790 protein-coding genes, 2 tRNA genes and 21 pseudogenes (2 of these 813 cut by a window edge) are annotated in these 918088 nt (G+C 63.9%); 481 read left to right on the forward strand and 332 right to left on the reverse strand.

Going from position 1 to position 918088, the window contains the following annotated elements; genetic code table 11:
• Positions 1-549, reverse strand: the 5' portion of a protein-coding gene (locus AC1Z3W_RS04915) for an AraC family transcriptional regulator (RefSeq protein WP_124832470.1). 225 nt of this gene lie to the left of the window's left edge; only the first 549 of its 774 coding nucleotides appear in the window; it begins with the start codon at positions 547-549; the stop codon falls past the left edge of the window.
• Positions 550-574: 25 nt separating this feature from the next.
• Positions 575-916: an FKBP-type peptidyl-prolyl cis-trans isomerase gene (locus AC1Z3W_RS04920; RefSeq protein ID WP_057924058.1), complete on the reverse strand. Its 342-nt coding sequence runs from the start codon at positions 914-916 to the stop codon at positions 575-577.
• Positions 917-1499: 583 nt separating this feature from the next.
• Here AC1Z3W_RS04920 and AC1Z3W_RS04925 point away from each other — a divergent pair.
• Positions 1500-2417, forward strand: coding sequence for a metal-dependent hydrolase (locus tag AC1Z3W_RS04925; RefSeq protein WP_483507147.1), 918 nt, complete (start codon positions 1500-1502; stop codon positions 2415-2417).
• A 380-nt stretch (positions 2418-2797) separates the two neighbouring features.
• Positions 2798-4270 (forward strand): sigma-54 dependent transcriptional regulator, encoded by a 1473-nt coding sequence (locus tag AC1Z3W_RS04930; protein ID WP_057924056.1) that lies wholly within the window; start codon positions 2798-2800, stop codon positions 4268-4270.
• A 981-nt stretch (positions 4271-5251) separates the two neighbouring features.
• Here AC1Z3W_RS04930 and AC1Z3W_RS04935 read toward each other — a convergent pair.
• Positions 5252-6034 (reverse strand): ABC transporter substrate-binding protein, encoded by a 783-nt coding sequence (locus AC1Z3W_RS04935; protein ID WP_057924055.1) that lies wholly within the window; start codon positions 6032-6034, stop codon positions 5252-5254.
• A 232-nt stretch (positions 6035-6266) separates the two neighbouring features.
• On the opposite strand from AC1Z3W_RS04935, the gene AC1Z3W_RS04940 reads away from it, so the two are divergent.
• Both AC1Z3W_RS04940 and AC1Z3W_RS04945 read left to right on the forward strand, forming a co-directional pair.
• The gene (locus tag AC1Z3W_RS04940; protein ID WP_057924054.1) at positions 6267-6686 is read left to right on the forward strand and encodes an MbcA/ParS/Xre antitoxin family protein; all 420 of its coding nucleotides are present in this window, start codon (positions 6267-6269) and stop codon (positions 6684-6686) included.
• 2 nt (positions 6687-6688) lie between these two features.
• Positions 6689-7384, forward strand: a complete 696-nt coding sequence (locus tag AC1Z3W_RS04945; RefSeq protein WP_124832469.1) for an RES family NAD+ phosphorylase — start codon at positions 6689-6691, stop codon at positions 7382-7384.
• A gap of 56 nt (positions 7385-7440) precedes the next feature.
• Here AC1Z3W_RS04945 and AC1Z3W_RS04950 read toward each other — a convergent pair whose 3' ends face one another.
• Complete coding sequence (locus AC1Z3W_RS04950; protein WP_124832468.1) at positions 7441-8166, reverse strand: metallophosphoesterase; 726 nt, start codon at positions 8164-8166, stop codon at positions 7441-7443.
• 136 nt (positions 8167-8302) lie between these two features.
• On the opposite strand from AC1Z3W_RS04950, the gene AC1Z3W_RS04955 reads away from it, so the two are divergent.
• A complete protein-coding gene (locus tag AC1Z3W_RS04955) occupies positions 8303-8956 on the forward strand; it encodes a DUF1345 domain-containing protein (protein ID WP_057924051.1) in 654 nt (217 codons plus the stop codon).
• 60 nt (positions 8957-9016) lie between these two features.
• On the opposite strand, the gene AC1Z3W_RS04960 is transcribed toward AC1Z3W_RS04955, so the two are convergent.
• Positions 9017-9727, reverse strand: a complete 711-nt coding sequence (locus AC1Z3W_RS04960; protein ID WP_057924050.1) for a class I SAM-dependent methyltransferase — start codon at positions 9725-9727, stop codon at positions 9017-9019.
• A gap of 299 nt (positions 9728-10026) precedes the next feature.
• Here AC1Z3W_RS04960 and AC1Z3W_RS04965 point away from each other — a divergent pair, with 299 nt between their 5' ends.
• A complete protein-coding gene (locus AC1Z3W_RS04965; RefSeq protein ID WP_057924160.1) occupies positions 10027-11676 on the forward strand; it encodes a DUF3459 domain-containing protein in 1650 nt (549 codons plus the stop codon).
• A 37-nt stretch (positions 11677-11713) separates the two neighbouring features.
• Here AC1Z3W_RS04965 and AC1Z3W_RS04970 read toward each other — a convergent pair whose 3' ends face one another.
• The 5 genes from AC1Z3W_RS04970 to AC1Z3W_RS04990 form a co-directional block, all read right to left on the reverse strand.
• Positions 11714-12298: a thiamine phosphate synthase gene (locus AC1Z3W_RS04970; RefSeq protein ID WP_124832467.1), complete on the reverse strand. Its 585-nt coding sequence runs from the start codon at positions 12296-12298 to the stop codon at positions 11714-11716.
• 22 nt (positions 12299-12320) lie between these two features.
• The gene (locus AC1Z3W_RS04975; RefSeq protein ID WP_057924048.1) at positions 12321-13664 is read right to left on the reverse strand and encodes a hemolysin family protein; all 1344 of its coding nucleotides are present in this window, start codon (positions 13662-13664) and stop codon (positions 12321-12323) included.
• A 78-nt stretch (positions 13665-13742) separates the two neighbouring features.
• Entirely contained in the window at positions 13743-14522 is a 780-nt protein-coding gene (locus AC1Z3W_RS04980; protein ID WP_124832466.1) for a sensor histidine kinase, read from the reverse strand.
• Positions 14523-14589: 67 nt separating this feature from the next.
• On the reverse strand, positions 14590-15513 hold the full coding sequence (locus AC1Z3W_RS04985; protein ID WP_057924046.1) for a DMT family transporter: 924 nt from the start codon (positions 15511-15513) through the stop codon (positions 14590-14592).
• A gap of 41 nt (positions 15514-15554) precedes the next feature.
• The gene (locus tag AC1Z3W_RS04990; protein ID WP_057924045.1) at positions 15555-16412 is read right to left on the reverse strand and encodes a LysR family transcriptional regulator; all 858 of its coding nucleotides are present in this window, start codon (positions 16410-16412) and stop codon (positions 15555-15557) included.
• A gap of 109 nt (positions 16413-16521) precedes the next feature.
• On the opposite strand from AC1Z3W_RS04990, the gene AC1Z3W_RS04995 reads away from it, so the two are divergent.
• The 3 genes from AC1Z3W_RS04995 (at position 16522) to AC1Z3W_RS05005 (ending at position 19563) form a co-directional block, all read left to right on the forward strand.
• Positions 16522-16905: a tautomerase family protein gene (locus tag AC1Z3W_RS04995; protein ID WP_057924044.1), complete on the forward strand. Its 384-nt coding sequence runs from the start codon at positions 16522-16524 to the stop codon at positions 16903-16905.
• A 138-nt stretch (positions 16906-17043) separates the two neighbouring features.
• Entirely contained in the window at positions 17044-18669 is a 1626-nt protein-coding gene (locus tag AC1Z3W_RS05000) for a CHAD domain-containing protein (RefSeq protein WP_483507148.1), read from the forward strand.
• A gap of 48 nt (positions 18670-18717) precedes the next feature.
• Positions 18718-19563, forward strand: a complete 846-nt coding sequence (locus AC1Z3W_RS05005; protein WP_175824399.1) for a TOBE domain-containing protein — start codon at positions 18718-18720, stop codon at positions 19561-19563.
• Positions 19564-19747: 184 nt separating this feature from the next.
• Here the strand turns inward: AC1Z3W_RS05005 and AC1Z3W_RS05010 are convergent, their stop codons facing one another.
• The 4 genes from AC1Z3W_RS05010 to AC1Z3W_RS05025 form a co-directional block, all read right to left on the reverse strand.
• Positions 19748-20449: an ATP-binding cassette domain-containing protein gene (locus AC1Z3W_RS05010; RefSeq protein WP_175824400.1), complete on the reverse strand. Its 702-nt coding sequence runs from the start codon at positions 20447-20449 to the stop codon at positions 19748-19750.
• Between the two features lie 106 nt (positions 20450-20555).
• Complete coding sequence (modB, locus tag AC1Z3W_RS05015; protein WP_057924158.1) at positions 20556-21233, reverse strand: molybdate ABC transporter permease subunit; 678 nt, start codon at positions 21231-21233, stop codon at positions 20556-20558.
• 10 nt (positions 21234-21243) lie between these two features.
• Positions 21244-22041, reverse strand: coding sequence for a molybdate ABC transporter substrate-binding protein (gene modA, locus AC1Z3W_RS05020; protein WP_057924041.1), 798 nt, complete (start codon positions 22039-22041; stop codon positions 21244-21246).
• A 136-nt stretch (positions 22042-22177) separates the two neighbouring features.
• Positions 22178-22876, reverse strand: a complete 699-nt coding sequence (locus tag AC1Z3W_RS05025) for a phosphatase PAP2 family protein (RefSeq protein ID WP_483507149.1) — start codon at positions 22874-22876, stop codon at positions 22178-22180.
• Positions 22877-23123: 247 nt separating this feature from the next.
• On the opposite strand from AC1Z3W_RS05025, the gene AC1Z3W_RS05030 reads away from it, so the two are divergent.
• Together AC1Z3W_RS05030 and AC1Z3W_RS05035 are read left to right on the forward strand one after the other, a co-directional pair.
• Positions 23124-24203 carry an extracellular catalytic domain type 1 short-chain-length polyhydroxyalkanoate depolymerase gene (locus AC1Z3W_RS05030; RefSeq protein WP_483507150.1) on the forward strand — a complete coding sequence of 360 codons (1080 nt, stop codon included), beginning with the start codon at positions 23124-23126 and terminating at the stop codon, positions 24201-24203.
• An 80-nt stretch (positions 24204-24283) separates the two neighbouring features.
• Positions 24284-24460 carry a DUF3563 family protein gene (locus AC1Z3W_RS05035; protein ID WP_071290495.1) on the forward strand — a complete coding sequence of 59 codons (177 nt, stop codon included), beginning with the start codon at positions 24284-24286 and terminating at the stop codon, positions 24458-24460.
• Positions 24461-24579: 119 nt separating this feature from the next.
• Here AC1Z3W_RS05035 and AC1Z3W_RS05040 read toward each other — a convergent pair whose 3' ends face one another.
• The 5 genes from AC1Z3W_RS05040 to AC1Z3W_RS05060 form a co-directional block, all read right to left on the reverse strand.
• Positions 24580-24999, reverse strand: coding sequence for an organic hydroperoxide resistance protein (locus AC1Z3W_RS05040; protein ID WP_048988685.1), 420 nt, complete (start codon positions 24997-24999; stop codon positions 24580-24582).
• 157 nt (positions 25000-25156) lie between these two features.
• Positions 25157-25609 carry a MarR family winged helix-turn-helix transcriptional regulator gene (locus tag AC1Z3W_RS05045; protein ID WP_057924038.1) on the reverse strand — a complete coding sequence of 151 codons (453 nt, stop codon included), beginning with the start codon at positions 25607-25609 and terminating at the stop codon, positions 25157-25159.
• Positions 25610-25787: 178 nt separating this feature from the next.
• A complete protein-coding gene (locus AC1Z3W_RS05050) occupies positions 25788-26597 on the reverse strand; it encodes a BPSS1780 family membrane protein (RefSeq protein ID WP_057924037.1) in 810 nt (269 codons plus the stop codon).
• A complete protein-coding gene (locus AC1Z3W_RS05055; RefSeq protein WP_483507151.1) occupies positions 26588-27586 on the reverse strand; it encodes a homoserine kinase in 999 nt (332 codons plus the stop codon). The genes AC1Z3W_RS05050 and AC1Z3W_RS05055 overlap by 10 nt, the downstream gene beginning before the upstream one ends.
• Positions 27587-27693: 107 nt before the next feature.
• Positions 27694-28101, reverse strand: coding sequence for a hypothetical protein (locus tag AC1Z3W_RS05060; protein ID WP_057924035.1), 408 nt, complete (start codon positions 28099-28101; stop codon positions 27694-27696).
• 140 nt (positions 28102-28241) lie between these two features.
• Here AC1Z3W_RS05060 and AC1Z3W_RS05065 point away from each other — a divergent pair, with 140 nt between their 5' ends.
• Positions 28242-29768 (forward strand): AMP nucleosidase, encoded by a 1527-nt coding sequence (locus AC1Z3W_RS05065; protein ID WP_057924157.1) that lies wholly within the window; start codon positions 28242-28244, stop codon positions 29766-29768.
• 114 nt (positions 29769-29882) lie between these two features.
• Here AC1Z3W_RS05065 and AC1Z3W_RS05070 read toward each other — a convergent pair whose 3' ends face one another.
• Complete coding sequence (locus AC1Z3W_RS05070; RefSeq protein WP_057924034.1) at positions 29883-30161, reverse strand: hypothetical protein; 279 nt, start codon at positions 30159-30161, stop codon at positions 29883-29885.
• A gap of 393 nt (positions 30162-30554) precedes the next feature.
• Positions 30555-31313 (reverse strand): LOG family protein, encoded by a 759-nt coding sequence (locus AC1Z3W_RS05075; RefSeq protein ID WP_057924033.1) that lies wholly within the window; start codon positions 31311-31313, stop codon positions 30555-30557.
• A 1-nt stretch (position 31314) separates the two neighbouring features.
• Between AC1Z3W_RS05075 and polA the strand changes: the two genes are divergently transcribed.
• The 3 genes from polA to AC1Z3W_RS05090 all read left to right on the forward strand — a co-directional run bounded on the left by polA (position 31315) and on the right by AC1Z3W_RS05090 (position 36977).
• Positions 31315-34068 carry a DNA polymerase I gene (gene polA / locus AC1Z3W_RS05080; protein WP_175824401.1) on the forward strand — a complete coding sequence of 918 codons (2754 nt, stop codon included), beginning with the start codon at positions 31315-31317 and terminating at the stop codon, positions 34066-34068.
• Positions 34069-34344: 276 nt separating this feature from the next.
• Entirely contained in the window at positions 34345-35679 is a 1335-nt protein-coding gene (locus AC1Z3W_RS05085; protein WP_057924031.1) for an NAD(P)/FAD-dependent oxidoreductase, read from the forward strand.
• A gap of 422 nt (positions 35680-36101) precedes the next feature.
• The gene (locus tag AC1Z3W_RS05090) at positions 36102-36977 is read left to right on the forward strand and encodes a dienelactone hydrolase family protein (RefSeq protein WP_124832458.1); all 876 of its coding nucleotides are present in this window, start codon (positions 36102-36104) and stop codon (positions 36975-36977) included.
• Positions 36978-37028: 51 nt separating this feature from the next.
• Here AC1Z3W_RS05090 and AC1Z3W_RS05095 read toward each other — a convergent pair whose 3' ends face one another.
• Together AC1Z3W_RS05095 and AC1Z3W_RS05100 are read right to left on the reverse strand one after the other, a co-directional pair.
• Positions 37029-37898 (reverse strand): sulfurtransferase, encoded by an 870-nt coding sequence (locus AC1Z3W_RS05095; protein WP_175824402.1) that lies wholly within the window; start codon positions 37896-37898, stop codon positions 37029-37031.
• A gap of 115 nt (positions 37899-38013) precedes the next feature.
• On the reverse strand, positions 38014-39120 hold the full coding sequence (locus AC1Z3W_RS05100) for an aromatic ring-hydroxylating oxygenase subunit alpha (RefSeq protein ID WP_124832456.1): 1107 nt from the start codon (positions 39118-39120) through the stop codon (positions 38014-38016).
• A 271-nt stretch (positions 39121-39391) separates the two neighbouring features.
• Here AC1Z3W_RS05100 and AC1Z3W_RS05105 point away from each other — a divergent pair, with 271 nt between their 5' ends.
• The 4 genes from AC1Z3W_RS05105 to folE2 all read left to right on the forward strand — a co-directional run bounded on the left by AC1Z3W_RS05105 (position 39392) and on the right by folE2 (position 43520).
• Positions 39392-39685 carry an exodeoxyribonuclease VII small subunit gene (locus AC1Z3W_RS05105; RefSeq protein WP_124832455.1) on the forward strand — a complete coding sequence of 98 codons (294 nt, stop codon included), beginning with the start codon at positions 39392-39394 and terminating at the stop codon, positions 39683-39685.
• Complete coding sequence (locus tag AC1Z3W_RS05110; protein ID WP_057924026.1) at positions 39682-40566, forward strand: polyprenyl synthetase family protein; 885 nt, start codon at positions 39682-39684, stop codon at positions 40564-40566. Before AC1Z3W_RS05105 ends, AC1Z3W_RS05110 begins: the two co-directional genes overlap by 4 nt.
• An 85-nt stretch (positions 40567-40651) precedes the next feature.
• A complete protein-coding gene (dxs, locus tag AC1Z3W_RS05115; protein WP_057924025.1) occupies positions 40652-42556 on the forward strand; it encodes a 1-deoxy-D-xylulose-5-phosphate synthase in 1905 nt (634 codons plus the stop codon).
• Positions 42557-42710: 154 nt separating this feature from the next.
• Positions 42711-43520, forward strand: a complete 810-nt coding sequence (gene folE2 / locus AC1Z3W_RS05120) for a GTP cyclohydrolase FolE2 (protein WP_057924024.1) — start codon at positions 42711-42713, stop codon at positions 43518-43520.
• Between the two features lie 100 nt (positions 43521-43620).
• Here folE2 and tsaD read toward each other — a convergent pair whose 3' ends face one another.
• The gene (gene tsaD / locus AC1Z3W_RS05125; protein WP_057924023.1) at positions 43621-44661 is read right to left on the reverse strand and encodes a tRNA (adenosine(37)-N6)-threonylcarbamoyltransferase complex transferase subunit TsaD; all 1041 of its coding nucleotides are present in this window, start codon (positions 44659-44661) and stop codon (positions 43621-43623) included.
• A gap of 130 nt (positions 44662-44791) precedes the next feature.
• Between tsaD and AC1Z3W_RS05130 the strand changes: the two genes are divergently transcribed.
• The 7 genes and pseudogenes from AC1Z3W_RS05130 to AC1Z3W_RS05160 all read left to right on the forward strand — a co-directional run.
• Positions 44792-46012, forward strand: a complete 1221-nt coding sequence (locus tag AC1Z3W_RS05130) for a BaiN/RdsA family NAD(P)/FAD-dependent oxidoreductase (protein WP_483507152.1) — start codon at positions 44792-44794, stop codon at positions 46010-46012.
• Positions 46013-46117: 105 nt separating this feature from the next.
• On the forward strand, positions 46118-46330 hold the full coding sequence (rpsU, locus tag AC1Z3W_RS05135; protein WP_006479415.1) for a 30S ribosomal protein S21: 213 nt from the start codon (positions 46118-46120) through the stop codon (positions 46328-46330).
• A 185-nt stretch (positions 46331-46515) separates the two neighbouring features.
• Positions 46516-46962, forward strand: a complete 447-nt coding sequence (locus AC1Z3W_RS05140; protein WP_040139376.1) for a GatB/YqeY domain-containing protein — start codon at positions 46516-46518, stop codon at positions 46960-46962.
• A gap of 72 nt (positions 46963-47034) precedes the next feature.
• Entirely contained in the window at positions 47035-48903 is a 1869-nt protein-coding gene (dnaG, locus tag AC1Z3W_RS05145) for a DNA primase (protein ID WP_483507153.1), read from the forward strand.
• Positions 48904-48992: 89 nt separating this feature from the next.
• Positions 48993-51410, forward strand: coding sequence for an RNA polymerase sigma factor RpoD (gene rpoD, locus AC1Z3W_RS05150; RefSeq protein ID WP_082664544.1), 2418 nt, complete (start codon positions 48993-48995; stop codon positions 51408-51410).
• Positions 51411-51548: 138 nt separating this feature from the next.
• Positions 51549-51627, forward strand: a tRNA-Ile gene (locus AC1Z3W_RS05155).
• A gap of 625 nt (positions 51628-52252) precedes the next feature.
• Positions 52253-52522 (forward strand): annotated as a pseudogene (locus tag AC1Z3W_RS05160) (altronate dehydratase); the annotation flags it as partial.
• Between the two features lie 115 nt (positions 52523-52637).
• On the opposite strand, the gene hchA reads toward AC1Z3W_RS05160, so the two are convergent.
• Positions 52638-53519: a glyoxalase III HchA gene (hchA, locus tag AC1Z3W_RS05165; RefSeq protein ID WP_057924018.1), complete on the reverse strand. Its 882-nt coding sequence runs from the start codon at positions 53517-53519 to the stop codon at positions 52638-52640.
• A 419-nt stretch (positions 53520-53938) separates the two neighbouring features.
• On the opposite strand from hchA, the gene AC1Z3W_RS05170 reads away from it, so the two are divergent.
• Entirely contained in the window at positions 53939-55606 is a 1668-nt protein-coding gene (locus tag AC1Z3W_RS05170) for a fatty acid--CoA ligase (RefSeq protein ID WP_057924017.1), read from the forward strand.
• A gap of 48 nt (positions 55607-55654) precedes the next feature.
• On the opposite strand, the gene AC1Z3W_RS05175 is transcribed toward AC1Z3W_RS05170, so the two are convergent.
• Positions 55655-56074, reverse strand: coding sequence for a nuclear transport factor 2 family protein (locus tag AC1Z3W_RS05175; RefSeq protein WP_057924016.1), 420 nt, complete (start codon positions 56072-56074; stop codon positions 55655-55657).
• A 378-nt stretch (positions 56075-56452) separates the two neighbouring features.
• On the opposite strand from AC1Z3W_RS05175, the gene AC1Z3W_RS05180 reads away from it, so the two are divergent.
• Positions 56453-59218, forward strand: coding sequence for a winged helix-turn-helix domain-containing protein (locus AC1Z3W_RS05180; protein ID WP_057924015.1), 2766 nt, complete (start codon positions 56453-56455; stop codon positions 59216-59218).
• Between the two features lie 25 nt (positions 59219-59243).
• On the opposite strand, the gene AC1Z3W_RS05185 is transcribed toward AC1Z3W_RS05180, so the two are convergent.
• Together AC1Z3W_RS05185 and AC1Z3W_RS05190 are read right to left on the reverse strand one after the other, a co-directional pair.
• Positions 59244-60116 (reverse strand): LysR family transcriptional regulator, encoded by an 873-nt coding sequence (locus tag AC1Z3W_RS05185; RefSeq protein WP_057924014.1) that lies wholly within the window; start codon positions 60114-60116, stop codon positions 59244-59246.
• Positions 60113-60418 carry a hypothetical protein gene (locus AC1Z3W_RS05190; protein WP_162492261.1) on the reverse strand — a complete coding sequence of 102 codons (306 nt, stop codon included), beginning with the start codon at positions 60416-60418 and terminating at the stop codon, positions 60113-60115. The genes AC1Z3W_RS05185 and AC1Z3W_RS05190 overlap by 4 nt, the downstream gene beginning before the upstream one ends.
• Between AC1Z3W_RS05190 and AC1Z3W_RS05195 the strand changes: the two genes are divergently transcribed.
• From AC1Z3W_RS05195 to AC1Z3W_RS05205, 3 genes are all read left to right on the forward strand, one after another.
• Positions 60314-61303 (forward strand): NAD(P)H-quinone oxidoreductase, encoded by a 990-nt coding sequence (locus tag AC1Z3W_RS05195; protein ID WP_057924013.1) that lies wholly within the window; start codon positions 60314-60316, stop codon positions 61301-61303. The genes AC1Z3W_RS05190 and AC1Z3W_RS05195 overlap by 105 nt on opposite strands.
• 292 nt (positions 61304-61595) lie before the next feature.
• A complete protein-coding gene (locus AC1Z3W_RS05200) occupies positions 61596-62534 on the forward strand; it encodes a LysR family transcriptional regulator (RefSeq protein WP_483507154.1) in 939 nt (312 codons plus the stop codon).
• 113 nt (positions 62535-62647) lie between these two features.
• Positions 62648-63022, forward strand: coding sequence for a BON domain-containing protein (locus AC1Z3W_RS05205; protein ID WP_242431732.1), 375 nt, complete (start codon positions 62648-62650; stop codon positions 63020-63022).
• A gap of 233 nt (positions 63023-63255) precedes the next feature.
• On the opposite strand, the gene AC1Z3W_RS05210 is transcribed toward AC1Z3W_RS05205, so the two are convergent.
• Complete coding sequence (locus AC1Z3W_RS05210; RefSeq protein ID WP_124832448.1) at positions 63256-64338, reverse strand: porin; 1083 nt, start codon at positions 64336-64338, stop codon at positions 63256-63258.
• A gap of 330 nt (positions 64339-64668) precedes the next feature.
• Between AC1Z3W_RS05210 and AC1Z3W_RS05215 the strand changes: the two genes are divergently transcribed.
• Both AC1Z3W_RS05215 and AC1Z3W_RS05220 read left to right on the forward strand, forming a co-directional pair.
• The gene (locus tag AC1Z3W_RS05215) at positions 64669-65631 is read left to right on the forward strand and encodes a cyclase family protein (RefSeq protein ID WP_057924010.1); all 963 of its coding nucleotides are present in this window, start codon (positions 64669-64671) and stop codon (positions 65629-65631) included.
• 111 nt (positions 65632-65742) lie between these two features.
• Positions 65743-67422, forward strand: coding sequence for a class I adenylate-forming enzyme family protein (locus AC1Z3W_RS05220; protein ID WP_483507155.1), 1680 nt, complete (start codon positions 65743-65745; stop codon positions 67420-67422).
• 39 nt (positions 67423-67461) lie between these two features.
• Here the strand turns inward: AC1Z3W_RS05220 and AC1Z3W_RS05225 are convergent, their stop codons facing one another.
• Entirely contained in the window at positions 67462-68388 is a 927-nt protein-coding gene (locus tag AC1Z3W_RS05225) for a LysR family transcriptional regulator (protein WP_483507828.1), read from the reverse strand.
• 387 nt (positions 68389-68775) lie between these two features.
• Here AC1Z3W_RS05225 and AC1Z3W_RS05230 point away from each other — a divergent pair, with 387 nt between their 5' ends.
• The gene (locus AC1Z3W_RS05230) at positions 68776-69093 is read left to right on the forward strand and encodes a DUF485 domain-containing protein (RefSeq protein WP_057924007.1); all 318 of its coding nucleotides are present in this window, start codon (positions 68776-68778) and stop codon (positions 69091-69093) included.
• On the forward strand, positions 69090-70766 hold the full coding sequence (gene actP / locus AC1Z3W_RS05235; protein ID WP_057924006.1) for a cation/acetate symporter ActP: 1677 nt from the start codon (positions 69090-69092) through the stop codon (positions 70764-70766). The genes AC1Z3W_RS05230 and actP overlap by 4 nt, the downstream gene beginning before the upstream one ends.
• A gap of 42 nt (positions 70767-70808) precedes the next feature.
• Here actP and AC1Z3W_RS05240 read toward each other — a convergent pair whose 3' ends face one another.
• On the reverse strand, positions 70809-72989 hold the full coding sequence (locus AC1Z3W_RS05240) for an FUSC family protein (protein WP_483507829.1): 2181 nt from the start codon (positions 72987-72989) through the stop codon (positions 70809-70811).
• Here AC1Z3W_RS05240 and AC1Z3W_RS05245 point away from each other — a divergent pair.
• Positions 72901-73215, forward strand: a complete 315-nt coding sequence (locus tag AC1Z3W_RS05245) for a hypothetical protein (RefSeq protein WP_483507864.1) — start codon at positions 72901-72903, stop codon at positions 73213-73215. The two genes, AC1Z3W_RS05240 and AC1Z3W_RS05245, sit on opposite strands and share 89 nt — an antisense overlap.
• Before the next feature lie 38 nt (positions 73216-73253).
• On the opposite strand, the gene AC1Z3W_RS05250 is transcribed toward AC1Z3W_RS05245, so the two are convergent.
• Positions 73254-73937: a type 1 glutamine amidotransferase domain-containing protein gene (locus tag AC1Z3W_RS05250; RefSeq protein ID WP_483507156.1), complete on the reverse strand. Its 684-nt coding sequence runs from the start codon at positions 73935-73937 to the stop codon at positions 73254-73256.
• Positions 73938-73980: 43 nt separating this feature from the next.
• Positions 73981-75021: an NADP-dependent oxidoreductase gene (locus tag AC1Z3W_RS05255; protein ID WP_057924003.1), complete on the reverse strand. Its 1041-nt coding sequence runs from the start codon at positions 75019-75021 to the stop codon at positions 73981-73983.
• A 572-nt stretch (positions 75022-75593) separates the two neighbouring features.
• On the opposite strand from AC1Z3W_RS05255, the gene AC1Z3W_RS05260 reads away from it, so the two are divergent.
• Positions 75594-76379, forward strand: coding sequence for an SDR family oxidoreductase (locus AC1Z3W_RS05260; RefSeq protein WP_057924002.1), 786 nt, complete (start codon positions 75594-75596; stop codon positions 76377-76379).
• 88 nt (positions 76380-76467) lie between these two features.
• On the opposite strand, the gene AC1Z3W_RS05265 is transcribed toward AC1Z3W_RS05260, so the two are convergent.
• A complete protein-coding gene (locus AC1Z3W_RS05265) occupies positions 76468-77412 on the reverse strand; it encodes an AEC family transporter (RefSeq protein ID WP_082664542.1) in 945 nt (314 codons plus the stop codon).
• Between the two features lie 418 nt (positions 77413-77830).
• Between AC1Z3W_RS05265 and AC1Z3W_RS05270 the strand changes: the two genes are divergently transcribed.
• Both AC1Z3W_RS05270 and AC1Z3W_RS05275 read left to right on the forward strand, forming a co-directional pair.
• A complete protein-coding gene (locus tag AC1Z3W_RS05270) occupies positions 77831-78115 on the forward strand; it encodes an antibiotic biosynthesis monooxygenase family protein (protein ID WP_057924000.1) in 285 nt (94 codons plus the stop codon).
• Between the two features lie 161 nt (positions 78116-78276).
• Positions 78277-78588 (forward strand): DUF3331 domain-containing protein, encoded by a 312-nt coding sequence (locus tag AC1Z3W_RS05275; protein WP_242431731.1) that lies wholly within the window; start codon positions 78277-78279, stop codon positions 78586-78588.
• Between the two features lie 36 nt (positions 78589-78624).
• Here AC1Z3W_RS05275 and AC1Z3W_RS05280 read toward each other — a convergent pair whose 3' ends face one another.
• The 4 genes from AC1Z3W_RS05280 to AC1Z3W_RS05295 form a co-directional block, all read right to left on the reverse strand.
• Positions 78625-79485: a fumarylacetoacetate hydrolase family protein gene (locus tag AC1Z3W_RS05280; RefSeq protein WP_124832443.1), complete on the reverse strand. Its 861-nt coding sequence runs from the start codon at positions 79483-79485 to the stop codon at positions 78625-78627.
• Positions 79486-79599: 114 nt separating this feature from the next.
• Positions 79600-80988, reverse strand: coding sequence for a c-type cytochrome (locus AC1Z3W_RS05285; RefSeq protein WP_057923998.1), 1389 nt, complete (start codon positions 80986-80988; stop codon positions 79600-79602).
• A gap of 8 nt (positions 80989-80996) precedes the next feature.
• Positions 80997-82775, reverse strand: a complete 1779-nt coding sequence (locus tag AC1Z3W_RS05290) for a GMC family oxidoreductase (RefSeq protein WP_483507157.1) — start codon at positions 82773-82775, stop codon at positions 80997-80999.
• A 7-nt stretch (positions 82776-82782) separates the two neighbouring features.
• On the reverse strand, positions 82783-83346 hold the full coding sequence (locus AC1Z3W_RS05295; RefSeq protein ID WP_242431730.1) for a gluconate 2-dehydrogenase subunit 3 family protein: 564 nt from the start codon (positions 83344-83346) through the stop codon (positions 82783-82785).
• 838 nt (positions 83347-84184) lie between these two features.
• Between AC1Z3W_RS05295 and AC1Z3W_RS05300 the strand changes: the two genes are divergently transcribed.
• Complete coding sequence (locus AC1Z3W_RS05300) at positions 84185-85150, forward strand: enoyl-CoA hydratase/isomerase family protein (RefSeq protein ID WP_057923995.1); 966 nt, start codon at positions 84185-84187, stop codon at positions 85148-85150.
• Positions 85151-85287: 137 nt separating this feature from the next.
• A complete protein-coding gene (locus tag AC1Z3W_RS05305; protein WP_483507158.1) occupies positions 85288-85491 on the forward strand; it encodes a hypothetical protein in 204 nt (67 codons plus the stop codon).
• 106 nt (positions 85492-85597) lie between these two features.
• On the opposite strand, the gene AC1Z3W_RS05310 is transcribed toward AC1Z3W_RS05305, so the two are convergent.
• On the reverse strand, positions 85598-86545 hold the full coding sequence (locus AC1Z3W_RS05310) for a LysR family transcriptional regulator (RefSeq protein WP_483507159.1): 948 nt from the start codon (positions 86543-86545) through the stop codon (positions 85598-85600).
• A 229-nt stretch (positions 86546-86774) separates the two neighbouring features.
• On the opposite strand from AC1Z3W_RS05310, the gene AC1Z3W_RS05315 reads away from it, so the two are divergent.
• Positions 86775-87563, forward strand: coding sequence for an SDR family oxidoreductase (locus AC1Z3W_RS05315; RefSeq protein ID WP_483507160.1), 789 nt, complete (start codon positions 86775-86777; stop codon positions 87561-87563).
• Between the two features lie 65 nt (positions 87564-87628).
• On the opposite strand, the gene AC1Z3W_RS05320 is transcribed toward AC1Z3W_RS05315, so the two are convergent.
• Positions 87629-88597, reverse strand: coding sequence for a cyclase family protein (locus AC1Z3W_RS05320; protein WP_057924154.1), 969 nt, complete (start codon positions 88595-88597; stop codon positions 87629-87631).
• Positions 88598-88904: 307 nt separating this feature from the next.
• Between AC1Z3W_RS05320 and AC1Z3W_RS05325 the strand changes: the two genes are divergently transcribed.
• Entirely contained in the window at positions 88905-90488 is a 1584-nt protein-coding gene (locus tag AC1Z3W_RS05325; protein WP_057923992.1) for an aldehyde dehydrogenase (NADP(+)), read from the forward strand.
• A gap of 252 nt (positions 90489-90740) precedes the next feature.
• On the opposite strand, the gene AC1Z3W_RS05330 is transcribed toward AC1Z3W_RS05325, so the two are convergent.
• Positions 90741-92057 (reverse strand): MFS transporter, encoded by a 1317-nt coding sequence (locus tag AC1Z3W_RS05330; protein ID WP_057923991.1) that lies wholly within the window; start codon positions 92055-92057, stop codon positions 90741-90743.
• 227 nt (positions 92058-92284) lie between these two features.
• On the opposite strand from AC1Z3W_RS05330, the gene AC1Z3W_RS05335 reads away from it, so the two are divergent.
• Together AC1Z3W_RS05335 and AC1Z3W_RS05340 are read left to right on the forward strand one after the other, a co-directional pair.
• Entirely contained in the window at positions 92285-93448 is a 1164-nt protein-coding gene (locus AC1Z3W_RS05335) for an iron-containing alcohol dehydrogenase (protein WP_057923990.1), read from the forward strand.
• A gap of 47 nt (positions 93449-93495) precedes the next feature.
• Positions 93496-93810 carry an NIPSNAP family protein gene (locus AC1Z3W_RS05340; protein ID WP_057923989.1) on the forward strand — a complete coding sequence of 105 codons (315 nt, stop codon included), beginning with the start codon at positions 93496-93498 and terminating at the stop codon, positions 93808-93810.
• Here the strand turns inward: AC1Z3W_RS05340 and AC1Z3W_RS05345 are convergent.
• The gene (locus AC1Z3W_RS05345; RefSeq protein WP_057923988.1) at positions 93803-94744 is read right to left on the reverse strand and encodes a LysR family transcriptional regulator; all 942 of its coding nucleotides are present in this window, start codon (positions 94742-94744) and stop codon (positions 93803-93805) included. The two genes, AC1Z3W_RS05340 and AC1Z3W_RS05345, sit on opposite strands and share 8 nt — an antisense overlap.
• Before the next feature lie 667 nt (positions 94745-95411).
• On the opposite strand from AC1Z3W_RS05345, the gene AC1Z3W_RS05350 reads away from it, so the two are divergent.
• The 4 genes from AC1Z3W_RS05350 to AC1Z3W_RS05365 all read left to right on the forward strand — a co-directional run bounded on the left by AC1Z3W_RS05350 (position 95412) and on the right by AC1Z3W_RS05365 (position 100134).
• Positions 95412-95792 (forward strand): BON domain-containing protein, encoded by a 381-nt coding sequence (locus AC1Z3W_RS05350; RefSeq protein ID WP_082664541.1) that lies wholly within the window; start codon positions 95412-95414, stop codon positions 95790-95792.
• A gap of 294 nt (positions 95793-96086) precedes the next feature.
• Positions 96087-96581, forward strand: a complete 495-nt coding sequence (locus AC1Z3W_RS05355) for a (2Fe-2S)-binding protein (protein ID WP_483507161.1) — start codon at positions 96087-96089, stop codon at positions 96579-96581.
• Positions 96533-98836 carry a xanthine dehydrogenase family protein molybdopterin-binding subunit gene (locus AC1Z3W_RS05360; protein ID WP_483507162.1) on the forward strand — a complete coding sequence of 768 codons (2304 nt, stop codon included), beginning with the start codon at positions 96533-96535 and terminating at the stop codon, positions 98834-98836. Before AC1Z3W_RS05355 ends, AC1Z3W_RS05360 begins: the two co-directional genes overlap by 49 nt.
• On the forward strand, positions 98833-100134 hold the full coding sequence (locus AC1Z3W_RS05365) for a c-type cytochrome (protein ID WP_483507163.1): 1302 nt from the start codon (positions 98833-98835) through the stop codon (positions 100132-100134). Before AC1Z3W_RS05360 ends, AC1Z3W_RS05365 begins: the two co-directional genes overlap by 4 nt.
• A 149-nt stretch (positions 100135-100283) precedes the next feature.
• Here the strand turns inward: AC1Z3W_RS05365 and AC1Z3W_RS05370 are convergent, their stop codons facing one another.
• Together AC1Z3W_RS05370 and AC1Z3W_RS05375 are read right to left on the reverse strand one after the other, a co-directional pair.
• A complete protein-coding gene (locus AC1Z3W_RS05370; protein ID WP_483507164.1) occupies positions 100284-101426 on the reverse strand; it encodes an FAD binding domain-containing protein in 1143 nt (380 codons plus the stop codon).
• Positions 101427-101505: 79 nt separating this feature from the next.
• Entirely contained in the window at positions 101506-102381 is an 876-nt protein-coding gene (locus AC1Z3W_RS05375; RefSeq protein WP_057924152.1) for an alpha/beta fold hydrolase, read from the reverse strand.
• A 336-nt stretch (positions 102382-102717) separates the two neighbouring features.
• On the opposite strand from AC1Z3W_RS05375, the gene AC1Z3W_RS05380 reads away from it, so the two are divergent.
• Positions 102718-103572 (forward strand): fumarylacetoacetate hydrolase family protein, encoded by an 855-nt coding sequence (locus AC1Z3W_RS05380; protein ID WP_057924151.1) that lies wholly within the window; start codon positions 102718-102720, stop codon positions 103570-103572.
• Between the two features lie 148 nt (positions 103573-103720).
• Here the strand turns inward: AC1Z3W_RS05380 and AC1Z3W_RS05385 are convergent, their stop codons facing one another.
• Positions 103721-104626: a LysR family transcriptional regulator gene (locus tag AC1Z3W_RS05385; RefSeq protein ID WP_057923985.1), complete on the reverse strand. Its 906-nt coding sequence runs from the start codon at positions 104624-104626 to the stop codon at positions 103721-103723.
• 105 nt (positions 104627-104731) lie between these two features.
• On the opposite strand from AC1Z3W_RS05385, the gene AC1Z3W_RS05390 reads away from it, so the two are divergent.
• Together AC1Z3W_RS05390 and AC1Z3W_RS05395 are read left to right on the forward strand one after the other, a co-directional pair.
• On the forward strand, positions 104732-105364 hold the full coding sequence (locus AC1Z3W_RS05390; RefSeq protein WP_124832435.1) for a DsbA family oxidoreductase: 633 nt from the start codon (positions 104732-104734) through the stop codon (positions 105362-105364).
• Between the two features lie 213 nt (positions 105365-105577).
• Positions 105578-106564, forward strand: a complete 987-nt coding sequence (locus AC1Z3W_RS05395) for an MBL fold metallo-hydrolase (RefSeq protein ID WP_124832434.1) — start codon at positions 105578-105580, stop codon at positions 106562-106564.
• Here the strand turns inward: AC1Z3W_RS05395 and AC1Z3W_RS05400 are convergent.
• Complete coding sequence (locus AC1Z3W_RS05400; RefSeq protein WP_483507165.1) at positions 106540-106797, reverse strand: helix-turn-helix transcriptional regulator; 258 nt, start codon at positions 106795-106797, stop codon at positions 106540-106542. The genes AC1Z3W_RS05395 and AC1Z3W_RS05400 overlap by 25 nt on opposite strands.
• 448 nt (positions 106798-107245) lie before the next feature.
• Here AC1Z3W_RS05400 and AC1Z3W_RS05405 point away from each other — a divergent pair.
• Positions 107246-107932, forward strand: a pseudogene (locus AC1Z3W_RS05405) (winged helix-turn-helix domain-containing protein); the annotation flags it as partial.
• 474 nt (positions 107933-108406) lie between these two features.
• On the opposite strand, the gene AC1Z3W_RS05410 reads toward AC1Z3W_RS05405, so the two are convergent.
• The gene (locus tag AC1Z3W_RS05410) at positions 108407-109507 is read right to left on the reverse strand and encodes an alkene reductase (RefSeq protein ID WP_057923980.1); all 1101 of its coding nucleotides are present in this window, start codon (positions 109505-109507) and stop codon (positions 108407-108409) included.
• 133 nt (positions 109508-109640) lie between these two features.
• Positions 109641-110858, reverse strand: a complete 1218-nt coding sequence (locus tag AC1Z3W_RS05415) for an MFS transporter (protein ID WP_483507166.1) — start codon at positions 110856-110858, stop codon at positions 109641-109643.
• Positions 110859-111359: 501 nt separating this feature from the next.
• Between AC1Z3W_RS05415 and AC1Z3W_RS05420 the strand changes: the two genes are divergently transcribed.
• Entirely contained in the window at positions 111360-111773 is a 414-nt protein-coding gene (locus AC1Z3W_RS05420; protein ID WP_141661751.1) for a PRC-barrel domain-containing protein, read from the forward strand.
• Positions 111774-111927: 154 nt separating this feature from the next.
• Here the strand turns inward: AC1Z3W_RS05420 and AC1Z3W_RS05425 are convergent, their stop codons facing one another.
• From AC1Z3W_RS05425 to AC1Z3W_RS05435, 3 genes are all read right to left on the reverse strand, one after another.
• On the reverse strand, positions 111928-112920 hold the full coding sequence (locus tag AC1Z3W_RS05425) for a LysR family transcriptional regulator (protein ID WP_483507167.1): 993 nt from the start codon (positions 112918-112920) through the stop codon (positions 111928-111930).
• Between the two features lie 189 nt (positions 112921-113109).
• Positions 113110-114525, reverse strand: coding sequence for an efflux transporter outer membrane subunit (locus AC1Z3W_RS05430; protein ID WP_175824418.1), 1416 nt, complete (start codon positions 114523-114525; stop codon positions 113110-113112).
• Positions 114522-115541 (reverse strand): HlyD family secretion protein, encoded by a 1020-nt coding sequence (locus AC1Z3W_RS05435; RefSeq protein WP_483507168.1) that lies wholly within the window; start codon positions 115539-115541, stop codon positions 114522-114524. The genes AC1Z3W_RS05430 and AC1Z3W_RS05435 overlap by 4 nt, the downstream gene beginning before the upstream one ends.
• Before the next feature lie 83 nt (positions 115542-115624).
• On the opposite strand from AC1Z3W_RS05435, the gene AC1Z3W_RS05440 reads away from it, so the two are divergent.
• Positions 115625-117187 carry an MFS transporter gene (locus AC1Z3W_RS05440; protein ID WP_483507169.1) on the forward strand — a complete coding sequence of 521 codons (1563 nt, stop codon included), beginning with the start codon at positions 115625-115627 and terminating at the stop codon, positions 117185-117187.
• Positions 117188-117391: 204 nt separating this feature from the next.
• On the opposite strand, the pseudogene AC1Z3W_RS05445 reads toward AC1Z3W_RS05440, so the two are convergent.
• Positions 117392-117565: pseudogene (locus AC1Z3W_RS05445) on the reverse strand (alpha/beta fold hydrolase); the annotation flags it as partial.
• Positions 117566-117933: 368 nt separating this feature from the next.
• On the opposite strand from AC1Z3W_RS05445, the gene AC1Z3W_RS05450 reads away from it, so the two are divergent.
• The gene (locus AC1Z3W_RS05450) at positions 117934-119484 is read left to right on the forward strand and encodes a phospholipase D-like domain-containing protein (RefSeq protein WP_483507170.1); all 1551 of its coding nucleotides are present in this window, start codon (positions 117934-117936) and stop codon (positions 119482-119484) included.
• 247 nt (positions 119485-119731) lie between these two features.
• Here the strand turns inward: AC1Z3W_RS05450 and AC1Z3W_RS05455 are convergent, their stop codons facing one another.
• Positions 119732-119917 carry a hypothetical protein gene (locus tag AC1Z3W_RS05455; RefSeq protein WP_175824386.1) on the reverse strand — a complete coding sequence of 62 codons (186 nt, stop codon included), beginning with the start codon at positions 119915-119917 and terminating at the stop codon, positions 119732-119734.
• Between the two features lie 13 nt (positions 119918-119930).
• On the reverse strand, positions 119931-120056 hold the full coding sequence (locus AC1Z3W_RS05460; RefSeq protein ID WP_282434817.1) for a hypothetical protein: 126 nt from the start codon (positions 120054-120056) through the stop codon (positions 119931-119933).
• On the opposite strand from AC1Z3W_RS05460, the pseudogene AC1Z3W_RS05465 reads away from it, so the two are divergent.
• Positions 120037-120375, forward strand: a pseudogene (locus AC1Z3W_RS05465) (CerR family C-terminal domain-containing protein); the annotation flags it as partial. The gene AC1Z3W_RS05460 and the pseudogene AC1Z3W_RS05465 sit on opposite strands and share 20 nt — an antisense overlap.
• 7 nt (positions 120376-120382) lie before the next feature.
• On the opposite strand, the gene AC1Z3W_RS05470 reads toward AC1Z3W_RS05465, so the two are convergent.
• Together AC1Z3W_RS05470 and AC1Z3W_RS05475 are read right to left on the reverse strand one after the other, a co-directional pair.
• Positions 120383-122881 (reverse strand): mechanosensitive ion channel domain-containing protein, encoded by a 2499-nt coding sequence (locus tag AC1Z3W_RS05470; RefSeq protein ID WP_483507171.1) that lies wholly within the window; start codon positions 122879-122881, stop codon positions 120383-120385.
• Between the two features lie 356 nt (positions 122882-123237).
• Positions 123238-124197: an LLM class oxidoreductase gene (locus AC1Z3W_RS05475; RefSeq protein WP_483507172.1), complete on the reverse strand. Its 960-nt coding sequence runs from the start codon at positions 124195-124197 to the stop codon at positions 123238-123240.
• 1200 nt (positions 124198-125397) lie between these two features.
• Here AC1Z3W_RS05475 and AC1Z3W_RS05480 point away from each other — a divergent pair.
• The 4 genes from AC1Z3W_RS05480 to AC1Z3W_RS05495 all read left to right on the forward strand — a co-directional run bounded on the left by AC1Z3W_RS05480 (position 125398) and on the right by AC1Z3W_RS05495 (position 128987).
• A complete protein-coding gene (locus tag AC1Z3W_RS05480) occupies positions 125398-126294 on the forward strand; it encodes an NAD-dependent protein deacetylase (RefSeq protein ID WP_124832417.1) in 897 nt (298 codons plus the stop codon).
• A complete protein-coding gene (locus AC1Z3W_RS05485; protein ID WP_175824421.1) occupies positions 126291-126932 on the forward strand; it encodes a DUF938 domain-containing protein in 642 nt (213 codons plus the stop codon). The genes AC1Z3W_RS05480 and AC1Z3W_RS05485 overlap by 4 nt, the downstream gene beginning before the upstream one ends.
• Positions 126933-127029: 97 nt before the next feature.
• A complete protein-coding gene (gndA, locus tag AC1Z3W_RS05490; protein WP_124832415.1) occupies positions 127030-128442 on the forward strand; it encodes an NADP-dependent phosphogluconate dehydrogenase in 1413 nt (470 codons plus the stop codon).
• Positions 128443-128642: 200 nt separating this feature from the next.
• Entirely contained in the window at positions 128643-128987 is a 345-nt protein-coding gene (locus AC1Z3W_RS05495; RefSeq protein WP_057923968.1) for a DUF4148 domain-containing protein, read from the forward strand.
• A 114-nt stretch (positions 128988-129101) separates the two neighbouring features.
• Here the strand turns inward: AC1Z3W_RS05495 and AC1Z3W_RS05500 are convergent, their stop codons facing one another.
• Positions 129102-129422, reverse strand: a complete 321-nt coding sequence (locus AC1Z3W_RS05500; protein ID WP_124832414.1) for a hypothetical protein — start codon at positions 129420-129422, stop codon at positions 129102-129104.
• A 424-nt stretch (positions 129423-129846) separates the two neighbouring features.
• Here AC1Z3W_RS05500 and AC1Z3W_RS05505 point away from each other — a divergent pair, with 424 nt between their 5' ends.
• Entirely contained in the window at positions 129847-130581 is a 735-nt protein-coding gene (locus AC1Z3W_RS05505; protein WP_483507173.1) for a peptidoglycan DD-metalloendopeptidase family protein, read from the forward strand.
• A 51-nt stretch (positions 130582-130632) separates the two neighbouring features.
• On the opposite strand, the gene AC1Z3W_RS05510 is transcribed toward AC1Z3W_RS05505, so the two are convergent.
• The gene (locus AC1Z3W_RS05510; protein WP_057924147.1) at positions 130633-131271 is read right to left on the reverse strand and encodes a Pr6Pr family membrane protein; all 639 of its coding nucleotides are present in this window, start codon (positions 131269-131271) and stop codon (positions 130633-130635) included.
• Between the two features lie 232 nt (positions 131272-131503).
• Between AC1Z3W_RS05510 and AC1Z3W_RS05515 the strand changes: the two genes are divergently transcribed.
• From AC1Z3W_RS05515 to AC1Z3W_RS05535, 5 genes are all read left to right on the forward strand, one after another.
• Complete coding sequence (locus AC1Z3W_RS05515) at positions 131504-132040, forward strand: cytochrome b (RefSeq protein ID WP_057923965.1); 537 nt, start codon at positions 131504-131506, stop codon at positions 132038-132040.
• A 156-nt stretch (positions 132041-132196) separates the two neighbouring features.
• Positions 132197-132565: a DUF2946 domain-containing protein gene (locus tag AC1Z3W_RS05520; RefSeq protein WP_483507174.1), complete on the forward strand. Its 369-nt coding sequence runs from the start codon at positions 132197-132199 to the stop codon at positions 132563-132565.
• A gap of 83 nt (positions 132566-132648) precedes the next feature.
• On the forward strand, positions 132649-134781 hold the full coding sequence (locus tag AC1Z3W_RS05525) for a TonB-dependent copper receptor (protein WP_483507175.1): 2133 nt from the start codon (positions 132649-132651) through the stop codon (positions 134779-134781).
• Positions 134782-135011: 230 nt separating this feature from the next.
• On the forward strand, positions 135012-136106 hold the full coding sequence (locus tag AC1Z3W_RS05530) for an esterase/lipase family protein (protein ID WP_175824424.1): 1095 nt from the start codon (positions 135012-135014) through the stop codon (positions 136104-136106).
• Positions 136107-136109: 3 nt separating this feature from the next.
• A complete protein-coding gene (locus AC1Z3W_RS05535) occupies positions 136110-137144 on the forward strand; it encodes a lipase secretion chaperone (protein WP_124832410.1) in 1035 nt (344 codons plus the stop codon).
• A 9-nt stretch (positions 137145-137153) separates the two neighbouring features.
• Here the strand turns inward: AC1Z3W_RS05535 and pdxR (AC1Z3W_RS05540) are convergent, their stop codons facing one another.
• The gene (gene pdxR / locus AC1Z3W_RS05540) at positions 137154-138677 is read right to left on the reverse strand and encodes a MocR-like pyridoxine biosynthesis transcription factor PdxR (RefSeq protein ID WP_124832409.1); all 1524 of its coding nucleotides are present in this window, start codon (positions 138675-138677) and stop codon (positions 137154-137156) included.
• Between the two features lie 108 nt (positions 138678-138785).
• On the opposite strand from pdxR (AC1Z3W_RS05540), the gene AC1Z3W_RS05545 reads away from it, so the two are divergent.
• From AC1Z3W_RS05545 to AC1Z3W_RS05560, 4 genes are all read left to right on the forward strand, one after another.
• Positions 138786-139877 (forward strand): ABC transporter ATP-binding protein, encoded by a 1092-nt coding sequence (locus tag AC1Z3W_RS05545; protein ID WP_483507176.1) that lies wholly within the window; start codon positions 138786-138788, stop codon positions 139875-139877.
• 76 nt (positions 139878-139953) lie between these two features.
• Positions 139954-141000, forward strand: coding sequence for an ABC transporter substrate-binding protein (locus AC1Z3W_RS05550; protein ID WP_483507177.1), 1047 nt, complete (start codon positions 139954-139956; stop codon positions 140998-141000).
• A 102-nt stretch (positions 141001-141102) separates the two neighbouring features.
• Positions 141103-142362, forward strand: coding sequence for an ABC transporter permease (locus AC1Z3W_RS05555; RefSeq protein WP_483507830.1), 1260 nt, complete (start codon positions 141103-141105; stop codon positions 142360-142362).
• A gap of 46 nt (positions 142363-142408) precedes the next feature.
• Positions 142409-143245, forward strand: coding sequence for an ABC transporter permease (locus AC1Z3W_RS05560; RefSeq protein ID WP_041490811.1), 837 nt, complete (start codon positions 142409-142411; stop codon positions 143243-143245).
• Positions 143246-143335: 90 nt separating this feature from the next.
• Here AC1Z3W_RS05560 and AC1Z3W_RS05565 read toward each other — a convergent pair whose 3' ends face one another.
• The gene (locus tag AC1Z3W_RS05565) at positions 143336-145075 is read right to left on the reverse strand and encodes a S53 family peptidase (protein ID WP_483507178.1); all 1740 of its coding nucleotides are present in this window, start codon (positions 145073-145075) and stop codon (positions 143336-143338) included.
• 878 nt (positions 145076-145953) lie between these two features.
• Here AC1Z3W_RS05565 and AC1Z3W_RS05570 point away from each other — a divergent pair.
• From AC1Z3W_RS05570 to AC1Z3W_RS05610, 9 genes are all read left to right on the forward strand, one after another.
• On the forward strand, positions 145954-148467 hold the full coding sequence (locus AC1Z3W_RS05570; protein ID WP_483507179.1) for a type VI secretion system Vgr family protein: 2514 nt from the start codon (positions 145954-145956) through the stop codon (positions 148465-148467).
• Positions 148468-148470: 3 nt separating this feature from the next.
• Positions 148471-150417, forward strand: coding sequence for a T6SS effector phospholipase Tle3 domain-containing protein (locus tag AC1Z3W_RS05575; RefSeq protein WP_483507180.1), 1947 nt, complete (start codon positions 148471-148473; stop codon positions 150415-150417).
• Complete coding sequence (locus tag AC1Z3W_RS05580; protein WP_483507181.1) at positions 150399-151139, forward strand: T6SS immunity protein Tli3 family protein; 741 nt, start codon at positions 150399-150401, stop codon at positions 151137-151139. Before AC1Z3W_RS05575 ends, AC1Z3W_RS05580 begins: the two co-directional genes overlap by 19 nt.
• Before the next feature lies 1 nt (position 151140).
• Positions 151141-151404 (forward strand): T6SS immunity protein Tli3 family protein, encoded by a 264-nt coding sequence (locus AC1Z3W_RS05585; protein WP_483507182.1) that lies wholly within the window; start codon positions 151141-151143, stop codon positions 151402-151404.
• 527 nt (positions 151405-151931) lie between these two features.
• Positions 151932-152189, forward strand: a complete 258-nt coding sequence (locus AC1Z3W_RS05590) for a PAAR domain-containing protein (RefSeq protein ID WP_124832404.1) — start codon at positions 151932-151934, stop codon at positions 152187-152189.
• Positions 152186-153592 carry a hypothetical protein gene (locus AC1Z3W_RS05595; protein WP_124832403.1) on the forward strand — a complete coding sequence of 469 codons (1407 nt, stop codon included), beginning with the start codon at positions 152186-152188 and terminating at the stop codon, positions 153590-153592. The genes AC1Z3W_RS05590 and AC1Z3W_RS05595 overlap by 4 nt, the downstream gene beginning before the upstream one ends.
• Before the next feature lie 216 nt (positions 153593-153808).
• The gene (locus tag AC1Z3W_RS05600) at positions 153809-154132 is read left to right on the forward strand and encodes an ArsR/SmtB family transcription factor (RefSeq protein WP_124832402.1); all 324 of its coding nucleotides are present in this window, start codon (positions 153809-153811) and stop codon (positions 154130-154132) included.
• Positions 154132-154563, forward strand: coding sequence for an SRPBCC family protein (locus AC1Z3W_RS05605; protein WP_483507183.1), 432 nt, complete (start codon positions 154132-154134; stop codon positions 154561-154563). The genes AC1Z3W_RS05600 and AC1Z3W_RS05605 overlap by 1 nt, the downstream gene beginning before the upstream one ends.
• Entirely contained in the window at positions 154560-155000 is a 441-nt protein-coding gene (locus tag AC1Z3W_RS05610) for a DUF1801 domain-containing protein (RefSeq protein WP_483507184.1), read from the forward strand. The genes AC1Z3W_RS05605 and AC1Z3W_RS05610 overlap by 4 nt, the downstream gene beginning before the upstream one ends.
• Positions 155001-155145: 145 nt before the next feature.
• Here the strand turns inward: AC1Z3W_RS05610 and acnA (AC1Z3W_RS05615) are convergent, their stop codons facing one another.
• The 5 genes from acnA (AC1Z3W_RS05615) to AC1Z3W_RS05635 all read right to left on the reverse strand — a co-directional run bounded on the left by acnA (AC1Z3W_RS05615) (position 155146) and on the right by AC1Z3W_RS05635 (position 162311).
• The gene (gene acnA, locus AC1Z3W_RS05615) at positions 155146-157863 is read right to left on the reverse strand and encodes an aconitate hydratase AcnA (protein WP_057923954.1); all 2718 of its coding nucleotides are present in this window, start codon (positions 157861-157863) and stop codon (positions 155146-155148) included.
• 52 nt (positions 157864-157915) lie between these two features.
• Positions 157916-159367, reverse strand: a complete 1452-nt coding sequence (locus AC1Z3W_RS05620; RefSeq protein WP_483507185.1) for a bifunctional 2-methylcitrate dehydratase/aconitate hydratase — start codon at positions 159365-159367, stop codon at positions 157916-157918.
• 24 nt (positions 159368-159391) lie between these two features.
• Positions 159392-159904, reverse strand: coding sequence for a hypothetical protein (locus AC1Z3W_RS05625; protein WP_057923952.1), 513 nt, complete (start codon positions 159902-159904; stop codon positions 159392-159394).
• Between the two features lie 230 nt (positions 159905-160134).
• Positions 160135-161142 (reverse strand): HpcH/HpaI aldolase/citrate lyase family protein, encoded by a 1008-nt coding sequence (locus AC1Z3W_RS05630; protein ID WP_057923951.1) that lies wholly within the window; start codon positions 161140-161142, stop codon positions 160135-160137.
• A gap of 182 nt (positions 161143-161324) precedes the next feature.
• Positions 161325-162311, reverse strand: a complete 987-nt coding sequence (locus AC1Z3W_RS05635) for a malate dehydrogenase (protein WP_014899969.1) — start codon at positions 162309-162311, stop codon at positions 161325-161327.
• Positions 162312-162599: 288 nt separating this feature from the next.
• On the opposite strand from AC1Z3W_RS05635, the gene AC1Z3W_RS05640 reads away from it, so the two are divergent.
• The 7 genes from AC1Z3W_RS05640 to gltA all read left to right on the forward strand — a co-directional run bounded on the left by AC1Z3W_RS05640 (position 162600) and on the right by gltA (position 168521).
• The gene (locus tag AC1Z3W_RS05640) at positions 162600-163424 is read left to right on the forward strand and encodes a GntR family transcriptional regulator (RefSeq protein ID WP_082664540.1); all 825 of its coding nucleotides are present in this window, start codon (positions 162600-162602) and stop codon (positions 163422-163424) included.
• Positions 163425-163594: 170 nt separating this feature from the next.
• The gene (gene sdhC, locus AC1Z3W_RS05645) at positions 163595-164011 is read left to right on the forward strand and encodes a succinate dehydrogenase, cytochrome b556 subunit (protein ID WP_012365678.1); all 417 of its coding nucleotides are present in this window, start codon (positions 163595-163597) and stop codon (positions 164009-164011) included.
• Positions 164012-164015: 4 nt separating this feature from the next.
• Positions 164016-164384, forward strand: coding sequence for a succinate dehydrogenase, hydrophobic membrane anchor protein (sdhD, locus tag AC1Z3W_RS05650; protein WP_006399546.1), 369 nt, complete (start codon positions 164016-164018; stop codon positions 164382-164384).
• A gap of 3 nt (positions 164385-164387) precedes the next feature.
• A complete protein-coding gene (gene sdhA / locus AC1Z3W_RS05655) occupies positions 164388-166163 on the forward strand; it encodes a succinate dehydrogenase flavoprotein subunit (RefSeq protein ID WP_057923950.1) in 1776 nt (591 codons plus the stop codon).
• Positions 166164-166184: 21 nt separating this feature from the next.
• A complete protein-coding gene (locus AC1Z3W_RS05660; RefSeq protein ID WP_038570896.1) occupies positions 166185-166886 on the forward strand; it encodes a succinate dehydrogenase iron-sulfur subunit in 702 nt (233 codons plus the stop codon).
• 7 nt (positions 166887-166893) lie between these two features.
• Entirely contained in the window at positions 166894-167166 is a 273-nt protein-coding gene (locus tag AC1Z3W_RS05665) for an FAD assembly factor SdhE (protein ID WP_057923949.1), read from the forward strand.
• Between the two features lie 53 nt (positions 167167-167219).
• Entirely contained in the window at positions 167220-168521 is a 1302-nt protein-coding gene (gene gltA, locus AC1Z3W_RS05670; protein ID WP_050011289.1) for a citrate synthase, read from the forward strand.
• 90 nt (positions 168522-168611) lie between these two features.
• On the opposite strand, the gene AC1Z3W_RS05675 is transcribed toward gltA, so the two are convergent.
• Positions 168612-169589: a helix-turn-helix domain-containing protein gene (locus AC1Z3W_RS05675; RefSeq protein WP_483507186.1), complete on the reverse strand. Its 978-nt coding sequence runs from the start codon at positions 169587-169589 to the stop codon at positions 168612-168614.
• A gap of 74 nt (positions 169590-169663) precedes the next feature.
• On the opposite strand from AC1Z3W_RS05675, the gene AC1Z3W_RS05680 reads away from it, so the two are divergent.
• The 5 genes from AC1Z3W_RS05680 (at position 169664) to AC1Z3W_RS05700 (ending at position 174641) form a co-directional block, all read left to right on the forward strand.
• Positions 169664-170053: a VOC family protein gene (locus AC1Z3W_RS05680; protein ID WP_057923948.1), complete on the forward strand. Its 390-nt coding sequence runs from the start codon at positions 169664-169666 to the stop codon at positions 170051-170053.
• Between the two features lie 110 nt (positions 170054-170163).
• Complete coding sequence (locus tag AC1Z3W_RS05685) at positions 170164-171417, forward strand: DUF1479 domain-containing protein (RefSeq protein ID WP_483507187.1); 1254 nt, start codon at positions 170164-170166, stop codon at positions 171415-171417.
• A 227-nt stretch (positions 171418-171644) separates the two neighbouring features.
• The gene (locus AC1Z3W_RS05690) at positions 171645-172403 is read left to right on the forward strand and encodes a dimethylarginine dimethylaminohydrolase family protein (protein ID WP_057924143.1); all 759 of its coding nucleotides are present in this window, start codon (positions 171645-171647) and stop codon (positions 172401-172403) included.
• A 101-nt stretch (positions 172404-172504) separates the two neighbouring features.
• Positions 172505-172969 (forward strand): Lrp/AsnC family transcriptional regulator, encoded by a 465-nt coding sequence (locus AC1Z3W_RS05695; protein WP_057923946.1) that lies wholly within the window; start codon positions 172505-172507, stop codon positions 172967-172969.
• A 139-nt stretch (positions 172970-173108) separates the two neighbouring features.
• Entirely contained in the window at positions 173109-174641 is a 1533-nt protein-coding gene (locus AC1Z3W_RS05700) for an amino acid permease (protein WP_124832396.1), read from the forward strand.
• Between the two features lie 197 nt (positions 174642-174838).
• Here the strand turns inward: AC1Z3W_RS05700 and AC1Z3W_RS05705 are convergent, their stop codons facing one another.
• From AC1Z3W_RS05705 to AC1Z3W_RS05735, 7 genes are all read right to left on the reverse strand, one after another.
• On the reverse strand, positions 174839-175564 hold the full coding sequence (locus AC1Z3W_RS05705) for a glutathione S-transferase (protein WP_124832395.1): 726 nt from the start codon (positions 175562-175564) through the stop codon (positions 174839-174841).
• A gap of 129 nt (positions 175565-175693) precedes the next feature.
• Entirely contained in the window at positions 175694-176026 is a 333-nt protein-coding gene (locus tag AC1Z3W_RS05710) for a cupin domain-containing protein (protein ID WP_483507831.1), read from the reverse strand.
• A gap of 419 nt (positions 176027-176445) precedes the next feature.
• Positions 176446-178470, reverse strand: a complete 2025-nt coding sequence (locus AC1Z3W_RS05715; protein WP_483507188.1) for a hypothetical protein — start codon at positions 178468-178470, stop codon at positions 176446-176448.
• Positions 178471-178784: 314 nt separating this feature from the next.
• Complete coding sequence (locus AC1Z3W_RS05720; RefSeq protein WP_483507189.1) at positions 178785-179579, reverse strand: PDDEXK family nuclease; 795 nt, start codon at positions 179577-179579, stop codon at positions 178785-178787.
• Positions 179566-181155 carry a hypothetical protein gene (locus AC1Z3W_RS05725; RefSeq protein ID WP_483507190.1) on the reverse strand — a complete coding sequence of 530 codons (1590 nt, stop codon included), beginning with the start codon at positions 181153-181155 and terminating at the stop codon, positions 179566-179568. The genes AC1Z3W_RS05720 and AC1Z3W_RS05725 overlap by 14 nt, the downstream gene beginning before the upstream one ends.
• A gap of 49 nt (positions 181156-181204) precedes the next feature.
• Entirely contained in the window at positions 181205-182143 is a 939-nt protein-coding gene (locus AC1Z3W_RS05730) for a hypothetical protein (RefSeq protein ID WP_483507191.1), read from the reverse strand.
• 12 nt (positions 182144-182155) lie between these two features.
• The gene (locus tag AC1Z3W_RS05735) at positions 182156-183463 is read right to left on the reverse strand and encodes a hypothetical protein (protein WP_483507192.1); all 1308 of its coding nucleotides are present in this window, start codon (positions 183461-183463) and stop codon (positions 182156-182158) included.
• Positions 183464-184435: 972 nt separating this feature from the next.
• Here AC1Z3W_RS05735 and AC1Z3W_RS05740 point away from each other — a divergent pair.
• The 3 genes from AC1Z3W_RS05740 (at position 184436) to AC1Z3W_RS05750 (ending at position 185718) form a co-directional block, all read left to right on the forward strand.
• A complete protein-coding gene (locus AC1Z3W_RS05740; protein ID WP_483507832.1) occupies positions 184436-184939 on the forward strand; it encodes a DUF6471 domain-containing protein in 504 nt (167 codons plus the stop codon).
• A 128-nt stretch (positions 184940-185067) separates the two neighbouring features.
• Positions 185068-185286 (forward strand): BPSL0761 family protein, encoded by a 219-nt coding sequence (locus tag AC1Z3W_RS05745; protein WP_483507193.1) that lies wholly within the window; start codon positions 185068-185070, stop codon positions 185284-185286.
• Between the two features lie 96 nt (positions 185287-185382).
• The gene (locus AC1Z3W_RS05750) at positions 185383-185718 is read left to right on the forward strand and encodes a hypothetical protein (RefSeq protein ID WP_483507194.1); all 336 of its coding nucleotides are present in this window, start codon (positions 185383-185385) and stop codon (positions 185716-185718) included.
• 300 nt (positions 185719-186018) lie between these two features.
• Here the strand turns inward: AC1Z3W_RS05750 and AC1Z3W_RS05755 are convergent, their stop codons facing one another.
• The 3 genes from AC1Z3W_RS05755 to AC1Z3W_RS05765 all read right to left on the reverse strand — a co-directional run bounded on the left by AC1Z3W_RS05755 (position 186019) and on the right by AC1Z3W_RS05765 (position 189197).
• Complete coding sequence (locus AC1Z3W_RS05755) at positions 186019-186318, reverse strand: H-NS histone family protein (protein WP_483507195.1); 300 nt, start codon at positions 186316-186318, stop codon at positions 186019-186021.
• Between the two features lie 811 nt (positions 186319-187129).
• The gene (locus AC1Z3W_RS05760; protein WP_483507196.1) at positions 187130-188032 is read right to left on the reverse strand and encodes a LysR family transcriptional regulator; all 903 of its coding nucleotides are present in this window, start codon (positions 188030-188032) and stop codon (positions 187130-187132) included.
• Positions 188033-188300: 268 nt separating this feature from the next.
• Positions 188301-189197, reverse strand: coding sequence for a LysR family transcriptional regulator (locus AC1Z3W_RS05765; RefSeq protein ID WP_483507197.1), 897 nt, complete (start codon positions 189195-189197; stop codon positions 188301-188303).
• Between the two features lie 369 nt (positions 189198-189566).
• Between AC1Z3W_RS05765 and AC1Z3W_RS05770 the strand changes: the two genes are divergently transcribed.
• The 5 genes from AC1Z3W_RS05770 to AC1Z3W_RS05790 all read left to right on the forward strand — a co-directional run bounded on the left by AC1Z3W_RS05770 (position 189567) and on the right by AC1Z3W_RS05790 (position 196354).
• Entirely contained in the window at positions 189567-191207 is a 1641-nt protein-coding gene (locus AC1Z3W_RS05770; RefSeq protein WP_483507198.1) for a GMC family oxidoreductase, read from the forward strand.
• Positions 191208-191237: 30 nt separating this feature from the next.
• On the forward strand, positions 191238-192677 hold the full coding sequence (locus AC1Z3W_RS05775; protein ID WP_483507199.1) for an aldehyde dehydrogenase family protein: 1440 nt from the start codon (positions 191238-191240) through the stop codon (positions 192675-192677).
• A gap of 46 nt (positions 192678-192723) precedes the next feature.
• Positions 192724-193974 (forward strand): methylaspartate ammonia-lyase, encoded by a 1251-nt coding sequence (locus AC1Z3W_RS05780; RefSeq protein WP_483507200.1) that lies wholly within the window; start codon positions 192724-192726, stop codon positions 193972-193974.
• A 344-nt stretch (positions 193975-194318) separates the two neighbouring features.
• A complete protein-coding gene (locus AC1Z3W_RS05785) occupies positions 194319-195497 on the forward strand; it encodes a CaiB/BaiF CoA transferase family protein (protein WP_483507201.1) in 1179 nt (392 codons plus the stop codon).
• Between the two features lie 11 nt (positions 195498-195508).
• The gene (locus AC1Z3W_RS05790) at positions 195509-196354 is read left to right on the forward strand and encodes an HpcH/HpaI aldolase/citrate lyase family protein (protein ID WP_483507202.1); all 846 of its coding nucleotides are present in this window, start codon (positions 195509-195511) and stop codon (positions 196352-196354) included.
• 85 nt (positions 196355-196439) lie between these two features.
• On the opposite strand, the gene AC1Z3W_RS05795 is transcribed toward AC1Z3W_RS05790, so the two are convergent.
• Positions 196440-197645 (reverse strand): IS110-like element ISBma3 family transposase, encoded by a 1206-nt coding sequence (locus AC1Z3W_RS05795; protein ID WP_124618186.1) that lies wholly within the window; start codon positions 197643-197645, stop codon positions 196440-196442.
• A gap of 553 nt (positions 197646-198198) precedes the next feature.
• On the opposite strand from AC1Z3W_RS05795, the gene AC1Z3W_RS05800 reads away from it, so the two are divergent.
• The 12 genes from AC1Z3W_RS05800 (at position 198199) to AC1Z3W_RS05855 (ending at position 214189) form a co-directional block, all read left to right on the forward strand.
• The gene (locus AC1Z3W_RS05800) at positions 198199-199122 is read left to right on the forward strand and encodes a LysR family transcriptional regulator (RefSeq protein WP_483507203.1); all 924 of its coding nucleotides are present in this window, start codon (positions 198199-198201) and stop codon (positions 199120-199122) included.
• Positions 199123-199620: 498 nt separating this feature from the next.
• Positions 199621-201006, forward strand: a complete 1386-nt coding sequence (locus AC1Z3W_RS05805) for an aspartate aminotransferase family protein (RefSeq protein WP_483507204.1) — start codon at positions 199621-199623, stop codon at positions 201004-201006.
• 763 nt (positions 201007-201769) lie between these two features.
• The gene (locus AC1Z3W_RS05810; RefSeq protein WP_483507205.1) at positions 201770-202396 is read left to right on the forward strand and encodes an ureidoglycolate lyase; all 627 of its coding nucleotides are present in this window, start codon (positions 201770-201772) and stop codon (positions 202394-202396) included.
• 247 nt (positions 202397-202643) lie between these two features.
• Positions 202644-203798, forward strand: coding sequence for a branched-chain amino acid ABC transporter substrate-binding protein (locus AC1Z3W_RS05815; RefSeq protein WP_483507206.1), 1155 nt, complete (start codon positions 202644-202646; stop codon positions 203796-203798).
• A gap of 251 nt (positions 203799-204049) precedes the next feature.
• A complete protein-coding gene (locus AC1Z3W_RS05820; protein WP_483507207.1) occupies positions 204050-205489 on the forward strand; it encodes an aldehyde dehydrogenase family protein in 1440 nt (479 codons plus the stop codon).
• Positions 205490-205535: 46 nt separating this feature from the next.
• The gene (locus AC1Z3W_RS05825; protein ID WP_483507208.1) at positions 205536-206786 is read left to right on the forward strand and encodes a methylaspartate ammonia-lyase; all 1251 of its coding nucleotides are present in this window, start codon (positions 205536-205538) and stop codon (positions 206784-206786) included.
• 267 nt (positions 206787-207053) lie between these two features.
• Positions 207054-208220, forward strand: a complete 1167-nt coding sequence (locus tag AC1Z3W_RS05830) for a porin (RefSeq protein WP_483507209.1) — start codon at positions 207054-207056, stop codon at positions 208218-208220.
• Between the two features lie 63 nt (positions 208221-208283).
• Positions 208284-209495 carry an acetylornithine deacetylase gene (gene argE, locus AC1Z3W_RS05835; protein ID WP_483507210.1) on the forward strand — a complete coding sequence of 404 codons (1212 nt, stop codon included), beginning with the start codon at positions 208284-208286 and terminating at the stop codon, positions 209493-209495.
• A 129-nt stretch (positions 209496-209624) separates the two neighbouring features.
• Positions 209625-211079: an amino acid permease gene (locus AC1Z3W_RS05840; RefSeq protein WP_483507211.1), complete on the forward strand. Its 1455-nt coding sequence runs from the start codon at positions 209625-209627 to the stop codon at positions 211077-211079.
• 96 nt (positions 211080-211175) lie between these two features.
• Positions 211176-212384, forward strand: coding sequence for an ectoine hydrolase DoeA (gene doeA / locus AC1Z3W_RS05845; protein ID WP_483507212.1), 1209 nt, complete (start codon positions 211176-211178; stop codon positions 212382-212384).
• Positions 212385-212501: 117 nt separating this feature from the next.
• Positions 212502-212879, forward strand: a complete 378-nt coding sequence (locus AC1Z3W_RS05850; RefSeq protein WP_483507213.1) for a RidA family protein — start codon at positions 212502-212504, stop codon at positions 212877-212879.
• A 122-nt stretch (positions 212880-213001) separates the two neighbouring features.
• A complete protein-coding gene (locus tag AC1Z3W_RS05855) occupies positions 213002-214189 on the forward strand; it encodes a M20 aminoacylase family protein (protein ID WP_483507214.1) in 1188 nt (395 codons plus the stop codon).
• Between the two features lie 235 nt (positions 214190-214424).
• Here AC1Z3W_RS05855 and AC1Z3W_RS05860 read toward each other — a convergent pair whose 3' ends face one another.
• Positions 214425-215603, reverse strand: coding sequence for a pyridoxal phosphate-dependent aminotransferase (locus tag AC1Z3W_RS05860; RefSeq protein WP_483507215.1), 1179 nt, complete (start codon positions 215601-215603; stop codon positions 214425-214427).
• 309 nt (positions 215604-215912) lie between these two features.
• Between AC1Z3W_RS05860 and AC1Z3W_RS05865 the strand changes: the two genes are divergently transcribed.
• From AC1Z3W_RS05865 to bcaP, 3 genes are all read left to right on the forward strand, one after another.
• Positions 215913-216722 (forward strand): helix-turn-helix domain-containing protein, encoded by an 810-nt coding sequence (locus AC1Z3W_RS05865; RefSeq protein WP_483507216.1) that lies wholly within the window; start codon positions 215913-215915, stop codon positions 216720-216722.
• A 485-nt stretch (positions 216723-217207) separates the two neighbouring features.
• Positions 217208-217846 carry an alanyl-tRNA editing protein gene (locus AC1Z3W_RS05870; RefSeq protein WP_483507217.1) on the forward strand — a complete coding sequence of 213 codons (639 nt, stop codon included), beginning with the start codon at positions 217208-217210 and terminating at the stop codon, positions 217844-217846.
• A gap of 361 nt (positions 217847-218207) precedes the next feature.
• Positions 218208-219638, forward strand: a complete 1431-nt coding sequence (gene bcaP / locus AC1Z3W_RS05875; RefSeq protein ID WP_483507218.1) for a branched-chain amino acid transporter BcaP — start codon at positions 218208-218210, stop codon at positions 219636-219638.
• A 109-nt stretch (positions 219639-219747) separates the two neighbouring features.
• Here the strand turns inward: bcaP and AC1Z3W_RS05880 are convergent, their stop codons facing one another.
• On the reverse strand, positions 219748-220737 hold the full coding sequence (locus AC1Z3W_RS05880; protein WP_483507219.1) for a LysR family transcriptional regulator: 990 nt from the start codon (positions 220735-220737) through the stop codon (positions 219748-219750).
• Between the two features lie 84 nt (positions 220738-220821).
• Between AC1Z3W_RS05880 and AC1Z3W_RS05885 the strand changes: the two genes are divergently transcribed.
• The 10 genes and pseudogenes from AC1Z3W_RS05885 to AC1Z3W_RS05930 all read left to right on the forward strand — a co-directional run bounded on the left by AC1Z3W_RS05885 (position 220822) and on the right by AC1Z3W_RS05930 (position 234006).
• Positions 220822-221808, forward strand: coding sequence for a DMT family transporter (locus tag AC1Z3W_RS05885; RefSeq protein ID WP_483507220.1), 987 nt, complete (start codon positions 220822-220824; stop codon positions 221806-221808).
• Positions 221809-221882: 74 nt separating this feature from the next.
• Positions 221883-222827 (forward strand): pyridoxal-phosphate dependent enzyme, encoded by a 945-nt coding sequence (locus AC1Z3W_RS05890; RefSeq protein WP_483507221.1) that lies wholly within the window; start codon positions 221883-221885, stop codon positions 222825-222827.
• A gap of 1203 nt (positions 222828-224030) precedes the next feature.
• Positions 224031-227510 (forward strand): indolepyruvate ferredoxin oxidoreductase family protein, encoded by a 3480-nt coding sequence (locus AC1Z3W_RS05895; RefSeq protein WP_483507222.1) that lies wholly within the window; start codon positions 224031-224033, stop codon positions 227508-227510.
• Between the two features lie 315 nt (positions 227511-227825).
• Positions 227826-228575, forward strand: coding sequence for an electron transfer flavoprotein subunit beta/FixA family protein (locus AC1Z3W_RS05900; RefSeq protein WP_483507223.1), 750 nt, complete (start codon positions 227826-227828; stop codon positions 228573-228575).
• A 17-nt stretch (positions 228576-228592) separates the two neighbouring features.
• The gene (locus tag AC1Z3W_RS05905; RefSeq protein WP_483507224.1) at positions 228593-229549 is read left to right on the forward strand and encodes an electron transfer flavoprotein subunit alpha/FixB family protein; all 957 of its coding nucleotides are present in this window, start codon (positions 228593-228595) and stop codon (positions 229547-229549) included.
• A gap of 19 nt (positions 229550-229568) precedes the next feature.
• Positions 229569-229817: a hypothetical protein gene (locus tag AC1Z3W_RS05910; RefSeq protein WP_483507225.1), complete on the forward strand. Its 249-nt coding sequence runs from the start codon at positions 229569-229571 to the stop codon at positions 229815-229817.
• Between the two features lie 236 nt (positions 229818-230053).
• A pseudogene (locus tag AC1Z3W_RS05915) lies at positions 230054-231449 on the forward strand (acyl-CoA dehydrogenase family protein); the annotation flags it as partial.
• An 8-nt stretch (positions 231450-231457) separates the two neighbouring features.
• Complete coding sequence (locus AC1Z3W_RS05920) at positions 231458-231865, forward strand: acyl-CoA dehydrogenase C-terminal domain-containing protein (protein ID WP_483507833.1); 408 nt, start codon at positions 231458-231460, stop codon at positions 231863-231865.
• A 134-nt stretch (positions 231866-231999) separates the two neighbouring features.
• Positions 232000-232851: a 3-hydroxybutyryl-CoA dehydrogenase gene (locus tag AC1Z3W_RS05925; RefSeq protein ID WP_483507226.1), complete on the forward strand. Its 852-nt coding sequence runs from the start codon at positions 232000-232002 to the stop codon at positions 232849-232851.
• 243 nt (positions 232852-233094) lie between these two features.
• The gene (locus tag AC1Z3W_RS05930) at positions 233095-234006 is read left to right on the forward strand and encodes a LysR family transcriptional regulator (protein ID WP_483507227.1); all 912 of its coding nucleotides are present in this window, start codon (positions 233095-233097) and stop codon (positions 234004-234006) included.
• Positions 234007-234331: 325 nt separating this feature from the next.
• On the opposite strand, the gene AC1Z3W_RS05935 is transcribed toward AC1Z3W_RS05930, so the two are convergent.
• The 4 genes from AC1Z3W_RS05935 to AC1Z3W_RS05950 all read right to left on the reverse strand — a co-directional run bounded on the left by AC1Z3W_RS05935 (position 234332) and on the right by AC1Z3W_RS05950 (position 239090).
• Complete coding sequence (locus tag AC1Z3W_RS05935) at positions 234332-235621, reverse strand: polyhydroxyalkanoate depolymerase (RefSeq protein WP_483507228.1); 1290 nt, start codon at positions 235619-235621, stop codon at positions 234332-234334.
• 375 nt (positions 235622-235996) lie between these two features.
• Positions 235997-236431, reverse strand: coding sequence for a MaoC family dehydratase (locus tag AC1Z3W_RS05940; protein WP_483507229.1), 435 nt, complete (start codon positions 236429-236431; stop codon positions 235997-235999).
• 173 nt (positions 236432-236604) lie between these two features.
• Entirely contained in the window at positions 236605-237627 is a 1023-nt protein-coding gene (locus tag AC1Z3W_RS05945) for a succinylglutamate desuccinylase/aspartoacylase family protein (RefSeq protein WP_483507230.1), read from the reverse strand.
• A gap of 101 nt (positions 237628-237728) precedes the next feature.
• Positions 237729-239090, reverse strand: coding sequence for an MFS transporter (locus tag AC1Z3W_RS05950; RefSeq protein WP_483507231.1), 1362 nt, complete (start codon positions 239088-239090; stop codon positions 237729-237731).
• A 288-nt stretch (positions 239091-239378) separates the two neighbouring features.
• Here AC1Z3W_RS05950 and AC1Z3W_RS05955 point away from each other — a divergent pair.
• Positions 239379-239630 (forward strand): annotated as a pseudogene (locus tag AC1Z3W_RS05955) (transposase); the annotation flags it as partial.
• A 270-nt stretch (positions 239631-239900) separates the two neighbouring features.
• Here the strand turns inward: AC1Z3W_RS05955 and AC1Z3W_RS05960 are convergent.
• From AC1Z3W_RS05960 to AC1Z3W_RS06020, 13 genes are all read right to left on the reverse strand, one after another.
• Positions 239901-240443 carry a cupin domain-containing protein gene (locus AC1Z3W_RS05960; protein WP_483507232.1) on the reverse strand — a complete coding sequence of 181 codons (543 nt, stop codon included), beginning with the start codon at positions 240441-240443 and terminating at the stop codon, positions 239901-239903.
• A gap of 17 nt (positions 240444-240460) precedes the next feature.
• Positions 240461-241243: an SDR family NAD(P)-dependent oxidoreductase gene (locus AC1Z3W_RS05965; protein ID WP_483507233.1), complete on the reverse strand. Its 783-nt coding sequence runs from the start codon at positions 241241-241243 to the stop codon at positions 240461-240463.
• Between the two features lie 14 nt (positions 241244-241257).
• The gene (locus AC1Z3W_RS05970; protein ID WP_483507234.1) at positions 241258-242391 is read right to left on the reverse strand and encodes an FAD-dependent oxidoreductase; all 1134 of its coding nucleotides are present in this window, start codon (positions 242389-242391) and stop codon (positions 241258-241260) included.
• 30 nt (positions 242392-242421) lie between these two features.
• Positions 242422-243585 carry an alpha/beta hydrolase family protein gene (locus tag AC1Z3W_RS05975; RefSeq protein WP_483507235.1) on the reverse strand — a complete coding sequence of 388 codons (1164 nt, stop codon included), beginning with the start codon at positions 243583-243585 and terminating at the stop codon, positions 242422-242424.
• Between the two features lie 18 nt (positions 243586-243603).
• Entirely contained in the window at positions 243604-243966 is a 363-nt protein-coding gene (locus AC1Z3W_RS05980; protein ID WP_483507236.1) for a Rieske (2Fe-2S) protein, read from the reverse strand.
• 5 nt (positions 243967-243971) lie between these two features.
• Positions 243972-244904 (reverse strand): VOC family protein, encoded by a 933-nt coding sequence (locus AC1Z3W_RS05985; RefSeq protein WP_483507237.1) that lies wholly within the window; start codon positions 244902-244904, stop codon positions 243972-243974.
• Positions 244905-244942: 38 nt separating this feature from the next.
• A complete protein-coding gene (locus AC1Z3W_RS05990; protein ID WP_483507238.1) occupies positions 244943-245887 on the reverse strand; it encodes an NAD-dependent epimerase/dehydratase family protein in 945 nt (314 codons plus the stop codon).
• A 55-nt stretch (positions 245888-245942) separates the two neighbouring features.
• The gene (locus AC1Z3W_RS05995; RefSeq protein WP_483507239.1) at positions 245943-246932 is read right to left on the reverse strand and encodes a fumarylacetoacetate hydrolase family protein; all 990 of its coding nucleotides are present in this window, start codon (positions 246930-246932) and stop codon (positions 245943-245945) included.
• A gap of 21 nt (positions 246933-246953) precedes the next feature.
• Positions 246954-247724 (reverse strand): SDR family NAD(P)-dependent oxidoreductase, encoded by a 771-nt coding sequence (locus AC1Z3W_RS06000; RefSeq protein ID WP_483507240.1) that lies wholly within the window; start codon positions 247722-247724, stop codon positions 246954-246956.
• A gap of 1 nt (position 247725) precedes the next feature.
• Entirely contained in the window at positions 247726-249009 is a 1284-nt protein-coding gene (hisD, locus tag AC1Z3W_RS06005; protein ID WP_483507241.1) for a histidinol dehydrogenase, read from the reverse strand.
• Positions 249010-249060: 51 nt separating this feature from the next.
• Complete coding sequence (locus tag AC1Z3W_RS06010) at positions 249061-249363, reverse strand: antibiotic biosynthesis monooxygenase family protein (RefSeq protein WP_483507242.1); 303 nt, start codon at positions 249361-249363, stop codon at positions 249061-249063.
• Positions 249360-250331, reverse strand: coding sequence for an SMP-30/gluconolactonase/LRE family protein (locus AC1Z3W_RS06015; RefSeq protein ID WP_483507243.1), 972 nt, complete (start codon positions 250329-250331; stop codon positions 249360-249362). Before AC1Z3W_RS06015 ends, AC1Z3W_RS06010 begins: the two co-directional genes overlap by 4 nt.
• 65 nt (positions 250332-250396) lie before the next feature.
• Positions 250397-250912, reverse strand: a complete 516-nt coding sequence (locus AC1Z3W_RS06020; RefSeq protein WP_483507244.1) for a VOC family protein — start codon at positions 250910-250912, stop codon at positions 250397-250399.
• Between the two features lie 149 nt (positions 250913-251061).
• Between AC1Z3W_RS06020 and AC1Z3W_RS06025 the strand changes: the two genes are divergently transcribed.
• From AC1Z3W_RS06025 to AC1Z3W_RS06045, 5 genes are all read left to right on the forward strand, one after another.
• Complete coding sequence (locus AC1Z3W_RS06025) at positions 251062-251988, forward strand: LysR family transcriptional regulator (protein WP_483507245.1); 927 nt, start codon at positions 251062-251064, stop codon at positions 251986-251988.
• Positions 251989-252143: 155 nt separating this feature from the next.
• Positions 252144-253373: an MFS transporter gene (locus tag AC1Z3W_RS06030; protein ID WP_483507246.1), complete on the forward strand. Its 1230-nt coding sequence runs from the start codon at positions 252144-252146 to the stop codon at positions 253371-253373.
• A 92-nt stretch (positions 253374-253465) separates the two neighbouring features.
• Positions 253466-254569, forward strand: a complete 1104-nt coding sequence (locus tag AC1Z3W_RS06035; protein ID WP_483507247.1) for a porin — start codon at positions 253466-253468, stop codon at positions 254567-254569.
• 62 nt (positions 254570-254631) lie between these two features.
• Positions 254632-256968 carry an arylsulfatase gene (locus AC1Z3W_RS06040; protein WP_483507248.1) on the forward strand — a complete coding sequence of 779 codons (2337 nt, stop codon included), beginning with the start codon at positions 254632-254634 and terminating at the stop codon, positions 256966-256968.
• Positions 256968-257909: a formylglycine-generating enzyme family protein gene (locus AC1Z3W_RS06045; RefSeq protein ID WP_483507249.1), complete on the forward strand. Its 942-nt coding sequence runs from the start codon at positions 256968-256970 to the stop codon at positions 257907-257909. Before AC1Z3W_RS06040 ends, AC1Z3W_RS06045 begins: the two co-directional genes overlap by 1 nt.
• A gap of 490 nt (positions 257910-258399) precedes the next feature.
• Here AC1Z3W_RS06045 and AC1Z3W_RS06050 read toward each other — a convergent pair whose 3' ends face one another.
• Positions 258400-258978, reverse strand: a complete 579-nt coding sequence (locus tag AC1Z3W_RS06050) for a hypothetical protein (protein WP_483507250.1) — start codon at positions 258976-258978, stop codon at positions 258400-258402.
• 611 nt (positions 258979-259589) lie between these two features.
• Here AC1Z3W_RS06050 and AC1Z3W_RS06055 point away from each other — a divergent pair.
• Positions 259590-260468: a hypothetical protein gene (locus tag AC1Z3W_RS06055; RefSeq protein ID WP_483507251.1), complete on the forward strand. Its 879-nt coding sequence runs from the start codon at positions 259590-259592 to the stop codon at positions 260466-260468.
• Between the two features lie 18 nt (positions 260469-260486).
• Complete coding sequence (locus AC1Z3W_RS06060; protein WP_483507252.1) at positions 260487-260966, forward strand: hypothetical protein; 480 nt, start codon at positions 260487-260489, stop codon at positions 260964-260966.
• Between the two features lie 140 nt (positions 260967-261106).
• On the opposite strand, the gene AC1Z3W_RS06065 is transcribed toward AC1Z3W_RS06060, so the two are convergent.
• Both AC1Z3W_RS06065 and AC1Z3W_RS06070 read right to left on the reverse strand, forming a co-directional pair.
• Entirely contained in the window at positions 261107-261679 is a 573-nt protein-coding gene (locus AC1Z3W_RS06065) for a hypothetical protein (RefSeq protein ID WP_483507253.1), read from the reverse strand.
• A 304-nt stretch (positions 261680-261983) separates the two neighbouring features.
• Entirely contained in the window at positions 261984-262451 is a 468-nt protein-coding gene (locus AC1Z3W_RS06070) for a hypothetical protein (protein ID WP_483507254.1), read from the reverse strand.
• Positions 262452-263074: 623 nt separating this feature from the next.
• On the opposite strand from AC1Z3W_RS06070, the gene AC1Z3W_RS06075 reads away from it, so the two are divergent.
• Positions 263075-263644: a hypothetical protein gene (locus AC1Z3W_RS06075; RefSeq protein WP_124498483.1), complete on the forward strand. Its 570-nt coding sequence runs from the start codon at positions 263075-263077 to the stop codon at positions 263642-263644.
• A gap of 47 nt (positions 263645-263691) precedes the next feature.
• Here the strand turns inward: AC1Z3W_RS06075 and AC1Z3W_RS06080 are convergent, their stop codons facing one another.
• From AC1Z3W_RS06080 to AC1Z3W_RS06105, 6 genes and pseudogenes are all read right to left on the reverse strand, one after another.
• Positions 263692-263952 carry a hypothetical protein gene (locus AC1Z3W_RS06080; protein WP_483507255.1) on the reverse strand — a complete coding sequence of 87 codons (261 nt, stop codon included), beginning with the start codon at positions 263950-263952 and terminating at the stop codon, positions 263692-263694.
• Between the two features lie 2 nt (positions 263953-263954).
• A complete protein-coding gene (locus tag AC1Z3W_RS06085) occupies positions 263955-264926 on the reverse strand; it encodes a caspase family protein (RefSeq protein ID WP_483507256.1) in 972 nt (323 codons plus the stop codon).
• A 9-nt stretch (positions 264927-264935) separates the two neighbouring features.
• Positions 264936-265307, reverse strand: coding sequence for a TIR domain-containing protein (locus tag AC1Z3W_RS06090; protein ID WP_124498480.1), 372 nt, complete (start codon positions 265305-265307; stop codon positions 264936-264938).
• An 841-nt stretch (positions 265308-266148) separates the two neighbouring features.
• A pseudogene (locus tag AC1Z3W_RS06095) lies at positions 266149-266429 on the reverse strand (hypothetical protein); the annotation flags it as partial.
• Positions 266430-266457: 28 nt separating this feature from the next.
• Positions 266458-266973: a hypothetical protein gene (locus tag AC1Z3W_RS06100; protein ID WP_483507834.1), complete on the reverse strand. Its 516-nt coding sequence runs from the start codon at positions 266971-266973 to the stop codon at positions 266458-266460.
• A 32-nt stretch (positions 266974-267005) separates the two neighbouring features.
• Positions 267006-267596, reverse strand: coding sequence for a hypothetical protein (locus tag AC1Z3W_RS06105; protein ID WP_483507257.1), 591 nt, complete (start codon positions 267594-267596; stop codon positions 267006-267008).
• 658 nt (positions 267597-268254) lie between these two features.
• Here AC1Z3W_RS06105 and AC1Z3W_RS06110 point away from each other — a divergent pair.
• The 20 genes from AC1Z3W_RS06110 (at position 268255) to AC1Z3W_RS06205 (ending at position 291785) form a co-directional block, all read left to right on the forward strand.
• On the forward strand, positions 268255-269952 hold the full coding sequence (locus AC1Z3W_RS06110; protein WP_124498476.1) for a phage integrase family protein: 1698 nt from the start codon (positions 268255-268257) through the stop codon (positions 269950-269952).
• A 309-nt stretch (positions 269953-270261) separates the two neighbouring features.
• Complete coding sequence (locus tag AC1Z3W_RS06115) at positions 270262-272604, forward strand: KAP family P-loop NTPase fold protein (protein ID WP_483507258.1); 2343 nt, start codon at positions 270262-270264, stop codon at positions 272602-272604.
• A gap of 434 nt (positions 272605-273038) precedes the next feature.
• The gene (leuC, locus tag AC1Z3W_RS06120) at positions 273039-274448 is read left to right on the forward strand and encodes a 3-isopropylmalate dehydratase large subunit (RefSeq protein ID WP_057923944.1); all 1410 of its coding nucleotides are present in this window, start codon (positions 273039-273041) and stop codon (positions 274446-274448) included.
• 3 nt (positions 274449-274451) lie between these two features.
• Positions 274452-274598 carry an entericidin A/B family lipoprotein gene (locus AC1Z3W_RS06125; RefSeq protein ID WP_057923943.1) on the forward strand — a complete coding sequence of 49 codons (147 nt, stop codon included), beginning with the start codon at positions 274452-274454 and terminating at the stop codon, positions 274596-274598.
• A gap of 65 nt (positions 274599-274663) precedes the next feature.
• Positions 274664-275314 (forward strand): 3-isopropylmalate dehydratase small subunit, encoded by a 651-nt coding sequence (gene leuD / locus AC1Z3W_RS06130; protein WP_057923942.1) that lies wholly within the window; start codon positions 274664-274666, stop codon positions 275312-275314.
• Between the two features lie 78 nt (positions 275315-275392).
• Positions 275393-276460, forward strand: a complete 1068-nt coding sequence (leuB, locus tag AC1Z3W_RS06135) for a 3-isopropylmalate dehydrogenase (protein ID WP_057923941.1) — start codon at positions 275393-275395, stop codon at positions 276458-276460.
• A gap of 120 nt (positions 276461-276580) precedes the next feature.
• A complete protein-coding gene (locus AC1Z3W_RS06140) occupies positions 276581-276700 on the forward strand; it encodes a 3-isopropylmalate dehydrogenase (protein ID WP_124628490.1) in 120 nt (39 codons plus the stop codon).
• Positions 276701-276782: 82 nt separating this feature from the next.
• Positions 276783-277904 carry an aspartate-semialdehyde dehydrogenase gene (asd, locus tag AC1Z3W_RS06145; RefSeq protein WP_057923940.1) on the forward strand — a complete coding sequence of 374 codons (1122 nt, stop codon included), beginning with the start codon at positions 276783-276785 and terminating at the stop codon, positions 277902-277904.
• A gap of 549 nt (positions 277905-278453) precedes the next feature.
• Complete coding sequence (locus AC1Z3W_RS06150; protein ID WP_483507259.1) at positions 278454-280502, forward strand: FimV/HubP family polar landmark protein; 2049 nt, start codon at positions 278454-278456, stop codon at positions 280500-280502.
• Positions 280502-281314: a tRNA pseudouridine(38-40) synthase TruA gene (truA, locus tag AC1Z3W_RS06155; RefSeq protein WP_483507260.1), complete on the forward strand. Its 813-nt coding sequence runs from the start codon at positions 280502-280504 to the stop codon at positions 281312-281314. Before AC1Z3W_RS06150 ends, truA begins: the two co-directional genes overlap by 1 nt.
• Entirely contained in the window at positions 281311-282012 is a 702-nt protein-coding gene (locus AC1Z3W_RS06160; RefSeq protein ID WP_483507261.1) for a phosphoribosylanthranilate isomerase, read from the forward strand. The genes truA and AC1Z3W_RS06160 overlap by 4 nt, the downstream gene beginning before the upstream one ends.
• 55 nt (positions 282013-282067) lie before the next feature.
• Entirely contained in the window at positions 282068-283261 is a 1194-nt protein-coding gene (gene trpB, locus AC1Z3W_RS06165) for a tryptophan synthase subunit beta (RefSeq protein ID WP_124832391.1), read from the forward strand.
• A 9-nt stretch (positions 283262-283270) separates the two neighbouring features.
• On the forward strand, positions 283271-284122 hold the full coding sequence (locus AC1Z3W_RS06170; RefSeq protein ID WP_483507262.1) for a DNA-methyltransferase: 852 nt from the start codon (positions 283271-283273) through the stop codon (positions 284120-284122).
• A gap of 85 nt (positions 284123-284207) precedes the next feature.
• The gene (trpA, locus tag AC1Z3W_RS06175; RefSeq protein ID WP_057923934.1) at positions 284208-285023 is read left to right on the forward strand and encodes a tryptophan synthase subunit alpha; all 816 of its coding nucleotides are present in this window, start codon (positions 284208-284210) and stop codon (positions 285021-285023) included.
• A gap of 64 nt (positions 285024-285087) precedes the next feature.
• Positions 285088-285960 carry an acetyl-CoA carboxylase, carboxyltransferase subunit beta gene (gene accD / locus AC1Z3W_RS06180; protein ID WP_057923933.1) on the forward strand — a complete coding sequence of 291 codons (873 nt, stop codon included), beginning with the start codon at positions 285088-285090 and terminating at the stop codon, positions 285958-285960.
• A 101-nt stretch (positions 285961-286061) separates the two neighbouring features.
• Positions 286062-287372 (forward strand): bifunctional tetrahydrofolate synthase/dihydrofolate synthase, encoded by a 1311-nt coding sequence (gene folC / locus AC1Z3W_RS06185; RefSeq protein WP_057923932.1) that lies wholly within the window; start codon positions 286062-286064, stop codon positions 287370-287372.
• Positions 287373-287401: 29 nt separating this feature from the next.
• Positions 287402-288250 carry an SPOR domain-containing protein gene (locus AC1Z3W_RS06190; protein ID WP_175824448.1) on the forward strand — a complete coding sequence of 283 codons (849 nt, stop codon included), beginning with the start codon at positions 287402-287404 and terminating at the stop codon, positions 288248-288250.
• A gap of 6 nt (positions 288251-288256) precedes the next feature.
• The gene (locus AC1Z3W_RS06195) at positions 288257-288751 is read left to right on the forward strand and encodes a CvpA family protein (RefSeq protein WP_483507263.1); all 495 of its coding nucleotides are present in this window, start codon (positions 288257-288259) and stop codon (positions 288749-288751) included.
• 52 nt (positions 288752-288803) lie between these two features.
• Positions 288804-290336, forward strand: a complete 1533-nt coding sequence (gene purF / locus AC1Z3W_RS06200) for an amidophosphoribosyltransferase (protein WP_057923929.1) — start codon at positions 288804-288806, stop codon at positions 290334-290336.
• A 255-nt stretch (positions 290337-290591) separates the two neighbouring features.
• Positions 290592-291785, forward strand: a complete 1194-nt coding sequence (locus AC1Z3W_RS06205; RefSeq protein WP_057924140.1) for an O-succinylhomoserine sulfhydrylase — start codon at positions 290592-290594, stop codon at positions 291783-291785.
• Between the two features lie 97 nt (positions 291786-291882).
• Here AC1Z3W_RS06205 and AC1Z3W_RS06210 read toward each other — a convergent pair whose 3' ends face one another.
• The 3 genes from AC1Z3W_RS06210 to AC1Z3W_RS06220 are packed head-to-tail and all read right to left on the reverse strand — an operon-like array spanning position 291883 to position 294984.
• A complete protein-coding gene (locus AC1Z3W_RS06210) occupies positions 291883-292851 on the reverse strand; it encodes an NAD-dependent epimerase/dehydratase family protein (protein WP_057923928.1) in 969 nt (322 codons plus the stop codon).
• Complete coding sequence (gmd, locus tag AC1Z3W_RS06215) at positions 292838-293884, reverse strand: GDP-mannose 4,6-dehydratase (protein ID WP_057923927.1); 1047 nt, start codon at positions 293882-293884, stop codon at positions 292838-292840. The genes AC1Z3W_RS06210 and gmd overlap by 14 nt, the downstream gene beginning before the upstream one ends.
• Positions 293885-293919: 35 nt before the next feature.
• A complete protein-coding gene (locus tag AC1Z3W_RS06220; protein ID WP_057923926.1) occupies positions 293920-294984 on the reverse strand; it encodes an acyltransferase family protein in 1065 nt (354 codons plus the stop codon).
• A 492-nt stretch (positions 294985-295476) separates the two neighbouring features.
• Here AC1Z3W_RS06220 and AC1Z3W_RS06225 point away from each other — a divergent pair, with 492 nt between their 5' ends.
• Genes AC1Z3W_RS06225 through AC1Z3W_RS06235 form a run of 3 tightly spaced genes read left to right on the forward strand, consistent with a single transcriptional unit; the run spans position 295477 to position 301617 of the window.
• The gene (locus AC1Z3W_RS06225) at positions 295477-297669 is read left to right on the forward strand and encodes an NHL repeat-containing protein (RefSeq protein ID WP_483507835.1); all 2193 of its coding nucleotides are present in this window, start codon (positions 295477-295479) and stop codon (positions 297667-297669) included.
• Positions 297670-297688: 19 nt separating this feature from the next.
• Positions 297689-299155, forward strand: coding sequence for a flippase (locus tag AC1Z3W_RS06230; protein WP_057924139.1), 1467 nt, complete (start codon positions 297689-297691; stop codon positions 299153-299155).
• Positions 299152-301617, forward strand: a complete 2466-nt coding sequence (locus tag AC1Z3W_RS06235; protein ID WP_483507264.1) for a glycosyltransferase family 4 protein — start codon at positions 299152-299154, stop codon at positions 301615-301617. The genes AC1Z3W_RS06230 and AC1Z3W_RS06235 overlap by 4 nt, the downstream gene beginning before the upstream one ends.
• 527 nt (positions 301618-302144) lie before the next feature.
• Here AC1Z3W_RS06235 and AC1Z3W_RS06240 read toward each other — a convergent pair.
• Positions 302145-303320 (reverse strand): acyltransferase family protein, encoded by a 1176-nt coding sequence (locus tag AC1Z3W_RS06240; protein WP_124832383.1) that lies wholly within the window; start codon positions 303318-303320, stop codon positions 302145-302147.
• Positions 303321-303534: 214 nt separating this feature from the next.
• On the opposite strand from AC1Z3W_RS06240, the gene AC1Z3W_RS06245 reads away from it, so the two are divergent.
• On the forward strand, positions 303535-303678 hold the full coding sequence (locus AC1Z3W_RS06245) for a hypothetical protein (protein ID WP_006479318.1): 144 nt from the start codon (positions 303535-303537) through the stop codon (positions 303676-303678).
• A 229-nt stretch (positions 303679-303907) separates the two neighbouring features.
• Positions 303908-304795 (forward strand): UTP--glucose-1-phosphate uridylyltransferase GalU, encoded by an 888-nt coding sequence (galU, locus tag AC1Z3W_RS06250; protein WP_011548079.1) that lies wholly within the window; start codon positions 303908-303910, stop codon positions 304793-304795.
• Between the two features lie 22 nt (positions 304796-304817).
• On the opposite strand, the gene AC1Z3W_RS06255 is transcribed toward galU, so the two are convergent.
• Positions 304818-305186, reverse strand: coding sequence for a hypothetical protein (locus tag AC1Z3W_RS06255; protein WP_483507265.1), 369 nt, complete (start codon positions 305184-305186; stop codon positions 304818-304820).
• A gap of 128 nt (positions 305187-305314) precedes the next feature.
• A complete protein-coding gene (locus AC1Z3W_RS06260; RefSeq protein ID WP_057923921.1) occupies positions 305315-306433 on the reverse strand; it encodes an acyltransferase family protein in 1119 nt (372 codons plus the stop codon).
• 258 nt (positions 306434-306691) lie between these two features.
• Between AC1Z3W_RS06260 and AC1Z3W_RS06265 the strand changes: the two genes are divergently transcribed.
• Together AC1Z3W_RS06265 and AC1Z3W_RS06270 are read left to right on the forward strand one after the other, a co-directional pair.
• Positions 306692-307141 (forward strand): HU family DNA-binding protein, encoded by a 450-nt coding sequence (locus tag AC1Z3W_RS06265; RefSeq protein ID WP_011548077.1) that lies wholly within the window; start codon positions 306692-306694, stop codon positions 307139-307141.
• A gap of 256 nt (positions 307142-307397) precedes the next feature.
• A pseudogene (locus AC1Z3W_RS06270) lies at positions 307398-308191 on the forward strand (aminoglycoside adenylyltransferase family protein).
• A gap of 137 nt (positions 308192-308328) precedes the next feature.
• Here the strand turns inward: AC1Z3W_RS06270 and AC1Z3W_RS06275 are convergent.
• From AC1Z3W_RS06275 to AC1Z3W_RS06290, 4 genes are all read right to left on the reverse strand, one after another.
• Entirely contained in the window at positions 308329-308802 is a 474-nt protein-coding gene (locus AC1Z3W_RS06275) for a VOC family protein (protein ID WP_057923919.1), read from the reverse strand.
• A 371-nt stretch (positions 308803-309173) separates the two neighbouring features.
• The gene (locus AC1Z3W_RS06280) at positions 309174-310331 is read right to left on the reverse strand and encodes a porin (RefSeq protein WP_057923918.1); all 1158 of its coding nucleotides are present in this window, start codon (positions 310329-310331) and stop codon (positions 309174-309176) included.
• Positions 310332-310416: 85 nt separating this feature from the next.
• On the reverse strand, positions 310417-310659 hold the full coding sequence (locus AC1Z3W_RS06285) for a hypothetical protein (protein ID WP_141661742.1): 243 nt from the start codon (positions 310657-310659) through the stop codon (positions 310417-310419).
• 91 nt (positions 310660-310750) lie between these two features.
• Positions 310751-311683, reverse strand: a complete 933-nt coding sequence (locus AC1Z3W_RS06290) for a YihY/virulence factor BrkB family protein (RefSeq protein WP_483507266.1) — start codon at positions 311681-311683, stop codon at positions 310751-310753.
• A gap of 138 nt (positions 311684-311821) precedes the next feature.
• On the opposite strand from AC1Z3W_RS06290, the gene fdnG reads away from it, so the two are divergent.
• The 8 genes from fdnG (at position 311822) to AC1Z3W_RS06330 (ending at position 322484) form a co-directional block, all read left to right on the forward strand.
• On the forward strand, positions 311822-314893 hold the full coding sequence (gene fdnG / locus AC1Z3W_RS06295; RefSeq protein ID WP_483507267.1) for a formate dehydrogenase-N subunit alpha: 3072 nt from the start codon (positions 311822-311824) through the stop codon (positions 314891-314893).
• Positions 314894-314903: 10 nt separating this feature from the next.
• Complete coding sequence (fdxH, locus tag AC1Z3W_RS06300) at positions 314904-315818, forward strand: formate dehydrogenase subunit beta (RefSeq protein ID WP_057923914.1); 915 nt, start codon at positions 314904-314906, stop codon at positions 315816-315818.
• Positions 315815-316441: a formate dehydrogenase subunit gamma gene (locus AC1Z3W_RS06305; RefSeq protein WP_483507268.1), complete on the forward strand. Its 627-nt coding sequence runs from the start codon at positions 315815-315817 to the stop codon at positions 316439-316441. The genes fdxH and AC1Z3W_RS06305 overlap by 4 nt, the downstream gene beginning before the upstream one ends.
• 110 nt (positions 316442-316551) lie before the next feature.
• Entirely contained in the window at positions 316552-317487 is a 936-nt protein-coding gene (fdhE, locus tag AC1Z3W_RS06310; protein ID WP_173938472.1) for a formate dehydrogenase accessory protein FdhE, read from the forward strand.
• Between the two features lie 75 nt (positions 317488-317562).
• A complete protein-coding gene (selA, locus tag AC1Z3W_RS06315) occupies positions 317563-319002 on the forward strand; it encodes an L-seryl-tRNA(Sec) selenium transferase (protein ID WP_124832378.1) in 1440 nt (479 codons plus the stop codon).
• Complete coding sequence (selB, locus tag AC1Z3W_RS06320; RefSeq protein ID WP_175824453.1) at positions 318999-320924, forward strand: selenocysteine-specific translation elongation factor; 1926 nt, start codon at positions 318999-319001, stop codon at positions 320922-320924. Before selA ends, selB begins: the two co-directional genes overlap by 4 nt.
• 40 nt (positions 320925-320964) lie before the next feature.
• Positions 320965-321060: transfer RNA gene (locus tag AC1Z3W_RS06325), tRNA-Sec, on the forward strand.
• Positions 321061-321230: 170 nt separating this feature from the next.
• Entirely contained in the window at positions 321231-322484 is a 1254-nt protein-coding gene (locus AC1Z3W_RS06330) for a tyrosine-type recombinase/integrase (protein WP_310635073.1), read from the forward strand.
• 347 nt (positions 322485-322831) lie between these two features.
• Here the strand turns inward: AC1Z3W_RS06330 and AC1Z3W_RS06335 are convergent, their stop codons facing one another.
• The gene (locus AC1Z3W_RS06335) at positions 322832-323125 is read right to left on the reverse strand and encodes an H-NS histone family protein (protein ID WP_310635074.1); all 294 of its coding nucleotides are present in this window, start codon (positions 323123-323125) and stop codon (positions 322832-322834) included.
• 692 nt (positions 323126-323817) lie between these two features.
• Between AC1Z3W_RS06335 and AC1Z3W_RS06340 the strand changes: the two genes are divergently transcribed.
• A complete protein-coding gene (locus AC1Z3W_RS06340) occupies positions 323818-324384 on the forward strand; it encodes a hypothetical protein (protein ID WP_483507269.1) in 567 nt (188 codons plus the stop codon).
• Between the two features lie 64 nt (positions 324385-324448).
• On the opposite strand, the gene AC1Z3W_RS06345 is transcribed toward AC1Z3W_RS06340, so the two are convergent.
• The 12 genes from AC1Z3W_RS06345 to AC1Z3W_RS06400 form a co-directional block, all read right to left on the reverse strand.
• Entirely contained in the window at positions 324449-325099 is a 651-nt protein-coding gene (locus AC1Z3W_RS06345) for an acyl-homoserine-lactone synthase (RefSeq protein ID WP_483507270.1), read from the reverse strand.
• A gap of 208 nt (positions 325100-325307) precedes the next feature.
• Positions 325308-326126, reverse strand: coding sequence for a LuxR family transcriptional regulator (locus tag AC1Z3W_RS06350; protein WP_483507271.1), 819 nt, complete (start codon positions 326124-326126; stop codon positions 325308-325310).
• 340 nt (positions 326127-326466) lie between these two features.
• Complete coding sequence (locus AC1Z3W_RS06355) at positions 326467-327393, reverse strand: 3-oxoacyl-ACP synthase (RefSeq protein WP_483507272.1); 927 nt, start codon at positions 327391-327393, stop codon at positions 326467-326469.
• The gene (locus AC1Z3W_RS06360; RefSeq protein WP_483507273.1) at positions 327390-328211 is read right to left on the reverse strand and encodes a 3-oxoacyl-ACP synthase; all 822 of its coding nucleotides are present in this window, start codon (positions 328209-328211) and stop codon (positions 327390-327392) included. Before AC1Z3W_RS06360 ends, AC1Z3W_RS06355 begins: the two co-directional genes overlap by 4 nt.
• Positions 328212-328426: 215 nt before the next feature.
• Entirely contained in the window at positions 328427-328978 is a 552-nt protein-coding gene (locus AC1Z3W_RS06365; protein WP_483507274.1) for a GNAT family N-acetyltransferase, read from the reverse strand.
• A gap of 38 nt (positions 328979-329016) precedes the next feature.
• Positions 329017-330126, reverse strand: coding sequence for an acyl-CoA dehydrogenase family protein (locus AC1Z3W_RS06370; RefSeq protein WP_483507275.1), 1110 nt, complete (start codon positions 330124-330126; stop codon positions 329017-329019).
• Positions 330127-330154: 28 nt separating this feature from the next.
• Positions 330155-331363, reverse strand: a complete 1209-nt coding sequence (locus tag AC1Z3W_RS06375; RefSeq protein ID WP_483507276.1) for a pyridoxal-dependent decarboxylase, exosortase A system-associated — start codon at positions 331361-331363, stop codon at positions 330155-330157.
• Complete coding sequence (locus AC1Z3W_RS06380; RefSeq protein WP_483507277.1) at positions 331360-332979, reverse strand: acyl-CoA ligase (AMP-forming), exosortase A system-associated; 1620 nt, start codon at positions 332977-332979, stop codon at positions 331360-331362. Before AC1Z3W_RS06380 ends, AC1Z3W_RS06375 begins: the two co-directional genes overlap by 4 nt.
• A 50-nt stretch (positions 332980-333029) precedes the next feature.
• The gene (locus AC1Z3W_RS06385; protein ID WP_483507278.1) at positions 333030-333977 is read right to left on the reverse strand and encodes a 3-oxoacyl-[acyl-carrier-protein] synthase III C-terminal domain-containing protein; all 948 of its coding nucleotides are present in this window, start codon (positions 333975-333977) and stop codon (positions 333030-333032) included.
• Complete coding sequence (locus tag AC1Z3W_RS06390) at positions 333974-334873, reverse strand: 3-oxoacyl-[acyl-carrier-protein] synthase III C-terminal domain-containing protein (RefSeq protein ID WP_483507836.1); 900 nt, start codon at positions 334871-334873, stop codon at positions 333974-333976. The genes AC1Z3W_RS06385 and AC1Z3W_RS06390 overlap by 4 nt, the downstream gene beginning before the upstream one ends.
• A 121-nt stretch (positions 334874-334994) precedes the next feature.
• Positions 334995-335273: an acyl carrier protein gene (locus AC1Z3W_RS06395; protein WP_124579851.1), complete on the reverse strand. Its 279-nt coding sequence runs from the start codon at positions 335271-335273 to the stop codon at positions 334995-334997.
• A gap of 32 nt (positions 335274-335305) precedes the next feature.
• Positions 335306-336565 carry an acyl-CoA dehydrogenase family protein gene (locus tag AC1Z3W_RS06400; protein WP_483507279.1) on the reverse strand — a complete coding sequence of 420 codons (1260 nt, stop codon included), beginning with the start codon at positions 336563-336565 and terminating at the stop codon, positions 335306-335308.
• 231 nt (positions 336566-336796) lie between these two features.
• On the opposite strand from AC1Z3W_RS06400, the gene AC1Z3W_RS06405 reads away from it, so the two are divergent.
• Positions 336797-337633 (forward strand): FadR/GntR family transcriptional regulator, encoded by an 837-nt coding sequence (locus AC1Z3W_RS06405; RefSeq protein WP_483507837.1) that lies wholly within the window; start codon positions 336797-336799, stop codon positions 337631-337633.
• Between the two features lie 41 nt (positions 337634-337674).
• On the opposite strand, the gene AC1Z3W_RS06410 is transcribed toward AC1Z3W_RS06405, so the two are convergent.
• Complete coding sequence (locus AC1Z3W_RS06410) at positions 337675-338958, reverse strand: amidase family protein (protein ID WP_483507838.1); 1284 nt, start codon at positions 338956-338958, stop codon at positions 337675-337677.
• Between AC1Z3W_RS06410 and AC1Z3W_RS06415 the strand changes: the two genes are divergently transcribed.
• The 30 genes and pseudogenes from AC1Z3W_RS06415 to AC1Z3W_RS06560 all read left to right on the forward strand — a co-directional run bounded on the left by AC1Z3W_RS06415 (position 338932) and on the right by AC1Z3W_RS06560 (position 367278).
• A protein-coding gene (locus tag AC1Z3W_RS06415) for an IS3 family transposase (RefSeq protein ID WP_124551171.1) occupies positions 338932-340106 on the forward strand; the annotation gives its coding sequence in 2 pieces (ribosomal slippage) (positions 338932-339193 and positions 339193-340106; 1176 coding nt in all). The two genes, AC1Z3W_RS06410 and AC1Z3W_RS06415, sit on opposite strands and share 27 nt — an antisense overlap.
• A gap of 33 nt (positions 340107-340139) precedes the next feature.
• A pseudogene (locus AC1Z3W_RS06420) lies at positions 340140-340415 on the forward strand (branched-chain amino acid ABC transporter permease); the annotation flags it as partial.
• A 3-nt stretch (positions 340416-340418) separates the two neighbouring features.
• Positions 340419-341492: a branched-chain amino acid ABC transporter permease gene (locus AC1Z3W_RS06425; protein WP_483507280.1), complete on the forward strand. Its 1074-nt coding sequence runs from the start codon at positions 340419-340421 to the stop codon at positions 341490-341492.
• Complete coding sequence (locus tag AC1Z3W_RS06430) at positions 341492-342226, forward strand: ABC transporter ATP-binding protein (protein WP_483507281.1); 735 nt, start codon at positions 341492-341494, stop codon at positions 342224-342226. The genes AC1Z3W_RS06425 and AC1Z3W_RS06430 overlap by 1 nt, the downstream gene beginning before the upstream one ends.
• Positions 342213-342983, forward strand: coding sequence for an ABC transporter ATP-binding protein (locus AC1Z3W_RS06435; RefSeq protein ID WP_483507839.1), 771 nt, complete (start codon positions 342213-342215; stop codon positions 342981-342983). Before AC1Z3W_RS06430 ends, AC1Z3W_RS06435 begins: the two co-directional genes overlap by 14 nt.
• Positions 342984-342991: 8 nt before the next feature.
• Positions 342992-344170 (forward strand): ABC transporter substrate-binding protein, encoded by a 1179-nt coding sequence (locus tag AC1Z3W_RS06440; protein ID WP_483507840.1) that lies wholly within the window; start codon positions 342992-342994, stop codon positions 344168-344170.
• 52 nt (positions 344171-344222) lie between these two features.
• Positions 344223-345635 (forward strand): amidase family protein, encoded by a 1413-nt coding sequence (locus tag AC1Z3W_RS06445; RefSeq protein ID WP_483507282.1) that lies wholly within the window; start codon positions 344223-344225, stop codon positions 345633-345635.
• Complete coding sequence (locus AC1Z3W_RS06450; RefSeq protein ID WP_483507283.1) at positions 345632-346186, forward strand: amino acid synthesis family protein; 555 nt, start codon at positions 345632-345634, stop codon at positions 346184-346186. The genes AC1Z3W_RS06445 and AC1Z3W_RS06450 overlap by 4 nt, the downstream gene beginning before the upstream one ends.
• Before the next feature lie 106 nt (positions 346187-346292).
• A complete protein-coding gene (locus AC1Z3W_RS06455; protein WP_483507841.1) occupies positions 346293-347285 on the forward strand; it encodes a porin in 993 nt (330 codons plus the stop codon).
• Positions 347286-347419: 134 nt separating this feature from the next.
• A complete protein-coding gene (locus AC1Z3W_RS06460; RefSeq protein WP_483507284.1) occupies positions 347420-347896 on the forward strand; it encodes a hypothetical protein in 477 nt (158 codons plus the stop codon).
• Between the two features lie 264 nt (positions 347897-348160).
• Positions 348161-348412, forward strand: a complete 252-nt coding sequence (locus AC1Z3W_RS06465; protein ID WP_483507285.1) for a helix-turn-helix transcriptional regulator — start codon at positions 348161-348163, stop codon at positions 348410-348412.
• Positions 348399-348692, forward strand: coding sequence for a hypothetical protein (locus AC1Z3W_RS06470; RefSeq protein WP_483507286.1), 294 nt, complete (start codon positions 348399-348401; stop codon positions 348690-348692). Before AC1Z3W_RS06465 ends, AC1Z3W_RS06470 begins: the two co-directional genes overlap by 14 nt.
• A gap of 471 nt (positions 348693-349163) precedes the next feature.
• A complete protein-coding gene (locus AC1Z3W_RS06475) occupies positions 349164-350009 on the forward strand; it encodes a ParA family protein (RefSeq protein WP_483507287.1) in 846 nt (281 codons plus the stop codon).
• Positions 350010-350366: 357 nt separating this feature from the next.
• Complete coding sequence (locus AC1Z3W_RS06480; RefSeq protein ID WP_483507288.1) at positions 350367-351044, forward strand: lytic transglycosylase domain-containing protein; 678 nt, start codon at positions 350367-350369, stop codon at positions 351042-351044.
• Between the two features lie 92 nt (positions 351045-351136).
• The gene (locus AC1Z3W_RS06485) at positions 351137-351433 is read left to right on the forward strand and encodes a TrbC/VirB2 family protein (protein ID WP_483507842.1); all 297 of its coding nucleotides are present in this window, start codon (positions 351137-351139) and stop codon (positions 351431-351433) included.
• A gap of 17 nt (positions 351434-351450) precedes the next feature.
• Positions 351451-351771, forward strand: coding sequence for a VirB3 family type IV secretion system protein (locus AC1Z3W_RS06490; RefSeq protein WP_483507289.1), 321 nt, complete (start codon positions 351451-351453; stop codon positions 351769-351771).
• A gap of 1 nt (position 351772) precedes the next feature.
• Positions 351773-354241 carry a VirB4 family type IV secretion/conjugal transfer ATPase gene (locus AC1Z3W_RS06495; RefSeq protein WP_483507290.1) on the forward strand — a complete coding sequence of 823 codons (2469 nt, stop codon included), beginning with the start codon at positions 351773-351775 and terminating at the stop codon, positions 354239-354241.
• The gene (locus tag AC1Z3W_RS06500; protein ID WP_483507291.1) at positions 354238-355401 is read left to right on the forward strand and encodes a TrbL/VirB6 family protein; all 1164 of its coding nucleotides are present in this window, start codon (positions 354238-354240) and stop codon (positions 355399-355401) included. Before AC1Z3W_RS06495 ends, AC1Z3W_RS06500 begins: the two co-directional genes overlap by 4 nt.
• 16 nt (positions 355402-355417) lie before the next feature.
• Complete coding sequence (gene virB5 / locus AC1Z3W_RS06505; RefSeq protein ID WP_483507292.1) at positions 355418-356113, forward strand: P-type DNA transfer protein VirB5; 696 nt, start codon at positions 355418-355420, stop codon at positions 356111-356113.
• 9 nt (positions 356114-356122) lie between these two features.
• Positions 356123-356326 carry a hypothetical protein gene (locus AC1Z3W_RS06510; RefSeq protein WP_483507293.1) on the forward strand — a complete coding sequence of 68 codons (204 nt, stop codon included), beginning with the start codon at positions 356123-356125 and terminating at the stop codon, positions 356324-356326.
• Positions 356323-357033: a VirB8 family type IV secretion system protein gene (locus AC1Z3W_RS06515; protein WP_483507294.1), complete on the forward strand. Its 711-nt coding sequence runs from the start codon at positions 356323-356325 to the stop codon at positions 357031-357033. The genes AC1Z3W_RS06510 and AC1Z3W_RS06515 overlap by 4 nt, the downstream gene beginning before the upstream one ends.
• The gene (locus AC1Z3W_RS06520; protein ID WP_483507295.1) at positions 357030-357854 is read left to right on the forward strand and encodes a TrbG/VirB9 family P-type conjugative transfer protein; all 825 of its coding nucleotides are present in this window, start codon (positions 357030-357032) and stop codon (positions 357852-357854) included. The genes AC1Z3W_RS06515 and AC1Z3W_RS06520 overlap by 4 nt, the downstream gene beginning before the upstream one ends.
• Complete coding sequence (gene virB10 / locus AC1Z3W_RS06525) at positions 357847-359070, forward strand: type IV secretion system protein VirB10 (protein ID WP_483507296.1); 1224 nt, start codon at positions 357847-357849, stop codon at positions 359068-359070. The genes AC1Z3W_RS06520 and virB10 overlap by 8 nt, the downstream gene beginning before the upstream one ends.
• A complete protein-coding gene (gene virB11, locus AC1Z3W_RS06530; protein ID WP_483507297.1) occupies positions 359067-360185 on the forward strand; it encodes a P-type DNA transfer ATPase VirB11 in 1119 nt (372 codons plus the stop codon). The genes virB10 and virB11 overlap by 4 nt, the downstream gene beginning before the upstream one ends.
• A 9-nt stretch (positions 360186-360194) precedes the next feature.
• The gene (locus tag AC1Z3W_RS06535) at positions 360195-360569 is read left to right on the forward strand and encodes a hypothetical protein (protein WP_483507298.1); all 375 of its coding nucleotides are present in this window, start codon (positions 360195-360197) and stop codon (positions 360567-360569) included.
• The gene (locus AC1Z3W_RS06540) at positions 360569-362284 is read left to right on the forward strand and encodes a type IV secretory system conjugative DNA transfer family protein (protein WP_483507299.1); all 1716 of its coding nucleotides are present in this window, start codon (positions 360569-360571) and stop codon (positions 362282-362284) included. Before AC1Z3W_RS06535 ends, AC1Z3W_RS06540 begins: the two co-directional genes overlap by 1 nt.
• Positions 362281-364137: a PriCT-2 domain-containing protein gene (locus AC1Z3W_RS06545; RefSeq protein WP_483507300.1), complete on the forward strand. Its 1857-nt coding sequence runs from the start codon at positions 362281-362283 to the stop codon at positions 364135-364137. Before AC1Z3W_RS06540 ends, AC1Z3W_RS06545 begins: the two co-directional genes overlap by 4 nt.
• Positions 364138-364194: 57 nt before the next feature.
• A complete protein-coding gene (locus AC1Z3W_RS06550; protein ID WP_483507301.1) occupies positions 364195-365718 on the forward strand; it encodes an LPD7 domain-containing protein in 1524 nt (507 codons plus the stop codon).
• 14 nt (positions 365719-365732) lie between these two features.
• Positions 365733-366263 carry a plasmid stabilization protein gene (locus AC1Z3W_RS06555; RefSeq protein WP_483507302.1) on the forward strand — a complete coding sequence of 177 codons (531 nt, stop codon included), beginning with the start codon at positions 365733-365735 and terminating at the stop codon, positions 366261-366263.
• Position 366264: 1 nt separating this feature from the next.
• Complete coding sequence (locus AC1Z3W_RS06560) at positions 366265-367278, forward strand: relaxase/mobilization nuclease domain-containing protein (protein WP_483507303.1); 1014 nt, start codon at positions 366265-366267, stop codon at positions 367276-367278.
• Positions 367279-367345: 67 nt separating this feature from the next.
• Here the strand turns inward: AC1Z3W_RS06560 and AC1Z3W_RS06565 are convergent, their stop codons facing one another.
• Positions 367346-367774: a hypothetical protein gene (locus tag AC1Z3W_RS06565; RefSeq protein WP_483507304.1), complete on the reverse strand. Its 429-nt coding sequence runs from the start codon at positions 367772-367774 to the stop codon at positions 367346-367348.
• A 1084-nt stretch (positions 367775-368858) separates the two neighbouring features.
• On the opposite strand from AC1Z3W_RS06565, the gene AC1Z3W_RS06570 reads away from it, so the two are divergent.
• The 3 genes from AC1Z3W_RS06570 to AC1Z3W_RS06580 are packed head-to-tail and all read left to right on the forward strand — an operon-like array spanning position 368859 to position 370761.
• On the forward strand, positions 368859-369323 hold the full coding sequence (locus AC1Z3W_RS06570; RefSeq protein WP_483507305.1) for a hypothetical protein: 465 nt from the start codon (positions 368859-368861) through the stop codon (positions 369321-369323).
• Positions 369324-369332: 9 nt separating this feature from the next.
• On the forward strand, positions 369333-370040 hold the full coding sequence (locus tag AC1Z3W_RS06575; RefSeq protein WP_483507306.1) for a nucleotide-binding protein: 708 nt from the start codon (positions 369333-369335) through the stop codon (positions 370038-370040).
• Positions 370030-370761 (forward strand): hypothetical protein, encoded by a 732-nt coding sequence (locus AC1Z3W_RS06580; protein ID WP_483507307.1) that lies wholly within the window; start codon positions 370030-370032, stop codon positions 370759-370761. The genes AC1Z3W_RS06575 and AC1Z3W_RS06580 overlap by 11 nt, the downstream gene beginning before the upstream one ends.
• A gap of 47 nt (positions 370762-370808) precedes the next feature.
• Here the strand turns inward: AC1Z3W_RS06580 and AC1Z3W_RS06585 are convergent, their stop codons facing one another.
• Together AC1Z3W_RS06585 and AC1Z3W_RS06590 are read right to left on the reverse strand one after the other, a co-directional pair.
• The gene (locus tag AC1Z3W_RS06585; protein WP_483507308.1) at positions 370809-372998 is read right to left on the reverse strand and encodes a ParB/RepB/Spo0J family partition protein; all 2190 of its coding nucleotides are present in this window, start codon (positions 372996-372998) and stop codon (positions 370809-370811) included.
• Positions 372999-373127: 129 nt separating this feature from the next.
• Positions 373128-373961 carry a DUF932 domain-containing protein gene (locus AC1Z3W_RS06590; protein WP_483507309.1) on the reverse strand — a complete coding sequence of 278 codons (834 nt, stop codon included), beginning with the start codon at positions 373959-373961 and terminating at the stop codon, positions 373128-373130.
• Between the two features lie 448 nt (positions 373962-374409).
• On the opposite strand from AC1Z3W_RS06590, the gene AC1Z3W_RS06595 reads away from it, so the two are divergent.
• From AC1Z3W_RS06595 to AC1Z3W_RS06625, 7 genes are all read left to right on the forward strand, one after another.
• Positions 374410-374688 (forward strand): HU family DNA-binding protein, encoded by a 279-nt coding sequence (locus tag AC1Z3W_RS06595; RefSeq protein WP_483507310.1) that lies wholly within the window; start codon positions 374410-374412, stop codon positions 374686-374688.
• Positions 374689-375378: 690 nt separating this feature from the next.
• The gene (locus AC1Z3W_RS06600; RefSeq protein ID WP_483507311.1) at positions 375379-376413 is read left to right on the forward strand and encodes a PDDEXK nuclease domain-containing protein; all 1035 of its coding nucleotides are present in this window, start codon (positions 375379-375381) and stop codon (positions 376411-376413) included.
• A gap of 50 nt (positions 376414-376463) precedes the next feature.
• Positions 376464-377285, forward strand: coding sequence for an FRG domain-containing protein (locus AC1Z3W_RS06605; protein WP_483507312.1), 822 nt, complete (start codon positions 376464-376466; stop codon positions 377283-377285).
• 6 nt (positions 377286-377291) lie between these two features.
• Positions 377292-378350, forward strand: a complete 1059-nt coding sequence (locus tag AC1Z3W_RS06610) for a hypothetical protein (RefSeq protein WP_483507313.1) — start codon at positions 377292-377294, stop codon at positions 378348-378350.
• Between the two features lie 177 nt (positions 378351-378527).
• Positions 378528-379916, forward strand: coding sequence for a hypothetical protein (locus tag AC1Z3W_RS06615; protein WP_483507314.1), 1389 nt, complete (start codon positions 378528-378530; stop codon positions 379914-379916).
• 243 nt (positions 379917-380159) lie between these two features.
• Positions 380160-383252, forward strand: coding sequence for a TrlF family AAA-like ATPase (locus AC1Z3W_RS06620; RefSeq protein ID WP_483507315.1), 3093 nt, complete (start codon positions 380160-380162; stop codon positions 383250-383252).
• A 302-nt stretch (positions 383253-383554) separates the two neighbouring features.
• On the forward strand, positions 383555-386347 hold the full coding sequence (locus AC1Z3W_RS06625; RefSeq protein ID WP_483507316.1) for a hypothetical protein: 2793 nt from the start codon (positions 383555-383557) through the stop codon (positions 386345-386347).
• A gap of 66 nt (positions 386348-386413) precedes the next feature.
• On the opposite strand, the pseudogene AC1Z3W_RS06630 reads toward AC1Z3W_RS06625, so the two are convergent.
• The 4 genes and pseudogenes from AC1Z3W_RS06630 to acnA (AC1Z3W_RS06645) all read right to left on the reverse strand — a co-directional run.
• A pseudogene (locus AC1Z3W_RS06630) lies at positions 386414-386740 on the reverse strand (integrase core domain-containing protein); the annotation flags it as partial.
• A gap of 213 nt (positions 386741-386953) precedes the next feature.
• Positions 386954-387688 (reverse strand): ABC transporter substrate-binding protein, encoded by a 735-nt coding sequence (locus tag AC1Z3W_RS06635; protein ID WP_483507317.1) that lies wholly within the window; start codon positions 387686-387688, stop codon positions 386954-386956.
• 43 nt (positions 387689-387731) lie between these two features.
• Positions 387732-388625: a GntR family transcriptional regulator gene (locus AC1Z3W_RS06640; protein ID WP_483507318.1), complete on the reverse strand. Its 894-nt coding sequence runs from the start codon at positions 388623-388625 to the stop codon at positions 387732-387734.
• 38 nt (positions 388626-388663) lie between these two features.
• Positions 388664-391288 carry an aconitate hydratase AcnA gene (gene acnA / locus AC1Z3W_RS06645; RefSeq protein ID WP_483507319.1) on the reverse strand — a complete coding sequence of 875 codons (2625 nt, stop codon included), beginning with the start codon at positions 391286-391288 and terminating at the stop codon, positions 388664-388666.
• Between the two features lie 238 nt (positions 391289-391526).
• Here acnA (AC1Z3W_RS06645) and AC1Z3W_RS06650 point away from each other — a divergent pair, with 238 nt between their 5' ends.
• From AC1Z3W_RS06650 to AC1Z3W_RS06660, 3 genes are read left to right on the forward strand one after another with little or no spacing between them, the layout of a single operon-like run.
• Positions 391527-392588 (forward strand): lactonase family protein, encoded by a 1062-nt coding sequence (locus AC1Z3W_RS06650; RefSeq protein ID WP_483507320.1) that lies wholly within the window; start codon positions 391527-391529, stop codon positions 392586-392588.
• A 53-nt stretch (positions 392589-392641) separates the two neighbouring features.
• A complete protein-coding gene (locus tag AC1Z3W_RS06655) occupies positions 392642-393967 on the forward strand; it encodes an MFS transporter (protein WP_483507321.1) in 1326 nt (441 codons plus the stop codon).
• 60 nt (positions 393968-394027) lie between these two features.
• The gene (locus tag AC1Z3W_RS06660; protein WP_483507322.1) at positions 394028-395254 is read left to right on the forward strand and encodes a porin; all 1227 of its coding nucleotides are present in this window, start codon (positions 394028-394030) and stop codon (positions 395252-395254) included.
• Positions 395255-395354: 100 nt separating this feature from the next.
• On the opposite strand, the gene AC1Z3W_RS06665 is transcribed toward AC1Z3W_RS06660, so the two are convergent.
• The 6 genes from AC1Z3W_RS06665 to AC1Z3W_RS06690 all read right to left on the reverse strand — a co-directional run bounded on the left by AC1Z3W_RS06665 (position 395355) and on the right by AC1Z3W_RS06690 (position 401125).
• A complete protein-coding gene (locus AC1Z3W_RS06665; protein ID WP_124501085.1) occupies positions 395355-395648 on the reverse strand; it encodes an antibiotic biosynthesis monooxygenase family protein in 294 nt (97 codons plus the stop codon).
• 133 nt (positions 395649-395781) lie between these two features.
• The gene (locus tag AC1Z3W_RS06670) at positions 395782-397080 is read right to left on the reverse strand and encodes an MFS transporter (RefSeq protein ID WP_483507843.1); all 1299 of its coding nucleotides are present in this window, start codon (positions 397078-397080) and stop codon (positions 395782-395784) included.
• Between the two features lie 174 nt (positions 397081-397254).
• Positions 397255-398328: an isocitrate/isopropylmalate dehydrogenase family protein gene (locus AC1Z3W_RS06675; protein WP_483507323.1), complete on the reverse strand. Its 1074-nt coding sequence runs from the start codon at positions 398326-398328 to the stop codon at positions 397255-397257.
• Between the two features lie 15 nt (positions 398329-398343).
• Complete coding sequence (locus AC1Z3W_RS06680) at positions 398344-398769, reverse strand: cupin domain-containing protein (protein WP_124501087.1); 426 nt, start codon at positions 398767-398769, stop codon at positions 398344-398346.
• Between the two features lie 27 nt (positions 398770-398796).
• A complete protein-coding gene (locus tag AC1Z3W_RS06685; RefSeq protein ID WP_483507324.1) occupies positions 398797-400167 on the reverse strand; it encodes an NAD-dependent succinate-semialdehyde dehydrogenase in 1371 nt (456 codons plus the stop codon).
• 34 nt (positions 400168-400201) lie between these two features.
• Positions 400202-401125, reverse strand: coding sequence for an amidohydrolase family protein (locus AC1Z3W_RS06690; protein ID WP_483507325.1), 924 nt, complete (start codon positions 401123-401125; stop codon positions 400202-400204).
• Positions 401126-401382: 257 nt separating this feature from the next.
• Here AC1Z3W_RS06690 and AC1Z3W_RS06695 point away from each other — a divergent pair, with 257 nt between their 5' ends.
• On the forward strand, positions 401383-402393 hold the full coding sequence (locus AC1Z3W_RS06695; RefSeq protein WP_483507326.1) for a GntR family transcriptional regulator: 1011 nt from the start codon (positions 401383-401385) through the stop codon (positions 402391-402393).
• Between the two features lie 59 nt (positions 402394-402452).
• Here the strand turns inward: AC1Z3W_RS06695 and AC1Z3W_RS06700 are convergent, their stop codons facing one another.
• A complete protein-coding gene (locus AC1Z3W_RS06700; RefSeq protein WP_124614787.1) occupies positions 402453-403160 on the reverse strand; it encodes a TetR/AcrR family transcriptional regulator in 708 nt (235 codons plus the stop codon).
• 126 nt (positions 403161-403286) lie between these two features.
• On the opposite strand from AC1Z3W_RS06700, the gene AC1Z3W_RS06705 reads away from it, so the two are divergent.
• The 8 genes from AC1Z3W_RS06705 (at position 403287) to AC1Z3W_RS06740 (ending at position 411729) form a co-directional block, all read left to right on the forward strand.
• Positions 403287-404177, forward strand: a complete 891-nt coding sequence (locus AC1Z3W_RS06705) for an alpha/beta fold hydrolase (RefSeq protein ID WP_124614786.1) — start codon at positions 403287-403289, stop codon at positions 404175-404177.
• Between the two features lie 15 nt (positions 404178-404192).
• The gene (locus AC1Z3W_RS06710) at positions 404193-405203 is read left to right on the forward strand and encodes a VOC family protein (protein WP_124614785.1); all 1011 of its coding nucleotides are present in this window, start codon (positions 404193-404195) and stop codon (positions 405201-405203) included.
• Positions 405200-406963, forward strand: a complete 1764-nt coding sequence (gene mhpA, locus AC1Z3W_RS06715) for a bifunctional 3-(3-hydroxy-phenyl)propionate/3-hydroxycinnamic acid hydroxylase MhpA (RefSeq protein WP_483507327.1) — start codon at positions 405200-405202, stop codon at positions 406961-406963. The genes AC1Z3W_RS06710 and mhpA overlap by 4 nt, the downstream gene beginning before the upstream one ends.
• Positions 406964-406988: 25 nt before the next feature.
• The gene (locus AC1Z3W_RS06720) at positions 406989-407798 is read left to right on the forward strand and encodes a 2-keto-4-pentenoate hydratase (RefSeq protein ID WP_124614783.1); all 810 of its coding nucleotides are present in this window, start codon (positions 406989-406991) and stop codon (positions 407796-407798) included.
• Entirely contained in the window at positions 407795-408742 is a 948-nt protein-coding gene (locus tag AC1Z3W_RS06725; protein ID WP_124614782.1) for an acetaldehyde dehydrogenase (acetylating), read from the forward strand. The genes AC1Z3W_RS06720 and AC1Z3W_RS06725 overlap by 4 nt, the downstream gene beginning before the upstream one ends.
• An 11-nt stretch (positions 408743-408753) precedes the next feature.
• Positions 408754-409767 (forward strand): 4-hydroxy-2-oxovalerate aldolase, encoded by a 1014-nt coding sequence (gene dmpG / locus AC1Z3W_RS06730; RefSeq protein ID WP_483507328.1) that lies wholly within the window; start codon positions 408754-408756, stop codon positions 409765-409767.
• A gap of 134 nt (positions 409768-409901) precedes the next feature.
• Complete coding sequence (locus AC1Z3W_RS06735) at positions 409902-410948, forward strand: amidohydrolase family protein (RefSeq protein ID WP_483507329.1); 1047 nt, start codon at positions 409902-409904, stop codon at positions 410946-410948.
• 55 nt (positions 410949-411003) lie between these two features.
• Complete coding sequence (locus AC1Z3W_RS06740; protein ID WP_124501098.1) at positions 411004-411729, forward strand: OmpW/AlkL family protein; 726 nt, start codon at positions 411004-411006, stop codon at positions 411727-411729.
• Positions 411730-411774: 45 nt separating this feature from the next.
• On the opposite strand, the gene AC1Z3W_RS06745 is transcribed toward AC1Z3W_RS06740, so the two are convergent.
• A complete protein-coding gene (locus AC1Z3W_RS06745; protein WP_124832333.1) occupies positions 411775-412521 on the reverse strand; it encodes a TetR/AcrR family transcriptional regulator in 747 nt (248 codons plus the stop codon).
• A 162-nt stretch (positions 412522-412683) separates the two neighbouring features.
• Between AC1Z3W_RS06745 and AC1Z3W_RS06750 the strand changes: the two genes are divergently transcribed.
• The 6 genes from AC1Z3W_RS06750 (at position 412684) to AC1Z3W_RS06775 (ending at position 421068) form a co-directional block, all read left to right on the forward strand.
• On the forward strand, positions 412684-414354 hold the full coding sequence (locus tag AC1Z3W_RS06750; RefSeq protein WP_483507844.1) for a bifunctional 3-(3-hydroxy-phenyl)propionate/3-hydroxycinnamic acid hydroxylase: 1671 nt from the start codon (positions 412684-412686) through the stop codon (positions 414352-414354).
• Between the two features lie 9 nt (positions 414355-414363).
• Entirely contained in the window at positions 414364-415434 is a 1071-nt protein-coding gene (locus AC1Z3W_RS06755; RefSeq protein ID WP_483507330.1) for a VOC family protein, read from the forward strand.
• 35 nt (positions 415435-415469) lie between these two features.
• A complete protein-coding gene (locus AC1Z3W_RS06760) occupies positions 415470-416426 on the forward strand; it encodes a fumarylacetoacetate hydrolase family protein (protein ID WP_124501101.1) in 957 nt (318 codons plus the stop codon).
• Positions 416423-418393 carry an acyl-CoA synthetase gene (locus AC1Z3W_RS06765; RefSeq protein WP_483507331.1) on the forward strand — a complete coding sequence of 657 codons (1971 nt, stop codon included), beginning with the start codon at positions 416423-416425 and terminating at the stop codon, positions 418391-418393. The genes AC1Z3W_RS06760 and AC1Z3W_RS06765 overlap by 4 nt, the downstream gene beginning before the upstream one ends.
• A 143-nt stretch (positions 418394-418536) precedes the next feature.
• On the forward strand, positions 418537-419373 hold the full coding sequence (locus AC1Z3W_RS06770) for a response regulator (protein ID WP_483507332.1): 837 nt from the start codon (positions 418537-418539) through the stop codon (positions 419371-419373).
• Positions 419374-419838: 465 nt separating this feature from the next.
• Positions 419839-421068: a porin gene (locus AC1Z3W_RS06775; RefSeq protein ID WP_483507333.1), complete on the forward strand. Its 1230-nt coding sequence runs from the start codon at positions 419839-419841 to the stop codon at positions 421066-421068.
• 127 nt (positions 421069-421195) lie between these two features.
• Here the strand turns inward: AC1Z3W_RS06775 and AC1Z3W_RS06780 are convergent, their stop codons facing one another.
• Positions 421196-422017, reverse strand: coding sequence for a TetR/AcrR family transcriptional regulator (locus AC1Z3W_RS06780; RefSeq protein ID WP_124501105.1), 822 nt, complete (start codon positions 422015-422017; stop codon positions 421196-421198).
• A gap of 202 nt (positions 422018-422219) precedes the next feature.
• Between AC1Z3W_RS06780 and AC1Z3W_RS06785 the strand changes: the two genes are divergently transcribed.
• From AC1Z3W_RS06785 to AC1Z3W_RS06830, 10 genes are all read left to right on the forward strand, one after another.
• Positions 422220-423410 carry an alpha/beta hydrolase gene (locus AC1Z3W_RS06785; protein ID WP_483507845.1) on the forward strand — a complete coding sequence of 397 codons (1191 nt, stop codon included), beginning with the start codon at positions 422220-422222 and terminating at the stop codon, positions 423408-423410.
• A gap of 36 nt (positions 423411-423446) precedes the next feature.
• Entirely contained in the window at positions 423447-425141 is a 1695-nt protein-coding gene (locus tag AC1Z3W_RS06790; RefSeq protein WP_260426745.1) for an AMP-binding protein, read from the forward strand.
• A 3-nt stretch (positions 425142-425144) separates the two neighbouring features.
• Positions 425145-426014 (forward strand): VOC family protein, encoded by an 870-nt coding sequence (locus AC1Z3W_RS06795; RefSeq protein ID WP_124501107.1) that lies wholly within the window; start codon positions 425145-425147, stop codon positions 426012-426014.
• Positions 426011-427168, forward strand: coding sequence for an FAD-dependent monooxygenase (locus AC1Z3W_RS06800; RefSeq protein WP_483507334.1), 1158 nt, complete (start codon positions 426011-426013; stop codon positions 427166-427168). The genes AC1Z3W_RS06795 and AC1Z3W_RS06800 overlap by 4 nt, the downstream gene beginning before the upstream one ends.
• A complete protein-coding gene (locus AC1Z3W_RS06805) occupies positions 427165-427644 on the forward strand; it encodes an acyl-CoA thioesterase (protein WP_124501109.1) in 480 nt (159 codons plus the stop codon). Before AC1Z3W_RS06800 ends, AC1Z3W_RS06805 begins: the two co-directional genes overlap by 4 nt.
• A complete protein-coding gene (locus AC1Z3W_RS06810) occupies positions 427641-428402 on the forward strand; it encodes a maleate cis-trans isomerase family protein (RefSeq protein ID WP_124501110.1) in 762 nt (253 codons plus the stop codon). Before AC1Z3W_RS06805 ends, AC1Z3W_RS06810 begins: the two co-directional genes overlap by 4 nt.
• Positions 428403-428439: 37 nt before the next feature.
• The gene (locus AC1Z3W_RS06815) at positions 428440-429708 is read left to right on the forward strand and encodes an MFS transporter (protein WP_483507335.1); all 1269 of its coding nucleotides are present in this window, start codon (positions 428440-428442) and stop codon (positions 429706-429708) included.
• 75 nt (positions 429709-429783) lie between these two features.
• Positions 429784-430965 (forward strand): acetyl-CoA C-acyltransferase, encoded by a 1182-nt coding sequence (locus AC1Z3W_RS06820; protein ID WP_483507336.1) that lies wholly within the window; start codon positions 429784-429786, stop codon positions 430963-430965.
• A 9-nt stretch (positions 430966-430974) separates the two neighbouring features.
• Positions 430975-431418, forward strand: a complete 444-nt coding sequence (locus AC1Z3W_RS06825) for a PaaI family thioesterase (protein ID WP_124501139.1) — start codon at positions 430975-430977, stop codon at positions 431416-431418.
• 47 nt (positions 431419-431465) lie between these two features.
• Complete coding sequence (locus tag AC1Z3W_RS06830) at positions 431466-432167, forward strand: SDR family oxidoreductase (protein ID WP_124501113.1); 702 nt, start codon at positions 431466-431468, stop codon at positions 432165-432167.
• A gap of 249 nt (positions 432168-432416) precedes the next feature.
• Here the strand turns inward: AC1Z3W_RS06830 and AC1Z3W_RS06835 are convergent, their stop codons facing one another.
• On the reverse strand, positions 432417-433763 hold the full coding sequence (locus AC1Z3W_RS06835; RefSeq protein WP_124501114.1) for a 2-hydroxycarboxylate transporter family protein: 1347 nt from the start codon (positions 433761-433763) through the stop codon (positions 432417-432419).
• 233 nt (positions 433764-433996) lie between these two features.
• A complete protein-coding gene (locus tag AC1Z3W_RS06840) occupies positions 433997-435070 on the reverse strand; it encodes a lactonase family protein (RefSeq protein ID WP_185640672.1) in 1074 nt (357 codons plus the stop codon).
• A gap of 246 nt (positions 435071-435316) precedes the next feature.
• Between AC1Z3W_RS06840 and AC1Z3W_RS06845 the strand changes: the two genes are divergently transcribed.
• Entirely contained in the window at positions 435317-436318 is a 1002-nt protein-coding gene (locus AC1Z3W_RS06845; RefSeq protein ID WP_260426746.1) for a GntR family transcriptional regulator, read from the forward strand.
• Positions 436319-436450: 132 nt separating this feature from the next.
• Entirely contained in the window at positions 436451-437752 is a 1302-nt protein-coding gene (locus AC1Z3W_RS06850; protein ID WP_483507337.1) for an MFS transporter, read from the forward strand.
• Positions 437753-438454: 702 nt separating this feature from the next.
• Here the strand turns inward: AC1Z3W_RS06850 and AC1Z3W_RS06855 are convergent.
• From AC1Z3W_RS06855 to AC1Z3W_RS06885, 7 genes and pseudogenes are all read right to left on the reverse strand, one after another.
• A pseudogene (locus AC1Z3W_RS06855) lies at positions 438455-438978 on the reverse strand (IS66 family transposase); the annotation flags it as partial.
• A 280-nt stretch (positions 438979-439258) separates the two neighbouring features.
• On the reverse strand, positions 439259-440650 hold the full coding sequence (locus tag AC1Z3W_RS06860; RefSeq protein ID WP_483507338.1) for an aldehyde dehydrogenase family protein: 1392 nt from the start codon (positions 440648-440650) through the stop codon (positions 439259-439261).
• A gap of 57 nt (positions 440651-440707) precedes the next feature.
• Complete coding sequence (locus AC1Z3W_RS06865) at positions 440708-441010, reverse strand: putative quinol monooxygenase (RefSeq protein WP_124832320.1); 303 nt, start codon at positions 441008-441010, stop codon at positions 440708-440710.
• A 16-nt stretch (positions 441011-441026) separates the two neighbouring features.
• Positions 441027-442082, reverse strand: coding sequence for an Ldh family oxidoreductase (locus AC1Z3W_RS06870; protein WP_124501120.1), 1056 nt, complete (start codon positions 442080-442082; stop codon positions 441027-441029).
• A 206-nt stretch (positions 442083-442288) separates the two neighbouring features.
• The gene (locus AC1Z3W_RS06875; protein WP_124501121.1) at positions 442289-442708 is read right to left on the reverse strand and encodes a cupin domain-containing protein; all 420 of its coding nucleotides are present in this window, start codon (positions 442706-442708) and stop codon (positions 442289-442291) included.
• A gap of 714 nt (positions 442709-443422) precedes the next feature.
• Positions 443423-444436: an ABC transporter substrate-binding protein gene (locus AC1Z3W_RS06880; RefSeq protein WP_483507339.1), complete on the reverse strand. Its 1014-nt coding sequence runs from the start codon at positions 444434-444436 to the stop codon at positions 443423-443425.
• A 545-nt stretch (positions 444437-444981) separates the two neighbouring features.
• Positions 444982-445776: a DNA-binding transcriptional regulator gene (locus AC1Z3W_RS06885; RefSeq protein ID WP_124501123.1), complete on the reverse strand. Its 795-nt coding sequence runs from the start codon at positions 445774-445776 to the stop codon at positions 444982-444984.
• Between the two features lie 246 nt (positions 445777-446022).
• Between AC1Z3W_RS06885 and AC1Z3W_RS06890 the strand changes: the two genes are divergently transcribed.
• The 8 genes from AC1Z3W_RS06890 to AC1Z3W_RS06925 all read left to right on the forward strand — a co-directional run bounded on the left by AC1Z3W_RS06890 (position 446023) and on the right by AC1Z3W_RS06925 (position 454862).
• Positions 446023-447864 (forward strand): bifunctional 3-(3-hydroxy-phenyl)propionate/3-hydroxycinnamic acid hydroxylase, encoded by a 1842-nt coding sequence (locus AC1Z3W_RS06890; RefSeq protein WP_483507340.1) that lies wholly within the window; start codon positions 446023-446025, stop codon positions 447862-447864.
• A gap of 1 nt (position 447865) precedes the next feature.
• A complete protein-coding gene (locus AC1Z3W_RS06895; protein ID WP_483507341.1) occupies positions 447866-448837 on the forward strand; it encodes a 3-carboxyethylcatechol 2,3-dioxygenase in 972 nt (323 codons plus the stop codon).
• 4 nt (positions 448838-448841) lie between these two features.
• Positions 448842-449621, forward strand: coding sequence for a fumarylacetoacetate hydrolase family protein (locus tag AC1Z3W_RS06900; protein ID WP_483507342.1), 780 nt, complete (start codon positions 448842-448844; stop codon positions 449619-449621).
• Between the two features lie 8 nt (positions 449622-449629).
• Entirely contained in the window at positions 449630-450577 is a 948-nt protein-coding gene (locus tag AC1Z3W_RS06905) for an acetaldehyde dehydrogenase (acetylating) (RefSeq protein WP_124832317.1), read from the forward strand.
• 12 nt (positions 450578-450589) lie between these two features.
• Positions 450590-451603: a 4-hydroxy-2-oxovalerate aldolase gene (gene dmpG, locus AC1Z3W_RS06910; protein WP_124832316.1), complete on the forward strand. Its 1014-nt coding sequence runs from the start codon at positions 450590-450592 to the stop codon at positions 451601-451603.
• Positions 451604-451711: 108 nt separating this feature from the next.
• A complete protein-coding gene (gene mhpT, locus AC1Z3W_RS06915) occupies positions 451712-452932 on the forward strand; it encodes a 3-(3-hydroxy-phenyl)propionate transporter MhpT (protein ID WP_124832315.1) in 1221 nt (406 codons plus the stop codon).
• 129 nt (positions 452933-453061) lie between these two features.
• Positions 453062-453931 (forward strand): alpha/beta fold hydrolase, encoded by an 870-nt coding sequence (locus AC1Z3W_RS06920; RefSeq protein WP_483507343.1) that lies wholly within the window; start codon positions 453062-453064, stop codon positions 453929-453931.
• 391 nt (positions 453932-454322) lie between these two features.
• Positions 454323-454862 carry an SRPBCC family protein gene (locus tag AC1Z3W_RS06925; protein WP_221624155.1) on the forward strand — a complete coding sequence of 180 codons (540 nt, stop codon included), beginning with the start codon at positions 454323-454325 and terminating at the stop codon, positions 454860-454862.
• 961 nt (positions 454863-455823) lie between these two features.
• Here AC1Z3W_RS06925 and AC1Z3W_RS06930 read toward each other — a convergent pair.
• The 3 genes from AC1Z3W_RS06930 to AC1Z3W_RS06940 form a co-directional block, all read right to left on the reverse strand.
• Positions 455824-456765 carry a LysR family transcriptional regulator gene (locus AC1Z3W_RS06930; RefSeq protein ID WP_124832312.1) on the reverse strand — a complete coding sequence of 314 codons (942 nt, stop codon included), beginning with the start codon at positions 456763-456765 and terminating at the stop codon, positions 455824-455826.
• A 699-nt stretch (positions 456766-457464) separates the two neighbouring features.
• Entirely contained in the window at positions 457465-457668 is a 204-nt protein-coding gene (locus tag AC1Z3W_RS06935) for a hypothetical protein (RefSeq protein ID WP_409364287.1), read from the reverse strand.
• Complete coding sequence (locus AC1Z3W_RS06940; RefSeq protein WP_409364286.1) at positions 457661-457939, reverse strand: hypothetical protein; 279 nt, start codon at positions 457937-457939, stop codon at positions 457661-457663. Before AC1Z3W_RS06940 ends, AC1Z3W_RS06935 begins: the two co-directional genes overlap by 8 nt.
• Positions 457940-458050: 111 nt before the next feature.
• Here AC1Z3W_RS06940 and AC1Z3W_RS06945 point away from each other — a divergent pair, with 111 nt between their 5' ends.
• Positions 458051-458989, forward strand: coding sequence for a LysR family transcriptional regulator (locus AC1Z3W_RS06945; protein WP_124832311.1), 939 nt, complete (start codon positions 458051-458053; stop codon positions 458987-458989).
• Between the two features lie 105 nt (positions 458990-459094).
• Here AC1Z3W_RS06945 and AC1Z3W_RS06950 read toward each other — a convergent pair whose 3' ends face one another.
• The 6 genes from AC1Z3W_RS06950 to AC1Z3W_RS06975 form a co-directional block, all read right to left on the reverse strand.
• Complete coding sequence (locus tag AC1Z3W_RS06950) at positions 459095-459367, reverse strand: DUF4148 domain-containing protein (RefSeq protein WP_057929645.1); 273 nt, start codon at positions 459365-459367, stop codon at positions 459095-459097.
• Between the two features lie 288 nt (positions 459368-459655).
• Entirely contained in the window at positions 459656-460780 is a 1125-nt protein-coding gene (locus AC1Z3W_RS06955; protein WP_260428168.1) for an alcohol dehydrogenase catalytic domain-containing protein, read from the reverse strand.
• A gap of 146 nt (positions 460781-460926) precedes the next feature.
• Positions 460927-461460 carry a carboxymuconolactone decarboxylase family protein gene (locus AC1Z3W_RS06960; protein ID WP_124832310.1) on the reverse strand — a complete coding sequence of 178 codons (534 nt, stop codon included), beginning with the start codon at positions 461458-461460 and terminating at the stop codon, positions 460927-460929.
• Positions 461461-461477: 17 nt separating this feature from the next.
• A complete protein-coding gene (locus tag AC1Z3W_RS06965) occupies positions 461478-462485 on the reverse strand; it encodes a VOC family protein (protein WP_124832367.1) in 1008 nt (335 codons plus the stop codon).
• Positions 462486-462554: 69 nt separating this feature from the next.
• On the reverse strand, positions 462555-463853 hold the full coding sequence (gene eno / locus AC1Z3W_RS06970; RefSeq protein WP_124832309.1) for a phosphopyruvate hydratase: 1299 nt from the start codon (positions 463851-463853) through the stop codon (positions 462555-462557).
• 52 nt (positions 463854-463905) lie between these two features.
• The gene (locus AC1Z3W_RS06975; protein WP_483507344.1) at positions 463906-464607 is read right to left on the reverse strand and encodes a cupin domain-containing protein; all 702 of its coding nucleotides are present in this window, start codon (positions 464605-464607) and stop codon (positions 463906-463908) included.
• 142 nt (positions 464608-464749) lie between these two features.
• On the opposite strand from AC1Z3W_RS06975, the gene AC1Z3W_RS06980 reads away from it, so the two are divergent.
• Entirely contained in the window at positions 464750-465553 is an 804-nt protein-coding gene (locus tag AC1Z3W_RS06980; protein ID WP_483507345.1) for a fumarylacetoacetate hydrolase family protein, read from the forward strand.
• Between the two features lie 460 nt (positions 465554-466013).
• On the opposite strand, the gene AC1Z3W_RS06985 is transcribed toward AC1Z3W_RS06980, so the two are convergent.
• Positions 466014-467075, reverse strand: a complete 1062-nt coding sequence (locus tag AC1Z3W_RS06985; RefSeq protein ID WP_260428165.1) for a phosphotransferase family protein — start codon at positions 467073-467075, stop codon at positions 466014-466016.
• Positions 467072-468034: a C-terminal binding protein gene (locus tag AC1Z3W_RS06990; RefSeq protein WP_124832307.1), complete on the reverse strand. Its 963-nt coding sequence runs from the start codon at positions 468032-468034 to the stop codon at positions 467072-467074. The genes AC1Z3W_RS06985 and AC1Z3W_RS06990 overlap by 4 nt, the downstream gene beginning before the upstream one ends.
• A gap of 432 nt (positions 468035-468466) precedes the next feature.
• On the opposite strand from AC1Z3W_RS06990, the gene AC1Z3W_RS06995 reads away from it, so the two are divergent.
• The gene (locus AC1Z3W_RS06995; RefSeq protein WP_124832364.1) at positions 468467-469624 is read left to right on the forward strand and encodes a porin; all 1158 of its coding nucleotides are present in this window, start codon (positions 468467-468469) and stop codon (positions 469622-469624) included.
• Between the two features lie 53 nt (positions 469625-469677).
• Here AC1Z3W_RS06995 and AC1Z3W_RS07000 read toward each other — a convergent pair whose 3' ends face one another.
• Positions 469678-470595, reverse strand: coding sequence for a LysR family transcriptional regulator (locus AC1Z3W_RS07000; RefSeq protein WP_057929636.1), 918 nt, complete (start codon positions 470593-470595; stop codon positions 469678-469680).
• 129 nt (positions 470596-470724) lie between these two features.
• Here AC1Z3W_RS07000 and AC1Z3W_RS07005 point away from each other — a divergent pair, with 129 nt between their 5' ends.
• The 6 genes from AC1Z3W_RS07005 to AC1Z3W_RS07030 all read left to right on the forward strand — a co-directional run bounded on the left by AC1Z3W_RS07005 (position 470725) and on the right by AC1Z3W_RS07030 (position 477455).
• Positions 470725-471912, forward strand: a complete 1188-nt coding sequence (locus AC1Z3W_RS07005; protein WP_483507346.1) for an acyl-CoA dehydrogenase — start codon at positions 470725-470727, stop codon at positions 471910-471912.
• Between the two features lie 6 nt (positions 471913-471918).
• A complete protein-coding gene (locus AC1Z3W_RS07010; RefSeq protein WP_124832305.1) occupies positions 471919-473145 on the forward strand; it encodes a CaiB/BaiF CoA transferase family protein in 1227 nt (408 codons plus the stop codon).
• A gap of 35 nt (positions 473146-473180) precedes the next feature.
• Positions 473181-473930, forward strand: a complete 750-nt coding sequence (locus tag AC1Z3W_RS07015) for an electron transfer flavoprotein subunit beta/FixA family protein (RefSeq protein ID WP_124832304.1) — start codon at positions 473181-473183, stop codon at positions 473928-473930.
• Positions 473931-473991: 61 nt separating this feature from the next.
• Positions 473992-474921, forward strand: a complete 930-nt coding sequence (locus AC1Z3W_RS07020) for an electron transfer flavoprotein subunit alpha/FixB family protein (protein ID WP_124832363.1) — start codon at positions 473992-473994, stop codon at positions 474919-474921.
• 4 nt (positions 474922-474925) lie between these two features.
• A complete protein-coding gene (locus AC1Z3W_RS07025; RefSeq protein ID WP_124832303.1) occupies positions 474926-476599 on the forward strand; it encodes an electron transfer flavoprotein-ubiquinone oxidoreductase in 1674 nt (557 codons plus the stop codon).
• 7 nt (positions 476600-476606) lie between these two features.
• Positions 476607-477455 carry a 3-hydroxybutyryl-CoA dehydrogenase gene (locus AC1Z3W_RS07030; protein ID WP_124832302.1) on the forward strand — a complete coding sequence of 283 codons (849 nt, stop codon included), beginning with the start codon at positions 476607-476609 and terminating at the stop codon, positions 477453-477455.
• Positions 477456-477492: 37 nt separating this feature from the next.
• Here AC1Z3W_RS07030 and AC1Z3W_RS07035 read toward each other — a convergent pair whose 3' ends face one another.
• On the reverse strand, positions 477493-478545 hold the full coding sequence (locus AC1Z3W_RS07035; protein ID WP_124832362.1) for a LacI family DNA-binding transcriptional regulator: 1053 nt from the start codon (positions 478543-478545) through the stop codon (positions 477493-477495).
• A gap of 691 nt (positions 478546-479236) precedes the next feature.
• Between AC1Z3W_RS07035 and AC1Z3W_RS07040 the strand changes: the two genes are divergently transcribed.
• From AC1Z3W_RS07040 to AC1Z3W_RS07065, 6 genes are all read left to right on the forward strand, one after another.
• Positions 479237-480547 (forward strand): MFS transporter, encoded by a 1311-nt coding sequence (locus AC1Z3W_RS07040; RefSeq protein ID WP_409364285.1) that lies wholly within the window; start codon positions 479237-479239, stop codon positions 480545-480547.
• Between the two features lie 59 nt (positions 480548-480606).
• Positions 480607-481581, forward strand: coding sequence for a fumarylacetoacetate hydrolase family protein (locus AC1Z3W_RS07045; protein WP_124832301.1), 975 nt, complete (start codon positions 480607-480609; stop codon positions 481579-481581).
• Positions 481582-481621: 40 nt separating this feature from the next.
• Complete coding sequence (locus tag AC1Z3W_RS07050; RefSeq protein WP_124832300.1) at positions 481622-481969, forward strand: hypothetical protein; 348 nt, start codon at positions 481622-481624, stop codon at positions 481967-481969.
• Between the two features lie 123 nt (positions 481970-482092).
• On the forward strand, positions 482093-482680 hold the full coding sequence (locus AC1Z3W_RS07055; RefSeq protein ID WP_124832299.1) for a cytochrome b: 588 nt from the start codon (positions 482093-482095) through the stop codon (positions 482678-482680).
• Positions 482681-483323: 643 nt separating this feature from the next.
• A complete protein-coding gene (locus AC1Z3W_RS07060; RefSeq protein ID WP_483507347.1) occupies positions 483324-483905 on the forward strand; it encodes a methyl-accepting chemotaxis protein in 582 nt (193 codons plus the stop codon).
• A gap of 584 nt (positions 483906-484489) precedes the next feature.
• Positions 484490-485254, forward strand: coding sequence for a GNAT family N-acetyltransferase (locus tag AC1Z3W_RS07065; RefSeq protein ID WP_242431916.1), 765 nt, complete (start codon positions 484490-484492; stop codon positions 485252-485254).
• A 21-nt stretch (positions 485255-485275) separates the two neighbouring features.
• On the opposite strand, the gene AC1Z3W_RS07070 is transcribed toward AC1Z3W_RS07065, so the two are convergent.
• The 4 genes from AC1Z3W_RS07070 to AC1Z3W_RS07085 all read right to left on the reverse strand — a co-directional run bounded on the left by AC1Z3W_RS07070 (position 485276) and on the right by AC1Z3W_RS07085 (position 488112).
• On the reverse strand, positions 485276-485662 hold the full coding sequence (locus AC1Z3W_RS07070) for a VOC family protein (protein ID WP_057929381.1): 387 nt from the start codon (positions 485660-485662) through the stop codon (positions 485276-485278).
• Positions 485663-486003: 341 nt separating this feature from the next.
• The gene (locus tag AC1Z3W_RS07075) at positions 486004-486798 is read right to left on the reverse strand and encodes a hypothetical protein (RefSeq protein WP_173938517.1); all 795 of its coding nucleotides are present in this window, start codon (positions 486796-486798) and stop codon (positions 486004-486006) included.
• Between the two features lie 52 nt (positions 486799-486850).
• Entirely contained in the window at positions 486851-487459 is a 609-nt protein-coding gene (locus AC1Z3W_RS07080; RefSeq protein ID WP_057929379.1) for an acyl-homoserine-lactone synthase, read from the reverse strand.
• Positions 487460-487668: 209 nt separating this feature from the next.
• Positions 487669-488112 (reverse strand): DUF4902 domain-containing protein, encoded by a 444-nt coding sequence (locus tag AC1Z3W_RS07085; RefSeq protein ID WP_124832296.1) that lies wholly within the window; start codon positions 488110-488112, stop codon positions 487669-487671.
• 73 nt (positions 488113-488185) lie between these two features.
• Between AC1Z3W_RS07085 and AC1Z3W_RS07090 the strand changes: the two genes are divergently transcribed.
• Positions 488186-488905: an autoinducer binding domain-containing protein gene (locus tag AC1Z3W_RS07090; RefSeq protein WP_057929377.1), complete on the forward strand. Its 720-nt coding sequence runs from the start codon at positions 488186-488188 to the stop codon at positions 488903-488905.
• A 38-nt stretch (positions 488906-488943) separates the two neighbouring features.
• Here AC1Z3W_RS07090 and AC1Z3W_RS07095 read toward each other — a convergent pair whose 3' ends face one another.
• From AC1Z3W_RS07095 to AC1Z3W_RS07120, 6 genes are all read right to left on the reverse strand, one after another.
• On the reverse strand, positions 488944-489651 hold the full coding sequence (locus AC1Z3W_RS07095; protein ID WP_057929376.1) for an MgtC/SapB family protein: 708 nt from the start codon (positions 489649-489651) through the stop codon (positions 488944-488946).
• 321 nt (positions 489652-489972) lie between these two features.
• Positions 489973-491517, reverse strand: a complete 1545-nt coding sequence (locus AC1Z3W_RS07100; RefSeq protein ID WP_483507348.1) for a TolC family protein — start codon at positions 491515-491517, stop codon at positions 489973-489975.
• On the reverse strand, positions 491504-493582 hold the full coding sequence (locus AC1Z3W_RS07105; RefSeq protein ID WP_057929373.1) for an FUSC family protein: 2079 nt from the start codon (positions 493580-493582) through the stop codon (positions 491504-491506). Before AC1Z3W_RS07105 ends, AC1Z3W_RS07100 begins: the two co-directional genes overlap by 14 nt.
• A complete protein-coding gene (gene mdtN / locus AC1Z3W_RS07110) occupies positions 493563-494612 on the reverse strand; it encodes a multidrug transporter subunit MdtN (protein WP_483507349.1) in 1050 nt (349 codons plus the stop codon). Before mdtN ends, AC1Z3W_RS07105 begins: the two co-directional genes overlap by 20 nt.
• Positions 494609-494902 carry a hypothetical protein gene (locus tag AC1Z3W_RS07115; protein ID WP_483507350.1) on the reverse strand — a complete coding sequence of 98 codons (294 nt, stop codon included), beginning with the start codon at positions 494900-494902 and terminating at the stop codon, positions 494609-494611. Before AC1Z3W_RS07115 ends, mdtN begins: the two co-directional genes overlap by 4 nt.
• On the reverse strand, positions 494899-495108 hold the full coding sequence (locus AC1Z3W_RS07120; protein WP_483507351.1) for a hypothetical protein: 210 nt from the start codon (positions 495106-495108) through the stop codon (positions 494899-494901). The genes AC1Z3W_RS07115 and AC1Z3W_RS07120 overlap by 4 nt, the downstream gene beginning before the upstream one ends.
• A 435-nt stretch (positions 495109-495543) precedes the next feature.
• Between AC1Z3W_RS07120 and AC1Z3W_RS07125 the strand changes: the two genes are divergently transcribed.
• On the forward strand, positions 495544-496692 hold the full coding sequence (locus tag AC1Z3W_RS07125; RefSeq protein ID WP_124832292.1) for a metallophosphoesterase: 1149 nt from the start codon (positions 495544-495546) through the stop codon (positions 496690-496692).
• A gap of 6 nt (positions 496693-496698) precedes the next feature.
• Here the strand turns inward: AC1Z3W_RS07125 and AC1Z3W_RS07130 are convergent, their stop codons facing one another.
• Positions 496699-497283: a malonic semialdehyde reductase gene (locus tag AC1Z3W_RS07130; RefSeq protein WP_057929370.1), complete on the reverse strand. Its 585-nt coding sequence runs from the start codon at positions 497281-497283 to the stop codon at positions 496699-496701.
• Positions 497284-497541: 258 nt separating this feature from the next.
• On the opposite strand from AC1Z3W_RS07130, the gene AC1Z3W_RS07135 reads away from it, so the two are divergent.
• From AC1Z3W_RS07135 to AC1Z3W_RS07145, 3 genes are all read left to right on the forward strand, one after another.
• Positions 497542-498147 carry an alpha-ketoglutarate-dependent dioxygenase AlkB family protein gene (locus tag AC1Z3W_RS07135; RefSeq protein ID WP_057929369.1) on the forward strand — a complete coding sequence of 202 codons (606 nt, stop codon included), beginning with the start codon at positions 497542-497544 and terminating at the stop codon, positions 498145-498147.
• Positions 498148-498475: 328 nt separating this feature from the next.
• Positions 498476-498682: a hypothetical protein gene (locus tag AC1Z3W_RS07140; RefSeq protein WP_014898921.1), complete on the forward strand. Its 207-nt coding sequence runs from the start codon at positions 498476-498478 to the stop codon at positions 498680-498682.
• Between the two features lie 363 nt (positions 498683-499045).
• The gene (locus AC1Z3W_RS07145; RefSeq protein ID WP_057929368.1) at positions 499046-499990 is read left to right on the forward strand and encodes an IclR family transcriptional regulator; all 945 of its coding nucleotides are present in this window, start codon (positions 499046-499048) and stop codon (positions 499988-499990) included.
• A 107-nt stretch (positions 499991-500097) separates the two neighbouring features.
• Here the strand turns inward: AC1Z3W_RS07145 and AC1Z3W_RS07150 are convergent, their stop codons facing one another.
• Complete coding sequence (locus AC1Z3W_RS07150) at positions 500098-501177, reverse strand: porin (protein ID WP_057929367.1); 1080 nt, start codon at positions 501175-501177, stop codon at positions 500098-500100.
• 449 nt (positions 501178-501626) lie between these two features.
• Here AC1Z3W_RS07150 and AC1Z3W_RS07155 point away from each other — a divergent pair, with 449 nt between their 5' ends.
• From AC1Z3W_RS07155 to AC1Z3W_RS07240, 18 genes are all read left to right on the forward strand, one after another.
• Positions 501627-501944: a non-heme iron oxygenase ferredoxin subunit gene (locus tag AC1Z3W_RS07155; protein WP_014898924.1), complete on the forward strand. Its 318-nt coding sequence runs from the start codon at positions 501627-501629 to the stop codon at positions 501942-501944.
• A 1-nt stretch (position 501945) separates the two neighbouring features.
• On the forward strand, positions 501946-502257 hold the full coding sequence (locus tag AC1Z3W_RS07160; protein ID WP_057929366.1) for a recombinase-like helix-turn-helix domain-containing protein: 312 nt from the start codon (positions 501946-501948) through the stop codon (positions 502255-502257).
• Positions 502258-502311: 54 nt separating this feature from the next.
• Positions 502312-503382, forward strand: coding sequence for an aromatic ring-hydroxylating dioxygenase subunit alpha (locus tag AC1Z3W_RS07165; protein ID WP_057929365.1), 1071 nt, complete (start codon positions 502312-502314; stop codon positions 503380-503382).
• The gene (locus AC1Z3W_RS07170; RefSeq protein ID WP_483507352.1) at positions 503375-504145 is read left to right on the forward strand and encodes an SDR family oxidoreductase; all 771 of its coding nucleotides are present in this window, start codon (positions 503375-503377) and stop codon (positions 504143-504145) included. Before AC1Z3W_RS07165 ends, AC1Z3W_RS07170 begins: the two co-directional genes overlap by 8 nt.
• Positions 504146-504179: 34 nt before the next feature.
• Positions 504180-504707, forward strand: coding sequence for a cupin domain-containing protein (locus tag AC1Z3W_RS07175; RefSeq protein ID WP_057929363.1), 528 nt, complete (start codon positions 504180-504182; stop codon positions 504705-504707).
• A gap of 18 nt (positions 504708-504725) precedes the next feature.
• Positions 504726-505622 carry an alpha/beta fold hydrolase gene (locus AC1Z3W_RS07180; RefSeq protein ID WP_483507353.1) on the forward strand — a complete coding sequence of 299 codons (897 nt, stop codon included), beginning with the start codon at positions 504726-504728 and terminating at the stop codon, positions 505620-505622.
• 97 nt (positions 505623-505719) lie between these two features.
• On the forward strand, positions 505720-506577 hold the full coding sequence (locus tag AC1Z3W_RS07185; protein WP_057929361.1) for an IclR family transcriptional regulator: 858 nt from the start codon (positions 505720-505722) through the stop codon (positions 506575-506577).
• A gap of 157 nt (positions 506578-506734) precedes the next feature.
• Positions 506735-507532 carry an SDR family oxidoreductase gene (locus AC1Z3W_RS07190; RefSeq protein WP_483507354.1) on the forward strand — a complete coding sequence of 266 codons (798 nt, stop codon included), beginning with the start codon at positions 506735-506737 and terminating at the stop codon, positions 507530-507532.
• Positions 507525-509195, forward strand: coding sequence for a thiamine pyrophosphate-binding protein (locus AC1Z3W_RS07195; RefSeq protein WP_483507355.1), 1671 nt, complete (start codon positions 507525-507527; stop codon positions 509193-509195). Before AC1Z3W_RS07190 ends, AC1Z3W_RS07195 begins: the two co-directional genes overlap by 8 nt.
• Positions 509188-510027 (forward strand): aspartate dehydrogenase, encoded by an 840-nt coding sequence (locus AC1Z3W_RS07200; protein ID WP_175824519.1) that lies wholly within the window; start codon positions 509188-509190, stop codon positions 510025-510027. The genes AC1Z3W_RS07195 and AC1Z3W_RS07200 overlap by 8 nt, the downstream gene beginning before the upstream one ends.
• A gap of 89 nt (positions 510028-510116) precedes the next feature.
• Positions 510117-511607 carry an aldehyde dehydrogenase gene (locus AC1Z3W_RS07205; protein ID WP_057929357.1) on the forward strand — a complete coding sequence of 497 codons (1491 nt, stop codon included), beginning with the start codon at positions 510117-510119 and terminating at the stop codon, positions 511605-511607.
• An 18-nt stretch (positions 511608-511625) separates the two neighbouring features.
• Positions 511626-512588, forward strand: a complete 963-nt coding sequence (locus tag AC1Z3W_RS07210; protein WP_057929356.1) for a VOC family protein — start codon at positions 511626-511628, stop codon at positions 512586-512588.
• Positions 512585-513829 (forward strand): NAD(P)/FAD-dependent oxidoreductase, encoded by a 1245-nt coding sequence (locus tag AC1Z3W_RS07215; protein WP_057929355.1) that lies wholly within the window; start codon positions 512585-512587, stop codon positions 513827-513829. Before AC1Z3W_RS07210 ends, AC1Z3W_RS07215 begins: the two co-directional genes overlap by 4 nt.
• A gap of 38 nt (positions 513830-513867) precedes the next feature.
• On the forward strand, positions 513868-515268 hold the full coding sequence (locus tag AC1Z3W_RS07220; protein ID WP_057929354.1) for an MFS transporter: 1401 nt from the start codon (positions 513868-513870) through the stop codon (positions 515266-515268).
• Between the two features lie 312 nt (positions 515269-515580).
• On the forward strand, positions 515581-515808 hold the full coding sequence (locus tag AC1Z3W_RS07225) for a DUF3079 domain-containing protein (protein WP_057929353.1): 228 nt from the start codon (positions 515581-515583) through the stop codon (positions 515806-515808).
• A gap of 192 nt (positions 515809-516000) precedes the next feature.
• Positions 516001-517668 carry a hydroxylamine reductase gene (hcp, locus tag AC1Z3W_RS07230; RefSeq protein WP_483507356.1) on the forward strand — a complete coding sequence of 556 codons (1668 nt, stop codon included), beginning with the start codon at positions 516001-516003 and terminating at the stop codon, positions 517666-517668.
• Positions 517669-517681: 13 nt separating this feature from the next.
• Complete coding sequence (locus AC1Z3W_RS07235; protein WP_057929395.1) at positions 517682-518704, forward strand: 2Fe-2S iron-sulfur cluster-binding protein; 1023 nt, start codon at positions 517682-517684, stop codon at positions 518702-518704.
• 127 nt (positions 518705-518831) lie between these two features.
• Positions 518832-519233: a PPC domain-containing DNA-binding protein gene (locus AC1Z3W_RS07240; protein ID WP_057929351.1), complete on the forward strand. Its 402-nt coding sequence runs from the start codon at positions 518832-518834 to the stop codon at positions 519231-519233.
• A gap of 36 nt (positions 519234-519269) precedes the next feature.
• On the opposite strand, the pseudogene AC1Z3W_RS07245 reads toward AC1Z3W_RS07240, so the two are convergent.
• The 3 genes and pseudogenes from AC1Z3W_RS07245 to AC1Z3W_RS07255 form a co-directional block, all read right to left on the reverse strand.
• A pseudogene (locus tag AC1Z3W_RS07245) lies at positions 519270-519467 on the reverse strand (divalent metal cation transporter); the annotation flags it as partial.
• A 369-nt stretch (positions 519468-519836) separates the two neighbouring features.
• Positions 519837-520085 carry a hypothetical protein gene (locus tag AC1Z3W_RS07250; protein WP_057929350.1) on the reverse strand — a complete coding sequence of 83 codons (249 nt, stop codon included), beginning with the start codon at positions 520083-520085 and terminating at the stop codon, positions 519837-519839.
• A 668-nt stretch (positions 520086-520753) separates the two neighbouring features.
• Positions 520754-521188, reverse strand: a complete 435-nt coding sequence (locus AC1Z3W_RS07255; RefSeq protein WP_057929349.1) for a universal stress protein — start codon at positions 521186-521188, stop codon at positions 520754-520756.
• 372 nt (positions 521189-521560) lie between these two features.
• Here AC1Z3W_RS07255 and AC1Z3W_RS07260 point away from each other — a divergent pair, with 372 nt between their 5' ends.
• The 5 genes from AC1Z3W_RS07260 to AC1Z3W_RS07280 all read left to right on the forward strand — a co-directional run bounded on the left by AC1Z3W_RS07260 (position 521561) and on the right by AC1Z3W_RS07280 (position 526201).
• Positions 521561-523045: an amidase gene (locus AC1Z3W_RS07260; protein ID WP_483507357.1), complete on the forward strand. Its 1485-nt coding sequence runs from the start codon at positions 521561-521563 to the stop codon at positions 523043-523045.
• 246 nt (positions 523046-523291) lie between these two features.
• Entirely contained in the window at positions 523292-523984 is a 693-nt protein-coding gene (locus tag AC1Z3W_RS07265) for a hypothetical protein (protein ID WP_057929347.1), read from the forward strand.
• Between the two features lie 121 nt (positions 523985-524105).
• Positions 524106-524939 (forward strand): arylamine N-acetyltransferase family protein, encoded by an 834-nt coding sequence (locus AC1Z3W_RS07270; protein ID WP_483507358.1) that lies wholly within the window; start codon positions 524106-524108, stop codon positions 524937-524939.
• Positions 524940-524979: 40 nt separating this feature from the next.
• Positions 524980-525330: a VOC family protein gene (locus tag AC1Z3W_RS07275; protein WP_483507359.1), complete on the forward strand. Its 351-nt coding sequence runs from the start codon at positions 524980-524982 to the stop codon at positions 525328-525330.
• A gap of 10 nt (positions 525331-525340) precedes the next feature.
• The gene (locus tag AC1Z3W_RS07280; RefSeq protein WP_483507360.1) at positions 525341-526201 is read left to right on the forward strand and encodes a class I SAM-dependent methyltransferase; all 861 of its coding nucleotides are present in this window, start codon (positions 525341-525343) and stop codon (positions 526199-526201) included.
• 15 nt (positions 526202-526216) lie between these two features.
• Here the strand turns inward: AC1Z3W_RS07280 and AC1Z3W_RS07285 are convergent, their stop codons facing one another.
• From AC1Z3W_RS07285 to AC1Z3W_RS07310, 6 genes are all read right to left on the reverse strand, one after another.
• Positions 526217-531058, reverse strand: a complete 4842-nt coding sequence (locus AC1Z3W_RS07285) for an NAD-glutamate dehydrogenase (RefSeq protein ID WP_483507361.1) — start codon at positions 531056-531058, stop codon at positions 526217-526219.
• Positions 531059-531219: 161 nt separating this feature from the next.
• Entirely contained in the window at positions 531220-531441 is a 222-nt protein-coding gene (locus AC1Z3W_RS07290; protein WP_057929342.1) for a hypothetical protein, read from the reverse strand.
• 144 nt (positions 531442-531585) lie between these two features.
• Entirely contained in the window at positions 531586-532332 is a 747-nt protein-coding gene (locus AC1Z3W_RS07295; protein WP_483507362.1) for a hypothetical protein, read from the reverse strand.
• 331 nt (positions 532333-532663) lie between these two features.
• Entirely contained in the window at positions 532664-532852 is a 189-nt protein-coding gene (locus tag AC1Z3W_RS07300) for a 4-oxalocrotonate tautomerase (protein WP_014898956.1), read from the reverse strand.
• A 62-nt stretch (positions 532853-532914) separates the two neighbouring features.
• On the reverse strand, positions 532915-533691 hold the full coding sequence (locus AC1Z3W_RS07305; protein ID WP_057929341.1) for a class II aldolase/adducin family protein: 777 nt from the start codon (positions 533689-533691) through the stop codon (positions 532915-532917).
• Positions 533666-534559: an urea transporter gene (locus tag AC1Z3W_RS07310; protein ID WP_057929340.1), complete on the reverse strand. Its 894-nt coding sequence runs from the start codon at positions 534557-534559 to the stop codon at positions 533666-533668. The genes AC1Z3W_RS07305 and AC1Z3W_RS07310 overlap by 26 nt, the downstream gene beginning before the upstream one ends.
• A 255-nt stretch (positions 534560-534814) precedes the next feature.
• Between AC1Z3W_RS07310 and AC1Z3W_RS07315 the strand changes: the two genes are divergently transcribed.
• Positions 534815-535369, forward strand: coding sequence for a putative glycolipid-binding domain-containing protein (locus AC1Z3W_RS07315; protein ID WP_483507363.1), 555 nt, complete (start codon positions 534815-534817; stop codon positions 535367-535369).
• Here AC1Z3W_RS07315 and AC1Z3W_RS07320 read toward each other — a convergent pair.
• The 8 genes from AC1Z3W_RS07320 to AC1Z3W_RS07355 form a co-directional block, all read right to left on the reverse strand.
• A complete protein-coding gene (locus tag AC1Z3W_RS07320) occupies positions 535330-536259 on the reverse strand; it encodes an alpha/beta fold hydrolase (RefSeq protein WP_483507364.1) in 930 nt (309 codons plus the stop codon). The two genes, AC1Z3W_RS07315 and AC1Z3W_RS07320, sit on opposite strands and share 40 nt — an antisense overlap.
• A 4-nt stretch (positions 536260-536263) precedes the next feature.
• Positions 536264-537169: a metal-dependent hydrolase gene (locus AC1Z3W_RS07325; RefSeq protein WP_057929337.1), complete on the reverse strand. Its 906-nt coding sequence runs from the start codon at positions 537167-537169 to the stop codon at positions 536264-536266.
• Positions 537166-538104: an SDR family NAD(P)-dependent oxidoreductase gene (locus AC1Z3W_RS07330; RefSeq protein ID WP_483507365.1), complete on the reverse strand. Its 939-nt coding sequence runs from the start codon at positions 538102-538104 to the stop codon at positions 537166-537168. The genes AC1Z3W_RS07325 and AC1Z3W_RS07330 overlap by 4 nt, the downstream gene beginning before the upstream one ends.
• Before the next feature lie 21 nt (positions 538105-538125).
• The gene (locus AC1Z3W_RS07335; RefSeq protein WP_483507366.1) at positions 538126-539715 is read right to left on the reverse strand and encodes a flavin-containing monooxygenase; all 1590 of its coding nucleotides are present in this window, start codon (positions 539713-539715) and stop codon (positions 538126-538128) included.
• A gap of 243 nt (positions 539716-539958) precedes the next feature.
• The gene (locus AC1Z3W_RS07340) at positions 539959-540633 is read right to left on the reverse strand and encodes a lysoplasmalogenase (RefSeq protein WP_057929334.1); all 675 of its coding nucleotides are present in this window, start codon (positions 540631-540633) and stop codon (positions 539959-539961) included.
• A 268-nt stretch (positions 540634-540901) separates the two neighbouring features.
• Complete coding sequence (locus AC1Z3W_RS07345; protein ID WP_057929333.1) at positions 540902-541735, reverse strand: MerR family transcriptional regulator; 834 nt, start codon at positions 541733-541735, stop codon at positions 540902-540904.
• A 9-nt stretch (positions 541736-541744) separates the two neighbouring features.
• Positions 541745-542305 (reverse strand): GNAT family N-acetyltransferase, encoded by a 561-nt coding sequence (locus tag AC1Z3W_RS07350; protein WP_124832279.1) that lies wholly within the window; start codon positions 542303-542305, stop codon positions 541745-541747.
• Positions 542306-542406: 101 nt separating this feature from the next.
• Positions 542407-543327 (reverse strand): LysR family transcriptional regulator, encoded by a 921-nt coding sequence (locus AC1Z3W_RS07355; RefSeq protein ID WP_057929331.1) that lies wholly within the window; start codon positions 543325-543327, stop codon positions 542407-542409.
• Between the two features lie 126 nt (positions 543328-543453).
• Between AC1Z3W_RS07355 and AC1Z3W_RS07360 the strand changes: the two genes are divergently transcribed.
• Entirely contained in the window at positions 543454-544452 is a 999-nt protein-coding gene (locus tag AC1Z3W_RS07360) for a quinone oxidoreductase family protein (protein ID WP_483507367.1), read from the forward strand.
• 97 nt (positions 544453-544549) lie between these two features.
• Here AC1Z3W_RS07360 and AC1Z3W_RS07365 read toward each other — a convergent pair whose 3' ends face one another.
• Positions 544550-546064 carry an MDR family MFS transporter gene (locus AC1Z3W_RS07365; RefSeq protein WP_124832277.1) on the reverse strand — a complete coding sequence of 505 codons (1515 nt, stop codon included), beginning with the start codon at positions 546062-546064 and terminating at the stop codon, positions 544550-544552.
• Between the two features lie 230 nt (positions 546065-546294).
• Here AC1Z3W_RS07365 and AC1Z3W_RS07370 point away from each other — a divergent pair, with 230 nt between their 5' ends.
• A complete protein-coding gene (locus AC1Z3W_RS07370; protein ID WP_483507368.1) occupies positions 546295-547854 on the forward strand; it encodes a methyl-accepting chemotaxis protein in 1560 nt (519 codons plus the stop codon).
• 192 nt (positions 547855-548046) lie between these two features.
• On the opposite strand, the gene AC1Z3W_RS07375 is transcribed toward AC1Z3W_RS07370, so the two are convergent.
• The 4 genes from AC1Z3W_RS07375 to AC1Z3W_RS07390 all read right to left on the reverse strand — a co-directional run bounded on the left by AC1Z3W_RS07375 (position 548047) and on the right by AC1Z3W_RS07390 (position 552494).
• Positions 548047-548478, reverse strand: coding sequence for a hypothetical protein (locus tag AC1Z3W_RS07375; protein ID WP_242431915.1), 432 nt, complete (start codon positions 548476-548478; stop codon positions 548047-548049).
• Positions 548445-549662, reverse strand: a complete 1218-nt coding sequence (locus AC1Z3W_RS07380) for a DUF6402 family protein (protein WP_483507369.1) — start codon at positions 549660-549662, stop codon at positions 548445-548447. Before AC1Z3W_RS07380 ends, AC1Z3W_RS07375 begins: the two co-directional genes overlap by 34 nt.
• 191 nt (positions 549663-549853) lie before the next feature.
• Positions 549854-551518 (reverse strand): ATP-binding domain-containing protein, encoded by a 1665-nt coding sequence (locus AC1Z3W_RS07385; protein WP_057924845.1) that lies wholly within the window; start codon positions 551516-551518, stop codon positions 549854-549856.
• Positions 551519-551639: 121 nt separating this feature from the next.
• Positions 551640-552494 carry a helix-turn-helix domain-containing protein gene (locus tag AC1Z3W_RS07390; RefSeq protein WP_057924846.1) on the reverse strand — a complete coding sequence of 285 codons (855 nt, stop codon included), beginning with the start codon at positions 552492-552494 and terminating at the stop codon, positions 551640-551642.
• Between the two features lie 538 nt (positions 552495-553032).
• Here AC1Z3W_RS07390 and AC1Z3W_RS07395 point away from each other — a divergent pair.
• Both AC1Z3W_RS07395 and AC1Z3W_RS07400 read left to right on the forward strand, forming a co-directional pair.
• On the forward strand, positions 553033-553242 hold the full coding sequence (locus AC1Z3W_RS07395) for a hypothetical protein (RefSeq protein ID WP_006759801.1): 210 nt from the start codon (positions 553033-553035) through the stop codon (positions 553240-553242).
• Positions 553243-553595: 353 nt separating this feature from the next.
• Positions 553596-553871, forward strand: coding sequence for a hypothetical protein (locus AC1Z3W_RS07400; RefSeq protein ID WP_057924847.1), 276 nt, complete (start codon positions 553596-553598; stop codon positions 553869-553871).
• 47 nt (positions 553872-553918) lie between these two features.
• Here AC1Z3W_RS07400 and AC1Z3W_RS07405 read toward each other — a convergent pair whose 3' ends face one another.
• Positions 553919-554059 carry a hypothetical protein gene (locus tag AC1Z3W_RS07405; protein WP_260428163.1) on the reverse strand — a complete coding sequence of 47 codons (141 nt, stop codon included), beginning with the start codon at positions 554057-554059 and terminating at the stop codon, positions 553919-553921.
• Between the two features lie 266 nt (positions 554060-554325).
• A complete protein-coding gene (locus AC1Z3W_RS07410; protein WP_057924848.1) occupies positions 554326-554973 on the reverse strand; it encodes a hypothetical protein in 648 nt (215 codons plus the stop codon).
• Positions 554974-555220: 247 nt separating this feature from the next.
• On the opposite strand from AC1Z3W_RS07410, the gene AC1Z3W_RS07415 reads away from it, so the two are divergent.
• Complete coding sequence (locus AC1Z3W_RS07415; protein WP_124832273.1) at positions 555221-556555, forward strand: NAD(P)/FAD-dependent oxidoreductase; 1335 nt, start codon at positions 555221-555223, stop codon at positions 556553-556555.
• 60 nt (positions 556556-556615) lie between these two features.
• Positions 556616-557710 (forward strand): potassium channel family protein, encoded by a 1095-nt coding sequence (locus AC1Z3W_RS07420; protein ID WP_483507370.1) that lies wholly within the window; start codon positions 556616-556618, stop codon positions 557708-557710.
• A 1018-nt stretch (positions 557711-558728) separates the two neighbouring features.
• Here AC1Z3W_RS07420 and AC1Z3W_RS07425 read toward each other — a convergent pair.
• The 7 genes from AC1Z3W_RS07425 to AC1Z3W_RS07455 form a co-directional block, all read right to left on the reverse strand.
• Positions 558729-559895 (reverse strand): alpha/beta fold hydrolase, encoded by a 1167-nt coding sequence (locus AC1Z3W_RS07425; RefSeq protein WP_141661783.1) that lies wholly within the window; start codon positions 559893-559895, stop codon positions 558729-558731.
• Positions 559896-560218: 323 nt separating this feature from the next.
• Positions 560219-561400, reverse strand: coding sequence for a porin (locus AC1Z3W_RS07430; protein WP_057924852.1), 1182 nt, complete (start codon positions 561398-561400; stop codon positions 560219-560221).
• A gap of 755 nt (positions 561401-562155) precedes the next feature.
• Positions 562156-563337 carry a CaiB/BaiF CoA transferase family protein gene (locus tag AC1Z3W_RS07435; RefSeq protein WP_057924853.1) on the reverse strand — a complete coding sequence of 394 codons (1182 nt, stop codon included), beginning with the start codon at positions 563335-563337 and terminating at the stop codon, positions 562156-562158.
• 18 nt (positions 563338-563355) lie between these two features.
• On the reverse strand, positions 563356-565308 hold the full coding sequence (locus AC1Z3W_RS07440; RefSeq protein ID WP_057924854.1) for an AMP-binding protein: 1953 nt from the start codon (positions 565306-565308) through the stop codon (positions 563356-563358).
• 15 nt (positions 565309-565323) lie between these two features.
• The gene (locus tag AC1Z3W_RS07445) at positions 565324-566529 is read right to left on the reverse strand and encodes an acetyl-CoA C-acetyltransferase (protein ID WP_057924855.1); all 1206 of its coding nucleotides are present in this window, start codon (positions 566527-566529) and stop codon (positions 565324-565326) included.
• 92 nt (positions 566530-566621) lie between these two features.
• The gene (locus tag AC1Z3W_RS07450; protein ID WP_057924856.1) at positions 566622-567371 is read right to left on the reverse strand and encodes an SDR family NAD(P)-dependent oxidoreductase; all 750 of its coding nucleotides are present in this window, start codon (positions 567369-567371) and stop codon (positions 566622-566624) included.
• A gap of 24 nt (positions 567372-567395) precedes the next feature.
• A complete protein-coding gene (locus AC1Z3W_RS07455; protein ID WP_057924857.1) occupies positions 567396-568271 on the reverse strand; it encodes a MaoC/PaaZ C-terminal domain-containing protein in 876 nt (291 codons plus the stop codon).
• Between the two features lie 242 nt (positions 568272-568513).
• On the opposite strand from AC1Z3W_RS07455, the gene AC1Z3W_RS07460 reads away from it, so the two are divergent.
• The 7 genes from AC1Z3W_RS07460 to AC1Z3W_RS07490 all read left to right on the forward strand — a co-directional run bounded on the left by AC1Z3W_RS07460 (position 568514) and on the right by AC1Z3W_RS07490 (position 578105).
• Positions 568514-569665 carry an acyl-CoA dehydrogenase family protein gene (locus AC1Z3W_RS07460; protein ID WP_057924858.1) on the forward strand — a complete coding sequence of 384 codons (1152 nt, stop codon included), beginning with the start codon at positions 568514-568516 and terminating at the stop codon, positions 569663-569665.
• A gap of 20 nt (positions 569666-569685) precedes the next feature.
• On the forward strand, positions 569686-569865 hold the full coding sequence (locus AC1Z3W_RS07465; protein ID WP_057924859.1) for a hypothetical protein: 180 nt from the start codon (positions 569686-569688) through the stop codon (positions 569863-569865).
• 230 nt (positions 569866-570095) lie between these two features.
• Positions 570096-573614 carry a pyruvate carboxylase gene (locus AC1Z3W_RS07470; protein ID WP_483507846.1) on the forward strand — a complete coding sequence of 1173 codons (3519 nt, stop codon included), beginning with the start codon at positions 570096-570098 and terminating at the stop codon, positions 573612-573614.
• 91 nt (positions 573615-573705) lie between these two features.
• Entirely contained in the window at positions 573706-574638 is a 933-nt protein-coding gene (locus AC1Z3W_RS07475; RefSeq protein WP_057924861.1) for a LysR family transcriptional regulator, read from the forward strand.
• Positions 574639-574754: 116 nt separating this feature from the next.
• The gene (locus tag AC1Z3W_RS07480) at positions 574755-575987 is read left to right on the forward strand and encodes an NADH-dependent flavin oxidoreductase (protein ID WP_242431763.1); all 1233 of its coding nucleotides are present in this window, start codon (positions 574755-574757) and stop codon (positions 575985-575987) included.
• A gap of 485 nt (positions 575988-576472) precedes the next feature.
• Complete coding sequence (locus tag AC1Z3W_RS07485) at positions 576473-577309, forward strand: IclR family transcriptional regulator (protein ID WP_242431764.1); 837 nt, start codon at positions 576473-576475, stop codon at positions 577307-577309.
• A 7-nt stretch (positions 577310-577316) separates the two neighbouring features.
• The gene (locus tag AC1Z3W_RS07490; protein ID WP_057925155.1) at positions 577317-578105 is read left to right on the forward strand and encodes an IclR family transcriptional regulator; all 789 of its coding nucleotides are present in this window, start codon (positions 577317-577319) and stop codon (positions 578103-578105) included.
• Between the two features lie 54 nt (positions 578106-578159).
• On the opposite strand, the gene AC1Z3W_RS07495 is transcribed toward AC1Z3W_RS07490, so the two are convergent.
• Both AC1Z3W_RS07495 and AC1Z3W_RS07500 read right to left on the reverse strand, forming a co-directional pair.
• A complete protein-coding gene (locus AC1Z3W_RS07495; protein WP_483507371.1) occupies positions 578160-579092 on the reverse strand; it encodes an electron transfer flavoprotein subunit alpha/FixB family protein in 933 nt (310 codons plus the stop codon).
• Between the two features lie 16 nt (positions 579093-579108).
• On the reverse strand, positions 579109-579858 hold the full coding sequence (locus tag AC1Z3W_RS07500; protein ID WP_483507372.1) for an electron transfer flavoprotein subunit beta/FixA family protein: 750 nt from the start codon (positions 579856-579858) through the stop codon (positions 579109-579111).
• A 327-nt stretch (positions 579859-580185) separates the two neighbouring features.
• Here AC1Z3W_RS07500 and AC1Z3W_RS07505 point away from each other — a divergent pair.
• From AC1Z3W_RS07505 to AC1Z3W_RS07520, 4 genes and pseudogenes are all read left to right on the forward strand, one after another.
• Positions 580186-580976 (forward strand): annotated as a pseudogene (locus tag AC1Z3W_RS07505) (SDR family oxidoreductase).
• 12 nt (positions 580977-580988) lie between these two features.
• Positions 580989-581834, forward strand: a complete 846-nt coding sequence (locus AC1Z3W_RS07510) for an enoyl-CoA hydratase/isomerase family protein (RefSeq protein WP_057924866.1) — start codon at positions 580989-580991, stop codon at positions 581832-581834.
• 262 nt (positions 581835-582096) lie between these two features.
• Positions 582097-582924: an HpcH/HpaI aldolase/citrate lyase family protein gene (locus AC1Z3W_RS07515; protein ID WP_483507373.1), complete on the forward strand. Its 828-nt coding sequence runs from the start codon at positions 582097-582099 to the stop codon at positions 582922-582924.
• A 143-nt stretch (positions 582925-583067) separates the two neighbouring features.
• Positions 583068-584741 carry an electron transfer flavoprotein-ubiquinone oxidoreductase gene (locus tag AC1Z3W_RS07520; protein WP_483507374.1) on the forward strand — a complete coding sequence of 558 codons (1674 nt, stop codon included), beginning with the start codon at positions 583068-583070 and terminating at the stop codon, positions 584739-584741.
• Positions 584742-584803: 62 nt separating this feature from the next.
• On the opposite strand, the gene AC1Z3W_RS07525 is transcribed toward AC1Z3W_RS07520, so the two are convergent.
• The 5 genes from AC1Z3W_RS07525 to AC1Z3W_RS07545 form a co-directional block, all read right to left on the reverse strand.
• Positions 584804-585169, reverse strand: a complete 366-nt coding sequence (locus AC1Z3W_RS07525) for a hypothetical protein (protein WP_483507375.1) — start codon at positions 585167-585169, stop codon at positions 584804-584806.
• Between the two features lie 97 nt (positions 585170-585266).
• Positions 585267-586457 carry a CaiB/BaiF CoA transferase family protein gene (locus AC1Z3W_RS07530; protein WP_483507376.1) on the reverse strand — a complete coding sequence of 397 codons (1191 nt, stop codon included), beginning with the start codon at positions 586455-586457 and terminating at the stop codon, positions 585267-585269.
• 10 nt (positions 586458-586467) lie between these two features.
• A complete protein-coding gene (locus AC1Z3W_RS07535) occupies positions 586468-587325 on the reverse strand; it encodes an HTD2 family dehydratase (protein ID WP_483507377.1) in 858 nt (285 codons plus the stop codon).
• Positions 587326-587351: 26 nt separating this feature from the next.
• Positions 587352-587540 carry a hypothetical protein gene (locus AC1Z3W_RS07540; RefSeq protein ID WP_141661785.1) on the reverse strand — a complete coding sequence of 63 codons (189 nt, stop codon included), beginning with the start codon at positions 587538-587540 and terminating at the stop codon, positions 587352-587354.
• A gap of 19 nt (positions 587541-587559) precedes the next feature.
• The gene (locus AC1Z3W_RS07545; RefSeq protein ID WP_057924872.1) at positions 587560-588732 is read right to left on the reverse strand and encodes an acyl-CoA dehydrogenase family protein; all 1173 of its coding nucleotides are present in this window, start codon (positions 588730-588732) and stop codon (positions 587560-587562) included.
• A 112-nt stretch (positions 588733-588844) separates the two neighbouring features.
• Here AC1Z3W_RS07545 and AC1Z3W_RS07550 point away from each other — a divergent pair, with 112 nt between their 5' ends.
• The 3 genes from AC1Z3W_RS07550 to AC1Z3W_RS07560 all read left to right on the forward strand — a co-directional run bounded on the left by AC1Z3W_RS07550 (position 588845) and on the right by AC1Z3W_RS07560 (position 592294).
• On the forward strand, positions 588845-589774 hold the full coding sequence (locus tag AC1Z3W_RS07550; RefSeq protein WP_057924873.1) for a LysR family transcriptional regulator: 930 nt from the start codon (positions 588845-588847) through the stop codon (positions 589772-589774).
• Positions 589775-590211: 437 nt separating this feature from the next.
• Positions 590212-591504 (forward strand): acetyl-CoA hydrolase/transferase family protein, encoded by a 1293-nt coding sequence (locus tag AC1Z3W_RS07555; RefSeq protein ID WP_483507378.1) that lies wholly within the window; start codon positions 590212-590214, stop codon positions 591502-591504.
• Positions 591505-591580: 76 nt separating this feature from the next.
• The gene (locus AC1Z3W_RS07560; RefSeq protein ID WP_242431765.1) at positions 591581-592294 is read left to right on the forward strand and encodes a nitroreductase; all 714 of its coding nucleotides are present in this window, start codon (positions 591581-591583) and stop codon (positions 592292-592294) included.
• 83 nt (positions 592295-592377) lie between these two features.
• On the opposite strand, the gene AC1Z3W_RS07565 is transcribed toward AC1Z3W_RS07560, so the two are convergent.
• The 6 genes from AC1Z3W_RS07565 to AC1Z3W_RS07590 all read right to left on the reverse strand — a co-directional run bounded on the left by AC1Z3W_RS07565 (position 592378) and on the right by AC1Z3W_RS07590 (position 599278).
• Positions 592378-593262 carry an alpha/beta fold hydrolase gene (locus AC1Z3W_RS07565; RefSeq protein ID WP_082664599.1) on the reverse strand — a complete coding sequence of 295 codons (885 nt, stop codon included), beginning with the start codon at positions 593260-593262 and terminating at the stop codon, positions 592378-592380.
• 208 nt (positions 593263-593470) lie between these two features.
• Positions 593471-595021 carry an MFS transporter gene (locus AC1Z3W_RS07570; RefSeq protein WP_057924874.1) on the reverse strand — a complete coding sequence of 517 codons (1551 nt, stop codon included), beginning with the start codon at positions 595019-595021 and terminating at the stop codon, positions 593471-593473.
• Between the two features lie 2 nt (positions 595022-595023).
• Positions 595024-595533: a MerR family transcriptional regulator gene (locus tag AC1Z3W_RS07575; protein WP_057924875.1), complete on the reverse strand. Its 510-nt coding sequence runs from the start codon at positions 595531-595533 to the stop codon at positions 595024-595026.
• A gap of 254 nt (positions 595534-595787) precedes the next feature.
• A complete protein-coding gene (locus AC1Z3W_RS07580) occupies positions 595788-597248 on the reverse strand; it encodes an aldehyde dehydrogenase (protein ID WP_057925160.1) in 1461 nt (486 codons plus the stop codon).
• 65 nt (positions 597249-597313) lie between these two features.
• A complete protein-coding gene (locus AC1Z3W_RS07585; RefSeq protein WP_057924876.1) occupies positions 597314-598369 on the reverse strand; it encodes a zinc-dependent alcohol dehydrogenase family protein in 1056 nt (351 codons plus the stop codon).
• 108 nt (positions 598370-598477) lie between these two features.
• Positions 598478-599278 carry an SDR family NAD(P)-dependent oxidoreductase gene (locus AC1Z3W_RS07590; protein ID WP_057924877.1) on the reverse strand — a complete coding sequence of 267 codons (801 nt, stop codon included), beginning with the start codon at positions 599276-599278 and terminating at the stop codon, positions 598478-598480.
• Between the two features lie 539 nt (positions 599279-599817).
• Here AC1Z3W_RS07590 and AC1Z3W_RS07595 point away from each other — a divergent pair.
• The 11 genes from AC1Z3W_RS07595 (at position 599818) to AC1Z3W_RS07645 (ending at position 612388) form a co-directional block, all read left to right on the forward strand.
• Positions 599818-600978 (forward strand): CaiB/BaiF CoA transferase family protein, encoded by a 1161-nt coding sequence (locus AC1Z3W_RS07595; RefSeq protein WP_057924878.1) that lies wholly within the window; start codon positions 599818-599820, stop codon positions 600976-600978.
• Positions 600979-600984: 6 nt separating this feature from the next.
• Positions 600985-602274, forward strand: a complete 1290-nt coding sequence (locus tag AC1Z3W_RS07600; protein WP_242431766.1) for a CaiB/BaiF CoA transferase family protein — start codon at positions 600985-600987, stop codon at positions 602272-602274.
• A gap of 225 nt (positions 602275-602499) precedes the next feature.
• Positions 602500-603417, forward strand: a complete 918-nt coding sequence (locus AC1Z3W_RS07605) for a LysR family transcriptional regulator (protein WP_057924880.1) — start codon at positions 602500-602502, stop codon at positions 603415-603417.
• Between the two features lie 455 nt (positions 603418-603872).
• Positions 603873-605186, forward strand: a complete 1314-nt coding sequence (locus tag AC1Z3W_RS07610) for an MFS transporter (protein ID WP_057924881.1) — start codon at positions 603873-603875, stop codon at positions 605184-605186.
• 369 nt (positions 605187-605555) lie between these two features.
• Positions 605556-606698, forward strand: coding sequence for an acyl-CoA dehydrogenase family protein (locus AC1Z3W_RS07615; RefSeq protein WP_057924882.1), 1143 nt, complete (start codon positions 605556-605558; stop codon positions 606696-606698).
• A 78-nt stretch (positions 606699-606776) separates the two neighbouring features.
• Positions 606777-607274 carry a MaoC family dehydratase gene (locus tag AC1Z3W_RS07620; protein WP_039341337.1) on the forward strand — a complete coding sequence of 166 codons (498 nt, stop codon included), beginning with the start codon at positions 606777-606779 and terminating at the stop codon, positions 607272-607274.
• Between the two features lie 11 nt (positions 607275-607285).
• Positions 607286-608497 (forward strand): thiolase family protein, encoded by a 1212-nt coding sequence (locus AC1Z3W_RS07625; protein WP_483507379.1) that lies wholly within the window; start codon positions 607286-607288, stop codon positions 608495-608497.
• Between the two features lie 20 nt (positions 608498-608517).
• Positions 608518-608937: a Zn-ribbon domain-containing OB-fold protein gene (locus AC1Z3W_RS07630; protein ID WP_057924884.1), complete on the forward strand. Its 420-nt coding sequence runs from the start codon at positions 608518-608520 to the stop codon at positions 608935-608937.
• 111 nt (positions 608938-609048) lie between these two features.
• Positions 609049-610197 (forward strand): CaiB/BaiF CoA transferase family protein, encoded by a 1149-nt coding sequence (locus AC1Z3W_RS07635; RefSeq protein WP_057924885.1) that lies wholly within the window; start codon positions 609049-609051, stop codon positions 610195-610197.
• Positions 610198-610506: 309 nt separating this feature from the next.
• Entirely contained in the window at positions 610507-611424 is a 918-nt protein-coding gene (locus tag AC1Z3W_RS07640) for a LysR family transcriptional regulator (protein ID WP_057925161.1), read from the forward strand.
• A 79-nt stretch (positions 611425-611503) separates the two neighbouring features.
• A complete protein-coding gene (locus tag AC1Z3W_RS07645) occupies positions 611504-612388 on the forward strand; it encodes an MBL fold metallo-hydrolase (protein WP_063791530.1) in 885 nt (294 codons plus the stop codon).
• 69 nt (positions 612389-612457) lie between these two features.
• On the opposite strand, the gene AC1Z3W_RS07650 is transcribed toward AC1Z3W_RS07645, so the two are convergent.
• Both AC1Z3W_RS07650 and AC1Z3W_RS07655 read right to left on the reverse strand, forming a co-directional pair.
• On the reverse strand, positions 612458-613093 hold the full coding sequence (locus AC1Z3W_RS07650; protein ID WP_483507380.1) for an SDR family oxidoreductase: 636 nt from the start codon (positions 613091-613093) through the stop codon (positions 612458-612460).
• Positions 613094-613284: 191 nt separating this feature from the next.
• Entirely contained in the window at positions 613285-614205 is a 921-nt protein-coding gene (locus AC1Z3W_RS07655) for an alpha/beta hydrolase (RefSeq protein WP_089476778.1), read from the reverse strand.
• A 150-nt stretch (positions 614206-614355) separates the two neighbouring features.
• Between AC1Z3W_RS07655 and AC1Z3W_RS07660 the strand changes: the two genes are divergently transcribed.
• A complete protein-coding gene (locus AC1Z3W_RS07660) occupies positions 614356-615282 on the forward strand; it encodes a LysR family transcriptional regulator (protein ID WP_057924889.1) in 927 nt (308 codons plus the stop codon).
• Positions 615283-615760: 478 nt separating this feature from the next.
• Complete coding sequence (locus AC1Z3W_RS07665; RefSeq protein ID WP_057925162.1) at positions 615761-616219, forward strand: MEKHLA domain-containing protein; 459 nt, start codon at positions 615761-615763, stop codon at positions 616217-616219.
• A 49-nt stretch (positions 616220-616268) separates the two neighbouring features.
• Here AC1Z3W_RS07665 and AC1Z3W_RS07670 read toward each other — a convergent pair whose 3' ends face one another.
• The 3 genes from AC1Z3W_RS07670 to AC1Z3W_RS07680 all read right to left on the reverse strand — a co-directional run bounded on the left by AC1Z3W_RS07670 (position 616269) and on the right by AC1Z3W_RS07680 (position 619405).
• On the reverse strand, positions 616269-617153 hold the full coding sequence (locus AC1Z3W_RS07670; RefSeq protein ID WP_057924890.1) for an RNA polymerase sigma-70 factor: 885 nt from the start codon (positions 617151-617153) through the stop codon (positions 616269-616271).
• 129 nt (positions 617154-617282) lie between these two features.
• Positions 617283-618320: a LysR family transcriptional regulator gene (locus AC1Z3W_RS07675; protein ID WP_057924891.1), complete on the reverse strand. Its 1038-nt coding sequence runs from the start codon at positions 618318-618320 to the stop codon at positions 617283-617285.
• A 335-nt stretch (positions 618321-618655) separates the two neighbouring features.
• Positions 618656-619405 carry an SDR family NAD(P)-dependent oxidoreductase gene (locus tag AC1Z3W_RS07680; RefSeq protein ID WP_057924892.1) on the reverse strand — a complete coding sequence of 250 codons (750 nt, stop codon included), beginning with the start codon at positions 619403-619405 and terminating at the stop codon, positions 618656-618658.
• 11 nt (positions 619406-619416) lie between these two features.
• Here AC1Z3W_RS07680 and AC1Z3W_RS07685 point away from each other — a divergent pair, with 11 nt between their 5' ends.
• The 5 genes from AC1Z3W_RS07685 (at position 619417) to AC1Z3W_RS07705 (ending at position 623880) form a co-directional block, all read left to right on the forward strand.
• On the forward strand, positions 619417-620394 hold the full coding sequence (locus tag AC1Z3W_RS07685; protein ID WP_483507381.1) for a LysR family transcriptional regulator: 978 nt from the start codon (positions 619417-619419) through the stop codon (positions 620392-620394).
• Between the two features lie 248 nt (positions 620395-620642).
• Positions 620643-621077 (forward strand): DUF3331 domain-containing protein, encoded by a 435-nt coding sequence (locus AC1Z3W_RS07690; protein WP_082664601.1) that lies wholly within the window; start codon positions 620643-620645, stop codon positions 621075-621077.
• Positions 621078-621153: 76 nt separating this feature from the next.
• Positions 621154-622104 (forward strand): VTT domain-containing protein, encoded by a 951-nt coding sequence (locus AC1Z3W_RS07695; protein ID WP_483507847.1) that lies wholly within the window; start codon positions 621154-621156, stop codon positions 622102-622104.
• Positions 622105-622321: 217 nt separating this feature from the next.
• Positions 622322-623170 carry an SDR family oxidoreductase gene (locus AC1Z3W_RS07700; protein ID WP_483507382.1) on the forward strand — a complete coding sequence of 283 codons (849 nt, stop codon included), beginning with the start codon at positions 622322-622324 and terminating at the stop codon, positions 623168-623170.
• A gap of 233 nt (positions 623171-623403) precedes the next feature.
• Positions 623404-623880 (forward strand): MBL fold metallo-hydrolase, encoded by a 477-nt coding sequence (locus tag AC1Z3W_RS07705; protein ID WP_483507383.1) that lies wholly within the window; start codon positions 623404-623406, stop codon positions 623878-623880.
• A gap of 260 nt (positions 623881-624140) precedes the next feature.
• On the opposite strand, the gene AC1Z3W_RS07710 is transcribed toward AC1Z3W_RS07705, so the two are convergent.
• Together AC1Z3W_RS07710 and AC1Z3W_RS07715 are read right to left on the reverse strand one after the other, a co-directional pair.
• Positions 624141-625262, reverse strand: a complete 1122-nt coding sequence (locus AC1Z3W_RS07710) for an alkene reductase (RefSeq protein ID WP_057924896.1) — start codon at positions 625260-625262, stop codon at positions 624141-624143.
• A 22-nt stretch (positions 625263-625284) separates the two neighbouring features.
• Positions 625285-626016 carry a glutathione peroxidase gene (locus AC1Z3W_RS07715; protein WP_057924897.1) on the reverse strand — a complete coding sequence of 244 codons (732 nt, stop codon included), beginning with the start codon at positions 626014-626016 and terminating at the stop codon, positions 625285-625287.
• 524 nt (positions 626017-626540) lie between these two features.
• Between AC1Z3W_RS07715 and AC1Z3W_RS07720 the strand changes: the two genes are divergently transcribed.
• Positions 626541-627116, forward strand: coding sequence for a YbhB/YbcL family Raf kinase inhibitor-like protein (locus tag AC1Z3W_RS07720; protein WP_483507384.1), 576 nt, complete (start codon positions 626541-626543; stop codon positions 627114-627116).
• Positions 627117-627368: 252 nt separating this feature from the next.
• Here AC1Z3W_RS07720 and AC1Z3W_RS07725 read toward each other — a convergent pair whose 3' ends face one another.
• Positions 627369-628121, reverse strand: a complete 753-nt coding sequence (locus tag AC1Z3W_RS07725; RefSeq protein WP_483507385.1) for an acyloxyacyl hydrolase — start codon at positions 628119-628121, stop codon at positions 627369-627371.
• A gap of 930 nt (positions 628122-629051) precedes the next feature.
• Here AC1Z3W_RS07725 and AC1Z3W_RS07730 point away from each other — a divergent pair.
• Entirely contained in the window at positions 629052-629720 is a 669-nt protein-coding gene (locus AC1Z3W_RS07730) for a response regulator transcription factor (RefSeq protein WP_175824545.1), read from the forward strand.
• Between the two features lie 50 nt (positions 629721-629770).
• Here AC1Z3W_RS07730 and AC1Z3W_RS07735 read toward each other — a convergent pair whose 3' ends face one another.
• Complete coding sequence (locus AC1Z3W_RS07735; RefSeq protein WP_057924900.1) at positions 629771-630160, reverse strand: response regulator transcription factor; 390 nt, start codon at positions 630158-630160, stop codon at positions 629771-629773.
• A 592-nt stretch (positions 630161-630752) separates the two neighbouring features.
• Between AC1Z3W_RS07735 and AC1Z3W_RS07740 the strand changes: the two genes are divergently transcribed.
• Positions 630753-636266, forward strand: a complete 5514-nt coding sequence (locus tag AC1Z3W_RS07740; protein ID WP_483507386.1) for a trifunctional serine/threonine-protein kinase/ATP-binding protein/sensor histidine kinase — start codon at positions 630753-630755, stop codon at positions 636264-636266.
• Between the two features lie 412 nt (positions 636267-636678).
• Here the strand turns inward: AC1Z3W_RS07740 and AC1Z3W_RS07745 are convergent, their stop codons facing one another.
• On the reverse strand, positions 636679-637014 hold the full coding sequence (locus AC1Z3W_RS07745; RefSeq protein WP_483507387.1) for a 3-isopropylmalate dehydratase small subunit: 336 nt from the start codon (positions 637012-637014) through the stop codon (positions 636679-636681).
• Positions 637015-637144: 130 nt separating this feature from the next.
• On the opposite strand from AC1Z3W_RS07745, the gene AC1Z3W_RS07750 reads away from it, so the two are divergent.
• Together AC1Z3W_RS07750 and AC1Z3W_RS07755 are read left to right on the forward strand one after the other, a co-directional pair.
• A complete protein-coding gene (locus AC1Z3W_RS07750; RefSeq protein WP_483507388.1) occupies positions 637145-638623 on the forward strand; it encodes a sensor domain-containing diguanylate cyclase in 1479 nt (492 codons plus the stop codon).
• 434 nt (positions 638624-639057) lie between these two features.
• The gene (locus tag AC1Z3W_RS07755) at positions 639058-639390 is read left to right on the forward strand and encodes a cupin domain-containing protein (RefSeq protein ID WP_057924904.1); all 333 of its coding nucleotides are present in this window, start codon (positions 639058-639060) and stop codon (positions 639388-639390) included.
• Positions 639391-639403: 13 nt separating this feature from the next.
• Here AC1Z3W_RS07755 and AC1Z3W_RS07760 read toward each other — a convergent pair whose 3' ends face one another.
• The 3 genes from AC1Z3W_RS07760 to AC1Z3W_RS07770 all read right to left on the reverse strand — a co-directional run bounded on the left by AC1Z3W_RS07760 (position 639404) and on the right by AC1Z3W_RS07770 (position 642340).
• Positions 639404-640381, reverse strand: coding sequence for a bifunctional helix-turn-helix transcriptional regulator/GNAT family N-acetyltransferase (locus AC1Z3W_RS07760; RefSeq protein WP_124832356.1), 978 nt, complete (start codon positions 640379-640381; stop codon positions 639404-639406).
• A 140-nt stretch (positions 640382-640521) separates the two neighbouring features.
• Positions 640522-641280: an SDR family oxidoreductase gene (locus AC1Z3W_RS07765; RefSeq protein ID WP_483507389.1), complete on the reverse strand. Its 759-nt coding sequence runs from the start codon at positions 641278-641280 to the stop codon at positions 640522-640524.
• Positions 641281-641395: 115 nt separating this feature from the next.
• Positions 641396-642340 (reverse strand): LysR family transcriptional regulator, encoded by a 945-nt coding sequence (locus tag AC1Z3W_RS07770; protein ID WP_057924907.1) that lies wholly within the window; start codon positions 642338-642340, stop codon positions 641396-641398.
• Positions 642341-642514: 174 nt separating this feature from the next.
• Between AC1Z3W_RS07770 and AC1Z3W_RS07775 the strand changes: the two genes are divergently transcribed.
• Positions 642515-643729: an FAD-dependent oxidoreductase gene (locus tag AC1Z3W_RS07775; protein ID WP_124832265.1), complete on the forward strand. Its 1215-nt coding sequence runs from the start codon at positions 642515-642517 to the stop codon at positions 643727-643729.
• A 284-nt stretch (positions 643730-644013) separates the two neighbouring features.
• Here AC1Z3W_RS07775 and AC1Z3W_RS07780 read toward each other — a convergent pair whose 3' ends face one another.
• A complete protein-coding gene (locus AC1Z3W_RS07780) occupies positions 644014-644973 on the reverse strand; it encodes an alpha/beta hydrolase (protein WP_057924909.1) in 960 nt (319 codons plus the stop codon).
• Positions 644974-645034: 61 nt separating this feature from the next.
• The gene (locus AC1Z3W_RS07785) at positions 645035-646138 is read right to left on the reverse strand and encodes an OpgC domain-containing protein (protein WP_057925166.1); all 1104 of its coding nucleotides are present in this window, start codon (positions 646136-646138) and stop codon (positions 645035-645037) included.
• A gap of 381 nt (positions 646139-646519) precedes the next feature.
• Here AC1Z3W_RS07785 and AC1Z3W_RS07790 point away from each other — a divergent pair, with 381 nt between their 5' ends.
• Positions 646520-647674 carry a porin gene (locus AC1Z3W_RS07790; RefSeq protein ID WP_483507390.1) on the forward strand — a complete coding sequence of 385 codons (1155 nt, stop codon included), beginning with the start codon at positions 646520-646522 and terminating at the stop codon, positions 647672-647674.
• 47 nt (positions 647675-647721) lie between these two features.
• Here the strand turns inward: AC1Z3W_RS07790 and AC1Z3W_RS07795 are convergent, their stop codons facing one another.
• A complete protein-coding gene (locus AC1Z3W_RS07795) occupies positions 647722-648636 on the reverse strand; it encodes a LysR family transcriptional regulator (protein WP_483507391.1) in 915 nt (304 codons plus the stop codon).
• A gap of 81 nt (positions 648637-648717) precedes the next feature.
• On the opposite strand from AC1Z3W_RS07795, the pseudogene AC1Z3W_RS07800 reads away from it, so the two are divergent.
• Positions 648718-648946: pseudogene (locus AC1Z3W_RS07800) on the forward strand (aldo/keto reductase); the annotation flags it as partial.
• A 160-nt stretch (positions 648947-649106) separates the two neighbouring features.
• Positions 649107-649847 carry a sulfite exporter TauE/SafE family protein gene (locus tag AC1Z3W_RS07805; protein ID WP_057924912.1) on the forward strand — a complete coding sequence of 247 codons (741 nt, stop codon included), beginning with the start codon at positions 649107-649109 and terminating at the stop codon, positions 649845-649847.
• 21 nt (positions 649848-649868) lie between these two features.
• Here AC1Z3W_RS07805 and AC1Z3W_RS07810 read toward each other — a convergent pair whose 3' ends face one another.
• Both AC1Z3W_RS07810 and AC1Z3W_RS07815 read right to left on the reverse strand, forming a co-directional pair.
• Positions 649869-650255 (reverse strand): ester cyclase, encoded by a 387-nt coding sequence (locus AC1Z3W_RS07810; RefSeq protein ID WP_057924913.1) that lies wholly within the window; start codon positions 650253-650255, stop codon positions 649869-649871.
• Positions 650256-650308: 53 nt separating this feature from the next.
• The gene (locus tag AC1Z3W_RS07815; RefSeq protein WP_057924914.1) at positions 650309-651205 is read right to left on the reverse strand and encodes a LysR substrate-binding domain-containing protein; all 897 of its coding nucleotides are present in this window, start codon (positions 651203-651205) and stop codon (positions 650309-650311) included.
• 127 nt (positions 651206-651332) lie between these two features.
• Between AC1Z3W_RS07815 and AC1Z3W_RS07820 the strand changes: the two genes are divergently transcribed.
• The 4 genes from AC1Z3W_RS07820 (at position 651333) to AC1Z3W_RS07835 (ending at position 654681) form a co-directional block, all read left to right on the forward strand.
• A complete protein-coding gene (locus tag AC1Z3W_RS07820) occupies positions 651333-651473 on the forward strand; it encodes a hypothetical protein (protein WP_160327437.1) in 141 nt (46 codons plus the stop codon).
• A gap of 267 nt (positions 651474-651740) precedes the next feature.
• A complete protein-coding gene (locus AC1Z3W_RS07825) occupies positions 651741-652580 on the forward strand; it encodes a peptidoglycan DD-metalloendopeptidase family protein (protein ID WP_057924915.1) in 840 nt (279 codons plus the stop codon).
• Positions 652581-652787: 207 nt separating this feature from the next.
• A complete protein-coding gene (gene bla / locus AC1Z3W_RS07830) occupies positions 652788-653684 on the forward strand; it encodes a class A beta-lactamase (RefSeq protein ID WP_483507392.1) in 897 nt (298 codons plus the stop codon).
• A gap of 124 nt (positions 653685-653808) precedes the next feature.
• Positions 653809-654681: a LysR substrate-binding domain-containing protein gene (locus AC1Z3W_RS07835; protein ID WP_057925167.1), complete on the forward strand. Its 873-nt coding sequence runs from the start codon at positions 653809-653811 to the stop codon at positions 654679-654681.
• A 22-nt stretch (positions 654682-654703) separates the two neighbouring features.
• Here the strand turns inward: AC1Z3W_RS07835 and AC1Z3W_RS07840 are convergent, their stop codons facing one another.
• From AC1Z3W_RS07840 to sapR, 13 genes are all read right to left on the reverse strand, one after another.
• Positions 654704-655039 (reverse strand): type 1 fimbrial protein, encoded by a 336-nt coding sequence (locus AC1Z3W_RS07840; RefSeq protein WP_483507393.1) that lies wholly within the window; start codon positions 655037-655039, stop codon positions 654704-654706.
• A 370-nt stretch (positions 655040-655409) separates the two neighbouring features.
• Positions 655410-655664: a GlsB/YeaQ/YmgE family stress response membrane protein gene (locus AC1Z3W_RS07845; RefSeq protein WP_057924918.1), complete on the reverse strand. Its 255-nt coding sequence runs from the start codon at positions 655662-655664 to the stop codon at positions 655410-655412.
• Positions 655665-655822: 158 nt separating this feature from the next.
• Positions 655823-656824, reverse strand: coding sequence for a fimbrial protein (locus tag AC1Z3W_RS07850; protein WP_057924919.1), 1002 nt, complete (start codon positions 656822-656824; stop codon positions 655823-655825).
• A 9-nt stretch (positions 656825-656833) separates the two neighbouring features.
• Positions 656834-659431, reverse strand: coding sequence for a fimbria/pilus outer membrane usher protein (locus tag AC1Z3W_RS07855; protein WP_483507394.1), 2598 nt, complete (start codon positions 659429-659431; stop codon positions 656834-656836).
• Positions 659432-659625: 194 nt separating this feature from the next.
• Positions 659626-660366, reverse strand: coding sequence for a fimbrial biogenesis chaperone (locus AC1Z3W_RS07860; protein WP_057924921.1), 741 nt, complete (start codon positions 660364-660366; stop codon positions 659626-659628).
• A gap of 110 nt (positions 660367-660476) precedes the next feature.
• A complete protein-coding gene (locus AC1Z3W_RS07865) occupies positions 660477-661028 on the reverse strand; it encodes a fimbrial protein (protein ID WP_057924922.1) in 552 nt (183 codons plus the stop codon).
• A gap of 404 nt (positions 661029-661432) precedes the next feature.
• Complete coding sequence (locus AC1Z3W_RS07870; protein WP_057924923.1) at positions 661433-662209, reverse strand: ABC transporter ATP-binding protein; 777 nt, start codon at positions 662207-662209, stop codon at positions 661433-661435.
• Complete coding sequence (locus AC1Z3W_RS07875) at positions 662206-663120, reverse strand: ABC transporter ATP-binding protein (protein WP_483507395.1); 915 nt, start codon at positions 663118-663120, stop codon at positions 662206-662208. Before AC1Z3W_RS07875 ends, AC1Z3W_RS07870 begins: the two co-directional genes overlap by 4 nt.
• A 1-nt stretch (position 663121) precedes the next feature.
• Positions 663122-664036, reverse strand: a complete 915-nt coding sequence (gene nikC, locus AC1Z3W_RS07880; RefSeq protein WP_175824560.1) for a nickel transporter permease — start codon at positions 664034-664036, stop codon at positions 663122-663124.
• 66 nt (positions 664037-664102) lie between these two features.
• Positions 664103-665173: an ABC transporter permease gene (locus AC1Z3W_RS07885; protein ID WP_483507396.1), complete on the reverse strand. Its 1071-nt coding sequence runs from the start codon at positions 665171-665173 to the stop codon at positions 664103-664105.
• A 10-nt stretch (positions 665174-665183) separates the two neighbouring features.
• A complete protein-coding gene (locus tag AC1Z3W_RS07890) occupies positions 665184-666785 on the reverse strand; it encodes an ABC transporter substrate-binding protein (protein ID WP_483507397.1) in 1602 nt (533 codons plus the stop codon).
• A 64-nt stretch (positions 666786-666849) separates the two neighbouring features.
• Entirely contained in the window at positions 666850-667413 is a 564-nt protein-coding gene (gene ddpX / locus AC1Z3W_RS07895) for a D-alanyl-D-alanine dipeptidase (protein ID WP_483507398.1), read from the reverse strand.
• Positions 667414-667430: 17 nt separating this feature from the next.
• Positions 667431-668312, reverse strand: coding sequence for a sap1 transcriptional regulator SapR (gene sapR / locus AC1Z3W_RS07900; RefSeq protein WP_124832254.1), 882 nt, complete (start codon positions 668310-668312; stop codon positions 667431-667433).
• Positions 668313-668572: 260 nt separating this feature from the next.
• Between sapR and AC1Z3W_RS07905 the strand changes: the two genes are divergently transcribed.
• The gene (locus AC1Z3W_RS07905) at positions 668573-668821 is read left to right on the forward strand and encodes a helix-turn-helix domain-containing protein (RefSeq protein ID WP_175824563.1); all 249 of its coding nucleotides are present in this window, start codon (positions 668573-668575) and stop codon (positions 668819-668821) included.
• A 3-nt stretch (positions 668822-668824) separates the two neighbouring features.
• On the forward strand, positions 668825-670159 hold the full coding sequence (locus AC1Z3W_RS07910; RefSeq protein WP_175824564.1) for a type II toxin-antitoxin system HipA family toxin: 1335 nt from the start codon (positions 668825-668827) through the stop codon (positions 670157-670159).
• A gap of 182 nt (positions 670160-670341) precedes the next feature.
• On the opposite strand, the gene AC1Z3W_RS07915 is transcribed toward AC1Z3W_RS07910, so the two are convergent.
• The 5 genes from AC1Z3W_RS07915 to AC1Z3W_RS07935 form a co-directional block, all read right to left on the reverse strand.
• Positions 670342-671931 carry an ABC transporter substrate-binding protein gene (locus AC1Z3W_RS07915; RefSeq protein ID WP_057924932.1) on the reverse strand — a complete coding sequence of 530 codons (1590 nt, stop codon included), beginning with the start codon at positions 671929-671931 and terminating at the stop codon, positions 670342-670344.
• Positions 671932-672067: 136 nt separating this feature from the next.
• Entirely contained in the window at positions 672068-672400 is a 333-nt protein-coding gene (locus AC1Z3W_RS07920; protein ID WP_057925168.1) for a hypothetical protein, read from the reverse strand.
• Positions 672401-672647: 247 nt separating this feature from the next.
• Positions 672648-672977: a hypothetical protein gene (locus AC1Z3W_RS07925; RefSeq protein WP_057924933.1), complete on the reverse strand. Its 330-nt coding sequence runs from the start codon at positions 672975-672977 to the stop codon at positions 672648-672650.
• 145 nt (positions 672978-673122) lie between these two features.
• Positions 673123-674043 (reverse strand): bestrophin family protein, encoded by a 921-nt coding sequence (locus tag AC1Z3W_RS07930; RefSeq protein ID WP_057924934.1) that lies wholly within the window; start codon positions 674041-674043, stop codon positions 673123-673125.
• A gap of 12 nt (positions 674044-674055) precedes the next feature.
• Complete coding sequence (locus AC1Z3W_RS07935) at positions 674056-676377, reverse strand: FdhF/YdeP family oxidoreductase (protein ID WP_483507399.1); 2322 nt, start codon at positions 676375-676377, stop codon at positions 674056-674058.
• Between the two features lie 160 nt (positions 676378-676537).
• Here AC1Z3W_RS07935 and AC1Z3W_RS07940 point away from each other — a divergent pair, with 160 nt between their 5' ends.
• Complete coding sequence (locus AC1Z3W_RS07940; RefSeq protein WP_483507400.1) at positions 676538-677959, forward strand: aminotransferase-like domain-containing protein; 1422 nt, start codon at positions 676538-676540, stop codon at positions 677957-677959.
• Between the two features lie 67 nt (positions 677960-678026).
• On the opposite strand, the gene AC1Z3W_RS07945 is transcribed toward AC1Z3W_RS07940, so the two are convergent.
• The gene (locus AC1Z3W_RS07945; protein ID WP_057924937.1) at positions 678027-679268 is read right to left on the reverse strand and encodes a mechanosensitive ion channel family protein; all 1242 of its coding nucleotides are present in this window, start codon (positions 679266-679268) and stop codon (positions 678027-678029) included.
• A 289-nt stretch (positions 679269-679557) separates the two neighbouring features.
• Here AC1Z3W_RS07945 and AC1Z3W_RS07950 point away from each other — a divergent pair, with 289 nt between their 5' ends.
• Positions 679558-681276, forward strand: coding sequence for a SulP family inorganic anion transporter (locus AC1Z3W_RS07950; protein ID WP_483507401.1), 1719 nt, complete (start codon positions 679558-679560; stop codon positions 681274-681276).
• A gap of 16 nt (positions 681277-681292) precedes the next feature.
• Here AC1Z3W_RS07950 and AC1Z3W_RS07955 read toward each other — a convergent pair whose 3' ends face one another.
• From AC1Z3W_RS07955 to AC1Z3W_RS07980, 6 genes are all read right to left on the reverse strand, one after another.
• Positions 681293-682747 (reverse strand): DHA2 family efflux MFS transporter permease subunit, encoded by a 1455-nt coding sequence (locus AC1Z3W_RS07955; RefSeq protein WP_057924939.1) that lies wholly within the window; start codon positions 682745-682747, stop codon positions 681293-681295.
• Positions 682744-683307 carry an isochorismatase family protein gene (locus AC1Z3W_RS07960; protein ID WP_483507402.1) on the reverse strand — a complete coding sequence of 188 codons (564 nt, stop codon included), beginning with the start codon at positions 683305-683307 and terminating at the stop codon, positions 682744-682746. Before AC1Z3W_RS07960 ends, AC1Z3W_RS07955 begins: the two co-directional genes overlap by 4 nt.
• A 70-nt stretch (positions 683308-683377) precedes the next feature.
• Entirely contained in the window at positions 683378-683833 is a 456-nt protein-coding gene (locus tag AC1Z3W_RS07965) for a MarR family winged helix-turn-helix transcriptional regulator (protein WP_057924941.1), read from the reverse strand.
• Between the two features lie 158 nt (positions 683834-683991).
• On the reverse strand, positions 683992-684228 hold the full coding sequence (locus tag AC1Z3W_RS07970) for a DUF7661 family protein (RefSeq protein ID WP_483507403.1): 237 nt from the start codon (positions 684226-684228) through the stop codon (positions 683992-683994).
• A gap of 53 nt (positions 684229-684281) precedes the next feature.
• A complete protein-coding gene (locus AC1Z3W_RS07975) occupies positions 684282-685304 on the reverse strand; it encodes a serine hydrolase (RefSeq protein ID WP_483507404.1) in 1023 nt (340 codons plus the stop codon).
• 196 nt (positions 685305-685500) lie between these two features.
• Positions 685501-685737 carry a hypothetical protein gene (locus AC1Z3W_RS07980; RefSeq protein WP_483507405.1) on the reverse strand — a complete coding sequence of 79 codons (237 nt, stop codon included), beginning with the start codon at positions 685735-685737 and terminating at the stop codon, positions 685501-685503.
• Between the two features lie 93 nt (positions 685738-685830).
• Here AC1Z3W_RS07980 and AC1Z3W_RS07985 point away from each other — a divergent pair, with 93 nt between their 5' ends.
• Together AC1Z3W_RS07985 and AC1Z3W_RS07990 are read left to right on the forward strand one after the other, a co-directional pair.
• On the forward strand, positions 685831-686706 hold the full coding sequence (locus tag AC1Z3W_RS07985; protein WP_057924944.1) for a LysR family transcriptional regulator: 876 nt from the start codon (positions 685831-685833) through the stop codon (positions 686704-686706).
• A 104-nt stretch (positions 686707-686810) separates the two neighbouring features.
• Positions 686811-687092, forward strand: a complete 282-nt coding sequence (locus AC1Z3W_RS07990) for a transcriptional regulator (RefSeq protein ID WP_124832246.1) — start codon at positions 686811-686813, stop codon at positions 687090-687092.
• A 65-nt stretch (positions 687093-687157) separates the two neighbouring features.
• Here the strand turns inward: AC1Z3W_RS07990 and AC1Z3W_RS07995 are convergent, their stop codons facing one another.
• From AC1Z3W_RS07995 to AC1Z3W_RS08005, 3 genes and pseudogenes are all read right to left on the reverse strand, one after another.
• Entirely contained in the window at positions 687158-687901 is a 744-nt protein-coding gene (locus tag AC1Z3W_RS07995) for a transporter (protein WP_124832245.1), read from the reverse strand.
• Between the two features lie 67 nt (positions 687902-687968).
• Positions 687969-690764: a magnesium-translocating P-type ATPase gene (gene mgtA / locus AC1Z3W_RS08000; protein WP_124832244.1), complete on the reverse strand. Its 2796-nt coding sequence runs from the start codon at positions 690762-690764 to the stop codon at positions 687969-687971.
• Between the two features lie 716 nt (positions 690765-691480).
• A pseudogene (locus tag AC1Z3W_RS08005) lies at positions 691481-693241 on the reverse strand (S8 family peptidase).
• A 307-nt stretch (positions 693242-693548) separates the two neighbouring features.
• Between AC1Z3W_RS08005 and AC1Z3W_RS08010 the strand changes: the two are divergent.
• Positions 693549-694445 (forward strand): glutamate/aspartate ABC transporter substrate-binding protein, encoded by an 897-nt coding sequence (locus tag AC1Z3W_RS08010; RefSeq protein WP_483507406.1) that lies wholly within the window; start codon positions 693549-693551, stop codon positions 694443-694445.
• Between the two features lie 100 nt (positions 694446-694545).
• Here the strand turns inward: AC1Z3W_RS08010 and AC1Z3W_RS08015 are convergent.
• Positions 694546-694752: pseudogene (locus AC1Z3W_RS08015) on the reverse strand (hypothetical protein); the annotation flags it as partial.
• A 246-nt stretch (positions 694753-694998) separates the two neighbouring features.
• On the opposite strand from AC1Z3W_RS08015, the gene AC1Z3W_RS08020 reads away from it, so the two are divergent.
• Entirely contained in the window at positions 694999-696246 is a 1248-nt protein-coding gene (locus tag AC1Z3W_RS08020; protein WP_057924949.1) for a multidrug effflux MFS transporter, read from the forward strand.
• 46 nt (positions 696247-696292) lie between these two features.
• Here AC1Z3W_RS08020 and AC1Z3W_RS08025 read toward each other — a convergent pair whose 3' ends face one another.
• The 3 genes from AC1Z3W_RS08025 to AC1Z3W_RS08035 form a co-directional block, all read right to left on the reverse strand.
• On the reverse strand, positions 696293-696985 hold the full coding sequence (locus AC1Z3W_RS08025) for a hypothetical protein (protein WP_175824576.1): 693 nt from the start codon (positions 696983-696985) through the stop codon (positions 696293-696295).
• Between the two features lie 132 nt (positions 696986-697117).
• Complete coding sequence (gene pbpC / locus AC1Z3W_RS08030; protein ID WP_483507407.1) at positions 697118-699355, reverse strand: penicillin-binding protein 1C; 2238 nt, start codon at positions 699353-699355, stop codon at positions 697118-697120.
• Between the two features lie 10 nt (positions 699356-699365).
• The gene (locus tag AC1Z3W_RS08035; protein ID WP_483507408.1) at positions 699366-705398 is read right to left on the reverse strand and encodes an alpha-2-macroglobulin family protein; all 6033 of its coding nucleotides are present in this window, start codon (positions 705396-705398) and stop codon (positions 699366-699368) included.
• A 304-nt stretch (positions 705399-705702) separates the two neighbouring features.
• Between AC1Z3W_RS08035 and AC1Z3W_RS08040 the strand changes: the two genes are divergently transcribed.
• The 10 genes from AC1Z3W_RS08040 to AC1Z3W_RS08085 all read left to right on the forward strand — a co-directional run bounded on the left by AC1Z3W_RS08040 (position 705703) and on the right by AC1Z3W_RS08085 (position 718284).
• Entirely contained in the window at positions 705703-706209 is a 507-nt protein-coding gene (locus AC1Z3W_RS08040; RefSeq protein WP_175824578.1) for a sugar dehydrogenase complex small subunit, read from the forward strand.
• Complete coding sequence (locus AC1Z3W_RS08045; protein ID WP_483507409.1) at positions 706209-707828, forward strand: GMC family oxidoreductase; 1620 nt, start codon at positions 706209-706211, stop codon at positions 707826-707828. The genes AC1Z3W_RS08040 and AC1Z3W_RS08045 overlap by 1 nt, the downstream gene beginning before the upstream one ends.
• A gap of 2 nt (positions 707829-707830) precedes the next feature.
• Entirely contained in the window at positions 707831-709108 is a 1278-nt protein-coding gene (locus AC1Z3W_RS08050) for a c-type cytochrome (protein ID WP_483507410.1), read from the forward strand.
• A gap of 178 nt (positions 709109-709286) precedes the next feature.
• Positions 709287-709706 (forward strand): DoxX family protein, encoded by a 420-nt coding sequence (locus tag AC1Z3W_RS08055; protein WP_057924956.1) that lies wholly within the window; start codon positions 709287-709289, stop codon positions 709704-709706.
• A 63-nt stretch (positions 709707-709769) separates the two neighbouring features.
• Positions 709770-710873: a porin gene (locus AC1Z3W_RS08060; RefSeq protein WP_057924957.1), complete on the forward strand. Its 1104-nt coding sequence runs from the start codon at positions 709770-709772 to the stop codon at positions 710871-710873.
• Between the two features lie 433 nt (positions 710874-711306).
• Entirely contained in the window at positions 711307-711462 is a 156-nt protein-coding gene (locus tag AC1Z3W_RS08065) for a hypothetical protein (protein ID WP_185734337.1), read from the forward strand.
• A 4-nt stretch (positions 711463-711466) separates the two neighbouring features.
• Positions 711467-713971 (forward strand): type VI secretion system Vgr family protein, encoded by a 2505-nt coding sequence (locus tag AC1Z3W_RS08070; protein WP_483507411.1) that lies wholly within the window; start codon positions 711467-711469, stop codon positions 713969-713971.
• A gap of 60 nt (positions 713972-714031) precedes the next feature.
• On the forward strand, positions 714032-717118 hold the full coding sequence (locus AC1Z3W_RS08075; RefSeq protein WP_483507412.1) for a glycoside hydrolase family 19 protein: 3087 nt from the start codon (positions 714032-714034) through the stop codon (positions 717116-717118).
• Positions 717119-717132: 14 nt separating this feature from the next.
• On the forward strand, positions 717133-718008 hold the full coding sequence (locus AC1Z3W_RS08080; RefSeq protein ID WP_124832232.1) for a tetratricopeptide repeat protein: 876 nt from the start codon (positions 717133-717135) through the stop codon (positions 718006-718008).
• 24 nt (positions 718009-718032) lie between these two features.
• Positions 718033-718284: a PAAR domain-containing protein gene (locus AC1Z3W_RS08085; protein ID WP_057924960.1), complete on the forward strand. Its 252-nt coding sequence runs from the start codon at positions 718033-718035 to the stop codon at positions 718282-718284.
• 2 nt (positions 718285-718286) lie between these two features.
• Here AC1Z3W_RS08085 and tssF (AC1Z3W_RS08090) read toward each other — a convergent pair whose 3' ends face one another.
• Together tssF (AC1Z3W_RS08090) and AC1Z3W_RS08095 are read right to left on the reverse strand one after the other, a co-directional pair.
• Entirely contained in the window at positions 718287-720083 is a 1797-nt protein-coding gene (tssF, locus tag AC1Z3W_RS08090) for a type VI secretion system baseplate subunit TssF (RefSeq protein ID WP_124832231.1), read from the reverse strand.
• 272 nt (positions 720084-720355) lie between these two features.
• Entirely contained in the window at positions 720356-720559 is a 204-nt protein-coding gene (locus tag AC1Z3W_RS08095) for a hypothetical protein (RefSeq protein WP_124832230.1), read from the reverse strand.
• Positions 720560-720794: 235 nt separating this feature from the next.
• Here AC1Z3W_RS08095 and AC1Z3W_RS08100 point away from each other — a divergent pair, with 235 nt between their 5' ends.
• Positions 720795-721295 (forward strand): AAA family ATPase, encoded by a 501-nt coding sequence (locus AC1Z3W_RS08100; RefSeq protein WP_057924962.1) that lies wholly within the window; start codon positions 720795-720797, stop codon positions 721293-721295.
• A 51-nt stretch (positions 721296-721346) separates the two neighbouring features.
• Here AC1Z3W_RS08100 and AC1Z3W_RS08105 read toward each other — a convergent pair whose 3' ends face one another.
• From AC1Z3W_RS08105 to AC1Z3W_RS08115, 3 genes are all read right to left on the reverse strand, one after another.
• Positions 721347-721889 (reverse strand): isochorismatase family protein, encoded by a 543-nt coding sequence (locus AC1Z3W_RS08105; RefSeq protein WP_057924963.1) that lies wholly within the window; start codon positions 721887-721889, stop codon positions 721347-721349.
• A 248-nt stretch (positions 721890-722137) separates the two neighbouring features.
• Entirely contained in the window at positions 722138-723463 is a 1326-nt protein-coding gene (locus tag AC1Z3W_RS08110) for an MFS transporter (RefSeq protein WP_124832229.1), read from the reverse strand.
• A 43-nt stretch (positions 723464-723506) separates the two neighbouring features.
• Complete coding sequence (locus tag AC1Z3W_RS08115) at positions 723507-724691, reverse strand: M20 aminoacylase family protein (RefSeq protein WP_057924965.1); 1185 nt, start codon at positions 724689-724691, stop codon at positions 723507-723509.
• Positions 724692-724871: 180 nt separating this feature from the next.
• Between AC1Z3W_RS08115 and AC1Z3W_RS08120 the strand changes: the two genes are divergently transcribed.
• Both AC1Z3W_RS08120 and ppnP read left to right on the forward strand, forming a co-directional pair.
• A complete protein-coding gene (locus tag AC1Z3W_RS08120) occupies positions 724872-725774 on the forward strand; it encodes a LysR substrate-binding domain-containing protein (protein ID WP_483507413.1) in 903 nt (300 codons plus the stop codon).
• Positions 725775-725952: 178 nt separating this feature from the next.
• Positions 725953-726273 carry a pyrimidine/purine nucleoside phosphorylase gene (gene ppnP / locus AC1Z3W_RS08125; protein WP_006478890.1) on the forward strand — a complete coding sequence of 107 codons (321 nt, stop codon included), beginning with the start codon at positions 725953-725955 and terminating at the stop codon, positions 726271-726273.
• A 111-nt stretch (positions 726274-726384) separates the two neighbouring features.
• On the opposite strand, the gene AC1Z3W_RS08130 is transcribed toward ppnP, so the two are convergent.
• The 4 genes from AC1Z3W_RS08130 to AC1Z3W_RS08145 form a co-directional block, all read right to left on the reverse strand.
• Positions 726385-726717 (reverse strand): hypothetical protein, encoded by a 333-nt coding sequence (locus AC1Z3W_RS08130; RefSeq protein WP_173938484.1) that lies wholly within the window; start codon positions 726715-726717, stop codon positions 726385-726387.
• 510 nt (positions 726718-727227) lie between these two features.
• Positions 727228-729015: a chloride channel protein gene (locus tag AC1Z3W_RS08135; RefSeq protein WP_175824582.1), complete on the reverse strand. Its 1788-nt coding sequence runs from the start codon at positions 729013-729015 to the stop codon at positions 727228-727230.
• Between the two features lie 30 nt (positions 729016-729045).
• Positions 729046-729459 (reverse strand): MarR family winged helix-turn-helix transcriptional regulator, encoded by a 414-nt coding sequence (locus AC1Z3W_RS08140; RefSeq protein WP_057924967.1) that lies wholly within the window; start codon positions 729457-729459, stop codon positions 729046-729048.
• A gap of 121 nt (positions 729460-729580) precedes the next feature.
• Positions 729581-730756 (reverse strand): HPP family protein, encoded by a 1176-nt coding sequence (locus AC1Z3W_RS08145; RefSeq protein ID WP_057924968.1) that lies wholly within the window; start codon positions 730754-730756, stop codon positions 729581-729583.
• Between the two features lie 364 nt (positions 730757-731120).
• On the opposite strand from AC1Z3W_RS08145, the gene AC1Z3W_RS08150 reads away from it, so the two are divergent.
• From AC1Z3W_RS08150 to AC1Z3W_RS08200, 11 genes and pseudogenes are all read left to right on the forward strand, one after another.
• On the forward strand, positions 731121-732089 hold the full coding sequence (locus AC1Z3W_RS08150) for a LysR family transcriptional regulator (RefSeq protein WP_057924969.1): 969 nt from the start codon (positions 731121-731123) through the stop codon (positions 732087-732089).
• Positions 732090-732552: 463 nt separating this feature from the next.
• A complete protein-coding gene (locus AC1Z3W_RS08155; RefSeq protein WP_483507414.1) occupies positions 732553-735024 on the forward strand; it encodes a type VI secretion system Vgr family protein in 2472 nt (823 codons plus the stop codon).
• A 10-nt stretch (positions 735025-735034) separates the two neighbouring features.
• Positions 735035-735805: a DUF4123 domain-containing protein gene (locus tag AC1Z3W_RS08160; RefSeq protein WP_057924971.1), complete on the forward strand. Its 771-nt coding sequence runs from the start codon at positions 735035-735037 to the stop codon at positions 735803-735805.
• A complete protein-coding gene (locus tag AC1Z3W_RS08165; protein ID WP_483507415.1) occupies positions 735802-738372 on the forward strand; it encodes a T6SS effector BTH_I2691 family protein in 2571 nt (856 codons plus the stop codon). Before AC1Z3W_RS08160 ends, AC1Z3W_RS08165 begins: the two co-directional genes overlap by 4 nt.
• Positions 738373-738375: 3 nt before the next feature.
• Positions 738376-739443: a DUF6708 domain-containing protein gene (locus AC1Z3W_RS08170; RefSeq protein WP_483507416.1), complete on the forward strand. Its 1068-nt coding sequence runs from the start codon at positions 738376-738378 to the stop codon at positions 739441-739443.
• A 45-nt stretch (positions 739444-739488) separates the two neighbouring features.
• Positions 739489-739728, forward strand: coding sequence for a PAAR domain-containing protein (locus AC1Z3W_RS08175; RefSeq protein WP_483507417.1), 240 nt, complete (start codon positions 739489-739491; stop codon positions 739726-739728).
• A 196-nt stretch (positions 739729-739924) separates the two neighbouring features.
• Positions 739925-740998 carry a DUF6708 domain-containing protein gene (locus tag AC1Z3W_RS08180; RefSeq protein ID WP_483507418.1) on the forward strand — a complete coding sequence of 358 codons (1074 nt, stop codon included), beginning with the start codon at positions 739925-739927 and terminating at the stop codon, positions 740996-740998.
• A gap of 45 nt (positions 740999-741043) precedes the next feature.
• Positions 741044-741304, forward strand: coding sequence for a PAAR domain-containing protein (locus AC1Z3W_RS08185; protein WP_124832223.1), 261 nt, complete (start codon positions 741044-741046; stop codon positions 741302-741304).
• Positions 741305-741337: 33 nt separating this feature from the next.
• Positions 741338-742456 (forward strand): AcrVA2 family anti-CRISPR protein, encoded by a 1119-nt coding sequence (locus AC1Z3W_RS08190; protein ID WP_483507419.1) that lies wholly within the window; start codon positions 741338-741340, stop codon positions 742454-742456.
• A 4-nt stretch (positions 742457-742460) separates the two neighbouring features.
• A complete protein-coding gene (gene tssF, locus AC1Z3W_RS08195) occupies positions 742461-744338 on the forward strand; it encodes a type VI secretion system baseplate subunit TssF (protein ID WP_483507420.1) in 1878 nt (625 codons plus the stop codon).
• A 98-nt stretch (positions 744339-744436) separates the two neighbouring features.
• Positions 744437-744565 (forward strand): annotated as a pseudogene (locus tag AC1Z3W_RS08200) (LysR family transcriptional regulator); the annotation flags it as partial.
• 36 nt (positions 744566-744601) lie between these two features.
• On the opposite strand, the gene AC1Z3W_RS08205 reads toward AC1Z3W_RS08200, so the two are convergent.
• On the reverse strand, positions 744602-745978 hold the full coding sequence (locus AC1Z3W_RS08205) for an MFS transporter (RefSeq protein ID WP_124832220.1): 1377 nt from the start codon (positions 745976-745978) through the stop codon (positions 744602-744604).
• Positions 745979-746045: 67 nt separating this feature from the next.
• A complete protein-coding gene (locus AC1Z3W_RS08210) occupies positions 746046-746984 on the reverse strand; it encodes a 2-hydroxyacid dehydrogenase (RefSeq protein ID WP_057924977.1) in 939 nt (312 codons plus the stop codon).
• Between AC1Z3W_RS08210 and AC1Z3W_RS08215 the strand changes: the two genes are divergently transcribed.
• The 7 genes from AC1Z3W_RS08215 to AC1Z3W_RS08245 all read left to right on the forward strand — a co-directional run bounded on the left by AC1Z3W_RS08215 (position 746983) and on the right by AC1Z3W_RS08245 (position 754118).
• Entirely contained in the window at positions 746983-747105 is a 123-nt protein-coding gene (locus AC1Z3W_RS08215; RefSeq protein ID WP_260428157.1) for a hypothetical protein, read from the forward strand. The two genes, AC1Z3W_RS08210 and AC1Z3W_RS08215, sit on opposite strands and share 2 nt — an antisense overlap.
• Complete coding sequence (locus AC1Z3W_RS08220) at positions 747098-748009, forward strand: LysR family transcriptional regulator (RefSeq protein ID WP_057924978.1); 912 nt, start codon at positions 747098-747100, stop codon at positions 748007-748009. The genes AC1Z3W_RS08215 and AC1Z3W_RS08220 overlap by 8 nt, the downstream gene beginning before the upstream one ends.
• Positions 748010-748244: 235 nt before the next feature.
• On the forward strand, positions 748245-749276 hold the full coding sequence (locus AC1Z3W_RS08225; protein ID WP_483507421.1) for a TRAP transporter substrate-binding protein: 1032 nt from the start codon (positions 748245-748247) through the stop codon (positions 749274-749276).
• Positions 749277-749279: 3 nt separating this feature from the next.
• Complete coding sequence (locus AC1Z3W_RS08230) at positions 749280-751166, forward strand: TRAP transporter large permease (RefSeq protein WP_483507422.1); 1887 nt, start codon at positions 749280-749282, stop codon at positions 751164-751166.
• Between the two features lie 8 nt (positions 751167-751174).
• A complete protein-coding gene (locus AC1Z3W_RS08235) occupies positions 751175-752248 on the forward strand; it encodes a LacI family DNA-binding transcriptional regulator (RefSeq protein ID WP_124832216.1) in 1074 nt (357 codons plus the stop codon).
• Positions 752245-753267 carry an NAD(P)-dependent oxidoreductase gene (locus tag AC1Z3W_RS08240; RefSeq protein ID WP_483507423.1) on the forward strand — a complete coding sequence of 341 codons (1023 nt, stop codon included), beginning with the start codon at positions 752245-752247 and terminating at the stop codon, positions 753265-753267. Before AC1Z3W_RS08235 ends, AC1Z3W_RS08240 begins: the two co-directional genes overlap by 4 nt.
• On the forward strand, positions 753264-754118 hold the full coding sequence (locus AC1Z3W_RS08245) for an amidohydrolase family protein (RefSeq protein WP_124832214.1): 855 nt from the start codon (positions 753264-753266) through the stop codon (positions 754116-754118). The genes AC1Z3W_RS08240 and AC1Z3W_RS08245 overlap by 4 nt, the downstream gene beginning before the upstream one ends.
• Positions 754119-754229: 111 nt before the next feature.
• Here AC1Z3W_RS08245 and AC1Z3W_RS08250 read toward each other — a convergent pair whose 3' ends face one another.
• On the reverse strand, positions 754230-755318 hold the full coding sequence (locus AC1Z3W_RS08250; protein ID WP_057924983.1) for a calcium:cation antiporter: 1089 nt from the start codon (positions 755316-755318) through the stop codon (positions 754230-754232).
• A 180-nt stretch (positions 755319-755498) separates the two neighbouring features.
• On the opposite strand from AC1Z3W_RS08250, the gene AC1Z3W_RS08255 reads away from it, so the two are divergent.
• From AC1Z3W_RS08255 to AC1Z3W_RS08280, 6 genes are all read left to right on the forward strand, one after another.
• The gene (locus AC1Z3W_RS08255) at positions 755499-755807 is read left to right on the forward strand and encodes a hypothetical protein (RefSeq protein ID WP_124832212.1); all 309 of its coding nucleotides are present in this window, start codon (positions 755499-755501) and stop codon (positions 755805-755807) included.
• 60 nt (positions 755808-755867) lie between these two features.
• Positions 755868-757421, forward strand: coding sequence for a 3-hydroxyacyl-CoA dehydrogenase (locus tag AC1Z3W_RS08260; protein ID WP_057924984.1), 1554 nt, complete (start codon positions 755868-755870; stop codon positions 757419-757421).
• 59 nt (positions 757422-757480) lie between these two features.
• Positions 757481-758803, forward strand: a complete 1323-nt coding sequence (gene paaK / locus AC1Z3W_RS08265) for a phenylacetate--CoA ligase PaaK (RefSeq protein WP_057924985.1) — start codon at positions 757481-757483, stop codon at positions 758801-758803.
• A 53-nt stretch (positions 758804-758856) separates the two neighbouring features.
• Entirely contained in the window at positions 758857-759657 is an 801-nt protein-coding gene (locus AC1Z3W_RS08270; protein WP_124832211.1) for an enoyl-CoA hydratase-related protein, read from the forward strand.
• 120 nt (positions 759658-759777) lie between these two features.
• On the forward strand, positions 759778-760452 hold the full coding sequence (locus tag AC1Z3W_RS08275) for a MarC family protein (protein WP_057924987.1): 675 nt from the start codon (positions 759778-759780) through the stop codon (positions 760450-760452).
• A 228-nt stretch (positions 760453-760680) separates the two neighbouring features.
• Positions 760681-761661, forward strand: coding sequence for an aldo/keto reductase (locus tag AC1Z3W_RS08280; protein ID WP_175824587.1), 981 nt, complete (start codon positions 760681-760683; stop codon positions 761659-761661).
• Between the two features lie 53 nt (positions 761662-761714).
• On the opposite strand, the gene AC1Z3W_RS08285 is transcribed toward AC1Z3W_RS08280, so the two are convergent.
• The 4 genes from AC1Z3W_RS08285 to AC1Z3W_RS08300 all read right to left on the reverse strand — a co-directional run bounded on the left by AC1Z3W_RS08285 (position 761715) and on the right by AC1Z3W_RS08300 (position 766767).
• Positions 761715-762581, reverse strand: coding sequence for a CPBP family intramembrane glutamic endopeptidase (locus tag AC1Z3W_RS08285; protein ID WP_124832209.1), 867 nt, complete (start codon positions 762579-762581; stop codon positions 761715-761717).
• A gap of 96 nt (positions 762582-762677) precedes the next feature.
• Positions 762678-763334: a VC0807 family protein gene (locus tag AC1Z3W_RS08290; RefSeq protein WP_057924990.1), complete on the reverse strand. Its 657-nt coding sequence runs from the start codon at positions 763332-763334 to the stop codon at positions 762678-762680.
• 121 nt (positions 763335-763455) lie between these two features.
• The gene (locus AC1Z3W_RS08295; RefSeq protein ID WP_185734335.1) at positions 763456-764508 is read right to left on the reverse strand and encodes a helix-turn-helix transcriptional regulator; all 1053 of its coding nucleotides are present in this window, start codon (positions 764506-764508) and stop codon (positions 763456-763458) included.
• 273 nt (positions 764509-764781) lie between these two features.
• The gene (locus AC1Z3W_RS08300; protein ID WP_483507424.1) at positions 764782-766767 is read right to left on the reverse strand and encodes a hypothetical protein; all 1986 of its coding nucleotides are present in this window, start codon (positions 766765-766767) and stop codon (positions 764782-764784) included.
• 176 nt (positions 766768-766943) lie between these two features.
• Here AC1Z3W_RS08300 and AC1Z3W_RS08305 point away from each other — a divergent pair, with 176 nt between their 5' ends.
• A complete protein-coding gene (locus AC1Z3W_RS08305) occupies positions 766944-767711 on the forward strand; it encodes an alpha/beta fold hydrolase (protein ID WP_124832206.1) in 768 nt (255 codons plus the stop codon).
• 105 nt (positions 767712-767816) lie between these two features.
• On the opposite strand, the gene AC1Z3W_RS08310 is transcribed toward AC1Z3W_RS08305, so the two are convergent.
• Positions 767817-768881, reverse strand: a complete 1065-nt coding sequence (locus AC1Z3W_RS08310; protein ID WP_057924994.1) for a 2,3-butanediol dehydrogenase — start codon at positions 768879-768881, stop codon at positions 767817-767819.
• A 579-nt stretch (positions 768882-769460) separates the two neighbouring features.
• Between AC1Z3W_RS08310 and AC1Z3W_RS08315 the strand changes: the two genes are divergently transcribed.
• Positions 769461-769943: a DUF3331 domain-containing protein gene (locus AC1Z3W_RS08315; RefSeq protein WP_483507425.1), complete on the forward strand. Its 483-nt coding sequence runs from the start codon at positions 769461-769463 to the stop codon at positions 769941-769943.
• Between the two features lie 23 nt (positions 769944-769966).
• Here the strand turns inward: AC1Z3W_RS08315 and AC1Z3W_RS08320 are convergent, their stop codons facing one another.
• Positions 769967-771166, reverse strand: a complete 1200-nt coding sequence (locus tag AC1Z3W_RS08320) for a GNAT family N-acetyltransferase (protein ID WP_124832204.1) — start codon at positions 771164-771166, stop codon at positions 769967-769969.
• Positions 771167-771364: 198 nt separating this feature from the next.
• Between AC1Z3W_RS08320 and pdxR (AC1Z3W_RS08325) the strand changes: the two genes are divergently transcribed.
• On the forward strand, positions 771365-772837 hold the full coding sequence (pdxR, locus tag AC1Z3W_RS08325) for a MocR-like pyridoxine biosynthesis transcription factor PdxR (protein WP_057924997.1): 1473 nt from the start codon (positions 771365-771367) through the stop codon (positions 772835-772837).
• Between the two features lie 69 nt (positions 772838-772906).
• On the opposite strand, the gene AC1Z3W_RS08330 is transcribed toward pdxR (AC1Z3W_RS08325), so the two are convergent.
• A complete protein-coding gene (locus tag AC1Z3W_RS08330) occupies positions 772907-774160 on the reverse strand; it encodes an MFS transporter (protein ID WP_124832203.1) in 1254 nt (417 codons plus the stop codon).
• Between the two features lie 141 nt (positions 774161-774301).
• On the opposite strand from AC1Z3W_RS08330, the gene AC1Z3W_RS08335 reads away from it, so the two are divergent.
• Together AC1Z3W_RS08335 and AC1Z3W_RS08340 are read left to right on the forward strand one after the other, a co-directional pair.
• Complete coding sequence (locus AC1Z3W_RS08335; protein ID WP_057924999.1) at positions 774302-775177, forward strand: LysR family transcriptional regulator; 876 nt, start codon at positions 774302-774304, stop codon at positions 775175-775177.
• A 260-nt stretch (positions 775178-775437) separates the two neighbouring features.
• Positions 775438-777030: a trypsin-like peptidase domain-containing protein gene (locus tag AC1Z3W_RS08340; protein WP_483507426.1), complete on the forward strand. Its 1593-nt coding sequence runs from the start codon at positions 775438-775440 to the stop codon at positions 777028-777030.
• Positions 777031-777150: 120 nt separating this feature from the next.
• Here AC1Z3W_RS08340 and AC1Z3W_RS08345 read toward each other — a convergent pair whose 3' ends face one another.
• The 6 genes from AC1Z3W_RS08345 to cobA all read right to left on the reverse strand — a co-directional run bounded on the left by AC1Z3W_RS08345 (position 777151) and on the right by cobA (position 782322).
• Positions 777151-777849 (reverse strand): fumarylacetoacetate hydrolase family protein, encoded by a 699-nt coding sequence (locus AC1Z3W_RS08345; RefSeq protein ID WP_124832202.1) that lies wholly within the window; start codon positions 777847-777849, stop codon positions 777151-777153.
• A 129-nt stretch (positions 777850-777978) separates the two neighbouring features.
• Positions 777979-778920 (reverse strand): helix-turn-helix transcriptional regulator, encoded by a 942-nt coding sequence (locus AC1Z3W_RS08350; RefSeq protein ID WP_057925002.1) that lies wholly within the window; start codon positions 778918-778920, stop codon positions 777979-777981.
• An 82-nt stretch (positions 778921-779002) separates the two neighbouring features.
• The gene (locus AC1Z3W_RS08355) at positions 779003-779602 is read right to left on the reverse strand and encodes a uracil-DNA glycosylase family protein (protein WP_057925003.1); all 600 of its coding nucleotides are present in this window, start codon (positions 779600-779602) and stop codon (positions 779003-779005) included.
• Positions 779603-779748: 146 nt separating this feature from the next.
• Positions 779749-780792: a CmpA/NrtA family ABC transporter substrate-binding protein gene (locus tag AC1Z3W_RS08360; RefSeq protein WP_124832198.1), complete on the reverse strand. Its 1044-nt coding sequence runs from the start codon at positions 780790-780792 to the stop codon at positions 779749-779751.
• A 5-nt stretch (positions 780793-780797) separates the two neighbouring features.
• A complete protein-coding gene (locus tag AC1Z3W_RS08365) occupies positions 780798-781391 on the reverse strand; it encodes an ANTAR domain-containing response regulator (RefSeq protein ID WP_057925004.1) in 594 nt (197 codons plus the stop codon).
• 169 nt (positions 781392-781560) lie between these two features.
• Complete coding sequence (gene cobA / locus AC1Z3W_RS08370; protein ID WP_057925005.1) at positions 781561-782322, reverse strand: uroporphyrinogen-III C-methyltransferase; 762 nt, start codon at positions 782320-782322, stop codon at positions 781561-781563.
• Between the two features lie 667 nt (positions 782323-782989).
• On the opposite strand from cobA, the gene AC1Z3W_RS08375 reads away from it, so the two are divergent.
• Genes AC1Z3W_RS08375 through AC1Z3W_RS08390 form a run of 4 tightly spaced genes read left to right on the forward strand, consistent with a single transcriptional unit; the run spans position 782990 to position 791512 of the window.
• Positions 782990-784315: an MFS transporter gene (locus AC1Z3W_RS08375; RefSeq protein WP_057925006.1), complete on the forward strand. Its 1326-nt coding sequence runs from the start codon at positions 782990-782992 to the stop codon at positions 784313-784315.
• Between the two features lie 21 nt (positions 784316-784336).
• Positions 784337-786922 carry a nitrite reductase large subunit NirB gene (gene nirB, locus AC1Z3W_RS08380; protein ID WP_124832196.1) on the forward strand — a complete coding sequence of 862 codons (2586 nt, stop codon included), beginning with the start codon at positions 784337-784339 and terminating at the stop codon, positions 786920-786922.
• A gap of 38 nt (positions 786923-786960) precedes the next feature.
• The gene (gene nirD / locus AC1Z3W_RS08385; RefSeq protein ID WP_057925008.1) at positions 786961-787308 is read left to right on the forward strand and encodes a nitrite reductase small subunit NirD; all 348 of its coding nucleotides are present in this window, start codon (positions 786961-786963) and stop codon (positions 787306-787308) included.
• 16 nt (positions 787309-787324) lie between these two features.
• Positions 787325-791512 carry a bifunctional nitrate reductase/sulfite reductase flavoprotein subunit alpha gene (locus AC1Z3W_RS08390; protein WP_124832194.1) on the forward strand — a complete coding sequence of 1396 codons (4188 nt, stop codon included), beginning with the start codon at positions 787325-787327 and terminating at the stop codon, positions 791510-791512.
• A 281-nt stretch (positions 791513-791793) separates the two neighbouring features.
• Here the strand turns inward: AC1Z3W_RS08390 and AC1Z3W_RS08395 are convergent, their stop codons facing one another.
• From AC1Z3W_RS08395 to AC1Z3W_RS08420, 6 genes are read right to left on the reverse strand one after another with little or no spacing between them, the layout of a single operon-like run.
• Positions 791794-792900: a type VI secretion system protein TssA gene (locus tag AC1Z3W_RS08395; RefSeq protein WP_124832192.1), complete on the reverse strand. Its 1107-nt coding sequence runs from the start codon at positions 792898-792900 to the stop codon at positions 791794-791796.
• Positions 792897-793970: a type VI secretion system baseplate subunit TssG gene (tssG, locus tag AC1Z3W_RS08400; protein ID WP_124832190.1), complete on the reverse strand. Its 1074-nt coding sequence runs from the start codon at positions 793968-793970 to the stop codon at positions 792897-792899. The genes AC1Z3W_RS08395 and tssG overlap by 4 nt, the downstream gene beginning before the upstream one ends.
• The gene (tssF, locus tag AC1Z3W_RS08405; protein ID WP_483507427.1) at positions 793970-795859 is read right to left on the reverse strand and encodes a type VI secretion system baseplate subunit TssF; all 1890 of its coding nucleotides are present in this window, start codon (positions 795857-795859) and stop codon (positions 793970-793972) included. Before tssF (AC1Z3W_RS08405) ends, tssG begins: the two co-directional genes overlap by 1 nt.
• Before the next feature lie 32 nt (positions 795860-795891).
• Positions 795892-796449, reverse strand: a complete 558-nt coding sequence (gene tssE / locus AC1Z3W_RS08410; RefSeq protein WP_124832188.1) for a type VI secretion system baseplate subunit TssE — start codon at positions 796447-796449, stop codon at positions 795892-795894.
• Entirely contained in the window at positions 796442-797293 is an 852-nt protein-coding gene (locus AC1Z3W_RS08415) for a type VI secretion system accessory protein TagJ (protein ID WP_483507428.1), read from the reverse strand. The genes tssE and AC1Z3W_RS08415 overlap by 8 nt, the downstream gene beginning before the upstream one ends.
• Complete coding sequence (locus AC1Z3W_RS08420; protein ID WP_175824602.1) at positions 797290-797961, reverse strand: TagK domain-containing protein; 672 nt, start codon at positions 797959-797961, stop codon at positions 797290-797292. The genes AC1Z3W_RS08415 and AC1Z3W_RS08420 overlap by 4 nt, the downstream gene beginning before the upstream one ends.
• 511 nt (positions 797962-798472) lie before the next feature.
• Here AC1Z3W_RS08420 and tssH point away from each other — a divergent pair.
• The 20 genes and pseudogenes from tssH to AC1Z3W_RS08520 all read left to right on the forward strand — a co-directional run bounded on the left by tssH (position 798473) and on the right by AC1Z3W_RS08520 (position 826119).
• Positions 798473-801166, forward strand: coding sequence for a type VI secretion system ATPase TssH (gene tssH / locus AC1Z3W_RS08425; RefSeq protein WP_175824603.1), 2694 nt, complete (start codon positions 798473-798475; stop codon positions 801164-801166).
• A 38-nt stretch (positions 801167-801204) separates the two neighbouring features.
• On the forward strand, positions 801205-801747 hold the full coding sequence (gene tssB, locus AC1Z3W_RS08430; RefSeq protein WP_124832180.1) for a type VI secretion system contractile sheath small subunit: 543 nt from the start codon (positions 801205-801207) through the stop codon (positions 801745-801747).
• A 27-nt stretch (positions 801748-801774) separates the two neighbouring features.
• Positions 801775-803268, forward strand: a complete 1494-nt coding sequence (tssC, locus tag AC1Z3W_RS08435; protein ID WP_124832178.1) for a type VI secretion system contractile sheath large subunit — start codon at positions 801775-801777, stop codon at positions 803266-803268.
• A 92-nt stretch (positions 803269-803360) separates the two neighbouring features.
• Positions 803361-803846, forward strand: a complete 486-nt coding sequence (locus AC1Z3W_RS08440; protein WP_057925018.1) for an Hcp family type VI secretion system effector — start codon at positions 803361-803363, stop codon at positions 803844-803846.
• A gap of 87 nt (positions 803847-803933) precedes the next feature.
• On the forward strand, positions 803934-804440 hold the full coding sequence (gene tssJ, locus AC1Z3W_RS08445; RefSeq protein ID WP_057925019.1) for a type VI secretion system lipoprotein TssJ: 507 nt from the start codon (positions 803934-803936) through the stop codon (positions 804438-804440).
• A 31-nt stretch (positions 804441-804471) separates the two neighbouring features.
• Positions 804472-805819: pseudogene (gene tssK, locus AC1Z3W_RS08450) on the forward strand (type VI secretion system baseplate subunit TssK).
• A gap of 44 nt (positions 805820-805863) precedes the next feature.
• Positions 805864-806322, forward strand: coding sequence for an inner membrane protein YiaA (yiaA, locus tag AC1Z3W_RS08455; RefSeq protein ID WP_124832172.1), 459 nt, complete (start codon positions 805864-805866; stop codon positions 806320-806322).
• Between the two features lie 204 nt (positions 806323-806526).
• Positions 806527-807621 carry a hypothetical protein gene (locus AC1Z3W_RS08460; RefSeq protein ID WP_483507429.1) on the forward strand — a complete coding sequence of 365 codons (1095 nt, stop codon included), beginning with the start codon at positions 806527-806529 and terminating at the stop codon, positions 807619-807621.
• 166 nt (positions 807622-807787) lie between these two features.
• Positions 807788-810319: a type VI secretion system Vgr family protein gene (locus tag AC1Z3W_RS08465; RefSeq protein ID WP_483507430.1), complete on the forward strand. Its 2532-nt coding sequence runs from the start codon at positions 807788-807790 to the stop codon at positions 810317-810319.
• Positions 810294-811211: a DUF4123 domain-containing protein gene (locus AC1Z3W_RS08470; RefSeq protein WP_483507431.1), complete on the forward strand. Its 918-nt coding sequence runs from the start codon at positions 810294-810296 to the stop codon at positions 811209-811211. Before AC1Z3W_RS08465 ends, AC1Z3W_RS08470 begins: the two co-directional genes overlap by 26 nt.
• Positions 811208-811735: a DUF3304 domain-containing protein gene (locus AC1Z3W_RS08475; RefSeq protein ID WP_483507432.1), complete on the forward strand. Its 528-nt coding sequence runs from the start codon at positions 811208-811210 to the stop codon at positions 811733-811735. Before AC1Z3W_RS08470 ends, AC1Z3W_RS08475 begins: the two co-directional genes overlap by 4 nt.
• A 98-nt stretch (positions 811736-811833) precedes the next feature.
• Positions 811834-812361 carry a DUF3304 domain-containing protein gene (locus AC1Z3W_RS08480; RefSeq protein WP_124832166.1) on the forward strand — a complete coding sequence of 176 codons (528 nt, stop codon included), beginning with the start codon at positions 811834-811836 and terminating at the stop codon, positions 812359-812361.
• A gap of 12 nt (positions 812362-812373) precedes the next feature.
• Positions 812374-813165, forward strand: coding sequence for a phospholipase effector Tle1 domain-containing protein (locus AC1Z3W_RS08485; protein ID WP_483507433.1), 792 nt, complete (start codon positions 812374-812376; stop codon positions 813163-813165).
• Positions 813134-813463, forward strand: a pseudogene (locus AC1Z3W_RS08490) (T6SS phospholipase effector Tle1-like catalytic domain-containing protein); the annotation flags it as partial. The gene AC1Z3W_RS08485 and the pseudogene AC1Z3W_RS08490, both read left to right, overlap by 32 nt.
• 1311 nt (positions 813464-814774) lie before the next feature.
• The gene (locus AC1Z3W_RS08495; protein WP_082664606.1) at positions 814775-815056 is read left to right on the forward strand and encodes a PAAR domain-containing protein; all 282 of its coding nucleotides are present in this window, start codon (positions 814775-814777) and stop codon (positions 815054-815056) included.
• A 2-nt stretch (positions 815057-815058) separates the two neighbouring features.
• Complete coding sequence (gene tssL, locus AC1Z3W_RS08500) at positions 815059-816363, forward strand: type VI secretion system protein TssL, long form (RefSeq protein ID WP_124832162.1); 1305 nt, start codon at positions 815059-815061, stop codon at positions 816361-816363.
• 25 nt (positions 816364-816388) lie between these two features.
• Positions 816389-820498 carry a type VI secretion system membrane subunit TssM gene (tssM, locus tag AC1Z3W_RS08505; protein ID WP_483507434.1) on the forward strand — a complete coding sequence of 1370 codons (4110 nt, stop codon included), beginning with the start codon at positions 816389-816391 and terminating at the stop codon, positions 820496-820498.
• An 18-nt stretch (positions 820499-820516) separates the two neighbouring features.
• A complete protein-coding gene (icmH, locus tag AC1Z3W_RS08510; protein ID WP_082664607.1) occupies positions 820517-821731 on the forward strand; it encodes a type IVB secretion system protein IcmH/DotU in 1215 nt (404 codons plus the stop codon).
• A gap of 516 nt (positions 821732-822247) precedes the next feature.
• Positions 822248-824842, forward strand: coding sequence for a bifunctional lysylphosphatidylglycerol flippase/synthetase MprF (gene mprF, locus AC1Z3W_RS08515; protein ID WP_124832158.1), 2595 nt, complete (start codon positions 822248-822250; stop codon positions 824840-824842).
• A complete protein-coding gene (locus AC1Z3W_RS08520) occupies positions 824839-826119 on the forward strand; it encodes a virulence factor family protein (RefSeq protein WP_124832156.1) in 1281 nt (426 codons plus the stop codon). The genes mprF and AC1Z3W_RS08520 overlap by 4 nt, the downstream gene beginning before the upstream one ends.
• 73 nt (positions 826120-826192) lie before the next feature.
• Here the strand turns inward: AC1Z3W_RS08520 and AC1Z3W_RS08525 are convergent, their stop codons facing one another.
• The 5 genes and pseudogenes from AC1Z3W_RS08525 to AC1Z3W_RS08545 all read right to left on the reverse strand — a co-directional run.
• A complete protein-coding gene (locus tag AC1Z3W_RS08525; RefSeq protein ID WP_124832154.1) occupies positions 826193-826654 on the reverse strand; it encodes a DUF934 domain-containing protein in 462 nt (153 codons plus the stop codon).
• Positions 826651-828435, reverse strand: coding sequence for a nitrite/sulfite reductase (locus AC1Z3W_RS08530; protein ID WP_175824614.1), 1785 nt, complete (start codon positions 828433-828435; stop codon positions 826651-826653). The genes AC1Z3W_RS08525 and AC1Z3W_RS08530 overlap by 4 nt, the downstream gene beginning before the upstream one ends.
• 199 nt (positions 828436-828634) lie before the next feature.
• Positions 828635-829036, reverse strand: coding sequence for a hypothetical protein (locus tag AC1Z3W_RS08535; RefSeq protein ID WP_057925030.1), 402 nt, complete (start codon positions 829034-829036; stop codon positions 828635-828637).
• Positions 829037-829121: 85 nt separating this feature from the next.
• Positions 829122-830555, reverse strand: a complete 1434-nt coding sequence (locus AC1Z3W_RS08540) for an aminotransferase-like domain-containing protein (RefSeq protein ID WP_124832150.1) — start codon at positions 830553-830555, stop codon at positions 829122-829124.
• Positions 830556-830721: 166 nt separating this feature from the next.
• Positions 830722-831240, reverse strand: a pseudogene (locus AC1Z3W_RS08545) (MFS transporter); the annotation flags it as partial.
• Positions 831241-831487: 247 nt separating this feature from the next.
• On the opposite strand from AC1Z3W_RS08545, the gene AC1Z3W_RS08550 reads away from it, so the two are divergent.
• Both AC1Z3W_RS08550 and AC1Z3W_RS08555 read left to right on the forward strand, forming a co-directional pair.
• Positions 831488-832612 carry an extracellular solute-binding protein gene (locus tag AC1Z3W_RS08550; RefSeq protein WP_124832148.1) on the forward strand — a complete coding sequence of 375 codons (1125 nt, stop codon included), beginning with the start codon at positions 831488-831490 and terminating at the stop codon, positions 832610-832612.
• Positions 832609-834384 (forward strand): diguanylate cyclase domain-containing protein, encoded by a 1776-nt coding sequence (locus AC1Z3W_RS08555; protein ID WP_057925032.1) that lies wholly within the window; start codon positions 832609-832611, stop codon positions 834382-834384. The genes AC1Z3W_RS08550 and AC1Z3W_RS08555 overlap by 4 nt, the downstream gene beginning before the upstream one ends.
• Before the next feature lie 102 nt (positions 834385-834486).
• Here the strand turns inward: AC1Z3W_RS08555 and AC1Z3W_RS08560 are convergent, their stop codons facing one another.
• The 4 genes from AC1Z3W_RS08560 to AC1Z3W_RS08575 all read right to left on the reverse strand — a co-directional run bounded on the left by AC1Z3W_RS08560 (position 834487) and on the right by AC1Z3W_RS08575 (position 836708).
• Positions 834487-834786, reverse strand: coding sequence for a DUF4148 domain-containing protein (locus AC1Z3W_RS08560; protein WP_057925033.1), 300 nt, complete (start codon positions 834784-834786; stop codon positions 834487-834489).
• A gap of 275 nt (positions 834787-835061) precedes the next feature.
• Positions 835062-835322, reverse strand: coding sequence for a hypothetical protein (locus tag AC1Z3W_RS08565; protein ID WP_006760082.1), 261 nt, complete (start codon positions 835320-835322; stop codon positions 835062-835064).
• A gap of 226 nt (positions 835323-835548) precedes the next feature.
• On the reverse strand, positions 835549-836397 hold the full coding sequence (locus tag AC1Z3W_RS08570) for a sulfite exporter TauE/SafE family protein (RefSeq protein ID WP_057925034.1): 849 nt from the start codon (positions 836395-836397) through the stop codon (positions 835549-835551).
• Positions 836394-836708, reverse strand: a complete 315-nt coding sequence (locus tag AC1Z3W_RS08575; protein ID WP_483507435.1) for a hypothetical protein — start codon at positions 836706-836708, stop codon at positions 836394-836396. The genes AC1Z3W_RS08570 and AC1Z3W_RS08575 overlap by 4 nt, the downstream gene beginning before the upstream one ends.
• Before the next feature lie 52 nt (positions 836709-836760).
• Here AC1Z3W_RS08575 and AC1Z3W_RS08580 point away from each other — a divergent pair, with 52 nt between their 5' ends.
• Together AC1Z3W_RS08580 and AC1Z3W_RS08585 are read left to right on the forward strand one after the other, a co-directional pair.
• The gene (locus AC1Z3W_RS08580) at positions 836761-837666 is read left to right on the forward strand and encodes a LysR family transcriptional regulator (protein WP_057925035.1); all 906 of its coding nucleotides are present in this window, start codon (positions 836761-836763) and stop codon (positions 837664-837666) included.
• Between the two features lie 131 nt (positions 837667-837797).
• Entirely contained in the window at positions 837798-838430 is a 633-nt protein-coding gene (locus AC1Z3W_RS08585; protein WP_483507436.1) for a LysE family translocator, read from the forward strand.
• A 194-nt stretch (positions 838431-838624) separates the two neighbouring features.
• Here the strand turns inward: AC1Z3W_RS08585 and AC1Z3W_RS08590 are convergent, their stop codons facing one another.
• Positions 838625-840310, reverse strand: coding sequence for a purple acid phosphatase family protein (locus AC1Z3W_RS08590; RefSeq protein ID WP_175824620.1), 1686 nt, complete (start codon positions 840308-840310; stop codon positions 838625-838627).
• 307 nt (positions 840311-840617) lie between these two features.
• Between AC1Z3W_RS08590 and AC1Z3W_RS08595 the strand changes: the two genes are divergently transcribed.
• From AC1Z3W_RS08595 to AC1Z3W_RS08615, 5 genes are all read left to right on the forward strand, one after another.
• On the forward strand, positions 840618-840917 hold the full coding sequence (locus AC1Z3W_RS08595; RefSeq protein WP_057925037.1) for a YXWGXW repeat-containing protein: 300 nt from the start codon (positions 840618-840620) through the stop codon (positions 840915-840917).
• Positions 840918-841134: 217 nt separating this feature from the next.
• The gene (locus tag AC1Z3W_RS08600) at positions 841135-841899 is read left to right on the forward strand and encodes an RNA polymerase sigma factor (RefSeq protein WP_175824621.1); all 765 of its coding nucleotides are present in this window, start codon (positions 841135-841137) and stop codon (positions 841897-841899) included.
• Positions 841896-842315 carry a hypothetical protein gene (locus AC1Z3W_RS08605; RefSeq protein ID WP_057925038.1) on the forward strand — a complete coding sequence of 140 codons (420 nt, stop codon included), beginning with the start codon at positions 841896-841898 and terminating at the stop codon, positions 842313-842315. Before AC1Z3W_RS08600 ends, AC1Z3W_RS08605 begins: the two co-directional genes overlap by 4 nt.
• Positions 842312-842815 (forward strand): periplasmic heavy metal sensor, encoded by a 504-nt coding sequence (locus AC1Z3W_RS08610; RefSeq protein ID WP_057925039.1) that lies wholly within the window; start codon positions 842312-842314, stop codon positions 842813-842815. Before AC1Z3W_RS08605 ends, AC1Z3W_RS08610 begins: the two co-directional genes overlap by 4 nt.
• Positions 842816-842890: 75 nt before the next feature.
• The gene (locus AC1Z3W_RS08615; protein WP_124832350.1) at positions 842891-843736 is read left to right on the forward strand and encodes a GNAT family N-acetyltransferase; all 846 of its coding nucleotides are present in this window, start codon (positions 842891-842893) and stop codon (positions 843734-843736) included.
• A 131-nt stretch (positions 843737-843867) separates the two neighbouring features.
• On the opposite strand, the gene AC1Z3W_RS08620 is transcribed toward AC1Z3W_RS08615, so the two are convergent.
• Together AC1Z3W_RS08620 and AC1Z3W_RS08625 are read right to left on the reverse strand one after the other, a co-directional pair.
• The gene (locus AC1Z3W_RS08620) at positions 843868-844623 is read right to left on the reverse strand and encodes an alpha/beta hydrolase (RefSeq protein WP_057925041.1); all 756 of its coding nucleotides are present in this window, start codon (positions 844621-844623) and stop codon (positions 843868-843870) included.
• A 539-nt stretch (positions 844624-845162) separates the two neighbouring features.
• On the reverse strand, positions 845163-846098 hold the full coding sequence (locus tag AC1Z3W_RS08625; RefSeq protein ID WP_483507437.1) for a DMT family transporter: 936 nt from the start codon (positions 846096-846098) through the stop codon (positions 845163-845165).
• A gap of 272 nt (positions 846099-846370) precedes the next feature.
• On the opposite strand from AC1Z3W_RS08625, the gene AC1Z3W_RS08630 reads away from it, so the two are divergent.
• The 3 genes from AC1Z3W_RS08630 to AC1Z3W_RS08640 are packed head-to-tail and all read left to right on the forward strand — an operon-like array spanning position 846371 to position 849208.
• Positions 846371-847765 (forward strand): DUF1800 domain-containing protein, encoded by a 1395-nt coding sequence (locus AC1Z3W_RS08630; protein ID WP_175824622.1) that lies wholly within the window; start codon positions 846371-846373, stop codon positions 847763-847765.
• A gap of 2 nt (positions 847766-847767) precedes the next feature.
• Positions 847768-848931 (forward strand): DUF1501 domain-containing protein, encoded by a 1164-nt coding sequence (locus AC1Z3W_RS08635; protein ID WP_483507438.1) that lies wholly within the window; start codon positions 847768-847770, stop codon positions 848929-848931.
• Between the two features lie 58 nt (positions 848932-848989).
• Positions 848990-849208 (forward strand): YXWGXW repeat-containing protein, encoded by a 219-nt coding sequence (locus AC1Z3W_RS08640; RefSeq protein WP_124832134.1) that lies wholly within the window; start codon positions 848990-848992, stop codon positions 849206-849208.
• Between the two features lie 22 nt (positions 849209-849230).
• Here the strand turns inward: AC1Z3W_RS08640 and AC1Z3W_RS08645 are convergent, their stop codons facing one another.
• Positions 849231-850424, reverse strand: a complete 1194-nt coding sequence (locus tag AC1Z3W_RS08645; RefSeq protein ID WP_483507439.1) for a tyrosine-type recombinase/integrase — start codon at positions 850422-850424, stop codon at positions 849231-849233.
• 151 nt (positions 850425-850575) lie between these two features.
• Between AC1Z3W_RS08645 and AC1Z3W_RS08650 the strand changes: the two are divergent.
• Positions 850576-850797 (forward strand): annotated as a pseudogene (locus tag AC1Z3W_RS08650) (DUF4377 domain-containing protein); the annotation flags it as partial.
• 25 nt (positions 850798-850822) lie between these two features.
• Here the strand turns inward: AC1Z3W_RS08650 and AC1Z3W_RS08655 are convergent.
• Positions 850823-852211, reverse strand: a complete 1389-nt coding sequence (locus AC1Z3W_RS08655) for a DHA2 family efflux MFS transporter permease subunit (protein WP_057925048.1) — start codon at positions 852209-852211, stop codon at positions 850823-850825.
• 188 nt (positions 852212-852399) lie between these two features.
• Here AC1Z3W_RS08655 and AC1Z3W_RS08660 point away from each other — a divergent pair, with 188 nt between their 5' ends.
• A complete protein-coding gene (locus AC1Z3W_RS08660) occupies positions 852400-853269 on the forward strand; it encodes a LysR family transcriptional regulator (protein WP_124832130.1) in 870 nt (289 codons plus the stop codon).
• Positions 853270-853385: 116 nt separating this feature from the next.
• On the opposite strand, the gene AC1Z3W_RS08665 is transcribed toward AC1Z3W_RS08660, so the two are convergent.
• Positions 853386-853736: a VOC family protein gene (locus AC1Z3W_RS08665; protein ID WP_057925050.1), complete on the reverse strand. Its 351-nt coding sequence runs from the start codon at positions 853734-853736 to the stop codon at positions 853386-853388.
• A 259-nt stretch (positions 853737-853995) separates the two neighbouring features.
• Between AC1Z3W_RS08665 and AC1Z3W_RS08670 the strand changes: the two genes are divergently transcribed.
• The 8 genes from AC1Z3W_RS08670 (at position 853996) to AC1Z3W_RS08705 (ending at position 863136) form a co-directional block, all read left to right on the forward strand.
• Complete coding sequence (locus tag AC1Z3W_RS08670) at positions 853996-855135, forward strand: LLM class flavin-dependent oxidoreductase (protein ID WP_057925051.1); 1140 nt, start codon at positions 853996-853998, stop codon at positions 855133-855135.
• Positions 855136-855304: 169 nt separating this feature from the next.
• The gene (locus AC1Z3W_RS08675) at positions 855305-856498 is read left to right on the forward strand and encodes an acyl-CoA dehydrogenase family protein (RefSeq protein WP_483507440.1); all 1194 of its coding nucleotides are present in this window, start codon (positions 855305-855307) and stop codon (positions 856496-856498) included.
• Between the two features lie 10 nt (positions 856499-856508).
• Positions 856509-858266, forward strand: a complete 1758-nt coding sequence (locus tag AC1Z3W_RS08680; RefSeq protein WP_483507441.1) for an FAD-dependent oxidoreductase — start codon at positions 856509-856511, stop codon at positions 858264-858266.
• Positions 858266-858784: a flavin reductase family protein gene (locus tag AC1Z3W_RS08685; RefSeq protein WP_124832124.1), complete on the forward strand. Its 519-nt coding sequence runs from the start codon at positions 858266-858268 to the stop codon at positions 858782-858784. Before AC1Z3W_RS08680 ends, AC1Z3W_RS08685 begins: the two co-directional genes overlap by 1 nt.
• A 15-nt stretch (positions 858785-858799) precedes the next feature.
• On the forward strand, positions 858800-859852 hold the full coding sequence (locus AC1Z3W_RS08690) for a ferredoxin--NADP reductase (RefSeq protein ID WP_124832122.1): 1053 nt from the start codon (positions 858800-858802) through the stop codon (positions 859850-859852).
• A 44-nt stretch (positions 859853-859896) separates the two neighbouring features.
• A complete protein-coding gene (locus tag AC1Z3W_RS08695) occupies positions 859897-861483 on the forward strand; it encodes a FadD3 family acyl-CoA ligase (protein WP_057925056.1) in 1587 nt (528 codons plus the stop codon).
• A gap of 36 nt (positions 861484-861519) precedes the next feature.
• A complete protein-coding gene (locus tag AC1Z3W_RS08700; protein ID WP_483507442.1) occupies positions 861520-862293 on the forward strand; it encodes an SDR family NAD(P)-dependent oxidoreductase in 774 nt (257 codons plus the stop codon).
• A 135-nt stretch (positions 862294-862428) separates the two neighbouring features.
• The gene (locus AC1Z3W_RS08705) at positions 862429-863136 is read left to right on the forward strand and encodes a patatin-like phospholipase family protein (protein ID WP_483507443.1); all 708 of its coding nucleotides are present in this window, start codon (positions 862429-862431) and stop codon (positions 863134-863136) included.
• Positions 863137-863158: 22 nt separating this feature from the next.
• Here the strand turns inward: AC1Z3W_RS08705 and AC1Z3W_RS08710 are convergent, their stop codons facing one another.
• Positions 863159-864268, reverse strand: a complete 1110-nt coding sequence (locus tag AC1Z3W_RS08710) for an acyltransferase family protein (protein WP_483507444.1) — start codon at positions 864266-864268, stop codon at positions 863159-863161.
• A gap of 109 nt (positions 864269-864377) precedes the next feature.
• Complete coding sequence (locus tag AC1Z3W_RS08715) at positions 864378-864833, reverse strand: hypothetical protein (RefSeq protein WP_483507445.1); 456 nt, start codon at positions 864831-864833, stop codon at positions 864378-864380.
• An 81-nt stretch (positions 864834-864914) separates the two neighbouring features.
• On the opposite strand from AC1Z3W_RS08715, the gene AC1Z3W_RS08720 reads away from it, so the two are divergent.
• Complete coding sequence (locus AC1Z3W_RS08720) at positions 864915-865595, forward strand: SOS response-associated peptidase family protein (protein WP_483507446.1); 681 nt, start codon at positions 864915-864917, stop codon at positions 865593-865595.
• A 296-nt stretch (positions 865596-865891) separates the two neighbouring features.
• Here AC1Z3W_RS08720 and AC1Z3W_RS08725 read toward each other — a convergent pair whose 3' ends face one another.
• Entirely contained in the window at positions 865892-866617 is a 726-nt protein-coding gene (locus AC1Z3W_RS08725; RefSeq protein ID WP_175824888.1) for a lysozyme inhibitor LprI family protein, read from the reverse strand.
• A gap of 1106 nt (positions 866618-867723) precedes the next feature.
• On the opposite strand from AC1Z3W_RS08725, the gene AC1Z3W_RS08730 reads away from it, so the two are divergent.
• Positions 867724-868401, forward strand: a complete 678-nt coding sequence (locus tag AC1Z3W_RS08730) for a hypothetical protein (RefSeq protein ID WP_483507447.1) — start codon at positions 867724-867726, stop codon at positions 868399-868401.
• 12 nt (positions 868402-868413) lie between these two features.
• Here AC1Z3W_RS08730 and AC1Z3W_RS08735 read toward each other — a convergent pair whose 3' ends face one another.
• Positions 868414-869640: an acyltransferase family protein gene (locus tag AC1Z3W_RS08735; protein WP_057925059.1), complete on the reverse strand. Its 1227-nt coding sequence runs from the start codon at positions 869638-869640 to the stop codon at positions 868414-868416.
• A 227-nt stretch (positions 869641-869867) separates the two neighbouring features.
• Here AC1Z3W_RS08735 and AC1Z3W_RS08740 point away from each other — a divergent pair, with 227 nt between their 5' ends.
• From AC1Z3W_RS08740 to infA, 23 genes are all read left to right on the forward strand, one after another.
• Positions 869868-870095: a hypothetical protein gene (locus tag AC1Z3W_RS08740; RefSeq protein WP_244104791.1), complete on the forward strand. Its 228-nt coding sequence runs from the start codon at positions 869868-869870 to the stop codon at positions 870093-870095.
• A gap of 251 nt (positions 870096-870346) precedes the next feature.
• Complete coding sequence (locus tag AC1Z3W_RS08745) at positions 870347-870583, forward strand: FitA-like ribbon-helix-helix domain-containing protein (protein ID WP_014899176.1); 237 nt, start codon at positions 870347-870349, stop codon at positions 870581-870583.
• Positions 870570-870986 (forward strand): PIN domain-containing protein, encoded by a 417-nt coding sequence (locus AC1Z3W_RS08750; protein WP_483507448.1) that lies wholly within the window; start codon positions 870570-870572, stop codon positions 870984-870986. The genes AC1Z3W_RS08745 and AC1Z3W_RS08750 overlap by 14 nt, the downstream gene beginning before the upstream one ends.
• A gap of 226 nt (positions 870987-871212) precedes the next feature.
• Positions 871213-872109 carry a VOC family protein gene (locus tag AC1Z3W_RS08755; protein ID WP_483507449.1) on the forward strand — a complete coding sequence of 299 codons (897 nt, stop codon included), beginning with the start codon at positions 871213-871215 and terminating at the stop codon, positions 872107-872109.
• 9 nt (positions 872110-872118) lie between these two features.
• Positions 872119-873012, forward strand: a complete 894-nt coding sequence (locus AC1Z3W_RS08760; protein ID WP_483507450.1) for a CoA transferase subunit A — start codon at positions 872119-872121, stop codon at positions 873010-873012.
• A 10-nt stretch (positions 873013-873022) separates the two neighbouring features.
• Complete coding sequence (locus AC1Z3W_RS08765; protein ID WP_057925064.1) at positions 873023-873820, forward strand: CoA-transferase subunit beta; 798 nt, start codon at positions 873023-873025, stop codon at positions 873818-873820.
• An 8-nt stretch (positions 873821-873828) separates the two neighbouring features.
• A complete protein-coding gene (locus AC1Z3W_RS08770) occupies positions 873829-874746 on the forward strand; it encodes an enoyl-CoA hydratase (protein ID WP_057925180.1) in 918 nt (305 codons plus the stop codon).
• Entirely contained in the window at positions 874743-875843 is a 1101-nt protein-coding gene (locus tag AC1Z3W_RS08775; RefSeq protein ID WP_483507451.1) for an NAD(P)H-dependent flavin oxidoreductase, read from the forward strand. The genes AC1Z3W_RS08770 and AC1Z3W_RS08775 overlap by 4 nt, the downstream gene beginning before the upstream one ends.
• A gap of 23 nt (positions 875844-875866) precedes the next feature.
• Positions 875867-876676: an enoyl-CoA hydratase family protein gene (locus AC1Z3W_RS08780; RefSeq protein ID WP_057925066.1), complete on the forward strand. Its 810-nt coding sequence runs from the start codon at positions 875867-875869 to the stop codon at positions 876674-876676.
• Complete coding sequence (locus tag AC1Z3W_RS08785; RefSeq protein WP_057925067.1) at positions 876673-877842, forward strand: acyl-CoA dehydrogenase family protein; 1170 nt, start codon at positions 876673-876675, stop codon at positions 877840-877842. The genes AC1Z3W_RS08780 and AC1Z3W_RS08785 overlap by 4 nt, the downstream gene beginning before the upstream one ends.
• A 34-nt stretch (positions 877843-877876) precedes the next feature.
• Positions 877877-878944, forward strand: a complete 1068-nt coding sequence (locus tag AC1Z3W_RS08790; protein WP_483507452.1) for an acyl-CoA dehydrogenase family protein — start codon at positions 877877-877879, stop codon at positions 878942-878944.
• Entirely contained in the window at positions 878944-880095 is a 1152-nt protein-coding gene (locus tag AC1Z3W_RS08795) for an acetyl-CoA C-acetyltransferase (protein WP_483507453.1), read from the forward strand. Before AC1Z3W_RS08790 ends, AC1Z3W_RS08795 begins: the two co-directional genes overlap by 1 nt.
• Before the next feature lie 41 nt (positions 880096-880136).
• Positions 880137-881015: an SDR family oxidoreductase gene (locus AC1Z3W_RS08800; protein WP_057925070.1), complete on the forward strand. Its 879-nt coding sequence runs from the start codon at positions 880137-880139 to the stop codon at positions 881013-881015.
• A 2-nt stretch (positions 881016-881017) separates the two neighbouring features.
• On the forward strand, positions 881018-882259 hold the full coding sequence (locus AC1Z3W_RS08805; protein WP_483507454.1) for an acyl-CoA dehydrogenase family protein: 1242 nt from the start codon (positions 881018-881020) through the stop codon (positions 882257-882259).
• The gene (locus AC1Z3W_RS08810; RefSeq protein ID WP_057925072.1) at positions 882256-883458 is read left to right on the forward strand and encodes an acyl-CoA dehydrogenase family protein; all 1203 of its coding nucleotides are present in this window, start codon (positions 882256-882258) and stop codon (positions 883456-883458) included. Before AC1Z3W_RS08805 ends, AC1Z3W_RS08810 begins: the two co-directional genes overlap by 4 nt.
• Positions 883455-884255 carry an SDR family oxidoreductase gene (locus AC1Z3W_RS08815; protein WP_483507455.1) on the forward strand — a complete coding sequence of 267 codons (801 nt, stop codon included), beginning with the start codon at positions 883455-883457 and terminating at the stop codon, positions 884253-884255. Before AC1Z3W_RS08810 ends, AC1Z3W_RS08815 begins: the two co-directional genes overlap by 4 nt.
• On the forward strand, positions 884255-884740 hold the full coding sequence (locus tag AC1Z3W_RS08820; protein WP_057925074.1) for a MaoC family dehydratase: 486 nt from the start codon (positions 884255-884257) through the stop codon (positions 884738-884740). The genes AC1Z3W_RS08815 and AC1Z3W_RS08820 overlap by 1 nt, the downstream gene beginning before the upstream one ends.
• 18 nt (positions 884741-884758) lie before the next feature.
• Positions 884759-885964 carry an acetyl-CoA C-acyltransferase gene (locus AC1Z3W_RS08825; protein ID WP_124832096.1) on the forward strand — a complete coding sequence of 402 codons (1206 nt, stop codon included), beginning with the start codon at positions 884759-884761 and terminating at the stop codon, positions 885962-885964.
• Between the two features lie 187 nt (positions 885965-886151).
• A complete protein-coding gene (locus tag AC1Z3W_RS08830) occupies positions 886152-887111 on the forward strand; it encodes a WD40/YVTN/BNR-like repeat-containing protein (protein WP_124832094.1) in 960 nt (319 codons plus the stop codon).
• Between the two features lie 102 nt (positions 887112-887213).
• Complete coding sequence (locus AC1Z3W_RS08835; protein ID WP_057925077.1) at positions 887214-889685, forward strand: efflux RND transporter permease subunit; 2472 nt, start codon at positions 887214-887216, stop codon at positions 889683-889685.
• A 70-nt stretch (positions 889686-889755) separates the two neighbouring features.
• Positions 889756-890835 carry a 3-ketosteroid-9-alpha-monooxygenase, oxygenase component gene (locus AC1Z3W_RS08840; protein ID WP_057925078.1) on the forward strand — a complete coding sequence of 360 codons (1080 nt, stop codon included), beginning with the start codon at positions 889756-889758 and terminating at the stop codon, positions 890833-890835.
• Positions 890836-891116: 281 nt separating this feature from the next.
• Positions 891117-891320: a cold-shock protein gene (locus tag AC1Z3W_RS08845; protein ID WP_006751843.1), complete on the forward strand. Its 204-nt coding sequence runs from the start codon at positions 891117-891119 to the stop codon at positions 891318-891320.
• 472 nt (positions 891321-891792) lie between these two features.
• Positions 891793-892056, forward strand: a complete 264-nt coding sequence (gene infA / locus AC1Z3W_RS08850; protein ID WP_011355053.1) for a translation initiation factor IF-1 — start codon at positions 891793-891795, stop codon at positions 892054-892056.
• Positions 892057-892432: 376 nt separating this feature from the next.
• Here infA and AC1Z3W_RS08855 read toward each other — a convergent pair whose 3' ends face one another.
• Positions 892433-893812, reverse strand: a complete 1380-nt coding sequence (locus AC1Z3W_RS08855) for an MFS transporter (RefSeq protein ID WP_483507848.1) — start codon at positions 893810-893812, stop codon at positions 892433-892435.
• Positions 893813-894523: 711 nt separating this feature from the next.
• Between AC1Z3W_RS08855 and AC1Z3W_RS08860 the strand changes: the two genes are divergently transcribed.
• The 7 genes from AC1Z3W_RS08860 to AC1Z3W_RS08890 are packed head-to-tail and all read left to right on the forward strand — an operon-like array spanning position 894524 to position 902729.
• Positions 894524-895777 carry a hypothetical protein gene (locus AC1Z3W_RS08860; RefSeq protein ID WP_483507456.1) on the forward strand — a complete coding sequence of 418 codons (1254 nt, stop codon included), beginning with the start codon at positions 894524-894526 and terminating at the stop codon, positions 895775-895777.
• Positions 895774-896982 (forward strand): 7-cyano-7-deazaguanine synthase, encoded by a 1209-nt coding sequence (locus AC1Z3W_RS08865; protein ID WP_483507457.1) that lies wholly within the window; start codon positions 895774-895776, stop codon positions 896980-896982. Before AC1Z3W_RS08860 ends, AC1Z3W_RS08865 begins: the two co-directional genes overlap by 4 nt.
• On the forward strand, positions 896975-898189 hold the full coding sequence (locus AC1Z3W_RS08870; protein WP_124832084.1) for an alpha/beta hydrolase family protein: 1215 nt from the start codon (positions 896975-896977) through the stop codon (positions 898187-898189). Before AC1Z3W_RS08865 ends, AC1Z3W_RS08870 begins: the two co-directional genes overlap by 8 nt.
• A gap of 42 nt (positions 898190-898231) precedes the next feature.
• Complete coding sequence (locus AC1Z3W_RS08875) at positions 898232-899197, forward strand: HlyD family secretion protein (protein ID WP_057925082.1); 966 nt, start codon at positions 898232-898234, stop codon at positions 899195-899197.
• Positions 899194-900120, forward strand: coding sequence for an ABC transporter ATP-binding protein (locus tag AC1Z3W_RS08880; protein WP_124832082.1), 927 nt, complete (start codon positions 899194-899196; stop codon positions 900118-900120). The genes AC1Z3W_RS08875 and AC1Z3W_RS08880 overlap by 4 nt, the downstream gene beginning before the upstream one ends.
• A 2-nt stretch (positions 900121-900122) precedes the next feature.
• Positions 900123-901253 (forward strand): ABC transporter permease, encoded by a 1131-nt coding sequence (locus AC1Z3W_RS08885; protein ID WP_057925084.1) that lies wholly within the window; start codon positions 900123-900125, stop codon positions 901251-901253.
• A 6-nt stretch (positions 901254-901259) separates the two neighbouring features.
• The gene (locus AC1Z3W_RS08890) at positions 901260-902729 is read left to right on the forward strand and encodes an efflux transporter outer membrane subunit (protein WP_483507458.1); all 1470 of its coding nucleotides are present in this window, start codon (positions 901260-901262) and stop codon (positions 902727-902729) included.
• Positions 902730-902832: 103 nt separating this feature from the next.
• Here the strand turns inward: AC1Z3W_RS08890 and dmpG (AC1Z3W_RS08895) are convergent, their stop codons facing one another.
• From dmpG (AC1Z3W_RS08895) to AC1Z3W_RS08920, 6 genes are all read right to left on the reverse strand, one after another.
• Positions 902833-903864: a 4-hydroxy-2-oxovalerate aldolase gene (gene dmpG / locus AC1Z3W_RS08895; RefSeq protein WP_483507459.1), complete on the reverse strand. Its 1032-nt coding sequence runs from the start codon at positions 903862-903864 to the stop codon at positions 902833-902835.
• Positions 903865-903880: 16 nt separating this feature from the next.
• A complete protein-coding gene (locus AC1Z3W_RS08900) occupies positions 903881-904780 on the reverse strand; it encodes an acetaldehyde dehydrogenase (acetylating) (RefSeq protein ID WP_483507460.1) in 900 nt (299 codons plus the stop codon).
• A 13-nt stretch (positions 904781-904793) separates the two neighbouring features.
• Positions 904794-905576: a 2-oxopent-4-enoate hydratase gene (gene dmpE, locus AC1Z3W_RS08905; protein WP_483507461.1), complete on the reverse strand. Its 783-nt coding sequence runs from the start codon at positions 905574-905576 to the stop codon at positions 904794-904796.
• Between the two features lie 105 nt (positions 905577-905681).
• Positions 905682-907064, reverse strand: coding sequence for a DUF1329 domain-containing protein (locus tag AC1Z3W_RS08910; RefSeq protein ID WP_124832074.1), 1383 nt, complete (start codon positions 907062-907064; stop codon positions 905682-905684).
• 37 nt (positions 907065-907101) lie between these two features.
• Positions 907102-908667 (reverse strand): DUF1302 domain-containing protein, encoded by a 1566-nt coding sequence (locus AC1Z3W_RS08915; RefSeq protein WP_124832072.1) that lies wholly within the window; start codon positions 908665-908667, stop codon positions 907102-907104.
• Between the two features lie 160 nt (positions 908668-908827).
• Positions 908828-909601: an SDR family oxidoreductase gene (locus AC1Z3W_RS08920; RefSeq protein WP_483507462.1), complete on the reverse strand. Its 774-nt coding sequence runs from the start codon at positions 909599-909601 to the stop codon at positions 908828-908830.
• 138 nt (positions 909602-909739) lie between these two features.
• Here AC1Z3W_RS08920 and AC1Z3W_RS08925 point away from each other — a divergent pair, with 138 nt between their 5' ends.
• The 6 genes from AC1Z3W_RS08925 (at position 909740) to AC1Z3W_RS08950 (ending at position 914329) form a co-directional block, all read left to right on the forward strand.
• Complete coding sequence (locus tag AC1Z3W_RS08925) at positions 909740-910576, forward strand: alpha/beta fold hydrolase (protein ID WP_057925092.1); 837 nt, start codon at positions 909740-909742, stop codon at positions 910574-910576.
• Positions 910577-910758: 182 nt separating this feature from the next.
• Positions 910759-911547, forward strand: a complete 789-nt coding sequence (locus AC1Z3W_RS08930) for an SDR family NAD(P)-dependent oxidoreductase (RefSeq protein WP_057925093.1) — start codon at positions 910759-910761, stop codon at positions 911545-911547.
• Positions 911548-911610: 63 nt separating this feature from the next.
• On the forward strand, positions 911611-912360 hold the full coding sequence (locus AC1Z3W_RS08935) for an electron transfer flavoprotein subunit beta/FixA family protein (protein ID WP_483507463.1): 750 nt from the start codon (positions 911611-911613) through the stop codon (positions 912358-912360).
• Between the two features lie 16 nt (positions 912361-912376).
• Positions 912377-913327: an FAD-binding protein gene (locus AC1Z3W_RS08940; RefSeq protein WP_175824688.1), complete on the forward strand. Its 951-nt coding sequence runs from the start codon at positions 912377-912379 to the stop codon at positions 913325-913327.
• A gap of 3 nt (positions 913328-913330) precedes the next feature.
• Positions 913331-913861: an acyltransferase gene (locus tag AC1Z3W_RS08945; protein ID WP_057925096.1), complete on the forward strand. Its 531-nt coding sequence runs from the start codon at positions 913331-913333 to the stop codon at positions 913859-913861.
• Between the two features lie 219 nt (positions 913862-914080).
• Positions 914081-914329 carry a hypothetical protein gene (locus tag AC1Z3W_RS08950; protein ID WP_057925097.1) on the forward strand — a complete coding sequence of 83 codons (249 nt, stop codon included), beginning with the start codon at positions 914081-914083 and terminating at the stop codon, positions 914327-914329.
• Between the two features lie 23 nt (positions 914330-914352).
• Here AC1Z3W_RS08950 and AC1Z3W_RS08955 read toward each other — a convergent pair whose 3' ends face one another.
• Entirely contained in the window at positions 914353-915516 is a 1164-nt protein-coding gene (locus AC1Z3W_RS08955; RefSeq protein WP_057925182.1) for an MFS transporter, read from the reverse strand.
• A 344-nt stretch (positions 915517-915860) separates the two neighbouring features.
• Here AC1Z3W_RS08955 and AC1Z3W_RS08960 point away from each other — a divergent pair, with 344 nt between their 5' ends.
• From AC1Z3W_RS08960 to AC1Z3W_RS08970, 3 genes are read left to right on the forward strand one after another with little or no spacing between them, the layout of a single operon-like run.
• Positions 915861-916502, forward strand: a complete 642-nt coding sequence (locus AC1Z3W_RS08960; protein ID WP_057925098.1) for a DUF1326 domain-containing protein — start codon at positions 915861-915863, stop codon at positions 916500-916502.
• Entirely contained in the window at positions 916499-917290 is a 792-nt protein-coding gene (locus tag AC1Z3W_RS08965) for a DUF2182 domain-containing protein (RefSeq protein WP_057925099.1), read from the forward strand. Before AC1Z3W_RS08960 ends, AC1Z3W_RS08965 begins: the two co-directional genes overlap by 4 nt.
• A 40-nt stretch (positions 917291-917330) precedes the next feature.
• Positions 917331-917690 carry a copper-binding protein gene (locus tag AC1Z3W_RS08970; RefSeq protein WP_057925100.1) on the forward strand — a complete coding sequence of 120 codons (360 nt, stop codon included), beginning with the start codon at positions 917331-917333 and terminating at the stop codon, positions 917688-917690.
• Positions 917691-917785: 95 nt separating this feature from the next.
• On the opposite strand, the gene AC1Z3W_RS08975 is transcribed toward AC1Z3W_RS08970, so the two are convergent.
• Positions 917786-918088, reverse strand: the 3' portion of a protein-coding gene (locus AC1Z3W_RS08975) for a VOC family protein (protein ID WP_483507464.1). The gene runs 108 nt beyond the window's last position; 303 of the gene's 411 nt are visible here — the last part of the coding sequence; its start codon lies beyond the right edge, outside the window — the gene reads right to left on this strand; its stop codon occupies positions 917786-917788.

The following is a 918088-nucleotide window of genomic DNA, read 5'->3' on the forward strand; positions in this document are numbered from 1 at the left end:
CCCGTAGCCGCAGTGCGCGGCGAGATCGGCGATGCGCAGCGGCTCCGCGAGCCGCGCGCGCAGCCAGCGGTCGATGCGTGCGAAATCGAGGCCCGCCGCGGGCGCGGTGAGGGCGAGACCGGTGTCGCCGAGCAGCGCGTCGCACAGACGCGCGGCGGCCTGCCACTGGAAGCGGTGCGCTTGCCGCGCGTCGCCGGCCGGCCCGTCGAGTTGCGCGGCCGCCGCCGCGACCTGCGCGACGAACGACGTCAGCGACGGATCGATCGATACGGCACGTGCGCTGTCGAACAGCCGCTGCGGCACCGCGAGCGACGCGGCAGGCAGGTCGAGCACGAGCTGGCGATTGTCGCCGAGGCCCGCGTAATCATGGCGCGCGCCGGCCGGAATCAGCCAGGCCGCGTGCCGGTCGATGCGCTGGCCGACGCCGTCCACCGCCATCACCATCGCGCCGTCGACGCCGAGCACGACCTGGTGAAAGTCGTGCACGTCGGACGCTTCGCACGTGTCGTAACGGCGCAGTGCGATGGCGGGAGACGGGATGCGTTCCATCGGAGGGCGTCGGCCGGCGGCGTCGTCAGACGGCGAGCAGTTCGACTTCGAACACGAGCGTCGCGTTCGGCGGGATCACGCCGCCTGCACCGCGCGGGCCGTAGCCGAGTTGCGGCGGGATCGTCAGGCGACGCACGCCGCCGACCTTCATGCCCTGCACGCCTTCGTCCCAGCCCTTGATGACCATGCCGCCGCCGAGCACGAACGCGAACGGGTCGTTGCGGTCCTTGCTCGAGTCGAACTTTTGACCGTCGGTCAGCCAGCCCGTGTAGTGGACGCTGACGGTCTGGCCGGCTTGCGCTTCCGCGCCGGTGCCTTCGGTCAGATCTTCGATTTTGAGGCCCGATGCGGTCGTGGTGACAGACATGACTTCTCCTGAAAAGGGGTTGGGTAAAACCGGTATTGTAGGCGAGCGCGCCAGGGGCCGCCGCACGCGGCGAAGGCCCGGCTGTACGTCGATCCGGCGTCGATCGCGACGGCGCTCACGCACCTCGCCCGAAACCCGAATGGAACGCGCGTTTGAATTTTTCGCGAGCGGGACCGACGAGGTGGCGCCACGCGAACGGGGTGTGCGTATGAATTGGTGCTACCCGGGGTGATCGGCGTCGCGTGGAAGGCTGCCGCGCAATCCCGTGAAACGCCCGCCGCACGGTGCTTTCACGCCGGTTGCGGTGCACGCGTTCGGCGCCCGCCCGCCGGGCGCGCGCCGGTGTGCGCGTTCGAATCGCGACACGCGTGGACCTCGTTCCGGCATCGTTTTTTCCGCACTGCCGACCGTGCCCTGTTTGGAAGCGCGCGTCTACCGGGCGACTTGCGCGCGGCGCTGCCCCGAGCCTATCTTTACAGCTATCGATGTCAAGGTTTCGGCGTGGCGCGATGCGCCGCCCGGGCCCGCGCCGGCAAGACCGCAACGGCTGCCGGGCTGCCCGAAAACAAGGAGAACGACAAGCATGAAGTCAGCCGCTTCCGCCACCGCAGCCGAGGTGATGCCGGTGCGCCGCGACCTGCGCTTCGACCTGCCGGTCGAACGCGCGAAGGACTGGCACGGGCTCGGCCCGCACGTGACCCACTTCTTCAACGCGCTGTCGCTGCTGTTTCCGGCCGGCGAGCGCTTTTTCATGGATTCGGTGCGCAACTATCGCGACCGGATCGACGATCCCGTGCTGAAGCGCCAGGTGCTCGGCTTCATCGGCCAGGAGGCGATGCATACGCGCGAGCACGTCGAATACAACGAGCTGATGCAGGCGAACCGGCTGCCCGCGCATAAGCTCGACAAGCGCGTGTGGGCGGTGCTCGGCTTCATGAAGCGCAAGCTGCCGCATTCGGTGCAGCTCGCGCACACGGTGGCGGCGGAGCACTACACGGCGATGCTCGCGGACTGGATCCTGCGCGATCCGACGCGTCTCGATGGCTCGGTCGAAGGCTACCGGCAGATGTGGGTATGGCATGCGCTCGAGGAAACCGAGCACAAGGCCGTGTCCTACGACGTGTGGAACGCCGTGATGAAGCCGGGCCTGCGCCGCTATCTGATCCGTGTCGGCGTGTACCTGCTGACGACGCTGACGTTCTGGCCGAGCGTGTTCCTGATGCACGTGACGCTGCTGTGGCGCGATCGCGGCGCCGGGCATCACGTGCGCGGGATGCTGCGCATGCTCGCGTTCCTGTACGGACCGCGGCGCGGACTGTTTCCGCGCATCGCCGGCGAATGGCTGAGCTTCCTGCGGCCGGGCTTCCATCCGTGGGACCACGACAACCGTCACCACCTCGCGCGCGTCGACGCACTCGTCGCCGCGTACGGTGGACACGACGACGCGGCGGCCGGACGCGGCCGCGCCAACGCGCTCGCACCGCTCGCATCCGGGCGCTGACGCAGCCGCCGTGCCATGCGGCGGGTGTTGCGTTCGTGCATCAACCGCGCTTCGTCTGACGATTGACCGGCGTCAAGCCGGAAACGGTTGCGCGCGCGGGCGCCGGGACGGCCGCCAGGCCGCGCCCGCGCCGGCGCGGTTTCGCGCGTTCGCTTCCCGTACGGCCTTGTTTCGCGCCCGCCGCGCCACCGGGATAACACCCATCTAGCCGCGCGTCGGCGGCATCGATATACCGTTCATGAAAGGACTCGCCCGGCGCACGATTATTGCCGGGGGGATTTTATTCGGACGGAAATGCGGCCAATATGTCGGTTCAATCGAGGTCCGTCAGACGCGGCGGCGAGCCGGCGCACGATACCAACGCCAAGCGGGGAACAACGATGGTTGCAAGGTCACCCGACGCAAACGCGACGGCGGCACCCGAGATGCCGCTCGTATCCGTTACCGCACCCGAGGCCGGACGCAAGCTGTTCGTGATCATGCGTTCGCCGGATGAGCCGTTGCTGGCGCAATTGCGCGAGCTCGGCTGGGAAATCTCGGTCGCGAAGACGGCCGGCGCAGCGCAGAACATGACGTCCGGCGTGAACGTCGCCGCCGGGCTCGTCGATTTCTCGGGCTTCACGTCGCGCGACTACCCCGCGCTGAAGGCGTGCCTGAGCCAGCCGGCGATCGGCTGGATTTCCGTCGCGCAGGCCGGCATCACGATCGGCCCGGCCGTGCGCGAACTGATCCGCAGCTACTGTTTCGATTACGTAACGCTGCCGTTGCCGTACGAGTGGATTTCGCACGTGCTCGGCCATGCACGCGGGATGGCCGCGCTCGATCGCGTCGACGGCGCGGCATACGCGGCGTCGATCGGCGAGCACGGGATGATCGGCAACTGCGAAGCGATGCAGCAGCTGTTCAGCACGATTCGCAAGGTCGCGAAAACCGACGCCAGCGTGTTCGTTTCCGGCGAGTCGGGCACCGGCAAGGAGCTGACGGCGCTCGCGATCCACGAGCGCTCGGTGCGCGGCAAGGGCCCGTTCGTCGCGATCAACTGTGGCGCGATTCCGCATCACCTGCTGCAGTCGGAACTGTTCGGCTACGAGCGCGGCGCATTCACCGGGGCGAACCAGCGGCGCGCGGGGCGGATCGAATCCGCGAACGGCGGCACGCTGTTTCTCGACGAAATCGGCGACATGCCGGTCGAAAGCCAGGCGAGCCTGCTGCGCTTCCTGCAGGAAGGGAAGATCGAGCGGCTCGGCGGCCAGGAATCGATTCCGGTCGACGTGCGGATCATCTCGGCGACGCACGTGGATCTCGACGGCGCGGTCGAGGCCGGACGCTTCCGCGCGGACCTCTATCACCGGCTCTGCGTGCTGCGCATTCACGAGCCGCCGCTGCGCGCACGCGGCAAGGACATCGACATCCTCGCGCATTACGTGCTGCAGAAATACAAGGCCGACAGCGGCCGCAAGATCAGCGGCTTCACGTCGGCCGCGCTCGACGCGATGCGCCGCTACGAGTGGCCCGGCAACGTGCGCGAGTTGATCAACCGGGTGCGCCGCGCGATCGTGATGGCCGAGAGCCGGCTCTTGACGCCGCACGATCTCGGGCTCGAGACGCCGGGCGAAACGGAGCCCGTGACGCTCGAGCAGGCACGTTCGCTTGCCGAGCGCACCGCGATCGAGAACGCGCTGCTGCGCAACGATCACCGGATCAACAAGGCCGCCGCCGAACTCGGCATCTCGCGCGTGACGCTCTACCGGATGATGATCGAGCACGGGCTCAACGACCACGACAACAACGGCGACAACGGCGGAAAGGACGGCTCGCCGGCCGGCGACGAGGACCACCAGCGAGTCGGCTGAACGGCGGCAGGGACGCGTCCGCACCGGTCCGCGCGCCGCGATCGGCGGCATGTAAAGGGCGTGAAACGTTTCCTGTCGGCGGCCGCGCAAGTAGACCCGGCAAACGCGGGCGGCGGCGTGCCGCCCGCACCGGGAAAATTTTCCGTATCGTCCGTGCGCCTTGTCCGGTAAGGCGTCGCCGCTGCGCAGCCGAGGCCGCCCGCGCGCGGCATGTTTCAGTTTCGCAACGTCCTGCATGTCCCGCCCGATCGTGCCGCGGGCTTGTCCGATGAAAGCCTTGTGCAGCCGGCCTCGTACGAAGCTGGCTCGCTCCTTGCGCAGGTTGAGGTGCGAGAGTCGACGACGTGGCGTCCGGCCGGTTCGGCAGCGAACCCTGCAAGGGCCGGCAAGGACGCAGTCCGCGGGGATGATCGGCGGGACGGGCGGCACAGCCCCGTTCCGGCCGGCACGGGCCGTCGTCGTCGGATCGTCGGGGCGCCGGCGATGTCCGGCTGCTGGTACAAGCAACGGCTCGAATACGGGGTAGAAAAATGATGAACGATCGCCACACGCCGCGGCCGGCAGGCCGCGATCGCAGTGATTCGACCCATCGCCGGTCGGCCGCGCATCTTGCTGCCGGCCGGCATGCGTCGACAGGCCATCTCTCCGCGCCCGGTGCGAGGCGGATCCGGCTGATACCCGGTCATCCGCGCCGGGCCGGCGCTTTCCTGCTTGCCAACCCGATCCGCATGGGGATGTGCACTCGGGCACCGGTGCCCCGGCGCCCGGTCTTCGCTTATTGACGTCGAGCGCCTGCGGTCGCCAGCGCAGGCGATCCGTCTGCAATGCGCATGATTTGCGGCATCCGGATGAGCGACACGGACGATGCAACCGGCACGACGGCGAACGTCAGGGAGGCGTCGCCGTCCGGCGAGCAGGGGAGGGGCGGTCGGACGCGCGCGACGGGCATCGCACCCGTACGCGCGCGACGCCGCTTCAGCTTCAGCCGCCGTAGATGTCGAAGTCGAAGTACTTCGACGCGAGCCGCTTGTAGGTGCCGTCCTTGACCATGTCGAGGATCGCGCGGTCGATCTTCGCCTTCAGGTCGGTGTCTTCCTTGCGCAGCCCGATGCCGGCGCCGACGCCGAGCACCTTCTCGTCGACGAGCTCCGGCCCGACGAACTGGTAGCCCGCGCCGCGCGGCGACTTCAGGAACCCGATCGCGGCCTGCACCTCGTCCTGCAGCGCGGCATCGAGACGGCCCGATGTGAGGTCCGCATACACGCCGTCCTGGTTCTGGTACGACACGACGTTCGCGCCTTGCTTCGCCCAGTACGCCTTCGCATACGCTTCCTGCGTCGTGCCCTGCTCGACGCCGATCGACTTGCCCTTCAGCGATTCGGCCGTCGGCAGCAGCGGCGACCCCTTCTTCACGACGAGGCGCGTCGGCTGGTTGTAGATCTTCGTCGTGAAGCCGATCTGTTCCGCGCGTTGCGACGTGATCGACATCGACGACAGCACCGCGTCGAACTTCTTCGCCTTCAGCGCGGGAATCATCCCGTCGAAATCGTTCTCGAGCCACACGCATTTGGCCTTCAACCGCGCGCAGATCTCGTTGCCGAGGTCGATGTCGAAGCCGACGAGCTTGCCGTCGGGCGCCTTCGATTCAAATGGTGCGTAGCTGGCGTCGGTGCCGAAGCGCAGCGTGGTCCAGTCCTTTGCGACGGCAGGGCCTGCCGATACCGCGAGCAGGGCGATCGAAACGGCGGCAATCAGTCTCTTCATGATGGTTCCTTGGCGTGGGTCTATCCGGTTCTGGGCGACACGGTTGCTGCAGGCGCACCGCGTTCCGATGCGCTGTCCGCACGGTCATTAACGCAGAAAATAAAATATGAGTCCAGAATGGACAAAAAATATCGATCCATCGGGCGGGATGCCGACGTCGCGGGGGGCGACCCTTGCAAAAATACGGAAATGGACTAATCTTGTTAGTAAATTCGTTTTGAGACTAACGATCATGTCACAGCCCGCCTTCGATCCGCATTCCGCCCCGCGGCAGGCCTCGGTCGCGCAGATGTCGGCGGCCGGCCTGCGTGCGTTCTTCAACATCGCGCGCGACTGGGAGCTGACGATCGACGAACAGATCGTGCTGCTCGGGTCGCCCGGCCGCTCGACGTTCTTCAAGTGGAAGGCAGCGCCCGAATCGGCGCGCCTGCCGCGCGATACGCTCGAGCGGCTATCGCTGCTGCTCGGCATCTACAAGGCGCTGCAGATCCTGCTGCCGCAACCGGCCGCGGCCGACACCTGGGTCAAGCGGCCCAACGACGCGGTGCCGTTCGGCGGCAAGCGCGCGCTCGACCGGATGCTCGCCGGCAATGTCGGCGACCTGGTCGCCGTCCGGCAATATCTCGACGCGATGCGGGGTGGCTGGGCGTGACGATGCCGACCGAAACGCAACACTGGCCCACGACCGTCGTCGACTGGGCACCTGCCTATCGCGTGATTCCCACCCGTTTTCCGGCCATCAACCTGTTCGATCGCGTCGCGTCCGCCGAGGATTTCGACGCGCTGTATGCGCTCGAATCGCTGACCAACGATCGCATCCGCCACGAAGTCGGCACGCTCGAACTCGTGCCGCCGGCCGAGCGTCGCTACGGCCAGGGCTGGGGGCCGATCATGGCCGCATTCACGCACCTGAATCCGCAAGGCAGCCGCTTTTCCGACGGCAGCTACGGCGTGTTCTACTGCGGGCGGTCGCGCGATACGGCGATCGCCGAAACCCGCTATCACAGCGGGCTGTTCCTGGCCGCGACGAAGGAGCCGCCGATGCGCCAGCAGATGCGGCTCTACACGGTGGTCGTGCAGGGCGACGTCGCCGACGTGCGCACGTGGCCGCAACGCAGCCCGGCGCTGCTCGATCCGCTCGATTACAGCGCAGGGCAGGCGCTCGGCCGCGCGGTGCGCAATGCGGGCGGCGCGGGGATCGTCTATCCGTCGGTGCGCGACCCGAGCGGCGAGTGTCTCGCGGCATTCCGCACGCCACTGCTGCGCGACTGTCATCACGCGGCGTATCTCGAATACAACTGGAACGGTTCCGCGATCGATGCGGTGTTCGAGCTGAACCAGGTCGGCTAGCGGGGGCATGAGCGCCCCCACGCGCGTGCGTGGGGGCGCTATCAGCGTTGCAGCGCTCAGGGCAGCGGCAAATCGCCCGCATGACGTGCGCGTGCGTCGGCTTGAGTGAGCGACCACGTATCGCCGGTGCGTGGTTCGACGATCGTCAGCCGCCCCGACGGTGCGAACGCGCCGGTATCGATGAACCATTGCGCGCCGATGCGTTGCGGCGCGCGCACGGGCGTATGACCGGTGCAGGTCAGCGACAGGCCGGCCTGCCGGGCCGGGTCGACAAGCCCCTGGACGAGGTCGCGCCCCCAGATCAGCCGCTCGCGCACGTCGGGCGAATAGTTGCCGGTATCGAGTTCGGTATCCGGACCGAAAAATTCCGCATGCAGCACGTTGAAGCGCGCGGCACCGTCACTGATCACGCGCACGAGCGGCAGCGCGTCGACGCGCGCCGCATGCGCGTGCAGCCGTTCCGGCGGGAGATCGGCGCCCCAGTCGCCGCCGATTCCGCGCCACGCATCGGGCGACAGCTTGCCGCGCGACACGAGGCTCAGCACTTCTTCGTGATTGCCGCGCACGACATGGCACCACGGGCGGTCTAGCAGCTCGAGCGCGGTTTCGGACGCGGGGCCGCGGTCGACGAGGTCGCCGACCGAGAACAGCCGGTCGCGAGCCGGGTCGAAGCCGATGTCGTGCAGCAGCGCGCGCAGCACATCCACGCAACCATGCAGATCGCCGACGACGAAGTCGCGGCCGGCCGCGTTCGCGGGATGGTGGCAGAGGGCAGGAGTCATGCCGATATCTTAGGCGCTCACGCCCATCGCAACGTCATGCAGGAATGGCGATAATCGGGGCGGTACCCGCCGGCACGGCGCAGCGGGGCGTTTGCGCGCCGGCCGAACCCTTTCCATCCGCTTTCGGAATCGCACGATGACGTTCTATCCGCAGGTATTACGCAACCGGCCGCGCATGGTCGCGGCCTTCGTCGCCGGCGTGTCGTGTGCGGTGCTGCTGCCGCTCCAGTTGAGGCTGACCGCGCGCGTGCTGATCGGCTGGGATTGCGCGGTCTGGCTGTATCTCGTGCTGATGTGGGTGCGCATGGTCACCGCGCATCATCACAAGGTGCGCGAAGTCGCGATCCGCGAGGACGAGAACGCGACGACCGTGCTGACCGTCGTGTGCCTCGCGACGGTCGCGAGCGTCGCCGCGATCGCGATCGAGCTCGCCACTGCGAAGAGCGTCGGCTTTCGCGCGGGGCTCGGCCATTACGCGGTCACCGGTGCGACGCTGTTCGGCGCCTGGTTCCTGATCCCGACGATCTTCACGCTGCACTACGCGCGGCTCTATTACGGCTCGCCGAGCGGCGATCGCGCGCTTCGCTTTCCTGACAGCAAGCTCGAGCCCGACTACTGGGATTTCCTGTATTTCGCGTTCACGCTCGCGGTCGCGTCGCAGACGGCCGACGTGTCGCTCGCGAATCGTTCCGCGCGCCGCTCGGTGCTCGCGCAGTCGATCCTGTCGTTCTACTTCAACATGGCCGTGCTCGGGCTGTCGATCAACGTCGCGGCGGGGCTGCTGGGCTGACACCGCTGACACAGAGCACGCGAGCGGTTCGTTCGTGCCGCCGCGCTCGAGCGCGCACCGTCACACGCCGCGCCGCACCGCGATCCACGCGCCCCAGAACAGGCTCGAGAAAAAGCGCAGCGGTGCATCGAAACCCGCGTCGTGCAGCAGCCGGAACACGACTTCCTCGGAAGCCGGCGGATCGGCGCCTTGCAGGATCTTCGCCAACTGCGCACGCACGGCGTCGGGCGTCGCGCCCTTCATGCGCCAGCGCTGCTGCCACGCGTCGAGCAGGCGAGGGTGGTCCGCATAGCGGCGATGGTTACCCGCGATCACGAGCGGTGCGCCGGGTTTCAGACGGCGCGCAATCGCATCCAGCAGCGCGGCCTTCGCGGTGTCGCCGGGGACGTGATGCAGCACGCCGATCAGCGTCGCACCGTCGAAGGCGGGCGCCTCGGGCAGCGCATCGACACCGGCCTCGATGAAGTGCGTGCGCGCGGCGAAACCCGCCGCTTCGACGTTGGCACGCGCGAGCGCGAGCATCGGCGCGGACGGATCGACCGCCGTGAACTGCCAGCCCGGTTCGAGCGCGGCGGGCACGCAGATTTCCTGCCCCGTGCCGCCGGCACCCACGACGAGGATCCGTGCATCGGCCACGCCGATCGACGACGCGAGCATGCACGCGGCGAGTTCGTGGCATGCGTCGTAGCCGGCGAGCGCGATGCGGGACTGTTCGGCGTATTCGTGCGCGCGTGCCGGATCGAACTTCGCGGCGCTGGCGGGGAGCGACATGGCGGATTCCTCGGGTTCGGGCGCGGACGGGTGTCCACGCATCGCACCGAGCGTAAGCGCGGGTCGGCGGCACAACAAGGCGAGCGACCATTCCGGTATGCGGACTACCTGACTCGGCGCGCAACGCGCGCCAACGTTGGCGGGGTCGATTCGCATTTAAAAATGTGAGGATTCGATGCGTTGCAATCGTGAAACCGGCGCATACTTTTGTTCCCCCCTGCCTGGCCGTCGCATGCCGGGCCCCGATGCGCCGCGCCGATCGCGCGGCCATGCCGCTCGGCACGCACGAGGAGCGCATGATGTCAGATTGTCCGCACGATCCGTATGCGCAGCACTACATTCACTGCCTGCCGTCCGGCGCGCAGCCCTGCGGCGCGCTCGGTACGACGCCGCGAACGCATTTCCGCGTATGGGCGCCGGGCAGCACGCACGTTCAGCTCGAACTCGATACCGGTTACGGCCCGACGCTCGTCCCGATGACGGCGGCCGGTCCGAACTGGTTCGAAGCGTTCGTCGAATGCGGTGCGGGTGCACGTTACCGTTACCGGCTCGACGATGTCGTGTCGATTCCCGATCCCGCATCGCGTTCGCAACCCGACGGGCTCAACGGCCCGAGCGAGGTCGTCGATCCGCGCGCGTTCACGTGGCGCAATACGTTCTGGCGCGGCCGTCCGTGGGAAGACATCGCGCTGTACGCGATTCGTCCTCACGCGGTGGGCGGCTTCGACGGCGTGCGCCGCCGGCTGCCGCAGCTTGCGCGTCTCGGCGTGACCGCGCTGGAGTTGCTTGCGTCGCCGCACGACAGCCTGCCGTTCGCGCCGCTCGCGGTGGAAGGTGGGCCCGACGCGCTGAAGGCGCTGATCGACGACGCGCACGGCTACGGTCTCGCGGTGCTGCTGGAGCTCGATTACGCACGCTTCGGCAGCGGCACCGACGCGCTGCGCCATTACGCGGTGCCGTTCTTTCATACGCGCGACGATCCGCTGCAGGCGCCGCCGCTCGCGCTCGACCATCCGGAAGTCTGCGATTTCTTCTGCGACAACGCGCTGTACTGGATCGACGAATACCGTTGCGACGGGCTGCGGCTGCGCGAGGCCGACCGGATCGGCACGTCGTGGCTGCGCGAGATCGCCGACCGCGTGCGCGCGGCCGTGCCGGCCGACCGGCTGATCCACCTCGTGCTCGGCAGCGAGCGTCATCCGGTGCATCTGGCCGATACGCATTTCGATGCGCAGTGGAACGGTTGCGGCGAACGCGCGCTGCACCGGTTGATGGACCGCGACGCGGCCGCTCACGAGGGGATATCGGCGCACCAGTCGATCCATACGCTGGCCCGCGCGTTGACCGCGGCCGGCGCGGCATTCCAGCCGGCCACGTCGGGTGATGGCCCGTGCGCCGAAGGGTTGTCGCTGACGTCGCTGGTGCTGTCCGATGGCGCATGCCGCGAGAGCGAGCATGGCGACCATGAGCATGCGCCCGGCCTCGCGGCGCTCGCGCTGTCGCTGCTGACGCCGCAGATCCCGCTGATCTTCGACGAAACCGCGCGCGATATCGATCGTGTGCATTTCGTGCAGTCGGCGCTCGCGGTGCGCGCGAAGCTGATTGCGCCTCGGCTGTCCGATTGCCGGCCGCAGGACGCGCATACGCTGAAGGCGGATGGTGACGGCGATGCCGATGCGCTGCTCGCATCATGGCGGCTCGCCGATGACGAGACGCTGACCATCGCACTGAACCTGTCGCCCGACGCGGTGCCGTTCGATGCGCCGAGAGGGCGGGTCGTGTTCGAGACGCCGGCACGCGCCCGCGACCGGGTTGACGAAGGGGAGTTGCCGCCGTATTCGCTCGTCGCGTGGCTGACGGGTGACGTCAACCAGTATGCGCTCACGCACGACGTACGCCGGATCGACGATGGCGCATGGCGCGCAAGGCGCCCCGATCTGAACGCGTGATGCCGGGAAGGCCGGGCGCCGACGCGCCTGGCCGCATTTACCAGAAGCTGCGAATGCCCGCGACGCCGTACGCGCCGTGGCGGCGCGCGTCGTCGAGATGCGCGCGCGTCATGCCGCCGAGCGCATAAACCGGCATCGCCGCCTGCGCGGCCAATGCCGCGAACTGCGTCCAGCCGAGCGTCGGCGCGCCGGGATGGCTGAGCGTCGGCAGCACGGGCGACAGCGTGACGAAATCCGCGCCTGCGCGCGCGGCCAGCACGAGATCGTCGGCTGCATGGCATGCAGCCGATACGCGACGCGCGGGCGGCAGCGGCCGTTGCGCGACGGCGCGCAGCGCGGCGCCGTCGAGGTGCCAGCCGGCACCGTCGAGCTGCATCACGCCGGCCGCGTCGATCGGGCCGTTGAGCATCAGTTGCGCGCCGGCGGCGTCGCAGCGCGCGAGCGCCTCGGCGGCCAGCTGCGCGAACGCGGCCGCGTCGAACGACTTGACGCGCAGCTGCACGAGCATCTCGCCGCGCGCGAGCACGGCCGACAGCCGGTCGAGGAAGGCTTGGCGATCGGCGGCCGACGCGGATGCCAGCTCCGGCGTGATCACGCAGCAGCGCGGCAGCGTCGCGCTCATCGCGGGCGGCGAGCGGCGACCGTCATTCGTCGGCCTCCTTCGCGATCTTCGGATACACGCGCACCAGCACGATGCGTGGCCCGTTCATCTTCTTCACGACGACGTCGAAGCGATCGAACGACACGCGCTGCCCTTCGGTCGGCAAATCGCTCAGCGCCTGGATCACGAGGCCGCCGACCGATTCCGCGCGCCCTTCGTCGATGTCGATGCCGAGCGCCTGCTCGAGCGACACGACGGGCAGGCTGCCCTTGCCCATCAGCGTGCCGTCGTCGAGGCGGGTCCAGTCCGCGTCGCCCTGGCGGAACTCGTCGTGGATCTGGCCGACCAGCGCGCCGAGCAGGTTGTCGAGCGTCAGGAAGCCGATCGGCTTCGCGCCCTTGTTGCCGACCAGCGCGAAGTGCGGCGCCCCCTTGCGGAAGCGGCGGAACAGCTCCAGCGCCGGCGTGTCGGGCTTTACGTACTGCACCGGACGGACGTAATCGGACAGGTCCTCGAGCGCTGCACCCGCGTGACGCGCGAGCAGCAGGTCCTTCAGGTGGATCAGCCCGCTCACCTGTTCGCGCGCCGCATCCTCGAACAGCGGATAGCGGCTGAAGCGGTGGCGCGCGACGATTTCCATGTTGTCGGGCAGCGGCAGGTCGCGACGCAGGCCGATCATTTCATGCGCCGGCCGCATCAGGTCCGACACCGTCATCGATGAGAAATCGAGCGAATGCGCGAGCGTGTTCCACTCGTCGTTGGTGTACGCGCCGCGCGCCGGCTGGGCCGTGTTGCCGGCCGTGCTGCGGCGGCTGCGCAGGATTAGTTTCAGCTCGTCGGTCGAGTAGTGCGCATCGCCGCCGTGGTCGGCCGACAGCCCCGCGAGCTTCAGCACCGCGTTCGCACTGGTGTTGAGCACCCAGATCGCCGGGTACATCGCCCAGTAGAACGCATACAGCGGCAGCGCGACCCACAGGCCGACCTTCTCCGACTGGCGGATCGCCATCGATTTCGGCGCGAGTTCGCCGACCACGATGTGCAGGAACGAGATCAGCGAGAACGCGAACACGAGCGAGATCAGGTGCACGATGCGTTCGGACTGCACGCCGATCAGGTCGAGCAGCGGGCCGATCAGTTCCGCGAACGCCGGTTCGCCGACCCAGCCGAGGCCGAGCGACGCGAGCGTGATGCCGAGCTGGCACGCGGACAGATACGCGTCGAGCCGGCCGTGCACGATGGCGAGGATGCGCCCGCGCAGGCCGTGCTTGCGGGCAAGTGTCTTGACGCGCGTCGCGCGCAGTTTGACGAGGCCGAATTCGGCTGCAACGAAAAACCCGTTCAGGGCCACCAGGAACAACGCGCCGATGAGCGCGAAGATCTGTAACAAAGAATCGCTCCAGTCATGACAGGCCCAACAGTATAGGGCCGGAAAGGGAAATGTAATGTGTCAGGCGCGGCCGATTGCTTACACCGGCGCCTCGCAGGGGACGGAGAGCGAGAGGGTGACGGCGGCGCCGTCGGCGAACGGGGCGTGCGTGAAGGTGCCGGCGTGCGCGAGCGCGACACGCTGGCACAGCGCGAGCGTCCAGGCGACGCGCTTCGCGTCGTGCGGGCGCAGCATCTCGCGGCGTGCGAACGATTCGAACGCGTGCGGCAGCGCCGGATCGGCGAGCGCATCGGCGCTGACGGCGCACGTGACATGCGCGACGCACCGCGCGCCGTCGTGCGTGCACGCGAACGTCACGAGGCTGCCGGCGGCGCTGGCTTCGACGGCCGTCGTCAGCATCGTCCAAAGCGCCTGCGCGACGCGTTCGCGATCGGCGGTCAGTGATGGCTCGCCGTCGGGCAGCGTCGCATCGATGCTCACCTGCCGCGCGTCGGCGAGCGCGAAGCGCACCAGGGCGAGCGTATCGTCGAGCAGCGGGCGCAGCGCGAACGGCTGCGCGCTGATCGCGAGCGTGCGCGTTTCCGCACGCGGCGCATCGAGTACGTCGTCGATCAGCGCGACCTGCTGGTCGATCCCGGTGCGGATGCCCGCGAGTGCGCGTTGCAGGTTCGGGTCGGCGCTGGCGAGCTGGCGCTCGAGCACGTACGCCCAGCTGTGCATTGCGTTCAGCGGGCTGCGCAGGTCGTGCGATGCGGTGGAAAGCGCCTGGTCGCGCAGGAACAGCGCGGCCTCGGCGGCATAGTGCGCTGCGCGTTCGCGCAGCAGGTCGGCGGCGGGATCGACGGAAAGGGACGTCACGGAGCTGGCCTGTCGGAAGCGGTTGGCATGAAAAACACGCGAACCCCCATTATAGGGATCGCGCGCGTCACGCCGGCAGCGCGTCCTCGTCCTTTTTCCGGGCGTCGCCGTTCGGCAGCAACTGGCAGGCGAGCAGGCCGGCCAGCATCAGTGCGCAGCCGACCAGCGCGCGCAGCGTCAGCGTCTCGCCGAGCGCGGCCCAGCCGGCGATTGCCGCGAACACACCTTCCATGCTGAAGATCACGGCCGCGTGTGCGGGCGCCGCATCGCGCTGCGCGACGACCTGCAGCGTGTAGCCGACACCGACCGACAGCAGCCCGCCGTACAGCAGCGTCGGCAGCGCGCTCTTCAGCGTCGCGACGCTGACCGGCTCGATCACGAGGCCTGCTGCGAGACACAGCGCGCCGCACGTGACGAACTGCAGGAATGCGAGCACGAGCGGATCGTGCCGCTTCGCGAAATGGCCGACGGCCATCACGTGCGCGGCGATGACGACCGCGCCCGCGAGCTGGAACCAGTCGCCGTAGAGCACCGAGAAATGTTCGTCGATGCTGAGGAAGTACAGGCCGATCGCCGCGAGCAGCGCACCGAACCACGTGCCGGCGCCGATCCGGTGGCGGACGAACACGCCCATCAGCGGCACGATCACGACGTACAGCGAGCTGATGAAGCCCGCGTTCGCGACCCGCGTGTATTGCAGGCCGAACTGCTGCAGCGAGATCGACACGGCGAGCAGCCCGCCGAGCGCAAGGCCCGGCGCCAGCAATGCCGGTTCGCGGCGAATCGCCGCCAACTGCGCGCGCGACGCCGCGTTGAACGTCAGCAGCGGAATCAGCACCAGTGCGCCGAGCAGGAAGCGCAGCCCCGTAAACAGGAACGGGCCGATCACGTCGAGGCTCAGCCGTTGCGCGACGAACGCCGAGCCCCAGATCGCTGCGGCGGCGAGCATCAGCAAGTTGGCGCGGAGGTGCTGGCGGGCTTCGGGCTTCATCGGAATTCTTCAGGAGATTGCGGACGGCGAAACCGTGTAGTTTACGCCGAGATTGCAATGCTGTCGGAAAACCTGCGCAGCGCGGCGGCCGCGCGGGCGTCGCGCACGCGTGAATACAGCACGACCTGCGAGTGCGGCAGCGGCGGCAAGCCGAATTTCACGCCGACGTCGACCAGCGTGCGCGGCGCGACGCGCCGGGCCAGCGGGCAGACCGCAAGCCCGGCCGCGGCGGCCGCCGTGACCGCCGCGACGCCGCCGCCCGTAAAGCGCTCGCGCCACGGCCGCCCCGCATGCTCGAGCGCGCGCAATGCGGCGGCCCGCACGCCGCACGGCCCGGCCAGCACCGCGAGCGGTAGCGGTTCGCCGGCTCGTGGCGCCCAATCGGGCGAGGCGAGCCATGCGAGCGGCTCGGTAAACAACACCGTGCCGTCGTCGCGCGGCGGATCCTCGCCAGGTTCGTGCCGCACGATTGCCGCGTCGAGCCGGCGTTCGTCGTATTGCACGAGCAGGTTCGCCGACATCCCCAGATGCATTTCCAGCGACAGCCCGGGATCCTGCCGGTGCAGGCTCGTCAGCACGGCCGGGAGGTCGGGTACCGCGACGTGTTCGCTGACGCCGAGCGACAGGCGGTGCGTGCCGGCCGAAATCGCGCCGAGCGCGTGGTCGTGCGCGTCGAGCAGCGCGCGGGCGGCCGGCAGGAAGTTTTCGCCGTCCGCCGCCAGCTTGACGACGCGCGGCGTGCGCGCGAGCAGCGGCTTGCCGAGGTGCGCTTCGAGCCGCTTCAGCTTCAGGCTGACGGCCGACTGCGTGGTGCCGAGCGCATCGGCCGCGCGCGTGAAGCTCGCGAGATCGGCCACCAGCACGAACGCGCGCACCGCATCGAGGTCGAGGACTTTCATTTTCAACGTAAATGAATGAAATATCGATAGATGACTGTTCATTATAGTAATGCGCGCCTAACCTGACGTGGCGTTCCCGTTTTTCAACGTCATCGAAAGGAGCAGGACCATGCCATTCACCCGGATCGCAGTGCGCGAAGGCAAACCGGCCGCCTACCGCGCGGCGCTCGTCGACGGCGTGCATCGCGCGCTGATGCACACGTTCAACGTGCCCGAGGACGACATCTTCATGGTCGTGACCGAGCACTCGGCGGAGAACTTCGTCTTCGGCCGACACTACCTCGACATCGAACGCAGCGACGATCTCGTGATGATCCAGATCACCGCGAACAACACGCGCACGCTCGAGCAGAAACAGGCGCTGTACCGGACCATCGCCGAGAACCTCGCGCGGCAGCCCGGCGTGCGCCAGCAGGACGTATTCATCAGCCTTGTCGAAGTGCTGAAGGAGGACTGGTCGTTCGGCAACGGCATCGCGCAATACGTCGTCTGATGCGTCGTTTGATGCGCGACAGCGCGGCAGGGCCGGATCGTCGCCCATGCGCTTTTACGCCGTGTACTATGGAAGCTGCTTCACGGGCGGCGCCGGCGCGAAGGATGCGCCGGCGATTCTTCATGTGCGGGAGCCTCCATGTCGCGTGTGCTGGAAATCGTGTTGTCCCTGTCGCTGGAAGGTTGGCCGGTCAAGACGGGAAGCCGGGTTCGTGGCGAGCAGCGCGACTTCGGCGCCGAACTCGTCCGCGCGTGGCGGATCTGTTCGCAGGTGAGGATGCGGCGCGGCCACGAGCGCGTGACGATCGAGCCTTGCCAGGTCGAGGAGGCCGAGCCTAACCCCGGCGAGTGCTGGTGGACGTGGATCGAGTCGAACGCGCAGGGGCGGCGTGTCGTCGCATCGCGTACGAGGGCATTCGCGCCCGGCGTCGTGGAGCGGGAACTGTTCGACGCCGAGCATGCCGGCATCGACGTGGCCGTGCCGGCGGCCGCGACGCAAGCGGATGCGGAATCGGCAGAGGCGCCGGGAGAGGGCGTCACGCCCGGTCCCGTCGACGAAGCGGCGCTCGCCGCATCGTCCGAGCCGGCGCCGCTGCGGCTCGTGAGCGAGCGGCGGCGCGGGCGCTGGGCGGACGACAGCGGCGTGGTGGTCGAGATGACGCTCGACGATGCCACGCTGTACGGCGGGACCGAACCGCCGCGCCGCCATGTCGAGCTGCGCCTCGCGGCACCCGACTGGGAAACCGTCGCCGCGCGCTCGGCCGCGCTGCGCGCGCTGTTCGCCGCCGCACGCGAACTCAGCGGCGCATGGCCCGCGTTCGTGCAGCTGGGCAGTGTGATCGATTGCGCGTGCGCGGGCGAGCCTGCCGTCGCCGGGCCGGTCAAGGCGCAACTCGTCGACCTGACCGGCATCCGCACGCAGCGGGCCGCGCTGTTCGCGCTGTCGGGCGACATCGCCGCGCAATGGCTCGGCAACGAGAGCGGTGTGCTGGATCGCGACGATCCCGAATTCGTGCACCAGATGCGCGTCGCGCTGCGCCGGCTGCGCACGCTGATGCGCTTCTTTCCGCGCTTTGCCGATGATCGATGGAAAGATGCCTTCGGCGCCGACCTGCGCTGGCTCGCCGCGCTGCTCGGCACGGTGCGCGACTGGGACGTGTTCTCGACCGAAAGCCTGCCCGCGCTGATCGCGGCCGACGGTGGCAGCGCCGACTGGAACGGCACGCTCGACGCGGCACGCGCGCAGGCCATGGCGGCACGCATCGAACTGCGCCAGGCGCTGCATTCGGCGCGTTATGCGCGACTGACGCTCGGCTGGCTCGAATGGCTGAGCACGCTCGCGCTGCCGCCGGATGCCGGCGACGACGACACGCCGTCGCTGCGGCGTCACGCGACCAAGCGCGTGCGCCGGCTGTTCGGTCATCTGTATGCATTGCCGTCGCTCACGTCGCTGGATACCGCCGCGCGGCATCAGGTGCGGATCGACGCGAAGCGGTTGCGCTACGCGCTCGAATTCTTCGCGTCGCTGGCCTCGCGCCGCACGCGCAACGAAACGGTCAAGACGCTCGCGCGCGTGCAGAGCGTGCTCGGCGAGGCGAACGACACGATGGTCGCGCTGCATCGTCTCGAGCAACTGGCGGCGCCTGCGTACCAGCTCGGTTTCGTGCGCGGCTACGGTGCGGCGCTCGAGCAACGCGCGGCGAGCGACGCCGAGGCGCTGCTCGCGAGCCTGCGCCCGCCGAAGCTCGACGGCAAGCCGCGTTGAGCGGCGCGCGCTCACTATAATGGCCGTCCGTTTTCTTCAGACACACCGATGAGCGACGCGTCGCCTCCTTCCTCCTCAGCCGGATCGCTCGAATTGGGCGGCGAACTGTGGCTGCGCGCAGGCGAGCAGACGCTCGGCGGCGCCACCCGCATCGCGCTGCTCGCGGCGATCGGCGAAACCGGCTCGATCACGCGCGCGGCGAAGGCCGTCGGCCTCAGCTACAAGGCCGCGTGGGATGCAATCGATACGATGAACAACCTGGCCGGCGAGCCGCTCGTGACACGTTCGACGGGCGGCAAGGGCGGCGGCGGCACGACGCTGACGCCGCGTGCGACGTCGCTGATCGCTGCGTTCCGCACGATCGAGCGCGAGCATCGCCGCTTCATCGACGCCGCGAGTGCGGCGGTGTCCGGCTTTGACGTCGACTGGGCACTGATCGGCCGGATCGGGATGAAGACGAGTGCGCGCAACCAGTTGTTCGGCAAGGTCGAGTCGATCGTGCGCGGCACGGTGAACGACGAGGTGACGCTCGTGCTGCCCGGCGGGCAGGTGATCGTCGCGGTGCTCACGCACGAAAGCGCCGACGCGCTCGGCCTGCAGCCGGGCGCGGATGCGTGTGCGCTCGTGAAGGCGTCGTGGGTCGTGCTGGCGGTCGACGATGAAGCCGAAGACGAATCGACGCTGAAGGTGTCCGCGCGCAACCAGTTGCACGGGACGGTCGAAACCGTCGCGGCAGGCGCGGTGAACAGCGAGGTGACGCTGGCGCTCGACGGCGGCGGGACGCTCACGGCCGTCGTTACAAACGACAGTATCGGCGCGCTGCAACTCGACGCTGGCCGGCGTGCGATCGCGCTGTTCAAGGCATCGAGCGTGATTCTCGCGGTGACGGGCTGATCGCGCGCGACGGCGGTGCGCGCCGCTTCTGCCGCCGACCGTGGATGGACGAGGCGAAGCCGGCGTCGCCCAACGTGCGCGAGGTGCCGGCTTCGATCCCGTTTCCAGCTTGTTCCAGCTTATGCCGCCGGTGCGGCTTCTCTCAGGCTCCAACGTGGCCGCCAGGGCCACAGCCGTTGCGCGTTCAGGCGACGCGCGTCGGCCACTCGGCGTGCGGCGCTGCGGCCTGCACGCGTCCTTCGTTCAATTGCACGACCTGATCGCCGAATGCGGCGACGTCGTCGGGATCGTGCGAGATGAGCACCATCGGGATATCGAGCCGCGCCTGCAGTTCGGCGAGCTCGTGGCGCATGCGCTGGCGCATTGCGCCGTCGAGCGCCGCGAACGGCTCGTCGAGCAGCAGGACGTGCGGCTGCGCGACCAGCGCGCGGGCAAGCGCGACGCGCTGCTTCTGTCCGCCCGACAACTGTGACGGGAATTGACCGGCGAGCGCGTCGAGCTCGAACGCCTGCAGCCAGTATGCGACTTCGGGCAGCACCGCTTTCGCACGCGGGTTGCGCAGGCCGGGCGTGAGCCCGAACGCGATATTCTGGCGCACGTTCAGGTGCGGGAACAGCGCGTAGTCCTGGAACAGGTATGCGACGCGGCGCGCACGGGTCGGCACGTCGATGCCGCGCGCGGAATCGAACAGCGGCTCGCCGTTCAGCGTGATCGTACCTTCGTCGGGCGACAGCAAGCCGGCGATCGCCTGCAGCGTCATGCTCTTGCCCGCACCGGATGGCCCGAACAGCACGACGCGCTGCGTGGTCGCCGTGAACGACACGTCGAGCGTAAAGCGGCGCTCGGCGTTCGCGTAGGTCTTGCGGATATCGACGGCGACGCTCATGCGGGCCTCCGTCGTGCTGCGCCGCACGTGCGGAAAACCGTACGTGCGGCGGGAAGGCGTTTCGCCGCGACCGGGGCGGCGCAACGATACGAATGCGAGCGGCGCGTCATGTCAGCTGGCTCCGCCCGGCGCGCGACGGCACGAGCCAGCCGGCCGCGAGCAGCACGAGCACGCAGGTGATCGACGTCACCAGCACGAGGAAGTTGGCCGTGTTGTCGTCGCCGGCCTGCACTGCCGCATAGATCGCGACCGACAGCGTCTGCGTGCGGCCGGGCAGGTTGCCGGCGATCATCAGCGTCGCGCCGAATTCGCCGAGCGCGCGCGCGAATGCCAGCAGCGCGCCGGCCAGGATGCCGCGCGCGGCGAGCGGTAGCGTCACACGGAAGAACACCGCGGCTTCGCCGAGCCCGAGCGTGCGTGCCGCGCGTTCGAGATGCGGATCGACGCTTTCGAACGCGGTGCGTGCCGATTTCAGGATCAGCGGGAACGCGACGACCATCGATGCAATGACCGCGCCCTGCCACGTGAAGACGAGCTCGATGCCGAGCTTGTCGAGCCACGTGCCGAACACGCCGCGCCGGCCGAGCAGCACGAGCAGGTAATAGCCGAGCACCGTCGGCGGCAGCACGAGCGGCAGCGTCAGCAGCGAATCGACCACATCGCGCATCGGCGAGCGCCAGCGCGCGAGCGCGAAGGCGGCGGCGACGCCGAGCACGATGTCGAGCGCGGTCGCCCAGCCGGCGACCTTCAGCGACAACAGCAGCGGTACCCAGGCGTCCTGCATCATGCTGTGCTCACTTGCCCGCGGGCTTGAAGCCGAACGTCGACAGCACGGCCTGGCCCTGCGGCGACGCGACGAAGTCGATGAACGACTGCGCCTGCGCGGCATGGCGGCTGTCCTTGACCACCGCGATCGGATAGGTGATGGCCGTCTGCGTCGGCACGGTCAGCGCGACCTTCACGCGGCCCGGCATGATCGCCGCGTCGGTGCCGAACACGAAGCCCGCGTCGACTTCGCCGCGCGCGACGTAGTCGAGGCTCTGGCGCACGTTGGCGGCCAGCACGCCCTTGGCGCTGACGGCGTCCCACACGCCTGCCGCGCGCAGCGCGCCTTCGGTATAGCGGCCGACCGGCACCGATGCCGGGTCGCCGTACGCGATGCGCTTCACGCCGGGCGCCGTCAGGTCGTTCAGCGACGCCGGCGCGGCAGCATGACTGTCCGCCGGCACGATCAGCACGAGCGAATTCGCCGCAAAGTCGCGACGCGTGCCGGGCACGATGACCTTTTCGCTGACAGCACGATCCATCGCCTTCTGGTCGGCCGATGCGAACACGTCGGCCGGCGCGCCCTTGGCGATCTGCTGCATCAGCACATCCGACGCGCCGAAGTTGAACAGCACCTTGGTGTCCGGATGCTGCTTCTGGTAAGCGTCGCCGACGGCCTTGAACGCGTTCGTCAGGCTCGCGGCCGCCGACACGACCAGTTCGCCCGCGGCGGAAGCCGGCGCACTGAACGCGATGCCCGCGGCAAGCGTGGCGAGCGGCAACAGACGGAGCAGGGTGCGGCGAAGCGGGCGGACGGTCGAGCGCATGGTCTGGTCGTTTGAATGGTTGAAAACTGTAATCGTAATATAGGGCGGGTTATAACGCTCGACATACCGTTCATGCGATGGTGCGCATGAAACCTTCAGACTTGAAAGGCGGCGGGAATGACGCTCGTGCGGCCGGTCACGCGTGCAGCAACGGCAGCGACGATCCGGTGCGATGCAGCGACGACGGCTGCGACGCGGGCCGGTAGTTCGGGTTGGTTTTCCAGCGCGCGCGGACGAACGGCCGCTCGTGCCCCGACAGTTCCAGCGCGACCTTGGTGACCCACCGGTGCGACGGCACCGTGATGCCGTGCAGCGCGACGGTGACGAGCGCGAGGCTCGCGACGACCGCCGGCACCGACCAGCGGTGCGGCACCGCATGCCACGAGCCGGCGATGAACGCCAGCGCGGCGATCGCGCCGACGATGCAGCCGGTGATCGATTCGGACGGCGAATGCGCGTCGAGCGCGACGCGTGACACGCCGACCGCAATGCCGGCCGCCAGCCCGAGCGCGATGCCGGCGATCCGCACCGGCGTGCGTGTGCGGATCAGCGCGAGGAAGATCGCCACGGGGTAGACCGACGTCGACAGCATCGCGTGGCCGCTGAACCCGGTGAAGTCCCACGAGCGGATGCCGATGCCCCAGCCGAGGAATGCGATCTTGGTGAGCGCGACGACCCCGATCGCGGCCGCGAGCACGCCGAGCCACGCGGCCGCGCGCTGCCACGAGTAGCCGAGCGCAAGCCATACGGCGATCGTGATCGCGAGCGGCAAGGTCAGGCCGGCGCCACCGAACGCGGTGATCGTGATCCATAGGTGAGACGACAGGTCGAACATCGGGAAGGGAACGAACGGAGGCGGGACGAATGCTTGAATCAACGCGCGAGCCGGAAAGAACGACTACAACGGATACGAGCGGCCAAGCCCCAGTATAGCGCCGCGTGTGATCGAGGCCCGTTTTTGCGCCGCGGGGAACTATCCGCGTGCAGGAAAAATCCCAGAAACAATGTTATGGTGCATTGCACAAAGTCGAACGATGCATCCGGCATCGTGTCCTTATTTTTCCTGATTGCGAGCCCGATCGATGACCAAAAGTCTGACGAAGGTATGGCTGGGCGGCATGAAACGCATGCTGTCCCCGGCGACCAAACACGCGGCGCTCGAGGCTGCGGCGTCGAGCGCCGCAACCGATCCGTCGCCGCCGCGCGAGTCGCGCGTGCGGCCGCGCGCAGCTGCATGGGCAGGCGGCGAGTGGACGCGCGGCGAGCATCCGATGGCGCCCGCGCTTGGCCGCCTCGTCCAGCAGCTTGCATACGGGCTTTATGTACCGTCTGGCCGCCGGCGCGGCGCGATGCCGCTCGTCGTGATGCTGCACGGCTGCCAGCAATCGGCCGACGCGTTCGCGCAGGGCACCCGGATGAACCTGCTGGCTGACAAGCACGGCTTCGCGGTGCTGTATCCGGAGCAGTCGCAGCGCGCGCACGCGCACGGCTGCTGGCACTGGTATGAGGATACCGACCGCGCGGGCCGCGGCGAAGCGGATGCGGTCGCGTCGCTCGTCGACGCGCTCGTCGACGAGCACGGCTTCGACGCATCGCGCGTCTACGTCGCCGGGCTGTCGGCCGGCGCGGGTCTGGCCACGCTGCTTGCGTTGCACCATCCGGACCGTTTCGCGGCGGTTGCGCTGCACTCGGGCCCCGCGCTCGGCGAGGCGAATTCCGGCATCAGCGCGATGGACGTGATGCGGCGCGGGCTGCGGCAGAACCCGGCGGCGGCCGTCGATGCGCTGGTCGATGCCAGCGCATATCCGGGCATGCCCGCGCTGATCGTGCAGGGCGACGGCGATCATGTCGTCGCGCCGAAGAATGCGGACCAGCTGACGGTGCAGTTCATGCGCCTGAACGGGCTCGCGGACAGCCGCGGCGCACTGCGCGGTGGCGAGCGCGTGGAGACGCGCGAGGCAGGTGCGCGGATCACCGACGTCCGCCGCGACGGCGAGTCGGTGGTGCGGCTCTGTCACGTCAAAGGGCTCGATCATGCATGGGCGGGCGGCGACGAGGCGGTGCCGTTTCATGCGGCGGTCGGCCCCGATGCGAGCGCGATGATCTGGTCCTTTTTCGAACAGAATCGTCGCACTGTGGCGACCGAACGACGCACCGTCTGATCGATGCTAGCCAAGATCTAGGGTTTTCCCTATAATTCGGGAAAACCCTAGTCAAAGAACCTTAGATAGCGAGATCGAACATGTACCTGCTGAGCCACCTCTTCCTGATGCTGACCAAGAACGCCGAGAAGGCCGCGAAAGAGCGCGCCGATGCGTACCTGTCCGAAGCAACCGACATCTACGATCTCGAATTCCGTATGCGCAAGATCGACCGCGAAGCGGCGATGAACCGTTCGTTCTCGTTCGGCGCGCGTTAAGCAGCGCAGCGCGGGCCGGCTTGTCAGCCGGTCCGGCGAATCACGCAAAAGGGCGTGTGCGGCAAGCAGCCGCACACGCCCTTTTTGCATTCGGCGCCGCGCGGGCGCCGCGCGGCGCGTCAAACGACCGTCAGGCGCACCGGCACGTTGTTGCGGGTCGCGTTCGAGTACGGGCACACGTGGTGCGCCTTGTCGACCAGTGCCTGCGCATCGGCCTTGTCGAGCCCCGGCAGCGATACGCGCAGTTCGATGTCGAGCCCGAAGCCGCCTGCGTCGTTCGGGCCGATGCCCACTTCCGCGGTGACTTGCGTGTCGGCCGGCAGCGTTTGCTTGTTCTGGCCGGCGACGAATTTCATCGCACTCAGGAAACAGGCCGAGTAACCTGCGGCAAACAGCTGCTCCGGGTTCGTGCCTTCCGCGCCCGTGCCACCGAGCTCACGCGGCGCGGCCAGCTTCACTTCCAGCTTGTGGTCGGCGGATACCGCGCGGCCGTCGCGGCCGCCGGTGCTCGTGGCGCTGGTCTTGTACAGAATGTTCATCGTGCAGCTCCTGTCGGAAGAAAGGGAGGAAAGCGGTCCGGTCGGATGGAGTATCGCCGGCCACGAACGAAATATAGAACACAAATAATTTGTGTGCAAATGAAATTTTGAAGAAAAAGCCCGACACTACCGCGCCCGTTTGCGATCGAGCGGCGCTTCAGTCTTCGTTGGCGGTCGACAGTGCGCCGCGCAACTGGTGGAGATCCGCGCGCAGCCTGACCAGGAATTCGGGCGTTTGCTGCATCGCGCAAAAGAGATCGGCGGGCACCGAGCGAGCCTTGTCCTTCAGTGTGCGGCCTTCCGCCGTCACGCGCACGTTCACGACGCGCTCGTCGGTCGCGCTGCGCACGCGCTCGACGTAGCCGAGCGCCTCAAGCCGCTTCAGTAGTGGCGTGACGGTGGCCGGGTCGAGGTCGAGGCGGGCGGCGATGTCCTTCACCGCGATATCGTCGCGCTCCCACAGCACGAGCATCGCGAGATATTGGGGATAGGTCAGCGACAGCTTGTCGAGCAACGGCTTGTACGCCTTCGTCATCGCATGCGAAGTGGCGTAGAGCGCAAAGCACAGTTGCTCGTCGAGCGTCTGGGGCAGCGGGGGCAGGCGGTCCATGATTCGGGCGGCGCGGCGGACGCGCTAACGATTTGCACACAAATTATTTTGCGCGCAAAAGGTTCGATTGAACAGGGCCGGGCGGCGGGGAGCCGGGCGTGAGCGGGGGCCGCGAGACTGGCGCCGAGTCGGCCGGGAGGAGGATGGACGGCCGGCGGCGTGCGCCGGCCGAGCGGCGTCAGCGGCCGGACGTGGGCGTCGCGGCGCCCGGTTCCTGCACGCCGAAGCAGCCGCGATAAGTCGCGTAGAACGAGCAGTACATCATCGTGACGATGATAATCGTCACCGGCATCATGATCGTCAGCACATAGGCACCGGCGCCGAGCGCCTGCAGCAGCAGCGACAGGCCGAACGACGCGCCGAGCGCGACACCGAACCACAGCAGGCCGTACACGACGAATGCGCCGCGATTGCGCCAGCAGCTGACGATGCTGAAGAACAGCGCCTTGGCGGGCGGGATGTCGTGCCACGCGGTGAGCACCGGCGCGAACCAGAACAGCATCGCGACCGGCGCGTAGAGCAGCGTCGCCAGCAGCAGCGCGCCGAGCGTGCCCTGCGCGGCAAGCGCTTCGGGCGCCGGGCTTGCGTCGCTCGTCGCGCCCAGCATCATCTGGAGCAGCCCGCCGCCGTCCACGAGCGACGATGCGGCAAACACCAGCACCATCAGCGCGACATAGACCACGCCGAGGACGAGCAGCCGCTGCGTCGTCGCGGTGCCGTACGAGCGGAACCCGTCGATCAGGATCGTCGGCATCACCGGCTTGCCGGCGACCGTGTCGCGGCACGCGGCCATGAAGCCGACGGCGATGCCGGGGATGAACAGCAGCGGCAGCGCCGCGCCGATCACCGGCACCATCGACACCAGCGTGATCGCCAGTAGATACGTGAAAAACAGCGTGATGAACGCGAGCGGGTTCCGGCGGAACAGCCAGATGCCTTGACGGAACCAGACATAGCCCGCTTTCGCGGGCACTTCGATCAGTTGCATGCGGTATGGGTCTCGGGAAGCGCGGGCGTGTGGGCGATACGCTCACGCAGGATGCGTTCGAAATGACCGGGGTCGTGCGGTTTGAGCATTTCGGCCGCGCGCGGCAGGTAGAAGTCGTACAGGCGCGACACCCAGAAGCGGTACGCGCCCGCGCGCAGCATGTCGCTCCAGTGGCGGCGCTCCTCGGCCGTGAACGGCCGCACCGTCTGGTACGCACGCAGCAGCGCGTCCGCACGCGCGACGTCGAGCACGCCCGTCGCGAGGTCGACGCACCAGTCGTTGACGGTCACCGCGACGTCGAACAGCCATTTGTCGCAGCCCGCGAAATAGAAATCGAAGAAGCCGCCGAGCCGTACGTCATGACCGGTGCCGGGCGCCGCGTGCGCGAACAGCACGTTGTCGCGGAACAGGTCGCAGTGGCACGGCCCGCTCGGAAGCGCCGCGTAGTCGTCGGACGCGAAGAACGCGGCCTGGTGCGCGAGTTCGCCCTCGAGCAGCGTGCGCTGCTCGTCGGTAATGAACGGAACGATCGCCGGCACGTTCTCCTGCCACCACGGCAGGCTGCGCAGGTTCGGCTGGTGGCGCGCGTAGTCACGGCCCGCGAGGTGCAGGCGCGCGAGCATCTGCCCGACCTCGATGCAGTGTGCGACCCCCGGCGCGAGTTCGGCCGCGCCGTCGAGCTTCGTGACGATCGCCGCCGGCTTGTCATGCAACTCGCCGAATAGCGCGCCGTCGTCGCGCGGGACCGGATCCGGCACCGGCACGCCGTGGCTCGCCAGATGGCGCATCAGGTCGAGGTAGAACGGCAGCTGTTCCGCCGTCAGCTTCTCGAAGATCGTCAGGACGTATTCGCCGCGCGTCGTCGTCAGGAAGAAGTTGCTGTTTTCGATACCGGACGGAATGCCGCGGAACGCCAGCACGTCGCCCAGTTCATAGTGGCGCATCCATTGCGCGAGATCGGAGTCGGAAACAGCAGTGAAAACGGCCATGCGAGATGCGTCTGGTCAGTTGTCGGCACGCGCGCGGCGTGCAGCGCGACAGGAGGTGAAGGGGAAGCCGGCGCGCCGCGTCGGGGCCGACGCGGCGCGGCAGGAAATCAGTAGCGCAGGTTGACCGACGGCAGGCGCGTGATCGGGACGCCCGCGTCGTGCGGCTTCGGCGACGTGTCGAGCGTCGAGCTCATCTGGTAGCGCGTGCCGAAGTTCGACTTCACGTCGATCTCGACCGGCTTGCCGCGATCGCGGTATTCGGTGACTTCGGTGCCGTTCTTGCTTTTTTCATGGAAGCTCGGCGTGCGGCGAATGTCGGCGAAGTCGACTTTCGACGTGACTTCGGCGCCGGGCCGGTTGATCTTGCGGAGATCGGGCAGGCCGGCGGCCTCGTTGGCCTCGGCCCGGGCCCGCGCGTCGGCGTCGGGCGTGCCGCCGGCGGCGTAAGCGGCGCCGGCAGCGGCAAACGTGCCAGCAAACACGGCGGCAGCGGCGACGAGAATGAGCGGCTTCATGATGAGTCTCCAGTGAACCTTCCGATTTTAGCAAATACTGCGCTCGGCCCGGCCCTCTCGTGCAAGCGGCATGCAAGCAGGCAGCCATGAGCGTGACCGGGTTCCGTGGTAATGTCGTTCGACCAGATGAGGTGATGAAAATGAAGAACGATTTGAGCCGCCGGCATCGGGTGCTGACGCCCGAGAGCCCGCCCGTCGAAGCATTCGACGATTCCGTTGCCGCCGTCGCGCGGCTGTCGGCCATCTACGACATCAATACGGGCTTCCTGCGCGACGCGTTCGCGCGTTATCGCCGCCACGAACCGATCACCGAGCACGTGCGCGCGTGCTATCCGTTCGTGCGGATTCGTACCGATGTCAACACGCACGTCGATTCGCGCCGCTCGTACGGCTTCGTCGCGGGCCCCGGCGTATTCGAGACGACGGTCACGCGTCCCGACCTGTTCGCGAACTACTACCGCGAGCAACTGCGCCTGCTGTCGAAGAACCACCATGTGAAGATCGAGATCGGCGTGTCGTCGCAGCCGATTCCGATTCACTTCGCGTTCCCCGAAGGTATCCACCTCGAAGGCGAACTCGACCGCGACCGCCTGCTCGCGATGCGCGACATCTTCGACACGCCCGATCTCTCGTACCTCGACGACCGGATCGTCAACGGCACGTTCGAGCCGGCACCGGGCGAGCCGCATCCGCTCGCGCTGTTCACGGCCGCGCGCGTCGACTTCTCGCTGCACCGGCTGCGCCACTACACGGCCACGTCGCCGACGCATTTCCAGAACTACGTGCTCTATACGAACTACCAGTTTTACATCGACGAGTTCGTGAAGCTGGGCCGCACGGTGATGACGGAGAGCGACGATCCCGAGGTGCGTGCGTACCGCAGCCAGTACAGCGCGTTTGTCGAGCCGGGAGATGTCGTGACCTACAACGCGAACCTCGGCAGCGAGCCGGCCGAGGGCGCCGCGCCGCCGCGCCTGCCGCAGATGCCCGCGTATCACCTGAAGCGCGCGGACGGTAGCGGGATCACGATGGTCAACATCGGCGTCGGTCCGTCGAACGCGAAGACGATCACCGACCACATCGCGGTGCTGCGTCCGCATGCGTGGGTGATGCTCGGTCACTGCGCGGGCCTGCGCAACACGCAGCGCCTCGGTGACTACGTGCTCGCGCACGGTTACGTGCGCGAGGATCACGTGCTGGATGCCGACCTGCCGCTGTGGGTGCCGATCCCGGCGCTTGCCGAAGTGCAGCTCGCGCTCGAGCGCGGGGTGGCCGAGGTCACCCGGCTCGAAGGCGCCGAACTGAAGCGCGTGATGCGCACGGGGACGGTCGCGAGCGTCGACAACCGCAACTGGGAGTTGCGCGATCACCGCGAGCCCGTGCAGCGGCTGTCGCAGAGTCGCGCGATCGCGCTCGACATGGAGAGCGCGACGATCGCCGCGAACGGGTTCCGCTTCCGCGTGCCGTACGGCACGCTGCTGTGCGTGTCGGACAAGCCGCTGCACGGCGAGCTGAAGCTGCCGGGCATGGCCGATACGTTCTATCGCGGGCAGGTCGACCAGCATCTGCAGATCGGCGTGAAGGCGATGGAGATCCTGCGCACGAACGGGCTTGACAAGCTGCATAGTCGCAAGCTGCGGAGCTTTGCGGAAGTGGCGTTCCAGTAACGCCACTGCGCAGCCGCACCGCCAACGAAAAAGGCCGCACGCGAACCTTCGTTCGCATGCGGCCTTGTTCCTTGCGCTTCAGTGCGCGGGCCGGAAGGCCCGCCGCTCGGATGCTCAGCATTCGCCTTTCTTTGCGTGTCCCGGCGGGCAGTGATAGCCGCGGCGCCCTTCGTGACCACGATAGCGCTGGTGGTCTTCCCACTCGCGGCGCTCCCAGTAGCGGCGGCCGTCCCAGTAGCGGTCGCCGTGCCAGCCGACCACCACCACGGGCGCAGGCGCGACGACGACCGGCGCGGGCGTGCCGATGTTGACGTCGACGTTGACGGCGTGGGCGAGGCCGGACAGCGAAAGACCGAGGCCGGTGAAGGCGAGGGCGATCAGCGAGCGTTTCATGTTGTTTTCCGTGATGTCGTTGTCAAAAAGCCGGCGCGACGCGATGGACGCGAGGGGGGATCGTTCCACCGGGGGGACGCCGCGCCGACGAGATGCAGTGTGCGGGCACTGCGCGGAAAAGGCGACGCGTATTTGTTACGGCGGATTCTCGTGCAGCGGGCCAGCCGGACCGATGGCAGGCCGCATGATTTGACAATGACGGGCGCAGGCGCGGAACAGGGCAGCCGCGTTGCGCGGCACCGGCTCCCCGGATTTGACATTCGGCGGCGCGCGGCCGCGCAGCGCGATTAATGCGGCGTTACAAAATGACGCGCGGCAGATGGCGGACCCGCCACGCCTGCCGCGCGTGATGCGGGATGCCGGCCGCGAGGCCGGTCATCGACATCGATCGAATTACAGATAGAACATGCGGTCTTCTTCGGGGCGCGGCGGCTGGCCGTCCCCGTCCGGGCCTTCTTCCTCGCCGCTGTCCTCGTAGAACGCGAGCACGGCGTCGAGCACCTGGTCGGGATCGTCGATCACCTGCATCAGGTTCATGTCTTCCGGATTGATGAGGCCGTTCGGGATCAGTTGGTCGCGGAACCATTGCAGCAGCCCCTGCCAGAACGTGCTGCCGACGAGAATGATCGGCACGAGGCGCGATTTCTTCGTCTGGATCAGCGTGAGCACTTCGGACAGTTCGTCGAGCGTGCCGAAGCCGCCCGGCATCACGATCACCGCATCCGAATTCTTCACGAACGTGACCTTGCGCGTGAAGAAGTGGCGGAAGCGCAGCGAGATGTCCTGGTAGTGGTTGCCGGCCTGCTCGTGCGGCAGCTCGATGTTCAGGCCGACCGACGGCGCCTTGCCGGCGTGCGCGCCCTTGTTCGCGGCTTCCATGATGCCGGGGCCGCCGCCGGAGATCACCGCGAAGCCGGCGTCGGACAGCTTGCGCGCGATCTGCACCGCAAGCTTGTAGTGCGGCGTGTCGGGTTTGAGACGGGCAGAACCGTAGATGCTGACAGCCGGGCGGATCTCCGACAGGTACTCGGTCGCCTCGATAAACTCTGCCATAATCGTGAACATCTGCCACGATGCGCGCGCCTTCTTGGCCGTCGCGCGTTCTTGATCTGCGAGCGAACGCAGACTCGGAATCACTTTTCTCTTGTTCATAATGCCTGAAGAACGAAATCTGGAAGGTAAGACCCTGCTATTGGTTGACGGTTCGAGCTATCTGTATCGGGCTTACCATGCGATGCCTGATTTGCGTGGCCCTGGCGGGGAGCCGACCGGAGCGCTCTACGGAATCATCAACATGCTGCGCCGTATGCGCAAGGAAGTCAGTGCAGAGTATAGCGCTTGCGTGTTCGATGCAAAGGGCAAGACGTTCCGCGACGACCTTTATGCCGACTATAAGGCAAACCGTCCATCGATGCCGCCCGATCTCGCATTGCAGGTCGAGCCGATCCACGGCGCGGTGCGCGCGCTCGGCTGGCCGCTGCTGATGGTCGAGGGCGTCGAAGCCGACGACGTGATCGGCACGCTCGCGCGCGAAGCCGAGCGGCACGGAATGGACGTGATCGTGTCGACCGGCGACAAGGACCTCGCGCAGCTCGTCACCGATCGCGTCACGCTCGTCAACACGATGACCAACGAGACGCTCGATCGCGACGGCGTGATCTCGAAGTTCGGCGTGCCGCCCGAGCGGATCATCGACTACCTCGCGCTGATCGGCGACACCGTCGACAACGTGCCGGGCGTCGAGAAGTGCGGCCCGAAGACGGCGGTGAAGTGGCTGTCGCAATACGACAGCCTCGACGGCGTGATCGAACACGCGGGCGAGATCAAGGGCGTGGTCGGCGACAACCTGCGCCGCGCGCTCGATTTCCTGCCGCTCGGCCGCACGCTCGTGACCGTCGAGACGGCCTGCGATCTCGCGCCGCATCTCGAATCGATCGAGGCGTCGCTGAAGACGGACGGCGAGGCCCGCGACCTGCTGCGCGACATCTTCGCGCGCTACGGTTTCAAGACATGGCTGCGCGAAGTCGAGAGCGCGCCCGCCGAAGGCGGCGGCGCCGATGCGCCGGAAGGCGAGCCGGCGCAAGTGATCGCCGCGGACATCGTCCGCGAATACGACACGATCCAGACCTGGGCGCAATTCGACGCGTGGTTCGCGAAGATCGATGCGGCCGCACTGACCGCGTTCGACACCGAAACCACCTCGCTCGACCCGATGACCGCACGGCTCGTCGGCCTGTCGTTCTCGATCGAGCCGGGCAAGGCCGCCTATCTTCCGGTCGCGCACCGTGGCCCGGACCTGCCCGAGCAACTGCCGATCGACGACGTGCTCGCGCGCCTGAAGCCGTGGCTCGAATCGGCCGATCGCAAGAAGGTCGGCCAGCATCTGAAGTACGACGCGCAGGTGCTCGCGAACTACGACATCGCGCTGAACGGCATCGAGCACGACACGCTGCTCGAGTCGTACGTGCTGGAGTCGCACCGCACGCACGACATGGACAGCCTCGCGCTGCGTCATCTGGGCGTCAAGACGATCAAGTACGAAGACGTGGCAGGCAAGGGCGCGAAGCAGATCGGTTTCGACGAGGTCGCGCTCGAGCAGGCGGCCGCGTACGCGGCCGAAGATGCGGACATCACGTTGCAACTGCATCACGCGCTGTACCCGCAGATCGTGCGCGAAGCGGGCCTCGAGCGCGTGTATCGCGAGATCGAGATGCCGGTATCGCTCGTGCTGCGCAAGATGGAGCGCACCGGCGTGCTGATCGACGACGCGCGTCTGCAGGCGCAAAGCAACGAGATCGCGGTGCGGCTCATCGAGCTCGAAGGACAGGCGTACGAACTGGCCGGTGGCGAGTTCAACCTCGGCTCGCCGAAGCAGATCGGGCAGATCTTCTTCGAGAAGCTGCAGTTGCCGGTTGTGAAGAAAACGCCGAGCGGCGCACCGTCGACCGACGAAGAAGTGCTGCAGAAACTGGCCGAGGATTACCCGCTGCCGAAGCTGCTGCTCGAGCATCGCGGGCTGTCGAAGCTGAAGTCGACGTACACCGACAAGCTGCCGCGCATGGTGAATCCGGAAACGGGCCGCGTGCACACGAACTATGCACAGGCTGTCGCGGTCACGGGCCGGCTCGCATCGAACGATCCCAATCTTCAGAACATTCCGGTGCGCACGGCCGAAGGCCGGCGGATCCGCGAAGCGTTCATCGCTTCGCCCGGTCACCGGATCGTGTCGGCCGACTATTCGCAGATCGAACTGCGGATCATGGCGCACATCTCCGGCGACGCGTCGCTGCTGCGCGCGTTCTCGCAAGGCGAGGACATCCACCGCGCAACCGCAGCCGAAGTGTTCGGCGTGACGCCGCTGGAGGTCAACTCGGACCAGCGCCGGATCGCGAAGGTGATCAACTTCGGGCTCATCTATGGGATGAGCGCGTTCGGTCTCGCGTCGAACCTCGGCATCACGCGCGATGCGGCGAAGCTCTATATCGACCGCTACTTCGCGCGCTACCCGGGCGTCGCGCGGTACATGGAAGACACGCGTGCCGTGGCGAAGGAGAAGGGCTACGTTGAAACCGTTTTCGGCCGCCGCCTGTGGCTGCCGGAGATCAACGGCGGCAACGGCCCGCGCCGTCAGGCCGCCGAGCGCGCGGCCATCAATGCACCGATGCAGGGCACGGCGGCCGACCTGATCAAGCTGTCGATGATCGCAGTGGATGACTGGCTCACGCGCGACCGGCTCGCGTCGCGCATGATCATGCAGGTGCACGATGAACTGGTGCTCGAGGTGCCCGACGACGAACTGTCGCTCGTGCGCGAGAAACTGCCGGAAATGATGTGCGGTGTGGCGAAGCTGAAGGTGCCGCTGGTCGCCGAAGTGGGCGCCGGCGCGAACTGGGAAGAGGCACACTGACGCACCCCGTGCGATTCCTGTTTCCCGCGGCATATTGTTGCAGGGATGCTGAATATCGAGATGGTTTGCTTGTGGTCAACGCGCAAGCTCCCGGACAATGCAGGTGACACGTCATTGTCGTTGGGGCGGCGTGCCCGCGTTCCGGGATCGGACGCGTCGAGGTGCTTCGAACTGCACATCGATGATGTCCGAACCGGTTAATCCAACGGGCGGCGCGAATGCATGCGTCTGCATCGTCCGGCGGCAGCAGTTTCGAATCGCAAAGGGGGGAATCAGATGCATCGGATCATCATCGTAGGCGGAGGCGCGGGCGGCCTGGAACTGGCGACGCGGCTCGGCGACCGTTACGGCGCGCGCGGCAATCGTCCCGCGCGTGCGCTCGTCACGCTCGTCGACCGCAATCCGACTCACATCTGGAAGCCATTGCTGCACGAGGTCGCAGCCGGCAGCATGGACCCATTCACGCAGGAACTCGAATACGCGGCACAGGCGCGCTGGCATGGCTTCGAGTTTCAGCAGGGCGAACTGACCGCCCTCGACCGCGCGGCCAAGCGCATCACGCTGTCGCCCGTCAACGACAGCGACGGCGAGGAACTGCTGCCCGCGCGTGACCTGGAATACGACACGCTGGTGATCGCGATCGGCAGCACGACGCACTTCTTCGGTGTGCAGGGCGCGGCCGAAAACGCGATCGCGCTCGATACGGTCGGCGAGGCCGAGCGTTTCCGCAAGCGCCTGATCGCGGCGTGCATGCGCGCCGAGCACCAGGCACCGGCCGAGCCCGCGCCGGGCGCGGCGGCCGAGCCGCGCATCCAGGTCGTGATCGTCGGCGGTGGCGCGACGGGCGTCGAGTTGTCCGCCGAGCTGCGCAATACCGCGCAGGTGCTGTCCGTGTACGGGCTGCACAAGCTCGACCCGCGGCACGACGTCGGCATCGTGCTGATCGAATCGGGGCCGCGGATTCTGCCGGCGCTCCAGGAGCGCGTGTCGGCCGCAACGGCCGAACTGCTCGAAAAGCTCGGCGTGCGATTGATGCTTTCCGAACGCGTGACCGAGGTCGCGCCGGGATTCGTGCACACCGCGAGCGGCAAGGCGGTGCGCGCGGACCTCACGGTCTGGGCAGCCGGCATCAAGGCACCGGCCGTGCTGTCGCATCTCGACGGCCTGCAGGTCAACAAGCTCGGCCAGCTCGACGTGCGCCGCACGCTGCAGACCTTCACCGACGACAACGTCTTCGCGCTCGGCGACTGCGCGGCATGCGTGTGGCCCGGCAACGAACGCAACGTGCCGCCGCGCGCGCAGGCCGCGCATCAGCAGGCGAGCTTTCTGCTGACGGCGATCGGATGCCGGCTCGACGGGCGTGCGCTGCCCGAGTTCACGTATCGCGATTTCGGTTCGCTGGTGTCGCTCGGTCACTTCAGCGCGGTCGGCAACCTGATGGGCGGGCTGATTGGCGGCAGCATGCTGATCGAGGGGCTCTTCGCACGCTTCATGTACATGTCGCTGTACCGGCTGCATATCGCGGCGCTGCACGGCTATCCGCGCATGATGCTCGATACGTTTGCGCACTGGCTGCGCCGCACGACGCTGCCGCGCGTGAAGCTGCACTGAGCGCACGTTCATGCACCGGGCGGGCAGGGAATGCGCATCGAGCGCGTTTCCTGCCCGTTGTCTTTTCGGGCGCAGGATGACTGCGCAGGCGCGTGCCAGACGACCCGTGCACCGCGCGTTTTCTCGTTTCGATCCGAAAGCATTCGATCGCGCAACGACACTCGCTGCGTGCGTGCGGCACATGGATCGGAGCGCCGGTCGGCAGCCATCGACACCACGATCGATGCCACCGGATTACACCGTCGTAATCGAGTCTTACACATCTGACAGTTGACGCGACAACGGATTATTGGGCATCTTGTCCGGGTTTCCGATTGCGGCGGGGTGCCAACCGCCGCGACATCCGCGCCGTCCGCCGGCGCGATGCCCCGTCAGGTCGAATCCGTGGCCATGACGGCGGCGCCCAATCGAGGAGTGCATTCATGTTGAAACCCGAAGTCGACAGCCTGGTTCCCCACGTTCCGTTCTCGCGCCGCAAGTTCATGCAGGCCGCGCTGGGCGGCACCTTTGCGGCCGCCGTGCTGCCCGTGTCGGCGCAGACGGTCACGACCGACAGCGTCGGGCTGGACGTCGACACCATCGAGATCCGCTCGGGCGACGCGAGCATCCCCGCGTATCGCGCGCAGCCGGTCAACAAGACGAACCTGCCGGTCGTCATCGTGATCCACGAGATCTTCGGCGTGCATGCGCATATCGCCGACGTCTGCCGCCGTTTCGCGAAGCTCGGCTATCTGGCGATCGCGCCCGATCTGTTCGCACGGCAGGGCAACGCGTCGAAGTATCCGACGATGAAGGAGCTGTACGACAACATCATCAGCAAGGTGCCCGACCGCCAGGTTACCGAGGATCTCGATGCGACCGTCGCGTGGGCCGGCAAGAACGGCGGCGATCCGTCTCGTCTCGGCGTGACGGGGTTCTGCTGGGGTGGCCGCCAGGCGTGGCTGTATGCGGAGCACAATCCGCACGTGCGTGCGGCTGTTGCGTGGTACGGATTCGTCGAGGGCAAGACCGACGAGATGACGCCGTTCAATCCGGTCGATCATGCGTCGTTGCTGAAGGTGCCGGTGCTCGGCCTTTATGGCGAGAAGGACACGAACATCACGCAGGCGTCGCTTGCGGACATGCGCAAGGCAATCCAGACGAGCGATTCGAAGCTCGCGCGCGAGTCGGAGATCGTCGTGTATCCGGATGCCGGTCACGCGTTCTTCGCCGATTACCGGCCCAGTTACGTGAAGGGCGACGCCGAAGACGGCTGGAAGCGCGCGATCGAGTGGTTCCACAAGTACGGCGTGATGTAAACGACAAGCGGCGGCAGATGCCGCCGCTTGATCGTCGCGCCGTGCCGGTGCTTACGGCGTCGGGCCGGTCGCGATCGGCCGCGACGGATCGGCGCTCCATTCGCTCCACGATCCCGGATACAGCGACGCGCCATGCAGTCCCGCGATTTCGAGTGCGAGCGCGTTGTGGCATGCGGTCACGCCGGACCCGCACTGCAGGATCACGCTGTTCGGCTCGGTGCCGGCCAGCAGCGTGGTGAACGTCTCGCGCAGTTCATGGCCGGTCTTGAAGCGGCCGTCGGCGGCCAGGTTGTCCTTGAAGAACCGGTTGCGTGCGCCGGGAATGTGGCCGCCGACACGATCGATCGTTTCGTTTTCGCCGCGATAGCGGTCGGGCGCGCGCGCATCGATCACGACGCGCTTGGCTGACGTCACGTTCGCGAGCACCGCTGCCGCGTCGACCGTCGATTCGAGCGGAGTGGCTGCGCGGAAGTCGCCGGCGGCCGGGTGCGGCACGTCGGCGGTCACCGGCTGGCCGGCCGCTTCCCATGCCTGCAGCCCGCCGTCGAGCAGCGCGACGGAATCGTGCCCGAGCCAGCGCAGCAGCCACCACAGGCGCGCCGCATAGGCGCCGCCTTGTGCGTCATAGGCGACAACCTGCTGGCCCTGCTTGACGCCGCGGCTGGCGATCAGCGTGGCGAGTGCGTCGCGGGTCGGCAGCGGATGGCGGCCGTTGGTGCCGGTCTTGCGGCCGGACAGGTCGCGATCGAGATGAAGATACTGGGCGCCCGGGATGTGTCCGGCCGCATAGGCGGCTTCGCCTGCGGCCGGATCGACGAGATCGAAGCGGCAGTCGAACACGACGACGCTGCCTGGCGCCGCGGCCAGGCGCTCGGCGAGATTGGCTGCGGAGATGAGCGTGGTGTAGTGGGTGTGTGGCATGACGGCTCCCTGGAGTGCAAACGGCCTGATATTCCAAGTCTAAACAAAAAAAGACGGGCCGAAACCCGTCTTTTCATATGCCGAATGCCGTGCGGCGCTGGAGCGCCGCGCGCGGTCAGAGATCGCCGAGGTGGCGGCGCAGGAATTCGTGGAAGTGTTGCATGCCGTCTTCCATCGGGCTCTGGTACGGGCCGACCTGCGATTCGCCGCGCGCCATCAGTGCACGGCGGCCTGCGTCCATCCGCATCGCGATTTCGTCGTCCTCGACGGCCGTCTCCATATAGGCGGCGCGCTCGGCTTCGACGAACTCGCGCTCGAACAGCGCGATTTCCTCGGGGTAGTAGAACTCGACGATGTTGGTCGTCTTCTGCGGGCCGCGCGGAATCAGCCACGACACGACGAGCACGTGCGGATACCACTCGATCATCAGGCCCGGGTAGTAGACCATCCAGATTGCGCCGAACTCCGGCGGCACGCCGTTGCGGAACTTGAGCACCTGCTCGTGCCACTTCTGGTAGGTTGCGCTGCCCGGCTTCGCGAGGGCGTTGTGCACGCCGACCGTCTGCACGCTGTACCAGTCGCCGAACTCCCACTTGAGATCGTCGCACGACACGAAGCTGCCGAGGCCAGGGTGGAACGGGACGACGTGGTAATCCTCGAGGTAGACCTCGATGAACGTTTTCCAGTTGTAATCGCACTCGTGCACTTCGACGTGATCGAACTGGTACTCGGAGAAGTCGAAGTGATGTTTCGTGCCGAGGTTCGCGAGATCGCGCGCGACGTTGCGGCCTTCGGCCTCGAACAGCAGCCCCTGCCAGTTCTGCAGCGGGCTCTTGCCGAGGTTCAGGCACGGCTTGTCGGGGAAGTGCGGTGCGCCGAGCAACTGGCCTTCCAGATCGTACGTCCAGCGGTGCAGCGGACATACGATGTTCTGCGTGTGGCCGCGCCCGTTGAGCATGATCGCCTGCCGGTGACGGCACACGTTCGACAGCAGTTCGATCTGGTTCGCCGGGTTGCGGACCAGCACGCGGCCTTCCTTCTCGGACGGCAGCGCAAAATAGTCCCCCGCCTCCGGCACCATCAACTCGTGCCCGACGTAACGAGGTCCTTTCTTGAAGAGGGTTTCGATCTCGCGCTCTAGCAGCGCCTCATCGAAGTATGCAGTGACTGGAAGCTGGCTGTGAGCCGACTTCAACTGAAGCGCATCGCTCAGATTGGACATTCCCACTCCCGGTGATAGCGTGAAAGCAGTGAACAACCCAACCATCGAAAAATCGATTTAGGGAAACGGGGAATTATACCCGGTTCGCCTCGCAAGGCTAGGATTAAGTGCCTGATTTGTGTCAATTTTTTGTCGGGCGACGATCGGGTGGCGCACAATGTGTGTCGAAGAAGGGGCCCGAATGCGTGCCCGGGTGCCCAAGTCGGCAGGTCGGAAAATTCTCTTTTGCCGTAGAATGTCCGACTTGTTTTGAAATTTGACACCCTCGTCCATGGCGAAAACCGCATCCCCAGGCGCCACCCCGCCCGACAACGGCACCGAACCGTTGCCGGACAATTACGAAACGGCGCTCGCGGAACTCGAGACGCTGGTTGCCCGGATGGAAGGCGGCACGTTGAGCCTCGAGGATTCGCTCGCTGCGTATCGCCGCGGTGCGACCCTCGTTGCGTTTTGCCAACAGCAGCTTGAGAAAGTGGAACAGCAGGTTCGCGTGCTCGACGGCGCGACGCTGAAGCCGCTTTCGTCCGGAACGGCCGCCACGGACGGCGAAGACGACGATCTATGACATTCGAACAATGGATGCGGTCCGTGCTCGACCGTGTCGAGGACGCACTCGGCCACTATTTGCCGGCTGACAACGTGGTGCCCACGCAACTCCACGAAGCGATGCGCTACGCGGTCCTCGGCGGCGGCAAACGCGTTCGCCCGCTGCTGTGCCATGCGGCAGGCGAACTGACCGGCGCGACCGAAGCGGCGCGCAACGCGGCGGCGGCGGCTCTGGAGATGATCCACGTCTACTCGCTCGTGCATGACGACATGCCGTGCATGGACGACGACGCGCTGCGACGCGGCAAGCCGACCGTGCACGTGCAGTACGACGAGCCGACGGCGCTGCTGGTCGGCGATGCACTGCAGTCGCAGGCCTTCGTCGCGCTGACCGACGCCGCGGCGCTGTCGCCGGTGCAGCAGGCCGCGCTCGTGCGCGAACTGGCGCTGGCGAGCGGCTCGATCGGCATGGCCGGCGGGCAGGCGATCGACCTGGCGAGCGTCGGCGTGAAGCTGACGCGCGCGCAGCTCGAGACGATGCACCGGATGAAGACGGGCGCGCTGCTGCGCGCGGCCGTGCGGATGGGCGCGCTGGCCGGCGACACGCCGTCGGCGGAAGCGCTGGCCGCGCTCGATGTTTACGCGGGGGCTGTGGGCTTGGCCTTCCAGGTCGTCGACGACATTCTCGACGTCACGACCGATTCGGCGACGCTCGGCAAGACGGCCGGCAAGGATGCGGCGAACGACAAGCCGACCTACGTATCGATCCTCGGCCTCGACGCGTCGCGCGAGCTCGCAGCCCAGCTGCGTGCCGAAGCGCACGATGCGCTGAAACCGTTCGGCGCACGCGCACAGCGTCTCGCCGAACTTGCCGACCTGGTGGTGAACCGGGTCAGCTGACGCGAAGCCCGCCGCTGCGCACACGCTACGCTACGGTGCGTGCAATAGAATGCGGGCGCGTTTGATTTCCTACAATGGAACGACGATGTACGACTTGCTGAAAACCATCGACGACCCGGCGGATTTGCGCCGCCTCGATCGTCGCCAACTCCAACCGCTCGCGGATGAACTGCGCGCGTTCGTGCTCGACAGCGTGTCGAAGACGGGCGGCCATCTGTCGTCCAACCTCGGGACGGTCGAGCTGACGATCGCGTTGCACTACGTGTTCAACACGCCGAACGACCGGATCGTCTGGGACGTGGGTCACCAGACCTACCCGCACAAGATCCTGACGGGTCGCCGCGACCAGATGCATACGCTGCGCCAGTACGATGGCATCTCGGGTTTCCCGCGCCGCAGCGAGTCGGAATACGACACGTTCGGCACCGCGCACTCGAGCACGTCGATTTCGGCTGCGCTCGGCATGGCGATCGGCAGCCAGCTGAACGGCGACGACCGCTTCTCGATCGCGGTGATCGGCGATGGCGCGATGACGGCCGGCATGGCGTTCGAGGCGATGAACAACGCGGGCGTGTCGGAGGATGCGAAGCTGCTCGTGATCCTCAACGACAACGACATGTCGATTTCGCCGCCGGTCGGCGCGCTGAACCGCCATCTCGCGCGCCTGATGTCGGGCCGCTTCTATGCGGCCGCGCGTGCGGGCGTCGAACGCGTGCTGAGCGTGGCGCCGCCGGTGCTCGAACTCGCGCGCAAGCTCGAGGAGCACGCGAAGGGCATGGTCGTGCCGGCCACGCTGTTCGAAGAGTTCGGCTTCAACTATATCGGCCCGATCGACGGTCACGATCTCGATTCGCTGATCCCGACGCTGCAGAACATCCGCGAACTGCGCGGCCCGCAATTCCTGCACGTGGTGACGAAGAAAGGCCAGGGCTACAAGCTCGCCGAAGCGGATCCCGTGCTCTATCACGGCCCCGGCAAGTTCAACCCGGCGGAAGGCATCAAGCCGTCGACCACGCCCGCGAAGAAGACGTACACGCAGGTGTTCGGCGAATGGCTCTGCGATGAAGCCGAGCGCGATTCGCGCGTCGTCGGCATCACGCCCGCGATGCGCGAAGGCTCGGGCATGGTCGAGTTCGAGAAGCGTTTCAAGGATCGCTACTACGACGTCGGCATCGCCGAGCAGCACGCGGTGACGTTCGCGGGCGGCCTTGCGACCGAAGGGCTGAAGCCCGTTGTCGCGATCTACTCGACGTTCCTGCAGCGTGCGTACGACCAGCTGATCCACGACGTCGCGCTGCAGAACCTGCCGGTCGTGTTCGCAATCGACCGCGCGGGCCTCGTCGGCGCCGACGGGGCGACGCATGCGGGCGCATACGATCTCGCGTTCATGCGCTGCATCCCGAACATGACGATCATGGCCGCGTCCGACGAGAACGAGTGCCGCCAGATGCTGCACACGGCGCTTCAGCAGCCGAACCCGACCGCGGTGCGCTATCCGCGCGGCGCGGGCACGGGTGTGGCGACGGTGAAGGAACTCACCGGGATCCCGCTCGGCAAGGGCGAAGTGCGTCGCCGTACGTCGCAGCCGGAAGGCAAGCGCGTCGCGATCCTCGCGTTCGGCACGATGGTCGCGCCGTCGCTCGCGGCGGGCGAGGAGCTCGACGCAACGGTCGCGAACATGCGCTTCGTGAAGCCGGTCGATGCGGCACTCGTGCGTGAACTTGCCGAGACGCACGACTACCTCGTCACGGTCGAGGAAGGCTGCGTGATGGGCGGTGCGGGTTCGGCCTGCGTCGAAGCCCTGATGGAGAGTGGGGTTATCCGACCCGTAATACAATTGGGCCTCCCTGACCAGTTCATCGATCACGGCGATCCCGCGAAGCTGCTGTCGCAATGCGGCCTCGACGGCGCGGGCATCGCGAAATCGATTCGCGAACGCTTCCTGAGCCCGGCGGCCGATGTCGCCAGCCAGGCGAAGCGCGTCGCGTAAGCTGGCGCCGCCCGCGGGCGGCGTCGGTGCGACTGGCGCAACCGGTCTACATTGATGCGGAAAACATGGGCCTGCGGGCCCATGTTGCTTTTCCGGCTGCCGCGTGACGCGGCGTGCGCGTCGTCGAACGCGCGGCTTACAAGGATTGAACAAGATGAACCAGATGAATCCCGCCTTCGTGATGCCCGACGTGCAGAGCACGGTGGATACCCGCCAGATTCCGATTCAGCGCGTGGGCGTGAAGGCGGTCCGGCATCCGTTGACGGTGTGTACCGAAAGCGGCGACGTGCAGCCGACCGTCGGTGTCTGGAACCTCGACGTGCGCCTGCCCGCCGATCAGAAGGGCACGCACATGTCGCGCTTCGTCGCGCTGCTCGAAGAGAACCGAGCGCCGCTGACGGTCGAGCGCTTCCGCACGATGCTCGCGTCGATGCTCGTGAAGCTGGAGGCGGAAGCCGGCCGCATCGAGGTCACGTTCCCGTACTTCGTGAACAAGACGGCGCCGGTGTCGGGTGTGCAGAGTCTGCTCGACTATGAAGTGACGCTCGCCGGCGAAAGCCGCAACGGCGAAGCGCGCCTGTTTCTGAAGGTGCTCGTGCCGGTGACGAGCCTGTGCCCGTGCTCGAAGAAGATCTCGCAGTACGGTGCGCACAACCAGCGCTCGCACGTGACGATCGACGCCGAGCTCGCGGCCGACCTGCCGGTCGAGGCGCTGATCCGCATCGCGGAAGAAGAGGCATCGTGCGAGCTGTGGGGTTTGCTGAAGCGTCCCGACGAGAAGTTCGTCACGGAGCGCGCGTACGAAAACCCGAAGTTCGTCGAGGATCTGGTGCGCGACGTCGCGCAGCGTCTCGATGCGGACGAGCGCGTGGTCGCCTACGTGCTCGAAGCCGAGAACTTCGAGTCGATCCACAATCACAGCGCGTATGCGCTGATCGAGCGCGACAAGCGACACGCCGCGTAACGCCGCGTTATTTTGCCGCTGCAACGAAAAATGGCCGCTCGATCGAGCGGCCATTTGTTTGTCGACGTGTGTCGGCGCGTGCGATGTCGCGTCGTACGAATCAGCGTGCGAGCGACGCGAGATCCCAGCGCGGCTTCACCGTGAACGCGTAGTCGGCATTCGCCTGCTCGGGCCAGCGGCCGAGCCGCAACGCGCCGGCGAGCGCGATCATCGCGCCGTTGTCGGTGCAAAGCGCGAGATCGGGATAGTGCACGTCGAAGCCGCGCTTGGCCGCGGCGGCCGACAATGCCGCGCGCAACTGCCGGTTCGCGCCAACGCCGCCCGCGACCACGAGGCGCTTGAGCTTCGTCTTCTTGAGCGCGGCCAGCGATTTCGCGACGAGCACATCGACGGCCGCGTCGACGAAGCCGCGCGCGAGGTCGGCTTTCGCGCGCTCGAGCGCCTCGCCCTCCAGCTTCGCCGCCTCGAACTTCTTCATCTGCGTGAGCACGGCCGTCTTCAGGCCGCTGAAGCTGAAGTCGAGATCGCCCGAATGCAGCATCGGGCGCGGCAGCACGACCGCGCCCGGCGTGCCCGTTTCCGCGAGCTTCGACACTTCCGGGCCGCCCGGATAGCCGAGGCCGATCAGCTTCGCCGTCTTGTCGAACGCTTCGCCGGCCGCGTCGTCGAGCGTTTCGCCGAGCGTCTCGTACACACCGACGTCGGTTACGCGCATCAGTTGCGTATGGCCGCCCGACACCAGCAGCGCGATGAACGGGAACGGCGGCGGCTCGTCGACGAGCAGCGGCGACAGCAGGTGGCCTTCGAGGTGATGGATGCCGACGGTCGGCTTGTTCCATGCCAGCGCGAGCGCATTCGCGATGCTCGCACCGACCAGCAGCGCGCCGGCGAGGCCGGGGCCTTGCGTGAACGCGATCGCGTCGATGTCGTCGCGGTGCGTGCCGCTTTGCGCCATCACTTCCTCGAGCAGCGGCAGCGCGCGACGGATGTGGTCGCGCGACGCGAGCTCGGGCACGACGCCGCCATATTCGCGATGCATCGCGATCTGCGAATGGAGCGCGTGCGCGAGCAGGCCGCGCTGCGTGTCGTAGAGCGCGAGGCCGGTTTCGTCGCAGGAGCTTTCGATGCCGAGAACGAGCATAGGTAAGGGCGGGGCGCGCCGTATCGAGCGCGCCGCAGGAAGGTCAACGTAACCGGAAATTATAGCAGGCGGGGGCTCGCTGCCGCTGCGGGCGGCCCGGGCCGAAGGCCGGGCAGGTACAATCCGCGCCATGGAAACTTATGACATCGCCGTGATCGGCGCGGGCGCCGCCGGGATGATGAGCGCCGCGGTCGCCGGGCAGCTCGGGCGGCGCGTGGTGCTGATCGACCACGCGCCGCGGCTGGCCGAGAAAATCCGCATCTCGGGCGGCGGCCGCTGCAACTTCACGAACCTCTACGCGGGCCCCGACAACTACCTGTCGTCGAATCCGCATTTCGCCCGCTCGGCGCTCGCGCGCTACACACCGCGCGACTTCCTCGGGCTGCTCAAGCGCCATCACGTTACCTGGCACGAAAAGCACAAGGGGCAGCTCTTTTGCGATCACGGCAGCGACGCGGTCATCGACGTGCTGAAGCGCGAATGCGACGCGGGCGGCATCGCGTGGCGCCGGCCGGTGGTCGTCGACGCGGTGCGCCACGCGCCTACCGACGGTTTCACGCTCGACACGCAGCAGGCGGGGCCGATCCGCGCGCGCGCGTTGATCGTCGCGACGGGCGGCCTGTCGATCCCGAAGATCGGCGCGACCGACTTCGGCTACCGACTCGCAAAGCAGTTCGGCCACAAACTCGTCGATACGCGCCCCGCGCTCGTGCCGCTCACGTTTGCACAGCAGGACTGGGCGCCGTTCGCGGCGCTGTCCGGCGTGTCGCTCGAAGTACGCGTGTCGACCGGCGACAAGAAGCGCGGCGGTGAATTCGTCGAAGACCTGCTGCTGACCCATCGCGGCCTGTCCGGCCCCGGCATCCTGCAGATCTCCAGCTACTGGCGGTCCGGCGACCCGATCCGTATCGACTTGCTGCCGCAGCGCGACGCGGTGGCCGACCTGCTCGACGCGAAGCGCACGTCGAAGCGCCAGATCGGCTCGCTGCTCGCGGACTGGGTGCCGTCGCGCCTCGCGCACGCGTGGCTCGACACGCACCGCGTCGCGGCCGATGCGCGGCTTGCGGACCTGCCCGACAAGACGCTGCGCCAGATCGGCGATGCGCTGTCCGGCTGGACGCTGACGCCGAACGGCACCGAGGGCTACAAGAAGGCCGAGGTGACGAAGGGCGGTGTCGATACGCGCGAACTGTCGTCGGCGACGATGATGAGCGCGCGGGTGCCCGGGTTGTTCTTCATCGGCGAGGCGGTGGACGTGACCGGCTGGCTCGGCGGCTACAACTTCCAGTGGGCGTGGGCGTCCGGCACGGCGGCCGGGCAGGCGGCGGCGGAGTTTTCGCACGGCGCCTGACGCGCCCGCGCAGGGCCGCCGTTCACGGGGCCCGGCCCTTAGTCTTTGCTCGACGCTCTGCTATACTCGTAAATCTTCCTTGCAAACCTTTATTCGTGTCGGATCATGACGATCATTCGCGTTAAAGAAAACGAGCCGTTCGAAGTCGCCATGCGTCGCTTCAAGCGCACGATTGAGAAGAACGGTCTGCTGACCGAACTTCGTGCGCGGGAGTTTTACGAGAAGCCGACCGCCGAGCGCAAGCGCAAGAAGGCTGCTGCGGTGAAGCGTCACTACAAGCGGATCCGCAGCCAGACACTGCCGAAGAAGCTGTACTGAACGATTGAGCGCCGCGCGATTCACTGAGCGGCGCACCGGCGAACTCCGCACGATCGGTCTCGATCAGGGGCCGCGAGTCGCCGATGCCGGATTCGAGCAACCCGCTTGAGACATAGTCCCAAGCGGGTTTTTGTGTTGACGTCCGTTCGCGGGCGTCGAAGTCACGTTTCCATCCCGGGTGCAAGATGAGTTTGAAAGAGCAGATCAGCGAAGACATGAAGGCCGCGATGCGCGCGAAGGAAAGCGAGCGTCTGGCGACGATTCGCCTGCTGCTGGCCGCGATCAAGCAGCGCGAGGTCGACGATCGGGTGACCCTTGACGACGCGGGCATCACCGCCGTGATCGACAAGATGATCAAGCAGCGCAAGGACTCGATCAGCCAGTTCCAGGCTGCCGGCCGCGACGATCTCGTCGCGAAGGAGCAGGCTGAACTGACCGTGCTGGGCGCCTATATGCCCGCGCAGCTGTCGGACGCCGAAGTGGCCGCCGAAGTCCAGGCCGCGGTCGCGGCAACCGGCGCAGCCGGCCCGCAGGACATGGGCAAGGTGATGGGCGTGCTGAAGGGCAAGCTCGCCGGCCGCGCCGACATGACGGCCGTTTCCGCGCAGGTCAAGGCCGCACTGTCGAAGTAAAACCCGCTTCCCGGCGCGTCGCATGCGCGTGCGCCGGGGCGTCGTATTGTCTTTTTTTCGTTCGATCCCACGGTGATTCCGCATTCGTTCCTGCAGGATTTGCTGAACCGCGTCGATATCGTCGACGTGGTGGGCCGGTATGTGCAGCTCAAGAAGGGCGGCGCCAACTTCATGGGGTTGTGCCCGTTCCATAACGAGAAGAGCCCGTCGTTTACGGTCAGCCCGACCAAGCAGTTCTATCACTGCTTCGGCTGCGGCGCGCATGGCACGGCGATTGGCTTCCTCATGGAGCATGCGGGGCTCACGTTCCCGGAAGCCGTGCAGGAACTCGCGCAGTCGGTCGGGCTGACGGTGCCGCACGAGCCGTCGATGCGCGGCGGCGGCGGGGGCGGCGGCGATTATCCTGCGCCCGTGTCGAAATCGGTTGCGACCGCGCTGTCCGACGTGATGTCGGCCGCATGCGACTACTACCGCAAGCAATTGCGCGGCGCGACCGTCGCGATCCAGTACCTGAAAAACCGGGGCCTGACCGGCGAGATCGCCGCGCGCTTCGGGCTCGGCTATGCGCCGGACGGCTGGCAGAACCTCGAAACCGCGTTCCCGGACTACCGCGAAGAGTCGCTTGTCGAATCGGGGCTCGTAATTGTCAGCGAGAAGACCGACGCGCAAGGCGTCGCGCGACGCTACGACCGGTTCCGCGAGCGGATCATGTTCCCGATCCGCAATGTGAAGGGGCAGGTGATCGGATTCGGCGGCCGCGTGCTCGGCAGCGGCGAGCCGAAGTACCTGAACTCGCCCGAAACGCCGCTGTTCAACAAGGGCAGCGAACTGTACGGGCTGTTCGAGGCGCGCCTCGCGATCCGCGAGCGCAAGTACGTGCTGGTCGTCGAAGGCTATATGGACGTCGTCGCGCTCGCGCAGCTCGGGTTTCCGAACGCGGTCGCGACGCTCGGCACGGCATGCACGCCGATCCACGTGCAGAAGCTGCTGCGCCAGACCGATACGGTCATTTTCAGCTTCGACGGCGACTCGGCCGGCCGGCGTGCGGCGCGCCGCGCGCTCGAAGCGTGCCTGCCGCATGCGGCGGACAACCGGACGATCCGATTCCTTTTCCTGCCGGCCGAACATGATCCGGACAGTTACGTACGCGAATTTGGCGCGGACGCGTTCTCCGAGCAGGTCGAGCGCGCGATGCCGCTGTCGCAATTTCTGTTGAACGAAGCAATTGCCGGCAAGGCGCTCGATCAGCCGGAAGGTCGCGCGAAGGCGTTGTTCGACGCGAAGCCGCTGCTGCAGGCGCTGCCCGCGAACGCGTTGCGTGCGCAAATCATGCACATGTTTGCCGACCGTCTCGATATCCCGTTCGAGGAAGTCGCGGGGCTGTCGGACGTCGACGCGCGCATCGCCGCGCCGGCGCGCCAGGCGCCCGCACGCAGCGAGCGGCGGCGCGTGACGGACAGCGAAAAGCGGGCGTTGCGCACGCTCGTGATGCATCCGCGGATCGCGTCGCAGCTCGACGACGAACAGCTTGCGACCCTGCGCGCGCTGCCGCGCATCGGCGAGCTGTTCGCCGAAGTCGTCGAGCATGCGCGCGCGCTGGGCGATGGCGCGGAGTTCCGGTTGCTGTCGGACGTTCTGCGGACGTCCTCGAACGGAGCGACTTACGAGGAAATCTTCCGCGAAATTCTGGACTATGATGAAAACGTCCGTGACTTGCTGTTACAGAATCCGGAAGACGAGACGGTGCCCGAGCGGCAGCGTGAACAGGAACGGATCGCGGGGGAGGAACTGCAGGCGGCGGTGCTCAAGATGCGCTATGACGCTTGCTGCGACCGGCTCGATCGGCTGGCGCGGCAATCCACCTTCACACCCGAGGAGTTGGCCGAATTGACGGAATTGAACCAGCAGCGAACCGACATGAAACGTCGGCTCGGGCTGTAGGCGGCCGGGGTGCCCGGAGAGGGGTTCCCCAGCGTGCTATAATATAAGGTTTCCAGCGGTTTGTTTTCTAAGCAGAGGCGAGATTCGCAATGGCAAAGACGACAGGCGGAAAGAAAGCAACGGGCAAGGGCTCGACGGAGCCGACCACCAAGGTCACAGCGGCCAAGTATGCTTCTTCCACCAGGACAACGTCTTCAGCCGCGTCAGCCCCTGCAGGAAAAAAAACCGCGGCCGGCACTGCTCAGGCTGCGCCGGCGCCGGTAGCCAGAACACGGGCTGCCGCCAGACCCGACTCCGGGCCGGCCAAGCCGGCGGCGAAGCGGGCAAGTGCGAAAAGCGCAAGGGACACGACTGCCGCCGCGGACGAAACGGCAGTACGTACTACTCATGCACCCACGGTTCAACCGGCTGTCGTCCAGCAGCCGCGAGTCGATATAGCCGGTACGGCGAACTCCATGACCAAAAAGCTGAACGAAGTATCCGTCGATGACGACGCAAATCAGAGCGACGGGCAGCCCGCAGCCGCGGCTGCCCCGGGCAAATCCAAGGTGCGCGATCGTCGCGCCAAGGAAAAGGCGCTGCTGAAGGAAGCGTTCGCGACGAGCACGCCCGGCACGGCCGAGGAGATCGAAGAGCGCCGCGTGAAACTGCGCGCGCTGATCAAGCTCGGCAAGGAGCGCGGCTTCCTCACGTATGCCGAAATCAACGACCACCTGCCGGACAACTTCACCGAGACGGAAGCCCTCGAAGGCATCATCGGCACGTTCAACGACATGGGCGTGGCTGTATACGAGCAGGCACCGGACGCGGAAACGCTGCTCCTGAACGACAACGCGCCGGCCGCGTCGTCGGACGATGAAGTTGAAGAAGAAGCGGAAGTCGCGCTGTCGACCGTCGATTCGGAATTCGGCCGCACGACCGATCCGGTCCGGATGTACATGCGCGAAATGGGTACGGTCGAGCTGCTCACGCGCGAAGGCGAAATCGAGATCGCGAAGCGGATCGAGGACGGCCTGCGCCACATGGTGATGGCGATTTCCGCGTGCCCGACGACGATCGCCGACATCCTCGCGATGGCCGAGCGCGTCGCGAACGAAGAGATCCGCGTCGACGAACTGGTCGACGGCCTGCTCGATCCGAATGCTTCGGACTCCGCCGACACGGACGGTTTCTCCGCGAAGGAAGCGGAAGCGATCGAGAACGAGGACGAGGAAGCCGAAGAGGAAGAGGAAGAAGAGGAAGAGGAGGAGGATGACGGTGCCGCGCAGGCGTCGGCCAACGCCGCCCAGCTCGAAGCCCTCAAGCGTGCATCGCTCGACAAGTTCTCGCAGATCAGCGAGTGGTTCGACAAGATGCGCCGCGCGTTCGAGAAGGAAGGCTACAAGTCGAAGTCCTACCTGAAGGCGCAGGAAACGATCCAGACCGAGCTGATGACGATCCGCTTCACCGCGCGTACCGTCGAGCGTTTGTGCGACACGCTGCGTGCGCAAGTGGATGAAGTGCGTCAGGTCGAGCGTCAGATCCTGCACATCGTCGTCGACAAGTGCGGCATGCCGCGTTCGGAATTCATCGCGCGCTTCCCGGGCAGCGAGACGGATCTCGACTGGGCAGAGAAGATCACGGCCGAGGGCCATGGGTACAGCGCGGTCCTGTCGCGTAACGTTCCGGCGATCCGCGAACAGCAGCAGCGTCTGATCGACCTGCAGGCGCGCGTCGTGCTGCCGCTGAAGGACCTGAAGGAAACCAACCGCCAGATGGCGGCCGGCGAACTGAAGGCGCGTCAGGCGAAGCGTGAAATGACCGAGGCGAACCTGCGTCTCGTGATCTCGATCGCGAAGAAGTACACGAACCGCGGCCTGCAGTTCCTCGACCTGATCCAGGAAGGCAACATCGGCCTGATGAAGGCGGTGGACAAGTTCGAATACCGTCGCGGCTACAAGTTCTCGACCTACGCGACGTGGTGGATCCGTCAGGCCATCACGCGCTCGATCGCGGACCAGGCGCGCACGATCCGTATTCCGGTTCACATGATCGAGACGATCAACAAGATGAACCGCATCTCGCGGCAGATCCTGCAGGAAACCGGTCTCGAGCCGGATCCGGCAACGCTCGCCGAGAAGATGGAGATGCCGGAAGACAAGATCCGCAAGATCATGAAGATCGCGAAGGAGCCGATCTCGATGGAAACGCCGATCGGTGACGACGACGATTCCCATCTTGGCGACTTCATCGAGGACAACAACACGGTCGCGCCGGCGGACGCCGCGCTGCATGCAAGCATGCGCGACGTCGTGAAGGACGTGCTCGATTCGCTGACGCCGCGCGAGGCGAAGGTGCTGCGGATGCGCTTCGGTATCGAGATGAGCACCGATCACACGCTCGAGGAAGTCGGCAAGCAGTTCGACGTCACCCGCGAGCGGATCCGTCAGATCGAGGCCAAGGCGCTGCGCAAGCTGCGTCACCCGAGCCGTTCCGACAAGCTGAAGTCGTTCCTCGAAGGGAACTGATTTCCAGCGTCTCACTTGCGAACGCCGCCGGTATCCACGTGATGCCGGTGGCGTTTGTCCTCTCTGCCGTCTTTGTTGTTACAATGCCGGCCCGGCTTCGTTGCCGGAGCGGCGTGTAGCACGCCTTGCTTCTCATCTGGGCCCCTAGCTCATGCTTGGTTAGAGCAGCGAACTCATAATTCGTTGGTGCCGGGTTCGACTCCCGGGGGGCCCACCAGATTCTCTTCCGGGATCATCCGCGGAATGTGTGCCGTTAAGCATAAGTTGTCCACATGGACACGTTATGCCTTATTTCCCGATCGGCCACGTTTTGCTTTATCGGGAATCGGCTGTACGTTTGAAGGTTTGGTTCGCGGTGGCAATTGACCGCGATTCGACGCGAAAAAGCCGACCCGGTGGGTCGGCTTTTTCGTTTCTGATGTGCCGCTGCCTAGCTCAGTCCGAGCGCCTCCTAACCGCTCTGACGTCTGTCTATGACGCCTCGGATGCCGGTCACGACCTCATGGGGGCATCCGGGCGAAACGACTGCGCAGACGACTGATCGACCGGCCCCCAGCTCTCGCTCGGCGATGGCTGTCTGCGCGTCGGCTCTCGGCGGGCGGTAACCCCGGCATCGTCTGTGCTCAAACAGGTGCGCGCCTGTCCATAACGGAGTCGCGATATACACGAGCGAGGAGGGGCCGGTTCTGTCGACGGTGCGTCCCTGAGCGGCTTCCTCAAGACAATGAAGAACCTCGAGCGCATGATTACCGCAGGCATCGCGGTCTCGCCTCGCGAACTCGAGTTCCGTCTTCAGCCCGGTTCTAGCAAATTGAGCGCAAAGCCAATCGAACGTAAAGGCAGCGTCGGATGACCGGCTCGTTGCGCACGGCGGGACTGCGATCCTGTCGAAAACGCCGGAAATCTACGGCGCGGAGCACCTGCTGACGCGCCGCGTGGTGTCCCCGGCCGTCGGCGCGAAGTTGCTCGAACGGGTCCGCTGGTGGGAGGCCTACTGCACGCAGATGAACGCGAGCATGGACAACAATCCGTCCGCGGGCAACAAGGCGGGCGGGCTGACGACGATCCTCGAGAAATCGCTGGGCGCGGTTGCGACGGGCGGCACCGCGAACAGGTCAGGGTGAACGTCAACATCCGGGGGGGCGCCGCTTGTTGCGGCCGCCTACGAGCGACCGCAACAGCATCAATGATGCGCGCAGCGGTGCAATTCTGCGATGCTCACCGGCGTCAGTCCGCCACTTCCTTCAGAAGTGCCGCGGCGGCCAGTTTGCCGATGTTATTGGACGCGAGCGGGCTATCGCCCGTGATGAGTTTGCGGTCCTGGTGGCACCGGCCCGTCATGTCCTTGTTCAGCACCTTGACCCCGAGTTTCTCGAGGCTCTCGGCGACGAGCCAGGGAAGCGGGCCCGGCATGTAACCGATATCGAGATTGGGTCCCTTGTCGAGCGCATCCGGAAACACGCAAACTTCGTAGTCCTTGAACGGATAGTTCTCCGGCTTTTCGTCTACGGCCGAAGCCAGCAAGCATGAAGGGCCATGACATAACGTGATGATGTGCCTGTCGTTGTCGAGGGCCCACTTGAGCGCCCGCTTGACCTCCGTGCTGTGTGGAATGCCGGCCAGCACGCCGTGGCCACCGGGAATGAATACCGCGATGTAAGGCGAATCCGTTCCCAAGTCCTTTTCCAGCACATCGGACAATTTGAGCGGGACTTTAAGTTTCGGCAGGTATTTCCGGTACGTACTCTGCACCGCTTCGTCATCACCCGGCATCGCCCATAGTTCCAGCTTGGCTGGATTGCCCGAAAGCGTGGCGATGTCGATTTCGAAGCCAGCCTTGTCCATGTGATGCATCGGCAGCAGCATCTCGACCGGATGATTGCCGGTCGAGAACATCTTGCCGTTCGTCATCAGCACGTAGCGCTCGTCAGTCGCGATCATCAGCACTTTCCACTTACCACCCTTATAAGGGTTCGGGTAATGTGCGCCGTCGAAGTCGGTCTTCGAAGACGTGTACTGCGATAACGAGTACGGAGACGGAAAGTAAGCGTTGTTCTCAGCGGGATCGGGGGAGGGCATCTTGTCCGTTTGCTGCGGTTCGGTGGTCATGACTACTCCTTTCACTGGACTGGATACAGGAATCGGCTGGGACTCGATAATCGATCGTGCTCGACCGACGGATGCCTTTGAATCTGCTCAAATGAATCGCTTTGCACTTCGAAGCGCAGACGAAGATTCCTCTGGGCCGCACGAGCGCGGCCAGCAAATCTTACAATAGGGTCCGCGATTCAACGCCCCCCCGATCAGGTGGGTTGCGTTCGACGCGTGAGCGTCACGTGCGTGATGGCTCGTCTTGTCGCCAATGCACTCCAGCGCGCTGGCTTGTCCCCCCGAATGTGGGGGTGTTCGGTGAATGCCGGTACTGTATCTTGAATGTCATCACGGCCGACGTGAACCAGCGTCAAAGACGGCTGCTCCGTCGCATGTAGCCTTTCATCGCGCCACGCCGGCCGCTCACGGAGACATTCATGAACCCTTCGTATCCCCGCTCTCGGGATGAGCCGTTGCCGTCCGCCTACACCTATCCGCTTCTGATCAAGCAATTGCTTCACACGCCGCTGGCGACACGGCCGGAGCAGGAGATCGTCTACAGCGACCAGGTGCGACACAACTATTGGACTTTTCGCCATCGCCTGGGCCAACTCGCAAGTGGATTGTCGTCGATCGGAGTCGAGGCCGGAGATACGGTTGCCGTGATGGACTGGGACAGTCATCGCTATCTCGAGTGTTACTTTGCGATTCCGATGATGGGTGCGGTGCTGATGACCGCCAACGTTCGATTGTCTCCCGATCAGCTTCTGTACAGTCTCAATCATTCCGGCGCGCAGGTTGCGCTGGTGCATCGCGACTTCCTGCCGATGCTCGCCGGCATCCGTGACCGGCTGGAGACGGTGAAGCGCTTCGTGCTGATCGCCGATGGCGCGGAGATCGACGTTCCGCAGGGGTTTGCCGACGAGTACGAGCATTTGGTTGACGCCAGCCCGCCGGATTTTGTGTTTCCCGATTTCGACGAGCACACGCGGGCGACGACGTTCTACACGACGGGTACGACCGGCCTGCCGAAGGGCGTTGCGTTCACTCATCGACAACTGGTTTTGCACACGCTCGCCGGAATGGCCGCATTGTCGAGTGCGCGCGAGCATGGGCGCATACATCGGGACGACGTCTACATGCCGATCACCCCGATGTTTCACGTGCACGCGTGGGGCATGCCTTACATTGCGACCGCGCTTGGGCTGAAGCAGGTTTACCCGGGCCGCTATACCGCGGAGGGGCTGCTTGCGCTGATAGGGCGCGAATCCGTAACGTTCTCGCATTGTGTGCCAACTTTGCTGGGGATGATTCTCGATAGCCCGTCGTCGGCGGCCGTCGACCTGTCCTCGTGGAAAGTCATTGTCGGAGGGGCGCCGCTACCCGAGGGGCTCGCTCGTGCGGCGATCAAGCGTGGCATCGACGTCTATACCGGTTACGGGATGTCCGAGACTTGCCCGTTAATGACGATCGCGCAAGTCGATTCAGTGCAGCCAGGCATTGATGGAACGCCTGACGACAACGTTGCGCGCAGGACGCGAACGGGTTTGCCGCTACCGCTCGTCGATTTGCGCATCGTCGACGAGAATCTGCGCGATGTACCGCACGATGGTCGCTCGGCGGGCGAAGTCGTTGTACGGATGCCGTGGGCGACACAAGGTTACCTCGGCGACGTGCCGGCATCGGAAGCGCTGTGGGCTGGCGGTTATCTTCATACCAATGATATCGGCGTAATCGACAAGGACGGTCGGTTGCAAATCACGGATCGAATCAAGGACGTGATCAAGACGGGCGGAGAATGGGTGTCGTCGCTGGAACTCGAGGACATTCTGTCTCGGCATCCCGCCGTACGCGAATCCGCCGTCATTGGCATCAAGGATGCCAAATGGGGCGAGCGGCCGCTCGCGCTCGTCGTGCTGACCGACGAATACGTCGGACGAGTCGACTCCGCAGAATTGCAGGCGCACATCAAGCAGGTGGCCGATCGCGGATTGATCTCGAGATACGCCGTGCCAGACACGCTGCTCATCGTCGATGCAATCGAAAAGACGAGCGTCGGGAAAATCAACAAGCGCGTACTACGCGAGCGCTATCAGGCAGCCTGACCAACGCCGATACCGGCTGCGCGATGAGCGACCGGTATCGGAATCGAGTCATCCGAGCGTCGTTTTACCGAGGTCTTCGAAGAGCTTGACGTTGTCCCAATAGGCGGCAAGCCGTGTGATGCGGGCTTCGGCATCAAATTCGAACAGAAATGCATGTCTGACCGAAAACGATTTCCCGCGATTCACGATGCCGAGGAAATTCTGTGCCTGAGTGCCGCGAATCGTGACCTCTACGGTTGCGTGACGCCCGGAACTGTCGGCATGAATTGCCTCGACCTCATTGGTCAAATCGGGAAAAGCGCTAACGAGCGCTGTCCATATCGCCGAGCCCTGGACGGCCGCAGCGCCTGTCGCGGCGATCGGCACGTAGTCGACGGTGGCGCCCGACACAAACAGGGCAAGCATTCCTTCGATGTCGTGCTGTCGATAGCGATCGAAAAATGCTTCCGCAATGTCTCGGCAATTCATGGCAACTCCCGGGCGATAACCGCGGTTGACGGTTTTGGGCGACCGGCCGCCTATCGGTCGCGCAGGGGGGCGGGCAAGTGGTTGGCGCCGACTGGCGGCACCGTCGAGCTAGCATGGAGCGAGTCGCCGGATTGAGGTAGCCCCCCAAATGGGGGGCTGAACATTGGATGTCGGATCGAGAACAATGCGAATCCCTCGCACTCGACCGGTACCGGCTGCGATTCCGGTACTGATCAGTCCGGAGATCACCTAGTGTTGATGGTGGATATCACGTGGTTATGCTGTATTTGCCGCGCATCGAACCTGACGCGCGTCGGGCAGGTCGGCCGAGAACCTTTTATCCACGCGGGCGGACAGTACCGGGAGAACAGGAAATAAATGACGTCCACAGACAGCAGAAAGTCGGCCATGCCTGCGGACGCCGATGCGATCGAGGTACTGGTACGTACCAAGCTGATGCCTGCATCGGCGCGGGAGATCGTGCCGCGCATGGCCAGGATCGGCCGCCTTGCACGCGCGCTTGATCGCCGAATAACCCTCGTGTGCGCACCGGCCGGTTACGGGAAGACGACGCTGCTTTCGGAATGGCGAAAGGAACTCGTCGCGACGAATGCCAAGGTCGGGTGGGTGAGTCTTGACCGGGACGACGACAATGCGTCGATCTTTTCGTCATATGTCGTCGCGGCCGTCGTCGAAGCTACCGGCGGTATCGGCAGTCGTGCCCAGCGATTGCTGCGCGACCGCGCGCTCATTCCGCTGAAGGTCGTGTTCGACGAGCTGCTCAACGAACTCGCGGATGCGGGCGTTGAAATATTCTTGATGCTCGACGATTTTGACCGTCTCGCCTCGCCGATCATTCACGACGCGATGTTTGAGTTGTTGCGTTACGCGCCGCCGAACTTCCACGTCGTCCTGGCATGTCGATCCACACCGGCGTTGCCGTTCAGCTATTTCGAATCGCGTGACGAACTGGTGCGAGTCGATGCGGATGATCTCTGCTTCGACGAGGCGGAAACGCGATCGTTCTTCGACCGAGTCGCAGGCAAGCACCTCAGCACGGAGAGCATCGAGCGTCTGCGTGCCGCAACTGAAGGCTGGGTGTCGGGTCTGCAACTGGCCGCGCTCGCACTGCGCGACGACAGCGATGCGGCGCATGTGGCCGAACAGGTGAGCCATGCGAGGGCTGGGATCGCCACCTATCTCAACGAGAATGTCATGTCCCGCGTGCCGGAAGCCGTTCATCACTTCCTGTTGTGCACGGCCGTACTGGAGCAGATGACCCCCTCGTTGTGCAACAGGCTGACGGGTCGCGATGACGCGGCAGACTGCCTTGAATGGCTGAGTACCCATAACCTCTTCATCAAGTCGGTCGATGGAGGGCGTCAGAACTATCGCTATCACGCGCTCTTTTCGCAGTATTTACGCGAGGAACTGGCGCTGCGCAGGCCCGGCGAGATCACGATTCTCCATCGTCGCGCGAGCGAATGGTATGCCGGCGAACGACAATGGCCGGATGCCGTTCGGCATGCGCTTGCCGCCGGCGATTTCGACACGGCCGCCGGCTGGGTCGAGACCTGCGCGATGAGGCTCATCGCTTCCAGTGACGTGCGAACCGTGCTCGACTGGGTTTCGCGTCTTCCGCAGCGTGCCGTGGCGGAACGCTTGCGGCTGAGGATCGCCCATACATGGGCGCTCGCGTTGTCGATGAGTATCGTCGATGCGCGCCGCTCGTTGGAGTCGATCGAGGCAGACGTGAATGCGCGCCGCCTTGATATGGATGGTGTCATTGCCACCGAATTGCTCGCGGTTCGCTCGTTGATCGCGGGCTTGTCGGACAGGAGTGCCGAATCGTTGATTCTGGGTGAGCGTGTACTGGCCGCGGGCCCGAAGCCGGGATCGTGGATAGAACAGATCGGGCAAACCACGATGATCTTCGGGCTCGGTTATGCGGGGCGGATCGGCGACGTGCTCGCACTCAGAACGCGAGCGGAAACTTCCTTGTCCGGGGACGAGCCGCTCTATGCGAACGTCTACCGACAGAACATGTCCGGTCTCGCGGAATTCGTCTCCGGTCGCCTGCACGATGCATCGACGACATTCGAGGCTGCCCTGCGGTTTGCCGAGCAATCCGCCGGACGCCTGTCGGCGGCGACTGCGCTGTCGGCTGGCTATCTGTCGGCCATCTATTACGAATGGAACGACTGGGCGAAGGTCAGCGAGGTTCAGCGCGATCGCTTCGAGGTCGCGATGCAGGCATGCTCGCTCGGGCCTTTGCTGCGCTTCATGCAGACAGCAGCACTGATCGAGTTCCAGTCCGGCCGCGAGGCGCGTGCACACGAAATCATAGACGCCGCCGATCACATCGCATGCAGCCGGCAATGGCTGAGACTGCGTGTGGCATGCATGGCGACCAGCATCCGGATCTGTGTAAGTGTCGGAAAATTGTCGCAGGCCAATCGTGTCGGAAAGGCGCTCGCGGCACTCGTGCCGGCAGCACTGCCCGAGGTGGCGTCGAGTTACATTGAAACGTGGCAGATGGCGCAATCCGCGCGAGTCAGGCTGATGCTGGCGGACGGGAGCGCGGGCGACGCCGAACGGGCGATCGCGATCGTGCACGAGGCGCTTCTCTCGCATGGATTCGACTGGTTCGCCGCGCAGGCTGCCACGTTACGTGCGGTGGTACTTGAACAGGCCGGCCGGGAAGACGAAGCGCTCGATGTACTCGGTCAAGCGCTCGAATACGGTCAGGTCAACGGGCTGGTGCGCACGTTCATCGACGAAGGCGCAATCGTGGAGCGCATGGTTGGGCGTGCGCTAAAGCACGCCGGGCGCTTGCCGGCCGTCAATGCGTGGTACTTGCGAGAACTTGTGCGCGCATTCGACGCACAGCGGGCATCGAACGCGACGCAGGCCGCGCGGCCGAGTGCGACCGGCAACCTGAGCGCGCGAGAAGCCGAGATCCTTGATTATGTGGCGCAAGGACTGTCGAACAAGGAAATCGCACGTGCGCTCCGCGTTGCGCCTGAAACAATCAAATGGCATCTGAAAAATATCTTCGAAAAGCTCAATGTCACGTCGCGCATCCAGGCCGTACGCAGCGGGCTGGCGCGTGAGCCGTCGGGCACAAAGCGCGACGATGAATGACCCGTCGCGGCGATGCCGCCTTGCGTTATCCATGCGCGGCGAATGATGACACGATCTCGTCGATCGCCGCGCGGATGCGCGCGGTGTGGTGCAGGTCACGGTGCGTGACCAGCCAGACCTCGTACGGCGACTGCCTGACCCGCTCCGGCCAGAGGCGTGCGAGCCCGTCGCGCTCGCCCATGTGAACGGGAATCTCGCCGATGCCGAGGCCCGAGCGCAGCGCGGCGCGCATCATCAGGTTCGTGCTTGTGCGCGTCACGATGCGACCCCCGGTAATCGGTTCGCCGGCGAGCGTCGGCTTGCGGCTGGAGTCGATGTACGGTTGGTAGACGACGAGGTCGTGGCCCGTGAACGCATGGCCGCGCTCCGGCTCGCCGTGCCGGCGCAGATAGTCGTGCGACGCGAACAGGCCCATGTCCCAGCATGCGAGGCGGCGCGCGACGAGATCGGGGTTCTCGGGCCGAACCGTGCGGATTGCAATGTCGGCTTCGCGCTTCGCGAGATTCAGAATCTGTGTCGACGTATTTAGCGCGACGGAGACGTCGGGATGCTTCGCATGTAGTCGTGCGATCGACGGCATCACGAATTCGATCGCAAGTGCATCGGTCGTCGTGATCTTCACCTCGCCGGCAAGCCGTCGGTCGACACCGTGCGTCAGTCGCACCAGTTCGTGTGCGCTCTGCTCCATCGCCTCCGCGGCGCGTAGCGCCAGCTCGCCGACCGGTGTCGGCAGATAGCCTTTTGATGAACGGAGAAACAATGTCGCGCCGAGCATGTGCTCGAGCGTTGCAAGCCTCCGTCCGACGGTCGCCTGATCGACCCCGAGCGTCTCCGCCGCTCGACGCAGCGTGCGCTCGCGATGGATTGCGAGGAATACGCGCGCGTCGTCCCAGTTCATCGCTTGTCCAGACTGATGCATTTTTGCATTCCTCGACAGGTAATTCGCTGCGTGCCCTCAACGGGCATTGGCCATAAACTTTTCTCACTTACATCGGTTGCGACGCCGCGATTGGGGATGGCCCGCGAATCGGCCGAGCATCGAAGAACGTTGAGGATCATATCGTGATGGGTGACAAACAAAACCTTCCAGTTGAAATGACCGCGATTGAAATCGTACATCCTGGCGGCCCAGAAGTGCTTGTGCCTGCCAAGCGCCCGGTGCCGTCGCCAGGTCACGACGAAGTACTGATTCAGGTTCATGCTGCGGGCGTGAACGGTCCTGACGTTTTCCAGCGCAAGGGGCTGTACGATCCGCCGCCCGGCGCGTCCGACATTCCCGGCCTCGAGGTCGCAGGGGAAGTCGTCGCGATCGGGCGTGACGTCACGCGGTTCGCGATCGGAGATCGTGTCTGCGCGCTGATTCCGGGCGGCGGATACGCGGAATACGCGGTCGCGAACGAGAGCAATACACTTGCGATCCCGGACGGCCTCGACATGACGGAGGCGGCGGCGATGCCGGAAACCTTTATGACTGTCTGGTTGAATCTGTTTCAGCGTGGCCGTTTTGCAGCCGGCGACAGTGTGCTGATTCACGGTGGGGCATCGGGTATCGGCACGACGGCGACGATGCTGGCGAAGGCGTTCGGCGCGTCGAAGATCATCACGACGATTGGCTCGGATCCACAGCGCGACGCGAGCTTGCGCCTCGGCGCGGATCTTGCGATCGACTACCGGAACGAGGATTTCGTCGACGAAGTTCGGCGCTTCACGGATGGCAAGGGTGTCGACGTGATCGTCGACATCATCGCCGGCGACTACGTCGCACGCAATTACGCGGCGGCAGCGATGAACGGTCGCATTGTCCAGATCGGCGTGATCAATGGGCCGGCCAGGGAACTCGACCTGTTCCCGATGTTGACGAAACGTTTGACGCATATCGGCTCGACCCTGCGCTCGCGTACCTACGCGGAGAAGGCACAGATCATTCACGAGCTGGAAGAGGCCGTGTGGCCGTTGATCCGGCAGGGTGTCGTCAAGCCGCAGGTCTATCGGCTGTTCGATCTGCGCGATGCGCGCGCGGCACATGAATTGATGGATTCCGGCCGCCATATCGGCAAGATCGTGCTTCGTACGCACGGGCAGTGAACAACCGGGCGTTACCGCTCGTTTGTTGAATTCATTTAGCTTCGCACACGAACGATCGATGGAGTAACCCCCCGTGCGGGGGGTGATCGTTTGGTGGCGAATGTTCGAGAATTCTCGCTATCGAGTTGAGCGTGGCGGCGGGTGAAATGGGATGTTCCGTCCACTGCGCTCGCGTCGTCCATCCAGGTCGAAAACTCCAGACGGTTATGTCGGGCGTCACTTCTACAGTGTGCAGAAGCAGGCTTTCGGATTGCCCGTTCCGTGCGTAGACAGTGAAGGGCGGTGGACAAAAATGGATATGCTCGAAAACATGCGGACATTCGTGCGTGTCGTTCAGGCCGGCAGCTTTACCGCAGTGGCGAAACAGACGGACGTGGCGATTGCGCAGGTATCGCGAGCAGTAGCTGGCCTCGAAGAATATGCTCAGACTCGCTTGTTGAATCGAACGACTCGGAGAATTTCGCTGACCGACAGCGGGCGGCGCTATTTCGAACGCCTGTTATCCATTCTTGGCGATGTCGATCAGGCGAATGCCGAGGCCAGAAACGCGCTGATTCGACCGTACGGTCGATTGCGTGTACATACCATGCCCGGGTTGGGGCAGAGCCATGTTACCGAGGCGGTGGTTGCTTATCAGGCGGCTTTCCCCGAGGTCGCCGTCGACATCACGTACTCGCAGCGGATGCCGAATCTGGTGGAAGACGGCTACGACATTTCGGTGGTCACGGCATCGAGTCTTCCGGATTCGGGGTACATCGCACACACCTACGGACGCTGCTACAGCGTCCTGGTCGCGTCGAAAGCGTATCTCGATCAACATGGCACGCCATCGAAGCCGGCAGATCTTGCCGACCATACGTGTCTGCGTCTCGATACGCCAGCCGAGTCGAGCGACGAATGGTTGCTTCATGGCGCGAGCGGTGAAGTGGCATCACATTCTGTTCTCTCCGCGTTGTTTCAGGCGAATGCACCGGAGGCGCTGGCAATTGCATTGCGTGCTGGAATGGGCATCGGGTCGCTGGCCACCTATTCGGTTATTGACGATTTGCGAACCGGGAGGCTGGTAAGGGTGTTGCCGGACTACCGCCTAACGATGCTGGACATTTATGCGATGTACATATCCAGGCAGTTCATGGACGCGAAGATACGGACATTTCTCGACCATCTGCGCGTGACGCTTTCGCCGGCGCTGGAAGCCGACGAAAGTGCATTGAATTCGATTACTGCATAAGGCCGTACCACACGGCAATCGGCCGTTGCGGGAGGCATGCAAGCGCAATACCGGGTGCCCGATTCGGGCATCTGCCAATCCGTAGTTGTCCGTTTGTTTTTGTTGAGGAGAGGATGATGAAGTCACGTTTTATGATCGTTGTTGCCGGTATCGTCGCGTTGACGTCCGTCACGTGTTACGCGCAATCCAGTGCCCCCGACGCGCAAACGGCCAAGAGCGCGACCACGTCGCCGCGTTCGGCAAAGAAGGCCGAACGCGTGGAAAATCGCGCGTTTGCGAAGAAGGTCCGCCAGGCGATCGTCAAGGCGCCTGGCATCGGCAATGCGCAGGTCACTGTGTTTGCGAAGGCAAAGACTGGTGAAGTGACGCTGGCCGGGATGATAACGGACGAGGCACAGGATAAGGCTGCAGTGGAGGCGGCTCGCAAGGTGCCAGGCGTCACGTCGGTGACAAGCAAGCTCGAGTTGCGAATGGAGGGCGGACAGTGATGCGCGGGATTGGGCGCGGCTGAGCGATACCAGGCCCTCCGGACGTCAGCGTCCGGAGGAATTCGCAGAATGAATGACCGGGCATTCGACAAATGAGCGCGGAACGTTCGGCGAGCCGCTGAATCGGCGCGGCTCGATCGGCGAACGGATCGCGCGCTCGCGCATCGAGATCGACCAGGCCGGCCTGCTGGTGCTGACGGCTCGCCCGGCTCGGTGCTCGTTGCGCACGAGACCTAGAAGAGATGACGAATCCCGACCACGGTGCCGAACGTTGATCCCGAGACGCCGTAAAGCGCGCCATTGGTGGACAGGCCAGTGTTCATCCTGCCATGGTTGTTGACGAACCCGAGTTGGCCATAAATCAGCGTCGCCTTCGACAGGCTGTAGGTCAAGCCCGTTGCGGCCAGAATGGAATGGTTGCCGGTATCGTTCCCGTCGCTCGTATACCAGACGCCCGCGTCCGCGTGGATCGTCGGCGTGAATCGGTAGCTCAGGCCTCCTCCGTAGACGCGGCTGTCGAACGAACCCGCGACCTTGTAATTGACGAATACCGCGTTTACGGTCAGGTCGTTGAATTCATAACGTGCACCGATCGTGCGGCCCGAGAACGCGACCGTGCTCGGCACGGGCGTCGTCGCGGCGGTGCCGCCGGCGTTGCCGCTATACATCGCCGCGCTGACGAGCATCGGGCCGTACGTGTAGTTCAGGCTGGCCGAATACTGACGGCCCGCCTGGAAATCGCCGGCGACACCGCCGAACGCGAGCATCGCGTTGCCCTGAAAGCCTGCGATCGTCGGGCTCGCATATGAAATGGCATTCGCGTTGAAGATGCCGGTGACGAGTACGTTGCCCACGTAGATCGGCACCTGACTGCCGAAAAACGAGACGGAGCGCGGGTCGGTCGAGATCAGCGAGAGCACGAACGGGGAAAACTGCAGGCCGGCCTTGATCGTACCCACACCGCTCTCGATGCCGATCCATGCATGGCGGCCGAAGAAGTTTCCGTTTGAATCGGTGAAACCGCCTTTCGAGATATCGATGCCGCTCTCCAGCGTGAAGATCGCCTTCATGCCGCCGCCGAGATCCTCGCTGCCTTTCAGGCCGAACAGCGACGGCGTCATCCCGCCGCTGATCAGCGAAAACTGATGGCCGGCGTTTTGCCCGCTCGCTGGATCGGCTGTCTTGCTCGTGTACAGGAAGCCGCTGTCGACGATGCCGTAGAGCGTCACATTGCTCTGCGCATGTACCTGCGATACCGCGCCTCCCATGATGACTGCCGCCAGTGCGATCGAACGAATTCGGGAACGAAATGACATCGTTGATTATCTCCATGGTAATTGTGATTTTTAATGATTGGTGTTATTTTGAGATTAAAAAAATGAATCAGGAAAATTCCACTGCGGGATTTCCGTTTCATTGCGATCGCATGTTAGATCACGTTTTGGCTATATTGAAATACGGTAGTAGTACTAGATATGTGCGAGATTGATTGGGGTGAATGAAAACAATTCATTTGCCTCGAAATTTCTGCCCGCCTACGCTCTCAACCATTAAAAATCGACAACCCCGGCGATATGGGCGGACGTTTTCCGCGCATGCACTCGACGGGGGAGATTGGATCGGTGGACTTGAAAAGGAGACAAGGCATGGAGTCGAAGAACGTTCCGGAGATGGCTGAACTGTTGCGTGATGCACCGAAGAACTGGGGCAAGTGGGGGCCGGACGATGAAGTCGGTTCGCTTAACTACCTGACCGAGACGGAGGTGCTGCGCGGCGTCGCGGCCGTGCGCTCCGGCAAGACCTTCACGCTGCAGATCCAGATGGGAAATCCGAAGGGCGATCCTGTCTGGCCGGGTCGCTCCCAGGCATGCCGCATGAATGTGATGGACAAGGGGCACTACATGTGCGGCAAGGGGCCGCTGTTCCCCGGGCTTCTCGAGTATGCGGACGACATGATGATCATGTATCTGCAGGGTTCCACGCAGTACGACGCCCTCGGACACGTTTGGTACGGCGACCAGATCTGGAATGGCTACGATGCGAAATCGACCATCGGCGGCCTCGCGAAGGCCAGCGTATTGCCGATCGCGGAGCGCGGCGTCGTCGGGCGCGGCGTGCTGATCGACATTGCCCGGCATCGCGGCAAGGCCGTGCTCGATCCGGGCGAGACCTTCACGCATCGCGATCTGCTCGAGGCTGCCGAAGCGCAGCGCGTGACGATCGAAAAGCGTGACGTCCTCGTGATCCGCACCGGCTGGATCGGCTCGTTCTACGAGCGTGACAAGAGCGAGTTCTACAAGAATTTCATCGAGCCGGGCCTGACCTACAGCCCGGAACTCGTCGAGTGGTTCCAGCGGATGGAGATCCCGAATCTCGTCACGGATACGATCGCGAACGAAGTGACCATCGATCCGGAATCGGGTGTGGCGCTGCCGCTGCACAACGCGTTGATGCGCAACCTCGGTGTCACGCTGACCGAGATCGCGCAGCTCGATCCGCTTGCTGCCGACTGCGCGGACGACGGGCAATGGTCGTTCCTCTATACCGCGGCACCGCTCAAGGTCGTCAGCGGTAGCGGCGCGCCGGTCAACCCGGTGGTCATCAAGTAAGGCCGTTTCCAACTCCGGTCCGACCATGCCCGGCGCTTGCACGCGCCGGGCGCACAGTGCAATTTCGGTGACGCGCGCACGTGATGCCGCGCGCCCAATCCTGGAGTTCCCATGACGCCCCATGACAAGAAGCCCTGGCTCGCGAACTATGCGGCCGGCCATCCGGCGATGATCTCGCCGGTATTTACCGATGTGCTCGGCATGTTCAGGGCAGCCGTCGCGCGCGCACCGGAGCGTGCCGCGATATTGTATTTCGACGGCGTGCTGACCTATGCCGAGCTCGATGCGCAATCGGACGCCCTTGCCAGCGCGTGGCGCGAGCGCGGCTGCGTAGCCGGCGATCGCGTTGCGCTTTATCTGCAGAACGTGCCGCAGTTCGTGATCGCGCTGGTCGCCGCGTGGAAGCTCGGGATGATCGCGGTGTCGATCAATCCGATGAACCGCTCACGCGAGCTGCGTGTATTGCTCGCCGATTCGGGCGCGCGAATGCTGATCTGCCACGAGTCGCTCTATGCGGACGTGGTACGCCCGTTCCTCGAGGAGGAGGCCCAGGCCGCCGCGCAGGGTGAGCCGGCGGTGCAGCCGGCCGTGATGACCACATGCGAACTCGAGTACCAGAGCCGAAACGATGCACGGCTCTTTGCCGGTACGCGACGGCAGCCGGCGGAAGGCGTGGAGGACCTGTCGACGACGATTGCCGCTTATCGCGGCCACCGGCCCCCACCTGTCACGCTCGCGCCGACGGATGTCGCGATGCTCGTATACACGTCAGGCACCACCGGCGTGCCGAAGGGGGCGATGAACACGCACGGCAACATTGCATTCAACGCGCAGGTGTACCGTGACTGGATCGAGCTGCGGGAAGGCGGTCCGATCCTGGGCGTCGCGCCGTTGTTTCACATTACGGGGCTGGTTGGACATATCGGCGCGGCATTGATCTGCGCGGCGCCGCTGATCCTTGCGTGCCGTTTCGAGCCGGGCGTCGTCCTCGATGCGATTCGCGAGCATCGCGCGGAATTCACGATCGGCTCGATCACGGCGTTCATCGCGCTGATGAACCATCCGCATGCGACCCGCGAGCATCTGGTGTCGATGCGACGCATCTACTCCGGCGGTGCCCCGATTCCGCCGAGCGTCATCGATGCGTTCCGCGAGCGCTTCGGCCACTACATTTACAACGGCTACGGCTTGACCGAGACGAGCTCGCCGACGCACTGCGTGCCGCTCGATCGTGACGCACCGGTCGATCCGTCAACCGGCACGCTCGCTGTCGGCGTGCCGGTATTCAACGTGGAGTCGTACATCGGCGATGAAGCCGGCTTGCCACTGTCGCCGGGTGAGATCGGCGAGATCATTTCACGTGGACCGATGGTCGTGCCGGGCTACTGGAACAAGCCGGACGAGAGTGCGAAGGCGATCGTCGACGGCTACTTCCGCACCGGCGACGTCGGCTTCATGGACGAGCAAGGCTGGTTCTATCTCGTCGATCGCAAGAAGGACATGATCAACGCGGGCGGCTACAAGGTTTGGCCGCGTGAGGTCGAGGACGTCCTGTATTCGCATCCGGCGGTACGCGAGGCAGCGGTCGTCGGCGTAGCGGACAGTTACCGGGGAGAAACGGTCAAGGCCGTCGTGAGCCTGAAACCGCATGCCGAAATCTCGCCCGACGCGCTGATCGCTTACTGCAAGCAACGGATGGCGGCGTACAAGTATCCGCGCATCGTCGAGATCATCGACGAATTGCCGAAGACCATGACGGGGAAGATCCTGAGGCGCGAGCTGCGCGGGTAAGCGAGCGGCGTCGGCCGACGCGGCAGGCGAGGCACCGCATTACGGGTGGTTCGCCGTGTCCGCGCGAACGGACTCGAATACTTCGCCAAGTTGCCGACGCAGCCAACTATTCGCGGGATCGGCATCGGAATTCGTGTGCCAGTAGAGATAGGTATCGATCGATGCATCGAATGGGCATTCGAGCATCCGGGTGCCGCACATCTCGTTGAGCAGCCGTGCGTACCGCTCCGGCATGGTCAGCAGCAGGTCGGTCTGGTCGACGACGCGGCATGCGGCGAAGTAGCGGACGCATCGCAGGCGGATGCGGCGTTCGGCGCCGAGCTTGACGAGTGCGGCATCTTCGACGCCGCCGCCGCGTTGCCGGCTCGTCACGAGCACGTGCTCTTCGGCGAGGTAGGCGTCGAGGTCGAGGCGTTGACCGACGCGCGGGTGATCGCGACGGCACAGAACGATGTACCGGTCGGTAGAGAGTTTTGTACTGCGAATGGATTGCGGGTGAGGAAGAAGAACGTCGATCACTGCATCGAGCGAGCCGGTGAGCAGGTCCGCTTCTATCGCGCGACGATCGTGTTGCACCGCGGCGATGTCGATCGACGGCGCGTGCTTGGCGACGTAATGCGCGATGGGCGGCAATACCACCGGTTCCTGTGCATTGAGAATGCCGATCGTGAAGCGTCTGACCGTCGATTCGACATCGAACCGGCTGGCTTCGTGCAGCGTGCATTCGAGCGTATGCAGGGCATTGCGCACGCGCGCAATGATTGCTCTCGTAAATGGGGTGGGCATCATTGCATTGCCGTGACGCTCGAACAGCGGGTCGCCGAGCAGTTCGCGCAACCGGTTCAGCGCATGACTGACTGCCGATTGACTGAGATTGAGCTGCTGCGCCGCGCGCGTGATGCTCTGCTGCGCGTAGATGCGCTCGAGCACCACGAGCAGATTCAGGTCGGTCCGGAAAATGTTCATGACATCGGGAATGAAGGGAGGGCGCGGTGGCAGCGTCGATTCGCCAGAAATACCGCGTGACGACGCGTTTTTGCCACCCCCCGGACGGGGGGCAGGGCGCATCGCGATGCCGGTTCCGAAAGCGCATGCGCGCGCCAGCCCCGAGCTCCGGGCGTCACCGGGAGCAGTCGGTGTTTCCCCGGAGAACACGTGAATGCGCTGCTGCCCCCCACCTGAGGGGGCTGCTATTCGCCAATGGCGGAAATAAGCTCGGTCGTCTCGGTGCTCACGCGGGGCATGTCGACCCGGTAAGGGAGCGGATGAAATTTTATGGATGCCGAATCTATTGGTGAGGTGACGGATTCGCAAGGTGATACCGATTTTCCAGATTGGTGACGGAGGAGACATATGACGTTGAATGAAAGCGCAGTTTCGCGCATCCGGGAGCACGTGAAGTTTCGTGAGCTGGTCGACGAACGCACACGCCTGGGCCGGGTGTCGATGATCATCGTGCTGGGTGCGTATTTCGGGCTGATCGCGCTGGTCGCGTTGCGGCCTGATCTGTTGCGCAGCGCCGCGTGGGCGGGAAGTGTCACGACGGTCGGCGTGATATTCGCGATTGCCGTGATCGTCGCGGGATGGGGGCTCACGTGGCTCTATGTCCGGGTCGCGAATGATCGGTTCGAAAGGCTGACCAACGAATTGCTTGGCGAGGTGGGGCAATGAAATCGATCGTACGCGTTTCGACCGCGGTACTCGCGCTTGCCGCCACGCCGGGCGGCCTTGCCTGGGCCGGCCCGGTCGTGGAGGCGGGGCAGCGGCAGCCGCTCAATCTTGCCGCCATCGCAATGTTCATGGTGTTCGTCTGCATGACGCTGGGCATCACGTACTGGGCGGCGCGCCGCACCAGGACGGTGAACGACTTCCTCACCGCCGGAGGCGGAATCAGCGGGCTTCAGAACGGCCTTGCGGTCGCCGGCGACTACATGTCCGCCGCGACGCTGCTCGGCGTCGTGAGCCTCGTCTACGCGAAAGGCTACGATGGCCTGCTCTATGTCGTCGGCTTCTTCGTGGGATGGCCGGTGATGCTGTTCCTCATGGCCGAGCGCCTGCGCAATCTCGGCAGGTTCACGTTCGTCGACATCATCGCCTACCGGCTCGATCCGGTCAGCACGCGCTGGATGGGCGTGGTCAGTTCGTTGACGGTCGTGTTCTTCTATCTCATCGTCCAGATGGTCGGCGCGGGAGAACTCGTTCAGCTGCTGTTCGGCATCGACTACAACTATGCGGTCGTCGGCGTCGGGTGCCTCATGATCGTCTACGTGACTTTCGGCGGGATGATCGCGACGACGTGGGTCCAGATCATCAAGGCCGTCCTGCTGATGTTCGGCGGCACGTTGCTGGCGCTATTGGCGCTCGGTCACTTCGGCTTCAGTTTTGAACGGCTTGCGCAGTCTGCGATCTCGGTGCACAAGGCAGGGAAATCGCTGATGGAACCGGGCCGTCTGTTCTCGGATCCCGTTTCGGCCATCTCGATGTCGCTGGCGACGGTGTTCGGGCTCTCCGGGCTGCCGCACGTCCTGATGCGCTTCTTTACCGTTCCGAATGCACGGGAAGCCAGAAAGAGCGTATTCGTTGCAAGCACGTGCATCGGCTTCATGTTCATTGCGATGTTCGTCATCGGCCTCGCGAGCGTCGTGATCGTCGGCACCGACCCGCAGTTCTTCGAGGGTGGACGCGTGGGCGGCGTGCTGCGCGGCGGGAACAATATGGTGGCGATGCATCTCGCCAACGCGACGGGCGGCAGCCTGTTCCTCGGCTTCCTCGCGGCGGTGACGTTCGCCACCATCCTGGCCGTGGTGTCGGGCCTGGTGCTAGCGGGAGCGTCGGCCGTATCGCACGACCTCTATGCGAGCGTGCTGTGCAAGGGGCGAGCCAGCGGGGCATCGGAGATTCGCGTCACGCGGTGGACGACGCTGGCGATCGGTGCCGTGGCCGTCGTGCTTGGCCTCCTGTTCAAGGGGCAGAATCTCGCCTTTCTCGTCGCACTGGCGTTCAACGTTGCCGCGTCGGCAAACTTCCCGCCGCTCGTGCTTTCGATGTACTGGAAGGGATTGACGAGTCGCGGCGCCGTCTGCGGTGGCATCGTCGGACTCGTCTCGTCGGTCTCGCTGGTCATTCTGTCGCCGGCGGTATGGAAGTCGGTGCTCGGGCATCCGGCTGCCGTGTTCCCGTACGATCATCCGGCGTTGTTTACGATGCCGCTGGCGTTCCTGGCGAGCTACGTGATGTCGACACTCGATCGCAGTTCGAAGGCCAGCGCGGAACGGCGTGCGTTCGACGCGCAGTTCGTACGCGCCCAGACCGGACTCGGTGCGGAACGGGCGGTCGAGCATTGACCTGAACGAGCAGCCCTCCCCGACGCGCGCTGGGTGAACCAGTCAGTGTGTGCGGCCTGGTGCCGACGCGTCGTCATTGGGCGCCGGCGCGGGTAGCGGCGAGTCGGGTGCCGCGAGCGCGCTGTGAACGAAATGCAGACTACCGAGCGCCGTTTGAAGGTAGGGTGTCGCCGGGCGAGACGCATCGGCGGTCTGCATCGTCCGTTGCAGTGTGGCGATGGCAATCTGTACCGCATGCGTGGCAGCGGCGCTGGCCTTCGGTGTCGGCGTCTCGAACAGACGCTGAATCGCGCGGCAGGCGAACGCGCAATCGTCGAGCCACGCCGGTGCGGCGTCCGGTGCGATCCGTGCCGCCTCGCTGGTCATTGCGCTGCGCAGGTCCACGACGGCCGAGCCGATCTCGAGGACGGACAGGAACCATTCGACGGACTCGCCGTTCGCCACCGGGTCGTCACGCGATATCGACCGAACCTGATACATGAGGTCGCGCGTGCGGCTTTCGAATCGCGCGCGCAGCGTCGCGGCGGAGTCGGTGCAGGCGAACACGACCTGCCTGCGCAGGTCGGTCAGCAGGTGCTTGCGCAACCCGAGCATCGTCGGCGGCAGGAACAGTTCGAACGCGACTGATGCCATCAGCATGGACAGGACCAGCGCGATTGCGTCGTTCATGAAGGATGTCGGATCGTAGGCGACGACATTGTCGGGGCCTGTCAGAAAACAGAAATAGATGCAGTATCCGATGCCGTACCCGGCCAGCGACGGGCGCGTCGTCATCCAGCATCCTAATGCGAGCGGTGGAGCCAGTACCACGCAGAGCAGCGGGAAGCCGTCGATGACCGGGTAGATGACGAACATGACGATCAAGCCGAGGGCGGATGCGAGCGCCGTGCCGATCGCCATCTGGAACGCCGTGCGAGACGGGCGCGCAGAGGACGCGACCAGTGCGCAGATTGCGCCGCCGTTCAGCACGAGCAAGGCGCCCGACGGCCATGCGGTTGCGATCCAGAACGCGCTCAGCACGAGTGTCAGCAGCATCGCGCGGATGCCGGCGACGGCCGCGATGACCGGATTGGTTCGCGGTTCGTATGGCGCCACCCACTGCTCGCGATCGTGCGCGGCGGCGCTCAGCGACAGATAAGTGCTCGCATAGGCGATATAGCTGTCCAGGAACCGGTCGAGCAGGTCGACCGCCGTGTCGAAGTCGAGCGCGGTCGCGCCGCTGCCGAGCCGGTTTCGCGCCAGCTGCGCGCGGCCGGGCAGCGACGTGCGGCAGCGCTCCAGGGTGGCGGCCAGCGACGTGGCGAGTGCGTCGATATCGTCGGCGTGCGCCGCATCGTGGCGTTCGAGTCGAAGCGGTGCCGCGATACTTGCCATCAGTGCCTCGATCTCTGTCAGCACGACATCGGCTCGCGCGACACGCAGCCGGGCGATCAGCTGACTCAATGCGTGCAGGCGCGTCGACGCCGCCATGCGCTCCGCATTGAGACGAGTCAGGCGGCCGTTTCGCAAGCGTGTGTCGGGGCTTTCGAAAACCGCGGCGCTGCGTGCGGCTTCCGAGCTGACGGTCTCGTCGACGACGCGCACGTTTAACGCCTCAAGAAATGCTCGGTCGGTTTGGCCGGACAGAATCGACAGCACGTCGTCCGCAAACTCGATGAACCGCGTTCGGTTGACGCGGCTGATCTGTTCGCTGACATGCTGCGGAAAGACGAGCGCGCTGACCGCGCCCGAACTCAGGATGCCGATCGTCACCTCCGTCACACGCGTCATCGCCGAAAGAAAGGCCGCGTCCGGATGCTGCCATGACGGGATGCCGATGAGCGCGGCAGTGTAGCCGGCGAGCACGAAGCCATAGGTCCGGAAGTTGCGGTTTCGCGCGGCACCTGCCGTGCAAATGCCGATCCAGAGTGCGGTTGCGCCGAGGAAGAGTTCCGGAGCCTGCCCGAACAGACTGATCAACACCAGCATGGCGAGCAGGCCCACGATCGTGCCGCAGATCCGGTACAGGCTTTTTGCGAGCACCATGCCGCTTTGCGGCTGCATCAGCACGAAGACCGTTGTCATAGCCGTTCGCGGCATCGGGAGTTCGAGCTTCATCGCCACGCCGAGCGCCAGAAGTGCGGCGAGAATGGTCTTGAAGACGTACAGCCAGGTGACGCCGCTCGTGCTGGCCCAGTTTCGGGCGGTATCGGCGGCGGCGGCACCTGATTTGGTATCCGAAATATATGATGTGAATCTGAAGAGCGGCGAAGACATGATGTGTGTAGCGCGTGATGCAGGCGTGCGGCGACAGGACGAACGTGATTGTATTTTCCGCAGGCGCGCCCGAGTATTGCGTGTGGTGTTAAACGCTTTTTCCGGATCAGGATCGATGTCATCGCGCGACGACCCTCGGTGGGCTGACGATCGCGCTCCCGCGCGTTTCGTTCTTGCGCGAGACCGGCGGTGAACAGGGCGTCCGCCGCCGGTGCGGAGCTCGCTCCGTGGTCAGGCGCGCGTCAGCATGTTCAACAGCGCCTGGGCGGCCGGTTCGGACGACGCCGGATTCTGGCCGGTGATCAACAAGCCGTCGACAACCACGTACGGTTGCCAGTCATCGGTCTTCGAATAGCGGCCGCCCTTCGACTTGAGCTCGTCCTCGACGAGAAACGGCACGACGTTCGTCAATCCGACGGCATCCTCTTCCGAATTCGAGAAGCCGGTGACGGCCTTGCCGGCGACGAGCGGCTCGCCGTCCGGCCCCTTGGTATGGCGCAGCACAGCCGGTGCATGGCAGACGGCCGCGACCGGCTTGCCCAGTGCGATGGCCTGCTCGATCAGCGAGATCGACCGTGCGTCTTCTGCGAGATCCCAGAGCGGGCCGTGGCCGCCCGGATAGAACACTGCGTCGAACGCGTCGACGGCAACCTCGGACAGCTTTTGCGTGGCCGCGAGCGCGGCCCGCGCGTCCGGATCCGCTTCGAAGCGGCGCGTGGCGTCGGTCTGGAATGCGGGATCCGCGCTTTTCGGATCGAGCGGCGGCTGGTCGCCGGCCGGCGACGCGAGCGTGATGTCGGCGCCCGCGTCTTTCAGCGTGAAGTAGGGCGCAGCGAATTCCTCGAGCCAGAAGCCGGTTTTCTCGCCGGTCGAACCGAGGGTGTCGTGGGATGTCAGGACGAACAGAAGTTTCATGATGACTATGGATGAAGATGGATGATGGATGTGCGAATCCGCTTTACGCAGCGGTTTCGGCGACGCGCACGACTACCTTGCCGAAGTTCCTTCCCGCGAGCAGACCGATGAGCGCGTCCGGCGCGTTTTCCAGGCCGTCGGTGACGTCCTCGCGTGGCGTGATCTCGCCGGCCTTGACCCATCCGCCCATTTCGGCCAGGAACGCCTGATAGCCGGTCGCATAGTGATCGAGGATGATGAAGCCCTCCATGCGGATCCGTTTCTTCAGGAGCGTGTCGGTCAGGAGCGGCAGCCGGTCAGGGCCGGGCGCCGGTTCGCTATCGTTGTATTGCGAGATCAGGCCGCAGAGCGGCACGCGCGCGCCGACGTTGAGGAGCGGCAGCACGGCGTCGAAAATCGCACCGCCGACATTCTCGAAGTAGACGTCGATGCCGTCGGGGCAGGCTTGCGCGAGCTGCCGTGCAAGATCGGGCGCACGCCGATCGAGGCACACGTCGAAGCCGAGCGTCTCGGTGACGTACCGGCATTTCTCCGCGTCTCCTGCAATGCCGACGACGCGGCAGCCTTTCAGTTTTGCGATCTGGCCGACGACGGCACCTACCGCACCGCTCGCCGCCGCGACGACGACCGTTTCGCCCGGCTTCGGTTGCCCGATCCGCAGCAGGCCCGTGTAGGCGGTGAAGCCGGGCATGCCAAGCACGCCAAGCGCATGGGACGGGTGGTCGAGATCCGTGCCGAGCGGCATGAGATCCACGCCGTCGGAGAGCGCGTAGTCCTGCCAGCCGCTGTCGCCAAGCACCAGGTCGCCGACTGCAAAGGCGGGATGCTTCGAGGCGACGACGCGGCTGACGGTGCCGCCCACCATCGCATCGCCGAGCGCAACCGGCGGTGCGTAGGACGGCGCGTCGCTCATGCGCCACCGCATGTAGGGATCGAGCGACAGGTACAGCGTCTGCAGCAGGACTTCGCCTTCGGCGGGCGTCGGCACTGCCGTGGTTTCAAGTCGGAAGTTGTGCGCTGCCGGCGCGCCGACGGGGCGGCTGGCCAGGACGATCCGTCGATTGACGGATTGGGATTGCGGCATGGGTGACCTCTGTGTGACGGTTGCGCCGCCCGGATCGGGCCGGTTGGCGACGGGTTTTTCGTGTGACGGTCGCGATGCGCTTGCAACATGCCGGAGCACGTTGCAAGCGAAAGTAGACCAGTCGTCTAGTGTTTGTGCGCTTGCGGGGCTACGTCGCAGGGCTTGACCTGCGGGGGTGCGCCGGGTTGTGCCATGCATCGCATGAATGCGAGGGCCGATCACCCGGTCGAACCGTGATGCGGATCATACGATCGAGTAGACCAGTCGTCTAGTGAGCATGTGGCGCGATTTCGCGCTCCACGATCTGTCCCGTTTGCGGTTGACGAGGGACGCACGGCAACGGCGAACAGAGCATCCGCTCGCCGCAATGGCCGTGTCGTAAGGCGCGCGCCGAAATCGGGCGTTCCGGCAAATGACGGCGTGCGATCGCTTCCGAACCGCGTCGGCGATGCGGCCCGCCTCCCCATTCGGGGGGGCGCGTTGGCTGCGCGAAACGCCGTAAGGTAGTTGGCAAGGTCGCCGTCCGAGTCGGTCCGGTCGGCGCAATCATCGTGTACCGAGCGGGAGGGGGCATGACCAGAACGGTGCTGATAACCGGTGCGGGGTCCGGATTCGGGCGAGGTGTTGCGTTCGCGCTTGCCGAACGCGGGCATCGCGTGATCGCGGGTGGCCAGATCTGGCCGCAGGTCTGGGCGCTGCGGCAGGAGGCCAAGGCACGCGGGGTGGACATGCAGGTCATCAAGTTCGATGTGACGAACGAAATCGATCGTGCGCATGCATTGACCCACGACGTCGATGTCCTGCTGAACAACGCGGCCATCATGGAATCCGGCCCGCTTGTGGAGATTCCGATATCCGTGTTTCGCTCGGTGTTCGAAACGAATGTCTTTGCGGCGCTCGAAGTCGCGCAGGGGTTCGCGCGCAGGATGGTCGTGCGCGGGCATGGCCGGATCGTCTGGATGTCGTCGGTCGCGGGACTCGTCAAGGTGCCGTTCGACGGCGCCTACGCCGCGTCGAAGCATGCCGTCGAAGGCATCTGCTCCGCGATGGAGGAAGAGTTGAAGCCATACGGCGTCGAAGTCGTGACGATCAATCCTGGCGCCTATCGTACGGGCTTCAACGATACCGGCATGGAAAGCATGGATCAATGGTGGAACCACGGCGAACGCGTCGTGGCCCACTGGCCGACGCGCGAACTGAACCGGCAGCACGATCCCGCGGAAATGATCGACGCCATCGTCACGGTGATCGAGGCGGAGGCGCCGCCGTATCGGACCGTCAAGCCCGAAGCCGCCGAACAACTCGTGCGCGATGAACAGGCCGCCGCATGGCAGCGGATCGTAGGCGGCAAGCAGTGAGCGGCGCGAACGAGCCCGACACGCGGTCAGCCTGTCCGGCACGCACGCGACACGAGCTGCCGGCAGCCGCAAGGTGGCGCCTCCGCCTCTAGACGAAATGGAGCAGCGCGATCGTCAACGTCAGCGTCACCGCTGACAGGATGCTCGACGCGACCAGCGTCGCACCCGCGGTCGGATCGTCGATGTCGTAGCCGAGCCCGAACAGGATGCCGAACGAACCGCACGGTATGGCCGCAAGCAGCACGAGCTGACCGGCCATCGGCGGCGGCACGGAGAAGAGCCGGACGCAGAACCATGCGAGCAGCGGCTGCACGATGTGGCCGAGCAACAGCGCAACACATACCTCCGCGTTCAGTCGGATCGGCAGGGCGGCAAGGATGAGGCCGGTGGAAAACAATGCGAGACCGGCCGTCGTTCCACCGATGATGCCCAGCGATTGGGCGATCAGCGTCGGCAGGTGCCATCCGAGAATGGAGAAGGCGATGCCGCCGAGCGGTGCCAGAACGACCGGCTTCAGGAAGGTATTGAGCAGCGCGCCGGCGAGTGGTGGCGCATTCGATCGACTTGGGTGTTCGGTGCTGCGGGCGCGCTCGAGCAGGATCAGGCACGCCGGGGACATCACGACTGACGCGATGGTGATGGCGAACGCGACCGTCAATGTACTCGACTCGCCGTACACGGCGACGAGAAGAGGCAGGCCGACGGCCGCAAAGTTCGGCATGCCAACCGTTACGGCGCGCACGGCGGCATGACTCGGGTCGACATGAAAGACATGTTTCGACAGGACGAGCGACGCGAAATACGGTACGAGCATGAAGATCACGATGACGGCGACGGGAACCAGATGGTTCATCAGTTCCGCGCGCGGCATCTTCGCGGTATAGACGAACAGCGCGAACGGCAGCGCATAGTCGACCAGCATCTTGTTGATCGACACGATCGGCATGTTTCCGGCATGGGTTTTCCCGGCGAAATAGCCCATCGCGATCGAAAAGAAAAACGGCACCAGCGCGGATGATATTTGTGCGGTCATGGATGCTCCAGAGCGGGTCGCCAGGCACGGTGCCGGTATCCGGCGCGATCGCCCGCATGCTGACTGGGCGATCTCGACGCGGCGAAACAAGCCGGCCCGCGAGTCGTAGCGTTGCTGCCAACATGAACGTCTTGCGGGTTTTTTTGACCCCCCCGTAGTGGGGGTAGAGCGCTCGGCTCGACAGCGCTATCGTTGGCGCATCGTGGCAACCGGTCGACGCGACGCAGGCTGGCCGGTTCGTATCGAGCAGGTGCCGTTGCGTGGTTCGCTTTTGAAGCGAGTCGTCTTTCCACGCGAACCGGCAGCAGGGCAGCGCGCATGCGCGTGCATGCCTACCCGGAATGTCCGGCACGGGATCGATGCCGGCAGCGTGTCAATTGCACTGCGCGACTGTTCGCGTCGCGCGGAGAAACCCGTCATGATTTTTGAGATTGCCCAGATCGACATACAGGAAAACGGCGAGCCGGGGTTTGAACGTGCGGTCGCCGACGCGAGGTCGTTCATCGAACGCGCGCCCGGTTGCCATGGCTTGCATCTGTATCGCGGTATCGAGCAACCGTCGCGCTATCGTCTGATGGTGCAATGGGAAAGCGTCGAGCGGCACGACGCCTTTCGTCAGACAGCCGATTTTCAGCGTTGGCGCGAACTGGCCGGACCCTTCTTCGTGGGTCCGCCTTCAGTCGAGCACGTGCGCGAAGTCTGATCAGCGTGCGGCACGGTGTGCCGCCGCGTCCTTGCGGCGTGCACGATCCGCATCGCTGGCGCTATGGTTTTTTGCAAGATGCTGGTCAGGATCGCGTGACCGATTGAACACGAGCGGTCGACCGGGCACCGGGTTCGATCGCGCCGGCTTGCGAGTGGGACATGCCTGATGCGACTTCACGACTGGACGACGGGCCGCGCGTGGGTTCCGCCCGCGAGTTCGCGGGTGCCCAGGTGACGGTGCTGGAATGCGACGGAAGCGTGCTGGTGGTGCGTTGGGTCGAGCCCGGTGTCCGGCATTTCGGTGAGCAGCGCTGGCGGCGCGCCATCGCTTCCCGCCGCGGCATCTGCGTGCTGTCGCATTTGCCTATCTTCCCCGGAGACGCGGTGTTTCGTCCGGCGGAGCGGCCGAGACCGACCAATGCCGCCGCGATGATCCTCGCGAGCGATGTGCTGGGCATGCAGCCTGCCTGAACGCGTGCCGGCGCGCGCAGCGCCGGCACGACCGGATCACGATTGCGCGACGGTATTCCTGAGTACGCCGATCCCTTCGATCTCGACCTCGCACACGTCGCCTGCGCGCATCCAGAGCGGCGGATTGCGCGCCATGCCGATGCCCGACGGCGTGCCGGTCGCGATGACGTCGCCGGGCTCGAGCGTCATGACTTCGCTGATGGTGACGATCAGCGTGGCGATGTCGAAGATCATGTCGTTCGTATTGGCTTCCTGCACGACGACACCGTTGAGCCGGGTCTGCAGCTTGAGGCCGGCCGCGCCCGCCGGTAGTTCGTCGACGGTCACCAGTTCGGGGCCCAGTGCGCCCGTTTCGTCGAAATTCTTTCCGACCGTCCATTGCGGCGTCTTGAACTGATAGTCCCGCAGGGTCGCGTCGTTGAAGACCGTATAGCCGGCCACATGGTTCAACGCATCGCTTCGCCCGATGCGTCGGCCGCCGCGGCCGATGATCACCGCCAGCTCGCCTTCGTAATCGAGCTGATCCGATTCTGTCGGCTTGCGTATCGCAGCACCGTGCGCGGTCAGGCTGCTGCGAAAGCGCGCGAACAGCGTCGGATACGACGGAACCTCGTATCCCGCTTCTTGCGAGTGTTCGGCATAGTTGAGCCCGACGCAGATGATCTTCGTCGGCCGCGTCACGGGCGGGAGCAGGGTGCAGTCGGCCAGGTCGAGCGGCCGGCCGGCCAACTGCAGGCGTTGGCTCGCTTGCGCCAGCGCGGAAGGACCGCCGGAGACGAGGGTGTCGAGATCGCCGGGATAGTCGGGATCGGTACGCGTCAGTCCGAGATAACGGCCGTCGCCGGACCGGATGGCGAGGCCGGTGGTACCGTCGCGTACGAAGCTGATGAATCGCATGATGGTTTTCCGATAATCAAGTCAAACAAGCCGGAAGGCGTGCGGTCGCGCCGCGCAGCCCTTCGATCGTGTGCGGGATGGTGGGTCCCGCGTGATGCGGGCGGCGGCCCGATGTCATTTGCCGGTCGAACCGGGCGCGCCGTCGTCAGTCACTTCGTTTGCGATGGCAGCCCGGATCCGCTTCAATTGCGCCGGATCGACCTGCCGCCGGACTTTCGCGACGTCGGATGCGCTCACCTTGCCGGCACGATTGCCCCAGCTGTCGCGTACGAACGTCGCGAGTTCGGCGATCTGCAGGTCCGATAGCCGCCAGCCGAATGCGGGCATGGCCAACGGCGCCGGATCGGATCGGGTCGACGGCATCCGCGAGCCGGTCAGAATCACGTGAATGACCGACGACGGATCGTCGGACGCGACCACCGCATTGCCGGCCAGCGCGGGAAACGCCTTCATCGCGCCGCTGCCGTCCGAGCGATGGCATGCATTGCAGTTGTTGAGGTACAGCAACGCGCCGCCTGTCGGTGTCACGCCCGAGCGCAACGCCGCGATCGCATCCGACTTGACGGGCAGGGCTGCCGACGTCTGCGGTGCGCGACCGGGGCCGAGGCTGCCGAGGTAATCGGCAACCGCGCCCAGGTCGGCGTCGCTGAAATACTGCGTGCTGTTCTCCACGACTTCGGACATGCCGCCGAACGTGGCGCTGCCGTGTGATCGTCCGGTTCGCAGAAGCTGAACGATGCTGTCACGTGTGAGCTTGCCCGCGCCGTTTCCGCTTCCGCTTCCGTATCCGGGGCGCAGCTCGGGGGCGTGCCAGCCCGCGAGCGTGTAACCGCTCAGGTACAGGTCCGTTCCGCGCGCGTCGAACGCTTTCTCCTGGCCCATCGGGCCGTGAGGCGTATGACATGCGCCGCAGTGCGCGAGCCCTTGAACGAGATAGGCGCCGCGATTCCACGCCGCGCTTTGTGCGGGATCGTCGCGATACGTGCCACTGGGGCGAAACAGAAGATTCCATCCCGTGAGCAGCACGCGCAGGTTGAACGGAAAGTGGAGCCGCGTCTGCGGATTCGGCTGGCCGATCGGGCGGACGCCATGCATGAAGTACGCATAGAGGGCACGGGTATCGGTGTCGCTGACCTTCGAGAAGGACGGGTACGGCATGGCGGGGTAGAGCAGGTGTCCGTCCTTCGCGACGCCTTTGCGCAGCGCGGCCGCGAAGTCGTCGTAGCTGTAGCTGCCGATCCCGTGCTTGATATCTGGCGTGATGTTCGTCGAATAGATCGTGCCGAACGGCGTTTCCATCGGCAGTCCGCCGGCGAACGGCTGGTCGCGGCGCGATGTATGGCATGCCACGCAATCACCGACGCGCGCCAGATAGGCGCCGCGCGCGATCTGGTCGGCATCCTGCGCGTTCGCGGCGGCCGGTTGCAACCATGCGGCCAGCGTGGCGCAGGCAAATAGCAGGCCGAATGAGATCGCGGCCGGTTTCGTGCGTTGCTCACCCATTGCAATTCCTATGCCGGTAGCAGTGGACCAGGATTCTTCAGGTATTGCTCGCGGATCGCGCGCGCCGCGAAATACGCTTGCGCGCCGACCATGCCGGTCGGGTTGTAGGCCCAGTTTTGCGGAAACGCGCATGCGCCCGTCACGAATACGTTGTGCACGTCCCACGATTGCAGGTACTTGTTGACGACGCTCGTGTCCGGGCGATCCCCGCAGACCGCGCCGCCGGTCGTATGCGTGGTCTGGTACGGCCGCATGTCGAAGTGATCGCCGATCTTTCCGGCATGGACCGACATTGATTTCGGCTTCATCACGCGCGCGACTTGCTCGGCCTTGTCGGTGACGAAACGCGTCATGCGCATCTCGTTGTCGTGCCAGTCGAATGTCATGCGCAGCAAAGGGAGGCCGTATGCGTCGCGATAGGTCGGATCAAGATCCAGGTAGTTCGTGCGGTATGACATGACCGAGCCTGCCGTACCGATGGAAAACGAATGCAGGTAGTTGTCCTTGAGCGCTTTCTTCCAGGCAGCCCCCCATTTGGGGGTGCCTTCCGGCAGCAGGGTCTGACCGATCGGGCGGCCGCCGGTGACCATCGCGCTGATATAGGCGCCGCCGACGAACCCCGCCGCGGAATGATCGAAGTGATCCGCATTGAAGTCGTCGAATGCCTGGCCCCCGGAGCCGGCGCCGATGAATGGATCGATGTGGACGTCTTTGTCGAAGAACAGCGAGACCGCGCTGTTTTTCTGGTAGGCGAAGTTTCTGCCGACGGTTCCCGTTCCCGTCACCGGATCGTACGGCGTTCCGATCCTGGACAGCAGCAGCAAGCGCACGTTGTGCATCTGGAATGCGCAAAGCACGACGATGCGCGCCGGTTGAAACACTTCCTGGCCCTGTGCATCGAGATAGGTCACGCCGGTGGCGCGCTTGCCGGACGAATCGAGTGCCACACGCGTCACATGCGATCGGTCGCGCAACTCGAAATTGGGTTTGGCTAGTAACGCGGGCAAGATGCAGGCTTGCGGCGATGCCTTCGCATACATGTAGCAGCCGAAGCCTTCGCAATAGCCGCAGAAGTTGCACGGGCCGAGCTGCAGCCCGTATGGATTCTGATAGGCGATCGACGCATTGGACGCGGGAATCGGAAATGGATGGAAACCGGCTTCGCTCGCCGCATGCCTGAACAGTGTCGCCGGATAATTGTCGGCGAGCGGCGGACACGGATAGTCACGCCGGCGCATGGCCTCGAAGGGATTGCCGCCGTCGACAATCTGGCCGTGCAGATTGCCTGCCTTGCCCGACGTGCCCATCACGGCCTCGATACGCTCGAAGTACGGTTCGAGTTCGTCCAGCGTATAAGGCCAGTCCTGGATCGTCATGTCGCCGGGAATGAACCCGGCGCCATATCGCTGCACGTAGTGCGAGCGGATCTTGAGGTCGGCAGCATTGGCGCGCCAGGTCGTGCCGTTCCAGTGCACGCCCGCGCCGCCCACTCCGGTACCCAGCAGGAACGCGCCGAGCTGCCGGTAGGGCAATGCGTCCTCGTTCGGCGCATGCCGGATCGTGACCGTCTCGCGCGCAAGATTCTGCATCAGCTTGCGCCGCTGAATGTAAGCGAGCTCGTCGGCGATGGCAGGGTACGCGAACTCGGGGCTCGTATCGCGGTTTTCGCCGCGCTCCAGGCCAACTACGGTCAGGCCGGCCTCGGCCAGCTCCATACCCATGATCGCACCTGTCCAACCCATCCCGACGAGGACGGCGTCCACTTCCGGCTTCGTAATATGCGGCATATGTATCTCAACCCTGCTGACCTTCGATGCTGACCGGGCCGTACGGGTAGCGCTTGCCGGTCCCGACCCAGTCGAGGAAGTCCGCCCTGGCTCCCGGAAAGCCGATCATCTTCCAGCTGCCCATCTCCTTGTTGCCTCCGTGGATCGGGTCCGACAGATAGCCTTCACGGGTGTTCTCCAGCAGAAACGCGAAGAAATCCGTCGCGGAGATATCGTCGAATGCCATCGCGCCTGACTCCAGGCGTGCGAGCACGTCGGTCTGTTCCGCGACGGCGAGTTCGGCAAAACGCTTGCCTGCGAAGTCGCGCATGCATCGTGCGTTCGTTGCCTGGATGCCGGCCCGGTACAACTCGCGCGGCGTCAGCCGCGACTGATAGCCGAACAGCGGTGAGGCGGCACGAAACGGACCTTGCATGTACCAGTGCGCCGCGTAGCCGTAACCGGTTTCCAGTTGCCTGTCGATGAAGACGGGTACGTTCAGGTCCAGCGCGCCGGGCCCTTCATCGTCGTGCGGGATCAGGCGGTCCACTGCCGCGAGCACGAAATGCCATTCTTCGAGCGTGAAGAACACCGGACGATAGTTGTCGAGCCGGACGCCGCTGTCGGCGTTTTGCATTGCCGTCGGTGATGGCGATGCGTCGTCTCCGGGATGGCACGCCCCCATCGCGACGGCGGCAGGAACGATGGCGACGCGTTTGAGGAATACGCGCCGGCCGGACGCCGGCTTCGGCGGCTTGTCTCCGCGTGACTGGGCTTTGCTCATAGACGGGTTTTCAGGCCATTTCGAGGTGTCGTCACATGCGCGCGGGCGCTGCCGCTACAGTCCGCTGACGATGCGGCGAGCGCGCGCCGGTACGCATTTCAATAGGCCTGAGTGGTGCGAATGCTCGTGAATGAGAGCGTGTGTCAGGCCATGCGTCGAAGGGTGTCGGTAGCAACAGTACCCACAGCCCCGTGCGATGACAGCCCCCTGTTTGGGGAGGGGGCGCAGGATGGACGACCCGGGCAGTTATGCGGCCAGCAATCGGCCGCGAGAAGCCGTATCGCCGCGTTGCTGCATGGTCGACCGGATGGTGAAATTGTCGGGTATGCGTGACCTGCGTCGCTGCAGCGCATGCGCAAGACGATGCGCGCCGGAAGCGCAAGGTAGATCCGGATGCCCCCCACTTGGGGAGGATCCTTGCAAATGTCCCGACGGTCCGAGGATCATTGCGTTAGCGAGGTTTGCTTCTCAATGCTGACGAATTCCTCTCGACGCAGCCGAAATTGCTTGCGTAGTCGCTGTCATCCGCAGTACAGGGGGAAGACGCGGCGCCAGCGGATTGCAATCGCGATACTCGACTTCGCCGCGAATGGCGAGCCGAGCGTGGCTTTGCCGAGGCGAGATGAAACCAACCAAGGAGCCTGCCATGTCGACCTTCTCGAGACGTTCGTTCGTCCAGTCAATCGGTGCCGCAACATTTGCGCCAGGCGTGTTGCTCGCGTCGGAGGATGGGGTGGCTGCGCCCGGAAAGTCCGCGCCACCGCAGGGCGGCGGCGCGAACTATGCCGATTACAAGCATATCCGGGTCGCCCAGGACAGCGGGGTTGCCACGGTGACGTTGAACTACCCGCCGCTCAACCTGCTCGACGAGGTGTTGTCGGAGGAGTTCGATTCGCTGACCCGACAACTTGAACAGGATGCGAACGTACGTGTCGTTGTGCTGCAGAGCGCCGTGCCGAAGTTCTTCATTGCGCACTCGGGCCTGCATCGTGTCGGCTCCGCGCCGAAAACGACTTCGAACACACGCACGTTCCGCCTGACACAGATGCTCGGCGAGCGCCTGCGCAACATGCCCAAGGCAGTGATCGCCAAGGTCGAAGGCATCGCTCGCGGCGGTGGCTGCGAGATCGCGCTGGCCGCGGACATGTGTTTCGCCGCGATCGGCGAAGCCGTGTTCGGCCAACCGGAGGTTGTTTGCGGGCTTGTTCCGGGTGGTGGCAACACGCAGCGCCTGCCGAGGCGGATGGGGCGCGCCCGCGCCCTCGAGGTGCTGCTGGCCGGAGAGGATTTCTCGGCGGAACTGGCCGACCATTACGGCTATATCAATCGCGCGCTGCCGGCCAAGGAACTGGGTCCGTTCGTGGACAAACTCGCACGCCGCATCGCGACCTTTCCGCCCACCACGATCGCCCACCTGAAAAGGTCCGTGGACATGGGGTCAGACGTCTCTTTCTCCGAAGGCTTGTTGGTGGAGGCGCACGAGGCCGATCTTTGCGTCGCCAATGAAGCGATACAGGCGCGCGTGAAAGCGATACTCGCGGCCGGTGCCGAGACCTACGAAGGTGAACTTCGCTTTCCCGACCTTTCCGCGAACCTGCCTCCTGCCGATTGAGTGGTTTTCTTGCCTCCGGAAGAGGGACTCGCAAGTACGGCCGCGTTATCGCGAGCGAGCTGGCCTGTGACTGAAGGGAAATCCCGAGGCGCGTATCGCCCTCGGGATTTCATGTTGACTATCGCTCCACGCTGCGCGTGCGCGCGAACGACCCGAACGACCCGAACGACCCGAACGGCCCGAACGGCCCGAACGGCCCGAACGGCCCGAACGGGTCGAAGGTCGAGTGGTCGGGCACGTTCACGCCGCACGGCGCGACCGACGACGATACCGTGCAGCTGTTCCGCGGGATCTACCAAGACGGCCTCGCGGAACTGGCGAAGCGGTTCGCGGCGGTCTGATGGCAGCGCTTCGCATCGTGTGTGACGGAGCCGGGTTGTCCGGCTCCCGCTGCGGATTCGCCGCGGGTTTCGGCCTGCCGCGAAGGCGTTGGCGTGTCCGCCCGGCTTATACCGTTGCGTCCGGCGCGCGGCCGCCGTCGGCATGCAGTTCGTCGATCAGTTGCCGCGCGCCGGGCGAGATCGGCGCGCCCTTGCGCGTGACGAGCTCGTAAGGCTCGCTGCGCGAACCGATCCGGAGCGGCAGGATGCGTGTCATGTCGTGCCGCGCGAAGAACTCGGCGACATCGATCGACACGAGCGCGACGAACGACGGATTGCCTTGCAGCAGCGCGAGCGTCGCGAACGCCGACGTCGTTTCGAGCAGATGCGGCGGAAAGCGGATGCCGGCTTCGAGGAATTCGCGTTCGAGCAGCAGACGCATCGGCATGTTCGCGCGATACACGACCCATCGGTACTCGGCGAGGTCGCGCAGCGCGAGCTTCTTCGCGGCCTTCAGCGGATGACGCACGTTCGCGACCACGGCAAGCGTCTCGTCCTGCAGCTTCACGCTGTCGTAGAGCTGTGGCGTGCGGCTGATGGTCGTGCGGCAGATCGCGAGGTCGAGCCGACCCGCGTCGATCTCGCTCAGCAGTGCCTCGCTGGTGTCCTCGACGATCTCGACGGACATTTCCGGATGGCGCGCAACGAGCGTCGAGATCGCGTCGGTCAGCCGCGGCACCGCGCCCATGATCACGCCAACGCTCACGCGACCGCCATGCCCGCGCAGGATGCCGACGATTTCCTCGCGCAGATGCGCGAGATCGGTGTGAATCAGCCGGGCGTAGCGGATCACGCAATCGCCGACCTCGGTTGGTTCGAGCCCACGATTGGTGCGATTGAACAGCGGCGTGCCGAAGGTCGTCTCGATCTCCTGCAGCGCCTTGCTCGCGCCCGGCTGCGTGAGTGCAACCTGTTGCGCGGCCTTCAGCAGCGAGCCCTGGTCGGCGAGCGCGATCAACAGGCGCAACTGTTTCAGGTGAAGACGCGAAATGATCGAATGAAGCGGTGGCGTCATGGGAATGACAAAAAGTTATACCGGTATCACATCCGGTCAATTGCCGCGACGGGCGCGTCTCTTTATGCTGGCGCGTCGAACCTTGTTTTACGCACATTTTCGGGAGTGTGACCCGATGTGTCGCCGGAGCGCGGCGGAGCGGGTCGCACGCACTATAACTTGAACTTATTGTCGTGTCGATTGCGGTCGCGCCGGAACGGCACGCACCGGATGCCTGGAGCGAAGCAGAATGGATCTGAACATCGAAGGCCGCTGGGCGCTGGTCTGCGCGGCCAGCAAGGGACTGGGCAAGGGTTGCGCGCAGGCGCTCGTCGCCGAGGGCGTGAACGTCGTGATCACCGCGCGCGGCAGCGAAGCACTGGAGGCGACCGCACGCGAATTGCGCGCACTCAATCCGGCCGTCACGGTGGCGGCGGCGGCCGGTGACATCACGACCGGCGCGGGCCGTGCGGCGGCGCTCGCGGCCGCGCCGCACATCGACATCCTCGTGAACAACGCGGGCGGCCCGCCGCCGGGCGATTTCCGCGAGTGGACGCGCGACGACTGGATCGCCGCGATCGACGCGAACATGCTGACGGCGATCGAGCTGATCAAGGCGACCGTCGACGGGATGACCGAGCGTGGTTTCGGGCGCATCGTCAACATCACGTCGAGCGCCGTGAAAGCGCCGATCGACGTGCTCGGCCTGTCGAACGGCGCGCGTACGGGCCTGACTGGCTTCGTCGCGGGTATCGCGCGGCAGAAGCGCATCGCGGCGCGCAACGTGACGATCAACAATTTGCTGCCGGGGCTGTTCGACACCGACCGTCTGAAGAAGGCGACCGAAGCATCGGCGCAAGCAGAAGGGACGGACTACGAAGCGACGCGTGAAGCGAAGCGCCGGAACGTGCCGGCCGGGCGTTTCGGCACGGCCGACGAGTTCGGCGCAGCGTGTGCATTCCTGTGCAGCGCGCATGCGGCCTATCTGACGGGGCAGAACGTGTTGCTCGACGGCGGCGCGTATCCGGGAACCTTCTGACGGCCTGAGCGGCTGCAGTCGAATGCCCGGGCCGCGCGACGCGCCCGGGCATGGCCTTGCTCGCGTTACTTGATCACGAGCGGATTGACCGGCGCACCGGTGCCGCCGACGATTTTCAGCGGCGCGGCCGTGTACAGGAATTGCCACTGGCCGTCGCGCGCGCAATCTTCCGCGAGCGCGTCGAGCAGCACGACCTCGGTGAACACGACACCGAGGTTGCGCATCAACGCGTTGTGCAGCGGGATCATCACGCCCGATGCGGGATCGACCGTGACTTCGTTGCCCATCGTGTCGGTGACGAGGTTCGGGATCTCCATCTCGCGGAACCATTCGACGAGCTCGCGGCTGAACGTGAGGCCCGGCTCGATGTAGTCGCGATAGAACTCGGCCTCGTCGCGCTCGTAGAACGACCCGATCCAGCCGGTGCGGATCATCAGGATGTCGCGCGGCTCGATCGTCACGTTCTGCGCGCGCGCCGCATCGAGCAGATCGTGGTGATCGAACGTCTCGCCCTTGTCGAGCACGCGCTTGTCGCGATGTCGCGCGATGTCGATCAGCACCGCGCGGCCGACGATGCCGCGCTTGGCGATCGGCAGGATGCTCGCACGATCGAGGCCGCCGACCGTGCTCAGCGCGTCATAGCCGTTCCACAGCGTGTCGTCGTACCACACGTGGCCGAGCGCATCGCACTGCGTCGAGCCCTGCACGTGCATGAAGATCACGTCGTCCGCGTATTCGACGTTGCCGTCGAAGTGCGCCTTGCCCGCGAGAAAGTGGCCCTTGTCGAGCACGTTCATCCGCATCGACGGGCGCCGCCCAGGAAACAGCGGTTCGCCTTTTGCATGGCCGATATCCACCTGCAGCGTGAAGGTCCGGCCCTGGCGCACGGCGCCGATGCCGCGCATCACCTGCTCGGCCTGCAGATAGTTCAACGCGCCGACTTCATCGTCGGGCCCCCACTTGCCCCAGTTGGTCGGCAGGCCGTCGAGCAGGCGCTTGACGTCCGGGCCGTCGGCCGGTTTCTGCACACACATGTTCGTCTCCATCGTTATGGTCGACGCGAGCCCGGGACGGTTTGTCCTTCGGGCATTCGACGTCGGACGGGCGCGCCGGGTATGGCGCGACGCAGGGCCAGTATGAAGAGCGCGCCGCGCATCCGGTATTGAGAGCGACTCATAGCGTTATAAAAATCTGTCATGCGCGAAGTGTTGACGCGGACCGGGCGGTTTTGAAACCATCGTGGTCACTCGCGTCGACGCCGCATGGGCATCGACGCCAACGCATTCATACGCATGCCGGAATATTGCGTGTGCAGTCGATTGACCCACACAGGAAACGGAAATGAATATCGCAGGCAACTTGCTGATCGGTCAGCACGCACGACGCGGCACTCACGGCGTCACGTACGCGATCGACGCGGCGAGCGGTGAACGCATGGAGCCGGCTTTCGGCGGTGCGACCGTCGTCGATCTCGATGAAGCGTGCGCGCTGGCCTGGGCGGCCTTCGACGCATATCGAGAAACCTCGCCCGAAGCGCGCGCGCGGTTTCTCGAAGCGATTGCGGCGAACATCCTCGCGCTCGGCGATGCGCTCGTCGAGCGCTGCGTTGCCGAATCGGGCCTGCCGCGTGCGCGCGTCGAAGGTGAACGCGGGCGCACGGTCGGCCAGTTGCGCATGTTCGCCGGCGTGGTGCGCGCGGGTGACTACGTCGAGGCTCGCATCGATCCGGCGCAACCGGAGCGCCAGCCTGCGCCGCGCCCCGATCTGCGCCTGCGCCATATCGGCATCGGGCCCGTCGCGGTATTCGGCGCGAGCAACTTCCCGCTCGCGTTCTCGGTCGCGGGCGGCGATACGGCATCGGCGCTCGCGGCCGGCTGCCCGGTGATCGTGAAGGCGCACTCGGCGCACCCCGGCACGTCGGAACTCGTCGGGATGGCCGTGCAGCAGGCCGTGAAGGACTGCGGGATGCCCGAAGGCACGTTCTCGCTGCTGTTCGGCAGCGGCCGCGAAATCGGCCAGGGCCTCGTGCGCGACCGCCGCGTCAAGGCAGTCGGTTTCACCGGCTCGCGCCATGCGGGAACCGAGCTGATCGCGATCGCCAATGCGCGGCCCGAACCGATCCCCGTCTATGCGGAGATGAGCAGCCTCAATCCGGTACTGCTGTTCCCGCATGCGCTGGAACGGCGCGGCGATGCGATCGCGCACGCGTTCGTGCAGTCGCTGACGCTCGGCGCCGGGCAGTTCTGCACGAACCCGGGGCTGATCTTCGCAGTGGAAGGGCCGGCGCTCGATCGCTTCATCGCGGCGGCGGCCGAGCGGCTCGCGCAGGCACCTGCTGCGACGATGCTCACGCCGGGCATTCATCAGGCATTCGAGCGCGCGGTGACTGCGTTCGCGCAGCATCCGCAGGTGCGGACCGTCGCACGTGCCAATGCGCCGACCGGTGCGAACCAGGGGCAGGGCGCGCTGTTTTCGACGAGCGCCGACGCGTTTCGCGAATCGAAGGCACTGCACGAGGAGATTTTCGGCGCAGCGTCGTTGATCGTCCGGTGTCCCGACCTGAAGACGATGCTCGCGCTGGTCGAGTCGCTGGAAGGGCAACTGACGACGGCGATCCATATCGACGAAGCCGATTACGCGGACGTGCGCCTGTTCCTGCCGGCGCTGGAGCGGCGCGCGGGCCGCGTGCTGGTCAACGGTTTCGGTACAGGCGTCGAGGTAGCGCATGCGATGGTGCACGGCGGCCCGTTTCCGTCCACCGCGGACGGGCGCTCGACGTCGGTCGGCAGTCTCGCGATCCGCCGATTCCTGCGGCCGGTCAGCTATCAAGACATGCCGGATGCGCTGCTGCCCGAAGCATTGCGAACGAGCAATCCGTGGGCGATCAATCGCCTGCTCGACGGGACGATGACGCTCGCGAACTAAGGCTCGCGCAGTAAGCAAGCGGGGCGCCGTGAAGCAACGGTGCCCCGCGTTTTCGCGGACATGTTCCTCTTCCCCGACATCGACGCGCGACTACGGCGAAATGAGCGGGATCTTCGCGCACGGCCGCTCGACGTGGCCGATGCGCCGCTGTCGATCGATCGTTGAGCCGCTGAAAACCGCTGACGATGCAACAAGGCCCGCTTGCGCGGGCCTCGTCGTGCCGGTGAAGGGGAGGGTCGGTCGCGTGGGCGGTCAGCCGTGCGTGCGCGGCCGGTAGTCGATCATGCTGGAGAACACCGCGATCAGTACGGCCATCGCGACGAAGAACAGCAGCGCGAGGAAGTACGATCCCGACCACTGGACGATCAGGCCGATCAAGATCGGTACCACGACGCCGACCATGCTGCCGCAGAAGTTCATCGTGCCGCCGAGCACGCCGGCGCGCTCCGGGCCGCCGACGATTGCCGGCAGGCTCCAGTACATTCCGCAGAAGCGGATGAAGAACATCGCGATACTCAGCAGCAGCACGACTGCGTTGGCGTTGGCGATATAGGCCGCCGCGAGGATACACGCGGCCGCGATCAGTGACGAGCCGCCGAACATTGTGCGCATCACGAGGTTCGGCGATGCCCCAGACGCTTTCCAGCGATCGCCGATGGTGCCGCCGATCAGTTCGCCGACGAAGCCCGACATGAAGATGACGAAGGTCGCGCCGCCCGTCGTCGCGATGTTGAAGCCGTAGGTCTTGTGCAGGTAGCTTGGCATCCACGTCAGCAGCCCGTAGAACACCGCGAGGATGCAGCTGTAGCCGGCGAACATCGCGAGCACCGAGCGGTCCTTCACGAGTTCGCGCAGCGGCACGCGTTCGCCCGAAGCTTTCGCCGGCGAGTGCTCGCGCGTGATGTGTTCGAGCTCGGCCGCATTCACGCCCGGGTGCTCGGACGGATGATTGCGGATGTAGCGCCACACCAGCACGCCCACTAGCATCGTGCCGACACCCGCGATCACGAACGCGATGCGCCACGACCCGAACCACGCGATCAGCCCGGAGATCAGGATTGCGCCGAGCGCGCTGCCGAGCGGCGCGCCGCCGTCGACAAGCACTGCGCCGCGGCCGCGTTCATGCGGCGTCAGCCACGAGCCGATCAGCTTCGCGCCGGCCGGGAACACCGGCGATTCGGCGAAGCCGAGGCCCATGCGCGTGAGCATCAGCAGAATCCAGCTGTGCGACGCGGCGCCGAGCGCCTGGAACGCGCCCCACGCGAGCGTCGCGGTCGCGATGATGCCGCGCGTGTGATAGCGGTCGAGCATCACGCCGACCGGAATCTGCATCAGCGCATACGACCAGAAGAACGCGCTCAGCATTAGGCCTTCGAGTGCCGGCGACATGTTGAATTCCGGCGCGATCAGCGGCATCGCGACCGACAGTGACGCGCGATCGATGTAGTTGATCGCGACCAGCAGCAGCATGAGCAGGAAGATGCGCCAGCGGACGCTGGTCGGCCGTGCCGCCGCGTCGAGCGAGGCCGGCGATGCCGTCGGGACGGCGGGGGAATTCGAGGGGGGCATGCGTGTCTCCGTCGTTATGGTTGCGGGGCGATGGCATCGTCCCGTGCAGCGACTGTAGGGGTACGGCCGCGTCTTGCCTAATGACGCTTCGTGATCGCGTGATAACCAAACGGCGCGGCGTGCGCGGGGAATAAGCGGGCGTTATCGGGCGATCCGGTTTTTTCATTACCGGCGGCGATCGGCCGCTTGTAGTGTTTGGTGCGGAGACTTCACACGGAGAAAGCATCATGAACCCATTCCAATATTTCTTTCCCACCACGCTGAAATTCGGCAACGGCCTCGCGCGCCAGGCCGGCGAACTGCTGAAGCCGCTGTTCAGCGGCAAGCTGCTGGTCGTGACCGACGAAGGCCTGATCAAGAGCGGCGTGCTCGAAGGGTTTTTCGCATCGCTGCGCGACGCGGACGTTGCATACGAGATCTTTTCGGGCGTCGAGGCGAACCCGAGCACGGCCGTGCTCGACAGCGCGCTGACGTTCCTGAAGGAACACCGCTGCACCGCCGTGATCGGCGTCGGCGGCGGCAGCAGCATCGATACCGCGAAGGGCGTGGCCGCGATGGCCACCAACGGCGGCACGATTCTCGATTACGAGGGCTACAACAAGATTCCGGACGAACCGCTGCCGATCTTCGCGATTCCGACCACGTCGGGCACCGGCAGCGAATGCACGGCATCGACGGTGTTCACGAACAAGGAAACGCTGTTCAAGACCGTGATCGTCAGCCACAAGCTGTTCCCGAAGCTCGCGATCCTCGATGCGGAACTCACGCTGAAGCTGCCGGCCGCGATCACCGCGGCCACCGGCATGGATGCGCTCACGCATGCGATCGAGTCGTACGTGTCGAAGCAGGCGAACCCGGTGAGCCAGTCGCTCGCGCTGGGCGCGATCCGCCTGATCGGGCGCAGCCTGTGCAACGCGTTCTACGTCGGCTCCGATCTTGCGGCACGCGAGGACATGCTGCTCGGCTCGTTCCTGGCCGGCGTCGCGTTTTCGCAGTCGAAGCTCGGCAACGTGCATGCGATCTCGCACACGATGGGCGGCGTGTTCAACATCGCGCACGGCATCGCGAACGCGGCGCTGCTGCCGTACGTGATCGACTTCAACCGGCCCGCATGCCCGGAGCTGTACCGCGATATCGCCCAGGCACTCGGCGGCGACGTGACCCACGGCGATGCGGAAACGGCCGCGCGTGCGCTGGTCGAGCAGATCGTCGAACTCAATCGCGCGCTCGAGATTCCGTCGAACATCCGCGAACTCGGCGTCGACCTCGCACACCTGCCGCAGATGGTGACCGACTCGATGCGCAGCGGCAACGTGCTCGTCAACCCGCGCCTGACCACTGCGCGCGACGTCGAAGGCATCATCCGCGCCGCGTACGCCGGCGAACTTTGATCGCGCGCAAGTACCGATTACCCGATTCGATTCAACCAGGAGCAGTCATGTATTACGAAATGCGGACCTACACGGTCCAGATCGGCAAGATGAACGAATACCTGCGGCACTTCGAGAAGGAAGGCCTGCCGGTGATCTCCCGCTATGCGACGCTTGTCGGCTGGTGGTACACGGAAATCGGCGAACTGAACCAGGTCGTCCATATCTGGGCGTACGAAAGCCTGGACGATCGCATCAAGCGCCGCACCGCGCTGTACGAGGATCCGGACTGGCTCGAGAAATTCGTGCCGAAGGCATTCCCGATGCTCGAGAAGATGGAATCGAAGTTGCTGCGTCCGGCCGCGTTCTCGCCGATCAAGTAAGCGGGGAACCCTGTAGCGTTTCGACGAGCAGGCGCGCACCTGGCGACAGGTGCGCGAAGGTACGTGCGACGACGCCGTACGGCTCGTCGAGCGCCGGAATCGCGACGGGCAGGCAGGCAACGAGGCCAAACCGCTCGCCGAACTCGGCGACCTCACGCGGGATCACGGCCACCAGTTCCGGGTTCGCCTGCAGCAGCGTGAGCGTCGCGAACGTCGACGCCGTTTCGATCGGATAGCGCGGCACGTCGATACCCGCATCGGCCAGCGCGCGTTCGAGCGCGAGTCGCATCGGCGTGTTGACAGGATACGCGACCCATTCAGCCTCGGTGAGGTCGCGCAGCGTCAGTGCCGAGCGCCCGGCCAACGCGTGCGTGCGTGCCGTCACGACCGCCAGCGGCTCGGCGTTCAGCGGCACGTAGTCGTACGCCTCCGGGCGCCGGCTGCCGCCGTTGCGGCAGATCGCAAGATCGATGCGGCCATCGTCGATCAGCGTGAGCAGGCTCGCGCTGGTGCCTTCGACGATCTCGACCGACAGGTGCGGCTGGCGGCGGCGCAGGTCGGTCAGCGCACGCGTGAGCAACGGCACTGCACCCATGATCACACCGACCGCAAGATGGCCGCCGTGGCCTTGCGTGAGCGCGAGGACTTCGGTATGCAGATGTTCGAGGTCGCTGTAGATGAGGCGCGCGTAGCGCGTGACGCAGCGGCCGAGGTCGTTTGCGACGAGGCCTTTCGGTTGCCGCTCGAACAGCGGCATGCCGAGGATGTCCTCGATCTCGCGCAGCACCTTGGTGGCGCCGGGCTGCGAGATTGCCATCTCTTCCGACGCCTTGTGCAGCGAGCCGTGGTTTTCCAGCGCGATCAGCAGCTTAAGTTGCTTCAGGCGAAGGCGTGACGCGATATTGGCAAGTGAGGGGACTGCCAGCGGCTTCATGATAAAGCGACCAAATTGGATTCTCGAATTGTAGCGCTGCCTTACATCCCGGCGAAAGCAGATTGGGCTTACGTCGGAACCTCTCGCCGAGCATCTGCAGCAGCTCGCGAATCTGCTCGAGCGCATCGGTCAACTCCGAAGCCGGAACCGCTTCCGAGCAGCGGTAGCAGGAAGCGATCGTATAGGCGCAATGCGAGCCATTGATTGCAATATCGGTACGGAGCAAGCGTGGAAACAGAACTGTCGCGTTGATCGTTGACGCCGGGGACTCGCGGTGCTAGCGGCTGACGGCAGAGACCGCATACATTGACTTGCGTGCATCGAGTGATTCGGCTACGCGTTACCGGCAGGTGGGTGGTGGCACGAGCGGCCTGCTCGGCAAGCGCACTGACCTGCACTCGATGGTGGGGCTACACGCATGCGAGCGGCTCGGACGGGCGGGGCAATGGCCAGCCGACCCTGGACCACAAAACTGTCCCACCTGGAAGTGGAAAATGCCGGCATGACGTTGTCGTCAAGACCAGGAGGTCATGCCGTGACGATTAGATCCTAAAAATTAATACTATTTCAGGCCCGCTCTTAAGGACGGGTGATATTGAGCACGATACGATCAATGCGCATCACTCAGCTTTCCTTGTGAAGTTCACCGTAGATTTGAGGGGGCCATATGAAGTCAAGACTTCTATCATTTTTTGCTGCCATCATTATCGGGGCTCCGTCCGTTGCGCTCGCATCGGAGGCATATTCTCCCGCAAAACCGAACTCATCGGCAGTTGCCAGAAAGCATGGTGATCCTGTCGTTTCCGCCGCGCGCAAGCAAGCGCGAGCGACCGATCGTGCTCTTGCAAAGCGTGTGCGGAAGAGTATTGCAAAGGACCACGCCCTGGATCAGGCGCGCATCGTGGTATTTGCCAAAGGCGGCGCCGTGACGTTGACCGGCGAGGTAGCCGATGAGCCGCAAATCGCACTCGCGGAAAAACGTACGAGCGCTGTCCCTGGGGTGACATCGGTCAATAACCGGCTGACGCTTTCCGAAGGCGGTAGTTGAGTATTGCCCAATGACTGATCCCGGTGAGATTGCAGAATCTCACCGATTTGATGAGACACCCGGATCGATAACCGATCCAGAACGCATGGTCGGATGGATTGGCCGCAAGCCGAGTGTGCGGTGCATTGAGCATTCCGGTTTTTGATTAAGGATTGTTTCAGGCGAATTCAGGGGATTCCACATTGAATTTCGTATCCCGTCCATATCTACCTCGATCCTGAAAACGCGCGGTTTGAAGTTGTGAATGGAACCGGCACATGATGGATTGGATCAGCTGAACAAGGAAAATTGTCGATGGGAAGGACAGTGTCGATACCGAGCACGACGACAAGTTCGCCATGGCCGGCTACGTCGCTCGTGATAAACGGACAGCGGACAGAACTTCGCGTCCCCCCCGATATGCCGCTTCTGTGGGTATTGCGCGAGGTCGTAGGGTTGTGCGGCACGAAATTTGGCTGCGGCATTGGGCAGTGCGGGGCCTGTACGGTGCATCTGGATGGCAATCCGGTGCGTTCGTGCCTTCTTCCAGTGTCGGCGGTCAACGGGCCCATCACGACGATTGAAGCGATCGGCAACACCGATGTTGGCAAGCAGGTGCAGGCCGCTTGGCTCAAGCTCGAGGTGGTGCAGTGCGGTTACTGCCAGTCCGGGCAAATCATGTCGGCGACGGCTCTCCTGGCACGCAATCCACATCCCGACGATGCAGCCATCGATGCAGCAATGGCTGGAAATTTGTGTCGGTGCTGTACGTACCCGCGCATTCGCGCGGCAATCAAGGCCGCTATATGAAAACGTACGGACCCGTCGATGAGACGACGCTAGCGGATACCGCGCGTCGTCGCTTCCTGACCACCGGCGCGTTGCTGGTCGGATTTGCACTCGCAAAGCCCGCGCGCGCGTTTATGAAAGAGCCTGATCTTGCCGCGATCGGCGCTTTGGATGCGGCAGGCACGGGCTTCGACGGCTTCGTCCCGAGCGGCTTTATTCGCATAGGTGCGGACGGGCGTATCGTACTCGTGGTGCCGAGTGTCGAAATGGGGCAGGGTATTGCTACCGGCGAAGCGATGATGCTGGCCGAGGAGATGGAGGTTGGGCTCGACCAGGTAGAGGTCGCGATGGCACCCCCCGATACTCAAGCCTATACGCAGTCGATCCTGAAGGCGCAGGCCACGGGCGGCTCGACGTCCGTCCGTGCCTATTTCACGCCGCTACGGAATGCCGGCGCCGCGGCGCGAATGATGCTCGTCAGTGCCGCCGCCGAGCGGTGGCATGTTCCTGTGACCGAATGTTCGGTGGCGCGGGCGATCATCACACACGATCGGACGGGGCGTACGCTGTCTTTCGGTGCCGTTGCGTCGGCTGCTCGTCGACAGCCGATGCCGACACACGTCACGCTAAAGCCATCTTCGCATTTCCGGCTGATCGGCAAGCCGATCCAGCGTGTGGATACGCCAGCCAAGATCAACGGAACCGCGACGTTCGGCATCGACGTGAACGTCAAGGACATGCGCGTGGCGGCTCTCGCGATGTGTCCGACCATTGGCGGCAAGGTCCGTCGTGTCGACGACCGGGCCGCGCGCGCCATGCCTGGCGTGATCGACGTGTTGCGCATTGACGATGCCGTTGCCGTGGTGGGTGAAAATTACTGGTTCGCGCGTCGCGCGTTGAGTCAATTGCAGGTCGAATGGGACGCGGGCCCCAACGCCACGTTGACGTCCGATGAACTGGCCGGCCGGCTTCGCGACGCGCGAGGTACACCCATTCTCGGCAAGCAGACAGGTGACCCGGAGCGCAGGCTGAGCGACGTCGGCGATCGTCGAATCGACGCCGTTTATACGTTGCCCTACCTGGCGCACGCGGCGCTCGAGCCGATCAACACGACGGTCCATGTGCGGCCTGATGGATGCGACATCTGGGTCGGCACACAGGTGCCTCAGATCGCGCGCATCGTTGCTGCCCGGCTTACCGGCCTTTCGCCTGACCAAGTGATAGTGCGTAACCACCTGATCGGTGGAGGCTTTGGACGCCGGCTGGCGGTCGACACGATCGAACAAGCCGTGCGGTTCGCGTGCCAGGTGAACTACCCGCTGAAAATGATCTGGACGCGGGAGCAGGACATCCAGCACGATCGCTTTCGTCCCGCGTATCACGATACTGTCGCGGCGGCGCTTGGGGCCGACGGTTCGCCAGTGGCATGGATGCACCGTACGAGATGCTCGACCGTACGCACATACTACGATCGCAAACCCTGGCCGGAGGGTCAGCTCGATCACGACGCAGTGGCCGGCGCAGCAGACCTGCCCTATGAAATTCCCGCAATGCGTTCGGATTGGGTGCGGCAGGATGGGCCGGTAGCGCTGAACTGGTGGCGGGGGGTAGGCGAGACCCATAACGTATTCGTCGTCGAATCTTTTATCGACGAGCTTGCGCACACAGCAAAACGCGATCCGGTCGAATACCGCCGGGCTCTCCTGCGTCAAAACCCTCGCTCGCTGGCCGTGCTCGATCGTGCCGCACAGGCTGCCGGTTGGGGGAAGTCGTTGCCGCCGCGTTGTGGCCGCGGTGTCTCGCTGCATGACAGCTTCGGCTCGCACGCCGCGCTCATTCTCGAAATTGAAGTGGATCAGCAGGGTGAAATCCGGTTGCGCCGCGCTACGGCGGCGATCGACTGCGGGATTGCCGTCAATCCTGACAGCGTCGTGGCGCAGATCCAGGGGGGCGTCTTGTTCGGGCTCTCAGCTGCACTTTATAACGCGATCACAATAGAGAAGGGCGTTGTGCAGCAGAGCAACTTCCACGATTATCGACAGATCCGCATCAACGAAGTGCCGCCGTTCGAGGTAGTTGTCATGTCCAGCGAAGCATCGCCGGGCGGGCTCGGCGAAGTCGGCACGGTCTCGGCGGCACCCGCACTTGCCAACGCCATTTTCGCAGCAACCGGAGTGCGCCTGCGTGATCTGCCGATCGACAGGCAGGCATTGGCTGTCAAGGGGCAAGGCCACCGTCCGCCTTTGATATCGACGTTTGGCGGGAGGGGCGCATGATGCTCCGTGCAAAAAAATGGATAGCCGCAATTGCGGTGGGTGGTGCGTTGCTGATTGGAGCGGTGTCGGTATTCTTCTGGCCGCACCGACTGGAAAAGGTGGTCGCGTCGAGCGGGGCTCTGCCGCAGGGCGATGCGTTGATTGCGCGCGGTCGTTACCTTGTCACCGCCGCAGACTGCGCTGCGTGTCATACAGTGCCGGGCGGTCGGCCGTTCGCGGGCGGTGTCGGTTTCAAGCTTCCATTCGGTACGATCTTTGCACCCAATATCACGCCTGATCGGGATAACGGTATTGGCGCGTGGAGCAACGACGAATTCGTGCGGGCATTGCGCGAAGGGGTGGGGCGGCATGGCGAAGACCTCTATCCAGCGTTCCCGTATACGTCATATGCGAAGCTGTCCAACGATGACGTGTTGGCGATCCGGGCGTTTCTCGCAACAGTCGAACCGATTCATGCATCGACACCCTCGAACGATCTTGCATTTCCGTTCGACCAACGTCGATTGATGCGTGGCTGGAAGCTGCTTTTTTTCGACGGCAAGACGTTCGCTCCCGATCCTGCGCGCAGCGCTTCGTGGAATCGCGGCAACTATCTCGTCAATGGTCTCGCCCATTGCGGTGAATGCCACACGCCACGGAATTTTCTGTTCGCGTCGAAGACCACGGAGATGTTGTCGGGTGGTGTCGTCGATGGTTGGAAAGCCTGGAACATCACGCCGGACGCGGAAACCGGAATCGGTAGATGGAGCAATTCGGATCTCGTCGATTACCTGGCGAACGGGCATGCCGCGGGTCACGGCGCCGCGTCCGGCAGTATGCGAGAGGCGGTCGAATTGAGTCTTGGCCATCTGCCGCGGCGTGATATTGAGGATATCGTGACATATCTGCGCACCGTTCCGTCTCGGCATGCCGATGCTGCCGCGGCCGTTTCGGTAACGTCATCATCGCTGTCGCAGTCAGCGCGTTGGACGCCAGGGCCGGGCGGTGATGGCATTGGCAAACGTGTATTCGAAGCAGCGTGCGCCAGCTGTCACGGATACGATGGAATCGGACAGCAATCCGAGCGTGCGAGCCTTGTTGGCGCCCACATGCTCAGCGACCCGGCAGGCGACAACCTCGTTCGTTTGCTGCTTGATGGATCACATAGCCGTGGTGATGTTCCTGCAACTGCAATGCCGGCATTCGGCGCTGCATACAGCGACGTCGAGATTGCCGCGGTTGCAAATTACGCAATTGCGCAATTTGGCGGAAAGTCAGGACAGGTTACGCCGGAGCGAGTGGCGGCTTCGCGACATTGAACCGCAACGTCTTCGGTTCCCGTCAATCGCGCGCGATTGCCAGCGGGCTTGCTCCTCGTCGATGTGATGTCGGGCGTCCGACTGACGCGGAGCTATCTGAAACGCATGATGGCGCGAGGCTGGGCGTGTGCAAGGCATTGCCAATGCGGTCACCTGGATCCCATGATGCGTGAGCCCAGTGAAATACCGAGCGTCGATAGCGACGCGTTGATCTTCTGCTGATCGAGTTCCCAACGCGACAGTGCGGCGTCGAACGCCGTGCCTTGCGCGAAAGCCTGCATCGCTTCGGCGAGTCCGACCGCGTTGTCGGCCGCCTTTGCTACGCCGGCGGCGGTATGCGGACGAACGAGGCAAGCCGCGTCGCCAAGCAGTACCGTGCGGCCGAACACCATTCGCTCGACGACAAGATCCTGAATCGCCTGTGCGAACGGCGCGTGCGTCGCGTCGACGAGTGCGGCGAGCGTCGGCGCGAGCAGGTTGCGGCTCGCGTCGACGAGTTCCGATCGATTGTCGTCGCGCATCGCACCGGGAGGCAGCGATCCGTCTCGCTGTGTGCCGTCCCGGGAAAGAAACAGTTCAGGCAGCTTGTCGTGCGAGTGACGCCGGTACCACACCCAGTTCACGCGTCGTTTGCCGGGCTCGACGGTGCCGTCGCGGCCAGGTACCAGGTAGGTCAGGAACAGATGTGCGTCACCCTGCTGAAACGTAAAGCGGTTATGCAGCACGCGAAGCACCTGATCGGGCAGGTCGTGCTCGTCGACGAGCCCGCGCCACGCGACATAACCCGCATAGGTGGGATGCGTATCGGGTAGCAGTTGCGCGCGCACGCCAGAGCGCCCGCCATCCGCGCCGACGAGCAGATCGCCGTGCTCTACCCGCCCGCTCGCGAAATGCGCGGTCACGCGAGCGCCATCGGAATCGAGCCGCTCGAACGCCTCGCCTGTGTGGACGACGTCCACTGGCAGTGCGCGCTTCAGCGCGGTGTAGATCACATTCCATGCAGTCTGGGTTTGCGGCATGTGCTGGTGCTGCACGATCCGGTCGCTCGCGTCGAGATAGATCCGGTCGATCGAATCCACGCCGGTATCGCGCGGCACCGGTACCCCGCCGAATGCGAACGCGCGGACGATCGGCGGTTGCAGGACGATGCCACCGCCGCGGCTGTCGAGCTCGCTTGGCGACTGTTCGAACACGCTGACGCGCCATCCCGCCGCGCGCAGTGCAGTCGCCGTGAAGAGGCCGCCCACCGATCCGCCGATTATGAGCGCTCGCGGCCTCGATACGTTATTCATGATGTGCTCCTGTTGGCCAGCGATCGCGCGCGTCGTGGCGTTCAATTTCCGGCATCCGCGATGCCGGAGCGCTGCGGATTCAACCTTCCCAGCTCTTCAGGAAATCGAGCAGCAGCGTGTTGACGCGTTCCGGCTGTTCTTCCTGCGGAAGGTGGCCGCATTGCGCGATGGGCTCGGCACGAAGATGTGTCGCCATGCTTTCCCAGACGGATTTCATGTCGAACATCTTGCCGACCGCGTAGAAATCCTCACCCCAGATCGCCATGGTTGGGCATGCGATCTTCACATCGGCGTCGGCGAGATCCTGTTTGACGTCTTCCGCGTTCGCGCGGTAGTCGGAGAGTGCGCCGCGTACGGCGCCGGGACGACGATAGGCCCGGACATACGTGTCGAACGCTTCGCCGGAAATGGCGTGCGGGTTGTAGCACCAGTCGGAGAAGAAGTGGCTTAGCCACTCGGCTTCCTTGCCCGCGATCAGTGCTTCGGGCAGGTCCGCTACCTGATGGAACAGGAAGAACCAGTACGCGCGTGCCGTCTGGGCCGTCATGTTCTGCGCGACGATGCGAGTCGGCACGTTGTCCATCACGACGAGGCGCTCGAGGCGCTCGGGGAAGTCCTTCGCGAAGCGTGTCGCGACGCGTGCGCCGCGATCGTGCCCGACCAGCGCGATGCGGCCGATGCCGAGCGTGTCGAGCAGTGCGACGAGGTCGCGCGCCATGTTGCGTTTGTCATAGCCGGTGGCCGGCTTGTCGGTTTCGCCGTAGCCGCGCAGGTCGGGCACGATCACGCGGTAGCGCTGTGCCAGGACGGGAATCTGGAAGCGCCATGCGAAGCTGGTTTCCGGAAACCCGTGCAGCAGGACCACGACGGGCCCGCTGCCCGCGTCGATGAAATGTTGTCGAATTCCGTTCGCAGTGACGGTGTGGTGAACGATCGAAGGCGTGGTGGTGGACATGTGTCGGTTCCCATTGCGGTTCGGACGACGCGCCATCGGAGCGAAGTGCGCGCGAGTGCTGTTCGAGCATAGGCGAAGCACCATGGACTGTCGCATGAATTGTTCTGAATCATCTTTCGGGTAGATGCGTTCCGGCAGGCGCGGGCCGCTTCATAACGATTAAGTTGTTCCTGGGATGGTGGCGACCTCTAATGCCCGATGTGAGCAGTGCGGCGAGTGGCGTCGGTGACGGATGTAGCGAAGGGTGGCGGCCGACCTGACCGGAAGCCGTTCGGCTCGGCGAGGACGTTGACGAAGCAACTGGCGTCCGCGCGGACGTCAGACAAGGAGCGTGCGATGCGTTTTGCAGCCTATGAAATCGATGGACGTCGCGGCCTGGCGGTCGAACGGAACGGAAGCTGGCACGGATTGATGGCTTGCGATGCCGGCTATCCGGGTGATCTGGACGCGTTGCTCGCGAGGGGCGCATCCTTTGCCGAGGTGGCCGACGGGCTCGCGCGCGGCAGCGCGGTCGATCTCGACGCCGCTCGCCTGTTGCCGCCGTTCGGGCGACCGAACAAGATCGTCTGCGTTGGGTTGAACTATCTCGACCATTCGGCCGAAACCGGCTTCGAGAAGCAGACCTATCCGACCGTATTCGCGCGCTTTGCGTCGAGCCTGATCGGTCATGGCGAAGCGATCGTGATGCCGCCGCAGTCGTCGCAACTCGATTACGAAGGTGAGCTGGCTGCGGTGATCGGCACGGGCGGCCGGAATATCCCGCGCGAGCGTGCGCTCGATCACGTGGCGGGCTACGCGCTATTCAACGACGCGACGCTGCGCGACTACCAGTTCCGTACGCCGCAATGGACGATGGGCAAGAATTTCGATGGAACCGGCGCATTCGGGCCGTGGTTCGTTACGGCCGACGCGTTGCCCCGAGGCTGCAAAGGGCGGTGCATCCAGACGCGCCTGAACGGCAAGGTCGTACAGGAGGCGTCGACTTCGGACATGATCTTCGACGTCGAGACGCTGATCGTACTGTTGAGCGAGGTGATGACGCTGCAGGCAGGCGACGTGATCGTCACGGGCACGCCGGCCGGCGTCGGCATGGCGCGCGAGCCTCAACTCTGGATGAAGCCGGGCGATGTCTGCGAAGTCGAGATCGAAGGGCTTGGCGTGCTGCGCAATCCGATCGCGAAGGCGGTCTGACCGGGCGGCCCCTGCGCTGCGGTCGACGTCGTGCAGGGCATGGCCAAGTCTCTATACGCTTGCGGCGCCCGCCATGGGCATCGGCCGCAAGCTGCTTCAGCGCTGCGGGCGTGCCATGTCGGGAATGGTTGTCGCGCGCCTGCTCTTGTCAGCCGGACAGGGTCGTGAGCGACGTGACGAAGTCGATGAATGCCGTCACGCGCTTCGAACCGCGCTGGTTCGGCAGGTAGAGCGCGGTGACGACAGAGCGCGCCGCGTCGGGCGTGACGTCGTAATGCTCGAACAGTTTCCGCAGGCGGCCCGCCTGGACGTCCTCATCGACGAGCCAGTCGGGTAGCAACGCAATGCCTGCGCCGTCAAGCACCGCGCCCCGCAGCACTTCGCTGTGGTTCGACTTCAGGCGTCCGGTGACGATGACTTTCATCGTGTCGCGCGCATCGGTGAACGTCCACACCTGTTGATCGCTGCCGAAATGAAAACGCAGGCACGCGTGATCGACCAGTTCGCCGGGCGTCGTCGGCGTGCCGTGTGCATCCAGATAGTCGTGACTTGCGACGACGTAGCGCCGGAACGTGGCGAGTGGCTTCGCGACGACGTCGGCCGACGGCGCCGCTTCGCCTAGCCGGATCGCGACGTCGATCCGGCCGTGCACGAGGTCGACACGCTCGTCGGTCAGTTGCAGATCGAGGTCGAGCTTTGGATAGCGAGCGAGAAAGGCCGATACGTGAGGCGCGATCCGACGCATGCCGTAGACAACCGGGACCGACACACGCAAGGGCCCGGACGGCTCGTCGCCGCGATCCGAAACGAGCGCGTCGGCATCGGCCAGATCCTCGAGCAGCCGCTTGGCGCGTGCGTAGTAGAGAGACCCTGCGTCCGATAGCGTCACTTGCCGGGTCGTGCGGTTCAGGAGGACCGCGCCGAGCGATGCTTCGAGCGCATCGACGGCACGGACCACGGACGAGGCCGCAAGACCGAGACGCCGCCCCGCGCTCGAGAAGCCGCCGGCTTCCGCCACTTCGACGAATGCACGCAGCGTGGAAAATCTGTCCATGGGGTCGCCTTTGTTCGAGTCGCAATATAGCTTTGCGTGCCGGTCGCATTCTGGCGTCGGGCCGCAGGCGCTATCTTGTCATATGAACATGCACAGGAGGTTGCGATGAATACGCTCGATGTGACGGTGATCTACGATCTCGTCTGCCCGTGGTGCTGGATTGCCGAGCGCAGGCTGGCCGAGGTCGTTGCCGAAGCGGATCAGGCCGATGCGATCAATGTCCGCTTCGTTCCTTTCGAACTGAATCCGACGATGCCGGTTGCCGGCATGGACCGCAAGGCCTACCGAAGCGCGAAATTCGGTAGCTGGGCACGTTCTCAGGCACTCGATGCGCAGGTCGCGGAAGCCGGTCGCGCCGCCGGCCTGACGTTCAACCATGCGAAGATCGCGCGCACGCCGAACACGCGGCTCGCGCATCGACTCGTGTGGTTCGCGCAGCAGCGGGGCAGTGCGGTTGCGCTTGTCGATGCGCTGTTCGCTGCGTATTTTCACGACGGGCGCGATATCGGAGACGCGGAGGTGCTTGTCGACGTTGCCGCCGGTACCGGCCTGGATGCCGAGGCGATTCGCGCGTTCCTCGTGTCGGACGCGGGCCTTGAGGCCGTGCTGGAACTTGAGGCGGATGCGGTTCGCAGCGGTGTCGCGTCGGTACCGGCGACCCGGATCGGTGCGATGTCTATCAGCGGAGCACAGCCGGCATCGGTATTTCGCGATGCGCTTGCCGCTGCGCAAGGATGATCGATCGGGTTGCGTGATCGGCAATGTCGTGAGAGATCCGGGCATTCAGAACGATTCATGTCCGGATCAGGACATTCGGGTTGCCCGCAAGCTACGCTCGTTGCCGTGCTGAAGCGTCGCTGCGCAAGGGCGAACCGCTTCGTCGACGGTAGCGCGTGCTGCTGCACCGAAGTGGTGACGCGTGCCGGATCCCATCTTCAAAGGAAACATGACATGCCAAACCAGAATTGGCGAACCATCGCGATACGTGCGTGCAGCGTCGTGCTTGTTGCATGGTCCATTGGCGTCACGCCGATCGGTGCATTTGCCGCCGGTCTTGGCGACGGCGCGCAAGCACCGGGCTTCTATCGCGAGAAGGTTGGCGCGTTCAAGGTGATAGCGCTGTCCGACGGGACGCACCCGTTTCCGATCGATACCGTGATCCGCGGCATCTCGACGGATGAGATCAAGCGCGACCTCGATCGCGAGTTCCTCGATCCGCCGGTACAAGGGTCGATCAACGCATTTCTGGTCGATACCGGAGCGAAGAGAATCCTGATCGACGCGGGGGCAGGCGTGCTGTACGGCGACTGCTGCGGCAAGCTGGTCGACAACCTGATCGCGGCTGGCTATGCACCGGAGAAGATCGATGAAGTGTGGCTCACGCACCTGCACAAGGATCATGTCGGCGGAATCGTTTCGCACGGGAAGATGACGTTCCCGAATGCCATCGTCAGGGTGAATGAGACCGAGGCTCGCTACTGGCTCGAGCCGGACAACAAGTCGAGCGCGCCCGCGTTTCTCGGTTCGTTCTTCGATGCGGCTGCCGCGTCGGTCGCCCCGTACATCGCGGCGGGCCGCTTCAAGACGTTCGCCGCGGACGCGACGCTTGCTCCCGGCATTCGAGCTGTGCCGACACCCGGCCATACGCCCGGGCATACGTCCTATCTGATCGAGAGCAATGGCTCGACGCTGCTTGTATGGGGCGATATCGTGCACGTCGCCGCGCTCCAGTTGACGCATCCGGACGTGTCCGTCGAATACGACAGCGATCCGGCTATCGCGCAACAGACGCGCCGCGATATGCTGAAGCGCGTGGCGAGTCAGCGCTATCTGGTCGGCGCGGCGCACATCGCGTTTCCAGGGCTTGGCCACTTGCGCCAGGATGGTGCGCGGTATGACTGGGTACCGGTCAATTACGACTCGACGCCGGTGCATTGATGCGGTGTGCGCCCGGTCGTTCGCGAGAATACGCGAATGAAATAGCCGCGCGGCAAGCCGCATTCGTTGACCGCATCCGCTATCGACACGCCCAGGTTACCCTTTTCCATCCAGCGTTCTTTTGCGCGCGCGACCTTCGCCGGCGAAAGTACCCCCTTTCGCCACGGATCGCGCACGCATTTGCGAAAGAGTGTCAGGCCGCTCGCACTCCCTTCGGTATCCTTGATGAGCATGCCCGGCGCGCATCCGAGTGTGTCTTTCAACGGCGGTGCGGGCGGAGCGAGGCGTGATTGAGACACGACGCGAGTCCCTCGACAGCACATGAGTCGAAAAAAATTTCGACAAGCTTATACGCGGCATGTGATGCTCCCAGGCTAATTTGGACGAATTTCCACACATTACGTGAGTGCGTTCATTCCGACCGGCCGTTCGCCGAATCACCTGTCAGGTGTGGTCCCAGTCGTTCGAGAGGCGTTTTCTGTCGTGCGAAATGGATTCCCGCTTTGAGTGTCTGATGGGCATCGAGGGCATTTTCTCTCAAGACGCGCGTTTATGCGCTGTCTACACTCCGCCTGAATCTTGAGATTTCGTGTCCGGCAGGCACTTGGCCGGGCACTGGCTTTAAGCCATGTGAACGACTGCGCTCACTTGGCAGTCGTCAAGGTGCACCTGGGGGCAGCCATGATCCAGATCGGTAGTTTGTCGGTGGACTTCGATCAACGGGATATTCGCCGCGATGGCCTGTCGCTGTGCGTCGGGGCACGGGCACTCGACATTCTCGAGGTGCTGCATCGCGCGAGCGGCTCCATCGTATCGAAGGACGACATCATGGATGCCGTCTGGCCCGGGTCGATTGTCGGGGAGAACCGGATCCAGGTGCATATCGCTACGTTGCGCAAGGCACTCGGCGTGCATCGGGACCTGATCAAGACGGTTTCGGGCCGCGGCTACGTGCTGATCGGTGACATGCATGCTGGCGGTCATCTATCCGAGTCGGCGGATGCGTCGACTGCCGTCGGTGGGCAGCGTTCGCAGGTGCCGCCGCTGATCGGCCGTGAGACCGAAATCGGCGGGGTCGTCGACATGCTCGACAGGACGCCGGTGGTCACGCTTGTCGATGCCGGCGGGATCGGCAAGACCACGCTTGCTCTCCGGATCGCCCACGATCTCATGCACCAGACCGGAGAACAGGCGCATGTGGTCGAACTCGCTCAGGCAACGACACGCGATGATGTGCTGGGCACGCTCGCCGACGCGCTGGCGCTGCAAACGGATGACATGCCGTCGATCGACGAGATCGCCCGCGCCGTCACCGGAACGCGGTGCCTGCTGGTGCTCGATAATGCCGAACACGTGATCGACCTGATATTTACCCACGCAAACGCGAGGTACAGGTTATCCGAATCGACTCGCGCGTATGCGCTGGAAAAGCTGCACAACGAGGGTGAGTTCGAGTATGTCGTCGCGCGTCACATGCGCTACGAGCAAGAACAGACGAATGCGAGGACGACCACTGCCGCAGTCGAATAGATGGCGAATCGAGTGTCGCCGGAGATCGATTCGAAAAGATGCCCGGTCGCTGCGAAACTCGCGATGCAGGTGTCGTGCGCGAGGGCCGTTTGCGCGCGAATTGCGCGACCCGTTGTGCGGACGTACTCGGCCGGATCGATTCCGAACTGCGCCGGCTGAATTTCTGCGGACGGGCGCCTGGCTCCCGTCGGGACGATGCCTGGAGGCCAGGATTTGGCATGTCGCGTTTCATCTTGCCGGCCGGCAATGAATGATGCGCGGTAGGGCCCAGGACCGGTCGGGCGCCTAACCGCTAACCTAAATAGTCGATACTCAGGCGACTTCGTGACGACCGTAATCGACGTAGCCGCTGCGGTCGCCGCCATACCAGCCGATGGTTTGCGGCGTCGCCAACGGAGCATTGGCTGCGATACGCTCGACGAGATCGGGGTTGGCAATATACGCGCGTGCGAATGCGACGAGATCCGCATCGCCGGCCGCGATCAGTTGGTCTGCGGCATCGGGAGAAATGCCGCCGTTGACGATCAGCGTGCCGCGGAATGCTTCGCGTGCTTGCCTGATGATCCGGGGCAGATCTGGCTCGCCGCTCCAGCCGTTGGTGTCGGCTGCGTGCAGATAGGCGACGCCGGCTTCGTCCAGCATGCGGCCGACGTAGCCGTAGGTCGTGTCGGGGTTGGCATCCCGGACGTTGTTGTATTTCGCGTAGGGCGAGATGCGCACGCCGACTCGACTCAAGGGCATCACGGTACCGACAGCGGCGACGACTTCCTCAAGGAAGCGCGCACGGTTGGCGACGGAGCCGCCATAGCGATCGTCGCGACGATTCAGCGTCGAAGAAAGAAACTGATGTGGCAGGTAGCCGTTGGCCGCATGAATTTCGACACCGTCGAACCCGGCCGCGACCGCATGGGCGGCCGCGCGACGGAATTCGTCGACGGCTTCGACGACTTCGGCGGTCGTCATTGCGCGAGACGGCGTTGCATGGATCTTGGTGTAGTACCCGTTCTGCAGCTGGGCCCAGACCTGAAGTTGCTCCAGGTCGTCGTTCACACCCGACGGCGACAGCGGCGCCTGGCCTCCAAGCAGCGTCATCGAGCTGACCCGCCCGCCGTGCCAGAGTTGCGCGAAGATGCGGCCGCCATTTGCGTGGACGGCGTCCGTGACTTTCCGCCAGCCTGCGGCCTGCGCGTCGGTGATGAGACCCGGCGTGAGTTCGAATGAGGCGGAGGCCGGGCTGACGTTGGTCGCTTCTGTCACGATCAATCCGGCTGACGCTCGTTGCGCGTAGTACTCGGCCATGAGATCGGTGGGCAGGCCATGTTGAGGCGCGCGGGAGCGGGTCATTGGCCCCATTACGATGCGGTTTGAGAGCGAGAGGCCACGAAGATCGTAGTCGTTGAGCAAGGCGGACATGATGGCGATCCTTTCAGGTTAGGTAGACGCATGCGGCGATCCCCTGGACGTCATGCGACGGGGGTCGTAAGTTCCGCGAGACGGTGCAAGGGCGGTGCCGGCATGCTTCGCACGAAGTGATGCCGGCTCGGGGTCAGGCCTGCGCGTGACGCTCCGCGTGCGGCCGTCCGATTGCGAGGTAGTGGACGAGCGCGACGATCGGGAATACCGCTGCGACCGCGGCGACGAGCGGCCAGTGGCCACGTTCGTACAATGGGCTCGCGAGCGCCGAGCCGATCGCACCGCCAACGAAGATGCTCGTCATGTAGAGCGCATTGAGCCGGTTGCGGCTCGCTGCGTGAAGCGCGTAGATTTCGCGCTGACCGAGCACCATGCTCATCTGCACTGCGAAATCGAGCACGATGCCGGTGATGACGAGACCGTACAGACCCGCGCCATGAATCAACCCCGTCGCATACGAGAGCGAGCCGGCGACAAGTGCGATCAGCGTCGCACGGACGGTATGGCCCGCGTCTGCGAGACGGCCGGCCACGGGGGCCGACGTCGCGCCGATCGCGCCGACGAGCGCGAACAGCCCGATAGCGGATTGCGAGAGTCCGAAGTGGCGCGTCAACTCGACGGGGACGGCGGTCCAGAACAGGCTGAACGACGCGAACATCAGGCCTTGATAGAGCGCGCGATGACGCAGCACCGGCATCGTGCGAACCAGATGCAGCAGCGAACCGATCAGTTCGAAATAGGTTGCTCGGTGCTCCGGCTGGCGGGACGGGATCGTCAGTGCGAGTACGGCCGTCACGAGCGCCATCAGCACGGCGGCGCCGGCAAATACGAATCGCCAGCCGAATGCGTCGGCAACTACGCTGGAGATCGGACGTGCCAGCAGGATACCCAGCAGCAATCCGCTCATGATCGTGCCGACCACGCGGCCACGAGAACGATCCGGTGCCAGATGGGCGGCGAGCGGGATCAGGATCTGGACGGCGACCGAACTGAAGCCGATCAGCAGCGAAATCGCCAGGAACAGGCCCGGCGTCTGCACGAACGCTGCCGCCGCAAGGCTCGCAATCGAGACGATTGCCGTCGCGATCATCAGTTTGCGGTTCTCGAGCAAGTCGCCGAGCGGCACGATGAAGAACAGGCCGAATGCGTAGCCGATTTGCGTGAGCGAGACGATGAGACTCGCCGTTTCGCTGGACATGTGCAGGCGCGGGGCGATCAGTTCCGTGATCGGTTGCGCGTAATACAGGTTAGCGACGATCGCGCCGCAACTGAATGCGAAGAGCAGGATCAGCCCTTGCGTGAGTTTCGCGGTGTGCCCGCTAGCCGGGAGCGTCGTTGAATCTGCTGACATGGTCGACTCCTTAAGTGATAGATGCCGAAGCGCCCGGACCTCGGTCGCATCGGCCGTTTCGATTGCTTTGCGGAGGACGTTGCTTCACATGCCCACCGCGTTGCCGACAATCTTATTGATCGGTCGATGGCATCGGAATACCAGCACCGCGCAATCGAGCATTGCGCGTCATGCAAAAGGGGGGAGCACTACAACGTCGTATGTGGTGCAACGTGAAGGAAACGCGGACGTTTGACTCGACGATTCGATGCCGCGAACGCGGTGCCTGATGCATTCCAGTCTGTCTGGTGGCGGCTGAAATTTCCTACGCGAGGTCTTAATTCCTGTTATTTGCGAACTCGCGTTGCCCGAGAAGCCGGCGACAACGCGGTTCAGAACGATTCAGCGATGATTCAGCATGAGGGTTGATGTGATCGACTACGCTTTCGTCTGGCAAAGAACCAAATTTGATTCATCCACCGGGAGTTGATCATGAAGAGAAGAACACCTATTTTGACGGCGATGCTGACCGTCCTGGCGCTGGGCGGGGTCCCGCTGCACGCGGCTGCACAGATTGCAGGCGCGCAACCGATAGGCGTAAGCGTCTCGGAAGCCGAACTGATCGTTCGCGGGTGGAGCGTGAAGAAGTCGTTTCTCGGTAAGCCTGTCGTCAACGACCACGGCCAGACGATCGGTGTCGTGCATGACATCATCATCGCGCCGGATGAGTCGGCGTCGTTCGTGATCGTCGCGGCACATCAATTCGCCGGGATTTCGCAGCACGACGTCGCCGTGCCGGTCAATCAGCTTGATTTTGTCGACGGGAAACTGACGCTCGCGGGCGGCACGCGCGAGGCAATCAAGGCCATGCCGGCATTCCAGTATGCGCACGTGCGGACCGTGCCTGTCGCGCGGTCGGCCTACTCGCACCACTAAGTGGCACATAAACGGTGCGGTCGGGTCGCAATTGAGCGACGGCTGGCCGTACCGCTTCGGCAGTTCAAACAGCGCTTGCCCCGCAGTGTGGGAATTTGTGAGTCATCGGGATTGGCTTCAAGAAACGCGGGCAGGATCGTGTGTCAGATCGTGCTCAGGTGGCCATCTCGGAATCGGCGATAGCGGTGTGGCGACGGTCGATGTGCGACCGTGTGGCCACGTCGGCAGTGCTTGCCGGCGCTGGACGAGTTTTGGGTGTGCTGTGAAACGCGTCGACCAAACGATCGGTGAGCTTGCGGATGCGCACCGGCAAATTCCGGCGGCTGTGATAGAGGAGAGACGCGTCGAGGTCGGCCACTTGCCAATTCGGCAGCACGCGTACCAATTCACCGGTGCGTTCATGCGGCTGGGCCAGACGCTCAGGTAGTACTGCGATTCCGGCGCCATGCCGTGTGGCTTGCATCAACGTGCCGATACAGCTCGAACGTATCGCGCTCTGCACTCGGATCTCGGTGGTTATGCCCGTATTCCGATCTTGCAGCGACCATACCGATCCACCGGAGCTCAGGCGGCGGTAACGCGTGTCGATTCGCTCGAGCATCTGCGGGTCTTCGGGCGAACCGCAAGCGTCGAGATACCGTTGACTCGCGTAGAGCCCCATCGGAATCTGGCCGAGCGGACGCTTGATGCAGGTCAGGCTCGACGTCGGCCCGGTCACGATCGAAAGATCGGCCGCGCCGTTGATGATGGCGTCCGCATGATCGGCCCAGGCGACACGAATCCATACGTGCGGATAGTCGCGGCTGAAGTCCGCGAGTACCGGGGTTAGCCGATCGGATTCGAACAGATTTGATACCTCGATCGAGATTTCGCCCTGGATCTCGCTCGCGTTTGAATGGCAGCAAACGGAGAAACTATTGTATTGATGCAGGAGCGCATCCGCCTGTTCGAATACATCATGGCCGGCACCCGTCAGGGTGACGCGTCGTGTCGTACGGTGGAACAGGAGGACGCCGAACGACGTCTCCAGATTCCTGATGACGCGGCTGACGGTCGCGACGCCCAGTCGATGCACTTCGGCTGCTTTCGTGAAACTGCCATGCTCGGCTACCGTCTTGAGTATTTCGAGTGTTTTCAGACGATCCATGATTGACCTCGAATCTGCTGACTGGATTTCGAATCCAATTTACTCGAGGAAAATCGATACATGCAATTAAATTGTCTTTGGTCAAACTGAAAATATGTAAACCCCGCTTGAACCTGCCGCATGGGCTGAATATCGTATTTATTCAGGAGCGTCGGTCGCAGGGCGGACGATGTGAATATTCCAGAATGGTTATTTGCTCCCTCTGCCTGCATCGAGCGACGAGGCCGCTGCAGTCCAGCCGCCGCCCAAGGCCCGGACAAGGCTGACGGTCGCGATCGCATACGCCTGGCGGCTGTGAATCAGCTGACGCCGCGTATTGAGTGCATCGCGGTCGGCGTCGATCACCTCGAGATAACTCACGTAGCCGTGTGCATATCGGCTCAACGATAGCCGTGCCGCGGCATCGGTGGCACGGGTCGCGCTGTCGAAGCGCGCGATCCGCTCCTTCTGCGCAACGATGTCATTGAGCGCGTCCTGCACTTCGCGCAATGCGCCGAGGGCGACCTCGCGATAGTTCGCATCCGCGGCAACTACACCGGCTTGAGCCGCAGCGACCGCGGATTCGCGTTTGCCGCCGTCGAAAACGGTTTCGGCGACGCTGAGCCCGAGACTCCACAGCGAACTGTTGCGATCGAGGAACGAGCGCAGATCGCGGCTGGCGAATCCGCCTTGCGCAGTGAGCGTCAATGTCGGCAGCCATGCCGTACGCGCTATGCCAAGTTGCAGCGAAGCGATGTCGACCCGGCGTTCCGCGGCAAAGACGTCGGGGCGATGGTTGAGCAGTGTCGAGGGCAGGCCGGCTGGTATCTCCGGCACGCGAAGAGCGGCCGATGCGGGAGCGATGTTGATCGTCGTCGGAGACGAGCCGGTTAGCACGGCGATCGCGTCGACGAGATTCTCGCGCAGTCGCACGCTGTCCGCGTGATCGGCTCGAGCCGTATCGAGATCGGCGGCCGCGCGTAATGCGTCGAGATCGCTCGCGGCTCCGGCCCGGACACGCGAGGCAATCACGTCGAGCGCAGTGCGTCGCAGATCGATCGCGCGTGCCAGGGCGGCAAGGTCCTCGTCGACGTAATGCAGTGTCAGATAGTCGCTCGCGACTTCCGTCGCGACGCGCAGCCGGATCGCGTCGCGCTCTGCGAATGCCTGCAGCACGCTTTGTTTCCCGATCGCCGTGTCGCCGCGCAGGCGTCCCCACAGGTCGATTTCGTAACTGGCATTCACCGGCATCGACCAGTTATGCATCGTGCGCTTCGGCAATGCGTTATCGACGGTACCCGACACGCGGGCGCGGCTGAACGACGGATCGACACCGACCGCGGGCAGCAGCGCAGCCTCGCGCACGCCAAGTAGCGCCTGCGCCTCGTCGATGCGTGCGACGGCGGCGCGCATTTCGTGGTTGCGCGCGAGTGCAGCATCCACCAGCGCTTCGAGCGCGGGGTCACCGAATAGCGACGGCCATCCGGTGAGCGGGGAGGGACGAGCTGCAAGCGTGTTCGCATGACGAAAGACATCCTGTCCGACCGGTACCGGCGCGATCGGCTGGGGAGCGATGGTGCATGCGGTCAATCCGCAGAGCGCGATCAGGAGCGGGGCGCACTTCATGACGGCGTGCGTTGTAGCGTGACGACGACCGACAGCCCGGGCCGGATACGCGGCTCGGTGGCAGCCGTATTGTCCAACAGGATCTTGACCGGCACCCGCTGCGTGACTTTCGTGAAATTACCGGTCGCATTATCGGGCGGCAGCAGCGCGAACTGGGAACCGGTGGCAGGCGACAGGCTGTCGACGTGCCCTTGGTAGACCACATCCGGCAGAGCATCGAAATGCAGTTGCACCTTGTCGCCGACGCGAACGTGTTTGAGTTGGGTTTCGCGAATGTTCGCCACGACCCACGGATGCGGTTCGACGATGGTGAGCAGCGCCTGGCCCGGTGCGACATGTTCGCCGGTCTCGACGGTCTTTTTGCCGACTCGGCCGTCCGACGGCGCGACGACCATCGTGTAATCGAGCTGCAGCAGTGCATCGCGCAGTTCGGCGTTGTTTTGCTGCGACACGGCATCGGCTGCCTTGCATGCGGCCAGTGCGCTGCGTTGCTGTGCCTGCGCCGCGACGACGCGCGCGCGTGCAGACTTGCGCGCAGCGTCGGCCGCATCGAATTCCTGTTTCGACAATCCCCTCGGCGTCTCCCGCGTCAGCTCGCTGGCGCGTGCGTAGTCGAGTTCAGCACGCTCGGCGTCGGCATGTGCGGAAACCAGCGCTGCACCGGCCTGTTCGAATAGCGCCTGGGCCCGGCTCGTATCGGACTGGGCTTGCGCGACACGTGAGCGCTGCAGTGCAACGCGCACCTCGAAGTCCCGCGTGTCGAGCAGTACGAGCGGATCCCCCGCGCGCACGAACTGGTTGTCGTTCACCAGTACGCGCTCGACCGTGCCGGTCACGCGCGGAGAGATCACGTGCAGATGGCTGGTGACATACGCGTCATCCGTGCTGAGATCGCGCACGCGGAACTCGTAAATCAGTACGGTCACGAGCGTGATTGCGAACACGGCGATCAGCGCGATCGGCAACCAGCGCCTGGGCGCGGTCGGTGAGGGTTGATTCGGGGACGTCGGGGTCACGATCGTGGCACTCCATCGAACAGACGGGTTTTGGAACATCGCGTTATGCTTGCGCGACTTTCATGCGCGGGAGTCGGCCGATAATGAATACGATGCTCGTTACAGGTGGAGCGGCGCCAGCCGCGGACGTGCCGCCGTTCCGCGCCATCGCGGCGATTGTCGCGGTGTTGCTCGGCGCAATGATCGCGACGCTCACGTCGCGCATCACGTCGCTCGGATTGGCCGACGTGCGCGGGGCGCTCGGCGTCGGTTTCGACGACGGAACGTGGATCAACACCGTTTTTATCGCGTCGCAGATGTGCGTCGGTCCGCTCGCGATCGCGGCCGCTTTCGTGTTCGGAACGCGCCGTGTGCTGCTGGCAGGTGCTGTCGTGTTTCTTGCCGCCGAGAGCGTTCTGCCGCTTTGCCGGGGCTTTGGCTCGTTCATGATTTTCCAGTGCATTGCGGGACTCTCGTCCGGCGTGTTCGTTCCATTGACGGTCGGGTTCGTCGTGCGTACGCTGCCGCAGCGGCTCATTCCATTCGGTATCGCGGCGTACGCGATGAATCTCGAGATGTCGCTGAACCTGTCGGCAACGCTCGAAGGCTGGTACAGCGAACATTTGAGCTGGCGTTGGCTGTTCTGGCAGAACGCACTGTTGACGCTTCCGTTCATCATCTGCCTGCTGATGTCGTTGTCCGACGAACCGATCAAACGCTTCGCGTCCGGAACCGACTATCGCGGCATGCTGCTCGGCGCTGGCGGGTTCACGTGCCTGTGCGTTGCGCTCGATCAGGGTGAACGGTTGTTCTGGCTCCAATCGCCGCTGATCGTCGCGTTGTCGTGCGCGGGCATCCTGATGATCGCGTCCTTCCTGATCCACGAACTCGTGTCGAAGCAGGCGGGCCTCGATCTCGGCTACCTGTTTCGCCCGAATGTGGCGTTGTTGATCCTGCTCGTCGGCCTCGTGCGCTTCACCGTGCTCAACACAAGCTTCATCCCGTCGTTCTTTCTCGCAAACGTCTACGGGTTGCGGCCGTTGCAGATCGGCGACACACTGCGCTGGATTGCGATGCCGCAGTTGCTGTTCGCACCGTGCGTCGCGCTGTTGCTGCAGAGATTTGATCCGCGACGGCTGATCGTGATCGGATTCGTGATGATCGCGATTGCGTTCGCGTTGGGCTCGCGCTTGACGTCCGTCTGGGCCGAGTCCGATTTCATCCCGTCCCAGTTGATTCAGGCGCTCGGACAGACCATGGCACTGACGTCGGTCGTGTTCTTTTTCGGAAAGCACGTGACGGCCGAGTACGCGCTGACGTTCGGTGCGGTCGTGCAAACGACCCGACTGCTCAGCGGGCAACTCGGTACCACGTCGATCGCGGTAGTCCAGCGTGTCATGGAAGCAATTCATTCGAATCTCGTCGGTCTGCATGTTTCGATGTCCGACCCGGCCACGCTCGAGCGATTGCGGGCTGGCGCGGCGTCGCTGGTCGTGCATGGCGCGACGTTCGCGACCGGCGATGCCGGCACCTATGTGCTGCTCGACCGGGCAGTACGCGTGCAGGCGACGACGCTCGCGCTCGCGGACAATTTCGTGCTGGCCATGGCGTGCGCGATCGCGGGCGCGCTGATCGGGTTGGTGCTGCGCCCGCCGCGTCCGGCATGAGTGCCGACGCGGCAGCGTGGCGCGAATCGCACCGCCGATGTTAGTGGTTGGCGCTTGAAATGGAATCGGGGCGACCTGAATTTTCCTGAAATTTCCGGAAGCGGCGCCGGCGCGTGCGACAAGGGGTGACACCTACGTGCGCCGGATCGAGCGCCAGGCCGAATGGTCCGATGCTCGATCCGATTGCTTACGCCTTCAGAACGCGCCGCCCATCAGGCCCCGTGCCCGGAATGCGTCGATCGTGCCTTGCGACACCTGCGCGTTGGGCCGGTTGAAGCCGAAGAACGGTACGGCCAGATCCTTGTAGAACCGGGACCGGTTCTCTGCGACGTTCTTGCGAATGCCATCGAACACGTCCATCGGCGGGCCGCCGGGATTTTCTCCGTACTGTGCAGGATCGGGGAGTCAATGCACTGCCCGTTGTTGTCTCACGGCAAATTCTCTTAGGAACTCGAGAAAGGCCGCAGCGGCGGGCGATAGTGACTTGTCGCGCCGTGTGAAGAAGCGCGGCACGACCCTGTCCCGCGAACTGCGCGTCTCCGAGTGTGTAGACTGCGTTGAACGCGCTCACATTGGCGCAGTATGTCGCATCCCCGCCACCTGGGAATACGAAAAGCGTGCCGTCCCGCTATCAATCGAAGTATGCTCTAGCGCGACCTGCGCGCGAACTGCAAACCAGCGCCGCGCTCCGTCCGGCAGCCAGAACAAACACACACCGACTTGGCCCGACATTGGGGGCGGCCATCATGATCATGTTGCGTTCGTGGGGTGCGATTCTCTCGTTGCTGATGCTAGCCGCGTGCGCCAGCCTGCCGCCGCAGGTCGATCGCACGCCAACGCATGCATACACCGATACCGAAAACACACGCCTTGGGGCCGCATTTCGGCAACAGGCCGCCGCCCATCCAGGGGAGGACGCATTTCATCTATTGCGCGATCCTGTCGACGCACTCGATGCGCGCGTGTTGCTCGCCGATCGCGCGGACCGCTCGCTGGACCTGCAGTACTACATTTGGCACGACGACCTGACCGGACACGAACTCGCGGATGCGATCATCCGCGCGGCCGATCGCGGCGTACGCGTGCGCGTGCTGCTCGACGATCTCGGAACGAATGCGGACGACCGCAAACTGCTCGAGATCAGTTCGCATCCGAACATCGAGATCCGGCTCTTCAATCCGGTCGCCACGCGTCACTTCAAGAAGATCGGCACGGTGTTCGAGTTCTCGCGCGTCAACCGGCGCATGCACAACAAGGCGATGATCGCGGACAACCAGGCGGCGATCGTCGGCGGCCGCAATATCGGCGACGAGTATTTCGGCGCGTCGTCGATGCTCGAGTTCGGCGATCTCGACGTGGTCGTGCACGGCCCCGTCGTAAACGACATCTCGACCGAGTTCGACACGTTCTGGAATTCGCCGTACGCGTTTTCGGTCAATGCGCTGGTCGGGCACGACGCGGCGCCGGGCGGCCTCGATCGAGAGCGCGAACGGCTGCGCGATTACCTGCGCGCGATGGAGGACAACCCATACGTGCTCGAGGCGCGCTACCGGCTCGACCAGATCGTGCATGGTCAGGGCACCGAGCTGTCGTGGGGGCACGCGACGGTCCTGTACGACGATCCGGCGAAGATCGCGCGGGCCCCCAAGGACAGCGAAGGACACCTGATGCCGCAACTGCGCGCGCTCGCGCTGCGGCCCGAGCACGAACTGCTGATCGTGTCGCCGTATTTCGTGCCGGGCAAGGACATGGTCGAGCGGCTGCACGCGCTCACGGCGCGCGGCGTGAGCGTGACGATCCTGACCAACTCGCTCGCGTCGACCGACGTGGCGGCCGTGCATGCCGGCTACCGGCGCTATCGGCGCGACCTGGTGGAAGCCGGTGTGCGGCTTTACGAGCGGCGGCCGTCCGGCGACAAGAGCATCTCGAAGCAGGTCATCATCGGTTCTTCGCGTGCGTCGCTGCATGCGAAGACGTATGTGTTCGATCGCAAGAGCATCTTCATCGGATCAATGAATCTCGATCCGCGCTCGCTGAATCTCAACACCGAGATCGGCGTTTATTGCGAGAGTCCGGCCATTGCGTCCGAAGTCGCGACGGACCTGGAGCCGCGGCTCGATCGAATCGCGTGGCGAGTCGAATCGAGGACCGATGCGGCCGGGAAGGGGCGGCTCAAGTGGATTCAGACCGACGCGGACGGGAAGGTGACCGAGCTCGATCATGAGCCGGAAGTGTCGCCGGCGCGGCGCATGGAAGTGTGGTTTCTCGGGCTGTTTCCGATCGAATCGCAGCTGTGATCCGGCTTGCCCGCGGCCGTCGCGGGTGAAGCGCTTGAGCGTCGTGCGGAAGACAGACGGGATCTGTCGCCGCGGTGCCGGATGCGGGCACGAGCAGGCGGTTTGGCGCGACCACGATGTCGACGAAGCTGGCCTTGCGCAGGCGCGCGACGACCGAGGCGATCTGCTGGTCATTCGTCGCGCAATGCGCCGGGCGTGATGACGTTCGACGCCATTCACGAACTTTTCCGCGCGAGCACGCGAAGCGTCAACCCGCGTTCGTCTGCCATCCGAGCCCGAGGCTCTTCTGCAGCGACACGTAGTCCTTGAATGTAGGCGCATCGGGCGCGGCGGGGGCACCTCGGTAGTCGGGGCCGACGGTACAGCCGGCGAGCAGGCACGCGGCTGCGCACAGCGTGAGCGCAGGGCGGCGGGGCAGGGAGAAGGGCTTCATCGCGTAAGACGGTTCAATGACCGGACGACATCGGTTGCGGGCCGTGCGGCGTCGTCGGCAGCAGCGCGAGCGGCACGCATGCGAGCAGCGCGAGGCCCAGCATGTAGAAGGTTTCGGAACCGGCCGACGATCCGGTCACGCGGCTGCGTGCGATGAGCCTGTTCGGGCAGTTGACGGTATTCCATCTCGTGCCGCGCTCCGCGCTGCAACTGCTCGGCTGGGACAGTTTCGACGGTGAAGGCGGCGCGCTGCTGATGGCGACCATTGCCGATCAGACGCGCGTGCTGCTCGAACACTGGCATGCACGGCGCGGCGCATTCGCCGATGATCCGCAAGCCGTCGGAAAGCGGCCCGCGGGCGCGGGCACGAGCGCGCCGGCGAAACGCGCGGGGAAAAGCGCCGCGACGACGCGCACGGCGAACGCTACACAGCGCGTGAAGAAGCCTGTGTCGCGCTGAGCGCGTATCAGTCCGTCGCCGGCCGGCGTTCCAGATTGCCCGGCGTTGGCGGCCGGGCGGCCGTATCGACGGCATCGACGGCATCGGCGGCATCGTCGCTGGCGCTGGCGTCGCTGTCACCGCCTTGCCCGCGTTGCGAACCTTTGTCATACGCGACGACGCTGCGCTGCGGATTCGCGATCCGGATTCCGCGTTCGCGGAACATCACCGCGATCCGCCGGTTGAATTCGCGCTGCACGCCCCAGCGCGCCGAATCCTTGCACTGGATCTGTCCTGCCAGCGCGATCGTCGCGCCGTCTACTTGATCGATGCCCCAGTAGCTGAAATCCGACAGGATGCCGTCCTTGTAATTCGGGTCGTCGCGCAACGCGGCGCCGATCTCCTTGAGCGTCGCGATCGCGAGATCGATGTCCTGGCCGTAAGCGATGCTCACCTTGACGGCCGCGTTGCCGAGTCCGCGATTCGTATTGTTGACGGTCGTCACCGAGCTGAACGGGATCGTGTACAGCGACCCGTCGCCCGCGCGCAGCCGCACGGTGCGGATCGACAGGTATTCGACCGTGCCCGACACGCCGGCGAGCGTGACCCAGTCGCCCACCTGCATCGCGTTCTCCATCAACAGGAAGATCCCGGTGATGAAATCCTGCACGAGCTTCTGCGAGCCGAAGCCGAGCGCGACGCCGAAGATGCTGGCGCCGGCGAGCAGCGGACCGATGTTCACACCGATTTCGCTGAGGCCCGTCAGCACGACGACGAGCGCGATCATGATGAACAGCAGCGAGCGCAGCATCGGCAGCAGCGTGCGCAACCGCGCCGCGCGCACGAGGTTGCCTTCGCGCGTCCATTGCTGCAGGCGGCGCTCGATCGCGATGTTCGCCGCCTCCCATACGATCAGCGCGACGACGGCCGCGATCGCGATCGTGATCAGCGCCGACGCGAGCCGATGACCGATCGTGCCGCTCTCGAATGCGTGGAAGATCGGCACGCCCCAGATCTGCAGCAGCAGCAAGACGGTCACGACGGCGATCACAGCCGACACGACCTGGCGCACCAGCGGGTAGTAGCGGTACGCGTGCAGGTGGACGAGCGTGGGATCGTCGTCGCGGCGCTGGAACAGCCGCGCGAGCGCGCCGAACACGACGATCGACACGATCCGCATGCCGATCATCACGGCGATCGAGCGGCCGCCGAGCGTGATCAGCACGCGATAGCCGTTGTGGACGTCGAGCGCCCACACGAACCACAGCGCCATCACGACGAACACCGACGCGGGCGCCCACGCGTCGGCGAGCGCATTGCCGATCATCACGAAGGCCGGCCGCTCTTCGCCGGCTGCGCGGATGCGCGCGGCGACCGGCTGGCGGCACCGCAGGATCAGCGCCGAGATCATCAGGTGGCCGACGAGCGCGACGGCCTTCAGCAGCGCGACATGACCGGCGTCGCTGAGGCCGAAGCTCGCGGCGATCTCGACCGCGGCCGTGCACACGCCGACGACGATCACGATCCGCGCGATCGAGCGCTGCGCGAACGCGGCCCATGCGTCGCTGATGTGCAGCAGCCGCAGCTGCCGCGCATCGGGCTGGAAGAACAGCCGGCTGACGATCGTCACGAGGCGGCAGATCACGTAGATGTCGATCAGCGACTCGAGTGCGGTTTCGGTCGGCGTGCCGGCGTCGTCGAGCACCGACATCGTCAGGCTCGCGACGCCGACGAACACCAGCAGCGGCACGACCCGCAGCGCGAGGCTGACCAGCGCGCGCGGCATCCGGCGCAGCAGCGTGGTGTGGCGCCGCGCATGGCCGCGGCCTTGCGACGACGTATCGGGCGTAGCGGTGCCGTCCGCCCTGGCGGCGGAGTCGGCCGGAGAGGATGCTCGCGCCGTGTCGTCGTCCGGCGGGGGCGGCTCGGACGTTGATGGCTCGGCTTCGGCCCGCCCCGACGATTCGGCGCGCCACGCACTCAGCGCAGCCAGCGCGCGCCGCAGCAGCCGCTTCGCGAACCATTCGACGACGAACGCGGGCACGAGCACGGCGACGATGATCCAGATCGCGTGCGCGAGGTCCGCACGTTCGTCGGCACGTACGAGCCGCTCGTGCCACCAGCTGCCGACCGAGCCGACATCGAGCAGCGAGCGCAGCGATTCGTTCAGCGCGCCGCCGACTTCGCCGGCCCAGCGCGATCCCTGCCGGACGAGCATCGACGCGAGGCCGTTCGTCGTCAGCGCGGCGGGGGCGGCGGCAGCCGAGGCCGCGCTGGCCGGCGCCGCGCCGCTTGCCGGGAGCGCGGGCGTGCTCAACACGCCGACGGCCGCGATCGCGCGCAACGTCGTTTCGACCTGTTCGCGTTCACGCGGGTTTTGCAGGACGGAGAGGGCCTGCTGTGCCTGTTGCGGTGTCAGCGCAGGCACGGCGCCGGAGGCGGCCGATGCGGCGGCCGGGGCGGGGGCGGCCGCGTGGGCGGCCGATACGAAGGCGGCGAGCAGCCAGCCGAGCAGGAAATGTCGCATGAGTAGGCATGCGGGCGCATATCGAAGCGTGGCCCGCCGGTCTGGACGATGGACGGAAGTTAACATGATTGCGATCGGAACCGAATAGTTCCGTCGATGAATATTCGATTCGGACATGCGACAAGCGGTGCGGGCGTTTGCGGCCTGTCAGGCGGTCTGTTTCACGTGGCGCCGGTGTTCGGTGCCGGCTGTCTGCCCACTGCTGTTCGGGCACGTCGTTCGGAGTGGCTCGTCGGACGATGACACGGCGGCCCGGCGACGGCTGGGCGGGAACGAATCGTGCTCGGCCGTGAATCGATCCGGTGCATGTCGCGGCCTGGGTTGCATGCACGGAATTCCGGATTCCTGATGATGAATCAACGCTGCTCGTCGTGAAAGATCGGCAGCACGTGTTCGGCGATTTCCTCGATGACTTCGCGCACGGGCCGGTCCGAGCCGGGATTCAGCGTGACATGGTGCGTGCCGGCCGCCCGCATGTCCCGCAGGATGCCGATCAGCGCGTTGCGTCCGGTCGCATAGCCGAGCGACAGCGCGGTGGCCGGCGCATCGCGATTCGCATCGAGATCGAGCCGCATCGACACGCCGAACCCGCGAAAGGCCGGTTGTGCGAGCCTGTCGACGGCCGCGCGCCACATCGAATAACGCGCACGCTGCGTGTCCGGATCGCGATGGTACGTCATCCAGCCGATCGCGTTCCGTGCGATCCAGTCGACGCTTTGTCCGCCGGAGCCGACCGCGAGCATCGGCACCGCGTCATCGCCGCGCGGCAGCAGCGTGAAGTCCGGCGCGTCAGGCGGCGTCTCGTCGGGCAGCACGCGGGACGGCACGCCGAGCGCGGCCGCGACGATCTCCCAATGCCGGCGATACCGGTCGCGCCGCGTTTGCGCATCGACACCGAACGCCGCATATTCGGGCGGCCGGTCGCCGGAGCCGAGGCCGAGGATGAAGCGCCCGCCGGACAGCGTCGCGACCGACAGCGCGCCTTTCGCGATATGCAGCGGGTGACGCAGCGGCAGCACGATCGCGCCGCTCGCGAGCGCGATCCGGCGCGTGCGCGACGCGAGCGCGCCGAGCAGCACCCACGGGTCGAGATGCCCGACCGGGTCCGGATAGTCGGCGCTGTTCAGCGGCACGTCGCGAATCCATAGCGCGCGAAAGCCAAGCGAATCGGCCAGCGCCGCGAGCTCGAGCTGCTCGTTGAAATCCGCGACGGTGCGGCCGCTGCGCAGCAGCGGCAACGTCAGGCCGATCGACAGTCGCTCGGCCGAGAAGACGCGATGCGCGACGTCGGCGTGGTCGGAGGCGGGCAGGGTCATGTCCATTCCTTGAAGACGGGGCGAAGCGGGCGGGCGCCGTACCGTGTCCGGATGCTAACGTGTCTGCGCGATGCTTGCGGCGCACGGCAAGCAATGGACGGCAAAATCGGCGGGCCGGCATGATCGGCGTCCTCCGCCATCGGGCAAGGCACGAGACGGCGATCGAGGTGCGCGGGCAGCACGCGCAGGCTCGACGAGTGCGTTCGAACTGCATGCTTGCACGGCCAGCGTCGGGCGATTGTAAGCGGATCGTCGGCGTCGAGCATGCGCCAACGTACCGCCGCCGCACGCGTCACATTCGTGCAACACCGGCGTCGCGGCCAGCCGCCGTCGATCGCGCGAGCCGTTTCCCGTCGTTTCACTTTCGAAACATTCACGCGGGTCCTTCGCCGCGCGATTCGGGTCAGGGCCGTTTCCCGGCCCGTGTGGCCTTGCCCTGCGAAGCATGGTGCGCTCCTTGCATGTCTGTATGCGCCGTGAGCGCGATCGCCGCCGCAGCAGGAATCAGGCAATCGCTTCAGTGGGTCGGACGCATCGAGGACGGGGACAAGAGAATGAGAACAGACCGAATCGCAACGTATCGTGTTGCAAATATGAATCGCCGACCTGCCTGTGAATTCGCTTCGCCGCTGATTGCGGTGACATGAGTGCGCGGCTTTCCGTTCCATCCGAACAAAGCGGGTTCGTTCTGAACGACGACGTGCAGGCGTGACGCACGAGGCCGGCCGGTGTCGGTCGGCCGTCGGGGATGAACTGCAGGTGCACGCAGATGGACAACCATGACTTCCGGATCGTCAGGCCGACGCGCGAAGCGCGCGCACGCCGCACGCGACGCATGCGTGTGCGTGCCGCACGCGGTGCAGCGCGGCGCTCGGACGAACCTTGGCCGGCCCGGACGGGCAGGCCGGCGGCGCGGCGATCCGCGCGATACCCGCAATTCGAAGGTGTAGTCCAGGGGAAAGGTCCGCCGGCCGCGCCGCGGCGGATCCGACGACATTGTGCTGTCAGTTGATCCACTACCCCGATGGATCAATTGTTGAAGCGCCCATCGCCATGTGGTCGATGGGCGTCTTTTTTTGCTGCGCCGATATCGCGTGCGGACCGCCGGCCCGATCGCCCGGCGTTCTGTATCATGTGCTGGCGCGCTGGCCGCCCGTGTGGCCGCACGACTGCCACCGCGCCCGATCACACGCCGCCAACATGAACGACACCGCCTTGCACGACTCCTCATCCGCCGGCATCGATCCGGCCGCGCTCGATGCGCTGCACACGTTCGTCGAGCGCCATCCGCGGCTGCTCGTGCTGACCGGTGCGGGCATCAGCACCGATTCCGGCATTCCCGGCTATCGCGACCGCAACGGCCAATGGATGCGCTCGCCGCCGATCCAGCTGCACGAATTCCTCGGCTCCGACGCGGCGCGCCGACGCTACTGGGCGCGCAGCATGATCGGCTGGCCCGTGGTCGGCCATGCGCAGCCGAACCGCTCGCACGTCGCGCTTGCGCGGCTCGGCGGCACCGGCCGGATCGAGCGCCTCGTCACGCAGAACGTCGACGGCCTGCATCAGCGCGCGGGCAGCGACGACGTGATCGAACTGCATGGCGGCATCAACGGCGTCACGTGCCTCGATTGCGGCGCGCATCACGCACGCGCGACGATCCAGGCCGTGCTCGAAACGGATAACCCCGAACTGCTGGGCGCGCAGGCGGAGCCGGCCGCCGACGGCGACGCGCATCTCGAATGGGCCGCGCTCGACACGTTCCGCATTCCGGCCTGCCCGGCCTGCGGCGGGCTGCTGAAGCCGGCCGTGGTGTTCTTCGGCGAGAACGTGCCGCGCGAACGCGTCGCGCTGGCGTCGCAGGCGCTCGATGCGGCCGATGCGCTGCTGGTCGTCGGCTCGTCGCTGATGGTGTATTCCGGCTACCGTTTCTGCGTGTGGGCCCAGGCGCAGCACAAGCCGGTCGCGGCACTCAATCTCGGCCATACGCGCGCCGATCCGATGCTGACGCTGAAGGTCGAGGCGCCGTGCGCACCCGCGCTCGATGCGCTCACCGCACGGCTGGGTCTTCGCGGCAACACGACGGAGCTTGCATCTTGACCGGCACGATACCTTCGCCCGATCCGTCCGCGCGGCTGTCGGCGCCCGCGGCCGAGCGCAATCGCGGACCGATCCTCGACGTGCTGCGCCGCGTGCTGCCGGCCAGCGGCAGCGTGCTCGAGATCGCGAGCGGCACCGGGCAGCACGCGGTCCATTTCGCGCAGGCGCTGCCGGGCCTGCACTGGCAGCCGAGCGATCCCGACGCGCATGCACGCCGCTCGATTTCCGCGTGGGTCGCGCATGCCGGCCTCGCGAACCTGGCCGAGCCGCTGGCGTTCGACGTGCGCGACGCATCGTGGCCGGCCGCGGCACTCGATGCGATCGTCTGCATCAACATGATTCATATCTCGCCGTGGGCATGCACCGACGCGCTGTTCGACGGCGCGTCGCGCGTGCTGCGACCGGGCGGCGTGCTGTTCCTGTACGGCCCGTACCGCCGCGCAGGCCGGCACACGGCGCCGTCCAACGAAGCCTTCGACCAGCAATTGCGCAGCCGCGACCCGTCATGGGGCGTGCGCGATCTCGAAGCGGTCGTCGCGCTGGGCCTCGACCGCGGGCTCGACTGCATCGAAGTGGTCGAGATGCCGGCCAACAACCTGAGCGTCGTGTTCCGGCGCCTGCCGCACGCGGAGCAATGACACGCCCGCGCGCATCGCGGCCGGGTTTCCACTATCCTTTCGCCTGTGCGCGCGGCCCGGCTCGGGTCGCGCCCTGTTTTTTCCGGAGAATTGACTAATGGGCAAACAAGCAATCGGTGTGATCGGGCTCGCGGTGATGGGCCGCAATCTCGCACTCAATATCGAGAGCCGCGGTTACGCGGTGTCGGTGTACAACCGCAGCCGCGAGAAAACCGACGAACTGATCGCCGAATTCCCCGGCCGCAATCTGGTGCCGACCTATACGCTCGAGGAGTTCGTCGCGTCGCTCGAAACGCCGCGCCGGATCCTGATGATGGTGAAGGCCGGCGAAGCGACCGATGCGACGATCGCATCGCTCAAGCCGCTGCTCGAGAAGGGCGACGTGCTGATCGACGGCGGCAATACGCATTTCACCGACACGATCCGCCGCAACCAGGAACTCGCGCAATCGGGCCTGCACTTCATCGGCACCGGCGTGTCGGGCGGCGAAGAGGGCGCGTTGCGCGGCCCGTCGATCATGCCCGGCGGCCAGCGTGACGCGTACGACCTGGTCGAGCCGATCCTCAAGCAGATCGCCGCGAAGGCGCCGTCGGACGGCGAGCCGTGCGTCGCGTACATGGGCCCCGACGGTGCCGGCCACTACGTGAAGATGGTCCACAACGGGATCGAATACGGCGACATGCAGCTGATCGCCGAGAGCTATGCGGTGCTGAAGGACGTCGCGGGCCTGACCAACGACGAACTCGGCGCGGTATACACCGAGTGGAATCAGGGCGAGCTCGACAGCTACCTGATCGAGATCACGTCGAAGATCTTCGGCAAGAAGGACGACGAGACCGGCAAGCACCTCGTCGACGTGATCCTCGATCGCGCCGCGCAGAAGGGCACCGGCAAGTGGACGAGCCAGAACGCGCTGGATCTGGGCGTGCCGCTGCCGCTCATCACCGAGTCGGTGTTCGCACGCGTGCTGTCGTCGCTGAAGACCGAGCGCGTCGCGGCCAGCAAGATCCTGTCGGGCCCGGCCGCCGCGCCGTTCGACGGCGATCGTGCCGCGTTCATCGAAGCGGTGCGCCGCGCGCTGTACCTGAGCAAGGTGATCTCGTACGCGCAGGGCTTCGCGCAGTTGCGCATGGCGTCCGAAGAGTACGGCTGGAGTCTCGATCTCGGGACGATCGCGAAGATCTTCCGCGCGGGCTGCATCATCCGCGCGCGTTTCCTGCAGAAGATCACGGACGCGTACGCGAAGGATCCAGCGCTCGCAAACCTGCTGCTCGACCCGTACTTCAAGGACATCGCCGCGAACTACCAGGCATCGCTGCGCGACGTCGTGGTGGCCGCGGTGAAGGCAGGCGTGCCGGTGCCGGCGTTCGCGTCGGCGGTCGCATACTTCGACAGCTACCGTTCCGAGCGTCTGCCGGCGAACCTCGTGCAGGCGCAGCGAGACTTCTTCGGCGCGCACACGTTCGAGCGTACCGACAAGCCGGGCAGCTTCCACGCGAACTGGTCGTAACCGGCCGGCGAGGCGGCATTGTTGCGAAATTCTATTCTTTAAGTAGGGTTTTTCGTTTCCGGATTCCGGAATTGTTGGCTCCGCGGAAACAGTGTTTTCGTTCTTTCATGGTTTTCCCTAGGTGATCTCGGGACTAAACTTTGTTCCATCGCTGCAGACATGGTGTGTGCGGCGGAGCAAAAAAAATCCCGGAGGTAATCATGAAATCGCTGATCGCAACGTTCGCTGCAGCTGCCGTTCTCGCCGTTCCCGCCGTGTCGTTTGCCCAACAGAACGCGCCCGTCACCCGTGCGCAGGTGAAGGCCGAACTGGCCACCCTGCAACAGGCTGGCTACAAGCTGGGCAGCGACCGTACCGACTACCCGGCAGGCATCCAGGCAGCTGAAGCCCGTGTGAACCCGCAACAAAACCTCGCCGCTGCCGACACGAGCGGCTACGGCGCGCAACCGGTCGCCCAGCAAGAGTCGGGTGCCCCGGCAGTCGCCAAGACCGGCTGGCAAGTGAAGCGCGTGTCGGATGGCGCACCGATCTACAAGGGTCGTTAATCGTTCTCGATCACGGGCCGCATACGCGGCCTGATCCGACCCCGCGCAGTACACGCAGCCCGTCGTTCCGCATCACGGAACGACGGGCTGTTTTCATTGGCGGCTTCCGCCGCGTCAATGCAGCGGCCGCGGGCCGCGGCCGATGTCCCGGAACAGCGCGTCGGTCGGCTCCAGCGCCTGCAGCCACGCCTCGTCGTAGCCGCTCAGCGTGTCGAGCGCGTCGCGCAGCCGTTCGATCGCGAGCACCGGCAGCTCGACGCTGTGCCGGGTGGCGCCGCTCAGGTGCGCGATGCTCGCGAGCTGGACGAGGGCGTCCGCGGCTTCGGCGACGTCGGTCGCGAACAGCAGGTGCCGGTTGAGCAACTCGACGAGGCCGCTGGAACCGGCGAAATCCTCGGCGTTGAGCTGCACGGACAGAAAGGTCGCATTGTTCATTTTTTATCTCCTCGTTATCGCTGGATCGTGCGGTGCATCTTCGAGTATAGGAGGCGGCTGGCAGCAGGGCGGTCGTTGGCGCGATACGGCCGGCTGCATCGGTACGGCCGGCCGGAAGTCGGCCGGACGCCCGCGCGGCGCGGCTTGCGGCCCGCCGGCACCCGTCAGCGGCACCGCAAGATTGTTGCGGGATCGGGCGCCTGTCGCGGCCCTGACCGCGACAAATGGTATCTTTGACGACCGGGACGACGTGAAAAAGGTGCGAAAAAGGGGCCGGTGAGCCCGTTCGCATCGACGTTCCGCTGTGGAAACTGACGGCCGCGAGAGCGGTCGGATACTGGTTGGTCCGGCCGTCCGGCCGGACATCGTGCGTCGCGCGCCGGAGGGCGGTGGGCGGCGCGACGACGCAAATCCGGGAGGACCCTTGAGAAAAACGATTCCGATCCACGAGGCGCTCGCGCGCTGGTTGCCGCAGGCGGCGTTCGTCGTCGCGGCCGCCGCGCTGACGGGCTGTACGATGACGCCGTGGACCGACAGCTGGCAGCCGGTGCGCCCGTCGACGCCAAGGTCGGCCGCGACGCCCGGCGTGATCGCCGGCTATTACCGCGTGAATCCGGGCGACACGCTCGCCGGCATCGCCGCCGCCTACGGGCAGCGCGTGCAGGACGTGGCCAGCTGGAACCACATGTCACCCAATGACGCCGTGTCGCCCGGCCAGGTGCTGCGCGTCGCGCCGCCGCCTGCCGCGACGTCGCTCGGGCAGCCGCCCGCCGCGGCCGCGCAACCCGGCTCGCTCGCATGGCCGGCCACGGGCATCGTCGCGACGCCGTTCTTGGCCGGCAAGACGCGCGGCATCGTGATCGCCGCGTCGGGCCCCGACCATTCGGTGCGGGCAGCGGCAAACGGGCGGGTGGTCTACGCCGGGGCCGGCGTCAAGGCGTACGGCCCGCTCGTGATCCTGAAGCACGACAACGGGCTCATCACGGCTTACGGGCACAACGGCAAGCTGCTCGTCAACGAAGGCGATGCGGTGCGTGCGGGCCAGCCGGTCGCCGAGATGGGCACCGACGCGAGCGGCCGCGCGACGTTCGAGTTCGAAGTCCGTCAGAACGGCAAGGTCGTCGATCCGCTGAACTTCCTGCCGCGCAACGGCGGCTGACGCACCGCCGCGTCACGGCGTGTGCGCCTGATGGCGCACACGTTCCCGCCTTCAACCTTCCTTGAGCGCCGCGGTGCCGGACTGCCTCGCATGATTGCCGAGCCAGCGAATGCCGAGCGCGAGCCCTGCCGCGCCGAGCGCGATCAGCGAACACTGGATTGCGACCGGCAGGTACCCGTGCGGCCGCGGATCGACGAATGGATAGGGATACCAGTTCTCCACCGCGCCGCGTACGAGCGTATAGCCGAGATAGACGACCGGAAAGCCCAGCCACGCGAACGCGCTGCGCCACGGGATCGGCGAGCGCGGCTCCACGTACAGCCAGTCGCACAGCACCACGAGCGGCACGATCCGGTGCAGGACCCAGTTGTTGAGGGCCGGCGTGATGTGGCGCAGCGCATCGAGCCGTGCGAGCAGCAGTTCGTAGACGATCGCGGTGATCAGTACGTAGAGCACGGCGGCGCCGCGCATCGATTCGTAGCGGGCCGAGCCGGGGCGCGTGATGCGCGACAGCCCCGCGACCAGCATCGCGGCCGCATAAAGGCTGCTCAATTGCGTGAAGTAGCTGAGATAGTTGCCGAGATGAAAGGTCGGCATGCCCCAGTAGTCGGCGACGCTGTGCAGCGTGGTGGATACCGCGAGCAACGCGGCGATCAGCCGGTAGGCCGCAACGAAGAACGCTTTGCTCATGATGCCCGCGCAACGTCGCACCAAAGCTTCATCGTGCCACAGCCGCCGGCGCACGCGATGCGGATTTTCCATATGACGGCGCCGTGGTGCAGGGCTGTGCGGATTCTTCGGATATTTGATCCGGTCGCGCAATGCCGGCCGCACGTGAAGCTACAATCGGGGCAGCTGCCGGGTACCGGCCAGCCGCGGCACGTGCCTGCCCCGCATACCACACGAGAAACATGAGCACCGCATGAAAAACATCCTCGCGAAACAGACGCGCTACAGCTCGCCTGCGATCTTCTTCCACTGGGCCGTCTTCCTGCTGGTGGCGCTGGCCTACCTGGCCATCGAGATTCGCGGACCGAAAGGCAGCGACAGTCGCGTGTTGTGGTCGAACGTCCACTACCTGGCAGGCACGTTCGTGCTGGTGCTCTCGGTGCTGCGCGTGTTGTGGCGGATGATCAGCCGTGTGCCGGAGCCCATTCCGCAGGCGACCATCCTGAAGTGGCTGTCGAAGCTCGCGCATTTCGCGCTGTATGTATTCATCATCGCCCAGCCGCTGCTCGGTATCATGATGATCAACATGGGCGGCAAGCCCGTGTCGCTCGACTGGATCGGCGTGTCGTTCACGTTGTTCGGCCCGGACACGGCGCTGCGACCGACGATCAAGGAAGCGCACGAACTGATCGGCAACGCGTTCTACTTCGTGATCGGCCTGCATGCGCTGGCCGCGCTTTACCACCACTTCGTCCGGCGCGACGACGTGCTGCGACGCATGGCGCCATGATCGCCGCGCGCTGAAGGCGCGCAGCTGCCGGGGGCGCATGGTTGCGTTGACAACCATGCGCCCCCGGTCCGTTTACCGCGATACGCGACTGGCCATCGCGGCGAACATTCTGTACCATCTCGGCTGTTTTTACATTCCGCTTACGCGTCGCCGCGCATGCTGCACCGACATCGTCACCTGACCGCCTGGCTCGGCGTGTTCGCGATCTGGCTCGCGATCGCGGCGCCGATGGTGTCGCAGTGGCGCATCGCACACGCGGCAACGCCCGACGCGATTGTCTGCAGTACCGAGCATGGCGCGCATCGTGCGCCCGATGCCGGCCATGCGCACGATCTCGCACTGCATCTCGATGCGTGCGGCTATTGCGGCTTTTTCGCGCATAGTCCCGCGATCGGCGGCGCGGTCGCCGCATCGTTCACCCCAGTCCCGGTCCATGACGTTTCCGCCGCCGCGCCGCATGTCGTCGCGGCGCGCGCCGACCGCTATCCGCGCGCGTATCCACGCGCACCGCCCGAGCGCGCCTGACGCGCTGTCTTCCGTTTCATTCATCGCCGATATCCGTGCGGTCTATCGAGGCCGCGCGGAGGGCGTCACTCGGGCTTTCGATCATGACCATTCTCTCTTTGCGCACGCCGAGGGCGTCGCGCCATTCCCGTGTGCGGCGCGTGCCGCGCATGCTGAAACTCACCGTTCCCGCGCTGGCCGTCAGCGCGATGACCGCGGCGGCTGCCTCGGCCGAATCCGCGCGGGCGGCCGGTGCGCCGACGGACGACGCGGCCGCGCTGCTGCCGCCCGTCGAAGTCGTCGCATCGCCGCTGACGACGCCGCTCGTCGTCGTCACGGATCCGAAGACGCCGCGCCAGCCGCTGCCGGCGAGCGACGGCGCGGACTACCTGAAGACGATTCCCGGCTTCACGTCGATCCGCAGCGGCGGGACGAACGGCGACCCCGTGCTGCGCGGGATGTTCGGATCACGGTTGAACATTCTCGCGAACGGGATGCCGACGCTCGGCGCGTGCCCGAACCGGATGGACGCGCCGACCTCGTATATCGCGCCGGAAAGCTACGACAAGGTCACGGTCGTGAAGGGCCCGCAGACCGTGCTGTACGGCCCCGGCGCATCCGCCGGCACCGTGCTGTTCGAGCGCGTGACGCCACGTTTCGAGCGCCCCGGCATGCGTTTCGACGGCAGCGTGGTCGGCGGGTCGTACGGCCGCAACGACCAGAACGTCGACGTGACGGCCGGCACGCCGGACGTCTATGGCCGTGTGATCGCGAACCACGCGCATGCACAGGACTACAAGGACGGCAACGGCAATACCGTGCCGTCGCAATGGGACAAGTGGAACGCCGACGCGGCGCTCGGCTGGACGCCCGACGATCACACGCGCGTCGAACTGACGGTGGGCGCCGGTGACGGTTATGCGCGCTACGCCGGGCGTGGGATGGACGGCGCGCATTTTCGCCGCGAGACGTTCGGCCTGTCGTTCGACAAGCGGCATCTCGGCGACGTGCTCGACCGGATCGAGGCGCGCGTGTACTACAACGAAGCCGATCACGTGATGGACAACTATACGTTGCGGCAGCCCGACCCGACCGGCCGCATGCCGATGCGGATGGCATCCGAGGTGCGGCGCCGCACGCTCGGCGCGCGGGTCGCCGCGACGTTCCGCTTCGGCGACGACTTCAAGCTCGTCACCGGTGTCGACACGCAGTCGAACCGGCTCGACGCGCGCTCGGCGATGGGGCGGCAGAACTACGGCGACCAGCCGTGGAACGCGCAGGCGACGATGTGGAATGCAGGCGCGTTCGGCGAACTGACGTGGTACGCGAGCGATGCGTCGCGCGTGATCGGCGGCGCGCGGGTCGATTACGCAAGTGCCCGCGACAAGCGTGCGACGACGAGCGGGATGATGGCGAGCAAGCCGAATCCGACTTTCGACGACGATCGCGCGCGCGTGCTGCCGAGCGGCTTCGTGCGCTACGAGCGCGATCTCGCGTTGCTGCCGGTCACGTGGTACGCGGGGATCGGTCATGCGCAACGCTATCCGGACTACTGGGAGCTGTTCTCCGCGAAGCGCGGGCCGGCAGGGTCGATCAACGCGTTCTCGGCGGTGCAGCCGGAGAGGACCACGCAGCTCGACATTGGCGCGCAGTACAGGAGCGACCGGTTCGATGCATGGGTGTCGGCCTACGCAGGCTATGTGCAGGACTACATCCTGTTCGACTACGCGGCCGGGATGATGGGCCCGACCACGCAGGCGACCAACGTCAACGCGCAGGTCATGGGCGGCGAAGCCGGCGTGTCGTGGCGGCTGGTCGCGCCGCTGCGCGTCGAGACGTCGCTCGCCTATGCGTGGGGGCGCAACGCGACGAGCGGCGATCCGTTGCCGCAGATGCCGCCGCTCGAGGCGCGCTTCGGACTCGAATACACGCGCGGCGCATGGTCGGCCGGCGGCTTGTGGCGGGTCGTTGCGCCGCAGCATCGCTATGCACTGAACGAGGGCAACGTGGTCGGCAAGGACTTCGGCCCGAGCGCCGGGTTCGGCGTGCTGTCGCTGCATGCGCAGTACAACGTTGGCAAGAAAGTGCAGATCTCGGTCGGCGTCGACAACGTGCTGGACAAGGCCTATGCCGAGCACCTGAACCTCGCTGGCAACGCGGGCTTCGGTTATCCGGCGAACGCGCCGGTGATGGAGCCCGGCCGAACGGCATGGGTGCGCGTGAGCACGAAGCTGTAACGCGCGGCGCGTGTGCGATGCAGCATGCGCGCGCCTGAACGCGGCCCCCGCTCGAATGGGCGGGGCGCGTCAACCGATTAGAGAACCGTATCTAGTCAGGGCGCAAACGTTCGCGACTCGTGCTTCACTCCCGCATTCGACGCACACGGTGCTTGCGGCTGTCAGCGCCATACCGTGCGCGTCGATCCGATCTCATTCGCACCGGCAGCACAATAATCAGGAGAACATGCATGGCCAGATCGATGCGTTCCAGGGTGGTGGCAGGGGCAGTGGCATGCGCGATGAGCGTCGCGCCGTTCGCGGGGGCGACCGCGGTGATGACGCTCGCGACGACGCACGCGGCGATGGCGGCAACCGCGCCGGCGGACAACTACGCGGCGACGCGTTATCCGATCATCCTCGTGCACGGGCTCACCGGCACCGACAAGTACGCCGGCGTGCTCGAGTACTGGTACGGCATCCAGGAGGACCTTCAGCAGCACGGTGCGACGGTCTACGTCGCGAACCTGTCGGGGTTCCAGAGCGACGACGGCCCGAACGGACGCGGCGAACAGCTGCTCTCTTACGTGAAGACGGTGCTCGCCGCGACCGGTGCGACCAAGGTCAACCTGGTCGGTCACAGCCAGGGTGGCCTCACGTCGCGCTATGTCGCGGCCGTCGCGCCCGATCTCGTCGCATCGGTGACGACGATCGGCACGCCGCATCGCGGCTCGGAGTTCGCCGATTTCGTGCAGAGCGTGCTCGCCTACGACCCGACCGGCCTGTCGTCGTCCGTGATCGCTGCGTTCGTCCATGTGTTCGGCATCCTGACGAGCAGCAACAACAACACGAACCAGGACGCACTTGCCGCACTGAAGACGCTGACGACTTCCCAGGCCGCCACGTACAACCAGAACTATCCGAGTGCGGGCCTCGGCGCGCCGGGCAGTTGCCAGACGGGCGCGCCGACGGAGACCGTCGGCGGCAATACGCACCTGCTGTATTCGTGGGCCGGCACGGCGATCCAGCCGACTGTTTCCGCATTCGGCGTCACCGGTGCCGCGGACACCAGCACGCTTCCGCTGATCGACCCGGCGAACGCGCTCGACCTGTCGACGCTCGCGTTGCTAGGCACCGGCACGGTGATGATCAATCGCGGCTCGGGCCAGAACGACGGGCTCGTGTCGAAGTGCAGCGCACTGTACGGGAAGGTACTGAGCACGAACTACAAGTGGAACCATCTCGACGAGATCAACCAGTTGCTCGGCGTGCGTGGTGCGTATGCTGAAGACCCGGTCGCGGTGATCCGCACGCATGCGAACCGGCTGAAGCTCGCGGGCGTGTGATCGATGACGGCACGTGAAGGACGCGCGCCGCTCGCGCGGCGCGTCGCGATCTACGGTGCGGCAGGGCTGGCGGCGATCGCCGGCGTCGCGATCTGGAGCGGTGCGGCGTCGCATCGCGGTGCCGACGCGGCGCCCACGTCGACCGACGCTGCGGCGCTCGGCGGCGTGAGCGCCGCACCGCCGCCGGCCGCGTTGCCGGCGAGCGCGGGTTTACCGTCGTCGCTTGCCGGTTCCAGCGCACCGCGGCTGCCGCTCGATACCGGCAGCCATCTCGCGAAGTCGCGCGCGGTGCGCGATTTCTTCGACTACTGCCTGGCCGCGCAGAGCGACCTGAGCGCGACCGCGCTCGATGCGCTCGTCGTGCACGAGATCGCCGCGCAGCTCGACGGCACGGTGGCGCAGCCCGAGGCACTCGACGTCTGGCATCGATACCGTGCGTATCTCGACGCGCTCGCGAAGCTGCCGAACGCGGGCGCGGTCGACAAGTCCGACGTCGGCGCGCTGCAACTCGCGCTCGACCAGCGCGCGTCGATCGCGTACCGGACGCTCGGCGACTGGAGCCAGCCGTTCTTCGGCGCCGAGCAGTGGCGGCAGCGCTACGATCTTGCAAGGCTGAAGATTGCGCAGGACCGAACGCTGACGGATGCGCAGAAGGCGGAGCGGCTCGCGGCGCTCGCGCAGCAGATGCCGGCCGACGAACGCGCGGCACGGGAGAAGGCCGACCGGCAGCAGGCCGCGATCGACGAGATCGCGCAGTTGCAGAAGAGCAGGGCGATGCCCGACGCGATGCGCGCGCAACTGGCCCAGACACTGGGCCCCGAAGCCGCAGCGCGCGTCGCGCAGATGCAGCAGGACGACGCGTCGTGGCAGAGCCGCTACGCCGACTATGCGGCGCAGCGCGCGCAGATCGACGCGGCGGGGCTGTCGCCGCAGGATCGCGATGCGCAGATCGCCGCGCTGCGGCAGCGCATGTTCACGAAGCCCGGCGAAGCGGTGCGCGCGGCGTCGCTCGATCGCGGCGCGGGTGCCGCGCAATGACGCAAGCGGTCATGCCGCGCGCGTGAAGTGCCGTGGCAGATGCCGTTCGATGGTGGCTGCGAGCGTGTTGAACGCGGGGCTGATGCCTTCGTGCGCGACGCACGCATAGCCGAGCAGCAGCCCGCGCTGCGCGGTGTCCGGGCTGCTGTAGTAGCTGGTCAGCGGGCGCACGATCACGCCTGCGTCGAATGCGCTTTGCGTGACCGCGTGATCGTCGCACGTGTCGGGCAGGCCGAGCACCAGATGCAGGCCGGCCTCGTCGCCCATCACGGGCAGCGCGTCGCCGAAGCGCGCATGGATCGCGTCGATCAGCAGTTGCCGGCGCTCGCAATACAGCGTGCGCATCCGCCTGACGTGCGAAGTCAGGTGCCCGTCCATGATGAATTCGGCGAGCACGGCCTGCTGCATCAGCTGACCCTCCCGATACAGCTCCGACAGCCCGGTGCGGAACGTGTCGACCAGATGCTCGGGCACGACCATGTAGCCCATCCGCAGGCCCGGGAACAGCATCTTGCCGAGGCTGCCGACATAGATCACGCGGCCGCTGTCGTCGAGCCCCTGCAGCGACGCGAGCGGGCGGCTGCCGTAGCGAAATTCGCTGTCGTAGTCGTCTTCGATGATCCAGCAGCGGTGTTGCCGCGCGTACTCGAGCAGCATCCGGCGTCTCGCGAGGCTCATCACCATCCCGAGCGGATACTGGTGCGACGGCGTGACGAGCACGAGCCGCGGCGGATGCCGCATGTCGCTCGCACGCGGATCGAGCCCTTCCTGGTCGACCGGCACCGGCATGAGCGTGAGGCCGGTCGCCTGCAGTACGCTGCGCACGCCCCAGTAGCACGGTTCCTCGACCCACGCGCGATCGCCGATGTCGGACAGCAGGCGCACCGCGAGATCGATCGACTGATGGATGCCGGTCGTGATGATCACCTGGTCCGGCGAGCATTTGACCGAGCGCGCGACGCGCAGGTAATCGGCGAGCGCGCGGCGCAGCGGCCGGTAGCCGCCGCCCGGCGCATAGGTCAGCAACTCCGGATTCGCTTCCTTCCACAGCCGCGCCTGCAGGCGGCTCCAGGTGCGGCTCGGGAATTCCGACACGTCCGGCACGCCCGGCATGAACGCGCCCCACTGGCGCCGCGACACGCCCGCATGCTCGATCAGTTGCCGTCCGCGCATCGACAGGCCGCCCTGCGCGTCCGCCAGCAGTGCCGCACCGACATCGGACGGCGGCGGCGCGACGCCCGGCACGCGGATCGCGGCGGCGTCCGGCCGGGTGTCGGCCACATAGGTGCCGCTGCCGGTCGTCGTCAGTACGTAGCCCTCAGCCGTCAGCTGGTCGTACACGTGCAGCACGGTATTGCGCGCGATCGACAGGTCGGCCGCCAGCGTGCGCGAGCTCGGCAGCTTTGTACCTGGCCCCAATTCCCCGGTGAGAATGGCTTGCTGCATCAGTTGCAGCAGTTGCCGGTACATCGGCTCGGACGAGCTGCGATCGAGACGGGCCGAGAGCCAGTCGGCGAGGATCACGGTATCCAAAGTGGTTCTACTTGGAATATTGAAATGGTTCCCTAGTATAGAACCGTGGGCGCCGTATAGTGGCTCGCATCTCAAAAACATTTGTCGCGCAGCAAGGGGACAGCCACGATGAAGTCCGATGATGTGATCGTCAGCTTTCGCGGCGTGCGGAAGACCTACGACGGCGAGACGCTGGTCGTCAAATCGCTCGACCTCGATATCCACCGAGGGGAATTCCTGACGCTGCTCGGGCCGTCCGGCTCGGGCAAGACCACCTGCCTGATGATGCTGGCGGGCTTCGAGTTTCCGACGGGCGGCGAGATCCGCCTCGACGGCGAGTTGCTGAATGCCGTGCCGCCGCACAAGCGCAACATCGGCATGGTGTTCCAGAACTACGCGCTGTTTCCGCACCTGACGGTCGAGCAGAACGTCGCGTATCCGCTGACGGTGCGCAAGCTGTCGGCCGCCGAGCGCGCGGAGCGCGTCGCGCATGCGCTGAAGATGGTGCAGATGGAACGCTTCGCGAAGCGCTATCCGGCGCAGTTGTCGGGCGGCCAGCAGCAGCGTATCGCGCTCGCGCGTGCGCTTGTGTTCGAGCCGAAGCTCGTGCTGATGGACGAGCCGCTCGGCGCGCTCGACAAGCAGTTGCGCGAACACATGCAATACGAACTGAAGGCGCTGCACGAGAAGCTCGGCGTGACCTTCGTCTACGTGACGCACGACCAGGGCGAGGCGCTGACGATGTCCGATCGCGTCGCCGTGTTCGACAAGGGCATCGTGCAGCAGCTCGATACCGTCGACCGCCTGTACGAATCGCCGTGCAACGAATTCGTCGCGAACTTCATCGGCGACAGCAACCGGCTGCGCGGCACCATTGCGCGCGTCGACGGCGAATTCTGCGAATTCCGGCTCGACGACGGCACGCAGCTCGTCGGGCGCCGCATCGGCGACGTGGCCGAAGGCGCGCCGGCCGTCGCGTGCATCCGCCCCGAACGCATGAGTCTGGCGAACGGTCACGCAAACGGCACCGCCAACCGCGTGACCGGCGAGGCGCGCAGCCTGATCTATTTCGGCGATCACGTGCGCATGCGCTGCGCGCTGCCGGGCCAGGACGAATGCTTCGTGAAGGTGCCGCTCGGCACGGGCGCGCTCGACGCGTTCTCGCCCGGCGCACCGGTGTCGCTCGCATTCGCGCCCGAGCACCTGCGCGTGTTCGCCTGACGCAGGTTTTCCTGTTTTTCCGCAGCACGTCGTCAACAACAAAGCCCACTTCCACCACGAGAGGAGAGGAACCATCATGAACGGAGCAAGCTTTACCGCGCGTCGCACCGCGCTCGCACTGGCACTTGCAGTCGTCGGCGCATCGGCCTCGGCGGCCGAACTCACGGTCGTCAACTTCGGCGGCGCGAACGGTGACGCGCAGAAGGCCGCATTCAACCAGCCGTTCGAGAAGGCGACCGGCAACAAGGTCACGGCCGTCGAGTACAACGGCGAGCAGGCGAAAGTGAAGGCGATGGTCGAGGCGAAGCACGTCAACTGGGACGTGGTCGAAGTCGAATCGGGCGACCTGAACCGCGGCTGCGACGAAGGGCTGTACGAGAAGCTCGACTGGTCGAAGATCGCGAAGAAGTCCGACCTGATTCCCGAAGCGCCGCAGGTGTGCGGCGTCGGCTTCTTCGTGTGGTCGACCGCGCTGTCCTACAACGCGGACAAGCTGAAGACCGCGCCGACCGGCTGGGCCGACTTCTGGAACGTGAAGAAATTCCCGGGCAAGCGCGGGATGCGCAAGGGCGCGCGCTACAACCTCGAGTTCGCGCTGATGGCCGACGGCGTCCCGACGAAGGACGTGTACAAGGTGCTCGGCACGAAGGCCGGCCAGGATCGCGCGTTCAAGAAGCTCGACGAACTGAAGCCGTACATCCAGTGGTGGGAAGCGGGCGCGCAGCCGCCGCAGTTCCTGGTCGCCGGAGACGTCGTGATGTCGACCGCGTACAACGGCCGCATCGATGCCGCGCAGAAGGAAGGCAAGAACCTGAAGGTGGTGTGGAGCGGCAGCATCTACGACCTCGACTACTGGGCCATTCCGAAGGGCTCGCCGAACAAGGCGCTGGCCGAGCAGTACATCGCGTACACGCTGACGCCGAAGCCGCAACAAGGGTATGCACAGCACATCGCGTACGGCCCGGCGAACGTCGCGGCGATCAAGTCGCTCGACGCGAAGACGCTCGCGAACCTGCCGAACTCGCCGGCGAACGGCAAGAACGCGGTGCTGGAGGACATCGGCTTCTGGACCGACCACAGCGACGAGCTCGAGCAGCGCTTCGCCGCGTGGGCGACGAAGTAATAGTCCGTCAGATGTCCTGATGCAACCTGCCGCGCGGCGCGTCGAACGCGTCGCGCGGCATTCCGCCGGATCGAGCCCGGCCGGAGAGAACCGTTGAACACGATGACGATCGCTCCTTCCTCGCCGTCGACAGCCGCGCTCAAGCGCGAACTGAAGGCTGCCGAGGCCCGCAAGCGCACGATGGCGTTGCTGTTGATCGCGCCGCTCGCGATCTTCCTGTTGCTCATTTTCGTCGTGCCGATCGGCACGCTGCTCACGCGCGCGGTGCAGAACCCCGAGATCGCGACCGCGCTGCCGAACACGATCGCCGCGCTGTCGGGCTGGGACCGCAAGGCGCCCCCGGCCGACGCCGCGTATGTCGCGCTTGCGGCCGACATGACGAAGGTCGCCGACAGCGAGGCGATGGGCGCGCTCGCACGGCGCCTGAACACCGAGATTCCCGGCTACCGCTCGCTCGTCGCGAAGACGGCGCGTGCGATGCCGCTGAAGGGCGAGGACGGCGCCGCAGCGCTGACACCCGCGCAGACACGCACGAAACTGCTCGACCTCGATTCGCGCTGGGGCGACGTTGCGTACTGGCAGGCGATCGCGAAGAACGGCAGCCACGTGTCGCCGTTCTACCTGCTCGCCGCGCTCGACCACAAGCAGGACGGCTTCGGCCAGATCGTGCCGGCCGATCCAGACCAGTCGATCTATCTCGCGATCTTCGGCCGTACGTTCGTGATCGGCGTCGCGGTCACGCTGTTCGCGCTGCTGCTCGGCTACCCGCTCGCGTACTGGATCTCGACGCTGTCGGAGCGTCGCGCGAACCTCGTGATGATCCTGGTGCTGATCCCGTTCTGGACGTCGGTGCTGGTGCGCGTGGCCGCGTGGATCGTGCTCCTGCAAAGCGAGGGGCTGATCAACACGGCGCTGATCGGCAGCGGGCTGATCTCGCATCCGCTGACGCTGCTGTTCAACCGCGTCGGCGTGTACATCTCGATGACGCACATCCTGCTGCCGTTCATGATCCTGCCGCTCTACAGCGTGATGAAGTCGATCCCGCCGACCTACCAGCGTGCGGCCGTATCGCTCGGCAGCCATCCGTTCGCCGCGTTCTGGCGCGTGTACGTGCCGCAGACCTATCCGGGCGTCGGCGCGGGCGCGCTGCTCGTGTTCATCCTCGCGATCGGCTACTACATCACGCCTGCGCTGCTCGGCGGGCCGAACGACCAGATGGTCAGCTACTACGTCGCGTACTTCACGAACGTGACGATCAACTGGGGCATGGCGTGCGCGCTCGGCGGGCTGCTGCTCGCGGCGACGCTCGTGCTGTATGCGGTGTACGGGCGCTTCACGCGCACCAACGTGAGCCTCGGCTGAGCGCCCGGGCAGGAATACGCAACGAAACGGGAAGGGGATGCCGACCATGAAACTCGCCAGGCCGCTGTTCGCGCCGCACATGTCGTTCGTCGAACGCGCGTGGTATGTCGCGCTGCGCGTGCTCGTCGTGCTGACGCTGCTGTACCTGATCCTGCCGGTGCTCGCGATCGTGCCGCTGTCATTTTCTTCGAGCACGTTCCTCGTCTATCCGATCCCGGGCTTCTCGACGCGCTGGTACGAGAACCTGATCGCGTCCGACGAGTGGCGGATGGCCGCGAAGAACAGCTTCATCGTCGCGCCGTCGGCGACGATCGTCGCGACCGTGCTCGGCACGCTCGCCGCGATCGGCCTCACGAAGGCGGACTTCCGCGGCAAGGGCCTCCTGATGGCCGTGCTGCTGTCGCCGATGATCGTGCCCGTCGTCGTGGTCGGGGTCGGCATGTACCTGTTCTTCGCGCCGCTCGGGCTCGCGAACACCTACACGGGGCTGATCGCCGCGCACGCGGCGCTCGGCGTGCCGTTCGTCGTGACGACGGTCGCCGCCACGCTGCAGGGCTTCAACCAGAATCTGGTGCGTGCGAGCCTGTCGCTCGGCGCGAATCCCGTCACGACGTTCTTCCGCGTGACGCTGCCGGTGATCGCGCCGGGCGTGATGTCGGGCGCGCTGTTCGCGTTCGCGACGTCGTTCGACGAAGTCGTCGTCACGCTGTTCCTCGCGGGCGCGGACCAGACGACGCTGCCGCGCCAGATGTTCACCGGGATCCGCGAGAACATCAGCCCGACGATCGCCGCGCTCGCGACGATCCTGATCATCTTCTCGACGAGCCTGCTGCTGGCACTCGAATGGCTGCGCGGACGCAACGCGCGACGCGCGGTGTCGTGACGCGGCACGGGCGGGACAGCCGCGCGGTATCCGATGCGCAAGCCGGCGCGCGCGAGGCCGTTGCCGCGCGCACCGGCGTTCACATCACGCTCAGAAGCCGCCCGTCTGGATCAGCTTGTTGAGGTTCGCGATGTTCAGGCTGCCGAAGCCGGTCGTCAGATCCCAGCCGGTGCCTGCGGTATAGCCATACCCCTGATAGCCGTTGTTTCCCGACACGACGTCATGGCGCACGAGCGACGGGTTCGACGGAATGTCGGCGTAGAACTTGCCGGCCGGGAAGCCGAGGCCCGTGCCGTTCGCCGCGAGCAGCCGTGCCCAGAAGCCCGTGAAGATCGGCGCGGCGAGGCTCGTGCCGCCGATCTGCTGCAACTGGCCGTAGTTGTAGATGTACGCGCCCGTGCTTTGCGCGGCATCGAACGACACGTCGGGCAACTGACGGTTGCTGCCCGACTGCCACGACGGCGCCGGCAGGATCGTGCTGACGCCGCCGCCCGTCGCCCACAGCTTGCCGTTGCCGTCGAGGCCTTCGTTCCATACCGTTTCGTTCGAGAACGCGCCCGCAGACGTGGTGTACAGCGTCGTGCCGCCGATCGCGAGCACGTGCGGCGACGCGGCCGGCCACGACACCGTGTAGTTCGCGCCGTCCGGATAGCCGCGGTTGTTGCACTCGTACACGCCTTCGTCGCCCGACGACACCGAGAACGTCTGGCCTTGCGCGGCGGCCGTCGTGAAGATCTGCTCTTCGGCATCGATCGTGCCGTCCGTGTTCGCGTCGGTCTCGCACCAGCCGAGCGAAACGTTGATCACTTTAGCGGTGTTGTCCGACACCGCGCGGTTGAACGCCTGCGTGAGCCCGGTATTGCCGGCCGCGTTCAGGTCCGCCATGTAGAACATCAGCTTGCCGACCTGGCCGCCGGCCGAGCCGACGATCGACTGGCTGTCGAGATCCCATTCGCCCTGGCCGCTCTGGTCGTCGCTGTAGCTGCCGGTCGTGCCGGTGCCGTTGGTTTTCACGGTCTGGGTCGAGACCGTGCCGTAGCCGTTAGCCGACGTGAACTGCTTCAGGTCCTGCAGCGTCTGCGACACGCCGCCGATCGTGATGATGCCGACGGTCACGCCGGCAGCGGTCGGCACGCCGGTCGCGTTGTAGAGGCCCGGGAATTCCTTCGGATAGTGGCCCGTGGCCGTGCCGGCTGCGAGCGCCTGCGGCTTCGCGACGTTGCCGATGCGCAGCATCGGCCGTGCGTGCGCGACGTTCTGCAGCCCCAGCACCGAGCCGACGACGCCGCCGAGCGCATGCGGCACCTGCGCGGTCGATGCGTTCGCGAAGCCCGAGCGGCCCGCGTACTGGAAGTGCACGAGTGACGTGTTGAAGGCGGTCTTCACCGTGCCGGCCGTGCCGCGCGCGGACACCAGCAGACGGTTCGGCGCGACCTCGATGTTCACGAAGCCGCTCTTGCGCAGATAGTCGACGACCGAATTCACCTGCGCTTCGGTCGGCGCGTAGCTGGCGAGGAACTGCTCGTGCGTGAGGTACTGGCGGTAATGCGCGTTGCCGGGCCGGTTCACGTCGTGTGCGAGCTGCTTGAGCTGTGCGGCGTTGCGCAGCTTCAGGCTGATGACGACGTCGGTCGTCTCGCCGGCCGCGAGTTCGAGCGACGGCGCCGCGCTGCGCGCCATCAATTGCGGGCCGGTCAGAAAGGCCTTCGTGTGGGTGTCGACCCAGTCCGTCGTCGCATGCGCCGCGCCAGCGGCGAACACGAACGGGACCGCGCACGCAAGGCGGCGAGGCGACGGAAGGGGGAGGGCAAACCAGGCGTTCCTTTTCATCGGGAGTCCTTTTTAGGAGAGACGACGTTGCTGGAGCCCCCGGCCCTTGTGGGGCCGCGAGCGCAGACGAGCGTAGGGCGTCGGTGCCGTTCAGGCAGCTGCCAGTTTCCATAGCTGTCAGTTCTGACATGGGCGTGCGGCCAGGCGTGTAGCACGTGGCGCGCTGCGGCAGGCGGCGCGAATCCGCAAGGGAACCGGTTCGCGGCACGTGGCAATGCGACGCTTACCGTTCGTATGCGTGAGTCGCTCGTCGCTGCGACGGGAGGTGCGCGGAGACGGCTTGGACGATTGCGTACGCGCATGATTTGCGATCGGCCGCCGCCACATGCGGTGTCGCACTATGTGGTCAAACGAAGTGAGGTGGCCGGGGCGGGTGCGTGGATGCACGAAAAAGGCGCCGGCGGAGCCCGCGTGTTTCCCGAATTGTGGAACAGCGCGTCGTGCAGTCTTGCGGACGGCTTTCGATCACAAGTACGACGCCGCAAATTAGAGTAAATGCTCGAGTCAGAAGGGTGGAACGATCGCTGTCCGGGAGGGAAGCGAAGCTGCCGTGACGTGGCTACTCCTGCCTGGTGCGGCCGCAATGAAATGCGGTAGCGATCGGCTACGTCAGCTTTCCGCCATCGCTCAATTTGGATTGGACCGTCGGGCGCATCGGGCATGTCGCGCGGCGAAGAGCTATGCGACAGCAGCGTGGATTTAATCGAGCGAATCGGTAGCAGGGAAACGCCAAATCCATTTTTGCTCGATCGGGACGCGTTAGCGGATTCGGCTTCAAATCCCGGTTCCTGCCAATTTCAGATTCGTCCTATGGCGGCTTCGCCCCTTACCCGGTTAAAGTCGCGCGGCCTATTCCGCAAACGTTTTCGGAGGATTGATTGATCCCGAGCACGGCCAATTTCGATACACCCGCACGCGCGGGCATCAACATCCATCAGTTCTACAGCCTTGATCTCAAGGGCATGCCTGCCGCCGCGCTAGCGGATGTCTACGAGTTCGATGGGGTACGCGGGATCGGAGAGCCGACGAAGTACACGATCCAGTTCACGCATCCTCGTTATGACCTGTCACGCAGCGAATTCCTGAACCGGATAGGTGCGTTTGTGATCCAGCCGCCGCCGCGTGACCGATGGAGCCAGCCTGAAAGCGCACGTCGCGTGCAAGGCGTGGTAACTGGGTTCGCCCTCAAAGCGACCAACCGCGACCAGTCGTTGTACGAGATCGTGCTGGAATCGCGTCTGGCGCTGTTGCGCAATGCGGCCAAATGCCGGTTCTTTCTGGACAAGACCGTTCCCGAGATCATCGAGCAGATTCTGCGCGAGCATGAGTTCAACCAGATCTTCGCGCGCTTCGAATTTCAGCTGCACCGCACCTATCGCAAGCGCAGCTTCGTGATGCAATGGGGCGAGGAAGACCTGGTGTTCATTACGCGCTTATGCAGACGCTCGGGTATCTGGTTCGTGTGCGAGGAAGGCGAGCATTGCGAGCAGGTGCGCTTCGGCGACGACTATGCGCACTACCGCCGCGATCCAGAGCGCCTGACGGTTGCGTACCGGCCGCACAGCGGGCTGGAAACTGGAGGCGTCGAGTCGGTCAGCGCGCTCGAAATGCACGCGAAGACGGTGCCCGCGACCTACGTCGTACGCATGTTCAACACCGAAACGGCGATTTCGGATCCGATCGAGGCGGTCAGCCCCATCCGGGATGACCGCACCACGTATGGTGAAGCATATATCTGGGGGATGCCGAACCAGAACGAGAGCGAGGCGAAGGAGGAGGCGCAACTGCGCCGCGAGGCCGCGCTGGCCGCACAGGTCGAGTATCGCGGCGAGTGCGACATGCTGGATCTCACGCCCGGCTCGGTGCTGAAACTGTCTAACCGGGAGTTGTCCGATGCAAGGCACGGGCTGGTTGTGGTGCGGGTGACGAGTAGCGCGACCCGGAAGAAGGCATATCACGTCAAGTTCGACGCGATTCCGTCCGATCGCCAGTATCGAATGCCGTTGATGGAAGAAACGTGGCCCAGGATCGACGGAGTCATCACCGGGACGATCGCGTCGTCGGGCGGCTGGAAAGACCCGTATCTGGATGGGCAGGGCGAATACATCGTCGATCTCCATATGGATCGCGACACGCGGGCGCCCGGTTTGCAAAGCTGTCCGATGCGGCTGGCGAAGCCATTCGCGGGTCCGAACCAAACCGGCTTTCACTTCGGGCTCGTCGAGGGGACGGTCGTTGGCGTGAGCTTCCTGTGGGGTTGCGTGGATCTGCCGTTCATCAGCCATGTGCTGCATACCGCTCAACACACGGATCCGATTGTCGCGGGCGACCCCTGGGGCACGCGCAACACGATCCGCACGCGCTCGAACAACACCGTCGAGTTGGACGACCGGGAGGGCAAGGAACACGTCAAGGTCGCGACCGAGCACGGCAAGACGCAACTCAATCTCGGCTATACGGTGGACCGGGACCAGCGACTGCGTGGCGACGGCTTCGAACTGCGCACCGACGATCGGGGGCACGTGCGTGCGGGTGGTGGCCTGCTGGTGTCGTCCGACAGGCAGGAGAAGGCAATCGGACCGTCGTCCGACATGCGGCCGATGACGAACCAGTTTGCGTTGACGCAGGCGCAGGCTCGGGGATTGACCGATGCCGCGGCCGTTGCGCATGCGGAGATCGCGGACCTGAAGTCGGAAAACGCGTGGCTGAAGGACGAACTCGCTAGCTTGAAGACCGCCGTGATTGCGCTGTCCGCGCCGAACGGCATAGGCCTGGCAACGCCGGATCGGGTGATGGTGTCGGCGGGTAAGGACGTGAGCGTCGGCACGTCGTCGCGGTTCAACGTGAATGCGCTTCGGAATGTCGCTATCGCAGCAGGCGAGGTGCTGTCGCTGTTTGCACACAAGTTCGGCATCAAGCTCTATGCCGCGCGCGGCAAGGTTCAAATCCAGGCGCAGTCGGACGCGATGGAAATGGTTGCGCAAAAAGACATGCGAATCACCAGTGCCGACGGCACCACGACGGTCAATGCCGCCAACGGGGTCGTGCTCGGCGGTGGCGGCACCGCCTACATCAAGGTGCAGGGCGATAACGTCGAGATTGGCGGGGCCGGCTGCCTGATCCTCAAGATCATCGAAATTCAGAAGGAAGGGCCGGGTGCGCTGTCGCTGCCGCTACCGAAGTTCAACCAGATCGATGTCGCGAATGACGAGCGGTTCATTCTCAGCGACGACGTTACCGGTCGACCAGTCGCGAACCGACCGTACAAGATTCAGCTCGCTAGTGGACAGATTATCGAGGGCGTTACCAGCGACAAGGGGGAGACCTCGTTGAGCCGGCAGGATGTTGCGCGGGGGCTCAAGCTACTGCTCCAGAACAATAAGGATGCCTGATTAATGACCGACCAATCAAACCAACCGGACGGTATGGACGGCGAGGCAGATGCGCAGAAACCCTATCAGCACGACACCGCAACGCGCATCGTGCCGATGAAGCGCGATCATCTGGGGCAACCGTATTGGGAGTCGTATCACACTCCGAGCAGTTTCCAGGTGCGGGCGGAATGCAGGATCCCACCGCATATGCCCGGCGTCATCATTTTTGTGCATGGCGTTAATTCCACGGGGGAGTGGTATGACGCGGCGGAGCAGGCGTTGTGTGCCGGATTGAATGATCGTTTGCGCCGCACGGAAGAAACGAAGCTCGAAGCGAACTCGTATATCGTTGAAGGTTCCGATGGCCGTCCGATTCCTCGTCAGATTGATCCCACAAAGCCTGGGCATTCCCCGGTGATCCGCTTTTACTGGGGATATCGTGCGGCAAAAGGCGACGAGTACATATGGCGCATCCCAATGCGCAATCCGCGCGGCATTGATCTATGGGCGTGGGGGCCAGACTGCACGAACAGAGAAGACGGTCCCTGGTATTGGGGGGGCGGTCCTTTCCAGAACGGCACCAACAATCTGCAGCAATTGTGGAGCTACGAGGGATTTAGGCGTCACGTGCTCAAGTTCGACATGGAGTCGTTGAATACAGAGGCTGATCGCCAATTGCAAGACGCCCCTCCGCGCACATATTACGCGCACGCGGCTCAACGCCTGGCAGATTTGATTGACCGGATTCGCAACGAGTGTCCACGCGATACGGTGTCAGTGATGTCGCATAGCCAAGGGACGATGATCGCGCTGGCGGCGACCGCCTTATGCAAGACACGCGCGCCCGATGCAGTGTTCGTAATGAATTCGCCGTATGCCCTTGATGACAAGGTCACGGATGCCCTGGCCTGCGGCTCGGAGCGTCCGACTCCCGACGCGCGCGTCAACACCTTCCGGAATATTGCCAATCGGATCAAGCAGGACAAGCGCGAGATGGACGAGGAGCGAATGATGCAGCTTCAGTGCGGAGCGTCGGAAGATATGGATTTCTGGCGACCCGACAACCAGCGCAAGTCTGGCGTGCATGAGCGCGACAATCACGGTCGTCTTTATGTGTATTTCACGCCGCATGATCGCGTGATGGGCGCGGTGCCGCTGCAAAGTATCGGCTGGCAGGGCGTGGATGACAAATTGCTTCGTGAGTTGGGTGATACTGTGAAGCAGCGCATGCTGGCGCGCGGTACGCCGGTGGGCGACGCGCCGGGCGAGAAGAAGTTCGGTACGCTGCCGCCGACTCCCGACGACATGCTTGTGCCCGGAGCGAAGTCGACCGATTTTTGGAACGGCAACCGGAAAATTTTTACGCCCCTCGTGAAGCTGTGGGCGGTACCGCATCCCGACAAAACCGTGACGATCAATGCCGAGCAGGTGCCGAATCCGATCTCGCCGGAAGAAATGAAGTACTTCGAGATGTCTCGCCGGATTGCGCCTGAGATGGGAAAGTGGGACAAGAATCTGACCGATCCGAATCAAGGGCAATACGCTGATTCTGAATACCGCTACATGCGCTCTATTTTTCAGCCGTCGAAGACAGTTACTTCCGAGGAAATTTACACATCCAAGCGTACGACGCGAGTGGAAAATCAGGAAGAAATGCTGCAACGACTCGATACTTATCGCGCCGAGCCGACCAATCACAGCACGTTACCTGGGAATCAGGCATTCATGCGCCGAGTAGCAGCCTACGATCTGCCGATCGGCTTTTGTGATGCATATGAGAGACCGGCGTTCTGGACTGGTCTGATGAAATTTGCCGACTGGACGCAGGGTTATGACGATTACTTTGAAATTTGCGCTCTCCAAAGCATTGTAAAGCCGGCCTATATCGATTGGAACACGGTGGCTGAGGAGCAAAGCAAAGCCGAAGCTGAACAACTTCGGCAACAGCAATGGAAGGGGGGAACGTGATGAGGTACTCGATTGTCATCATCGTGCTGGTAACCCTAATGTCAGGGTGCGTGGTGCAACAACGACAAGTATTTTCATTGGGTGATTTCCTTAGTGCGAAGGTGCTACCTTATGATTCGCCACCGCAGGTCATCTACAGAGTTGATAATCATCGTTTTGTGACGCTTGAGAACTATCGTGACTGTAACTATGGTCAAGCGTATTACAACGATACACATGCTGGTATAAAAACGGGTTTGGGCAGAGCAAGTATCGAAGATTACCAGGGGCGATTGATTAACGCCGATCCAACCGGGCAAAATCTGGCCTTTCCATCTGGTGCGCCCCCCCATCTTGGAACATCAGATCGTGGTGTTGACGTTGGATTGTTGTATTCCACGGACAGGGGGAGGACTTTCGCTGCCTTCGCCTATATGAGGCATAGTTTTGATCCGTTCGAGGATTCGAAGCGATATACAGTCGCGGTAACGAGGGATAAATTATTTGTTGCCCGGGTCGACTATGGCAATGAAACCGGCAGCGCTTATGTGAAAGAGTATCCGCTGGTTCATGAGATCGATTTGAGCAAGCCGTATCCATCAGGGATATACGGATCAACCTTTTCTACATCTAAACAACCGAATTACTTATATGGCGTCGTTACGCCCTCTGGCCAGGATCGAATCACGTGCGACACATCGATCAAGCCGACCAACCCAGATGCGCCGTTGGTGCCTCGGTGAAATGCAGACGCTGATGATAAACGCCATGACCATAATCGCACTGCTCGCCCTGATGCAAGGGTGCACCGCGCAGAGTCCGCAGCGTCCGGCCTTCGGGCTTGGAGATTTCATGAGTTCAGCACTCAAGGAGTTGCCGTATGACTCGCAGCCCCAAGTGATCTATCGGATTGACAATCACCGCTTTGTCACATTGGAGCGTTACCGCGATTGTTATCACGGGGAGTCGCACTACAATGACACTCGTGCGGAATTCGAAAATTTTTAGGGCGAGGCATGTTTGAAAATTTCCAGGGGAGAATCATTAATGCCGATCCAGCCGGTGAGAATATTGTTTTACCTCTGGCCTATCCGGATGGATTGGTTTGTGGAAATGGTGAAAAAGGGTTGTGTGGTGCCGTTTTGGTATTCGACAGACGGTGGTAAGACTTTCGCCACGAAGGTCTACGCGGATCATAGTTTTATTCATTTGAAGACTCGAGGCGGTATACGTTCGCTGCAACGAAAGATAAGCTGTTTTTTGCTCAGGTCGATTATGGTAATGAAAATGGTAGCGCTTATGTGAAGGAATATCCGCTGATTCCGGGGGTTGATTTGAGTAGGCCGTATCCACCCGGGGTGCGCGGCTCAACGTTTTCTACATCTAAACGACCGAATTACTTATCTGGTGTCGTTACGCCCTCCGGCCAGGATCGAATCACCTGCGATGCATCGATCAAACCGACCAACCCGGATGCGCCTCTGGTGCCTCAATGAGGCGCGCCATTCATATCACCGTACATGCACCACACCATCATGAAGAACCCAATTTGTGTAGGCGATGCGACGACACACGGCGGCATCGTAAAGACCGCTTCATCGACGTTCGATCTTGACGGCCGCAAGGTGGCGCTGCTGCATGACGTCGTCTCGTGCCCGGAGCACGGTGACAACCCGATCATCGAATGCGCCGAGGGTTACAGTGAAGGCGGCCGAAAATGGGCTGTACACATGTGCCGATCGCAGTGCGGCAGCCAGGTGATCGCCAGCAGCATGGGGATGAAAATCGCATGAGCAGAGCATGGACCCTCTCGGGCGTCGAGGAGTATCAGTACGGCAAGCCGCCCTCGATCTGGTGGTGTGTGCTTGCCGTAGTGATCATTCAGACTGCGGGCATGCTCATCACGGTATTCAACTGGGAGCAGGGCAAACCGGTGATGTCCGAACCCTTCTTCGTGCGCGCGTTGTTGTTGCCTCTGCTGGTATCGGGGGTCGTATGCTCAGCGATCTATTCCGGCTATGAGGATTGGATCGAGCGGGTTGATTGGTGGAACTTCCTGTGTCGCAGCGAGCGGGCTGCATGGCGGCAATGGGCACAAGCTCACATGGTGATCGTCGATAGCATTGCGTTGACGCCCGAGCCCGAGTTGGGCGAACGTCTGCTGGGCCTGGAGGGGAGCGCGCCGATGAACCCCGGCAAAATCCTGCCTTTGCCGGATACGGAAGGTTCGACAGGTGTATCGCGGCTCGCGGTGGTATTGGAGCAATTGGTGAGCCCGTTCGCGGCGCGCCTCGCGCGTCATGCGTCGAGCGAGACGGTCGACGTGATCCTGCAATCCGCCGACAAGGACGATCTGACCGAGCTCCGAGCGGTCTGGAAGAAACTGAACCTGCCCGATCTCGTGCAGTTCGGATGGATGCCGTTCGATGCGAAGCAGGCAAATATCGAGACGTGGTTCGACGAGGAGTGCACGTCCGATTTCCGGCTATTGCTGGCCTGCCAGCTGCATGCGGATGGCATGGAGCCGGCCTGGTCGGAGGCCGCCGTGGCGATGTTGCTCACCTCGCCATGCGTAGCCGCGAGCCTCAAGGAAACGGTCCGGCCCCAGGCGCGCTTATTCCGCCCGATTGCGATGCCGTCCGATTCCGTGGCGGACGCGCTGGAAACGCTGCTGGCCTCGGAGCAGACGCCGCGCCGGCGCATCCGGCACGCATGGATGAGTGATCTTCCGTCCCGGGGCCGTCATGCAACGCTGGGCGCCATCAAGGATGTAGGGCTGGAGCTGCCGGCGCATGATGTCGATCGCGCGATCGGCAAACCAGGGCCGGTAAATGCGCTCTTGCTTCAGGCGCTCGCGGCGCAGATGGTGACGCATGGCCAGGGCGCGCAACTGGTTGCTTCAGCTGGCGCCCAAAAGGTGCGGCTGAACCTGGTTGGAACCGAGCTTGTGCCTGTGCCTCGTGTCGATGCGGGCTATGGGCGTGTGCTTAGCTTGTCTGTCACCGTGGGCGGGAGTTGTTGCCTGGGCGTGGTCATCGTCGCGTTGAGTGCCCTCAACGCATCCCAAGGATGGTTCTGGGCCTGTCTGGGCGGGTCCGTCTTGCTGTTTCTGATGCAGATGGGCGGCTCGTACTTGAGGCGTAACTTGGTGGAAGATGACTTTTTCCGACAACTGCGACGCATGGAAGCTCGATGATGAGGTCGCTTGATGCATGGCGTGGGATCGAGCGCGCGGCGATTGAATAAGAATTAGAACAAGTAGTGGATTCCCGATGGGCGGTGTGGGGTTTCTCTCAACCTTGCTGCAACCGGCTCCATCGCCACGATAGTGAACATCCGCGAAATTCCTCCTTGACGCGTGCCGCTCAGCCACTATCCTTCAATCCATAACCATCGGGTTATGAATTCAACCATGCAAAACGCTCACGACATGTTGTTCAGGACGCTTGCCGATCCGACGCGCCGCGCGCTCTTCGAGCGGCTATGCGAGGAGGGCGAGCTGACGGTTGCCGCGCTGACGACCCATGCAGGCGTGTCGCAGCCGGCGGTATCGAAGCATCTGGGCGTACTGAAGCAGGCCGGGCTCGTGAGCGACCGTCACGAGGGCCGGCAGACGCACTACAGCGCGCAGCCGCAGGCGCTGACTCCGTTGATCGACTGGACCAGCCAGATGGCGGGCTTCTGGCAGAACCGGTTCGACGCTCTCGAAGATCTGCTGAAAAGGATGGATCAGTGATGGACCAGGCCACTACTGAAACGCGTACCGTCGTCGTCGAACGGGAGCTGTCGCACCCGCCGGAGAAGATCTGGCGCGCGCTCACGCAACCGCACCTGATCGAGGCGTGGCTGATGAAGGGCGATTTCGAGCCCGTCGCGGGCCGCGCGTTCACTTTCCGCGCGGACTGGGGTCCGGTCGACTGCACGGTGCTGACGATCGAGCCGCAGCGTGTGTTGTCTTATACATGGGCCGCTTATGGCCTCGAAAGCGTCGTCACCTGGACGCTCACGCCGACGCCGCGCGGCACGTTGCTGCGGATGGAGCAGGCCGGCTTCCGCGCGGATCAGGAGCAGGCGTACCGCGGTGCGCAGCACGGGTGGGCGCAATTCTTCACGTCGCTCGAACAGGTGCTGGCGCGCGCCGATACCGATAGGGAGGCGCGAGCATGAGCGCATCCACCCCGGACCTGGGCCCGTCGGCCCGCATCGACGCGCTGATCGCCGGTATCGCCGGCTGGCGCGGCAAGACGTTCGCCGAGCTGCGCGAGACGATCGTCGCCGTCGACGGCGGCATCGTCGAGGAATGGAAATGGATGGGCAGCCCGGTGTGGTCGTGCGACGGGATGATCGCGGTCGCGAACGCGCACAAGGGCAAGGTGAAGCTCACGTTCATGCACGGCGCGCATTTGCCCGATCCCGACCATTTGTTCAACGACGGCCTCGGCGGCAACGCGCGGCGCGCGATCGATTTTTTCGAGGGCGACAAACTCGACAAGCGGGCGCTGACGCGCCTCGTTCGCGCGGCGATCGACTACAACCGCGCGCATCTGAAGAAGAACGCGCGGGCCGGCGCTGCCGCGAAGGCACGAACCGGCAAGGCGGCATGACGCACCGGTGCACCGGGCGCGCAGCCCGGCCGCCGCCTTCCCCGGCAATCCGCGATGAACCAAAAAAAAGCCCGACACGAGGTCGGGCATCCAAATCGGCCGCAACCGCCGCGAGGCGGCTGCGGCACCTGCAAAAGCCGCGCGCTTACGCTGCGAGCAGCGAGCGCAGCACGAACGGCAGGATACCGCCGTGCTTGTAGTAGTCGACTTCGATCGGCGTATCGATGCGCAGCAGCACCGGCACGCGGGTCGTTTCGCCGTTCTTGCGGTTGATCACGAGCGTGACGTCCTGCTGCGGCTTGAAGTCGTCGCCGAGGCCTTCGATGTCGTAGGTCTCTTCGCCGGTGATGTCGAGCGACTGGATGCTGTCCGAGCCCTTGAACTGCAGCGGCAGCACGCCCATGCCGACCAGGTTCGAGCGGTGGATCCGCTCGAAGCTGCGTGCGATCACGGCCTTCACGCCGAGCAGTTGCGTGCCCTTCGCGGCCCAGTCGCGCGACGAGCCCGTGCCGTACTCTTCGCCCGCGAACACGACGGTCGGCGTGTCGGCTGCGACGTACTGCATGGCCGCGTCGTAGATCGACTGCTGCTCGCCGCTCGGCTGGTGGATCGTCAGGCCGCCTTCGACGCGCGTGCCGTCTGCCTTCGCCGGGATCATCAGGTTCTTGATCCGGACGTTCGCGAACGTGCCGCGCATCATCACGTCGTGGTTGCCGCGGCGCGAGCCGTAGCTGTTGAAGTCGGCCTTCTGCACGCCGTTCTCCTTCAGCCACTTGCCAGCCGGCGAGTCTTCCTTGATCGAGCCTGCAGGGCTGATGTGGTCGGTCGTGACCGAGTCGCCGAAGATGCCGAGCGCGCGCGCGCCCTTGACGGTCGGGATTGCAGCGGCCGGCTCCATCGAGAAGTCGTTGCCGAAGAACGGCGGCTCCGCGATGTAGGTCGACTTCGGCCAGTCGTAGACCTGGCCCGTTTCGCCCTCGATCTTGCTCCAGAGGTCGCCCTTCTTGGTCAGCTTCGAGTAGTTGTCCTCGAACTTCTTCGGGTCCAGCGCGAACTTGAGCAGCGCGTGGATTTCCTCGCTCGTCGGCCAGATGTCGCCGAGGTAGATGTCGTAACCGTCCTTGCCCTTGCCGACCGGCTCGGTCATCAGGTCGCGCGTGATGTTGCCGGCGATCGCGTAGGCGACGACGAGCGGCGGCGACGCGAGGAAGTTCGCGCGGATGTTCGGGTGGATACGCGCTTCGAAGTTACGGTTGCCCGACAGCACTGCTGCCGCGACGATGTCGTTCTTCGTGATCGCTTCGTTCAGTTCCGGCGTCAGGTCCCCCGCGTTGCCGATACAGGTCGTGCAGCCGTAGGCGGCGACTTCGAAGCCGAGCTTCGCAAGGTAGGGCAGCAGGCCCGTCTTCGTCAGGTACTCGGTGACGATGCGCGATCCCGGCGCGAGCGACGTCTTGATGTGCGGCGCGACGGTCAGGCCGGCTTCGACGGCCTTCTTCGCGAGCAGGCCGGCGGCCAGCAGCACGCTCGGGTTCGACGTGTTCGTGCACGACGTGATCGCGGCGATCAGCACGTCGCCGTTCTTCACGTCGACGCCGTTGGTCGTCGTGTATTGCGTGCCCAGATCTTCCGCCTTCTTCGCGAAGCCGTTTTCCGCGACCGGCTTCGAGAACAGGTCGGTGAACGTCGACTTGACGTTGCCGATCTCGATGCGGTCCTGCGGGCGCTTCGGGCCGGCCAGCGACGGGGCGACCGTTGCCAGGTCGAGCGTCACCGTCTTCGTGTAGTCGATGTCGCCGGCCTTCGGAATGCCGAACAGCTTCTGTGCCTTGAAGTAGTTCTCGAATGCGGCGATTTCCGCCTTCGTGCGGCCCGTGCCTTCGAAGTAGTCGATCGTCTTTTCGTCGACCGGGAAGAAGCCCATCGTCGCGCCGTATTCCGGCGCCATGTTGCCGATCGTCGCGCGATCCGGCAGCGACAGCGACTTCGTGCCTTCGCCGAAGAATTCGACGAACTTGCCGACGACCTTTTCCTTGCGCAGCATTTCGGTGATCGTCAGCACCAGGTCGGTGGCCGTCACGCCTTCGCGCAGCTTGCCCTTCAGCTCGACGCCGACGACGTCCGGCGTCAGGAAGTACACCGGCTGGCCGAGCATGCCGGCTTCAGCCTCGATGCCGCCCACGCCCCAGCCGACCACGCCGATGCCGTTGATCATCGTCGTGTGGCTGTCCGTGCCGACGAGCGTATCCGGGTAGTACACGGTGTCGCCGCCGTCCGCCTTCTTGTGGACGCCGCGCGCGAGATACTCGAGGTTCACCTGGTGGACGATGCCGACGCCCGGCGGCACGACCTTGAACGTGTCGAACGCCTGCATGCCCCACTTCATGAACTGGTAGCGTTCGTTGTTGCGCTGGAATTCCAGCTTCATGTTCAGGTCGAGCGCATCTTTCTGGCGGAAGTAGTCGATCTGGACCGAGTGGTCGACGACGAGATCGACCGGGACCAGCGGCTCGATCTTCTTCGGATTCTTGCCCGAACGCTCCGCGACACCGCGCATGGCCGCGATGTCGGCGAGCAGCGGCACGCCCGTGAAGTCCTGCAGCACGACGCGCGACACGACGAACGGAATCTCGTCGACGCGCTTGGCGGTCGGCTTCCAGTTCGCGAGCTGCTCGATGTGTTCTTCGGTGATCTTCTTGCCGTCGTAGTTGCGCAGGACGGACTCGAGCACGATACGGATCGACACCGGCAGGCGCTCGATCTTCGTCTTCAGTTCCTTGCCGAGCTGCGGCAGCGAGTAGAACTTGCCTTTGCCGGAACCGCTGTCGAATTCCTTGAGGGTCTTGTGGAGATTGTGGGCCATGGTGATTTTCCTGGGTTTAAGGCTAGGAAACAAAGAGTCCTGTATCTGACGGCTATATCACATACAGATCGACGTACTCATCGACCGGCATCGCTTCGAGCTTTGCCTGGTCCAGCGACACGTCGAGAATCGCTTGTTGCTGCTTGGCCGGAAAACGGCGGGCAAGGTTGGTCCGGAACTTGTCGACCAGGAGCGGGATGCCGTCCGCACGGCGTCGCTGATGGCCGATCGGGTATTCGACCGCCACTTCGGCAAGCTTCGACCCGTCCGCGAATTCGATCGTCAGCGCATTCGCGATCGATCGCCTGGCCGGGTCATGGTAATCCTTCGTGAACTGCGGATCCTCGACGCACACGGTTTTCGCGCGCAACGCGTCGATGCGCGGATCGGCGGCGACCGCGTCTTCGTAATCGGCCGCGGTCAGCCGGCCGAACAGCAGCGGCACGGCGACCATGTACTGGATGCAGTGGTCGCGGTCGGCCGGATTGGCGAGCGGGCCCTGCTTGTCGATGATGCGGATCGCGGCCGCGTGCGTGCGGATCGTGATCCGGCTGATGTCGTCGGTCGTGCGGCCCGCCGCGGCGAGCCGCGCGTGCAGCTGCAGCGCGGCCTCGGCGGCCGTCTGCGCATGGAATTCGGCGGGGAACGCGATCTTGAACAGCACGTTCTCCATCACGTACGTGCCGTACGGGCGCTGGAAGCGGAACGGCTGCCCGTTGAACAGCACGTCGTAGAAGCCCCAGGTTTTCGCGGTGAGCGCTGACGGGTAGCCCATTTCACCCGTTTTCGCGATCAGCGCGAGGCGCACCGCGCGGGACGTCGCGTCGCCTGCCGCCCACGACTTGCGCGAACCGGTGTTCGGCGCGTGGCGGTAGGTGCGCAGTGCGTGGCCGTCGACGAATGCGTTGGACACCGCGTTGATCAGTTCGTCGCGCGTGAGCCCGAGCAGGCGGCCGACGACGGCCGTCGATGCGACCTTCACGAGCAGCACGTGGTCGAGCCCGACCGCATTGAACGAATTCTCGAGCGCGAGGCAGCCCTGGATCTCGTGGGCCTGGATCATCGCGACGAGCACGTCGCGCATCGTGAGCGGCTTCCGGCCGGCCGCGACGGCCGTGCGAGAGAGCCAGTCGGCCGTCGCCAGGATCCCGCCGAGGTTGTCGGACGGATGCCCCCATTCGGCGGCGAGCCAGGTGTCGTTGAAGTCCAGCCAGCGGATCATCGCGCCGATGTCGAAGGCAGCCTGGACGGGATCGAGCTGGAAGGACGTGCCGGGCACCTTCGCACCGTTCGGCACGATCGTGCCGGACACGACGGGGCCGAGCAGCTTGGTGCAGGCAGGGTAGGACAGCGCCTCGAGTCCGCATCCGAGCGTGTCGATCAGGCAATGACGCGCCGTCTCCAGCGCAAGCGCGCTGTCGATGCCGGCGTTCAGCACGTAGTCGACGATATCGACGAGTACCGAATCCGGGGCAGGGCGGACGTTGGAGACCGGGGCGGACATCGAGGGGCCGAGGGGAACGGGCTTTTAGTTCGTTGCCGGCTTCAGTTCGTTCGATTGCGTCGGCGCTGCCGTGCCTTGTGCCATTTCCGTCGTCACGCATTCGTCCGCGAGGCGCTCGCCGCCGTTGGCGTCGGAGAACAGCATCGCCTTGCTCGGGATCACGACCAGCTTGAAGCCTGCTGCCGGATCGTAGAACGTGTCGGCACCCGTCGTCGTGGCCTGACGCGGCAGCTTGTAGTTCTTCTTCGCCCAGTGAACCGTGACGACCTGGTCGCGCTTCATGTCGCCGGCGAGGTCGAACGACAGGCCTTCCTTACAGGACCACTTGACCGCGCCGTCCGGTACCGGATCGACCTTGGCCGCTGCGCGTGCCTGCGCCTTCTTGCTGCGCGGGATGATGCGCTTGGCCGGCGCCGGGCGCTTGGCCGTCTTCTTCGCGGTCGTCGTGGCCGTACCCTGGGCAAACGCGCTCGGAGCCGACACCAGCATCGTGGCGGACAACGCGCCGATGGCGGTAGCGATCAGGAGTTTCTTCATGGAGTCAGAACCTTTCGATAATCAGTTGACAAGGGCCGGCAATCGAGCCTGCCGGCCGGTTTGAAACTGCACGCGCCCCGAAAGCGCGCAGCGGCCGCTATTTTCACCTATTTGGCCGCGTCCATATCAGGTTTTCAGGCTCCGTTACGTTTTTTGTCGTTTCGCAAACCTCTATCCGGTTCGCGCGTCGTCGAATGCATGAAACTCGTGTATCGGCCGGCGGCGCGCGCTTACGGCGCGCTGCCCGCGGTGTCCGGCCCGAACAGCGGCGCGGCCTCGGCTGGCACCGGCTGGCCGGTCGCCCGCGCGCGGCGCAGGACGGACCAGTAATAGCGGTAGCTCGCGCGGTCATGCAGTGTATCGCCGTGGCGCGTCGGGCCCCAGTCGGCGGCCTGCGCGGCCAGCAGGATCTCGGCGGCCAGTGCGACTTCATCGGTGCGCGGCGCGAATGCGTCGACGATCGGGCGGATCTGCGCGGGGTGGATGCTCCACATCCGCGTGAACGCGAACTCGTCGCGCGCACGGCGTGCGTCGCCGGCGACGACCGCCATGTCGCGCACCTCGGTCGTCACGTTGTGCGACGGCGTCTTGCCGTGCGCGTGGCAGGCCGCGGCGATTTCCAGCTTCGCGCGGCGCACGAGCGGGTGGTCGAACTGGCCGGGCGAGCGCATCGCCGCATCGGGAATCGCGCCGTGATGCGCGGACACGAAATCCATCAGCCCGAAGCTCAGCGTGCCGACCAGCGGCAGCGCGGCGAGGGCGGCCGCCTGTGCGAGCGCGCCGTGCGTCTCGACCAGCACGTCGACCGGGATCGGCTGCGCGAGGCCGAGCTCGCGGCGCGTGCCTTCGATGAACGCGACCATCTCGGCCGCGTCGGCGGCGCTCGCGATCTTCGGCAGCGTGACGTAGGCCGGTGCGCGCGCGGCGCGCAGCACGATGCGCACGTCGTCGCGCCAGTGGGGATGGGAAAAGTCGTGGATGCGGACGCCGACCCGCCCGAAGCGGTTTTCGGCGCTGCCGAGGAAGTCGGCGACGAGCTGCGCGTGCGCGGCTTCGTGGCCGACGGCCGCGCCGTCCTCGCAGTCGAGCGTGATGTCGAACACGGGGCCGAGTTCGGCCTGGAGCGCGAGCGACTTGCGCATCAGCTTTTCGCTGCCCGCGTAGTGATCGCAGCAGGGCAGGATCGCGGGCGGGGACGCCCCGTCGTACAGCACTTGTGCAGGAGTGAGCGCGGACATCTCTTCTACGTCAGGGAAGCGGGCAACGTGGAGAAAATCGGATTCGGGCGCGTTCTGGGCCGGCGCGCGACGGGCGCGGGGCGGCAAAACGTGCGCGGATCGGATCGGTCGGCCGGGCCGGCGGCATGCCGGCCCGGGCCGAAACCGGGCTGCGCGAGGGCCGCCCGGCAAGTGCGTGATGCTTAGTTCTTCAGCAGGTGGGCGACGCCGTCGCGCTCTTCGAGCAGCTCGGCCAGCGTGCCGTCCATCTTCTCGCGCGAGAACGCGTCGATTTCCAGGCCTTCGATGCGCTTGTACTCGCCGTTTTCGCACACGACCGGCACGCCGTAGATGATGTCTTCGGGGATGCCGTACGAGCCGTCCGACGGGATGCCCATCGTGACCCACTTGCCGTTCGTGCCGAGGACCCAGTCACGGACGTGGTCGATCGCCGCGTTGGCTGCCGACGCCGCCGACGACAGGCCGCGCGCTTCGATGATCGCCGCGCCGCGCTTGCCGACGGTCGGGATGAACGTGTCGCGGTTCCACACGTCGTCGTTGATCAGCTTCAGCAGCGACTCGCCTTCGACGGTCGCGAAGCGGAAGTCGGGGTACATCGTCGGCGAGTGGTTGCCCCACACGGCGAGCTTCTCGATCGATGCGACCGGCTTGCCCGACTTTGCCGCGAGTTGCGACAGCGCGCGGTTGTGGTCGAGGCGCAGCATGGCCGTGAAGTTCTTCTTCGGCAGGTCCGGTGCCGACTTCATCGCGATGTACGCGTTGGTGTTCGCCGGGTTGCCGACGACCAGCACCTTCACGTCGCGGCTTGCGACTTCGTTCAGCGCAGCGCCCTGGACCGTGAAGATCTCGGCGTTCGCCGACAGCAGGTCCTTGCGCTCCATGCCCTTCGAGCGCGGACGTGCGCCGACCAGCAGTGCGACGTCTGCATCCTTGAATGCGACCTTCGGATCGTCGGTGATCACGACGCCCGCGAGCAGCGGGAACGCGCAATCGTCGAGTTCCATCACGACGCCTTTGACGGCGGCTTGGGCTTGCGGGAGGTCGAGCAGTTGCAGGATGACCGGCTGGTCCTTGCCGAGCAGGTCGCCGTTCGCAATGCGGAACAGCAGGGAGTAAGCGATTTGACCTGCGGCGCCGGTGACGGCAACGCGCTTTGCGGGCTTAGCCATTGAAAATCTCCAGGACGGGTGAAGCGGTGGACGCTAGGCAAAACGCCATTCTATGCGCGTTACGCGTAGCGTTGCATTGAAGCAGGGCGGAGGACTCGCGAAAGGCAGACGCGGTGAACCTGGAGACGGCCGTGGCACGTAGCCGGGGACGCGTTTTGCACCCGCGAACCCTTGCTCGCCCCGGAGTGTAGGAGCCGGCGGGCCCAAAGTCAAACGGTATCATATGTCTTATATAAGACAGATGTTTTGCTGAATTTGAGTGGACGGAAAAGCGCGGTTTGTGATGAAATGCGCGCCATGACATCGAACCAGGCGAACAACGCGAATCCGACCGGCGCAGGCGGCCCAGGGCAGCCGGGCGCGGGCGATTCCGCGCCGGCGCCTGCCGCTTCGCCGTCGCCGACCTTCAGTCCTTTATACCAGCAGATCAAGTCATTGATCACGCAGAGTCTCGAATCCGGTGAATGGAAGCCGGGCGAGATCATCCCGAGCGAAGTGGAGCTCGCGGCCCGTTACAAGGTCAGCCAGGGCACCGTTCGCAAGGCGATCGACGAACTGGCCGCCGAAAACCTCGTGGTCCGGCGGCAGGGCAAGGGTACGTTTGTTGCGACGCACAACGAGGATCGCGCGCAGTTCCGCTTCCTGCGCCTGCTGGCCGACGACGGTGCCGAGCATCCGCACGTGAGCCGCCTGCTCGAATGCCGGCGCCTGCGCGCGCCGGCCGAGATCGCGCGGCAGCTCGACCTGAAGCCGGCCGATCCGGTCGTGCAGGTGCGCCGCCTGCTGGAGTTCGAGAACGAAGTGACGGTGCTCGACGAGATCTGGCTGCCGGGCGCGATGTTCCGCGGGCTCACGTTCGAGCGGCTCAGCGAGTACAAGGGGCCGCTCTACGCGATGTTCGAGACGGAGTTCGGCACGCGGATGATCCGCGCGACGGAAAAGATTCGCGCGGTGGCGGCAGAGCCGGCGGTGGCCGACCTGCTGCACGTGCCGGCGGGTTTTCCGTTGCTGTCGGTCGAGCGCGTGTCCTATACATACGGAGACCGGCCGGTGGAAGTGCGACGCGGCTGGTATGTCACAACCGGGTATTACTATCAGAATGACTTGAGCTGACGACGTATCGGCACAAGCAGCGTGCATGCGCGTTTCACGCGTTCGCATAGCACGTATCGGGCCGCCTTTATTCTCGTTCGCGTAACGATCCAGAGCAGACTTTCGCTGCAGCGCGATATAAAAAGGCGCTAAAATTGCGGATTAGTGTGACAACATAGTAGGGGTCTAGCATGACTGACGCAGTAAGAAAGCCGAGGCCGGAATACCGGAACATCGGAATCGGCGACATCACGTTGAAATATCGCATGCCGCTGGCGGCGATATTGTCGATTCTCCACCGAGTCAGCGGCGCGCTGCTGTTCCTGTTCCTGCCGTTCCTGCTGTTCCTCTTCGACCAGAGTCTCACCTCCGAGCTCAGCTTCGAAGTCTTCAAGGCTTTCCTCTCCAACATCGTCGTCAAGCTGATCGTCCTCGCGCTGTCCTGGGCGTTCCTCCACCATTTCTGCGCCGGCATTCGCCACCTGCTGATGGACGTCAACCACGACGCCGTCTCGAAGGAAGGCGGCAAGCGGACGGCCGTCGTCGTCTTTGTCGTCTCGATCGCGCTGACGATCGCCATGGCACTCAAACTGTTCGGAGCATTCTAAGAAAATGGCAGCCAACAACCGAATCGGCTCGAAGCGTCTCGTCGTCGGCGCTCACTACGGCCTGCGCGACTGGCTCGCGCAGCGCGTCACCGCCACGATCATGGCGGTCTACACGGTCATTCTGCTCGTCCTGTTCTTCGGCGCGCATGACTTCTCGTACGAAGGCTGGGCATCGATCTTCTCCGCGCAATGGATGAAGCTCGCAACCTTCGTGACGCTGCTTTCCCTCTTCTACCACGCATGGGTCGGCGTGCGCGACATCTGGATGGACTACGTGAAGCCCGTCGGTGTGCGCCTGCTGCTGCAATCGCTGACCATCGTCTGGCTGCTCGCATGTGCGGGCTACGCCGCGCAGATTCTCTGGAGAGTGTAAAGAATGGCTGCAATCAAAACTTCCCTGCCGCGCCGCAAGTTCGACGTGGTGATCGTCGGCGCGGGCGGCTCGGGCTTGCGCGCAGCGCTGCAACTGTCGCGTGCGGGCCTGTCGGTCGGCGTGCTGTCGAAGGTGTTCCCGACCCGTTCGCACACGGTGGCCGCACAGGGCGGCATCGGTGCATCGCTCGGCAACATGAGCGAAGACAACTGGCACTTCCACTTCTACGACACGATCAAGGGTTCCGACTGGCTCGGCGACCAGGACGCGATCGAGTTCATGTGCCGCGAAGCACCGAACGTCGTGTACGAACTGGAACACTTCGGCATGCCGTTCGACCGTAATGCGGACGGCACGATCTACCAGCGTCCGTTCGGCGGCCACACCGCGAACTACGGCGAGAAGCCGGTCCAGCGCGCTTGCGCGGCCGCCGACCGTACCGGTCACGCGCTGCTGCACACGCTGTACCAGCAGAACGTCGAAGCGAAGACGCAGTTCTTCGTCGAATGGATGGCGCTCGACCTGATCCGCGACGCGGAAGGCGACGTGCTCGGCGTGACGGCCCTCGAGATGGAGACGGGCGACGTCTACATCATGGAAGGCAAGACGACGCTGTTCGCGACGGGCGGTGCAGGCCGGATCTTCGCGGCATCGACCAACGCGTTCATCAACACCGGCGACGGCCTCGGCATGGCTGCGCGCTCGGGCATCGCGCTGCAGGACATGGAGTTCTGGCAGTTCCACCCGACCGGCGTGGCCGGCGCGGGCGTGCTGATCACCGAAGGCGTGCGCGGCGAAGGCGGTATCCTGCGCAACGCGAACGGCGAGCGCTTCATGGAACGCTACGCACCGACGCTGAAGGATCTGGCGCCGCGTGACTTCGTGTCGCGTTCGATGGACCAGGAAATCAAGGAAGGCCGCGGCGTGGGTCCGAACAAGGATCACGTGCTGCTCGACCTGTCGCACATCGGCGCCGAGACGATCATGAAGCGTCTGCCGTCGATCCGCGAAATCGCGCTGAAGTTCGCGAACGTCGACGCGATCAAGGAACCGATCCCGGTCGTCCCGACGATCCACTACCAGATGGGCGGCATCCCGACCAACATCCACGGTCAGGTCGTCGGCACGTCGCGCGGTCACAAGGATCCGGTCAACGGCTTCTACGCAGTGGGCGAATGCTCGTGCGTGTCCGTGCACGGCGCGAACCGCCTCGGCACGAACTCGCTGCTGGACCTCGTGGTGTTCGGCCGCGCAGCCGGCAACCACATCGTCGAGCACGTGAAGAACCAGAAGGAACACAAGCCGCTGCCGGCCGATGCAGGCGAATTCTCGCTGGCGCGCCTGGCGAAGCTCGAGAAGTCGAGCTCGGGCGAGTACACGCAGGACGTCGCGAACGACATCCGCTCGACGATGCAGAAGCACGCAGGCGTGTTCCGCACGTCGGCACTGCTGAAGGAAGGCGTCGACGAGATGGCCGGCCTGAAGGCCCGCGTGGAAAACATCCACCTGAAGGACAAGTCGAAGGTGTTCAACACCGCGCGCGTCGAAGCGCTCGAGCTGGAGAACCTGATCGAAGTGGCCCGCGCGACGATGGTGTCGGCGGAAGCGCGCAAGGAAAGCCGTGGCGCGCACGCCCACAGCGACTACGAACACCGCGACGACGACAACTGGCTGCGCCACACGCTGTGGTACAGCGAAGGCGATCGCCTCGACTACAAGCCGGTTCAAATGAAGCCGCTGACGGTCGACTCCGTGCCGCCGAAGCCGCGCACGTTCTAAGCCGAGTCAAAGGAATCCGAAATGGCAAAACGCATTTTTGAAGTCTACCGCTACGATCCGGACAAGGACGCGGCACCGCGCATGCAGACGTACGAGCTCGAGATCAAGCATGAACGCATGCTGCTCGACGCGCTGGTCAAGCTGAAGGCCGTGGACGAGACGCTGTCGTTCCGCCGTTCGTGCCGTGAAGGCGTGTGCGGTTCGGACGCGATGAACATCAACGGCAAGAACGGTCTCGCGTGCCTGACGAACCTGAACGATCTGCCGCAGAAGATCGTGCTGCGCCCGCTGCCGGGCCTGCCCGTCGTGCGCGACCTGATCGTCGACATGACGCACTTCTTCAACCAGTATCACTCGATCAAGCCGTACCTGATCAACGACGCGCCGCCGCCGGAGAAGGAACGCCTCCAGTCGCCGGAAGAGCGCGACGAGCTCGACGGCGTGTACGAGTGCATTCTGTGCGCGAGCTGCTCGACGTCGTGCCCGAGCTTCTGGTGGAACCCGGACAAGTTCGTCGGCCCGGCCGGCCTGCTGCAGGCTTACCGCTTCATCGCGGATAGCCGTGACACCGCCACCGGCGAGCGCCTCGACAACCTGGAAGACCCGTACCGTCTGTTCCGTTGCCATACGATCATGAACTGCGTCGACGTTTGCCCGAAGGGCCTGAACCCGACGAAGGCGATCGGCAAGATCAAGGAACTGATGGTTCGCCGCGCGGTTTAAAGTTCTGATGAGCGACGATTCGCATCAATCCGACCCGCACCGTCGCGCGCGCCTTCGCTGGCGCGCGCGGCGGGGTCTGCTGGAGAACGACATCGTATTCGAGCGTTTCTTCAGCAGATACGAGCATGACCTCACCGATGCAGACGTAGGCGCGTTGTCGCGCCTGCTCGATCTGAGCGACAACGACCTGATGGACTTGCTCCTCGCGCGCAAGGAACCAGAGGGCGACCTAGACAGCCCGGACATTCACCGGCTGTTGGAGATGCTGCGCAACGTGTAACGCGTTACGCCCGTTATCGAATCCCGTTTCTTTATTTCGATTGAGGATGTGCCATGACTCCGTCTGATGTTAAAGCCACGCTATCGTTCAGCGACAACTCGCCGAGCGTCGAAATGCCGATCTACAAGGGGACGATGGGCCCGGACGTGATCGACATCCGCAAGCTGTACGGCCAAACCGGCAAGTTCACTTACGACCCGGGCTTCATGTCGACGGCAGCTTGTAATTCGGCGATCACGTACATCGACGGCGACAAGGGCGAACTGCTGTACCGCGGCTACCCGATCGACAACCTCGCGCAGAACGCCGACTTCCTCGAGTCCTGCTACCTGCTGCTGAAGGGCGAGCTGCCGAATGCAGCGCAGAAGAAGGAATTCGTCGACACCGTCACGAAGCATACGATGGTGCACGAGCAGATGCACTTCTTCTTCCGCGGCTTCCGCCGCGACGCGCACCCGATGGCGGTGCTGGTGGCGGCCGTCGGCGCGCTGTCGGCGTTCTATCACGACTCGCTCGACATCAACGATCCGCGTCACCGCGAAGTGTCGGCGATCCGCATGATCGCGAAGCTGCCGACGCTCGTCGCGATGGCATACAAGTTCAGCATCGGCCAGCCGTTCGTTTATCCGAAGAACGAACTGTCGTACAGCGCGAACTTCATGCACATGATGTTCTCGAACCCGTGCGAAGAGTACAAGGTCAACGACGTGCTCGTCCGCGCACTCGACCGCATTCTGATCCTGCACGCCGACCACGAGCAGAACGCATCGACGTCGACGGTCCGCCTGGCCGGCTCGTCGGGCGCGAACCCGTTCGCGTGTATCGCTGCCGGTATCGCATGTCTGTGGGGCCCGGCGCACGGTGGTGCGAACGAAGCCGCGCTGAACATGCTCGAGCAGATCGGTTCGCCGGACAACATCCCCGAATTCATCAAGCAGGTGAAGGACAAGAATTCGGGCGTGAAGCTGATGGGCTTCGGTCACCGCGTGTACAAGAACTACGACCCGCGTGCGAAGCTGATGCGCGAAACGTGCTACGAAGTGCTGAACGAGCTGGGCCTGCACGACGACCCGCTGTTCAAGCTCGCGATGCAGCTCGAGAAGATCGCGCTGGAAGACGAATACTTCGTGTCGCGCAAGCTGTACCCGAACGTCGACTTCTACTCGGGTATCGTTCAGCGCGCGCTGGGCATCCCGACGTCGATGTTCACATGTATCTTCGCGATGGCACGTACGGTCGGCTGGATCGCACAGTGGAACGAAATGATTGCGGATCCGGAGCAGAAGATCGGCCGTCCGCGTCAGCTGTTCATCGGCGACACGCCGCGCGAAGCGAAGCCGCTCAACGCACGTTAAGTCGTGCGCGGCACGAGCGGCCGTCAGGCCGCTCGCGTCCGGCAATCGCAACGCCTCGACACCCCGGTGGGTTATCCCGCCGGGGTGTTTTCATTTGCGCGGCCCGGATTCGCACGATCCGATGCGGCGTTCCAGCGACGGCGGCCGCGTATCGAGCGGCGGCGCGTCGGCATCGGGTGCGCGGCCGTGTTGCGCGAAGAACTGCCGGTATGCGCCGGGCGTCATCCCGCGCGCGGCGAGGAATTGGCGGTTGAAGTTCGCGGCGTTCGGAATGCCGCAGCGCGCGGCCACCGTCGCAATCGGCCAGGCGGTGCCGACCAGGTGGCGGCACGCATGCGCGAGCCGCAGCCGCTGCACGTAGCGGCCGACGCTTTCGCCGAGGTGCCGCACGAACAGCCGCTGCAGCGTGCGTTCGGACATGTGCGCGACGGCAGCGAGCGCGTCGATGCGCAGCGGCTCGTGGAAGTGCCGGTCGATCGCGTCGAGCACGCGATCGAGGCGCTCGGCCTCAGGCGCGACCGAGTCGGCCGATGGCGGCGTTGCGTCGGGCCGATCGTAGGCCTGCGCGGTCGCAAGCGGCTCGCCGCCGGCTTCCGCGAGATCGGCGAGCGTGTCGAGTGCGGCCGCGAGGCGCACGCGCGGCGATGAGTCGAGCAACTGCGGCAGTCGCGCGCGCATCGCGCGGGCCGTGTCCGCATCGAAGTGCAGGCCCGGCGCCGCGCGCCGCAGCAGCGAGCGCAACGATGCATACTCGGGGCAGCAGTCGGCCACGCGTCGCGCCCAGTCGCCATCGAACCAGACGACGAGCGCCACTTCGGGCGCCTCGCGATCGATGCGTGCGTTCGACGACCACGTATGCGGCAGGTTGGGCGGCACGAGCACCAGATCGTCGTCCGCGTAGCGGGCGACATGATCGCCGATGAAGCGCTGGCCGCGGCTGTTCAGCGTCAGCGTCAGTTCGTACTCGGGATGGCAATGCCATTCGAACGGAATGCGCGCGAGCTGGCGGTGGTACACGCGGATCGAACAGCCGGAGGCGAACGTCACGTGCTCGTACTGCGGTTTCATCGCTTGGCCTCCCGGTCCAGCGCGGCACCGCGCCGTGGCATGATCGTGATCGATCGTCACGACGGAGCGATGCCATGTTTTCACATGTTTGCGTAGGCGTCAGCGATACCGCGCGCGCGTACGACTTCTATGCGCCGCTGTTCGCGGAACTCGGACTGCGTCTGAAGTTCAGCGAACCGGACGGCTGGTCGGGCTGGATGCCTGCCGATACTGACCGACCGCTGTTTTTCTTCGGACGGCCGCTCGACGGCCGCGCGCCGGAACCGGGCAATGGCCATACGATCGCATTCGCCGCGCTGACGCGCGCGCAGGTCGACCGCTGCCATGCGCTTGCACGGCGGCAGGGCGGCACCTGTGAAGGGCCGCCGGGCCTGCGGCCTCACTATCATCCCGACTACTACGGCGCGTATTTTCGCGACCCGGACGGCAACAAGCTGTGCGTGGTCTGCCATCGTCCCGAGTAGCGAGTGGTTGTCAGGATTGTATCGATTCTTGACCGGATAGTGTCGATGGTAGCCGGGCGTCGGCCGTACGCTGAGTGCTCGTCACGACACGATTCAACGAGGAGACAGCGATGCACCTGACGATTGACGATCTGCCGGCCGCGATTTGCACGGCGAAAAGGGCGCTGCGCGCCGATCTGCCCGGTTACACGGCCACGTTTCGCGAGCTGGAGGGCGATATCGCGCGGCAGGTCGACGCGATCCGCCGCGCGCACGCGCACGGCCATGACGTGATTCCGGTGCTGCGGTTCGCGGATATTGCGAACGGCACCGTCGATCCGCAGGCGATGGCCTCGATCCGCACGCACGGTGCGGCGGTGATCCGCGGCGTGTTCGACGCGCAGCAGGCGCGCGACTGGAACGACGAGATCGGCGCCTACCTGGATGCGAACCGCTTCGCCGAGCGGCTGCATGCGCGCGCCGAGGACCGCTACTTCGGCAACCTTGTGTCGGGCAAGCCGCAGATCTACGGCGTCTACTGGTCGAAGCCGCAGGTGGCCGCACGCCAGTCGCCGGCACTCACGCAGGCACGCGTGTTCCTGAACCGTCTGTGGCGCCATGCGGACGGCGCGCGCAGGCATTTCGATCCGGACCAGGTGCCAGCCTACGCGGACCGGATCCGCCGCCGGCCGCCGGGCTCGACGTCGCTCGGGTTGTCGCCGCATGTGGACGGCGGTTCGGTCGAGCGCTGGCTCGGCGCGAATTTCCGGCAGGTCTATCGTCACGTGCTGGCCGGTCGCTGGCGCGATTACGACCCGTTCGACGCCGCGTTCCGCCCCGACGTCGAGGAAATTCCGTCGCCGGCTGTATGCTCGATGTTCCGCACGTTCCAGGGCTGGACCGCGCTGACGCCGCAAGGGCCCGGCGACGGCACGCTGCAGCTGATCCCGGTCGCGAACGCGATGGCGTACGTCGTGCTGCGCGCGCTGCAGGACGATGTCGCCGACGACGACCTGTGTGGCGCGCGCCCGGGCCGTGCGCTGTCGATCCTGCCCGAATGGCATGCGCTGCTGCTCGACGCGCTGGTGCCGATTCCGCACATGGAGCCGGGCGACGCGGTGTTCTGGCACGGCGACGTCGTGCACGCGGTCGAGGATGTGCATCGCGGCAGCGGCGACAGCAATGTGATGTACATTGCGGCCGCGCCCGGTTGCGCGAAGAACGGCGCATACCTGCAGCGCCAGCGGCTCGCGTTCCTGCGCGGCGACAGCCCGCCCGATTTCCCGGCCGATCATTTCGAGGTCGAATTCGACGGACGTGGAGGCGAGGGCGATCTCACGGCGCCTGGCCGGGCGCAAATGGGGTTCGAGCCCGTCGCTGCATGACGGTTGCCGCGGCCGTGTCGGCCGCTCCGGCACCCCGGGAGCGGCCGTTTGCAGCGCTTGCGCCGGCCGTTTGCCGAATCCGCTGCGTATCGCCTGCAATTCGACGCGATCGGCTGCGGGCGGGCCCGAAATCGACGCGAATTGCGCAATTTGGCTTCCGATAATGGTCCGGACACAACGCAGCTGGCCCGTGCACCGCGCGGGGCAGCGTGACCATGGAGGAGTCGATGCAATTCACGCAAGCGATCGTTCGCCGTCCCGCGCCGTCCTGCGGCGCGGGTCTCACCACCGCCACGCTCGGCGCGCCCGACTATGACAAGACGCTCACGCAGTTCCACGCATACTGCGACGCGCTGCGCGGGCTCGGCGTCGAGCTGACCGAACTGCCGCCGCTGGACGCGTTCCCCGATTCGCATTTCGTCGAGGACGTCGCCGTCGTCACGCCCGAATTCGCGGTGATCACGCGCCCCGGAGCGCCCGCGCGGCGCGGCGAGACGGTGCACATCGAAGCGGCGCTCGGCGCGCATCGCGACCTGCTGCCGATGCAGGACGGCCGTCTCGACGGCGGCGACGTGATGCTGGTCGGCAAGCGCTTCTATATCGGCCTGACGGGCCGCACCGACGCCGAGGGCATCGCCGCGTTCGAATCGCTGGTGTCGCGCTACGGCTATTCGGTCGTGGCAGTGCCGGTGGGTGCCGGCCTGCATCTCAAGTCGGTCGTCAACGCGCTCGGCGACGACACGCTGCTCGTGACCGAGGCGCTGGCCGCGCATCCGGCGTTCGCCGACTATCGCCGGATCGCGATTTCGGCCGCCGACGAATACGCGGGCAACACGCTGCGCGTGAACGGTACGCTGATCACGCCGGCCGGCTATCCGCGCGTGCACGACGCGATCGGCACGCTCGGGCTGCCGCTGCACGTGATCGACACGAGCGAGTTCCGCAAGATGGACGGCGGCCTGACCTGCCTGTCGCTGCGGTTCTAGCCGATTGGCGCGCGGCCGCTTCGGCCGGATAATGTGGCCCCCGCGCGGAAAGGGACGAAACGCTCCGCGCACCAGCCACGACCCGACCGGAGCGAACGCGGATGACCGACAAGAAGATGCAGTTCGACAAGATCGATCTCCGGATCCTCGACATCCTGCGCACCGACGGACGGATTTCGTACCGGAAACTGTCGGAGCTTGTGAACCTCACGCCGCGCCCGTGCCAGGCGCGCGTGGAGCGGCTCGAGGCGCTCGGCGTGATCGAAGGCTACCGCGCGGTGATCAAGGCGCCGCGCGCGACCAAGCCGATCGTCGTGATCGCGCAGATCGTGCTGGCCGATCACGGGCGTTCGCAGGCGCCGTTCGAAGACGAGATGCGGACCAATCCGGCCGTGCTCGATTGCTGGCTCGTCAGCGGCACGTTCGATTTTCTCGTGCGGCTCGCGTGCGAGGATCTCGACGAATATCGGCGGATCGCGAACGTGTGGCTGGAAAGCCCGCGGTTCCGGATCGAGAAGATCGTGACGACGGCCGAGCTCCAGGCGATCAAGCGTAGCGTCGTCTGACGCCGCAGTGTGCGTCCGGGCCGCAGGCATCGAACGCGCGACCCGGCGGGCAGGACCGGTTTTCGATGCGAATAACCGGGCCGATCGATTGGTATTCCGAATCAATTCGAGCGGCCCGAATCCAATCAGGGTGAACACTATGGATGCTTTGCAAGCGGCAGGGGAGACACCCGCGCCGTCCGGGACGGCGCTCAAGCGCCGGCTGCAGAGCCGCCACATCGCGATGATCGCGATCGGCGGTTCGATCGGCACGGGGCTGTTCGTTGCATCGGGGGCGTCGGTCGCGCAGGCGGGGCCGGGTGGCGCGATCGCCGCGTATATCGCGATCGGGCTGATGGTCTATTTCGTCGTCACCGGGCTCGGCGAGATGGCCGCGCTGATGCCGGTGTCGGGTTCGTTCGCGATCTACGGCGAGAAATACGTCGACGCGGGCTTCGGTGTCGCGCTCGGCTGGACCTACTGGTACAGCTGGGCCGTGACGATCGCGATCGAACTGGTCGCCGGGCAGATCGTGATGCGCTACTGGTTCCCGACCGTGCCTGGCATCTGGTGGGGCGCGGGCTTCCTCGTGCTGATCTTCCTGCTGAATACGCTGTCGGTGCGCGGCTTTGGCGAATCGGAGTACTGGTTCTCGCTGATCAAGGTCGTCACCGTGGTCGCGTTCATCGCGGCCGGGCTGCTGATCGCGGCCGGCCTGATCGGGAACGGGCATCCGGTCGGCTTGCGCAACTTCAGGACCGACGACGCGCCGTTCGTCGGCGGCGTGCACGCGATGATGAGCGTCGCGCTGATCGCGGGCTTCTCGTTTCTCGGCACCGAGCTGGTCGGGATCACGGCCGGCGAATCGGAAAACCCGCGCAAGACGATCCCGCGTGCGGTGAAGCAGATCTTCTGGCGGATCATGCTGTTCTACGTGCTCGCGATCTTCGTGATCGGCCTGCTGGTGCCGTACACCGATCCGAACCTGCTCAAGAGCGACGTGACCGACATCGGCGTGAGCCCGTTTACGCTCGTGTTCAGTCATGCCGGCTTTCGACTCGCGGCCGACGCGATGAACCTGGTGATCCTGACGGCCGTGCTGTCGGCCGGCAATTCCGGTACGTATGCGGCCACGCGGATGCTGCACAACCTCGCGGCGGAAGGCCGTGCGCCCGCGATGTTCGCGACGCTGTCGCCGGGCGGCGTGCCGCGCAATGCGCTGTACGCGACGATGGCGGTGGGCGGGCTGTGCTTTCTCACGTCGCTGACCAACAACCAGCGCATCTATCTGTGGCTGCTCAATACGGTCGGCATCACGGGCTTCATCGCGTGGCTCGGCATCGCGGTCTGTCATTACCGGTTCCGCAAGGGCTTCCTGAAGCAGGGCTACCGGCTCGAGCAACTGCCGTACCGCGCGAAGTGGTTCCCGTTCGGGCCGCTGTTCGCGATCGCGATCTGTATCGTGATTTCGCTCGGGCAGGACTACCAGGCGTTCTTCGCGACACGTATCGACTGGATGGAAGTGCTGTCGATCTATGTGTGGATCCCGCTGTTCGTCGCGATCTGGTGGGCGTATCGCCGCGCGCGCAAGAGCCGGCTCGTGCGGTACGAGGAGATGGATATCGGGCCGTGGCTGACGCGGTCGGTCGAGGCCGTCGACGCGACGGCCACGCGGCACGGGCAGCCGCGCTGAGCGTCGGGTGGTGAAAGCGCGGTGATGGGGCCGGCTCGCGCACCGCAGCCGGCTGTGCTGAAGCGGGCGCGAGTCGGGCGAGGTCACGCGGTCCGACCTCGCGGCGCGGCGCTCGACGGCCGTGTTTCGGCGCGAGGCGGATGGCCTGATCGTATGGCGCCAACTGCACGAGACGCCGGACGGCGCCTGAACCGCCGCTACTTGTCCAGCTCCGGATAGTGCCGGAAGATTCCCATGTCGTTGAACGGAATGCGGCGCTCGGACTCGAGATAACGCGCGACGCTCGGATGTTCTGCTACGCGATCGTGCAGGTCGACGAGCCCGGCGACCTTGCGCTCCGCGCGCTTCGTCGCCTTCGGAAACGCGTAGCGCAGGCCTTCGATCAGCTGGAATATCGACAGGTCCGCGTAACTGAGCGCGCTGCCGGCGATATAACCGCTCTTGTGCGGATTCTGTGCGAGCACGCGATCGAAGTAGCCGAGAAATTTCGGCAGCCGGTGCGCGAGGAAATCGGCCGCGCGCTCGGCGGCCTCCGCCTTCTGGTCCTCGTAGTAGAGGCCGCTGCCGATCGGGTGGTGCGTGTCGTGGATCTCGGTGACGAAATCGGCGACGGTCAGCTGGAGCTGATGTACCCACAGCCGCCCGGCTTCGTCGTCGGGCGCGAGCCCCAGCCGCGCGCCGAGAAACAGCAGGATATTCGCGGTGTGCCCGACGACGACGTCGCCGGCCTTCAGGAACGGCGGCGCGAACGGCACGCACTCGGCTTTCGTGCTGTCCATCATGTGCATCATCGCCGACACGCCCATGCCACGCCCCGATTCGCGCGCGACGTCGACATAGTCGGCCTCGGCCGCCTCGAGCGCGAGCCGCACGTATTCGCCGCGGCCCTGGATCTCGGGCCAGTAATAGAGTTCATATCGCATGCTGTTCTCCAGTCCGGTCGATGCGGCGAACGATACGCGCATCGCGATGGCGGGGAGGGCGGCCGTGCGCCGCCCGTTGCGAATAGACAGTCTAGGGGATCGTGCTGGAAGTGCGGTGCCTGCCGCGCGTCATGCGCCGCGCTCGCCGCGTTCGCCGCCTTCCGGGCCGTAGAAGAACACCCAGGTCGAGAAGTCGTCGGAGAAGCCGACGAAGCGGTGCGCCGCGAACGCGGGCACGAACAGCACGTCGCCGGCCGCGACGCCGCATTCGCGCCCGTCGACGACGAACCGCGACGTGCCCGCGGCGATCACGTAGACCTCGTCGCGGGTATGCGGCGTTTGGAGATCCTCGCCGCGCGGCCGGTACAACTCGATGTCGAGCGTGCCGTGGCGAAACAGCGTCGTGAACAGCGTGCCTTCGTCGTCGAGGTGGGCGAGCGATTCGTTGATGCCGAGCTTCATCGTCATGGGCTCCGGGTCCGGATCGTGGGGATGTTCAGACGTGCGTCGTCCCATCGTATGCCGGAATCCGGCCCGGTGTGAACCTCGCGATCGCGAGGGCGTCGCCGCGCCCGGTGCGTCCCGTGCAAAACCTGAATAGATCCGGATACAGGCCCCCGATTAGAAACGAATACAACGGGTGATTCCATTGTTTACAAAGGACTTTTGACGCTGACCATTATTGCAAATAGTAGTGCGCGAACGTGAAAATTACCGTTCGGTTCAGTTGATGCATTGCACTTGATTATTTGTGGATACAGACGGTGCTGAAGTCACGCCGAGCACGGCTACGGCTAGTTCTGGCGGGCGCAGTCGTCCGTGAAGGCACTGTCCGCCAGTGTTTCCCGTGCAGCAAAGCTCCGGTGTGGTCGCTTCGCCGGTCAGGCTCTCCCGCGAAATCGATTCTCAGCAGCTCTCGCCGCTGCCGCCAAGGGGTCGTCGTCCACATGCACGTCGGAATTCGCTGCTACGTTCGTGAGCGGACTCCTATCCCGATCTAGCCGGACGACCGGTGGCGGTAAGCCGTACGCGGCCCGTTCTCGTTCTGTATGTTCATGGTCCCGCACGGCTGTACCGTTCTGTTTTGCCTTTGTAAGCGTTGGGCCCACGGCTCCGGCATAGACGTTTCCACGCCCATATTCGATAGCGTCCATTCCTTCCTGCTGCGTCGATTTCAGCTTGCCAGCGGCCTTGGAGCGTTTTACGACGAGTGGATCTTCCTGTATCGACTCGTCAAGTAGTGTGAGCACTTGTTCCGGCCACGTAAGTTTGCCGAAACGACGTAAATCTTCTGCCGTCATTTCGATGTCAAATACGATTCTGTCCTCGCCTCGGCAAAGCAGTGTATTTGAATAGAGGCCTGTTTGCTTGATTTCCACGGTTAGCGGAGGATTCTTTCCTGGCAACTTTGCGTGTTCGTTCGCAATCTCTTTGAGCTCGTCCGACGAATAGTACGCACCTTTGTACCTGATCCTGCCATCGGTGCAGGTCACCGGCGTCCACGGCAGGAAGATGTCGTAAACCTCCGCCGCGGTACGTACCCGTGCAGCTTCTCCATCCCTGCCGCGTTCTTGATGATAATTATGAATTTCGACAGGTGTGATACCCACACGAGCCCTTCGCATTTCTGCAGTGCGGAGGCGCTTCTTATTGGCCGTCAAATTAATGTGGTTGATTGTCTTTAGTAACAATCGCTCGAAATCGTCCAAAGGCATAGGGCGAGTCCGTTGTCTGATGCGGCGCTTGATTTTCTCAATTAGGCTGCGATCCCTCGTGTATCCCTGGAGGGTTTCCTGGGCCATGAGATAAATCATTGTCCTGTTCAACCGCTCGACCATCGATTTCAAGTCGCCCCGACCTCCGGGCGGATTGAACATGATGCCACCCAAGGTTTGGGTGATGGGTTTCCGGACGCGCTTCGACTTGCCTGGGCCGTTGTCCGTGAAGACGCCGTCTATGTTGCCGTGCACGAGACCTGGCAGAGGGGTAAGTCCTCGAGACGCAACGTAGTCGTCCTTGGGGAGCAGTGCCGACACAAGGCATCGCAGGTATCCGTCCGCGCGTTCGCCGCTGACGCAAATCTCATATCCCCATACGGCGCCTGACAGGCGCGAAACAGCGAAGATGACCCAGATTTCGATAGGCTGGAGCCTTTTGTTCACCAGCGCCCCGACCCTGAGTTTGGGTTTGAACCCATCCATATCCAGTATTTCGAGGGCCCCTTGGGTGAGGTCGCTGGAGTTGCCCGCTCTCGGGGCAATGTACTGTTCGTTTGCGTCGCGACCGAGCCGCCTTTCCAGAAATCCATGCTTCTGGACGATACTCTTGTAGTGGTACAACATGCAGCCGTAGCTCGGCCGGTTCCAGGCTGGCATCCCCTTATAGTCTCGGTCGATCATCCGTCGATGAGTCTCGGCTAGACTGAGTTTGTTGCCGACCCAGTCAATTTCGAGCGCGGTGGTCATGCGAGCGATGTCGCGATGGTCGGTGCGTGTACCGCGACGGAAAGTGGTGCTGCCTCTCGCTTCCGCTCGCGCTCGGTTCAACATTTCATGATTCGAAAGTCGTCCCGGCTTGCACGCCGGCTCAGGTCGCTCCTGTTCGGGGCCGCCGCGCAACGGAGACAGCGTGAGCAATGCGTGAGAACCGCCGCCGTACCATAGGAACCGTGTGAGCAGCTTGATCAGATATGGCCTGAATCCACGGCCCTTTTCGAGTTCTTGGCCGAGTTGCCGTATTCGCTCGTTGAGCAGCTTTGTGTCGAAAAAGACATAGTCGTTGACGATATAGTCCGTCTCCCGCCCATCGCCCACCGGATCCACCATGATGAGGGCGTTGATGAGCATCGTGCGCTGGTCGTACCCATTGAGCATGCTCGGCGGCACCTTTGCTAACGGTGCTTCCATGCAACGTGGGCGAAGGGGTATTGCGACTGGACTTATTCGCTCCAGCCAGTCTTCGCGGTCAACGGCAACAGACTGGGGCATCCTCGACGCGGGTGGCCTTTTACCCAGCGTAACAGTCTGTGTGTAGAGCAGTCGTCGATCAGGTTGCCATGCCACTGGAATATATGCAGTGGCTGGATCTTCGCCGGAGAGCGAAAAAGGTATATAGCGCCCGAGTCCCGCAGGCCACGTCGCGTGGTGGATCTCCCTGAGCCTAGCGACCAGTACATCGCTGGCCACGGAAGGCGTGATTTGCTTTGTCTGCTGTAAATTGCTCATGATTTGTACTCGAGAAGGTGTAGCGGCTTGTCGAGGCGCAGTTCTTCGCTATGGTCTACGTAGAGGTAGCCGAAGCAAGCGGCGATGGCAAAAAGTTCGGTCGCCCAGTGAGATGTGATGCCGAGGTATCGGGCGTGACGACGAAGAATGTCGCCCAGCGTGCCTCTGCGCGAATGGCTGAGAAGCCGCGCGGCAAACTCTGCGGCTTCATCTTGATGAGGCCACACATCGACATTCGCAACCCAGGTTTGCATGAGGGCATGGTTACCCCATGCACGACGACTGAACTGATCTCCGCGCAACAATTGCCATGTCCAGTTCCGCGCGTAGCATGCATCGCGTTCTCGCTGCTGCTCGTGCCATGCTTCTTTGTCGAGGCTAGCTTTCGCGTCCTTGATGGAAACACCGTGATAATGCAGACGGTTGTCGGGAGGGAGCACCAACGTGAGCACAATGTCCACGGACATGATGTCAGAGCGCAGCATGTTTTCGCCTCGAAGCCGCGCACGGTTGTAGGCGCCTTGATCGTAAAACGGGTACTGTTCTCGGACATCGACCACATACGGGTTGAAGTTGAACGAGTATATCGCCCGCATTTCGTTGCCAGAGAGCGCATCGTGCGTGCGTAGATGCTTGACGCCCCCAAAGCTTGAGCGGGTGGCCATATTGATGTCGGAAGCGTCTAAGATCGGCTTGTAGTTCTCCCCATGAAAGACACCAAATTCATCGCGTTGTGGTAACTCGACGTGTTTGGGTGTCACGAACGGCAGGGGAAGATCAAGTACGTTCATATTTTTTGCTCCGCTTCCAGAGTCTCTGTAGTTCGTACAGGGACATCTCGTCGACACGATCAGCATCGGCCGGAGAGTAAGCGACGAGCTTGCCGGCACGAATTGCTGAACGCACCGCTCTGCGATGCCATGTCAGTGGTGTGTCGACATACTTCTGCAGGGCTGCCGCCGCCGTGGGAAGACGTGTGTAGATGTAGTTGTAGCTGACCGCCGTACTATGACCTTGCTTCAGTCGGGATATAGAGAGGTGAATCAGCTCATCGGCCGCCAGAAGTTCCGCGCGACGTTTCTCGATATGCGCTGTCAGCGATGTGTCGAGCTCCTGCTCATATTGTTTGCCCTCGCGCGTCGGAATTGCGCTTACCCCATGTGCTGCGAGGCGCTCGCGCGAGGCAGCCAGCCCGTGTGGCCAAGGCAGCAGAGACACTAGCTGGGTATGGTTTAGGTGCGGGTTGGCGTCACGGAGAGACACATATAAGCGGCATGTTTGCGGAAGGAGTGCGATTGATTTGGAAAACGAGTGCTTGCGTTCGGCTCTCCGCAGGTGTGGTGGTCGCGGTCGATAAGGCCGGGCGCCAGGTTTCGGCGCATTGATGGCCGATACGGTGGTGCGGGAGTATGGCGACTGAAGTGCACATTCGGCTGCATCCCAGGAGCCAAACAGCGTGACGAGCATGAACACTGCATGAAAGGGATTGCGTAGGGATTGCTCGCCACGAAGTGCGCGTGAGATAGCCAGGCCTTTGAACGGAAACTGGATATTCGTGGCAACATCCCTTTGTGCCGGGGGGGAGAGGATGTCGTGAACTCGATGCCAATTGATACCCCGGTGATCGACGAGGCCTCGCTCCCGCGCCTGTTCGTGAAACAGTTCAGTTATATACGGTTCGTCGACATTGGGTAGAAACTCAGGATCGAGGAACCTTGACCATCCCCTACATATATCCAATTCAATAACCTTGGCACCGCGCGTTTTTACGCTCGCACGTGGCTTCAGCGATCCTCCGCAGACACAGGTCGCTTGCGGTGTCGTTAGCGTAATGGAGTACCCGTGACCGTGTGTACAGTTCTGGCAGAACTCATAGACAGGCGTACCGTGCCGGGAGCAAAAATTCACGTTTCGCATCAGAAAGTCCCGGCGCCAGAATGGTTGCCCGGTGGGTGATATATCTTCCCTAAGACATTGCAGGCAGATTCCAAGACTTCCGTAGGGAGAGGCGCGTATGTTCCCAAACCCGATGAGTAGCGTCGAGTTGACGGACGCTAGCCCGATGTGATTCTCGCGCAGTTTATGCACGTCTCCTCGAGGGAGGAATCGACAGAATGCGGGTAGGAGTGTGTTCCAGGCAAGGACATCTTCGAGGGAGCCAACATACTCGCCCAATACTTCGACTTGATGTTTGAGTTTGCTCGGGAAAATCCAGGAGACGTGATGGTTGCCAGTCAATTGGCGAACCAGTGAAGTGTGAGACAAATAGCGATGCGTGCTGAGGTAGCCGGCGTACGCTTCGCCTTTGCAAATGGATGAGAGGGCGAACACACCATGCAATAGATTTTGTTTGTCCTTGGATGACATGTCAGGTTTCCTTTGTGAACGACATGCGCCGCATTGCGTGTTGGTGAAATCAGCTGTCGAGCAAATTCACCGATGACTGGGTCTCATGTGTTTGGGCGGCTGGTGCGCCAAGCATTGACGCGTGTGGTAGGTGTGAACATTCGATTTGCTCAAGTGCAGTCAACAGTACGGCGACCGCCGTCGGATGATGCGCACACTTCAGCTGTTGCAGGCGGCGCACTACTTGTCGAACGAGCGTGATTTGAAACAGCCAAGCATTGAGCCTGCCATCCTCGAAGCCGTCCGACAGCACGGCATTGATGTCGTGTGTCAACGCGGTTGCCTTGAGTACGCCGTCGTCAGTTAGGTATCGACGTTCGAGCAGGAGTGATTTGACTTCATCAAGCGCGCAGTAGCAGTCATTGCTCGTAAGTAGTCGCATGCAGACATTGCTCAGGTGCATACTGTTGCGCTGACGAGCCTGGTTGCCAGTGGTACACATTCTGAATTCGCGTGCACTGCATCGATCTGCAAGATATAGCGGACAGCCATGCAACGGGCATCGCGACAGGAATGGCAGGCAGTGGAAGGTCAACGAGCAGTACCGTCCTGTTTCCGTGCGTGATTGGCGGACACATTCGGGGCACGAGAGTCCATATCGATTCTCAATCCGCAGCGGTGCCGGTATGGCAGGACACGCCACATGGTTTCTGCCCGTACCGCACACCTGTGCCGCGAGTGTTGCAGCCAGCGGAGCGGGCAGGGAACTCGTATAGAACGGGTAAGCAGTTCGTCTCAGGAGAACCTGTTCGGGCTCGCCGTAAGCGCCTTCGGTGAGCGCGCAAAAGCGCGTCAACCGGCAGGGGGCAGTTTGCAGCAGTGGCGAATGCAGGTAATACGCGTGCTCTGCAGCAACCTGGATGACGCGGTCGCATGTCGTTGTTGCCAGAGCTTCCAGGAGGCTAAAGGCGGTCTCGTATGGGGCCGCGGCATAGAGCGTTCTCAGCATGATAGTGATCCGTTAGCGCAGTTGAGGCATCGGATGTGCTGTCGCGAGTTCTGCGAACGAGAGCCAGTCGGCATTGCGAAGGAGGCTTGAGGGGCGAAACGAGCCTCCCTGGCGAATCAGACGGACCGCGTCGAGGTGGGGCAAATCCAGTTCGAGTGCCTTGCGGCCGTACTGCATGAAGATCTCGGCAGTACATGTCGTGAGCTTGAGCGCTGACAGTTGAAGCGCGATGCTGGTCAGTGCTCTGGCTAATGCTCCTGGATAACCGAGCGTCAGGTCGTATGCGGCATCGGGCAGCCATGAAGGCATTGAGTGAATGCCGACGATGCCCAACGTGTTTTCGAAGATGCTTTGGCAAATATCGATCCAGTACGGGTCACGCGGGCTCCGACACGGGGCGATTTCGATCAATTCGCCTGCCGTGAGGTCGCTTGCAGCACCAGGTAGCTTGCCAAGTCCGGTCGCGGCAGCCCCGGCTGTTGCAACACAAAGTACCGGGATGCCGGTCGTTCGTGTGTACTCGCCTAGCGCATTCCAACTTGATTCGGCCGCCTTTGTGTGCGCGTCGTGACAATTGATTCGCTCGACGATGAGAACACCAAGGTTAGTCGCGACGCCTAGTGCGCACATCCACGGGAGGATGTCGCGCTCGCGAAACACGGGGCTGCGCGTGCGGGACGTATAGTCGGTGTTGAGGGCTGTGTCGATCGCCCCGAAGTATGCTTGCGCAAGTCCGGGCAACTTGCCGTCTATAGGCCAGTGAATGCGCAGTGACGGAAGCTGCAGGTACTCCGTGAAGCCCGTGCCGGCGGGCACTCTGACGACTTGCACGCCGTTTCCAATCACGGACTCGACAATGCTGGCGAATGAGCGTCGCCCCGAACGTACTGGGGCGGCTAGCAAGATTCCACGAGGTTGTGCGCGCGGGGCGATGGCAAAGCGTGAAGGAGCTTCGCGCCGCTGTCGTGCAGCAGTGTGATGCAGCAGTAAGTTCGCGCTGACAGCGTAGTCTCGGTATTTCGGGTCGCGCAGATCGCGATTCCGAAGCGAGATGCGGCCTTGGCAAATCACAGCCGTGAGGGCGCGTGCGAACGTCGCGTTAGTAACAAATGTATGGGATGCCTTATGCGCGATTATTTCATTGGTCGACCAGCCGGTGGTGTCGACAGATTCGCGGGACTCGGTTAGAGCCATCGCTTCCGATAGCTTTGGCACTGGCGGCATGCCAGCTAGGAGCAGGTTGCCATCGTCCAGACTCTCGTTAGGGACCGGATCGTTTGCGATTGGTGTGCGAGCGCGTGTCCCGAGCGTGCTGTTCATTTTTCACCTCCGGGCACGTCGTCAAGGCGTTGGCGAACCCGCGGGCGTCTTGCGATTCCATTGCTGAGCTGCACCTTGGATGCTTGATCTCCGACTGCTGGCCACCAGGCCATCAGCTGTTCCGATTCATCTGATGGTATGGGCGGTGCATCCGCGAGCATCGTCGCGGCTAGGCCGGAAGAAGGCTCGCCGCGCAGTCCTCTGCTCGAACGAGAAGCGAGCGCACATTGCGTGGGGCGGAGGTCGACGTGCAGATGGGATGCGCGCGGGTTGTGCCGGTACTGTTGACAGTGGCGTCCCCGGGAGGGGGGCGACGGTTTCTTGGCCATAGATCGAATGCTTTGTTTGGACGCGAGTTGACACCGCGCCCCGATCTATGGCACCCTACGCTCGCATGTGTAGTGCGTAGGTGAGCCTTTTCCGGGGCGCACCAGATCGATGCCCAGAGTTGCAGCTCTGGGCATTTTTCTTTGCAAGAGAGAACTAATTTTTGTCGGTAAATCGTAAGGCTAAATCCCTCTATTTGGTTTTCGCTTCACGCGAGTTTCGTTCCTACTTAATGTTGACGAAACCACTTATACTGCTATAATAATCCTTACCCGACCCTAGAATAGGGTGGGCAGTCGATACTGCCATATCATTATTGCGGCCGTCAAGCATTTGCTCGCTTGTCGGCCTTTTGGTGTTTGGTGTCGTATATCGTTTTCTGTGCCAGATCCATGCTTGGAGTCGTGGCTATACGACGGGATGGTGTGGCCATCCACCGGTAAGACCTCGATCTTCGCTTCCGTTTTTCTTGTGATTTATTGACGACTTGCCCCATGGTTCGGCAGCATGGTGTTGGTGGGCCGGCTCGAGATGGGACTCGCCGTATCTGCGCGACTCACAGAGCAGTTCAAAAGTGACGCTTTGGTCACAGTTTAATTTAGCTGGATACGTTCAAATTTCAAGGCTCCTGTGAGCGAGGCCAATATGTACTGGGCAGGATTGGCTTCCCGTGTAATCCGGGTCGCGCTAGCTCGAGAGGATTGCAGCTACGGAGAACTAATCGAAGCGCTGGCTGCGATCGACGTCCACGAAGACGAGCGTCCTCTTATCGCGCGTGTCGCGCGTGGCTCTGTCAAGTTCACTTTGCTCCTTCAGATCATTCGCGCAACAGGGGCGCGTCCGCCTGCCTTGTGGGATGAAGCACTTGCGTCGCAAAGTACCTGGGAGGCCCGTGCGCAGGCTGTTCTGGCGGCTGAGTTGGCTCAGCAACCGTGGGTTACTCCAGACGAATTGCTGCACCGTCTTGCAGTTGTTGGGGCGAGTACCACGTCAAAGACGATGATCTCGCATCTGTCAGCTGGAGACTTCTCGCTGACATTCTTTCTTCAGTGTATGGTCGTGCTCAGAAGCCAAAGCATGGACGCGTATGTTGATTCTCGTGCGCTCGTTTCGGCCGCGATGCAGGGGATCCCCCCTACAACGGAGTAGTTGCTCCGCGCCGAAGTTGCCTTGCCAATCGCGGGCCAATGGCTAAAATGAAACCGTATATTGGTAACGGTTTCGAATTGCTGGTAATTTGATTCTTCGATCTGGCAGGTCCGCGAAGAGGCAGAGTAATGACGACGCCGAGCGAGCGTACGGCTGCGGTGCTTAGGACGCGCGCGTTCCTCGTGGAGCTATCGAGGTCGCCGGCCGACACCATACCTCGAGACGTAGCGTCGGTCGCTGAGAGACTGCTACGCCACTATCCGGGTCTGGCCGACATCGAGTTGACGTGTGCGATGTATCCCGCGTGCTGGGAAATGCCGGTGTCGAGTGCGAAGCCAGGTCGGTGAGGCAGTTCGAGTGAAGCGTTCTGGCTCTTCGCTCGCAGCAAATTACTCTACTGTACGTTTGTCCTGCTGAAAGCTCTGCCGGCGCAGGAGGTCGAGATGCCGATTTGGAGACTGCCTTCCGTAGAGGAGGTGCCTGATGTCAGTCTCAGCAACTGGCGGATCTTTGAGACAGATGCCGGGACTCGGCATTTCGTCGGTGCCGATACTCTAGACTTTACTGGTCGTGTCAGTTCTGCGATCACCATTTTCGACCCCGTTACCTTGCGTGGCCAAACGCGCTCGGGGCGCGTTTATCAACTTGTCGGAAAAGGTGGCTGGTCGATCGATGCCGAGTACGTATGGAAAAGGTGGTGCGACGTGAACGAAGTGAGGTCATACTCCGACGTCACCTCAAAACTACTCGCCGAGGCCGATGTAGATGATCGTACCTGATGGTGCGCAAGCTGCCATTGTGGCGAGTTGCTGATCGCTTGGTTCACCATAGCCCGGTGCCAGCATTGTCCTATCCCGTTTGGACTAAATGTCGGCGACCAGACATGCGCACATAACAGCGCATGCGGGCAAGTCTTCATGCTCAGCCATGCAGCCGCGAAGACTGGTCGACGCGTTGGTATTCGAGGGGCGATGTGAACGAGGCTGGCTTTTTGCAAGCCGCGCTGATGCTTTGTGGCGACCACCGGTGTTCTGGCTAAGGTAAGGGCGGCCCGCGAAGCATCAGCGCTGACTGCGCGTTCAGTCTTGGATCAAGAAACGATTGCGGTTCTTTGCGTCCTTGATCCATGCCGGTGCGCGGCCACGGCCCGACCAGGTCGCACCAGTCTTCGGATCGCGATACTTCGCTTCTACCGGCGCTTTCGCTTGCTTAGCTGAGCGGGCGCGTCGCGCACCAAAGATATCTTTCTCGGTAATTCCATACTCAGCTACCTTGACACGGATGTCGTCGACGACGGCTTGGAACTCGGCTACGCGGGCGGCTTCCGCCTTTTCAGCCAGCGTGTCCATTTGGGCTTTCAACTCTTTATAAGTGGCCATGTGTTCCTCCTCTGGTTGTGTCGCGGACATGATAGCGAATCTGGCCGGAAGAAGGCGCACGATTGCCACTTGGTTGTGCTAAAGCGACGCATAGTTGGACAGCAATCAGGGGTCGACGCATTTCAGTCCATGGGTAGAATGACTCTGAGAGTCGACGTGTGTTGCCGCAGTGGCGATTCAACGCTTGCTGGCAAGAGGGCATCCATCGAGGCTGGCCGCTCACGTCGGCCGCGCTTCGGATCTTGGGCCCCCCTTTGGCGGAAACCAGCGTCAGTTCCTTTTCGAGGACTGGGAGGCTTGAAAGTCGCTCTTTTTCGAAAGGTTCCGAGGCGAATGCCGCATCAATCTAAAAACGCTAGAGCACACGCAGCAGCGAATCCCTGATGCTTGGCTGCAGCTCGATAAACATTCTGGGATACTTCGATGGAAGGCCCGGAGGAATGGGGGACTAACGGTCAACTGACAGCGCCACTCAACGAACTGGCTGAGGCGCATCTGCGCGCTGAAAGGAATTTTCAAGCGCCACCGCATGAGCGACTGTCCATTTCAGATCTCGTACAACGGTCACGACGAAGACTGAAAAAATCCGTTCATTAACTCAATCTCTGGGCCGGTCAGGTTTAAAAGTGATAGTGTTCAGATTTTGGATGTGAAAGTGTTGGGATGGGGTTTGCCATGTCAGGAAGATTGCGTGCGTCTTGTATTGTGTGAGCCGAAAATAGTGTCGTGACTACCTTTCTGGTAGTCCAATTCATGTTCGACGAGATTTTTCGTTTCCACATGGAGGTTGTATCTGGCTCGAATTTTTATTTTAAACCACACGATCTTCGGCAGATTCAGCGAGAAGATGGTCAAGCAATCGCTGAGATGTGGCGGATAGGGGTTCGTCGCGAACGCAGACAAACATCTGTCGGACTGCCCAGGGGTCGGAAAGCGGCACGAGACGCAAGTTGAGGACGCTCCCAAAAGTTTGAGCAGCTACGTTTGGCAATATCCCGACACCTAGCCCCGCATCAATCATCATGCAGATCGCTTCGAAACTTTTCACCTGAACACGAATCCGCAAGGGCTTGCCTTCGATCGCGGCCGCCTCTTCAAGCAACTTCAGCATTGCGGTATTGCTCTCGAGCACTACCAGATCAAGGTCGAGCAACTCCGTCAAGCTGACTGCCTCTTTGCCAGTCGATTGAGTGCGCGGCATGACTGCTACAAGATGGTCAACTTTGTACGGGTAGCATCGAATGCCTTCAACGGGATTTTCACCTGGAAATGCGACGCCGATGTCGGCGATGCCGTCTTGAAGGCCGCTTATTATTTCGCTACTGAGACGCTCCTGTACCTCGATTTTGATATCAGGGTTACTAATCGAGAAAGTTGCAAGAGATTTGGGAATGTATTGAGTCAGAGATGATGTGCTGGCAAAAAGCCGAATGACGCCTCGTAGGCCCTTTGCGTAGTCGGATAGGTCGGTTTTCAGCCGGTCGGCTTCGCGAAGCATCTGTCGAGCGTGGAACGCTAAGGCTTCGCCGGCTGGAGTGGGGGCCACGCCGCGTGAAGTTCTTGTGAGAAGCTTCACGTTGTACTCGTCCTCTAACAGCGCGATGCGCCGGCTGGCGGCCGAAAGCGCAATATGTGAAAGCTCTGCTGCTCTCGACAGGCTACCGCTTTCGACGGTACGGAGGAAAAGGGCGAGGGATGTGAGATCTGGCAGCAAGGTCGAATCCTCTGACGGGTGCCGGTCCATGAATTGCCCCGCGGGTTAGCGAACGGCAGCCGACAACCCTGATGGCTGCCGGAGTAAACACATTATCGTACAACCGCCTTTGATCCTGCGCCGTTTGCAAGGTGTCCTCTGCACTAGCTTGAAGAGACGCCCCAATGCAGCTCGAGCGCGGCGTGAGATGTTGTGTTGCCTGAAGCAGACGCTGAATCCGATCTCGCGATCGCTGGGTCTGCAGTAGCGATTGATTCAGGGGCTTGGGCTATGACTTTTGCTTTGATGCGTCGACCCATGCAGCGACAGACTCGACGATGTGTTTGTGCATGGCTTTTGCCGCGGGAGCCATGCCGCCCAGGCTCAAGGATGCCAGCACAATAGCCCGGCTCTCTGCCGGATAGAACGAGAAGACTTGCACTGAACTTCGATGGTTGAGCAACGCTAGCTGCGGCATGATGCTGACACCCAGTCCGCTTTCGACGATGGCGATGATGGCGGCGTCGTCAATCACCCGAGCGCTAGATTTGATCGAGACCTTGTGGTTTGTTAGTAGCTGCTGCGTTTCCTTGCCATAGCCTTCACCCTGCATCACGACGTTATGTTCTGCGAGTTCGGCCACTGTCATGTAAGCCCTGTTCCTCGGCTCGAAGCCAGGAGGCGCAATACATACGAGCGGATCTGCATAGAGCGGCGTCACGTCTAGGCCGGGTGCCGCGGGCAGGGTGATGAAACCCAAGTCAACCTTGCTCTTGATAATCCACTCTGCGACATCGTCATATCCTCCCTGTTCGATGACGACTTCGATATTGGGGTAGAGCTCGGCAAACGAACGGATGATTTTCGGTAGCCACATCACGCTCACGCTGCTGAATGCTCCGATACGCACCGTTCCCGATTCGAGTCCAAGAAGCTTCGCGGCTTGCTGTTGCAGTTTTTCGTTGCATTGCAGTACTTCTCTCACAGTAGGTAGCAGAGCTTCGCCTGCTGCTGTCAGACGAACCCCACTTCGGTTCCTCATGAAGAGCGCAAAACCTAAGTCCTGCTCGAACGAGGCCAATGCATGGCTCACCGCAGACGGTGACAAGTTCAGCTGGTGCGCTGCTGCTGCGAAGCTGCCCCGTTCCGCAATGGCTACAAAAACCTCATAGGCACCTAGTGACATGATGCTTAGTGAATCTTACTCAAGGATACATGAAATAAACTGAATCATTGCATGGAGGCTGGCCTTTCGGCAAGAGGGGATGGTGGCTACTAGCTTGCAATCACCCCGTCAGATAAGGGCCGATACTCGTTCCGTGGCTCATGGATTGGTATCTGTCACATGGATGAAAAATTTGCATCTTTGGGCAAATATAAGTCACTTTTTTAATTTGCCGGGTATCCATACCATTCGGTTGTAACAGGAGGCAGCGCCGGCGCGGCAAGCAATGAACTGCGGGGGCTGTTTCCGCTGCTTGATGGCGCAGACCAGCTCGTATGCAGCAAAGCATGTCTGTTGACGGTGCTGAGCTGGAACCAAGTGGAGAGACCGGTGACTGCAAATATTGAAAGCGCCAGAACATACGACTTTGTGATCGTTGGTGGCGGTTCGGCCGGATCCGTCCTGGCGGCCCGGCTGTCTGAAGATCCCAAAGTGACTGTCTGTGTGCTCGAAGCGGGGTCGAGCGACCTGCGCCCGTATGTTCGCATCCCTTCCGGTTTCGTGAAGGCGCTGACGCAACCGCGGATTACCTGGCAGTTCAAGACCGAGCCGTCTGAAGGCAGCGGAGGGCGACGGATTTCGACGACGCAGGGTCGCGTCATCGGCGGTTCCAGCTCGATCAACGGCATGATGATCGTTCGCGGTCAGCCGGGCGATTTCGATGGTTGGGCATCGCTCGGAAACCGTGGGTGGGGCTATGAAGACGTGCTGCCCTATTTCAATCGCTTCGAGCGATACATGGGAGCGGACAGCAACCGCTCGCGCGGTCATTCGGGTGCGATTCCGGTGACACCGATGGATTGGTTTCATCCGATCTCCGAGACGTTCATCGACGCTGCGGTCGCTGCCGGGCACAAGCGCAATCCGGACTACAACTCCGGGGACCAGGAGGGTGTCGGATACTTCCAGCGCACGATCGAGAACGGCTTTCGCGTCAGTGCGTCGATGGCATTCCTTGCACCTGCGCTCAAGCGCGGAAACGTCGAGTTGCTTTCCGGGGTCCGTGCGCAACGTATCGTCTTCAATGGAAAGCGTGCCGTGGGTGTTGGTTTCATTCGGCAGCAGGGTGGACAGGAAACGATCGTCAACGCACGCCGCGAGGTGATCGTGTCGGCGGGCACGGCGAACACGGCTAGGTTGTTGCAGATTTCGGGGGTTGGCCCAGCCGGCTTGTTGGCGGACCTGGGCGTGAAACTGGTCCACGAACTGCGCGGCGTTGGCGAGAACCTCGGCGACCACTATTCGGCTCGAATGGTCATGCGAGCGCGACGAGGCGCCACGACGCTGAATGAGATGGCGCGCGGCCCGCGTCTAGGGTGGCAAGTCATGCGTTGGCTTTTCAGAAAACCGAGCGTGCTGACGTTGACACCTTCCCAGGCGCACCTCTTCTGCAAGTCGAAACCCGACGTGGAGACACCGGACCTTCAATGCGTTTTTGTTCCCGGTAGCTACAAGGAAGGAAAGCACTACGTGCTTGACGACTATCCGGGCGTAACGGGCGGATGGTGGCAGCACCGACCGCTGAGCGTTGGTCACGTGCGCGCCCGGTCGACCGACGTATTCGAGGATCCGATCATCCAACCCAACTATCTTGCGCACTCGGTGGATCAGGAGGTCATGGTTGCCGGCATGAAGATTATTCGCGGACTGCTTCATTCGTCGACGCTGGCCCGGTATCTCGAGGAAGAAACGGTTCCCGGCGTCGACGTTCGGACCGATGAGCAGATGCTTGACTTCTGCAAGCACAACGGCTCGACGGGCTATCACCTCGTTGGGACTGCCCGGATGGGACTCAAGTCCGACTCAATGTCGGTCGTGGACAACGAACTGCGTGTTCATGGCCTGGAAAACCTGCGGGTCATTGACGCATCGATCATGCCCAGGATCACTTCCGGTAACACCTACGCGGCGACGCTGATGATTGCTGAAAAGGGTGCCGACCTGATTCGTGGCAAGCGTAACTTCGCCTGATCCCCCTAATTTTTATCGCAGGAGACGGCCATGGCCGATCTGAATCTCGACACGCATCTGTTCATCAAGGGTCAATGGGAAGAAGGCAAGAATGGTTTCCAAGCCAATGTCGACCCGGGAACGGGCAAGACGGTCGGCGTTGTGACGCTAGCCAACGCTGACCAGGTGCGGGCTGCACTGGATGCCGCAAACCACGCATTTCCCGCGTGGAGCGCGACGCCCGCGCATGCCCGGGGCGCGATACTCAAAAGGGCAGCGGTGCTGCTGGCGCAACGCATCGAAGAAATCTCCGCCGGCCTCCTGGTCGAGTCCGGCAAGACGCGCGCCGATGCGATTGGCGAGATTCGCCGTACGATCGAGACGCTGGCCTGGAATGGCGAGGAAGCCAGCCGCATCAGCGGCAAAGTGCATCAGGGCATCGTGGAGGGCAGCACGCGTCTTTCCCTGCCGACGCCGTTGGGCGTAGTGGTGGCGATCACGCCCTGGAATTTCCCGGCGGTGCTCGTCGGACGCAAGCTGGGCGCCGCACTGGCTGCCGGTTGCACGGTCGTCCTGAAGGCCTCTGAATTCACGCCGTATAGCGCGCGTGCGATCGTTCAAACACTGGTTGACGCAGGCTTGCCCGACGGCGTGGTCAACCTGATCTACGGTGAACCCGTAGCGCTTAGCAAGCAACTATTGGCGTCTCCCGTGGTGAAGGCCGTGTCGTTCACGGGCTCGACGCATGTGGGCAAACAACTCGCGGCGCTGGCGGCACCGAACCTGATTCGTCCGATCTTCGAACTCGGAGGTCACGCACCGGTAATCGTCTGGAGCGATGCGGACGTCGAGCGTGTGGTCGAGGTCACCGCGCCTGCGAAGTTCGGATCAGCGGGGCAGTCCTGTGTCGCGCCTACGCGCTATCTGGCACACCATTCCGTTCACGATGCGCTGGTCAAGGCACTGGTGGCGAAGGCTTCGACGTACAAGCTCGGGCACGGCGAAGCCGATGGCGCAACGCTGGGTCCCGTCGCTCACGGTGGTCGTATCACCTCTTTCCTTCACCTGATCGACGATGCCGTGACGAAGGGAGCCAAGGTCGAAATTGGCGGCAAGAAAGTCGATCGACCGGGTTTCTTTGTGGAACCGACGGTGCTGTCGTCGGTTTCGCGGGACTCAGAGATTCTGGTTGAGGAGCCGTTTGGCCCCGTTGCAACCGTCCAGTCCGTTGAGTCGGTTGACGAAGCGGTGGAATTGGCCAACGCGTCACCGTACGCGTTCGCGGCTTACGTGTTCACCGACTCCATCCGGGTTCGAGATGACCTGGTTGGGCGCCTGAATGCGTCGAACATCGGTGTTAACCAAACGGCGCCTTCGCTGCCCGACGTGGCGCTCGGCGGTCTGGGCAACAGCGGCTACGGGTATGAAGGCGGCACGGAAGGCGTGCTGGCCTACATGCATCTTCGACTGGTCAGCCAGTCGGCCGGCTGAAATATCCCCGCTTGCCTGAGCAACCCATTGATAGACAGAGATTGAAATGTCCTTGATTACCATCCAGAAAGTTCTCGCGAGCCCGGGTGTCGGGTCGTTCTTTTTCGACGACCAGGCCGCGATCAAGGCCGGCGCCCAACGCGATGGTGCGGCGTACACCGGCAAGGCGCAGACGCCGGGCTTCAAGGCCGTGCGAGAACCGTCCGAATCGGTATCGGTATTGCTCGTGCTGAGCGATGGCTATATCGCGAAGGGTGATTGTGCCAGTGTGCAATACACCGGTGTCGGTGGTCGCGAGCCGCGTTTCCATGCGGCTCAACTGGCCGAGCAGATCGAGCGGCAACTGGCACCACACCTGAGCGGGCTGAATGTTCGCTCGTTCCGCCAAACCGCCGTGTTCGCCGAAGAGATGATCGACGGGTTGTTCGAGTCGAAGCGTGCGGCGGCCTATGGCGTGTCGCAGGCGCTGCTCGAGGCTGCGGCGCACGTCGCCGGGCACCATCTGATGGCGAAGGTCGTCAAGGACGAGTGGCAAATCGAGTCGCCGCTGGCTGCGGTACCGATCTACGGGCAGTGTGGCGACGAGCGCTACACGAACGTTGACAAGATGGTTCTCAAGAGCGTGCCTGTCATCCCGCACGGTCTGATCAACACGCCGGACCTGGTAGGCGCTGATGGTGCGGAACTGGAGAAGTACATCAACTGGTTGCGAGCCCGCATCGTCCAGCTGCGCGTTGCGGATGACTACCAGCCGGTGATCCATATCGACGTCTATGGGCTGATTGGCGCGGCGGCGAACGGCTCGATCGAGCAGACGGCCAGCATCATCCAGCGCCTCGAGCAGGCGGCGGGGCCGCATCAGTTGCGCATCGAGCATCCGCTCGATGCCGGCGGTCGGGACGCGCAGATCGAAGCGTTGTCGCAGCTCAGCCAGGCGCTCAAGGCGCGGGGCAGCCGGGTTGGGATCATCGCGGACGAGTGGGCGAACACGGCGGAAGACGTGCACCTGTTTGCGAAGGCGGGAGCCGTCGACATGGTGCAGATCAAGACGCCGGACCTTGGCTCGCTGCATAACTCGATTGATGCGATTCTCGATTGCCAGAAACATGGAGTTGGCCCGGTGCTGGGCGGTACGTGTGCGGAGACGGACCTGTCCGCGCGTGCGACGACGAATATCGGTGTGGCAACGGGAGTGACGCAGATGCTCGCAAAGCCGGGGATGGGCTTCGACGAGGGCTACAACATCGTCTTCAATGAGATGAATCGTGTGCTGCGTATCGCTCAGGCACTCGGTTGATCGACGGACGTGAGAGTGCTGTTCGGACGGCGAGGCGCGCGTGCGGCGAAGCAGTGGTGCGTTTGCCATATCGCGCGGCTTGAGCTGGCGGTGACCTGCGTCTGAGCCTTCGAATTATTCGAAGCCGGATTGCCAAAGTTCTCATTCCGGTTCGCCGGCGCGCTTAGTACAGTTTGTCAGCCCCGATTTGGTGCGCTTAGGCATTGCCCGTGGTTACATGGCCGTTCACCACGAACGCGTCGAAGTCGATCTCGTCAGGCCTGCTAGATGATGCTATCGCTTCCATGAGGTTTCGCCGTCGAATCAACTCGCACATTTGTGCCGGAAAAATAGGAAGGTTGGAAATGACAGGTCCGCTTGCCGGAATCACGGTCGTCTCTCTGGAGCAAGCCATTGCGGCTCCGTTTGCAACTCGGCAACTCGCCGATCTTGGCGCGCGCGTGATCAAGATCGAACGCCCGGAGGTGGGGGATTTCGCGCGAGCATATGACGACAGAGTGAATGGCATCTCGTCTCACTTCGCATGGACCAATCGGTCGAAGGAAAGCCTCACGCTGAACACCAAGCACGAGGACGCCGACGAGATCCTGCACGCGCTTCTTGCGCAGGCGGATGTCCTTGTTCAGAACCTCGCTCCCGGGGCGACGGCCCGGATTGGCCTCGATTACGATTCCCTAAAGGATCGATATCAGGGTTTGATCGTCTGCGACATTTCCGGGTATGGCGACAACGGCCCGTACACGAAGAAGAAAGCCTACGACCTGCTTGTTCAAGCGGAAGCCGGCTTCCTGTCGGTCAGCGGCACGCCGGACGAGATGGTCAAGGCGGGGTGTTCGATCGCAGACATTGCCGCTGGCATGTATGCCTATTCCAGCATTCTCGCCGCATTGATCCAGCGTGGGAGGACGGGACGGGGTTGTCGAATCGATGTGTCGATGCTCGAGGCCATGGCCGAATGGATGAGCTTCCCGATGTACTACGCGTTCGATGGCGCGACTCCGCCGCCGCGAGCGGGTGCGTCGCACGCAACGATCTACCCGTACGGACCGTTCCGAGCGGGAGATGGAAAGACCGTCATTCTGGGGCTTCAGAACGAGCGAGAGTGGGCGAAATTTTGCCAGATCGTCCTGGAGGCTCCCGATCTGACCGCGGATGAGCGCTTTGCGACGAATGCGAGCAGAAGCAAGAATCGCGAAGAACTCCGCACCATCATCGACGGCGTCTTTGCAGGCCTGGACAGCGATCAATTGGTTGCGAGGCTGGACACCGCGGATATCGCAAATGCACGCGTGAACGATATGCAAGGCGTGTGGGAGCACCCGCAACTCAAGGCACGGAATCGCTGGCGGGTCGTTGATTCTCCTGTCGGACAAATTCCCGCACTCTTGCCGCCGGGTGGCACTGCGTTCGAGCAGCGGATGGACCCGATTCCGGCCGTTGGTCAGCACACCGGCAGCATTCTGGCCGAACTCGGATTCAGTCAGTCGAAGATCGATTCGATTCGAGCGACGGGTGGCATCTAAGCGGGAGGCACATGATGAAAGCAAATGACAGTGCAGTGACCTACCTGTTCGTGCCCGGTGACCGTCCGGAGCGTTTCGACAAAGCAGTTCGGTCCGGTGCCGATGTTGTGATTATCGACCTGGAAGACGCGGTTGCGCCCTCCAACAAGGGGGCTGCGCGGCGCTCACTCACTGAAGCGTGGGAATCGCTGTCGGAACTCGCGCGGGAGACGGAAACGGAGCTGTGTATTCGTATCAACTGTCTGCGCGAGGAGGTTTCGCGCGAGGACATCGACCTGTGTCGAGAATTGAGTCCGACGCTGGTTATGGTGCCGAAAGTCGAATCCGGGATGGAACTCGCAGGATTTTATGGGGTGGTTCCGTCGGCACGTGTGCTGGCCCTTATCGAATCGGCTACGGGTGTGCTGGAAGCGAGAGCAATTGCGAGGGAGTCGAACGTTGCGCGGCTTGTTCTTGGTTCGGTCGACCTGATGCTGGATCTCGGCGTTGGCAGTGATCGCGAGCCGCTTGATACGACGCGTTCAATGCTCGTACTTGCGTCAGTCAGCGCGGGAATTGCCGGTCCAGTAGATGGGGTCTGCACGGCTGTTCATGATCTTGATCTAGTTCAGTCTGACGCCCGGCGGGCTCGCGCTTTTGGATTTGCCGCGAAACTTTGTATTCATCCCAAGCAGATCGCTGCCGTCGACGACGCATTCAGAGTGACCGAGGAAGAGTTCTCGTGGGCGGAGCGAGTTATTGCCGCTTCGGAGGCCAGTGAAGGAGCGGCAACGACCGTCGATGGGGCGATGATAGACGCGCCAGTTTTGATGCGTGCCCAGCGGGTTATTGCGCGCCGTCGCGGGAAGGGGGGCTAAGCATGCTACTCATGGCTTCCTTGGGGCGGGAGTCGCAATTGGTGACCGCCAATGCGAAGCGGAGAGGGTGCCCCTATGTCCTTCGTCAAGCGTTAAGGGCTGACTTGGGTTGGTAAATGGTGCCGTCACGCAGCATGGCGAACAGAACGTCGCAGCGTCGCCGTGCGAGCGCGATGAGCGCTTGGTTATGACGCTTGCCTTGCTGGATCTTGCGCGAGTAATAGGCCCGTGAGACTGGGTCCCGTAAGGCCGCGAAGGCGGATAGGAACAAGGCGCGCTTGAGCACCTTGTTGCCCCGTCTGGATGGGTGCTCGCCACGGATCGACGAGCCTGAGCGTCGGGTGACTGGCGCGAGGCCTGCGTAGGCTGCTAGGTGTGCAGCCGAGGCGAAGGCTTTGTGGGCAACTTCGGTCAGGAGTCTGGCGGCAGTCCTGACGCCGACTCCCGGCATGCTGGTCAGGACCGGCCAAAGAGGGTGAGCAAGCACCAGTCGCTCAACTTCGGCAGCGACCTCGTCGCGTTGCTGACGCAAGGCCGCAAGCTGTTGGGCTAAACGGGGCATGACGATGGTAGCGGCTTGCGTGCCGGGCACGGTCACGGCTTGTTCGCTCAGTGCCTGAACGATCTCGGCCGCTAAGCCTTTGCCCATGCGAGGAGCGAGCTTGGTCAGGCGATTGGCGAGCGTTTTCTCGCTGGTGCCGGCAAGCGCGGCGGGCGACGGATAGCGCTCAAGCAGATCGAGTACCGCCGGATGGTCAAGGCGCGGTCCGAGAACACGCTCGAGCGCTGGATGGATCTGAGTAAGCAGGCCGCGAATGCGGTTGCTGGTTTGCGTGACCTGAGCGGCGAGGTCGTCATCGAAGCCGCAGAGCATGGTGAGTTCGGCGAGCTGCTCGTCGGCCAGGCGAAGCGAGCGCAGCGTATGCGGCATCGAACGAGCGGCTTCGGCGATGATCGCGGCGTCGCGGGCGTCGGTCTTGGCTTCGCCAGCGTGCAAATCAGCGATGCGGCGCATGGCCAGTCCGGGCAGATAGGCGACGAGTACGCCTTCAGCGCGGGCGACGGCTACAGGAAGCGCGCCGATGGTGGAAGGCTGATCGACGACGAACAGCAGTCGACCGTGAGTCTTGAGTTCGGCGATGAGGGCGCGCAGCTTGGCCTCGTCGTTGGGTAGAGCCTTGTTGTACAGGCGCTTACCGTTCCGATCGAGTGCCACGGCGTGATGGTGGCCTTTACCGACATCGACGCCGACAAAGATATCGACGGCGTCACGTTGTTGAGTGTCTTGCATCGAAGTTTATGCAGAGTGAACGGATTGGCCTGCAACAACGGTGGCAAGTCTCGGCATCCACGTTACGGACGGCGTCGGGATATCCCGGCCAAACCCCTATCAGCGATCACCAGCCACCCACCAGGCCCGGTGACAACACCCCCCGGATCATGACTGCGACTGGGGGCGAGAATCATGCCGGGCCTGGCTGGCCAAAGCCCCAATTATCGGGGCGTGAAGATAGTAACGGGGGCTGAGGCGTTCCCTATGTTCGCTATTTGATGCCGCCTCGGGGGGGCCGCGTACGTTCATCTCACTTCTACAGGGGGTAATGACGTCCGGACGTGCCCGAGCGATCCTTGATCGTCGTGCTGCAATGCGGCGGGGTCGGATATTTGAGGTTCTGCTGTGATGCGACGGCGCGCAGCAGTAATGCAATGACCTCTTTTCATTGGTGGTGGAACTGCATGTCCTTCTCGGTCATCTAGTTTTTAGATAGAGTAGAGCGAAGAGGCGGATTAACTATGATGATCTCGTTCAACCGAAGTATCCGATCTGCTGGGGCGGTAGTCAGGTGTTAGATTTTCGCCAGCTGAAATATTTCGTCGGAATAGTAGAGGCCGGCAGCTTCACGAAGGCAGCCGCTGAAATGCATGTTGCTCAGAGTGCCTTGAGTCTTCATGTCCGGCAGATGGAAGAGCGGTATGGCGTGTCGCTACTGGTGCGAGAGCGAACCGGTATCCGACTCACGGAGCAAGGGGCAAAGCTCCTTGTTCATGCGCGGATAATCCTCGGGCAATTGGCGCAAGCGGAATCCGAGCTGGTCAACAATGCTGACGGTCCGGCCGGCCAAGTCGCGATCGCCATTCCTTCTGGTGCGGCACGAGTGGTGGTGTCAGAACTACTGGCAGCTTCGAACCAGACTCTTCCCCAAGTCTCGCTGAAGATAACAGAGGGGTTGTCGGGGCAGCTCGATGAATGGATGGCGGCAGGAAGATTCAATCTTGCCCTTCTGTACAGGGCTCCGGAACACGTAGGGCGTTGCACGGAGCTGGTTCGTGAGGACCTGTATCTGATTGCGCCGGCATCGGCCCCGCCATTTGCGGATTCAGTCCAGCTCGCGAGCCTTGGATCGTTTCCACTAGCAATGCCGATGTCTAACCATAATGTGAGGCGATCTGTGGTCGACGCTGTGTCCCAGTTCGGAATTCGGCTTAACGTTAAGTTTGAGATCGACTCACTCTCGACAATATTGAGCATCGTTGCGGAAGGGAAAGCGTATTCAATACTTCCATCATCTGCGGTACAAACCGAGGTAAGAGCTCGCCTCGTCAAGGTGATTAGGATCGTTGATCCTGGAATTACACGATCGGTTGTCTTGATGTGTAACCCCAGGGACGAGGGAATTCCTGCTGTTATTGCGGCACGGGCGGTGATGATCGATGTCGTCAGAAGGCTGGTCACAACCGGCGATTGGCAGGCGCGATTGTCCAGCTAAGTCTCGATTTCTCCGCTTGGTCTAGTCGGTAGAGAACTCGCGAGGCATCACTCATGCCTCGGCGAGACGCACATTTTTCTGGCTCAAATCTTTCCTTGACGTGCGCGCACATCCCTGATCAGGTGAAGGTGTGCCTTTCCAGTCGCGTGGCCTGATGTTTTCAGCAAGTTTTCCTCACGTATACCCGAGAAATTTCGGAGCGCTTGGGCTACGTATCTTGGTTGCGTTGGTCCATCTACGAAAGAGATGATGGGGATCTGCAAACTGAATTTGACGGGGGAATTTTGCTGGAGGATCTTATAGTGGCGCACAGCGTCGATTCCCTCCGAGTCGTACGCGGACGTCGCGAAGTTGGAGATCGCTGCGGGTCTTTCACATCACACTTGATGGTTGGTCGTATGAGCCAGTCGAGTCGCTGACGGACAATCGTCAGGGGGGGTGATGGGGTCAATAAAGGATTTCCTAAGATAAAGAATCCTATCTTATGGAGCATTGAGTATGGAACCCCAACTCTCGAAGTCGCTCGCCCAGGCCGATATCACGACCGGACTTCATCCCTACACGAACGCTCGTTTGCACGAGACGAAAGGTCCGCTCATCATGGAGCGAGGGGACGGCATCTATGTCTACGACACGAACGGCAAGGAATACATCGAGAGCTTCGCTGGTCTTTGGTCAGTAGCCCTCGGTTTCAGCGAGAAGCGGTTGGTAGCTGCAGCCACTGAGCAACTCAACAAGTTGCCGTTCTATCACACCTTCAATCATATGAGCCACGAGCCGACGATTCGTCTGGCTGAAAAGCTCGTTGAAATCACGCCTGAGCATATCACTCGCGTTGCCTTCACCAATTCCGGGTCTGAGGCCAACGATACTGTGATCAAGATGGTTTGGTATCTGAACAACGCCCGCGGCCTCCCCAAGAAGAAGAAATTCCTGGCGCGGATGAAGGGATATCACGGCACCAGCATGGCTTCGGCAAGTCTTACTGGGCTGCCCAATAACCACCGTGATTTTGACCTGCCCAATATCCCGATCAAGCACCTCACGACGCCGCACCTCCGGACGTCCGGCTACGATGGCGAAACGGAAGCTGAATTCTGCGCTCGCTTGATTGCAGAGGCAGAGGACTACATTCTGAGCGAGGGACCGGACACGATTGCCGCCTTCATTGGCGAGCCTCTGATGGCTGCTGCTGGCGTACTTCCTCCGCCGAAGGGGTACTGGCAGGGCATCGAGGCGTTGTGCCGCAAGTACGACATCCTGTTGGTTGCAGACGAAGTCGTGAATGGCTTCGGTCGCCTCGGATCGATGTTCGGCTCGACGTACTATGAATTCAAGCCGGACATCATGGTGGTTTCCAAGCAACTGACGTCCTCGTATATGCCGCTCGCGGCGATTCTGTTTACGGAGGAGATTTACAACGGGATTGCCGATAACTCGTCAAAGATCGGCACTTGGGGACACGGGTACACGACGACCGGTCACCCTGTTGCAACCGCAGTCGGGCTCGAAAATATCAAAATTATCGAAGAGCGCGATCTTGTCGGGAATGCGGCTCGAGTCGGCGAAGTCTTCCAACGGAAACTTCGTGAGTTGTCTTCGCATCCGATCGTGGGCGACGTCCGCGGTGTTGGTCTCATGGCGGCGGTTGAAATGGCTCCGGACAAGGCGTCGCGGCGGCCGTTCTCGCAGGTCGGCAAGGCCGGTGCCCGTGCGTTTGCGTCCGCGCTTGAGAACAATGTCATCGCTCGTGTTGTCGGTGACATGGTGATCTTCAGCCCGCCGTTGATCATCACGGAAGAGCAGTCACTGGAGCTCGTATCGCGCTTCAGTCGAGTGCTGGACGATACCGCCGAGTACATTCGCAAGGAAAATATCACCTAAGCATCGAATCATCCGCAGCCTGAGGTGGCTGCGGGACTCGATGGTGCCTGTACTGGCGGGGTCGCTCCTGGCAGTACAGGCTCGGAGGGGCTATGTTCAATTGCGAACGTGAATCCACCTTGCTATCGACGTCGCTTGGCGTGCCGCAACCAAATTCGCAACGAAGGTGGGACGCGGAGCATGGGATGTTTTCGTGAGGCAGGGATAACCTGGGGTAGCAGAATCTGCGGTTGCTTCAACGTAACCGTGCGAGGAAATGTCAGTTCTTTTGACGGACTGCCCCCGAAATTGACCACTGCATGTGAATGTGCGTTGGCATCTTCGAATAACTTAGCGACGGCCTCGTCCGACGTCGCGATTCCTTCATCACGGTCTGCGAGAGCCGGGTGAGAGTTGGCCTTGGCCCGCCTACCTGGCGGGTCAAGGTGCCTTTTTGATAGAGATGAGGTTGGCAGATCCTTGATGATTGGTCCTGGCAACGCTTTTTGCTCCCTCCACATCAGTACAGATCATGAGTCGATGAGGCGGGTAGAAGGATCATACGGGAGCAGGTTGTTGTTCGAAGGTTCTTATGTGAGGCAGTAGTACCAGCTATATCGTATGGTGCAGACGGATCTTGATTCAGCGCGTTGGGTTGAATTCGGTCGAGAGGAAAACGTACTGTTTGGCGACTATACGAAAGTACTGGAGAAAAGAGCCGATGAATGCCGGCATCCATATCCAATTGATTGGGTGTCGTTCGTTCGGTTTAGAGAGGTGAAACATGGCAACACAGTGTCCGTCGAGCACGCCTTTATTGACCATCCAGCCGCTCACTGAGGAGGCGTTCGCACCCTACGGATGGGTGCTAGGGAAATCTCCAATATCGAACTCCGATGAGCCCTTCTTCTTTGGGCATGAGGTTTCCTTGTGGCGGGAGCATCTGTTTGATACCGGGGCGCCGAACGAAGCTGAGATTCTTTGGGGTTGCTTCAGTGACGACGACCTCATGGTGCGTCGCCTCGAGGCTCGGCGTCTGACGCAGCAAGCACTTGTGCCATTAACTGGGCCGCTAATCCAGATTGTGGCTAACCAGAAGAAGTCAGGCGTACCCGACATCGATTCGATTCGCGCGTTTGAGATTCCAGTAGGTATGGGGACCTGCATCAGGGCATGTTGCTGGCATGCGACGCGTTCTCTCGCTGGAGAAGTGAAGGCGCTTCTCCTTTCGCGTCGATCGACCACGTATGACTGGATCGTTCATCTTCACACGAACGCGCCACCCGCGGAGAGTTCAGTGATGCCGATTTGGCCGCATCGAATAGGATCAAGGAAATCACCTCAAGAGAGGATCCCGGTCGCGTCCGACGAGTTCATCGATGAGAAATGGATGACGTTCAATGTCCGATAGACCGTTCATTGGCGAGTTGACGGCGAACTGATCTTCATGACGAGTCGTATAGGGTAGCGGTGAGTTGGATGTACTACTGTTGAATCGTTGAAAGATCGTAGAGGAGGATTGGAGAAAAATAAAAAATTTAGATGTGGCATTTTCAATTGATTTTGACTGCTTATTCGCACAGGTAGCTTGGCAAGCACCGGTTGCTGATTCGGAAGTTATCCCTGAACGCGCACGCGCTACGCAAGAGGTGGACATAATGTTGAAAGCTCAATCTGCTACTTTCTGTCTGGTCGTAAATTCAGTTGTCGCTGCCGTGGCAGCAACATTCTCGCTTTCGGTGATGGCCGATGAAACCGTCGTGATTGGCCATGTCGCACCACTGACCGGCCCCGTGGCGCAGTTAGGCAAGGACAATGAGAACGGCGCAAGACTTGCTGTCGAGGAAATCAACGCAAAAGGGCTCGTGATCGGAGGTCAGAAGATCACGCTGAAGCTCGACGGCGAGGACGATGCTTCGGACCCGAAGACGGCGACCCAGGTTGCACAGAAGCTTGTCGACGAGAAGGTGGTGGCCGTGGTCGGCCACATGACTTCAGGAACCTCCATTCCCGCGTCGCAGATTTATAACAATGCAGGCATCGTGATGATCACGCCGTCGGCCACCAACCCGACTCTCACGCAGCAAGGGTTCAAGAGCGTCTACCGCATGGTTGCTACAGACGCGCAACAAGGCCCTGCGCTGGCCAATTACGCGAGCAAGCAGTTGAAGATCAAGACTGTAGCGATCGTCGATGATGCGACTGCATACGGTCAGGGACTGGCGAACGAGTTCGAAAAAACTGCAAAGAGCCTGGGTATTACTGTGATCTCTCATGACGCGACCAATGACAAGGCCGTCGACTTCCGAGCCATCGTGACGAAAATCAAAGGCGAGAACCCGGATGCAATTATGTTCAGTGGACAGGATGCGACGGGTGGCCCGTTCGCCAAGCAAGCAGCCCAGCTGGGTGTGCGCGCCAAGATTCTCGCCGGTGATGGTGTGTGCTCCGAAAAGCTCGCCGGCCTCGCCGGTAAGGCTGCTGACAATGTCGTGTGCTCCCAACCGGGTACGTCGCCGGAGAAGATGCCTGGAGGTTCGGAGTTCAAGGGGAAGTATCAGAAGCGCTTTACTCAAATGATGGAGATCTACGCACCGTTCACGTACGACGCGGTGTACATCGTGGTCGATGCGATGCGTCGTGCGAATTCGACCAATCCCGAAAAGATTCTTGCGGCGATGCCGGCAACGGACTACAAGGGCGTCACGGGGGAAACCACGTTTGACCCCAAGGGCGATCTTCGTAACGGTGTGATTTCGATGTACAGCTATCGCGCTGGTAAGAAGACGTTCATCGACGCGGTGAAGATGTAACTTCAAATGAGTGGAGTCCGGCGGAGCGTTGGACTCCACAGATGTCTCGACTTGAGCGTCATTATTGAATCCGTTGAGCATTTGATCTGCTAGCAGGCTGTCGCCGGGCGCCACCGATTTTATTTCCGGAGGCTCCCTGCGATTGCCTGATTGGGAATGGTCTTCTTACGCCAAGTGACGTTTGTGTCGCACGTTCAGATGCACAAAGTCACGAGTAAGTACGTCAATGAGTGAATTTGTCGGAGTTAGTTATGTCATCGCAGCATTTTGATGCGCACCTATTTATCAACGGCCGCTGGCAGGATGGCGGAGCGGGAACGCTCGACAATATCGACCCTGGTACTGGCACGCGACTCGGCACTGTGAGCTTGGCAGATGAGACTCAGGTGAATGCGGCACTTGATGCCGCTACGGAGAGTTTCCGGTCGTGGAGCACAGTGAATGCGCGCGTTCGCGGTCAGGTGCTGAAAAAGGCTGCGGCATTGCTTCAAGAGCGAATCGACGAACTGGCGGAAGCGCTGCTGCTTGAAGGCGGGAAGACCCGCGCGGACGCGAATGGCGAGGCACAGCGAGCGATCGAATCGTTTGCATGGAATGGCGAGGAAGCCAGCCGCATCAGCGGCAAGATACATCAGGGTATCGTGGAGGGCAGCACGCGGCTTTCGCTGCCGACCCCGTTGGGCGTAGCGGTCGCAATCACTGCATGGAATTTCCCCGCAGTGCTGATTGCTCGAAAATTGGGCGCTGCCTTGGCGGCCGGCTGCACGGTGGTGCTGAAGGCATCGGAGTTCACTCCCCGGACGGCCTGCGTGATCGTGCAGGCTTTGGCGGATGCTGGCGTGCCAGACGGGGTTGTGAATCTCGTGTTCGGTGACCCGGTGGCAGTAAGCGAGCAGCTATTGAGCTGCCCGGCTGTCAAGGTACTTTCGTTTACCGGGTCGACTCACGTAGGCAAGCAACTGGCCGCGTTGGCTGCCAAGAACCTGATTCGCCCGGTACTTGAGCTGGGTGGGCATGCGCCAGTCATCGTGTGGAACGACGCGGATGTCGATCGCGTGGTGTCAGTCACTGCGCCGGCGAAATTCGGCACAGCAGGCCAGTCTTGTGTTGCCCCGACACGCTATTTGGTCCATCGCGATTTGCACGACAAGCTGGTAAGTGCGCTCGTGAATAAAGCCAGCTCGTATCGCTTGGGGCACGGCCGCGAAGAGGGGGTAACGCTTGGGCCCGTAGCGCATGCCGGTCGGGTCCGTGCACTTCAGCAACTGGTTGATGACGCAGTTACCAAGGGGGCCACGGTCGAGACCGGCGGTACCGGAGTGGATCGTTCGGGCTACTTTTTCCAACCAACAATTTTGGCCAACGTGCCTAACGATGCGGAAATTCTCTTCGAAGAGCCGTTTGGCCCCGTTGCAACCGTCCAGTCCATTGAGTCGGTTGACGAAGCGGTGGAATTGGCCAACGCGTCACCGTACGCGTTCGCGGCTTACGTGTTCACCGACTCCATCCGGGTTCGAGATGACCTGGTTGGGCGCCTGAATGCGTCGAACATCGGTGTTAACCAAACGGCGCCTTCGCTGCCCGACGTGGCGCTCGGCGGTCTGGGCAACAGCGGCTACGGGTATGAAGGCGGCACGGAAGGCGTGCTGGCCTACATGCATCTTCGACTGGTCAGCCAGTCGGCCGGCTGAAATATCCCCGCTTGCCTGAGCAACCCATTGATAGACAGAGATTGAAATGTCCTTGATTACCATCCAGAAAGTTCTCGCGAGCCCGGGTGTCGGGTCGTTCTTTTTCGACGACCAGGCCGCGATCAAGGCCGGCGCCCAACGCGATGGTGCGGCGTACACCGGCAAGGCGCAGACGCCGGGCTTCAAGGCCGTGCGAGAACCGTCCGAATCGGTATCGGTATTGCTCGTGCTGAGCGATGGCTATATCGCGAAGGGTGATTGTGCCAGTGTGCAATACACCGGTGTCGGTGGTCGCGAGCCGCGTTTCCATGCGGCTCAACTGGCCGAGCAGATCGAGCGGCAACTGGCACCACACCTGAGCGGGCTGAATGTTCGCTCGTTCCGCCAAACCGCCGTGTTCGCCGAAGAGATGATCGACGGGTTGTTCGAGTCGAAGCGTGCGGCGGCCTATGGCGTGTCGCAGGCGCTGCTCGAGGCTGCGGCGCACGTCGCCGGGCACCATCTGATGGCGAAGGTCGTCAAGGACGAGTGGCAAATCGAGTCGCCGCTGGCTGCGGTACCGATCTACGGGCAGTGTGGCGACGAGCGCTACACGAACGTTGACAAGATGGTTCTCAAGAGCGTGCCTGTCATCCCGCACGGTCTGATCAACACGCCGGACCTGGTAGGCGCTGATGGTGCGGAACTGGAGAAGTACATCAACTGGTTGCGAGCCCGCATCGTCCAGCTGCGCGTTGCGGATGACTACCAGCCGGTGATCCATATCGACGTCTATGGGCTGATTGGCGCGGCGGCGAACGGCTCGATCGAGCAGACGGCCAGCATCATCCAGCGCCTCGAGCAGGCGGCGGGGCCGCATCAGTTGCGCATCGAGCATCCGCTCGATGCCGGCGGTCGGGACGCGCAGATCGAAGCGTTGTCGCAGCTCAGGCAGGCGCTCAAGGCGCGGGGCAGCCGGGTTGGGATCATCGCGGACGAGTGGGCGAACACGGCGGAAGACGTGCACCTGTTTGCGAAGGCGGGAGCCGTCGACATGGTGCAGATCAAGACGCCGGACCTTGGCTCGCTGCATAACTCGATTGATGCGATTCTCGATTGCCAGAAACATGGAGTTGGCCCGGTGCTGGGCGGTACGTGTGCGGAGACGGACCTGTCCGCGCGTGCGACGACGAATATCGGTGTGGCAACGGGAGTGACGCAGATGCTCGCAAAGCCGGGGATGGGCTTCGACGAGGGCTACAACATCGTCTTCAATGAGATGAATCGCGTGCTGCGTATCGCTCAGGCGCTTGGTTAATCGACGGATGTGAGAGATTGCCCGTCTTGAGGTTGGCGGACGGAGTCGATGTCTCTGTCCTGACTATTTCGGGCCGCGGGCTGCACAGGAAATAGTCGCCGATCTTGATATTTTCTGATGTCTCGAAATGTGCCATTAGTGAAGGATAACTGATGATATGGGTTGAAGTTGATGTTGTAGTCGATGTTTGAAGCTGGGCGGCTCGGGGGGTAAAGAGCCGGGCCGAAATGACAGAAATAAAACTTGCCGATTTGGAGAGACGCAACGATGAAGAAAATTACCCTGTCTGGTTTGTCGCTCGTTTTGCTGGGCACCGCTGGTGTTGCCCATGCTCAGAACAGTGTGACACTGTATGGCGTGATCGATACCTCGATTGGATATGTCCACGGAAATAATGGACAAGCTATCAATTCCTGGCAAATGCTTCCCGGCAATCTTCAAGGTCCCCGCTGGGGCCTCAAGGGTGCCGAGGATCTGGGTGCCGGACTGAAGGCGATCTTCCAGTTGGAAAACGGGTTTAGTCCGGCGACCGGAAAGCTCGGCCAAGGTGGCCGGATGTTCGGGCGCCAGGCTTACGTCGGGTTGCAAAGTGCTCAGTACGGCACCGTGACGCTCGGCCGCCAATATGATCCGACCGTCGATTTGGTTCAGGCAGTGACCGCGGACAACTACTTCGGTGCTCCATTCGCGACGCCGGGTGATGTTGACAACAACGACAATAGTTTGCGTGTCAGCAATGCAGTGAAGTACGCGTCGCCGATTTTCGGCGGCTTCCAGTTCGAAGCCATGTACGGTATGAGTGGTCTCGCAGGCCATCCCGGCCAGGGCCAGACGTGGTCCGCCGCGGCCGCCTACAACAACGGCCCGCTGGGGGTTGCTGCTGGGTATCTCTACACTTCGAATCCATCACCAACGGCCGGACTGACGCGTGGCAACAACTGGACCAGCACAACATCTGACGCGATCTTCGATGGCCCGATCAGTCTCGGCTACCAGTCTGCAAAGTCAATTGGCATCGCGCAAGTCGCAGGTCAGTACGTGATTGGTCCCGTTACCTTGGGTCTTGGTTATAGCAATGCGCAGTACAAACCTGACGCATTCTCGACTTACGGTTCCACGGAGAAGTACAACACGGGCCGTGGCTTCGTGATGTATCAAGCAACGCCTGCCCTGATGCTGGGGTTGGGCTATGCATATACGAAGGCAAGCGGCGACACGGACGCGAAGTACCACCAGGTTTCGCTCGGCGCCGATTACTCGCTCTCGAAGCGGACGGACGTATACCTGGTTGGCGTTTATCAACACGCAAGTGGTACGCAGCGTACTGAAGATGGCTTGTCTACTCAGGTTGCACAAGCGTCTGTCGGCTCATATGGATATGCCGGAACTAGTGCGCAAGAGCTCGTTGCGATTGGCTTGCGTCACAAGTTTTAAGTATCACGAGGTGGGGTCAACGCGTCCGTTGACCTCATACCGCTAATTGATGGAGATTTGAATATGACCAAGGGCTTCAGCGCATCTGAGCTTGGTGAGAAATCGGAGTCGCAGCCGATTTCTCTCGAATGGGTTGAACGGCTCGTGTCGATCAATACGGTAAGCCGTGATTCCAATCTGGGATTGATTGAGGTAGTACGCGATTACCTGGCGGGGTATGGTATCGCGTGTACCTTGACCCATCACGAGACCGGAAATTGGGCAAATCTCTTTGCTACGATTCCTGCGTCTGACGGACGGACGCAGGGAGGTATCGTTCTTTCAGGCCACACCGATGTCGTTCCGGTTGATGGCCAGGACTGGCACAGCGATCCGTTCGTACCGGAAATCAGAGACGGTCGCATGTACGGTCGCGGTACGTGCGACATGAAGGGGTTCATCGGAGCCGGGTTGGCGCTCGTTCCCGAGATGCTTTCGGCAAAACTGAATAAACCGATTCACTTTGCGCTGTCGTTTGACGAAGAGGTGACCTGCGCCGGCGCGCCGCTGATGATTCAGGAGTTGATGGCGCGCGGCATCAATCCGGAAGGGTGCATCGTTGGAGAGCCGACGAGCATGCGCCCCATCGTGGCCCACAAAGGCATCAACGCATACCGGTGCTGCGTGAAGGGACATGCGGCGCACTCGTCGCTTACGCCGCAGGGATTGAACGCGATCGAGTACGCAGCGCGACTTATTTGCTTCATTCGAGATACGGCAGACAATTTTCGCAAGAATGGTCCTTTTGACGAATTCTATGACGTGCCGTTCACCACGGCTCAAACGAGCACGATCTCAGGCGGAAACGCAATGAACATTGTTCCGGCCGAATGCAAGTTCGAGTTCGAATTCCGGAATCTTCCCACACTCGATCCTAAGCCGATCTTTGCCGAGATCGAAAAATATGCAAAATCTGTCTTGCTTCCGAAGATGCAAGCGGAACATCCGCGCGCGGCAATTGATTTCGAATTGATTTCCGACGCTCCGGGACTCGATGCGTCCGAGGAAGCTGCGGTAACACAGTTGGTGAGGGCTTTGACGGGGGATCAGGAAAAGAGAAAGGTCGCTTACGGAACGGAAGCTGGGCAGTTTCAGCAGGCTGGAGTGCCGAGCATCATTTGCGGTCCTGGAGATATCCAGCAAGCTCACCGGGCAAATGAATATCTCGAGCTGGGACAGCTGCGTAAATGTGAGGATTTCATTCGGAAGGTTGTGCGGAGCATGTCGATCGCCTGACATCTAACTCCGGAACGATATTGCGCTGGATCTGACGTTGAGTGGGTGCGGAAAGGTCGGACTGAAAGAATTTTATAAAAAATCCAGCTCGCGACTTTTGGTATTTGAGTTTACATGAAAGGAGATGGCATGAAGAATGAGGCCGGAGCGGTAGCCTCGTCAGGAAGTCATGGTGAGTGTGGTAATGGCGACAAATCTGGACTTGCACGAGGGCTGTCAAATCGTCATATTCAACTCATCGCCATTGGTGGCGCAATCGGAACTGGCCTGTTCATGGGGGCCGGAAAGATGATCCACGTCTCAGGGTCGTCGATTCTTCTTACCTATGTGATCATTGGCTTCTTCCTCTTCTTCGTGATGAGGGCCTTGGGTGAACTGTTGTTGTCGAATTTGCAGTTCAAGAGCTTCGCGGATTTTGCGTCGTACTATTTGGGAGACTGGGCCGGTTTCTTTGTTGGCTGGTCGTACTGGATGACACTTGTAATCGCAGGTATCGCCGACTTCATCGTCTTGGGCGGTTACTTCAGATTTTGGTTTCCAGGGCTTTCGGGATGGATCCCCGGAGTGGCTACACTGGCTGTATTGTTCTCTGTCAATGTGCTTGCAGTGAAGCTCTTTGGGGAATTGGAGTTCTGGTTCGCCCTTGTCAAGATCGTGGCTATCGTTTCGCTTATTGGCGCAGGCGTTGTGATGGTTAGTACCGGGTTCGTATCGCCTAACGGCGTGAAGGCTTCGGTGGCCCACGTGATTGAACCGGGCACGATGTTCCCGCATGGAGTGATGGGGTTCTTTGCTGGGTTCCAGATCGCGATTTTCTCGTTTGCGGGCATCGAGCTTCTCGGTACAACGGCCGCAGAGGCCGAGAACCCGCATAAGACTCTTCCCAAGGCTGTCAATGCTGTTCCGGTGCGTGTGCTGCTGTTCTATGTTTTTTCCCTGACGTGCATCATCGCCGTTTCCTCATGGGCCAAAGTTGCACCGAATCGCAGCCCGTTTGTAGAGTTGTTCCTGCTCGCCGGTTTGCCGACCGCCGCTGGAGTGATCAACTTCGTCGTAACGACGTCTGCGATGTCGGCGGCGAACTGTGACGTATTTTCGACAAGTCGAATGCTTTTTGGTCTGTCGTTGGAAAATGATGCACCCACGGTGTTCCGTAAGTTGTCGAAATCTGCGGTGCCAGTGCCGGCATTGATTTTTTCGTGCCTGTGCATGCTCATTGGCACTGCACTGTTGCTCGCGATTCCCGATCTGATGAAGGTTTTTACTATCATCTCGACCATCGCTGCGATTCTTTTTATATTCACGTGGTGCATGATACTGATTTCGTATCTCGCGTATCGACGAAAACGACCTGATCTTCATTTGACATCAACTTTCAAAATGCCGGCTGGCATTGTGATGTCTTGGTGTTGCTTGTTCTTCTTTGTTTTCGTGTTGATTCTGCTTACGCTCGAAAGCGATACGCGTGACGCACTGGTTTTCATGCCGATTTGGTTTGCTTTCCTGTCGGTCATGTACATGTATCGCGCCGTAACGAAGCGGGAAGGCCGAGTATTGCGAACTTCGGTGCAGTCCCGATGCTGATGTACTGCTTGAAGAGCGCAATCTGTTGGTAGCACCTTCGGCACCCTCGTGCAGCATCGAGGGTGTTGGAGCTGCATTTTTATTGGGGTATGGCTGATGAGTAATACATCGGAAGCTGGTGATTTCCCAAAGTTGCGAAATTATTTTGGTCGAGATGAGTTTTTGTCCAGGCTAAAAAAGGTTCGCGATGCGATGGTCGCCATAAACATTGAGCTGTTGATCGTGTCTGATCCATCCAATATGGCGTGGGTATCGGGATATGACGGCTATTCGTTCTACAACCATCAATGTGTTGTTGTACCGCTGGATGGCGAACCCTTGTGGTTTGGGCGAGGGCTCGACATTAATGGCGCCAAGGCAACCGTCTTCATGAGCGACTCCTCGGTGGTTGGCTACCCCGAAGAATACGTTCAGCGCGATCTTCATCCGATGGAGTATTTTTCCACCGAAGTGATGATGAATCGCGGGTGGCAGGGATTGTCGGTAGGCGTTGAAATGGATAGCTTCTATTTTTCTGCCGCCACGCTAAGGACCATGGAGAAGTTCTTGCCCAAGAACACCTGGGTGGATGCAACAGGTCTCGTCAACTGGGCGCGTGCTGTCAAATCGGAGACAGAGCTCGAGTACATGAGGATTGGCGGGCGCATCCTCGAGAAGATGTACGAACGCATTGTCGACGTGATCCACCCGGGCTTGAAGAAGAACGAGTTGGTCGCTGAGATCTACTCAACCGCAATTAAAGGGGTGGACGGGTTTGGTGGCGACTACCCGTCCATCGTCCCAATCGTACCGACAGGTGTGGAGGCGGCGACTCCGCATCTGACTTGGGACGACTCGACTTTCCAAAAGGGGGCGGGCACGTTCTTTGAGGTCGCGGGCGTATATCGACGATATCACTGCCCGGTATCGAGAACGGTTTACATCGGGACACCACCACAGAAATTCCTGAACGCCGAGAAGGCAGTGGTTGAAGGAATCGAAGCCGGATTGGATATGGCGAAGCCAGGAAATACATGCGAGGACATCGCCGCGGCTTTCTTCGCGGCGATGAAAAAGCATGGCATCCAGAAGGGTGGGCGGGTGGGTTATCCGGTTGGCATGAGCTACCCGCCGGACTGGGGCGAGCGCACCATGAGCTTGCGCGTCGGGGATCGCACCGTACTCGAACCGGGCATGACGTTCCACTTCATGCCGGGTCTCTGGTTTGATGATTGGGGACTCGAGATCACTGAAAGTATTGTGATAACGCCCACTGGCGCGGCTTGCCTGAGCAACGTTCCCCGAAAACTGTTCGTGAAGGATTGACCAAACACCCATCATCCTGAGCGGGAACGTGGATGGTGGGTGGCAACATCCACGTCGAACTTCCATAGGCATTCTCGCTAGTTCTTCGCGCTTTCGTGCAAACCATTGAGATCCGAAATGAAGAAAATTGAAACTATCATGGCTCCCGCTGCAATTGGTCCCTACTCGCAGGCCATTGCTAAAGATGGCTTCCTGTTCGTATCCGGTCAGTTGCCGTTAGATCCTGCGACGGGTTCGATCGTGGGACAGGATGCTGCTCAGCAGATCTGTCAGTGTCTCGCCAATGTCCGTGCGATTGCCGAGGCCGCCGGAAGTTCTCTCGAGAAGACCGTCAAAACGACGGTGCTGCTGACAGACCTTGGCGACTTCCCGCTCGTGAACGAAGCGTACAGCAGTTTTTTCACCGACCCGTATCCCGCACGTGCCTGCTATCAGGTTTCAGCTGTTCCGAAAGGTGCCCGTGTCGAAGTGGAAGCAGTGATAGCTCTTGATTGACGGCAACAACGCGATCGTGCGGATGAGGCTGAAAATGTTGAGTCGGCCTGGATCAAGCAAGACGAACCTTGGCTCGAATTTCAGTTTTTTCTGCGAGATATTGCCACAGGAAGGTACTTTTCATGACCGACACGCGCTACACAATAGTTGAGGATTTGGTGCCCTCGGCCGCCGCGTTGCAAGAGATCCGTCAACACATCCATCGTCATCCGGAGCTGGCGTACGAAGAGGTCGAGACGGCCGCGCTTGTCGCGGCTCGTCTTGAGCAGTGGGGCTGGCAGGTTACGCGTGGCGTTGGCAAGACAGGTGTCGTCGGCACAATGAAGGTTGGCGACGGCACGCGCCGCGTTGGCATCCGCGCTGACATGGATGCGTTACCGATTGTCGAGGCGACCGGACTGCCATACGAGAGCGTGACACACGGCAAGATGCACGCTTGCGGGCACGATGGCCATACGACGATGTTGCTTGGCGCCGCACAGCACCTCGCGAAGACGCGCAATTTCTCCGGCACAGTGCATCTGTATTTTCAACCCGCAGAGGAGAACGATGTCAATAGCGGCGCGAAAAAGATGATTGAGGACGGATTGTTCGAGCGCTTCCCGTGCGATGCGGTGTTCGGAATGCACAACCACCCAGGTGTCGCGCCTGGTGTGTTCCTGACGCGGCGCGGGCCATTCGTGTCGGCGGACGACAAGGTAATCATCACGATCGATGGCGTCGGCGGCCACGCGGCGCGGCCACATCTTGCCGTCGATCCGGTCGTGGTCGCCGCGAGCATTGTCATGGCGCTACAGACCATCGTTTCGCGAAACGTTGACCCATTGCAGCCTGCTGTCGTAACAGTTGGCTCAATGCATGCGGGCAGCGTGAACAACGTGATCCCGAATGGTGCACGTCTTGAGCTGAGCGTACGCTCGTTCAGTGCGGATGTGCGTGCATTGTTGAAGCGTCGGATCATCGAACTGGCTGAGTCGCAAGCCGTGGGTCATGGCGCGGCTGCGCACGTAGACTTTATCGAAGGCTGCCCGGTCGTTGTCAACTCGGCCGCTGAGACGGATTTCGCGGCGCAGGTCGCGCGCGAACTCGTTGGAGAAGAGAACGTTGTCGAGCAGGCCGACATGCTCATGAGCAGCGAGGACTTCGCGTTCATGCTGCAGCAACGTCCCGGGTCATTCGTGCGTCTCGGCAACGGAACGGGCGAGGATGGATGCATGGTGCACAATCCGAAGTACGACTTCAATGATCGCAATTTGCCGATTGGTGCGGCGTTCTGGGCACGCCTGGTTGAGCGCTATCTGGGTCGATGACGAGAGATGTCATAAGGCCGAGCCCGTTAGCTTCGTGACTTGGCTTTCCGCATGCACCGCCGCCAACACAGAGCCCGGTACGATGGCGATGCCGGACCCCGCTGCCATGCACGCCGCGTTGGCTGACATGTGTCATGGATGTTGACGTCGGATATTGCAAGATCCGTCCGCTAGCTAAACTTTGTGTTGCGGAGTTTTTTGGGTAGCCTGCTGGCCGCCATCGTTTGCGCTGCTATCACTTGCACGCTTGCGCTGCAAACCGCTCCAACCGAGCTAGTCCTTCAGTGAGTTCCGGGATGGAGGTGGCAAACGAGAGTCGAACATACTCGGTTGCGCCTTGCTTGCCGAAATCAATACCAGGTGTCAGTGCGACGTGTGCTTCCTCAAGTGCGCGCTTACAGAACTCCATGGCATTCATGCCCGAGTCCCGGACACTGAAGTAGACGTAGAAGGCGCCATCCGGAGGGACCGGAACTGACAGGCCGATGCGATTCAGGCCTTCCAGCACGAGCGAACGTCGGCCCGTCAGTTCGTGACGACGAGATTCGCAGATTGCGATTGTCTCTGGATCGAAGGCCGCCAGGGCAGCGTGCTGGGCCAGCGTTGACGGGCAGATGTAGTAGTTCTGGGCGAGCCGCTCAACAACAGCTGTCATCTCGGGCGGGACGATGCACCATCCGAGCCGCCAACCCGTCATTCCGAAGTACTTGGAAAAGCTATTGATGATGATTGCGTCGGGGTCTACGGATAGGGCGGTCTTAGCTTGGCAGCCACTGGAGTCCGGAAACGTCAGTCCAAGATAGATCTCATCGACAATCCGCCAGGCGCCATTCGAGTTCGCCAGACGGCAGATTTCCGCAAGCTCGGTAATCGGCACGGACGTTCCAGTTGGATTGCTAGGCGTGGCGATCATCAGACCACGCACGCCGTCTGACCAGTGCTTTTTGACTAGGTCTGAACTCAGTTGGAACCGAGTCTCCGGCCCAGTTGGCACGAGCTCCACTTCAGCCCCAAAGCTAGCAAGGAACTGGCGATTGCAAGGATACGACGGGTCGGCCACAAGGACGCGATCGCCTGGATTGACCAGGGCGGCAGTTACCAGCAGTAGGGCCGCAGACGCGCCGGCAGTGACAACGACGCGCGACGGATCAACATCAACGCCGTACGCTGTACCGTAATACTTCGCAATTTTCTCTCGCAGGGGAAGGAGACCGAGCGCCGATGTGTAGGACATTGGCGTCTTTTCCAGCACTTTCTGCATCGTACGAACGACTGGCTCAGGCGCCCCGAAATCTGGTTCACCGATGTTCAGCTTGACGACGTGGTGGCCTTGAGCCTCAAGGGCCGCGGCACGGCTCCCGAACTCCATGGCAAGGAACGGAGAGACGGATAGCGCTCGCTGGGAGAGTTTCATGATCTCTAATGGAATGCGGATAATTCGGAGAAGGGGGGCGATGCGAGGGTAGCCGGCCTGGATTCAACGGCGAAACGCGCCGCGCGAGCACAGGAACCGAGTCAGCGACATCGTTGCCGAGGACGGGATAGTTTAGGTTGGCCGACGGCACGAGGAATAGGGTTTATCGAAAAGCACATTTACGAAAAACGTAACACTGCCATGGTTGATTTCGCGGTTTCATAGCCGTGCTAGGCTATTTGATACTTGCAATGCCGGTCGCGCGATAGCTCGACTGCTTGGGTGTGGGGTTGGGGTCGCGCGCTTACGATGAAAGACCATGTTCAGTATCAGCACGTAGCTGAGGTCCCGGGCCTAGTGCTCGGTGCGGCGCGATTTTGCGAATTCACATTCGACCGCCACTTCCACATCGACTATCACATTGGCTTGGTCACTGAGGGCATTCAGCGGCAAACGTTCCGGGGCAACTCGGTCCTGCTTGGTCCTGGCTGCATCTCGCTAATGCCCCCGGGCGAGATTCATGATGGCATTAACGAAGGCGCCGCCGGTTACACCCTAAACACCTTTCGTCTGTCTTATGACCTTCTAGCAGGGGTCCTGGAGGAAGTTGGGAATCGGCGCGCCGAAGTCGAACTCGGCGGAGCCATGCTTGAATCGCCGGTCCTGGCTGCCCATCTTTTGCGCCTACATGATGCGATGCGTGCGTCCACCGGTTCGATGACTCTCGCAGTCGCGTCAGAGTGGCTTACACTTCTCCATACCCTATTTTCCGAATCGAGAGGAATTGTCCCAAAGGAAGAGAAGGGTGCGCTTTCGCCCATCCAATGGTGTCGCGTCCGGGACTATTGCTTCGCCCACTTGGGCGAAAAGATCACGTTGGATGAGTTGGCTGCTGTATGCGGTCTGGGGCGATTTCACTTCCTCAGGCAATTCAAGCAGACAATCGGGATGACTCCGCATGCATGGCTCGTGCGACTACGTCTTGAGCAGGCATGTTCGTTACTGACCCGAGGATCCAAGACCGTCGCGGAAGTTGCTCAAGGCGTAGGGTTTTACGATCAAAGCCACTTCAACCGCGCGTTTCGTCAGGCGTTCGGGGTGCCACCGTCGAACTACTGATTCAGAAGCGAGCTTCTTCAGCCGTCGTCCAATCCGTGCTGCGATTCGACGATCGGTACGGCTGGACGCGCCTCACGATTCCTGCTGCATTCCGCTGCACGTTTCACACACAGACGTGAGACGTGTCGCTACGGAGCATCATTGGCCCTGATTCCGGAAAACAAATGGGACGAACAGTAGGGCGCCGAGTCAATTTTTTACAAGTCCCGACCTCACGGACCCGATACGCTGTTCTGACGTATGGCGCGCGCCCGTCGTCGAAGCAAAAGCGGCTGAAACTCAACATCGGACTCGTTCGTGTGAGCTGAGTGTTGGTACCGGAACGGCTGGCCTGCCTCGCTGAGAAGGAGTGCCGAACCGGATTGGTCTCGCAGAGGCCGACCGGCCTCACGACAAAGGTGGCAACGGCACGACGGATACGCGGTATCTAGCGAGTAACGCATCGAGCGTGAAGAATTGTGAATTTCTGGAAAAGGATATTTGAAATGACAGACCGCCGTTATCTGACCAGCGACGACCTCAGCATGCACGGGGACGTTGTCAGTTGCTCCCGGACCGAAGATGGAAGTTTCGAGGTCGTCCTGGCAGCGACTCTGTTTCATCCGCAAGGTGGCGGACAACCTTCGGATCAGGGGACGATTGCCGGCGCGAAGGTACTTCGTGTTAGCCAGGTCGGCGATAACGTGGTTCATTCGTGCGACCAAGAAGTCCCGTTGGGAGGTGCCCAGGTCGAGATCTCTGCCGAAGCGCGCTCGTTGCATGCGCGGCTGCATTCGGCGGGCCATCTCATCGGCGTCTGCGGTGAGCAATCCGGGTGGCAAGCCGTCAAAGGACATCACTGGCCGGGCGAGGCGCGAGTCGTTTTCGACCCCGTTGCAAACCCGAAGGAACTGACCGCGGACCTGATCGAGTTGCACGTTAATGCAAATGTTGCAGCAGCCCTGAGTCGCATCACGACTATGGAAGACGGTAAGCGCTCGATCGGCTTCGGTGAGCTCCCGTCCTATAGCTGTGGCGGCACTCACGTTGCCTCAACTGCGGAAATCGGGAAAGTGACCATCTCGAAGGTAAAAGAAAAGAAGGGACAGCTGTGGGTCTACTACGACCTCGCGGAGCCTAACTGATAGCGCCGCGGTATGCGTTGAACGCCCGGAGTATCGTGATTGATTCGTTCGACTTCTTGACGATTCATCGCATAAATTTCGGATACCGAATCTCACGATTACCACCTTCATCGACGGAAACCGAGGTATCTCCAGTTTCCGTCGACGCAACCGGCTGCCGGTAGTACTTGTCGGTTGTTGATTGAAACAAAAAGAAATTCCCCGAGTTCGCAGTAGACCTAGGTCGGTGAGCCGAGAGGCTCAACGGAGCCCGACGTCGAATGCAAAGCTGAGCTGGCTCCGGAGGAAAGCAAGAACGCAAACCATCGCGCTGCAGACGGCAACCAAGGTCGCGAAGTAAAACTAGAGACGGAGACATTGAATGAGTCTTTTGAGGACGAAAAGTATCGATGCGATGATCGCATCGAGTCGGCAATCCAGCGGCCTGAAAAAGGTGCTTGGGCCGCTCGACCTTATCCTGATGGGTATCGGTGCAATCATCGGTACCGGAATCTTTGTCATCACCGGAACTGGCGCGGTAACGGCGGGCCCCGCGGTGATGTTGTCGTTTGTGATAGCAGCGATCGCTTGCGGATTTGCAGCGCTCTGCTACGCCGAGTTCGCGTCGACCGTCCCCGTCGCTGGGTCGATCTACGCATACAGCTACGCCACACTGGGCGAGTTCATCGCATGGATGATTGGGTGGGACCTCGTGCTCGAATATGGGCTTGCGACCTCGGCCGTCTCTGCCGGATGGTCCGGATATTTCCAGTCGCTCATGGCCGGCTTCGGATGGAAGCTTCCAGTCGCACTTTCCGCTGCCCCAGGAGCCTTACCTGGTGTCGAGACCTACTGCAATCTCCCCGCGCTACTCATCATGCTGGCGGTGACGACATTGCTGTCGATCGGCGTCAATGAGACGAAGCGCATTAACAACCTGATGGTCGCGATCAAGGTTACGGTCGTGGTCCTCTTTATTGTCGTCGGTGTTCGTCACGTCCAACCTGCGAACTGGCACCCATTCCTCCCGTTCGGTTACGGCGGGGTACTGAGCGCAGCGTCGCTGGTCTTCTTCGCGTTCATCGGCTTCGATGCCGTATCGTCTGCGGCGGAGGAGGTGAAGCGTCCGGGCCGAGATCTGCCGATTGGGATCATCGGCTCGCTCGTGTGCTGCACGGTGCTCTACATTGCTGTAACGGCAATCATGACCGGTATCGTGCCGTACCAACAGTTCCTCGGAATTGACCATCCTGTCTCGCTGGCGCTGCAGCATGCAAAAGAGAATTGGTTCGCAGGATTCGTCGACCTTGGGGCGATCCTCGGTATGACGACGGTCATTCTGGTTATGTTCTACGGGCAGACACGCATCATCTTCGCGATGTCTCGGGACGGCCTGATGCCTAAGCGGTTCTCGAAAATCCATCCGAAGTTCGGCACCCCGTTCTTCACTACATGGACGGTTGGGATTTTGTTTTCCATGCTTGGTGCTGTCGTTCCGCTTAACGTGCTTGCGGAGCTGGTGAATATCGGGACGCTGGCCGCATTCTGCCTTGTCGCAGTCGCAGTGATCGTTCTTCGGAAGAAGAGGCCCGATCTGCATCGAGCCTTCCACTGTCCTGGCGTTCCCGCCGTTCCGGTACTTGCGATCGTATTCTGTGTCGTATTGATGGCCTATTTGAAACCGATCACCTGGATCGCGTTTGGTGGTTGGCTCTGCCTGGGGGCAGTCGTCTACTTCGCGTATGCACGGCATAACTCCCTTTTGCGGACTGAAAAGTCGAGGCGGAACTACGAAGTCGGGACACAGGCGTAGTCATTCAATAGGCGTTTGGGGAGCTCGACGCAGTTCCTCATCTTCCAGGGCAAGTCACCGACCGTCGATCTCGAACCGCTGACTTCATTGCCGCGGTACACAGAGATCTTTACCGTGCATCGTCACGCGGCGCAGGTAGCGCCGATCGTGATGATGCGTTGACGGAGAAGTACTCGGCGTCAGCTTTGAGCTGCGGTGTGATTCGTTGCTCCACCCAATCGAGCCACGCTCTTGTTTTCGCATTCAGGTAGTGCCTAGATGGAAGCAAGGCGTAGATGCCGATATCGGGTGAACGCCAATCTGGAAGAACGCGGGTCAAGCGTCCTTCCCGGACCGCGTCGATGACGGTGAAAAGTGGGAGGAGTGTGATGCCGGCGCCTCGCAGGGTCACATCGAGGACCATGTCAGGTGTGTCTGCAATCAACTTCCCTCGCAAGTTGTATTGCAACGTACTACCGCTTCCGTCCGTCAGGTTCCACTCCGGACGGATAGACGGGTTGAGCAACCTCAGGCACGTATGGTTCGCTAAATCGTCTGGAGATTGAGGGGTGCCATGTCGTTCGATGTAGTCAGGGGAGGCGCAGAGTATCGAGAACGTTGTGCCGAGCCTCCTTGCAACCAGTCCAGAGTCGGTCAGTGCTTCGGCCAGGTACAGGCTGACGTCGACACCGCGAGCGAGCAGATCCGGAACGTACTGGGAGGTGCTGTACTCAACGGTCAGCTGAGGATAGCTGGCGCAGAAATCGGCCATCATCGGAGCAACGTAGTGCTGCCCGAAGTTGACCATGCATTGGACGCGAAGTCGCCCGTGTGGCGTCGTAGTCGCGCCCGATGCATTCGCTTCGGCCTCTTCGACGAGGGCAATGACCTCGCGGCATCGCTCTGCGTAGTCAGCCCCGACATCTGTCAGCACACGAAGGCGCGTCGACCGCTGGAGGAGCTTGGCGCCCAAACGCTTCTCAAGATCGGTCACGAGGCGAGAGATTTGCGCGGTAGTTAGGTCCATTTGCTCGGCAGCGGCAGTGAAACTGCCACTGTCAATGACCTTCAAAAATGCGCGCATCGCGTGCAGGAGACCACCATCCAGAGCTTTACGCATAACGTAAATATCCTTTTCGTTTCATCTTATTGTTGCATGAATTCGCTGTATTCACAATGTGAAACATCCGCATGGAGGTTTCACATGAGCGTTGGTCGTAACCGCACTGCAGTTACTCGCCGCCTGGGGGCATTCGGTCCCTGGGTGTTGCTGGCACTCCCGCCCTTGCTCTGGGCGGGCAATTTCGTTGTCGGACGAGCGCTTCGGGGCGAGGTTCCACCCATGACGCTTGCATTCGTTCGCCATCTGATTGCGTTCGGCTGTCTGCTGCCCTTCTCTTGGGCGGCGATCAGACGTGACGCCAAGCGTTACTGGAACCATCGCTGGCTGCTGGTTCGGACTTCGGTTGCTGGCCTGGCTGGTTTCAACCTGTTCGTGTATGCCGGTCTCCATTTCACAACGGCCTCGAACGCACTGTTGCTGAACTCCATGATTCCGGTGCTGATTGTCTTGTTCGGCGGCCTGATTTACAAACAACGCTTCACCCGCAACCAGGCCGTTGGGATGGCACTCTCCAGTGCAGGTGTTCTCGTGATTCTTCTTCAAGGCGACTTGCACCGCTTCGTCGCATTGCAGTTTTCGATGGGCGACTTGATTGTGTTTGTAGGCATGGGGTGTTTCGCCTTGTATTCGCTTTGGCTGCGAGGATTGCCGAAAGATTTGAATCCGATCGGTGTTCTCACCCTGCAGTTGGCCATCGCAGCATTTGTTCTCGCTCCAGGCTTCATCTGGGAATACGTAGCGGGACATCGTGCGGTATGGACGCATTCATCGATGCTCGGAATGCTGTATGTCGCTCTTGCCGCTTCATTGCTAGCGACGCTCCTGTACATGGCAGGTGTCGCGCGCGTCGGCCCATCCCAAGCAGGCCTGTTCATTCACCTCATCCCGGTCTACGGAGCGGTTCTTTCAAGCCTGCTTCTCGGCGAAACGATTCATGCCTATCACTTGGTGGGACTGGCTGCGATCTTGGCAGGACTGGGGTGCGCGAACCTGAACTTGACCCGTAAAGTGCGGGCAAACCGCGGTGGGTATCAAGCAGTTGATGTGGGGAGGCAAAGCCTGCCTTGAATGGCCGGTGACGTCGCTCTTCATCACTTGCAGATCAATTGTCAAATTACTATTTTTGGGTAGAGGAGGTCTACATGCCGCTCCACATCGAATCACCTCTGATGCAGTCGAGGCCGCTGAGCATTCTGAGTGGGAAGGATGTTTGGCTGAAGTACGATGCGCTGCAGCCGTCCGGTTCGTTCAAGATCCGAGGTATTGGACTGCTTTGCGAGGAATATGCTCGCCAAGGAAAGACGCGCTTCATCTCGTCGTCGGGCGGGAACGCTGGAATTGCGGCCGCCTATGCCGGCCGCCAGCTTTCGATCCCCGTAACGGTCGTCGTTCCCGAGACGACAACCCTGCGAGCGAAGGCACTTATTGAACAGGAAGGCGCATCCGTGATTGTCCACGGCGCTTCCTGGATGGAGGCCAATGCTCTGGCTCTGTCCATGCTCGACTCGACGTCTGCTTTCGTTCATCCGTTCGACAATCCAACCACATGGGCCGGACATGCAACCATGATCGACGAGGTTGCGAGGGCAAAAATTCCGTTCGATTCGGTGCTCTTGTCCGTTGGTGGCGGTGGACTTCTCTCAGGTGTGGTCGAAGGCCTGCAGCGAAACGGTCTTGGGAACATTCCGGTCGTAGCGATCGAAACGGAAGGTGCCGACTCCCTAGCACAATCGGTTGCGGCGGGCACCCGGATTGAGCTGGATGCCATCACGAGCGTGGCGACGTCGCTCGGCGCTAAGAAGGTGTGTGAGAACGCGTTCGAAGTCACGCGGTCACATGACGTACGGTGCCACGTGGTGACTGACCTCGAGGCGCTGGATGCTTGTGAGCGGTTCCTTCACGACCACCGAGTATTGGTCGAACCGTCGTGCGGTGCAACGTTGGCGGCTATTTACAGCCGAAATCAAAGCATCATCGCCGACTTCAAGGCACCGCTGGCGATCGTGTGTGGCGGTGCAACCGCGACCTACGAACAGATCCTGGAATGGCGAACCAAAGCAGCTGCGCAGGCCGACCAATCGCATTGAATTGACGCCACCGCAGAGTCGCCCACCGCCGACCTGATACAAATCTCTCATGCCGTTGCATGCTGCTATGCGACGGCATGAATTCGATCGACAGACAGCCGCCTCTAGTCCATCAGTGTGGGTCGCGCACACCGCCCCGGCGGATAGGAATAAATGGGCAGTGTCATGGCACTTACAGCCTGTCGTGCCACGTCCGAATTGCATCGAAATGGGAATTGAGGGGGAGCGTACGTGGCGTTTCGCGCGATGGCAGAATCACGTTGCTGGGGAGAGCGGCGCCGCTGGAAGCGGTATGCTGCGATTCGCCGTTGTGTTGCTAAGAGTTCGGCAAAAACCCTCGAAGAGGACGTCAGTCAATAAGACATCCGATGAGGTGGTCGATGTAACAGTGGCTATTGCAACTCGGGGCAAGAGGACTCGGTAACATCGACTGGCACTGGCAGTTCGTCGAGCAAGCCAATCGGCATTCCAGCAGTGTAATCGATTTGTTCATCCATGATTTTGCACTCCTGATTGTCACATTGAATGTATGAGACATCCGCGGTAGCGACCGAACGATAGATGGTCGCCAAGGGCTTGTGGCCCAGGCGAGTGGGGCGGCACTTCATGGGTACCTGGTTCCTGGCCACGGGGGGCGGCGCACTCGGACTAGGCGGAATTGATTGTCCGAGTGGCGACAATCCTAGGGCTCCGAAAACACCGGTGCTTGTAAAAAATTGACCTGATTTTTTAGTTTGGTCATCCGACGGGTTATCGCTTCTTTCCGTCTGGAGTTCAACCTACTTTCCTTGATGGTGTTTACCCTTGGCCCTGTGCCCCGTGGGCTCTGCTTGAGTGGAACGTAGTGTCGATCTAGTCGTTGCCCGGCAAGCCCCTGAGCCTGATTGCCACTTCCGGTCACGATCTTGAGTGCGAGCGCGCGTGGCATGCATCTTCCGACCTTACCTGATACGTAAATATTCTTTACCTTCCGGCGGATTGTTGCGTTTATTGGCCCCCCCCACAATCGACCCGAGGCCTGATAGTTCGCGGCGACGGCGAATGGCAATTGCGGTTCCAACATTGCTATTCGATGGCGGAAATCAGGGTCCAGGCCGCGGGTCTGCTTTTGTACGGACGCCGGCGATCGAAGTGACATGTGAACCTCAAGTTGCGCCCGCCCAACTTGGTCCGCCTGTCCACCGCAATACACAGAAGACTACGATGAGACACACAGAAGTTGTTCCGTTGAAGCCGGCCGATTCCAAGCCTATCTCACTCGACGACAAGTATCTTCGCGACGAGGGGCACGCCTTCATGAACGGCATGCAGGCTTTGGTGCGGCTGGCGCTTTCTCAGCAGCGTCGTGATGCCAAAAATGGCCTTCGCACCGCCGGATTCATTTCCGGCTATCGCGGTTCGCCCCTGGGCTCTTTCGACACCTCCCTCTGGCAGGCCGGCAAGCACCTGAAGGCCCATGACATCGTCTTTCAACCCGGTGTGAACGAAGACCTGGCCGCCACAGCGTGCTGGGGCACACAGCAGGCCCATCTCGCTGGTCAGGGAAAGTTCGACGGCGTTGTCGGGTATTGGTATGGCAAAGGGCCGGGGGCCGACCGCTCGGGCGACGTGTTCAGGCATGCGAACCTCGCTGGTACGGCGGAGCACGGCGGAGTGGTGGCGTTGTTCGGCGATGACCACTCGTGCAAGTCGTCGAGCATCCCCCACCAGTCGGAGCACGTCATGATGGGGTGCGGTCTGCCCATCTTCTATCCGACGTCGCTTCAGGAAGTCCTGGATTTCGGTGCGCACGCGGTCGCGATGTCCCGCGCCACCGGGCTTTGGGCATCGATGAAACTGGTGAGCGAGATCGTCGAAACGTCGGCTTCCGTCGACGTCAGCCTTCAGCGAGTGCGGCCCAATATCGAGATCGATGCGCCGATGCCCCCCGGAGGATTGAATATTCGGTGGCCGGACCGTTCCCTTGCACAGGAAGAGCGTCTCTACACGTACAAGCTTCCGGCCGCGATCGCGTACGCGCGGGCCAACGCCATCAACCAGGTGACGTGGCCGTGTGCCAACGCACGCATTGGTATTGCTGCGAGCGGCAAAGGTTACCTCGATACCGTTGAAGCTCTGAGGATTCTCGGCCTCGAAGGCGAGCCTGCGCAACGTATCGGCCTTCGCGTGTTCCGGGTTGGGATGATTTGGCCACTTGAGCCGGCTGGTTTGCGAGTCTTCGCTGCGGGTCTCCAAGAGCTTATTGTCGTGGAGGAGAAGCGCCCGATCCTTGAGTCGCAGATCAAAGACGAACTGTATTCCCTGCCGGACCATCTCCGGCCCCGTGTTGTCGGGAAGTCGTCGGATCTTCACGGCGAATGGAGCACACCTCGCAGCGAAGCGCCGCTGATTACCCACTATGAGCTTCAGCCTGAACCGATCGCGAAGATGTTGGCCGCGCGGCTGCTCAAGTTTCCGATGCCGGAAGACATCAAGCGCCTGATCGAGGAACGCGTCAAAGGCATCGAAGAGGCCGAGCGGGCGTCTCGCCGTGTCATCGACATCGCCGAACGTAAGGCGTATTTCTGCAGCGGTTGCCCTCACAATTCCTCGACGGTCGTCCCGGAGGGTAGTCGTGCCCTTGGCGGCATCGGGTGCCATTTTCTTACACTCACCATGGACCGTGGGACGGAGACGTTCACGCACATGGGCGGAGAAGGTGCCAACTGGGTCGGGACGTCGCCGTTTACGAAAGAAAACCACGTGTTCACGAACCTGGGGGATGGCACGTACTTTCACTCCGGGTACATGGCAATCCGGCAGGCGGTCGCTGCAAAAGTCAACATTACCTACAAGATCCTTTACAACGATGCGGTGGGCATGACGGGTGGCCAGCACGTCGACGGCCAGCTCAGCGTGGCGCAGCTTACGCGCCAGCTCGCGGCTGAAGGTGTCGGCAAAGTTGTCATCGTGAGTGACGAGCCGGGGTTGCTGAGTGAAGCTGAAGGGCTGGCGCCTGGAGTGACGATCCGTCACCGAAACGAACTGGACACCGTACAGCGCGAATTGCGTGCTGTACCCGGCGTATCCGCTTTGATCTATGCGCAAACGTGCGCGAGTGAGAAGCGCCGTCGACGCAAGCGCAATGAGTATCCGGATCCCGCGCAAAGAGCATTTATCAACCCCGAGATATGTGAGGGGTGTGGAGATTGCTCGAAAAAATCGAACTGCCTGTCAGTCGAGCCGGTCGAGACGGCCCTGGGAACGAAACGGCGCATCAATCAGAGCAGTTGCAACAAGGATTTCTCGTGTGTCGAGGGCTTCTGTCCGAGCTTCGTCACGGTGCATACGCGCGATACGAAGCGGCCGCCGAAGTTTGATCAACTGCCGGAAGGCTGGCCGTCCAAGCCGGCTCTGCCCGCGCTGACCTCGCCGCTGCGGATCGTAGTGGGCGGCGTCGGGGGTACGGGCGTGGTGACCATCGGAGCATTGCTCGGTATGGCCGCACACCTCGAGGGCAAGGCAGTTTGCGTCATGGACATGGCCGGGATGGCCCAAAAAGGCGGCACGGTCTATTCCTACGTTCAACTTGCCGCGCGTGACGACGAAATCTCGGCAACGAAAATCGCAGCCGACCAGTGCGACCTGCTGATCGGTGCAGATGCCGTGGTGGCGGGAAGCAATGCGACGTTGTCGCGGCTGCGTGACGACGCACTCGTTATCGTCAGCGAAGACACGAGTCCGACCTCGGAATTCATCAAGTCTCGTGATTGGTCAGCGCCGGTCAACGACCTGATGGCTCGGCTGCGCAAAAGGACGAGTCGCGGTCGCGTCGTGGCATTGCCGGCGGCCCGTATCGCCGCGCGTGTTCTAGGCGATGCGATCTTCGCGAATCTGATGTTGCTCGGTATCGCATGGCAGTCCGGACGCATCGCGTTGGAGCGTAGCAGCATCGAGCGAGCCATCGAGCTGAACGGTACGGCTGTTCCGAAGAATCTGGAAGCGTTCCGGATCGGTTGTCATCTCGCTAGCGATGCAAAGCTTGTCAAGATGCTGTTGGCCGCAGAAGCGCCCGCGGCTGTGCCGAAATCGCTTCTCGAAGTGATTGAGGACCGAGCTCGCCGCCTTGAGTCGTACTGGAACGCCAAGTATTCCCTCCAGTACCGCAAGCTGATGGAACAGGCAGAGCGCGCGTTGCCCGAGAGCCTTGCCATGACTCTGGCGGCCCAGCTCTACCGCGTGATGGCCTATAAGGACGAGTACGAAGTCGCGCGAATGTTGGTGTCGTCGGATTTCCGAAAGTCCGTCGAACGGGAATTCGGCCAGGGCGTTCGCATGAGCTACCACCTCGCTCCGCCGACGCTTGGAACTGGTCCGAGTGTTCGAAAGCGGACGTTTGGTGAGTGGATTCGGTGGCCGATGGGCGTACTCGCACGTATGCAGTGGCTTCGTGAGACGCCGCTCGATCTGTTCGGTCGTAACGAGGAGCGCCGCCACGAGCGGGCATGGCGTGACCGGTACATCGCATTTATCGAGTCGCTTCTGTCCTCTCCTACGAAGCTCGATATTTCGGTAGCGGAGCAAATCGCGCGACTTCCCGCGGACGTACGGGGTTTTGGCCACGTCAAAGCGCAAGCAATGAACATCGCGTCGAAGCGCTGGGACGAGCTTGAGGGCCAACTCGCCAAAAACGCGCAGAAGTGACGGACGCTGGCCCGACTCCTCGCGAGTCGGGTCATTCTCAGCAGACAGTGCTAAACAAGGAGAGTTTGAGGGGTCTGCAGTCTGGAACGGGAGGGTTGCGCAAATAGAGGCATTGACAGGAAGGCAGGGCGGTCCGCTTGCCGTCCTCGGTCATCCGGTCACTATTCTGCAGCGGCGAGGTGTCGCTCCGGCGAGCGCAATCGCTCTTGGTTCTCGTCTTGCTATTGACCCACTACGAACACGTCAAGGCGTCTACCGCGACAAGTAAGCGCGTGGTTGCGAGGACGCCTCGCGTCATAACGGAGGAGTTCTTAGATGAAGATCTTGGTGGCAGTGAAGCGTGTGGTTGATTACAACGTGAAGGTCCGCGTGAAGTCGGACAACACGGGCGTCGACATCGCGAACGTGAAGATGTCGATGAACCCGTTCGACGAAATCGCGGTGGAAGAGGCGGTGCGCCTGAAGGAAGCCGGTGTGGCGACCGAAGTGATCGCGGTATCGGTCGGTGTCGCGCAAGCGCAGGAAACGCTGCGTACGGCGCTGGCGATCGGTGCGGATCGCGCGATCCTCGTCGAGTCGAACGATAGCGTCGAGCCGCTGGCCGTCGCGAAGATCCTGAAGGCGCTGGTCGACAAGGAACAGCCGCAGCTGGTGATCCTCGGCAAGCAGGCGATCGACGACGATTCGAACCAGACGGGCCAGATGCTGGCCGCGCTGGCCGGCCTGCCGCAAGCGACGTTCGCATCGAAGGTCACGATCGCCGACGGCCGTGCCACGGTCGCACGTGAAGTCGACGGCGGCGCGGAAACGCTGTCGCTGTCGCTGCCGGCGGTCGTCACCACGGACCTGCGCCTGAACGAGCCGCGTTACGTGACGCTGCCGAACATCATGAAGGCGAAGAAGAAGCCGCTGGAAACGGTGAAGCCGGAAGACCTGGGCGTGGACGTCGCGCCGCGTCTGAAGACGCTGAAGGTGGTCGAGCCGCCGAAGCGCGCGGCCGGCGTGAAGGTGCCGGACGTGAAGACGCTGGTCGAGAAGCTGAAGACCGAAGCCAAGGTGCTGTAAGGAAGGAGCGCATAGACATGACGATTCTGGTTATTGCCGAACACGACAACGTGTCGATCAAGGCTAGCACGCTGAACACCGTGGCTGCGGCGGCAGTCATCTCGACCATGGGGCACCAGGACATTCACGTGCTGGTTGCGGGGCACAACGCTCAGGCGGCGGCGGAAGCGGCGTCGAAGATCGCGGGCGTTTCGAAGGTCTTGCTGGCCGACGCGCCACACTTGGCTGAAGGCCTTGCGGAGAATGTCGAGGCGACCACGCTGACCGTCGCGAAAAGCTATTCACACATCCTGGCGCCGGCGACTGCCTACGGTAAGAATGTAGCCCCGCGTATCGCCGCAAAGCTCGATGTCGCCCAAATCTCGGACATCACAGCCGTTGATTCCGCCGACACCTTCGAGCGCCCAATCTACGCTGGTAATGCCATTGCGACGGTGCAATCGACGGACGCGATCAAGGTGATCACGGTGCGTGCGACGGGTTTCGACCCGGTGGCAGCCGAAGGCGGCAGCGCAGCGATCGAGAAGGTCGACGCGGCAACGGGCGCAGGCGTGTCGCAATTCGTGAGCCGGGAAGTGACGAAGCTGGACCGTCCGGACCTGACGAGTGCGAAGATTATCGTGTCGGGTGGCCGCGGCTTGGCGAGCGGGGAAAATTACGCGAAGGTGCTCGAGCCACTCGCAGACAAACTCGGTGCTGCGCTTGGCGCGTCGCGTGCCGCCGTCGACGCAGGCTACGTGCCGAACGACTACCAGGTCGGACAGACGGGCAAAATCGTCGCGCCCCAGTTGTATATTGCCGTCGGCATTTCGGGGGCGATCCAGCACCTCGCTGGCATGAAGGACTCGAAGGTGATCGTCGCAATCAACAAGGATCCCGAGGCTCCGATCTTCAGCGTCGCGGATTTTGGTCTTGTTGACGACCTCTTTGCGGCTGTCCCCGCCCTTGTCGCTGCAATAGGCGAACAGGAATGACCGGATAAAAGGAGGACGTATGTCTCCGACCAACTTCGAGCGAACGCGAGCCGAGGCGGCTAATTCAGCTAACGAAGCCGATGCGGCATTGTGGCGCTGGTTCTGTCAGGCCTATGAAGAGGGACGAATTCGGTGGTGCAAGTCAGCGCAAGGCTGGCTGGTAAGTGTTGATCATAAGCACTTGGCCACCGAACTCGATTTCGATACCGCAATCCGCAAGGCCCGTGCGCGCTATTTTTCGGGGGAGCGAGTAGCGACAAACCCCTAGCGATAGCGCCATATATAAAGCATCAACCAATTGCGGTCGTGAGGTCCACGAGCGACACAGTGTAGTGGTCTCTTGGACCCATTCGGAGGCTGGCAGCTCCTGGACGCACGCTAAGCGAAACAGCGATGACCACCGGAGCTCGGAGACTTGAAGAAGATCCGCGTGCGTTTCGACGACGCGCGAAGCATGGCCCCCGCAGCCCGTACCGTTGTCACAAGTCCAATCAGGAGCACAAGATGAGCTACATTGCGCCCATCAAAGATATGGTCTTCGCCCTCGACAAACTCGCAGATATCGAGGGGACCGCCAAGTTGCCAGGATTCGAAGACGCGACGCTCGAAACCGCAAATGCCGTGCTGAACGAAGCAGCGAAGTTTGCGAGCGAAGTGGTCGCCCCGCTCAACGTCGAAGGCGATCGCCACCCGAGTGAATGGCACGATGGCGAAGTGACCACGACACCCGGTTTCAAGGACGCGTTCCGCCAGTTCGCAGAGGGAGGCTGGCAGGGTGTGATGCATCCGGACCAGTTCGGCGGGCAGGGCCTGTCGAAGCTGATCGCGACGCCGTGCATCGAAATGCTGCACTCGGCGAATCTCTCGTTCGCGTTGTGCCCGATGCTGACCGACGGTGCCATTGAAGCGCTGCTGACAGCCGGTTCGGACGAGCTGAAAATGCGGTATCTGCCAAAGCTGATTTCTGGCGAATGGACCGGAACGATGAACCTGACCGAGCCGCAGGCCGGCTCCGACCTTGCGCTGGTGCGCTCGCGTGCCGAGCCACAGGGCGACGGCTCGTACAAGGTGTTCGGCACGAAGATCTTCATCACGTATGGCGAGCACGACATGGCGGAGAACATCGTCCATCTCGTGCTTGCGCGCACACCCGACGCGCCGGAAGGCGTCAAAGGCATCTCGCTCTTCGTCGTGCCGAAATTCCTCGTGAACGACGACGGCAGCCTTGGCATGCGCAACGACGTGCAGTGCGTGTCGATTGAACACAAGCTCGGCATCAAGGCAAGCCCGACAGCAGTGTTGCAGTTCGGCGACTGCGATGGTGCGATCGGCTATCTCGTCGGTGAGAAAAATCGCGGGCTTGAGTATATGTTCATCATGATGAACTCTGCGCGCTTCGCGGTCGGCATACAGGGGATTGCTGTGTCGGAGGCGGCATATCAGAAGGCCGTAGCGTACGCGAAGGAGCGTGTACAGAGCCGCCCCGTAGATGGCTCGTCGGTAGAGCCCGTTGCGATCATTCATCACCCAGACGTTCGCCGCATGTTGATGACAATGCGCGCGCTGACCGAAGGCGCCCGTGCGCTGGCCTATGTCGCCGCTGCGCACGCTGATCTTGCACACCACGCGCCAGATGAAGCGACTCGTCAGAGCAACGCTGCGATCTACGAATTCCTTGTGCCAGTCGTAAAAGGCTGGAGCACGGAGATGTCAATCGACGTGGCGAGCCTTGGCGTGCAGGTGCACGGCGGCATGGGCTACATCGAGGAAACGGGGGCGGCGCAGTTCTATCGCGATGCACGGATTCTCACGATTTATGAAGGCACCACCGCGATTCAGGCGAACGATTTCGTTGGTCGTAAGACAGTGCGCGATCGTGGCACGGTAGCGAAACAACTGATGGATGCAATGACGCAGACGCTTGCGGCGCTGGACTCGGTTGCGCCGGAGGCGCCGCAAAGCGCAAAGCGTCCAATCGAAGCGATGCAGCAGCGCCTGACGGACGCACGCAACGCATTCGCCCGCACTGCGTACTTCATCGTGGAGTCTGGCCGCAGCGACCCGAATGCGATGTTCGCGGGCAGTGTGCCATATCTGAAGCTCGCGGGCATTGTGCTGTGTGGCTGGCAGATGGCGCGCGCGCTCATTGCCGCTGTGGTCAACTACGAAGAAGATGCGTCGTTCTACGATGCGAAGTTCGCAACAGCGCATTTCTACGCGGATTTCATCCTGCCTCAGGCGCTCGCGCTCGAAGCTTCGGTTATCAGCGCGCGCAACGGCGAAGGGCTGCTGGCGCTGTCCGCGGATCAATTCTGATTGCGGCATGACTTCATGATGCGCAGTCGCAGGACTTCGTGTTCTGCACTGCGGAGCATGGTGTGAGAAGCAATGTGCCCGACGGTGCACGGTCGCGCGGCGCACTCGTCGGGATTTTTAGACAGGGGAGGATCATGGCAATTCAGAAAGTGGGCGTCGTTGGTGCTGGAACGATGGGCAACGGTATCGCACAGGTGTGCGCGATCGCGGGGCTCGATGTGGCGATGGTGGATGTAGCAGACGCGGCGGTGCAAAAAGGCATGGCGACGGTGACGCATAGCCTTGAGCGGCTCGTCGGAAAAGGCAAAATCGAGGCATCGGCACGCGACGCCGCACTTGCGCGGATCGTGACGTCGACCGATTACCAACAGCTCTCGAGCGCAGACATTGTCATCGAGGCGGTCACCGAGCAGGCGAATTTGAAAGCGCGGATCCTCGGGCAAATCGAACGCGCGGCAAAGGCAGACGCGATCATCGCGTCGAACACGTCGTCGATGTCGATTACGGCGCTGGCCGCGACACTCGGCGACCCGAGCCGTTTCGTCGGCATGCACTTCTTCAATCCGGTGCCGCTATTGCCGCTCGTCGAAGTGATCCGCGGCTTGCAGACAAGCGACGCAACTGTCTTCGCCACACGCGAACTCGCAGAAAGGCTTGGCAAGTCGCCGATAGTCGTGCGCAACTCGCCAGGCTTTGTCGTCAACCGTATTCTCGTGCCGATGATCAATGAGGCCTTCAGTGTGCTCGGAGAGAACATCGCGACGCCTGAGGAAATCGATGAAGGTATGAAGCTTGGCGCGAATCATCCGATTGGACCACTGGCGCTGGCAGACCTGATTGGGCTCGACGTGTGTCTTTCGGTGATGGACGTGTATCTGAAGGATTTCGGTGATTCCAAGTATCGTGCGTGTCCGCTGTTGCGCGAGTTGGTCGCTGCGGGGCGGCTCGGACGGAAGACAGGGCACGGGGTATACAAGTACAACTGAGTGCCAAATTGCTGTCGGTACGGCGCTGCGTCCATCGGCTTCGCTCTCCTACATCGATTCGAGCAGCAGCGTGACACCAGTGGCTCCCATGTCAGACGAGATTGGTTGCCGTTGCGGACGTCGCAATCCTCAAACGGGAGCGAACTGCGCCCTGAAAGCAAGGGTGTCGGGAGTCTGCACTGGTGATCACTACCATATTGCGCAGACACTAAGCCCTTGTGTCGAAATTTCAGAGGTGATGTCATGGACCTTCGTCAGTTCCGCTACTTTCTAACAATCGCAGAAGAAGGAAGTGTCGCAGCGGCGTCTCGTCGGCTGCATATAGCGCAGCCGGCGCTGTCGCGACACATGCACGCGCTGGAAGAGCAGATCGGGACGGAGCTATTCGTGCGCAATACGAGGGGGGTCACGCTGACGGACGCGGGCGTAGAGCTCATCGCGTGTGCGACTCGCGTTCTAGACTCTGTTCGCGATCTAACAGACAGAATGGCAAGCTTCAAAATGGGGCTGTCGGGTGAGTTGCATGTTGGAGTTGTCAGTAACTATAGTTGGCTACCCATTGTGCGGAAGATATTCGATAAGCTGGCGGACGTTGGCCCTGGGCTGACGATCCATCTTGGGCCTCAGATGTCAGTGGAGCAACTGGAAAATCTCCGTCTGGGGCAACTCGATGTCGGCATTCTGACATGGCGCCCGAAACTTGACCCCGGATTTGAAGGGTTTACCGTCTTCCGCGACCGATGGGCGGTCGCCGTGCCAAGGTCTATCGCGTCGCGGTATGCACCGGATAGGGCACATCCCTTGCGTGATTTCTGTCGGGAGCCGTTCATGATGTTCCCGCGAGAATGTTCTCCGTCATCGTTTGACGCCGTGTCGAACCTCTTTCACGGTGCCTCATTTCGGCCGACAATTAAACACACCGTAGCAGATATGTCGACCATGTTGGGTCTGGTTATTGCTGGCCTCGGGTGTGCAATCGTACCGGAGTCCTACAGAAAACATGTGTCGGATGATGTGACAGTGTATTCCCTGACGGATGCAGGGACTGAATTCGAGCTGGAGATTGTCTGGAGGCGAGATAATTCCAACGTGCTGTTGGCGCGATTCATCGAGGCGGCGCGTGCTGCCATGTCGGAAGACGATGAGTCCGATTAGAGACGGTCCTGTGAAGACCGCTTGTTTCGCTGCAAGATTTTTCCGTAGGCCATACGGAAGCCGAGTTAGAGGAACGTATCGTGTATGTCGGCGTGCGCTTCGAAACGAATATAGACACCGGACGTGGCGCATGTGTGGTCACCGTCCCGGCACATCTTTCCACGGCCGCTGCTGGGAGGCTTCCCCTGTCGAGAACCACACGAATCGGCGACGAGACGACTGCCACGCGCGAGGAGTCATCTGGTTGGCCGCCCGTCGTCTTGTATTCTCTCAGGTTCGCCGACACCCGCCGTCGATTCATGCCAGTCATGTGCTCGGCTCGGCTTCAGTGATGATTGGCCTCGGTCAACTCCGTGGCCAAACAGTGCTGCTCCGAGTCGTGCTTCCGAATGAATTCACGCACACGCGGATAGATCACGTTGCGCCAGGTTCTGCCCGAGAAGACGCCATAGTGCCCGCAATTCGGCGCCGTAAAATGGATCTTGCGTGCCTCGGGAATGCCGACGCACAGCGCGTGAGCGGCTTCGGTCTGGCCACTGCCTGAGATGTCGTCCAGGTCACCCTCGACCGTATGCAGGGCGGTCGACATGATGTCCTGTGGGCGCACCGGGTTTCCGTCGATTTCCCAGATTCCCTTGGCAAGACGGAATTCCTGGAAGACCTCGCGAATTGTTTGCAGGTAATACGCCGCATCCATATCCAACACAGCATTGTACTCATCGTAGAAGCGGACATGAGCCTCCGCCTTGTCGGCGTCACCGGCGACAAGACTGCGGTAGTACTCGTAGTGTGAAGTCAGATGCCGATTCGGATTCATCGCCACAAATCCCCCGTGTTGCAGGAAGCCCGGATAAACCTTGCGCCCATGCCCCGGATAGTTCTTGGGCACTGTATAGATGACATTGTCCCTGAACCATTGGAAGCTCTTCCTGACTGCCAGCGAGTTGACCGCGGTCGGGCTCCTCTGCGCGTCGATTGGTCCGCCCATCATCGTCATTGTCCGTGGTGTCTTCTCATGCGCCGAAGCGAGCAGTGAGATCGCTGCGAGAACTGGAACTGTCGATTGGCAAATCGAAATGACATGGAGCCTATCTGCGCCGACGTGGCGAATGAATTCCTGGATGTAGCTGACGTAGTCAGACAAGGAGAAGTCACCTTGAGACGTCGGCACCATGCGCGCATCGACCCAGTCCGTCACGTAGACTTGGTGGTCGGACAGCAAGGTGCTGACGGTGTCGCGTAGCAGCGTGGCATGATGCCCGGACAGCGGTGCGCAGAGGAGCACCACCGGTTCATTCTTCAGTGCCGCAACGATGTTCGCATCGTCCGAGTACCGTTGGAAGCCAATCAAGTTGCAAAATGGTTTACTGATGACAGCTTGCTCGGTCACCGGAATCTCCCGATCATGTGAATAGACAGATCGGATGCCGAACTCCGGTTTTTCATAGGCTTTGCCGAGTCTGTACATCAGCTGGAAACTTGCCGCCGCATGCTGGGCGCCCGGCAACATAGACAGCGGACTCAGCGGATTGACAAAGTTCTGCGCCACCGCCTCGGCCAAAGCCGTCCATGGATGAAGGAGGCCACGCTGCATTTCAAATGAGTGGTAAAGCATGTTCGTCTCTTGATGACTAAATCCAGACCGTGTCAGTCGGATCGCACCTTTACGTAGCGACCTGGTGCAGGTTCGACCGGGGGAAACTTGTCATTGCCTAGCCGGGAAGGTGCCGGTAGCTGCTTGCCTGAATGGTGCCGCACCCATTTGCTCCAGTGAGTCCACCAGCTGCCCGGTATTGCGCTGGCGGTGCTGAGCCACGGGTCAGCGTTTTCTGACAGTTCGCCGCCGGCCCAGTAATTGCGCTTGTTCCTGGAAGCTGGATTGATGACGCCGGCAATGTGACCGCTGGCCCCGAGTACAAACTCGGTCTTGCTGTTGACCAACTGCGTGGTTCATCTCATGCTGACCGAAATATGCGATGTATGGTTATGCCTAACGCGCTCGCGAGGAGGTCGGCATCACCATGGCGTCACCGTCTACGACGACCTTTCCGTTCACGGTGCAGACGGTGGACAGCGACACGCGCCGCTTATCCGGAAACAACTCCTTTATCGATACCGTGGCGTGGACGGTATCGCCTGGCCTGACAGGTGCACGGAATCGCACGTTCTGGCTCAAGTACACGGTCCCGGGGCCGGGTAGGCGGCCGGCGATTGCTGCCGAAATCACGCTGGCGGTCAGCATCCCGTGCGCGATGCGCCCTTCGAACTGCGTGGTGCGTGCAAACTCCTCATTGATATGCATGGCATTGTTGTCGCCCGACGCCGCGGCAAACAAGACGATGTCGGCCTCGGTGATGGTTTTCGCGAAGGTTGCACTCATCCCCGGTTCGAGGTCCTCGTAGTCGTATCCGTTCATCTGGTTCATCGCTTCTCCTTGAAATTGAAGTCCTTGCCGACCTGCATTCAGATGAGAGGTTTCTGAATATCGCAAAGTGCTGCGCCCAAAGCGGTGTGCCCCGCCGGCCTGTAGCCCAGGAATGCGTCTAAGTGTTAGTCGAGCGACGGAATCACTCCGATTGCACTGTGCCGGTGGAAGCTCTAACAAGGTTGTGCCAGATGTCCCAAGCAGTCGCCGGGCTCGACCTGCGCAAACGTGCGTTGACATACCACTAGGCCACCACGCTCAAAGGTGACAGTGGTAGGTGCTGTCCAGAAGTCCGCATTATCATAAATGTGCCCAGCAATCTGACCTTCCTGCACCGTGTCTCCCAATCGGAAGGTCGGGGCGAAAAATCCGGGTCGCCGCGCATACAGAAAGAGACCTGGCTCGTCCATGGAGTATGACTGGGTGCTAACGGGCCGGTCGAGCACTTGTGACGTACCAACATATTGCATCGCGCCGGCCGTGCTTAAAGCACCGATGTGCATAAGAAAGCGCGAGATACAGTGTTCGACCATGCGAAGGCCATCAGGATTGACTGTGGAGCCACCGCCGAACTCTCCACATAAATAGACGGCGCCGTTCTTCGTTGCGTAATTGCCGATCACGCGATCTTCACCACTCAGGGCGCGGTCACCGTCAAAATAGACAATTCGCTCGGGCGCCATCGCAGTGATAATGTCCGAGATCTGTTGCCCAGCCTCGCTCTTGTCCGGAAGTGCCGACAGTACGGTCGGCAGATACTGCAGAGAGCTTCCGCCGGCGTGCACATCAAATACGAAATCGGCAAACGGCAAAAGAACGCGTGTCACGTAGTCGGCGATGACCTCGGTCACGCTGCCATCTTTGCGTCCAGGAAACGTTCGGTTCAGGTTGATTCCGTCGATGGGCGAAACACGTGACGCACCCATGAACGCCGGATAGTTCAAGGCTGGCAGCACGATGATTCTGCCTTGGATTTCCTCAAGGCGAACTTTCTGGACGAACTTGGACAATGCGACCGGACCTTCGTACTCGTCGCCGTGCACTCCGCCAGTGAGCAGAACAGTCGGACCAGTCCCATTCTTTAGGACGGCAATCGGGATGGCAATATGGCCATATGCCGATCTGTGAACAGAATGTGGAACCCGGAGGTGACCGAGTTGGGTGCCATCCACTTCAAAATCTACTGTTGAATCCATTGATGTCGTCTCCAAAGCAATTACTGGTGCGCATCGAAACCGAACGAAGATGCAGTGTCCGAAGAAGAAGTTTCTAGGCTCTTTGGCATTACCTTGACCCGCTATGACCTGGAAAGATTCGGGGAGGCCAGTTGGCAGCCGATGAATGCCGCAAGTCCTGCGACGATCACGTAGAACGCCGGCGCCAGGCTATTCCCTGATGTCTGAATCAACCACGTGGAAATGAACGGTGCGAAGCCGCCGAATAGGGTCACGGCGAAGTTGTAGGCGATTGAGACGCCAATAGACCGGTTGCCGTCCGGAAAAAGGCTCGCGAGTGCGCCACCCGCCGGCCCAGTAAAGGAAGCAATAGCGACGGCAAAGGCGGCCTGTACCACGAGTAGTGTTTCGAAAGATTGGTATTGGACCAGAATGCTCAGAGCCGGATAGACAAGAATCAGGATTGCAAGCGCTCCGGTTCTCAGTAGCTTCAACGCACCATGCTTATCGGCAAGCGACGCGAAGCAGGGCGTTGCAACTACAGCAACCAGCAGGCTCACCGAGTTACTTACAAGTGAGTGGCTCGGAGATATGTGCAGTTGCCTGACGGCATACGTCGGCATGAAAACCAGAAAGAAGTACGTACTGACAGTCCAAAGAATTGTGATGCAGAACCCTCCCAGAGTTTCGCGCGGATGATCCGTCAGGGTGCTCCACGGGGACGGTGGCGCGAGCGTATTGCCCGTGGCGTTGCCGACTTTGCGTTGTTCGAGTATCTCGGCGAATGCAGGGGGCTCTTCCGTCTTATTGCGGATGTACCATCCGACAGGCGCGATGATCAGGCCGAGAACGAACGGTACTCTCCATCCCCATGCCTCGATGGCATCAGCTTCCAGAAGTCCGTTGACGGCAGCCCCAACGAGCGAGCCAATCAGAAGCGCCAACAACTGCGTGATCTGCTGAAAACTCGCAAAGAGGAACTTGCGTTCTCGTGGTGCATACTCGACCAGATAGGAGAGAGCCGATCCCATTTCGCCACCAGCCGAAAAGCCCTGAATTAGTCGAGCGATTACCACGATGATTGGCGCCAGGATACCAACGCTCGAATAGGTCGGCGTGACCACCATGAGGAATGTCCCAAGAACCATGGTAATCACTGTCCAACTGAGTGCGACCCGACGTCCTTGTCGATCTGCGATGGTTCCGAATACCAGCGCCCCGATGGGACGCATCGCGAATCCGACGCCGAAGGTCGCGACACTGAGAAGAAGCGATACAACTTCAGAGTGATTGGGAAAGAACAGTCGCGATATGACCACTGCAAAATAGCCATAGATGGCGAAGTCGTACCACTCGAGCATACATCCCACTGTGGCAGCAATGACAGGACGTGTCGTTTCCCTTGTCGCGGGGGACATTCGGTTGGTGCCGTTCGCGTACGTGCCGTGATGCGTGGCGCTTCTACTTCCTTGAAGAGGTTCCATTGTGCTACCTCGAATAGAAGAGTTTTGATTAGACAAAATTGCAGTCAGATAACAGTGTTCTGAGTGGCAAGCACTGAATCGAATGTATGGATGTCAAAAAACGGTCGCAAATACCGAATTTGTGCTGCAGCTATGCTCGCCTGGCATATGTAGCGCGACGCCGTACCTCGGATCGACCGGAAATATCCGGTTCGCTGCGGACTCGGCCACGGATGGCCGGCTGTGGCGAGTCAGATCTGGCTCATGGGTGCTGCTGGGGTGTGTCCGACTGGATACGAAGGCCATGCCATGAAGACGAGGAAATTTACTGAAGAAAAGATCGCATTTGCACCGAAGCAAGCAGAGCCGTGCACGAAGGTCGAAGAGATCTGTCGCAAGCTCGGAATTAGGGAGGCGATGCTCTACAACTGGAAGAAGAACTTCGGAAGGATGGGAGCTTCTGATTTGCGCCGATTGCAACAATTTGAAGAGGAAAACGCGAAGCTGGGGCGGCCTGCGGTAAACCTGAGTTTGAACAAGGCCATGCTGCAGGACGCAATTGCGGAATAGCTTGTAGCCTGCCCGACGACGCATGTTGATCGATAAATTGAGCGATCGCTATAGAACTAGTTTGACTAAGACCTGAGCATTGTTTGGCATGTCCCGTCCGCTTTATTGGTGCCGCTCGGTAGAGCGTGATTCGTCAGTGCGCTCCTACCCAGCTCCGGTTTGAATTATTCTTTTTTAGTAATGAAGTGAGAGAAATGCGCTTCTTATTCCGATAATAAAGATGGTGAGTTATTGGGCGGGTGTGAATAAATTTTAGTAAGCCTATTTCAGACTCTCCTCAAAAATGCCATCGACGAGGACGAACGCCATTCTGCATGTGGTGCTGGAACGATTTGACCACGCATGATTGGTTCCGAGTTGAACAACGACGTCGCCTGCACGCAGCACGGATTCGCCGTGGTCCAGGATAAGTGTGATTTCGCCGTGAAGTACGATGCCGTAGTCGATTGTTTCCGTTCGATGCATGTTAGGGTGAGGGGACGATGCGGATCCTCGGTGGACATCGCTTCCGCCCATTTTTGCGAAGACCTTCTCGTAGTCATCACTTGGCTGATCAGGCGGGATATCGAGTACCCTCACACGAGTTCCCCCGCGTGGGGGAAGCAGGGTCAGCGACTGCTCAGATGGTTCATCGCCACGTCGATCGATGAACGCCGGTGTTTGTGACGTGTGCCAGACCTCATAGAGGATCAGGCCGTCTTGTCCCAGGTCGTCATAGACGCGTAGCGGTGCCCCGTCCGACACGATGAGCGCCTGATTGGCGATGTCGTGCCCCGTAACCACTCTTCGGAAATTGTGTTTCAAAAGGCCCTCCGGCCGTGTCAGTTCCCGTCAGATATGACGGTTCCGCCGTCAACGATGATATTTTGACCCGTAATGAACCCTGCGCCTTGAGAGGCAAGAAAGAGTGCAGTGGCGGCAATCTCCCATGGTTCGCCGACGCGACGCAGAGGGGTAAGCCCGAGTCGACGTGCCGATGCGTCGGCATTGGAGAGAATTGAAGACGCCCACTCAGTTGAAATGAGCCCGGGCGAGATCGCATTTGCGCGAACGTTTTGCGGACCCCACTCAACGGCGAGATTCCTTGCCAACTGGGCAAGCGCCGCTTTGGTTAGCCCATACAGTCCGACGTTCTTGTTACCTCTGATACCCGCAATGCTTGCTGTGAGGATGATGCTCCCGCCCCCATGATTCGCCATATTCGGCGCAACCATGCCACTGAGAAGACGGGGATGATGCAGATTGATGCGGAACAGTGCGTCAACCTCATCCTGGGTGGCCGCACTCATGGGCCCGGCAGGCCCGGGGATCCCGGCATTGCAGACGAGAACGTCGATCTTCCCGTATTGCCGCAGTGTTCTCGCGACGAGTTCCTCAAGTTCTTCGCACTTTGACACGTCGCATAACAGAGCGCTTGCCTCGGTGCCGCGGGCTTTGAGTTCAGATGCCAGTGCGGTGATCGCCTCGGTCTCGTTGCTGGAGACGACAAGTGTCGCCCCTGCGCCAGCAAAGGCGTCGACCATTGCGCGTCCAATACCTTTCGTTGCCCCCGTCACAAGAACGACCTTGCCTTGCAGACCGAAATATTTCTCGAGTAGCTTCACGACGGCCAGCCTCCTTAAAGCGGAACACGCAGCGCGGCCTGTGCTTCCATCATGATGCGTGTATGCTCGTCCAGCGATCCACCGTTCTGCTCAATTTTTCCCATACGGGCGGACGCCGTGACGACAAGACATGCGCGGTCATACTGGCGACCCGCGTAGGCTGCCAGAGCACCCTCCAGATAGCGTCGACGTTGCAGTTCCTCGGCTAGTACGATCGCCGCTTCAACGGCGATTCCGGCTCCGGAAGCGAGATGTGGTGTCGTGGCGTGAACGGCGTCTCCAAGCAGGACAATTCGCCCCTTGTGCCACGGGGTCGGGATCATATGGCCGGCAAGCGGGCGGTACAAGATGCGGTGGTCTTTCAGGGATCCGTCCAGAAGCCCTTTTCGGAATTCGCCGATTGCCCCGCCGAACTCTTCCAGAAGGTCGGCCAGCATGCGTGGCCATTGATCCGGCGAAATAAAATCCAGATCCGATCGCTTGTCGAGCACGAACAGGTAGCATTTGTCCGCACTGATGGGATTCATGCCGGCCTTGGTCGTTTTCCCCATATATATCGTGGAGTTTTCGCGAACTCGGGGTACGACGGCGCGCCATGATCCTTGCCCGGTGAATTGCGGGCCAGGAAAGTCGGGCAGCACGAATTTGCGAACGGTCGAGTTGACGCCGTCGGCACCGACAACCAGGTCGTAGCGACCGCGCGTGTCGTCCGAGAAAGTGACCGCGACACCTTCGTCATCCTGTACGAGTGATGCGACGGCGACGCCGAGACGAACGTGGGTACCGGCGTCGCGGGTGGCGCTGCCGAGAATCTCGGCAAGCTTGGTGCGCATGATCCCGGCGCCGCCGGGCAGATCTTCGGCTCCGACTGCGGGAGCGATTGGCACCGTCATCTTGACATTGCCATCGCAATCACAGATATCGACGCCGCTCCATGAACCACCCAGTCGAAGCACCTCATCGACGACGCCGACTTCTCGAAGGGCGCGCAGGGTAGGGCCACTGATCGTGATCCCCGCACCATCAGGTGCCCATTGAGGATTGACTTCGACGAGATCGACAAGGACGCCTTGTCTTCTCAGAAGAATGGCTGCGCTCATCCCACCGATTCCGCCGCCGACGATGAGAACCCTGTTGACTAAGGACATGCTGCGTCTCCACTTTATGATTTGATTGGCTTATACGACCGTGCCGCCGAGTTGCTCTGCGAGCCAGTCTGCGATCTGGTTGCCTGCATTCAGGGGGTTATCAAGCGAGCTGTGTTCGACACCGCCTTCGCGAGACGTGAAAATGAACAAGTCTTTTTTCGGGCAATTGGTCAATTGTTCGAATGTCTCGTGGGCGTATTTGAGAGGAATCTGACGGTCGTTCTCGCCGTGCGTGACCAGAAATGGCACGCGAATGCGATCGAGGATGCCATTCAGGTGCATGGCGGACGCCTTCTCGAGGAATTCGCTCATGTCCTTTGCGCCGAACACCCACTGGACATGTTTCCAGTAGTGAGGAACGGGGTTCTCGCCCTCGCGTTTCAACCGCGCTTGTTGAACTTCGCGCCAGTCGTGGTTCGCACCCCAGACAGCGCCGCAGGCGAAACGAGGTTCGAACGCGACAGCGCGAGGGCAGTAGTACCCCCCCAACGACACACCTAGTGCGCCGATACGTTTGGGATCGACTTCCGGCTGGGTCTCCAGCCAGTCCACGATCGGCGTAGCCCAGACTTCCGTGTCGTGGACGGCCGGCAGGCCGTGCAGACGAAGCGCTTCGCCAGTGCCCGGCTGGTCAACGAAAAGGGCGGACAGGCCGCGCCTCGGGAACATCGTCCCCATCGTGCTCATTTGCAGCATCTCCTTGGTCGAATCCAGCCCGTTCATCACGACGACGACTGGCGCACGGGCGCCCGGTACAAGACCTTCGGCACGCACGTAAAGCGCCGAGAGATGCCCGTCCTGGTACGGAATCTCGACCCGAGTACAGTTTTCGCGTGCGAGCGTGCGACCCAGTTCGAAGAGCTCGAGCGAACGCTTATAGATTTCGAGCCTGTTCGCAAATCCGTGCGCTTGCATCCGCTCGGCAATGCCATAGTACAAACCGGCCCGGCCGTACTTTTCACCCGCCGAGAGTGAATGACCTCGCGCGATGTCTTCGTCTGCAAGCGAGACCAGGTTGTCTGCGCCACCCTTCCAGGCTTCATAGAATGCGATGGTTCCCGGATCGTCGCCGGCCAGCGCGGCATCGCGCAGCGGGGCGCACATGGCATCGACCTCACCGATGTTGCCGCCATGCGTGAGGGCAATCATCGTCGAGAGACTCCAGACATAGTTGGTCGGAAAATATTGGAACATGATGTATCGGTATCCTTGTCAATCGAAGATTGTCGGCAGCTCGGCCGATATCCAGACTTTCCCGTTCTCGATCCGCGCCGGCACGCCTGTCAACGACTGGCCGGCGCACGGGCCGGCAAAACAGAAGCCTGTCCGGATATCGAAATGGGCCGAGTGCGCATAGCAGACAATGTGCTTCCCGTCAGCCGACAGGAACCTGTCCTGTCTGTACTCCATCGGTCGGTGTTCGTGCGGGCAGTCATTGAGCCAGACAAACACTTCGCTGCCCTGGCGTATGACACACAGCCTGTCGTCCAGGCCTTCACGGGCAAGACCGCGCGATTCGCCATCCGGGATTTCGTCCAGCGCACAAAGGATGCGCTCGCAGGGGGCAGTCGCCATTTGCCTTACTCGCCTGGAGCCCATTTGTTGCGGGCGTCGAAAAGAAAAATCTGCGAGTTGTCCGAACCAGGATCGCACTCTCGGGGTACCCAGGTTTCGTCATGCAGATCCATGTCCGCATCGAATTCCATCACCGCGCCAAAAGGACTGTTGAAGTACCAGAAATAGTTGCTTCCGAAGATATGGCGGCCGGGCCCCCAGAAGCTCTTGTAGCCTTTCTTCACGAAATTCCAGCCGTGCTGCAGGACTTCGCTCGGCGACCCGAGGTGAAATGTGAAGTGATTGCACCCGATCATGTGATCGTTCTGACTTTCGATCATGAAAAGGGTGTGATGCTCGAGGGTGCCGGCCGGGCGCATGAAGGGGCCGAGATTGCGGAAGCGATCCGTTACGACGAATCCCAGGCGCGAGTAGAACGCCTCCGCCTTCTTCACGTCCTCGACGAAGTAGACGACGTGCGAAAGTGTGCGGGGCTTGATGACCTCGTCCGGATTCGCGGCGCAATCGTTCGGCGCTCGCCCCGGAGGTTGCCCGGGAACGTTGAAGCCAAGGAAGCGAGCCTGGTATTTGTTGCGCCTGGTCACCATGAAAGCCACGCCAAAGCCGGCGTCATCGAGACAGTGAACGGTGCCGTCCGCGTCGACCTGTACGGCGCGCTCCGCCGCGAGGTGAACGCGAATCGTCTCCAGTGCGTCGTCATCCTTCACGCCGTAGACCGTCTCCCGCAGGCTCGGTGTCGCCGCTTTGGGCGGCAGAGGCGGAAGCGCCGGGTCGTCTGACCGGCGCATGACGATGCCGGTGCCGTCGAGCGCCGTGAACAGTCCGCCATTCAGGGGATCGTATTCGGCTTCGTCGAGTCCGTAGTCAAGCAGGTACTCGCGTGCCCCTTCCATGTCATCAATGCCGAAGACGAGGTATTCCAATCCGACGATTTTCATGTTTCGAATCCAGTCAATACGATGTTGCCGGGCGACGGTCAATGAGCCAGCGCCCGGGAGATGAGTTGTTCAACGTTACCGTCGTGGTGCAGTCCGAGCCGTTCGGCGTCTTGCGTCCAGAGTGGCGGATACGCGGCGAAGAGCCGTTCGATGAACGGGTCGGGCGCATAGGTGACGAGCGCTTTTCGGTCGGCGCCGAATCGTGAGGCCAGTGCGTCGACAACCTGGGCGACGGTCAACCGCAGAACAGGCATCTGATAGCTGCGACGACTGTCGAATAATTCGGGATCGACGGTCGCCGCGTGGAGCAGGTTGTCCACGCACGCACCGACCGAAATCCACCACGCGATGCCCGCTGCGGAAACCGGCACGGTGATCGGTTCGCCAGCGGAAAGCTTCCAGAATAGTTGGCTCATGAACGCCGACATCAAGCCGGCGCCGTCACCTGGGCGTGCGACCACACCGGGCAGACGCAACGAGCATCCATTGACCCAGCCGAGACGCGACGCGTCGGCGACAAGCAACTCGCCGATCAGCTTATGTGTGCCGTAACTGAGGGCAGGAGCGGGAAGCGTGCACTCATCGATCGCGGCTGGCAGTTGCTCTCCATAAACCGCGACGGTGCTTGCGAAAACAAATCGCGGAACTCGGGGTTGTCCGCGGAGATCTTCGAGGAGACCAAGCGTGGCGTCCAGATTGATTGTGCGTCCGAGCTCATAGTTCTTTTCGGCTGCTCCGCCGGGAATGCTTGCCAGGTGGAAGACGACATCGACGGTCGTGGCATATGCGGCCGCCCGCATCGAGCGATCGGCGATACTCCCGGCGAGCAGCCGGACTTTGGGTGAATGGTATTGGGCATTGAATGCAACATCGAGCAGCGTAAGCCTGGATATGGATTGCCCCCCCAGTCCGTTTGCCAGCAGACGCTCGACCAACGCCCGCCCGACAAAGCCGTCAGCACCAGTAACGACGACGTGGGTCATTGTCCGTCTCCCGCAAGATGCAGGTGAGTTCCGAAGCGGCTTTGATGGCGCACCTTCATGCCTGTGCTCCGGGCTTGACGAAGCGTTGGTCGATCGCACCAAACACGGTCTGTCCCTGATGGTCGAACATCTCGAAACGCAAGCGTTCCCCAAAGCGAATCCACGGCGTCGTTGACTCGCCATGGTCAAGCGCTTCGATTGCTCGTCTCTCCGCAAGACACGCGGAACCTGCGGTGCGGTAATCGACGTTCGAGAAGGTTCCGGAACCGAGCAGCATGCCCGTGCGCAGGTTGCGGTTGTAAGCGATGTACTCGATCAGTTCATGAAAACCGAAACTCATTTCCCGGCCGTTCGGATGGCCGAAGACTGCGCCATCCCGCTCTACATGCAAGTCCAGATGGACGCGACCGTCACGCCATGCATCGCCCAGCTCATCCGGCGTCACTGCGACGGGAGCGAAGGTCGTCGCAGGCTTTGCAAGGATGAATCCGAAGCCTAGTCCCAGTTCCCGATACAAGTGCTTGCGCATGCTTACGTCATTGAACATCACCAGCAAACGCACATGGTCGAGGGCATCGGCCGCCCGCGTACCCATCGGGGTATCGGCAAGGATGACACCGACCTCGCCTTCAAAGTCGCACTGGTCATCTTCATCGGGGAAGGGATAGTCTTCATGCGGCCCTGCGAAGTCGTCACCCTGGCGTTGAATCAGCACTGGAATCGAAGGATCGTTCTTCTTGTCCGGGTGATATGCCTGGGTCATGATCCGGCCATGGTTGAGGAACGCGGAGGCGTCGATAAACTGATGGGTTCGCGGCAATGGCGCGGTACATGCATGTGGATCGAAGTCGAATGCATCAGCGGCTTCGCCGCGATTGAGCGCCTCGTAAAGCAGTTGCAGTTTCGGTTGCACAGACGGCCATTCGTCCAGAGCCGCCCGCAGCGTGGGCGCGATCGTGGCGGCGCGCACGGCATAGGCGAGATCTCGCGAGACGACGATGAGTTCGCCGTCCGGATGGCCGGTTTTCAATGACGCCAGCTTCATTGTTCCTGTCTCCTTGGTGCGTTATTTCAATGGACGACCGCCGTCTACCGGCAGTACGCATCCTGTCGAGAACCGCATGTCCCGTACTGCGACGAGTACGGCGTGAGCAATTTCCTCGGGTTGCGCAAGGCGCCCAAGCGGTGTGCGGTTTGCCTGATCGTCGCGCCACCCGCTATCCATTGATTTGACGAACTCCGTGTCGACCAGCCCTGGTGAGACAGACAGCACGCGGATGGCAGGTGCAAGTGTCCGCGCGAGCGATTTGGTGAGGTTGTCAATTGCGGCCTTTGATGCGCAGTAGATGACGTTGCTGCCCATGGCGGTCTGCGCGGCGATCGACGAGATATTGACGACGACTCCGCCGCCCACCAGGTCACTCTTTTCGAGCAGCGGCCGCAGCGCTCGTACCATTGCAAACGGACCGCGCACGTTGGTGGCAAGCACGTCGTCGATCAGCGCATCGTCGACTCCCTCGAGGTCATCGTGAGGAACGAACCGCGTCGTGCCTGCGCAGTTCACGAGCACGTCACAGCGGCCGTAACGCGTGGAAACGGTTTCGGCAAGCAGTCGGATTGACGCGCTGTCCGTGACGGGGGCAGCCATCGCGCAGTGTCCCGTGCCATCGAGACTGTCGACGAGCGCATATGCCGCGTCGGCGGAAGTGCGATAGCCGGCGACAACGACGAAGCCGGCGTCCGCAAGTGCGTGACAGATCAGTGCGCCGAGGCCACCGGTTGCGCCGGTGACCACGGCGACAGGCGTCGAGCTGCTGTTGTGGGTCGGGGTCGCCATCTCAGTTCTGCTTGCCGAGTCGGCGCACGCGGATGTCGGCCTGCTCCTTGTGGCCCGAGAAGTGTTCGAGCGCGCAAAGACGCGAACAGACCTCGCCGATCTGCACCGACGCTTCATCGGTGAGGATGCGCTGATAGCTGTGTGTCTTGATGAACTTGCCGACCCACAGGCCGCCCGTGTAGCGGCCCGCGCCCATTGTCGGCAGCGTGTGGTTGGTGCCGATCACCTTGTCGCCGTACGAGACGTTCGTGCGATGGCCAAGGAACAGCGCGCCGTAGTTGGTCATCCGTTGCAGGAACCAGTCGGGGTTGCGTGTCATCACCTGAACGTGTTCGGAGCACAGGCGCTCGGCTTCCTGCAGCATCTCTTCATCGGTATCGCACAGGATGACTTCGCCATAGTCACGCCACGCGACGCTCGCGACGGGCGCCGTGTCGAGGCGCGCGAGCACGGTTTCGATGGCCGCGGGCAGTTCGGCGGCGATCTTCTTGCTGGTCGTGATGCAGTAGGCGGGCGATGTCGGACCATGTTCGGCCTGGCCGAGCAGATCGACAGCGACAAGTTCTGCGTCCACCGAGTCATCGCAGATGACCAGGGTTTCCGTCGGGCCGGCGAAGAGGTCAATGCCAACGCGACCGTACAATTGCCGCTTTGCCTCGGCGACGAATGCGTTGCCCGGACCAACGATCATGTCGACCGGGGAGATGTTTTCGGTGCCGAGCGCCATGGCTGCCACCGCCTGGACGCCGCCCATCACGTAGATCTCGTCGGCTCCAGCCATGGCCATGGCGGCGATGATTTCAGGGGAAGGCTTGCCGTCGAACGGTGGCGCGCATGCGATGACGCGCTTGACGCCGGCGACCTTCGCAGTCAGCACGCTCATGTGCGCCGACGCGAGCAGTGGGTACTTTCCACCGGGAATGTAGCAACCGACGGAATTGACCGGGATGTTCTTGTGACCCAGCACGACGCCAGGCAGCGTTTCGACTTCGACGTCCCGCATTGACAGAAGTTGGACTTGGGCGAAGCGACGAATCTGCGCCTGCGCAAACTTGATGTCCTCGATGGCTTGCGGCGAAAGCGCATCGATACAGGCCTGAATTTCGTCAGCGGACAGGCGGAAGTTGGAAGGGCTCCACTTGTCGAAGCGCTCGGAGTACTCGCGAACTGCGGACTCGCCGCGTTGTTCGACGTCAGCAATGATCTTTTCGACAGTCGTACGAACCTGCGCCAGATTGTCTGCCTTTACCTGGTAACTTTGACCTTTTTTGAGCTGGTTAATCATTTGAAGTCCTAATGTAAAAATATTCGGTATGGTTTTTTACTTGACAAGTGGCTAGACCGAGGCGACTGTCACGTGGTCATAATGCATCGCAGTTGGCTGGGCCACGAAAAAAGGTTGGAGCAAAGCACGCCAGCGGACGAAGCTTTGTGATTCGCGGAAAGCAATCGTATGATCTTCAACCGTTTGCCATCGAACAAGCAGGCGGTAGTCATTGTCCACTTCTATGCACCGGTACAACTCGTGATGGAGGTATCCTGGCATGCCGGCGAGGATGGTTTGCGCGAGTCGAAACGCCGACTCAAACCCGGCCTTGTCATTCGGGGAGACGCGAAAGTGCGCGATTTCGAGAATCATTTTTTCCCCCAATGCGCAAGAGGTTGGCCTGCAACCGGCGAGCGGAAACTGGGCAAGGACGTTCCAGCAAGACTGCCCAGGTAGACGGTACGAAGGTCAGGACCTCCGAATGTAATGCTTGCCATCATGGGCGCCAGCGTCCCACCGCACGCCCCCATCAAGTCCGGGGTGGTCGTGCCTTCCTCGTAGTGCTTCATGTATCGCGCGAACGCTGCAGGATTGCCGTCGTCGAGCAGAGTGAGCATCTCGCCGTCTGGTGTAAGAGCGATCAGCTTCTCGTTGAGGATCAAGGTGATCCACAGATTGCCAAACGCGTCGAAGGCGAATCCGTCGGGAAATCCACCCAGATCAGGGGGGCCGTATATTTCGCGGTCGCTCAGCGAGCCGTCGTCGGCGACACGAAGTCGCGAGATGCGTCGTGCATTCGTTTCGACGACGTAAAGCCATTCCTCTTTGGCGTCCAGCCGGATTTCGTTTGTTCCCGTGAATCCATCGGCAACGATCCGAATTCCATTTCCGTCGATCAAACCTACATACCCATCGGCAGTCTTCTCGTTAATCGAGCGAGTCCACGGCACTTGACGAGTCGTAACGGTAAACCAGACGCGATTCTTCGAGTCAGTCAGTACAAAATTGGCTTTGCCGAGCGGCACACCGTCAATATTGTCATGAAGCGTGTGGGAGTTGCCGTGACGGGACATGTGTTCGATTGCATCGGTCCCGAAGTTTGCGATTAGGAAGTTGCCATCCCGATCGAACGCAATGCCGTTCGGCAGCGTTGTGCCCAACACCAACTGTTCCGGTGCGGAAGCTTCTGTCGTGTCTGCTCCGTTGTAGTTCTGCGCTATCAGCACCTGGGTGCCGTCCGGAGAGATGCGCATTACTCCGCCGCGGGCGTCCGCCGTCCAAAGCGTACCGTCAGTCTCGGCAAGAATGCACTCGGGGCGTCGAAGGTCGCGACCAACCATGACGATATCGTCACGGTTTACGTGCCATCCGACTAATGGATTGAGTGAGGATGTCATGTGCGAGCTTAAAGCGAGTGAGGTGGTGTGTTCGTCGCGAGATCGGCGCGGAAAGGCTCGATCAGTTCGATAAGATTTCCGCAGACGTCGCGGATGAATGCGACGGGAGCGCCATCGACAACCACCTCGAAGGCGATGTCTACATTTGCGGCACGAAGAGCAGCAACTGCCTGGGGGACCTCACGAACTTCGAAACACAGATGCTTGTTGCCATGCGTACGCAGATCCAGGTTCGGCATCCGCCGGTCTTGCGGTAGCGGGGAAGCGCCCGGCACCTCGAACAGTTCAATTCGGAAGTCGTCCCGACGAAGGAACGCGACTTTTGCGGGAATCTTGTCGATCACTGCTCGAGACTCGAGTGCGAAACCAAGAGTGCGCTCGTACCAGTGGATCGCGGCGTCGAGATCGGGAACACTCACGCCAAAATGGTGAGGACGCAAGCACGGTAGCAACGGGCCACTCGATTTATGCAGACCTGATGAATACTCTCGCGACGAGGAGGGGGGCGACATCAGTGCGGTCATGTATGTCTCCAATCTGGTCACCACGCGCTTTTCAAAGAGCGCGGCGTTATCACATGCCGCCACTGTAGGTGAATCCATATGTCGAGACCATCAATTATTAGTGGAAGCACGCATTGATGGCATCGGATGGTCGATGTGAGACTGGTGGAATGAAACTTGGCCACTTCGACATGAATCTGCTCGTCGCCCTGGACGCGCTGCTGGACACCCGCAGCGTGAGCAGGGCGAGCGAACGTTTGCACATCGGTGCGTCGGCGACCAGCAGCGCGCTGGGACGTCTGCGGGATTATTTTGACGACCCGTTGCTCGTGCAGATTGGTCGGCGGATGGAACTGACCCCGCTCGGCAAAAGCCTGGTACAGCCCGTGCGCGACATATTGTTGAGTGTCCAGTCGACCGTCGTCACGCGGCTCGAATTCGACCCCGCACAGGCCCGTCGGAACTTTGTCGTCCTGGCCTCCGATTACCTGACGACGGTACTGCTGGTCGATGTCGTGCAGAGGCTACAGCGAGAAGCGCCAGGGATTACCCTGCACATCGCAAACATGACCGACGACGTGCCAGATAGACTCGAACGTGCCGAGGTCGATTTCGTTTGCTATCCGAGCGTATCCGTCAATCCGAGCCATCCGTCGCAACCACTGTTCGAAGAGACCTTCAGCTGCGTCGTATGGCAGGGCAATTCCGAGGTCGGCGATACGCTCAGTCTCGACCAGTACCGTCAGGCCGGGCATATAGCCGCAATGTTCGGTATCAGCCGGAGCATGAGCGTCGAAGGATTCATGATGGCGAATCTCGGAATATCGCGCAGGATCGAGGTCACGACGAACAATTTCAACACGCTGCCTCAACTGGTCGTTGGCACGACGCGGGTTGCAACGGTTCACACGCGTCTCGCGCATATCTACGCACGCTACTTGCCGTTAAAAGTGCTACCGCTCCCGGTGGATCTGCCACCGCTTATCGAAGTGATGCAGTGGCACGCGGTCAACAGCAATGATCCCGCGCACCTCTGGATGCGCCGTGTGTTGCTGGAGGAGGCACAAAAGAGCGCCAGCCGAGCGAGTCAGAACTGATCTTCCGATAGCATCAAACGGTCGTGTCGACACAATCTGATTGTGTCGTACGTTGACTGCAGGAATCATACGTCTCACTTGATAACAGCCCATTGCCGTGAGCAAACCGACAACGGCATTGCTCATGCGACGGGCCGACAATATCGGAGACGAATATGCAAGTGCAGGCCGACCGGTGCGCATCGGCGCCGGCTATCCGTGAAGCCACACCGTTTCACGCGTTCATTCTTCTTGGCACCGTCATTTGCGGTACCTTGGCACCGACGGTGATCGGTCCCGTATTGCCGGCGATGCAGCAGTATTTCGCCGGGGTTACCGGGATTCAGACGCTTGTGCCTGTGGTCGTAACGGTGCCGATGCTGGTGCTCGGTGTGCTGGCGATGATCATTGGGGCGCTTAGCGATAAATTCGGCCGAAAGCGCGTGCTTGTTTATGCGCTGATCCTCTACGCAGCAGCAGGCACTGCGCCGCTGTATCTCGATTCGATCTATACGATCATTGCCAGCCGGGCGCTTGTCGGGGTTGCCGAAGCGGCTGCGATGACCGTGAGTACTTCCCTGATTGGCGATTATTTCACCGGAGCACGCCGCGATCGATATGCTTCGCTGCAGATAACCGTCGCCTCGACGTCGGCCTTCATCTTCAATCTCATGGGTGGTGTGCTCGGTTCGTATGGCTGGCGCGCTCCTTTCGTCGCCTATGCATTGCCGTTGGTCCTGGCCCCGCTCGTACAGTTGTTCCTCTGGGAGCCTGCGGCTCTTCAACGAACGACAACGCTGAACGCCGAAGTTCGGCACGACGAACCGGCATTCAATTTATGGCTGCTCGCACGGATCTGTCTGGTTGGGTTTGCAGTGGGTCTGGTCTTCATGGTGGTTCCGGTACACCTGTCCTACATGGTGGTTGAAATCGGCGTTCATTCCACGAGTCAGGTGGGAATCGCATACGCGCTCAACAGCGTGGGCGTGATTGTCGGGACACTTCTGTTTGGATGGCTGTTTTCAACAAGACTCTCCGTCCTGCAACAGTTTGCGGTGGGTACGTTGTTCTGCGCGGCCGGATTCATATGCATGGGAGCGGCGGGCGACTTCAGCTTGCTGACGCTTGGAGGCGCAATCAACGGCGTGGGCTGCGGTGTGATTCTTCCTGCGCTGGTGAGCTGGGGGCTGCGTTCACTGCCATTTTCCCGGCGAGGGGTCGGCACGGGTGCGTTCACTGCGACCCAGTTCATTGGCTACTTCTGCAGTCCCCTGATCGTAATGTCCATGGTTTCGCATTGGGGCTCCCGGTTTTTGGTCGTGCATGGCTGCGGCATCGTCTTGACTGCTCTTGCAGTGGCGGCGCTTCTCGGGTCGGTTGGGAGACACGCGCTCAGTTTCAACTGAGGGACGGGGACCTCCGTCGCTGGCATGGTCAGGTGTTGCGTAGCCCATCGGGCCATATATTAAAAAAACTTGAATAGTGGTTTGGAGACAAAATGAAGAGCAGGAAATATGCGGTACGTGGAGCATGTGCTTCCGGGATTCTTCTCTTTTCTTGCGTGTCGCATGCTCAGTCAAACGTCACGCTGTACGGCGTGCTGGACGCGGGTATCACGTACTTCAGCAATCTCGGCGGACACAGTAGCTTTGCACAGACGAACGGAGTGGATCTTCCCAGCTCTTGGGGGCTGACCGGAAGGGAGGATCTGGGCGGCGGAACGCGCGCGATTTTCAAGTTGGAGTCCTCTTTCAAGCTCAATACGGGGGGGATTGGCGGAAACACGGCAGGGGGTGCGCTCTTTACCAAGGAGTCGTACGTTGGACTCGCGAGCGACGATCTCGGCACCATCAGGTTGGGTCGTATCCGCTTGTATGCAGTTGAGGTGGCGCCGTATATCGGTGCGAACGGCATGATTTTCGGCTTCCACCCCGGAAACCTTGATCTTACCGTTCAGTCGTTTTTCAACAATACCGTCGCATACGATAGTCCCTCGTACAAGGGCCTGCAGTTTGGAGCAATGTACAGCTTTGGATCGAGTGCCGCGCCTGTAACCAATACCGGGCGCGCCTACGGTTTCAGGTTGCAGTACATTAACGGGCCACTTCAGGCGCAAGCTACGATGGAAAATGCAAACGGCATTACCATCAACCCTGCGAACATGGGACTTCCATCGGCTTTTGGTAAGTCCGCGGCGTCCACTGCCACGAGTGGTATCGCACTCAACAATCTCACAACGACCAGTTCTGACATCAGCTACAAGTTTGGCCGCCTGCAGCTGGTCGGCGTGTACTCATTTACACGGATGAAAGCGTTCAACACTGTCGAGAAATTGCAGACAGGGGAGGTCGAAGCGCTGTACAACATCACACCGGCGCTGATTGCCGGCGCGGGATACGACTATTCCGTCGGGATGGGCGGGCGCTGGCACATTTTCGATGCAAATATTAAGTATTCGCTGTCGAAGGCTACGCTGCTTTACCTTGATGCCGCTTTTGAACGTGTATCGGGTGCTGGACAGAAGGCTGCGCTGCTCTATCTGCAGCCGTCATCCAACCAACACCAGTTTGCAATCTCGGTTGGCATGCGAAAGTTCTTCTAATTCTCGACAGCGCATGCCCCGACGCCTGAACGATGTCAAAATTATTCCGCTTCGATAGAAAAATGCCGAGCTCCCTTCGCCTTACCGCATTGTTCCTCTCGATCTCGTTGGCACTGTCAGGTGCTGAATTCGCGTCGAACGCGTGCGCGCAGACTCCGGAGAATGCGGGGAACGTGCCGCTTTCGCCGTTTAAACCCATTCCGCCTAACGCCCCGAAGGCTCCGGCTGGAGCGCCGAACGTGCTTCTCGTGATGACGGACGATGTTGGGTTCGGCGCAAGCAGCACGTTCGGGGGATCCATCCCAACGCCAACCTATGACGAACTCGCGAAAGAGGGCTTGCGCTACAACGAGTTCCATACAACCGCCATGTGCTCGCCAACACGTGCGGCACTGCTGACCGGGCGCAACCATCACGAAGTGAATACAGGCACTGTGGTGGATCTTGCCACGGATAGTGATGGGTATACATCAGTCATTCCGGACTCCGCAGCGACCATCGGGGAGGTGCTCAAGGAAAATGGATACGACACGGCATGGTTTGGCAAAGACCATAATATCCCGCAGTGGGAGGTGACGCCGAATGGCCCGTTCAATCGCTGGCCGGTGGGGCTCGGTTTCAATTATTTTTACGGATTCATTGGTGGGAACGCTAATCAGTTTTCTCCTGCGTTGGTTGAAAACACCAGATTCGTGGAGCCGCCGACGACGCCGGGCTATATCTTGGACCATGATCTGGCCGACCATGCGGTGGCGTGGCTCAGTAGTCAATATAGTGTGACGCCGGACAAGCCATTTCTGGCTTATCTTGCTCCAGGATCGGCTCACTCACCGCACATGGCACCGAAGGAGTGGATCTCGAAGTTCAAGGGCAAATTCGATCAGGGGTGGGATGCCATGCGAGAAGAAACCTTCGCGCGCCAAAAGCGTCTCGGCATCGTTCCGCAGGATGCGCTCCTGACGCCGCGACCGAAGGAGATTCCCGCTTGGGATTCGCTTTCTCCCGATGCGAAGAAGGTTGCTGCACGCATGATGGAGGTCTATGCGGCTCAGCTTTCGTACTTTGATAACCAGTTGCAACGTGTAATTGCCGAACTCAAGCGCGAAGGGCGTTACGACAATACGCTGATCGTTTATATCCAGGGCGATAACGGTGCAAGCGGGGAGGGAACTTTGCAGGGTACGCTTGCCGATACGATCAATCCAGACCGTGCTAGCGTGGAGTGGATGGCTTCTCGACTCGACGAGTTCGGTGGCCCCAAGACATTCGAAAATTACCCGGTCGGATGGGCATGGGCGATGGACACGCCATTCCAATGGACCAAACAGGTCGCGTCGCACTTCGGCGGAATGCGTAATGGATTGGTGATCAGTTGGCCGAAAGAAATAAAGGATCACGGCGGGCTGCGTAGCCAATTCCACCATGTTGTCGACATTGCCGCGACGCTTTATGCCGCAGCAGGTATTACACCTCCGCAGAGTGTGCATGGAGTAAAGCAGATGCCGCTCGATGGCGTGAGTATGCTTTATACCTTCGATCATCCCACGGCGCCGTCGACGCATCATTCGCAATACTTCGAGATGCTCGGAAACCGGGCGTTTTACAAGGATGGGTGGATTGCGTCGACGACGCCCGGTGTACTGCCGTGGATTCGCTCCAAGGATCGCCCCGATCCGAAGAGCTACAAGTGGGAGTTATACGATCTGAAAAGTGACTATTCGCAAGCGAAGGATGTCGCGAACGTATACCCACAAAAGCTCGCTGAACTTCAGAATGACTTCGACGTTGCGGCGCGGAAAGACCATGTGTACCCGCTGAGCAACAACCTTATGGGTCGGGCGCCGTCGTTTCTGCGTCCATATGTCGTCAACGGTCGTACTTCGTTCGAATACCTGCCGGGTTCGGAGCGTCTTCCTGATCAGGCTTTCCCTGATTTGCTAAATAAATCTTGGGAAATGACAGCCTCATTGTTTGTGCCAAAGGACAACGCCGGGAATGGAACCATTTTCAAGCAAGGCGGTTATTTCGGCGGATATGGGATTTTCATGTTTGACGGTCGTCTGGCATTCATCTACAAGGCCTCGCTTCTTGACGACGACTTGACTCGTATTGACGCCCCCTCCAGACTGTCTGCTGGCGCGCATAGCGTCTCCGTGAAGTTCGCGGCGAAGCCTGGATTCGGTGCCGCGGCAGACGCTACGCTTGTCATTGACGGGCAGGTAGTGGGAACCCGTACTGTTCCGAGGACCGTACCAATTCTTTTCGTACCGGAAGGCGTTGGAATCGGTCGCAGCTATGGAACTGCATTGATTGACGGGTACCAGGCGCCGTTCGAGTTCAACGGCACCGTGAACAAGGTTGATTTGAAGTTGATCGATGGCAAAGGAACCGAGCATTGATGTCACATGCTGACGCGAAAATAGGGAAGGGCCGCCAGGGGATGAATTTCATCCCCGGCGGTATCTTCTCGATGGGATCCGATCATCATTATCCGGAAGAAGCGCCTTCCAGACTGGCCGAAGCGGCTGACTTCTGGATTGATGAAACACCGGTTACCAATGCTGAATTCGCGCGATTTGTCGCAGCGACAGGCTATGTGACGCTCGCCGAGCGGGCTCCGACGCGGGAGGAATATCCCGACGCCTCGCCCGAAATGTTGAGGGCCGGGTCGTCGGTATTCGTCTCGCCGGATTCATGCCCAGACTTGTCAGATCCCTTTCGCTGGTGGTGCTACGTCTTTGGGGCAGATTGGCGCCATCCGACCGGACCCGAGTCAAGCCTGGACGGTTTGCAGGAGCATCCGGTTGTGCACGTGACTGCCGCGGATGCCGAAGCATATGCCTGTTGGGCCGGCAAGGCGCTCCCAACAGAGGTCGAATGGGAGCGTGCTGCGCGAGGGGGCATTGATGCGGCGGACTATGCCTGGGGAGACGAACTTACTCCAGACGGAAAGTTCATGGCGAATTACTGGCAAGGCCGCTTTCCCGTGGAAAATCTCCGCCTCGATGGATACGACCGAACTTCACCCGTACGGTCGTTTCCGGCCAACGGTTATGGTCTTTACGACATGATCGGTAACGTCTGGGAATGGACGGCTTCAACCTTTGACGTAGAACCTGCAGCGGAGAAGAGCGGATGTTGCTGCGTGCCAGAGAAAATAGACCCAGTTGGTCGAGAGCCGTACCTGCACCCGCGGATTGTTCGTCGAGTGCTGAAGGGCGGTTCGCACTTGTGTGCCGCAAACTATTGCCAGCGATATCGTCCGGCCGCACGCTATCCGCAACCAATAGATACATCAACGTCACACGTAGGGTTTCGGTGTGTTGTTCGGTGCCCTTAAAATTCGACCTACCCCGCGTATTCAGCGCTGCTGATGTTGCCCTTCTTGCGCAGCATGATGCGGGTCCGGCCCCGATTTCGTCGTCGCGCACCGGATGGCCGCGCTGGTTGCCGATCATGTCGACCAGCGAGCGCGTTTGCGCGCCGATGATCGTGACACGCGGCGATAGAACGTCTCGGAATCAACGGGGCTTGCGAGTGGCTCGACGTGATGTCCGAGCGAGCAACGCAACGCGACGGTTTGTCCCAGTGCGGCGCGGCGTGCCGAATGACGCGGCGACGGCCGTGCTTGCTCGATCACGGTAATTGTCGGCTGGCGGGAATCGTGCTGCGTGGCCGTGAGAAAGGTCTCCGTCTGGCATGGCGGTGCATGCGGCTTGCCCGATAACCTAGACGGAGGTGTGGTACGCGCCACCGGCGTTCCAGTCGTGGTGGCGGCCCGTCCGTGTGCTGCTTCCAAATGGATGCGTCGAGCCCGGTGTCCTGGTGGCTCAGTGCACTGCATGCTCCCTCATCACCGCGTCGCGATACACCTTCGCGACGAGCGTCCCAGTCTTTTCAACGGTTCGTCCGACTGCCGCTTCCTCAAGGCAGTGCAAAACATCGAGCGCTCCGTCGCCGCAGACATCGCCGTCTCGCCGCGCGAACTCGAGTTCCGCAGTCATTCCTTTCCTGGCCAGCTGGGCAGAAATCCAGTCGAACGCGGCGGCGCCATCCGTTGGTCGCATGTGGCAGGGCAGCGCCCGCAGCATTTCGGCATTCGCTTCGTCGAAGGCATTGGCGCGCATGTATTCCCCGACATCCGCGAGCAGCCTTGTCGCGCCTCTTGAGGCATGACCCGCGCTATTGGTGGCGGCGCGCCAATCAGGGACACACAGAGTGAGCGCCCGGACGAGGAATGCCACGTTGAAGTCCCGCCAGAAGCGTGGGTGGGGCTGGTAGACGTATTCAAGCGCGAGGGAAAGTGTGGCGGCGGTCAGGCTGGATGCGTCGATTCGGCAGTCGGTCATGAAAGAAACCAGCGCGTCGACGGTTCCAGCGTGGGCCTCTCGAGCTGCTTTGAGTTGCATGGGATACGCGGATGAGTGGGCTTGGCAGGTATAGCTGCATGGCTGTGGCATGGCAGTGCTTATATTTGCCTCCGCTTAGTTGCGGGCTGCTACCACTGAGCGCACCCACCTGCACTGAGCTTTTGCTCGCAAACACAGTAAAACCCTGTGATCGAGCGCTCAAAGTAGCGCGATTGTCCGCTCAACGCGCGTGCCTAGATTTGACGCTTGACATTTGTGGGGCACGCCGCTCAGTGCAGCTTGCGTGCTGCATATTTGTAGGCCATGAGCGCAGCTGACTGACTTTCATAGTTCGATCTAGCAAAGCGCGCGAAAAGGCTGTAACCGGCTTGGTGGGTTTCAATTCCAGCCGTTTGTTGAACGTCACTAAGACATCGAGCAAAAGCTCTTTCATATTCCGTTTATATTCCCGCCCCACGGTTCGACGGTCGTACCCTTTGATGAAGTCACAACCGATTTTCCGCCAATGGATTACGCCAATACCACTGCAACACATCGCATGGCACGCTTGGAGATAGGGGAGAGGATTTGCGCATAGGCGCTACGTCCTGCGAGCTCACCCCACATAATCAATACCACGGGAAGAATGAAAAAGCTGACGGGGTGGCAACATGGAAATGCTCAAGCGAGCGTGGAGGGGGGAAGAGCGCCTGTGGAAAGTATGGTGGCTCATCGGGACACCTCTCTTTGTCGTCAATAACCTTGTGATTGCATCGCTCAAGAGCGTCATCCTTAGGGACCCACTCGGCACGCCGCCTGCCCTAGTTTTTGGCATTGGGGGCGTCTTGGTAGCCGACTGGCTGACATGGATGAGGATGGCCTGGTGCTGTGCACCCAATGTTGACCATCAATTCTGGCGCCGCGCCTCTCGAGCAGGTCTCATTGGACTCGTCATGATGAACATGGCGATGAGTCGACGGGACGCGCGTGAGTTTGGCGACCAACTTGACGACGCCACTTTGCGCAGTATGCAGCCTACCCAGGTTGCCGAAAGCGTCCCGGCCGCCCCGCCCGCGGCCATCCCCGCCGAACCCGTGCAGGCGCCGACGGTTGCAACGCAAACCGCGACGTTCACCGCCTGGGACAATGGTCTGGGACGGGCGGCCTTTCTCGATAGTCATTGGCATGCGATGACGCCGCCCGCCGGTGCCCGTCCGGATACGACCTACCTGAAATACGAAGGCACAAGTGACGTCGCGGTAGTTGGCCGGGACCGAACTAGGATGAGCCCGCAGGTCTTCGCCGCGTATGCCTCGAGGCACTTGGACGGATATTGGCCAATGAATCCTCCGAAGTCGAGCAATTTTGACGGCCACACAGTGTGGTCCGTCCTTGTGCGATCGGTCGGCCAAGCAGCCGGGGTGCTGTTCGTCTTTGCTGATGTGCAGGGTGGCACGTGGCATGTTTTGACCGTGAGTAGCGTGCCTGACGAGAACTTTATGGCGCGAGGTCTCGCGTTTGATGAAGCCGTCTTGCGGTCGGCTTTCTGAGGGTAGTGGGAGGGGAAAATGATACGCAAAGCCATCGGGCTCGTGCTGGTCGTCTGCATTCTCACCACCTTGAGCGGCCTCATTCGAGGCTGGGGCTCACGCTCATCACCGGCAGCTGCCGTGCCAAGCCAGGAAGAGGTACGGCAGCAAGAGGAAAAGCGGCAGCGAGACGAGCAAAGCAAGAAGATGCAGGTCATCACCTATGGGGTAATCCGGGACATTTATACGAATCTGCGGGACCCGGACTCGTTCAAACTTCATTCGGTGTTCATCCCCGACAACGACAAGGTCCTGGTGTCGTGCGTCGAGTATTTCGCCCGCAATGGTTTTGGCGGCATGAACCGTGAATATGCGGTCGGCACGAGCACCCATGGCGACTTCAAGTTCAGTCCGAACAACGCCAGGATATGGAACAAGATGTGTGCGGATAAACGCGGCCAGGACTTCAAAACCTACGGGGAATTCGCGCTCGAACGCATCAAGGCTGCGAGCAATTGATCGTTTGGGGTCAACTGCTTTGCATCGTGCGCCCGGACGAACTGCGCAAGCGCGCGGATAACGCGTTGTTCAGCTTCGCAGCAGTAGCAATGACCGTAGTCGGTAGTATCCCGGTGGAATGAGGGCGAGTCTCTACAAATCTACCGGACCTGATCTGAACCACTTCGGCCCTTTCGAGCGATCCGCGGAGAACGTGACGTTGACACGGGTTTCCGGGGTTTTCCCAACTTAGTGACGAATGTCTCTACCGCGGACGCTACAGTTGAGAGCAGCGTACTAGATGCCCCTCCGATGATGCCAGCTGCGGTAAGTAGTGCATCAGTCGAATTGGGAAGGTATGCGGCAGCCAAGGCTGAGAGTACAAAGCCGGATGGGATTCCCGACAGCAGGCGGTTGCGCAGATAACTGACGTGCTCCTTTGATGCGTGCTCTTTGCCAAGTACGGTCAGGCGTAACCGTTCATCGTCCCGAAGCTTGGATGCGATGAATGCAAAAACACCTATTGCGCCTCCAAGCACGCCGTTGGCGGTGCCGCGCCATGACGGCGGCAAGACGTGTTCGTACAGGTCATATCCCGGCAGCACAACGAGGAGTGCGAACACCATGGCAAAACTAAAAGCCGAGGCTCGGAGTTCCCAGTTATTGAGCGCATCGGAAGTTTTCTCGCTCGACGTAACGAGACCCGAATCTTGGTCGATAGTGTTTTTCTGCAACTGCGTTCTCCCGATCATGAGTCGACAGATTTTTGGTTCCCATGGTCCATGCGGGTGGCTCGCCGTGGCACCGCTCCCAAACTACTCGGATGATGATACTTACCGAGTAACGTGCCGTGCTACTCATCGCTCGGGGTCCAGCGAAGGACGGATTCGATGCGTCGACGAAAAGGAGTATCAATCTGGCGGGCAGCCTTGCGGACATATTGCTCGGCAACCTCGCGCTGCCGGCCATCGAGAGACGCAAGGCAACTACGGACCCAAGGAGAGCGCGCTCGGCGGCGCCCATGCTCGACATGGTGCACTAGACGGTTGGCACGGCTCGATGGAGATGCGCCAAAATCGTCAGAAGGAGGCGATTCATCTGATCAGCGAGGTTCGTGGTTCCGTTCGCATAGGACCAAGCGAAGTCTTCGTCGACCGACCACGTGGCGGCGCAGTACCTGTTGATGAGCATGGACCATACATGCAACGCCTCACGGTTGCCTGCGCCAATAGGTCGAAGCAAAAAAAAGGTGTAACGCCCGACAAGGGCTCCGTTCTTCATTGCCATGTCAAACACGACTTCGACGTGACCGTAGGGAGTTTGCAGGCTAAATGCCTCATCTCCAGACGTGGTTCGTAGGCTGATTCCCAGTTCTTTTCCCGTGCAAGGTCTCGCAAGGTGTGCGTCAATGGCTGCGCTAAAAACGCTTGCGGCTTCAAGGATTTCAAGTGCGGATTGAGCGTGCTGACGTGCACGCCAGACTTCCTGATTGTCGACCTTCGACATGCTATTCCCAGTGGAGAGCGATAGAAAAACGCGCGAAGGTCATAAGCGAGGCTTCTGAGCCTGCGGCTTGCTGCACAGCGAATTGTAACCGCTGTCCTTCGGGCGCTGCCGCAAATCGCTACTGCCCGCCCCCGGGTCGTGAATCGCCGGAATCCGATTGGCTGCGATATCACTAAGGAAGGCGGCTTGACTGAGACGCCCAGGTGAGTGACCACTGGGCGCCGACGTTTACTTTGCTCGGTCGCTTGTCCACCGTATCGCGATCATTCCGTCTGCGTCGCTGCATTTTCGACTGGAGCGCGAATCCATTTCCCGTTAAAATACGCGGTGCTTCGAAGGCCGTGGGCGCTCAACATCGTGTTCCCGCGCAATGTACGACGCAACGGCGGATCGCGCGCCGAAATAGCGCGGAATGGATATAACGATGGCAGACAAGCAGAACAAAAGCGGGGACAAGCGTGGAGTGCCGGTCGGCGACTCGGCTGACCGCGCTGTCAGACGCGAAAAAAGCGGGCCTTCTGGTCGCACCGGACGGCTCAACGAAAGCAACCAAGGCTACGTTGTGAGTCAGCAGCAACCGGTAACCGTCCCAAAGCGGCCGCCGTCAAAGTAACGAATTTTCAATGAGCGACCCGAGCCAGGAAAAGAGTCAGCAAGACGACTCACAAGCCGATTACCTCTGGGCGCGCCGATTCGATATCCTCAATCGGGCCGAACTTTCGACCGCTTACCATCGGAAGCGTGAGCGCTTCTTTGGTCTTCTTGACCGTTGGGATAAGATCCTCACACTTCTTCTTGGCAGCGCTGCGTTTGTCAAGCTTGTGAACATGGATACTCATCCGTTTTACGCGCTGCCATTCGCGATACTTGCTTTCTCGTCGCTGATTTTCGATTTTTCGGAGCGAGCTCGTCGGCATAGTGAGCTGGCGACAAGCTTCAAGATGCTGGAAGCTGCGATTGAAGCTGTCGGAGAGCGTGCCTTCACAGAGGACCAGCTAAGTGCTTGGAGTGCCCGAATTCGAGAGATTGAATCCGGAGAACCGCCGGTGTATAACCTGCTCGTCCGGATTTGCCAAAACGAGCTAGCCAGGGCCCGAGGCCAAACGCAGGATGTGACACACATTAGCTGGTGGCGCGCCTTGCTCGCCCACTTCCTACCGTTTGCAAACTACGAGATCCGCTCAAGCAAGTGAGTGCGAACTCGGACTGCCAAGTAGCAACTCGTGCCGGCTCGCCATCGCTATGGCTTTTCTACTTTTGTGAACAGCGGTAAGTAACGCTGTACCTGTTCGCGATCGCTCTGCCGCTCGTCCTCGGTAAGCTCGGCATATGGCGTTTTCATCAGTCTTTCCCATCTGCTGACAAGCTCGGCCGGGATCGTCAAGCTCCCGTCGCTGTTGCGAAGGGCTTTGCTGTGCATGTAGCGTTGCCAGTGAGCCCAACGTTCATGCTCGGCTGCGGCGAGTTGCTCCAGAATCTCGTTGGAAACGAATGGTGGCATAGTCAGATTAGGTCTTTGGACGCCAAGCGTCGGTAGTGTTCGCCGAGCGCTGTAAGGCGAACAGAATCGGACTCGATCGCCGCATAGTACATGTGGGGAGCCTGCGTCGGTACGAGGAGTCCGACTCTATTCATCTTTTGCAGCAAAGCGAAGACAGCCGTCTTTTGCGGGTCGGCCTGCGGATTCGGGCCGGGGCTCGGCTGCTCTGGCTCGAACGCCGGGTCGAGCTGATACGTGGCTTCCGGTGCCGGGAAAAATTCAGGCAACCGGCGAAGAATGGCGCGGTCGATCGGCGGGTCTACCCGCCGCAGCGACACAAAGCTTTTCACGTTCGTCTTAAAGACGGGACGTTGGCTCCACGTTCCAAGCGACTGATCGATATGTGCATATACGCTCCCAGGGGTGATGCGCCCCAGCAAATCGGCAGCAGCTCCTGACAGTGCATCAATGAGCAGGTTCGTGAATACGCCCCCGCCGTTCTCCTCACTTGCATACTGATCCTTGCTTGATGCAGTCAGGATGGTAATGCCTTCCGCGATTTCAGCAACGGCAGGATTGAGGGTGTCATCCCCGATGGAGCCGCTATGGCAGCTATCGAGAATGATAATTTTGTGTTGCGCTCGGCAGTTGGTCGCCATCGCGATAATGTCAGGCAGCGCGAGTCCCTCATCTCCCTGTTGTACATCGCTGCCGCAGATGTAGCCACCAGTAGACTCGACGTGCCCGTGGCCAGCGAAGTAGAGCAAGGCGACTTCGTCATCGGACCTGAAAAGCTCCTGAACAGCATCCTTCAGTTGCCGGCGACTTATCGCATCACGATCGCTCGACGCAGTCATGAGCTTCATTCCGAAATTGGGCGATCCGTCTGCATCCCGCTCGAGCAACGTCTTGACGCCATATGCGTCGTTGACGCAGCCCCTTAAACTGCCGATGTGTTCGTAATAGTCGATGCCGACGACGAGCGCCTTTCGCATTTCAAACTCCTACAGCGAATTGATGAATGCCTTGATGTTGTCCCACGTCCAGTCTTTCACGGTAATTCCAGCGATTGTGCTGTTATCGTCTCGGTAGGCCCGAATACCAAGAATCTTCTTGCCTTCTTCTTTGGCGCACGCGATTTCCCACTTCTGCCCAGTAGACGCGGCCGAGTTCTTGCTCACCAGGACAATGACACCGTCTGACCGTTTGATCCGGGTGCGAACCTTCTCCTTCCAATCTGTTTCATATGCCTCCTTCACGGACATGTCGATATATTCGAAAGGAGAGTTGGTGAGCAAGGACTGCCCCTTGAGGAAGTTGCGTTGGTTCTCGTCCTCGATTGCAAACGCCACGAAAATCACTTTCTTGTTGGCCATTAGTGCTCCATTCAATCCGTCGAAAAATGTGCGCCCACCATCGTATGATGGTGGGCGGGGTGGTTCGCCCGCGCTTGAAATGTTTCGCCTTAGTCAAGGGGGATGAGCCCTTGATCGAGCTCGTCTCCGAGGAGGGCACTTACTTTTTGGGCTTACCCGCGCCATTGTGGGCCGGGCGGTCCATCGTATAGCTCTGCCCCGGCTTTGGCGTAGGCGGCATAGGCTTGCCTTTCACAGCCGTCCGCTCATCCCCGGTCTGGCCACCTCTCGGCCCCACAATTCCATACTCGCCAGATCGTGGCGCGATTTGCCCGGGTTTTAGTTTCTCGGTCATTGCTTGATGCTCCTAATTACACATGACAGATCCATGCCAGCGAGTTGCTGACATACAGTCACGATTGCCAAAGAAGCAGTCGCCTTGCTTGCCAAGATTTCGGCGGCTGGCCAGGTGGCGTCACCCCGTAGTTTTTACATCGTTGTGCAACCACGAGTAAACTCTACCGCAAACGAAGCGTCTGAGGTTAACTCCGCACACAAAATACGATGCGAAATTAATTGTGCGGCACAACATGTTGTGTTTTGGTGCGCCCTGATCGCACCGCCCAAGGGTGCGACCATTCATTGGAGTGCAGGGGCATCACGCGCTTTGCTGCCATAGCGAGCCTGGCCCGCTCGATGCTGCGACCGTCAGCTGTCCGCGCCTTGCTCCCAGGGACAAAGCCGGCCCGAATGGTGAGAAAAGCCGACGACTCGCCGCCCGAGACGACGCAGCAATGACCATTCCAGTGTGAAACTTGCCGCAGCCCTCGCATTGGGGCGAAAGGCCAAAGGGGGGGCGGATTCAACCGGTCGATGCCGGCTGGTTTACTATCGAACAGCGAACGCCTGATTTATCTGGCCGGTGCGTCGCTCGCAGGTAAATAGTGGTGGTAGCGAGTGATGCCTGAAGCAGATTATCGCGTACCGTCGTCAGTTCGGCTCCGCAGGCGAGAGCGCGTGTTTCGTGGGTGTGGCGGGTCCAATGCAAGCTCGCGCGTCGCAACTTTTGGGAGATTCCGAGATGGTCCGAGTCGATCGCATGGCCAGCCTGCCGGAAAATCGCCGGACCACATGCCACAGGCGTGGAATGTCTCACTCCATTCCACGCCGGTCAGCTTGCGGCGGAGGCTATCAGATACTCGGCTTCTTCCTGCACGACGGACCATCCCTCGCGCAGCATCCGCACGACTTCATCGACCACGTCATAGCTCAGTCCGCAGCACTCGGTGTCCGTGACGCCCATGAGCGCGAGGTCGGAGGCCGATGCCTCTCCAAAGGAAATTTTGAGGACCAGGGAATCCGCCATAGCGCCGGTATCATCCGTCTCGCCGGTCAGGATTTCTTCGGCCAACAGGCCAGCCATGCCGACGAGCACTTTCCAGTTCGCAGGTAGCTCGGGAGCGGGAAACCCATGGTTCAACGCTGTTTTGCGCATTACCTCGGGGCAGGTGCGGGGACGGAACTGGCCGAGCCACGCGCTCTCCTCTGGATTACCACTCTCGTTTTTCCACACGACTGCGTCGCCAGCGCCGCCGAAGCGCTCGTAAAGCATCTTGTGGCCCGCTTCGTGGTATGCGGCGTTTCGGAGCTCTCTGGCAGCTATCTGCTCTTCCGTGAAATCGACCATGTTCGTCAAAGGTGTCAGGCGAGGCTCTTTCCTTAAGCAGCATCTTCCATGCGTTTCTCTCGATAGCACCGGGCAATTTGAGTCCCCAGCCGCACCATCTCGAGTCCCAGTTCGGCCTGTTCGAGACACGTCATCAAGAGAAGTGCATGTTTGCCGCACTGCACTTCAGGCAACTGGGCCAAAAGCAATTCAGCGACCTGTCCGTTCCTGTCCAATTCCGCGCATATCCACTGCAAGGCTGCCACACCAGTCCTCGGACGAGCCGATTTCGGCAGTTCCATCATCTTCTCCGCCATGGCTTCAAAGAACCCGTTGCAAAAAAGTGCGAGGTCGACCTCGTGCAGGACTTCCTCTTCGGCATTGCCGCCAGTAGCTATAGCGCACCGCCAATTTGGATATTGGAGGGAGATTGCTTCGACCACTGCAGAGAGGTCGATGTCGCGCCAGAACCGCGGGTGTGGCTTGTAGGCATACTCCAATGCCATTTCCCAAATCCCTGCTGTCAAGTCCCGGTCTGTCAGCCGGCAGTCCACAAGGAAGGCTACCGCGGTCTCTGTGACTTCGTTGCGCACGTTCGTTGCCGCGTTGTCGAGTAAGGAGGAATTTTTATCTTTGGTGCTCATATCTTGCAAGTCAGGTGAGGCATCGTGTGCCTCGGAGATAGAGTATATGTACGCCGACGGACCATGTTTCGACATAAGTTGATATCTAGCCAACTGATTCCGAGATTTTGCGGCGGAGCGTTCTAAGAGGAAATTTTGAGGACTAGGGAATCAGCCATAGCGCCGGTATCATCCGTCTCGCCGCTCAGGATTTCTTCGGCCAACAGGCCAGCCATACCGACGAGCACCTTCCAGTTCGCAGGTAGCTGGGGAGCGGCAAACCCATGGTGAAACGCGGGGACGGAACTGGCCGAGCCAAGCGCTCTCGTCTGAATTGCCACTCTCGTTTTTCCATACGACTGCGTCGCCAGCACCGCCGAAGCGCTCGTAGAGCATCTTGTGGCCCGCTTCGTGGTAGGCGGTGTTTCGGAGCTCTCTGGCTGCTATCTGCTCTTCCGTGAAATCAATCATGGTCGTCGAATGTGGTCGGTGCCGTTAGACCAGGGTATAGCGCAGTGAAAGGGCGACGGAGCCGAAAGTGACGGGAGGCTAGAAAAGCCCGCCACCGCATTGGACGCCTGACCACAACGCTTGAAAGGAATTTGTTGGAATTTTGGCGCACATGGGCAGATAAATAACATTATCGGTCCAGAATCGTTTTTGATCTAAACTGGCAATCATGAAAACGCGTGAGGTCCTTTCCGTCGACGACACCAGTTCCGACTTCCCGGGAGAGGCAGAGCTGGCGGCACTGCGCGGCTGGTACGCCGGCCTGGATGCACGGGCCGCCGTTTCCCGCTACCTGGGCGACCGCCGGCAAGCCGGTGTGTCGTCGCGCGGCATCCTCGGTCGTATCCGCCGGCAACTCGTCGCGTTTGCCGTACAGCGTCACCGCGCGGACCTGGCTGCTGTTTTCGTCGACCGCCCGTCGAAAGCGTCGGCCGATGGGGTGGCCCGTGCGATCGAAGCGCTGCGCAACGAGCCCATGCCGACGCCGTCGATTACCGACCCGCTCGAAGTGTGGTTCCCGCCGCGCATCGTTGCGGCGCTGCATGCACACAGCATCCGGACGCTGGCCGATCTGACTGTGCGGATTCCACGGCGCCGACGTTGGTGGGCAGCAATCGCCGGACTCGGTGTTGCTGGAGCGCACCGCATCGAGGCGTTCTTCGCCGCCCATCCGGCGCTGGCCGAACGGGCGCGGGCGCTGATCGTCGCTGCGCCGACTGGCAATATCGTGCCGTGGGAGCAACTGCGCGTGCCGCACGAAGTTGACGGCTCGCAGGGGCAGTTCCGGGCACCGCAGGCCGCCTGCCTGTTGAACGCTTCGAACGATTACGAGGCGATCCAGTCCTGGCTGGCGTTGCATGAATCGGTCGCCACGCAGCGTGCCTATCGCAAGGAAGCGGAACGCCTGATCCTTTGGGCCATCGTCGAGCGTGGCCGTGCGCTGTCGTCGCTCAACACGGACGATGCGATCGCCTACCGGGGCTTCTTGCGGAAGCCGACGCCACACGAGCGCTGGGTCGGGCCGTCGAGGCCGCGGCATAGTTTCGAATGGCGGCCGTTCACCGGCCCGCTCTCGGCTCGCTCGGCGGCATACGCGCTGAATGTCCTATCGGCGCTTTTTCGCTGGCTGGTCGAACAGCGCTACGTGCTCGCGAATCCGTTCGCCGGCGTCAAGGTCAAGAGCCAAGCACAGCGTGCGGGATTGGACGTGTCCCGTGGTTTCTCCGAAGGCGAATGGCTACTCATCCGCACGCTCGCCGACGGCCTCGAGTGGTCATGCGGCTGGAGCGTACCGGCCGCGCAGCGCCTGCGGTTCCTGCTGGACTTTGGCTACGCCACCGGTCTACGCGCGAGCGAATTGGTCGGCGCAACGCTCGGCGACGTCCGTCGCGACGAGCACGGCGATCACTGGCTGCATGTGCTCGGCAAGGGCGGCAAGCTGGGCAAGGTGGCGTTACCGTCGCTTGCTCGGACCGCGCTTGACCAGTATCTCGTTCAGCGTGGGCTGCCGGTCACGCCGAGTCGCTGGAACCCGGCGATGCCGTTGGTCACGAGCCTCGAGGAGGACGGCGCTGGCATTGAAAGCACGAGGCTTTGGCGCGTGCTGCGGCGGTTCTTCGTGCTGGTCGCCGACGCGATCCAGGACGAGCGGCCAGCGACGGCCGAAAAGTTGCGCCGCGCGAGCCCCCATTGGATGCGGCACACGCATGCGTCGCACGCGCTGGCGCGTGGGGCTGAGTTGCTCATGGTCCGCGACAACCTGCGGCACGCGTCAATCTCGACGACGTCGACTTATCTGCATAGTGACGAGGTGCAGCGAGCCAGGCAGTTCGATCAAGCTTTCAGTGCGGCGGCTGTCAAGCGGTAATTCGGCCTCGGAAAGCCAGCGTCATGCCGTCTCTCTCGAATCTGCCATTCGCTGCCCATTCGATTAATGTCGGCTGACTCGCCGTTAGCGGACGGGAAGAGCTAGGATGCGCAAACGCGGTGGGATCTCCTTGAGTATTACTGGGAATATAACTATGTGTCGAAAACGTTTCGAGAGTGGTCGCGGACGCAGAGGTAGCGAGAGACATTCGAGAGTCTCTATCCCGATGCCAGTGCCGTCGCTTCACACTTCGACGTCAGCGTTTCGCCCCGTCAGTGGCGCCGGCGATCCGATCGGCGTCGCTGCGCGATGACCGGACTGCTTGTCCGTCTGTCCGCCTGGCGTGCCCGTCGCCGTGCGAGGCTCAGTGCGGAGGCCGCAAGAACCGAACGGCCGGACGGCGGGATCGGTGCGGAGGCACCGATCCGGACTGCTTCCGAGGATCGCCTGAGAAGGGCGGACTTCGCAGGCCGCATAGCCGGCGTGCTCTCGGAACTCAGTTTGCGCGAGGGCAGGGTGTTCGCAATCCGAGGTGGGTGGGGTTTCGGCAAGTCCTCACTTAAGAACCTAATCACCGAGCGGCTCGATGCCAGGAGTGACGGGGCCGACTGGCTTGACTTCAATCCCTGGCAGTGGGGTGCGGGCGATGCGATCGCCCGTGCCCTCTTCGGACAGATAGCGGATCGTCTGGGAGGCGAACATTCGAAGGCAGCGCTCGCCCGCGCCGAAGCGCTTCGACGGTACGGCGCGATCCTTACGGGGGCCAGCGCGCCGCTAAAAAAGGCGGGCGGCTCAAGTCATCTTATCTCGACAGTGCTGACGAACGCCTCGGTGATCGCCGTCGCCTCGGCAATAGGCTTCGACCTCCCGACGGCAGCGAAGGTGGCGACTGGTCTTGCACTCCTCTCGATCGGCACGCCCGTGCTGGGACGAGCACTGTCGCATCTCGGACGTGATCGCGGCAGCGAACCGCTCGACAAGGTGCGCGATGCGCTGGAGGTTCGTCTTCGCGAACTCGACCGACCGCTGGTTGTCTTCGTCGACGACATCGACCGGCTCGAGCCCGAGCAGATCAGGATGCTTCTCCGGCAGGTGAAGGCTAACGCCAACCTGCCGAACATCGTCTTTGTCCTCCTGTTCCAACCCAGCATCATAGAGCGTGCGCTCGATCCGGTCGCAGACGGTGACGGTCGCGCTTTCCTCGAAAAGGTCGTGCAGGCTAGCTTCGATCTACCGGCGGTTCCGGTATCGATTGTGCATCATATATTCGGTGAAGAGCTCTCCGAGCTGGCGGGAACGCATGCAACGGAGGCGAATGGGTTCTCGCAGACGCGTTGGGGTAACGCGTTCGTCGGCTGCATCCAGCCGCAATTGCGCAACATGCGCGATGCGCGCCGATTGATCTCGTCCATCGCTGTGCACTTACCGTTGCATGCGGCCGGCGACGTGTTTGAGGTCAACATTGTCGACTTCCTTCTTCTGGAGGCGCTCCGGGTCTTCGAGCCGGACCTTCATGAGGCGCTGTTCCGAGAGAGGGAACTAGTCCTCCAAGAGGGGCGTTTCCCGGGCTATGGCCGGCGGGATGAGGACAGGACGGCGGCCGAGCGACTTCTCGAGCTTGTGCCGGAGGAGCGCCGCGTCATCGCCCGGGACGTGCTCAAGGACCTCTTTCCGCCACTCGAATGGGCATACGGTGGCACGAACTACGCGGAGGGCTTCCAGCTCAAGTGGCTGACAGCCAAGAGGGTGTGCTCCCGGCGCTACTTCCCGCGTTACTTCGAACTCCAGACAGCGGCTGGCGAAATGTCGGAGCGCCGCTTCGTCGCGTTCCTCGATGCGACGGCGACGGAGGACGGGCTAGCTGCCGCGATCGCCGATGTCGAGACCGACGGCCTTCTGCCCTCGCTCGTCGCGAGGTTCGACGAGTCCGTCGACCGCCTTCCGGTCGACAACGCCGCCGTGCTGCTTCCCGCGATGTTCGGGATCGCCCAGAAGCTTGCTGGCCTGCGCGCCGGCGACCCCTTCAATTCGCCCTGGCTTTCAGCATGGCGAGCGACGAGCTGGTTTCTGAAACGGGTGCCGGAAGGTATGCGGGGTGGTCTGGCGCTTGAGGCGCTCCGCCAGACCAAGGCGCTGTCAATTGCTGCGATCCTGATTCATCTGAACGATCCCGCCGATCGGAAGGAAGGAGAGAACGACGCCTTCGATCCGGCGCTCGACACTGATACCGTCGAGGCAATGAAAGTCGAATGGCTGCGGTTGATGAGGAGCCGCGCCGCGGACGTCGACGCGCTGATCGTCGAACCGGATCTCATGTCGCTCCTGTACCGATGGAGGGACTATGCGGGTTCATTGGACGAACCACGCGAGTGGATGGTTGAGGCGATCCGGACCGACGAGGGCTTCGCAAGGATGGCCACACGCATGATGAGCCGAGGTACAGTCCACGCGTGGGGCGACAGAGTCTCTACACCGCACAACACATTCGACAAACAGACGATCGACGACTTCGTCGGCATTGACGTGGCCAAGGTCAGGTGCGACGCGCTCGATCCCGCAGAATTTCCAGAGCACGGGGAGGCTCTGCGAACGCTGCGTCGCTCTGTTGATATATGGCTTGGACTAAGAGAGCGCGATCCATTCGATTTCTAATCGGTTGCCCATGTCAAGGCCGAATCCAAGCTATCCAACCAACGTGGGAGAATTTCGACGGAGGAGGAGGGCAGATTTGCTTGAATCGACAGGGCTGGCGTTGCTGATTGCGTATCGACGTGCTGCTGGAAACGAGGGTGCGTTTTTCCGCTGACGCCAAAGCCGTATCTCATTAGATGCGGATACGCGTTGTGCTGCGGGCGTGCCGGGCCGGTGGCGGCTACCCGTATCCGCATCTAGTCGAGAGCTGTATCCGCTTCTAATCAAGTTCGACATCCCGTTTGCCGGGTAATGCCGATACAGGTATTGGCACTACCTGCCAAACCACTGTTTTTAATGGGTTTTTTCGAGCGGGGCCTGCGCCATGGCGCATTCTGCGTGGCATAATCGACCGCATCCCGCAAGGCTTGTAGTCACAACGACCCCGCATACCCATGGCACAGACTCTCTACGACAAACTGTGGAACACCCACGTGGTCCACACCGAGGACGACGGCACGGCATTGCTCTACATCGACCGTCAACTGCTGCACGAAGTCACGAGCCCGCAGGCATTCGAAGGGCTGAACGTCGCGCACCGTCCGGTGTGGCGCATCAGCGCGAACCTGGCCGTGTCGGACCACAACGTGCCGACCACGGATCGCAGCCACGGCATTGCCGATCCGGTCTCGAAGCTGCAGGTCGACACGCTCGACGCGAACTGCGATGCGTTCGGCATCACGCAGTTCAAGATGAACGACGTGCGCCAGGGCATCGTGCACATCATCGGGCCGGAGCAGGGCGCGACGCTGCCGGGCATGACGATCGTCTGCGGCGATTCGCACACGTCGACGCACGGCGCGTTCGGCGCGCTCGCGCACGGCATCGGCACGTCGGAAGTCGAGCACGTGCTCGCGACGCAAACGCTGCTGCAGAAAAAGAGCAAGAACATGCTCGTGAAGGTCGAGGGCGCACTGCCGCGCGGCTGTACCGCGAAGGACATCGTGCTCGCGATCATCGGCAAGATCGGCACGGCCGGCGGCACGGGTTACGCGATCGAATTCGGCGGCTCGACGATCCGCGCGCTGACGATGGAAGGCCGGATGACCGTCTGCAACATGGCGATCGAAGCCGGCGCGCGCGCGGGCATGGTTGCCGTCGACGACACGACGATCGACTACCTGAAGGGCCGTCCGTTCGTGCCGACCGGCGCGGAATGGGATCAGGCCGTCGAGTACTGGCGCGAATTCAAGTCCGACGAAGGCGCGCAGTTCGACCGCGTCGTCGAGCTGAACGCGGCCGAGATCGTCCCGCAGGTCACGTGGGGTACGTCGCCGGAAATGGTCACGTCGATCGACGGTCGCGTGCCGGATCCCGAGCGCGAGAAGGATCCGGTCAAGCGCGATGCGATGGAGCGCGCGCTGGCCTACATGGCGCTCGAGCCGAACACGCCGATCGAGTCGATCAAGGTCGACAAGATCTTCATCGGTTCGTGCACGAATGCTCGCATCGAGGACATCCGCGCGGCTGCGTATGTCGTGAAGAAGCTGAACCGTCGCATCGCATCGAACGTGCGGCTCGCGATGGTCGTGCCGGGCTCGGGCCTCGTGAAGGCGCAGGCCGAGCGCGAAGGGCTCGACAAGGTGTTCACGGATGCCGGTTTCGAATGGCGCGAGCCGGGCTGCTCGATGTGCCTCGCGATGAACGCCGACCGGCTCGATCCGGGCGAGCGCTGCGCATCGACGTCGAACCGCAACTTCGAAGGCCGGCAGGGCGCGGGCGGTCGCACGCACCTCGTGAGCCCCGCGATGGCGGCGGCGGCGGCGATCGAAGGCCACTTCGTCGACATTCGCAAGCTGGGGTAACGCGTGACGGCAGCGAAGCTCATCGCGCGGCTGGTTGCCGCGCTGGCGCTCGCGGGGCTGGGCTTCGGCCTTGCGGGCTGCAATACCGTCCGAGGCTTCGGCGAGGACGTCAATGCCGCCGGCAACGCACTGCAGCGCGCCGCGGACTGACGCCCGCCGAGAATTTGTCGATGTGCGCCGGCTGAATGCCGGCCCTTCAACCGGATAGACGGATCATGGAAAAATTCACTGTGCATACCGGCGTCGTGGCGCCGCTCGATCGCGAGAACGTCGACACCGACGCGATCATCCCGAAGCAGTTCCTGAAGTCGATCAAGCGCACGGGCTTCGGTCCGAACGCGTTCGACGAATGGCGTTACCTCGACCACGGCGAGCCGGGCCAGGACAACTCGAAGCGCCCGCTGAACCCGGACTTCGTGCTGAACCAGCCGCGCTACCAGGGCGCATCGGTGCTGCTCGCACGCAAGAACTTCGGCTGCGGCAGCTCGCGCGAGCACGCGCCGTGGGCGCTGCAGCAGTACGGCTTCCGCGCGATCATCGCGCCGAGCTTTGCCGACATCTTCTTCAACAACTGCTACAAGAACGGGCTGCTGCCGATCGTGCTGACCGAGCAGCAGGTCGATCATCTGTTCAATGAAACGGTCGCGTTCAACGGCTTCGAGGTAACGATCGATCTCGACACGCAGGTCGTGCGCACGGGCGACGGCCGCGAGTATCCGTTCGAGATCACCGCGTTCCGCAAGTACTGCCTGCTGAACGGCTTCGACGACATCGGCCTGACGCTGCGTCACGCGGACAAGATCCGCCAGTTCGAAGCCGAGCGGCTCGCGAAGCAGCCGTGGCTCAACAACAAGCTGGTCGGCTGAGATTGCCTTTCGGGCGGGCGCGCCAGGGGCGCGCTCGCCGGCCTGCCTCCATAAAACCTACCCAGTCAGGAATAACGCATGAAGATTGCAGTGCTGCCCGGCGACGGCATCGGTCCGGAAATCGTCAACGAAGCGGTCAAGGTGCTGAACGCCCTCGACGAGAAGTTCGAACTCGAGCAGGCGCCGGTCGGCGGCGCGGGTTACGAGGCGAGCGGTCATCCGCTGCCGGACGCGACGCTGAAACTCGCGAAGGAAGCGGACGCGATCCTGTTCGGCGCGGTCGGCGACTGGAAATACGACTCGCTCGAGCGCGCGCTGCGCCCCGAGCAGGCGATCCTCGGGCTGCGCAAGCACCTGGAGCTGTTCGCGAACTTCCGCCCGGCGATCTGCTATCCGCAGCTCGTCGATGCGTCGCCGCTTAAAGCCGAACTCGTCGCGGGCCTCGACATCCTGATCGTGCGCGAACTGAACGGCGACATCTACTTCGGCCAGCCGCGCGGCGTGCGTGCCGCGCCGGACGGCCTGTTTGCCGGCGAACGCGAAGGTTTCGACACGATGCGCTATTCGGAACCGGAAGTGCGCCGTATCGCGCACGTCGCATTCCAGGCGGCCCGCAAGCGCGCGAAGAAGCTGCTGTCGGTCGACAAGGCGAACGTGCTCGAAACGTCGCAATTCTGGCGCGACATCATGATCGACGTGTCGAAGGAATACGCGGACGTCGAGCTGTCGCACATGTATGTCGACAACGCGGCGATGCAGCTTGCGAAGGCGCCGAAGCAGTTCGACGTGATCGTGACCGGCAACATGTTCGGCGACATCCTGTCGGATGAAGCATCGATGCTGACGGGCTCGATCGGCATGCTGCCGTCGGCGTCGCTCGACAAGAACAACAAGGGCCTGTACGAGCCGTCGCACGGTTCGGCGCCGGACATCGCGGGCAAGGGCATCGCGAACCCGCTCGCGACGATCCTGTCGGCCGCGATGATGCTGCGCTATTCGCTGAATCGCGCGGAGCAGGCCGATCGCATCGAGCGCGCGGTGAAAACGGTGCTCGAACAAGGCTACCGCACCGGCGACATCGCGACGCCGGGCTGCCAGCAGGTCGGCACGGTGGCGATGGGCGACGCGGTGATCGCCGCGCTGTAACGCGCAACGGCGATGAAGTACGGCAGTTAATGTAGAAAGGGCGCGAACGGGCCGCGAAATTGGCCGGTTCGCGCATGGTTGGCCGTTGTGCGGGCAACCGGCTTTGTGTAGACTCGAACGATGGCGCTGATTTCCCTGATCTCCCCGGTCCTGAAACTCCACGGCAACACTGCCCGTGTGGGTACGCGCGCCATCGTCATCACGAAAACCATTACCACGAAAACGATCATTAAACGCTGATCGTCCGTCGTGCCCGCCTGTTTCCCCGCGCGGTCACGCCGGGGGCGGAAATGGCGGGGAAGCTCCATTCAAAGGGTTAGTCATGAACGTAGGTCTCGTAGGTTGGCGCGGCATGGTCGGCAGCGTGCTGATGCAGCGCATGCAGGAAGAAGGTGATTTCGACCTGATCGAACCGGTGTTTTTCAGCACCAGCAACACGGGCGGCAAGGCGCCGTCGTTCGCGAAAAACGAGACTACGCTCAAGGACGCGACCAACGTCGACGAGCTGAAGAAGTGCGACGTGATCATCACGTGCCAGGGCGGCGACTACACGAACGACGTGTTCCCGAAGCTGCGCGCGGCCGGCTGGAACGGCTACTGGATCGACGCGGCTTCGTCGCTGCGGATGAACGACGACGCGGTCATCATCCTCGATCCGGTCAACCTCGACGTGATCAAGGACGCGCTGGTCAAGGGCACGAAGAACTTCGTCGGCGGCAACTGCACGGTCAGCCTGATGCTGATGGCGCTCGGCGGCCTGTTCCGCGAGAACCTCGTCGACTGGATGACGGCGATGACCTACCAGGCCGCATCGGGCGCGGGCGCGCAGAACATGCGCGAATTGCTGTCGCAGATGGGCACGCTGCACGGTTCGGTGCAGGAACAGCTCGCCGATCCGGCGTCGGCGATTCTCGACATCGACCGCCGCGTGCTGGCGACGATGAACAGCGATGCGATGCCGACGAGCCACTTCGGCGTGCCGCTCGCCGGTTCGCTGATTCCGTGGATCGACAAGGATCTCGGCAACGGGATGTCGAAGGAAGAGTGGAAGGGCGGCGCGGAAACCAACAAGATCCTTGGCAAGCCGGCGATGGGCGAGCCGGGTTCGATCCCGGTCGACGGTCTGTGCGTGCGGATCGGGGCGATGCGCTGCCACTCGCAGGCGCTCACGATCAAGCTGAAGAAGGACGTCCCGCTCGACGAAATCAACGGTATCCTCGCGTCGGCGAACGACTGGGTTAAGGTCGTGCCGAACGAGCGTGAAGCGTCGATGCGCGATCTGTCGCCGGCGAAGATCACCGGCACGCTGACGGTCCCGGTCGGTCGCCTGCGCAAGCTCGCGATGGGCGGTGAATACCTGTCGGCGTTCACGGTCGGCGACCAGCTGCTGTGGGGCGCGGCCGAGCCGCTGCGCCGCATGCTGCGCATCCTGCTCGACAAGTAAGGATCGGACCGCGCCGCGCGCCGTCGGCGCGCGAGGCGAAACGCCTGCCAGTCCCTTTGGGGGCGGCAGGCGTTTTTTATTGGCCGGCGTTGGCCGCACGCGCGCGAAAGCCCCGAATCGTTTTGCGCGGCCGGGCTTTCCTGTAGCAATTCCATTGACACGAGGAAATGATGCGACGTGCAGTATCGGGGCCGAATTCATTCTGAGGAGCGATGCTGTCGTCCGGATTTTCGTCGGTTGATGCCCATTTCTTGATAGATCCGTTGTGCACGGTTCGTTGTGGGGCGGCGGTGCGGTAGTCGTGCGATTCGCACACCGGGCGGCCCGGCGCGGTTAGCGGTCGTGCCGATGCATGGAAGCGGACGGCGCGCATGTGTCGGCGACGAATTCGGCCGGAACCCGATCGTGTGAAGTAAACTATGCGGTTACGACGCGCAGAGCCGCCAAAAGCGTCGCGTTCCGCGCGACGCTTTTGCATTTCTGCGGCGACTTTATTGACGCTTCCCTATGCGATTCGAGCTGCGCCCGCGCGCGGCGATAGAGCCTACGATGTCCCGAATTTCCTTGTTTCCGCGTCAGTCCCGTCTGTCGCGCGCCGTGCGTGGCGCGCTGGCGATCCTGGCGCTCGGCGCAGCCGCGTCGGCCTGGGCGGCCGGCACCGGCGACCTGCCGGCGTCCGCTGCCGGCGGCCCCGCGCCGTTCAACGTGACGGTTCAGCCAGGCCAGTCGTTGAACGACCTCGCGAAAGCGGCCACGCAGTCGCATGACCCGGGCGTGCTCGCGCGCGCCGGCCGTGCGCTGTTCGACGCCAATCCGCAGGCGTTCATGAAGCATGACCCGAGCCGTCTGAAAGTCGGCGCGACGCTGACGGTGCCGGCGCTCGACGCGACGGGCGCGGCGCTCGTGCCGGCCGGGGTATCCGGGGCATCGGCAGCATCTGCGCCGGCCGCCGCGTTGGGCACGACTGCAGCCGCGCAGCATGGCGCGTCCGCGCCGCACCCGGGGTCAGTCGGGCAAACGGCGCCGGCTGCATCGGCTACGCATACGGCGCCGGTCAGCGGCGCGAGCGTCGCGGCGGCGGCTTCGGCTTCGATCGTCGCGTCCGCCGCGCATGGCGCGTCTACGGTCGAGCCCGTTCAGCCGGAAGCGACTGCGGCCGGCGCAAGCGGGCCGCACGTGTGGAGCGGCGCGATCCAGTCCGCACCGTCGTCCGCAAGCGAAGCCGCTGCCCAGTCCGCACAGGGCGGCTCTGTTCAAGGCATGCATGAATCATCCGCTGCGGCACCCGTCGCGGGCGCGTCGCAGCCGCGGCCGTCGAGTCTGCAGCAACTGCTTGCGCTGAAGAACCGCGTGCTGATGGAGCTGCAGAAACACGGGATCGGCAAGCCGGCCGAGACGAGCAACGTTACGCCCGTGCCCACGCCGGCTCCGACACCCGCTGCGCCGCGCCCCGCGGCGAATGACGCAGGCGCATCGGCTGCCGCGTCGTCTCCGGCTGCGAGCGAAGCGGCGTCCGGCGTGGCCGCCAGCGCGGTTCAGCCTGCATCGGCGCCCGTGCAGCCAGCCGTGCCGGTGACGACTGCCGCGCCCGCACGCGGTTCGGACCAGATCGACTGGCGTCCGGCTGCAGTGGCCGGCGCGGCCGTGGTCGTTCTCGCGGCCGGCTTCGCGTGGCGCAAGCGCCGGAAGGCACGAACTGCCGACGCGGTCACCCCGGAATCCGGCGGGACGGCTGCCGCCGACGCTGGCGCGTCGTCGTCGCCTGTCGAACCGTTGCCGCCGATCCTCCCCGAGACGCCGATTGCCCGCGATGCGGCCGCCGATGTGAATCTGATCGCGACTGCCGCGGCAGCGGCGGAGGCGGTCGATACGCACGAAGCCGATGCCGCGTCGCCGCCGGAAGCGGTGAAGCGGCAAGCGGATCAAGCGGAAGCGCCGTTCGCACACGCCGCGCCGGTGCACGACACACCGCCGGCTTCGTACGACGTGAAGCCTGTCGCGGAAACGGCCGCGGACGAGCCGCGTCAGTCGCCCGCAGCGCCTTCGGCAAACGACACCCAGCATGCGGCGCTGATGCAGAACGCGATCAGCGCGCTCAACAGCCTCGACATGCCGCTGCCGCCGCGTAAGGCGAATGAATCGGCCGCATGGGAAGGGCAAGCCGAAAGCGATAAAATCGCAACTAACGGTCAATCCGGGCTGCGTCCGCCCGTTGGCGCGGGTGAAATGTCACGGGAACACCGTGCCGACCAGGACGACGAGTTCGACTGGGATCCGGATGCGGCTACACCCGCATCGCACGCAGTCGGCGCGTCCGCGCCGTCGTCGCTGCCGCCGCTCGGCGGCGCGCAGTTCGGCGCGTTGAAGCTGGATTTCGATCTCGACCTGCCGTCCGCGCCGGGTGCCGTGTTGCCCGCGCTGACGCCGGAAGAACTCGCGCGCATTGCCCGCAACAAGCTGGATCTCGCGTCCGAGTACGTCGAACTGGGCGACGTGTCCGGCGCGCGTACGCTGCTGCAGGAAGTGATCGACGCGAACGACGCCGCGACGCGCGACGATGCGCGTGCGCTGCTCGCGAAACTGGCGGAAGAGGCGTGATGCGGATCGCGCTGGGGATTCAGTACGACGGCGCGGCGTTCTGCGGCTGGCAGGCGCAGCCGCACGGCAAGACCGCGCAGGATGCGCTCGAGCACGCGCTTGGCGAATTCGCGTGCGTGCCGCTGCACACGACGGTCGCGGGGCGGACCGACACGGGTGTGCACGGGCTCGGGCAGGTCGTGCACTTCGACACGGAGCTCGACCGCGCGGATTTCTCGTGGGTGCGCGGCACCAACGCGTTCCTGCCGCCGACGGTTTCCGTGCAGTGGGCGAAGCCGATGCCTGACACGTTCCACGCGCGTTTCTCGGCGTTCGAGCGCACGTACTACTACGCGCTGTACGTGCATCCGGTGCGCTCGCCGATGCTGGCCGGCCGTGCGGGCTGGATCCACACCCCGCTCGACGACGACGCGATGCGCGCGGCCGCCGCGCACCTGATCGGCGAGCACGACTTCTCGTCGTTCCGGTCGTCGGAATGCCAGTCGAAGACGCCGGTCAAACACCTGTACCAGATCGACGTGCGGCGCGCGGGCAACTTCATTCATTTCCGCTTCCGCGCGAACGCGTTCCTGCACCACATGGTGCGCAACCTGATGGGCTGCCTCGTCGCGGTCGGGCGCGGCCGCCATCCGGCGGACTGGCTCGTCGACGTGCTGGCCGGACGCGACCGCAATCTCGCCGCGCCCACGTTCATGGCCGACGGGCTGTATCTGGCCCACGTCGGCTACCCGGCGGAATTCGCCGTCCCGCCCGCGCAGCTCGGCAGCGTGCCGTGGAGCAGCGTCTGGGCCGATCTGGACCCACAATCATGACGGATCACGCCGTGTCTCCTTCGACTTCCGCCGCGCCCGGCCTCCCGCCGCGCACGCGCATCAAGCTGTGCGGCCTGTCGCGCCCCGAGGACGTGCTGCATGCCGCGGCACTCGGCGCCGACGCGATCGGCCTCGTGTTCTACCCGAAGAGCCCGCGCTCGGTGTCGATCGCGCAGGCGGCCGAACTCGCGCGCCTCGCGCCGCCGTTCGTGTCGGTGGTCGGGCTGTTCGTGAACGCAACCGAAGCCGAGATCGAGGCGGTCGTGCGCGACGTGCCGCTCACGGTGCTGCAATTCCACGGCGACGAGACGCCCGAGCAGTGCGATGCGCTCGGTCGCGCGGCCCGCCTGCCGTGGTTGCGCGCGGTGCGCGTCGGCCCCTCGACGCAGCCGTCCGATTTGGTAGAATCGGCTCTTCATTATTCGAAAGCGCGCGGCCTCCTGTTCGACACCCTGGTGCCGGACTACGGCGGTAGCGGCAAGGTCTTCGATTGGTCACTTATTCCCGCAGAGCTCGCGCATCGGGCCGTTTTGAGTGGTGGCTTGAACGCGCAAAACGTCGGTGATGCGATTCGCCAGTTGCGCCCGTTTGCTGTCGATGTCTCGAGTGGCATCGAAGTAGAGGGCGCGAAGGGCGTGAAGGATCATGCCCGAATGGCGGCGTTCGTACGCGCGGTGCGCGAAGCGGACGCCGGGTGATGCAAGCCGGTGCGGCCCCGACAGCGGGGCGCGCCGACCGATCGAGAGTGACACCATGTACAACCTTCCTGATGATCGCGGCCACTTCGGCCCGTATGGCGGCGTGTTCGTCGCCGAAACGCTCATTCACGCGCTGGACGAACTGCGCGCCGCGTATGAGAAATTCCGGAACGACCCCGATTTCGTCGCCGAATACGAGCGCGAACTGAAGTATTTCGTCGGCCGTCCGTCGCCGATCTATCACGCGCAGCGCTGGAGCGAGACGCTCGGCGGCGCGCAGATCTACCTGAAGCGCGAGGACCTGAACCACACCGGCGCGCACAAGATCAACAACGTGATCGGCCAGGCGCTGCTCGCGAAGCGCATGGGCAAGAAGCGCGTGATCGCCGAGACGGGCGCCGGCCAGCACGGCGTCGCGACGGCGACGATCTGCGCCCGCTTCGGGATGGAGTGCATCGTCTACATGGGCGCCGAGGACGTGCGCCGCCAGGCCGCGAACGTCTATCGGATGAAGCTGCTCGGCGCGACGGTCGTGCCGGTCGAATCGGGTTCGCGCACGCTGAAGGACGCGCTGAACGAAGCGATGCGCGACTGGGTCACGAACATCGAAAGCACGTTCTACATCATCGGCACGGTCGCGGGCCCGCACCCGTATCCGGCGATGGTGCGCGACTTCCAGCGCGTGATCGGCGACGAGTGCAAGGTGCAGATGCCGGAACTCGCCGGCCGGCAGCCGGACGCGGTGATTGCGTGCGTCGGCGGCGGCTCGAACGCGATGGGCATCTTCTATCCGTACATCGACGATACCTCCGTGCAGCTGATCGGCGTCGAAGCGGCCGGCGACGGCCTCGACACCGGCCGTCACGCGGCCTCGCTGATCGCCGGCAGCCCAGGCGTGCTGCACGGCAACCGCACCTATCTGCTGCAGGACGACAACGGCCAGATCATCGAGACGCATTCGGTGTCGGCGGGCCTCGACTATCCGGGCGTCGGCCCCGAGCACGCATGGCTGAAGGACAGCGGCCGCGCGCAGTACGTGCCGATCACCGACGACGAGGCGCTGAAGGCATTCCACGACTGCTGCCGGATCGAGGGGATCATCCCCGCGCTCGAGTCGAGCCACGCGATCGCGTATGGCGTGAAGCTCGCGCCGACGTTGCCGAAGGACAAGATCCTGCTCGTCAACCTGTCGGGCCGCGGCGACAAGGACATGCACACGGTCGCCGAGCGATCGGGCATCGCGCTCTGACCCCGACCGATGCGTGATCTGATCGAACAACCGGGCGGCGGCGCCGCGAGCGAAGCGGAAGCGGGGCAGCCCGCCGTCGCCGTGTCGCGCGCACTGCCGTCCGGGATCGAACTGCACAACCGCGATTTCATGACCGAAGCCGCGCGCCTGCCGGATGCGTCGATCGACCTGATCGTCGCCGATCCGCCGTACGGGCTCGGCAAGGACTACGGCAACGACTCGGACAAGCGTTCGGGCGACGATTTCCTCGCGTGGACGCGCGAGTGGCTCGAGCTCGCGATTCCGAAGCTCAAGCCGAGCGGGTCGATGTATATCTTCTGCACGTGGCAGTACGCGCCGGAAATCTTCAGTTTCCTGAAGACGAAGCTCACGATGGTCAACGAGATCATCTGGGACCGGCGCGTGCCGAGCATGGGCGGCACGACGCGCCGTTTCACGTCGGTGCACGACAACATCGGCTTTTTCGCGGTTTCCAAAGCGTATTACTTCGATCTCGATCCGGTCCGCATCCCGTACGACGCCGACACGAAGAAGGCCCGCTCGCGCAAGCTGTTCGAAGGCAGCAAGTGGCTGGAGATGGGCTGCAACCCGAAGGACGTCTGGTCGGTCTCGCGCCTGCATCGGCAGCACGCGGAGCGCGTCGATCATCCGACCCAGAAGCCGCTGGAAATCATCGAGCGGATGGTGCTCGCAAGCTGCCCGCCGGGCGGCCGCGTGCTCGATCCGTTCATGGGCAGCGGCACGACCGCGGTGGCCTGCGCACGGCAGGGGCGCGACTTCGTCGGCTACGAGATCAACGAAAGTTATTGCGCGATCGCGCACGAGCGCGTGAACGTGCTCGCCGCGCAGGCGTGCGCGTGAGTCGCGCCGCAGCGCCGATCGCTGCTTTGCATGGGACCGGAGTAAGCGCTAAAGCGCTAACTCCGGTCGACAAAGGAAAATTGCCATGAATCGTATCCAGCAGACCTTCGCCGCACTCGCCGAACAAGGCCGCAAGGGCCTGATCCCGTTCATCACGGCCGGCGACCCCGATCCGGCGAAGACCGTCGAATTCATGCACGCGCTCGCCGAAGGCGGCGCCGACGTGATCGAGCTCGGCGTGCCGTTCTCGGACCCGATGGCCGACGGCCCCGTGATCCAGCGCTCGTCGGAGCGCGCGCTCGCCCGCGGCGTCACGCTGAAGAGCGTGCTCGCCGACGTGAAGCGTTTCCGCGAAACCGACCAGAAAACCCCTGTCGTGCTGATGGGCTATGCGAACCCGATCGAGCGGATGGGCGTCGACACGTTCGCGACCGAAGCGCAGGCGGCGGGTGTCGACGGTGTGCTCGTCGTCGACTATCCGCCCGAGGAAGCCGGCGTGTTCGCCGAGAAAATGCGTGCCGCGCAGATCGATCCGATCTTCCTGCTCGCGCCGACGTCGACCGACGAACGCATCGCCGACGTGGGCAAGATCGCGAGCGGCTACGTGTACTACGTGTCGCTCAAGGGCGTGACCGGCGCCGGAAATCTGGATGTTTCGAGCATTGCGGGTAAAATCCCGGCCATCAAGTCGCGCGTGCCGGTTCCGGTGGGCGTCGGCTTCGGCATCCGCGACGCCGAAACGGCGCGCGCGGTGGCCGAAGTGTCGGACGCCGTCGTGATCGGCAGCCGCCTGGTGCAGCTGCTCGAGAGCGCCGCGCCGGAAGGCGCCGCCGCCGCGCTGAAGACGTTCATCGCCGAGCTGCGCGCTGCCCTGGACGGCGCCGGCAAGGCGGCGCGATAAACACAACACAGGAAGCGGGAACGGGCCGATTGGCCCGCCCCGCCACGGAACAGGAAACCATACGATGAGCTGGCTCGACAAACTGTTGCCGCCGAAGATCAAGCAGACCGACCCGAAAAGCCGCAAGGGCATTCCGGAAGGCCTGTGGGTCAAGTGCCCGTCCTGCGAAGCCGTGCTGTACCGCAACGACGTGGACGCGAACCTGCACGTATGCCCGAAGTGCGATCACCACATGCGCATCGGCGCGCGTGAGCGTCTCGACGGGCTGCTCGATCCGGAAGGCCGCTATGAAATCGGCCAGGAAATCGTGCCGGTCGACTCGCTGAAGTTCAAGGACAGCCGCAAGTATCCCGATCGTCTGAAGGAAGCGATGGACGAGACGGGCGAGACCGACGCGATGGTCGTGATGGGCGGGGCGATCCACACGCTGCCCGTCGTCGCGGCCTGCTTCGAGTTCTCGTTCATGGGCGGCTCGATGGGTTCGGTCGTCGGCGAGCGCTTCGCGCGCGGCGCGCAGAATGCGCTGGAACAGCACGTGCCGTTCATCTGCTTTACCGCATCGGGCGGCGCACGGATGCAGGAAAGCCTGCTGTCGCTGATGCAGATGGCGAAGACCACCGCGATGCTGACCAAGCTGGCCGAAGCCAAGCTGCCGTTCATCTCGGTGCTGACCGACCCGACGATGGGTGGCGTGTCGGCAAGCTTCGCGTTCCTCGGCGACGTCGTGATTGCCGAGCCGAAGGCGCTGATCGGCTTCGCCGGCCCGCGCGTGATCGAGCAGACGGTGCGCGAGAAGCTGCCGGAAGGCTTCCAGCGCGCGGAATTCCTGCTGAAGACGGGCGCGATCGACATGATCGTCGACCGCCGCAGGATGCGCGACGAGATCGCGCAGCTGCTCGCGCTGCTGCAGCGACAGCCGGCCGACGCGCTGGCCTGATTGGCGCGGCGTGGTGAACTGCGCGCGTCGCCCGGCTGAAGCGCCGGGCGGCGCGTTTCGTTTTTTTGGCGTAGTGGCGGTACCGATTCAGATTTGATCCGATGAGCACTTTTCCCACTCTCGACGCGTGGCTTTCGCATCTCGAACGCGCGCACCCGGTCGGCATCGACATGGGCCTCACCCGCATCGGGCAGGTCAAGGCGGCGCTGCAGCTCGAATTCGCGTGCCCCGTGATCACGGTCGGCGGCACGAACGGCAAGGGCTCCACCTGCGCGTTCCTCGAGGCGATCCTCGTTCACGCGGGCTACAAGGTCGGTTGCCACACGTCGCCGCACCTGCTCGAATTCGGCGAGCGCGCGCGCGTGAACGGGCAGCAGGTCAGCGATGCCGAACTGCTGCCGCACTTCGAAGCCGTGGAAGCGGCGCGCACGTCGCTGCCCGAGCCGGTGTCGCTCACGTACTTCGAATTTACGACGCTCGCGATCCTGCACCTGTTCGCATCGCGTGGGCTCGACGCCGTGATCCTCGAAGTCGGCCTCGGCGGCCGGCTCGACGCGGTCAACATTATCGATACCGATTGCGCGATCGTCACGAGCATCGACATCGATCACACCGAATATCTCGGCGACACGCGCGAGAAGATCGCGTTCGAGAAGGCGGGGATCTTCCGCGCGGGCAAGCCGGCGATCTGCGGCGATCCCGCCGTGCCGAACACGCTGGTCGACCATGCCGACGCGATCGGCGCCGACCTGTGGCTGGTCGGTCGCGATTTCCGCTACGAAGCTCAGCCGGGCGCGGAGCGCCAGCAATGGAGTTACCTCGGCCGCGAAAAGCGCTATCCGGCGCTCGCGTATCCGGCGCTGCGCGGCGCGAATCAACTGATCAATGCGTCGGCCGCGCTGGCCGCGCTCGAGGCGCTGCGCCCGGTGCTCCCGGTGTCCGCGCAGGACATCCGGCTCGGGCTCGCGAACGTCGAGCTGCCGGGGCGCTTCCAGGTGCTGCCGGGCAAGCCGGCGATCGTGCTGGACGTCGCGCACAACCCGCATGCGGCTGCCGTGCTCGAGCAGAATCTCGGCAACATGGGCTTCTTCCCGTACACGTACGCGGTGTTCGGCGCGATGCACGACAAGGACATCGACGGCGTGCTGCGGCGCCTGTTGGGCGAGATCGACCACTGGTGCGTGACCGATCTGCCGCTGCCGCGCGCGGCGAGCGCCGAGCAGCTCGAGGCCGCGTTGCGCAAGGCGGGCGTGGAGGAGGGGGCCGATTCGAGCGTGACGCGGTTCGCGTCGCCCGCGGAAGCGTTTCGCGATGCACTAAAAAGAGCATCCGAGAATGATAGAATCGTGGTTTTCGGCAGTTTCCATACGGTGGCAGGTGTGATGGCCTACCGGAAATCGCAGCAACACTGACTGACGGGCAGTTTCGGACTCAGCCATTCATGGGAATTTTCTCGTTCGGCAAGAAAGACGACGACGCGCCCCCGCGGCGCGGCGGTCGTACCGGGGCCTCCCGGAACGTGCGCACGGAGCGCACTGAACGCGTCGAGCGACGCACACGCCGCACCGAGCGTCCGGAATCGGACGCACTGCTCCTCGATCCGACCCTTCCTGAAAAGCAACGCGCCCGCCGGCGGCTCGTCGGCGCGATCGCGCTCGTCGTCGCCGCGGTGATCGTGCTGCCGATGGTGCTCGATTCGCACCCGAAGCCGGTCACGGACGACATCGCGATCGATATCCCGAACCGGCCCGCGCACCAGGCGGTCGCGCCGCGTGATGACGACGCATCCGACGTGCAGGCGGGTGTCGCGCACGACGAGCCGCCGGCCTCCGATGTTGCCGTGGCGGCCGTTCCCGCGCCTGCGGCGAAGGATGCGGCGAAGCCGGCCGCGAAGCCCGATACCACGACCTCGACGACCACGGCAAGTGCGCCGCCGCCGAAGCCTGCTGCAAAGCCGGCCGCGGCCGCTCCCGCGGCGAAGCCGGTCGCGCCGAAGCCGGCGCCCGCGACGGTCGCGAACGCTGACGCGGCGGCCGACAGCGGCGACGCGTCGTCGCCGGCATCGCCGGCCGGTGCGCGCTTCGCGGTGCAGCTCGGCTCGTTCAAGGACGACGCGACGGCCCGTTCGTGGGCCACCAAGTTGAAATCGGCGGGCGTGCCCGCATATGTCGAGCATAGCAAGCAGGCGGACGGCAGCACGGCTACACTGCTGCGTGCCGGCCCGTTTGCGGATCGCGCGGCGGCGTCCGCCGCGATCGCGAAGGTGCGCGAAGCCGGACTCACGCAGTAACGTGCGATGCTGACGGCTTTCGACTACGCTGTATTGGCGGTGATCGCGTTGTCTGCGCTGCGTGGCGCATGGCGCGGTTTCGTCTCGGAGATTTTCGGGCTGATCGGCTGGATCGCGGCGGTCGTGATCGCGGCCCGCTATGTCGGACTGGTCGTGCCGTATATTCCGGCGAACTGGCCGGGCGGTGCGCTGACACAGTGGGTGCTCGCGTTCGCGCTGATCGTGATCGGCGTCGTGTTCGTCGCGGGTGTCGGGAACGCGCTGTTGTCGCGGATCGCGCAGGCGACGGGCCTCGGCGGGGTCGATCGCTCGCTGGGCATGATGTTCGGGCTCGTCCGCGGCTGCGTGCTGGTGGTGCTGCTGGTCGCGGCGGCCGGGCTGACCGAATTGCCCAAACAGGATTTCTGGCGCAATGCGCTATTGCGTCCTATCGCCGAACAGGGCGTGCACGAGCTGAAGCAGCTCCTGCCCAACGGCATGGCCCAGTACGTGCGCGTGTGACGACGCGTACCGGGCTGGACGGAACCGATTTTGTCATCTTGAAGGACATGCCATGTGCGGCATCGTAGGTGTTATCTCCCAATCCCCGGTCAATCAGCTGATCTATGACAGCCTGCTGCTGCTGCAGCATCGCGGTCAGGATGCAGCGGGCATCGCGACGGCGGACGGCAGCAATTTCCACATGTACAAGGCGAACGGCATGGTGCGCGACGTGTTCCGCACGCGCAACATGCGCAGCCTGCCCGGCACCTTCGGCATCGGCCAGGTCCGCTATCCGACGGCCGGCTCGGCGTCGAGCGAAGCCGAGGCGCAACCGTTCTACGTGAACGCGCCGTTCGGGATCATCCTCGCGCACAACGGCAACCTGACGAACTGGGAACAGCTGAAGGATGAGATGTTCCGGATCGACCGCCGGCACATCAACACCAATTCCGACAGCGAAGTGCTGCTCAACGTGTTCGCGCACGAGCTGCAACTGGCGACGACGGGCCTCGAACTCGATCCGGCCGCCGTGTTCAAGGCGGTCGCGGGCGTGCATCGTCGCCTGCAGGGCTCGTACGCGATCGTGTCGCTGATCGCCGGCTACGGCCTGCTCGCCTTCCGCGATCCGTTCGGCATTCGCCCGCTTTGCATCGGCAAGCTCGAGACCGAACACGGCACCGAATGGATGGTCGCGTCGGAGTCGGTGGCGGTCGAAGGCATCGGTTTCGAATTCGTGCGCGACGTGCAGCCGGGCGAAGCGATCTTCATCGACAAGGCCGGCAACTTCCACAGCCAGCAGTGCGCGGAGAACCCGACGCTGAATCCGTGCATGTTCGAATACGTGTACCTCGCGCGTCCGGATTCGTGCCTGGACGGCGTGCCGGTCTACAACGTGCGCCTGCGCATGGGCGACTACCTCGCCGAGAAGATCAAGCGCGAGCTGCCGAACGTGCCGATCGACGTCGTGATGCCGATTCCCGATTCGTCGCGTCCGGCCGCGATGCAGGTCGCCGCGAAGCTCGGCGTCGAGTATCGCGAAGGCTTCTTCAAGAACCGCTACGTCGGCCGCACCTTCATCATGCCGGGCCAGGCCGTGCGCAAGAAGTCGGTGCGCCAGAAGCTCAATGCGATGAGCATCGAGTTCAAGGACAAGAACGTGCTGATCGTCGACGACTCGATCGTGCGCGGCACGACCTCGCACGAGATCGTGCAGATGGCACGCGATGCGGGCGCGAAGTCGGTGATCTTCGCGTCGGCGGCGCCGCCCGTGAAGTTCCCGAACGTGTACGGCATCGACATGCCGACGCGCGGCGAGCTGGTCGCACACGGCCGCACCGACGAGGAAGTCGCGAAGATCATCGGCGCCGACCACCTGATCTATCAGGACGTCGACGACCTGCGCCGCGCGGTGCGCGACATCAACCCGAAGCTCGAGCGCTTCGAGGCGTCGTGCTTCGACGGCAACTACATCACCGGCGCCGTGACGCCCGAGTACCTCGATGCGATCGAGCGTGCGCGTCTCGCACCGGCGTCGCAGGCCGATCGCGACACGGCGGGCGATACCGCGCGTTCGCAGATGAACCTGCAACTGTCGGTCGAGTGATGCCGGCGCGCTTCCGATGAAGCGTGATAGGATGTGGCCTTGCGTCGATTTGATTCAGCTTGCGGACGCGGGGCGACTTCCCAAAACAGCTAAAGCGAAGGCCGGCGACAGCCGGCCCGAGTCGATCGCTGTCGTACCGCACCGAAGCCCGCTGATGCCGACGCATAGCGGGCTTTTTGTTTTGGCCTGATTTGTGGCTGGGTGCGCGCCCGATGCATGATCCTCGGCGCGGCCCTCGAATACGGAAAACGGAACATGGACGACTCCCTCAATTTCGACACGCTCGCCGTGCGCGCGGGCACGCTGCGCAGCAGCGACTTCAACGAGCATTCGGAAGCGCTGTTCCTCACGTCGAGCTTCTGCTTCACGAGCGCGGCCGAGGCAGCCGAGCGCTTTGCGAATTCGGAAGACTATTTCACCTATTCGCGCTTCACGAACCCGACCGTTACCATGTTCCAGGATCGTCTCGCCGCGCTCGAAGGCGGCGAGGCCTGTATCGCGACGGCGTCGGGCATGGCCGCGATCATGTCGGTCGTGATGTCGGCGCTGCAGGCGGGCGATCACCTCGTCAGCTCGCGCAGCCTGTTCGGCTCGACGCTCGGGATGTTCTCGCAGATCTTCAGCAAGTTCGGCATCACGACGACCTTCGTCGATCCGACCGACCTGAACGCGTGGCAGGAAGCGGTGCGGCCCGAAACGAAGATGTTCTTCCTCGAAACGCCGTCGAACCCGCTGACCGAACTCGCCGACATCGAGGCGATCGGCAAGATCGCGAAGGCCGCGAACGCGCTGTTCGTCGTCGACAACTGTTTCTGCAGCCCGGTGCTGCAGCAGCCGCTGAAGCTCGGCGCCGACGTCGTGATGCACTCGGCGACGAAGTTCCTCGACGGCCAGGGTCGCGTGCTTGGCGGCGCGCTGGTCGGCTCGAAGGAGTTCATCATGGGCAAGGTGTTCCCGTTCGTGCGCAGCGCGGGCCCGACGCTGTCGGCGTTCAACGCGTGGGTGCTGCTGAAGGGGATGGAGACGCTGTCGCTGCGCGTCGAGAAGCAGTCGGCGAACGCACTGGAGATCGCGCGCTGGCTGGATTCGCATCCGGCCGTCGCCCGTGTGTTCTATCCGGGGCTCGAATCGCATCCGCAGCATGCGCTCGCGAAGCGCCAGCAGAAGGCGGGCGGCGCGATCGTGTCGTTCGAGCTGAAGGGTGACACGCCCGAGCAGCAGCGCGCGAACGCGTGGCGCGTGATCGACAGCACGAAGCTGATCTCGATCACCGGCAACCTTGGCGACACGCGCACGACGATCACGCATCCGGCGACGACGACGCACGCGCGCATCACGCCGGAAGCGCGTGCGGCCGCGGGGATCACCGAAGGGCTGATCCGCCTCGCGGTCGGCCTGGAAAACGCGGGCGACCTGCGCAACGATCTCGCGCGCGGCCTCGAGGGCTGAGCACGGCGGCTGGTTTTTTCACGGCCGACATGACGACGGGCCGCTCGACCGGGCGGCCCGTCGTCTTTTGGCGGGCAACGAACGCGCGTTGCCGGAATCAGCCGGCCTGCGCGAGCCGCTCCGGCGACGCGCGCATTGCTTCCATCATCCAGCGCAGCGTGTCGTCGAGCGGCGTCACGGGCAGTTCGCCCACCGCGCGCCGCAGCTTGTCGCGCGACCCGCTCAGGCTCTTTACTTCGTTGTGCCGCACGAAGCGCGGATCGATCGTCACGTCGATCACGTAGCCGGCGATCCGCGACAGCATCGCGAGCACTTCCTTCAGCGAATACGCGCGCTCCGAGCAGACGTTGAACGTCTCGCCGGCCGGTGCCGCTTCGAGCAGCTTCAGGTAGGCGGCCGTCACGTCGCGGACGTCGGAGAAGTCGCGGCTCACGTCGAGATTGCCGAGCGAGATGCGCGGCGCGTTGCGCGCATAGTGCGACACGAGCTTCGGCAGCAGATACGCGTCGTCCTGGCCGACGCCGGTGTAGTTGAACGGCCGCGCGATCACGATCGGCAGCCGGTCGGCCCACAGTTTCGCCGCGTATTCCATTGCGAGCTTGCTGACCGCGTAGTCGTTCGCGGGCGCGGGCGCGACGGTCTCGTCGAGCACGCCGGCCGTCGAGTTGCCGTAGATGTTCGCGCTGCTGGCGAGCAGTACCGCCGACGGACGGCGATCGAGGCCCGCGAGTGCAGCCAGCAGGTTGCGCGTGCCGACGATGTTGACCGCGTAGGTTTGCGACGGTTCGTCCTGCGCGACATGTGCGCGCGCGGCGAGATGCACGACCGCATCGGGCCGCGCATCGGCGGCTGCCGCACGCATCGCGTTCGTGTCGAGCAGGTCGACCGGCAGCAGCGTGCAGTTCGCGAACGCCGGATCGTCCGGCCGCGCCGCGCCGGGTGCGATGGTGCCCCACACGTCGTAGCCGGCCGCTTCGAGGCGCTGCGCCATGTAGCGGCCGGTGAAGCCCGTCAGGCCCGTGACGAATGCACGGCGCGACGGACGTCCGGCTTCAGTACGTGTCATGGTGTCGATTCCGCGTCAGATCCGCTTCGACCATCATCTGGCAGAGCTGTTCGAGCGTCGTCTCCGGCGCCCAGCCCAGCTTGGATTTGGCCTTGTCGGCGCAGCCGATCAGCAGGTCGACTTCGGCGGGGCGGTAGAACTTCGGGTTCACTTCGACGAGCACGTTGCCGGTCGACGCATCGAGGCCGCGTTCCTGCTCGCCCTTGCCGGTCCACTCGATCTGGTAGCCGGCGGCCGCGAACGCCATCCGCACGAAGTCGCGCACGGTCTCGGTGCGGTTGGTCGCGAGCACGTAGGTGTCGGGCTCGTCGACCTGCAGCATCCGCCACATCCCTTCGACGTATTCGAGCGCGAAGCCCCAGTCGCGCTTCGCGTCGAGGTTGCCGAGCTCGAGCTTGGTCGCCTTGCCGAGCTTGATCTTCGCGACGGTGTCGGTGATCTTGCGCGTGACGAACTCGCGGCCGCGCAGTGGCGACTCGTGGTTGAACAGGATGCCGCTGCAGCCGAACAGGTCGTAGGACTCGCGGTAGTTCACGGTCATCCAGTGCGCGTACAGCTTCGCGACGCCGTACGGGCTGCGCGGGTAGAACGCGGTCGTTTCCGTCTGCGGGATCGCCTGCACCTTGCCGAACATCTCGGACGTCGACGCCTGGTAGAAGCGCGTCTTCGGGCTCACGACGCGGATCGCCTCGAGCAGGTTCAGCGGGCCGATGCCCGTGACTTCGGCGGTCGTCGCCGGCTGGTCGAACGACACGCCGACGAAGCTCTGTGCGGCCAGGTTGTACAGCTCGTCGGGCTGGGTGCGTTCGAGCAGCCGCAGGCTGGAGCCGGCATCCGTCAGGTCGTGCTCGACGAGCGACAGGTTCGGGTGCGTGTCGACGCCGAGTTCGGCGATGCGCCAGAAGTTCACCGAGCTGGTGCGGCGGTAGGTGCCCGTGACCTCGTAGCCCTTGTCGAGCAGCAGCTTGGTCAGGTAGGCGCCGTCCTGCCCCGTGATCCCCGTGATGATGGCCTTCTTGCGGTTTTGGCTCATGGCAATGTCCTGGTCGAAACGATGGATTGAGAAAGTCAGGCGGTCGTGCGCGCGGCGGCGGGCACCGTGCTGCGTGCGGGGCCGCGTGTCAGGCGCCGCTCGAAGCCGTACCAGCTCAGGGTGGCGTACACGAGCGTGATGGCGAGTGCGAGCGCGGCCGTGACGAAGCGGTTCAGGTGCAACGGCCACAGCGCGTACAGCACGCTCAGGTGAATCAGGTAGACGGTGTAGCTGACGGTGCCGACGTACACGAGCAACGGGTTCGTCAGCACGCGCTGCACGAGGCCGCGTCCGCGCAGTGCGATCACGACGATCGACGTGCACAGCAGCAGCGAGATGCTGTAGAGCGCGGCATTCGACATCGGCGTGTTCGCCGCGCGGAAGCGCGGGAACGATAGGTGCAGCCAGCCGAGGATCGCGAGCGACACGAGCGCGCCGACGATCGCGAGCGGATAGAACGGCTCGAGCGCGCGCCGGTCGCGGCGCAGCACGATCGCGAGCAGCGCGCCCGCGGCGAGCAGGTCCATCCGGAACGGCGTCAAGTAGTAGATCGGCCAGAACGAATCGAACCACGGCGTCGCGATCGCGCGCAGCACGGGCGCGGCGACGATCAGCGCGGCGGCGACCCACAGCAGCACGCGCTCCGAGCACCACAGCACGACGAACGGCCAGAAGATGTAGAACTGCTCCTCGACGGCGAGCGACCACAGCACGTTCAGGCTGTCGTGACCGATGCTGCCGAGCGACAGCCCGATGTTGGTCGAGAAGAACGCGAACCACGGCCAGTGCGGCAGCCAGCTCGCGCCGAACAGCAGCGTCGACACGACGAGCAGCAGCACGTACGGCGGCAGGATCCGGCGCACGCGGCGCGCGTAGAAGTGGCTGAAGTACGACTGCCCGCGCGCCTTGCGATCGAGCAGGATGCCGGTGATCAGCAGGCCGCTGAGCACGAAGAACAGGTCGACACCCATCCACAGCGGCGCCTTCAGCGCGTGCTGCAGGAACACGGCGCCGACGGCGATCGCGCGCAGCCCGTCGAGCTGCACGATGCGGCCGTGTTGCGGCGGGGCGAGGTCGGCGGTGCGCGAGATGCCCGTCATCGCGCCGCTCCTTCGCGACGCGCAGCCGATGCCGTGGCGCGCCGCGCATCCGATGCGTGAACGTAATGCATGCGTTTAAAGGGAAATATTGAGTCGAAATCGATTCTAGGGAAAAGAAATCGGCAAAAAAACGCATGTCATTTATCCGGCTGAAAACATTCAAATGCCGGTCGTTTCAATCACGACATGAAAGGTTTGCAGGCCAGATGCCCGTCGGGCGGGCCGGAGCGGCATTTTCTACGGATCGTTGCGTGAAAAGCGGTCGTTATTTCCGCTTCGCCCGGCCTATTTTCTGCTGTTCCGGTTCGATATTTCAAGCAGAAACATCCCCAAATATTTCCAAATTTCTTGTGATTATTTTTGCTTGTAACCTGCCTCGCGACGTTTGAAACCCACACGCGACAGGTCATCCGGGCAGGCAGCACGCCGCGGTGCAGGTCGCTTCCGTATCGAGTCTGGAGAGCGCATTTGCGACGTCTGATTCTGGTTGGCATGACGGTATGCGCGGCGCTGTCCGCGAGCGCCGCTCTGGCTGAAACCGTGTTGCCCGCGACCACATCGTGGATCGGCAACACGTTCGGCTATGGCGACGGCAGCTGGACGCAGATCGACATCCGCGCGATCGCGGTGACGCCCGACGGCAAGGTGTATACGAACGCGCCGTGGGACGAGAGCGGCGCCGAGGCGAGCGTCTACCAGGACGGGAAGATGCTCGGCTTCGCCGGCGGCACGCACGGCTGGGGCAACCTCGGCGGCAACGCGGTCGCGGTGAACAGCAAATATGCGTACGTCGCGATCGGCGTCGGCAACGAGCGCGGCCATCTGCAGTCGCCCGGCATCTGGCCGGACAAGGGCAAGCAGTGGTACGGCATCTCGCGGCGCGCGATCGGCGACATGAAGCAGCCGGCGCCGTTTCGCGCGGCGCCGCAGGTCGCGCCCGGCGGGCGTGCCGATGCCGGCCGTGCGCGGATGGCCGCGAGCTTCATGATGATGAACGAGGTGGCGGCGCCCGCGCGGTCGGAGGTGGGCGAGCTGAAGGCGGAAGTGGGCGGCCTCGCGGCCGACGACAAGACGCTGTTCGCGACGAATCCGGCGCATGACGAAGTCGACGTGTACGACGCCGAGACGATGCAGAAGAAGGGCACGTGGAATGCGCACGAGCCGGGCCGCATCGCGCTCGCTGGCGACGGCACGCTGTGGCTGCTCATCGATACGATCAACGGGCCCGCGCATCTCGTGCACGTGCGCGCTGACGGCCGCAAGCTCGACGACGCGCCCGCGCTGCCCGACGGCACCGAAGCGGTGGACGTGGCAGTCGATGCGAAAGGACGCGTGCTGGTGGCGGACAACGGTCCGCGCCAGCAGGTGCTGATCTTCTCGAAAGGCGGCAAGGGCTATGCGCCGTCCAGCACGCTCGGCGAGCGCGGCGGCATTTTCGCGGGTCCGGTGCCGGGCCGCCCCGGGCCGCAGCGCTTCAACGGGCTGACGGGCGTGGGCGTCGATCGCGCGGGCAACGTGTACGTGTCGATGAACGGCATCGGACCGCGTCACGACACGATCGGCGCGGGGCTTGGCGCGGTGCTCGAGAGCTATACGCCGGAGGGCAAGCTGCGCTGGCAGGTGCAGGGGCTCTTGTTCGTCGACGGCGCATGGCTCGACCCCGCGCGGCCGAACAGCGTGTACACGGGCAACAAGCGCTTCGAGCTCGACCTGTCGAAGCCGCCCGGCCAGGACTGGAAATACGCCGGCTTCCTGTCGAACCGCTTCAAGTATCCGGACGATCCCGTGTTCCACACGGACCAGTATCCCGGCATGCCGTTCGCGCGGCGCGTCGACGGCCGCACGTTCCTGTACCTGACCGACATGTATGCCGATCACCTGAAGATCTACCGCTTCGATGCGAAGCGCGACGGCGAGGTCGCGATTCCGTCGGGCCTGATCGCGGGCCGCGCGCGGCCGGTCGACAAGGTGCCGAACAAGCCGCCAGGCGGCGACTGGATCTGGCGCGACGCGAACGGCAACGGCCGGCTCGACGCGGACGAATTCACGATCAACACGACCGGCAAGGCAAAAGCGGGCGGCTGGGGCTGGTGGGTCGACACGAAGGGTGACATCTGGCGCACGAGCGACGTGCGCGGGATCCATCGCTTCGGCTACGGCGGCGTCGACAAGGCCGGCAACCCGATCTACTCGTACGACAAGGTCACGACCTATCCGATGCCGCAGCCGTTCACGCAGCTGCGCCGCGCGATCTACGAACCGCAGACGGACACGCTGTACGTGACGGGCTACACGGCCGACGCGCCTCCGCAGCCGGGCATCAACAAGGAAGTCGGACGCGTGCTGGTGCGCTTCGACAAGTGGTCGACCGGCTCGCCGGTGGTCCGCTACAAGGTCGCGCTGCCGTGGCAGCTCGACGCGAAGCCGATCCTCGACCTCATCGGGATCACGGTCGAGGGCCGCTACATCTTCACGGTGGAGCCGGTCGGCAAGATCCACGTGTACGACAAGGAATCCGGCAAGGAAGTCGGCGTAATGAGCCCGGGCGCGGAGGTCGGCAAGGCGTCGGGCTGGGTCGACGTGCCGTTCGGCATCAGCGCGTTCCGGCGCGAGAACGGCGAATACCTGGTGTTCGTCGAGGAAGACGCACGCGGCAAGGTGCTCATGTACCGCTGGAAACCGTAACAGGCCCATGGGCAAAAGCATGGACAAAGGCATACTCAAGAACGTTTCGATCAACTTCATCGGGCTGATCCTGCCGACCTTCGTGTCGCTGGTCACGGTGCCCGCGTATATCCACGCGCTGGGCGTCGAACGCTACGGTGTCGTCAGTCTCGTGTGGACGCTGATCGGCTATTTCGGGATCCTCGATCTCGGGATGAGCATGGCCGCGCAGAACCACATCTCGAAGGCGCTCGCGAGCGGCGACGCGGACGAAAGCGCGCGTGTCTTCTGGAGCGCGTTCTGGCTGAACCTCGGCACCGGCATCGCCGGCGGCCTGCTGATCTATTTCGGCGCGTTCGTCTACACCGCGTATTTCACGAAGGTGTCGGCGGCGATGCAGCACGAGGTGTATCTCGCGCTGCCGTGGCTCGCGCTCGCGATTCCGCTCGCGAACGTGTCGTGGGTGTTTGCCGGCGCGATCAACGGCGCCGAGCGGTTCGGCGTGTTCAACACGAACCAGACGATCGGCACGTTCCTGTTCCAGCTGCTGCCGCTTGGCGCCGCGTGGTGGATCGCGCCGAACCTGCAGACGGTGCTGGCCGCGGCGGTCGTCGCGCGGCTGATCGCGGCGGTGATGCTCGGTCACGCGAGCATCAAGGTGCTCGGGATCCGGCACATCGACCCGCCGCAATGGGGCACCGCGAAAGGACTGTTCAACTTCGGCGGCTGGATGCTGATCGCGAGCACGGCGAGCATGATCGCCGACACGCTCGATCGCGTGATGCTCGGCGCCGGCATGGGCGCGAAGTTCGTCACCTACTACACGGTGCCGCAGAACCTCGTCACGCGCCTGAACATGCTGCCGAACGCGCTGGTGCGCACGCTGTTCCCGCGCCTGTCGGCGGTCGGCCGCGATCACGCGGATACGCTCGCGCGCCAGTCGCTCGAATTCCTGAACGGCGTGTTCACGCCGGTCGGCATCGTCGCGATCTTCGCGCTCGCGCCGTTCCTCACGCTGTGGGTCGGCCCCGATCTCGCCGCGCATTCGGCGCCGGTCGGCCGCGTGCTGGTGATCAGCGTGTGGCTCGTCGGCCAGGCGAGCGTCACGCGGATCCTGATCCAGTCGCAGGTCAATCCGGCCCGCGCGGCGTTCGCCGGGCTCATCGAGATGCCGTTCTTCGTCGGCGGCCTGTGGTTCGGCATTCATCACTTCGGGCTGATCGGCGCGGCCGTGGTCGTCGCGACGCGCGCGCTGGTCGACTACGGCGTGCTGCTTTACCTGTCGGCGATCCGGATGCGCGCCATCGTGCTCGACATGCTCGCGCATCTCGCCTTCCTGCTCGCGAGCCTGTTTCTCGCGCAAGCGTGGTCGGGGCTCGGCGAGTCGATCGGTCTTTGCGCGGTCGTGCTGGTGCTGAACCTTGCGTGGTCGCTCACGATGACGCCGGGACTGCGCGCGCTCGTGCGCGACCTGTTCGTCCGTCTCAATGCGAGGAAAACGATATGAATCGCGATCTGGCGGAACACGCCATCCTGAACATCGCCACGGCCGATGCCGCCGTGGCCGAAGCCGACGCCGCCGCCGCGCTGCGCCGGACCGAATCGGCCGGGCAGGCGGGTGCGCGCGATGCGGCGCGCCCGCTGCGCGTGGCGATCGTCCATGACTGGCTCGTCACGTATGCGGGCGCCGAGCGCGTGCTCGAACAGATCGTCGCGTGCTTTCCCGACGCGGACCTGTTCAGCCTCGTCGATTTTCTCGACGATCGCGCGTTCGTACGCGGCAAGCCGGTGACGACCTCGTTCATCCAGAAACTGCCGTTCGCGCGCACCAAGTACCGCAGCTACCTGCCGCTGATGCCGCTCGCGATCGAGCAGCTCGACGTGTCGGACTACGACCTCGTGATCTCCAGCAGCCATGCCGTTGCGAAAGGCGTGCTGACGGGGCCGGACCAGATGCACATCAGCTACGTGCATTCGCCGATCCGCTATGCATGGGACCTGCAACACCAGTATCTGGAACAGTCGAACCTCACGCACGGGCCGAAATCGCTGCTCGCGCGGATGATCCTGCACTACATCCGCAACTGGGACACGCGCACCGCGAACGCGGTGGACGGCTTCGTCGCGAACTCCGCGTTCATCGCGCGACGCATCCGCAAGGTGTATCACCGCGACGCGGCGGTGATCTTCCCGCCGGTCGACGTGGACGGCTTCTCGCTGAACGAGATGAAGGACGATTTCTACCTGACCGCGTCGCGGATGGTGCCGTACAAGAAGATCGACCTGATCGTCGAGGCGTTCTCGCGCACGCCGGAGCGCAAGCTCGTCGTGATCGGCGACGGCCCGGAGATGCAGAAGATCCGCGCGAAGGCCGGCCCGAACGTCGAGATCATGGGCTACCAGCCGTTTGCGGTGCTGCACGACCGGATGCGCCGCGCTAAGGCGTTCGTGTTTGCGGCCGAGGAGGATTTCGGGATTTCGGTGGTCGAGGCGCAGGCGTGCGGCACGCCCGTGATCGCGTACGGCAAGGGCGGCGCGCTCGAGACCGTGCTCGAGCCGCACTCGCACGCGAACCCGACCGGGCTGTTCTTCGAAGAACAGACGCCGCACGCGATCGTCGCGGCGGTCGACGATTTCGAGCGCGCGCCGCAGCGCTTCACGCCGCACGCGTGCCGCGCGAACGCGGAGCGCTTCTCCGCCGACACGTTCCGGCGGCGCTTTCTCGACTATGTGGAGGCGGCACTGCCCGGCTCGACCGCGCAGCGCGGCACGGCCGTCGCGCCGATGCCGGCCGCGCGCGGCCCGGCGACGCTCGTGCTGGACCAGAGCGGCGTGCTCGGCGGCGCGGAACTGTCGCTGCTGGAAATCATGAAGCACATGCGTGCGAACGCCGACGTGCTGCTGTTCGACGACGGCCCGTTTCGCGCGGCGCTCGACGAGATCGGCGCGCGCGTGGACGTGCTCGACCAGGGCGAGCTCGCCGGCGTGCGCAAGCAGGGCGGCGTGTCGGCCGGCGCATTGAAGCGGCTCGTCGGCATGGTGCGCGACGTCGCACGGCGTGCACGCCGCGCCGAGGTGATCTACGCGAATACGCAGCGTGCGATGGTGGTCGCGGCGCTGGCCGGGCGGCTCGCGCGCAAGCCGGTGGTCTGGCACCTGCGCGACATCGTCAGCGGCGACCACTTCGGCAGCAAGCAGCTGATGGCGATCAAGTACTGCGCGCGGTTCGGCGTCACGCGCGTGATCGCGAACTCGGATGCATCCGCGCAGGCGTTCCGCGCGCTGACGGGCTTCACGCCGCAGCACGTCGACGTCGTGTTCAACGGCATTTCGGCCGAACCGTTCGACGCGCTGGACAATGCCAGCCAGGCCGCGCTGCGCGCGCGCTTCGGGTTGCCCGAGCAGGGATGGCTGGTCGGGTCGTTCAGCCGCCTCGCGCACTGGAAGGGGCAGCACCTGCTGCTGGAGGCAGCGGCACGCCATCCGGACATGCACGTGGTGCTGGTCGGCGCGCCGCTGTTCGGCGAGGATGAATACGCGGCGCAGCTGCACGAGATCGTTGCGCGTCACGGGATGGACGACCGCGTCCATTTCCTCGGGTTCCAGCGCGACGTGGCCGCGTGCATGAAGGCGGTCGACGTGGTCGCGCATACGTCGATCACGCCCGAGCCGTTCGGGCGGGTGATCGTCGAGGGGATGCTCGCGCGGCGGCCGGTGGTCGCGGCCCGCGCGGGCGGGGTCGTCGAGATCATCGAGGACGGTGACAACGGGCTGCTCTGCGAGCCGGGCGACGCGGCCGCGCTGGCCGATGCGCTGGGCAGGTTGAAGCACGACGCGGCGCTGCGCGAGCGGCTCGTCGCGAGCGGGCGGGCGACCGCGGTGCGCCGGTTCGGCACCGAAACCTATGTGGAGCGGGTCGAGAAGATCCTCGCGGATACGGCGAAGGCTGCAAAGGCGAAGAAACGGTAGGCGCGGCGCGAACCGACGCGCCATGCGCCGGGAAACGAGCCCTCATGCGGTGTTGTGCTGCATGAGGGCTTTGCTTTTGGATGGGCGGGCGCCAAGTCGCGCGGTCGGGCGAGGGGCGTCTGGATGGGCCGATGATGCGTTGGGGCACGGCGCACGGCGTACGAAGCACGAAGCACGAAGCACGAAGCACGAAGCACGAAGCACGAAGCACGAAGCACGAAGCACGAAGCACGAAGCACGAAGCACGAAGCACGAAGCACGAAGCGTGGCCGCCGACCGGGCCGGAATTGCTCGACGGAACGCCATGAGCGGCGCCGTGCGGTCATGCCGTGAGCTGGCGAGGGGGCGGGCGATGCCGACGATAGAGCCGCCGCCGGGACGGCCGCTACGCCCGACTTGCCTGCTGCCGTACCGGGTGCCTGCCGCCTCGCGGCACGCAAACGGATCCCCGCGCCCGTCCCGCCCATGAAAATGCCCCCGCGCAGCGTGACGCCGGGCGGGGGCAGGGAGCGCGGGAACGGTGCCGCTCAGACAGCCCGTTCGGGTGCCGGTGCGACGACGCGAGCGGTGCGCGTCGGTTTCAGGCTCGCCGACCACATCATCGCGGGGCGTTCGAACAGCCGGTAGAACACGTAGGCGACCGGAATCGCGGCGGCCATGAACGCGAACGACGGCCAGATCGACAGTTGCAGCTCGGAATGAAACAGCACCGAGCCGAGGCAGACGAACAGCGGCAGGTGGACGAGGTACAGCGAATAGCTGAAGTCACCGAACCAGCCGAGCACGCGCAGCAGCGGCGTCGGGCGCGGCGGGCAGGCTAGCGCACGGTACAGGAAGCACGCGAAGCCGGCCGCCCACAGCTGGAACGCGCCGTACTGGCCGAAATGGAACGCGCCGCAGCCCGCGGCCAGCAGCACGGCGGCCGCGAGGTACCACGCGCGCGACGGCACGGCGGCCGGGTCGCGCGCCGGCTGCGCGCGCACGTCGGCGATCCACGCGCCGATCGTCCAGGACAGCCAGTACGACGTGAAGAACTGCAGATCGTGCCGTTCGAGCAGCCAGGCCGACGCGACGTTGACGAGCGCGACGGCCGCGACGATCGCCGGCATCCCGATGCGCCGGCGCAACGCGAACAGCAGCGGGTAGACCGCATAGAACTGCACTTCGAGCGACAGCGTCCACAGTGCGCCGTTCGACCCGTACGTGTAGCCGGCGACGCCCTGCAGCGAGAACAGGTTCACGAGGAACGCGGTGAGGCCGACATCGCGGATCTTGTGGCTGACGGGCGCGATCTGCAGGCTGACCGCGTCCATCGCGAGCGTGAACAGCAACGCAGCGAGCAGCACCGGGTAGATGCGGGCAAAGCGGCGCGCCCAGAAGTTCGGCGCGTCGAGCCGGTACGCGGGGTTGGCCGCAAGCTTGAGCGCCGCGTTGCGGTGGATGCAATAGCCGCTGATCACGAAGAAGATCGGCACGCCCGCAGACCCCCACGCGAACGGGAAGGTCAGATAGCCGACGATCGCGCTCGGGTCGAGCGCATGACCGTAAGCGCGATGGAAGCTCTGCATGCCGACCCAGACGACCTGGCGGCAATGGAAATAGGCGACGAGCAGCGCCGCGAACCCGCGCATCGCGTCGATCACGTGTTCCTTGTGGTCGGCGACGGGCGGCGCGGTCAAAGACGATCCGCTGAAAGCTTGCATGCGATTCGATTCCTTGCGACGGATGAAGGGGATGGTCCAATCGTAATGCGCAAGAATTCGATCGAATGAATAAAAAAATCTGACCGCGAAATAATGATATTTCAGATAGTGGTTTTATTCCGGCGTGAAAGCGGTTTCGCAGGTACCGAAATTATTTGCCGATTTTTTTCTGATAGCTTGAGGCTTCCAGTTGATTGATGCAAGGAGCGGCAAGATGGACATGCATTGGATCGCGAGCGCGGCAGTACTGCTGGTCATGGCCGTGCTGTCGGCGTACCGCGAGGCGCTGAAGAACGAGCCGATTCGCCCGGGTCTCGAACGGGGCGGCGTCCCGTATATCGAGGAATTCGAATCGTAAGAATTTGTATCTGGAAAATCGGTAATTTGTTTCTGTTTCGGTAATCGGCTCGGCAATATCGACCGGTTTCGCGGATTATCTATTTTCCGGAAACATGGGCAATCGGTCCATATCGAAAAATGAGCGGAGTGGAATTGGCCGTACCGTCGATTCTCGATATGCCGTTCGGAAAACAATCGCGCCGGGTCGCAGGACGACGCGGCGCAGTCAACGCAATCAGGATGCGAACATGTTGAAAGTCACCAAGGCCGTGTTCCCCGTTGCCGGTCTCGGCACGCGGTTCCTCCCGGCAACGAAGGCGAGCCCGAAGGAAATGCTGCCCGTCGTCGACAAGCCGCTGATCCAGTACGCGGTCGAGGAAGCGATCAACGCCGGTATCACCGAGATGATCTTCGTGACCGGGCGCAGCAAGCGCGCGATCGAGGATCACTTCGACAAGTCGTACGAGATCGAGGCCGAACTCGAGGCGCGCGGCAAGGAAAAGCTGCTCGAGCTCGTGCGCGGCATCAAGCCGAGCCACGTGAACTGCTTCTACGTGCGCCAGCCGGAAGCGCTCGGCCTCGGCCATGCGGTGCTGTGCGCGGAGAAGCTCGTGCACGGCGAGCCGTTCGCGGTGATCCTCGCCGACGACCTGCTGCACGGCGAACAGCCGGTGCTCAAGCAGCTCGTCGACGTGTTCGACCACTATCACAGCTCGGTGATCGGGGTCGAGACGATCCCGCGCGAGGACAGCCGCTCGTATGGCGTCGTCGAAGGCCGCGAGTGGGAAGAGGACATCATCAAGCTGTCGGGCATCATCGAGAAGCCGGCGCCGGAAGACGCGCCGTCGAATCTCGGCGTGGTCGGCCGCTACGTGTTCATGCCGACGATCTTCGATCACCTGCGCAAGCTCAAGCCGGGTGCCGGCGGCGAACTGCAGCTGACCGACGCGGTCCAGTCGCTGCTCGCGAATGAGCAGGTGCTCGCGTATCGCTACTACGGGACGCGTTTCGATTGCGGCAGCAAGATCGGCTATCTCAAGGCGACCGTCGAGCTCGCGCTCCAGCATCCGGAAGTGAGTCGCGAATTCGAGGCGTACCTGCGTACCTGCCTGCCCGCGCTGGCTGCTGTCGCATAAGCAGACGCGCTGCTCCGCTGTTTCAGGTGGTGGTTGTTCCGTTGGCCCCGGCTGCCTTGTGCGCCGGGGCTTTTTTGCGTGTGGTCGAAGCCGCGGCGCGGGACGCCGGGTGATCAACGGCGTTGCATCCGGCGGGATCGAGCCGGTACGTGCGCGGCGAATTGGGCAGGCCACCACGCGGTGATGCGGTTTTCAGGTGCATCACCGCGGTGCGCGGGATGCCCGGCACCGTGGCGATGAAACCGGTGCCGGCGTGCCGGTTGCGTGCGGCACGATGAACGACGGTTGCGGTTGCGGTTGCGGTTGCGGTCGCGATAGCCGCCGTCGATGCCTGGTCAGCGTGTCGATTCGCAATGGACGTCGACGCGGCGCCACGATGCCGCAGCCGCACGTTCGTCCGCCGACGCGATGCGTGTTTCCGATGGACGAACGAGGCCGGCGGCCGCGTCGTTTCGGCACCGGGATTGCCGGCGCCAGCGCACGTTGTTCGGTGGCGTCGCGCCCGTGCCGATGTTCCGCTCAGCGCGGGGACGTGCTCGGCCGCGCGACGAAGTACCGCGCCAGCATCGCGGCGATCGGCTTCTTGAAGTCGAGCAGGCGTCTTTCCAGATAGCGCCACGACAGATGCGCAAGCAGCACGGCAAGTGCGAACTGCAGCAGTTCGGGCAGCGCTTCGCGCACGATTCCGGGCATCGGCACGTGCGCGAACAGCGCGGGCATCTCGCCGAAACGTGCCGGAATCAGGTTGTGGAACAGGTAGAAGCCGTAGCTGATCGTGCCGAGATAGACGAGCGGCGCCCAGTCGAGCAGCGCCACGGCCGGATGGTCGGGCTCGGTGACGATCCACAGCATCAGCGTGCCGAGCGACGCGGACAGCCCGAGATCCGCGAGCCCCGTGACGACGTCCGGCAGCGTCGTGAACGCGGGCAGCGCGAGGAAGAACACGACGCCGGCGGCGCCGAGCCAGCCGGGCGGAATGCGGCGGACGACGGCCGGGCCGCGATCGGCCAGCGCCATCGCACCGACGCCGCCCAGCGCGATCAGTGCGAAGTTCCACGGCGAAAACGCGTAGATCAGCACCGGCGATGCGTCGGCCGCGTAGAGCACGAGATGCGCGAGCGCGCACAGCGCGACGGCCGCGACGCCGAGCGCGACGTGGCGCGCGGCCGGCACCGCGAGCAGCGTGAGCGGCGCAATCAGATAGAACTGCTGCTCAACCGCGAGGCTCCAGAAGTGCGACGTGGAGCCCGGCCAGCCGTCCTTGACGACGCCGATCCAGTAGTTCGACAGGAACGCGGCGTGCCACGCGAGCCCGAGATTGACGCCGCGCTGGTAGAACAGCGCGTGCGCGATCGCGAGCGCGGCGAGCAGCAGGTAGTAGACGGGAAAGATCCGCAGCGCGCGCTTCGCGAGGAACAGCGCCAGCGCGTGACGGCGCGTCATCGTGCCGCGCTCGATCGCCTGACGGTTGCGATGCAGCTCGCCGACGATCAGGAATCCGCTGATGAAGAAAAACGTCCACACACCGAGCTTGCCCACGTCGACAGCGAGGACGTGGCCCTTGTGGGACAGGAAAACGAGGATGACGGCGATGGCTCGCAGGCCGTCGAGTCCTTTGACGTATCTGACTTCGCGCATGGAGGCATCCGGGGCACTGAGCGAGGTCAGTATAGGTGCGCAAATATCGAACGTAATTCGCGTTCGGACGTATACGTAAAGGCGTTTTTCGATGCTCGCGCGTCGGTGAAGTCGGTCGTGCGCAACAAAACCTGCGGGAAACCCCGCGAAAACGCATAAAAGTACTGCACGAAGCGTCACGGCGCTTGTAGAATCCGGCGTTGAAGCGCGCGCGTTGCACGCTTCGTGTATCCAACGACCACACCTGGTAGGAGAAACATGGCGACTTCCGCAAAAAAGGTGGCCAAGAAGGCTGCCGCACCGGCCACCAAGAAAGTGGCTGCCAAAAAGGCTGCGCCCGCGAAGAAAGTAGTGGCCAAGAAAGCTGTCGCGAAGGCAGCACCGGCCGCTCCGACGCCGCTGAAGGACAAGTTCACGAAGGCATCGCTCGCAACGCACATCGCTGAGCGTGCAGCTGTCGAAGTGAAGGCGGTCAAGGCAGTGCTCGTCGCACTCGAGAACGTCGTGCTGGGCTCGGTTCACAAGAAGGGCGCAGGCGAGTTCACGCTGCCGGGTCTGCTGAAGATCACGGCACAAGTCGTGCCGGCGAAGAAGAAGCGCTTCGGCAAGGATCCGTTCACGGGCGAAGAGCGCTGGTTCCCGGCAAAGCCGGCCAGCGTGCGCGTGAAGGCACGTGCGCTGAAGAAGCTGAAGGACGCGGCTGCGTAATGCCGCGCAACGGTTGCCGAATGCAAGTCGGCGACCGTTGCGATGTCCGACGATCCCCGTACGCGAAAGCGTACGGGGATTTTTATTGCGCTGCGCAAATCGCGCGGCGACGACGTTGTGCAGCGAGCAGGCGGCATGATGTGATGCGCATCCGGTGTCGCGGGCCAAACGTGCGAACGGCCGGGTCGCCGCGTTCGATCCGGCGCGCGACCTTGCAACGCAGCGTGTCGCGCATTCGTCGCGCGGGTCTCGTGTCATGAACGCAGCGATCGTTCCCGGCGAGATCGCCGACCAGGTGAGCGCCGCGTGCGCCGTGATCGAACGGCATCTCGGCGCAACGCTGCAGGCGATGCATCTGTTCGGCTCGGCGCTCGACGCGGGCTGAAACCGCGCAGCGATATCGACCTGCTGGTGACGGTTGCCGCATTGCCGGGCGACGCGGTGCGGCGTGCGCTGATGCTCGACTTGCTCGACGTGTCGGCGCCGCCGGGGAGCGCGGCGCACATGCGCGCGCTGGAAGTGACGGTCGTCGTGCGCGGCGACGTGGTTCCATGGTGTCATCCGACCCGGCGCGCGCTGCAGTTCGGCGAATGGCTGCGCGGCGATTTGCGCGCGGGCATCGTCGAGCCGCCATGCATCGATCACGATCTGGCGATTCTGTTGACGAAGGTGCGGCCGCACGACGTTGCGCTGCTCGGGCCGCGCGCGACCGAGTGGTTCGAGCCGGTGTCCGCGCGCGATTTCGTCGCCGCGCTTTTGGCCACCGTTGCGCAGTGGCATGCCGAGCCGGACTGGCGCGGCGACGAATGCAACGTCGTGCTGGCGCTCGCACGCATCTGGTACAGCGCCGCGACCGGCAGGATCGCGCCGAAGGACGTCGCCGCGACGTGGGTAACGGCGCGCCTGCCCGACGCGTACCAACTCGTCCTGTCGGCTGCGCGTACCGTCTATCTGCGCGGTGACGGCGACGATGCGCTGCTCTCCGGCGAACCGGTCGCCGCGTTCGTGCGCTACGCGCGACGAATCGTCGAAGCGATGCTGTCGGCGTAGCGGCGCGCGAACGGTCGCCGCCCGCGGTTGCGTAGTGGCGCGACGCAATCCCGTCGATGGATGCGGTCATGCGTGGACTGCACGCGCGCCACGAACGTGCCGCGGCGCCCCGCGAAGGACGTGCCGCCGTGGCTTCGTCAGCCCGCCGTGCCGTCGTACGCGGCCTTCAGCGCGGCGACGTCGAACTTCGTCATCTGCATCATGGCCGCGGCCACCCGCGCCGCCTTGACCTCGTCGCGGTCGGCCATCATCGGGATCAGTGCGTCCGGAACGATCTGCCACGACACGCCGTAGCGGTCCCGCAGCCAGCCGCAGCCGTCGGCCGTGCCGCCGTTGTCGAGCAGCGCGCTCCAGTAACGGTCGAGTTCGGCCTGGTCGGCGCAACTGATCATCAGCGAGATCGCGTGGTTGAACGTCTCGGTGCGCGGGTGGCTCATCGCGATGAACGGCTGCCCGAACAGTTCGAACTCGACCATCCGGGTGCCGTTGGTGCCGGACACCGCCGTGACGCGCACGACGCGCGAGTTCGGGAAAATGCCCGCATAGAAGGCTGCGGCTTCTTCGGCTTCCGTCGAGTACCAGAGGAACGGCGTGATCTTCTGAATCGTCATGGAGCGTCTCCTGTCAGCTGTCGGTGAGGGACGGGCAATCTGCATGCCGCCATCGATACGACGGACGAGGGGCGTCGAAATCGACATGTCGAAGCATACGTGCTTCACATGGGAGGGGCGCCGGATTCATCGACAGGGCGAGGTGCCCGACATGCCTGCAAACGTGCTTTCTGCGCGCGATAGGCGGCTCAGGCGCCGCTCCCGGCCGACTGCCGTATCTGAGAGTCCCGGCGCGGTCGTCGTCCGCCACGGCGCTGGCGGCCGCCGCCGGCAACGGACGAAAAAAAACCAGCCATGGCCGAAGCCGATGACTGGTTTTGCAGTTCGGCGGCATGGCGTCGAAGACGACATGCACACCGGAAACGTACTTCTTAGAACTTGTGGCGGATACCGACCGCGACCATTTCGGCCGAGCTCTTGCCAGCGAAGCCGTACGAAGCGATCGACGCTTGCGCGGTTTGCTGCACGCCGTCGACGAGCTGCGTGCCGCTTGCGTGCTGGTATGCGCCAACCAGGTAGAGGTCCGTGCGCTTCGACAGCGAGTAGTCCGCGCCGACACCGACCTGATGGTACTTCGCGGCCGTGTCGCCGCTTGCCTTCGTGTACGAATAGCCGAGGCCCAGCAGCAGCGGCGGCGTGACCTGGTACGTCACGAACGCGCGGCCCGTGTTGTACTTTTCGGTCGAACCGAAGCCCGAGAATGCGTCCGGCTTGTACTGTGCGTTGCTGTAGCCGAGACCGACCGTTACCGGGCCGATTGCGTACTGGCCTGCGACTTGCGCGATGGCGATCGACTTCGCCGTGTCGTAACCCGAGTTGATCGGGCCGTCGAAGATCGCGTCGGACGTCGTCGAACCCCAGCCTGCGCGGCCGACAGCCGTCGTCGGCGACGGGTTGGCTGCGTAGAAGTAGCCTGCTGCAACGCCGACCGGGCCGTTGTTGTATGCAGCTGCGACCGACCACGTCTGGCCCGAGCCCGTCTTGCCTGCGACGCCGCCGAGGGCGTACATGCCTTCGACCTGGAAGCCTGCCCAGACCGGCGACGTGTACTTGATTGCGTTGCTGACGCGCAGCGAGTTGTCGTTGTTGTCGACGTCGCCCGGCGTGGCCATCACGCTGCCGAAGTAGTTGTCAGCCGTGACTGCCTGGACCAGGTCGACCAGCGGGTCGTACTGGCGGCCGAGCGTCAGCGTACCGTACTGGTTGCTCTGGAGGCCGACGTATGCCTGGCGACCGAACATGCGACCACCTTGGTTCAGGTGACCCGTGCCCGGATCAAAACCGTTTTCCAACTGGAAGATCGCCTTCAGGCCACCGCCGAGGTCTTCAGCGCCTTTCAGGCCCCAACGGCTGCCTTGCAGGTTGCCCGACAGCATTTGCCACGAGTTGTTGGCCTGGCCGTCGTTGCCGTGAACCCATGCGATCGACGTGTCGATCACGCCGTACAGCGTCACGCTCGACTGGGCGTGAGCAGCACCGGCGGCGCCCAGCAGGGCGAGCGAGAGGGTCGAGAGAGCGAGTTTCTTCATCGTTGAGTATCTCCACGCAAATGATTCGTCATTCGTTATTTGTTGCGGAATGGAGAATAGCTCAGTGCCATACAGGCAAGAAAGCTTAAAAAATAAAGTGTCTCGAAAAGGTAACAGCGAGAAAAAGTTCATATAGATCAAGCACATCAAGAACTGTTCCTGTTTTTGAAATAGTTGACAATTGCTGCGCTGCGATTGTTGCGGTGGTTGTGGTGTTTGGCAACAGAAGGGCGGATTTCGCCGGTTGGAGCACGGAAATCGACGATGGCAAACGTTTGCCGTTGCGGCTTGCATCACGTGGTGATGCAAGCAAAGCATCAACACGCATGAACGCGAGACGGGGCGGGGTGGTTGCGAAAAGAAGCGCGGTCGCGTAGGACGACGATGCGGCACGCGCAATGCGCGGCCGCGCGAGGCAATCAGCTGTCGCGTGCGCGATCGGCGGCGCGATCCGTCTGCGCGGACACGGCCGCAACGTTGCCGGTGCGGCGATGTGCATCGCCGCGCGCAGCCGCGAATTCCGCGCCGAGCAGCAGCACGGCCGCCGAGAAGTACAGCCACATCAGCAGGACCGCGAACGATCCGGCCGCGCCGAACGCACTTGCCGTGCCCGCGTGCGCGAGATACAGCGCGAACAGCTTCTTGCCGCCGGAGAACAGGATCGCGGACACGATCCCGCCGATCACCGCGTCGTGCCATGCGACGCGCGCGTCCGGCAGGAACTTCATCAGCGCGGCGAACGCGCCTGCGAGCACCGCGATGCCGACGAAGAACTGCAGCAGGTTGGTGATCACGACGTACGGTGAATTGCCGAGCAGCCACGTGCCGATGAACGTGATCGCGGTGTCGAGCACGAGCGACACGATCAGCAGGAACGCGACGCCGAGCACGAGCCCGAACGAAATCAGCCGCACGCGCACGAGCCCGAGCATGCTCGACCAGCGGTTTTCCGTGCTCGGCCAGATCACGCTCAGCGCCGTGTTCAGCGACGCGAACGTCGCCGATGCGCCGAGTGCGAGCGCGGCGAACGAGATCAGCGTCGCGATGCCGCCGCGCTCGCCCGCGCGATGCGCGTTCTGCACGATCGTCTGGATGCTGGCCGCTGCGTCGTCGCCGATCAGCTGGTGTGCCTGCTCGAACACCTGGCCGCGCGCGGCGTCGTCGCCGTAGAACCAGCCGGCCACGGCGATCACCATCACGAGCGTCGGCGCGAGCGAGAACGCCGAGAAGAACGCGATGCTCGCGGCCATCGCCGAGCATCGGTCGGAGGAGAAACGCTTGAACGCGTTGAGTGCCCAGTTGGCCTGTTGTTGCGCGAGACGGGTAGCTTCGGACGTGATCTGTCGTTTCATGACGGTTCGGTTGCGTGCCGATCGCGGGATATCGGTGGATCGGGCAAATCAGTATTGATCAGAAGATTTCATCATAGTTGCGCTGGCTGTCTATAATCCTTTCAGTTTCACCTCACCCCACAAGCAGCCGAGACCATCATGCTACAAATGTCCCGGCGCCAGTTCCTGAAGGTGACGGCCACGTCGCTTGCCGGATCGAGTCTTGCCCTGATGGGCTTTTCTCCGACGGAAGCGCTCGCCGAAGTCCGACAGTACAAGCTGGCGCGCACAGTCGAAACGCGCAACACCTGTCCTTATTGTTCAGTGGGTTGCGGCATCCTGATGTACAGCCTCGGCGACGGTGCGAAGAATGCGCAGCCGAGCATCATCCATATCGAAGGCGATCCCGACCATCCCGTCAATCGCGGCACGCTGTGCCCGAAGGGCGCGAGCCTGATCGACTTCATCCACAGCCCGAACCGCCTGACGCATCCCGAATACCGGGCGCCGGGCTCGGACAAGTGGGAGCGTATCTCATGGGGCGATGCGCTCGACCGGATCGCGAAGCTGATGAAGGCCGACCGCGACGCGAACTTCGTCGAGACGGCGGAAGACGGCGCCAAGGTCAACCGCTGGCTGACCACCGGCATGCTGGCCGCGTCGGCGGGCAGCAACGAAGTCGGCTACCTGACGCACAAGGCTGTCCGCAGCCTCGGGATGCTCGCATTCGACAATCAGGCGCGTGTCTGACATGGCCCGACGGTGGCAGGTCTTGCCCCGACGTTTGGCCGTGGAGCGATGACGAACCATTGGGTCGACATCAAGAACGCGGACGTGATTCTCGCGATGGGCGGCAACGCAGCCGAGGCCCATCCGTGCGGTTTCAAGTGGGTAACGGAGGCGAAGGCGCACCGCAAGGCGCGGCTGATTGTCGTCGACCCGCGCTTCACGCGTACGGCCTCGGTGGCCGACTACTACGCGCCGATCCGCACCGGCACCGACATCGTCTTCCTGGGCGGCGTCATCAACTATCTGCTGACGAACGACAAGATCCAGCATGAGTACGTGAAGAACTACACGGACTTCTCGTTCATCGTGCGCGAGGATTTCGCGTTCAACGACGGCATTTATTCCGGCTACGACGCCGAGAAGCACGCGTACCCGGACAAATCGAGCTGGGACTACGAGCGCGGCGACGACGGCTTCGTGAAGGTCGACCCGACGCTGCAGCATCCGCGTTGCGTGTACAACCTGCTGAAGCAGCACTACGCGCGCTATACGCCGGACATGGTCCAGCAGACGTGCGGCACGCCGAAGGAGAAATTCCTGAAGGTGTGCGAGATGCTCGCGACCACCGCCGTTCCCGGCCGCGCCGGCACGATCCTGTACGCGCTCGGCTGGACGCACCACTCGGTCGGCGCGCAGATGATCCGCACCGGCGCGATGGTGCAACTGCTGCTCGGCAACATCGGCATCGCCGGCGGCGGGATGAACGCGCTGCGCGGCCACTCGAACATCCAGGGGTTGACCGACCTCGGGCTGATGTCGAACCTGCTGCCGGGCTACATGACGCTGCCGATGCAGGCCGAACAGGATTTCGACGGCTACATCAAGAAGCGCGTGCAACTGCCGCTGCGGCCGAACCAACTGAGCTACTGGAAGAACTACAAGGCCTTCCACGTCAGCTTCATGAAGTCGTGGTGGGGCGACGCGGCGACCGCCGAGAACAACTGGGCGTACGACTACCTGCCGAAGCTCGACAAGCAGTACGACCTGCTGCAGGCGATCGAGCTGATGAATGCCGGCAAGATGAACGGCTACATCTGCCAGGGCTTCAACCCGCTCGCGGCGGCACCGTCGAAGGTGAAGACGGCAGCCGGCCTCGCGAAGCTGAAGTGGCTCGTGATCATGGATCCGCTCGCGACCGAGACGTCCGAGTTCTGGAAGCATCACGGCGACTTCAACGATGTCGATGCGTCGAAGATCCAGACCGAGGTGTTCCGGCTGCCGACCACGTGTTTCGCGGAGGAAAACGGTTCGCTCGTCAGTTCGAGCCGCGTGCTGCAGTGGCACTGGAAGGGCGCGGAGCCGCCGGGCGAGGCGCGGAGCGATCTCGAGATCATGTCGGGGCTGTTCCTGCGCATGCGCAAGATGTACCAGACGGACGGCGGCAAGTATCCGGATCCGATCGTGAACCTGACGTGGCCGTACGCGAACCCGGAAAGCCCGACGCCCGAAGAACTCGCGATGGAGTTCAACGGGAAGGCGCTCGCCGACCTGCCCGATCCGAAGGATCCGACGAAGACGCTCGTGAAGAAGGGCGAGCAACTCGCCGCGTTCGCGCAACTGAAGGACGACGGCACGACCGCGAGCGGCTGCTGGATCTTCTGCGGCGCGTGGACGCAGGCGGGCAACCAGATGGGGCGGCGCGACAACTCCGACCCGACCGGCATCGGCCAGACGCTGAATTGGGCGTGGGCGTGGCCGGCCAATCGTCGGATCCTGTACAACCGCGCATCGTGCGACGTCGCCGGCAAGCCGTTCGACCCGACCCGCAAGCTGGTCGGCTGGAACGGCAGTGCGTGGAAGGGCGTCGACGTGCCGGATTTCAAGGTGGACGAACCGCCGGAGAATGGGATGGGGCCGTTCATCATGAACCCGGAAGGCGTCGCGCGCTTCTTCGCCCGCGCGGGGATGAACGAAGGCCCGTTCCCCGAGCACTACGAGCCGTTCGAGACGCCGCTTGCGGCGAACCCGCTGCACCCTGACAACCCGCAGGCGCTGAACAACCCGGCCGCCCGCGTGTTCCCGGACGACCGCGCGTCGTTCGGCAAGGTGTCGGAGTTCCCGCACGTCGCGACGACGTACCGGCTGACCGAGCATTTCCACTACTGGACCAAGCACGCGCGGCTGAACTCGATCATCCAGCCCGAGCAATTCGTCGAGATCGGCGAAGACCTCGCGAAGGAAGTCGGCGTCGCGCATGGCGAGCGCGTGAAGGTGTCGTCCAAGCGCGGCTACATCATCGCGGTCGCCCTCGTCACGAAGCGGATCAAGCCGCTGACGATCGAGGGCAAGAAGGTCCAGACGGTCGGCGTCCCGTTGCACTGGGGCTTCAAGGGTCTGACGAAGCCCGGCTATCTCGCCAACACCCTGACTCCGTCCGTCGGCGACGGCAACTCGTACACACCGGAATTCAAGTCGTTCCTGGTGAAGGTCGAAAAGGCGTAAGGGGGAAGAGATGGCATTGCAATCGCTGGATATCAAGCGCGTCTCGGCCACCACGACGCCGCCGCCCACGGCGCGCGAACCGGTGACCGGGAGCGTCGCGAAGCTGATCGACGTATCGAAGTGCATCGGCTGCAAGGCGTGCCAGACGGCGTGCATGGAGTGGAACGACCTGCGCGACGAAGTCGGCACCAACGTCGGCGTGTACGACAATCCGGCCGACCTGACCGAGCACTCGTGGACGGTGATGCGGTTCTCCGAATACGAGAACCCGGCCGGCGACCTCGAATGGCTGATCCGCAAGGACGGCTGCATGCACTGCGAGGATCCGGGCTGCCTGAAGGCGTGTCCGTCGCCGGGCGCGATCGTGCAGTACAACAACGGGATCGTCGATTTCCACGAGGAGAACTGCATCGGTTGCGGCTACTGCGTGACCGGCTGTCCGTTCAACATCCCGCGGATCTCGAAGACGGATCATCGCGCGTACAAGTGCACGCTCTGTTCCGACCGTGTCGCGGTCGGTCAGGAACCGGCCTGCGTGAAGACCTGCCCGACCGGCGCGATCGTGTTCGGCACCAAGGAGGACATGAAGCAGCACGCGGCCGAGCGGATCGAGGACCTGAAGGAGCGCGGCTTCGAGCATGCGGGGCTGTACGACCCGCAGGGCGTCGGCGGCACGCACGTGATGTATGTGCTGCACCACGCGGATAAACCGTCGCTGTATCACGGGCTGCCCGACAATCCGTCGATCAGTCCGATGGTGAAGCTGTGGAAGGGGATCGCGAAACCGCTCGCGGTCGCCGGCCTCGCGCTGACCGCGCTGGCCGGGTTCTTCCACTACACGCGGGTCGGTCCGAACGAGGTCAGCGAGGACGAGGAAGCCGCCGCGCGCGACGAGGCGCGACGCATCAAGGAGGACGCGAAATGAAACACGACGACCCCAACCTGATCGTCCGCTACACGCCGAACGAGCGCACGAACCACTGGATCACCGCGATCACGTTCGTGCTGCTCGCGCTGTCCGGGCTCGCGCTGTTCCATCCGTCGATGTTCTGGCTCACCGCGCTGTTCGGCGGCGGCCAGTGGACGCGGATCCTGCATCCGTTCGTCGGCCTCGTGATGTTCGTGTCGTTCGCGATCCTGGTGGTGCGCTTCTGGCACCACAATACGCTCGACGCGGACGATCGGCAGTGGCTGAAGCAGATCGGCGACGTGCTGACCAACCAGGAAGACAAGCTGCCGCCCGTCGGCCGATATAACGCCGGACAGAAGCTGCTATTCTTCACGTTGGTGGCGTGCCTGCTGTTGCTCCTGCTGTCGGGAGTCGTGATCTGGCGGCGCTACTTCTCGTTCTACTTCCCGATCGGGGTGATCAGCGCGGCGGCCGTCGTGCATGCCGTGGCGGCCTTCGTGCTGATCGCGAGCATCATCGTGCACATTTACGCGGCGTTGTGGGTGAAGGGCTCGATCGGGGCGATGGTGCGCGGCACCGTCACGCTGGGCTGGGCCCGCAAGCATCACCCGAAGTGGTTCCGTGAAAGCGTGAAGTAACGCACCGGAGCGGGACGGTACGCCGATTGTTGCGTACCGTTCCGCCAACCGTCGGAATCGCCTGAAAAGCGCCGATCTGTCGGCGCTTGTTTTTTTTGGAAGACATTTTCGTGACACAACGCATTCTCGAACCGACCGAGATTTCGGCGCTCGATCATTCGGCCATTCCGCGCTTTCGCCTGCCGGAGCGCGCGACCGCGTTTGCCGCGCGCGCCGCGCGGCTGCGCAAGCTTGCCGACCTGAACCCGATCAGCGGCTACCTGCGGCTGATGGCCACCGTCGCCGATGCGCAGCACGCGACGCTGCAGACGCTGGAACTGCCGCTGCCGTCGAAGGAAGCGATCGCGCGCGCGCAGCAGCATTCGATGCCGCTCGTGCCGGCGCTCGACGGCGAGCGCAACCCGCAGTGGCGGGCCGTGCTGTACGAACTGCTCGACCGCGTCGAAGGCGCCGGTCTCGTCAATCCGTCGCTCGCGAAACTGCTCGACCGGCTGCGCCTGATGGCGCCCGCCGAACTCGACACGCAGGCCGATGCGATTCTCGGGCTGCGCTTTGCCGAGGTCGACCCGGCCACCGCGCCGTTCCTGATGGCTGCGCTGCAGGTCGTCTGGACCGATCTCGCGAGCCGCGTCGCGCCGGCCGACGTCCCGTATCTCGACCAGCCGGGGCTGTGCCCGGTGTGCGGCACGCATCCGGTCGCGAGCGTCGTGCGCGTCGGGGGCCAGTTCCAGGGCTACCGTTTCCTGCAGTGCGGGCTGTGCACGACCGAGTGGCACATGGTGCGCACGAAATGTTCGCACTGCGACTCGACCAAGGGCATCGCTTACCATGGGATCGAGGGCGGCAGCGAAGCCGTCAAGGCCGAGTCGTGCGACGAGTGCAAGACTTATCGCAAGATCGGCTATCAGGAGAAGGACTTCGAGTTCGAGCCGCTGGCGGACGACCTTGCGAGCCTCACGCTCGACCTGCTGATGAACGAAGCCGGCTACCAGCGCAGTTCGCCGAACCCGCTGCTATGGCCGGACATGACGCGCGAAGCGGATTGACGGCAGGCGGCCGGGGCCGGTGCGCGAGCGCCGGCGCCGGTTGTCGGCCGTGCTTGGAAATGGAGCCACCATTACGTGACCGAACCGGGTTTGAATGAACTGAATGCCGTCCTCGCGCGCGTGCCGTCGGTCGAGCGCGTGCTGTCGTCGGCACCGCTGCAACCGCTGCTCGCCGACTACGGCCGCACGCGCGTGCTGAATGCGGTGCGCGCGGAACTCGAACGCTGGCGCACCGCCGCGCAGCAGGATCCGTCGGCGGCCGAGCCGCTCGACGAACCGCGCATCGCGGCCGCCGTCGCCCGCACGCTGGCCGCGCGAAGCGCGAGCGCCGTGCGCGCGGTGTTCAACCTGACCGGCACCGTGCTGCACACCAATCTCGGGCGCGCGCTGTTGCCCGACGACGCGGTGCGCGCGGTGGTCGACGCGCTGACCCAACCCGTCAACCTCGAATTCGATCTCGCCACCGGCCGCCGCGGCGACCGCGACGACCTGATCGACGATCTGCTGTGCGAACTGACGGGCGCGGAAGCCGCGACCGTCGTCAACAACAATGCCGCGGCCGTGCTGCTGACGCTGTCGGCGCTGGCAACGAAGAAGGAAGTCGTCGTGTCGCGCGGCGAGCTGGTCGAGATCGGCGGCGCATTCCGCATTCCCGACATCATGAGCCGTGCGGGCGCGAAGCTGCGCGAAGTCGGGACGACCAACCGCACCCATTTGCGTGACTATGCGGACGCGATCGGCCCGCGCACCGCGCTGCTGATGAAGGTGCACTGCAGCAACTACGCGATCAGCGGCTTCACGAAGGAAGTGACGCTGACCGAACTTGCGCCGCTTGCCCGCGAGCACGGTCTGCCGGTGGCGGTCGATCTCGGCAGCGGCACGCTCGCCGACCTGTCGCAATGGGGGCTGCCGCACGAGGCGACCGTGCAGGAAACCGTCGCGGCCGGCGCGAACCTCGTCACGTTCAGCGGCGACAAGCTGCTCGGCGGGCCGCAGGCCGGCCTGATCGTCGGCGATCGCGCGCTCGTCGCGAAGATCAAGAAACATCCGCTCAAGCGTGCGCTGCGCGTCGGCAAGCTGACGCTCGCCGCGCTCGAACCCGTGCTGCGGCTCTACGAGGCACCGGAATTTCTGTGTGAGCGGCTCACGACGTTGCGGCTGCTGACGCGGCCGCAGCGCGACATCGCCGAGGCCGCCGAGCGCGTGGGTCCGGCGTTGCAGGCCGCGCTCGGCAGCGGCTTCGACGTGCGCGTCGAGCCGATGTTCAGCCAGATCGGCAGCGGCGCGCTGCCGGTCGACCAGTTGCCGAGCGCCGGGCTCGTCGTGCGTACGCCGGACGGCAAGCGCGGCGGTCGCGCGCTCGCGCAACTCGAAAAGCGACTGCGAGAATGGCCGCGCCCGGTGATCGGCCGCGTCGCCGACAATGCGCTGCGGCTCGACCTGCGCTGCCTCGAAGCAGCCGACGAAGCGGCATTCGTCGCGCAATGCGTGCAGATCGCGGGGCCCGCTGCATGATCGTCGGTACCGCAGGACATATCGATCACGGCAAGACGACGCTCGTGCGGGCGCTGACGGGCGTCGACACCGACCGGTTGAAGGAAGAGAAGGCGCGCGGCATCTCGATCGAGCTCGGCTATGCGTATACGCCGCTCGAGAACGGCGACGTGCTTGGCCTGATCGACGTGCCGGGCCACGAGAAGCTGATCCATACGATGGCGGCCGGCGCGTGCGGAATCGACTTCGCGCTGCTCGTGATCGCCGCCGACGACGGCGTGATGCCGCAGACCCGCGAGCATCTCGCGATCCTGCAGCTGCTCGGCGTCGCACATGGCGCGGTTGCGCTGACGAAGTGCGATCGCGTCGACGCCGCACGCCTGTCGGCCGTGCGCGACGAGATCGCCGCGTGGCTGCACGGCTCGACGCTCGATGGCGTGCCGATCTTCGAAACCTGCGCGACGCGCGCGGACGATCCGGGCGTCGTCGCATTGAAGCGTCACCTCGCCGACGCGGCACTCGCGTGGCGCGCGCGCCGCGACGACGGACTGTTCCGGCTCGCGGTCGATCGGGTGTTTACGCTCGCCGGGCAGGGCACCGTCGTGACAGGCACCGCATTCGCGGGCCGCGTCGCGACCGGCGACACGCTCGCGGTCGTGCGCACCGGCGGCGCGGCGCGCGTGCGCAGCATCCATGCGCAGAACCGGCCGGTGGATACCGGCCGTGCGGGCGAGCGCTGCGCGCTGAACCTGGCCGGCGTCGACAAGGCGGACGTCGAGCGTGGCGATACCGTCGCGGATGCGCGGCTCGTCGCGACGTCGCCGCGGCTCGACGTCGAACTGACGCTGCTGGCCGATGCGGGGCTCACGCTGACGCACTGGGCGCCGCTGCACGTGCATCTCGGCACGCTGCATCGCGTCGCACACGTTGCGCTGCTCGACGGCGATACGCTCGCGGCCGGCCAGAAGATGCGCGTGCAACTGGTGTTCGACGAACCCGTGTTCGCGCTGCCGGGCGATCGCTTCATCGTTCGCAATCCGCAGGCGACGCGCACCGTCGGCGGCGGCCGTGTACTGGACCCGTTCGGTCCCGCTCGCAAGCGTCGCACGCCCGCGCGCCGAGCATGGCTCGACGCGCTGGCGGCGTGGCTCGACGAAGGGCGGCTCGACGCGCTGCTCGCGCAGGCGCCGCTCGGTATCGCACGCGCGATGCTCACGCACCTGACCGGGTTTGCGCCCGACGCGCTCGCGTTGCCGGACGATGCGCTGGCGATCGGCCAGCGCGACGTCGCGTCGAACGAGGGCACGGTGATGGCGCGGGCGCACTGGCTTGCGCTGCAGGCACGCGCGATCGACACGCTGCGCGCGTATCACGAGCGCGTGCCGGACGAGCAGGGGCTCGACGCGGCGCGCCTGCGGCGGATGGCGGCGCCGCTCGTCGGCGATGCGCTGTGGCGTGCGCTCGTCGAAGCGCTGGTGGAAGGCGGCGAAGTCGCGCGAAGCGGGCCGTGGCTGCATCTGCCGTCGCATTCGGTGAGTTTCGATGCGCGCGAGGAAGCGCTGGCGCAGCAACTGCTGCCGCTGATTCATGCGGGGCGCTTCGATCCGCCGTGGGTTCGCGATCTGGCGCGCGACACGGGCGCGGCCGAGGAGGCCGTACGCACGCTGCTGCGCAAGCTCGCACGGCGCGGCGACGTGCATCAGATCGTGCGCGACCTGTTCTATCACGCGGATATCGTGCGCGAGCTGGCCGGGCTGGTGGCGCATCTCGCGCCGACACGCGGCGGCGGGCTCGATGCGGCGACGTTTCGCGACGCGACCGGGCTTGGCCGCAAGCGGGCGATCCAGATTCTCGAGTTCTTCGACCGGGTTGGGTATACTCGCTTCCACCGCGATCTTCACTTCCTGCGGCCTGACAGCGGTTGGGTGGGTATTCAGGCGTAGGCGCTTGTTGTTCTTCCCGCTCTTTTGGTTCTTTTCCCACGGAAGGCATTCGTATCCGGTGGTACGGCTGGACTTCAAATCCAGTTGGGGGTGTCAGACACTCCCGGGTCGGTTCGACTCCGGCTGCCTTCCGCCATGCCGGGCTTCCGCGGCGTTCCTTGAGCTTCCTCTGAAAGTCCGCAAGCCCATGATTTTGCGGGGTTTTGTGGGTAACGGCATGCTTGCGACGTCCGGCCGCGTCCCCCACAATTTCCTCACGAAACATGGGTAGCGACATGGGTTTTGTGGGTAGGAAAGGAGGGCGGCATGGCAGGACGACAATTGCATCGGCTTAGCGCGCTGCGGGTCGCGAAAGAGGTAACGCCGGGCCATTACTCGGATGGCGGTGGTCTCTATATGCAGATCGCGGACAGCGGTGCGCGCTCGTGGGTGTTCCGGTTCAAGCTGAACGGCCGTGTGCGTGAGATGGGCCTTGGTCCGCTCTCACGTGTTTCTCTGGGCGAGGCACGGAAACTGGCCGTCGGATATCGTGACATGGTCAGAGATCTGATCGATCCCATCTTTGCCCGACGCGAGCAGCAGCGCAGACAGTTGCTCGATATATCGCCGGACGCCAACGTAACGTTTCGTGAAGCAACGGAGGCGTTTATCCGCGCGCACGAACCCCAGTGGCGAAATAACAAGCATGTCCAGCAGTGGGGGAACACGCTCAAAACGTATGCGTATCCGGTGATCGGTGAAGTCCGGGTGCGCGATATCGACACGGCGATGATCGTACGGATCCTTCAGCCGATCTGGACAAAAAAGGCGGAGACGGCGCGGCGTGTGCGCGGCCGCATCAAGGCGATCCTCGACGCAGAGACGGTGTTGGGTCATCGCATCGGCAGCAATCCCGCACGGTACGCGGACCATCTGCAACTGGTGTTGCCGCGCTCGAAGAAACGCTCACAAGTAAAGCATCATCCAGCCCTGCCTTGGGAAGACCTCCCGGCGTTTGTCCGTGAACTGGAGCTTCGTCCGCGGCGCGCGGCGCGGGTGCTGCACCTGCTTATCCTCACGGCGACTCGTACGAATGAGGTACGTTTCGCACGGGTTGATGAGTTTGATCTCGGCAGTCGTGTCTGGACTATTCCGGGCGATCGCACGAAAAGCGGTCGATCACTGCGTGTGCCCCTTTGTACGCAAGCCGTCGAGATCGTACGCAGTGCGCTGCCGAAGGCAAAGTATGGATATTTGTTTCCCGGCTGCACGGAAGGGCGCCCTTTGTCGAACATGGCGATGCTGTCCCTGCTGAAACGCATGTCGTATTCCGGCATCACTGTGCACGGTTTCCGGTCGACTTTTCGTGACTGGGTCGCCGAATGTACCGACTATCCGGATTCTTTGGCAGAGGAAGCCTTGGCACACGTCATTGCGTCGCAGACGATAGCGGCTTATCGGCGTCGCGATCAGCTTGAAAGGCGGCGGCTCATGATGGAAGACTGGGGCACGTATTGTTCAAGTGGACGCATGGTTGAAGAGCCAATGGCGCCGGCTATGCCGCAAACGTTCGCTGCCTAAATCGACGCTGCTTCCGTTGTGGAAACGGTGCTGCGGGCCGAGTGGGTTCGCACGTGCCCGATATCGCGAGTGCGAGGCTGTGTGACAGGTATGTCGCTTGGTCCTGATGCAATGCAGCCCGAATTCATCGACATCTGGCGGTATCGCTGCGATGTGTGAAATAGAGTCGCCGTCGAAACGAACGACATGGATGCCGAAGGACAGCGGGGCGTCGTCAACATCGCGGCAGCTAAGGCGGATCGGAATCGCCTGGGCCGGCACGGCTTGGTACAGATTCAATGGACCTGCAGCATGCAACTGCAGGCCCAGAGAGTGTCCGTTGGGCGACGATCGCTATGCTGCGATGATCACTCGGCGATCAAGAAGCGATCACGTTTCTTGCCCTTGATCCATGACGGTTCGCGGCCACGCCCGCTCCACGTCTTGCCCGTTTTCGGATCCTGATACTTCGGCGTCGCGGGTTGACTGCCATTCGCGCTACGTGCACGCTTGCGGCCGAAGACCTGTTCCGGCGTGAGACCATACTCTTGAATACGGGCGCGAACTTCTTCGAGCACGGTCTCCAGTTCGGCCTGCCTAGCTTCTTCCGCTTGCACGAGCAGTGCATCAGCCTTGGCTTTCAATTCTTGATAGGTGGCCATTCTTCACTCCACGTGGTTAAAAGAAACAGTATTGAAATGGTCGCTTCGAAGAGTCCGATTCGGCGCGACACATCGGGTCTGCGACATGTCATTGTCGGCAGCGCAATCGGAACGGTTGCGCGATTTTCTCATCGTTTGGACCAGGAGTCGATCATTTATCGCCTCCGAGGCCGCGAATTTGGTTGTGAATCGAAGCCGTACATCGGACTATCGCGTTTGGGTATGCAAATTGCCGTCGATCATCATCGAATTGTCTGGTGGTTGCACGTCGGGCACCACGTACAGTCGACCGCTCTGATCCGCCAGGGCACGGGGTGTCGATATTGGATTGCGTCGGCGGCACAATGAGGATACCTATTTTATGATCGAGAAGGTCTACCAAAGCGCAAAACTTCAGACAAGCTGCGTTATTTTTTTGAGGACGCGCGTGATCTCGTGTAACTGACAGACCAAGTCTGCGCCGATGTTGTGGTTCGATGTTTCGTGTTTTTGATAGAGCTCAAACTAGGCAGACGCGCTGATTGCTGATTGGTGTCCCCCCAATCTTCACAGTTGACACTGCTGCGTGAAGGAACGAAAAAAGACGCACCGATTTCGGCCGGTGCGATTGGTCCAGTCAGATCGGTGCATCGGTGGTTCGATTTCTCGCGGTGTGTGGAGTACATATCGCCACGTTCGAGGCGAGGTCTGCTATGGAGCAACGCGATAGTGTTTGGCGATCTATTGATTCAAACGCATGCTTGGCGCCAGCCTGCGATTGCGAGGCTTTGAAGATTCGTTTGCAACGCGCCGAAGCGCAGATTCGTCGTCTCACAAGATGTATTCAACTGAAGGACGAGAAGCTGAGTGAGCTTGGCAAGGCTCTGGCGAACTCGGCGACCGCGCACTATTGCGTTGAAGAGCGATTGCAGCGTGAACTCGATGCGCTACGGATCGATCTGCCGGCCGACATGCCGAGCGAGCACTATGGTCCTGCTGATGGAGACTCAATGGGAGGCGGTGTCGTCGTTCGGCTGCCTTACCTGACCGTGATCCTCTCAGTGTTGTTCGACGCGATGCACGTGTTCTGGGCGGACTGCGATGACGGCCGCCTGCCAAAATCTTCGACGGTCGCTCATGCCATTGACGAACGTCTCGGACTGCGCGCACAGGCAAGCGGCGAAGGTTCGCGCACCGGTCAGGCCTACGCATCCGCCATCCGGCCAGATTGGGTAAAGGATGCGGATAATCGGCATCACCGTCGGCGATCCGCATCTTAGTCGTGGTCTTGGCTGCCGAGTGCCAATCTCGGCGGAGCGCGACGACCCCTACGGGAAAGAACGGCTATCGCATGTCTGTTGAGCAACGACTAGTGCATGGCCGCGTCCTCAGCGAGCCCGGAACATTCGGTGTGAGCGACTGATGCCATGTGATTGACGATCGGAGGGTGTCCAGGTTGGCTCCAAGGCTGGCGAACGTGTCGGGGGTGAGATCAATCGCACAGGTCAGGAACGGAGCGGTAGCTGTGTCCTGGTGCGGTCCAATATATTGCAGATCAAGGCCAAAGCGGCGGTACAGTCGTGCAATGGCGTGGGTGACGACACCGATGATGCGATTCGCGCCGAGCGATGCAGCGACGGCCATGACATAGGGAAAGAGTTGCATTCCCGGGGCGGCGAACCGCGATAGTTCCCATACGGTGGGGGAGGAGGGAAGGTCGAGGTTCGACGTTCGAGGAAGCAGTTCTCGGAGCAGGTACGGAGCGGTAGTTGGTATGAGGCGTGCGCAACCACATATCTGTCGTTCGGAAGTGAGTGCAACAATCTGAATGGTGTTTTCGCCATCGAAGTGATCCCACTCGATGGTTTCATTTTCCTTAATATCGGGCAACGGCCAGCCGAGGCGGCGGACGAACACGTCATATCGGAACGTGCCGAGTCCTTCGCGAAGCTCAAGTGGCAAGTCGATTAATCTACCGGCGATAATGAGTGGCATTTGCGTTCTCCATCGCTTATTGATGGGCGCCACCCTATCAAGTCAGAGCGACAGCTGGAACTAGTTAGGTAGGGAGGAGGGCCAAAATGAATATTGGCCGCGTATTATCAGTGCAAGATTGAAGATCTCCAGCTGATCCAGAATTATTCAATATATGGGATTTGAGAGATCTGTGGGCGTGGTTAAATCACCCCGGTAGCATGCCCGCTCATTCTTCGGGAAATTTTTTGTCTGAAATAAGGGGGTAATCAAGCAGGCCGTAATGGGCGGAAATGACAGCGGCTGCTATTCTGCTATTTACGTTCAGGACCTTCATTGCTTCAGCGATATGGTATTCGACTGTATGGCGGGATACTCCAAGAATCAGGGAGATGTCCGGCGATGTCTTTCCTTGTGCGACCCATGTAAGGCACTCACGCTGACGTGGAGATAGCTCAACGAGTACCTTCGGGCGGGGAGGGGCGAACCGATCCAGCTCCAAACGAAATAGAGTGCTGATTACGCTCGCGAGCCGCCGGCTCGTCTCTGCATTGATAGGGGATGACTGGCCTGACAGATTGATGAGCAAAACACTGCCTCCGATCTCGCGAATTGGAATACTAAGCCCATTTTTGAGCCCGGCGTCGCATGCTTCCACCAGCACATGTCGTTCAGCGTGGTTCAAGTCGGTAATATCACCCCAGCGATAAGGTCCGGAAGAAGTAAAAGCGGCTCGATGTACGGGATCGACAAGGCCGTAGTTGTGCTGTAGATAGTGCTGCACCCAGTTATTGGGATAATGCGAGCAGATTGCCTCCATAGACATGGTGGGTCGAGAGCGAACGCAAGTCAGGGAGATCCGGGTGACGGCGTAACATCGAAAACCCAATGGAAGAACTGCATTGCCAAGTAAGTCAGAAAGCGAAGAAATATCCTTTGCATCAGTAAAGAGAGACAGGATTGGCGCCATTCGGGTGGCTAATGTGACATTCCACGGTGGTGGCTTGGACGCTTTTTTGTTTGTGCGATGTCGAAATCGCGTTCTCATGGCTCCTACCTCGCTTATTGCCTAGTGCATTCAAGAGAAATGCTGGAGCAGGGCGTTCGCACTCTGGCAGCGACTCGGGTAAACAGTATGGTAGAGGGGCGCTGAATGACCGAGCACCCGCAATGCTATGGCGGACGCCGAAGGTTACGTCGTGATGGACGTTGGGCGCGTAGCTAATGTGGATTTTAATGGACGGTATCAAAACGTCATCTAATAGTTTGTAATAATGCAATACGCGTTTTATTCTTAAAGTCCCTGTCAGGAACAGGGGCGATATCGCGACGTATTTCGCGATCACGTACCGCGCCATCGGCGAAATTTCCTGAATTCGACGATCCTGTTAGCGAATGAAGAGCGCTGCTGCGGAAAATCCTCCCACTCCACGGGCGCATAGTAGGAAAGGCTTACCGGGAACCAGATCATCGCAGTCGGCGAGATTGATGAATGGGTCGCTGACCGTCACATGCGCGACGCGGGCAAAGTTCTCGGTAAACAGGCATCGTGCCGGAAGACCAAGCGATGCGACAATTCGGCGCCAGGTTGGCAAATCCAGATGGGAAGGCAAGATGCGCTGAATCTCGGCCAGTGGCACATTTGCTTCGGCGCTCGTTTGCGTCGCGAGTCGACGCGCCGCAAAGAAGTACTGAGCTGCGAAACGCGATTCATCTTCTTCGAGTGTGCCACGCCAACCTTCTCCACTCGCGTGAAATGCCAGCGAGACCAATCGATTGACAGAAGCATCGCGTTCGACGAGCACAGCACATGCGCCGTCGCTGAGCAATCCGGCCCCGGCTATTGGCCGGTCGCTTGGGAGGGGCATGACGTCGGCGCCGACCAGCACGGCGCGGTTGATGGCCGGACGGGCGGCAAACATCGCGCGAATGATCCGTAACGCGCCCAGTGATGAGGCGCAATGCTGTTGCGCGAACGAGAATGCCTCCCCCCGGTGGAAATTAAAGTGTTCGCATAGCAGGCGTGGCAAAGACAGCGGCGGTGGGGCTACGCTGCCCTGAAGCGTGTGCACGTAGACGAGAAAGTCGATCGTGTCAGGCGCAAGCTGGGTCGAATGAATGAGCGATTTGATGGCATTAGCGGCTAGAGAAAGGGCAGTCTGTCCCCGGGCGTCATAGAACGAGCACACCCCCGCTTGTTCGAGGCGTTTGATGGTCTCGGCGGACTGTTTCGTTCGTTGGCCCCAGCTGCGAACGTCATCGACCGGCTCAGGCAGGTAGTAAGCGGTATGGACGATTCCGATGGATACGCTCATGGCGGGTTGAGGTATACGAGCGGCCTGCCATGTGATTCGAACAATGCGCAACCGACGAAGCCGCCTAGGCCGACGCCCCACGTCAGGATTCGCTCGCCCACTGGCAAGTCGTGAGATTCGAGTACGTTGGCGAGCTGCACGATAGGTTCGGCTGCGCCTAGATTGGCGCGACGGCAGTCGGAAAATTCAATGAGACGGCGACCGAGATGTCGACAAATAGCTTCATCAAGTTGCGGATCTATTCCTGCTCCTACGACGGTGCCAACGTCGTTGGGTCGAAGCGCGTGTCGGAGCAGTATCGCGTCGATCGTCGATCGCAGCGCTCGAACCCAATCTGTGCGGATATCTTGGCTTGAAAGCGAGGCAGGTGTCGCGAGCCGGTGGAGGCGGCTGGCGCGAGCGTCGATCACCATCAGTCCGCAAGACGCAGGTCCGGAGCGCTCCACCAGGATGGCGCCGGTTGCATCGCCCTGCACGATTCCCTGATCGGTCCATCGCGAAAATGGCGAACACCACTTTTCTGCAGCGACGATCAAGATGGTGCGGATTTCGGGCTCCGCGATCAGCAGATCGCTGGCCAGCTGCAGCGCCGTGAACGTGGAGGCTCCCTGCTGTTGGGAGACGGCGAACGGGAAGCACGGCGCGCCGATCACTGCGCGCAAGCGTCCAGCAGTCGTTGTGGATACATGCTCGTTGAGGCTACTGTGGCAGAACATGGCAATATCGATCGGCGCAGCATCGGCTGGCCGCGCCGCACATATTGGCTGTGCCACTTTCGCGGCGAGCCCGGATAGATCGGTATCGCGCTCAACCGGCACACAACGAATTTCGTCCGCCGCTGTGTTAACTGCCGCGCTTCTGGTTTCAGCCGCGTTCTTTGTGGAGTGGGGGGCGTAATCGGCTTGCCACGACGCGACCCAAGCGTGCCAACCGGACCGTTTCGGAGCACCACGCGTTGGCTCGGTTCCGCACCCACGAGGCATCGCGACTGTGCGCGGCACATAGCTGGCAAGTGCCGTGATCACGGGTGTATTCATAGTGCGCGTGGTAGCGTGAGGTCCTCCGGCAGCAGGTCATAAAGGAGCCGCCCGACGCGCGTGCCATCGACGAGATGACAGTCTCGTTGCAGTCCGATCAGACGAAATCCCAAGCGCGCGAGCAGACGTTGCGACGGAACATTGCAGTCGACAGCCCACGCAGAGATGCACCGCAGCCGATCACGGACGAATGCTTCCTGAAGGAGGTATGCCGCGGCGTTGTAGGCCATATTGACGCGGATTGGCCGCATCCGATCGCGAAGGATCCAGAATGAGCCCGTCGCGAAGCGATGCGTGACATCACTGACGGCGACCACCCCGCTGGGCACGGTATAGCCAGCCGAACCGAATACGCGTATTCGATGCTGTCTGCTATGGACCATCGCTTGCACCGCCAATGCGGGCAGGGCTTGTCGGCCGAGCCCGAAGTCGAACCACCGACTGATGGTCGGCTGGGCGAGCCAGGCGACGATGTCGTCGACGTCATTCTGCCCCGGTTCGCGCAACCAGCAAGTGGAGGAGGTTGCGTGCGATGCAGTGTTGTCCATTGAGGACTGGAGCGTGCCATCCGTAGGGGCGCAGCAATTCATGCGTCGATCTCCCGATTCGCCATTTGCGGTTCCGAGAGCCAGCCGAGCGCTGTATCGATGCGCAGCAGTAGTTGTGCAATCCAATGGCTGGTCTGGAAGCGGGCTGCCGGCGGGAGACCTTCAACATAGCCGTGGCCGCCGCAAAGCTGCACGAATTCACGACTGACGTTGACCGACTCGGCCGCGACGTGTCGCAGTAACTGACGGACCAGCAAGACCGGCCGCGACGGGCGGGCTGCACTAACAGCTTGCAGAAAAAGATGGGTGCCATGGGCGGCGATCAGCATGTCGGATAATCGCGCCGCTACGAGTTGATGGTTTGCCAACGGCTTTCGGAACGCTTGCCGAGTCGCCGCGTAATCGAACGCGAACCGGATGCTATGTTGCATGGCGCCCGTCAAGAGCGCAGCGAGATAGAGGCCGATTTCCGTCAGGTACGTTTGCGTGGGAGGAGCGCCATCGCTGCCGGCTCGCGCAATCACGGCAAGCGGCGTTTCGGCCGCGGCCTCGTCAGAATGCAATTGCTCCAACACGAGGGCGCCGAGCGTGGCGATGCCTGTCGATCTCGAAGATCGCTGATCACGGGAGCGCTCGGTGAGGAGGAGTCGCTGCTTGTCATCTATCCGCATGGTGAGGGTCGCCGCGCCGCCCAGTGGACCAAGTCGCCAAAGTGTTGCGTTGTCGATGCCGGGCACGGACAACGCGATCGCTGTTGTGCCATCGAAATACGCCTGAACAGGCCGAGCCAGAAGCGGAACGAGCGCATTGTGCGTCCGGAGCACCATGAGCGCGGGTGCGGTCAGCGTCAACTCCAACGCACGCTCGAGCGGTCCAGCGGCGAGCGCTTCGACAACAAGTGCCAGACCGTGAAGGTCGATTTCCAGACCGCCGTGTTCCTCAGGTAGGACCATTGTTGCAAGGTCAAGTGTTGCGGCTGCGAGTCTGACAGTTTCTTGCCATGCTGCTACGCTGGGTGAACCGGTAAGCAAGGGCTCCAGTCGGTCGCGCGCGAAGCGTTGGCTCGCGGTATAGAGGTTGCGTTGATCATCGGTCAGTGCCCATGGTGCCGGGGCCGGCCCCGACGGGAAGGAATCAGGTGAGAACATCACAATCCTCCACAAAGAACGAGGGTGGTCAGACGAGCATCTCGATCGCATCTGGGTGGCCGAGAAAGTCCCTAGGGCTAGCCGAGCGTCCATACGCACCCGATTGGAAGACGACCACAAAGTCCCCAATGCGTGCTTCGGGAAGCAGCACGTCATCGGCGATCCGGTCGAGCGGCGTGCATAGGCACCCGACGATGTGGCAACGCTCCGTAGGGGCTTGTGTCTGGCGATTCCCGATCGCGACCGGAAAATTGCGGCGCAGGATCTGCCCGAAGTTCCCGGATGCAGCCAGGTGGTGGTGCAGGCCGCCATCGGTGATCAGGAACGTTCGGTCTCGGGATACCTTGCGATCGATGACGCGGCACACATAGATGCCGGCTTCCCCGACCAAATATCGTCCGAGTTCCAGGACCGTGCGTGTGTCCGGCAAACGACCGCGGAATACGCCGAGCCAATCGTGCATGGCATCGGCGACCGCGGCGAGGTCAAGTGGTGTTTCCCCCGCGAAATAGGGGATGCCGAAGCCGCCTCCGAAGTTCACGTATTGCGGAGCGAGCGACAGGCCAGCGGCCAATCTCACGACGAGATCTGCGCTTTTCCGTTGAGCCTCGATGACGGTCGGGGCGTGCAGACACTGGGATCCCCAAAAAATGTGAAAACCGGCCAACGTCACTTCTCTAGCATCGAGCTCGCGCAGTAGCTCAGGCACCTGCTCCGCATCGAGCCCAAAAGGGGTGGCCCCGCCACCCATGCGCATGCCGCTGTGATCGACGTGGAAGTCCGGGTTGACTCGTATGGCGACCTTCGGCTGCACACCGAGCTCCCAGCCGAGTGCTGTCACGAGGTGCAACTGGGTGACCGATTCGAGGTGAATGTTGACACCACTCGCGACGGCGCGACGCAATTCGTCGCGGCTCTTGCCTGGGCCGGCGAAGCCAATCAGTTCTGCGGGCATGCCCGCATCTAGCGCAAGTGCCATCTCGTTGGCCGATGCCACGTCGAACCCGTCCATCTGTGGCGCGAGGTGATGGACGACCGCGGCCATCGGGTTGGCCTTGATCGAGTAATGTAGGTCGATACCGGCTGGCAGCGTATCGCGCAGCGTGCATACTCGCTCGTCGAGCGTTGCGCGATCATAGGCGAAGAACGGTGTGCGCCCTGCGCGGTCGGCCAAGCGATTGATCTCGACGCCGCCGACGGTGAGGACGCCGTTGTGCTCCCCAAACAGCCCGTTCACGACTGCCTCACTTCGGAGGCGGCGTCAGGGCTCGAGAAGGCGGCGCGCAATACGGCCCGATCGAATTTCCCGTTGGGGTTGCGGGGAACCGTCTCGCGAACCACGATGCGATGCGGCACCATGTAGCGTGGCAGATGCTCCGCACACCAGACCTGAAGCGTTTGAGCGTCGAAACCCGTGGCGGCCGGCACGACCAACAAGACGACGGCTTCGCCGAGTTCATCGTCAGCGATGCCGAAGGCAACCGCTTCCGTGACAAGGCCACTGTCATGAACGACTTCTTCGATCTCTTCAGGGCTAATTCGATAACCGGAGCTCTTGATTTGCGCGTCGTTGCGCGCGACGAAGTACACGAATCCTTCTGCATCTCTCCGTACCAGATCGCCTGACCAGACCGCACGATCTCGTGGCGCGCCGCCCGGTTTCAGTTCGGGCGAAGGTCGATAGCGCTGGGCTGTGCGCGTCGCGTCGTTCCAATAACCGAGCGTGACGCAGGCTCCGATATGGACCAGTTCTCCGGTTTCGTCGGGTCCACAAGGCAAGCCGTCATCGCGCACGACCAGAATCCGGGCGTTAGGGACGGCTTTTCCGATTGAATCAGGGCGGTGGTCCACCTCTGAGGGATCGAGAAAAGTTGAGCGAAATGCCTCGGTCAGGCCATACATCAAATAGGGTTTGGCCTGTGGAAACAATGCCCTGAGTTGCTGCAAGACAGGCACCGGAAGCCTGCCGCCGGTATTCGCGAAGTAGCGCAATGTCCGGCGTGCCGGCTCGGGCCAAGCCGCACGGACCAGTTGCATCCATAAGGGCGGCACGCCCGTGATTGCTGTAATACGTTCGCTCGCGCAGGCATCGATGACGTCTTGCGGCGCAAGATAGTTGATGAGCACGGCAGTGGCCCCCACGGCCCAGGTGGATGTGAGCTGACTCAGGCCAGCATCGAAACTGAGCGGCAGGGCGGCGAGGATTCGATCGGATGAGGCGTGGTTCAGATAATGGGCAACGCTCCAGGCACCCTCGAGCAGGTTTCGGTGGCTTAGCATCACACCTTTTGGCAGCCCGGTCGAGCCTGACGTGTACAGGATGGCGGCCAGATCCGTGTCGACATTGGCCCATGCCGGTGAGTGCAGTGGCTTTTCACTATCGCGTTCCGTGCAATTTCCGCTTGCGGACTCGGGCCAGCTTTGAACGTGGGTTGTTGTTCGGAGATGTCGGCTCGCGGAGCCGGCATCGTCCACGATGATTGTGTTGGAAACGCCGGTAAGACCATGTTCGTCAAGGACCCGCGCACGCAGCGCGCTGGTAATCAGGCAATCGGCACCGGAGTCGAGCAGGATGTGAGCGACCTGTTGGGGTTTGAGGAGCGGATTGATCGGAACGAACACGCATTGCGCGGCAGCTGCACCAAGCATCGACACGACGGTTTCGACACGTTTGTCCAGATAGATCGCAATGCGCGCGCTGGCCGTGAATCCAAGCGCGTAGAGCGCATTGCCCATGCCTCGCGCGCGGTGAACCAGGTCCTGATAGGTTACTCGTGCGGAACCGCAGACGAGAGCTTCCGCGTCTGGTGTGCGGTTTGCAGCGGCTTGCACGAGGTCGAGGACGTTTCTCATGATGGTATCCGGATCGAATGTCGAGCGTTGAAAGGAAATCGTTCAGGTGATCAGTGTCGGACCACCATGGCACCGAAGCAGCCAGCGAGACCACACGAAAACAGCAGCGACCAACCACCCGGTTCCCGGTTCGAACAGCTCTTGAAGTTGATGAAGGGATCGGCGCCAAAGACGTGGCCGACTGGCGCGAAGTTCGCCGTGAAAAGCCGCTCATGAGGGATGGCTAGCATTGCCATCAGCCTGGACCAGCCCGGCAGATTGGCGTGATGAGGCAGTACATGCGTGATCTCGCGCGTCGTAATGCCTGCTTGTTGGATGGCGGCCCGCATGGTCGCGAATGCAGACCAGTAGTACCGATCGTCGGGAACCGGCTGCAGATCCTCGTCGGTGCCGCGGAAGGACCGTCCGTCTGTGTACACGTGCAGGCCCGCAATGGCGTTTCGATGACCTCCTCGTTCGAGCAATAGCGCACAGGCACCGTCGCTATGGAGGGCAAGATCCTGAATTGCTCGCAGTCGGTCGCAGTGGGATCCGATCACATCGGCGCAGACCACAATCGCGCGCCGGATAGAGGGCCGTCGCATGGCGAGCGCCTGCAATACACGGATCGCGGCCATTGGCGAAACGCAGTGCTGCTGCGTGACTGAAAATGCCAGCGCACGGTTCAGATCTGTTTGGAACTGAATCTGTTGGGCGGTACTTGCTGGTGGCGCGATAACGCTGGTCTGAATCGTGTGCGTGTACACGAGCGCATCGATCGCTTCAGGCGCCGTTCTGGTGTCGCGCAGCAGGGACGATATGGCGTCGACGGCAAGCGTCACGGGGGATTCGCCGGCCGCGTCGTGGAACTGCGTTACGCCGTTTTCGATCAGTGCATGCGCACGCGTCGACGGCTGGCCACATCGCTCCGCCCAGCGATGTGCATCCACAGTTCGATCCGGCAGACTGAATGCGATGCCAGACAGCGCAAGGGAGCTATTCTCTTGCGACGCAATCATGATCTACCTCCGCGAAATTCAAGGAGAGCGCAACCGGCCTGCCCTTGAAAGCCGGTGGACCAAACGAGGGCATGTTGTCCCTCGCTAGGATCGATCGACCGCAGCAGCGCGTCGAGCCGTGCAGGCGTGTCGGCGGCGCAGAAATGACCGGACGCGTCCATACGTATGTGGCAGACCCGTTCGGGCCGCAGTCCGCAACGTGTATTGGTTTCGTGAGCCAGTCGAGTATCAATTGGCGCCGGAAGTACCCAGTCGACATTGGCAGGTTGCACACCTGCGATTGCACACGTCTCGCTAATGACGTCCGTGAGCGTCGATAGGTAGGCGGGTTCGCGCTCACTTGCGAGAGGGGGGATTCCGGGCGTCCGTACGGTGAGCCCGCTCACGCGCCATCCGGGTCCGGGGTGTCTCGCGATTAGTACGGCAGCGGCCCCGTCGCCCATGTCGATCAGTGCATCGATCCGACGTGAGAACGGCCGGCGCCAGCGTTCCGCGGCGACAATCACGACGGTATTCAGTCGGATGTCAGCGGCCATCATCGCCACGGCAATATCCAACGCCATCAGGAACGACACGCCTTGAAGCTGGCCGACCGCCAGCGGTGCTCGGCTTGATCCAAGTTCGCTGTGGAGACGGCAGGCACACGACAATGCCAGATCATGCTCGAAGCTCGTTGTGCATACGATGATTTGATCGGGGGTGGACGCGTCGATATGAGATGACGAATCAAGCAGCGTTCGCACTGTGGCAAGTGCCATGTCGGACAATGTCTGGTCGGGCTCCACAGCGACCCGGTTATCAGTAGTTCGTGATGCTCGCGGCAACGGAATGCCGGCCACGCCGAATGGGGCACCACTGTCGCGCCACCGCAGCGTATCGGCATACACTGCTTGCATCACGTCCTCTCGTGCGGACCCACCCGAAACCATGAATGGTTCGATACGTGCATCGGCCGGGACATCGTGCTGCGGGATATATCGTGCCGTGGCGACAATGCGCGGTTCGGTGCCAGTGATGTCAGTCGAAGGACGCATGGGATTCGACGAACGAGACGAGATTGCCGAAGCGCAGGAATAGATCGGCGGATAGATCTTCGGGGGCCAGCGTGAAGCCAAAGCGCTGCTCGAGTTGAAGCAGCAAGTCCGTCATATTCATCGAATCCACGCCGACATCGAAGAGGTTGGTGTCGTCGACGATGAGATCGGTGCTCAGGGTGCTGCCAAGTACCGATAGCAAGCAAGCTTTCACTGTCTCGGACACGCTGGCGGAGCTGGGGGAAATGGGATGGGTTGCCATGAACGATCTCCAGTGCGAAATTTCGGATGTGTTCAGGATGGGTGCGCTTCTGTAGAGCGGTGCGACACGGGAGAGGTGGCCTCCCAGGGAAGAGATGCCGAGCGCAGTGCTGAGCGAGCAATCATGAGCCGCTGCAGGTCTCCGGTGCCTTCCATGATGTCGAAGGCCTTTGCATCGCGATAGCTTTGCTCGAGCGACGGAAAGGCAGCGATACCGTCAAGGCCGGCGAGATCGATCGCCGCTCGGGTGATACGGGCGGCTACCTGAGACGCGTACGCCTTGGCCATCGACGCATCCACCGAAGTGGCCGTTCCTTGATCGGTTTTCCACGCCGAATGTCGGCAGAGCAACTGGGCAGTGGTGATTTGCCGATCGATATCGAGCAGAGCTTCCTTCACATCGGCAGTGCGCTGGCGTTGATTCACAGGATGTCCGCCTGCTTCGAAGTAGGCCTCGAGATCGTCGCGTACTCGTCGACATGCGCCGATCATGACCGCGGAAAGTAGGGGGCGGAAGTAGTCCCATGCGTGTTGTGCGCCCGAAAACGCGTCGTCGAGGGGCTTTTCGTCACCGCGTCTGAGAAGCGCGTCGTCAGGTATTTCGCAGTCGTTGTAGGAGAGAACCGCGAGCTGACTGGCGCGCAGCCCCACCATTTGCTCGACGCGATCGACGGCGAAGCCCGGGATATTGCGATCGACGTGGAACGCTCGAACGCCGAAGCGACCAGCGTGCCGATTGATGGTGGCGAACGTGATCACGTCGTCCGCGCGTGCGCCGTTGGTGATGAAGCACTTGGTACCGTTCAGTACCCAGCCGCGTGCCGTCTTGCGAGCGGTGGTCCGCATCGCGGTCGCATCAGAGCCGCAGTCGGGCTCCGTAATAGCAAACGCACCCCAGCGCGGTGTGTCACTGCGAAATCGTTTGAAAAAGTGGGTCTGTTGCTCGCCGCTGCCGAGTGCGAGGACGGGCGGCATTGCGAGGCCAGGGCCGGGCAGAGCGAGCGCTAGCGCCGCGTCGGCGTACCCGAGATATTCCATCAGTGTGGTGCGCGACATCAGTGATTGCACGTCCACGCAACCGCCGTATGCGGCTGGAACGAGATTCAAGTTCAGCGCAGGTACGTCCAAGGGTGCAAAAACTGCATCTGGAATCTGCCGTGTCCGGTCGGCTTCGGGGCCGTGCAAACGCATGCGTGCTGCAAGCTGATCCAGTTCCAGCCCGTCGTCCGAGAGGTTGGCCCGGATTGTCGCAAGCGTGGATTGCACCTGAGACGACTTCACCGACTCTGACATGAGGGATTTCTCCTGATGGCAACCAATATCGAGTGACCGACATCCAGGGAAGTGATGGGTACTCGGCGCATGGCATTCGGATTGCAGCGTAGGTCTTGGGCACTATCCCGGCTACTCCCAACGTTGGGAGGGAGGCTTGCATGGAGCCGGAAATCTGGCCGTGTCGGGCGCGGATGCCTGATAATGGCGCCGGGATACAGCAGCGAATGGCCAACGACGGACGTGACCGATATGGCAGGGCGAAAACCGACAACCGAAAAGAAGATGCCGCTGGCGCAGCCGGATAAACGAGGCTCGCGCGCGATCAAGCGAGGCGACCAAGTGGCCGAGCAGATCAAGCGTTGGATTAACGACGGGCAGGCGCGACCAGGGAAACGCTTGAACAAGGAGGCTGAGCTTCAGCAGATGTTCAATGTCAGCCGAGGCTCGATGCGCGACGCGCTCAAAGCCCTAGAGATACAAGGGCTCGTGAGCCTCAGTACCGGGCCGGATGGCGGGGCAACGATCACACGCGTGCCATTGGCCCGAGCATTTCAGTCGCTGCAGAACTATCTCTTTTTCGAGAGCGTCACGCTCGAAGACATTTATGTGGTGCGTCGCACGCTGGAGCCCATGGTGGCGGCGGGTGCGGTCCCCCATCTGACAGACGCGGATTTCGAGGCGCTCGAGCGCAGTGTGTCCGTTTGTGAGCCGTTCGAGACACGTCACGCCGAGGCGCTCGACCAGCGCCATGAGGATATCCATTTCCACGATGTGCTGGCTGCTGCGCATCCGAATGCGTTTCTGCGCAGCCTGTGCCAGATCATCAACCAGATGCTGCACACGCTCGTGATCGTGGCGGGAAACGTGACGCAGCAGGACTATCAGGCATTCGGGCGGCACACGGTTGCTGCACACCGTGCAATCCTGGATGCTGCGCGACGTCGGGACGCCGACGCAGTCGCGCAACTCATGACGGCGCACATGGACGAAGCGCATTCGCAGCTGCGCACAGTGCACGCTGCGCTGCAGCAGAAGCTGGTGCTGGACTCGGAGTTGGACCTGAGTTCCGATCGTGACGCCGGCTAGAGCATGTAGGCGAGATCCAGTCCACTTCGGCTCCTGGCTCGTTAGGCAGGCGTTGCTCCGGCCGCAGCGGCGGAGAGCTCGCGTGTCAGCTCGCCGAACGGGGCGCGCCCAAACGCGCGTTCGAGCATATGGCTCGCCCACAACACCAATGCATCGGCATGGCGACCGCCTACTATCTGGATGCCGACGGGCAGGCGCGTGGCAGTCATCCCGGCATAGAGGCTTGCCGCCGGCAGTCCCAGCTGATTGCACCAAGCCGTGAAATGCGGAAACGACGCTTCGTTTGAACTTGCTTCGGTAAGTGAGGGGGCCACGTCGGGATACACCGGGCAGATGAGGAGATCGTGTCGCTCGAAAAACGCATTGACGGCGGCGCCCAGTTCTTCCCGTTCGATCAGTGCACCCAATAGCTCACCCCGCGAGATGCCGTTGCCGGCTTGCGCGTATGCCTGCAGCGACGGGTCGAGTTCTGCCCACCTGTCGGTCATACCGTCCGTGAGCTGACGGCAGCATGCGCGCCAAAGTGTTGTGTGGACCGCATTGCATTGCGCGACACCAGGCGGATCGGCGACGTGAACGAGTGCTCCAAGTTCGCGAAACATCGCTGCAGTTCGTACCACAGCATCGTGGATTGCAGCCTCGGCGATGACAGGCAATCCGAGCGTGGGACTGCACGCAATACGAATACCGCCCGGAACGGGAAGGCATGATAGCCCGCGCGCATAGTCTGCTCCCTCGAACGGTAAAGCGTACCAGTCGCGGCTGTCAGGGCGGCTGATGATCGTTAGGATCTGAGCGGCATCCTCAACGCAACGTGTCATCGGTCCGACATGACTGAGCAAACCGAAGGGACCGCGAGGTGCGTGGGGCACGCGCCCAAAACTGGGCTTGAATCCGAAGACGCCAGTGAAGGAGGCTGGGATGCGAATGGATCCGCCCCCGTCCGTGCCGATGGCCACTGCACCCATTCCGAGCGCAACGGCGACGGCCGCACCTCCGCTGCTGCCACCCGGCGTACGCGAGAGGTCCCATGGATTGCGCGTGGTGCCGGTGAGGGGACTGTCGGTGACGATCTTGTGTGCGAAATCCGGCATGGTCGTTTTGCCAAAGCAGATTGCCCCCGCCTCACGTAGGCGCGCCACGCTCGGACTATCAGATGCGGCGGCTTCAGGCATCGTTGCCCGCGACCCGTATCGCGTAGGGAGTCCGGCAACGGCGATGTTGTCCTTGATGCTGACTGAGGCCGGTCGGAAAAAATGGAAGCCAACGTTTCGTAAAATCGAGAAACGGAGGCATGAATGAATCGAATTCCAAGGGCGGTCTATACGAAGGAGCTTCGCGACGAAGCGGTCAAGCTTGCGTTGACGGAAGGTGTCGGGGTATCGGAAGCTTCGCGGCGGTTATCGATCCCGATGAAGACGCTGGCAAACTGGGTGCGTGCGGCGAGGGCCGGCAAGCTGCAAGATGTCGGTCGGCACCAGAAGCCACTGCCGGAGATGGAGGCCGAGCTGGCGCAGGTCAAACGGGAGCTGGCCGAGGTCAAAATGGAGCGCGATCTCCTAAAAAAGTTCGCGACGTACTTCGCGAAGGAGTCGCGGTGAAGTACGGCATGATTGAACAAATGCGACAGGACTACCCTGTGCCGCCGATGTGCCGCGTGCTGAGCGTATCGGTAAGTGGCTACTATGCGTGGCGCAAGCGCAAGCCGTCCGCAAGAACTCGGCAGGAACCTCGCCTGGAAGCGGAGGTGCTCGCGGCCCATCAGCGAACCCGGGAAAGTTTCGGACCCGAGCGCCTGCAGCAACATCTCGAGGAACGTGGCGTGCGAATCGGCGTGCACCGGATCAGACGGCTGCGCAGAAAACTGGGACTGCGCTGCAAGCAGAAACGTCGGTTCAAGGCGACGACGAATTCGAAGCACGACCTGCCTGTCGCGCCGAATCTGCTGAACCAGGATTTCTCGGTGACGGCACCCAATCAAGCCTGGTGCGGTGACATCACCTATATCGCGACCGACGAGGGCTGGCTGTACCTCGCTGGCCTGAAGGATCTGTACAGTGGCGAAATCGTTGGCTATGCGATGAGCGAACGGATGACGAAAAATCTGGTGATGCAGGCGCTGTTTCGCGCTGCCGTGACCCGACGGCCTCCGGCGGGCCTGATTCACCATAGCGATCGCGGGTCGCAATATTGTGCGCTGGCCTATCAAGCACTCATCAGCCAATTTGACATGCGAGCGTCGATGAGCCGCCGTGGCAACTGTTACGACAACGCCCCGATCGAATCCTTCTGGGGAACGCTGAAGAATGAACTGGTCTATCATCAACGCTTCGCCACGCGCGAGCAGGCACGCCGGGCGATCAGCGAATACATCGAAATCTTCTACAACCGGCAGCGCACGCAGGCGCGTCTGAACTACCAATCGCCTGTCGCGTTCACGCAGCGTTTCTATCTGAATCAGATCGCTGCTTAACCCGTTGGCCTCCACGAATTCCGTCCGACCTCACTTGTCGCGCCGATGATATCGGTGGAGTCCCATCTTGGCGTCGCCTATCTGGCCAAGGCGTTCTTTGTGATCGTGTTGGGCGGTATCGGTTCGATCGCCGGCAGTCTGCTGGGCAGCGCCTTCGTCGGTACGGCTGAAACCTTGCTCAGCTATCGCGTGGATCCGTCTCTCGCCTCGGCGATCGTGCTGATTCTGTCCATCGTTCTGATCCGTTTTCGGCCGCAAGGCCTGTTGCCCGGTTTCAGCGCCGCTCATCAGCTCCACGGTAAAGGTTGAATCATGCTCGAACAACTTCTTGCGAGTACGCGCCGCTGGATGTTTCAACCAGCGATCAGTATCGAAGACATCTCTCCGATGGTAATCGGCGCCGCGATCGTTGCTGCCGCATTGATCTTGCCGTTTTGCCTAGGGAGTTATTCGCTGTCCACCGTGCGGGATGCGCTGATCATGGGGCTGTTGGCGCTGAGCTACGACCTGCTTTGGGGTAGGACTGGTGTGCTCACGCTCGGACACACGACCTTCTTCGGACTCGGCGCGTACGGTTTCGCGATCGCTACCGTGCAATATGGACAGACGTCCGCCGTCGGAGTGATCGTGGGGCTGGTCTGTGCTGTGGCCGTCGCGGCCGTGTTGGGCTATTTCCTGTTGTTCGCCGGCGTGCGGTTGCACTTTTTCGCCATTATCAGCATGGCCGTGCTGATTGTTGTCCAGCAACTGGCGACAAGCTGGCAGTCGGTCACGGGCGGTGACACGGGCCTCCTCGGCATTCCGGGATTGTCCTTCTCATCGGTCGGGCAGACGCTCGATTTGAGCGGAGCGCGCGGGTCCTGGTACACGGTCGTGACCGTGCTTGCCGTACTGCTCGTCGCGACCTGGCTCGTATGCCGCAGCCGGTACGGCAAAGTCTTAACAGCGATCGCGACGAACGAATGGCGCGCAAAGGCGTGCGGCTATCACACGTCCGGGCACCTTTTGCTGGTGTTCATCGCATCGGCCGGACTTGCCGCTATCGCAGGAACGTTGATGGCTGCCTGTTCGGGGGTAGTGGCGCCCGATGTGTTCTCGCCGGTACTGGCCACCGAAGTCATTCTATGGTTGGCGATCGGCGGTAAAGGCACGCTCGGTGGTCCGGTGCTCGCCGCCGTCGGGTTGACGCTGCTTAAGCAAACGGTATCGAGCGCAACTACTGACGGATGGCCGCTGCTGCTCGGCGCATTGTTCCTCTGCTGCGTGCTGTTCCTGCCCAACGGCGTACAGCTCGGTGGCTTGATCGCTTGGGCACGTCGGATCGACCGAATTCGACGGGGGCGTAGCCCCTTACATCGTGCCGAACGCGTGGAAGGAGGCCAGTAATGGATACGCCGCTGATAAAGGGTGAAGGGTTGCAGCGCACGTTCGGTGGCATTCATGCGGTCGACAACGTCAATGTGTCGATTGGCTCGCGCGACCTGCTGTGCGTGATTGGCCCGAACGGCGCTGGCAAGAGCACTTTGGTCGGGCTGTTGTCCGGCGCGATCGCGCCGGGGGCCGGAGAGTTGTATCTCGCCGGTGAGCGTATGACGGGTCGGCCGATGCACCGATTCTGCCGACGTGGCGTGGTTCGCAAGTTTCAAGGCACGAACACATTTCTTTCAATGAGTGTGCGCGAGAACCTCGTCGTCGCGGGGCTCGGCGTCGCCTCGTTCCGGGACACGCCGATGCCGGACCCGGACGCCATTCTGGACGAGATAGGACTGTCGGACCAGACCAACTTATGTGCGATGACCCTGCCGCATGGTGAACGCCAGTGGCTGGAGATCGGTATGGCGATGATGTGCCAACCCGCGTTGCTCTTGCTCGATGAACCGGCCGCTGGCCTGTCGGTCGCCGATGCGCAGCGGCTCGTATGCCTGATTCATCGTCTGCGCGAGCGCTGCGCGGTACTCGCGATCGAGCACGACCTGAGCTTTGTCGAGGCGCTACGGTGCGAGACCTGGGTCATGCACCGCGGCCAGATCGTTCGACGAGGCTCCTATGCGGACATCGCGCGCGATGAAGAAATCCGGCGCATCTATCTCGGTCAGGGAGCGGGTCATGCTACACATTGAGAATCTATCTGCCGGATATGGCGACGTTGCAGTGCTGCATCAACTCAACCTCGACGTCGGGTCAAACGAAGTTGTTGGCGTGCTCGGCTGTAATGGCGTGGGCAAGACGACCCTGGTCAAAGCGATCATGGGATTGCTGCCACGCGTGACAGGCGACGTGCAGTTTCAGGGGCAACCCATCAACGGCTTGCGCACCCATGCGATCGCTCGACGCGGCATCGGATTGGTTCCTCAGGGGCGCTGGATTTTTCCCAAGCTGACCGTGCGCGAGAACCTCATGATGGGCACGCAGGCTGCGGGTGGTGGGGCGATTCTCGACGAGGTGTTCGAATATTTCCCCATTCTCAAATCCCGACTCTCGCAGCACGGCGGCACGCTGTCCGGCGGTGAGCAACAGGTGCTCGCGATTGCCCGCGCGCTGTGCGGTCGGCCGAAACTGCTGTTGCTGGACGAACCGTCCGACGGTGTGCAGCCGAATCTGGTCGAGCTGATCGGCGAGGTCATCCCAAAGTTGTGCCGCAGATCGCAGCTCGCCGTGCTCCTGGTCGAGCAGAACCTCGATCTCGTGCTGCGCAGCGCGCAGCGGTGCATCGTGCTTAAGAACGGGCGAGTTGCTCATGCCGGCCGCATCGAGCCGCGAAGCGGTGCTGCGGTGGCTCATCCGTTGGCGCAATACCTGTCGCCGGCCGCCGAGTCTGACACGTCTTCAATCTCTTCACTACATTCGACGCATTCCAACCTGAACTCCACCCAATGAAGAACATGATGAACCGCCGTGCCTTTACACGAACCGCCTTTTTCAGTGCCGTCGGCGCACTCACCACTTCCGCTATGCCATCGCTGGTACGGGCCACCACGCCGCTCAAGATTGGCTTGCTTGCACCGCTGAGCGGTCCGCTCACCCGCGTGGGTGAGACCAACCGCAACTGCGCGCAGTTGGCCGTCGACGAAATCAACGCCGCCGGTGGATTGCTGGGGCGTCCGTTGCAACTGAGCGTCGAGGATACCCAGATGTCCACCGCCGTGACGCTGCAGAAGGCCCGGCAACTGTTGATGCGCGATGAGGTCGCGGTCCTGACCGGCATGGTGCTACCCTCCGAGCGCGAAGCAGCGATGCAGGCCGCCAAGTCCGCTGGGCGGCTTGTGATCTACCCGAACTTCGACGAGGGGCGGTGCGATCCGAATCTGTTCACTACGGGGCTGACTGTCAACCAGCGCGTCGACCCACTGATCGATTGGCTAATGCGCACGGGTGGTCGCACGGTCTGCGCGGTGGTCTCGGACATTGGCAGCAACCGCAAGGTGCTGGTGCCCGCGCTTCAGGCTGCGGTGAAGCGTTACGGCGGGCAGTTTCCCAACGTGTATTGGTTGCCGTTCGGCACACGCGATTATGGTGCGGTGCTGCAGCAGATCGCAAGCCAGCGTCCTCAGATCGTCTGGCACAGCATCGGCGACGACCCGGTCACCTTCGTCAAGCAGTACCGCTCGTTCGGCATGAAACCGCAACTGGTGACTGACATTGCGCACGAGTCGCTGTCGATCGCAACCACCGGCGCGTCGACCGGGATCATCGGCGTGTCCTCGTATTTCATGAGCGTCGACAACCCGGAGAACCGGGACTTTCTCGCGCGCTACACGGCACATGAAGCTGGCCCTCACGACCCCCGGTTAGGGCAGTTGGCCGTGGTGCTACCGCACGGCGAGTGCACGTATGCAGGACTTCGCCTGTTTGCAGCGGCGGTCAAGGCGGCCGGCAGCATCGACGTTGCCCGCGTGAAAGCCGCACTGCCGAGTGTTTCGTTGAATCTGCCGCGTGGCAAGGCGGGCGTGAGCCGGGACGGCGACCATGTGTTGTGCCAAACCCGTATCGGCAGGGCACTGTCGGACGATAGTTTCGCGGTGTTGGACTCGGCCGGACCGATTCCACCGCAGTGCGAGGGATAGGCATGAGGCAATCCAACGCGTTCTAATTTCGCTCAATTACTAAGGATTACATATGAATGACGTACTCGGAATGAACGTCGAACAGCTCATGATCGGCTACCGGCGCCGCTCGTTCTCGCCCGTCGAGGTTATTTGCGCGGTTCTGGACCGGGTCGCGCTCTTCAATCCCCTTGTTAACGGCGTGTGCAGTCTCGACGAGGACAGCGCGCTGGCCGCCGCACGCGAGTCGGAGCAACGCTGGATGCGCGGGGAGCCATGTGGATTGCTGGATGGCGTGCCGGTCTCGGTCAAGGACCTCGTCGCCGTGCGCGGACTGCCTACCCGATACGGATCGCTCACGTCACCCGGTGCGCCGGAGGCCGATGATGCACCCGCGGTAGCGCGATTGCGACAGGCCGGCGCGCTGCTGTTCGGCAAGACCACGACCTCGGAGTTTGGCAACAAGATCGTCACGGACAGCCCGCTCACCGGCATTACTCGTAACCCGTGGGACCGGCGTTTCACGTCCGGCGGGAGCAGCGGTGGATCAGCTGTAGCGGTTGCGCTTGGCATGGGGCCGTTGTCGCTGGCTACCGACGGCGGCGGCTCGATCCGCGTCCCAGCCTGCTGGAGCGGGGTGGTCGGAATGAAACCGTCGTTCAACCGGGTGCCAGCTGGTACGGCGGTGAGTTGGACGCACCTATCGACGCTCGGGCCGATCGCGCGCTGCGTCAGCGACGCGGCACTGATGCTGACCGTGATGGCGCGCCAGAGCGATGCGCGAAGTCTTGCTTCTGCTTGTCCCGATCTGCGTATCGGTCTGGATGATGGCATCGCCGGGTTGCGCATTGCCTATTGCCCTGCGCCTGCGGGCGTACAGGTCGAGCCCGACATCACCTCGAGCGTCCGTCAGGCGATGGGCCTGTTCGAGGCGCTCGGGGCACATGTCGAGGAAACGGCTGTGAAGCCGCTTGACGGCTATCTGGAGAGCCGCATGCACGCAATCCAGTGGGCCGTCTTCTTTGCACAAAGGGCCCGGCAGCTTCCTCCCTCGGCGCGGCCGCAGCTCGATCCGGATGTGTGTGCGCTGGCCGAGGCGGGCGATAGCGTCCCCACTTCGACCTTCGTCGATGCGCTTCAGGCGCGCCACGCGCTCACGGTCGCGATGGCCGCGTTCTTTGAAGACTACGACCTACTGCTCACGCCGACATTCCATTGTGCCCCGCCGCTCGCGCAGGGGCGGCCCGAGCACTCGCGCATGGCGCCGCCGTTGACGTCGTGGTGTAACCAGACCGGCTTGCCGGCGGCGAGCGTGCCGTGTGGTCTGCCGGGCGGGTTACCGACGGGCCTACAGATCATCGGCCCGTCGGGCGGAGATGCGCTGGTGCTGCGCGCGGCACGGACATACGAGTGCGCACGTGGCCCGTTTCCGGCTCCGCCTGAGGCGATCCGGGATCGGATCGAGGACACGGAGGTGCCCACGTGAATCCGCCTATTGCAAAGATTCTGGTCCATCTGGTCGAGCGACGCGCAGAACTACACGTACCGGTCGATCCGCCGCGTCGACAAGTCGTCGCGGCAGCGGTCCTGCGGCTCGACGGCTGGCGAGCGGATGAGCCGCTTGCGACGCTTGAGTCGCTCTATGAACTGGGCGCTGAACTCGGCACGTTGCTCACGGGCCGCGCGCGATGGGCGCTGGATGTCCCGCCATCGGCAATTCAGGCCTACGGCAAGGCCGCGCTTGTGGGCAGCGAGGTACCGCTCGAATGTGCGGCGGCGATCTTGCATCCCCGCATGGGCAAGGCCATGCGCGAGAGCTTGCCCGGCGCCACGTCGTTGATCCCGTCAGTCACCAAGCGCGGTGCGCCAGGGACCTGCGTGGACGTTCCGTTGCACGGCAGCACCGATATGTGGAGCTTTGACCACTTCGACACGGTATCGCTCACGCTCGCCGATGCGCCAGCGCCGAACGAGATCGTGGTGGCGATCGCACTGGCCGACAGCGGTAGACCGCTCGCGCGTGTGCGACCGGACTGAACCGTGTCGATTCCAAGACGGCACGACACGAATAAACAATCACAAAGAGGAAGGAGACGTCATGCAGGTAAGAAGATTTCGGGGAAGCGCGGGTAAGTTGGCAGTGATGTTGGGCATGTGCACCTGTGCCGGGATCGCGCATGCGCAATCATCGGTCTCGCTGTATGGGCTAGCGGACGCTTTCGTTGGCGAAGTGCATCCCGCCGGTGCAGCCGGCAATGCGTGGCAAGTCGGTTCTGGCGGGATGACGACTTCGTATTGGGGGATGTCCGGTAAGGAAGATCTGGGCGGGGGTATGAAGGCCATCTTCACGCTCGAGAGCTTTTATCGCATCAACGGCGGCCAGGTCGGCTCGTTTCCTGGACAGTCATTTTTTGGGCGAAATGCCTTCGTTGGTCTGAGCGGGCATTTCGGAGAGTTGACGCTGGGGCGCAATACCGCGCCACTGTTCGTGTCGACGCTGCTGTTCAATCCGTTCGGCAATTCGTTCGTCTTCTCGCCGATTGTCGTACATAGTTTCCTTGGCTCGGCCATGGGTGCGGCGTCACTCCAGAGCGATACGGCGATCGATAATTCGCTTCTTTATCAGACCCCTGAGGTTGCCGGTCTGTCCGGAAGCCTGCTGTACAGCAATGCCGGCGTTGCCGGCCATGCCGGGCAGGCCAACTACAGCGCGAACGTGTTGTACTTCGCCGGTCCATTTTCGGCGACGGCCGCCGTGCAGAGTTTGCATACGGCTTCGCTGTTTCTCAACGGCGCCACCGCGCAGACCGCATGGATGGTCGGCAGCGCGTATCGGTTGCGTGTGGTCAAGCTGTTCGCCCAGTACGAGCGCGTGGACAACAACAATCACGTCACGGACGATACAGTGCAGCTCGGGGCAAGCGTTCGGATAGGGTTAGGAAGCGTACTGATGTCATGGGCGGGAACGCGGCGGCGGCCGTCGGTAGGCGATCATATCCGTTGGTCGACGCTTGCGTTGGGCTACGACTACCCGTTGTCGAAGCGGACCGATGTGTATGCAGCTTGGCGTTATGACACGATCACAGGTGTGTCGACCGGCAACAGCGTGGGTGCCGGGATGCGGGTCAAGTTCTGAGCAGCACTGAACCGTTAGAGCCGAACATCGCCGGAGTGGGTATCCGGCCTTCGGCCTAGCGCTCGCTGGAGTTTGAGACGGCGGCTTGCGTTCGGCTTGATGTGAGGCTCGCGGTATCATGTCCCAACATCATTATGAACACTTCATGGCTCATGGTTTTGCCGAAAGTCCGACGCTTGGGTCGCAAGCCGCTTACGAAAGGCGATCTCCTGCCATTGCCGACCGCGAAGGTCCGTGCGCTGTCCCTCGAAAATCATATGGCGCTGGCCGCGGTGCGGGCCGGACATGGAGGAGAAGAGCAAATCAGTTGTCTGATCCGGGTCGTCTATCTCGCGTTTTATATGCGCAGCGAGACCGGACCGGGCGCGGATTTGAGTATGTATCGGCAAGCCGAGGCCGCTTTGGATGCATGCATTGCTCGTGCGGAGCAGGGTGCAGCTTGGCTGTTGCTCGATCGCGAGCAGTCCACGATCGAGCAGATCTTGGTTGTTCATGACGAACAGTTGGCGGCCGTGCCGATGCACAGGTACTGCGCTGCCTGGGAAAAGCTCCAACGACTGATGACGGGGCAGCTCGCGTCACCCATTACGGCGTCGAGCGCGGCGTCGTGAGACAGACGAGTCTCGCGTAGAGCACCCGGAAATCACCCTCCCTGCCTCTGGGGACGTTGCGAAGTCGGCCGCCGCGGGGACATTGCATCAACGCGCGATGACCTCGCACCGCGCCTCGGTCATACCATCCGCGAATTCCGCTGGGATTCCGCGCTGAACCGACGGGATGTCCCGTCGATACGACGGGTTTGGTCCATCATCATTTTCGCTGCTTGAATGCTCTTCACTTCCGGCCACGTTTGTGCCGAATATGGAGGGCGAATCATGTCTTGGAATGGTGACGGAACGCGGACAATCTTGCGCCGACGACAGGTCGAGCAGTGCACTGGGCTATCGAGGTCGACGATCTACAAGCGCATGCAAGACGGAACTTTTCCCCGCGCGATTGCGCTTGGCGGGCGAATGGTAGGGTGGCGGGCGGCCGATATCGAACAGTTCTTGGCAGATCCTGCACGATATCGAGCGTCGCAGGCGCGCGAACCTGAAGAGCAGGACGGCAGCGATGAAAAACGATAAGCCGCCACCATCGCTTGATGAGCGTCTTCGCAACTGGGGGCAGTCAAATCGTGGCGCCCATGATCCCGTTGATGCCGAGTATGTGACCCGAGCTTGGCGAACACTGACGCCCCGAAATCGGGACCTTTTGCGAATGGTCTATCTCTGGCATGCGAGTCGAGAGGTCGTGTGTCGACGGCTGAAGATTGCCCGCCATCCGCGTCAACATTTCGATCTGGAACTCCATGCGGCACAGTCCGCGCTTGCTCGTGCCCTTGCAGAAGGCGAGATCCAACAGTGACATTCGCGGGAAGAATGTTCGACGACTTCCATCGTACGGGCGCTTGTGTGGCATGAGTCGCGCTCGCCTCGTGTAGGTCAGCCGTGGGTAAGATCGCGTTCACCCCGACCGCGAAATAAATATAGGAACAGCGAGAAGCTCCACGGAATGATAGGGATATCGTGCCATCTCGTTGACGCATGTCGGCTCTTGAATCGGCGTGCCGGCTGGCCTACAGTGAAGCCAACAATCTGATCCGGTCAACGTGCGCAGCACGACCGAGTACGCGTTAGCGGCCCCGTAGCATTGATGTTTGTGTGATGGCGGAATGTGCCGTAGCGCTCGTGAGAAAGCCTGCAATCGCAGGCTTTTTTGTTTTCTGGCGTGGTATCCACAATGCCTGTTGAACACTTCGTGCCCTTCCACGTGCCGCAAGCTCTTTCTCCATGAAGAGACGTCGATGCTCGGAGCCTCATCCGAGGAATGACGGCCATGAAATCGCTTCTGGTGGCTTCGGCCCATGGTGGGACAGGCAGAACGACATTGGTGTGTCAGTTCGCTCATTATCTTCGTCTTGTGTGTGGATATCGTGTGTTGGTGGTTGATCTGGCCGAGCCGGCGCGTAGTGCCATTTCGCTTACACGCGGCACAAGCGCACGGTTGACGAAGTGCGGGTCGCTCAATGTTAGGTCTGACAGACTGCCCGATTCGGCTGGATCCTGCATTGGCGTGCTTGCTGCGGACGCCATTGCGGGTATTGCGTATCGAGACGATCCGGTCGGCGCGCGTTGCTACGCCAACTTGCGACATCTACTGTCCCAAGTCGCGCCGTTGTTTGACGTATGTCTGATCGATAGTTCGCCGTGGCCTGATTCGCGAGCCATTTGTGCAGCGGCGCTCGTGGATGCGCTGATCAGTCCCGTCCTGTTGTCGCCTGACACGCTCGAGCAGGTGGTCGAATTCGTCAATGGCAGCAATGGCGTGCGTAGCGTCCGAGCTCGGCTCAATCCCTCCTTGTGCTTTATCGGCATCGTGCCCAACTGCGTCGAGACGAGCCTGCTGCAGGAGACTCGATTCAAGCGGCTCGAGGCCTGCATAGCCGCCTGGCTTGTTCCGCATGATCAGAGTCCAAGCGGCCATCTATTGCTACCTCGGCTCGACACTATCTCGCAGGCGCAGGCGAACGGAGTCTCGATTTTGGACCTCGGTTCGGTCGACTTGGCAGCCAATCGCGAATCGCAAGCCATGCGAGGGTGTTTCGATGTGCTCGCTCGTCGACTCTTCTCTGCGCATGAACCGGCATTACAGTCGGAAATAGTCGAGGTGTGCCATGCGTAATTCCGCGTTGCCTTCGGACGTGCGACAAAACGTGTGGCGTCGCGTACTGTCGCTTGCGGTCGCGCTTGGCGTGTCGATGGCGTGGTCCGACGTTGCACGAGCGGACGATTGGGGTTGTCAGGTGAGGTTGTGTCTGTCTAATCCCGGTGGCCCGGAGCAGTACGCCGAATGCGTGCCGCCAATCGAGAGACTATGGGCCGCGCTGCGAGACGGCGATCCTGTTCCAACCTGTGATCTTGCCACGGTTGGCATGCTGAACGGAGCAGCACGCAACAATACACGTTTCGCCCAGTATCCCGCGACGTCGACCGTGCATCGCCTGCAGCAGGTCGGTCGCTCAGGAGAGGGAGAACGATAATGCCGCTCGATTTCTTGTCGCTCGTGCACTATTGCGCGCCGCAGATCGCCCCGGTCACGATGGCGGCGATCGTGCGCACCGAATCGGGATTCAATCCCTACGCGATCGGCATCGTTCACGGGCAGCTTCGTCGACAGCCATCGAATATGGCCGAAGCGGTCGCGACGGTGCGCGCGTTGGAGGCGGGCGGCTGGAATTTCAGTGTCGGGCTCGCGCAGGTGAATCGAGCGAACTGGCCGACCTATGGCCTGACCGCTAAGAACGCATTCGAGCCTTGTCGCAACCTGGCAGCAGGCGCCGCCATTCTCCACCGCTGCTTTACAGCGGCCGTGACGACCGGAAAGTTCCACGCACGGACCGATTATCAGGCTGATGTACAGGCTGCACTACGCGCGAGCCTTTCCTGCTATGCGAGCGGCAATTTCTCGACCGGCTACCAGACAGGCTACGTCCGGCGTGTCGTGGAGAACGCGGCGGCGCAAGCCTCCTCGGATTCGCTCGTTCCCGAAATTGCACCTATTCCGGTCGTATCGATGGATTCTGCAGCGCCGATTCGCGCTCCGGGTTCTGAACCTGAGGTTCGGAAGCTATCGCGGCGGGACCGTGATGGGGTGAACGCCGCTTCGCCCGACACCCAGGAGCGGCTCAAACCGAACAGTAGCGCGGTGGTGTTCTAACTCGCCGTTGACGAAATAGACAGCGATATATCGAACAGGATCCGAACATGTGTTTAGGAATGCGATTTAAATGGTGGAGATTGGCTGGAATGATGATGCGATTGCTGTCTGACCGCAAGACGGCGCTGACGATCATTCTCGCCACATCGTCCCTGATGTTCGCGTCTCCGGCCTGCGCACAACTCTCGCAGGTCAATACGCTGCTCAACACGATCCAGACGACGCTGCTGAGCGTCGGGGGCGTGATCTGTTCGATTTCCATCATCTGGGCGGGCTTTCGGATGATGTTCCAGCACGCCCGGTTCGGTGATATCGCGAACGTGTTTATCGGCGGTCTATTCGTCGGTTGCGCGACTGTCATTGCCGGCATGCTGATTCCGTCGAGCTGATCCGGGGGCGCCGAACCATGCATTCGCTCAAGGATCCCATATTCAAAGGCTGCACGCGTCCCGCGATGCTCTGGGGTGTGCCGCTGGTGCCCTTCCTGATGGTCGGCGGCGGCATGCTGATCCCAGCGATCTGGGCACTGCTGGCCAGCCCTGTGCTGGGTGTCGCGATCCTCTTTTTGATGATTCCGGTATTCGTCGCGATGCGGGTGACGACGCGCCATGACGATCAACGGCTTGCCCAGCACGTGCGACGCGTTCGCATGGCGCTGCGTCAGGGCAATCGCCGCTTCTGGGGTGTACATGCCTATGTGCCGGTACGCCTGAAGAGGAGGGCATGACATGCCGCGCAAATCGCATGTCGGATCCGTCGCGAGCCGGGAAGTGCCGCTTGCCGGCTATATCCCATACTCGACGCATGTAACCGACCACGTCATCAAGACGAGAGAAGGCGACTACCTGCAGATCTGGAAGATAGCCGGCATTGCGTTTGAGGCGGCCGATCCCGCCGACATCCTCGCGCGACATGATGGGTTCAACCAATTTGTGCGCGGATTGGCGGGCGGCCATGTGGCGCTGTGGTCGCATCGTCTGCGCCGACGGGTGTCGGACCGATTCTCGACGCAGTACGACAACCGCTTCTGCGAGGACCTGGCGACGCGCTACTACGCGAGTTTTGCCGGCTATCGGATGATGGCCAACGAGTTGTATTTGACGGTGGTCTACCGGCCCAACCGCACCCGCCTCGGGCGTGTCTTCAGCCATGCGGCACGCCGCACGCGCGACGATATTCGGCGCGATCAGCTCGACGCACTGAAGATGATGTCGGAACTCGCTGCCCAGGTCGAATCCAGCCTGAAACCCTATGAACCGGTCGCACTTGGTGTCTATCGCCGGCCGAGTCCCATCGTGGCCACTTTGCGCCGCTATTCGTCAGCGCTGGAACTGCTCGGATATCTGGTCAACGGAGTCTGGGAGCCTGAGCCCGTGCCGACCGGGACGATTCGCGAGGCCCTACCGATTTCGCGGCTCTTTGTTGGTGCCGAGAAAATCGAGATTCGCATGCCGACGGCAACGCGGTTCGCGGCGATGCTCGACCTCAAGGATTATCCGGAAGACACTGAACCGGGCATGCTCAATGGCCTGCTGTACGGCGACTTCGAATATATCGAGACACAGAGCTTCACGATTCTGGATAAACCGACGGCGAAGGAGGCGTTGGAGCGGCAGCGCAATCAGCTTATCGCCGGTGAGGACGTTGCGCTGTCTCAGGTCGACGCGATCGACCGCGCGCTCGATGATCTGATCAACGGAAATTTCGTTCTTGGCGAGTATCACTATTCGCTGTCGGTGCTCGGTGACTCGCTGAATGAAGTGTCTCGCAGTGTCGCGAAGGCACGAACGCAACTGGCCGATGCTGGGTTCCAGACAGCATTGATCGATCTCGTGGCTGACACGGCCTGGTTTGCGCAACTACCGGCCAACTGGCGCTATCGACCGCGCGAAGCGAAGCTCACGTCGCGCAATTTTTGCGGTCTGGCAAGCCTGCACAACTTCGCGACCGGAAAGCGCGAAGGCAATCCGTGGGGCGAGGCAATCACGATCGTCAAGACACCGAGCGGCCAGCCGCTCTATCTGAACTTCCACGCAACACCGGATAAGCAGGACTCACTCGACGAGAAGGCACTCGCCAACACGCAGATCATCGGCCGGGCAGGAGCCGGCAAGACGGTGCTCGAGCTGTTCTTGCTCGCGATGGCGACCAAGTACGACCTGACGGCGGTGTTGTTCGACAAGGATCGCGGCACGGAGATCGCGATCCGTGCGATGGGCGGCACCTATACCGTGTTCCGTCGCGGCGAACCCACCGAGCTGAATGCGTTCCAGATGGAACCGGATGAGCCGGTGATCGATTTCTGGGAGCGCCTCGTGCGCAAGCTCGTCGACGTCGGCGAGCCATTGTCTGCAAAGGACGAACTCGACATCTCACGTGCCGTACGAGAGGTTGCGCGTATGAACAAGTCCCTGCGCCGTCTGTCGATGGTACGGCAGCTTCTCCCGAACGTAGGCGAAAACAGCCTGCATGCGCGACTGGCCAAATGGTGTGCGGGCGGACGTCTGGGGTGGGTACTCGACAACCCGACGGACCGCATCGATCTCTCGCACGCGAAACTGTTTGGCTTCGATGACACCGAGTTGCTGGACGACCCTGAGGTGTCGACGCCGGTGACGATGTACCTGCTGCACCGGACCGAAAACCTGATCGACGGGCGACGTTTCATCTATGTGATGACCGAGTTCTGGAAGCGGCTCGGCGATCCAGTCTTCACGGATTTTGCGAAGAGCAAGCAGAAGACAATCCGCAAGCAGAACGGGCTGGGGATTTTTGATACCCAGTCGCCGGCCGACGTATTGCGAAGCGAAATCGCAAGTGCGCTGATCGAGCAGAGCGCGACCTTTTTCTTCCTGCCGAATCCGCGCGCCGACTACGACGATTACGTGCATGGCTTCAAGCTGACCGAGGCCGAATTCAATATTGTGCGCAACCTGGGCGAGAACAGCCGCTTGTTCCTCGTCAAGCAGGGCCATCGCTCCGCGATCGGCCGACTCGATCTCGCAGGGCTTGGCGATGTGCTCGATGTCCTGTCCGGCACGACCGACAACGTCGAACTGCTCGATGCGATCCGTGCCGAAGTCGGAGATATGCCGAAAGACTGGCTGCCCGTTTTTCATGACCGACTAACGAAGCGCCGGGCGGCACAGGCGAGCTCGCGCTTGTCACCAGCACCCGTGCCGGGAGGTGCGCGATGAGTGGCCTCTTTACCGCCGTAGGGGGCACACTCGAAAACGGCATGTCGACCTACGTTACGACCGTATCGTCGGCGCTTTCCGGAGCGCTCGTGCCGGTCGTCACCACGGGCATCACGATCTGGGTGCTGGCCTATGGTCTCGCGGTGGTGCGCGGCGAAGCCCACGAGGCGGTGCCGGCCTTTGCCTGGCGAGGGCTGAAAGTGTCGATCACGCTCGCGTTCGCGCTGAGCGCCGGGATCTACCAGCAGCAGGTCGTCACAGCCGTCAACGGCGCGACGGCCGGGCTGGCCCAGACAATCCAGAACGCGGCGAACACGACGGGTGGGGGCAATCCGGGATGCGGGTCGGCTAACGGCAGCACCGTGACCGGACAGGGTGCCGCGACCAGCATTTACCAGACACTCGACTGCTACGACCAACAGGTGGACCTCGTGATGGACGCCTACTTCAACAAGGCGACGCATGAGGGAATCAGTCCGAGCGGTCTGGCCGCCGCGATTGGGGATTTCCTTTGCGGCCTCATTGCTGCGCTCGGCGGGTCCATCTTTTTGATCGTGCTGGCCTTCGAGGTCGTGATGGCGAGGATGCTGCTCGATCTCGTGCTCGGACTGGGTCCGATCTTTATCGCGTGCGCCGCGTTTGCGCCCACTGCGCGATTTTTCGAGGCGTGGACCGCGAAGGTTGCCAATTACGCGTTGCTACAGGTTCTGGTTGCTGCCTTCCTTGGCATGGCGCTCACGGCGTTTTCGGCCGATCTCACTTCTTTCCACGCGACGGGCGGTTCACCCGGTGACGGTTCGTCAGCCCTGATGCAAGCCGTTTCCGCCTCCCTAGACGATGCCGCCGCGGCGGCTGCCGCGATTGGGCTCTTTGCGACCGGGGTGTTCCTCGCGATGGTCGGTTGGCAGTTGCCTTCGGTTGCAGCGGGCTTGTCTGGCGGCGCCACGCTGTCGGGTTTCGGCGCGTTTGTGGCTGGCATGGCATCGCGAAGCCTCGTCACGGCGATCGGGCGGGCGTTTAGCCGTAACGGACGAGGCCCGCCCTCCGGTGGCGAAATTCGCGATCGGACGGGTTCGGGCGGGAGATTTGGGGCGGGCGGCGACGGGGCACCAGCTTACCAGCGCGCTGCGCGCGCGAATTTGGGCCAGCAGGACAGCTGACCAGGAGGTAATGACCATGAATGGGCGAAGCAAATGGATCACTGTCGCATTCGTGTGTGCGACGCAGTGCGCTGGCGCTCACGCGCAGGGGATCCCGGTTTACGACGCGCGGAACGTTGTGCAGGCCATTGCCACCGTGGGCCAACTCAAGCAGCAAGTGCAGCAAGAAATGCAGATCTATCAGTCGACGATTGGTTCACGCGGTTTCGGCACGCTTCTGAGCAATCCGGTCGTCGCCAACTCGTTGCCGTCGAACTGGCAGAGCGTCTATACCGCGATCCAGAACGGCGGCTACGCGGGCCTGACGGGCAGTGCGCAAGCATTGCGCTCGGCCAGTCAGGTCTACGACTGCGAAGACCAAACCGGGGTGGATCAGCAGTTGTGCCGGCGCACGCTCAACAAACCCTACCAGGACAAGGCGTTCGGCCTGCAGGCATACCAGACCGAGCTGCAGGAGCTGGACCAGATCCAAAGTCTCGCGCAACAGATCAACGCGACGCAGGATCCGAAGGGCGTCGCGGAATTGCAGGCGCGTATTCAGACCGAATTCACGGCGGTCGGCAACGAGATGACCAAACTGCAGCTCTTTCGCATGCTGGCCGAGACGGAGGACAAGCTCGTAGCCGAGCAGCAAAGTGAACTGGTGCTGAGCCGGGCGGGCAAGACCAACCGGCTGCAGGATCAGATGGTGCCGGCGTCTTTCGGAAACTGAGGCGATCCCATGTCGATGCTGACTTCGCTGACATTGGCCGGGTGCCTTGCCTGCGGTCTGACCGCCTGCAGCAGTGGGCCGCCGAAACCGGTGTTGCCGGACGGTCTGCACCGTGTGCCCGTCAACCGCGTGCCGCCCGTGCCGGATATGCCAACGACGATGCCGACCGCTCCGAACGAGTCCGATTCGCCGGATGCCGGAGATCGAGCATGAACGCGTCGCATGACTACGGCCGCGTACTCGATATCGAGGCGTCGCTGACCCATTTGCTAGAGTGCTCCGAGCGGCGCGCATGGCATGTCGCCTATGCGGCGATTGGCGTTGCCGTGCTTAGTACCGCGGCCCTCGCCGTCATGGTGCCGTTCTATCGCGTCGTTCCCCTGCCGATCGAGGTCGATCGCCTGACGGGCGAATCTCAGGTGATTGACGTGCTCGACGCCCGCCATGTGCATACGAAAGAAATCCAGGACAAGCACTGGGTCGAAACCTATGTACGCGCCCGTGAGCGCTACGCCTGGGGGCTGCTGCAGATGGACTACGACAGCGTGCTGACGATGAGCGATGACGCCGTCGCACGTGATTATCGAGGCATCTATAGTGGCCCCGATGCACTGGATCGGCAGTTGGGGCCTGGTGTCGAGCGGCGCATCCGGATTCTATCGATCACGCTGCCGCCCGACGAACCTGGCCATGCGGTCGTGCACGTCGAACGCACGTCGTTCAAGAACGGCGAGGCCCATGGCGAGCCCACACAGCGTTTCGTGATCACGCTGGTGTATACGTACCGTCCACCCGTTTTCACACGCGAGAGCACGGCGATTGCCAACCCGTTCGGCTTCAAGGTCACCGCCTATAGCCGGGATGCGGAATATACACCGCCGGCGGCTGCTGCAGCCTCGAATGTTGGGGGCACGCCATGAGAGCGCTTGCTTTAGCTATGGTGCTCGCTGCTTGGCTGCTCTCGAGTACGACCTACGCGTTCGATCTGCCTGGGTGGAACGACGACTCGCGCGTTCGTCAGGTGATCTATCGCGCGGACGACGTAGTGCGTGTGGAAGCGCAGCGCGGCTTTGCCACACACATTGCACTCGATCCGCATGAGCACATCCTGGTTGTTGCACCCGGAGACCGGGACGGCTGGCAGATGGTCGCGAACAAGGGCGATCACGACGTATACCTGAAGCCGCAACTCACCGCACACGACTCCAATCTAGAGATTCGTACTGACCGTCGCAGCTACAGCTTCGATCTGGTGGTGCTCCCGCTCAAGGCACGATTCGGCAACGATCGCGTGATGTATCGCGTGAGCTTCGTCTATCCGGACGACCTGGCGAAGCAAGCACGTGGGGAATCGGACGTCGAGCTGGTCGCGAAGCGCCTTGCACAGCCGGCGGTCGTGCGTAACGCACGGTATTCAATGCAGGTCATGCCGAACGCCGACGACATCGCACCGACTGCGGCCTGGGACGACGGGCGCTTTACGTATCTGCGTATCCCGAACAACCGACGCATGCCGGCGATCTCTCGCGTGGCTGACGACGGTACGGAAAGCGTGGTCGACAAGCACGTCGACGGTGACACGATCGTCGTGCACGAGGTTGCAAAGCGTTTCGTGCTGCGGCTCGCGAAAGAGGTCGTTGGAATCTGGAATGACGCTTACGACATGGACGGTGTGCCGCCCCGTGATGGCACGACGGTCAACGGGGTGAAGCGCATTCTGCGGAGCCGTCGCGATGAATGACGAATCTCCGCGCAATGCAGTTGAGCCCGACGATGCCCTTGGGCGCAGCCAGAACGAAGGTGCATCGCGTACTGCTGCGGATCGTGGTATGCCGGCGCTGGGGCAATACCGTGGTGCGCGCTCACGCGCCTGGTGGCTGACGCCGGTCGTGATCGTCCTGGTCGTTGGCGTGGGCGCAGTCTGGACTGTGCACGGTTTCCTCGCGCGGCACGATGCCGAAGCGAAAGCGCGGCGCGATTCGATGGCCGGCACATCTTCTCAGGGGCGCGTGTTCAAGGATCTGCCGGCGTCGGCTGCTGGAAGTGCCGCCTCGGCTCCGTTCGTTGCAAGCGCGGCTGCAGTTCGCCCCCCGTCGACATCAGGTGGGTCGGCGTCTGCTCGCCCTGTACGCGCTGCGGCACCTCGCAGCTACTACGATGCGCCATTGCTCGCAACGGGTGGCGGACAGGAGTCAGCCGGGGCGGTACCCGGCGTGCCGGAACCGGGCGGGATGGTAGGCTCGGCGTCCTCAGTTACTGCCGGCATAAGCAGTGGGGCAGGGGCGTTAGCTCAACGATCGGGGCAGGCTGGTAGCACGCTCGCCCAGGCACTGACGCCGACCGTCACGCCACGTGTACAGGCCGGGACGCTCGGCAATCGGAGTCTGGTACTCGCGCAGGGCGCGAAGATCGACTGTGTAGGCGACACGGCTTTCGATTCGACCGAGGCAGGCATTTCGACCTGCACGGTGACGAAAAACGTGTATTCCGACGATGGCCGCGTGGTACTGATCGAGCGCGGTTCACAGATCAATAGCCAGTATCGCTCGAACCCGGCACCGGGTCAGACGCGGGTGTTCGTACTGTCGGCCCGCATCAAGACGCCTCACGGCGTTACGGTTGAGATCGACTCGCCGGCGGCCGACGCGCTCGGCCGGATGGGCGTCGATGGCTACGTGGACAACCATTGGCGCCAGCGCATCGGCGCGGCGATGCTGCTCGGCCTCAGCCAGGACGCGATCGGCTATCTGTCGACCCGCGGCGGCAACACTAACGGATCGGTGGTATTCCAGAGCACGCAACAGCAGGGCAATGACATGGCCACGCGCGTGCTGGACAGCACGATCAATATCCCGCCGACGCTCACCCAGAACCAGGCCACGGAATTTACGATCGTCGTCGCGCGCGATCTGGACTTCGGATCGGTGTATGCCCTGCAGCCGGAGGGCATACGATGACACCGCTCGCGCAAATGCTGGATTCGACTCGTGATTCAGTCCTGGCCCGACTGCCCGACGACGCGTCGGTGCGCGAGCTGATGCGCCCTTTCGCGCCACTGCTCGATGATCCCGACGTGACGGAACTGGTGATCAATCGGCCGCAACGTGTGCTCACCGAGAACGCGCTCGGTTGGCACGGCCATGATTGTCAGGATCTCGATTTCGACCGGTTGATGTCGTTTGCCGTGGCGGTGGCCACGCTGACCAGTCAGGAAATCTCGGCCCAGCATCCGATATTGTCGGCACTACTGCCGGGGGACGGACGCATCCAGATCGTAGTGCCGCCGGTCGTCCTGTCGCGAACCGTGTCGGTGACGATCCGTCGGCCGTCCGCGCGCGAGAAGACACTCGAGGCTTATCGGGACGACGGGCTGTTTGACGATACGGTCTGGCATCGCCCCGATGGGCTGGACACCGCTTTGCCCGGACTACCTGCCGATGATCGACGCCTCGTTCAGTATCTGGATGCGCGGGATTGGGGCGCGTTTTTCGCGGGTGCAGTCACGGGTCGGCTCAACATCGCGGTGGTCGGCAATACGGGCTCCGGCAAGACAAGCTTCATGAAGACTCTTTGCCGATTGATCCCGAGAACCGAGCGGATCGTGACGATCGAGGACGTCCGCGAACTGTTCATCCGACACATTGAGAACTGCGTCCACCTGCTGTACAGCAAGGGCGGACATGGCCAGGCGCGTGTGACGCCTGCCGATCTGATCGCGAGCGCGATGCGCATGCGCCCGGATCGCGTGTTGCTCGCCGAGTTGCGCGGTGCCGAAGCGTACGACTTCTTGAAGCTCCTGACAACCGGGCACGCGGGTTCGATCACGAGCTACCACGCACCCAATGCGACGGTGGCGATCGAACGCTTCGCGCTAATGGCGAAGGAACATCCTGAGGCTGCCGCCTGGGATGATGCCGCGCTCAAGCGCCTGCTGTTTCTCACCATCGATGTCGTCGCACATTTGGAGTCACGCCCGATCTTCAATGCTGTGGGCGAGCAGAGCGGCAGGCAGTGGGGCATGACGGAAGTCTGGTTCGATCCGGTGCGCAAGGCACGCACCGCGTTCGTATAGGCAGCGGCGATGAACCACCCGTCTTCCTCTTCGCTTCAACACACCCGAACGGCCGTCATGACATTGGTCGTGTTGGCTTGCCTGATAGTTGGACTGGCAGCGTCGCTCTGGCTTGCATCGTTCGTCCTGTATGCCAGTCTGAGGATGAATCCGCTGCAAGCGGGATTGTGGGGTTGGCTCGATGCGGCGCTGGCGTGGCGAGACGGGATGATGCCGAATGTCGGTCGCAGGCTGGTGGGGGCGGCGCTCTTGGGCACGCTTGTGTCCTTGGGTGGGCCGGTATTAGGCATCCATGCACTACGGGCGAGCGTGAGTCGACGTCGTCTCTATGGTAGCGCGCGCTTTGCGAACGAGACGGAAATTCGTCAGGCTGGGTTGCTGTGATGACGCGCTCCCATCTCGATACCTTGCCGGCGATTGTTGTGGGGACATGGCGCGGTCGCTACCTGCGGTTTGTCGGCCAGCAATTCGTGCTGCTTGCGGCACCCGCACGCTCCGGGAAGGGCGTCGGCGTGGTGATCCCGAATCTGCTCACCTTTCCCGATTCGGTGGTAGCGCTCGACGTCAAGCAGGAAAACTATGCGGCCACGGCCGGTTTCCGTCGGGCCCACGGACAGGACGTGTACCTCTTCAATCCGTTCGCCGAAGACGGCTGCACGCATCGTTACAATCCGCTGTCGGCAATCTCTGATGGTTTATTCCGAGTGGGCGACATCCTGGCGATTGGCTACGCGCTCTATCCGCCGGGTGGCCACGACGATTTCTGGAAGGACCAGGCGAGAAACTTGTTTCTCGGCATCGTGCTCCTGCTGTGCGAATGGCATGACGCGCATCGGGCCGGCAAGGGCGCATCGGTCCCCGATTTTCCGGTCACGATGGGCGAAGTGCTGCGGCAGTCGTCGGGCAATGGCATGCCGGTGAAAACCTACTTGCAGCGCGCACTGGTCCGGTATCGCGATCTTCTTTCTGGGCCATGTGTCGATGCGTTGAACCGTTTCCTGTCGAACGACGACAAGGTGCTGGCCAGTGTGCTGGCGACGTTCAACGCGCCGCTCACGATTTGGGCCAATCCGATCGTCGACGCGGCGACCAGTGCGAACGATTTCGATCTGCGCGATGTGCGCCGCCGTCGCATGTCGGTCTATTTGGGCATCACGCCCGACCATTTGTCTGAGGCGGCGTTGCTCGTAAACCTCGTGTTCTCGCAGCTCGTCAACCTGAACACGAAGCAGTTGCCCGAAGCCGATCCGGCGCTGAAATTCCAGTGCCTGGTGCTGCTCGACGAGATGACTTCGATCGGGAAGATTCACATCATTGCACGCGCGGTCGCCTATATGGCGGGCTACAACCTGCGTCTGCTGTCGATCGTCCAGTCGATTGCGCAACTCGAGTCCGTCTACGGGCGAGCCGACGCGCGTACTTTCATCACGAACCACGCGATGCAGATCCTCTATGCGCCGCGCGAGCAGAAGGACGCAAACGACTATTCGGAAATGCTCGGCACGTTCACGGACCTCTCGCGCAGTGTGAGCCGGTCCAACGCATTCTTCGGCGGCCGGGGCGCATCGAGCGAAAGTGTGTCGGAGCAGCGTCGCCCGCTGCTGCTACCGCAGGAACTGAAAGAGCTGGGGCACGACAAGGAAATCATCGTGCTGGAAAACACCAAGCCAATCCTGGCCGACAAGATCTGCTATTGGCGCGATCCCGAGTTTTCATCGCGCGTCGTGGTCGCGCCATCCGTACCGGCCATGAATCTGGTCCACTTCAGCGCGGTGGTCGAGCGTCGGCTGCGCGACCTGCGTCCCGATGAGATCGATCCGGACGGCGCGGAACTCATCCATCTGCCGCCCGATTACCTGGAGGTGCTGCAAGCGTGGGATCCGCGCGATCTTCCGTCAAATCTTGCCGACATCAGCGAGGAGGAGGCCGTGGCCTACGTGGAACGGCATTTCATGCTGCTGGGTGTCCCGGGCAGGCAGGTAGCTCAGGCGAGACGTCACCTGAGTGTCGACGATCTTAACGTGGCCGAACTCGATTTTGTTGAGCCGAAGCGGCGCGCAGCCGCGAGCGGCCCGCGCGTGATGGGAGGATGGCAATGACGCAACCATACGTGGATGAGGCGGATCGTGCGCGTGCCGCGCTTGCCGTGATTCCCGCTGACGACTACGAAACCTGGGTCGACATGGCGTTCGCCCTCAAGCAGGGATTTGGCGATGAGGGTTTTGAGCTCTGGGATGCGTGGAGCCGGACGGCTGCCAACTATAACGAGCGCGCGGCCCGGACCACGTGGCGTTCGGTCAGCGCGTCGGGTGGCAAGACGCTGGCTACGTTGTTCTGGCAGGCGCGTCAGCATGGCTTCGACCTGAAGCGGACGAATTATCCGGACCGCACGACCGCTGTGATCGCGCCGTCTCCGGAGGTACTGGCGCAACGCGCGCGCGAGGAGGCGCAACGGCAGGCGCGCCATGCGGCTGTGGCTCAGGAGGCCGTATCGATCTGGCAGTGGGCGAGGCCGGTCGGGCCGGAGCACCCGTACCTCGTGCGCAAACACCTTGCGCCGATGGACACGCTGCGCGAGCTGGATGCACTGGAATTGCGCGCGTTGCTCGGCTATGCGCCGGCCAGCGAGGAACAACCGCTGACGGGGCGCGTGCTGATCGTGCCGGTCTGGAACGGGCCGATATCGACGCTGGAACTGGTCGACGAGCACGGGCGGAAATCGTCACTGGCTGGTGGCGTGAAGAGGGGCGGCTACTGGATGACGGAGCCGATGTTGGTTCCGGCCGAGGAATCGTCGCGGATCCTGATCGCAGAAGGCATGGCGACGGCGTTAGCCGCTGCGCGCGCGACAGACTGGTTCGCGGTGGCGGCGCTGTCGAGCGGGAATCTGGGGTTAGTGGCGCAGTGCCTGCGTGAACAGTATCCCGATGCGGAGCTGATCGTCTTGGGCGAACGCGGCAGTGGCGAGGTACAGGCCCGGCAGGCCGCGGAAGCGGCACAGGCCCGTGTGGCGTGGCCAGCGTTTGCCGCCGACGCGCACATCGACGACAAGGTGCCGAGCGATTTCAGTGACATGGCGGTGTTGTCCGGCTTTGATGCGGTCGGCGCACACCTGCGCGCCACGGTTCGCTCTGCAGTGACGGTGGAGAGTCAGGCGGTTGTTTCCGCCATATCCAACATGACCTTGGTTGAGGCGGATGAACGCGAGGAGGGTAGCACGATGAGTAACGTCAAGGAAAAGCTACTGGCTGACGAGGGAGGCAAGCCGCGTCGCCGGTCCTCGAAGCGCAGTGCACCGGAACAGGCTACACCGGATGTGCCGCCAACGGGCAGTAGTTCCGCTTCGGCATCGCCCTCAGCGGATTCTCCCTCCAGTACTTCGCCAGTTGCGGTACCACCGGCCGCCGAATCGCCCCGGTTTGCATCGTCGCGCCCGCCGGTCGGCGAGCCGATCTTTGGCGTGGGTGAGGTTCCGAGCGAGGTTAAGGCACTGGCCGAACACCGATTTGGCTCGCCCCTCAGGATGGCGGCACCGTGTGAGAACGGTGGCCCGTATCGCGGCGAGGTGTTCAACACGGAACACTACCTGATTCAGGAAGTCGCGACGCGCAGTGTTGTGTTTCACCGCAAGGATCAGATGACCTTCGTGTCCGAACGTTTGAAGTGGATGGACGAGAACGCGCGGCTGAACGGGTCCGAATTGCAGGTCGGCTATGACGGCGCTCAGGCCAAGGTTTATCCGTGGGACCGCGCGCGCGAGCTGCTGGAACGCGCGGTCGGCTCGCTGAAGAAGTCTGCCCGCGAGTTGAATTTCAGCCCCAATCTGGAGGGCATGCTCGATCAGTTGCAGGCGAAATCATGGGCACGCATCCGGGAGGCGCGGGCGGCCGCACTGGAGAAATCCCGCGAACAGAACGCGTCGCGTGAAGCAGACTCGACGCCCGACCGATGAGGGACAGCAGTGTGGTGCTCACGTGCAACGCCGGTCTTGAGGATGCGAGGTGGTGACATGGCTCAAACAACTTCTGCGTACGAGGCCGATCCGGTCATCAATGTGATCGAACCGGACCTGCCGGGTGCCAGTGGCGACCCCGTTGCCTCCGACGAGCGGCGCGACAGGCTGGACTCGGCCGCGATGGGCACCGTATCCGCCCGGCGCCGACGCGAGTTCGATGCTGCGCGGGCGAGATTGCGGGATCAGGCGATCCGTGACGATGGCATCGCGCCGCAGCAGGCCGATACCCGATCACCGGTCGAGGCAACGGCCAAGGGGAATCGGATCCGTTCTCCGCTCGACCAGCCACCCGAACGCGTGCGCAAGCGCTACCTGCGCGCTGGCAACCAGTATTTCCTGAAGGACGCCCCGTATCAGCTTGCGTTCGAGGATCTGGGGCCGTACCTCGTGACCGAGCACAACCGGCCGGACGTGGTCGAGTCGATGATCGACATGGTGCAGGCGAAATCCTGGCAGCGTATTCGCGTGTCGGGCCACGAGTTATTCCGCAGCGAGGCGTGGCTGCAAGGCACGCTGCTCGGCATCGAAGTGAGCGGCTATGAGCCGAAAGCGGCAGATTTAGCGCGTCTGGCAGATGCCCGACAGGCGCGACTGAACAATCGTGTCGAGATGGTAGCGGATGTCGGTACCGGAGCGGCGGCGGGTGCGCAGAGGCGCACAGACGATCAGACCGTGGCATCGTTTGCGCCTGGGGGCGACCCGAGCGTGAGCGCCAACGGACCCCGTCCGTCCGCGCCAGTCGATGCGTTGGCATCGGAATCGCCTATCCCGAAAGCAAGCCCCAACGTCACCAACGACGAGGCCGACGGCCCTCGGCGATACGCCGGCGAACTGCGAGAGCATGGCGGCGCACCGTATCAGCACAATCCGGCACGCAGCAACTCCTATTACGTGGTGTTTCGTGACGAAGCAGGCGTCGATCAAGTGGTGTGGGGTGTCGATCTCGAGCGTGCGGTGCGCGAAGCGAATGCGCAGATCGGGCAGCCGGTGACACTCGAAAATCTAGGCAAACGTCTCGTTACCGTGCAGGCGCCGATCCTGGATGATGAAGGCAGGGCGATTGGTGAAGAGCAGAAGGACGTCTATCGCAATACCTGGCAGGTGGAGGTCGTGCAGCGAGACCGCACTGCCACCGACTTTCAGCCTCAAGCTGACAATTCGGCCGGTGGCAAGAGCCGGTCCGGCGATTCGCACGCCGAGCCTGTTGCCGCACAGGAGCAGCATCGCCGTGACGCACGATATCCGGAAAGTGAACGTGCATTGCATCTCGCCGTGCTGACTGCAGCGATGCGCGAGCAGGGTTTCAGCGAGCGTTCCGTAGCGCGCGTGCAGCAGCGCGCCGAGCGCATGCTGGTTGCGTTTCAGCGTGAAGGCATTCCACTCCCGACACCGAAGGTTTTCGATCCGAAGGCGCCATCGAGTCGGGATCGTCGCAAGCGTTCCGTTCCAGAACGCACGCCTGCTCGTGAGATCGACCGCACGCCGGCCGACCCGCCACCGCCGTCGCCATCCCGTTGAGGTAAATCGTAGCCATGCGCGAGCGTTTGTGTGTCGAGCTGGGGGCATTCCGGTCGCGCTGGGACGACTGGTGTGCACGCCGCGGTTTGACGGCGGGCGAAGGGGCACGCCAGTTGATTGCAACCGCCGTTCGCGACGAGACAGGTCCGGAGCACGGTGCGGCCATGCCGGGCTTGCCTAGGCCGGTCGTCGGGGAGCGACGTAGTCGCGTCGAAATTCGGCTGACCGCTGCGGAACTGACCGTGGTTGAGCACCGCGCGGCTGCGATGGGCCTGAGCGGTAATCGCTGGGTCGTGTCGCTAGTTCGCGCGCAGTTGACACGGGAACCTCAGTTGGGCGAATACGAGCTGCGCATGCTGTCTGTGTCTAATCAACAGCTTGCCGGCATCAATCGCTTGTTGGGCCGGCTTGTGCGCACGGGTGAAACGGAGTTCACGCGTCAGGATCTGATGATCGCTTGGGCGGACATGCAAAAACGCATCGACGACCACTTGCGTGCAACGGCGGCTATCGTGCGCGCCAATCTTGATCGATGGAGCCGCTGACATGCCTTACCCGAAAGTCTACGTCGATGCGATGCTGGTCAATTGGGGCGATCGGTTATTTCAGGAGCCGCTGCGACATGCGCGTGCGTCGCGCCTCTCGCATGTGGGCATTCGCGACGCCGCCGTGCGTATGCGCGCTCAGGTCACTCGCACGCTCGGGCGTACCCCGGAGGTCATGGTCAAGATTACCAACAAGGCGGCCAGCGCGCAGGGCATGGGAGCAGTACGTCGACATCTGCGTTATATCTCTCGTAGCGGCAGAATCGAGCTGGAAGACCAGAACGGTGACCGTATTGCCGGTAAGGACGCACTGCGCGATCTTGCGAAAACCTGGCAACTCGGCGGGTGGGGTATCCCGGAGACCAGCACGCGGCGCGAGGTCTTCAATATCCTGCTGTCGATGCCGCCGGGAACGGATCGGCAGGCGGTACGGGACGCGGCGCGGGGCTTCGCGTCGCTCGAGTTCGGCGACGGACGCGCGTATGTGTTCGCGGCGCACGACGACGAGGCGCATCCACATGTGCACCTGAGTGTGCAGGTACGTGGGCCGGACGGTCGTCGTTTGAATCCGCGCCACAAGGATCTCCAGCGCTGGCGTGAGCATTTTGCGGAGAAATTGCGAGAGCACGGCGTCGAAGCGAATGCGACGCCTCGACGTGCGCGTGGCGTGACGCGGCGCTATCCAAAGCCGGCTGTCGTTCATATGGTCGCGCGCGGCGAAACGCCGAGATATTGGGCGCTGCTACCGACCGACGCACAACGTGACGCGGGATGGGTGGCGCATGGCGGTGTATTTGCTGCCTGGCGCGAAATGGCCTACGCGATGGCGAGGTCGCATGCACGTGAGGATCGCGCGATGGCCGTCGAAATGGCGTATTTCGTTGGATCCATGCCGGTGCAACGAGATCGGCCTGTGGAGAGGCGCCGGCGCGATGCTGATCGCGAGCCGCAGAATCGTCAGCTGCCGGATAGTGTAGATCGATCAGATGAGACCGGACCACATATAGAACGTTGATATCGGACGGGCATGACGTATATATCTGCCGTGCCGTAGATAAACGGAAAGCATTGTCTGGCCGATATCACGGATCAAAAAACCACGTTGGCCCAGCCTTGAATGCTGCGAAGAGCAGAAGGAGCAGGCCGAACGCGAGGAGTGGAGCGCCGTATAACGCAACAGGGAAAAACAACGTGAGTTGTAGGGCTGATCCGGCCACACCATACGCCAGGTCCGTGTTTCGGACGTTTTCATAGATTAAATAGATGATCGTGGCAAGCCCCATTGCCGCGAGGATGAAGCCACCTGACGTTCGTTCATGATGCAGTAGTGCGGTTTCCCATGCGATGTATCCCCACCAAACGAAGTTGATGCCGATCGCGGCAAGCCAGAATCCTCGCGTCGTGAAAAAGCCGTTGCCGAACTGTCGATGGCAGTGACGACTAACGAGTTGAATGCACTTCGCAATCCCGACGACGGTACAAAAGATAATTGCAAGTTTCAGAAGGCCCACGGACTACTCCTTTAGATAGTCGATCCGCTCGCGTTGTTTCTGTGGTCGATGGGAAGAATTTCGTCGCGCGGGACGATGTATCAATAGTCCCCCTCCTCAATATAGACCGTCACGCCGTGAACGCAACCATCTCGATTCACAGCGGCTTTTCATGTTGCTGTTGACGCTGATTTACTCATGCTGGAACAAAGATTTCGCCGGGGCCGGAAGGTGCTGGCGCTGTGCCAGGTGTCGACGAGCTCGGTTTGGCGAGAGCTAGTTGCTGCGCGACCGCCTCACCAGGCGGCATGCATGAGTGCTATAGCGTGGTCGCCGTTCGCATATTCCTTTGCATCTCTTTGCGGGAACACTTGGTGTCCGATGTCGCTTGATATCGAGTGATTTTCCATCTGGTGCCTACCGGTTGTAGTAGCGCAATCGTGAGGTAGGAAATCGGCATGGAGATGGCGCCTAAAACCGGCGGTAGCCTATCCTGCCGTCCCTTGTCTTTTGTTCTTGTATCTCGTCGTTCGTCAATTCCCACGCACGATGCAGTATGGTCGTGCAGAAAGATCCAGCCGCAGCTGCAAAAAGATGCATTCATCGCGCGCAGGAAGGGTGCATATCTCGCGCAACAAGACGACCCGCATCTAATAAAAAGCAGCGGACGACATGGGCTGCATCATGTCAATCGATCGATCACGTGACGTAGGAAAGCGAAGTGTTGTGAGCGACATGAGCGATCGGGGGCGTCATATACGGTGCAACAAAAACGGCTGGTCGAACACGTAACGGCATCAATGCGAGCGCGAACTCAACAAGTAGGCTGCGACGCGGATGCCGAGTAAGTCGCATCGGTAGAATACTGAGCTCCTCGAGCATCGCTCACATGATCAGATTCGTCCGGGCCCAATCGTTTGCTACTGCATGGCCGATCGCAAGCTCGCGTTGCCTGTACGCAACGGCGAAAAATATTTCGCATGTGCCATGCAATTCCGCCCCGTTCCCATGCGATCCGATGCGCAAAGTTCGGCTTGTTTTCTGGCGTTGACGGCCATCGGTCTCATCAGCAAGATGGCATCAAGGCAGTGTGTCGAGACGGATCATGCCGGTCATAAAACACTTTACCCAAGCGCAATGGGACGCGGTCGCTCGCCGTCTCGACGCGCTGCCACCGAAGCCTGCGAACGAGCATCACGTCACGGTGCGTGACGCGGTAAGCGCGATGCGGCCGCATATCAGTGGCGCGCAGCAGAAGGGCTATACGTTCGAAGAAATCGTTCGGCAACTAGCGGAAGAGGGCGTTGACATCAGCGCCAGCACATTGCGCTACGCGATGCGACGGGTTACGAAAGATCATAAGGCCGGGTGTGCGGAAAGGGCCGTCCCGCAGGGGCAGGATGGTGCGTCACTGCGAGTCAGGAAGTCGAAGCGAGCGAAATCGCCGAGCGTTGACCACGTAGAGAATCGCGATCGCCAGGATAACGGGCGAGCGATGACCAAACCGGGGGCCATGGTGATTCAGGACGCGTTCTCATTCGCGATCGCGGCGGACACCGAGAACCTGTAGAGGACAAGTATGGCGACGACTTACCCTATCTATCTGGTGGGCGGCAGCAAGGGCGGTGTGGGTAAGAGCTTTGTCTCGCTCGCGCTGGCCGACTACCTCCAGCGCCGTGATCTCCCCGTCGCGCTGGTCGAGACCGATACGTCCAATCCCGACGTGATGAAAGCGATTCAGGATGAGGTACCGTGCATTGCCTATAGTCTGGACGAAGCAGAAGGCTGGATCGGTCTGGTCAACTTCTGCGATGAACGCCGGGATGCGGCGATCGTTGTCAACACGGCGGCGCGCAGTCAAACGGGTGTCGCGCGGTTTGGCGCGACACTGGCCAGTACGCTCGGCGAACTGCGGCGCGAACTCGTCGTACCGTGGGTGATCAATCGGCAGCGCGACAGTCTGAAGCTACTGCGTGCGTTCAGTCCGACGTTTCCCGATGCAACGATCCACGTCGTGCGAAACGGCCATTTCGGTACGCCGGACAAGTTCACGCTGTATCAGGCGTCACAGCTCCGTAAAACGATCGAAACACGAGGATGCACCCTCGACTTCCCGGATCTGGCGGATCGCGTCGCGGATGAACTACGGAGTCAGCGGATGTCGATTCGCACCGCGTCGGAAGCGATGCACATCGGCGAACGGGCGGAGCAGCTGCGCTGGCGAGCGTTATGCGACACGATGTTCTCGACGATGATGGACAACGCCGGAATGGGCGATGAGCCGTAAACGGCCAGTCGAGCCACTGATCCGCCTGTTCCAGGAGGTCTCCGGCGAGGTGCCCGACGAGGCGAGTTTGGCCCGCATGCGTCGGGTGTCTGGCGTCCTAAACCTCCAGGACAACGACGCGCTCTGGTCCATCATCGCGGTACTTGAATACTACGCGCGCCTGTATGAGGCGATGCCGGAGCGTATTCGATGGGCGAGCGAGGGTAGTTTCGAAGCGGCGCGGCGGGAAGTCGGCGGCGCGAACGATGCGTTGATGCAGCAGCACCGCGACGCGCTGGAGCGGTGCAAGGCGACAATCACGTTGGCCGAAAAGCTGATACAGGAACATGAAGCCCGGTACCGGGACGCGCTGGCAAACCTCAATGAGGCGGCACTGACGACGCTCAGCGCAAGGCTGACCGCTCAGGTCGCGCACTCGGCGGGCAATCGGCTCATTGGTGCAGTGGCGGTTTCGGGGCGCGAGCAGCGGAAACGGCTGGACGAGGTGGTCGACAGATTCGGGCGGGCAGTGGACGCGGCGGCAGCGCGGGTGGATGCGATGTCCACGGCGATGGAGCGACGTTTTGCATGGGCCAGGTGCAGTCTATGGCTGACTGGCGGGGTCGTTCTCTGCCTGATGGTGCTCGTTACGGGCGGTTGGATGGACGGATGGTGGGGGCACCACGCGTCGACTTTGGTAGGGCAAGCGGTGCACGGCAGGTCAGTAGACGGCAGGCCGTGAAGCATCCTGCCGTCTACCGTGTCGCGTCCGTGGATGAGGATCGGCCGTTACGCGACGTCCGGGTCAGTGTGGGCAGCGGCTACCGACTCGGTAGTTGGGAAAGGCCACGGCGGCGGTTCGGTGGTTCTGATGGACGGCTCGGCATCGTGCGACGTATGGTTGATGCGGTTGCCGTCATTACCGGGGTCCTCATCAGCATCAGCGTCCTCGTCATCGTTGTCATCACGGACGGCCCACGAGTGCGACGCCGGAACTTTGCGGTCGGTGAGGATTTCCGGCAGCCATGCGATCTTCGCGAGGCGCAGTTCCGCGGCGGCCGCGGCGTCACCTTTTTTCATCTTGCCGAGATCGGCCGCGACCTTGGGAGAGACCGCACCGGACACGACTTCCGCGATGCGTGCCTTGCTGACATGGTCGAAGTACGCCGTGCGCGTTGGCGTCCAGTAGCGGGCCATGTCGAGATTCACTGCGTCGGCCAGCGCGTTGATTGCATGTGGCGCCTCTGATGGCGCGATCCCGTCGAGCAGGGTACCGGTGCAGAACGCGAGGAGGTCGAGCAGCGTTGAATGCGCATCCTGCCCAAGCAACCACGGCAGCAGATCGGTTCGGTTCGTCGGCAACTCGCCAATCCAGCGCGTTCGCTGCGTCTCGATGGTGTTCCACGCCGGGCTGACCGGTAGGTCGTCCGCCGCGCGCAGAAGACTATCGCGATTGTTGTTTCCCGAGAGCGTCAGATAGCGCGGCGCGCAGGCGTGACCGCAATGCTCGGGTAGCGCTTGCGGAATCAAGTGTTGCAACAGGGCCGCCAGTGCCACGGTGGGCTGTGCGACCAGTTCCGCGTGGATGGCGGCGGTGCGATGCGCGGTGAGCCGCTGGCACAGCATCGCACTATGAACGGGCTTGATCTTGGCCGGAGCGTCTCCGGTATCCGGAGCATTCGCTTCGGGGGTGTCGGTCACAGTCGCGCCTGCCGCGTCGAGCGCGGCGCTGTTCTCGCGGCGCACGAGGCCGCGCTCGATGACGAGCTCGCCCTGCGGACCGACGATCACGAACGCACCGGCTTCCGCCATCTGTGGCGCGTCCCACACGACGGTGCGACTCGCGAACGCGTGGATCGCGGCTTCCACCTCCTCGATTTCAGCGTCGAGGCGTTCTGCTTCTTCGTACGCGTCATCGTCGTCCTCCGATAGCGCGTCGAGCTTGTCGGTCAGTTCGCCGTGCTGTGCAGTGAGCGTATCGAGTTCGCGCTGCTCGTCGTCGGTATACAGGCGCTGACTCGGACGCAGTCGGCCGTAACGGTTCAGTTCAAGCATGTCGCGCTCGATGCGCGTTTCGACCCAGCCCCAGCCTTCGGCGCGCACCGTGTCTGCGGCTGTATCGAGTTTCTGCGCGGCGAGGCGCTGTAGCAGTTCGGCATCGGCAATATAGCCCGCGTGCTCGTCGTCGCTGAACAGGTCGCGACGCACATAGCCGCCCGCTGCCTCGTACGCGTCAAGGCCGACGAAGCACACGAGACGGCTGCGACTCGCATCGATCTCGGCATGCGTGATCGCCTGCCGCAGATAATGCGGCTGACGCTGCCACTCGTTGGCGTCGAACCACAGGTGTTCCTGCGCGTCGTGATCGTCCGCCAGCGCAAGCGCGGCAAGCTGGTCGAGCGTGATGGCATCTTCGCGCAGCAGTGCCAGCAGCTTGGGCGACACATTGGCGAGCTTCATGCGCCGTTTGATGGTGAGAGGCGAGGCGGAAAAAAGAGCCGCAATGTAGTCGATGCTACGGCCTTCCTCAGCCAGCATCCGATAGGCACGCAGCACGTCGAACGGATCGAGTCCTTCGCGTTCGCTGTTCTCGATCAGTGAAATTGCGAGCGCTTCACCTTCGCTGACGATGCGCACCGGGACTGGATAGTCGGCGGCGATGTGTTTCTGCTCGAACAGCAGGTCGAGCGCGGCTTCGCGCCGCTGGCCCGCGCAGACGCCATATTTGCGGTGTTTTCCGCGCGTCCCCTTGATCTCGTGGACCACGAGGTTTTGCAGCAACCCTTTGGCCCGGACGTTGGCCGCGAGTCCGGCGATGCCGGATGGCGGTTCGGTCCGCACGTTCAGCGGCGAGCGTTGCAGGCTGGCATACGGCACGGTCACGATTGGTCGTTCGTTGCCGAAGTTCGTTTCGAGCATTGCGGCAAATTCCGTAGCGCCAACGGCGGCGATGGAGGTTTCAACAGATTGGGCTTGCATGATCGACTCCTGAGAGTAGGAAAGAAGATGCCGGGCCAGTAAGGGGCGGATGCGTCAGGACGTGACCCGACGGGCGTCATGGCGCAAAGCCGGACAGCAGGGCGACGCAAGTGCGCCGCCCCGAAGCCGTTACACCTTCAACTGGCGCATGGCATCCGCGAGCATCCACAGTGCGCGGTTGAGCTTCACGTTCTGGTCGATGCCGGTGATTGGGCGTGTAGACATCGCGCGGCCCGAGCGGGACCGGCCGTGCAGGCCACCCTTGGTCAGGTTCTCCTGCACACGGTTAAAGACGGTCCAGAGGTCGTCGCGGCGGTCCTCGAAACGGCGCGGGGCGAGCAACTGGCTTTCGCTGACGGGTGCCGGTGCGTCGGCATCGGTCGGGTCGTAGCGGAGCGCGAGTGCGGAGCAGGCGAACGCATGCTGTTCGTCGCGGTCGAGCGTTACAGAGCGCATGCCGTCTTTCTGTTCGCGGATCAGATCGAAACCGTCGAGTACGTCGAACGCGCCATTGATCACGTTTTGCACCACGTTGCCTTTGTGCGGCACGCGGATATCGGCGATGTTCTCGCCGGCGACCATGCCGTTCTGACAGACAAAGCGGAATGTGCCGGCAAGCATCTGATAGCTGCTGGTGCCGTCGTGCGAGTTCAACAGCACGATTTCGTCGGCTTCCTCGCCGGTGATCTGGTCGGTGTGACGTAGGCGGAGCATGTGCTTGGTGAATTCGCGCTTGCCGGAATCGCGCACGCGGGTCTGGCAGATCATGAACGGCTGAAAGCCTTCGTTGCGCAGGCCGCGCAGTACGTCGATGGTGGGAATGTATGTGTAGCGTTCCGAACGGCTTTCGTGCTTGCCGTCGGCGAAAATGGACGGAGCCACACGGCGAATCTGATCGTCGGAAAGCGGCGCATCCGCGCGCAGCATTGGGGCGCTGTAATGGAAAGAGGAAGCGAGTTGCATGGCGTTCTCCAGTCAAGGTTGAGGACCTAAACCGGGCGAGAAGGCGTGCCTTGCCGTTGCGGCTGGATACCTTCCGGTGGAACTCGGGGTTGGCTTTGCTGCCGCCAGGCTCCCGGGTTCCCGCCCGTGCGACTGGAGGAGCCGATAGCGGGCAGGCGTCAAGGAAAAAGGCGAGGGAGGGGTGCGGGCAACACGGTCCCGAGCCCCTTGATGGCTGCCCGCTATCGGCTACGGTCGCGGGTCAAGGGCGGGAAGCCGGGAGCCGGGTGCATGCCATGCCGCGAATTGACCGGGGTCTGAGGAGAGGCGTGCGCGGGATATCGCTCTAAGAATGTTCGGCGAGCACGTCGGATCCGCACGCACCGCCAATTTTGATTAAGCTCTCGATTTGCCGGCTGTGGCTTAATGCGGTAGGGTGCAAGCCCGATTCATCGAACAAGGTTGACTCATGAATAAGCAGGAACTCATTGACGCTGTCGCGGCCGACGCCGGTCTGAGCAAAGTCGCCGCGAGCGAAGCCATCCAGGCCGTACTCGACGTCATCACGCATGCGGTTAGCGCGGGCGACAGCGTGCAACTCGTCGGTTTTGGCTCGTTCTCGCAAGGAGAACGTGCGGCTCGGACAGGTAGAAATCCGACTACCGGGGCGGAGATTGCGATCGCAGCAGCGAAGACGGTGAAGTTCAGTGCCGGGAAGGCGTTCAAGGATGCAGTGAACGGATCTTGAGGCAGTTTAGGGGAGGCCAGCTGGAAAAGCGGATTTGCGGGCGGAAAGTGCAGACGTCTACACAATTGCGCGATCGGCCGGCCATTAGTCGGATGCCGCAGTCGTTGAACATCGCCAGAATATCGGGCACATCGGCGTGCGTGGTGACGTTACTGCGCGGACCAGAATTTTCGCTTGGGCCACCTGCGAAAGAGTCTCCTTCGTTGACGTCGCGTCCGAAGCGCAAGAACTGAAGGGGAACATATTAAGGGCTATGTTACCCTTCATTTCGGGACATGGGCGAAACCCCGCATGCGTGGCACCCTGTCCAAGGGCGATTGGGCGCTCCCGCCGCGGCGATCGAAAAGCGGTGCCATCACCGTTCCGGCGCCCTTGGATTTCTGGCGCGGGCGACGACGTGCCGTGGGCGGGTTCTTTGGCCATTGCGTCACACGCGGGTCGGGATGTTCTTCGATCCGGACGGGGCTGTTGGCGAGGCGACTTCGTCTCAGGAGGTGCTGAGGTTCAATTGCGAGCGACCACATTTAGTGTGGTGAAAGGGAAGGGCCTCGGCGGGCCGGCGGCTGAATTCTCTCCGCGGTGCGGAGAGAATTGGGGGAGTGTCCGGCAGGGTTCCGCCGTGGCTGAGATTCCGGTAACGTGGCCCCTATTGGCGCGCGCCGGCCCGCCGAGCCCTCCATTCCTGACAAGATGATCGAACTCGTCCCCGCATCCCTATTGACCGACATCCGCAGCATGATTGATTCGGCGCGCGCCCGAGCGGCGGCGGCCGTCAATGCTGAACTGACCCTACTTTATTGGCAAGTTGGTTGCCGCATCCGGGATGATGTGCTGGGCGGTGAGCGCGCGGGCTATGGACAACAGATCGTCCCCGCGCTCGCCCGGCAACTGAGAGCCGAATACGGCCGGGGTTGGAGCGAGCAGCAATTGCGCCATTGCGTCCGCGCGGCCGAGGTGTTTCCGGACGAGTCAATTCTCTCCGCACTGCGGAGAGAATTGAGCTGGACCCATCTGAAGATGTTGATGTACGTCGAAGACCCGCTCAAGCGCGACTTCTACATTGAACTCTGTCGCCTAGAGCGCTGGTCGTCGCGGCAGTTGCAGGAGCGGATGCAGTCGATGTTGTTCGAGCGCAGCGCGCTATCGCGCCAGCCCGACGAAGTGATCCGGCGCGAAGTGGCGCACCTGCGTGACGCGCAGCAGATGACGCCCGATCTCGTGCTGAAAGATCCGTACATCCTCGACTTTCTCGGGATCAACGATCACTACCTTGAGCGCGATCTCGAAGATGCGATTCTGCGCGAGATGGAACAGTTTCTCTTGGAGCTCGGCGCCGGCTTTACATTCGTCGCGCGCCAGAAGCGGCTGCCGATCGACGACGACGACTTCTATCTTGATCTGCTGTTCTACAACCGCAAGCTCAAACGCCTTTTCGCGATCGAATTGAAGCTGGGTTCCTTCAAGGCTGAGTACAAGAGTCAGATGGAGTTGTACCTGCGCTGGCTTGCGAAGCACGAGCAGGAGGCTGATGAGGCGCCGCCCATCGGCATCATCTTGTGTGCGGGGAAAAAGCAAGAGCAGATCGAATTGCTTGAACTCGGCAAAAGCGGAATCCACGTGGCCGAGTACCTCACGGTGCTCCCGCCACGCGAGATGCTGGAGGCGAAGCTGCACCAATCGATTGCGGCGGCACGTGCCCGTCTCGATGATCAAGGTGGGTCGTAATGACAGGCCGATTTATCCTTTTTGTCGACGCAGCCTGACCTACCGCACCTATGCTGACCACCAACATCAAAGACCGGACCGCTCAGTATCTCGGCGAAGCGCGTGACCTCGCGACCTTCCTGCAGTACGTAGACAGATGGGTTTCGGGAACGCCTGACCTCGGCTACAACATCCATCTGTTTCGCGGACAGAGGAGCGAGAACTGGCTTCTCAAGCCCGGCATTGCACGACACGCGTGCACGACGCCGACCACCGAGGCGCGCATGCTGGCGGAGTTCAAGCAACGAGCGATTCCTTATCTGGAGTCGACCCTCGACCTCGCCGAAGTCGACTGGCTCGCGATCGCGCAGCACCACGCCATGCCGACGCGACTGCTGGACTGGTCTGGCAGTGCACTCGCAGCGCTGTGGTTTGCGATCAAGCAGCCCGCCGACGAGCCCGCGGAGGGGCAGGTGCCTCCTGCTGCAGCTGTTTGGATGCTGGCCTGCGATGAGGCGGACGTGATTTCAGACGACGAACGTCAGGACCCACTGCACATAGGTGAAACGAAGATTCTCAAGCCGCGCCATGTGTCGCGCCGCATCGCAGCGCAGGATGGCTGGTTTAGCGTCCATCGCGGCAAGCCCGACGGGCTCGGCATGCAATATGTGTCGCTGGACACGAATCAGACTTACAAGAAGCGGCTCGGCTACGTGCGGATACCAGCGGCCGTGTTTGGTGCGATCCGCCGCCAACTGCAGACGGCTGGGATTAACCGGGCGGTGCTTTTCCCGGATCTGGATGGCGTCGCCGGTACGGTGACCGGGACCTATCTCGTGCCAGACGATCAGTTGGCGCTGACGCTTGGCACCATGCCGAATCCGGAGGCCTGATCTGCGATGAGTACCTTCGCCCCGATTTTGCAGCCACCGGGCGCCTCCGATGCGCCACCTGTCACGCTTGCGCTCAACGTGCCTCGCGAGCTTGAGGCAATCGCCCGCGAACTTGCTGAGCTCAAGCTCGCGCTGGACCGCTTCAGTCGTACGCCGACCGGACAGCTGTTTCTCAACGATTGGTTTGTCAGTCCAACCGGCACCTGTGCGTTTGACGGTCGAGAGTTCATCGAGCGCATCGTCCCGTTTCTCGGCCATAGCACGGCCTTCGACCGGCCATTTCGCGCATTTGTCGATCCCACGCTGGTCCTCGGAGCCAACATCAATGGGCGGCCGGAATCGATTCGCGGTGACGATATTGCGCGCCGGCGGGCGCGCTACGCACGCGATTTCGATGTGTCAGGGCTCGAGCGTGCCGATTACCAGTGGCTGGAACCGCTGGGGATTGTTTGGGCGCACGAAGGCAAGCATCGAGTCGCGTTCATGCGGATGCACGGCGAATCAGCGATTGCCGCGTGGGTGACGCGGCGCGGCTATCCGACGCCGGAGCGGCTTACCCTCGTTAAGCCAGGGAATGAGCGGGAAGAGTGGTTCGCGATCCTGGATGGCCGTTATCTCCAGCAAGTGCCTCACCCCGCGCTCACGCAACGCCTGCTTACGGCGTACGGCGTGCCCACCGTGCGTTGGCGTGACCTCGAGGGTGTACCGTCCGAGTCATTCGCTCGCCATGCCATCGTCGAATGGCGAGCGAGGCCGCGCATGTTTGCCGAGGCGGATCACACGCTAGACTTGCGCGCGCTGCGCGATGAGGAGCAGCGCCGGAGCGAACCGTTCGTCCGCACTTTCGCGGAGCTCGCGCGCGAAGGCTGGCAGGTTCAGTACGGTCGACAGTTCGCTTATGCCGCGGCTGCGCTCGGGGCGGGTGCGTTGTTGAAGTTCGTGTTCCAAGGGGGCAGGTTCCAGGACCTCGGGCTCGTGTGCATCGGCGTGGGCATCGGGTTGAGTGCGGTGACGTCGACGCTGCGCATTGTGGGACCATGCAGTCGCCGTGGCAGAGGGGTCTGATATGACCGCAGTTCGACGTCCGGAATCGACATCGAGAGTGACTCGTAGACACCATTAGCAGTAGCTACGAATTTCAACACGGGAAGACGATGGTGACGGGCGCGATTGTGTCAGTGCTTGAAGGACCGCTGTACCGCGCCGCAATGGTTCCCCCTTCCCTAGATTAAGACGCCGCCCATGAACATAGACAAGATGATCGAGGACTTTCGGCTCGGTAATATCGACATCGATTGCAGGCGAATCGTGCTGGCTCAGGACAAGGAAAGCGGGGAGCGATACGAAGGAAAAGGCTATATTCGGCAAAATTCGGATGGGGTGCTCGTCTACAAGCTTTATGTTGCAAAGCACGAGAACGCGACGCCGCATAGCACGCTGCAGAACTATTTCAGCCATATCGGCAAGATTCACCCCAACGAAACGTTCTTTAGCCTCGAAGCTGAAGCCAAGGACGGCACGAAGCTACGTGCATCTCGATTCTTTCCCCATGCGTCCTGGGACATGAGTGCTGGTGAGCCGGAGTTTGTCAGCGGTCGCTTGCAAGCACTGACGGCGGAGCCCGCGCTTCCCCAACATGACCACTGCCTCGAGTTGCACTTTTTCGAAGAGCACCCGGTCCCCTTGATGGCATGGAGTGAGGTTGAGGAATGCGATGGCAAGCACTACGTGGTCGATAGTGCGGAGTTCGACGCGTGCGGCTCACACTTCAAGGTGAACGTACGCGAAGGATCGGGGCGCAGCGTCGTGGAGGCATCGGCGGACAAGCCGTTCCCTCCGGACTTTCATTGGAGAATTCAGGAAGCACTGCAGTTCATCACCGGCAGAACGGCAACTTTTAGGGCGCTGGTGACCTGTGAGCCGGGTGCTCAGCAGCTTGAGCTTATTTCACCGGCGAGACTGTCACAGCGTCCGCACTTTTGCCCACCGATTAAGCACGTCTCCATGGCGTACCGAAACCATGGGTGGGAGCTGTTTGCTGCCTATCTCACGTATGTCGTTGAAAGTAGCCCCGCCACACAGTGGAATCCACTGGCCTACCACCTGTATAACGCGCGTGAAGCGAGCGCCAACTCGATCGATGCGTGGGCGATGGGGGTTTCGGTTGCGCTGGAGGCAGTCGCAAGCCTCGTCGCGTTACCTGACGATCCGGAGAAAAGGGTGCAGGCCATGCGGGCGGTCCAATTGGTGAAACAGTTCGTCGCCGCTGAACCTGCGCTTAAAGACGTGAAGGACCGATTGAATGGATTGCTCGGCATGTTGGAGCAGCCCCCGGGGCCGCGTGCAAGGCTCACGTGGTTGGCGTCGCAGGGGAAGGTCGAAAAAGCGTATATCGAACGGTGGACGGACCTGCGTAATGCCCATGTTCATCCCAAGCTCGCGGACTTCGAGAGACCCGACGAGGCGACCTACCAGACTCAACTTGATCGGATCCACGGTGTCCAGGTGCTGCTATGTCAAGTCATTTATCACCTCATTGGATACAGTGGTCCTTATACAGATTACGCTGCCGAGAGCTACCCCGACAAGCTATATCCATTGACCGTACCTCGATCGGCGAGCGTAGGGTAGATGAGCTATTCTTCCGTCCGCGATCCAAGCGAAGCAACGACAATCAGGATCCGGCGCAATCGAAAATCGACACGGTCTAAACGGGGAATCAAATGCGGGAAGATAGGGTCACGTCTCGGCCGTTTCCGAAGGCCTTATGGCCAGATTAATCGAATTGGTATTCAATTAACGCTGGTACCTTGAAGAAGGTTTGCATCAGGAAGAAACTATAGCTTGCATCGGTCAATAATTCAGGGGGCTCCGATGACGAATGATCCTGCCGGCTCGACTTGGAAAAAGTGGGACTTGCACGTCCACACTCCGTTGTCGGTCGTCCACAACTACCCCGGCACCAGCCACGACGATGCGTGGGAGGCCTTCCTTCAAGACCTCGAGGCCCTGCCACCCGAGTTCAAAGCCATCGGCATCAACGACTACATCTTCATAGATGGCTACGAGCGGGCGCGCAAAGCCAAGCTCGAGCAAAACCGGCTCAAAAATATCGACCTGCTGCTGCCCGTCATCGAGCTGCGCTTGGACAAGTTCGCCGGGGTGGTCAAGAAGGAGAGGGATGGTACCTACTCGCAGTCCGGCTGGAACCGCATCAACTTGCACGTCATCTTCGACGCGATGGATCCTGAGGTCATCCAGCAGCAATTCCTCAATTCGCTGACCCCAAGCTACCAACTGATCCCCGACTCCAGCGACTGGAAGGGCAAATGGAAAGGCGTCATCACCCGCGACAGCTTGTCCGAGCTTGGAAAGATGGTCGTAGAGTCGGCGCCGCCTGAAAAACGAGGGGACTACGCCCCGCATTTGCAGGAGGGCTTCAACAACTTGTGCGTGAGCCTGGAGAAGGTTCTCGAGGCGCTTGATAAGCACTACTTTGCAGGCAAATACCTGATCGCAGTTGGCAAGACGGAATGGGACAACCTCAAATGGGATGACCAGTCCATCGCCGAGAAGCGCAACATTATCAACCAGGCCGACTTGGTTTTCACGGCCTCCGCCAATCCGGCCGCATACGACACCGCCCGCAAGAAGCTCTTAGAGTCCAACGTGAAAGCTACGCTGCTCGACTGCTCCGACGCTCACGCGCCAAGCAGCTCGGAGAACAAGGATCGCGTCGGAAACTGCTTCACTTGGATCAAGGCTGACGCTACTTTCGACGGCCTCGTCCAAGCCATCACGGAATTCGAGGACCGCGTCTTCATCGGCGACACGCCGCCCAAGCGCTTGCTGGTCGACGCCAATCGTACGAAATACGCCTCCAAAATCCGCATCGGCCGCAAGGCCGGCTCCCCGCTCGCCGACACTTGGTTCAACGTGGACATGCCGCTGAGCCACGACTTGGTAGCAATCATCGGCAACAAGGGCAGTGGCAAGAGCGCGATGGCAGACATCGCCGCGTTGGCCGGCGACACCAAGAACTTCAGGAGCTTTTCGTTCCTCAAAGACACGCGCTTTCGCAGTCCGAGGAACAAGCTCGCGCAGCACTTCCTCGGCGCGCTGGGCTGGCAAGACGGCACCGAGTCCGAGCGTCCACTAGACCAAGACCCGTCCGAGACCAGCGTGGAGCGGGTGAAGTATTTGCCTCAGAGCTACCTTGAGACGCTGTGCAACGAGCTCGGCGACGGCGGCTCGGCGACGTTTGACACTGAGCTTCGCAAGATTATCTACACGCACGTCCCAGAAGAGGGCCGCCTGGGATACACCTCTATGGACGAGTTGCTCGACTTCAAGGTCGCTGAGATCGACAGTGCTCGCGAGCAAGTCATAAAGGAAATCTCGAAAGCCAATTCCGAGATTTTGCAGGCCGAGCGCAGGCTCACGCCGGAGTTCAAGCAGACTCTGCAAGAGCAACTCGACGCCAAGGTCGCCGCGTTCAACTCCCTCGTGGCCTCGAAACCCACACAGGTAGAAGACCCCACGGCGTCGGAGGTCGCGCAGGAAGAATCGAAGGCGGCCACGGAGCAGATTCAGGCTTTCGAGGATGACATCAAAAAGCTGCGCGAAGAGGAGAGGTTGCTCCGCGACAAGAGGGCATCCGATGTCAAGCGCCAGGCCGTTCTGAGCCGGGTCGCCCAGGCGGTCATCAACCACAAGAAGGTCCATGATCAATTCGTGGCTGAGCTGGCTCCCATGCTGGCCGAGGTCGACGCGAACTTGAAGGCCTCGGAGGTGGTCGAGTTGAAGATCGACACCACGAAAATCGACGCGCTGGTCAAGGCTACTAAAGAGTCGATTGACAAGGTGGACGCGGCGCTTGCCAATCAAGAACCCACGGGCCTCTCCAAGCGGCGCGAGGCGGTCGAGACGGCGATGGCTGAAATCAAGAGCAAGCTCGGTGAGAAGCAGCGCTTGTTCATCATTTTCAAGGATCAGGTCGCCAAGTGGGAGCAGACCAAGGAGGAGCTTGTCGGCAACAAGGACAAGCCGCAGTCGATTGAGTGGTTCAAGGCCGAGATTGAATCCTTGGGCTCCCTGCCCGAAAAGCTTGCGACTCTGCGCGCGGGCCGCGTGGAGCTGGCCCGGGCGGTCCATGAGCAGATCGGCAAGACCGTCGAGGAATACCGTCGGCTGTATGAGCCGGTGCAGCAGTTCGTCAAATCCGCAGCCCAGATGGAGATGCACCTGCCATTGGACTTTGACGTGCGCATTGAAGAGTCGAACTTCCAAGAGCAATTCTTCTCCCGCATCAATCGGCAGTCGCGGGGCAGCTTCTCAGGCGTGGAAGAGAGTAACCACCTCATGCGCGGGCTGCTCAAGGAGGTCAATTTCGGGAATGTGGACTCGACGTTGCAATTCCTCGAGACCGTTGACGACATGCTGCACTTCGACCGGCGCGAGTCCGGCGCTGGCCGCGAGACCCGGATCGTCGATCAGCTCCGCAAGGGCGGCGAGCCCCAAGACATACTCGACTACCTCTACGGCATGAGCTATTTGGTGCCCAGGTATTCGCTGACATTCGACCAGCAGGAGATCAGCCAGCTCTCGCCCGGCGAGCGTGGGCTGCTCTTACTGGTTTTCTACCTGCTTGTAGACAAGGACGACATCCCTATCATTATCGACCAGCCCGAGGAGAACTTGGACAACCAGACCATCTTCAAGGTGCTGGTCAAATGCATCAAGGCAGCCAAGCAGCGGCGCCAAGTCATCATGGTGACGCACAACCCGAACTTGGCCGTGGTTTGCGACGCCGAGCAAATCATTTGCGCCACCCGAGACAAGACGACCAATACGTTCAATTACGTCTCTGGCGGTATTGAGTCACCACTGATCAAGAGCACTGTCGTTGAAATTCTTGAGGGCACCGAGCCAGCCTTTAAGAATCGAAAGCGCAAGTACGGTCTTTGATGGCGATGCGCTGGGGCGCTAAGGCTTTGAAGTCGCCGTGGCGGATTAAACCCGTCGTTGAAGAACCGCTTTCGCGGTCGCGTACCAATCCTGACGCCGGGACGAACGCGCCAGCGAAAAAGGCCGCTCATCATGCCGATTTCGATCAAACTCCAGGCGGTTTGTTCGGGTATCGACAGCAGATCGATCCGTAGGGCGCTAGGCGCTCGATGATGATAAATTGCCGTTATTCGCGTGATGACAACGCGAAGGGCCTGCGTTGGACTGCGCGTGGCCGTCATCAGCCCAACTACGACCAGAATATGAGCTTCTTGCCCAGCGAGCGTACGATCCAGGATCGACTGGAGGAGCGTTGCAAGCCCGCAGCGGGGATTCTTCAAAAAATCGGCGAGGATTTCTTGGCGATTCGATCGCCGTCGCGATACCGGGGGCTTCGTCCTCAGGGTCGCAATGCTGATCTGCAGACCACCAAGGGTTATCCGGACGCCTATGCCAAGCAGGGGGCCACGCTGCATGTGGTCGAGGCGACGGTCGGAGATTGGCGCAAGCACCTTGAGCAGGAGGATGCCGAGCGTTTGCAGAAGCTCGAGGGCGTAGCCTCGTATGTGCTCTTCGTACTCAAGCCTGCCGAAGCGCTGATTGCGCAATCCAATGCGTCCGAGAAGCGCAAGACCAAGGACGAGGATCATTACAAGGACCTGCTGGCTAGCCACGGTGTCCCTCGTGACGAGATCGAATTTATCTTTATCGATCAACTGGTACGGGAACTCCGATCTACCCAATACGCGCCGATTCTTCGGGATCTCGGCCTGCCACTCAGACTCGATGGTTTCGAACGGGTGGTCGATATTCCGGAGTTTGAGCCGACACGTCCAAAGCATGTCGAGTATCGGGGCCGGCAGGTCGTTTCGTCAAAGCGGCTCGAGCGAACCTACGCGATGCTGGATCGACATCGGCTGCTGATACTCGACGGACTGGGTGGAGTTGGCAAGACCACAATCGGTATCGCCCTGGCTTATCAGTGGATGGACATAACGTCCTGCGATGGGTACTACATGGACGCGAGGTCACGAAACTATGCAACAGACCGCAGCGCGAAGGACGTGGTTGAAGCGATGGAGATGTTCGCCGATACGCAGACGCTGTTCGTCATCGACAACGTTCACGTGATGACGGCCCAGGAAATCGCGCGGGTACTGGCCGCTGCGCTGGAGCGAGGGGCTCCGCGACTGATTATGCTGGGCCGAAATTTTCCGTCGGGAGTACTGGCGTGTCGCTCGGCAACAGAGCGAGCGCAGATCGGCACGGAGACGTTGGTAGTCGAACGCGACGACTTGCTGGCGATGTACCGGCTCCTTGCGCGACGGGTATTGACGCTATCTTCACCGCCCGAACCCAATACTGTTGAGCTCGATGGGTGGCTCAAGCATGCGCCCGACCTGGTGTTGTTCGGGTCGGCCATTCAACATCAGATGTATCGTGTCAAGGCCGGGATGAAACCCACGATCGCGCGCGATACTGCGGTTTCCTTCGTCCACAATCGTTATCTCGTGGATCTCCCCGACGGGGAGCGGCACGTACTGATAGCTATTGCAAAATTGGCCGAGCTTGAAATTCCCGCTTCATTGCGCAGCATTGGGGGAGTCGAGCCTGCGAGCTTGCTGAAACGTGAATTGATCATGCGGATCGTATCGCCCGACGCGCCGTCGGCTCGCTTTGCCCTGCCTCACGACAAACTTGGGGATCTGATCCTGGACTCGGTTGACGGCAGGGAGATCGAGGAAGTATGGCAGCGCATTCTCGATCTGGATGTATTTCAGGCCGCGTTCATCTCACGCCGCTTGATTGAGGCGGGCCGCGTGACGGAAGCTGCCGAAATCCTGCGACTGAAGCACGATCGTATCTGGCAGTTCAGCGACGAGTTTCCTCCCAGCTTTGCACATACGATCGATGAGTTGTACTTGCGTGCCGGGCTGAACGGGGCGTATCGATCAAACTTGCGCGCGCTGCTGCAGGCGTTCGTCGATCGTCACGAAAATTTCCTCAACGGCGCCGGTAGCTTTCTTCGCTTCGTCCGGAAAACCGGTGAAAGTCAGGCTGAGTTCGTTTCTATCTATCTAGGAGCCAACCCCGTCCGACTCGAGATGGCGGTGAAGCTTGCGCCGCCTCACGACATCGTGCAGTTGCTGCAACCGGCAGATACGCCCGAGGCCGATGCGGCGACCGCAATGAAAATGATCTTGTTGCGCGATGATGTGATGCGCTCGTTCGGGGAGCGGCTCGCCTCTGCCTCACCGGACGATATCAACAACGCGTTTCTGCTGCTCAAGCAACACGCCGAGCAAATTCATCAATCGCTCGAGCGCTTGTTGGCCGACGCCGCGTGTCTCGACCCACTATTCGATCGTGTCGAGGCTTTGATGCGGATCGATGTGCATCGCTTGCTGAAATTGCGCCATCTCGTTGAGTTTCTCGCCGCAAGTCCATTTCGCGCAAGGCTGCTGTCCCGCGTTAGCTCCGGGACGAGCTATCTCGGCCGCCTGCTGTTGCGGGATACGCAGCCGGGGCCGAATACTCGTGAGTTGGTCAATGACGCACTAAGTGAAATGAATCCAGAGGTTGCGTTCGCCAGTCGGTCATCCAAGCGCAGAGCGGCTACGCTGCAATTGATCATACTCGGAGCAAGGGAAGACAAGGTGCTCGCCAGGTATATCGGCCACCTCGGCGACGACGAGATTATCTGTGCCTTGATGCGCTTCTGGAATCCCGAGACATTCATTGCCGTTTGGGATCATTTGTGCGCTTTCTTCGGCAACGGTGTTTTGCCGAATCGAATGCGAAATCTCGTTCACATGACGGTGGCGCGTCGTCTCGACGGCTGCTATTCACGACCGGAACAGATTATCCGGCTTGCCGGGATGCGCTACCTATGCCATCGAGTCGGCCTGCAGTCGTCTGCCTCGACTGTGCGTGCTGACACCGTACTCAAAGCCCGACGCGGTGATCTGCAAGCGCAATGGGCGCGTCGCGAAACGACTGATCCGAGAAACAAGTTTTATTACGATGCGTTCAGCTTCGCGGTTGGTTTGACCTGACGACGATAGAAGTCGTGGCTGACCTGCCCCCATCAATAGGGCCATTGGGCTTCTAGCAAAGTCCCTTTAAACCAGCGCCTGGAAAGCGGCAGGAGCATCGCTTTGCCCTGTGTTTCGCAGCAAAATCTGCTGGCGACAGGTAGTTCAGCGCGCTATGCGGCCGTTCCTCGTTGTAGTCCCGACGCCACGTCGCTATGAGCACCCGAGCATGCGCGAGACTTGTGAACCAGTGCTCATTGAGGCATTCATCGCGGAACTTGCCGTTGAACGGCTCGATATACGCATTCTGCGTCGGCTTGCCCGGCTGAATCAATTTCAACATCTGCCTTTGGAGTAGGCCGATTGGTCGAGCGCTCGGCTCGCAGATTGCGGTCCCTGGTCCGTTCGCACAGAGTTGTTCGCGTCGCCTGTGGACTCAACCCGTCGATGCAACGAATTGATGAATGCGCCAGCAACATATGGAACCTTACCACTACAGCACGATTCCTTTTTTTGGTCATTCCTTAGCTGATGTGACGTGGAGGTGGGTGATTTTGAGCGGGGCAAGGTGAGGCCACGTCGGGGTACAGTTGTGCGGCCGCCACGGCGTCGTCGCCGATGTGCCGGTCAGCGCAGTGGTGCCACCGAAGCTCCGGTGATTCGGTGTCGACGCAACGACTCCGCGACGAAGCCCGACGCCTTCATCTCCTCGACGAACGCGCCGAGCAACGCGGCGGCCGCTTCGCCGCGGCTCTTCGGCACGCCCATCGCCTGGCGGATCACCATGAAGCGCTCGTCGAGCAGGCGCAGGCCCGTCGACTTCGCCGCATCGGCTTCGAGCTGCTGTTTCACGCCGGCCGCGACTTCGAGCTGCTGTTCGACGAACGTCGGCACGACGGCCGGCGACGTCGGCGCACGCACGATCTGCGCGGCTTTCAGCTCGCGCGTGAGGAACAGGTCGTACGCACTGCCCTTGCCGACCGCCACGCGGTTGTGCGGCTGGTCGACGTCCGCATTGCCGCGGATCGGCGAATCGTCGCGCACGAGATAGAAGCCTTCGATCAGCACGTAGGGCTCGGTGAACGCGACGGTTTCGCCGCGCAGCGGATCGACCGCGAAGAAACCGAAATCGGCGCGCTCGTCGGTCAGTGCCTGCACGGACTTGCCGGCGGCGTCGAACACGACGAGCTCGAGCTCGGCCGACAGCCGCTCGGCGAACGCGCGCGCGAGGTCGATCGACACGCCGAACGGCTCGCCGGTGGCCGGGTCGCGGTTCGCGAGAATCGGGTTGCCGAGATTGATCGACGCGCGCAGCTTGCCGGTCGGCGTGAACGCGGAGAGGACGGAAGGGTCGAGGGTCATGACGGAGCTCGTGGGGAATCGGATGCGCCGGTCGCGCGGGCGCTCAGGGTTTGAGAATGGCACTGATGCGCGACAGCGCATCGAGCGTATGCAGCAGGTGCTGACGCAGTGCCTCGGACGCTTCTTCGTTGCGCTCGCGCTCGAGCAGTTCGAGCACGTGCAGGTGCTGCTTCGCATGTTCGACGTAACGTTCGCGATCCTGCATCGAGCGGTACGACAGCAGCCGGCGCACGCGATTCACGCGCCGGATCGTGTCGATGAAGAAGCTGTTGCCCGACGCCTCGACGAGCGATTCGTGGAATCGCACGCCGCGCTCGTGAAGCTGATCGGCGGTATCGGTCTCGATGCCGCCGGCGAGCAGGTGCTTCTCGACGTCGCGGCACCGTTCGAGCACCTTCGGTTCGAGCCGGTAGCCGGGCTCGAGCAGCGCGGCCGGTTCGAGCGCGAGGCGCAGCCGGTACGATTTCAGCAGGCTGTCGGGCGTCGTCAGCATCGGCGAGAACTGCCAGCCGTAGCCCGGCTTGCGCTCGGCCCAGCCCTCCTGCGCGATGCGCCCCAGCACGGCGGTGAGCTGTGCATTGGTCAGCCCGTAGCGGGTGCGGATCAGCTGTTCCGAAAACTCGTCGGGCAGCTCGCCCTTCAGGCGATCGTCCGCGATCCGGAAATACACGCTCGTGATCACGTCGGCCTCGCCGAGCCCGAGTTCGTCGACGACGTCCGACAGCGGCTTGATCACGGGCTTCGCGACGAAGAAGCCGCGATTGCGCTCGCGCGTCAGGATGCCTTTCTCGTGCAGCAGCGCGAGTGCTTCGTTGACGGGTGAACGGGACACGCGCAGGCGATCGGCGAGCATCTGCGCGGGCAGGTGCGCGCCGACGTCCAGTCCTTCCGTCTTGATCAGTTCGACAATCTGGGTCGCGATGGAGCGGTCGATCATGTGAGTGGGCATTCGGGGCGCCGCGGGCGGCTTCGGTCTCAAGCCTCCAGCGTCGCCAGGTTCTTCTGCAATATCAGCGGGATGACGCCGCCCGAGCGCAGCAACTCGCATTCGAGACGGGTCTCGACCGCGGCCGTCGCGTCAACGGGCTCGACGCGACCGTCGGCGCGCACGATGCGCACGGGCACCGTGCAGCGCGGCGACAGCGCATCGGCCGGCGCGTCGACCTCGAGCTTATCACCTGGCTTCAGGTCGAGCGTGTCGGGGTGGGTGCCCGCCGCGAAGCGCAGCGGCAGGATGCCCATCCCGATCAGGTTCGACCGGTGGATGCGCTCGAAGCTTGCCGCCAGCACCGCACGAATGCCGAGCAGCCGCTGGCCTTTCGCGGCCCAGTCGCGCGACGAACCCGTGCCGTAGCGCTCGCCGGCGACGAGGACGACCGGATTGCCTTCCTGTTCGTAGCGCGCGGCCGCTTCGAAGATCGGCAACACATCGCCGCTCGGCACGTGCAGCGTATGCGCGACCGGCATGCCGTCGCGCAGCCGGTTCACGAGGGTCCGGTTGTAGAACGCGGCCCGCATCATCACTTCCCAGTTGCCGCGCCGCGACGCGAACACGTTCAGGTCGTCGCGGTCGTCGCCGCGCGACACGAGGAAATCGGCGACGAAGCTGTCCTTCGGAATCGCGCTGGCGGGCGAGATGTGATCGGTCGTCACGTCGTCGCCGAGCACGAGCAGCGGGTACGCGCTGTACGTGCCGAGCTGGCTGCCCTGCGATGCCGACGCGAACGGCGGACGGCGCAGCGCGGTCGAGGCCGGATTCCACGGGAATTGCGCGCTGTCGGGCGCGTCGAGGTCGTGCCATGCCGGGTTCGCGCTGGCGTGCGCGAACGCACGCGGATAGTCGTGCGAATCGGCGGCGGCGGCCGTGAGTTCGGCGACGGCTTCGCGCGTGGGCCACAGGTCGCGCAGATGGACGGGCCGGCCGTCGGCCGTGTGCTGCAGCGGATCGCGGCTCACGTCGATCTCGGCGTCGCCGGCCAGCGCGAACGCGATCACGAGCGGCGGCGACATGATGAAGCCGAGGTCGAGATCCGGGTGGATACGCCCCGGGAAATTGCGGTTGCCCGACAGCATCGCGACCGGCCGGATCGACGCGTCGGCGAGCGCCGCCCGGATCGGCTCGGTCAGTTGCCCTGAGTTGCCGATGCAGGTCGTGCAGCCATACCCGACGATATCGAAGCCGACCGCCGACAGGTCGTCGATCAGCCCGGCCCGTTCGAGATAGGCCGCCGCCGCGGGCGAACCGGGACCGAGCGACGTCTTGACCCATGCCGGCACCTTCAGCCCGAGCGCACGCGCGTTGCGCGCGACGAGGCCCGCGGCGATCAGCAGCGCGGGATCGGACGTGTTCGTGCAGCTCGTGATCGCGGCGATCGCGACCGGATGCTTCGGCATCGACGGATGCGGAAGCGCGGGATGGAACGCGAGCGGCGCGAGCGCGGCGGCCGTCTGCGAATGATCGAGCAGGTCCTGCGGGCGGCGCGGCCCGGCGACGTGCATGCCGATCGACGCGAGGTCGATGTCGATCGTGCGCGTGTAGCGCGGCTCGGCATCCGGATCGAACCACAGGCCGGCTTGCCGCGTGAACGCTTCGACGAGCCGGATCGCCGATTCGCTGCGGCCGGTCGCACGCAGGTAGTCGAGCGTGTTGCCGTCGACCGGGAAGAAGCCGGTCGTCGCGCCGTACTCGGGCGCCATGTTCGCCACCACCGCGCGCTCGCCCGCGCGCAGTGTCGACACGCCCGGGCCGAAGAACTCGACGAACTCTCCCGATACGCCGATTGCACGCAACCGCTGCGTGACGGTCAGCGCGAGATCGGTCGCCAGCACGCCCGCGCGCAATGCGCCCGTCAGCCGCACGCCGATCACGTCGGGAATGCGCTGCATCACGGGCATCCCGAACATCACCGTCTGCGCTTCGAGCCCGCCGACGCCCCAGCCGAGCACGCCGATGCCGTTGATCATCGGCGTGTGGCTGTCGGTGCCGATCAGCGTGTCGGGTACGGCCCAGCGCTCGCCGTCGCGCGCCAGCGTCGTGACCACCGTCGCCAGTTGTTCGAGGTTGATCGTATGCATGATCCCCGTGCCCGGCGGATGGATGCGTACGCCCGTGAGCGCCTTCGACGCCCAGCGCAGGAACCGGTAGCGCTCCGCGTTGCGGCGCAGTTCCAGCTTCAGGTTCAGGGGCGCGGCGTCCGGCTGCGCGAAGTACTCGACGGCCAGCGAATGGTCGACCGACGAATCGACGGGCAGCACCGGATTGAGCGACGCCGGGTCCGCGCCGGCTTCGGCCAGTGCATCGCGCATCCCGGCGATGTCGACGAGCGCCGGCGTGCTGGTCGTGTCGTGCATCAGCACGCGATTCGGCTGGAACGCGATCTCCGCCTCGCTGGTGGCGCGGCGCGTCCAGTCGACGATCGCGTCGACCGCCTGCCGCCGCTCGTCGCCGTCGGTGTTGCGGATCACGTTTTCGAGCAGCAGGCGCAGCACGACCGGCAGGGTGCGCAGCGTGTCGCCGAACTGGCCGGGGAGATCGACGAAGCGAAACGTCGCGCCATCGACCGTCAACCGGGCTTGCGAGGGGGAGTTGGTGTTTTCCATGACTGTATTTTTGCACTTTAACAAGTAAAAATGCAATCTAGTGCTAACCCGAGATACAACAATTCAGGAGACGATCGTGACGAAAACAGGCAACGACCCGGCCGAAAACGGTCCGGATCAGATGCGTCGCCGCGTGATAGGGCACACGGCGGCGCTCGGTGCGCTCGCGATCCTCGGCGCGGCCGCCGGGCCGGTTTCGGCAGACGAATCACACAAGGCTTTGAAAGGAAAAACACCCATGTTTGCTTATGTCGGATCGCGCACCACGCGCGAACGAAACGCCCGCGGCGACGGGATTAGCGTCTACCGCGTCGACGCCGGGACGGGCGCGCTCGAACTCGTGCAGCTCGTCAAGGATCTGGTGAATCCGTCGTTCCTCGCGTTGAGCGCGAACGGCGAACACCTGTATACGGTCCACGGCGACCTGAGCGACATCAGCGCATTCAAGGTCGACAAGGCCAGCGGCAAGCTCACGTTCCTGAATCGCCAGAGCACGCAAGGCAAGAACCCCGTGCATCTCGCGATCGATCCGACCGGCCGCTATGTCGTCGTGTCGAATCACATCGGCGCGAGCGTTGCCGTACTGCCGATCGCGGCTGACGGCACGCTGCAGGAAGTCACGCAACTCGTCACGCTCGAAGGCCCGATCGGCCCGCATCGCATCGAGCAGAAGCAGGCGAAGCCGCACTTCAATCCGTTCGACCCGACCGGGCAATTCGTGATCGTTCCGGACAAGGGGCTCGACCGCGTGTTCTCGTTCCGGTTCAAGGACGGGCGGCTCGCGCCGGCCGATCCGGCATTCGTCGTCACGCGCGAGACGGCCGGCCCGCGTCACGTCGCGTTTCATCCGAACGGCGCGCTCGCGTATGTCGTCAACGAACTCGACTCGACCGTCACGACCTATCGGTACACGTCGTCGAACGGCGCGCTGACGCCGGTGCAGATCGTGTCGTCGCTGCCGGACACGTACACCGGCAACAGCCGCGCGTCGGAGATCGAGGTCGATCCGGCCGGGCGCTTCGTCTACGCATCGAACCGCGGCGACGACAGCATCGCCGTGTTCCGCATCGACCCGGCCAGCGGCCATCTCTTGTTCGTCGCGGCCGAACCGGCCGGCGGCCGCACGCCGCGCTTCATGACCGGCACGCCGGACGGCCGCTTCATGTACGCGCTGAACGAAGACAGCGACAGCATCGTCGCGTTCGCGATCGATGCCGCGACGGGCCGCCTCAAGCCGACCGGCTTCTCGGTCGCGTCGGGCAGCCCCGTCTGCATGGTGTTTTCCGGACACCGCGCGTAATCCTTCCCGCCCCATCAGGAGACAGCCGGCGGCAGGTCCGCCGGTGGACAACCATGAATCAAGCAACCCCTATCGACGAACGCGCGCTGGTGCGCAAGATCGCGTGGCGCATCATCCCGTTCGTGTTCGTCCTCTACATCATTTCGTATCTCGACCGCGCGAACATCGGCTATGCCGCGTTGCAGATGAACAAGGAGCTCGCGCTGTCGAGCGAGGCGTTCGGCTTCGCGTCGGGCATCTTCTTCATCGGGTATTTCCTGTTCGAAGTGCCCAGCAACGTGATGCTCAACAAGTTCGGCGCACGCGTGTGGATCGCGCGGATCCTGGTGACGTGGGGTGTCGTGTCGGTGATCTCCGCATTCGTGCAGGACGCGACGCAACTCTACGTGCTGCGGTTCCTGCTCGGCGTGGCGGAAGCGGGCTTCTTCCCCGGCATCATCGTGTACCTGACCTACTGGTTCCGTGCGAAGGAACTCGCGACGACCGTCGCGCTGTTCACGGCCGCGATCCCGGTGTCGTACATCATCGGCGCGCCGCTTTCGACGTGGATCATGGATCACGTCCACTGGTTCCAGTGGAGCGGCTGGCGCTGGATGCTCGTGCTCGAAGGCGCGCCCGCGCTGATCGGCGGGATCCTGTGTTTCCTGTACCTGACGGACCGCCCGGGCGACGCGAAGTGGCTCACGCCTGCCGAGCGCGCGTGGCTGCTGAACGAACTCGACAACGACCGCAAGGCGCGGCCGCGTGCGCAGCACCTCGGTTCGCTGAAGACGATGACGAACCCGAAGGTGCTGTACCTGTCGTTCATCTACTTCGTGTACCAGTGCGGCAGCCTCGGCGTCGGTTACTGGATGCCGCAGATCATCAAGGGCTTCTCGTCGAAGCTCTCGCATACCGAGATCGGGCTCATCGCGACGGTGCCTTACGTGGTCGCGACGGTCGCGATGATCATGTGGTCGCGTCGTTCGGACCGGCGCAGCGAACGGCGCCTGCATTCGGCGATTCCGCTGGCGGTGGCCGCCGCGGCGCTGCTCGGCGCGGGCCTGTCGACGAACCCGTACGTGTCGATCGCGATGATCAGCCTGAGCCTCGCGGGCCTGTACGCGTTCAAGTCGCCGTTCTGGGCGCTGCCGACGCTGTTTCTCAGCCGCTCGACCGCGGCCGTGTCGATCGCGGTGATCAACTCGATCGGCAACCTCGGCGGCTTCGTCGGGCCGTTCATGATCGGCTTCGTCAAGGGAACGGGGCAGAGCGCGACGCCTGGGCTGCTGTTTCTCGCGGCGCTGCTCGTCGTGTCGTTCCTGATGACGTTCTTCATTCGCGTTCACGAACAGCCGGCCGACGACACGCCGTCGAACGTGGTGAACCAGACCCATTGACACGATGACGCGCAATCCGGCGGCGAGCCGGGATATATAACCGAAAGAGGAGATCGATTGATGAAGAAGCTTTCATTTTGCTTGGTTGTACTGAATTCGGTGCCGGCGATCGCGCTGGCGCAAAGCAGCGTGACGCTGTACGGGATCATCGACAGCGGCATCAATTACACCAGCAACGTGCAGACGGCACGGACGGCGGCAGGCCCGGTCGGCGGCCGTCAGATCGCGATGATCGAAGGCGGGTCGGCCGGCCTGCAGGGGAGCCGCTGGGGGCTCAAGGGCAGCGAGGATCTCGGCGGCGGTCTCAAGGCACTGTTCGTGCTGGAGAGCGGTTTCTACAGCAACAACGGCGTGCTGAACCAGGGCGGCGCGATGTTCGGGCGGCAGGCGTATGTCGGCCTGAGCCATCCGGTCGGCACGGTCACGCTCGGGCGGCAGTACGATCCCGTCGTCGACTTCTACGGGCCGTTCCTCGCCGCGCCGCAGTGGGGCGGCTACATGACCTCGCATCCGGGCGACCTCGACAATGCGTTGAACACGCGCCGCATCAACAATTCGATCAAGTTCCGCAGCGCCAGCTACCGCGGGCTGACGCTCGACGCGTTGATGAATCTCGGCGGCACCGCCGGGTCGTTCTCGACCAACTGGATCTGGGGTGCCGGCGCGTCGTATGCGGCGGGGCCGTTTTCGATCGGCGCGGGCTACCTGAACGTCCGCAATCCGAACACGTCGTTTTTCGGCGCGAATCCGAATGCCGGCCCGGCGACGAGCAACAACCTCGGCAGCGCCGGCAGCGCGAGTGCGCCGGAGAGCAACCCCGTGTTCGCCGGCTATGCGTCCGCGAACCGGCTCGAAATCGCCGGCGTCGGAGCGGGCGTGACGCTGGCCGCCCTCAGCGTCAATCTCGCGTATTCGAATACGCGCTTCGAGGGGCTGGGCTCCGCGTCGGGGCCGAATGCGCTGCGTTACGCGGGCACCGCGGCGTTCAACAACGTCGAGATCAACGCGAAATACCAGTTCACGCCGTCGTTGCAGGCCGGTGTCGCCTACGACTACACGAGAAACGGCGGTGCCGGCGGCAAGGGCGGCGCGAACTACAACCTGTTCAGCGCGGGTGTCGATTATTTCCTGTCGAAGCGCACGGACGTTTATACGGTTGCCGTGTTCGAGAAGGCGAGCGGGACGGATTCGCTCGGGCAGCCGGCGGTTGCGCAGATTACCGGGTTGACGCCGTCCGCGACCGACAAGCAGGTTTCATTGCGGATCGGGTTGCGTCACAGGTTCTGAACAGGCGGGGCGACTGGAACGGCGCGCGTAAAGCCGGGTTTCGGCGGCGCGCCGGCGACACGGGGCGGGCGTTTGCCCGACCCGCTTTTTACCGTGGCGATTACTTGACCGCGACTTCCGTATGCACGACTTGCGGCGGGCTCTTGAAGAACGGGCCCGCCAGCTGTCGCCATGCCTGGAAGTCGTCCGATTGCCGGAAATGCACCATGTGGTCGTCCACGGTGTCCCACTTGACGACGAGCAGGTAGCCGCCGCTGCGCTCGATCACGCGGTGCAGTTCGGCGCCGCCGCAGCCGCGCGCACGCGCGAACAGCGGGAGTGCCTGGCGGACCGCGGCCTCGAACGGCTCGGCCTGCGACGGATCGATGTCGAGCGATGCCATTTCCAGAATCATTGATGCTCCATAGGGGGTGAATGATGCGAACGGATCGTGATGCGACGTGCGCCGGGGCCGGCGCATCCGGCAACGATACCGGAAGTCGGCTGCGCGGTGGTCGCATGCGGTTCCCGCGAAGCCGAAAATGACGTCATGCCTTCCTGATCAGCAGCTTCAGCGACACGGACAACGCGGCGGACACCGCGAGAATCGCCGCCATCGCCCAGATCCCGGCAGCGAACGAGCCGGTCGACTGCTTCAGGAAGCCGACGAGGTAGGGGCCGGCAAAGCCGCCGAGCGTACCGATCGAGTTGATGAACGCGAGCCCGCCGGCCGCCGCGACGCCGGTCAGGAAGCGCGTCGGAATCGTCCAGAAGATCGCGCGGGCCGAGCTGACCGCGACCACCGCGACGCTGAGGCCGACCATCTCCAGCACCACGCCGTGCGAGACGGCGGACAGTGCGAGACCCAGCCCGCCCAGCAGGCATGCGCTGCACAGATGGAAGATCTTGCGGCCGCTGCGGTCCACCGCGCGCGCCCAGATCATCATTCCAGCCACCGCGGCGAGATACGGCACGGTCGACAGCAACCCGATAGATGCGAGGCTGAGCCCGTGACTCTTCAGGATGATCGGCAGCCAGATGCCGACGCCGTACGAACCGAGTACGAAGCCGAACTGGATCGTCGCGAGGAGCAGCACGCGGCCGTCCTTCAGCGCGGCGAACAGCGCCTTCTTCGGCTTCTCGCGCGGTTCCTCGGCGAGCATCGCGACGAGTTCGCTGCGCTCGTCGGACGTGAGCCAGTACGCATCCTTCGGATCGTCGCGCAGCCAGACGAGCACCGCGATGCCGATGAGTACCGCGGGGAGGCCCTGCACGATGAACATCCACTGCCAGCCGTGCAGCCCGGCGACGCCATTCAGGCTCAGCAGCGCCGCCGACATCGGGCCGCCGACGACCGACGACAGCGGCACGCCGAGCATGAACAGCGCCAGCACGCGCACGCGGTACTGCGCGGGGAACCAGCATGCGAGAAAGAACGTGACGCCCGGGAAGAAGCCGGCCTCGGCAATGCCGAGCAGCAGGCGCAGCACGTAGAAGCTGGCCGGCCCCTGCGCGAGCGCCGTCGCGGTTGCCGCGATGCCCCAGGTGATCATGATCCGAGCGAGCCAGCGGCGCGCGCCGTAGCGGTACAGCGCGAGGTTGCTCGGGATCTCGAACAGGCAATAGCCGGCAAACAGGATGCCCGCGCCCCAGCCGAACTGCGTCGGGGTCAGCCCGAGCTCGTGGTTCATCGTGAGTGCGGCGAAGCCGACGCTCGTGCGGTCAATATAGTTGAAGACGAACGCGAGCGTCAGCAGCGGCAGCAGGCGCCACGCGTTCTTGCGCAGTGCACGCTGCCGGACGGCTTGCCGGTTCGCGTCGGGAACGGATGCCGTGTCCATCGTCATTGATTCGGAATGCATGATCGATTCTTCGACGATCCCGACGTGCACAGGCGTAGCGTTGCCGGGAGAGATGCGCCATCGCATGCGCATCGGCCCGGTCGCGGCGATCGTCGAATGTGTCTCCGGTGTGTTGTCGTCAGGGCCGCGGTCGTACGGCCCGCTCGGCTTCCCGTTGGCTCAGGCGGCGCGCAGTGCGTGGGCGACCTGCTTGCCGAACGCGTTGCAGCCAATCGTGCCGCCGAGATCCGCGGTGCGCGTGTCGGGGTTCGTGAGCACCGCATCGACGGCTGCGTCGATCGCATCGGCCGCGGCGATGAACGCCGGCTTGCTCCGGTGTTCGCCGATCCAGCGCATCAGCATGCCGACCGACAGGATCATCGACGTCGGGTTCGCCTTGTCCTGGTTCTGGATGTCGGGCGCGGAGCCGTGTTGTGCCTGCGCGCAGCACAGGTCATCGCCGGCCATGATCGAGCCGCCGAGACCGAGGCTGCCAGACAGTTCGGCGGCGAGGTCGCTGAGGATGTCGCCGTAGAAGTTCGTCGCGACGAGCACGTCGAAGCGTTCCGGCGCGCGGACCAGATGCGCCGTCGACGCGTCCACCAGCAGGTCGTTGAGCTCGACTTCCGGGAAGTCCTTCGCCACGTGCCGCACGGATTCGAGGAACAGGCCGTCGGTCATGTGGAAGCTGTTCGCCTTGTGGATCGCCGTCACTTTCTTCTTGCGCTTCATCGCGAGTTCGAACGCGCGTCGCGCGATTCGCTCGCTGCAGTGTCGCGTGATCTTGCGCACCGATAGCGCCATGTCCGGTGACGGCATCATCTCGCCCCAGCCGAGGTGCATGTTGCGGTCCGGATAGAAGCCTTCGGTCGCCTCACGCATGATCACGAGGTCCATGCGCTTGCCTTCGCGCATGTTCGACGTGAGGAACGGCCGCGTGCGGGACGGACGCACGTTCGCGTACAGGTCAAGGTCGCAGCGGAACGCGGCCGACACGTTGCGGCCGCCTTGGGCGGGCGGCGGATAGTCGGCATGCGAGATCGTGCCAAGGATCAGGCCGTCGTAGTCTTTCGCCTGTTCCAGCACTTCGGGGCGCAGCGTCGTGCCGTGCTTGTCGAGGCTGGCGAAGCCGACGTCTTCGTAGTCGTATTGCAGGCCGAGATCGAACAGGCGGTCGGCCTGTTCAAGGACGTCGATCGACGCCGTGATGATTTCGGGGCCGATGCCGTCGCCGGGGAGAACGAGAATGCGCATGATGATTCGCTCGGGTTATTTCGAAGAGGTCTGGTGTTCGGCCGATACGGCTCGCGTCTCGCCGCTGTCGGCGAGCGTGCGCGTGGCATCGGTGCGGGCGTAGATCCACAGGATCTTCATCGGCGCGGTGCTCGACACGTTGCGGAAGCGATGCGGCACATTCGGCGGGATGAACGTGGTGTCGAGCGGCTTGAGCCGGTACTCGAGCCCGTCGATGTCGAGGATCGCGTCGCCTTCGACGAGCACGACGCTTTCCTGGCAGTTGTGACTGTGAAACGGGATTTCGACGCCGGGTGCGAACGACGTGTAGCCGGTGATGAAGCTGTCCGAGCCGACGGACTTGCCGACCAGCGGCGTGGTGCTCGCGCCGCCGCCGCGATCGTAGGTCGGCAGGTTGTCGGGTTGCAGCAGCGCGGCGCCCGAAGGGGTCGTGATGGTCATGAAGAACTCCTGAAGCGAATCGTGAAATCAGCGGGCCGGACCGAACCAGACCGTCTTGATGTTGGTGAACTCGCGAATGCCGGCGGCGCCGAGCTCGCGGCCGTAGCCCGACTGCTTGATCCCGCCGAACGGCAGCCGCGCATCCGACGCGACAAGGCCGTTGACGAACACCGCGCCGGCTTCGATCCGGCGCACGAGCTGGCGCGCGGCGTCGAGGTCGGTGGTCCACAACGCGGCACCAAGCCCGAATTCCGTCGCGTTCGCGAGCGAGATCGCCTGCTCGATGCCGTCGACCCGCAAGATCGCGGCCACCGGGCCGAACGTCTCCTCGCACGCGGCGGCCATGTCCGGCGCGACGCGGTCGAGCACCGTCGGTGCATAGAAGAAGCCGGGGCCGGGCAGCGGCGCGCCGCCCGCCTTCAGCACCGCGCCGGCCTCGACCGTGCGCTCGACCTGCCGATGTAGTTCGTCGCGCAGGTTCGCGCGCGCCATCGGGCCGATGGTGGTGTCGCGCCGCGTCGGATCGCCGACCTTCAGTTGCGCGACGCCCGCGCAGAACAGTTCGACGAAGCGGTCCGCGATCTTCTCGTCGACGATGAAACGCTTCGATGAGATGCAGCTCTGGCCGGTGTTCGAGAAGCGCGCCTTCACCGCGGCCTTGGCGGCCGCTTCGACATCGGCGTCGGCGAGCACGATGAACGGATCGGAGCCGCCGAGTTCGAGCACCTGCTTCTTCATCGCGCGCCCGGCCTGCGACGCGACTAGTTTGCCGACCGCGGTCGAGCCCGTCAGCGTGACCGCCGCGATGCGCGGATCGTCGATCAGTCGAGCGACGTGGTCCGGCTCGATCAGCAGCGACGCGACGAGGCTGGCCGGCACGTCCGCGTCGGCGAATACCGCGTTGATCGCCAGCGCGCATTGCGGCACGTTGCCCGCGTGCTTCAGGATCGCACCGTTGCCCGCGCACAGCGCGGGCGCCGCGAAGCGGATGAACTGCCACAGCGGGTAGTTCCACGGCATGATCGCGAGCACGACGCCGAGCGGGTCGTACACGACGAAGCTCTCGCTCGCGTTGCTCGGGACGGCTTCGTCGTCGAGATACTGCGCCGCGTGTTCGGCGTAGAAGTGGCACGTCCACGCGGACTTGTCCACTTCGGCTTCCGCCTCGGCGATCGGCTTGCCCATTTCCAGCGTGATCAGCGCGGCCAGCTCGCCCTTGCGGCGCAGCAGCACGTCGCCGATGCGTGCGACGGTCGCGGCGCGCACCGCGAGCGGTTCGCGTGCCCAGCGGCGTTGTGCGGCACTCGCGTCGGCCAGTGCCTGCTCGACCCGTGCGGGCGAGTCGGCGTCGAAGGTGGCCACGATGGTTTCCGTGGCGGGATTCAAGGTGCGAAACATGGTATTCGTGCCCGTGTTCGTGGAGAGGAAGGGTTCAGGTGGCCGGTCGTTCGGCGAAGCGATAGAGCCGTGCGGGGTTGTCGACGAGGATGCGCTGACGCAGTGCAGCCGCATCCGCCCACCCCAGCAGCTGGTTCAGCGCACCGCCGGCGTCTTCGCGGCGAAACGGTTCGATACGCGTGAGATCGCCATCGCGATTGCCGGCGCTGCCGGTGTGCGGCCAGTCGGACGCCCACACCATGCGATCGGGGCGCGCGTCGATCAGCGTGCGTGCGATCGGAGCCAGGTCGTCGAACCGCGGCGCCTGGCGCGACGCGCGATACGGCGCCGACAACTTTACGTACGCGTTGCCGTGCTTCACGAGATCGACGACGGTCGCGAACGCGGCCTGCTGGTCGGGCAGCGTGTGGGCCCGCGCGCCGGCGAAGTGGTCGAGCACGACGGGGGCGCCGAGACGGGCGATGTCCGGGGCGAGGCCCGCGACGACATCGAGGTCCGCATAGATCTGGACCGCCCAGCCGAGCGGCGCGACCGCGTCGGACGCGCGCTGCAACTGGGCAGACGCGACGGACAGATCGCGCTCGCCGCGCACCTGCAGGTTCAGCCGGATGCCGCGCACACCCTGGTCGTGCAGCGCCTGTAGCTCCGCATGCGTGGCGGTATGCGGATCGATGACCGCGACGCCGCGTGCCCGTTGCAGGCCGAGTTCACGCAGACCCGCGAGCAGCGCCGCGTTGTCGGTGCCGTACACGCTCGGCTGGACCAGCACGATCCGCTCGATCCCGAGCCGCGCCTCGAACGCGAGCAGGTCGGCGACCCGTGCGCGCCCCGGCGTGTACGAGCGGTTCGGCGCGAACGGGAAGCGCGCCGCGTCGAACAGGTGCACGTGGCAATCGCAACTGCCGGGCGGCAGGGCCGCGAGCGGGCGAGTCGGATAGTCCTGCGGATCGACCTTCATTGCTGCCTCCGCGCTGTCGGATGACGAAGCGGCCGAACCAGCGCGTGACAGCGCAAGGCCGCCGATTGCCGCAAGACTCGCGCCGAGTAGATGCCTGCGCTGCACATGGGTCTCCTTGAACGATGCGCCGGTTGGAACGGTTGGTATTTTACGAACTCAAAAGACCATGTAAAGTGTTTTTTGATGTTCCAAAGTACCAGTGAGGGTAAACGCCGATTCCTGTGCCGATTCGATTTGGCCCGGAAATATTTAGAAATATGGCGGGCAAGGGGGGATGTTTCGCTCGTTTTGTCGCTGCCGACATGGTGGGATTTGTGGTCTGGTGTGTGCGCATAAGACCATGTGGAGGCTGTGGTACGATGCGGTCGTCTTTCGTGATCCGATTCGCCATGACCCGCGCTCTCGCCGACGTGCTCGCGTCGAACATTCATCAGCACATTTCCAGCTCCGGCATGGCGCCCGGCACGCGTCTGCCGGAGCGCTCGCTGGCGGAGCAGTTCAACGTGTCGCGCTCGCCGGTGCGAGAGGCGCTGAAGCGGCTGGCCGCGCGCGCGGTCGTCACGCCGCATCCCGATGGCGGCTACGCGGTCGCTGACCATGCGGCACCGCTCGGCCCGGTCGAGTCACCCGAGCTGGCGGACACCGTTGCAGACGAAGACACCTACCTGTCGATCGCGGAGGACCGGCTCGCAGGCAAGCTCCCCGACCGCGTGACCGAGAACGAGCTGATGCGTCGCTACGGCGTGACGCGCGCGCAGCTGAACGCGATCCTGCGACGGATGGTGCAGGAGGGGTGGATTGAAAGAAGGCCGGGGCACGGCTGGATGTTCCAGTCCGTGCTGACGTCCGCGGAGACCTATCGGCAGGGTTACCGGTACCGGCTGTTGATCGAGGCGGCGGGGATCCTCGAGCCGACCTTCAGGCTCGACCGCGACGCGCTGATGCGCTGCCGCGCCGAGCAGGAAGCGCTCGCGAACGGCGGCGCGCGCACGGCCTCGCCGGCCGCGCTGTTCGATGCGAACAGCCGGCTGCATGAAACGATCGCCGCGTGTTCGGGTAATGTGTTCATTCTCGACGGCCTGCGTCGTCTCGATCGGCTGCGCCGCCTGATGGAGTATCGCAAGGCGGTCGATCGCGACCAGGCGGAGCGCCGGTGTCACGAACACCTGACGCTGATCGATCTGCTGACCACCGATCAGCGCGAGGCGGCGGCCGATTTCATGAAGCTGCACCTGCATAATGCGGTGCGGGAGAAGACGAGCGATTGAGGTGGGCGGTCAGGCATCGAGATCAACCGCCACTCGTCAGCGCAAAGGCACCCGGTCGCTCAGGCTGACCGGGCGTCGGGCTCCTTCGCCGCACGCATGCGTCCGCGCTCCAGCAGCGACGTTTCAGGCGGCGTGATCGGCGTCAGTTCGCCAAGCACCAGCGTCTGCGCTTCCCCTCCATCGACACCCAGACCTCGCAGGATCGCTGCAACGATCTGTTCGGGCGCTTCGGCCATTTCACCGTGGTCGGCGAAGCGCTGGATCGTCGTCAGCGCGATGCCGGCGATCACGTCGAGCGCCAGTTCAACCGTGACGCCGCGGAACCGGCCGGTGGCGAGTCCTTGCTGGATGTGGACCGGCAGGTACACGTAGATCAGGCTGCTCGGGCCTGCTGCATGCAGGCCGGCCGCTGAAATGAAGCGGCCCAGCAGCGGATAGGCACGTGCGGCATGCAGAAACATCCGGACGCCGCACGCGATTCTTCGGGCCGGATCTTCATAGGCGCCCACTTCCGTTTCGATCAGGCGAAGCAGCTCGTCGTTGAGTTCCTGCGTCACCGCCTCGAGCAGTTCCTCATTCGTTCGGAAGTAGTTGTAGAAGGTGCCCTGCGACACATCGGCTGCCGCAATGACGTCCTGGATGACGCTGGCACCCACCCCTTTCTCGGCAAAAACGAGCATCGCGCTTTCGATCAGCCGCGCGCGCATCCGCTCGCGGCGTTGCGCCGCCACGCGGGTCCGATGGTCAATGGTCGTGGATTCACTCATGTGCCGATTATACGGTGCGGGTGTCCGGCGTTCGGCCGGCGCTAGGTAAAAACGATAGTATTGTCATAATGACAAATATCTCATTACAATGGATCAACCCTAGCAAAATCAGGAGCAGTCGACGCCATGGATATCCCGCCCATCACGCATGCAATGAACCAGCGCACCGTCCGGGTCGGTGCCCGGCGAATCTTTCTGGCGGAAGCGGGCGAAGGGCCCGCCGTCCTGATGCTCCACGGCGGTGGCCCGGGCGCGTCGGGCGTGTCGAACTACGCGCGCAACATCGAAGCGCTTGCGCGCCATTACAGGGTGTTGGTGCCGGACATGCCCGGATACGGCAGGTCCACCAAAGGTGTCGACCGTAACGACCCGTTCGGGGATCTGGCCGGTGGCATGCTCGGGTTGCTCGATGCGCTGGGGATCCGGCACGCGCATGCAATCGGGAATTCGCTCGGCGGTGCGTGCGCGCTGCGCATGGCGCTAGAGCGGCCCGATGCGATAGGTCGGCTGGTTCTGATGGGGCCCGGCGGTGTCAATACGACGCGGCAGATTCCGACGCCTGGCCTCAAGCGACTGCTGAACTATTACAAGGGCACCGGCCCGAGCCTTGAGAAACTCACGACGTTCATCCGCGGTGATCTGGTCTTTGACGGCAGCCTCGTACCGGAAGCCGTGATCCAGGAGCGCTTTCAGGCCAGCATCGACCCGGAGGTCGTCGCGAGCCCGCCGTTGCTCGGCCCGAAGGGCATTCCGAAGTTCAGCAAGATCGACTTCACGCGTGACGCGCGGCTGGCGTCGGTCCGCAACCCGACACTCGTGTTGTGGGGGACCGACGACAAGGTCAACCGCCCCAGCGGCGCGCATGCGCTGCAGCAGCGCATGCCGAACTGCGATGTGTACATGTTCAGCAATACCGGCCACTGGGTGCAGTGGGAGCGGGCGAACGAATTCAATGCCGCCGTGCTGGCGTTCCTCGCGCAGGGCGATGCGAAGGCACGCGCTGCCGCGGCTCGATAAACGGAGTGTGACGCCATGCAGACTATCGTGAGTCCGCGCTCAGCGATCGACAGCCTGTTCGGTCGCGTCCGGATGGGTTACCTGCTGGCCGAATCGGCCCGGCTTCGCGAATGGACGACATTTGCATCGGAGGGGCTCGGCCTGCATGTCGATCGATCCGATCCGCGCGTGGTTGCATGCCGAATCGATGCGCACCTGCGTCGCCTGATCATTCGCGATGGCGCGGCCGAGGACGTCATCGCGATCGGGTGGCAACTGGATGACGAGGCTGCGCTCGAGCTTGCCATCGCCCGAATGGCCGCACGGGGAATCCGCGTCGACGAAGGGACCCGGGAAGAAGCCGTGGTGCGTGGCGTGGAGCGGTTCTGGTACTTCGCAGGTCCGAAGAAACTGCGCACCGAACTGTTCACGATCGCCGTGCTTGGCGAACAACCTCTGCAAATGAAGGCTACGGGTTTCGTGACCGGCGCTTCCGGGATGGGGCACGTCGCCGTGACGACCAGGCAACCCGAAGTGATGCAGAAGTTCTGGAAGGAGGTGTTCGATGCGCGCCTGTCCGACGAAATTGAAGACAAGATCGACGGTCTGAACCTCGATTTCGCTTTCCTGCGATTCAACGAACGACACCATTCGTTCGCGACCGCATCGACGCGCGGCATTCGCCTGAATCCGCTGCGCACGCAGATTCACCACATGAATCTCCAGTGCGCGTCGATCGACGATGTGACGCAGGCCTATCTGCGGTGCCGTGCGATGGGTTATCCAATCGCCAATGCGATCGGCCAGCATCCAAACGATCGCGAACTTTCTTTCTATGTCGAGACGCCATCGGGTTTCGAGATTGAACTCGGATGGAATCCGATCGTCGTCGACGAGCGGACGTGGCGCCCGACGGTTTATCAGGGCATCAGTCTGTGGGGGCATCGTCCCGAAAACCTCAGCCTGGGAGTTAGGCTCGGCCGCGTTCGACGCGCGCTCGCTTCCCTGGTGCGTCCGGAATTTTCTGTACAAGGAGAGCAGTCATGAACGGAGCGCATCCGAATGATGCGTGCGATGTCGCGATCGTAGGATTGGGGCCGACCGGCCTCATCCTCGCGCACATGCTTGGCCAGGCCGGTCACCAAGTCGTCGTGCTCGAACGTGAACCCGTGTTCTACGGCAACGCACGAGCCGTCTATACAGACGACGAGTGCATGCGGATCTTTCAGCATCTCAATGTGGTCGACGAGGTGCAGTCGCGGATGATGATGGAGACACCGGTCCAGCTCGTTCGACGCGACGGAACGCCGCTTACTCAGTACATGCCGCGCAAGCGTCCATTCGGCTGGCCGGTGATCAATTTCTTTTACCAGCCTTACCTGGAGACGACGCTGGCCGAGACACTCGCGCGTTACCCCAACGTCGAGGTACGCCGTGGCCGAGAGGTCGTCGACTTCGTACAGGACACTGACAGTGTGAGCGTTACGCATCAGGCGACACGTGAAGCGCGGTTCAGTGACAGTACTGACGCCCTGGCGCGCGTGGATGGCGAGTCCGATATCAGGACGCTGCGGGCGCGCTATCTAGTCGGTGCCGATGGAGGCCGGAGCATCGTTCGCACGAAGCTTGGCATCGAGATGTCCGGCAAGAGCTTCCCGGAACCGTGGCTCGTGGTGGACCTTGAACGCAAGCCGGGAACGGACGCGTTGCGTCACCTGCCGTATTTCAATTTTGTAGTCGATCCGAAGCTGCCAGTCGTGAGCTGTGTTCAGCCCGGTAAATTCCACCGGTTCGAATTCATGCTGATGCCGGGTGAAACGAAGGAAAACATGGAGCGACCGGAAACGGTCAGGAAGTATCTTTCCATGTTTGTCGATCCCGACCAGTTCGTGGTCAAGCGCAAACTCGTCTACACGTTCAACGCGCTTATCGCGTCGAAGTGGCGGGTCGGACGTGTGTTGCTCGGCGGAGATGCCGCCCACATGACGCCGCAGTTCATGGGGCAGGGTGCAAGTTCGGGCGTTCGCGATGCCTACAACCTCGGCTGGAAGCTAGACCTTGTATTGCGGGGTCTCGCGGCCGAAGCGTTGCTCGACACGTACCAGTCGGAACGACATGCGCATGCGAAGGCAATGATCGATACGTCCGTCCTTCTCAAGGACGTCGTGTCGGCACGAAGTCTGTCCGCAACGCTGCTGCGGGACGCCTCGCTCGGCATCATTCGGGCCATTCCGCCGCTCAGGCGCTGGTTTCAGGAAGGCGGCTTCAAGCCGATGCCCGTTTATCGAAAGAACGCCTACTTGGGTTTGCCGCGTCGTCACCGGCGTGGCCCCGAGGGCGCGTTGGTTCCACAACCCGAAGTGCGCCTTTTTAACGGAGACCGGAGAAAACTGGATGATCTGCTAGGCAATGGCTTTTCGCTGATCGGACTGAACGTCGATCCATCCCGTTGCATGAATGATGTGTCACGGGCGACCCTCAGTGCACTCTCGGCCCGCAGCGTCACGATGTACCCGTACGGCGGTCGCCCGCAAGGGCTCGAGAGCGTCAATCGGGACAACACGATCGGGGGCGCCGAAGTCGAGGATATCGGAGGGGAGATGATCGCGTGGTTCCGGAAGGCAGGTTTCAAAACGGAAGCCGTTGCCGTTTTGAGGCCCGACCGTTTCGCGTTTGCCGTCATTCCCATCGGCGAGCTCGACCAGACCATTCGGCAGCTTCGAGATCAGCTCGGATTCCGATCCGGAGCAGGCGACGAGTTCGCCCGCACTTCAAAGACCTCGCCGGCCGTCGCACGAGCGGCTTGATCCACGGTTTAAGGTTTCCCCTGCCATGTCTCATTCATTCGACCAAGCAGCCATCCAGGCGGCTGCGAACGCACTGCGTAATGCACGCGAAGCAAGTACGCCGATCGACCCGATCGCCGCGCGGTTCGGTATTGCCGGACTCGAAGCGGCGTATGCAGTCGCGGAACTCAATACAGCGGCCCGGGTTGCCGATGGCCGGAGAATCATCGGCAAGAAGGTTGGCCTGACGTCGGTTGCGGTACAGCAGCAATTACGGGTCGATCAGCCCGATTTCGGCGTGCTGTTCGATGACATGGAATATCTGGATGGCGACGAGGTGCCGCTGAGCCGACTGATGCAACCGAAGATCGAGGCGGAAGTGGCGTTCGTTGTCGGGCGGGACATAGCCGATGAAGCGCCGAGTTATGGGCAAGTGCTTTCGGCACTCGCCTATGCACTGCCTGCACTGGAAATCGTCGACAGCGCGATCTCGGATTGGCGCATCGCACTCGAGGATACCGTCGCCGACAACGCATCCTGCGGTCTCTACGTGCTCGGGAATCAGCCAGTCTCACTCGGAGGAATTTCCCTCGGGGAACTTGGCATGTCGATGACCCGCCACGGACAGACCGTTTCGACCGGAACGGGTGCAGCATGCCTTGGCCATCCGGTACGTGCAGTGTACTGGCTGGCCCGAATGATGTCGCGGCGCGGGCAAATCTTGCGCGAGGGCGATGTGATTCTGTCGGGTGCGCTGGGGCCGATGGTCCCAGTAGTTGCAGGAGACGCGATTCATGCGCAGATCGGTGCGCTGGGCAGCGTTAGCTGCCATATCGGACGAGGGCTGGATCGATGAGCAAGAAATTGAAAGTTGCCATTATCGGCAGCGGGAATATCGGCACCGATTTGATGATCAAGATTCTGCGCCATGGCGCCCATCTCGAGATGGGCGCCATGGTGGGGATCGACGCGGCATCGGACGGACTGCAGCGGGCGGCACGCCTGGGCGTTGCGACGACGCATGAGGGTGTCGAAGGGCTGACTCGCATGCCGGTTTTCAGCGAAATCGATATAGTTTTCGACGCGACGTCGGCCACGGCACATACGCATAACGATGCATTCCTGCGCACCGTCAAACCCGGCATTCGCGTCGTGGACTTGACTCCGGCGGCGATCGGGCCGTACTGCATTCCGGTTGTGAACGGAGAGCACCGGCTCGATGAGCTAAACGTCAACATGGTGACTTGCGGTGGTCAAGCCACCATTCCCATGGTCGCTGCGGTATCGCGGGTCGCGAAAGTGCACTACGGCGAGATCGTCGCATCCATCTCGAGCAAGAGCGCTGGACCGGGCACGCGTGCCAACATCGATGAATTCACCGAGACGACGTCACGGGCAATCGAAGTGGTCGGCGGTGCGGCCAAAGGGAAGGCAATCATCGTGCTCAATCCGGCCGAGCCGCCGCTGATGATGCGCGATACGGTATACACGCTCAGCGATTTTGCTGACGAACGGGAGATCGAAGACTCGGTGACGGCGATGGCGGAAGCTGTTCAGTCGTACGTTCCCGGGTATCGCCTGAAGCAACGTGTTCAGTTCGATCGCATTGAGGCAGACCGGCCAATCCGGATACCCGGCGTAGGCGAACGGATGGTCGGCCTCAAGACCTCGATTCTTCTCGAAGTGGAGGGGGCTGCGCACTACCTGCCGTCTTATGCAGGCAACCTCGACATCATGACGAGTGCAGCCAAGGCCACGGCAGAACGGGTCGCGGCCCGTCTAGTGGCCAATCAGCAATGAGTTCCGACCTGATGGACAAGAAGCTCTATATCTCGGACGTGACGTTGCGCGACGGCAGTCACGCAATTCGTCATCAGTATAGCCTCGCGCAAGCCAGACAGATCGCCGCGGCGCTCGATACGGCCGGTGTAGATTCGATCGAAGTCGCGCATGGAGACGGACTCCAAGGCGGCAGCTTCAATTACGGGTTCGGCGCGCATACCGACGTTGAATGGATTGACGCCGTGGCAAGTGTCGTCACGCATGCGAAGGTCGCGACACTGCTGTTACCAGGAATCGGCACCGTACACGACCTGAGAGCCGCATACGATGCCGGTGCGCGAATCGTTCGTGTCGCCACCCACTGCACCGAAGCCGATATTTCCCGTCAGCATATCGAGTATGCGCGGGAACTCGGGATGGAGGCCGTGGGCTTCCTCATGATGAGCCACATGCAGGCGCCCCGAGCGCTGGCCGAGCAGGCAAGGCTGATGGAGAGCTATGGCGCGACCTGCTGTTACGTGGTGGATTCCGGTGGCGCGATGAACATGAATGACATCCGCGACCGGATGCGGGCATTCAAGGACACGCTGAAGCCGGAAACGCAGACGGGCATCCACGCGCATCACAACTTGAGCCTCGGTGTCGCGAATTCGATTGTCGCGGTGGAAGAGGGCTGCGATCGGATCGATGCAAGCCTCGCTGGCATGGGCGCTGGCGCCGGAAATGCACCGCTTGAGGTATTCGTCGCGGCCGCAACCCGTCTCGGTTGGCGGCATGGCGCCGACATCTACCGTCTGATGGACGCGGCGGATGACATCGTGCGACCGCTCCAGGATCGTCCGGTGCGCGTGGATCGCGAGACGCTCGCACTGGGCTACGCCGGCGTGTATTCGAGCTTCCTGCGCCACGCGGAACGGGCCGCGGCGAAGTACGGCCTCAAAACAGTGGACATACTCGTCGAACTCGGCCGCCGCGGAATGGTCGGCGGCCAAGAGGACATGATCGTTGACGTCGCACTGGATCTTTCGAGGGAATCCGTTTAGCGGCATAGGTTCATGCAGCCCGCTCATATGGGCGGCGCGATCGGACAGGCGCGCGCCAACGATCGATCGTGAACACACGAAGCATCGAAATTGATTCGGAGTGCGTATCTAATGGTAAATAATTGGAGAATCAGATGAACCGTATCGATGTTCATCACCACTTCGTGCCACCGGTCTATCAGGCAGCCATGTCCAGGCATGGCCTGAAAAAGGTTGCGGGCGCCGAGTTGCCGGCATGGAGCGAACATGCGTCTCTGGACGTGATGGATGCGAACGCGATTCGGGTCGCATTGCTGTCGATCTCGGCACCGGGTGTCTATTTCGGAAACCTTGAAGATGCATGTTCGCTTGCTCGTGCGTGCAATGAATACGCGGCTGAATTGCGCGAGCGGCACCCCGATCGTTTTGGTTCATTTGCCGTGCTGCCGATGCCATTCACCGAGCACGCATGCAAAGAGGCCATCCATGCGCTCGACGTGCTGAAAGCAGATGGCGTGGTCCTGCTCGGCAGTACGGAAGGCCGGTTCTTGGGCTCGCCCGAATTCGACGAGTTGATGGCGGAGCTCGACAGCCGGCGTGCAGTCGTGTTCGTGCATCCGAACTTGCACCGGTCGAGCGAGGAGCTCGGACTGATCGCGCCTGGTTTTCTGATCGAGTTCCTGTGCGACACGACACGGGCGGCGCTGAACCTGATCCTGACCGGGACGATCGAACGTTACCCGAATATCCGCTGGATTCTCGCGCACGCGGGCGGCTTTCTTCCGTACGTCGCGTGGAGACTCTCGCTCGCCAATCTGCTTCCAGAGTTCGTATCGGGTATGCCGGCCGGGATGCTGACCTACATCCGTCGATTCCATTTCGATACCGCGCTTTCACCCGCTGAGTTTCCGCAGGCGGCGCTGCGTGAACTGGTCGGCCCGTCGCAAATCCTGTTCGGAAGCGACTTCCCGTTTGCGCCCGCACCGGCGACGGCAATGCAATGCGCAGCCCTTGAGCGCTCTCCCATCTGGCATGCCGACGCGCGTTTGGAGATCGATTCCGGAAATGCGCTTCGGTTGTTTTCCCGCCTGGGTGGAACGGTTGCCGGCGCGCCGACGCGCGAGGTCGGGCCACTGATATCACTGAGGCGGGCCGCCGTTGGCGCGAGCGTCCGACTGATCGACCGGCTCAGGAATCGCTGAGCGCTGTCGGCCCCACAAAAACAGAAGCACCCTTATTACAACATTCGGAGACGTCATGAAGCGTACGAGCGCGGCAATTCTCTTGTCGATCGCGGCTATTCCCGCAGCACATGCGCAATCGGCAGGGCAATGGATGATTAATGCCGGCTGGCTGCACCTTGCCCCCCAGGATTCCAGTCAGCCGATGACGGTCAATGCGCTCGGTCACTCGAGCACGGTCGCGGGAAGCGGCGCCAGCGTGTCGGATGCCGATACGCCCGCCTTCACGGCAACCTATTTCATCACGGATCATATTGCGCTAGAGACGATACTGGGTGTTCCGCCGAAGCTGCATCTCAACGGTACCGGGACGCTCGCGGGACTCGGAGAGCTCGGGACGGCACACGCGTGGAGCCCAACGATCCTTGCACAATACCATTTTGGTGAACCGTCAGCACGTTTCCGGCCCTATGTCGGCGCGGGTGGAGCGTACGTCTGGTTCAAGGGCATCGACTTGAGCAATCAGGTTGCAACCGGCCAATTCCTCTATTCGCCGACGCTCGGCACGCGCCTTGAAGGACCGACTTCTGTCTCGCTCAGTAAGTCGTTTGCGCCGATAGTCAATGCAGGGCTGACGTACAACATCGATTCGCACTGGTCAGTCGGCGTGTCGGCTGCATACGTGTGGCTGTCCACAAAAGCTACGCTCACGACACGTTCCCCGGTCGGTACCGTCACGAGCACGACGAAAGTGAAGATCAATCCGATCATCACTTTCGTGTCGCTTGGCTATCGCTTCTGACAGAAGCCCTGCGTTTGAGGGAACATCCGCGCTCTGGCGAGCTTTTTACTCGGGTGCGGACTCCACTGCCACGTTTGGCAGCGGCAGATTCGCAATTTGAACCGCCTCGTCACGCGAAATACCTAGCGTCTGCAGCACCGCTGCTGCAGCGCGTTCCGCGAATCGATCCCTGCTGTAGCCGATCGCTGCGAGTATGTCCGGGGCCGATTCGTCGCCCGCGCCGAAATTCAGTTCGGCGGCAATTGCCACAAGCACCGTTCCGCCGACCGAAACGAGTGCCATCAATGGATCGTCCACGCCGAAGCGGCCTGCGTGGATTCCCTTTTGCAGATCACGCTCGAGTCGGGGGCCTAAACCTCGTGTCAGTATTCGGGCAGACAAGCCCTCGCGGATCAGGAAACGCCCCCAGACCCGCTCGCGCCGCGCGCGCAGAAGCGTGTGCCGGACGGACACAGCAATCACTTCTGCTGGATCGGTCAGGTTGGCACCGAGACGATCCAGCGTATCGGCGAATTCGTCGAACACCCACTCGGACAATGCAGCGTGAATCGCTTCCTTTGATTCGAAGTGGTTATAGAAGGAGCCGAACCCGACGTCTGCCGCTTCGGTGATTTCATTGATCGCCACGCCCTCCATGCCTTTTTCCGCCATCAGCCGCAGTGCGGCTTCAAGTAGCCGCAACCGAGTTTCGCGTTTGCGCCGCGCGCCGCGAGGTTCGCGTGCCGGGGGGGATTTGTCGGCCGTGACCTCAGCAGGCGAGGTGCCGGTCTTCCGGGATAAAGCATTCGACATAGGGTATTCCGCCAGATTGGATCTGGTTTGGAGTATACGTTCAAACATCATAATTGACAAAATTATCAACTATGACTTTAATGTCATGTAAGCGGCGAATCACTGTCGCGGTCTGTGTCGAACGGAGACGGAGCGATGGTGGCAGTGGGTTCAGCAATCGGGATGGGGCGGGACGGTGGCGACGTCGGCACGGCGGGTGCGGGGGCTTGTGCGCTACCGTCGAGCGTCGATGTGTTGGTCGTGGGATGCGGGCCCGTGGGCGCGACGATCGCTAACCTGCTGGGGCGCGATGGCGTACGCGTGCTGGTGATCGACAAGGCCACGGGGATATTCACGGCGCCGCGCGCGATCGCGCTGGACAACGAGGCGCTGCGCATTCTGCAGCTCGCCGGAGTCGCCGATACCGACTTCGAGACCGTTGCAATCCCGTACGTGCGCATGAGGTCGCCTTGGCTCGGCGAATTCGGGCGAGTCAACACGCTCGGCAGTCTCGACGGCCACCCAAAGCTGGTCACCTTCTACCAGCCCGATCTCGAGCGTTGTCTGCGAGCGCGGCTCGCCGCCTGCGATACGGTGCAGACTGCATTCGGTACGACGCTCGCCGGGCTCGATCAGCAGCGCGACCATGTCGTTGCGGTGCTGGAAACTGCGGAGTCGAATCGTCATCACGTGCGCGCACGCTACGTCGTCGGTGTTGATGGCGCGAGCTCGCTCGTACGGCAACTAATCGGCCAGGCGTTCGACGGCAAGACGTTCGCGGAAGACTGGCTGATCGTCGATGCGCGCCACGTGCGCAAGCCGATCGATCACGTCGAATTCATCTGCGATCACCGTCGGCCGACGCCGCATATGACGGCGCCCGGAGCGCGCGAGCGCTGGGAATTCATGCTGCGTCCCGGTGAAAAGCGTGCCGAGATGGAGTCCGATACCCGTATTCGCGAATTGCTCGCCCCATGGGGCGGCCTTGACGACATGGAGATCGAGCGCAAGGCCGTCTATCGCTTCCACGCCAGGACGGTAAAGGCATTCAGCCAGGGGCGCGTGTTTCTTGCCGGCGACGCCGCGCATATCACGCCGCCGTTTGTCGGGCAGGGGCTCGTTGCGGGCTTGCGCGACGCCGCGAACCTGTGCTGGAAGCTCGCATCGGTGATTCAGGGACGTGCCGCGCCACGCATTCTCGATACGTACGATCAGGAGCGGCGTCCACACGTGACGGCGATGATCGGCCTCGCGAAATTGATGGGCAAGCTGGTGATGCCGCGCAACGTGGGCGTCGCGTTGGCGACGCATGGCCTGATGCGGCTGATGCGGCTCGTACCGCCACTGCGTGTGCATTTCGACGAACTCGGCATCAAGCCGAAGAACGCATTTCGTCGCGGCCTGTTCGTTCCCGGTCGTTCGAAAACGCGACTCGCGCGGGGCGCGGTGCTTCCCCAGGGCTGGGTGCGGGGTCGCGATGGCGACCTTAGGCTGAGCGACGATGCGTTCGGCGCGCGTGTCGTGCTGATCGGGTTCGGCGCCGACGTGGGTGCCATGCTTGATCCGGCGGTGCTTACGGCGTTGAAGGCCGCGGGCGGCGCGGTCGTCCAGATCGCGCATCGAGGGCAGCGCTTGCATCGCGCTGAACGGTGTTGTTGGGAGGATCTTGAAGGGGTCTTCATGCCGCGCGCGGTGCCATTTGGCTGGGCGACGGTGGTGCGACCCGACAAGACGATCCTGCACGACGGTCCCGCGTCCGACGCGAACCGCATCGTACGCGAGGCGCTGTCGCTGATCGGCGCACCGACCGGTGTATCGGCCTCGTCCATTCCGTCCACCCGTCCGTCCGCCTGAGGGTTACGCATGAAGCTCACGACCGCACAACCGGCTCGCCATTCGAATCCGACGACCAAGGCGTCGGCACTGGCCTACCTGTTGTTTGAACGTCCCGATCTCGACCGAGCCGAGAAATTTCTGAACGACTTCGGGCTGCGCACCGTATCGCGGGACAGCGAGTGGATCTTTCTCAGGGGCACCGCGGCGACACCGTTCTGCTATGCGGTGCGATGGGCCGAGAAGCCGCGCTTCGTCGGCTTCGGTCTCGAAGTCGACGGATTGTCGGCGCTCGAAAGGCTGGCATGCGTGCCGGGTGCGTCTGGTATCGAGCGGGCATTGTGGCCGGGTGGTGGCTATCGCGTGCAGCTCGCCGATCCGTCGGGGTTTCGTGTCGACGCGGTCGCCGGACGGGCGTTCGCGGGCGCTTTGTCGCACCGCCCGCCGCTTGCGGTGAATTCCGTGGATGCCGCCGTGCGGATCAATAAGACGCAGCGCCCTCCCGCTGGCCCATCCGAAGTAATTCGCCTTGGGCACGTGGTGCTCGAGCTAGCGGATTTCCAGGCCACATGTGCGTGGTATACGCACCACTTCGGCTTCATTCCGAGCGACGTGCAGGTGCTGCCGGACGGGTCGCCGGCTGTCACCTTCATGCGGCTCGACCTCGGCGCACGACCTGCCGATCACCATACGCTTGCGCTCGCTCAGGGGTTCGCGCCGTTGTACAGCCACAGTGCGTTCGAGTTGGTGGACGCAGACGCGATCGGCGGTGGTCAACGCGTGCTGCGGGAGAGCGGCTGGGAACATGCATGGGGAATCGGCCGGCACATTCTTGGCAGCCAGATATTCGATTACTGGCAGGACCCCTGGGGCGACAAGCACGAACACTATTGTGACGGCGACCTGTTTACGGCCGAAATGCCGATGGGTATCCATGCAGTCAGCCGGGAGGCAATGGCGCAGTGGGGGCCTGCGATGCCACGCAGCTTCACGAAGCCGAAGCTGACGCCGTCAAGCATCGCGGCGCTCGTGCGCAATCTGCGCCGAAGCCCCGATTTGACATTCGCGAAATTGCGCACTCTCGCAAAGCTCTTCGCGTGACATTCGATTTCAGACATATTGAGCGAGGCGTTTTCATGGCACTGCATGTTTTACATTACCTGCACGAAGGTCGTGCACGTTGGGGCGTGGTGAGGAGTGGCTGGATCACTCCAATACCAGGCGCGTTCGAGACGACGGCGGCGTTCGTGCGCGCATGCCGCATCGACGATCTGGCTCGCCTGAGTGGTGAAACGATCGCCGAGGCTGACGTCGAGTGGCTGTCGCCCGTCACGCGCAACCAGCAGTTCGTCTGCCAGGGTGCGAACTACCGGCAACACATGATCGAGTCCGGGATGGATCCGGACGTGAAGGCGTTCAATATGATCTTCACGAAAGCGCCCGGCTGTATCGTGCCGGCGAACGCGGACGTGGTGCGGCCGGTGCACGTGCGTTTTCTCGACTACGAGATCGAGCTGGGGCTCGTCCTCAGGCGCGACATCACGTCACGCGAAAAGATTGCCGCCAGCAATCTGCATGAGTACGTCGCCGGCGCCGTTATCGTCAACGACTATTCGGCACGCGACGTCCAGATTCCGCAAATGCAGTTCTACAAAGGCAAAAGTTATCGGACCTTCGGCCCGGTCGGTCCGTATCTGTGCCTGCTCGACGCGCGCGATATGGCGCAATTGCGCAACCTGGAGCTGACTCTGAGCGTCAATGGAGAGGTGCGCCAGAACGATTCGACCGCAAATCTCGTCTATGGTCCGGCCGAGACGCTTGCTGAACTGTCCGGCCTTCACGATTTGCACGCCGGCGATCTGCTCGCGACCGGAACGCCGTCGGGGTGCGCACTCAGCATCCCGTCGCCGGCAAAGCAGCGGGTCGCGGCACTGCTGCCCGAGCCGATGAAATGGCGAATGTTCACGAAGGTGCAGGCCGGCAGGCGCCAGTACCTCAAGCCGGGTGATCTGGTGGAAGCACGGATTGCGAGCCACGACGGTTCGATCGACCTCGGTGTACAACGCAACCGTGTCGTCGACGAGGTCGCATGAACCCGATCGCTACCGAAGCCGACGTCATTGCGATCGAAACGCAGGGGCCACCGGCCGATCTGCCTGCCAGCACCTACGAGATGATCCGTCAGGGGGCGGCGATCGATCCGTCTGCGCCGGCGTTGTCGTTCTTTCTGCGTACGGCCGACCATCGCAAGCCGTTGCGCTGGACCTATGCGGAACTGCTGCGCGACATCACGCGAACCGCGAACCTGTTCGCGCGTCTCGACATCGATCGCCAGTCGGTCGTGGCCTACGTGCTGCCGAATCTGCCGGAAACGCATTTCGTGATCTGGGGCGGCGAGGCCGCAGGCATCGTCTGTGCGATCAACCCATTGCTGGAAGGGGCCGCGATCGCATCGCTGCTGAACGCCGCCGGCGCCCGGGTACTGGTTACGCTGGCGCCGTTCCCGGGCACGGACCTTTGGCCGAAGATCCAGCCAGTGCTGGAGCAGGTGCCGTCGTTGCGGCATCTGTTGCTCGTCGATCTCGCGGGGCAGGTGCGAGGCTGGCGCGGTATTGCCGCACGAGTCATGCAGCGCCGCGAATGTCGGCGACTTCACGGGCGCAACGATGTGCGCGGTGCCGTGCCAGCACACATCGAGATTCACGATTTCGCGACGTCGATTGCTCGAGAATCGGGCGCGTCGCTGGGGAGCCGTCGCGAATTTGATGCGAACGACTTGTCATCGTTCTTCTGCACCGGCGGGACGACGGGTTTGCCGAAGATCGCGATGCGGCGACACGGTAACGAGGTTGCCAATGCATGGAGCATGGGGCAGGTCCTGGGTACCGGTATCGGCCCCGGCAAGACGCTGTTTTGCGGTCTACCGCTGTTTCACGTGAACGCGGCGATGGTCACGGGGCTCGTCCCTTTCTCGCGTGGCGCTCATGTCGTGCTCGGCACGCCGCAAGGTTATCGCGGCGATGGTGTGATCTCCCGCTTCTGGGAAATCGTCGAGCATCACCGGATCAACTTCTTCAGCGCCGTGCCGACGCTGTATTCGACGCTGCTCGACGTGCCGGTCGAGGGCCGCAACATTCGTTCGCTGGAGTACGGGTTATGCGGCGCGGCGCCGATGCCTGTCGAGGTGTTTCGCACGTTCCAGGCGCGTACTGGTGTGCGCGTCCTTGAAGGCTACGGGCTGACCGAGGGCGCGTGCGTCAGCAGCGTCAACCCGCCGGCCGGAGAACGCCGGCTCGGGTCGATCGGCCTGCGGATTCCGGGCCAAGCGATGAAAGCCGTGATCGTGGATGACCGCGGCGCTTACGTACGGGACTGCGCGGAAGGCGAGACCGGGCTGCTGTTGATCTCGGGGCCGAACGTATTTGCCGGTTATACGCAACCCGCACAAAACGAAGGCCTATGGCTCGACCTCGGCGACGGTGCGCGCTGGCTCAATACAGGCGATCTGGCGCGGCGCGATGCAGAAGGCTATTTCTGGATGACTGGACGGCGAAAGGAACTAATCATTCGCGGCGGCCACAACATCGATCCAGCCACGATCGAGGAGCCGCTGCATCGCCACCCCGCCGTGCAGATCGCGGCGGCGGTCGGGAGGCCAGACACTCACGCGGGGGAATTGCCGGTCGCCTACGTGCAATTGAAGGCGGGTATGCGCGCAACCGAGGACGAACTGGTTGCTTTCATGCGGGAATCCATCGGCGAACGGGCAGCGTTGCCCAAACGCATCCATATCGTCGATGCAATACCGCTAACGGCTGTAGGTAAGACTTTCAAGCCGGAGTTGAAGCGACGCGAGACTCTCGACGCCGTCCGGGATGCGCTAGCCGCAAATGGGATCAATCCCGTAGAGCTGAGTATTAGCGAAGATGGCTCGCTATGTCTCTCTCTATTTGAAGAATCGAACGCTGGACAGACGAAATCGATTCTCGGACGCTTCCCGTTTCTTTTTTCGATAACTGCGGCTGGGTCAGGCGTGGATCTGACGAGTAGGACCGAATGATGCCGGCCGCCTTTCGCTGCACCGGCCGTTTCTAGTTGGAGGTCGGTGAGGCGATTAGGCGGGCCTGACGGAAGCCGATAGCACGTCCCGTTTCAGGGCGCCGGCGACCGCTATAACTGTTTTTCCACGCCCGTTGGCAAACCATGTCATCACAATGGTCAATCTCACTTCGCTCGGTGATGGACCTCAGCGGAGCACACGTCCTTATCGTCGACGATCGTCCGAGCGACTTGCGGCTCCTGATCGAACTCTTGCGAGTTACCCGTTGCCGGATCAGTGTCGCCTTTGATGGTTCACAGGCCTATCACCGTGCGCAGGCAGTCTCGCCGGACCTGATACTGATGGATGTCCGCATGCCCCGGATGGACGGCTTCGCCGTCTGCCGATTGTTGGCCTCGACGCCGTCGACGCAGACTATTCCAGTTGTAATTCTGACCGCCGCGGGTGCGCTCGAGGACCGTCTTGCCGGGCTTGAAACGGGAGCAATCGACTACATCGTAAAGCCGTTCGAGCCGGCAGAGGTCATCGTTCGAATTCGAAATCATATTAAGCGCTCCAGTCGCGATCGGCAGCCTCGAAACGTGCCCGAACTACCGGATAATCCGGACTCCAATTTGGTACGCGCTGCAATCGGAATCCTACTGCATGATTTGCGTAAGTCACCAGCTCTTGACGAACTGGCACACCTCGTCGGCACCCACGAAAAGCGCTTGTCCCGGATTTTTCGCGATTGCTTGGGGCAGACGGTATTCGAGTATTTGCGCGAGACTCGATTGCGCACCGCTATGCACCTTCTTTCGACGACATCGATGAGTATCTCGGATGTAGCCGACGAGATTGGCTTCTCGAGCGCGGCCAATTTTGCCACCGCATTTCGGGAACAACTTGGCGTTAGCCCATCGCGTTGGCGGAAGAGACACCTTGGGCAGGATTGTGGCGGAACAAGCGACGAAATGCGGGTGGGCAAGGACTCAAAGTAGTAGCCCCGGAACACCGGCGAGCATGCGTCTTGTCCGACCGCACACGCCTGTTGCTTTACGCGCTGCTTGCCATCGACAAGAGTAGGGGGCGAGCGCGACTGCGATCTGCGCGGACCGCCAGTCGGGTCTGTGAGGCCGGCCGCAAACGTTACCGGTACTGCCGCGATGCGATCACCGCCGTGCTGAGCACATAACGAGAGCGATCCGGCCAGATCTGTCCGATGGTCGCCTCGTAACGAATTCATTGTCTTCGCAAGTCGATCCGGGGCGGACTCGCGTTATTGTTTCGCCGGCGCGGGGTAAACGCTGATGAGAAAGCTGCCGTACATTTATTGACACCCCTCACAAATCTGCTAAATTTTCCCCATAAATTGATGGTGTATCAATTGTGTCGGGCGTAGCGGAGGTGTGCGCTGGGTCCGCATGAATAATTTATAAGTACAACTACCTAATGGAGACGCCCCAATGAAATGGACATGTTCCGCGGCATGCTCGGCCGCTGCGATTCTTGCTGTGCCTGCGTACGCCCAGAGTACCGTTACGCTCTATGGAATCGTCGACGTCGGCGTGACCTACGCGAATAACGCGCAGACCTCAAAGATCGACGGGAAGCCGCACGGTGCCTCACAGTTTGCGTTGAGTGACGCCCATACTACCGGTCTCAGCGGTAGCCGCTGGGGCCTCAAGGGCGTCGAGGACCTGGGTGGTGGCTGGAAGGCGATTTTCAATGTGGAGAACGGGTTCATGGCGAACACCGGTGCATTGGCTCAGGGCGGAGCGGAGTTTGGACGCCAGGCTTGGGTAGGACTGGCCAGCCCTTGGGGCACGGTCACTGCGGGCCGTCAGTACGATCCGTTGGTGGATTATGTGCAACAGTTCGCTGCGTCGGGTGCATTCGCTGGATACATGGGTTCTCATCCGGACGATCTCGACAACCTGACGAATACGAACCGCATCAACAATTCTGTGAAGTTCGCCTCGGCGTCCTACGGCGGCTTCAGGGCCAGCGCCCTCTATAGTTTTGGTGGTGTGCCAGGGAGTCAGGCACAGAACCAGATATGGGGGCTCGGCGCCGGGTACACCGGAGAGCGTTTCGTCATGGGACTCGGGTACCTCAACGCGCGCGATCCGAATGTATCGTTTTACGGCAACACTCCGAATAAAGGCACCGCTGCGGCGAACAACATCGGTTCCGGAGGTAGCTCAACAGCACCCGAGTCCAATCCTGTCTATGCTGGCTATGCATCTGCCAAGACGCTGCAGATCTTCGGGGCGGGAGCCTCTTATACGCTCAAAGACACGACGCTTTCTCTGGTTGGTACGAACGTTCGATTTGGCTCGCTGGGATCGTCGTCGGGGCCCAATCCGTTGGGTTATACCGGGGACGCTGTATTTACGAGTGTCGATCTCAACGTTCGATATCGTGCATCACCGATGCTCCAACTCGGCGCAGGCGTTGACTACACGCATCGGAACGCGGTGAAGGGCGACCAGGGGGCAAAATACTTGCAGCTGGATCTTGGCGTAGATTACAGCCTTTCGAAACGCACGGATTTGTATGCATTGGCGGTACTTCAACGTGCGATGGGTCATGATTCGCTCGGACAACCCGCCGTCGCATCAATTGCTGGCTTCAGTCCGTCGGCGACGGATAAACAGATCGGCGTTCGGCTCGGCATCCGGCACAAGTTTTGATGTCGCCGCCAAGCTGAGGTAACGTGTGGCGCCGCTCTATAGAGATGGCAATCGTACGGCGCCACACTTCCAAATAGCAACAAGCCTCGAATCGGTGCGGAGCAACCGGCTGGAATCGATGGGGCGATCAGTTGTTATTTGCCACGCGCTTTCGCCGTGACGTGCGCGGAAGGGAAGACTCCAGCGCTTCTCCATGTGATCGGGGCCACTGTTCGAATCCATCCAGCAGCAGCCGCAGGCCCTCATCAAATGCGCAGTCGGCGCTGAGCTTCGAGAAAGCCGACCCAACCAGCTTGGCTGCTGGATATCGATCGTCCGAGGCGGCTTCAAACTTGTCGCGTATGTAGTCCGAGTGCTCGGCGGGGCTCTGTCGCCCCGCAGCTGCCACGCTTGAAGACAAGAGGTATTGAGCAAGCAAATGGTACGCGAGCGCGGTCTTTTCCGCAGTGAAACCACCCTGCAGAAATGCCGAGGTCGTGTGATTGAACAGCGCCAGGCCGTAGTCCGTCTCGCCTGGTCCGACAGCCTGGAAAAGCCTGAAACGATTGTGCGATGCGATATAGAGGCTGACACCCGGCATTTCACGCGCGAACGCATACGAGATCCGGGCGATTTTCTCGACGTCCGGGCGCCAGTCTCCGGTTAACGCCGGCAACGCTTCAAGCCGTTGACGATAGTAACCGTTCAGTACCCCGGAGATCAGGTCGTCGCGGCTGCCAAGGTAATAATGGATCAGGCCCGGCGCGACGCCAAATTCCTTTGAGAGCTGCACCATCGAAACCTGGTCAAGAGGCATCGACCGAGCCATCTCGCTGGCGCGCTCGATGATCACTTTCCGGGACAGCAGTGGCTCGGTACCGATCGCTGATGCCGTCTTAGGCGGCCGGCCTCGCCGTCGCGGGACGGTTTCGCCGGCGGATTCGGTTTTGTTTCGGGGTGCATCCGTCATGGTCAGCGCGATGGTTCGTGTGGGGACCGAAAGTTGTTGCGGGAAAGTACCGACAGTCTACCTCCAAAATATAATTGACACCATCTCAATATATTTCTACTCTTCGATCAAGTGCTTGAACCGATCAGGAGACGAAGTGGCTGATATTGAAAAGGCGATCGTGACCGCAGGGCTGCGGGGTGCTAACTGGGACCCGGCCCTTATGACGCGCCCATATAAAGTGGTCCCGTATGCACTGCAGACTGCAGACGGTCAGAAGACGCTGGGATTCCTTTTTACGCGGACAGGCGAGGAGCGGACCGTTGTCTCGATCATGCATCCGAGAGAAATGTCCGTGACGCACTATCTCGTTCCGTCCGTGCTCGATGCGGAGTGCGCCTGCTGGGTACAGGGCCCCCGATCCATCGGCAACGATTTGCGGCTGGAGCACGAAATTGCGCTGTTGGACGTTGCAGCTGGCATGACCCACTTGCGCTCGCTGGAATTCGAAAACATCGTTCTGCTTGGAAATTCTGGTGGCGGTGCCCTCTACGCGTTCTATCATCAGCAGTCGCGTCTGGCTCCCGAACAGCGCATCAAGCGCACTCCAGGGGGGCGGGTGACTGGCCTTGGTGGCGTCGTGATGCCGACAGCGGACGGGATGATTCTGGTTTCTCCGCATCCTGGACAGGGGGTGATTCTCCTGAATAGCGTCGATCCGAGTGTGATCGACGAAAACGATCCTATGTCCGTCGATCCGGCACTTGATCCGTTCAGTGCAGATAACGGCTATGACGCGGAAGCCAGAACAGCGCGCTATTCTCGCGAATTTTCGACGCGATACAGGACGGCGCAACTTGCGAGAGTGCAGCGCCTAGACGTGCATGCGCGGGCTTTGCTCGCGCGGAAGCAGGATGCGCGCAAGCGTGTCAAGGAAGGGGGCGGGACCGCTATCGATCACCGAGTTGCGGGTTATGCCCCGATATTCCAGGTATGGCGCACCGACGCTGATCTTCGTGCCTGGGATACGTCGATAGACCCATCGGACAGAAAGGCAGGCTCTCTGTGGGGCAACGATCCATTCACATCGAACTGGGGCAGCGTCGCATTTGGACGTGTAGTCACTCCGGAATCGTGGTTGTCCACATGGTCCGGCCTGACGAGTAACGCATCATTCGCGAAGTGTGCGTCCGCGATCGATGTGCCGACGCTTTTGCTGGAGTACTCGGGTGATCAGTGTGCTTTCCCAGAGGATTTCGAATGCATCTACAACGACATAGCGTCGAAAAATAAGACGCGAATCAAGGTTCGTGGAAACCACCATGGCATGGCTTTGAGCAAGGACGAGCCTTCCGGCCGACGGGTCGCGGGTGAGCATATCGCTGAGTGGCTGGGTGCACGCTTCACCGTTTGAGCATTGCACCACCACAGTTACAAGATGGAGACACAGTTGAACGAAAGAGAGTTCAGGCCCAAGCGAGCTTTGCCGGGCGTCCGTTATCCCGACATCGAACGATTGGCCCGCTACGTCGATGCCGGCGTCCTTCAAAAGCAATCGTTGCGTGCCGCGCTTTGTGAGTCCTTTCGCGAGCATGCCGGGCGAAAAATTCTGGTCGGCCCAGAGGGCGAGTTCACCTACGAGGAGTTTGATGAACTTACCGACCGGTTTGGCGCGGCGCTGTTGCGCGAAGGCGCACGGCCGCTTGATCCTGTCATCTTGCAGTGCGGAAACTGCAACGAACTCCTCATCGCGTTTGTCGGTTGCCTCAAGGCAACGCTAATCCCTCTTTGTGCGCTTCAGGCGTTTCGTAAGCACGAGATTTCCTATCTCGGCAATCTCTGCGAAGCAGTCGTACATGTCGTACAAGGTGACGATGCAAGATTCGACGACGTCGCTTTCGGCGAGGAAATGTGCGATTACGTCCCTTCTCTGAAAATCCTCATTCAGGCCCGTGGGACCCCACGTGGCAGTGCGAACACGTTGTGGTCGCTGATTGACAGCATCGGCACGAACGACGCACGGTCCGTGCTGGCTGATGTCGAGGACGATCCGTTTCAAGTCGCGGTGTATCAGTTGTCGGGAGGCACTACTGGTGTCCCGAAGATAATTCCGCGTTTTCAGAACGAGTACTTGCTGAATATGCGGGCGGTCGCAAGCCGAAACGGCTACCACCGTGACGATGTCCTTTTCATGCCCACGCCGTTCATGCACAACATGAACATGGTCTGTTTCTTTGGGCCAATGATGTTGAACGGTGCGGCCGTGACGGTATGTCCAGACATCAGGCAGGAAACGCTCTGCGACGTAATCGAGCGCTACAGCCCTACCTGGTTTGGCCTTGCCGGTCCGATCTTTTCTCGGGTCGCGGACCAAATGCGGAGGGCATCTGTAGAGGAGAAGCAGCGTCGCAAGCTAATCGGCCCAAAGAATGCAGCGCGTTTGCGAGATGCGCTCGGCTCCCCTTGCTACCACATCTTTGGGATGACCGAAGGAGTGATCATGTTCGCTCATCCTAGTGACCCGCAGCGCATCCTCGACGAGTCGGTCGGTCGACCGGTGTCGGAATATGACGAGGTCCGGATTGTTGAGCCGGGAACAGAAATTGACGTTGATGACGGAGAGGTTGGGGAAGCGTTGTTCCGCGGACCATATACGATCCGCGGATATTTCAAGTCTGAAAGGGAAGACGTTCATCGCTTTACCACTGACGGCTATTACCGATCAGGTGATTTGATGATGGCCGAAGTGATCGACGGCAAGCGCTATTTCTTCTTCCGCGGACGGACGAAAGACGTCGTCGACAGAGGCGGCGAGAAAATCAACGCCGAGGAACTCGAGAATCTCATCAATGCGTGCCCGCGTGTGCATGCCTCCGCAGTTGTCGGAATGCCAGATCCGGTTTATGGCGAAAAGGTGTGCGCGTTCATCGTACCTAAGCCCGGAGTTGAGCCCATCACGCTATCCGAGTTGACCGAATACCTCGATGCCGCGGGTCTAGCCAAATTCAAATGGCCGGAGCGCGTGGAAATCATCCACGAATTTCCCGTCACCGCATCCGGGAAGCTGAGCAAGGCTCTGCTCCGAAAGTGCATTACCGAGCGCCTCAACGAAGAGCGTGCATCAACAACTGCTACCCAAGGCTAAATTATGAACCGTTCAGAACGTGAGGTACTCGTCGCGAATCCGGTGTTGCGTGGTGTTCATCACACCGCGCGTCCGACATGGAAGCTTGAAGAGACGGTCCGTTTCTATCGTGACCTTCTCGGTTTGCCGCTGGTCCATGCAATTTCCGCGCGAGGCTGGGGGCCGGCCGACCACGCGGACTTCCTTCATTTTTTCTTCGACAGCGGAAATGGCAGCACGATCGCGTTTTTCTACTACATCGGTACCGAACGTCCGGAGAAACTTATTCCCACCGATCATTACCAGGACCGAGCAACTCATACCGCGTGGCTTGTCCGTGACGAGACGGAACTGGCTCAATGGCGAACTCGCGTCGAGGAAGTTGGGATTCCGTTGCGATACCAGGTTCGCCACGAAGTAATTGAATCAATCTATTTCAATGATCCCAACGGTTATCCCATCGAGATCACGTACCAGACGCGTCCGTTCGACGACAAGGATAAGGGTGATGCGACTCGCACAATCGAAGCGGCCATCGAACTCGAACGTGCAAGCTACGCCGGCAGTCCCTTTGCGGGCATCGAACCGGTCTGGAAACGAAAAGGGGCCGGATTCAGTGATTCCGGGAGTTTGTCGGTTGCGTCCGTGTTCGTCCTCGATGTGCCGGAGTTTCGTGCTCTCGTCGACGCGGCTGAAGAACGGGGCGGTTACGAAGCCGTGCGAGTAAGCGATGGTTACGTGAGAATCGACGGGGCGCCGGGCCTTACCTTTGAGCGAAAGGAGTTGGGGTTCAAGCCGGCTGTCTGGTACGGCGCGTTAACGGGAGGACTGGTTGGGACCATCGAGCAGTTCGATATGGAAAAGCTGGTAATCGCGCCCGTGAGGCAAGCATGAAGGTCAATATCGTCGGAGGCGGTCCCTCCGGTCTGTTTCTTGCCATCCTCCTCGCGCGCCACGCCCCGCATATCCAGACGGAAGTGATCGAGCAGAATGAAGCTGACGCAACTTTTGGTTTCGGTGTCGTGCTCGCAGACACGGGGCTCACGCGACTGCATCAAGCGGCGCCTGAGCTTTGCACCGATTTGATATCGGCCATGAAGTTCACCTCGCAGCAAACCATCATCACCCAAGAAAGTCCAGTAACCGTGAAGCGGCCTGGGCAAGGCGGTGGCGCTATCCCAAGACTGAAGCTCCTGCAGATCCTTCAGGAGCACGCGACACGTCTTAACATTCCGGTGACCTATGCGTCGCGAATCAACGACATCGATGGTCTCGACGGCGACATCATTGTCGGTGCCGATGGTGTCAATTCAAAAGTGCGATCGAGCGACGAGATCGGATTTGGCACTACTAAGCAAGAACTGACAAACCATTTTGCATGGTTCGGCGTCGGAAAGGCGTTCGAAAATCCTTCCCTCGTATTTCGGGAGTTTTGTGGCGGATGCTTCGTTGCTCACTACTATCCGTATTCGGAGAGCATGAGTACGTTTGTGGCGGAGTGTGACCACGAGACGTGGATCAAACTTGGCCTGGAAGAGATGACTCTTGAACAGAGAGAGACGCTTTTCGAAGAAGTTTTCGCGACCGAGCTCGACGGTTACCGATTGATTTCAAACAATTCCATTTGGCGGCAGTTTCCGGTCATCCGCAACGCAAACTGGTTCAGTGGAAACCGTGTGCTTGTCGGCGATGCTCTCGCGAGTGCCCATTTCTCGATCGGGTCGGGGACACGTATCGCGATGGAGGATTCGATCGCCTTGGCACAGGCGATTGTCGCAAACGACAGTGATGTCGTTGCTGCGCTCGCCGGTTATGTCGCGCGGCGTAGGGAATCCAAGGACCGCTTGATCAAGGCATCGGAAGCTTCCTATATGTGGTACGAAAACATCCGAGAGTGGATGAACGATCTCAGCCCGCATCAGTTCGTGTACCAGTTCATGACGAGAACGGGACGTGTCGATGCAGGGCGATTGCGCGAGCAGTATCCCGCGTTGGTCCGGGAATTGGAAGTGGCCGGGGCGATTCCCAGCATCGAGGGGCTCTCATGATCCATAGTTACGAGTACGTGCTTCATGAGGAGCCCTTTACCGTCCGGCGTACGGTTCGCTGGGCAGACTGCGATCCTGCTGGTGTCGTATATACCGGTCGGCTCAGCGAGTACGTCCTTAGTGCGGTGGCGCTATTCAAGGATTTTGTCTCAGAGTCGAGTGGCGGTGGACATCGGCCGCTTGGCGAAATCTTCGATGTCGGGCTGCCGTGTCGCGGCATGACATTCGACTTTTGCGGAACGCTTTGGCCCAACGACAGCGTCGATATCGAATGCAGCATAGGCGATATTCGAAGCCGATCGTTCGACATCCTGCTCGAAGGAAAGTCGCTCGATCGGCAACCCGTCTTTCTTTCGAAATTCTCACCCATATGCGTGCGCACCGACGCGCGCATCGGGACTGAAATTCCCGATGCGTTGAGAAGGATCCTTGAAGGCTTTGCGCGTAAGACGCTACAACAAACGGAGTCGACATGAATTATCGCATTGGGCAAATCGTGCCCAGCTCGAATATCACGATGGAGAAGGAGATTCCTGCATTGTTCGGGGCATATATGCAGGCGTACCCGGAGCATCAGTTCACTTTTCACTCGAGCCGGGTTCGTATGCATCGCGTTGTTCCCGAGGAACTTGAGCGCATGAACCGCGATATGGGGCGCTGCGCTATCGAACTCGCGGATGCGCGGGTAGACGTGCTGAGTACCGCGTGCCTTGTCGCAATCATGTGTATGGGGGAGGGGTATCACCGCGCGGCTACGCAATCGCTGTTGGACGCGCTCGATAGTCATCAGACATCCCCAGGGGTGATGACGTCCGCAGGCGCACTTGTGGATGAGTTGAAGAGCTTTGGCGCTCGTCGCATCTCGCTTATGGCTCCGTATTCCGATGCCTTGACGAAGCGGGTCGTCAGCTATATCGAGGCAGAAGGCATCGAAGTCAACGATGCTATCAATTTTTCTATCGAAGACAACCTTGAGGTTGGCGCACGTGATCCGATGCGTCTGATCGAAGACGTTAAACGATTGGATGTCCGTGGCGCCGATACCGTAGTGCTTTCGGCCTGTGTTCAGATGCCGTCGCTGCCGGCAATTCAGATAGCACAAGAGATGTTGGGCATTCCGGTCACCTCTACAGCAGTGTGCACGGCCCGGCAGATGCTGCGGTTGCTAGAGCTTCCGGTTACGGTCAGGGGTGCCGGTGCTTACCTCGGTGATCTTGGCGGGTTGGGGCACTGACGGAAAACATCGATAACAAGTCACAAGGAGACATGGCATGGAAATCGCAACTGATGACGGAACGTCGAAGGGCATTTACATTCGAAACGTACTTGGTGCGGCATTGGGAATGGCGTTCGGATTTGCGGCCATTTTCATCGCAACCAGCGGCGTTTTCAGCCCGGCGATTGTCAAGGAGTTTCATTGGGGGCGGGCGCAGGCGGCCCAGTCGTATTCAGCCTCGATGCTTGGTTTGGCGTTTGTCAGTCCCCTCATCGGCGTCCTGATGGACCGCTTCGGAGTTAAAAGAGTCGTTTTTGTCTCTGCGATTGTATTTGCGATTGCGATGGCCTGCATGGCATCCCAGAAAGGCAATACGGTGAGCTGGGTGGCACTGTCTCTGATTGTCGGTATGTCGGGTGCGGCTACTTCCGTGCTCGGCTACCTCGCTATCCTTCCACAATGGTTCGACCGCCGCCTGGGTTTGGCAATTGGCATTGCGATGGTCGGCTTCGGAATCGGAACGGTCGCGATGCCGGCACTATCGGCACGGTTGATCGCACACGTCGGGTGGCGCGAGGCCTACCAGGTACTAGCAATTGTCTCTTGTGCAGGGGCATTCGTTGCATTCCTTCTGATGCGCGAGAAGCGTGGTTCTCGGCGCGTGGTTCATGTTCGCGGGACATCCGGCGCCGTCGATGCCGGGGTCGGATCCACGCGAGGGCGACGCGTGAAGGTACTCATGATCTTTGCGGGTGCTCTATGTGCTTCTACCGCCGTACTGTCACTGGTTCCACACCTTCCTGCACTGCTGATGGATCGAGGGATATCCGCTATCGATGCGGCGCGCTGCGCATCGTTTGTCGGGTTCGGTATTCTGATTGGTCGTCTCACATCCGGTCTACTGGTCGATCGAATTCATGCCCCGTTTGTTGCGTGCGTATACTTTGCGTCGGGAGCCATCGGCTTCGTATTGCTTCGCCAGATCGATAGCTACTATGGTGCGATGGCCGCTTCGATCCTCGTTGGACTCGCGATCGGTGCTGAGGGTGATTTGCTCTCGTATCTCACACGTGCTTACATCGGAATGGAAAAATTCGGTTTGTTTTACGGAATCGTCTTTTCGGGTTACTCACTAGGGGCAGTGATCGGGCCGATGGCAACGGGTTATTATTTCGACGTCAACAAGTCATACGATCTGCCAATGCAGATGGCTCCGTTCCTTCTTTTAGCGTCTTGCGTTTTCCTTCTTGGCCTGGGGCGCTATACGAAGCCGGGGGAGCATTTGAATGACTCTCTTTCTAGATTTGCCGTCACCGGCAAGTAATCTTTGAATCATTGGTGGCGACGCGATGGATGCGGTTCGTTGCCCGACTAATCTGCACTTCATATCCGATACATCATGCGAGAAGCTGTAATTGTCTCGACCGCCCGTACCCCGATAACGAAGGCTCATCGGGGCGAGTACAACGCGACACCGGGACCCACACTGGCGTCTTATGCCGTACGCGCGGCCGTCGAGCGCGCTAACATTGATCCGGGCTTGATCGAGGATGTGATCTTGGGCTGCGGCTATCCCGAAGGCGCGACCGGACGGAACATTGCTCGCCAGACTATGGTTCGCTCCGAGCTCCCGATCTCAATCGGGGGGACCACCGTCAACCGGTTTTGCGCCTCCGGTCTGCAGGCAATAGCATTCGCTGCCGGGCGAATCGTCGTTGATGGCGCGCCGGCAATGATCGCTGGCGGCGTCGAAAGTATCTCGTCGATTCGTACGCGGGAAGATAGTGCGTCTGGTGTCGATCCGTGGATCATGGAGCGAAAGCCCGATCTCTATATGTCGATGATCGAGACAGCTGACATTGTCGCCGAGCGCTATGAAATTAGCCGCGTGGACCAGGACGAATTTTCTGCCCGGAGCCAGAGCCGCACTGAGCTTGCGCAGGCAACGGGTCGGTTCGACGAAGAAATTGTGCCCGTCTCGACCATCATGTCTGTTGCTGACAAGAACTCCGGAACATTCGAAAGGCGTGCCGTAACGGTTAGAAGGGATACATGCAACCGGCCGGGCACCACGGCAGAGGCACTAATGAAGCTGGAGCCGGTTAACGGGCCTGATCGTTTCGTGACAGCAGGAAACGCTTCACAGCTCTCTGACGGTGCTGCTGCCTGTGTCTTGATGGAGGCACGCGAAGCGGAACGTTATGGACTGTCGCCACTTGGCGCCTTCCGTGGGCTCGCACTCGCTGGATGCGAGCCAGACGAAATGGGTATTGGTCCGGTGTTAGCCGTACCGCGACTCTTGGCCCGGCATGGATTGACCGTGGACGACATTGGGCTTTGGGAAATCAATGAGGCTTTTGCGTCACAAGCGATTTATTGCCAGCGTCGGCTCGGAGTACATTCTGAGAGACTAAATGTCAACGGCGGTGCGATTTCGATTGGACATCCGTTTGGCATGACCGGCACCCGAATGGTGGGACACGTGTTGATCGAGGGAAGACGGCGAGGAATCCGCTATGCCGTTGTGACGATGTGTGTCGCTGGTGGTATGGGAGCTGCTGCTCCTTTCGAGGTTTACTGAGGGATGGCGATGCCTTCAAGAAACGGAGCATCAAGCGGACTCGAGGGGGATTCCTCCGTGGCTGTGAGCGAGGCCCCGTGTTTCGATAGTCCCTTCGTTGACTCACTCGGAATTGAACGCGTCACGTGTTCGGCCGGGACATGCGAAGTGGTGTTGCCGCTGAGATCGGCGCATATGAACGCATGGGGTATTGCCCATGGTGGCATCAGTATGACGCTTTCTGACATCTCACTCGCGTTGGCCGCACGCAGTGTGGCAGACTCGGATACAGGTGTTCTGACAATCGAATTGAAGATTAGCTTCATCCAGGCCGGTCGAGGACAGCTCTACGCGCGCGGCCGCTTGTTACATAGGTCAGCGAAGATGGCTTACTGTGAAGGCGAGATTGTCGACGGCAGTGGGTTGTTGGTGGCGAAGTCTCTCGGGACCTTCAAGTACGCGACGAAGCGTTGAGTCAGTCAGTTTTTTGATTTCCGACAGGTGCGACGTACATAAGGGCTATGATGAAAGAGCGGGTTCTTGTAACTGGGGGAGCGAGTGGTATTGGTGCCGCCGTGGCCAGCCGGTGCAGGGAAGACGGTTATGACGTGGTTGTAATCGACAAAGTAGGAGATGGAATAATTGCGGATCTTTCGGATCCAGCGGATTGTGCCAATGCCCTTGCGGACGCCTTGGCAGGGGGGCCAATAACGAGGCTAGTGAATAACGTCGGAATGGTAGCGCCGGCCGACGCAAGTACCCAGACGCTGGAGGATCTCGGAAAGGTCTTGGATCTGAATGTCCGGTGCGCGCATCAGTGTATGCAGGCACTTCTTCCGGGAATGAAGGAGGCTGCGTTCGGTCGTATCGTGAATGTCTCGTCTCGAGCTGCGTTAGGAAAGGAATTGCGCACGGCATATGCAGCGAGTAAGGCGGCTCTGTTGGGGATGACGCGCGTATGGGCACTCGAACTCGGTACCTGGGGAATTACGGCTAACGCAGTTGGTCCTGGCCCGATTCGGACGGAGCTATTCGATGCAGCTAATCCTCCGGAATCCCCGCGGACACGGGCCATTATTGCGAGCGTTCCGGTCAAGCGGCTGGGGGTGCCGGAGGACGTTGCACGAGCAATCGCTTTCTTTCTAGAACCGTCCAGTGGCTTTGTTACGGGACAGACCTTGTATGTTTGTGGCGGCATGACCGTCGGTGTTGCTTCGATCTAAAGCAATACCGTTACAACCTCCAGCCGACACCGGAAACAGAAAAGTTGCCGGTCGCCGGTTTCTCCGTTTCGGATTCAAGATCCAAATCGTGTTGGGACCAGCTTGAAAGCGCAGCTCGTGGACGTACGCTTGTAGCCGCTGGGGGCGCCGCTTGTGTCGGTCCGGTGCTGCGTAGCCGGGTTGACGTGTGCGGAGGAGCTCACGCATGTGGCTCGTCACGACAATTTTCCCGTCTGCTTCGGACACACGTTAGAACGCATGTGCCAGAAGGAGAAGGGTCACCGTAACTGTGATTGCTCCTCCAATCCGTGTCGCAATCTGCGCGAATGGCATCAGGTTCATACGGTTGCAGGCCGTGAGTATGGCGACGTCTCCGGTACCACCCTGGCCGCTGTGACAGGCATTCACGATTGCGGTGTCGATCGGATACATTTTCAACCACTTGCCGACAAGGTAGCCGGTGCCCATCAGGGCCGCTACAGTACTCGCGATGGTTACGACGTTTGCGACATTAATGGCAGCGACGAGCTTGTCCCACGGTGTCATTGCAGTTCCGATTGCAAACAGCAACGGGTAAGTGACCGCGGTCGAGAAGAATTGGTAGACAACCCGCGCGCCGCCTTCAAGATTCGGAGAAACAAGCCGACAGACCTTGATGAAGACGGCAATGAAGAGCATCGCCACGGGTGCAGGCAATCCGAGCAACCGATGTCCCAGGAGGCCCACCAGGTACAGGGAGATGGCGGTGATCGCAGCTGCAGCGACAGTATTTACGTCGGGAGTGGACGGCGCCGATTCGTCGACCGGCGTCGTCGGAAGTTCGGCGGCCGGCTGCAGCGTACCGCGTCCGGTCAGGTGCGGTCGCTTTTCACCGACCCAATTGAGAACACCCGAGAATAGGATGGCACACAAGCTTCCGATCATGACCGCCGGTAGGACTTCCGCAAATACCGGACCTTGCGGGATCTTCATAATTTCCGAATAACCGACGGAAAGGGGAATCGCCCCTTCACCTACGCCTCCGGCCATGATCGGGATGACAATGTAGAGAAGGGTGTGCTTGGTGCCGAGGCCGAGCACGGTTCCCACGATGGTTCCGACGATTCCACCAACGATGGACCCGGCAGCGAGTGGAAAGAATATTTTGGCAAATCCTCGGATCAGCACCTCGCGATCCATACTGAAGATGCTGCCAACGATAATCGACGCGATGAACAGATACATGAAGTTGCTCACATGCGTGAAGTTTGTCACCATGCCGATCAACTTGGCAGGAAGCAACTGATGAAACGCGAGAAACGAGGGAAGAAACGTGGCGACGATCGCAGCGGAGCCGATCTTGTTGAAGATTGGCATGCGTTTACCGATCTCCGCACAAGTGAAGCCGCAAAGCACCAGGACCGCGATCGCCATCGAGATCTCACCGGGAACCTTGCCCGTCGTAACGAAGCCCGCCACGAGCGCGATCAGGAGAAGGTAGATCGGCAGCGGAACAATGCCTATGCGCAGTTCAACGATTGCCCACCAACCATAAGGCCAGAAACTGCTTCTACGGATGCCTGCATTATCTGAAGAGAGTTCTCTCGTTTGTTGCATGTAACGTCTCCTATGTAATCTCAAGTTTAACGAGCAACCGTCGTGATATTAAATAAGGTATGCAGAATATATTGGTGAAATTCTCTTAAATTGCCATTCTTTTCGATGCGCAACTCAGATGACTCCCACCGTTTGCGATTGTCAGCAGCCTGAATTCATGAGCGACGCCTCTCGCCAGCCAGGCTTAAACAATGTCCTGGTTCGAACCCCGCGGTGCGGTTCTTCACCGACATCTACGTACCGAAGCGAGCGAAGACAATGCAAACTGGGCTTCCAGTTTCAACGCGGCGGCCCGTTGCAACAGGCCGCCCGCTACCAGATTCGAGCAAGAACTGAACGATCGAATGTGAGTTTTCATTTGCTACATACAGCGTCTTGCCGTCTGGGCCCAGGCAGAGGAACCGCGGAAACGATCCTCCGGTCGGCGTCCACGCAATGTCGGTGGGGAGGCATGTGGTTGGATCGAGACAAAAGGTTGCGATCGTATCGTGGCCTCGGTTCGTGACATACAGCGACCGGCCGTCGGCCGCGATGGCGATTCCTGCTGCACGACTCCAACCGTGGTAGTCACCCGGTATTACCGAGACGGTGTTTACTGCCGTCAGATCACCCGTTGAATGGTTGAACAACCAGCTCGTCAAAGTCGAATCGAGCTCGTTGACGACATAAACGTATGGTCGCAAGGGGTGGAACGCCGCGTGACGTGGACCAGCGCCTTCTCGTGCCCGGGCGCATTTCACAACAGACGAGCCATCGGACAACCATCTTACGGCGAAGACAGTGTCCAGTCCCTTGTCCGGTACGATGTACCAATCACTATCGACGAAGCGTGTGCTGTAGCGGGGTACGTGATGCGGGTGGGACGATACCTGTTCAACGCGATGGGGGCCTGGACGCCCCTCGAGCACAACGGGAAGCGAAGGAGAATTGAGCGAGCCATCGCTGGCGATCGGAACCGGCGTCAAGGATCCGGTCGCATAGCCTGCGATGACGAGCGACGAACCGTCGCGCGAAAATTCGACATGCACAGGGTTGCGTCCAACGCCAGAACGCACATTCAAGGCGCTGAGTAGCCCTGAGACAGAATCGAACCGATAGGCGCTCACTTCGCTTTCGTCGCCATGCACCGCATAAAGCCGGTCTTGTGCCTCGCTTAACGCAAGAAAGCTCGGATTGACCAATGGCTCAAGTGTCTGACAATGCTGCCAGCCACCCGACGGGTCGATCTCGAAAACAGAGATGCCAGTTCCTTCGGCGTTGCGTGCGCGGGTCGTTCGACAGCCTACAAAAGCGAAAGTGCGTTCCATGATTAGCCAGCCTGATCGCTGACGGCCACCTGCGGAAGCAGTATCCCGGGAGTGGCCGGTCGAGCCGGCCGTGGGGGCATCTGGTAACCGAAAAAGCCGAACATCGGGGTTTTCTCCAAGGCAAGCAGGCATTGCTTGCGTTTCGTGTTTGTGCATTCTATGATCATGAAACGCAATAAGCAAATGCATTTGAGGCAGGTGGTTACCCTGAGCGGAGCGCCAGGGAGACTCACGAGGAGAGCGGCAATGGCAAAATCGGTTGTTCACACCAGTTTGGCCTCGGCTCACGCAGCCGTGGTGAACGGCCATTTGTCGCCCGTACAAAATATGGACAGCTCTCTCGAAAGCCCGATCCTTACTCCCTTGCAGACGCGTGTCGCCCGCGAAATCATTGCCCTTGCCAGACGCGAAGATCTGGCAATTGGGGATCGATTGGCGGAATCCCTGCTTGCCGAAAAAATCGGCACGTCCCGCACGCCGGTGAATGCAGCACTCCACCATCTGGCGACGCTCGGTGTCGTTTATTACGACGCGAATCGCGGATTTTTCATGGCGCAGCCAGCCCGCGATGTGACGGCGGTCGCCGAGCACTTTTTCAACGAACCCGACGATCCGCTGTACCTGAAGATCGCCGACGATCGTCTTTCGCGTCGGCTTCCTGATGTGGTCACGGAGGCCGACCTGATGCGCCAGTACGAAGTTTCGCGTAGCGAATTGCGGCGTGTGTTGTCGAGGATGCAAGAAGAGGGCTGGCTGGAGCGGCAGGTCGGGCATGGTTGGCAATTCATGCCGATGATTGATTCGGTGGACGCGTATGAAGAGAGCTACTTGTTCCGCGCCTCTATCGAGCCGACCGGTGTTATGTCCCCGATGTTCAAAGCAGATCGCGTGGAACTGGAGGAGTTGCGCCGGCGGCAGGAGTTCATTGCCGGCTCCGGCTACCTCACGATGAACTCGGTCGAGCTTTTCGAGGCCAACAGCGAGTTTCACGAAACGATCGCGAAATGGTCTGGCAACCGCTTTATTGCCCAATCCGTCCGTCGCATGGACCGCTTGCGTCGCCTTGTCGAGTATCGGCAGGCAAGAGCTCGCAAGCCGCGCCAGGGACAAGCGAAGGAACACCTTGCCATCCTGGATGCAATCGCCCAAAACGATCTGCTTAAGGCCGCCACGCTGCTTCGGGAGCATATCGATGGCGCGCGCCGGGCGAAGGTGCGCGCTCAGGAGGTGTTCCCCGAAGAATCGTGAATCTGAACAGGTGAGAGACGCCGCGAGATCAACGGCGTTTTTTTAAAACCAAAAGTGCATTTTGTGATCATAAAACACTTAAAGCGGTTTCGGCGACAGGCTCGATACCGCCAGAGCAGCTGGAGACAAATCATGTCGTATCGCCGAGGATGGATCGCCGTCTTCCTGTTTTCCCTCTCCATGATCAATTACATGGATCGGATTGCTCTTTCGATCGCGGCAAAGCCGATCGAACACGAGTTCCACCTCTCCGCGGTGGGCATGGGTTACCTGTTCTCTTCGTTTATCTGGAGTTATGCACTATTTCTTCTGCCGATGGGTTTCCTGGTTGACCGATTTGGTACCAAGCGAATGGCTGGGATCGGGATCTTCGTCTGGTCCGCAGCGACAGCTCTGACCGGCGCCGCGACGAGTTTTGCGAGCCTGATTACTGCGCGCCTGGTGATGGGGGCGGGTGAGTCGACCAGCAACCCAGTCGGGGGCAAGGTCATTCGCCAATGGATCCCGGCAGGCGAACGCGGGATGGTCACGTCGATGTTCAATAGCGGCTCGTATGCTGGCCCGGCCATTTGTTCGGTGCTCCTCGGCGCATTGGTTGCGGCCTTCGGGTGGCGGCTCTCGTTCGTTATCGCTGGAGGCATCGGCTTCGTGTGGCTCGCGGCGTGGCTCGCTTTCTTCAATTCTCCGGAAAAGGTGCGGTGGTTGCCGTCAGACGAGAGAGCGAAGATTCTTCGCGAGCGCAGCTCGACCCCGGTCGTTGTCGACGAAGAGGACGCGAGTACCGCCGGCGGCCTGCGCACGCTGCTCCGGTCGCGCACACTTTGGGGTTTGGCGATCACGCAAGGCTGTAATGTCTATACGCAATATCTTTTCCTGACGTGGCTGCCGAGCTATCTGCAGTCAACGCGACATCTGACGCTGGCCCACACGGGCGCTATCGCAGCGGTTCCTTATGCCGCGGCAGTGCTGTTGTGCATCGGTGTCGGCCGACTCAGCGATCGACACTTGAAAAAGAGCGGTGTTGGATCCGGTCGGCGCCGCAACGCGGTTGCAATGGCGATGCTCACGGGCTCTGCAATCTTGGCTGTCCCGTTCATCTCGAGTCTCGCCACGCTGCTGGTGGTTTTTTCGATCGCGCTGGCAGGGATTGCGTCGACGACCTCGCTGAACTTTGCTCTGCTGAACGATCTGCTGCCGAGTGCCAAGCACGTAGCCAAAGCAATGGCGTTCGTGGTGGTTGGGGGGAATATTTTCGGAATGATCGCTCCGATCGCGACGGGCTACGTGATTCAAGCCACGGGCAGCTACGATTGGGCATTTGGAATTGCTGGCCTTCTCCTCCTCGTTGGTGCGGTAGTGGTTATGACTATGACTCGTTCGCCGGTAGTTGATCAGAGCTCCCATACGCAAGCTCCGGTTTCCGCGCACTCGTGATCTGCAGGGGGCGGGCGAGTTGTGGCGTCCGGTCATTTCAGCACCGGAAGGTCGATTGCACGCTCGCTGGTGACCGGCCCTACAGAGCTGAAGCGATGCGCAATCTCGCGTTCGCGAAGTCTCCCGGCGTCAATGATGTCCGTAAGAGTCTAGCCAACGCCGTATTGACGTCATCGTTTCGATATAGGCGCATTCTGCGCACGGTTGAGCTACAACGACACGCTACGTTTACCGACGGTCCAAAAAGACCATTACGGCATCGCGTGATCGAAGAACTCGCTTGTCTGCCCCATAGTCGTCAAACAATTTCTGGTGGCCAATGTACGAGCTCGGTCCCTGATGGCTGTGATACGTCGAAGCCCAATCCAACAACGCTGCGAATGCAGCCGCGTCTCCTCCACGACGTATACCGCGTTGGCGAATGTTCTCAACACATTCCGCTTCGTTGAGACACAGCCAGACCGGTGCGGCAGAGTCAGTACGGATCTCGTTGACGAGAGAGCCGTAAATTCCTTCAATCACCCAGCAGTTGTACGGCCTCGTTGCGCGCACGGGCAACGTTGTACCCGCCGGGAAGCCAATGAATCGAATCCAAGTCTATACAGGGTGATCCCATGCGATTAGCAATTCGTTGGGCAAGCCAGCTTTTTCCCGAGCCCGAATTCCCCACTATCAGCGTTCTTAGCAAATTCATGCGGCGACTCATTTCGTGGAGCGCCGTGGCTGTTCGACGCGAGCGGTTGACGGCAGCGCCGGTGCCACAGTCCCCGACATGAACTCATCAATGCAGTTGACCAGATGATCAGCGATGCGCTTGAGCATATAGGCGAGATACGCCTCGGGATTGATGCCGTTCAGGCGTACGGTGCGGATTAAACTATACATCCCGAGGCACGTTCGCCACCGGAGTTGGAGTCGGCATACAGTCAGTTTCGCCGTCCGAGAGCGATGCCGCGCAGCACTCGCTCGGCGCTCGTATTTCCGATTTCCACGCGCCCGTAACTGCAGTAGTAAATGAGCGCCGGCTAGCGATTTAGCGCGTACCGGATTGCCTTGATCGTGTTCTACGTCGCGGAGAGCGTGGCAAGAGTTGCGTTGAACCGCCGCTTCATGTCGTTGAGCTGCGGCACCCCCAGCTCTTTGCGCACGCGCCAGCGTTCGTTAGGCGGTTCGCCGTGGATCTGGTTCTCAATCGTGTACAGCGCGCCGATCCGCTGCAGCGCGTCACTAGCGAACGTGCAGTGCCTGGTGTCCCGCTGTAGCCGAAACAGCGCTTCACGGTGGCTTCGTACGTATGGTCAAGCCCGTCGGACTTCGAAAGTCGAACGTATGGACTTTTCCTTGAGAAGGGAGGTGAAGGCAATCACAGAGCGACACTGGGATTTGAAGACCGCATACGCGAATGCGCAGCGTCAGGTCATGGAACAGGACGGATCGAGGGTCGTGTTGAGGGAAATGGAAGGATCCCTGCCTCGTCGGCAGGGATTCTTTGAGACGACGCGCGGCTTACTTGGGCCGGACCGTCCAGTAGGTTCGGGTATTCGTAAACTCGCGAATACCCGCCGTTGCGAGTTCTCGGCCATACCCAGACTTCTTCGTTCCACCGAATGGTACGCGGGCGTCGGATGCTGTCATCGCATTGATGAACGCTGCGCCGGTCGTAACACCCTTGGCAATAGCGAGCGCCCGATCTGTCGACGCCGACCAGATGCTGATCGACAAACCGAAATTGGTCGCGTCGGCCAAACGGATTGCATCGCCATCGTCTTTAGCGACAGCAATAACGGCGAGCGGGCCGAAGGTTTCTTCATCGAACGCCGCGACGCCTGGTGCAGTGTTACCAATGACCGTGGGCGCGTAAAAATATCCCGGGCCGTCGATTGCCTTGCCGCCGATAAGCAACTTCGCGCCCGCTTCGAGCGAACGCTTGACTTGGCTGTCGAGCGCATCTCGCAGATCTGCTCGAGCGAGGGGCCCCATGTGGGTGCCCGAGTCGGTTGGGTCGCCGACTACGATGGCGTCAACCTTCTTCACGAACTGCTCGGTGAAGGTCTCGGCAATCGCCTCCGAAACGATGAAGCGCTTTGCGCACACGCAGCTCTGGCCGGCGTTGTTGAAACGAGCCTTGACAGCCGCCTCGACCGCCCGCGGGACGTCTGCATCATCGAGTATGACGAATGCGTCAGAGCCGCCGAGCTCAAGTACCGACCGCTTGGATTCGCGCCCCGCCGCGGCGCCGACGGCGGCTCCAGCGCGGTTCGAGCCGGTCAGGGTCACAGCAGCGATGCGGTCGTCACGAATAAGGGTGTCAATGACCTGGGGAACGTTTGGTTCGGCGACGACCAAGGTGGTGACGAGATTCTTCGGAAATCCAGCGTCGACGAAAAGCTGTTCGAGGGCCAACGCACAACCTGTTACGTTCGGCGAGTGCTTGAGGACCACACCGTTTCCAGCGGTCAGCGACGGGATCGCGAAGCGCATGACTTGCCATACGGGGAAATTCCACGGCATGACTGCCAGTATGAGGCCGATGGGTTCGTAGCTCACCCACGCGTCGACTCCCTCGATGTTGACTTGTTCGTCGCAGAGAATGCGTTCCGCATTGTCAGCGTAGTAGAGCGCAGTAACGGCGGATTTCTCTACTTCGCCCGCAGCTTCCGCCGCGATTTTGCCCATCTCGATGGTTACGAGTTGGCTAAGTGAAGCGCTTTGGCGTCGGAGTTCCTCGGCGAGCCGCCGGACGGCAGCGACGCGTTGAGCGAGCGGTGCTTTGCCCCAAGACTGGGCCGCGGCACGGCCAGCTGCCACAGCATCGTCAATGCGTTCGGCGCTCCAGCTTTGATAGGTTTCGAGCGCCTCGCCGTTGACTGGATTAACGGTAGTGATTTCGAGTGTCATGACTTGATCCTTCAAATTCTTCTATGACCGCACGCATTGCTTGCACGCGGCAGCAGATTAAGCGTGGTGGAAGAGTTGGGTGCACAGCGTGTTGATCTGGCTGCCCTTCACCACGCATCGGTCGGCTGCTTCGCGCCACTTGGCGAAATGCGGTGCGGCTCGGTGTGCGTCAATTGCCGCGTCGTCTTCGTAAAGTTCGTAGAACATGAAATGGAGAGGATCCTTGATGTCCTGCGTCACGTCGAAATACTTGCAGCCGGCCTCGTCGGAGAACGTGCGAGTCGCGTTCTCCTTGATGGCGTCGAGAAAGTCTTCGAGGCGTTCCGGATGGACCTTCAGGGAAACGATAAGCGCGATCATTCAATGCTCCTGGGTGTTAAGCGTGCGCGGAAATGGGCAGTGGGGTGCCAGTTTCTTCGGCGAGTTTGCTCATGCTTTGCCAAGTATTGTCCGCAAGCGTGATTCCGGTCTCACGCAGTTTCTCGGTGTTGCGGTCCTCAAGCTCGCCCGGGAAGAAGATTTCTTCTACGCCATGGGCTTTCGGCACGTCCTTGATCTCATCGATCAGGGTCTCCATGCGACGTTCAAATTCTGCGACCGGCATCATCGACTTGATGTCGATCGTGATCAGCAAATGGCCGCAGCCGCTTGGCTTCGTGGCGTCGTATGGACCAACGACGTTTGACCCGAAGTGGCTACCGGTAAGAACGCCAGCAAGCACGTCCATCATGAACGAAATGACGTACCCTTTATGCCCGGCCATCGGCAATATGAGGCCGTGAATCGCCTTGCTGGCGTCGGTCGTCGGAACACCCTGCTCGTCGGCAGCCCAGTTGTCGGGGATTGGCACTCCTCGCTCCGCGGCGAGGTAGATTTTGCCCCGAGCGACCGCGGTATTGGCGATATCCATCACCGCGACGCCACGGCGGCCTCCCGGTGCAGCGATCGACCACGGATTGGTGCCGACACTTTTTTCGCGGCCTCCCCATGGCGCCATCGCAGGACTGGCATTGGTTGCGAGGAATGCAACACACCCCGCCTTGGCGGATTCGCGCGTGAAATACGCGGCCGTGCCGAAATGGTTCGAATTGCGTATGCCGACTGCACTAATACCGTATTGGCTCGCACGCTCGATACCGAGTTGTATGGCCGACGCCGTCAGCACCTGACCGATGCCGTGACGCCCATCGAGAATCGAGACAGCACCGCCATCAAGCACTTTCTCAGGTGCGGTCACGGCGGTCATTACGCCGGTGCGAAGGCGCCCAACGTACCAGGGAAGGCGCAACATCCCGTGAGAAGAGTGACCCCAAAGCTCCGCCGTGACTAGACTGTCGGCCAGCAGGTGCGCGTCTTGTCGAGGAACGCCCAAGGTTTCCAGAATTGCCGTACCAAATGCGGTGAGCTCTTCTGCTTGAACGGTGAATGGCATTTGAATCTCCTGATGATGCCGACAATCTAGGTGGCAATGCTGGACCCGAGGGGGAGTCGCTGTCGCGTGCCTGGGAGCGCCAATTGGCGCCCAGCAAGCCGCGACGCGTCGTATAGCGGTGCAGAAATGAACAGGTTCGAGAATTCACGACGCACGACGCAACGGGTGACTATCGAGCCTGGACTCGGTTATCTCGAGGCACTCGATCAGTGCTTACCATGCTCCGCAGAGACCGGATTCGTCTGGCCCGTGGCCGTCAGCGTGCGGGTCGCTTCCGGTGTGGCGTAAATCCAGAGAATCTTCATCGGATTCGTTTTCGAGAGGTTGCGGAAGCGGTGATTGACGTTGGGCGGAATGAACGTGACGTCGTGAGGTTTCAACTGGTACTCCAGACCATCGATGTCGAGAATTGCATCACCCTCCATGAGGACCACGCTTTCCTGGCAGTTGTGGCTATGGAAGGGGATCTCCACGCCCGGATCAAACGAGGTGTATCCCGTGATGAAGCTTGTCGTGCCCAGGTCGCGCGACACGAGGGGCGTTGTGCGGGCGCCGCCGCCGCGCTCATGCGTCAGCAGGGTTTCCGGCTTGAGAAGGGCCGCGCCCGAGGGGGTCTTCATGGTCATGCTGCCTCTCCGATCAAAAAATGGGGGCGCCGCGTATGCCGACGCCAAGGTTGATATGGGGAGACGGGCATCCAGTGCGCGCCCCACATGACGCCGCTTTCCGATAGGGGGCTAGCACGAAGCCCGTCGTGAGATTTGAGTATAGCGTTTTATGATCATAAAACGCAATCGGATGTGCGACTGCTCAGTGTTTACACCGTCTCGAACGCTGTTCCTTACAGGTTTGAAGGACATGGTCGCATTTGCTATCGGATGCCTTCGCGTTCAATGTGGTGCGATCTGCTGCAGGACGGTGGGACAGGTGCGATCATATGATTCGCCCATTTTTGTAGGCTGGCGCTAGAACTCCCGCTCCTCCTGTCACGGCTTCCGGCGAGTGCGGTGCGTCGGTAGAGCATGTATCGTCGAGTGCGCCACTCGCTGGCGTTTCCGCGCCAGCGAGGTGGATTAATCATCGAGCCGATCAGAACCTGGGGCGAATGCCGATGCGAGCGAGCAGTTGGTTGCTGTTGCCCGAGGCCGATTGGGTGTTGATCTCGGACACAACTGCATTGCCGGTCGAGCCGACCCCGGATGCGTGGTTGATATATGGCGACGGCATATACGTCGGTACGCTTCGAAAGGAAGTAGCCCGGGCCGAGCGAATACTGGAAGTACTTTGCATCCTCCTGGGCTGAATCAATTGCTACCTTACTGGCCTAGAGAAGTGGGGAATCAGCGAGGTGCTTGCGCCCGAGTGACGAAGTCGTTGGTGAACGTTCTGGAGAGATCGATGTGTCGCCCCTTGATGTTCGGATTGAACTCGCTCAATACCTTCAGGACGGTTTCGGGTCCGCCGTCAGGCATTTTTCCGTCCGGCGAATACATCGGCATCGATGCTTGAAGGGCCTTCACGTAAAGGCTCTTGCTGCCGCCGTAGTAGTCAGCGGGCATCTCGTTCGCAATCTCTTCCGCCGAGTGGGTCTGGATGAAGCGAAGCGTCCGGACAAACGCCCGCGCAAGCTTCTGTGCGTCATCCCGATGGCTATCGGCCCATGTACGTTGGACGTAGAGGCTCGATGCCGGGTACAAGCCACCAAGAGCCGCCTTCGTGCCGTCGACGCTGCTCAAATCGACAAGCACCTGTGCGTCCCCGGTCGCGCGCAGCAATGAAGTCGTGGGTTCCGTGCTCCATACAACCTCGACTCGACGTTGCTTTACCGCCGCAAGCAAGGCATTGCCCGCACCTACCGGCAGCGTTGAATAATCCGACATCTTCAAACCATACCTTGCCGCGAGGAAGTGCCCGATGAAGGCCGACGATGAACCGAGTCCGGTAACGCCGAGTGTCTTGCCCCTGAGGTCCCCCATGTTCCGAATCTGTGTCGCCATGTCGCTGCGAACCATTTCCATGCTGCCTGGTACGAGGCCGAAGAGCACAATGCTCTCGATCTCTTTCCCCTTGGCTTGGAGATCAATCGAGTGATCGTAGAAGCCGACGACCGCCTGCGCTGCGCCGGCGACGAGCTCGTTTTCTGCGTCTACGCCAGCTTGCTGCGATTGCAGGTCGACATCCAGGCCTTCATCGCGAAAGTAGCCCAGAGATTCAGTCAGTTTAGCGGGTAGATAGATGAGCTTATTGATACCGCCAACGATAATTGTGATCTTCTCTGCGGCGATGGCATTCACTGCGCATAGAGAAAGCAAGATCGATGCAGCCCCTGCAATTTTCCGAACGGTTCTTTGCACGACTTGTCTCCTTGCTGGCTCGCACTTTGAGCCAGTGTTTTTTGGAATCTATAGATAATCGTAGTCCGAATTAAATGGAAGGAAATTTTCGTAACCTTGAACGGACTGGCGTTGGATTATGTACTGGCGTTGGTACTACTATAGTTTGGTTGGATCATTGGAATGTGCCTTCGTATATCCCAAATCGATCTCAGTCCTTCGCCGAGTACACGCGCACACTGAAGCGTCCGTTGTTGTTTGCTGGCTTTGTCTATTTGACGGACGGCAGTAGCGTTACTTAAGGCGAAGGACCGAACTTAATGTGACACGATGGTGCATTCTATGGTTACGAAACGCAATAAGTAAACCGATCGGCCCCCGGGGAATACCCTGAGCGTGATCGACTTGAGTTCATAGCACTTCGTCATAGCCATGCCGCAGCATGCCAGACGAGTTTGCGAACGATCGATCCAAATGGAACTCAATAAGGTGTGGGCGCCAAGGCCCGCCTATGTCCGCTGGCTGCTATAGCCGACAATGGCAACAAAAGGGCGGCAATCCCAATCTTAGCCTGCGTCGGCGCCCTCAAGGGCAGTGACGATTTCTCGAGCAGCCACCTTGAGTTCGGGTACGAAACGCCGAATTGCTTCGGCTGGTGTTATCGCCTTCGATAAATAGATCACGTTCAGGCTGCCGAGCACGTGCCCGCGCGCGGAGATGGCCACAGCGATAGCGCCGATCTTTTTTTGGGCACCCCAGTCGCCCGCATTGATACCAAATCCGTCCGCGCGAGTCTGGCGGATCAGATTCGCGACATACGCGTCATCGAATGCGAGGCGGCGCTGCTCTTCATCGCCAGCATTGGTTCGCAACAGTGCGAGGATGCCCGCTCGCTCGGCATCGGGACAGGCAGCAAAATATGCGCGGCCAGCCGCGGTCAACAGCATCGGGAGCCGGCGCCCGACCATCGATCGGTGAAATGACAGCGGACTGAATCGGTGCGTGGTTTCGCGAATGATCATCGCGTCGCCATCGGGTGTCGTCAAATCAGACGGCCAGACGACACGTTGTGTTAGTTGGGCCATCACTGGCGGCGCTACCGTTGAAATCCATTCGTCGTCCGTAAAACCTTCGCTCAGCGAGCGTACGCCGAGCACTAGCCTGAAGCTGTCGTCGGACGGGCTACGGCGCACGCATCCTTCTTCGACCAAAGTTTCCAAGAGCCGCCGCACCGTAGTTCTGTGCAACCCGGTGGCATCGCTGATTTGCTGGCTAGTCGCGCGGCCATTCTCCATCCCGTTTAGCGCGCGCAGTACCTGCAGGCCACGCGCGAGGCCGCGTACGCTGGTGTATCTCGACACGATAAAGTCCTTTTAAATCAATGGCGTGCATCCAGTGCACATTCCACTCAAATTGTTGAGGCGCGATATCGCGCTCCTTAGACTTTGTTTGAAACCGGAGGCATGGGCGGCAGAGAGGGCCCGGTGGATGGCGTCGGCGAAGACTCGTCCATCGTAGCAGAGCTTGCCGCGTTGGCGCCGGTCCGATGGTGGAGACGCGCGGCAGCCGGCCGCGCAGCACTTAAAACAGCATTGCAGGAGACATAGATGCCCGCCCAATATGAGGCTGTGCCCGCGTCGGGCAGCCCGCATGTCATCGCAACGGACGTCGCCATCGTTGGCGCCGGCCCGGTCGGCCTGATGATCGCTAACCTGCTGGGACAGCAAGGCGTCGGAACGATCATCATCGAGAAACTCGAGCAGATTATCGACTATCCCCGCGCGATCGGCCTCGATGACGAAGCGCTTCGGGTATTCCAGACCGTAGGTCTCGCTGACGCGCTGCTACCACACACGACCCCCGACCACTGGATGCGCTTTGTCGCTGGTAGCGGCCGCTGCTTCGCGTCCATCGAGCCTCGGACCGACGAATTTGGCTGGTCGCGCCGCAACGCATTCATCCAGCCGCTGGCGGACCGTGTGCTGTTCGATGGACTGACGCGATTCGCGCACGTAGGCGTGCTATTTGGGCACACCGTCGACTCGTTTGCCCAGGACTGCGACGGCGTGACGATTGAGATAGTTGACGCCCAAGGCGAGAAGAAGATCGTGCGTGCTGGGTACATGGTCGGCGCGGACGGCGGCAACAGCTTCGTGCGCCGCGCACTCAACGTATCGTTCGAAGGGCGCACGAAGCCAAACCAGTGGATCGTCGTCGACGTGCGCAACGATCCGCTCGGCTCGCCGCACGTGTACCTGCATTGCGACTGGCGGCGACCTTACGTGTCGGCCGCGCTGCCACATGGGATCCGCCGCTTCGAATTCATGGTGATGCCCGGCGAAACCGAGGAGCAGCTGTCGCGGCCTGAAAACCTTGCCGCGCTGATCCGCAAGGTGGTCGCCGATCCGGACAAGGTCGACTACATACGCAAGCGCGTCTATACGCACAACGCGCGGCTCGCGCGCCGCTTCGATGTCGGCCGCGTGCTGCTCGCGGGCGACGCCGCGCACATCATGCCGGTTTGGCAGGGGCAGGGCTACAACAGCGGGATTCGCGATGCGAGCAATCTCGGCTGGAAGCTCGCAATGGTCGCGAAGGGGCTCGCGCGGCCCGAGCTGCTCGCGAGCTATACGCTCGAGCGGCGCGACCATGCGCGCTCGATGATTCATCTGTCGGAAGTCGCCGGCGACATTTTTGCGCCGACGACGCGCGTCGGCCGTGTCGTGCGCGACGGGTTCGTGCGCGCGCTCGGTTTGATTCCGGCCGCGAAACGCTATTTCGTCGAGATGCGCTTCAAGCCTATGCCGCGCTACGAAGCCGGCGTTGTGATGCTGCCGCAGTGCACACGCGACGGCGGCGTGCTGGCCCGGCTGCTCGACTGCACGGGCGGCACCGCGCCGGGGCGCCTGCTCGGCCTGATGAGCCAGAAGCGTAGTTCGTGGCTGGGGCAGCTCGTGTATGGCCGCGATGCGTTCGGCCAGTCACCGGTCGGCCGGATGTTCATCCAGCCGCGCGTGCGCACGGCCGACGGCCGCACGGTGCGGCTCGACGACGCGATCGGCAACCGCTTCGCGGTGATCGGTTGGGGCAGCGACCCGACCTTCGGGCTGACCGACGCGGCCCGCACGGTGTGGGAGCGACTCGGCGCGTGCTTCGTCCTGGCGAAGCCCGACGTGCAACTCGACTATGTGGCCGACGTGCCTGACGGCGTGATCGCGATCGGCGATACGACGGGCCGGCTGAAAGACTGGTTCAGCCGGATTCCTCAGTCGGTTGTGCTGCTGCGGCCGGATCGTTTCGTCGCGGGCGTGTGCGCGCCGCAGGAAGCGTCGGACGCGATCGTCGCGCTCGCCGCGCTGCTGCAGCTCACGGATACAGTGTCCGCCGCACGCCCCCCACAGGCCGATGAGTTCGCGTACGAGGCTGCCGCGCAACCGGCTGGAGCGTGACATGCCGATCCAGCTCGAATGCCTGTCCCATACGCCGCTGCAAGGCTATTTCGATCCGGCGCCGGACGTGGTGGCCGAAGTCGAGCGCGTGCAGGCCGCGGCCCGTGCGCGCGTCGAAGTGTTCGATCCCGAATGCATCGTGCTGTTCGCGCCCGACCATTACAACGGCTTTTTCTACGACCTGATGCCGCCGTTCTGCATCGGCATCGCGGCGGAATCGATCGGTGACTACCGGAGCCTCGCGGGCCCGCTGAACGTGCCAGCCACGTTCGCCCGCGAACTGGTCGAGGCCGTGCTCGACAGCGATGTCGACGTGTCGATGTCGTACCGGATGCAAATCGATCACGGCTTCGCGCAGGCGCTCGAAGTGCTGACGGGCGACCTCGACCGCTACCCGGTGATTCCCGTGTTCCTGAACTCCGTCGCTGCGCCGATGGCGACGCTGCGCCGCGCGCGGCTGCTCGGCGACGCGATCGGCCGCTTCGTCGCGCGCTCGGGCCGCCGAGTCTTGGTGGTCGGCTCCGGCGGCATCTCGCACGAGCCGCCGGTGCCGGAACTCGCGACCGCGAGCCCGGAACTGGCCGAGCGGCTGATCGCCGGACGCAATCCGGACGCCGATGCGCGCGCCGCGCGCCAGGCGCGCACGATCGCGGCGGCGCGCACGTTCGCGGCCGGCGACAGCCCGCTGCACGCGCTCAATCCCGGATGGGACCAGGCGTTTCTCGACGTGCTCGAAAGCGGCGACCTGAAAGCCGTCGACGGGATGACTAACGATGCGATCACGCGCGACGGCGGCAAGTCTGCGCACGAGATCCGCGCGTGGGTCGCCGCGTTCGCGGCGCTGGCGGCTGCGGGCCCGTATCACGCGGTGCGGGATTTCTACCGCCCGATTCCCGAATGGATCGCGGGCTTCGCCGCCATGCACGGCTGGTCTGCGGGTGAGTCCGCGCCGCGATCGACAGACAAGGAGTGACGACATGCTGACCCCGCAACATATCGACGCGCTGGCCGCTCGCCTGCGCGCCGCCGAACGCGAACGCGCGCCAATCAAACCGCTGCGCATGGAAATCGGCGAGCAGAACGCCGAAGACGCCTACGCGATCCAGCAGGCCAATGCGGCGCTGCGGCGCGAACGCGTGGTCGGCCGCAAGATCGGCCTGACCTCGCTCGCGGTGCAGCAGCAGCTCGGCGTCGACCAGCCGGACTTCGGCACGCTGTTCGCGTCGATGGCATACGGCGACGCCGAACCGATGAGCCTGTCGCAGCGGATCCAGCCGAAGGTCGAAGCGGAAATCGCACTCGTGCTCGAGCACGACCTCGTGCACGAGAAGCACACGTTCGCCGAACTGCAGCGCGCGACCGCGTACGCGCTTGCGGCGATCGAAGTCGTCGACAGCCGCATCGCGGGCTGGAACATCCGCTTCGTGGACACCGTCGCTGACAACGCGTCGAGCGCGCTGTTCGTGCTCGGCAGCCGGCCCGTGCTGCTGAAGGACGTCGATCTTGCCGGCTGCGAGATGACGCTCGCGTCGAACGGCGAAGTGCTGTCGCACGGCAGCGGCACCGCGTGCCTTGGCAATCCACTGAACGCGGCCGCGTGGCTTGCCGACCGGATGGTGCGGCACGGCACGCCGCTGCGGGCGGGCGACGTGATCTTGACAGGCGCCCTTGGCCCGATGGTCGCGGTCACGCGCCCTGGCACGTTCACCGCGCAGATCGCCGGTCTCGGCAGCGTGCGCGCCACTTTCAACGAATGAGTATTTCCATGAGCGTTCAGAAACTCAAGGCCGCGATCATCGGTTCGGGCAACATCGGCACTGACCTTATGATGAAGATCATGCGGCATGCGAAGCATCTCGAAGTTGCCGCGATGGTCGGCATCGATCCGGCCTCGGACGGCCTCGCGCGCGCGGCGCGCCTAGGCGTCGCGACGACACCCGAAGGTGTCGAAGGCCTCGCGCGGCTGCCCGAATTCGACGACATCGACTTCGTGTTCGACGCGACGTCGGCCGGCGCACACGTGAAGAACGATGCGTTCCTGCGCACGCTGAAGCCAGGCATCCGCTGCATCGACCTGACGCCCGCGGCGATCGGTCCGTACTGCGTGCCGGTCGTGAACCTCGACGCGCATCTCGACGCGCCGAACGTGAACATGGTCACCTGCGGCGGCCAGGCAACGATTCCGATGGTCGCGGCCGTGTCGCGCGTCGCGAAGGCACATTATGCGGAGATCGTCGCGTCGATCAGCAGCAAGTCAGCCGGGCCCGGCACGCGCGCCAACATCGACGAATTCACCGAGACGACGTCGAAGGCGATCGGGGTGGTCGGCGGCGCCGCGCATGGCAAGGCGATGATCATCCTGAACCCGGCCGTGCCGCCGGTGATGATGCGCGACACCGTGTATGTGCTGTCGGAGCCAGCCGATCACGAGAAGATCGCCGCGTCGGTCGAAGCGATGGCGCGCGCGGTGCAGGCGTATGTGCCCGGCTACCGGCTGAAGCAGGCCGTGCAGTTCGACGAGATTCCCGCGTCCGCGCCGTTGAACATCCCGGGCCTCGGCCGCGTGAGCGGGCTGAAGACGTCGATCTTTCTCGAGGTCGAAGGTGCCGCGCACTATCTACCCGCGTACGCCGGCAATCTCGACATCATGACGTCCGCGGCGCTCGCGACTGCCGAGCGTATCGCGCAATCGATGCAACGCGTGAACGCTTAAGGAAGTTTCCCGATGAGCAAGAAACTCTACATCTCCGACGTGACGCTGCGCGACGGCAGCCACGCGATTCGCCATCAATACTCGATCCGCAACGTACAAGACATCGCGCGGGCGCTGGACAGGGCCAGGGTCGATTCGATCGAGGTCGCGCACGGCGACGGCCTGCAGGGATCGAGCTTCAACTACGGCTTCGGTGCGCACAGCGATCTCGAATGGATCGAGGCGGTGGCGGACGTCGTCGAGCACGCGAAGATCGCGACGCTGCTGCTGCCGGGCATCGGCACGATCCACGACCTGACGGCCGCGTACGACGCGGGCGCACGCGTCGTGCGCGTCGCGACGCACTGCACGGAAGCGGACATCTCGAAGCAGCACATCGAGCACGCGCGCGCGCTCGGCATGGACACGGTCGGTTTCCTGATGATGAGCCACATGACTACGCCGGAGAACCTTGCCGTCGAGGCGCAGAAGATGGAAAGCTATGGTGCGACCTGCATCTACGTCGTCGATTCGGGCGGCGCGCTCAACATGAACGACGTGCGCGATCGCTTCCGTGCGCTCAAGGCCATGCTGAAGCCCGAGACGCAGACGGGTATTCACGCGCATCACAACCTGAGCCTCGGCGTCGCGAACTCGATCGTTGCTGTCGAGGAAGGCTGCGACCGGATCGACGCGAGCCTCGCCGGCATGGGCGCCGGCGCCGGCAACGCGCCGCTCGAAGTGTTCATCGCGGCGGCCGGGCGTCTCGGCTGGAACCACGGCACGGATCTCTACACGCTGATGGACGGGGCCGACGACATCGTGCGCCCGCTGCAGGATCGTCCGGTGCGCGTGGACCGCGAGACGCTCGCGCTCGGCTATGCGGGCGTGTATTCGAGCTTCCTGCGCCATTCGGAAGCGGCCGCGAACAAGTACGGGCTGAAGACGGTCGACATCCTCGTCGAGCTCGGCCGCCGCCGGATGGTCGGCGGGCAGGAGGACATGATCGTCGACGTCGCGCTCGACCTTAAGCGCGCGCACTGCTGACGCCGCGAAGGGCTAACGCGGCGCGGCTCTTCGCAGGGCAAGTTCGAGCGCCGCATCTTCATCGACATCGCCGCAAAGAGCGATGCAACTTCCTATTGGAGACTTTTCATGAACACGCCGGAACACAGCCGCGCTGGCGGCGCACGCACGATCGGCTTATGCCTGCTCGTTGCATTCCTGGAAGGACTGGACCTGCAATCGGCCGGCATCGCCGCGCCAAGGATGGCGCATGAATTCGCACTGGGCGCCGCACAGATGGGTTGGGCGTTCGGCATCGGCGCGCTCGGTTTGCTGCCCGGCGCGGCGCTCGGCGGGCGGCTTGCGGACCGGCTCGGCCGCAGGCGCGTGCTGATGCTATCGGTCGCGCTGTTCGGCATCTTTTCGCTGGCGACCACGCGCGTGTGGAACTTCGAAAGCCTGCTCGCCGCGCGCTTCCTGACAGGCCTCGGGCTCGGCGCGGCAATGCCGAACCTGATCGCGCTGTGCTCCGAAGCGGCACTGCCGCAGCAGCGCAGCACCGCGGTCGGCGCGATGTACTGTGGAATGCCGTTCGGTGCAGCGATCGGCGCCGCGATCGGCGTCGTCAGCACCGATCCTGCCGGGTGGCGGCACGTGTTCTACGTTGGTGGAATCGGGCCGCTGCTGGTGCTGCCGATGCTCGCGCTGTGGCTGAACGAGTCCGTGCAATTCGTCGCGACGCGCGCGAACGCGGCGGACACGCCAATCGCGCGCGCGTTGTGGGGCGAACGCCGCGCTGCGACGACGGCCGCGCTGTGGGTGAGCTATCTCGGGACGCTCGTCGTGCTGTACTTCCTGCTCAACTGGCTGCCGTCGATGGTGATGACGCGTGGCCTCACGCATGCGCAGTCAAGCTTCGTGCAGGTGATGTTCAACGTCGGTGGCGGGATCGGTGCGATCGGCATCGCGAGCCTGATGGATCGGATCGGCCGGCGTCGCACGGTGGTCGGTATGTACGTCGGCATCGCGTGCGCGCTCGCGGTGTTGACCGGCGCAAAGGATGCCGCGTGGCTCGCCGCCGGCGGGCTGCTGTGCGGGATGTTCCTGGTCGGCGGGCAGTCGGTGCTGTATGCGCTCGCAAGCGCGATCTATCCGACGCGCATGCGCGGCACGGGCGTCGGCGCGGCTGTCGCGGTCGGGCGGTTCGGCTCGATTCTCGGGCCGTTCGTCGCCGGACAACTGCTGGCGCACGGCGAGAGCACGACGATGCTGATGGCGTCGAGTATTCCGCTCGTCGCCGTCGCGGCGTTGGCCGCGCTGACGGTCGTCGCAAGGGATCGGGCCGGCACGCCGGCGCTGGTAGCGGAGTAAGCAGCGGAGGAAGCGATGGAATAGCAGTTTCGGCAGGCGAAACGGGCTGGTCGCGCCGCTTCGCGATTTCAGATGCGGATGTGTAGGCGCGCATCCGCATGATCGACGCATGAACGAACGAGGGACGACATGACGCAGCAGGCACACACATTGACGGAAGAGAGCACGAGTCGTTTCGTGCAGGTGAAGGTGGGCGAGCACGACCTGAAGCTGCACTACAACGACGCGGGGCAGGGCCGCGAGACGGTCATGATGCTGCATGGCTCGGGGCCCGGTGCGAGCGGCTGGGCGAACTTCCATCGCAACGTCGGCGCGTTCGTCGACGCAGGCTATCGCGTCGTGTTGCTCGACTGCCCGGGCTGGAGCAAGAGCGACGCGATCGTCAACACGGGTTCGCGCTCGGAGCTCAACGCGCGTTCGCTGAAGGCGCTGCTCGACGCGCTCGACATCGAGCGCGTGAACATCGTCGGCAACTCGATGGGTGGGCATAGCGCTGTCGCATTCGCACTGCTGTTTCCACAGCAGGTCGACAAGCTTGTACTGATGGGCGGCGGAACAGGAGGACCCAGTCAATTCGTGCCTATGCCGACCGAAGGTATCAAACTGCTGCAAAAGGTGTACCGCGAGCCGACGCTAGACAACCTGAAGCAGATGCTGAACATCTTCGTGTACGACGCGACGAGCCTGACCGACGAGTTGATGCAGGCGCGTCTCGAGAACATTCTTGCGCGTCGCGACCATCTGGAGAACTTCGTGAAGAGTCTCGCAGCGAATCCGAAGCAGTTCACCGACTACGGTCCGCGCCTCGGTGAGATATCGGCGCCGGCCCTGGTGATTTGGGGACGCGATGATCGCTTTGTGCCACTCGATGTTGGCCTGAGGCTCGTGTGGGGAATGCAGAACGCTGAGTTTCACATCTTCAGCCGCTGCGGGCACTGGGCGCAATGGGAGCACGCAGAAAAATTCAACCGGATGGTCATCGAGTTTCTTGCCCCGTAATGGTCATTATCCGGCATGCCACTTTTGTGTACGTTTTCTCCTGCCGCATGGCTCACGATGCGGCAGGAGAAACAAAGGGGCCGTGCTTCGCTGTACTTTATTGCATCTATGGTTGGCGCCGCAGGCGAGATCTCGTCGCTGCAGGCGCGCAAGGCCACGCAACCTGCAGACGAACCCAAAAGCGATCGGTTGATTCGAAGCGAAGGCGAGCGGTGATATCAGAGACGAATCTGGTGACTTTCAATTGGCCGGTTTGCGATGTCTGCGACCATCCTGCTCCCTTCCGGTGCGCACTTACTGGTATCAGCCTGCGTGATATGATTCATAAAAATACAGCATTGGATTTATTTCTTGGCCGACGTCATGATTTCACCACTACACCGAATCAGGAATGTCATCATTGAAAATGAACGCCATTATCTGGCCTGAAGACTACGTGCCAGGCCATACCGAGAACTTTGCCTCCAACGAGACCATTGTTGCCGGCCTCTGCGCCGCTGACGTTTGGCCTTTGCTCAGCACGCCTTCTCTGTGGCCCACCTATTACACGAATTCGGCTAACGTGCGCATCTACGACGGCAAGGGCCCGGAACTAGCCGACGGTGACCGCTTCTACTTCGAAACGTTTGGCTTCCCTGTTGAAGCTCAATGCAACGAATATGTACCGCCCACCGCTGGGCAGCCCGGCCGGATAGCATGGCATGGTTGGGCCGGCGACGTAGGCTCCGACGTCCGTCTAGACGTGCACCACGCATGGCTGGTGGAAGACCTTGACGGCGAGCGCGTACGAATCCTGACTCAGGAGACGCAGAAGGGCAAGCCGGCACTGCAGTTGCGCGACACGAAGCCGAACCCGATGATCAACGGTCATCAGGACTGGCTCGACGGCATCGTTGCAGCGGCGCGCAAGGCGAAAGGAAGGAAGCCGTAAGCGCTCCACGCGCGGCAACGTGCAAGGGCGCTGCCGTGCGCTGAGCTACCGTGCTATAGCCCTAGCGTGCGGGTGCGGGTCCGAGCACGAGAAACACAGATCGTTAGCGATGACTGGGCGCGGTGTTCCTCTTCTGACAACACGTAGTCTTGGTGATCTGCGTCGCTCCAGCATCGCGATCGGCCAGCTCACGCACCAAGTCGGAAGCGCGCCACCGGACTCGTCGTCAAAGTGAAGCCAAACCGAGTCACCAGATTCTGTCAATCTCTCATAGAACGCAGTGAGTGTCCCACCCCGTGTGCAATACAGCAGTGACCAGATCCTCTAATACGACTGGCACCATCGGATCATGGAAAGAATCGGTTTGATCCCGATTCCTCCTGCGATGGAACGGTAATGTCTCGCATCCCCGACAAGCGGAATTTTGTTGCGCGGCGAACTCGCACGCAAGTTGGACCTGACGCGCACATGCTCATTCATCGAAAGAGACCCGCCTCGGCTGTTCGCCGCATGTCCACTCTTTACGGTGCAACGTCCGGACACGGAACTCGTACTCTGCTGCTCTGCTTGCGGAATACTCGCCTTCTAAGCGGACAGCGGTGTACGGCGCGGTTGACTGCACGCGCCCGACGGGGGCGACGGCGGACTTCCTGGGGCGTGACAACCAGACTGGCGTTGCGGTGGGACTTCGCAATGTCTTTTGACTGCCGGAATATCTTAGTGGTCTTGACTCGCGGTGAACGTTATTCTTAGTCGGAGAGGAGCGCAGCTTGGGCGCTGCGCCCTTTAGATTTCCGGCAATTTGAGCTAAGGAGTTGAGCGCGGTTCCAACGATCGCCGCTACGCGCGATAGCAGCACTCCGTAGATGTGAGATCAAGATCGCTCATCAAATCGGGCAGAACCGACGCGCAGGCCGGCTCGTGATCAACAGATACGCAGATGCTGGTCCGACTAGGTACATCAAGTGTTCCTGTTGGTGGCTCGTTTGCGCGGCGGCTTTGTCGTGTCGTCATGACACGTCTCAAACATCAGCTCGCGCAGCCACTTTTGTGCGGGGTCGCGGTGGCTACGTTCATGCCAAACAGCGAGTTTGGTAAATCCCGGAATTTCCAACGGCGGCTCTAGCAGCGTCAGCCCAGCTTCGCTAGCGACGAGGCGCTCGGGCGCGACTGCGACTAGATTGCTGGCGCGAAGGATGTTCGGCAGAACCAGGAAATTTTTTACCGATAGGCTGACGCGGCGCTGCCTGCCGCACTTGGCAAGCGCGTCATCGGTGACGCCGCTGAAACTCCCGCCGTAGTAGGACACAATCGCGTGGTCGAGCGCACAGAAGCGGTTGAGTGTCAGCCTGGATCGAGTTGCCGGGTGGTCGGTACGCATCACGCAGACGTATCGTTCCTCAAAAAGCCGGCGCGCGTGGAGATCGGGTGGCGTCATTTCCGGCGTGATCAAAGCAAGGTCTACCTCGCCACGTTCGAGTCGCGTCTGTAGGTCACCACCTTCAACCGGCACTAGCGCAACGCGGATACGTCGAGAACGCTCTTTTAGTGCTGAAAGGAAGGGGACCGCGATCGCGCTTTGCGCGTAATCAGTTGCCGCGATCGTCAGCGTAAATTCCGCAGTCTGTGGGTCGAAGTCTGGAGGGCTCAGCAAAGCTCCGACCTCGTTCATGACTTGCTTAAGAGCCTTTGATAGTCCCAATGCCCTTTGCGTGGGCGTGATGCCGCGCTGAGCCCGGACGAACAGTGGATCTCCAAAGGTGTCACGTAAGCGCGTCAACATCCCGCTCATTGCCGGCTGCGTGACCCCCATTCTGGCAGCAGCACGCGTCACGTTGCGCTCGTCCAACAAGGCGTCCAGCGCCTTGAGTAAATTGAGATCGAGATTCCTGATATCACGCATAGTTATCGGGAAAAAGTCGAATACTAACGTGGCTTTCCGGTACGCGTCTCGATCTTTGTCCGCATGTAAGTTTGAGGGACGCTAGCGCAGGCGCCAGTGATTGGGCCAGCCATGACAATTGTTTCGGCAATGCCATTGCATGGTCGAAAGCGGAAGGCACGGGCGCGGGCATATGTTTCACTTTACATAATTAACACTCTCGCCGGAGAGAGAGGCGTTGGGCCATTTGCGGCCGCGCGCTCCTACGTGTCTACATTGTTCAGTAAATCGTGGCGGCGTGTAGGGAGAGTTCTGAACGTAGCCGGGCCAACGGGAATAACTTTGGGGGCATCTTGTCGGAAATTTGCTCGGAGCCCCTTTGCCGACAACGCATTGCCGCCGATAATAGAGTGCCGCTGGAGCAAATGTGGGTAGGATCGTGGGTAGTGCGCACTCTGCGATCGTGGGAGTCTTACCTGGCGGGCCAGTACGAGCGGTGGTTGTAGTTGGCTGCCTGAGTTGACGACTACAAGGGCTTCCCCGTTAAACGCAAGCGCCCGACGTGGTTTTTATTGCTACTTGCTGCCTTGCCGACGTCGTGTGAGACGGTGAAGGACTGCGGTACTATAACCGGTCATGTTGGGCCAATAGCCCGGACCCTGATGAAAGACGCGCGCGAGGACATCAGGGCCAGACGGCCGGCATCGTAAGCGGGCGTATTCATGCTGCCACCTGCTTGCCCAGCAGCGCGTCATAGCAGCTTGCAGGCGGAATCTCGACATTGACCACCGGGCAGTCGACCTGGCGCGGCGTAAATTCCTCGCGCAACGCCTTGAGATCCGGCAACCCGCCGTCCACTAGCAATGCGTTGAGGCGTGCGGCCAGCACGGCTTCGACGCCATTGAGCGCGGCAAGCTCAAGCAAGACCGACCATCGTCCGGCACGCATCGCGCGGCGTTAACCGTGCCTCAAGCTGTTCCCACGTCCGGCGATAGGCCTCACGCGGAAACAGTTCGTCGCGAAACGCGAGTCCCTTGAAGGCCTGCGGCTTGCGCTTGCGGCCCTCGATGAAGCGCCGGTAATCAAGGCAAGGGCGCAGCGGTTGTCGTCGGCACGCGAGCCGCGCGGTGTGCTGGCCGCGCGCGGTCGCCATCCCGAGCTTCGACATGGTTTGGCAAGTATTGACGGATCCCATGTCGATCGATATGCTAACGTTAGCATTCGGTCGTAATGGGCGAATTTTTCGAGTGTGACCGGTGACTAGCCACACGTTAATACATTATTCGGACCTGCAAGGCGGAAGCCTATGGATACGCTCCAATGCATGCGCATCTTCGCGCGAGTCGCAATCGAAGGTGGTTTTGCGTCTACCGCACGCAAGCTGAACTTGGCGACTCCGGTCATCTCCCGTGCCGTGTCACATCTCGAGAGTCACCTCGGCACGCGCCTCCTGAATAGAACGACGAGAAACGTGGTGCTCACGGAGGCGGGCGAGCGGTACTTGCGTCGCTGCCGGGCGATTCTTGCGAGCATCGACGAAGCGGAAACGGAGGCGGGCTCGGCGATGCAGCGTCCGTCCGGACGCTTGCGGGTGCATGCGCTTTCGAGCTTCGGACATCACCTCGTCGTCCCGGCGGTCTTGAAGTACCAGCAACAGTTCCCGCTGCTGAGCGTCGAGCTGACGCTGTCGAGCGCGGTGCCCAACGTGCTGGAGGAGGGCTACGATGCTTCGATCGTCCTTGCTCCGGAGCTGCCTGATTCCGGTCTGGTCAGCGTGCTGCTCGGCAGCATCTCCGGGATCATTTGCGCATCGCCGGATTATCTGGCGGCTCACGGCGAACCCGGGCAGCCGTGCGAGTTGAATGCGCATCAATGCCTGCAATTGACGACACCCGTTTTCCCGGTGGACAAATGGGTGTTTGCCGGCACGGGAACGCCGTATGCCGTCGACATCGGTGCTGCGCGCTTTGCTGTCAACGTTGTCGAGGCACTGGAGCCTGCGGTACGGAGCGGTCTAGGCATCGCGATCCTGCCGTGGGCCGTCGCCCTGCCTGGTTTGGCCTCGGGTGCGCTAGTGAGGGTGATGCGGGATTATGAAGTCCAGCCGGTCAACGTCTATGCACTCTATCCATCGCGGCAGTTTCTCGATGCGAAGATTCGCGCGTGGATCGAGTTCCTTCGCGAAGATCTGCCGACGCGGTTTGATGCAGACAAGCGCGCGCTGGCGAATCTGTACGACGCGTGATTCGCATGTACCGGCGGCGCGATGCGATCGCTCATTGTCGTTTGCAACTCGTGCATACGTGACCGCGACTATCGACCTGCGCATCCCGCCCGGCCTTGATTGACATCATCGCGTTCCCGATTCCGACGTGCCTTCGCGTTGGCCACCATAGCCCGGCGCCGAATGGTCTGTGCCGTGGCGTGCGAGCTGCGCCTCGGCGGCCCGCATGCCGACTGGATAGTCGGTGCCGCTGCCCGTCGGATTGTATCCCGCCTGTTCGAGGCGGGCGAGTTCAGCCTTGACTTGCGCGCGCGTGACGGGCCCATCCGTTTGGGCAAACGAAATGGCCGGTGCGCCGAGCGCGCCGATCATCACCACGATTCCGATCGTCGATTTCATATTGTTGGTCCTCAAGGCTTGTCATCCATGCCAGCCGCGGCGAGATTGCCGCAACGCATGAGAGCAGTGTAGAGAGACCGTCGATCGGGGTAAATACTTAGGAGGTGGAATTCACCGTTGTCTTTCGCGACTGCAATTCCCAGCGGGAGCAAAAGCAGGCCGCCGGTGCTTCATCGTGCTCGACAAGCCCAAATGAACGGGCCAGCGCGACGGCTGGCCCAAGGCGACACAACGAAAATCAGGAAGGACATGCGCCACTGCTACGGACGCACGCCGATCCAGTTGGAATCAAGGAATCACGACGTAATTGCTGAACCCTCCTTCACGATCCTTCAATCCGGAGATCGCTTCATTGACACGTGAAAGCGGGAAACGGCGATGCTCGAGGTATGACAGATCGATGGCCCCGGTCTGGACCATATCGGCCATTTCCTGACCTTGCGCGGTCGTGAACCAGTTCGAGCCAATCAGATGGACCTGCTCGTCCATCAGCCATTTCACGTCGATCGGCAGGTCCTCCGCGACGCCGCCGACGTTGACGATCTTCCCGCCCCGTCGCACGCCCTTCATCGAATCGATCATCGTGGCCGCAGGGGCCTTCGCGCCAAGCGCGCTGATCACGAAATCGGCCCCTTCTCCGCCAGTCAGCGACTTCGCCCAATCGCCGACTGACCCTTCCCCGAGACGCATGACTTCAATGCGCTCGGGCGCGAGCGCCTTGACGCGTTCAAGCAGGCGCTGATCGCGCCCGGTCCCAAGAATGCGTGTCAGTCCCATCGCAAGCCCGAGCACCGTCGCGGCGACACCGAGTGTGCCCGTCACGCCATCGATCAACGCAACCTGCCCGGGGCCGGCACCGGCATTTTTCAATGCACCATACGACGTGCCCAGATAGCCGAACCGCCCGGCCTGCTCGAAACTCAGGTTATCGGGAATGTTGACGATCGCATACTCGGGCGCGGTCATGTACTCGCTGAAACCGCCATAGGGGTAAAGGTCGAAGATGCGCTGTCCGTCCCGGCTCGTACTGAAGTAGCCGTTGAGCGTGTAATAGCGACACTCGCTGCGTCGGCCGGCGCGGCATGCCTTGCAGGAACCGCACGAGCGCAGCGGGCTCACGTAGACCCGATCGCCCGGCTTGACGTTGATGACAGCCTCGCCGACTTCCTCGACGATGCCGGCAGGATCGAGGCCGAAAATCGCGGGAAACTTCGGCAGTGGCTGATGTGGGAACCAGATGGGCCAGTTGTTGATCACGTTGGCCATGTTCGGCACGATGCCGCAAGCCTTGACCCGGACGAGCACGTCGGTCGGTCTCGGCTTGGGAACGGGAATGGTGTCGAGTGTCATCGGCGTGCCGAGAGCATGCAGCCGTGCGGCAACCATCGTTCTTTCCATAGTGTCCTCTTCCATGTGAATTTTTTCCGCGTGGCTTTCGTGTGCAATATGGCGCCGGCGGACGCGCGCGGCATCGTGCGGATGCAGTCTGAGCGTGTTGAGATCGCCCCGCGCGCATATACGTTCAACGTGTTATCGACCTGTCAAGCAGTCGGGCAAAATCAGCGGTAGCTCTCCTCCAGTTCGATCGCAAGGGCGCCCATGATGCGCACGCCCGAGTTGTACCAGGCAATGTTCAGCGCCAGTTCGACCAGCTGGCGCTCGTTCAGGAACGCAGCGACATTTCGCCAGACGGCGTCGCTTACGTTGACCTTCAACGTGCATTCCTTTGCCACGGCCATCACCGCGCGTTCCTCGTCATCGAAAAGCGGTGACGCTTCGAAATCGGGAATGGCCTCGAGCTGCGCCTCGCTGATACCGGCTTTCAGCCCATGCGATTGATGATGGGCAATCTCGTACTCCGATCCCGCGCAGTGTCCGACGGTCAGGATCGCGAGTTCGCGCAACTTGGGGCTGATCGACGATGCGCGGATCGCGTTTGCATACGAGAGAAATTCCTGCAGAATCGCCGGAGCGTTCGCAAGCGCCCGGAAAATGTTCGCGGTGGGGACTTTGCGTTCACGTTCGAGCCTGTCGAAGAGCGTGTCGTCGATGCCCGCGAGATCGGAGCGCTGGAGGTATTTGACGCGTGCCATGGGTACGTGATCCTTGTTCAATGTTGGGCCGCAAGCGCTTTTTGCACATAACGCTCGAGTGTCTCGGGGTTAGGCTTGTTGCGTGTCTCGACGAGTGCCGCGCCCTCGAATTTCGATGCCTCAAAGTACCAGCGGTGCGACGCCGGCATGCCCCAGCGCACGCTCGTATTGAGCGAGCCCGCGTCCCACCGGACGGGTTCGATCTCGATATCGATCGTCTGATAGTGGCCGTCGCACAATTCGACGCGATGGCCGTCGGGGTCACGCAGGTAGACGAAAAGCATGCCGCCCGGGCCATGGCGGCCGGGGCCGCGCTCTACTTCATGCGCATAGCCGTAGATCCCCGCAAGGTCGCACGCGGTGAAGATGTCGTGCGACTCGGGAACGATGTATGCGAAATGATGCATGCAGGGGCCGTCGTTTTCGACGATGGCGAGATCGAGGCAGGTGCCTTTGCGGTACATGAAGGCGCCAAGGAGGCGTTCGCCGTGCGCGAGGTATTCCGAATTGCGGAATCCCAGCCTGCTGTAGAACGCACACGACGCGTAGGTATCGGGCGAGAAGATCTGGAAATGATCCAGCCGCTGTGCATGAGCGCCCTTGAACTTGTCGCGCTCGAGATACAGGCGCGGCCGCGTCTGCATCTGGGCGCACAGCTCGATCTTCGTTCCGAACGGATCCGACACGTGCAACGTCCTTCCCTGGAACGGAGCGTCCACCCATTCGGACGGCAGGCCCTCGGCCTTGAAGAAAGCGTAGGCGTCGTCGAGGTCCTCCTCCAGGAACACGCGAAACCCGATCCGTTTGCATGTGGATGCCTCATTCGATTGCACGAGCACCAGGCTGTGGTGACACGCCTCGGACAGTCCGCGCAGATAGCAGATGCCGTCGCCTTCCTCGGTTACGACGAGACCGACGATGTCGACATAGAATGCGCGGCTTTTCGCCAGGTCGGCGACATTGAGTACGATATGACTGGCGCGCGTGATGTTGAACGGCGGCCGATGATTGACTTCAGGCAACATGATGACCTCCTGATGATGAATGTGCAGGCAAGCTGTCTGTCTGGTTCTAATGCGATTCAATTCAGTGTTTCAGTTCGGGCGATCGCGGATCGGGAGCGCGGACCAGCCGCTGAATTGTGCGTCGCGTCCCAGCGCTTCTTCGATGCGCAGCACCTCGTTCCACTTCGCCATCCGCTCCGAGCGGGAGAACGAGCCGACCTTGAGTTGTCCGGCGTCCCAGCCAACGCTCAGGTGCGCAATGGTGACGTCTTCGGTTTCTCCCGAGCGTGCCGAAACGATGGTCCCGAAGCCGGCCGATTGGCCTGCGATGAGCGCGGCATGGGTCTCGGTGACGGTGCCGGCCTGGTTCGGCTTGATCAGGACGGCGTTGACCGCGCGTTGCGATGCGGCCAGCGCGACGCGCGCCGCATTCGTCACGAGAAAGTCGTCGCCAATGACCTGGCAGCGGGTACCGTAGCGTTGGGTGAACTCGCAAAAGCCCGTGGCATCGTCTTCGGCAAGCGGATCCTCGATCGAGAGGATCGGATAGGTATCGAGCCATCGACCGAGCATGTTGATCATGCCGTCGGTATCGAGCTCGCGACCATCGAGCGCAAGCGTATATCGGCCATTGCTGCCGAAATCGGAAGCCGCGATATCGAGCGAGATGCCGACCTGGTCCCCGGCGCGCAGACCCGTTTTGTCGATGGCCGCCACAAGCATGTCGAGCGCCTCTTCATTGCTGTCGAAGGCCGGCCAGTAACCGCCTTCGTCGGCCACCCCCTGCAGTTTGCCAGCCTGCTTCATCAGTGAGCCGGCGGCAAGATAGACCTCGGCGGTCCATTCGAGCGCTTCGCCGAAGCTGCTTGCGGCAGGGCACATGACCATGAAGTCCTGCACGTCCACGCGGCGCGACGCATGCGCGCCGCCACCGAAAATCTGTATCTCGGGCAGTGGCGTGCGAACGGTTTGCCGATCTCCGGCCAGATAACGCCAGAGCGGCAGGCCACTTGCCGCCGCGGCGGCATGCAGGATCGCCATCGATGTCGCGACGATCGCGTTGCCGCCCAGTCTGCTGCGGTTCGGCGTGCCGTCGAGATCGATCAGCCGCTGGTCGATTCGCGATTGCTCGCGGGCATCCATGCCACGCAGCGTCGACGCGATGTCGCCATTGATCTGGGCGATCGGCTGTGTGACGTCCAGGCCGCCGAATGCGCTGCCGCCGTCGCGCAGGTCGAGTGCCTCACCCGTGCCGGTGGACGCGCCGGCAGGTGCGATGGCGCGCCCGGTCGCGCCGCCTTTGAGCGTCACCTCGGCTTCCACGGTAGGCCGGCCGCGCGAGTCCCACACGCGGCGAGCACGCAGATGTTCGATTGTCGTATCGGTCATGAGAGTTCCGGTTGCTTCGTTCAAGTCTTGCCATGCCTGCAGGGCGCGGCGCTCAACGTCGGTCGCGCTGGTGCGCGCCGATCAGAATGAAAGCGAGCGTGGCGGGCCGATCGCTCTTGTTTCGCCACGCATGGCGGGTGCCGTTTTGCACGACGACGTCGTGCCTGCGCAGCAGCTCGGCGCCGCCGTTGTCGAGTTCGAGCCAGATTTCACCGTCGAGCACGATGCCGTAGTCGACAGTCGGCGTCGCATGCATGCCGTCGGCTTCGAACAGTTCGGCCAGCCCGGGACTGATGGCGAGGTTTTCCGCGACTGCCGCGCCGACATCGAACTCCGGCGAGAAATAGACGCTATCGGGCGGAAAGGTCACGACGAGGAAGCGCGTGCCGGACGGCTCGGGCACGATGCTCGCGACGGACGGGGTCGGATCCGTGCCGTCGAACGGCACGGCGGGCGCCGGGGCCGTTGCCCATACCAGGCGCGAGATCATGCCGGGGATGTGCTGAAACGCATCGGTGCGCGGAGGCATCACGTCGAGCGCGACGATCGAGGCGCCGTGATCGTCGGTGCCCGTGACGACCCGGCGGATAGCCTGTGGTACACCGTCAGAGAAAGTTTCGGGTTCCACGGTCGTTCTCCGTTGAAAGGTGAGGGTGTGTGCCTGAGACGCCTTTTCGCGAGCCTCTTCGCACGCTTCGTTGGGCCGAGTCAGGCGACATTCTTTTGGTGCTAACGTTAGCAAAAATTTTGGCAAAACCCGATTGTGCTTGTCAAGCGTGGATTACGCGTAAATTCGGATATTGACCGTTGTCTTCGATCGCTCAAGCACGTGCTTGACGGCTTAGCATGGCATTGCTAACGTTAGCAATTATGACGCCAAAAAAGGAGTGCCAACCGTGTCATCCGAACGTATCGTCAGATATTTGCTCGATGGAAGCATCTACTACGGGGTGGTGGAAGACGGCAGAACCATCGCACGCCTCGCGAACACGCCGTTCGCCGGCCTGCGCCGCAGCGGCGAAACCGATCGGCTCGACGCCGTTCGAATCCTGACGCCCGTGCCCGAACCCCGTGTGTTCGGTCTCGGCTACAACTACAGGGCGCATTCGAACGAGGTCGGCAAACCGGTCCCCGATCTGCCGGTGCTTTTCATGAAGCCCAGCACATCCGTGATCGGCCCCGGGGAATCGATCGTCTATCCCGCGGATGGGGAGAACGTCCATTTCGAAGGTGAACTGGTCGTCGTGATCGGTTCGCGCGCGCGGCATGTGTCCAAGGCGGACGCGCTCGACCATGTGCTTGGCTACACGTGTGGCAACGACATCAGCGACAGGGTCTTGCAGCGCCGCGAAAGCGCGTTCGGCTGTCTGCTCGCGGGCAAGGGCTACGATACTTTTGCGCCGATCGGACCGGTCATCGTCACGGATATCGATCCGTCGAATCTGCAGGTCATTACACGCGTGAACGGCGAAGTCAGGCAAAACGGGAACACGGCGGATCTGTTGTTTCCCGTGCCTTATCTCATCGCCTATTTGAGCCGGTACATGACGTTGCTTCCGGGTGACCTGATCATGACGGGCACGCCCGCCGGCGTGGGGCCGCTCAAGGTCGGCGACGCAGTCGAAGTCGAAATTCCCGGAATCGGCATATTGCGCAACGACGTGATTGCCGAGGATCGTCCCGGCGCACCACGCCAGTGAATCGCGCGTCGCGCGCGACGTCCACGCAGGACCGCGCGGGCGTTGCGACGCGTGGGCCCAGGTGTTCATACGAAACAGATGAGTGAACCGTTCTCGAGGTGCGTGCCAGCTTGCGATCGGTGACAGGCGGAATCGACTGGGTATTCGAGAGCCGGAATGATCCGCCCAGCTGCGCGAGCGCGCCAGCCTGGGCGTGCATCCTACAAAACGCCGCTTCGGTGCGTTCGACAATGCGCCGGTGGCCATGTGTCGATTGCGCGTCCGCGTCATCGGCTCGTCCACGTATTTCCGCTGAAATCGTGGTTGACGCACGCAGGGACTTGCGCCGTACGGGTCTCCATTGGATATGCAGATGGCCGAATCGCCGAGCACGCGCTCGACGATGGACTGTTGTCGCGGCCCGCATCGCGGCGCGGACCGGCAGATCAATGCGATTACCGGATGACTTGCGCTGTAGCGCTCACGATTCGAGTCCGATTCCTCGCGCCCATGCAGCGGATATGAGGCTAAGGTAATCGACAGGACGATCGAGCAGGCCCGTCGCGACCGCGCGCACCCCATTTCGCGCTTGCTCGTCGGTCAGGTATTCCACCGGCGATTTGCCGTCGACTCGAGCGAGCAGCAGCGCCGGCAATAGTTCGGCCGTGCGCGCCTCGAGCGATGATCGCAACTCCCAGTCGGCCTCGTCGAAGTACGCCTCGGTCAATGCCTTGAAGCACGCGATGAGGCTTACCGCCTTGTCTGGCCGCGCGATGCATTTGAGCAGAAGATGGTTCAGGCAGAAGGCCAGATCGAACGCCGGATCGCCGAACCACGCGCATTCCGCGTCGAGTAGCACGGGCCCCCTGGGGCCGACGAGAATGTTCTTGGGGCTCACGTCGCCGTGCACGAGCGCGGCCTTGACGCTGGCGGTTCGTCGCGCGAGGTGCTGCAGACGTTCGGCGTGTCGAGGATGACGCTTTGCAGTGGCGAGCAGGTAAGGGTCCAGCCGCAACGCGTGAAAATTGTCGCCCGAATCGAACAGACCGGAAAGGTGGCTGCCGTCGGCGGCGCTTTTCGCATGCAGGCGGCCGAGAAGGCGGCCGACTGCACCGGCCGTTTCCGGGACGACTTCGCCGCTCATCAACTGCTGCTTCCAGACAGGGTGCTCGTCCGGTGCGAGGAATGACATTGCAAACACACCCAGTTCGGCATCGTGTGCGAGAGGCCGGGGAACATTGTCCGGGCAATGTTGCGACGCGAACTGCATCCATTCCCATTCGAACGCGTTGCGCGACACGGGAGCTTGCCAGTCGGCAGTCACCTTCAGTTTCGCCAGCGCGCGTTTCACGCAAAGCGATCGTCCCGGCAGATCGACCCGCCATATATCAGACGAAACGCCTCCTGTCAGTGCGGACCACCGAGCAGTTTCGTTCGGCTGCGCGAGCGCGTGATCGACGAGGAAGCGGTCGAGCCGCGGGTCGGGACTCTCTTGCGGATCGGGCATGAGCGGCGTGGCCATTTCGGGAGGATTGGAATTCATGGTTGGCGGATATTGCACGGATGCCGGGGCGGTTCGCCACGCAACACACGAACCACTTCTTCGGCGGCACGCCGGCGAAGTTCAAGCAGTGATGCATCCGATGAGAATGCGACGTGGGGCGTGAGCATGACGCTTCGCTGCGCGAGCAAGGTGGCCGGAACGGCTGGCTCCGATTCGAGCACGTCGAGCGCCGCCGCTCCAAGGTGGCCACACTGCAGTGCGTCGACGACGGCATCGGTATCGACGATCGGGCCGCGGCTCACGTTGACGAGCAGGCTTCCCGGTCGCATCAGCGCAATACGCTCGCGGTTGATCAGATGCCGCGTGCCGTCGGTAAGTGGCGCATGCACGATCACGATATCGCTTTGCGCGAGCAATCGCTCGAGCGTGGCGGGCTCTACGCCTTGCGCGCCGTCCTGCAAATGTGGGTCGCAAACGAGCAGCTTGCAGCCGAACACGCCGAGCTTGCGCGCCGTCGCACGCCCGATGCGACCAAAGCCGATGAGGCCGCAAGTGAGCGACGCGAGGCGGCGCAGCCTGGCATCGGCCGGGATCCAGCACCCGGCTCGTACTTCGCGATCGAACTGCACGAGGCCGCGCGTCCAGGCGAGCGCGAAGCCGACCGCGTGATCGGAGACTTCCTCCACGCAGTAATCGGGCACGTTGGTCACGACGACGCCCTGTGCCGTCGCCACGCCAACTGCAATGTTGTCCAGCCCAACGCCTAGCCTCGCGACGATCTTCAGCGCCGGTGCGGCCTTGATCGCTGCCGCGGACACGGGCGCCCAGCAAGTGAGGATGCCGTGCGGACGATGCTCGCGCACGAGCGCTTCGATTTCGGCCGTGGGCAATGGCGTTGCCGGGCCGCTGATCAGCCGCATGCCAGCTGATTCCACGATTTCCCGCTCGACGTCGTCGTCGGGCCAGGCATAGTCGGTGAGAAAGACCGTGTCGTTCATGTGTGCGTCGACCTCGAATGCGATGGTGTGACCGGCGTCGGCCGGATGTGGCCGTTCCGCCCCGTGTTGCGCGTTCGGCGAGCTCGGGTGAGGCGGCGGGCCGGTTGGTTAGCCTCAACGTCAATTGTGCAACGTTGCACGAACGTTAGCATAACGATTTCGCGATCTCAAGTAGGGTGGATTCCCGGGGTTGAGATGCATATAGCACTTGCCTGTAAGGAAAATCCCAGAAACTCGGATTGCCGAAAACCCCAATTGGGTTCATCAGATTCTGTTTCTAGACTGCCATCAGTGCTAACGATAGCACTTTGGTGCGTGGTGCGGTTGGGCAGCGATGCGATCGAGAACTCCGGTCGGAATGCATCGGCATGTCAGAACATCCAGCCACGCCACGACAACGTGAAGACGTCAAGAGAGATTGGAGACACTGGGATGAACAAGTATCTCGCCCTTGCGATCGGTGGCTGCCTAAGCACGGCCGCTCACGCGCAGAGTTCGGTCACGCTGTACGGGCTGATCGACAACGGCGTTTCGTATGTGAACAACCAGCGCGGGCACAGCAACGTGTTCGCGTCGTCGGGCAATATCGTCGGCAATCGATGGGGCGTGCTCGGCACCGAGGATCTTGGCGGCGGGCTCCAGGCCGTATTTCGGCTGGAGAACGGCTTCACGGGGACGAACGGCACGTTTCAGCAGGGTGGGCGCATGTTCGGCCGGCAGGCCTACGTCGGGCTTTCGAGCCCGCCATACGGGACCGTGACGCTCGGACGGCAATACGATTCCGTTGTCGACTATCTCGCGCCGCGCAGTCTTGCGCAAAGTTTCGTCGGCGGCCTCGAGTTCGTTCATCCGATGGATAACGACAACTTCGGCGATTTCTTTCGGCTCGACAATGCGGTCAAGTACAGCAGCATCGATTACAAAGGGCTGAAGTTCGGCGCCCTCTACGCGTTCTCCAACACGGCGGGTGGATTTACCGACAACCGGGCATTCAGTGTCGGCGCCACCTACAGCATCGACCCGCTGACGATCAGTGCCGCGTTCATGCAGATCGACCATCCTGGCGACGGCGCGGCCGGTGCGCTCGACGGTTCGTCTAGCTCGGGCGACGCCACGTTTCATGCCGTGCGTCAGCGAGTATGGGGAGTAGGCGCGAGCTACGTATGGGGCGCGGCCACGCTCGGCCTGGTGTGGAGTGAATCACGTCTCGCCGGCGCCACCGCCGTGAACCGAGGAAGCTCGTTTGCGCCTGCTTCGACCGGCTCGCCGACTGACCTGCGCTTCGACAACTTCGAGGCAAACGTTCGATACCTGATCACGCCGGCGTGGCTCGTCGCGGCGTCGTATACGTTCACGCTCGGTTCGTACTCGAACGCGTCGGTCCGCGCCAGACCGAGGTGGAATCAGGTCAACATCATGACATCGTATTCGCTTTCCAAGCGTACGGATCTTTACTTGATGGCGGAGTACCAGACCGTCAGTGGCGTTGCCGGTACGGTCTTCAACGGTGCCTTCATCGGCGGCAGCGGAGGCCCGTCGACGACGAACCATCAATTCCTCACCAGCGCGGGATTGCGCGTCAAGTTCTGACGGACAGAGCGCCTGCGCTTGCGCCGCCACGCCGTTCCGGCGCGCGGCGCCGTTCAACCCTGAACGGGGCCCGCCGCTTGAGCGTATTGCCTCGCCTGCGTTTCGATCCAGTCGCGAAAGATCGAAAGCGCGCCATTGTCCGCCTTCTGCGCCGGACAGATGAGAAAGTACGACCGGCCACTCGGCAACTCGTGTTTCGACGCCTGAATCAGCGTGCCGCGGCGTAGCTCGTCCTCCACGAGAAGACGTGGAATCAACGCGATACCCATGCCATGGACGGCCGCCTCGGCGAGCATCGAGAATAATTCGAATCGCGGGCCCGCCATGTCGCCTTCGACGTGCATATCGCGTGACGCGAACCAGTCGCGCCATGCGTAGGGACGCGTACTTTGCTGCAGGAGCGGATAGCGCTTCCAGTCGCCCCGCGTGACGGTCGCGCGCGGCGCGATCAGTGCGGGGCTGCATACGGCAATCAGGCTCTCGTGCATCAGGAAAATTCCTTCCGTACCAGGCCATGCCGCGGGGCCGGCATGAATTGCCGCGTCGAATTGGGTCTCGTCGAACAGAAACGGCCGCGTGCGCGCCGTGAGATTCACGGTAACGTCCGGCTGTGCGCCGGCGAACAGCGGCAGGCGGGGCAGCAACCACTTCGTCGCGAACGTGGGGACCACGGCCAGTTCGAGCGTGGCCGCCTGCCCGCCTTTCGCCATGAGATCCAGCGTGTCGCGTTCGACCTCGTCGAGCCTCAATGCGACTTTCCGGCTGTAGTGCATGCCTGCTTCCGTCAATGCGACGCCACGTCGATCGCGACGGAAGAGTTTCACGCCGAGAAAATCCTCGAGTGCACCGATCTGGCGGCATACGGCGCCCTGCGTGACCGCCAGTTCGTCGGCGGCCTTGGTGAAGCTCTGATGTCGCGCCGCCGCCTCGAACGCGGAGAGTGCGACGGTCGACGGAATCTTTCTGCGCATGATCGGACTCGTTTGTCTTTGGCGATTGATGAGTGAGATTTTTGCACAAGTGGATGAGAACAAATCGTTTGTTATGCGGAAAACATGGGGATAAATTGCACCCATGCCTCCTGTTATCGCGAGAAACCAATGAGCTCAAATCACAATTCACCGGTATTTCAGTGGGACGATCCGTTGCCGCTCGATCGGCAACTGAGCGACGAAGAGCGCATGGTGCGCGAATCGGCCCGCGCATACAGCCAGGATAGGCTGGCACCGCGTGTACTCGACGCGTTTCGGCGCGAGCATACCGACGCGGCGATTTTCCGCGAGATGGGTGAACTCGGGCTGCTTGGCGTCACGATTCCCGAAGCATACGGCGGCGCGGGGCTCAATGCGGTGTCCTACGGACTCGTGGCGCGCGAAGTCGAGCGCGTCGATTCCGGCTATCGGTCGATGATGAGTGTGCAGTCGTCGCTGGTGATGGTGCCGATCCACGCGTTCGGCACGGAAGCGACCCGGCAACAATACCTGCCGAAGCTGGCGAGCGGCGAATGGATCGGCTGCTTTGGCCTCACGGAGCCCGACCATGGCTCGGATCCCGGTAGCATGGTGACGCGCGCGAAAAAGGTCGACGGCGGGTATCGCCTGACAGGCAGCAAGATGTGGATCACGAACAGTCCGATCGCCGACGTATTCGTCGTCTGGGCGAAAGACGACGAAGGCGCCATTCGCGGATTCGTGCTCGAGAAGGGCTGGAAAGGACTGTCGGCGCCGGCCATTCACGGCAAGGTCGGTCTGCGCGCGTCGATCACGGGCGAGATCGTGATGGACGACGTGTTTTGCCCCGACGAGAACGCCTTCCCGGACGTCCGCGGCCTGAAGGGGCCTTTCACCTGCCTGAACAGCGCGCGCTACGGCATCGCGTGGGGGGCGCTGGGCGCCGCGGAAGATTGCTGGCATCGCGCGCGTCAGTACGTGCTCGATCGTCGGCAGTTCGGCAAACCGCTGGCGGCCAATCAGTTGATCCAGAAGAAGCTGGCCGACATGCAGACCGAGATTGTGCTCGGCCTGCAAGGGTGTCTGCGCCTCGGTCGCATGAAGGACGAGGGGTCGGCCGCAGTCGAAATTACGTCGATCATGAAGCGCAATTCGTGCGGCAAGGCGCTCGACATCGCGAGAACGGCACGCGACATGCTCGGCGGTAACGGCATCAGCGACGAATTCGGCATCGCACGGCATCTCGTGAACCTCGAAGTCGTCAACACCTACGAAGGCACGCACGACATTCATGCGCTGATCCTCGGTCGTGCGATGACCGGCATTGCGGCGTTCTGATCGGATATGGCAGAGACGATTCGACAAGGCGCGCTCGACGGTGTGCGCGTTCTGGACCTCTCGCGTGTGCTGGCAGGTCCGTGGGCCGGCCAGTTGCTGGCGGATCTCGGCGCCGATGTCGTCAAGGTCGAGCGGCCGGGCATGGGCGACGACACGCGCGCATGGGGGCCGCCCTGGCTCGGTTCGGAAGATGGAGAGTCCGCCTACTATCTGAGCGCGAATCGCAACAAGCGCTCGGTCACGATCGACCTGACGAATCCCGAAGGGCAGCGTCTGGTGAAGGCGCTTGCGAGCAAGGCGGATATCGTGCTCGAGAACTTCAAGGTCGGCGGACTGAAGCAGTACGGTCTCGACTACGACAGTCTCGCGTCGGTGAACAGCAGGCTCATCTATTGCTCGATTACCGGCTTTGGCCAAACGGGGCCTTACGCCCAGCGTGCCGGCTACGACTTCCTGATCCAGGGCATGGGCGGGCTGATGAGCCTGACCGGCCGTGCCGACGGCACCGAAGGCGAAGGTCCGCTGAAGGTGGGTGTCGCATTGACCGATGTGATGACGGGACTCTATGCGAGCGTGGCTGTCCTTGCGGCATTCGCGCATCGCGAGCGCACGGGGCGGGGACAATACATCGATCTCGCGCTGCTCGACGTGCAGATCGCGTGTCTCGCCAACCAGGCCGCGAACTATCTAATCGGCGGCGTCCCGCCGCGACGCATGGGGAACGCGCACCCCAACATCGTCCCGTATCAGGATTTTCCGACGGCGGATGGCTACATGATCATCGCCGTGGGCAACGATGGGCAATTCCGCAGCCTGTGCGCCGCGCTCGCGCAGCCGGCCTGGGCCGATGATCCGCGGTTTTCGACCAACCCCGCGCGAGTCGAGCACCGGAACGAACTGATTGCGTCGATTCGAGCGCTCACGGTCGGCCGGTCCACGGCCGAATGGGTCGCCGTGATGGAAGCGCGCGGGGTACCGTGCGGGCCGATCAACCGCCTCGATGAAGTGTTCGCCGATCCGCACGTGAAGGCACGCGGCGTGCGTATAGAAATGTCGCATCCGATCGCGGAAGATGTGCCGCTCGTGGCCAATCCGATCCGGATGTCCGAAACGCCCGTTCAATACCGCCAGCCGCCGCCGACCCTCGGCGAGCACACGGGCAAGGTGCTACAGGATTGGCTCGACCTGAACGAGTCGCAGGTCGCGGATCTGCGTTCAGCGCGTGTCGTATGAGCAACGCGCATCGATAGACGGAAAAGGAAGCGAAGATGAAGGTATTGGTCCCGGTCAAGCGCGTCGTCGACCACAACGTGACGGTGCGCGTGAAGTCCGACGGCTCCGGCGTCGAAACCGACAACGTCAAGATGTCGATGAATCCGTTCGACGAGATCGCCGTGGAGGAAGCCGTGCGCCTCAAGGAGGCAGGCAAGGTCGCTGAAGTCATCGCGGTATCGTGCGGCTCCCGGTTGTGCCAGGAGACGTTGCGCACGGCGATGGCGCTCGGTGCGGATCGCGGCACGCTCGTCGAGACCGACGCCGAGCTGCAGCCGCTTGCGGTTGCGAAGCTTCTGAAGGCGCTGGTCGACCGCGAGCAGCCGCGGCTCGTCCTCCTCGGCAAGCAGGCGATCGACGGCGATTGCAATCAGACGGGCCAGATGCTTGCGGCGATGCTCGGATGGCCCCAGGCGACGTTCGCATCGAAGCTCCTGGTGAGCGGGGACACGGTCGAGGTCACGCGTGAGGTCGACGGCGGATCGCAGGTGCTGGCGCTCGACCTGCCGGCGGTCGTCACGGTGGACCTCCGTCTGAACGAGCCGCGTTACGTCACGTTGCCCAACATCATGAAGGCCAAGAAGAAACCGCTCGATACCGTCGGCCCGACAGAGCTCGGCGTGGACATTGCACCGCGCGTCCGCACGCTGAAGGTCGCGCCGCCGCCCGAGCGTCGTCCAGGCATTCGGGTGTCCGACGCGAAAGCACTTGTCGCGCATCTGCGGGACGAAGCAAGGATCATCTGACGCGGTCGCGTATCCGATTTACCGGTTGGCGATCCATATTCACTCCGCTACGAGACTCACTATGCCAGCGCTCGTCATTGCAGAACACGACAACGAAAGCATCAAAAGCAGCACACTCAACACGATCACGGCCGCCGTCGAATGTGCCGCCGAAGTCCACGTCCTCGTCGCGGGGCATGACTGCGCGGGCGCGGCGGATTGCGCCGCACGCATTGACGGTGTTTCGCACGTATACGTGGCAAACGCGCAGCACCTCGCCGAAGGTCTCGCTGAAAATATCGCCGAGCAGGCGCTCGCGCTGGCCGACGGCTATTCGCACATCCTTCTGCCGGCGACCGCGTATGGCAGGAACATCGCGCCGCGCGTGGCCGCGAAGCTCGATGTCGGGCAGGTCTCGGACATCGTGCGCGTCGTTTCGCACGATACGTTCGAGCGCCCGGTCTATGCTGGCAATGTGCTGGCCACCGTACAGTCCGTCGATCACGTGAAGGTGATCACCGTGCGCACGACTGCCTTCGACGCCGCCGGCGGCGCCGGCTCGGCGACGATCGAGTGCGTTGCGCCGGTCGACGATTTCGGTCTCACTCGCTTCGTGTCGCGGGAAGTTGTCCGATCGGATCGTCCGGAGCTGACAGGCGCACGGATCGTCGTCGCCGGCGGGCGCGGGCTGGGCTCGGCCGACAATTTCCGCATTCTCGAGCCCCTGGCGGACAAGCTCGACGCTGCACTCGGCGCGTCGCGTGCCGCTGTCGACGCGGGGTTCGCGCCCAACGATTGGCAGGTCGGTCAGACCGGCAAGATCGTCGCCCCGCAACTGTACGTCGCCGTCGGCATTTCCGGCGCCATTCAGCACCTGGCCGGCATGAAGGATTCGAAAGTGATCCTGGCAATCAACAAGGATGCCGAGGCGCCCATATTCTCGATCGCCGATTACGGGCTCGTCGGCGACCTGTTCGATCTCGTGCCGCAGCTTGCGGCGGAGTTGGGGTAACGCGATGGACCTCGTCAACGACAAGTCGGCTCATGCACGCGACATCATCGAATACGACGTCGTGATTGTCGGCGGCGGGCCGGCCGGACTGTCTGCCGCCATTCGTCTGCGCCAGCTCGCGCTCGCGCAACGACGCGAGTTGTCGGTGTGCGTGCTCGAGAAAGGTTCCGAGCTGGGCGCGCACATCGTCTCGGGCGCAGTGATGGACCCGATTGCGCTGACTGAACTCCTGCCGGACTGGAAGGATCAGGGTGCGCCGCTCGACACGCCCGTCAGCGAGGATCGCTTTTTGTTCCTGCGACGCAACGGCCGCGCAACGGAGATCCCGGACTGGCTGTTGCCGGCGTGCTTCCGCAATCACGGCAACTACATTGTCAGTCTCGCCAACGTCGTACGCTGGCTGGGCACGCAAGCCGAAGCGCTCGGGGTCGACGTGTTTGCCGGATTCGCGGCCGCGCAGGTCCTCTATGACGATGAGGGGCGCGTGCGGGGCGTCGCTACGGGCGACATGGGCGTAGCACGCGACGGACGACCAACCGCGAACTATCAGCCGGGGATGGCGCTGCATGCGAAATACACGTTGTTCTGCGAAGGCGCGCGCGGACATCTCGGCAGACAGTTGAGCGAGCGCTTCGGACTCCAGGCAGACAGGGATCCGCAGACCTACGGCATCGGCCTGAAGGAGCTATGGCAAGTCGACCCGGCGAAGCATCGGCCGGGGCTCGTCATTCATACGGCCGGCTGGCCGCTCGACGCCGGCACCTATGGAGGCTCGTTTCTCTATCACATGGGCAACGGCCACGTGTCGGTCGGATTCGTGGTCGGGCTCGACTACCGGAACCCATGGCTGTCTCCCTACGAGGAATTCCAGCGCCACAAGACGCATCCCGCGATCCGGCTCCATCTCGAAGGTGGCAAGCGAATTGCGTACGGCGCCCGTGCCATCGCCGCGGGAGGCCTGCAGTCGTTGCCAAAGCTCGTATTCCCGGGGGGCGCATTGGCAGGTTGCGACGCCGGCTTCCTGAACGCGAGCCGGATCAAAGGCAGCCACGCGGCGATCAAGAGCGGGATGCTGGCCGCCGAGGCCGCATTCGACGCGATATGCGCGTGCAGGCAGCGCGATGAACTCGAGCAATATCCGCGCGCATTCGAACGATCATGGCTGCATGCCGAGCTTCATCGCGCGCGCAATTTCAAGCAGTGGTTCAAGAAGGGAAGGGGCATCGGCACGTTGATGACCGGTATCGAGCAGAAGCTGCTCAGTGGCAATGTGCCGTGGACATTACGCAACAGACGGCCCGATCATGAGGCATTGAGGCCTGCGCTCCGGTGCCGTCCGATCGACTATCCGAAGCCGGACGGCGTGATGACGTTCGACAGGCTGTCGTCCGTATTCGTATCAAACACGAATCATGCGGAAGCGCAGCCTTGCCACCTCGTGCTGAAAGACGCGTCGGCGCCGGTCGACGTCAATCTTGCGCGTTTCGCGGGGCCCGAGCAGCGGTATTGCCCGGCTGGGGTGTACGAATTCGTGCGCGGTGACGACGACATTGATCGACTGCGGATCAATGCGCAGAACTGCGTCCATTGCAAGACGTGCGATATCAAGGACCCGACGCAAAACATCGTCTGGTCGGTGCCCGAGGGCGGCGGTGGTCCAAATTATCCGAACATGTGAAACGACTATGCAGATACGAACGATCGGGATCATCGGGGCCGGACAGATGGGCAGTGGTATCGCACAAGTGTGTGCAGCGGCTGGGTTCACCGTGTTGCTCAACGACGTGGACGAGCAGGCCGCGCACCGAGGTATTGCGGCGGTATCGGCTAATTGCGAAAAAGGCGTGGCCAAGGGAAGCTGGAGCAGGGCGGAGGCGGACGCCGCCATCGCACGAATCGGCGCGGCCGCGACATTGTCCGATCTGGGTGCGTGCGATTTCCTGATCGAGGCGGCTACCGAAAACGTCGACCTCAAGCGGGCGATTTTGCTGAGCGTCGACACCATCGCCAGACCGGACGCCATCATCGCGACCAACACGTCATCGGTTTCGATTACACGGCTTGCTGCGGCGCTGTCCGACCCAGGTAGGTTCGTCGGGATGCATTTCTTCAACCCGGTGCCGGTGATGACGCTCGTCGAAGTGATACGCGGATTCGCAACGAGCGACGCGACATTCGCGGCAACGGTCGCACTTGCCGAGCGTCTCGACAAGACGCCAATCGGCACCCGCAACGCGCCCGGTTTCGTAGTGAACCGTATCCTTGTGCCGATGATCAACGAAGCCGTATTCGTGTTGCAGGAAGGTACGGCAAGCGCGGATCAGATCGATGCAGGGATGAAACTCGGCGCCAACCACCCGATCGGCCCACTCGCATTGGCTGACCTCATTGGGCTCGACACGCTCCTTGCCATTATGGAAGTCTTCCAGCGGGACCTCGGTGATGCGAAATACCGGCCGGCACCGCTGCTTCGCGAGATGGTTGAGGCCGGCCACCTCGGCCGCAAGACGCGGCGCGGATTCTATCGCTATTGAAGGGCCCGGCCGGTGCTGTGTTTACGTTGGCGCACGCTCATACGGCCGCGTTGCGAAGCGTCGTGCCCGCTCGCTCCTGCGTGGCGGCCCCGACTGCGCGCGTGCTGCCGCGGACGATCATGGTTGCCGGCGAAATCGACGTATAAGGTGCTGTCTTGGAGACGCCCTGCTTGATCTGATGCACGAACCAGAGGCCGCATGCCGTTGCGAGGTCATAGACCGGAAGGCCGACCGTTGTCAGCCCGGGGCCCCACCAGCGAAAACCGATTTCATCGCCGAATCCGACGATCGAAATGTCGTCGGGAGCACGCACGCCTTGCGCAGTCAATTCTTCGAGGATGCCTTGCGTGATCTGAACCGAGCCCGCGACGATGCCGGTGGGCGGCTTGGCCTGTGTCAGCAGCGCGCGCGCGGCTTCGCGGCCGAAATCCACTGAACTGGGCACGCCAAGGTGCACGAACGACGGGCCGACTTTTGCGTCGCGCGGCAGCGCGTCGTGAAAACCCTGAAGGCGCGCCGCACCAGTGGGCAGCTCGTCGGTGCCGCCGATATACGCGATGCGCCGATGACCGAGCTGGACCAGATGGCGCGTCGCCTCGGAGATCGCCTGGGTGTCGTCGATGCCGAACCACTGGTTGCCGATCGCCGCATTCCGGCGAATCAACTGCACGTGCGGCACCGTGTCAAGCAGTCGGATCGCTTCGCGATGCGGTTTCGCCGTGGGCACGATGATGATGCCGGCGACGTTCGCGCTGATCAGTTCGCGAATGTGGTGCAGCTCGACCATGCGCTCGTCGTCGGTTTCGGAGAGCATGAGCTGGAAACCCGCTCCCTGGAGGCATTTCGACAGCGCGTGTGCAACCGTGGAATAGAACCCGTTGCGAATGTCCGGAAGCACGAAGCCAACGAGATTGCTCGACACACCGCGCATCATGCGTGCGGCCAGGTTTGCGACGTAACCCATTTCATCGGCGACTGCCGTGACCTTCTTCTTCGTCGCGTCGCTGATTCGTGGATCGTCGGCCAGCGCTCGTCCGACCGTCGATGGCGACACTTGAAGGCGAGCGGCGATGTCTTTGATCGTAACCATGAGAGCCCCGAGTGGATGCAGTTTTGTATAACGATAGCACACCGGATGACCCGCGCAGGCGGCACCAGGCGTGACTAATCGTCCATCAGTGTGGCCTGGTTGATTGCGCTAAATGCTAACGTAGGCATTCCCCTGATAGCAAGGAACTCTTTGACGGGTCACTATTGCGACTCTAATATTGCTAACGTTAGCACTGATCGTCGCAACGCACCGGATCCAGGTGAAAGTGGTGCCCAACGAATCTGCTCGATCGGGTTCGCGCATCATCGTCATCGCTTGCCGGAGGGAAGGGGGCAACATGTCGGCTCGAGAAAGATCGCTGAGGGAAGTCGTCCACAAGTGGTTTGGGCGCGCTGAATTCGGATCGCTGCACGTGAGCCGCGTGGCGAATGACCGCCTGCATCGACATCACTGTGTGCGAGTCGATTTGCCACGCCCTGGTTCCCCCATCACAGTGTTCTTCTTTCGACATCAAGACGGGGGTTGGGCTGTGTTCCCTCCGACGATTGCGTCATACACAGACGCCCGACGGCATTACGCCAACAGGGATTTCTCATTTTTTTGACGTTGAATGCTAACGATAGCAATTTGGCGCCGAGGTATGGCGCCCGATGCGATCCGGATCTTTACCAACCGAGACATGGCTCGAGCGTCCCTCACCGGCTCGCCTGGCCGAACTACATGAATATCCATGGAGGGACATCCCGTGACAGCTGTTCGACACGACACGCGGTACGAGTACAGCACATTGCTTCTGCTGGGTGCAGGGTTCGGTCTCGTCGGATTCGACCGATGGCTGATGGCGCCGCTCTTTCCGCATATGATGCGCGACCTCAACCTCAGCTACTCCGAGCTGGGAAGCCTGATTGGCGTGATAGGCGTGACCTGGGGGCTCTGGTCAGTTCTCATGGGGCCGCTCGCTGACCGAGTGGGCCGAAAGAAGATACTCGTTGCCACCATGGTGACGTTCTCCGCGCTCTCGTGTCTTTCCGGTTTCGCGACGGGGTTCATCAGCCTGCTGCTGCTGCGCGGCGCGATGGGTATTGCAGAGGGCACCTTTACTCCCGCCAGCATCGCTGCGAATAGCGAAGCATCTCATCCGTCGCGTCGCGGGTTGAATCTGGGTCTGCAAATCAGCATGGTCCCCCTGATGGGGCTTGGCTTCGCGCCCATCGTGGCAACGCAGCTTCTGCAGTGGGTCCCGAACTGGCATTGGGTGTTCGCGCTTTCGGCGATTCCTGGGTTCATTGTGGCCTTCAGCATCTGGCGCTGCATCCACGATCGGGCACCTACCATTGCTGAAGTGAGCGGGCACAAAAAGCCTCAACGCTGGCTGGACTTGTTCTCCAGTCGAAACGTTGCCGTGGCGACCGTCGCGATTCTCTGTGCCATGGGGGGCATCTTTGTCATTGGGGCGATGGTACCGACCTATCTTGTAGAGGTCATTCAGCTAGACGGCCGAAGCATGGGGTTCGTGGCGTCCGCAGTAGGCTTTGGTGGCTTCATTGGCTGCTTCACCCTGCCGGGTCTTTCGGACTACATCGGGCGTCGCCCCACTGCATTGGTCGGCTTCGTCTGTGCCGCCATTCTCCTATGTCTCTTCTCCCGCGTTGGAGCAAACCCGGTGCTGCTGTTCGTGCTGCTCTTCGGCGTGGCGCTGTTCGCGATGGGGCTTCTCAGCCTGTTCAGCGGTCCTGTTGCGACTGAGGCCGCGCCGTTGGGGCTCATTGCCTCGACGATCGGGTTCGTATCGGGCGTGGGTGAGACGTTTGGTGGTGGCGTTGCCCCTGTCATTGCCGGTTTCGTGGCTCAGAACTACGGTATCGCCAAGACACTGGATTTCGCACTCTACAGCTTGTTGCTCGGCGTCATTGTCAGCTGCTTCTTGGCGGAAACAGCACCGCGGCGCCGGAAGAGTGGTGCCGTGCTCGACGAACGGTCGGACCGGCTCGGCGCGCCCGCGGTTGGAGCAGGTGGGCCAATCAAGGCAGGCAACGACTGATTCCATGGTGGTTGATGCCGGTGTCCGATGTGCTTTGAACTTTGACGGAAGGTACGTTCATGGAATGCGCAGTTGCTAACGTTTCGTTCGCTGGCTCATTGTCGTTCCCGGCGCTGGTTATGGGAGAGCGGGCGTTTGCCTTGGCACACTGGGCGCCGCGTGGATTGCGCGGTGTTCAATCGATGCGGGCGCTGATGGAGGCGTGGGAGGCGAATGCGGAGCTGCTGCGCGTGATCACGGAGGAGCTCGCTACTCAGGAGCTGATGGCGTCGGCAGGTGTACCGCTCTCGACGTTGACGCTTCACGCGCCCGTCGCACCATCACAGGTGTACTGCACGATTGCGAATTACCGTGCGCAGCTGCTCGAAGCCGCGACAGATTCCGCGAAACACCTCGACGTGCAGGATGTAGAGGAGCGTCGAAAAGCGATGCTTGCCTCAATTGAGGCGCGGCGCCGCACTGGCGAACCGTACATCTGTATGAAGGGTATCGCTTGTGTCACCGGCCCAAGGGAGTCGCTGCGCATCCCCGAAGGACTCTCGTCGCTCGACTGGGAAGTGGAGGTGGGCGTTGTCATCGGTCGCCGCCTGATGGATGTCAGCGCCGCCGAGGCGCTCAAGGGTATTGCTGGCTACTGCGTCGTGAACGATATCACGATGCGGGAGCGGGTGTTCCGTGCAGATATGCCGAACATGGGGACCGACTGGCTTCAGTCAAAGGCACGTCCTGGTTGGTTGCCGACCGGCCCTGTACTGGTGCCTTCCTGGAACATCGACGACCCGTCCCGTTTCAGACTGCGCCTCTGGCTGAATGGTGAGCAAATGCAGGAGGGAAGCGCCAGTGACATGATTTTCAGTATCGGCGAACAGCTCGCCTACCTGTCGTCCCTCGTTGGCCTTGAGCCGGGCGACCTCGTCTGCACCGGGACACCAGCCGGCATCGGCATTCACTACTCGCGCTATCTGCGGCCGGGAGACATTCTCGAGGCCACTGTAGATGGACTGGGTACACAAATAACAACCTGCGTACTTTGATGAAAAATAGCGGGCCTTGCACATAAAACTTGGAGAAAAAATGAAAAAATTAGTCCTACTTTATATCGTGTCAACTATCGCAGCCATTCCTATTTTCGCAATGGCACAACAGCATCCGTCCAGCGGCGCTGATGGGGAGGCAGCACAATTGCAGTTGGCTTCAGCGCCGCTCACAAAAGCGCAAGCAAGAGCGAAAGCGCGCGCGGAACGTAAAGAAGCACGGCGCCAGGCGCGGCAGGCCAGGAACGCCGAGCTGCAAGGTCTCCAGAAGAACGGATATGGGCCTCAGGCCTCTCCAGAGCAGTATCCCGAGAACTTGTTGAACGCCGAACGCAAGTCTGCTCGTCAGCCCAAGGTTGCCGTACCCGCATCAACACCGATTCAATAGGAGAACAGGTAGGGCCCGGGCGCGCACGCCAGAACATTGAGCGCCGTAACCCGAGATCCAGCAGGAACACCAAGGCATTGGGCGATTTTCGTTGAAGTGACTACACGGAAGATGGAGGAGCGTATGGAATCGAGGCAATACACAACGGTCGCGAAAGTCCTGCATTGGACGATGGCCATCGTTATCATTTGTGCGTGGGCTGTCGGCTACTACTCGAGCACGTTAAGCCTGCCACAGAAAATCCAGAGCGACAGCATCATGCTGCATAAATCTATCGCGACGATAGCGATTTTTCTGCTGGCTGCGCGAGTTCCTTGGCGTCTGACGCATCGCCCGCCCGAGACGACGAATGGCCTGCCATCCTTCGAGCGGCGCGCGGGCAAAGTCGGCCACTTCGTGCTCTACATCTGCATGTTTGCTTTGCCGCTTTCGGGATGGCTCTGGAGTTCGGCCGCTGGCTTCAAAATTCCCGTTGCGGGGCTCTTTTTCCTGCCTCCATTGATGGCAAAGACGCCGGCTCTTGCGCCAACCCTCAAGCAAATCCACTTTTGTTTCGCGTATGCAATTGCATTTCTCGTAGTTGGACACGTCCTTATGGCGCTCAAGCATCACTTGGTCGACAGAAACGAGTCGTTCAAGGCAATGTTACCGCAGTGGGTCGCAAGAAAGATCGTTCGGGATAAAGAGTCGGAACGGTCGCTTCGCGTCTGACACGCGAAGTGCGTCGGTCATGAAACGCAGGTAGTTGAGGGCCCCTGCACTTGGCCGCGGCAGGTCCGCCCTCCAATCGAACTCCATGTAGAGAAACGAGTGCAGAGGACACCCCTCCTTCCGGCCGGTACACCGAAGCGCGCTACAAGCGGTGTGCAATCGTGGTGCAGCGCATTATTGAATTGCACCATCTCCATTCTCGCTGCACCGTACACAACACGCGCGGCTCGGCCTTCCTTTCGCTTCGGCGACAATCGCTTTTCAACCGACGTTCCCCAGAACCGGCATTGAAATGGCATACCCCCGTTCCGTCTACTAATGGTGGCACGGCGTTGAACAATGCGGACCTGTCGAGTCGCGCGCGTCGGCGCATCTGCGTGCACGAAGCGGTACGAAGTGGCACAGGTATTGCGTAGGATCTGGGAGAGGCCCACGATGGCCTTTGCGTTTCACCAGTTTTCCTTCCGCTCTTACGAGCGGATGCGGGGCAATGGCGTCCCGGAACGACTCTTGCGCAGATCGACCGATCGATTCGTGCACGCGTCGCTCCGGGACTTTTTTTGCCCGATTCGGCCGGCAGCGGATGCTGTCGCAACGTATCGTTCTGCACGTGCTGCTCGCTTCGCGCGGAGACGATACCGCATTGGACGTCGCGAAGCAAAGTGTGGCGATGTTCGCGAATGCACACGACGATCTTGTCGATGGCAATGAGCAATTACCTGGAGCGTTCTCCGAAGCGCTCAGGCAGCTCTATTTCGGCACTCGGCGTGCAGACGAGCATGTCCGGCGCTTCATCACGCATACTTCCAAAATGCTCGCGAGTCTCGAATCGGACAGCACTGCCACCGACGAACAGGTTGACGCGCTCGTGAGGCAGGCCACCCCGCTGCTCGAACTGCTTCAGCAGATTACGCTCGCGTACCAGAACGAGATGCGCGGCATCGAGTCTGAGGCGCTCAAACGTCAGGTGAGCATCGCCGAGCAACTGGGCAGCATCTCGATGCAGGCCAACATCGTCGCCCTGAATGCACGTATCGCGGCCGCGCGCGCGGGCTCGTACGGCCGAGAGTTCGCGGTCATCACGACAGTCCTTGCCGACATCATCAAGGAGATGGACCAGCTGATGTTCAGAGTCATCGGCACGCGCGGCACGGCCGACGCATCGCTCGGGCGCAGCGCCATGGCGTACGGCCGGCGTGCGAGTGTCGGCTCGGCGCGTCGATAGCCCGTTAACGCGTCGAGAGGATCTTACTTTATACAATTGACACTCTCATCGAGAACGCGTGTAGCAGCTTTCGCAATCCTTTGCGTGACCCGACGGTATCGATGACGGTATCTCTAAAAAGGCCGTCATCGAGATGTGCGGCCTTCGCGGATCTTCAACGAAGGCATGCCATGATTTTCCGGTGCGGTCTCTCCAGTACCGGTAACTGCCAGCCGGATTCTTCGGTATCTTTGACGGTATCATCGCTGCGCGACGGCGTGGAAGCGCCGTCTCCGCAAGGGTTCAGCCCAACAACTGACGATCGAGTGGGGCATTGAGTCATGGCTGAGCACGCTCTACTCTGGGACTGTTTGTCCGGTCATGTAGCAACACATCCGGCACCTTCATTTTTTTGTTGCTGAAACGCAACATTAGTTTGCCAACGAGCTGCGATATGGTCCGGCGTAGGTTTTGGCGTAGGTTCATAGACAGAAGCACGTCCCGTAATGCCAATTCACTACTTCGAAGAGAACGAGTAAGCGTGTTCGATGCGCCGACACCCGCCCGGGTGTGGCGCGCGTATTCGACGAAAGCCAGGCGGGAAGATGCATCCCGCTGCATTCAATTCTCGTCGTCGGTTCTTGCGACCGTCGACGCTCCTTGCCGGTGCAAGCGACGATCGCAATTGCCTCACTCCCTCGCTTTGCATTCGGGCTCGTTGCTGCACTATCGAAATTGCGCGCATGCGGCCTGGCGCGCCCCGTGCTCCCCGCACGTCCCGATCACGGCTGAACCCGCCATTGAAGATCGAAACCGAACGTTTGACGTTGCGTCGCTGGCGCCCGGGCGATGCCGGTGCGCTGGTGGCGATGCATGCGGATCCAGACGTGACCGCATGGCTCGCGCGTGGCCCGATGACCGTTGATGAGGCACGGGCCACCATCGCACGCATCGAAGCGCATTTCGACGCGTACGGTTTCGGCGTGTGGGCGATCGAGCGCCGCTCGGATGGCGCACTGATCGGCCTCTGCGGTTTGTCCCGTGAAGTTCGCGGCGAGCATCCGATGGCGCCGTGTGTCGAGATTCTGTGGCGCCAGGCACGCGCATCGTGGGGGCATGGCTATCTCGCAGAAGCGGCCGCTGCGGTATTGGCCGACGGCTTTGGCCGGATCGGGCTGGGCGAGATCTTCGCGTGGACGGCTGCTACCAACCTGCGATCGCAGCACGTGGCGCAGCGGCTCGGAATGCTGGCGCAGCCGATGCGCGATTTCGATCATCCTGGGTTGCCGCAAGGGCATGCGTTGCGACGGCATCGGGTGTTTGTCGCGCGTGCGATGACTGTTCGTCCCGACGGCGATGTCCGCGCGTAACGGTTCGGGCATGCTTGCCCGTCAATGCCACGTCGCGTTCTGCAGGACGATCCGGTAGCCATCGGCGTCCTCGAACGTCTGTCCGGATGCATCCCAATACGGATTGAACGATGTCACGCGCATGAAGCCGTGCGCGGTTGCGCGTGCGCATGCGGCTTCCCATGCGCTGTGGTCGGGCAGGTAGAAAACGATCAGGTCTTCGGGCGTCGGTGATGGTGCGACCGGATGCGCCGGGCAGTGCGTGAATTCGAAGTGGTAGTCGAGCCCTTCACGTCCGAGCATGACGCCGGAGAAGCCGTCGTGATCGTCGAAGCGCGCGAGCACCGACCACTCGAACGCGCCGCAATACATACGCTCGGTTCGGGCGAGGTCGGCGACTGGGCGGGCGATGCGCAGGTGGGTATGCATGGCGACATCGGCTGTGCGTGAAGGATTCGCCGATGATAAGCCGCCGGGGTCGGCGATTGTGCGCGCTGCGGGTGGATGGCAGCGGTTTTGATGTGCCCCCGATAAATTATCGCAGGCAAGAAAAAGCCCGCTGCTGGAGCGGGCTGAATCCATGTTTGGAGACATGGAGGAGACAGATGTAACTTTAAGGGAAAACCCGAGGGCTGGCAAGCCCTAGTTGTAATTGTGCAACGCAGCGTCGGCTGGCCTTTCTGGCACGGGTACGGAGCAGTGCGTATTGCGCCCCGTGGCGACGTTCCGCCGGCCCCGCCAAGAACATTTGATTTTCGATGGGGTGGCCGTCACGTATCCGCGGAGCCAACCGTCGTCGCCCTCACATGCCGCGCCGCCCGCGCGTGCGCGGCAAACGCGCCGAACCGCTCCTGCGCAACCGGCACCGCGTACTTGTCGCGCATTTCCGTCTCGATCCATGCGCAGGCCTCGCGCGCGCAGTCGGTCAGCGCGTGCCGTGTCGCATGTCCATCGATGCCGTAGACGAAGCGCACGCCCACCTCGTCGTCGGCTACCTGGCGCTGCAGCTCGTTGAGCTGCAGTTGCGGCCCGTGCCGCTGCGACAGCGCGCGCAGCTCGTCGAAGTGATATTCGAGCCAGTCGGCGAAGAACAGCGCATCGCTGTGGCAGCGCAGACGGAACGCCGCGCTGCGCGACGGACGCTGCGCGGCGTCGCTGGTGGCCTGCGGCTCGCCGTTCGGCGCGATGGCCGCATTGACGGGCGCAAGCGGCTGTCGGATCTGCTGGTACGGTTTGCGCTCGCGTAGCGCGTGCCACAGCAGTTCGTCGCCGGTGGCACCGGACGGCTGCATCGTCAGGTCGTGCCGGCCGTCGCCGACAGCGGCGACGTCGCGGATCACGAGACGCAGCGAGCAGAGCGGCTCGTCGGCAACCAGCAGCGTCGCCGCGCGCGGCAGCCCGCACACGAGCGGTGCGGCGCCGGCCGCCCGGAACACGAGCCCGCGGCGATCGAGCCGCACGAGCGGCAGCGGCCGCGGAAACGACGGGTAGGCGACTGCGATGCGGGTGCCGCCGGCACCCGTCAAGCCGGGCATCATCGCGCGAAAGACCTGAGACTGGTCCACGGTGGTTCTCCTTCGTTACGATGCCGCTCGGCTGGACTACGCGCGTTCCAGCTCAGGCGGCGATGGCTTGCCGGACAGCCCGTCCCGGCTCGATTCCAAGTGCGGCAAACGTTTGCGGATCGATGTCGATCCAACACGCGACAACCAGACGACCGTCCACCTGCTTCGGTGGGCCTGCCCGGTGCGCGTGCACGCCGATCCGGCGGAACAGCCGCTCCATGCTCGCGAACGTCACGCCGATCAACTGCCGCGCGCCCAGCTGCGCCGCGCATTCGACGACCGCGGCGAGCATCGGGCGGACGGCCCACTCGGCATTGCCGGTGCCGCCGTCGTCGCCGGTCGCCGCGAACCGCGACAGCTCCCAGACGGCGGCCGATTGCGGCAGCGCGACGTCTTCGGCGATCAGGTCGGCGAACAGCGACTTCAGCAGATACGGGCGGGTGGTCGGCAACAGGCGCGCACATCCGCACACGTCGCCGCCGGCGTTTCTCGCGAACACGTAGACGGTATCGTCGCGATCGAACTGGTCGCGCTCGAAGCTTTCGTTCGCAGACGGAAGTGCCCAACCGAGCTGTTCGACGAACACGCGGCGCCGATAGCGCCCCAGGTCCGCTGCAAGTTCGTGTGGCAACCGCCCTTCCTCGTGAACGAAGGTCCGCATGGTGTCCTCGGATCGGTACTTTGGTATGCACGCATTACATCGCGCGTCCCGAGGAGGTGGTAACTGGTAACTCTTACAGGGTGGGGGTGCGCCGGTGCCATTTGACCGGTGGAAGCGGTTTCTTGATCGGCGGGATTGAAATACGGGCGGCTTTTGCTTATAAAGAGCGCCAGTCTTGTGGAAATGTCAGAGGAATGCGCGGTCGGTTGTCACTGGAGCGTGGGGCCGGCATGATAGGCGTCGTTGCGACCGAGCAGTGCCGATGCAACCGCGGCCGGCCAGTCGATGGACGCGAGCCGCGCGGCGAGCGCTGCTGCGGTGCGGAACATGCCGAGGTCGGCGCCGGTGGCGTCGACGGCCATGATGTTGCTGCGGACGTCGCCGCCCGCGATCACGAACGTGCCCGTTGCGCGTTCGAGATACCAGTCCCAGCCGACCGTCAGGTACGCGACGCCGGCGCTGGCCGGGCGGTGCCATTCGGTGTAGCCGGCCAGGCGCGCGTCGATGGCGCTGTCGCGCAGTTCCGCGAGCAGCGATGCATCGAGGCCGCTGGCGACATGGTCGAGCGCGAGCACGGCCAGTGCGTTTTCGGACAGACGCACGTAGCCGTCCGGAGACGGGCCGCGGACCGGGTGCAACAAAGGTGAAGTCATGCGCGGAATGTATCAGCCCCGAACCGGCGCTGGCACCTGACAGGTATGACAGCGTGACGTTGTCGGAGAAATAATGGAATTGCGCTGGCAGGATGCCTACCAACAATTCAGTGCCGCGGAAGACGAGCAGCAGCTCTTCCAGCGGATCGCCGCTTATTCTAAACGCCTCGGCTTTGAATATTGCTGTTACGGCATTCGCGTGCCGCTGCCCGTGTCGAAGCCGGCTGTCGCGATCTTCAATACCTATCCGGACGGCTGGATGGCGCACTACCAGGCGCAGAACTATATCGAGATCGATTCGACGGTTCGCGATGGCGCGCTGAGCACCAACATGATCGTCTGGCCCGACGTCGACCGGATCGAGCCGTGCCCGCTGTGGCAGGACGCGCGCGACCACGGGCTGTCGGTGGGTGTCGCGCAGTCGAGCTGGGCGGCGCGCGGCGCGTTCGGGCTGTTGAGCATCGCGCGCCATGCAGACCGGCTCACACCCGCCGAGATCAACATGCTGACGCTGCAGACCAACTGGCTCGCGAACCTGTCGCATTCGCTGATGAGCCGCTTCATGGTGCCGAAGCTGTCGCCCGAGTCGAACGTCACGCTGACCGCGCGCGAGCGCGAGGTGCTGTGCTGGACGGCCGAAGGCAAGACCGCGTGCGAGATCGGGCAGATCCTCAGCATCTCGGAGCGCACGGTCAACTTCCACGTAAACAACATCCTCGAGAAGCTCGGCGCGACCAACAAGGTCCAGGCGGTCGTCAAGGCGATCGCGGCCGGGCTCATCGAGACGCCCTGACGTGGCATCGGCGGCGCGGCGGTGGTGCCGGCCGCCGCTCACTCCATCATCGGTTCCGCCTCCTTCGCGGTCCAGCTGACGCTGGAAATGCTCTTCTCCATGCTCATCCGGCTCGCGATCTGCTCGAGCTTCTGCTGATCCTTCGGATGCAGCTTCAGCGTCGCAGTCACCTTCAGCCGCTCCGGCTGGTCGGGCACGTCCTCGCTCGTCAGGCTCTGGAACGACAGCGGTTTCGCATACATCGAATTCGACAGCAGCGTGCGGATGTGCACTTCGTCGGCGGCCAGGCAGATCACGGTGATCTGGTATTCGCGCACGAGATCGGCATTCGATACGGGTGTTGCGTTGATCGCCTGGCTCACGCCGCGCAGCACCGTGTTGGTGAGCAGCACGACGCCCGTGCCGGCCAGCGCCGGCACGAAGTGGCCGGAGCCCGCCAGCACGCCGACGGCGGCCGAGCACCACAGCGTCGCGGCCGTGTTGATGCCCTGGATCGATCCCTTGTCGCGCATGATCACGCCGCCGCCGAGAAAGCCGACGCCCGACACGACGTAGGCGGCGATCTGCGTGACGCCGGCCACGCCGTTGCCGGTCAGCACGCCGAGCGTGACGAACAGGCATGCGCCGCTCGCGACGAGCGTGATCGTGCGCAGGCCCGCCGTGCGTTGCCGCATCTGGCGTTCGAGGCCGATCGCGACGCCGCAGGCGAACGCGGTGAAAAGACGGAGTGCGAAATCGAGAGTCATGGTTGTCCTGCCGTGCAAGGAGCGCATGCCGGCCCGCGTCGCGGCGGCGCGAGGCCGAACGCGGCACGATGGCCGTCATCGCGCGGTACTGTACCGCGCGAATGCGTCATTCGATGTGAAACGAGTGGCGTGCGGGCTCGCGGAACGCGAGCCGCGGCAGGAGAACTGCGTCGGACAGGCGTTCAGGCGGCAAGCGGCGCACGCAACGGAGTGCTGCAACTGTCCACGATGGTTCCTGAAGGAAGAATGGGCGGCATTCTAGAGGGCCGCCCGCGCACGCGTCAACCGGTTTGGCGGCCGGCGGGCGCGTCGCTGCGACGGTTATTGCGACGAGCCGATCGTCCCTGTCGCGAGCGCGAGCGCGGCGGCGGCCGACAGTGCGCCGGCGTAGCTGTCGACTTCCGCATTGCGGGCGGCGAGCAGCTGGCTTTGCGCGATCGTTGCATCGGTGACCGAACCGACGCCGTGCCGGTACGCGGTCAGCGCCGCGTCGTAGCTCGTCTGCGCGGCATCGACGAGCGCCTTCGCCGCGTCGTGCGATGCGAGGCTCGTCTGCACCGCATTCTGCGCGGCGACGACCTGGCGGACGGCTTCCTCCTTGGTTCGCGTGAGGCGCGCGGACGCGCTTTGCGCATCGTTGCGCGCCTGCATCAGCACCGCCGAGCGCAGGCCGCCGTCGTACAGCGGGATCGTCACGCCGAGGAACACGCCGCCGCCGTAGCGGCTGCCGTTCAGGTTCACGGTCGGTGCCTGGTCGCCGATCGCGGGCAGCGCGGTAATCGCGGTGCCGCCACTCGCATAGGACGTCGACGCGGACAGGAAGATCTTCGGCATGAATGCGGCTTCCGCAGCCTTGATCTTCGCGCGGTTGGCCTGCTCGAGCGCATACGCACCCTGCAGGTCGGGACGGCGCGCGATCGCATCCGACACGATCGCGTCGACCGACGAAGCAAGTGCGGGCGGCAGCGGGCGCTTGGGCAGCGCGGCGATCGATGGCTTCGACAGCGGCGAGATGCCTAGCGCCGAAACCAGCGCGAGATAGCTGTCGCTTTGCGCGCCGGTCGCTTGCACGAGCGCGAGATTCGCTTGTGCGCGGTTCTGCGTCGCCTGCGCGAGTTCGACAACGGTGCCGACGCCTTGCCTGAGCCGCGCGCGGGACGCCGCGAGGATCGCATCCGCATTCGACAGACCCTGCTGCGCGCTGGCCGCGCGCGAGCGGGCGGCTTCGTACCGGTAGTACGCGACGGTCACGTCGTGGATCACCTGCTGGTGCACGGCCGTGAACGCGACGTTCGACGCGACCGACGCCTGCTCGGCCGCCTCGACGCGCGCCGCGCGGCCGCCGAAATCGAACAGCAGCCATTGCAGCGACAGCGCCGAGATCGTGCCGTGCACGGTCGTGTTGCTCGACGCGTCGCCGAGGATCGTCGATGTCGAGCCGTGGCTCGTCTGGTATGCACCCATCGCGGTCGCGGACAGGTTCGGCAGGTACGCGGCCTTTGCGATACCGACCGCGAGTGCCGCGTTGCGGGCGTCGTTCCATGCGATGCGGGTCAGCGGGTTCGTCGATTCGGCGAGGTCGATCAGCTCCGGCAGCGTGTACGGATGCGTGGCATCGAGCGCGGCGGGCGGCGACACCGACGCGAGCGCGGGCGAGGCCGGCAGTGTGTAGTCGTGCGGCGCGCGCTGTGCGGATGCGAGCGGCGGCGCCGGCACGATGTCGCCCGCGGCCGACGTTTGCGGCTGCCACGGGCGGTCGGGTGCCTCCGGCGCCAGATCGATCGACGACGTTGCGCAACCGGTCAGCGCGATGGCGGTCGCGAGCGCGGCGGCGATCGACGCGCTCGGCGGTTCAGGGACGCGCATGAGGGGCAGGCTCCTTCGGGGTGGCTTGACGCGCGGCGTCGGCGATGTGCGCAAGCCGCGTGTCGATCAGGTTCAGCAGCGCGTCGCGTGCAGGGTCGAGGGGCGCGGCGGCCGGCACGGCTGCGGCGCCTGCGGTCGACGACGGCGCCGGCGAAGCGGCGTCGGCAGCCGGGTCGCCGTCGCGCAGGTCGATCACGCGCGCGAGCCGTGCGCCGATCGCCGCGTCGCCCGGCCTACGTTCTGCGAGCAGGAACAGCGGGCCTTCGAGCGCGCCGAGTTCCGCAAGTGCGCGTCGCCGGGTGGCGAGCCACGTGGCGGCCGGCCGAACCCACGACGGCTCGTAGTGGACGAGGCCGAGCTCCTGCGCGATTGCGCCGTGCCGCGCGAAGGCTTCGGCGGCGAGCGTGCGGCGTTCGGCCGGCTGCGCGATCTGCACGACGCGGCGCCACTGCTCGAGCAGCGTGGCGAGCGCGACGTCGATCTGCTTGCCGATGCTCACGGGCCAGATGCGCGTGAATACGAGATACACGACGACGTTGCCGAGCAGGATGCCGATCGTGCGATCGCGGGCGATCGTCAGGTCGAAGCCGGGGCCGGCGCCCTGGATCACGCACAGGAAAAACGCGAACGCGATCTGGAAGCCTGCGTACGCGATGCGCGGCGAGCCGAACGCGACCCATGCGGACAGCCATGCGCCGGCGAACACCAGCGCCATCAACTGGCCGACCGACGACAGCGCCGGCACGACGAACACGAGCGCCGCGGTACCGAGCAGCGCGCCGACGATGCAGCCGACGATCCGCAACGTGAGCTTCTCGACCGTCTCTGCAGTCGAGCCGAGCGACACGATGTAGCAGGTGACGACACACGTATGGATGCCCGACCAGTCGAGCTGCGAATACAGCAGATAGCAGAAGATCGCCGCGGCGGTCGTCTTCAGCGCATAGCGGATGTGGTCGGGATTGCTGCGTGCATCCGGCAGGAAGAAGCCGCCGCCCGGTGCCTTGGCGGGCGATGCGGCGGGTTCGGGGCGGGTGGCTGCGGACGTGCTGACAGGGGTGGCCGGCGCGTGTGCCGCTGCGTCGGCAACTGCGCCCGGTTCCGCGAAGCGCGTGATCGCCGCATGGAGATCCGTCGCGGCGATGCGCGCGAGCGGTGGCAGCGCATCGGCCGGCGGCAGCGCGAGCGTCACGTCGACCGGATAGCCGCCGCGTTCGAGAATCGCCGCCATCTCGTCGAGCGTGGCCGCGATCGGCGTGGAAAACGCGGCGGGCAGCCGCGCGTCCGGTTCGCGATCGGCCAGCGCGACGCCGACCAGCAGCGCCGTGCTCGACGCAATGGCCTGCCGCAGTGCGGCGACGTCCGCGGCGGTCGACGAGCCTTCGAGTTTCGACAGCTTGAGCCACGTGAGGAGTTGCTTGTCGCCGTCGCGCAGGCTCGCGTCGAACGCGGCAAGCGTGGTGGCGTCGCCGCGCAGCCGGAGCGCGGCGAGCCGCAGCCGCTTTGCGAGCTGCGCGAGCGCGAGACGGCGCGGCGACGGCGCGATCAGCAGGTTGACGACGATCGCGACGCCGACCGGAATCGCGATCGTCAGCCAGATATAGAGCAGCGCGCGCGTCGCGGCTTCGCCGAACGGCGCGAGGCCGAGCTGGTCGAGCCCGAAGCCGACGATCATCGCGAGGATCGCGCCCACGGGGCGCAGCTTGCTGGCCGACGTCAGGTACAGCAGCCCGACCGACAGCACGGCCATGCACGCGACCCGCAGGATCGAATAGTCGATGCTGAAGATCGCGATGCCGAGCACGAGCCCGATCACGATCGTGACGATCAGGAGCAGCGCAGCCGCGAGCACGACGCTCGTCACGCGGTCGGCGCGGATCATGAAGAACACGACGTAGGCGGACAGCGCAGCTTCGGGCGTACCGTACGCGCTCGTCACGAGCACGGTCAGCGCGCAGATCAGTGCAACCCGCACGGCGATCGACGTGCGGCCCGGAAACGACGCGAGCAATCGCAGGACTTCGCGCGGGCCCGGCGCGCGGACCTCAGCGGCAGGCTGAGCCATGCCGGACCTCGACGATCGCGCTCGCGCCGACACGCACGAGCTTGCCGTCGGGTTCGTCGAGCTTCACGCGCACGGGGAAGCGCTGCGCGACATGCACCCAGTTCACCGAGCGCTGCACGATCGGCAGTGCGCGCGGCAGGTTGATGCGATCGCTGTCCGCGATGCCTGCGCCGATGCCGACCACCTTGCCCGTCAGCGGACGGCTGCGGTCGATCATCGAATAGACGGTCGCGCAGTCGCCGACCGCGATGCGGTTCAGCGACGTTTCGCGGAAATTGCCGACGGCGAACCATTCGCTCGCATCGATCAGCGTGAAGATCGACTGGTTCGGCGCGAGGGTTTCGCCGGCAAGCACGGTCAGGCCCGTCACGAGCCCGTCGTGCGGCGCGCGCACGACCGTGTCGTCGAGCGCGTGCTGCGCGCGGGCGAGCGCGGCTTCGCGCGCATGGAGCGTCGCGATCGCGTCGGCGTCGTCGCCGATCGTTCGCGCGGATGATCGCTGCTGTTCCTGCGCCTGCGCGAGCGACACGGCGGCGTCGCGCTGCCGGACCTTCGCCTGGTCGAACTGCTGCGCGCTGACGTAGCCCTGCGCGGCGAGCGGTGCGAGGCGGTTCACGTCGCGTGTCGAGAGGTCGTAGTTCTGCGTCGCGCGCTTGACCTGTTCGGCTGCGACCGCCGCGTTCGAACGCTCGCCGATCAGCGACCGGCGACGCGTGTCGAGCGATGCGCGCGCGAGTTCGAGATCGGCCTGCGCCTGCGCGACCGTCAGCCGGTACGGCACGGGATCGATTTCATAGAGCAGGTCGCCTTTCGCGACGCGCTGGTTCTCGTGTACCGCGAGCTGCACGATGCGGCCGCCGACGGGCGACGCGACGTGGACGACGTCCGCGTCGATCGATGCGTCGTCGGTGGACGGGTAGGCCGTCGTGCGGTGGTACGCGTACGCGAGCGCTGCGATGCCGAGCGCGACGATCGCCAGCGCGATCACGCGGCCTTTCGTGGAGGGTCGGGCGATTCCGGCGGCCTTCATGCGAACGGCCCCGTGCCGGTGAGCCATACGATCACGGCGACCACGAGCCCGATCGCGGTGCAGACGGCAAGCTGGTAGGGCACCGTGGCGGCCCAGCCGGTCGCGACGAACACGCGGTGCGCGACGATCGCACCGACGATGCCGACGATCGCGCTGACGAGCCAGAGCGGGAAATATGCGCCGAACAGGACGTACGACGGTGCACCACGCGACGCGCAGCCCGCGAGCGGCAGGGCTGGCACCAGGACGGCGGCGACGCGCAGGGTCGCGCGCGGCGTTGTTTTTCTCATGGTGTGACGAGCTCGACGTGATGGGTGGATGCCGGGCGCGGCGCAAGGCGGTTCGTCGCCGCGACGACGATTCCGCGATACGGAGCCGATAATAAATCAGCGCGATGCGGACCGCCAGCGATGCGGCGCGCATCGGCAGCATGCGGCGGGCCGCCCGGCGGGCATCCCGGGAAGGTCATGACCGGGGCGCGATTCTGCCAGCGCATGCGCTTGTCGGGTTGCTGACGGACTGTAAAGGATCGTCAGGCGAAACCGAGCCGGTGGCGTTTGTTCGCCGATCGGTGGGAATCGCCGCGCGAAGACCGGATTGCCGCGTGAACGCGAGCGAATCCGCATTCTGACGTGGCGTGGCGGACCAGGTGGGCTGCGCTCGTCCGCGATGCAGGTCGATGACCGACGCTCTGCGTCGCGTCATCGTCGTTGCGATGCGTCGTGTCGTGCGGCGATCGACCGGCACGCCGGTGCCCTGTCAGCACGCCCGGACGTCCGGCGCGCCCGCCGCGGTCGTGACCGGTCGTGTCGGCCGGTATCTGTGTACCATCGTGCGAATGGCGCGGCGCGTGGCGCGGGGCATGACGAGACTTGACGTCACGGTCCCATCCGACGCGCGGCAGCGGTATCGCAACGAGGACGAGTATTCCATGCGAAGTTTCTTTGTCCGGTTCATTGCAATCGGCGTGCTGTTCCATTTGTATGTCGGGCTGCGGATCATTCCCGACGCATTCGCGTCGCCGCTCGCGCGCACGATCGCGGCGCTGGTACTCGCGAGCTTCGTCGTGCTGATCCCGGTCGGCATGTTCTCGCGCCGCTTCGACGAAGGCTGGGTCGCGACGCTGTTCGGCTGGGCCGGCTCGGTCGCGATGGGCTTCTTCTCGTCGCTGCTGGTGCTGACGTTCCTGCGCGAGCTGGTGTTGCTCGGCGTCTTCATAGGGCGGCAGTTCGGGCACGACGGCGCGTGGAGCGGCGCGGCATCCGACACGGCACTCGGCGTGCTGGCGGGGGCGGTACTGGTCAGTGCGATCGGATTCGTCGGCGCGCGCCGCACGGCGGCGGTCAAGCGCGTGTCGATTCCGGTCGACGGGCTGCCGGCGGCGCTCGACGGGCTGACGATCGTGCAACTGTCGGACATTCACGTCGGGCCGACGATCAAACGGCCTTATATCGAGCGGATCGTGCGCGCGGTCAATGCGCTCGATGCGGATCTCGTCGCCGTGACGGGCGACGTGGTCGACGGCTCGGTCAAGCGGCTGCGCGAGCATACGGCGCCGCTCGGCCGCATGCAGTCGCGGCATGGCAGCTTCCTCGTGACGGGCAACCACGAGTACTACGCCGGCGCGCATGCGTGGATCGACGAATTCCGGCGGATCGGGTTGACGGTGCTGCTCAACGAGCACGTGCTGATCGAGCACGACGGCGCGCGGGCGGTGCTCGCGGGCGTCACCGATTTCACGGCGGGCGGGTTCGATCCCGCGCATCGCAGCGATCCCGAGCAGGCGCTCGCGGGCGCGCCGCGCGACGTCGCGACGAAGATCCTGCTCGCGCACCAGCCGCGCAGCGCGGACGCGGCGAGCCGCGCCGGCTTCACCGTGCAGCTGTCCGGCCATACGCACGGCGGCCAGTTCCTGCCGTGGCCGCCGTTCGTGCGCCTGCAGCAGCCGGTGATCGGCGGGCTGAACCGGTTCGGCGCGATGTGGCTTTATACCAGCCGCGGCACCGGCTACTGGGGGCCGCCGAACCGCTTCGGCGTGCCGTCCGAAATCACGCTGATCCGTCTGACGCGCGGGCGGTAGCGTGCGTCAGACGATGCGCGCGATATCGTCGAAATCGAAGCGCGGGCTGCGCGGGAACAGGCCCACCGGGTCGCCGTAGCCGAGATTCACGAGGAAGTTGGTGCGGATCGCGGTGCCCGCGAAGAATTCGGCATCGACCTTCGCGGCGTCGAAGCCCGACATCGGGCCCGCATCGAGGCCGAGCGCGCGTGCGGCGAGGATCAGGTACGCGCCCTGCAGCGACGAGTTGCGGAATGCGGTGGCTTCGATCAGCGCGTCGTTGCCGGCGAACCAGCTGCGCGCGTCGGCGTGCGGGAACAGGCGCGGCAGGTGCTCGTGGAACGCGAAGTCCATGCCGACGATCACGGTGACGGGCGCGGCCATCGTCTTCGCGAGATTGCCTTGGGACAGCGCGGGTTTCAGGCGCGCCTTCGCTTCGGGCGACTTGACGAACACGAAGCGCGCGGGGCTTGCGTTCGCCGACGTCGGGCCGAATTTCGTCAGGTCGATCAGCCGGTGCAGCAGCGCGTCGTCGACCGGTTTGTCCTGCCATGCGTTGTGCGTGCGCGCGGTGAGGAACAGTTGGTCGAGGGCGGAATCGGAGAGCGTCATGGTGGGTCACGGAAGAAATCGGCCGAGTCGCGCCGGCCGGCATTGCGGAAGAAGACTGCGCCCCGGATATAGACGCTTTGCGACACGCCGCGATGATAGCGTGACGTGCCGAACATGCATCGGCTTCGCGATCGGCGATGCGTGCGTGCGTGCGGCCTCGTCGCGCGGCGGAATGACAGCGCATGGCGGCGCGCGTCGCCGTTGTCTACCATGCAGACATGATTCGCCAGCCTTGTTCATTTGCTGCCTGATCCCGACATGTCGACGCCCGATCTTTTCGCCGATACCCCCGTGCCCGACGTGGACTGGTACCCGGACTGGCTCGCGCCGGCCGACGCCGATCGCGTGCTGGCCGCGCTGATCGACGAGGTCGCGTGGCGGCAGGACACGATCCGCACGCCGCGCGGCCGCATTCCGCTGCCGCGGTTGACCGCGTGGCAGGGCGAGCCCGATGCCGTCTACGTCTATTCGGGGATTCGCAACGTACCCGCGCCGTGGACGCCGGCCGTGCTCGACCTGAAGCGAGCGGTCGAGGCGACCTGCGGCGCGCGTTTCAACAGCGTGCTGCTCAATCGTTACCGCAACGGGCAGGACAGCCTCGGCTGGCATGCGGACAACGAGCCGGAGCTCGGTGACGCGCCGGTGATCGCGTCGGTGAGCCTCGGCGCGATGCGCGTGTTCGACCTTCGTCACCGTGCGACCGGCGTCGTGCATGCGTACCGGCTGACGCACGGCAGCCTGCTCGTGATGCGCGGCCGCACGCAGGCCGAATGGCAGCACCGCGTGCCGAAGGCGCCGGCCGTGCAGGGCGAGCGCGTCAACCTGACGTTCCGGCGGGTATTGTCGGCGGAGGCGGGCCGGTAGCTGCGTCGATCGATGCCTCGGTCGCTCGGGATCGCGACCCGTTTTTCAACCGATCCGGCCTGTCGATCGCCCATGCGGCACGTTGCCGCACGCGTGGTGTGCCGCGCCTCGGGAATATGCTCGCGAGGCCCGTTCCGTATGGGTTTCAGGCGGGTTTCAGGTGGATTTGATTGACCGCCCGGTTCTGATAGGCAGGTGTAAGCCCTGATGGTGCGTCGCAACATTCCTTGACTAGACTGTCAAAAGGCTGAAACGCGCCGCGAGCCGGCGCTTTTTTCGACATGCCCGACGCGTCGCCGATGCGACGCGCAGGGCAGGAGCATACCCCGTGACCGTACTGGACTCATCCCTCGAACCCTCGCTGCACGTCTTCGAACAAGACGGTGGATGGCAATGGGCGCTGACGGTGAAGCGGGCGTCCGGCGTCGGTGTGAAAGTCGTTGCATTCAGCACGGACGGCTTTCGCGGCGAAGCCGACGCGTACGCCGCCGGTCAGCTCGCGCGTGCCGAGTATGACGACGCCGTGACGGCCTGACGTCGCATTGCGCCGATCCCGTTCGCGGATCGGTGCGGTCGTTCGTGTTCACGCGTTTTCCCTGGCCCTTTTCCCGCCATCCGACTTGCCCGAATCGATCCGCATGCGACGTCGCACGCGGCGCGTTTGCGTTCACCCATCGTTCGCCGGCCGCGCCATGCAGGCGATGTTCCGGTGGGCAGTCCTGTCTATCGCTGTTATCCTTTCGATCGCATCAGGCTATGCGACAGCCCGGCTGTCCGGCTGTCCGGCCCGCCTGCGCCGGATCGTGTTGATCCGGTCCGGTCGAAAATCCATAATCAAGCATTGCGGGTCTTTCGTGAACGCTTCCATTCCGTCCATGTGCACAGGGTCAATCCAACGATGAGCGGCGCATCGAAACCGCCGGCGAAGCCGGCAAGCGCGCCGCGCGCGACAGTCGGCGACGACGTCGACCGCGACGCGTCGAAGCAGGGTGCGGGCGACGACGACTCGTCCGGTGGCGCGTCGTCGTATCTGGTGCCGGGCCTTGAACGCGGGCTGCGGATCCTGGCCGAATTCTCCGCGCGCGAGCCGGTGCTCGGCGCGCCCGAGCTGTCGAAGCGCATTGGCATTCCGCGCACGACCACCTTCCGCCTGCTGCAGACGCTCGAAGCGCTCGGCTTTCTCGAGCGTGTGAACGGCGACCGCTATTTCCGGCTCGGTGTCGGCGTGCTGCGGCTCGGTTTCGAATACCTGAATTCGCTCGAGCTGACCGACCTCGGCACGCCCGTGCTCGAGCGGCTGCGCGACGCGACGGGCCTGTCGACGCACCTGCTGATCCGCGACCAGCGCGATGTCGTGTTCGTCGCGAAGGCGCAGAGCAATACGTCGATGTTCGGTTCGGTGAAGGTGCACGTCGGCACGCGGCTGCCCGCGCATGCGACCGTGCACGGCCACGTGCTGATGGGCGACCTCACGCGCGACGCGCTGCGCCAGCTCTATCCGGAAAAGCGGCTCGAGCAGTTCACCGAGCGCACGCCGAGCACCGTCGACGAGCTGTACGAGCGCGTGCGTCATTACGCGCGGCTCGGCTACGCGGTCAGCGAGGCTGCATTCGAGAGCGGCATTTCGGCGGTGACCGCGCCCGTGCGCGACCATTCGGGCGCGATCGTCGCGGCGATCACGGCGACGGTGCCGCGCTCGGAGATCGGCGAGGCCGGCGAGAAGGAGCGGCTCGTCGAAGCGGTGTGCGGCGCGGCGGTCGACCTGTCGCAGCGCCTGAACTACCGGCCGCTCGAAAGCGACCCGACGTTCGCGCACGCACGCCATCGGGTCGCGATGTTCTGATTTCTGATCCCGTCGAGCGAGCCGCGTCGCGCGGCTTCGCATGCAAAAAGAGCAGCCCAGGGGCTGCTCTTTTTGCTTCGGCGGCCGGGCGCATGTACCCGTGCTGCTCAGAACGAGTGATGAATGCCGGTCAGCACGATCACCTGGTTCGCGGTGCTCGACGTGCCGGCCGTGAAGAATGCGGCCTTCGCACCGCCCGAGCCGTGCTCGTACAACACGTTCGCATAGAGCTGCGTGCGCTTCGACAGCGAATAGATGTCGCCGAGCTCGACCTGCGTCCAGCGGCGGCCGGCCAGCGTCGTCGTCGCTGCGCCGCCCGCGATCGTGTTGAACGCGCTGCTGCGGTAGTTCACGCCCGCGTCGTAGCTCTGGAACGTGTCGGAATAGCCGTTCGACTGCATCTTCGCGCGCGTGTAGAGGCCGTGCACGAGGAAGTCGCCGAACTGGTACGACGCGCCCGCGCCGATGTTCTCGACCTTGCTCGCGAGATAGCCGTTCGCGGTGTTTTGCCCCTGGAACGACGTGATGCCCGTCTGGCTGATCAGGATCGAGCGGTCGTGCTCGTTCGAGTAGACGACCGACGCCTTGAACGGCCCGTTCGCATAGTTCAGCGCGACGCCGACCGACTTGCCGGTCGCGAAGTTCGTCGTGTTGCCGAGCGCCATCGCCGCCGCGGCCGAGAAGCCGGCGAAGCTCGGCGAGCGGTACTTGACCGCGTTGTTGTACGGCACGTTGCCGGTCGCGGCGAGCCCGTCGATGTTGCCCGGGTGGAATGCATACCAGCTCATCGCGAGGTACGCGGTGCTGAGCGGATCGAGATAGTCGAACGTCAGCGGCGTCTGGCGGCCGAGCGTCAGCGTGCCGTAGCGATCCGAGCTGAGGCCGACGAACGCCGCGCGGTTCCAGATCGTGTTCGCGGTCGCGAACTGGCCGTTGTTCGTATAGAAGCCGTTTTCGAGCTGGAAGATCGCCGACAGGCCGCTGCCGAGGTCTTCCTTGCCTTTCAGGCCCCACCGATCGGGCTGCGTGTTGCCCTGGATCATCGCCCACTTCGCGTGGCCGCCGACGTTGTTCACGTACGCGACGCCGGCATCCATGCTGCCGTACAGCATCACGCTGCTCTGCGCCCAGGCGCCCGACACGGCGCCCATTCCGATGACTGCTGCTGCTACCGCATGCTTGACCATTTGATCTCCTGACTCTCCAAACCTGATGGAAAACGTGCCGTGGCGGCGGGCGCGGGGACGGCCGGCCGTCGCGCGCTCTTCACCGCCGGGCGGGCACTCCTTTCGTTCCATACAAGGAACAGCGTGCCTCTGATGGAATGGAGTATAGAGGTGTCACGCACAGGATCAAAAATAAATTTTTCGGGCCGGATGCGGACGAGGGCGATCCGAAACACGGGTTCGAGAGTCCTGAAAATATGACTTAAACCCCCGTCATAAAACAAAAAATTACATCTGACTGAGGTGGCGAGAGCGACTGCCGACCCGGCGGTCGGTATTTTCCCTAGGACATGCAGCTTTTTGTTTTACTCGTGGAAAGTCGCTCCTATAATCACCATCCATAAACTGATGTTCCGGGTATGGAACAAACCCGGGGCGAACCGAGAGTCGATCAGAAGGAAGGGTGTGAGATGTCTGAACAATGGATTTGTGCCGGGCACGCCGGCGCGCTGTCGGAAGACACGCCGATCGAGTTCAAGCGGACCGACGGCGTCGAAATCGGGATCTACCGCGTCGGCGACGAGGTGTATGCGCTCGAGAACGTGTGCCCGCATGCATACGCGCTGCTGACGCAGGGGTTCGTCGACGAAGGCACGGTCGAATGCCCGCTGCATGAAGCCGTGTTCGACATCAAGACGGGCGAATGCCTGAAGGGCCCGGGCGGGCGTGCGCTGAAGCAGTACGCGGTGCGCCTTGCCGGCGAGGAAATCCAGATCAAGGTGGAATGACATGAAAGAAGCGACCGTCAACTTCAATCCCTTCCTGAAGCCGTGGATGGCACCGCAGCCGAACAACGTCGCGGGCAAGGGGCAGATCGAGATCCCCGGGCAGGTCGAGAACCAGGTGTGGCAGAACCGCAAGGCCGAGCCGACCCAGTACGAGAACGATCTCGGCGATGCGCTCGAACGCGTGTTCGAGAGCGGTGCGACCGAGCTGGACGATGTCGTCGCGGGCCTGAACCGCATCGGCTTCCGCGCACCGGACGGCACCGCGTGGACACCCGAGCGCTTCCGCGCCGAAATGGCCTCGCTGGCGGAATGAGCGCGCGAGCCGCGTGACCGCCGACCCGACGACAACCGCATCCGGAGCACACTGATGACGTCCCCCGCACAACACGAAGCCCAACACGACCCGGTCCGCGACTACCTCGATCGCGGCATCAAGAACTACTGGTATCCCGTCGCCCCGAGCTGGCAGGTGTCGAACGCGCCCGTCGGCCTCACGCGCCTGTCCGAGCAGATCGTGCTGTGGCGCGATCACGAGGGCAAGGTCCACGCGCTGGAAGATCGCTGCCCGCACCGCGGCGCGCGCCTGTCGCTCGGCTGGAACCTCGGCGGCAGCATCGCCTGCTGGTATCACGGCGTCGAAGTCGACGGCGGCGGCACGGTCAACCGCGTGCCGGCAGTGTCGAACTGTCCGCTCGAAGGCTCGAAGTGCGTGAAGTCGTATCCGGTCGAAGAAAAGGCCGGCGCGATCTTCCTGTGGTTCGGCGACGAAGCGCATGGCGAGCCGGCGCCGCTGAACCTGCCGGAAGAACTGGTTGCCGACGAGTACGGCCACTTCCTGTGCGTGTCGAACTGGAAGTGCAATTACCAGTACGCGATCGACAACGTGATGGACCCGATGCACGGCGCGTACCTGCACGCGACGTCGCACTCGATGGCCGAAGGCGACAAGCAGGCCGACATGCGCGTGCGCAAGACGGAAACGGGCCTGATGTTCGAGAAGATCGGCCAGCGCGACGTGAACTTCGACTGGGTCGAGCTCGGCGAAACGGGCTGCCTGTGGATGCGCCTCGCGATTCCGTACAAGCAGAAGTTCGGCCCGGGCGGCAACTTCGGGATCATCGGCTTCGCGACGCCGGTCGACGGCGACAACTGCCAGGTCTACTTCTGGCGTACGCGCAAGGTCAGCGGCTGGCAGCGCGACGTGTGGCGCTTCATGTACCGCAACCGCCTCGAGGGCCTGCACTGGGACGTGCTCGAGCAGGACCGCTACGTTCTCGAAAGCCTCGCGCCGCACGCGCGCGATCACGAATACCTGTACCAGCACGACGTCGGCATCACGCGCGTGCGCCGGATGCTGCGCCAGCGCGCGCAGGAACACCTGTCCGCGCTCGACGCGCACCGCGCGGCGCACGCCGCATCGGAGCCCGCGAATGGCTGAGCTCGCACCGGTCGTGTCGCTGCCGGGGCGCCGCGTGCTCGTCACGGGCGGTGCGCGCGGTCTCGGCGCCGCGTTCGTGAAGGCGCTGGTCGCAGCGGGTGCGCAGGTCGCGTTCGGCGACGTGCTCGTCGAAGAAGGCCGCGCGCTGGCCACGCAGCTCGCGCAAGCCGGCCACACCGCACATTTCTTCGCGCTCGACCTGGCCGATCCGGCGAGCGTCGATGCGTTCGTCGCGCAGGGCGCGGCAGCGCTCGGCGGCATCGACGCGCTGATCAACAACGCGGCGATCACGAACTCGGGCGGCAAGCTGTCGACGGAACTCGACGTGTCGACGTGGGACGCCGTGATGAACGTGAACGTGCGCGGCGTGTGGCTCGTCAGCAATGCGGCGTTGCCGCACCTTGCGCGCTCGGGTCGCGGCGCGATCGTGAACCTCGCATCGGACACCGCGCTGTGGGGCGCGCCGAAGCTGCTCGCGTACGTCGCCAGCAAGGGCGCGGTGATCGCGATGACGCATGCGCAGGCACGCGAGTTCGGCGCGCACGGCGTGACGGTCAACGCGATCGCGCCGGGGCTCACCGAAGTCGAGGCGACGGCCTACGTGCCGGCCGAACGGCATGCGTTCTACATGCAGGGCCGCGCGCTGACGCGCGCGCAGGTGCCCGACGACGTGACGGGCCCCGTGCTGTTCCTGCTGTCGGACGGCGCGCGCTTCGTGACGGGTCAACTGCTGCCGGTGAACGGCGGCTTCGTAATGAATTGAATCGAAGTTTTCACTGGAAATGAAGGAGAGGACGATGGCGGACGCAGATCTCGAACGCAAGTCGTGGGACCAGCCGGAAGGCGCAAGCTTCGGCGACTGGATGGAAGGGCGCGTCGCGCGCTACGAAACGCGGCGCTACGACTGGGACGCGCTGAAGTTCCAGGCCGACTACGACCCGAAGTACCGCCGTGCGCAGATGCGCTATGTCGGCACGGGCGGCACGGGCGTCGCGAAGGACGTCAACACGGTGCCGGCCGGCAACTTCACGTTTTCGACGATGGTCATTCCGGCCGGCAACATCGGTCCGAGCCACATCCACATCGATGTCGAGGAAATCTTCTTCGTGCTGCGCGGCAAGATGAAGGTGATCTGCGAGCGCGACGGCGAGACCTGGGAAGCGATCCTCGGCGAGCGCGACCTGATCTCGGTACCGCCGGGCGTGTATCGCACGGAAATCAACATCGGCGAGGAAGACGCGCTGATGTGCGTGATGCTCGGTTCGTCGAAGCCGATCACGCCGACGTATCCGCCGGATTCGCCGCTCGCGAAGATCAAGCGCTGAGACGGGGCGGAGCAAGCAATGAGTGTCATCGACAAACGTGAACGCGACCGCACCGCGGCGTTCGCCGCGCTGCTCGGGCAGTTTCCCGAACAGCGCTGCGCGGCCGGCGCGGCGGGCACGATCGGTTATCGCGAGGCCGGCGCGCAGCATGCGAGCCACGCGCTGCCCGTCGTGCTGCTGCACGGGATCGGCTCGGGCGCCGCATCGTGGGTGCGCCAGCTCGACACGCTCGGCGCGTCGCGACGCGTGCTTGCGTGGGATGCGCCCGGCTACGGCGTGTCGACTGCCGTGCACGGCGCGTCGCCGGCCGCCGCCGACTATGCGGTGTCGCTGAACGCGTGGCTCGAGGCACTCGGCATCGAACGCTGCGTGCTGGTCGGGCATTCGCTCGGCGCGATCATCGCGGGCGGTTTGGCCCGCGTGATGCCCGCGCGGATTGCAGGCCTGTTGCTGATCTCGCCCGCGGGCGGCTACGGCAGTGCGCCCGCCGAAACGCGCGATACGCGCCGCGACGCGCGCCTCGCGATGCTCGCCGAACTCGGTCCGGCCGGGCTCGCCGAGCAGCGCAGCGGCAACATGCTGTCCGGATTCGCGAATGAGGATGCGCGGGCGTGGGTGCGCTGGAACATGGCGCGCATCGTGCCGGCCGGCTACGCGCAGGCCACGCATCTGCTCGCGAACGCCGATCTCGCGACCGATCTCGCCGGCTTTCGCGGCCGCACGGCAGTCGCTGTCGGCGCGAACGACGCGATCACGCCGCCCGCCGCATGCGAGCGGATCGCCGCGGCCGCGCACGTGGGGCTGCAGGTGATTCCGCAAGCGGGGCATGCGGGTTATGTGGAAGCGCCGGCGGTCTACTCGTCGCTGATCGACGCGTTCTGCCGTCAATGCGACCGTCAACGGGGGCTGGAATGAACTACCCCCACGCTCACATTCGTTCGCTTGGGGGGGCGCAGCCCCCTCATCCCCAGAAGACCGATGCCTCCCTTGGGGCGGCCCGGCGGGAGGCATCATGAGCGAACCGTTGCAACAAGAGGACGCGGAAAACGCAAAGTCCGAGGCCAGCTACGTCGTGCCAGGCCTCGAACGCGGATTGCGGATCCTCGCCGAATTCTCGCCGCGCGAGCCGGTGCTCGGCGCGCCGGAACTGTCCAAGCGACTCGGCATTCCGCGTACGACGGTATTCCGTCTGCTGCAAACGCTCGAATCGCTCGGCTTTCTCGAGCGCGCGGACAAGGATCGCAACTACAAGCTCGGCATTGCCGTGCTGCGGCTCGGCTTCGAATACCTGAGCTCGCTCGAGCTGACCGATCTCGGCCTGCCGGTGATCGAGAGCCTGCGCGATGCGACCGGCTTCACGACGCATATCGTGATCCGCGACGGCCGCGACGTGGTGTTCGTCGCGAAGGCGCAGAGCCAGTCGCCGGTGTTCAGCTCGATTCGCGTGAACGTCGGCACGCGGCTGCCCGCGCATGCGACGACTCACGGCCACGTGCTGATGGGCGACCTGTCGCTGAAGGAGCTGCGTGCGCTGTATCCGGAAGGCACGCTGAACCGGATGACGAGTGCGACGCCCGAAACGGTCGACGCGCTGTACGAAATGATCCGCGAGGACGCACTGCGCGGCTACGGCATCAGCAATTCGTCGTTTGAACGCGGGATCTCGGTGGTTACGGCGCCGGTGCGCAACGACACGCAGAAGATCGTCGCGTGCATCACGGTGACGGTGCCGAGGCCGGAAATCGACGCGGCGCTGATCGCCGACGGCCTGTTCGACAAGGTGCAGCGCGCGGCGGCGGAACTGTCGCGGCGGCTCAATTACCGCTCGGATGACGAGCACACGTTTCTGAAGGCTTTAGGATTGAAATGAGACCCCCACGCATGCTTCGCACGCTGCCCCCCGAGGGGGCGGTCAATCCTCTTGGGGCGGCCCGGCGACTGATGAAACAGCCCCCACGTTCGCTTTGCTCACTGCCCCCCGAGGAGGCTGCCGGCCCTCTTGGGGCGGCCCGGCGAGGGCTGACGACATGATTGAGATCGATCTGACCGGGCAGGTGGCGGTGGTGACGGGCGGTTCGTCCGGCATCGGCCTCGCGACTGCCGAACGGTTTCTGCAGGCCGGCGCGTCGGTCGCGATTTGCGGCCGTGACGGCGAACGCCTCGCGCGCGCCGAAGCGATGCTCGGCGAAAAATACCCGGGCGCGCAATTGCTCGCCGTGCGCTGCAACGTGCTCGACGAAGCCGACGTGGCCGCGTTCGCGCAGGCTGTCTCCGACCGTTTCGGCCGGGCCGACATGCTGGTCAACAACGCGGGCCAGGGCCGCGTGTCGACCTTCGCCGACACGACCGACGACGCGTGGCGCGAAGAGCTCGAACTGAAGTACTTCAGCATCATCCGCCCGACGCGCGCGTTCCTGCCGCTGCTGCGCGATGCGGCCGCGCCGTCGATCACCTGCGTGAACTCGCTGCTCGCGTTGCAGCCTGAGCCGCACATGGTCGCGACGTCGTCGGCGCGTGCGGGTGTGCTGAGCCTCGTGAAGTCGCTCGCGACCGAACTGGCGCCGCAGCGCATCCGCGTGAACTCGATCCTGATCGGCATCGTCGAGTCGGGTCAATGGCGCCGCCGCTACGAAGCGCAGGCGCAGGCCGGCGAAAGCTGGGAGGACTGGACGGGCGCGCTCGCCCGCAAGAAGAACATTCCGCTGAACCGCTTCGGCAGGCCCGACGAGGCAGCCTGGGCACTTTTTTATCTCGCAACGCATCTGTCGTCCTATACGACGGGCAGCCATATCGACGTTTCTGGAGGCTTTGCACGCCATGTCTAAAAAAACCACGGTTGGCGAGCTGATTGCCGCCTTTCTCGAGCAGTGCGATGTCAAAACCGCATTCGGTGTCATCTCGATCCACAACATGCCGATCCTCGACGCGATCAACTCGCGCGGGAACATCCGGTATGTCGGCGCGCGCGGTGAAGCGGGCGCGGTGAACATGGCCGACGGCCTGGCCCGCGTGTCGGGTGGCCTCGGCGTCGCGTTCACGAGCACCGGCACGGCGGCGGGCAACGCGGCCGGCGCGATGGTCGAGGCGCTGACGGCCGGCACCGCGCTGCTGCATATCACGGGGCAGATCGAAACGCCGTACCTCGACCAGGATCTGGCGTACATCCACGAAGCGCCGGACCAGCTCACGATGCTCGACGCGATCTCGAAGGCTGCGTTCCGCGTGCGCACGGTCGAAACCGTGCTGCCGACGATCCGCGAAGCGGTGCGCATCGCGCAGACCGCGCCGACTGGCCCGGTATCGGTCGAGATTCCGATCGACATCCAGGCCGCCGAAATCGAATGGCCGGAAGACCTCGCGCCGGCGCACGTCGCGGTGCGCGAGCACGACGACGCACGCGTTGCGAAGCTCGCCGACGCGCTGGCGGCCAAGCGCCGTCCGCTGCTGTGGCTCGGCGGCGGTGCGCGCCATGCGCGTGCGGAGGTGGAGCGCCTGGTGAAGCTCGGCTTCGGCGTCGTGACGAGCGTGCAGGGCCGCGGCGTGCTGCCGGAAGATCACCCGGCGACGCTCGGCGCGTTCAACGTGCATTCGACCGTCGAAGCGTTCTACAAGACCTGCGACGCGCTCGTCGTGGTCGGCTCGCGCCTGCGCGGCAACGAGACGCTGAAGTACAAGCTCGCGCTGCCGCAGCCGCTGTTCCGCATCGACGCCGACGCGCTCGCCGACAACCGCGGCTATCGCAACGAGCTGTTCGTGCACGGCGATTCGAAGCGTGTGCTGGCCGAGCTGGCCGATCGCCTCGAAGGTCGTCTGTCCGTCGATCCGCAGTTCGCAATCGATCTCGCGGCGGCGCGCGAGCAGGCCGTCGCCAGCGTGGCGGAAGGCCTTGGGCCCTACAAGAAGCTCGTCGACACGCTGCAGGGTGCGGTCGGCCGCGACTACAACTGGGTGCGCGACGTGACGATCTCGAACAGCACGTGGGGCAACCGCCTGCTGAAGATCTTCGAACCGCGCGCGGGCGTGCATGCGCTCGGCGGCGGCATCGGCCAGGGCATCCAGATGGGCATCGGCGCGGCGCTGGCCGGGTCGGCGGCGAAGACGGTCTGCCTGGTCGGCGACGGCGGCCTGATGGTCAACGTCGGCGAGCTCGTGACGGCCGTGCAGGAAAACGCGAACGTGATGATCGTGCTGATGAACGACCAGTGCTACGGCGTGATCCGCAACATCCAGGACGCGCACTACGGCGGCCGCCGCTGCTTCGTCCAGCTGCACCAGCCCGATTTCGCGCAGTTCTGCGCGAGCTTCGGCCTCACGCACTACCGGATCACATCGCTCGACCAGGCGGAAGCGATCGTGCGCGAAGGGATCGCGAAGGAAGGACCGGTGATGGTCGAGGTCGACATGCTGTCGGTCGGCTCGTTCGCATCGGCGTTCGCGGGCCCGCCGGTGAAGAAGGAGGAAACGCCGTCGGAGCGCCAATATGCTTAACGGACGCAACCCGGGCCACGCACACGCGCATGCGCCCGTCGACGTCGCGATGATCGGCTTCGGCGCGATCGGTGCCGCCGTGTATCACGCGGTCGAGCACGATGCGTCGTTGCGCGTCGCGCACGTGATCGTGCCCGAGCACCAGCGCGACGCGGTGCAGCGCGAGCTCGGCGGTGCGGTGGAGGTGGTGTCGTCGGTCGACGCGCTGGCCCGCCGCCCCGAGTTCGCGCTCGAATGCGCGGGCCACAGCGCGCTCGTCGATCACGTCGTGCCGCTGCTGAAGGCCGGCACCGACTGCGCGGTCGCGTCGATCGGCGCGCTGTCCGATCTTGCGCTGCTCGACGTGCTGGCGCAGGCCGCCGACGAAGGCGACGCGACGCTCACGCTGCTGTCCGGCGCGATCGGCGGGATCGACGCGCTGGCGTCGGCGAAGCAGGGCGGCCTCGACGAGGTGCTGTACGTCGGCCGCAAGCCGCCGCTCGGCTGGCTCGGCACGCCCGCCGAGGCACTGTGCGACCTGCGTGCGATGACCGAAGAGAAGGTGATCTTCGAAGGCACTGCACGCGATGCCGCGCGGCTGTATCCGAAGAACGCGAACGTCGCTGCAACCGTCGCGCTCGCGGGCCTCGGCCTCGATGCGACGCGCGTGCGCCTGATTGCCGATCCGGCCGTCGCGCGCAACGTGCACCGCATCACCGCCCGTGGCGCGTTCGGCGAGATGTCGCTCGAAATGAGCGGCAAGCCGTTGCCCGATAACCCGAAGACGTCCGCGTTGACCGCGTACTGCGCGATCCGTGCGCTGCGCAACCGCGCGGCCCGCTGCGTGATCTGAGCGTGCGATCCGGACCTTCGGGCCATTGAGCGCCCGCCTGCGCCACGGCGCGGGCGGCAGCGCAAAGACAGATTTGTGGGACTTGCGACATGACTTCATTCGATACGAGCCTCGTACCCAACGGCGACATCCTGATCGGCGGCGAGTGGCGGCGCGGCCGTGGCGCGCCTTACGCGAGCATCTATCCGGCCGACCAGTCGCTGAACATGGAAGTATCGACGGCGAACGCGGAAGACGCGGCCGAAGCCGTCGTGGCCGCCGACGCCGCGTGGCGTCGCGCCGACTGGGCCGGGCTCAAGCCGCATCAGCGCGCGCTGGTGCTGTACCGGATCGCCGACCTGATCATGCAGCGTCACGAGGCGCTCGCGAACCTGCAGCGTCGCGACAACGGCAAGCCGATCGGCGAGACGCGCGTGCTGGTCGCGAGCGCGGCCAACACGTTCCGCTATTTCGCGGCTTGCCTGGAAACGCTCGACGAAGAGCTGACGCCGTCGCGCGGCGACTACCTGACGATGAGCGTGCACGAGCCGATCGGCGTGATCGCGGCGATCACGCCGTGGAACTCGCCGATCGCATCCGACGCGCAGAAACTTGCGCCGGCGCTCGCCGGCGGCAACGCGGTGGTGCTCAAGCCGGCCGAAGTCACGCCACTCGTGTCGCTCGCGCTGGCCCGCATCTGCGAGGAAGCCGGCGTGCCGAAGGGTGTGCTGAGCGTGCTGCCGGGCAAGGGCTCGGTGATCGGCGACGTGCTGGTGCGTCATCCGCTCGTGAAGAAGGTGTCGTTTACCGGCGGCACCGAGGTGGGTCGCGGCATCGCGCGCATCGCGGCGGAGAAGCTGATGCCCGTGTCGCTGGAGCTCGGCGGCAAGTCGCCGACGATCGTGTGCGACGACGCCGATCTCGATCACGCGGTCAACGGCGTGCTTTACGGCATCTTCAGCTCGTCGGGTGAAGCGTGCATCGCGGGTTCGCGCCTCTTCGTGCAGCGTGCGGTGTACGACGAATTCATGCAGCGGCTGGTGGCCGGCGCACGCAAGCTGCGCGTGGGCGACCCGACGCGTCCCGACACGCAGATGGGCCCGCTGATCACCGCGAAGCATCGCGAATCGGTCGAGCGCTATGTCGCGCTCGGGCTGGAGGAAGGCGGCCGCCTGCTGTGCGGCGGCGAACGGCCGTCGGGCGACGGGCGCGAGGACGGCTTCTTCTACCAGCCGACGATTCTCGAAGGTCTGCCGAACAGCGCGCGCATCTGCCAGGAAGAAATCTTCGGGCCGGTGCTGGTCGCGATGCCGTTCGACGACGAAGCGTCGCTGATCGCGCAGGCGAACGACAGCGTGTTCGGACTCGCCGCCGGCATCTGGACGCGCGACTACAAGCGTGCATGGCGCATCGCGCGCGCGCTCGAGACGGGCACCGTGTGGATCAACACGTACAAGCTGTTCTCGATCTCCACGCCGTTCTCGGGCTGGAAAGAGAGCGGGATGGGGCGCGAGAAGGGGCGTCTCGGCATCCGCGAGTACATGCAGCAGAAGAGCCTCTACTGGGGCTTGAACGACGCGCCGCTGCCGTGGGCGAACTGAGCGAAGGGGAATGACGCAATGAGCATCTTGGGTATCGAGCAGATCACGTACGGTGTCGACGACCTCGCGACGTGCCGGCGCTTTTTCGCCGACTGGGGCTTGAAGGAAGTCGCGCACGACGACGCGCGCGCGCGTTTCGAAACGCTGAACGGCTGCACCGTGCTGGTCGTCAAGGCCGACGATCCGTCGCTGCCGCCCGCGTTCGAAGCGGGCCCGACGCTGCGTGAAGTCACGTGGGGCGTCGCGACGCGGCAGGAAGTCGACGCGCTGCGCACGAAGCTGGCCGGCCAGCCCGGCTATTACGCACGGGACGATGCGGTCGGCTGCATCGATCCGAACGGGATGGCGATCCGCATCGAAGTGACGCGCAAGCGCGCGCTCGACATCACCGGTTCGCCGTCGAACGTGTGGGGCCGGACGGTGCGGGTCGACCAGCCGAGCCCGATCTATGCGCGCGCCGAGCCGGTCGAGGTCGGGCACGTCGTGTTCTTCACGAACTGCCTCGACGCGCAGGAAAAGTTCTATCACGAACTGCTCGGCTTCGAGACTTCAGACCGCTATCCGGGCCGCGGCGCGTTCATGCGCTGCGCACCGCACGGCGGCCACCACGACCTGTTCCTGCTCGCGCTGCCGAATGGCAAACGCGGCCTGAACCACGTCGCGTTCACCGTGCGCGACATCCATGAGGTGTTCGGCGGCGGCATGCACATCGACCGCTGCGGCTGGGAAACGCAGCTCGGCCCGGGGCGTCACCCTGTGTCGTCCGCGTACTTCTGGTACTTCCAGAATCCGGCCGGCGCACTGATCGAGTACTACGCGGACGAGGACGTGCTGACGCCCGAGTGGCAGCCGCGCGAATTCGAACCGGGCCCGACCGTGTTCGCCGAATGGGCCGTCGACGGCGGCCTCGACGGCAACACGCGCCGGCAGAAGAACGTGAAGGCGCCGGAAGGCAAGTTCATGACGGAGCGCAAATCATGATCGAAGCGAACACGCAGGATCAGGCCGCGCCCGGCACCGTCGTCGTGATCGGCGGCGGCCAGGCCGCCGGCTGGGTGTTGAAGACGCTGCGCGCGGAAGGGTTCGCGGGCCGCCTCGTGATGATCGCGGACGAGCCGCACCTGCCGTACGAGCGTCCGCCGCTGTCGAAGGCCGTGCTGGCCGGCGACGCCGACATCGAGACCGTGCGCGTCGTGCGCCCGGATGAATTCGACGCGCTGAGCGTCGAGGCGTGGCAGCCGGAACGCGCGGCATCGATCGACCGTGCGCGCCGCGTGGTGAAGACCGATAGTGGCCGCGAGATCGAATACGACCGGCTCGTGATCGCGACCGGCGGCACGTCGCGCCGCTTGCCCGATGCGATCGTCAGGACGACGAACCTGCATTACCTGCGCACGCTCGACGAAGCGGCCGCGCTCGGCGAGAAACTGCGCGCCAGCAAGCGCGTGCTCGTGATCGGCGGCGGCTGGATCGGCCTCGAGGTCGCGGCGACCGCGCGCAAGCTCGGTGTCGAAGCCGTCGTCGTCGAAGGCGCGCCGCGTCTGTGCGGGCGATCGGTGCCGCAGATCGTGTCGGATTTCCTGCTCGGCCTGCATCGCGCGAATGGCGTCGACGTGCGTCTTGGCGCGGCGCTCGCATCGCTCGACGCGCAGCCGGACGACGCATCGAAGGTCCGCGCGACGCTTGCCGACGGCACGACGATCGACGCCGATTTCGCGGTGGCCGGCATCGGCCTTGCGCTGAACGCGACGCTCGCGAGCGACGCCGGGCTGGCGATCGACGATGGCATCGTCGTCGACGAATTCGGCGCGACCAGCGATCCGGCGATCTTCGCGTGCGGCGACGTCGCGAACCATCACAACGGCTGGCTGAAACGGCGCGTGCGGCTCGAATCGTGGGCGAACGCGCAGAACCAGGCGATCGCGGCCGCGAAGGCCGTGCTCGGCGTGCGCGCACCGTACGCGGAGATTCCGTGGTTCTGGTCCGATCAGTACGACGTGAACCTGCAGATCCTCGGTGATCTGCCGGCCGATGCGCAGCTCGTCGTGCGCGGCGATCTTGCCGCGCGCCGCGCGACGCTGTTTTTCGTGGGCGATGGGCATATGAGAGGTGTCATCGCCATCAACAACGCACGCGAGCTGAAGCTCGCACGCAAGTGGATGAACCAGGGCCGGGCAGTGGATACGGAAGTCCTGGCGGACACGACCAAAGCGCTGGCCTGACCGGCCAAGACGACCAAAAGATCCAGGAGACACCCCGCATGAGCACTTTCGACAACGTCGTGGCCGGCAGGGCCACGATGGAAGCTGCCGCCTCCACGCCCGGCGCGATCATCGCGCGGCTCGAGCGGCTTCCGACCAACTCGATGCAGATCCGCGCGCGTGTGCTGATCGGCACCGCGACGTTCTTCGACGGCTTCGACGTGATCACGATCGCGGCGACGCTGCCGCTGCTGATTCACAAGTGGGGGCTGTCGCCGACGCAGATCGGCATGCTGATCGCGTCTGGCGCGATCGGCCAGCTGATCGGCGCGTTCCTGTTTCCCACGCTCGCCGAGAAGCATGGCCGCGTGAAGGCGATCGCATGGAGCTCGGCCGTGATCGGCATTACCAGCATCGCGTGCGGTTTCGCGCCGACGTTCGAGGTGTTCGTGCTGCTGCGGATCCTGCAGGGGCTCGGTCTCGGCGGCGAACTGCCGGTCGCGGCCACGTACATCAACGAAATCACGCGCGCGCACGGCCGCGGGCGCTTCGTGCTGCTGTACGAGATCGTGTTCCCGATCGGCCTGCTGGTGTCGATGGCGCTCGGCGCGTGGCTCGTGCCGCGGTTCGGCTGGGAGATCATGTACTTCGTCGGCGGGCTGCCGCTGATCCTCGCACTGGTGCTCACGCATCTCGTGCCGGAATCGCCGCGCTGGCTCGCGTCGCGCGGACGGCTCGCGGAAGCCGGGCGGGCGGTGGGCGTGTTCGAAGCGTCGGTGCGCGGCGAGCTGCCGCCGGTCACGCAGGTGGCCGCATACGACGAGATGGTGCGTCAGCACCCGAAGCGCCGGATGAGCGACCTGTTCAGTGCCGCGTATCGCAAGCGCACGCTCGCGGTGGCGACACTGTGGGCGACCTGCGGGTTCATCCAGTACGGGCTGTCCACCTGGCTGCCGACGATCTACAAGAACTTCTATCACGCACCGCTGCAGCTCGCGCTGAATCTCGCGGTGATCGGTTCCGTGATGGGCGTGCTCGGTTCGCTCGCGTCCGCGCTGCTGGTCGACAAGCTCGGCCGCAAGCCGGTGATCGTATGGTCGTTCGTGCTGTGCGCGCTGTCGCTGGCGCTCGCGGGCCTCTATCACGCATCGTCGGTGTATGTCGTCGCGATCTTCTGCTCGCTGTCGCTCGGGCTGATGGCGTCGGGCTTCATCACTGCGTACGTCTATACGCCGGAGCAGTATCCGACGAGCATCCGTGCGTCCGGCTGCGGGCTCGGCAGCGCGTGGCTGAAGATCGCGTCGTTCGCCGCGCCGATGATCGTGCCGCACGCGATCATCGGCGGCAATCTCGCGCCGGCGTTCTACCTGATCGGTGTCGTGCCGCTGATCGCGGCGCTGACCGTCCACTTCGTCGGGATCGAGACGAAGGGCAAGGTGCTGGAGGCACTGGAAGCGTAAGCACGGCTGGCTGCAACGGTTGACATGGAAGGCCCGGGCAATGCTCGGGCCTTTTGTTCTTGGCTGCCGGCATGGTCCAATCCATCGTCCATTTTTCCGATAGATGCCAGCGCCACGCCGATGTTTGAACCCATCACGCAAGGTTGAGGTTGTCGGCTTACGTCGCGCAATACCGTGCAGACCAGATCAATCGCCTCCGCGTGCCTGGCCGACGCACTGCGGCCGGTGCGAAAGAATGCCGCATGGCAGGCGTGTACCGGTGCACTAGAGTCGAACGGTGCGGACGCAACGACACCGGGAAGACAACGAATCATGGCCAAGAAATTTCCGCTGCATCCCAACCATCCGGAACGGATCTGCTGGGGATGCGACAACTACTGCCCGACGCATGCGATGCGTTGCGGCAATGGCTCCAGCCGGACCCAGCACCCGTGCGAACTGCTCGGCGAGGACTGGTATCGATACGGCGACTGGGGCATCGACTGCGAGGATGACGAAAGCGACAAGGCAACTGCGGCGTCGGCGGGTGGGCAGTCGTAGCGACAAGTTGTCTCACCGTGCGCCGGTGGTTTGTTGATCTGCGTCACGGTGGCCGAAGGTGCGCCGAAACATCATGCGAAAAGATGCATAAAGCAAGCATCTTGAAGCGGGCGGAATGCCCGGTGGCCTGGAACACGCTTCCAGCCGCCGTCAGAGCCGACCCGCCCCCCATGATCGATAAAGGAGAGCACCGTGTTTTGCTATCAATGCGAACAGACCGACCGGACCGGCGCACGGCCCGGCTGCGCATCGGCGAAGGGCAACTGCGGCAAGGACGAGACGACGGCCGACCTGCAGGACCTGCTGATCCATGCGGTGAAGGGCATCGCGCAGTACGGCGCGATCGCGCGCACGATGGGCGTGCCCGACCGCGAAGCCGACCGGTTCGTGCTGTACGCGATGTTCACCACGCTGACCAACGTGAACTTCCATGCGGCGCGCTTCGTCGCGCTGCTGCGTGAAGCGGCACAGACGCGCGATCGCGTGAAGGCCGCGTGCGAAGCGCACGCACGCGCCGCGGGCACGACCGTGCCGGTGCTGCAGGGGCCGGCCGCATGGCAGCCGGCCGACGATCTGGCGGGCTTGCTGAAGCAGGCGGCGACCGTCGGCATCGACGCTGGCCTCGACACGGTGGGCGCGGACATCGTCGGGCTGCGTGCGCTGGTGCTGTACGGCCTGAAGGGCGTGTGCGCGTATGCGCATCATGCGCGGGTGCTCGGCTACGAACGCGACGACATCTACGAAGGCGTCGAGGCCGCACTCGCGTTTCTCGCAAGCAATCCCACCGACGTCGACGCACTGCTCGCGCAGGCGCTCGATCTCGGCCGGCTGAACCTGACGGTGATGGAACTGCTCGACAACGCGAACACCGGCCGCTTCGGCGTGCAACAGCCGACCGCCGTGCGCGTGTCGCCGGTGGCCGGCAAGGCGATCCTCGTGTCGGGCCACGATCTCGGCGATCTGCATGCGTTGCTCGAACAGACGGCGGGCACCGGCATCCAGGTCTACACGCACGGCGAGATGCTGCCGGCCCACGCGTATCCGGCGCTCAAGGCCTTTACGCATCTGGCCGGCAACTACGGCGGCGCGTGGCAGGACCAGCAGAGCGACTTCGCGCGTTTCCCCGGGCCGATCCTGATGACGTCCAACTGCATCATCGAGCCGTTGCCGCAATACCGGCAGCGCATCTTCACGACGGGGCCGGTCGGCTGGCCGGGCGTGCGCCATCTCGAGCATCACGATTTCTCGACGCTGATCCGTGCCGCGCAGGCGCTGCCCGGGTTCGCGGCCACCGCGCCGGAGGAGACGATCACCGTCGGGTTCGGCCGGCATGCGGTGCTGGGCGTCGCGGACAAGGTCATCGATGCGGTGAAGGCCGGACAGATTCGCCACTTCTTCCTGATCGGCGGCTGCGACGGCGCGGCGCCGGGGCGCAATTACTACACCGAGTTCGCGGAACAGGCGCCCGACGATACCGTCGTGATGACGCTCGGCTGCAACAAGTATCGCTTCAACCGGCACGCGTTCGGCGATATCGGCGGCATTCCGCGCCTGCTCGACGTCGGGCAGTGCAACGACAGCTATTCGGCGATCCGGATCGCGACCGCGCTCGCCGATGCATTCGAGTGCGGCGTGAACGACTTGCCGCTGTCGCTCGTCATCTCGTGGTTCGAACAGAAGGCGGCGGCCGTGCTGCTGACACTGCTTGCGCTCGGTATCCGCAACATCCGGCTCGGGCCGACGCTGCCGGCGTTTATCACGCCGGGCGTGCTTGCGGTACTGGTCGAGCAGTTCGGGATCCAGCCGATCGGCGATGCCGGTGCGGACCTGGCCGCGGCGCTCGCGCGCCGGGCTGCGTGAGCGGGATCGTTCGATGAGCTACCGGATCGAGATCACGACGCGCGATGGTGCGCCGTTCGGCTTCGACTGCGAGCCGGGCCAGGATCTGCTCGCGGCGGCAGCGCAAGCCGACATCACGCTGCCGTCGCAATGCCGGCGCGGCAGCTGCGGCGCATGCCAGGCGACTGTCGTCGACGGCCCGTACGAGATGCAGGCGCACGGCGCCGAGGCATTGCCGGCCGGCCAGCCCGGCGCGGTGCTGTTGTGCCGGACGACGCCGCTCGGCGATCTGCGGGTGGCTGCGCCGTACGACCGGACGAAGGTGCTGCTGCAGCCGGTGCCCGTACGCACGGCGCGGATCGCCGCACTCGACACGATCGCGCGCGACACGATGCGCGTCGAGCTGCAGATCGAGCCCGACGACGCGTTCGGCGCGGCGGCGGAGTTCGAAGCCGGCCAGTTCGCGGAGCTGGAGGTGCCGGGCAGCGGCTTGCGCCGGCCGTATTCGCTCGCGAACACGAGCAACTGGGACGGCCGCCTCGAGTTCCTGATCCGGCTGCGGCCGGGCGGCTGGTTCTCGACTTATCTGCGCGAGCGCGCACGGCCCGGCGATCCGCTGACCGTGCGCGTGCCGATGGGCGGATTCGGCCTGTTCGCGGACAGCCTGCGACCGCGCTGGTTCGTCGCGGGCGGCACGGGGCTCGCGCCGATCCTGTCGATGCTGCGGCGCATGGCCGAGTATCAGGAGATGGGCGACGCGCGGCTGTTCTTCGGCGTCAATGAGGAAAGCGAACTGTTCATGCTCGACGAGCTGGAGCGGTTGCGGACCGAGTTGCCGCAACTGCGGGTCGATCCGTGCGTGTGGCGACCGGGTATCGAATGGGCGGGCTTCCGCGGGACGCCGGTCGATGCGCTGCACGCGGCGCTCGCGCAGGCGGACATGCTGCCGGATGTCTACGTATGCGGACCGCCGCCGCTCGTCGAAGGTGCGCGGGAAGTCGCCGTCGCCGCCGGCATCCCGGACGCGCAGTTCGCAAGCGAGCGGTTCACCGTGTAGGGCGAGCGCCGCGCGTTGCGGTCACGCACGCGCGGCGTTCCATCCATCCGGCAGGCGGCCGCTTGCCGGATTGCCGGGCCCAACGTACTCTTGGTCGAGACCCGGACTCGCCAGCAGGTTATCGACCATGCAAGCCCATCCTTTGCGCCTTTCCCCCGGCGACGATCTGCGTGCGTCGATCGAGCAAGCGTTGCGTCGCCTCGACGCGCACGCGGCATTCGTGATCCAGGGCATCGGCAGCCTGAACGTCGCGCAGTTGCGCTTTGCCGGCGTGGATTCGCCAACCGAACTGCGCGGCGACCTCGAGATCCTGACGCTCGCCGGTTCGGTCTCGCCGGACGGCGCACACCTGCATATGTCGGTCTCCGACGCACACGGCCGTGTATCGGGCGGACATGTCGCGAGCGGCTGCGTGGTGCGCACGACCGCGGAGATCCTGCTCGTGCTGTTGCCCGCGCATCGTTTCTCGCGTGAACCGGACGCGGGCACCGGGTTCAACGAACTGGTGATTCGCCCGGAGACAGCCTGATCGCGCGGACGGTCCTGCATGCGTGACCGAGGCGGCTTATCCCGGCACGAACACACCCATTGCCGTGACCGCCATCGCGAGCGTCGCGGCCCAGCCGCCCCATGCCAGCGCGCCCGTGACCGCGAACTTGCCCATCACGCGCTTGCTGCCGGCCATCAGAATCATCACGACCATGATCCGAACAGCCGTCACCCCGGTGATGACCGCACTCCAGTAGAGCGCACGAATCGGGTCAGCCCGGCGGCGGGTCGGCATCGACCGGACGATGCGTTTCGGCCGCGACGCGCGGTACGGCAGCGTGCCGTCTCGGGGGGGGGGCGCGTGGGAAGCGGGGATACGGGAGGGAGCGCATGGCGCGCACGTGAACGAGCGCGACCGGACCGGGGTAGCGATGGACGTTGCCGGCGCTATGACGAGAACGTGCGTGACATGTCCTGGCGACCGCTCATCGGTCGCGTCGAGCGCCGGGCCGACGGCGTATTGCAGGCTACCGGCGCGCCAATGGCGGCGGGGCGAAGCGGAACAGGCGGAAAGCGCCGGTCGCGACCGTCTCGCGGCCACGCAGCGCGGCATGAGGACAACGGGCATGGCGCCCGTTCGACCTCAACGAGCCGCCATCGCGACGTCCTGATTGCTGCGCCCGCTCACGAGGCAGCCCGACATGAATGCCTCGCTCTGGCTGCTGGCTGCCGCGTTGCCGAAGCCTCGGCTGAGCGCGTCGTATTTCACCTGCTCGGCGCCCTGCGAGCATGCCATCGGGCTGGCGTCGCGGCCTTGCGCGTGCAGCAGCGCCCGATCTCCGATCAGGTAGGCCAGCAGCGCGAAAAAAGCGATGTGTACCACTCGTCTCATGATTCGTCTCCTCGTCACTCAAGCGTAACGCGGACACGTTTCTCGAAGCACTTGGGGCTTCCCCCGGTAAACGTCTGCGGAAACGGCGGCTGGCGGCAGTGATCGTGTCCTTTTTTCCGCAGGAGCAGCGGAAAAGGAGGGCGGTCCGTCGGGCAGGCGCGCGATTGACGCGAGTTTGACGAATGTCAGGATACCGGCAGGGCGAGCCGGTCACGCTACCGGTCAAAGCGATAGCATGGATGCATGTTTTGGCGGAACGCGATGCGCGGCAAGCGATGGGCGCAGCGGTTCCGAACGCAGCTTGTACGTGTTGAACATCGCTATCGAAATAGTGAGGAATCCAAATGCTTAACGTCTCTTCCGTCCTGATCAGCATGGCGCCGTTGTGGGTCATTCTGCTGGGTGCGTCTTCGCTGGCGACCTATCTCGTCTTCGTGCGCAAGGTCATCAAGTAAGCATGTCGGCCCCGCGCGAAGGCGCACATAGGCGCATCGCAGTGTTCGCGCAAGGCATGCGACGGCTTTGCGTCGTGCAAGACGCATCGTTGCGTCGACTCAAATGAAACGACCCGCCGAAGCGGGTCCATGACGACCTGATCGGGCTGCGCGCATCGAGGTTTGCGGCGCGGTGCCGCACGACGCGACGGCGACGCGGCTGCATTCAGCCCGCTATCGCACCGCCGTCACCGGCACATTCGAAATCCGCACGAGCCGGCTCATCACGCTGCGGCGGAACATCGACAGCATCGTGTGAAACGGATCGTGCCGCGGCGCGACGACGACGATTTCGTCGCAGCCGGTCTCGGCGGCTGCGGCCGCGATCGTGTCGGCCACCGGCCCGACCTTCTTCACGACGCTGTACCGGACGCCGGCTTCCCGCAGCACCCGCTCGGCCGTCGCCAGATCGTCGCACGCGAACTTGTCCTCGATCGACCGCAGCCGCGATAGCGGGTGAAATGCCTCGAGCCGCGTCGCTTCGAGCGGCGCCTGTACGTTGATCAGCACGATCTCCGACGCGCAGCGTTCGCGATACAGGAAGGTCGCGTGGCGCACCGCCTGAAGCGAGCGGGGCGAATGACCGACGGGAACCAGCAGCTTGAGCATGGACGATGCCCCGGAATCGAGATGTTTGCAGCGTAGCGCTCGGCCGGATCGCGCAACCTTAAGAAATCGGGCGGCCGCGTAAAAATGTCGTCAACGCCGGCCGCATCGTGTTGCGCTTACTAGAAATATAAGAAATTTAAGTTTATGCGCATAAACATTTTCATCAGCCGGTCGGCCGGGTGCTGCGCCGTGTCGATTTAGTCGAATCCTCAATGAATCGCGGCGGAAAATATCGGAGGTCGGCCATCTGGCGTCGCGTAGAGTAGAGCATCGGCCGCGGCGCGGCTTTCTCCCCGGCTGTTTCCGGCCGTTCGGGATGGAGCGCCGCCATCGCGCGCCCCGCCATTCCATTCCGATTCCAGGAGACCTCGCATGCCGCACGGCGCCTCGCAGCTTCTCGCCCCCGCTTCCATCACCGTCGACCCGATCGTGCGCCTGCCGGCCGGCGAGCTCGCATCGGCGATCCGCAGCAAGGCGGTCTCCTGCGTCGAGACGATGCGTGCTTATCTCGATCACATCGAGCGCGTGAACGGCGCGGTGAACGCGCTGGTCTCGCTGCGCGATCGCGCCACGCTGCTCGCCGAAGCCGCGGAAAAGGACGCCGCACTCGCCCGCGGCGAGTATCACGGCTGGCTGCACGGGATGCCGCAGGCGCCGAAGGATCTCGCGATGACGAAAGGGCTGAGGACGACCTACGGCTCGCCGATCTTTCGCGATAACGTGCCGCAGGCCGACTCGGTCGGCGTTGGGCGGATGCGCGCGGCGGGTGCGATCTTCATCGGCAAGACCAACACGCCGGAGTTCGGCCTCGGCTCGCACACGTTCAACGAAGTCCACGGCGCGACGCGCAATCCGTACGACCTGACGAAGAGTGCGGGCGGCAGCAGCGGCGGCACGGCAGCGGCGCTCGCGGCGCGCATGCTGCCGGTCGCGGACGGCAGCGACTTCGGCGGTTCGCTGCGCAATCCGGCCGCGTTCTGCAACATCTACGGGTTCCGTCCGTCACAGGGCCGCGTGCCGCGCTGGCCAGCCGTCGACGTGTTCATGCAGCAGCTCGGCATCGAAGGGCCGATGGGCCGCACGGTCGGCGACGTCGCGCAACTGCTCGCGATCCAGGCCGGCTACGACCCGAACGATCCGCTGTCGCTCGCGGAAGATCCGGCGGTGTTCACGAAGCCGCTCGACCGGGACCTGCGCGGCGAGCGCGTCGCGTGGGTCGGCGACTGGAACGGCTATCTCGCGACCGAGCCGGGCGTGCTCGCGCAGTGCGAAAAGGGCCTGGCGACGCTGCGCGAGATCGGCTGCGACGTCGATGCGGCGCTGCCCGCATTCGCGCCCGAGCGGATCTGGCGCCTGTGGCTCGCGCATCGGCACCTGCTGTCCGGCGGCGGGCTGCTCGCGCACTATCGCGACCCGGCGCGGCGCGCGCTGCTGAAGCCCGAGGCGATCTACGAGGTCGAAGGGCTGCTCGCGATGCAGGGTGCCGAGGTGTTCGACGCGAGCATCGAGCGCACGGCGTGGCACCAGGCCGTGCTGAGCTTTTTCGATCGCTACGACTTCATCGCGGCGCCGACCGCCCAGGTGTTCCCGTTCGACGTCGACCAGCGCTGGCCGAACGAAATCGCGGGCCGCGCGATGGACACCTATCACCGCTGGATGGAAACGGTCGTGCCGTGGACGCTGGCCGGCTGCCCGGTGATCAGCGTGCCGGTCGGCTTCAACGACGCAGGGCTGCCAATGGGGATGCAACTGATCGGCCGGCCGCGCGCGGATCTCGCGGTGCTGCAGCTCGCGCGCGGCTACGAGCAGGCGGCCGACTGGGTCGGCCAGCGGCTGCCGGCCTGGATGGCTGCTTGACGCACGCTGCGGCGGCGATTCCGGCCGCCCGAAACGAACGTTATTGATGCGGACCAGGAACGAATCCTGGTGCGCGCCTGAGATCGCGCGGCAAACGCGGATGAATGCGCGCGGCGACGCGAGGTGGCCGCGGAATTGCAAGCGGCCGCGGCGCGCGATTTCGTTTCGATGTGTTTCAGTCGTTGCGGCGGCGCGCGACGCGCTTCGACAATATCGGCCTCAATAATTCGGGCACGAGGGAAACAGATGAAGCACATTCGCGCGACAGGCAAGCACCTGGCATCGGCGGGCATCGCATTCGGCATCCTGCTGGCCGCGAGCGGCGCCGCGCATGCGCAGCTCGACCTGCAGGCGATCGGATCGTCGCTGCTCGGCGGCGCGCAGCAACAGGCCGCACCGTCGCAGGGCGGCGTCGCGCAACTGATGCAGGCGTACGTCGGTGCGAACCAGCAGGTGCTGACCGGCCAGTCGTCGCTCGCGTCGGCGATGGGGCTCACCGGCGCGGCCGGGCAGGCGCAGCAGGCGGCGAGCCTGCTCGGCGGCGGCAATGCGCTGACGCCGGCCGCGCTGTCGCAGATGGGCGGCGCGCAGCAGTCGGTCTCGCAAGCGCTCGGCCAGGCGTTCGCGAGCGGCGGTGCGACACACGGCCCGATCGACAAGCCGGCGTTCAGCAACGGCCTCGCATCGCTCGGGCAGGGCCTCACGCAGTATTCGCAGCTGCAGTCGGGGCTTGGCAGCCTCGGGTCGACCAGCGCCGCATCGCTGCTGCAGGCGGGCCTGGATCCGCAGAACATGCAGGCCGCGTCGTATATCGCGCAAAGCGCGCCGGGCCAGTTGCAGTCGCTCGCGACGACGCTCAGCCAGGCCGTGCAGTTCGCGACGAGCCAGGGCATTTCGGTGCCGTCGGTCGCGTCGTCCGCGCTGAAGCTGCTGCCGTAACGTTGCCGCACCCGCGCGCTGCGGTGCCGGCAGCGCGCGCGGCGATCCGGGATGGCCCCGAACAACATGGGGATTTCGCGCGGTGCTATCGTGGCGTGTTCCCCGTTCCCGGTGCCGGTTCATGACTGACTCGTTCGACCTTCCGCGCTATTTCTCCCGCATCGGCTACGACGGCCCGGCCGAGCCGACGCTCGACGTGCTGCGCCGGCTGCACCTGCTGCACCCGCAGGCGATTCCGTTCGAAAACCTCAATCCGCTGACCGGCGCGCGTGTCGCGCTAGACCTTCCCGCGCTCGTCGACAAGGTGATCGGGCGCCGCCGCGGCGGCTATTGCTTCGAACTCAACAAACTCTTCTATACCGCGCTCACGACGATCGGCTTTCGCGTGACGCCGCTGATCGCGCGGGTGCGCTGGATGCGGCCGCCCGAGGTCGTCACCGCGCAGACGCACATGCTGCTGCGTATCGAGCTCGACGGCGCGACGTGGCTCGCGGACATCGGCTTCGGCAGCGCAACGCTGACCGCGCCGCTGTGCTTCGTGCCCGGCGAGCGGCAGCTGACGCCACACGGCGCATTTCGCGTCGTCGACGCGCCGGTCGACGGCGAGTTCGACATGCAGTTCGAGATACCCGACGGCTGGCAGACGACCTATCGCTTCTCGCTGAAACCGGCCGAGTGGATCGATTACGATGCCGCGAACTGGTTCACGTCGACTTATCCCGAATCGATCTTCGTGAACGACCTGATCGCGTGCCGCGTGCTGCCGGACGGCCGCGCGGCGCTGTTCAACACCGCGCTGACGCTGCGCGACGCGACGGGGGTGGGGCGCACCGTCACGTTCGGCGACGCGGCCGCGTGGGGCGCATGCCTGCGCGACACGATCGGTATCGATACAACCGGCTTCGATCTCGACGCGCTGTTCGCGCGGGTCGCCGCGCGGACGAACGCGATGTGAATGCTGACGAGGGCCGACGCGTCCACGAAGGAGGAATGACATGTCATCCGAGCGAATCGAAGCCGTGTACCTGACGACGCACAACTGGGGCAAGTCGGCGAAGTTCTTCCAGGCGCTGGGCTTCACGCGGGAATTCGAAACCGGTCACCACTCGGGCCAGCTGCGAAGCGGCGACGGCCCGTTTCTGTTCATCGCCGAAGTACCGGCCACCGAGACACCCGACATGCAGGGCGTGCTGAAGGTGCCCGACGAGCAGTCGGTTCGGCCGCAGCCCATCGTCGACGTCGTCACGCCGTTCGAGGATGCGCACTGGGGCACGCGCGACATGACCGTGCGCGATCCCGGCGGCCGCGTATGGCGCCTGCAGGCGCCGGGCAAGTCAGGCGCGTGAGGCCGCGGCGATGACCGATCTCCATCAGGACGCCCCCGACAGCACCGCCGCGCGTGTCGCGCTGTGGCGCGCGCTGCACGTCGAACTCGATGCGCCGCCGCATGTGCTTGCCGACGAAGTCGGCCTGCGCCTGCTCGCGCCGGAGCCCGGCTGGCAGCAGCGCGGCGACATGGATCCGCAGTTCACGCGACCGTTTCGCGCATCGATCGTCGCGCGGGCGCGCTTCATCGAGGATCTCGTCGTCGAGCAGGCCGCGCAGGGCGTGAGCCAGTATGTGATCCTCGGCGCGGGCCTCGACAGCTTCGTGCAGCGCCGGCCCGAGATGGCGTCGCGCTTGACCGTGTTCGAAGTCGATCCGCCCGCGCCGCAGGCGTGGAAACGCCGGCGCCTCGCCGAGCTCGGCTTCGGCGTGCCGGACTGGCTGCGGTTCGTGCCGGTCGATTTCGAGGCGAAGCAGTCGTGGCGCGCTGCCCTCGTGCGCGCGGGCTTCGATGCGGGCAAGCCGGCGGTCGTGGTGTCCACGGGCGTCAGCATGTACCTGACGCGCGACGCGAACGCGGCGGCGCTGCGCGAAGTCGCATCGCTCGCGCCGGGCTCGACGTTTGCGATGACCTTCCTGCTGCCGCTGGAGCAGGCCGATCCGGACGTGCGTCCGGGGCTCGAAATGGCCGCGAAGGGCGCGCGCGCGAGCGGCACGCCGTTCATCAGCTTCTTCATGCCGGCGGAGATCCGCGCGCTCGCGACGCAAGCCGGCTTCGCGCAGGCCGAGCATGTGTCGGCCGCGGCGCTCACGCGCCGCTACTTCGCCGATCGCACCGATGGCCTGCATCCGCCGAATCACGCGGAAGAGCTGCTGGTCGCGACGGTGTAGCCCCGCGGTTATGCGTCACGGGCGCTCCAGCACGGCCATCTCGCGCACGATCACGAGCAGCACCGCGAGGCTCGCGCCACCCGATGCACGCAGGTCGGCGAGCAGGTGCTCGTAGCGCTGCAGCGCCGCCTCGCGGCGTTCGCGCCACGCGTGGACGATCGTCTCGGGCGCCGCCGAGTCGGCCGATTCCGCAAGCGCGCTGGTCGCCAGCGTGCGCTTGAGCCGCGCAACTTCCGCGAGTGCAGCGGCGCGTGCCAGCATGTCCCAGTGCGTCGGGGTCGGCAGCGTGGCGGCGCGTTCGCCGATCCACCCGTAGTTCAGCAGCGTGCCGAGCGAGAAGTACACGCCCGCGACCAGTTCGAGGCTGCGATCGCAGGTTGCGGCCACTTCGGCGATGTCGAGCAGCGCGGCGGAGATGTCGCCGCTCGCGACGCGCCCGGCGAGTGCGCTGTCGACGCCGGCGTCGACCAATACGCGCTGCCGTTCGGACAGCGCTTCGAGATCGCTTGCCGGCAGCAGCGACGGCAGTTGCGGTGCGATGCGCTGCACCGCGTCGCGGCAGCGCGCGATCAGTCCGGCGACGCCGCCGTCAGCCACCGCGCCCGACTGCAGGTGCCGCAGGAACCACAGCGCCGCACGCTCCAGCAGCCGCGCGACGTCGACGAACATGCGCGCTTGCACGTCGTCGGCGACGCGGTTGTCGAGCGCGTCGATGTCGCGCCACACCGCATCGAGATCGAACACGTCGCGCGCCATGATGCAGGCGCGCACGATGTCGCCGGGCTTCGCGTCGGTTTCCTCCATCAGCCGGTGCACGAACGCGCAGCCGACGCGGTTGACGAGTGCGTTGGTCAGGTGCGTCGCGAGAATCTCGCGGCGCAGCGGGTGACGCTGCATCGGTTCGCTGAAGCGCTGTTGCAGCGGCTTCGGGAAGTAGTCGACGAGCATCGCGGCGACGAGCGGATCCTCGGGCACGTCGGATTCGAGCAGCGCGTCGTACAGCCACATCTTGCTGTACGCGAGCAGCACCGCCCGCTCCGGCGACGTGAGGCCCTGCTTGGCGGTTTGCCGTTCGGCGATCTCGTCGTCGGTCGGCAGGAACTCGATCACGCGATTCAGGCGGCCCGCGCGTTCGAGCCAGCGCATCAGGCGCGCCTCGGCGTCGAGCAGCTCGACGCTGTAGCGCCCCGCGATCGACAGCGCCTGCGTCTGGTAGTAGTTGTCGCGCAGCACCAGCAGCCCGACTTCGTCGGTCATTTCCGCGAGCAGTGCGTTGCGCTGTTTCTCGGTCATCTCGCCGTCCGTGACGACGAGCCCGAGCAGGATCTTGATGTTGACTTCGTGATCCGAACAATCGACGCCGGCCGAGTTGTCGATCGCGTCGGTGTTGATGCGCCCGCCGCGCTGCGCGAACTCGATGCGCCCGAACTGCGTGCAGCCGAGGTTGCCGCCTTCGCCGACGACCTTGCAGCGCAGGTCCGCGCCGTTGACGCGCACCGCGTCGTTCGCACGATCGCCGACCTGCTGGTGGGTTTCGTGCGCGGCCTTCACGTAGGTGCCGATGCCGCCGTTGTACAGCAGATCGACCGGCGCCTGCAGGATCGCGCGGATCAGCTCGGTCGGCGGCAGCGCGTGCGCATCGATGCCGAGCGCGGCCTGCACGGCCGGCGACAGCGGGATCGTCTTCGCGGTGCGCGGGTAGACGCCGCCGCCCGCGGAGATCACGGACGTGTCGTAGTCGGCCCAGCTCGAGCGCTCGAGCGCGAACATCCGCTGGCGCTCCGCGAAGCTCGTCGCCGGGTCGGGGTTCGGATCGAGGAACACGTGCCGGTGGTCGAACGCCGCGACGAGCCGGATATGCGGCGACAGCAGCATCCCGTTGCCGAACACGTCGCCCGACATGTCGCCGACACCGACCACGGTGAAGTCGGTCGTCTGCGTATCGACACCCATCTCGCGGAAGTGGCGCTTCACCGATTCCCACGCGCCGCGCGCGGTGATCGCCATCTTCTTGTGGTCGTAGCCGACCGAGCCGCCGGACGCGAACGCATCGTCGAGCCAGAAGCCGTATTCGTGCGAGATCGCGTTCGCGTAGTCGGAGAAGGTGGCCGTGCCCTTGTCGGCCGCGACGACGAGATACGGATCGTCGGGATCGTGCCGTACCACGTCGGGCGGCGGCACGATCGCGTTGCCGGCGAGATTGTCGGTCAGGTCGAGCAGGCCGCGCAGGAATGTCTGGTAGCACGCGATGCCTTCGCGCATCCACGCTTCGCGATCGCTCGGCGACGGCGGATTCTTTACGACGAAGCCGCCTTTCGAGCCGACCGGCACGATCACGACGTTCTTCACCATCTGCGCCTTCATCAGCCCGAGCACCTCGGTGCGGAAATCCTCGCGGCGGTCGGACCAGCGCAGCCCGCCGCGCGCGACGCGCCCGCCGCGCAGGTGCACGCCCTCGACGCGCGGCGAGTACACCCAGATCTCGAACATCGGCTTCGGCTCGGGCAGGCCGGGCACCTTCGCCGGATTGAACTTGAACGACAGGTATGGCTTCGATTCGCCGTTCGCGTCGTGCAGGAAATAGTTGGTGCGCTCGGTCGCGTTGATCACGCCGAGGAACTGGCGCAGGATCCGATCCTCGTCGAGGTTCGGCACCTGGTCGAGCGCCGTCTCGATCGCCTTCAGCAGGCGTTCGGCCTGCACGTCGCGCGTGCTGCCCGTGGCCGGGTCGAAGCGCACCAGGAACAGCTCGACGAGCTGCCGCGCGATCGCCGGGTTGCCGGTCAGCGCGCGCTCGATGTACGCGTCGCTGAACGTTGAGCCGACCTGTCGCAGGTATTTCGCATACGCACGCAGGATCGTGACTTCGCGTGCGCTCAGGTGCGCGCGCAACACGAGGCGGTTGAAGTCGTCGTTCTCGATCCGGCCGGTCCAGATCCGGTCGAACGCATCCTCGAACAGGCCCTTCACGCGCTCGATGTCGAACTCGGTATCGTCGGCGAGTTCGAGGCCGAAATCGTGCACCCAGGCGGGCGCGGCATCCTGCGTCTGGATCCGGTACGGCCGCTCCTCGTCGACGCGCACGCCCAGATGTTCCAGCATCGGCAGGCTGCGCGACAGCGCGATCGGGTCGCCCGCGCGATATACCTTGAAGCGGAACGCGCGCGGCCCGGCCTCGATCGGGCGGTACAGGTTCATCGCGAGCTGGCCCGACTCCTTCACGCGCTCGATCAGCTCGATGTCGCGAACGGCCGTGCGCGCCGGATAGTCGTCGCGGTAGCCGGCCGGGAACGAATCCGCATAGCGCTGCAGCAGCCGGTTGCCTTGCTCTTCGCCGAACGCGTCGAGCAGCGCGTCCGCGAGATCGTCCTGCCAGCGGCGCGTGACCTGCACGAGCCGCGTTTCGAGCTCGCGCGTGTCGACGTCCGGCATCGTGCCCGGTTCCGCATGGACGACGAAGTGAATCCGCGCGATCGCCGATTCCGACAGCAGCGGCGTGAATTCGACGTTGACGCCGTTGTACGCGTCGACGAGCAGCTTCGCGATGCGGCGGCGCAGGTCGGTGTTGTACTTGTCGCGCGGCACGAATGCGAGGCACGACACGAAGCGGTCGAAGCGGTCGCGCCGCACGAACAGGCGCGTGCGCTGATGTTCCTGCAGGCGCAGGATGCCGAGCGCGATGTCGTAGAGCTGGTCTTCGTCGGCCTGGAACAGTTCGTCGCGCGGATAGGTTTCGAGCACCGTCACCAGCGACTTGCCGAGATGCCCCTTCGGCAGGAAGCCCGCGCGCCGCACGATGTTCGCGCACTTGCGGCGCACGATCGGGATCTCGGCGCTCGACACCATGTACGCGGTCGACGTGTAGAGCCCGATGAAGCGGCGCTCGCCGCTCACCTTGCCGTCGGCGCCGACCAGTTTCACGCCGACGTAGTCGAGGTAGCCGGGCCGGTGCACGGTCGCGCGCGAGTTCGCCTTGGTCAGGAAGATCGGCCAGGGACCGGTGATGATCTCGGCGGCGGCTGGCGGCAGCGGTGTCACGTCCGACGCGCCGGGCGGGCGCAGCGATTCGCGCAGCAGGCCGAAGCCCGAGCCTTCGACGCCGCGCAGCCCGAAGCCGTTGCCGTCCGACACGAGCGCGTAATCGCGCTGGCCGAGGAACGTGAAGTGGTCGGCGGCCATCCATTCGAGGAACGCGCGTGCCTCGATGTCTTCCGCGGTCGATTCGCGGGCTTTCAGGTCCTTGATCGTCGCGCGCGCGATGTCGACGATCTTCGGCCAGTCCTCGACCGACGCGCGCACGTTGCCGAGCACGCGCGCGATGTCGTCGCGCAGCGTGTCGAGCAGCGCGGCGTCGCCGCAGCGGTCGACTTCGAAATGGATGAACGACGCGAGCTGCGACTGGCCGTCGCCGGGCGTCGCGCCGCCTGCGTCGACGCGCTCGATCCCGCCGTTGCTGCCGCGCCAGATGCGGAACACCGGGTGCAGCGCGGAGTGCAGCGCGAGCCCGAGGCGGTTCACCGCCATCGTCACCGAGTCGACGAGAAACGGCATGTCGTCGTTGACGATCTCGATCACCGTGTGATCCGAGTGCCAGCCGTGCTGTTCGAGGATCGGGTTGTATACGCGCAGCCGCTCGCTGCCGGGCACGAATTTCTGGGCGGTCTGCCAGTGGGCCATCGCGGCGCCGTACAGGTCGGCGATGCCGCGATTCTGCAGATCATCGGCGTCGACGAAATCGTAGTAATGACGCAGGAACGGTTCGACGATCCGGAACGTGGCCTCGGGCAGGCGAGCGCGCGCGAATTCGACGACATCGGAGAGCAGGTGTGCGACGACTTCTTCGTTCTTCGCTTCCATGGCGGGCTCCTGGTCGGGTGGCCATTGGCTGCTGCATGTGTGTTCGGCATTATGCGCCGATTGATGCGCCGATTGCGTGACGGCGCGATGTGCGAACGCAGAACAGGGAGCAGGGAAGGGAGGCTGCCTGCAACGCGCGTGCCCGGCGTTGCAGGAGAAGGTCAAGCGAGGTCCGGCGGTTTCAGGTCGGGGTGGCGCGCGTAGAGCGGATTCATGAAGTCGAGCAGCATCGTGGTCAATACTTGCGATACGAATTCGCGATAGGCGACGAATTCCGAGTCCGGACACGACGCCTTGACTGTCAGCAGGGAGCGATCCAGTTCGGCTCCCATTTGCAGGATCATGTCGTTCAAGACACTTGCGATTTGCTTGTCAGAGATCATTGGTTTGCCCTTTTAGCATCCCGCCAACGCGTTACAACTATTGACGCAGTTCCAGAACTTGAATCCGAAGTTGCCGGTGGGCAAAGTCATTGCAGAACATTTTGCTCGGCACATTTCTCGCCATTGTGCACAAATGGAGGTGTTTCAGGGCTGTGGCATCGTGTTGAGTGCGCTTGAGCCGACCTCGGAACCGACGAAAATAACGTTTTCCGACTCTCGGTTCGTCGGGTAGACGACAGCAAGATCCTCCGAAAATAGCAACGCGGCGTCAAATGCGTGCCCTACAGTCGTCGGGCAGGTCGCCGTCGCCGGCGACAACGTCACACGAGACGCATTTTCCTGACTGGGTGATTTTGCCTTTTCGGTCAGCCTGCATTTGCCAATATCGATGGACACGTCTACGAGGTTGGGAGCGACGTGGAGTTGCATCGAAGTACCGGAGACCGTTGCGGACCATTTGCCGGGGCGGATTACGTTTCGTACGTTATGCCGAGGCCGGTAGGGTTTCGCGACAAAGCTCGTGGTTTCGCCGTCGCTGCTAAGCATGACCCCGATCGATTGACTACTCGTCTCCCGAATTCCGATTGTGATGTCAGACGAAATCGACGTCCATGGCACATACTCGGTACCGGTTGGGCCGTTTCGTCGATCGTAAACAGCGTACCCTGAAATATTGTTCTTGTTTCCGTAGACGATTAAAAAACGTTCGTCGGAAACTTTGATGATTTTGTAGTCGGTGCCATTTTCGACGGCCTCCCATGTCTGGCCGGAAGATGGATTCGCTCCCGCGTCGGATGTCGTTGGCACCGGGCTGCCGAAACCGGTGCTCGAGAAGGAGGTCAATGAGAGCCGTACAGCAGCGAAATAGCCTTTGAGCGTCATGGTTTTCATGATGTCCACCTGCGATGATGAGTTGAATATCGGCATGGTTCTTTTTGCCGGGTTTTCATCGCTGGCGTTGGCACCAATAGACGGCGATCAGCTGGCTAGATTCTTTCGGATTCTGATGCAGTACATTTGATTCGTTATGCGAATTTGTATCCAGAAGAATCCGGATGCACCTGCGCTTACGAAAGCTAATTGCCACGAGACCAATTGTCAACGGCAATATATCGAGATAGTTGATGAATCAAGCATATTATTGCCGGTGAGGAGAGGGCGAACCGTTATCCGGGCAGCGCGTGTCCAGGTTCTGGACGCACGCAGATCCCGGAGACGCTCGTCAGCGCTCGTCGCTCCACAGCTTCCCGGCCGTCGCCCAGTTCTCCTTCTTCACGTCGGCGAGAATGATGTCGACCGAGCCCGGATCGCAGCCGAGCGTCTCGCACGTGACGCGCGTGATCGCTTCGACGAATGCGCGCTTCTGCTCGACCGTGCGGCCTTCGAACAACTGGATATTGAAAGTTGGCATGACTGGATACTCCGATGGTTGGGGGTTGAACGATTCGTCGGGAGATTGGTGGCGGCGCCGGATCAGTCGCGATACGACGGATCGATCCGGTCGAGGCGGCGCAGCAGCGCCGGCCACTCCAGTTCGCCCTCGATCGCGCCGCCGTCGCGCAACTGCTCGGCGGTGCGGTCGGCGACCGCCGGCTCGGGCAGCACGAGCGGTCCGCCGCCGGCCTGCGCGCGCACCTGGATGTCGCACGCCTTGATCAGCGTATCCATCAGCACATACGCCTCGGCGACGGTCCGGCCGACCGTCAGCGTGCCGTGGTTGCGCAGCAGCATCGCGGATTTCGCACCGAGGCTGGCGGTCAGCCGTGCGCCTTCGGCCGGCGAGAACGCGAGCGCCTCGTAGTCGTGATACGCGAGGTCGCCGTGGAACCGCAGCGCGTGCTGCGACGCGGGCAGCAGCCCGTCGCGCTGGATCGACACGGCGATGCCGGCCGTATTGTGCAGATGCATCACGCAGACGGCGTCGGCGCGCGCGGTGTGCACGGCCGCGTGCAGCGCGAAGCCCGTCACGTTGACCGCATGCTCGCTGTCGCCGATCCGGTTGCCGGCCACGTCGATCTTCACGAGATTCGATGCACGGACTTCGTCGAACGTGAGGCCGAACGGGTTGATCAGGAAATGGCCGGGTTCGCCTGGCACCGCCGCGGAAAGATGCGTGTAGATCAGGTCGTCCCAGCCGTTCAGCGCGACCAGGCGATAGGCGGCGGCGAGATCGACGCGCAGCCGGCGCTCGGCGTCCGAGATCGGGCCGCCGGGCTTCACGGCGTCAGGACGGTGTGCGAATGACGACATCGGGTTCTCCGAGGGTAAAGCGGCGCGCGACGGCTACCGTGATCCACGACGCGAGTGCGAACGGGGCCGTGAGCGCGGTGAGGCCCGCATGCATCGCGAGCCACTGGATCAGCGCGGCCAGTGCCGCCGCCGCGAGCGCCGCGCGCGTGCCGCGCGACATCAACGCAAGCGCGGCAAGCGCGCCGTTGAAGCCGAGCAGGCCGTCGGTGAACACTGCGCCGTCGGCACCGAGCGCGACCAGCAGCACGGTCGACACGATCGCGCCGCCGAGCGCGAACGCGGCCGCGCGGCCGGAGGCGGCCGCGATGCCGGCGACGATCAGCATGCCGGCCCACGCGCCCTGTGCGAAGGTGGTTTGCGCGACGCCCGACAGTAGTGCGGCGGCGACGGAGGAAAGCGTCAATGCCGCGCCCGCCGCGGCATCGCTCGCATGCTGCGCCGCGACAAACGGCAGCCACAGTGCGGTGGCTGCGAGGCACGGACTCGAATACGGGCACTGGCGCCATTTCGCGAGCGGGGTGCGCATCGCGCGCTGCACGAGCGCGGCGCCGATCGCGGCGAGCGGCACCAGCGCGAGCGCCGCCAGCGGGACGGGTGCAAAGAGGACGGCCACCAGCGCGGCGAGCGCGCCGTTGAAGCCGTGCAGACCCTGTTCGACGTCGCGGCGCGGCGCGCCGGTCAGCACCGCGGTCAGGTTGGCGGCGGCCGCGCCGACCAGCGCCGCGCACGCGAGCCGCAGGTCGGTCAGCGCGAGTGCGGCAACCAGCATCGCGCCGGTGAACGCGTTCGCCTGCAGCACGATCTGTCCGATGCCGCGCAGCAGGATGCGCAGATCGATCGACGGCGAAGCGGGGCGGGCGGTTGGCATGGCAGCGGCGGAACAGGACGTGCCGCGAGCATAGGACACAATCCCATGCCCCGGAATAGGGAATTCTGGATAGTCAGGATTTGGGATGGGTGCCCTGAATTGGGGCGCAGAGAGGCGGCCGGCGCGTATTCGGAACACGTGTGTTAGCGGTTTCGCGAGAACTGCGCGGTTTGGTAGCAAATTTGGATCATCGCGATTGTTTTCGTGCGCGGGCTGACGCGTTATCGTTTTGTGGGGCAACGAGGAGGCGGAACGATGCGTGAACTGCGCTGGGCGTCGCTCGAGGGCGACGGAATCGAACACCTGACGTTCGATCGGAGTGAAACCGGCATCGTCGTCGAAAGCGCCGTGGTCGGCCAGCGGTACGGCCGCGCGTACGGGCTCGCGTACCGGGTCGAGTGCGATCCGCAGTGGCGGGTCAGGCATGCGGTGCTCAAGGTGATGGGCGGCGGCACGCTCGAACTGCACGGCGACGGCGCCGGGCACTGGCGTGACGGTTCAGGCCGCGCGCTGCCGGAACTGGATGGCTGCGTCGACATCGACATCGCGGCGACGCCGTTCACGAATTCGCTGCCGATCGGCCGCCTCGGTCTCGCGCGCGGCGAGCGGCGACCGATCGACGTCGCGTACATCTCGACGCCGGATTTGACCGTCGCGCCGGTCAAGCAGGCCTATGCGTGCCTCGAGCCCGGCCGGCGCTATCGCTACGAAGGCATCTTCCGGAATTTCACGGCGGAGATGGACATCGACGCCGACGGGCTCGTGATCGACTACGAAACGCTGTTCAAGCGCCTGCCGACGTTGCGCTGAACGGCCGCTGCCGTTCCCGTTCCCGCTGCCGTCGCCGTGACGGCCGGCTTCTCCTGCGCCGCCGCAAACCGGTCGATCCGCGCCGCGATCAGCTCCGGATTGCGCACGACGATCCAGTGCGCGCCGTCGATTTCTTCGCGCACGTGCTCGCCGAGCCAGCGCTCGAGACCGACCGACATCTCTGGCGTCACGTAGCGGTCGCGCACCGGCACGAGGATCTGCACCGGCGCCTGCGCATACCGCTCGCGCGGCTTTCGCGCCCGTGCGAGGAAATTCGCGCGGTACAACTGCAACCCGTTCAGCGCGTTCTTCAGTTGCGCCGGATCGCGCTCGGGTCGCACGCGTTCGGTCAGCTGCAGCCAGCGCGGCCACAGCGCGGCGCCGCCGAGCCCCCACACCAGCGACGGCACGACCGGCAGGTGGAAGAACGCGATGTACCACGACTTCAGGCTCTGCTTGAGCCGCATCTTCGCGCGGAACACGTGGTCGAGGCAGGGGCCGGAAATCGACGTGTACGACGCGATCCGGCCGCGGAACGCGGGATCGGTCACGGCCTCCCAGCACTGGATCGACCCCCAGTCGTGACCGACCAGATGAAACGGCCGGTTGCCGCAGGTCGCGTCGGCGACGGCCTTCAGGTCCTCCGCGAGCCGCGCGAGCGCGTAGTCCGCGCGGCGGCGCGGCGCATCGGATGCCCCGGCGCCGCGCACGTCGTAGGCGATCACGCGATAGCGCTTCGCGAGCCGCGCGCGAACCGGCGCCCATACGGCAGCCGAATCGGGATAGCCGTGCACGAGGATCAGCGGCGGCGCGCGCCGCGGGCCGCTGACGTAGACGGCGAGTTTCACGTCGCCGGAGCGGACGGTCAGCATCTCGTGTGCGCGCGCCATGACGTCATGCCTGGGCAACCGGATGCAGCGGCACGCGGCGCGGGGCGGCCTGCGCCGCGTAGCGCGCGTTGGTCGCGTCGATGTTCGCGAGCAGCGTGTCGAGCCCCTGCAGGTACTGATGGTTGTCGTGGTCCCACGGGTGGAAGCCAGGACGGAAGTAGTCGAGCCATTCGCGCGCGATGCTCGGGAACACGCCGGTCCTCGGGCCGTACAGATACTTCACGAGGCGCCACATGCCACCGAACCTGCCGTGCTTGCGACGGTGCGACAGCATCAGCCGCACGTGGAAGTCGAACACGATCGTCCAGAACATCACGGTCGTGAGCAGCATCGTGCTGGTGCGCAGCAGGTAGCTGCCGAGGCCCGGCTTCGTCACTGCGTTCCATACGTCGTACGACACCGCCTTGTGCTCGGTTTCCTCCATCGCGTGCCACATCCACATCTGCTGGTAGCCTTCTACGGACCCGTCGATCCGGTGTTCGTGTCCCGACAGCAGCTGGTTCGCGAGGATCGCCGTGTAATGCTCGAGCGCGATGGTGATCGCGAGCTGCATCGAATGCGGCAGCGTCTTCTTGAAGAAGCCGAGGATCGTCCACAGCCGCTTGTCGAGCTTGTGCGCGGGCAGGCCGGACGACTGCAGCAGATCGTTGTACTCGATGTGCTCGCGGGTGTGCATCGCTTCCTGGCCGATGAAGCCGAGCACCTGCTTCTTCAGCGCCGGATCCTCGATGCGGTCGCGGTAGTTGCGCACCGAATCCATGAAGAAGCGCTCGCCGGCCGGGAACAGCAGCGACAGCGCGTTCATGAAGTGGGTGACCGGCACGCCCTGGACATGCCAGTCCTTCGCGCGCTCGGGCGGCAGCGCGAACCGGATGTCGCGCCGCACGGGCATCATGTTCGGGGTCGTCATGATTGTTCTCCTCCCTGATTGCCTGCGTTGTTGTAGGTGGCGTGAAGCGGGGCGGCCGCGGGCGCGCCGTAGCGAACAGCCGCGCGACGGGCCTTCGCGGCTTCGCGGCGCGTCACGAGCACGACGAGCGCCTGGTACGCGGCCGGCAGGATGCGCGCCATCCAGTCCGCGCCTTTCGCGTCTCGGCCGATCAGCACGCGGCGCTTGTTCTTGCGCACGCCGGCGAGGATCGTGCGCGCGGCTTCGTCGGCGGTCGTGATGAAGAACTTCTCGAAGCTGTCCTTGCCTTGCTGCTCGCTCTCGACGATGAAGCCGACCATGTTCTTCGCGACGCGGCTCGATTGCGCGATGTTGGTGCGGATGCCGCCGGGGTGCACGCATGTGGCGGACACGCCGCACTTCATCATGTCGAGCTCCTCCCGCAGCGATTCGGTGAAGCCGCGCACCGCGAACTTGGTCGCGTTGTAGCCGCTCATGCCCGGCTGCGCGAAGATCCCGAAAATGCTCGACGTGTTGATCACGTGGCCGTCGCCCGATGCCTTCAGGTGCGGCAGGAACGCCTTCGTGCCGTGCACGACGCCCCAGAAGTTGATGTTCACGATCCACTCGAGATCGCTGTATTCCATCCCTTCGATCGTGCTCGACAGCGCGACGCCCGCGTTGTTGAAGATCAGGTTGACCTTGCCGTGTTCCTTCGCGGTGTCGTCGGCCCACGCGAACATCGCGTCGCGGTCGCCGACGTCCAGCACGCGCGTCGATACGCGCACGTTCGGCGCGATCGCGCGGACGATCCGCTCGGTTTCGGCGAGGCCGACGCCGTTCTTGTCGGCGAGCGACACGTGGCAGCCGGCCTGCGCGAGCTGGAGCGCGAGCGAGCGGCCCATGCCCGAACCTGCGCCCGTGATCGCGGCGACCTTGTTGGGGAAATCTCTCATGTCGGTGGCTCCTGGTCTGGCTCAGGCCGCTTCGACGGACGTGGAAGTCGAAGCGGAAGCGGCGGGCGCGGCGACGGGCCGCGCGGTCGTGTCGTGTTGCGGTGCGCGATACGCGTGGTAATCGGCGATCGAGAAGTGCGCGGTCGCCTGGCGGAAGCGCCAGGTGAAGCCCGGCCACAGCGTCGTGTTCTTGCCGGTGCGCGGATCGAGGTACCAGCTCTTGCAGCCGCCCGTCGACCAGATCGCCTTCTTGAGCTTGCCCTGCAGGTCGCTGTTGAACTGCGCCTCGACGAGCGGGCGCACCTCGATCGCATCCGCGCGTTCGCGATGCATCGCCTGCAGCGCGCCGAGGATGTATTCGATCTGCGACTCGATCATGAACACCATCGAGTTGTGGCCGAGGCCCGTGTTCGGGCCGACGATCATGAAGAAGTTCGGGTAGCCCGGCAGCGTCGAGCCGAGATACGCGTGCGCGCCGTCGCGCCAGGCGTCGACGATGTCGAGCCCGCCGCGGCCGATGATCGCGCCGCGCGGATACGGATCGGCAACCTGGAAGCCTGTGCCGTAGATCAGGCAGTCGACTTCATGACGCTTGCCGTCGGTCGTCACGACCGCGTCGGCTTCGATGTGGTCGATGCCGGTCGTGATCACGTCGACGTTCTTGCGTGACAGCGCCGGGTAGTAGTCGTTCGAGATCAGCACGCGCTTGCAGCCGAGCGTGTAGTTCGGCGTGACGGTCTCGCGTAGCGCCGGATCGGGAATCTGCTTGCGGATGTGGCGCAGCGCGAGCTTCTGCACGTTCTTCATCAGCGACGGATGGATCGCGAAGCCGAGCACGCGCGATTCGAGCATCCAGTAGATGCTGCTGCGCACGGCCTTCTGCGTGAACGGCAGCGTGCGGAACAGCCATTTCTCGAACCCGGTCAGGTTGCGGTCGGGCTTCGGCATGATCCACGGCGGGGTGCGCTGGAACAGCGCGAGTGCCTTCACGCGCGGCGCGATCTGCGGCACGAACTGGATCGCGCTCGCGCCGGTGCCGATTACCGCGACGCGCTTGCCTTCGAGCGCATAGTCGTGATCCCACTGCTGCGAATGGAACGCGCGGCCCTTGAAGTTCTCGACGCCGGGAATCGCCGGCAGCGCGGCGCGCGACAGGCCGCCCATCCCCGACACCAGCACGCGCGCCGACAGCCGCTTGCCGTTCGCGAACGTGAGGCGCCAGCGTTGCGCGGCTTCGTCGTATTCGGCGCGCTGCAGCGCGTGGTTCAGGCGCAGGTGCGGGCCGACGCCGAAGCGCTGCACGCAGTCTTCCAGATATGCGCGAATCTCCGGCTGCGGCGCGAACATGCGCGTCCAGCGCGGGTTCGGCGCGAACGAGAACGAATAGACGTGCGATTGCACGTCGCATGCACACCCGGGGTAATGATTGTCGCGCCACGTGCCGCCGACCGACGCGGCCTTCTCGAGGGCGACGAAGTCGGTCACGCCTGTCTGCCGCAGGCGGATGGCCATCCCGAGACCGGCGAAGCCGGTGCCGATGATGGCGATGTCGGTGGTTTCGTCCAGGCCGTCGTGGCCGGGCGGGCCGAAAGGCAACGTGCGAGCATTCATCCGGGTGTCTCCGATTTGGCTCATTTTCTAATGTTACATTGTGTGATGTAACGATAGTGGGCGAGCCTGGAAACCGCAAGAGGCTAGAAGCGGCGCTCTAAGGGCCGGAAGCCGTGCGGGAAAAGGCTGAGCGGGGTTTGGAACAGGGCGGGTTCCGCATGACGGGATGCGCGGAAACGGCCGTCGGCAGGGCGGCCGAGGCGGGAGACGAGGCCGGCGGCGCGCGACGGCTTGTTTGAAACACTATCGGGGACGGATCGAGCGGGCGGCCGCCTCATGGAAAACCCCGGCGACGATCGTGACCTGCGCAAGCGCGTAGAGGCCCCAGATCAGGTAACCGATGCCGGGAAAGCCGCCGAGGAAGCGCCCGACGCCGATCAGCGTGTCGGAGCCGACGAAGATCAGGCTGCCGATGGCGACCAGCGGGCCGCGCGTGCGGGCCGCGAGCGCGAAGCTCGCCATCGCGCACAGCACGAGCATGTAGACGGCGACCGGTGCGAGCAGCTCGCCCAAGTGCGGAAGGAATGCCGCGTAGAACGCCGGTGCGGCGATCCATAGCCCGATCAGCGCGCCGATGCGCCAGCCGTGCGGCCGCGCGCGCCAGCGCATGAAGATCGTGCAGTAGCACAAATGCGTGAGCAGGAATGCGCCGAGACCGAGGACGAACGACAGCGGCCACTCGGGCAGCGCGAGCAGCACGTCGCCGAGCACGGCCGTCGCGAGCGCCGCGCACAGCCACGCACGCTCGCGTGGTGCCGCGCAGGTGCTGCCGGCCGCGAGCAGCAGGAGGCCCATCGCGGCTTTCGCGGCCGCCTGGCCGGGATAGGGCGCGGCGGCGAGCGACAGCCCATACAGCAGCGCGGCGGTGACGGCGAGCGGCCAGAGCCGGCGATAGGCGGCGGGAAGCGTGGCGAGCAAGGCGGGTGTCTCCGGATTGTTGTTGTCTGCGCTGGACGGCGCGCGGTTGGGGGCGCGGCTGCAGGCCATTATCCGGAAGAACGGGGGCGGGAAAACCGGCGAATCCTTCTAGGTTGCGGAGGCTCGGCGATCTGGGGCGCACCGATGCGGCGGGATCGAAAAAGAACAGCCGGCGGGCATTGCGTGCCGCCGGCTGTTTGGTGATCGCGATGTGTGCGTCTCGTCGTTTCGCGGTGTTGTGCCCGCGAACCCGCAGCAGCAGCGTGGCCTAGCCTTCGCCGTCTTTCGGCGCCTTCACACCGGCCTGCCGCGCCGCTTCGTCGCTGAGCTTCCTGTCGAGAATCGTCGCGACGCGGCCGCCGAGATAGGCGCTTGCCGCGTTCTCGAGCGCGCGGTTCGTCTCCCCTTCGACGAACACGGCCGCGAGCGGGCGCAGGCGCCAGATCGCATCGACGAGCGCGGGCACGTCGGTCACCGGCGGAAGCGTGCCTTCGTCATAGCGGTCGAGCCGCTTGACGACGAGATCGACGAGCAGCCTTGCGATCGCGTCGAAGTGCGGCCGTGCGAGGCTGATCACGTCGAGCAGTTCGCGCGGCGGGATGCCTTCCTTCGTCATCGCGGCCGCTGCCTCGAGCAGCGCGGGGCTTTTCGCGACGAACGACAGGCCGCGCCGTTCGAGCAGCCCGAGCTCGGTCACGCGCGACAGTTGCGACGCCGTCTGCGGGCCGAACATCTGCGCGAGCGCGGCGAGCGAATAGGTTTTCGGCAGTTCGTGCGACCAGCGGCCGCCGATCGCGTTTTCCAGGCCGAGGATCGAGCGCAGGTCGTGGCCTTCGTCGATCGCCATGATCAGGTCCTGGATGTTCGACAGCGTGTAGCCGCGTGCGAGCAGGTGGTTGATCAGCTTCAGGCGGGCGACGTGCGTGTCGTCGTAGATGCCGACGCGCCCGCGCTTCTCGGGCGGGGCGAGCAGCCCGCGATCCTGGTATGCCCGAACGTTGCGCACGGTCGTGTCCGACACGCGCGCGAGTTCGTCGACCGTGTACTCGTTGCGGGAATCGGCTGCGGCCTCGTCTGGCATGGTTGGAGTCTGTTTTGACATGCGGCCATTCTAGCGCGGCGCGACAGGCTCGGGCGAGGCGGGGAGCGTGCGTGCGCCGTCGCCGAGCGCGCGCTGCATCAGCGCGGTATCGATCCAGCGGCCGTGCTTGAATCCGACCGCCTTCAGCACGCCTGCGGGCTCGAAACCGAATGCACGGTGCAGCGACGTCGAGCCGCCGGTGCCGCCGTCGGCGATCACCGCGATCATCTGCCGCCATGGGCCGGCCTCGCAACGCGCGATCAGTGCCGCGAGCAGCGCGCGGCCGATGCCGCGGCCGCGCTGCGCGTCGTCGATGTAGATCGAATCCTCGATCGTGTGGCGGTACGCGCTGCGCGTGCGATACGGCGTCGCATAGGCGTAACCGGCCAGGCGGCCGTCGTATTCCGCGACGAGATAGGGCAGCCCGTGACGCAGCACGGCGTCGCGGCGCGCGCGCAGTTCGTCGACATCGGGCGGCGTCTCCTCGAACGACGCGACGCTGTGGCGCACGTGGTGCGCGTAGATCGCGTGAATGGCGTCGAGATCGGCATCGGTCGCGTCGCGGACGACGCAGGCGGGAGCGGCGGGCATGGTGGCGGAGCGGGCGGATGAAATTGCTACTATGCCGGCCGTCGGGTGGCGCCGTAAAGGCGTTGGTCGCCGCGCGCGCTTGCAGCGCCTGGCGTACGGATCTACAGGTGGCCGTCCGCGTCGCGAACCGCGTCGGCGATCGCATCCGCGACGCGCTGCACGCGCGGCGAGCGCCGCACGTCCGGGTGGACGACCAGCCAGATCTCGCGCTCGACATCGCAACGGGGCACGGACATCAGTTCGACGAGCGGAGTTCGCAGAGACGACGACGCAACGTCCGCAGTCCGCGTGCCTGCATCTGCATCCACGCTCATCGCCGGATCGTCGACGAGAAAGCGCGGCAGCAACGCGATCCCCGCGCCGGCGACGCACGCACGATGCAGCGCGGCCAGATCGTTGGCGACGAACGCGAAGCGGCGCCCGGCCGCGAAACGCTCGAGCCATTGCTGTTGCGGCATTTGCGCGAGTGCGTCGTCGTAGCCGAGGAACGCCCAGGTGTCGGGCGGCGCGGCAGCCCAGTCGGGCGACGCGCACAGCGCGAAGCGCATGGTGCCGAGCCGGCGCGCAGCCAGCCCCGGCTCGCTCGGCCGCGACAGGCGCACCGCGAGGTCGGCTTCGCGTGCGTACAGGTTGGCTGCATGCATCTCGCCCATCAGGTCGATCCGCAGCGCGGGCCACGCGCGCTGCGCGCGGGCAAGCCTCGGCGCGAGGAAGTGGCTCGCAAACACCGGCGACGCCGACACGCGCACGACGCCGTCGAGCGCCGCCGCTCCCTGCGCGGCACGCGCGAACGCATGCACATCGGCTTCGACGCGGGCCGCATGCTCGGCGAGATGCAGCCCTTCGTCGGTCGGTGGCCAGCCGCGCGGCAGCCGGTCGAACAGCCGGATGCCGAGCGAGGACTCCAGCGCGTCGATGCGCCGGGCGACTGTCGAATGCTGGACCTGCAGCGCCCGCGCGGCGGCCGACAGGCTGCCGCCGCGTATCACCGCGAGGAAATAGCGGAGGTCGTCCCAACTCATCGGCAGCGGGGGCGATGGCGTCGTATCGGTCGAATTTTGCACGGTAGATGGGCAAATAACAGGAATTCCGATCGATTATGCACGATGGGATGATCGTGTCACTTCATTCGATTGCGAGGAAACGTCATGACCCAGACAGCCACCGTCACCCGGATCGGGGTCGACCGCTACGGCGACGCCGGCGTGCTGCGCCGCGTCGATGCACCCGTCGTGCCGCCCGGTGCCGGCGAGGTGCGGATTCGCCAGACCGCCGTCGGCGTGAACTTCGTCGACATCTATTTCAGGACCGGCGCGCATCCGCTGCCGGCGCTGCCGGACGCGCTCGGCGTCGAGGCGGCCGGCGTGATCGACGCGGTCGGCCCCGATGTGACGGCGCTCGTTCCGGGCCAGCGCGTCGCGTATGCGGGGCTGCCGACCGGCAGCTACGCGAGCATGCGCACGCTGCCCGCCGAGCGCGTGGTGCCCGTGCCCGACGGCGTGAGCGACGACGCGGCTGCGGCCGGGCTGCTGAAAGGCATCACCGTCTACATGCTGCTGCACCGCGTGCGGCAGATCCGCGCCGGCGACACCGTGCTCGTGCATGCAGCGGCCGGCGGTGTCGGGCTGCTGGCGACGCAGTGGGCGCGCGCGTTCGGTGCGCGGGTGATCGGCACCGTCGGTTCGGCTGCAAAGGCGGCACTCGTGCGCGCGCATGGAGCGGAAGCGGTGGTCGACTATCGCGAGGAGGACTTTGTCCAGACGGCGCGTGCATTCGGCGGCGGCGCGGGCGTCGACTATGCGATCGACGGGATCGGCGGCGACGTGCTGACACGCACGCTCGGCGCGGTCCGGCCGTTCGGGATGGTCGCGAGCATCGGGCAGGTCGCCGCGATCGGCGCGCGGCAGACGATCGATCTCGACGAACTCGGCCCGGCCCGCTCGATTGCGCTCGCGCGGCCAAGCGTGCTCGGCTTTATTGCGCGTGATGTGGAAGGGTATCGGGAAGCCGCGCGCGCGACGCTCGAACGGCTCGCGGACGGGATGCACGTGGAAATCGGCGCGCGGCTGCCGCTCGAACAGGCGGCCGACGCGCACCGGTTGCTGGAGTCGCGTCAGACGACGGGCGGGGTGGTGCTGGTGCCGTGACGGCGGACCGCGCGGCGATCGAAAGTCACGACGGCGATCGCTTCGCGGTGTCGATCCGCAGGCGGGCGCCGCCGCCGCGCCGCCGTTTCCCGGCAGATCAGTGATGCTTGCGCAGCGGCGTACTCTCGACGAACCACGCCAGCACGAATGCGATCGCGATCACGCCCGCCGCCGCCAGATACACCACATGCAGCGACCCGGCGAACGCGTGCAGGTACGCATCGCGCACAGCATCCGGCAACTGGTGCACGGCTGCCGGCCCGAGCGCGGGCGGCAGCTCCGTGCCGGCCGGCAGCGCCTGCGCGATCCGCGACTGCAGCCCATGCGAGAACAGCGCGCCGAACGCGGCGACGCCGAGCGAGCCGCCGATCGAGCGGAACAGCGTCGCGCCCGATGTCGCGACACCCATGTGCCGGAATTCGACCGTGTTCTGCACCGCGAGCGTCAGCACCGGCATCACCATGCCGAGCCCGATCCCGAGCAGCGCCATATACGCGTACATCGTGTGCAGCGGCGTGTCGAGCGACAGCGTCGACAGCAGCGCCATCGCGATGCCGCCAATCAGCGTCCCCGCGATCGGAAACGGGCGATACGTGCCGAGCCGCGAGATCAGCCGGCCGCTCGCGACCGACATCGCGAGCATCCCGCCCATCATCGGCAGCAGCTGCATCCCGGCCTGCGACGGCGTCGAGCCCTTCACGACCTGCAGATAGAGTGGAATGAACGTGACCGAACCGAACAGCGCGATGCCGACGACGAAGCCGATCAGGCTCATCAGCACGAAGGTGCGCTGGCGGAACAGTGCGAGCGGCATGATCGGCTCGGCCGCGAGCCGCTCCTCGTAGACGAAGCCGCCGACCGCGACCAGGCCGAGCACGAGCGTCATCCATAGCTGCGGCGACGACCATGGCAGCAGCGAACCGCCTTCGCTCGTGAACAGGATCACGCAGGTGAGGGCCGTCGCGAGGAACGCGGCGCCCATGTAGTCGATCCGGTGCTTCACGTGCGCGGTGTGCGGCCGAAACGCGATGCCGATCACCGCGAGCGCGACAAAGCCGAGCGGCAGGTTGATCGTGAAGATCCAGCGCCACGACAGGTGTTCGACGAGGAAACCGCCGAGCAGCGGCCCGACGATCGTTGCGAGGCCGTACACGCCGCCGAACATCCCCTGATAGCGCGCACGGCGCTCGGGCGGTACCAGGTCGCCGATCGCGGCCATCGTGACGACCATCAGGCCGCCGCCGCCGAGCCCTTGCAGCGCGCGCAGCACGATCAGCTGCGTCATGTCCTGCGCGATGCCGCACAGCGCGGAGCCGGCGAGAAACAGCACGATCGCGGCCTGCAGCACGATCTTGCGGCCGTACAGGTCGCCGAGCTTGCCGTACAGCGGCAGCACGACCGTCGACGACAGCAGGTACGCGGTGACGACCCACGACAACTGGTCGAGGCCGCCGAGCTCGCCGACGATCGTCGGTAGTGCGGTCGACACGATCGTCTGGTCGAGCGCGGATAGCAGCATGACGAGCAGCAGCGCGGCGACGATCAGCCCGGTCGGCGCGTCGCGGCGGGCCGCTTCGGCGGCCGGCGGAGCAAGGAGGGTATCGGTTCTCATCGATATATCTGCCATGGCAGTGAATTGATCGAAATATAGAGCCGATTGGTTGACTAGTCAATTTCTGCCGAGCCTCGATTTGTTGCATCGGTAACGGGAGATTGCCAGCGGGAAAAAATTGATCGCGATCAGCCCGAATGAGGGCCGAGCTCAAGTTTCTTGCATGCAAACCGTAATCCAGAGTGCCGCGGACCGATTGCCGCGGCACTTTTCATCGCTCACGTGCCGTCATGAACCTGAACGCCCTGTTTTCCCGTTTCTCGATCCGTACGCGGATTTTTTCCACGCTCGGTCTCGTCGCCGTGCTGCTCGTCGTGTCGGGCCTGATCGGCCTCACCGGCATGCAGAGTTCGAACCGTGCGCTCGACGAGGCCTATACGCGCCAACTGGCCGCGAAGACCGCGCTGTCCGCCGCCAGCCTGAACCTGACGATCGTGCGCACCACGCTCGACCGCGCGCTGCTGCATCCGGAGGCCCCGGAAGTGCCGGATCTCGTCAAGAAGGCCGAGAACTATCTCGCGAAGGCCGACGCCGCGTGGCGCACCTATGCGACCATGCCGCACGACGGTGACGAAGGCCCGCTCGCGACCCGGCTTGACGCCGCGCGCCAGGCGCTCGTCGAGCAGGCGTTGACGCCGCTGATCGACGCGATCCGCACGGGACGCCGCGACGACGCCGACCGGCTGTTGATGACGGTTGCGCCGCCGCTGTCGGTCGGGCTCACGCAGGCGACCGATGCGCTCGATGCGTACCAGGCCGCACGCGGCAAGGACGTGTACGACACCGCGCAGACCTATTACGGCTGGATGCGCGCGGGCGCGATCGCCGGCATTGCGTTCGGTCTGGCCGCGTGTCTCGGCTGTGCCGTCGGCCTGCATTTCGCGATCACGCAGCCGGTGAACCGGCTGCTGTCGCATTTCCGCCGTCTGTCGGACGGTGACCTGACGTCGGAAGTGCGCTGGTCGTCGCGCGACGAGATGGCCGAACTGGTCAAGGGCGTGACGGGCATGCAGCGCAGCCTCGCCGATACGGTGCGCCAGGTCAGCCATGGTTCCGAAGCGATCTCGACCGCGACGCACCAGATCGCGGCCGGCAACACCGACCTGTCGCAGCGCACCGAGGAGCAGGCATCCGCGCTGCAGGAGACGGCAGCGAGCATGGAACAGCTGACCGCGACCGTGAAGCAGAACGCCGACCACGCGCTCGAGGCTCAGGCGTGCGCGGACAGCGCGAGCGAGATCGCGACGCGCGGCGCGACGGTCGTCGGCGAAGTGATCGGCACGATGAACGAGATCGACCAGAGTTCGCAGAAGGTGGCCGACATCATCGGCACGATCGAGGGCATCGCGTTCCAGACCAACATCCTCGCGTTGAATGCGGCGGTCGAAGCCGCGCGCGCGGGCGAGCAGGGCCGTGGCTTCGCGGTGGTCGCAGGCGAAGTGCGCACGCTCGCGCAGCGCTCGGCATCGGCCGCGAAGGAAATCCGCACGCTGATCGGCGAGTCGGTCGAGCGTGTCGCGGCGGGGTCGAGACTGGTCGGCGTGGCCGGCGCGACGATGCAGGACATCCAGCAGGCGATCGGCCGCGTGACGGGCATCATGACCGAGATCGCGGCCGCGTCGAACGAGCAGCGCGACGGCATCGAGCAGGTGAACCGCGCGGTGTCGCAGATGGATCAGGTGTCGCAGCAGAACGCGGCGCTGGTCGAGCAGGCGGCGGCCGCGGCTGCGTCGCTGGAGGAGCAGGCCGACGGGCTGCGGCGCGCGGTGGGGGCGTTTCGGGTGGCTTGATCGTTAGCGGGGTGGGCGGGGCGACAGCGGGGTTGTTCGGGCGTGTCGCCTGCGATGCGCTTTACTGTGGGATTGGTCCACGCTGTTGCGATGGTTCGGTCGAGAAGATTGGTATCGTCCGTAGGGCTTTCCGAACTGGTCAATGTACGTACATCCACGTGCCCGTCCCGGAGTACGTTCACTTCGATACGCTCAAAACAAAGGCAACCTGGCACGAAGCCAATCCCACTTGCTTGGTGGAATTGTCAGGTATTTGTCGTAGTTTGACTGATCGGTCAAGTCGATGTAGCGAACCACGCTGCCCTCATAATTCAAGGGCTGATGAAAACTCTTTCCGTGATACCAGTTCACGGAGAAATATCGTCTGGCCAGGAGTTCGCCATTGTCACTGAAAACCCGCAGTTCTATTTTGTCATTCGTTCCATTCTGATCATTTCCGCCGGTGCCACACATTGTGAACCGGTATGAAACTCCATCCATGCTTTTTATGCCGCCGTCTAGCGTTTCGGGGCGATCATAAAAATCGCAACGCCCATAGGTGGGCCGATTAAGGTGAATGATCAAGCCGATGCCGATATAGGCAATAATGGCTAGGCCAACGTATCTGATGGTTCTAATCTGCATATCTCACCAAGATCAAGATCGATCGGCTTCTTCAATTTTAGATAGATGGGCTTCGAATATAGCATGAAGTCCTTGCCGCGTTGATGCCTCTCTCGCCAGCGGTCGTAGTCAGCGTTGTAGACTGGAAAGTAAACGTCGGATTTTCTGAAATTTCTGAACAAGCCTTTTCGTGTGTCTACGGGTTTGTTGATGCTTTTCGCCCAAATATCGATATCGGAATCCCGCTTCGGCGAGCTGGAACTGGTGAGCAGCGAGCCGGGTGCAATGATGACCCCGTGCCTGTTCCAATGTCCCAAATACTGCTTTCCGTTGAATGAGTAATTGTCTTTCACGTAAGCGTAGATGTGCGTGATTTTTCCGACTGCATTGATGCAGTACAAGTTCCCTGATTTCTCGTACTTGAAGTATTTTTCACTCGTAATTTCGACATTCCCTATGGCGATGTAGATGTTGAAGTTGGCCAGTGCTCCCGTCAGATCTGTTGGGGCAAAATTTTCCAGTGTGTCCCAGTTTCTTATCGATAGCATCTGAAATTGCCAATCGTTATGAAATTTGAGTAAGTTGTCGGTTGATTGTGAGGTATTGAAATTGAATGTCGAATTTCTTTCGAGAAGGAGATTTTTGACGAAGGGCTTGATGATATCTATCGCTGTTTTTACGGATCGCCTGCTATAAATGCCGTTCGCAAGGAGATGTTCGAATTTCCTCCGGATGTTGCCAAATTTCAACGTCCAGTCGAGTGTGATGCTGTCGTCATTTAATGGCTGAGGTGACGTTGGGTCGTCATTGTAGGTATGTGCTGCACCCGCAAACCAGATTCGCGCGAGTCTGGCGGAAACCTTCCAGCCTAGATTGTCCATCGCAATGGGTACGTCCTGGAGGTCGAAAGGCGGCGGGTTTTCGCAAACTTCCGACTCTGGTTGCCTTGGCGATTCTTTCGCTATTGCCGGATCGGTTTTCGGCAGCGATCGAGGCGCCACACTTTGCGGCGGAGTCTTCGGCGCGCGCGAAATCGGCTCGGGATGAGCGGGCGGCGGCTTTGCCCCCGGAGCGGGCCGATCGAATGACACGCTTTTTTGAGTATCAAGGGGAATGCATCCTTGAACTCCCTTGTATTCCTTCAACTCCGATCCGAACAACCCTTTCTGCGGCTTGTAGTAAGGCACCTTCTTGACGTCGGCCATCGAATATTCCGCTTGCAACGAATGGCCTGGCATCGTAATGGCAGGCTGCAAGCGGATGAACCGTCAGGTGTTGCCGGAACAGCCCGAAAGGCGAGTGGATAAGGGTAGCGGGCAGAAAGAAATGTGCCGGATTGTTTCATCGAGCATGATGCGGAAGATCGTCCGCGCGGTTGAACAGTCTTCCTGCCGCGTCAACCGCCCAGTTGAGCGGCTGACCGTACCGACGCGACGAGCAGCAGCTTCATCGTCGCGCGCGTTGCCCCGACGAACAGCTTGCGTGCCGCGCGCGCATCGAGCGTATCGAAGTCGATCTCGGTCAGGATCACGCACGGCGCCGATTGCCCCTTGAAGCGGTAGATCGAATCGAGCAGCACGTCGCCTTCGCGATATTCCGGGTTGCCGAACAGATCGTACTTGCCGGTGAAGTGCTTGACCCGGTGCGGCCCGAGCTGGTCGAGCCGCGCGAGCACCGAGCTTTCGCGGCCGCGATACGACAGCACCGCGATGTCCTGCTTGCGGAAGCCGAGCGACAACGCGTGCGTGATCGCGCGCTTGGTCGCGTCGATGCAGGCTTCGGCGAGCGCATCGCCGGAAGCGCCGTCTTCCCCGTATGACGACACCGACGGATCGGAACCGTCGAACGGGCTGCCCGAGCGTAGTTCCGCCGCGAGTGGTTCGACGCGGCCGACGACGTCGCGCACGAATTCAAGCAGATCGCGTGGGCTGCGGTAGTTCGTCATCGCCTTCAGCGTGACCCAGCCGGGCAGCGCGACGGGCTCGCGCAGATAGAGGTTCTGCAGCGGGTCTTCCAGCCACCACCATGCGCCGTCTGGCACCAGCAGGCGCTCCAGCGCCGTCGCCCACGGCGCGTGGAAATCCTGTCCTTCGTCGACGATCAGCACATCGAAGCGCCAGCGTTCCGGAATCGGCGCTTCCGCAAAGCGAGCCTCGAGCCGTTCGAACGCGCCCGGCGCGTCGAAGTCGGGCGTATAGCCGCCGTCGCGGGCCACCCAGTCGCACAGCTGATGGTAGTTCGCGATCTTCGCGCCGGGCGGCGCGATGCGCGCGATGTAGTCGGCGAGCGGCCGGTTGAAACACACGTAGAGCACGCGCTTGTCGGCCGCGACCGCATCGCGCATCACCTGCACCGCGAGCTGTGTCTTGCCCGACCCCGCGGTGCCCGTCACGCGCAGACGGAATGGTGCGAACTCGAGCTGCCGCGCCCACGCCGCGAGCCCGCCCGACAGCCGCGTGACGAGCGTGCCGGCCTGCCCGACGAGTGCGCTCGTGTCGGGCGTGAGCGCCAGCTCGTCCGCGAGGAAATGATGCAGCTTCGCGGCGTTCGGCAATGCGTCGTCGTGCTCGGGCAGGATCTGCAGAATCACCTGCGCGAGCTGCGCCTTGCGTGACGCGTCGACGATGCGATCGGCCGCGACGCCCGCAATCGCCGTCTCGCGGATCGAGTAGTCGGGGCAGTACAGCAGCGCCTCGACGCCATAGACGCCCGCGCCGAGCGCGGCGGTCAGCCGCCGGTGCAGCGTCTCCTGCGTGCGCGCGAGCTGGATCGGGACGTTGCGCTCCTTCTGCAGGTAGACCTTCACGAGGCCCTTCGGCGTTTCGCGCAGGAAGCCGGCCTTCTGCTCGATCAGCAGCACGCGGCCGGCCGGGCTCACGACGACGAACGCCGCTTCGCCGAACACCGAGAAGCCCTGTTCGGCACGCGTCCAGTGCACGCCGTGGTAGACGGTGTAGCTGTCCGGCAGCGCGTGTTCGAGCGCGGCAAGCGTCTCGCGCTCGCGTTCGGCCGCGCCGGTGGCGGCGAGGCTTTTCCAGTCGTCGGGGATGAGGCGGGCCATGGAGTCGGGCGGCGGATGCCGGTCGTGAACGGGGTTCGGCTATTGTACTGAGGAACCCGTTCACGACCGCCGCGCCGAGCGAGCGTCGGCGATGCGAAGGAGGCGTATCGGCGTGCGGGAATTACCCGCGTGCGAGCCGTTTCGCGAGATCGGCGCTGAGGATCGCCATGCGCGCGGGTTTTTCGTAGCAGACGACGTCGAACGCGCGGATCACTTCGCTGATGTCCACTTCGCTCGCGCGACCTGTGAGCAGGTCGCCCGTCAGCACGAAGATCGGCGCGCCCGGATTGTCGGACGTGCGCACCGCCTTGATCGCGGTGGCGGCCGTGCTGTCGTCGAACAGCCATTCGGTGACGACTGCGTCGAACGCCTGGCCCTGCAGCGCGTCGACGAACGGCGCGAGGCCGTCGAACGTGGCCGTCGAGAAACCCTGCAACTCGAGATAGCGGCACAGCTCGGTCGCGCTGACGCGATCGGGATCGATCACCGCGACGACGAGCTTGTCGCTCTCCGCGCGGCGCGGATAGATCTCGATCTTGTGCACGTCGTATGCGTTCTGGTACAGCACGCCCGTATGGCGCAGCACGCGCCAGCGGCCGTTCTGTTCGTATGCGACGAACTCGGGGCGCGCGCCGGCTTCGAGCGGCGCGCCGATCCAGACGGTGCACGGAATTTCGGCGACGCCGGCGTACAGGACGGCTTCCTGCGAATAGGCGCCGACCATGCCGGGGTCGAGCGTCTGCGCGCCGAACAGTTGAGCGGCGGGCTCGCCGTAGGCTTCGGCGACTTTCTTGATCTGCGCGAGCGTCCAGGGGCTGCTGCCGCGCAGTTTGCGGTGACCTTGCGAAAAGCTCAGGTCGAGGATGCGGCACAGCTCGGTGGTCTGCTGGCGCTTGCCGATGCCGTTGCGGGTCATCAACTCGCGCACGCGCTCGGCAACCGCGAGGGAATCCGTGGTGATTGCTTCAGTGGTCATGCTACGGGAACGGATCGTGACGTTCAGAACGACGCCTTGCGGCAGTCTCGGCGGACAGTCTTGACGACGTCCAGTGGCGAGCCGACCGGCCACGCGCGGAAAAGATAACTTTACCGCAAAACGGCTGTCATTCCATGTCGCGAAAGGTGCGTTTCTGTGAAAGGTGTGTCACGACGTTACGCCTGGCCCCGGGGCGTGCGCCGGGGGCCACTGGCCCGTTTGCAACCTTGCCGCGCGGATTGCGAGGTGCCGGGACACGATTCCTCGCGAGGCGGCCCGTAATCGGGATCGCGCGGCCGACGGAATGCACCAGGGCAGGGCGTATACACGTCCCGGACTGCGGCGTCGTGCCGCCGCGCCGGCGACAAATTTTTACATGACATCGCGCGCCGGGTCGGGCGGAACAGCATCTTATACGCAGATCGTTTGATGGTTTACTCTAATCTCTAACGAGTCTGATACGGATCCTTTTCGAGAGGGCATGAACGCGGCGGGGCACCATGCTACGATTCCCCCGTCTCAAAAAAGCGTTGAAGCGATGCAGAAGAAATTTGTGATGCGCGGGTACGAGATGAACTGCGAACCGCGCGTGACGGAGGACGGCAAGTACGCCGCCCAGGTCGAAGTCACGAAGCTGGGTTTCAGCCGCGAGGCGGCATTCCGCAAGCTGGGCGAATTCGACACGGAAGCCGAAGCCGTCGCCTATGCGAAAAAATTCTCCGAAGAGTGGTTGAGCCGCTACGCGTAGCGCGTCGTCGCCCGTGCAAGACGGGTGCCGGCATGACCAGCAGGCGCCGCATTGTGTGCCACCGGGCCCTGGACGGGGGCCATTCAAAGCGAAAGACACGACGGACGCCCATGCACTGTGTGGACAGCGCGCGCCATCGCGCCATCAAGCCTTGGCATCGCTACTACGTCTGGATCGTCATGTCGAGCGATGTCCCGCGACGTGAACGCGGTCGATCCGCGGATAGCAATGCGCGGCCAGCCCGCATTCATCTCTGATCGTTGTCAATACCCGGGGAAGTTTGTAGATTCATTCCCCGTGTTGTGAGGTATCGTTCGGCAATCGATTGACGGCAACGCAACCGGAGACTGCGAATGACCACCTTGTCCATGCAGACCGCCGTTCACGGTAAAACTGTCCAGGTCATGTTGTCGCTGGAGTGTCGTACCGCCAGAATTTACATCGTCGACGACGAAGCGGGCAGCCATCCGCCGCGTACGATGAGCATCGAACAATACGTCAACGCCGGTATGGCGGACGACGAAATCGCCCGGCATGTGCTCGAAGTCGTCGCGATGTCGATCGAACAGCTTGCGCGGCTTCGGCCATACGACCGCGCGACAGGCGCCAGATTGCGCTATTCACACTGATCACACGGATGCCGGTACGCCGGGATCGCTCCGACCACGTCCTGCAATCATCGCGCCTTCAGCGACGTGAGTTCGAGCCGATAAGCCGTGACCGCACGCCTGGATTCGTAGTCGGCGGTCGTCGACACGTTGCGGCCGACGTCTCGCGACAGCAACCCCTGCAGCGCGGCCACGGCGAAAAAAGTCACGCAGGTCCGGCGTCGCAGGCTTCCAGAAAACCGGTGACGGCGCGGATGCTTTGGGTACGGCAGCCGTTCTTGTGATGCTCCCATCCTGGGACAACCGCATCATTTCTTCCCCTTCGATCAGGTATCAATCGGCGAAGCGACGTAAGGTCCTCGATTGCATGGCGGGCAACGTATTTGTTTGTTTTAAGAAGTGCTAATAGATAGATCGACGCGAATATTCGCTGCCAATACGCGCGATTCGATTTCTGCAACCGAATGCAATCGCCTTACGCCGGCATGTACGTGAACGGCTCGCCATCCTCCCGCTCGACGGACAGCAGCCGCTTGAGTTGATCGAGCGCAAACAACTGCTTTCCTTCTGCCGCCGCTTCGGCTATCGCAGCATCGACGAGTTTCCTCGCCCGCGCGAGAATCACGGATCGCTGACGCGCGATCTCAAGCACCATGCGTTGCTCGACGTTCTGCCGGCTCGATTGCCTGTCGCTCAGGTGACGCCAGCGATCGCGAAGCTCGGCCCAGGTGACGCGCTGAAATTCCGGAATCGCGCGCGGGAGCGTACCTGCTTCCGCGGGTTCGGGCTGCACGCGCAACGCACAGCGCAGCGCTTCGCGGGCGCGCCACTCATCTGAAAACGGTGCATACACGTCGCGCGAGCGACCGATCGGGTGCGCGCGCTCGATTTCCTTCTCGAGCAGGTAAGTCAGCCGCCGCAGCGCGGAGCCGTGCGCGAGCATGGCTGGATCGAGCGCGCGGATCCGGCGCGATGCATCCGCGACGTGAGCCTTCAGTTCCCACAGCGTCAGACGGAGATGCTGCACTTCGAGTATCAGGCGCTGGACGTCTGCATAGGTGCACTGTGTCCACCATTCGGTGAGGTCGTTCAGCTTCGGAGGATCGAATGGGGGGAGGATCATTTTTACCGCAGAGATACTGTATGGATGTACAGTTTATCGCGCGGTAACATAGCGCCGTCAAGGCGAAAAAACGGGGACGGCCCACGGTCGTAATGTCCGGCAGCGCGGCTGCTGCCAGCGGGCATTGCGGCTCGTGCATCGGCTCCGCACGTTCGCCAACTCCATTCCGAACATCACAGCATGATCCGGTGCGCGCCATCGCGAACGTCGATGGATGTGCCGGATGTATCGACGCCAACCGAGAACAATGACGACAACCTATCCGCTGCACGACGCATTGACGTACGCCGACACGGCGTTTCCCGCCGACGCCGACATCGTGATCGCCGGCGCCGGCATCATGGGCTGCGCGGCCGCGTACTACCTTGGCCTGCGCGGCCTGAAGGCCGTCGTGCTCGACAAGTCGCGCATCGCCGGTCAGCAATCCACTCGCGCGTGGGGCTTCGTGCGGCAGCAGGGCCGCGAGTCCGCCGAAGTGCCGCTGATGATGGCCGGCATGCGGATCTGGGAGGGGCTCGAGCAGGCGCTCGGCTTCGACCTCGAATGGCGGCAGGGCGGTTGCCTTTATATGGCGGACAACGAAGAGGACTGGGCGTCGTTCCAGGCGTGGCTCGCCGTCGCGCGCGAGCACGGGCTCGACACGCGCACGCTGACGCGTGCGGAGATCGACGAGCGTGTGACCGGCCTGTCGACGCAAGCGCGCACGCTCGGCGGGTTGTACACCGCGACCGACGGGCAGGCCGAGCCGCGCCGCGTGGCCGCCGCGTTCGCGGCGCGCGCAATCGAAGCCGGCGCACGGTTCTTCGAAGGCTGCGGCGTGACGGCGATCGAGACGGCCGGCGGCGCGGTCGTCGGCGTCGTGACCGAGCGTGGCGCGATCCGCACGCGGCGGGTGATCTGCGCAGCCGGCGCGACCAGCTTCCGGCTGCTCGACGGTGTCGGCATCCGTCTGCCGCAGCAGGCCGTGCGCGGCACGTGCATGCGCACCAACGTGCTGCCCGACGTATCCGCATCGACGATCTGGGGGCATGGCCTCGGTATTCGGCAACGCAAGAACGGCGCGATCAATCTCGCCGACGACATGCAGGTCGACGTCGACCTGACGCTCGGCCATCTGCGCGGCTTGAGCCTGTTCTGGCCGGAGTTCTGGTCACAGCGCGAGAAATTCCGGTTGCGCCTGAATGCGGCGGCATGGCGCGATGCATGCGTGCGCATCGGCGGCACAACCGGGCCGATCGAGCCGCGCGATCCGCAGCCACAGCCGAATCGCGCGCATGCGCCGCGCGCGCTCGCGAAACTGAAGGCGATTTTCCCCGCGCTGAAGGACGCGCAGATCGTCGAGGCATGGGCCGGCCTGATCGACGTGCTGCCCGACGGGATCCCCGTGATCGACGCGCCCGGCACGCCGTCCGGGCTCGCGATCGCGACCGGGTTCTGCGGGCACGGCTTCGCGATGGGGCCGATCGTCGGGCGGCTGCTGGCCGAATGGGTCGATACGGGCGAGCCGTCGCTCGATCTGTCGGCGTTCCGTGCACGGCGTTTCGCAGACGGAACGATGGTCCGCCCGCGCAGCATGCTGTAGCGGACGGGGCCGCGCGTTCCCGTCGTAGAATCGAGCCCGCATCCTTCAGGAGATTCCCCGTTGGCAACGCCTTCCGCCAAACACCGCTCGTTGCGCGCCCGCCTGCGTCGTGCTCGCAATCCGTGGCAGGCGCCGCGTGCACGCACGCTGTTCACGCGCCCCGCGACCTCGCCGCGGCGCACGCTGCTGTTCCGTCTCGGCGCGGTCGTGATGCTGTGCATGCTCGCGTTTCTCGTGCTGTATCTCGATCGCGACGGTCTGCGCGATTCGACCAAGAGCACGCCGATGAACGTCGCCGATCTCGTGTACTTCACGATGGTCACGGTCGCGACGGTCGGCTACGGCGACATCGTGCCGGTCACGGCGCGCGCGCGTCTGATCGATGCGTTCTTCATCGTACCGATCCGCATCGGTATCTGGTTCATCTTCCTGGGCACGGCGTATCAGTTCGTGATCCAGCGCGTCATCGAGGAATTCCGCATGAAACGCCTGCAGAAGCAACTGTCCGATCACATCGTCGTGTGTGGTTATGGCCTGTCGGGGTCGATCGCCGTGCGCGAACTGCTCGAGAGCGGTGTCGATCCGTCGACGATCATCGTGATCGATGCGCAGCAACAGGCGCTAGAGGCCGCGACGTCGCTCGGCGTGACGGGGCTGCTCGGCGATCCCGCGCATGAAGACCTGCTGCAGCAGGCGCAGGTGCGTGCGGCGAAGGCCGTGATCATCTCGGTGACCGACGATCCGACCGCGATCCTGCTGACGCTGTCGGTGCGCAGCATCGCGCCCGAGACGAAGATCGTCGTGCGGATCCAGGAGAACCTGTATCAGCGGCAGTTGCGGCAGGCGGGCGCGGACGTGATCGTGTCGTCGACGAAGATCGGTGCGCTGCTGCTCGCCGATGCGGTGCATAGCCGCTACATCGTGCCGTTCGTGAACGACATGCTGTCGACGCGCGGGCGGGCGACGCTGCTGGAGCGCGAGGCGTTGCCGCACGAGATCGGCTGCATGACGAACGTCGTGCCGGGCGTGATCATCGTCGGGCTCGATCGCTGCGGGAAGATTCAGTCGTTCTACGAGGATCCGCCGTGCCGGATCGAGGCGGGCGATACGCTGGTCGTGATTCAGTCGGCGCGGATTCCGGATCCGGATGTGTGAAGGCGCTTTGAATTTTGTAAATTCATATAATTCAATGGGTTGAGTGTTTGTATTTAAATTGAATTGCTATTTTTTCCTTTGTGTTCAGGCGCCATGTAGGCACCCGGAAGCAACATCAATCCACGTCGATCTTCATTGGAATCGATTGCTCGGAGCTGGGTTGCGCGGCAGTAAATCCGCAACAGGTATATTTCTCAACGATTTTAATAAATTGGCCAATGCATCTCCATCAGGGTTGCGTCTCGATAGCCGAGGTTGTTAAAGCGATTGCCATCTGTATGGCGCCACCTCCTAATTATGAAATGTTGGTGCAGTAGTGGGATGATGCGGATAGGTGTCCCATGGAGGTTCACGATACTTCTGTCGTAAAGAAAGAGGTGTTGGAGTGGCTGGAGCGATACAAGATGCGGGCGCTCTTGCCGACTATATCGGATGCATTCCGATATTCGGAGGCAGCCGCTGTTTTAGATCAGCATTTACAGAATGCTCAAGAGCGAGGGCCGCGGTGGTTTGACGTGAGCGTGACGGGAAGGCCGAGACGAAGCGATGATGTACATAAAGAGGCTACATCGATATTGTCGTATATGACCAAATCGTGGGTTCGAGATGAGCGGGCCTTCCATGAGGGGAGGTTGAATGGATGGCCAAACTGCGATTTCGATCATATCGAAGGTTTTTACGGGAGCGCTGGGGCCTATAGGCGGTTCGATGAGATGATGTTCGATCATAGATAGTGATTTTTCTTGCGGAATTTTGAATTAAAAACTCGGGATTGGATCACGGGATTGGTGATGCTGACGAGGTCGCAGCGTCGTCGATCGACGAGGGCGATGAATCGGCCGAGAGCCAAGGGCCCTGGTTGTCAAATTCTGACTTGCTGATTCAAAAATTTTCGGATGCTTCCGAAAGTGAGAGAAAGCGTGGCTTGTCTGCAAATGAGATGGCGGTAGCATTCGGCGGCACTGGTCATGACCATCTCAAGCTAGGACATCACCGCGGTGCCGCATACATGCGTCAATTACTGGAATCGACCGGACAGAAACGCGATAACGTCGGGTGCAGCGACGGTCATGACCGTGCCGTGATCCTTGCCCGGGTAGGTCTTGTACGCCAGCGACGGAGGCGGTGTCGTTGCTTGCAGCCGCGAGACGAGTTCGCTCGTAAGCGTCGGTTGTACGAACACGTCAGCCGTACCTTGAAGGATCAGCGTGGGCGCCGTCAATCGGAAGTGGGGGGCAACCGCCGGATCATTCGCGGCGAGATAGGCTTGCATTTCCGGCACGCTACTCCACTGCGGATTGAAGCCGGCATATCCGGCAGATGTCTTCGTCGAGATCAACCGACCGATCTGACCGAAGGCCGCGAATACGCACTCAGTTTTCAGATCCGTCAACTGGGACGCCAGATCGGCTCCCATCAGCTTCGAAACGTCCACATTGGGCGATTCGACTTGCACCGCGACAGTCAGCATACCGACGAACAAATTCTGGATTGCGGTGTAGAGCGCGGCATTCGCGGGATCGCTAGCGGCCATCTCGCTGAGTCCGTCGATTGATGCGGCGACAGACGCGAAGGGTGCGATGGCGACGGTGCCACGGAAATCCAGGCCGGTGGCTTCTCCGACAAAACGCTGGAGTTCGAGGACACCGCGTCCGCCTTCCGAATGTCCGACGGCCGCCCAACGGATGGACAGCGGCATATCGGTCTCACGCGACGCTACTACCGCCGCAATGATCGATCGCGCCTCGCTTGCTGAACTGTAGTATCGGTATGGGGTCTTCTCGGCCGGTCCCAGGCCTTCGAAATCGGGAGCGACCACCGCATAACCTGCATGGACCAGCGATTCAATGAAGTCGCTGTAATGGCTCGGGAAACCTTGCGCGGTCAGTCCTCCGTCGAGTGTGTCCAGCGTCAGGCTCGGTGCACATGTGGCTTGACCCGCGGTCGTCGTGCCGTGCGCCCACGCGACGATCGGCCATCCGCCCGCGGGTGCATTGCCCTTCGGAACAAACAGCAACGAAGTTGCGGGTGTACTGCCGCCGGCCGTTGCCGGCATCGTATAGGTGAGAAGCGTTGCATGCGCGTCCGGTACCGACGTGACTGCCTGAGGTACTGCCGACATCAGTCTGGCATACCCGGTATTGACGTCATCGTCGCCTCCGCAGGCTCCGAGCGTCAATGTCATCGCCATCATCCATGCAGTAAGCGCTCTCCGCCCTCGTGATTCGCATGAACGTCGCGCAACGGATGCTGTCTTGGGATGCTTTCCATGAACGTTGAACGAGCGAGATGAACTTGCTCGCTTTACCTCAGTCGATGAGGTCCGACAGTTTTCTTCGTGTTTATTCATGGTGTGCAGAGTCGGTCAACTGTTGAAGGGAAGGACTGCGAACTCAGCGGAAGCATGCCGAAAACCATGCGCGCCGCGCGTTCCTCACGAGCCCATTACTCCAGCGGGATCGCTTCAGCGCGGCGCTTCGACACATGAGTCGACGGGATCGCAGCGGATCAGAACCGATGTCGAATGGCGACGCGAATCGCGGTTTGGTGATTGGAGGTCGACGGCGTCAACTGATTGATGGACGCGACGGCGACCCGACCGGTCGAATCGGTCCCGCTGGCACGCTGATAGGTGCCGACGAGGTAGACGTCGGTGCGCTTCGAGAGGAAGTAATCGGCTCCGACGGAAGCCTGATTGTAGTGAGCCCCACCTTTGGAATCGGCGCCGCTGTTCCTCGTGTAGACATACGCGGCACCGATGAGGAATGCCGGCGTGAACTGGTATTTCACGCTCGCTTCGACGTTGTCGAACTTTGCTGTTCCGGCGATGCCGCCAGCGGGAACCGGTCCGCTCGACGTGTCGCCAAGATGACGGAACTGTGCGTTGGAGTAGTTCGTTCCCAACGTCAGCGCGCCGATCGTATACGCGGCACCGGCGCCGATCACTTGCAGCGAATGCGCCGACGCATAGCCCGAGATCACCGGCGATGCGCCGAAGTTCGAGCCCGGCACTTCATTGACGGTGGCCGCGACGGTTCCGCCGGAGCCGTAGAACGACGTGTTCGGGTTTCGGACGTTGAGATAGCCGGCGCCCAAAGAAAGTGGACCATTCACGTAACTGGCACCGGCCGACCAGATCTGATTGCGGCCCGTATGTCCCGCAACACCGCCGAGCGAGTAGAGCGCGGTTGCCGTCACGCCATGAAAGAGCGGGCTGGTGTACTTGATCGCGTTGTTGACGCGGTTGGTATTGTTGAAGTTGTCATTGTCGGACGGGTGAGCGGCCATGGAGCCGCCCCATTGATCACCCACCTCGAATATGCCGAGCGTATCGACGACGGAATCGTATTGTCGTCCGAGCGTTACCGTGCCATACGGGCTGGACAGGCCAACGTACGCCTGCCGACCGAATCCGAGGCCGCCTTGGCCGAGTTTGCCGGTATTGACGTCAAACCCGTTCTCCATCACGGCGATCACACCATAACCACTGCCGAGATCCTCCCGTACACGCAGCCCCCAGCGGCTGCCATTCAGGACGCCGCTCGAGAGATTGTAAAGATGATGGCCAGCCGCGTTGCTGACGTAGTTGGCACCTTCATCCAGAATCCCGTAGAGCTGTACGGTGCTTTGCGCACTTGCTGTACCGCTGACGAAGCCTGCCGCTGCGCAAAGCGCAATTGCCTTTCTCATTGAACGTCTCCAAAGTCTCTTCTAAATTTATTTCGCCGTGACGTGGCGATTCTTGGATAAAAAATCGATTCGTAAGCCTTACTAAAATGAAACGATGAGTCTCCTTGGAAAGAGACTTCAGCTCGGCACAACAGAATCTACATGGTCCAGATATCGCTACGTTCGATGATTAGATTCGCCACCACCATCATCGTCAATCGGTTGGTCTGCCTGATTCCGTGCATTGGAATGCGTATGATCCGAGGCCGTGCGGGTAGGGTGGAGACCCCTACGGGTAAACCGCGTCAAGTTGGCAGGAGCGAAGCGAGGTAACGATCCGGTGCTGACTCGTCCTACCAGAGACAATGTCAAGCGTACACAGATCGCCAAGCGTGACGGAGACGCTATCGGATTGGTCGCCAATCGTTGTTTTATCCGCGCAGTCCGAGACGGGTATTCGTCGTAGAGCAGGAGATCTTGCGAATGAGACGCCGGGTTCTGTGCCCTACGGACACGAAGGGGCAGCACGGGCGCGTCCAGGCTGGTGATCGCGGTTCGTCGCGAGCGTCGCGAAGCACTAACTCGAGATCACGTGCGGACCGTTTGAGTGCCGGCACGACTTGTTTTATGAGCGCGTCGGTATCCCGTCGACGTGATTGAATTCCACCGCGGCATATGTCGCGACACGTTTCTTGTCGTGCGTTGTTTCATTTGGAACGGCTGTGCACCGGCCGTCGAATCGGCGGCCGGTGCGCGTGGCGATGTGGCAGGGCAGATCAGACGATCTTTCGCGATCGCAAATCGGCAACCTCGTGTGCGTCCAGTCCGATGCCGGCGAGAATTTCATCGGTATGCTCGCCGGTCAACGGTGGTCGCGTATGGATCTCCGGCGGCGTGCGCGACAGCGATACCGGAGTCGCGAAGATCGGCACCTTCTTCGGTGCACCGGGATAATCCATCCAGTGGATCACGTCGGCAGCCTTGATGGTTTCGTCTTCCAGTGCCTGGCGTGGCGAATTGACGGGGCTGGCCGGGATACGCGCCTGCTCCAGTTCGGCCAGCGCGTCGGCGAGCGTCTTGTCTGCGCACCATTCGCTCATCAGTTCGCTCAGGAACGCACCGTTCTCGCCGCGCAGCCTATCGTCGGCGAAGCGCGGATCGTCGAGGAGTTCCGGTCGGCCCATGAGTTGGGTCCACCGCTTGAACATCGGACGGCCGATGACCTGGGTGATGAACCAGCCGTCCGTCGCCTTGAAGATGTCGGACGGCGCATAACCGGACGCGCGGTTCAGCGTGGCCTGGCGATCCAGCCCGAGCAACGCTTCCTCGATCAGCGCGCCGCTGGCCATGTTCAGTCCCGTGCACAGCAGCGACGCGCTGACTTCCTGTCCCATGCCGCTGCGCTGGCGTTCGTAGAGCGCCAGCATGACGCCGAGCGCGCACGAGAACGCCGTGGCGAAGTCCACCACCGGAACCATGGCCTTTTGCGGTCGATCCGGCGTACCCGCAATGTACACCGCGCCGCTCAGTGCCTGGCCGACGCCATCGAAGCCTACACGGTCGCGCACGGCTTCGCTGTTGCCGAATGCATTGGACGCAACGAGGATGATGTCGGGTTTGATCGCGCGCAGGCTGTCGTAGTCGAGCCCGAGGCTCTTGAGCGTGCGGGGCGGCATGTTGGCGATCACCACGTCGGCATCGACGACCAGCTTGCGCACGATATCGCGCCCCTCGGGGCTGTCGAGATCGAGCGTCATCGAGCGCTTGTTGCGGTTGACCTGCAAGAACAGCGCGCCTTCGCCGTGTTCGGTCACGGGTACGATATATCGATCCTCGCCGCCGCCGACGCGATCGATGCGGATCACGTCCGCACCATAGTCGGCCAGCAGCGCCGAGCAGAACGGCCCGGCGATGAAGCGTCCGAAATCGAGGACCTTGATGCCTTCGAGTACTTTCATGTTTCGTGTGCGGTTGAGTCAGGCGGAGGTCGCGGCAGCGCGCACTTCGTCGAGCGCGCCGGGATTGTCGAGTGACGACAGGTCGCCCGGGGGCTGCCCGCAGTACACGCTACGGATCACGCGCCGCATGATCTTGGAGCTACGCGTCTTCGGCAGTTGCGCGACCACATGTACTCGGCCCGGCCGGAACGGGCGACCGAGACGCTTGTCGACGTGGCCGGACACGATGGCCTCCAGATCCGCCCCCGTGCCACCGGCGCCGGGCTTGGGCACGACGAACACGACGAGTTTCTGCCCCTTGTCCGCATCGGCGACGCCGATCGCGGCCGCTTCAGCCACGTCCGGCAGTTCCAGCACGACTTCCTCGACCTCGGCCGGCCCCAGGCGCTTGCCGGCGACTTTGAGCGTGTCGTCGGAACGGCCCATCATGAAGTAGTTGCCATCGGACGTGCGCAGCGCCAGGTCGCCATGGACCCAGATGCCGGGGATGGTTTGCCAGTAGGTTTCCAGGTAGCGTTCGTCGTCGCGCCAGAACGACTGCGTCATGCCGACGAACGGCGCACGGATCGCGAGCTCGCCGATTTCGCCGGTCACGCTCTGGCCGTCGCCATTCACCACATCGGCGGCCACGCCGGGCGAGACGGTATTGAAGCCGCTCGGCGGAATCGGCCGGATCGGGACGCTGGCGAGCAGCGCACCCGACGCCTCGGTGCCGCCCGTGTAGTTGATGACGGGCGCCGTGCCGTCGCCGAAGCGCTGCAGGAACCAGTTGAAATGCTCGGGCGCGATGCCTTCGCCCGCCGTGATCAGCAATCGAACGGTGGAGCGATCACCCGCGAGCGCGAGCGCCTCGTGGCTGGCCATCCCGCGGATCAGCGTGGGCGCCGATCCGAAGTGCGTGACGCGGTGACGTTCCACCACACGCGACATGCGCGACCAGTCGGGGTAATCGGGCGCGCCGTCGTAGCACACCAGCGTCGCGCCCCGCAGCAGCGCGCAGCCGAGCACCAGCGTGCCCGCGATCCAGCCCATGTCGGCGGGCCAGCAGTAGACGTCGCCGGGATGCACGTCGAAGTGAACCAGCGAATCGTGCGCGATCTTGATCGGGAAGCTGCCGTGCGTATGCACCACGCCTTTGGGCTTGCCCGTGGTGCCCGACGTATAGATCACCATGAACGGCGTATCGGGCGTGACGGACACCGGCGGGACGCCGTGGCCCTGTCCGGCGCTCGCCGTTTCCTGCCAGTCGAGGTCGCGCGCGTCCTGAGCGGTGTCGCCTTCGCCACGCTTCCAGATCACGTGTTCGAGCAACGGCAGTTGGCGCCATGCGTCGCGCAGCGCGCCCTGTACATCCACGCGCTTGGTTCTGCGCGAGAAGCCGGTGGATGCGATCACGATGCGCGCCTCGGCAGCCGACAGACGCGCCACGATCGCATCGACCCCGAAGCCGCTGAACAACGGCACGACCAGCGCGCCGAGATGCACGATGGCCAGCAACGAGACGGTCGCCTCGACGCCGTTCTCCATCAGCAGGCCGACGCGGTCGCCCTGTTTGACACCACGCCGCACGAGTCCTGCGGCGAAATCGCCGACGCGCTGCTCCAGCTCCGCGTAGGTCAGCTCGCTGACGCTGCCGTCTTCCCGCTCGGCGACAACGGCCTTTTGTTGCGCAGTGGCGGGGTTGCGCGCCCAGCCATAGATGGTGTTGACCCAGTTGAGCTTGCCGCCGGGGAACCAGCTCGGAAACTGCGGGCCGCGCGACAGGTCAGCGTAGCCTGTCGGCAGTGCGTCCCATGCGATTGCGCATTCGTCCATCACGGTATTCCAGTAGCGTTTGGGTTCCGCGATCGACACACGCATCAGTTCTTCATACGACGGCACGCCCAGTGCGTGCATCAGTTTCACGATGCCGGCGTGCTGCAGCTCGCGCTGGCCGGGTTGCCACACCTGGCCGGATTCATGGTTGCTCATGATCGGTCTCCTGCCTTATGCGCGCTCGACAATCATCGCGATGCCCTGGCCGCCGCCGATGCACATCGTTTCAAGGCCGTAGCGGACCTTGCGGCGCTGCATTTCGTGCAGCAGCGTGCTCATGATGCGGACACCCGTCGCGCCCACGGGGTGGCCCAGCGAGATGCCGGAGCCGTTCACGTTGAGCCGGTCGTCCAGTGCATCCATGGAGCTGCCCCAGCCCTTGACGCACGCCAGCGCCTGGCACGCGAACGCTTCGTTGAGCTCGATCAGGTCCATCTGGTCGAACGTCAGGCCAGTGCGTGACAGCACCTTCTGCACGGCAGGCACCGGACCAATGCCCATGCGGGCCGGATCGCAGCCGGCGGCGGCCCAGCCGACCAGCCAGCCGATCGGCGTCAGGCCGAGTTCGTCGAGCTTGTCCTCGGCCACGATCAGGCAGGCGGCGGCCGCGTCGTTCTGCTGGCACGCATTGCCGGCCGTGACGACGCCGTCCTTCATGATCGTACGCAGCTTCGCGAGGCTTTCCAGTGTGGTTTCGCCGCGCACGCCTTCGTCCTGTTTGACGATCAGCGCATCGCCCTTGCGCTGCGGCACGGCGACGGGGACGATCTCCGCGTCGAAATGCCCGGCCTGCTGGGCGGCGGCGGCGCGCTGGTGGCTTCGCGCAGCGAAGCGGTCGGACGCGTCGCGCGTGATGTCGTATTCGCGCGCCAGCGTCTCGGCGGTTTCGATCATGCCGCTGATACGGCCGAAGCGGCTTTCCGGTTGCGAGCGTTCACGGCCACGGTCGAGCCGGTCGTGCATCGTGACCGAGCCCGCACGCTTGCCCCAGCGCATGTCGGTCGTATAGAACTCGACGTTGCTCATGCTTTCGACGCCGCCGGCCATTACCACGTCGGCCGCGCCGGTCTGCACCATCATGGCTGCCGTGGCGAGCGCCTGGACGCCGCCGCCGCAGCGCCGGTCCAACTGCATGCCGGCCACTTCGATCGGAAAACCCGCCTGCAGCGCGACCCAGCGCCCGGTGCACGGCGTTTCGCCGCTCGCATAGCTTTGCGCGAACACGACGTCGTCGATGCGTGCGGGATCGAGCCCGGTACGCTCAACGACGGCGCGCGCGACGGTCGCGCCGAGTTCCTCCACGGGAACGCCCTTCAGCGCTCCGCCAAACGCGCCCACGGGGGTGCGCAGCGGGGAGACGATGGCTGCTCGTTTCATTTCGAATGCCTCTTGAATGTCATCAATATTCAGCCACCCTCGAGCGCGTGTCACGCGCCGGCAGCCATGTTCGTTGCAATGCCGTAGCCGGATCAGCCGTAGCGTCCGCCCGTGACGTGCAGCACTTCGCCGCTGATGAAGCCGGCGCGCTCACTGGCGAGGAAAGCCACCGCGTCGGCGATATCGTCCGGACGCCCGACGCGCTTGATCGGCTGCGCGGCCACGGCGCGTTCCTTGATCGTTTCGTAGGTCGGCAGCGCTTGAACCATTTCCGTTTCCATGAAGCCCGGCGCGACGCAGTTTGCCGTGATCCCGTAGCGGCCTTCCTCCATCGACAGCGCTTTGGCCATGCCGATCAGGCCGGCCTTCGCAGCCGAGTAGTTGGCCTGCGTGGGATTGCCCAGATAGGCGCGCGAGCTGATGTTGATCAGCCGGCCCCAGCCCTGCTCGATGAAATGCGGCATGACGGCCCGCGCGGCCAGGAATGCGCCCTTGAGCATGACGTTCATGACGAAATCCCAGTCGTCTTCGCTCATCTTCACCAGGTACTTGTCGCGCGGTGCACCGGCGTTGTTCACCAGGACGTGCACGCCACCGAAATGCTCGATCGTTTGGTCGACGAGGCGCTGGACGTCGGCTTCCCGCGTGATGTCGCCTACGATGCAGTGCGCGGCCAGGCCGTCGTCCTGCAGCGCCTTGGCCGTGGCTTGCGCCAGTTCGGCATTGATGTCGGTGATGACGACGCTCGCCCCTTCCTGTGCGAGCCGGCGCGCGGTGGCGGCGCCCAGGCCGCGAGCCGAGCCCGTGACGATGGCAACTTTGCCGGTCAAACCCAGATCCATGTGTGTCTCCTGAAGAATTGCGTTTCAGCGCAGATCGACCCGCGCGTTGGTCAAAACCACCACGTTGCGCTCCACGGCCGTGACGCGCAGTGAAACCGTGTTGCCGCGTACCCACATCTCGGTGCGCAGCGTATCGCCCGGCCAGGCCGGCGCGGTGAAGCGCACGCGCATGCCTGCAAAGCGAGTGTCGTCGTAGGCCAGCACCGCACGCAGCACGGCATGCGCTGCGACGCCCATCAAGGCCATGCCGTGCAAAATGGGGCGGGGAAACCCTGCCGCAGAGGCCACGGCCGGATCGGCGTGCAACGGATTCAGGTCGCCGCTCAATCGGTAGATCAGTGCCAGTTGCGCCGGGGTGGCCAACTCGCATACACAGTCCGGCGCTCCGTCAGGCATCGCGTGCGGTGTCGGCAGGGCGTTGGTGCTCCCGCCTTCGCCGAACCCGCCATCGCCGCGCAACAGGCTCAGCTGGACGACGGTGGCGAGCAGGTTTCCCGTCTCGGCATCGGCGATGTCGCGCGTCTGCTGGAGAAACGCGCCTTTGTTTTCCCCTTTGTCCCACAGGCCGGTGATGCGCGTCGTGCCCGTGACGCGGCCGCTGGCCGGTAGGGGCGCGTGAATCCTGATTTCCTGCTCCGCGTGCAGGATCTTTTGCCAGGTGATGCCCGTGTCCGGTTCGCGTGCCCAGAAGCCCGGGTACGCGAGCACGTTCGCCATGGTCGGCAGCGCACGTAGCGAACCACCATCCCTGCCTTCGTAGACGTAACGCAATTGACGCGCATCGAGCGGGTCGGCGCCGAGGCCCAGGCCGAGCGCGTAGAGCTGGGTGTCGCGCAGCGAGTACGCATGCTCGATGGACGGGAACGGGCGAGACAGCAAATGATCGGGCTGGAGCGGCATGGTCGACGTAACGGCAGTTGATTCGAGCGCTTACGATGGAACCGGCTCAAACCGCGGTCAACGGATTACCGAACGTTGTTCCGTACCTTGACAGGAGCTGCCGTACCTATCGTGGCCAATCGCCAATGCCAGCCTTGTCGTGGCACTTTCATTCTGCGGAACGTTTTCGATGGATCGGTTGTATCGCGTTGTGGGCCGGCGCAGGATCGGAGCATGTTCATCCTTTCATCTGGCGTACCGACATGATTCGCGATCAAGAAACGCTCAACGGCCTGCTCGAGTCCATCGCCCGCTTCGTACGCGAGCGACTGATGCCCAATGAGGAACTCGTTGCAGAAACCGACGAGATTCCCGACGACATCGTCGCCGACATGAAGGCGATGGGCCTGTTCGGCCTCACCATTCCGGAACGCTTCGGCGGTCTGGAGCTGACCATGGAAGAGGAGGTGCTGGCGGTGTTCGAACTGTGCCGCGCGTCACCAGTATTTCGGTCGCTGCTGGGCACCACTGTGGGCATCGGTTCGCAGGGCATCCTGTTCGACGGCACGCCCGAGCAACAGGAGAAATACCTGCCGCGACTCGCGACTGGCGAGCTGATCGCGTCCTTCGCACTGACCGAACCGGAAGCGGGCTCCGACGCGGCGTCGCTTCGTACCACGGCCATCCGGGACGGCGACGACTACGTGGTCAACGGCACCAAGCGCTTCATCACGAACGCGCCGCATGCGGGCATCTTCACGCTGATGGCGCGCACCAATCCGGAAGACAAGGGCTCGGGCGGCATCTCGGCGTTCATCGTCGACGCGAAGACGCCGGGCATCAGCTTCGGCAAGCGCGACAAGAAAATGGGGCAGAAGGGCGCGCATACCTGCGACGTGATCTTCGACAACGTGCGCGTGCCGGCGGCCAACCTGATCGGCGGGAAAGAGGGCCAGGGTTTCAAGACGGCGATGAAGGTGCTGGACAAGGGCCGCATCCACATCGCCGCGGTATGCGTGGCCGTGGCCGAGCGAATGCTGTCGATGGCGTTGTCATATGCGATGGAGCGCAAGCAGTTCGGCAAGCCCATCGCCGATTTCCAGCTCGTGCAAGCGATGCTGGCTGACAGCAAGGCCGAGATCTACGCGGCGCGCTGCATGGTGGTGGATGCCGCGCGCCGACGCGACGACAAGCTTCCGGTCAGCACCGAGGCCTCATGCGCGAAGCTGTTCGCGTCCGAGATGTGCGGTCGCGTGGCCGATCGTGCGGTACAGATTTTCGGCGGTGCCGGCTACATGGCCGAATACGCGATCGAGCGCTTCTATCGCGATGTGCGCCTGTTCCGCATCTACGAGGGCACGACCCAGATCCAGCAGGTGGTGATCGCCCGCAACATGGTTCGTGACGCTCAATGAAGCGCGACGTGGAGGGTGCAATGAGCGGTTTCGCCGAGCATGCCGAAGCATTGCGCGACGAGGCGACCGAAGCCGAACGATCGTGCGCACGCCTGAGCCGGGACGGGGTGCGGCGCGATGCCGCGAACTGGGCGTGGGTGGGCGGCGGCGCGCACTATGACTGGATGGATCACACATCGCTGTTCATGCACCGCGACTGACGCTGGTTTCGGGCATCTGCATGCCGCACCGATGCCGTCAGCAGGTTGGCTGAGTGCTGTTCGTCGTCGCGATGCCGATAGTGACTCCCGGCAGACATCGTGTGAATGCAGATGCCCGGAGGCAGGTCCGATGCATCGCGAACGCCGCCGCGGATCCCGCGCATCGCCGGGAAATGGGTCATGCCGCGGATGGATCGCGTCGACAGGATCTCTTTAACCCTTAACGATTCATAGCTGCCGTGACTTCTACCCCCATCCAGTCCATCCTGATCGCGAACCGCTCGGAAATCTCGATTCGCGTGATGCGTGCCGCCGCCGAACTCAACATTCGCACGGTGGCGGTCTATTCGAAGGAAGACCGGCTCGCACTGCATCGCTTCAAGGCGGACGAGAGCTACCTGATCGGCGAGGGCAAGAAGCCGCTCGCGGCCTACCTCGACATCGACGACATCCTGCGCGTCGCGCGGCTGGCGAAAGTCGATGCGATCCATCCGGGCTACGGATTCCTGTCCGAGAATCCCGATTTCGCGCAGGCCGTGATCGACGCTGGCATCCGCTGGATCGGCCCGTCGCCGGACGTGATGCGCACGCTCGGCAACAAGGTGGCCGCGCGCAATGCGGCGATCGCGGCCGGCGTGCCGGTGATGCCCGCGACCGCGCCGCTGCCGGACGATCTCGCTGCATGCAAGGCGCTGGCCGCGGAAGTCGGTTATCCGCTGATGCTGAAGGCGAGCTGGGGCGGCGGCGGACGCGGGATGCGCGTGCTCGAGAACGAGCGCGATCTCGAGACCCTGCTGCCCGTCGCGCGCCGCGAGGCGCTGGCCGCGTTCGGCAACGACGAGGTGTACGTCGAAAAACTCGTGCGCAATGCGCGCCACGTCGAGGTGCAGGTGCTCGGCGACCTGCACGGCACGGTCGTGCATCTGTACGAGCGCGACTGCACGGTGCAGCGGCGCAACCAGAAGGTCGTCGAACGCGCACCGGCGCCGTATCTCGATCACGACGGCCGGCACGCGCTGTGCGAATCGGCGCTGCGCCTGATGCGCGCGGTCGGTTATACGCATGCGGGCACCGTCGAATTCCTGATGGACGCCGACACCGGCCAGTTCTACTTCATCGAAGTGAATCCGCGCATCCAGGTCGAGCACACGGTGACCGAGATGATCACCGGGATCGACATCGTGAAGGCGCAGATCCGCATCACCGAAGGCGGCCGGATCGGGTTGGCCGAGGACGCGACGGACGGCGACGGCGCGCTCGTCGCGCGCGCGGCCGGCGTGCCGGAACAGCAGGCGATTCCGCTGAACGGCAACGCGCTGCAATGCCGGATCACCACCGAGGATCCGGAGAACGACTTCCTGCCTGACTACGGGCGACTTACCGCCTATCGCAGCGCGGCGGGCTTCGGCGTGCGTCTCGACGCCGGCACCGCCTATGGCGGCGCGGTGATCACGCCGTACTACGACTCGCTGCTCGTGAAGGTGACGACCTGGGCGCCGACGGCCGCCGAATCGATCCACCGGATGGATCGCGCGCTGCGCGAGTTCCGGATTCGCGGCGTCACGTCGAACCTGCAGTTCCTCGAGAACGTGATCAACCACCCGTCCTTCATCGCGGGCGACGTGACGACGCGCTTCATCGACAGGACGCCGGAGTTGCTCGCATTCGCGAAGCGCGGCGATCGCGCGACGAAGCTGCTGCGCTATCTCGGCGAGCTGAACGTGAACGGCAACGCCGAGATGAGCGGCCGCACGCTGCCGGCACTGCCGTTGTCGAAACCCGTGCTGCCGAAGATCGATACGGCCGTGGCGATCCCGGCCGGCACACGCGATCGCCTGCGCGAGCTCGGCCCGGAGAAATTCGCGAGCTGGATGCTCGACCAGAAGCAGGTGCTGCTGACCGACACGACGATGCGCGACGCGCACCAGTCGCTGTTCGCGACGCGCATGCGCACGGCCGACATGCTGCCGATCGCGCCGTTCTACGCGCGCGAGCTGTCGCAGCTGTTCTCGCTCGAATGCTGGGGTGGCGCGACCTTCGACGTCGCGCTGCGCTTCCTGAAGGAAGACCCGTGGGAACGGCTCGCGCTGCTGCGCGAACGCGTACCGAACATCCTGTTCCAGATGCTATTGCGCGGCTCGAACGCGGTCGGCTACACGAACTACGCGGACAACGTCGTGCGCTTCTTCGTGCAGCAGGCCGCGAGCGCGGGCGTCGACGTATTCCGCGTGTTCGACTCGCTGAACTGGGTGCGCAACATGCGCGTGGCGATCGATGCGGTCGGCGAAAGCGGGATGCTGTGCGAAGGCGCGATCTGCTACACCGGCGACCTGTTCGACACGTCGCGCGCGAAGTACGACCTCAAGTACTACGTCGGCATCGCGCGCGAACTGCAGCAGGCCGGCGTGCACGTGCTCGGCATCAAGGACATGGCCGGCATCTGCCGCCCACAGGCGGTCGCGACGCTCGTGAAGGCGCTCAAGGAAGAAACCGGGTTGCCCGTGCATTTCCACACGCACGACACGAGCGGGATCGCCGCGGCGTCGGTGCTCGCGGCGGTCGGTGCGGGCTGCGATGCGGTGGACGGTGCGCTCGATGCGATGAGCGGGCTCACGTCGCAACCGAACCTGTCGAGCATCGCGGCGGCGCTGGCTGGCAGCGAACGCGATCCGGGGCTGGATCAGGATCGCCTGCACGAAGCGTCGATGTACTGGGAAGGCGTGCGCCGCTATTACGCGCCGTTCGAATCGGAGATCCGCGCGGGCACGGCCGACGTCTATCGCCACGAGATGCCCGGCGGCCAGTACACGAACCTGCGCGAGCAGGCGCGTTCGCTCGGCATCGATCATCGCTGGACCGAGGTATCGCGCGCGTATGCGGACGTGAACCGGCTGTTCGGCGACATCGTGAAGGTCACGCCGACGTCGAAGGTGGTCGGCGACATGGCGCTGATGATGGTCGCGAACGACCTGAGCGTGGACGACGTGCGCAGCCCGGACAAGGACCTCGCGTTCCCCGAGTCGGTCGTGTCGCTGTTCAAGGGCGAGCTGGGCTTCCCGCCCGACGGCTTCCCGGCCGACCTGTCGCGCAAGGTGCTCAAGAGCGAGCCGCCGGCGCCGTATCGTCCCGGCGACCAGATTCCGCCGGTCGATCTCGACGCGGCGCGCAAGCAGGCCGAGGCCGTGTGCGAGCAGCCGCTCGACGACCGGCAGCTGGCGTCCTACCTGATGTATCCGAAGCAGACCGTCGACTACTACGCGCACGTTCGCGCATACAGCGATACGTCAGTCGTGCCAACGTCGGCGTTCCTGTACGGGCTGCAGCCGCAGGAGGAAGTGGCGATCGATATCGAGCCGGGCAAGACGCTGCTCGTGTCGCTGCAGGGGCAGCACGCCGATGCGCAGGACGGCATCGTGAAGGTGCTGTTCGAGCTGAACGGCCAGTCGCGCTCGGCGCTGGTCGAGCAGAAGACGGTCGTGCAGGCGGGCAAGGAGCGGCATGGCCTGCAGCGCGCCGATCCGGGCAATCCGCTGCACATCGCGGCGCCGATGCCGGGCTCGGTGGTGACGGTGGCCGTGCAGCCGGGGCAGCGTGTGACGGCCGGCACGACGCTGATCGCGCTCGAGGCGATGAAGATGGAAACGCACATCGCGGCGGAGCGCGACTGCGAAATCGCGGCCGTGCACGTGAAGCCCGGCGAACGGGTCGCGGCGAAGGATCTGCTGATCGAGCTGAAGGGAGCCGCGTAACGCTGGATCGTTTGCCAGACCACGATTTCAGACGCATGTGGCTGTCTGTCGCGTACCTTTGATCGGATCGATTTGACTAGGGAATGATCGGTTGGACAAGCTTCAAGCAATGAAATTCTTCGTGCGCGTTGCCGAAGAGGGCAGCTTTACCGGCGCGGCAGAGCGTGTGGGCGTGACAACCGCGCTCGTGTCGCGTGCGGTAGGTGGGCTCGAGACGCATCTGCGGACTCGGTTGATCAACCGAACGACGCGACGGGTCGCACTGACGGAAGCGGGGGAACGCTATCTGGCCCGGTGCGAGCAGATTCTCGCCGGCATCGATCTGGCTGAGGCGGAGGCCGCCGACGCGCATGCGAGGCCGGCTGGGCGCTTGCGCGTGCACGCGACACCGGGCTTCGGTCAAAGCTATGTATTGCCGGCCGTCTTGGCATATCGGCAATCCTATCCGAACGTGTTGGTCGAGCTGACGCTGTCTCAGCATGTGCCGGACTTGATCGATGACGGCTATGACGTGTCGTTGCAGTTGAGTGCGACCGACCTGCCGGATTCGGGGCTCGTGTCGAAGCGTCTCGGTGGGCTCAGCAGTGTGCTGTGCGCATCACAGGCTTATCTCGACGCACATGGCGTACCGCTTGATACACACATGCTTGCCGAACACGCTTGCCTGCAAATCGTCTCGTCCGTGTTCCCAAACAGCCACTGGCAATTGACCGGGCCGCAGGGCGACGTGAGGTTTGAACTGCCGCCGGCCAAACTCCGGGTCAATACGGCAGAGGCGCTGGCCGTTGCTTTACGCGCCGGCGCTGGCGTCGGCGCGTTGCCCATGTCGACGGCAGTGCCGACACTGCGAGGTGGCGGATTGGTGCGGGTGCTGCCCGACTACACGTTGCAGTCACTGACAGCTTATGCACTCTATCCATCACGCCAGTATCTCGACGCGAAGATCAGGACCTTCATCGAGTCGTTGCAAGCATCGATTCCGATGGCCCTCGAAGCGGATATGGCCGCGCTCAAGGTGACATGACGTTTCAAGCTAGCTCCTGAGATCGCTCAACCGCCGGTAATTCGTCGACATGACTTGGTCTCGCCGTACCCCGTTGTCAATCTCGAATTAACACTGTTGTCGTCTTGTGTGTCTTGATGGCAACGCATCCCGCCCGCATCATCGTTGCTCCTGTATCCACGGACCGCGCGACGAGCGATGGGCCTCGCATTCAAATGACGAATGAGCATGCTTCTCTTTTCCGACCTCTTGTTTTTCGTAATGGCCTGAAACTGCGCAATCGCGTTGTGATGGCGCCGATGACTACCTGGTCTGCTGATCCCGACGGCACCATTTCAGATGCCGAGCTCGACTACTACCGTCGCCGTGTTCAGGGCGTCGGCATGGTCGTGACCGGTTGTACGCACGTGACGGAGAACGGCATCGGCTTTACCGGCGAGTTCGCTGCTTACGACGACCGCTTTATACCCAGTCTGAGACGGCTGGCCGAAGCGGCCAAGAGCGGGGGCGCCCTTGCCGTCCTGCAAATTTTCCATGCCGGTAACAAGGCCGTTGTCGAGGCCGTCCCGAACGGCGAGCTCGTGAGCGCATCCGCCGTCGCCGCGCTGGCGGGCCCGTTCAACCGCGGTGACGTGACGCCGCGACCGTTGGAGCCCAACGAGATCGAAGAGATGGTGCGGGTTTTTGGGGACACTGTTCGTCGGGCGATCGAAGCGGGATTCGATGGCGTGGAACTGCACGGCGCACATGGCTTCCTGCTGCAAAATTTCTTTTCTCCGCGCTACAACCGACGTCGTGACGAATGGGGCGGGTCGCTGGAGCACCGCATGCGCTTTCCCCTGGCGGTCGTCAGCGAGGCGCGACGTGTGATTGCGGCGTACGCGAAGCGCCCGTTCCTGTTGGGGTACCGGATATCTCCGGAGGAGCGCGAGGAGGGCGGATATCGTGTGCAGGATGTTTGCGCGCTGGTAGACAAGCTCATCGAGAGCGGGGTCGACTACCTGCACGCATCGCTCAATGACGTGCGAGGTGCGCAGCCGTTGGGTGCGGTTACCGGCCTCACGGTGACAGCGATCGTCGATCATGTCGGCGGCCGCGTGCCGGTGATGTCTGCAGGGATGCTCCGTACCCCGCGCGAAGCCGCGGACGCCCTCGATCTCGGGCTGTCGCTGGTAGCGGTTGGAAAGGGGCTCGTGATGAATCCGGATTGGGTGGCGATTGCCGAAACGGGTTGCGACGCACAAATCCGTAACGAACTCGATATGGGCGAGCGATCGCAACTGGCGATTCCTGAGGGTTTGTGGGCCGCGATCGAAATGGCGCCTGGCTGGATTCCCGTGCATCGGCCAGAGGCGGTTGTCGACAATTGATCCCGGGCGATTCCGGATTCGGCAGAGGCAGGGTCACGCGTTTCGGTATGCCGAGCAGGCCGATATCGGTATTCGGGTTGCAGCCGGCTCGCTCCTGACGTGGCCGGGCTCCGGGCCGGGCCAGCTGGCGCCAGGAGGATCCAGCCGGCCGGATCAGTGTCAGTTTCCGTCTTGTTCCGTACTATGATTGGTCGCGTGACGGGCGTTCCGATACGTCAACTGCGGAAAGCTGCCGATTTCCCGCGTCTGGATGCGACGCTCGTCCTACGCTGTCTTTCAAAGCACGGAATGTGTCGGCGATCCAATTGACTTGCTGCTTCCCGGATCCTGTAATGAATGCCATCGGATGCAGTCACGTTGCGCGTGCCGTTGATGCCACGCGCGGTCCGTGGTTGCAGGACAGATAGTTCATGGCCGTTTTCAGAGCCAGATAGAGACAAACGGAGCAATCGATGTCGCCTCACGCACACCGGGCAGAGACACCCGTGTCCGGACAGGAGAAGGCCAGTTGGGGCGATGCGTCGCTCGACGGCGGCCGAAGTCTGGACAGCGGATCCGCATCCCAAGCGATGGTCGTTCCATTGGCACGGAGCCTCGCGATACTGGCTGCGTTTTCACCGCACGAGCCGTGGCTCGGCAACCAGGAGCTTGTGGCCGAGACGGGCATTCCCGCGCCGACGGTTTCGCGGATGGTGCGCTCGCTCGTCGCGCTTGGTTACCTTCACTATTCGCCGCAGCGTCGAAAGTACCGGCTTGCCGCGCCGGTGTTGTCGCTGGGTTATGCGGCAATCGCCCATTCCAACGTCCAACTGCTCGCGCGACTTGAAATGCAGGCATTCGCGAATGCGAGCGAAACCTATGTGGTACTCGGCACTCGGGATCGTCTCGATGTGATCGTGCTGGAAACGTGCGCGAGCAAGCCGGCGTCAGTCGATCTGAAGCTATATGCGGGCACTCGCCTGCGTATCGCGTCATCGCCGATGGGCTGGGCCATGCTTGCGGCACTGCCGGAACTCGAACGCTTTTATTTGCTGGGCAACATTGAACGTAAGACGGGGCGTGATTGGCCCAATCTGCGTCGCCGTATCAGCGAGGGCATTTCACAGGTGCACAACGTCGGCTATTGCGTGTCGCTGGGCGAGTGGGAGCCGGATCTGACGATTCTCGCCGTGCCGCTGGTGGTCCAGGATCACACGCCGCTCGTGCTCGCCTGCATCGGCCGCAGCGCCCGGCTGGGACGTGCCCGGGTCGAGCGTGAACTCGGGCCGCGTCTCGTTGCAGCAGCACGGCATTTGCAGGAGCAGGCGATCGTCGCCGGCTGACATGAATATGGAAAAGACCGACAACCAAAAGAGTGTGACGTTGACTGTCGAGCGCGGGCTCGAGGTACTCCATGCGTTTCGAGCGGTACGTGCGCCCTTGTCGAATGCGGAGCTGGTACGGCGTACCGGTCTCCCGAAGGCGACGGTGTCCCGCCTGACGTCGACACTGATCTCGACGGGTTATCTGCGCCGGGTAGGCGGCGGGCGCCAGTTCGAACTCAGTGCCGGCGCTTTGAGCATCGGCCATGCGTATCTGGAGGCGAATCCCGTTACGCGTCTGGTTACGCCCGTGATGCAGAAACTTGCCGACAAGCTGGATCTGTCGGTAGCGCTTGCGGTCCCGCATCGGCTCGACATGGTGTATATCGCGTGGCGAGCGAGCCCGAAGATCGCGACCTTGCGGCTTGGCGTCGGCTCCTTGCTGCCGATGGAGTCGACTGCTGTTGGCCGTGCTTATCTCTACGGACTACCTGAGGATGCGCGCGACGCATTGATTGCGGAGTTGCTCGAAGCGGCGGGAGACGACGCGGATGTCGTCCAAAAGAACCTTGAGGCGGCGTTTGCCGACCTGGAGCAGTCGGGCGTGTGCATGTCGGTTGGCGAATATCAGCGGAATGCATACGGCATAGCGGTGCCGATTGTGGTCGGTCGTACCCACACGCTGATGGCGCTGAACTGCGGGGCGGTCGAGCTGGAGCCGGATATGACTGCAATCCGTCGGCGCGTGGTGTCCGAATTGAAGGCCGCAGCGGAAACGCTGTCGTTTATTTTGAGTGATGTCGACTGCGAGCCCTGACGTCCGGCAGTTCCATGATCCGACGGACGTCAGGGCATCGCAGGGGCGATGGCTTTACAGTTCGCTCACGAGCTCCGGCACGAGCGCGAACAGGTCGCCGACCAGACCGTAATCGGCCACGCTGAAGATCGGTGCTTCCGGATCCTTGTTGATCGCGACGATCACCTTCGAATCCTTCATGCCGGCCAGATGCTGGATCGCACCCGAGATGCCGACCGCGATGTACAGCTGCGGCGCGACGATCTTGCCGGTCTGGCCGACCTGGTAGTCGTTCGGCACGTAGCCGGCGTCGACTGCCGCGCGCGAGGCGCCGAGTGCTGCCGACAGCTTGTCCGCCAGCGGCTCCAGCACCTTCGTGTAGTTCTCGCCGCTGCCCAGACCACGGCCGCCCGACACGATGATCTTCGCGCTGGTGAGTTCCGGACGGTCTAGCTTCGTCACTTCACGGCTCACGAACTGCGACTTGCCGGCGTCGGCTGCCGCTTCGATCTTCTCGACCGCTGCGCTGCCGCCTTCCGCGGCAACCGGATCGAAGCCCGTCGCACGCACCGTGATCACCTTGATCGGATCGCTCGACTGCACTGTCGCGATCGCGTTGCCCGCGTAGATCGGGCGCTCGAACGTGTCGGCCGAATCGACCGCCGTGATGTCCGAGATCTGCGCGACGTCCAGCTTCGCGGCGATACGCGGCGCGACGTTCTTGCCATAGGCGGTGGCCGGCGCGAGGATGTGCGAATAGTCCTTCGCGATGTTCAGCGCGGTCGCTTCGACGTTTTCCGCGAGGCCCACTTCGAGTTGCGGCGCGTCGGCCAGGAGTACCTTCGAGACACCTGCGATCTTCGCTGCGGCGTCCGCTGCGCCCTGTGCGTTGTGGCCCGCGACCAGCACGTGGATGTCACCGCCAATCTTCGCCGCCGCCGCTACCGTGTTCAGCGTCGCGGCCTTGATCGACGCGTTGTCGTGTTCTGCAATCACCAGAATCGTCATTTCTCTGCGCTCCCTCTTACAGCACCTTGGCTTCGGTCTTCAGCTTCTCGACCAGCGTCTTCACATCCGGCACCTTCACGCCGGCTGCGCGCTTCGGCGGTTCGGCCACCTTGAGCACTTTCAGGCGCGGCTTCACATCGACACCGAGATCTTCCGGCTTCACCGTTTCCAGCAGCTTCTTCTTCGCCTTCATGATGTTCGGCAGCGTCACGTAACGCGGCTCGTTCAGGCGCAGGTCGGTCGTGACCACCGCCGGCAGCGTCAGCGACAGCGTTTCCGCGCCGCCGTCGACTTCGCGCGCAACGGTTGCCTTACCGTCGGCGATCGTCACCTTCGATGCGAACGTCGCTTGCGGCAGGCCTGCCAACGCGGCCAACATCTGGCCCGTCTGGTTCGAATCATTGTCGATTGCCTGCTTGCCGAGGATCACCAGCTGCGGCTGTTCCTTGTCGACCAGCGCCTTCAGGATCTTCGCGACGGCCAGCGGCTCGACGCTGTCATTCGACTCGACGAGGATCGCGCGATCCGCGCCGATCGCCAGCGCCGTACGCAGCGTTTCCTGCGCTTGCGCGACACCGACCGACACCGCGATCACTTCGGTCGCCACGCCAGCCTCCTTCAGGCGCACGGCTTCTTCCACCGCAATTTCATCGAACGGGTTCATCGACATCTTCACATTCCCAATGTCGACGCCCGATTGGTCGGATTTCACGCCGACCTTAACGTTCGCGTCGACGACGCGCTTGACCGGGACCAATACCTTCACTTTGCGTCTCCTTTTCCATTCAACAATCCAGCGCCCACCGCACGGAATAATCCGCCGCACTCGCGTAGCGTCAACAGTGTCGGTTCTGCCATCGTCAGGTCAATACGGGCTATTTAATGATTCCGTACTTCGGAAGACGCAAGGAGCGTGTGGAACTGACAATACGTGCCGGATGGCGCGGCGTAGACGAAAATCTGCATTGTGGTCATTCCGACGTACGGAACAACACCCGGTCGAGCATTGACGCTTCCAACCGCCGCGCACACGATTGGCATCAAAGCCGATGCGTATTCCGAAACGGCATCGGCTTCGTTCGGGCGGGTGATCATGTATCTGAATCTCGAAGGCCGCTCCGTTCTCGTGACGGGAGCTTCGCAAGGTATTGGCGCCGGTATCGCGATGGCATTTGCGCGAGAAGGGTGCCAACTGCGGCTTGTCGCGCGTTCGGCCGAACGGCTTGCGGCAGTGGCGGAGGATATCGTGTCGCACTGCGGTGTGGACGTCGAGACGTTGGCGATCGACATGGCGGAGCAGCATGCGATCGCTCGTGTGGCCGAATTCGGTGGCTGTCCAGACGTACTGGTCAACAACGCGGGAAGCATTCCGGCAGGCAACCTCTGGGAAGTAGACGAAGCGCAATGGCGCAGCGGATGGGAGCTGAAGGTGTTCGGTTACATCAATCTCGTACGCGCGTGTATCCGATGATGGCCGCGCGACGGCGAGGCGTGATTCTGAACAACATCGGGAACGGTGGGGAAAACTTCGATTTCGACTATATCGCCGGCTCGACCGGCAATGCCGCGCTAATGGCGTTTACCCGAGCGCTCGGTGGTCGAAGTCTTTCGGACGATGGGATACGCGTGATCGGAGTCAATCCGGGGCCGGTAGATACCGATCGCATCAGGGTGGTCCTGAAGCGACGCGCGTCGACTACGTGGGGTGATGCGTCTCGCTATACCGAACTGCTGGAGCGCTATCCGCTTGGTCGCGCTGCGACTGTCGACGAGATCGCGGAGCTGTTCGTATTCCTTGCATCCGACAAGTCCGGCTATACGTCCGGAACGATTGTCACGGTGGACGGCGGGATCACGTCGCGCCGCTCGGTGAGTCAAACATAAAAAGGAAGAATCATGTCAGAGAGCGATAAGGAGACATCCGTGTACGCGTCGTATTCAAGTCTTGCGTTCGATCGACCCGCGAAGGGGGTTTTGCGCATTACGCTCAACCGTCCGGAGCGACTCAACGCGCTCGACGCGCGCGGTCACGAAGAATTGGCCCGAGTGTGGCGAGACGTCGACGAGGATCCGAGTGTCGCCGCCGTGATTTTGTGCGGTGCGGGCAAGGCATTCTCGGCAGGTGGCGACTTCGACATGGTCGAGGAAATGATCGATTCGTTCGATGCGCGAGTGCGCGTTTGGCGCGAATCCAAGGATCTCGTCTACAACATCATCAACTGTTCGAAGCCGATTGTCTCCGCGATCCATGGCTCGGCGGTGGGTGCGGGGCTTGTGGCGGCGCTGCTCGCGGATATTTCGGTAGCCGGTCGATCGGCGCGCCTGGTCGACGGTCATACGCGGCTCGGCGTCGCAGCAGGGGATCACGCAGCGATTATCTGGCCGCTGCTTTGCGGCATGGCGAAGGCCAAGTATCACCTGATGCTGTGCGAACCCGTGAATGGGGAGAAGGCTGAGCAGATCGGGCTGGTATCCATTGCGGTAGACGATGCAGACGTGCAGGAGACGGCATTGTCGATTGCTGTGCGGCTCGTGAACGGTGCACCGTCGGCGGTACGCTTGACCAAATATGCGCTCAACAACTGGCTGCGCCAGGCTGGGCCGACTTTCGACGCGTCGCTGGCACTGGAGATGCTTGGGTTCGGCGGGGCCGAAGTACGCGAAGGCGTGAAGTCGTTCCGCGAGAAGCGCGCGCCGGAATTCCCCCTTGAAACGCCAGTGTCGCCGACGCGGAGCGTGTAAGCCGGAAGAGCGGTGAATAGAAACGGGCCCGGCAAACCTCGGTATTTCAGATGCGAACGCCGCGCGCCGGCTCGTTGAACTCGGCACCACTTGGTAGGGCAGCGTTGGTGTCATGTGTGCAGTTTGGTGCAGTCTGATCGACGAGATCCGATCATTGAAATCGGGCCGATCGCAGACGCGAACCTGCCATCGTACGATGCGTTTCTGCACGCGCTCTCTACGTACGCGACCCATGACCCACTCTCTGCTTTAGGAAACTGAAATGACGCTCAAGATTTCTTATTCAGCACAGTCGTATCTGTTCGTACCCGGCAATCGCCCGGAGCGCTTCCAGAGCGCATTGTCGAGTGGTGCCGATGCCGTCATCGTTGATCTCGAAGACGCGGTCGAGCCGGGGGCCAAAGAGGGTGCGCGTGCAACACTGACGGCCTGGCTGTCGCGCACTCATCCCGTTCTGGTACGGATCAACGGTCGCGGGACGCCATGGTTTGAAGAGGACGCGAAGCTTGCAGCGCTCGATGGTGTCGCCGGCGTCGTGGTGCCAAAAGTAGAAAGCGCTTCCGACGTGATCGAAGTCGCGTCGCGCGCACGCCGCAAGGTTCCGATCTTTCCACTCGTTGAAACGGCTGCTGGCATGCTCTCGGCGCTCGAGATCGCGAAGGCGCCCAACGTGAAACGATTGATGTTCGGGACGTTGGATTTCATCGCGGAAATGGGGATGCAGGACGACCGCGATGCGTTGAATCCGTATCGTGCACAGCTTGCGCTCATTTCGCGCGTCGTGGGACTTGAACAACCGATCGATGGCGTCACGCCCGATGTCAACGATGTCGAGCGACTAACGGCCGACGCGTTGAACGGCAAGCGCCAGGGTTTTGGCGCAAAGCTGTGTATCCATCCGAAGCAGATTGCGGCCGTCCATGGTTGTTATAGACCTGATGCGCAGGAGCTGGCGTGGGCAACGCGTATTGTCGATGCGATGGCGCAGTCGGACGGTGGCGTGATCACGGTAGACGGCAAGATGGTCGATCGTCCTGTTCTGCTGCGCGCGCAGCATGTGCTCGCGTTTGCAGCCGCGAAGCCATCGTGATCACTGATTCCGCTTGCCGATCGACCGGGTGTAAGAGCGCGGTCGCACAGTGAGCGATTGAAAAAGGTCGGCTGGTCATGACGACGAAGCCGAGTTCAACCCGCGATGGGAATCCATCGCTTCTACCTGATTTGAATCAGCACATGTCCCAAACCAGTCTCATCGAGCAATACGGCCCGCGCGAATCGATGGAATACGACGTCGTGATCGTCGGCGGCGGCCCCGCCGGGCTGTCGGCGGCGATCCGGCTCAAGCAACTGGCCGCCGAGAAAGGCACCGAGATCGGCGTGTGCGTGCTGGAAAAGGGTTCCGAGATCGGCGCGCACATCCTGTCGGGCGCGGTGATGGATCCGCGCGCGATCAACGAACTGTTCCCCGACTGGAAGGAACGCGGCGCGCCGCTCGATGTCGAGGTGACCGAAGACCGCTTCCTGTTCCTGTCCGAGAACAGCGCGATCACCACGCCGAACTGGGCGCTGCCCGCCAACTTCCAGAACCATGGCAACTACGTGATTTCGCTGGGCAACGTGACCCGCTGGCTCGGGGCACAGGCCGAGGCGCTCGGCGTCGAGATCTTCCCCGGCTTCCCGGCCGCCGAGATTCTGTACAACGACGATGGCTCGGTGAAGGGCGTGGCCACCGGCAACATGGGCGTGGGCAAGGACGGCGAGCCGACCGAGAACTTCCAGCTCGGCATGGAGCTGCACGCGAAGTACACGCTGTTCGCCGAAGGCTGCCGCGGCCATCTGGGCCGCCAGCTGATCTCGAAGTTCAAGCTCGACGCGAACGCCGATCCGCAGGCCTACGGGATCGGCATCAAGGAGCTGTGGGAAATCGATCCGGCCAAGCACAAGCCGGGCCTCGTGATCCACACGGCCGGCTGGCCGCTGAAGTCCGATACGTACGGCGGCTCGTTCCTGTATCACATGGACAACAACCAGGTCGTGGTCGGCTTCGTGGTGGGCCTGGGCTACACGAACCCGTACCTGTCGCCGTTCGAGGAATTCCAGCGCTACAAGACGCACCCGTCGATCCGCGCGTTCCTCGAAGGCGGCAAGCGCGTGTCGTACGGCGCGCGCGCGATCACGGCCGGCGGCCTGCTGTCGCTGCCGAAGACGGTGTTCCCGGGCGGCGCGCTGATCGGCGACGACGCGGGCTTCCTGAACGCATCGCGGATCAAGGGCAGCCACGCGGCGATCAAGACCGGCATGCTGGCCGCGGACGCCGCGTTCGATGCGGTGCAGGCCGGCCGTCAGTCGGACGAGCTCAACGCGTACCCGGATGCGTTCAAGCAATCGTGGCTGTACACGGAGCTGTACCGCGCGCGCAACTTCAAGCAGTGGATGGCCAAGGGCCTGTACCTCGGCACGCTGATGGTCGGTCTCGAGCAGAAGGTGATGGGCGGCAACGTGCCGTGGACGCTGCACCACAAGCATGCGGATCACGAGATGCTGAAGCCGGCATCGCAATGCACGCCGATCGAGTATCCGAAGCCGGACGGCAAGCTGACGTTCGACCGGCTGTCGTCGGTGTTCATCTCGAACACGAACCACGAGGAGAACCAGCCGGCGCACCTGACGCTGAAGGATGCGAGCGTGCCGGTGAACGTGAACCTGAGCACGTACGCGGGGCCGGAGGGGCGCTTCTGCCCGGCGGCGGTGTACGAGTTCGTGAAGAACGACGACGGCAGCGATCGGCTGGTGATCAACGCGCAGAACTGCGTGCACTGCAAGACCTGCGACATCAAGGACCCGACGCAGAACATCGTGTGGGTCACGCCGGAAGGCGGCGGCGGGCCGAATTACCCGAACATGTAATTGCCGAAGCGCGCCGCCACGAGCGGCGCTTTTTTTGCTTGATCAGAAGAAACGAGATGCTGCTAATAGCAGCACCTCGCTCGGAACAACGGGACATCAATGATTGGAAGCAGCCGGAAATGGCTCGCTCGGTAGGGGAAGCCGAACACGAGCCGCCGCGATGCGCGGCACAAGGTCTGGCCCCCTGCAACGAGCGCCGCCTTGTCCCGAGGGAGGCGCAGACGATTACGCTCGGGCTGGTCACGACATTCCGCAAACGGTTCGTTGACGAAGGTTTCGACGGCCGCGGCGCTCATCATGATCGCCGCGGTCGCAAACGTATGATGTTCGGCGAGTGCCGCTTGGCCGGGCCAGTCCGCAAGGCGGTGACTGGCTTCGAGCGCGTGGGCCTTTCTCGCCAGCAACGCCGCGCCGGTCAGATAGTTCATCGACAGCGAGCTCCTTTGCAAAGCGCTCGGGGCGGGTGACCGGCACGAACAGGAGGCTGCGCGCGTGTTGGACGGGGGAGCGGGGCGTGGATATGGTTCAGATTGTGCCGGCTGCGCGCAGTTGTTCGATATCGGCGTCGGTGCGTCCGAGTTCGCGCAGGATGGCCGCGCTGTGCTCGCCCAGCGCGGGCACCGGATCCATGCGCACGTCGAAGCTGTCGACCGTGGCGGGCGGCAGCAATGCCTGCAGTTCGCCGGCCGGCGAGCCGATCGTGCGAAAGCGCTGGCGCGCATGCAGTTGCGGATGCGTCCAGAGATCGCCGATCTGGTTGACGGCGGCGTTCGCGATCTGCGCATCGTCGAGGCGCGCGATCACGTCTTGCGCGGTGAGCGCGGAAAACGCCTGTTCGATCACCGCCTTCAGTTCCGCGCGGTGCTCCGAGCGGCGCACGTTGGCGTCGAAGCGCGGATCGGTCGCGAGCGCCGGGTCGCGCAGCACGACATCGCAGAACGCTTTCCATTCGCGCTCGTTTTGCAGGCCGAGCATCACGACCCGGCCGTCGCCAGCCTCGAACGGGCCGTACGGGTAGATGGTCGCGTGCGCGGCACCGTTGCGGCCCGGCTGCTGCTGGCCGTCGTACGCGTAGTACATCGGGAAGCCCATCCACTCGGCCAGCGCCTCGAGCATCGAAATTTCCACGTGCGATCCGGTGCCCGTGACGCCGCGCTGCAGGAGCGCGCTGAGGATGCCGGTATAGGCATACATGCCCGCCGCGATGTCGGCGATCGAATTGCCGGCCTTGCACGGCTCGTCGGCCGTGCCCGTGATCGACAGGAACGCCGCCTCGCTCTGGATCAGCAGATCGTAGGCTTTCTTGTCGCGGTAGGGACCGTCGGCGCCATAGCCCGAGATGTCGCAGACGATGAGCCGCGGGTGTTTCGCGTGCAGCGCGTCGAACGACAGGCCCATGCGCGCGGCCGCGCCAGGCGCGAGGTTCTGCACCAGCACGTCGGCCTGGGCCACCAGCTCGCCCAGCACCGCTTGCGCGGCCGGTTGCTTCAGGTCGAGCGTGAGGCTTTCCTTCGACCGGTTGGTCCACACGAAATGCGACGCGAGGCCGTGGGTGCGGTGATCGTAGGCCCGCGCGAAATCACCCACGCCGGGCCGCTCCACCTTGATGACACGGGCGCCCAGGTCCGCGAGCTGGCGTGTACAGAACGGCGCGGCGATCGCGTGTTCGAGTGCGACGACGGTCATCCCGCTCAGGGGGCCTGTTCGAGCTTGCATGATCGGATCGCTATTCCAGTTCGGCGCTGGCCTGCATGGCCAACTGCCCTTGCGGGCCGCGTGCCCACATGCGGGCGGCATGACCTTCGAGCTTGCCGTTCACCGTGAACGGCGCGGTGTCGAACAACGGGCTGACGGCCTTGAACTCGAAGCGGCGAACAATCTTGCCGGGGTGCGTGCGGCGCAGTTCCTCCATCAGCAGCATCGCGATCAGCGGGCCGTGTACCACGAGGCCCGGGTAGCCTTCTTCCTGCATCGCGTAAGGCCGGTCGTAGTGGATCCGGTGGCCATTGAAGGTGAGGGCGGAAAAGCGCATCAGCAGCACCGGATCGGGCGTGACGACGCGCGAATACTGTTCGTCGGTCGGCGCCGGAGCCGGTTGCGGGACCGGCGCGCCGGCCGCGGCCGACGGCGGCGCGTCGCGATACACGATGTCCTGTTCTTCGCGGATGGCCACGCCCTCGGCGTCGCTCGTTTCGTGCAGCACGGTGACGAACACCAACTGGCCGCTGCGGCCGAATTTGCTCTGCACGCTGAGGATCGTGGATCGGCGCTGCACGGGTGCGTCGATGGCGAGCGGGCGCAGGAACTGCAACCGTCCGCCGGCCCACATGCGGCGCGGCAGCGTGACGGGCGGCAGGAAGCCGCCGCGCCGCGGGTGACCGTCGACGCCGATGTTCGACTGTCGCTCACCCGGCAGGAAGTACAGCCAGTGCCACAGTGGCGGCAGCGTCGCGGGTAGTTCGGATGGGTTCGCGTAGTCCAGTGTCGCCTGCAGCAGACGGACGGGGGCCCGGGTAATCCGGTCCACGCTGTCTTCGTTGCGGCCGACCCACGCGTCGAAGGATTCGGGAGACTCGAGACTCATGGTGTTTCTGCGCGATGATTGATACGTCAGGCAGGCAGCCGACGCCTGCATGTCAGGCGTCGGCTGCCATTGCCGTTAGCGTGCGTTGCCAGCACGAGCACGGCCGCGAACAGATCGGCTTCGCGGTTGTAGTCGGCCATGCTGAAGATCGGTGCGTCGGACCCTGGTGGATCGCGACGATCACCTTCGAATCCTTCATGCCGGCCGGATTTCATGGGAGGACTCCTTCCGGAATCAGTACGAGCGGGGGAGTTTCAGCACATGCTCGGCCACATGCCCCAGGATCATGTTGGTGGAAATCGGTGCGACCTGGTACAGGCGCGTTTCGCGGAACTTGCGCTCCACGTCGTATTCGCATGCGAAACCAAAGCCGCCGTGCGTCTGCAGGCACGCATTGGCCGCTTCCCAGCTTGCCTTCGCGGCCAGGTACTTGGCCATGTTGGCCTCGACCCCGGCGTTCTGGCGCGCGTCGATCTTCTCGCAGGCGCGCCAGCGCATCAGGTTCGCGGCCTCCAGCTCGATGAACGATTCGGCCAGCGGGAACTGGATGCCCTGGTTCTGCCCGATCGGGCGGCCGAACACCTTGCGCTCGCTCGCGTAGTCGCGCGCTTTCTCGAGAAACCAGTAGCCGTCGCCGATGCACTCGGCCGCGATCAGCGTGCGCTCGGCGTTCAGGCCGTCGAAGATCACCTTCAACCCCTTGCCTTCAGTGCCGAGCAGCGCATCTTCCGGCAGCTCCAGGTTGTCGAAGAACAGCTCGTTGGTCTCGTGGTTGACCATGTTGGGGATGGGGCGCACCGTGAGGCCGTTGCCGATCGCCTTGTCCAGCTCGACGATGAAGCACGACAGCCCGTCGCTCTTCTTCTGCACCTGGTCGAGCGGCGTCGTGCGCGCAAGGAGGATCAGCAGGTCGCTGTGCTGTACCCGCGAGATCCACACCTTCTGGCCGTTGATGACCCAGCGGCCGTCCTTTTTCACGGCCGTGGTCTTGAGCTTGGTGGTGTCGCTGCCGGTGGTGGGCTCGGTCACGCCCATCGACTGCACGCGCAGTTCGCCCGCTGCGATGCGCGGCAGGTAGCGCTGCTTCTGTGCTTCGGTGCCGCTGAACACGATGGTGTTCATCACGTACATCTGGCCGTGGCACGCGCCCGAGTTGCCGCCGGAGCGGTTGATCTCTTCCATGATGACCGACGCCTCGGCCATCGACAGGCCCGGGCCGCCGTATTCCTGCGGAATCAGCGCGGCCAGCCAGCCGGCCTGCGTGAGGGCCGTGACGAACGCTTCGGGGTAGCCGCGGGCCTCGTCGATCTTGCGGTGGTATTCGGCCGGATACTGATTGCACAGGCCGCGTACCGCGTCACGGATTTCCTGGTACTGGTCGGGGGCGGAAAAAATGGAAGCGCTCATGAATCCTGTCTCGTCATTGGCATGGGTTGCTTCCATAATATATTTTGATGGATTTCTTAAACAATAGAATTTTCTGATCGTAGAATCAGTTTTTGGTATCGAGGTATTCGCGATGGATCTCAAGCAACTGCGCGCGTTCGTCACCGTGGCCGAAACGGGCAACGTCACCCGTGCATCGAGCCTGTTGAATCTCGTGCAGCCGGCCGTGTCGCGCCAACTGCGCCTGCTCGAGGAGGACATGGGGACGGAACTGTTCGACCGTAGCCGTCACGGCATGCAGCTCACGCCGTCGGGCAAGACGATGCTCGAATACGCGCGCCGCATCCTCAACGAGGTGGCGCGGGCCAAGGCCGAGATCCAGCCGACCGAGGGGCCGGTGGCGGGCATCGTGAGCATCGGGCTGCTGGCGAGCACGTCGGACCTGCTGGCCACGCGGCTGGCGGGCGAGGTGGCACGGCGCTACCCCCACATCCGCCTGCGGCTCACGATCGGCTATGCGGGCCACCTGCAGGACTGGCTCGAAGCCGGGGATGTCGATGCGGCGCTGCTCTACGGACAGAAGGAGACCCCCGCACTGCATGTCAAGGCGTTGATCGAGGAAAGCCTGTGGGTCGTCGCCGCGCCGTCCGTCGGGCTGTCGCACAAGCGGCCGCTGCCGCTATCGCGGGTGGCAAACGAGCCATTCATCCTGCCCGCGGCGCCACAGGGTCTGCGCGCGGCGATCGAGCACGCCGCGGCCGAGGCAGGCGTGACGTTGCAGGTCTTCGCCGAGACCAATGCGCTGAGCGTGCAGAAGGAACTGGTCGCGCAGGGCCACGGCTGGACGATCCTGCCGGCGGTTGGCGTGACGCGGGAGGTCGAGCAGGGCACGCTGAGCGCGGCGCCGCTGGCATCCCCGGGGCTCCGGCGCACGATCGTGCTGGCGGCGCCCAGCAGCCGGCAGGCGACCGCACCCGTTCGCTGCGTGGTCGGCGTGCTGCTCGATTGCGTGAAGGACACGTTCGAACAGCGCCACTGGCCCGATGCGCGCTGGCTAGGCTAAGCGGTCAGTTCAAAAAGACGGCGACGTTGGCGGTGCGGCGGATCGTCAGTCAAACTGATCAAGGAGTTGGCCGAGCGTGGAGTCTGGACGGGTATTGCGTTGCGTGCGACCGCGCCCGATCTTCCCTGAAACGGCGACAGCAGTGCAGTGGCAGCGGTCGCCCGGCGGGCTCGATACAACGCACGCCAAAGTACGGAACGCGGGCCGAGACCGCGTTGACGTGCCCCGATGGCAGTGCTGCAATCGATGCAGAACACCTTTGCCGCCACAGCTGCTCTCGAGTCCTACTGTAGCGGCCCCGACGGCCCAATTTGCCTGCTTGTAGAAGCATGTTGCATGCCGCGGTGGCGTGCCGACTACCCCATTCCACATAGACCGTTCCGAACGCAGTGAGCAGCGTCGGATCCGGATCTTCGTGACTTTCGATTTCGTCGCGCATGAATCACGCTGAACCCTCGATTTCGGCATCTTCGAACGATGCCGCCAAGGCTGGTCGTTGCGAAGCGCTTTCCACCATCATTCGACCTGGCGACACCGTGATGTGGGGCCAATCACACGCCGAGCCGGTAACGCTGATGCGCGCGCTCGTTGCCCAGCGCGATCATCTGAAGCGGATCCGCATCTTCCTCGGTATCGGCCTGGCCGATGTACTTGCCCCCGAGCATGCCGACGCGTTTGACTTTCTCGCCTACTGCGGGAGCGGATCGAACCGAAAGCTGGCCCGCGCGGGCGTGCTCGACATTCTTCCTGTCCATTACTCGCAGCTGCCCGGGTTGATCCGTTCTGGCGGGTTGCGGATAGATGTCGTGATGCTTCAGGTCTCGCCACCGGACGACCAGGGACGCTACAGCCTCGGTCTTGCGCGCGAGTATCTGGTCGAGGCGGTGAAGCACGCGCGCGCAATTGTCGCCGAGGTGCATCCGGACGTTCCGTGGACTCACGGTGGGCCGTATCTTCGGGCTGACGATATCGATTTGTTGGTGGCATCCGACGCGGTGTTCCCCGAGGCGCCCGTCACAGAACCCGGGCCGGTCGAGCAGGCAATCGGTCGACATGTCGCATCGCTTGTCGAGGACGGTGCGACGCTGCAGACAGGTATCGGCTCGATTCCCGATGCAGTGACGGCGGAACTGCGGGGCAAGCGCGACCTCGGCGTGCATTCGGGAAGTATCGGCGACGGTGTCGCAATGCTCTGCGAGGCCGGTGTCGTCACGAACGCGAAGAAGTCGATCGACACGGGGGTCACGATCGGTGGGGTCATTATCGGTTCCGCACGGGTGCGTCGCTTCGCGCATTGCAATCCCGCGCTCGAGTTGCGCGGTACCGAATACACGCATAACCCGGAGGTGCTTCGCAGAATCGACCGGTTCGTCGCGATCAATTCGGCGGTGGAGGTGGACCTGACCGGCCAGATCAACGCCGAGGTGGTAGGCGACACGTATGTGGGCGCTGTCGGCGGTGTCGGCGATTTCCTGCGTGCGGCACAGCTCAGCCATGGCGGCGTTCCCATCGTCGCGTTGCCGTCAACCGCGGGGCGACATAGCCGGATCGTGACGCGATTGTCGGGGCCGGTCACGATACCGAGAAGCGACGGATGCGTGATCGTGACCGAATACGGGATTGCCGATCTGCGTGGCCTGTCTCTCGCCCAGCGCATTCCGAAGATGATTGCGGTCGCACACCCCGATCATCGCGAACGTCTCGCACGAGAAGCCCATCCGGGTAGCTGAATGGCGCAGCCGGCTGCAACGGGACGAATCGAGTCGAAGCGCCCCGATAGCGAATCAATGGAAGGAGAAACACACCATGCAGAAGCGCATCCATCACGTGCGGTTGAATGAACGGACCATGTCGGACGTCGAAACGATCCATCGCTTGTCGTCTTCACGATTCACGTGCCGCGCATACTTGCCGGACGCCGTTCCGGTGAATGTGATCGGCAGCATCGTCGACATCGCGAAACGTTCTGCGTCGTGGTGCAATGTGCAGCCATGGCATGTGGTGGTGACGTCCCGCGAGACGACCGATCGATTCCGTGCGGCACTCGCCGACCATGCCGCGCGGCATACCGAGATGGATTCCGATATACCGTTTCCGGCAGAGTATCCCGGTGTCTATGGCGAACGCCGTCGCGAAGTCGGATATGCCCTTTACGAGGCGCTCGGTATCGACCGCGAAGACCGCGTCGCTCGTGCCAGGCAGGCTGCGGAGAACTTCCGGCTGTTTGGTGCGCCTCACGTGGCGATCCTGACGATGCCCGCCGAACTCGGACAGTACGCAGCAGTCGACAGCGGGGCATTCGTCGCGTCGTTCCTGCTGGCGGCTCGCGCTTATGACGTTGCCACGACGCCCCAGGCGGCGCTCGCAAACCATGCGGGCTTCATTCGAAATTATTTCGGGATCGGAGACGAGCGGAAGTTCGTTTGCGGCATCGGATTCGGTTACGCCGATCTGGCGCATCCCGCCAACGGATTTCGCTCCACCCGGGTAGCGACGAAGGACGTGATGCGGATGGTCTGAGCCGTGACGCGTTCGCCTGCCTCGATTTTTGCCGCATGTGACGGCTCGACCTGCTGAGCCGATTCGATGACAACCCGACAGCGCTAGACGGGGCGGATGTGGCGACCGAGGAACTGCGCGGCGACCTCTCCGAAGACGTCGTTGCGATCGCCAGCCACCATGTGCCCGGCGGCAGCAACGTTGACGTACTCGGCATGGGGGCACAGTTTGAGGAATTCGTGCACGCCCGCTTCGCTGACGATGTCGGAATTGCCGCCGCGCACCAGCAACGTCGGCAGCTTGAGCCTTCGCGCACACGCAGAATAGCGTGCGTGGCGTCGATCCAGGTCGCGGGGCCACGCGAGAAAATGCGGATCCCAGTTCCAGCGATATCTTCCGTCTCCGTCGTGACGCAGGCTGCGGTTCACGTTGCTTGAAATGAACATATTTTTCGGATTCTGGCGATATCGCCTGATCGCGTCGACGGCTTCGTCGGGAGATTCGAACCCGTCCGGCCGTCGCATCAGCGACTGCAGACGCACGACACCGTGCGGCTCGACACACGGCGCAATGTTGACGAGCACCAGTGCGGCTGCATCAAGAAAGCCTTCCCCGACTGCGAGCAAGCTCGTGCCACCTCCCAGGCCGGCGCCGACGAGCATCGGTCGTCGGCCGTCGAAGAGCGTCGCGACGCGTTCGAGATCGCGGACCATCGCGATCTGACTGTAGTTGCCGGTCGGCGACCAATCCGATTCACCATGGCCTCTTGCGTCGAAGGCAACGGCATGAAAGCCGGCCGCGCCGAGCGCGCGGCCGATTCCGCTCCACGCATGGCGCGTTTGCCCGCTGCTGTGCAGCAGAATGACGGGTGTGCCGAGCGGGTCGCCCCACGATTCGCCGGCGAGCCTCAGGCCGTCAGCACTCGTCCAGGTGTGAGTCCTGCCCTTCGAGCACGAAGGGCGGGTTTCCTCTTTCATCGAAATCGTCATGATTGCACCGCTTCAGCATTACGTAACCATTCGCCACTGATCCGGCATCGTGAGCCATCGAGGCACTCGGATGCCGCGTTCTCGGCCCGGGATCCGGATAGACCGATGTTGCCCAGCGTGATCACCGAGCATTCCTGAAAGTTTGACCGCGCGGGCAATTACGTCAATCTCGGCACGCGGAACGTTCCGTACTGCGGTCACGCTCGTGTCACTTTATCTGCCGCTGAACGAGTGCAATGACGGCACCGGCCAGGGAAATGATTGCAATCACATAGAAGCAGTCCAGTACGCTCATGAAGCTCGCCTGATGCGCTGCCATTCGCGCGAATTCTCCGAGAGCCGCACCTTCGGCCTGCGCGGTATTCATGCCGCGCTCGGCGAACGCATGAGCCATCGACTGCAGCGCGTTCTCGAAGATCGGGTTGTAAGGGGTTGCAAACTCGGCCAGCCGGGTTTGATGTAGCGCGAGGCGGTGCTGATCCAGGATGATGATGGAAGCGGTCGATAGCGAGTACGCAAGTTGCTTGACGATATTCTTCAGTCGGTAGCCGTGCGTAAACTCGTGATCGGGGAAGATCTGGAACGCCACGTTTCCGTTCGGCAGAGCGATGAACATCAGCAGGAAGCCGCGTACGATCAACGGTGCCAGGAGCCAGGATGCGCTCACATCGGGGGGGAGGTTGACAAACCACACGGCGATGAACGTAGCCATCAGAAATCCTGGAACGATCAACAATTTTTTGCGCGTAACGAACTTCGCGTATCGGAAATACATGAACGCCACGGCGATCGACGACAGCGATGTGAATCCGACGATTCGGCCCGCATTCTCCACCGGATATCCGAGCCCGCCTTCGAGCATTCGTGAAATCAGATAGCCGATCGCATTCGTGATGTAGTAGTAGAACGCATAGAGAACGATGGCGATTCTGAAGGGGCCTTCTCGCAATGCATTCAGCCGAATGAGCGGTTTGGGGTGGTTCCATTGTTGCCAGGCAACCCAACCGAGCGCAAGCAGGCCCGTTGCGGTAAGGAGCAACAGTATCGGCGACGTGCTGAACAGCTCGAAGCGGATCTGCTGAGCGACGATCTGCAGCGCACCGAGGGCGAGCGCGAAAATCAGGTAGGGCCAGAGATGCGTGTCGCTGCGCAGTGCCGGCTGGCGCTTGCCGATATGCGGAACGACCAGGAACGCGAATACGGCCAGTGCGAGTCCGGCGACCGTCGTGCAGAGAAAGAGCGCATGCCAGCCGAAGTTTGCAATGAGCACGCCACCGGCCAGCGGCGCAAGGGCGCTCGCCAACAGGATGATCGTCAGGAACAGGCGCGTCGCTGGCGGGCGATTCCTGGGCGAGAAGCCGGTCTGCAAGAGAATCCGACACGTACCCAGCATCGGCCCTATGAAATAGGCCTGAAAGCCTCGTGCCATCGCCAGTTGAAATGATGTAACGCTGAGCGATGCCGCCAATGAGCCGATCGCGAACATCAGCAGGCAGCCGCTGAGGTATCGGCGGAATCCGATTCGCTCGATCAACCATTGCTGTTGAAGAATGCCCAGTACCGAGGCGACAGCATATGCAGACGACGACCACACCAGTTCGTCCGGCGGTACGTTGATCCCGCCGGCCACGTAGCTGCTGAAGAACGAGAAGGCGGTATTGTCGAAGTAGTCGAGTCCGACCGACAACGCGATGGCCCAGGGAAAAAGGTCATGGCGAAGATGACGGTACGTAAGCGACCGTGCGCGGGAGAATGCCATGATCACGACGCTACGTTTCCAGATCCGAACGAGGCGGAACGGCGCTCGCGAGCGGCAAGACGTTCACCTTCGAGCACTTCCGCGGGGATGCCGGCGAGTCGCCGTCTCAAGTACTCGAGATCGTCGTTCAGCTCGTTGCGCAGTGTCTCCGCATCTTTCAATTCGCGTCGGACCTGCACGATCCGGGCATTCAGACGGGTTATCTGTTCCGCAAGACTTGACGAGATCTCGTGCAACGACTCGACGGAATACTGCCTGCGGCCGTCGGCCTCGATTGCCAGTGGCTGCTTGAGCATTTCGGTGATGCCGTGCAGCGAGAATCCAAGGGAGCGCAGTCGCAGGATCCGTCCGAGCTTGTCCAGATCGGCAACGCTGTAGAGCCGGTACCTTCCGTTGCTCCTGGCTGGGATCACAAGGCCGAGTTCCTCGTAATACTTCAGGGTGCGGGGCGTCACGGCCAGTTGCCGGGCGGCCTCGCGAATCGCGACGAGTGGTGAATTCCTGGCTTGCATCGAATGAAAGAGGGGGAGGGCGGTTGCCCGCGCATACGGATTCACGCGGCGCGTCTGGGCGCTGCATGGAACGTCAACGTATGCGTACATGTTTGGTGAAAATGAAGCGCCGACATTCTGTCGGCGCTTCGCTGAGTCGGACTGGCGTGCCGAGAGGAACGCGGTCGATCCGCTACGCGAAATCAGAGAGCCGCGTGACCCATCGATTCTGTTACCCGTGTCGATGCGCGAACCGCGCGGGAACAGCCGAATCGTCAAGCCATGACGATGGTCTTCGATTCCATGAACGCGGTCAGCCCTTCGACGCCGCCCTCACGCCCGATGCCGGACTGCTTGAATCCGCCGAAGCCGATCGAAAAATCGGTGCGCGGACCATTGTGGCCGACCGTCCCCGAGCGGATCTGTCGTGCCACGTGCAATGCACGGGCGCTATCGTTCGTGAAGACCGCGGCATTCAGTCCGAATGGCGTATCGTTCGCCATCCGTATCGCGCTGGCTTCGTCGTCGGCGGGAATGACGCTCAATACCGGGCCGAAGATCTCTTCCTGCGCGATCGTCGAACGGTTGTCCACGTTGCCGAACACCGTCGGCTCGAAGAAGAACCCGCGCTGCAACTCGGGGGGCCGTTTGCCGCCGGCTGCCAACGTTGCGCCTTCCGCGATGCCCTTTGCAACGAACCGCTCGACGGTCTCTCGCTGCCGTGCGCTCGCGAGCGGGCCGGAGGTCGTCTCCGGCGCGAACGGATCGCCGACCACAATCTGTCGGGCGATGTTCGATAACGCTTCGACCATCGCGTCGTGTTTCGCACGCGGAACGATCACTCGAGTCAGGCTGTGGCAGATTTGCCCGGTGTTGTAGCCGAAATAGGACGGCCCGAGGATGTTTGCCGCAGCTTCGACATCGAAATCATCGAGGATGACGGCGGGCGATTTGCCGCCGAGTTCGAGCGTGACGCGCGCGACGCGATCGCCGGCGATGGAAGCGATCCGGCGGCCGGCGCCAGTCGATCCCGTGAACGTGATTTTGTCGACGCCAGGATGGCGAACCAGTTCCTCGGATACGTCCCGATCAGCCGTCACGACATTGATCACGCCGGGCGGCAAACCGATTTCTTCACAGATCTCGGCGAACAGATAGGCCGAGCAGGGCGCCTCGGGCGACGACTTGATCACCAGTGTGCAGCCGGCGAGCAATGCCGGCGCGGTCTTGTACGCCATCAACCCGGCAGGACCATTCCACGGAATGATTTCCCCGACGACGCCGACCGGCTCGTAGACGCGATAGCCGAGATTGCCGGTAACCGACCGGTGCTCCTCGACGAACGGGAAGGTCGACGCCATTTCCGCATACTGGCGAAATGCACCGCTGATGAACAGCCCGATACGAGGCTGGGCGATCTTGTACACGATCCCGGTCTCGATCGACCAGATGCGTGCAAAATCGTCGTTCAGCGCTTCCAGGCGTTCCGCGAACTTCTCGAGATAAACCGCGCGTTCCTGCGGCGTCATCCGGGGCCACGGGCCGTTGTCGAATGCGTCACGCGCCGCGGTGATTGCACGCTGCATGTCGGCGGACGCGGCTTTTGCCACGGTCGCGACGACTTCTTCCGTCGCACAGTCGAGGACATCGAACGTTTCGGCGGTGGAGGGTGCCACCCATTGCCCGCCGATGTAGAACTCTCGAGGATGCTTGAGGTCGATCGTTCTCTTGGTCATCTGATTCTCCATGGCCGTCTTCGACGGCACTTTCCAAATTCCGGACGGCACGGGTGTGCGTGCCGTCAAAATACGATGACGCCCTTGCCACTCGTTTGTTGGTTGAAGTGTGCGTAGGCTTCACCGGCTTGCTCGAGACGCCACTCTTCGGTAAAGAGCTTGTCTACCTCGACACCGTGATCGGCGATGAAGTGGGCACAGTCCTTCATGCCGACTTCGGAGAAGGTGAAGGAGCCGATCAGCGTCCTTTGCTTGCCGATCAGGTCCTTCATCGCGTCGATGGTCAGGTTCCCGCCGACCGCAACGAGAACGACACGCCCCCATACTTTCGTGCTGCGAATCGCCTGTGCGCGGGGCAATTCGCCGCCGGCACACTCGACTGCGCAGGACACGCCTTTTCCGCCAGTCAGCTTGTGGATCTCCTCGACGGGGTCGACTTTGCTGGCGTCAATGCCGTGCGTGACGCCGAATGCTTTCGAGCGCTCGACGCGACTCGGATTGATGTCGATGCCGATCACCTCGATACCCATTGCGGCGGCGAGTTGAGCGGTGGAGAGGCCGACAGGGCCAAGGCCATAGACGGCAAGCGTGTCACGCGCGCTGATATCCAGACGCAGCAGCGCGCCGTATGCCGTGCCGGTGCCGCACGAGATGGCCGCACCGCCCTTGAACGACACTTCCTGCGGCAGATGGACCAGGGACGATACCGGTACCTTCATGTAGTTCGCATGCCCGCCGTGACTCAGCACGCCGTAGATGCGCGCGCCGCGATCGCACAGTTGGGTCCAGCCTGTCCGGCAGTGGTCGCAGCAGCTGCATCCCGCGTAATGAAAGACCATGACCCGGTCGCCGACCCGAAACGTTGCGGGATCGACGCCCGGGCCGACCGCGGCCACGACGCCGCAAGGTTCATGACCGCCGATGACCTGCTCGGATTCCATCCGGTCGCGCATGCCGAGCATGCTCAACGACTCCGCCATCCCGTGACGGTAATAGTGAAGGTCGGTCCCGCACATGCCGGACGCCTTCATTTCGATGACTGCTTCGCCGTATCCCGGAACAGGATCGTCGAAGTTCAGTACATCGACCTTGCAATTTCCCTGAAAGACCATGCCGCGCATGAGAGTTCTCCGAATGCTGGTGCGTAAGCCGGTGTGTGCCCTGTCGCTCCGCGAGGCGTCAATGTTCCGATACCGGTGCGCTGAGCTCAGGCACGACCCGTGGCACGATCAATGAATGGTCAGCCCGCCCGTCGGACTCAGCGTTGCACCTGTCAGGTAGGCCGACTCGTTCGATGCGAGGAACGCGACGACCTGACCGATATCCGTCGGCGCTGCAACGCCGAGCGGGCAGCCGGCGACGACCTTTTCGTATTGTTTGCGGTGCTGTTCCGACACTTTGCTGTCGGCGCCGAACACGGCGTCCCATGACGGGCTGTCGCGCACGACCGTCACGCAAACACAGTTGACCCGGATCTTGTCGCGCGCCAGTTCCTTGGCGATGACTTTGCTGGCGCGGATCAGGCCGCCGGCAAATGTCGAAACGGCCGTTTGGCCCGGTGTGGGGACCCGGCCGCCTTCCGACGTCACGAAGATCACGCTGCCGCCGCCACGAGGACGCATGTACGGCAACGCGGCCTGCACCGGAAAGAGCTTGGCGGCCGTATTTTCGGCAACCAGCGCGGCAACACGTGCGAGATCGATATCGGCGAATGCGCCCCGAACCTTGGGAGACCGCGCCTCGTCGTCGTTGCCGCCGGCATTGGCGACCACGATATCGATGCCGCCGTGGCGACGGGCAGTCTCCGCGGCCAGCGCGTCCATATCGGCCTTCGATCGCACGTCACCCGACAGAAATTCAGCGATACCGCCGGCCTGCCTGAGTTCAGCAAGAACCGACTCTGCTTTTGCTGCATTTCGCCCACTGATCACGACCGTTGCGCCGCGCGCTGCGAGCTGCAATGCGATGCCTTTGCCAATCCCGCCGGTACCGCCGGTGACGATGGCTACTTTCCCTTCAAGACCGCTCATTGAAATTGCCTTCAAATCATGGAGAAGTTCGTTCGAGTTCGCCTGTCGGTTAGGCACGCACGACATTGCGAATCGTGCGAATCCGGCTGGCGGTTCGAGAATGACTGGCGGCGAGAGGCAAATTGCCGTCTTCCGCGCGCCGTATATCTGCTTGGGCAATAGTAGGTACGGAGCCGCGGTAATTCGAGTGACGTTTTTCGAATGAGGCGTTGCTTATTTTCGAATCCGACCTTCGTCGCGCTCTGACATGGCAGACGAATGACTGGCCGGCCCATCGATCGGGGTGTGAGACCCGAGATGACCGCAACTTGCGGTGCGATGCCGTGTTCGCGAAACCGCAACGCCGCTTTCGCGAATCTGCATTTGAACGACGGGATCGGCGCCCCTAGGATTGACCGTGCTGGCTGGCTTCGTTCGACAACGAGCAAGCCCGGCAAATTGCCGACGCGCATGGCAAGACGCTTTCCGAGGCAGACAGTGGCTCGGACACAAAAAGCGGGGTGGCGATACGAAATCCCGCAAAAAAATCGGAGACAAATTTGCAACGCTGCAAAGGCCAAGGCCCGTTGGCGGGTCTCAAGGTGGTCGAGATCGGCGGCATCGGGCCGCTGCCGTTCTGCGCCATGCTGCTAGCCGATCTCGGCGCCGATGTATTGCGAATCGACCGTATCGTGCCGTCGGACAGCGGTGTTTCGCTGGAAAGCCGGTTCGACCTGTTGCGTCGTAGCCGCCGCTCGATTGCGATGGATCTGAAGAATGGCGCGGCAGTCGAGGTGATCCTGCGCCTCGTCGAGGGCGCAGACGCCGTCATCGAGGGTTTTCGTCCCGGCGTTGCCGAGCGGCTTGGCGTTGGCCCGGACGACTGTCTCGCGGTCAATCCGAGGGTCGTCTACGGCCGCATGACGGGATGGGGGCAGGACGGCCCTCTCTCGGACGCGCCCGGCCATGATCTCAACTACATCGGGTTGACCGGAGCACTCCATTCCATCGGCTCCGAAAACGGCCCGCCGGTGCCCCCGCTCAATCTCGTCGGAGATTTCGGCGGCGGGTCGCTTTATCTTGCGCTAGGGGTCGTCAGTGCGATGCTCGAGGCCCGGCGCTCCGGACAGGGGCAGGTGGTCGACGCGGCCATGGTCGACGGCTCCGCGTCGCTGATGACATTGATATACGGCATGCATGCCGGCAACGCGTGGATCGACCGGCGGGGCTCGAATCGGCTGGATTCAGGTGCGCCCTGGTATCAGGTCTATGAAACGAGCGATGGCCGCTACGTATCGCTCGCATCCAACGAGCCGCGCTTCTATCGCGAGACGCTGGCCTTGCTCGGCGTGGCCGACGAAGCGCTGCCGAAGCAGCACGACACGGACGGGTGGCCACTGCTGCGCACACGCTTTGCCGAGATATTCAGGCAGAAGACCCGGGACGAGTGGTGCAACCTCGCAGCCGGAACCAACGTGTGCATTGCGCCGGTGCTGTCTTTGACGGAAGCACCGAAGCATCCGCACAACGTCGCACGAGCAACGTTTCAGGAGGTGGCCGGCGTGGTACAGCCCGGCCCGGCACCGCGCTTCAGCCGCACGCCAGGTGCGATCCAGCGGCCCCCCGCCCGGATCGGCGAGCATACGGACGAAGCGTTGCTCGACTGGGGGTTTGCCCAACATGAGATTGATGCGCTGCGCAATCGAGATGCGATTCGGTGAGCGCGCGTGCACGATTCCAAAGATGAACGAAAAGGAGATGTGATGGAGGAGGCAATGCATGATTCGCGTGTCGGAACGAAGATGGGTGCCGATCGGCCGCTGGCCGGCATTCGGGTACTCACCGTCGAAAACTTCATCGCGGCGCCGTTTGCTTCGATGTGGTTGGCGGATGCCGGCGCGGAAGTCGTCAAGATCGAGACGCGCGAGGGCGGCGATTTTTCCCGCAGCACGAATCCTGTCAAACAGGATGCCGACGGCAGGCCGAGCGGCCTCGCCTTTCTGCGTGCGAATCGAAACAAGAAGAGTGTCACGCTCGATCTCAAGCACCCGGAGGGTCGGCGCATCTTCACCGAACTCGCCGCGCAAGCCGATGTCGTGATCGAGAATCTGCGGCCGAACGTGATGGACCGGATGGGGCTCGGCTATGCGGACCTGAGCAAGATCAATCCACGCTTGATCTACGGCGCCATTTCCGGGTTCGGACACGACGACATACTGCCCAGTCCGTACGGCGACTTCCCGGCGTTCGATATCGTGGGGCAGGCGATGAGCGGGCTGATGTATCGTCCCGAGCGGAGCGACGACCGACCGACCTATCTGGGATTCTCGCTCGCCGATATCGAGTGCGGGATCCTGGCGCTCTATGGCGTCGTGCTCGCGCTCCTGCATCGGCACACGACAGGCAAGGGAAAAAAAATCGATATCTCGATGGTCGATGCGTCGTTGATCCTGAACGAAATCTCCGTCGCGATGTATTCGGCAACGAAGCGGACATCGCCTCCCGGTGTGCACGCAGTCACCGCGCCGTTCGGAACCTATCGTGCGAAAGACGGGTATATCGTCATCGCGGTACTGGGCGAACACATCTGGAAGCGGTTCGCGGAAGTCATCGGCCGCCCGAATCTGCCGGACGATCCGAGATTTGCCGACGGCATGTTGCGCAAGCAGCATCTGGACGATCTGAATGTCGAGATCGACGCGTGGCTCGCAGATCGGTCACGCGAAACGGCGCTGGCCGAGCTTCGCGCGGGCGGCGTGCCTTGCGCCAACGTGAATGATGTGCCGGACCTGTTCGAATGTCCGCACGTCGCTGCGCGCAAGATGCTCATGACGCTCGACGACCCGGTATGGGGACCCATTCAGGTGGCCGGAAATCCGGTCAAGATGTCGGATGTTCCGGAGCCGGAAGCCAAGACGCCACCGCGTCTGGGCGAGCACAACGCGAATGTCCTGCACGAGTGGTTGGGCATGGACGACGGTGAAATCGGGAAATTGCGGGAAATGAACGTGATCTGAATCCGGTGAACCGACGGCGCGTGCCCGCTTCGCACCGATCGTCTCATGCGCTGTACAACGTCGGGGCGACCTCGGCTTCTCGACTGCCCTGGGGATATGACCGATATCGCCGAGGTTGTCCCGGTCGCCCCTTCTTCGACTCCCAATTGACGCCCGATCACCCCCGGCTTAGTCTCTATGGCTCAATTCAGCAATCCAGCCGAGCGAGAAGACCAAGGAGAGGACATGCCCGGGCTCAGTCTCCACAATCTGACGAGACGCGTCGACCTTTTCACGTTGAGGTTGTTTCTCACCGTCGTGGAAGAGCAGCAGATGCGTCGCGCGGCGGTGAGGGAGAACATCACGCCGTCAGCTGCGACGAGGCGGATCCAGGATCTCGAAGAGATTGCCGGCATCGACCTGTTCGAGCGACTGCCAACCGGCATGGTGCCGAGCGCCGCCGGCGAGGTGCTGGCTCGTCACGTGCGTTTGCTGTTCGAGAATCTCGACGTCATGCGGCGGGAGGTGGCCGAGTTCACCGAGGGCGTGCGCGGTCATATCCGCATCAGTTCCACCAGCACGATCATCGTCCAGTTTCTGGCGCGCGAGATCGCCGAGTTCACGCGGGACTTCCCCTTCGTCGACATCGAGCTGCAGGAGGATGCAAATACCAACGTGGTCGGTGCCGTTGTGGCTGGCAAGGCCGATGTGGCGATGTTCTATGCAACCGACGACATCGACCGGGATGCGCTCGAGATCATCGAGTATCGTACTGATCGTCTCGTGGCAGTGGTGCCGAAAGGGCACACCCTGGGTGAGCGCGCCAGCGTAACGACGGCGGATCTCCTCGAGCAGAACGTGATCGGCATTTCGGCGACGACTTCGATGATGACCCAGTTGCGAAATGCAGCCACCGCGCTGGGACGCGAGCTGAATGTGAAGTTCCGGGTCAGCACGATCGAGGCAGCTCGCAGCCTGGTCAAGGCGGGGCTGGGTGTGATGATTCAGCCCGAGAGCATGCTGCCGGTCGAGGATCTCAACAAAGTGACGCTGGTGGCACTCGACGAACCATGGGCATTGCGCCGGCTCTGCGTCGGGACAAGGCGGGGCGATTCCCTGACAGCGGCAACGAGGGCGTTCGTTGCCCGATTCACTGACCGCTAGCTGCGGTTTCAACGCCATTGGCATGATGTGGCGCGCTGTACCGGCTGCGTGGAGTTACGACGGTCGACAGAGGCGAGCGCGTCACGCATGCGCATGATTTTCGTTCGCGCGATGCCGCTTCCCGAGCGGCCCTGCAGTATCTCCCGCACCGCTGAATAAAGCGTTCCCTTCAATACGGCCGTCTCATCGAGACAGCGCCGTCGCGACCGTTGACAAGACGATTCGTGCGGCTTCCAGTCGATTGGAGAAGCCGGATTTTGTCGATTGATACGTTGCCTTATACCTGTCACGCACTCGCGTGCACGGCATTTCTGATCACACGAAAGGTAATTCGAATTCGCCGAATCGCCGCTTCGAAATACGTCACTTGGTCGATAAATTTCGCATCCCTATAGTGGTCGAGGAGATAAAAAACCCGGTCGTCAACGGGAATTCGTGAGTAAAAAGGAGACAACGTGAACGCATCATCCATTCGGACTCGCAGCAGCTTGTTCGTAGTCGTCTTGTGCTTTCTAACGATCGCCGTCGACGGCTACGATCTCATCGTCTACGGCGCAACGGTGTCGTCCCTGTTCGCGGAGCCCGGATGGGGCTTGAGCGCATCGGGGGCGGGAATGATCGGGAGCTGGACACTGGCCGGGCTGATGCTGGGCCTGTTCGGTGCCGGTTCCCTGTCCGATCGCATCGGCCGTCGAAAACTGATCATGGCCGGCGTGCTGTGGTTTTCCATCGGTTCGCTGCTATGTGCAGTGGCCCATTCTCCGACGCAACTGGGTTTCGCTCGCTTCCTCACGGGTATCGGGTTGGGGAGCGTGGTGCCTTCGTCGGTGGCGCTGAGCGTCGAATATGCGCCTCGAAATCGCCGGCAGCTGTATAGCGCGCTCGCGCTGACGGGCTATGCGATTGGCGGCGTAGTGTGTGCGCTGCTGGCGATGTCGCTGCTGCAGAGTCACGGCTGGCGCGTGCTCTATGCCGCCGGCGCGTTGTACGTCGTCATCCTGCCCGTCATGTACTTTTTCCTGCCGGAGTCGGTCAATTTTCTGGTCGACAGCAATCGAATGGACGAAGCGCGAGAACTGGCGACCCGCTATTCGATCGACTTCGAGCGTGTCCTGGCTGACAACGCCAGTCAACGTCAGCTTCAATCCACATCCACCGAGCTGCGCGGCTTCAAACTCGTGATGTCGTCGGACTGGCGGTCCGCGGTGCTCCTGTTCGCGGTCGTGTGTTTCTGCGGCCAGATCGTCGTCTATGGGATGAATGTCTGGCTACCGACGTTGATGCGGAAGGCCGGGTATCCGCTGGGATCAGCGCTGCAGTTTCTTCTGGTGATGCAATTCGGTGCCGCCGTGGGCAATCTGTTTGGCGCGTGGTTGGCCGATCGGTTTGGATCCCGGAAGATACTGATCGCTCTTTTTGCCGTTTGCGCAATTTCGTTGCTGGTCATGAGCCAGAAGCCGGATTACATCTGGTTGATGCTCGCCGTGTTCGGTTCAGGACTGGGGTCGATCGGATCGACAACGCTCGGCTACGGCTACATCGCTGCGTACTTCCCCGCGTCCTGCCGTGGCTCGGCCATCGGTACAGCCCAAGGTCTGGGGCGGATCGGCTCGGTGCTGGGACCGATGATTGGTGGATGGGTCGTCGGGTCGACTCTGGGGCATCAGTGGAATTTCTACGTGTTCGCGATTCCGTCCGTGATTGCCGCCATCATGGTGACCCAGATTCCTAAAACGAGGCGCGTGGACGCGTCTTACGTGAAGGCATAACTCGACGTTGTCGTCTCGACGCGATCCGGGGTACGGCGGCGCTTGCGCGCACCGTCGACTACGGGATCGGCGACAAATGCGTGCTTGTTAGCGTACCGAAGCCGGATTGATCACGACCGTGCCCGACGATTCCAGAAAAGGAACGTCGGGCACGTGTCGTTTAGAGCAGGTGGCGACCTCGCGCGGTCACACTTGCCCGATCACTGAAGCAGAACGCCCGCCGCGAAGCAGTCGCGAATCGTCTTCGCCATTTTCGAATCGTCGCTTCGAAAATGACCAGTTGGATCGCTCCCGACGTGGCCCTAACCTGAAGGTCATGACGAACAAGGCCGATGCGCGAGCAGACGCCACACACTGGAGCGAAGACAAATGGCAAACTTTCTCGACGAATCGCAAACGATGTGGCTCGACACCGTGAACAAGTTCATGGACAACGAGATCACCGTCGAATACGTGCGCAAGTGCGACATGAATCGCGACTACCCTTACGAAGCGTACGAAAAGATCGCGAAGCAAGGCTGGCTCGGCCTGCTGATTCCGGAAGCCGAAGGCGGTTCGGGCGGCGACATTTTCGATTACTCGCTGATGGCCGAAGGCCTTGGCAAGTTCGGCTTCGACTTCGCGTGCTCGGTGCTCGTGCCGACGTTCACCGCGATGAACATCACCAAGTTCGGCACGCCGGCCCAGAAGGCGAAGTACGTACAGCCGTTCATCGACGGCAAGATCCGCTTCTCGGTATCGATTTCCGAGCCCGATGCAGGTTCCGACGCAGCGAATACGAAGACGCGCGCACGCCGCGACAGCAACGGCGACTGGATCGTTAGCGGCCAGAAGCTGTGGTGCAGCGGCGCGGCGGCGAAGAACACCGTGATCGCGATGCTGGTTCGCACGAGCACCGATGACAAGCACAAAGGCCTGTCCGTGCTGCTGATCCCGAACGATACGCCGGGCATGGTCATCAACCGCCTTCCGACGCTGTCGCGTCATGCGACCGGTACGACCGAGATCTTCCTCGACGAAGTGCGCGTGCCGGGCGATGCGCTGCTGGGCGAGGAAGGGCAGGGCTGGAAGATCATCACCGAACACCTCGAGCTCGAGCGCTGCGCGGTGGCCGCGGCTTATACGGGTAACGCCCAGCAGGCAGTGACGACGGCGACGCGCTACGCGCACGATCGTATTCAGTTCGACCATCAACTGTACGACTTCCAGGTGATTCGCCACCTGCTCGCCGACTGCCAGACGAAGGTCGACGCGGCGCGTCTGCTCTGCTATCGCGCGGCACGGATGGCGGCGGACCACGTGCCGTGCAGCCGCGAAGTGTCGATGGCGAAGCTGTACGGGTCCGAGACGCTGAAGGAGTGCGCGCTCGCAGGCATGCAGATCCTGGGTGGCTACGCAAACCTGCCGGAAGCCGACATGGAGCGCTACCTGCGCGAAAGCATTCAGTCGACGATCGGTGGCGGCACGTCGCAGATCCAGCGCACGATCATCGCGAAATCGATGCGCCAGTAACGTCGTATCGCTTCACTTGAACGAAGCGCGCGGGCAGGCCTGCGCGCCGTTACCCCGAATTCAACAGGAGACACCGTAATGAGCGTTATCAACAACAGCATCAACATTCCGCTCGACGAGCTGGAGGTTGGCACCAAGTTTCGTTCGCCTGGCCGTACCGTGACCGAGAGCGATGTCGTGATGTTCTGCATGTTCACGGGCAACTGGATCGAGATTCACTCGAACAAGGAATACGCGGAGAGAACGCGCTGGGGCGAGCGCATCGTGCAGGGCATGCTGACGTTCTCGCTGATCTCGGGCCTGCTGCAGTTCGGCCCCGCGATCCAGGCGAACTACGGCGTCGACAAGATGCGCTTCCTGAATCCGGTGAAGATCGGCGACACGGTCTACGCGAGCGCCGAAGTCATCGCCAAGAAGGAAAAGGACGACAAGTTCGGCGTCGGCACGATGCTGATTCAGGCGTACAACCAGCGCGGCGAAGTCGTTCAGCGCAGCGAATGGAGCCTGCTGATGCTGCGCAAGCGCGCGGATCTCGAGGCGCTGATCGCTGAAGCGCAGCCCGAGTTCAAGGTCTGAGGAGCGCGGTCATGACTCCTCGTCCGGTTGCGGCGATCGTCGGCATGGGTGACGCCTATGCGTCACGTGCGAATCGCAAGGACCCGCTGCAGTTGGCCGCCGAGGCAACGCTCAATGCGCTTGCCGACGCGGGCATCCGCAAGGACCAGGTCGATGCGGTATTCACGGGACGCTCGCCGTGGGCCGACAAGCGTTCGCAGTGGAGCAACATCTTCATCTCGCACATGCAGATGCCGGTGACGCTCACGAGCGAGCTGACGATGCATGGCGCCGGCCTGACGTCGACGCTCGCGATCGCATCGCAGATGATCGCGGCTGGCCGCGCGGAATACGTGCTGTGCCTGCAAAGCGACGCGACCGAGCTGTTCGTCGACGCGGTCGCGATGGGCGCGGAAGCCGACGCGGACCCCCAGTTCGAAATCCCGTACGGTCCGACGATTCCGGCGCTCTATGCGCAGGCGGCGCAACGCTACTTTCACGAATTCGGCATCACCGAGGACGACCTCGCCGATGTCGCGATTGCGAATCAGCGCTGGGGACGCCATCATCCGCACGCGGCAAAGGCGAAGTTCGGCGAGATCGATCGCGCGGCGGTGCTGTCGTCGCCGTACGTGGCGACGCCGCTGCGGCGCTGGATGTGTTCGACGTGGGGCGGCGGCACGGGTGGCGCGCTGGTCGTGACCTCGCCGGAAAACGCGCGCAACGCACGTGATCCGGTGTACCTGCTCGGCTATGGATCGGCCACGACGCATGAATACCTGACGGATCGCATGAACATGCGTCGATGCAGATTCGACAGTCTCGGCGCATTTCCGAACCTGACGACCACTGCAACGGCCGAGGCGGCACGACAAGCCTATGCGATGTCGGGGCTGACGCCTTCCGACATCGACATGGCGCAGATCTCGGTGAACTTCGCGCACATGGGGCCGATCGTGATGGAGGATCTCGGTTTCGCGAAGAAGGGACACGGTATCGACCTCTATCGAGAAGGTCGTACGAGCGTCGACGGCGACCTGCCGACCGACACGAACGGCGGCTGGCTGTCGTTTGGCCAGCCTGGCATTTCGTGCAACATGGACAGCATCGTCGAAGCCGTTCGCCAGTTGCGCGGTGAGCCGCTTGGACTGGCGCCAACGCGCCGGCCGAAGACCGCGCTTGTGCAAGGCGCCGGAGGGATGCTCGCAGCGGGTGCGGTTCTGCTCCTGTCGTCCGAGACCTGATACCCGATCGAGAGGATCCCATGACGGAAACCCATTTGCCGAATACCTGGCCGCAACCGTACCGGTTGCTCGATGCGCAGCCTTACTGGGACGCGTTGGCCGACGAAAAGCTGACGTTCCAGCGCTGTACCGCGTGCCGTGAATCGGTATGGCCGGCTCACTCGTTTTGCACGCATTGTGGTGCGAAGTCGCTGGACTGGACGCAGTCGTCCGGCCGCGGCGAGATCTATTCATACAGCACGATCACGCGTGGGCCGACGCCGGTGTGGGCCGGCATCGTTCCGTACACTGTCGGCTTCATTCGCATGGACGAGGGCTATTTCCTGTTCACGCAGATCGACGAAGCACCGGAAGCGTTGCGGATTGGCCAGCGTGTCGAGGTTCGGTTCGTGCAGCGTGGCGAACAGAAGTTGCCGGTATTCGTGTTGTCGAAACAATAACGCTGACTGCGTGATCAGGCATCGCGCGTCGGCACGTGGCCGAGTCCGTATCGATGCGGCTCCGGCCGATGCCGCGATGACCTGATCGAGACATTGAAGTGGAGGAGCGACATGTTACGAGATCTACCGCTTTCGAACGTGGTGGTGGTTGAATTGAGCGACAGCGCGTCCGCGCCGTTCAGCGGGAAAATACTCGCGTCGCTCGGAGCAGAAGTATGGAAGGTCGAACGGGCGACGGGCGATTCCGCGCGCGGGTGGGGCCCAAGCATGTGGAAAGGCAGCGGCGCGGCCTACCACGCATTGAATCGCGGCAAGCGCAATATCTGCATCGACATCAAGGACAAGGAGCAACTGGCGACCTTGCATCGGTTGATCGCCGAGCGTGCCGACGTATTCATTCACAACCTGCGGCCCGGGGCGGCCGCGGATTATGGGCTCGACGCAAACAGCCTGCGGATTACGAAGCCGGAGTTGATCTGCTGCGAGATCGGTGCATTCGGCCATGTCGGACCGATGAATACGCTTCCCGGTTACGACCCGCTGATGCAGGCGTTTTCCGGGATCATGAGCATCACGGGTGAAGAAGGTCAGGCACCGGTGCGAGCGGGGGTGTCGATCGTCGATTTCGGTGCGGGCATGTGGGCTGCCATGGGCATTCTGGCTGCGCTGTACCGGCGCCAGATGAAGCACTGCGGAGCGACTGTCAACGCCTCTCTGCTGGAGACCGCGCTTGCGTGGATGTCCGTCGGCATCGCGAACTACAACGCCGATGGCGAACCGGGTGGCCGGCATGGGTCGGGGGTTGCGTTTATCGTGCCGCACCGTGCGTTCGCGACTGCGGATGGCTTCCTCATCGTGAGCTGCGCGAACGATCCGCTCTTTGCGCGGTTGTGTGCCGCGCTCGACCATCCGGAATGGTCGACGGACGAGCGATTCGCGACGAACGCGGGGCGCCTGAAGAACCGCGCCGAGATCGACCGCCTTATCGGCGACCGATTGTCGACGGGGACGCGGGAGTTCTGGACGGAACGGTTGCAGGCCGCTGGAATTCCGGTTGCACCGATTCAAACGACCGCGGAAGTTCTGGCCCACGAGCAGACGCAGGCGCTTGGCATCATCGAGAAGCCGTCGGACGACGAGATCGGTATTGTCGGCCTGCCGCTTTCGTTCGACGGCAAGCGTTCCCCGCCGCTGCATCTGGCGAAGGATACCGGCGCCGACAATTCGCTTCTCGACAGTCTTCTGAAGGTCAGTCCTTAACCGCGTTGCCCGAAGCAGACGACGATGCGGCAAGGCGGATGCCGTGCCGTTCGAGTCGTCAAGCGACGCTCGATGATCCCGCCAGCCGCGCAATTTGCATCAGGCTGGCGGGGCATCGATTGGCATACTGGACAAGTGACGTTGGTGTACGATCAAGCCCAACGTCAGTCGACGAGGAAGCACATTTCGCTGCCGAAACAGACACGGAACAGCATCGACGCGTTATCGTGGTGAGGTGTTTGAGAGCGGAAGTGCACGCCGTGTGACATGACGCCTGACAATGTCATGAAGACGTGCGCGCGAGGAGACATGAGTACATTCAACCGATTGCACCTGATTCGTCAGGTGGATTTGTTTACGCTGAAGCTGTTCGTGTCAGCGGTTGAGGAGCAGCAGATCGGCCTGGCCGCGATTCGGGAGAATATCGCCGCGTCCACTGCAACCAAGCGTATTCAGGATCTCGAAGATATTGCCGGCGTAAAACTTCTCGAGCGCGGCCCGAAAGGTGTCTCGCCCAGTCCGGCCGGTGCGGTACTCCTGCGCTATATCCGCAAGATTTTCGATGATCTGGACGATATGCGATCCGAGATTGCGTCCTTTACCGACGGCATGCAGGGCGAGCTGACAATCGCGTCCGCACGGTCGATCATCGTTCCGTTTCTTTCGCGTGAAGTAGGCGAGTTCAGTCGGGAGTACCCACTTGTCGACCTCGTGATGCAGGAGCTCGAGAATGCCGAAATCGTGCAGGCAGTTGTCCGAGGCGAAGCCGATATTGGCGTGTTCGCCGCTGCACACGAGCTGGACCTGGGCGGCGTCGATGTCACGCCATACCGGGAAGACAGGCTGATTGCCGTCGTCCCGAAGGGGCATCGCCTGAGCGAGCAGGCCAGCGTGACCTTCAAGGATCTCCTTCCCGAGAATGTCATCGCCGTCACGGCGATGCTGGGGGCGGTACGTGCGGCTACGCGGCGGCTGGGCGAAGAGTACAAGCCGCGCTATAGCGTCCGGAGCGCCGGTGTCGCAGTGAGTCTGGTGCAGGCCGGGCTGGGGGTCACCATTCAACCGGAATGCCTTGTCAGTCATGAACTGTTCAGCCGGGTTGCCGTGCTGGAGTTGGCCGAACCATGGGCGTTGCGACGCATCCATATCGCCACTGCGCGCGGTCGAGACCAGAATCCGATCGTCCGTGCGCTGATCAAGCAACTGCTGGACCGACCTCGCGACTGAGTGGTCGCTTCGGTGCTGGATGGCCGGGTTCGCGCACTTTCGACACGGCAATCACAACGACAGACAAGGAGAGGCTACGATGCAGCCCATTGTGCTTGGCAGGTTGGAGATTCAGAAGGTTGTCGAGATGGAAACGAGCTTTCCGATCGAAGTGCTGTTTCCGGGCGTCACTGCAGGCGACCTTTCCCGGCTGAAGGGTTGGTACTGGGACGATGTGCTTTCGCTCGATCCGGCTCAAGCGGGATGCGGCCTGAGCATGCACAGTTACCTTGTACGTTTCGGCGGAAAGACGATCCTGATCGACAGTTGCAACGGGAACGACAAGGAACGCTCGACCGAAGCCTTTCATCGGCTGAATACGCCTTGGCTCGACAGGCTTCGGAAACTCGGTATTGCTCCGGAAGATGTCGACATGGTCATGTGCACGCACCTGCACGTGGATCATGTCGGCTGGAACACGCGTCTCGACAACGGACGCTGGGTGCCGACGTTTCCCAATGCGCGCTACGTCATGAACCGGCGCGATGTCGACCATATCAGCGCGCCGAGCACCAATGCGATGATTCGGGAGCCATGGCTCGATTCCGTCTCGCCGGTGATCGATGCCGGGCAGGCCGATATCGTTGACGGAGACGAGGTCATTCTCGGCAAGGTAGGTGACGGCATGTGGCTGCGGCCGGCGTATGGCCATTCTCCTGGAAGCTGCATGATCCAGGCTTGCTGCGGTGGTGCGCGGGCGGTGTTCTCCGGCGACGTGGTGCATCATCCGGTTCAACTGATCCGTCCGGATCTCCATTTCGCATATGACTGGAACGGCGATCTGGCGGAACAGGTTCGCATCGCGCTGCTCGAGGAAATCGCGGGAACCGATACGATGCTTTTCCCGGCCCATTTCAGGTATGGATCGGGCGGGCATGTCGAGCGGGATGGCGACAAGTATCGCTTCCGCTTCACCCAGGTCTAACGAATCGGCCCCTCGAGCCGATTCATCGGGTGGTGTCGATGGCCACTTTCTTCGTATCGGTGTACGGCGTCAGACGAAGGCGGGTTTGACGCCGTCGGTACCCGGTTTGTTGACGCCCACGTTGCCGCGCATCAGCTTGTCGGGATGTTCGACCAACTCGGTGACCAACGCAGCTACGCTTTTGCGCGAAACCTCGGTTCCCTTGAACGGTTCGTTCCGTGCCGTGATCTCATAGGCCACTTCGTCGTTGTCCTGAAGCCAGGCCGCGCGGAGGATCGTGTATTCCGAGTCGGATGCTTCGATCAGATCGGCAGATCTGCGATAGGGCGGCAGATACTGCCCGATCTCCCGACGGTTCCACTCGCCGAATTCGCCCGGTACTTCATCGTAAATGCCGAGCGAGTTGATGAAGATCAGCCGTTTGACGTTCTTGGCCTTCATGGCAGCCAGAATATGTTCGGTCTGGGTGTCCACGTCGCCGGCCAGGTTGGCATAGACGATATCTTGTCCTTCCATGATCCGCGGCAGGAGTTTCTTGTCCAGTACGTCGCCGATCACGACGCTCGCGTTGGCAGGCTCGTTGCCGACCAGTTTTTTGGGATCGCGGATGAGGAGGGTCTGTTTGACGTCCTTTTTCTCGCCCAGCATCTGTACGACCCAGCGCGCGATCTGTCCGCTGGCGCCGAGGATCAATACCTTGGTCATGGTGTTTATTCCGGATTTGGAAAGTACGCGTCGCGCGAGAACGCAGGAGCATGGTCGATGAGCGTGACGAACCCTGCGCATGAGCGGCCGTGAGGCCGCGGGCGCCGCCACGCATGGAGTGTGAGGCAACGACGCCAGGAAGACTCGTGTTGACTCCCTGGCGCGAGACGCGGCGATCGCGGCGATGGGGATTACAGGTTTTCCTTGTAGAACGGGACCAGCTTGGCCAATGCCTTGCCGACCGGCTCCGGCTTGTCGTACAGGTCGTAGTGCGACCAGCCTTCGACAACCACGAGTTCCTTCTTTTTCGACGCCGCGCGACCGATGATTTCGCAGCCGTCGCGGTATGCGCCGAAGGCTCCGACCTTGTCGCCTACCACGACCATCAGCGGCTGGGTGAGCAGGGTTTCACACAGGTGGAACGCGTCCCAGCCCACAGCGACTGCCTGGTGGGAAAACAGCGAGCGGTTGACGCCGTTCGGCGCGCGGCCGCGATCCGAACGGTAGTATTCGGTTGCACCATACAGGTCGACTTCCGTGAGACCGGCCTCCTTGGCAGCTTCGGGCGACGGCGGCAACAGGTCGTCCACCCGCAGGGCTGCGCCGCGAGCTTCCGCCGTACGTTGCTTGGCCATTGCTTCGAGTGCCGCAATGGGGTTGTAGTTGCTGAAACCTTCACGCATCAGGCGACCATAGTTGGCACCGGTAACCGTGCCGACGGCCTTGATGCGGCGCTCGGTCATGGCTGCATTGATCGAGTAGCCGCCGCCACCGCAGATGCCCAGCACGCCGATACGCTCTTCGTCGACGTACGGAAGCGTCACGAGGTAGTCGCAGACAACGCGGAAATCCTCGACGCGCAGCGTCGGATCTTCGATGTAGCGGGGTTCGCCACCGCTATCGCCCTGGAAGCTGGCGTCGAATGCGATGACGACGAAACCTTCCTTGGCCAGCGCCTCGCCGTACACGTTCCCGGAGGTTTGCTCTTTGCAGCTGCCGATCGGATGCGCGCTGATGATGGCGGGATATTTCTTGCCTTCGTCGAAGTTCGGCGGGAAGTGGATGTCGGCTGCGATATCCCAATACACATTCTTGATCTTGACGCTTTTCATGACAGCTCCGTTCAGGGGGAGGGGGTAAGTTCGCCAGGCCGAATCGTTGGTAGCCAAGCGGCAACGACTCGAATATAGAGAGCCGATTGGAATTCCGTAAGATCGCAATCTGGACTACAGTGGTATCTTCAAATTGACAATGGCACGTGCATGGATCCCTCATTGCTCCCGTCTCTCGCGTGGTTCGCCCATGTCGCACATCATCGTAGCTTCACGAAAGCGGCTGCTGAAATGGGCGTCTCTCGAGCGAACCTCTCGCAGAACGTGAAGGCGCTCGAACGCCGGTTGAACGTCAAGCTGCTGTATCGAACGACTCGCGACATGTCGCTGACAGAGGAGGGGCAGCGACTCTACGAGGTGTGGTATCCCGCACTGGCCGCGGTCGAGCGGACAGTCGACGCGCTACATGAAGCGCGCGACGAGCCGTCGGGGTTGATTCGTATGAATACTTCGCGTGTCGCGGCGAAGACATTGATCGAGCCGCACTTCGAGGAGTTCAGCACCCGCTTTCCGAGGCTCGGTCTTGAGCTGGTGATGGATGACGGCCTCGCCAATATCGTGGCCGACGGGTGTGACGTTGGCATCCGGATCGGCGAGAGCCTCGCTCAACACATGGTTGCCGTGCCGATAACGCCGAATTTGGAGATGGCAGTCGTCGGCACGCCGACCTACTTCAAGCGCAACGGCAAGCCGGCGACGCCGACCGACCTCGCGCAGCACAATTGCTTGCGCTTCCGGCAAGTCAGCGGGGCAATTCATCCCTGGGAATTTACCTCGCCGGAAGAGTCGGGCCACAGTTTCATGGTGGAGCCGCGGGGAAGCATTACCACCAATGACGACGACGGGATGATCCGCGCGGCGTTACAGGGTGTCGGACTCATCCAGCACATCGACATCGCCGTGCAGCAACATTTGGACTCGGGAGCGCTGGTGCGTGTGTTGCAGTCGTGGTGCAAGCCCTTTGCGGGCTTTTATGTCTACGCACCGACCCGCGCACAGATGCCGGCCAAGGTCAGGGCGCTCATCGATTTCCTCGTGGAGAAGCGCGAGGCGATTGCGGCCTCGCGCGCTGTGTAGTCTGAGGGGTGAGGCTCTGTTTCTGCGATGACTGTTTTCCGACCCTGCAGTTGTCTACCCATTCCCACGCCATGTCATAGGTGACAAGGGCGTTCGAGCCTTGCTCTTTTTTTGAAGTGGCTCAGCCAGCTTGCAGTGCAGGCGTTGTCCTCGGTTGGCCACTCGTTACGATTCCGGATCCGGATATGTGAGGGTTCTGAGTATCGATACAGGCCGCATCGATCGATATCGGGCCGCGTCGTCGACGGTAGGCATCCGGCGATGGTCTCGCGAAAAAACGGGAGCATGCTTAGGTCGGCGGCTGGCGGATTGAAATGTGCGAGGCCAAACGGGTACGATGAAGACCGGGCCGGCGGTCCGACGATATTCGATTACCGCCTCCGCAGGTGCCAGATGCCATGCACCTGGCCCGGCGGCACCGTATCGGGAAATATTTTGCTCCTGCACCGACTCGACGATCTCCGTAGTATTGCCCAAGATGACTCCACTCCATAGCAATCCGGCTTTCTATCAACTCCTTGCCGACAGTTACGCTCGTCTGCTTGGTCGTCCGTTAGTCCCGCAGGCCATGTCCGTAGTCGAGGCTACCGAATGGCTTTACGAGAGCGCACCGTTCGCGGTGCTTGCACACAATACCGATCGCGATCCGATCTTTATTTACGGCAATAAAGCTGCGCAGCGCCGCTTTGAATATACCTGGGATGAAATCACCCGGTTGCCGTCGAGGCTCTCGGCCGAAGCCCCGGATCGCGAGGAGCGGCGACAGTTTCTCGAGCGCGTACAGCGTTTCGGATACGAGTCAGGTTACAAGGGGGTGCGCATCGGCAAGTCGGGCCGGCGTTTCATGATCGAGGAAGCAACGCTGTGGCAACTGCTCGACGCGAATGGAAAACTCCATGGTCAAGCAGTGGTTATTCCGCGCACGCGCGACATGTGATCCGCGTACCTGCTGCCGAAAGTGCATTCGCCGATGCACCGGTCGAATGTCAATCGGCGACACCGGCAAGGGCAAGGTGCGCGAGTTTGTCAGGGTTGCGCTGCATGAAGATTCGCAAGATGGATGTGCCGTCGGTCTCGAACGACTGCGCGGATTCGAGGCGACTGCCTATGAAGCGCAGCAGCCCCCACTCGCCATTCAGGATGACGAGCCGCGATCTTGCGTCGCCGCCGTAGCGCAGCCAGGTCGCATAGAACAGTTGCGCGATGCGCCGGCTCCCGAGCATTGGCTTCGCGACGCTTTGGACCTTGCCGCCGCCGTCGCCGATCAGCATTGCATCTTCGGCGAGCAGTGCCTGGATCGACGGGAAGTCGCCTTGTGCCGCCGCCCGGGAGAACGCCAGCACCAGTTGGCGGTGCGTATCGCGCGGCACGCTGCGGCGCGGCCGGTCGTCGTCGCGCAGTTGCGTCTTGGCCCGGCTGACGAGTTGTCTGCACGCGGCTTCGGTCTTGCCGATCGCATCGGCGATCCGGTCGTAGCCGATGTCGAAGACCTCATGCAACAGGAAAGCCGCGCGCGCTTCCGGTGTCAGTCGTTCAAGCAGCGCCAGGAACGCGACCGACACGTCGCTCGCGCGCTCGGTCATTTCCTCGGGCGTCGCAGGCGAGCCGCCGAGCTCGGGTTCGGGCAGCCAGATACCTGCGTAGTCCTCGCGTCTGATCCTCGCCGCGCGCAGGCGGTCGATCGACAGCCGCGTCGTGACCGCGACGAGCCACGCCTCGGCGTTGTCGATCTCGTCGCTTGGCGATTCGTGCCAACGGAGCCACACATCCTGCACGATGTCCTCGGCATCCGCGACGGAGCCGAGCATCCGGTATGCGATCTTTTGCAGGCGCGGGCGAAGCACGTGGAAGGTCGGTGCGTCGTCTTTCACGAATCCTCCGTCGAAGTCGAGGTCAAGGGCCTGCTCCGGAAACTCCGGGGCGCGTCGGATTGCGTTGGACGTGGCGCTGTATGACGTGCCGGAGTGCTCCCTGCCGTGTTGTGACGTCGTGCTACCGCACTATGCAGCGCAACGTTCCGGCGAATCCATGACGCTGTCCGTCGTGAACCGATCCGCGTCATTCAGATCGAGCGCCCGGACATGCTCGGTCATGAAATCCACAAAGACGCGCACGCGTGTTGGCAGATGCTGTCGGCTGAGATAGCAAATGTAATGACCGCGGTTTGTTGCGACATGTTGCGTCAGCGTCATGACGAGCTCATTGCGCCTGACGTAGCCCCAGATCTGGTGGGCCGGCATCTGCGCAATGCCGCGCCCATCGAGGACGGCTTTCAGCACGAGGTCCGCGTCATTGAAAGTCAGCTTGGAGGTCGGCAGATACTTTCGAATCTGGCCTGCCGTCTCGAACTCCCAATTGATTACGCGGCCCGTAGCGGCTCTCGTGTTGATGCAGTCGTGTTGCCGCAGCTCATCGAGCGTCGTCGGCAGGCCTCGCTTCTGGGCATATGAACGCGCAGCGCACACGATCATCTGCATCGGTATCAGCCGCTTTGCGATGATGCTCGAGTCCTCGAGATAGCCATCACGAAATGCGACATCGATCTGATCGGCGGCAAAATCCGCAGGCTTGTCATCGAGAAGCAACTCGACCGAGATATCGGGGTACGCCTCGGAAAATTTCAGCAGCAGTGGTGCCACGACATTTCGACCAAAGCCGTTGGCCGAAGAAACGCGAAGGGTACCGCTCGGGGGGCCATGACGGAGCTCGAGCATGTCGTTCATTGCTTCCGCGATGTGGGTCACCCCAAGTTTGCAGTTCTCGAAGAACCGCTCGCCTTCCCGGGTCAGGCTGGTGGTTCGCGTCGTCCGGAGGAACAGACGTGTGCTCAACTGCTCTTCGAGCCGCTGAACGTTGCGCGAGACGGCCGAGCGTCCGATGCCAAGCCGTTCGCCGGCCTTCGCGAAGTTTCCCTCCGTGGCGACTGCCATGAACACGATGATCCCTGCGTAGCTTGTCGCAAAACAATTCGACAAGTAATCGGCGTGAATTGGCATGCCAGGGCGGAAGCCACCCAGCGACATATTCATTTGATTCATTGTTGGCTCCAAAGCTAATACACTCAGAACCGCCGAGGTTCCATTCCAATCGCGTTCGCGATACGCCTGCCGACGCAATTCAAGGATACGCGTGCATGGCCATAAGACAATTCTTCAACGGGTTGGTAGTGCCTTCCATATGGGCGGCGACAACTAATACCAAAGTATGGGGCTAGCATGCCAGGAAGTAAGGCGGGCAATGTCTGATGGCGAAGAGGGCGTCGCGCGGGGCCGTGTGTTGCGGGCCACCCGGCCCGGTATGGCCACATTCCCGGTCGAGCGAGGGCCGAACTATTGAATTGATTTCGCGCGAGTGCTCCGGGCCGGCTTTCCGGTCAGGTGAGTGAAATTCCCCCGTCGACTCGCAGGTTGACGCCAGTGATGAAGGTGCTTTCGTCGCCAGCGAGGAACAGGGCGGCATTGGCGATTTCTTCGGTGCGCCCAAGTCGGCCGAATGGAACAGCGCCCGCCATGACGGCTTCGAAAGCAGGACGATCCTGTGCTGTAATGCCGAGCTTTCCGAGGATCGGGGTGTCTGTCGGGCCCGGGCTGATGACATTCACGCGGATTCGGCGCTCCTTGAACTCCAGAGCCCAGTTGCGTGCGAATGCTTCGAGCGCCGCCTTGCTTCCGGCGTAGACGGTATGTCCGTCCAGCACCTTGCCGCTGGCAATGGAGCTGACCAGGACAATCGAACTGTTGTTGCCAAGTAATGGCGCAATCTTCTGAACACCGAAGAAGGCTGCCTTGGTATTGGTTGCGAACTGTGCGTCGTACTCGTCGACCGAGACCTGATCGGACGGCGCAATCACGTTCATGCCGGCGTTGGCTACGTAGATGTCCGCCTTGCCGAAGCGTTCGGCAACCAATGTTGCAACGCGTTCGTGTGTCGCGAGGGCCGTGAGGTCGCCGGTAATGCCGGTGGCGTTCCTGCCCAGGCGTGCAGCCGCCTCGTCCACGGCGGCAGCGCGGCGGCCGACGATGACGACACTGGCGCCTTCTTCGGCAAAGCGTGCGGCGATGGCGAACCCGATGCCGCTGTTTGCGCCGGTGACGACTGCAACCTTTCCTGCAAGCTTGTTCATGAGATGGTCGGTTGGGAGTTGATTCGTTCGAGAATCTAAACGCGGCGCATTTCTTCGACCAGTCCTACAATGAGCGCATCATCAGTGCCACTTTGTCATCAATGACAATTGAACGTCTGCATGGCCTGTCGGCCTTCGTTCGCGCGGTGGAGGCCGGCTCCTTTACCGGTGCTGCGAAGCTGCTCGGCACGACGCCATCGGCGATATCCAAGAGCGTCGCCAGGTTGGAGGCGCGCCTTGGCGCCAAACTGGTCCATCGATCAACGCGTTCGTTCGAGTTGACCGAAGAGGGGCGGGCATATTACGGACGAATCGCGCTGCATCTACGCGGGCTGGAAGAGGCCACGGAAGTGCTGACGGCACCGTCTGCAGCAGCGGGGACGCTTCGAGTCAGCATGCCGAGCGATCTGGGCCGGACGCTGCTGCCGGCAATCACGTCAAAACTGATGCCACGCCATCCCAAGCTCAAGCTCGATGTCGGTCTCGGCGACCAGCATGTCGACCTCGTGCGGGACGGTTTCGATGTGGCGCTGCGAGTTGGGCATGTGGCTAACGGCAGCCTGTTCGCCAGGCCGCTGACTGAATTGCCGCTGGTTCTGGTGGCTTCCCCGGCTTACCTGGCTCGGTTCGGTATCCCGGTCACCGCGTCGGATCTTCCGCAGCACCGCCATGTGCGGTACATGCTGGCCAGGCAAGTGACGCCGATCATGTTTGCCGACGGCGATTACTTGCCGCGCGACGGTTCGTTCGATTCCGACAGCGGGGAGGCGATGAGAATCGCCGCTGTCCATGGCCTGGGCATTGCTCAGATGCTCAGGCTGGCCGTGCAGGCCGAACTCGACGCTGAACGGTTGCGTCTGGTATTGCCGGACATTCCGTTGAGATCCATACCCGTGCAGGCCGTGCATGCATTTGGCCGACGTCCGCCGGTCAGAGCCCGAATTTTCCTTGACTTCGTTGCCGCGGAACTTGCTGCGCGTGCGCTTTAGCCGCTCAGTGAGTGGGCGGCATGGAAGCAAGGTTCGGACTGGTGTCCGGGCGACAACATAGTAAGCACCGTTGCAGTACTACCCGCACGCCATGCCGTGCCTTACGATCTGCTGCAAGAAATCCCTTGGTGCTTTCGTATTATCGATTCATTCCGTCATCGAGCGCGGTAGGTGAGCGTTCCGCGATGCTTTGGCTTGGTTGGCTCCATATATTGCGTTGCTTTTAAAGCGGGATCTCCGGATGTTATATGGCTACTCTATCAATCGATCCTTGGTCACAGACGATCAATGCGCTGGCGGCATGTCAGGCCGATATTGCGGCACGAACGCATGTCCTTGCGGGTGGTGAGAAAATTCGCCCGAAGAGGGTTCAAGCCCGCTCTTCGCGCGGAGCATCGATACGCTTGATAGAACGTCCGACCTCGACGACGGTTACCGTCGCCTGGAGCGATCCGACTGTAGGTTGTTTCGGAAATCAAACGTGGCGATTGACACGGGCGCGTCACGCCGGAGTTTGTGCAATCAGTGGGCGACTGATCGGATGTGGAGAGGAGATATATCGGCCAATGTGTCGGCCTATTCCCGTGAACGCCAAGGCGATGATTTTGGCCGAGGTGGTTGCGAAATTCGGTTGGCGAGAGGGATGGAATTCATTGCCTGCACATTTGATGAACATGGGCTGATTCGGGCGTTCATCGAGGACGTGTGAAAAAAGTTGGGAAATTCGACCGGTCGAGCGAAGAGTTGATGAGGTGAATGATGCTATCGCATGAATTGATATCCCGATATGGTGCCCTGATTGTTTTTTTGAATGTCCTGGGCTCTTCGCTCGGTTTGCCGTTGCCCGCCATTCCGACGCTGATTACTGTCGGCGCCAGCATTGCCATTGCGAGCAACGCAACCGCTTCGAATTTGTTGCATTTCTCGAGCATACTTGCAGCTGCCGTCCTGGCTGGTGTCGCGGGTGATCTTGTCTGGTTCCAGGGAGGCAAACGATATGGCGAGCGAACGCTTCGAACGATATGCAAGCTGTCGCTATCTCGCGATACTTGCGTGAGAAAGACGGAGCGGTTCTTTGGACGATACGGCGTGCGCGTCATGATCGTTGCACGATTCCTGCCCGGCTTGTCCCTCGTTGCCGTGCCGTTGTGCGGTGCCATGGCCGTCAGATTGCCTTCGTTCATTTCGTACGATTGCGTCGGGGTATGTCTTTGGGCGTTCGTCGGGCTGCTTGCGGGTTCGCTGTTTTCAGCGCAGATCGACGTCATATTCATGTGGGCGGCCCGCCTTGGGTGGCAGGCGTTAATTGTCGGCGTGGCCGTTTTGGCGATTTATGTCCTGTATCGATACTGGCGGCGAAGGCTGCTCGAGAAAGCACTCGAAACAGCGCGAATGAACGCAGGCGAGTTGCATGCCTTGTTGGCAAGCAACCCGTATCCCGTGATATTCGATATCCGCTCTCCCGAGCGCCGAGTCATCGACCCGTTTGTCATCCCCGGTTCGATTTTTGCCGATGAACGAAAGGCGCATGAAATCGTCAGTGAATTCGGAACCCGTCGGACGATCGTCATCTATTGCTCGTGCCCGGCGGAAGTGTCGGCCGCCTGGATGGCCAAGCGATTGCGAATTGCGGGCGCGCAAATCGCGTTGCCGCTGGCGGGCGGTATCGATGCTTGGCGGACCGCGGGTTTTCATGTCGATCCGATTTAATGGATCAGCTACCGCTGTTTACGGAAACGCCGCATTCTGCGATCGATGCACGGTGAGGGCAGCGATCCGGTAAGGCGAGGGATCTGCATGCGGGCTTTCGGCACGTTATAGGTCCTTTTGTCGCACCGGATATATCTATGCTGACGCCCTAAAACATGCTCAATAAATGCGTGTTTATGAATCTTTCCTGGCGCCCCATCTATTAAGGAGAACAGAAATGCAAGAAACCGTCCTGATTTCCGGCGGCAACTCCGGCATGGGACTATCGACGGCGCTGCTATTGGCCCGGCGAGGATACCGCGTCTTCGCGGGAACCCGGTCCAGGGAAGGGCTGGCAACGATCCGCAGCAAGGCGAAAGAACACGATCTCCCAATTACCCCGATAACGCTCGACGTGCAGGATACCGCTTCCGTCGCGGCGGCTGTCGACGCTGTGCTGATTTCGGCCGGCCGCTTGGACATCGTGGTGAATAACGCCGGTTATGGTCTGGTGGCGAGCATCGAGGATGGCACCGACGAGGAGTTCGTCCGTCAGTTCGACGTCAATGTCTTCGGCGTGCTCAGGCTCATTCGTGCGGCCGTTCCCGCGATGCGGCAGGCACGGCATGGCGTCGTGGTGAACGTCGGATCGTTTCTCGGAAACATGGGGCTGCCGCTGCTGGCGCACTACAGCGCGAGCAAGTACGCGGTCGAAGGAATCACCGAATCGCTTCGGTGCGAACTCTCGCCCTTCGGCATTCGAGTGCACACGGTGGCACCAGGATTGTTTCGGACCGGCTTCGTGTCTCGCGGCCTGGCCGCCAACCCGCGCACGACCGCACCTGATTCCCCCTATGCCGTTGTGGCCAGCAAGCTGCTGCCGGTGATCGCCAGCCGCATCAACGAGGGCCCCGACCCGATCGCTATGGCGGAAGCCGTTCTCCGCACCATCGAGCAGCCGGATGCGCCAGCTCGCATTCCTGTCGGCGAGGAGGCTCTTTACGCCGACGAGATGAAACGCAGCCTGGCGCCCGCAGCGTTCGAAGCCGCCGTACGCCGCCTCTATGGTCTGGAAGCTCCGGCGTGACGGCGCCGGCTCTCGAGTGATTCGACGGGGGTGGTTTCGATCTGCTCGAGATGAAACGGAGCGTTGTCGATGGGTGCATTTCACGCAACACGCGTACCGATCTCATCGGCGGCGCGGGCCTTCTGGGCGGTCACCCTGTCATCGCGGCGCAGGAAGAGACGAAACGACTGCTGCTTCACGACGCAGATCCGGCGCGGTCTCTCCCGACCGTCGTATTCAAGAAGACCTAACGAATGCAACTGGGCAGCCAGCGCCTGGAACTCGCCTACTACGGAGACAGCCACGAACCCGGCAACATCTTCATCTATGCGCCGGAGCAGAAGACGTTGATGGTCGTCGATCTTGTCTTCCCGGGATGGATGCCGTTCCGGCGCTTTGCCGTTGCGCATGACGTGCCAGCCTGGATGGCGCGGGTGGAGATGATCGCGAAGCTGCCCTTCGACAAGCTGGTAGCAGGCCACGTCGCGCGATTGGGGACGCGTGCCGACGTGCTGACCCGGATCGGGTTCGATAACGACGTGAAGCGTGCGGCAACGGCAGCGCTGAAGACGATTCCTTCCGTGGACGGAATTCATCCGGCCGATGCAGAAAACCCGTGCGCGCTCACAGACGCCTATACGGCGCGTGCGGCCGGATATTGCGTCAATGCGTTGACGCCAAAATGGAGCACCCGGTTGGGCGGGTTCGACACTTTCGTCTGGGACCGGTGATACGCGATGGAGCAGAGCCTTCGCTTGGACTGAAGTGCGGTATTGCGCAACTTGAGAGAAATCCGTCGGGAGAGGCGAGCGTCGAGGCAAGCGACTGGCAACCCGACTGGCAACCCGGATACCGGCTCGATGCGCGGAGCGGACGGCTACACGGAGACGATGTTTACGCTGGCGAGGCTGGACGACTTCGTGCCGGCGCGCGCCGGACCAGATGTGGCAGGCGCATCCGTGGATGCGCCTTCGAGTTGTTCGGCCGGTATTCAGGCAGCGAATGGCGGGTAATCGACATATCCGTTCAGGCCGCCACCGTAGTAGGTCGAACGATCGGCCGTAGCGAGCGGCAGTCCGGTTTTCAGTCGGTGCACGAGATCCGGATTGGAGATGAACGGCTGCCCGAATGCGGCGAGATCGATCAGGCCATCGCTTATGAACGAGCGCGCACGTTCGGCCGTCATGCCTCCGGCGAGGATGATCGCAGTCTGGTTCGCCTCGTTCCTGATACGGGAAAGCAACTCGATGGTACGGGCTTCCGAGGCCGTGGCGTCTTGGGGCGCCACCGAGACGTTCGTCTGGTCCATGACATGGATATACGCTATGCGGCGCATGCCGAGTTCAGCGGCAAGCGATCCGTAGGTATCGAGAATGCCCGGGTAGTGTGGCATATCGAACAGCAGCCCATACGGTGAGATCCTGATCCCGATCCTCCCGGAGCCTATACGTGCGGCAATGCCGTCAACGACTTCCAGCGCGAAGCGCAACTGATTTCCAGGCGTCGCCGAATAGCGGTCGGTGCGATCGTTGACCAGGGGATTGAGAAACTGCTCGAAGAGGTAGCCGTTGGCAGCGTGGATTTCCACGCCGTCGAATCCGGCGTCGACGGCATTGGCCGCGGCGGTAACGAAATCCTCGACCACACGCCCGACTTCCCTCGTCGACAAGGCGGACGGCGTCGACGCCGAAACGAACCCAGGCCGCCCTTGGTCGTCGTAGGCAAAGACGATCGAGTCTTTTGCGAGTCGCGACGTGGCGCTGCGTGGTGCCTTGCCGTCAGGCTGAAGGCTCGTGTGCGATACACGGCCCACGTGCCACAGTTGCGCGAAAATCTTGCCGCCGACGGCGTGAACCGAATCCGTGGTGAGCCGCCACCCGGCCGTCTGCTCGTCCGAGTAGATGCTCGGATTGAACAGATAGCCCTGGCCCTCGCGTGAGATGGGGCTTCCTTCGGTCACGATCAGTCCGGCGGTCGCGCGCTGCGCGTAATAGAGCGCGGTGCGTTCGTCGGCAATATTGTTTGCAGCGCGGGATCGGGTCATCGGAGCCATGACGATGCGATTCGCGAGTGGAATTCCGTTGAGATCGAACGGCTTGAAAAGTTGAGTCATGTTGGTTTCCTCGTGTGGCAACCTATTGCTGAAGGTACAGTCCCAGTGCTTCGGCGCCGCCGATGTGCCGGCCGTTGATGAACACCTGCGGCGCGGTCATGCTGCCGGATACGGCGCCCAATACCTTGGCGCGGATGTTGTGGTCGAGCGGTACCTCGACATATTCCATGTCATGGTCGAACAGCAACTGCCTGACCCTCGCGCAGTAAGGGCAGCCGACCTTGGAGAACACGACGATCCGGTCGGGACGCAGCGCATCCGGTGCAACATGGTCGAGCAGCGTGTCGGCGTCGGACACCTTGAACGGATCGCCCGGCTCATCGGGCTCGACGAACATCTTGTCCACGATGCCGTTCCTGACCAGCATCGAATAGCGGCGGCTTCGTTTGCCGAAGCCCAAACCCGTCTTGTCGACAAGCATGCCCATGCCGTCAGTGAACTCGCCGTTGCCATCCGGAATCATCACGATATTCCGGCATTCCTGGTTCCTGGCCCATTCGTTCATCACAAAGGTGTCGTTGACGGCCACGCAAAGGATGGCGTCCACGCCGGCGGCATGGAACGCAGGTGCCAGTTCATTGAAGCGCGGCAGGTGGGTCGACGAGCACGTCGGGGTGAAGGCGCCCGGCACCGAGAATACGGCGATCGTCCTGGCATCGAACAGCTCCGCGGTGCTGACGTTCCTCCATGCGTTGTTTTCGCATAGGCGGAACGTCACGTTGGGCACGCGTTGACCTTCACGGGATTGCGGCATGTTGAACTCCTCATCGGCAGTCGGTGATCCGGGCGGGAGAACGGCATGTGTGAAACGGACAATGTCCGCACCCGGTTGATCGTTGCTGGTGATCAGTATGGAGTGCGATCGCTGTATGGTCGACGGGGTCGCGCGGCAATACAGCCGTGCGTGAAATGCACCAACGACGCGACGTAGCGATGCCACGCTCACGAGGCTTCGGCCCTCCTTGCTGCAATCTCGCGTGCGTATCGGAACGAACGACGTCGATCTTCAAACCCGGATTCACTCAAGCGATGAATCCGGAGTCCGTCGAATGTGCGAATTCGTCCCGATTTGCACGATATGCGAAATGCGGAGCGTCTCTGTATTTCCGCACGTTGTCGATTGTTGTCGCCCAGGCAATATGGTGAGTTCGCCCGCGGTGCTACCGAGGTTCGAAGCTCGGGCCTAGAATTCGCGTCGACGATCGTCACATACGCGCCATGCCGTATGTCGATCCGGTCGTACGAAGCATCTCACTGAATCTCTCCAAGGAGTGCCCCATGCGATTCGATATGGTTACGCGAGCGAGTATCTGCTCCGCGATACTTCTCGCAGTCATGCCGACAGTGGCGTTTGCCGAGCCGTTTGCCGTGAAGGTTGACGATCTCGACCAGGACGGTCGGTTCGTGAATGCGCAGGTGTACAACGGATTCGGTTGTCAGGGTGACAACGTCTCGCCCCGTGTCTCGTGGTCGCACATCCCGCCCGGAACGAAAAGCATCGTCGTGACCATCTACGATCCCGACGCGCCGACGGGCGGACTCGGATGGACGCACTGGGATGTCGTCAATATCCCGCCTTCGGAAACGGCGATTCGGAAGGGGGCATCGGGAGACGCACGACTGATGCCGGCCGGCGCGCTCGAGACGTTGACGGATTTTGGCGAGTCCAGGTACGGTGGGCCATGCCCGCCGCAAGGCGAATCACATCGATATGTCGTCACGGTATCCGCGCTGTCGGTCCCGAGCGTCGATGTGAAGCCGACGTCGAGTCCGGCGGTCGTCGCATATCAGATGCATGGAAACATCATTGCCCAGGCACGATATGTCGCGACGTACCATCGACAGTCGAATTGATGGCTGAATGCCGGTCGAGCGTATGTTTGGTCGGCATCACGACGTGCGTGGCCGTGCAGTGTCGCGGCCGGGAACGCTGCCGCGCAACGCTTCATGGTCGATACGCAAGATGGCGCCCTGAAGGGGCGCGCACGGATGACGCGTTGCTCGCGCATCGACTGTGTCCAGGTCGCACGGTGCGGTCAATTGACGGGATCGATGCACGCGGCCAGAGGTTCCTCGATGCCCGATCGTCGCGACCGGCACGGGGTTTCAAAAGCGATAGCGTACGTAGCCCGAGTAAAAATTGCTCCCCGGGTTCGGTTCCTTGATGCCGGCATTGGAGATATGCTGGAAGCGGAATCCAATTTCCGTGGCGGCGTTTTTGCCAAGGCCGACACCCACCCCCACCATATCCGAGAACTGGAACGCACTGCCCATGCGGTGCTGGTCGGAAGTGCCTGCATGGCTCAAGATGCGCACGCCAACCGAACCCTCGACGAACGGCACGACATGACCGCCGTGCTTTTCGAGGCGGAGTATCGGCGAGAGTCCGAGTTCCGTCAGGTCGCGTTTGTTCGTTTCGCCGCGTGTATTCCAGCCGGCTATATTCGCTTCTGCCTGGAGCCTGAACAACCAGCCCTCCGGATTGCCATACTGAATGGGGGTGTTGAAGTTGATGCCAAGCTCGTATTTATTGATGTCGTGACTCGTATCTCGACCATACCCGAGATGCACGGCCGGATGATGCCAGCCGACGAGCTCTGCTGCAGCGACGTTCGAATTGGCGATACTCAGCAATGCGGCCGCGGCGACAGGACGCATGAGCGCGTTGATCGAAAAATGGCGTGCCTTGATCGGTTCGCAAGGCGATTCATATGATGTCATGTGCGAAATATGGGCTATCTGTTCGACCGTCGACTTGCCGGAGAATATATGCGGTAAATCGTATGGAAATCGCCGAAATTCCAGAAGCTCGCCACGTGGAAATTGCGTGTTGCCCGGCGCACGACAATCGACGGTCATTCGGTTATTTGTGCCGCTTCCGTTGTGCTGTCTGCATCTTTGCCTGCAGTAATGTTTCGAGCTCCTTGAGGTACATCATCACGGCACGTAGATAGGTATTTTCCTTGAGCAATTCTTCGCTCGCACGTTTGGCCGGCGTGCGAGAGTCGCTGGATTTCGATGGGGGGGATGTAACCATCTTTCAAAGGCGTTCTGGTCGGTATGGCATTAAACGACGTAGGCTGCTTCGTGCTGGCGCCGCTGTTGAATTCCTTGCACTCATTGCGCTTTGTCGTTGCCGACAGATCGATGTCGCGCCTTCGGCGCATGAGATGACGGAACCGGATCGCCAGAGGGCCGGCCGTCGCGCAATGGGACGTCTCGTACGCCAGGCATCGTGAAGTCTCCAAAGAGGTCGCCGGATGGTCCGGGGCAGGCCGGTCGGTCGACGGCTCGCTTCAGGCGAGAAGCCAGCCGGCTTGCGGTACGCGGATTCCGGCAATAGCCGTGTGCCACGATCGTAGTGGGCGGCGAGCGGAGGCGGTAGGCAGCGAGGTGGACTCATCGTGTTGTCCGTTATGCACCAGTTGAATCGATGAACGCTCGAGATCGACTTGGCGGAACGGCGACCGAGACTGCGCGAACACGTTGTTCGGCTGGCCTGTAAACAGCGGCAACCAGGCCGGTTGAAGAAGGAGGTGAATCGTCCGGCCGTCGCGTCGGGCGCGAATCGCGGCCCAATATTGATGTGATAGGACTGTGTCCAATATCTGCATTTCAATGTCGCGATTAATGGCACATTCCATTCGACGGCGGGCGCAGTATAATCGTGCCCCGTATAGTTCCCGTAGGGCTGCCGCGATTTTCGGCGGCGGGATACCAGGCAGGCGACACTGGAGCGCGGTAGCGAGCGGTTCGTATGCTCACAGCAATGCAGGGCAAGGAGGGGAAATGAGCACACGGGTGCATCCGACGTTGCCCCGGCATCACGACGACCGCGAGGACCCTGTCGCCTATGTGGTCGACGACGACGCATCAATGCGCGAGGCGCTTGATGCCCTGCTGCGCTCCATCGGGCTTCGCGTCGAGACATTTGAATCGGCGCAGGAATTTCTTGCGTTCCCGAAATACAGCGTGCCGAGTTGCCTGATTCTCGATGTCAGGCTTCGTGGAGAAAGCGGTCTCGCTTTTCAGGAGCAGATAGCAACCAGCAACATGCGTCTGCCGATCATATTCATGACCGGGCATGGCGATATTGCTATGACGGTCAAGGCGATGAAAGCGGGCGCGGTTGATTTCCTGGCGAAACCGTTTCGTGATCAGGACATGCTGGACGCCGTTGCCAATGCATTGGCGCGCGACGGACAACGGCTGATAGCCGAACAGTCGGGTTTGGCGGTTCGCGCCGCCTATGATTCACTGACACCGCGCGAGCGGGAAGTCATGAGCCTCGTTGTGGCAGGCTTGAAAAACAAGCAAATCGCCTTTGAATTAAACCTCAGCGAGGTCACGGTGAAGATTCATCGCGGGCAGGTCATGAGGAAGATGGCGGTTCGGTCGGTCGCCGATCTCGTCAGAAAATCGGAATCGCTTGGCGCTACTCCGCAACTGAAGAAATAGAGACGATGCATAGGCTCCGGCGGCGCGCTGCCCCAACGGTTGTCGACCGCCTATGGCTTTTTCAGTGCGAAGTTGAGCCAATGTTCGATGGCATCGGGATCCGCTGGTTTGCCAAGCACGACCAGTGCGCCGATTGCCAGCGCCTTTGCTTTCAGATCGGCAGTCGGAAACGACGTGATGAACAGGGTCGGCATGGTGTGGCCGAGTGCCTGAATCCGGATCAGCATGTCGACTCCCGACATGCCGGGCATCATGACGTCTGAGATCAGGCACGATGTTTCGGCGATTCCACCGGAATCAAGAAATTCCTCCGCAGACGCGAATAGGCGTGTTGGCCTGCCGAACGAGCGCACGAGGCTACCCGTCGCAAGCCGGAAGGCTTCATCGTCGTCAACTATCGAAACTATTTGAGCGGCACGCAAGTGTTCGGCCTCGTACATCGGGAAAGGAGCAGCGTGCGCTGGACCGTCGTGCGGCACAGCGAGAACGCGTCGGCTTATGCTTTGACGGTAGCCAGCGTAAATCTCATCTGCAAGATGTGAAATAGTACCTATGTATTAGTGGACCTGATCGTCGACGAAGTCGAGCGAGTGTTGCGAACCGCTCTCGTTCGATCGAGTATCGCCACGAATGCGGACGCGGAGCTCGGTTTGCGTTGAACATGCGCATTCGCTGTTGGTGAGCGAGGGTGCGCCAGCGCAGCCTGCGCCGCGAGGATGATCCGGTCGTACCGACGGAAGGGTAATCGGCATGATCAGGATTCGGCGGATACGCGCGACGACCGGCGGCCGAGTGGCGAATCTTTCCAATGGTAAATATGAAAGGTAGCGGTAATCTTAAATGGCGCGGTAATATGCTGGCGGCGTACCTGTTTATGCGGCGATTTGTCATCGCGAAGATGTTTTTGACTAGATAGCTTCGGCGTGTATCGGTGCCGACTTTGCACTGAGATGCGGGGTGCAGCCGTGATCACGGACCAAAGTTCGACGGCAGCACGCGGCAGATCAAGACCTTCATAAGGCTCCGGTTCCGATGGGTGAGAGACTTCAGATTCTGTGGGACGACGGTGAGCGCATTGTCTCCCGGGGAACGTGCCGAGGCGAGGGTGGTGGCGGCAGCGTCCTGTATGCGTATCCCGCAGCCGAGCATCCATTGCCGTCCAGCATAGAGCGGCTCACTCACGAATTCGGCCTGAAAAATCATCTCGATGGTGCATGGGCGGTGCGGCCGCTGAAGCTGCTGCGCGCGGATAACCGCACGGTCCTGATGTTCGAGGACCCCGGCGGCGAGCCGCTGACGCGTCTGATTGGCGCGCCTATGGAGACCGGGGCGTTCTTGCGCGTTGCGATTGCGATTGCTTCGGCGCTGGTCAACGTTCACAAGCACGGACTCCTCCATAAGGACGTCAAGCCGCTACATATTCTGGTGAACTGTTCCGATGGACGAGCGCGCCTGACCGGATTCGGCCTCGCCTCGCGGCTGCCACGCGAGCGCCAGGCGCCTGAACCGCCGGAGACCATTTCCGGCACGCTCGCGTATATGGCGCCCGAACAGACCGGACGCATGAATCGCTCCGTCGACTCGCGCAGCGACCTCTATGCGCTGGGTGTCACGCTCTACCAGATGCTTACCGGCGTGCTGCCGTTCAGTGCAGCGGACGCGATGGAATGGGTGCATTGTCATATCGCCAGAAAGCCGGTGCCGCCCAGCGGACGTGTTGGCGTGCCGGCCACGGTGTCCCACATCATCATGAAACTGCTCGCGAAGACAGCGGAGGAGCGCTATCAGACGGCCGCCGGTCTCGCGCACGATCTTCAACGCTGCCTGACCGATTGGGAGCGTCAGCGGCGCGTGGACGACTTTCGACTGGACGAGAACGGCACGCTGGACCGGCTACGGATTCCCGAGAAGTTGTACGGACGGGAGCGCGAGGTCGGCACCCTGTGCGCCGCGTTCGAACGCGTGCTCAATACCAGCACACCTGAGCTGGTGCTGGTCTCGGGCTATTCGGGTATCGGCAAATCCTCTGTCGTTCACGAATTGCATCGAGTGCTGGTGCCGCCTCGCGGGCTCTTCGCATCAGGCAAGTTCGATCAGTACAAGCGCGACATTCCGTATTCGACGCTTGTGCAGGCTTTTCAAGGTCTGGTACGCACACTGCTCGGCAAGTCCAACGCGGACCTTGCGACGTGGCGCGATGCATTATGCGACGCACTCGAGCCCGACGCGGCGCTCGTGACCAACCTTATCCCCGAGTTGAAGCTGATCATCGGTGAGCCGCCGCCGCTTCCCAAGCTCGAACCGCATCAGGTGCAGCAGCGGTTCCTGCGCGTATTTCGGCGTTTCATCGGCGTATTCGCCAAGGCGGAGCATCCGCTCGTGCTGTTCCTCGACGACTTGCAGTGGCTTGATACGGCAACGCTGGATCTTCTGGAGAATCTGCTTGTCGACCCCGGCCTGTGTTACCTCATGCTCGTCGGCGCGTACCGCGACAACGAAGTCGATGCCACGCACCCATTGACGGGCAGGCTTCGGTCGATCCGGCACGCGGGTGCCAGGATCGACGAGATCAAGTTGGCGCCGCTCTCGAGGCATCACATCGAGCAGTTGATTGCGGAGTCGTTGCATTGCGATCGCGCGTGTATCGAGCCGCTGGCACGATTGGCGGAGGAGAAGACTGCCGGCAACCCGTTTTTCTTGATCCAGTTCCTGCAGACGCTGGCGGAAGAGGAACTGCTGACTTTCGATCATGATGCGTCGACCTGGATCTGGGATGCGGCCAGCATCCATGCCAAGGGATACACCGACAACGTCGTGGATCTGATGATCGGCAAGCTGGTCCGTTTGCCGGTTGAAACGCAGCAGGCACTGCAGCAACTCGCATGCCTTGGGAACGTCGCTGAGATTTCGACGTTGTCGCGTGTCTTTGCCGTTCCGGAATCTGCAGTCCCCGTGACATTGTGGGACGCGGTCCGCCAGGAACTGGTCGAGCAGTCTGAAGGGGCCTACGCGTTTGTTCACGACCGTGTTCATGAAGCGGCGTACTCGCTGATTCCCGAAGAGGCGCGCGCCAAAGCCCATCTGCAAATCGGTCGCGTGCTTGCTGCGCAAACGCCACCGGAACGGCGTGACGAGGCGATCTTCGAAATTGCGGGGCAGCTCAACCGCGGCTCCGCACTGATTACCGAGCGCGATGAGAGAGAGCGGCTGGCAGAATTCAACCTGTTTGCCGGCCGGCGCGCCAAGGCATCGACTGCCTACGCGTCCGCGCTCGCCTATTTCTCGACCGGCTTGTCGCTGTTGAATGACGATTGCTGGGTCCGCAGACACGAGCTGATATTCGCGCTGGAACTGGGCCGCGCGGAATGTGAATTCCTGACCGGTCAATTGTCGGCCGCCGAAGAGCGATTGGCGCAACTGTCGAAACGTGCCGCCACGACCGTCGAGCGCGCCCGGGTTGCATGTCTGCGGGCAGACCTGTATCTCATCCTCGACCAGAACGAAAATGCGATCGCGGTTTGCCTGACGTTTCTTCGTCACGTGGGCCTGGACTGGTCGCCGCGCCCGGACGCGGTGCCGGTACGCAGCGAATATAATCGCATCTGGTCGCTGCTCGGCGATCAGGCAATCGAAGAACTCGTCGAGCTTCCGTCGATGGATGACCCGACCGTTCTTGCAACCGTCGAAGTGCTGACCAAGCTGTTGGCACCGGCCGTGTGCACGGATTGCAACCTTGCCTGTCTGACCGTCTGTAAAGCAATTACCCTGAGTCTCGAGCATGGCAATGGCGATGCTTCTTGCGTGGCCTATGTTCACCTTCCGAGATTCGCCGGACGACTTTTCGGTGACTACGAGGCAGGATTCCGGTTCGGCCATCTCGGACGCACGCTTGTCGAGCGGCGCGGGATCGAGCGTTACAAAGCCAGCACGTATCACCCGTTTTCCATTTTCGTCGCTCACTGGGTACAACCGGTACGGACGTGCGGCGATCGGTTGCGCCGCAATTTCGACCTGGCCAACCAGATCGGTGACGTACCCATTGGCGCATTCTCGTGCAACTGCCTCATCTCGAATCTGCTCTTTATCGGTGAGCCGCTGGCCGAGCTGCAGCGAGAGGCCGAAAGTGGTCTCGCGTATGCCAGGAAAGTGCGATTCGGCGCCGTCATCGATTTCATCGAAAGCCAGCTCGCACTCATCCGGATGCTCCGTGGCACGACACCGAAATTTGGCTGCCTCGATGACGGGGCGTTCGACGAAGCACAGGTCGAGCAACGCTTGTCCGCGCCGTCGCATTCGATTGCGGCATGCTGGTATTGGGTCCGGAAACTGCAAGCTGGCTTCATCGCCGGAGACAACGAGGCAGCGATGCATGCCGCCGCGAAGGCACACGATCTACGCTGGACGCTGCACGCGTTCATCGAGGAGGCCGAGTACTATTTTTATGCCGCGTTGACCCTGGCCCGTCACTGCGACGCCGTCCGCCCCGAACAGTGGCCATCGCACCTTGACACGCTGAACGATCACCACCGGCAACTCCGCATCTGGTCGGATCTCTGCGCGGAGAATTTCGCGAGCCACAGTGCGCTGATCGGTGCCGAGATCGCGCGCCTCGAAGGTCGTGTGACCGACGCCGAGATGTGCTACGAACAGGCTGTTCGCTCGGCGCAGGAAAGCGGTTTCATCCACGTCGAGGCGCTGGCCAATGAACTGGCAGCGCGTTTTTATGCGGCTCGCGGCCTCGGGAGAATTGCCCGTGTATATATGCATGACGCCCGCTATGGCTATCTGCGCTGGGGGGCCGATGGAAAGGTCCGGCAACTCGAAGCGAACTATCCCTACCTGAATGCTTACCAGCGAACCGACAGGCTGACTCCCGGGCAGTCGGTCACGATCGATGCGCCAGTCGAACATCTGGATCTGGCGACCGTGATCAAGGTGGTGCAGGCTGCGTCCGGCGATATCGTCCTCGAAAAACTCATCGACATGGTCATGCGCACGGCCGTCGAGCAGGCGGGCGCGGCACGAGGTCTGCTGATCCTGCCGATGCACGGCGAGCATAGCATCGTGGCGCAGGCGACGACCGGTGAGACGGCTATCCAGTTGCAACTGTGCGATCTGCCGGTGAGCGGCGAGATGCTGCCGCAGGCGGTTCTGTACCATGTCTTGCGTACCCGCGAGAGCATCATTCTCGACGATGCCGCGATTGTGCCCACCTTTGCCGACGATCCGTATATTCGCGAGCATCGTGCGCGTTCCATTCTTTGTTTGCCTTTGATGAATCGGGCAACGTTGACCGGCGCGCTCTACCTCGAGAACAATCTGGCCGCCCATGTGTTCAGTCCGGCGCGTATCGCCGTGCTCAAGCTTGTGGCATCGCAAGCTGCGATCTCGTTGGAAAATGCCCGCCTCTATCGTGACGTCGAGGAGCGGGAGGCAAAAATCCGGCGCCTTGTCGATGCGAACATCATCGGCATTCTTGTCTGGAATGCCAACGGCGAAGTTCTGGAGGCCAACGACGTATTTCTGCGCATAGTGGGATATGACCGCAACGATCTCCTGGCGGGCCGCTTGCGCTGGAGGGATCTGACGCCGGTGGAAGCACAACAAGAGGCCGATGAAAGGCTGCAGGCGCTTCAGCGGACGGGCCGTGTCGATCCTTTCGAGAAGGAGTACATCAGGAAGGACGGGACCCGCGTGCCTGTCATTGTCGGCCTGGCGACTTTTGAGGCCAGGCGGAATGAAGGTGTCGCGTTCGTGCTTGATCTGACCGAGCAAAAGCAGGCCGCGGAAAAAATCCGCGAGACCGAGCGGCGCTATCGGGAGGTGCAGACCGAAATGGCGCATGCGAATCGTGTGGCGACCATGGGGCAGCTCGCAGCCTCGATCGCGCATGAGGTCAATCAGCCGATTGCCGCAACGGTCACCAATGCTCAGGCCGCGCAGCGCTGGCTAAACCTCCAGCCGCCGGATATCAACGAGGCTAACCTTGCGCTCGGCCGCATCGTCAAGGACATCAATCGCGCGTCGGACGTGCTGGGCAGGATTCGCCAGCTGATCAGGAAAGCCCCGCCGCGGAAGGAGCCGGTGAACCTCAACGACGCGATTCGCGAGGTGATCGAACTCACCCGGGGAGAAGCAAGGAAGAACGGCGCTTCGGTGGAGATACAGCTCGCCGACGACTTGCCATGCGTTGAAGGCGACCGTGTCGAGCTGCAGCAGGTGCTGCTGAATCTGGTGATCAATGCGCTCGAAGCGATGAACGGTGTCGACGATGGCCGGCGAGAACTGCGCATCGATACCCGGACGTCCGAGATTGGCGGCGTACGGGTGACTGTACGGGATTCGGGGCCGGGTTTTGGTCCGGACAACACGAAAAGCGTCTTCGCACCTTTCTACACGACGAAGCCCACCGGGTTGGGGATGGGATTGTCGATATGCCGCTCCATTGTCGACGCTCATGGCGGCGAATTATGGGCCAGTGACAATTCACCGCGCGGCGCTGTTGTCCAGTTCACGGTGCCGCTGCATCCGGCCACGGCAGACTAGCATCCCGGGCGTCGCGCGACGCGGCACCGACCATGCGGAACCGTCTTCGACGTTTTTTCTGCCGGCGTAACCGAAGCCCACTGCCGGTGCGGCGGGGGCGAGGATTCGGTCCTCGGACAGGATCACCACCAAGGATGGCGTCGAAATCTACTACAAGGAATGGGGCCGAAGGATGGGCAGGTAGTCACGCTCAGCCATGGCTGGCCGCTTTGCTCTGACCGCAAGCCTTGCCCACATCGCGTGGCGGTTTCTGCAGATTCCAGCTACCGTTTGTCTCCTCCCGTTGGTCGAAGCCGGATCCAGGGTGCTTCTTCGGGAATAGGCAGAGGCTTCAGGCCGGATCGACCTGCCGAGTGATTCGACTGCGCAAAGACCGGACCGATCGTGATCGGTCAGTGCGGTCGTGCCATCGTTATGGTTGCCAATACAACCATCTATGCGCTACCAATGCGATGAGTTGTGCCACGACGGCGGGCTCGAGCGTGACGAGCGGCAACCGATTGTCGAGCGCATTGAAATGGAAGATTTCGCCGAAGCCTGGCGCGATCACCGCTCCCAAGCCTGCCTGTTGCAGGCCCCACGCCGCATGCGTCCGGCTGGAACGGCAACCGACATTCGCTCCTGCAGCGAGGATGTTCGCGCGCCCGCACTCGGGATCCGCCGTGCCGGATCGAGGCGGGCGATACGCCGGTCGTGATTCTGCCGGCGAGCATTCCGGCCCCGGATGCATGAAGATCGGGTGCGACATGAGCGGGCATCGACACGCCCTTATCGCGCCATGATCGATGCCTGGGCCGCTTGATATGCCATCATGCGTCTTTTAGTATGAAGGAAGCGCGGCGTGCGTCTGCGCACAAGCTTGGTCACCGAGGAGACACATGCAATCCAGGTCGGCGGCTCCCTATACGATCGTCGTGATCGGCATCGTGATCGCCTGCGCGCTAATGGGGCTGTGCGTGCTGCAGCTGTTCCAGAGCCGCAACGACGCGCTCGAGCGGGCGAGCGAAACTTCCCGCAATCTCGGCCTGGTCGCCGAGCGAGACATCGAACGCAACCTCGAACTCTATGACTTGTCGCTGCAGGCGGTCATCCAGGGGCTTCAACGTCATGACTTGATGGACGCACCCGCGAGCGTGCGGCGCGCCGCGCTGTTCGATAACGCGATGACGGCACAATTCCTCGGCTCGATGCTGGTACTCGATGCCGCCGGCAACATCGTCCTGGATTCCGCCAACGACGTGCCGCGCCGCGGCAATTTCGCCGACCGCAAGTACTTCACCGTCCATCGCGACAATCCGGATGCAGGGCTCTATATCAGCGACCCGTACCCGTCGCGCCTGCGCAGCGGCACGCTCAGCATCGGGCTCACGCGGCGGATCTCGAACCCCGACGGCTCGTTCGCCGGGATCGTGCTCATCGCGGTCAACCTCGAATATTTCCACCATCTGTTTGCCGGCCTGTCACTGGGGCAGCACGGTTCGATCTCGCTGATCGGCAGCGACGGCGTCATGGTGATGCGTCAGCCGTACGACGCTCGCACCATCGGCCGCGACATCAGCCAGGCCGCGACCTTCAAGCGGTTTCAGACCGCGCGGGAGGGCGTATTCTCGGAAACCTCGACGCTCGACGGGGTACGCCGTCTCTACTACTTCAGGCATCTGCCGAAGCTGCCGCTGATGATCATGGTCGCCGAAGCGGAGCAGGACATCTATGCGGCGTGGCGGCACCGGGCCGCGACGATCGGCGCGCTGGTGGCAACGTTCGGCGCTGCGTTCATCGCGGTGTCGGTCATGCTCGGCACGCAACTCCGGCGCCGGATGCGCGCCGAATCGGAACTCGTGTTGCTCGCACGCACCGACGGCCTCACCGGGCTGAACAATCGCCGCAGCTTCGCGGAAGTGCTGGATCGCGAATGGCGTCGTGCCCGGCGAGCGCGATCGGTCTTCTCGTTGTTGTTCGTCGATGTCGACCGCTTCAAGGCCTATAACGACGCCTATGGCCATCAGGCGGGAGACGACGCGCTGGCCGCGGTTGCGCGCTGCATCGGCGACAACATCCGCCGGCCGGCCGATACCGCAGCCCGCTACGGCGGGGAGGAATTCGTCGTGCTGCTCCCCGATACGCCCGAGACGGGCGCCGCCCAGATTGCCGAGCGGATTCGCGCGGCAATCGACGAACTGGCGCTCGAGCACGTCGGCAGCGAACATGGGCGCGTCACCGCCAGTATCGGCCTCGCGAGCTGGACGCCCGAGCACGATGAGGAGGCCGGCAGCGTGATCAAGGCTGCCGACGAGGCGCTGTACCACGCGAAGGCGACCGGCCGGAACAAGGTCGCCGCCTTTCAGGCGCCGGCGTGACGCGTCGCGGCATGGCAGCGTTGTTGCAGCCGGCGAGCACGTATCACATGCTGTCGAGAATGTGGACGGATACCGGAAGTACGGATGCGCAACCGACGTGGTAACGAGGAAGTCCGCGCTTGCGCATGCGTGCTGCTGCCAGGCGAATGCGGCCGGAGACCTAACGACGCATACCGAACGATTCATCGATCCATATCCGTTGGGAGCCCGTCCCGGCGCGGACATGTTCCGGGGCGTCGCGGTCGGTGCGGCTGCTCCGATCGTGTTTCCGTCGATCGTGCGTCATGAACCGACGGCGCGCGATATCGACGACGAGGCGGCCGCTCGAGCGCCGGTCGTGCCGGGATCCGCAAACAAGTTCGCCGCGACCAAGGCCGCCGCGCTACAGTGGACGTCAACCGCCGTCGAACGACGGGCGATGCGAGGGGCGAGCCATGCAACTTCAAACCGGCAATCTGTTCAGCACCGAAGCGGTGCGCGGCGACGACGAACGGATCGACATACTCGTCGCGGGGCCGCGCCTGAACGTCGAGCGCATCGTGTCAATGGGGCACGCGAGTCCCGACGGGTTCTGGTATGACGATCCGCGTGCCGAGTGGGTCGTGCTGCTGTCGGGCGCGGCCGTGCTCGAGTTCGAGGCGGACGCGACGCTGCACGACATGCGCCCCGGCGACTACGTGCTGATCGAGCCGCATTGCCGGCATCGCGTTGCGTGGACGCATCCGGAACAACAGTCGGTCTGGCTCGCGATCTATTACGAACGCTGAATCGCGCGGTGGCTTATTGGCCTGGCCGGTATCGGCTGAAGCGCTGCTCGATGACGCTGGTTCCCCATTGCGCGCCCTCCGATTCGCTCGTCAGCGTAAAGCCGAACGATTCGTATAAGTGACGTGCGGAATCCAGGCCCTTGAACGTCCACAGGTAGGTCTCGCCGAACTGCTGATCGTCGACGAACTGCATCGCGCGCGTCATCAGTTGCCGCCCGATACCGGAGCCGCGCAATGCGTCGTCGACGATGAACCATCGCAAATGTGCGATTCCCGTGGCTTTATTCCCGTCGATTGCGACAGAGGCGAGCGCACGGCCGTTCTCCGCATGGAGCCACAGAGCCTTGCCTTCAGCCGGCAGCGTGCCGGCAAATTCCGCGAGTTCGGTAGCAACCTTTTTCTCGAAGAACGCGCCAAACCCCCAGTGCTCCGCATAGAACCGCGCGTGAAGGCTTGCTATGTCGCCGATACAGCCGGGTTGGTAGCCGTCGACAATCTGCGCGGCGTCCGGTTTCGGTGAAGGCGCCCCGGCAACGTTGTCCTGCGCGAGCGCATCGCTGTAAAGCGCGAGGGCGCGGACGAGGGTTTGCTGGTCTGCCGGAACCATTCGGCGTAACGCGTTCGACACCTGACGCGTCGCGAACTGGTCGATCTTCTTGCGAAGTTTTTGCCCGTCGGCAGTCAGGTACAACTCGGTCGCACGTGCATCGTCGGGGGAGACGCGGCGCGTCACGAAGCCGGCCGTTTCGAGCCGGGAAAGCTGCCTGCTCGTATTCGATTTGTCCAGGCGCAGCATGCTGCCCAGATCCTTTGCACTGATGCCGGGCGCCATGCCTATTTCGAGCACGGCGTGAACGGCAGAGGGAGCCAGATCGCTATCGGCCAATGTCGCGCGCATGAAACCCAGTTCGCGAACCAGCTTGCGGGAAAAATCGCGAAGCTCGAGGATCGTCGCCTCGCGAGGCTTCGCCGGAATATCGATGAGGTCCATGACCAGTCCAACAGAAAGTTGCGAGTCGCAAGTAATATTAGTTGCGACTCGCAACTTGTCAAGGCCGATTTCGTCGGCATGCAGGGCATGCATGACCGATATCGCAGGCCTGCGCGCCGAAAAAGGCGCGGCGGCGCGACCTAGCCGCGCCCCACGAACGGCATCGTGGTCGCCATGATCGTCATGTTCAGGATGTTGGTGTCCAGCGGAAGATTCGCCATCTGCACGACCGCATTCGCGACATGCGTGACGTCCATGCGTGCCTCGGGCGCTATGCGTCCGTCGGCCTGCAGAACGCCTTCCGTCATCCGGTCGGTGAGCGACGTCGCCGCATTGCCGATGTCGATCTGGCTGCACGCGATGTTGTACGCGCGGCCGTCGAGCGCGAGCGACTTGGTGATGCCGGCCACCGCATGCTTGGTGGCCGTGTACGCGATCGTGTTCGGGCGCGGCGTATAGGCGGAGATCGAGCCGTTGTTGATGATCCGGCCACCCTGCGGCGTTTGCGCTTTCATCAGGCGCCATGCTGCCCGCGCGCACAGAAAGACGCCCGTCAGGTTCGTCGCGACGACATCGTTCCACACGCCGAGTTCGTATTCGTCGAGCGCAACGGCCGGCGCGTTGCGGCCGGCGTTGTTGAACAGGACATCCAGCCGGCCGAACTGCCGTGCGATCTGCGCGAACGCGTGTTCGACCGACGCTTCATCGGTGACGTCCGCCGGAAACGCATGCGCGTCGCCGTGGGCGGCGGCGATCGCCTCGTTCGTTTCATGCAGCGATGCTTCCTTGCGCCCGATCAGCGCGACGGTAAATCCGGCGTTCGCGAGCGCGATAGCCGCGGCACGACCGATGCCGGAGCCGGCGCCCGTGACGGCGGCGAACTTGTTCGAGGCAGACATGGCTTGATTCCCTGCGGGTTGGGGTGAGGAAAGAGGCGGCGGGTGCGCGATGTACTCGCCGTGCGCCGATCGACGCGACATCGTACCGCGCACCACGGGTTTCGCGGTGCGAGCGCTATTTCCTGCGCGCCGGCGCGGACTTCCGTCCGCGTGTTTCGGTTTCCGCGAACAGGCTGACTACGACATCCCGCAACCACCGGTTGCCTTCGTCCTGATTCACGCGCGTATGCCACAGCATGTGAATCGGCGCGCCCGGCAGCGTGACCGGCAACGCGCGCCAGCCCAGCGAGAACGGTGCGGCGAGCTGCAGCGCAAGATGTTCCGGCACGGTCGCGATCAGGTCGGTGCGCTGCAGGATATAGCCGACGCTCATGAAATGCGGCACCGTCAGCCGCACGCGGCGCTTCACGCGGCGCCGCTTCAGCCATTCGTCGACCTGCCCGTGACCGGTGCCGGCCGACACGACGACCAGATGCTCGGCGTCCCGCCACGCGTCGATCGTCAGCGGCGCGTCTTCGAGCGGATGCCCGCGCCGGAACAGGCACACGTACCGCTGATCGAACAGCCGCCGCTGATAGAACCCGCCCTGCAGTTGCGGCAGCAGCCCGATCGCGAGATCGACGCGGCCGTCGGCCATTTCGTCGCTGAGATTGACGCTCGTGTTGCGCACCGTATTGAGTGCGATGCCCGGTGCCGCGCGCGAAAGATATTCGAGCAACGCGGGCAGGAACACCACTTCGCCGATATCGGTCATCCCGATCGTCATCGTGCGCGACGCGCGCAGCGGATCGAAGCCGGTTTCGGGATTGAGCGCGGCATGCAGCGTCGACAGCGCCTGCGCAACCGGCTCGGCCAGGCGCAATGCGAACGGCGTCGGGACCACGCCGCCCGGCCCGCGCACGAACAGCGGATCGCCGAGCCGGCGGCGCAGCTTCGCGAGCGCGTTGCTGACGCCCGGCTGGCTCATGTTCATCTGCTCGGCGACGCTCGACACGCGCCGCTCCTGCATCAGCCGCTGGAACAGCAACAGCAGGTTGAGGTCGATCTCGCTGAGTTCCATGGTTCGGTGATCATTCCATTCAGTGATGAAGCAGATTCCCGGCATTTTATTGTGGGATGAGAGTGCGCTGCTGACAATACCGATACGGCGCCTGCATTCGACAGGCGTGCCGGACAGGTCACGCGCGCCGTGGCCTCAACGACTCATTATCTGAATATCGGAGACACGTTCATCATGCAGACGAATCTGAGGATCGCGATCGTCGGTGCCGGCATCGGCGGCCTGACGCTGGCGCTCGCATTGCGCGAGCAGGGCATCGACGCGCAGTTGTACGAGCAGACCGACGTGCTGCGCGAGGTGGGCGCGGCCGTCGCGCTGTCGGCCAATGCGACGCGCTTCTACGAACGGATGGGATTGCGTCCGGCTTTCGACGCGGTGTGCGCGGAGATTCCGGGTCTCGTCTATCGCGACGGGCGCAGCGGCGCGGTGATCGGCCATCATCGCGGCGAGCCCGACTATCGCCGGCAGTTCGGCGGCTCGTACTGGGGCGTGCACCGCGCGGACCTGCAGGCGATCCTGTCGAAGGCGGTCGGTGCCGAGCAGATTCATCTCGGCCATCGATTGGTCGATCTCGCGCAGCATCCGGATCGCGTCACGCTGAGCTTCGCGAACGGCGAGCGCGTCGACGCCGATCTCGTGATCGGCGCGGACGGCGCGCGTTCGATCACGCGGCGCTGGATGCTCGGCTACGACGACGTGCTGTATTCGGGTTGCTCGGGCTTTCGCGGCGTGGTGCCTGCCGGGCGGATGGACCTGTTGCCCGATCCCGAGACCATTCAATTCTGGGTCGGGCCGCACGGCCATCTGCTGCACTATCCGATCGGCGACAACGGCGACCAGAACTTCCTGCTGGTCGAGCGTCATCCGTCGCCGTGGCAGTCGCGCGACTGGGTCATGCCGGCGCAAGAAGGCGAGCAGCTGCGGCTGTTCAAGGACTGGCATCCGGCGGTGGTGCAGATGATCACGGCGGTGCCGATCAGCCAGCGTTGGGGGCTGTTCCACCGGCCGCCGCTCGGCCGCTGGAGCCGCGGGCGCGTGACGCTGATCGGCGACGCCGCGCACGCGCTGGTGCCGCATCACGGGCAGGGCGCGAATCAGTCGATCGAGGATGCAATGGTGCTGGCCGCGCAACTCGCGAAGGCCGGGGCGGGCAACTGGCGCGAGGCGCAGGAGGCGTACGAGCGGCTGCGGCGCGGCCGCACGCGCAAGGTGCAGTATGCGTCGATCACCGCAGCCGACGTGCTGCATCTACCCGATGGGCCGGCCGCGCAGGCGCGCAATGCGCGTCTCGGCGAGCGCGACAGCGTGCTGCATCACCTGGACTGGATCCATGATTTCGACGCGCTTGCCGACGAGCCGAACGAGCGGCAGGGCGGTACGTGGCTTTGAGCGGAAAGGTGCGGTGCGAACCGCGGTAGTGCGTCGGGCGATCGGCGCGACAGTCGCGCGGTCGGTCGTCGGGAATGCTGGCCGTGCTTGTGCCGGCCGGTATGGCCATCACGCTTAGTCAGGCATCCGTTGTGCATCGCGCTTGACCTGCTCGATGTCGCGAAGCCGTGACCGATATGCGTGATCCGGTGCGAGCGCGCGATACGCGCAGTGTGCCGCGGCGAAGCGGAGTCTGATGCGTCAGGCAGCCAGTGAGCGGATGCCTGACGCGTCATGCACTTTCGTTACTTCACGCACTCCAGCGCGTACTTCAACCCTTGCCCGAGCAGCCCGCGCCACACTTCCCACGTATGCCCGCCGTCGACGATGCGCAGCTCGGCCGGGTTCTGCGCGCGGCGCAGGTGCGTGTACAGCACGCTGGATTCCGCCTGGATCGTCAGGTCGTCGTCGCCGACCGCGATGAACATCGGCACGCGCCAGTTGCGCGCGAAATAGCCGCGCATCAGCGTCGGGTAGTTGAGTTCGTGCCACACGCGCGGATCGAACTGCCGGTCGCCGAACACGCCCACATAGCGCGCGGCGGAATTGAGCGGCGGCTCGTTCGCGTAGATCGCCGGGCTCAGCAGCATCGCGCCGCAGAACAGGCCCGGTTCGAGCAGCGAGAAACGCAGTGCGCCGAAGCCGCCCATCGATACGCCGCCGATCGCGCGGCCCGCGCGCTGGTTCGACACCGCGAAGTGCGCTTCGACTTCCGGCAGCAGGTCGTTCAGGAACGCGCTCTGCATTTTCTCCTTGCGATCGACGTACCAGTCGGTGCCGCCTTGCGGCATCACGATCACGACGGGCGGGATCTCGTGGCGCTCGATCAGCGTGTCGGCCGTGGCCTGCAGCCGGCCCTGCGTGACCCAGTCGTTCGCGTTGCCGGCATTGCCGTGCAGCAGGTACAACACCGGATAGCGCGCGCCTTCCGGGTTGTAGCCGGGCGGCAGGTAGACCGTGTAGGACCAGTCGCGCTTCAGCGACGCCGAACGGAACGCGCGCAACACGACGCTGCTGCCGGGGTTGACCGGCGGCTCCTGGGCGGCCGGCACGGGCGTGGCGAGCGTTGCGGGCGGGACGATCGCGGTCGCGGTCGCGGGCGCGGACGACGCCGGCGAAACCGCGGGCCCGCCTGGCGTGGCGTGGGCGGTGGCGAGGCAGCCGGCGAGCAGGGCGGCGGCGAACGAAAGGGCGAGTCGGCGCATGGCGAATCGTTTCAGGAAAGGCGCCCGCTATCGTAGCAGCGGCGCATGACGGCGCGGCACGTCATTGCCGCGAACGGAACGGGAACGGCAGCCGCGACACCAGCGGCGCGTAGAGTTTCGCGACGAGATACAGCAGCCCCATCGCGACGACGTCGGCGGTCAGGCCGAGCGGCACGTTCAGATAGCCTTCGGTCGCCTGGTAAAGCAGCGAGTCGACCGCGAGCGAGATGCCGGTGCCGGCGACGAAGCACAGCAGCCCCTGGCGACCGATCGTGCCGATCCAGGGCATCGCATGCGCGACCTTCTTCATCCACCCGAGGTGCACGAGCTTGGCCGCGAGCCACGCGATCGCGAGGAAGTTCGCGAGCCGCAGTGCGCCGAGGTTCTGCTTGATCGACGGATCGGTCGGGAACGGTTCGATGCGCAGCCGGTAGTACGCGCCGGCCGCGACGATCGCGAGCGACGCGGCCGTCAGCAGCCAGCCCTGCGGCTTCGGCGCGAGCGTCTGGTAGACCGGCTGGCAGCGCGCGATCACGCCGAGCACGAACAGGAACTGCCACGCGAACGGGTTGAAGTCCCACGGTGCGCCGCCGACAGTCGGCAGGAAGCGCGCGATGTGCGGCGCCGCGTACCAGAGCGAGCCGCTGAACGCGAGCATCAGCCACGGCTGCGTGCGCGCGAGCGGCAGCGCGAGCGGGACGAGCAGCGCGAAGAACGCATACATCGGCAGCACCGACGCGAGATACGGCTGGCGGCGGAACAGCAGGATGTCGCGCAGCGCCGCGAGCGGCTTGTGGAGCAGGCCGTCGAGATCGTTGGTCGGCATGTTCGGACCGTCGATCGAGAACGCGTTCAGCACGGCGGTGATCAACAGCATCAGGCCGGCCGTCACGAGGAAGGCACGGTAGATCTCGAAGGCACGGCGAATGAAACGCTGGCGCGCGGCGGCCTCGTCGTGCCGTTCGGCGAGCGAGTTGTACGCGATGGCGGTCGCGAAGCCGCCGAGGAACACGAACACCTCGGCCGCATCGCATAGCGCGTACGCATGCAGCGTCACGCGCGACAGGATGCTGCCGCCGATGTGGTCGACGACGATCACAAGCAACACGAGGCCGCGGAAGAAGTCGAGCTCGGCGTAGCGGCCGGCTCGGGCTGCGGCGGTCATCGGGCCGCCTCCCGGCGCGCGCCGCGTGCGCGGCAGGCACCCGCCGCGCATGAATCGGGGTGAAGCATGACTTCGCGAAGAAATGACGAACGGATGCGCATTGTGCCACCGATGCGACGCCGCCCGGGTTTACGCGGATGGCAGGCCGGCCGGCCGTTGCCGTCAAGCCTGATCAGGCAATCGGCCGAGCGGGGCAGTTGGACGAGCGCAACGCTTTGTGCGCCGGCTCCATGCCCCGATGGACGGGCGCTTTGCGACGTGACACCATTTTGTCCTCGCGGCCGTACACCGCGCAGTCCGCCCTGCGGGCCACGCCTATAAAACAGACCAAACAATCGCCGGGCGCAACGCCTGTCCGGCAACCGGCTCCGGAGATCCGTCATGAAGAAGCACGTCATTTTTGCCGCCGCGCTGGCAGCCTTCGCCGCGCCGGCTTTCGCGCAGGACAGTGTGACGCTGTACGGCCTGATCGACGAGGGCTTCAACTACACGAACAACGTGAACGTGAATGGGGTCGGAAAAGCGAATTACCAACTCGCGAGCGGCTATGCACAGGGCAGCCGCTGGGGCCTGAAGGGCAGCGAGGACCTGGGCGGCGGGCTGAAGGCGATCTTCACGCTGGAAAACGGTTTCGACGTGAACAACGGCCGGCTCAATCAGGGCGGCCGGATGTTCGGCCGCCAGGCGTTCGTCGGGCTGAGCGCGTCGCGTTTCGGCACGCTGACCTTCGGCCGCCAGTACGATTCCGTCGTCGACTATCTCGCGCCGCTGACCGCGAACGGCAACTGGGGCGGCACGCTGTTCTCGCATCCGTTCGACAACGACAACACGGACAACTCGTTTCGCGTCAACAACACGGTCAAGTACGCGAGCCCCGACTGGAACGGGCTGTCGTTCGGCGGCACCTACAGCTTCAGCAACAGCACGGGCTTCTCGACCAACCGCCAGTACAGCATCGGCGCGCAGTATTCGCTCGTCGGGCTGCAGGTCGCGGCCGCCTATCTGCAGGCGAACAGCCCGGGCGTCGGCAGCGCGGGCGCGATCGCGGCCGACGACGCGAATTTCGTCGCCGATCGCCTGCGCATCTTCGGCGGCGGCATCAACTATACGTTCGGCCCGGCGACGGTCGGCTTCGTCTATACGAAGACCGACGTGAAGAACCCGGTGTCGACGGTCTACCTGCCGGCGTCGACGTTCAACGGCCTCGGGCTGACCGCGACCAAGTTCCAGAACTTCGAGATCAACGGCAAGTACCAGCTCACGCCCGACTTCTATCTCGGCGCGCAGTACGTGTACACGGACGGCAAGTTCGACGCCGCGACCGGTTCGTTCAAGCCGAAATACCACACCGTCGGGCTGATGGCGGACTACAGCCTGTCCAAGCGCACCGACGTCTATCTGCAGGGCGCATGGCAGAAGGTCGCCGGCGACAAGACGGGCACCGCGGCCGACGGCGGCTACGTGGTCGGGACGGACGGCCCGTCGTCGTCGTCGAACCAGTTCGCGGTGCGCGCCGCGATCCGCCACAAGTTCTGATCGCGCGTCACCGCGCCGGAGCCTGAGCGCCCCGGCGTCGGCTGCCGTCATTCCGCCCGGTGCGTGTCGCCGAGCGTTTGCGCGAGCCAGTCGACGAAGATCCGCACGCGCGGCGCCAGATGCCGGCTGTTCGGAAACACGACCGACACCGGCAGCGGCTGCGCATGCCATTCCGGCAGCACCTCGACCAGCGAGCCGTCCTCGAGCAGCGGTGCGAGCCCTTCGCGCGGTGCCTGGATCAACCCGAGGCCCGCGAGACAGCACGCGAGATACGCTTGCGAGCTGTTCACCGCGACGATGCTGCGCATCTTCACGGTCTGCAGCGCGCCCGAATCCATGTCCGCATATTCCCAGTCCAGTTCGCGGCCCGTGCGGCTCGAGAAATAGCCGACCGCGACATGGTCGGGCAGGTCGTCCGGCGAGCGCGGCGTGCCGTGCCGCGCGAGATACGCGGGCGACGCGCAGTTGATCTGCGCCAGTTCGCCAATGCGCCGCGCGACCAGCGACGTGTCCGACAGCGCGCCGACCCGCACCGCGCAATCGATCCCGTCGGCGACGAGGTCGACGAAGCGGTCGGTCGTGCCGAGTACCACGCGCAGGTCGGGATAGCGTGCGTGGAAATCCTGCAGCGCCGGAATCACCTCGTTCAGCGCGAAGCGCTCGGGCAGGTCGACGCGGATCACGCCGCGCGGCGCGGCAGCGGCGGCGGCGTCGAACAGCGTCTCGGCATCGTCGAGATCGGCCAGCAGCCGCGTGCAGCGCTCGTAGTAAGTCGCGCCCTCGGTGGTCAGCGCGACGCGCCGGGTGGTCCGCTGCAGCAGGCGTACCCCCAGGTGTTTCTCCAGATACTGGACGGCATTGCTGACCGTCGGGCGCGGCAATTGCAACTGCTCGGCCGCTTTCGTGAAGCTGCCGAGGTGGGCGACGCGCGCAAAGATGCGCATTGCATGCAGATGGTCCATGCGGGGCGGGAGCGTGGGCGGATCGGGACAGCCACCATTGTTGATCAGCGTCGAATGATTTGGGTGGGTGTTTCGCGTTGATCGCGCGCCGCGATCGCGTCGGTGCTGTCGTCATGCGGCGACGACATCGTGCCGCCGATCGGCGCTCGCGACGCGCACCCAGCGCCAGGACGCACTGCGGGTCGTTAAATCGCAACTAACGGTCAATGACCTTGCTCACATCGAAGCGGCGGTTCCCGCCGGGGTGGCTATCGACGAGCGTTATCCGCTCGCGGAAATGGCACACTTCGACAGCGAGCAGGGACGGGGCGACACATGGCGCCTGTGCATTCAGGCGCCGAGCATGGCGGGATCACGAGGTGGCGAGGCCGGCCGGACGAGCCCGAGCCAGCCTCAGGCAAAACCAGATGGCGGGCGGCGTGACGGAGGTTCACCATCGGCGCCGTATTCAACCGGACGGAACGCCTGCCATGCAAATTCATACGCTGACGATCATCGTGCTGGTCTTTCTGCTGGCCGGCGCGGTCAAGGGCATGATCGGCCTCGGGCTGCCGACGATCGCGATGGGGCTGCTGACGCTTGCGATGCCGCCATCGGCCGCCGCGAGCCTGCTGCTCGTGCCGTCGTTCATCACCAATGTCTGGCAGTTGTGGCTCGGCCCGTCGTTCGGACTGCTGCTGCGGCGTCTGTGGCCGCTGCTCGCCGGGCTGGCGATCGGCACGTTGACGGGCGGGCTGCCCGCGCTCGCGGCCGGCAGCGCGTGGACCCATGCGGCACTCGGCGTCGTGCTGGTCGCATACGGCTGCTGGGGACTTGCCGCCGCGCGGCTGCCCGCGCCGGGGCGTCACGAAAAATGGCTGTCGGCCGTGGTCGGCTACCTGACGGGCGTCGTGACGGCCGCGACCGGCGTGTTCGTCGTGCCGGCCGTGCCGTACCTGCAGGCGCTGCGCCTGTCGAAGGACGACCTGATCCAGGCGCTCGGGCTGTCGTTTACCGCGTCGACGATCGCGCTCGGTCTGCAGTTGCACGTGACGGGCGCGCTGCAGACGGTCGATCTCGGCGTATCGGCGCTGGCGCTCGTGCCGGCGCTCGCCGGGATGGTCGGCGGGCAATACGCGCGGCGCGTGATGAGCGAAAAGGCATTCAAGCGCTGCTTCTTCGTCGGGATGATCGCGCTCGGTGCGTACATGGCCGTGACGGGGCTGCGGTAAGCGCCGTGACGGCCGGCACCGTTACAGCTGCGCTTCGATCGCAGCCTTGTCGATCACCGACCAGACCTGCCGGATCCTGCCGTCGTGAAATTCGTAGAACACGTTCTCGGCGAACGTGACGCGCGTGCCGTCCACGGCGAGCCCCATGAACGTCCCTTTCGGCGCACAGGCGAAGCGAAGCCGGCATGCGACGCGCGGCGGTTCGCATACGAGCAGCCGGATGTCGAAACGGAGATCCGGGATGTCGCGGAAATCCTGCTCCAGCATCGCGCGATAACCGGCGAGGCCAAGCGGCCGGTCGTTGTGGATCACGTTGTCGGCGACGTACCGGCCGAGTGCCGGCCAGTCCTGTCGGTTCAGGCAGTCGATGTAGGCGCGGTAGCGTGCGGCGAGGTCGGGTTCGGTCATGGCTGCGGTGTCTCCTCGTGTATCGACCGGGTGTTCCGGATGGTGCGCGACGTTCAGCGTGGCGGCGTTTCGCCCGACAGGTACGACACGAACGCCTGCGTGTATTTCGGCAGCGCGTCGAACGATCGCGCGCAGAGCGTTAGCTTGCGGTGACTCCACGCGTCGGACAGCTCGACGAGCCGCACGTCCATCGTCTGCTGCGCGCGTTCGGCCGCGTGGCGCGACACGATGCCGATCCCCACGCCGCTTTCGATCACGCGGCAGATCGCATCGAAACTCTTCAACTGCACACGGTAGCGAATCCGCTTGCCGAGCGCACGCGCCTGATCCGCGAGATGGACCTGCAGCGCGCTGCCGTCGGTCAGCCCGATGAAATCCGCATCGGCGATTTCGTCGAACGCAACCTTCTCGCGCGCGGCGAGCGGATGCCCGACCGGCACGACCGCGATCAGCCAGTCCTCGCGGAACGGCTTCTGTTCGAGCCCGCCCAGCCCGACCGAATCGGCGACGATGCCGACCTCGGCCGTCTTGTTGCGGATCGCATGCACGATTTCCTGGCTCGAGCGCTCTTCGACGCTGATCGACAGTTTCGGATGATGCGGCAGATACGCGGCGAGCGCGTCGGGCAGGTATTCGCTGAGCGACGCCGTGTTGCACAGCAGCCGGATATGCCCGCGCAGCCCCTGGCCGTATTGCTGCAGTTCGCCGCGCATGTGGTCGATCTGCTGCAGCACCGTGCGCGCGTGGTGCTCGAGCGCCCGGCCCGCCTCGGTCACCTGCGTGCCCGACTTGGTCCGGTGCAGCAGCGGCACGCCGAGCTCGTCCTCCATCCCACGGATGCGCTCGCTTGCCGCCTGCAGCGTGATATGGGTCCGCTCGGCGCCGCTCGTGATCGTGCCGGCTTCGCAGATGTTCAGGAATAGCCGCAGGTCGGTCAGGTCGAAGCGCATGGTCGGTTGGGGCGCGTAAGGATTGGAATGGCCGATAAGTTAGCAGGAACCGCCGCGCCGGTCTCAGGCTGCGCTTGAGGCCCCGTTCGCCGGTTCCGCATTTCCGGGGCGGGATCGAGGCCGGATCATGGCCGCATATCAACCGGGGGAGACCGTCATGCGGGTCGATTCGTCGTGGGGCGTGTCGTTCAAGATCGCGTTGCACCTGCTGTTCCTGTGCATCGGCGTCGCGTGGGCGTGCGCGGAGCTGGTCGACTGGCTGCGTTGAGCGGGCGGCCGGTGCAGGGCGCTTCGGCTGCGCGACGCGGCGATGCGAGAATTGAAAGCCATTCGAAATAATGGCGAGATGGGAAATTTATTCCGCATCGTGCCCGAAAAACCGTCAAGTTTTTCCGGTTTCGATCGTATTACCGGTGACAAGTATCTGCCGGCGCCCGGTTCGTGATCGTTTGTCATCATTGTTTGCATCCGGTTACACGTTGGCCGTTCCGTTTTTGAGATGCTTGAAAGATTGTCAAAACGGAGTCGATCGTCCATGAAGCAGCGCGAGATTTGCCGCAAGTCGGCGTGGCTGTCTGCCCTGGCTGCCGTGCTCGTCATGGCCGGTTGTGCCGGCACGCAGTCCGTTCCGCCGAGCGACACGCTGGCGGGATCGCCGTCGGGCCAGCCCGCCGCCGCGCCGGCGGTCACGCCCGCGGCGCCGCCGCCGGCACCGATTCTCGTCGCGCAGAAGTACGTGGTGAAACGCGGCGACACGCTGACGGGCATCGCGTCCGCGAACGACTGCAGCGTCGCCGACCTGCGCACCTGGAACAAGCTCGACGCGCGCGGCCCGCTGCGCATGGGGCAGGTGCTGCGCATCGTCCGGCAGCAGCCGTTGCAGGCGCGGACTGCGAACGTCGGCACGCAGGTCGCCGCGAACAATTCGACGGGTGCCGCGCAGGCAAGCGCGTCGACGGCGAGCGACCGGCAGGTCGTGCAGGAAACCAAGCGGCATGCGGGCGCGGTGTCGCTCACGTGGCCCGCGCAAGGCAGGATCGTCGACGCGTTCCGGCCGGGGCAGAACCGCGGCATCCAGATCGCCGGCCGGTCGGGCGACCCGGTCCGCGCGGCGGCCGACGGCCGCGTGATGTATGCGGGCACGGGCCTGAACGATTACGGCAGCCTGATCATCGTCCAGCACAACGCGGATTTCCTGACCGCGTATGCGCACAACCGCAAGCTGCTCGTGAAGACCGGCGACATCGTGCGTCAGGGCGACGAGATCGCGGAGATGGGCGACCTCGACAACTCGCGTGTCGCGCTGCTGTTCGAAGTGCGGCGCGACGGCAAGCCCGTCAATCCGATGCCGTACCTGCCTTCGTCGCAGGGCTGAAGCGGGCCACGCCGCTGGAACGCGGCAGCGGTCGCTGCTACGCTAGGGGATGTTCATGCGAGTCCCGCCGCTGCGGGGCCGACGGACGTCTTCGGGGATGCGCGGCGTAGGCCGTCGCGAGCCGGCCGTCGGCGTGAACGCGCGTGCATCGCCGATGCGCGCGTGCGTTGCTCCGTGCCACCGCTTCCGACAGAACACCACACATCCATGGAACACTCTCCGACACGCCGCTCGCTGTTGCTCGCTGCCGTCGCCGCGCCGTTCGTCGCCGCATGCTCGTCGGCGCCCGTCGCCGACCAGGAGCGCGCCCATGCCGCGCAGGCCGAACTCGCCGCGCTCGAAAAAGCATCGAACGGCCGGCTCGGCGTCGCCGCACTCGATACGTCGAACGGCACGCGCATCGCGCATCACGCGCGCGAACGCTTCCCGCTGTGCGGCACCTATGCGGTCGTCGCCGCCGCCGCGATACTCGCGCGCGGTTCGCTCGACGCGTCGCTGCTGCCGCGCCGCATCCTGTATCGCCGTTATGAAGTCGTGGCCGGCTCGCCGGTCACGGAAAGCCATGTCGACACGGGGATGACGATCGCGCAGCTGTGCGCGGCGGTGCTGCAGGCCGGCGACAAGGGTGCGGGAAACCTGCTGATGGGCGTGCTCGGCGGCCCGCAGGCCGTCACGTCGTTCGCGCACGAAAGCGGCGACACCGCGTTCCGGCTCGACCGCTGGGAACCCGAGCTGAACCAGGCCGCGCCCGGCGATGTGCGCGATACGTCGACACCGGTTGCGATGGTCGACACGCTGCAGCGGCTGCTTCTGGGCGACACGCTGCGCGAACCGCAGCGTGCGCAGCTCACCGAGTGGATGACCGGCGCGCGCGGCGCGACCGGGATCGCGGCCGGCGTGCCGCCCGGCTGGCGCATCGCCGACAAAACCGGCACCGGCGGCTATGGCACGACGACCGACGTCGCGGTGCTGTGGCCGTCGTCGCGTGCGCCGATCGTGCTGGCCGTGTCGTTCACGCAGCCGCGTGCCGATGCGGCTGCCCGCGCGGACGTCGTCGCGTCGGCGGCGCGCATCGCGACGGGCGCGCTTGCCGCAACGGCCTGAGCGTTCGGCGCATCTCGCGCAAAGCCGGCGTTTGGCTTATCGTGTCGGTCAGCGCGCGCCGGTGTCGGCGCGCGGTCTTGCCGCGCCGTCCTTCGGCGCGGTCGATCCGTTTACCCGCTTCGTCATGCGCCGACTTCCGCCCCTGCACGCGCTGCAGATCTTCTCGACGGTGGCCCGCCACCGCAGCTTCACGCGTGCGGCCGAGCAGCTGTGCCTCACGCAGGGCGCGGTGAGCCGGCAGATCCAGACGCTCGAGGCACACTACGGTTTTCCGTTGTTCAAGCGGCACGCGAAGGGCCTTACGCTGACGGCGGAGGGCGAGCAATTGCTGCCGGTGGTCAACGAGAGCTTCGCGCGGATCGAGGACATCTCGATGAAGCTCACGCGGCAGCGCACCGATCTCGCGTTGAAGGTGCCGACCTGCGTGATGCGCTGGATGCTGCCGCGCATCATGCGCTTCCAGGGCGAGCATCCCGATCTCCACGTGCAGATCACGACCGTGTGGCAGCACGTCGTCGATTTCTCGACCGAGCCGTTCGATGCGGCGATCGTCTACGGCACGTCGCCGGGCGCGGGTGTATTCGCGGTGCCGCTGTTCGACGAGCGGTTGACGCCGGTATGCGCACCCGAGCTGCGGCAGGCCGCGCCGCTCGATGCGGTCGGCGATCTCGCGCGCCATACGCTGCTGCATCCGACGCGCGACCATCGCGACTGGCGCGCGTGGCTCGATCATGCGGGCGAGCGCACCGTCGATGCGGAGCGCGGGCCGACCTTCGACACGCTCGATCTCGCGACGAACGCGGCGATGCAGGGCTTCGGCGTCGCGATCGGCGACGTGACGCTCGTCGACGACGACGTCAGCGCGCGCCGGCTCGAACGGCCGTTCGACATCGTGCTCGAGACCGGCGCCCGTTATTTCTTCGTCTATCCCGAGAACATCGGCAGCCAGCAGAAGATCCGCGCGTTCAGCGACTGGATCGCCAGCCATCGCGACTGACGCGCGAGGCCGGCCGTGGGCCTTACTGGTACGTCACGACGGCGATCATCGGCGCATGTGCGTTGCCCGGACGGTCGGGTAAAACGATTGCGCGCGAGGCCTGCGTAAAGGTCGTGGTCTTGATCGTGCGCAGGCTGGCCGCGTCGACGAACGCGACTTGCCCGCTTGCCGGGCGCGGGCAGTCGGGGCGCACGCGCGCATGCGCGGCGTCGGCCGTGTCGAGCGCGAACGAGCACGGCGGTTCGACGATCATGCCGGTGAAGTGGATGATGCCGGATGTGCCGGCGGAAAATGATGGGGACGGCGCCAGAAGCGAGGCAGCCAGAACGAACGAGGCGGCGAACAGGCGATGCTTCATGACAGGCTCCAGAGAGGAAGCGCGTCGCAGCGGGGCCGCTCGAATGGCAGTCCGTCAACGCTGCGATGCTGTATGCGTAAACGGCAATTCCATCGAATCCCTTGAATGGATAATCGTAATTATTGGATATAAGCAAATAACGCGGTCTTTCCAGAATCAATTTAGGCCGGATTTGCGAGATAGCAAGTCAGAGTAATGCCGATGTCGTAAGCTCGACGGAGGCACGGCCGGCCGCTGCTGGCCGTCGCTGCGAGTCGTTGCGCAATCAACGGCTCGACAGGGCGACGCGCCGGCGAAGCCGCGCGCATGAAAAAACGGCCGCTCGTGTGACGAGCGGCCGTTCTTGCGCGGCGTGCTTGCGGCAGCGCGATTACCCCGCGCGCTTGCGCACCGCGCCGACGATCACGAGCAGCACGATCGCGCCGATGATCGACGCGATCCAGCCTGCTCCCTGGCCCGGTGCATACCAGCCGGCGGCGCGGCCGACGTAGCCCGCGACGAGCGAGCCGACGACGCCGAGAACGACCGTCATCAGGATGCCCATCTTGTCGTCGCCCGGCTTCAGTGCGCGGGCGAGGAGGCCGACGATGAGCCCGACGACCAGGGTTTCGATGAATTGCAGCATGAACGCCTCCCTATTGCTGTTGAGCTGTTGACGAAAGGAATGGACTCGCGCGGCGCGCCGGGGTTCCATGCGGCGGCGAACCGGCGCGCGGCGTGCCGAGTATCGCACGCCGCCACGTCACGCGAATGTCAGGTCGCGACGAGGTGCGCCGACGTCATTCATTGATAGTCGAGCAGGACCTGCGCCGCGGCATGAACCGAACCGCCGCCGACTTTCGCGCCCGTTTGCAGGTAGGACGCGCGGAGCCGGATCGACGACGATCCGCCGGTGGCCCGGTTGTAGCCCGTCACCGTGTGCGACTTCCCGAGCGGCAGCGGCTGGCCGGTCGCTGCGTCGGCGATCTGGATGCCGATGCCGCTGGCCGTGGCATCCGGGCGCAATTGCATTCCGCCGGGCGTGCCGGTGACGACGTCGTCCAGCGGAGCCAGTTGATAGCCGATCCGGTTGTAGCCGGCCGGGCAGTTGTTCAACTGCACCTGGAAATCCGTCGCGCCGGCGGTCGAACCGACGCCGTTGAACACGCGATGCTGCACGGGCGGCAGCGTGACGGTCTGGTCGGGAATCGAGCACGTTCCGTTGATGAAACTGACCTGCGCGGCAAGAAAGACCGGGTTCGACGCGCCGAGGAGACCGGACTTGTAGTAGATGGTGTAGTAGGCGCTGAGCGTGCCGGCATTGAGCGACCCGTCCTGCGGCTGCCGGCTGTCGCGAAACAGTACGACTTCGAGCGTGTTGCGCAAGGTCGCCTTCGTTGACGAGACGGCGACCTTGCCGTCGACGACCATGCGCGTGGACAGGCCCGACACGTTGGTTTCCAGATCGGGGCCGTCGGACGTCCACATGCTGCCTTTCGGATACATCTTGATGCTCGTGATCTGGCAGGTGCTCGCGCCGCAAACGTCCTGCGGCGTGAAGTAATGACGCGCGACGACCGTGCCGGTCGCGGCGTTCGCGGGGCTGGAAATGGTTGCCTGCCCGAACGCATAGAGGGAGCTTGCGGCCGCGGCCGCGCCGGTCGAGCATGCGAGCAGAAGCGACGCAGCGACTGCGATCGGGCGAAACGGGCGGCGGACAAGGCAGCGACGTGCATTGCGCCTGCGCGCCGTGCCTGCCGGGATCGTGACTCGGGTCAATGCGGACGATTGGCGAAAGTGGGACATAGGGATTCCTTACTGAATGTCGGTGGTCGTCGAGTCGGGCTGGCAAATACTCTTCACGGTCCGGATGCCCGACGATTGCCGGCGATGTTCCGCGAGGGGCAGGTCATATGCGATTCGGCAGATCGAGCGGGAATCGGCGCCCCATTGAACCGTCAGCGAGCCGCTATCGGCGAGCCCGCGCGCGAAGATCTTGCTCGCCTGGCCGACGACGCCGACTTCCTTGCCGTTCTCGTCGTGCACGGCGGCACCGAACGGCAGCGGCGTGCCGTCTGCCTGGCGCGCCTGAACGAGCGCCGCGCGGCCGGTGTCGGTCGCGAACCGGATCAGCGGCACCGCGCCGGCGCGCGGCGCGATCTGCCTGCTGGTTTCCTTCAGTTCGACGTCCATCGAAATGCCCTTCGGATCGAGCGCGATCGTATTGAGGCTGTATGGCGTCAGGTACGGCACGACCGCATAGCCGTTGCCGTCGACCTTGACGCCCGCCGCGTTCGTGATGCGCGCGCCGGCCGCGCCCGGCGCCTCGACGATCGCGAACGTCTCGGATACCGGCTGTGAGAATGTGATGCCGCCGCGGTGTGCAACCAGCGCGCCGCGCACGCCGAGCGAGCCCTGCTGGAAATCCGTGCTCGCGCCCGCGCTGGCGTTGACTTCGGCCACGCGCGTACGGTACGTGACGTTGCCGCTGCCGTCCGTGACCGCGTTCGGTCCGGACGCGTGGTTCGCGCTGACGCTGTACGACAGCGCGTGGTCGTCGCCGAGCGATCCGGACAGCGTCGACTGCAAGCGCGTGCGGCCAAGCGTGTCGCGCGACACGTTGCCCGAGACGGTCATCGGGCGTTCGCGGCCGAACGGGATCGTGACGCTGGCGTAATAGAGCGTGCTCATGTCGCCGCCGGCATTGCGCTGCCGCGTGGCCGTCAGGCTGTAGGACACGTTGCGGAACTGGTTCGTATAGCCGACCGAGTAGTTGATGTCCGAGCCGGGCCGGTTCCAGTAGTTGACGGCCGATGCCGTGGCATTGATGCGTCCGCCGGTCGCGCCGAGGCGCTGCGTGAGCACGAGCGACGCGCGATGGCGCTGACGCCAGACCGCGTGGGTCGAGCGGTCGTTGCGCGCGGCGTCGCGTGCCTGCATCGCGTCGTCGAGGCCGAAATAGCCGTCCGTCGAATAACGATACGCGGCGAGTGCGATGTCGGTGCCGGTCGCATCGACCGACTTCGCATAGCTGACGCGCACGCTCGAACCGCTGTAGCGCTTCGCGCCGGGGATTGCGGTCAGCGCATGCGTGACGTCCGCGCCGAACGCGCCGAACGACGTGTTGAACGCGCCGCCCAGCATCGCCGACGCGTAGCCGCCGGCGAGTGTGACGCCGCCATAGCCCGTCAGCAGGTTGGTCAGGCCGCGCTGGTAGGTGGCCTGCGTGAACAGCGGCTGGCTCGAGCCGCGAGGATTGCGCAGCGTGCCCGCGACGAAGCTGTAGCGGCCGATGCCGGGCCGCAGCGACATCGGCACGGCGGCGTAGGGCACGGAGAACGTGTGCACGGAGCCGTCGGCCTCCTCGACCGATACCTGCAAGTCGCCGCCGTACCCGGTCGGGTACAGGTCGTCGATTTCGAAATTGCCGGGCGCGACCGTCGTCTCGTAGATCGTGACGTCGTTCTGGCGGACCGTTACCTTCGCGTTGCTGTTCGCGATGCCGCGCACCACCGGCGCATAACCGCGCAGCGAGTCGGGCAGCATCCGGTCGTCCGTCGACAGGCGCACGCCGCGGAACGGCGTCGAGTCGAACAATTCGCCCGACGTGTAGCTTTCGCCGATGACGAGTTGCGACGACAGCGACGGCAGGTCGCGCTGCAGATAGGTCGCGAGGCCCTGGTACCGGCTCTCGCCGCGCGACGACCATGAATAGGAGCCTTCGTGGCGAAAGCGCCAGTTGCCGATATTCACGCCGCCGTTCAGGCCGAGATAGCCTTGCGTTTGCGCGGTGTGGCCGCTGGCCTTCGACGTGTAGAGGTTGAAGTTGTAGCCGAGCAGACCGACGGTTTCGCCGGAGGTCCATTGATCGGGGCTCACGTAGCCGCGTGCCTTGCGCGCGAGCGACGCCTGCGGGATCGACAGCCTCAGCGTCTGTCGCGTGAAGTCGAATGCCGCACTGGCGCCCGGCACGACTTCCTCGATTCGCAGGCATGCGTCGTTGCCGTCCAGTCGCGCGACGACGTCCGGCGCGAGCTTGCCGAAATCGACGCCGACACGCTCGAGCAGCGTGCGGTCGAAGCACGGACGCGCGTCGCCCGAATCCGGCGCGGCCACGAAGCGCACGTCGTAGCGGCCGATCCAGTCGGGACCGACATGCACGTCGGCGGTATACACGCCAGCGGCCGTCACGTTGCGCCGGGCGAAGCGCGACACGTCGAAATCCCTGCCCAGGCGATTCTGCATGAATGCGCCGTCGAACTCGACTTGCGCGAGCGAGCGTTCGGCGGCAGCCGGTGTCGTCGCGCGGCCATCGGCGGACCACGCGGCGACACAGGCCGCCACCAGCAGGTGGATCGGCTTGACGCGCGGCAAGTCGGCCGCGCCGCGGTGCGGCAGTCGAGTCGGGGTCATGCGCAATACTCCAGAAAGTTTCGGGGCGAGCGGGCGCGTTTCGCCGGCGCAGGCGTGCGGACGCGCTGCGCTGCGGCGGTGAGTGGCAAATCCGGGTTGTCTGTCCGGGCTGACCGGGACGGCCGAAGTGGCGTCGGACGAAAGAGGCGGCGCGCCCGGCGCGTCGTGGATGCGTGCTGCCGGCGTCGGTCGCGTTACGGTTCGACGCTGACCGGACGTTCGATGTCGGTCGCACGCCCCCAGTCGTTGATGCTGCCGAATTCGACGGTTGCACCCGCGGCGGGCGCGCCGGCGAGATCCTTGATCGGGAACCGTTGCGTGCCGCGCGGCAGCACGTAGCCCATGCCCGCGTCATGCTTGCGGCCGGCCGACTTCAGCAGCACGTTGCCGAAATTGACGACGAACGGCGTCGGATTGCTGGCTTCGAGCGCGTAGCCGCCGTCGACACGAACCACGCGCCAGTCGAGCTGCATGGGAGCGTCGTCGACATTACCGGCCAGCCCGGCGGGGCGATACATGATCTTGATGCGCGAGCGGAACGCCAGCTGGATGCGGTTGCGGTCTTCTGCCACGGACGCCTTCGGCGGCACTTCGAGCACGTTCAGCCAGAACAGCGATTCCCGATCGGCGGGAAGCGGTTCGCCGGTGTGCACGAGACGCAGCGCCTGGCCGTTGCCGGCTTCCATCCGGAAGACCGACGGCGTCAGCGTGAACGGCACGTCGATGTTCTCGGGCAGCGCGCGGCTGTCGCCATCGTCGAGCCAGGCCTGCACCAGCGCCGGACGCTTGCTGTCGTTCGTGAGCTGGATCGTGACCTCGCGCTCGCTGGACGGGAAGATGACGCGCGTGCCGGCGATCACGACGCTCGCGTCGGCTTGCGACGCGAAGGCGGCGACGGCGAGGGTCAGCGTACGGAAGAGCTTCAACAGTTTCATGGGCGTGCGGACTCGGATCGTGGGGGCAGGGAGCGGGCGGATCGACGGATTCCGCGCCGCACGGCGTGACGCGTGGAGACTGCCGGAGCGGCAACCTCCATGCCTCGTCCTTACTGGTAGATCAGCGAGTACTCGACACGCGAACTGACGTCCCCGGCCTTCACGGCGCCCGCGGCGTAGTACTCGGCGAAGTAGTTCAGCTTCGCCTTGCCGTCGGCATCGATCGCGGCCATCTCGGTGCTCGCGCCGGTTTGCGCGCCAACCGGAATCAGCTTCTGTTGCGAATCCAGCACGTTGATCTGGACACCTTCGGCGGCCTTGGCGCCCGTGTCGACCGTCAGTCGGCCGCTCGACTGATCGACGTTCGTGCCGTTTTCGAACATGACGCCGACCTTCACCGGATTTCCATCGCCGACCGCGCAGCCCGTGAGCGCCAGCGAGAACGCGCTGCGACCGGCGACGGAGCCGACATCGGCGAGTGCCGTGGTGCTGACCGGCGGCAGCGGGACGGTGAGATCCGAACCGCCTTCGACGCTGCACGTCGACGCGATAACGTTGCCGCGGAAGTCGATGGTGCCGTCAGCCGCGTAGGCCGCGGACGAAACGGCCGCGCTCGCGGCGACGAGCAGGAACGGAATGGCGCTGCGCTTGATGATGCTCATATTTAAATCTCCAGATAAACGTCGGTTTTAGAAAGCGCAAATTGAATTTAAATATTCGAATGGCGCGTTTCGGTTGAAATTATGGTGGCCATGTAATGAATTTGTAATGCGACTAGTACGAAGCGTTATATTTTTCTAATGAGACAAGTACTAAATTTGTTATTTGCCGGGATCGGCATTCAGGCGGGCAGCGGCGTGGGGGCCGCTGATGAACGGCATGCGATTCGGCCCCGTCATCGGAAATCGATCGGCGCGGCTGTATCGGTCGCGCTATTCGAAGCGGACGGGAATTGAAATATCGGGCGGGTGGCGGGCGAGGACGTGCGGTGTGCCGTGCGGCGCAATCACGTCATGCCGGGAAGGCTCGCGCGAGCGCGCGGCCTCAATATCATGCGCGCCGCGCGTCAGGCCGCGGGCGTGTCGATTGCCGGGCCGAGGCGGCGATAGCCCTCGGTCGCACGCAGCAGCGTGCGCGTGTAATCGCGTGCGACCTGTCCGGCGCGCACGTCCTCGATCCGCAGCTGTTCGACGATCTCGCCATGCTGCATCACCGCGACGCGCTGGCACAGGAAGCCGATCACCGCGAGGTTGTGGCTCACGAGGATCATCGTCAGGTTGCGTTCGCGATGCAGGCGCCGCAGCAGGTTCAGGATCTCCGCCTGCACCGACACGTCGAGCGCGGAGGTCGGCTCGTCGAGCAGCAGCACGCGCGGCTCGACGATCAGCGCGCGCGCGATCGCGACACGCTGGCGCTGGCCGCCCGACAACTGGTGCGGATAGCGGAAGCGGAACGCCGGGCCGAGCCCGACCTCGGACAGCGCGCGGGCGATGCGCGCGTCGGCGTCGTCGATCTTGTGGATCGACAGCGGCTCGCGCAGCGTCTGGTCGACCGTGAAGCGCGGATGCAGCGACGCGTACGGATCCTGGAACACCATCTGCACCTGGCGGCGGAATGCGCGATCAGGCGTGCCGCCGACCGGCCGTCCGTCGATCGACAGGCTGCCGCCCGCGAGCGGCACGAGGCCGGTCAGCGCGCGCAGCAGCGTCGACTTTCCGGAGCCCGATTCGCCGACGAGTCCGAACACTTCGCCGTCGCGTACCGCGAAGCTCGCATCGCGCACGGCGTCGACATGGCCCGTGCGGGTCGGAAAACGGATCGAGGCGTGATCGACGTCGATCATCGTGCGGCCTCCTGAGGTTCATTCGGGGATCGCGCGGGCGAAACGGCGTTCAGCCACGCCGGATCGCGCCGCAGCACGGGCAGTTCGTCGGGCGGGTTCGTGAGCGGCGGATTCGCCGCGAGCAGCCCGCGCGTGTACGGATGCGTCGCATCGCGCAGGTCGCGCGCGGCGCAGGTTTCGACGACGCGGCCCGCATACATCACCGCGACGCGATCGCAGAACGACATCACGAGCGGCAGGTCGTGGCTGATGAACATCAGGCCCGTGCCGTGCCGCGCGATCATCGCATCGAGCACCGCCAGCACCTGCATCGACACCGCGACGTCGAGCGCGGAGGTCGGTTCGTCGGCGATCAGCAGGCGCGGGCCGGTCGACACCATCATCGCGATCATCACGCGCTGGCCCATGCCGCCCGACAGCTCGTGCGGATACGCATCGGCGACGCGCGCCGGATCGCGGATCTGCACGGCCGCGAGCGCATCGACGATCCGCTCGCGCAGCGCGCGGCCGCGCAACCCCGGTTCGTGCAGCCGGAACGCTTCGCCCATCTGCTTCGCGACGGTCATTACCGGGTTCAGCGAATACTTCGGATCCTGCAGGATCATCCCCATCTGGCTGCCGCACAGGCGCCGGCGCTCGCGCGCCGACATCGCGAGCAGGTCGTGGCCCGCGAAGCGCATCGTGCGGGCCGAGCAGTGCGCGGCTTCGGGCAGCAGGCCGAGCAGCGCGCGGCCCGTCAGCGACTTGCCGGAACCCGATTCGCCGACGATGCCGAGCCGTTCGCCGGGCGCAAGCGTCAGCGACAGGTCGCGCACCGCGTCGGTGACGACACCGTCGTGCCCGCGAAAGCCGATTTTCAGGCCGTCGATCTCGCAGAGCGGCGCGGGTGCGTTGACGGAATTCAGTGACATGTCACGCTCCATGACGCGGATCGAAGACGTCGCGCAGCCCGTCGCCGAGCAGGTTGAACGCGAGGCTGACGAGCAGGATCGCGATGCCGGGCAGCGTCGCGACCCACCACGCGTCGAGCAGCACGTTGCGGCCGGACGCGACCATGAAACCCCATTCGGGGCTCGGCGGCTGCGCGCCGAGGCCGAGGAAACCCAGCCCCGCGACGGTCAGGATGATGCCGGCCATGTCGAGCGTCGCGCGCACGATCACCGACGACATGCACAGCGGCACGATGTAGCGCAGCAGGATCCGCGGGCCCGACGCCCCTTGCAGCCGCGCCGCATGGATGTAGTCGGCCTGCGCGATGCGGATCGTCTCCGCACGCGCGAGCCGCGCATACGCGGGCCACGCGGTGATCGAGATCGCGACCACCGCGTTGATCACGCCGGGCCCGAGCGCGGCCGCGAACGCGAGCGCGAGCACGATCTTCGGGAACGCGAGCGCGATGTCGGTGATGCGCATCAGCACGCTGTCGACGAAGCCGCCGCAATAGCCGGCCGTCGTGCCGATCATGAGGCCGATCGGCACGACGATCACGACGACGAGCAGCGCGATGCCGAGCGTGAGGCGCGAGCCGCCGATCAGCCGCGAGAGGATGTCGCGGCCGAGCTGGTCGGTGCCGAGCCAGTACGATGCCGAGCCGGGCGGCAGCAGGCGGTCGGACAGCACCTGGCGCAGCGGATCGTGCGGCATGATCAGCGGGCCGACGATCGCGACGACGATCAGCGCGACCAGGATCGCGAGCCCGAACAGGTTGAGCGGATTGACCGCGAAGCGGCGCCAGCGGCGGTACGCGAGGCCGAACGCGGCCTGCGAGCGCGATGCGGGCGCGTCGGAAAGAAGCCACGCGCGCAGCGTGAGACGCTCGGCATTCATGGTCGGACGGCCTTCGGCATGGACGGGGAAAGAAGCACGATGGAAGCGGTCATGTCGATGCGGCCCTCAGCGCGCACGCGGATCGAACACGCGGTACAGCGCGTCGGTCAGCAGGTTGACGGTGATGAACATCGCGCCGATCACGAGCGTCGCGCCGAGCACCGCGTTCATGTCGGCGTTCAGCAGCGCGCCCGTCAGGTACGAGCCGAGCCCCGGCCACGCGAACACGATCTCGGTCAGCACCGAGCCTTCGAGCAGGTTGCTGTACGTGAGCGCGATCACGGTCAGGAGCGGCACGGCGATGTTGCCGAACGCATGCCGCCAGATCACGCGGCGCTCGGACAGGCCCTTCGCGCGCGCGGTGACGATGTATTCCTGGCTCAGCTGGTCGAGCATGAACGAGCGCGTCATCCGGCTCAGGTACGCGACCGAGTAGTAGCCGAGGATCGCGGCCGGCAGCGCGATGTGCGACACCGCGTTGCGGAACACGTCCCACTCGCCCGCGAGTGCCGCGTCGATCAGCAGGCTGCCCGTGCGCGGGTCGACCATGCCGTCGTACACGGGATCGAGCCGGCCGGGGCCGCCGACCCAGTGCAGCCGCGCATAGAACAGCAGCAGCCCCATCAGCCCGAGCCAGAACACCGGCACCGAATTGCCGATCAGGCCGACGAAGCGCGCAAGGTGGTCGATCGGCCGGTTGTGCTTCACCGCGGCCGCGACGCCGAGCGGCACGCCGATCGCGATGCCGATCAAGGTCGCGATCGTCGCGAGTTCGAGCGTGGCGGGAAATACGCGCCGGATGTCGTCGAGCACCGGGTTCGACGTCAGCAGCGACATGCCGAGATTGCCGTGCAGCACGTCGCGCGCGTAGATCAGGAATTGCGTGACGAGCGGCTTGTCGAGACCGAGCGCGATGCGCTCGGCCGCGTACGCCTCGGCCGACGCGCGATCGCCGAGGATCGCGAGCACGGGATCGATCGGCACCTTGCGGCCGATCACGAACGTCAGCGCGAGCAGCCCCGCGAACGTGACGGCGAGCGTGAGCGCCCAGCGCAGCACGCGCAGCGCCCAGCGCACGGCCGGGTGCCGCGCGGACAGCGTGCGCAGTGCTTCGAGGGAGGAGGCGGGAGTCGACATGCGGCGAATCTTATTGCTTCTTCAGGTTACGGTACGACACGAGATCGTTGATCGGCCCGACTTCGAGCCCGCTCACGCCGGGCCGCGTCGCGACCTGCGCGACTTTCTCGAACATGATCACGAACGGCGAGCGCGCGAGCAGCGCCTTCTGCATCGCCTGATACCGTTGCGCGCGTTGCGCGGCGGTCGGCTCGGCGAGTGCGGCGTCGGTTTCCTTCGTCAGTTGCGGAATGTCCCAGCTGTTGCGCCAGGCCAGCATTTTATAGCTCGACTTGTCGGAGTTGTCGGGGTTCCATGCAAAACCCTGCGCGTTGCTGTGCGGGTCGATGTAGTCCGCCGACCATTCGCCGATGTAGATGTCGTGCTGGCGCGCGCGGTATTTCGCGAGCGTCTGCTTGTTGTCGCCGGGGATCAGCTGCACCTTGACGCCGGCTTGCGCGAAGTTCGCCTGCACGGCCTGCGCGATCTCCGTGTACGGATAGTCGTTGCGCACGTCCATCGTCACCGAGAAGCCGTTCGGCACGCCGGCCTTCGAGAGCAGCGCCTTCGCCTTCGCGACGTCGAGCTTGTACGGGTTCGAATTCAGCGTGCCGAGGAAGCCTTCCGGCAGGAAGGTCTGGTGCACCTTGTAGGTCGTCTTCACGACGTTGGCCTGGATACCGGAATAGTCGACCAGCCACTTCAGCGCTTCCTGCACGTCGGGCTTCGCGAGCGTCGGGTTCTTCGTGTTCAGGCCGAGATACAGCAGCGTCGCCTGCGGCGATGCCGCGACCTTCGCCTTGCCGGATTTCACGACCGACGCGAGATCGTCGGGGCTCAGGTCGCGCGCCGCGTCGACGTCGCCGTTTTCCAGCAGCAGCCGCTGGCTTGCCGCTTCGGGCACATGGCGCAGCACGATGCGCTTCATCGCGAGCGGCAGCCGGTAGCCGTCGAAGCGCTGCAGCACGATGCTGTCGCCGGCGCTCCACTTGACCAGCTTGTAGGCGCCCGAGCCGGCCTCGTTGGTCTTCAGCCATGCGTTGCCGAAATCGTTGCCCTGCTGGTGCGACAGCAGCAGCTTCTTGTCGACCACCGACGCGGGCCAGGAGCCGAGCACGTTCAGCACGAAGGTCGGCGCGTACTTGTGGTCGGTCGTGATCGACACCGTCTGGTCGTCGAGCTTCTTCACGTTCGCCGCGACGTTCGCCTTCGTGAGGCCGATGCCGGTCAGCACGGCGGCCGGACCCTTGTCGAGCAGCACCGCGCGCTGGATCGACCACGCGACGTCGTCGGCCGTCAGCGGGTTGCCCGAGTGGAACTTGAGACCCGAGCGCAGCTTGAACGTATAGGTCAGCCCGTCGGGGCTCACCGTCCACGACTGCGCGACATCGCCGTTGAATTTCGACGGATCGCGCAGGTTGACGCGCACGAGCCGGTCGTATGTGTTCGCGACGTATTCCTCCGGCACCAGCTCGTAGATCTCGCCGGGATCGAGCGTCGTGAATTCGTCGAGCAGCGTGGCCATCACGAACATGTCCTTCGGCGTTTCCGCGTGCACGGCGCGAAGCGGAACGGCGGCGAGCACGCACGCGGCAGCCAGCGCCGCGACGAGCCGGGATGTCTGGGGTTTCATGGGCGCTTCTCCATCGGTCGTTGAAGTCGTTGAACGTGAACGGTGAGGGGAACGTGCATCGTCGTTACATCAGCCGCCACGGGCCGCTCGCCGCGTTGTCGATCTGCGGCAGCGCGCGCGAACCGGGCAGCTCGTAGTGCCACCACTCGCTGTCGATATGCGCGAAGCCGGCCGCATGCATCACGCCGAGCAGCAGCAGCCGGTTGCGTTGCACGGCTTCGCGCAGCCCCGCGTGGAAGTGGCCCGACGCGGCCACCATCTCGTCGAAACCGGTGCCCATGTCGAGCGGCTCGCCGTTCGCGCCAACGAGCGTCAGGTCGAGCGCGGTGCCGCGGCTGTGGTTCGAGCCGCGGCCGAGATCGGCGACGAAGTTCGGATCGGGCAGGAAATCCCACAGCACCTGCTGCGCCTGCGGCGGCCGGTACGCATCGTAGATGCGCAGCGTGAAGCCGGCCTGCGCGGCGACGTCGACCGCGCGACGCAGCGCGGCTTCGGCCGGCTCGAGCAGCAGGCAGTGCGCGCGCCGGTAGATCGGCTTGCCGGTCAGGTTGCGCTCGGTCGCGTAGACGAGGTCGATCTCGACGCGATGCGTGGCGGGCGTGATTTCGACGAGGCGGTGACGGTTCATCGGCGGTTCGGGTTCGCTCAGGATTCGAATTGGTCGAATGTGCGCTGCAGCTCGCGGTTGCGCGCGACGCGCCGGTCGATCGCGGGACCGAGGCGGTCGACCACGGCGGTGATCAACAGGTTGAACAGGCAGGTGAGCGGCGCGAGCGAATCCCAGAACTGACCGACGTCGGTCTTCACCTGCAGCAGGTCGGCCGGCCATTCGCGCGCCCACGGGCAATAGAGATCGGTGACCAGCGCGAACGGCTGGCCGCGCTCGGCGGCCGCCTGGCAATAGCGGCGCGCGCTACGCGAATAGGCGCGCGTATCGGTGACGATGCAGTACGGCCGCTCGAACTCGGAATTCAGCGAATCGACGTACGAGCCCGACTGGCCGTCGGAATAGAACACGCGCGGGCGCAGGTATTCGAGATAACTGCTGAACGCATTGCTGATGCCGCGGGTCGACTGGATACCGAGGATGAACACGGCGTCGGCATGCGCGATCCGGTCCGCGACCTGAGCGAACACCGGCTCTTCCGCGAGCCGGTACACGTGGCGGATCGCGTCGAGTTCGCGATCGAGCGACGATGCCAGCGTGCCGTCGCTGCGGTTGCCGTCGTCGGCGGTCGTGGGTGCGGCTGCGGTGCGGCGGTATTCGTCGAGGCGATCGGTGATCATCCACGGGCGGTCGCTGCCGCCGCGCAGCTCGCGTTTCAGGTCGTCGAGGTTCTGGTAGCCGACGCTGCGCAGGAAGCGTCCGACCGAGATGCCGCTGGTGCCGGCCTGCTGCGCGATCTGGTCGGCCGTCTCGAGCCCGAGCCGGTCGAGGTTCGCGAGCATGTAGCTCGCGATGCGCTTCGCGGTCGGCGTCAGTTCGGCAAAGCGGGATTCGACGGTATGGGCGAACGCGCAGGTCATCGAGCTGTTAGATGTTTGTCATCTGATGATTTGGTGTCATTCATCTAACAAAGCCAAAATCATTCGCGCCAGCAGATAAAAACTATGGTTGGGGCAGGGTGATAGGGTTGGGCAGGCTCCGCTAACGACAGGAGGGGTTATGTACGGCAGCGGGCAAATTATTCCTGTCAGACATATTCGGCGCATATCTCTGACAGGAATAATTTGCGTTTATGTTTGTCAGAGATATACTGCGTTTATTGCCTACTGGACTCCATGCCGTGAATTTCATCGTCAATACCCCCACGCAACTGGGTGAGATCCTGTCGTCTGCGCGTCAGGAGAACGGGCTGACGCAAGCCGAGGCGGCGGCGCGCATCGGCGTCGGCCAGTCGCGCCTGTCGTCGCTCGAGACCACGCGCACCGCAAGCCTGTCGTTCAGCCAATTGCTCGAGTTGACCGCGTTGTACGGTCTCGAACTCAGCATCCGGTCGAAAGGCGGGCGCGACACCGGCGACGTCGAGTGGTAAGCGATGGGGCGTAAATCGCATACCCGCGCACTATCGATCTGGGCCAACGGTCAGCGGGTCGGAACCTGGCGGATTCCCGCGCGCGGCGACATGGAGTTGCGGTATGACGCCGGCTGGAAGCAGTCGGATGCCGGCCGCCCACTGTCGCTGTCGCTGCCGTTCGGCGTCGGCGATGCACCGTTGCGCGGCGAGCGCGTGAATCACTACTTCGACAATCTGCTACCCGACAGCGACGCGATTCGCCGCCGGCTCGCGTCCCGGTTCGGCACGGCAACGATCGAGCCGTTCGATCTGCTTGCCGCGCTCGGACGGGACTGCGTCGGTGCTGTTCAGCTGCTCGGCGAGGACGAAACGCCGATGGGTCATGGCCGGATCGATGGTACCCCGTTGTCGGACGACGAGGTGGCGCGCGCGCTTGATCAGGCGAGCGGGGTGGCGGGCGGTGCGGAGGATGATGACGACTTCCGTCTGTCCCTGGCCGGCGCACAGGAAAAGACCGCGCTGTTGTTTCACGACGGGCGGTGGATGCGCCCGCATGGCGCGACGCCGACGACGCATATTCTCAAGTTGCCGCTCGGACTGGTCGGCAACAAGCGCGCGGATCTCACGGCATCCGTCGAAAACGAGTGGCTGTGCCTGGAGATCCTGCGCGCGTACGGTTTGCCGACGGCCGATGCCGAAATCGTGTGTTTCGGCGAACACAAGGTGCTGTCGGTCGCGCGCTTCGATCGTGCGTTGCATCGTGACGGCGGATGGCTGTTGCGCTTGCCTCAAGAGGATTTCTGCCAGGCGCTCGGCGTGCCGCCGCATCTGAAATACGAATCGCAGGGCGGCCCCGGCGTGCCCGATCTTGCGGCCATCCTGCGTCGGTCGGAAACGGCGCAGGCCGACCTCGACACGCTGTTCACCGCGCTGGTCGTGTTCTGGATGCTCGCCGCACCGGACGGGCATGCGAAGAACTTCAGCCTGCGCCTGTTGCCGCGCGGCCGTTTCCGCCTGACGCCGCTCTATGACGTGATGTCGATCTGGCCGGTCGAGGGAGACGGCGCGAACCAGTGGTCGTGGCACAAGGCGAAGCTTGCCATGGCCGTACACGGCAAGCGGAAGCACTATGCGATGCGCGACATCACGCGCCGGCACTTCAGCGCGATGGCCGAACATTGTCTGCTCGGCGATATCGCGACGCCGATCGTCGAGCGGCTCGTCGCTGCGACACCGCACGTCATCGAGTCGGTCGGCGCGGCGCTGCCGGCCGGGTTTCCGGCGAGGATCGCCGAGCGCATTCTGGGCGGATTGCGCTTCGCCGCGCAGCGCCTCGCCGACATGCCGCGCACCTGACGTCGGGTGGCAGGCACCCGACGCATCACCTGCCGCGAGTAGACGAGCAGCGGCGATGGTGACTGGACGGGGGCGTGATGTATCCGATGCGGGCGGCAACCGGGTCGGACGGCGCCGGCGTGCCGTCCGACAGCGCGAACGGCGCACCGAGGCGACCGGGCCGCAACCGCGGCTGGCCGGCCTTATTTGGCCAGCGTCCGGTACGACACGAGGTCGTTGATCGGCCCGATCTCCGGCCCGGTCGTGCCGGGGCGCGTCGCGACCTGCACGACCTTCTCGAACATGATGATGAACGGCGAGTTCGCGAGCACGGACTTCTGCAGCGCCTCGTAGCGCTGCGCGCGCTTCGCGGGCGACGGTTCGACGAGCGCGGCCTCGGTGTCCTTCGTCAGCTGCGGAATGTCCCAGCTGTTGCGCCACGCGAGCATCTTCGTCTTCGACTGGTCGGAATTGTCAGGATTCCATGCGAACCCGCGCGCGTTGCTGTTCGGGTCCATGTAGTCGGGCGACCATTCGCCGATGAAGATGTCGTGCTGGCGTGCGCGGTACTTGCCGATCGCCTGCTTCGCATCGCCCGGGATCAGCTTCACGCGGATGCCGCCCTGCGCGAAGTTCGCCTGCAGCGCTTGCGCGATCTCGATGTACGGATAGTCGTTCGGCATGTCCATCGTCACGTCGAAGCCGTTCGGCAAGCCGGCCTTCGCGAGCAGCGCCTTCGCCTTCGCGACGTTCTGCTTGTACGGGTTCGAATTCAGCGTGCCGAGGAAGCCTTCGGGCAGGAAGGTCTCATGCACCTTGTAGGTGGTGCTGACGATGTTGCGCTGGATGCCGTCGTAGTCGACGAGCCACTTCATCGCCTGCTGCACGTCAGGCTTCGCGAGGTTCGGGTTCTTCGTGTTCAGGCTCAGGTACAGCAGCGCGGACACGGGCCACGATGCGACCTTGATCTTGCCGGCCTTGGTCAGCGCAGCGAGGCTGTCGGGGCTCAGGTTGCGCGCGGCGTCGACGTCGCCGTTCTCCAGCAGCAGCCGCTGCGCGGACGCCTCGGGCACGTGGCGCAGCACGATGCGCTTCATCGGGTACGGCGCGCGGTACTTGTCGAAACGCTGCAGCACGATGCTCTCGTTCGGCGTCCACTTGACGAGCTGGTACGGGCCCGAGCCCGCGTCGTTGGTCTTCAGCCAGCCGCTGCCGAAATCGTTGCCCTGCTGGTGCGACAGCAGCAGCTTCTTGTCGAGGACCGACGCCGGGCATGCGCTCAGCACGTTGAGCACGAAGCTCGGCGCGTACTTGCGGTCGGTTTCGAGTACGAAGGTCTGCGGGTCGACCGCGCGCACCTTCTGCATCACGTTCGCCTTCGTGAGGCCGAGATCGGCGAGCACGCCGGCCGGGCCCTTGTCGAGCAGGATGGTGCGCTGCAGCGACCACGCGACGTCGTCGGCGGTGACCGGGTTGCCGGAGTGGAAGGCGAGACCGGGGCGCAGCTTGAACGTGTAGGTGATGCCGTCGGCGCCGACCGTCCACGATTGCGCGATCTGCCCGTCGAAGCGCGTCGGGTCCTTCAGGTCGACCCGCACGAGCCGTTCGTAGGTGTTCGCGACGTACTCGGACGGCACGAGCTCGTAGATTTCGCTCGGATCGAGGGTCGTGAATTCGCCGAGCTGGGTGGCGACGACGAAAATGCCGGGCGGCGTCGCGGCCTGCGCCGGCAGCGCCGGAACGAGGGCGACGAGCGCGGCGCTGACGAACAGCCGGGACAGCAGGTGCTTCATGCGGGCTCCGTGGAAAGGGAATCGTGGTGCGATTCTCTCATCGACGGCAGCCCGGATGAAAATATTCGACAGGCGCGCATGACAGCGCCCGCGGCGGGGCTTGCGGGCCGGGCACGATACCCGGCACCGGCGGCGCTCAGATCACGCAGCGCGCGATCGCGAAGCGCATCGCTTCCTCGGCTGGCTCGCTGCCCGAGCCGCGCACGACCTTGACGACCGAACCGTGGCCCGACGGCGTGAGCGTGACGAAGTACGAGCGCGATCCGACGGTGATGTCGGTCACGCCGTTGTGCTGCGACTGCTCGGTGCCGGACAGGCGGCTGTCGAGGCAGTTCGCGATCGCGTGGGCCGGACGCGCCGACGACACGTAGATCATCGGCGCCGAGCCGGATGCGGCCGAGTTGGACGAGGGCGCGGAACCGCACGCGGCGAGCAGGGCGGCGGGAAGGAGCAGCAGGAATCGTTTCATGATCGGAATCGTCGTGTGTCTCGTGTCGAGGCTGGGGCGCGGGGTATGCGAAACGCGGAGCTTCGCGACGAAACCGCCGGAATCGTGCCGTTCTTGACGGTCGATACGGGCGGCGGCTGACGTCGGAGTATACCCGCGGCACTTGACACGCAAGGCCTGCTGAAACGATTCGATACAACAACAAGCGCCCGCTGTCGCGCGGCGGCAGCGGGCGTTTCAAGCGATGGCGAATCGACGCTTGCCGGCGTTACTGGCCGATCTTGTGGCTGACCGCGTTTTCCTGCTGGTTCAGCACGTGCTTTTCGCTCTGCGTAATGTGGCCGCGATCCTGCACGGCCATGTCCCGCTCTTCATGGCGGATCTTGCGGTCGTCACGGTGCAGGCGCGCGGCCTGGGCGTGCGACATCTCGCCTTCCTTCACTTCGTGATGGATCCGGCGATTCTGGTTGGCGAGGCGCTGGTTGACCGCTTCGCGGCGCGGATGCGCCTGCTGCCACGGCGTTTCGGCGAACGCGGTGCCGGTCAGCACCGACATCAGGGCGGCGGCGATCGCGAGATGGCGGGTAAGGGCTCGCATGACGTTTTCTCCTGTCGTTGCGCGTCCGAATCATGGGCGCTTGTCGAAAAAACGCTGTGCGGGCCCCGGCTGTTGACGTTTCTCGCTGTATCGATTGCAAGTCTTTATTACGCCCGCGATCGCCCGGTGCGATGCGGGGGGGGCGTCAGGTGAGCCGATAGGCCGGGCCGGGCGTCACTTCGGCGGGCAGCGGCTCGCGGTTCAGTTCGAGCAGCGTGCGCTCGATCATCCGCGTCATCGCATCGAGTGCGAGGTGGTTCGGCCCGTCGCCGAATGGCTCGGCGATCGCATGGGCGATCGCGTCGAGCGCGATCAGCGTATAGGCGACGAACACGGTGACGAACGGCGTCGCTGCGCCGATCGAGTCGACGAGGCCGAACGGCAGCAGCACGCAATACGCGTAGATGGTCCGGTGCAGCAGCACGTCGTACGAGAACGGGATCGGCGTCGATGCGATGCGCTCGCAGCCGCTCACCATCGACACGAGATCGTCGAGGCGCGCGTCGAGCATCCAGAGTCGCGTATCGGCGAGACGGCCCGCGTTGGCGCGCGCGGCGAAGGCTTCGCGCAGTTCGTGAACGATCGCGATCGGTGCAAACCGGGCAGCGACGATGCGCGTATAGGTACCGTCGTCGAGCAGGGTGCGCAGGTCCGCCGCCGGATCGGTGCCGCGCAACTGATGCTTGAGCGCATAGACGAACGCGACGACCTTGCGCACGAACGCCTGCCGCGCAGCATCGTCGTCGTCGATCGCGCCGTAGCAGAGCGCCTGCGACACCAGCGTGCGCGTGGCGGTCAGCACGCCGCCCCACAGCTGCCGGCCCTCGCGGTAGCGTTCGTAGCTCGCGTTGTTGCGAAACCCCGCGAAGATCGCGAGCGTGAGGCCGATCAGCGTGAACGGCGTCGGGTTCAGCGGCACCTTCTCGCCGAGCACGCGGCCGCCGCCCCACACCGCGACGATGCTGATCGCGAGCGTCAGCACGAGCTGCGGCAGGATGGTCGGCAGCACCGAGCCGTTCCAGACGAGCAGCATCCGCAGCCAGTGCTCGCGCGGACGAACGATCATCGCCGCGCTCCGTCAGGCGGCAGCCGACACCGGCGCGGCCGCGCGATGCAGCAGGACCGGCACCGACTTCGACGTCGGCGTGTTGCACACGTCGCCGACGCTGTCGAGCGGCACCAGCGGGTTCGTTTCCGGGTAGTACGCGCCGATGCAGCCGCGCGGGATGTCGTATTCGACGAGCAGGAAGCCGTCCGCGCGCCGCTCGATGCCGTCGTGCCACACGGTTTCCATGTCGACCCAGTCGCCGGCCTTCAGGCCGAGCATCGCGAGGTCGTCGCGGTTGACGAACACCACGCGGCGCTGGCCGAACACGCCGCGATAGCGGTCGTCGAGCCCGTAGACGGTCGTGTTGTACTGGTCGTGCGAGCGCGTCGTCATCAGCGTCATCAGGCGCTCGCCATGCAGCGCGCGGGCGCGCTGGATCGGCGTGTCGGTCGGCAGCGCGTGCGCGATGAAGTTCGCCTTGCCCGTCGGCGTCAGCCATTCGCGGTCGCGCGACGCGACGCGCAGGTGGAAGCCGCCCGGCCGCGCGATGCGCGTGTTGTAGTCGTAGAAGCCGTCGACGGTCGCTTCGATCGCATCGCGGATCTTCGCGTAATCGTCCTTGTACGCGAGCCAGTCGATCTTGCCGTTGCCGAACAGCGCATGGCCCATGTGCGCGACGATCGCCGGCTCCGACATCAGGTTCGCGGAAGCCGGCTTGTTCATCCCGTACGACACGTGGACCATGCTCATCGAGTCCTCGACCGTCACGCCTTGCGGCACGTTGTCCTGCAGGTCGATCTCGGTGCGGCCGAGCGTCGGCAGGATCAGCGCGTCGCGGCCGTGGATCAGGTGGCTGCGGTTCAGCTTCGTCGTGATGTGCACGGAGAGATCGCAGCGGCGCATGCCTTCCCACGTGCGCGGCGTGTCGGGCGTCGCCATCGCGAAATTGCCGCCGAGGCCGATCAGCACCTTCACGTGGCCTTCAAGCATCCCTTCGATCGTCTCGACGACGTCGTAGCCGTGATGGCGCGGCGGCTCGAAGTCGAACACGTGGCCGAGCCGGTCGAGGAAGGCCTGCGACGGCTTTTCCTCGATGCCCACGGTGCGGTTGCCCTGCACGTTCGAGTGGCCGCGCACCGGGCACAGGCCCGCGCCGGGGCGGCCGATGTTGCCGCGCATCAGCATCAGGTTCGTCAGCATCTGCACGGTCGCGACCGAATGCTTGTGCTGCGTGATGCCCATCCCCCACGTCGCGATCACGCGCTCGCTGCGCGCATAGCGCTGCGCGAGGCCGTCGATCTGCTCGTACGGCACGCCGCTTTCGGCCGTCAGTGCCGACCAGCTTTCGTTGCGCAGGTCGTCGGCGAACGCGTCGAAGCCGGCCGTGTGCTCGTCGATGAACGCGGTGTCGAGCACACGCGGCGCACCGGTGGCGCGCGCGGCATCGTCGAGTTCGAGCACGCGCTTCGCCATCCCCTTGATCAGCGCGAAATCGCCGCCGATCGTCGGCTGGATGAACGTCGACGCGATTGGCGTGCCGGACATCGTCAGCATCTCGAGCGGGCTTTGCGGATCGGCGAAGCGTTCGAGGCCGCGTTCCTTCAGCGGGTTGATCGACACGATCGTCGCGCCGCGCTTCGCGCATTCGCGCAACTCGCCCATCATCCGCGGATGGTTGGTCGCCGGGTTCTGGCCGAAGATCAGCAGCAAGTCCGCGTGCTCGAAATCGTCGAGCGTGACGGTGCCCTTGCCGACGCCGACCGAGTCCGGCAGCCCGCGGCTCGTCGCTTCGTGGCACATGTTCGAGCAGTCGGGGAAGTTGTTCGTGCCGTACAGCCGCACCAGCAGCTGGTACAGGAACGCCGCCTCGTTGCTCGCGCGGCCCGACGTGTAGAACGCAGCCTGGTTCGGGTCCGGCAGCGCACGCAGGTGGCGCGCGATCAGCGCGAACGCGTCGTCCCAGGCGATCGGCACGTAGCGGTCGGTCTGCGTGTCGTACACCATCGGATCGGTCAGGCGGCCGTGCTGTTCCAGTTCGAAATCCGTCTGTTCGAGCAGTTCGGTGACCGTGTGCGCGGCGAAGAATTCGGGTGTGACGCGCTTGCTCGTCGCTTCGGCGGCCACGGCCTTCACGCCGTTCTCGCAGAATTCGAACGTCGATGCGTGCTGGCGGTCGGGCCACGCGCAGCCCGGGCAGTCGAAGCCGTCCGGCTGGTTCTGGCGCAGCAGCGTGCGGTAGTTGCCGCCGGTGACCTTTTCCTTGATCAGGTTGATCGCGACGGCTTTCAGCGCGCCCCAGCCGGCGGCCGGGTGGTGATACGGTTCGATGCGTGCGGCGGATTTCTTTTTCATGATGCAGTGATGCGTGTGTCGGGGTCGATGCGTGGAGAGTACGCGCGGCGCTCCGGCAGCTGTATGTACACCTTTCGTCTTCAAAAAAGAGTACAGTTGCGGCCATCCAGGCAGTGCGGGTCGTAACTGTGTTGTTGAAGGGGAGTTGAAAGGGAGGCGCGTGAAGCGTTACGAACAACTGGCCGACGATCTGCAGGCGCAGATCGAGCGCGGCGTGTACCAGCCCGGCGAGCGGATTCCGTCGGTGCGGCAGGCGAGCCGCCAGCAGCAGCTCAGCGTCACGACCGTGCTGCGCGCCTATCTCGTGCTGGAGAGCCGCGGCCTGATCGAGAGCCGGCCGCAGTCGGGCTACTTCGTGCGGGCGCGGGCCACGGCGCCGGCCGAGGCCGAGCTGCATGTGTCGGCGCCGGCCGCCGAGCCGTCGGCGGTGGACGTGAGCCGGCTCGTGCTGTCGACGCTGCGCTTGATCTCGCGCGACGACGCGGTGCCGCTCGGCTCGCCGTATCCCGACGCATCGCAGTTCCCGGTGCAGCGTCTTGCGCGCTACGCGCAGGCGATCGGGCGGCGCCGCACGCGCTGGGGCGTGATCGACGACCTGCCGCCCGGCAACCAGGAACTGATTCGCCAGATCGCGCGGCGCTATGCGGAGCGCGGGATCGCAGTCGAGCCGGGCGAGATCGTGATGACGATCGGCGCGACCGAGGCGATCAACCTGTGCCTGCAGGCCGTCGCGCGGCCGGGCGACACGATCGCCGTCGAGTCGCCGACGTTCTACGCGATGCTGCACGCGATCGAGCGGATGGGCATGCGTGCGCTGGAGGTGGCGACGCATCCGGGCAACGGCATCGATCTCGACGCGCTCGAACGGATTCTCGAGCGCGAGCGCATCGCCGCGTGCATGGTGATGCCGAATTTCCAGAACCCGCTCGGCTTCCAGATGCCCGATGCGCGCAAGCGCGCGCTCGTCGAGCTGCTCGCGAAGCACGGCGTGCCCGCGATCGAGAGCGACGTCTATCACGAGCTGCATTTCGGCGACACGGCGCCGAGTGCGCTGAAGTCGTACGACCGCGACGGGCTCGTGCTGCATTGCGCGTCGTTCACGAAGAGCCTGTCGCCGCGCTACCGGATCGGCTGGGCGATGCCGGGACGCTATCGCGACCAGGTCGAGAAGCTGAAATTCCTGAACACGCTCGCGACGCCCGCGATCGAGCAGCTCGCGATCGCCGAATACCTGAAGCACGACGGCTACGATTTCCATCTGCGGCGAATGCGCAAGCAGTATGCGCAGCAGGCGAACCTGATGAGCGCGATGGTGCGGCGTTTCTTCCCGGAAGGCACGCGGCTGTCGCAGCCGCAGGGCGGGTACGTGCTGTGGGTCGAGCTGCCGAAACAGGTCGATGCGATGAAGCTGTATGCGCTCGCGCTCGCGCAAGGGATCACGGTCGGGCCCGGCCACATGTTCTCGGCAAGCACCGATTACCGGCATTTCATCCGGCTCAACTACAGCTATCCGTGGTCGCGGCAGATCGAGGACGCGCTGAAGGTGCTGGGACGGCTCGCGTCCGAGTGCGCAGGGCGGTGAGCGGCGCCGCGTGCGCCGCGATGCGGGGTTGCGTGCGGCGGCCCGTTGCAGGCCGCCGCGGCATGCATTACCGCGCGTTCGGCGCCTGCAGTTCGGCTTGTGCCGCGCCGACCATCCGGCGCATGTCGAAGCCCGACGGGTGCTGATACACGCGCAGCCCGAACTCCGGCAGCACCGCGATCAGGTGATCGAACAGGTCGGCCTGGATCGTCTCGTAGTCGATCCAGGACGTCGTGTCGGTGAAGCAGTACAGTTCGAGCGGAATGCCTTCGGCCGTCAGCGGCAGCTGGCGCGCCATGCACGTCATGTCGCGGCGGATGCGCGGATGGCCCTTCAGGTAGTTCGCGACGTACGCGCGGAACGTGCCGAGATTCGTCAGCTGGCGGCGGTTCGCCGGGCATTCGCCGGCCGCGCCGAGCGTGCCGTTCCATTGCGCGATCGCGTCGACCTTGTCTTCCAGATAGTCCTTCAGCAGTGTCAGGCGTTCGAGCCGCTCGATCTCGTCGTTGTCGAGAAAGCGCACGCTCGTCGCATCGACGAACAGCGCGCGCTTGATGCGGCGCCCGCCGGCTTCGGTCATTCCGCGCCAGTTCTGGTAGCTCTCGGTAATCAGCTTCCAGGTCGGCACGGTGATGATCGTGTGATCGAAGTTCGCGACCTTGACCGTGTTCAGCGTGATGTCGATGACGGTGCCGTCCGCGCCGGCCGACGGCATCGTGATCCAGTCGCCGATCCGCAGCATGTCGTTCGACGATAGCTGCACGCCGGCGACGAGGCCGAGCAGCGTGTCCTTGAAGATCAGCATCAGCACCGCCGACAGCGCGCCGATGCCCGACAGCAGCAGGCCGATCTGCTTGCCGGTCGCGTCGCCGATCACGACGAGCGCGGCCGTGATGAACATCACGAGCTTGACGAGCTGCATCGGGCCTTTCAGCGACATGCGCGGCTGTTCGCGACGGCTCGTGCGATGCGTGTGTTCGAGCGCGGACAGCGTCGCGCTGATCGTCATCGACAACAGGAACACGATCAGCGCGAACAGCACCTTGTCGGCGACCTGCATGGCGACGGCCGGGATGCCGGGCACCGTGCCGAGCCCGAGCTTGATCACGACGAACGGCACGATGCGGTTCAGCCACTTGAATGCGCCGAACTCGAACAGCGCGTCGTCGATGCGGGTGGCCGACAGCCGCGCCAGGCGGGCGACCACGCGGAACAGCAGGAAATGGACGGCGGCCGTGATCGCGCCGGCGGCGGCAAGGAGGATGAGGATGCCGACGAGCGGCGAAAACCAGGATTCGTTCAGGGTCATAAGGGCAGGCAGGGTCCTTCTCGTGCGTTGAATCTGCGCCGCGATGCGGCGCGCGCCCGGTGAAGGGCACATGAAAGGGACCGTGATTGTGCCATCGGGTTCCGGCCGGATGCCGCGGATGCATGACGCACGGGTTCCCGAACATCCTCACCGTTGCATGGATATTCGTCGTGTTCATGCCGCGCAACACACTGTGCACTTGCCATGCAATGCCCGCTCGGGGCACGATGCGCGAACGGCTCCGCAAGCCACGGTTCCACGTCATTCAGGCCATCCACGCATTTCACGCATGCAAGATTTCAACGAAAGCCGGCCGTCACGCGTGCGGCTGCTGAAGGGCATTCTGCCGATCCGCCGCGCGTCGGCGATCCGCGACGTGTTCGCGGGCTTCTCGCTCGCGTCGATGGACATCCCGCAGGTGCTCGGCTATGCGCGCATCGCCGGCATGCCGGCCGTGTCGGGCCTCTATACCGTGTTCCTGCCGCTGATCGCGTTCGCATGCTTCGGCGCGTCGCGTCATCTGGTGGTCGCCGCCGACTCCGCGACCGCGACGATCTTCGCGAGCCGCCTGTCGTCGATGGCGCCGGCGGGCAGCGCCGAATACATGGCGCTGGCCGGCATGGTCGCGCTGCTGACCGCCGCGATGTTGCTGCTCGCGCGCATCTTCAAGCTCGGCTTTCTTGCCGATTTCCTGTCGCGCACGGTGCTGGTCGGTTTTCTCGCCGGCGTCGGCGTGCAGGTGTCGATCGCGATGCTCGGCGACATGCTCGGCTTGTCCGTGCCGTATCCGGCGTCGCGCAGCATCGCCCAGCTCGCCTACGTCGTCACGCATGCCGCCGACGCGCATCGGCCGACGCTCGCGCTCGCGGTGCTCGTCGTCGTCGCGATTCTCGCGTGCAAGCGCTTCCTGCCGCGCATGCCGATGCCGATGATCGCCGTGGCGGGCAGCATCGCCGCGAGTTATTCGTTCGGCTTCGCCGCGCATGGCATCGCGGTGCTCGGGCCCGTCGCGGGCGGCTTGCCGCCGCTGCGCTGGCCGTCCGTCACGTGGCAGCAGTTCCTCGATCTCGTGCCGGTCGCGGCGTCCTGCTTCGTGATGATCATCGCGCAGAGCGCGGCGGCTGCCCGCGTGTTCGCGCAGCAGTACGGCGAGGACGTCGATACCAATGCCGACATCCTCGGGCTTGCGGCCGCGAACGCGGCGGCGGCGGTGGGCGGCGCGTTCGTCGTCAACGGCAGCCCGACGCAGACCGCAATGGCCGACGGCGCAGGCGTGCGCAGCCAGATCGGGCATCTGGCGTTCGCCGCGGTCGTCGCGGTGGTGCTGCTGTTTTTCAGTTCGACGTTGCAATACCTGCCGCACGCGGTGCTGGCCGGCATCGTATTGACGATCGCGCTCGGGCTGATCAACGTGCGCAGCCTTGCCTCGATCCGCAAGGAAAGCCCCGGCGAATTCACGCTCGCGCTCGTCACCGCCGCGGCCGTCGTGACGGTCGGCGTCGAGCAGGGGATCCTGCTTGCCGTCGCGTTGTCGCTGATGCGGCACGTGCGCCACAGCTACCAGCCGCACACGATGGTGCTCGAAGCGGCCGAAGGCAGCGGACGGTGGCTGCCGGTGCCCGCGCGGCCCGGCGCGATGACGGCGCCGGGGCTGATCGTCTACCGCTTCGGCTCCGACCTGTTCTTCGCGAACGACCATCTGTTCGCCGCCGAAGTGACCGAGCTCGTCGATGCATCGCCGGTTCCGTTGCGCTGGTTCGTCGTCGATGCGGGCGCGATCACCGATCTCGATTACTCGGCCGCGCGGACGATCACCGATCTCGTCAACGCGCTGCACGCGCGCCGGATCGGCGTGCTGTTCGGGCGCGTGAACCGCTACCTGCACGCGGACATGGAGCGCCACCGGATCACGGAGATCGTCGGTGCGTCGTGCATCTTCCCGACGCTGCATCAGGCGCTGGAAGCGGCGGGCGTGACGCCGGCGCAACAGGAGCCGGGTGTCGTGTAGCGGGCACCTCCGGCATTCAGCGCGAGCCGGCTCGCGCAGCCCCCGTCGGCCGTCCGCCCGCGCCGCTCGACCACCGCGGCAGCCGCAGCGTCGTCACGAAGCTCGCCGCATGCAGCGCACACAGCAGGCCGAACGCCCATGCGTAGGCGCCGCCATGCGAGCCGCTCGTCGTGGCCGATTCGACCTGCAGCCGCCACGCGAGAAACAGCGTGCACATTGTCGTGAACGTCGGGCCGCCGAGGCGCTGGACGATATTGAGCGACGTCGTTGCCATCGGCAGGTTGCGCCGCTCGACCGACGCATACGCGGCGGAAATCGACGGGGCGCCGATCGCGCTCTGGCCCATCCCGCGCAGAAACAGCGCGGGCACCAGCACGTAGGGATCGTAGCCGGCCAGCGCGAGATACACGAACGGTAGCGTCGCGACGAGCGCGAGCATCGCGCCGGCGGCGGCCAGCCGGCGCACGCCGAAGCGGCTCGTCAGCGCGCCCATCGACGGATAGGTGACGAGCATGCCGAGCCCGAGCGGGGCCAGCAGCCAGCCCATCTCGCCGGGCGAGCGGCCGCACGCCTCGATCAGGAACACCGGGATCAGCATCTGGCCCGCGTAGATCGCGCCGTTCGACAGGAATTGCGTGGCGGCGGCCGCGCCGAACACGCGCGAGCGGAACAGCGCGAGATCGATCAGCGCATGCTCGCCCTGGCGTCGCTCGATGCGCAGGAAGGCAGCGAGCAGCAGTACCGAAACGGCGATTGCGGCGATACCGGGCACGGCGTTGATCCGCTCCGCGCCGTACAGGAACAGCACGAGCGCTGGCGACAGCAGCGCGAGGCCGATCCAGTCGAGCTCGCGCCGCTGCGTTTCCTCGCGGTCGCCGGGCAGGAACCACACGGCCAGCGCAAGCGCCAGCGCGCCGACCGGCAGGTTCACGAGAAAGAGCCAGCGCCACGATGCGTGCTGCAGGATCGCGCCGGCGATGACCGGGCCCAGGATCGGCGCGATCAGAACGGGCACCGCCGCGTAGCCGATCACGCGCGCCATCTGCTGACCGGCCACGCGCGCGATCATCATCTGCGCCATCGGCGCGAGCAGCCCGCCGCTGACGCCTTGCAGCACGCGGAACGCGATCAGCGATGGCGCGGACCACGCGAGCCCGCACAGCGCCGACGTCAGCGTGAACGCGGAGAAGCACCACAGGTACAGCGCTTTCGCACCGATGCGGTCGACCAGCCAGCCGTTCAGCGGCAACACCAGCGTGAGCGCGAGCAGGTAGCCGCTCGTCACCCACTGGATCGTCGACAGGCTCGCGTGCAGGTCGGTCGCGAGGCTTGACAGCGATACGTTGACGATCGTCGCGTCGAGCTGCGACAGAAGCGAGCCGAGCGTCGCGACCGCGCTGACCTTCCAGATCGACGGATCGCGCCGGCCGGCCGCATGGCCCGGCACCGGCCGGGCGTGCTTGTCGCTCAAGCGCCGCGCCGGTCGAGCAGCGCGAGAATCTCTTGCGTCGAACCCGTCTCGCCGAGACGCGGGAACAGCCGTTCGACGCTGTTCGTGTGCGCGTCCGCGTTGAGGTCGGTCATCGCGTCGACCGCGAGCGTCACGTTGTAGCCGAGCTCGTGCGCCTGGCGTGCGGTCGATTCGACGCCGATGCTGGTCGCGATGCCGGTCAGCACGATCTGCGTGACGCCGGCCGCCTTCAGGTGCGCGTCGAGATCGGTGGCGGTAAACGCGCCCCAGGTCTTCTTCGTCACGACGTGGTCGCCCGGCTGGCGGTCCAGTTCGGGGACGAGGTTGGCCCAGTCGGCCGGAAGGGCATCCAGACGCACTTGCTGCTGCGTACGGCCCGGTGCACCGCCGTCGACGTTGACGAGCACGACCGGCAGGCCGCGGCTGCGGAATGCGTCGAGCAGGTCGCGCGTGTGCTCGATCACCGGAGCGACCGGGTGGGAGGTGGGCAGTGCGACGATGCCTTTCTGCAGGTCGATGACGACGAGTGCCGTGTTCGTGTCGAGACGGGTTGTGCTCATGGTGTCGATGCTCCGTGAATTGGGCGAAGGAAAGGGTGCGCGCGCATGCCGCGCGGCACGCAGGCGGAGGTCATTGCTCGCCGATACGCCGGATCAGCGGAATCGCGGCAGCGAGCGTGCGGATTTCTTCAGGGTCGAGCTTCTCGATCGCGGCGCCGAGCCACTTGTGCTTCGCCGTGTCGCGCTTGCGCCGCGCTTCCAGGCCGGCCGCGGTCAGCAGGAACAGGATCTGGCGGCCGTCGGTCGGATGCGGCTCGCGTTCGACGAGACCGTCTTCCTCCAGGCTCGCGAGAATCGCCTTCATCGACTGCGGCTTCATTGCCTCCGCGCGGGCGAGATCGGCGGTCGTCATCGGACCCTGCCGTTCGAGCCGCGCGAGCGCGCTCGTCTGCGACATGCCGAGCCCCTCGGATTCGATTTCGGAGCGCAACCGGCGGATCAACTGGCCGACCGCGAGGGTCAGATCGGCGGCGACAGTGTCGGCGGGAATGCCGGGCATGCGTGGCGGTGTCATGCGGCGGATCATAGGATATGACAGTTAAACTTGCAAGTTTAGCTGTCGAATTGGGTGAAGGTTCGTGACACGCGGTGCGTCGGTGTGATCGGTATGAGCGGGTGAGCGGATGAGCGCGCGTTGGCACGCAACGACCGGTTTACCGGATGCGGCCGGTGTGCGGCGGGCCGCTACACGCGGCGCGGCGACGGAACCGGCACGACGTCGTTGTACTTCGGCGACGCATTTTCGTGCAGCAGGTCGCCGAGATATTGCGCGAGTTCGTCAGCTGCGAGCGCAGGCGGAATCTGCAGGTTGGCCGGCCGCCGCTTGCCTTCGGTGCCGAGATCGAACACGGCCCAGCGGCCGTTCGAGCGCATGACGGCCAGCAGGCGTCCGAACGCGTTGAAACGGTATTCGTCGTGCATGGCATCGCGCCTTCGTGGATGAACACGCCTGCCGCGTGCGCCGTGTTCCGAATCTATTGGATCGAGCAACTCAGCCAGCGATGGATCTTCAGCGCGTCGCTCGACACGCCGGCGCGCGTTGGTGCGCCGAGCAGCACGATCGTTTCGCGGCGGCCTTTGACACGCATGCGCATGACGACGCCGTGCCCCGATTCGTTGATGAAGCCGGTTTTCTGCAGCCGGATCGGCAACCGGCCGTAGCGGACGAGCGGATCGGAGTTCACGTACAGCAGTTCGTCGTCGCCGGCCTGCACGGTGGTCGACGTATCCGTCGAGAAGTAGCGGATCAGCGGATCCTGCGCGGCCGCGCCGACGAGCCGCGCGAGATCCTCGGCCGTCGACACGTTATGCGGCGACAGCCCGGTCGGTTCGCGGAAATGCGTATGGCGCATCCCGAGGCGGCGCGCTTCGCGGTTCATCGCCCTCACGAACGCGGTGCGGCCGCCCGGATAGTCGCGGCTCAGCGCGGCTGCCGCGCGATTTTCCGACGACATCAGCGCGATATGGAACATCTGGCGGCGCGACAGTTCGGCGCCGATCGGCAGCCGCGAACCGGTGAACTTGATCGTGTCGCGGTCGCGCGAGGTGACGCGCAGCACGCCGTTCAGCGGCCGGTCCGCGTCGCGCGCGACGACGGCGGTCATCAGCTTCGAGATCGACGCGATCGGCCGCACGGTGCGTGCGTTGCGGGCCAGCAGCGGCGTGCCCGAATCGACGTCGAGCACGTAGGCCGCGCGTGAGTGCAGCGCGCGCACCGCGCGCGGGCTGTAGCCGCAGCTCGCGAGCAGGCGCGGCTTCGCGGCGGGGTGCGGGCGAGCCGCGTTCGTGCGTTTCGCGCGCCGATGCTTGACGGCCTTGTTCTTGCGATGGGTGGGTTGCTTCTTGACGACTTTCGCATGCGCTTGCGGCGACGCTGTGCGATGCGGCTGCGCGCGCTGCGCGGACGACGCGTTCGTTGCGAACGCGAGTGTCAGGAACGAGAGGGCGATGATCAGGGTGGTCCGGGCGCGAGGCAGGCGCGCGATGAGGCCGGTCAAGCGAAAGTCTCCTTTTCACGCGCGCTGCGGCGGCGCGAAATGCGTGGGCGGTGAGCGGGTGCGGGAAATTATACGGTCGATCGCGTGGCGATGACGATGGATGCGCACGCAATGATGTGTGATGCCGGTGGAATTCCGCTGTTTTTTGCAGATGGCCGAAGGTGCGCGTTCGACGGAAGGTGCATGAGGAGCGGGCTCAGCGTGGCCAGTTCCGCCGCGACACGACTGCGAAGCTGATCGCGATCGAGCCCGTGACGGCGCGCGGCGGTGCATCGTCCACTGCGTCGCCGAAGCGAAAGCGGCGGCTGCGTCCGTCGACACGCGCGGCACGACGCTCGGGTGCCGACGCATCGGGCTCAATACCGCTTTCGCCGGCGAGCACCGTGTCGCACGAGATATCGGTCAGGCACTCGGCCGGATGATCAACGGACATGACAATGAATTCCATGAAGGGCATGTCCGTATTGAACGTCATGCCGTTCGATCAGTAAAATGAATGTTTCGATCGATATGATTCCTTTCAAGAATGGAATTGAAACTGCTGCGCACCTTCCTGACGGTCACGGAGCTCAGCCATTTCAGCCGCGCGGCCGACGCGCTGCACATGAGCCAGCCGGCGCTCAGCAAGCAGATCGGCGCGCTCGAGGCGAGCCTCGGCGGCAAGCTGTTCGAGCGCGGGCGGCATGGCGCGGAGTTGACGCCGTTCGGTGAACGCTTCCTGCCCGACGCGCAGGCGCTCGTGCGCGACGCCGACGAGATCCTCGCGCGGGCGCGAGAGGCGTCCAGCGGACAGCGCGGGCATCTGCGGCTCGGCATCTGCCTGTCCGTGCTGACGCTCGTGCCGAAACTCGTCGCGGAGTTCCGTCGCCGCAATCCGGGTATCGCGGTCACGCTGAGCGACCTGTCGTCGTCCGAACAGACACGCCGGCTGCGTGCCGGCAAGCTCGACGCCGGATTTCTGCGTCTGCCGTCCGATGAAGGGTTGGCGTCGTTCAAGGTGATCGACGAGGCGCTTGCGCTCGCGGTGCCGCCGCACCTCGGCTTCAAGCGCGTGCCCGCCGATCTCGACGTGCTCAACGAGATCGGCTTCATCGCGCTGCAGCGCGCACGCGGCCCCGGGCTCGCCGCGCAGATCGACCGGTGGTGCGTCGAGCGGCGCTTCGTGCCGCAGGTCACGCAGCAGGCGGAGGACGTGCAATCGGTGCTCACGTCGGTCGCGGCCGGGGTTGGCGTCGCGTTCATTCCGTCGGGCGCGCAGTACCTGCTGCGCGACGCGACTGTCCTGCCGCTCGACGGTCGGGACGCGAAATGGCGCGTCGGGCTCGCGTGGCTGTCCGGCCGCGACGATCCCGTGACCACGCGTTTCGTGTCGTTCATGCGCGCGGCAATCAAGGGCGCGTAACCGTGTAACCGCGTAGCCGCGTAGCCGCGTAGCCGCGGCGTATAGTGTCCGCGATTGCATCCTTCCCGAATGCCGGCCCGGCGCCGGCTCACGAACCCGAACCGATGACTCCAGACTCCGACGACTCCCCGCTCGATCCCGCACTCGTTGCGACGCTCGCGACGCTGAACGAAGCCGCGAGCGATCCGTCCGGCAAGGCGTGGTCGCTGCCGAAGATCGCGAAGCGCGCGCAATTGCCGATGAGTGTGTTGCGCCGCGTGCTGACGCGGCTCGACGCCGCCGGCCTGAGTGCGACGACGCTGAACGAGGACGGCACCGGCAGCGCCGCGTTGACCGAGGAGGGGCGCGCCGTGTGCGCGCAATTGTTCGGCGCGAACGACACCTGATGAAAAAACGGACCGCCACGAAGGCGGTCCGTCGTATTGCGGTTCGACACGCGGCGTCGGCCGCATCACCACCGCGCCGTCACGCCACCCATCACGGAGTGACGGTAGGTCTGGTCGTTCAGCCCGTGCCGGTAGCCGACGTCGAGATCGAGCCAGCGCTTCGGCGAGTAGATCGCACCCGCGATCACGAACGCCGGATGCGCACCGGCCGTGCTTTCGGTGTTGCGCGACAGACCGATGTCGGCCACGAACTGCACGTTGTCGGTCGCCTTGTAGAGCGCCGCGGCCGACACGGCCCAGACCGAGCGCAGGTCGCCCTGGCGATTCGGCTGGTAGGCGAGGCCCGCATTCGCGAGCAGCGAGACGCGCGCGACGTCGGCTTGCGCGAGCAGCGTCGCACCGGTGCCGACGCGGCCCGTGCCGAGCCCGCGATCGTCGTTGCCGGTCGGCATCGTCACTTTCGGTTTCAGCGCGAACGATAGCGGACCGCGTTCGGCGAAGCGCCATTTCATGCCGATCTCGACGTCGCCGATGCCGGCGCCGTTGTCGTCGGTCCGCATTTGCAGATGGGTATAAGGCGCGTTCACGTACAGATCGACATGTTCGCCGAAGCCGCGCGTGAGTGTCGCGTTCCACAGTTGATGGCGGCCGTTTTCGTCCTGTTTCGACGTTTCCTCGGCATTGAACTCGAGCTGCCAGTTTGCGTCGCCCTGCGTGCCCGTGTCGTCGCTGACGAGCGGATGGGCCGCGTACGCGTCCAGCGGTGCGAGGAGGGCGCTCGCAGCCGCGAGCGGAAGCATTCTTTTCATCAAGTCACCCATGATGCATCGTGGGCGGCCGGCCCGCGCGGGCCGGCACGCCGTTGTCCGGTGGAGATCAGAACCACTGCTTGTAGCGGCGCACATAGATCGTCTTGACGATCTGCGCGAGCAGGATGTAGCCGACCATCGTCGCCGCGAGCCACAGCCAGTAGGTCCCAGGCAGATGCATGAAGCCGAGCGACTCCGCGAACGGCGAGAACGGCAGCCAGCAGCCGATCGCGATCGCGGTGAACGTCGACAGCAGCACCGGCAGCGCGGCCGTGCTCTGCAGGAACGGGATCTTCTGCGTGCGCAGCAGGTGCACGACGAGCGTCTGCGACACGAGGCTTTCGATGAACCAGCCGGAGTTCATCACGATCTGGCCGCTCGAGCCGCCGTGCAGGTGATACATCGCACCGGCGCCGAACACGGTCCACATCAGCACGTAAGTCGTGATGTCGAACACCGACGAGGTTGGCCCGACCCACAGCATGAAGCGGCCGATGTTGCCGGCTTCCCACTTGCGCGGCTTCTTGAGGAACTCCGGATCCATCCGGTCCCACGGCAGCAGCATCTGCGACGTGTCGTAGATCAGGTTCAGCACGAGCAGCTGGGTTGCGAGCATCGGCTCCCATGGCAGGAACGCGCTGGCGACGAGCACCGAGAACACGTTGCCGAAGTTCGAGCTGGCGGTCATGTTCAGGTATTTCAGGATGTTGCCGAACGTCTCGCGGCCCTTGATCACGCCTTCCTCGAGCACCATCAGGCTCTTTTCGAGCAGGATGATGTCGGCGGTTTCCTTCGCGATGTCGGCGCCGCTGTCGACCGAGATGCCGACGTCGGCGTCGCGCAGCGCGGGTGCATCGTTGATACCGTCGCCGAGGAAGCCGACCGTGTGGCCGTTCGCCTGCAGCGCCTTCACGATGCGCGCCTTCTGCAGCGGCGTGAGCTTCGCGAACACCGTCGTGCGTTCGACGACCTGCGCGAGCGTCGCGTCGTCGAGCGCCTCGATTTCGGCGCCGAGCATCGGCTTGCCCGGTTCGAGGCCGACCTGGCGGCAGACCTTCATCGTGACGGTCGGGTTGTCGCCCGTCAGCACCTTCACCGACACGCCGTTCTCGCGCAGCGCGGCAAGCGCCGGCGCGGCCGATTCCTTCGGCGGATCGAGGAAGGTCAGGAAGCCGCGCACGACGAGGTCGCGCTCATCGGCGGTACGGTACTGCTCGCGTTCGTCGCCGCGCGGGATCATGCGCGTCGCGAGCACCAGCACGCGGAAGCCATCCTCGTTGTAAGCGTTCGCCTGTTCGAGCAGCCGCTTGCGCGCGACGAAGTCGAGCGGGCGCACGCCGTCCTCGTCCTGCACATGGGTCGACACCGCAAGCATTTCCTCGACCGCGCCCTTGCAGATCAGCAGGTGCGTACCGTGCGTGTCCTCGACGACGACCGACAGGCGGCGACGCACGAAGTCGAACGGCAGTTCATCGATCTTCTTGTAGCCTTGCGGCTTCACGCGGTCACCGATCTCGTCGGCGCGCGCGACCACGGCGATATCGATCAGGTTCTTCTGGCCGCTCTGATGGAAGCTGTTCAGCCAGCCGAGCCGCAGGATGTCCTCATTCTTGTGGCCGGACAGGTCGAGATGGTGTTCGAGAATGATCTTGTCCTGCGTGAGCGTGCCGGTCTTGTCAGTGCACAGCACGTCCATCGCGCCGAAGTTCTGCACGGAGTTCAGCCGCTTCACGACGACCTTGCGACGCGCCATCGCGATCGCGCCGCGCGCGAGATTCGCACTGACGATCATCGGCAGCATCTCGGGCGTGAGGCCGACGGCCACCGCGAGCGCGAACGTGAGCGCGCTCAGCCAGTCGCCCTTGGTCAGGCCGTTGATCATGAACACGATCGGCACCATCACGAACATGAACTTGATCAGCAGCCAGCTCACGCTTGCGACACCGCGATCGAAGCTCGTCTCGATGCGCTTGTGGCTCACGACGTTGCGCGCGAGCGAACCGAAGTAGGTGTCCTCGCCGGTCGCGACGACGACGGCCGTCGCGGTGCCGCTCACCACGTTGGTGCCCATGAAGCACACGTTCTCGAGATCGAGCAGCGACGTCGACGCCGACGCGTCGTTCGCCGCGCCGGGTTTGCCGGCCATGCCCGTCATGTCCGACGCGCCCGTGTTCGCCGACTTGCCGGCGACCGCGCCGAGCGTGTCGTACTTCTCGACCGGCAGCGCTTCACCGGTCAGCACGGCCTGGCTGATGAACAGGTCGCGCGACGCGAGCAGGCGCACGTCGGCGGGAATCATGTCGCCGGCGGACAGATGCACGATGTCGCCGACCACGACTTCGCGCATCGGCACCTCGCGGCGTGCCGGCTCGGACGTGTCGGTCACCGCGCGCTGCACGGTCGCCGTCGTGCGGACCATCGCCTTGAGCTTTTCGGCCGCGCGCAGCGAACGGAATTCCTGCACGAAGCGCAGCAGCGCGCTGATCGTGACCATCGTCAGCAGGATCGTCATGCCCACATAGTCGCGATCGTCGGGCGCCGCGAAATAGACGTCGGTGCAGAAGCTGATCGCGGCCAGCACGAGCAGCACGTAGACGAACGGATTGTGGAACGCGTGCAGCAACTGGCGCGTCCAGTGCGGCGGCTTGTCGTGCGCGATTTCGTTCGGACCGTGGTGCTGCAGACGGTCGACGGCCTGGTCGTAGGTGAGGCCGCGCGTGCTGGTGCGCAGCGACTTGAAGGTTTCTTCGAGCGGGCGGGCCGCTTCCTGCGCGGCGCGCATGATGCGCGGTTCGTTCTTTTGACCGGGGCCGGCGTTGATGAAGCCGCGCTGTTTCGGTTGCGAGGTATTGCGTTGTGTCATGAGTCGCTCCTTGCGCACGAGGCGGCGGGCGGGGAGCGACTGTGACGTTATCGACGCACGAGCACTCCCCGCCGCGTCGCGTCAGGCGCGATCGGCTGTGGATCGGTGAAGAGGGGAACGCTCGCCGGCGCGCGGAGTGCGGTCGGAGAATCGATGCGCAGCGTCGCACCGGCGAGCGGTAATCGACTACTGTCGTCTGAGTTCATCTGCACTCCTGTCGGTTTCGGGTGGCGGGCACGGGCGATCGGCAACCGCGCACGCACGAAGGCGCGCGGCCGGATGGCACGCGAACGGAACACGCACGCAGTTCGCGCTGCGCGCAGCACGAACGCACGCGCGCGGCAGCGTATCGATGCGCTGCGCGGGCATTCGGCAATATCGAAAAATTCGGCGGGGGATTCTGGCCGGTCAGGCCGGAAGGGCGCCGCATCCTGCTTCCCGGGATGCGGCAGAAGACGAGGCTCTGCGCGGTTTCCTCAGGCAGCAGTCAAGTTGGTCGAGGACCAACTACAACTCGCATCGGTGTTCACAGAACACTCCATGTAATCAGACGGGGGCGATGGTAATGGGTCGTCGTGCGAAGCGTCAACCCTTTTTCCACACGTTGCTCAGGCAATTCTTGCAGAACGTTAGCGCGGCGATGCCGGCTCCGCGAATGAAAAAACGCGCGCGCGCTGGGCAGGCATGCGCGCGGTTGCGTCGAGGCGACGTGCCCGTTACTGCGTGGCGGCCGTGACGGCAGCGCCTGCGTCGGCGATGCCGGAGCCGGCCGGCAGCGCCGTGCACGACGTGCCGGTCGGCAGCATCGCCGCACGCGCGCCGCCTTGCAGCTTCTGCTGGATCTGCGCGGGCGTGAGGTTGCCGTTCACCGACAACATCAGCCCGACGATGCCCGTCACCTGCGGCGTCGCGAGGCTCGTGCCGCTCGCGGTGTCGTACGTGTCCGTACCCGGCGTCGTCGTGCCGCTGTTGGCCGTCGACAGGATGTTGACGCCGGGTGCGCTCAGCGCAACGTCGACACCGAAGTTGCTGAACGATGCGCGGCGGCCGGTCGCGTCGGTTGCGCCGACGCTGATCACGCCGCGGCAGTTCGCCGGCTGGTCGAGCCCGGTTGACAGGCCGTCGTTGCCGGCGGCGACGACGACGGTCACGCCCTTCGCGTTCACGTCGTCGATTGCCTGCTGGAACGTCGCGCTGCACGCGCCGACGCCGCCCAGGCTCAGGTTGATGACCTTCGCGGGATTCGGGTTGCTCGGCACACCGGCGACCGGAATGCCGGCCGCCCAGCGCATCGCGTCGGCGATGTCGCTCGTCGTGCCGCCGCACTTGCCGAGCACGCGCACCGGCAGGATCCGGCCGAGCCACGACACGCCGGCGACGCCGATGCCGTTGTTGGCGGTCGCGCCGATCACGCCCATCACGCGCGTGCCGTGCCAGCTGCTGCTGCTCGGTTCGCTCGCGCAGTGATAGTACGGGCCGCTGGAATCGTCGAGTTCCTGCTGCGTGACCCAGTCGCCCGGATCGGTGGCGTCGATGCCGCGCGTCTGGCCGTTGTTGCTGGTGTTGACGTTCGAGATGAAGCTGTAGCCGGGCAGCAGGTTGCCGACGAGGTCGGGATGCGGCCGGTAGCCGGTGTCGAGCACGGCCGTGACGACCGTCGGCGAACCCTTGGTCCGCGTCCAGGCGGGCGGGGCGTTGATGCCGACGCTCGCGTCGGACAGATCCCACTGCTGGCTGTATGCGGGATCGCTCGGCATGTCGCGAATCTGCATCGGGTGATCCGGTTCCGCGTGGTCGACGTCGCCGTCGGCCGCGAACGCCTGCGCGAGCGCCGCCGCGTCGCCGGACGCGATGCGCTGGCCGATCGACAGCACGGCCGCGCCGTCCGACAGGGTCCGCTCGACCTGCACGTTCAGCGATGCCTGCGACGTCGTCACGGCGGCATAGGCATGTGCGGCACTGGTCGTCGTCGGTGCCGTCCAGCGCGTCATCGAGCGCCGGATCACCGCGTCGAGCCGTGTGCCGGTGTCGCGGGCGGCCATCGCGCGCGTGGCCGTCAGCGTCTTCAGCTTGACGATCAGGTGATCGACCGGCGGCTCGACCGGCGCGGTGGTCTGGGCAGCCATCTGCACGGCAGCCTGCTGCGTCGCGCACGCATTGCTGCCGCTGGCCGCGGGCGGGGTGGTCGGAGCGGGCGCGGGGGCCGGCGCAGCATTGGAGGAAGACGGATTGCTGCCGTCGCCGCCACCCCCACCGCCACAGCCGGCGAGCGGAAGCAGGGCGGCGGCGGACAGCATGCCGGCGAGCATGCGCGCATGAGCGGAGCGGGCCAGCGCGAAATTGAAACGTTTGGCTCTCATGGTGAGACTCGATCCTCATAGATAACCGTCGTGCTGGCGGTCGTGCCTGGTCCGGAGGAACACCGGACCTTGTCGTTTTTGTCTGACATTCATCGCAAGATTGTTGCGACGCGCCATGCACTGGGTAACGGCCGCCACGGGCGCTTCTTGAGCGCGGTTCGCGAGAAAAAAACGGGTTGCCGCAAACGATTACGTTGCTGCGTTGCAATGCGATTGCGGGTCCAGAGCGGACGACCCGGCAGGCGGGATGCGAGCGAACGCGGCTGCCCGGGCGCGACGCGGGATGCACGCGTATTTGCGCGCCACGGAAAATGCGTCGTCCGCGCGCGCCGTGGTGGACGGTTGCCTACGCTTTCCCTGATGCGACGCGAATTTTGTCGGGCGTACGATCGCGATTCGATCAACGTTTCGTCAGGAGAAAAGCATGGATCGCCGCTTCCGTTGGTTGGCCGTCGCGCTGACCTGCGCGCTGGCGGGCACCGCGCACGCGCAGGCCCTCACCGGCACGCTGAAGAAGATCAAGGACACGGGCGTCGTGTCGCTGGGTATCCGCGAATCGTCGGTGCCGTTCTCGTATTCGGACAACCAGCAGAAGAACATCGGCTACTCGCGCGACATCGCGGCGCGCATTATCGACACGCTGAAGACGGAGCTGAAGGCACCGAACCTGACGGTGAAGGAAATCCCGATCACGTCGCAGAACCGGATTCCGCTGCTGCAGAACGGCACGATCGACTTCGAGTGCGGGTCGACGACCAACACGCTGGAGCGGCAGAAGCAGGCCGCCTTCTCGAACAGCATCTTCCTCTACGGGATCCGCTTCAGCACGCGCAAGGATTCGGGCGCGAAGGACTTCCAGGACCTGGCCGGCAAGACAGTCGCGACGACGGCCGGCACGTCGGACGAGCGCCTGCTGCGCAAGCTCAACGAGGAGAAGGGGATGAACATGACGATCATCAGCGCGAAGGACCACGCCGAAGCGTTCATGAACGTCACGACGGGGCGCGCGGTCGCGTTCGTGATGGACGAGCCACTGCTGTACGGCGAGATCGCGAAGGACCGCAACCCGGGCGCCTACACGGTGGCGGGCACGCCGCTCGTCCATGAAAATTACGCGTGCATGATGCGCAAGGACGATCCGGCGTTCAAGCACGTAGTCGATGGCGTGATCGCGAAGATGCAGACCTCGGGCACGGCCGAGAAGCTCTACGACCAGTGGTTCATGCAGCCGATTCCGCCGAAGGGCGTGAGCCTCAACTATCCGCTGTCGCCGGAGATGAAGCAGCTGTTCAGGAATCCGACGGATCAGGCGCAGTACTGATCGACGCATAGTGGTGGAGTTGCATCGTCGATAGAAAACCGCCGGCACACGCCGGCGGTTTCGGTTTTCGGCCCGGTCGCTCGCGTGATGGAACCGAGCGTCAGGCCTTGATTTCCGGCACGCGTGCGGCCGGCCTGGCCGGTGCCGCCGGGGCCGGTGCCATCGAACGCATGGACGGCTGCGCCGGCACGAGCACGACGACCGGTTCGGGCATCGCCCACAGCGGCATCGCGAACCCGACGGGCTGCGGCATCGGCATCGCGAACGCGTTGGCGAGCGCGACATGCTGCAGCGCCATCATCTGCTTTAAAGCCGGGGCAGTGCCCGCCGGACGGAGCCGTGCCGGGGTTCCCGAGGCGACTCGCCGGGGAACCTGAACGGGCATCTAGCGCGTTTCGGCATGTGCCGCAATCGGCATTCAACCTCGTCCGCGCCATGGGATTCCGGTCGCGTCGCGCAACAACAGGCACAATATGCGCTTCGCCACGCACCGTTGTTCGTCATTCGAACAAGCCGGCGCGTGTCGCCGCCGTCCGAATCCTTCCCGGTTGTCATGAACGCCTCGCTCACTCCTGCGCGCGAATCGAACTCGCCGCGCTTCCTGTTGTTCCTGATTTGCCTGTTCGCCTCCGCAGGCCAGCTCGCGATCGACATCTACGTGCCCGCGCTGCCCGACATGGCGCGTTCGTTCGCGACCACGCCGCAGGCGATCCAGTCGAGCGTGTCCGGCTACATGGCCGCCTATGCGCTCGGCCAGCTGATCTTCGGCCCGGTCGCCGATGCGTACGGACGCAAGCGGGTGCTCGCGTTCGGGCTCGTCATCTACACGATCGGGTGCCTGCTGTCGCTCGGCGCGCCGAACCTGGAGACGTTCGTGCTGGCGCGCTGCCTGCAGGGTTTCGGGATCGCGACGACGAACCTGCTCGCGAAGGCGATCATCACCGACTCGTTCTCGGGCCAGGCGCTGATGCATGCGTTCACCTACATGTCGATCGCGTGGGGGCTCGCACCGATCATCGCGCCGGTGATCGGCGCGCACCTGCAGGAATGGTTCGGCTGGCGCGCGTGCCTCGTGTTCCTGCTGGTGTATTCGCTGGTGATGTGGGCGCTGTTGTGGCACTACCGGGAAACCTTGCCGAAACCGGTCCGTCTCGAGCCGCGCACGCTGATGGCGAACGCGGGCAAGGTGCTCGCGAGTCCGGTGTTCCAGAGCTGTTTCCTTGCCCAGGGGCTGTGCTACAGCATCCTGCTGGTGTTCAACATCGTCGGGCCGTTCATGGTGCAGACCACGCTGCACAAGCCGCCGACCTTCTTCGGCTATCTCGCGCTCGGGATCGGGCTGATGTATTTCCTCGGCGGACTGTCGAACCGGATTCACGGGCACGGGCTGCCGAGCGCCGAGCAGCGGCTGCGCATCGGCGCGCGCGTAATGGCGGCCGCGGCGGTCGTGATGCTCGTGCTGGCGCTGACCGTCGGCCTGCGCGTATGGACGCTCGCGACGCCGGTGCTCGTGATGGGTTTCTGCGCGGGCGCGATGTATCCGACGCTGATGGCCAAGGGCAACTCGCTGTTTCCGCATATCGCGGGGCTGACGAGCGCGATCCTCGGGTGCGCGCTGTTGCTCGTGTCGTCCGCGATGATGGGCCTCGCCGGCTTCGTGTCGGTGCAGGTGCTGACGCCGCTCGCGGTGTTCTTCGTCGCGCTGTCGTTCATCGTCGTGTGGATGGTGACGAAGCTGCTGCGCTACCTGACGCAGCAGCAGGCCGCGAGCGTTGCTTGCGGAAGCGGGGAGGCGGCGTAAGCCGCAGAAGCTGCGTTCGTGGCTGCCGCAACGGCACGCCGGCCGCTCACAGCGGCTGCGCCGCGCCCGCCTGCGCCAGCAGCGAAACGGCGACCGGATCCGGCATCCCGTTCGAATCGATCGCACCGGCCTTGGCCAGCGCGTCGAGATCGCTGTCGATGCCCGGTTGCCCGACCACGAACGGCGTCGTCAGGAAGGCCGGCGTCGACAGCGTGACCGAATAGCGCTGCTGCAGGTTCGTCACCACCGCCGATTGCGCGGCCTGCACCCTGCCCGGGCTGCCCATCACCTGCTGGAAGTGTGCATTGCCCTGGAAATTGCCGATCAGCCCGGCCGTGTTCGTGCCGAGCTGCGCGGCGAGATAGACGAGCATCAGCTCGGTCTCGGGCGTCGTGTTGAAGGTGCCGCCCGCGTAGGCGAGCGAATGCAGGCTCGTGCCACCCGACGCGACGGTAATCACGCACGGCAGCGCGGCGTTGACCGTCACGCGGTAGTTGCCGCCGCCGTCGGTCAGCGTCGTCGCCGAGCCTTGCGCGCAACTGACCGTCACCGATGCGCTCGCGAGCGCGGTGCCGGTGGCCGCCGTGCCGGACAGCGCGACGGTCTGCGTGTTGTTGTCGTTGAAGCAGACGTCGACGCCGAAGCAGGCGTCGCCGTTGCAGCCCGCAAGCGTCGCGAGGGCGGCGACGCAGGCCGTGCTCAGCGCGGGGCGGAGGAAGCGCGGATGTCGAAGGTTCATGGTCGCGGGCGATCGGGAGAAGGGACGCGGCAGGGCAACCGGTGTGCGCCGATGCATCGGCGCACTGTTCCTATTCTAGGTCTGCGATCCGGGGATTGCTTGCCGGTTCGTTCGCCGTCGGCCGGGGGCTTGCTACGGTTTGCGTGAGCCCGGCTTCGCGAACGCCCCCCGCACCTCGAAGCCGATCGCATCCGCGACGTTGCCGCGCGCGTCGACGAGTTCCAGCCGGTGCCGGCCCGGCCACGGCATCCACGCGATGCGGTCGGCATGCCCGATCACCTTGTCGTCGAGCCGCCACGCGAACCGCGCGGCATGCCCGGACGACCGCTCGAACCAGATCCGCTGATTCTTCGGCGGAATGTCCGGATCGATCGCGAAGATCGTGCCGTCGGTCGGGGCGCCGATCGTCAGCGGCGCGCGCGCGCCGTCCTTGCTCGGCGTGACGGGCGCCGCGAGCCGGATCGTGTCGAGTGCCGTGCCCGCGACGAACCACTCGTTGCGCGACGGCTCGACGTCGCGCTCGAACGTGATGCGGCGCGTTTCGACGCCGGCCGGCGGCCTCGGCGCGCGGCTCGGCAGGTCGCGGTGCAGGTAGCCGACGACGGCCGACCACACCGGCGACGCACCCGTCACCCCCGACACGTCCCACATCGGCGAGCCGTCCGCATTGCCGACCCACACGCCGACCGTGTAGCGCGACGTGAACCCGACGGTCCAGTTGTCGCGCATGTCCTTGCTGGTGCCGGTCTTGACCGCCGAGAAGAAGCGTGTCGCGAGCGGGTTGTCGAAACCGAACGTGCGCACGCGCGCGTTGTTGTCGGAGATGATGTCGGTGACGACGAAGCTGGCCGCTTCGCTGAATACGCGCGTGCCGTTATCCGGACGTCCCGGTGCCGATGCGACGGATGCAGGTGACGGCACGGGCAGGTCGACGACCTTGCGCGCGACGCCGCCGTTCGCGAGCGCGCGATACGCATTGGTCAGCGACAGCAGCGTGACGTCCGCGCTGCCGAGCGCGAGGCTGAAGCCGTAGTAGTCGCCTTCCTGCGCGAGTGGCAGGCCGAGCGCGGTCAGCGTGCGCGCGAAGCGGTGCGGCGTGACGAGCACGAGCGTGCGCACGGCCGGCACGTTCAGCGAGCCGCCGAGCGCGGTGCGCACGCTCACCCAGCCCTTGAAATCCTTGTCGTAGTTCTGCGGAATGTAGAGGCCGCCGCCGGCCGCGAGGTTGATCGGCGCATCGTCGAGCAGCGACGCGGCCGTCAGCCGCTTCTCGTCGATCACCTGCGCGTAGAGGAACGGCTTGAGCGTCGAGCCGGCCTGGCGCGGCGCGAGCACGGCGTCGACGTCGCGCGCGCTCGACAACGCACCCGACGAACCGACCCACGCGCGAATCTCGCCGGTCGCGTTGTCGATCACGACGACCGCGCCATCCTGCACGTTGCGACGGTGCGCGGGCGCGTTGAGTTCGGTCAGCGCGCGCGTCAGCGTGTCGCGCGCGAAGCGCTGCAGCGGCGCATCGAGCGTCGTGCGCACCTGCGCACCGGCCGCCGGCTTGACCTCGGCCGCGATGCGGCGCGCGAAGTGCGGCGCCAGAGCAGCACCGTCGTCACGCACCGCGTTGGCCGGGCGCGCGATCACGAGCTGCACGTAGCCGTCGAGCGACGCGCACGCCTGTTCCGCATGCATGTCGCGCAGGATCCGGCACGCGCGCTCGGCGACCTTCGCGGGTGCCGCGTTGGGGGCGCGCACCAGCGCCGCGGCGATCGCGGCTTCGCGCGCGTCGAGGCCGGACGGCGCCTTGCCGAACAGCACCTGCGACAGCGCGGCGAGCCCGACCGTCTCGCCGCGGAACGGCACGAGATTCAGGTAGGCCTCGAGAATCTGGTCCTTGCGCCAGCCGCGTTCGAGCAGCAGCGCGTTCACCGCCTGCGTGGCCTTTTGCGGCAGCGAGCGCTGGCCCGAACGGTGCGGCGAATCACTGAGCAGCCCGGCGAGCTGCATCGTCACGGTCGACGCGCCGCGCGTGCGCTCGTTCCACAGATTGCCCCAGGCGGCACCTGCGATCCCGCGCCAGTCGACGCCGCTGTGTTCGTAGAAGCGCTTGTCCTCGGACACGACGATCGCCTCGCGGAACGCGGGCGACACGTCGGCGAGCGACACCCAGTCGCCGCGCCGCTCGGTGAGATCGACGCGCGTGCGCTGCAGCGGCGTGCCGTCGCGCGCGAGCAGCACCCAGTCGGAGCTGCGCCAGTTGCGGCGCACGTCGTCGTAGCTCGGCAGCGCATGCGCGACGAGCGGCGCGGCCAGCACCACGGCGACGAAGAGGCGGCCGGCGAAGCGCGCCGGCCGCGGCAAAGCCAGATCGATCATGACGTACTCGTTACTTGCCCGCGTCGGCCGGCTTCACGGTCATCGGCGGGTTCGGCCACAGGCCGTAGACGGACGGCGCATACAGCGCCTCGACGCGGGTCGGCGGCAGTCCGAACGTGCCGACGTTGTTCAGCCGCACCGTGTACTCGACCGAGAATTTGCCCTTCGGCAGATAGTCGTAATACGCGCGGTAGCCGTCGAAGTCGCGTTCGACGAACGCGGGCCACGCGCCGTCGGGCCGCTTCTCGTCCTGCGTCGCGGCTTCCGAGTCGCGGCCGAGGCCCGAGCCGAGGATCGTCGCGCCCGACGGGATCGGATCGTTGACGACGACCCACGTCATGTCGCTCTGCGCATCGATGTCGAGATGCACACGTACGACGTCGCCGCGCGTCAGCACGCCCTTGACGGTGGGCGACACGGGCGTGACGGTCTTCGTGATCCGGTAGCCGGCCGCGAACGGCGCGCGCAGCGGCACGGCCGCGAGGCTCTCGACGGTCGCCCATGGGCGGCCCGTGCCGTCCTGCTTGACGGACAGCGTGGCCGGCGCCTGCGATGCACGCGGCCACGGCATCAGCACGCTGCGTGCGGTGGCGGCGCGCGTCGCGGCGGTGGCCGATGCGGGCGCGTCGGCGGGCGCCGGTGCCTGCGACCACGAGATCGCGCGCTCGTTGCCGCCGAGCGCGACCTTCGTCGTGCCGGTGACCGGCACGCTCTCGTAAGTGCGCGAGAAGCGCTCGACCGCGAGCTGGCCGAGTGCGTTCGACGTCGTCGTCTGCCATGCGCCCTGGCGTTGCAGCGCGAGCAGGCCGGCCGTCACGCGCGGCATCTCGTCCTTCCACGCCGGGTCGCCCGCGAATTCCAGCGCAAGGCGCGCGGCATTGGTCTCGTTGCTCGTCATCAGCCACCACAGATCGTCGTCGCGCGCGGTCGAGAACACGAGTTGCGTGCCTTGGTACGTGAGGCGCGCGCGCAGGATCTGCTCGACCTGCGCGCGTTTCTCGTCGCGCTGCGGGATGTCCTTCACGCGCGTGAGGATCGCGTGATAGTCGATCACCGCCGACGTCGGCCACTGGTTGGGCGCGATCTCGATCGAGCCGAGCATGCGGCCTTGCGCGGCGCCGTAGCGCGACAGCGCCTCGATCGCGGCGAGCTTGCGCAGGTCGCGATCCTGGCGCGGCGCCCACGCGTTGCGCTCGATGCGGCCGTCGACGAAGCGCGCGAGCCCGGCCTCGAGCTGCGTGCGCAGGTCTTCCGGCAGCGCGAAGCGCGGGTCGAGGCGGCTCGCCTCGTCGGCGACCACGAGCAGGTACGACGACAGCGTCGGGCTGCCGTAGTGCGCATCGTCGGACGACGGCGGGAAGTAGCTCGCGAGCCCGTCGCTGTCGAGATAGACAGGCATGCGCGCAACCAGCGCCTGCCATTGCGCGGCGTCGTGCAGGCCGATCGCGCGCGAGGTCTGCTGTTCGAGGCACCTGTACGGATAGCGCTCGAACCAGCGCCGCACGCCGGGCAGGCCGTCGGCGAGCTTCGACTGCAGCGACACGGCGATGCCGCCGCGCGGTGCGCCTTGCGCGTTGTTGACGGCGCCGGCCGGGGCCGACACGGGTAGCGTCAGCGTGCCGTCGACCTGCGCGAGCGTGGCCTGCTGCACGGTCACCGGTAGCGCGGGCACGACCTTCTGCGCGACGGCCAGCGCGTCGGCCGCGCGCTTGCCGCCTTGCTCGGCTGCCTCGATGCGCCAGTTCAGCGCGCCGGCCGCGTCGAGCGCTTGCTCGGGCACGGTGATCGTCCACGCGACCTCGGTCGCCGCATTGGCTGCGAGCGACACGGTTTGCGGCGCGACGTCGAGGCCCGTCACGTGCGGCGTCACGACGACCTGCATCGCGCGGTCGGTCGTGTTGCGCAGCGTGACCTGCGCGCGGAACGCGTCGCCTTCGCGCACGAGCGGCGGCAGGCCGGAGATCAGTTGCAGATCCTGCGTGCTGCGGATCGACGTGCTGCCGGTGCCGAAGCGGTCGGGGCCGACTGCCGCGATCGCGACGATCCGGAAGCGCGTGAGCGCGTCGTTCAGCGGCACCTCGACGGTTGCGCTGCCGTTCGCATCGAGCGTCACGCGCGGATTCCACAGCAGCAGCGTGTCGAACAGCTCGCGCGTCGGCGCGCTGCCGCCACCGCCGCCGGCCGGCACGGCCTTGCGGCCGAAGTGGCGGCGGCCGACGATTTCCATCTGCGCGGTGGCCGTCTCGACGCCGTATGCGCGTCGCTGCAGCATCGCGTCGAGCAGGTCCCAGCTGTTGTTCGGCATCAGTTCGAGCAGCGCCTCGTCGACCGCCGCGACCGCGATCTGCGTGCCGGCGGGCGCGGGCTGGCCGTTCGGCAGCGTGACCTTCACGTGCGCCTGTGCCTTGCTGCGCACCGTGTAGCGCGTCGCGTCGGTCGTCACGGTCACGCCGAGACGATGCACGCCCGTGCCGACCTTGATTTCGCCGAGGCCGTAGCGGAACGCGGGCTTCGACAGGTCGACGAACGCGGTCGGCGCTTCATAGTGACGGCCTTCGCGCCAGAACGCGCGCGCCCATTCGATCGGCGCCTTCCAGCCCCACGTGAAGAACGAGTACCACGGCACTTCGCGGATCCGGCCGCGCAACGCGAGCACCGATACGTAGACGTTCGGCCCCCACGATTCGCCGACCTTCAGGTCGACGGTCGGGTTCTTGCCATTGAGCTGCACGACGTGCGTTTCCATCACGCCGCCGCGTTCGACCGCGACGAGGGCGGTCGCGTAGCGGAACGGCATGCGCACCTGGAAGCGGGCCGTTTCGCCCGGTTCGTAGGCGGTCTTCTCCGGAATCACGTCGATCCGGTCGGTGTTGTCGCCGCCGAACCAGAGTTCGTCCTCGCGCGTGACCCAGACGGACGTCGACGCGTTCGACGTGCGCCCGTCGCCGTCCTTCGCGACCGCGATCAACTGGACGTTGCCGGCCTGCTCGAGCGTCGCGTCGCAGGCCATGCGGCCCTTGTCGTCGGTCTTGCCCGAGCACAGCACGCCGAGGTCGCGCGTGTCGCTCTTGTTGTCGTACGCGTAGAAGCCGCCGACCATCCGCTTGCGCGACGACGTCGTGACGTGCGCGACGCCCTTGATCTCGATCGACACCGACGCGCGCGGCTTGCCCTGCAGGTCGACTGCGAGCGCCTGTACCGGCACGCGCTGGCCGACCGACACCCAGCGGCCGGCCTTGATACCGGCCACCACCGCGGCTGGCCACAGGATCGTGTCGCCGCGGATCGTCTGCACTTCGCCGTTCGGGTCCGCGAACGTCGCTTCGAGCGCGATGCGCTTCGGCGCATCGACGTCGGGCAGGCCCTTGAGCGTGACGGACCCCGCGCCGTTGCGGTCGAGCGTCAGCGGCAGCTTGTCCGCGATCAGCTTGGTTGCATCGGGATCGTTGTTCGCGGCCGATGCGCTGTCGCCGTCCTGCGAATCGTCGTCGGCGTTGCCGTCGCTGCGCTCCGGACGATAGGGCGTGAAGCTGAAGTCCTCGAAGCGATCCGCGAACGGGGGCGACGCCCACTTCATCAGCGCCGACACCTGCACGGGCAGGTTCGATGCACCGCCGCCCGACACGTAGTCGATCTGCACCGCGAGCGGTGCTTCCTTGACCGCGACGAGCGGGCTCTTCTGCGCGTCGCGCGCGCTGATCGTCCCCTTGAGCACCGGCAGGCGGAACGCCTCCACGCGGAAGCTGCCGCTGTAGTAGCTGGTGGTCGGCGCATCGTCCGGGCCGCCTTCGAGCGATACGCTGTATTCGCCGAGCTTCGCCGCGGGCGGCAGCGCGAACCGGGTATCCGCGCTGTGGTCGGCCGACCACGTGAGCGGCAGCTTGTAGGTCTGGTCCGAGCCGAGATGGCGGATCGTCACGCGCGTCGGGTATTGCGCCGGGAACGCGAGACTCTGCAGCGTCTCGGTGCGCAGGAAGTGCTTCATCGACACGGTTTCGCCGGCACGCAAGAGCGTGCGGTCGAACACGGTATGCGCGCGCACGGTCGGTGCGCTGTCGGTGTCGGTCGGCACGTTGAAGCGCCACGACTCGATCCCGCGGTTCCAGTTCGAGCTGACGAACGCCATGTCGGGGCCCGTCTTCGGATCGTCGACGCGCGCCGACACGAAGTAGTCGTCGAAGCGTTCCGACTGGCTGCATTCGTGTTTCGGCTCGAATGGGCCGTCGATCTTCAGCAGGCCCTGTGCATCGGTCTTGCCGGATGCGATCTCGTCGCCGTTGCAATCCGATACGCGGATCTGCGCGTTCGGCACCGGCTTGCCCTTGTCGAGTGTCGTGACCCACACGAGGTTGTTCTCGCGGCCCTGTTTCAGGTGCACGCCGAGGTTCGTGACGAGGACGGTCGTGCGCACGTACATGCTCGACGGCTTCGCGAGCAGCGAGCGGCCGAGCGCGGGCGACGCGAGTTCGAGCACGTAGAAGCCGGGCTTGTCGATCGGCACGCCGACGACCTCGAACGGACGCAGCATCTTCGGATCGGCCTTCGGCAGCGTCAGCGCCTGCGCACCCGGTTCGCCGGCGAGCAGCGACAGCGAGCGCACGTCGATGCGGCGGTTCTGCGGCGCGGGCATCTTCTCGCCCGCCTCGAGCGGCACGTAGACGGGGTGCTGGCCCTTGCGCCGGAGCAGGCCCGGCATGCGCTCGTCGATCGTGCCGGCCGTCATCGACCAGTTGTCGAAGCGCTCGACGGTGCGCATCCATTGACGGATCGCGGTGTCGTCGTCGACCTTCAGGTTCGAGAATTGCGCACCGCTCGTGTTGAGGCCCGCGATATGCAGGTCGGCCTCGACGTTGCGCAGCGTGACGGGCACGAGCGCGGGCGTATCGGGTTCGGCGAAGCGCTCGACGATCCCGAAGGTGCCCGACGAGAATTTCGCGAGCGGCGGCATCGGCGCGGTGCGCGTCGCGAGCGGGAACAGGTCGGCGTTCGCGAGCGAACGGTCGGTCACGTCGCGCAGGCCGGACGGCAGCTCGATCGTCAAGCTTGCCTGCGCGGGCAGCGGCGGATTGAACGTGACGGTCGTCACTTCGTCGCTGTGGTCGTCGGCGGCGAAGGTCGGTGAAAGCGAACCGTCAGGGCCGCGCAGCTTGATTGCCTCGGCGTTCTTGCGCGAGATCGGCGCATTGAACGACAGCGTCAGCGGGCGCAGCGGCGTGCACGGCGCCTTCGCGTTCTCGCGTTCGCACGAGAAACTCGCGGCGAACGGGGCGCGCACCGTGAAGTCGAAACGGCGCTCGGTGTCGTTCGCGATGCCGCTCGGGCTTGCGACGCCCTTGCCATAGACGAGCTGCATCTTCGCGCTCGCGGGTAGTGCCTGCGCGCACGACAGCGTCAGCACGCGCGCGGCGTCCTTCTTCAGCCCGAAGTGGTCGAGCAGCGCGTTGCGCGTGTCGTCGTCGGCGGCCGTGACGGGGATGCGGTTGCCGATGCCGGCCGCTTCGCACCAGATGTTCGCGAGCGCGGAGCGCGGCTCGGCCGGGCCGTTCAGCTTCAGCACGAAGACCTGGCGTTCCTCGATCTCGCGCGAGCCGGGACGCACCGTCACCGGGAACGGGCCGCCGGTTTGAAACGTGAAGCGGCGCGGGCCGCTTACCGCATTGCCGGCGACCGAGCGCAGCGCGTCGTTGAGCGCGACCGAGCAGCGCACGCCCGGCGGCAGGTCATTCTCGAAATCGTAGACCCAGGTCTTGTCGTCGAGCCAGTGACCCTGGCCGCGTGCGGCGGCGGAATCGTTGCAGGTCATGCGCGCGGGATTCGGCGCGGATGCCGAGCCGAACGCGACCATCGGTTCGTCGAACTTGACGACGCTCTGCCGGACTTCGGTGACCGTGCCTTGCGGCGATACGCTCACAGTGCGTGCCGCGAGTGCATGCAGCGACAGTGCCGCGGCGCCCCCGAGTGCGGCGACCGCGCCGATGCGCCAGAGCGGCCGTGTGATGGGATTGGATTGATGCGTGTTGTTGTGTTTGTCGCGCTGCTTCATCGCTCGATGCCCTCGGAGGGAAGCTTTCTGTTTGATTGCACGCGATTCTAACCGACGGGCATGTGAGCGGATGACCGGAAGCGGCGTGTCGTCGGGTTGCGACACATCGGCATCCCAATGCAGAATTGTCGCGTCGACGACACAAAATTGCAGCGAAATGTCGAGTGTCTCGGATTGCGGAACATTTAATGGACTATAAAAGCATTGTCCAATCCGAATTGTGCGCGTACATTTCAGGGCCGCGCGAAAGTTTGAGAAATATCAAGCGTGGTTTTCCCGAATCCGGTGTTCGAGAGAAGGAAACATGCACAACGACAACACCCCCCACTCGCGTCGTGACAACGACGCAGCCGCATCCGGCATCACGCGGCGTCAATGGCTGCAGGGCGCACTGGCGCTGACGGCGGCGGGCCTCACCGGCTCGCTGGCGTTGCGGGCCCTGGCCGATAATCCCGGCACCGCGCCGCTCGACACGTTCATGACGCTGTCGGAAGCACTGACAGGCAAGAAAGGGCTGAGCCGCGTGCTCGGCGAACGCTACCTGCAGGCGTTGCAGAAGGGCTCGTTCAAGACGGCCGACGGCCTGTCGCAACTCGCCGGCGCGCTCGCATCCGGCTCGTTGAGTCCCGATCAGGAAGCATCCGCGCTGTCGATTCTCGGCGCGTGGTATCTCGGCGTCGTCGACAACGTCGTGATTGCCTACGAAGAAGCATTAATGTTCAGCGTCGTATCCGATACGCTCGTGATCCCTTCGTATTGCCCCAACAAACCCGGCTTCTGGGCCGAAAAACCGATCGAGAGGCAAGCCTGATGGCCGATACCGATACGCAAAAAGCCGACGTCGTGGTCGTCGGGTCCGGTGTCGCCGGCGCGATCGTCGCGCATCAGCTCGCGATGGCGGGCAAATCGGTGATCCTGCTCGAAGCAGGCCCGCGCATGCCGCGCTGGGAAATCGTCGAGCGCTTTCGCAACCAGCCCGACAAGACGGACTTCATGGCGCCGTACCCGTCGAGCCCGTGGGCGCCGCATCCGGAATACGGCCCGCCGAACGACTACCTGATCCTGAAGGGCGAGCACAAGTTCAACTCGCAATACATCCGCGCGGTGGGCGGCACGACGTGGCACTGGGCCGCGTCGGCGTGGCGCTTCATCCCGAACGACTTCAAGATGAAGACCGTGTACGGCGTCGGCCGCGACTGGCCGATCCAGTACGACGACCTCGAGCATTACTACCAGCGCGCCGAGGAAGAGCTCGGCGTGTGGGGCCCCGGCCCCGAGGAAGACCTGTACTCGCCGCGCAAGGAGCCGTACCCGATGCCGCCGCTGCCGTTGTCGTTCAACGAGCAGACGATCAAGAGCGCGCTCAACGGCTATGACCCGAAGTTCCACGTGGTGACCGAGCCGGTCGCGCGCAACAGCCGTCCGTACGACGGCCGGCCGACCTGTTGCGGGAACAACAACTGCATGCCGATCTGCCCGATCGGCGCGATGTACAACGGCATCGTGCACGTCGAGAAGGCCGAGCAGGCCGGCGCGAAGCTGATCGACAGCGCGGTCGTCTACAAGCTCGAGACGGGTCCGGACAAGCGCATCGTCGCCGCGATCTACAAGGACAAGACGGGCGCCGACCATCGCGTCGAAGGCAAGTACTTCGTGGTGGCCGCGAACGGCATCGAGACGCCGAAGATCCTGCTGATGTCGGCGAACCGCGATTTCCCGAACGGTGTCGCGAACAGCTCCGACATGGTCGGGCGCAACCTGATGGACCACCCTGGCACGGGCGTGTCGTTCTACGCGAGCGACAAGCTGTGGCCGGGCCGCGGCCCGCAGGAGATGACGTCGCTGATCGGTTTCCGCGACGGCTCGTTCCGGGCGACCGAAGCCGCGAAGAAGATCCACCTGTCGAACATGTCGCGCATCAACCAGGAGACGCAGAAGATCTTCAAGGCCGGCAAGCTGATGAAGTCGGAGGCGCTCGACGCACAGATTCGCGATCGCTCCGCGCGCTACGTGCAGTTCGACTGCTTCCACGAAATCCTGCCACAGCCCGAGAACCGCATCGTGCCGAGCAAGACGGCCACCGACGCGGTCGGCATTCCGCGCCCGGAAATCACGTATGCGATCGACGACTACGTGAAGCGCGGCGCCGTGCATACGCGCGAGGTCTACGCGACGGCCGCGAAGGTGCTGGGCGGCACGGACGTCGTGTTCAACGACGAGTTCGCGCCGAACAACCACATCACGGGCGCGACGATCATGGGCGCGGATGCACGCGACTCGGTCGTCGACAAGGACTGCCGCACGTTCGACCATCCGAACCTGTTCATCTCGAGCAGCTCGACGATGCCGACCGTCGGTACGGTAAACGTGACGCTGACGATCGCGGCGCTGGCGCTGCGGATGTCGGACACGCTGAAGAAGGAAGTCTGACCGTGCGGAAATCTACTCTCACCTTCCTCCTCGCCGGTTGCCTCGCGCTGCCGGGTCTCGTGCGCGCGGCCGATTCGGCCGATCCCGCGCAGATCAAGCGCGGCGAATACCTCGCGGTCGCGGGCGACTGCATGGCCTGCCACACCGCGAAGGGCGGCAAGCCGTTCGCCGGCGGTCTCGGAATGCCGGTGCCGATGCTCGGCAAGATCTACACGAGCAACATCACGCCGGACCCCGACACGGGCATCGGCAACTGGACGTTCGACGACTTCGAGCGCGCGGTGCGTCACGGCGTGTCGAAGAACGGCGACAACCTGTACCCCGCGATGCCGTACGTGTCGTACGCGAAGATCAACGAGGGCGACGTGCAGGCGTTGTACGCGTACTTCATGCACGGCGTCGAGCCGGTCAAGCAGACGCCGCCGAAGAACGAGATCCCCGCGCTGCTGAGCATGCGCTGGCCGCTGAAGATCTGGAACTGGCTGTTCCTGAAGGATGGTGCATACGAGCCGAATCCGTCGCAGAGCGCCGAGTGGAACCGCGGTGCGTACCTGGTGCAGGGCCTCGCGCACTGCAGCACCTGCCACACGCCGCGCGGCATCGCGATGCAGGAGAAGTCGCTCGACGAGACGGGCGGCAGCTTCCTGTCGGGCTCGGTGCTGGCCGGCTGGGACGGCTACAACATCACGTCCGACCCGAACGCGGGGATCGGCGGCTGGACGCAGCAGCAGCTCGTCCAGTACCTGCGTACCGGCAGCGTGCCGGGCGTCGCGCAGGCGGCCGGTCCGATGGCCGAGGCGGTCGAGCACAGCTTCTCGAAGATGACCGACGCCGACATCGGCGCGATCGCGACGTACATCCGCACGGTGCCGGCCGTCGCCAACGGCGACGCGAAGCAATCGCGTTCGTCGTGGGGCAAGCCGGCGGAAGACGGCCTGAAGCTGCGCGGCGCGGCGCTCGCGTCGTCGGGCATCGATCCGGCGCGGCTGTATCTCGGCAACTGCGCGACGTGCCACCAGATGCAGGGCAAGGGCACGCCGGACGGCTATTACCCGTCGCTGTTCCACAACTCGACGGTGGGTGCGTCGAATCCGGCGAACCTCGTGCAGGTGATCCTGAACGGCGTGCAGCGCAAGGCCGGCAGCGAGGACGTCGGGATGCCCGCGTTCCGCAACGAGCTGTCGGATGCGCAGATCGCCGCGCTGGCGAACTACCTGACCGGCCAGTTCGGCAACCCGGCCGCGAAGGTGACCGAGCAGGACGTCGCGAAGGCGCGTTGATGTCACGCACGACGCGGCACGAAGCAGGGCAACACTGACAAGAGGAGGAGCACAGCACATCGGGCGGGCCCCGATGCCGGTTGTTGCAGAGCGGGGCGGGCGGCACTGGCGGCCGCCTGTCCTGGTTCGTTGGCAATCCGGTGCGCGCGGTTCGCGCATCGCTTTCGTTGATCACACCATGACACCGAATCAACCGTTTCTCGCGTCCCAGCGCGATGTGCTGCTGCTGCTGTCCCGAATCCTGCTCGTGATCCTGTTCGTGATGTTCGGCTGGAAGAAGATCGTCGACTTCTCCGGCACGATCGCGTTCATGGGAAGCGAGGGCGCGCCCGCGCCGATCATCTCGGCGGCGATCGCCGTCGTGATGGAGCTGTTCGTCGGCATCGCCATCCTCGTTGGCTTCCAGACGCGGCCGCTCGCGCTGCTGCTTGCGCTGTACACGATTGGCACCGCGATCATCGGTCACCACTACTGGACGATGACGGGCGGCGAGCAGATCAACAACATGATTCATTTCTACAAGAACATCGCGATCTCGGGCGGCCTGCTTGCGCTCTGCGCGGCGGGCCCCGGGCGTTTTTCGATCGATCGCGGGTGAACAGGCCGCCGGCGCGCGCATGGGGCGCGTGTCGGACGGTCGAGACTCCGAGGGGGCATCATTTTGCGACTCAAACACTTCGCATGGCTGATCGCGGCCGCCGCACCGGCGGCCGCGTTCGCACAGACCAGCGTGACGCTGTACGGCCGTATCGACGGCGGCGTCGAATACCTGAACCACATCGCGACGCCGAATGGCAGTTCGACGCGCTGGAGCGCGGAAGGCGGCGACTGGGGCACCAGCATGTTCGGCCTGAAGGGCGTCGAGGATCTCGGCGGCGGGATGTCGACGGTGTTCAACCTGGAAACCGCGTTCCAGGTGATGAACGGCACCACGGGCGGCGGACGCATGTGGTCGCGCCGCGCGTATGTCGGGCTGAAGAGCGACACGTGGGGCCAGCTGCAGGCCGGCCGCAATCTGTTCATCGACAGCGACGGCGTGTGGGAATTTGATCCGTTCGTTCAGCAGGCGTTTTCGTCCGCATCGCTCGTGCGTGGTCGCAACTGGCAGCAGAGCAGCAACAACATCGAATATCACAGCCCGGTGTTCGGCGGCTTCGACGTGCAGGCGCAGTATGCATTCGGCAACCAGTCGCGCGGCTTCAACTACGGCGCGGCCGACGACTTCGGCCGCTCGGACGGGATCATGCTCTCGTACCACTCGCCGGTGCTCGACGTGCGCGGCATCTACGACGAGCTGCGTGACAACAACGGCAAGTTCAGCAACATCTTCACCGCGTCGCGCGAGTATTTCGTCGGTGCGAACGTGAAGGTGTCGAAGTTCAAGATCCAGGGCGCGTATACGCACTACCAGGCGCCGGATAGCCCGGCCGGTGTTGCCGATCGCGCCGATCATTACTGGCTCGGCGCGACCTACACGGCCACTCCGCAGTGGGCCGTGACGGGCGGCGGGTACTACGTGAAGGTGGGCGACGGCGGCGGCGATGCGTCGCACGATCCGTCGGGCCACGCGATCATGTATGTGCTCGGCACCACGTACAACCTGTCGAAGCGCACGTTCCTGTATGGCACGGTCGCTTACGTGCGCAACGGCGGCAACTCGAATTTCTCGCTGCTCGCGTCGCCGCGCGACGCGACGTCGGGCACGAGCCCGATGACGGGCGAGTCGCAGACGGGCGCGTATGTGGGGATGATGCATACGTTCTGAGCGGGGTGGATAGCTCACGGGAAAGGCACGGGCGGAGAGGCCCGTGCCTTTTTGCGTTTACAGCGATTGCGAAGATCATCGCGGCAAACAAATGGGTGTCGGCGGGCGGATTCGGACGCGTCGTGCCAGCCGCGGCGGTTGTTATATCGCCGCCTGCAAGTCGCTCGGTCATCGGTTCGCCGCGGGCGGCGCAGGGCGTGCACAAGCATTGCGTCGCGGATAGTACGCGCTCGATGGATTCACATTCTCTGACGTTTATGGACTGGAAACTTTTGCCATGCAACTTTTGCCATGCGCGACGATCCGCGCGGCTGCACCTCGCCGCGACATCGTTGTGCTCGACAGCATGATGTAAGGAATGCATGGTTCCGACGCGCTGCGACACGGAATGTGAAACATCATCAGTGCATGCCGGGGTAGATCACGATTTGATATGATGAATTCCGGCTGGGCGCGATTCAGCGGTTTGAACCGCGTCGAGGCTGAAGGCCCCCAGCAGCGGCTGGAATTCTGGGCCTTTTCTCGTTTTGATGAAAAATACCAATCTGCTGCCCGGCGGCTGTTTTTGTTACAACCCAGCACGGGGTAGCCCGATGGTTTCCGATCTCCTGAACAAGACACTGCGCGCACAGTACGTGCAACACGGACGCATTGTCCGCCTTGATACGCCGCTTGGTGAAGACTGGTTGGTCCCGCTTTATGTCCGGGGGCGCGCATGTCTGGGGCGAGACTTCGAATTCACGATCGACGCAACGTCGACGCGGCTCGAAACGATTCAGGCCAACACGCTGATCCGGCAATCCGTGACGCTGTGGATTCGGCAAACGGACGGCAGTGAAATGCCGATTCACGGTTATGTAACTGCGTTCAGTCGCTTGGGCGCGGACGGCGCGAACACCTACTACCAGCTTCGATTCAACTCGTTCCTCGCGCTGCTTCGACTCGGCAGCGACCGGCGCGACTGGATCGAGACCCCCGCGCAGCAAACCGTATCTGACGTGCTTGGAAAGTATCCGCAAGCATCCGGTAACGTGACGTGGCAAGTGCGCCAAGCGCTGCGCTCGTATTCTCAACGGATGCAATGGGAGTCAGACTGGAACTACGTCCACCGCACATTCGAGGAACTCGGCCTCTTTCCGCGTTTCGATATCGCGCAGGACGGCAAATCGCACAAGGTCGTCATCATGGACGATCTGTTCTCGGTTCCCGAGTTGATGCGCAAGACCATTTCGTTCAGCGGCGCGGTGCAGGACGAGGAATTTGACGGCCTTGGGGAGTGGATCGATTCGCAAGAAATCCAGTCCGCCGAACTCGACACGGGCACATTCGATTACAAGCGCCCGGACCTTTCCAAGCACGTCACGATGCCTGCGTTCGATCTTGACGACGTTCCGGGCTTGGGCGAGCAGTATGAATACACCGGGTCACATACGTGGTCGGATCGCGATATGGGTGAGAATCAGGCAAACTTTATCGCAGAGGAATGGCGCTCGCGCGCGCAGCGCTTCTACGGGGTGGGTGCGCTGCGTTGCGCATGGCCGGGCCGCTATGGCGTGCTGACAGGGCACCCCGTGCACGATGCGCAGTCGGAGCAGGATCGAGAGATGGCGATTCTCTCGGTGAACTGGCTTATCCAAAACAATGTGCCGGGTATTGAGAACTTGACGCGCTTTCGCAAGAGCCTGCGCGCGGAGGTCGAGCAAGCGCGGGCGACTGGCACGGGTTCGGCCGTGCGCCACGAGGATGGCGGCGTTGGATTCTTCCACGTCGAAATCGAAGCGCAACGGCGTCGCGTCGCATTTCGTAGTCCGTTCGAACACAAGAAGCCTGTCATGCAGCTTCAGACCGGCATCATCGGCGGGCCGGACAACGAGGAAATCTATACGGACGCGATGCTGCGCGCGAAGGTTCGCCTGACATCCGATCGGCTCAAGGACGGCGACCAGAACGTGTCGGCGTGGATACGCGCGGCGATGCCCGATGCGGGTTTCAAGCGTGGTGGCATGTTTCCGCTGCGCAAGAACGACGAAGTCTTGGTCGGCTTCATTAACGGCGATTGTGACCGTCCCGTGATCCTGTCCAGAATGCACGGCGGCGAAAGCATGCCCGAATGGCATACGCACGGGCTGACCTCTGGTTTGTTGTCGCGCGAATACGGTGGTGAAGGTTACAACCAACTGATGATGGACGACGCCAGCGGGCAGAACCGCTTGCATTTGTACTCAACGAGTTATAGCTCTCACCTCCACCTGGGCTACCTGATCCAGCATTCGGGCAACACGCGCGGCGCGTTCATTGGCCATGGCTTCGACCTCAAGTCATTGGGCTACGGTGCGGTGCGGGCCGAACAAGGTCTCTATGTGTCGACGCAACCGGCGGCTACGCAGCCGTTGAGTGCGACGGCTGCATCCGAACAACTCACCCGCGCCGAAGCGATGCTGGAAACGACTTCGAAGGCGAGCCAGACGAATCGGGCACAAAGCCAGCAACCCGGCCGCGACGCGCTGAAATCCTTCACGGACGCCACGCAGCATGCGGTCGCAGGCACGAGCAAGGGCGGTCGCACGGCAGGCGGCGGCACGGGCAATGCGAACGGCTTCGCGAAGCCGATCATGCTGCTGTCCAGCCCGGAAGGCATCGCCGCGTCAACGCAAGGATCGGCGCATATCACGGCCAACAAGCAAACCAACGTGGTCGCCGGGGAAGACATCAACCTTGCGGCCGGCCGGGCGTTGCTCGCAAGCGTACTGGAACAGATTAGCCTGTTTGCGGAAAAGCTTGGCGTCAAAATCTACGCAGCGAGCGGCCCGATAGACCTACAGGCGCAGAATGATTCGATGAGCTTGGCGGCCTCGCAGGACGTGAAGATTACGGCGGGTAAGAAGATGTACCTGTCGGCGGATGAAATCTGGATCGGCGCGAACGGTTCGTATATCAAGCTGACGGCGAACATGATCGAGAACGCAACGTCGGGCCAGATTGTTGAGAAGTGCGCGGATTGGGAAAAAGCCGGTGCCGCAAGCGGCTCGCTGCAAAACCCGCTGTATTCGTCGCCGATATCGACAGAGGGCGGGCGCTTTACTGTGTTCTCCGGTTGAGCCGCGCGGGCGGTATAGTACGACATAAAAAATTCTGAAACCGAATCCGAGTCGGGAATCATGAGCAAGACAACGCACAAAAAGAAACATCATCCAGCGGCCGCGCCGCAATCGGCACCGAAGCCAACGGAACCCGCCGACACGCCGTTGAGCTGGGCGTATCCCTTTACACCCGTCGGGAAGGCCGACGCGACTGACCCGACGACGTATTTCAATGCACTGGCGAAGTGCGAAAACGGTTTTTATCCGATGGGTGTCAGCGGCATGTGGCATGGGGGCGTGCACTTCGCCCAAGGCAGTGCCGAAATGTTGAAGCAGGACAGCGGTGTGCGCGCCATCGCGGACGGCAAGATTGTTGCGTACCGGCTGAACACGCAATACGAGGAAACGACGTACCCGAACAACCTTGGCTTGGCGCACTACTCGACCGGTTTTGTGCTGGTCCGGCATGAACTGAAACTGCCGCCGAAACCGGCACCGAAAGAACCCGCAAAACCGGCGTCGGCCCCCGCATCGGCTCCCGCGCCAGCATCGACTACCGCCGCGCCGACACCCGCCCCAGCCGATAACCCAGCGCCCGGCAGCAAACCGGCAAGCGACAAATCCCTTGTGTTCTTCAGCCTGTACATGCACACGATGGATTGGAAGACCTATCAGAAGGCGATGGGACAAGCGAAAACCGATCGGCATCCAGATCAACCGCTCCCGTCACCAATGTCGTACTGGGAAGGCGACCGGTATTATCGGGCTGGTGAAAAGGCGAAGGACAAGCAGTCTGCGCCGAAGCCGAAAGCACCTACGCAGTCGCCTGCGACGCGTACCGATGGGGCCGATAATCTACCGATTAACAACACCAATTCGAACGAACCGCCGCCCGCGAACAGCGATCAAGATGTCGATCCACCGGCTCCCGAGACTGGGTTGAACATTCGTGACCTGCCTAAAGGCAAGGTGATCGGTCTGCTGCCGAATGGTGCCGAAGTGATTGCAGGCGAAGGCGACCCTGCGCACCCGGACTGGATCAAGATCAAGACCGTCAAATCGGGGACGATCTTGTCGGCTGTCGTCGGTCAGCCCGTATCGCCTCAAGCGCCTTGGGGCTACGTGTTCAAAGGGGAACTGGATGCTGTTGTCGATCCGCAGCCGCTTGATACTGTCGTGGTCCTGAAGGAGCCGCAGCGCGTCAAGGCGGGCGACGTCGTCGCGCATGTCGGCCAGTATCAATGGCCCATGAAAGCCAGTCCGATACCGCCCCAGCCGAACCACCCGATGTTGCATCTCGAAGTGTTCGCGGGTTCGGATTTCAAGGATTTCATGGACCAAAGCCGCAATCGCGCCAAGGAACTGAACGACAAAAACAAACCGCTTCTGGAAATCGAGCCGGGGGCGAAATTGGTGAGCGAGATTCCCGCGCCGGATCAGAAACTGACCCAAGCCGGATTGAAGCTTGTGCCAATCGGCGATGTGAAGGGTTCGCGCTGGATCAAGGTGCAGCCGAAGAGCGTGACGACCCAGCCCGCGAAGGGCAAGCAGAAGGCTGGGCAAACGTTCACGGATGTCGGGAAACCGCTGTGGGTCGAAAGCAGTCTCGCGAACACGATCAGCACAGCGAATGTTTTGGGCTGGCAGAACTTTCCGCTGGACGTTTCCAAGGCGAGCGGGCCGGGCGCGGATTTCCGGGACGTGCTTCGTCGTGCCGAACTCGACACGCTTGGCGCGGGCAACGTCGCAATTGATGACAAGGGCCATCATTGGTGGAATATCACGATTGGTTCGAAGGACGGCTCCGAGCTGAAAGGCTGGGTGTGCGACACAGACCACCCACACGTACAATTTCGGAGTTCTTGGGAATGGCCGGGTTTCGAATTGGTCAACAACGGCAGCGTTCGCCCTGTCGATATGTTCCAACGTCACATCCATACGACCGAGCAATATCTGGCGGACGAGGACGGCACCGAGTTTATGGGGGTAGCCGCGAAGGTCAACGCCGGTGAACTCATCACGAAACTTGAAAAGGCGATCGATACGAATCACGACGGGAAGGTGACGGCACAAGAACTGAAACACGCACTGGAAACGCGTTGGATGGCCGAAGCGATATCGCATCTTGTGGTGCGCAACGAAACCGAATGGGGCGGCGGTCTCGGCAAGTGGGAAGAACTCACCCCACTCATGCAGAAGCAGACCGAGATGTGGAAGACGGAACTAGACCGGCTCGCGAAACTTCAATGGTGGGAGCAAATCAAGGGGGTTGATGGGTTTCCCTCGGACCTTTCGCCTTGGCACCTCCATCCGATTGGATTGATCGGGAATTTTCTGGTAAGTGGTGGATGCAATTGCGCTGGCTCACGACTTGAGCTATCAAGCATGCGGAAAATTGCGACGGTCTGTGGTGATGCGAAAATTAACGAGTATCTTGATGCTATAAATCAGGCGTTTGTTGATTACAAGATCGACGCGTGTATGCAGCGCGCTTATTTCATCTCTCAAATTCTTACGGAAAGTGGCGAGTTCAGATATACCCGAGAGTTGTCGAAGAATAATAGTCCACTTGAGTATGATCCGTGGCGAGGTCGGGGGTTAATTCAACTTACGCACCAGGAAAATTACCAAGCCTATCAAGATTACTCCGGCGAGGATGTAACGTCCGGGATGCCGGCGATTGAGAAGGTTGAGAAGGCTCCGCATTCGGTTTTGTCGGCGGCTTGGTTTTTTGCCATTCACGTCAGCTTGCTCAAGCCTAGCGAAGAAGATGATTTGATTTGGGTGACTCGTATTATAAATGGTGGCTTTAATGGGTACGACCATCGGTTGAGCTATCTCAATCGCGCTATCAAAGCTCTCGGGATAGAGGCTTGCGCAAAGCTGAATCGGGCGGGTGTATATAGATTTGAGGAAAGTCGCGCCTATAACGAGAGGCGCGCATCATTTGGTTGGGGGCATTGGCACGATCCAGGGTCGGCAGTGTCAGGCACGCCCAAGGATAAAGACGAGGCCATCAAGGGATTTAGACGATACCTTGATCTTGATGATGCGGCGGGTAAGCCGGTAGATAAGCATGGCAAGCTAAAAGATCAGAATTGGTATCATATCGCCATTGTGCGTCCGCATGCTGAAGCGAGACTTGCGGCGCTAATGAAATCTTAATTAAGGGTCTGATCATGAATCGAAGAAATGCATTGAGCATTATAATTTTTTACTTATTGGCTTTGTGTGCCTCTCCTGCCTGGGCGCTGTCGAATAATAATAAAATGGTTGGCGACTTTGAGGGGGTTGGGAAATTTGGCACCTTCACATCTGAAGTTGCAAATAATGGATTGAATATTCAATATTACTCGCCTTCGTTGCAGCGATCGCTTTCGTATAGGGTTGAGGGCTTCGATGAATGTAGCATGATGGGCATCTATATTATTCCACATACAAATCTGCTGACTGTTGATGGGAGCTGTTCTAGTCAAGGGGGGCAGATATATCGCTACATTTACAAGTGGAGTGCCAACGAGAAAAACTGGTGCTTGATCCGTCAAGTTACTGGAGAAAAATCCGACATTACGTCTGGAACGGTAGTTCCAACGGAAGATGTTTTACGGGTAAGTGGTTGTTCGACTATAGGGAAAAATGATTCGCTGACTTATGAGCCAAAAGAGCAGGTGCGGAGCGAAATTCGCAGTGAATTGGATGATTTCAAAAAGGCTGCACGAGAGCAGTCGTCGCTGGAGAAGTATATCGCTGAGGTGCCTGATTTTCGCTTGGCTGAGCTTGGATCGTATATCGATGCAAGCAATGTTGAGGATATCAATAATTTGGCGTTTTATCTGGAAAAATATAAGAGGAGCGGCGATGCCGTGGAGGTGTTGCAGTCTTTGGTAAAAAAATTTCCAAATCGAGCCGTGGCTAGATTAAATTTGGCCGATGCATATTGGGATATTGATGCCAAAGAATTGGCGACTCCTGAGTATCGGGAGTACAAGCGCCAAATGAATGCGAAAGGACTTTCCGAAAAAATTCCCCCTAGGGTCCTGGATAGGATAAGGTAATTTATTTTTTGTTTGCTTTTAAATATGATGAATCTAATCCGAGTGGGTGACGATACAGACCACGGCGGTAAAGTCGAAACGGGCTCATCGACCATGAAATTCGATGGCCGCTATGTCGCCCGCAAAGGCGACCGGGTATCGTGTCCGCAGCATCCCGACGTGTCGCCGAACGTCATCGAGGAGGGTGACGAATCGATGAAGGACAACGGCATTCCGATTGCGCGACACGGCCATCGAGCGACATGCGGCTGCCACCTGATTTCGAGCCTCGCGTAACGCTACAACAGCGGCGCGAGGCCCGATCTCATCGGGCACCGCACGATCAGAGAGCCGTCGTTCTTCGACAGCACGACGAGCTGCGTAAAGCTGTTGGCAGGCGCGTAGCGGGACAGGTAGAGGTCGAGCTGAAGGATCAGCGCGCCCATGCTGCTTTCAATGAACGCGTTCTCGTCCGCCGCCATCACGATTTCAAAGCCTCTCACAAGGGCGGAATGCGGCTTGATCGCCAGTAGTCGCTCGACGACGTTTCGCTTCACGAACGAAATCGCGCCGACGTGTTCGGCGCGTCGGTCGCTCGGCGCAAGCTGGCGCATGAGCTTTATGAAGTCCGGCCACCCCTCACGTGTCAACTGCGTCAGGTTGGCCGTCGTCAGCGCAATCACGCGCCACTGCGCTTCCGCCTCACGGGACGCGCTATAGGTCGGTGTCGGCTGTTTCAACAGGGTAATCTTGCAAGGCACTTGATCGTTTTCGTTTTTGAGATCGCCCGTGGGCGAACCGATCCGTATCCGCGACGGCCAGTCGTGGTTTGTGCACGTGAGGTCGGCGCTCAATTGCAGCGGCATCTTCGCCGCCGCCGTCCCGTCCGCGCGCAGCAGCACGAGCGACGTTTCACGTCCGGGATGATGGATTGCCGCGTAGGGATCGTGACGCGCAATCCAGAACCGTTCGCCGGTCCCGACTCCCCACGCATTCAGCGGCGGAATAACGGTTCCATCTGACCTATCGCGAACCGCGTCAATTGAATAGATGCCACGCATGGTCGGTCGATTCGGCTTCGGCACGAGAGGATAGTCCGCGACGATTTCGCCGCGCGGCGACTTGACACCCACGTGCGCAAACAGGTTCACGATTGGTGTACAGAACAATCCGATGTTGTCCGCCGATAGCGGGGTGAGCGCTTGCGCGATGCGCGAATCGGCGTGCACATCACCAATCGCTAGATGCAGTGTTACGCGTCGCGCGCGGCGCGTTTGGGCCGGTTCAAGACATCGGCGTAATTGAATATCGACGAAATCGAACTTGTCCGGAAATCCGATGTATTCGAGGAGTGGTTGAACCAGCGGCGAGGTTCGCGATGGCGGCAGCAGCATGTCGGCCGGGCCGAATCCGACCGGTGCGACTGGTATCCCGGCAATGGGTATCCAGCGTCCGCTGTTGTCCGCTTCGACGAATGCGCCCCGGACACGCAGCAGGACCGTATCCAGCATTGCCACGACTGTCTGGCGTTCTCCGGTGAAGTGGACGCGCAGCGCGTCGGGCGAAACCGCTTCGAGCGGCGCGGCGGTGCCGGTCGACTCAATCGTGATGGAGATGAAGCAGGTTGTGTTCGGCGGCAACGCGACGCGTGCCGGTGCGACGGTACTGCGTGAGAATCGGGCGCTTGAGATACGGACCGGCGCAAGCGTTACGTCATAGGCGGTCCGAAAGCGAACCTCCCCGCCGCGCGACGTGAGTTCCATGCCACGCGGCAAGACGACCGGCTTGTCCGGCAAATCCTTGACCGGATCGAGGCGAGCGATCGAGCATGCCGGGAACGGCCGCAGGTAGTGCGGATGCAAGACATGAAGCAACGCTTCGGTGAATTTCGGTGCGCCGTCGTCGAGGTTGACCCGGATTTCGGCTGCAATCAACGCGAATGCCTGCATCATTCGCTGGACATGTGGGTCGTCCGTCTGCCCGCTTGTAAAGCTCAGGCGAGCGGCAACGCGTGGATACTCGTTGGAGAAGATTACGAACTGATCTTCCAGCTTCGCCAGTTCCTGTTCATAGTAGCCGCGCAGCTTGTCGTGCATATCCAACGTCGTAGGGTCTCTGCGGTTCACGACGAGCGCCGTATTGTCGTGCGGTCATCGTAGCCGATTCTTCATCCTCAGCGTTAGCCACCGCCCGATAGTCCGACGCTAAAATATGACGGTGGATCAGGCTGTATAGAAATGCATGAGTGCGCGGTTGGTGCTCGTGTCCGGGCCTGTCGATAGGAGGGAACAGGGCCGGAAAGTCGCGTGTGAGGCTGAAAAACGTCCACGAGGGTTGCTGGCCGAGGTGATCCAAAAGTGATTGATATTCAGTGGTTCATATTGATGGATTCTGCGTAGGCCTTGGCTTCTTCGATCTCGACATGAATATGTTTCGCAATGTGAACATCGAGAGGAATCGGCCAAGGATCGCCATTCCGATCCCAGCTTGTGATGCCCGAACTTCCATATGCTTCGCGGACTTTCGGGCGGGCTGCTCGCACTTTGCGCGACCGGCCCTGGACGTCTTTCAATCGATATCGGGTGAACGGGCCGCCGGCGCGCGCCGGACGGTCGAGACTCCGAGGAGGTATTGTTTTTCGACTCAAACATTTCGCATGGCTGATTGAGGCGGCCACGCCGCATGACGCTACCGAGAGAGTGCTCGATATGTTCACACGTCTCTGACGTTCATCGACCGAAAAGTCTGCGGCGAAGGGCGGCTATGCGATTCATCACCATCGGACTGACGTGAATTGAGATGGGAACATGAAGGTTTGCATTGTAGGCCCGTCGGGCGCTGGGAAAACGACGATCACCAGGGAATTGGCGCGCAAGTTCAATATCGCCACGTACGAATTCGATGACGTGTATTGGGATAGGAGCGGCGAAGAGTTTTTGAAGAGATCGGATGAGTCGATGGCGGAAGCCATCGAAAGGATCATCGAGCAAGGCAACTGGTTTGTCGAAGGTGCGTACGACAAACGGATGTATCCGCTGCTCGCCGAATGTTCGCTGATCCTGAGGGTGGAGGTTTCGTTCAGTGTGAGAGCGATACGCTTGATCAAGCGCTTCATTTGGTCGACGGTGACAGGCAAGCTGCCCAAGGAGACCTTCCGGAACACCGTCGATCTGATCAAGTTTTCATTTTGCTTCGAGAGACGGCTCAGCGAATTTTTATCCGCAAACGTGATGCTCTCGAGGAAGGTCGCTTCAGTTCGCGACACATCGTCGTGCATCGAAGCGATGCGCGCGGCCGGTCTTTGCTGACGCTGTTGCGACGCGTGCCGTTATGCGCCGTAGTCTGAGCGGCGTCGTGCATCAGAACCCGCACGCTTCCGCCGTCGTCAACATCGCAAACGGCCCGCCAAGCGTCGCATTGTGATGCGCGACGATCCGCTCGGCCGGCAACTCCAGCGTGTCCATGCAGGTATGCGCATCGGCAACGAGCACCGCACGCAAGCCGAGATCGCCGGCCGCGCGGCAGGTCGTATCGATGCAGTACTGCGTCTTCATCCCCGCAACCACGATTTCGCCGATCCCGGCTGCGTGCAGCCACTCCGCGAGTCGCGTGCCGGCGAAGCAGTTGGGCCGCGTCTTGTCGAACACGGTATCGCGTTGCGCATCGATCGCGAGCGCCGGCAGCAGCGCGGCGAGCGGTGCGTCGGGCGCAATCGGCGAGCCGGCCGGGCCGGTGTGGCGCACCGCGTACACGGGTGCGCCGGCTTCATGTGCGCGATGAATCAGCCGGTTGATGTTGGCCAGCACGCGTTCGCCGTCATGCGGACGGTCGGGGCCGTGAAACAACCCGACCTGCATGTCGACGACGAGCAGCGCACGTTTGGGCGAACGGACTTCGGACATTGCGTTTCTCCTGAATGACCGGTGCGGACGGAGAAACGAAGAGACCCCGTCCGGAACCGGCGGGGCCTGCGGGAATCGGTGACGCTACGACCTTGCGCGCACTCGCCGCACGGGCCCGCCGGAGGCGGTCGTGCGCGTGGTCGTCGAAAGCGTGGTCGTGGCGTTGTGCATGAAGCGATCATGCACGATGCGCGAGGGCCGCGTCAATGGCACGCGTCATGCACCATGCACAACGCACCGCCCACCAGTCAGTCGAGCGCTTTCCCTGCCTTCTCGTCCATGCAGCGAATGGCGAGCAGCGTGAACACGCCGCAACCGATCGCATACCACGCGGGCGCATTCGGATTGCCGGTCGCGGCGATCAGCCACGTGACGAAGAACTGCGCGAAGCCGCCGAAGATCGCGACGCCCACGCTGTAGACGAGCGCGCCGCCGGTCGCCCGCACCGCACGCGGGAATAGCTCGCCGAGCATGGCGCCCGTCGCGCCGATGTTGATCGCGTGCACGATCGACAGCACGGCGATGATCGACAGCAGTGAGGTGGCGCCCGGCCAGCGGTTCAACGCGATGAACGCGGGATAGATCGCGAGCATCAGCACGATGCGCGTCCACCAGACGATCCGGTTGCGTCCGTAGACGTCCGACAGGTGACCGCCGATCGGCGTCACGAGCATCAGGATCGCGCCGGCGACGCAGCCGGCCGTCATCGACAGCCAGGTCGGCAGGTGCAGCACCTGCACGCCGTAGATCGCCATGTAGAACACGATGATGTAGTGGATCGACGTGCCGCCGATCGTCACGCCGAGGCCGGCGAACACGGCCTTGCCGTGATGGCGCAGCACGTCGGCGAGCGGCAGCGACGCGACCGGCTCGTCATGCGTGGCAGCGGCAGCGGGCGCGGTGGCCGGCACTTCCTCGACCGTGCGGCGCAGCCAGTAGCCGACCGGTACGAACAGCGTGCCGATGATGAACGGCACGCGCCAGCCCCAGCTTTCGAGTTGCGCGGCATTGAGCGTCGAGGTCAGCGCGACGCCGGTCAGTGCGCCCGCGAGCGCGGCGAGCCCCTGGCTCGAGAACTGGAATGACGCGTAGAAGCCGCGGCGATGCTGCGGCGCCTGTTCGAGCAGCAGCGTCGTCGACGCGCCGACTTCGCCGCCCGATGCGAACCCCTGCAGCAGCCGCGCGAGCACGAGCAGCAGCGGCGCGGCGATGCCGATCTGCGCGAAGGTCGGCGCGACCGCGATCGTCGCGGTGCCGAGCGCCATCAGCAGCAATGTGAGAATCATCGCCTTCTTGCGGCCGGCGCGGTCGGCGTACATGCCGATCACGAGCCCGCCGAGCGGGCGCGTGACGAAGCCGACGCCGAAGCTCGCAACCGCGAGCATCAATTGCCCGAACGACGAGTGCACCGGAAAGAACAGCTTGCCGATCAGGATCGCGAAGAAACTGTAGACCGTGAAGTCGTAGAACTCGAGCGCGTTGCCGACCGCGGCGGCCGCGATCAGGCGGCGTTTCTTCGCGGCGGCGCGGGCATCGGCCGGCGAACCGGCGAACGAAAGGGCGGACGTTTCCATGGGGTTCCCCTGCTAAGGCGCGGAACTGCGTGATGAAGGGCCGTCAGGCCGCGAGCCAGGCTTCGGCAACGCGAACCCAGTAACTCGCGCCGATCGCGAGGATGTCGTCGTTGAAGTCGTAGCCGGGGTTGTGCACCATGCAGCCGCCCTTGCTGCCGAGCCCGTTGCCGATGAACGCATAGCAACCGGGGCGCGCCTCGAGCATGAACGCGAAGTCCTCGCTGCCCATCAGCGGCGCGGCCTCGGTCTCGACGCGCTCGGCGCCGAGCATCTGGCGTGCGATGTCGGCCGCGAACGCGGTCGGCTCAGGATGATTGACGAGCACCGGGTAGCCGTAGTCGTAGTCGACTTCCGCAGTGACGCCGAAGCTTTCCGCCTGTCCCTTCGCGAGCGCTTCGATGCGGCGTGCGAGCAGCGCGCGCACATCGGCGTTCAACGCGCGCACCGACAGCTTCATCGTGACGGTTTCCGGAATGATGTTGAAGGTCTCGCCGGCCTGCACGCTGCCGACCGTGATCACGGCCGCATGCTGCGCATCGACCTCGCGTGCGACGATTGTCTGCAGCGCGACCATGATGCTGCCCGCAGCCGACATCGGGTCGCGCGCGAAGTGCGGCATCGCGCCGTGGCCGCCAACGCCGCGCAGCGTGATCGTCACGCGGTCGGCCGATGCCATCGCGGCGCCGGTGCGGAACGCCATGTCGCCAGCGGCGCGGCCCGGCATGTTGTGGATCGCGAAGATCGCGTCGCACGGGAAGCGGTCGAACAGGCCGTCGTCCATCATCGATTTCGCACCGCCGAAGTTTTCTTCGGCCGGCTGGAAGATCAGGTTCAGCGTGCCGGAGAACTGGCGCGTGGCGGCAAGGTGGCGCGCCGCGCACAGCAGCATCGCGGTGTGGCCGTCGTGGCCGCACGCATGCATCTTGTTCGCATGGCGGCTCGCGTACGGCAGGCCGGTGGTTTCCGCGAGCGGCAGCGCGTCCATGTCGGCGCGCAGCCCGACGGTGCGCGTGCCTTGTCCTTCGCGCAGCACGCCGACGACGCCCGTCTTGCCGATGCCGCGATGCACTTCATAGCCCCAGCCCGTGAGCAGCTCGGCGACGAGGTCGCTCGTCAGCGTTTCCTCGAACGCGAGTTCCGGGTGCGCGTGGATGCGGCGGCGCACTTCGATCAGGTCGGGGGCGATCGCGGCGATGCCTGGGATGACGGGGTTCACGGCTTGCAGCATGGTGTCTCCTGTGGGGCCGGTGGGGCGTTTGACGCGCATATGACGTGAAAGCATATAAATTTCTTTTGCGCACCAGAAGCTGCTAAATTGCTTTGGTGCACACCGCCGGTTGCCGCTCGGGAATACCCTGAGCCGGCCTGCGCCACGGCGCACAGGGTTTCCACGAATCACGCATGCGCCATGAAATACCATCAGCTGAAAGCGTTCGTCACCGTCGCGGACGAAGGGAGCATCCGCGCGGCCGCTCGGCGCCTGAACGTGTCGCCGGCGGCGCTGACCAAGGCGGTCAAGGAACTGGAGATCGCACTCGGCGTGTCGCTCGTCGTGCGCACCGCGCGCGGCGTGCAGCTCACCGCGTTCGGCCAGCAGCTGCAGGTGCGCGCGCGGCTGATCGTCGCCGAGATGCAGCGTGCGCGTGACGACATCGAACAGGCGCAGGGCGCGATGACGGGTTCGGTCGCGGCGGCGATCACACCGGCCGCCGCGGTGACGATCCTGCCCGATGCGTTTCGCGCGTTTCGGCGGCGCTTTCCGGTCGCGCGCGTCAACCTGATCGAAGGCTTTCCGGGTGTCGCGCTGCCGCGGCTGCACGACGGTTCGCTCGATTTCGCGGTGGCCGTCGTCGTGCCCGAACTGCTCGCGGCCGAATTCGATCACGCGGAACTCTATGCGAGCCGATCGCTGATCGTCGCGCGCAAGGGGCATCCGCTCGCGTCGGCCACGTCGCTTGCCGATCTCGTCGAGACCGACTGGCTGATGAATCCGTCGCCCGAAAGCTCGACCCAGGTGCTGTTCAATTCGTTCGTCGCGTATGGGCTGCCGGTGCCGCAGCGGGTCGTCGAATGCCCGAGCTTCGGGCTCGCGCACAGCCTGATGACGGGCTGCGACCTGATCGCGTCGATGCCCGAGCAGCTGCTGCAGGGCGAGTGGGCGCGCGACCAGCTTGCGGTGCTGCCGATCCGCGAGCGGCTGCCGGGCGTATCCGTGCAGGTCGTCACGCGCCGCGACAGCCCGCTCACGCCGGCCGCTGCGATGCTGCTCGACTGCCTGCGCGATTCCGCGCGCCGCAAGGGGCTCAGATGAGCCGGTTCGTGCTCGGTCGCGCAACGCATCAAATAGTGATCCTGACTATTCGTCGCATGTCCGCGACAAGGCCCGTTTGCGGCATGCCCGCCGCGAGCCGGTATCATAGCGGCCGGCCTGCCGCCCCGGCCGGCTTCCGACAACACGCCATCCGGCATCCAGCAATCAGAGGCATCACATGACCAGTGCAACCCAATTCGACAACGTATCGGTCGTCAAGCGCGCGAACGTCTATTTCGACGGCAAGTGCGTGTCGCATACCGTGCTCTTCCCGGACGGCACGCGCAAGACGCTCGGCGTGATCCTGCCGTGCGCGCTCAATTTCGGCACGGACGCGCCCGAATTGATGGAAGTGCAGGCCGGCAAGTGCCGCGTGAAACTCGACGGCAGCAGCGAATGGCAAACCTACGGCGCCGGCGAATCGTTCTCGGTGCCGGGCAAGAGCCGCTTCGACATCGAAGTGCTCGAGACGCTCGACTACGTCTGTAGCTACCTGTAAGCGTGCAGGCACCGGCCGCGGTGCGTGCGCGCGGCCGGCGCGCTCAAACAAAAAGCCCCGCCGAAGCGGGGCTTGTCGCATGCGGACGGCGCAACGCCGTCCAGTGCGGGCTTACAGGCAGGCGTTGATGTCGCCGGCAGCAGCGGCGTCGCCGCGCACGCCGACCCACGTCTTCGCGCCCGGCTTCAACGACGGGCGAACCATTGCGGCCGCGCCGTTCGGCGGTTGCTGGCCCGGTGCGTAGACATCGGTCGCGAGGCCATTGGCGAGCACGTTCTGCGAGACCACTTGTTGCTGCGACTTGTCGGCCCAGGTCTTGGCGATGCATGCCGAGACGTCCTGGGCGGATTTCTGGCTTTGTCCCACGTTCTGCATGGCTGGATCGGCTGCGTGAGCAGAAATTGCCACGGTCAATGCGATGAGCGGTAAGTATTTCACATTCACGTTTTATCTCCCTCGAGTCGTGATTGATTGAGTGGGATGCGCAGCAGAACTGCGTTCCTGTGAGATTGCATCGGACAAATGCGGTTCCGGCGATTCCGAAACAAGTTGTTAACGCGCTTGCCAAACGGCAAGCCGGATGCTGTGCGCTCTGTCGCGTTGCGGCATGCGTCGCGTGCGACCCGTATGAAGACGGGATGCGGCAACGACGTCATGCGTCGTGAGGTCGGCTCGCTGCCCAGTGGTGTGGCGGATTGACGGCCGCGGCGCGCTGCATGTACCTGCATGTCGCGCCGCGACGCTTCTTTATTGGATGACGAAGTGGAATGGCTGAATGGTGGCCCCGTCGCATGAACACCATGATGACAAACTTTCGTCCGATGAATTGTCAACGAAGTTTAAACACCGGATGCGGCGGAATGCGAAACGGCGCGCTGGGTGCGCGCCGTTTCGGAAGGCGGGGGAAGACGACAAGTGCGGTGCGCGGCCGGAACGCCGCGCACGCAGCGAAGGTCAGCCGACCTTGCGGGCGCCGGTATCGCGCAGGTTGGCCGGCACGACCGGCCGGAAGCGCTCACGCTTCTGTTCGTCGTCGAAGTGCTGGAGCGCGGGCTTGATCAGGTCGCTGCGGGATACGATGCCGGTGATGCGCAGCGATTGCGGATCGTCGACGACCGGCAGGCGTTCGAGGCCGAGCATCGCGAGTCGCGATGCGACCACGCGGCAGGTCTCGTGTGCCTGCGCGACGGCCGGTGCGCGATCGGCGAACGCGCTCGCGAGCAGCGCGCCGGGGCCGGCTTGCGTGCGGTGCGCGTCGAGCGTCGCGCGATCGACGAGGCCGAGCAGGCGGCCGTTCTGCACGACCGGATACGCACGGTGCGTCTGCTTTGCGCCGAAGTATTGCGACTCGACGGCGTCGAGCGTCGTGGCGCCGTCGATCGCGACGAGTGCGTCGGCGGACGTCATCACTTCACCCACGTCATGCCGCTCGAGCGGATCGACGCCATATTCGCGATAGATGTGATAGCCGCGGCGCGCGATCTTTTCGGTCATGATCGAGCGTTTCATCACGATCGTCGCGAAGCCGTGCGCGACGAGCGTCGCCGCGAGCAGCGGCAGCAGCGCGTTCGCATCGTGCGTGAGGCCGAACGCGAACACGATCGCGGTGAGCGGTGCGCCGAGCGTGGCGCCGAGCGTCGCGGCCATGCACACGAGCGGCCACAGCGCGGGATCGCCGCCGGGCAGCACGGGCGACAGCACGGTGCCGAGGCCCGCGCCGAGCATCAGCAGCGGAGCGAGCACACCGCCGGACGTGCCGGAGCCGAGCGCGATCACCCACATCACGGCCTTCACGATCAAGAGCGCCAGCGCGATCTTCAGCGCGATGTGCTGGTGCAGCAGATCGCCGATCACGTCATAACCGACGCCGAGCGCGCGCGGCTCGAGCCAGCCGCCGACGCCGATCACGACCGCGCCGAGCGCCGGCCACCACATCCAGTGCACCGGCAGCTTCGCGAAGCCGTCCTCGATGCGGTACAACGCAGCCGACAGGCCGCACGCGAGCATGCCCGACAGCAGGCCCGCGACGATGCACGACAGAAGCGCGACGGGCGTCGGCGATGCGGTGGTCAGCGGAAACAGCGGCTCGACGCCGAAGAACACGGCGCGTGCGAAACCGGCCACCGCACAGGCAAGCGCGACCGGCAGGAAACTGCGCGGACGCCATTCGAACAGCAGCAGTTCGACCGCAAGCAGCACGGCGGCGACCGGCGTGCCGAACACGGCGGTCATGCCGGCGGCCGCGCCCGCGACGAGCAGCGTCTTGCGCTCGGCGGCGGTCACGTGCACGCATTGCGCGATCAGCGAGCCGAGCGCGCCGCCCGTCATGATGATCGGACCTTCGGCACCGAACGGGCCGCCGCTGCCGATCACGACGCCGGACGACAGCGGCTTGAGGATCGCGACCTTCGGCGACATCCGGCTCTTGCCGAACAGGATCGCCTCGATCGCCTCGGGAATGCCGTGGCCGCGGATCTTCTCCGAACCGAAGCGCGCCATCAGTCCGACGATCAGCCCGCCGATCACCGGCACGACGATCACCCATGCGCCGAGCGTGTTGTTGGCGGGCGAATGGTCGGCGAACGAAAACTGCTGGAAGAAGAACAGGTTCGTGAACAGGTGAATCAGGCTCAACAGCACGAACGCCGCCAGCGTGCTGAGCAAGCCGATCCCGGCAGCTAGCAACGCGATCCTGGGCAGGCGTTCGTTGGTCGAGAAATCGCGTTTGTGTGGTGCGTTCATCGGAGTGAGGAAAGGTCGGTAAAGCTTGGGTCAAAAATCGATTTGCGGTACCTGGAACGCGCCCTTGAGCGATTTCAGCTCAGCGCGATGCATGGCCGCGAGGCGGGCGAGCAGCGTTTCGCCGGCCTCTTCGAGGTGCACCTCGACTTGCCGGCGGTCCGCTTCGCTCGTCTTGCGCTTCACGAGCCCGAGCGCTTCGCAGCGCGTCACCAGCGCGACGACGCCGTGATGCTGCGCCTGCAGGCGCTCGGCGATTTCTCCGATGGTTGCCCATTCGCGGTGCGGGTAGCCCTTGACGTGCAACAGCAGCAGGTATTGCAGCGGCGTCACGCCTTCGCTTTGCGCGGCGCGTTCGGAGAAGCGCTCGAAGCAGCGCATCTGGTAGCGGAACTCGGACAGTTGCTGAAAATCGTTTTTGGTCAGCGCGCGTCGGTTATCGGTCATTGCGGTCGGTCGGTCAGACAGGCGGTTTCGGTAGCGGGAAATATATCATAACATGATATAAATGGCCGATTTTCGGCGAAATGGCCTGCATTCCGCAGTGCGTCGGCGCCGTTCGTTCGGGTTACGCGGCCTCGAGCATCTGCGTTTGCCGATACAGGCCCGTGACGAGATCCGTCTGCGTAATGATCCCGACGAGCCGGTGCGATGCGTCGACGACCGGAATGTGATGGTGCCCCGAGTGCGTAAACAGCGGCACCAGCGCGGTGATCGGCATGGTCTGCGGCACGGACGCGACGTCGCGCGTCATCAGGGTGGCGACGCTCGGCGGCTGGCCGCCGAACGACTGCGGCAGCCGCGCGGACAGCCGCTGCCACAGCGGGGTCGGGCGGCGCAGCTGGCGCGTGAGGTCGGCGCGCGTGACGATGCCGATCAGGCGATCGTCGCCGTCGACGACCGGCAGCGCCTTCACGCGATGGCGGTCGAGCAGCGTCAGCGCGGCCGTCACCGACGTCGACGGCGCGACTTCGATCGCGTTCTTTGTCATCAGGTCGGCGCACGTGAGCTGGCCGAACGTGCGCGCGTACGCCTGCATTTCGGTTTCGCGCAGCAGCATTTCGAGGTCGTCCGGATCGACGTCGAGCCATTCGCCGCGCCGCTTCAGCACCGCGTCGAGATCGGCGCGCGTGAAGCCGCCGCGTGCCGGCGTGGCGCTGCCGCCTTGCGGCTTCGCGTCGGGGCGCACGCCGCCGTGCGGATAGCGGTGGCCCGTCAGCGCGTGGTACATGAGCGCGGCTGACAGCAGGATCGCCGATTGCAGCGCGATCGGCTCGACCACGAAGCTGAAGCCGAGCGAGTGGATCGCCGGGCCGCCGAGCACGGCCGTCAGCGCGACTGCGCCCGACGGCGGGTGCACGCAGCGCAGCGCGAACATGCCGCCGATGGCGAGGGCGACCGCCACCGCGGCGGCCGTGATCGGATCGGCGATCCATTGCGCGCAGGCGACGCCGACGGTCGCCGCCACCAGGTTGCCGCCGATGATCGACCACGGCTGCGCGAGCGGGCTTGCGGGCACCGCGAACAGCAGCACGGCCGACGCCCCCATCGGCGCGACGAGCAGCGGCACGAGGCCCGGCACGCCGGGCAGCAGCCGCATCGTGACGCCGACCGTCGCGATGCCGACGAGCGCGCCCGTGCACGAACGCATGCGCTCGCGCCAGCCGAGCGTCATCGGATGGGGAATGAAGCTGTGCAGCCATTGCCTGAACGTGCGGCGCGACGGGGAGGAGCCTGACGACATGGACGGTAAGCGGTAAAAATGGCGGCGCGGATGACGCAGCGCAAGAAAAGCGGAATTATATCGTGTTGTGATACAAATTGTCGCGCCGCATCAACACGTTGCATGCGCACGACGCCGGCTGCTTGCAAAAACCTTTCATGGGATGAAAGCCTCGAGGCCCTGCGATCGCGCAAATTTGTCTGCGGCGGCGTACAATTCCGGCCACCGAATTCCCCCATATGCCACAACCACGCACGCGATGCCCGCTCTCCCGCCCGTTCCCCGGCATGGTGATCGCTTGCGCGTGGTTGGTGCGCCCGTCCCGATTCCCGTCTGACGCGAGCGCCGCCGACGTTTTCCCACCGACACTCCCCAAGCCAATTCAATGGACATGCTCGAAAACATGCGCCTGTTCGTGCGCGTTGTCGAAGCCGGCAGTTTCACCGCGGTCGCCAAAGAAATCGATGCAACCACCGCGCAGGTGTCGCGCGCGGTGTCGAATCTCGAAGCCCACGTACAGACGCGCCTGCTGCATCGTACGACGCGCCATCTCGGCCTGACCGAAAGCGGCGAGCGCTACTTCGAGCGTGCGAAGTCGATTCTCGCCGAGTTCGACTACGCGAACGCCGAGGCGCGCAACGCGCTGCTGCGGCCCAGCGGCAAGATGCGCATCCATGCGATGACGGGGCTCGGGCAGAGTCACGTCGTGTCGTCGATCGTGCGCTACCAGGAAGACAACCCGGACGTGTCGGTCGAACTGACGCTCGCGCAGCGGATGCCGAACCTCGTCGAGGAAGGCTACGACGTGTCGATCGTGACCGCCTCGCAACTGCCGGATTCAGGCTACGTCGCGCAGACCTGCGGCACCAGTTGCAGCGTGCTGGTTGCATCGCGCGAGTACCTGGCGCGGCACGGCACGCCGAAGACGCCGGACGATTTGCCGAACCACGTGTGCCTGCGACTCGATACACCCGCGTCGCCCGCCAGCGAGTGGCGGCTCGAGCGCGGCGACGACGAGGATACGGTCTACGAACTGCAGCCGGCACCGTTCCAGGTCAACGTGCCGGACGCGCTGTGCGTCGCGGTGCGGGCGGGGCGCGGCATCGCGTGCGTCGCGCTGTACACGGTGCTCGACGACATCCGCGAAGGGCGGCTGATCCGCGTGCTGCCCGACTACCGGCTGCAGACGGTCAGCGTGTACGCGGTCTATGCGACGCGCCGCTACCTCGACGCGAAGATCCGTACCTTCCTCGACCATCTGCGCACGACGCTCACGCCGGCGCTGGAAAACGACCTGCGCGAACTCGACCGGCTCGCGGTCGAGGTAACGCCGGGCAGCCGCCAGCGCGCATGACGCCGCGGGCGGCCGTTCGCCCGGCGGCGCCGGGCGTCATGCGGCCGGCGTGACGCGAATCCGCTCGAAGCGGCCGGCGAGCCACGCATAGGCGGTCCCATGATTGCGGGTTGCTAATTTCACGTTTAGCAATGGTGTGGTCGAAGCTCGACGGCTCCCGCACAAGCGAAGAATTCGGGCTTTTGCTTGGCGGCGCGTTGTCCTCGCGTCGGCTTAAACCCTCATTTCTGATCGATTCCATCCGATATTCACCGGCCCAGCAAAAACGGGGCGTGAGTGCGTCTTCACCATGACTGAGAATTCTCCCCGTGGGCCTTCGCGGAGCTTTATGGTATATGTCTGACCTTATCGCGGCACATCGGGGCGGGCTAGAGCGTTGATCGCCCCCCTATTTTTGCCTGCATATTAGAGGGTGCACGGGCGGCCCAGCGGCATTTCGCGCTCGGATTGAGGGATAAGAACAATGCAGAACACGGCACAAGCCCTGAGAGACCTTGCGCTGGGGCCGCAGCACAACCGGCAAGTGCAAATCAGCTTCCCGGACGATAACGCGCCTTACAAAATCCTGCTCCCGAATGCATTCGACGGGGTTGAAGCGCTATCGAAGGATTTCGCGTACAAGATCGAAATCCTGTCGGATAACGACCACCTCGAGCCGAAGAACCTCATCGGCAAGCGCGTGACGGTCAGCTTGGCGCGCGGCGACGGTAGCCGACGCTATTTCAACGGCCATATTTTCGCGTTCCGACACGTTCGCACGGACGGCGGCTGGGTGTTCTACGAGGCGCACGTAGGCCCGTGGCTGCGCTACCTGAGGTACAGCCAGCACAATCGCCTGTTCCTCGACCAGAATTTGCACGACCAGACGGCGACGGTTTTTCAGGACTACGGCGTGTTGCCCGAATGGGCGTGGCACGTCGGTGAAGACGATCCGCGCATGACGATGGCCTGCCAGTTCGACGAAGACGACCACAATTATCTTCATCGGCGCTGGGAACATGCGGGTTATCTGTACTGGTACGAGCACACGGCCACGTCACACACGCTGACCGTCTCCGATCCAACGCGTCCCGCGCCCGCGATCGACGGCAAGGTTCACGAAATCCGTTTCCACAATGGCATGGGTGCGGAGGAATCGGACAGCATTCTGAGCTGGTCCCCGTTCCAGCAGACCACGTCGACGCATGCGGAATTGTCCCGTTTCGACTTCAAGAGCCCGACGCCGACCCACGTTCAAACGAGCACGTTGAACCCCGAAGCCACGCTGCCGCAACTCGAATGGAACGAGTACGCCGGCGCGTACGGTTATCGAAACATGGAACACGGGTATCAGATCGCCAATCGCCGGATGGAGGAAATCGAAGCGACGATCAAGCGCTTCGACGCGAAGGGCAACAATCGCTTCGTGCAGCCTGGCCGCTGGTTCCGGCTCACCGACCGTTACGGCTCGGCGCTGAGCCGCGATCAGAGCGACGACGAATATCTGATCGTCTCGGTCCGGCATGTGGCGACCAACAACTATCTGCAGGACACGGGTGTGCTGGCGGAATACCGCAACGAGTTCACGTGTGTTCCCAGGGCGACCCCGTGGCGGCCCGGACGCGGCTTCAACAGCGTCGACACGAAGATCCTCGCGCCGCAGACAGCGACGGTTGTTGGCCAATCCGGTACGAGTATTCATACCGACGAACACGGTCGCGTCCTGGCCCAATTCCATTGGGATCGCGACGGCAAGTACTCGACATGGGTGCGAGTCGCGAGCGGTTGGGCTGGCGGTGGCCAGGGGATGGCGGCATTGCCCCGCATCGGTTCCGAAGTGATCGTGCAATGGCTCGACGGCAATCCCGACCACCCGATCATCACGGGCCGCGTGATGAACGCGCGCAACGTACCGGCATGGAAGCTGCCGGACGAGAATGCGCTGATGGGTATTCGTAGCCGGGAATTGAACGGTGCGGACGGCAACGCCTCCTCCGGCCGCAGCAATCACCTGATTTTCGACGATACGGCGAATGCTATTCAGGCGCAGCTCCGGTCCGACCATGCGGCCAGCCAGCTCTCGCTCGGCAAGATCACACGCATCGAGGACTGGCAGGGACGCAAGGACGCTCGGGGAGAGGGTTTCGAACTACGCACCGATGAGGTCGGTGCGATCCGCACCGGCAAGGGCATGGTGATCAGCACCGAGGTGCGTCCTGCGGCGCATGGGCACCTCTCTGACGTGAGCGAACCGGCATCGCGGTTGACCAAAGCGCAAACGTTACACGGGCAGCTTGGCAAGCTCGCGCAGCACTATCAGGCCCAGGACAGCGGCGCTGGCCAGACGCCGATCGCCGACGTGCTGAAGTCGCAGGTGGACGGCATTCAGGGCGCGGGGGCGACGGGTAGCAGCGACAAGGGCGACTTCCCGGAGCTCGACGAAGCGCATCTGCTGCTGGCCGGTGCAGCCGGGATCGCCGTCACGACGCCCGCGACGGCGCACGTGACAGGCGGTCAGCACGTGGCCGTCACGGCCGGTGACAGCATGTCGGTTGCGACCGGGAAGTCGTTTTTTGCCAGCGTCTCCGACAGGTTCTCGCTGTTCGTGCACAAGATGGGGATGAAGCTGATCGCCGCGAGCGGCAAGGTCCAGGTGCATGCAGAAAACGACGAGTTGGAACTGCTGGCGAAGAAGGTCGTTGCGATCATCAGCACGACGGACTGGATCAACATCACTGCAAAGCAGGGGATACGCTTGACTGCAGGAAACAGTCAGCTTGAGGTCAGTGCGAAGGGCATCGTGGGCTATACGCCCGGCGAGAACAAGATTCACGCCGGCAGTCACGATACGGTGGGACCGGAAAGCGTGCCGGCCAAGTTCCCCGGCAATGATCTGTGTGAACAGGTTGCAAGTGGCGCCGCCCAGGCTGGCCAAGCATCGGTCGCACTGACATGAGCGAAGACATATGACGATTTCTCCCCTGCAAGTCGCCCCTGACGCCTCGGGGCCGCTCACACATGGTTTCCTGTTGGTCGAACCCACGATGCTGGCTCATGCACCTGAGCTGGCCGCACTCGATATGCGTCCGTGTACGCCGCGCGTGCTGGCACACCGCGAGGAATTGATGCCCCAACTCGTCGACATCGCTGCGTTGGACGACGAAGCGCGTACGCTGGCAACCGCGTACTGGATCGCGGAAACCCATATCGAACGCCCACCGGTGGTGTGCGCATGGCTGGACAGCGAAGCGACTGCCGACGCAATCTGCGAGCACCTCGCGCGTAATCTGGTCGGTCCGGGAGCGGACGGCAACCCAGCATTCTGGCGTTACTACGATCCGCGTGTGCTGAGCCTGATGCTCGCGGTGCTCGATTCGACTCAGCAACGGGGATTGTTTGGCCCGATTCAGGCGTGGCAGTTCGCGTGGGCCGGGTACCGCTGGCGCGTATCGCGTCCCGGCGCTGGCGCCGGGAATGCCGATCAATCGTCCGGCTGGCCGCGCCCCGAGCAATGGTCGCGCATCAATTGCAGTGAAGCTGCGGATCGGGTGCTACGCAGGCTACCCGCGATGTCAGCCGAGCAGGCTGTGCAATTCCCCATCGCACTGGACCGGGTGTTCAGTGAAGCGATTCTGGGCGGCCACGCCATGGATGTCGATGTGCTTGTCGAGTATGCATCGCAGCACTTGCGACACGATTTTGCACTTGACTCCGAAACTCCAGGACCAAAACCATGACAACCAAAGGTTGCCCGCTGTGCGATCGACAATCGCTGTTGATCTATCCCGTGCGATACGCAATCGCCTGTCCGCGTGGCGCGGCGAAAGCCCCGGCGCTGTCCGGCAATTTCAAAATTGACGACCGCGCGCCCCAAGCAGTTGCCTCCGCCAAATACACGTTGCGTGCACTGCGCCAAGGCTATCTGTACACCTACGACGAGAAGCGCAAACGGCTCAGTGCTTATATGGTCCTGGATGATGGCAGTCTGTGGTATTTCCCGCCCGACACGACACCACCGCCGGGGGACGCCAAAAGCGCACTCACTCAAAGTTGCGTCGCGCGTGCCGAGACGGACTTTGAGTCGCTGGGTCGGTGCGTCAGCGTTCAACATACGCCTGGAAGCGACGAAGCGACCAACCTCTGGATTGGTTGGTCGAACGTGCGATGGACCAAGGACCTCGTACACAATAAAATCAACGACTCGGCCTGGCGCAAGCAACATATGCAGTGTGTCAATATCCCCGCGATGCTGAGCGGAGGCGCAACCGACACGGGCGAATTTCAAGTCACCCAGAGCAAAATCGCGCATTTCGCGATGGATGCCCAGGCGATGAAGGCTGCGTTCGGCTTCAGCAACCGCGCGCCCAAGGACGAGATCCGTCTGCGTCAGCGCAACGTTGCCAAACGAATCGGCGACGCGATGGCCGAGTCGCCGAACAAGAAGGGCTTCGTGTTCGCGGTCAATGATCCCGTTGGCCTCACCAACGATCTCGCCGAACTGACCGTCCCCAACCTGAACAACGGTTTCGACGAACAGGTGTACTGGAAGTGGACGTCGGCGCAATTGCTCGAACGTGCCGAGGCCGGGATTCGAGCCAATGCGAAAGCCGCGACCGAATTCAGTTACGCCGCGTCGGAAGCGGCAAATATGGCGAATGGCTCTACGATGCCTCCCACCCCAATGTCAGGTGACACGGCGGATATTGCCTTTTTGTATCGCGTTGCGAAGGGATGGATCAAGACCGGAAGTTTCCAGAAAGCTATGGATGAGGACAATAGGCGTTCGAAAAACGTGCCGGAGACCGCGCAAGAATCAGCGGACGACGCGTGGGATGATGCGGCGTTTAAGATCGGTCCCGATGGAAAACGAACCAGCGTGCTCGACGAAGACGCGTTGAAACGCTTCCCGAAGGAGTATCAGCAAGCGCTCGAAGCCTTCAATCCGACATGGAAGCCCTTGGTGCAAGCACATGCGGCATGGCTCGGTTCGCAGTTACTCGCCGAATGGATGGCAGGTGTTCATGACCGGCAGGATCTTCGGAGTGGCTACGCATACAGCGAGTCGTGCGCGCAGGCCATTGGTGCTGCGGTTGGAACTGAGGCTTGCAAGAAAGTGCTCGACGATTGGCTGAATGGTCAGGCTTCAAATATTCGCAATCTGTATGCGCGTGCCCTGATGTTCAATCAGGAGACGCTGATCAAGGCGGCGGACGCACAGGTGCACGGGTCTGATATTCAGTACGAGAACTTCCTGAACCTCTACAAGGAAGCGTTCAAAAATATCGAGAAACTCGGTAAGGCAGCTGACCTGTGGGACCGGCTCGTCGTGACCACCGGTAATCACATCGTCGATGTCCTCACAAAAGGCACGCGAGGTTCGGCGCTCGGTTTCGTGACCATTCGTTTGGCGATACAGTCCGGTGTCCGGATCAAACCGTCGCAAGTTAGCAAGCTTGCCATTCGCGACTGGGCCTTGCAGCAGGCTCGAGAATTGGGTGTCAAATTGGACGGTAATCGGACCGATCAGCGCCAGTCGGCGACCCAGGTCGGGAAGCAGGTTATAAGAATGGCGCCACCGAGCGACCCGAATGTGGTCGCCTATGAGATGGACGTGGACGCCCTTGTCCGGGACGGGAAGCTGGAAGCCAGCGCGATCAAGGCTGTGCGAGTGCCGGGCGTGGATACGGCCAAGAAGTGGCTCAATTCGTCGACAGAGTTCAACTTGGGGGTCGTGACGGTGATCTTTCAGATGGCGACGCTGGCTTTCGCTGCCAAGGACTGGAACGACCGCGATCAGTTCAATCAAACCGAAACGAGTCTGAAGGGCATCGGTGCGGTTGTTTCGATTATAGGAACGCTCGTTGAGTATTCATCGGAGACCGTAGTGAAAGCATCAGCCCATCCGTTGTCGGCATATCTCATGAAGGGGTGGGGCGTCACGAAAGGAGGCGCGGAGGTTGGGATGAGAGTAGGTCGTATATTTGGTGCGGCCGCTGGCATCTTCTTGGCCGGATATGACATCCTCAAGAATATGCCTGAGGCTTGGAATAATGGCGAAAAGAACCTTGCTAGACTTTATTTGGCGAGCGGAATTCTTGGGGCATATGTAGCTGCCGCCGCACTTTTCAGCCTGCCGCTGTTTTGGCCCGCTCTAGTTTTATCGATCATGATAGGGATTGCAATTGCGATATTCAAGGCGTCGGCCCTCAAGGATTGGGTCTCGCGTTGCAAATTTAGTAAGGGGGAACACTACGACTCGCTTGAGGCAGAGCTAAAGGCCTTTACTTCAGCAGCGGGAGGCTGATACATGGACGAACGTGTAATGAAGAAATGCATTGGCAAGCCAGTGCCGGAGTGGGACCTGGCGCATCGCTTGCCGATCAATCGATCCGTCGGTCCGGATGTCCAAGATTTCGGTTCAACGTTCAGCGTCAATTCCACCTACATGGACGTGATCGAGCCGTCTTTTCTAGAAAAGCAATGGTTCGTCACCGGTGTCGTGCTCGCTTTCCTATGCATGGGGATCGGGCCATACGCCTATGTTCTGACCCATGCGAATGGAGAATCAGGCGACTTCGTAATGGACAGCCTAGCGTTTGTGCCTGTAGCCCTTTTTGGTTCGATAGTCTGGAAGCTCGGGCGCGGCCTGTTCTTTGGTCTACGCCATCGTCCCATCCGTTTCCATCGAGAAGCCCGCAAACTTTTTGCGATTCGTGCACGCCGCTTTTTTGCGAAGCCCGGCGAGGGTGATGTCGTTTGGGAAGTGCCATGGACAGACGATTCGATTTTTTGTCTGCACCGCGAGGACACGTCTTTCGGTACGATTTTCCACATCCGGCACTATACGGTCGACGACCACGGCAATGTCACTCGTGTGTTCTCGATCGGCCGAGAATGGACCGGCAAGCTGCAGGTTGAAATGGCGCTCGCGCAGTGGAACTACTGGTGCGCGTACATGAACGATGGTCCGAACGGATTGCCCAAACCGATGCTGTTTCACACACAGCGAGAAACGCCGCGCGAGTCGTTCCTGTTTTCGCTGTATGGCTTCGGGATGCACGCATCGCTCTTCATTCGTCTGCTGATGATGCCGGCGATTCTGATCTTTACTGTCATGCGCATCATGGCGAACGCAACCTGCCGTGATCCGGTCTGGCCTGCTGCGATCGAGCAAATCTCCACGATCGCATCCGATGACCTTTATGCCGAACCTCGCACCGGAACGCCTGTCGGATGGGGAGACACGGTGCTGGCCCAGCAGCGCGGCGAGTACCCGAATGACCCGAAGGCTCGATCCGAAGACTGGATCGGCGAAACGGATGGTCAAATGCACGCTGCGGCTTGGCTCGACAAGCCGATGACTCGCGCAACATGACTGGAATTCAGCCCAGATGATCACGCGAACAGGAGTCAGCAGACGATGAAAGACGAAAACGGACGCGGCGTGATTCGCCTGCACGACAAGACGACCCACGGCGGCGAAGTGATCACCGCGAGCGACGATCTGACGGCGCAGGGCGTTCCGGTTGCCCTGAAGGATCTACCTGACATGGTGTCCGAAGTGTGGCGGCCAGTTCAGGATCATTCCGCAAAACAGCACGCGCAATCACCACGGTACGCCGGTCGCTTTTCACAACGATCTGGCGGAGTGCGGGCGTGATGATTTCGTCTCTTCAGCTAGCCGCCTTTTTTGGCCGGCCCTGATTTTTTCGATCATGATAGGAATTGCAATTGCGATATTCAAGGCGTCAGCCCTCAAGGATTGGGTTTCGCGTTGCAAATTCAGCAAGGGCGAACACTACGATTCGATCGATGCGGAAATCAAGGCTTTCACCTCAGCAGTAGGAGGCTGAAGCATGAACGAACGTTTCGTGAAGAAGTATATTGGCAAGCCGATACCTGCGTGGGATCTAGCGCATCGCTTACCTATTAATCGATCCATTGGCCCAGATGTTCAGGATTTCGGTTCAACGTTCAGCATCAACTCAATTTTCATGGATGTGATTGAACCGTCATTTTTAGAGAGGCAATGGTTTATTACGGGTGTTTTCGTTGCATTTCTGGTGGCTTTGTATGGACCATATCTATATAGCTATACGCATATCGAGGGCGCTTCATCATCAGATTTGTTTTTGGCAAATCTGATGGCCGTTTTATTCGTGGTGTTGTTTGGTGGAATTGCTTGTAAGCTCGGAAAAGGCCTATTCTTTGGTCTGCGCTATCACCCAATCCGTTTCCATCGAGAAGCCCGCAAACTTTTTGCGATTCGTGCACGCCGCTTTTTTGCGAAGCCCGGCGAGGGTGATGTCGTTTGGGAAGTGCCCTGGACAGACGATTCGATTTTTTGTCTGCATCGCGAGGACACGTCTTTCGGTACGATTTTCCACATCCGGCACTATACGGTCGACGACCACGGCAATGTCACTCGTGTGTTCTCGATCGGCCGAGAATGGACCGGCAAGCTGCAGGTTGAAATGGCGCTCGCGCAATGGAATTACTGGCGTGTGTACATGAACGATGGTCCGAACGGATTGCCTAAACCGATGCTGTTTCACACGCAGCGAGAAACGCCGCGCGAGTCGTTCCTGTTTTCGCTGTATGGCTTCGGGATGCGCGCATCGCTCTTCATCCGTCTGCTGATGATGCCGGCGATTCTGATCTTTACTGTCATGCGCATCATGGCGAACGCAACCTGCCGTGATCCGGTCTGGCCTGCTGCGATCGAGCAAATCTCCACGATCGCATCCGATGACCTTTATGCCGAACCTCGCACCGGAACGCCTGTCGGATGGGGAGACACGGTGCTGGCCCAGCAGCGCGGCGAGTACCCGAATGACCCGAAGGCTCGATCCGAAGACTGGATCGGCGAAACGGATGGTCAAATGCACGCTGCGGCTTGGCTCGACAAGCCGATGACTCGCGCAACATGACTGGAATTCAGCCCAGATGATCACGCGAACAGGAGTCAGCAGACGATGAAAGACGAAAACGGGCGCGGCGTGATTCGCCTGCACGACAAGACGACCCACGGCGGCGAAGTGATCACCGCGAGCGACGATCTGACGGCGCAGGGCGTTCCGGTTGCCTTGAAGGATCACCTGACATGGTGTCCGAAGTGTGGCGGCCAGTTCAGGATCATTCCGCAAAACAGCACGCGCAATCACCACGGTACGCCGGTTGCTTTTCATGGTGACCTGACCGAGTGCGGTGCGCAATTGATTTCATCACTTGAGTAAACGGCATTGCGTCTGAGGGAGTCGACGGATCGGATGAAGGAAACCGCATTGGCCGGCGTACCGCCACGCAATACCGTTTTAGTGTCCGATGCCCAGCGTCAAGCACTGCGCGCCGACATTCGTCAGCAGCTCGTTACCGCGTTGATGCGCTCGGGCGATGCCGTCACCGATCCGAAGCTCGCTCGCTTGCCTGGACCGGTTCGCTATCGGGTAACGGGTGCACTCGCCGCGTGGGATGCGCTGCGAACCGCAACGGACCGCGTGGCGTCGCCGACGCTGACCGAGATGCTCCGGTCGCACGGCATCCTGCGTCTGACGCGCTATTTCGATCGCTTCACGCGGGACCTCTTGCCGCACGGCGCTGACGGCCGCTCGGCCGACGTACTCGCCGGGGTAGCCCAGTACAGCGCTGTGTGGCTGGCGTTCGAGGTACGACAAGGGGCTTTTTACGAGCCGACCCCACCGCTGCACCGCCTGCTCGACGCCGCCTATATCGCGGAGGATGTGCCGATCGGCATGCTCAAAATGCCGACCGATACGCTATGCATCATTCCCGAACCCACCCGCTGGAAACAAGCGGGCGATATTGAGGCGATCGCGATCTTCAAGAACGACCGGTCGATCGGATTCGCGACATGGTTAGTGGCTGGTGGCCCAGGCGACGGTGCAACGATGGATTCGATTACGCTGCCGCTGGAGAACCCTGACAAGACGATCCGTGAATTGATGGACGAGTTGTTTCAACAACCCGCGGCTGACGGATTGCACGATCCGCCTGGCGCTCAGCAATTCTGGCGCAACGCCCTGGACTATGCGATCAAGATGTTGTTGTACCTCGACGCGCGCGACGCGCAGGTCGTTCATGATCGCGCTTATTCGAATGCGCCGCGTCATTTTCCGGGGCTCGGCAAGCGCAAGCGTATGGAACGGCTTGCGGAAATTGAACAACTCTACGACCGACATGTCGTCGGTCCCGCGATTCTCGACGCCGAGGCAGCCGGATCAGTTTCATCGGACAGCGTACAGCGCGCAGTGAGCGGTCACTGGCGGCGGCCGCACTTCCGGATGCAGCCGTACGGTCCACAAGCGGCGTTGCGCAAACTTATCTTCGTCGGCCCGACGCTCGTGCGCCCCGACCGACTGGGGCTGTAGCTGAATGGATCATCTGCTGTCGCATTACGAATACGAACTCGGGTTGTTCGCGCGAGCGCTGGGCGATTTCGCTATCCGCTATCCGAAGATCGCCACCCGGCTCGGTATCCAGAGCGGCCAGACCGACGATCCGCATGTGGCGCGTCTGATCCAGACCTTTTCGTTTCTTGCGGCGCGCCTCGATTCGAAGCTGGCAGACGACTATCCCGAATTCACCGAGGCGCTGCTTGAGATTGTCCACCCGCACTATCTGCGAACCGTGCCGTCGTGCGCGATCGCTCGATTCGAGCCGCGGGCGATCGTCGGTCAACTGACGGAACCGATCGTCGTGCCGCGCGGCGCGGCGCTGAACGCGCGCAACGCCCCGGTGCGATTCCGGACGACCTACGATGTGACCATCTCGCCGTTGCAAATACAGTCTGCACGGTATGCACCGACGACGCTGGCGCCGTCAGCCGTGAGATTGCCCGCCGACGCAACAGGCGTGCTGTCGATCAGCTTCACGTCGGCCGCCGGTCCGTTCACGGCCGCTATTCCGGATGGTCCCATCCGCGTCCACCTTGCCGGCGAGCGACCATTCGTGTCGTCGCTGCTGGACGCTTTGCTGTTGCGCGCGGCCGCCGCGTACGTTGAAGTCGATCAATGCGGGCGCTGGCGGGCTCTATCGAAGGTGCCGTTCGCGCCGGTTGGCTTCTCGGATAACGAACGCTTGTTACCAGATAGCCAAACGACCAGTCGGACTGCGACCACGTATCGTTATCTGCTGGAATACTTCGCGTTTCCGGAACTGTTCGATTTCGTCGAGCTTGACATGGGGCGCGTGCGGCGTGCCGCAAGCGCTCCCGACGCTCGGGAGCTGACCTTGCATATCGTATTGCGCGACACGCCCGCCGAGTCGTTCGCCGCGCAAGCGCTTGCGTCGCTCGGCGCAACGGCGTTCAAGCTGTTCTGCACGCCTGTCGTGAATCTTTTCTCGCAACCCGCTCAGCCCATTGTGCTGAAGGGGCAGGATGCCTATCCGGTTCAGCCTGTACGACTGGCGAAACATGCGCCGCTGGGCGTGTATTCGATAGACGCGGTTTATCTGGGCGAGTTGTCCAAGAAAAAAGACAAGGACGAGGACATAGCGCTCGAAAGCAATCGGCCCAGAATTCCGGTGCGGCCATACCAGGCCCTTGGCCACGATCCACGCCCTGATTCGTCAGCGGTCTACTGGGTCGCGTTCCACGATCGCGATGACCGATCGCCCGGCCGGCAAACCATGATGTTGTCGCTGGTCGGGCTGGACGGACAGTCGACACGACCGAAGCTGCCGCAAATCGATGTGGTCACGACGGTGACCAATCGCGACTTGCCGGCGCGCTTGCCGATCGGCAATACGGCCGGCGATTTGCTGCTCGAGAACAAGACGCTGGATTGCCCGATCCAGTTGATCACGCGGCCGACGTTGACGGCCGAGCTGGCGCGAGGCAATGGTGCGTTGTGGCGCGTACTGTCGACGTCGTCGCCGCATCCGTTTGACCTTACACGCAACGGGCTGTCGGCTCTGAAGACGTTCTTGCGGCTCCATGCGGTGCGCACTACGCCGCTCGCGCAGCGCTGCATCGACGCGATCACCGATCTGAACTACAAGCCTGCGATCAAATGGATGTCGCTGAATAGCCAGTTCCCGTCGTTCGTGCGCGGTATTGAAATCCTGTTGTCGTTCGACGAAACCTCACTTCGGGAGGTCAGTCTGGTCATATTTACGAAGCTGTTTGAACGATTCTTCGCACCGTACGGGCCGATGAACAGTTACGTCCAACTTGTGATTCGGTCGGCGCAGACCGGCCGGGAACTGACGCGAGGTGTGGCCACGCCTGGGATGCAGCCGCTGATCTGATCGGGGGCCGTACCGATTTGCAATCGGATAACGGCGTCAAGTGAAGTTGGCGTACTCCCTTTCTGCCGCAGCTAACGGTAACCAGTTCGCAACCCGTGTTCGACGCGAAGATCCGTACCTTCCTCGACCATCTGCGTATGACGCTCACGCCCGCGCTGGAAAACGACCTGTGCGAGCTCGATCGGCTCGCGATCGAGCTGACACCGGGCAGCCGCCAGCGCGCGTGATGCCGCGGGCGGCCGCTTCCCCGGCGGCGCCGGGCGTCATGCGGCCGGCGTGACGCGAATCCGCTCGAAGCGGCCGGCGAGCCACGCATAGGCGGCGATGCCGATCAGCCCGTGCGCGGCGACGAACCACAGCGCGCCCGCGAACGAGCCCGTGTGCGCGACGAAGTAGCCGATCACGAGCGGCGTGACGATCCCCGCGATGTTGCCGAGGCCGTTGAACACGCCGCCGCTCAGGCCGACCATGCCTTCCGGTGCGGTGTCGGCGAGCACGGCCCAGCCGACCGCCGCGAGCCCCTTGCCGAAGAACGCGACCGTCATCAGCGCGATCACGACGGCGTTCGACGATGCGCCGTTCGCGAGCACGAGCAGCGTCGCCATCGCCATTCCCACGACGAACGGCGTCTTGCGTGCGCGCGACGGATGCACGCCGCGCCGGATCAGCCAGTCCGACAGCGCGCCGCCGAGCACACCGCCCGTGAAGCCGCAGAGCGCGGGCAGCGCGGCGACCCAGCCGGCCTCCATGATCGTCATCCCGCGGCCCTTGATCAGGTAGATCGGGAACCACGTGATGAAGAAGTAGGTGAGCGCCGTGATGCAGTACTGGCCGACATAGATCGCCCACAGGTTCCGGTGGCGGAACAGCTGCGACGCATCGCGCCACGATACGCGCGCCCGGTGCCGGACGCGGTTCGCCTCCAGATCGACGAGCGCGCCGTGCGCACGCAGGTAGTCGCGTTCGGCGTCGCTCACGCGCGGATGGCCGTGCGGCTCGCGATACCACGCGAACCAGAGCACCGACAGCGCGACGCCGAGCAGCCCCATCCACAGGAACACGTGTTCCCAGCCGAGCGCATGCGTGAGCCACGCCATCGCGGGCGTGAACAGCACGACGGCCATGTACTGCGCGGAGTTGAACAGCGCCGACGCGGTGCCGCGCTCGGCGGTCGGGAACCAGCACGCGACGATCCGCGAATTGGCCGGGAACGCCGGCGATTCGACGAGCCCGAGCATGAAGCGCATCGCAAACAGCGCGAGCGTCGCGGCCGCCCCCTGGGCGGCGAACCAGCCGACCGTGCCCTGCAGCATCGTGAAGACCGACCACAGCAGCAGGCTCAGGCCGTACACGCGGCGCGCGCCGAAGCGGTCGAGCAGCCAGCCGCCCGGGATCTGGCCGATCGCATAGGCCCACGCGAACGCGGAAAAGACGATGCCGAGCTGCACGGGCGTCAGCCCGAGGTCGTGCGCGACGCCGGTGCCGGCGATCGACATCGTCGCGCGATCCGCATAGTTGACGACGGTAACCGCGAAGATCAGCGCGAGGACCGTGTAGCGGACGCGGCCGATCGTGCTCGATGCGGTGGATGAGGTGGACGAGGCCGCGACGGCAGCGCCGCCGCTGGATCGATTGGGCATGCGAGTCTCCTGGCCTCCGTCGTGCGGAGGCGTTTCGTTTGATGTTGTAAAACGGGGCGTGCGTCGCTCAGCTCGTGACGCTGGTTGGCGGGCGCTGTCCCGCGAAGCACGCGGCGAGGTTGGCGAGCACGATCCGGCCCATGGCTTCGCGCGTCTCGTGCGTGGCGCTCGCACGGTGCGGCTGCACGACGACACGCTCGAGTTCGAGCAGCGCGGCCGGCACGTGCGGTTCGTCGACGAATACGTCGAGGCCGGCGCCGGCGATGGTGCCGTCCGCGAGCGCGCGCACGAGCGCGGCTTCGTCGACGAGCTTGCCGCGCGCGACGTTGATCAGGAATCCTTGGCTGCCGAGTGCGGCGAGCACGTCGGCGGTGACGAGCACGTTGCCGTGATCGGCCGATGCCGCGAGCACGAGCACGTCGCTGTCGCGGGCGAGCGCGATCAGGTCGGGTTCGTAGCGATAGCCGCTGTCGCGGTGTTCGCGCGGGCCGCAATAGCTGACGGGCATCCGGAACGCCTGCGCGCGCTGCGCGATCGCGCGGCCGACGCGGCCGAGGCCGACGATGCCAAGCCGCTTGCCCGTCACCTGCGTCGCAAGCGGCTGCGCGACCTTGCCCCAGCGGCCGGCGCGCACGATGCGCTCGCCGGCGCCCAGGTCGCGCAGCGTCATCAGGATCAGCCCCATCGCCATGTCGGCGACGTCGTCGGTCAGCACGTCGGGCGTGGTCGTCACGTGGATGCCGCGGGCGCGGGCACGCTCGAGATCGACGGCGTCGGTGCCGATGCCGCTGATCGCGACGATCTCGAGCGCGCTCAGCCGGTCCATCAACGCAGCCGACAGCCCGTTCGCGCCGCCCGTGACGACGCCTCGGATGCGCGGCGCGATGCGCTCGAGCAGGGCCTCCGGCCGGTCGGCCGCATACAGCCGATGTACTGCATAGCGGGCGGACAGTTCGGCGTCGATGATATCGGGAAGCGGCTGGGTGAGCAGGATGTCGGTGGTCATGAAAGTCTCGGTCGTCGTGCGCGGCGCGGGCCGCGCATCAGGTGCAACCGAGTATAGAAATCGTATTGATATGCGTCTAACATCAAAAGACTATCGATTGATTCAAGATTTGAATGATTGAACTGAACCAGCTTCGCTGCTTCGTCGCGGTCGCCGAGGAACTGCATTTCGGGCGCGCCGCCAAGCGGCTCTTCATGACGCAGCCGCCGCTCAGCCGGCAGATCCAGCTGCTCGAACACGCGCTCGGCATCGCGCTGCTCGAACGCAGCAGCCGGCAGGTCAGGCTGACCGCGGCCGGCGAGCGCTTCCTGCGCGATGCGCGGCACATCCTCGAGTTTTCCGCGCGGGCGGAACAGGCCGCGCAGCGCGTCGCGCACGGCGGGGCCGGCCGCATCACGCTCGGCTTCACGGCCGTCAGCGCGTATCGGATGATTCCGGTGCTGCTCGCGCATGCGGCGCACGCGCTGCCGGATGTCGATGTCGAATTGCGCGAAATGGTGTCGACCGTGCAGATCGACGCGCTGGCGTCGCGCATGCTCGATGCGGGCTTCGTGCGCCAGCGCGCCGCGCGCCACCCGCTCGAATACCGGCTCGTGCAGCGCGAGCCGATGCTCGTCGCGGTCGCGCAGGGCGCACCGCTCGCCGCGTATGAACGGATCGGCCCGGACGAACTCGACCGGCAGCCGTTCATCGCGTATTCGCCGAACGAGGGAAAGTACTTCCACGACATGATCTCGGGGATGTTCGCCGGCGCCGGGCGCTTGCCGAACTACCTGCATTACGTCGGGCAGACACACACGATCCTCGGTCTGGTGCGCGCCGGGCTCGGTGCGGCGCTCGTGCCGGCATCGGCGCGCGAGCTGCATGTCGACGGCGTGGTGTTCCGGCCGCTCGCGGGCGTCGACGTGGCGGCCGAGCTGTATCTCGCATGGCGTGCGGACAACGACAATCCGGCGCTGCCGGTGTTCAACGCGATGGTCGAGCAGTTCCTGACGGAAGGGGCGGATGGCGGCGTCGTTCAATAAACATCAGTTGTCTGATGATATCTGCCGCCGCGCTTGAGGCGCGCCGTCGCCCCGAAAGATCGAAATAGGCCGGCGCGGAACCCCATCCGGCCGGAAATTCCGCCTCGTAATCTCCCATTTTTCGCTCCTGCCGGGGGAAAACCCCCATTTTTTCCTTGTCGGTCGTCGTATTACTGTATCGATACACTAAATCGATACAGTTGCGCCGGCAGGCGCAATCTCAAAGGAGACGGCCATGACAACCTTCACCCGGCGGCGCTTTCTGCAAACGGCGTCCGCTGCCACGCTCGCGGTCGCGGGCGGCCTGCCGGAGATCGCCCGTGCGGCGCAGCCGACCGTGACGCTGCGCTGCTCGTCGTCGATGCCGGCCGATCAGAATGCGGCGCACTACGTGTGGTACGAGCGCCTCGCCGCGAACCTGAAGGCGAGCGTCGGTGACGCGATCCGGGTCGACTACTTTCCGAACAGCCAGCTCGGCAAGGAGAGCGACGTCGCGCAGCAGATCAAGATCGGCGCGATCGACATGATGATCGCCGGCTCCTCGATCTGGGCGACGGTCGCGCCGGAGTTCGGCATGCTCGATCTCGGCTATCTGTTCGACAGCTATGCGCACGTCGCGAAAGTGCTCGACGGCCCGGTGGGCACCAGCCTGAACACGTTGCTGCAAAAACGCGCGGGCTGCTCGGTGCTGACGTGGGGTTCGCACTTCGGCGGGCGCTGCGTGTTCACGAAGCAGCCGGTGACGGCGTTGCCGGGCGTGAAGGGCACGAAGCTGCGCGTGCTGCCGACACCGGCGTTCATGGACACCTTCAAGCTGATGGGCGCGGTGCCGACGCCGATTCCGTTCGGCGAGCTGTACATGGCCGTGCAGACGGGCGTCGTCGACGGGCTCGAGCACGATCCGGCCACCGTGCTCGCGAGCCGCTTCGACGAGATCGTCAAGTCGTGCTGGCAATCGCATCACGTGTTCGCGGCGATGACCGTCGTGATGGGGCGGCGCGCGCTCGAGCGGATTCCGGCGAACTTGCGCCCGGCGTTCGACCGTGCGGTGGCCGATGCGACCGCGCAGCAGCGCGCGATCGCGACGCAGAAGGCCGCGCAGGCGGAGGCGGCGCTGAAGCAGCACGGGATGACGTTCCATCCGATGGCCGACGCCGAGCGCACCGCACTGCGGCAGACGATGCACGATCGCCTCTACGTCGCATTCGCGAAGCAGTATCCGGCCACCGCGCCGCTGTTCCCGGCGATCGCCGCCGCGCGGGGTTGAGCGATGGATACCGGTTCCGTTTCGAGCGTCGTGCCGGCCGCCGGCACCGCCCGTCCCGTGCGCGCCGCCGCTCGCGCGCTGGAGGCGGCGATGCGCTGGATCGAATACGTGTCGGCCGCGGTGCTGGCCGCCGACGTGCTCGTCGTGTTCGTGTCGGTCGTGTTCCGCTATTTCCTGCACGACCCGGTCGACTGGGCCGAGGAGGTCGCGAGCGCGCTGATGATCGTGCTGGTGTTCTTCGGCGCGGCGACGGTGCTCGGGCGCAGCCAGCACGTCGGCATCGACCTGTTCCGCGGCTGGCTGCCGGCACGTTGGCAGGGCGCGCTCGTGCAGATCGGGCACTGGATCGTCGCGGCGGTGTCGCTGAACCTGCTGGCGTCGTCCTGGCAACTGCTCGGCGGTTCGTACGATCAGTTGACGACCGGCGGCCTGCCGGGCTGGATCAACGTGTATCCGATGATGTTCGGCGCACTGTTCATGAGCGTATTCGCGCTCGCGAACGCGCTGAACGCGCCGCGCCGCCGCGTGCTCGGCACGCTCGCATGCTGCGCGGTGCTCGCGGGCGCCGTGTACGGCTGGAACGCGCTGCAGCCCGAGCATGCGATCGCGCCGGGGGCGCTGCTGATCGCCGGCTTCGTCGGCGGGCTCGTGCTGGGCGTGCCGATCGGCTTCGTGCTCGCGTTCTCGGCGCTGCTGTACTTTCTCGCCGACCCGACGCTGCCGCTGCTCGTCTACTCGCAGCAGGTGATGGCCGGCGCCGATCACTTCGTGCTGCTCGCGGTGCCGTTCTTCGTGCTGGCCGGCTTGCTGATGGAGTCGAACGGGATGTCCGCGCGGCTCGTCGAATTGCTGCTGCGGATCTTCGGACGCGTGCGCGGCGGGCTCGGGCTGATCGTGATCTTTGCGACGGCGTGCTTTTCCGGCGTATCGGGTTCGAAGCTGGCCGACATCGCGGCGGTGGGCGGCGTCGTGATGCCGGCCGTGCGCCGCGCGCGCCAGGACCCCGACGAAACCGCGGCGCTGCTCGCGTGCAGCGCGGTGATGGCCGAGACGATCCCGCCGTGCGTGAACATGATCATCATGGGCTTCGTCGCGAATATCTCGATCGCGGGGCTGTTTCTCGCGGGGATCGTGCCGGCAGCCGTGCTCGCCGCGTCGCTGGCGGTCGTGACCGTGATCTGCGGACGCCGGATCGACATCGACGCGGTGTTCGTCGAGCGTCGCGCGTGGCTGCCGCTCGCAGGCGGCGCGCTCGTCGCGCTGGTCATGGTCGCGATGATCGGCAAGGGCGTGACGTCGGGCATCGCGACGTCGACGGAAGTGTCGGCGTTCGCGGTGGTCTATGCGCTCGTGGTCGGCTGGGCGGCGTTTCGCGAACTGACCTGGCGCTCGGTCGGCCGCGTGTTCGTGCGCGCGGCGTCGATGGCGAGCGGTATTCTGTTCATCGTCGCGGCGGCGTCGAGCGTGTCGTTCGCGCTGTCGATCGAACAGATTCCGGCACTCGTCTCGGGCACAATGACCGCGTTTGCCCATCAGTACGGCTCGACGGCGTTCCTGTTGCTGGCGGCGCTGCTGATGATCGTGTTCGGCGCGGTGCTCGAAGGCGCGCCGGCGCTGATCATCTTTGGGCCGCTGCTCGCACCGATCGCGCTGCAGCTCGGCATCAATCCGCTGCATTTCGGCACGGTCGTGGTGGTCGCGATGGGGCTCGGGCTGTTCGCGCCGCCCGTCGGCCTCGGGCTGTTCACGACCTGCGCGATCACGGGGACCGAGGTCGCGCGCGTCGCGCGGCCGATGGTGAAATACCTGCTGGTGCTGTTCGTCGCCCTCGTGGCGCTGATCTTCGCGCCGGCGTTTTCGTTGTGGCTGCCGGCCCATTTCGGCCTGTAGCCCATTCAATGCAAGACGACATGAGTACGATTCAGGATGTGGCCCGTCATGCGGCCGTTTCGGTCAGCACGGTTTCGAACGTGCTCAATGGCCGCACCGATCAGATGAAGCCGGAAACGCTCGAGCGCGTGAAGGCGTCGATGGATGCGCTGCAGTACCGGCCGAGCACGCTCGCGCGCCAGCTCAAGACGGGGCAGACGCCGCTCGTCGGGCTGCTGGTGCCGTCGATGGCGAATCCGATGTACGGCTACATCGCACGCGAGATCGAGGCCTGCGCGCAGGAGCAGTATGGTCATCGCGTGCTGATCGGCAACACGTACCGCGATGCGGGCAAGGAGGCGTCGTTCTTCGACGACCTGTTCGCGCACGGCGTGCGGCGCGTGATCGTGATCTCGTCGCTCGCCGACGAAAGCCACCTCGAACGTGCGGCCGAACGCGGGATGACGGTCGTCAGCTACGACCGCCGCGCGACACCCGGCGAGCAATCGAAGGTCGATCACGTGACGGCCGACAACGAGGCGGCCGCGCGGCTCGCGACCGGCTGCCTCGTCGCCGCGGGCCATACGCGGCTCGCGTTCGCGACGGTGGCCGGCATCACCGTGAGCCGCAGCGACAAGATTCGCGGCTTTCTCGCGGTGGCGCGCGACGCGGGCGCAGATGCGCGGGTGCTCGACGGCGGTCCGGCGAACGAATACGGCGACGCGGTGATCGTCGAGGTCGGGCGTGCGCTCGGTGCCGCGCTTGCGGCCGATCCGGCTCGGCCGACCGGCATCGTCGCGGTCAACGACCTGTTCGCGCTCGGCCTGATGGCCGGGCTGCGCGACGGCGGCTTGCGCGTGCCGGACGATGTGTCGGTCGTCGGGATGGATGGTCATTTCCTGTCGGCGATTTCGTGGCCGGCGCTGACCACGGTGCAACTGCCCGTCACCGACATGGCCGCGGAGATGGTGCGGCGCGTGATGCGGCACGATGGCGACGCGTTGTCGGAGCCCGGGCAATGCGTGTTCCCGGGCGTCACGCTCGTCGAGCGTGCATCGGTCGCGCCGCCGCGCGCGGCCGAATCGAACGGAGGCAACGCATGACGCGCGTCTACGTGACTCATCCGTCCGGGATGTTCGATTACTACTTCGGCGCGAAGGCGCTGCGCGCGCTGCAGGCGATCGCGGACGTCACGTGTAATCCGTACGACCGGGAGCTCGGCACCGGCGAGCTGATCGCGGCCGCGCAGGGATGCGACGCGATCATCGCGTACCGGCAGACGCCGGCGCCGCGCGCGCTGTTCGCGGGGCTGCCCGCGCTCGCCGCGTTCGTGCGCTGCGCGGTCGACATCCGTACCGTCGATGTCGGTGCGGCGAGTGAATTCGGCGTGCTGGTCACGCAGGCGAGCCCCGGCTTCGGGCCGGCCGTTGCGGAATGGGTGATTGGCGCGATGATCGAGCTCGCGCGCGGGATCGGCGGCTACGCGGATGCGTACCACCGCGGCACGCCGCCGCTGCCGCGGATGGGCCGCGAATTGCGCGGCAGCACGCTGGGCGTGGTCGGCTACGGACAGATCGCGCGCCATCTCGCGCCGATCGCGACGGCGTTCGGGATGCGCGTGCTCGTGTGCGACCCGTACGTCCGGGTCGACACCCCGCCGCTCGAGCAGGTCGATTGCGCGACCCTGCTGCGCGACGCGGATTACGTCGTGTGCCTCGCACCGGCAACGCCGGCCACCGCGAACCTGTTCGATGCGCACGCGTTCGCCGCGATGAAGCCGGGTGCATGCTTCATCAATGCATCGCGCGGCGAGCTTGTCGACGAGCAGGCGCTTGCCGATGTGCTCGACGGCGGCCGGCTGGCGGGTTGCGCGCTCGATGTCGGCCGCGCGGCGGATCAGATGCCGACGCCCGGACTCGCCGCGCATCCGCGCGTGATCGCCACGCCGCATATCGGCGGGCTCACGCGGCCGGCGGTCGAGCACCAGGCACTGGAGACGGTCGACCAACTCGCCGCGCTGCTCGACGCACGCGTGCCCAACGGCGCGGTCAACGCCGCGCATGCGACGCGGCTCGAACGCTGGCGGCCGGTCGACGCGTCCGCCGCGCCGGGCGCACGATGATGCGCGACCACGGCGGTACGCAGCCTTTGCTCGCGTGCGATTGCCATATCCACATCTACGACGATGCGTATCCGCTCGCGCCGACGGCGACGTTCCGTCCGCCGCACGCGCCGGTGGACGCGTATCGCCGCGTGCAACAGGCGCTCGGTCTCGCGCGCGTGGTCGTCGTGCAGCCGACCGGCTATGGCTTCGACAACCGCTGCACGCTCGATGCGCTGGCCGCGCTCGGCCCGCAGGCGCGCGGCGTCGCGACGTTGCCGGCCGACGTGCCGGACGTCGAATTCGAGCGGCTGCACGCGGCGGGCATCCGCGGCGTGCGGTTCATGACGTTGTCGGGCGGCGTCGCCCGATGGGAAGAGCTCGAACGGATGGCCGCACGGATCGCGCCGCTCGGCTGGCACATCGACCTGCAGCTCGACGGCCGGACGCTGCCCGACGTCGAGCCGATGCTGGCATCGTTGCCGGCACGCGTCGTGGTCGATCACACGGGCAAGTTCCTGATACCGGTTGCACCCGATGCGCCGGCGTTCGTTGCGTTGCGGCGCCTGCTGGATCGCGGCCATGTGTGGGTGAAGCTGTCCGCGCCTTACGAGACGTCGCAAGCCGGCGCGCCCGGTTATGACGACGTCGCGCAGCTTGCCGCCGTGCTCGCGCGCGAGCACTCGGCACGCTGCGTGTGGGGCAGCAACTGGCCGCATCCGAACGCGTCGCCGGTGCCTGACGATGCCGGTCTGCTCGGCTGGTTGCACGCATGCGCGGCGGACGAAGCAGTCGGCCGCGCGATTCTCGTCGACAACCCGGCCGTGCTATACGGATTCCAGGCAGGAAGCCCGAGCGATATTGCAACGTGAGACTGCGTCGAGCCGGCGGCGGCGATCGCGGCGCGCAAGGCAGCGGGGGGAAGGTGAAGTGGTGCGCGCGGCACGGCGGAAACGATCCGCGGTGCCGCGCGCCGATGGACATCAGTGGGTGATCGACAGGAACAGATAGGCCGCGAACAGCGACAGGTGCACGACGCCGTGCAGCACCGTCGTGCGTCCCTGGCTGAGCGTCAGCGTGCTGACGAGCAGCGTGAGCGACAGCAGCACGGTTTCCATCGCGCCGATGCCGAGCGTGAGCGGCTGGCCGACCCAGATGAACACGGCCGCGACGGTCGGGATCGTGAGCCCGATGCTCGCGAGCGCCGAACCGAGCGCGAGGTTCATGCTGGTTTGCAGACGGTTCGCGCGCGCGGCGGTGACGGCCGCGAGCCCTTCTGGCAGCAGCACGAGCGCGGCGATCACGATGCCGACCGCCGCTTCGGGCGCGCCGAGCTTCATCACCGCATGCTCGACGGCCGGCGACAGCAGCTTCGCGAGCAGCACGACCGCGACGAGGCTCGCGAACAGCAGCAGGAGGCTGATCAGCGCGGTGCGGCTGCTCGGCGGCGCCGCGTGCACCGATTCGTTCGCGCTGTCGTGCTCGGTGAGGAAGTAGTCGCGGTGGCGCACGGTCTGCACGAATACGAATGCACCATACAGCACGAGCGACGACACGCCTGCGAACGCAAGCTGCGATTTCGAAAAAAACGGGCCCGGCGCGGCGTTCAGGTAGTTCGGCATCACGAGCGACAGCACCGACAGCGACGCGAGCACCGCGAGCGCCTTGCTCGCGCCGCGCCCCTGGAAATCCTGTTCGCCGTGCTTCCACGCACCGACCAGCAGGCAGAGGCCGACGATGCCGTTGCAGATGATCATCACGGCGGCGAACACGGTGTCGCGCGCGAGGCCGGATTTCTCGGGGCCGGCGCCGAGCATCACCGACACGATCAGCGCGACTTCGATGACGGTCACGGCGACCGCGAGCACGAGCGTGCCGAACGGCTCGCCGACGCGGTGCGCGACGACTTCGGCATGATGGACTGCAGCGAACACGGCGCCGGCGAGCGCAGCGGCGAACACGGCGATGACGAGGCCTTCGGCCGGCACGGCGCGCGACAGCGCGAGTACCAGCCAGGCGGCAAGCGGGGCCACGAGGGTCCAGCGCGGGAGCTGGTTGGACGAGAGCGGCATGGAGGGTTTCCTTATGCGAGTGACGGCGCGCGACGCACCTTCACGGGTTGACGAAGCCCGGCCGTACTATCCGCCGAACGAGGACGATGAAACCGAAGGGCGGCAGCACGCAACGGTGCTGCCTCGAGTTCGCCGCTTTGAGGCGGCGAGGGGCGCGGGCGGGCCGAAGCCCGTCGCTGGATGAAACGGTTCGATGCGACCGGTGCCGATGGCGGGGCGCGTGGACGTGACGGCTGGCGGCCCGACAGTTCGGAATTGACCCCGAAAGGGCGGCGGGCGATGGGCGGCAGCGGCGGCGTGACACGCGGTTTCCCCCTGAAATCCGGCGGTTTGTCGAATTTTATCAGGCGTTCGAGGGTCGCTATCTCATATTCGAACGCTTTCATTGACCTTTCGGTCGATAAAAAGTGCCCTGATCGTTCGATTTTTTGTTTTTGCAGATTTCGTAACGGTCTCTTGCACGACAAATTCGGGCTCGCCCTGACATAAATCTACCGGCCGGTCGGTTTATAATCGCTCGCACTTCCACTTCATGACGGATCGCAAGCGATGGCTGTTTCTTCTGCACATTCGGTGAATTCGGGCGCGCTGGCGCCGGCGGCGGTCGTCGGCGTGATCGGTGCCGGCGCGATGGGCGCGGGTATCGCACAGGTCGCCGCGGCGGCCGGTCATACCGTGCTGCTGTACGACCTGAACGAGGCGGCGTGCGACAAGGCGCTCGCCGGCATCCGCGCGCAGTTCGCGCGGCTCGCGGAGAAGGGCCGGATGGACCCGGCGCAGGCCGATGCGGCCGGCCAGCGGATCCGCGCGGTGCGTGCGCTGGCCGATTTCGCGGGCGCCGCGCTGATCGTCGAGGCGGCGGCCGAGCGGCTCGACGTGAAGCGCGAGATCTTCGCGACGCTCGAGCGTCATGTCGATGACAACTGCGTGCTGGCGACCAACACGTCGTCGATCTCGATCACGTCGATCGCGGCCGGGCTGCGCGTGCCGCAGCGCGTGGCCGGCCTGCACTTCTTCAATCCGGCGCCGCTGATGGCGCTGGTCGAGGTGGTCAGCGGGCTCGCGACCGCGCCGGAAGTCGCGCAGGCGCTGTACGACACGGCCGCCGCGTGGGGCAAGCGCCCGGTGCTGGCGAAATCGACGCCGGGCTTCATCGTGAACCGCGTCGCGCGGCCGTATTACGCGGAGGCGCTGCGCGTGCTGAACGAGCAGGGCGGCACGCCGGCTTCGATCGATGCGGTGATGCGCGAAGCCGGCGGCTTCCGGATGGGGCCGTTCGAGCTGATGGACCTGATCGGCCACGACGTGAACTTCGCGGTGACCGAGTCGGTGTTCCGCGCGTACTTCAACGATCCGCGCTACACGCCGTCGCTGATCCAGCAGGAGCTCGTGAATGCGGGCTTCCTCGGTCGCAAGTCGGGGCGCGGCTTCTATTCGTATGCGGACGGCGCGGTGCCGCCCGCGCCCGAGCTCGAGGCGCGGCGCGCCGCGCCGGCCGACGTCGCGCTGTTCGCGCAGGACGGCCCGGCCGCCGCGCTGCATGCGCGCTTCGTCGAGCGCATCGCGGGCGCGCGGCAGAACGGCGCGCATGCCGACGCGCTGCTTGCCGTGGCCGGCCGCGCGTCGATCGCGCTGACCGACGGCCGCACCGCGACGGTGCGCGCCGCGCAAACCGGCGTGGCCGATCTCGTGCTCGTCGACCTCGCGCGCGATTACGCGCAAGCCGGGCTCGTCGCACTGACGCGCGCGCTCCAGTGCAGCGACGCCGCCTATGCGGATGCGGTCGGCCTGTTCCAGCAAGCCGGCTTGCGCGTCATCGGCATCGCCGACGTGCCGGGGATGGTTGCGATGCGCACCGTCGCGATGCTCGCGAACGAGGCGGCCGATACGGTCAACCAGGGCGTGTGCTCGCCCGCCGATCTCGATCTCGCGATGGAGAAGGGCGTGAACTACCCGTGCGGCCCGCTCGCGTGGGCCGATGCGATCGGCATCGGCCGCGTGCATCGCGTGCTGTCGAACCTGGCGGCGAGCTACGGCGAGGACCGCTATCGCGTGTCGCCGCGCATCGCCGCATTGCACGCGGCCGGCCGCACGTTTCGCTAGCTGCCTGCCCCATTGTCCCGATCACGATAACGACATCACTCCATTGGAGGAGCACCCCCATGACTCACCCGACGCACCCCGCCGCCGCCCTCGATCCGATCGAGACCGCCAGCCGCGACGAACTGCAGGCGCTGCAGCTCGAGCGCCTCAAGTGGTCGCTGCGCCACGCGTACGACAACGTCCCGCACTATCGTCGGACGTTCGACGCGGCGGGCGTGCACCCGGACGACCTGAAGACGCTCGCCGATCTCGCGAAATTCCCGTTCTCGACCAAGAACGACCTGCGCGACAACTATCCGTTCGGGCTGTTCGCGGTGCCGCGCGAGCAGGTCGTGCGCGTGCATGCGTCGAGCGGCACGACCGGCAAGCCGACGGTGGTCGGCTATACGGCGCGCGACATCGACACGTGGGCGAACGTGACCGCGCGTTCGATCCGTGCGGCCGGCGGCCGCCCGGGCGACACGCTGCACAACGCGTTCGGCTATGGACTCTTCACGGGCGGCCTCGGGATTCACTACGGCGCGGAGCGGCTCGGCTGCATGGTCGTGCCGATGTCGGGCGGGCAGACCGAGAAGCAGGTGCAGCTGATCCGCGATTTCGAGCCGAAGATCATCCTCGTCACGCCGTCGTACATGCTGAACCTGATCGACGAGATGGTGCGGCAGGGGATGGACCCGGCCGAGTCGTCGCTGAAGATCGGCATCTTCGGCGCGGAGCCGTGGACGCAGGCGCTGCGTGAGGAAGTGGAGGCGCGCGTGGGCATCGACGCGCTCGACATCTACGGGCTGTCGGAAGTGATGGGCCCCGGCGTCGCGTGCGAGTGCGTCGAGACGAAGGACGGCCCGGTGATCTGGGAAGACCACTTCTATCCGGAGATCATCGATCCCGTGACCGGCGAAGTGCTGCCGGACGGCAGCGAGGGCGAGCTCGTGTTCACGTCGCTGACGAAGGAAGCGATGCCGGTGATCCGCTACCGCACGCGCGACCTCACCGCACTGCTGCCGCCGACCGCGCGCGCGATGCGCCGGCTCGCGAAGATCACGGGCCGCTCCGACGACATGCTGATCGTGCGCGGCGTGAACGTGTTCCCGAGTCAGATCGAGGAAATCGTCGTCGCGCAGACCAAGCTGTCGGGGCAGTTCCAGATCACGATCTCGCGCGACGGCCACATGGACCGGCTCGACCTTGCGGTCGAGCTGCGCTCCGAGGCCGCCGCGTGCGTGACCGACGGCGATCGCGCCGCGATCGCGCGCGAGTTGCAGCACCGGATCAAGACGATGATCGGCGTGTCGGCCGGCGTGACGGTGCTCGCCGCGGGCGGCATTCCCGCGAGCGCGACCGGCAAGGCCCGGCGCGTGATCGACCGCCGGCAGGCCGCCTGAACTTCGCCGCCGAGTTTCGCCGTTCCCTGTACTACCCCGAGGAAACCTGTTCGATGGATGGATTGAAGACCCTGGCGGTTGCCGTCGATGCGCGCGGCATCGCGACCGTCGCGCTGCGGCGCGGCGACGTGCTCAACGCGTTCGACGAGACGATGATCGCCGAGCTGACCGATGCGTTCACCGCGCTCGGCGCGCGCGACGACGTGCGCGCGATCGTGCTGCGCTCGGACGGCCGCGCGTTCTGCGCGGGCGCGGACCTGCAGTGGATGCAGCGCGCGAGCGCGAACGACGCGGCGGCGAACCTGCGCGACGCCGAGCGGTTCGCCGCGATGATGCGCGCGATCCGGCAGTGCCCGAAGCCGACGGTCGCGCGCGTGCAGGGCCATGCGTTCGGCGGCGGCGTCGGCCTGTGCGCGGCCTGCGACATCGTGATCGCGAGCGATCACGCGCGCTTTTCGGTCAGCGAGGCGCGCTTCGGGATCCTGCCGTCGGTGATCGGCCCGTATCTGGTCGAAGCGGTCGGCCAGCGCCAGGCGCGCCGGCTCGCGCTGACCGGGACGCAGCTCGCGGCCGGCGAAGCCGTTGCGATCGGGCTGATCCACCAGGCCGTGCCGCTCGACGCGCTCGATGCCGCGCTCGACAAGACGCTCGCCGAACTGGGCCGCAATGGCCCGAACGCGCTGATGGAGATCAAGCGCTTTTTCGACGCGATCGGCGAGTATCCGCCGTCGGACGAGCGCGCGGCGTTCACCGCGCAGACGATCTCGCGCGTGCGGGCCACGCCGGAAGCGAAGGAGGGTTTCGCCGCGTTCTTCGCGAAGCGGCCGCCGGCATGGGAGCCCGGCGCGAATTGAGGCCGTGGCGAGGCCCGCCGGGCCCCGGGGCGCGATTTGCGTCTCGGGCGCGGGCGCTTGCTCTACAATGCGTGACCCCCGGCGCGCCGCCGGCCCAGCCCTGACCGTTTCTTCGTCCCGATGATCGTCAACCGCCTTATCTCCGAGATCCTGTTCGGCTTCACCGGCCTGATCGGCATCATCAATCCGATCGGCATTGCGTTCCTGTTTCTCGAGCGCACCGAGGCGCTGACCGAGCATGAGCGCAACCTGCTCGCGAAGAAGGTGGCATTCAACGCGTTCATCGTGCTGATGGTCGCGTTCTTCGCCGGCACGCCGGTGCTGCATTTCTTCGGGATCTCGATGGAAGCGCTGCGGATCGGCGGCGGCTTCGCGGTCGCCGTCGCGGGCTGGCAGATGCTGAACGAACCGGACGGCCCGGCGGGCGGCGGCGATACACCGGTCAAGCCGATCGACGCGAATGCGATCATGACGCGCGCGTTCTTCCCGCTGACCATGCCGCTGACGGTCGGCCCCGGCTCGATCGCGACCGCGATCGCACTGAACGCGAACCGCACGCACAAGCTGTCGGAGTTCATGCTGTCGAGCATCGTGTCGATCGTCGTCTCCATACTGGTGGCGATCGTGATCTGGCAGGTCTACAGCCGCTCCGCGCTGCTGTCGCGCTACCTCGGCAGCGAAGGCACCAAGGTCGCGAAGCGCGTGTCCGCCTTCCTGCTGCTGTGCATCGGCGTGCAGATCATGCTGACCGGGTTCTCCGAGTTCCTGCAGCCGCTCGCCGACCAGATCAAGTAACCCGTTCGTCCTTCGACGCGCGACCCGGCCCGGCGCCATGCGTGCGGGCCGAGGGATGGATTCGTCCGTTCGACTGCTGCCGGGCCGCGGGCGCGCGCACCGATACGCGTTTGCGCGCGGCGGGCTACCATGCGACGTCCGGCGGATGCATGCTGCGGCGTTCGTGTCCGGTGCACCGAACCGCGGCGCGCATCCGCCCGCAACCCCACTTCAATGACGAGGCGAGCGATGGAATACGTGAAATTCGGGTCGACCGGGATGGACGTGTCGAAGCTGGTGCTGGGCTGCATGACGTTCGGCGAGCCGTCGCGCGGCACGCATCCGTGGACGCTGCCGGAAGCGGAAAGCCGCCCGATCATCCAGCGCGCGATCGAGGCCGGCATCAATTTCTTCGATACCGCGAACATGTATTCCGACGGCACGTCCGAGGAGATCGTCGGCCGTGCGCTGCGCGACTTCGCGAAGCGCGACGACGTCGTGATCGCGACCAAGGTGTTCTACCGGATGCGGCCGGGGCCGAACGGCGCGGGGCTGTCGCGCAAGGCGATCATGACCGATATCGACCAGAGCCTGAAACGGCTCGGCACCGACTACGTCGACCTGTACCAGATCCACCGTTGGGACTATGGCACGCCGATCGAGGAGACGCTCGAGGCGCTGCACGACGTCGTGAAGGCCGGCAAGGCGCGTTACATCGGCGCGTCGTCGATGTTCGCGTGGCAGTTTTCGAAGGCGCTGTACACGTCCAGGCAGAACGGCTGGACCCGCTTCGTCAGCATGCAGAACCACCTGAACCTGCTGTATCGCGAAGAGGAGCGCGAAATGCTGCCGCTGTGCGAGGCCGAAGGCATCGCGGTGATTCCGTGGAGCCCGCTCGCGCGCGGCCGGCTGACGCGCAACTGGGACGAGTCGACCGGCCGCCAGCAAAGCGACGACGTCGGCCAGCGGCTCTACGACGCGACGGCCGATGCCGATCGGGCGGTCGTCGAGGCCGTCGCGGCGATCGCCGCCGCGCGCAACGTGCCGCGTGCGCAGGTCGCGCTCGCGTGGGTTGCGCACAAGCGCGGCGTGACCGCGCCGATCGTCGGCATCTCGAAGCCGCAGCATCTCGACGATGCGCTCGGCGCATTGCAATTGAAGCTGACGGACGACGAAATCGCGGCGCTCGAAGGTCCGTATGTGCCGCACGCGGTGGCCGGTTTCAACTGAGTTCGACCGGGCGCCGAGCGCAACCGGCGGGATGCCGCCGCCGTGCTCGGCGTTCAGCGCGTGGCGGCGAGCATCGGGTAGGTGAACAGCCCGAAGTGGATCACGTTCAGCCCCGCGTGCGCGAGCGCGGACGCGAGCAGCCCGCCGCGCCGCCATGCGAGGCCGTAGCCGATGCCGGCCACCGTGCCGAGCACGATCCAGTGCCAGCCGCCGGCCGCGTGCGCGGCGCCGAATAGCATCGCGCCGATCGCGAGCGCGGCCCACGGCCCCCAGCCGAACCGGCCGAGCATGCGCGTGAGCCCGCCTTGCACGTAGCCGCGGAACAGCGCTTCCTCGGCGAGCGTGACGAGCAGCACGTTGTTGACGAGCCACATCCAGCCTGCCGCCGGCCATTTCGGCGCCCAGCCGACCATCCCGAACGCGAGCGCGCCGGCCAGGCAGGCCGCGGCCGTTGCGATGCCCGCGACGGCACCGGTGCGCAGCGCGCGCGCCGGCGGGACGTCCGGCGCGACCCATGGCAGCACCCACAGCAGCCACAGCCCGACCAGCGGCTTGTCGAAATTCAGGTACATCGTGAACGGTACGGCGTCCGGCGTGAAGCGCGTCGGCTCGATCACACGCGGATTGTGGAAACCGGGAACCAGGTGCAGGCTCAGCGCGATCGCGAGCGCGGCGAACACGACGTGCGCGGCGATCCGTACCGCGAGCGGGCGGCCCGGCGCGACGCCCCAGGCGGCGGCCACGAGCAGTGCGAGCGGTGCGAGCACGATCGGCGACAGCTTGCCGAACGCCAGCGCGCCGGCATAGCCGAGCGCGGCGAGGCCGATGCTCGCGCCGTGCAGCGGGCGCTGCCACGCGAACGCGGCGGCCACGAACAGCGCGAGCCAGATCGTGGCACAGGGGAGAAGCGAAAGGGACATGGGGCGATGCATGGGTCGGACGAGACGCCGCGCATCATACCCCAGCGATGGTGACGTACCGCCGGGCCGCACGCGTGGGGCGGGCGGGGCCGGTAGTCAGCGGCCGGCGATCTCGGTGACGCCGTCGCGGGTCGGGATGTCGACGCTGTTGCGCTCGCGCATGCGCCGCCGGTACCAGAAGGTCCACAGCAGCAGCGTGCCGAACACCGTGTAGCCCATGATCGGCGACACGACGAGCACGCGCTCGACGGGCCAGGTGACGACCATCCACAGGCGCAGCAGCATCTCCAGCGTCATGCACGCGCCCCACACGAAGGTCATCAGCCGCAGCATCTGGCGCAGCCCCGGCTGATCGGCCCACACCGTCTCGAAACGCGCGGCGCCGCCGGCCATCTCGCGGGCGACCGTCGCACGGGTGAGATAGAAGATCAGCGGGCGATCGCGGAACAACGACAGCAGGAACACGATGCCGATCGTGCCGGACGCAAGCGATTCGCGCATCAGCAGCGTGCGCGCGCTGCCGCCGAGCGCCATGCCGGCGATCGACAGCGCGATGCCGAGCAGCACGATGGCGGCCACCGCATCGATGCGGCGCGAGCGGATGAATTCGACGACGGACCAGACGATGGGCGGAACCGCCGACGCGTACAGCGCGCCGGTTTCGCCGAAATACGGGTGCGCGACCCGGTACGCGACCCAGGGCAGCAGCAGGTTGACGACGAGTTCGAGAATCAGGCCGGCTCGTGGTTTCACGGGGGCAACTCCGCGCAGGCAAGGGCGAACGCACGACCGACTGGCGTGCTTGAAGGTTGTGCGGTCAAGTATATCCAACAATTGCGGTATCCCGTGGCGCCGCAGGTCGGCCGCGCCGCCTTCAAAAAAGCAGCGTGCCGAGCCGGACGAGTTCCGATTGCCTGCTGCATGACATCTTGCGCATCAGCGAATTGATCTGGTTGCGCACCGTTGCCGTGGCGACTCCCGTCGCCGCGGCATATTCGGCCGGCGAGTGGCCGCCCACCAGTGCGGCCAGTACGCGGGCCTCGGCCGGCGTCAGCGAGAAGAACGCGGCCAGTTCCTCGAGCCCCGGCACGGTGAACGCGCTGTTCTTGCGGATCCGCACGATCAGCGTGGGTTCGTTCGCGAACGTGAAGGCGGCGGGGGCCGGTGCGATGTCGATTCTCAGCCCCTCGCCCCACGAGGTCGGCACCGAGAACGTCACGGCCTGCCGCTGCGCATGCGCGCGGGCGATCGCACGCTGCAAGCCTGCCGCGAGCGCCGGGTGCGGATGCGTCAGCGCGCGCCCGGTCGATGTCAGCAGCCGGCCCTCGACGAGCAGTTCGGTCGCGTTGGCGGTTCGCATCAGGATCGTGGCGGAGGGCGCGATCAGCGCCATTGCATCGCCGAAGCCCGACAGGCCGGCATCGAGCGCGTCCATGCGGCTCTTCAGCGCGCGCGATCGAGCGTGCATCGCCTGCGTCAGCGCGCGGACGAAGCGGCGGACGGGGGCGTTTTCATCCGCGCCAGCGGGTGTGCCCGGCGACGTGGCACGCAGGAAGGTCAGGCCGGCCCTCGTGTCGGCATCGACGAGCAGCTGGCACGCGAGCACCCGGCCGATGCTGTGCCTCGGCAGGTAGTCGGTGTAGAACGGATGGCGGCGAGCGCCTGGCGCGATTCTGAGGCGATCGGTGTCCAGCCAGCGATCGGCCGATGCCTGGCCGGCCCGGACGATCGGGTCGTCTGCCGCGAAATGGTCGCGGTAGTCGCGCTCGGCCGCCTCGTCGAGCCCCTGCTGGCAGAGCGCGGTGAGTTCGTATTCGCTGCTGAAGATCAGCAGGCCGGCGGCATCCGCGCCGACCATACGCCTGGCGGCATCGAGCAATGCGGCCCACGGCGGGTCGGGATCCGACAGCGCGCGAACCGCGTCCATCGCGGTTCGAAAGGCGGTATCGATCGACATTGGCGTTCAGCCCCGTCGGTCGGCTGGCGCTGCCGCGGGGCCCGAGTGGAAACCCCGAAACAGCAGCAAGTTGCGTGCAAAGGCCCGCCGGCGCGGCTTCGGCGGGCCGGCCGATGCGGCCGCCGGCCGGTATCGGCACGAAAACGTTGCAGATTCGACACGCTGACAGCCGGTGCGGCCGTGCGCCGGCCGCACCGCTGGCGGCCGGCGTCTCCCCGATGGCGTGTTCCGATCGATGACGCGTCAAGACGCGTTGGGCGCGCTCGTGCCGTCCCGATACGTGATGTTCTGGAAGAACCGGGTGCCATTCGCACTTTTCGCGCGCAGTTGCACGATGCGGTAATTGCCGTCGGTGAGCGGCAGGAACTGCGCGCCGCTGCAGGTCTGTGCGCCGGTCGTGTCGACGCCGGCCGTCACGGTGGCCGAGGTCGCGCCGGCGGGCACCGACGTAAAGCCGTCGACGCCCGCCGTCGACTTGCCGAGCGTCAGGACCGCCACGCCGGTGAGCGCCGGCGCATCCGGATCGGGTGTCCAGTCGACGCTGGCCGACGCGGCCGCGGCGGCGGCCGTGCCGCCGGGCGTCAGGAAATTCGCGACGACGTCCTGGCCGATCGTCGCCCACGGTGTCGTTGCGCCGAGATTCGCGCTGACGACGGGCGTCGGACTGGTCACCGTAAACGAATCGAGCGGATTGCCGCTGGCGTCGAACAGCGCATAGGTGTACTGCGGATAGAACGGCACGCTCGACGGATCGAGTTGCGAGGTGTCCCAGAAGTACTTCGCCGGCGGGTTGAACGTCGTCGCGGCGCCCGCCACCGTCTGCCATGACCAGCGATACTCGTTGGTATCGCTCGACACGGTGAAGGTGCTTGTCGGCGGCAGCGTCGCGGGTTTCGTGCCGGGAATCGCGACGTAGTTCGCGGTGCCGCACGCGGTCGACCGGAACAGGAACAGCCCGCCGGTCGGCAGGCCGGGGCCGGTGACCTGCACGGCATTCACGTTCGACGCGTTCGGCCCGGCCGGATTGAAGATGAACGACATGCCGGCATCGTAGTGGCTCACGTCCGCGCTGCCCGTGCTGTCCGCGAACGAATCGAGGAAGGTGCGCAACGTGACGCGCGATTCGGCGCGCGCATCGTACTTGAGCTGATTGCCGATGATGTTCCACGACGCGGTGCTGCCGTCCGGCAGCGTGACGGGCGCCGCAAGCTGGTGGACGGTCGTGACGAATGCGCCCGGGGTGCCGTCCGTCAGGACATACGGAATTCGCACAAGTGCCGACTGCACGTTGCTCGCATCCTGGAAGAACTGCAGCGTGACCGGCTGGCCGACGCTCGCACCGACCGACGTGGCGAGCTGCAGCGGCTGCACGTAGTCGCTGACGCTCGTATAGCCGTTGTCGGTGTAGTGCGTATCGAACGCTGCCGCACAGTTCGCGTCCGCGCTGCGCTGCGCGAGCGGCGCCGACAAGCACGATTGCAGCAGGCTCTGCATGAAGCCCAGGTAGTTCGCGGCGACGGGCGGCGCGGCAAGCGGCGTAGACGGTGCGGTTGTCTGGCTGTTCAACAGCAAACCCTGCGCGGGCGAGCCGCTCGAGACGAGCGTCGTGCCGCTGCCGTTGCTGAGGAGCTGCACGGAGTCGATGACGGCGTCCTCGCCGGTCTGGTTCGCGGTGAAGGGTGTCGCGATCGCGTCGAAGCTCGCGGGCGAGAGGCCGTTCTGTTTCAGGATGTCGGCAAGCGCCGCGTTGAGCGTGCCCGACGCCTTCTGGACGGTGGCCGGCTGCGCGTTCGATGCGAGCGTGGCCGGGGCCGTCAGGTCCAGCGCATTTCCGCTCGCGGTCAGCAGGTCGCCGATCGCGGTCGTCAGGGTCGTGACGTTGGCTGTCGCCGATGTGCCCGCGGCGGGCAGCGAGCCGACGACCGACACGAGCGGGTCCGCGCGGCCTTGCGGATCGGTCGCGACCACGACGACCGGTGCGCTCAGCCGGCCGACATCGAGCGAATACGCGCCGTGGGCATCGGCCGTGGCGGTCGCCGTCTTGCCGTTGACGTCGGTCGCGGTGACCGCCGCGTTGGCGATTGCGGCACCGCTCGCGACGGTGCCCTGCAACGACGTCGGCGATGCGGCGGGCGTTCCGCTGTCGCCACCGCCGCCGCATGCGCAAAGGGCTGCCGCGCCCGCGATGGCCGTCACGGCCATGCGCACCTGGGTAGGGATGGGCTTCATGATCGATTCTCCATGGATGGCGAGTGGGCGACGCTGCCGGTCCGGCGCATGACGCGTTCGCGTACGTCGTAGGCTAGGTGCGCCGGCGCGGCCCTTCCATGATTCAAATTGACTAAGGCGCGCAGGCCGGGCCTCGGCTAGTCTTCACGCGTGACGGGCCGCGAACGGGGAAGACCATGCACGGCGATGCGCGCACGCTGTTCCTGCACGGCGGCCCCGGGGGCTCCGCCTTGGCCGAGCGGGCGATGTACGGGCGCTCGCTGCCGATCCACTGGTGGGATCAGCCGCGCTCGGTCGCGCTCTATCCGCGCCCGTTCGGGGCGCTGGCCGGTGCCGCCGAGGCGGAGCTGCGACTGGTCGCGCAGCGCAGCGGCGCGCCGGTCGACGTGGTGGCCCATGCGTTCGGTGCGCAGCTTGCGCTCGACCTGGCGGCGCGGATGCCGGATCGGCTGGGCCGGCTCGTGCTGCTCGCGCCGATCGGCGATCTCGGCGCGGCGTTCGTCCGGCTGGCGTCCGCCGTCGTCGCGCATGAACACGGCGAAGCACGACTGAGCGCCGCGATGCAGTCGTTTCTCGCGCGGCCCGATTTCGCCCGGTTCGCCTGCCTGGTCGACGAAATCGAGCGGGTGCCAGCGGGCGCCGCGCTGCTGCGGGGGAGCGCGCCGGGCGCGCGACCGGACACCCGCGCGGCCGCGTTCGACCGGCAGGTGTTCGATGCGGTCGTCGCCGATGCATGGCCGACGTCACCGCGGCTGCCCCGCGCCGGGGTGGCGGGCGGCGTGCGGGTGATATTCGGCGACCGCGATCCGCTGCTCGACGTCGACACCGAGATCCGGCGCTGGACGGCGTGGTGTCCGGCGGCGTGCGTTCGCGTCGTGCCGAGCGGCCATTTCGTGCAGCTCGAGACGCCGGCGACAGTCTGGTGGTCGCCGGCAGGCGGTTGAGCGGCCGGCGTACCGCGGCCACGTCCCGGTCGTACGCCGGTCGTACGCCGGTCGTACGCCGGTCGTACGCCGGTCAGTCAGTCGGTCAGTCAGTCAGTCAGTCGGTCAGTCGGTCGCGGGCTGGACGATGATCTTCACGTTCCGGTCCTTGTGGTTGACCAGTTCCTCGAAGCCGTGCGTGACGATGTCGCCGAGCGTGATGCGTCCGGTGATCAGCGGCTGCACGTCGATGCGGCCGTCCGCGATGAAGCGGATCACGTCCGCGAATTCGCCGTTGTACGCGAGCGAGCCGATCACTTCCTTCTCGGTCGACACGATGTCGAAGAAGTTGAACGACGTCGGCTCTTCGAAGATGCCGACCATCACCGACTTGCCGGCCTTGCGGATCACGTCGATCGCGAGTTGCGCGGTGGCGGTGTGCCCGATGCACTCGAACGACACGTCGGCGCCGTAACCGCCCGTCAGCGCCTTGACTTCGGCGATCGCGTCGGACGCCTTCGGGTCGATCACGACCGTTGCACCGACTTCCAGCGCCTTCTGCTTGCGCGCCGCCGACATTTCCAGCGCGATCACGCGCCCGGCGCCCGCGGCCTTTGCGCACATGATCGTGCACAGGCCGATCGTGCCGGCGCCGACCACGACGACGGTCTGACCGACGATGTTGCCGGCCTTCTTCACCGCATGCAGCCCGACCGCGAGCGGTTCGATCAGCGCGCCGGCCTCGGTCGGGAAGTTGTCGGGCAGCTTGTACAGCAGCTCGGCCGGCACGTTCACGTATTCGGCGAATGCGCCGTTGTTCATCAGCCCGGTGAACGCGAGGTTCTCGCAGATGTTGTACAGCCCGTGCCTGCAATACCAGCAGGTGCCGCAATGCTGGCACGCGTCGGCCGTCACGCGGTCGCCGAGCGCGAAGCCCGTCACGCCCGCGCCGAGCGCCGCGATTTCGCCGCTGAACTCGTGGCCGAGGATGCACTGGCCCTTCAGGCCCGTCAGCGGGTGCGGCGCGTCGACGGGGATGAACACGGGCCCGGCGACGTATTCGTGCAGGTCGGAGCCGCAGATGCCGCACCAGTGCACGCGGATCTGGACCCAGCCGGCCGGCGGGTGTGCCGGAACGGGAACTTCTTCGACGCGGATGTCGTTGCGGCCGTGCCAGACGGCGGCCTTCATGCTGGGGGCGGTGTTCAGTGCCGGTGTGCTCACGTTGCTGTCTCCATCGGGTTGTCGTCGGACGCTCGGCAAGAGGCCGGTGCGTCCGTCGCGCGATTGCGCGAGCGACCGATATGCAGGAATGGGGCCAGCTCGAATGGGCGGTTGCGTAGTGAAGAAACGGGGCGGGTGGTGTGCGATGCAGCAGGGCGGTTTGCGTTGACGTCAGGCGGTGCTGCGTGAAAAACGCGCGAAATTTGCTGCAATGGCGATGACGTGGCCCGAATGAGACGCCGGGACATTCGTCTCAGTGGTTTGAGACGAAACGCGAGACGCGAGACGCTTGGCGCGGTCGGTGTCGCCGTCACCGCTGTCACCTCGGTCGTGCCAGCGCATTGTGCCGATGAGTGAAACGCACCGTTGCGCACGTTCCCCCCTTTACTTGAAGTTAACTTCAATTTGTATCATCTCCGGCAATGTCCGATCGCGTGCGGTGCGTGGCGGTATCACGGGAGGAGGGCACAACCGGACCGCCCGTGGCGGCTGCGCCCCCTGAGCGCGGCGCCGGCCCGCTTCAATCTTCACGGAATGTCGTCAAGCATGCCGAACTTCATCGAAAGCCTGATCTGCGAATACGTGTCGTATCACATGCTGGTAGCGGACGAGCGGGACGCGATGCCGTCGGCGGCAGAGGCCGGGATGGTCCGGCCGCCGGCGGATGCCGATCGCGCGTCGATTCCGGAGCCCGTCGCGCCGGGCGTATCACCGTTGCGGCCGCAACTGTTCGTCACGGTCCTGGAGGCTGGCGACGACGGCTTGCTGGTGCGCTGGAGCGAAAGCGGGCGCTGCCATTACGGCGAGCAACGCTGGCGCGTGCGCGTCGCGTTGCGGGCGGGCCGCTGCGCGATCTCGGGACAGGCGATCGAGCCGGGCGAGCCGGTGTACCGGCCGGTGCGGCGGCCGGTGCCCGTCAACGGCGACGAGATGATCCGCCCCGCGTCGGTGCCGGGCGCGGCCGGCGCCGGGCGTCACGTTGCGCCAGCCTGCGGCGAGGCGGCGGATCCGGTCGACGCTCTCGGCTGAGCGCGACCGGTTGCACCCGCGCGTTACTTGAGATCCTTCCGGTACTGGATGAACCCCGCGTTGTTCGCGAGCTTGTCGTACAGCGCGCGGGCGGTCGTATTGGTTTCGTGCGTGAGCCAATACACGCGGCTCGCGCCGGCTTCGCGGGCCCGCTCGTAGACGGCTTCGATCAGCGCGCCGCCGGCGCCTTGCCCGCGTGCGTCGGCCGCCGTGAACAGGTCCTGCAGATAGCAGTACGGCCCTTCGGTCCAGCACGAGCGGTGGTAGATCGCGTGCACGATACCGACCAGCGCGCCCGACGCGTCGAATGCGCCGAGCACGAACATCGGTTCGGCGGGATCCATCAGGCGTGTCCACGTCGTCGTGAACACCGCGTCGCTCAGCGCGGTCTCGTAGAACTTCTGATAACCCTGCCACAGCGGGCGCCACGCGGCTTCGTCGGCGGCGACGAGCGGCCGGACCGTGACGCGCGTCGCGTCGTTCGCGCGGCCGGCCGCGTCGCGCGCACGTGCCTGCGCGTGGCGGATCGCGACGAGCGACTCGCGCTGCGCGCCCTGGGCATCGAAGTTTTCCGGTGCGAGCCATGCTTCGAACGCGGCGCGCACGGCCGGCCATTCGCCGTCGACGATCGAGAACCAGGCGGTGTCGCGGTTGCGGCCCTTGTAGACGAGCGCCTGCCGGAACGTGCCTTCATAGCGGAAGCCAAGCCGGACGGCGGCCTTGCGCGACGGTTCGTTGAGGTCGTCGCACTTCCATTCGTAGCGCCGGTAGCCGAGCGTGTCGAACGCGTACTTCATCAGCAGGTACTGCGCTTCGGTCGAAATCGGCGTGCGCTTGAGCAGCGGCGAGAACGTGACGGAGCCGACCTCGATCACGCCGTTGGCCGGATCGATGCGCATCAGCGCGAGCGTGCCGACCGCGCGGTTCGTCGCGCGGTCGATCACCGTGTAGTGCAGCGGATCGGCGCTCGTCGCCGCACCGCGCGCGTAGTCGCGGTAGCCCGATTCGTCGGCGTACGGACCGTGCACGAGATAGGTCCAGTCGCCGCCGTCGGGCGCCTGCGCGTATGCGGCGTACAGGTCGGCGGCATGGCGGTCGGCGTCGAGCGGTTCGAGGCGGCAGTAGCGGCCCTCGAGCACGATGCGCTCCGGGCGCGGGCGCGCGGACCAATCTGGAATGGGGTGGCCGATGGGCTGCTGGAAGTCGTTGGTGAGCGTGGACAAGGTCGATCTCGCTTCGGTTGGCGGCCGGCGACATGCCGGCATGCAGACGATCGTAGTCCTGGCGAGGTACCATGAGAAGCGCCAGACGAGCACAAATTTATGGTGCCACGGTAGTGCCGTGATGGTGCCTCGATGATGCCTTGATTGCGCCACGATCGACGCGCCATGCCCTCGACACCTCCACGCCGCGATACCCCGATGACGACAACTCTTCTTTCCGGCGACGCGCCGCCGCTGCCGCTCGACGCACCGCTCGCGCGCACGGCCGGTGCGCCTTCGTTGCAGCGGCAATTGCTGCGCCGCGTGCGCGACGCGATTCTCGGCGGCGCGATGCCGGCCGGCACGCGGCTGCCCGGCACGCGCGCGCTGGCCGAGACGCTCGGCGTGTCGCGCAACACGACGGCAGCCGTCTACGAGCAGCTCGTCGCCGAAGGCTTCCTGCAGTCCGATCGTCGCGGCACGCGCGTCGTGGGCCTGTCGCGGCCGGCGGCGCCGCGCCGGCGGGCCGCGCCGCCGGCTGTCGCGCAACGGCTCGGCCGGATTCGTCCGAGCCTGATCGGCACCCGCGAGTCGGAAGCCTTTCGGCCGGGCGTGCCCGCGCTGTCGCATTTTCCGGTCGATGCATGGCGGCACGCGATCGACCGCGCGCTGCGCCGCGCCGGCCGCGACCTGCTCGCGTATGGCGATCCGCTCGGCGAGCGCGCGCTGCGCGAGTCGATCGCGCGCCACCTGGCCGTGACGCGCGGCGTGCGCTGCGACCCCGAGCAGATCGTGATCACCGAAGGCGCGCAGGGCGCGATCGCGCTGTGCGCGCAACTGCTGACGAATCCCGGCGATACGGTCTGGGTCGAGGAGCCCGGCTATCGCGGCGCGCGCACCGCGATGCAGGCGGCCGATCTCGACGTCGTGCCGATGCCGGTCGACGCGGAGGGGCTGCGCGCGGAGGATGCGGACTGGCGCGAGCGCACGCCCCGGCTCGTCTATACGACGCCGTCGAACCAGTTCCCGACCGGCGCGGTGCTGTCGATCTCGCGCCGGCTCGCGCTGATCGATGCCGCACGCCGGCATCGCGCCTGGATCATCGAGGACGATTACGATAGCGAATTCCGTCACACCGGCGAGCCGATCGGCGCGTTGCACGGGCTCGCGGCCGATTCGCCGGTCGTCTATCTCGGCTCGTTCAGCAAGACGATGTTTCCGGCGCTGCGGATCGGTTTTCTGGTGCTGCCCGACGCGCTGCTGGCCGCAGTGCGGCCGGCGCTGCCGGAGATGCTGCGCGGCGGGACGCGCCACGTGCAACTCGCGCTTGCCGATTTCATCGAGACGGGGGAGTACGGGCGGCATCTCGGGCGGATGCGCCGGTTGTATCGCGACCGGCGACGCCTGCTGCTCGCCGCGCTGGACGATGCGTTCACCGTGCCGCATCAGGTCGAGGGCGGGCCATGCGGGCTGCATCTGGCGCTGCGGCTGCCGGCGCGCTATCGCGATCGCGCGATCGTCGAAGCGGCGCGCGAGCATGGCATCGGGCCGTTTCCGCTGTCGGGGTTTTCGATCCACGCGACGTCGGCGGCCAACGGGCTCGTGCTCGGGTTCGGCAATACGTCGGCCGATGCGTTCGCGCCGATGCTGCGGACGTTGTCGGCGATCGCGCATCGGGTCGCGAGGGATTGAGCTGGCGCGGCGCGCAGCCGCAAGCGGCATGCAGTCGGCGCGCCGGCCGCGGCGCGACGTGAAGGGCGCTTACCGCACGCGTTCCGCGCGAATGATCCGGCGGGCGGCCACGAGGCTCAATGCGAGCAGCACCGCGACATACGCGACAACCGCCCCCCACGCGCCGTGTTGCCAGAACGTGCCGCCGACCGAGCCCAGTACGCTCGACCCGACGTAGTAGGACAGCAGGTACAGCGACGCGGCGTGCCCCTTCGCCGAACCGGCAAGCTGCCCGACCCAGCCGCTCGCGACCGCATGGGCGACGAAGAAGCCGATCGTGATCAGCACGATCCCGACGATGATCGCGACGAGCGAATGCGACAGCGTCAGCGCGAGGCCGGCCGCGAACACGAGAATGCCGCTGACGAGGACGGGCGCGCGCCCGAGACGATCGGCGAGGGCGCCCGCGCTCGACGAAGACACCATCCCGAACAGGTAGGCGCCGAAGATCAGCCCGCATGCGGTCGCGCTCAGGTTGAACGGTGCGGCCATCAGACGGAACCCGGCGTAGTTGTATACGGTCACGAACGAGCCCATCACGAGGAAGCCGATCGCGAACACGAACGGAAGGCGCGTGTGTTGCAGCTGCGCGTTCCAGAGACGCAGGTGATGACGCAGCGTCAGGTCGGTACGCTTCACGAAGCGCCGCGACTGCGGCAGCAGCATCACGAATGCGATGGCCGCGACGAGATCGACGACGCCGATCGTCAGCATCGCGGTGCGCCACGAGAAATGCTCTTCGAGCATGCTCATCCCGATCCGTCCGATCATGCCGCCGAACGCGGTGCCGCCGACATAGAGCCCCATCGACAGGCCGAGCCCGTCGGACGCGATTTCCTCGGCAAGATAGGCCATCGCCACCGCGGGGACGCCGCCGAGCGCGAACCCTTCGAGCGCGCGCCAGATCAGCAGCAGGTGCCAGTTCGGCGAAATTGCCGCCAGTACGTTGAACAGTGCTGCCAGCGTCATCGATGCGAACATCAGCCCGCGCCGCCCGACGCGTTCGGACAGCGCGCCGGCGCACAGGATGGAGACGGCCAGCATCCCGGTCGACAGCGACAGGGACAGCGAGCTCGATGCCGCGCCGATCCGGAATTCGCGCGCGAACGCGGGCAGCAACGGCTGCACGCAGTACAGCAGCGAGAAAGTCGAAAAACCGGCCAGGAAGAGCGCCAGCGCGATGCGCTTGTAGGCCGCCGAGCGCGGCGAAACGCCGGCGGGCAGCGTATCCGGCGTGGCGTTCGGAGCGTGGGTCGCGGCGGGAGAAATCGCAGGAGAAGACATGGTATGCACCCGATGTGCCAGGGAATACCCAAATTCTTGCGGATGCTCAAACATATGTCCAATATATGAAATGAACCGTAGCCATACGTTTTGCGACTGGCTCGGAAGCTCCCCCCCGTCTACTCCGAAATCGCATCGCGCATGGAACTCCGGCATCTCCGATACTTTCTGGCCGTGGCCACCACGTCGAACTTCACGAAGGCCGCGGAAACGCTCGGCATGGGCCAGCCGCCGCTGAGCCAGCAGATCAAGGCGCTCGAGAGCGAACTCGGCGTGGAACTGTTCAAGCGCACCGCACGCGGCGCCGAATTGACGGTGGCCGGCGAGGTGTTCGCCGAAGAGGCGCGGCGCGTGCTCGACGACGCGGAGCGCGCGGCACGGGCGGCAAAACGGGCCGCACGCGGGGAGATCGGGCAGCTTCGCGTCGGCTTTACCGGCACGGCGGCCTTCAATTCGAAAGTGGCCGACCTGATTCGCCGTTTTCGCGAGGCGTTTCCGGATACGGAGCTGACGTTGCAGGAGGCGACCTCCGGCGTGCTGCTCGAGGCGCTGGCGGCCGGGCGGCTCGATGTCGCGATCGTGCGTCCGGAGCGGCGTATCGCGGACTCGTTGCGGGCGGCGGATTGGGACGAGGAGCCGATGTTCGTCGCGATGCCGGTTGCGCATCGGCTCGCGCGGCGGCGCCGGATCGATCTGGCGGAACTGGCCGACGAGGCGTTCGTGCAGGTGCCGCGCGAAGCGGGCAGCGCGCTGTTCGACGACATCGTCGCCGCGTGCAATGCCGCCGGGTTTCAGCCGCGCATGGCGCAGCCCGCGCCGCAAATCTCATCGGCAGTAACGCTCGTCGCGGCCGGGCTCGGCGTGTCGATCGTGCCCAGCGCGATCACGCAGGTACAGGTCGCGGGCGTCGTGTATCGGCCGGTCGCGGGCAACGCGCTGCGGGCGCGGCTTGCGATTGCGTCGCGGCGCGATGATCCGTCGGCGGTGGTGCGGAATTTTCTGGCGTTGGCCTGGTAGCGCGGGACGGCGGGGCGGGACACATCGCGTCTGCGCGCATCGCCTGCAATCCGCGGTGAATATTCCGATTGACGAACCGCGGACTTTGTCCGGAACGAATCCTGTCGCGGTTCCGCCGCTGCGCGACCGGCCGGCATGCGGGTTTCGATTCGTATGTTCTCGAGGCGGCGTGGACTATAAATGGAGGCGTGTACCGGTGCTTGTCGGGCGTCCGCGCGTCTCGCGCGGATCGGCGCCGCGACTGCCGGGGGAGGTGCACCGTGGTTCGCCAGACGCTTGCTCGCGCCGTGCTTCGCACCGCGTTGATCGGGGGCGTATTTGCCTTTTCTGCGCCGCCGCCAGCCGTTGCCGGGACGCTCGCGCCGCCCGCCACACCGCCTGTCATGAAGAGCAGGCCCGCCGCACCGCCTTACTCGACGCCGACCGACTTTCCCGCGATCGTCGACCGCTACGGCCGGGCGGTCGTGACCATCATGACCGCCGCGCCCGACCAGCAGGCTGGCGGCCCGTCCTTCGCGATCCTCGATCCGGACGATCCGCTCGCCGCGTTCTTCCGCCGCGGCGCGCCGCTGCCGCCCATGCCGACGCAAGGCCCGCAGGCGCCGACGCCCGATACGTCGCCGCGCGCGATCGCGGGCAGCGGCTCGGGCTTCATCGTCAGCGCCGACGGGTTGATCCTGACGTCCGCGCATGTCGTTGCCGACGCGACCGACGTCACGGTGCGATTGGCCGATCGTCGTGACCTGAAGGCGACGGTGCTGGCCGTCGATCCGCAGAGCGACGTCGCCGTGCTGCATGTCGACGCGACGAAGCTGCCGGTCGTGCGCATCGGCGATTCGGCGCGGGTGCGCGCCGGCGAACCGGTGATGACGATCGGCGCGCCCGACGGCTCGGGCAACACGGTCACGGCAGGCATTGTCAGCGCGACGTCGCATGCGCTGCCGGACGGCAGCCCGTTTCCGTTCTTCCAGACCGACATCGCGGTCAATCCCGACAATTCGGGCGGCCCCGTGTTCAATCGCGCGGGCGACGTGATCGGCATCGCGGTGCAGGTCTATACCGGCGCCGACCGCTACGCGAGCATGACCTTCGCGATTCCGATCGCGCTTGCCGTGAAGGTGCGTGCGCAGGTGCAGGCGCAGATGCGGGCCAACGCGCAGGCACAGGCGCAGGACCAGCGCGCATCGTCCTCCGGCAATGTGCTGGGCGTCGACGTGCAGGATGTCGGTGCCGGGCTGGCCGCCGCGTTCGGCCTGCCGCGTCCGGCCGGCGCGCTCGTCAACGGCGTCGATCCCGGGTCGCCGGCTGCCGCGGCCGGCGTGAAGCCCGGCGACGTGATCGTGCAGTTCGGCGGCAAGCCGATCGGCCGGTCGGCCGAGCTGAACGACCTGGCTACCGCGTTGCCGCCCGGCGGGAAGGCGCCGCTGCGGCTGATCCGCAACCGCACGCCGATGATGCTGACGGTCACGGGGGCGGGCGCGGGGAGCGGCGACGCGATCGACAACGCGACCGCGGCCGGCAGTGCGGGCACGGTCGGTGCCGCCGGTGCCGCCGGCGTGGCGATGGCTGCCGCACGGCCGGCTGACGGCGGCGATCGGCTCGGGCTGACGATGCATCCGCTGAGCGACGCCGAACGTCGTTCGACGGGGCTCGCGGTCGGAATGATGGTGGATGCGGTATATGGGCCAGCCGCGCGCGCGGGCATCCGGCCGGGTGATGTCGTGCTCGAACTCAACGACACGCTGCTCGAAACGCCGGACGACGTGCAGGCGCTCGAAGCGCGCGGCGGCGTGATCGCCGTGCTGATCCAGCGCGACAACGCGCGCAAGTTCGTGTCGGTGCGTGCGCGGTAGGGCATTGACGGCCTTGCCGTCGTGCGTCTTGTGCGCATACAGGAACGCCCCCGAACCATTCGGGGGCGAGCATGGGGCAAAGGTCGGTATTACGGTCCGGCTCGACGCGGGCGCAAGCCCTTACGGCTTCGCCCCCATCACGAACTCGAATGACGCCACGCCATCGACGCCCCCCGTTACGCGATCGCCCGGCTGCAGCGCGCCGACGCCGGCCGGCGTGCCGGTGAAGATCAGGTCGCCGGCCTTCAGCTCGACCGCCCGCGACACATAAGCGATCACGTCCGGCACGGCCCAGATCATGTCGGCGAGATCGCCTTGCTGGCGCGTTTCGCCATTGACCGCGAGCCAGATCCGCCCGCTTGCCGGATGGCCGGTGGCGGTGGCTGCGCGTAGCGCGGTCACGGGGCCCGATGCGTCGAAGCCCTTCGCCCAGTCCCACGGCCGGCTCAGCTTCTTTGCCTCGGCCTGCAGGTCGCGGCGCGTGAGGTCGACGCCGACGCCGTAGCCCCATACGTGCGACAGCGCATCGGCCGGGTCGATCGACCGGCCGTCCTTGCCGATCGCGACGACCAGTTCGATTTCATGATGGAGGTCGTTCGTCAGAGGCGGATACGCGACGGTGCCGCCGGCCGGGACGATCGCGTCGGCCGGCTTCGTGAAGAAGAACGGCGGTTCGCGGTCGGGATCTGCGCCCATTTCGCGCGCGTGGTCGGCGTAGTTGCGGCCGACGCAGAACACGCGGCGCACCGGAAAGCGCGCGGACGATTGATCGACTTCGACGGAAGGACGCTCGGAAGCGTCGATGACGTATGCGGACATCGGATGGCCTCGTTCGATGGAAAGACGGATGCCGCCGCCCGCGCAGTGCGCCGCGGGCCGGCATGCATGGAACGATACCCGACGCATGCGCGCCCGGATGCGACGCAACTGCGCTTTAACCGGACAAAACTACGCGTCGCCGGCCGCCGGCACTTCATCGGCGGCCGGCAGCGCGGCGTTCGCGTCCCGGTATGCTTTCGGCGACACGCCGACCCGTGCGCGGAAGCGCCGCGCGAAATACCCTTCGTCGCGGAAGCCGACCGAGCGCGCGATGTCCGCGATGCGCCGGCTCGTATGCGCGAGCAGCGACTGCGCGAGCGCGATCCGGCGCTCGGTCACGAGATCGGTGAAGGTGCTGCCGGTTTCCTTGCGCACCAGGTGCGCGAGGTAGTTCGGCGACAGGAACGCGGCCTCGGCGGTGGCCGCGAGCGTCAGGTCCTCGCGGGTCAGGTTCGCACGCACGTGGCGCAGCACGCGCGCGAGCGCGTCGCGCCGGCCCGCGCGCTGGGCGCCGCGCTGCGCGAGCTTGTCGAGCGCGCCCGCGTACTGCGTGCAGACGAGTCCGATCAGCTGCAGCAGGTAGCCGCGCAGCAGCGTGGTCGAGCCGAAGGTGCGCACGCGGTCGGCATCGAGCATGCACAGCGCGAGACGGCGCGCCTCGTCGAACGCGTCGCCGGTCAGGATGAAGTCGAGATGTTCCTGGAAGCGGAACGGTGTCAGCTCGGGAAAACGGTGCGCGGGGACGTCCTCGAGATCGAGCGGATCGACGTCGAGATCGGCGCGCAGGAACGCCTGGCTGAAGTTGATCACGATGAAGTGCGCGCCTTCCGGATGCGGAATCAGGTGCTCGCGGTGCGGCAGCACGAACGCGAGCGCGCCGCGCGGAAACGGCCGCGTGACGCCGCCGATCCGCTGCTCGGTGTCGCCGCCGAGGTTGAACTGGATCTGGAAATACGCGTGCCGGTGCGGCTCGGTGATCGCCTGGCGCGACGCCTGGTCGCGGACGTAGAAATCGAGCCGGTCGCTGCGTTCGGGCATCCCGTACAGGCGCGGCGGGGCGGTGGAGGGCATGAAGGATTCTGCTGTTCGTGACGCGGTTGAGCCGCGATGGTACAGCGAACCGGGCGCGGCCGGAATCCGCGGGGTGCGCGGGTCAGCCCGCCACCAGTGGCGCGACGCGCCGCCTCAGTTCAGGCACGACCTCGGCGTCGAACCACGGATGATGTTTGAACCACGCCTGGTTGCGCGGCGACGGATGCGGCAGCGGCAGCACGTCGGGGCCATAGTCGCGCCACGCCTGCACGGTGTCGGTCAGCGTGGCCTTGCGCGTGTCGCGCAGGAAATGCCGCTGCGCGTACTGGCCGATCAGCAGCGTCAGCCGGATCGACGGCAGTTCGGCGAGCAACCGGTCGATCCATAGTCGTGCGCATTCGGGGCGCGGCGGGTTGTCGCCGCTCGCGCCGCGGCCCGGGTAGCAGAAACCCATCGGCACGATCGCGAAGCGCGTCTCGTCGTAGAAGGTGTCGGCGTCGACGCCCAGCCAGTCGCGCAGCCGCTTGCCGCTTGCATCGTCCCACGGGATCCCGCTCGCATGGACGCGGGCGCCGGGCGCCTGTCCGACGATCAGGATACGGGCATCGCGATGGGCGCGCACGACCGGGCGCGGGCCGAGCGGCAGGTCGGCTTCGCAGGCGCGGCACGCGCGGATTTCGGTGAGCAGCACGTCGAGCGGCGTGCGCGTTCGTTTCGGCATCGATTCTGGACGGGGACGGAACTGGCGGCACGGACAAGAAAGCGTCCGAGCAGCGCGGAGGCCGGTGCGGACCGGCACATCGCGTCAGGCGTTGCGCGGTGCGTCAGCCCTGCGGCCCCGTGGTGCCGGTATCCCGTGTATCGGGATCACCGGTCCGCTGAACCGCCTTCGGCGACCGCAGCATCATACAACGCCGTCTGCGCGATCGCCGCGGCGATCCCCGCGTCGTCGTGCGCGCCGTCGAGCATGCCCCAGCGCCGGTATTGCGACAGGAACCACTGGCCGTCGCGCGGATCCGGCCGGTTCACGGTGCCGCCGTCGTGGAAGCGGATTGGCAGCGGCGGCTGCGCAAACGGCCCCGCGCCGTAGTCGCCGAGCAGGCGCGGCGCGATCAGACGGGCCGGCACGCCGAGTGCATCGGGCGACGCGAGCCAGCCGGCTGCGTCGCGACGGTGCGCGGCGCTGTCGAGCCACGCGCACGCATCGACGAGCGTGCGGATCAGCGCCCGCGCGGTGGCCGGATAGAGCGCGACGAAATCGCGCCGGGTCGCGAGCACCTTCTCCGGATGATCGGGCCAGATCTCGCTCGTGACGGCGACGGTCCGGCCCGCGCCGCAGGCGTCGGCCACCGCGTGCCACGGCTCGCCCGCGCAGAAGCCGTCGAGCTCGCCGCTCGCGAGCGCCGCGACCATCTCGGGCGGCGGGATCACGACGCTGCGCACGTCGCGCAGCGGGTCGACGCCGTGCGACGCGAGCCAGTAGTTCAGCCACATCGCATGCGTGCCGGTCGGGAAGGTCTGCGCGAGCAGCGGCTTGCGGCCGAGCGTGGCGAGCGCTGCACGCACGTCGCCGCTTGCGCGGTACGCGTCGGCGAGGCCACGGGCGAACGTGATCGCCTGGCCGTTGCGGTTCAGCACCATCAGCGCGGCCATGTCGGCCTGCGGGCCGCCGATGCCGAGCTGCAGCCCGCATACGAGCCCGTACAGCGCATGCGCGGCGTCGAGTTCGCCGGTCAGCAGCTTGTCGCGTACGGCGGCCCACGATGGCTGGCGGCTCAGCTCCAGCGTCAGGCCGTGGCGCGCACCGAGATTCAGCTTATGCGCGACGATCAGCGGGGCAGCGTCGCTCAATGCGACGAACCCGAGGCGAAGATGCGCGCGTTCCGGCGCGGCGGGAGGAGAAGTGTTCATGGCGGTCATTGAGGTGGCGCATCGAGCAGTTGCCGCGCGACGTCGACGATGCGCAGCCCCTGATCCATCGCGCGCTTGCGCAGCAGCGCATACGCATCGTGCTCGGACAGCCTGCGCTGGTCCATCAGCAGGCGCTTCGCGCGGTCGATCAGCTTGCGTTCGGCGAGTTCGCGCTCGACATCGGCGAGCCGGCGGCGCAGCGCATCGTCGTGCGAGAAGCGCGCGAGCGCGACTTCGAGGATCGGCGCGAGGCGCTCGGCCGACAGCCCTTCGACGAGATACGCGCTGACGCCCGCGCCGACCGCCGCGTGAATCAGCGCCTGGTCGGCATCGTGGCTGAACATCAGCACGGGGCGCGGCGCGGTGGCGTGCATCACGGCCAGTTGCTCGAGCGTGTCGCGCGACGGCGAATCGGTATCGATGATCACGACGTCGGGGTGCTGCTCCTCGACGGCGGCGGGCAGGCGCGCGGGTGTCGCGACGTCGTTCAGCATCTCGTAGCCGAGGCGCGCGAGCGCGTCGCCGAGTTCGCCGATCGGCTTGTCGGTATCGGTGACGAGCAGCACGCGCAGGCGTGCGGGCGGGACAGGCGAACTCATGACGCGAACGGGGGCGGACAGGCTGCGGTGCAAGGGTTGAACAGGGGTTGCGGGGAGCGGACGGACATCGATGGATGCGGGACCTCGCGTCCGCCCGCCCGGCAGCCGGCGCGAACGCGGCTGCGGTGAACGGAGCGTGCGTGCGGACGGCACGGCGTGACGCAGCGCATTACGCGGCCCGGGACAGCGTTGCTTCGCTGGCGGCATCCGTGCACTGCACGGCGGCTTCGCCGATCGCCGCGCCGACGAGCATCACGGCCGGGCTGCCGAGCCCGGCCGCCGCGACGCCATGCGCGAGGCTGCCGAGCGTGCCGGTCCAGCGGCGCTCGTGCGGCGTGCCGGCCCACTGCACGGCGGCGGCCGGCGTCGATGCCGGCAATGCGGCGAGCAGGCCCGTCGCGATGCTGTCGACGCGGCTCATCCCCATGTAGATGGCGAGCGTGGTGCCGGTCGCCGCGAGCGCTGCCCAGTCGGGTTCGCCGTGATCCTGGCGGTGGGCGGTGATGAACGTGACGCCCTGGCAGTGCTCGCGGTGCGTGAGCGAGATGCCGAGGCTGGCTGCGGCCGCGAATCCCGACGAGATCCCGTTGATGATGTCCACCGGAATCGCGGCGGCGCGCAGCGTCGCGAGTTCTTCGCCGGCGCGGCCGAACAGCAGCGCGTCGCCGCCCTTGACGCGCACGACGTGCGCGCCGCGCAGCGCGTAGCGGCGCATCAGCTTCTCGATGAATGCCTGCGGCGTGGAGCGGCAGCCGCCGCGCTTGCCGACGCGGATCACGCGCGCGTGCGGGGCGAGTTCGGCGATGCCGGGGGCGACGAGATCGTCGAGCAGCAGCACGTCGGCGGCCGCCAGCGCCTTCACGGCCTTCAGCGTGAGGAGATCGGGATCGCCGGGGCCGGCGCCCAGCAGCGTGACTTTGCCTGTCGTCATGTCGTGTTCCTGTGCCGCGTGCGTGCGGCGGTCGATTGCATGTCGTTGCTTGCGGCGGCGGCGGGCGGTCGAAGCGACCACGGCATCCGGCCGTGCCGCGCACGGGGGGACGTCGTTGTCCAGATCTGCTGCACCCGCCTGTGACGGCGGGCCTGCTTTGCGGGGACTGCCCACCGGCGCCGTTGCCGGTGTGTGCAAAGGATTCAGCAATATCCGGGCCAACCTGCTCGAACCGTGCCGCGAACATGGCGGCATGCGGCGCGCGACGGCCGGGCCGGCCGCGAACACGCATGCGGTCGCGGGGCCATGGCGCACGCAATGCCGCATCGGTGTGCATCCCGCCCCGTCATCGCGCACCGCGATGTCGCACGGCGATAGTGCTGCAGCGCACCACATCTGTGCCTCGGTGCATCCCGACGCATTGCGCACGGCGCACCGCCGCGACGCGTGCGACGGGCGGTGCGCCTTGTGTGGCGGGGCGCCCGGTGCGATTCGAGCGGACATGGCACGGCGCTTGCGTTAGCTGGTTCGGGCGAATCAACGGCGATTCGTCCGCACTACCGATTACTGACGCGCCCGGCAACGGGCTTCATGGGCAACGGCGTCCTACGCATCAGGTCTCGACGAGACCGGTGCGCAGGACGCCGTTTTTCGTTTGGCGGATGACATGACCGACAAAGCTACCCGTATCGATCTCTTCAGCTTCCGCAGCGCGCCGATGCGCGCGTTCCACATGACGTGGATGGCGTTTTTCGTGTGCTTCTTCGCATGGTTCGCGTGTGCACCGCTGATGCCGCTGATTGCGCGCGAATTCCATCTCACCGCGGCACAGGTCGCGAACATCAACATCGCGGCAGTGGCCGCGACGATTGCCGTGCGGCTGCTGGTCGGCCCGATGTGCGACCGCTTCGGCCCGCGCCGCGTATATGCCGGGCTGCTCCTGCTCGGCGCGATCCCCGTGTTCGCGGTGTCGTTCACGCACGACTATCTGTCGTTCCTGATCTGCCGCCTCGGCATCGGTGCGATCGGCGCGGGCTTCGTGATCACGCAGTACCACACGTCGGTGATGTTCGCGCCGAATGTGGTCGGCACCGCGAACGCGACGACGGCCGGCTGGGGCAATGCGGGCGCGGGCGCGACGCAGGCGATGATGCCGCTGCTCGTCGCGGCCGGCCTGATGCTCGGCTTCGGCGACGACGCGTCGTGGCGCATCGCGCTGGTCGTGCCGGGCGTCGCGATGCTCGCGATGGCATGGGCGTACTGGCGCTTCACGCAGGACTGCCCGCAAGGCGACTTCGTCGCGCTGCGCAAGCAGGGCGTGACGGTCGACAGCGGCAAGAAGGGCGGCTGGGCGAGCTTCTTCACGGCATGCGGCAACTATCGCGTGTGGATGCTGTTCGTCACGTACGGCGCATGCTTCGGCGTCGAGGTGTTCATCCACAACATCGCCGCGCTGTACTACGTCAACCACTTCAACCTGTCGCTGAAGGATGCGGGCTTCGCGGTCGGCCTGTTCGGGCTGCTCGCGCTGTTCGCCCGCGCGCTCGGCGGCTGGCTGTCGGACAAGATCGCCGCGCGCCGCAGCCTCGACGTGCGCGCGATGCTGCTGTGCGCGCTGATTATCGGCGAAGGGCTCGGGCTGCTCTGGTTCTCGCATGCGCAAGGCATCGGCATGGCGCTCGTCGCGATGCTGACCTTCGGCCTCTTCACGCACATGGCTTGCGGCGCGACCTATGCGCTCGTGCCGTTCATCGACCGCAAGGCGCTGGGGGGCGTCGCGGGGATCGTCGGCGCGGGCGGCAACGTCGGCGCGGTGGCCGCGGCCTTCCTGCTGAAGGGCGTTGGCGACGTGCAGCACACGCTGAGCCTGCTCGGGCTCGCCGTCACCGCGACCGCATTGTGCGCAATGGCCGTGCGCTTCAGCGAAGAACACAAGGCACGCGAGGCCGAGCTGCGCGATCGCGCGCTGGCCGCCGCCAACGCCGCGAACTGATCGACCGAAGGAAACGTCATCATGAAACTCATCGTCATCGGCCACGGGATGGTCGGCCACAAGCTCCTCGAATGCGTCGCGGCGCAAGCCGGCACGGCGGATGCGCTGCAGGTCACGGTGCTCGGCGAGGAACCGCGCCCGGCGTACGACCGCGTGCACCTGTCGGAATTCTTCGCGGGCAAGTCGGCGGACGACCTGTCGCTCGTCGAGCCCGGCTTCTTCGAACGGCATCCGCAGTTCGACCTGCGATTGAACGCGTGCGTCGCATCGATCGACCGCGCCGCACACACGGTCACGCTCGACTCCGGCGAGACGCTCGCGTACGACAAGCTGGTGCTCGCGACGGGCTCGCGTCCGTTCGTGCCGCCGATGCCGGGCCACGACCGCGCGGGCTGCTTCGTGTACCGGACGATCGAGGATCTCGAAGCAATGCAGGCATGCGGCACGCACGCGAAGCGCGGCGTGGTGGTCGGCGGCGGGCTGCTCGGCCTCGAGTGCGCGAAGGCGCTGCGCGACATGGGACTCGACACGCACGTCGTCGAATTCGCGCCGCGGCTGATGGCCGTGCAGGTCGACGACGGCGGCGGCCGGATGCTGCGCGCGAAGATCGAGGCACTCGGCGTGACCGTGCATACGGGCAAGAACACGCGGGAGATCGTCGACGGCGAGGACGGCACGCACCGGATGGCGTTCGCCGACGGCTCGCATCTCGACGCCGACATGATCGTGTTCTCGGCCGGCATCCGCGCGCGCGACGAACTGGCGCGTGCGTGCGGCCTCGAAATCGGCCCGCGCGGCGGCGTCGCGATCGACGATGCGTGCCGCACGAGCGACGCCGACATCTACGCGATCGGCGAATGCGCGGCCTGGAACGGCATGGTGTATGGCCTCGTCGCGCCGGGCTACGACATGGCGCGCGTGGTCGCGAAGCAGCTCGGCGGCGATGTCGCCGACGCGGCCGACGCCGCGTTCGCCGGTGCCGACATGAGCACGAAGCTGAAGCTGATGGGCGTCGACGTCGCGAGCATCGGCGACGCGCACGGCGCGACGGCCGGCAGCCGCACGTATCAGTACGCGGACGAGCGCCGCCAGGTCTACAAGAAGCTGGTGGTGTCGGACTGCGGCAAGTTCCTGCACGGCGCGGTGATGGTCGGCGACGCGGCCGAATACGGCACGCTGCTGCAGATGATGCTGAACCGCATCGAGTTGCCCGAGTCGCCGGAATTCCTGATCCTGCCGTCGTCGGACGACGCGGCGAAGCCGGCGATCGGCGTCGACGCGCTGCCGGAAGGCGCGCAGATCTGCTCGTGCAACAACGTGTCGAAGTCGCAGATCTGCGCGGCGGTGGCCGACGGCGCGACGAGCCTCGGCGCACTGAAGTCGTGCACGGGCGCGGGCACGTCGTGCGGCGGCTGCGTGCCGCTCGTCACGCAGATCATGAAGGCCGAGATGAAGAAGCAGGGCCTCGCGGTCAACAACCATCTGTGCGAGCACTTCCCGCATTCGCGCCAGGAGCTGTTCCACCTGATCCGCGTCGAGCGCATCACGACCTTCGCCGAACTGCTCGCTAAGCACGGTCACGGCCTCGGCTGCGACGTGTGCAAGCCGGCCGTCGCGGGCATCCTCGCATCGTGCTTCAACGAGTTCGTGCTGAAGAAGGAGCATGCGGGGCTGCAGGATTCGAACGACTACTACCTCGCGAACATCCAGCGCGACGGCACGTACTCGGTCGTGCCGCGCATGGCGGGCGGCGAGGTGACGCCGGAAGGGCTGATCGCCGTTGGCCAGGTCGCGCAGAAGTACGGCCTTTACACGAAGATCACGGGCGGCCAGCGCGTCGACCTGTTCGGCGCGCGCGTCGAGCAGCTGCCGTCGATCTGGGAAGAGCTGATCGCGGCCGGCTTCGAATCGGGGCATGCGTACGGCAAGTCGGTGCGCACCGTGAAGTCGTGCGTCGGCTCGACGTGGTGCCGCTACGGCGTCGACGATTCGGTCGGTCTCGCGATCGACATCGAGAACCGCTACAAGGGCTTGCGCGCGCCGCACAAGATCAAGTTCGGCGTGTCGGGCTGCACGCGCGAGTGCGCGGAAGCGCAGGGCAAGGACGTCGGCATCATCGCGACCGAGAAGGGCTGGAACCTGTACGTGTGCGGCAACGGCGGGATGAAGCCGCGCCACGCGGAACTGATCGCGTCGGACCTCGATCGCGCCACGCTGATCCGCTACATCGACCGCTTCCTGATGTTCTACGTGCGCACGGCCGACCGGCTGCAGCGCACCAGCGTGTGGCGCGACAACCTCGAGGGCGGCCTCGACTACCTGACCGACGTCGTCGTGCACGACAAGCTCGGGATCGCGGCCGAACTCGAGGCCGACATGCAACACGTGGTCGACACCTACGAATGCGAATGGAAGAAGGCCGTCACCGATCCGGAAACGCGCAAGCGCTTCCGCCACTTCGTGAACAGCGACGCGCCGGACGCGACCATCGCATTCGTCGAGACGCGCGGCCAGATCCGTCCCGCGACGCCCGACGAGCGCGTGGGCGGCAAGCCCGTGTCGATTCCCGTCGTCGCCGAATCCGCCATCGAATCCGCAACCGTCTGACCCTGACCGACACCAGCGTCTTTTCCAAGGAGCCCATCATGAACGATCGTCTTCCCCTGTCCTGGACCCGCGTGTGCCCGCTCGACGACATCGTGCCGAACACCGGCGTGTGCGCGCTCGTCAACGGCGAGCAGGTCGCGGTGTTTCACGTCGCGCACGCCGAAGAAGGCGGCGTGTTCGCGATCGACAACGTCGACCCGGTGTCGCAGGCGGCCGTGATGTCGCGCGGGCTGATCGGCAGTCTCGGCGAGCGCGTCGTCGTCGCGTCGCCGCTGTACAAGCAGCATTTCGACCTGCGTACCGGCGAATGCCTCGAGTCGCCCGAGAAGTCGGTGAGCGCGTATCCGTCGCGGGTCGAGGACGGTTTCGTGTGGATTGCCGCCTGAACGCCCCGGAGCACGCATGAGCGCCACCCCCGTCAAGAGCGTGTGCCCGTACTGCGGCGTCGGCTGCGGGATGGTGCTGCACGTCGAGGATGGCGAGGTCGTCAAGGTGTCCGGCGACTCCGACCATCCGACCAACTTCGGGCGGCTGTGCACGAAGGGCTCGTCCGCGCACGTCGCGCTGCGTCGCTCCGGGCGACTCGATCGCGCATTCGTGCGGCGCGCGCGCGAGGACGACCTCGTGCCGCTGCCGGCGCGCGACGCGATCGCGGAAACCGCGCGGCGGCTGCGCGCGGTGCTCGACGCGCACGGGCCCGATGCGCTGTCGTTCTACGTGTCGGGGCAGATGTCGATCGAGGCGCAATACCTCGTGAACAAGCTCGCGAAGGGCTTCGTCGGCACCAACAACATCGAGTCGAACTCGCGCCTCTGCATGGCGAGCGCGAGCACCGGCTACAAGCAGTCGCTCGGCGCGGACGGCCCGCCCGGGTCGTACCAGGACTTCGATCGCGCGAACCTGTTCTTCGTGATCGGCGCGAACATGGCCGACTGTCACCCGATCCTGTTCCTGCGGATGATGGATCGCGTGAAGGCCGGCGCGAAGCTGATCGTCGTCGATCCGCGCCGCACCGGCACCGCCGACAAGGCCGACCTGTTCCTGCAGATCCGGCCGGGCACCGATCTCGCGCTGACCAACGGGCTGCTGCACCTGCTGCACGCGAACGGCCGCACCGATGCCGCGTTCATCGATGCATACACCGAAGGCTGGGACGCGATGCCCGCGTTCCTCGCCGACTACACCCCCGAGCGCGTCGCGGAAATCACCGGGCTCGCGGAGGCCGACATCCGCACGGCCGCGCAATGGATCGGCGACGCGCAGGAATGGATGAGCTGCTGGACCATGGGGCTCAACCAGAGCACGCACGGCGTGTGGAACACCAACGCGATCTGCAACCTGCATCTCGCAACGGGCAAGATTTGCCGCATCGGTAGCGGGCCGTTCTCGCTGACCGGCCAGCCCAACGCGATGGGCGGGCGCGAGATGGGCTACATGGGCCCCGGGCTGCCGGGCCAGCGCTCGGTGGCATCCGACGACGATCGCCGTTTCGTCGAGAACCTGTGGCGCGTGCCGGCCGGCACGCTGCGCAAGGAAACTGGCAACGGCACGGTCGACCTGTTCGAACGGATGGCGGCCGGCGACATCAAGGCGTGCTGGATCGTCTGCACGAATCCGGTCGCGACCGTGCCGAACCGGCAGAACGTGATCGCGGGGCTGCAGGCCGCGGAGCTCGTGATCGCGCAGGACGCGTTCCTCGACACGGAGACCAACCGCTACGCGGACATCCTGCTGCCCGGCGCGCTATGGGCCGAGGGCGACGGCGTGATGATCAACTCCGAGCGCAACATGACGCTGATGCACGCCGCGATCGCGCCGCCCGGCGACGCGCTGCCCGACTGGCGCATTGTCGCGGAAGTCGCGCGCGCGATGGGCTTCGGCGATGCGTTCGACTATGCGTCGGCGGCCGACGTGTTCGACGAGATCGTGCGCTTTTCGAATCCGGCGACCGGCTACGACCTGCGCGGCGCGAGCCACGCGGCGCTGCGCGACGGCCCGGTGCAATGGCCGGTCGCGCCGGGCACCGCGCGCGAGCGGCATCCGATCCGTTACCTGAACGACGGCGTGAGCCAGACGCCGCGCGCGGCCGCAGACGGGCACGACGCGCCGCGCCTCGCGTTCCCGACGCCGTCGGGCAAGGCGCGCTTCTTCGCGCGGCCGCACGTCGCGCCAGCCGAACTGCCCGACGACACGTTCCCGATCGTGCTGAACACCGGTCGGCTGCAGCATCAATGGCACACGATGACGAAGACGGGCAAGGTCGGCATGCTGAACAAGCTCAATCCGCGCCCGTTCGTCGAATTGCATCCGGACGACGCGAGCGCGCTCGGCATCGCGACGAAGGACAGCGTCGAGATCCGTTCGGCGCGTGGCCGTGCGGTGCTGCCGGCCGTCGTGACCGAGCGCGTGCAGCGCGGCAACTGCTTCGCGCCGATGCACTGGAACGACGTGTACGGCGACGACCTGTGCATCAACGCGGTGACGAACGACGCGATCGATCCGGAATCGCAGCAACCCGAACTGAAATATTGCGCGGTCGCGCTGACGCGCGTCGACACGGACGCGTTCGCGTGCGCCGACGACGACACGGCGCAACCCGAGGCGTTCGCTGCCGACGCGCGGCCCGCGCCGGCAGCGGCGCCGATCACGGCTTCACAGGAATCCGACATGGCAGACCTCGACACTTTCGCGGCCGCGCTCGGCGTGGCCGATCTCGCACCGCCGCCGCTCTCCGATGCGGAGCGCCTGTACGTGGCCGGCCTCGTCAGCGGGCTGAAGGCGAGCGCCGGCCGGCGTGAAGGCAGCGTGCCGGTGCTGCCGGCCGGCGCGCCGCTCGCGCCGCCGGTGCGGTTCTGGCTCGACGGGATGCTCGCGGGGCTGTTCAGCCGCTCGCTGCCGGCCCACTCGGCGGATGGCGCGGCACCCGCGCTGCCGTCCGAGGCTGCCGCGCCCGGCGGCGTGCGGATCGTGCGCACGCGTCCGAAGGTCGTGCTGCTGTGGGCGTCGCAGACCGGCAACATCGAATCGCTGACCGAGGATTACGCGACGCAGCTGATGAACGCGGGCTTCGAGATCCGCACCGCGTGCATGTCCGACTATCCGGTCGCGTCGCTGGCCGGCGCGCAATACGTGCTGCTGATGACGAGCACGTTCGGCGACGGCGATGCGCCCGACAACGGCAGCGAGTTCTGGGATGCGCTGCAGGCCGGCAGCGCCGCGCGCCTCGACGGCGTGCACTTCGCGGTGCTCGCGTTCGGCGACCGCAACTACGACCAGTTCTGCGGGCATGGCCGCCGGCTCGATGCGCGCCTCGCGGAACTCGGCGCGGCGCGTCTGTGCGCGCGCGTCGATTGCGACGTCGAATTCCAGCGCGACGCGGACCAGTGGCTCGAACGCGTGGTCGCACGCATCAAGGAAGCGGATGCGGCGCTGCATGCGGTGCCGTCCGCCGGATTGAGCCCGTCGGGGCTGCTGCCGACCAAGGCGCATCCGGCGCCGTCGAAGCTCGTCGCGAATCTGCGGCTCAACCGGCCGGGCGCCGCGAAGGACACGCGCTACGTGTCGCTGTCGACCGAAGGCGCGAACCTCGAATACGAAACCGGCGACGCACTCGGCGTGTGGCCGACCAACTGTCCGGAGCTAGTCGACGAGCTGCTGTCCGTTACCGCGCTGAAGGCCGACGCCCCGGTGTCGGTCGCGGGCATCGGCGACGTGCGCCTCGGCGATGCGCTCGCGCGCCACTTCGACATCACGCGCCCGCATCCGGACACGCTCGCGTTCATCGCATCGCGCAGCGCGAACGGCGCGCTGAAGGCGCTGCTCGGCGACGATCGCAAGGCCGACCTGAAGCAATGGTTGTGGGGGCAACAGCTCGCGGACGTGCTGCACGAGTTTCCGGTCGAGCTGTCGGGCACGGAACTGGTCGGGATGCTGAAGCGGTTGCAGCCGCGCCTGTATTCGATTGCGTCGAGCCCGAGCGCGCACCAGGGCGAGATCCACCTGACGGTGTCGGCCGTGCGTTATCACAACGGCCGGCGTGCGCGCAAAGGCGTCGCGTCGACGTTCCTCGCCGATCGCGCCGACGACGGCCGCGTGCCGGTGTTCGTGCAGAAGTCCGCGCATTTCCGGCCGCCGGTGAACGGCGACGTGCCGGTCGTGATGGTCGGCCCCGGCACGGGCGTCGCGCCGTTCCGCGGCTTTCTGCACGAGCGGCAGGCGCGCGGCGCGCGCGGTCGCAACTGGCTGTTCTTCGGCGAGCAGCATGCGCAGACCGACTTCTACTACGGCGACGAACTAAGCGCGATGCGCGACAGCGGCTTCCTGACGCGGCTCGATCTCGCGTTCTCGCGCGACCAGGCCGACAAGATCTACGTGCAGGACCGGATGCGCGAGCAGGGCGCCGAGCTGTACAAGTGGCTGGAGGAGGGCGCGCACTTCTACGTGTGTGGCGATGCGTCCCGGATGGCGAAGGACGTCGATACGGCGCTGAAGGCGGTCGTCGCCGAGCACGGCGGGATGTCGGACGAAGCCGCGAACGACTACGTCGCGCGGCTTGCGAAGGCGCGGCGCTACATGCGGGACGTGTACTAACCGCGCGGGCGGCGGGCGACGAGGGAATCAGGCTGAGCGGGCTCGTCGCGGCGGCCGAACGGCGGGTAGATGTCGAGTGACTCCCCGTGGGCCGTATGCGCGGCGTGGACGAGGTGATCAGGGTAGGGGGCAAGCGCTTCCCATTCGTCGATTAGGGGCATCGAACGGCGCCGCAGTGAGCGGGTGGAGGCGTGACGACCGGCCTTTCGCATGGGCATACCCAAAGCAAGCAGTCCGCGCATCGGTATTACCTAATCGTGCCATGTAGTGGTTGTCCGTTGTTACTCGCCCCTCTCGGTTTCTTCCCACTGCGCCAGAAGCTCGGCTGGAATCGCCGTGACGACCTCAGCGTAAGGCTTGCCGACGAACCGCTCCGCACGTTTGAGCAACACGGGAATCGGGCTGCTGGGTTCGTGGGTCTCGAACCACGTTCGCGCCGTACGAATCAGAGTGAGCGCGGCCTGGCGGTCCACCGGTTCGGATCTCGGTTGGGCCGTGATGCGCTCGGTGGCGCTAACCGTTCTGTCATTCACCGGTGAGAGCTGCGCGAACGCATCACTTCCTGATGATTCGCCGGAGGCCGACGTGGGGTCGTGGGATTCCTCCGACTGCTCGACCGTGTTCACCGACGCGGGCACATTCAACTTGCCGAGGAGCCGCGTGAGTGACGACAGGTCCGGCAGGTACCCTTCGAGGTGCACGGTGCACCATGCATCGATCGCAGCGAGATGCGTAATCGCATCGTCGAAACTCGCCATGACCTCCGGCTGCTGCGCGCGCACATCCAGCAACTGCTGTACAACGGACTCGGGCGCAAGGGCATCGGTGGGGCGAGGGTGCGCAAAGGCACGCTCGACGTCGCGCACCTGCAGTCGCGCAAGCGTTGACTTCGAAAGAACGATCTCGCGCACGTCGGCGAGCAGTCCGTCCGGATCGGCGAGCGCCTGTATCGCATTCGTTCGCATTTCGCGTGCGGCGTCGCGCCCGCCGTCGACATCGGGATGTGGATGCACCTGATCGGCAAACGCATCGAGCCAGGCGGCCAGCAATCCGGTGCCATCGGCAAGACCGGCGGCACCCGCGAGCCGTGTGCGGCATCGCGTATACAGCACGGCGACCCGAATATCTTTCGTCCGCAGCATGAGCCGCTGGCAGTCGCGCTCGAGCTCGCTCCAGTTGACGGGATCGGGGGCGCCGACGAACGCGCCGTACTGCACGTCCTGTCTGGGCGCCGCACTCGCGAACAGCACGACGAAATCGTGGTCGTATTCGAGGTCCGGGCCGCAGGGCATGGAATCGCTGACGGGCGCGAGCCGGTCGTGATGCGGCGTGTTCTTCGAGGTGCCTTTACCGGATACGGCCTGTCGGGGTGACTGCTTTTTGCTCATGGTCGATTGTCGGATTCAGTAGTGTGCTGTTCGAAATGCCTCACATAACGTTCGGGTTCGAACCGCATGCCGGTAATCGGCCGGTCGGGGTTCGGATGGCCAAGCCAGCCGGACCATCCCATGCGCTGCTGGCCACCCATGACGGCCGGTGGCGCGCTTTCGGGCTTGATGCACAGTTCGAGTTCCCATTCCAGTTCGTAGCCGACGAACGCACGCACCCATTCGACGAGACGCGGCAGATCCTCGCCTTGCGGCGTGAAGCGCAGATACGCGTCGAGATCGATGGGGCCGATCACGATGCGGAACCGGTGCTGACGGTCCGGCACCACGCGGCCGAGCATCGCGGCTTGTCCCATCGTCGCGGCGGGGCCCGGCCGGCCCATGCGTCCCTGATCGGCCGGGTCGATCTCGATCCAGTGGAACACGTTCTCCTTGATCGTCACTGGCACGCCGAAGTAGTGCTCGAGTGTGGCGCGCAGTCCGTCCGAGTTGCGCGACTCGCGTACGAGATGCGCGGACGCCGCCAGCCGCGCGTGCGAGGGCAAGGGACGCCGCCCGATTTCGGCGATGTCGTGGCCCGTGAGGCTCGCGATGTAGAACGAAAACCGCTCGTCGTCTTTCCGGTCGAGGCCGGCTGTCGACTGTGCCGATGCCCACGCGCGATAGAACAGCGTCAGGAACCGGTGATGGAAGATGTCGAAGAAGTCGACCGTGGTCGTGTCGCGACGGCCCTCTTCGCGTTCGCGCGCCCATTCGGTCACGTGGATCGGCAGCGGCCCGTTGGGCCCGAGCATACCGAGACCGAAGAGCCTCACCTTGAGCCGTCCCGCCGCTTCCTGGACGCTGGCGATTTCGCGCGGCGCAAAGGCGAGACTCGGCTGTTGTCCGAGCCGGAACGGCTCGGCCTGCGGCCGGCGCGCGGTGCCGACCGGGTCGACCGCGGGGTTTGCGCCGACGCGTCGCAGCAGTGACAGGAACCCGAAGCGCCACGGCTCCATTTGAAGACTTTCCAGCAGGTCGGGCGAAAGCGTGCTGTCACGCACGAGCGCGGGCAGGGAGGCGCGTTTCATCACAGCACTCCGCGTGTCCCGGTGCGCACGGGCCAGCGTGCGATACGGCCGCGCTGCATCGAATGCAATTCGGTCTGCGTGAAGCTGTTGATCGAGACGTGCCGTGCCAGCCAGTGCTCGAGAATCGTACCGAACAGATAGGGGCTCACGCCGGAGAAACCGGCCTCGTCGACCGTCACCGCACACTCGATGCCACGCCCGAACGTCATCGGGCCGGTGCCCGGCAGCTTGCGTGTTACCGGGCGAGTCTTGACGCCGACGAGGCTTTCGACTTGCCGCAGATGTTCGTTGTTGTCGTTCGAAAGGGTCAGGCGCAGCAGGTCGCGTAGTCCCTGACCACCTTCACGGTGATCGAGACCTTCGAGCGGCAGGTAGTTGAAGTTGAGCTGGCGGATCAGCCGCCACGCCATCTCTCGCTCCGCATACGGCGCTTTCGGCGGACTCGGCGGGCGAATGAGACCGATACTCTCGACTGGCGCGGACTCCTCGGTTGCCAGGTCACGCACGCCGTTGCGCGGCACGAGTGTGGCGAGATCCCGGTTCGTCAGCAGCGCGACGACTGACAGAAAACGGATGTCCTCGCCATATGGGGCCGCGTTCTGATCAACCAGCGAGAGAAACACTTCGGTGCCGACATAGGGGGTCCGTGTGCCGTAACGGCGTGCCGAATCGGACACGAGCCGCCGTTCGCGCCGTGTCGAGAAGTACCGCCCGTGATTGCCTTCGTCGTTGTTCAGCGTCTGATAGAGTGGACGGAATTCCAGTTCGTCCGAGGTCGCTGCGACCTGTCCATGCACGCTCTCCACCGAGAACACTTCGTAGTCGAGCGGTGCGAGCCGGGCAGGTACCAGATGAGACTCGGTCTCGCGGGGGGAAATCTCGATGCGGTCGGTATGCCGTTTGAAGAGGTTGATGACGGGCGTGCAGAACAGCGCGAAGCGCGACGCGTCGACGAGGTTCGTGAGCTGGCCCGGCGCTCGGTCGAGCAGCACGACGATTTCGACCTCGCGACCGTTCACGCGAGACAACCCTTCCGCAAGACCGTTGAGTGCGAAGAACCAGAACCGTGCCGGGCACGCGAAGTATTCGTGTAGCAGGTTGTGCCCGTGAAACTTCGTCCACGTGAGTGGCAGCAAGTTCTGATCGGTGCGCAAACCCTCGTGTTCGACCGCACCGTGAGTCACGACGGCGGGAGAGCGGCCCGGTACGCCGAATTCGCCCGGCGCGGCAATCACGGACGCGACGCCGGCAACGTGCAGCAACTCGAACAGGTGCGAAGCGACCTGTTCGTCGCCGGCCAGATACACGGGCAGTCGATCGAGCCCCTTCAGATCGGCGATGCGCACGTTGCCTGTCGTCGCCAGCCGCAGCCGCAGTGCACCGCGCACCTGTCGGTCGGGCGGGACATAGCGGTCGAGCGCCGGGATGTCGGGCGGAATGCCCGTCAGGCGCGCATCGGTGATCGTGAGCGGCCAGAGCGTGACGTCCTGGCCGCTCGTAAACTGGCAAGCGGTTTTTTCGCCATCGGGAACCCGCGCCTTGAACGACGTGCCGCGCGCGATACGGTGGCCCGCGGCCAGATTGCCTTCTGCCTGACCGGGGTACAGGCGCGCGACCGCGATCGACGGTGTGGGCGAGACATAATTCGGGTAGATCACTTCCAGCAGCCGGCCCGTGAAGCGCGGAAACTCCGCATCGAGCTTGAGCTGCATGCGCGCGGCCATGAAGCAGAACGACTCGATCAGGCGCTCGACGTAGGGGTCCGCCACTTCGCCGGCCTGCATGCCGAGCCGGCGCGCGATTTTCGGGTGCGCCTGTGCGAACTCGGTGGCGAGTTCGCGCATGTAGATGAGTTCGTGGTTGTAATAGTCGAGTAGTCGCGGGTCCATCGGAAAGGTCTCGTGTTGTCGTTATGCCGTGCCTACCCGGAGCGCATGCCGGTGATCTGGATCTCGCTCGTCTCGAGATCGAGCGAGCTCTGCACCATGAATTCGAGCGGATACGGGTCCATGTGAACCAAGCCGCGCACTTCGAACGCGAGCACATTGTGATGGCCGCTGGCGTCGTCACCCTGACGGGGCGACACCACCAGCGAATCGGAGATCAGCCGCGGTTCGAAATCGGTGATGGCCCGCCGGATCATCCGCTCGATGTCGTTCCACTGGCGCGACGCGAGGAAGGTACCGGCGAGCGGCGGCACGCCGAAATTGACGGTTGACGCGGCCGCCTGCGGGTGGCGTTCACGCTCGATCCGGTCTTCAATGCTTGTCGTGTTGAGCAGATAGGCGAGATCGCGTTGGACGATGTCGCGCATCTGCTTGCGCGTGACGGCATATTCTTCGGGGGCTTCGACGAGTCGATGCGGCGCGTCGTCCCGCAGCCGGTCGAGCAGGGTCGGCATCAGGTGTGCGTTTGCCCGCCGCGGTGGGCGGGCGGCGAGCGAGTCGCCCCGCGTGGGATGCCGCTTGCGTTCAGTCATCGACCGGCTCTCCGGTGGTGACGCCGTCCGCGATACGCGAGCCGAACTGCGCGTGGGCCAGTTCGAAGAGACCGAAATCCCCCTGATCCGTTGTCCAGGTTTTTCGTCCGAGCGCGATGACGGCGGTACGTCCAGACTCATGCCAGGCCGTTTCGCGCCCCAGACGCAGTGCATCGGTCGCGGCTTCCGAGCCGGGGTAGCGGGCAGGCATGAAACCGCGCACGGTACTGCCGTCGCTCAGTGTCAGCACACACGGCGCCCAGACGAGATCGATCAGGTTCGCAGGCGGCGCAATGCGCCACGCGGCGAGATCGTCGAACGGTACCCAGCGATAGTGCCCGGCCGTCATGACTTCGCACACCGGGCCGAAACGCGAATCGCTGTCGGCGATCCAGCTTGCGATGCCACGCGGCGTGCGTGCGGCAATGAGTGGCGCCGCGTCGAGCGCTTTTGCGCGAGTGTGATCGGCGAGTTCGCCGTGTCCGTCGGCAGCCAGTTCCAACGCCCCCATCAGTTCCCTGACCCACAAGGCCGGTTCGAGAACAAATCCAGGACGTTCGTGTCCCGCGACAACCTTCTGTCGCCAGCGCTCGGCCCGGATCAGGTCACGAAAAGCCTGGGCGGCCTGCGCCTGTTGTGGCTCAAGCTTCGCCCACATCTGCAGTTGAATCACGGCGCGTGTCCAGTTGCCTGTTACGCACAGCCACTGGAACAGTGCCCACCGATGGGCGGCGAAGGTCGGCTGCGCGCGAATATGCGATTCGATCCGCTCGACCCGTGCGGCGATCGGCAGGTCGTCCAGGCCGTGGCCAGACGGCTCTCCGACAGCAAATGGGATGGTCATGCGTCGTCCTTGCGTACAGGTGCGGCCAGCGGGCTATCGACCGACAGTGCGTGATGCTCGCGCCGGGTGAGCGCGGGCGGTAGCGCCGGCGCACGGCGGATTTCCGCCGCGTGGAATTCGGGAGGGGCAAAGAGGCGCAGGACTTCCGGCATGGGTTCGATCTCCAGCTCGGGAGCGAAACCAGTGCCCAGCCGTCCGAACGCGTCCTCGAGGTTGCGCTTGCCTGACAGCAACACTTCGATGGAAGCAGGGCCAGCAGGGGCTGCCGGTGTCGGCCGGACGTCGTGCGAATCGGGCGTGACCGAGGCAACAGGTGTCGCAGGCGAATCCAGCTGTTCGCTCCATGAGCCGGAAAGGGCGGTGTGCGGGTCCGTCAGCGCGCGCCAGTATTGCGCGTGAAGCGTTTCGACGAGGTCGTCGGTGCGCTCAGGAAACGGCGTCGCCCGCGGCCCGGTGCCGAGCTTCTCCCGGACGTCATTCCCGCTCATACCGTGGCTGCCGATCAGATCGAGGATCGACTGATTGCCGCCCGCGAGATCCGATGGTTCGAACAGGAGAGAGTCGGCGCCGCCCTCCTGTTTCTGGGGACCGCACGACTCGTTACGCAGCTCGGGCTCGGTAAGCGAGGTGTCGGGTTGGCGGTGCCATGGCAAGCGGAATGAGCGCATGGAAGAGTCAGTGATGACGGAATGCGCATTTTACCCATGGGAGTGGGTCATCCGTCCATTTGAAATGGATTATCTCAATTTTAAAATATTATCGAGATTTAATCTCGAAATAATAAATCAATTGAGTGACTGAATTGTGCTTGGTGAATATCGGGATGGGGGTGGTCAACGGTGAATTGTTAAAAGCGCGTTCACATTTATTATTGGTGGATTTTGTCAGTTGTATCAATGGCTTATGGATTGTAGTGTTTGTGTGGATGACTCTTGTGTGATGCGGATGGCGATGGTCGAATATCTTTGATGGTGTAAGGTGGCAAGGTGTGATTCGATGCGGGTCTATCTGTTTGAATGGGTTGACGGCGACGCGGATTAATTGGAATAATTCGCGGCCTGAGAGGCTTTCACTTTCTTTATGTGTGAAATGTGGCAGTAGGACAATGCCATCTGAATAGGATTCCTGATCGCTACGGCCAGAGCCAGGAACATACCGATAAACAACAAGAAGGTTTGCATGACGATTTCACGCCAGGCGCTGTTCGGCAAGCTCGCGGTTCAGCTCTATCGCAGCATCGAATCGGCGACACAGTTCTGCAAGCTGCGCGGTAATCCGTACGTGGAACTCGTCCACTGGTTGCATCAGCTCCTGCAGCAACCCGATAGTGACCTGCATCGCATCGTGCGGCACGCTGGCATCGATCGCGACGCACTGGATCGGGATTTCGCAAGAGCGTTGGCCGCGCTGCCGGCCGGCGCCAGTTCGATCAGCGATTTCTCGTGGCACATCGAGACGTCGATCGAACGCGCGTGGGTGCTCGCAACGCTGAGTCATGGTGATCGCCGTGTGCGCGGCGCGTGGCTCGTTGCTGCGCTTGTTTCGACGCCCGAGTTGCGGCGCGTTCTACTGTCAATCTCCCCCGCGTTCGGCAAGATCCCTGTCGACGGGCTGGGCGATGAGCTGCCTGCATGGATCGATGGCTCGCCCGAAGCCGCCGATGCGCCGTACGACCACAGCGACTTTTCGGCGGCAACGCCGGGCGAGGCGTCCGGCGCGATTCCAGTCGCATCCAAGGGTGGTTCGCTCGACCAGTATTGCGCAGACCTGACAGCGCGCGCTCGCGCGGGCGAGATCGATCCGGTCATCGGCCGTGAGCTTGAGATTCGCACGATGATCGACGTGCTGCTGCGCCGTCGGCAGAACAATCCGCTGGTAACGGGGGAGGCAGGCGTCGGCAAGACGGCCGTCGTGGAAGGACTGGCGCGCGCGATTGCATCGGGCAATGTGCCGCCGAAGCTTGCCGACGTGCGGCTGCTGTCGCTCGATGTCGGTGCATTGCTCGCCGGCGCGAGCATGAAAGGGGAGTTCGAGACGCGTCTGAAAGGGCTGCTCGAAGCCGCTGCAAAATCGCCGGCGCCGGTGGTCCTCTTCATTGACGAGATTCACACGCTGATTGGTGCCGGCGGACAGGCGGGTACGGGCGATGCCGCCAATCTGCTGAAACCCGCGCTTGCGCGTGGCACGATCCGTACGATCGGCGCGACGACCTGGGCCGAGTACAAGCGTCACATCGAAAAGGATCCGGCGCTCACGCGACGCTTCCAGGTGCTGCAGATCGCGGAGCCGTCCGAGGCTGCTGCGGTCGATATGGTGCGCGGGCTTGTGCAAACGTTTTACCGACATCACGGCGTCGTGATACTCGATGAAGCGATTCGTGCGGCGGTGACACTCTCGCACCGTTACGTTCCGTCGCGTCAGTTGCCGGACAAGGCCATCAGCCTGCTCGATACCGCCTGTGCGCGCGTGGCGCTGTCGCAGCATGCCGCGCCGCGCGAACTGGACGACGTGCGTCAGCGTTTCGCGGCCGCGCGTGCCGAGGAAGCATTGCTCGTGCAGGAAGCCCGTATCGGTCTGGATACCGACAGGGCGTTGACGGGCGTGCGAGCGCGCATCGATACATTGGCGACCGAAGAGGCTGCGGTCGAGCATCGCTGGCGCGCTCAGGCGGCTGCCGCGCAGGCGTTGCTGGCCGCGCGCGAGTCCATTGGACCCGACAACGGCGAAACCCCACGGGACGAGGCGGCGGCGCTTCCGAAGCTGCGCGAACTCGAACACGCGCTCGCTGCGCTGCAAGGCGATGCACCGCTCGTATTCCCCGAGGTCGACGAGGCGATCGTCGCGGAAATCGTATCCGATTGGACTGGCATCCCTGTCGGCCGCATGGTGACCGATGAGGTCGCCGCCGTGCGCAGGTTGCCCGACACGCTCGAGGCACGCGTGATTGGTCAGACCGACGCACTGCGTCAAATTGGCGAACGTGTGCAGACCGCACGCGCAGGCCTCACGGACCCGAAGAAACCGCTCGGCGTGTTCCTGCTCGCCGGTCCCTCGGGCGTCGGCAAGACGGAAACCGCGCTGGCGCTGGCCGAAGCGCTGTACGGCGGCGAACAGAACCTGATCACGATCAACATGAGCGAGTATCAGGAGGCACATACCGTCTCGGGCCTGAAAGGGGCGCCACCGGGTTATGTCGGCTACGGCGAGGGCGGTGTCCTGACCGAGGCGGTGCGCCGCCGTCCGTATTCGGTCGTACTGCTCGACGAGATCGAGAAGGCCCACCGCGACGTGCACGAGATGTTCTTCCAGGTATTCGACAAGGGCTACATGGAGGACGGCGACGGCCGCTACATCGATTTCCGCAATACGACGATCCTGCTCACGAGCAATGTCGGTTCCGAACTGAGCACGAGTCTCTGCGCCGATCCGTCGCTCGCGCCGAATCAGGATGGCTTGCGGGAAGCACTGCCCCCCGAACTACTCAAGGCTTTCCCCGCGGCATTCCTCGGGCGCATGACCGTCGTGCCCTACCGGCCACTTGCCGACAGTGCGCTCGCGAGCATCGTCCGCCTGCATCTGGGGCGCGTCGTCAAGCGTATGGCCGACGGCCACGACATCGCGCTGACGTACGACGACGCGGTCGTCGATTACATCGTTTGCCGCTGTCTCGTGCAGGAGACCGGCGCACGCGTGCTGATCGGATTCATCGAGCAGCACGTGCTGCCCCGCTTGTCAGCGCTGTGGCTCGATGCCTTTGCGTCGAAGCAGACCCTTTCGCATATTGCGATCGGCGTGGTCGACCCGTCCGATGCACCGGCGCAAGCTCTCGCGTTCGAGGCGACCGCCCTTCATTCAGACGAGCCGGTTCGCTGAGCTCGCCGTCTAACCACCACCGTTCAGGAGCTTCATTCATGGCCGCTTCCAGCAGTTCGCAGAAATTCATTGCGCGCAACCGTGCGCCGCGTGTGCAGATCGAGTATGACGTCGAGGTCTACGGCTCGGAGAAGAAGGTCGAACTGCCGTTCGTGATGGGCGTGCTCGCCGATCTGTCGGGCAAGCATCCGGTCGAGCCGCTGCCGGCGGTATCAGACCGGCGCTTTCTCGAAATCGACATCGATAATTTCGATGAGCGCATGAAGGCGATCCGGCCGCGCGTCGCGTTCGCCGTGCCGAATACGCTGACGGGCAACGGGCAGATGATGGTCGACATGACCTTCGAGAGCATGGAAGATTTTTCGCCCGCCGCGATCGCGCGCAAGGTCGAGCCGCTGCGCCAACTGCTGGAAGCGCGTACGCAGCTCGCCAATCTGCAGACCTACATGGATGGCAAGTCGGGCGCCGAGGCGCTCGTTACGCAGCTGCTGCAAGACCCGGCGTTGCTCAAGTCGCTGGCCGCCGCGCCGAAGCCCGAGCGGCAAGCGGACGAAATTGCCGATCAAGACGGCGCGAACTGACCGACGAACCGATAAAGGATGACCATCATGGCGAAACAGGAAGCCCGGGCCGCAGTTGTACAGACAGCCACCGAGTCCGATTTCACTCAGCTGCTGGAGCGCGAGTTCCGACCCAAGACCGACGACGCGCGCGAAGCCGTCGAACTGGCCGTTCAGACGCTCGCCGAGCAGGCGCTGGCTCAAACGGCGACGATCAGTGACGATGCGTACAAGAGCATCGCGGCGATCATCGCGCAGATCGATCACAAGCTCTCCGAGCAGATCAACCTGATCCTGCACCACGAGGATTACCAGGCGCTCGAATCGGCCTGGCGCGGCTTGAATCACCTCGTGTCGAACACCGAAACCGACGAACACCTGAAGATCCGCTTCATGGATGTCTCGAAGGCCGAGCTGCATCGCACGATGCGCCGCTACAAGGGCCTGGCCTGGGATCAGAGCCCGCTCTTCAAGCAAATCTACGAACAGGAGTACGGCCAGCTCGGCGGCGAACCGTACGGGTGCCTCGTTGCAGACTACTACTTTGACCATACGCCGCCGGATGTCGATCTGCTCGGCTCGATCGCGAAGGTCTCGGCTGCCGCGCACACACCGTTCATCACCGGCGCCGCACCATCAGTTCTGCAGATGGAGTCGTGGCAGGAGCTCGCGAACCCGCGTGACCTGACGAAGATTTTCACGCAGAACCTCGAATACACCGCGTGGAACTCGATGCGCAACACCGAAGACGCGCGCTATGTGGGACTCGCGATGCCGCGATTCCTCGCGCGCCTGCCGTATGGCGCGAAAACCAACCCGGTCGACGAATTCGATTTCGAGGAAGACACGAACGGTTCGGACCATGGGCGCTATGGCTGGGCGAACGCGGCGTACGCGATGGGCGTCAACATCAACCGTTCGTTCAAGCAGTACGGCTGGTGCTCGCTGATTCGCGGCGTCGAATCGGGCGGCACGGTCGAGAATCTGCCGACCCACACGTTCCCGACCGACGATGGCGGCGTCGACATGAAGTGTCCGACCGAAATCGCGATCTCGGACCGGCGCGAGGCCGAGCTGTCGAAGAACGGCTTCATTCCGCTCGTGCACCGCAAGAACACCGATCACGCGACCTTCATCGGCGCCCAATCGCTGCAGAAGCCTGCCGAGTATCACGATGCGGACGCGACGGCCAACGCGAACCTGTCCTCGCGTCTGCCGTACCTGTTCGCGTGCTCGCGCTTCGCGCACTACCTGAAGTGCATCGTGCGCGACAAGATCGGCGCGTTCAAGGAGCGCGAAGACATGCAGCGGTGGCTGAACGAATGGATCATGCATTACGTCGATGCCGATCCGACCAACTCGTCGCAGGAGACGAAGGCGCGCAGGCCGCTCGCGGCCGCTGAAGTGGTTGTCGAGGAGGTCGAGGGCAACCCCGGCTACTACAACTCGAAATTCTTCCTGCGCCCGCACTTCCAGCTCGAAGGGCTGACCGTCTCGCTGCGGCTCGTGACGAAGCTGCCATCGATCAAGGAAGCGGCTTAACCATCCGGTAGGTCCCGCAGGGCCGGACATCGAATTGCTTCGGTGGACGATGATCCACCTGTTTCAATCATTTAATAAAAGGAGTACTACGCATGGCACAAGATATTTTCCTGAAGATCGACGGCATCAACGGTGAATCGCTCGACGACAAGCACAAGGACGAAATCGAGGTTCTGAACTGGGAGTGGGACATCCAGCAGGAATCGACGATGCACGCCGGCAGCGGCGGCGGTGCCGGCAAGGCGACCGTCAAGGATCTGACGTTCGACCACAACATCGACCGCGCCAGCCCGAACCTCATGAAGTACGCGCTCACGGGCAAGCACATCGACCAGGCAACGCTGGTGATGCGCAAGGCCGGTGGCAACCCGCTGGAATATCTGAAGCTCACGATGAGCGACGTGATCGTCACGCGCGTGAAGCCGTCGGGCAGCAAGAACGACGCGGAAAAGAGCCGTGAATCGGTGTCGCTGTCGTTCGCGAAGGTCAAGCAAGAGTACGTCGTGCAGAACGCGCAGGGCGGCAGCGGTGGCGCCGTGACCGCGAGCTTCGACATCAAGGGCAACAAGGAAGCGTAATTGAGTGGATGCCTCGCAACCTGCGCAAGCGCATCGTCTCCGCCGGTTGTGGGGCGTCCCACACAGTGAATAAGGGTTCATAGCCGCATGCGTTCGATACCGACCGTCGCCACGCTGGCCTGTTTGCTTGCGCTTTCCGCCTGCGCGAGCAGTGGCGAGCCGAAGCCGAAGGAGCCGATCCGGCTCGACATGCGCGTGAACGCGCTGCCCGATGTCAATCCGGACGACCGGGGAAGGGCTGCGCCGATCGTCGTGCGCATTTACGAACTGAAGAACGACGGCGCCTTCGAGGCAGCCGACTTTTTCACGCTGCAGACCCAGGATAAGACGGTGCTGGCCGACGACGTTGCGAAACGCGACGAGCTGCAGTTGCGCCCTGGCGAGCACCAGACGCTCGTACGCCGGCCCGATTCGGCCACGAAGACCATCGGCGTGATCGCGGCCTACCGTGACTTGCCGAACGCGGTGTGGCGCGCAGTTTATGCGATGCCGGCTGTACCGGACAAGGCGTGGTATCGCTTGTTCACGCCGAAGCTGAAACTGACCATCGATCTAGAGGCCAAGGCCGTCAAGATTACGGAAGCCAAGAAATGAAACACGTCGCGCAACAAAACGGACGGCACGCATGAGCTGGTACGCCAAGGTCGCCTGGCAGGAAGGGCTGTTCTTCCGTCCGCAGCTGTTCCAGCAGCAGGACCGCTATTTCGAGAAATACGCGCATCAGCGCGCGGCGCCGCTGTCGCCGTTCTTTTTCGGTTTCACGCACTTCGCGCTGGACATCGAGGCGCTCGCGCTTGGTAAGGTCATCGTCAAATCGGCTGCGGGTGTATTCGCCGATGGCACGCCGTTCGATGCACCGGGCAACACGCCGTTGCCGCCGCCGTTGACGATTCGGCAGGAGCATCTCGACCAGGTCATCTATCTGGCCGTGCCCGTCCGGTTGCCGAATTGCGAGGAGACCACCTTCGACAATACCCCCGATTCGCTCGCACGCTATCAGGTGTTCGACACTGAGCTGCGCGACACGAACTCGATCGGTCTTGCGCCCGAGTCGGTGCAACTGTCGAACTTGCGCGTACGCCTGCTGCCGGAGAAGGAGCTGGGCGATGCCTGGATCGGTCTCGCACTCACGTGCGTGAAGACGATCCGCGCGGACGGCAGCATTGAGCTCGACGACACACTCGTGCCACCGGTATCCGGTTACGGTCGCGAGCGACCTGCTCACGAGCTGGGTCACGAAGATTCACGATCTCGCGCGCCTGCGCGCGAATGCGCTGGCGCAGCGGCTCGCCGGTACCGATGACACGACCGCGAGCGCGGCGACCGTTACTGATTACCTACTGTTGCAGATCCTCAACCGCTACGAGCCGCTGCTGCAGCATCTGCTGCGGGTGCCGGCGACGTCGCCGGCGGATGTCTATGCGCTCTTGATCGGCATGGCGGGCGAGCTATCGACGCATTTGCGCACCGACACGCGCCGGCCGCTCGAAACGCACCCGCCGTATCAGCATACGACGCCGCACGTGTGCCTGAAGCCGGTCGTCGACGACACGCACCGGCTGCTCAACGCCGTGTTGGTGCGCAGCGCGCAGAGCATCGTGCTGGAGGATCGCGGTCACGGCATGCGTAACGCGGTGGTCGATCCGGTTGATATGCAAGGGTTCACCGCATTGGTGCTGGCCGTGCATGCGGCGATACCGCAGGATGTGCTGCAGCAGCAGTTCTTGGCGCAGGCGAAGGCGGGGCCGTCGGACAAGCTGCCGAGCCTCGTGCGCAGTCACTTGCCGGGCATCGGCCTGCAAGCGCTGCCGGTGCCGCCGCGGCAGATTCCATTCAACGCGGGATACATCTATTACGAGCTGACCCAGGGCGGGCCGCTTTGGGAGGAAGTCGTGCGGCATGGTGGCGTTGCGCTGCACGTGGCGGGGGAGTTCCCGTCACTCAAGCTCGAATTGTGGGGCGTACGCGCATAAGCGCGGTCACGCGAAGAACCGAATCACCTCAAAAAGGAAATCTGATGATCGACCGTTCAGCTCAACAGCCTTCGTTTGCATTCGTTGCAGCCTCATGGGGCGCGCTGCTTGCGGGCTCATGTGCATACCTGATTGGCCTTTGGAACTCAGACATGCAGCTCAACGAGCGGGGGTATTACTTCACGGTGCTGGCGTACGGACTCTACGCGGCGATTTCGTTGCAGAAGAGCGTTCGCGATCGCGTCGAGGGGATTCCGGTCACCGGGATCTACTACGGCCTGAGCTGGACGTCGCTCATCCTCGCGATTCTGCTGCTCTGCGTCGGGCTCTTCAATGCAACGCTCGCGCTGAGCGAAAAGGGCTTCTATGCCATGGCGTTTGTGCTCGGTCTCTTCGGTGCGGTAGCTGTCCAGAAGAATACTCGCGATATTCAGGCCGTCCGATCAGCATTTCCGGAGTCGAATACGACATTCGAGATTCAAGATTCAGACAGCAGAGTTTGATCCATCGGAATCGGACTCGAGATGTGAATTGATGTCGCGGCGAAGCCGCTCGATTCGAGCTGATTGACACATACGTGACCGTATTGATTTGGCTCGAGAGCAATGGGAATTTCAATCCACGTTGGTCCAGCGACGCTGAAATGACCAATCTCGGCGCCGGCTTCGTCAGACACGTGTATTGAGTTAACCAGGAGATCAAAGAGGGTGAAAATTTCCATCATTGCGTCGTGCGGACGCGGTCGAGTTGCCGCTCGCCTTGCATTCGCGGTCGCCATTCTCGTTGGCGCGGGTAATTTGAGCGCCGGTGAAGAGACTGTTGATACATCCCCGTGGTCGTTTAGGTTGGTTGTCCTCGATCCTCCACGTCACGCGAATGCGGCGGCTTGTATTGCGGCGTCGGCTGACGGACGCGTGATTGCCGGGTTCCGGTCGGATGAGTCAAGTGAAACATCAAGGGCGGTTCGCTGGACCGCTCAAACGGGGTTCCAGTATCTACGTATACCCGGCTCAAAAGTAACGCGTGCTTATAACCTCTCTGCGGATGGATCGACAATCAGCGGAGCGACTCGTAGTGAGGGGCGCGGAGCACAAGGGTTTCGGTGGACAAAAAAGGGAGGGGTGAGGAAGTTTGGGGTGGGTTGGCGTCAGGTCGAAACGTCGGGTATTTCGGATAACGGCACGGTCGTTGTGGGCACGTCGTGGGAGCGAGACTTCGATCCGAAAGCGTTCTATTGGACCGAACAGGAGGGAGTGCAGTCGCTTGCAGACAATCCGGTATTCAACGCTTTAAGTCTGACCGATAGTGCGGCGCTTGGCGTTTCCGGTGACGGTTCAACGATTGTGGGGTGGGCTTCCGATTTTTATCGGAATCACGCATCGGTCTTTTACTGGACCAAGACGGCGGGCATGCAGATTATCGGTGACGCGGGAGGGAAAGACAATTTCCCTCGATGGATGGGCGTATCACGAGATGGATCAGTTGTTGTCGGCACCACGTTTGACGGCCCCAATCGAAGAGATGCAAGCCACGTATTTCGTTGGACTGCGAAGGAAGGAATGGTGAAGTTGGGCCCGGAAGGAAGCAAGTCCTATGCATTAGGTATGTCGTCCGATGGCTCGGCAGTGTTCGGTATGTATAGCGAGGAAGATCGCTGGGAATTTTTTGTCTGGTCGAAAGATCGAGGTTGGCGCGGGACGGGGATGGACGAATCCTTCTTGCGTAGTTATCAGTTTTTAGTTACAGATCGGGAAATTCTTTTGGTAAGTTTTCGCGATCAGAATTCGAGGAAACATAAGTGATGGAATATGTTCAAGAAGGCCGCGGTCACGATCGCTTATTTAATCTTCTAGGCGATATTGTCGGGTTGTCTTCACGCGAATAGTTGGAAGTAAGGTAGGGCATCCGTCACGTGCCGAATACATGACAGACGATCAATGATCCGATCGATTCAACGGAGATCCCGTAATGGCTTTGTTTGATGCACCACGGACGCTGTCGGTTTCCGGCGCTGCGCTGCCGATGTACGGCGGACAGTCGATCCTCACTCCGGTGAAGCTGACCGGCCGCGAAATCATCGGAGACCTGTTCGAGTACACGCTCGAACTGAAAACGCCGGATGCGCTCGGGTTTTCGCAGAGCATCGCGGCGAACGTCAAACTCGACAAGCTGATCGGCACGGAAGTGACCGTATCGATTCAGCTCGAGGGCAAGGGCCGCTTCATCCCCGGCTTGGCCGGCAATGCCGGAATGGCCAATCTCGGTGCGGGCGCACGCGAGATCACCGGTATCGTCAGCCACGCGACGATCGTGCGCGAGGATGGTCGTTCGATCGTGTATGCGCTCACACTGCGGCCGTGGCTCTGGCATGCAACAAAGAATTGCGACTGCCGAATCTTTCAGGACATGTCCGTGGTCGAGATCACCGATGCGGTGCTCTCGTCCTATCCGTTCCCGGTCGAAAAGCGTCTCACCACACCGCGACCGAACAAGGCATGGCCCAAGCGGGACATTCAACGCCAGCACCTCGAAAGCGACTGGGTGTTCCTGCAGCGTCTGTGGGAAGAGTGGGGCATCTACTACTTCTTCGAGCATAGCGAAGGCAAGCATCGGCTCGTGCTATGCGACTCGACCGGCGCGCTCAAACCGCTTGGTGACGCTTATGCTGCGCTTCGCTACGAGCCGCCGACCGGTCGACGGCTTGACGAGGAACACATTCAGGACTTCTCGGTCTCCCATGCGCTGACCACGGGCGCGGTGACGAGCGTCGACTACGACTATACGTTGCCGCGTGCGGACCTGACGGTGATGCACGAAGATCCTCGCGACACGGGGCTCGCCCACCAGGAGCATTACACATGGGGCGATTACGCGCAGCCGCAAGCTGGCGCGGCTGGGCTCTCCGGTGATCACAACGAGCCGCGCACGGAAGCGGAGTACCTGACGCTGGTGCAGATGGAGGCTTGGCGTTGTCAGGGGCTGAGGGCCTACTGCAAAGGTAACCTGCGCGGCGTGGTGACCGGCCAGACGTTCGTGCTGTCGCACTATCCGCAGGATGCGGCGAATCGCGAGTATGCGGTGATCGCCTGCAAGCTGACGATCGAGGAGATTGGCGAAGCGTCGGGATCCGGCCAGCGATACCGTTGCGAAGCGGATTTTACGGTGCAGCCGACCAATGAACCATTCCGGTTGCTTCGTACGATTGCGAAGCCGCGCATGAACGGCGTCGAATATGCCGTCGTAACGTGCCCCGAGAATCAGGAAATCTGGACCGATGCATACGGGCGGGTGAAGCTCCAGTTTCTTTGGGACCGGCTTGGCAATAACGACGAGCGTTCAAGTTGCTGGGTGCGCGTGGCCGGTGCGTGGCATGGCGATCAATTCGGCGGAATCTTTCTGCCGCGCCGTGGGCATGAGGTCGAAGTCGCTTTCGTCAACGGCGATCCGGACTTGCCGATCATCGTAGGTAGTGCGACCAATGCGTTCAACATGCCGCCGTTCGCATTGCCGGAAAACCAGACGCTGGCCGGCTATCGCAGCCGGGAGGTCGGTGGTCGTCGGGCGAATACGCTCGCCTTCGACGATACGAACGGAAAAATCCAGGCGCATCTGTCGAGTGACGAAGGCGCCTCGCAGTTGAATCTCGGGTATATCACGCGCATTGCCGGGAATGCGGGGCGGCAGGATGAGCGCGGTCGCGGGGCTGAATTGCGCACGGATGGTCATGGCGTATTTCGTGCCGGGCAGGGGATGCTGCTCACGACTGAAGTTCGGCAAAACGCGCATGCCCATGTGACCGACATGGGTGAAACGACCGCCCGACTCGAAGAGGCCGAGCGTTGGCAGACGATGATCGCGCAACTGGCGCAGCAGGCGACGGCTCAGGACGCGAACAGTCATCAGGAGGAAGTCGCCAAGACTCTCGCCAAACAGAACGCTGCGATAGGCGGATCGCAAGGCGCCGCCGCCGATGGCTTTTCTGAATTCGGCGCGCCGCATGTCGTTATCGCGGGCGCTGCCGGTATCCAGACCACGACGCCGGCGACAACGCATATCGCAAGCGGTCAGCACGTCGCGCTGACGAGCGGGGAGCACATCGCGGCGTCGGCGAACGGCAGTGTCCTCATCAGCGCACAGGATACGTTGCGCCAGTTTGCTGCGCGTGGCGGCATGAAATCCGTCGCGGCAGACGGGGACATTGACATTCACGCACTTAAGAAGGCGATCAATCTGCTCGCCCTGCTCGAAGTCAACGTAACCAGCGACACGATTCATATCAGCGCGAAGAAGAAGCTGGTGTTGAACGGCGGTGGCAGCTATATCGAGCTTGAACAGGGCAGTATCAAGAGTGGCACCAGCGGTGTCTGGCTTGCGCACGCCGCGAACCACTATTTCCCGCATCCCGACGAAGTGCCTGTCGAGCTTCACGTTCCCAAGGTGTGTATCGAGTGCCTGCTGAAAGCCGCGAAGAGCGGTGCATCCGCTGTTCCTCGGCTTTGAGGTTTGCTTCATGACAATGGTAGACGACAACGCAAAACTTTACGGTTTGGTTGATGGTGCTCAGTATCCGGAATCGATTGCTACATGGGTGCTCGAATTCTCGCCAGAGGTGCGATCGCTATTTGAAGGGCTACCCGAGGAGGAAGCCGGAAACGCTGCGCCGATCCTTTTCGAGATCGACGATGCAAAGAGCGAATGGGTTCGCCAAATCGATGAGATGGATCGGTATCGACCATGCTTCACGGTGGTGCGCAGCGCGTTGAGTATTGATGAGCTCAAGCTGCACTTGCAGCGCTTTCTCTTTGTCGACATCGGCGAAGGGATGCAGGTACTGCTCCGCTGGTTCGACCCGCGTTCGCTTCCGTCGATTCTGGAGGTCTGGGGGAAGGCGGCGCACGCCGAACTCACCCGTCCGATGGCGATGTGGATGTACCGGGGTGGCCGCTCGGAGTGGCAACGCGTTGAAATCGATGAGCGCGCGTCGGCCGCAGACGCGGGAGAGTTTCCCCGGTCCTTCAGTCAACAGCAGCTCGATGAGTTGGAACGGCATGATGAACCGCATGCGCTCATGAGCGAGTTGAGCGACGTTGGTTTGATCGACGCGAGTCAGTCGTATGCAGCCAGATACGCGGATTTCCTTCGACGCTATAACCGTGCAGATGAGTGGGGGCTGACTTCACGTGCGGACCGCCACGCATTCTGTGTGGCCTCGTACCAGTATGGAGAGTCTTTCGAGCGCCACGATGAAATTCGATTGGCGATCAGATCGAGTATCGCCAGCGGGGCTCCGTTGGTGCAATCGTTCGAAATGGTTCCGGCCTATGTCTGGCGGGAGTTGATGCGTAGCCTCGAGAACAAGACGGCACTTCAAGAACCGGGGGTTAGGAAATGATGGTGTTTGTCCAGAAGCGTTTCGCCGCGGTATTCGTCGTTGGTTTGTTGTTGACACTGGCGGGTTGCTCAGATGCGGACGAGAGCAATCCGTCAGATGTGAGCGGCTACAACTATACCGACTACTACATCGCAGGATTTCGTGTTGGGATTGAAGGTCAAGATCTTTGGGCGGGAGGGCCAAACATTTTTCCGAAACGACATGGCGAGTCTCGCTCGGGTGGTGGCGGGGGAATGTGTTGCATCAGTATTCCTTCCAAATGGCGTCCTGACATGAAGCTCGTAGTTAAGTGGCGACGTGACACGCATCCCTACGACGACGATCGAAGCGGTGATCAGTGGCTTACTGCGACGACAGGAGTTCCGCCATACGGGCCGCGTACGGCCGGATTCTTGGTGCACTTTCTACCTGGTGACCGAATTCGTATCCAGATCAGGGGCGAGAAAGGAGTGCTCCCCAAAATAGATGATCGTGATCCCTTCGTCGTGCAGGGTGTCCTGGACCAAGCATTGAACGAGAAATGAGGAAAAGATGCGATGAGCGTAATCCGCTGGCCTGAGCCGTTCTGCGAATACCGTCGTCTTGAAAATGCAATGGCACTCCAAGAACCGGAGGTCGGGAAATGATCATGTTTGTCTGGAAGCGTTTCGCTACGCTATTCGTTGTTGGGTTGACGTTGATGTTGGTGGGTTGCTCGGATGCGAATGACGTTAACCCGTCGGACGTGAGTGGCTACAACTATACGGACTCCTACATCGCGGGATTTCGTGTCGGAAATGAAGGTCAGGAGCTTTCAGCGAGCGGACCAAACATCTTTCCGAAAAAGCCAGGTGCGGAACGTTCTGGAGGAGGGAAATACGTTTGTTGCATTGGTATTCCTTCGAAATGGCAGCCTGACATGAAACTCGTCGTCAAGTGGCGACGAGATACGCGCCCCTACGACGACGATCGAAGTGGCGATCAGTGGCTGACTGCGACCACCGAAGTGCCGCCGTATGGGCCGAGAACCTATGGTTTTTGGGTGCATTTTCTTCCGGGTGACCGTATCCGCGTTGAGATTCAGGACAAGCCGCCAATGCCAGTTAAACCAGCTGAGCAGGATCCCTACATTGTGCAGGGCGTGCTGGACCCTGAATTGAACGAGAAGTAAGGAGAAGATGCGATGAGCGTAATTCGTTGGCCAGAATCATTCAGCGAGCAAGGGCGTCTTGCCGAAGGGGAAGCTGCCAGATTGCTAGGAAAAAGTGCCTTGGCAGAGGACACGCCGGGCTGCGCGAAGACGCTGCACGTCAATCTGTTCTTCGATGGTACGAATAACAACAAAGAATGGGATGTTAAAGACAAGAAAAGACCCACGCATAGCAACGTCGCACGGTTGTTCAACGCCTGCAGTGACGATCGCGAGGTCGGGGAATATGCGTTTTACATTGCAGGCGTTGGCACTCCGTTTGATGAGATTGGCGAAGCGGCATTCTCGTCGGAAGGCAAGGCATTTGCTCTTGGTTTCGGCATGCGCGTGGCGTGGGGGTACACCCGCTTGCTGAACGCGCTGCATCAGGCAATGACAGGTAGCGCGCTGCTGGATCACACAGAATCCCGCGCCTTGTGCTCGCTGATCGACGCTGACGTCATCGCTTCGAACGACACGATGACCCGGATCGTTGGAAGGGCGTCAACGGTTTTTCCAGTGGCGGGGTCTCTCGCAACCGCTTCACGGATGCACTACGGATACAAGACTCGAGCGAAGCTGGAACGTCTCCACGGGGAGCTGTCCGCGCTTCAGAAGAAGCATAGCGGGCCGGGCGGCCAACTCAACCGTTCGATCAAGAAAGTATGGCTGAACGTTTTTTGGGTTCTCCCGTGGCGCGGCGAGCGCGCGTGTATTTGTCAACCGCCTCATCAACACCTGGGCACCGGGTGGAATGATTGCTGGTTCGATTCAGTACGAAGTTAATTTCCTGGGAATTTTTGACACGGTGGCATCGGTTGGACTGCCGGATACCGTTACCGCTGCGGTCAATTTGGTCGACCTTGACGGGCACTGGGCATGGACGGCGGAAGGTGCCCTCAACATCCCCGCGTCGGTCAAGAAGTGTGTGCATTTTTTTTCGATTCACGAACAGCGGATGAGTTTTCCGCTCGATTCCATTCGAGAGAAGCAAGCCTATCCGGTCGGGGCGCCGCGCAGGATTGAGGTGGCCTATCCGGGGGTGCATTCGGATGTGGGGGGCGGTTATGCGTTCAACGAAGAAGGCAAGTCGCGGGATGGTGATGGTAGCAAGCTGAGTCAGATCGCCTTGCACAACATGTATATCGAGGCACTAAAGACCGGGGTGCCGTTAGCAGTAGAGACTGATAAAACTCCACTTCCGAAGATCGTGGAGCAGGACTTCCGTATATCTTCAAACGTTGCCCGCGCCTTTAACGACTGGCTCTCGACCGTCAATCAGAAACCCCTCGACAGCGTCGAATCGGCACTTCGCATCGGCATGGGGCAGTCGCTCGCATGGCGTACCTTGCGTGCGGATTATGGAAATCCGCAGGCCTACATCACGTCGCAGGAATTCTTCCAACATGCGCCTGAACACGAGGTCACGCCCTACGGACTGGAAACGCGAATCGCGAGCAAGGCCACATCGACTGCGCGGCTTGACGACTTGAAGCGCGAGAAGCAACAGCTCGAGAAGCAAAAGGCAGATCTTGAAGCTGCAGCGCTCAGCATGCCTGCGATTCCGGCCCTCGCGAATCCGTTCAAGAAAAAGGCGGCCGAACTTGCCGAGCAAATCAAGAAAAAGGATGCCGACATCCTGGCGGCCGCAGCGGGGAAACCGCCTCGCCCTGGCGAAGGCACGACGGACGTGATGACGAACGACAAGACCGACCTTCTGGAAGCCGCGGAAGAGTTCCGGCTCTTGCTGGCGTATCTGTATCCCGATCAACGATGGCGTTGGCAGGTGTACTGGGCACTCCCACCGGCAGACACGGTGACGCTGAAGAAGGGGCCGATCGGAAAGGCAATTCCCTTGGAGCAGAACGCCGAGGCGTATTACTTGACGGTCGACCGGAAGGATGTCGCTACGCACCGTAGGCAAGGGTCCAGGGCTGCCTGGATGGGGGACCGTGACCGGGTGATCATGCTATTCGGCGCCGTCGCGGGGTATCAGCCGACCCTGGATTTTGTTCTCTCGCCGACGCAGGAGATGCTACCGTTCCTGCTTAAGCACACGTCTGACGACGCCGTGCGAAAGCTGCCTCGCGCCGCGACCCGCTTGCTGGACGATTATGTTCACGATAGCCGCGCATGGTTCCGCGTGCCCTATTTCCATGAATACGCACCCGGCGGTTACGGTTGGGCACGGACGGTCTTCGTCGGCGACGACAGGCGCGTGCGATCGCTCGGCCTGAAAGACGATGCCGCGCACATTGCCGCCGAACGTGCAAGGGTGGCGGCGGCGGATCGCGGCAACTACCTCGCCGAGCAGTTCCGGACGTTACCGCCGCCAGCGAAAGTCGACTTCAGCACCTTTCCGCGCTATTGAGCGCGCCAGCCTACGAATAGCACCATGTCTACCAGCATCGCAGTCGTCGGGGACACAACCGACCATGGCGGCCGGATCATTACCGGCTCGGATACGCACAAAATCGGCGGCAAGAAAATTGCCCGCCTGCACGATCTTGTCGATTGTCCGGAAACCTATCCGGACGGACGTCCGCACGGGATCAACAAGATTATCGAAGCCCATCCTACGCTCAGCGTCGGCGGGCGGTACGTTGCATTACATGGGCACCGCACCGAATGCGGCTGTCGGTTGATTGCCGCTTCAACGGCCAAGGTGGGGCGCTAACTATGTCGACACCCAGGAAATCCAGTGCACCGTTTGGCGCCGCGCAAACTCCCGTGAACGGCGAGGAAACATTGGAGAAAGCGCTGAACCGGGGGGACGATACGCCCGCCAGCCTGGATATTGCGCCTCCCGAAAGTTTCGAGCAGCGTCTGGCCAAGGTCAAGGTCGCGTCAAATCCGTTGCTCGAGGCTTCCCGCGTGTTGCTGCGTGCGCAGGCCGACATGCCAGAAAGATTTGAGTCGAGAGACGCGGTCGTGTTGTTGCGGAGGCTTCTCGCAGAGGAGGTCCGCGTGTTCGAGAGGCTATGCGAGCAGACCAATATCCGTCGCGACCACATGATCGGCGCGAGCTACTGCCTGTGCACGGCACTCGATGAAGCGGTCGCGCAAACCGCATGGGGCAAGGAGGGCTCGTCGGCGATCGAATGGATCCAAGGTGGACTCGCGACCACTTTCCATGGAGACCTCAAGGGCGGCGACAAGGTCTACCTGCTGATCGGCCGCTTGCTGGAGGACCCTCACGAGCATCGAGACCTCCTTCAGGTGATCTACCGGATTCTCAGTCTTGGTTTCGAAGGCCGCTACCGGGGCGTGACCGACGGTAAGCGCAAGCACGACGCGATTCGTCAGCGGCTCTACAACGTGATTACGTCGCAGCGCGATCCGGCGCCGCTGACGCTGTCGCCCCACTGGCAATCGACCGCGAAAGGCAAGCGCTTGGCCTTCACCGATTTTCCGGTATGGATCACCGTAACGGTACTGTCGGTAATCCTGCTCGGACTTTTCGGATGGTTCAAGTACGAACTGTTCAGCCGTAGCGCGGATGTTCAGAAGCAGATCGCCAACATCGCCCGCATGACGCCGCCGCCTGCACCGCCGCCACAGTTGCACCTCAAGCAGTTGCTCAAGGATGAAATTGCTGCCGGCACTGTCAGCGTCGACGAAGACGCCCGCCACAGCGCCGTCACGTTCCGCGGCGACGCGATGTTCAAGCCCGGCGGCGCTTCGGTTCAGGCATCGATGAATCCGCTGATTTCGAAGATAGCCGCAGAGATCGCCAAGGTGCCGGGCAAGGTAACGATCATCGGCTACACAGACAACGTGCCGATTCGCAGCCGGCATTTCGCATCGAATCAGGTGCTGTCGGAAGAGCGCGCCACCCAGGTCATGCAGATGCTGCAAACCGCCGGGGTGCCGGCCAACCGGCTCGAAGCCGTCGGGAAGGGCGATGCCGATCCGGTCGGCGACAACCGCACCGCGCAGGGGCGCGCACAAAACCGGCGCGTCGAGATCGACGTCGCACGCTAAGCCAGATCCGTTTCCGGAATAACACATGAAGAAGTTCCAGTTCCTGTCGTTTCTGGCCTCGCGCCAGTTCCTCGCGTTCCTCGCACTGATCGTTGTCGCACTGGTGATCTGGTTCGTCGGCCCGTTTTTCGCGTTCGGTGGGCTCAAGCCGCTCGCCGGCGCCGGCATGCGCGTGCTGCTGATCGCGCTGTTGCTCGCCGGTGTGCTGCTCTGGCTCGTGGGCTTGTCGACGAGCGTCGTGTTTGTCGCGTTGCTGTGCCTGCTGATCTGGTATGCGGCGCCGCTGCTGTCGCTCGGCCATACGGCGCCGCTCGAGCCCGTGTCGGCCCGACTCACCGCGATCGCACTGGTCGTGGCCGCTTTTGCCCTCTTCTGGATCGTCCGCCTGTGGCAAAAGATGCGCGAAGACGATGCGTTCATGAAGAAGATGCTGCGCATGGATCGCCGCAAGGATGAATCGCCTGCTGCCCCACGCTTGCGGAAAATCGAAGGGATCGTGACGAGCGCGCTCACGCGCCTCAAATCGATGCGTACCGGCGCGCGTGGTCTTGGCAAGCTGTTCCAGGGCAAGCGCTATTTGTACGAGTTGCCGTGGTACATCATGCTCGGATCGCAAAGGGCCGGCAAGACCAGCGTACTGATGAACGGCGGATTGGTGTTTCCCGTTGCCGAGCAGATGCAGCGCGCGGCCGGGATGCCTGTCGGCGACGCTGCCTCGGTGGACTGGTGGCTGACCAATGACGCGGTGTTGATCGACACGGCCGGCTACTACACGCGTCATGGCATGTCGACGGCCGAGGACGTCGATGCGCCCGTCGCGGAAACGGCAAAGCAGACAACCGGCGTTCCGGGCAAGAACGGCGCCGATGTCCAGCCGGCTGGAGAGGCTAAAGACGATGCGAAGCGGAATGAGGCAGCGCAATCGAAAGCCGCCGCCGTGTCGACCGCCAGCGGCCATGTCGTTCCGCCCGGTCAAGATGCGGGTGAACGCAGACAGAAGATCGATCGCGCGGAATGGCTTGGATTTCTGGGCATGCTGCGCCGGCATCGGCCTCGCGCGCCGATCAACGGCGCGTTGCTGACGATCGATCTTGCCACGTTGGCAGGTGCCGACGAACAGGCGCGTGTGGCTGAGGCTGCCGCGTTGCGTGCGCGGCTGGCCGAACTGAGACAGGAGTTGGGTATTCGTTTCCCTGTCTACGTGATGGTCACGAAGATGGATCGTCTGACGGGTTTCGCCGAGTATTTCGGGACGCTGGCGGCTGAGGGGCGGGCGCAGGCGTGGGGCTTCACGCTTCCATATGGCAAGGAAACGGTTGCAAAGGAAGGGCTGCGCGCGCGCTGCCAGGCGGAACTCGCCGAACTCGCGCAACGGCTTAGCGGTTCGATCGATACGCATCTGCAGGATGAGCACGATTCGCGCAAGCGCCGATCGCTTGCCGCTTTGCCCGAGGAGTTTGCCGCGCTGCTCGGACCGCTGCTCGACTTGATCGACCGGGTGTTTCTCGACTCGCGTTACGACGATACCCAGCTCCATTCGACGTTGCGCGGCGTGTATTTCGCGAGTGCGCGGCAACAGGACGGCGAGATCGTTGTTGAGCGCAGTACAGTCGTTCAACGCCTTCTGTCGACTCAGGACCGAGTTCCCGTTTCGTCGGCTCGGGCCGCCGAGGGCAACCAAGGTTTCTTCCTGCACGACCTCCTGACCCGTGTCGTGTTCCCGGAAGCGCATCTGGTGAGCCCCAACCTGCGCTGGGAATACCGCTACCGGCTTTTGCGCCTGATCGGCCACACGTTGGCCCTGCTGTTGTTCGTGTGGCTGGCAATCGGATTCCGCGCGAGCTTCGGCCACAACAGCGACTATCTCGATGCGATTGGCCGCAAGGTGACGGCGCTCACGGCTCGCGTCACCCAGCTCTACAAGGAACCCAAACTGGAAACCGTGCCGGACACGCTGACCGACGCACGCTATCTGCCGACCTTCCCGGGCCTGGACCTGTCGGGCCCGGACAGTACGTGGCGCTACGGTCTCTATACGCCAACGGACATCGCCACCGAAAGCCGCCAAGCCTACGACGCGCTCGAGGACAACCTGCTGCTGCCGCAGATCGTGCGCCGCCTGGAAGGCGTCATGTCCGGTGCGATCGCCAGCAAGGATCCGAAGGCCGCCTACGATGCGCTGCGCGTATACCTGATGCTGTACGACAAGGCGAAGTTCAATGCAGATGACGTCAAGGCATGGGTGCTCGACGACTGGGCGAAGACCGACAGCGCGGCTGTTTTCGGTGGACGTGCGTCGATGATCGACCACGTGCAGCAGCTTTTCTCCGGTGAGCGCGTGGTGCAATCGCCGCTGATTCGCAACGATGCCCTGGTGCAGCAGGCGCGCGCGTTTCTCGACGGCAGCAACGCCACCGACCGTCTTTACCAGCGCGCGAAGGCGGCCATGCTCAAGGAAGCGCCCGATGAGTTTACGTTGCTGCGCGCGGTCGGCCCGCAGGCCGGCACGGTGTTCACGCGGGCGAGCGACGCGCCGTTGTCGCGCGGCGTGTCGGGGCTTTTCACGTTCGATGGTTATCGGAATCTGTTCGACAAGCGATTGCCCGAATTCGTGCAGATCGCCTGCGACGACGATGCGTGGGTGATGGGACGCTCGTATCTGGCTGGTTCGTCGGATTCGGCTCAAAAAAAAACGGCTGAGATCGTGAGCAACGCGACCGGCGCGGACGATGCGTTGACCGATGCGGTCCGCCGCGAATACCTGATGGAATATGCGCAGCAGTGGGACGCGTTTCTCGACGACATCCGGACCGTGAGCGGCACGAGCCTTGCGTTCAATCTGAAGGTGCTGCGCAGCTTCGCGGCGCCCGATTCGCCGCTGGTGCGGCTTGCGCGCGCAGCCGTGCACGAGACGACGCTCACGCAGTCGATGGCCGCGTCGGACGGTTCGCTGCTGCAGCGGGCCGCCGATCAGCTCAATCAGAAGGCGGACAAGGCGTTGGGTATTCGAGCGTCGGAACGCGTCGAACGGGAACTCGTCGACAATCACTTTGCGGCGCTGCGCGAGGTCGTGACAGGGAGCGTGGATGCGCAATCCGATCCGCAGCCTGCCGCCACGCAGGCGGACAAGACGGGGCTGGACGGCGTCACCAACCTGCTGAACGACTATTACACGACGCTCACCGTTGCCGACAATGCGTTGTCGAACAACAGCATGCCACCGGCGAGCGACGTAGCCGCGAAACTGAAGATGACGGCCGACACGATGCCCGCGCCGTTCCGCGCGGTATTGCTGCAGCTCGCCGCGGATGGTTCGCGCGAAGTCAATCAGGGGATTGGCCAACTGCTGTCGCGCCAGATGCAGGCGGTGGTCGGCGACACATGTCGGCTGATTGTCGAGGGCAATTATCCGTTTTCACCGGACAGCAAGCGTGATGTCAGCATCGACGATTTCACCCGGGTGTTTGCGCAGGGCGGCGTGATCGACGACTTCTTCGCAAAAACGCTTGCGCCGTTCGTCGATACGGCCGCGAAGCCTTGGCGTTACCGGACACTGCCGGGCGCGACCGAACCCATGCAGGGGCCGGACCTTGAGCCGTTCGAGCATGCGAAGGCAATCCGCGACGTCTTCTTCAACGATCCCGGCCACAAGCAACTGACCTGGAAGGCCGACATCCGGATTCCCGAGCTCGACCCGACGATCATGAGCCTGTCGCTCGACATCGATGGACAGACGACGCTTTATCAACACGGTCCGGTCGCGCCTTTCACGGTCACGTGGCCGGGGCCGCGCGGCGGCGTCCACACGGAAATCACGGCCAGTCCGCGGATTCGGCCGGATACGTCGACGATCGCCGCGGACGGACCGTGGGCGTTGATGCGCCTGCTCCAGACGGGTCGTGTGGTGGAGACGGCGACGCCGGGCCGCACACGCGTCGCGTTCAGTTTCGACGGTCGTCAAGCGGCGCTCGACGTCGTGAGCGCCGGGAGTGTCGCGAATCCGCTGACGAGCGACGTGCTGAAGACGTTCCGGTGTCCCAGCACGATGTCGGCGTTCAACCTGCCGGACAGCGGCCCGCCGCCGGGGTTGCCGCGAGGCATGTTGCCGGCGAGCGCGGGAAGCGCTTTCCACTGAACCGGCAGGGATCGATCGATGACTCTTTCGACAACTGATCCGCAGGGCCACGCAGGGGCCGTGGCGTCGCCGCCTGTTGCCGCACGGCTCAAGGCAGCGGAGCAGGCGATCAACCCGCTGCTCGAAGCGTCGCGCATCCTGTTGCAGGCGTTGTCCAATACGCCTGAAACGCTCGATGCCGACGCTATTGCACGGTGGCGTCGATGGCTGGGCCAGGAAATTCTTCTCTTCACCCGCATCTGCGGTGAGTTCCAGGTCCGACCCGAGCACGTCCGGTGCGCAAGCTATTGTCTGTGCTCCGCGCTCGACGAGGCGGCGATGCAGACGTCTTGGGGAAAGGGCGAAACAACCGGCGTCGAATGGCAGGACAACAGCCTGGCGAGTGTGTTAGGGCATGATCGTCAGGGCGGCGACCGTGTTTTCCAGCTGATCGACGAGGCAATGCGCCATCCGCGCGAGAACCTCGATCTGATTGAGTTGTACCAGAACATACTCGATCTCGGGTTTCGTGGGCGATACCGATTCGAAGCAGGTGGTCAAAAGCGCTTGCAGGTCATTCGCGAACACGTACACGACGTGGTTATGTCGGGTGGGCAGAGCGTGAATCGCATCAGCGAGCCGCTGAAACGTCGGCGACAGACGGTCGATCCGTGGGTACGTCCGGTGGCGGTGCGTCGGTCGCGAACGAGGTTCGTCGGAGGTCTCGCGGTTGCGTTGCTGCTGGGAGCGGGGGGATATGCCGCCGTAGACCGTTGGGTTCGCACGAAAGAGAGGCTCCGGGCGTCGCCGCTCGATGCGCTGGCTCGCAATCTGGAACTGCGCCTTCGCGATGAAGTTGCTGCAGGGAATGTCGAACTGATCCGCGACGCCGGGCGCAATGCCTTGACGCTCCGATTCAGCGGAATGTTTGGGCCCGGGGAAGCAACGGTGGCGCCGTGGGGCGCTTCGGTGGCGGCTTCGGCCGGCCGAGAAATCGCGGCTGTGACCGAGGGCGCGACCGTCCGGGTGGCGGGATACGCGGATAGCACACCGATCAGTTCGACACGTCAAGCATCTAACCAGGCGCTTTCCGAAGTGCGAGCACGGCGCGTGGCCCAAATTCTCGTTGCGGCAGGAGTACCGGCGCCGCGCATCAACGTCGAGGGAAATGGCGATGCCGATTCGCTGGCGGACAACGGCACCGCGTCGGGAAGGGCGAGAAATCGTCGCGTCGAAGTGACCATTACAGATTGATGCCTGATTGCGAACGTGCGCGCGCTCATTGACGTGCTGCGCGAGCGGGCCGGCACCGACTCGCGCGACAAGGCGGTCGGGCTGGCGGAGCACGAGCGGGCGAAGTGACGGGCGCGATGACGGAGCGATGAAGGGCCCGTGAGGCGGGCGCGGCAATTCGTCCCCATTCCCCGAACCCGTGCCCGCTCGCGGTTTTTCCCTCGCTCGCGCCGCGCAGCCGGGAGAATTTCTCCCAAAAGCATCACAAGTCATTCATCCGATGAAAAATCCGCGGTGGTCCCCTGTATGATGCGCACCTTGCGCATGAATTCGATGCGTCCCCGATCCGCCCGCCGCGCCCGAACCGCCCGGTGCGGGATCGAAAGATTCTGTAATATAAATTCCGTATACTCGTAATTTCTGATCCAGGCGCCGCCTGCCTCCGTCGCAGGCCGACCGCCCATGCAGAACAACCAGATGCGTCGCCGCCCGGCCGTCCCGCGCCGCGACATGCTATGCGCCACCACTGAACAATCTATGTCTTCCCGCCACCCTGGTCCGCCCGGCCGTGCCGCGACGGCGATCGCCCGTGTGTCGACGCTGATCCGCAACGAGCGCGTGCTGTCGCCGCTGCTCGCGCTCGGCATCGGCCTGCTGCTGATCGTGGTTTTCCAGCACCTGTCCGAATCCGTCGACTATCGGTCGGTGATCCGCCAACTGCGCCACATGTCCGTCGGCGAATGGGGCGCGTCGCTGGCCGCGACGGCCCTCAGCTATCTCGCGCTCGTCGCCCGCGATGCGGTCGGCCTGCGCTACGTCGCCGCGAAGGTGCCGCGTGCCGCGCTGTGGATCGGCGCGATCGCCGGCTCCGCGCTCGGCAACGCGACCGGCTTCGGCGCGCTGACGGGCGGCGCGGTACGCGCTCGCGTGTACGGCGTGTCGGGCGTCACGCCCGCGCAGATCGGCCGGATGACGGTATTCACCAGCGGCACGCTCGCGCTCGCGCTGGTACTGATGACGGCGCTCGGCATGGTCTGCGTGCCGCAGACGCTCGCAGCAATGCTGCATGTCGTGCCCGGCGTGCTCACGTGGAGCGGCGCCGCGCTGCTTGCGTTGCTCGCCGTGATGACCGCGATGTGCGGCAACACCGCGCGTCCGGTCGTCACGCGCTTCACATGGCTATCGTTTGACGTGCCCGCGCGGCGCGATCTCGTCGCCCAGGTCGTGTACGCGGTGCTCGACGTCGTGGCCGCCGGCCTGACGCTGTGGGTGTTGCTGCCGGCCGCGCCGGTCGGCTTCCCGACCTTCATCACCGTGTACGCGGCCGCGCTGCTGCTCGGGATGATCGGCCATACGCCGGGCGGGATCGGCGTGTTCGAGGCCGCGATGGTCTTCACGCTGGGCCGCGAAGTGCCCGCGCACGAGATGGTCGCCGCGCTGATCGCCTATCGCGCGATCTACTTCGGCGTGCCGCTCGTGCTGTCGGCCGGCCTGCTGGCCGGTTTCGAGGGCCGCGCGCTGCGGCGCCGGCTCGTGTCGCGGCAGGCCGCGCGCGTGTCGCAACTGGCGCCGCTGTTCCTGAGCCTCGTGACCTTCGCGGTCGGCGGGATGCTGGTGATCTCGAGCGCGACGCCCGCGTTCTGGCACCGGATCGCGATCCTGCGCAACATCGTGCCGCTGTGGGTGCTCGAAGGCTCGCAGGTGATCTGCAGCGTGCTGGGCGTCGCGTTGCTGTTCGTCGCGCGCGGACTGCTGCGGCGGCTGGACGGCGCATGGTGGATGACCTTCGCGCTGACGCTCGCGAGCCTCGCGCTGTCGTTCGCGAAGGGCCTCGCGTTCGTCGAGGCGGGCGTGCTCGGCACGCTGCTGGTGCTGCTGCTCGTCAGCCGCCGCCGTTTCAACCGTCACTCGTCACTGCTCGCCGAGCGCTTCACGGTGAGCTGGTTCGTGTCGGTGACGATGGTGCTCGTCCTCGCCGTGTGGGTGCTGTGCTTCGCGTTCCGCGACGTGCCGTACACGCGCGATCTGTGGTCGCATTTCGCGTTCGACGAGCGCGCGCCGCGGGCGCTGCGCGCCACGCTCGCGGCCGGCGTGTTCGTCGCGATGTTCGCGCTATGGCAACTGCTGCGTCCCGCACCCGGCCGTTTCGTGAAGCCGGTCGCGCAGGACCTGCTCGACGCCGAGCAGATCATCCGCGCGCAGGAATGCAGCGATGCGGGCCTCGCGCTGATGGGCGACAAGTCGTTCCTGTTTTCCGAATCGCGCCGCGCGTTCCTGATGTACGCGAAGAACGGCCGCACGTGGGCCGCGCTGCACGACCCGGTCGGCCCGCGTGAGGAATGGCCGGCGCTGATCGGCAAGTTCATTGCGCTGGCGCACGCGCACAGCGGCCGCGCGGCGTTCTACCAGGTGCGCGCGAACGCGCTGCCGCTGTATCTCGACGCGGGGCTCACGCTGATGAAGCTCGGCGAGGAAGCGCACATCGCGCTCGACCGGTTCGACCTGAAGGGCTCGAACCGGTCGCACCTGCGCTATGCACTGCGCCGCGGCGACAAGGACGCGCTGACGGTCGAGGTGATCGCGCCGCGCGACGTGCCGGCTGCGCTGCCGTCGCTGCGCGACATCTCGGACGGCTGGCTCGACAGCCGCGACGCGCGCGAGAAAAGCTTCTCGGTGGCCGCGTTCCACGACGGCTATCTCGCGACGCAGTCGGTGATGCTGGTGCGCCAGGCCGACAAGCCGATCGCGTTCGTCACGTTCATGACGACCGACCTCAACACCGAGGCGACGGTCGGCGTGATGCGCCATCTGCCGGACGCGTCGCCGTATGCGATGGAGTATCTGTTTACGCAGCTCGCGCTGCATCTGAAGGAAGCGGGATTCCGCAAGCTGAGCCTGGGCATCGCGCCGTTCTCGGGGATGGGGGCGGCGAAGATGCCGTCGCCATGGCACCGGTTCGGGCTGATGGTCTGGCGCTTCGGCGGCCGCTTCTACAACTTCCGTGGCTTGCGTGCATTCAAGAGCAAGTTCGAGCCGCACTGGGAGCCGCGCTATCTCGCGGCCTCGGGCTCGGTTGGCGTGTTCGTCACGCTCGCGGATCTGTCCCTGCTGGCTGGAGGTCGGCGTTCATGATGTTGAAGAAGGGTATCGCGCAGGCGGCAGTCGCCTGCGCGGGAATGATGCTGGCCGGCGCCGCGCTCGCGGCGCAGCCGGCGGCGGCGAAACCGGAAACCGTGTCGGGCGGCCGCTACGGCCCCGTGACCGTGACGAAGCCGAGCGGCCCGCTGCGCGGCTTCGTGGTGCTGTACTCGCGTGAGCGCGGCTGGGGCGCCGCCGACCAGCAGGCGGCCGACGCACTCGCGAAAGCGGGCGCGATGACGGTCGGCGTGGATTCGGAGCGCTATGCGGCGAACCTCGCCGCGAAGCAGGAAACCTGTCACCACCTCGACGGCGACGCCGAGGCGGTCAGCCACCAGCTCGAACGCCTCGCGCAATCGGCGCGTTACTACACGCCGATCGTCGCGGGCGTGGGCCAGGGCGGCGCGATCGCGAAACAGATCCTGTCGATGGCGCCGGAGAACACGATCGCCGGCGTCGCGTCGGTGGCGCCGGCCGCGAAGCTCGATGCGCGCTTCAAGCCGTGTCCGCCGGATCCGACGATCGTGCGCCGCGCGATGCCTGGCTTCGTCGAAACGGCCGCGGCCGGCGACACCGCGAAGCTCGTGTCGCTCGTCGCGTCGCACCTGCACGACACCAGCCGCAGCGACGAGCTCGACGTGTCGGACCTGCCGCTCGTCGAACTGCCGGCCAAGGGCGGCAGCGACCGCCTCGCGATCGTGATCTCGGGCGACGGCGGCTGGCGCGATCTCGACAAGACGATCGCCGAGGCGTTGCAGCGCGACGGCGTGTCGGTGGTCGGCATCGACAGCCTGCGCTACTTCTGGAGCGAGAAGCCGCCCGCACAGGTGAGCCGCGACCTGGCGCGCGTGATGCGCACGTACATGGCGCGCTGGCATGCGAACCGTGTGGCGCTCGTCGGCTACTCGTTCGGCGCGGACGTGATGCCGTTCGCGTACAACCGGCTGCCGGCCGACCTGCGCGACAAGGTCTCGGTGATGTCGCTGCTCGGCTTCGCGCCGGCGGCGGATTTCCAGATTCGCGTGACGGGCTGGCTCGGGATGCCGGCGAGCGACAAGGCGATGAAGGTCGCGCCGGAAATCGCGAAGGTGCCGCCGCCGCTCGTGCAGTGCTTCTACGGCGCGGAAGAGACGGACACGATGTGCCCCGCGCTCGTGAATACGGGTGTCGACGTGATCAAGACGGGGGGCGACCACCACTTCGGCCACGACTACATCGCGCTCGAGAGGAAGATTCTCGGTGCGTTCGGCAAGCCGGTCGCGGCGCGCTGAACGCGGGCGCCCGCTTCGTGGCGGGCGCGGCGCTTGCGGTTCATCGGACGGGCGGCCTGCGGGCCGCCCGTTTTTACTTCTCCGCGTGCGTGGCGGCGTCCTGCCGCGGTGTCGCCGTTCTCGCATCGCGCTGGTAGAAGCCCGGAAACCGGTCGAGCTGCCGGTGCGCGGCCGCGAGATCGGTGCCGGCGCCGAGCACCGCACTCGAAAACCCGGTGCGCTCCATCAGCAGCAACTGGTCGATCAGCACGTCGCCTGTCGCGCGCAGGTCGCCGGCGAAGCCGAAGCGCTTGCGCAGCAGGTACGCCTGGCTGTATGCACGGCCGTCGGTGAAGGACGGAAAGTGCAGGTCGATGCGCGCGGCCTGCGCGATCCGTGCGGCGAGCGGCGGCAGTTCCTCGTCGTTGCCGATCGCCAGGGTCGTCAAGGTCGTCAGGAGCGCGCTGTCGGGCGGATTCGCGTCGTCGGCGTGTTCGGTCGGCGTCAGAAGGCGGATGCGCGGATTCGTGCTTGCGGGTTCGTCGGTCGGTTTCATGCATGCTCCGCGTGGTGACGTGCGTCGTTTGCCGCCGCCTTGAAGGGTTCGGCGCCGATGCGGCGCACCGTGTCGATGAATCGTTCGCTGCGGCCGTCGGCATCGAGCCGCGCGTCGAGATACGTGTTGACGAGCGCGTCCACGACGTCGACGATCTCGTCCGCCGAGAACGACGGGCCGATCACCTTGCCCGGCCGGGCGGGGCCGCTCGCGCTTGTACCGTCCGAGCCGCCGAGCGTCACCTGATACCACTCCGCGCCGTCCTTGTCGACGCCGAGGATGCCGATGTGCCCGCTGTGATGGTGGCCGCACGAGTTGATGCAGCCGCTGATGTGCAGGTCGATGTCGCCGACGTCGTGCAGCATGTCGAGATCCTGGAACCGTTCGGCGATCGCGTCGGCGATCGGGATCGAGCGCGCGTTCGCGAGTGCGCAGAAGTCGCCGCCCGGGCACGCGATCATGTCGGTCAGGAGTCCGACGTTCGCGCTGGCAAGGCCGACCGCGCGCGCGTGTTCCCACAGCAGGAACAGGTCGTCGACGTGCACCCACGGCAGCACCACGTTCTGCGCATGCGTGACGCGCGCCTCGCCGGCCGAGAAGCGCTCGGCGAGCTCGGCGAGCGCGTCGAGCTGCTCGGGCGACGCGTCGCCGGGCGCCTGCAGGCGGCGCTTGAACGACAGCGTGACGATGCGCAGCGCGCGGTCGCGGTGCGCGGCGACATTGCGTGCGAGCCAGCGCGCAAAGGCCGGATGGCGATTGGCGTGTGCGGCCATGCGCGCGTCGGCGTCGTCCAGGTCGAGCGTGCGCGACTTCAGCCGCGGCGGCACGAACGATGCCGCGATGCGGTCGAATTCGGCCTGCGGAATCGTGTGCGGGCCGCCGTCGTGCTCGACGATCTGGCGGAACTCTTCCTCGACGTCGTCGATATAGCGCTGCCCCTCGCTTTTCACGAGGATCTTGATGCGCGCCTTGTACTTGTTGTCGCGCCGCCCGTAGCGGTTGTACACGCGGACGATCGCCTCGATGTAGTTCATCACGTGCTGCCACGGCAGGAACGTGCGCAGCAGCGTCGCGATCAGCGGCGTGCGGCCCATGCCGCCGCCGACGCTCACGCGAAAGCCGAGTTCGCCCGCGTCGTTGCGCACGAGCTTCAGCCCGACGTCGTGCCAGTCGGTCGCCGCGCGGTCCTCGGTCGCGCCGGTGATCGCGATCTTGAACTTGCGCGGCAGGAACGCGAATTCCGGATGCAGCGTCGTCCACTGGCGCATCACCTCGGCGAACGGGCGCGGATCGGCGATCTCGTCCGGCGCGACGCCCGCGCGCTCGTCGCACGAAATGTTGCGGATGCAGTTGCCGCTCGTCTGGATCCCGTGCATGTCGACGGTCGCGAGCAAGTCCATCACGTCGGCCGCCTTCGCGAGCGGAATCCAGTTGAACTGCACGTTGGTGCGGGTCGTGAAGTGCGCGTTGCGAGTCGGCAGGCGCAGCGTGCCGAGCAGCGCCTGCGTGTCGCACGCGGCGCGATAGGTGGCGTCGTCGGGCACGTCGTAGTCGCGTGCGATCCGTGCGAGCACGCGCAGCTGCGCGCTCGACAGTTCACCGTACGGCACGGCGACGCGCAGCATCGGCGCATGGCGCTGCACGTACCAGCCGTTCTGCAGGCGCAACGGCCGGAACGCGTCCTCGTTCAGCGTGCCGTGCTGCCAGCGTTCGAGCTGGTCGCGGAACTGGGCGGCGCGGCTGTACACGAGCGCCCGGTCGAAATCGGTATATCGATACATGACGTGATACGCGAGAGGAGCGGCGGCGCGGGGAGGCGCGCCGCTCGGGAGGGGACGTTGCGACGGGTGTCAGGCAACCGGAGACAGCGTAGGGAACGCGGGGCGGCGGGACAAGCAGCAGATCGGGACGAAAAGGGCGCAGCAGTTCGACGGCGTGCCGGCGAACGTCGGGCATGCGCTGCGCATGCCCGCGTCTGGCTCAGGCTTGCGCCTGCGCGTCGACGATCAATGCAGGATCGAGTGCGCGGATACGCTGGTCGATGAAGTAGCCGCCGCCTTCCTGGTAGCGCAGATACAGCCGGCCGCACGACACGCAGCGGCTGACGTTGCAGCGGTTGTACGGGAAGTGGCGCGGCGCGATCGGCGCGTTGTCGGACCAGTAGCGCGTGCCGGCCGGATGGTATTCGTCGTAGGTCGGCTCGGGGTCGCCGGACGGCGCGAGCGTCGCCACTTCGGCGAGCTGCGCGCCCTGCAGCGACAGCGGCAGGCTCGTCCAGCCGGCAAGCGGGGTGTTGGTGCAGATGCACGGCTGCGTGACGCCGGCGGCTTCGGCCGCGAGCTTCAGCAGCGCGGCGTGATCGAGGTAGGGCAATGCACTCATGAGATGGGCGGCGTGCGAAGGAGCGAAGGGGCTTGCAATGTAACCTGTGTGCGCGTCGGCTGCACCGCGGCGGCTTGCGTGCGGCTCAACCGGCCTTGCGTACCGCCGGCTCGGCGACCAGCTCGCCGAGCACGCGGATCGCGCGTTCGATGTCGCGGCTCCACGGATGGCCGAAGTTCACGCGCACGCAGCGCTCGAAGCCGTGCGCGGCCGAGAACAGTGGCCCGGGCGCGAAGCTGATGCCGCGCGCGATCGCCAGGCGATGCAGTTCCATCGCGTCGATCGCATCGGGAAACGACAGCCACAGGAAATACCCGCCGTCCGGCCGCACCCATTCCACGCCGGGCGGCAGCCAGCGCCGCAGCGCGTCGTCCATGCGGGCAAGCTGCGTCTGCAGCGCGCCGCGCAGCTTGCGCAGGTGACGATCGTAGCCGCCGTGCTCCAGATAGTTCGCGATGCCGGCCTGCGCGGGAATGCTCGCCGACAGCGTGGTCATCAGCTTGAGCCGCTGCACCTTTTCCGCGAAACGGCCGGCGGCGGCCCAGCCGATCCGGTAGCCGGGCGCGAGGGTCTTCGAGAACGAACTGCAATGCATCACGAGGCCGTGCCGGTCGAAGGCACGCGCGGGCAGCGGGTAGTCGGGCCCGAAATGCAGCTCGCCGTAGACGTCGTCCTCGATCAGCGGCACCTCGCGCGCGGCGAGCATCTCCACGAGCGCACGCTTCTTGTCGATGGACAGCGTGACGCCGGTCGGATTCTGGAAATTGGTCATGAACCAGCACGCGCGGATGTCGTGCCGGTCGAGCGCGTTCGCGAGCGCATCGAGATCGAGCCCCGTGCGCGGATCGACGGGGATTTCGACCGCGCGCAGGTCGAGCCGCTCGATCGCCTGCAGCGCCGCATAGAAGCCGGGCGATTCGACCGCCACGACGTCGCCGGGCCGCGTGACGGCCATCAGGCACAGGTTCAGCGCCTCCAGCGCGCCATTCGTGACGACGATCTCGTCGATGGGCTGCGCGACGCCGGTCGCGAGATAACGCCGTGCGATCTGCTGGCGCAGCGCCTCGTTGCCGGGCGGCAGGTCGACGACCGTGCTCCACGGGCTGACGAGCCGCGTCGCCTGCGCGAGCGATTTCGCGAGGCGTGGCAGCGGAAACAGCTGCGGCGACGGGAAGGCGGAGCCGAGCGGCACGATGCCAGGCTGCGTCGCGGCGTCGAGCACCGAGAACACGAGATCGCTGATGTCGACCTTGCGCGTCACGCCGGCGCGGCTCGCGCGGCGTTTCGCGGGCGGGGTCGCGGCCGGGCCCGCGCCCGGCGCGACGTAATAACCGGAGCGCTCGCGCGCGCGGATCAGCCCCCACTGTTCGAGCAGGTAGTACGCGCGAAACACCGTCGACTGGCTCACGCCATGCTGCGCGATGATCTGCCGTAGCGACGGCAGGCGCGTGCCGACCGCGAGGTTGCCGTTGCGGATTTCGTCGGCGATCGTGTGGGCGAGGGTTTCGTAGCGTTTCATCGGTGCGGATGGGAGCACGTGGCCCGCCGCGCGCGAGGCCGGTGCGGCGCCGCGCCGGCGGGCGCGGCCCGCGCGGCCCACATTGTCCGACGAGCGGCTCGAAAAGAAAAGCGCGACGGGCCGCGACGCGTCGCGCTTTCCCCGCGCTGCCGATGCCTGCGCTGCGTCAGGCCGCGTTCGGCTCCGCGTTGCGGCCGCTCGCGCCGTTGCGCAGCGGCGGCAGCGGCCCGACCTTGCCGGCGACGATCAGGTACGACAACGCACCGACCACGCACGGCGCACCGGCAACGGCGAGCGGCACGACGAACGAGCCTTTCGTGATCGACAGCATCACGCCGGTGAACGTCGTGATGAAGATGCCCGCGAGATTGCCCGCGAAGTTCCGGATGCCGCCGAGCGACGCGACGTGCGCGGGCGTCGGCGCGACTTCGCCGACCGGCGTCCACATGTTCGCGCCAGCGGACGACAGGCTCGCATAGGCGAGCGCGAACAGCGCGAGGCAGGCCCAAACGTTCTCGACGAACGCGGACAGCGCGATCGACGACGCCAGCAGCATGCCGAGCACGAGGCCGGTCTTGCATGCGGCGGTGGCGCTCCAGCCGCGCCGGAACAGGCTGTCCGACACGCAGCCGCCGAGCCGGCCGCCGGGAATCGCCAGCAGCGCGGGCAGCATGCCCCACGTGCCGGGCGCATCGAATGCATGCGCAGTGCATGCCATGCGCGGCCAACATCGCGTAACGACTTTCTCCTGATCATTGTTCGTTCGCGCGCGTGGGTTCGTCTGCTCGCGATGACATGCGATCGAACGGGCGCACGCATGTCGTCCACCGCATGTGGACGACACGGTGCGCGTGCGGCTTGTTCCAATTGCGCCGCGATATTTTTTATGGTCTCGTTGCAGGATAACGCGTCGATTCGAAAAAGGACGGCGAATGCAGTCGGGCCAGTCGTACGGGGTTCCATTGATCAGGGGAATGGGCGCGCGCGAGCGTGGGCTTCGTGCCGTCCGTCGATTGCTCGTCCTGTTGGCGCTGGGCTTGTCATGCCCGCCCGCGTTCGCCGCTTCTCCCGAAACCGCCAGCGACACTGTGCTGCGTGTTCTTGCGTGGCCAGGCTATGCGGACAACGATGTCGTCAATGCATTTGAGACGCAGTTTCATGTGCGCGTCGAAGTGACGTTCGTCGACTCCGACGAAGCGTTGTGGACGCGGATGCACAGCGCATCGCCGCCGCCATACGACGTGCTCGCGGCCAACACGGCCGAAATCCAGCGCTATGCGCGCGAAGACCTGCTCACGCCGATCGACCTGTCGCGGATCCCGAACCGCCGGCGGCAACTGCCGAACTTCCGGCAGCTCGCGACGATCGGCGGGCTCGTGCACAACGGTTCGACCTACGCGATTCCGTTCACGTATTCGTCGATGGGGCTCATCTACGATCGCAAGCAGGTGCCGGCCGCGCCGCACTCGATGCTTGAGCTCTGGAATCCTCACTACCGCGGCAAGGTGCTCGACTTCAACAGCGCGCAGCATAATTTTTCGTTTGCCGCGCTCGCGCTCGGCTATTCCGATCCGTTTCACCTGTCGCCCGCGCAGACGCTTGCCGTCGCGCACAAGCTGGTCGACTTGCGACGCAACCTGCTTACCTACTACACGCTTCCGGAAGAAGCGACCGCGCTGTTCGTCCAGCATCGTGCGGCGCTGATGTTCGGCAACTACGGCACGCAGCAGGTCGAACAGCTACGTCGCGCCGGTGCGGATGTGGGTTATGTGATTCCGGACGAAGGCGCGCTCGCGTGGCTCGACTGCTGGGGCGTCACGCGCGGCGCGGCGCATCGCGAGCTCGCGTTCGCGTGGATCAACTACATGCTCGAACCGGCAATAGGCGCGCTGCTGACAGGGCGCCAGGGGCTCGCGAACACGCTGGAATCGCCACCTGGTCTTGAGACCGGCCACCGGCACCTCGTCTGGATCCAGCCGGTCGAGGACATCACGCGGCGCGAGTCGCTGTGGAGTCGCATCGTGTCGGGCGACCGTCCGGAGCGATTCGAAAAATGATCAGGCTCGGGCTTACGTGGAAGCTGTCGGTGCTGTTCGTGTGCATCGGCGTGATCGCGTCCGGCACGACCGGCTACTACACGTACCGCGCGAACCGGACGATGCTCGTGCAGGAAGCACAGCACAGCCTGCTGATGTCGACGCACTTGCTCGGGCAGCGCTTCACGACTGCGCTGTCCGACGTGGCCGACGATGCGCTCGTGCTCGCGCAATTGCCATCGACGGCGCTGGTCGTGGGTAGCGAGAGCACCGATCGCACGCCGCGCTCGCGGCTCGAGCAGGTGTATTGCAGCTTCATGAGGAATCACCCCGAGTACCAGCAGATCCGGTTGATCGCAGCCGGCAACTTCGGGCTCGAGCGGATCCGCGTCGATCGCGACGTGCACGGCATTGTCGTGCTGCCGGAGAGCGCGTTCCAGGAGAAAGGGCAGTTTTCCTACGTATTCGATACGCTGGCGACGGCCCCCGGCCATATCTACCTGTCGCCGATCGTGATCAATCACGAGACCGGTTCACATGCGGCCGAAGGGCTGCCGATCCTGCGCGTGGGCACGCCGGTCGTCGACGCGGGCGGCCAGGTCGTCGGCGCGCTGGTCGTCGACGTCGAGCTCTCGCGCGTGTTCGATCGGCTCGAGCGAGATCTGCCCCAAGACTATGCGGTATACCTCGCGAACAAGTGGGGCGACTTCCTCGTGCATCCCGATCCGTCACAGACGTTCGGCTTCGATCGCGGGCGGCGCGTGCTGATGCAGGACAGCTTTCCCGCCACTCGGGCGTTGTTCGCCGGTACGCGCCCGAACGTCGAGATCGACGGTCTCGCGCAGCCCGACGATGTACCGGGACAGATGTTCGCGTTCGTGCGCATGCCGTTCGGGAGCAACGAGGGCAACCGGTTCGTCGTGCTCGGCATGGCGCGTCCGCTCGCGGACGTGCTGACGCCGGCCGGGATTCTCGGAGAACGGATCATCCGGATGGTGCTCTTGTTGAGCGTGGCGGCGGTGATTCTCGCGATCCTGTTTGCACGCGCGATGACGCGGCCGCTGCAGATGCTCGCGCGTGCGGCGACCCACGTGTTCGACGATCCGGTCGCCGAACGGTTGCCCGTCGCGCGGGCCGATGAGATCGGCGTGCTGGCGCGCTGCTTCGACAGCATGCGCGTCGAGATCCGCACGCAGGTCGCGATGCTGCGTGCGAAGCAACTGGAGCTCACGCACCTCGCCGGTCACGATCCGTTGACCGGTCTGCCGAACCGCCTGCTGTTCATGGAGCATCTCGATGCCGCGATCCGGCATGCGGCCGAGGTGCACGAGGGGCTGGCGGTGATGTTCGTCGATCTCGACCGCTTCAAGCAGATCAACGACCAGCACGGGCATGCGGCCGGCGATCGCACGCTCGTCGCGGTCGCGAAACGGCTGAGCCACGTGCTGCGTAGCGGCGACATGGCCGCGCGGCTCGGTGGCGACGAATTCATCGTGCTGATTTCGGACGTGCGCTCGCCGGCGTTGATCGGCGATATCGCGTCGCGCATCCAGATCGTGATGGCCGAAGAGCTGGAGTTCGGCGACCGGCACCTCGCCGTGGGCGCGAGCATCGGCGTGAGCGAATATCCGGCCGACGGCGCGTCGGCCGAGGAGCTGCTGGTGAAGGCCGATGCGGCGATGTATGCGGCGAAGGCGTCTGCGCAGTTCGCATGCGTGCGTTATCAGGAACTGCTGGGCGGCGGTGTCGGCCCGGATACCGAGGGCCGCGTGGCGGCGGGAGGCAGCCGCTGACGGCGGGCCGGCCGTGCGGGCGGCACAAACGCGACGAGCCCGTCCGGGGACGGGCTCGCTGCATCTTGCGGCGGACTGCGCGCTGCGCGCGCAGCGGCGGGCTTAGTGGCCGAAGTAGACCGAGTCGCGTGCGTTCAGCACCTTGGCTGCCGGTGCGCCGCCCTGGACGACCGGGGCCGCTTGTGCGCCGTAGCCGCTGTTGTCGGCGGCGTGCACGCGCTCTTGCGCGGCCTGGATGTCGGCCGGGTAGTACGGGCTCGACTGGCTCGGCTTGTAGCCGGCGCTTTCGAGCTGGACGAGTTCGTTGCGCACTTGTGCGCGGGTCACGGTGCTTTGGGCGAATGCGCCGAACGAAGCGGACAGGGCGACAGCGGCAACGACTGCGGAAACGAGCGATTTCATGATGACCTCCGATGTTCTATTGACTTCGCTGTCGACACCATGTCGTAAGCGATTGATTACATCGTAGGCTTCGACCGAGCTAGGGTAAACGTGGATTCCAGCGAAAGATCATTGCAAGCGAGGCAATAATTTCGAGATAAATTGGATCGGTCCCCGTCATGGGTTGCGGGAATCGCAAACAGGCGGGAGCGGTGACGGGCCGCGGACGCGCCGCGTATTGGCGCGCGCAGCGGCGTGGCGCCGCCGGCAGGTGAGGCGGGATGGGGGAAGCCGGATCAGACGCCGTCGGCGTCGTCGATCTCCTTGCGCTCGCGGCGTTCCTCGTTGCCGCGGCGTGCCCGCAGGCGCTGGCGCGACAGGACCGCGATCACCTGCTGGGTCGGTGCGCCGGACGGCAACTCGTTGCGGATGCGATCGGGCACCATCGGCAGGCCCGCGCGCTGCCGGCGCAGTGCCTTCGCGATTGCCCGGCGGCATTCGTCCCCGTGGCAATCCCATTCATCGCGGATTCTCTGGCAATAACGGCATTGTTCCATCGGGACAGTCTAACGTGTCTTGGGGATCGCGGCAGAGCCGGGCACCGGGCGGGGACTGGACTCGCGGGCGCGATGCGGCCGATTGCACCGGTCGTGAGCCGCGTGCCATGCCGGACTGTGAATCGATCGGGGGGCGGCCATCGACAGGAAAATCCGGTTTGCCGTGCTTCCGCCTACGGATTGCTTGCGCCGCGGAAGTCCGCTTGCCTGCGCGACCCGATCTCCGTCATTTCGTGTCTGCGTGCCCGCCATCGACATGGGCGGCGGGCGGTGCCGCGTGCCGGAAAACCCCCGACTTCCAGATCATCTGGGACGCGGCGACGAGCACGAACAGCAGGACGACCATCCGGAAGATGCGCGGCGACATCCTGTCCCGCAGCGGGCGAACGAGCCACATGCCGGCGATGGCGGGCAGGCTGGCCGCCGCCGAGACCGCGAGGTCGGCGCCGCTCGCATGCGCGGCGCCGCTGAACGTGGTGATCAGCGTGACGATCGACACGACGAGGATGATCGCGATCTGCTTCGTGAAGGCGCGGCCGGTCGCGCCGGATGAAATCAGGTAGGTGGCGAGCAGCGGGCCCGGCACCGACGCGATGCTCTCCATCAGCGCCGCGCCGAACCCGAGCGCAAATCCGACGGGCTTCTGCCATGCCGGTGGCAGGTTCAGCTTCGGCGCACTCAGCATCAGCGTCGCGGCGACGATCAGCAGCGCACCCGACGCGGCCTGCGCGTGGCCCGGATTCAGCGACAGCAGGATCGCGACACCGATCACGTTGCCGAGCACCGTGCCCGCGATCGGGGCGGCGATTTTCCGCACGGTGGCGAGCACCTCGCCGCCTTCCAGCGCCTGCGGAATGTTGCCGAGAATGATCGGCATCGACAGCAGCAGCACGGCATGCCGGATCGGCAGGAACTGGCTGAGTATCGGCATGGCCACCAGCGGGACGCCGATACCGGTGATTCCCTTGACCATTCCGCCGAGCAGCAGCGCGACGGCGATGCCGATCAGGTCGAGCAGCGCGAGCCCGTGCAGGCTGGAAACCAGCACACCATCAGTCAGATCGAGATGAGTCATCGGGAGCAGGTCGAGACATAAGCGGCAGCGGGTGCGGTCGACGGCACCCGCTGCCGATGCGTGCGGTGCCGCACGCTATTGTTTGGTTTCAGGTCGAACCGGTCGTCCGGTTGCGTCGACTGCCGTCGGTATCCGACGGGCCAAGCTTTGCCGTTTACCGCGTTGGCGCAAGCGTGCGCGTGCGACGGCGACGGCGACGGCGTTCGATACGGTTCGAGGCTGAATCTTACCCGAGCGCGGCGCGGGGCATCGGGCGTGGCCCGGATTCCGCGCGCCGCCGAATAGCGTTGGCCGGCTTCGATCCGGTTCATGACGCGTCACCTTATCATGTGAAAAATACATGGACCGAAACAAGGAGGCGAGATGACGCTTGCGCAATTGCAGGCTCTGGCGGCCGTCGTCGAACTCGGCTCGCTGACGGCCGCGGCCGACCGGCTGAGCCGCAGCCAGTCCGCGATCAGTCACGCGCTGACCGAACTGGAGGACATCACCGAGGTCAAGCTGCTGCTGCGCGACCGCCAGCCGGTCGTCCTGACCGCCGCCGGCGAACGGCTGTGGCCGTACGTGCAGAACGTCGTTCGGGAAGCGCAGACGCTGCGCCAGCAGTTCGGTCTGGCGCGCGGCAAGCTCGAAGGGCGGCTGGTCGTGGCGTCGCTGCCGAGCGTATCGCTCGCGTTCGTCGTCCCCGCGCTCGAGGCGTTGAAAGCCGCGCATGAGGGCGTCACGGCGGTGCTGCTCGAAGGCACGGACGCGGAAGTCGAGGGGTGGCTCGAGGACGGCACCGCCGACATCGGCGTGGTCGCCGGCACGAAGACCTTTGCGAACAGCCTGCCGCTGCTCGACGAGGATTTCGTCGCGGTGGCGGCCGACGGCATGTTCGACGGCCGCAAGAGCGTGTCGGCGAAACTGTTGTCCGCGATGCCGTTCATTTTCTCCAAGGCGGGGTGCGGGCCGGTCATCGCGGACTACTTCGCGCGCAACGGTGCGTCGCTTCGCGCGGCGTTCAACGTGGTCGAGATGCGGACCATCCTGTCGATGGCCGAGGCGGGAATGGGCGTGTCGATCGTTCCGCGCATCACGCTCACCTACACACGGTTCGGCGGCCGCGTGCTGGAGCTGTCGCCCAGGCTGCATCGTTGCGTGCGGCTGTCGTGGAACGCGACCGGCAATGCGGTCGCCGACGCATTCGTGAAGCTGGTCGACGCGCAACGCGCGAAGGCCGGAAAGGCCGGAAAGGCGATTCAGGCACGGGCGAAAAAAGGAAAGTAGCGCATCGACAGGGCAATGAGGCGATGAAGCGCACTCATGTGGGACTTGCGGTTTATTCATGCCGACAGCCGCCGACATGCAATACATTGCTGAGCATCCCACCTGATTTCATTGCGTCGAAGGAGACCGCCGTGCCGGCCTTGCCCACCCTGATTGCTTTCGGACTCGTGTCGCTCGGCATGGTCCTGACGCCCGGCCCGAACATGATCTACCTGATTTCCTGCTCGATCTGCCAGGGCCGCCGCGCGGGGCTGGTGTCGCTCGGCGGCGTGGCGCTGGGGTTCGTGTTCTACATGTTCTGCGCGGCCTTCGGCATTACCGCGCTGGTGCTGACCGTGCCGTACGCGTATGACGCGCTGCGCTTCTCCGGCGCGCTGTACCTGTCGTATCTCGCATGGCAGGCGCTCAAGCCCGGCGGCCGCTCGGCATTCCAGGTCCGGCAATTGCCGCACGACAGCGGCGCGAAGCTCTTCACGATGGGCTTCGTCACGAACCTCGCGAACCCGAAGATCGCGGTGATGTATCTGTCGCTGCTGCCGCAGTTCATTTCACCGGGGCACGGCAGCGTGCTCGCGCAATCGCTGGCACTGGGCTGCGTGCAGATCGCGGTCAGCGTCTGCGTCAATGCGCTGATCGCGAGCATGGCCGGCTCGATCGCGGGGTTTCTTGCCGACCGGCCGGTCTGGGCGCGGGTGCAGCGCTGGTTGATGGGGAGCGTGCTGGCGGGATTGGCGGTGCGTATCGCGCTGGAATCGCGACGCTAGCGGCAACGCGGCTCGCGGTGGAAACCGGCGCGCCGATGTGCACGCAATGTGCGGCGGACGAACAGGTGCAGCCGATCCACGCGACGCAGACCGTCACGTATTCGCCGTATCCGTAGGCGGATGGCGCACGATGTCCCGCACGAGCCAGCCCCGGCCGCCCGTCGCGCGATCACGCACTGCGGGCAGCCGCCGCATCAGCGTTCGCCGCGCTTCTTGCTCAACTCGATCGTCTCGAACAGTTCGTACTGCGCGCTCGGGTGCTGATCCGCGCCCGGCGAGTGGTAGTAGCGCATCGTGATCGTCGTGTGGCCGCCCGGCTTGCCCGGATCGTGATCGAACACCGCGATTCCGTAGCCCGTGCCCGTATCGCGGCGCGCGGACCAGATCGCATCCTCCAGCGCATCGGCCGGCTTGCGCACGAACGTGTTCGCCGTCGTGCCCGGCACCGGCCGGTTCGGCTTCGTGAAGACCTTGGCCTGCGCATAGCCGGTCGCCGGGTTCTCGCCGTACACGTCGAGCGGCGCGCTGGTGCCGCCGCCGCCGAGGATCAGGTGAATCGTGCCGTGGCTCGTGTCGAACGTCGTGCGGTCGGGATCGGTCGTGCCGACCGGACGCGGCTGCAGCGTTTCGACGACTTCGCCGGTCGATGCATCGACGCCCGCGCGGTGATTGCAGCCGCGCACCGGGTAGCTGCGCTCGTAGTCGTGATCGTGACCGCACAGCACGAGATCGACGCCGTAACGGTCGAACAGCGGCAGCCATGCCTCGCGGATGCCCTTGTCCGAGCCGTTGCCCGTCTTCGACGAACTCAGCGCGTCCTGGTGCATCTGCACGACGATCCAGTCGATGTCGTCGTCGTGCGACGCATGACGCAGCGTGTGCTCGAGCCAGCGCGTCTGCTCGCCGTTGCTGTAGCCGCGCACGTAGAACGACGTGCCCGGCTCGATCGGCGCGCGGCCGGTGCTCGCGGCCGGCACCAGCGGATCGGGGCCGCCGACGAACGCGGCTGCATCCTGGTACACGACATCGTCGGCGTCGAGCGAAACGAACAGCACCGAGCTCACGCGGAAGCTGTACCAGCGGCCCGGAAAGCGCGTGCCGTTCTCGGGCAGCGTATAGCGCGCGAGATACGAGTCGAGCCCCTGCGGACCATTGTTGAATTCGATCTCGTGATTGCCGGGGCAGGGCATCCACGGGCGGTTCGCGGCCGACGTCTGGTTGTTGTTGCCGAAGTCGCGCCACACTTCCGGCTGGTGCGCGGGGTTCAGGTTCGCGTAGCAGAGGTCGCCGTTCAGCAGGTGGAACAGCGGCTGGAACTGCTCGACGGCCTGCACCGCGAAGCGGCTTTGCGGCGACGACAGCACCCACGCGCCGTTCGGCGTCGCGAGGTCGCCGTAGCTCGTGAAGCGGAACGGTGCGCGCCCGCGCGGTGCGGTCGTGAAGGTTGCGGCGAACGGCTGCGCGGCGTTGCTGTCGTTGTCGGCCGTGAGTTCGTAGCGGTAGCGCGTGTTCGGCTTCAGGCCGTGCACGCGTGCGTGATACGTGAACACGGTTTCGCCGTTCAGGCCATCGGTGTAGAGGCGCTGCACGCCGTGCACGGTGCGTGCCGGCTCGCCGTCGGCGGCGATGCGCGCGCGCGGATTGACGGCCGGCGCGGGAGACGCCCACGAGATCACGACTTCGGACGTCGGGTCGCTGCCCCACGTCAGGTGCACCTGTTCGGGTGTGCCGTCCGGGTTCGATGCGGCGGCACGGGCGGCCGCGAGCCCGCCCGCGGCGGTGGCGAGGCCGGAAACGCCGGCCAGTTTCAGGAAGCCGCGACGCGACACGGAAGCGGCCGGCTCGTTCGATTCGGCGGGGAAGTTGTCCTGGTTCGACATGATCGTATTTTCGTTGGATGACACGCGAGATGCGGAACCGCCCGGCCGTGCGCGAGCGCGGTCGGGGCGTGGGCCGGAAACGAGCGGGATCCCGGTGACACGCATTGTCGAAGCGCAGTTTTGCCGGGGTGTGACAGACGGTAATCGATGCCTGGGCCCGATGCGTCGATGGGCGCGCGCAGCGTGGCCGGTGCGGCCGAAATTTTTTTGCCGGTATCGCGACGGATTTGCGCTGCATGCGCCGTTTAACGAATGAACGGCCACTTCCGGCCATGAACGTTCGATACACGACGCTTCGGAGTCTTGCATGAAACTTTCTGTTTCATTACGGTTTGCCGCGGGGTGCGCGGCTGCGCTGGCGACGTCCGCCGTATTCGCTCAGGCCGTCATCGTCGCGCCGGTCGCACCGCCGCCGCCGCGCGTCGAAGTGGTGCCGGCGCCGCGCGCGGGCTACGTGTGGGATCAGGGCCACTGGCACTGGCGGCATGGTCGCTACGTGTGGATCCCCGGGCACTGGCAGGGGGTTCGTGCCGGTTATCACTGGGTGCCGGGGCATTGGGCCGCGCGCGGCCCGAACTGGCGCTGGGTGCCGGGTCACTGGGCGTGACGCGCACCGTGCCGCGCGGTGCGCAGCGCCCGTGCGGCAGAACTTCCACGCAACCTCTCGAGTCGAGTCATGCCTTTTCGAACCCTCGTGATCCTGGCAGCCGCGGCCGTCGTGCTGGCTGGCTGTGTCGTGGTGCCGGCGCGTCCGGTGTATTACCGGCCTGCGCCGGTCGTCGTATATTGATTGCGCCGGCCGGCGGGCGATCGACAGGATCGATATGCCGTTCGAACCGGATGTCGACGAAACCGACCGGGCCGATCCCGGGTGCGGCGCGCCGCGCGTGGCCGACGCGCCGGCATGGCGCCGTCCGGCGCCGGCCCGACGCACGCAAGGAGAGCACGACGATGAGCTTCAGCGGGACGGCGGGTGTACCCGCCGGCAGCATGCGGCGTTCGCACGGCACGTTGCGGAGCCGCCCGCATTGAGCGACGCCGATCCGGACGCGGAACTCGTCGCGCGAGTCGGCGCGCGCGACGCGTCGGCCGTGCGCGTGCTCGTTGCACGCAAGCTGCCGCGATTGCTCGCGCTCGCGACGCGCATGCTCGGCGACCGGAGCGAAGCCGAAGACGTTGCGCAGGAAACCTTCCTGCGGATCTGGAATCACGCGCCGCGCTGGCGGGACGGCGAAGCGCGCTTCGACACGTGGCTGCATCGCGTCGTGCTGAACCTGTGTCATGACCGCCTGCGCGGGCGGCGCGAGGAGCCGGTCGACGCGCTGCCCGACGTGCCGGATACGCAACCGGAGCCGGCCGCTCACGCGGAGTTGCGCTCGCGCGACGCGAGCGTACGTCGGGCGCTCGCCGCGTTGCCGCCCCGGCAGCGGGAAGCGCTCGTGCTCCAGTACTATCAGGACATGTCGAACCTTGAAGCGGCCAACCTGATGGGCATCACCGTCGAAGCGCTGGAAAGCCTGCTCGCGCGCGCGAGGCGCAACCTGCGCGCGCAACTGGCCGGCGACCCACCTACCGAGGACAAGCGATGACACCCGAACGATTCCGTACCATCGTCGGCGCGTACGGCTCGGATGCGCGGCGCTGGCCGCAAGACGAACGCGCGGCGGCCGAAGCGTGGGCGCAAGCGCATCCGCGCGACGCGCTGCAGGCACTCGACGATGCCGCCGAGCTCGATGCATGGCTGATGCAGGATACGGCCGCGCCGCCAGCGCCGGCGCTCGTCGAACGCATCGTCGCGTCGGCGCCCGCGCCGCAACGTGCGCGGCGGCGAGGCAAAGTGTGGTGGTCGGGCGCGGCGTTCGCGGGCGTCGGGCTGGCCGGCGCGCTGGCGGGCGCGGTGGCCGTGTCGATGCTGATGCTCGGCAGCGCGCCGATCGCGCAACACGAACCGGGCTACCTGACGACGACGTTCGGCGGCCCAAGTATCGACGGAGGCGATGAGTGAGCGAGCGCGGCTGGAAATTCATTCTCGTCGGGTCCGTCGTGCTGAACGTGTTCATGCTCGGCGCGATCGGCGGCGGCGCGTATCAGTGGTTCGCGACCCACCGTGATCTGCATGGCGCAGGGATGCCCGGACAGCGTACGGCGTTGCGGTTCGCCGCGGACGAATTGTCCGATGCGCGTCGGCAGGAATTCGCCGCGGCGCTGAAGGCGGCGCGCAAGGACGGCCGGGATTTTGCGCGGGAAGGGCGCGACGGGCGGATCACGGTGCTGGATCTGCTGGCCGCGCCGCAGCTCGATCGTCCGGCGATCGATGCGGCGCTCGACAGGACGCGGGCGGCGGACAGTGCGTTGCGCGGGCAGGTCGAGCGCAGTGTCGTCGATTTCGCGGCGACGTTGACGCCGGACGAACGCGCGAAGTTCGTCGACGGGTTGCGGCGGAGCGGGAGCTGGCGGTTGCCTGCGAGGCTGCAGAGGAAACGCGACGCGGCGGGAAGTCAGTAAGCGGCGTTGCGTGACGACGCGCGACGTTCGAGAATCGGCTGGCGGCAATCTCGAGTGCCGCGATGGGGGCGAACCATGAATCGAAGCGAAGACTTTATCGTGCGCACCATGTCGGCCGATGAGGTGGTCATGTCGGTCGAATGGGCGGCTGCCGAAGGGTGGAACCCTGGCCGACATGACCCGCGGTGTTTCAGGGAAGCGGACCCGGCCGGCTTTTTCGTCGGGGTGTTGCGCGGCGAGCCGGTCGCGTGCATCTCCGCCGTCGCTTATGACGAACGGTTCGGCTTCATCGGTCTCTACATCGTGAAACCCGGGTTTCGCGGTCGGGGCTTCGGCATGCGCGTCTGGCAGCACGCCATGCGCTACCTTGGAAACCGCAATGTCGGTCTCGATGGCGTCGTGGCCCAGCAGGCAAACTACAGGAAGTCCGGGTTCCGGCTCGCGTATCGCAACATCCGCTATCAGGGGCGCGTGGACGGTATCGGGTGCGCGAATGTCGCGTCCGTGGCCGATGTGCCGTTCCAGCAGTTGCTTGCCTACGATCGCCGGTGCTTTCCCGCGGCGCGCGAGCGTTTCGTTTCCGCGTGGATCGCGCAGCCGGATGCCGTTGCGCTCGCGACAGTCGAGGCCGGCCGTGTCGCCGGGTACGGTGTCGTGCGGCGCTGCGAGTCGGGCTGCAAGATCGGCCCGCTCTTCGCCGATGACGCGGGCATCGCCACCGGGCTGTTTCGTGCGCTGGCGTCGCGCATGCCCGGCGAGGTGATCGTGCTCGACGTGCCTGAAACGAACCCCGCGGCCGTCGCGCTGGCTGAACGGCACGGCATGTCGAGCGTATTCGAAACCGCACGGATGTATACGCAGGAAGCGCCCGCGATTGCGATCGACCGCGTGTTTGGGGTGACGTCGTTCGAGCTCGGGTGATCGTCGCGGGTATGCCCGGACGATTGCCGTGCGGCCCGCTACCGCAACGGGATGCGGCAACGCGGAAAATGCGTGACGCGCGTCATCGGGTTCGGATTGTCCGCGTCAGGAAACGGCACACGCCGTCGAACTCAACGTGCGAGCATCCAGGCGGAGACCGCATCGACCACGTTGCTCTCCACGCCATTGAAGCCGTGATAGCCGAACGCGCCGCATGGATCGCCGCGCGATGCGCCGCCCGTGACGACCATCAGATCGGTTTTCGCCGACTGGTTCAGCTTCTTCATCAGCGAATCCGTTTCGGATACCGGACAATACTTGCAGCCGTCCTTCTCGTGGTGCACGACCAGCACCGGAATCCTGATGCTGGCGAGATCCATGTCCGGAACCGCGGTTCTGCCACGATCCTCACGGAGGATCGTGGACGTCAGCACGATACCGTCGGGTCCGCCGCTGCCGGCGAGGGCAATCGCGATCGACGCGACCGACTGCGTGCCGCGGCTCGTCCCGACCAGCCAGACCGGTACGTGCAGTTGCTCCTTCAACCATGCGATCACGGCGCGCGCATCGTCGGTATGTTCGCGCGACTGCCGAAAGCCGCTGAGATAGGGTGCCGATTGCCGGTCGCTCGGTGCGTCGATGACCGCGACGGCGATGCCGTCGTCGACGAAGCGCATTCTGGTGCGCACGAGGAAATTGCCTTCCCCCCATCCGAACTTTCCGGACGGGTCAATCTGCAGCCCGCCATGCCCGCCCGCATAGAGAATGGCCGCGACCTTCGGCGCTTCCGGCGCGATGAAGAGAAACCGTTGCGTGACGCCGGGACGGGTCGGAATGTCGACGACCCTGGGCTGGCTCTGCGCGTGCGCAGCATAACCGTGGAGCATCAACGCAATGGCGAGCAGCCACGCCCACGCGTGGTGTGACCGCGCACACGCGGGAGACGGCCGACGAAACCGCACGGAAGGACGAGGCATCATGGCTGCGGCCGCTGCATCCCGCCGTGATCGGCAGGATGGCGGCGATTTCTCCTGGTCAATGTCATGTCGCCACTGCAACGCGAGGCGCGGCGGTCAATGCGATTCGACAAACTGAACGATCTCGCCGTCAGCGCGCTCGCGGTAGAGATCTTCTCCTTTCACACGCACGTCGTTGCACAAGTACGGGCCTTGCTGCAGAGCTTGCCGTTTTCGATTTTCCGGTCGCCGTGGGCGGCAACCCCCCTGGCTCGACTTGAAACCGTAGTCGCCGCCATGTGGCGAGACGAGACTTCCGTGCTGCGGAGGCAACACATTCCTTTGAGTCTAGATGGCTTTGCGGGAAGGGCAAGCAGGCGACGAGCCGGCATGTCGCCGGGTTCCGATTCCTGCGAGGCGTGCGTCGGCCGGATCGACGCCGGTGACGCACGTGATGACCGTCCACGACTTCAGGTTCGAGCGCTCGCGACCCGTGCCGATTGTGCGAACGCGCGCGCCGATCGTTGCCGGCCGATCTGCAACATCGCGATACCGACAAGCACCAGCGCGATCGCGCTCACTTCCAGCATGCCCACGCGTTCGCCGGCGGCCCAGCCGATCAGGAGTGCAACCGTGGGCGTGATGTACGTCGAGCCTGACGCCGCTACCGGCCCGAGTTCCTGCAGCAGAAAGTAATAGAGCAGGTAAGCGACGCCGGTCCCCAGCAGGCCGAGTCCCACGACGACACCGGATGCGGCGCGCCAGTCGTGCAGGATGCGAGCGATCCCGGTGAAGTCCGTCAGCGCGGCAAGGATCAGCAATGCCAGGCCCATCTGCCACGTCACCAGCGCGAGAGGTTGAAGGCCGAACGGCGACAGGAAGCGTTTCACGTAGACGTACGACAGCCCGAGGATGATCGCGCCTGCCAACATCCACGCGACGCCCGTGGGATCGACCGGATTTCCCGCACCTTCCCACGGGCGCGCAATCAGCACGATGCCGGCGAAACCCACGACGACGCCGGCTGTCATCAGCCCGTTCACTTTCTCGGTTCGGAGGAACAACAGCGAAAAAATCGCGGTGAAGATCGCGATCGAGCCGCCCAACACGCCCGCGATCCCCGACGGCAGCAGCGCCGTGCCTTTCACGATGGCCACGTAGTAGAGCGCCGTCGCGACAGCCGCCATGACGAAAAAGTGCGGCAAATGGCGGGCCTGGCTTTGCTGGATCGCGCGCTGGCGCCAGGCGGCGAACGCGAGCGGCAGGAAGCCGAACAGAACGCGCAAGAAGGCGATCTGCATCGGACTGAGCCAGGCCGCGGCCCATTTCATGTAGATGAAATTCGAGCCCCAGATCAGGCCGAGCAGAACGAAAGCGATCCTGGTCAGTTTCATGACGCCCGCCATTTCGTCTAACGAGATTGATCGTCAGTTAATCAGGAAGACGGAGCGGCAGATAGAACAAAATCGGCATCGCGACGATGGATCGCGACATCATGTTTCGCGCCCCTGGCAATGCGCGCTCGGCATGGCCTGGCGAATTCCCGTCGCCGTCGCTTGAAAGCTGACGGAAAGGCATGCGCTTCCGGTACGGCGACGCGAAAATATTTCGCGCATCTCGCGACGGATTTCCCGCCGGCCTCCGTTAAACACAGGTACGCATCGCGAGAGCCCCCGTCATGGACCATCCGAACGACATCTCACCGGCTGCCATCGCGCTGAACCGCTTCGGTCTCGGCGCGCGGGCCGACGAAGCGCCGCCTGCGGATCCGAAGGCGGCGCTCATCGCGCAATTCGACCGTTACGACGCACGTCCCGCCGCATGGGCCGCCGAACCGGATGCGGTTACGCTCGCAACCCGGTTCGCGAATACGCGCAACGCGATGACGAGCGACGACGCGGCGGCCAGGCGCGCGACCGCCCAGTCGATCCGTCGCGACGGCTACGATGCATATCGCAGCGCGGTCTCCGCGCGGCTCGACAGCGCGCTCACCACGCCCGCGCCGTTCGTCGAGCGGCTCGTGCATTTCTGGGCGAACCATTTCGCGGTATCGGTCGACAAGGGGCAGGTCGCCGCGTATGCCGGTGCATTCGAGCGTGATGCGATCCGTCCGCATGTGCTCGGCCGCTTCGAGGATATGCTCGTCGCCGTCGAGCAGCATCCCGCGATGCAGCTGTTTCTCGACCAGGCGCGCTCGGTCGGCCCCGACAGTCCGGCCGCGCTGCGCGCCGAAGCACGCAATCCCGCAGCGCGGCGCGGTCTCAACGAGAACCTCGCGCGCGAAATCATGGAGCTGCATACGCTCGGCGTACGCACCGGCTATACGCAGGCGGACGTGACGGAATTCGCGCGTGCGCTGACCGGCTGGAGCATCGCCGGCGGGCGCGGGCCGCAGCCCGGCGATGCGGCGCCCGGCGCGTTCGTGTTTCGCCCGAAGCTGCACGAGCCGGGCGTGCGCACGGTCATGGGACGCACCTACGACCAGCCGGGCGAAGCGCAGGCGCGCGCGATCCTGCGCGACCTCGCACGTGCGCCGGCGACGGGCCGGCATATCGCGTTCCAGTTCGCTCGCCATTTCGTCGCCGATAACCCGCCGCCCGCGCTCACCGACCGGCTCGCCCGCGCATTCGAGACGAGCGGCGGCGATTTGCCGACCGTCTATCGCGCGCTCGTCGATGCACCGGACGCATGGTCGCCGGTCAATCGCAAGTTCAAGACGCCGTGGGAGTGGGCCGTGTCGTCGCTGCGCGGGCTCGGCTGGCGCGACGCGGGCGACCTGAAGGCCGCGCCGCTGCTCGCGCAACTCGGCCAGCCGGTGTGGCGGCCCGGGTCGCCGGCTGGTTACGACGACGTCGCCGCGAGCTGGGCCGCGCCCGACGCGCTGGTGCGCCGCGTCGAGATCGCGCAGCGGCTCGCCGCACGTACTGGCGACCGGCTCGATCCGCGCACGCTCGGCAACACGCTGCTGGCCGGCTCGCTGAGTGCACCGACGGCGAGCGCGCTGTCGCGTGCCGAAAGCGCGACCACGTCGCTTGCGCTGCTGCTCGTGTCGCCCGATTTCCAACGGAGATGAACATGGCCCGATCCCTTACCCGTCGGCATTTCCTGAGCATCGCCGCGGCCGGTGCCGGGGCGATGCTCGTCGCGCCGCGCATCGTGTTCGCGAACGTCGAAACAGACCGGCGCTTCGTGTTCGTGATCCAGCGCGGCGCGGCCGACGGGCTGAACATCGTCGTCCCGTATGCGGAACCTGCGTATGCGTCGCTGCGCGGCCCGCTGGCGATCGACGCAGCGGTGGCGACACGCATCGACGGCACGTTCGCGCTGCACCCGTCGCTTGTGCAGACCGCGCAACTGGTTCGCGACAAACAGGCGCTGTTCGTCCACGCGATCGCATCGCCGTATCGCGACCGCTCGCATTTCGACGGCCAGAACGTGCTCGAGACGGGCGGGCGCGCGCCGTACCAAGTGAAGGACGGCTGGCTGAACCGGCTCGCCGCGATGTTGCCGGCGACGCGCGAGCGCGCGATCGCGTTCGCGCCGACGGTGCCGCTCGCGTTGCGCGGCGGTGTGCAGGCCGCGTCGTATGCGGCGTCCGGTTTGCCGGCCGCGCCGGACGACCTGCTCGCGCGCGTGTCGGCGCTTTACGAGGCCGACGCGCAGCTCGGGCCGCTGTGGGAATCGGCGATGGCCGCGCGCGGCCTCGCCGGCGATGCACATGCGCGTCAGGATCCGGCGGGCGTCGGCAAGCTCGCGGCGACGTTTCTCGCGCGCGACGACGGCCCGCGAATCGCGATGATCGAGACGGGCGGCTGGGACACGCATAGCGCGCAGAACCCACGGCTCGCGAACCAGTTGAAGGCGCTCGATACGATGCTCGCCGCATTGCGCGATGGTCTCGGGCCCGTGTGGCAGCAGACCACGGTGCTGGTTGCGACCGAGTTTGGCCGCACGGCCGCCGCGAACGGCACGGGCGGTACCGATCACGGGCAGGCGTCGGTCGCGATGCTGGCGGGCGGGGCGGTCGCGGGCGGTCGCGTGATCGCCGACTGGCCGGGCTTGCGGCCGGGCGACCTGTACGAAGGGCGCGACCTGAAGCCGACCGCATCGCTCGACGCGTTGATCGCGGGCGCGGCTGCCGAAAGCCTGCGACTCGATCCCGGCCGCACCGCGTCCACGCTGTTCGCGGAAAGCGGCGCGACGCGGCCGATGACCGGCCTCATTCGCGGATTCGCGTGACGCACGGCATGCGTGCGTTTGCATCCGCCAATCGATTACAGAACAGGGAGAAGTGACGATGAAGATTAGATCCGTATCGCTTGCCGTGCTGGTGACGGCGAGCGCCGCGCTGATGTCCGCATGCGTGGTCGAGCCGGCGCGGCCGCCGCAACCCGCGCCGGTCGCCGAGGTGGCGCCGCCGCCGCCCGCCCCCGGCTACCGCTGGGCCAAGGGCCATTACCGCTGGGCCGGCAACCACTGGGCGTGGGTGCCCGGGCATTGGGTGGCCGTGTATTGAAGCGGGCCGGACGGCGCGCCGCTCACCAGCCGATCCGGTGCTTCTCGTCGGTTTCGCTGTGCCGCCAGTCGTCGTCCGCATGCAGATACTGGCTGGTGGTCGTCAGCGATACGTGTCCGAGGTTGTCGCGCACGAGCCGCAGGTCGACGCGGCCGTCGGCCATGTGCGAGCCCGCACTGTGGCGCAGCCAGTGCGCGGATGCCTGCTCGAGCACGCGTGCCTGTTCCTCGCCGGCATCCCCTTGCGCGCGCAACCGGTCAGCCGCGAACCGGAACACCTGCTTCACGATCCGGTGCAGCGCGGCGCGCGTGAGCGGCTTGCGCGTGTGACCGATCGGCAGCACGAGCGGCGTGTCCTCGCCGTCGGCGGGCAGCGCGGGCAGGCCGTGCGTGCGCCGGTAGCGCGCGAGCTCGGCCATCATTTCGGTGGTAGCCGGCACGAGCCGCTGCCTGCCGCCTTTGCCGGTCACGTCGAGCCACCAGCGGTCGCGTCCGTTCGCGTCGCGCCGCGCAAAGAATTGCCCCATCGTCGTATCGGCTGCCTCGGTGATGCGCAGCCCGCCGAGATACAGCAGCGTGAAGACCCAGCGCGCGCGATCCGCATGGAAGGAGGCGCGCGCATCGTCGCGCGGCATCGCGGCGATCGCGTCCTTGACTGCTTGCCACAGCGGCGGCCCGAGATGGCGCGTGACGCGCGGCGCGGGCCGCCGTTGCCGCTGCCGCGACAGCGCGAGCGGATTGCCGGCCAGATAGCCGGCCTGCACGAGCCACGAGAACATCACGTTCAGGATCACCATCGCCTGCCGCTGGCTGGCCGCCGACAGCGGCCCGTAGAACGGCCGCCAGCGCGGGTCGCCGCGCGGATGCTTGCGGCCGCCGTTCGCGCACCACACGTCGGCCGGCGCGGGCGCGAGCAGGAATTGCCGGTATACGACGAGATCCTCGTGCGTGAGCGACGACAGCGGCTTGCCGCATGCGATTACGGCCCACAGCAGCAGGCGCTCGGCTTCCTTGCGGTAGTTCTGGAACGTGGTGGGCGTATCGACGAAGCGCGCGAGCCATGCGCGCACGGCGTCGAGATCATGGGTCGCGGCGATCTGCGGATGCGCGCTGGTCGAGCGGTTCGTGCCCGCGCGTCCGTCGAGCGCGGCCGGCACGGTCAGCGCATCGATCGGCTGCGGCCGCAGCGCGGCGTCGGACGGAACGGGTGAGGTCATGCGAACAGGGGGCGCCGCTCGCCCGTGGCCAGGCGGGCACAGGCGACGCGGCGAAGCATACGAGTACGAGGAAGCGCCGATGGTAATACACGATCGGTACGCGGTGAAGCGCGCGCCGAGCGGTGCAATTTCGTGCGCGGTGTCTTTGCCGGCGCGCAGCACGGGCGTCGCGCCGATGGACTGCCTGCAGGTGCGCAGCAGTCCGGCCGAGCCGTGGAGCCCGTGGTACACGGGCATCGAGGGCTTTGCGTACCAGCCCGGCTATCAATATGTGCTGGAAGTCGACGAGTACCGTGTCGCACAACCCCCGGCCGACGGTTCGTCGATCCGCTGGGTGCTCAAGCGCGTCGTCGAGCGCCGCCAGGTGAACTGACGGCCGCGCCTGCCCGCGGCGCCGCTTACGCGGACGGTCGCGGCGCGACCGGTCTCGGCGGCGCGGCGGTATCGATCCGGCGGAACACGACGGACGACAGCAGCGTGACCGAGCCCATGCAGACGAACGACAGCATGAAGCCGTTTGCCATCGAGCCCCAATGCGCGGCGAACAGGTTCACGAGCCCGCCGCCGATCGACACGCCGAGCCCCATCGCCAGCATCTGCATCATCGTGAACAGGCTGTTGCCGCTGCCGGCGTCGGCATGCGACAGCCCCTTGAGCGTGACGGCGTTCATCGCGGCGAACTGCATCGAGTTCGCGGCGCCGAACACGATCAGCAACGCAATCTCCAGCGCCGGTGCGGGCCGCGCCGATACCAGCGCGAACCCCGCGATCGCGCAGCCGACGATCCCCGTGTTCACGACCAGGAACGTCGCATAGCCGAAGCGCTTCGCGAGCGGCGCGATCCAGCGTTTCGCGATCACGCCGGCGATCGCGGCCGGCAGCATCATCATCCCCGACTGCAACGGCGTATAGCCGAGCTGCACCTGCATCAGCAGCGGCAGCATGAACGGCACGGCGCTCGTGCCGATCCGGCACAGCAGGTTGCCGAGCAGCCCCGAGCCGAAGTTTGGCTCGCGGAACAGCCCGAGCCGGAACAGCGGCTGCGCGCGGCGCCGTGCGTGGGGCAGGTACGCGAGCGCGCTCGCCACGCCGAGCACGGCCAGCCCGATCGCCCAGCCGGTGCGGTGTGCGGGCATTGGCGGATCGATCGCGAGCGACAGCGCGATCATCGCGACCGACAGCAGCGCGCAGCCGACGAAGTCGAACGGCGGCGGCTGGGTCGCCTGGTCGTGCGGCAGAAAGCGCTGCACCGCGAGGAAGCCGACCACACCGACGGGCACGTTGACGATGAACACCCAGTGCCAGGAAATCGCCTGCGTGAGCCAGCCGCCGAGCGTCGGCCCGACGATCGGGCCGAGCTGCCCGGCGATCGACACGAACGCGATCGCCGCGACGTACCGTTCGCCCGGCACGCGACGCAACACCGCGAGCCGCCCGATCGGCAGCAGCATCGAGCCGCCGATGCCCTGCACGGCGCGCGCGACGACGAGCTGGCCGAGCGTGTGCGACGCGGCACAGCCGATCGACGCGAGCGAGAACACCAGGATGGCGACAGAGAACACGCGGCGCGTGCCGAACCGGTCGGCGAGCCAGCCGGACGCCGGTGTGAGCATCGCCATCGTCAGCGTGTAGACGACCACGATCGGCTGCATCGCGAGCGGCGACGCATGCAGGCTTTGTGCGATCGACGGCAGTGCGGTATTGACGATCGTCGTGTCGAGCGACTGCATGAAGAACGCGGCGGCGACGATCCACAGCAGCGCGGAGTGTGAGGGTTCGCGGGACATGACGAAGTTGGCGGTGCGGCGACCGGCGAGGGCGACGTGACGGGCGACGCGGCCCGGCTCGGTTCGGTTCGGCAGGCTCGCGCCGGCGTACGGCCGGTCTACAAGCGTTGATGGTACCGATTCCGGTAGTCATCGGGAAGCCGACTTAAGGCATTGACTGTCATCGGAATTGCCGATGACAATGCGGGATGCTCAATCCCGTCTGGCTCAAGACGTTCGCGACCGTCACGAATTGCCGCAGCTTCACCGAAGCGGGCCGGCAGCTCGGGCTCAACCAGTCGAGCGTCAGCGAACACATCCGTCGTCTCGAAGAGAGCGTCGGCCGGCGGCTGTTCGTGCGCGACACCCATTCGATCGCGATGACGGCCGACGGCGAGGCGCTGCTCGTGCATGCGAACGTGATCCTGCAGGCGCTGAACCGCGCCGAATCGCAGTTCCGCAAGCCGCGGCTGCAGGGCCGCGTGCGGCTCGGCGCATCGGACGATCTCGCGCTGGTCGCGCTGCCGGACGTGCTCGCGGCGTTTCGCACCGCGCACCCCGACGTCGCGCTGGAGATCACGACCGGCATGACCAGCCGGCTCTACGAACTGATGGATGCGGGCGCGCTCGACCTGATGGTCGGCAAGCGGCGGCTCGGCGAGCGGCGCGGCACGCCGCTGTTGCGCGCACGGCTCGAATGGGTCGCGCGGCCGGGCACCGTCGTAGACCTGGAAAGGCCGCTGCCGCTCGTGCTGGTCGCCGAGCCGAGCGTCACGCGCGCGGTCGTGCTGAACGCGCTCGCGGAGAAGGGGATCGGCTGGGAAGTCGTGTGTTCGAGCAGCAGCCAGCCGGGCTGCATCGCGGCCGCGCGGGCCGGGCTCGGGCTCACCGCGACGTCGCAGTACCTGTCGGCGCGCGGCCTGGCGCCGCCGGTAAACGGCGACGGGCTGCCCGCGCTACCCGACGTCGAGTTCATCGCGCTCGCCGCGAAGCGGCTCAGCCAGCCGGCCGGCACGCTGCTCGAGCTGCTGGAAACCAGCGACCTGCGCGCACCCGGCGTGGTCGATCGAAGCGCGTAGCGTCGCGCACCACTGCGCACTGCGTTACCCGACAGCCCCGCTATCAGCCTATATTCGTGCGGCTGCCGGCCGGGCCGCACGCCGCATGTCACGCGCCGCACGCCGCACGTCGCGCCTCATGCCGCGCGTTTCTGCGAAATCACTAGCAGCGCGCCGTTCCTGTCCTCCAGCACCGCGCGGTATTCGTGCGGCCCGGCCTGCACCGGCACGCGCACCGACGCGCCGGCCTTCACGACCCGCGCCATCGCCGCGTAAAGATCGTCGTCCTCGTCCACACGCAGCGTGAGCGCCGCGCGCTCGACGATCTGCTCGTCGCCGGCCACCAGCGCGATCGTCAGCGGGCCGCCGTCGAGCGCGCAGTAGCGGTCGCCGTCGCGAAACTTCACGTTCAGGCCCAGTCCGTCGACGAACAGCGGCAGGGCCGTGTCGATGTCGTCGACCGGATACAGCAGCATCGATACCTTCATTCCCTCTCTCCCTTGTCGTGATGTGACCGGCACGCACCGCACCGTCGTCCGATGCTAGCGCGCGGTGCCGGCCGCCACGCAGTCCGATCGGATGACGGTGAAACCCCTCTGTCCCCGCAGGCGGGCCGTTACTCCAAACAGACGATGCCCGTGCCGGCCCGCGCGCCGACACTCCCATCCGTGGACCGTCGCTATTCGTCCGTATCGTGCGGGCGGCTGCACGACCCCGACTCGTCCAACATACATGGAGACGCACGCAATGAAGTTTTCCCTCATCTACGAAGCCCAGACCACCGACGCATCGCGCGAGGGCGACCACCGGGTGTTCCAGGAGACGGTCGAGCAGGCGCTGCTGGCCGAGCAGGTCGGCTTCGACACGATCTGGTGCGTGGAGCACACGTCGCTGACCCACTATGCGCACATGAGCGCGCCGGAAACCTTCCTTGCGTACCTGGCCGGCCGTACGACGCGCATCGGCCTCGGTCACGGCGTCGTGTGCCTGCCGCCGGCGATGAACCATCCGATCAAGGTCGCCGAGCGCGTCGCGCTGCTCGACATCCTGTCGGGCGGCCGCGTGCATTTCGGTGTCGGCAAGGGCGGCAGCCAGCAGGAGGCGGGCGCGTTCGGCTACGACCTCAACGAACTGCAGCCGATGATCGACGAGTCGATGTACCTGGTGCCGAAGATGTTCGTGCAGGACGAGATCGAGCACGACGGCAAGTACATCAAGATTCCGAAGCGTCCGATCCACCCGAAGCCGATGCAGGATCCGCATCCGCCGATGTACCTCGCGTGCACGAACACCGATGCGCTGCTGCGCGCAGGACAGCGCGGGATGGGCGCGCTGGTGCTCGGTTTCGGCGGCCCGGACGAAGTCGCGAAGAAGAACGCGGTGTATCGCGAAGCGTGGGCGAACCGCAAGCCGGAAGACCAGGTCGGCTTCCGCCCGACCCGGCACCTCGCGGCGCTGTGCCCGACGGTCGTGATGGCCGACGGCCAGAAGGCCCGCAAGATCGGCATCCGCGGCCAGCGCTACTTCATGGAGTCGCTCGCGTACTGGTACACGGGCGGCGAGCGTCCGGACCCGGCGAAGTGGGGCGACGACCTCGTGCAGGCCGATACCGGCGAGATGGTGATCCGTTCGCGCTTCGCGTCGGAGGAAGTCGTCGTGAACTTCGCCGATCCGGCGCTCGCGATGATGAACCCGAACCACGCGTACGGCACGGTCGACGACTGCATCGGCTACGTGGGCCGCCTGCAGGAAGCGGGTGTCGACGAAGTGCTGTTCCTCTGCCAGATGGGCACGGTGCCGCACGACGCGCAGATGGAGACGATCCGCAACATCGGCGAGCACGTGATCCCGTTCTTCAACAAGGAAAAGGAACGCGCCTGCGCATGAGGCGGGCAGGGCCGCGCCGCGCCCGTCGTCCCTTCGGACGATGCGGCGCACCCGCGCGAGCCCGACCATCGGCAACTGGAACCCTCGCTCGCGGCGCCGGCCGCGACGAACCACATAGAGAGACCGGGGTGGGCGCCGTCGCGCGCGCTCCGTATCACAGGAGACATTCGTGCATCGCGACAACGATTCGAACGCACTGGCCGCCACGCTGATCGCCCGGGCCGAGGCGCTTGCGCCGACGCTCGCCGGCCGCGCCGCGCAGGCGGAAGCGCAGGGCCGCATCCCGGCCGAGACGATCGCCGACATGCAGGCCGCCGGCTTCTTCAAGGTGCTGCAGCCGAAGCGCTACGGCGGCTACGAACTCGATCCGCAGGCCTTTTTCGACATCCAGATGGCGCTCGCGCGCGGCTGTATGTCGACTGCGTGGGTGTACGGCGTCGTCGGCGTGCACAACTGGCAGCTCGCGCTGTTCGACGCACGCGCGCAGCAGGACGTATGGGGCAAGGATCCGGCAACGCTGATCGCGTCGACCTACATGCCGGTCGGCCGCGTGACGCCGGTCGACTGCGGCTTCCGCCTGTCCGGCCACTGGAAGTTCTCGAGCGGCAGCGAACTGTGCGAATGGGTGTTCCTCGGCGCACTGGTGCCGCCGGCCGTTGCCGGCCAGCCGCCCGAATACCGCACCTTCCTGCTGCCCAAATCCGACTACCGGATCCAGCAGGACTGGGACGTGCTCGGCTTGCGCGCGACCGGCAGCCACGACATCGTCGTCGACGACGTGTTCGTGCCCGCGTATCGCACGCACAAGGCGATCGACGGGATGATGGGCACGAGCCCGGGCCTGGCCGTCAACGATGCGCCGCTGTTCAGGCTGCCGTTCGCGCAGATCTTCGTGCGCGCGGTGTGCACGTCGTGCATCGGCGCGCTGCAGGGCGCGCTCGACGATTTCACCGGTTATGCGGCCACGCGCGTGTCGGCCAACAGCGGTGCGAAGACGACCGACGATCCGGGCGCGCAGAACGCGTGCGCGAACGCGGCCGTCGCGATCGACGAGATGACGGTGCTGCTCAAGCGCAATTTCGCGGAACTGATGGCGTCCGTCACGGGCGGCCCGGCCGTGTCGATCGAGCGTCGCGTGCATTTCCGCTATCAGTCGGCGCAGGTCGCCGAACGCTGCGCACAGGCCGCGAACGCGCTTCTGCGCAATGCGGGCGGCAACGGCATCTATCACCGCAATCCGCTGGTGCGCCGCTTCCTTGATCTGCACGCGGCCCGCGCGCACTACGCGAACAACGTGGACCGCTTCGGCCAGAACCTCGGCGCCGTGATGCTCGGCCGCGAGAACACGGACTACTTCATCTGACGAGGCCGCGATGAACGACACGCAAGCACAGCAATACGTGTTCGACGTCGTGGTCGTCGGCTCGGGCGCGGGCGCGCTGCTCGCGGCGTGCCGCGCGGCCGACCGCGGGCTGTCCGTCGTCGTGATCGAGAAGACGACGCTGTACGGCGGCACGTCGGCGGTCTCGGGCGGCGGCATCTGGATACCGTGCAACCACCATATCGCGGAACTCGGCGCGACCGATACGCGCGAGGCCGCGCGCCGCTATCTCGACGCGTGCACGGCCGGCGCATCGTCGCGCGAGCGGCTCGACGCGTATCTCGACCAGGCGCCCGAGATGCTGCGCTACCTCGAGGCGAAGACGCCGGTGCGCTACCAGGCGCTGCCGAAGTACGCCGACTATTTCCAGAAGCTGCCGGGCGCGATGCCGGGCTATCGCGCACTCGATCCGTTGCCGTTCGACGGCGCGCTGCTCGGTGACGAGTTCGACCGGCTGCGGCCGCCGTCGCCCGGCACGCTGATCGGCGGCCGCGTGGCCGTGACGTCGAAGGAGGCGCATACGCTGTTCTCGCGCGGGCCGGGCTTCATGAGGCTCGCGATTGCCCAGTTCGGCCGCTACTGGCTCGATCTCGGGGTGCGCCGCCGCACGCGGCGCGACCGGCGCCTGACGCTCGGCAACGCGCTGATCGGCGGGCTGCGCCGCGCATTGCTCGATCGCAACGTGCCGGTCTGGCTCGACACGCCGATGCGCGACCTGCTCGATGTCGGCGGCCGCGTGACGGGTGTGCGTGCGCAGCGCTTCGGGCAGCCGGTGACGATCGTCGCGCGGCGCGGCGTGATCCTCGGCGCGGGCGGTTTCGAGCGCAACCAACCGATGCGCGAACGCTACCTGCCGCAGCCGACGCAGATGCAATGGAGCGCGACACCGCCGGCCAACACCGGCGACGCGATCGCCGAAGGCCATCGGCTCGGTGGCGCGCTCGCGCTGATGGAGCACGTGTGGGGCGCGCCGACGGTCGGCGTCGCGGGGGAGGAGAAGCAGCGCGCGCTGTTCGTCGAGCGCAACCTGCCGGGCTGCGTGATCGTCAACGGTCTCGGCAAGCGCTTCGTCAACGAAGCCGTGCCGTATTCGGAATTCGTGCCGGCGATGTATCGCGACCATGCGCGCACCGGCGCGTGCGTGCCGGCGTGGATGGTGTTCGACGCGCGCTTTCGCCGCAAGTATCCGTGCGGGCCGATCATGCCGGCGTCGATGATGCCCGATGCGCGGATTCCGCACGCGTTTCGCGACGTGCTCGTGAAGGCCGACACGATCGATGCGCTCGCCGCGCGGATCGGCGTCGATGCGGCCGGGCTGCGCGACACGCTGCGCGACATGGCGCGTTACGCGGCGACCGGCATCGACGAAGCGTTCGGCAAGGGCGACAACCTGTTCGACACGTACTACGGCGATCCGCGCAACGCGCCGAATCCGTGCCTCGGGCCGGTCGACGAGGCGCCGTTCTACGCGGTGCGGATCGACGCGGGCGACATCGGCACGAAGGGCGGGCTCGTCACCGACGCGCAGGCGCGCGTGCTGCGCGCCGACGGCGCGCCGGTCGACGGCCTCTACGCAATCGGCAACACCAGTGCATCGGTGATGGGCGCGAGCTACCCCGGCGCAGGCTCGACGCTCGGTCCGGCGATGACCTTCGGGTTCATCGCCGCCGACCACCTGGCCGCGCAAGCGGCCGACGCCGGCGGCCGGCCAGCCCGGCCATCCACGACTGAACTTGACGGAGTCCAATGATGAGCGATCTCACCACCCATCCGCTGCGCACCGACATGCTGCTCGCGATGCGCCGCCTCGCGCGCTCCGTCACGGTCATCAGCAGCGCGTACGACGGCCGGCGCTACTCGATGTCCGCGACGGCGGTCGATTCGCTGTCGACCGATCCGCCGTCGCTGCTGATCTGCATCAACCGCAGCGCATCGCTGTATCCGCCGCTCGACGCGGGCGCGTCGTTCTGCGTGAACGTGCTGTCCGCACGCCATGAAGGCATCGCGATCGACTGCAGCGGCCGCCTGAAGGGCGAGGCGCGCTTCACGACCGGCGACTGGCACACGTCGCCGCTCGGCGTCCCGTATCTGCACGACTCGCAGGCGAGCCTCGTGTGCGAGCAGGACGGCCGCTTCGAATACGGCACGCATACGGTGTTCATCGGGCGCATTCGCGAGGTGCTGATGAGCGGCGATGTCGACCCGCTCGTCTATCTCGACGGCGCGTACACGACGCCCGGTGCGCCGGCGGCGCGCGTGGCCGCATGACGTGAGGAATCTGCGATGAGCGATTCGCGCTTCCACCGGCTGACCGTTGCCGACGTCATCGCCGAAAGCGACGACGCGTACTCGTTCGTGTTCGACGTACCCGCCGCGTTGCGCGATGCGTTCGCATACCGGCCCGGCCAGTTCCTGACGCTGAACGTGCCGTGCGCGGACGCGACCGTCGCGCGCTGCTACTCGCTGTCGAGCGCGCCGGGCATCGACGCGGCGCCGAAGATCACCGTCAAGCGCGTGCGCGACGGCCGCGCGTCGAACTGGCTGTGCGACCGCATCCATGCGGGCGATGCGCTCGACGTGCTGCCGCCGGCTGGCGTCTTCACGCCGCGCACGCTCGATGGCGACCTGCTGCTGTTCGCGGGCGGCAGCGGCATCACGCCGGTGCTGTCGATCCTGAAATCGGCGCTCGTGCACGGACGCGGGATGCTGACGCTGATTTATGCGAACCGCGACGAGCGCTCGGTGATTTTCCGCGACGAACTGCAGCAGCTCGCGCACCGACATCCGGGCCGCCTGCGCGTGATCCACTGGCTCGACAGCGTGCAGGGCGTGCCGCAGCAGCGGCATCTCGAAGAGCTCGCGCGGCCGTTCAGCCAGCAGGAGACGTTCATCTGCGGGCCCGCGCTGTTCATGGAGAACGCGCTCGCCGCGATGCTCGGCCTCGGGCTGCCGCGTGCGCGCGTGCACGTCGAGCGCTTCGCGTCGCTGCCCGATGCGCCGAAGCAGGCCGCTCCGGCGGCATCGGCTGCGACGGCCGGAACGGCCGCCGCGGCCGGAGACGGCGCGGCGATCGAGACGGTGCTGGACGGTGAGGCGTTCGCGTTCGACAGCGCGCCCGGCGAAACGCTGCTCGACGCGATGCTGCGCGCCGGCCTGCCCGCGCCGAATTCCTGCCGGATGGGGCAGTGTGGTGCGTGCATGTGCCGCGTCGAACGCGGCGAAGTGGCACTCGACGGCAACCACGTGCTCGACGACGACGAGATCGCGGCCGGCTGGACGCTCGCGTGCTGTGCGCGGCCCGCGAGCGACGCGCTGCGCGTGGTGTTTCCCGATTGAGCCGCGGCGCCTGCGGCGCGCGCGGCAACCCTGTTGCGATGCACATGACGATGGACAACGAAATCCTCACCACGCCCGCGCTGATCGCGCGGGCTGCCGCGCGCCACGGTGCGCATCCGGCAATCGAGTCGGAGCATGGCCGGCTGACCTATGCGGAACTCGATGCGGCCCGCATCGAAGCGGCGCGCGCGCTGCTTGCGAGCGGCATCGACGCCGGCGACCGCATCGCCGTCTGGGCACCGAACCTGCCGCAATGGATCGTCGCGGCGCTCGCGATCCACACCGTCGGCGCGATCCTCGTGCCGGTCAACACGCGGATGAAAGGAATGGAGGTCGGCGGCATCCTGCACGACGGCGGCGCGCGGCTGCTGTTCTGCTGCGGCACCTTCCTCGGCGAATCGTATCCGGCGATGCTCGCGCCGCACCGGCCCGCGACGCTCGAACGCGTCGTCGTGTTCGACGGCGAGCCACCGTCCGGCGCGCGCGACGAGACCTGGAACGCGTTCCTCGCGCGCGGCGCGGCGGTGCCGCTCGATGCGGTGCGCGAGCGCGAGGCGCAGGTGACACCCGACACCGTGATGGACCTGATGTTCACGTCCGGTACGACCGGCCGCCCGAAGGGCGTGATGACCGCGCACGGGCAGAACCTGCGGGCCGCGCAGGCATGGGCGACGATCGCCGGCGTGCGCCGGGACGACCGCTACCTGATCGTCAATCCGTTCTTCCATACGTTCGGCTACAAGGCCGGCTGGCTCGCCGCGCTGTCGAGCGGCGCGACCGTGCTGCCGCATCTTGTGTTCCAGCCGGCCGACGTATTGCGGCGCGTCGCCGACGAGCGCGTGTCGGTGCTGCCCGGCCCGCCGACGCTGTACTACGCGCTGCTCGATGCGCCAGATCGCGCGGCGCGCGACCTGTCGTCGCTGCGGATCGCGGTGACGGGCGCGGCCGCGATCGCGCCGAGCCTGATCGAGCGGATGCGCACGGAACTCGGCTTCGAGACGGTACTGACCGGCTACGGGCTGACCGAATCGTGCGGCTTCGCGACGCTGTGCCGGCACGGCGACGACGCCGAGACGGTCGCCTGCACGTCGGGCCGGCCGATGCCGGACGTCGAGCTGCGCATCGCGGGGTCGGACGGCGCGGCGCTCGGGCCGGACGAAACCGGCGAGATCTGGGTGCGCGGCTACAACGTAATGCGCGGCTACTTCAACCAGCCGGACGCGACGCGCGAAACCGTCGATGCGCAAGGCTGGCTGCATACGGGCGACCTCGGCTGCGTCGATGCGAGCGGCAACCTGAAGATCACCGACCGGATCAAGGACATGTTCATCGTCGGCGGCTTCAACTGCTATCCGGCCGAGATCGAGCGGCTGCTGACCGCGCATCCGGCGATCGCGCAGGTCGCGCTGGTCGGCGTGCCCGATATGCGGCTCGGCGAAGTCGGCCATGCGTATGTCGTGTTGCGTCCCGGCGCGCACGTCGACGCCGGTGCACTGAACGACTGGGCGCGCGGCAACATGGCGAACTACAAGGTGCCGCGGTATTTCACGTTCGTCGAGCAATTGCCGACGAGTGCGGCCGGGAAGGTGCTGAAGTACCGGCTGCGCGCGGGCGCCGACGCGGCGGCCTGAGCGCGTCGCACGACATCACACCAACGGGAGGAACGCATGTACGACAACGGATTTCCGCAGGGCGCGGTGCTCGTGTTCGGCGGCAGCGGCGGGATCGGGCAGGGCGTCGCGCTCGAATTCGCGCGCGCCGGCGTGCCGGTCGCGCTCGGTTATCGCAGCAGGGCCGACGTGGCCGAGCGCGTCGCGAGCAGCCTGCGCGATGCAGGCGTCGCGGCCACCACGCATCGCGCGGACGTGACCGATCCCGCGCAGATCGATGCGGCGCTCGCGGCCGCGATGGATACGCATGGCTGCGTGCACACGATCGTATGGGCGGCCGGCCCGTTCGTGAACCAGCGCCATATCGGCGATATGACGCATGACGACTGGCGTCGCGCAATCGCGGTCGAAACGGTCGGCTTCTTCAACGCGGCAAAGGCCGCGTTGCCGCACTTCCGTGCATCGGGCGGCGGGTCGTTCGTCACGCTCGGCTCGGCCGGACATCTGCGCTGGCCCGATCGCGACGGGCTGTCGGTCGCGCCGAAGGCGGCGAACGAGGCGCTGGTGAAGGGGCTCGCGCGCGAGGAGGGGCGATACGAGATCCGCGCGAATTCGATCCTCGTCGGCGTGATCGAGGCCGGGATGTTTCCGGTGCTGCTCGAACAGGGACAGTTCGATCAGGCGTGGATCGACGAGACGCAAAAAATGCTCGCGCTCAAGCGCTGGGGGAAGGCGCACGATATCGGGCGCGCGGCGGTGTTTCTGGCGTCGGATCGCGCGAACTACATCACCGGGCAGCAGTTGAATGTGTCGGGTGGGTATGGGTTGTAGCCAGCCAAGCCTTACCCAGCAATGACTGTTTAATATTCGATACGAATTCGTCGAGAACTATGTGGCCGTCACGCGCACTTTCACTGGTTCCAAACCGCGAGTATCGCCATACAAATCGGCTGTCTTGTCGTCCTTGTGATCGTCGAGCTCGCCGGCACGTCCGGCGGTTCGATCATCGCGGCCCTGTTCGCGAGCGGTATGCCGCTCGACGTCATGCGCCAGATCCTGATGGAACTGGACTGGTCGCGCATGATGGGGTTCTCGCCGTGGGCGCTTATCCGGCACCAGGCGCTGTGCTCGGGAGACGCGCTGCTGCAGTACCTGCTCGGCGTGACGAGCGGCAAGACGTTCGCGCAGCTCGACGTGGACCTGAAGGTGATCGCGGCGAACTTGCTGACCGAGCGCGAGTTCCAGTTCTCGAAAGCGGCGACGCCCGACGTGCCGATCGCGCTGGCGGCGCGCGCGAGCGCGTCGATTCCGATCGTGTTCGCGCCGGTCGCGGTGGCCGGCGGCCTGATGGTCGACGGCGGCACATGCGACAACATGCCGGTCAGCGACCTGACGGTCGACAGCGTGCCGCGCATCGGGATCTATCTCGTGTCCGACGACGATCCGCTGCCGCCCGGCGCGTACGGGCTGCCGACGCTCGCGCCGCGCATCATCGACCTGATGCTGGCGGCATGCGAAGCGACACACGTCGCGCTCGACACTGTGAATGGAGCTACGATCGTGCGCGTGCCGACCGGCTACGCAAGTTCCTTCGATCGCCACATGGCCATCGCGACCCGCGAGCGTCTATACGAGGACGGCTACAAGGTCACGCGTGCCGCATTGATGAAGTAATCGCGCGTGCGATGGACGCGTATCAGTCGACGGCAGGCCGTTGGAGTGCGGGCGGCCGAAACTTCACGTCAGCCCACGCGTTGAAGCGCTTCCGGAACGGAGCTTCGATCGATCTATTCAAGCGATGCGCGAGCGCAAAGGTCGCTATCAGATAAATAACGCCTTCAGCCGCGAGTGCGGCATGGCTTGTCGTCAACCTGCTCGCCGTGAAGAGCAGTGGCATGCAAACAGCATGTCCGAGATACAGTGAATAGGAGATGCCGCCGAGATACTGAGACCTACGGCCGAGGAAGAGGCGCGCGATCGGGCCTTCGTCACGGCTGAGCGAAGCGATAAGCAGCGCGAACACCACGGGTGCCGCAAGCGCTGCACCTGGCATGCGGTCTGCGAATAGGATCATCGCAGTGGCGAAGATGGCGATCAGGATCTGCGGCGTTGTGCGCGTCGCTGACGCGACGACGCGATGGTCACGGTACTGCGCGATGATCGCGCCGATAAAGAAGCCAGCGATACACCGCGCCCAGCCCCAGTCATATGTCATCGAAAGACAGTCACCATTCGTAATGCACGGCGTCAGTACGAGCGATGTCCATACCGCGATCACGTATCCAGCGATCGCTAATGCAGCGAACGCGGCGACGCGCGCGCGTCCTCGCAATGTCAGGCAGACCGCACCGAATAGCAGGTACACATAGAACTCGTCAGCTGAGCTCCAGCTGACGCTGTTTCCAATGCCATGCGTGAACAGATGGAGACCCTGCGTCATCGATACGATTGAGGCAGTTTCGGCACCGGTCGGCAGAAAAAGTTGCACGCCTTCGATGTGCTGCAGCATGACGGCAATCGGAATCAGATTGAGCGTCAAATAGCAGAGCGCACTCGCGACGATGTGGGTGGGCCACAGTCGACCAAATCTCCGAACCATAAAACTGAGACATTCCCGCGAGTCGGCGATTCGAGCGCTGTAGGCGCTGCAGATCACGAAGCCGCTCAGGACGAAGAACAGATCGACGGCGAGATGTCCGTTTCTGGTAGCGCCGAGTCCGGGCACGTTGAAGTGCATGTGGTAAATGACGACGAACACTGCGGCGCATCCGCGCAGCCCTTCCAGACTGGCTATCGTCCTTTTCACGTGGCGTCCCCCGCCTTATTTGTGCTTCCCCGTAGTTGTTTGGTTTATAGGGGAAAAACCGGGGCGGCTCAACTTACCTCGGGAAAGCCACTATGGTCCAGCGTGACCGCTACATCAAGCCGGCGCGCCGCAGTTCCTCGCGCAGCAGGTGGTAAAGCCGCTGGAAATGGCCGAACGCGCCCCCAAGATCGCCCCTGTTGTCCCCAGCTTTGGACGCGGTTTTCCACCAGTCCATGACCCTCTGAAGCGACTTTCGCAGTGTCACGACTTCGAGAATGAGACGCCGGATCTCCGGATCGGGGTGCGCGCGCCAAAGCTCGCGCAGTTCTGCGTCGGTCGGGGCGACGAAGTCGGGCATGATCGGTATGTGTTTGATGTTCGGGTCCGCGAGCGGTACTACGTTGCGATCGACTTGCGTTTCCTCGATTGCGCGCGCATCGGATTCGTCGAGGAACTGACCGGTGAGAGGTCTGAATTCCGCGGCCGTGACGGGAACGTACGTGCGCCGTCGCTCCCCTGATTCCAGATGCGTGTACTCCCGGGCGTACGCCCAACGCGGTTTCATGATGCGATAAGGTGCTGTATGGTTGTACAGTGTATAGCGGGGTAAGATGGTCCCGTCAAGAACGAAAATAGGGGACCCCCAATGTGCACGAACTACGTGCCACCCGGCGAGGACGCGGGCCTGAACGAGCTGAAGATCGACAACTTTTACGACCTGTACCGCTGGACGCCGTGGAAGCCAGAGATCTACCAGGACTATGACGCGCCGATCGTCGCGAGCATTGACGGGAAGTTCACGCCGCTGATTGCCGGCTTCGGCGTCTGGCCCCGCGCGCTGCAGAAGGCTAATGCCGAGAAGGCGAAGGAGCAGGGCCGCAAGCCGCCGATCATCCGGAGCACGATGAACGCGCGCGACGGCAATCTCGGGAAATCGCCACTCTGCGGCCCGACGTGGCGCGCGGGGCGACGCTGCCTGATCCCAGCCGCATGGATCTACGAGCCGAACAGGGAGACAGGGAAGCACGGGCGCTGTCGGATCGGCCTGGCCGGCTGGCGACCGATGTGCGTAGCCGGCATCTGGCGCACTCTCCAGTACGCGGACGGCACCGAGCATCACGCAATGGCGATGATCACGGTCAACGCCGACGAGCACCCCGTCATGAAGCACATGCACCGGCCCGGCGATGAGAAGCGGTCCGTCGTGATCATGCGGCCTGACGACTGGGAGGAATGGCTGACGACGCCGAATGTCGAGGCCGCGCGCGCGATGCTGCAGCTGTACCCGGCCGACGATATGGCAGCCGAGCCGGCAGAATCGAAATAAAAGAATTGGTAGTGAAATTTTTCGGAGCCGGTTCGCGCTCGCTGTTCGGGTTCGAGAGGAGCTAGCGTGAGAGCCTAGCTGAGCTATCCGTGACGTGTTTATAACCCCATCGTAAGTCATTGATTTCATTGCGCGGCATCGTGCTGTATTCGGGGGTGTCCAATACCCCTCAAAACGCGCTACTTTTTCAAATAAATCAATGACGTAACCCGTCACAAAAACACACGCCGGGTGGGTATGGCCTGTAGGGGATGGGCGGAGCCCGCTTGGGCGAGCGGGCTCGACAGCGGGGCGCGTCAGTTGTCTTGGGCGCTGACGTCGCCGGTTTGCGCAATCTTCGTCAGCACGCGTTTCTGATATGCATACCAGGACGTCAGGCATGCTTTGTCGCGACAATTTTTCTCGCGAAAATTCCATTGCTTCCGCGTTCGTTCGGCAAAAGCCGTCTTGTCGCTGACAGCGTCCTTTGCCTGCTGGTACGTTGCGGCGAGATCTCGGTCGTCGGCCGCAAGATCTGGATCGTGGCAGATCAGAAACTCCGGAATGGACTTCGCCTTGCCACAGTCGAAGCTCGTTTGTTGAAGCGGTGAAGCAGCCACGTCGCTCGCCGGATGGTTTGCTACTGGATCGGTCGCCGGCAACGTTGATTGCGTCGGGGGCGAGGTGATCACAGATTGCTGCGGTTGATTCAACGTTGCAGTCCGTTGACCATAGGGTGTGAGCTGCCCGGACATCGCGTCTTCGATCATCGCGCCGATCAAGGAGTTGGGCACAACCCTGACGGTTTCGGTTTTCAGAACCGAATCGCCGGCCATCGTTTGCGATTTCGCGAAATTGCACGGAGCCTGACACGTAATGCGATTCGATATGTTCGGATTGTCCTCGTCGACCAAAAGCAAAATATAACTTCCGTCCCTCAGACCAACGTAGCGCATCATCACAAGCGCCTTTGTCGCTTTTCCTGCTCGTACGTCATCTTCGCTGAGTGCTGGTTCGTACCCGTAAGTACCATCCTGGCTCATCGCGTAGTTGTGTGACGGAGGCGGCGGGGAAGGCGCGGGCGCCGGGGAGAGGGGGAGTGACGCGGTAGTATCGCTTGCCGATTTCGGACTTGCCGGTAACGATTGCGCGCTGCTGTCGGAATGTTTCGAGTCGCAAGCTGCAACCACAGCTGCGGCCAGCAAAAGAAGTGCGATGCGTTTCACGATATCCCCGAGAGTCGATTGATCTTATTAATTGCCGACGGTCGCAGACATCAAACGCATTCCGCTTCGATTGCAATGGAGTCGCGGACCTGCCTGCATTCCGAATCAGCTTGATCTTGGTTGGGCATTGTATCAACGTGGGCTTGCCCGTATGTCGTTCGATAAAGCAGAAGATCAATGCGTCGCAATGGTGCTCACTCTGCGGAGAGCGTCGCCAATGGACTGCTGTTCGCCAGCTTACGCGTTCTCAAGAGCATCGTGGTACCCGAAGGCGTTTGACGCGCCAAGACATGTACAAATACCGGCCTCAGTATTTCCCCTGACCTGTACGGCACGATTCACACAACTGGCTCGCCCCCGCGGCCGGCGCAAGGTCGCACGAATGAAACGCTTTTCGCGCTGCGCGCCGTGTTGCGTGAGTGCTCGCCATGCCGATCCCGACATGCCGGCGACTCGCTCGAGCATGTCCGGCGCACGTTACCGCGCCTGCCGCGCGGCGCCTCGATCATCTGCGCAGCGATGACGTACCTGGAAACAGATGCGTTCCTGAAACATTTCCATCGATTTCGCGCAGCGTAGTGCCGGGTGTTTGACGGTGATGCTTGTCCCGCGCCGGTCTGCGCCGCATGGCACACCGCTTGCGATGAGCCCCGTGCTGCTCGTCACAACCGCAACTGATGTTCACGACGAATCGCGGGAGCGGCACGCAACGACATCGAAACAACATCGAAACAACGGGGATCGGATCGAGCTGCGGAATGGCGGCCCGTCGTGTCGGACGCGCACTGCGTCGTATCGGCGACACGAACGGGCACCGCACGTTTGGTCCGTCAAACAGCAAGCTTGCTTGCAAGGTGTCGTGTCGGGGGGCCCGCTGCGCGTGGCGGCATGCGCTGCGCGCGGCGGGTTGGTGTGCCCGGCACATGTCGGGGGGGACGCCCGTGAAAACGACGGTGAACCAATGGGCAGCGCTGGCGATCGTATTCGCCGCCGGCGCGCACGCGCAGGAAATCTACCTGCAGGGCGGCACGCAGGGCGTCGGCATCGGCGCGGCCGTGAGCTTCAACTCGGTGCTCGGCGCGCACGCGGATTTCAATGCGATCAATCTGACGCATGACTTCACGGTGGCCGGCAATCGCTACCAGGACGACATCAAGCTGCGGCAAGGCGGCCTGTACGCGGACATCTTCCCGTGGCGCGGCAGCGGCTTTCGCGCGACGATCGGATTGCGCTTCAACGACGACGAGATCCGCGGCGTGTCGGTGCCCACTGACGGTACCTACGTATTCGCCGGCAAGCGCTATCCGGCGCTGCCGGGGATGTATGCGGTCGCGCAGGCGCGCTATCCGGCCGTGATGCCGTATGTCGGAATCGGCTACGGGCATCGGCCTGCATCGAAAGGGCTCGGCTTCGTCGCCGATTTGGGCGTTGCATACGGGATCCCGCGCTGCTCGTACACGCTGTCGCCGGACCTGGCCGCCGCGGCCGGGCCGCAGAAGAGCCAGATCCTGGTTGCGAGCGGCCTCGACGAACTGAACCGCATGATGTCGCGGTATCGGTGGTATCCGGTCCTGCAGATCGGGATCTCGTATCGGTTCTGAGCCGCACGAGCGTCACAGCACGGCTGTGTGCCGCTCGCGCGCGGATTCGACCGCCCGGCGCGCCGGGCGCGCATCGTTGCGCTTCGCGATGAACGGATGCTCGATGTAGCGGTAGGTCAGCAGCGAACAGAGGACGGCGACCAGTGCGCTCGCAAGCGCGAGCGCCCAGATACCGGTGTCGTCGACGGAATCGATCGGGAAAACGAACTTGTTGAATGCGCGGACGATTGTGTACACGATCACCATGTGGATCATGTAGATGCTGAAGCTGGCCGTGCCGAGCAGCGCGAGCGGTCGGGTTTCGAGCACACCGTAGAACGTATTCCCGCACGCGACGCAGAGGAACACCGGGAGGAGCGGAAGTGCGCCCTCGATCGAATAGCGTTCCGCCGGATACGGGGCGACGGCGAGAATCAACAGCGCGACGGTGGCTGCCGATTTCGTGCCGAGCAGCGAGCGGATCGCGGGATGCCGCGAGGCCTCGAACGCCAGCGCACCGAACGCGAACAGCAGGGCCATCCCGCCGGGCGGTCCGAACAGCGCGGCGCAGATCGTGACGATCGCGAGGGCTAGCAGCTTGCGCCACGCACGTGTCGCAACGAACCACGCGAGGAACGGAATGGCGACGTAGAACCGCCATTCGTATGCGAGCGTCCACCAGACGCCGCTCAGGTAGCTGGCTTGTTCCGCGCCGTTGACCGGGAACGCACCGAACCAGCCGAGCGAAACGGTCTTGAGCAGGTCGGCCAGCAACCGGATCGGCGCGTGGACGACGTTGCGGGGAAACCAGTACAGCGTGCAGGCGACGATGACGATCGCGTAAAAGAGGTAGAGCGGGGCGACGCGGCGCACGCGCCCGACGAAGAAGGTGCGCACGTCGAGCGTGCCCCTGCATGCGCGTTCCCAAAACAGGAACCCGGTGACCATGAAGAACATCGCGACGGGAATCGTGCCGAGATTGCGCAGGAAGTCGGAGGTGGCGCCCCAGATGCCGGTCGACAGCAGGCCCTGGTTGCACGCGAAATGATGGAAGACGACGGAGGTCGCGAGGATGCCGCGGAACCCGTCCAGGTTGTGATGGCGCATCGACAGCGATTTGTCGACGGCTGACCGGTAGAACGGTATGTGCCTTGCGACGAGCCACGCGATGATCGCGACGGCCGCCAGGCAGGCAGGGAAGTAGAGTTTGTCGGGGGTCGGGGAAAACAGGGTATCCAGAGAAGGTGTAATCAGGTCCACTGAAGGGCGTCTCGTGTCTTGGATCGCTTGGATCGGGATTTCAGGCACGGATGGTCCGCGTCGATGCAAGGTCTTCTGCGCGCTTCGCGCGGCGTTCGATCGCCGGTCTTGTGCGTTGATGGTATCAAACGGTCACGACGGCATGCCGCACGCAGATGCAACATGATGTTTCGATGCGGCACGTGTCATCTGTACTTCACTGGAACAAAAAAAGCGCGGGGTGGTCGATGGAGACGATACGTGGGGCGGACGATCGTGCAATCGACACGCGGCGTGTCGCAACGTATGCCGTCGTGGCGCTCGTGCTGCAGATGCTGTTCCTCGTCGTTTGGGTGATCCGCTATTACGGGTGGCACGACCGGTCCGCGCCGATGGTCGGGTCGGACTTCGCGATATTCTGGGCGGCGGCGCGGGTCGCGCGGCACGCGTCAGATGCGATGCCGCCGCGCGCCTGACGACGCGCACCTGCCTGGCTCTGCTTCGGTGCATGGCCATTCGGCCGGCTTTTTCATCACCTCGATCCGATTTACCGTGGACAACAGCAGTTCGACGCGTCGGGCCAGCGGCGGAACGCGGGTGGATTCCTGTTGCCCGCTGCCGCCGGCCCACGCCGACACCGTCTTCCGTCCGATCGCGACGATGATAGCAATGCTTGCAATTCACCGGCGAGGCGCTATCATTGATAGCAATCTGGATGGAGGGACCCATGGCAAATCTTCTGGTGCGTAACGTGGATGACAGTATCGTTCAGAGCCTGCGCGAGCAGGCCGCGGCCAACGGCAGGAGCGCCGAGGCCGAACATCGGGCCATTCTGGCCGATGCGCTCGGCCGGCCGAAGCGACGGACATTCGCGCAAGTGCTGATGAGCATGCCGGACGTCGGCGAGGACGCGGATTTCCAACGTGTTCAGGATTCCGGCGAGGTCAGGCGTGTTTTTGATTGATACGAACGTCATCAGCGAGATCAGGAAAGGCAAGCGAGCCAACCGCGGCGTGCGCGCGTTCTTCAGGCAGGCCGAGGCCGACGCGAGCCCGCTTTACCTGTCGATCGTGACGGTGGCCGAACTGCGGCGTGGCGTCGATTTGATCCGTCATCGCGGCGATCATCCGCAGGCGTCGGCGCTCGAGGCATGGATGGCGACGATCCTGTCCGGCTATGCGTCGAACATCCTGCCGGTCGATATCGAGACCAGCCAGATGTGGGGCCATCTGCGCGTGCCCGATCCGGCGCACGCGCTCGACAAACTGATCGCGGCCACCGCGCTGATCAACGATCTCACGGTCGTCACGCGCAATGTCGACGATTTCGCTCGCACCGGCGTCCGGCTGTTGAACCCGTTCGATTGATCCGGGTCGCCGCATCGCGGCAACCTGCCACCGCTTCCCGCCTTCTGCGTCGCGCGTAGCCCGTTTCACCGGGCTTCCGCGCGCGCCCGCTTCACTGCCCCAGCTTCACCACCAGCTTCCCGCTGATTCCCCATCGGGCTCTCGTCCCAACAGACGATGTGACGCCATTCCCGACCGGCCAGAATCCTTTCACGAACAACGGATTCTGAACCTGGAGGAGGCCGACATGATCGATGTCCGTGCGCTCGGCTACGTCGTCGTCGAGGCGACCCGCGTCGATGCGTGGCGCCGCTACGCGGAAGACGTGCTGGGCATGCAGGCGCTCGACGCGCCCGACGGCGCGCTATACCTGAAGATGGACGAGCGCGATTTCCGCTACGTGATCGTCCCCGGCACGTCCGACCGCTATTTCGCGTCGGGCTGGGAACTGCCCGACGGCGCCGCGTTCGACGCCGCACTCGCGGTGTTGCAACGCGCGGGCGTCGAAGCCGTGCGTGCCACGCGCGACGAAGCCGCACTGCGTCGCGTGCAGGCGATGGCGTGGTGTACCGACCCGTCGGGCAACCGGCACGAGCTGTACTGGGGCGCGCGCTGCGACTTCCGCCGTTTCGTGTCACCGCTGGGCGTCGCGCGCTTCGTCACCGGCGACATGGGCCTCGGCCACGCAGTGCTGCCCGCGCCGCAGTTCGACGCGACCGACGCATTCGTGCGCGGCGTGCTCGGCTTCGAGCTGTCCGACATCTACCGCGTGAAGTTCACGCCCGATCCCGCCGAACCCGAGAAGCGCATCCACTTCATGCACTGCCGCAACGCGCGCCATCACAGCCTCGCGCTGTTCGAGATGGCCGTGCCGTCGGGCTGCGTGCACGTGATGGCCGAAGTCGGCTCGATGGACGAAGTCGGCCGCGCGCTCGATCGGGTCGCCGCGCACGACGTGAAGATGTCGGCGACGCTCGGCCGGCACTGCAACGACCAGATGATCTCGTTCTACATGAAGACCCCCGGCGGCTTCGATCTCGAATACGGCTTCGGCGGCCTCACGGTCGACTGGTCGAAGCATGCGGTGTTCGAGGCCACCCAGGTAAGCCAGTGGGGCCACGACTTCAGCATCGGATACCGGTAAGCCAGCACGATGACGATGAAACCTCTCGACAAGACGATGTCCGCGCGCGACGTGGTCGCGCAACTCGCCGACGGCATGACGATCGGCATCGGCGGATGGGGGCCGCGACGCAAGCCGATGGCGCTGGTGCGCGAGATCGCGCGCTCGAACCTGACGGACCTGACGATCGTCGCATACGGCGGTGCCGATATCGGCCTGTTGTGCGCCGCCGGCAAGGTGCGCAAGGCGGTGTTCGGCTTCGTGTCGCTCGACGTGATCCCGCTCGAACCGCATTTCCGCCGTGCCCGCGAACAGGGCCGCGTCGACGTGCTCGAGCTCGACGAAGGGATGCTGCAGCTCGGCCTGCGCGCGGCCGCCGCGCGCCTGCCGTTCCTGCCGACGCGTGCCGGGCTCGGTACCGCGCTGCTCGATTACGCGCCGCAGCTTCGCACGGTGAGCTCGCCGTATGACGACGGCGAGACGCTGCTTGCGATGCCGGCGATCGAGCTCGACGTCGCGCTGCTGCACGTGAATGCGGCCGACCGGATGGGCAACACGCGCATCGATGGTCCCGATCCGTTCTTCGATGCGTGGATGGCGCGTGCCGCGCAGCGCTGCTACGTGTCGGCGGAAACGGTCGATGCGTCGCTCGCGAGCGACGACCTCGACGCCGCGCGCCGCAACCCGTTCGAGCGCTCGCTCGTCACCGGCGTCGTGCACGCGCCGGGTGGCGCGCACCCGACGTCGTGCGGGCCGGACTACGGCTGGGACCTGCCGCACCTGCGCGCTTACTGCGCGAGCGCGGAAGACGATGCGAAGACGGCGGCGTACCTGCGCGACGTGGTCGGCCAGGACGAACGCCAGTACCTCGAAGGCGTCGGCGGCCTGTCGCACGTGACGACGCTGCCGTTGCCGATTCTGTAAAGGAGCGCCTGTGAGCGAATCTCTCGACCATTCCCTCGCGGAACTGATGATCGTCGCGTCCGCGCGACTCTGGCGCAACGACGGCGAAGTGCTGGCGACCGGCATCGGCACGGGCCCACGGCTCGCGGCGGGCCTCGCGCGGCTCGCCTACAACAACGGGCTGATGCTGACCGACGGCGAAGCGTATCTCGTCGAGGAGCCGGTGCCGCTTGGGCCCCGTCCCGACGGCTATCGCGTGAAGGCGAGCGGCTGGATGACCTACGAACGCGTGTTCGACTGCCTGTGGCACGGTCGCCGCCACGCGCTTGTCATGCCGACGCAGATCGACCGCTTCGGCCAGGCGAACATCTCGTGGCTCGGCGACGACTACGCGCGTCCGAAAACTCAATTGCTCGGCGCGCGCGGCTTTCCCGGCAACTCGACGAACCACGCGAACTCGTTCTTCGTCAGTGGCCACGGCAAGCGCACGTTCGTCGAAGGTGAAGTCGACATGGTGTGCACGGTCGGCTACAACCCGGCGCGTCGGGTGCCCGGCATGAAGACCTTCGTCGACCTGCGCAGCATCGTCACCGACCTGTGCGTGATGGATTTCGGCGGGCCCGACCATGCGATCCGCGTGCGCTCGCTGCATCCGGGCGTGAGCTTCGACGAGGTGCAGGACGCGACGGGCTTCCCGCTGGCCGCCGCGCCCGATATCGGCACGACGGCCCCACCGACTGCCGAAGACCTGCGCATCGTGCGTGCGCTCGACCCTCACAACCTGCGCGCGGCGATCGTGCGCAACAACCCGGCGCCGCGCCGCGGATGAGGTCCGACATGGAAGCGACCCAGATGACGTTCGGCGAAGGTGTCGTCGACTACGCGGTCGAGGACGGCATCGCGACGATCACGATGAACCGTCCCGAGTATCACAACGCGCAGAACTCGAAGATGACGTATGCGCTCGACGCGGCGTTCCGGCGCGCGGCACACGACGACGCGGTGAAGGCGATCGTGCTCGCTGGCGCCGGCAAGCATTTCTCGGCGGGGCACGACATCGGCACGCCGGGCCGCGACATCCACGAGTCGTTCGATCGTGCGTCGCTGTGGTACGACCACGTCGACAAGGAAGGCGGCGAGTTCCTCTATGCGCGCGAACAGGAGGTGTACCTCGGGATGTGCCGGCGCTGGCGCGACCTGCCGAAGCCGACGATCGCGATGGTGCACGGTGCGTGCATCGCGGGCGGGTTGATGCTCGCGTGGGTGTGCGACCTGATCGTCGCGTCGGAGGACGCGTTCTTCGCGGATCCGGTCGTGCGGATGGGGATTCCGGGCGTCGAGTATTTCGCGCATGCATACGAGCTGAACCCGCGCATCGCGAAGGAATTCCTGTTCCTCGGCGAGCGGATGCCGGCCGAGCGCGCGTACCAGATGGGGATGGTCAATCGCGTGGTGCCGCGCGAGCGGCTGCGCGACGCGACCTACGCGATCGCCGCGAAGATCGCGACGATGCCGCGCCTCGGCCTCACGCTGACCAAGCAGGCGCTGAACCACGTCGAGGAGTTGCAGGGCAAGCGCGCGGCGATGGACGCGGCGTTCGCGTGGCATCACTTCGCGCATGCGCACAACGAGCTCGTGAGCGGCGACCGCCTCGGCGGGTATGACGCACGCAAGATGGCCAGCTCGCAGCGCAAGGCCGGCGACGAAGATCAGGCCGACGCCGCACCGGCCGCCGTCAACGGAGCCGCCGCATGAGCACGACGCTTCAAAGCCCGCTGCATACGCCGCTGTGCGACCTGCTCGGCTGCCGCTACCCGATCGTGCAGACCGCGATGGGCTGGGTGGCCGACGCGCGGCTCGTCGCGGCGACCGCCAACGCGGGCGGCTTCGGCTTCCTGGCCGGCGCGACGCTCGAACCGGAGCGGGTCGAGGCCGAGATCCTGAAGGTGAAGGCGCTGACCGACAAGCCGTTCGGCATCAACTTCCACATGTTCCAGAAGAACGCGCAGCAGGTCGTCGAATTGGCGATCAAGCACAAGCTGCGTGCAGTGAGCTACGGACGCGGGCCGGACGCGAAGACGATCCGCCGCTTCAAGGACGCCGGCATCGTCTGCATGCCGACCGTCGGCGCGCCGAAGCATGCGGCGAAGGCGGTCGAACTCGGCGCGGACATCGTGACGGTGCAGGGCGCGGAAGGCGGCGGCCACACGGGCTCGGTGCCGACCACGCTGCTGCTGCCGAAGGTCCTCGACGCGGTGCAGGTGCCGGTGGTCGCGGCGGGCGGCTTCTTCGATGGGCGCGGGCTGGCTGCCGCGCTCGCGTACGGCGCAGCCGGCATCGCGATGGGCACGCGCTTCCTGATGAGCGCCGAATCGCCGGTGCCGCGCGCGACGCTCGAGCGCTACGTCGCGGTCGGCGACCCGGCACGCATCCGCGTGTCGGACGCGCTCGACGGGCTGCCGCAACGGATGATCGACAACCCGTATCTGCTGAAGCTCGAACGCTTCGGCCCACTGCGCCGCACGTGGTTCGCGCTGAAGACGGCCGAAGCGTGGCGACGCAAGAACGGGCTGAGCACGACGGACATGCTCGGCCTCGCGATCAAGGCGCTGCGCTCGCACGACTACACGGCGAGCCAGACGCTGATGGCCGCGAACGCGCCGTTCCTGATCCAGCGCGCGATCGTCGAGGGGCGTCCGGACGAAGGCGTGCTGCCGAGCGGCCAGGCGGCCGCGATGATCGGCGCGATCGAATCGTGCGACGCGCTGATCGCGCGGATCGTCGCGGAAGCCGGCGAGCGGCTGGACGCACTGGCCGCGTTGCGCGGCGCGGCAGCGGCACAGGCCGCATGAAAAACATCACAGGGAGTCTGGAGATGACTGTATCCAATCAACCGGCCGGCGCGATGCCGTTCCGGATCGAGCGCACCGACGGCATCGCCGAACTGGTGATCGCCCATCCGCCCGTGAACGCGCTCGACGCGCAGGGCTGGCATGCGCTCGCGCGTGCGCTCGACGCGCTCGGCGAGGACGACGACGTGCGCGTGATCGTCGTGCGCGGCGAAGGCCGCGGCTTCTGTGCGGGCGTCGACATCAAGGAGCTGGCCGCGCATCCGGAGCGGATCGTGTCGGTCAATGCCGGGAACTACGAGACGTTCCGCGCGGTGCACCGCAATCCGAAGCCGGTGATCGCGGCCGTGCACGGTTTCGTGCTCGGCGGCGGGATCGGCATCTGCGGCGCGGCGGATATCGTCGTCGCGGCCGATTGCGCGCGCTTCGGCGTGCCGGAGATCGACCGCGGCGCGATGGGCGGCGGTGCGCACCTGCAGCGCTTGTTCGGTGTGCAGAAGGTCCGCGCGATGTACTTCACCGGCGAGATGATCGACGCGGCCGAAGCGTACCGGCTCGGCGCGCTCGAACAGGTCGTCGCGCGCGACGCGCTGCGCGACGCGGCGCTCGCGATCGCCCGCAGGATTGCGGAGAAGAGCCCGGCGATGGTGCGGCTCGCGAAGGAGGCGCTGAACGGCGTCGAGGACGGCGATCTCGAGGACAAGTACCGCTGGGAGCAGGGCTTCACGCTGCAGGCGTACATGACGAACGACTCGACGGAGGCGCGTGCCGCGTTCGTCGAGAAGCGCGACGCGCGGTTCGACGCGCAGGCCGCCGCCGAGGAGGCACGCGCATGAACCTGACCTATACGCCGCAACAGCAGGCGTTCCGCGCGGAAATCCGCGCATGGCTCGCCGCGCACGTGCCGCGCGAGCGGCTGCCGAGCTTCGATACGGAGGAAGGCTTCGCCGCGCACCGCGAATGGGAGCGCACGCTGCACTCGGGCCGCTGGAGCATGGTCACGTGGCCCCGCGAGCTGGGCGGTCGCGGCTGCGACCTGATCGAGTGGCTGATCTTCGAGGAAGAGTACTGGCGCGCCGACGCACCGATGCGCGTGAACCAGAACGGCATCTTCCTGCTCGGCCCGACGCTGATGGACTTCGGCACCGACGCGCAGAAGGCGCGCTTCCTGCCCGCGATGGCGGCGGGCGAGCACGTATGGGCGCAGGGCTGGTCGGAGCCGAATGCGGGCTCGGACATGGCCGCGATCCGCACGACGGCGATCCGCATCGGCGACGAATACGTGCTCAACGGCCAGAAGATCTGGTCGACCCGCGCGGTGTGGGCCGACTGGCTGTTCGGGCTGTTCAGGAGCGACCCCGAATCGTCGCGTCACCACGGGCTCACGTTCCTGATGGTGCCGCTGTCCGCGCCTGGCATCACGGTGCGGCCGATCCGCCAGTTGAACGGGCAGACGGGCTTCGCGGAAATCTTCTTCGACGACGTGCGCGTGCCGGTCGAAAACCGCCTCGCGGCCGAAGGCGCGGGCTGGCAGGTCGCAATGGCGACGGCCGGCTTCGAGCGCGGGCTGATGCTGCGTTCGCCCGCGCGCTTCCAGCGCACCGCACAGGCGCTGCGCGACCTGTATCTCGCGCATCGCGACAGCGCGGATCGCGACCCGACGCTGCGCGAGCGCGTGGTGTCCGCATGGATGGATGCGCAGGCGTACGCGCTGTCGACCTACGCGACCGCGAGCCGGCTGCTCAAGGGCGGCCATATCGGCGCGGAGTCGAGCACCAACAAGGTGTTCTGGTCGGAGCTCGACCTGCGGATGCACCAGACCGCGCTCGACATCCTCGGCGCGCACGGCGAGGTCGTCCCGCAGACGGCCGCGCAGCACGCGGTGCTCGGTCACTGGCTCGACGGCTTCCTGTTCGCGCAGGCGGGCCCGATCTATGCGGGCACCAACGAGATCCAGCGCAACATCGTCGCCGAACGGATGCTCGGCATGCCGCGCGCGTAGGCGTGCCGGCGACACCTCACTGAACGGACATCCTATGGATTTCGTATTCGATGAAGACCAGGAAGCGCTCGCGGACAGCGTGAAGCGCCTGCTGATGACCGAGATGACCCCGGAGCTGATCCGCGAGCTGTGGGCCACGCCGACGGGCCGCTCGGACGCGCTGTGGGCGCTGTTCGCGTCGCAGGGGCTGACCGCCGTGTCGGTGCCCGAAGCGCATGGCGGCCTCGGCCTGACCGAAGTGGAATGGGCGCTGCTCGCGCAGACCTACGGGTATTTCGGCAGCCCGGAGCCGCTGCTCGACACGGCGCTCGTATCGGCCGGCGTGCTCGCGCGGCTGCCTGCCAGCGATTGGCGCGACGCGCTGCTGAACGACATCGCCGAAGGCCGCGCGCGCGTCGCGCTCGTGCATCCGGTGAACCCGTATGCGGCCGACGTGCACGTCGCGCAAACGCTGCTGTGCGAGCACCGCGGCGAGTTGCACCGCGTCGATCCCGCGCAGTGCGCGTGGCGCGCCGTCGACAGCGTCGACCCGTCGCGGCGCCTGTTCACGCTCGACTGGGAGCCGTCGGCTGCCACCCGCATCGCGCGTGCCGACGATGCCGCGCCGCTGCTGAACCGCGCGCTCGACCACGGCGCGTTCGCGGTCGCCGCGCAGTTGCTCGGCCTCACGCAGCGCGTGCTGGATGTTGCGATCGACTACAGCGCGCAGCGCAAGCAGTTCGGCAAGGCGATCGGCTCGTACCAGGCGCTCAAGCACCTGCTCGCCGACGTCGCGATCCGCTACGAGTTCGCGCGGCCGGTGGTCGTACGCGCCGCTCGGGCGATCGCCGACGATCATCCGCAGCGCGCGGTGCTCGTATCGCACGCGAAGCTCGCGGCGGCCTCGGCCGCGCAACTGGCCGCGCGCCACACGATGCAGGTGCACGGCGCGATCGGCTACACGTGGGAGCTCGACCTGCAGATCTTCATGAAGCGGATCTGGGCGCTCTCCGGCAGCTGGGGCGACAGCGCGTTCCACAAGGCCCGCGTGGCCGACGCGATCCTCTGCGACGCATTGCCGATCGGCCCCGCGCAGACCTTCGACTTCGAGGAAACCAATTAATGAAACAAGCCTATATCGTCGACGCGCTGCGCACGCCGACCGGCCGCCGCAAGGGCGGGCTCGCGCACGTGCATGCGGCGGACCTCGGCGGCTTCGTGCTGAAGACGCTCGTCGAACGCAATGCGATTCCGGCCGACGAATACGACGACGTGGTATTCGGCTGCGTCGATACGATCGGCCCGCTCGCGGGCAACATCGCGCGCACCTGTTGGCTCGCGGCCGGGCTGCCGCTGCAGGTGCCGGGCGTGACGGTCGACCGCCAGTGCGGCTCGTCGCAGCAGGCCGTGCACTTCGCCGCACAGGCCGTGATGAGCGGCATGCAGGACGTCGTCGTCGCGGGCGGCGTGCAGACGATGACGCAGATCCCGATCTCGTCCGCGATGACGAGCGCGGTGCCGCTCGGCTTCAACGATCCGTTCTCCGGCAGCACCGGCTGGCGCGCGCGCTTCGGCGATGCGCCGGTGTCGCAGTTCGTCGCCGCGCAGCGGATCGCCGATCACTGGAACCTGTCGCGCGACGCGATGGAGCGCTACGCGCTCGAAAGCCACCGTCGCGCGGTCGCCGCGATCGAGGCCGGCCATTTCAAGCGGGAAATCGTGCCGCTCGAAGGCGTGCTGCACGACGAGACGCCGCGCCCCGACACGTCGCTCGAAAAGATGGCGACGCTGGAGCCGCTGACGCCGGGCGGCTCGCTGACGGCTGCCGTCGCGAGCCAGATGTGCGACGCGGCCGCCGCGCTCCTGATCGTGTCGGAGGACGCGCTGAAGCGCTACGGACTCACGCCGCGTGCGCGGATCCATCACCTGAGCGTGCTCGGCGACGATCCGCTGTGGATGCTCACCGCGCCGATCCCGGCCACCCAGGCCGCGCTGAAGAAGAGCGGGCTCGACTGGTCGCAGATCGACGTGGTCGAGTTGAACGAGGCATTCGCGTCGGTCGCGCAGGCGTGGCTCGCCGACACGCGCTTCCCGCACGAAAAGACCAACCCGAACGGCGGCGCGATCGCGCTCGGCCATCCGCTCGGCGCGACCGGCGCGCGGCTGATGACGACGCTGCTGCACGAACTCGAGCGCACCGGCGGCCGTTACGGGCTGCAGACGATGTGCGAAGGCGGCGGCCTCGCGAACGTCACGATCATCGAGCGCCTGTGAGCGCGTCACTTTCACGATCTCAGGATCCAAGAGGCACAAGCATGGGAATCTGCAACGGACGCACCGTCATCATCACCGGCGCGGGCGGCGGGCTCGGGCGCGAATACGCGCTGGCGTTCGCGGCCGAAGGCGCGGCGGTCGTCGTCAACGACATCCGGCACGAGGCCGCGCAGGCCGTCGTCGACGAGATCGCACAACGCGGCGGGCGCGCGCTAGCGAATGCGGACGACATCACGCGCGTCGAAACGGCGCAGCGGATCGTCGATGCCGCACGCGAAGCGTTCGGCGACGTTCACGTGCTGGTCAACAACGCGGGCATCTGCCGCGACAAGATGTTCACCAGCATGACCGAAACCGACTGGGACGACGTGATGCGCGTGCACTTGCGCGGCCACTTCTGCCTGTCGAGCGTGCTGGCACGCGCGTGGCGCGACGCGGCGAAGGCCGGCAAGCCGGTCGACGCGCGCATCGTCAACACGAGTTCCGGCGCAGGGCTGCAAGGGTCGATCGGCCAGTCGAACTACGGTGCGGCGAAGGCCGGCATCGCCGCGCTGACGCTGATGCAGGCGGTCGAGCTGCAGCGCTACGGCGTGCGCGTGAACGCGCTCGCGCCGGCCGCGCGCACGTCGATGACCGAAGGCGTGTTCGCCGACATGATGAAGAAGCCCGAGGACGGCGGCTTCGACTATTTCGATCCGGCCAACGTCGCGCCGCTCGTCGTGTGGCTCGGCAGCGCACTGTCGGCCGACGTGACGGGCCAGGTGTTCGAGGTCGCGGGCGGGATGATCGCCGTCGCCGAAGGCTGGCGCACGGGCCCGAGCGTCGATCGCGGCGCGCGCTGGGCGCCGGCCGAGGTTGGTCCGGCGGTCGCACAATTGCTCGCCGATGCGCGTCCCGCGCAGCGCGTGTACGGGAGCTGACGATGGATCTGGCGCTCACCGACGAACAGGCGATGATTCGCGATGCGGCGGCCGACGTACTCGCCGAACGCAGCGCGTCGGCCGACGTGCGCCGCGCAATCGAGCACTCGGCCGGCCGCGACGACGCGCTGTGGGGCGCACTGGCCGGCGAGCTCGGCTGGAATGCGCTGTCGTTGCCGGAGGCCGCGGGCGGGATGGGGCTCGGCGCGCTCGAACAGACGCTGCTGATGGAACAGCTCGGCCGGCGCATCGCATGCGTGCCGTATTTTCCGACCGCGTGCCTGGCGGCGACCGCGCTGGCGGGCTGCTCCGACACGCCGCTTGCGACCGGCTGGCTCGCGAAGATCGCCGAAGGCGCGTGCAGCGCGACGCTCGCGCTGCCGTTCGACCTGCCGGCCGTTTCGCGGTCGCTGCCGGTCGTCGCGGAAGAAGCGGCGGGCGGTTATGCGCTGTCCGGCACGCTCGAGCAGGTGATCGACGGCGCGCGCGCCGACCTGCTGCTGATCCCCGCTCGGATCGCGAACGAAGGGCAGGCAATCGGGATGTTCGCGATCGATGTCGCAACGGCGGCCGGCGTGAGCGTTACGCCGCTCGACACGCTCGACGCGACGCGGCCGATCGCGCGCATCGTTCTCGACGAAACCCGCGTGAACCGCGACGCGCTGTTTGCGAGCGGCGCCGTTGCCGCACAGGTGCTCGAACGCGCCGGATGGTTCGCGGCGCTTGCGCTGGCTGCGGAGCAGCTCGGCGGCGCACAGCAATGCCTCGACCTGACGCTCGACTACACGGGCCAGCGCGTGCAGTTCGGCCGCGCGATCGCATCGTTCCAGGCGGTCAAGCATCGCTGCGCACAGATGATGGTGCTGATCGAATCCGCGCGTTCGGCCGTGCTCGGTGCGGCGCATGCGTGGGACGCGGAAGCAGGCAGCGGCGCGCCCGGCGCGGCGCTGCGGGCCGACGTCGCGGCCGCGAAGGCAGCCGCGAACGACGCAGCGGCGTTCTGTGCACAGGAAGCGATCCAGTTGCACGGCGGCGTCGGCTTCACGTGGGAATACGACCCGCATCTTTATTTCAAGCGCGCGCAGGCGTCGGGTGCGCAGTTCGGCACGACGCCGCAACTGCTCGAATGGATCGCGAGCCATGCGATCGACGGCGGCACGTCGCAGCGCGACGCGGTGCTCGCGTCGTCGCAGACGTCGATCGCAACCCGTCCGTCCGCCGCGCGCACAGGAGCGCTTCAATGAATAGCGAAACGCGCGCGCAGCAATTGCGGCACGAAGTGGCCGACTGGGTGCAGTCGCACCTGACCGGCGATTTCGCATGCCTGAAATATCGCGGCGGCCCCGGCGACGAGGAAGCGTTTCCCGAGTTGCGCAAGGCGTGGGAGCGGGAACTGGCGAAGGGCGGTTGGACCGGGCTCGGCTGGCCGACGGATGCGGGTGGGCGCGGCTTCTCGGTTGCCGAGCAGGTGATCTTCCACGAGGAATATGCGCGCGCCGGCGGCCCGGGGCGGATGGGCCACATCGGCGAAGGGCTGCTGGGGCCGACGCTCGTCGCGTGCGGCACCGACGACCAGCGCGCCCGTTTTCTGCCAGTGATTCTCGCCGGCACGCAGTTCTGGTGCCAGGGCTACTCGGAACCGGGCGCGGGATCCGATCTCGCGAACGTGCGCACGCGCGCCGAGCAGGACGCGGACGGCACGTGGCGCGTGTATGGCCAGAAGGTGTGGACGTCGCTCGCGCATGATTCCGACTGGATCTTCGTGCTGGCGCGCACCGATCCCGCGTCGAAGGGCAACAAGGGGCTGTCGTTCCTGCTGATGCCGCTCGACCAGCCGGGCATCGAGATCCGGCCGATCAAACAGCTCAACGGCGGCGCGGAATTCAACGAAGTGTTTTTCGACGGTGCACGTGCGGAAGCCCGCGACCTCGTCGGCGCGCCGGGCGACGGCTGGCGGATCGCGATGACGCTGCTCGGCTTCGAGCGCGGAATGTCGACGCTCGGCCAGCAGATGCAGTTCGTCCGTGAACTCGAATGGGTGATCGACGCCGCGCGCGAATCGGGCGTCGATCGCGACCCGGTGCTGCGCCAGCGGATCGGCCGCGCGTGGGCCGGGCTGCGCGTGATGCGCTACAACGCGCTGCGGATGCTGTCGGGCGCGGACGACGCGAACGGCGGTACCGCCGCGCCGCTGCGCCGCGACGCACTGATCTACAAGTACTACTGGTCGAACTGGCACCGCGACCTCGGCCAGCTCGCGATGGATGCGCTCGGGCCGCGCGCGAATGTGATCGATCCGGCCGACGAAAAGCTCACCCATCTGCAGCGCGTCTTCCTGTTCTCCCGTGCGGACACGATCTACGCCGGTACCAACGAAATCCAGTTGAACATCATGGCCGAGCGCGGGCTCGGCATGCCACGAGAAGCGCGAGGTAACGCATGACCGAACCCACCATCCAGAAAGCGCCGGCCTACGTGCCGGGTCACCAGCTGCTCGCCGGCAAATCGGTGCTGATCACGGCGGCCGCCGGCGCCGGCATCGGCTTCGCGGCCGCGCGCCGCTGCGCGGAGGAAGGCTGTCGCGCGCTGTTCATTTCCGACATCCACGAGAAGCGCCTCGAACAGGCGGTCGACACGCTGCGTGCCGAAACGGGGCTGCAGCAGGTGTACGGCCGCCTGTGCAACGTCGCGGTCGAGGACGAAGTGCAGGCGCTCGTCGCCGACGCGCAGGACAAGCTCGACGGCGTCGACGTACTGATCAACAACGCCGGGCTCGGCGGCGCGAAACGCATCGTCGAAATGGACGATGCCGAATGGTCGCGAGTGATCGACATTAGCCTTACCGGGACGTTCCGGATGACGCGCGCGATGCTGCCGCACATGCAGGCCCGCGGCCGCGGCGCGATCGTCAACAACGCATCCGTGCTCGGCTGGCGCGCGCAGGCGGAACAGGCGCACTACGCGGCGGCGAAAGCGGGCGTGATGGCGCTCACGCGCTGCGCGGCGCTCGAGGCGTCGCCGTACGGGGTGCGCATCAACGCGGTCGCGCCGAGCATCGCGATGCACGATTTTCTGAAGAAGTCGGCCCCGGCCGACCTGCTGAATCAACTGGCGTCGCGCGAAGCCTTCGGGCGCGCCGCCGAAGTCTGGGAGGTTGCGAACGTGATGGTGTTTCTTGCAAGCGATTACGCGTCGTACATGACGGGCGAAGTGCTGTCGGTCAGCAGCCAGCACGCATGATGGACACGACCCTCGACCCCGTGCGCGCGACGCCCCGCGTGTTCGCGCATCCCGGCGAACTGGCAGCGGCCGTCGGCGACACGCTCGGCGCGAGCGCATGGCTCGCGATCGACCAGCTCCGCATCGACGGCTTCGCCGACGCGACGGGCGATCACCAGTGGGTGCACGTCGATCCGGTGCGCGCGAAGAGCGGCCCGTTCGGCGCGTGCATCGCGCACGGCTACCTGACGCTGTCGCTCGTCAACCATTTCCTGCCGCAGATCGTACGCATCGACGGCGCGCGGCTCGGCGTCAACTACGGCTGCGACAGGATCCGTTTCCCCGCGCCGGTGAAGGTCGGCGCACGTGTGCGCGGCGTCGGCGAACTGCTGCGCGTCGCGCCGCTCGACGGCGGCGTGCAGGCGTGGATCCGCGTGACCGTCGAGATCGAAGGCGAAGCGAAGCCCGGCTGCGTTGCCGACACGATCAGCCGTTACTACTTCTAGTTCCAGAGAGCCAGACACATGGAAGACGCAGTCATCGTTTCCGTCGCACGCACGCCGATCGGCAAGGCGTTTCGCGGCATGTTCAACGATACGGAAGCGCCCGCGCTGGGCGGCCACGTCGTGCGCGCCGCGCTCGAACGCGCGGGCGTCGCGCCGGCCGACGTCGATGACGTGCTGATCGGCTGCGCCGCTCAGCAGGGCACGCAGGGCTACAACATCGGCCGCCTGTCGGCCGCGGCGGCCGGGCTGCCGGCATCGGTGCCCGGCATGTCGATCGACCGCATGTGCTCGTCGGGCCTGATGTCGATCGCGAGCGCCGCGCGCAGCATCGGCGCGGGCGATGCGCGGATCGTCGTCGCGGGCGGCGTCGAATCGATCTCGCTCACGCAGAACAAGCACAAGAACGCGTATCGCGCGCGCTCGCAGGCCGTGCTCGACCACCAGCCGGCCGCGTACATCGCGATGATGGAAACGGCCGAGATCGTGTCGCGCCGTTACCGGATCTCGCGTGCCGCACAGGACGAATTCGCGCTGCAGAGCCACCAGCGCACGGCCGACGCGCAGGCGGCCGGCCGCTTCGACGCGGAAATCGCGCCGCTCGACGTGCGGCGCGCGCTGTTCGACAAGGAGGGCAACCCGGCCGGCTACGAGGACGTCCACGCGGCACGCGACGAAGGCGTGCGTGCCGACACGACGGCCGAGCGGCTCGCGGGGCTCAAGCCGTCGTGGAGCGGCGGAAAGGCCGTCGAGCAGGGCGAGTTCGTGACGGCCGGCAACGCATCGCAGCTGTCGGACGGCGCGGCGGCCGTGGTCGTGATGTCGCGCGCCGAGGCCGCGCGCCGTGGGCTCGCGCCGCTCGGCACGTTCCGCGGCCTCGCGGTGGCGGGCTGCGAGCCGGACGAGATGGGCATCGGCCCGGTGTTCGCGATTCCGAAGCTGCTGGCGCGCTTCGGGATGACGGTGGCCGACGTCGGGCTGTGGGAGTTGAACGAGGCATTCGCGTGCCAGGCGCTGTACTGCCGCGACACGCTCGGCATTCCGGACGAGCGGCTGAACGTCGACGGCGGCGCGATCGCGCTCGGCCATCCGTTCGGGATGTCGGGCACGCGAATGACGATGCACGCGCTGCTCGAAGGCGCGCGCCGCGGCGTGCGGCATGCGGTCGTGACGATGTGCATCGGCGGCGGGATGGGTGCCGCCGCGCTGTTCGAGGTCGGCACGTAGCGGCCGGCTCGGCGGCGTGGCTGCGCCGCCGGGCGAGGTAGCGATTCAGGACCCTCGAGGCCGCGGCACCGACCGCCGGCCTGGGACCGTGGCCGGCGCCTGGAGTCGGCCGCGACAACGCAAAGCGTGGGACCCGAGCAAGCGCTGAAGCGCCGGCTCGGATCGAAAAAGGCGATGGAGACAAGCGATGAAACAAACCCTGCCAGGACTCGCGATGTCGGCGCTCGTGCTCGGCGCCGCGCTGTTCGCGTTTTCGCCGCGCCCGCTGCCGGCGTTCCCGATCACTGCGATCCACGCGGATCGTCTGCAGATCAACGGGCTGGCGAAGGCCGGCACGCGCATCGTCGCGGTCGGCGAACGCGGCGTGATTCTGCTCAGCGACGATGCGGGCCGCCAGTGGCGTCCGGCGTCCGTCATGCCCGACCCGGGCTCGACGCTCACGCAGGTCAGCTTCATCACGCCGACGCTCGGGATCGCGGTCGGCCACGACGGGCGGATCGTGCGCAGCGACGATGCGGGCGTGCATTGGCGCGAGGTCCACATGGACCACACGCATTCCGATCCGCTGCTGTCCGTGTGGGGGAGCGCGAACGGCCCGCTGTTCGCGGCCGGCAGTTTCGGCCAGCTGCTGCGCTCGGACGATGCGGGGCTCACGTGGCAGCCGCTGAAGACGCCGGCGGGCGACCGCCACCTGAACGCGATCGTCGGCGACGGCCACGGCACGCTGCTGATCGCGGGCGAGAGCGGCACGCTGCTGCGCTCGACCGACAACGGCGCGACCTGGGACAAGCTGCCGTCGCCGTACGCAGGCTCGCTGTTCGGCGCGCTGATGCTCGCGAACGGCGACTGGGTCGCGTACGGGATGCGCGGCAACGTGCTGCGCAGCACCGACCGCGGCGCGACCTGGACCCACGTCGACAGCCACGTGCCGGTGTCGTACTTCGGCGCGACCCAGCTTGCCGGCGGCGAACTCGTGCTGGTCGGCCAGGGCGGCGCGATCGTCGCGTCGCACGACGGCGGCCTGACCTTCGACGTGCGCAAGCTCGGCGGCGTGCAGAGCCTCGCAGCCGTGCTCGACATGGGGCGCGGCGCACTGCTGCTCGGCGGCGAAGCCGGCGTCGCGCCGCTTGCCGCGTCGCCGTCCTGACGCGCGATGGCGGTGAGTGCCGCCGCCCGCATCCGTTCGCCTCGCTGCGCCAACCCGCATCGTCCGCATCGTCCGCATCGTCCGTTCCGACACGAGAAAGCCATGAACGACCTGTCACGTCCCACTGAAACCGTTTCCGCGTCGCGCCTCGCCGCGTTCGTCGAGCGCTGCGCCGACACGATCATCCGGCAGCGCCGGCTGTTGATGCTGCTGTGCGTCGCGGTGACGCTCGCGCTCGGCTTGTCCGCGACGCGCCTGAAGCTCGATCCGGGCTTCAACAAGATGATCCCGATGCAGCACCCGTACATGCAGGTGTTCGAGCGCTACGCGGGCGCGTTTCCCGGCGCGAACACGATCCTCGTCAGCCTGCGCTGGAAGGGCGACGGCGACATCTACAACCGGACGTTCATGGACGCGCTGCGCCATGCGACCGACGACGTGTTCTTCATCCCCGGCGTGAACCGCTCGCGCGTGTTCTCGCTGTTCACGCCGAACGTCCACTACACCGAGGTGACCGAGGCCGGCTTTCGCGGCGACGTGGTCGTGCCGGGCCAGTTCTCGAGCGCGAACCCGGACGATCTCGCGAAGGTGCGCCGCAACGTCGCGCGTTCCGGGCAGATCGGACGCCTCGTCGGCAACGACCTGAAGTCGGCGCTGATCCGCGCGGAACTGCGCGAGACCGATCCGGCCACCGGCAAGCGGCTCGACTACAGCGCGGTCGCGCGCCAGCTCGAGGAAATCCGCGCGCGCTACGCGAAGCAGGGCATCGACGTGAACATCATCGGCTTCGCGAAGCTGGTGGGCGACGTCGAAGCCGGGATCGCCGGCGTGATGGCGTTCTTCGCGCTCGCGTTCCTCGTGACGGCCGCGCTGCTGTTCGCCTATACGCGCTCGCTGAAGACCACCGTGCTGGCACTGGTCGTCGCGCTGCTGCCGGTCGTCTGGCTGCTCGGCGCGCTGCCGCTGCTCGGGCTCGGCATCGACCCGATGTCGATCCTCGTGCCGTTCCTGATCTTCTCGATCGGCGTGTCGCACGCGGTGCAGATGACCAATGCGTGGAAGCAGGCGCTGGTGCGCGGCGCGTCGTCGGTCGACGCCGCGCGCGACGCGTTCCGCAAGCTGTTCGTGCCGGGCACGGTCGCGCTGCTGACCAACGCGCTCGGCTTCATGGTGATCATGCGAATCAGGATCGACATCGTGCGCGAGCTCGGCATCACCGCGTGCCTCGGCGTGCTGCTGATGATCGTCACCAACAAGGTGTTCCTGCCGATCATGCTGTCGTACACGCGCCTCGAACGCGGCACGCTCGCGCGTGCACAGCGCGCGGCGGCGGCCGGCGGCAGCGGGAGATGGTCGCGCTTCGCGCTGTTCGCGCGGCCGGCGCCGGCGCTCGGCGTGTTCGCGGTGGCGCTCGCGCTGCTCGCGTACGGCACGCTCGAATCGCGCAGGCTGGAGATCGGCGACATCGGCACCGGCGCGCCGGAGCTGCGCGCGAACTCGCGCTACAACATCGACAACGCGGCGATCACGCACCAGTACAACATCGGCGTCGACGTGCTGTCGGTGATCGTCGAGACCACCGGTTTCGACGACGCCTGCCTGCATTACCCGGTGATGAGCGCAATCGAGAAGTTCGAGATGACCATGCGCGGCGTGGCCGGCGTGCAGTCGGTGACGAGCGTCGCGTCGCAGGGCAAGGTGTTCATCGCCGCGTTCAACGAAGGCAACCCGCGCTGGGCCGCGCTGCCGCGCTCCAGCGACGGGCTCACGCAGGGTTCCAACGCGTTCGACCCCGACAACGGGATGAACACTGCGAACTGCAAGGCGATCCAGGTGCTGATCTACACGCAGAACCACGAAGGCACGACCATCGCGCACATCGTCGACGAGATCAAGCGCTACGCGGCCGAGAACCCGACGCCGAACGTCGCGTTCCGGCTGGCCGGCGGCAACGTCGGCGTGATGGCGGCGACCAACGAGGCGGTCGGCGACGCGGAGATCGCGATGCTGCTGTCGATCTTCGGTGCGATCGCGCTGCTCTGCGCGGTCACGTTCCGCTCGTGGCGCGCGGTGCTGTGCATCATCGTGCCGCTCACGCTCGTGTCGATCCTGTGCAATGCGGTGATGGCGCGGCTCGGCATCGGGCTGAAGGTCGCGACGCTGCCGGTGATCACGCTCGGCGTGGGCGTGGGCGTCGACTACGGGATCTACCTGTACGAACGCCTGCAGCACGACATCCGCCACGGCGCGACGCTGCCGGACGCGTTCGCCGATGCGATGCGCCAGCGCGGCACGGCGGCGCTGTTCACGGCCGTCACGATGTTCATCGGCGTCGGCACGTGGGCGTTCTCCGCGCTGAAGTTCCAGGTCGACATGGGCGTGCTGCTCGCGTTCATGTTCCTCGTGAACCTGTTCGGCGCGGTGTTCCTGCTGCCCGCGCTGGCCGCATGGCTTGGCGTCGAGCGCGCCGAGCGCCGCGTGTCGCGCGAGCCGCAACCCTCGTCGCCGCAGGCCGCGCCGGCACCGGCGCTCAAGCCGACGCGCACGCTCGAACCCGGCAATCCGGTGCGCTGAGCGACGCAATCCCCGATTACCCCGGTGCGCGGCGGGCCGCCGCGCGTCCCCCAAAAAGGAGTCAACCCGCATGTCCGCACGCCCCTACAAGATCGAAGCCCAGCCGCTCGCGCAGCGCTATGCGCGCGGCTGGCACTGCCTCGGGCTCGCCCGCGACTACAAGGACGGCAAGCCGCACACGCTGAACGTGTTCGGCCGCAAGCTCGCCGCGTTCGCCGACTCGACCGGCAGGATCAACGTCGTCGACGCGTATTGCCCGCACATGGGCGCCGACCTGAGCCTCGGCACGGTCGAAGGCGACAACCTCGTCTGCCCGTTCCACGGTTGGGCATGGAGCGGCGAAGGGCAGTGCGCGTCGATCCCGTATTGCAAGCGGATCCCGCCGAAGGCGCGCATTGGCGCGTGGTCGACCTGCGAGGAGAACAACCTGCTGTTCGTGTGGAACGATCCGGAAGGCAATGCACCGCCGCCGGAAGTCGCGATTCCGCGCCTCGACGTGTGCTTTTCCGACGAATGGTCGGACTGGGTCGTCGACAAGATGGTGATCCACGCGAACTGCCGCGAACTGGTCGACAACATCTCGGATGTCGCGCACTTCGCGACCGTGCACCACGCGCCGATCGACTATTTCGCGAACCTGTTCGAGGACCACAAGGCGACGCAGCTGATGGTGGGCCGCAGCGCGAAGCTCGGCGGCGACAGCCTGACTGCGCTGTCGACGTATTTCGGGCCGGCCGTGCACATCACGCAGATGACGGGGCAGAGCAACGGGCAGCCGATCCATTCGGTGCTGCTGAACTGCCACGTGCCGATCGACATGAACAGCTTCGAGCTGCGCTACGGCGTGATCGTGAAGAAGGTGGCCGGCCTCGGCGACGAGCAGAACATGGAGATCGCGAACGCGTACGTGAAGGAAGCGCAGCGTGCGTTCTACGAGGACGTCGATATCTGGCACAGCAAGACGCGCATCGACAACCCGCTGCTGTGCGAAGGCGACGGGCCGCTGTACCAGATGCGCGACTGGTATTCCCAGTTCTATCTGGACGCGGCCGACGTGCGGCCGTCGAGCGTCGCGCGCAAGGCGTTCGAGATGAAGATCCGCGACGGCGAGACGCCGCCGCCGCTGCATCACGTGTTCGAACCGCAGTAACCAACGGCGAAGCGCGGCGAAAAAAGGGGCGCATCGTTGCGCCTCCCGATCGCCGCCCACGCCCGCCAGGCAAGGCGCGCGCGCTGCCGCGCGCGTGCGCCGCACCGAAAGAGCTTGACGGATCGGCCTGCACCGCGTAGTGTCCGAGACCGAAGTCTTCAAGAAGTTCGATTGCTCATCATTGGCCGCACGCTGTGTGGCAGTCGTTGGTCTCTCCCTCTTTTGATTCTTTCTGTGCCCGTCAGGGCGCATGTTCAATTATTCGTATTAAGGAAGTATTTGTGGATACCGGTACCGTCAAGTGGTTCAACGAAACCAAGGGCTTTGGTTTCATCTCCCCGGACAACGGCGGCGACGATCTGTTCGCCCATTTCTCGGAAATTCGCGGCACGGGCTTCAAGACTCTGGCCGAAGGCCAGAAGGTCAGCTACGAAGTGAAGCGTGGCCCGAAGGGTCTGCAAGCGTCGAACATCACGCCGCAGTAAGCCGCGTCGGCAACGGCCGCCGAGTGGCGGCCGCTGCCGGACGGATTTCGCGCGGATGCCGGCCCGAGCCGGCGTCCTGCGCGTTCCGACGCACACGACCGATGCATCGCGGGATTCACGATGCATCGGTCGTGTGCTTCCCTCACTCATCGCAGGTCCGTACGACGTGCGATCCAACGCCCTCGCGAAGCGCTCGCCGCATCGCCAGCGGCTCATGCTGCACCCGAGTAGACCGTCGCCATGCCACATGCGGCGCGGTCCCGACTTTGCGCGGTGCTGATCGCACCGCCGCCACCGACCGCCCGACCGCCGCAATGTGCCGGGCTCCGATTGCAAGACGGGCCCGTCGCCCGTCTGAACGGTCTGAACGAATGGATATCCCGGCATCCCGCCGGCCGCCGTCCCGTTGCGGGGCACGGCGCCGATGAGTTCGCCGCGGCCGCGGTCATTCACCTTGTCTGGAGGAATTGGTTTGGCAAAAGAAGAACTGCTGGAACTGGACGGAATCGTCGACGAAGTGCTGCCGGACAGCAAATACCGCGTCACGCTGGAAAACGGCGTCGTGGTCGGCGCGTACGCGTCGGGCCGCATGCGCAAGAACCACATCCGCATTCTCGCGGGCGACCGCGTGACGCTGGAACTGTCGGTGTACGACCTGACGAAGGGGCGCATCAACTTCCGCCACAAGGACGCGAACTCGCCGCGTCCGCCGCGCACCGGGCAACCGCGTCGCTAAGCAGTAACGGTCGGGCGCGCAACGCTGCTCCGATCGACCCGGTCCGGCCGTCTCATGCGGCTGGGCACACCGGATGGACGGCGCGGTTCGCGCCGTTCGTCGGTCGCCGGCGGCGGTGCAGTGCCGCGGCGGCCAACGTTTTCTCCTCCGACCGCGCTGCGTGTACGACGCTCAAGCGGTCGCGTCCCGCAGGAAATCCTCGATGAGCGTCGCGAAATACGGCGGACATTCCTGCTGACTTCCGGGTCGTCGCGCACCCTCCCGCCGCTGGAATCGGTTGCCACCGCACCCGGCGCTTTTCAATGTCTTCAGTCGCATTCAGCGCACCAACGACCGTGACGGGCGGTGCGCAGTCGCGGCCGTACAGCGCGACGTGTCACGCTGCCTGTTGCGCGCGCCGCACGCTGAGCGCCGACGCGGCCGCGCCCGTCAACTGAACCACCGCGCCGGCGAACATCGCCGCGCGCAAGCCGGCCGTGCCGCCGTGTGCGGCGGCGAACAGCGTACCGAGCATCGCGATCCCGAGCGTCGCACCGGTCATCCGCGCGACGTTGACGAGCGCGCTTGCGGTGCCCGAACGTGCGGCTTCGACCGCGCCGACGGCGACGGTCATCAACGGGCCGGTCGCGATGCCCATGCCGAGCCCGGTCAACGCAAGCCCGATTTCGGCGCCGATCAGATCCGGCGAACCGGCCGACGCGCCGATCACGGCGAGCCCGCTCGCGATCACCGCGACCCCGCCGGCCGTCGTCGCGCGCGTGCCGACGCGCTCCGACAGCGGCCCCGAGCAGGGCGACACGACGACGAACACGAGCGCCATCGGCAGTAGCGCGAGGCCCGCGCCGGTCGAATCGAGCCGGCCGATGCTCTGCCACGTCAGCGGCAGCAGGAACAGCACGCCGTACATCCCGAACGTCATCCCGGTGGTCGCGGCGATCGCGCCGCGAAACGCGGCGCCGATCCGGAAGATGTCGAGCGGCACCAGTGCGGCCGCACCGTGGCGCCGCTCGATCACGATGAAGGCGACCAACGACACGATCGCCAGGCATCCGGCGATCGCGCATGAGGCCGGCGAATCGCGGAACACGATCGCCGCATACGCGAGCGCGCCGAGCGAGAGGGCGCCCGTGAGTTGTGCTCCGCCGTCGAAGTGCCTGCCGCGCGGATCGGACGATTCCGGCACGGCGGGGATCGAGAGCAGCATCGCGGCGATGCTCAACGGCACGACCACGAAGAAGATGCTGCGCCAGCCGAAGTGCCGGATCAACACGCCGCCGAGCGTCGGGCCGATCGCCATGGCCACGCCGTTGCATGCGGCCCAGATGCCGAGCGCGCGGCCGCGCTCGACCGGGTCGCGCCACACGACGCGCACGATCGCGAGCGACGCGGGCAGCATCAGCGCCGCGCCGACGCCGGCCAGCGCGCGTGCGCCGATCAGCACCGCCACCGACGGCGCGAGCGCGCACAGCAGCGACGCGACGGTGAAGAGGGCTGTGCCGGCCATGAAGATGCGGCGCCGGCCGAGCAGGTCGGCGAGCAGGCCGCCGGTCAGCAGCAGCACCGCGTAAGTGAGGTTGTAGCTGTCGACGACCCATTGCAATGCGCCGACGCCCACGTGGAAATAGTCGCCGATCGCACGCGTCGCGAGATTGACGACTGCCGTGTCGACCTGCGCCACGAGCACGGCGAGGCAGAGGGTCAGAAGGGTCGCGCTGCGACGTTTGAAAATGATGAGGAAACCGGGGGCGGGCACGATGGGGCGTTCCGGATGCGTCAAATGGATCAACCTACTCCGGACCTGCTGACAACGGCCTGTCAGTAGCCGGTGAATCGAATCGCACGGTACCCGCATCGAATCTCCATCCATTCCGCTGGGTTTTGCTGTGACGAGGGCTCTACTAATGACAGCTTTGCTGCGGCCAGGTTGAATTCCCGGTCAACATCTTGCCCGGTGCGTGCGGCCGTCGCGAACGCCGGTCACTTTCCCTCGCGCCTGCGTCGGCCATCAGATCGACGGATATCGCGCTGTTCCGCTTGCGGCACAGCGAGGCCGTTGTTGCAATGCGGAATTTCCATGGTCAAAACCGAGTAGTGCCGTGCTTTTTAAGTGCGGTGGGGCATTTCCCTCATCCGGATTGAAATTTAGTACGGGTACTAATATTTAATTTGTTTCGAATTGAAAACTAATTAATTAATCTCAAAATAAGGATGGAAATCATCTGAATTGGTGTTGACGCGTCGCGCTCGGGAAAAATAGAATTCGTCGCCAATAAGATTCGTTTTGATTTTTAGTGAATTTTTTGCCATTTCTGGTGAAACAGAAGATTGGATTTTGGATCAATTTATTTTTCGAATCCCCGGGTTCTGCTCATTTCACGAGCACGGTTTTATCGTGTGGCCAAATTGACCGGTCCATTCCGTATGGATTCGTCGTGCCCATTCAAACTGAAGCGATGGAGGCGCACCAATGGAAGAAAGAAAAGAATCTCCGCTGGCAACGGCATCGAATGTCTACTTCGGCCCATCCGCGCAAAGGAAATGGCTGGGACGCGGCGCTCCACGCGATGTGGATGTCGTTCTGCTGACGCATCCTCGCGACCGAGCCGATGTCGTACGGATGTTTCCATGGGCCGGCACGCTCGACGACGACGCACTGGCTGATTTGCTGGACTGTCTGCAGCCCGTTTATGGCGAGATCATCGAGGCGAAAGACATCAACATCGGAATCCTCTTCCTGCCTATTCTTGCGGAAGACATGATCGACCCCAGAAAGCGGGCATCCAGCCGCAACCGCATGAAGAAGGAGGGGCTGACCAAGGCAGCCGCGATGGGCGCGCGGCACGTCTGCCTGGGCGGTCTGACCGGGGCGCTGACGCAATACGGCCGCCGCATCGAAGCGCACTCGAGGGAACTCGGTATCGAATTGACGACCGGCCATGCGGTGACGTCGGTCTCGATCGTCCGTCAGTTCGACAAGGCACTGTCCGTGTCGGGGTTGAACGGGAACGACGTCGTCCTTGCCATTCTCGGCGTCGGTAGTGTGGGCGCGGGGGTGGCCAGGCTGCTGGCGCACTCGCCACGGGTAACGCGGCCGGCGGAACTGATCCTGGTGGACACGCTGCAACAGCAGGACCGGGTTCGCGCCCTGGCGGAGGAATTGGCGGCATGTTCGCCGATGCGGGTTTCGGTAGAGGCGCTTCCGACGCGTTACGCGTTGCCGGATGGCAGCCGGTGCTATCGCGATGCCAACGTAATCGTCAGCGCGGTCAGCACGCCATCCATCCTCGATATCGACCTCGTGCGCGCCGGCACGATCCTGATCGACGACAGCCAGCCTTATTGCTGGGATCGCAACGCAGCGTGGGCGCGCGTGCGGGTACGTGGAGACATCCTCCCATGCGATGCGGGGCTTGTCGACGTAGGCGAGATCGCATACCGGTCATACTTTCCGTTTGATTTCGCCGACGATGTCGGACACGGCAGCGTCGTTTCATGGTCGTGCCTCGCCGAGGGGCTGTTGCGCGCGAGTCTGCCGCAGCTCGCGAGCAATATCGGCGAGGCCGATGTGGCGCAACTGCTTGCCTACGAGCGTGCGTTCGACGACATGAAATTCGGAATTCCGCCGCTCCAATGCGGAAAGCATCTGCTGGATGTCGCCGCTTTCCGCCGCTTTTTGCGCGATGCGGCCGGACCGTCCGGCGTTCGGGGAGGTCGTCCGTGAAAACGTTTCCGATCCATCGCGGATGCAACCAGTGCGGGATGCCGTTGCACTACGACGCGCTGATGAACGGCACCGATGCCGACGAGGCCGTTGCATCTGGGCTATGCGCACACTGTTCGAGCATGCAGTCTGTCCGACGCACGGAATACGAACCGGATGCCGATCATGAATGGTTGCTCGACGCGATCATTTCCGCTGCGGACGGCGAGCGCACCTGGCGTCACAAGGCGCTCTCCGTCGCCAAACGCGTGCCGATCGTCGGCGACGGCAGTCTAGGGGCGGCAGCGGCCATGCTCGATTCGATACCGACACGTGAGCCGCGCTCGACCTATGCCGCAATGGTGCTCTACAGCGGCGGCAAGGACAGCACCTACATGCTGGTTCAACTCGCCGAGAAAGGGCTGAATGTTTGCGCGTGGATGCTCGATCCCGGTTATCAGTCACCGCAGACCCTCGATAGCGCGCGGCGCGTTACCGAGAAGCTCGGTATTCCGCTAGTCATCGAGCGCCTCGACAAAGCGCTCACGGATGCGCTGTTCCGATCGGGATTCTCGATAGACGAAAATTCGGATGTCGATCTGCAGAAAGGGGCAATGACGTACGGCTCCGCGTGCTGGCCGTGTTTTTCGTTGATCGCAGTCAGTGCGAGCGCATTCGCGAATCGCCATCGCATCCCGCTCTGCTTCATCGGCACGCAGAAAGGGCAGAACCGGTTGAATCTCGAAGGTACGGGCGTGTTGTCCGCGCGGGCATTGCCCAAGGTCAACGATCTCGTTGCCAAGTTCGTGCAGCCATTCCGCAAAGTGATTCCGGACCACTCGGGTTCGCTGGACGCGGATCCAGACGACATCCGGTTTCCGACCGTGCTCGTGCCGTACTACGAACTGATACGAAAGCCCGCGCGGGAGATCCAGATTGCGCATATCGAGCGATATGACTGGATTCTCCCGAAAAACACGGGCGCTTGCAGTTCGAACTGCATGATCAACGAGTTGGGCCGGGCGGTCATGCGTTCGAGGTTCGGTTTCGATCTGTATCAGGTGATCGACGCGAACGAACGTCGGCTCGGTCACGCGCCGGATCGGGCGGCGTCCAGCTCACCCGATCCTGCCATCGTGCGTCTCGGCGCGACGATGCTCGGCTTGAGCGAGCAGGAGGCCACCGAATTCGGCGTGACGATTCGAAAGGGGAATCACGATGCGTAACCTGAGCGAAACCGAAGCGTACTCCTTTGCCGATCACTTCCTGAGCCGCGCCGTCTTCACGCTTTCACGCGTCGTGGGCGTGAAGAACATCACGCGACCCTTCTGGAACCGCTGGCGTGCGGCGCTGTTCGACCAGAACACGCTGGATCGCTTTCTTGCCGCGTTGCATGGTCTTTCCGACTGGCCGACGAAGGGAATGGAATTCCTGCGCGACGAGATTCGGCAGGTCGAGGCGATGCTGCCCAGAATGTCCGACGAGGAGGCCATCGCGCACTATCGGCGGCTGTCCTTTCTTGCCCATCTGGTCCAGTGGGGGTGTCTGCCGCTTTCGGATGCGAAGATGGCGGCCTATCGGCATTGTCGCGACTTCTACGTCCTGGCTGAACGTCGGGCATTCGGCGCGCGATTCGCCCGTCTGCGCGTCGACTGGAAACACAAGCCGATGTGGGCGAATTTGCATTTTCCCGAGACACCGCTGCCGTCGGGGAAGATCCCGTTGATCGTAATCGTGCACGGCATGGACGACGTCAAGGAGGAGCACCTCGCGAGCGAGCTGCTGTTTTCGGAAGCGGGTTTCGCCGTGCTGTGCATTGATGGACCAGGGCAAGGCGAAGCCTTTCTGCTTGACGGTGCGACATGGCCCGAAAACTTCGACGAGGCGATCGTCGCGGCCGTCGACGCGTTGAGCGACTATCCGCAGATCGATACGGAAGGCTATGCCATTGCCGGCATCAGTTGGGGCGGCATGTGGGCTTACAAGATCGCCGCAATCGACCCGCGCGTGAGCGCGATTCTCGATCTGGGCGGCCCTGTCGACGCACGCGAATTCAACAAGCTGCCGTTCTTCCTGAAAAGCAAGTTTTGCCAGATTCTCGGCATTACGTCGGTCAGCGACGCTCGAACCGTGGCGGATCACTTCGCCATTCGTGACGTCGCGATGCTCGAAAACATCCGCGCTCGCGTCCATATCGTTCATGGCGGACGCGACCCGCTTGTTTCGGTGGCGGACAAGACATGGCTGCGCGATACCTTGAACGGGCTCGGGCGGTCCGACGGCGTCAGACTGACACTGTTCGCCGACGGCGACCATTGCTGTACGCAATACGTGACGGAGGTCCGACGGGCGGCAGCCGCCGATTTTCTCGACGCGTACATGCAGCGCATCGGCGCGCGATACCAGTCTGATCGTCGTCTGCCGCACGCATAGACGTTCGTCGCATACACCGGTGCTACATCAGGTTTCTTCATTATGGAACGCATCACGCTCATGCCCCCGTGGGTCGGGTACGGCTTCGTTTGCGCGTGCCTCTTGACCGCGGGCTGTACAAAATCGCAGGAAACTTATCACGGCTATATCGAAGGGCAGTTTTCCTATTTGTCGGCGCCGTACTCCGGGAACCTGAAGACTCTGCGCGTGGCACGCGGCGACCGTGTCGAAGCTGGCGCTGTCGTCTTCGAGATCGGCGCTCCAGACCTGGAACAGGCAATCAAGCGCCAGTATCACCAGTGGCAATCGTCGCTGGACCTGCTCGGCGACCTGGAACAAGGCAAGCGTTCATCGGAAATCGATACGGTGAAGGCACAGCTCGAACAGGCACGGGCGAGCGCCGTTCTTTCAACGCGTCGGCTCGCCCGTGCCGAAGCCGACTACGGGATACATGCGATCTCGCTCGATCAGCTCGAACGCGAGCGTGCGGCCGCCCGAACGGACAATGCGCGAGTCAGCGAGCTTGCCAGCCAACTGAAGACTGCGCGCTTGCCGGCACGAGACGGTCAGCAGCGTTCACAACGACAGAGCGCCGACGCACTGCAGGCCGAATACGAACGGCTCCAGACGCAATACCGGCAACGGTCCGTGCAGGCTCCCGGAACGGGTGTCGTCGTCGATACGTTTTTTACGCCGGGTGAGTGGGTCGTTGCCGGCAACCCGGTGGTCAAGGTTCTCGTCGATCGCAATACGAAGGTGCGCTTCTTCGTGCCTGAGACCGCTCTGGCCAATCTGCGCGTCGGTCATGTCGTGACCCTCGCATGCGACGGGTGCGAACGCGGCTATTCGGCGACGATCAGCCATATCTCGCCGGACGCGGAATATACACCGCCTGTCATCTACAGCAATGACGCGCGTTCGAAGCTCGTGTTTCTCGTCGAGGCGCAGCCTGACACCGTTGCGGCGCGCAGTCTGCATCCCGGCTTGCCGATCGAGGTGACGCCATGAACGGGGCGACGCCGTTGATCGATGTGCATGAGCTGAACAAGCATTTCGGCACACGGCACGTCGTCAAGAACCTGAGCCTGCAGGTCGGCCGTGGCGAGATATTCGGCTTTCTCGGTCCGAACGGGAGCGGCAAGACGACCTCGTTACGCATGATGTGCGGACTGCTGACGCCGGACTCCGGCAGCGGGACCTGCCTCGGATTCGACATCCTGACGGAACGCCAGGAGATCAAGCGGCGCGTCGGCTACATGACGCAGCGCTTTTCGTACTGGGAGGACCTGACAGTGCGGGAGAACCTCGACTTTGTCGCCCGATTGTATGCAATCGACGCACGAAAGGAACGCGTCGCGCGGATCCTCGCCGAGATGGGGCTGGAGTCGCGCTCGAATCAGCTGGCCGGCTCATTGTCGGGCGGCTGGAAGCAGCGCGTGGCGCTTGCCGCTGCGCTGCTGCAGTCGCCCGAACTGCTGCTGCTCGACGAACCGACGGCCGGTGTCGACCCGGGCGTGCGCAGGGAGTTCTGGGAGGAACTGCACCGCCTGGCCGCACGCGGCATTTCTGTGCTCGTCAGCACGCACTATATGGACGAGGCCGAGCGTTGCCACAAGCTGGCCTACATCTCGTACGGCACGCTGCTGGCACACGGCGAAGCCGATGAGCTCGTCCGGCGGCATGCACTCCACACCTGGTCGGTGTCGGGGGGCGATCTCGTACGTTTGAACGATCGGCTAAAGGGCCGACCGGGCGTCGAGCAGGTGATTGCGTTCGGGCGTGCGCTGCACGTATCGGGGCGCGACGGCGCCGTACTCGGTGAGAGTCTCGAAGCGGTCGGCGGCAATGGCATCGAGATCCACAGAATCGACACGAATCTCGAACACGTTTTCCTGCATTTGATGAAGGACGCATCCGGGGAGCCTGGCTGATCATGATCGGATTCTCGGTTTCCCGCTGGTGGAGCATGGTGACGAAAGAGTTCCTGCAGATCCGCCGCGATCGCGTGACGCTTGGAATGATCGCTGTGTTGCCGATCGTACAGCTGGCATTGTTTGGCTTTGCGATCAACAGCGACCCAAAGCATCTTCCGACGATCGTACTCGCGGACGACGCAAGTGAATTTTCGCGATCGCTCGTCGCCGGGATGCGCAATACGGGCTATTTCGATGTCCGGGACGGCTTGTTTTCCGAACGGGCGGCACGTGACGCCCTGCAAAAGGGAACCGTACAGTTCGTCGTCAGCGTGCCGCACGATTTCTCGCGACGGCTGGTGCGCAGCGAGCATCCGGAAATCCTGGTCGAGGCGGATGCGACCGATCCCGCCGCGACGGGAAATGCGATCGCCGCGTTCAACACGATGGTGCGAACGGTGCTGGACAAGGATCTGACGGGAGTGTTGGCGATAACCGCGCCACCGCACGCGTTCTCGGCCCGTGTGCACAAGATCTACAATCCGGCCGGCGTTACGCAGTACAACATCATTCCGGGATTGATGGGCGTCATCCTGTCGATGACGATGGTCATGATGACGAGTCTTGCCATTACGCGTGAACGTGAACGCGGCACGATCGAAAACATCCTTGCGTCACCGGCAACATCCATCGAGGTGATCTGCGGAAAAATCGTTCCGTACATCCTGATCGGCGTCCTGCAGTGCACGATTATCCTGCTGGCGGCCCGATTCGTATTCAGCGTTCCATTCGAAGGCAATCCCGCAACCGTCTACTGCCTCGCGTCGTTGCTGATCCTCGCGAACCTGATGGTCGGCATCGCCATCTCGTCGGTCGCACGGAATCAGTTGCAGGCGATGCAGATGACGTTCTTCTATTTCCTGCCGAGCGTCTTGCTCTCGGGATTCATGTTTCCGTTTTCAGGTATGCCGGGCTGGGCGCGGCTGGTCGGCAACGGCCTGCCACTGACGTATTTCAACAGGGCCATTCGCGGTGTTCTCTTGAAGGGAAGCGGATGGAGCGAAATATGGCCCGATGCGTCGGCGATGGTTGTTTTCGCGCTGGTTGCAATGACGATCGGCCTGCTCGCATACCGAACCACACTCGATTGAACGACGATGGCACAACGAACCCGACCTGGCCGCCGCGCTTGCCGCTCGATTGCGGTTCTGCCGATCACGGTTGCGATCGTCGTGGGGCAAGGGTGCAGCCATCCCGCGTTTGTCCCGCGATCCGCGAGCGATCTGGCATTGCCTTCCACATTCATGGGAATGCGCGCCGGTTCGACCGAGCGAGACGGTGTTTCCGCACTTGCCGACGACGATACGCGCTGGTGGTCGCGCTTTGGCTCGCCGGCACTGAATGCGCTTGTCGCGCAGGCGATGGAGGATAGTCCGTCCATACGGAGCGCGGAGTCGCGACTGGTCGAAGCCACGAAGTATCTTGCGGGCCAACGTGGCGCAAGCCGCTATCCGCAGATCGACTTCGGCGCGTCGGTCAGGAAGGAGCAGTTGAATACCGCCTCGGCCGGCCTGCCGATGATTCCGAATCCATCGCCGTTCATGCTCTACAACACGAACGTGAGCGTTCGATACGACTTCGACTTCTTCGGTGCGCAGCACCATCGAATCGCGGCGAAACGGTACGAAGCGGCGCTGAGAAAGCATCAGGCGGACGCGGCACGCCTGACGCTGGCCGGTAATATCGCCGCTGCGGCGGTCCGGGAAGGACGGCTGCGTGACGAAATCGAGCTGAACGAGGTGGTGTTGCGGAACCGGCAAGCCGTTCGACAGACGCTGCACGAACGATATGGAATCGGCAGCGTGGCTTATCGGGAAACGACCGAGGCGGATTCGGACGTCGACCGAATCGAAGCAGACCTGGCGGCATTGCGCGCGGAACTGCTGAAAACTCGGTTCCAATTAGCGGTTTATGCGGGTGTTCCGTCGCCCGAATTGCTGCCACGGTTTCGTCTGGGCGATTTGCAGTTGCCGCGAGACCTGCCGTCGATCGTTCCGTCGGAACTCGTGCGTCAACGGCCCGACATTCTCGCAGCGGAGGCGAGCCTGCATATCGCCGGGGAACTGGCCGGCGTCGCCACGGCGAATCTCTACCCTCGGATCGAGCTGGGTGCGAGCATCGGGTCATCGCCTCTGGTGCTCAGCCAGTTGTTCGCAGGCGGAGCGGCGATCTGGAACATGGGTGCCCAGCTAAGCGCACCGCTCTTTCACGGCGGAGAATTGCGTGCGGCGCGGGATGCGGCGTATGCCGCTTACGATGCCACGTTTGAAGAATATCGGAAGGTCGTGCTAGGCGGGTTGCAGAGTGTCGCAGATGCAATGACCGAAATCGATCGCGATACGACTGCGCTGCAGGCCCGCACGGCCGTCGTGCAACGCCAACAGACGGATCTCGAAATGACGCAACGCCAGTTCGAAATCGGCAGCGCCGACCGGCTACGCGTGCTACGCGCCGAGTATGCGTACGATCTGGCGCGGGTCGAGGTGATTCGCCTTCGCGCGGCCAGGATGGCCAGTACGGTTTCATTCTTCGTCGCCGTCGGTGGCGATGTGAATCGTACGCATTGACGGCGGGCACGCCGGAGCCGCGACTGCTGCGTCTCCGGCCGGAGACTGCCCTATCCCGTGCCCATGGCGCGACGGGGCAGGGCAAGGCAGGGCAGGGCTTCCGTTACGCCGCCACCTCCCGCGCGCGAACCATCGTCAGCGCCGCATCCTCGATCATGTCCTCCTGCCCGCCGACGAGCCGCTGCCGGCCCAGTTCGACGAGAATGTCGCGGGCTGGAATCCCGTACTTCGCTTCCGCACGCTTCGCGAACAGCAGGAACGACGAATAGACGCCCGCATAGCCGAGCGTCAGTGCATCGCGGTCGAGGCGGATCGGTGCGTCCATGATCGGCACGACGAGATCTTCCGCGACGTCGGAAATCGCGAACACGTCGACGCCGGTCTCGATCCCCATCCGGTCGCATACCGCGACGAACACTTCCATCGGCGTATTGCCCGCACCCGCACCGAGGCCGGCCGCGGCGGCGTCGATCCGGTTCGCACCGGCGGCAACCGCCGCGACCGAGTTCGCGACGCCCATCGCGAGGTTGTGGTGGCCGTGGAAGCCGAGTTCCGTTTCCGGCTTGAGCGCGGCGCGCACCTGGCCGATGCGCGCGGTCACGTCGTCGGGCAGCATGTGGCCGGCCGAATCGGTGATGTAGATGCAGTTCGCGCCGTACGACTCCATCAGCTTCGCCTGCACGACGAGCTGCTCGGGCGACGACATGTGCGCCATCATCAGGAAGCCGACCGTATCGAGCCCGAGCGAGCGCGCAAGGCCGATATGCTGCTCCGACACGTCGGCTTCGGTGCAGTGCGTCGCGACGCGGATCGTGCCGACGCCGAGTGCGTGCGCCATGCGCAGGTGCTCGACGGTGCCGATACCGGGCAGCAGCAGCGCCGACACCTTTGCCTGCTTCAGTTCCGGAATCACGGCGCTCAGGTACGCCTCATCCGTATGCGCCGGAAAACCGTAGTTGACCGAAGCGCCGCCGAGCCCGTCGCCGTGCGTGACCTCGATCAACGGCACGCCGGCCGCGTCGAGCCCGCGCGCGATGTCGCGCATCTGGTCGAGCGTGATCTGGTGACGTTTCGGGTGCATCCCGTCGCGCAACGACATGTCGTGGACGGTGATCTTCTTGCCTGCAAGTGACATCGTGTGACTCCTCGACTCAAGTGGTGGCGGCCGTCGCGGCCAGCATCTGTTCGGCGAAACGCTCGGCCGTGGCGGCCGCGGCGGCGGTCATGATGTCGAGGTTGCCCGCATACTTCGGCAGGTAGTCGCCGAGCCCCTCGACTTCCATGAAGACCGACACGCGGTTGCCGTCGAACACCGGGCCGTTCTTCAGCGTGTAGCCGGGCACGTAGCGCTGTACTTCCTTGACCATCGCATGCACCGAGGCGGTGATCGCGTCGACGTCGGGCGGGCCGTCGGTCAGGCAGTGGATCGTGTCGCGCATGATCAGCGGCGGCTCGGCCGGGTTGATCACGATGATCGCCTTGCCCTTGCGTGCGCCGCCGACCTGTTCGATCGCGCCGGACGTCGTGCGCGTGAATTCGTCGATGTTCTTGCGCGTGCCGGGGCCCACTGAACGCGACGACACGGTCGCGATGATCTCGCCGTACGCGACCGGCTGCACGCGCGACACCGCGTACACCATCGGGATCGTTGCCTGGCCGCCGCACGTCACCATGTTCACGTTCGCCTGCGCGCTGTCGAGATGCGCGTCGAGGTTCACCGGCGGTACGCAGTACGGCCCGATCGCGGCGGGCGTCAGGTCGATCATCTTCACGCCGAGCGCGGTGAGCTTGTCGGAGTTGTCGCGGTGCACGTAGGCCGACGTGGCGTCGAACGCGATGCGGATCTCGTCGTCGACGACGTGCGGCAGCAGCCCGTCGACGCCGCGGTCGGTGGTTTTCAGGCCGAACTCGCGGGCTCGCGCGAGGCCGTCGGACGCCGGGTCGACGCCGACCATCCACACGGGTTCGAGCACCGGCGAGCGGCGCAGCTTGTACAGCAGGTCGGTGCCGATGTTGCCCGGTCCGATCAGTGCGCATTTGATTTTCTTCATCAGGGTCGTTCCTTTAGATAAAGCGGACGTCGCACCCGCCGATGCCGGAAATGTGCATCGACAGCGCGTCGCCGGCGGTGACCGGAATCAGCTTCGCGAGCGAGCCGGACAGCACGATCTCGCCGGCGAGCAGCGGCACGTCGTATGCGGCGAGGGTGTTCGCGAGCCACGCGACCGCGTCGGCGGGGTGGCCGAGCGCCGCATCGCCGCGGCCTTGCGCGACGGGCTCGCCGTTCTTCTCGATCGTCATCTCGCATGCGGCGAGATCGAGCGTGCGCGGATCGACGCGCGCGTCGCCGAGCACGTATACGCCGCACGATGCGTTGTCGGCGACGGTGTCCTCGATGCGGATCGCCCAGTCGCGGATGCGCGAATCGACGATCTCGAAGCAGGGTGCGACGGCAGCCGTCGCGGCGATCACATCCGTGCGGTCGATGCCGGGGCCGCACAGGTCGCGCGCGAGGATGAACGCGATCTCGCCTTCGGCGCGCGGCGCGATCAGCGACTCGGCGGCGATCGCCTCGCCGGCCGCGTAGTGCATGCCGGACAGCAGGATGCCGAAATCGGGCTGGCGCACGTTCAGCATGTCCTGCACGGCCTGGCTCGTCACGCCGATCTTCTTGCCGACCACCGCTTCGCCGTGTTCGACGCGGCGTTCGATGAAGCGTTGCTGGATCCGGTATGCATCGTCGAGCGACAGGCGGCGCGGACGGCTCGACAGCGGCGCGACCGGCGCGCGCGCGTGCCACGCGGCGTACAGCTCGTCGCCGAGCGTCGTATGCAGGCGGGAAGACATGAAAGGGCCCTCGAGTCTCGAATGGAAAAGGCCGCCGCCTCGGGCGGCGTCGTGCGCCGGAGCGAGGCTCCGGCGCGTGGATGGCGGATGTGCCGCGCGCGTTGCTTAGTTACCCGAACTGCGGATCGCGTCCGGCGAGAAGTACGCCTCGCTGAACTGCGGGCTGCTGTCGAGCTTCGGCATCGGCCCTTCGTTGGTCAGGCGGTCGGCCATGTACGCGCCGGAGATCAGGTCGTGGAAAAACACGACGCCCGGGTAGAACGTCTTCGCGTCATACGCGTACAGCGTCGTCGCGACGTTGGTGCGCCACAGCTGGCCGCGTGCGTCGTAGTTGTCGGCGAGCAGCGTCATCCACGAATCCTCGTCGATGTACAGCACGCGCTTCGCGTACTGGTGGCGGTAGCCGCTCTTCAGCGTCGCCTGCAGCACCCACACGCGATGCAGCTCGTAGCGGATATACGACGGGTTTTCATGACCCTTGGTCAGCAGGTCCGCATACTTGACCGAGCTGTCCATCGCCTTGTAGTTGTCGTATGGCACGTACACCTCGCGCTTGCCGACGATCTTCCAGTCGTAGCGGTCGCCGGGGCCGTTGTACAGGCGGTCGTCGTCGACGGTGCGGAAGCCGCCCGGGCCCTGCGGCTGGTCGTAGCCGTATTCCGGCGCCTGGCGCACGCGCCGAGTGCCCGGGTTGTACATCCACGTGCGCGACGAGTTGTCCGCGCCGGCCTTGTCCCAGTTCGTGAAGCCGACGATCAGCGAGCCGCGGTCCGACAGCGGCAGCTCCGTCGCATTGCGATAGAACGTGCGGTTGTTCAGGTCGCTCTTCACGTCGTACTTGCCGACGTTGCGCGGCGAGTAGATGTCGTAGCGCACCTTGCCCCACGCGATGTTGCCGTCGGAATACACGACCGCCTGGTCGTAGGTCGCCTGTTCGGTGCCGATCGCCGACGAGAAGCGCTGGTTCCACAGCAGCTCGGCGGCCGTCTTCGGAATCGGGTAGGGCACCTGCGGCGGCGCGTTGGTCAGCCCGTTCGCGTCGGAAGTCATCGTCGAATCGGGTGCGTACGCGCGGATGTCCTTGTAGACGGAATCCGCGTAGCGGAAGTCGCGATGGCTCGGATAGACGTTGATCTTGAAGCTGGCCGGATAGCGCTTGAACATCGCCTTCTGGCCGTCGGTCAGGTGCTCGGCGTACTGCGCCATGTTTTCCGCGGTAATCGTCGCGATCGGCTTCTCGCTCGCGAACGGATCGGGGTAGCGGCTGCCGCGCTTGTATTGCACGTCGGGCGGCGTGCCGAGCCACTTGCCCGACCACTCGGGCACGCTGCTGTCCTTGCTCGCGGCGCGTACCGCGCCCATCGGCGTCAGCGGGCCGTCGAGCGCCTTCAGGTCGTCCGGCGTGACTTTCGGGAACGACGCCGTCGCGACGAGTGCGCACGCGGCCATCACCGACGCGCGCAGGAGGGGGAGACGAATTCGCTTCATGACAATCCTCTTGCTGAGTGACGAGCGGACGGGCCGCTCAGAAGTGGTAGGTCGCCGTGGCGAGCACATAGTCGCGATCCGACAGCGGACGCGTGACCGGGTTGGGCGAACCGAGGAACTTGGCGTAGACGAGCGACAGCTGCAGGTTGCTCAGGCGCGTGAACGTCACGCCGGCCGTCACGCGGTGATCGCCCTGGCCCGTGAGCGAACCGAGCGCGCCGGCGAGCGGCGACGTGCCGGTCAGGTCGTGCGTGTAGGTCAGCGGCACGTCGAGATCCCAGCCGTTGAACACGTTCTTGTAGCTGAGCGTCCACGCGATCTCCATCGCGAGCGCATTGCGCGAGTTGGCGAGCGTCGTCGAGCCGTCGAGCTCGGAGATGCTGCCCGCATGCACGTACGTCAGTTCGCCGATCAGCGACTGCGAGTTCGCGAGGAAGCTCGGCCCGATCGAATAGATGCCCGACAGGTTGGTCTGCAGCACGTTCGCGCGCGTCGACTGCGGGCCGGTCGGCGTGTTGACGAGCACGGCCGCGCCCTGGCGGTACGACACTTCGCCCGCGACGTTCACCGGGCCGACCTGCGTCGAGAAGCTCGCGCCGGTCAGCTTGATGTTGCTGAAATACTTTTGCTGGTACTGGAGCGTCGGGAAGTACGTCGTGACGACGCTCGGGTTCATGTCGTTGTAGTGCAGGTGGTACAGGCCGAGCTCGGTGTCGCCGAGGACGCGAAAGCGCGCGCCGATACCCCACTGGTTGCGCGCGCTCGGCTTGTCGTCGGGGCCGCGCGGAATGATCATCCCGCCCGGGCCGATGATGTACTGCGCGCCGGGGCCCGTGACGTCGGAGTAGCTCCAGTACGTGCCGGGCGCGGTCAGCCGGTTCTGCTGGTACGAGAACTGGTAGTAGCCGAGCAGGCTGAAGTTCGGCGTGATCTGCCACTGCGTCGAGATCTGCGGCACCGGCAGCAGGATGTCCTTCACCTCGGCGCCCGCCATGTACGACTTGGCCGCATCGGCGGGACCCTGCGCGCCCGCGATGTTCGGGAAGAACAGGCTTTCGCCCCATGCGACCACCTGGTCGCCGACCTTCACGTTCAGGCTCGTCGAGCCGAGATGGAACGTGTTGTACGCATACGCGGCGAGCAGCGTCGTGTGGCCGCCCGACCAGTAGCGCGCGTCGCTCGTGAAGTCGTTGTACTGACCCGAGTGGTTCACCGTGCCCGGCGCGTCGTTGTAGTTCGGGCGGTGATAGGCCTGGTCGTAGAACGTATCCGCACGCACGAACACGCCCCAGTCGTCGTGCTTCAGGTTCACTTCGCCGAGCAGGCTGACCTGGTTCTCGATCAGCTTGTTCTTCGCGAAGTTGCGATCGCCGTCGTCGCCGTTGATGTTCGCGGGCGTCAGCAGATTGCCGCTCGGCGCACGCGTGCGCATGCCGAGCCCGTAGCTGAGCGTGAACGTATAGTCCAGCGTCGTGTCGGCGCCAAGCGCGATCGTGCTGCCTGCGTGTGCGTCGGGAACGGCGCACGACAGCAGCGCGGCGGCCAGCGTCGACAGCGTGGCGGCGGCCCGCTTGTCGGTACGGCGCGAAATCCGTTGATGCATGGTGTCTCCTCTGGGGGTATCGACGACGGTCGACTGTGGTTGTCGTGAGAGGCAGAGTAGGGAGATCGCGGTAGCAGGGAATCGTCAAAATGAACTAGATGACTTCCCTAGGACTGGAAACGATCGGGCAACGCTGCGCGTGCTGCGTGCGCTGCGTGTGTCATCGCGCGTTCGCTTGTGCCGCCGACAGGAACGCGGGCCGTTCGCCGCCGCCATCGAGCCGCAGGTTCGTGCCCGACGTGTACGACGCGTCGGGCGATGCGAGGAACAGGCACGCCGCCGCGACGTCGTCGGGCGTCGCAAGACGTCCGGCCGGTATCGTCGCGCGGATGGCGTCGAGCGCATCGTCGTCGCCGTAGTGGCCGTCGGTAGCCGATTCCGTCTGCACGAGGCTCGGGCTGATCGCGCACACGCGCACGCGCGGCGCCCACTCGACCGCGAGCGACGTGACCGCGTTGACGAGGCCCGCCTTCGCGGCGCCGTAGGCGGCCGTCCCGGGCGACGGCCGCGACGCGCTGACGCTCGCGATGAACAGCATCACGCCGCCGTGCGGCTGCATGATCGCGTTCACGCGCTGCGCGAGCTGCAGCGGCGCGATCAGGTTCAGCCGCACGATCGATTCGGTGAAGCGCGGCGATGTGTCGGCCGCGAGCGCGAACGGCGAGCCGCCCGCGTTGTTGACGAGCACGTCGAGGCCGCCGGCCGCAGCGCGGATCGTCGTGAGCATCGCGTCGACCTGATCGATATCGCGCAGGTCGGTCGCGACGAAGCGGGCCGTGCGGCCGCCGGCCGAAGGCGGCGTGTCGGGCGCGCTACGCCCGCACACGAACACGCGTGCGCCCGCCGCGAGAAAACGCTCGGCGATGCGCCGCCCGATGCCCTTGGTGCCGCCCGTCACGAGCACCGTCTTGCCGCTGTAGTCGAATCCGTTCATCGTCTGCCTCCGTTTCGGTGGCCCGATGATAGGAACAAGCGCGCGCGGCTTCGTAGTCTGAAAGGATGATGCCGGGCGGCGCCTGCGGCGCAATCATCGTGGCAAGCATCCATCGACCGACGAAGGAGACAACCCGCGATGACGACCCCCACGACGCCGCCGGCCGGCATCTTCACCGAGGTACCGGGCGGCCTGCGCCTGCATCATTTCGAGGCGGGCGAAGGCCGCCCGGTGGTGTTCATCCACGGCAGCGGCCCGGGCGCCAGCGGTTTCAGCAATTTCAAGCACAACTACCCCGCGTTCGCGGCCGCCGGCCATCGCGCGATCGTCGTCGACCTGCCGGGCTACGGACAGTCGTCGAAGCCGTCCGACGTCGCCTATACGCTCGATTTCTTCGTCGGCGCGCTGCACGCGCAGCTGTCCGCACTGGGTATCGGGCCAGCCGTGCTGCTCGGCAACTCGCTCGGCGGCGCGATCGCGCTCAAGTACGCGCTCGATTACCCCGACGAAGTCGACGGACTGATCATGATGGCGCCGGGCGGCGTCGAGGATCGCGACACCTATTTCCGGATGGAAGGGATCCAGCGGATGGTGAAGCTGTTCACCAATCGCCAGATGAATGACGACACCATGCGCGAGTTGCTGACGCTGCTGGTGCACGATCCGGCAATCGTCACCAACGCGCTCGTCGCCGAGCGGATGAAGGTATGCGTCGAGCAGCCGACCGAAGTGCTGTCGACGATGAGCGTGCCGAACCTGACGGGCGCGCTCGCCGACCTGCGCTGCCCGGTGCTCGGCTTCTGGGGCACGGACGACCGCTTCAATCCGGTCGGCGGCGCGCTGACGTTCCTCGAACGCTGCCGCGACGCGCGCTTCGTGCTGCTGAACCGCTGCGGCCATTGGGTGATGGTGGAGCATGCGGGCTATTTCAATCGGGAATGCCTCGATTTCCTGGCCGCGCCGGCTGCGCGATAACGCCTCTGATGGCCGGGCCGTTCGACGACGGTTCGCCTGAATAACGGAGACGCATTGACGCCCTCTTCCGCCTAAAGGCGGGGGATTCCCACAGCCTGTCAACAGCATGCCTTTCCTTCCCGCCATCCGCCCCGAAGGAAGTCCCCTTGGGGGAAGTGGCGAGGTTTCTCGGAGCAATTGCAATGAAACTCATCGAAGACCTGTTCGACCTGCGCGGCAAGGTGGCCGCGATCACCGGCGGCGCGCGTGGCATCGGCGCCGAAACGGCACGCACGCTGGCCGCGGCCGGCGCGAGCGTCGCGATTCTCGACGTGCTGTCGCAACCGGCGCAGGCGCTCGTCGAGGAGATTCGCGCACAGGGTGGCCAGGCTGCGTTCTGGTCGCTCGACGTGACGCACGAGGCCGACGTGGCGCGCGTGTTCGGCGAGATCGTCGCGCGCTTCGGGCGCCTCGACGTGCTCGTGAACAACGCGGGCATCGAAGGGCACAACGTGCCGACGCACGAACTCACGCTCGCGCAGTGGCAGCGCGTGCAGGACGTGAACGTCAACGGCGTGTTCCTGTGCACGCGCGCGGCGATTCCGCACCTCGAAGCGGCCGGCGGCGGCTCGATCGTGAACCTGTCGTCGATGTACGGGATCGTCGGCGGCCCCGACGTGCCCGCGTATCACGCGTCGAAGGCGGCGGTGCGGATGATGGCGAAGGTCGACGCGATGCTGTACGCGGCGAAGAACATCCGCGCGAACTCGGTGCATCCGGGCTACATCCGCACGCCGATGCTGGAGGACGCGTTCCGCCAGATGGGCCAGGATCCGGATCGCGCGTTCGAATACATGCAGACGCACGTGCCGATGGCGAAGATCGGCAGCCCGCGCGACATCGCGGCCGGCATCCTGTATCTCGTGTCGCCGGCTGGGCGCTACGTGACGGGAGCGGAGCTGGTGATCGACGGCGGCTACACCGCGCGCTGACGCGCCTGACGGCGTGCCACAACTGAAGTTTGAAGCAAATCGAAGATATAAGGAGACAGGCAGTTGAAAGCGCTCGTGGCAGTGAAGCGCGTGGTCGACGCGAACGTGAAGGTCGGCGTGAAGTCCGACCGCACCGGCGTCGATATCGCGAACGTGAAGATGTCGATGAACCCGTTCGACGAAATCGCGGTGGAGGAGGCCGTGCGGCTGAAGGAGGCCGGCGTCGTGACGGAGGTGGTGGCCGTGTCGGTGGGCGTGGCGCAAGCGCAGGAGACGCTGCGCACGGCGCTCGCGATCGGTGCGGATCGCGCGATCCTCGTCGAAGCGATCGATGGCGTCGAGCCGCTGGCCGTCGCGAAGATCCTGAAGTCGCTCGTCGACAAGGAGCAGCCGCAGCTGGTGATCCTCGGCAAGCAGGCGATCGACGACGACTCGAACCAGACCGGCCAGATGCTGGCCGCGCTGGCCGGTCTCCCGCAGGCGACGTTCGCGTCGAAGGTCACGATCGCCGATGGGCGTGCCACGGTCGCGCGTGAAGTCGACGGAGGCGCGGAAACGCTGTCGCTTCGACTGCCCGCGGTCGTGACGACCGACCTGCGCCTGAACGAGCCGCGCTATGTGACGCTGCCGAACATCATGAAGGCGAAGAAGAAGCCGCTGGAAACGATGAAGCCGGAAGACCTGGGCGTGGACGTGACGCCGCGCCTGAAGACGCTGAAGGTGAACGAGCCGCCGAAGCGCGCCGCGGGCGTGAAGGTGCCGGACATGAAGACGCTGGTCGACAAGCTGAAGACCGAAGCCAGGGTGCTGTAAGAGAGAGCGGAAAGAAATGACGATTCTGGTAATTGCCGAGCACGATGCTGCATCGGCAGGCGGCGCATCGCCGATCAAGGCCGCGACATTGAATGCGGTGGCGGCGGCGCAGGCCATTGGCGGCGACATTCACGTGCTGGTTGCAGGCCATGACGCACAGAGCGCGGCCGACTCAGCGGCAAAGATCGCGGGCGTTTCGAAGGTGTTGCTGGCCGACGCGCCGCAGCTCGCGGACGGTCTTGCCGAGAACGTCGAAGCGACGGTGCTGGCCGTCGCATCGAACTACTCGCATATCCTTGCGCCGGCCACCGCCTACGGCAAGAACATCGCGCCGCGCATCGCCGCGAAGCTGGACGTCGCGCAGATCTCGGACATCACGGCGGTCGTTTCAGCCGACACGTTCGAGCGTCCGATCTACGCGGGCAACGCGATCGCGACGGTACAGTCGGGCGATCCGGTCAAGGTGATCACGGTGCGAACGACGGGTTTCGATCCGGTTGCGGCGGAAGGCGGCAGCGCAGCGGTCGAGAAGATCGAAGCGGCAGCCGACGCAGGCAAGTCGCAGTTCGTGAGCCGTGAAGTGACGAAGCTGGATCGTCCGGAGCTGACGTCGGCGAGCATCATCGTGTCGGGCGGCCGTGGCCTGGGCAGCGGCGAGAACTACATGAAGGTGCTGGAGCCGCTGGCAGACAAGCTGCAGGCCGCACTCGGCGCATCGCGCGCGGCAGTCGATGCGGGCTACGTGCCGAACCACTATCAGGTCGGCCAGACCGGGAAAATTGTCGCGCCGCAGCTGTACATCGCAGTCGGCATCTCGGGTGCGATCCAGCATCTGGCCGGGATGAAGGATTCGAAGGTGATCGTCGCGATCAACAAGGATCCGGACGCGCCGATCTTTAGCGTGGCCGACTACGGTGTCGTCGGCGACCTGTTCATGCTCGTGCCCGAAGCGGCCGCGGTGCTCTGAGCGATGCCGCTGTTCGAATTCAACGGCATGCGTCCGCGCGTCGATCCGTCCGCGTACGTTCATCCGAGCGCGGTCGTGATCGGCGACGTGACGATCGGCGCGGGCTGCTACATCGGTCCGCATGCAAGCCTGCGCGGCGACTTCGGCGCGATCGTCGTCGACGTCGGCAGCAACGTGCAGGACGGCTGCGTGCTGCACGTCGGCATCGGCGAGACGTGCCGGCTCGGCGTGAACAGCCACGTCGGCCACGGCGCGATCGTGCATGGCGCGACGCTCGAACCGGACACCATGATCGGGATGAACGCGGTCGTGATGGACGGCGCGACGATCGGCGCGACGACGATCGTCGCCGCGTGCGCGTTCGTGAAGGCTGGGTACGACGTGCCGCGCGGCGTGTTGCTCGCGGGCGTGCCGGGGCGAGTCGTGCGGCGGCTGAGCGAGGCGGAGATCGACGCGAAGGCGAACGGCACGCGGATCTATCAGCAGTTGGCGGTGGATTGCCTGAAGACGCTCAGGCAGATCGACGACGCGTAACAACCGTCGTTCACCGGCATGAATACCGTGAATCCGCAAGCGACGAGCGTCGAACGAAGCCGCGCCGAAAGCGCGACACCATGGGTTTCCTCGGGGTTTATGCGGATGGCGATTCGCGCTCGTGCATGCCGGTCGTGACGTTCGCGCGGGATCGATTGCCTGATACGGCGTCGTTGTCTTAAGATCGGCGTCAGACCAGCCCACCGCCTCCGGCGCCGAATGAACACGACTATACGCCTGCGCGTCGCCATCATCGCTTCGGCTTTTGCCGTCTATCACGTATTCATGCACGTCCAGTGGGTCGTCAGCGGTTGCATCGAATTCCTCCGCAGCCGGCATTGCAGCTTCGAGAACAGCGCGAATTTCGAAGGGATGATGGACTTCGACCTGTTGCTGACCTGCGCGTGGGTGGCGGGCGCGGCGATGGCGTGGTTCGCCGTCGCACGCGCGCCGAAGAAACCCGGTTAGCCGCGCCGGCGTCGTGCCGCCGCCTATTGCGTGCGCACCTGCGCCGGCCGGTCGTGCAGGAACGCGAGCGACAGCGCCGCGAGACCGCAGCTCGTGATGAGCATCAGCAACGCGCCCTTGCCGGCGTGCACCATCACCCAGCCGCCGACCGACGGAAAGCCGAACGTGCCGATGAAATACGACGCGACGAACCACGTCAGCACGCCGTGCCGTTGCGTGTCCGCACAATCGTTGACCGCCTGGGCCTGGATCACCGGATACATAAGGCCGTAGCCGGCGCCGAGCAGGACGGCCGCGACGGACTGGAACGACGCATGTTCGGCTGCGCCGAACATCGCGAGTGCGCCGAGCAGCATCATCACGAGCAGCCCCTTGGTCGCCGTTTCGGGGCGCGCCAGCCTCACCCATCTTCCGAGCAGCCAGCGCGCGGTAATCACCGTCATCGTGTAAAGACTGAAGAATGTGCCGGGCCGCGCCTGCGTGCCTTGCGCGAACGACATCTGGAACGTCATCAGGCCGGAGAACACGCAGGTGCCGAGCGCGATCATCGCGATCGGCACGGCGGCGCGCGTGCGCGAGATCGCGCGAAAGTCGCGCACCCAGCGGCCGCCCGATATGGCGGCGGGCGGGCGCGGACACAGGCGGCCGAACGCCTCCAGCATCAGCGACGCCAGCGCGCACAGGGCACCGACCGCGTAAAGCGTGTCGTCGATCGACCAATGGAGCATTCGCATCGCATACGCGGCCAATGCCGGGGATGCGCCGATCCCCGTCATCTGGAAGGTTGCCGACCGGAAGAACCACACGTTTCGAGCCGCGCCGCTGGTTCGCTCGGCGAGCGACATCGGTGCGGCCAGGTGAAACGCACCCCAGCCGAAGCCGACCAGGAAGCCGGACGGCAGGTCGGCGGACGGCGCACGCCCGACGAGTGCGAAGCCGACGATGCCGGCGCCGATGCACAGCGACGACAGCGCGGCGATCCGCGCGGTGCCGATCTGCTGCGAGAACCAGCCGACCACCGACAGGCCGGCGAAGGTGCCGACCGTCGCGGCGGCCAGTGCCGCGCCGGTATTGAGATCGCTACCGCCGATCGCGTGAAAGCGCATCGACAACAGGAAGGTGGCGCCATAGCCGCCCGCGGTGAGCAGGGTGCCGACGAGAAAGAGCAACGCACTATGAACGCGCATGACAGCCATCCGGGACGGCAGCGACGAACGGGGACGTCGTCGATTGCGAAACAGTATGGACCAGCACCGTTGCGGAATGCCCGCATTTGTGGTGACGCGACCGGGCTGTCGGCTTTTGTCGGGCCGCGCTCGTACACGATCGACCGGACGCGCCGTTTCGTGCCGCGCGCCTTGCATCGGGGGCGGTGGCACGACGGCGGCGAATTCGTCGGATCAGCGCCGTCGAACGCTGCACGGACATCGTTTTTTGGGGCGATCGAGACGCCTCGTGCGCCCTTTGCTTTCCCCTGTGCGGTGCACTAGATTCGAAGCATTATGTGCCATCGATCGCGTGAGGTGACGCCATGACGCCGTGGGAGATTCAGGGAACCGAGCTGATGAACTGCAATTGCTCATACGGTTGTCCCTGCCAGTTCAATTCGCTGCCGACGCATGGCAACTGCGAAGCGATGGGGGCGATTTCGATCGACAGCGGTCACTACGGCGACGTGGTGCTCGACGGTGTCCGGATCGCGGTCGTATTCCAGTGGCCGGGGCCGATTCACGAAGGCCATGGCCGCTGCCAGCCGATCGTCGACGAAAGCGCGAGTCCCGCGCAATGCGAGGCCGTGCTGAAGATCATGACCGGTCAGGATACCGATCCATTCGCGACGATGTTCGCCGTGTTCGCGTCGACGCTCGAACAGGCGTTCGATCCGATCTTCGCGAAGATCGATTTTGACGTCGATGTCGATGCGCGGCGCGGCCGGATCAGCGTCGACGGCGTGTTCGACGTCGTCGGCGAGCCGATCCGCAACCCGGTGACGGGCGCCGAACATCGCGTACGGATCGACCTGCCGCACGGCTTCGAATACGAGATTGCCGAGATCGGTTCGGGCACCGGCCGGTCGCACGGTCACATCGAACTGGACCTCGAGCGGAGCTACGCGCAGTTCGCGCGGCTGCATCTGAACAATCACGGGCTGATCCGGCATCGCGCCGCATGATTCCCGTCGACCATGTTCTCGGGCGCGAGCGCGTCGTCACGCTGCTCGGCATGGCCGCGCTCGTCGGCGCGTGCTGGGTCTACCTGTGGACGGGCGCCGGCACTGGCATGTCGGCGCTGGACATGACGGCGGTCGCGCTGTTCCCGCATCGGCTGGCCGACGACATGGGCGCGATGGCCCCGTCGCTGGCGACCGTGATCCTGATGTGGTGGGTGATGATGATCGCGATGATGACGCCCGGCGCGGCGCCGCTCGTGCTGCTGTACCGGCGCGTGCTGCGGCATCACGATCCGGCGGGCACGGGAGCGGCATTCACGTCGACCTGCCTGCTGGCCGGCTATCTGGCATCGTGGTTCGCGTTCTCGGTCGCTGCGGCCGCGCTGCAGATGCTGCTGCAGCCTGCCGGCCTGATCTCCGGAATGATGCTGTGGTCGAAGAGCGCGATGCTGTCCGCGATCGTGCTCGCGCTGGCCGGCATTTACCAGTTCTCGCCGTTGAAGCAGGCATGCCTGCGGCAATGCCGGTCACCGGTGCGGTTCCTCACAACGTACTGGCGGCCGGGAATCACGGGCAGCTTCCTGCTCGGCGTGCGCCACGGCGCGTATTGCGTGGGCTGTTGCTGGCTGCTGATGGCGCTGCTGTTCGTCGGCGGCGTGATGAACGTCGTGTGGATCATCGCGTTGTCGCTGTTCGTACTGGTCGAAAAGGTGCTGCCGGGCGGCGAGTACGTCGGGCGCGCGTTGGGTGTCGTGCTGATCGCGTGGGCCGTCGCGACGTTGCTGGTGTAGCGCGGCGTATTCGTCATCCGCCGCGCACGGGAGTATCTCGATGAAGATCCGATGCATCGCCATTGCCATTGCCATCACAGTCCTCGGTGCGATGGGCGTTGTTGCGGCACAGGTGCGGGCGGCGGGCAGCATGTCCGACATGAACATGGGCGACATGAAGATGTCGGCACCGGCCGCGGCGCTGACCGATGCCGAAGTGAAACGGATCGATGCCGCGCGCGGGATGGTGACGCTGAAGCACGGCGCGCTCGAGAACGTCGGGATGGCGCCGATGACGATGGCGTTCAAGGCCGGCGACCCGACGATGATCGAGTCGCTGCGCGTGGGCGACAAGGTCAAGGTCCGGGTCGAGCGCGTGAACGGCGCGCTTACGATCGTGAAGCTCGTGAAGCGGCAGTGACATACGTCCGGCCGATATGGCCTTGATGCCCCTTCCTTCACGCGCCCCGCGGAAGCAGGGTGCCTGACGATGAATACGCAAACGGCAGTGCCGCGCTAACCGGCATCGTCACCGGAAATGTCGTCGGGCTGCGCGAAATTCAACTCGACGCCATTGCCGGCCGGGTCGGTGAAAAACAGCTGCAGCTGGCGCGTGAGCGGCACGTACGTGTGCGAGTACCGGATCTTCGCGTCGGTGAGACGCCGTTCCATGTCGACAGCGTCCGCGCATGAAAATGCCATATGGTCGAACGTATTGACGACATGCGCCGGCCGCACCTCGCCGGGCCATGCTTCCGACAGGTGGAGGATCGCCTGGGTCCCCGCGTAGAGCCAGTAGCCGTTGCTCTGGAACGGCGG

Source organism: Burkholderia sp. 10_S31 (genome assembly GCF_056930375.1).

What these genes read in the sequence shown, in the direction of transcription:
- gltA (WP_050011289.1), top strand. Translation starts at nt 167,220, where the DNA reads ATGACTCCGTCTGATGTTAAAGCCACGCTATCGTTCAGCGACAACTCG.
- AC1Z3W_RS04960 (WP_057924050.1), bottom strand. Translation starts at nt 9,727, where the DNA reads ATGTCGCTCCCCGCCAGCGCCGCGAAGTTCGATCCGGCACGCGCGCAC.
- AC1Z3W_RS05095 (WP_175824402.1), bottom strand. Translation starts at nt 37,898, where the DNA reads ATGCCACACACCCACTACACCACGCTCATCTCCGCAGCCAATCTCGCC.
- AC1Z3W_RS07790 (WP_483507390.1), top strand. Translation starts at nt 646,520, where the DNA reads ATGAAGAAGCACGTCATTTTTGCCGCCGCGCTGGCAGCCTTCGCCGCG.
- AC1Z3W_RS08805 (WP_483507454.1), top strand. Translation starts at nt 881,018, where the DNA reads ATGGATCTGGCGCTCACCGACGAACAGGCGATGATTCGCGATGCGGCG.
- AC1Z3W_RS07250 (WP_057929350.1), bottom strand. Translation starts at nt 520,085, where the DNA reads ATGAGACGAGTGGTACACATCGCTTTTTTCGCGCTGCTGGCCTACCTG.
- AC1Z3W_RS05795 (WP_124618186.1), bottom strand. Translation starts at nt 197,645, where the DNA reads ATGCAAGACACTCAACAACGTGACGCCGTCGATATCTTTGTCGGCGTC.
- tssF (WP_483507420.1), top strand. Translation starts at nt 742,461, where the DNA reads ATGGATCATCTGCTGTCGCATTACGAATACGAACTCGGGTTGTTCGCG.
- AC1Z3W_RS06060 (WP_483507252.1), top strand. Translation starts at nt 260,487, where the DNA reads ATGATACGCAAAGCCATCGGGCTCGTGCTGGTCGTCTGCATTCTCACC.
- AC1Z3W_RS08820 (WP_057925074.1), top strand. Translation starts at nt 884,255, where the DNA reads ATGGACACGACCCTCGACCCCGTGCGCGCGACGCCCCGCGTGTTCGCG.
- AC1Z3W_RS05575 (WP_483507180.1), top strand. Translation starts at nt 148,471, where the DNA reads ATGACCGACCAATCAAACCAACCGGACGGTATGGACGGCGAGGCAGAT.
- AC1Z3W_RS07985 (WP_057924944.1), top strand. Translation starts at nt 685,831, where the DNA reads ATGGAATTGAAACTGCTGCGCACCTTCCTGACGGTCACGGAGCTCAGC.
- AC1Z3W_RS08260 (WP_057924984.1), top strand. Translation starts at nt 755,868, where the DNA reads ATGGCTGTTTCTTCTGCACATTCGGTGAATTCGGGCGCGCTGGCGCCG.
- AC1Z3W_RS05140 (WP_040139376.1), top strand. Translation starts at nt 46,516, where the DNA reads ATGAGTTTGAAAGAGCAGATCAGCGAAGACATGAAGGCCGCGATGCGC.
- tssC (WP_124832178.1), top strand. Translation starts at nt 801,775, where the DNA reads ATGGCGAAACAGGAAGCCCGGGCCGCAGTTGTACAGACAGCCACCGAG.
- AC1Z3W_RS08835 (WP_057925077.1), top strand. Translation starts at nt 887,214, where the DNA reads ATGAACGACCTGTCACGTCCCACTGAAACCGTTTCCGCGTCGCGCCTC.
- AC1Z3W_RS06105 (WP_483507257.1), bottom strand. Translation starts at nt 267,596, where the DNA reads ATGAGCACCAAAGATAAAAATTCCTCCTTACTCGACAACGCGGCAACG.
- AC1Z3W_RS08825 (WP_124832096.1), top strand. Translation starts at nt 884,759, where the DNA reads ATGGAAGACGCAGTCATCGTTTCCGTCGCACGCACGCCGATCGGCAAG.
- AC1Z3W_RS07010 (WP_124832305.1), top strand. Translation starts at nt 471,919, where the DNA reads ATGGCAGAGACGATTCGACAAGGCGCGCTCGACGGTGTGCGCGTTCTG.
- AC1Z3W_RS06705 (WP_124614786.1), top strand. Translation starts at nt 403,287, where the DNA reads ATGGATATCCCGCCCATCACGCATGCAATGAACCAGCGCACCGTCCGG.
- AC1Z3W_RS07255 (WP_057929349.1), bottom strand. Translation starts at nt 521,188, where the DNA reads ATGCTCAAGCTGCTGGTTCCCGTCGGTCATTCGCCCCGCTCGCTTCAG.
- AC1Z3W_RS07920 (WP_057925168.1), bottom strand. Translation starts at nt 672,400, where the DNA reads ATGAAACGATTCCTGCTGCTCCTTCCCGCCGCCCTGCTCGCCGCGTGC.
- AC1Z3W_RS06190 (WP_175824448.1), top strand. Translation starts at nt 287,402, where the DNA reads ATGGGAATTTTCTCGTTCGGCAAGAAAGACGACGACGCGCCCCCGCGG.
- AC1Z3W_RS07565 (WP_082664599.1), bottom strand. Translation starts at nt 593,262, where the DNA reads ATGACGATTTCGATGAAAGAGGAAACCCGCCCTTCGTGCTCGAAGGGC.
- AC1Z3W_RS07990 (WP_124832246.1), top strand. Translation starts at nt 686,811, where the DNA reads ATGACTCCAGACTCCGACGACTCCCCGCTCGATCCCGCACTCGTTGCG.
- AC1Z3W_RS04985 (WP_057924046.1), bottom strand. Translation starts at nt 15,513, where the DNA reads ATGAAGCCCGAAGCCCGCCAGCACCTCCGCGCCAACTTGCTGATGCTC.
- AC1Z3W_RS07025 (WP_124832303.1), top strand. Translation starts at nt 474,926, where the DNA reads ATGGACCTCGTCAACGACAAGTCGGCTCATGCACGCGACATCATCGAA.
- AC1Z3W_RS07305 (WP_057929341.1), bottom strand. Translation starts at nt 533,691, where the DNA reads ATGTCGTCATTCGCACACCGTCCTGACGCCGTGAAGCCCGGCGGCCCG.
- AC1Z3W_RS08080 (WP_124832232.1), top strand. Translation starts at nt 717,133, where the DNA reads ATGAATCGAAGAAATGCATTGAGCATTATAATTTTTTACTTATTGGCT.
- AC1Z3W_RS05935 (WP_483507228.1), bottom strand. Translation starts at nt 235,621, where the DNA reads ATGCTTTACCACTCATTTGAAATGCAGCGTGGCCTCCTTCATCCATGG.
- AC1Z3W_RS06840 (WP_185640672.1), bottom strand. Translation starts at nt 435,070, where the DNA reads ATGGAACGCACTTTCGCTTTTGTAGGCTGTCGAACGACCCGCGCACGC.
- AC1Z3W_RS05855 (WP_483507214.1), top strand. Translation starts at nt 213,002, where the DNA reads ATGACCGACACGCGCTACACAATAGTTGAGGATTTGGTGCCCTCGGCC.
- AC1Z3W_RS08360 (WP_124832198.1), bottom strand. Translation starts at nt 780,792, where the DNA reads ATGAACACTTCTCCTCCCGCCGCGCCGGAACGCGCGCATCTTCGCCTC.
- AC1Z3W_RS05230 (WP_057924007.1), top strand. Translation starts at nt 68,776, where the DNA reads ATGACGTTGAATGAAAGCGCAGTTTCGCGCATCCGGGAGCACGTGAAG.
- AC1Z3W_RS08350 (WP_057925002.1), bottom strand. Translation starts at nt 778,920, where the DNA reads ATGCCCTCCACCGCCCCGCCGCGCCTGTACGGGATGCCCGAACGCAGC.
- truA (WP_483507260.1), top strand. Translation starts at nt 280,502, where the DNA reads ATGCGGATCGCGCTGGGGATTCAGTACGACGGCGCGGCGTTCTGCGGC.
- AC1Z3W_RS05720 (WP_483507189.1), bottom strand. Translation starts at nt 179,579, where the DNA reads ATGAACGTACTTGATCTTCCCCTGCCGTTCGTGACACCCAAACACGTC.
- AC1Z3W_RS06460 (WP_483507284.1), top strand. Translation starts at nt 347,420, where the DNA reads ATGAACACTTCATGGCTCATGGTTTTGCCGAAAGTCCGACGCTTGGGT.
- AC1Z3W_RS06595 (WP_483507310.1), top strand. Translation starts at nt 374,410, where the DNA reads ATGAATAAGCAGGAACTCATTGACGCTGTCGCGGCCGACGCCGGTCTG.
- AC1Z3W_RS08660 (WP_124832130.1), top strand. Translation starts at nt 852,400, where the DNA reads ATGCTCAATCCCGTCTGGCTCAAGACGTTCGCGACCGTCACGAATTGC.
- tssF (WP_483507427.1), bottom strand. Translation starts at nt 795,859, where the DNA reads ATGGACCCGCGACTACTCGACTATTACAACCACGAACTCATCTACATG.
- AC1Z3W_RS07520 (WP_483507374.1), top strand. Translation starts at nt 583,068, where the DNA reads ATGTCCCAAACCAGTCTCATCGAGCAATACGGCCCGCGCGAATCGATG.
- AC1Z3W_RS08560 (WP_057925033.1), bottom strand. Translation starts at nt 834,786, where the DNA reads ATGAAATCGCTCGTTTCCGCAGTCGTTGCCGCTGTCGCCCTGTCCGCT.
- AC1Z3W_RS05325 (WP_057923992.1), top strand. Translation starts at nt 88,905, where the DNA reads ATGAATATCGCAGGCAACTTGCTGATCGGTCAGCACGCACGACGCGGC.
- AC1Z3W_RS06745 (WP_124832333.1), bottom strand. Translation starts at nt 412,521, where the DNA reads ATGTCGAATGCTTTATCCCGGAAGACCGGCACCTCGCCTGCTGAGGTC.
- hchA (WP_057924018.1), bottom strand. Translation starts at nt 53,519, where the DNA reads ATGACCACCGAACCGCAGCAAACGGACAAGATGCCCTCCCCCGATCCC.
- AC1Z3W_RS06995 (WP_124832364.1), top strand. Translation starts at nt 468,467, where the DNA reads ATGAACAAGTATCTCGCCCTTGCGATCGGTGGCTGCCTAAGCACGGCC.
- AC1Z3W_RS08775 (WP_483507451.1), top strand. Translation starts at nt 874,743, where the DNA reads ATGAGCACGACGCTTCAAAGCCCGCTGCATACGCCGCTGTGCGACCTG.
- AC1Z3W_RS07160 (WP_057929366.1), top strand. Translation starts at nt 501,946, where the DNA reads ATGAAAGAAGCGACCGTCAACTTCAATCCCTTCCTGAAGCCGTGGATG.
- AC1Z3W_RS06920 (WP_483507343.1), top strand. Translation starts at nt 453,062, where the DNA reads ATGACGCAGCAGGCACACACATTGACGGAAGAGAGCACGAGTCGTTTC.
- AC1Z3W_RS07235 (WP_057929395.1), top strand. Translation starts at nt 517,682, where the DNA reads ATGAGCTACCGGATCGAGATCACGACGCGCGATGGTGCGCCGTTCGGC.
- AC1Z3W_RS07155 (WP_014898924.1), top strand. Translation starts at nt 501,627, where the DNA reads ATGTCTGAACAATGGATTTGTGCCGGGCACGCCGGCGCGCTGTCGGAA.
- AC1Z3W_RS06825 (WP_124501139.1), top strand. Translation starts at nt 430,975, where the DNA reads ATGCCTTCAAGAAACGGAGCATCAAGCGGACTCGAGGGGGATTCCTCC.
- AC1Z3W_RS06650 (WP_483507320.1), top strand. Translation starts at nt 391,527, where the DNA reads ATGTTTGCTTATGTCGGATCGCGCACCACGCGCGAACGAAACGCCCGC.
- AC1Z3W_RS07510 (WP_057924866.1), top strand. Translation starts at nt 580,989, where the DNA reads ATGTCAGAGAGCGATAAGGAGACATCCGTGTACGCGTCGTATTCAAGT.
- AC1Z3W_RS07845 (WP_057924918.1), bottom strand. Translation starts at nt 655,664, where the DNA reads ATGCTGCAATTCATCGAAACCCTGGTCGTCGGGCTCATCGTCGGCCTC.
- gmd (WP_057923927.1), bottom strand. Translation starts at nt 293,884, where the DNA reads ATGAGCCAAAACCGCAAGAAGGCCATCATCACGGGGATCACGGGGCAG.
- AC1Z3W_RS05585 (WP_483507182.1), top strand. Translation starts at nt 151,141, where the DNA reads ATGCAGACGCTGATGATAAACGCCATGACCATAATCGCACTGCTCGCC.
- AC1Z3W_RS05495 (WP_057923968.1), top strand. Translation starts at nt 128,643, where the DNA reads ATGAAATCGCTGATCGCAACGTTCGCTGCAGCTGCCGTTCTCGCCGTT.
- AC1Z3W_RS07765 (WP_483507389.1), bottom strand. Translation starts at nt 641,280, where the DNA reads ATGTCTGCCTCGAACAAGTTCGCCGCCGTCACGGGCGCCGGCTCCGGC.
- AC1Z3W_RS06475 (WP_483507287.1), top strand. Translation starts at nt 349,164, where the DNA reads ATGAAATCGCTTCTGGTGGCTTCGGCCCATGGTGGGACAGGCAGAACG.
- AC1Z3W_RS07935 (WP_483507399.1), bottom strand. Translation starts at nt 676,377, where the DNA reads ATGAAAAAGAAATCCGCCGCACGCATCGAACCGTATCACCACCCGGCC.
- AC1Z3W_RS07310 (WP_057929340.1), bottom strand. Translation starts at nt 534,559, where the DNA reads ATGCCAACCGCCCGCCCCGCTTCGCCGTCGATCGATCTGCGCATCCTG.
- mdtN (WP_483507349.1), bottom strand. Translation starts at nt 494,612, where the DNA reads ATGAAGGCCGCCGGAATCGCCCGACCCTCCACGAAAGGCCGCGTGATC.
- AC1Z3W_RS06210 (WP_057923928.1), bottom strand. Translation starts at nt 292,851, where the DNA reads ATGACACGTACTGAAGCCGGACGTCCGTCGCGCCGTGCATTCGTCACG.
- AC1Z3W_RS05450 (WP_483507170.1), top strand. Translation starts at nt 117,934, where the DNA reads ATGATCATGTTGCGTTCGTGGGGTGCGATTCTCTCGTTGCTGATGCTA.
- AC1Z3W_RS05340 (WP_057923989.1), top strand. Translation starts at nt 93,496, where the DNA reads ATGTATTACGAAATGCGGACCTACACGGTCCAGATCGGCAAGATGAAC.
- virB11 (WP_483507297.1), top strand. Translation starts at nt 359,067, where the DNA reads ATGACACCGCTCGCGCAAATGCTGGATTCGACTCGTGATTCAGTCCTG.
- AC1Z3W_RS05815 (WP_483507206.1), top strand. Translation starts at nt 202,644, where the DNA reads ATGTTGAAAGCTCAATCTGCTACTTTCTGTCTGGTCGTAAATTCAGTT.
- AC1Z3W_RS05250 (WP_483507156.1), bottom strand. Translation starts at nt 73,937, where the DNA reads ATGAAACTTCTGTTCGTCCTGACATCCCACGACACCCTCGGTTCGACC.
- AC1Z3W_RS07585 (WP_057924876.1), bottom strand. Translation starts at nt 598,369, where the DNA reads ATGCGCGGCATGGTCTTTCAGGGAAATTGCAAGGTCGATGTACTGAAC.
- AC1Z3W_RS08580 (WP_057925035.1), top strand. Translation starts at nt 836,761, where the DNA reads ATGACGCTTGCGCAATTGCAGGCTCTGGCGGCCGTCGTCGAACTCGGC.
- folE2 (WP_057924024.1), top strand. Translation starts at nt 42,711, where the DNA reads ATGAACCAGATGAATCCCGCCTTCGTGATGCCCGACGTGCAGAGCACG.
- AC1Z3W_RS06075 (WP_124498483.1), top strand. Translation starts at nt 263,075, where the DNA reads ATGAGCGACCCGAGCCAGGAAAAGAGTCAGCAAGACGACTCACAAGCC.
- AC1Z3W_RS08630 (WP_175824622.1), top strand. Translation starts at nt 846,371, where the DNA reads ATGGACCATCCGAACGACATCTCACCGGCTGCCATCGCGCTGAACCGC.
- tssJ (WP_057925019.1), top strand. Translation starts at nt 803,934, where the DNA reads ATGCGTTCGATACCGACCGTCGCCACGCTGGCCTGTTTGCTTGCGCTT.
- AC1Z3W_RS07750 (WP_483507388.1), top strand. Translation starts at nt 637,145, where the DNA reads ATGCAATCCAGGTCGGCGGCTCCCTATACGATCGTCGTGATCGGCATC.
- AC1Z3W_RS08315 (WP_483507425.1), top strand. Translation starts at nt 769,461, where the DNA reads ATGCCGAACTTCATCGAAAGCCTGATCTGCGAATACGTGTCGTATCAC.
- AC1Z3W_RS08180 (WP_483507418.1), top strand. Translation starts at nt 739,925, where the DNA reads ATGAACGAACGTTTCGTGAAGAAGTATATTGGCAAGCCGATACCTGCG.
- AC1Z3W_RS06960 (WP_124832310.1), bottom strand. Translation starts at nt 461,460, where the DNA reads ATGGCACGCGTCAAATACCTCCAGCGCTCCGATCTCGCGGGCATCGAC.
- AC1Z3W_RS07460 (WP_057924858.1), top strand. Translation starts at nt 568,514, where the DNA reads ATGATTCGCGATCAAGAAACGCTCAACGGCCTGCTCGAGTCCATCGCC.
- AC1Z3W_RS07580 (WP_057925160.1), bottom strand. Translation starts at nt 597,248, where the DNA reads ATGACCAAGAGAACGATCGACCTCAAGCATCCTCGAGAGTTCTACATC.
- AC1Z3W_RS08110 (WP_124832229.1), bottom strand. Translation starts at nt 723,463, where the DNA reads ATGGAAACGTCCGCCCTTTCGTTCGCCGGTTCGCCGGCCGATGCCCGC.
- AC1Z3W_RS08565 (WP_006760082.1), bottom strand. Translation starts at nt 835,322, where the DNA reads ATGGAACAATGCCGTTATTGCCAGAGAATCCGCGATGAATGGGATTGC.
- AC1Z3W_RS05055 (WP_483507151.1), bottom strand. Translation starts at nt 27,586, where the DNA reads ATGGCCGTTTTCACTGCTGTTTCCGACTCCGATCTCGCGCAATGGATG.
- folC (WP_057923932.1), top strand. Translation starts at nt 286,062, where the DNA reads ATGAGCACTTTTCCCACTCTCGACGCGTGGCTTTCGCATCTCGAACGC.
- AC1Z3W_RS07085 (WP_124832296.1), bottom strand. Translation starts at nt 488,112, where the DNA reads ATGACTTCACCTTTGTTGCACCCGGTCCGCGGCCCGTCTCCGGACGGC.
- purF (WP_057923929.1), top strand. Translation starts at nt 288,804, where the DNA reads ATGTGCGGCATCGTAGGTGTTATCTCCCAATCCCCGGTCAATCAGCTG.
- AC1Z3W_RS06805 (WP_124501109.1), top strand. Translation starts at nt 427,165, where the DNA reads ATGATCCATAGTTACGAGTACGTGCTTCATGAGGAGCCCTTTACCGTC.
- AC1Z3W_RS06235 (WP_483507264.1), top strand. Translation starts at nt 299,152, where the DNA reads ATGAATCGCGATCTGGCGGAACACGCCATCCTGAACATCGCCACGGCC.
- AC1Z3W_RS05830 (WP_483507209.1), top strand. Translation starts at nt 207,054, where the DNA reads ATGAAGAAAATTACCCTGTCTGGTTTGTCGCTCGTTTTGCTGGGCACC.
- AC1Z3W_RS06305 (WP_483507268.1), top strand. Translation starts at nt 315,815, where the DNA reads ATGAAACACGACGACCCCAACCTGATCGTCCGCTACACGCCGAACGAG.
- AC1Z3W_RS05045 (WP_057924038.1), bottom strand. Translation starts at nt 25,609, where the DNA reads ATGGACCGCCTGCCCCCGCTGCCCCAGACGCTCGACGAGCAACTGTGC.
- AC1Z3W_RS04930 (WP_057924056.1), top strand. Translation starts at nt 2,798, where the DNA reads ATGGTTGCAAGGTCACCCGACGCAAACGCGACGGCGGCACCCGAGATG.
- AC1Z3W_RS08415 (WP_483507428.1), bottom strand. Translation starts at nt 797,293, where the DNA reads ATGACCATCCCATTTGCTGTCGGAGAGCCGTCTGGCCACGGCCTGGAC.
- AC1Z3W_RS05380 (WP_057924151.1), top strand. Translation starts at nt 102,718, where the DNA reads ATGCGTTTTGCAGCCTATGAAATCGATGGACGTCGCGGCCTGGCGGTC.
- AC1Z3W_RS08915 (WP_124832072.1), bottom strand. Translation starts at nt 908,667, where the DNA reads ATGCATCAACGGATTTCGCGCCGTACCGACAAGCGGGCCGCCGCCACG.
- AC1Z3W_RS05510 (WP_057924147.1), bottom strand. Translation starts at nt 131,271, where the DNA reads ATGAGCAAAGCGTTCTTCGTTGCGGCCTACCGGCTGATCGCCGCGTTG.
- AC1Z3W_RS05260 (WP_057924002.1), top strand. Translation starts at nt 75,594, where the DNA reads ATGACCAGAACGGTGCTGATAACCGGTGCGGGGTCCGGATTCGGGCGA.
- AC1Z3W_RS07410 (WP_057924848.1), bottom strand. Translation starts at nt 554,973, where the DNA reads ATGATCCTCCCCCCATTCGATCCTCCGAAGCTGAACGACCTCACCGAA.
- yiaA (WP_124832172.1), top strand. Translation starts at nt 805,864, where the DNA reads ATGATCGACCGTTCAGCTCAACAGCCTTCGTTTGCATTCGTTGCAGCC.
- AC1Z3W_RS05895 (WP_483507222.1), top strand. Translation starts at nt 224,031, where the DNA reads ATGAGACACACAGAAGTTGTTCCGTTGAAGCCGGCCGATTCCAAGCCT.
- AC1Z3W_RS08955 (WP_057925182.1), bottom strand. Translation starts at nt 915,516, where the DNA reads ATGCGCGTTCATAGTGCGTTGCTCTTTCTCGTCGGCACCCTGCTCACC.
- AC1Z3W_RS05315 (WP_483507160.1), top strand. Translation starts at nt 86,775, where the DNA reads ATGGATCTGAACATCGAAGGCCGCTGGGCGCTGGTCTGCGCGGCCAGC.
- AC1Z3W_RS05880 (WP_483507219.1), bottom strand. Translation starts at nt 220,737, where the DNA reads ATGCGTAAAGCTCTGGATGGTGGTCTCCTGCACGCGATGCGCGCATTT.
- AC1Z3W_RS08620 (WP_057925041.1), bottom strand. Translation starts at nt 844,623, where the DNA reads ATGCTCCACGGTTATGCTGCGCACGCGCAGAGCCAGCCCAGGGTCGTC.
- AC1Z3W_RS07035 (WP_124832362.1), bottom strand. Translation starts at nt 478,545, where the DNA reads ATGGTTACGATCAAAGACATCGCCGCTCGCCTTCAAGTGTCGCCATCG.
- AC1Z3W_RS07430 (WP_057924852.1), bottom strand. Translation starts at nt 561,400, where the DNA reads ATGAGAAAGGCAATTGCGCTTTGCGCAGCGGCAGGCTTCGTCAGCGGT.
- AC1Z3W_RS07775 (WP_124832265.1), top strand. Translation starts at nt 642,515, where the DNA reads ATGCAGACGAATCTGAGGATCGCGATCGTCGGTGCCGGCATCGGCGGC.
- modA (WP_057924041.1), bottom strand. Translation starts at nt 22,041, where the DNA reads ATGCGCTCGACCGTCCGCCCGCTTCGCCGCACCCTGCTCCGTCTGTTG.
- AC1Z3W_RS06665 (WP_124501085.1), bottom strand. Translation starts at nt 395,648, where the DNA reads ATGATTCTGGAAATGGCATCGCTCGACATCGATCCGTCGCAGGCCGAG.
- AC1Z3W_RS08105 (WP_057924963.1), bottom strand. Translation starts at nt 721,889, where the DNA reads ATGTCCGAAGTCCGTTCGCCCAAACGTGCGCTGCTCGTCGTCGACATG.
- AC1Z3W_RS06965 (WP_124832367.1), bottom strand. Translation starts at nt 462,485, where the DNA reads ATGTTGCCTGAAGTCAATCATCGGCCGCCGTTCAACATCACGCGCGCC.
- AC1Z3W_RS07050 (WP_124832300.1), top strand. Translation starts at nt 481,622, where the DNA reads ATGAAAAAATTAGTCCTACTTTATATCGTGTCAACTATCGCAGCCATT.
- AC1Z3W_RS07655 (WP_089476778.1), bottom strand. Translation starts at nt 614,205, where the DNA reads ATGAAAAGCGTCAAGATCAAGAATGTGTATTGGGATATCGCAGCCGAC.
- AC1Z3W_RS08880 (WP_124832082.1), top strand. Translation starts at nt 899,194, where the DNA reads ATGAACGGGGCGACGCCGTTGATCGATGTGCATGAGCTGAACAAGCAT.
- AC1Z3W_RS05785 (WP_483507201.1), top strand. Translation starts at nt 194,319, where the DNA reads ATGACAGGTCCGCTTGCCGGAATCACGGTCGTCTCTCTGGAGCAAGCC.
- AC1Z3W_RS08755 (WP_483507449.1), top strand. Translation starts at nt 871,213, where the DNA reads ATGATCGATGTCCGTGCGCTCGGCTACGTCGTCGTCGAGGCGACCCGC.
- AC1Z3W_RS05565 (WP_483507178.1), bottom strand. Translation starts at nt 145,075, where the DNA reads ATGAAAAGGAACGCCTGGTTTGCCCTCCCCCTTCCGTCGCCTCGCCGC.
- AC1Z3W_RS05745 (WP_483507193.1), top strand. Translation starts at nt 185,068, where the DNA reads ATGACGACGCCGAGCGAGCGTACGGCTGCGGTGCTTAGGACGCGCGCG.
- AC1Z3W_RS08085 (WP_057924960.1), top strand. Translation starts at nt 718,033, where the DNA reads ATGATGAATCTAATCCGAGTGGGTGACGATACAGACCACGGCGGTAAA.
- AC1Z3W_RS06245 (WP_006479318.1), top strand. Translation starts at nt 303,535, where the DNA reads ATGGACATGCATTGGATCGCGAGCGCGGCAGTACTGCTGGTCATGGCC.
- AC1Z3W_RS05810 (WP_483507205.1), top strand. Translation starts at nt 201,770, where the DNA reads ATGGCAACACAGTGTCCGTCGAGCACGCCTTTATTGACCATCCAGCCG.
- mhpA (WP_483507327.1), top strand. Translation starts at nt 405,200, where the DNA reads ATGAACGGAGCGCATCCGAATGATGCGTGCGATGTCGCGATCGTAGGA.
- AC1Z3W_RS06110 (WP_124498476.1), top strand. Translation starts at nt 268,255, where the DNA reads ATGAAAACGCGTGAGGTCCTTTCCGTCGACGACACCAGTTCCGACTTC.
- trpA (WP_057923934.1), top strand. Translation starts at nt 284,208, where the DNA reads ATGAATCGTATCCAGCAGACCTTCGCCGCACTCGCCGAACAAGGCCGC.
- AC1Z3W_RS05705 (WP_124832395.1), bottom strand. Translation starts at nt 175,564, where the DNA reads ATGCGATATGAACTCTATTACTGGCCCGAGATCCAGGGCCGCGGCGAA.
- AC1Z3W_RS08220 (WP_057924978.1), top strand. Translation starts at nt 747,098, where the DNA reads ATGATTGAACTGAACCAGCTTCGCTGCTTCGTCGCGGTCGCCGAGGAA.
- AC1Z3W_RS05715 (WP_483507188.1), bottom strand. Translation starts at nt 178,470, where the DNA reads ATGGAAGCACCGTTAGCAAAGGTGCCGCCGAGCATGCTCAATGGGTAC.
- AC1Z3W_RS08170 (WP_483507416.1), top strand. Translation starts at nt 738,376, where the DNA reads ATGGACGAACGTGTAATGAAGAAATGCATTGGCAAGCCAGTGCCGGAG.
- AC1Z3W_RS05290 (WP_483507157.1), bottom strand. Translation starts at nt 82,775, where the DNA reads ATGCCGCATATTACGAAGCCGGAAGTGGACGCCGTCCTCGTCGGGATG.
- AC1Z3W_RS07810 (WP_057924913.1), bottom strand. Translation starts at nt 650,255, where the DNA reads ATGACCGAACCCGACCTCGCCGCACGCTACCGCGCCTACATCGACTGC.
- AC1Z3W_RS07730 (WP_175824545.1), top strand. Translation starts at nt 629,052, where the DNA reads ATGAGCACACGGGTGCATCCGACGTTGCCCCGGCATCACGACGACCGC.
- AC1Z3W_RS08890 (WP_483507458.1), top strand. Translation starts at nt 901,260, where the DNA reads ATGGCACAACGAACCCGACCTGGCCGCCGCGCTTGCCGCTCGATTGCG.
- AC1Z3W_RS08150 (WP_057924969.1), top strand. Translation starts at nt 731,121, where the DNA reads ATGGACATGCTCGAAAACATGCGCCTGTTCGTGCGCGTTGTCGAAGCC.
- AC1Z3W_RS08100 (WP_057924962.1), top strand. Translation starts at nt 720,795, where the DNA reads ATGAAGGTTTGCATTGTAGGCCCGTCGGGCGCTGGGAAAACGACGATC.
- AC1Z3W_RS07615 (WP_057924882.1), top strand. Translation starts at nt 605,556, where the DNA reads ATGGCAAACTTTCTCGACGAATCGCAAACGATGTGGCTCGACACCGTG.
- AC1Z3W_RS05525 (WP_483507175.1), top strand. Translation starts at nt 132,649, where the DNA reads ATGACCATTCTCTCTTTGCGCACGCCGAGGGCGTCGCGCCATTCCCGT.
- AC1Z3W_RS08175 (WP_483507417.1), top strand. Translation starts at nt 739,489, where the DNA reads ATGAAAGACGAAAACGGACGCGGCGTGATTCGCCTGCACGACAAGACG.
- AC1Z3W_RS06045 (WP_483507249.1), top strand. Translation starts at nt 256,968, where the DNA reads ATGTCACATGCTGACGCGAAAATAGGGAAGGGCCGCCAGGGGATGAAT.
- AC1Z3W_RS06535 (WP_483507298.1), top strand. Translation starts at nt 360,195, where the DNA reads ATGAACCACCCGTCTTCCTCTTCGCTTCAACACACCCGAACGGCCGTC.
- AC1Z3W_RS07660 (WP_057924889.1), top strand. Translation starts at nt 614,356, where the DNA reads ATGGATCCCTCATTGCTCCCGTCTCTCGCGTGGTTCGCCCATGTCGCA.
- AC1Z3W_RS06930 (WP_124832312.1), bottom strand. Translation starts at nt 456,765, where the DNA reads ATGCGTGATATCAGGAATCTCGATCTCAATTTACTCAAGGCGCTGGAC.
- AC1Z3W_RS06480 (WP_483507288.1), top strand. Translation starts at nt 350,367, where the DNA reads ATGCCGCTCGATTTCTTGTCGCTCGTGCACTATTGCGCGCCGCAGATC.
- AC1Z3W_RS05840 (WP_483507211.1), top strand. Translation starts at nt 209,625, where the DNA reads ATGAAGAATGAGGCCGGAGCGGTAGCCTCGTCAGGAAGTCATGGTGAG.
- AC1Z3W_RS06680 (WP_124501087.1), bottom strand. Translation starts at nt 398,769, where the DNA reads ATGACCATCACGACCCCTTCGGGCGCCGCGCTGCTGCAACCCGACAAC.
- AC1Z3W_RS06610 (WP_483507313.1), top strand. Translation starts at nt 377,292, where the DNA reads ATGAGTACCTTCGCCCCGATTTTGCAGCCACCGGGCGCCTCCGATGCG.
- AC1Z3W_RS07330 (WP_483507365.1), bottom strand. Translation starts at nt 538,104, where the DNA reads ATGAGAGATTTCCCCAACAAGGTCGCCGCGATCACGGGCGCAGGTTCG.
- AC1Z3W_RS08535 (WP_057925030.1), bottom strand. Translation starts at nt 829,036, where the DNA reads ATGAGTGCATTGCCCTACCTCGATCACGCCGCGCTGCTGAAGCTCGCG.
- AC1Z3W_RS06445 (WP_483507282.1), top strand. Translation starts at nt 344,223, where the DNA reads ATGAATGACGTACTCGGAATGAACGTCGAACAGCTCATGATCGGCTAC.
- AC1Z3W_RS06540 (WP_483507299.1), top strand. Translation starts at nt 360,569, where the DNA reads ATGACGCGCTCCCATCTCGATACCTTGCCGGCGATTGTTGTGGGGACA.
- AC1Z3W_RS06700 (WP_124614787.1), bottom strand. Translation starts at nt 403,160, where the DNA reads ATGAGTGAATCCACGACCATTGACCATCGGACCCGCGTGGCGGCGCAA.
- AC1Z3W_RS06670 (WP_483507843.1), bottom strand. Translation starts at nt 397,080, where the DNA reads ATGACGATGGACACGGCATCCGTTCCCGACGCGAACCGGCAAGCCGTC.
- AC1Z3W_RS05885 (WP_483507220.1), top strand. Translation starts at nt 220,822, where the DNA reads ATGAGCGTTGGTCGTAACCGCACTGCAGTTACTCGCCGCCTGGGGGCA.
- AC1Z3W_RS05690 (WP_057924143.1), top strand. Translation starts at nt 171,645, where the DNA reads ATGCAATTCACGCAAGCGATCGTTCGCCGTCCCGCGCCGTCCTGCGGC.
- AC1Z3W_RS07875 (WP_483507395.1), bottom strand. Translation starts at nt 663,120, where the DNA reads ATGTCACTGAATTCCGTCAACGCACCCGCGCCGCTCTGCGAGATCGAC.
- AC1Z3W_RS06830 (WP_124501113.1), top strand. Translation starts at nt 431,466, where the DNA reads ATGATGAAAGAGCGGGTTCTTGTAACTGGGGGAGCGAGTGGTATTGGT.
- argE (WP_483507210.1), top strand. Translation starts at nt 208,284, where the DNA reads ATGACCAAGGGCTTCAGCGCATCTGAGCTTGGTGAGAAATCGGAGTCG.
- AC1Z3W_RS06585 (WP_483507308.1), bottom strand. Translation starts at nt 372,998, where the DNA reads ATGCAAGCCCAATCTGTTGAAACCTCCATCGCCGCCGTTGGCGCTACG.
- AC1Z3W_RS07320 (WP_483507364.1), bottom strand. Translation starts at nt 536,259, where the DNA reads ATGGCGCGCGCACACGAGATGCTGACCGTCCGCTCCGGCGACGTGAAA.
- AC1Z3W_RS08010 (WP_483507406.1), top strand. Translation starts at nt 693,549, where the DNA reads ATGGATCGCCGCTTCCGTTGGTTGGCCGTCGCGCTGACCTGCGCGCTG.
- AC1Z3W_RS05990 (WP_483507238.1), bottom strand. Translation starts at nt 245,887, where the DNA reads ATGACCCACGTCGTCGTTACTGGTGCTGACGGCTTTGTCGGGCGGGCG.
- AC1Z3W_RS07495 (WP_483507371.1), bottom strand. Translation starts at nt 579,092, where the DNA reads ATGACGATTCTGGTGATTGCAGAACACGACAACGCGTCGATCAAGGCC.
- AC1Z3W_RS07165 (WP_057929365.1), top strand. Translation starts at nt 502,312, where the DNA reads ATGACGTCCCCCGCACAACACGAAGCCCAACACGACCCGGTCCGCGAC.
- AC1Z3W_RS07300 (WP_014898956.1), bottom strand. Translation starts at nt 532,852, where the DNA reads ATGCCAACTTTCAATATCCAGTTGTTCGAAGGCCGCACGGTCGAGCAG.
- AC1Z3W_RS06425 (WP_483507280.1), top strand. Translation starts at nt 340,419, where the DNA reads ATGCTCGAACAACTTCTTGCGAGTACGCGCCGCTGGATGTTTCAACCA.
- AC1Z3W_RS07835 (WP_057925167.1), top strand. Translation starts at nt 653,809, where the DNA reads ATGCGCCGACTTCCGCCCCTGCACGCGCTGCAGATCTTCTCGACGGTG.
- tssE (WP_124832188.1), bottom strand. Translation starts at nt 796,449, where the DNA reads ATGACTGAACGCAAGCGGCATCCCACGCGGGGCGACTCGCTCGCCGCC.
- AC1Z3W_RS06465 (WP_483507285.1), top strand. Translation starts at nt 348,161, where the DNA reads ATGTCTTGGAATGGTGACGGAACGCGGACAATCTTGCGCCGACGACAG.
- AC1Z3W_RS05060 (WP_057924035.1), bottom strand. Translation starts at nt 28,101, where the DNA reads ATGAAGCCGCTCATTCTCGTCGCCGCTGCCGCCGTGTTTGCTGGCACG.
- AC1Z3W_RS07970 (WP_483507403.1), bottom strand. Translation starts at nt 684,228, where the DNA reads ATGCACGACGAATACCGTTTCAACGCGTTCGGACGCCTGCTGGCCGTC.
- AC1Z3W_RS08685 (WP_124832124.1), top strand. Translation starts at nt 858,266, where the DNA reads ATGAGCGATCTCACCACCCATCCGCTGCGCACCGACATGCTGCTCGCG.
- AC1Z3W_RS06220 (WP_057923926.1), bottom strand. Translation starts at nt 294,984, where the DNA reads ATGACGGGCATCTCGCGCACCGCCGACCTCGCCCCGCCGCAACACGGC.
- ddpX (WP_483507398.1), bottom strand. Translation starts at nt 667,413, where the DNA reads ATGAACCGTCACCGCCTCGTCGAAATCACGCCCGCCACGCATCGCGTC.
- AC1Z3W_RS06850 (WP_483507337.1), top strand. Translation starts at nt 436,451, where the DNA reads ATGTCGTATCGCCGAGGATGGATCGCCGTCTTCCTGTTTTCCCTCTCC.
- AC1Z3W_RS06760 (WP_124501101.1), top strand. Translation starts at nt 415,470, where the DNA reads ATGGCACTGCATGTTTTACATTACCTGCACGAAGGTCGTGCACGTTGG.
- sdhA (WP_057923950.1), top strand. Translation starts at nt 164,388, where the DNA reads ATGGCTGCAATCAAAACTTCCCTGCCGCGCCGCAAGTTCGACGTGGTG.
- AC1Z3W_RS07175 (WP_057929363.1), top strand. Translation starts at nt 504,180, where the DNA reads ATGGCGGACGCAGATCTCGAACGCAAGTCGTGGGACCAGCCGGAAGGC.
- AC1Z3W_RS06225 (WP_483507835.1), top strand. Translation starts at nt 295,477, where the DNA reads ATGACGGTATGCGCGGCGCTGTCCGCGAGCGCCGCTCTGGCTGAAACC.
- AC1Z3W_RS08920 (WP_483507462.1), bottom strand. Translation starts at nt 909,601, where the DNA reads ATGAACGGATTCGACTACAGCGGCAAGACGGTGCTCGTGACGGGCGGC.
- AC1Z3W_RS06485 (WP_483507842.1), top strand. Translation starts at nt 351,137, where the DNA reads ATGATGCGATTGCTGTCTGACCGCAAGACGGCGCTGACGATCATTCTC.
- AC1Z3W_RS06405 (WP_483507837.1), top strand. Translation starts at nt 336,797, where the DNA reads ATGGCAGGGCGAAAACCGACAACCGAAAAGAAGATGCCGCTGGCGCAG.
- cobA (WP_057925005.1), bottom strand. Translation starts at nt 782,322, where the DNA reads ATGACGACAGGCAAAGTCACGCTGCTGGGCGCCGGCCCCGGCGATCCC.
- AC1Z3W_RS07145 (WP_057929368.1), top strand. Translation starts at nt 499,046, where the DNA reads ATGAGCGGCGCATCGAAACCGCCGGCGAAGCCGGCAAGCGCGCCGCGC.
- AC1Z3W_RS06590 (WP_483507309.1), bottom strand. Translation starts at nt 373,961, where the DNA reads ATGCAACTCGCTTCCTCTTTCCATTACAGCGCCCCAATGCTGCGCGCG.
- AC1Z3W_RS08945 (WP_057925096.1), top strand. Translation starts at nt 913,331, where the DNA reads ATGCCGCTGTTCGAATTCAACGGCATGCGTCCGCGCGTCGATCCGTCC.
- AC1Z3W_RS05630 (WP_057923951.1), bottom strand. Translation starts at nt 161,142, where the DNA reads ATGTCCGCGCTCACTCCTGCACAAGTGCTGTACGACGGGGCGTCCCCG.
- AC1Z3W_RS04970 (WP_124832467.1), bottom strand. Translation starts at nt 12,298, where the DNA reads ATGAGCGCGACGCTGCCGCGCTGCTGCGTGATCACGCCGGAGCTGGCA.
- AC1Z3W_RS08365 (WP_057925004.1), bottom strand. Translation starts at nt 781,391, where the DNA reads ATGAGTTCGCCTGTCCCGCCCGCACGCCTGCGCGTGCTGCTCGTCACC.
- AC1Z3W_RS07980 (WP_483507405.1), bottom strand. Translation starts at nt 685,737, where the DNA reads ATGTCCGTTGATCATCCGGCCGAGTGCCTGACCGATATCTCGTGCGAC.
- AC1Z3W_RS07445 (WP_057924855.1), bottom strand. Translation starts at nt 566,529, where the DNA reads ATGAAACGAGCAGCCATCGTCTCCCCGCTGCGCACCCCCGTGGGCGCG.
- AC1Z3W_RS08815 (WP_483507455.1), top strand. Translation starts at nt 883,455, where the DNA reads ATGACCGAACCCACCATCCAGAAAGCGCCGGCCTACGTGCCGGGTCAC.
- AC1Z3W_RS05195 (WP_057924013.1), top strand. Translation starts at nt 60,314, where the DNA reads ATGACCGCGATTGAAATCGTACATCCTGGCGGCCCAGAAGTGCTTGTG.
- AC1Z3W_RS08375 (WP_057925006.1), top strand. Translation starts at nt 782,990, where the DNA reads ATGACCGACAAAGCTACCCGTATCGATCTCTTCAGCTTCCGCAGCGCG.
- AC1Z3W_RS05535 (WP_124832410.1), top strand. Translation starts at nt 136,110, where the DNA reads ATGACGGCACGTGAAGGACGCGCGCCGCTCGCGCGGCGCGTCGCGATC.
- AC1Z3W_RS05310 (WP_483507159.1), bottom strand. Translation starts at nt 86,545, where the DNA reads ATGACGCCACCGCTTCATTCGATCATTTCGCGTCTTCACCTGAAACAG.
- AC1Z3W_RS07620 (WP_039341337.1), top strand. Translation starts at nt 606,777, where the DNA reads ATGAGCGTTATCAACAACAGCATCAACATTCCGCTCGACGAGCTGGAG.
- AC1Z3W_RS08885 (WP_057925084.1), top strand. Translation starts at nt 900,123, where the DNA reads ATGATCGGATTCTCGGTTTCCCGCTGGTGGAGCATGGTGACGAAAGAG.
- icmH (WP_082664607.1), top strand. Translation starts at nt 820,517, where the DNA reads ATGACTCTTTCGACAACTGATCCGCAGGGCCACGCAGGGGCCGTGGCG.
- AC1Z3W_RS06510 (WP_483507293.1), top strand. Translation starts at nt 356,123, where the DNA reads ATGTCGATGCTGACTTCGCTGACATTGGCCGGGTGCCTTGCCTGCGGT.
- AC1Z3W_RS05980 (WP_483507236.1), bottom strand. Translation starts at nt 243,966, where the DNA reads ATGGCGACTGCCCCCTGCGAGCGCATCCTTTGTGCGCTGGACGAAATC.
- AC1Z3W_RS08275 (WP_057924987.1), top strand. Translation starts at nt 759,778, where the DNA reads ATGATCGTCAACCGCCTTATCTCCGAGATCCTGTTCGGCTTCACCGGC.
- AC1Z3W_RS08520 (WP_124832156.1), top strand. Translation starts at nt 824,839, where the DNA reads ATGATGTTGAAGAAGGGTATCGCGCAGGCGGCAGTCGCCTGCGCGGGA.
- AC1Z3W_RS08875 (WP_057925082.1), top strand. Translation starts at nt 898,232, where the DNA reads ATGGAACGCATCACGCTCATGCCCCCGTGGGTCGGGTACGGCTTCGTT.
- AC1Z3W_RS05005 (WP_175824399.1), top strand. Translation starts at nt 18,718, where the DNA reads ATGAGCGACGCGTCGCCTCCTTCCTCCTCAGCCGGATCGCTCGAATTG.
- AC1Z3W_RS08245 (WP_124832214.1), top strand. Translation starts at nt 753,264, where the DNA reads ATGATGCGCGACCACGGCGGTACGCAGCCTTTGCTCGCGTGCGATTGC.
- AC1Z3W_RS08235 (WP_124832216.1), top strand. Translation starts at nt 751,175, where the DNA reads ATGCAAGACGACATGAGTACGATTCAGGATGTGGCCCGTCATGCGGCC.
- AC1Z3W_RS07190 (WP_483507354.1), top strand. Translation starts at nt 506,735, where the DNA reads ATGATTGAGATCGATCTGACCGGGCAGGTGGCGGTGGTGACGGGCGGT.
- AC1Z3W_RS08420 (WP_175824602.1), bottom strand. Translation starts at nt 797,961, where the DNA reads ATGCGCTCATTCCGCTTGCCATGGCACCGCCAACCCGACACCTCGCTT.
- AC1Z3W_RS07040 (WP_409364285.1), top strand. Translation starts at nt 479,237, where the DNA reads ATGGAGGGACATCCCGTGACAGCTGTTCGACACGACACGCGGTACGAG.
- AC1Z3W_RS06860 (WP_483507338.1), bottom strand. Translation starts at nt 440,650, where the DNA reads ATGACACTCGAAATCACTACCGTTAATCCAGTCAACGGCGAGGCGCTC.
- dxs (WP_057924025.1), top strand. Translation starts at nt 40,652, where the DNA reads ATGTACGACTTGCTGAAAACCATCGACGACCCGGCGGATTTGCGCCGC.
- AC1Z3W_RS08930 (WP_057925093.1), top strand. Translation starts at nt 910,759, where the DNA reads ATGAAACTCATCGAAGACCTGTTCGACCTGCGCGGCAAGGTGGCCGCG.
- AC1Z3W_RS08330 (WP_124832203.1), bottom strand. Translation starts at nt 774,160, where the DNA reads ATGTCTTCTCCTGCGATTTCTCCCGCCGCGACCCACGCTCCGAACGCC.
- AC1Z3W_RS08475 (WP_483507432.1), top strand. Translation starts at nt 811,208, where the DNA reads ATGATGGTGTTTGTCCAGAAGCGTTTCGCCGCGGTATTCGTCGTTGGT.
- AC1Z3W_RS05580 (WP_483507181.1), top strand. Translation starts at nt 150,399, where the DNA reads ATGGAAGGGGGGAACGTGATGAGGTACTCGATTGTCATCATCGTGCTG.
- AC1Z3W_RS06905 (WP_124832317.1), top strand. Translation starts at nt 449,630, where the DNA reads ATGAGCGTTCAGAAACTCAAGGCCGCGATCATCGGTTCGGGCAACATC.
- AC1Z3W_RS05605 (WP_483507183.1), top strand. Translation starts at nt 154,132, where the DNA reads ATGGACCAGGCCACTACTGAAACGCGTACCGTCGTCGTCGAACGGGAG.
- rpoD (WP_082664544.1), top strand. Translation starts at nt 48,993, where the DNA reads ATGGCAAAGACGACAGGCGGAAAGAAAGCAACGGGCAAGGGCTCGACG.
- AC1Z3W_RS08035 (WP_483507408.1), bottom strand. Translation starts at nt 705,398, where the DNA reads ATGAAGCAGCGCGACAAACACAACAACACGCATCAATCCAATCCCATC.
- AC1Z3W_RS07870 (WP_057924923.1), bottom strand. Translation starts at nt 662,209, where the DNA reads ATGATCGACGTCGATCACGCCTCGATCCGTTTTCCGACCCGCACGGGC.
- AC1Z3W_RS06890 (WP_483507340.1), top strand. Translation starts at nt 446,023, where the DNA reads ATGCCCGCCCAATATGAGGCTGTGCCCGCGTCGGGCAGCCCGCATGTC.
- AC1Z3W_RS07890 (WP_483507397.1), bottom strand. Translation starts at nt 666,785, where the DNA reads ATGAAACCCCAGACATCCCGGCTCGTCGCGGCGCTGGCTGCCGCGTGC.
- AC1Z3W_RS05625 (WP_057923952.1), bottom strand. Translation starts at nt 159,904, where the DNA reads ATGAAGAAACTCCTGATCGCTACCGCCATCGGCGCGTTGTCCGCCACG.
- AC1Z3W_RS06940 (WP_409364286.1), bottom strand. Translation starts at nt 457,939, where the DNA reads ATGGGATCCGTCAATACTTGCCAAACCATGTCGAAGCTCGGGATGGCG.
- AC1Z3W_RS07425 (WP_141661783.1), bottom strand. Translation starts at nt 559,895, where the DNA reads ATGACATTGACGCTCGGAGCCTGCGGAGGCGACGATGACGTCAATACC.
- AC1Z3W_RS07055 (WP_124832299.1), top strand. Translation starts at nt 482,093, where the DNA reads ATGGAATCGAGGCAATACACAACGGTCGCGAAAGTCCTGCATTGGACG.
- AC1Z3W_RS08870 (WP_124832084.1), top strand. Translation starts at nt 896,975, where the DNA reads ATGCGTAACCTGAGCGAAACCGAAGCGTACTCCTTTGCCGATCACTTC.
- AC1Z3W_RS04950 (WP_124832468.1), bottom strand. Translation starts at nt 8,166, where the DNA reads ATGACTCCTGCCCTCTGCCACCATCCCGCGAACGCGGCCGGCCGCGAC.
- AC1Z3W_RS08715 (WP_483507445.1), bottom strand. Translation starts at nt 864,833, where the DNA reads ATGAAACCGCGTTGGGCGTACGCCCGGGAGTACACGCATCTGGAATCA.
- AC1Z3W_RS05680 (WP_057923948.1), top strand. Translation starts at nt 169,664, where the DNA reads ATGTTTTCACATGTTTGCGTAGGCGTCAGCGATACCGCGCGCGCGTAC.
- sapR (WP_124832254.1), bottom strand. Translation starts at nt 668,312, where the DNA reads ATGACCTGCGCGTTCGCCCATACCGTCGAATCCCGCTTTGCCGAACTG.
- AC1Z3W_RS08960 (WP_057925098.1), top strand. Translation starts at nt 915,861, where the DNA reads ATGACGCCGTGGGAGATTCAGGGAACCGAGCTGATGAACTGCAATTGC.
- AC1Z3W_RS06085 (WP_483507256.1), bottom strand. Translation starts at nt 264,926, where the DNA reads ATGCGAAAGGCGCTCGTCGTCGGCATCGACTATTACGAACACATCGGC.
- AC1Z3W_RS06080 (WP_483507255.1), bottom strand. Translation starts at nt 263,952, where the DNA reads ATGCCACCATTCGTTTCCAACGAGATTCTGGAGCAACTCGCCGCAGCC.
- AC1Z3W_RS06490 (WP_483507289.1), top strand. Translation starts at nt 351,451, where the DNA reads ATGCATTCGCTCAAGGATCCCATATTCAAAGGCTGCACGCGTCCCGCG.
- AC1Z3W_RS05545 (WP_483507176.1), top strand. Translation starts at nt 138,786, where the DNA reads ATGAAGTCCGATGATGTGATCGTCAGCTTTCGCGGCGTGCGGAAGACC.
- AC1Z3W_RS08540 (WP_124832150.1), bottom strand. Translation starts at nt 830,555, where the DNA reads ATGAAACGCTACGAAACCCTCGCCCACACGATCGCCGACGAAATCCGC.
- AC1Z3W_RS05040 (WP_048988685.1), bottom strand. Translation starts at nt 24,999, where the DNA reads ATGAACATTCTGTACAAGACCAGCGCCACGAGCACCGGCGGCCGCGAC.
- AC1Z3W_RS08305 (WP_124832206.1), top strand. Translation starts at nt 766,944, where the DNA reads ATGCACGGCGATGCGCGCACGCTGTTCCTGCACGGCGGCCCCGGGGGC.
- mprF (WP_124832158.1), top strand. Translation starts at nt 822,248, where the DNA reads ATGTCTTCCCGCCACCCTGGTCCGCCCGGCCGTGCCGCGACGGCGATC.
- AC1Z3W_RS07680 (WP_057924892.1), bottom strand. Translation starts at nt 619,405, where the DNA reads ATGAACAAGCTTGCAGGAAAGGTTGCAGTCGTCACCGGCGCAAACAGC.
- AC1Z3W_RS07960 (WP_483507402.1), bottom strand. Translation starts at nt 683,307, where the DNA reads ATGAGCACAACCCGTCTCGACACGAACACGGCACTCGTCGTCATCGAC.
- AC1Z3W_RS07270 (WP_483507358.1), top strand. Translation starts at nt 524,106, where the DNA reads ATGACTGACTCGTTCGACCTTCCGCGCTATTTCTCCCGCATCGGCTAC.
- AC1Z3W_RS07700 (WP_483507382.1), top strand. Translation starts at nt 622,322, where the DNA reads ATGCAAGAAACCGTCCTGATTTCCGGCGGCAACTCCGGCATGGGACTA.
- AC1Z3W_RS08055 (WP_057924956.1), top strand. Translation starts at nt 709,287, where the DNA reads ATGACACCGAATCAACCGTTTCTCGCGTCCCAGCGCGATGTGCTGCTG.
- AC1Z3W_RS07715 (WP_057924897.1), bottom strand. Translation starts at nt 626,016, where the DNA reads ATGCCGCAATCCCGTGAAGGTCAACGCGTGCCCAACGTGACGTTCCGC.
- AC1Z3W_RS07690 (WP_082664601.1), top strand. Translation starts at nt 620,643, where the DNA reads ATGGCTACTCTATCAATCGATCCTTGGTCACAGACGATCAATGCGCTG.
- AC1Z3W_RS05400 (WP_483507165.1), bottom strand. Translation starts at nt 106,797, where the DNA reads ATGCTCATCAAGGATACCGAAGGGAGTGCGAGCGGCCTGACACTCTTT.
- AC1Z3W_RS05470 (WP_483507171.1), bottom strand. Translation starts at nt 122,881, where the DNA reads ATGCGACATTTCCTGCTCGGCTGGCTGCTCGCCGCCTTCGTATCGGCC.
- AC1Z3W_RS06615 (WP_483507314.1), top strand. Translation starts at nt 378,528, where the DNA reads ATGAACATAGACAAGATGATCGAGGACTTTCGGCTCGGTAATATCGAC.
- AC1Z3W_RS06335 (WP_310635074.1), bottom strand. Translation starts at nt 323,125, where the DNA reads ATGGCCACCTATCAAGAATTGAAAGCCAAGGCTGATGCACTGCTCGTG.
- AC1Z3W_RS06765 (WP_483507331.1), top strand. Translation starts at nt 416,423, where the DNA reads ATGAACCCGATCGCTACCGAAGCCGACGTCATTGCGATCGAAACGCAG.
- AC1Z3W_RS07825 (WP_057924915.1), top strand. Translation starts at nt 651,741, where the DNA reads ATGAAGCAGCGCGAGATTTGCCGCAAGTCGGCGTGGCTGTCTGCCCTG.
- AC1Z3W_RS05180 (WP_057924015.1), top strand. Translation starts at nt 56,453, where the DNA reads ATGACGTCCACAGACAGCAGAAAGTCGGCCATGCCTGCGGACGCCGAT.
- leuD (WP_057923942.1), top strand. Translation starts at nt 274,664, where the DNA reads ATGGAAAAATTCACTGTGCATACCGGCGTCGTGGCGCCGCTCGATCGC.
- AC1Z3W_RS05660 (WP_038570896.1), top strand. Translation starts at nt 166,185, where the DNA reads ATGGCAAAACGCATTTTTGAAGTCTACCGCTACGATCCGGACAAGGAC.
- AC1Z3W_RS07755 (WP_057924904.1), top strand. Translation starts at nt 639,058, where the DNA reads ATGCAACTTCAAACCGGCAATCTGTTCAGCACCGAAGCGGTGCGCGGC.
- dmpE (WP_483507461.1), bottom strand. Translation starts at nt 905,576, where the DNA reads ATGTCTTCCCGCCTGCATACGACGCTCGGCGACGAGCTGTACGCCGCG.
- AC1Z3W_RS06285 (WP_141661742.1), bottom strand. Translation starts at nt 310,659, where the DNA reads ATGCGTGTTGATGCTTTGCTTGCATCACCACGTGATGCAAGCCGCAAC.
- AC1Z3W_RS07605 (WP_057924880.1), top strand. Translation starts at nt 602,500, where the DNA reads ATGCCCGGGCTCAGTCTCCACAATCTGACGAGACGCGTCGACCTTTTC.
- AC1Z3W_RS05595 (WP_124832403.1), top strand. Translation starts at nt 152,186, where the DNA reads ATGAGCAGAGCATGGACCCTCTCGGGCGTCGAGGAGTATCAGTACGGC.
- AC1Z3W_RS07030 (WP_124832302.1), top strand. Translation starts at nt 476,607, where the DNA reads ATGCAGATACGAACGATCGGGATCATCGGGGCCGGACAGATGGGCAGT.
- AC1Z3W_RS07080 (WP_057929379.1), bottom strand. Translation starts at nt 487,459, where the DNA reads ATGCGGACCTTCGTTCACGAGGAAGGGCGGTTGCCACACGAACTTGCA.
- AC1Z3W_RS05985 (WP_483507237.1), bottom strand. Translation starts at nt 244,904, where the DNA reads ATGAAAATCGTCGGATTGGAATACCTCGTCTTCGGCATTGATGACATG.
- AC1Z3W_RS06440 (WP_483507840.1), top strand. Translation starts at nt 342,992, where the DNA reads ATGAACCGCCGTGCCTTTACACGAACCGCCTTTTTCAGTGCCGTCGGC.
- acnA (WP_483507319.1), bottom strand. Translation starts at nt 391,288, where the DNA reads ATGGAAAACACCAACTCCCCCTCGCAAGCCCGGTTGACGGTCGATGGC.
- AC1Z3W_RS08555 (WP_057925032.1), top strand. Translation starts at nt 832,609, where the DNA reads ATGATCAGGCTCGGGCTTACGTGGAAGCTGTCGGTGCTGTTCGTGTGC.
- AC1Z3W_RS08950 (WP_057925097.1), top strand. Translation starts at nt 914,081, where the DNA reads ATGAACACGACTATACGCCTGCGCGTCGCCATCATCGCTTCGGCTTTT.
- AC1Z3W_RS08970 (WP_057925100.1), top strand. Translation starts at nt 917,331, where the DNA reads ATGAAGATCCGATGCATCGCCATTGCCATTGCCATCACAGTCCTCGGT.
- AC1Z3W_RS08355 (WP_057925003.1), bottom strand. Translation starts at nt 779,602, where the DNA reads ATGCCGAAACGAACGCGCACGCCGCTCGACGTGCTGCTCACCGAAATC.
- AC1Z3W_RS07540 (WP_141661785.1), bottom strand. Translation starts at nt 587,540, where the DNA reads ATGAAATCCGGCCGGCATGAAGGATTCGAAGGTGATCGTCGCGATCCA.
- AC1Z3W_RS05185 (WP_057924014.1), bottom strand. Translation starts at nt 60,116, where the DNA reads ATGAACTGGGACGACGCGCGCGTATTCCTCGCAATCCATCGCGAGCGC.
- AC1Z3W_RS05675 (WP_483507186.1), bottom strand. Translation starts at nt 169,589, where the DNA reads ATGAAACCGCAGTACGAGCACGTGACGTTCGCCTCCGGCTGTTCGATC.
- AC1Z3W_RS08590 (WP_175824620.1), bottom strand. Translation starts at nt 840,310, where the DNA reads ATGTCGAACCAGGACAACTTCCCCGCCGAATCGAACGAGCCGGCCGCT.
- fdxH (WP_057923914.1), top strand. Translation starts at nt 314,904, where the DNA reads ATGGCATTGCAATCGCTGGATATCAAGCGCGTCTCGGCCACCACGACG.
- actP (WP_057924006.1), top strand. Translation starts at nt 69,090, where the DNA reads ATGAAATCGATCGTACGCGTTTCGACCGCGGTACTCGCGCTTGCCGCC.
- AC1Z3W_RS08480 (WP_124832166.1), top strand. Translation starts at nt 811,834, where the DNA reads ATGATCATGTTTGTCTGGAAGCGTTTCGCTACGCTATTCGTTGTTGGG.
- AC1Z3W_RS05220 (WP_483507155.1), top strand. Translation starts at nt 65,743, where the DNA reads ATGACGCCCCATGACAAGAAGCCCTGGCTCGCGAACTATGCGGCCGGC.
- virB5 (WP_483507292.1), top strand. Translation starts at nt 355,418, where the DNA reads ATGAATGGGCGAAGCAAATGGATCACTGTCGCATTCGTGTGTGCGACG.
- AC1Z3W_RS07020 (WP_124832363.1), top strand. Translation starts at nt 473,992, where the DNA reads ATGCCAGCGCTCGTCATTGCAGAACACGACAACGAAAGCATCAAAAGC.
- AC1Z3W_RS07380 (WP_483507369.1), bottom strand. Translation starts at nt 549,662, where the DNA reads ATGGCCGACGTCAAGAAGGTGCCTTACTACAAGCCGCAGAAAGGGTTG.
- AC1Z3W_RS05500 (WP_124832414.1), bottom strand. Translation starts at nt 129,422, where the DNA reads ATGAACAATGCGACCTTTCTGTCCGTGCAGCTCAACGCCGAGGATTTC.
- AC1Z3W_RS06160 (WP_483507261.1), top strand. Translation starts at nt 281,311, where the DNA reads ATGACGGATCACGCCGTGTCTCCTTCGACTTCCGCCGCGCCCGGCCTC.
- AC1Z3W_RS05555 (WP_483507830.1), top strand. Translation starts at nt 141,103, where the DNA reads ATGACGATCGCTCCTTCCTCGCCGTCGACAGCCGCGCTCAAGCGCGAA.
- AC1Z3W_RS06955 (WP_260428168.1), bottom strand. Translation starts at nt 460,780, where the DNA reads ATGGAAGAGGACACTATGGAAAGAACGATGGTTGCCGCACGGCTGCAT.
- AC1Z3W_RS06720 (WP_124614783.1), top strand. Translation starts at nt 406,989, where the DNA reads ATGTCTCATTCATTCGACCAAGCAGCCATCCAGGCGGCTGCGAACGCA.
- AC1Z3W_RS08600 (WP_175824621.1), top strand. Translation starts at nt 841,135, where the DNA reads ATGCCGTTCGAACCGGATGTCGACGAAACCGACCGGGCCGATCCCGGG.
- AC1Z3W_RS08215 (WP_260428157.1), top strand. Translation starts at nt 746,983, where the DNA reads ATGAAAGTCTCGGTCGTCGTGCGCGGCGCGGGCCGCGCATCAGGTGCA.
- AC1Z3W_RS06275 (WP_057923919.1), bottom strand. Translation starts at nt 308,802, where the DNA reads ATGACGATTCAGAAGATCACGCCGTTCCTCTGGTACTCGACGGAAGCC.
- AC1Z3W_RS06030 (WP_483507246.1), top strand. Translation starts at nt 252,144, where the DNA reads ATGCAAGTGCAGGCCGACCGGTGCGCATCGGCGCCGGCTATCCGTGAA.
- AC1Z3W_RS08665 (WP_057925050.1), bottom strand. Translation starts at nt 853,736, where the DNA reads ATGAAGGTATCGATGCTGCTGTATCCGGTCGACGACATCGACACGGCC.
- AC1Z3W_RS08395 (WP_124832192.1), bottom strand. Translation starts at nt 792,900, where the DNA reads ATGAGCAAAAAGCAGTCACCCCGACAGGCCGTATCCGGTAAAGGCACC.
- AC1Z3W_RS08525 (WP_124832154.1), bottom strand. Translation starts at nt 826,654, where the DNA reads ATGAAACCGACCGACGAACCCGCAAGCACGAATCCGCGCATCCGCCTT.
- AC1Z3W_RS06725 (WP_124614782.1), top strand. Translation starts at nt 407,795, where the DNA reads ATGAGCAAGAAATTGAAAGTTGCCATTATCGGCAGCGGGAATATCGGC.
- AC1Z3W_RS08730 (WP_483507447.1), top strand. Translation starts at nt 867,724, where the DNA reads ATGTCGGGGGGGACGCCCGTGAAAACGACGGTGAACCAATGGGCAGCG.
- AC1Z3W_RS05415 (WP_483507166.1), bottom strand. Translation starts at nt 110,858, where the DNA reads ATGTCAGCAGATTCAACGACGCTCCCGGCTAGCGGGCACACCGCGAAA.
- AC1Z3W_RS07130 (WP_057929370.1), bottom strand. Translation starts at nt 497,283, where the DNA reads ATGACGCTCTCCGATTCCGCCCTCGACCAACTGTTCCTCACCGCGCGC.
- AC1Z3W_RS08725 (WP_175824888.1), bottom strand. Translation starts at nt 866,617, where the DNA reads ATGAGCCAGGATGGTACTTACGGGTACGAACCAGCACTCAGCGAAGAT.
- AC1Z3W_RS07915 (WP_057924932.1), bottom strand. Translation starts at nt 671,931, where the DNA reads ATGAAGCACCTGCTGTCCCGGCTGTTCGTCAGCGCCGCGCTCGTCGCC.
- AC1Z3W_RS08145 (WP_057924968.1), bottom strand. Translation starts at nt 730,756, where the DNA reads ATGTCGTCAGGCTCCTCCCCGTCGCGCCGCACGTTCAGGCAATGGCTG.
- dmpG (WP_124832316.1), top strand. Translation starts at nt 450,590, where the DNA reads ATGAGCAAGAAACTCTACATCTCCGACGTGACGCTGCGCGACGGCAGC.
- AC1Z3W_RS07515 (WP_483507373.1), top strand. Translation starts at nt 582,097, where the DNA reads ATGACGCTCAAGATTTCTTATTCAGCACAGTCGTATCTGTTCGTACCC.
- AC1Z3W_RS07945 (WP_057924937.1), bottom strand. Translation starts at nt 679,268, where the DNA reads ATGACCCTGAACGAATCCTGGTTTTCGCCGCTCGTCGGCATCCTCATC.
- AC1Z3W_RS08065 (WP_185734337.1), top strand. Translation starts at nt 711,307, where the DNA reads ATGATGAATTCCGGCTGGGCGCGATTCAGCGGTTTGAACCGCGTCGAG.
- AC1Z3W_RS06385 (WP_483507278.1), bottom strand. Translation starts at nt 333,977, where the DNA reads ATGATTGCGTCGCAAGAGAATAGCTCCCTTGCGCTGTCTGGCATCGCA.
- AC1Z3W_RS08700 (WP_483507442.1), top strand. Translation starts at nt 861,520, where the DNA reads ATGTACGACAACGGATTTCCGCAGGGCGCGGTGCTCGTGTTCGGCGGC.
- AC1Z3W_RS05710 (WP_483507831.1), bottom strand. Translation starts at nt 176,026, where the DNA reads ATGAAGCTCGGCATCAACGAATCGCTCGCCCACCTCGACGACGAAGGC.
- AC1Z3W_RS06800 (WP_483507334.1), top strand. Translation starts at nt 426,011, where the DNA reads ATGAAGGTCAATATCGTCGGAGGCGGTCCCTCCGGTCTGTTTCTTGCC.
- AC1Z3W_RS06435 (WP_483507839.1), top strand. Translation starts at nt 342,213, where the DNA reads ATGCTACACATTGAGAATCTATCTGCCGGATATGGCGACGTTGCAGTG.
- AC1Z3W_RS07725 (WP_483507385.1), bottom strand. Translation starts at nt 628,121, where the DNA reads ATGACCGTCGATTGTCGTGCGCCGGGCAACACGCAATTTCCACGTGGC.
- AC1Z3W_RS04940 (WP_057924054.1), top strand. Translation starts at nt 6,267, where the DNA reads ATGTCACAGCCCGCCTTCGATCCGCATTCCGCCCCGCGGCAGGCCTCG.
- AC1Z3W_RS07360 (WP_483507367.1), top strand. Translation starts at nt 543,454, where the DNA reads ATGACCCAGACAGCCACCGTCACCCGGATCGGGGTCGACCGCTACGGC.
- AC1Z3W_RS08485 (WP_483507433.1), top strand. Translation starts at nt 812,374, where the DNA reads ATGAGCGTAATTCGTTGGCCAGAATCATTCAGCGAGCAAGGGCGTCTT.
- AC1Z3W_RS06090 (WP_124498480.1), bottom strand. Translation starts at nt 265,307, where the DNA reads ATGGCCAACAAGAAAGTGATTTTCGTGGCGTTTGCAATCGAGGACGAG.
- AC1Z3W_RS05700 (WP_124832396.1), top strand. Translation starts at nt 173,109, where the DNA reads ATGGATGCTTTGCAAGCGGCAGGGGAGACACCCGCGCCGTCCGGGACG.
- AC1Z3W_RS08255 (WP_124832212.1), top strand. Translation starts at nt 755,499, where the DNA reads ATGAAACGGTTCGATGCGACCGGTGCCGATGGCGGGGCGCGTGGACGT.
- AC1Z3W_RS07355 (WP_057929331.1), bottom strand. Translation starts at nt 543,327, where the DNA reads ATGAGTTGGGACGACCTCCGCTATTTCCTCGCGGTGATACGCGGCGGC.
- AC1Z3W_RS07100 (WP_483507348.1), bottom strand. Translation starts at nt 491,517, where the DNA reads ATGCGCGTCCCTGAACCGCCGAGCGCGTCGATCGCCGCCGCGCTCGCG.
- AC1Z3W_RS05925 (WP_483507226.1), top strand. Translation starts at nt 232,000, where the DNA reads ATGGCAATTCAGAAAGTGGGCGTCGTTGGTGCTGGAACGATGGGCAAC.
- AC1Z3W_RS08655 (WP_057925048.1), bottom strand. Translation starts at nt 852,211, where the DNA reads ATGTCCCGCGAACCCTCACACTCCGCGCTGCTGTGGATCGTCGCCGCC.
- AC1Z3W_RS05050 (WP_057924037.1), bottom strand. Translation starts at nt 26,597, where the DNA reads ATGCAACTGATCGAAGTGCCCGCGAAAGCGGGCTATGTCTGGTTCCGT.
- AC1Z3W_RS06870 (WP_124501120.1), bottom strand. Translation starts at nt 442,082, where the DNA reads ATGCCATTCACCGTTCAAGCAGAAGAGCTCACCGCATTTGGTACGGCA.
- AC1Z3W_RS07170 (WP_483507352.1), top strand. Translation starts at nt 503,375, where the DNA reads ATGGCTGAGCTCGCACCGGTCGTGTCGCTGCCGGGGCGCCGCGTGCTC.
- AC1Z3W_RS08465 (WP_483507430.1), top strand. Translation starts at nt 807,788, where the DNA reads ATGGCTTTGTTTGATGCACCACGGACGCTGTCGGTTTCCGGCGCTGCG.
- AC1Z3W_RS05695 (WP_057923946.1), top strand. Translation starts at nt 172,505, where the DNA reads ATGACCGACAAGAAGATGCAGTTCGACAAGATCGATCTCCGGATCCTC.
- pbpC (WP_483507407.1), bottom strand. Translation starts at nt 699,355, where the DNA reads ATGATCGATCTGGCTTTGCCGCGGCCGGCGCGCTTCGCCGGCCGCCTC.
- AC1Z3W_RS05205 (WP_242431732.1), top strand. Translation starts at nt 62,648, where the DNA reads ATGATGAAGTCACGTTTTATGATCGTTGTTGCCGGTATCGTCGCGTTG.
- AC1Z3W_RS05910 (WP_483507225.1), top strand. Translation starts at nt 229,569, where the DNA reads ATGTCTCCGACCAACTTCGAGCGAACGCGAGCCGAGGCGGCTAATTCA.
- AC1Z3W_RS08770 (WP_057925180.1), top strand. Translation starts at nt 873,829, where the DNA reads ATGGAAGCGACCCAGATGACGTTCGGCGAAGGTGTCGTCGACTACGCG.
- AC1Z3W_RS05995 (WP_483507239.1), bottom strand. Translation starts at nt 246,932, where the DNA reads ATGAAGCTGGCGTCATTGAAAACCGGCCATCCGGACGGCGAACTCATC.
- AC1Z3W_RS08780 (WP_057925066.1), top strand. Translation starts at nt 875,867, where the DNA reads ATGACTGTATCCAATCAACCGGCCGGCGCGATGCCGTTCCGGATCGAG.
- tssF (WP_124832231.1), bottom strand. Translation starts at nt 720,083, where the DNA reads ATGCACGACAAGCTGCGCGGCTACTATGAACAGGAACTGGCGAAGCTG.
- AC1Z3W_RS08640 (WP_124832134.1), top strand. Translation starts at nt 848,990, where the DNA reads ATGAAGATTAGATCCGTATCGCTTGCCGTGCTGGTGACGGCGAGCGCC.
- galU (WP_011548079.1), top strand. Translation starts at nt 303,908, where the DNA reads ATGTTGAAAGTCACCAAGGCCGTGTTCCCCGTTGCCGGTCTCGGCACG.
- AC1Z3W_RS05255 (WP_057924003.1), bottom strand. Translation starts at nt 75,021, where the DNA reads ATGCCGCAATCCCAATCCGTCAATCGACGGATCGTCCTGGCCAGCCGC.
- AC1Z3W_RS05520 (WP_483507174.1), top strand. Translation starts at nt 132,197, where the DNA reads ATGCTGCACCGACATCGTCACCTGACCGCCTGGCTCGGCGTGTTCGCG.
- AC1Z3W_RS06260 (WP_057923921.1), bottom strand. Translation starts at nt 306,433, where the DNA reads ATGCGCGAAGTCAGATACGTCAAAGGACTCGACGGCCTGCGAGCCATC.
- AC1Z3W_RS07635 (WP_057924885.1), top strand. Translation starts at nt 609,049, where the DNA reads ATGTTACGAGATCTACCGCTTTCGAACGTGGTGGTGGTTGAATTGAGC.
- dmpG (WP_483507328.1), top strand. Translation starts at nt 408,754, where the DNA reads ATGGACAAGAAGCTCTATATCTCGGACGTGACGTTGCGCGACGGCAGT.
- AC1Z3W_RS05275 (WP_242431731.1), top strand. Translation starts at nt 78,277, where the DNA reads ATGCCTGATGCGACTTCACGACTGGACGACGGGCCGCGCGTGGGTTCC.
- AC1Z3W_RS07910 (WP_175824564.1), top strand. Translation starts at nt 668,825, where the DNA reads ATGGGGCGTAAATCGCATACCCGCGCACTATCGATCTGGGCCAACGGT.
- AC1Z3W_RS05075 (WP_057924033.1), bottom strand. Translation starts at nt 31,313, where the DNA reads ATGAACAAGAGAAAAGTGATTCCGAGTCTGCGTTCGCTCGCAGATCAA.
- AC1Z3W_RS08615 (WP_124832350.1), top strand. Translation starts at nt 842,891, where the DNA reads ATGAATCGAAGCGAAGACTTTATCGTGCGCACCATGTCGGCCGATGAG.
- AC1Z3W_RS08795 (WP_483507453.1), top strand. Translation starts at nt 878,944, where the DNA reads ATGAAACAAGCCTATATCGTCGACGCGCTGCGCACGCCGACCGGCCGC.
- AC1Z3W_RS05280 (WP_124832443.1), bottom strand. Translation starts at nt 79,485, where the DNA reads ATGCGATTCATCAGCTTCGTACGCGACGGTACCACCGGCCTCGCCATC.
- AC1Z3W_RS08605 (WP_057925038.1), top strand. Translation starts at nt 841,896, where the DNA reads ATGACACCCGAACGATTCCGTACCATCGTCGGCGCGTACGGCTCGGAT.
- AC1Z3W_RS05755 (WP_483507195.1), bottom strand. Translation starts at nt 186,318, where the DNA reads ATGGCCACTTATAAAGAGTTGAAAGCCCAAATGGACACGCTGGCTGAA.
- AC1Z3W_RS07665 (WP_057925162.1), top strand. Translation starts at nt 615,761, where the DNA reads ATGACTCCACTCCATAGCAATCCGGCTTTCTATCAACTCCTTGCCGAC.
- AC1Z3W_RS07415 (WP_124832273.1), top strand. Translation starts at nt 555,221, where the DNA reads ATGACGACAACCTATCCGCTGCACGACGCATTGACGTACGCCGACACG.
- AC1Z3W_RS06040 (WP_483507248.1), top strand. Translation starts at nt 254,632, where the DNA reads ATGCCGAGCTCCCTTCGCCTTACCGCATTGTTCCTCTCGATCTCGTTG.
- AC1Z3W_RS07740 (WP_483507386.1), top strand. Translation starts at nt 630,753, where the DNA reads ATGGGTGAGAGACTTCAGATTCTGTGGGACGACGGTGAGCGCATTGTC.
- AC1Z3W_RS07630 (WP_057924884.1), top strand. Translation starts at nt 608,518, where the DNA reads ATGACGGAAACCCATTTGCCGAATACCTGGCCGCAACCGTACCGGTTG.
- AC1Z3W_RS07770 (WP_057924907.1), bottom strand. Translation starts at nt 642,340, where the DNA reads ATGGAACTCAGCGAGATCGACCTCAACCTGCTGTTGCTGTTCCAGCGG.
- AC1Z3W_RS05190 (WP_162492261.1), bottom strand. Translation starts at nt 60,418, where the DNA reads ATGAACCTGAATCAGTACTTCGTCGTGACCTGGCGACGGCACCGGGCG.
- AC1Z3W_RS08250 (WP_057924983.1), bottom strand. Translation starts at nt 755,318, where the DNA reads ATGCCGCTCTCGTCCAACCAGCTCCCGCGCTGGACCCTCGTGGCCCCG.
- AC1Z3W_RS08070 (WP_483507411.1), top strand. Translation starts at nt 711,467, where the DNA reads ATGGTTTCCGATCTCCTGAACAAGACACTGCGCGCACAGTACGTGCAA.
- AC1Z3W_RS07275 (WP_483507359.1), top strand. Translation starts at nt 524,980, where the DNA reads ATGTCATCCGAGCGAATCGAAGCCGTGTACCTGACGACGCACAACTGG.
- AC1Z3W_RS07570 (WP_057924874.1), bottom strand. Translation starts at nt 595,021, where the DNA reads ATGGCATTCTCCCGCGCACGGTCGCTTACGTACCGTCATCTTCGCCAT.
- AC1Z3W_RS08155 (WP_483507414.1), top strand. Translation starts at nt 732,553, where the DNA reads ATGCAGAACACGGCACAAGCCCTGAGAGACCTTGCGCTGGGGCCGCAG.
- AC1Z3W_RS06600 (WP_483507311.1), top strand. Translation starts at nt 375,379, where the DNA reads ATGATCGAACTCGTCCCCGCATCCCTATTGACCGACATCCGCAGCATG.
- AC1Z3W_RS07440 (WP_057924854.1), bottom strand. Translation starts at nt 565,308, where the DNA reads ATGAGCAACCATGAATCCGGCCAGGTGTGGCAACCCGGCCAGCGCGAG.
- AC1Z3W_RS06280 (WP_057923918.1), bottom strand. Translation starts at nt 310,331, where the DNA reads ATGAAGAAACTCGCTCTCTCGACCCTCTCGCTCGCCCTGCTGGGCGCC.
- AC1Z3W_RS07555 (WP_483507378.1), top strand. Translation starts at nt 590,212, where the DNA reads ATGAATCACGCTGAACCCTCGATTTCGGCATCTTCGAACGATGCCGCC.
- AC1Z3W_RS07815 (WP_057924914.1), bottom strand. Translation starts at nt 651,205, where the DNA reads ATGCGCTTCGACCTGACCGACCTGCGGCTATTCCTGAACATCTGCGAA.
- AC1Z3W_RS05440 (WP_483507169.1), top strand. Translation starts at nt 115,625, where the DNA reads ATGAATACGATGCTCGTTACAGGTGGAGCGGCGCCAGCCGCGGACGTG.
- AC1Z3W_RS07395 (WP_006759801.1), top strand. Translation starts at nt 553,033, where the DNA reads ATGCAGAAGAAATTTGTGATGCGCGGGTACGAGATGAACTGCGAACCG.
- AC1Z3W_RS07695 (WP_483507847.1), top strand. Translation starts at nt 621,154, where the DNA reads ATGCTATCGCATGAATTGATATCCCGATATGGTGCCCTGATTGTTTTT.
- AC1Z3W_RS05590 (WP_124832404.1), top strand. Translation starts at nt 151,932, where the DNA reads ATGAAGAACCCAATTTGTGTAGGCGATGCGACGACACACGGCGGCATC.
- AC1Z3W_RS05775 (WP_483507199.1), top strand. Translation starts at nt 191,238, where the DNA reads ATGGCCGATCTGAATCTCGACACGCATCTGTTCATCAAGGGTCAATGG.
- AC1Z3W_RS08300 (WP_483507424.1), bottom strand. Translation starts at nt 766,767, where the DNA reads ATGAAGCCCATCCCTACCCAGGTGCGCATGGCCGTGACGGCCATCGCG.
- AC1Z3W_RS06950 (WP_057929645.1), bottom strand. Translation starts at nt 459,367, where the DNA reads ATGAAATCGACGATCGGAATCGTGGTGATGATCGGCGCGCTCGGCGCA.
- AC1Z3W_RS07315 (WP_483507363.1), top strand. Translation starts at nt 534,815, where the DNA reads ATGCGTGAACTGCGCTGGGCGTCGCTCGAGGGCGACGGAATCGAACAC.
- AC1Z3W_RS08345 (WP_124832202.1), bottom strand. Translation starts at nt 777,849, where the DNA reads ATGTCCGCATACGTCATCGACGCTTCCGAGCGTCCTTCCGTCGAAGTC.
- AC1Z3W_RS05685 (WP_483507187.1), top strand. Translation starts at nt 170,164, where the DNA reads ATGCACCTGACGATTGACGATCTGCCGGCCGCGATTTGCACGGCGAAA.
- AC1Z3W_RS07105 (WP_057929373.1), bottom strand. Translation starts at nt 493,582, where the DNA reads ATGGCTCAGCCTGCCGCTGAGGTCCGCGCGCCGGGCCCGCGCGAAGTC.
- polA (WP_175824401.1), top strand. Translation starts at nt 31,315, where the DNA reads ATGCCTGAAGAACGAAATCTGGAAGGTAAGACCCTGCTATTGGTTGAC.
- AC1Z3W_RS06265 (WP_011548077.1), top strand. Translation starts at nt 306,692, where the DNA reads ATGGCGACTTCCGCAAAAAAGGTGGCCAAGAAGGCTGCCGCACCGGCC.
- AC1Z3W_RS06735 (WP_483507329.1), top strand. Translation starts at nt 409,902, where the DNA reads ATGAACCGTATCGATGTTCATCACCACTTCGTGCCACCGGTCTATCAG.
- AC1Z3W_RS06400 (WP_483507279.1), bottom strand. Translation starts at nt 336,565, where the DNA reads ATGTCAGAGTCGGTGAAGTCGTCTCAGGTGCAATCCACGCTTGCGACA.
- AC1Z3W_RS06710 (WP_124614785.1), top strand. Translation starts at nt 404,193, where the DNA reads ATGCAGACTATCGTGAGTCCGCGCTCAGCGATCGACAGCCTGTTCGGT.
- AC1Z3W_RS08190 (WP_483507419.1), top strand. Translation starts at nt 741,338, where the DNA reads ATGAAGGAAACCGCATTGGCCGGCGTACCGCCACGCAATACCGTTTTA.
- AC1Z3W_RS06990 (WP_124832307.1), bottom strand. Translation starts at nt 468,034, where the DNA reads ATGAACGACACGGTCTTTCTCACCGACTATGCCTGGCCCGACGACGAC.
- AC1Z3W_RS05085 (WP_057924031.1), top strand. Translation starts at nt 34,345, where the DNA reads ATGCATCGGATCATCATCGTAGGCGGAGGCGCGGGCGGCCTGGAACTG.
- AC1Z3W_RS06355 (WP_483507272.1), bottom strand. Translation starts at nt 327,393, where the DNA reads ATGAGCGTATCCATCGGAATCGTCCATACCGCTTACTACCTGCCTGAG.
- AC1Z3W_RS08225 (WP_483507421.1), top strand. Translation starts at nt 748,245, where the DNA reads ATGACAACCTTCACCCGGCGGCGCTTTCTGCAAACGGCGTCCGCTGCC.
- AC1Z3W_RS07220 (WP_057929354.1), top strand. Translation starts at nt 513,868, where the DNA reads ATGAGCACTTTCGACAACGTCGTGGCCGGCAGGGCCACGATGGAAGCT.
- AC1Z3W_RS05430 (WP_175824418.1), bottom strand. Translation starts at nt 114,525, where the DNA reads ATGAAGTGCGCCCCGCTCCTGATCGCGCTCTGCGGATTGACCGCATGC.
- AC1Z3W_RS07375 (WP_242431915.1), bottom strand. Translation starts at nt 548,478, where the DNA reads ATGCAGATTAGAACCATCAGATACGTTGGCCTAGCCATTATTGCCTAT.
- AC1Z3W_RS06050 (WP_483507250.1), bottom strand. Translation starts at nt 258,978, where the DNA reads ATGCAACTCAAAGCAGCTCGAGAGGCCCACGCTGGAACCGTCGACGCG.
- AC1Z3W_RS08670 (WP_057925051.1), top strand. Translation starts at nt 853,996, where the DNA reads ATGAAGTTTTCCCTCATCTACGAAGCCCAGACCACCGACGCATCGCGC.
- AC1Z3W_RS06340 (WP_483507269.1), top strand. Translation starts at nt 323,818, where the DNA reads ATGGAGCAACGCGATAGTGTTTGGCGATCTATTGATTCAAACGCATGC.
- AC1Z3W_RS05550 (WP_483507177.1), top strand. Translation starts at nt 139,954, where the DNA reads ATGAACGGAGCAAGCTTTACCGCGCGTCGCACCGCGCTCGCACTGGCA.
- AC1Z3W_RS08690 (WP_124832122.1), top strand. Translation starts at nt 858,800, where the DNA reads ATGAGCGATTCGCGCTTCCACCGGCTGACCGTTGCCGACGTCATCGCC.
- AC1Z3W_RS06770 (WP_483507332.1), top strand. Translation starts at nt 418,537, where the DNA reads ATGTCATCACAATGGTCAATCTCACTTCGCTCGGTGATGGACCTCAGC.
- AC1Z3W_RS08570 (WP_057925034.1), bottom strand. Translation starts at nt 836,397, where the DNA reads ATGACTCATCTCGATCTGACTGATGGTGTGCTGGTTTCCAGCCTGCAC.
- AC1Z3W_RS05905 (WP_483507224.1), top strand. Translation starts at nt 228,593, where the DNA reads ATGACGATTCTGGTTATTGCCGAACACGACAACGTGTCGATCAAGGCT.
- AC1Z3W_RS07260 (WP_483507357.1), top strand. Translation starts at nt 521,561, where the DNA reads ATGCCGCACGGCGCCTCGCAGCTTCTCGCCCCCGCTTCCATCACCGTC.
- AC1Z3W_RS05930 (WP_483507227.1), top strand. Translation starts at nt 233,095, where the DNA reads ATGGACCTTCGTCAGTTCCGCTACTTTCTAACAATCGCAGAAGAAGGA.
- paaK (WP_057924985.1), top strand. Translation starts at nt 757,481, where the DNA reads ATGACTCACCCGACGCACCCCGCCGCCGCCCTCGATCCGATCGAGACC.
- AC1Z3W_RS08530 (WP_175824614.1), bottom strand. Translation starts at nt 828,435, where the DNA reads ATGTATCGATATACCGATTTCGACCGGGCGCTCGTGTACAGCCGCGCC.
- AC1Z3W_RS08210 (WP_057924977.1), bottom strand. Translation starts at nt 746,984, where the DNA reads ATGACCACCGACATCCTGCTCACCCAGCCGCTTCCCGATATCATCGAC.
- virB10 (WP_483507296.1), top strand. Translation starts at nt 357,847, where the DNA reads ATGAATGACGAATCTCCGCGCAATGCAGTTGAGCCCGACGATGCCCTT.
- AC1Z3W_RS08790 (WP_483507452.1), top strand. Translation starts at nt 877,877, where the DNA reads ATGGATTTCGTATTCGATGAAGACCAGGAAGCGCTCGCGGACAGCGTG.
- nirB (WP_124832196.1), top strand. Translation starts at nt 784,337, where the DNA reads ATGAAACTCATCGTCATCGGCCACGGGATGGTCGGCCACAAGCTCCTC.
- tsaD (WP_057924023.1), bottom strand. Translation starts at nt 44,661, where the DNA reads ATGCTCGTTCTCGGCATCGAAAGCTCCTGCGACGAAACCGGCCTCGCG.
- AC1Z3W_RS05530 (WP_175824424.1), top strand. Translation starts at nt 135,012, where the DNA reads ATGGCCAGATCGATGCGTTCCAGGGTGGTGGCAGGGGCAGTGGCATGC.
- AC1Z3W_RS06945 (WP_124832311.1), top strand. Translation starts at nt 458,051, where the DNA reads ATGGATACGCTCCAATGCATGCGCATCTTCGCGCGAGTCGCAATCGAA.
- AC1Z3W_RS06620 (WP_483507315.1), top strand. Translation starts at nt 380,160, where the DNA reads ATGACGAATGATCCTGCCGGCTCGACTTGGAAAAAGTGGGACTTGCAC.
- AC1Z3W_RS08440 (WP_057925018.1), top strand. Translation starts at nt 803,361, where the DNA reads ATGGCACAAGATATTTTCCTGAAGATCGACGGCATCAACGGTGAATCG.
- AC1Z3W_RS06750 (WP_483507844.1), top strand. Translation starts at nt 412,684, where the DNA reads ATGGGGCGGGACGGTGGCGACGTCGGCACGGCGGGTGCGGGGGCTTGT.
- AC1Z3W_RS05825 (WP_483507208.1), top strand. Translation starts at nt 205,536, where the DNA reads ATGTCCTTGATTACCATCCAGAAAGTTCTCGCGAGCCCGGGTGTCGGG.
- pdxR (WP_057924997.1), top strand. Translation starts at nt 771,365, where the DNA reads ATGACGACAACTCTTCTTTCCGGCGACGCGCCGCCGCTGCCGCTCGAC.
- AC1Z3W_RS08760 (WP_483507450.1), top strand. Translation starts at nt 872,119, where the DNA reads ATGACGATGAAACCTCTCGACAAGACGATGTCCGCGCGCGACGTGGTC.
- AC1Z3W_RS07760 (WP_124832356.1), bottom strand. Translation starts at nt 640,381, where the DNA reads ATGGACCTCATCGATATTCCGGCGAAGCCTCGCGAGGCGACGATCCTC.
- AC1Z3W_RS08165 (WP_483507415.1), top strand. Translation starts at nt 735,802, where the DNA reads ATGACAACCAAAGGTTGCCCGCTGTGCGATCGACAATCGCTGTTGATC.
- AC1Z3W_RS05355 (WP_483507161.1), top strand. Translation starts at nt 96,087, where the DNA reads ATGGGAAGGACAGTGTCGATACCGAGCACGACGACAAGTTCGCCATGG.
- AC1Z3W_RS05480 (WP_124832417.1), top strand. Translation starts at nt 125,398, where the DNA reads ATGAACGACACCGCCTTGCACGACTCCTCATCCGCCGGCATCGATCCG.
- AC1Z3W_RS08295 (WP_185734335.1), bottom strand. Translation starts at nt 764,508, where the DNA reads ATGGACGCGGTTCGCGCGCTGTCGGATCCCGACCCGCCGTGGGCCGCA.
- AC1Z3W_RS07705 (WP_483507383.1), top strand. Translation starts at nt 623,404, where the DNA reads ATGCAACTGGGCAGCCAGCGCCTGGAACTCGCCTACTACGGAGACAGC.
- AC1Z3W_RS07450 (WP_057924856.1), bottom strand. Translation starts at nt 567,371, where the DNA reads ATGGATCTGGGTTTGACCGGCAAAGTTGCCATCGTCACGGGCTCGGCT.
- AC1Z3W_RS07820 (WP_160327437.1), top strand. Translation starts at nt 651,333, where the DNA reads ATGGCCGCATATCAACCGGGGGAGACCGTCATGCGGGTCGATTCGTCG.
- AC1Z3W_RS06555 (WP_483507302.1), top strand. Translation starts at nt 365,733, where the DNA reads ATGCGCGAGCGTTTGTGTGTCGAGCTGGGGGCATTCCGGTCGCGCTGG.
- AC1Z3W_RS05425 (WP_483507167.1), bottom strand. Translation starts at nt 112,920, where the DNA reads ATGGATCGTCTGAAAACACTCGAAATACTCAAGACGGTAGCCGAGCAT.
- AC1Z3W_RS06380 (WP_483507277.1), bottom strand. Translation starts at nt 332,979, where the DNA reads ATGAGAAACGTCCTCGACCTCGTGCAAGCCGCTGCAAACCGCACACCA.
- AC1Z3W_RS06580 (WP_483507307.1), top strand. Translation starts at nt 370,030, where the DNA reads ATGAGCCGTAAACGGCCAGTCGAGCCACTGATCCGCCTGTTCCAGGAG.
- AC1Z3W_RS07525 (WP_483507375.1), bottom strand. Translation starts at nt 585,169, where the DNA reads ATGAACTATCTGACCGGCGCGGCGTTGCTGGCGAGAAAGGCCCACGCG.
- AC1Z3W_RS07795 (WP_483507391.1), bottom strand. Translation starts at nt 648,636, where the DNA reads ATGGACCATCTGCATGCAATGCGCATCTTTGCGCGCGTCGCCCACCTC.
- AC1Z3W_RS08140 (WP_057924967.1), bottom strand. Translation starts at nt 729,459, where the DNA reads ATGACCGATAACCGACGCGCGCTGACCAAAAACGATTTTCAGCAACTG.
- AC1Z3W_RS08785 (WP_057925067.1), top strand. Translation starts at nt 876,673, where the DNA reads ATGAACCTGACCTATACGCCGCAACAGCAGGCGTTCCGCGCGGAAATC.
- AC1Z3W_RS06570 (WP_483507305.1), top strand. Translation starts at nt 368,859, where the DNA reads ATGCCGGTCATAAAACACTTTACCCAAGCGCAATGGGACGCGGTCGCT.
- AC1Z3W_RS06925 (WP_221624155.1), top strand. Translation starts at nt 454,323, where the DNA reads ATGTCATCATTGAAAATGAACGCCATTATCTGGCCTGAAGACTACGTG.
- AC1Z3W_RS05345 (WP_057923988.1), bottom strand. Translation starts at nt 94,744, where the DNA reads ATGAAGCCGCTGGCAGTCCCCTCACTTGCCAATATCGCGTCACGCCTT.
- AC1Z3W_RS06660 (WP_483507322.1), top strand. Translation starts at nt 394,028, where the DNA reads ATGAAGAAGCTTTCATTTTGCTTGGTTGTACTGAATTCGGTGCCGGCG.
- AC1Z3W_RS08745 (WP_014899176.1), top strand. Translation starts at nt 870,347, where the DNA reads ATGGCAAATCTTCTGGTGCGTAACGTGGATGACAGTATCGTTCAGAGC.
- AC1Z3W_RS08800 (WP_057925070.1), top strand. Translation starts at nt 880,137, where the DNA reads ATGGGAATCTGCAACGGACGCACCGTCATCATCACCGGCGCGGGCGGC.
- AC1Z3W_RS05475 (WP_483507172.1), bottom strand. Translation starts at nt 124,197, where the DNA reads ATGACCCTGCCCGCCTCCGACCACGCCGACGTCGCGCATCGCGTCTTC.
- AC1Z3W_RS06170 (WP_483507262.1), top strand. Translation starts at nt 283,271, where the DNA reads ATGCGTGATCTGATCGAACAACCGGGCGGCGGCGCCGCGAGCGAAGCG.
- AC1Z3W_RS07215 (WP_057929355.1), top strand. Translation starts at nt 512,585, where the DNA reads ATGATCGAAGCGAACACGCAGGATCAGGCCGCGCCCGGCACCGTCGTC.
- AC1Z3W_RS07435 (WP_057924853.1), bottom strand. Translation starts at nt 563,337, where the DNA reads ATGAAAGTACTCGAAGGCATCAAGGTCCTCGATTTCGGACGCTTCATC.
- AC1Z3W_RS06070 (WP_483507254.1), bottom strand. Translation starts at nt 262,451, where the DNA reads ATGTCGAAGGTCGACAATCAGGAAGTCTGGCGTGCACGTCAGCACGCT.
- AC1Z3W_RS06815 (WP_483507335.1), top strand. Translation starts at nt 428,440, where the DNA reads ATGGAAATCGCAACTGATGACGGAACGTCGAAGGGCATTTACATTCGA.
- AC1Z3W_RS05865 (WP_483507216.1), top strand. Translation starts at nt 215,913, where the DNA reads ATGAAAGACCATGTTCAGTATCAGCACGTAGCTGAGGTCCCGGGCCTA.
- AC1Z3W_RS05100 (WP_124832456.1), bottom strand. Translation starts at nt 39,120, where the DNA reads ATGTCCAATCTGAGCGATGCGCTTCAGTTGAAGTCGGCTCACAGCCAG.
- AC1Z3W_RS05750 (WP_483507194.1), top strand. Translation starts at nt 185,383, where the DNA reads ATGCCGATTTGGAGACTGCCTTCCGTAGAGGAGGTGCCTGATGTCAGT.
- AC1Z3W_RS05065 (WP_057924157.1), top strand. Translation starts at nt 28,242, where the DNA reads ATGAAGAACGATTTGAGCCGCCGGCATCGGGTGCTGACGCCCGAGAGC.
- AC1Z3W_RS06740 (WP_124501098.1), top strand. Translation starts at nt 411,004, where the DNA reads ATGAAGCGTACGAGCGCGGCAATTCTCTTGTCGATCGCGGCTATTCCC.
- AC1Z3W_RS07200 (WP_175824519.1), top strand. Translation starts at nt 509,188, where the DNA reads ATGCTTAACGGACGCAACCCGGGCCACGCACACGCGCATGCGCCCGTC.
- AC1Z3W_RS05975 (WP_483507235.1), bottom strand. Translation starts at nt 243,585, where the DNA reads ATGTTCCAATATTTTCCGACCAACTATGTCTGGAGTCTCTCGACGATG.
- AC1Z3W_RS07195 (WP_483507355.1), top strand. Translation starts at nt 507,525, where the DNA reads ATGTCTAAAAAAACCACGGTTGGCGAGCTGATTGCCGCCTTTCTCGAG.
- AC1Z3W_RS07385 (WP_057924845.1), bottom strand. Translation starts at nt 551,518, where the DNA reads ATGGCCCGCCTCATCCCCGACGACTGGAAAAGCCTCGCCGCCACCGGC.
- AC1Z3W_RS08625 (WP_483507437.1), bottom strand. Translation starts at nt 846,098, where the DNA reads ATGGCGGGCGTCATGAAACTGACCAGGATCGCTTTCGTTCTGCTCGGC.
- AC1Z3W_RS07855 (WP_483507394.1), bottom strand. Translation starts at nt 659,431, where the DNA reads ATGACCCCGACTCGACTGCCGCACCGCGGCGCGGCCGACTTGCCGCGC.
- AC1Z3W_RS05070 (WP_057924034.1), bottom strand. Translation starts at nt 30,161, where the DNA reads ATGAAACGCTCGCTGATCGCCCTCGCCTTCACCGGCCTCGGTCTTTCG.
- AC1Z3W_RS07000 (WP_057929636.1), bottom strand. Translation starts at nt 470,595, where the DNA reads ATGCGCAGAAAGATTCCGTCGACCGTCGCACTCTCCGCGTTCGAGGCG.
- AC1Z3W_RS06775 (WP_483507333.1), top strand. Translation starts at nt 419,839, where the DNA reads ATGAAATGGACATGTTCCGCGGCATGCTCGGCCGCTGCGATTCTTGCT.
- AC1Z3W_RS07290 (WP_057929342.1), bottom strand. Translation starts at nt 531,441, where the DNA reads ATGATCTCTGACAAGCAAATCGCAAGTGTCTTGAACGACATGATCCTG.
- AC1Z3W_RS05110 (WP_057924026.1), top strand. Translation starts at nt 39,682, where the DNA reads ATGACATTCGAACAATGGATGCGGTCCGTGCTCGACCGTGTCGAGGAC.
- AC1Z3W_RS06695 (WP_483507326.1), top strand. Translation starts at nt 401,383, where the DNA reads ATGGCGGGCAAGGGGGGATGTTTCGCTCGTTTTGTCGCTGCCGACATG.
- modB (WP_057924158.1), bottom strand. Translation starts at nt 21,233, where the DNA reads ATGCAGGACGCCTGGGTACCGCTGCTGTTGTCGCTGAAGGTCGCCGGC.
- AC1Z3W_RS06455 (WP_483507841.1), top strand. Translation starts at nt 346,293, where the DNA reads ATGTTGGGCATGTGCACCTGTGCCGGGATCGCGCATGCGCAATCATCG.
- AC1Z3W_RS06785 (WP_483507845.1), top strand. Translation starts at nt 422,220, where the DNA reads ATGACGCGCCCATATAAAGTGGTCCCGTATGCACTGCAGACTGCAGAC.
- AC1Z3W_RS06345 (WP_483507270.1), bottom strand. Translation starts at nt 325,099, where the DNA reads ATGCCACTCATTATCGCCGGTAGATTAATCGACTTGCCACTTGAGCTT.
- AC1Z3W_RS05920 (WP_483507833.1), top strand. Translation starts at nt 231,458, where the DNA reads ATGACGCAGACGCTTGCGGCGCTGGACTCGGTTGCGCCGGAGGCGCCG.
- AC1Z3W_RS06835 (WP_124501114.1), bottom strand. Translation starts at nt 433,763, where the DNA reads ATGCAACAAACGAGAGAACTCTCTTCAGATAATGCAGGCATCCGTAGA.
- AC1Z3W_RS07710 (WP_057924896.1), bottom strand. Translation starts at nt 625,262, where the DNA reads ATGACTCAACTTTTCAAGCCGTTCGATCTCAACGGAATTCCACTCGCG.
- AC1Z3W_RS07885 (WP_483507396.1), bottom strand. Translation starts at nt 665,173, where the DNA reads ATGTCGACTCCCGCCTCCTCCCTCGAAGCACTGCGCACGCTGTCCGCG.
- hisD (WP_483507241.1), bottom strand. Translation starts at nt 249,009, where the DNA reads ATGATTAACCAGCTCAAAAAAGGTCAAAGTTACCAGGTAAAGGCAGAC.
- AC1Z3W_RS05455 (WP_175824386.1), bottom strand. Translation starts at nt 119,917, where the DNA reads ATGAAGCCCTTCTCCCTGCCCCGCCGCCCTGCGCTCACGCTGTGCGCA.
- AC1Z3W_RS07650 (WP_483507380.1), bottom strand. Translation starts at nt 613,093, where the DNA reads ATGACCAAGGTATTGATCCTCGGCGCCAGCGGACAGATCGCGCGCTGG.
- leuB (WP_057923941.1), top strand. Translation starts at nt 275,393, where the DNA reads ATGAAGATTGCAGTGCTGCCCGGCGACGGCATCGGTCCGGAAATCGTC.
- AC1Z3W_RS05030 (WP_483507150.1), top strand. Translation starts at nt 23,124, where the DNA reads ATGACCAAAAGTCTGACGAAGGTATGGCTGGGCGGCATGAAACGCATG.
- AC1Z3W_RS05780 (WP_483507200.1), top strand. Translation starts at nt 192,724, where the DNA reads ATGTCCTTGATTACCATCCAGAAAGTTCTCGCGAGCCCGGGTGTCGGG.
- AC1Z3W_RS05175 (WP_057924016.1), bottom strand. Translation starts at nt 56,074, where the DNA reads ATGAATTGCCGAGACATTGCGGAAGCATTTTTCGATCGCTATCGACAG.
- AC1Z3W_RS05300 (WP_057923995.1), top strand. Translation starts at nt 84,185, where the DNA reads ATGTCGACCTTCTCGAGACGTTCGTTCGTCCAGTCAATCGGTGCCGCA.
- AC1Z3W_RS06470 (WP_483507286.1), top strand. Translation starts at nt 348,399, where the DNA reads ATGAAAAACGATAAGCCGCCACCATCGCTTGATGAGCGTCTTCGCAAC.
- AC1Z3W_RS06810 (WP_124501110.1), top strand. Translation starts at nt 427,641, where the DNA reads ATGAATTATCGCATTGGGCAAATCGTGCCCAGCTCGAATATCACGATG.
- AC1Z3W_RS08280 (WP_175824587.1), top strand. Translation starts at nt 760,681, where the DNA reads ATGGAATACGTGAAATTCGGGTCGACCGGGATGGACGTGTCGAAGCTG.
- AC1Z3W_RS07150 (WP_057929367.1), bottom strand. Translation starts at nt 501,177, where the DNA reads ATGGTCAAGCATGCGGTAGCAGCAGCAGTCATCGGAATGGGCGCCGTG.
- sdhC (WP_012365678.1), top strand. Translation starts at nt 163,595, where the DNA reads ATGACTGACGCAGTAAGAAAGCCGAGGCCGGAATACCGGAACATCGGA.
- AC1Z3W_RS05035 (WP_071290495.1), top strand. Translation starts at nt 24,284, where the DNA reads ATGTACCTGCTGAGCCACCTCTTCCTGATGCTGACCAAGAACGCCGAG.
- AC1Z3W_RS05900 (WP_483507223.1), top strand. Translation starts at nt 227,826, where the DNA reads ATGAAGATCTTGGTGGCAGTGAAGCGTGTGGTTGATTACAACGTGAAG.
- AC1Z3W_RS06515 (WP_483507294.1), top strand. Translation starts at nt 356,323, where the DNA reads ATGAACGCGTCGCATGACTACGGCCGCGTACTCGATATCGAGGCGTCG.
- AC1Z3W_RS07090 (WP_057929377.1), top strand. Translation starts at nt 488,186, where the DNA reads ATGGAATTGCGCTGGCAGGATGCCTACCAACAATTCAGTGCCGCGGAA.
- AC1Z3W_RS05200 (WP_483507154.1), top strand. Translation starts at nt 61,596, where the DNA reads ATGGATATGCTCGAAAACATGCGGACATTCGTGCGTGTCGTTCAGGCC.
- AC1Z3W_RS05945 (WP_483507230.1), bottom strand. Translation starts at nt 237,627, where the DNA reads ATGGATTCAACAGTAGATTTTGAAGTGGATGGCACCCAACTCGGTCAC.
- AC1Z3W_RS05870 (WP_483507217.1), top strand. Translation starts at nt 217,208, where the DNA reads ATGACAGACCGCCGTTATCTGACCAGCGACGACCTCAGCATGCACGGG.
- AC1Z3W_RS07575 (WP_057924875.1), bottom strand. Translation starts at nt 595,533, where the DNA reads ATGCAAGCCAGGAATTCACCACTCGTCGCGATTCGCGAGGCCGCCCGG.
- AC1Z3W_RS06575 (WP_483507306.1), top strand. Translation starts at nt 369,333, where the DNA reads ATGGCGACGACTTACCCTATCTATCTGGTGGGCGGCAGCAAGGGCGGT.
- tssM (WP_483507434.1), top strand. Translation starts at nt 816,389, where the DNA reads ATGAAGAAGTTCCAGTTCCTGTCGTTTCTGGCCTCGCGCCAGTTCCTC.
- leuC (WP_057923944.1), top strand. Translation starts at nt 273,039, where the DNA reads ATGGCACAGACTCTCTACGACAAACTGTGGAACACCCACGTGGTCCAC.
- AC1Z3W_RS04990 (WP_057924045.1), bottom strand. Translation starts at nt 16,412, where the DNA reads ATGAAAGTCCTCGACCTCGATGCGGTGCGCGCGTTCGTGCTGGTGGCC.
- AC1Z3W_RS05635 (WP_014899969.1), bottom strand. Translation starts at nt 162,311, where the DNA reads ATGGCTAAGCCCGCAAAGCGCGTTGCCGTCACCGGCGCCGCAGGTCAA.
- AC1Z3W_RS06625 (WP_483507316.1), top strand. Translation starts at nt 383,555, where the DNA reads ATGAGCTTCTTGCCCAGCGAGCGTACGATCCAGGATCGACTGGAGGAG.
- AC1Z3W_RS07535 (WP_483507377.1), bottom strand. Translation starts at nt 587,325, where the DNA reads ATGAGTCTCGAGTCTCCCGAATCCTTCGACGCGTGGGTCGGCCGCAAC.
- AC1Z3W_RS06605 (WP_483507312.1), top strand. Translation starts at nt 376,464, where the DNA reads ATGCTGACCACCAACATCAAAGACCGGACCGCTCAGTATCTCGGCGAA.
- AC1Z3W_RS08965 (WP_057925099.1), top strand. Translation starts at nt 916,499, where the DNA reads ATGATTCCCGTCGACCATGTTCTCGGGCGCGAGCGCGTCGTCACGCTG.
- AC1Z3W_RS08925 (WP_057925092.1), top strand. Translation starts at nt 909,740, where the DNA reads ATGACGACCCCCACGACGCCGCCGGCCGGCATCTTCACCGAGGTACCG.
- AC1Z3W_RS07625 (WP_483507379.1), top strand. Translation starts at nt 607,286, where the DNA reads ATGACTCCTCGTCCGGTTGCGGCGATCGTCGGCATGGGTGACGCCTAT.
- acnA (WP_057923954.1), bottom strand. Translation starts at nt 157,863, where the DNA reads ATGGCCCACAATCTCCACAAGACCCTCAAGGAATTCGACAGCGGTTCC.
- AC1Z3W_RS07785 (WP_057925166.1), bottom strand. Translation starts at nt 646,138, where the DNA reads ATGACCGCCGCAGCCCGAGCCGGCCGCTACGCCGAGCTCGACTTCTTC.
- AC1Z3W_RS07645 (WP_063791530.1), top strand. Translation starts at nt 611,504, where the DNA reads ATGCAGCCCATTGTGCTTGGCAGGTTGGAGATTCAGAAGGTTGTCGAG.
- AC1Z3W_RS06500 (WP_483507291.1), top strand. Translation starts at nt 354,238, where the DNA reads ATGAGTGGCCTCTTTACCGCCGTAGGGGGCACACTCGAAAACGGCATG.
- AC1Z3W_RS05390 (WP_124832435.1), top strand. Translation starts at nt 104,732, where the DNA reads ATGAATACGCTCGATGTGACGGTGATCTACGATCTCGTCTGCCCGTGG.
- AC1Z3W_RS07560 (WP_242431765.1), top strand. Translation starts at nt 591,581, where the DNA reads ATGCAGAAGCGCATCCATCACGTGCGGTTGAATGAACGGACCATGTCG.
- AC1Z3W_RS08185 (WP_124832223.1), top strand. Translation starts at nt 741,044, where the DNA reads ATGAAAGACGAAAACGGGCGCGGCGTGATTCGCCTGCACGACAAGACG.
- AC1Z3W_RS07720 (WP_483507384.1), top strand. Translation starts at nt 626,541, where the DNA reads ATGCGATTCGATATGGTTACGCGAGCGAGTATCTGCTCCGCGATACTT.
- AC1Z3W_RS08645 (WP_483507439.1), bottom strand. Translation starts at nt 850,424, where the DNA reads ATGACCTCACCCGTTCCGTCCGACGCCGCGCTGCGGCCGCAGCCGATC.
- nikC (WP_175824560.1), bottom strand. Translation starts at nt 664,036, where the DNA reads ATGAATGCCGAGCGTCTCACGCTGCGCGCGTGGCTTCTTTCCGACGCG.
- AC1Z3W_RS05370 (WP_483507164.1), bottom strand. Translation starts at nt 101,426, where the DNA reads ATGAATAACGTATCGAGGCCGCGAGCGCTCATAATCGGCGGATCGGTG.
- AC1Z3W_RS08240 (WP_483507423.1), top strand. Translation starts at nt 752,245, where the DNA reads ATGACGCGCGTCTACGTGACTCATCCGTCCGGGATGTTCGATTACTAC.
- AC1Z3W_RS08595 (WP_057925037.1), top strand. Translation starts at nt 840,618, where the DNA reads ATGAAACTTTCTGTTTCATTACGGTTTGCCGCGGGGTGCGCGGCTGCG.
- AC1Z3W_RS05335 (WP_057923990.1), top strand. Translation starts at nt 92,285, where the DNA reads ATGAACCCATTCCAATATTTCTTTCCCACCACGCTGAAATTCGGCAAC.
- AC1Z3W_RS05210 (WP_124832448.1), bottom strand. Translation starts at nt 64,338, where the DNA reads ATGTCATTTCGTTCCCGAATTCGTTCGATCGCACTGGCGGCAGTCATC.
- AC1Z3W_RS08695 (WP_057925056.1), top strand. Translation starts at nt 859,897, where the DNA reads ATGACGATGGACAACGAAATCCTCACCACGCCCGCGCTGATCGCGCGG.
- AC1Z3W_RS06370 (WP_483507275.1), bottom strand. Translation starts at nt 330,126, where the DNA reads ATGTTCTCACCTGATTCCTTCCCGTCGGGGCCGGCCCCGGCACCATGG.
- AC1Z3W_RS06365 (WP_483507274.1), bottom strand. Translation starts at nt 328,978, where the DNA reads ATGGACAACACTGCATCGCACGCAACCTCCTCCACTTGCTGGTTGCGC.
- AC1Z3W_RS08310 (WP_057924994.1), bottom strand. Translation starts at nt 768,881, where the DNA reads ATGAAGGCCGCCGTCTGGCACGGCCGCAACGACATCCGCGTCGAAGAA.
- AC1Z3W_RS08135 (WP_175824582.1), bottom strand. Translation starts at nt 729,015, where the DNA reads ATGAACGCACCACACAAACGCGATTTCTCGACCAACGAACGCCTGCCC.
- AC1Z3W_RS07135 (WP_057929369.1), top strand. Translation starts at nt 497,542, where the DNA reads ATGTCGACGCCCGATCTTTTCGCCGATACCCCCGTGCCCGACGTGGAC.
- AC1Z3W_RS05215 (WP_057924010.1), top strand. Translation starts at nt 64,669, where the DNA reads ATGGAGTCGAAGAACGTTCCGGAGATGGCTGAACTGTTGCGTGATGCA.
- gndA (WP_124832415.1), top strand. Translation starts at nt 127,030, where the DNA reads ATGGGCAAACAAGCAATCGGTGTGATCGGGCTCGCGGTGATGGGCCGC.
- AC1Z3W_RS07480 (WP_242431763.1), top strand. Translation starts at nt 574,755, where the DNA reads ATGGCAACGCATCCCGCCCGCATCATCGTTGCTCCTGTATCCACGGAC.
- AC1Z3W_RS07335 (WP_483507366.1), bottom strand. Translation starts at nt 539,715, where the DNA reads ATGAATGCTCGCACGTTGCCTTTCGGCCCGCCCGGCCACGACGGCCTG.
- AC1Z3W_RS05265 (WP_082664542.1), bottom strand. Translation starts at nt 77,412, where the DNA reads ATGACCGCACAAATATCATCCGCGCTGGTGCCGTTTTTCTTTTCGATC.
- AC1Z3W_RS05620 (WP_483507185.1), bottom strand. Translation starts at nt 159,367, where the DNA reads ATGTCCGCCCCGGTCTCCAACGTCCGCCCTGCCCCGGATTCGGTACTC.
- AC1Z3W_RS06010 (WP_483507242.1), bottom strand. Translation starts at nt 249,363, where the DNA reads ATGATTCTCGAAATCGCGCACTTTCGCGTCTCCCCGAATGACAAGGCC.
- AC1Z3W_RS06755 (WP_483507330.1), top strand. Translation starts at nt 414,364, where the DNA reads ATGAAGCTCACGACCGCACAACCGGCTCGCCATTCGAATCCGACGACC.
- AC1Z3W_RS08075 (WP_483507412.1), top strand. Translation starts at nt 714,032, where the DNA reads ATGAGCAAGACAACGCACAAAAAGAAACATCATCCAGCGGCCGCGCCG.
- AC1Z3W_RS07370 (WP_483507368.1), top strand. Translation starts at nt 546,295, where the DNA reads ATGAACCTGAACGCCCTGTTTTCCCGTTTCTCGATCCGTACGCGGATT.
- AC1Z3W_RS07345 (WP_057929333.1), bottom strand. Translation starts at nt 541,735, where the DNA reads ATGTCAAAACAGACTCCAACCATGCCAGACGAGGCCGCAGCCGATTCC.
- AC1Z3W_RS06000 (WP_483507240.1), bottom strand. Translation starts at nt 247,724, where the DNA reads ATGGCGACCCCGACCCACAACAGCAGCTCGACGCCTGTCGCCGTGGTC.
- AC1Z3W_RS07065 (WP_242431916.1), top strand. Translation starts at nt 484,490, where the DNA reads ATGCATCCCGCTGCATTCAATTCTCGTCGTCGGTTCTTGCGACCGTCG.
- AC1Z3W_RS07045 (WP_124832301.1), top strand. Translation starts at nt 480,607, where the DNA reads ATGGAATGCGCAGTTGCTAACGTTTCGTTCGCTGGCTCATTGTCGTTC.
- AC1Z3W_RS07325 (WP_057929337.1), bottom strand. Translation starts at nt 537,169, where the DNA reads ATGACGACCCCGAACATGATGCCCGTGCGGCGCGACATCCGGTTCGCG.
- AC1Z3W_RS07995 (WP_124832245.1), bottom strand. Translation starts at nt 687,901, where the DNA reads ATGAAAAGAATGCTTCCGCTCGCGGCTGCGAGCGCCCTCCTCGCACCG.
- AC1Z3W_RS07240 (WP_057929351.1), top strand. Translation starts at nt 518,832, where the DNA reads ATGCAAGCCCATCCTTTGCGCCTTTCCCCCGGCGACGATCTGCGTGCG.
- AC1Z3W_RS08840 (WP_057925078.1), top strand. Translation starts at nt 889,756, where the DNA reads ATGTCCGCACGCCCCTACAAGATCGAAGCCCAGCCGCTCGCGCAGCGC.
- AC1Z3W_RS08160 (WP_057924971.1), top strand. Translation starts at nt 735,035, where the DNA reads ATGACGATTTCTCCCCTGCAAGTCGCCCCTGACGCCTCGGGGCCGCTC.
- AC1Z3W_RS06675 (WP_483507323.1), bottom strand. Translation starts at nt 398,328, where the DNA reads ATGCGCATTCTCGTTCTCCCCGGCGACGGCATCGGCCCCGAAATCATC.
- AC1Z3W_RS06055 (WP_483507251.1), top strand. Translation starts at nt 259,590, where the DNA reads ATGGAAATGCTCAAGCGAGCGTGGAGGGGGGAAGAGCGCCTGTGGAAA.
- AC1Z3W_RS06495 (WP_483507290.1), top strand. Translation starts at nt 351,773, where the DNA reads ATGCCGCGCAAATCGCATGTCGGATCCGTCGCGAGCCGGGAAGTGCCG.
- AC1Z3W_RS07265 (WP_057929347.1), top strand. Translation starts at nt 523,292, where the DNA reads ATGAAGCACATTCGCGCGACAGGCAAGCACCTGGCATCGGCGGGCATC.
- tssG (WP_124832190.1), bottom strand. Translation starts at nt 793,970, where the DNA reads ATGAAACGCGCCTCCCTGCCCGCGCTCGTGCGTGACAGCACGCTTTCG.
- AC1Z3W_RS06550 (WP_483507301.1), top strand. Translation starts at nt 364,195, where the DNA reads ATGGCTCAAACAACTTCTGCGTACGAGGCCGATCCGGTCATCAATGTG.
- AC1Z3W_RS06330 (WP_310635073.1), top strand. Translation starts at nt 321,231, where the DNA reads ATGGCAGGACGACAATTGCATCGGCTTAGCGCGCTGCGGGTCGCGAAA.
- AC1Z3W_RS05375 (WP_057924152.1), bottom strand. Translation starts at nt 102,381, where the DNA reads ATGTCCACCACCACGCCTTCGATCGTTCACCACACCGTCACTGCGAAC.
- AC1Z3W_RS07735 (WP_057924900.1), bottom strand. Translation starts at nt 630,160, where the DNA reads ATGTACGAGGCCGAACACTTGCGTGCCGCTCAAATAGTTTCGATAGTT.
- AC1Z3W_RS07860 (WP_057924921.1), bottom strand. Translation starts at nt 660,366, where the DNA reads ATGAAACTGTTGAAGCTCTTCCGTACGCTGACCCTCGCCGTCGCCGCC.
- AC1Z3W_RS05225 (WP_483507828.1), bottom strand. Translation starts at nt 68,388, where the DNA reads ATGAACATTTTCCGGACCGACCTGAATCTGCTCGTGGTGCTCGAGCGC.
- AC1Z3W_RS05765 (WP_483507197.1), bottom strand. Translation starts at nt 189,197, where the DNA reads ATGTCACTAGGTGCCTATGAGGTTTTTGTAGCCATTGCGGAACGGGGC.
- AC1Z3W_RS08940 (WP_175824688.1), top strand. Translation starts at nt 912,377, where the DNA reads ATGACGATTCTGGTAATTGCCGAGCACGATGCTGCATCGGCAGGCGGC.
- AC1Z3W_RS07180 (WP_483507353.1), top strand. Translation starts at nt 504,726, where the DNA reads ATGAGTGTCATCGACAAACGTGAACGCGACCGCACCGCGGCGTTCGCC.
- AC1Z3W_RS08230 (WP_483507422.1), top strand. Translation starts at nt 749,280, where the DNA reads ATGGATACCGGTTCCGTTTCGAGCGTCGTGCCGGCCGCCGGCACCGCC.
- AC1Z3W_RS04935 (WP_057924055.1), bottom strand. Translation starts at nt 6,034, where the DNA reads ATGAAGAGACTGATTGCCGCCGTTTCGATCGCCCTGCTCGCGGTATCG.
- AC1Z3W_RS07125 (WP_124832292.1), top strand. Translation starts at nt 495,544, where the DNA reads ATGCGAAGTTTCTTTGTCCGGTTCATTGCAATCGGCGTGCTGTTCCAT.
- AC1Z3W_RS04965 (WP_057924160.1), top strand. Translation starts at nt 10,027, where the DNA reads ATGTCAGATTGTCCGCACGATCCGTATGCGCAGCACTACATTCACTGC.
- AC1Z3W_RS05090 (WP_124832458.1), top strand. Translation starts at nt 36,102, where the DNA reads ATGTTGAAACCCGAAGTCGACAGCCTGGTTCCCCACGTTCCGTTCTCG.
- AC1Z3W_RS06140 (WP_124628490.1), top strand. Translation starts at nt 276,581, where the DNA reads ATGGCGCTGATTTCCCTGATCTCCCCGGTCCTGAAACTCCACGGCAAC.
- AC1Z3W_RS05010 (WP_175824400.1), bottom strand. Translation starts at nt 20,449, where the DNA reads ATGAGCGTCGCCGTCGATATCCGCAAGACCTACGCGAACGCCGAGCGC.
- AC1Z3W_RS06020 (WP_483507244.1), bottom strand. Translation starts at nt 250,912, where the DNA reads ATGACCGCACTGATGTCGCCCCCCTCCTCGTCGCGAGAGTATTCATCA.
- AC1Z3W_RS04920 (WP_057924058.1), bottom strand. Translation starts at nt 916, where the DNA reads ATGTCTGTCACCACGACCGCATCGGGCCTCAAAATCGAAGATCTGACC.
- AC1Z3W_RS06430 (WP_483507281.1), top strand. Translation starts at nt 341,492, where the DNA reads ATGGATACGCCGCTGATAAAGGGTGAAGGGTTGCAGCGCACGTTCGGT.
- AC1Z3W_RS06520 (WP_483507295.1), top strand. Translation starts at nt 357,030, where the DNA reads ATGAGAGCGCTTGCTTTAGCTATGGTGCTCGCTGCTTGGCTGCTCTCG.
- AC1Z3W_RS07530 (WP_483507376.1), bottom strand. Translation starts at nt 586,457, where the DNA reads ATGCAAGCTCGAACAGGCCCCCTGAGCGGGATGACCGTCGTCGCACTC.
- AC1Z3W_RS07745 (WP_483507387.1), bottom strand. Translation starts at nt 637,014, where the DNA reads ATGTCGCACCCGATCTTCATGCATCCGGGGCCGGAATGCTCGCCGGCA.
- AC1Z3W_RS06100 (WP_483507834.1), bottom strand. Translation starts at nt 266,973, where the DNA reads ATGGTCGATTTCACGGAAGAGCAGATAGCTGCCAGAGAGCTCCGAAAC.
- AC1Z3W_RS05025 (WP_483507149.1), bottom strand. Translation starts at nt 22,876, where the DNA reads ATGTTCGACCTGTCGTCTCACCTATGGATCACGATCACCGCGTTCGGT.
- AC1Z3W_RS06875 (WP_124501121.1), bottom strand. Translation starts at nt 442,708, where the DNA reads ATGACCATGAAGACCCCCTCGGGCGCGGCCCTTCTCAAGCCGGAAACC.
- AC1Z3W_RS06205 (WP_057924140.1), top strand. Translation starts at nt 290,592, where the DNA reads ATGGACGACTCCCTCAATTTCGACACGCTCGCCGTGCGCGCGGGCACG.
- AC1Z3W_RS08550 (WP_124832148.1), top strand. Translation starts at nt 831,488, where the DNA reads ATGCAGTCGGGCCAGTCGTACGGGGTTCCATTGATCAGGGGAATGGGC.
- AC1Z3W_RS08115 (WP_057924965.1), bottom strand. Translation starts at nt 724,691, where the DNA reads ATGCTGCAAGCCGTGAACCCCGTCATCCCAGGCATCGCCGCGATCGCC.
- AC1Z3W_RS08910 (WP_124832074.1), bottom strand. Translation starts at nt 907,064, where the DNA reads ATGAAGCGAATTCGTCTCCCCCTCCTGCGCGCGTCGGTGATGGCCGCG.
- AC1Z3W_RS05665 (WP_057923949.1), top strand. Translation starts at nt 166,894, where the DNA reads ATGAGCGACGATTCGCATCAATCCGACCCGCACCGTCGCGCGCGCCTT.
- AC1Z3W_RS05730 (WP_483507191.1), bottom strand. Translation starts at nt 182,143, where the DNA reads ATGCTGAGAACGCTCTATGCCGCGGCCCCATACGAGACCGCCTTTAGC.
- AC1Z3W_RS06845 (WP_260426746.1), top strand. Translation starts at nt 435,317, where the DNA reads ATGGCAAAATCGGTTGTTCACACCAGTTTGGCCTCGGCTCACGCAGCC.
- eno (WP_124832309.1), bottom strand. Translation starts at nt 463,853, where the DNA reads ATGACCGATACGACAATCGAACATCTGCGTGCTCGCCGCGTGTGGGAC.
- AC1Z3W_RS05640 (WP_082664540.1), top strand. Translation starts at nt 162,600, where the DNA reads ATGCGCGCCATGACATCGAACCAGGCGAACAACGCGAATCCGACCGGC.
- AC1Z3W_RS07005 (WP_483507346.1), top strand. Translation starts at nt 470,725, where the DNA reads ATGAGCTCAAATCACAATTCACCGGTATTTCAGTGGGACGATCCGTTG.
- AC1Z3W_RS07390 (WP_057924846.1), bottom strand. Translation starts at nt 552,494, where the DNA reads ATGACCACTGAAGCAATCACCACGGATTCCCTCGCGGTTGCCGAGCGC.
- AC1Z3W_RS07865 (WP_057924922.1), bottom strand. Translation starts at nt 661,028, where the DNA reads ATGAGCATCATCAAGCGCAGCGCCATTCCGTTCCTGCTCGTCGCCGCG.
- AC1Z3W_RS07550 (WP_057924873.1), top strand. Translation starts at nt 588,845, where the DNA reads ATGGATCTCAAGCAACTGCGCGCGTTCGTCACCGTGGCCGAAACGGGC.
- AC1Z3W_RS06985 (WP_260428165.1), bottom strand. Translation starts at nt 467,075, where the DNA reads ATGAATTCCAATCCTCCCGAAATGGCCACGCCGCTCATGCCCGATCCG.
- AC1Z3W_RS06290 (WP_483507266.1), bottom strand. Translation starts at nt 311,683, where the DNA reads ATGAAACGACAGATCACGTCCGAAGCTACCCGTCTCGCGCAACAACAG.
- AC1Z3W_RS08045 (WP_483507409.1), top strand. Translation starts at nt 706,209, where the DNA reads ATGGCCGATACCGATACGCAAAAAGCCGACGTCGTGGTCGTCGGGTCC.
- AC1Z3W_RS04945 (WP_124832469.1), top strand. Translation starts at nt 6,689, where the DNA reads ATGCCGACCGAAACGCAACACTGGCCCACGACCGTCGTCGACTGGGCA.
- AC1Z3W_RS07400 (WP_057924847.1), top strand. Translation starts at nt 553,596, where the DNA reads ATGACCACCTTGTCCATGCAGACCGCCGTTCACGGTAAAACTGTCCAG.
- nirD (WP_057925008.1), top strand. Translation starts at nt 786,961, where the DNA reads ATGAACGATCGTCTTCCCCTGTCCTGGACCCGCGTGTGCCCGCTCGAC.
- AC1Z3W_RS08680 (WP_483507441.1), top strand. Translation starts at nt 856,509, where the DNA reads ATGAACGACACGCAAGCACAGCAATACGTGTTCGACGTCGTGGTCGTC.
- AC1Z3W_RS07225 (WP_057929353.1), top strand. Translation starts at nt 515,581, where the DNA reads ATGGCCAAGAAATTTCCGCTGCATCCCAACCATCCGGAACGGATCTGC.
- AC1Z3W_RS06035 (WP_483507247.1), top strand. Translation starts at nt 253,466, where the DNA reads ATGAAGAGCAGGAAATATGCGGTACGTGGAGCATGTGCTTCCGGGATT.
- asd (WP_057923940.1), top strand. Translation starts at nt 276,783, where the DNA reads ATGAACGTAGGTCTCGTAGGTTGGCGCGGCATGGTCGGCAGCGTGCTG.
- AC1Z3W_RS07185 (WP_057929361.1), top strand. Translation starts at nt 505,720, where the DNA reads ATGAGCGAACCGTTGCAACAAGAGGACGCGGAAAACGCAAAGTCCGAG.
- AC1Z3W_RS04955 (WP_057924051.1), top strand. Translation starts at nt 8,303, where the DNA reads ATGACGTTCTATCCGCAGGTATTACGCAACCGGCCGCGCATGGTCGCG.
- AC1Z3W_RS07205 (WP_057929357.1), top strand. Translation starts at nt 510,117, where the DNA reads ATGACTTCATTCGATACGAGCCTCGTACCCAACGGCGACATCCTGATC.
- selB (WP_175824453.1), top strand. Translation starts at nt 318,999, where the DNA reads ATGATCGTCGGTACCGCAGGACATATCGATCACGGCAAGACGACGCTC.
- AC1Z3W_RS07295 (WP_483507362.1), bottom strand. Translation starts at nt 532,332, where the DNA reads ATGAAAACCATGACGCTCAAAGGCTATTTCGCTGCTGTACGGCTCTCA.
- AC1Z3W_RS05970 (WP_483507234.1), bottom strand. Translation starts at nt 242,391, where the DNA reads ATGTCCTTAGTCAACAGGGTTCTCATCGTCGGCGGCGGAATCGGTGGG.
- AC1Z3W_RS05725 (WP_483507190.1), bottom strand. Translation starts at nt 181,155, where the DNA reads ATGTCATCCAAGGACAAACAAAATCTATTGCATGGTGTGTTCGCCCTC.
- AC1Z3W_RS08740 (WP_244104791.1), top strand. Translation starts at nt 869,868, where the DNA reads ATGGAGACGATACGTGGGGCGGACGATCGTGCAATCGACACGCGGCGT.
- AC1Z3W_RS07805 (WP_057924912.1), top strand. Translation starts at nt 649,107, where the DNA reads ATGCAAATTCATACGCTGACGATCATCGTGCTGGTCTTTCTGCTGGCC.
- AC1Z3W_RS06690 (WP_483507325.1), bottom strand. Translation starts at nt 401,125, where the DNA reads ATGAAGGTCGATCCGCAGGACTATCCGACTCGCCCGCTCGCGGCCCTG.
- AC1Z3W_RS05610 (WP_483507184.1), top strand. Translation starts at nt 154,560, where the DNA reads ATGAGCGCATCCACCCCGGACCTGGGCCCGTCGGCCCGCATCGACGCG.
- AC1Z3W_RS08810 (WP_057925072.1), top strand. Translation starts at nt 882,256, where the DNA reads ATGAATAGCGAAACGCGCGCGCAGCAATTGCGGCACGAAGTGGCCGAC.
- AC1Z3W_RS07925 (WP_057924933.1), bottom strand. Translation starts at nt 672,977, where the DNA reads ATGCGAGCCCTTACCCGCCATCTCGCGATCGCCGCCGCCCTGATGTCG.
- AC1Z3W_RS07210 (WP_057929356.1), top strand. Translation starts at nt 511,626, where the DNA reads ATGAGCATCTTGGGTATCGAGCAGATCACGTACGGTGTCGACGACCTC.
- AC1Z3W_RS07350 (WP_124832279.1), bottom strand. Translation starts at nt 542,305, where the DNA reads ATGCCCGCCGCTCCCGCCTGCGTCGTCCGCGACGCGACCGATGCCGAT.
- AC1Z3W_RS04995 (WP_057924044.1), top strand. Translation starts at nt 16,522, where the DNA reads ATGCCATTCACCCGGATCGCAGTGCGCGAAGGCAAACCGGCCGCCTAC.
- AC1Z3W_RS08900 (WP_483507460.1), bottom strand. Translation starts at nt 904,780, where the DNA reads ATGAAGAAAATCAAATGCGCACTGATCGGACCGGGCAACATCGGCACC.
- AC1Z3W_RS08495 (WP_082664606.1), top strand. Translation starts at nt 814,775, where the DNA reads ATGTCTACCAGCATCGCAGTCGTCGGGGACACAACCGACCATGGCGGC.
- AC1Z3W_RS05395 (WP_124832434.1), top strand. Translation starts at nt 105,578, where the DNA reads ATGCCAAACCAGAATTGGCGAACCATCGCGATACGTGCGTGCAGCGTC.
- AC1Z3W_RS07115 (WP_483507350.1), bottom strand. Translation starts at nt 494,902, where the DNA reads ATGAGAAAAACAACGCCGCGCGCGACCCTGCGCGTCGCCGCCGTCCTG.
- AC1Z3W_RS06895 (WP_483507341.1), top strand. Translation starts at nt 447,866, where the DNA reads ATGCCGATCCAGCTCGAATGCCTGTCCCATACGCCGCTGCAAGGCTAT.
- AC1Z3W_RS07840 (WP_483507393.1), bottom strand. Translation starts at nt 655,039, where the DNA reads ATGAAGCATCGCCTGTTCGCCGCCTCGTTCGTTCTGGCTGCCTCGCTT.
- AC1Z3W_RS08040 (WP_175824578.1), top strand. Translation starts at nt 705,703, where the DNA reads ATGCACAACGACAACACCCCCCACTCGCGTCGTGACAACGACGCAGCC.
- rpsU (WP_006479415.1), top strand. Translation starts at nt 46,118, where the DNA reads ATGACGATCATTCGCGTTAAAGAAAACGAGCCGTTCGAAGTCGCCATG.
- trpB (WP_124832391.1), top strand. Translation starts at nt 282,068, where the DNA reads ATGTACAACCTTCCTGATGATCGCGGCCACTTCGGCCCGTATGGCGGC.
- accD (WP_057923933.1), top strand. Translation starts at nt 285,088, where the DNA reads ATGAGCTGGCTCGACAAACTGTTGCCGCCGAAGATCAAGCAGACCGAC.
- AC1Z3W_RS06780 (WP_124501105.1), bottom strand. Translation starts at nt 422,017, where the DNA reads ATGACGGATGCACCCCGAAACAAAACCGAATCCGCCGGCGAAACCGTC.
- AC1Z3W_RS06150 (WP_483507259.1), top strand. Translation starts at nt 278,454, where the DNA reads ATGTCCCGAATTTCCTTGTTTCCGCGTCAGTCCCGTCTGTCGCGCGCC.
- mgtA (WP_124832244.1), bottom strand. Translation starts at nt 690,764, where the DNA reads ATGACACAACGCAATACCTCGCAACCGAAACAGCGCGGCTTCATCAAC.
- tssL (WP_124832162.1), top strand. Translation starts at nt 815,059, where the DNA reads ATGTCGACACCCAGGAAATCCAGTGCACCGTTTGGCGCCGCGCAAACT.
- sdhD (WP_006399546.1), top strand. Translation starts at nt 164,016, where the DNA reads ATGGCAGCCAACAACCGAATCGGCTCGAAGCGTCTCGTCGTCGGCGCT.
- AC1Z3W_RS06390 (WP_483507836.1), bottom strand. Translation starts at nt 334,873, where the DNA reads ATGCAAGCAGTGTATGCCGATACGCTGCGGTGGCGCGACAGTGGTGCC.
- AC1Z3W_RS08335 (WP_057924999.1), top strand. Translation starts at nt 774,302, where the DNA reads ATGGAACTCCGGCATCTCCGATACTTTCTGGCCGTGGCCACCACGTCG.
- AC1Z3W_RS04925 (WP_483507147.1), top strand. Translation starts at nt 1,500, where the DNA reads ATGAAGTCAGCCGCTTCCGCCACCGCAGCCGAGGTGATGCCGGTGCGC.
- AC1Z3W_RS08860 (WP_483507456.1), top strand. Translation starts at nt 894,524, where the DNA reads ATGGAAGAAAGAAAAGAATCTCCGCTGGCAACGGCATCGAATGTCTAC.
- bcaP (WP_483507218.1), top strand. Translation starts at nt 218,208, where the DNA reads ATGAGTCTTTTGAGGACGAAAAGTATCGATGCGATGATCGCATCGAGT.
- AC1Z3W_RS07070 (WP_057929381.1), bottom strand. Translation starts at nt 485,662, where the DNA reads ATGCATACCCACCTGCGCATCGCCCGCCCAGTCGCCGACCTCGCCCGA.
- AC1Z3W_RS07280 (WP_483507360.1), top strand. Translation starts at nt 525,341, where the DNA reads ATGACCGATCTCCATCAGGACGCCCCCGACAGCACCGCCGCGCGTGTC.
- AC1Z3W_RS05805 (WP_483507204.1), top strand. Translation starts at nt 199,621, where the DNA reads ATGGAACCCCAACTCTCGAAGTCGCTCGCCCAGGCCGATATCACGACC.
- bla (WP_483507392.1), top strand. Translation starts at nt 652,788, where the DNA reads ATGGAACACTCTCCGACACGCCGCTCGCTGTTGCTCGCTGCCGTCGCC.
- AC1Z3W_RS06655 (WP_483507321.1), top strand. Translation starts at nt 392,642, where the DNA reads ATGAATCAAGCAACCCCTATCGACGAACGCGCGCTGGTGCGCAAGATC.
- AC1Z3W_RS08025 (WP_175824576.1), bottom strand. Translation starts at nt 696,985, where the DNA reads ATGAACCTTCGACATCCGCGCTTCCTCCGCCCCGCGCTGAGCACGGCC.
- AC1Z3W_RS06685 (WP_483507324.1), bottom strand. Translation starts at nt 400,167, where the DNA reads ATGTTTCGCACCTTGAATCCCGCCACGGAAACCATCGTGGCCACCTTC.
- AC1Z3W_RS06350 (WP_483507271.1), bottom strand. Translation starts at nt 326,126, where the DNA reads ATGAGAACGCGATTTCGACATCGCACAAACAAAAAAGCGTCCAAGCCA.
- doeA (WP_483507212.1), top strand. Translation starts at nt 211,176, where the DNA reads ATGAGTAATACATCGGAAGCTGGTGATTTCCCAAAGTTGCGAAATTAT.
- AC1Z3W_RS05130 (WP_483507152.1), top strand. Translation starts at nt 44,792, where the DNA reads ATGGAAACTTATGACATCGCCGTGATCGGCGCGGGCGCCGCCGGGATG.
- AC1Z3W_RS07120 (WP_483507351.1), bottom strand. Translation starts at nt 495,108, where the DNA reads ATGCGCTGGCAGAATCGCGCCCCGGTCATGACCTTCCCGGGATGCCCG.
- AC1Z3W_RS08830 (WP_124832094.1), top strand. Translation starts at nt 886,152, where the DNA reads ATGAAACAAACCCTGCCAGGACTCGCGATGTCGGCGCTCGTGCTCGGC.
- AC1Z3W_RS06395 (WP_124579851.1), bottom strand. Translation starts at nt 335,273, where the DNA reads ATGGCAACCCATCCCATTTCCCCCAGCTCCGCCAGCGTGTCCGAGACA.
- AC1Z3W_RS06560 (WP_483507303.1), top strand. Translation starts at nt 366,265, where the DNA reads ATGCCTTACCCGAAAGTCTACGTCGATGCGATGCTGGTCAATTGGGGC.
- AC1Z3W_RS06635 (WP_483507317.1), bottom strand. Translation starts at nt 387,688, where the DNA reads ATGACCCTCGACCCTTCCGTCCTCTCCGCGTTCACGCCGACCGGCAAG.
- AC1Z3W_RS05285 (WP_057923998.1), bottom strand. Translation starts at nt 80,988, where the DNA reads ATGGGTGAGCAACGCACGAAACCGGCCGCGATCTCATTCGGCCTGCTA.
- AC1Z3W_RS08285 (WP_124832209.1), bottom strand. Translation starts at nt 762,581, where the DNA reads ATGTCCCTTTCGCTTCTCCCCTGTGCCACGATCTGGCTCGCGCTGTTC.
- dmpG (WP_483507459.1), bottom strand. Translation starts at nt 903,864, where the DNA reads ATGTCACTTGCAGGCAAGAAGATCACCGTCCACGACATGTCGTTGCGC.
- AC1Z3W_RS06025 (WP_483507245.1), top strand. Translation starts at nt 251,062, where the DNA reads ATGAAACTTGGCCACTTCGACATGAATCTGCTCGTCGCCCTGGACGCG.
- AC1Z3W_RS08575 (WP_483507435.1), bottom strand. Translation starts at nt 836,708, where the DNA reads ATGAACCGGATCGAAGCCGGCCAACGCTATTCGGCGGCGCGCGGAATC.
- AC1Z3W_RS08390 (WP_124832194.1), top strand. Translation starts at nt 787,325, where the DNA reads ATGAGCGCCACCCCCGTCAAGAGCGTGTGCCCGTACTGCGGCGTCGGC.
- AC1Z3W_RS07285 (WP_483507361.1), bottom strand. Translation starts at nt 531,058, where the DNA reads ATGGAAGCGAAGAACGAAGAAGTCGTCGCACACCTGCTCTCCGATGTC.
- AC1Z3W_RS05350 (WP_082664541.1), top strand. Translation starts at nt 95,412, where the DNA reads ATGAAGTCAAGACTTCTATCATTTTTTGCTGCCATCATTATCGGGGCT.
- AC1Z3W_RS06795 (WP_124501107.1), top strand. Translation starts at nt 425,145, where the DNA reads ATGAACCGTTCAGAACGTGAGGTACTCGTCGCGAATCCGGTGTTGCGT.
- AC1Z3W_RS05820 (WP_483507207.1), top strand. Translation starts at nt 204,050, where the DNA reads ATGTCATCGCAGCATTTTGATGCGCACCTATTTATCAACGGCCGCTGG.
- AC1Z3W_RS05560 (WP_041490811.1), top strand. Translation starts at nt 142,409, where the DNA reads ATGAAACTCGCCAGGCCGCTGTTCGCGCCGCACATGTCGTTCGTCGAA.
- AC1Z3W_RS06640 (WP_483507318.1), bottom strand. Translation starts at nt 388,625, where the DNA reads ATGATCGACCGCTCCATCGCGACCCAGATTGTCGAACTGATCAAGACG.
- AC1Z3W_RS05410 (WP_057923980.1), bottom strand. Translation starts at nt 109,507, where the DNA reads ATGTCCGCCTTGCTCAACGACTACGATCTTCGTGGCCTCTCGCTCTCA.
- AC1Z3W_RS07640 (WP_057925161.1), top strand. Translation starts at nt 610,507, where the DNA reads ATGAGTACATTCAACCGATTGCACCTGATTCGTCAGGTGGATTTGTTT.
- AC1Z3W_RS08205 (WP_124832220.1), bottom strand. Translation starts at nt 745,978, where the DNA reads ATGCCCAATCGATCCAGCGGCGGCGCTGCCGTCGCGGCCTCGTCCACC.
- AC1Z3W_RS06115 (WP_483507258.1), top strand. Translation starts at nt 270,262, where the DNA reads ATGACCGGACTGCTTGTCCGTCTGTCCGCCTGGCGTGCCCGTCGCCGT.
- AC1Z3W_RS06240 (WP_124832383.1), bottom strand. Translation starts at nt 303,320, where the DNA reads ATGCAAGCTTTCAGCGGATCGTCTTTGACCGCGCCGCCCGTCGCCGAC.
- AC1Z3W_RS06900 (WP_483507342.1), top strand. Translation starts at nt 448,842, where the DNA reads ATGCTGACCCCGCAACATATCGACGCGCTGGCCGCTCGCCTGCGCGCC.
- AC1Z3W_RS05365 (WP_483507163.1), top strand. Translation starts at nt 98,833, where the DNA reads ATGATGCTCCGTGCAAAAAAATGGATAGCCGCAATTGCGGTGGGTGGT.
- tssH (WP_175824603.1), top strand. Translation starts at nt 798,473, where the DNA reads ATGACGATTTCACGCCAGGCGCTGTTCGGCAAGCTCGCGGTTCAGCTC.
- AC1Z3W_RS05320 (WP_057924154.1), bottom strand. Translation starts at nt 88,597, where the DNA reads ATGTGTGTGCAGAAACCGGCCGACGGCCCGGACGTCAAGCGCCTGCTC.
- AC1Z3W_RS07950 (WP_483507401.1), top strand. Translation starts at nt 679,558, where the DNA reads ATGCAAGATTTCAACGAAAGCCGGCCGTCACGCGTGCGGCTGCTGAAG.
- AC1Z3W_RS05850 (WP_483507213.1), top strand. Translation starts at nt 212,502, where the DNA reads ATGAAGAAAATTGAAACTATCATGGCTCCCGCTGCAATTGGTCCCTAC.
- AC1Z3W_RS05420 (WP_141661751.1), top strand. Translation starts at nt 111,360, where the DNA reads ATGCTGACCGTCCTGGCGCTGGGCGGGGTCCCGCTGCACGCGGCTGCA.
- AC1Z3W_RS05790 (WP_483507202.1), top strand. Translation starts at nt 195,509, where the DNA reads ATGATGAAAGCAAATGACAGTGCAGTGACCTACCTGTTCGTGCCCGGT.
- AC1Z3W_RS05600 (WP_124832402.1), top strand. Translation starts at nt 153,809, where the DNA reads ATGCAAAACGCTCACGACATGTTGTTCAGGACGCTTGCCGATCCGACG.
- AC1Z3W_RS06230 (WP_057924139.1), top strand. Translation starts at nt 297,689, where the DNA reads ATGGACAAAGGCATACTCAAGAACGTTTCGATCAACTTCATCGGGCTG.
- AC1Z3W_RS06545 (WP_483507300.1), top strand. Translation starts at nt 362,281, where the DNA reads ATGACGCAACCATACGTGGATGAGGCGGATCGTGCGCGTGCCGCGCTT.
- AC1Z3W_RS05000 (WP_483507148.1), top strand. Translation starts at nt 17,044, where the DNA reads ATGTCGCGTGTGCTGGAAATCGTGTTGTCCCTGTCGCTGGAAGGTTGG.
- AC1Z3W_RS07365 (WP_124832277.1), bottom strand. Translation starts at nt 546,064, where the DNA reads ATGAGAACCGATACCCTCCTTGCTCCGCCGGCCGCCGAAGCGGCCCGC.
- AC1Z3W_RS08270 (WP_124832211.1), top strand. Translation starts at nt 758,857, where the DNA reads ATGGATGGATTGAAGACCCTGGCGGTTGCCGTCGATGCGCGCGGCATC.
- AC1Z3W_RS07965 (WP_057924941.1), bottom strand. Translation starts at nt 683,833, where the DNA reads ATGATCCGCCGCATGACACCGCCACGCATGCCCGGCATTCCCGCCGAC.
- AC1Z3W_RS07015 (WP_124832304.1), top strand. Translation starts at nt 473,181, where the DNA reads ATGAAGGTATTGGTCCCGGTCAAGCGCGTCGTCGACCACAACGTGACG.
- AC1Z3W_RS05270 (WP_057924000.1), top strand. Translation starts at nt 77,831, where the DNA reads ATGATTTTTGAGATTGCCCAGATCGACATACAGGAAAACGGCGAGCCG.
- AC1Z3W_RS07850 (WP_057924919.1), bottom strand. Translation starts at nt 656,824, where the DNA reads ATGTCCCACTTTCGCCAATCGTCCGCATTGACCCGAGTCACGATCCCG.
- AC1Z3W_RS08720 (WP_483507446.1), top strand. Translation starts at nt 864,915, where the DNA reads ATGTGCACGAACTACGTGCCACCCGGCGAGGACGCGGGCCTGAACGAG.
- AC1Z3W_RS07490 (WP_057925155.1), top strand. Translation starts at nt 577,317, where the DNA reads ATGGAAAAGACCGACAACCAAAAGAGTGTGACGTTGACTGTCGAGCGC.
- AC1Z3W_RS08120 (WP_483507413.1), top strand. Translation starts at nt 724,872, where the DNA reads ATGAAATACCATCAGCTGAAAGCGTTCGTCACCGTCGCGGACGAAGGG.
- mhpT (WP_124832315.1), top strand. Translation starts at nt 451,712, where the DNA reads ATGAACACGCCGGAACACAGCCGCGCTGGCGGCGCACGCACGATCGGC.
- AC1Z3W_RS05950 (WP_483507231.1), bottom strand. Translation starts at nt 239,090, where the DNA reads ATGGAACCTCTTCAAGGAAGTAGAAGCGCCACGCATCACGGCACGTAC.
- AC1Z3W_RS05170 (WP_057924017.1), top strand. Translation starts at nt 53,939, where the DNA reads ATGAACCCTTCGTATCCCCGCTCTCGGGATGAGCCGTTGCCGTCCGCC.
- ppnP (WP_006478890.1), top strand. Translation starts at nt 725,953, where the DNA reads ATGACCAGTGCAACCCAATTCGACAACGTATCGGTCGTCAAGCGCGCG.
- AC1Z3W_RS07545 (WP_057924872.1), bottom strand. Translation starts at nt 588,732, where the DNA reads ATGAGCGCTTCCATTTTTTCCGCCCCCGACCAGTACCAGGAAATCCGT.
- AC1Z3W_RS06865 (WP_124832320.1), bottom strand. Translation starts at nt 441,010, where the DNA reads ATGATCGCGCTTATCGTTTCCCTGAAGGTCCATCCGGAACGCCTCGAA.
- AC1Z3W_RS08635 (WP_483507438.1), top strand. Translation starts at nt 847,768, where the DNA reads ATGGCCCGATCCCTTACCCGTCGGCATTTCCTGAGCATCGCCGCGGCC.
- AC1Z3W_RS05740 (WP_483507832.1), top strand. Translation starts at nt 184,436, where the DNA reads ATGTACTGGGCAGGATTGGCTTCCCGTGTAATCCGGGTCGCGCTAGCT.
- AC1Z3W_RS05105 (WP_124832455.1), top strand. Translation starts at nt 39,392, where the DNA reads ATGGCGAAAACCGCATCCCCAGGCGCCACCCCGCCCGACAACGGCACC.
- AC1Z3W_RS05330 (WP_057923991.1), bottom strand. Translation starts at nt 92,057, where the DNA reads ATGCCCCCCTCGAATTCCCCCGCCGTCCCGACGGCATCGCCGGCCTCG.
- AC1Z3W_RS07590 (WP_057924877.1), bottom strand. Translation starts at nt 599,278, where the DNA reads ATGAGCGGTCTTGAAGGGAAAGTAGCCATCGTCACCGGCGGTACCGGC.
- AC1Z3W_RS07095 (WP_057929376.1), bottom strand. Translation starts at nt 489,651, where the DNA reads ATGACTCTCGATTTCGCACTCCGTCTTTTCACCGCGTTCGCCTGCGGC.
- AC1Z3W_RS07465 (WP_057924859.1), top strand. Translation starts at nt 569,686, where the DNA reads ATGAGCGGTTTCGCCGAGCATGCCGAAGCATTGCGCGACGAGGCGACC.
- AC1Z3W_RS08020 (WP_057924949.1), top strand. Translation starts at nt 694,999, where the DNA reads ATGAACGCCTCGCTCACTCCTGCGCGCGAATCGAACTCGCCGCGCTTC.
- AC1Z3W_RS05860 (WP_483507215.1), bottom strand. Translation starts at nt 215,603, where the DNA reads ATGAAACTCTCCCAGCGAGCGCTATCCGTCTCTCCGTTCCTTGCCATG.
- AC1Z3W_RS05385 (WP_057923985.1), bottom strand. Translation starts at nt 104,626, where the DNA reads ATGGACAGATTTTCCACGCTGCGTGCATTCGTCGAAGTGGCGGAAGCC.
- AC1Z3W_RS05940 (WP_483507229.1), bottom strand. Translation starts at nt 236,431, where the DNA reads ATGAACCAGATGAACGGATACGACTACGAGGACCTCGAACCGGGGATG.
- AC1Z3W_RS05515 (WP_057923965.1), top strand. Translation starts at nt 131,504, where the DNA reads ATGAAAAACATCCTCGCGAAACAGACGCGCTACAGCTCGCCTGCGATC.
- AC1Z3W_RS06820 (WP_483507336.1), top strand. Translation starts at nt 429,784, where the DNA reads ATGCGAGAAGCTGTAATTGTCTCGACCGCCCGTACCCCGATAACGAAG.
- AC1Z3W_RS06195 (WP_483507263.1), top strand. Translation starts at nt 288,257, where the DNA reads ATGCTGACGGCTTTCGACTACGCTGTATTGGCGGTGATCGCGTTGTCT.
- AC1Z3W_RS06015 (WP_483507243.1), bottom strand. Translation starts at nt 250,331, where the DNA reads ATGGTTGGTCGCGACCTTCGACGCCCCGAGTGCATTCTTGCCGAGACT.
- AC1Z3W_RS07780 (WP_057924909.1), bottom strand. Translation starts at nt 644,973, where the DNA reads ATGCGCCGACTCGCCCTTTCGTTCGCCGCCGCCCTGCTCGCCGGCTGC.
- tssB (WP_124832180.1), top strand. Translation starts at nt 801,205, where the DNA reads ATGGCCGCTTCCAGCAGTTCGCAGAAATTCATTGCGCGCAACCGTGCG.
- AC1Z3W_RS07675 (WP_057924891.1), bottom strand. Translation starts at nt 618,320, where the DNA reads ATGAATCAAATGAATATGTCGCTGGGTGGCTTCCGCCCTGGCATGCCA.
- AC1Z3W_RS05890 (WP_483507221.1), top strand. Translation starts at nt 221,883, where the DNA reads ATGCCGCTCCACATCGAATCACCTCTGATGCAGTCGAGGCCGCTGAGC.
- AC1Z3W_RS07930 (WP_057924934.1), bottom strand. Translation starts at nt 674,043, where the DNA reads ATGATCGTTCGTCCGCGCGAGCACTGGCTGCGGATGCTGCTCGTCTGG.
- AC1Z3W_RS05735 (WP_483507192.1), bottom strand. Translation starts at nt 183,463, where the DNA reads ATGAACAGCACGCTCGGGACACGCGCTCGCACACCAATCGCAAACGAT.
- AC1Z3W_RS07455 (WP_057924857.1), bottom strand. Translation starts at nt 568,271, where the DNA reads ATGCCGCTCCAGCCCGATCATTTGCTGTCTCGCCCGTTCCCGTCCATC.